The organism is Psychroflexus lacisalsi (assembly GCF_020164495.1).
Classification (GTDB): Bacteria; Bacteroidota; Bacteroidia; order Flavobacteriales; family Flavobacteriaceae; genus Psychroflexus; species Psychroflexus lacisalsi.
This window is the reverse complement of the sequence record NZ_JAIQYZ010000001.1, coordinates 519,043-1,441,788: the sequence shown is the minus strand read 5'-3', so window position 1 is coordinate 1,441,788 and position 922,746 is coordinate 519,043. Positions and strand designations below refer to the sequence as shown.

Sequence of the window (922,746 nt, the reverse complement as noted above, 5' to 3'; positions counted from 1 at the left end):
AAAATTGGGGCTACTAGCATGTTTGTGATGATTGTTATGATAACCTTCGCCCATCATTAGAAAATCAAAGGGAAAAAGGTTTTTACTAGTATTTTTCATTTGATGATTCACATAACCGAAGATATGTCCAAACCAGTTGATAATAACGCCGTGAATGGGTGCCATCATGAATGTGATAGGTAACAAAGCCCATTCCCACCAGGTTGTTGCAAAAAAAGCAAAAAATGCTATATAAGCAGCGACCCACAATAAACGCGACACTCGTGAACTAGCAAATACATCAAATTTTTTCCATTGAGGAATATTTTTGGTAAATTTTGAATCAACTTCTACTTGTTGCATATTGATATCCTGATATATGCTTTTTGTTTTCCACATCATAGCAAATAAATTAGCATCATGGGAAGGCGAGTGAGGATCTTTTTCGGTATCGGTATAAGCATGATGCATGCGGTGCATGATGCCATAGCCATAAGCACTTAAGTAACTTGGACCTTGAAAAATCCAGGTCAATACATATGTAACGCGTTCCATGGTTTTTGACATGGTAAAGACTTGATGTGCTGCATATCTATGCAAGAAGAATGATTGAAAAAATAAACCCCCGTACCATAATACGGCGACGAATATAATTATCCACATAATTTTTTTGTGCAAAGGTATTGGGAAACAACGCTTAAAACAATGAACCTAAATCAATAAAACCTGCGTCACAAACGCTTTCGAATCCGACTTAAGGCTTGAGAAGTGACGCCGATATAAGAACTGATGTATTTCAAAGGCACTTCTTGTAAAAGCTCTGGCCGTTCTTTAAATAAATTCAAATAACGTTGTTCTGCAGATAGATTGAGAAGGTGTTGTTCACGTTTGGATTTGATCAAAAATAACTGCTCTGCAGTAAGCCGTCCAATAAGATTACCTAGTTGTGTATGTTTGTACACCAACTGCAAATCTTCGTAAGTGATGCTCAGCATCTTTGTATCAGAAAGTGCTTGCAATTGATAAGCGGAAGGTGTTTGTGTAAGAAATGAATCGTAGGCACTGACAAATTCATCTTTAAAACAGAATCCAAAGGTGATTTCTTTAGCTGGATCCTCTTTAGGGATATACAAACGCACTACACCAGATTCTATAAATGATATATGATTTTCAACCTCATTGAGTTTCAGAAACACAGATTTTTTTTGAAAATAACGCGGTTTCAATTTGGAGGTAAAATAATCCCAATCTTTATCTGAGATGTCTACCAATCGATCTAAATAAGCTTTTATCTGTTCCAAGAGTGAACTTAAAAATGAATAAGTAGCTAATATAAATTCAAAAAAAACATCTTACTGAATCATTAACATATTTACTTGGATTTTGTGAAATGTAAAAGCCAATTGAACCAGTTTCTTTTATGCAAAATACTTTTCAATTTAAGCCTTTAAATAAGCGCAGGACTCTTAATATTTCACTTTCATAAATAAATTTTAGTTCACATTTATAATGTGCTTAATAAGCGTTAGGCGAATAGTTCTTAATTTAGAGGAATCCTAAAATTAGAAATATGAAACTTCATAAAATAGTGTTTTCATTTTTGTTACTGACTTTGGTAATGCCAATTACTGTATGTCATAGTCAAAACGATTCTAATGAATCTGTTTATACTTACAAGAGTGGGAGTTTTGACGGGATTGGCAAATGGTATAAAGGCCGTGAAATATCTCATGTCATGGGTTATCAGGGTATGTCTTGGCTGGAACGCTCTGAGCGCGAACAGGAAGAGGAAACCAGCACGCTATTAGAAAATATGAATTTAGAGCCTACCGATGTAGTGGCCGACATTGGCGCTGGATCTGGCTATCATGTTTTTAAAATAGTACCGAAAGTAAGTGAAGGTAAAGTTTATGCCGTGGACATACAGCAGGAAATGCTGAATGCCATGGAGAAAAAGAAAAACAGACTTAATCAAACGAACATTGAATTGATTAAAGGTTCTGAGAAAAGCACAAAACTGCCAAAAAACTCAGTGGATAAAGTCTTGATGGTCGATGTTTACCACGAATTTGAATTTCCTGTGGAGATGATCGCGTCCATTAAGCAAGCCTTAAAACCTGATGGTAAAATTTACCTGATCGAATACCGTGGTGAAGATCCAACAGTACCTATCAAACGTTTGCATAAAATGACCGAAGACCAAGCCGTTAAGGAAATGAACGCCGCAGGATTTACTTTAATTGAAAACATTGATAATCTGCCTTGGCAACATTGCATGGTGTTTGGAGTGAAATAAATAAAAAAGATAAATGGTTCTAATTACTATAATTAGTATTTGTTTTATAATTTATATTATGTAAAATAGAATTATTTTAAATTTAATTGATTATCTTTTTCCTAATCTTTATCCTACTCCTTCTTTGGAACTTCAAGTACATTAACTGAGCCATCATAACGCATTGGAAAGCGTTGTGAACTATTGATATTGATAGTTCCTTTAAGGCTTGGATAAATTGTTAAGTTTACCTGATAGCTTTCAGAACCTTCCTTGATGTTGAAATTCACCTGATAATTATTTCTTTTTTCATCTTTAGTGATTTTCAAATCTTTTGGGATGCCTTCAAATTTAATTCCTGTATCGGTATTGAAACCACCTCCAAACTGGCGTTCGCCGAAAAAAGGCAAATCTGCAGTCACGGTATCACCTTCAAACTTAAAAACCGCCGAGGATCCTTGTAAATTGATTTGTGACGCATTATCTCCAGGTCTAAACAAGCCCGCATTGGCCAGTTGTGTCAATGAATTTGTTGGTAATGGTCTGGCAAATTGTAAATCAAATTCAAAATATTTGTCTTGTAAAAGCTGCTCCAATCTTTCATTTTCTTCGGCTGTAGCTTCTCTGGAAGTTCCACAAGAAACAACTACAAAACTTAGCAACAGGATGACTAAACATCTCATTTTAATTGGCTTACTTAACTTAACTTCCATCTTTACTTTTATTTAAAAGGTTCAATTATGATGCCGTATTCTTGTCTAGCCTAAATTGATAATACCATCTTTGATTTTTGCAATTACTGCTTGAGCTGCAGATTCGCCATTCAGCATGGCCGCGTTTATAGAACCATTCGCCAGGTGATCTCCGGCTAAAAATACCTGATCCTTTAATTGAGTTTCAGATTTTGGCAACATATAATTTACGGACTGCATTATTGGAAGTGCCTTTTCGATGTGGTAAAATTGCTTAAATTCTATGGTATCAATACCAGCATAAACTTTCAGATCCTTTGTAATTTTAGATTTTAAATCTTCCATCGAAAGGTTATGTGGTTTAACAAGACTTACCGACAATAGGTGCTCCTCAGCATTAGTATTTGAGGTGTAATATATATTGTTCACTAATGAATCTTCATCTGCAATAAGTGCTATCATTGGTTCTTTAAACACGCGTTGTTTGACAGATACATAGAAATTATCAACGCTTTTCCAGAGGGTTTGCTGATTGTTCAGGTTTGATATCAACTGGGATGCTTCTGTTGCAACTATTACAAAATCAAAATCTTCTTCTTTTCCATTTTCAAACTTAATTTTTTGATCCTTAATTGATTTTATAGGGGTATTAAAATGAGTCTTTGTGTGTTTGAGCTGAGCCATCAATTGATTGGGTATGGCTTGAATTCCTTTTTTTGGAATAGCTGTACTGCCTTCACCAAACATTTTATAGACAAATTCAAATTTGCGTGACGACGTTTTTAATTCATGTTCTAAAAAAATACCTGTAAAAAAAGGTTTGAAGAAGTTGCGAATAATGTCTTCGGAAAACCCATAATCCCTCAAGTATTGAAGAGTAGTCTTTTCTTTAGCTAAAAAAATATCATCAAAAGATTTCTTTTTAAGCTCTGTATTTAGTTTAAGCACCTTGAGTTTATCCGCCACACTACCAATTTTGGAGGTAAGAGTTGGCCATAATAAACTCAACCGTCTTAGTGGATCTCCTATCTTGTCTTTTTTTCCATTATTGTATATGATGGCACCAGGATAAAAATGCTGCAACTCCAGTAAATCATAGTCCAGGTATTTTTGAGTTGCCGGATACTGTGTCAACAGAACTTGAAATCCATGATCAAAAGTATAGCCTTCTTTATAATCGGTTTTCACACGTCCCCCTACCCGATCTGTTGCCTCGAATAATTCTGGTTTAAACCCTGCTTGTTCTAAATTGATAGCGGCTACAAGTCCGCTAAGACCTGCACCTACTATTGCTATTTTGTGATCCTGCATTTATATTTCTTTAGTTGGTAAGTTCAAAAAACTAAATGTTTTAAACCTCAAAATATTCCTAAATATTATTAGACCCTTTGATTAATGACTATTTTAGAAAAAAATATTAACCATGAGTAACAAAGATATGGGAGTCATAGCAAAAAATGATAGAGAATTAAAACTATATTATCATCCAGATAATAGAATTGCTAAACAGAGTATTGCTGTAGCAGAGGCTACCAAAGCGGAGAAAGTTTTGATTAATCTGGAAGAAGTCAAGCTTACAGAAACTCAATGGGCAGAAATCGCCACTTTATTGGATAAAAACCCTTCAGAATTAATTAATACAGATCACTCTTTAGTCAAAGAAACTTTAAGTGATAATCCTGAATTAGATGAGAATCAAGCTTTAAAAATTTTGGTTCATAACCCACAAGTTTTACTGCATTCAATAGCTATGCGTGGTAAAAAAGTTATTGAAGTAGAAGGTATCAATGATTTAATGAAATTGCAGGAAATGGATTCTAGAGATGCTAAGCTTCCTTAAAATTTGATATATAAAATTTAAAAAAGCGCTCAATTGAGCGCTTTTTTTTGTGTCTGAGAAATAACAGATAAACTAGAGTTTCTCTTTAAAATCGTTTATGATTCCGCCTTTTATTAAAATATCAATTTGTCTTCCACTAAGGGTGTGTTTGGTTGTAATCGTTTTCGTTTCACCATTAGTTTTATGGATTAAAACTTCAATCGGTTTGTTCGATTTTACTGAGTTTATAACATCTTTGAGTTCAATATCATCCCCTTGATCTATTAATTCGTAATCTGAATCTTTATCAAATTCTAAAGGTAAAATTCCGAAATTCACTAAATTTTGCCATGCAATCCTGGCGTAGCTTTTCGCAATGACGGCCACTTGTCCAAGGTATTTTGGTGCTAAAGCGGCATGCTCACGACTAGAGCCTTGAGCGTAATTTTCTCCAGCTACAACTACATGACCTCCTCTGGATTTTTTAGTTTCCATAGCTCTATCGTAAAAAGTATCATCAATAACTATGAATGAATATTTACTTATTTCTGGCAAATTACTTCTGAAAGGCAAAACTTCTGCACCAGCCTTTAAAATCTCGTCCGTAGAAATATTATCGCCCATCTTGAGTAAAACAGGAACCTTGTAAGTTTCCTGAAGTTCTGGTATTTCAGGTAAAGTTTTTATGTTAGGCCCTTTTTCAAGTTCAATAAACTCGTTATCGTCCACTGGAGCTACAAGCATATCCGTATTTATAATTTCATATGTTGGATATTCGAATTTTGGATACTTCATATCAAATTCCTTTTCCAAATCTCTGGGATCTGTAATCTTACCCATGAGCGCCGAGGCTGCAGCGGTTTCTGGACTACAAAGATAAACTTGATCGTCTTTAGTTCCACTTCGATCTGGAAAATTACGAGGCATAGTTCTTAAGCTGATAGTGCCGCTGGCCGGCGCTTGTCCCATCCCAATGCAGCCCATACAACCAGACTGGTGAAATCTAGCCCCAGACTTAATCAGATTACCAAATGTTTTGTTTTCAATCATGTTTTGCATGATTTGTCTTGAAGTCGGATTGATGTCAAAACTTACCTCTGGACTTACACTTTTATCTTTTACTATAGCACTTGCTATCCAGAAATCCCGTAATCCAGGGTTTGCAGATGAACCTATGACCACTTGACTTATCGGTTTGCCAGCGACTTCAGAAACTGGAACAACATTACCAGGGCTCGTCGGTAGAGCTATAAGAGGTACAAGATCATCCAAAATTATTTCTTCATAAAAATCATATTCACAACCCTCATCGGCAAGTAATTCTGTCCAGTCTTCTTCCCTATTTTGAGATTTTAAAAAGCGTTTAGTCTCTTCATCACTTGGAAAAACTGTTGTTGTCGCACCTAGCTCAGCTCCCATATTTGCTATGACATGACGATCCATTGCACTTAGCTCCTTAAGCCCGTTACCATAATATTCAATGATTTTTCCTACTCCTCCTTTGACGTCGTGACGTCTAAGCATTTCTAAAACAACATCTTTTGCACTTACCCAATCTGGGAGCTTACCTGTAAGTTTTACTCCCATCACTTTAGGCATCTTAACAAAGTAAGGCTGACCAGCTATTGCAGTGGCAACATCAAGGCCTCCAGTACCGATAGCCAACATACCTAGAGATCCTGCAGCACAAGTGTGAGAGTCAGATCCAACTAGTGTTTTTCCAGGTTTTCCAAAACGCTCCATGTGCACAGGATGACTTACACCATTTCCAGGACGGCTGAACCAAAGCCCGAATCGTTGTGAAGCAGATCTTAAGAATTTATGATCATCTGCATTTTTATAATCCGTCTGGAGAAGATTATGATCTACATATTGTACAGCAACTTCAGTTTTTGCTTTATCCAAGCCCATTGCCTCAAGCTCCAACTGTACAAGTGTACCTGTTGCATCTTGCAAAAGTGCTTGGTCTATTTTTATACCAATCTCTTCCCCAGGTTTCATATCGCCTTCTAACAGATGAGATTGAATTAGTTTCTGAGTAACATTATTTGCCATGATATTTTATGATTATAATTTCTCTACAATTTACAAAATATTGAACAATTCTAAATTTGAATTAACAATTTTTAAACTCTTAACTTCAATTGGTAACTACGTTTAAAATAAATTACTTTTGGGAAAAAATAGATATGAAAATTCATGATATAAGTAAAAGCAATTCAATTTTAAATCATTTTTTACATCAAATTCGAGATGAGTCTATCCAAAGTGACAGAATGAAGTTCCGAAGAAATATTGAGCGTATCGGTGAAATTTTAAGTTATGAAATGAGTAAAACTTTAGAATTTCAAACCAAAAAATTTCATACTCCTTTGAGTGCTTCGAGCTATGAAAGCTTAAATGAAGAAATTGTAGTTTGTTCGATTTTGAGGGCAGGAATACCACTACATACTGGAGTATTGAATTATTTTGACGATGCTGACAGTGCTTTTGTTTCTGCGTATAGAAAACAATCTGAAACTTCAGAAGATGATTTTGACATAGTCGTAGAATATCTATCATCTCCAAATCTGGAGGATAAAACACTTGTTTTGGTTGATCCAATGCTTGCTACAGGTCTCTCTATGCTCAATGTTTTAAAAGCTCTGAAAAAGGTTGGTACACCCAAATCAATACATATCTTATCCGTCATTGGAGCCCAACCAGGAATTGATTTGGTTAGTAATTACCTCCCAGAACATGCACATCTCTGGATAGGTTCTATAGATGAACGATTGAATGAAAAAGGGTATATCATCCCTGGGTTGGGTGATGCAGGAGATCTTGCTTATGGAAAAAAAATGTAGGTATTCTTAAAAAATTAAGTACATTTATCTCAAAACTAACTACTTATGACCAAAATTGCTACTATTTCAGTTTTATTTGCTATTCTAATGACAGCTTGTGTTTCTAAAAAGAAATTTAATCAAGTCGAAAATCAAAGAAAAGCTCTTCAAGAAGAAATTTCAAATTTGAAATCCGATCGTGATGAGTGTAATGATAATTACACAGACCTTCAGGATGAAGTGATGTCTTACAAACAAAAAATCTCTCAGTTACAAGGTGATTCTGAAGACAAAATTGAACTCACTGAAAATGGTCAGGTCGTTTCTGAAAACACAAAATCTAACGTAAGAAGAGTTTTTTCTAAAATGCCTGCCGACCAGCGTTCTGAAGCTAAAACACTTGAAGATTCCATCAATATGGCTGTTGGTTACAATATTAAATCCAACCTTTTGGCACAAATGAAAGATGAAGATCGAGTTGCAGACGAAGCAATAGAAGTCAGTGTTGCTGAACCTGTTGTAAGAATAACTCTTACAGATAAAGTTTTGTTCAAGAGTGGAAGTTATTGGGTTGATAAAAAAGCATATAACTTATTGGCAAGAATTGCAGAAGTGATAAATTCTGAACCAAATATGGATATACGTGTAGAAGGACATGCAGACGATTTAAAATTGGCGGAATCTTCTTATATAGTTGACAACTGGGATTTAAGTATAAGAAGAGCTGCTTCAGTTGTAAGAACTTTGGAAAATAAGTTTGAGGTAAGTGGAGATCGATTGATTGCTTCAGGAAGATCACATTATAAGCCTGTAGCTGATAATTCTACTGAAGAAGGAAGAACCAAGAATAGAAGAACTACTATTTTATTATTACCTAAGATCGATAGATACATGCAAATTCTTGAAAAATAATTTGCTTTAACATAGAAAAGCCTGCTTAGTTTGTACTAAACAGGCTTTTCTTTTACAACAAACTTACTTATTCGCTATAAGTATCTTCCAGAAAATCTGTCTCTTAGTACCAAATTATTTATTTAAAAGCTCGTTATTTTTCTTAGAATCCAATCGTATCCACATCTTATCTTCATTTAATTTAAAGCTCCCTTTAAATTTAAAGTTACATTCATTAGGTGAAATAATTGATAAAAAAATGTTTTCATCTTTTTTCTCGTACAAGTGATAAGTTTGACCAACAATTGGTTCAAAGCTGAACTCAGCACTATAAATCAAATTATTATACTCAAACTGAGCCATCAATTTTTCATATTGATTTTTCAGTTCCTCATATTCAGTTTTAATTTGATGATTGACTTTACTTACATTAGAATTTTTCCATCCTGTTAAGTCTGTAGGAGTAATTTTTGGAGCAGCTGAATTTGTTGCGTAGGGCAAAAGACCAGCTTCGTATTTCTCGGTATTTTCGTTATAAACAACCTGATCTGGTTTTTTTGAGTTAACTCCCATAAAACTTAAAAATTAATTTTAAGCGAAATTAAATTCAATTAAAACAACATTGGACCTAGCTAAGGTTAAAATTCCTTTAAAATACTGAATTAAATCCCTATAAAATTGGCTTTGGAATCTTAAATCTTACCTTTGTAATGAATTTAGATAGAAATCTAATTAATTAGAAATCAATAAATTAAAATTATGAGTCAAGTTAAAGAAAAAGATACAGTAAAAGTACATTATACTGGAAAGCTAGCTTCAACAGATCAAGTATTCGATAGTTCTTTAGAAAGAGAACCTATTGAGTTTACTCTTGGAGAAGGAACAATTATTCCAGGGTTTGAAACTGGTGTTCTTAATATGAAAGAATCTGAGAAGAAAACAATTGAAATTCCTAAAGAGGAAGCTTACGGAGAAGTTAAAAAAGAACTTTTTCAACAAGTAGGAAAAGACCAACTTCCAGAAGAAATCAAACCAGAAGTAGGAATGGGATTGGTTTCTCAAAATCCTGATGGAAGCGAACGTCAATTAAGAGTTGCTGAAGTTAACGATGATCACATTGTTGTAGATGCAAATCATCCACTTGCTGGACACGATCTATCTTTTGAATTAGAATTAGTTGAAATCAAAAGCTAATTATTTTCAATAATAATACAATTAAAACCACTCAATTAGAGTGGTTTTTTTTGTAAGTCATTCAACTAGATTTCGACTATTTAAACGAATTTAAAATAATACTTATGAAACCATTAGAAATAAACGAAGCTAAAGCACCAGCAAAAGAAATTTTGGAGGGCATAAAATCAAAGATGGGAGCTGTTCCAAATCTTTTTAGAGTTATGGCCAATAATCCTTCCTTATTAAGTGCCTATACCAAAGCAGATGAAACATTCAGAAACGATTCTGGGTTTACCTCTCAAGAACAGGAGACCATTTTACTTTCTGTAGCGGTTTTCAATGGATGTACCTACTGTGTGGCAGCCCATAGCTTTATTGCCAAAAATCAAAGTAACGTATCTGAAGAAGTTTTAAAAGCTTTAAGAAACGAAGACAAACTGCCTGACGTAAAATTGGATGCATTATCAAAGTTTGCAGTCTCAGTAGCTAAAGAAAGAGGTTATCCTACTGCGGGAGCAACTTCAGCCTTGAAAGATGTTGGTTATAAAGATGAGCACATTGCAGGAATCGTTACTGCCGTTGGTATGAAAACGATGAGTAATTACATCAACCACATTGCAGAGACAGAAGTGGATGATATGTTTGCAGAATTTAAATGGGATAAATAATCTAAAATTTATTTCATTAATCAAGCGCTCATCTTAATTGTTGAGCGCTTTTTTTAAATAATTTCAAATAATATTTAATCTTGTTTATGACTGCTTGAGTATTTTTGCCGCCATGAAATTAACATTACAATTAGCAGCCATTTACAATTTGCTCTGGGGAGCTTGGGTAGTTATCTTTCCAAATCATTTTTTCCAACTTGTTGGCATGGAACTTCCCTCCCAGCCTATGATTTGGCAGGGAATGGGAATGGTAATAGGCGTTTATGGCTTGGGATACTGGTGGGCTTCTTATAACCCATTAAGACATTGGCCTATTGTTGCAGTAGGTTTTCTGGGTAAGATCTTTGGACCTTTAGGTTTTGTATTCAATTACTATGAAGGAAAAGTACCTTTTGAATTTTTCTATACTTTGATCACAAACGACTTCGTTTGGTGGATTCCTTTTTTCCTTATTTTGAAAAAAGTTCATCAAGATTATAATTGGAAACTTTCAGATTGATGAATACCCTATTAGATAATATACATATGCTAAGAATGATCGCTGATTTTGGACTCGTGGTTCTTATTTGGATGGTTCAGCTTATTGTTTATCCAGGGTTTTCATTTTACACCAATGCTGATTTGTTAAAATGGCACAAATCCTACACTCCAAAAATTACAATTGTTGTTGCTCCGCTGATGTTTATCCAAATGGGGATAGCATTATACATTTCTTTTTTTGAATTTTCCATCGCCAATTTAATTTATGCGGTACTCGTGATTTCAACCTGGTTAACCACTTTCACCTATTTTGTTCCGTTGCATCAAAAAATTGAAAGAAATCTAGATATCAAAGTTTCTGCTAAAAAATTGACAAAAGGAAACTGGGTGAGAACCTTTCAATGGACTTTTATCTTTATTTATAGCCTATTTTTGTTTTATTCTTAATTATATAATAAAATACTGAATTTGACATACTTATAAGGCAACATAACTTGACTTTCCCAGTTTATTGTTGTATTATGGCAAGATTTCAGTTATTAACTATTATATAAAAATTATATATGAGACAGCTTAAAATTACCAAACAAGTCACCAATCGTGAATCTAAGTCCCTTGATAAATATCTTCAAGATATAAGTAAAGTAGACTTAATTACTGCTGAAGAAGAGGTGGAGTTAGCTCAGCGTATTAGAGAAGGCGATCAGGCGGCATTGGAAAAATTAACTAATGCCAATTTAAGGTTTGTCGTCTCAGTTGCAAAACAGTATCAAAATCAAGGCTTAAAGCTTCCTGATTTAATTAATGAAGGAAACGTCGGCCTAGTAAAAGCAGCCAAGAGATTTGATGAAACTCGTGGTTTCAAATTTATATCTTATGCTGTATGGTGGATTAGACAGTCTATATTACAAGCACTTGCGGAACAATCCCGTGTCGTAAGACTTCCTCTTAACAAGATTGGGGTTATCAATAAAATAAATAAAACCTTTTCACATTTAGAGCAAGTGAATGAGCGTCCGCCTTCTGCAATCGAAATCGCTAAGGAATTGGACATGAGTGAATCACAGGTAAAAGTGGCTTTGAAAAATTCTGGACGCCATCTTTCTATGGATGCACCTTTCAAAGAAGGTGAAAATGATTCTAATCTTTACGATGTATTGAGTTCAGCAGAATCTCCTACACCAGATGATCAGTTGATGAGAGACTCTTTGAGTATCGAAATTAATAGAGCTCTTGAAACATTATCTCAACGTGAAGCTGATGTCATCCGTTTGAACTACGGAATTGGAAATCAGCCAGCAATGACTTTACAAGAAATAGGTGATACTTTTGACTTAAGTAGAGAAAGAGTAAGACAAATAAGAGAAAAAGGCATTAGAAGATTGAAGCATCAATCTAAAAATAAAATGCTTAAAAAATACTTAGGATAAATTCTAAGATTTTGCTAAATAAAAAGCCATCTGTTATAAATCAGATGGCTTTTTTAATATCTATTGATTTAAGGTTATTTCTTTGAAGGTTGAGATGGTCTCACTTCTACTTTACTTGGAAGTGTTCTTGGATTCATTTTGAATAAATCTACCACAAGTTCACCTAAATCTTCAGGTTGTATTTTCCATGCATCACTTTCGTCTGGTACATTACCATTGAAGTGAGTTGCCACAGATCCTGGCATAATCGTAGAAACATTTACACCATAATCTCTTAGGTCCAGCATGACTGCCTGAGTAAATCCTGTTAACCCAAATTTACTTGCATTGTAAGCTGAGCCTTTAGCAAAAAAGTTGGTTCCTGCTAGACTTGAAATGGTAATAAAATACCCTTTACTTTTCTTAAGTGCATCAACTGTAGATTTAATTGTAAAAAATACTCCAGTCAGATTAGTATCTATTGTCTCTCTCCATTGTTCTTCCGTCAAATCTTCAATACTGTGGTAATGTCCCAAACCAGCATTAGCAATTACATAATCCAACTGACCAAATTCCTTAAGGACTTTATCAACAGCTTTTTGTTGAGATGACATTTCTCTTACATCGGCTTCAATTCCTAGGGCTTTTATTCCCGGATTGGAACTTTTTAGCGACTCAACAGCTTCGTCTGCAGAGGATTGAGATCTGCTTGTAATAGCTACGTTAACACCCTGTTTCATCAAGGCATCAGCTATTCCAAACCCAATTCCTTTACTTCCTCCTGTAATATATGCTACTTTATTTTTCATTTCGTATATAATTTTTAGTTGGATTTAAAGTTACAGTCTATACATTGAGTCAATCATTATTTTAAATAGTTTTAACGCTGGCAATACTACTTTTAAAATTACTTTTGAATCAAATTTTAATTCATGGCCCAATCAAAACGAAATAATAAGTTCAGAAAAAAATTTATTAAAACATTCATCATTGGTGTATCGTCTGTTTTATTCATTTTTATTTTATTTTTTGGAAGTATTTACATTGGTCTTTGGGGAAAAGTTCAGAGCAAAAAAGATCTTTCCAATATCCAACAATCTGAGGCTTCTGAAATTTTAGATTCCAATGGTGAAATAATTGATAAGTTATACAAGTATAATCGCCAATCCATTACTTATTCTGAAATTCCCAAACACCTTATACAGGCACTTGTAGCTACTGAAGATGCAAGGTTTTATGAGCATAACGGAGTTGATAATTACAGTCTACTTCGGGTATTTTTTAAGACAATTTTATCGGGAGATAAATCTTCTGGTGGAGGTAGTACAATCACACAACAATTAGCCAAAAATATTTTCGGTAGAAATTCCTATGGTATTTTCAGTATGCCAGTTAATAAACTAAAAGAAAGCATTGTAGCCAAACGAATAGAAGGCATCTATTCCAAAGAAGAAATTTTAGAATTATACCTGAACACGGTTCCCTTTAGTGGCAATACCTACGGAATAGAAAGTGCAGCTCAATTGTTTTTTGGAAGAACTACGTCTCAATTGAATCTTCAGGAATCTGCTACTTTGGTAGGTACGCTTAAAGCCAACCATTCCTACAATCCTAGATTATTTCCAGAGAGAAGTCAATTGAGAAGAGATGTTGTTATTTCTCAGATGCAAAAGTATGATTATATAAGTTCTGCAGAAGCTAACAAAGCAATGGCAGAACCAATACAGCTAAACATATCAGAAAAGAATACATTTCAAAGACAGTATTTTATTGATCTTATAAGATCTAAAGTGGAAAATATATTGGGAACCATTAAAAAACCTGACGGCACTTTTTACGATCTGGATGAAGATGGATTGCAAATCTACACCACAATTGACCTCAAACAACAGGTATTATTAGAAAAATCGATAAGAGAACAGGTGAAATATCTACAACCACTATTCGAGGCAGAATATACTGACAGTTCTCCCTGGACAAATTTAGATTTACTACAAAATCTTGCCGAAAAAACAGATCGGTATAAGAAGTGGAGCACAAAAAAGTTGTCCACAAATCAAATTCAAGATAGCTTAATGAAAACAAGGCCTACTGAAGTTATTGTTCATGGAGAAACTACTGTTTTACAGATGTCTATACTCGATAGCTTAAGTCATAGCTTGAAACAAATAAATGCTGCTAGTCTTAGCGTTGATCCAAAAACAGGTAATGTTTTGGCTTATGTTGGCGGAGTTGATTACCGTCAATCAAAATATGACATTATAAGTAATGCAAAGCGACAAGTCGGCTCAACATTCAAGCCTATTGTATATGCAGCGGGGCTTAAAAGTGGTTTAAAACCTTGCGATTATATTTCTGCAAAAGAAATCACATATACTAATGCAAAAAACTGGAATCCAAAGAATTCAACTAGTGAGGATGATCCTTACCTCAATTATTCATTGAAATATGCGCTTACAAACTCCATCAATACAGTAAGTGTAAAGATTTTGGAAGAGGCAGGAATTTCAAATACAATAAGCCTTGGGAAGAGTATGGGAATAACATCAGACCTTGTGAATGAACCATCTCTGGCACTTGGTGTAGCAGAATTGAATATGAAAGAACTGGCAAAAGTTTATTCAAGCCTTGCCAATCAGGGAAAAGTCCCTGAACTCAATTTTCTAACGAAAATAACTTCCAGAAACGGTAAAGTTCTTGCTGAAATCGAAACAAAACCTTCTCAGCAATCAGATTTAAATTTAAAACAAAATAGAATTTTGTTGGCAATGTTAGAGAATGTAGTCAACGAAGGAACCGCAAAACGCTTAAGGTCGACTTATGGATTAAGTCAAGATATCGCTGGTAAAACAGGGACAACACAAAGCAATAGAGATGGATGGTTTGCAGCAGTAACTCCCAAATTAGTGAATATATCCTGGGTGGGTTTTAATAACCAAAGCGTTAGTTTTAAGTCAACACGACTTGGACAAGGCGCCAATACGGCATTGCCAATTTTTGGGCAATTATTTAAGGATATGGCCAAGGATCGTGGATTTGATCCAATAACTAGAGCAAAATTTACAAGGCTAACAACAAGCCAACAAGAAGCTTTAGATTGTGAAGATCAAAAACGGGATGGATTTTTTAAACGCTTATTCTCCAAAGATGAAATTGAAAAGGAATTTGAAAAGAAAGATGAAAAAGAGAAGAAAAAGAAAGGATTTTTGAACCGCCTATTTGGAAAAAAAGAAAATTAGGGTTACTCCCACTCCACTAACTGAATATTCTGTTTATGAAAATCACTTTCTTCATTTGAAACATACATCCTTCCTTGAGAATCAAATGAGATTCCTTCCGGTTGCTGAAAATATTTAGGATTCAGTTTGTAAATTTTTTTAAAGGAACCATTAGGTTTTAAGATGAGGAGTCTAGGGATCTTCGAATCCAAAATGAAGATCTCACCTGTTTTAGGATGTATTGTTAATTCTGACGGACTAAATCCGTTTTGAACAAAGAAAAATTTATTTGTTTCAAAAATTGAATCGTTAGCTGTTATTCTTGAAAAAGCTTGTTTTTCAACTTTATAAGTAGAAGAGTTAATTTTGTAAATTATAAAATCATTGCTTGAGTTTGTAAGATTTTTCTCCTTAGGTATTGTCAAGAATGTATTTGATTCACTGTGATTGTCAAAGCTTTCAATATCGTTCTTGCGACTGAAGCCTGTTTGATAAATTTCAATTTGAGAGCGATTGGATTCAAAATTAATTATTTTAAACAGTTTTCCGCTGCTTTCCATCACATAGGCAACCGAATCAATAATTCTAATGGATTCATAGTCACCACTGGGACCAAACTGAATTTTATCGACGATTTTTTTCTTTTCTAAATCATAGATAAAAATAACACCCACCTCGTCCTGAATGCAAGCAATTCTTGAATCGTCTATATGACTAATCCCTGAAACTTCTTTCAGGACAGCAGGAAGTATCCAAGTGTTTTTTACTTTGAGCTTATCAGTATAGTTGTATTCTGGCTTAGAAATATAATATACAATTCCTGCCAGGACCAGAATTCCTGTGATAATTGATAAAACTATCAAATTTTGTTTCATGCTTTTCAATAGAATAAACTTGAAGCCTAAAAGATGCTTGAATATGTGTAAATTTGCAAAAATTTTTTATGGAAGAAAATTCATTAGCCAGATACTTTTATAGAATACTGAAATCAAATGACTATGTTGGAGAATCTGCAGCTATTTATATCAATGCATTTATAAATGCGGTTATACTATTGATTTTAGGATTTTTGGCTTTCAAAATATTAAGATATATAGCTGAAAGTATTATTCATGGCTTAGCATCTAAAACAAAAACAAGTTTTGATGATTATTTGGTTAAAAATAAAGTTTTCGTTTATTTATCAAACCTTGCAGTTTTGTTAGTTCTATACGAATTCATACCTGTTGTTTTAGTAGATTTTCCAAGTTCTGAAATTTACTTTGAAAAGCTTTTTGAAGTCATTATTATCTTTGTGATCATTTGGATTCTTAAATCCATTTTAATGACCTTTAGAGACTATCTCAGAACCTTCAACTCTTTTAAGGACAAGCCTTTAGAAAGTTACATCCAAGTATTCATGATCATTGTATGGATTGTTGGAATCATTATAGTTTTTTCAATACTCACGGGTAAACCATTAATTAAATTCCTAACTGCTTTGGGTGCTTTTTCTGCAGTTTTGCTTTTAATTTTTAAAGATACAATCTTAGGATTCGTTGCGAGTATCCAAGTTACTGTAAACGATACGGTAAGGCTCGGTGATTGGATTACCATGGAAAAATATGGAGCAGATGGTGACGTCTATGAAATCAATCTAGCTTCCGTAAAAGTCAGAAACTTCGATAATACCATAACCACCATTCCAACGTATTATTTAATTTCCGATTCCTTCAAAAACTGGCGTGGAATGAGTATTTCTGGTGGCAGACGTATCAAGCGGTCTATATTGATAAAAGCAAATAGTATCAAATTTCTTTCTGAAGGTGATATAGAAGAATTGAAAAAAATTAAACTAATTTCAAATTATATTCATGATAAACAGCTAGAAGTCAATGAGTATAATTTAAAGCACGAAGTTGATAAATCAGTTCAAATTAACGGGAGGAATCAAACCAACTTTGGAGCCTTTAGAATCTATATCGACCACTATCTTGAGCAACATCCAGATATTAATAAAGATATGATGATGATGACAAGACAACTTGCTCCTACTGCTGAAGGAATTCCCTTAGAACTTTATGCCTTTTCAAAAGATAAGGTTTGGACAAATTACGAAAGAGTTATGGCTGGGATATTTGATCATCTATTAGCAGCTATTCCTTACTTTGAACTAGAATGTTTTGAATATCCTTCCGGCAAAGACCTTAAATCGCTTTCTTCAACTTTTGAATCTTCAAAAGATACATGAGAGATTTTATTATTTTTATAAAGCAGAATTTTAGAAAACTAAGTTTTGGCTGGACACTTACTTTTTTGTCTAGTTTTGGTCAAACTTATTTAATTTCACTGTATGTGACAGAAATTTCTTCTGAATTTGCTATAACCGAAGGAACATTTGGGGCCATCTATGCTATTTGTACAGTGTTGGCATCGTTCATAATGCTTACCGTTGGTCACACAGTAGATCATATTTCTATAAAAAAAGTAACTGCATTTACCATCATTTGTTTGGCCTTTTCTTCCATATTAATGGGAATTTCTTATCATCTAGCTTTAGTATTCATCAGTCTTGTTGGTTTACGCCTTACGGGACAAGGCATGTTGAGTCATATAAGTATGACTATCCTTTCAAAGTTTTATGATAAGAATCGTGGAAAAGCCTTAAGTTTTTCTACTCTAGGTTTTTCTTCAGGAGAAATTGTATTACCCCTTCTCCTTGCCTTCTTTATAGCCTGGTTCGACTGGAGATGGACTTTGATAGGTTCTGGTATTTTATTATTACTCTATTTAATAAGACTTTACTTTACAGACTTAGATCATTTCAATAAGCAGCTTAATGTAGGAAGACCTTCATCTTTGAGCTTAGTTAAGGATTTTGGTAGTATAATAAACGACAAGCGTTTTTTAATTTTGATGCCGACTAGTTTTGCAATTAGTTTTACAGCAACTGCTGTCATATTTTATCAGTACGTATTTGTTGCACAAAAAGGATGGTCACCACAACTCTATGCAGCATTTTTTACAGGTTATGCCATTACCCGTTTAATATTTTCCCTGGCTGGAGGACTTTGGGTGGATAAGTTTACAGCCAAAAAAATGTTTAGATTTTACCTTATCCCTATCAGTATCGGACTTTTAGCTTTTGCTCTAATCGATAGTATTTTTGGGGCACTCACTTTCCTTTTGATGATGGGTATAACCGTTGGTATGGCTGGAACTATAAAATCTTCCATATTAGCAGAAGTTTATGGCATTGAAAAGCTAGGTGCCATACGAAGTCTATTTACCATGTTTATGGTCGTGAGCACAGCTTTAGGACCTTTAATTGTTGGCTGGATGATAGATGGAGGTTTAAGTATCGAGACCATTATGTTAAGTTTATTTGTGTTTTTGGTGCTGTGTGCATTAAACGCTCAACGTATAAAAGGGATTCAAACCATTTCTGAAGTAAAATAATTTAACAAATACTTAATTGATTTGTTTGGTTAAAATCGTGGTACAATGGAGCTTTCCCCTTATTTTTGTCACCAATTATGAGTCAGAAAAAGAAAAACCCTAATCGTAAATCTCATTTGAGATTACTTCACCAGTATTATACTTATACTGGTTTTTACAGTTTTTTAGGTAGGAGTTTAATTAAAGCAGCTCCACCCATATTGATTTTTATCGCCGTATTACTAGGCATTCATTTTTTCGTTATTGACGTCAATACAATGCTAATTTACGTGACCGAAAATTTCCCACCAGTAGCTGTTTTTGCGATCTTCTTTGCTTCAGAATCTATTTTAGGACTTATTCCTCCAGAAATTTTTATAGCATGGTGCGGTAAATCAGTTTCCCCCTGGGGGTTCTTATCCATTTTGGCGATTTTGTCTTATCTAGGAGGTGTTATTTCTTACTTTGTTGGTAGAGGAATCGCGAGTATTCCATCAGTTTTTGTGTATTTGGAAGTAAAAATGGCCAAGCATATCAAAAATATGAGAAAATGGGGAGGGATTTTAATTATTGCCGGAGCTTTACTTCCACTACCCTTTGCTATTGCTAGTATGTCCGCAGGTATCATCAAGTTTCCATTCGGAAGTTATTTGTTATATGGCTTGTTGAGGCTTTTACGTTTCGCGATCTATGGAGCGTTAATATTTGGTGCTTTATAAAATTCTTTCAAAATTATAGTTTAAAAACAAAAGGTCATTTTTTAAAAAATGACCTTTTGTTTTTATGTAAATTAATCCATAAAGTGTTCGTTAATTTTCACCCTTAGTTTTCTAACATAATCTTCATAAAGCCAATCTCTATAATTTTTGGTGTTGTTAATTATACAATTGGAATAGCGTTTAATTCTGTCCTTTATATCATCTTTCAATTCCCTAGCGAGAATTCTGGCATCAAAGACATCTTCAGAATTTTCTGCACACATTTTTGCATGCTGTGCAATTGACTCTTCCAACACCAATTTTGATTTATCGCCATTGTTGACGGTTTCATTATATCGCCTTCTAATGTCAAATTCAATATTTTCAGAATTTTTAAACATTTCTCTCACTTCCTCAGGCATTTCATATTTGAAGTTGAGTTCGATTTCTTCATCAGAAACCATATTATCCAAGAAGTAATCAGGATTTTCAAAGATAAGTTGCCAATCTACAGAAGCATTCCATGGACCAAATCGAGCAATATTATTTCCTAAATCAATGACGTTGAAGGTATCTTTATTAGGTAACTTCCTAGACCCTCGTCCAATCATTTGGAAATAAAGCGTTAGCGATTTTGTAGCTCTATTAAGGATTATATTTTTTACGGTTGGTTCATCAAAACCAGTAGTAAGAATACTTACAGAGGTTAATATGGCGTCTGGCTTTTCTCTGAACCACTTCAGGATAGCTCTTCTTTCTTTTTTATTATGTGTGTTGTCCAGGTGTTTTATATCATAACCTGCATCTTTAAAAGTTTGATAGACATACCAAGAGGTATTGATACCATTATTAAAGATTAATGTTTTTTCACCTTTACATTTTTCTTCATACGCTTGGATCAATTTTTCCTGCATATCTAGATTGGTATACAAATCTTCAGAAGATTTTACTGTATAATCACCTGTTATACCGACTTGTAATGTTCCAAGCCCTACATCGTAACTAAACATCTGGGCTTCAGCCAAAAATCCCTTTTCAATGAGTGATGAAATGGAATTTCCAACAATAAGTTCCTCATAATTTCTATGCATTGGAAGTTTAATGTTAGAACTTAGAGGAGTTGCAGTTACCCCAAGTATAAAAGCTTTATCAAGGTATCCAAAGAGTTTAGTAAAAGAGTTGTAATGAGCTTCATCGATGATTGCCAAACCGATATTTTTCATATTCAGTTTTTCCTCATTCAACCTGTTATTCAAGGTTTCAACCATGGCAACGAAACACATGTATTCATTATCGTCTGGTAGTTCCTTAACTTTAGAATTAATAATTTTATTTCGAACACCAAAACCTTCAAGCATGTCTGAAGTTTGCTTACAAAGCTCTATTCTATGTGTAAGTACAATTACCTTTTTACCTGTCTTTTCAATATACCTTCTTACGATTTCAGAAAAAACAACTGTTTTACCGCCTCCAGTTGGGAGTTGGTATAACAAATTAAAGTTATCTGGAGAATTCTCAATCTTATCAAAAATCTTTATAAGGTCCTTTTCTTGATAATCATAGAGGCTCTTTTCTGCAGTATTTTCAGACATAAACTTCCTTGAGTTGAAATGTGATTTATTAATTTAAGATTTGCAAAAATACGCAGATTAAAGGGTTTATTGAAATTATTTAGCAATTTATAAGTCAAAATCTAAGCATCGTTGAAAGCCTAATGCGTAAGAATTAATGTTTATTTTTGAAAATAGTAGAAACAACTACCTATATATATAAACTAAAAATTATTTTTGCATAACATCTAAAAAAACTAAACCCTTGGAAAATAAAAAAGCACTTAAACTTATAGATTCTATTGTCAAAACTCTTGAATCCAACCAAATTGTAACTGACGAAGTGGTTGAAATGGTTAAAGAATTGAGACCATACGCAGTAGAAGAAAGCTTACCTGTTGTAGCCAAAACACTTAGATTGGTGTCTGAGCACATAGAAGAAAATGAAGTTTTTGCAATACCTATTCCTCAGGACGAACCACTTATTGATGAAGAAACAGGTGAAGAAATAGAACCTGAAAACTCTGAAATCATTACAGGATCTGAAAGCCTCTTATATTTAGTCAATCTGATAAAAAAGTCTGAAAATCCAGAAAATAAGACTGAAATAAGAGAGTATAATCGCAAAATGGAAGCATTTGCAGAATAAAAACTGAGTATGGGAAGAGCATTTGAATTTAGAAAGGCTAGAAAAATGAAACGCTGGTCCGCCATGGCCAAAACCTTTACAAGATTGGGTAAAGATATTGTAATGGCAGTAAAAGAAGGAGGTCCAGATCCAGAAACCAATTCAAAGCTCAGAGCGGTTATTCAAAACGCTAAGAGTGCCAACATGCCCAAGGATAATGTTGAAAGGGCTATCAAAAGAGCTTCGGATAAGAGCTTGGGTGATTATAAAACTGTTTTATATGAAGGTTATGCTCCCCACGGCATTGCAATTTTGGTGGAAACGGCAACAGATAATACAAATCGAACAGTAGCGAATATCAGGTCCTATTTTAATAAATGCGATGGCAATCTCGGGACATCTGGTTCAGTTGAATTTATGTTCGACCATACTTGTAATTTCAGGATTGCTTCTGAAGGAATTGATGTGGAAGAACTAGAACTTGAAATGATAGATTTTGGTGCAGAAGAAGTATTTGAAGATGAAGATGGAATTATGATTTACGCTCCATTTCAAAACTTTGGGGACATTCAAAAATTCTTTGAAGAAAGAAAAATTGAAATCGAGTCCTCTGGTTTTGATAGAATTCCACAAGTTACCAAAACACTTCCAGATGAACTGAAAGAAGATGTTGAAAAACTATTAGAAAAAATTGAAGATGATGATGATGTACAAAATGTGTATCATACAATGAACGAATAAGAAAAGGCTAGAATTTACATTCTAGCCTTTTTGGTTTTAGAAGCAATACGTCTGTTACATATTTTCAAAGATTGATTTCATCAATCTAGTTTTGTCGTTAAGACTTTCTTCCATAGAAATCATAGTCTCTGTTCGATTTACACCGTCTATATCATCTATAAGGAAGATTATGTTTTTAGCATGTTCTGTATTTTTTGCTCTTATTTTACAAAATAAATTGAATTTACCAGTAGTAACGTGAGCAACAGTAATATTCGGTATTTCTTCAATTCTATTAAGAACAAATTGTGTCTGAGAAGTTTTTTCCAAAAATATGCCTACATAAGCTATAAATGTATAGCCGAATTTTTTGTAATTCAAAGTTAAAGATGAACCTACAATAATTCCACTTTCTTCCATTTTCTTTACACGGACGTGAACGGTACCTGCTGAAATATCCAGTTTTTTTGCGATATCTGTAAATGGAGTTCTCGTATTATCGATGAGCATATTGAGAATTTGGTGATCTGTCTCGTCTAGTTTAAGTTTTCCTTTCATATGTTGAATCTTATCATTTTAAATAAAACGCAAAAATACTTAATAATTATGATTAAAAAAGAATGATTTGTCAAAATCTTTATCAATTATATAACGAAAACGTTATTGTTAAGTTTAAATGAGGGTAAAATCTCACCTTCTCTTAAAGAATTAGGTACTTCAAATTCTAAAACTTGCTTTTCTGCATCAATCTCACGATGTCCATAAAACAATTGAAGATCATCTATTCTTTCTATAAAAGGGATGAATTCAATCTTCTCATCAATCAAAGTTTCCTGATACTGAACTGCTACATCTTTAGTTTTATTGTTTACAAATACATTCCTTATTATAATATCATAGTATAACTTTTCATTTTCTGGAATTTCAAAGTATTTATCAATAAAGTTGAGCTGCTCATTATTGACTACATCAACAATCATATTTAATAAGGAAATAAAAATATACTTCCGGGTTTCTTCTCGTTCATAATCATTATCAAAATGACCAGCTTCAAAAAGGACAGTAGGAGTTCCGTCTTTTTGGAAAAAATCACCTATACAATTGATGTTGAATCCATCATCGTAACGCCCTACTTGACCAGGTATATGTTTTTGAAGTAAGTGATTTGCAGAGGAAATCAAACCCATTGATTTTTTTCTTGTGTCATTTATATCTCGCTCTTCATTGAAGGATGGAGAAAGAAAAGATACGGTCGCAGGTTTGTTTATATTTCCAGCACTAAAGATTGTTCTCTGGTCATGCATATTAAAGCAAAAATCTGGCTTAAACTTAGTATATACATTTTGTAAGACCTTACTTTCAGTTTGTGTTTGTTGAAAGGCATCTCGGTTCAAGTCAATCCCATTAGCATTCACTCTTGTGTGATTTACTGCTCCATCAGGGTTTAAAACTGGAATAATAATTAGGCTACATTTTTCAAACAACTCTTTAGAAAACTTATCATTCAAGCTTAAATAATTAAGCAAGTCAAAAACAGATTTTGTAGTGGTCGTTTCATTACCATGCATTTGAGACCATATTAAAATCTTTGTTTGTCCTTTTCCTAAAAGAAAAGAAGATATAATTCTACCTTCTTCGGAATAGCCTTCATTTCTGATCTTAAACTTATGAGATAAGGATTTCAATTGATCCAAAATATCACCTTCTTTAAGATATCGACCAAGAAGCTTTGAACACATGAATCGTGAGTATTCAGAAATAAGATTTAAATAATCTGGGGGGTGTAAATTCATGTTTACAAATGTATTAAAATCATAATACACAATTGTAAACAATCAGAATCATCCAACTGTTTACATATGTATACTGAATTGTTTGGTTTTTATTTGGATTGTTTGACTTACGGTGGAAATTTTCCTATAGCTGATATTTTAGAATCTATTAAATTTAAATAGAGTAAGTTATGTATTAAAATCTAAATGTTTACTTTATATGAATTAAGGATATTATTATTGTATTTGAAGCATTTTCAATTGTTTTGTATACATTTGTATCTAGTTAATTACCAATAAATAAACAGGTTTTACAATGGTAAACAGTGAGGAGTTTTCAAATCGATTGAAAGAAATCTTTGATTTTTATGAATTGTCTGCCTCATCGTTTGCAGATAAAATTGATGTCGGTAGAGCTTCTATTTCACATATTCTATCTGGACGAAATAAACCAAGTCTCGATTTCGTGATGAAAGTCGTTTCTACGTTTGAAGAAGTTGAACTGTATTGGCTATTAAATGGCAAGGGGAGTTTTCCTCCTAATGCTGATAAAATATCTAAAGCAATAAATACTAAGAAAGAAAATGAAGTTGAAAGCAAAGTAGAAATTGAAACTACAGAAGCAGAAGTTGATCCAGAAACAAGAAAATCATCTTCCACTAAAAAATCTATATCTAAAGTGATAATATTCTACACTGACGGAAGTTTTGAATCCTACGAAAATTATCCTAAAAGTTGAATCAATCTGCCGAATTGGATTAATTTTGCGAAAAAAGATTAATGCGTTATTTATTAATAATACTCTTTAGTGTAATTTTAGTGTCCTGTTACAATCCGCAGCGTGAATGCAAAGATTTCAAAACAGGTACTTTTGAATTTGAAACTTATCTGGATGGAGATTTAGTGAAAACTACTTTTATTAGGAATGATTCAATCGAAGTAGAAATCTATAAAAACAAAAAAGACACAGCCTCAATACGTTGGATCAACGATTGTGAATATGTCCTGAAATCTTTAAATCCTATAAACAGAGCTGAAAAGCAGCCTATTCATATGAAAATTATTTCTACTTCAAATAATTCTTACACATTTAAATACAGTATCGTAGGTAAAAATGAAAAGCAAAAAGGCCGTGTCACAAAAATAGATTAGTCAAATAGAGATGATTGTTGGTTATTTGGCTTATCATCTTCAGTTTCGTCTACTTCTGTTTCCAATTGTTCTTCTTCATAAAGCAATGGGTCAATCAAATCAATTTGTTTCACATTTTCTGAAGTCAATTGGTTTCCTTGGGCTTTAATGCCTTTAACGGATATAAACTCTTCAACGTTTACTATTTCATTATCTTTTCTGTCTTTGCCTCTAGCCTTTTTATATTCGATTTCAACCCTCGGAATGTAATCTGTCGAGATAATTTCTAATTGAGAGTTTGAATGATCCGTAATTATCAGTTCTTCTTTTTCGGGTTGTTCTATTAAGAATCGCTTGACATAATATTTTTCTTTTTCCCCTTCCCAGTAAACCGCGGATACTGGTTTCTTGGGATTCCACTTTTCCATGATGATCACATCATTTTCAAAATGAGTTGAGAGTTCTGGAATAATTGTTTTTACAATTCCATTTTGCCTTACAATAAGCAATCGGTCTTCCCCCTTAAAAGCTCCTAGAAGCTCACCACGCTCATCAACATTGAGGCGTCTCACTGTTTCATCAAACCAAATTTTTCGTGGTTTGAGCGTAGACACACCTTCCTCTTTCATCTCAACGTTTTTAATTGGCATTTTGGAAACTAAATTGCCTTTTACATTTCTTCCCTTAATGGCTAAGTCTGAAAAATCAATATCGAATTTTAATCTCTTAAGTCCTTTCTTCTGTCTCAAGAAAATTGTGACCAGCTCCGCTTCGCCATTAGGGTTTGCTGAAAAGTATAAAACTTTGGTACCTGGCTTATCTTTACCTATGCTGTAAGCTCTGTCTCTTGTAACTGAGGTTACAGCAAAACGTTTCATATAATTATATCCAGCTTTACCGTCGCGATAAATCAGATTATAAATAGTTCGTTTATCTTTTTTCTTAAAGATTCCAACGTAAATGATATTCTTACCAATAAAGGTCTTGCCCTCTACCTTAGTAACCATCATGGTCCCATCTTCAGTAAAACAAATAATATCGTCAATATCGCTACAATCGGTTACATATTCCTCTTTTTTCATAGAAGTACCTATGAAACCCTCACTCCTATTAACATAGAGCTTTGTATTTCTGATTACAACTTTGGTCGCTTCGATATCTTCAAAGAGCTGAATTTTGGTTTTACGTTCTTTTCCAGCACCATACTTTGTTTTTAGATTTTTAAAATAATTAATAGAATATTCTATCAAGTGATCAAGATCATGCTTTACATTTTCAATTTCACCTTCAAGAGCTTCAATTTTTTGTTCAGCTTTATCAAGATCAAATTTTGAGATCCTTTTAATTTTTATTTCGGTTAGCCTAGTGATATCCTCTCTTGTAATAGCTCTTTTTAAATGTTTAATGTGAGGTTGTAGACCTTTATCTATGGCATCTAAAACACCTTCCCAGGTTTCTTCTTCTTCAATATCCCGGTAAATTCGTTTTTCAATAAAAATCTTTTCAAGAGAAGCAAAATGCCACTGTTCCTGCAGCTCTGCGAGCTTGATTTCTAATTCAGTTTTTAATAAATGAACGGTATTCTCCGTGCTTCTTCTTAAAAGTTCGGAAACACCTAAAAAATGTGGTTTGTTATCTATAATGACACAACTTAAAGGAGAAATAGATACCTCGCAATTGGTGAAGGCATATAGAGCATCAATAGTTTTGTCTGGCGAAATATTATTGGGTAAATGAATTAAAATTTCAACCTCAGAAGAGGTGTTATCTTCAATTTTTTTAATCTTAATTTTACCTTTATCATTTGCTTTTAAGATTGAATCTATAAGCGTTGACGTATTTGTAGAGTAAGGAATTTCATTGACGATAAGTAAATTTTTGTCTCTTATCTCAATATTAGCTCTCACTCTTAGCTTTCCTCCTCTCAATCCATCATTATAATTGGAAACGTCTACAACTCCTCCAGTCGCAAAATCAGGGAAAATAGTGAAACGCTTACCTTCAAGATGTTTAATGGATGCATCGATAAGTTCAATAAAATTGTGAGGTAAAATTTTTGTACTCAAACCTACAGCAATACCTTCAGCTCCCTGTGCAAGTACCATTGGAAATTTTACAGGAAGATTTACTGGCTCTTGTTTTCTGCCATCATAAGAGATTTGCCACTCTGTAGTTTTAGGATTAAAGACAACATCCAAAGCAAATTTTGATAACCGAGCTTCAATATATCTCGATGCCGCCGCGCTATCACCTGTGAGAATGTTCCCCCAATTTCCCTGAGTATCAATAAGAATATCTTTTTGACCTATCTGAACAATTGCGTCGCCAATACTTGCATCTCCGTGTGGGTGATATTGCATGGTGTGTCCTACAATATTTGCAACTTTAGTGTAACGGCCATCATCTAAATCTTTCATGGAGTGCAAAATCCTACGGTGTACAGGCTTAAAGCCATCCTCAATGGCTGGAACAGCTCTTTCTAAAATTACATAAGAAGCATAATCCAAGAACCACTCTTGGAACATGCCTGTAACCTTTATAGATTCATCTTTAGCTGTAGGGTCGAAATTATCTTGAGAATCAGGAGTTAAATCTAAATCGTCACTCATAGGTTAGTTTGGTTTTTTGCTATAATTTTATCCAGAGATAATCTTAAGTATCTTGTTTTTTTTGGGCTCAACATGCTAATGTTTATGCTGATATTTTTATACAAACTTCTAGTTGAGCATTGAACGACCAACCTTCTGTAAAACAATAAGTTGATTATTTTATAGTTGCAAATCTTTTCTTTCTTTATTTCGTGAATTTTTGTTCTATAATTGATAAATTCAGATAATATTGCGCCTCTGTTCATAAATGAAACTAGAGTTCCTTCGCTATCATATTCGAAATATTTTCCAGCAAAGTAGATGTAAATTAACCAAAGGCTTATTAAAATGAGAGCGACGAAATAATATTTATCTGAAGGGAAAAGTTGTTTGCCTAGTTGCTGATTCAAAAATATGACAAGGAAGAAAAGTATTACTGAAAAGTAATACACGCCAGGTATTATTTTGACAACTCTATGGTTACTTAGCCTCATGGATTTCTTCTTCAACCTCCTCAACAAGGTCAATTTCTACTTTAAGATTGTCAATAATAAAGCTTTGTCGGTCTGGGGTATTCTTACCCATATAAAATTCCAGAATCTCTGGAATACTTTTGTACTTATCCAGCATTACTGGATCTAATCGAATGTCATCACCAATAAAATTTTTAAATTCATCTGGCGATATTTCACCCAATCCTTTAAATCGTGTTATTTCAGGTTTTCCTCTAAGGCTTTTTATGGCTTCTCGCCTTTCAGTTTCTGAATAACAATAAAAAGTTTGTTTCTTATCCCTTACTCTAAAAAGCGGAGTTTGCAAAATATATAAATGTCCTTCTTTGATCAATTCAGGAAAGAATTGAAGAAAAAAGGTGATAATCAATAGTCTGATGTGCATTCCATCGACATCTGCATCGGTAGCGATTACAATGTTATTATATCTTAAATCCTCGAGCGAATCTTCAATATTTAATGCAGCTTGAAGCAGGTTGAATTCTTCATTCTCATAGACTATTTTTTTGCTGAGTCCATAGGAGTTCAATGGTTTACCTTTAAGGCTAAACACAGCTTGAGTGTTGACATCTCTGGATTTAGTAATACTTCCGCTAGCGGAATCACCCTCGGTGATGAAAAGTGTAGTTTCTAAGTAACCTTCCTTTTTAGTGTCTTCCAAATGTATCCTGCAATCTCTAAGCTTTTTGTTATGAACACTTGCTTTCTTAGCTCTGTCTTTTGCTAATTTCCGTATTCCAGATAGATCTTTACGTTCTTTTTCTGCACGTAGAATTTTCCTGTGCAAAAGCTCTGCGGTTTCATTGTTTTTGTGAAGATAATTGTCCAATTTTTGCTTCATAAAGTCCAAAACATAAGTTCTTACAGTGGGGAGATCCCCTCCCATATCGGTAGATCCTAATTTTGTTTTGGTTTGGCTTTCAAAAACTGGTTCCATCACTTTTATACTAATGGCACAAACAATTGATTTTCTGATATCACTAGGCTCAAAGTTCTTTTTATAAAAATCTCTGATGGTTTTTACAATTGCCTCTCTGAAGGCAGTTTGATGTGTTCCGCCTTGTGTTGTATTTTGACCGTTGACAAACGAATGAAATTCTTCAGAATATTGAGCTTTACTAAAAGTGATCGCTACTTCTATATCGTTACCTTTTAAGTGTATAATTGGAAATAACCGATCTTCTTCTCTTATTCTGTCACTCAATAAGTCTTTTAAACCATCTTCTGAATAGTATTTTTCTCCATTAAAAAGTATGGTTAACCCCGGATTGAGGTAAACATAATTTTTAAGCATTTTCTCAATATATTCATTTCTGAAATTATATTTTTTGAAAATGACTTCATCAGGAATAAAAGTAACCTTGGTTCCTCTTCGTCTTGATGTCTCATCAAGATTTTCTTTATTTACCAAATTTCCTTGTTCAAATTCAGCAGAAACAGATTTGCTATCTCTTGTGGATTCAACTCTAAAGTAGCTTGAAAGGGCATTAACAGCTTTTGTACCAACACCATTCAGTCCTACAGATTTCTTAAAGGCGTTGGTGTCATACTTACCTCCAGTGTTCATTTTAGAAACTACATCGACAACTTTCCCCAGAGGAATTCCTCGACCATAATCTCTTACAATTACCTTTGAACCCTGAATTGAGACCTCGATAGTTTTACCAGACCCCATTACGTATTCATCAACGGAGTTGTCTAGTACTTCTTTAAGTAAAATGTAAACTCCATCGTCAGCTCCCGAGCCGTCTCCAAGTTTACCTATATACATTCCTGGTCGCATACGTATATGTTGCTTCCAGTCGAGAGATTTAATATTGTCTTCTGTGTACTTTGTTTCTTCTGCCATAATTTTTCTGAACACCGAAATATACTACGATTTCTCTAAAATAAAAATCTTAAACAAATTTATAATCCATTAGATATTTGAATCTGTTTGATCAATAAATAATTCAACAAAAACAAAAAAACCTCTATAGCTTGAAGCATAGAGGTTTATGAAATTATATTAATCTATGATATCAATCTTTATGCATAAAGGATTGCTTTCCTAATAATTCTTCTTCAGTTTCTTCATGTTCTTCATCAGGAACACAACAATCTACTGGACAAACAGCTGCACATTGAGGTTCTTCATGAAAACCTAAACATTCTGTACATTTATCTGCCACAATATAATATAATTCATCACTTATAGGTTCCTGAGCTTCTTCAGAATTAACTTCTTTACCATTTGGAAGGACAATATCACCTTCTAAATCTGTACCATCTGCATATCTCCAATCGTCTGCTCCTTCATAAATTGCAGTGTTAGGACATTCGGGCTCGCAGGCTCCGCAATTGATACATTCGTCTGTTATTTTTATAGCCATTTGAGTAATATTTATGTAAGTTTGTTCAAAAATAGGAATACTCTAACGGTTAGCCAAACATATGACTTTAAATACCAGAATAGATGCTTTTTCAGAACTTGGAATTACTTTACAAAATTACATAGAATCTAAAAACTCAAGCTCTAATTTTTCACAAAAATTGACTAATGTCATTAGAAATTCTGAAATTCAAAATGCTTGGTTTGCGCAGTCTCAGATTCATAATGCACTTGAGGAATGGTCAAAAGCCTTGACTAAGGAAAATTTATCCAACTGGTTACAAACCTACTCTTTTGATCAGTTTGTAGAAAAAAGAGTTGCTGTCGTTATGGCTGGAAATATTCCCTTGGTAGGATTTCATGACTTTTTGAGTGTTTTGATCTCTGGTCATGATTTCATTGGCAAGTTATCTTCAAATGACAGTTTATTAATTCCTTTTCTTGCTGAAGAACTTATCGCTATACAGCCTAAGTTCAAATCCAAAATCGAATTTACCAAAGATAGACTTCCACAATTTGATTCTGTCATCGCCACTGGCAGCAACAATACTGCCAGATATTTTGAATATTACTTTAAGAATAAGCCACACATCATTAGAAAAAATAGAAATTCAGCTGTTGTCATCAATGGTACAGAATCTAAAGAAGAGTTAGAAAAACTAGGTGACGATATTTTTAAATATTTTGGATTGGGTTGTAGAAACGTTTCCAAATTATTTGTTCCAGAAGGCTATGATTTCGATAGCTTTTTTAAAGCAATGTATAAGCATAGAGAGGTCATAAATCATCATAAATACGCAAATAATTACGATTACAACAAGGCTGTTTATCTTATGAGTTCAGTAAAACTTCTAGATAATGGGTTTTTAATTTTAAAAGAAGATGAACAATTTTCATCCCCGATCGGTGTTCTTTTCTATGAGACTTATTCCGATCAAGCTCAATTAGAACAAAGATTGAAGAATGAAAAAGAAAACATTCAATGTATCGTTGGAAAGAGTGAGCTTGCAGATGTAGGTTATGGCCAGACTCAGCACCCGAAGTTATCTGATTATGCAGACGGTGTAGATACCATTGATTTTTTGACGCAAAAAGATATATAAATATGGAAAGACCCCATAATTTTAGCGCTGGGCCTTGTATACTTCCTTTAGAGGTTTTTGAGAAAGCATCTCAATCTGTTATAGATTTAGATGGTTCAGGACTATCTATTCTGGAAATTTCCCATAGAAGTTCAGCTTTTGTTGAAGTTATAGAAAAAGCGAGATCACTTGCTCTGGAACAACTTAATTTGAATAATAAGGGCTATAAAGCATTATTTATGCAAGGTGGTGCTAGTATGCAGTTTTTAATGACAGCCTACAATCTACTTCAAAAAAAAGCTGGTTACCTCGATACTGGAACCTGGTCTGCTAATGCTATAAAAGAAGCTCGTAATTTTGGTGAAATTGAAGTGATTGCAAGTTCCAAAGACAGTAATTACACCTATATCCCAAAGAATTATACCATTCCGGAAGGACTCGATTATTTGCATTGCACTAGTAACAATACGATTTTCGGCACCCAGATGAAATCCTTTCCTCACCTTAAAGAAACGCCTCTGGTTTGTGATATGAGCAGTGATATTTTCTCCAGAAATATAGATTTTTCTCAATTTGACCTTATCTACGCTGGTGCTCAGAAAAACATGGGTCCTGCAGGGGCAACCTTAATCGTTGTGAAAGAAGAAATTTTAGGAAAAGTAAGCAGGAATATTCCTTCTATGATGAATTATGAATTATTCATCAAGAAAAAAAGCATGTTCAACACACCTCCTGTATTTTCAGTCTATGTTTCTATGCTTACGCTGGAATGGCTGGCTAGAAACGGTGGTGTTTCAGCTATGGAAAAAAAGAATCAAGCAAAAGCTGATTTAATTTATTCTGAAATTGATAGAAACTCTTTGTTTGAGGGATTCACAGCGAAAGAAGACCGTTCTATGATGAACGCTACTTTTACATTGAAAAATAAGGTTTTAACGCCAAAATTTGATGAGCTTTGGAAATCAGCTAACATCAACGGATTAAACGGTCATAGAAGTGTTGGTGGTTACAGAGCATCAATGTACAACGCCTTATCGATAGAAAGCGTAAAAGTTCTGGTGGACGTCATGAAACATTTTGAAAAAACTATATAATTACTTTTAAATGAAAATATTAGCAACAGATGGCTTTTCTGAAATCGGCATTAATTTATTGGAAAATGCTGGTCATGAAATCATTATCAAAAATGTAGCTTCAAATCAATTAGTCAACTTTATAAATTCAAATAACATAGAAGGAATTCTGGTCAAGAAAACAACTCCCCTATCAGAAGCCGATATTTATGAATTTGAGACCATAAAGTTTATCGGAAATTGCGAAAGGAATTTTCAACATATTAATGTAGATGCAGCAGAAGAAAATAATATTCAAGTATTTTCAGCTGAAGATGCCTGGTCAAATAGCGTTGCAGAACTTACTATAGCACATCTTCTTAGTTGCATGAGACATCTAAAAGATTCAAACCGAGAAATGCCTCTTGAGGGAGATCAAAACTTTAATTCTCTTAAGCGTTCATTTTCAGGCGGAGTTGAAGTCAAGAATAAAATTCTTGGCATTATTGGTTTTGGAAAAGTTGGACAAGAAGTAGCTAAGAAGGCAATTTCTTTAGGAATGCAAGTGAAGTTTTACGATAAAACTATCGAAACGGCTGAACTTAAATTGAGTTTTTTCGATAATCAACACATAAAATTCAATTTATCATCTTCTACCTTAGATGAAGTTTTATCCACTTCAGAAGCGATTAGTCTTCATATTCCTAAAACTGATAGTTACTTAATCGGTGCAAAAGAACTTAAAAAGATGAAACCTACAGCTGGCATAATCAATACTTCTCATGGTAAATGTATTGATGAATTTGCTCTGGTTAAAGCTCTTGATAACAATGAATTGATGTTTGGAGCATTAGATGTTTTTGAAGATGAACCCCAGCCTCCTATTCAATTGCTTATGAATCCAAAATTATCACTTACTCCTCATATTGGAGGAGCAACTCAGGAAACTCAAGATCGAATTGCTAAAGAACTTAGCGATCAAATCATTTCATTTTTGAACTAAATATTATGAAGGTATTTTTTTTAGGATTATTTTTAATAGTAAGCTTAACTGGAATCTCACAAACACAATCTGGGAAAGCTTCATTTTATGCAGACAAATTTGATGGGCGTCCTACTGCTAGTGGAGAAATCTACAAACATAATCTTTCTACAGCTGCTCATAGAAAGCTGCCTTTTGGCACTAAAGTGAAAGTAACTAATCTTGAAAATAACAGAACTGCTATCGTTAAGATAAACGATAGAGGTCCTTTTATAAGAGGACGAATTATAGACTTGTCTCGATCTATAGCAGAATCATTAAATATAGTAGATAGTGGTGTATCAAACGTACAGATAGAAGTTCTTGACGATAGCGCATCAGTTTCCAATGAAAATGCAGAATATAAAGCTCCTTCTTATACTGAAGAAGAAAAACGAGCATCTAAAACTTCGACTACAACTAAAAAAAATATCTCCGAAAATTTTAATTCCTCATCTAGGAGTACAGATGAAATTAAAGAATATTATGAGCTTAATGTCAACGAAGTCTCACCAGATTTCTACGGTGTGCAAATAGCAAGTTTTGAGGAAAGTGATAATTTACTAAGACTTTCCAACAGATTGAAAGTTAGTTATAACAGTGAAGTTTTAATTCAAATCAAAACCTTTCAAGGAACTAAGGTTTATACTGTCATCTTAGGTCAGTTTAACAATAGAAGGTCTGCGGAAAATTTTAGAGACAGAATAAATGATAAATATCCAGATTCATTCATAGTAGATATGACTAAAAAAGATTAAATTTAGATATGAAGTTATTTTTGCCTTTATTTTTAATTATCTGCATTATAAGTTGTTCTGTTCAAAAAGAAAGAACTTCCACTGAGACAAGTGACGACAGTAGTCAAAATGATACCATACGTATTGCAAATGACAGCTTGGAGTATGAAATTATCATCTTTGAGCCTGGTTTTAACACATGGCTTGTAACACAGAAACCCAGAGGCTATTACAACCTAAATTATCTGGAACAGCGCAATAGAATTTTTGTGATAAATTACAACCAAAGAGTTCTGAATCCATTTCAATATGATCCAAACTTGTACCCACAACAAATCAATTATGAGTACAATGTAGATTATGGTTACGAAGTCAATTACCTTCTTTATTTCTATTTCGTCTATTTTCAACAGGAATATGGCCAAAAATTGAGATAAGCTTTTGTATTTTTGCAGCATGAAGAAATTAAAAGAACGCTGGGGCATACAATCCAACTTTCAATTGGTTATAATTTTTATAGTTTTTGCCATTACAGGCTCATTAGCTGCTTATCTTGCCAAACCAGTTTTAAATTTTATAGGATTATCACGAGAAGTATTTCCAGAACATTTTTTTGGAGGGTTTTTATATTATTCCTTAAGGATTTTATTCATTTTCCCCATCTATCAGGTTCTGCTTGTAGTGATTGGAACTATTTTTGGCCAAAATAAATTCTTTTGGAATTTTGAAAAGAAAATGCTTTCGAGATTTGGACTTGGTTTTCTTTTTCAATAAAGGTTAATACTATTTCTATTCTAGATAAAAATATTAAATTAGCGGAAAATTAATTTAACTTGAAAATCAAGCAAATACTTAGTTTAGTGTTATTTATGGTGTTGACGACGACTGTCGTTAATGCACATGCACTTAGTCATTTGTTTGATGATGACGTATCAAACATAGAACATTGTAAGATATGTGATGAATATGTATTGACTAGTCAAGATAATATCTCCTTTGCAGTTAATAACGTTGAAGAATTTGTAACTCCGTTTATAGAGATCAGAATTGAATCTTCCGTTGAAAGTACAAGAGACATTCTAGTTATTACTTATCCTTCAGGCAAATATTACAACAAACCTCCCCCATTTGAACTAGTTTAAAGTTTTCAATCTTTTTTCTAACTAGTTTAATTTTAATTTATGTTTCAGAAGTTTATTCTTTTGTGCTTATTTTTAAGTGTACATCTCAGTGTTTCCGCCCAAAATTATAATTTAACTATCTCAGGTCAAATTATAGATAAACACGATAATTCTAACCTTCAAGGGGCAGTAATAGCTATTAATGATAGTAATACTGTAGTATATAGTGATGAAAATGGGAATTATAAACTAGAAAATCTCTGTCCGGGTGATTTAATTTTAAAAGTTACTCATCCTTATTGTGAACCACAAACAAAGAAAGTAACCCTGAAGGGAAATTCCGTAATCAACTTTCGTTTAGAACATCATCTTGAAGAACTAAACGAAGTTTTGCTTAAAGGAAAACTTTACGATAAAAATCTCAATTCATCTATTTCCAATCAGATAAAAACTGAAGAGCTTGAAAATTTTAGTAATGCCTCTTTAGGCGATGCTTTAAAAACGTTAAGCGGTGTTTCATCACTTAATACTGGAAGCTCCATTGTAAAGCCAATTATACAGGGTTTACATAGTTCTAGAGTATTGATCATCAATGACAATGTACGGCTTCACGACCAACAATGGGGTGAAGACCATGCCCCCAATGTAGATATCAATTCAGCAGCCAATGTAACCGTAATTAAAGGTGCATCAGCATTAAAATACGGTGGAGACGCTGTAGGAGGTACAATTGTAATCGAACCGCAGAAAGCGCCTTTAAAAGATACATTGATGGGGAAAACCATTTTAACGGGAGCGACAAATGGACGAGGCGGGACGTTAGCAACCAGTCTAATTAAAGCTAATTCCAACGGATTTAATTACAGGATACAAGGGAGTTTAAAACGCTTAGGAGATTTAGAATCTCCAAATTATCAGCTTACTAACACTGGACAACGCGAGAATAATATTAGCTTAGGAATTGGACTCAATAAAATCGATTATGGGATTGATTTTAGTTATAAACTGACCAATTCAGAAATTGGAATTTTAAGAGCTGCTCATATAGGAAATATTACAGACTTAGAAATATCTATAAATAGACAAATACCCAATTTTATAGATGATTTTTCATATTCTATAACTAGTCCTAAACAGGAAGTTACCCATCAAATATTTAAACTAAGTACCTTCAAAAAACTTAAAGGTATTGGTGAAGTCAATCTTCAATATTCTTTTCAAAATAACGACAGACAAGAGTTTGATGTGAGAAGAGGAGAATTGAGAGATAAACCTGCAATGGATATGAATCTTAAAACTCATACTCTACTGGCTCAATTGGAATGGACAGCTCTTGAAAATTTTGACTCGAATTTTGGAGTAGAATTAAATGCGCAGACTAATCTACCTAATCCAGATACAGGGGTACGAAGACTTATACCAGATTATGATATGTATTCTGTTGGTGCATTCGCTACAACAGAATATGATCTAAGCAACAAATGGAAAGTCGATGCTGGTATACGATATGATTTTAGTGCCATTGATGCTGAAAAATTTTATTTTGAAAGCAGATGGGAACAATTAAATTACGATGAAATCTTTCCTCAATTTGAAACCAACAGGATAGAAAACGGTCAAATTTTCACTACTCCGAATTTTGACTACCATAATGTTTCTGGAACTATTGGAGCGACACACACTTTTGCTAATGACTGGCAGTTAATTACAAATCTTAGTTCGGCTAGCCGCGCACCAAATCCCTCAGAATTATTCAGTGATGGATTGCACCATAGTTTGGCAAGAATTGAATTGGGTGAACTGCAAATTGATTCTGAGCAGTCTTTTAAAATTGGTGCTGAGCTACAGGGAACCGTTGATAACTTTGGGTTCAGCTTACAGCCCTACTATAACCACATAAATAATTTTATCATTTTAGAACCCAGCGGAGCAGATACTTCAATAAGAGGTGCTTTTCCTGTTTGGCAATATAGACAAAGTGACTCTAGATTATTTGGTGTTGATGCATCTGCAAGTTACACCTATCGAAATTTTGATTTGGTCTCCAATTTAGCCTATGTAAATGGTCAGGATTTAGAACAAGATTTACCGCTAATTAATATGCCTCCGTTCAACATTAGAAATGCACTTACTTATAGAAAAACAGAATGGAATAACTTTTACATTTCTTTTATTAGTCAATTGGTTACGGAACAAAATCGATTTTCAGACAACAATTTTGACGTAAGAATCATCAATAGAACAACTGGTGAATTTGAAGAAAAGGAAGTGGATATAAGTACCCCACCCGAAGCTTATCATTTGCTAGATATAAGAAGCGGGATGCAATTCGAATTTGGAAAAAAAAGACTCCAAATCAATTTAATAGTAAACAATATGTTAAACGCATCATATAGAAGCTATCTCAATGCTTTACGATTTTATGCCGATGAAGTTGGCACCAATGCTATGTTACAATTAAAACTCAATTATTAACTCAAATCAAAATTAAAACTATGAAAACAATCAAATTATTAAGCCTAAGTCTCTTAGCAACACTATTGTTTAGTGCATGTTCAGATGATGATGAGGCTCCACAGGTGATAAATGAAGAAGAAGAAATCACAACATTAAATGTGTACTTAACACCAGATAATGATACCGAATCCCTAACATTTAGTTTTACTGATTTAGACGGTGGAGTTTCAGAACCAACCATCGTAAATAACGGACTTCAAGCTAATACATCATATACAGGTAGAATTGAGTTTCTAAACGAAAATGAATCACCGGTAGAAAATATTACTGATGAAGTTATTGCAGAAGCTGAAGAGCACCAGGTGTTTTTCATTACTGAAACAGGACTTGATGTGACCATCGATTATTTAGATTTTGATGACAATGATGATCCTTTAGGAGTTGAATTCAGACTTGTAGCTGAATCTGTAAGTTCTGGAAATTTGACATTCATCTTAATTCACGAAGGGAATAAAAGTACTCCTGAAGCCGACGGAGAAACCGATATTGAAGTGACATTTGACGTCACTGTAGAGTAAATACATAGCATAATAAGCCAACTCTGTCAAAAAAAAAAGAGCTGCCCTGAATGTTGACCTGATATTTAAAGTTCCGTGTGAATTAGTCCTTTAAATAGTCTCCAACATATACGGGACAGCTTTTTTTATGCAAACTTATTGATATAAAATATATTAAACTGAATTTGTTTATTAAATCAAAATAGATCTGATTTGGCTAAGATTACTTACTTTAGGCAAAAAGATAAATTATGACTGCTAGAGATGAAAATCTACTTTCAATAAGAGTAGATGTGCCGAGAGCTAAAGTGAATGAAACAACACTTAGTTTGGAATCCTTTCAAAATTCAACATTAAGGCCTATTGCAAAGTTTCAAAATGATTTGATCCTATCCCTTTTTGAAAATTACATCGTCCGATACAAAAATGTTTTTCATAAACTTGGAACACAAGAAAAACTAAATTATATTGAAAATACCGTAAAAAAAGATTCAAAATTTAAAAACCTTATGAGAGGTATTTTTATGGGCCATTTTACAATTGATGAATATAAATTTTATCACGAAAATTCTTCAGAAATCAATAAAAGAATTATTAATTTGACCAAAGAACGTCTACAAAGCCAATTGCAACATTTTGAAAAATACAGTGCGTAAAAACTTAAAACATTTGCATTATCCAAAGGCTTTGAAACTGAATCGTAAACCAATTCAGAATCAAATCCCGGGAAAAATAACCTATGTTGGCGAAGAAACTACCGAGGATACCATTATCAATGTGATTAGTTACAACGAGGAAGAAGTTATTTATCATACTAATTGTTCGATAGAAAAGGTACTTCACCTGGTAACTCACGAAACTAAACTTAAACATTGGATTAATTTTATAGGAGTTCACGATGTAGAAAAATTATCTAAGCTTGGATCCTTATTGAATATTCATCCATTGGTCCTTGAAGACATAGCTAACACCAAACAACGACCAAAACTTGATGAATTTGATGATTATGTTTTTTTTGCATTAAAAATGATTTTTCATAGCGAAAGTGGTTTACTCATTAAAAATCACTTAGGGATTGTGTTTAATCAGACTTATATTATTTCCTTTCAACAATCTCAGGATACAATATTTAATTCCATAAGAGATCGAATTCAAAAGAAGGTTGGAAGAATACGAATGAGAAGTACTGATTATTTATTTTATGCACTTGTAGATGCTGTTGTAGATAATTATTACAACGTCACCGAAACTATAGAGGATAAAACTGAAAATCTGGAAGACAGGATTTTGATTGACGCTAATAATGCTTCAACTTCAGAAATACAATTGCTCAAAAGAGAAATCTTAAGCATCAGAAAATCAGTCTTTCCTGCTAAAGAACTCATCAGAAAGTTGCAAATTTCTAAGCATGTGTTATATGATAATTCGACAAAAGCTTATATCGCAGATTTATATGACCACATTCTACAAGTCACTGAAAATGTTGACATTTATAGGGAAATTGTATGGGGATTGATGGATATGTATATGAGCAGTTTGAGCAATAAAATGAACCAGGTTATGAAAGTGCTTACAATTATGTCCTCCATTTTCATACCACTTACCTTTATTGCAGGTGTTTACGGGATGAATTTTGAATATATGCCAGAACTAGGTTATAAAAATGCCTACTTTATAATTCTTGGGATCATGTTCATCATGGTATTGGCTTTAATATATTATTTCAGGCAAAAAAAATGGTTTTAATTTTTGAGGTGAACTGAATTTAAAATCAAACCTGAAGCTTGAGCAATGTGTTCAAGCTTTATTCTGTTTTTTCCATCAATGATATTTTCCAAATCTTTAAGATTAATTTTATGTCTGCCTAAATCAATTAAAGCACCCATCATTAATCTGATTTGTTGACGCTTAAAGCCCTCTCCTACTACTTTTAAAACATAGCTGGTTTCCGGAAAAAAATTAGCTGTATAAATATCGTTTTCTATTAGTTGGCAAATATTAATTGTTCCTTCAGTTTGGGTTTCTGGATTAGACCGGAATGCAAACGAATAAAAATCATGATCGCCTTCAAATAAAATAGCACCTTTTTTCATAAGGTCAATATCCAAATCTTCTTGAAGATTGACCATTAATGGAGCACAAAAGGGATGCATTTTTTCTTTAACACAAAAAAAATAAAGGTATTCCTTCAGTTTAGGGTGTTGAATAATATTAAAATCGGCAGTTGTTTCCTCAATGGAAAGACACTTTATATCCTGAGGCAAGTTCTTATTGAAAATAGTCAAAAATGTATCCAGATCCAACTCTTCTTCATAAATAAATAGCTCAGCGTAAGTTTGATTGACAGAAACCATAGCATCAGTTCTTCCTGCGGCAATCACCTTGAACCTTTGCCCTTCGAGCACATAGTTTAAAGTTTTACCGAGCATATGTTCCACAGTCAATACATCAGGCTGTTTTTGCCAGCCGTGATAACGAAAGCCTAAATATTGAAGCTCAATGAGATAGTAAAATCGTTTATATTGCATAGACGTGAAACTGAACTTTTACTTTTTACTTCTATCTTCCAGCACTTTAACCACGTCTTTCAGCTTAAACTCTTTATGTTGGAGCAAAATCAAATAATGAAATAATAAATCAGCACTTTCATTCAAGAACAAGTCATCATCATTATCCTTTGCTTCAATGACGACTTCTATAGCCTCCTCTCCGACTTTCTGAGCAATGGTGTTAATTCCTTTTTTAAACAAACTAGCAACATAACTTTTTTCTGAATTTGATTCCGTTTTACGCTGGTGTATAGTGGATTCCAATTCTGAAATAAATCCAAAATTTGGCTCATTATCTTCTTTCCAGCATGTATCTGTTCCTGTGTGGCAGGTTGGTCCGTTTGGATGAACGTAAACCAGAAGCGTATCGTTATCACAATCTGTTTTGATATTAACTAGGTCTAATGTATTTCCACTTTCTTCCCCTTTGGTCCACAATCTATTTTTGCTGCGGCTGTAGAAAGTAACGAGTTTAGTATCCAGTGTTTTGTTGTAAGCTTCTTCGTTCATGTAACCAAGCATCAACACCGTTTTGGTGTTTGCATCTTGAACAATGGCTGGAACCAAGCCGTTAGGATCTTTATTGAAATCGATTGTCATAAGTAGATTTTTTAATAGATTAAGCTTAATAACTATTCATGGAAATGAATATAAATTTAGACTAGTTTTAGTAATTCTTTAGTTATATTCTGATGGAAATTCCATTGGCTTTCAGTTCTTTCTTTAAGTCTGGAATTTCGATTTCCTTAAAGTGAAAAACACTCGCTGCCAAAGCAGCATCGGCTTTTCCTAGCTTGAACGTATCTTCAAAGTGCTTAACGTTTCCAGCGCCACCTGAAGCAATGATTGGGATATGAAGGTCGTCTGATAATTTTGCTAAGGCTTCATTAGCAAAACCAGCCTTGGTACCATCATGATCCATAGACGTAAACAAGATTTCACCTGCTCCCAATTCCTGAACTTTTTTGGCCCATTCAAATAGGTCAATATCTGTAGGCTGCTTTCCTCCCACCAAATGCACTTTCCAATTGCCATCTATTTGTTTGGCGTCTATAGCGACGACAACACATTGAGATCCGAAACGTTTTGCAACATCTGAAATTAATTGAGGATTCTTTACAGCTGCGGAGTTGATTGACACTTTGTCTGCTCCAGATTTTAGTAGTAAGGCAACATCTTCTACTGAAGAAATACCACCTCCAACAGTGAAGGGAATATTGATATGCCTGGCAATTTCTTCTACCAGTTGAGCTAAAGTCTTTCTTCGTTCTTCGGTAGCTGATATATCTAGAAAAACCAATTCGTCGGCATACTCATCGGCGTAAATTTTGGCCAACTCAACCGGATCTCCTGCATCACGGAGTTCAACAAAATTGACTCCTTTTACAGTTCTGCCATTTTTGATATCTAAACAGGGTATAATTCTTTTTGTAAGCAATGGGATATGATTTAATGTTCTAAAACAAATTTTTCTAATTCCTTTAAACTGATTCTATTTTCATAAATCGCTTTGCCAATGATAACACCTTCGCATCCAATTTCAAAAACGTCTTCTAAATCCTGGAGATTTGAAATTCCACCTGAAGCGATAAGTTTCAATTCCGGATTATTTTTTAGAATGGACTTATATAAATCAGTTGATGGTCCTTCCAGCATACCATCTTTTGATATATCTGTGGATATCACGTGCTGGATGCCTTCATTTACAAAATCCATAATAAACTTTTCAATTTCTAAATCTGAAGATTCTTTCCAACCTCCAGTTGCTATTTTTCCATCTTTGGCATCTGCACCAAGTATTATTTTATCAGCACCAAATTTGACTACCCAATCCAAAAATAAGGACTTATTGGTTACCGCTATGCTCCCACCTGTAATCTGCTGAGCGCCACTTTCGAAGGCGATTTTCAGATCTTGATCGGACTTTAACCCGCCTCCAAAATCAATTTTCAATTTGGTCTGAGTGGCAATGGTTTCAAGAATTTTATGGTTCACAATATGCTTTGATTTAGCTCCATCCAGGTCTACAAGATGTAGGTATTCAATACCGCTGTCTTCAAAAGCTTTTGCTACTTCTAATGGATTTTCGTTATATACTTTTTTAGTGCTGTAATCACCTTTAGATAATCTCACACACTGACCTTCGATGATGTCTATCGCTGGAATTAATCTCATGTTTTTATTTTTGGGTTACTCCTTTTTATAAACTTTCTACTTGTTACAATTCACTAAAAAATTCTCAAGAATTTGTTCTCCAAGCTTTCCACTTTTTTCTGGGTGAAATTGAACTCCATAAAAGTTATTTTTGTGAAGAGCAACACTATATTCCAGGCCGTAATCTGAACTTGCAATACTATTGTCATGCAAAGGAACATAATAGCTGTGTACCAAATACATGTGGGATTGCTCCAAGATTCCTTGGAATAAATCTGACTGAAGTTTATAAATTGTATTCCAACCTACTTGAGGAACTTTCAAGTTGGTCTTAAACTTGACAACATCTACCTCAAATATCCCTAAGCCTTGGGTATCGCCTTCCTCACAGTTGTCGCACATCAGTTGCATGCCCAGGCAGATCCCTAAAACAGGTTGTTTTAAATTTGGAATTAAAGTATCTAGCCCTGTACTTTTTAACATTGCCATGGCACTACTCGCCTCCCCAACCCCTGGAAAAATAACTCGATCTGCAGATTTAATCGTTTCCACATCACTTGTTAACTGAGATTCAAAGCCCAATCGATTTAGAGCGAATTCTATACTTTTAACATTGCCTGCACCGTAATCTATAATTGCAATTTTCATCTAGAGTTGTCCTTTTGTACTTGGTAAAATCATTTTTTCGGTATCGCGTTTTACGGCCATTTTGATAGACTTGGCAAAAGCTTTGAAAATAGCTTCAATTTTGTGATGCTCATTATCTCCTTCTGCTTTAATATTAAGATTACATTTTGCACCATCAGTAAAAGATTTGAAGAAATGCATAAACATTTCTGTAGGCATTTCACCAATTTTCTCCCTTTTAAATTCAGTGTCCCAAACCAGCCAATTTCTTCCACCAAAATCTATCGCTACCTGAGCTAAACTATCGTCCATAGGAAGACAAAACCCATAACGTTCTATACCTAGCTTATTTCCTAAAGCTTTTGCAAAAACTTCACCTAAAACAATGGCTACATCCTCTATCGTATGGTGTTCATCCACTTCAAGATCTCCTTTTGCCAGTAATTGAATGTCGATTTGACCATGTCTTGCAATTTGATCTATCATATGATCAAAAAAATGAATTCCAGTAGATATATCGCTTTCTCCCCTGCCATCTAGGTTAATAGAGACCTCAATATCAGTCTCTTTGGTAGTTCGTTTTAAGCTTGCTGTTCTCGTCTCTAATTTTAAAAAGCTATAAATTTCCTTCCAGTTATTCGTACTTAAAGCAACAGAAGACTCCAACTCTGAGTCAGAATTCACGGTTTCCCCTTCACCTAAGTTGGTTTGGTTATCAATAAAAATACCTTTAGCTCCAAGATTTTTAGCTAACTCAACATCGGTCATGCGATCTCCAATTACAAATGAATTTTCGAGATCGTAACCCGATTCAAAATATTTGGTAAGCAAGCCAGTCTTAGGCTTACGAGTAGGAGAATTTTCTTCAGGAAAAGTTTTATCAATGTATACATCTTCAAAGTGAACACCCTCATTCTTAAAGGTATGGATAATAAAGTTTTGCACAGGCCAAAAAGTATTTTCAGGATAAGTGGACGTCCCCAATCCATCTTGATTTGTAATCATGACCAATTCATAATCCAACTCCGAAGCAATTTTACTCATATATGTAAATACTTCTGGGTAAAAATCTAGCTTTTCAAAACTATCAATTTGCTCATCTTCTGGTTCTTTTATAAGAGTCCCGTCTCGATCTATAAATAATACTTTTTTCATGAATTAAGCTGTTTTAAAACCTTGAGCAGGGTTTGATTTTGCTCTGGAGTTCCTACTGTAAATCTCAAACAATTTTCGCAAAGATGCTGATTTGTTCTGTTTCTGACTACTATTTTTTGCTCTAAAAGCTTGTTGTACCTGTAATTTGCATTATCTACTTTACAAAGTAAAAAATTGGATTCAGAAGGATAAATATGCTCTATCCAGGATATGTTCTTAAATTCTTCTTTCAGGATTTCACGTTCAGATTTAATAATTTCTACTTGAAACAAATACGTTTCATAATTCTGAACAACCTCCAAAGCCTTTTTTTGACTCAACTGATTGATGTTATATGGAGGCTTAATTTTATTTAAAACTGAAATGATTCGCTCACTTGCAAAACACATTCCCACACGTATTCCCGCATGAGCAAGAGCTTTAGAAAACGTCTGAGTAATGATCAAATTCGGATAATCATTCAATTCTGAGATAAAAGAGCTGTTGGCTGCAAAATCGATATAAGCTTCGTCAATAACCACTAGGCCGGGTGACTTTTCCAGAATAATTTTGATATCGTTGATCTGAAGTAGATTTCCTGAAGGGTTGTTTGGCGAACAAATGAAAATTAATTTGGTCGACTGTGTTATCGAAGAAATCACAGAATCCACATCAATCTGAAACCCCTTTTTTAATGGGACAGCAACGGTTTTGATATCATTGAGGTTTGCCAACACTTCATACATCCCATATGTTGGTGGCATAGTAATAATTTCATCTTCTTTTGGCTCACAAAATGCTCTAAAAATCAAATCCAAAACTTCATCGCTTCCATTACCAAGAACAATGTTCTCTTTTGGAATTTGTTTTATTTCCGAGATTGCAGATTTCAATTCATGTTGATAAGGATCAGGATATCTGTTATAATCAGTATTAAACGGATTTTCATTGGCATCTAAGAAAAGAAAGTTTTCCTCATCAGCATTGAATTCATCCCGAGCAGAAGAATATGCTGACATATTCTTTACATTTTTCCTTATCAGGTTATCTAACGTCATCTTTTACTATTATTTATTTTTAACCTCATTTATTCGCAAAGTCATTGCATTCTTGTGAGCTTGCAGACCTTCCGCCTCTGCCATTAGTTCAACCGCTTCACCAATATGTTTTATGCCTTCCTCTGTGATTTTTTGATAAGTAATCGCTTTATTGAAGCTATCCAAGTTCACGCCACTATATTGTTTAGCATATCCGTTGGTTGGCAAGGTATGATTGGTTCCGGAAGCATAATCTCCAGCACTTTCTGGTGTGTATTTTCCTATAAATACAGATCCTGCATTATTTATGTTTTCAACATAGAAATCATCATCTTTTGTTGAAATGATAAAGTGTTCTGGCCCGTAAAAATCAATAAGCTCTAAAGCTGAAGTCGTGTCGCTCATTAAAACGAATTTTGAATTTTCTATAGCTTTAGTTGCCATTTCCTTTCTAGGTAAAACTTCAATTTGTTTGGTAATAGCCTTTTGAACATCTAAAATTGTTTGTTCATCAGTAGAAACAAGTACTACCTGTGAATCTACCCCATGCTCAGCCTGACTCAGTAAGTCGGAAGCAACAAATTCTGGATTTGCAGTCTCGTCTGCAACTACCAAAAGCTCGGAAGGGCCTGCGGGCATATCTATGGCCACATCAAAAGTAGTCGCCACCTGCTTGGCAACTGTGACATATTGGTTTCCAGGTCCAAAGATTTTATATACCTTAGGAATGGTTTCAGTTCCAAACGTCATAGCTCCAATTGCTTGAATACCCCCAACTTTAAACACTTTATCAATTCCACAAAGTTGAGCTGTATATAAAGTTACGGGGTTTATTTTACCTTCATTGTTTGGAGGCGTGCATAAAACGATTTCACTACAACCAGCAATTTTAGCAGGAACTGCCAGCATAAGAATGGTTGAAAATAAAGGCGCAGTTCCTCCCGGGATGTATAAACCTACTTTTTGAATAGGCTTTTTAGCCTGCCAGCAGGTTACTCCTGGTTGGGTTTCAACTTTTACTGGTTCTGTTTTTTGAGCTTCGTGAAACGTGTGAATATTTGATTTGGCCAGTTGAATGGCAGATTTTAGTTCATCAGACACATGGCTTTCTGCATTTTCAATTTCGGAATTACTTATTTCAATGCTTTCTAAATCTACACCATCAAACATGCTGGTGTATTTCAATACTGCATCATCCCCACTCTGTTGAATGTTTTTAAAAATATCATCTACAGTAGTTTCGATATCTTTAAACGTTCGGGTGGGTCTTTTCAATAATTCTGACCAGGCTTCTTTCTTCGGATTGTGAATCGTTTTCATTATATGATCATTTTTTCAATAGGACTTACGAGAATACTTTCAGCTCCAGCTGATTTCAACTCATCTATAATATCCCAAAATTTTTCTTGTTGAATAACTGTGTGAACAGAACTCCAGCTGGTTTCCGCCAAAGGCATGACTGTTGGACTCTTCATGCCTGGCAAAATTTTAATGATTTCATCCAATCTATTGTTAGGCGCGTTTAGAAGAACATACTTTGTATTTTCAGCTCTTAATACTGCATCAATCCTAAACAGAAGTTTGTCAAGAAGATTTTGTTTTTCAGGATTTAAGGATGGGGAACTTGCTATTACTGCCTCGCTCCTTAAAATTACATCAGATTCTTTTAAATTATTTTTGAAAAGTGTACTGCCACTTGAAACAATATCGCAAATAGCATCAGCAAGCCCAATATTAGGTGCTATTTCCACAGAACCATTTATGATGTGGATGTTCGCCTTTACATTATGCTTATCTAAATACTTCTGAAGTGTATTAGGATATGACGTAGCGATTTGCTTGCCATCAAGATCTTTTACTCCTTTATAGTCGGAATGTTTAGGTATGGCCAGAGACACTTTACATTTTGAAAAACCAAGTCTCTTTTGAATTGAGAGGTCTTCACCTTTTTCATGAAGTAAGTTTTCACCTATGATAGCTAAATCAGCAATTCCATCTCTTAGGTACTGAGGAATATCGCCATTCCTTAAGTAAAATATCTCAAGTGGAAAATTAGAAGCGTTTACTTTTAATTGATCTTTTCCATTATTAATCGAGATTCCACAGTCTTTTAAAATCTTTAATGATTCATCGTGTAACCTACCTGATTTTTGGATAGCTATTTTCAATTTTTCCATGTCTATTATTCAAATTTTAAAATTAAAAAACCCGTTGAAGCAAAGCTCAAACGGGTTTTGTATATGTTCCAAACTCTACATATTACATTACTACCGCATTGAGCGAGATAGATAAATGATGATGTAGATTATGTTTTTTCATTGCATTGCAAAATTAAGCTAATAATTGATTCACTGAAATGCTTTTCAATTTTTAAGAGAAAATTAGTTATTTCCTAATATGATAGGCATTCCGTCTTTTCCAGAACCAATCACAATTACTTTAGAATTTTCTGATTTAGAAAGCTCTATAGTTGCTTGAATTCCTTTCTCTTGAAGAATCTTATCTGTTAAAGAAGCACTTAAAATTTCGTTTGCTCTTGCTTTACCTTCAGCTTCGATCTCCTGACGTTGTTTTTCTTTGGCTGCTTTTTCAAGTCGGAACTCGTATTCTAAAGATTCCTGTTCTTGTTTCAATTTACGCTCAATAGCCTGTTTAATTGTAGCTGGTAAAGATACATCTCTAACTAATATTCTATTAACCTGCACATATTGGTTTTTCAATAACTGCTGAGTTTCATCATACATTTCATTCTGTATGGATTCTCTTTTCTGTGCGTAAAGTTCTTCAGGCTTGTAACGACCGACGACTGTTCTAGAAGCTGATCTTACCGCAGGTTGAATTAGTTTTCGAATATAATTCTCACCTCTTTCTTTGTGTAATAATCCAAGTTGATCATAAGTTGGTTCAAACCAGATTGTAACATCCAAAGTAATATCCAATCCGTTAGATGAAAGTACTTTCATTGATTCATCGATGGTTTGCTGTCTTACGTCGTAAACAAAAACTGAATTCCAGGGAGCTACAATATGAAATCCTTCTTCAAGTGGAGCTTCATCAGTAACAACCCCCCCCCCGAATCTTTCGAAGAGAACACCTGCCTGTCCTGAATTAATATTTACTGTAGAGTTGGCAATAAAGATGATTCCTACTACTACAACTATGATAATAGGTACAATTGATTTTGGTAATCTTTCCATGTAATTAAATTTAAATTAGGCCTTTGTATTTTCTAAAAAACCATTCTAAACTCAAAGTTAGGGCTAATAAAAGAATAAGCCATTCAAAATTGATTAAACTCTCTGATTTTTTGATAGATTTTTGAATTGGTTTAGGCTTATCATTTTTCAGCCTTGTGATGAGTTCAGATTTTTCAGAAAAAAGATAAATATTCTCTTTTTCGATGATCTTTTGGAGATTCTCGATGTTTGCATTTTCAAATTGCATTTCTGCAGAAAAATCAAGAATTTCAAACTTACCATTTCGCTTAATATCGTTATCTGGGCTTTCAATAGAGTACGAATAATTACCTGGCTTAAGTTCCGATAGATTAAAAGTATAAGCTTCACTATTTTTTAGTAATCGAGAATTAATGACGTCACCAGAAATTAAATTTTCAAGCTTAATATTAAAATCAAGCCTAGTGTCAATTTCAAAATTAGAGTTGTAGTAAAATACTTTTAAAAGTTGATTATCTCCTGAATTTATGAGTGGTTCAACTTCTACTATAACTTCATTTTGAAATTTTGATTGAGATAGAAACTGAATAATCTTTTGAAAGCTTTTGTCAAATTCTGTGAAGGAGGAATTTTCAACATAATGTCTTGCTCTCCACTTCCAAAGATTTTCACCAAACAAGACTGATTGTTTGACATCTTTTTCTGATCCAAAGATCCATAATGGTGATTCAACATCAATTCCATTTAATTCTTTTTTGAGTAAAATTGAATAATTTCTGTTCAGCTTTAAGTCTCCAAATTTATCTTTTAAAGGTGGATACATGTTGAAATTTAATTCATTTACTAGAAATAAAGTGAACTCTGAATTTAAAACTGACGAATATTCTTCGGTAGATTCTATCAGTTGTTTTTGAAACCCAAGATCGAGACTATTTAAATACGAGTAATTGGTATGAGACCCACCGATTATAAAGTAATTTACGTTATTGTTTATGACAGAATTTAATACATTTTGAAATGAAGGTTGAGGCTGATACAAAATGACTAAATCATATTCTGTGGCATTTATGGGATCTTCAGTGGTTTTATAATCAAACTCAAGCTCTTTACTTGATTCTAAAATTCTATTGAAAAAACCAATATCTGGATGAAGAAGATCTGAAATCAAAAGGATTTTTGATCTTGAATCAATGACATCTATAGAATTAATTTTCTCATTATTGTTAATGTTTTTTTCTTTAGGAATTGGTTGCAATCGAACTTTCAAGACTTTTGTACCAACTGATTCTGCAGACAATAAGAATTCAGTTTTAACAGAACTTCCCGCTGGAATCTCTAGGCTTTTGGAAGCTAATATATTTTCATTTTCAATTACTTCCAATTTCTGAGTCGTTAACTCTTGATTATTATGGCTAACAAAAACTTCTACAGGAAATTTATTTTTTAGATAGGTGTAATTATTAATATTCACCAGATCTATTTTAGAATCTACTTCTGAAATGGTATCCCCAAGGACTAAGGCACTTGCAGAAATATCAGAATTGAAAGATTTAAGGCTGTAATCCTCTCCTATCGTTTGGTTTCCATCTGTAGAGATGATAAGCCTAGTGTTATCTTCCTCAATGCTATTGACATATTCCATTAGCTTGGAAATGTCTGTATTAGGTTCAGAAAAAGTCAAAGAATCTTCTAATGAAATCAAATTGGAGCCAAAACTTATAAAATCAATAGTGTAGCTATCATTCAGCTCCTGGTCATTTCGAATTTCATTGAAGAATTGATTAATCTGATAAGGTTTAGAAAGTTTTTTAATTGATTCTGAATTGTCAAATGCAAAGATTAATTTGGATTTTTCTAAACTGTAGCTAGTTGCATCAATTTCTGGATTGATGAGTAATACTCCCAGCAAAAAAAAAGACAAAAATCTAAAGAGTGCCAGGACTCTTTGAGTTTTGTCTTTAAGTAGATTCCGATATAATATCAAAGTCAAACCAAATGCGCATGCAAGATTCAGCAAAAGCAGGAGCATAAGTTCACTTGTCATCATTATTCTTTAAGTTAACATCCCACCATCTACACTTAGGGTCTGGCCAGTAATGTAAGAACTCATATCACTAGCGAGGAAAACACAAGCATTGGCAATATCTTCAGGCTGTCCGCCACGTTTTAGCGGAATAGCTTGTCTCCAACCTTCAACTGTTTTTTCATCTAACTTTTCAGTCATTTCAGTTTCAATAAAACCTGGGGCGACAACGTTGGAACGTATATTTCTTGATCCTAGTTCCAAAGCAACAGATTTTGAAAAACCAATAATACCAGCTTTTGAAGCAGAATAATTAGCTTGTCCAGCATTACCTTTTATACCAACAACAGAACTGATATTGATTATACTACCGTGTCTTTGTTTGAGCATAGGTCTTAATACTGCTTTTGTCAAATTGAAAACAGAATTCAAATTAACTTTGATCACTTTATCAAAATCATCCTCACTCATTCTCATTAACAGATTATCTTTAGTGATTCCTGCATTATTAACAAGAACGTCAATATTTCCAAAATCCTTAATAACATCATCTGCAAGTTTCTGAGCCTGCTCAAAGTCTGAAGCATCAGATTGATAAGCTTTTGCATTGACACCGTAAGTTTTCAAGTGGTCTTCAAGCTCTTTTGCTGAGCTTGCTGAAGAATTGTAAGTAAATGCAACATTTGCACCTTGTTGAGCAAAAACTTCTGCAATGCCTTTACCAATTCCCCGGCTACCACCGGTAATAATTACATTTTTAGAGTCAAGTAATTTCATAAAGCTAAGAGTTTAAATATAAAAAGCCCTTTGTAAATTAAACAAAGGGCTTTTAAATAAATTATTATTTAGATAAAACTTCGGCTACTTTTTTACCAATTTCTGCTGGAGAATCCACAACGTGAATTCCAGAATCTTTTAAAATCTTTTTCTTCGCTTGAGCTGTGTCTTCGCTTCCACCTACAATAGCACCAGCGTGGCCCATAGTTCGACCTGCAGGAGCTGTTTCTCCAGCGATAAATCCTATAACTGGTTTTTTACTTCCACTTTCTTTATACCATTTTGCAGCTTCTGCTTCAAGTTGTCCGCCAATTTCACCTATCATCACAACACATTCAGTTTCTGAATCACCAACAAGCATTTCAACAGCATCTTTGGTGGTCGTTCCTATAATTGGATCACCTCCAATACCGATTGCTGTAGTGATTCCAAATCCTTCTTTTACAACTTGATCTGCAGCTTCATAAGTAAGCGTTCCAGACTTTGATACGATACCAACTTTACCTTTTTTGAAAACAAAACCTGGCATAATGCCAACTTTAGCTTCACCTGGTGTAATTACACCTGGACAGTTAGGGCCAATTAATCTGCAATCTTTACCCTTAATATAGTCTGAAGCCTTGATCATATCTTTTACAGGTATGCCTTCAGTAATGGCAATAATGACCTTTATACCAGCGTCAGCAGCTTCCATGATTGCATCTGCAGCAAATGCTGGGGGTACGAAAATTATAGATGTATCTGCTCCAGCTTTTTCTACAGCTTCAGAAACTGTATTATAAACAGGCTTTCCTAAATGCTCAGTTCCACCTTTACCCGGAGTAACACCACCAACGATATTAGTCCCGTAGTCTATCATTTGTTCTGCATGAAAAGAGCCTTCACTTCCTGTAAAGCCTTGAACAATTATTTTTGAATCTTTATTTACTAAAACGCTCATAAGTATGTTTAATTAATGTTGAACAAAAGTAATTTTTTAGGACGAGCCCTAAAAATTATTAAGAAGTTTATTATTTAATTGTAATCGTTTATGTAAGAGAAAATACCATCTAATCCATCTTCGCTGGGCTGTGACATAATAAAACCTCTATAGAGCTTTTCATCTTTGATTTCCCAAATGCTAAAAAAGTTTGCTAGACCAATAAGGTCTGAAGATTCCAAGGTTTCAACATTGTAAGTAAACCTTGCACAAACTTTGTTATTTTCTTCAATTAAGTGAGAAAACTCGGGAGACATAGTTTCAAATGATTTTCCCATCTCTGTAGACATTGATTTAAACTTATCGTAGTCAAACTGAAAAAAGCCTTTACTACTATTCCAATCAATTCTTATTTTCGGATGAATGTATTTTTCAAAATTGGCTATATTTTTATAATATTTTGATGAGAAAAAATTTTTGACCAATTTTTTATTGTCTGAACTCATAAATTTTTCAATTTTTGAATGATTTCTGGGATTCTGCTTATATATCCTAGTTCTCTGTACTTCTTTCTAATATCATCTGCTGGCGTCCCAAAATAGGTGATATTGGATTTTAAATCTTTACTAATCCCAGATTGGGCTAAAATGATAACCTTTTTTCCTATGGTGAGTCCGCTAGCAATACCAACCTGCCCCCAAATGGTTACTTCATCTTCAATTACTACACAACCAGCAATTCCTGTTTGAGAAGCAATTAGACATTTCTTCCCAATTATCGTATCATGACCAACCTGAACTTGATTGTCAATTTTGGTTCCTTCACCAATACTAGTTACTCCAGAAACTCCTTTGTCTATAGAACATAAAGCGCCAATTTCTACATTATCATTTATTCTGATAGTTCCACCCGAAAGTAATTTATCATGGTGAGTTGGTCTGTTTTTATAATAAAAGGCATCTGCTCCTAAAACGGTACCAGCATGAATCTGGACATTATTACCAATTTCTACCCCATCGTAAATTGAAACATTGCTGTGAATAATACAATCATCTCCAATTTTTACATTGTTTCCAATGAAGACGTTGGGTTGTATAATGGTGTTTTTACCAATTTTTGCTGACTTTGATAAAGGTTGACTCGATGTTTCGAAAGGAGAAAAATGAGCTGTTATTTTATTAAAATCTGAAAACGGATCCTCAGAAATTAATAGAGCCTTTCCATCTGGACAATCCACCTCTTTATTTATAAGCACAACGCTAGCTTTAGATTCTAAAGCTTTATCATAGTATTTGGGATGATCTACGAAGACAATATCACCATGTTCTACTACATGAATTTCATTGATTCCTAAAATTTCAAAATCTGGTTGACCAACAAATTCAGCATTGATAAGATCAGATATTTGTTTAAGATTTTGCGGTCGTGGAAACTTCATTTAATCAACTTATTCTTTAATTCTTTCTTTGTAAGTCCCTTTTTCAGTTTCAACTTTCACTTTGTCTCCTTCATTGATAAATAGAGGAACGTTTACTTCTGCACCAGTTTCTAATGTTGCAGACTTTGTAGCGTTGGTTGCCGTATTGCCTTTCAATCCCGGCTCTGTTTGAGTCACTTCAAGAACAACGTGTGGAGGCATATCTACAGAAAGAGGCATATTGTCTTCAGTATTGATAAGAATGGTGACAACCTCTCCTTCTTTCAATAAATTCGGCATATCCAAAGCTGCTTCCAAGAGTCTGATCTGAGTAAAATCCTCTACATGCATAAAGTGATAAAATTCACCTTCCTGGTATAAAAACTGGTATTTATGGGTTTCAACTCTTACTTCTTCAATTTTATGACCAGCAGAAAAGGTATTGTCGATGACTTTTCCTGTGGTCACACTTTTTAACTTAGTTCGTACGAAAGCTGGTCCCTTACCAGGCTTTACATGAAGAAATTCAGTTACTTTAAATATATCGTGATTGTACCGTATGCACAATCCATTTCTAATGTCGCTTGTTGTAGCCATAATTATTTAGTTTGAAAAATATCCTTTCATAATTCCTCTCTGGGAATCTTTTATAAACTGAAGTATTTCGTCTCTTTCGGGAGTTGCTTCCATTTCAGCCTCGATGATGGAAACTGCTTGAGTGTTGTTATAGTTCTTTTGATAAAGAATTCTATAAATGTTTTGAATTTCCCTTATTTTATCGGTGTCAAACCCTCTACGCCTTAGACCAACGGAATTGATACCTACATAGGATAATGGCTCTCTTCCAGCTTTCACAAATGGAGGAACATCCTTTCTTACCAGAGAACCACCTGTAATGAAAGCGTGTCTTCCTATACTGCAAAATTGTTGCACAGCGGCCATTCCTGCTAAAACAGCATAATCTCCAACAGTAATATGTCCCGCTAAGGTACTGTTGTTGGAAAACACACAATTATTGCCAACAATACAATCGTGAGCAATGTGGCAATATGCCATGATCCAGCAATTTTTACCAATTTTAGTTTTCATTTTATCACTTGTCCCACGGTTGATGGTCACACACTCGCGAATAGTTGTGTTATCGCCTATTTCAGTAATTGTGTCCTCGTCTTCAAATTTTTTATCCTGTGGAACTGCAGAAATAACAGCTCCCGGAAAAATGCTTACATTTTTTCCTATGCGAGCGCCTTCCATAATCGTTACATTAGAACCAATCCAAGTTCCTTCGCCAATTTCAACATTGTTATGAATGGTGGTAAAAGGCTCTATCACCACATTTTTGGCAATTTTTGCTCCAGGATGAACGTATGCTAAAGGTTGATTCATATTATTTCGATTTTACAAGTTGAGCCATGAGTTCAGCCTCACAGGCTAGTTTGTCATTTGCGTAAGCATAGCCTTGCATATGACAAATTCCACGTCTTATTGGAGTTATAAGTTCTAGTTTGAAAATAAGAGTATCTCCGGGAACTACTTGCTGCTTAAATTTTACTTTATCTATTTTAATGAAATAAGTCAAATAGTTTTCTGGATCCTCAACACTACTTAAAGCTAAGATCCCTCCTGTTTGAGCCATAGCTTCAATTTGAAGTACACCTGGCATAACGGGTTTTCCGGGGAAATGTCCTACAAAAAAAGGTTCATTCATAGTGACATTCTTAGTACCTATTACAGATTTGTCCGTCAATTCAAATATTTTGTCGACGAGTAAAAATGGTGATCTATGCGGGAGTCTTTTCATGATCTCCGTCACATCATAAAGCGGAGGCTTGTTAAGATCAAATTTGGGTACCTTATTTCTTTTTTCTGTTTTTATAATTTTCGCTAGTTTTTTAGCGAATTGTGTATTTATAGTATGACCAGGCTTGTTTGCAATCACCTTACCTCTAATGTGAGTTCCAACTAAGGCTAAGTCACCAATCACATCAAGTAACTTGTGTCTGGCAGCTTCATTTGGATAATGAAGTGTTAGATTGTCTAAAATACCGTTTGGTTTTACTGAAATCTCGTCTTTACCAAAAGCTTCTTTCAGTCTAACCATTGTATCTGGGGAAAGTTCTTTGTCTACATAGACAATTGCATTATTGAGATCTCCACCTTTTATCAGGCCATTAGCTAACATTGCTTCAAGCTCATGCAAAAAACTAAAGGTTCTTGAATCTGCGATTTCCTTTTTGAAATCGCTCATCTTATTCAAATATGCATTTTGTGTCCCCAAAACTTTTGTTCCAAAGTCAACCATTGTTGTGACTTGGTACTCATTTGCAGGCATTACAATAATTTCAGAACCCGATTCTTCATCTTTAAAAGAAATAACATCTTCGACGATAAATTCATCTCTAGGCGCATCTTGCTCTTCAATGCCTGCTTTTTCAAGTGCTTCTACAAAAAACTTAGAAGAGCCGTCCATGATAGGCGGTTCTGATGCATTGAGCTCCAAAAGAACATTATCTATTCCTAAACCAATGCAAGCTGCTAGAACATGCTCTGAGGTTTGAATGATCACTCCGTTCTTCTCTAGACTTGTCCCCCGATCTGTGTTAGTCACTAAACCAGCGTCTGCTGGAATAATGGGTTCTCCCTCAAGGTCAATCCTTTTGAAAGAAAATCCATGGTTTATAGGAGCTGGTTTGAAGGTAAGTGTTACGTTTTTACCAGTATGAAGTCCTACTCCGTGAAGAGAAACTTCGTTTTTTATGGTAGTTTGGTTATTGATTTTCATTCTTGGAAAGTTGTTTTTCAATAGTGTCTATGCGGTTGATAATTTTTGGGAAATTTCTAAAATGGACATAAGATTTATTAAAATCACTATAACCAAAAGCTGGAGAACCTTGTATAGCTTCGTCGTTTTTAATATTTCTTCCCACTCCCGTTTGAGCCTGAATTCTTACGCGATCTCCTATTTTAATATGTCCCGCAACACCAACTTGACCGCCAATTAGGCAATTTTTTCCGATTTTGGTAGATCCAGCAATCCCGGTTTGTGCGGCTATTGCTGTATGCTCTCCAATTTCAACATTATGAGCTATTTGGATTTGATTATCCAATTTCACTCCTCTCCTTATAATCGTTGAACCTAAAGTGGCTCTATCTATAGTTGTCGCTGCTCCAATATCTACGTGATCTTCAATAATTACATTCCCGATTTGTGGAATCTTTGAATACTCTCCGTTATCTGAAGGTGAAAATCCAAATCCATCTGCACCTATGATGACTCCACTGTGGAAAGTGCAATGACTGCCAATTTGTGTTTCAGAATATATCTTACTTCCTGCAAATATTGTAACATGATCTCCGATGGTTACATTGTCTCCAATATAAACATTAGGATAAATCTTTACTTTATCACCAATAACAACATTTTCTCCAATATAGGTAAATGCCCCAATGTAAGGTTCTTCTCCTAACTTGGCAGAATTTGAAATTGAACTTGGAGTTTCAATTCCTTTTTTATCTAATTTAATCTGATTATAAACCTCTAATAATTTTGAAAAGGCTTCGTAAGAGTCCTCAACCTTTATGAGTGTTGTTGAAATTGGTTGATTCTTTTCAAAAGTTTTGTTGACTATACAAATACTCGCTTCAGTTTCGTAGATGTATGACGTATATTTTGGGTTGGATAAAAAAGTTAATGACCCCTCTTTACCTTCCTCTATTTTGGAAAGTTTATTGACTTCAGCATCGGGGTTTCCCTCGATTGTTCCGTCTAATATATCTGCTATTTGTTGAGCTGTAAATTTCATTGTGGCAAAAATAGAAAAAAACGGTTAATTATTGGATTTTGGATGACATATGTAGTATTTCACAACAGCTTTCGATAAGGCTTTCAGATTTAATTGATCTGAAGCTGAAGATACATCCTTGATTTTACCATTTTTATACCAGATATTAATATGTTCTTTATCAGGTTGGTAAGCAAGGTTTGATGTTGATCCTTCAAAGACAAAAAACTCTGCATCGGACTCTGAAATATTAAAATGTTTACTTGCTTTTTTTAAATATTCTTCAAGTTTTTGAGGGTCTACAGGTTCATTTTTTAATTTAACTTTAAGTAAATCGCGATTCAAAATCATTCGACTCAACTTACTTAAAACAAAATCATCATGATATTGCCAAACTTTAACGGCTGAAATTATATCATAATCATCTAGTTTCGAAAATAACTCAAGAGTTGAATCATCAAAATTTTCAGAATCAATTTTATTCCTCAAAAAAAAGTTTAGAGTTGAGTTATCGATTTTTTCCTGTGTGGTTTCAAAAACAAATTTTGCTCTGCGTAATAATCTTATTAATATTTGTTCGGCACAGAGACTGGTTTTATGCAAATAAACCTGCCAATACATAAGTCGTCTGGCAACTAAAAATTTCTCAATTGAATAAATTCCCTTTTCTTCAACCACAAGCTCATCATCAACCACATTCAGCATATTGATTAGACGCTCGCTATTAATATTACCTTCTGCAACACCTGTGTAAAAGCTATCTCTTTTTAAATAATCCAAACGATCGATATCCAGCTGACTCGAAATGAGCTGACAGAGAAATTTCTTATGATGATTTCCTCTAAAAATGTCAATTGCTAAAGTTAGTTGACCATTAAATTCAGAATTGAGTTTATTCATGAACTCAAGTGAAAGGTATTCATGTGAAATATCACTTACAATAGAATGTTCTAGTGCGTGGGAAAAGGGACCATGACCTATATCGTGAAGTAAAATAGCTATTTGCACCGCCTCTTCTTCCTCTTCTGAAATTTCGACGCCCTTAGACTTTAATATGTCGATTGACTTCTTCATGAGGTGGAGACAACCGAGAGCATGGTGAAACCTGGTATGATTTGCTCCAGGATATACTAAATGCGAAAGCCCCATCTGAGTGATACGTCTTAATCTTTGAAAATATGGGTGTTCAATAAGATCAAAAATTAAAGCACTTGGAATGGTAATAAATCCATAAATGGGATCGTTTATTATTTTAAGTTTGTTCCTTTGGTTCAATTCAAAATTTTTAAAAAACAAATATACAGCTATATATGTCAAAGATAAAAGTACTCTGGGTGGATGATGAAATTGATTTACTGAAGCCACATATATTGTTTTTGGAGAAAAAATCATACGAGGTCACGACTTGTCAAAGCGGGTCTGAAGCGATTGACGAAGTTGCCAAAACGAGGTTTGATATTGTTTTTCTTGATGAAAATATGCCTGGCCTTTCCGGGCTTGAAACTTTGAATGAACTTAAAGGCATCAGAAGTGACTTACCTGTTATTATGATTACCAAAAGTGAAGAGGAGTATATTATGGAAGAAGCTATTGGATCAAAAATAGCAGACTACCTTATTAAACCTGTCAACCCAAATCAAATCCTCCTTAGCTTAAAGAAGAATCTAGATCACTCCAGATTGATTTCAGAAAAAACAACTCTGAATTATCAGCAAGAATTTAGAAAAATTTCTATGGAATTGACCAATGTTAATTCTTACCAGGAATGGATTGATTTATATCTAAAACTGATTTATTGGGAACTGGAACTTGAAACTGTTGAAGACAGTGGCATGTTTGAAATTCTTGAATCTCAAAAAAATGAGGCCAATATTGAATTCTGTAAATTCATAGAACAAAATTACCCGACCTGGTTCGAAAAAAATGCTGATGCTCCTACTCTATCGCACACGCTTTTCAAATCTAAAATACTACCAGAATTATCTAAAGATCAACCAACACTCCTTGTTGTTGTAGATAATCTAAGGTATGATCAATGGAAGTCATTTGAATCCACAATTGCCAATCACTACAAAAAAAGCAAGGAGGAGCCTTACTTCAGTATCTTACCAACCGCCACCCAATATGCTAGAAATGCTCTATTTTCTGGACTTACCCCATCTGATATGGAAAAAATATATCCAGAATATTGGTTAAATGATACCGAGGAAGGTGGAAAAAATCAATTTGAAAAAGAATTTCTAGAAGCTCAGCTTGATAGACTTGGAAAGGATTATAAAACCCAGTACCACAAAATCACAAACGTGGCTAAAGGTAAAAAGTTAGCTGAAAATTTTAGAAGTCAAAAAGACAATGATTTAACTGTTTTGGTTTACAACTTTGTAGATATGTTATCACATTCCAAAACAGAATTGGAGGTCATCAAAGAACTCGCATCCAATGATAAATCCTACCGATCTTTGACTCAAAGCTGGTTTAAAAATTCGCCTTTGCTTGATATTATTCAGCAAGCGCAAACTTTAGGTTTTAAATTAATAATGACTACAGACCACGGAACAATAAATGTAAAACATCCCTCAAAAGTAATAGGCGATAAAAACACGAGTTTAAATCTAAGGTACAAAACAGGTAAAAGCCTTACTTATAACGAAAAGGATGTTGTCGTTGCAAAAGATCCTAAAAAAATACATCTCCCTAGTATTAATATGTCGAGTTCATTTATTTTTGCTAAAGAAAATTATTTTTTAGCTTATCCTAATAACTATAATTATTACGTGAATTATTATAAAAACTCATACCAGCACGGAGGAATATCTCTTGAAGAGATGATAATCCCATTTGTAGTCATGGAGCCAAAATAAAGACATGAATTTTAGTTATAAAATCGAAGATCTTAATAGAGTTGCAACTCAAATCTTAAAAGAAGCCAATTCAAAATACATCTTATTTTCTGGTGAAATGGGCACGGGAAAAACAACACTTATTAAGGAGCTCGTAAAGCTACTTGGGAGCGAAAATAAAGTATCTAGTCCTACATTTTCTCTAGTAAATGAATATGAAGGCGAAAATGATGGCATCTATCATTTCGATTTCTATAGAATTGATGATGAAATTGAAGCTTATGATATGGGGTTTGAAGATTACTTGGATAATCAGCATTATGTTTTTATAGAATGGCCGGAAAAGATACCAAATCTTTGGCCAGAACATTACACCTACATTCAATTGGAATTAAACGAAGATAACTCTCGTTCATTGAGCCTTAATGAGTTTTAAATAATTTAGAAGACTTTCCAGTATTTTTTAATTATTTTCGCTTAACTAAACATTTCAATGAATCCACACTCTTCAAAATCACCTTTTTCTACTTCAGAATTACTTCCTCAAGAGGAAATGCTTGAAATACAACATTCCAAAGGCCAGTTGTTTATTGGTTTACCAAAGGAAACTTCTTATCAAGAAAAAAGAGTTTGCCTTACTCCAGATGCTGTCAATGCACTTACTCAAAATGGGCATAGAGTTTTGATAGAAAGCGAGGCTGGACTGCAAGCCAATTTTAGTGATAAAGATTATAGTGAAGCTGGTGGTGAAGTAACTAAAGACACCAATAAAGTTTTTGCCTGCCCAATTATTCTTAAGGTTGCCCCACCTTCAAAAGAGGAGTTACAGCTGATTAAGCCTCAGGCTATTTTAATTTCAGCACTTCAGCTTAAAACCAGGAACAAAGCTTATTTTGAAACTCTAGCTCAAAAAAGGATTACAGCCTTGGCTTTTGAGTTTATTAAGGATCAATTTGGAGGTTATCCTGCTGTAAGAGCATTGAGTGAGATTGCTGGCACTTCTTCTATTTTAATAGCTTCAGAACTTTTATCAAACATGTCTGGAGGAAATGGACTTATGTTTGGTAACATAAGCGGTGTTCCTCCTATTGAGGTCGTTGTTTTGGGAGCTGGAACAGTAGGCGAATTTGCAACAAGAAGTGCATTAGGATTGGGTGCAGGAGTAAAAGTTTTCGATAGCTCTCTTACAAAATTACGTTGTTTACAAAGCAATCTTGGCCGACCTATATTCACATCTACTTTACAGCCCAAAATTCTTTTGAAAGCTTTGAAAAGAGCCGATGTAGTTATCGGTGCCGTAAGAGGAACCAATAGAGCTCCAATTATCGTTACTGATGAAATGGTCAAAAGAATGAAAAAAGGTGCTGTAATTATTGATGTGAGCATCGATATGGGTGGTTGCATCGAGTCTTCTATAATGACGACACATGATAGGCCAACTTTCCAAAAGCACGATGTAATACATTATTGCGTGCCAAATATTCCTTCAAGGTATTCTAGAACAGCATCTCTATCAATAAGTAATATTTTTACCCCATATCTACTTCAAATTGGTGAAGAAGGTGGTCTCGAGCCAGCTTTAAGAATTGATTCAGGACTTAGAAATGGTCTCTACTTTTATCATGGGATTTTGACAAGTAAATCTGTTGCAGATTGGTTTGATCTTAACCACAGAGATCCCAATTTACTTATATTTTAAAAAAATTACATGAAATTTATTCATAGACTAGGTTATTACTTATCTGGATTTGTTGTAGGAATTATAATGCTCATGTTTTTCCTGGGTGGAAAGAAAACATCTTGTGATTGGGGACTAGATGCAAGAGTTTTAAAAAATATGAGAAACAAAGAACGAATAGTTGAAGCAGACGCTTTAAAGTTTTTTCAAGAAAATAGAATCGATACGGCAACTATCTCTTATTTATTAAAATCTGGTGATGTCAACTTTAAAGAAAGTAACATTGACGCAAAGCCATGTAAAATTTATCAGGTTGAAGGTGTTGTAAATAATCAGGAACTTGGGTTTATTTTTGAAAATTGCGATTCTACAGCTGTCCTAAAAAGAGTGTTTAATTTAAAATGATTTTATTTTTTAATGTAAACTTTTATTTTATGTTTGTTAGTATCTAAACCAATATAGAATGAAACGCATCATAATCGATTACAAAAAGCTTACGCCCGAAATACTCTCTCTTCTGGTACAAAAATATCCAGATGGATACGATGACAGAGATGTAGTTGTTTTTAAAAATGCTAAAAATGAAACCATTGAGGCCGTGGAGGTCAAAACTGATGATACAATTTACTTGGTGAAGATTAGCACAAGGCTTGAAGATACGATGACAAAGTTTGATGTTGAAGATTACGAAGAAGATGAAATGGAGATGAATTATGTCGATTTACCCCAAAAAGAGGAAGATGAGGAAGAAGATGATTAAGTAGTTATTTATCAACATATTATACGTTAAAAGCCAGATAAATCTGGCTTTTTTGTTTTCAAAACATTAAGAAATTATTTCACTGCTTTAAAGTAATTCATATATTGATGATTCTTAAACAGACATATGAAAAAGATTTTACTCCTTTTATCGATTGTTTTATTGAGCTGTCAATCCGAGACGAAAGTTAAAGAAGACGAAAACGCAGAAAAATTTTCTAGAGATTTAGAAGCTATTAAAGAAAGCGGAACACTCAAAGCTCTCACCATTTATTCTGGTACCACTTATTTCCTATATAAAGGTCGTCCAATGGGTTTTGAGTATGAACTTTTAGAGCGATTGGCAAATGACTTGGATGTTGAGCTAGAAATGGTTGTCGCCAAAGATGAAAATGATCTCGTCGACTTATTACAAAATGGAGAAGGTGATCTTTTGGCTTACGGTTACACGATAACTGAGTCTAGAAAAAAACAAATAAATTTCACTACACCACTTTACCTCTCTCATCAAGTACTGGTTCAAAAAAAACCAGAAAATTGGAGACGTATGAAGCTACATGAAATTAAAAATTATCTGGTCACCAATCCAGTTGAACTTATTGGGGACACAATATCTGTAAAACGAAATTCATCATACGCATCACGGGTTAAAAATCTATCCAACGAGCTGGGTGGGAATATTTTTATTGATACCCTTAAAGGAACTTTATCTACAGATAAAATTATTAAAAAAGTAGCTGAAGGTGATATTAAATATACAATTGCAGATGAAAATATAGCTTTCATTAATTCTTCTTATTATCCCATTTTAGACATAAGTACATCACTTAGTTTATCACAACGCATCGGATGGGCAGTACGAAAAAGAGATACGACATTACTTTCAACTGTGAATCAATGGTTGGAAAATGCTAAAAAAACAACTGACTACCATGTTATCTATAATAAATACTTCAAAAATAAGAGACTCTATAAAAAGAGAGTGGTTAGTAATTTTTATAGTCTAAATGAAAATAAAATTAGTCCCTATGACGACATTATAAAAGAAAACGCAAATCTCATAAATTGGGATTGGAGACTTCTTGCTTCTGTTGCTTATCAAGAATCTCAATTTAAACCAGACAGGGACTCCTGGGCTGGTGCAAGTGGTTTGATGCAAATTATGCCAGCAACAGCAAGAGAACTTGGAGTCACAGATCCATATAATCCTAAACAAAGCCTCAAAGCTGGTTCTAAATATCTTGATCAGATGCTCGGTAGTCATGAAAATGTCACCGACAGTATACAACGTATAAAATTTGCCCTAGGTTCTTATAACTGTGGATTATATCACGTTAAAGACGCTCAAAAGTTAGCTAAAAAACAAGGTTTGGATCCTTTAATTTGGGACAATAACGTTGAATTAGCATTATTAGATTTAAGCTTTCCAGAACATTACAACAAAGACTTCATCAAATATGGTTACGTAAGAGGTGAAGAACCTTTCAATTATGTGAAAGAAATATTCAAAAGGTATGAACACTATAAAAAGTTCATAGACAACTAGTTAGACAATTGTTGCTTCAAAATTACCTTTAGTTTACTTTTTATATCTTCAGATGCGTCCGTAAGCATTTGTTCATTAGTAGGATATTCAACGGGGCCTCTTCTTATTAGATAAGCTTCATCATTATTTAAAATTCTTGAATCTCCATCGAAATTTGCAAATCGGTTTTCAAATACGAAAACACTTTCCAATGGATAAGTGTTAATTTTCTGATCTTGTAAAAGATCAAAATAATTCACATTGGCAACTACTTTAACTTCCTTGGATTGGAGGGTTTCAAATAAAGTACCGTTAGCGATAACTGTAACATCTTCTTTAATTTTATTACCTCTGTCGTCTATAATATAATTTCCATTTCTATCTTTTTTATACCTCCATCCATCAACTATTTCTCGTTCTAAAGGAATCTGTCTTTCAATTAGACGTTCAGGAGAAAATTGAATGGAAGTAAAATTGATTTCAATAGAGTAATCGTAAGAAACATCTTCTCTTTTATTCACATGGTATTCAGTCCAGAGATCATCAAGATCTAAAGTGCTAAAATTAAGAAGCCTATCCTCTACCTGAGCTGGAATAATTTGCTGAGTATCATTATAAAGTGAAACTAATATGAAATCAATGCCATTCAAGTAAGCTTCCCTTTTAAGTTGAGATACATTTTTGAAAGTTGGAGCTAGTTTTTCTAATTCAACAAAGCTGTTGTAGGCTAATCGGCTATCAATTTTATCCTCAGATCTTAAAAGATCATTGGCCTTAGTGTATAAATAATTGACATAATTTTTTTTACCGACAAGAATATTATCTGTGAAATCATAGAATTTAAAATCAATGTTTTCATCTCTTTCATTTTTTAAAGGCAAAAGAGGTTTAATTCTATTTTGAACATTTTGAAGGCTTACGTAAGCTGCATACACCGGTTTCGAATTATCTTTTAAGGTTTCTCTTTCAAGAAAATCAATTCGTTCCAGAGTAGACGATCTGTATTTTTCAAAAGATTGCTTGAGCAATAATGCATAAGCGGCACTTTTACCATTGTATTTGTTTTTTTGAAGTTTATCTACAGACCTATTTATAGCCTCGATGTAATTTCCAGAATTTAAGGCCTGCTGAGTTTTCTTGACTGAATTGCAAGAAATTAAAAGAGTAGCGCTAAAAAGAAGTATAAGTTTTTTCATTTTCAAAATTATATGATGCTACAAATGTAGATATTCTAAAATTGATAAATTTCTGAATTCATATGACTGAGAATCAAAATTGTATAAAGTTTTATTTAAATTAAGTCTAAATAAATTTGCAGTATCTAACATTGAATATTAATTTTGCGCGAAATTAAATTTTATACATAATTATTCTAAATAAAGAAACATGAATTTAAAGCAAGTTACTGCAAGTTTATTGTTTTTATCTGTGAGTTTATTGTCGGCTCAAGATCAAAAGAAAGAAAAAAATGATTCAATCCAAGACCTTAAAGAAGTAACTATAGTAGCAAACAAGTTATTGGGAAGTAAATTTGAGGCTAGAAATAGAACAGGATCTGCTTACTTTCTTTCAAAGCAAGAACTTCAGCAACAAAACTACTCCGATATTAATAGAGTATTAGGCCAAATTCCAGGAGTAAATATTTATGAAGAAGATGGATTTGGATTAAGACCGAACATAAGTTTAAGAGGTACTTCACCTGAACGTTCTTCAAAAATAAACATCATGGAAGACGGAATACTGATGGCTCCTGCTCCGTATAGTGCTTCTGCAGCTTATTATTTTCCAAATGTTAACCGCATGCAAGCAGTTGAAGTTCTTAAAGGAAGTAGCCAAGTACAATATGGACCAAACACAACTGGTGGTGCTATCAACTTTGTTTCTACTGAAATTCCAGACGACTTTAAGATCAACCTAAGATCGAGCTTTGGTAGTTTCAATACATTGAATTCTTATGCTAATGTTGGGGATTCGTTCAAAAACTTCGGCTATATGGTTGAGTATAACAGAAGACAATCTGAAGGATTCAAAAATTTGGACAATGGCGGAGATACGGGATTTGATATGAATGATGTGGTTGCAAAGTTTAGAATAAACACCGATGCTGACGCCAAAGTTTATCAATCTTTAGATTTTAAATTTCAATACTCAGATGAACAATCAGATGAGACTTATCTAGGTCTTACTGATGAGGATTTCAACAGGACACCATTTCGAAGATATGCTGGATCTCAAGAGGATTTGATGGATACAGAGCATACTCAGTTCATGTTGACACACACTGCAAAATTCAACGATTATTTCAGAATTACGACAACAGCTTACAGAAATGATTTTAAAAGAAATTGGTATAAATTGAATGACGTATCAGCAGCTGGTCAATCTAGTAGCATAGCTAATTTACTTGATAACCCAGGAGAATTTCCTTTTCTTTTCGGAATCGTAAATGGATCACAAGATTTTGCCGGTTCTGCCTTAAATCTTAAAAATAACAATAGAGAATATTATTCTCAAGGTATCCAAACTAAGGCAGATTATCACTTTCTAACTGGCGATGTCTACCATGACATAGAAGTTGGTTTGAGATATCATCAGGATGAGGAGGATCGTTTCCAATGGGTAGATGGTTACAACATGATCAATGGAAATATGAATTTGATAGATGCTGGAGTTCCAGGAACAGATTCTAATAGAGTGACAGACGCAAAAGCGCTTGCAGCACATATTTTATACAAATTGAAATACGGTAAATTAACTTTGATCCCAGGATTTAGATATGAAAACATCAAACTAGAACGAAATGACTACGGCAGTAATGACGTTAATAGAACTGGGGTTGATTTATCTTCAAGATCTAATGAAATCAATGAATTCATTCCTGGAGTAGGTGCAAATTATAAGTTGAATCGAGAACTTTCGTTCTTTGGCGGTATACACAAAGGATTTTCTCCAGGTGGGGCAAGACCTGAAGAAAGCTCTGAGCAGAGTGTAAATTATGAGTTAGGTACACGCTTCAATCACAATGGACTTTCTGGTGAGGTTGTAGGTTTTTACAACGATTATAGTAATTTGTTAGGAAGTGATTTTGCAGCAACAGGCGGTGTAGGTACTTTAGATCAATTTAACGCAGGAGAAGTAGATGTGAAAGGTATTGAAGCTCAAGCTGCTTTTGATTTTCTAAAAAGCAATTCTAACTTTAGTCTGCCACTAACTCTTTCTTATACCTTTACGGATGCTACTTTTCAAAATAATTTTGATAGTAACGTTGGTATTTGGGGAGAAGTATCTGATGGTGATGAAGTTCCTTACATTTCTAGACATCAATTCAATGTGGGTTTAAGCTTTATAGCCAATAAATTTGAAGCCCATGCTAACGCTAGATATAGAGGAGAATTTAGAACTCAAGCAGGTTCTGGAAGTATTCCAGCCAACGAAAAAGTTGGAAATAATTTTATAGTGGATATTTCTGCTAAATATCGCTTAACACAAAACTTTAGTTTGACTTCAAACATTATTAATTTGCTTGATACAGAATATGAAGTAGCAAGAGTTCCAGCTGGATTGAGACCAGGTCATCCTTTTGGAATATACGGTGGTTTTGAATTTAGATTTTAACTTAGTTAAGTTATAAATTACAATTTAAAAAAGAGCCTGAATCCTGATGATTCAAGCTCTTTTTTTTAGAAACAAAAGCTTTATAATTTAATGAATTTCTTGGTTAATGTCTTATTCTCATTATCGATTTGGAGGAAATATACACCAATTGGGAATGAATTTATATCTATTTCTAAATTTTCAGTATTATTATTTTGGTATATAAGCTTACCGGATAAGTCAAAGATTGAAACCATTGCATCGTCTCCAAAATTACCTTCTATTCTTATCATCGATTCAGATGGATTTGGAAAAACTGAAAACTCAAAGTCTTCTGCTGAAAGTACTTCATTGATTCTGAATTTTATAACTTCCCGTACACCAAACTCACCTCCTTTCGCTATCACTTGAGAAGAATTTGTTTGAAGTGAATAAGATCCTTCGCCATATAAACAACAAATCCCATCGCCTTCTGTGTCAAAAATTACCAATTCATAGCATTTTCCGGGCTCCACTTCAAATTGTTCAACATAGGTTGTATTATTTGTTAAATTACCTTGACTTTCTTCAATCACAATTCCAGACTCATTCAACAAACTCCAGGATGTTTCAGAAGCATAATCATCTGTTAATAAAGTAAATACTACTGAATCTGTTGTGAATCGAAAGTTTTCATAATTATCTATGCTTCGGTTGATAGAATTATTGTTAATGAATTCATCTTCCTGTCCATTAATTACTAGTTCAGCTTGAAGTTGATTGCTAAGATTAAGGTCCAGCGTTGTAGATGTTATGATATCTGTTTCTCCTGAGGACAGATTACCAGACCAGCTTATATTTTGCTCTGGTTCAGATCCAACCCTGTATGTTAATGTTGCTCTAGTTATGTTTTCAATTCCATTATTGAGTATTCTAAAAACAGGAAAGGCTTCATCTCCACAAATTGGTTCATCTAGATCATCTAGTAACAATGCTGCGTCATATGCAAAGGTTTCAGTTGGAGGATATTGACCTAAAACTTGAACTCCTCTATTGTTAGGATCGAGCCATTCCTTGAGCCTAGAATCTATGCTATTACCATAATCCCAGGACACATCAAATCTACCATAAAAATCAAAAGCACCGTTGTTTACAGTTCCATTACACGCTGCAGCTCCACCTGCAAGTTGACCAATAATTCTACCATTTGGATCGAAAAGCGCAGAACCCGACGAACCTGGTTCTGTAACACCCAACTCCCACTCATCAAGGAACCAATTATCCATATCGTCTATATTATTAAAAGGTCTTGAATTTTTAGAGGGACCGTCATTGTCTCTGGATACTTTCATAATATCACCTCTAGGATGGTGAATTCCAACAGTAAAATCTGGTATATCTCCAGATCGATCCCATCCTGCCCATACTAAGTCCCAGTCTCCAGGAAATGTTGCATTAATCTCTAAAAGTAGAAAGTCTGATTTCGCATTATTTGCCAGTAAAGTGGCACCACTCGCAGTTTGATTGAAACTGCTATTCGACGAGTTTACAGTTGTTGAACATGAAGGGTTTGGACTTATCCAATCGAATCTGAAGGCCCAACTACCTACAGAGCCTTCTAAACAATGGTTGGCAGTTAAAAAATACTGCTGACCATCGTTTTCTGTATTATTGATAAGGGTTCCAGAACAAACGGTACTGCCTGTTAAAACCAATGCGACAGACTTTTTTAGTTCACCCTTAATATCATCAAAATCACTACCAATAGGACAATCGACATCTAAATTACAATCTGCTGAGTCGTTTAAATCTTTTTGTAATGCTGAAACTTCATTAACGCTTCTATAACCGTGAACTACTTTCGATATATGTAATTGACCATTAAAGTCTACATTTTTAGGTTCATAATATTCAACCCAAATGTTATCTCCATCAATCAACCAAGAACCAAATTGCATATCTGCTCTATTCTGAGAAGAAGTGTATGCACCCAAAAGATCAGTTTTTTTATCGTTATAGAAATATAATTTGGCACCCTCTGGCAATAAAAACTCATCAAACATAAAATTGAGAGTTTTTGCTCCCTTAGATTTTACATTTAGAAGCCAAACTTTTGACCCGTCCTTTAAAATATTCCAAGTTCCATCTTTTAAATCTAAACTAACTTGATGTTCATACCCAAAGCGAAAGGGCTTTTCTTGAAGTTGATCATTTATTTTATCCTGCTCTTGGAGTGTTTTTAAATCGAAGCTGGGAAGAGAAATTGATTTTTTTGAGACCAAATCCAGCTTCCAACTTTTAGGTTGTCCTGTATTAGTTACCTGAGCTTGAACAGAAAAGGATATAAAAACAGCAATAATTAGGTTAAAATATAAAGTTTTCATGTCCGTTGTTTCTTCAAATATATCATATTTAAAATATCAATTTAAAAATATTGATAAATAATAATCTTTCCTCTGAAAATGAAAATTAAGTAGTTTTTCTTTTATTCAACTATTTAGATAATTTTAATTTACTTATAATCTTAAGTTTTTATTGATTTTTTTTTAAAAGACTTGAAAGTTTAAAACAGTTTAGAATATCCTAATATTCGAGCCGAAGCATTAGTTGTATTTTTTAAATGTGTTATTTTATCTTAAAGCTAAATCAAAATTTTAAGCTTGATAACAGTTGATGTATAGATGCTAAATACTTGATTCTCTTGATCTCAGTGTGCCGTTTTGTCTTGTATTTTTCACTTTATGTTGTCATTTTGTCGTGTTAGTGTTTCGGTATATGTTTTGAAATATCTTTGTAAAAACAACACTATGGATTTTAAAAACTTTACCATAAAAGCCCAAGAAGCAGTCCAAAAGGCACAACTTCTTGCACAGGAATACGGACATCAGCAGATTGAAAATGAGCATATTTTCAAAGCTATTTCTGAAGTTGATGAGAATGTCACGCCTTTTATTTTGAAAAAACTAAACGTCAACACTCAACTATTTCAACAAATCTTAGAAAAAAACTTAGAGAGTTTCCCGAAAGTTTCTGGTGGCGATATTGTGTTATCCAGAGAAGCCTATAAGACTGTAAATGAGGCTAGCATTGTGGCTAAGAAAATGAAAGACGATTACGTTTCCATAGAGCATCTCATCTTAGCCATTTTTAAAAGTAAAAGCAAAGTAGCTCAAGTTTTAAAAGATCAGGGAGTAACAGAAAAAGCCCTAGAAGCTGCAATCCAGGAATTAAGAAAAGGAGACCGAGTCACTTCTCAAAGTGCAGAAGACAATTACAACTCCCTGGATAAGTACGCCAAAAATTTAAATAAAATGGCTGAGGAAGGGAAATTGGACCCTGTTATTGGTCGTGATGAAGAAATAAGAAGAATACTACAAATTTTATCCAGAAGAACCAAAAACAATCCAATGTTAGTTGGTGAACCTGGGACAGGTAAAACAGCCATTGCTGAAGGCTTAGCTCATAGAATAATAGCGGGAGATGTTCCCGAAAACCTAAAATCTAAGAAAATCTATAGCCTGGACATGGGCGCCTTAATTGCTGGAGCTAAGTATAAAGGTGAATTTGAGGAGCGACTCAAGTCTGTTATTAAGGAAGTAACTTCAAGCGATGGAGATATTGTTTTATTTATAGATGAAATTCATACCCTTGTGGGTGCAGGTGGTGGTCAAGGTGCCATGGATGCCGCTAATATCTTAAAACCAGCTTTAGCCAGAGGAGAACTGAGAGCAATAGGAGCTACAACTTTAGATGAATATCAAAAATATTTCGAAAAAGATAAAGCTTTAGAAAGACGTTTTCAAAAAGTTATTGTTAACGAGCCAGATACGGAAAGTGCCATCTCAATCCTTCGAGGTATTAAGGAAAAATATGAAACTCATCATAAAGTTAGAATCAAAGATGAGGCGATAATTGGTGCTGTAGAACTATCTCAGCGTTATATTACCAACAGGTTTTTACCGGACAAAGCCATTGACCTAATGGATGAAGCCGCATCCAAGTTGAGAATGGAAATCAATTCCAAACCGGAGGAATTGGATGTTCTAGACAGAAAAGTGATGCAGCTGGAAATCGAAATTGAAGCGATAAAACGTGAAAATGATGATACAAAATTAAAATCTTTAAGGGCAGATTTAGCAGATTTGAAAGAAGAACGCAATACACTACATGCGCGTTGGAAGAATGAAAAAGATGTTGTAGATCATATTCAGAAAGTTAAAACTGATATTGAAAATTTTAAACTTGAAGCTGAGCGAGCAGAACGTGATGGCGATTATGGTAAAGTGGCTGAAATCCGCTATGGAAAGATAAAAGAAGCTCAGGAAAAACTAGAGGAACTTCAGAATGAAGTTGAAAACCAGAAATCTGAGAATACGCTAATCAAAGAAGAAGTAGATTATGAAGATATCGCAGAGGTAGTCGCCAAATGGACTGGAATTCCTGTTACTAAAATGCTACAGTCAGATCGCGAAAAGCTTCTTAAACTAGAAGATGAACTTCACAACAGAGTTGTAGGTCAAGACGAAGCGATACAAGCTGTTTCCGACGCTGTAAGAAGAAGCAGAGCAGGATTGCAAGATCAAAACAGACCAATAGGTTCTTTTCTATTTTTAGGTACTACGGGGGTAGGTAAAACAGAATTAGCCAAAGCGCTAGCAGAATATATGTTTGATGATGAAAGCTCAATGACAAGAATTGATATGAGTGAATATCAAGAAAGACATTCGGTAAGTCGCCTGGTGGGTGCACCTCCGGGATATGTCGGATATGAAGAAGGTGGACAATTAACAGAAGCTGTAAGAAGAAAACCTTACTCAGTTATTCTGCTGGATGAAATTGAGAAAGCACATCCGGATACTTTTAATATTTTACTTCAGGTACTTGATGAAGGGCGATTAACAGATAACAAGGGACGATTAGCTGATTTTAAAAATTCAATCATAGTAATGACATCAAATATTGGTAGTCATATTATTCAGGAAAAATATGATGCAACAGAAGACGTAGATTCAGCTATGGAAAGCGCCAAAGTTGAAGTTCTTGGCCTATTAAAACAAAGTGTGAGACCAGAATTTCTTAATAGGATTGATGATGTGGTCATGTTTGCACCACTTTCAAAAGACGATATTAAAGAAATCGTTCAACTGCAAATCAATAATTTGAAAAAAATGCTGATGAAACAGGGAATCACAGTAGACGCTACAGAACAGGCTATTGAATACTTGGCTAAAGTTGGTTTTGATCCACAATATGGTGCAAGACCAGTGAAGAGAACCATACAAAAAGAAGTGTTGAATATGCTTTCAAAAGAAATTCTGGCCGAAAAAATAAAAACAGATAGCATTATCCTGCTGGATCAATTTGATGGAAAACTTATTTTCAGAAATCAATAATACTTCAATTCATTATTTCTAAAATTAGAAAGCCCGTTTCAGAATCATGAAACGGGCTTTTTTAATTAAATTCTATCGATAAGTTAATCAATCCAAGTCTTATAGATAGTATAGTTTTTAGCCGTGCGTTTTATCATTTCTAAATTTTCTTTAGAAGTGGTTTTTAACTTTTTGGCAGGGATACCTGCGTAAATTGAATTGGCTTCTACCCTCTTGCCAGCGGTTACGATAGCTCCAGCTGCAATTATACTTCCACTTTCGATCACTGCGTGATCCATCACAATCGCCCCCATTCCTATGAGAACATCATCATGAATAGTACAACCATGAACTATAGCTTTATGACCAATGGATACTCTATTACCAATTTTAGTGGATGCTTTTTGATAAGTGCAGTGAACTATTGCCCCATCTTGTATATTTGTACTATGACCAATATCAATCCTATTCACATCCCCTCGTATAACAGCATTATACCATACGCTGCAATTTTCACCCATATTAACTTCGCCTACAACAGTAGAGTTATTGGCCAAAAAACAGGATGCGGGGATTTTAGGAGATTTACCTTTTATAGATTGAATTAAGGCCATATTATTTACTTAAATACATTTTGCGTCTTCCGTAAAGTTCATAAAATGTATCATCTTTTAAACTATCGATGAATAAAATGCTTTCTCCTGTACTTTTCATCTCTGGTCCTAATTGCTTATTAACATTATGAAATTTATCAAATGAAAAAACAGGTTGTTTTATCGCATATCCCTCCAACTGTGGATCAAAATTAAAGTCACTTAATTTGTTACGTCCCAGCATGATTTTAGTAGCATAATTTACATAAGGCTCCTTGTACGCTTTTGCAATGAAAGGAACTGTCCTTGAGGCTCTCGGATTTGCTTCTATGATATAGACATTATCATCTTTTATCGCAAACTGAACGTTAAGCAATCCGACTGTATTTAATGCTAAGGCTATTTTTCTGGTATGATCCCTAATTTGCTCTAGAACTAAATCTCCAAGATTAAATGGTGGTAAAAGGGCATTAGAATCTCCAGAGTGTATGCCGCAAGGTTCGATATGTTCCATGATTCCAACAATGTAAACATCTTCACCATCACAAATCGCATCGGCTTCGGCCTCAATCGCTCCATCGAGATAATGGTCAAGAAGGAGTTTGTTATTAGGTATTTTTCTCAATAAATCAACTACATGATCTTCTAACTCTTTTTTATTGATAACAATTTTCATCCCTTGACCTCCAAGAACGTAGGAAGGTCTAACGAGAATTGGAAAGTCCAGTTCTTCAGCGAGAGCTAAAGCTTCATCAGCAGTTTCTGCTACGCCAAATTCTGGGTAAGGAATATTATTCTCTTGTAATAATTTTGAAAAACTTCCTCGATCTTCAGCTAGATCAAGAGCTTCGTAACTAGTTCCAAGAATTTTGACACCATATCTATTTAATTTTTCAGCAAGTTTTAAGGCAGTTTGACCACCAAGTTGAACAATGACGCCTTCAGGCTTTTCATGCTTTATGATATCATAAATATGCTCCCAAAAAACAGGTTCAAAATAAAGCTTATCTGCAGTATCAAAATCAGTAGAAACAGTTTCAGGATTACAGTTGATCATTATAGTTTCATAACCACATTCTGCAGCTGCCATCACACCATGTACACAACAGTAATCGAACTCTATGCCCTGCCCTATTCTATTTGGCCCAGAACCAAGAACGATAACTTTCTTTTTGTCTGTCACTACACTTTCATTAGTGTTTACTTTATCGCCATCAGCATTGATAACGTCTGCTTCAAATGTGGAATAATAATAAGGGGTTTGTGCCTCAAATTCTGCAGCACAGGTATCTACAAGCTTATATATTCTATTGACGTTTAATTCTTCACGCTTACTGTAGACTTCGCTCTCTAGACATTTCAACATGTGAGCAATTTGTCTATCTGCAAAACCTTTCTGCTTTGCCTCAAGCATTAATTCTCTTGTAATAGTTTCAATTGTATAATTTGAAATTTCTACCTCAAGGCTATACAACTCTTCGTATTGTTTAAGAAACCACATGTCAATTTTTGTGATTTCATGAATTCTACTTAGTGGTATTCCTAATTGTATGGCATCATAAATTACAAAAACTCTATCCCAACTCGCATATTCGAGTTTGCTGAGGATTTGATTATAATCTGTATAGCTTTTTCCGTCAGCTCCCAGACCATTTCTTTTGATTTCAAGAGATTGGGTTGCTTTATGTAAAGCTTCTTGAAATGAACGACCTATTCCCATAACCTCACCAACAGACTTCATCTGCAAACCTAAAGTTCTATCAGAACCCTCAAATTTGTCGAAGTTCCATCTTGGTATTTTAACAATCACATAATCAAGCGTTGGTTCAAAAAATGCCGATGTCGTTTGTGTGATTTGGTTTTGAAGTTCATCTAGATGATATCCTATTGCTAATTTTGAAGCTACTTTAGCAATGGGATAACCTGTTGCTTTTGAAGCTAATGCTGAAGATCGTGAAACACGGGGGTTAATTTCAATAGCTATAATATCTTCTTTTTCGTCTGGGCTTACTGCAAATTGAACATTACATCCTCCTGCGAAATCACCGATGCTTCTCATCATCTTAATGGCCATGTCCCTCATTTTTTGATAAGTCTTATCACTCAAGGTCATGGCTGGGGCTACAGTTATAGAATCTCCGGTATGGATTCCCATAGGATCCATATTTTCAATACTACATATGATAGTTACATTATCATTTCGGTCTCTCAACAATTCCAGCTCAAACTCTTTCCACCCCAACAATGCTTTGTCGATAATTACTTCATGTATGGGGGAAGCTTCCAATCCTCTTGTTAAAAGCTCTTCGAACTGCTCTTCTCTATACACTATAGACGCTCCACTACCTCCAAGAGTAAAAGAAGCTCTAATCACTAGGGGATAGCCAAATTCCTGTGCCACTTCTTTACCCTGTAAAAAGGAAGTGACAGTCTTGGAAGGAGCAACACCTACTCCAATATCCTGCATTAGTTTTCTAAACTTTTCTCTATCTTCTGTAATGTTAATTGCATCAATATCTACACCTGTAATTTTAACACCAAAATCTTCCCAAATACCCTTGTCGTCTGCTTCGATGCAAAGATTTAGAGCTGTTTGACCTCCCATAGTCGGCAGAACAGCATCAATTTCTGGATGATTTTTTAGGATTTCAATAATCGATTTTGTTGTGAGCGGTTTCAAATAGACATGATCGGCCATAGTAGGATCTGTCATGATTGTTGCAGGGTTACTATTTATAAGGATTGTTTTAATCCCTTCTTCTCGAAGAGATCTCAATGACTGTGAACCTGCATAGTCAAACTCACAAGCTTGACCTATCACAATAGGGCCAGAACCTATTATGAGCATTGTTTTGATGTTGTTGTTTTTGGGCATATTAGAAGGCTTTAATAATGAAACTATTGGATATAAAAAAAGGCGTTGCGAAAAGCAACACCTTTATAATGTGAAATTAATCAATCATTTTATCTCTTTCTTAAACTCATTTCTGAAGAAACACTTAATTTCTTTCTTCCTTTAGCTCTTCTTCTCTTTAGAACTTTACGACCATTTACGGACGACATTCTCTCTCTAAAACCGTGCTTATTCTTTCTCTTTTTATTGGAAGGTTGAAAAGTTCTTTTCATTATTTTATGACTTTAAAAGTATTATTTATTTTTTAAAAACTGCGTGCAAATATACGATTCATTTTTAGTTTTACAAGACTTGAAGTAAAGTTTTTTTCATTTGTTTTTGCTAGATTTGCACCCAAATATAATAATATGTTTAACAAGAACTTCAAACTCATTATTGCGGTATTAATTATTGCTTTAGGTGTATACCAAATTGTAGAAAATAACATTGGAAATGGAATAGCTCTCATTCTACTATCTGGTATATTCATTTTCTTATACTTTAAAAACGAAATGATTTTATTAGCATTTTTAAGATTAAGGAAACAAGATTTTGAAGGTGCTCGTAAATGGTTGGATAAAATTAAAAATCCAGATACAGCATTAACACAAAAACAGCAGGGTTATTTTAATTATATACATGGTTTGTTGCTATCTCAAACCAATATGACTAAAGCTGAAAAATACTTCAAAAGAGCTATAAAACTTGGGTTGTCTATGAATCAGGATTTAGCAATGGCCAAATTAAATCTTGCTGGCATTGCAATGACCAAGCGGAGAAAGCGTGAGGCACAACTACTTCTCAAAGAAGCAAAGTCCCTTGACAAACATGGAATGCTAAATGAGCAGATTCAAATGATGAAGAAGCAAATGAAACGCTTCTAATTTTTTTATTATCTACAGTATTTTTTTCTAAAATTGGATGGTGATAACCCAGAATGCTTTACAAACGCGTTTGTGAAACTTGAATTGGATGTATAACCTAGGTCAAAAGCGATTTCCTTAACTGTTTGGTATGTGTTCTTCAGTTTTGATGAAGCCAATTTCATCTTTTCGTCAAAGATATATTGATAAGGAGTCATGCCTACTTCTTTAGCAAACTCTCTGATAAAATGAAATTTACTCCAACCAGAAACACGTATAAGTTCATCAGTTTTGATCTCTTGATTGATATTGGTATCAATATATTCTAAAGCGCGTTTTATAGGTTTTGAATACTTGCGTTCTTCCGGTTGTTCTTCTGATTTTTTATTATTGTCCAAACTCGCTTTTTTATTGTAAAGCGCAAGTTCTATGTTATTGATGATATCTATTTCCCTGAAGGGTTTAGATAAATAACCTACTGGTTTGGTCGTTTGTATTCGTTTTAAGGTCTCAACATCTGTATATCCAGTTATGTAAATAAAAGGAATATTAACTTTAGAATTCAAGTATGAACCTATTTGAATGCCCTCATATTTCTTATGAAGATCGATGTCTAAAAGGATGAGCTCTGGCTTAAATGTGTCGAGATTTTTTATGCAACAGGAATAACTGTCACATATATCAACATCAAATCCATTGTTGTCTAAAATGGATTTAATTTCATAAGAAACGAGCTTATCGTCTTCTACTACTAGTACTTTTGTTTTCATAGGATTGGGAATGATAGTCTTACAAATTTCTTTTTATAATCAAATTTACCTTTCAGCTGCATAACCATAAGGTCGAATATCTTGTATTGATCTTCAAATAATTCGTGAAAATTCTCATGATTTTCTATACTTGAGAACGAGAATTTAAACAACACTTTATTGTCTTTACGTGAAATCTCAATAGTAAGAGTGTCATCAAGATTTTTTCTGAAGTCATTGATCTCAACAAGTATATAACTCAAAAGCAATAAATTGTCTACATCTACATTAACTTCTGCAATTTCAATTAAATCAAAATCAATTTTCGGAGTTGAAGTCTGGAGATATTGAAAGAATTGAAGCATAAAAGATTGAAGAGATACTGAAGAATCCTCAGAAAGAGATTCTCCTTTACTACTTCTATAATATAAATCATAAACATGTGTAAGGGCAAAAACTCGATCTACAATTACCTTTTTGTCATCAAAATAAGACCTATTAGTAGAGGTCTGTATATTCATTAAACTAAGTTGAGTTTGTAAATTGTTTTTGAATCTGTGAAGTGTTTTATCAAGGACTTCCCTTAGTTTTTCATGATCTTCTTTGATTTCATTGGTCATAAGACGATATTCTAGAATTGGTTATAACAAATATAATATTTTAAAAATAATAAGTTCATAATTATTGCTAAATAAGCTGGAAGATTGATTAAGTAAATGGTAATTAAATTACTTAAATTTAAAAATTAACAATAATTCATCTCATTTTGAAAAAAATTACGCTGATATTATTTTTTTCATTTTCGGTTTTCTCCCAAAATAATAAGGAAATCGACAGCATTCTTTTTTCTGAAATGTTAGCTATTCATCATGAGGAATTTCAAAGAAAGTCTTCTTTGGATTTTCACAGAGGCAATCATGAATCCTCTGAAGAATATTTCAATTCATTGGTAGACCTTAAATTGAAAGGAACTATTATGGACAATTTCAAAGTTTTAAGTGTAGACCAAAAGATTAATCATATTCACGACATAAAGAAACCTTTCTATTTGATGAGCTATGCCTCTTGGTGCGTTCCTAGCAATGGCGAATTAGAAGCTTTAAAATTATTGGTTGAAGAGCATTCTGACTGGTTAGACTTCGCTCTCATTATGTGGGATAAAAAAGAAGATGCAATCAAATTTTCGAAGCAGTACCATCCTAAAATAAAGGTTTTATATGTTGATGAATTAAGTAATACAGAAACTAAAACAATTAAAACACTCAAACACAAACTTGGTCTTCCTATCTCATTAGCGGTATGCGGTGACAAAACAATATTAAATATTAGAAAGAATACTCAAATCCATCCCTCTGTTGACAAGGATATAGCCATAGAAAAATGTTATAAGGATATTTCTGAAGACATTGAGCTTTTACAAAAACATGAAAGTTTAAAACTATTTACTAAAAACCCATTTTAAAATCTAGTTTAACCGATAAAAGCTCAAAACAATTGGTCAAATAATAATATTTAAATGCGCACCAAACACTGGATTTAGCGTAATGATTTTTAAGGTCAAAGAAGATTTTACAAAGGCTAATTCCCTAGGAAGTTTTTCACTTAACGATTTTGGTGTTCGCGGTATTAAAAGTTAAGCTGTCAGTCTTGAATTTGTGATTTGCGCTTCAAAACAAGAGAATCCAAAACTTAGATAAAGACCGAAAATTGTAACTCCCAGATCTTGATAAAGTAAACAAAATAAAGTCCATCAATTATGGAATATTCAAGTTAATGACTTCCTAAGCGTTTCTTATTTTAAAACTTTAATGTTGTACTCTTTTTTGGAATAATTATCTAAGTGCTTGTCTCGCAACCAAGGATTATGAACTTTTAGTGTTTTATAATTCATGTCAAATTTTTCTGCAAACTTTACAAAATCAGTGACAGCTGTATCTACGCTAACTTTTTTGATAGCTTCAATTTCATAAAGATCTTTTTCTTCAAAGTGAAACCCAAATTCTCTGGCGTTGGATAATATATGCTTTAAGGCAATAATTCTAAAAACATATCTAGAAGTTTCTGGATTGAGCAAAAGGTCATAATAATCTTCCACTTCCTGACGCTTCAATTCTCTTGAGATACCTCTATTGCCAGCGTTATATGAAGCTGCCGCTAGCGTCCAGGTTCCGAAACGTTCCTTGGAGTTTATGAGATACTGGCAAGCTACTCTGGTAGCTTTTTCAATGTGGTATCTTTCATCAACATTATTATTGACTTCGAGCCCATAGTCTGTAGCAGTCGATTTCATAATCTGCCAAAAGCCGGTGGCTCCAGCTGGAGAAACCACATGCTCTAAACCACTTTCTGCTACAGCTAAATATTTAAAATCATCAGGCACTCCGTACTCTTCAAGAATAGGTTCTATAATTGGAAAATATTTGTTCGATCTCTTAATAAGAAGCAAAGCGTTTGATTGCCAATACGTATTTACAAGTAACTCTTTATCCATACGTTCCCTTACATCTGGGATTTCCAAAGGAGTTCTTTCTCCGGCAAAATCAATTTGTTCGGGTAGATCGATTGCAAATACATTATAATCATTTTTGAACGTCTTATCAGGACTATCGTTCACCTCTTTTTCTTCTTCAGAAGTGATAAAACTTGTTATTGCAAAATAAGTCCCTAAAGTAAGTGAAATGACTCCTAATGTAAATATTGACTTTCTAAAAAAAGTATTTAGTTTCATTTTTGTATATTTTTTTCTGAATTTATTTTCCCTTTTATTATCAATTCTGGTAAATGATTATTAAACCATTTAAACTTCATAAGAATCATTATATGTGTTCCTTTTGGAATAACAATACAATTTTGAATATTTCTTATTGGAAACACCAAATCATCCTCTCCATGAATGTGAATCGTTCCATCTAATGGTTTCTCTTGATTCCAACATAGCATCTCCTTAATAGCCCAGTCCAAATAGTTTTTATCATTGACTGATAAATATTGTTGATAAAGTTTAAGTCTTTTCCTTACTAAATCTCCCAAAGGCAACTTTTCAATTTGAGTTATATAGTTGAGAAGGCTTGTTGGTAAAACTTTATAAAAACCTGTATCTCTTGCGAATTTCATTCGTTTAGGTAACTCATGCTTTGTTTTCACGCTTGAAATGATAATAAGTCTTTTAACTTTTATAAACTTACTCATTTCTTGCACCAAAACACCACCAAAAGATACACCAATCAATACAACAGGTTCATCCTTAACCACCTGCTCTACCATACGTTCAGCATAGTCTGACAATGATTCCTCATTTTCAGGAATTTTCCATGATAACCAAATGATTTTGAATTCATCGCACGGTAAAACAATCCTTTCAAATACCGATGGATTCGCCGCCATACCTGGCATCATGTAAACCTTAATCACCTCTTTTATAATTTAAAATAATCAATTGCAAAAATAGGGTTTAAATTTATTGTTTACCTTTGTATCTCAATAAATTAATTAACAATGCGACAAGCTTTGTGAGGTAATTTTTCAAAATTAAATTTTACAAATCTTTGAAATTATGAATAAAGACTTTGAAGTAACCAAAAATGAGTTTCAAAGACAGTATGAAACAAAAATCGATGGTGAACTTTTAGCTGTTGAATTTTCCGAACATGACCGTAAAATTTTTTTAACAAAACTTACAATTCCTGAACAATTTATAGATTCAGAAATTCAAAATATATTCTTTTCAAAAATCTTAGATAGCTTTATTGATACACGCATCAAGGTAATGCCTACATCGCCCGAAGTTGCAAAATTCTTTAGAAGAAACAGGCTCAAATACAAGGATTTATTGCCTGCAGGAATCACGATTTGAGTATTTCTAAAGAACCCAGTATATCCAATTAAATTGAGGCTTTCAACAATTGATAAGCAAATGGTATTATCCCTCCCAATATCATTTTGTTTACTTAAATTCGCGCGTTGAAATTGCTATGAAGAAAAAAGAAGAATTTATTGAAGTCCTTGGGGCTAGAGTCCATAATTTAAAAGACATTGACGTTAACATACCTAGAAATAAACTTGTGGTGATCACAGGCTTATCTGGTTCTGGAAAATCGTCTCTTGCGTTCGATACCATTTATGCTGAAGGTCAGCGTAGATATATAGAGACTTTTTCTGCTTATGCCAGACAGTTTTTAGATGGACTGGAGCGTCCAGATGTCGATAAAATCGATGGTTTATCCCCTGTGATAGCCATTGAACAAAAAACTACCTCCAAAAGTCCCCGAAGTACAGTTGGAACAATCACTGAAATCTATGATTTCTTAAGACTTCTTTTCGCCAGAGTCGGAACTGCTTATAGTTACAAAACTGGTGAAAAAATGGTGAGTTTTACAGATGAACAAATCCAGAATAAAATTGTTGAAGACTTTGAGGGTAAACGAGTAAATATTTTAGCACCAATCATTCGCTCTAGGAAAGGACACTACAGAGAACTTTTTGAACAAGTTGCCAAACAAGGCTTTCTGAAGGTAAGAATTGATGGCGAAATAAAAGACATCGAGAAAGGAATGAAGGTAGATCGCTATAAGATCCACGACATTGAAGTGGTCGTCGATCGACTGAAAGTCGACGATGACACCAATACCAATAAACGATTAAGCGAAAGTATTGCAACAGCTATGAAGCAAGGCAATAATGTGATGATGATTTTGGAACATGGCAAAGAAGATCCAAAATTCTTCAGCCGTAACCTCATGTGTCCTACAACAGGTATCTCCTACCCTAACCCAGAACCAAATAATTTTTCCTTTAATTCCCCAAAGGGTGCTTGTCCAAACTGCAATGGACTAGGTGAAGTTTTTGAAATCAATTTAGATAGAATTATTCCCGACCCTTCTCTATCCATAAAAGCCGGAGGAATTGAACCACATGGAAAAGAGAAGAAAAACAATTGGGTATTCAAACAACTACGTTCTATTGCAGAACATTTCAACTTTGAATTAACAGATCCAATTCAGGATATCCCCAAAGAGGCTCTAGAAGTTATTCTTCACGGTGGTAAAGCCAGTTTTAAGAAATACAGCGAAACTTCAAAAGTGAGTAAAACATTTAGTTATAATTTTGAGGGCGTTGCAAAATTCATTGAGGATACATTTAATCAAAAGGAATCTTCAGCATCTCTTAAGCGCTGGGCAAAAAAATACATGGATAAAAAACCATGTGAAACTTGTGGAGGAAGCCGATTGAGGAAAGAATCGCTTTACTACAAGATCGACGGAAAAAACATGGCAGATATTGTCAATATGGATGTCGATGAACTGGTAGATTTTTTCAAAAATATCTTGGAAAGGTTTAGTGAAAGTGAACAGAAAATAGCTGAAGAGATCATTAAAGAAATTAAAACCAGGCTCTCATTTTTGGAAGACGTTGGACTGAATTATCTCAACTTAAATCGAGGATCTAAAACTTTATCTGGTGGAGAAGCTCAGCGAATCCGATTGGCAACGCAAATTGGTTCGCAATTGGTTGGAGTTTTATACATTCTTGATGAACCAAGTATTGGTCTACACCAACGCGACAATGAAAAACTTATTAATTCGCTTGTTTCCTTACGGGATTTAGGGAATTCTATAATTGTTGTAGAACACGATAAAGACATGATAGAAAGAGCAGACCACGTTATAGACATTGGTCCGCATGCTGGAAAAAATGGTGGAGAAATTATAAGTGAAGGTGACCCTAAAACCATCCTCACACATGATACACTTACTGCTGACTATCTTTCTGGAAAGAGAGAAATTGAAATCCCAGCCAAGAGAAGAAAGGGTAATGGAAAACATTTACACTTACTGAATGCAACAGGAAATAACCTAAAAGATGTATCCATTAAAATTCCTCTAGGTAAACTTATTGTTGTAACAGGAGTTTCAGGCAGCGGAAAATCAACACTTATCAATGATACGCTTTACCCTGTGTTGAATAATCATTTTTTCAACGGAAAAATGGAAGCACTTCCTCACAAAACAGTGAGAGGGCTCAAACATTTAGATAAAGTAATAGATATAAATCAATCACCAATAGGAAGAACACCGCGTTCCAATCCAGCCACATACACTGGAGTTTTTGGTGAAATACGGAGTTTGTTTGCAAAAACACCCGAAGCACTTATAAGAGGTTATAAGCCAGGAAGATTTAGTTTTAATGTTAAAGGCGGGCGCTGTGAAACTTGCGGTGGTGCGGGCGTAAAAGTCATCGAAATGAATTTTTTACCAGATGTTTACGTCGAATGTGAAACCTGCATGGGCAAGCGTTTTAATCGGGAGACTCTGGAAATTCGTTACAAAGGGAAGTCTATAAGCGATGTTCTACAAATGACTATTGATGAAGCGACACCTTTTTTTGAACCTATACCTAAAATCTACAGAAAATTAAAAACTATTAAAGATGTTGGTTTAGGTTATATAACTCTTGGTCAGCAAAGTACAACCTTATCTGGTGGTGAAGCACAGCGAATAAAACTTGCAACAGAGCTTTCAAAAATAAGTACCGGAAATACTTTTTATATTTTAGATGAACCTACAACCGGCCTTCATTTTGAAGATATACGAGTCCTTATGGAAGTCCTGCAGAAATTGGTGGATAAAGGAAATTCCGTATTAATCATTGAACATAATATGGATGTGATTAAACTTGCAGACTATATTTTTGACATTGGTTATGAAGGTGGAAAAAAAGGTGGAGAATTGGTGGCAAAAGGCACTCCAGAACAAATTGCTAAAAACACTGAAAGCTACACCGCTCAATTTCTAAAAAAAGAACTTAAATAAAATATTATGGTCGATAAACATCCTAAAAACTGGAATGAAATAAAAACAAATGATAGCTGGGCTTTATTCAAAATCATGAGCGAGTTCGTATATGGTTACGAACGCTTAAGTGAAATTGGACCTTGTGTTTCTGTTTTTGGGTCTGCAAGAACCAAACCGGGGGAAAAGTACTACGAACTGGCTGTGAAAGTAGCCAATAAAATAGTGGATCAAGGTTATGGTATCATCACCGGAGGCGGTCCAGGAATTATGGAGGCTGGAAATAAAGGAGCCAATCTTGGAGGCGGAACCTCCGTTGGACTTAATATCGATTTACCCTTTGAGCAGCATGACAATCCTTATATTGATGCGAACAAAAACCTTGATTTTGATTACTTCTTTGTTAGAAAAGTGATGTTTGTAAAATACTCTCAAGGATTTGTGGTAATGCCTGGAGGTTTTGGAACTTTAGATGAGCTTTTTGAGGCTATCACTCTTATTCAAACAAGAAAAATAGACAAGTTTCCTATCATCCTCGTGGGGACTGAATTCTGGAGTGGATTACTAGATTGGATAAAAACTACTTTGGCAGAAAAGCTTAAAACTGTGAGTATTGAAGATCTTGATCTCATAGAGCTTGTAGACACTGAAGATGAAGTCGTAGAAATTCTTGATAAATTTTACAATCAGTATGATTTGAGTCCAAATTTTTAATTCATGAAAAAAATAGTGTATTTATTTTTTGCTTTTCTTTTCACCCTGTTGAGTTTTGGGCAAGCAGAAATAAAGACTATGTTCTATAACTTATTAAATTTTTCAAGTGCTCCACCAACCAATAGAACAGAAATTCTGAATACGATATTGAGTACTTATCACCCCGATTTATTTATGGTTTGTGAGGTTGAATCGCAAAACGATGCACAAAAGATTTTAAATGAATCATTTCTTTATACTTCTGCGGAAATCGTTCAGTCCCCTTTTCTATTTAACTCCTCAGGGGCTTCCTTGATTCATCAATTGGTTTATTTCAATTCTGAAAAGTTTACCTTGAACTATACCGATCAAATAGAAACTAACGTTAGAAGTATAAATCACTATAGTTTTGAATTGAATACAAATTCTGAAATACAACTTGAGGTGTTTGTGGCTCATTTTAAGGCTTCTATAGCTTCTGAAAATGAACGTCTTTTTGAGGCTCGACAATTCATAAATTACATTCAGAATTTTCCAGAAGAGGCAAACATTCTTCTAGCAGGTGATTTTAATATGTATTCATCTTCTGAACAAGGATATCAGGTTTTATTGAATGGAACAAACGCTTTAAATATGATAGATCCAATAAATGCATCTGGAGATTGGAATAATAACGCCTCTTTTGCTGGTACCCATACCCAAAGTACTCGCACAAGCAGTGCAGAATTTGATGACTTTGGAGCTGGTGGAGGTCTGGATGATAGGTTTGATATCATGTTAATTTCAAACGCGATGATTTCAGAAGCGAATGCGATAACTTACGTTGAGGACAGCTATAAAGCCTGGGGAAATAATTCTAATTGTTACAATAATACTATCAATAGTAGTGATTGTGATGGAGAGTTTGGTTCAGAATTAAGAGAACTACTCTATCAGATGAGCGACCACTTACCTGTTGTGATGAATCTGGCAGTAAGTGGTAATTTTCTATCTAAACCATCATATGATATTACAGATTCAGTAACTTTTATCACTGGTAATATTGTTTCTCAAAATTTGAATCTAAAATTCAGTCCGGAATTATTGTTTTCAAGAAGTAAGATTTACAATGTTTTAGGACAAGAAGTTTTTAACTTTATCGTTTCTAATACAAATGAATCGATTGATACATCAACCCTATCTAATGGTTTGTATTACATGAGAGTGGAGCAATTACCAACAACACAAAAATTTTACGTAAGCCATTGAAAAATAGATATCTATTATACACTTTATTTTTATTCACATTATTTTCTGTTTCTGCTAGAGCACAAAATAAAGTGAAAGCAGAAATTATTACGTCTGAAAATCTCAAAACACTTACGATATTACAAACTATCACTTTCAAGAACACTAGCGAAACACCTTTAAGTTCTATTTATTTGTACAATTGGCAGAATGCCTTTTCAGATAAAAATAGTCCACTTGCCAAGCGTTACGCTCAGGAATTTGTGAGACGGTTTCACTTTGCATCAGACTATGAAAGAGGAGGAACGACCATCCATTCTCTGTCTTCATCAAACACCGATTCTAATTGGAGATTTGTCGAAGGCCAAGTTGATTTGATTCAGGTTGATATAAATAAAGAGCTTCCTCCTGGAGAGTCTATTGACATCAATCTTAACTACTCGCTTATTATACCAGATCAAAAATTCACAGGATTTGGATGGAATGATCGAGAACTGAATTTAAAAGATTGGCTCATACTTCCTGCAATACTGGAAGAAGACTGGATTTTATATAGCCATAAAGATTTAAACGATTTCCCGTTACAAAAATTAGATTATGACTTAAGTTTTGAATATCCGAACACATATTCTATTAAATCAATCTTCAATTCCAAAAAAGAAGAAAGTGTTCTTACAGGATATCAAAAAGTGAATCTGACAGGAGAAGCTTTAGCAGGAACAACTCTTTTCGTGAAACGAATTGATAATTTCGAATCTATACAAACCGACCACGTTAAAATTTATACTAATCTAAAAGACAGCTCATTACGTCCAGAAATTGAAGCTTTAATTCTAGATAGAATTGTATACTTTTTAGAGGATCAGTTTGGTGAATTTGGATTTGAGACCATGATGGTAACTGAGGAAGATTACAATCTTTCCCCTGTTTATGGACTCAATCAACTTCCTAGCTTTATAAGACCTTTTCCTGATGGCTTCCAATACGACATCAAAGTTCTAAAAACTTTAACCGATCAATATCTAAGACGTTCTCTTTTAATGAATACCAGAGAAAGTCAATGGTTCCTAGATGCCATCCTGGTAAAAGTTATGATGGATTATGTCGATGCCTACTATCCTGATGTGAAATTACTTGGTACATTCTCAAATTTCATCGGTGTGAAATGGTTTCATGCTTCAGACCTGATGTTTAATGATAGGTACAATTTTATACACCAAACAACTATCCGCCAAAACCTTGGACAACCTGTCGACTTTCCTCAAGATAGTCTTTTAAAATTCAATCAAAAACTATCCAATCCATATAAAGGAGGGCTTGGTTTTAAGTATTTGGAAGACTATTTAGGAAAAGATATTGTTAATGAAAGCTTAAAAATTTACTTCAGCCAGAATAGTTTAAATCGCTCAAATCCAGAGGATTATTTTAAAATAGTCTCTTCGCTTACTGAAAAAGATATCAATTGGTTTCAATCCAATTATTTGGGCAGTCCAAAGGATATTGATTTTAAAATCAAAAAGGTCAAAAAAATATCGGATTCACTTGAAATTGAAATTCTAAATAAAACCAGAAATTCAATGCCAGTCGCTGTTTATCAATTGAAAGATGACCGCATCATCTCCAAAAATTGGGTTGATGCGTTTAGAAACGATACTATAATTTATTTAAAGGATCTGGGAAGTGATCAGGTCGCTGTAAATTATGAAGGAATAATTCCAGAATTCAACCCTAGAAACAATTTAAAAAGCAGAGGAAGACTTCTTAATAAGCCATTACAGTTCAGGTTATTGGAAGATATTGATGATCCAAAATACAATCAATTGTTTATCACACCAGAGTTTACATACAATCTTTATGATGGACTTGCTTTAGGACCTAAATTATATAACACTTCACTTCTCCCAAAACAATTAAGCTTCAAAATCAATCCTAAATATGGGCTTACCAGTAATGCTGTTGTTGGTGGTGCTTCAATAGATTATACTCATTTTTTGAAAGGCGAAGATCTCTTCAGTGTGAGATACGGCCTGACTGGCTCCCGATTTTCGTATAATCAGGATTTATTTTACAGGCGATATTCGGGGTATATTAGCATGACTTATCGACCTGAAGATTTACGAGATAATGCCAGGCATAATTTATCTGTAAGAACAGTGAATGTTGACCAAGATGAAAATGAATTTGTAGAAACTGAAGAACCTAACTATAATATTTTCAATATACGCTATAACTTTTCTGATAAAAATTTGGATCGGTTTTTTACCACTTCCGTTGATTACCAAATAGCACAAAAATTCAGCAAATTGTCTTCTACTTTCAGTTTTAGAAAGCTATATAATAACAATAGACAGATCAACTTGCGCTTTTATGGCGGCTTGTTTTTATACAATGACACCCAAGATTCTAATTTTTTCAGCTTTGCCTTAGACAGGCCAACCGATTACCTGTTTGATTATAATTATTACGGAAGAAGCGAACAAAGCGGTTTGTTCAGCCAGCAGTTTATTATGGCAGAAGGAGGTTTTAAATCTCAATTTAATCAAAGATTTGTTAATCAATGGATTACTTCTACAAATGTAAGTACGACCATATGGAACTGGATTTTTGCTTACGCTGATGCAGGTTTTTACAAGAATAGATATGCGAATCCGAAATTTGTCTATGATTCAGGAATTCGTTTAAGTTTTGTTGAAGATTATTTTGAATTGTATTTGCCTGTATATTCTAGCAATGGTTGGGAAATAGGAGATGACAACTACGACCAAAGAATTAGATTCATTGTATCACTTGATTTAGGCACACTATTCAAATTATTTACAAGAAAGTGGTACTAAATTTATTTTTAGAAATTTCATTTTTTATTTCAAGTCGAGTTTAATCTTCTGCTAACCTATCAACTTTAAAAATTCATTTCTAGTCTCCTGATTTTTAAACTCACCCCTAAATCCTGAAGTTGTTGTCGCAGAATTCTGCTTTTGAACACCTCTCATCATCATACACATGTGTTGGGCTTCAATAACAACAGCAACGCCTTTAGGTTGTAAAGTTGTATTAATACATTCTAAAATGTCATGAGTCAATCGTTCCTGCACTTGTAATCGTCTAGCGAAAACATCCACAATTCTAGGAATCTTACTCAAACCAACGATTTTTCCGTTAGGAATGTATGCAACATGAACTTTTCCAAAAAAAGGAAGCATGTGATGCTCACAAAGCGAATATAGTTCTATGTCTTTAATCAAGACCATGTCATCATAATCTTCTTCAAACATAGCCCCAAGCAATATTTTCTCAGGATCCATTTCATAACCCTGAGTAAGAAACTGCATAGCTTTAGCAGCGCGCTCTGGTGTTTTCAATATTCCATTTCTGGATGGGTCTTCACCAATGTTTTTAATAATCGAAAGGTAGTTAGACTTTACTTCGTCAACAAAAGGTTGGGTATATTCTTCGTAGGTTTTATAGGGCATGATTTAGGATTTAAGTTGGTGACTAAACTTTTTTCTTAACGTAGCAAGCTTTGGTTCTATAATCAACTGACAATATCTGTTTTCAGTAAAATTATTATAAAAGTTTTGATGTTCTTCTTCTGCTGTGTAAAACTGAGATGCTTCAGAGAGTTGAGTCACAATTTTATCTTGAAAAATTTTTTCAGCTTCTATCTCACTAATCACTGACTCTGCAATTTCTTTTTGAGAGGCTGTATGATAAAATATTTCACTCCTGTATTGTTCACCAACATCATAGCCTTGTCTATTTAATGTTGTGGGATCATGAGTGGAAAAAAACACATAAAGCAATGTTTTATAATCAACAATTTCTGGATTGTATTCTATCTGGATTGCTTCTGCATGGCCTGTTCTTCCCATGACCACTTCTCTGTAGGGAGGATTTTTTATGCTGCCCCCAGTAAAACCTGACTTCACTCCTCTTACTCCTTCAAGACGTTGAAAAACAGCTTCTGTACACCAGAAACAACCGTTGGCGAAAGTTGCTAATTCAAATTTTTGATCTGACATAAATTATATTTTGTTGAACAAATTTACATATATATTAAACATCATTTTTTCATTTAAGGAAATATTAGTAGCTGGAAAAAATCTTATATCAAATTGGTTTTAAACTAATTGTAAAAGCTATTGTTTTTTTTAATTCAGATTTTATTCTGACTTTTGAATTTCAATAATAATTCATGATAAAGGCTAAACACATCAGCAAACACTACGGTGAGCTGAAAGTTCTTGATAATATAAATTTAGAGATTCAACAAAAGGAAATTATTTCCATTGTGGGACCTTCTGGTGTAGGGAAAACTACCTTGCTTCAGATCCTTGGTACATTGGAACAGCCAGATCAAAATAAAGACTCTTTTCTCGAAATAAATGGTCAGCAAATCAATGGGCTCAAGAAAAAAGCCCTGGCTAGATTTAGAAATGAAAATATAGGATTTATCTTTCAGTTTCATCAACTTTTACCTGAATTTTCGGCTATAGAAAATATTTGTATTCCTGCCTTTATAAAAAATACTTCTCGAGTCGACGCGGAGAAAAAGGCTATGGAGTTGCTTGGATATTTAGACCTTAAACATAGGGCAAACCATAAACCCAATGAGTTGAGCGGTGGTGAACAACAGCGAGTAGCTGTTGCGAGAGCCCTCATCAACCAACCTAAAGTTATTTTTGCAGATGAACCTTCTGGAAATCTTGACTCAGCTTCTGCTAACAAACTGCACCAGTTATTTCTGAAATTGAGAGATGAGTTTGACCAAACTTTTGTCATTGTAACTCATAATGAAGAATTAGCAGATATGGCAGATCGAAAACTAGAAATGAAAGATGGCCAATTTGTCTAAAATTGAAAATTTAAAACCTTTCCTTGATGAAAAAGCTTTGTTGTACAACCAATTCAAGTTCATTGCAACAGATCCGATTTCAATACCTCACAAATTTCAGAAAAAAGAAGATATTGAGATAATAGGATTTTTAATTGCCACCATTGCCTGGGGGAACAGAAAAAGCATTCTTAATAACGGCGAAAAGCTCTGCAAGATTCTTCAGTTTGAACCTTACGATTTCATTTTGAATCATACAGAAAGTGACCTTGAAAATTGCAACGGGTTTGTACATAGAACTTTTAATGCTCATGACTTGAAATATTTCATAAAGGCGTTAAAATACATCTACACCAAACATCAGGGCTTAGAATCTGTCTTTTGCAAGCACCAAATTAAAGACTCTCTTCAACCAGCTATCCATGAGTTCAAAACCATTTTTTTTCAGCTTGATCATGAGCAAAGAACAGAAAAGCACGTTAGCGATCCTGAAAAAAACTCAGCCGGTAAGCGCATAAATATGTTTCTCCGCTGGATGATAAGAAAAGACACAAATGGAGTGGATTTTGGTATTTGGGACAGCATTTCCCCATCAATTTTATCCTGTCCACTCGATGTACATTCCGGAAGAATTGCTAGAGAACTAGGTCTTTTAAATAGAAAACAAAACGACGCTAAAGCAGTGAAAGAACTGGATACAAATTTACGCCGACTAGATCCAATGGACCCTGTAAAATACGATTTTGCACTTTTCGGACTCGGTGCTTTTGAAAGCTTTTAAAATAGGTGCAAAACCCTATTTTTTGTATATTGCGTTTTATAGATATTTAGAATCAGTTTATATAAAGCTTAGATGAAAACCAATCCCAAAAATGAATCCAAAAGGATCAATGCACTTAAGTCCTTAGATATCTTAGATACATTACCGGAGCAAGAATATGACCAGATTACAAAACTTGTTGCTTCCATATGTGATACTCCAGTGGCTCTCATTTCTTTAATTGATGAAGATAGACAGTGGTTTAAATCAAAAATTGGTACCGATTCTTGTGGAACCAAAAAAGAATATTCTTTCTGCAATTTTGCCATCAAATCTGATGATGAAATCATGGAAATATCAGATTCAAGAGAAGATGAAAGATTTCAAAAAAATCCGCTGGTAAGTGGTGATGAACAAGTTATATTTTATGCTGGTGCTCCTTTAAGAGATAAAGACGGAAATGCGCTTGGTACGCTTTGTGTGATAGATCACCAACCTAGAACTTTATCCGAAAAACAAAAAGAAGGCTTATTGTTCCTAGCCAATCAGGTCATTAAATTATTTGAGCTTCACTCCATCAATAAGGGACTTAAAAAAACTCAAAAGTTACTAAAGAAAAAAAACAATCAATTAAGAAATTTTGCAGGAGTAGTATCTCATGATATGAAAATGCCACTTGCCAATATGATTGTTACTATTGATATCCTAAAGGCAAAATATAAAAGTATTCTTGATGATTCTGGGGTGGATTACCTCGATAATCTAAAAAAATCATCATTTCAATTGAGTGACTACATTACCAACATTCTTACGCACTACGAAAGTGATAATATTACTAGTAATGAAGATTCATTAGAAGTATTTGATGTACATACATTGGTAGAAGATATTGTTGAAATGCTAGATATAGGAGATGATTGCGACATATCATTTCCCGAAGAAAGCATAGATATATTTACCAACCGTGTAGCTCTGGAACAAATTTTACTTAATCTGATTGGTAATAGCCTCAAATACAATGATAAATCCAAAATAGAAATTGATATCGATTTCAAAAAAGAATCAGATTTTTATAGATTTTTTGTAAAAGATAATGGTATTGGAATTCCGAAAGACAAGCAAAAGGAAATCTTTAATTTATTCTCTATAGTTGCAGAAAATGATAGAAAAGGCAATAAAGGAAACGGAATTGGACTATCTACAGTTAAAAAAATGATTCACAACCTGGGAGGCGAGATCAAAGTAAGCTCTGTAGAAGGCAAAGGAACTACTTTCGAATTTACAATTGAAAGAACCAAAAAGCTTGAGGATTGATGATTTTTGAAAAGCCAGATGTACTCTACTTTCTTCTTTTACTCATCATTCCCATATTAGTTCACTTATTTCAGCTTAGAAAATTTAAAACTACCAAATTCAGCAATGTTGCGCTATTAGAGCGCATCAAATTACAATCCAGAAAAAGTTCAACCATAAAAAAATGGTTAATATTAGCCACCCGACTTTTAGGCTTGATTTTTTTGATTCTTGCCTTTGCAAAACCAGTTATACCTTCATCAGATAATGCGTTACAGAAGGATGAAACTATCATCTATTTAGACAATTCATTTTCCATGGAATTGCCAGCAAAACAATTGACTTTACTCGAAGAGGCCAAGCAAAATTTATGGGGACAACTCAACCAAAACCAGCGATTTTCACTTTTAACCAATGATAAGGTTTGGAAAAATGTCACCAAAAACGATATTAAAGCAGATTTCTTTTCTATTGATTTTGCTCCCGTTCACTTCAGTTTTGAGAACCTATTGCTCAAAGCTGAGTCTATGTTTGAAGACCAAATGTCTAGCCATAGTTTAATTATTATTACCGACGGACTTAACTTTGAAGATAAAGTTCGCCTGAAGCCTGAAAGCGGAACAGACATCAATTTGATCGTAAAGTCCCCCTCATCGTTAGAAAACTTCAGCATTGCTTCCGCTCAATTGCAAACAACAAATACATCAAAAACATTACTGGCCGAAATTCGATCTTACAACGTATCAAACAAAGATGTGACAGTTTCATTGATGGATAATGAAGAACTCATAGCCAAAACCAAAGCCAACTTTGAAGAGTCTACATCTACAGTTATAAAATTCGATGTATCAAATAGAGATTTTAAAAAAGGGATATTGGAAATTGAACCTGATGTCATGTCCTACGATAACAAGTTATTTTTCAGTTTAAGGGAAGAAAAGAAAATCAATATAATAGCAATCAATTCTTACGGTCAAAAATCATTTTTAACTTCAATCTATAACACTGAAAAATTTAATTTTCAGGAGTTTTCACTTGGAAAATTCGATTATTCCAAAATTTCAGATGCAGATCTTTTTATATTAAATGAAATCGATGATATCAATCCTATACTTCTAAGTAGGATCGAAGAATTTCAGGACAATGGTGGAACTTTAATAATTATTCCAAACAAAAATACAACTCCTGCCACGTTCAAAGGACTTGTCAATAATTCAAACATTTATCAAAGCAGCACTTCAGAGCAAAGAGAAATTACCAGCATCAACTTTGATCATCCACTTTTCAAAAATGTTTTTTCTGAACAAATTCAAAATTTTGATTATCCATCTACTCAAATGTTTTTAGAAATAAATTCTAGCTTCTCACCTATTTTGAAATACAGCAACGGACAATCGTTTCTAGCTGAAAAAGATAATATTTATAGCTTTTCATCAGCACTAAACACCGACTTATCAAACTTCACAAATTCTCCACTCGTTGTCCCTGTATTCTATAATATCGCCCTGGAAAGTAATGTAAGACCAGAATTGTACTCGATTATAGGTGAAGAAAATAAAATTGACATAAAAACAAATCTTAAAAAGGACGAAATACTAAAACTTGTGAATGAAAGTCAGCAAGTTATCCCACAACAAACAAAGCTTGGAAATGTTGTTCAAATCAACACACAGTATCAGCCTAAGTCTACGGGGCACTTCCAACTGAAGCAAAAAGATTCAGTTCTGCTCGATTTAAGCTTCAACTATGGTCGAATTGAGAGCGACTTTAATCCTATGGATCTTAGCACATTGGAGGCCAAAACATTTTTATCAATACCTGAAGCCTTTAATTCTTTTACAGAAAAGAGGAAAATCCTTGAGCTTTGGATTTGGATGCTTATTTTTGCAATTGGTTTCTTTCTTACAGAGCTTTTAATCTTGAGATTTTTAAAATAATGCCTATGCCTTCCATACTTTTAAAATCTGCGAAAATTCTGGATTCAGAAAGTTCTTATCACTTAAAAACCAAAGATATACTCATTGAAAATGGAGTTATATCTCAAATTGAGGATTCTATAAATACTGGAGATAGGATCATAACATATGAAAATCTCCATGTTTCCAATGGCTTTTTTGACAGTTCAGTATCTTTTGGTGAACCCGGTTTTGAGGAAAGAGAAACACTTGCAAATGGTGTAACCACGGCGAGAAGATCAGGTTTTACTGGTTTCCTTCTCAATCCAAATTTAAGTCCCGTTACCGATTCTTATTCTGCTGTAAAATTTTTGCAGCAACAAATCGATCCGCAACTTATCAATATTAAACCTATAGGGGCCCTTACCAAAAGTTTTGATGGTAAAAATCTAGCAGAACTGTATGATATGCAGATGGCTGGGGCGGTGGGCTTTTACGATTTTAAAACATCTATTAAGAATGCTAATTTGTTAAAAATAGCTCTTCAATATGTAAAAAGTTTTGATGGATTGATTTTTTCTTATCCTCAAGATCAGTTCATTGCTGGTATGGCTCAGGTGAATGAAGATGAATTCACGACCTATATTGGCCTTAAAGGAATACCGAATTTAGCTGAAGAGCTTCAGATGGCAAGAGATCTCTACATACTGGAATATACAGGTGGAAAACTACATATTCCCAATATTTCAACTAAAGCTTCAATTCAATTGATTAAAGAAGCTAAAGCAAAAGGTTTGAATGTAACTTCGAGTGTAGCATTACCGCATTTATTTTTTACTAGCAATCGACTTGAAACCTTCGATAGTAAGTATAAAATTCTACCCCCTTTAAGAACTGAAGACGATTGCGTAGCTTTAAAACAAGCTGTTCTAGACGGCACTATAGATATGGTTACTAGCGATCACGAGCCTATGGATGAAGAACACAAGGAACTGGAATTTGAGAATGCAAGCTATGGAAGTATTGGTCTGGAATCGGCATTTTCAGTTCTGAACAGCTTATTTGGTGTCGAAAAAACTTCAGAATTATTATCCAAAACAAAGGCGCATTTTGGACTAGAAACTTCAAAGATTGAGGTTAATCAACGTGCAGATTTAAGTCTATTTGAACCAAATTCAGAATATAAATTTCAAAAAGAACATATATTCTCAAAATCTAAAAACAGCATTTTCCTTCATGAAAATCTCAAAGGAAAAGTTCTGGGGAGTATTTACAATAATTCGTTTTATGAAAATTAAAAAAGAAAGGAGCGGTAAAACCGCTGCTATAGTAGCTTATTTTACAATTTTCGGGAGTATTTTAGCGCTTTTGCTAAACTCTGCTGAAAATAAGCACGAATTTGCAAGTTTTCATATAAGACAAGCCCTTGGAATCAATTTTCTGATAATTTTTATTAGTATAATAGTGAGCGGGATTCCAGAAACTGTAAGTAATCTTCAAACAATAATGATCAGTTCTCCCCTTTACTTGGGTTATTCTATCCTATGGTTTTATGGGTTTATTGGTGCTGTTTCTGGAAAACAAAATAAAGTTCCATTAATTGGAAATTTGTGTCAAACCATTTTTAAAAAACTGACTTAAATGACAACTAAAAATTTATCACTTACACACCTCATAAAACCTTCTAGTTTATCTGGGAAAGCTCCACTAATACTCATGCTCCATGGGTATGGCAGTGATGAGAATGATTTGTTTTCGTTTGCCAGTGAATTGCCAAGTGAGTACATGATTATCTCTCTAAAAGCTCCGCATTCGCTCCAACCTATGGGGAATGCCTGGTATGCAATCAATTTTGATGCACAGCAAGGAAAATTTAGTGATGTAGAACAAGCTATAGAATCCAGGGAGTTGGTCAAGAAATTTATCGACGAAGCTCTTGAAGCTTATCCCATCGATTCTGACAATATTACCTTACTTGGTTTTAGCCAAGGCACAATCTTAAGTTTTGCTTTGGGTCTCTCCTATCCTCATCTTTTTAAAAATATTATTGGCTTATCTGGATATGTAGACCCCAATATGTTGAAAGCAGGATATGAGTCAAATGACTTTAAACACCTTCAAATTTATAATTCTCATGGGAGTTCAGATCAGGTGATCCCCGTAGAATGGGCAAGAAACAATAAGCCGTTTTTAGAAAAGCTGGATATTGATTTGACCTATGAAGAATATCCTGTGGGTCACGGTATCAATCCACAAAATTTCAAAAGCTTCAAAAGCTGGCTAGAAAAGAATAATTAATTTTTACACGTATTTATTATGCTTATTATTGGCATTGCCGGGGGAACTGGAAGTGGAAAAACCACTGTAGTGAACCAAATTATAAACGAACTACAACACGACGAAGTCGATGTGATCTACCAGGATTCCTATTATAAAGATTTATCGCATCTTCCCATGGAAGAAAGAAAACGTATCAATTTTGATCATCCTAAATCTATAGACTTTGATCTTTTGGTAGAACACTTAAAGATTTTGAAGTCCGGTAAATCAATTGAACAGCCTGTCTACTCTTTCCAGGAACACAACAGAACAGAAGAAACCATTACAACCAAACCAAGAAAAGTAATGATAGTTGAAGGTATTCTTATTTTCACTCATCCCGATATTAGAGAGATGTTTGATATTAAGATTTTTGTGCATGCAGATAGCGATGAACGCTTAATGAGACGTCTTAAACGAGATATAACTGAACGTGGAAGAGATCTAGATGAAGTGTTGAATCGCTACAAAACTACTTTGAAGCCGATGCATCAGCAATTTATAGATCCCACTAAAGAATATGCTGACATCATTATACCCAATAACCGATTCAATACGGTGGCTATTGATATTGTTCAAACTATTATTAAGGAAAGACTCCTCTAATTTTAGTATCTTACAATTATGAAGTACAAAGACTTAAAACAAAAGCCTTGGTTCAAGTTTATGAGTAACAAGTACGTGCTTGTGCTGACGGTCTTTGTCGTATGGATGTTATTTTTAGATAGTAATTCCTGGCTTATTCACAGAGAATTGAATCAAGAAATTGATGAAATAAAAGCCAATAAATTATATTATCAAACAGAAATACAAAAAGATAAACAAATTCTTAATGAACTTAAAGATAGCATTGAAATAGAACGTTTTGCCAGGGAGACCTACTTTATGAAACGTCCCGATGAAGATGTTTATATAATAGAATACGAAGACAGTTTAAAAACTGATAAAGATGAGTAAAAAATTATTTGATGAATTCGATTCTGTGTCAGCAAAAGCATGGAAACAAAAAATTCAAGCAGACCTGAAAGGTGCAGATTACAACGAAACTTTGGTTACTTCTACTGATGAAGGAATCGATATAAAACCTTTTTATCATGCAGATGATCACGATTATGATTTTTCGCTTCCAGAGTCACCTGCCTGGCATGTTACTGAAAAACTGTATCTCGAGAACGTTGAAATTACCATTGAAAATGCGCTTGATGTTATAGAACGTGGGGCAGAAAGTTTATGGATTATTGTTCCTGAAGCTAATGATAAGAAATTAAAGTTTTTTGAAGCCCTTAGCAGTCATAAAACACTCCTTTATATTGAAGTTTTATTTGAAGATCTGGATTTTTTTGAAAAGCTAAATTCCCTACTGATTAAACAGAATAAGACTGTATTATTTGGATTTGATCCAGTACACCAATTGGCTTCCTCAGGGAATTGGTTTAAAAACCAAAAAGAGGATTTTGATACTTTTTTAAAAATAACACAGTTTTCAAGCTTCAAGAATCATATAAACGTTGATGCAAGACTGTATCAAAATGCTGGTGGTCTCATTATACAACAACTCGCTTATGGGTTGGCGCATCTTAATGAGTATCTTAATGTTCTTGAACATTCTGGCAACAAATTGAAATCGATTAACGTCAATTTTATTATTTCTCAGGGTTCCAATTACTTTTTTGAAATTGCAAAGCTCAAAGCTTTTAGACTACTTGTCAATAGTTTGGCTAAAGAATTTAATATTGAAATTGATCTCACAATAATAGCGGAACCGAGTAAGCGAAACCATAGTATATTCGATTACAACATGAATATGCTTAGAACAACTACAGAATGCATGAGTGCAATTTTAGGTGGGGCTAACTGGGTCAATAATTTAGCTTACGATGAAATTTTTCATAAAAGAAATGAATTTGGAGAACGAATTTCTCGAAATCAATTACTGATTTTAAAACAAGAAAGTTATTTTGATAAGGTTTTAAATCCCGTAGATGGAACCTATTATATTGAGAATCTCACCAGGGAATTGGCTGAAAAAGCTTTAAGTATCTTTAAAACGATTGAAGCCGGTAAAGGTTTTATTCATCAATTGTTTGAGGGAAAAATTCAGAAGAAAATAAAAGAAAGTGCAGAAAAAGAACAAGCCAAACTAAAAACTGGAGATTTCATTCTTGTTGGTTTAAATAAATATGAAAATCTTGAAGATAAGATGTCTCAAAACTTGGAGTTGTTTCCATTTTTGAAACAGCAACAAAGAAAAACACTCATTGAGCCTATTCTTGAAAAAAGATTGGCAGAGCCTATTGAAAAAGAAAGACTAGAAAAGGAAAAAACAAATCCATCTTCAAAACCGAACGCGTAGTATGGAAAGAAAGGATATACAGCAGATGACTCTAAAATCGACTCCTCGTAAAGAGCATATCGAGTCATCAAAATTTAAAACTGCAGAACAAATAAACATCAAGTCTTCATATGCCAAAGAAGATCTGGACAAAATAGAGCATAGAGATTTTGTAGCGGGATTGGCTCCAAACTTACGCGGACCATATTCAACGATGTACGTCAGAAGGCCCTGGACCATCAGGCAATATGCTGGTTTCTCTACTGCTGAGGAAAGCAATGCTTTTTATAGAAGAAATCTTGCTGCAGGCCAGAAAGGACTTTCAGTAGCTTTCGATTTACCCACCCACAGAGGATACGATAGCGATCATGAACGGGTCGTTGGTGATGTTGGAAAAGCTGGGGTGGCCATAGATACAATTGAAGACATGAAGGTCTTGTTTGACCAAATTCCGCTGGACAAGATGTCTGTATCCATGACTATGAACGGTGCTGTCTTGCCTATTATGGCTTTCTATATTGCAGCTGCTGAAGAAACTGGTATAAAACAAGAACAACTTTCAGGAACCATACAAAATGACATCCTAAAAGAGTTTATGGTTAGAAATACTTACATCTATCCGCCAACACCTTCAATGAAAATAATTTCAGATATTTTTGAATTTACTTCTCAAAATATGCCAAAGTTTAATAGCATTAGTATTTCTGGTTATCATATGCAGGAAGCTGGGGCTACCGCAGATATCGAATTGGCTTATACCCTCGCAGACGGACTGGAATACATCAAAAAAGGATTGGATGCAGGTATGGACATCGACACTTTTGCTCCAAGACTTTCATTTTTCTGGGGAATTGGCATGAATCATTTTATGGAAATCGCCAAAATGAGGGCGGCAAGAATGCTCTGGGCTAAAATGGTAAAAGATTTTAAACCTAAAAATCCAAAATCATTAGCCTTGAGAACACACTCGCAGACTAGTGGTTGGACGTTAACCGAACAAGATCCGTTTAATAACGTCGCAAGAACCTGTATTGAAGCAACTGCTGCTGCCTTGGGCGGAACTCAAAGTTTACACACCAATGCACTGGATGAAGCTATTGCTCTACCAACAGATTTTTCCGCAAGGATAGCACGAAATACACAAATTTACCTTCAGGAAGAAACAGGGATTACAAAAACTGTAGATCCTTGGGCTGGAAGTTACTATGTTGAAAAATTGACACACGATATTGCTCAACAAGCCTGGAAGCATATTGAAGAAGTCAAAGAACTTGGAGGAATGACCAAAGCAATTGAAGCTGGAATTCCTAAGCTAAGAATAGAACAAGCGGCCGCGAAGAAGCAGGCCAGAATTGATAGCGGAACTGATAAGATCATCGGGATCAATGCCTACAGATTAAAGCAGGAAGATCCTATCGTTACTCTGGAAGTAGATAATCAAACTGTGAGAAGACAGCAGCTGGAGAAGCTTTCGAAAATTAAAGCAGAACGCAATGATGAAAAAGTAAAGAAAAGCCTACAGGAACTCACACGCATTGCTAAAGAAGAAAATGGTAATCTGCTAAAAGCTGCAGTAGTTGCAGCCAGAGAAAGAGCTACACTTGGCGAAATAAGTGATGCTCTGGAAGAAGTGTATGGCAGACACCAAGCCAAAATTCAATCATTTAGTGGAGTATACAGCAAAGAAATGAAAACAGATAAATCCTTTAGCAAAGCACAGGCTCTAGCCGATGAGTTTGCAGAAAAAGAAGGTCGCCGTCCGAGAATTATGATTGCTAAAATGGGACAGGATGGCCACGACAGAGGAGCAAAAGTAGTTGCTACAGGTTATGCCGACGTTGGTTTTGATGTAGATATTGGACCCTTGTTTCAAACACCACAGGAAGCTGCTAGACAAGCAGTAGAAAATGACGTTCATATTCTTGGTGTATCTTCTCTGGCAGCAGGTCACAAAACTCTGGTGCCTGAAGTTATTGCTGAACTCAAAAAACTTGGACGAGAAGATATTATGGTGATTGTAGGTGGAGTAATTCCTTCCGCAGACTATAAATTTTTATTTGATGCTGGTGCAGTAGCAGTATTTGGCCCTGGGAGCAGGATCAGTGATGCAGCGATTCAGATTCTAGAAATCTTAAACGATAGCTTTTAAAATCAGTTTAAAAATTCAAAATTTAGGAATAAGTTTTGCACAAAATCAAATTATTTAAACACAATGACGAGATCAAGTCATTCAAAAAGTAATCATGGCTATAATTGGTAATATTATAAAAGGAGTAATAAACCTAAGGAACTCTATTTCCCCAGAGACTGATCACATTAAAAATCAAAAAGAGACTTTAAATTTTTTGCTAGAAAAAGCAAAAAAAACAGAATTTGGAAATCATTTTGAATTTTCAAAAATTTTAAATTCAGTAGACCCCTACAAGAATTTCAAGTCAACTATCCCTTACTTTGATTATGATAAAATACACAACGATTGGTGGCATAAACTTCATGAGGGTGTAAGTAATGTAACGTGGCCAGGAAATCCAGATTATTTTGCCTTGAGTTCTGGCACAACTGGTAAAACCAGCAAGCGTATTCCAGTAACGGATGACATGATAGAGGCTATCAAAAATGCAGGAATCAAACAGATATTAGCAATAGAAAACTTTGATTTGCCTTCCGATTTTTTTGAAAAGGAAATAATGATGTTGGGAAGTTCAACTGAACTCCAGGAAAACAATGATCACTTAGAAGGTGAGATTAGTGGCATAAGCGCAAGTCGAATTCCATTTTGGTTCCGTGGATTCTATAAACCAGGGGAAGAAATTTCTAAAATTGACGATTGGGATGAACGCGTCCAGAAAATTGCTGAAAATGCTAAAACCTGGGATATTGGAGCCTTGAGTGGCATACCGTCATGGATGGAATTGATGATGGAAAAAGTCATTGAATATCATAAGGTGGATAACATTCACGATATATGGCCAAACTTAAAAGTCTATACCACAGGAGGTGTAGCATTTGGTCCTTATGAAAAAAGCTTTAAACGCTTGACTGGAAAACATGTTCATGTCATTGATACTTATTTAGCTTCAGAAGGTTTTATTGCCTTGCAAACTCGTCCTGAGACAGATGCTATGCAATTGTTGACCGACAATGGAATATTCTTCGAATTTATACCATTTAAACCGGAATACATAAACCAAGATGGTTCTCTAAAAGCCGACTCTCCGAGTATATCTATCGAGGATGTAGAACTTGATCAGGATTATGTATTGATCATTAGTACGGTGAGTGGTGCTTGGAGATATAGCATTGGAGATACCATACAATTTACAGATGTTGAAAAAGCTGAAATAAGGATAACAGGAAGAACAAAATTCTTCTTAAATACCGTTGGTTCTCAATTATCTGTCAACAAAATGGATGCAGCCATGAAGGAATTGGGAAATCAATTTGATATGGAAGTATCAGAATATACCATTTGCGCCAAACGTGCAGATGATAACGAGTTTTATCATTTTTGGTACTTAGGCACTTCAGATACAAGTTTAGACTCATCTGAAGTAGCTGAAGCGCTTGATAAGGCTTTGAAATCTGCTAACAAAAATTACGAGGTGGCGAGAACCAAGGCTCTAAAAGGCGTCAAAGTCAATCTTGTAAAACCTGATGTGTTTTATAACTGGAATGCCAGAAATAAGAAAAAAGGTGGACAGGTAAAAATGGAACGGGTTATGAACGTGGAAAAATTCGGTGAATGGGAAAATTTTGTACAAAAGCACTAACTAGCGCTCTTGCACAATTTCCATAATTTCCTCTGGTGATAAATAATATCGTTTAATTCTTTTCTTGTAGTTTTCATCAATATCTGCGTGGTCGAGTATGAAATTTTTGGTCTTCAGAATATAGTCTTCCATACCTTGGTTTACAGCGAAAGTATCTGCTGCTCTTTCGGCCTCAACGATATGTTTTTCAAGATATAAATACTTGATACCAAACCAAATCATATTGAATTTACCACGATGTTGATAATCCAAAATATGACCTAATTCGTGGCCCAACCAACCAATTAAGACTTCAATTGGAACATTTATAGTTTTAAATTCCTGACCAGAAATTTTAAATTTTTCACTTATAAAAATAAAATATTTGCGCTTAGCCCTTGGTTTCAACAAACTTTTGAAGTCTGGCTGAGCTTGCATCGTAGATTTTTTTATATCTGATTTAAACTTAAACGTAATTGACGTCTCCTTTAATTGAGGAAAATAGCTCAAAGCCAGATTGACCTCACTTGCTATAGATTCTGGATAAATATGAGGATTTTGAATATTAAACATAAATGGATCAACTATTTGAATGTATGAAAACAGGCCTTTTTAATTATTCTTTTTCTTTTTAAATAGTCCTTGTAAGGCGTTTTTGACATTTTCCTTAACTTCCTCTTGAGAGGTAGAAGTTGAATCTTTTGGCTTTTTATCGCCTCCTAACAAATTATTGATTTCTTTTCCAATTTTATCTTTAACTTGATTTGTTGCCTTTTCTTTCTGTGCTTGAATAATTTGATTGGTCAGACTAGAAATGGCTTTGTCCATACTCAAATTAATTTTTGGACTTGCAAATGAACCTGAAAGATTTACGGGCACATCTACATTGAATTTACTTATATCGATATTGCTCAATTGAGCAAGTTGGCCCCCTATTTCATCACCAAAATATTTTGCTGGAATATTAAATTTTAGATTATAATTCATTGTATTGTCAAACGAATGACTTCCAGAGACATCCACTTTAACATCATCAAGATTAAAATCAAAATTATCTGCATTGATAGCTCCATTTTTAAAATTCAATTTTGCCACTAAGTCTTTGATTTTGTACTTGTCAAAATTTAAAAGTTTAAATTGGTTATTAAGATTGGATACTAAAGCCATTTTGCTTTGATCTACCTCGGCATTGAGTATAGTAGCTAAAGCATCACCTGCTAATGAAGTATATATTGGCATCAAATCTTTGGTCAAATCCCCTTTCAGATTGATACTAGTTGTTGCGACACCATTGAGCACTTGTGCAATTGGGGCTAGTCCTTTAATCAACTCCATCTGCTGTACAGCTTCTATAATTTTGATGGTATTCAAACTCATTTTCATATCAAAATTGGGAGTGTTCTCTTTTGTAGAAACACTACCGTTTAATTTGATATTTCCACCAAAAATATCTGCATTAATATTATTTAAGACTGCACTTTCATTCTGTAAAGCCATGCTGCCTGTAACGTTCTTAAGGTTCAGGTTATCATAAATCACATTTTCAGCTCTAAAGTTTAAAACGATGTCTAAAAAATCTGGAATCTTAATTTCCTCTGTCTTCTCAGTTGTCTCTATCGTTTCGTCAGAATTTGAATTTCCAGAAGCTGCTACTTCAGTATCGCTTTTCACCATAAAATCAGCAATATTGAAGTTTTGAGATGTTGCATCAAAAGTTCCTTTCAAAGGTTTGTCTGCAAAAGCAAAACCCATCAGATTACTTAAGTTTCCATTCATTTTTAAATCAGTCGAACCCGCTACCATCTCAAATTTGTTCAATTGAATTGCTTTAGTCGTAAAATTGACAGTAGCCATCTCAATATGTATAGGTTTAGCTAAATCTGGAGAGTTATAATCAAATTTTGATAGTTGAAGTAAACCTTTTGCAACTACCTTATCGTAAGCTTCCTGTTCTATGGAATTCATGTCAAAATTGGTCACCAAATCAACATCTAAAAACCCACTTAAATCTTGTTCTAAATCAATAGGATAAGCTTTTTTAAGGTTTGCCAAATTCAACCTCCCTTTAGCTTGAAGATCAACAAGCATATTGGTAGTCAAATTTTTAATAGAGCCATTTCCTGCAAAACGATCCTGGTCTATTCTGAATTTGACATCGTTAAAATTGATGTATGTATCTTCAACAAGTCCACTTTCATTTTTTAGTTCAATATTAAGTGAAATATCATCAACTTTTTTGGGCAGATCGGTGTATTGAAAAGAAGCATTTGAACTTGAAGCTGTAATATCTAAAGTTGGGATATACGTCTCATCCACTTTACCTTTAATAATTCCGTTTAATTTAAAATCGCCTGTTGTAGTCACTCCATCAAGGTTGGAAGCGTAAGCTTCAGGAATCAAAGCCAAAAAGTTTTTAAAATCTGATGAAGGCGTAGAAAACTGAAGATCTATGTCATTATAATTTTCAAATAACTGAACATAACCTTCAAATTCTAATGGTAATTGATTTACAAGAACTTCATTGTCTAGAAATGTGAACTTCATATTTTCCAAATCCATTTCGAGGTCTGCATCTAAAACTATAGAATTGTCTTTTAAATAATTGGTTCCATCAAAATCAAAAGAGACTTTAGAATCGGTATGTGTTTTAAGAGTAAAAACAGATTCCGCAAAGTTCCCATCACCACTATGATTAAATTCCTTGAGCTTTAGAAAGATATTTCCACTTTCATCTAAGTAATTAATCGTAGATGAATTGATTTCGTAATGATTTAAATTGAGTTGAAATGGTTTTTCAGTTTTTTTTGTTTCAGTATTTTCTGAAGTTTCCGAAGCTTCAGTAGTTTTAGCAATATCATAATTAGAATTGCCAAGAGAATCCACCTTCACATTGATCAAGGCTTCATTTAAATATATTTGGTCGACTTTCAAGCCTTCATCTTTAAAAAGCTGCATAACTCCCATGGCTATATTAAAGTTTTTGGCGTAAACTAATGTATCTCCCTCGAATGGGGATTTATTTATCACACTCACATCTTCAAGCCTCAAACTTGCGTTAGGAAAATTTCTAAACAAACTTAAATCTAAGGAAGCCCATTCAATCTGAGCATTTACATTATCATTAGCAGCCTTTTTAACCATTTTTTCTATGCTCCCTTTGAATAATATTGGGGTAAGAAACAAAGCAATGATGAGTATTAAAATAACAACACCAATAATCTTAAAAGCCTTTTTCATAAGTAATAATTTGAAGCTAAAATTACGTAATGGCTTCTCGTTTATACCAAAAAAAGAATTAAAATTTAGAATTGTTCAATTTTAGGAAATTAGGATTCTTGAAGCTCTTCGCCTTGCTTAAGATTAAATTTTTTTCGAAACAAATACACCACCAAATATAAGAGGGGTGTATCAAGAAGAGCAATAAGAGCCTTAAAAAGAAAACCACTCAAGAGCAGACCACCAAAAAGATCCCATTCCAATTCTCCAAAAACTGAAAGAAGAAAAACTACTGCAAAAGTATCTACAAATTGTGATGAGAATGTTGAGAAGTTATTCCTTAACCAGAGGTATTTCCCTTTGGTCAATTTTTTCCAAAAATGGTATACGTAGATATCAACATATTGTGCTAGAAGATAGGCCATCATTGAAGCTGCCACTGCAATAGTTGTAGAACCAAAAACATTACTAAAAACTTCGTCACCCACTGGTGCCCAAGATGTAGCTGGAACCGCATTTGCTACCAAAATAATAAGGAGTGAAAAAACGGAAGCAAAAATTCCAATGGTTACAACTTGGTTGGCTTTCTTTTTACCGTAAATCTCACTTATGGAGTCTGTGATTAAAAATGTGATTGGATAAGGTAACACGCCTACTGAAATTTCAAATCTATAAAGTCCAAAAAAATCCCAATAGAAAAATTTTTGAAAAATTAGATTGGAAACGACCAAAGATGTTATGAATAATGCAGCAAGTATTAAGTAAATGCGATCTGCAGAAATTTTTTGTAATGCCGTCAACTATAATTGGATTTGATATTTACCTTTGTGGCAAATCTAAGCTGTAAATTTTAAATTCAATCCATTTTGCAGTCGATTGTAAATCAATATTCATTAAAATTTTCTTAACAAATTGAATAGGACCACCACTACGTATATTGCTTTAGGAAGTAACCAAGGCGACAAATTACATTGGCTTATAGAATCAATTGATGCAGTTTACAACACAGTAGGTGATGTCACACGAGTTTCAAAAATATATAAAACACCGGCCTGGGGGTTTGAAGGTGAAGATTTTTTGAATGCTGTAATTGAGGTAAAAACCAGATTTTCTGCTGAAGTTACTTTAGAAAAACTTTTGACAATTGAACTAAACCTTGGGAGAGTAAGAACATCTAAAACAGGTTACCAGGCCAGAACAATAGATCTTGATATATTGTTTTATGGAAATTCAATTATTGAAACCAGCCAACTTACGATTCCCCACCCAAAACTTACTGAGAGAAATTTTGTTTTATATCCTTTGTCTGATTTAGTTCCAAAAATGAATCACCCTACCTTGAATCAACCCATTTCTGTTTTGGTTGAAAAAAGTGAAGATGATTCCCCCATTGAAACTGTTGCAGATAAACTGGAGCCCAAAGTTGCATCGTTTAGACAAGTGAATTATTTAACAATTGAAGGTAATATAGGTTCTGGAAAAACAAGTTTGGTTGAAATGATCGCTGAGGATTTTAATGGAAAGTTGATTTTGGAACGTTTCAAAGACAATCCATTTTTACCTAAGTTTTATGAAGATCAGACGAGATTTGCATTCCCTTTAGAAATGTCTTTTCTAGCAGATCGTCATCAGCAATTGATGGATGATATCTCACAATTGGACTTATTTTCAGATTTTGCTATTTCTGACTATAATCCTAATAAATCACTTATTTTTTCGAAAGTGACTCTTCAAGAGGATGAATATGCATTATACAAGAAGATATTCAACATCATGTACAGCGATGTTCCAAAGCCAGATGTTTATGTCTATCTCTATCAAAATATTGATCGTTTGCTGAGTAACATCAAAAAAAGAGGTCGTGATTATGAGCAGAACATAACTCCAGACTATCTCAAAAATATACATGAAGGATATTTGAATTTTTTCAACTCTCAGAATAAAATCGATGTGAAAATTATAGAAATTACAGATCTAGATTTTGTCAACAATCGGGAAGACTACTTATATCTTTTGGAGAAAATCTCTGAAATCAATAAAAAAGCGTCATCCTAACTTTTTCACAAGCAATTTTGCGACTTCCATCCCACGATGTACAGCACCATCCATATAACCTGGAGTTTGTGCAGCAGTCTCCGATGCTGAAAAATATAGGCGATCCCCAAAAAACCCTTCTCTTAACTTAGGATTCCCATTGTTTTGATGGGGAACAAGAGCTTGTGCCTGCTTATGGATTGTAAAGGCTTCGTTTCTCCAGTTTACATCTGCATAAGCTTTTATATCAAATGTCTTTTGATTGAAGGTGTCGCTTAATTGATTGAAAAGTCTATCTCTTCTGTTTTCTTCTGTAAGTACAGAATAACCTGCATTTAAGAAACCAACAAGTGCATTCTGTTCACGATCCTTATCACTATGGTCATACATTTCTTGAACGATTTGCTGAGGACTCATCAATGTTCCTATATATCTATCGTTTTTCCAAAAATCTGAATCAAACGCCACTGAGAATTTAATGGAATCTGACATCCAGGTATGTGTGTTTGAAATCAAGTCTTGAAATGACTGAGGCAATCCCGGCTCAAATTCAATAGTATCTGCAATCAGTTGCAAAGGAATTGTGAGTATAAGGTAATCGGCTTTAAATTGATTTTTCTCAGTTTGAACAACGAAAGAATCAAAATAACTGATAGATTTTACGTTTTCATTAAAATGAACTTTGCTGGTTTGTTTGTGAAACAAAGCATTTATAAGAGTTGAAGATCCAGCTTTAAATTTGAATGTAGATGATTCTTGATTTGGGATTTGAAAGCGTTCTAAGTGGCCCTTAGGTCGAAAATCATAAATGGCCTCCCTTCCATTTTCTTGTGTTTTAAATGGAATTTCCAATTGATTAACAAGAGCCATAAGACTTGTGTGTTGAGGACCAAACCATGTTGCCCCCAACTCTAGCTGGCAAGAGTTGACCTCTTTTGTATAAATACGACCACCTAGTCTTGGTCTGGCTTCTAAAATTTCTACATCATATTCTGAATCCTTTAAAGCGTAAGCTGAAGTTAAACCACTTAACCCTGCTCCTATTATTAAAACCTTTGGCATCTTTTTTTATGCAAATATCACTTTTAATCTATCGATGAGATCTTCAGAAATTGTAAAGTAAGTTTAAAATTAAGATCTGAAAGTCATTCTTAGCGATTGAACTCTTACTTTCACATATTTAAAACAATTTTTAAATAAATTCTTTATTGTTTAAATATGTATTATGGCAACCACAATTAAGCAAAATATTATTAAAGAAATAGAAGTTGAGAAAGCTAAGGTTTCTAACTTATATCGAATCAAGAGCGAGACTAAAAAGTTTACAGATCAACTTTTTTTAACGCTTTTTGACAAAGAAACAGATGTTACAAATGGCATGGATGAATTGGAAAAGCAATTCAAAAATCTGGCAGATTTAGTTTGTTTCAAGGAAGAAGATCCTTGTCGGGAAATTTGGACAGATTTCATGAAAAAGCTTCCGGAAATTCTTCGAAAACTCAACAAAGATGCCTGTTTTATTAAAGATAATGACCCTGCAGCAAATTCAATTGACGAGGTATATTTAGCCTATCCAGGCTTTTATGCTATAGCTATTTACCGATTAAGCAATGCCTTATTAGAGTTTGGATTGCCTATCGTACCACGATTGATGTCAGAATGTGCACATACTTCAACAGGTACTGATATAAATCCCGGGGCGAAAATTGGAAATCCTTTTTTTATAGACCATGCTACAGGAGTAGTTATTGGTGAAACCTGTGAGATTGAAGATCGCGTAAAGATTTATCAGGGTGTTACTCTTGGTGCTCTACTAGTTGATAAAAATCTTAGAAATATTAAGCGTCATCCTACAATCAAAAGTGATGTGACCATCTACGCTAACGCGACAATACTTGGTGGCAAGACCATTATAGGAGAAGGTTCAACGATTGGTGGTAATGTTTGGTTAACTAAGTCTGTAGATAACAAGTCTACAGTAACCCATAAAATGATGATGAAAATTAATGAAAATAATGAATGATGAGTAAAAGCATATTAGACCTTATAGGAAATACACCCATAGTAGAGTCAAAAACTTTAGTGAAAAATCCAAATGTGAAGCTTTACCTCAAGCTTGAAGGTCAAAATCCAGGTGGAAGTGTAAAAGACAGGGCAGCTTACAATATGATAAAATCAGCTCTTGAACGTGGAGATATTAACCAAAACACAAAGCTTATTGAACCTACAAGCGGAAATACAGGCATTGCACTAGCGATGGTTGCAGGAATTTTTGGGCTAGATATAGAACTTGTGATGCCTGATAATGCTACTTTAGAACGTGTTCAGACCATGAGAGCTTATGGTGCAAAAGTCACTTTAACTGAAGGTGAAAAAGGAATTATGTACTCCAGAGATTATGCTGAGGAAAAGATGAAAACTGGCAATTATTATATGTTCAATCAATTTGCAAATGAAGATAACTGGAAAGCACATTATAAAACTACAGGTCCGGAAGTTTGGAGAGATACAGATCATAAAGTGACACATTTCGTTTCTTCAATGGGAACGACCGGCACTATCATGGGAACTTCCAGGTTTCTGAAAGAGAAAAATAAAGATATTCAACTTATAGGTGTTCATCCAGCTGAAGGAACTAAAATTCCAGGAATTCGCAAATGGCCAGAAGAATATTTGCCTAAAATTTATGACCCAAATCGAGTCGATCATATTTATGAAGTAAATCAAGAAGAAGCCACAAAGATGGCTAGATACTTAGCTGAAAAAGAAGGAATATTTTCTGGAATGAGCTCAGGTGGTGCGACCGCCGCCGCCGTTAAACTTTGTGAAGAGTTAGACCACGGCGTTGTGGTTAGCATAATCTGTGACAGAGGTGACCGTTACTTATCCTCTGACTTATTTCAATCCTAAAATTTAATCAGGATAAATGTTAAAATTCAAAGACTTGCAAGCGATTCATTCTTAAAATTCATTTAAAAACTTAAATTTCCCCATTCAACATTCAAAAACCATTGTATGCCTAATGTTTTTATAAGCGGAACTGGAGCTTATGTACCACCTAAAATAGTACCGAACTCTTTTTTTGAAAAAGTTGGTTCTTCTGACGAATGGATTTATAACAAACTTGGAATCAAAGAGCGACGTATCGCCGAAGATGAAGCAACAAGTGATCTAGCCTACAAAGCTGGATTGGATGCCGTAGAAAACGCAAATTTAAAGGTCGAAGATATCGATCTTATCATCGTGGCCACCACGACTCCAGATCGGCAAGCTCCTTCCTGTGCATGTTTTGTTCAAGAAAAAATGAAAGCCTTCAACGCTGTTGCTTTTGATGTGGCGGCTGTTTGTTCCGGAGCATTGTTTACCATTTCTGTTGGATACCAATTTGTAAAAAACGGAGTGTATAATAATGTTTTAGTCATCGGTGCCGATACATTTTCCAACATCATAGACTGGGAACGAAGAGATTCAGTATTTTTTGGAGATGGCGCTGGAGCATTGATTTTAAGTGAAACTGAAGAAGACAAAGGATTTATAGAATTTAATCTGCATTCTGATGGTCGCGGAAAAGAACATTTCACCATTCCCGGTGGAGGTTCTGAAACTCCTGCTTCCAAAGAAACTCTGGAAAAAAAGATGCATTATTTCCAAATGAATGGAAAGGAAGTTTTTGATACAGCAACTAAGGTTGTTCCTGAGTCAATTCACGAACTTCTTCATAAAACTAAAACATCTATAGACGATGTCAGCTTTTTGATTCCACACCAACCTAGCATTGGTATTTTAAAATCCATTGCCAAACAAATCAATATGCCTTTTGAAAAAGTCATGACCAATATGGATCGTTATGCCAATACTTCGGGTGCAACTATTCCTTTGGTGTTGGACGAAGTTCATAAAGCAAACAAATTTAAAAAAGACGATCTATTGCTTTTTGCAGCAGTTGGAGCAGGATGGACTTGGGGTACTGCACTCTACAAATGGTAATTTAAAACTAATAACATATGCTTAAAGGTAAAACATATCTCATCACAGGAATTGCAGATGAGCACTCATTGGCCATGTATGTGGCCAAAAAGATTAAAGAAAACGGTGGACAAGTCATTTGCACTGGTCTTGGAGTTAGCAAATTTCATGAAAATTTATCTGAAAAGGCTAAAGCATTTTTAGATCAAAATTTTAAGGACTTTCAGGAAAGTGTCCATAAAGAGCTAGGGAAAGATACACCGACAGAAATTCTAGACGTATCATTAGATGCAAGTATTGAAGACTTCTGCAACCAATTGAAAGCGAAAAAAATTAAGATTGATGGTTTTCTTCATGCCATTGCAATGGACAAGACCATCAGAAATAAAGTTGTAAAACCTTTATTGGATGTAACCTTTAAAGAATTTTGCGACACTATGGAAGTATCTGCTTTTTCATTAATTAGTCTTACCAGTCATTTATTTAAAAATAATCTTTTGAATGCTGATGCGTCCATTTGCTCCCTAAGTTATATAGCTGCTTCAAAAGTGACTTTTCATCCTTACAGAAACATAAGTATCGCAAAGGCTGCTTTAGAGCGAATTACCGTTGAACTTGCAGATGAAATGGGGCGAAAAAACGGTACTAGAGTCAATTGCATTCGGTTCTCTCCTTATATGGGAAGTAAAGCGGGTAATGCAACTTTGAACGAAAAAGACGTGGAATTTGCTCATCAAAAAAGCCCGCTCGGCAATGCATTGCCTGAAGACTTAGCCTATGAAGTACTCAATTTATTGAGACCTAACGGTAGAACCACAGGAGAAATAAGACATGTAGACGGTGGCTATAACATTATGGGATAAACAGTGACAATGATTCCTTATTTAAAATTTTATTTTGAACAAAACGCTGCTGCTTTTTTTAATTTTTGGTTTCGGTGTTCATACAACAACGCAAGCTCAACTCGGGTTTTGTCAAGGGAATAGCGGCGATCCCATTTTTGAAGAAGATTTTGGTCAAGGAACTACAATTGGTCCGCCATTACCGGTCGATATTACATCCTATGAATTCGTAAATCAGGCTCCATTGGATGGTCAATACACGGTTTCTTCTAACTTGATGCAACTTGGGAGTTTTCACAATGCAACAGACCACACTGGAAACCCAAATGGGAAAGCTTTGATTATAAATGCAGCGTTTGATTCAGGTTTATTTTATCAAATTCCTATAGGAGGACTGTGCATTAATAACTCTTACGAATTTTCTGCATTTCTGATGAATGTCTACGACTCAGCTTCAAACGCTTGCACCTCTAATGAAATTCCGGTCAATGTGAGATTTCAAATCTGGGATGAAACAGATACTGAACTTCTTGCTGAAGGAGATACTGGTGATATTTTTGGAACAAGTTCTCCAATTTGGAGACCATTTGCATTGACCTTTACAACATTACCTGGACAAGACTCCGTGATTTTAAAAATGTTGAATAATGGCGTAGGTGGCTGTGGAAATGATTTAGCAATAGATGACATCATATTCAAGTCTTGTGGTGACTTAACCGAAATCGTAAATGAAAGCGGAGTAAACAACCTTCAGTTTTGCGAAGATGAATCCTTGACCGATTTAGTTTTAAAAGCTAGTACTGAAATCAATATTTATAAAACTCCGAATTACCAATGGCAAAATAGTCAGGATGGTGAAAACTGGTCCAATATTCCAGGGGAAACTACAGACGAATTAATAATTCCTGAAGTAAGTACCAATCAATTTTATAGAACACTTGTTGCTGAAGATGTTGCTAATGTAAGTAGCATTACTTGCAATAGTATTTCTTCTGTCTTTGAAGTTAATTTGATCGAGTTTATTAACCCTGTGAGTCTTGGAGATGTGACAAGCTGCGGTGAGGAAATAACAAGTATTGCGGTACAAAGCAATCCAAATATAAAAGTGAATTGGTACGATAGCCCTACAGGAGGAGTCCTTCTCGAACAGAACAGTTTTATCTATAGTCCAGAAAGCAATGGTACTTTTTTTGCAGAAGCAACAACTACTGAGGGAAATTGCACAAATCCAAATCGTGTAGCTATCCAATATACTGATTTTGATACTCCAAATCTTAATGATGAAACTCTTAGGGTTTGTGAAAATGAAAGTGTGACTTTGAGTGAGAATTTTCCTGATGTGCAATACCTATGGAGTAATGGAGAAACTGGTAATTCTATAACTGTAGACAGTGCTGGAGCTTATAATCTTCAATTGATTACTGAAGATGGTTGTACGGTTTCCAAAACTTATTTTGTTGAAAATTTTGTCAATCCTGTAATTTCAAATATCTCTCAAATCGATGATTCGTTAATTATTGAATTATCTACAGAAGGAGACTTCAGCTATTCCATAGATGGAATCAACTTTCAGGATGAACCTGTTTTCAGGGATTTATCGGGTGGATTATACACGATTTATGTAAGAGAAAATAATGGCTGTAAGATAGTTACGGAAGACTTTGTATACATTTTAATTCCCAAATTTTTAACCCCCAATGGAGATAACATTAATGATGTCTTTCAGATCGGTGGCGATACCAATTTCGATGAATTTGAAGTTATCATTTTTGATAGATTTGGAAAAGTATTAATCCAAAGTAATGAAGCGCCTTTCCAATGGAATGGAACTTACAATGGGAGAAACTTGCCTTCAGATGACTATTGGTATCGCATTAAGATTAATGATGAAATTTACAGCGGAAATATTTCTTTAATCCGTTAAACTTCATTCGTCAATAATCTTTAGTTAATTTAACTTCCGTGTAGAGATGAAATCGATTCTGAAATAGGATATTGTAAATAAAAAATTATGTTTGGATTATTCAAAAAGAAAACAGAACTAGAAAAGCTTCAGGATATGTATAAAAAACTTCAGAAAGAAGCTTTTGATTTATCTAAAAGCAATCGCCAAAAGTCTGATGCTAAACTTAAAGAGGCAGACGATATCAGCAAAAAAATTGATGAATTGAGAGCGAAAGAAAACTAGCGCATCAACTTTACGAGTAATTCTTTTAATAAATCGCCATTAGAAATCTGCGAAGCTTTTACTCCTTTACTTTTCATATCAACTTCACGAATAAGCGCAATAGCGTTACTTGCTTTTTTCATTGAATATTTTTGAGCAGCAAAACTAAAGTCTTTTACAAAAAAAGGATTCACTCCCAGCGCTCTTCCTGCTGCGTTTTGAGATTTATCTTTTAAAGCATGATAGCGTAAAAGTTTATTAAAAAAAGAGTTGAGTTGAGCCGTAGTAAGCACTATAGGGTGGTTTTTTGAATTTTGTGCAAAGTAAGCCACGATTTGTTGTGCCTTTACTTCATCTTTTACTCCTATTGCTTTTGTCAATTCAAAATTGTTGAAATCCTTGCTTATTCCAATATTCTCTTCAATAAGCTCTGGTGTAATTTTCGAGCCTTTTGTAAGAATATGCTGAAGTTTCTCGAGCTCCTTGTGAATATGAGAAAGATTGTTTCCCAAAAATTCAACAAGCATTTCCGATGCTTTAGGAGCTATTGAATATCCAGAAGCATGAAGTGTTTCCGAAATCCATTGTGGCACCTGATTGTCGTAAAGTGGTTTAGTCTCAAAATAAACAGCTTCTTTTTTTAGCAGTTTTGTGACCTTAGATCGCCCATCCATTTTTTTGTACTTTATGCAAAACACCAAAACGGTACTTTGCTGTGGTTGGTCCAAATAAGGTATCAAACTGTCTAAGTTTTTTAGCAAGGATTGAGCTTCCCTTACAATAATAACTCGGTGGTCAGCCATCATTGGATATTGTTTAGCTTGACCTACAATATCCTCTACAGTAACATCTTTACCGTATAAAATACTTTGGTTGAAAGCTTTTTCATCTTCTGTAAGTACAGTTTCTTCGATTTTATCAGCGATGAGGTCAACAAAAAAAGTATCCCTTTCTCCTACTAAAAAATAGATAGGAGAAAATTTACGCTTATCAAGGTCAGAAAGTATAGATTTAAAATCCTTCATAGGTTAAGCTTCAACTAGTTTCAATTTTGTTTCTTTGAATTATGCAAAAATTGGATTTTCCAGAGTATTCGTTCAAATTCAAAAGTAAAGAAAATAAGCCTGCTATATTTTCAATTTTACGTAAAAAATATTTAGTCCTCAACCCTGAAGAATGGGTTAGACAGCATTGCGTTCATTTTTTGATCTCAGAAAAGAATTATTCAAAAGATTTACTGAATGAAGAACGTCAAATTCAAGTCAACGGTATTCTAAAACGGTATGATATAGTTTCTTTTTCTTCGAATGGAACAATTGAGCTTATTGTAGAATGTAAAGCGCCAAGCGTAAACATTACACAGCAAACTTTCGATCAAATCGCCAGGTACAATATGGCATTAAAAGCAGATTATTTAATGATTACCAATGGAATCAATCATTACTTTTGCCAAATGGATTATGAAAATGAAACTTATATTTTTTTAGAAACTTTGCCCTCGCATTAATAGTATGGAAGTAGCTATAGTCATATTAAACTGGAATGGAAAATATCTTTTGGAGAGATATTTAACATCGGTTGTAACACATTCTGAACAAGCAAAAATCTATATTGCAGACAATGCCTCTACAGACGACTCTTTGGAATACCTAGCAGAACAATTTCCAGAAATAATCATTCTCAAAAACACAAAAAATCTTGGTTATGCAGGCGGATATAATGAAGCCTTAAAATATGTAGAAGAAGACATCTATGTACTGTTGAACAATGATGTAGAAGTGACTCAAGGATGGCTGACTGGCATATTGTCTTTATTCAAAACTTCCGAAAGTATAGCGGCTGTTCAACCAAAAATAAAATCAATTCAAGACCCTACAAAATTTGATTACGCAGGAGCTGCTGGAGGATTTATAGATGCATTGGGCTACCCATATTGCAGAGGTCGGATTTTTGATCATATCGAAGAAGACCAGGGTCAATACGATACAGATATCGAGATTTTTTGGGCGAGCGGGGCATGTTTTGCTATAAGAAAAGATCACTTCAGAGAGATTGAAGGATTTGACAAAAGCTATTTTGCTCATCAAGAAGAAATCGATCTCTGCTGGAGATTAAAAAACAAAGGCTATTCCATCTGGTGCACTTCAAAAAGCGAAGTTTATCATCAAGGTGGAGGTACATTGGCAAGTTCTAAACCACAAAAGACTTTTTTAAACTTTCGCAATTCTTTGAGCTCACTTTTAAAAAATTCTAAAAGAAATCCAGTTCCAGTTATTCTGCTCAGGATGGTCCTGGATGGATTAGCGGCATTACGTTTTATATTCAAAGGCCAGTTTTTACATTTTTTCGCTATATTTAAGGCCCATATTAGTTTTTATAGATTTATTCCTGAGATGACAACCAAAAGGAAACAATTGACAAAGAGGAATCAAAACTTCTCTGTTAAAAGCATAGTATGGGATAGCTTTATTATTAAAACTAAAAAATATAGTGAATTAAATAAGTACGAAAAATAATTGTTAAGTCGCTTTTTTATTAACTAATAGACAGTAAATTTGCCTAATAAAATTAAATCAAAATCATGAAAAAATTATTTGCAATTGCAATTACAGGTCTTTTGATGACATCTTGTGTTTCTAACAAGAAGTTTGCAGAGATGGAAGGAAAGTACCAATCTACTCAAGATCAATTGAAAACAGCTGAGATGAAATTATCAGCCTGTGAAGATGAGAAAAGTTCTCTAAGAGCTTCTTACGAAAATCAGATTAAAACCCTTCAGAATACTAATGCCGCATTACTTGATACTCAAGGTGACATTGTAACAATTTCTAAAAAAGGTGCTGAAAATCTAGAACGTTCTTTGGAAAGTATGAAAGAAAAAGATCTTCAAATTAAGACTATGCGTGACGCGATCAACAAGAAAGACAGCGTTACTTTAGCATTGGTTACTAGTTTGAAAGGTGCTTTAGGAAACATCAATGATGAGGATATTCAAATCAATGTTGAAAAAGGTGTTGTGTTTGTTTCGATTTCAGATAAACTTTTATTTGGAAGTGGACAATATAAAGTAACAAATGAAGCTAAGAGAGTTCTTGGTAAAGTTGCTACTGTAGTAAACGATAAAAAAGATTTTGAATTTATGGTAGAAGGCCATACTGATACAGACCCTATCTCAAGAACAAACATTGAAGACAATTGGGACTTAAGTACCAAGAGAGCTACAGCAGTTGTTAGAATTCTACAAGACGAATACAATGTAGATCCAGCAAGAATGACTGCAGCTGGACGTGGAGAATATATACCAGTAGCGAGCAACGATACTGCGGCTGGTAAAGCTAAAAACAGAAGAACTAGAATAGTTGTTCTTCCTAAGCTTGATCAATTCTTTGGAATGATTGAAGACGGAATGAAAAAAGCTAAATAGTTAGATTTCATAATTTCGAAATATTAAAGCCTCATTGATTTGAGGCTTTTTTTATTTGATTTATTTAATGAATTTAGTTGTGTAAAAGAAGAATAGTTATATCTTTGCACTCGCAAAAAAGGTCGCGTAGCTCAGTTGGATAGAGCATCTGCCTTCTAAGCAGACGGTCACAGGTTCGAATCCTGTCGCGATCACTTTAAGACTGTAAACCACATCATTTAGATGTGGTTTTTTTTGTTTTAAAACTCAATTAAAATACCTCCATGATATATAATTGAGTTCATTTTCTATAAAGTATGCCTTAAGTGGTTTAATTGAAGTTAAATAATTCAAAGTAGTATTAATCTTAAACCAATTTCAAGTTTTAAATATTACATTTAATTATAATCACTGAAATCAAAATATCATGAAGAAGTTAATTTTTAGTTTTTTGTTACTTGCGGTAAGTTTCGGTATTCATGCACAAGAATTTAGTCTTAAAGTGATTGTCGAAGGCGTTGAAGAACAAAAAGGAACCATATACCTTTCTTTACATGACAATGAAGAAAGCTTTCCCAGCGACAATGATAAGGCTGTAAGTACTGGGCAAATAACAGGATTTGGTTCTACTGCAGAATATACTTTTAAAAACCTAAAAAAGGGTGTCTACGCCGTTTCGATCTTTCAAGACTTGAATGGCAACAATGAAATGGATACTAATTTTATTGGTATACCCAAAGAGCCTGTAGGAGCATCAAATTTGATGTCATTTGGAAGGCCAAAATTTTCTAAGTGTAAATTCGATTTAGATGGAGATTTAACAATACGGATTGAATACATTAATTAATATGAATTCATAGATTTAACATACACTCAAAAACAGCTTGAATTAAACTTCATAAACTGAAAATATTTAGTATAAGTTTCGTCTGTGTTTTTTGAATTGAATATTATACTCAGTTTTGTTAGCCTCCTCCACTATGCTTCTGGTTACATAATCTAACTCATTTGCTGCTTCTTTTAAAAAAAAGATAGTTTCAGAATTGATTTCATTTTTTAGATTTTCAATATCAAACAAATCTGATAAACCTAAAATATTTGCTACAGGTTTCCTGATTTCATGAGAGTGTTTCCATGCAATCTTCTTGAGTGCAGTATTTTGATCCACTATAATATCCTGATTTTGCTTGGCTGTAGTAAGATCTTCCAAAATAACAATGATGTTTATATTATCGTTGTCATAAAAGCTGTTTAAGCTAATTCCTACAGTCACCTGGTCGCCTTTTTTATTAACAAAATCCAGAAAATGGTTTACTCTCATTTTCTTTGCACTATCCTCAATATATTGACGGAATAGTTTGTTATAATCCTCCTTTTTCTCCTTCTGAAAAAGAACTTCTATTTTTTCACCTATAATTTCACAGGTAGAATACCCGAAAATAACTTCAAACTCATCGTTAACGTGTAATATTCTACTTTCTTCACACAGGATGAGTAAAGGGTTTGGAATTGCTTCCAGAGTTTTTAAGGATTTGGTTTGAGATTCTTTTAATTTCAAATTATTGTGTTGAGGACTGGTAATATCAAAACCAACACACAGTAAACCAATGGGTTGTAATTCGTCATCTCTTAATATAGAAAATTCCCATTGCGTCCAGTTATATCCTTTCCCATCCCTCAAGAGCTTTCTAATCTCAATAGGAAAACATTCGGTAGGATATTTGAAACATTTATGGACAAGTTCTTTCATTTTAGCCTCCTCTGGATGCATTGTTATTGAAGAAGGTTTTCCAATGAAATCATCTGTTATAAAGGAAAATCGATTCCTAAAAGTTTCGTTTACATAAGCGTAGTTTCCTTCGAGATCGGTTACTACTACATCATAAATTTTAGAGTTTTTAAGGGAATGAGGAATTTTATGGATAAGAATATCATCTTGCATTTATTTTTGTTTAAATAAGTGACCGCTCACTAAATTTTAAACAAATGTAAATAAATACGTAATCGTGGCAATGAAAGACAACAAAGATTTGTGATATCAAAATTTTATGAAGTACACTTTCAGTATAAGAAAAAGAGATTTTAATTTAATTTTACTAATAATTTTTCAAAAATTCAGTTGGATATGCTTCTGAATACGGAGACCAAATTTCAAAGATTGGCTGGCCTTTGGAGCTTTTCCCTTTATGTTGCCATTTGCCGTCAATAACAGCATATTCAAAAATAAGGCTATCGCCTACTCTATTTTTATCTTTAGAAAAAAAGGTGATGTGTTCCTCATAAACTCCATCTTCAGCAGAATAAGTTCCTCCTCCAGATGCCATTAAGGTTTTTGTATCAGAATTGAAAGCGGCCCATTGAAAACGATCACCGTTTAAGATTTTGATAGTACGTCTAGCAAGCGGCTTCATTTGCATCATTTTACCGCCTCGCTCTCTTCCAGTAATTACCCAATTCCTACTCAATTGGTCTTTATGGTCTGAAAGCTTTTTCCATACTTTCGTATGTTCATGATCAGATATTTCAATTCTTTGATTATCGATCCAATTTATCTTGTAGTTTCTTACTTGATTGATTTTAGTCTCATCATAAGTGTCGAAATCTCTTTGTTCGATTAGGGTATCTCCAAGGATTTTATATTCTCCACCTGCCCCTCCAAGAAAGGAATTATCATTTAACCTTTTAGAACCAATAGAAAAGTAATTATCAACTACAATTTTAATGACTTCTCTGTCTACGACATTTTCTCCATTAAGACTTGTCAATTGCCAAGATCCTTGAAACGACTGTCCTGAACAGAAATTTGCCAAAAAAACTAGGATTGCAAATAAAATTGTTTTCATATTACTCTAAATTTATCGTCTATACTTTTGTTCTTCATTAAAACCTTCTCTAAAATAATCTTTTTTATTAAAAGAAATAATTATTTTTAATTCATTCCGCTCTTTCAGTTGATGTTTTATAACCAGATGCCATTTAATTGATAATTTAAAGTTCAAGCTTACGGTCTTTACTGCTTAATTTATGCAATAGCAAATTCAGAAATAAAAATTGGTCACAAAATTAAGTTGATGGAAATTACTTCTATTGAAGAAAAGTTCAGGCTGTTTCTCATTCTTGTTTTCTATATAAACCCACAAAAGTTCAAAACTTAATCCTTTAAAAAATCCCTTTGGGCTATACGTGAGTTGGGTGTTGAATTGTCTAGTACTGTCTATATTATACTTAATGAAATGAAAGTCTCCTACTTCTGCACCACTTAGGTCTTGGTAATTAAAGCCTATTTTCATATTCGGAGAGAGGGAATGATAATCTATTTTGAAAGTAAATACATCAACTCCACCAAGGCCTTCCAATCTCGATCTTGGTATGGACGTGTAGAAGTTATCTCTGCCTATTTCTTTTGGAAATAAAAACCTACCTGTATCCATGGCATGGGTATAAGCTACACCAATTTTCCAATTTGAATTGAACCAGATCAATTCTGAACTTATAACATTGGCCTCTTCGTCGGGTTGTAAATATCTATTCACATAGTTGAGTTGATCGCCATAATCTAAAGGTCTGGAATGTGAGTACTGAATACCGATTTTATAGGATTGATAGGTAAAGTCTGCTTCAAACCATGAAATGTTACTGATTTTGTCGATAAGGAAATTATAAAAATGAAAATTTAGATTATTACCTACAAACCCGTAATTAACAACTGCGATGCCCTTACTAGGATAGAAATTCCTATAATTTGCATCGTCTCCATTGGGTTGAAATCCTTGATTAACAAGACCAAATGCGTCTTGAAAATCAAACCAATCGTATGATGACCTTGGCGAAACCCTGTTGAGCCATCCCATGTCCAAACTGTGAGGAGAATCAAAATTGAGATGCATCCAGGCACCAGCATGTGCAAACCTATTCATCCGCCCATCACTAGCATTTATGATTCTCGTATATTCTGTTTTAATCTTTCCGTAGGATACATAATAATTTCCTACTTGATACTTTAGATAAAGCTCATCTAACCTAACTAAATGATTGAATTGACCTTTATTGAACACATCGTAAAGTTCAAACTCCCACTTATCACCCCGACCAACAATTGGGTCGATACTTTCGAGCTCATTCCCGATGGTTTTATATGTAAAACTCGCCTGAATGCCAGCCTGAAACCCTTTAAATGCAAGTGTTTTAAAATTGATAACACCTCCAGTTGCATTTGTAGAATAGTCCTGTAGACTACCCTGGTTATAGGTAGCCATTGTGAAGTTTCGTATTCTACCGTTTATAACAGCGTTTTTGAAATAACTTTTAAGCTGGGATTGAGTTTCTTGATCACTTTCATTTTGTGCATTACCTAGGGCAAAGCATGTGATAAAAAGAATTAAAAATGCAGAAGCTTTCAATTTTAAGAAGTAGTTATCTAATTTTTACAAAATTACTACTCCAACCAATTTTTGAATGTAACGCGTGTTACTCTATGCCATATTAATAACATACAATTGCAACTATAAAGTCCTTTTTAGCCATCCTTTGATGTACTCCAAAACTTGTGGAGACATGGTTTGTTCTATAATTCCGTATTCTGTACTGTCTCCGGTTTCACTTTCCTGAAAAAGATGATTTAGGCCTTCAAACTCTTTGGTTTCTATATTTGTGTTTTCACCCTTTCTAAAATTCAATGGAATACACTCAATATGTTTTAACTATGAATTAATTAGATGCATCCTAACAAAACATAATTCAACTATTTAATTTTCTCTCTCACAGGATCAAGGAAGAAACCCTCAATTAGTATTTTAATTAACTTTTCTGAATGCAATGAATCGCTAAACCTTCCACAAAGGCTTAATTATGTTAAATATTTTTAATAAAAACTAAATTAAACTTAATTTCAGCATAGATTAGTTGTGTAAATCAAAAAATGTTAACATGAAAAAAAATTACGTATTACAGTTAATAGTAATGTTTTTATTCAGTTTTTCTTTCTTTGCACAGGAAGTTGAGATAAAAGGAGTAATCACAGACCCAGACAACCAGCCGCTCCCCGGAGTTACTGTGGTTGTTGAAGGAACAAGTAGAGGAGCTACAACAGATTTTGATGGCAACTACATTATCAAGGCAGAAAAGGGAGAAACCCTTTTATTTTCCTATGTTGGCTTTGATACACAAAAGATCAAGATTGAGAATAATACGACTATTAATGTCACCTTAAAGATGGGTATGCAGCTTGATTCTGTAGTCGTTATAGGTTCCAGAAGCCCTGGAAGAACGACTGTGAATTCTGCAGTAGCTATAGATGTCTTTGATATCCAACAACTTTCCAAAGCTAGTCCGCAGGTAAACTTGAACCAAATATTAAATTATGTGGCACCATCTTTTACATCCAACACACAAACCATATCGGATGGAACAGACCATATTGACCCAGCTTCTTTGAGAGGTCTAGGTCCAGATCAAGTTTTGGTTCTTATCAACGGAAAAAGAAGACATACGTCTTCTTTGATCAATGTCAACGGAACCTTTGGTCGGGGAAGTGTAGGAACAGATCTTAATGCTATACCAGCAGCGGCTGTTAAAAATATTGAGGTGTTACGAGACGGTGCAGCGGCTCAATATGGATCTGACGCTATTGCTGGTGTTATCAATATAATTTTAACAGATAATACAAACGAACTTCAACTCAATGTAACTTCTGGAGCCAATTTTTCAAGAAACGCCAATAGCCAAACTGGGGGTATTGATGGAGAGACTACAAATGTGAGTGCCAGTTACGGTTTGGACTTGGGAGACAAAGGTGGATTTATCAATTTTAGTGGAGACTTCGATATTCGTGAAGATTATAACAGAATGAAAGAATGGGAAGGTGATGTATACAATAGATACAACACTGTAGAGCGATTTGCCAATGCTGATGGTTACGATATCTCCGATCTCCTAGATGACGATGTTTCTGATGTGATACAATACGGCAATCAAGCTGGTTTTAATTTGAATCCAAATGCAACAATAGAACAACTACGAGATATCTTATCGGTAGACAATACCTCTGCTGAACTTAGCGCAAGAAATCAGGTAAGAAGTGATTTCAATATGAGAGTTGGTCAATCCAGGCTTAGGGGTGGTCGCTTGTTTGTAAATTTTGCTTTACCTCTGGATGATAATGGTACAGAATTATACTCGTTTGGAGGAATAAGTTCAAGAAACGGAAATTCTGCAGGTTTCTACAGGCTACCAAATCAGAGTAGAACATTTACATCTACTTATATCGATGGATTTTTACCAGAGATTAATTCTAAAGTAAAAGATGAATCTTTTTCAGCTGGTATTAAAGGTTCAGTCGGAGACTGGAATGTGGATTTCAGCAATACTTATGGAAAAAATAGTTTCCTTTATGTCATTGGTAATACTTCCAATGCGTCTTTGCAAAATGCGTCTCCAACTATTTTTGATGCTGGTGGATTTTCTTTTGCTCAGAACACTACCAATCTTGACGTCAGACAATTTTTTGAAGATGTATCTGAGGGGCTTAATGTTGCTTTTGGTGCAGAACACCGTTTGGAGACTTACGAAATTGTTGCTGGACAAGAATCGTCTTATAGTCAATATACCACAGCCGGAGAAGTTATTACTTTAGCTTCGCAACAACCAGCAACAGACTTTTTTGGAGCAGCAAGGCCTGGAGGTGCTCAGGTGTTTCCTGGTTTTAGCCCAAATAATGAATTAAACAGAAGTCGTTCTAGTGTTGCCGGTTACGTAGATGTAGAGCTTGATGTCAGTGAGGAATTTCTATTAAGCTTTGCTAGTCGCTATGAAGACTATTCAGATTTTGGTTCGACTGTTAATTTTAAACTTGCATCTCGTTACAAACTTACAGATAATGTCAACTTAAGGGCTTCTGCCAATACTGGATTTAGAGCACCATCTTTGCATCAATTAAATTTTAATTCTACGTCTACTATTTTCGATCAAAATGGCGATCCGCAGGAAGTGGGTACCTTTGCCAACGATAGCAGAGCTGCTGAATTACTAGGTATTCCCGAATTAAAACAAGAAACCTCCAGAAGTATAAGTTTAGGAGTAACGGGGAAATTTCCTGAAGCTAATCTTACATTCACAGCAGATGCCTATTGGGTAGGAATTGATGATAGAGTCGTTTATACGGGCCAATTCACTGGACCAGGAACGGGAACTGAACTGGATAATCTCCTAAGACAAGCTAATGCTTCGAGAGCTTCCTTTTTTGCTAATGCTATTGATACAGAGTCTAGAGGTTTTGATTTTGTCATTACTCATAAAATCAATCTCGGTACCAATTCTAGGCTTAATACAGACCTTTCTGGAACTCTATCAGAAACACGACAAGTTGGCGACATTAAGGCTTCTGAAGTCTTAAGAAATGCAGGACTTGTTGATACTTATTTCCCAGAAGATAGCAGAGTATATCTTGAAGAAGCTGTGCCTAGAACCAAAATTAATCTGACCAATAATTATACATTTGGAAAATTTAATCTATTCCTTAGAAACGTATTTTTTGGTAAGGTCACTGAAGCAACTCCAACAATAGAAAATCAGCAAATTTTTAGTGAAAAATTAGTCACCGATTTATCCTTCGGCTATGTTGCGTCTCCTAGTTTAACTTTTACTATTGGTGCTAATAATATATTCGATATTTATCCAGACCGTGCAGAAGAAGCATTTGGAAATAGAAGCGGTGGTCGTTTTGACTGGTCAAGGCGTGCTCAGCAATTTGGCATTGCCGGCCGTTTCCTTTTTGCTAGAATGAGTATTTCACTCCAATAAGATTGTTTAATTCATTATAAAATAAGAGACCCTATTTCAAAATTGAAATAGGGTCTCTTATTTTATTAGGTCACTCATTAAATTCTAAAAATTCGTACTGATTAAGAGCTGTTTTTGAAATCCACTCTTTAATGTCCTCCAGAACTTGTGGAAACATTGTCTGTTCTATACTCTCTACTATCCACGGTTTCACTTTCTTGGAAAAGATGGTTTAAGCCTTTAAACTCTTTGGTCTCCACATTTGTATTTTCACCCTTTTTAATTTACAACTCTTTAACTGCAAGATTTTCTTTAAGAGTGGTAAAGTCAATTAAGTCATTTTTATTAAAATCATCATTCAAAGCTTCTACGTCTAGTTGTGGGGTGTATTGGAACAATCCTTCTTCCGTTACACAAGAATTTTGAGCCTAGGATAAATCCATCAAAAGCACCATACATAAATACGTGAAGTATAATTTCATAAAAAAATTAAATGTTAAATAAACAATTGATAATCAGTTTAATAAAACATCTTAATCTAAAAATGAAAAAGCTTTTTAGAATTTACAGCTCTTATTTTACGATGTTTGAAACCCATTCTGTAATCAATTTTAAAACCACCGGAGACATCGTTTGTTCTATAAGTTGATATTCTAAAATATCTCCCGTATCGCTGTCTTGGAAGAGGTGATTTAAACCCTCTAGCTCATGAGTTTCAACTTCCGTATTACCGCCATCACTTAAAGCTTTCTCAATAGCTGCTAAATTCTCTTTGGCAGACACTTGAAAGTCTTTACTCCCGTTAAGGGCAAGTACAGGACAAGATACTTTTTGGATGTAATTGGCAGGAGTAGATTTAAGGATCGCCATCAACTCTTCATTATCGACAATAGAATTTACCATCTCGTTAAGCTCCTTCTCAGGGATAGTAGATTGATATTTGACTGCTAATTTTTTTTGCAATTCAGTTTTGAGAGCTTCATCTTCTAAACTTGATTTTCTAAGTTCTGAATATAAACTAGCCAACATTCCATTGGTCCCTTCTATTTGTTTATCTGTCGCTCCTCTTAGTTTAAGGAGATCTTTGCGCTGCTTGAGCATCATCGCATCACCATTAACGCCGGGAGCGGCCAGTAAAACTAAAAAGTCAATGTCGTTTTCAATAGCAAGTTTTGGGGCAAGTATGCCTCCCAAACTATGACCTAACAAGCCTATTTTAGTCCTCTTTATTTGATTGTTGGATAAGAGATAATTGATGCCCGCTTGTGCATCTCCCATTTGAGTGGCCATGGTCATTTCTGACGTTCGTCCTCCAGACTCTCCTACCCCTCGCTCATCGAATCTTAAAACTGCAATCCCGCTTTGGGTAAGTTCATGAGCCAAAAGCAAAAATGGCTTATGACCAAATATGCTGCTATTCCTATCTTGAGGTCCACTGCCACTCAAAAGCATTACAGCAGGAAATGGGCCATCTCCTTTTGGTAAGCTAAGTGTCCCGGCCAAAACAACATCATCAGTTGTGCTTTTGTAGCTCACCTCCTTAATCACATAATCATACGGAGGCTTTGGTTCCTGTGGTCTATTCGGAAGATTGTTTCCTCTTTTAAGATTGAGTTTGAAAGACATTCCATTTTGAGAAAAATTACCAACGAGGGTATCCTTTAGAGCCAATTTTCCCTGATACTGAATGCCTAATTCCTTAATTTGAATGGTTAACAAAGAATCGATATAAGTGGTTGCGTCTGACTTATACCCCTCTACACCTTGTAAAGGAACATCCATAGTTGAAGCAAATCCATTTTCTGTTTTATTAATATGAAAATTGATTCCAAGGGCATTCCCTTGAAACTTCAACTCACCTTGCCAGTCTCCCGTAATGTCTTGAGATAAAGCAACTGAGGATAAAACTATAGTTAATAAGAAAGTATAAAATGTTTTCATAGGAATTTATTTTATTTGAAGATTCGGTTACTATTCTAAATTTGATTTCAACAGAAATTAAGTATAATCTTTTTTTGCTCCATCTTCAGGAATCCATACGGTATCCAAAGTTATATTATTTTTAAGGTTCTTTCGCTGAGTGGGGCAATGATTTAGGGCTTCTAAATGGTTACAAATCACTTGACCTTTGCAATCCTCCACAAATTTTAAAATATCCAACATAATCATCAAAATTGGTTCGTGCTCATCGAGTTGAGCAGACCCACAAGGGATCACACTCACATCAGGTTCTTTTTTGGATATAATGTCCTTAACGTCTTGAGTGTAAATTGTATCCGAACTTAAATACAGACTGGGTTCATTCGGCAATTCTATAAAAAATCCCATCACGTTCCCCATCAATTCAGCTACTTTCCCATAACCATGAGTAGCAGGAATGCCTTGGATAGTTCCTCCCAGAAAAGAAACGGCTTTGTTATACTCCAATTCTTGGACGACATGCAAACCTTTGGACTTTAGAGCATCCGCATCCAACCGACTGCAAGTTATAGGGATATGTCTTTCTTTTAAAAAATCGATTCCAGCTTCATCGAGGTGGTCTGCATGTTGGTGAGTAATCAGGGCATGCGTGGTTTTATCTAATACGCCTGAGGCTTGGTCTGGTAAAGCGACTAAAGGATTCCTAAGGGGCGGAAAGCGTTTGGAAGTAAATGCTTCTATACTCCCCACTTCGCCAAGCATAGGATCTACTAAGATATACTCAGTTTCTGTTTCGATAACAGCAGTGGCGTTTCTAAGGTGATGATAAGTCATTATTCTGATTTTGTTTTTAATGAACTTGATGTTCAAAGATAATTCAACTTTTATTATGAAGATAAATTGATGCTATTGCTTTTATTTGCAGAAAAATCAAAAGATGCAGATAAGCATAAAACCTTTTAGTTCCTCTGAAGTTGAATCTCTGGCAGAGTTAAGCCAAAATACCTTTATAGAATCCCATGGACATAGTGCCACTGCAACTGATATTCAAGACTATATCGATGATCACTTCAACACCCGCGCGCTATTAAAAGCTCTTAATGATCCCAATATCTACTTCTTTAAAATAGTTTTTGACAACCAACTGGCTGGTTATTCCAAATTAATCGTAGACCAACCTCATCCTCTTACAGAGATCTCACCAATAGCTAAATTTGAAAGACTTTATCTTTTAAAAGATTTTTACGGATATGGTCTTGGCAAAGAACTTCTAAAACACAATATAGAAATCGCTAGAACGCATCATCAAAAAGCCTTTTGGATATTTGTATGGACAGAAAACGAGAATGGACTAAAGTTTTATAAAAAAAATAATTTTAAAATCATAGGCGATCACAACTTCAAAATAAGTGACCAACATTCCAATCCCAATTTTGTGATGTTGAAATTGTTATAAGTTTTTGGAAAAAAAATAAATCAAAAAACGCAAAAGAAGAATCTTCTTTTGCGTTTTTTGGTTAGTCTTATTTTAGTTGCGATTAATTCTTATCATAGCCTTTTGGTCGCTTCCATCTCACAGGGGCTTCTGGCTCAGGTTTCATCTCAAATTCCTTGGTATTTAAAAGTTTCAAAGCCTCTTCCACAGCTTTTTCCAATTGAGCATCTCTGCCTTTTACTGCTATTTTAGGTTCATCTATAACTTCAATATCTGGAGCAACGCCTTCACCTTCTACAGCCCATTCCCCTTCAGTATCATAAAAACCACCTCTTGGAGCAACCATTCTACCTCCGTCAATAAATCTTGGCGTATCCCATGTTCCTACAAGACCGCCCCAAGTTCGCGTTCCAACTAAGGGACCAATATCTTTTTTCTTGAACATGTATGGTAATAAATCACCACCAGAACCTGCTCTTTCGTTGATGATCATAACCTTTGGGCCCCAAATACCAGCTATTGGTGATGTCCATGGGCGATTATCTCCTGCTTTACTATTGAAATAACCAATGGGTTCACGAGTCATAATGTCAATCATATAATCCGCAGCAGAACCTCCTCCATTATTTCTTTCATCCAAGATGACTCCCTTTTTATCCTGCTGTGAGAAATAATAGCGATTGAAACTAGTAAAACCTGGCTGGCTTGTGTTAGGGATATAAACGTATGCTAATTTACCATTAGACATGTCGTCAACTTTTCTTCTATTGCTTTCAACCCAATCTATATACCTGAGTCCATTTTCACTTCTCACAGGCTTCACATACACTCTCTCTGCGCCAGATGGGGTAGCTTTATTATTAACTAATACTGAAACTGTTCTTCCTGCAGTTTGAGCGAAATGTTCATAAATATTATCCTTGGCAGTAATACCTCTTCCATTAACTTCTAGAATATAGTCCCCTTCTTCAATTTTTTGACCGGTCAAGCCCAAAGGCGCCTCTATATCAGGATTCCAACGTTCTCCATCGTAAATCTTTGTGATTCTATAGTATCCATTTTTAATTTCAAAATCGGCTCCCAACAGTCCCACTGGCACTCTATCTACATCTGGCATATCGCCACCAGAAACATAAGAATGACCAATAGCTACTTCCCCACTTAAAATATCAACCAAATAGTTCAAATCTGTTCTGTGATTTACATGTTTAACCCACGGTTGGTACCAATTATAGACTTTATCCCATGGTGCACCATGAACATTATCTACATAAAGAAAATCACGCATGAATCTCCACCCCTCTTTAAAGATTTGAGCATATTCCTTTTCTGGAACCACTTTCATTTTGGCAGAAACTGAAATCTTATCTTCGGGCTTTGGTGAGCCTTCAGTATCGGTTATATGCCAATTAGCCTTTTTTTGAATAAGAGTAAAATCACCATTTTTAGAAAGTACCATTTGACTAACTTCATCTTCGAAATCTTCAGCTTTTTCTTTTTTTACATCATAGCTATGAACTTTTAAGTCATCTTGATTCTGTATTGACTCAGCTATGAATAGTTTATGAGCCTTAGAGCTTCTTATAAATTGATAATTTCGTGATGGTAATTTTAAGGAAACTACTCTATCTTGGATGTTATCGAAATCGATTTTTACTGTAATAACTTCTTCTTTTTTATCCTTTTCATCTTTTTTATCCTTTTCATTTTCTTCTTCGTTTTTCTTAATTTCTTCTTCATCGCTTTTCGGCAAATTAGGAGCTTGTCCTTCAGCACTTAGTACTACGGCGTAGAGACTTCTAGAAACCGATGGATCGTAAGAACTCATATCCAACCACCCAGTGTTCAAGCCATAGTCGGTACTCGCTAAGAAATACAAATATTCTCCAGATTGGTCCCATTGAGGCGAAGTTGAATCCGCTAAAGGATCTGAAACCTGATGTATTTTACCAGATTGTGTATCATAGATGAATATAGCTTTGAAGTGGCTATTTTGTTGTTTTTCATAAGTGATATAACGACTATCCGGAGACCAATTCGGATTCATTGTCCTGTTGGGATGTGCAAAACCATCAGTATCGACTTTTTCTACTTTTCCATTATCTAAATTGATATACCATAAATTGTAATCTGTATCGGTATAACTGATTAACTTGCCATCAGGTGACCAATCTGGTGTAAAATAAAAGGTCGGATTTTCTAAAGCGAAAGTTTTTTGATTTTCTCCATATTGATCGGCAACTACTAACTGGTATTCTCCACTAGAATCCGAAAACCAGGCTATTTTATCTCCCTGAGGTGACCAAACAGGAAATCTATCGGCGACCCCACTACTCTGCGTAATGTTTCTCCAGCTTCCTTCTTCTTTTGGAAAAGTAAAAATATCTCCTCTATGCTCAAAGACCGCTCTTTTACCGTTTGGTGAAAGATTAGGATGACTCACGCTACTTGAGCTTATATCTTCCCATCTTTCTCTACTATAATTTAAATCTCCAGCCACGTTAATTTCCAATTGCTGAGCTGATTTATTCTGGGTATCGAGTGTATGTAAATAACCTCCCTGCTCGTAAACAATTTGATCTCCAAAAGCATCTAAGCTCTTAACATCAAATTTCTTATGAAAGGTAATTTGTTCTTCTTCCTGAGACTTTAGATCATAACTCCAGATGTTACTCACATAATCTCTTTCGGATAAATAATAAACTTTCTCTCCAACCCAAACAGGATCCAGATGTCGTTCTTTATCAAGTTGTGGCGTTCTGGTTAATTCTTGAGTATTCAAGTTCAGAATCCATATAGGCATGGCTTGTCCGCCACGGTAGTTTCTCCATTCCGGATCCCAAGAAGTGATTGGCGTGTAAGCTAAGTTATTACCATCTTCAGAAATCTCTCCATAAGCTGCTCTGATGTCCACCAAGGGCTTAGGAAAACTACCTTCAGTTGTGACTGTATAGAGTTGAGAAGTTTTAGTCGGATGAGATGTTCTTCCGGTACGAAATAGTATTTCACCAGAAGGAGTCCAACCTTGAACAATATCAGCTCCAGGATGATACGTCAATCGTTTAGGTGTTCCGCCTTCAGAAGAAATAATATAAACATCTGTATTCCCATCGTATTCTGCGCTAAACGCAATCCAGTTACCATCATCTGAAAAGTGAGGCGAAGATTCGTAGCCTTCGTAAGTTGTTAATCGTTTGGCATTACCACCAGAAAGCGGAACTTTCCATAAATCGTTGGCATAAACAAAAACAATACTTTCACTCGATAACGTAGGCTGTCGGAGAAGCATTGTCCCTTGAGCTAAAGTACTCACTGCAAAAAATGCAAATAGTAGAAACACGTATATCTTCTTCATAAGTTAAAATGATTTTATAATTGGCTAGAAAGTTAAACAAAAAGAGAGTATTTCAAATAACTAGTTATGATTTAAGAAGAATCAATAAATAATTATTAGAGTTAAATAAATTCCTATATTGTGCTTTAACAAAAACTAAATAAAATTTAAAACCTAAATCCATGAGTATCCTTAGAATCATATTTGCGATCATTTTGCCTCCACTAGGTGTATTTTTAACCGTTGGCATTCGAGGAGCCTTTTGGCTCAATATTTTATTAACACTTTTAGGCTTTGTCCCAGGCATAGTTCACGCTATATGGATTATTGCTAAAAACGATAAATAGCAATTATGGTTATTACCATTATTATTTACCAAATCCTGATGTGCTTGTTCGCATTTATAACCCTATTGAAGATAGATCATTGGGTGGTACGATTATTCGACTTTCCTAAAGTTCAGCTTTTAGGCTGAGCCTATTTGGCTTATTTTTCGGACTTTTTTTCTTCAGTTTTGATTCTACAATGCAGTGGGTAGGTACGGTAATGGTATCGCTAGCTATTATCTTTCATTGTATAAAAATAATTCCCTACACTGTATTTTTCAAAAAAGAGGTCATCAGAACTGTTCCCACTGACTCCTCCATATGTTTAAGTCTTTTAACAAGTAATGTTTTGATGCCTAATCAAGACTACGAAAAACTGCTGAGTCGGATAGATACCTATCAACCTGATGTATTACTTACTTTGGAAAGTGATATAAAATGGGAAGAAAAATTAAAGCCAATAGAAGAAAAGTATCCCTATACTGTAAAGCTTCCACAAGACAATTTATATGGAATGCATCTCTATTCTAAACTAGAATTGGAAGATGTACAAATCCATCATTTCGTTAAAGAACATATTCCTTCCATTGAGGCTTATCTCCGCATAGATAAACAGCATAAAATCAAAATTTTTGCATTACATCCCAAACCGCCCAGTCCTACAGAAGCCAAAACGTCGACCAACCGAGATGCAGAATTGCTTTTGGTTGCAAAACGCGTCAAAGAATTAAATGAGCCGGTTCTTGTTTTTGGGGATTTAAACGATGTCGCTTGGTCTAAAAGTACATTATTATTTAGAAAAATAAGTGGATTATTGGACCCAAGGATAGGACGGGGACGCTTCAGTACTTTTCATGCGCAGCATAAACTTTTAAGATGGCCGCTGGATCACCTTTTCCATAGCGAAGATTTTAGCCTCAATAAAATTCAAGTCTTACCTGAAATAGGGTCCGATCATTTTCCCATTTACGCTAAACTGGAACTCAATACAAAAGCTGAAACTCAACAAGAAGGTCATGAATCTAGCTCTGAAGAAAAAGAAGTGGCCGATGATAAAATTGAGAAGGCTTTTCAAAAAGCCAGAAGTTTCTATTTCAAATTAAATTCAAACTAGCTTTGCAGTATAAATTTCAGAAAACTATATTTGTGATATGGAACATTTTGTTGTCTCTGCCAGAAAATACAGACCCGAAACTTTTGATGACGTTGTTGGACAAAAAGCCATCACCAATACTTTGCTCAATGCTATAGACAACGATCATTTGGCTCAGGCTCTTTTGTTTACTGGACCTCGTGGTGTTGGCAAAACCTCTTGTGCTCGAATCCTAGCTAAGAAAATTAATCAGCAAGCCACAGATGATGAGACTACAGATTTTGCTTTCAATATTTTTGAACTGGATGCGGCTTCTAATAATTCTGTCGATGACATTAGAAGTCTTACCGACCAGGTAAGAATTCCTCCTCAAACTGGAAAATATAAAGTTTACATTATTGATGAGGTACATATGCTCTCCCAAGCGGCCTTTAATGCGTTTTTAAAAACTCTTGAAGAACCGCCTAAACACGCTATTTTTATACTAGCAACTACCGAAAAGCATAAAATCATACCAACGATTTTATCACGGTGTCAAATATTCGATTTTAAACGAATTACCGTTGGTGACATCAAAGAACATCTAGCTAAAATTGCTGACAAAGAGAGTGTGAATGCAGATGAAGATGCATTGCACATTATAGCGCAGAAAGCTGATGGAGCCATGCGTGATGCTTTATCGACATACGATAGAGTGGTTAGTTTTAGCGGGAACAATTTGACCAGAGAGGCCGTCACTGAAAACCTAAACGTTTTAGACTACGAAACCTTTTTTAGAACGACAGATTTGTTGCTTGAGAACAACATGCCGGAAGCTTTGATTTATTTTAATGAAATTCTAGCGAAAGGATTTGATGGACAGCATTTTATTGCTGGATTAGCTTCTCACTTCAGAGACTTAATGGTTTCTAAAAACCAGCAGACGATTGCTTTGCTTGAAGTTGGTGAGCGCACCAAAACTAAATATTTTGAGCAGTCGCGAGCGACTTCTTATACCTTTTTGCAGGAAGGAATCGATTTGGCCAATTCCTGTGATTTCAACTACAAATTGAGTCAAAATCAGCGTTTACACGTTGAGCTTTGTTTGATGAAACTGGCTTCGCTTACCGATCCAAATTCACCCGAAAAAAAAAAGAATAAACACCACATCTTAAGTCCAGAGGAAGTTAAAAGTGCTTCCACTGGTTTTTCTAACTCCTCTGTTAAAGAGGAAACTACAGAAAAATATGTTGAAAAAGCTTCAGATGAACGTAAAGTTGAACCTGAAGAAAAAAGTTTAGATTCTTCTCCATCTCAGGACGTAGACCTAAAGCCAACTGAAGTTGAAAGCTCACCAACTGAAATCACTAAGCCAACGGAGGCGAAATCAGAAGAAAAACAAATAGCTGAAGAACCCCAGGGAAAAATAAAACCTGCGCTTACCAACCTACCCAAAAAGTTGAATGGTCTGTCGATAAAAAGTATACAAGAAAAAAAGCGACTTAAGGAACAGCAGACGAAAGATAAGCCCGAAGAAGAAAAATTAACGGCCAAATTTACTGAAGAAGACATGCTCAACGCTTGGAATAATTATATGCAGGTATTGAGTGATAATGGAAGTAAAATCGTGGCGTCTGTAATGGGAACTTCAAAACCGAAACTCGATGTACATATTATAAAACTGGAACTTCCCAATGAATCCATGAAATTGAATTTGATTCAGGATCAGGGTGAATTGATGAGGTTTTTGAAAGATAAATTGCAAAACACCTCGATAAGTCTTGAGATCTCTGTTAACGATAAGTCTGAAAAGAAATATGTGTACACTCCCCGAGAGAAATTTGAAAAATTGAGAGAAAAAAATCCAAATTTAGAATTATTGAGAACAACATTTGACCTAGATATATAATTATGCTTGGACTAAAATTACCTACAGACCCGAGATGGGCCAATATTGCTGAAAAAAATATTGATGAGATCTTAATCGATCATGCTTACTGTGAACAGAAAGCGGCATCTACTGCTATTTCATTGATTGTTTCCTTTCCTGAATATACTGAACTTGTAACGGCTATGACGGAATTGGTACAGGAAGAAATGAGTCATTTTAAAATGGTTCATGATTTATTGAAAGAAAAGAATATCCCACTGGGTAGAGATCGCAAAGATAATTACGTAGCAAAGCTGGTCACTTTTTTCCCTAAAGGTGGTAGCAGACAAACTCAACTTGCTCATCGCTTGCTTTACGCGGCCTTGATTGAAGCTAGAAGTTGTGAACGGTTCAGATTGTTATCTGAAGAATTGAATGACGAAAAATTAAGACGTTTCTACCGAAAGTTGATGATAAGTGAAGCGAATCATTACACTATGTTTTTGAAATTTGCACGACAGTATCACGATGTAGAAGAAGTCAACCAAAAATGGTCTGACCTTTTGGATTATGAAGGAAAAATCCTTGCATCTTTTCAGGAAGGCACTTCTGTTCATGGATGGTAAACTAGTTTTTTGTTTACTGTTTTTCGTGGTGGGTTCTAAAAAATAAAAATGCAGTAAGTTTTAACTTACTGCATTTTGTTTAATTGATGAATTCTGTCTACTATTTAGGAATATTATTCATCAAACACATTGGAATATTTGCCATCTGAAGTTTCAAAGAATTTACCATTGACGTATCTGTAATGTTTATTTATTTCGCTGAATTTCTTCATATCATCAGCATCTAAATTCACATCTTGGCTTTTAAAATTTTGTTCGATCCTTTCCTCATTGGTTGATTTTGGAATGGTGATCACATTTCGTTCCGCATGAAATTGTATAAGCACTTGTGCTGGTGACGCATCGTGCTTATCTGCGATAGCATTTACTACCTCATTATCCAGTAAAGTAGGCTCATCATCTGCTTTCATTTGCTCTGTTCTATCCTGGCTTCCCAATGGCGAATAGGCTGTGACAAGAATACCGTTATCCTGACAAAACTTAATCAATTCGTGTTGGTGTAAGTAAGGATGAGATTCTATTTGATTCATTTCTGGCACAAAATCAGTTTGTTCCATCAAATCACTTAACTTTTTCTCACTAAAATTGGACACTCCTACATGGCTTACTAAGTTGTCCTTTTTCAAATCGACCATAGCTTCCCAGGTTTCCTTGAGAGGGACTTCTTCAAGCGACAGGTAATCCTCATCTGACTCTGGGAACCCTTCCAATCCAGATTTAAAAGCTACCGGCCAGTGCATAAGATATAAATCCAGATAATCGAGTTGTAAATCTTTAAGAGTTTGTTCCAAAGCTGGCTTGACATCTTCTTTGCGGTGAGCATTGTTCCAAAGTTTTGATGTAATAAAAACATCGCTTCTTTTGATGTTTCCTTCATCAAATATTTCCTTCAGTGCTTCTCCAACCTCTTTTTCGTTACCATAAACTGCTGCACAATCTATGTGTCTGTAACCTATAGTGAGAGCATATTTGACTGCTTTTTTGACTTTACCGGGTTCAGACTTCCAGGTTCCAAGTCCGATGGTATCAATTTGATCATTATTATTAAAACTTAAGGTTTTCATAGTATTTAGTTTTGTTTAAAGATAAAGTCAAACTAAACGCTATCAAATTTGAAAAAGGACTTTAGTTAAGATTTAACTCTCCTTTTGATTTTTCTTGTCCTTATTCTTTGGTGTTTTTTCGGCTTTATAATCTGAACTGTAGCGCCTTTGCTCATTAAGAGATTCATGAGCTTTTATTTCACTTTCAGGAATGACTTTCAGAAAAGTTGGATGTTGCTCAATGGCATATTCAATCTTTTCAATGATGCTTTCTATCTCTTCATTTTCATAATCAATTTCAAGTGGCTCCTTAATCACCATAGATTGGAGAATATTCCTCTTTTTGATACGAATACCTTTTTTATCAAATGATCGTCTGAAACCATCTATAACAATGGGAACAACAATGGGTTTATATTTTTTAATAATAAAAGCTGTCCCTTTTCTAATAGGTTTCCAGGGTTTTGTAGTTCCTTGGGGAAAGGTTATAACCCATCCATCATCTAGAGCCATTCCTATATTGGATATATCGCTCATTTTAACCTGACGGTTCACACTTTTACCGTCTGCTCTCCAAGTTCTATCTATACTTACAGAACCTGCATATGCAAGAACTTTTGGTAGTAAACCTTTTTTCATAGTTTCTGCAGCAGCTACATAATAGATATTTAGTTTTGGATCCCACAAGTATCCAACATTTTTGATATTATCGACTCTACCACTCAGTGAGGCATTAAAAACATGATACATAGCAACTACATCTGCAAAATAAGTTTGATGGTTAGAAACAAAAAGTACATTTCTACCTGGCAAATCTTTTATGATAGAAGAACCCTCAATCTGAAGGTCGTTAAACCCCTGATAGCGTTGATGAGTAAGTCCTCCCATGATCCTTATTAGCCATTTTTTTATGAATAAATAATGTCCAAAAGGATTTTTCTTAAATAAGCCCATATTTTAAAAAAGTTGATTTACAAATATAGGGTTTTATAGATTTATCCTAATCTATAGAAGAGTTCACGTATTTCACTTAAAATCATTGCAGTAGCTCCCCAAACCACATGCCCATCAAAATTGTAAGCTGGAACTTCTACATTTTTGGCATAGGAAGCATCTATAAATTCTTTCTTAAAATTGGCTTTATTCAGACATAAAGAAAGTGGAAGCTCTATCAAATTTTCAACTTCACTTTGCTGTAAAACGAAAAGCGGCTCAAAATCTACAATACTTAAAAAAGGATGAACCAGAAAATTGGAGGGTGGTATGTACAACTCAGTGAGTGGTTTTATTATCTTTATGCTGCTAGCTGAAACCCCAATTTCTTCTTCTGTTTCTCTAAGAGCTGTTTCCATAAGATTTCTATCTACTTCTTCCACTCGTCCACCAGGGAAACCAATTTGATTAGAATGTACTCCTTTGTAAGTTTTCCTAAGTATAAAGGCCATATAAGCTTTCCCGTCTTTTGGATACAATAGAGATAATACTCCAGCATAATTGGGCTCTTTTGAGTTTGGATCAAGGCGTTTGAGCTCATCTTGACGAAATAAAGGAGCGAGATCATAATGAAAAGTTTCGCCAGGAAGTTCTATTTTCTTTAATTTTGAAACCAAATCTGTCAGCGATGAAAAGTCCATTTTATATCTTATGTCTATTAGCTATTTTAATTTCTTGTAAAGAAAACAAAGATAGTTCAAATAAAAAATCTGAAGCTGAGAAAGATACTTTAACAAAAAAAATTGAAGTCAATATTCCCTCCAATGGTGAGACTGATCGGGATTTATCTAAAATAAAATATTTAGAACAAGAAAAATTAATTCCCTTTCTGGAAAAATATGGAAAGGAGAATCAAGAGTCTATTGTAGATATTGAAACTGATTTCGGCACCTTTACAATTGAGTTATTCCCAGAACCTGTCCTTCATAAAGCTAATTTCTTAAGACTCGCCAAACTCCGTTATTTTGATACAACAGTGTTTCATAGAGTTGACGATAATTTTGTTATACAAGGTGGAAACAGCGATAGGATGGCGACTTACCAGTTTAGAAAAGCTATAGGTAATTTTCTGATCCCAAACGAATTCAACAAACGATATCCCCATGATTACGGGGTAGTATCGGCAGCAAAATATGCAGATCAAAATGTAAGTAATGCCTCCTCCCCTTTTGAATTTTTTGTCGTTACAAAACCTGATGGAGCTTATCACCTTGATGGGGACCACACGGTATTTGGAAAAGTCATCAAAGGAATGGATGTCGTCGAAAAAATTGATGAGCTAGAAACAGATGATAGTGAATGGCCTCTAAAAAATGTTGGAATGGATGTAAAAGTTGAGAGATAGACTACCAGTAATCTTCAATATCTTCATCTTTCTTATAAATTGATGGCAGTGACAGTTTAAAAATCACGGCTGAAAGCCTTACTACGATGACCACAGATCCAGACAGAATAAAAATAAGGCTTACAGGGAAATTAAGTTTCAGAAAAATAAAGTAACTGAATCCCCCAAGAATACAAGCAGTCGCATAAATCTCTTTCCTGAAAATTTGTGGTATTTCATTACATAGTATATCACGTATCACACCTCCAAAACAAGCACTCATGGTCCCAAGTGCAATGCATATCAAAGGAGAAACGCCCTCTGCAATCCCTTTTTCTACACCAACAACAGTATATAGACCTATACCAAGGGTATCAAATAAAAAAAGAGACTTTCTTAAGTAGAATAATTTTTTTCTAAAAATGACGGCGAGAATTGTTGTTACTATTATCACGTAAACGTAGGTCATGTTTTGTAACCACATTACCGAAACACCAAGTAATATATCCCTCAAAGTTCCACCACCTACTGAAGTTACAAAAGCAATAATCAAAATGCCAAAAGCATCCATTCGTTTCTTCAGCGAAGTCAGTACACCAGAAATGGAAAACGCAATAACTCCAAGTATATCGAGTATTAATATATAATCCATTAATGAGTGCTATAGTATTGATAGTCTTTCAATACAATTTTAATAAAAGATTGTGAAGATTGAGTGATTTCTACCTCAAGCTGTTTGGCTACTTTATGGCTTAATTTATCTAAGATATCTTGGTTTTTATCCTGTTGAGCATTATCATATATTGATTTTATACGTCTTAAATCTTCATCGTTTAATGTGGCTACCTGTGGATATTGTGGAGTATAAGTGTCATCAATTTCAAATAAAGGTATCTTTTTAAAACCAGTTTTTCGCCGTTCAGAGATTACCGTGGTTTTTGCAGCAAGATCACCAAGACGCTGCCCTTTTCCATTCATTAATATTACAACTATAGCGACCGCTCCACTCGTCAAGCTTATTTCTACAATCCTGATAAGCCAACGGATCAAAAAACTCGAAAACTGTGGTTTTGAACCATCAAGGTTTACTACTCGTAACCGCATTGAAGCTTTACCAATACTTTGACCGTTCATGAAAGTTTCCATCAACAAATGGTACAAAAAAGGCGGCAATCCAAGTACCAACGATGTAGAAGCACTTTCAAAAGGAGAGACATTTAATAAACCAGACATGATGGCCATGGTTACAAGGATATATGCTAGAATCACAATAAAGTCTATGAGGTATGCTAGTATCCTATCCCATGCTGTAGCAACACTTTGCTGAATCTTTACATTTTGTACAGTTTCTATTTGAAAATGACTCATAGATTGTGTTTCTTTGAATAAATTATATCACAGATGCGAGAGGCAGCTTTTGTCAAGCAAAATAAAGACAAATGGTTAAAATTTGAAAGGGTTGTGCAAAATAATATCAGCATTTCTCCAAGCGAACTCTCCAAACTTTATGTTGAACTCACAGAGGACCTCAATTACGCTCAGACTTTCTATTCCAATAGTGAGACTCTAGCCTATCTGAACGAGCTTTCAGTAGGTATTCATCAGAAAATTTATAAAACCAAAAAAGAATCAAAAAATAGAATTTATCAATTTTATGCTAGGGAGTTTCCTTTATTTTTTTACAAACACAGACCCACATTACTTTTAGCCTTCCTTTTATTTCTTGGTTTTAGTGCTATCGGAGCATATTCAGCATCAGCTGATGATGGATTCGTGAGGCTAATCTTAGGGGATGCTTACGTCAATGCCACTATAGAAAACATTCAGAAAGGAGACCCAATGGCTATTTATAAAAAAGCAAATCAAACAGATATGTTCTTGGGAATTACCCTCAATAATATTAAAGTTGCTTTGTTTGCCTTTGTGGCTGGTATTTTGGCTGGACTGGGAACAATCTATATTGTCCTACAGAACGCTATCATGTTGGGATCGTTTCAATATTTTTTTTATGAACAGGGCTTACTTTGGGAATCTGCAAGAACCATCTGGATTCACGGTACTATTGAAATATCAGTGATTATTGTTGCAGCCTGTGCAGGACTCGTCATGGGTAAAAGTCTTCTATTCCCAAAAACCTACACCAGGCTTCAGTCCTTTAGCAAAGGCGTAAAATCCGGACTTAAGATTGTGATTAGTACAATTCCTTTCTTTATCCTTGCTGGTTTTCTGGAAGGCTTTGTCACTCGTCTTACTGAAATGCCAGACTGGCTTGCTATTTTAATAATTGCTTCATCATTATTTTTGATCCTCTACTATTATGTCATTTTACCACAACTAATCTATAATAAACATGCAAGACAACTACATCAACTTTAAGAAAGAACGTGATCTTGGTTCTATAATATCAGATACATTCAAATTTATCAGACACGAATACAAGTCTATATTTAGGCTTTACATTAGACATGTAGGCTGGCTTTTACTCCTGGTTGTAGCCATGAGTACCTATTATCAATACAAATCCTTGAATATAACCGGCGATTTTATTAACAGTGGTAATCCTCAGGATTTTCTGTTGGAAATGGTTTCAGAAACTGGATTGGCTATTCTTTTATTGAGCTTAACCTCTATCGCATATTCAGCTCTTAGCATTACTACCATCAATAGTATTATAAAAAGTTACGTCAACAATGATGGTGAAATCAAAGATGAAGACGTTAGGCAATTTATAGGTCAATATTTCGGTAATACTTTGCTAAGTCTAATAATGGTCGGAATTCTCATTTTTATTGGTTTCTTATTATGTGTGCTGCCAGGTATTTATTTGATTGTACCGTTATCGGTAATTTTTCCAATTATCGTCTTTCAGGAAAAATCATTTTCAGATGCGTTTACAGAAAGCTTCAAACTTATCAAACAGAACTGGTGGATCACTTTTGCAACATTAATCGTCATAACCCTATTAATCTGGTTAATAAGTAGCTTATTCCAGCTTCCTATAGTCATCATGAGTGCTATAGAAACCTTCACTTCCATTGAAGAAACAGGAACTCCAACAACCAGCAATTTGGCCGGCAACTGGTTATACATGACGTTTTATGTCTTGGCCTCTTTAGCGCAATATATTTTAGGAATAGTAACACTCATCAGCATGGTTTTCATCTATTTCAACTTAAATGAATATCATAACAAAACAGGAACATTAGAAGACATAGATCGTATTGGAAGTTAAATCTTATCATTTATTAAATAGTTTAGTTTTCATTTTTATTCTGAATTGGGTAGGAACTGGTTTTATGACGGCCACTCCTCAGCTTCAAGCCAGCGATAGTTTAAAGAAGCGTCCAGACCTAGTGGAATTTGATAAATCTATCGTCGATTCCTATAAAATTAATGAAGACTACAATTACTTCAAAACTGCAGAACAGGAATCGGCCTGGGCAAAATTTCAAAACTGGCTTAATCTTCAATGGAATAAATTTCTTGACTGGATATTCTCGGGAATATCTGAAGGAAACTTCTGGAATTATCTAGCTTTGGTTTTGAAAATTCTTCTCATTGTCGGTCTGCTCTTTCTTATTGTCTGGCTTTTTAATAAATACTATGTCCAAAATCGAAAAAATGCTCCAGAAAACAAGAGTGAAATTAACCTGTCTGAAGATGAGCGTTTAATAAAGAAAAAAGACCTGTCAACTCTTATTGAAGAAGCAGAGTCCGATGACAATTTCAGGCTAGCATCCCGTTATTTGTTTCTGAATATTCTGAAACATTTAAAAGAAACCAATATCATCGAGTATCAATTTCAGAAGACAAATGCAGATTACAAATCTGAAATTTCTGATGAAGAAATCAAATCTGATTTCACCTATGCCTCAAGATTCTATGAATTTGTGTGGTATGGAGATTTTGAACTTAATGCAACGGAATACAACAAGGCTAAAGATCGTTTTGAAGAGTTGATCACCACAATCCATAAAACCAAAGTCCATGGATAAAAAAATGAAAGGCTTGCTTTTGGGATTGGTTGGGCTCATCATATTCGTTATCGTCTTGGATGCAACAGCAGAAAAGGCAGTGGATTGGACTCCAAATTATTTACACACAGAAAATAAAGCGCTAGCAACAGAAGTTTTTTATAAGAGTTTAAACCACATTGCTTCGGAAGTTAAGCATTTTCAAAAATCTCCTTTTGAAGTTTTTCAAGACAGTTTACAAAAAACAGGGACTTATTTCTTCCTAAACAATTATGTCAACTTAACGAAACAGGAAAACGAAGCTCTTTTAGAATGGGCAGTATCTGGAAATACTGTATTCATAGCTTCAGAAGGAATACCAAAACTACTTCTGGATACTCTTGGTCTGAACGTCAGTTTCCACGTAAGTAATACAGAAATTGAATATCAGCCAAGCTTCAATCTAAAGGATAAATCCCTTCAATTATCTGACTTTAAAACCTCAAGAAAAACTTTTGAATATCTGTATTTTTCTGAAATCGATTCAGCTAAAACCAAAAGCTTGGGCATTGTAAAGACTAGAAAAGCAAAAGCAGAAAATTCAAACCATGTTAATTACATCGAAGTTGAGTGGGGAGACGGAAAGTTTCTATTTCACCTGGCACCACAAATCTATACCAATTATTTTATGGTTGATGATGACAATAGTGATTACACAGCAAGAACACTAGGATATCTAAATCTCAATCAGCCCATATACTGGGACAATTATTACAAATCTGGTAAAGAAGGGATTTCTAGTCCTTTGTATTATTTGTTGTCCAATCCTTACCTGAAATCAACTTATTATCTCATCATCATCACCTCACTTCTATTTGTCATATTTGGAGGAAAGCGAAAACAACGGCCTATCCCGATAATTAAGCCAGTTGAAAACAGGTCTTATGAATTTGCTCAAACTATTGCAGGTATGTATTTGGACAAAAAAGACCATAAGGCCATTGCTCAAAAGCAGATCACATCTTTTCTTGAACAGATACGGTCCCATTATAACTTATCTACAAATGACATCAATGACGCATTCCTGAAAGATTTAGCTTCCAAAACTGGCAAAACTTATGAGGACTTGAAAACATTATTTCAGTATATTGAACGTATCAATACTTCTGAAGTCGTGAACGAAGACGAATTAAAAACTTTAGATAAAAAAATTACAACTTTCAACAGCTAGATTATGCAAGACGAAAATTCACTAGAATTCAATAACAGAATACCTTTGGAAGAATTAAAATCATCGGTGGAAGCCATCAGCAAGGAACTTGCAAAAGTCATCGTAGGTCAAGATGATTTTGTAAAACTACTCATTGTTGGTTTGTTGACCGACGGCCATGTGCTTATAGAAGGAGTTCCTGGAATAGCTAAAACCATTACTTCAAAATTGTTTGCCAAATCCATTGATACAGAGTTCAATAGGATTCAGTTTACTCCAGACTTAATGCCTAGCGATGTGCTCGGTACATCCATTTTAAAAGCAGACCAATCTGATTTTGAATTCAAAAAAGGACCTATTTTTTCCAACATCGTACTGATCGATGAAATCAACCGAGCTCCAGCCAAAACCCAGGCCGCGCTGTTTGAGGTGATGGAAGAACAGCAAATTACGATGGATGGTAAAGAGTACAAAATGTCACCTCCATTTATGGTCATTGCCACACAAAACCCTATCGAACAAGAAGGAACTTACGCTCTGCCAGAAGCTCAACTCGACAGATTCTTATTCAAATTAAAAATCGATTATCCCAACTTGGAAGAAGAAGTTGAAATTATGAAACTTCAGCACCATCGTAAGTCTGGATTAGCTTTAGATCAAATTCAGACGGTGATGAATGTGGAGACCTTACTAAAGTTCAGAGATCAGATTCATGATATCGTAGTCGAGGACAAAATTTTTGACTATATCGCTGAAATTGTGATGCAAACCAGAAAACATCCCCACCTATTACTGGGAGGATCACCAAGAGCATCGTTATCGATTTTGAAAGTAGCTAAAGCTTTTGCCGCTATACAAGGAAGAGATTTTGTGACTCCCGAAGATGTCAAATCAAGTTTAAAACCTGTACTCAATCATAGAATTATCCTTTCGCCAGAAAAGGAAATGGAAGGCACAACGCCAGAGCAAGTCATCGATCTCATTCAGAAATCTGTAGAAATCCCTAGATAGTGCGTCAATTTTTCTCATCTCTTTATTTTGGAAGATTGGTTTATACCATTCTGTTTGGGCTTTCGGGTCTTTTTTTGCTTTCGTTCTGGTTTCAAAGTTTATATATTATCAGTTTTGGTTTACTGATCATTTTTATCGGGATTTTAGTTATTGAAATTATCAGACTATTTACCGGAAATAAATTTTCAGCAGAAAGGATTTTACCAGAAAAATTTTCAAATAGTGATGAAAATGAGGTCAAACTTAATCTGAGAAATAAATATGAATTTCTAATTCATATAGAAGTCATTGATGAAATTCCAGAGCAATTTCAGAAAAGAGATTTTTTAAAAAAAATGAAAGTTTCTGGTAATTCCAAAAAGGACTTCACGTACACACTTACTCCAGTAAAGCGAGGTGAATACAAGTTTGGCTACCTCAATTGCTATGTCAGCACTAAATCCAAATTGGTCAAGCGGCGTTATAGATTCGAAAATGAAACTCTGGTAAAAGTTTATCCGTCTTTCATTCAAATGCGGGCTCTAGATTTTTTATCCATCGACCAGAAAATGAGTCAGTATGGAATGAAGAAAATCAGGAAGATTGGACATACCATGGAATTTGAGCAAATCAAAAATTATGTGATTGGCGATGATATTCGGACCATCAATTGGAAAGCCACTGCGAAGCACGATAAACTGATGGTAAATCAATATCAGGATGAAAAATCTCAGCCGATTTACAATTTGATTGATGTTGGGCGAGTGATGAAAATGCCTTTTGAAGGCTTGTCACTTTTAGATTATTCAATCAATGCAGCATTAGCATTTAGTAATATAGCCTTAAAGAAAAAAGACAAGGTGGGGATGCTTACTTTCGCTGATACCATTGAAAATTTTGTTTCAGCCAATTCAAAAAAAACACACTTGAATACACTTTTGGAAACCTTGTATGGCATTGACAGCAACTTTTTGGTATCAGATTTCAACAGACTTTACGCACATAGCAGAAGAAAAATCACACAACGCAGTTTGTTGATGATGTATACCAATTTTGAACACATTACCAGTTTGAAGAGACAACTCCCCTATCTTCGTGCGTTGGCAAAATCTCACCTTTTGGTTGTTATCTTTTTTGAGAACACAGAATTGGGCGAATTAGCCAACAAGTCAACCACAAAAATGACAGAAATCTACGAAAAGACTATTGCTCAGGAATTCATCTACAATAAGCAATTGATGGTGAAAGAACTCGAAAAAAATGGGATACAAACCGTTTTAACCAAACCAAAAGATTTGTCTGTCAATACCATTAATAAATATTTAGAAATAAAAGCCAAAGGACTCTTATGAAACTAATTTTTGCTACCCACAACCCCAATAAAGTCAAAGAAGTTCAAGCTTTACTTCCGGAGCATATTCAAATTTTATCTCTAAATGATCTGGACTACAATAAAGAGATCGTGGAATATGGAGAAACGATCGAAGCCAATGCAAAAATAAAAGCGGAGACCATTTCAGAAGTATTTGATTTACCGTGTTTTGCTGATGACACAGGATTGGAAGTTGAAGCTTTAGGGGGAAAACCTGGCGTAAAATCTGCCCGGTATGCCAGTGAAGAAAAAAGTGATGAGGCCAATAAGAAAAAACTACTCGATAATCTAAAAGGAGTAAAAGATAGAACTGCAAGGTTTAAAACTGTGATTGTTTTCATCAATGGCAAAGAGATTAAAGAATTTGTAGGAATTTGTGAGGGTGAAATCACTACTGAACATTCCGGAAATGGAGGATTCGGATATGATCCGATTTTTAAACCCAAAGGCTATTCACAAACCTTTGCTGAAATGCCAGCTTCAGAAAAAAATAAGATTAGTCATCGTGGTTTGGCGTTCCAAAAACTGATAGAATTTCTAAAAGCTTAAAATAAAAACAAATACATCATATAACAAGTTTAGGAATCCTTACCTTTGCACCTATTTTTAAAATACTTATGACTACATTTGAATCATTAGGCTTAAGCCCTGAAATCTTGAAAGCAATCGAAGATTTAGGTTTTGAGTCCCCGAGTGAAGTACAGGAACAAACAATTCCTATACTACTCGAAGAGCCTACCGATATGGTGGCGCTAGCCCAAACAGGTACAGGAAAAACCGCAGCATTTGGTTTTCCACTTATTCAGAACATCGACCTTAATTCCAAAAAAACTCAAGGTTTAATTCTTTCACCAACGCGTGAGTTGTGTATGCAAATTACCAACGAGCTAAAACAGTACGCGAAGTACTATCAGAACCTCAATACTGTCGCAGTATATGGTGGTGCAAGTATTACAGACCAAGCAAGACAAATAAAGAGAGGTGCACAAATTATTGTCGCTACTCCTGGACGTATGAAAGATATGATCCAGAGAAATATTATCGATATTTCCAATATCAATATTTGTATTCTTGACGAAGCAGATGAGATGTTGAATATGGGGTTCTTTGAAGATATAAAAGAAATTTTATCTCATTCATCAGATCAAAAGAACACATGGTTATTTAGTGCTACGATGCCAAAAGAAGTATCGATGATCGCTAAGAAATTCATGAAGAGTCCTAAGGAAATCACAGTTGGACAAAAGAACATTTCAACCAAATCTGTAAGTCACGAATACTTTATTGTAGGCGGTCGTGATCGCTACAGTGCTGTAAAACGCGTGGTAGATGCCAATCCAGATATTTATGCAGTGATCTTTTGCAGAACCAAAAGAGATACTCAAAAAGTAGCTGAAAAGCTTATTGAAGACGGTTATAGTGCTTCTGCACTTCATGGTGACCTGAGCCAAGCTCAAAGAGATATGGTGATGAATAGTTTCAGAAAGAAACAAATTCAAATGCTTGTCGCAACAGACGTTGCTGCTCGTGGTATTGATGTAGATGACATTACTCACGTCATCAATTACCAACTCCCAGATGAGATCGAAACTTACACTCACCGAAGTGGAAGAACTGGTCGTGCTGGTAAAGAAGGTAAATCTTTGGTAATCGTTACCAAAAGTGAGGTTAGAAAGATTCGCCAGGTTGAAAAAATTATTGGTCAGAAATTCACTCAGGAGGAATTACCTTCTGGAGATGAAATTTGTAAGCGCCAGTTATTTCATTTGGCTGATGAAATCAAAAATACAACCATCAATTCTGAGATAGATTCATTTATACCAGATTTGGAAGCTCAGTTCGAAGATTTAAGCAAAGAAGAAATCATCAAGAAATTCTTTTCTGTAGAATTTACAAGATTCCATAATTACTATAAAAATGCTCCAAAAATCACTCAACATTCCGCAGACGATTCATATTCTTCTGGGAAAGATTATGGAGATGAAACGCGTTTCTTTATCAATATTGGTGAAAAGGACGGCTTTAACTGGATGTCTTTAAAAGATTTCTTAAAAGAGCAGTTGAATCTTGACCGCGATGGGGTTGCTAAGGTTGACGTTAAAAACACATTCTCTTTCTTCAACGTTCCTACAGATGATGTTGAAAAAGTACAGAGTACATTTGATACATTCAAGCTTAAAGGAAGACACGTAAATGTTGAAATCACCAAAGACCAGAAAAGTGGCAGTGGTGGAAGAAAAGGTGGCGGCGGAGGCCGTGATCGTGGAGACCGCAAACCAAGAAAGCGCTTTGATAAAAATAGTTCTTCAGATTTTAAAGGTAAAAAATCAGGTGGTTCTAGTGTAAAAAGCTCTTTCGAAAGAAGAAGAAAGAAAAGCTAAATTAAGTAGTAAAAAGCCATTTCGATACAAGCTTATTGTATCGAAATGACTATTTTTAAAGTATGGTTTACAAACATTTATTTTTATTTTTTTGCCTTTCCCTGATTTCATTTACAGGATGGAGTCAAGATGAAGACTTAGAGGTTATTACAGGAGTTGTGATGAACGCAGCTAATGATAAACCACTGGAAAATGTTAATATTGTAAACATTAATACAGTAAAGGGGTCTACAACAAATAAAGATGGAGAATTTAAGCTTAAAGCAAGAATAAGTGATACTTTATATCTTTCTTATTTAGGTTTTAGATCAATACAAGTTAAAATAACTGAGGACTGGGTAAAGTTTGGGGATGTCAAAATAAAAATGACTGAATCTGCAATTGCCTTGCAGGAGGTAAAATTAAATGAAATTCAACTCACCGGATATCTTGAAATAGATGCCCAAAATATTCCTATTTACGATAATTACAGATACAGCATATCTGGTTTGGATTATGCCTATGAAGGCGGCAATTATTAGAAAAGTGCAATTTCAAAAGTCTTACAATCCATTTCAAATCCAGCTGATTTGCTTTACAAAACCTTTAGCAAAAAAGACCAGCAAATGCGACGTCTGCGAAAGATGAAAATGAACGAAAGCATTAAAGATATTTTACAGGATAAATTTGACCGAGAAACACTTTCAGCTGTACTCCAGATAAGCAAAGATGATATCGATCAAGTTTTGGATAGATGCAACTACTCGAGAGACTTCATCACAACTGCAAACGACTTGCAAGTACTCGACGCTATAAGTAGCTGTTACGAAGAATACAGAGCAATAAACAGGTAAAATTTTGAAACACATCAGCGTACTTACTGGAGCAGGAATAAGCGCAGAAAGTGGCGTAAAAACCTTCAGAGATCACGATGGTCTTTGGGAAGGCCACGATGTGATGCAAGTTGCTACCCCACAAGGATTTGAACAGGATCCGAAATTAGTTTTAGATTTTTATAATCAAAGAAGAATACAGTTAAAATCTGTCACACCCAACCTGGCTCATAAGCTTCTAGTAAACCTTGAAAGACAATTTGCCGTAGATATTATCACACAAAATGTCGATGATCTTCATGAGAGAGCAGGAAGTTCTAATGTTACCCATCTACATGGAGAACTTATGAAAGCGAGAAGTGTAAAAGATGATTCCCTAATTTATGATTGGACTGAAGATATACTCTTGGGTGATGTTAATGAAAAACAGCATCAACTAAGACCACACGTTGTATGGTTTGGTGAAGCAGTTCCCATAATGGATAAAGCTATAGACATTATAAGTGATACCGATATCATCATTATTATTGGAACCTCCATGCAAGTTTATCCAGCGGCTGGACTTATTGATTTTGCACCCGAACATACTCCCATTTATTTTATAGATCCTAATCCATCTATTTCAGAATCAAACAGAATTCATATAATTGCTGAAAAGGCCACAACAGGAGTTCAAAAAGTAATAGAAAAACTTTTGAATTGAAGTTGACCATAATATAGATAAGTCAGCGCTTATTGAAAGAGCAGTTTTAAGAAAGATTTGAAGATTAAAAGTAAATCCATTATACCTGAAAATGGTGATGAAAGCTTATATTTGCTAGCGAATTAAAATTCCAATTCATGAATCCGCTTGACGCTATTTCCCCTATTGACGGACGATATTCTTCCAAAACGAAATCTCTTAAACGCTACTTTAGTGAGCATGCTTTGATAAAATACAGAGTAAGAGTAGAGATCGAATATTTCATTGCCTTGTGTGAGCTTCCACTACCTCAATTAAAAGATGTTGATAAATCTTTATACCCAAGTTTACGTTCTATTTATTTGGATTTAACCATCAAAGATGCAGAACACATCAAGTCAATCGAGAAAGTGACCAATCATGACGTGAAAGCCGTAGAGTATTTCATCAAAGAGAGAATGGATCTTTTGAATTTGAAAACGTCTAAAGAGTTTATTCATTTTGGATTGACTTCTCAAGATATCAATAATACTGCTGTTCCTTTAAGTTTGCTTGAGGCCATTCATGAAGTTTATATACCTGAATTGGAAAAAGTGATCGCTATGATAGACAATAAAGCCAAAGAGTGGGCTGAAGTTCCTATGCTAGCTAGAACTCACGGGCAACCAGCTTCTCCAACACGGTTAGGAAAAGAATTTGAAGTTTTTGTTGTAAGGCTAAAGGAGCAATTAAACCAACTTATTGCAGTGCCAGCTTCCGCGAAATTTGGAGGAGCTACTGGAAACTTCAATGCACATAAAGTAGCTTATCCTGATGTTGACTGGAAAGCTTTCGGTAAAGATTTTGTTGAAAATCGATTGAAATTGAAGCACTCCTTCCCTACCACGCAAATTGAACATTACGATAATATGGCTTCGAGTTTTGATGCAATGAAACGGATCAACACTATTCTTTTGGACTTTGACAAAGACATTTGGAGCTACGTTTCCATGGATTATTTTAAACAGAAAATTAAAAAAGGGGAAGTAGGATCTTCAGCAATGCCGCATAAAGTTAACCCAATTGATTTTGAAAATTCTGAAGGAAACCTTGGCATTGCCAACGCTCTTTTAGAACACCTATCTGCAAAGCTCCCAATAAGTAGACTACAAAGAGATTTAACGGATAGTACCGTCTTAAGAAATATTGGCGTTCCTCTTGGTCACATGCTCATTGCCTTGCAATCTTCAGCCAAAGGACTTGATAAATTAGTCTTGAATTCAATCAAGATTGAGAAAGATCTGAATGATAATTGGGCTGTAGTTGCAGAAGCTATTCAGACCATTTTGAGACGAGAGAATTTTGAAAATCCTTATGAAGCCTTGAAGGGATTGACACGAACTAATTCTAAAATTGACGAAAAAAGTATTTCATCCTTTATTGATTCACTTGAAGTTTCTGAAAGCGTGAGAGCAGAACTCAAAGCGATTACACCTTCAAATTACACGGGGATATAAGTTATGACAAAAACCGCCGCCTGGATTTCTGCAGCTCGTTTACGAACACTTCCTCTCTCATTGTCTGGAATTCTCGTGGGTTCAGCTTTAGCTTTTCCTCCAGGGGAATTCAATTCTGGAATATTTTGGCTGGCTATGGCAACCACTCTTGGCCTGCAAATTCTTTCCAATTTTGCAAACGATTATGGTGATGGTGTAAAAGGAACTGATAATGAAGAACGCATTGGTCCAATGCGAGCTTTACAAAGTGGAGTCATTACAGATCGAGAAATGAAAAAAGGGATTATTGCAACCTCTATCCTTACTGCTTTATTTGCGTTGGCTCTTATTTATCTGAGTTTTGGACAAGATGACTTTTTGTTGAGCCTTTTATTTATAATTCTTGGTGCTTCTGCTATTATTGCAGCTATCAAATATACCGTTGGTGACTCAGCTTACGGTTATCGGGGATTAGGCGATTTGTTTGTATTTATCTTTTTCGGCTTAGTCAGTGTTTTGGGAGTTAATTTTTTGATGACCAAAGAAATTAATTTATGGCTCCTTTTACCAGCTATAAGTATTGGATTCTTAAGCAGTGCAGTTTTAAACCTGAATAACATGAGGGATGAAAACAGTGACAGAAATGCTAATAAAAAAACATTAGTAGTGATTTATGGAAAACAATTTGCGAAAATTTATCATTTTAGCCTAATAGCGATTTCTTTTTTTTGCTTGTTGATTTTTTTATTATTGTTTTTCAACGGCAAGCCTATTTGGATTCTTTCTCCTCTTTTAGCTTTCATACCTCTAGTGGTTCATTTAAAAAAAATTATTCAATACAAAGATCCCCAGGTTCTTGATCCAGAACTTAAGAAAGTGGCCTTAAGTACTTTTGCGCTTTCCCTATCCTTTTTCATGATTTTACTCTTTATATATTAAAGAATAGATTCAGAAGAAAACTTGACTTTGAGACATTAATTTGTAAATTGAAAAAAAATATCTGATGGATTTTAAAAAGAAAATGTTACGCGATGATGCCTTAGCAGGCAAAACAATAATCGTTACTGGTGGTGGAAGTGGTTTAGGCAAATCTATGACGCATTACTTCATGGAGCTTGGTGCCAATGTTGTCATAACCAGTAGAAATCTTGATAAATTAAAAACTACGGCAGCTACATTAGAAAAAGAAACAGGAAGCAAATGTCTACCTGTGCAGTGCGATGTAAGACATTACGATGAAGTCGAGCACATGATTAAAAAAGCTCATGAAGCTTTTGGAGAAGTTGATATTTTACTTAATAATGCTGCTGGAAACTTTATCTCTCCTACTGAAAGACTATCTGCCAATGCTTTTGATACCATTATTGACATTGTTCTGAAAGGGTCAAAAAATTGTACTCTAGCCATGGGTAAGCACTGGATTGAAAAAAAACAAACCAACAAAACAGTCCTTAATATTGTAACAACTTATGCCTGGACTGGATCAGCTTTCGTAGTACCTAGTGCCACAGCCAAAGCTGGTGTCCTGGCCATGACAAGATCACTGGCTGTAGAATGGGCAAAATATGGAATTCGCTTTAATGCCATTGCGCCAGGCCCATTTCCTACTAAAGGTGCCTGGGATAGACTTCTACCAGGTGAATTAAAAGAAAAATTTGATTTAGCTAAAAAAGTACCGCTTAAAAGAGTTGGCGATCATCAAGAGTTAGCCAACCTGGCAGCTTATTTAGTTTCAGATTTTGCACACTACCTTAATGGAGAAGTCATTACAATTGATGGTGGAGAATGGCTCAAAGGTGCAGGTCAGTTTAATCTTCTTGAGCAAGTCACGCCTAAAATGTGGGATCAGCTGGAGCAGATGATTCGGGCTCAGAAAAAGAGTTAGAATAAATTTTTATAATTTTCACAAACAGACAAAGGCATAATCATATGCCATAAATATTTGTAATTTTACAACTCATAATTCATAACTTTTAATGGGTAAAATAATTTCGATTGCTAACCAAAAAGGGGGTGTTGGTAAAACCACAACAGCTGTCAACCTAGCAGCAGCCTTAGGTGTATTAGAAAAAAAAGTGCTTCTCATCGATGCAGATCCACAAGCTAATGCGACTTCGGGATTGGGCATCGACATAGAAACGGTAGAGATTGGTACGTATCAACTCTTGGAACATACCAAAAACGCTGAGGAGGCCATCATGGAAACAGATTCTCCAAATCTGGAATTGATCCCTTCTCATATAGATTTGGTAGCCATTGAGCTGGAATTAGTTGATATGGAGCGACGAGAGTATATGCTCAAAGAAGCTTTGATGCCTATTAAGTCCAAATTTGATTACATCCTTATTGATTGTGCTCCTTCTTTAGGTTTACTAACTCTGAATGCGCTTACTGCTTCAGATTCTGTTTTGATTCCTATTCAATGTGAATATTTTGCATTGGAAGGTTTAGGGAAATTATTGAATACTATCAAAAGCGTACAAAAAATTCATAACCAACAACTAAGTATTGAAGGCTTGTTGTTAACGATGTACGATTCAAGATTACGCTTATCCAATCAGGTGGTTGAAGAAGTCAAGAAACACTTCAACGACATGGTCTTCGAAACAATTATACAGCGAAACGTTCGTTTAAGCGAAGCTCCAAGTTATGGAGAAAGCATTATAAAATATGATGCTGCAAGTAAAGGAGCTAACAACTACTTAAGTTTAGCTGAAGAAATCATCAAAAAGTCAAAATAAATCCATGGCCAAAACGACAAAGAAAAAAGCTTTAGGGAGAGGTCTTTCAGCATTGCTGAATGATCCTGAAAACGATATCAAATCTGCTGAAGATAAAAATGCGGATAAGGTTGTAGGTAATATTGTCGAGTTGAGCCTTGAGGCTATTGAAGTCAATCCTTTCCAGCCGAGAACGAGTTTTAGTGAAGATGCACTCAAAGAATTAGCGTCATCCATAAGAGAACTAGGCGTCATTCAACCTATTACAGTTAGAAAATTAGATTTCAATAAATATCAATTGGTTTCTGGGGAGCGTAGATATCGAGCCTCAAAAATGCTTGGTCTTGAAACTATTCCTTCCTATATAAGAATCGCCAATGACCAAGAGTCTTTGGAAATGGCTCTTGTTGAAAATATCCAGCGCCAGGATCTTGATCCTATTGAGGTTGCTCTATCCTATCAACGACTTATTGATGAAATCGATCTCACTCAGGAGGAAATGAGCGAAAGAATTGGCAAAAACAGGTCGACTATCGCCAACTATCTAAGACTTCTCAAGTTAGATCCTATAGTGCAAACAGGGATGAGAGACGGTTTTTTGAGCATGGGTCATGGTCGAGCACTTATCAATATTGACAGTACTGATATTCAACTTCAGGTTTACGAACAAATTTTAAAAGATAAATTATCAGTAAGGGAAACAGAAGCTTTAGTAAGGAGAATTCAAGATGATTCTGTAAAACCAAAAGACAAAAAAGAACCAAAAGTTGATGAAAAAAAGCAAAAAGCTTTAAAGCAGATCTCTTCTTATTTTGGTGCTAAAGTAGAATTAAAAGTAAACAAAAAAGGGAATGGCAAACTCATCGTTCCTTTCTCTTCTGATGAGGATTTTCAAAGAATTAAAAAATTAATACAAGGTGACTCGTAATTTCCTATACTCTCTTGTATTTACATTAGGCGGATGTCTATTTACTTTTGGGCAAGTTCAAGATAGTCTTGAAATAAAAAGCGTAATGACTTCCACCGAGGATGCTTTCAAACTTGATCTTTACGACCCTTTGGCTCCTGCAAGATCAGCTTTTTACTCTGCAATACTACCCGGGTTGGGTCAGGCTTATAATGGCAGTTATTGGAAAATTCCGCTGGTTTACGCTGGAATTGGAACCAGTCTATATTTAGTCATACAGAACGACACTCAATATAATCGCTACCGGGATGCTTATAAACGAAGACTAGCAGGATTTACAGATGACGAGTTCCAGAATATTTTGGAAAATGAAGGACTTATCAATGCTCAAAAACAATTTAGACAAAATAAAGAATTTGCAATTTTAGCGACAGTAGCTTTTTATTTATTCAACATTGTAGATGCTAATGTTGACGCTCACCTTCGTCAATTTGATGTCTCTAAAGATCTTTCACTCAAGCCAAATTTTGAACCTAATTATTTGAGTGGAAACATTGATTATGGCTTAACTTTGAATTTTAAATTTAACTAAATGAAGTTTGCAATACTAGGATACGGTAAAATGGGTAAAACTGTAGAAGAAATTGCCCTTTCCAGAGGTCATGACATCGTTTACATTTCGTCAGAACAACTAAATATTGACGAATTAAAAAAAGCTGATGTTGCCATTGATTTCAGCATTCCAGAAGCAGCTTTCAAAAATATTAGCACTTGTCTTAAAAACGGCGTTGCCATCGTTTCGGGAACAACAGGATGGCTTGACAAGTATGAGGATGCGGTAGATAAGTGCAATTCTGAGTCCGGACGATTCCTTTATGCTTCCAATTTCAGTGTTGGTGTAAATGTTTTTTTTGAATTGAATTCCTACCTGGCAAAAATGATGTCTGGACTCGAAGAATATGGGGTGAAGCTGAAGGAAGTTCATCATCTGGAAAAGAAGGATGCTCCAAGTGGAACAGCCATTAGCTTAGCAGACCAAATTATCAAAGAGACCAATTATGCATCCTGGAATCACCCTCCAAAAGATGATAAAGCTTCTATTAACATTGAAGCTGAACGAGAAGCGGGTATTTTCGGTTTTCATGATGTGACTTATGATTCTGATATTGATACTATTTCTATTTCACATAATGCAAAATCCAGAAAAGGATTCGCTCATGGTGCTGTTGTTGCCGCAGAGTGGATTTTAAAACAAAAAGAGGGTGTTTATTCTATGAAAGATGTCCTTAAACTCAATTCACCTTCTTAAAATATTTTTCATGTCATTTACAGATATACTACTTTTTATATTACTGATTCAGGTTATTCATTTTTTTGGGACTTGGAAATTATATCAAAGTGCTGGAAGAAAGTGGTGGGAAGCAGCCATCCCCATTTACAACGCAATTATTCTCTTTAAAATTATCAATAGACCTTGGTGGTGGGTCTTTTTGATTTTTGTCCCTATAGTCAATTTGATCATGTTCCCCGTGATATGGGTTGAAACTGCCAGAAGTTTTGGCAAAAATGATACAAAAGACACTATTTTGCAGCTCATCTCGCTAGGGCTTTACACGTATTACATTAATTATTTCACTACACATGAATACATTGAAGATAGAAGCTTAAAAGCTAAAACTAAATCTGGAGATTTTGTAAGTTCTATTTTATTTGCGGTTGTTGCGGCTACTATTGTGCACACCTATATTATGCAGCCTTTCACGATACCGACTTCATCTCTGGAAAAGACATTACTGGTTGGTGATTTTCTTTTTGTTAGTAAATTTCATTATGGCGCGAGATTACCACAAACCGCAATTTCGTTCCCGATGGTTCATGATACCATTCCTCTTGCAGGTATAAAATCCTATACCAACACACCTCAATTGCCATATTTAAGATTACCTGGATTTCAAAAAGTCCAACGTAATGACATTGTTGTATTCAATTGGCCTATAGATACTGTAAGAATGTTTAGAGACCGCTCTGGCAAACATTATGACAAACCTGTCGATAAAAAGTCTAATTACGTCAAACGAGCCGTTGGTGTAGCAGGAGATTCATTGAAGATCGTTGATGGTAAAATCTATGTCAACAATTCCCCTCTTCAACTACCAGACCGAGCTAAACCTCAATATTCATATTTGGTTCAAGGAAAAGGACAAGGTTTCAATATGCGAAGTTTAGTGGAAATATATGGGATTACAGATGGATTACAATGGGTAAACAGAGAGCGAAACTTATACCAGGTGAATGCTATCACTGAAGAAAATCTTGCTAAGTTTAAAAATCATCCAAATGTAAAATCAGTTCAGCGAATTATTTCACCAGAAGGTGAAGCTGATACTGGCATCTTTCCTAATAATGGAAAAGTCAACTGGAACAGAGACAACTTTGGTCCCATTTATATTCCAAAAGCAGGGCAAACTGTCCAACTTGGTCTTGAGACTTATTCACTATACAGAAGAATAATAGAAGTCTATGAAGGCTCTGAAATGGGATTTGATAACAAGCTCAAGGTAAAAGGGTCTCAAGTCTATCTTAATAGTGAACCTATCAATCAATATACCTTTAAACAAGATTACTATTGGATGATGGGAGATAATCGTCATAATAGTGAAGATAGCCGCTATTGGGGTTACGTACCACAGAATCATGTTGTTGGAAAACCAGTGTTTATCTGGATGAGTTTGGACTCAAATGCTAGCGGCCTTATAGAGAAAGTAAGATGGGAACGATTATTCACCACCGTTGGCGGAGAGGGTAAACCTACCTCCTATTTAGTTTATTTTTTGATAGGAGTAGTTCTTATCATTGGTTACAATTATTTCATCAAAAAGAAAAAATAGACTGTGAAACCACTTCTTGTAAATCCCAGTTATTTTGGACCTGTTGATCTGTACGGTTTTATTGCTCAGACAGAAGACTTTGTATTCGAGAAACAAGACAATTACCAAAAGCAAACTTACAGAACACGACAGTACATCTATGGTGCCAACGGTAAACTTTTACTCAATGTTCCCATAAAGCATCGGGAAAAGAAAACAGATAAACACCAGAAATATAAAGATATACGTATAGAAAATGCTTTCAAGTGGCAACGTTTGCATTGGAAATCTTTAGAAGCCGCTTATAGAACATCTCCTTATTTTGAATTTTACGAAGATGAGTTTGTTCATCTTTTTGAAAATAAGGCCACCTTTCTTATGGACTTTAATCTGAAGTGTATGGAAGTTGTTTTTGAATGTATTGGCTTAGACATTGATTTTAAATTTACTGAAGAGTTTGATTTGTCAACAGAAATCTATCATGACCAGCGGAGTTTAACTCTTTCTAAAAGGAAACAAGAAGCTGAACTAGAAGAATATATACAGGTGTTTCAATCCAAATACGGTTTTATTTCCAATCTTAGTATTCTTGATCTTTTATTCAATAAAGGCCCGGCTACTTTAAATTATCTGGAGTCACAAAAGCTTTTGTTTTAAAGCTTGAAACCTGCCATAATTGGGTAATGATCTGAAAGTTTTAAATCGTAATTCTTAAAATCGACATTTTCAAGACTTTTCTCATAGAAAATAGCATCTATCCTAAGTGGTAGAAAATCAAAATCAAAAGTTTTTCCTAAACCCTGACCAGATTCAACAAACGCATCATTAAGATTATGCTCCAAAAGCTTGTTGGCGACAAAAGAAAATGGAGTGTTATTCATATCCATGCAGACTATTTTAGGAAAGCGTGTGGATTCAAAATTATCTGTGAGCATTTTAGCCTGTTCTTGTTGCTTAACAAAGGATTTACCGACTCTGCTGATGAGTTGTTGATGATTTTCTTTTTGAAGGACATTAACATCGGGAATGATCTTTAGTGACTCCAGATGAACTGCATAAACTCTAAAGGTGTCCTTATGTACTATGACATCAGCGTATATTGCGTTATTATGTGTATTTGGGAAATCAATAGTTCCTTTATTTATGATTCTATGTTTACTAAAGATAGCAATTCCAATTTTTGAGGATTTGGTTTTGAATTTTTCAAATGAATAAGGATATTCCTCTAGTTCAAATTCGTCAACCTTTAAATAATCTTGAAAGGATACAATGTCTGGAGATTCTGAAGAGATAAATTTTGAAATTTTCTCAGGTACTCGTTCTTCACCTATCCAATTATACTCATTGAATAAACGCACATTATAACTCATCACATTAAATGTGTTTTCAATATTTGAATTAGAATTTTTATTAAAAACAAAGATTTTACTTACATAAGAAAAGCCAGAAAGTACAAGTAATGTTGATAGCAAAAAATGAAGCTTGAGTGTTAAAATCCAGTAGACAGCAAATAGTAAATTAATAAGCATAAAAACTGGTAGTCCTAAATTCAGAATAGAAAGAAAAGCAGAAAATTTTGGAGGAACATAAGGCAGAATATAGGCCACAAGTAGACAGGCTCCAAAAAATATATTGAATGCAAAAATTATCTTTTGAAAAAAATTGAGCTTAGTTTTCATGACAATTACATGTCTTTTCCAGCTTTAAAAAGAAAATCCTTCTCTTCTTTGGTGAGACTATCATAACCACTTTTACTGATTTTATCTAAAATCTGATCTATCTTCTTCTGCTTATCCGTTCTACTAGTAGGTGAACTTTGTTTCTTATTGGTATTTTTATGGACGGTTTTCATATTGCTTTTCCTTGATTTTGGTTGAAAAAATTTAGCAAACCAATCTGTAAAAGTTTGCAACCATGAACCAATGTCGTTTCCTTTTTTAAGTTGAGTAATATAGAAATATCCAATAGCTGAACCTCCAAGGTGAGCCAGGTGTCCTCCAGGATTCGAGATCGGGATTTGGATCACGTCTAAAACAACTAAAAAAGTTGCAATCCACCAAAGTTTAAGATTTCCTAAGAAAAATAATCTTACTTGAAGATTTGGAGCTTGAGTTGCAGTTGCAACCAATATAGCCATTACAGATGCTGAAGCACCAATCAAATAGGATCTGCCTGTACTGCTAAAAGCAGGTAAAAGGTTATAGCTCAATGTATAAATGAGTGCACCGAAAATGGCCCCTAGAAAATATAAGTTCAGCATTCGTTTTCCGGAAAAATAAGTCAGAAAGAATTTCCCAGAAAAGTAGAGAATCAACATATTAGATAAAATATGAAAGATTCCAGAATGCATAAACGCATAGGTTATAATTGTCCAAGGCTTGTATGCATATTCAATAAGGCTCTTAGGAAAAACAAGCCATTCCACAAAAAAGCCTGTTGGAATTTGAAATAAAAACCCTAGCGTTTGAATAACAAATATGAGTAAAAACAAGGCTACGTTTACCCCAATCAGTTTCTCGAGGGTATCTGCCGTATTGTATTTGTAGGTTAATTTTTGTTTCCAGTCCATATCAATTCCATCTATTTTCTTCAAATGAATTCTTTTTCCAATAATACATGGTTATAAAACCTATCACAGCTCCACCGATGTGAGCCCAGTATGCCGTATTGGAAGGTCCAAGTAAAGTTACACCAGTTACAGCAGAAAAAAGATTCATTAAAAAATAACCTCCAATTAAATATTTAGCTTTTATAGGAATAGGAATAAATATAATAAAAAGAGGAAGGTTTGGATAAACAACTGCAAAGGCAGCCAGAATTCCAAAAATAGCCCCAGAAGCTCCTACCATAGGTGTGAGGTAGTTAGTAAATAGCTGGTTACTCACGTCTTTGGGAACTGAAGAATAAACTCTGTATTCTCCTGTTTTGCGTACACTCTCAAACATATCTGAAATTTCCTGAGGACTCACTCCAGCATCAATGTAGGTTTGATAGGCATTATTATATCCTATATAACTAAATAAAATTTGTAGACCAGCTGCACCTAAACCGGCAGATAAGTAGATAAATAAAAATTTATTCTGCCCCAGATATTGTTCCAATAAGCTTCCAAACATGTACAAAGCAAACATATTAAAGAGAATATGAGAAAAACTCCCGTGCATGAACATATGAGTTATGATTTGCCAAATCCCAAAATTTGGATTTTCTGGAAACCAAAGCGCGAAGATTTTATAGGCATAATCTCCAAGGTATCCTGCGCCAAAGAAGAAGATAATGTTAGCTATTAGTAAGACTTTTACCGTTTCGGTGATTCTTCCCATTTACATAAATTTTTTGTCGAAGTCTGATGCGGATTGTTTGACGAAAACTAAGCGATTTAGTGGAGTTAGCATAGGCTCTTTGCAAGAAAATAACAGATTTACAAGTTCTGTTTGCTCTTCCTTTTGCAAAACAGTACCATTCTTTATAGCCATGCTTTGAGCTAAGGATTTTGCAAGCAGATCTGTTTGGTCAAAGCCAGAATCCGGGATGTCATTTTCAAAATCGGATAAAAGTTGGTCCAGTAAAATCGAAGTTTCACTTTCTGGCAATCTGTTAGGGATTCCATTAATTCTGACAAAATCCTTTCCAAATTCTGAAATTGAAAATCCAGCATTGATCAATGATTCCTTTAAGATTTTAAAGACTCGCATCTCATTAACATCCAGCTGCAATTTCAGAGGAAACAAAAGCTGTTGGCTTAAAGCGGGTTGGGCAGTGATATTTTTCAGTAATTCTTCGTAAAGTATTCTGAAATGTGCCCGATGCTGGTCTATGATCAGCATTTCAGATTTTGTAGACGTAATAATGTATTTTCTCTGAAGTTGAAAAGTCCCGGAGGATTGATGAATTTGTGCTTGTCCTTGAAAGAGTGATGGCGTAACCTGTTCACTTTCTACTTCAATATTCATTAAATCCTCGCTACTATCGATGGTTTCAGTATATAATGATTCCCAATTTTGGGATGATTTTGATTTATATGAACTTGAACCAATTTTTGAATTACTTATTTTTTGTTCAGATTCGAAGGGATTAAAATTTCTGTCGACATCAATCGAAGGTATTTTGGCACCAGTTTTATGCTGAACATAATCTGTATCCATACTGGAATCCTTATTGAAATCTAGAACTGGAGATACATTAAACTGACCTAAACTGTGTTTGACACTACTTCGTAAAATCGAATAAATAGCATGTTCATTATCAAACTTCACCTCAGTTTTTGTAGGGTGAATATTTATGTCTATAGACTTTGGGTCAACTTGCAGATATAAAAAATAGGAAGGATAAGCCTTGTCTTTTAATAAACCTTCAAAGGCACTAGAAACTGCATGGTGCAGGTATGGATGTTTGATAAATCTATCATTGACAAAGAAAAACTGTTCTCCGCGGGATTTTTTAGCAAATTCTGGTTTACCTACAAACCCCATAAGTTTTATCAAATCGGTTTCTTCCTTTACAGGAACCAATTTTTCATTGGTTTTTGCTCCCATCACACCCACTATACGTTGTCGGTGATTTGCTCCAGGAAGGTTGAAAAGTTCACTCCCGTTATGAATGAGTTTAAAAGCAATAGACGGATGAACCAGCGCCACTCTTTGGAATTCATCAATCACATGCTTCTGCTCTACTGTTGTTGATTTTAAAAAATTACGTCTGGCAGGTATGTTGAAAAATAGATTTTTGACAGATAATGAAGTCCCTACAGGTGTAACACAAGGTTCTTGTTTCACAATAGTGCTACCTTCGATAATAAGATGAGAACCTAAATCATCATCTTCAGTTTTGGTCTTCATTTCCACATGAGAAACAGCAGCAATAGAAGCCAAAGCTTCTCCTCTAAATCCTTTGGTATGCAACCTGAAAAGGTCTTCAGCAGAATTGATTTTGGAGGTAGCATGGCGCTCAAAAGATAATCTAGCATCTGTATCGCCCATTCCAGAACCATTATCAATGACTTGTATTAACGTTTTCCCCCCTTCTTTTGCAATTAAAGTAACGGATGTAGCTTTAGCATCAACTGCGTTTTCCAAAAGCTCCTTAACTACGGAAGCGGGTCTTTGGACCACTTCACCAGCAGCAATTTGGTTGGCAACGTGATCGGGTAGTAAGTGAATGATACTGCGCATTGACTATTTTGAGGAAAATATGGATAGATCAAAATCGATAATCCATAAAAAGATGAGGCTTAAAATTAAAACGATCACAATTATGGTTTTGTTGACCCCTCGATTATTTCTATTTCTGGAATTTTCTCGAGCTTCTGCCCAATGGGAACCAAAATCTATATTATTTTTTGCGTCTTTATACTTAGCAAATTTGGAGTCAAAACTATAAGGATTTCCTGTATCCTTACCCTTATAATAACGTGGGGTATAGTTATATCTGGAATTCTTTCTTAATTTGAGTGACTTTAGTTTAAACATAATTTTTGATGAGAATTCAAAATTAAAGAATTTCCATCAATTCTTGTGACTTAAACCTTTTTAAAGCAAGTGAATTTCCTGGAGAAGATTAATTTGATTTATAGAATTTGGCATCTTTACGAAGTTGTGCCATTTTGATAGCTGCAATGGCAGCCTCAGCACCCTTATTACCATGAATTCCTCCTGAACGAGCAATGGATTGTTCTTTTGTATTATCTGTCAACACACAGAATATAACTGGAATATCACTTTTAAGATTCAATTCCATAATCCCTTGAGTCAATCCCTGACATACAAAATCAAAATGTTTGGTTTCACCTTGAATCACGTTTCCAATGGCAACAATAACATCTAGCATATCAAAGCTTTCCTGCATTTTTTTGCATCCATAAGGAAGCTCGAAACTTCCAGGAACATTCCATCTTACAATATTTTCCTTAATAGCACCAACGTCAATTAATGCATCAAAAGCTCCCTGAAAAAGATTTCCTGTAATGTCAGGATTCCACTCCGATACTACAAAGCCAATTTTCATGTCTTTAGCATTCGGAAGATTTTCCTTTTCGTAAACTGAAAGATTTTTTTCTGATGTAGCCATACTTAAAGAACTTCAGCCTGGCCAAGATAAACATCCGCATCTTTCGCTTCTGCAGAATTTGGAAATTCATCTTTAATTCTATTTAAATGTTTCTGAGCTGTTTCGCCGTCTCCTATACTAATCGCTGTAATAGCAGCTTTAAGCAAAAACTTAGGAGTCGTGAACTCGTTTTTCTTAAGATTTGCAGCATTTTCAAAATAGTCTAAAGCTTCTTTTGGTTGATCGAGCTGCAAAAATGCATCCCCTATGGAACCTTTTGCTAATGGCATTAAGATCTCATCATCAACATTAAATTTATCTAGATAGTCAATTGCTTCCTGGTAGTTTCCTAAATTTAAATGTGAAATACCTGCATAATAGTTGGCTAATTGTCCAGCTTTTGTACCACTATAGCTGGAAGCGATGTCTTCAAAACCGAATTTACCATTTCCGCCTTGTAAAGACCTTGTAAAAAGTGAATCTTGTTGAGCACCTGAGGCTTCTATGGCGGAATCAAAAAACTGCTGAGCTTGATTCATCTCATTTGCAGCTTCCACTTCATTAGGCTCCTGAATAAATTTCTGATATCCTAAGAAGGCTAAAATCACTACAGCAATAGCTATTATAACTCCAAAAATTGGTTTTTGATATTTAGATAGAAATTGCTCAGTTGAACTAGCGCCTTCATCTAAGGTGCTAAATACTTCAGCCGTTGTAGATTCGCTTTCAATCTTTTCTTCGCGTTCAGCTTTGTTGTTTGGTTTATTACCTCTCTTCTTGTATGATGCCATAATAGTGTTTTGTTCTAGTGGGCAAAAATATAATTTTATTCCATATACAATACACTATTTATTTGATATTTTTACATTTCAACTTTTATCAAATTCAGCAGTAAAATCCAGGTTTTACAGGAGAAATAAATTGAAGTACCCAAATGATATTAAAAAAACTGTCACTTATAAATTATAAGAATTTTGAGCAGCTGTCCTTGGAATTCGATTCTAAAATAAATTGTTTTGTTGGTAAAAACGGAATTGGCAAAACCAATATCATAGATGCTATCTACCATCTAGCTTTCGGAAAAAGTTATTTCAATCCTATTACCAGTCAAAACATAACGCATGGCGAAGAGTTCTTTATGCTGGAAGGAGATTTCATAAATGGTGAGAAATCTGAAAAAATAATCACCTCCTTTAAAAAAGGCCAGCGTAAATTGATGAAGAGAAACGGTAAAGAGTACGAAAAAATTAGTGATCATATAGGAACTATTCCTTTGGTCATCATCTCCCCTACAGACCGTGACTTGATTCTTGAAGGGAGTGATACGCGAAGAAAATTTATGGACGGCGTTATTTCTCAGGGAGATAAATTATACTTGAATACTCTTTTGAAATACAATAAAGTACTTTCTCAACGCAATGCACTTCTAAAGTATTTTGCTGCAAATCGAACTTATGATGAAACCAGTCTTGAAGTTTATGATGACCAAATCGTTGAACTTGGAAAAGTGATTTATGAAAAACGTGAGGAGTTCATTGAGGAATTTAAACCTATTCTCCAGAAAAGATATCAGGAAATAAGCAACTCCAGAGAGAAGATAAGCTTAACTTATAAAAGTCAGTTTAACGACGAAGAGTCCTTTGAAAACATCCTAAAATCTGGATTAAAAGCAGATTTACAGCGTCAGTTTTCAAATTATGGCACTCATAAAGACGACTTGATTTTCAAAATAAAATCACATTCAGTTAAAAAATACGGTTCTCAAGGTCAGCAAAAATCGTATCTGATTGCTTTAAAATTTGCTCAATACGATTTTTTGAAGTCTCATTATGGCGTTAAACCCATTTTGCTGTTGGATGATATTTTTGATAAGCTTGATGAAGACCGTGTATCACAAATTGTAAAAATGGTGACCGACGATGAACTTGGACAAATGTGTATTAGTGACACCCATCCTGATCGAACTGAGGAAGTTGTAAAGAAAAATGCAACACATTATAAAATGATAAATTTAGAAGATGAAATTTAATTTTTTACTTATTGGCTTTTTATTTTTAGTATCCTGTAACTCCAAGCCGGACTATAAAGATGTGGAAAAGCTCAATGGTTTTTGGGAAATAGAAAAAGCTGAAACTCCTTATGGTGATAAATCCTATACTATGAATCAAATGGTTGATTATTTTCAAGTTGAAGATTCCACAGGGTTTAGAAAAAAAATGCAACCCAGCTTATTAGGAAATTATCAGTCTTCTAAGAATAGAGAGTACTTCAAAATCAAAAATTATGAAGACAGTCTTGTTCTCATTTATAACAATGAATACGATACTTGGACGGAAACATTAATGAGTATCAGCAAAGAACAATTTGTTGTAAAGAACAAGCAAAATTTTATTTACACCTACAAAAGACATAACCCTGATAACATAGATTTAGATGAAAAATAAGAGAGCCAATGAAGAGCAGTCCATGAAAGATCTTGTAGAGATGTTTAAAAATAAACATCGCCTCAATCCTGGCTTAGACAAGGTTGATGTTGAAAATGCCTGGATGACACAATTGGGGCCTGCTATAAAAAATTATACCGACCAAATCAAATTCAGAAATACTGTACTTACTGTTCATCTATCCTCGTCAACTTTGAGAGAAGAATTGAGTTATGGTAAGGAGAGAATTATAAAAACACTCAATGAAAGTTTGGGTAAAGAGCTTATTTCAAAACTAATTTTAAGATAATGAATATGAAAATTGAGAAAGTTACTTTTAAAAATAAAAATGGAGATCAACTTGTAGGTAGATTGCAGTTTCCGATGTCTCAACATCCTAAAGCTTATGCTATTTTTGCTCATTGCTTTACTTGCGGAAAAAACCTGAAAGTCGTTAGAGAAATTTCATCTGCTATTGCAGAACTGGGAATTGCAGTTTTGAGATTTGATTTTACTGGATTAGGACAAAGTGATGGAGAATTTGAAGACACAAATTTTTCTCATGACGTTGAAGATTTAATACAGGCCTCAAATTTTCTGGAGAAAGAATACGAAGCTCCAAGTTTACTAATAGGACATTCACTAGGAGGAACAGCGTCTCTTTTTGCAGCAGAGAAACTTGATAATATCAAAGCGATTGTCACAATTGCAAGTCCATCACAACCTTCTCATGTTCAAAATTTAATTCAAAAGAACTCAAATTCTAATGAGGAAAATGGAGATGTTAAGGTCAATTTGGGTGGAAAAGACTTTACTATAAAAAAACACTTTTTGGAGGATATAAATTCAAAAGATACAAAGTCACTCCTGAAAAATTTAAACATTCCCTTTTTAATAATGCATTCTCCAGAAGACAAAATTGTCGTTGCAGATAATGCCGAGGAACTTTACAATTGGGCTAATCATCCTAAGAGCTTTATAAGTTTAAATGAAGCCGATCATCTATTAAATGAAAATATCGATGCCTCTTACATAGGAAATCTTATAGGCCATTGGGCTACAAACTATCTTGATATTTCTATTAATAAAAACCTTGCCATGGACTCAGAAAGCCAATCTGCGGCAATTCTTAAGAATGAAGATAAATTTACAACACACCTAAAAGTTGGAGACTTTGCATTTTTAGGCGATGAACCTGAAGACAAAGGAGGTGATAATTTAGGTCCCGCACCTTACGATTTTCTTACTGCAGGTTTAGCAGAATGCACTGCAATGACACTTCATGTTTATGCAAGACATAAGGAATGGGATCTTGAAGAAGTTCGTGTACACGTGAATCATGAAAAAAGAAAAGTTAAGGATGATGAAGGTAAAACCACAAAAAAGGATTTTTTCAACAAAAAAATAAAAATAATTGGAAACTTAGAACAGTCTCAAATTGAACGTTTAATGGAGATTGGTGACAGGTGTCCGGTGCACAGAACCCTTCATTCTGATATTGAAATTACATCTGAACTTATAAACCAAAAGTAATGTTAAGTCAATTTCAAAATTTGAGTAAAGTCACTATTTACACTACATTTACAATTAATTTTTAAATAAATACTTATGAAAAAAATAGGATTATTAACCTTTGCACTTAGTTTATTTCTAGCGATAGGTTGTAATGAAGCTAAGAAGAAAGATAGTGAAAAAGATAATAAAGAAGCTGTTGGTGTAACTGATACTATCATTACTATTACTCCTTTGATGGAAGAGTCACCAGAATATTCAGAAGCTACTTTAACACATCCAGGTGGACAAGTTATACAAGTGCCAGCAGGCTCGGTAGATTTTGACTTTGCAGTCGAAAATTATGAACTTGGAGTACAAACTGCGAATGCAGGAAAGAATGGTCTAGCAAATTCTGCTAAAGGCCAACACATACATTTTATACTAGACAATGATCCATATTCGGCCCATTATGAAAGTGAATTCAGTAAAGATATCTCTGAAGGAGAACATATTTTACTCGCATTTCTTTCAAGATCTTACCACGAAGCTGTAAAAAATACAAACTCATTTGTAGTTAAAAAGATTGTAGCAGGTAATCCGTCTGAAAATCAAAAAATGGATATTGATTTTTCAGCAGAACATTTATTCTACAGTCGCCCAAAAGGGACTTACAAAGGAGAGGATACTGAGAAGGTTCTATTAGATTTCTTTTTAGTTGGAACTGAAATAAGTGAAGATGGAAACAAAGTAAGAGTTAGAGTAAATGATGGAGAAGAATTTTTACTAAATCAATGGATTCCTCATGTAATTGAAAATATGCCACTAGGTGAAAATAAAATTCAATTAACTCTTGTGGATGAAAATTTGGAACCAATTCCAGGTCCTTTTAATTCTGTAACCAGAACTGTGACTTTAGTAGAATAAAAAAAATCAACAAAAAAAACCACGCTAATTAGCGTGGTTTTTTTTTGTTTGAAAAACTTAAAGTTAGAAATTGTCAGATGAGATAACTACAAACGAGCTTGGCTCATTATTGGTAGATATATTTTCTGCTGTTATGATTATCCTAGAAGGTTTAAAGGCTGTAGTTGTATTTAAAGAACCTTTTCTTGTACTTGAGAACATCCCACTTGACATGTTAAGCTTTCCTAGATTTTTGGTTCCTTTAGCGGTTTCAATCCAAACCACATACATCTCCTTTGGTGGATTTAAGCGTTCTGGATCAGTTAAATTTTCAGCCTTCAAATCAATCTTGTAATTATCATTCCCATCCTGCTTAACCTTTGCAGAAATGTCTGCACCTGGAACAATTTGAGAAACTGGAAAATTGACCTTTGTACCACAAGATGTGATAAGGATTAATGCAAAAATTGATAACGTTAAGCTAATTTTATTTTTCATGGTTTTATTTTTATGTTATACTATAACTTACAACATTTTTACGCATTATCCTAATATTAATAGTGTTTTAAAAAAATAATTGCTTTTGTAATTTCAGATGACATAATTCGGTCTTCTTTTACAATTGGCACTTTTTTTCTAAACGCCTTCAAAATAGATTCAACAACTGTAGAGCTTGTCAGTGGTAATCTAAAATACATAGCCTGAGAAGCGTTGAAAAGCTCTATAGCAAGAATTCGCTCTAGATTATCTACAATTCTGTTGAGCTTTGTCACAGCGTTTGCGCCCATACTAACATGATCCTCTTGTCCATTGGATGAAACTATAGAGTCCACACTAGCAGGAGTACATAATTGTTTATTTTGACTTACAATACTTGCTGCTGTGTATTGAGGAATCATAAACCCACTATGAAGTCCAGGAGAGCTCACTAGAAAAGTGGGCAAACCCCGTAAACCAGAGACGAGCTGGTAAATTCTTCTTTCAGAAATATTACCAATTTCACTCACTGCTATAGACATAACATCCGCTGAAATAGCTAAAGCTTGGCCATGAAAATTTCCTCCAGATATAATCTTATCCTCCTCTACAAAAACATTAGGATTATCCGTTACACTATTGATTTCAGTTAATAAGGTTTGCTCAACGTATCGCAAAGCATCTCTAGTTGCACCGTGAACTTGAGGGACACACCTGAATGAATATGGATCTTGGACATTTTGTTTTTGATTTTTAGCAATCTGACTTCCTTTAAGCAACTCTCGTATTTTTTCTGCAGTTTCAATTTGTCCTTTGTGAGGTCTTACCTGGTGCACCAAATCGTCAAATGGTGCCATATTGCAGTCAAATGCATCTATAGAGATTGATGCTATAGTGTCTGCCCACTTCATTAATCGCTTAGTTTTTAAAACATTTCTTAGCAAATATGCACTCATAAATTGAGTGCCATTGAGCAATACTAGTCCTTCCTTAGATTGAAGCACTAATGGCTCCCAGCCAAATTTTTGTTTCAAAACTGAAGCATTTTTTAAATTACCGTTTATGCTGACTTCCCCTTTCCCTATTAATGGTAAAGCCAAATGTGCTAAAGGAGCTAAATCGCCAGAAGCCCCTAAAGATCCAAGCTCAAAAATGACTGGCATTACATCTTCGTTATAAAATTCTATCAGTCTTTCTACAAGCCCCAATGAGACTCCAGAATTACCATAGCTTAGGGATTGAATTTTCAGCAACAACATCAATTTCACGATCGAATCATCAACTCTATCTCCTACTCCACAAGCATGGTACATCACCAAGTTTTCTTGTAAAAAAGTAAGTTTGTCTTCATTTATTTTGATATTACATAAAGACCCAAAACCAGTATTTACTCCATATATAGGTTGTTCACTCTCTTTTTGCTTTTTGTCCAGATATGCTCTAGCCTTACTGATTTTAGAAACAGCTTCTTCGCTTAGGGCTAGCTTATAATTTCCGTCTATCAAAGTTTGAATTTGAGAAAAGCCGAGAACTGTAGAGTCAATATAATGGATCTGTAACATCTAATTATCTTTTTTCAAAGATAATATTTAAGAATTGTTTAATCCTTTAGTTTAGAGAAAGTATAACCAAAATAGTTGAAAAGGTCTGAGGCGATTAAGCTTTCTTCAGATGAATTTTTTGACGCAAAATCACCAGCAAAACCATGAATAAAGGCTCCTAAAATTGCAGCATTTAGGCTAGAATAACCCTGAGCCAACAATCCAGTGATCAGACCAGTCAGAACATCACCACTACCTGCGGTTGCCATTCCAGAGTTACCGGTAGAATTCACAAAAACTTCATTTCTATAGACACATAAAGTATAAGCATCTTTTGCCAAAACTATAATATCATGTTTTTTTGAAAATTCTTTAACTTTTTCTAATTTTTCAAAATCATCCTTCCAGCTCCCAACCAATCTTTGCAATTCTCCCGAGTGTGGGGTTAGAATAGATTTCTTCGGAATTTGATGCAACAAATCTTTATGCTCTGCAATTAGGTTTAACGCATCTGCATCAATAACCAAAGGTTGCGTAGAATTTCCTAACCACGTCTCTAAAGCTTTCTGAGCATCTTTTGACTTTCCAATTCCTATACCAATACCAACAGCATCAGGTTGAAAATCCAGATCTTCATAACTTATAAAATCCTCTGATTTATTGTTTATCAACATGGCTTCAGGTAAATACTGTAGTAAAGCATCATGTCCTCTGCTTGGCATCATTACACTTGTTTTGCCAACCCCAGACCGCATACAAGAGGAAGCGGAAAGCAATACACTGCCGAGCATAAGTTGACTACCTCCCACTATTACAGCATGGCCGTAAGTTCCTTTGTGGGAGAACTTTGATCTTTGCTTTAAAAGATTTTTAGCATAATTCAAATCAACGAAAACAATTTCAGTAGATATTTGTTCTAATCGATCCTGACTCAAACCGATATCTATGATTTTAACATCCCCTACAAAACTTGAGTAATCAGGAAGATAAAATGAAAATTTAGGAGTCTGAAACGTAAGTACAATATCCGATTTGAAGACTTGTTCATTTTCACTAGGAGATTGATCCATATACATTCCACTTGGCATGTCTATGGCGAAAGTTTTAGGAGAAATTTCGTTTACAGATTTTATTAAGTTTTGAACAAAATCTGGCATTGGTCGATTGAGACCAACCCCAAAAATGGAATCAATAATAATATCATGTGAGTCAAAGTCAGGAAGATTTGAGGTATCATCGATTTCTTCAATATTACACTTTGACTGTTCCTTTAGCCTTTCAAGATTTTTTTTATTATCTTCTGAACGTGAGGGTGTAAAATTGACGAGATAAACGTCGACATCATAAGCATCCTCCGCTAGAAAATAAGCAATCGCCAAGCCGTCACCTCCGTTGTTTCCTGGGCCAGCCAAAATTTTGATTTTTTTAGCACCTGAACTTAAATGAATCTTGATTTCTTCATAAGCCTTTCCAGCCGCTCGTTCCATCAATTCCCATGAGCTTATATGTTGTTCTTTACAACTATACTGGTCTAAGTCTGATAATTGAGACGCATTCAAGACTTTCATAACGTTGAGGTTTGTTTATTATTTAGGCTGCTTTTTCTCCCATTCCCAGGCATCATTCAAGGCTTGTTCTAAATTCCTTTTGGCTTTCCAGCCCAAAACATCATTAGCTTTACTTGTTTCTGCATAAGCTGCTGTAACATCTCCAGGTCGCCTATCTACAATTTTGTAATTTAAATTTTCTCCTGAGGCACTTTCAAAGGCAGTTATCACTTCCAAAACAGATGATCCTACGCCAGTACCCACATTAAACACCTCATAACTATCTTTAGCCTGTGAGGATAATAACCGCTCAAGGGCGAAGACATGAGCTTCTGCTAAGTCCATGACATGAATATAATCACGTATGCAAGTCCCATCTGCTGTTGGATAATCTCTTCCGAAAACAGATAATTGTTCACGTTTTCCAATAGCTGTTTGAGTGATGAAAGGAACTAAATTTTGTGGGGTACCCAAAGGCAATTCTCCAATTTCTGCTGTTGGGTGTGCGCCTATAGGATTAAAATATCTAAGTGAGATTGCCTTAAGTTTATCATTTGCTTTGCAGGTATCTCTAATGATTTCTTCACCAATCTGCTTTGTATTTCCATAAGGAGACATCGCTTTCTTCACTGGAGCATCCTCAGAAATAGGAAGTCTTTCAGCTTCTCCATAAACCGTACACGAGGAACTAAATATGATATTCTGCTCAGGTGAATTTACAAGATTTTGAAGTAAATAGGTAAGCGCTGCAATATTGTTTTCATAATAAAGCAATGGATTTTCAACACTCTCTCCTACTGCCTTTGATGCTGCAAAGTGAATTACACCTGCAATATCCTGATGCTTCACAAAAAAATCTTTTAAACTGAGTTTATCTCTTAAATCTAATTTTTCAAACTCTGGAGTTTTGGATGAAATGTTTGTAATTCCCTCTAGAACTTTTAAGGAAGAGTTCGAAAGATTATCTATAACAACTACTTCGAATCCTTTATGCTGTAAGGCAACTACAGTATGTGATCCTATAAAGCCAAGGCCACCTGTTACTAGTATTTTCATTCACTAAGATTGTTAAAATTTACCTGCAAAATACAAAAATTACCAGGCTTAAGTATTGTAAAGCTTACTTTTGATGTAAAAAATATAATGTCACAAAACGACACTTCCGTTAAGATCTTTAGATGGGTGAGTATCTTAGAAGCCATCTCTTTTTTGTTGCTTCTTTTAATAGCTATGCCTCTAAAATACATTTGGGATTTACCAGAATACGTAAGAATTGTAGGCATGGCCCATGGTATTCTTTTTATACTATATCTTATTGGCGGTTATTGGATGTTTGAGAAGCTTAACTGGTCGGTAAAGGTCCTGTTTATCGTGTTTCTGAGTTCAATTTTACCTTTTGGTCCATTTGTAGTTGAGCGTAGATACTTGCCTTAACTTAATACTCGTCATCATTCAATCTATCTTTGACGAATTCAACTTTAGTTTTTCCATGAGGCTTTGAATTACCATCTTGATCTAAACTTACCATTATTATCTTATCAACGATAATGATGGTTTTCCTTGTCATTTTATTTCTGACTTCGCATTTTAAAGTAAGCGAAGCATTACCGAATTTTACGACTTCAATTCCTATTTCTACAATGTCACCTTGTTGAGCAGAGCTTTTGAAATCAATTTCACTCATATATTTGGTAACTGTCTTTTGATTTTCCAATTGAATGATTGAGTACAATGCTGCTTCCTCGTCTATCCAAGCCAGGAGTTTACCGCCAAACAAAGTTCCGTTGGGATTTAAATCTTCAGGTTTTATCCATTTTCTTGTGTGAAATCTCATAATTATAGAATCTTAGTTTGATAGATTTTTTGAGCATCATTTATTACTTCTAAATGATCAAAAGCTAATTCAGGTAAATTTTGAAGATTAAACCACTGAGCTTCAACAGCATCATCATCAGCTTTTACTTTAGTATTATTATCAATAACTGCTAGGAATGCAAAAGCAATCGTTCTGCTTCTAGGGTCTCGATCTTGTTTATCATAATAACCCAAAAATTTTAATTGATCCGAGTTCAACTCTAAATGGGTTTCTTCTTTCAATTCTCTTTGACATGCTTTAACAACAAGCTCATCCGCATCAACAAAACCACCTGGCAGTGCCCAGTGATTTTTAAAGGGTTTATTTTTTCTTTTAATTAATAACAAATTCAACTCTTGGTTCTCTCTTGAAAATATTACAGCATCTGCAGTAATATTAATAGGTTGTGATATTGACATTAGTGAAATTTAAAGTATAAATATCTTTACTTTTTCTTGCTTGATTATTAAAGTAAAAATGATTAATTAATCATCCAAAATATTTGTATAAATTTCTCTTGTTAAAACAAAAAAAACCCTTCAAAAATGAAGGGTTTTAATTATAAAACTAAGTTTTATTACTTATGATTTTGGCATCACTACAGTATCAATAGCATGTATTACTCCGTTAGAAGCGTCAACATCTGTAATTACAATAGTAGAAGTATTACCATTAGCATCAGTTAAAATGACATTTTCACCATCTAGACTTGCTGTTAATTCTTCACCTTGTACTGTAGGAATTGTAAAGCTACCTTCATTATCATTGATAGCAGCTACTACATCTGCTGCCAAAAACTTACCAGAAACAACATGATAGGTTAAAATTCCAGTCAATGCATCTTTGCTGTCTGCTTCTAAAAGAGATGCTACTGTACCTTCTGGTAATTTTGCAAATGCATCGTTAGTAGGAGCGAATACAGTAAATGGACCTTCACTGCTAAGAGTTTCTACTAGACCTGCAGCTTTTACAGCAGTTACTAGCGTACTGAAATCATCATTTCCAGAGGCAACTCCGACAATAGTTTTTTGCTCCTCCATTGCTTCATCTGCAGAAGTATCAGCTTCCATTGTAGTTTCTTCTTGTTCAGTTTCTTTTTCTTTACTTTCATTGTTTTTACATGAAGTAAAAGCAATCATAGCGATTACGCTTAGACTTAAAAATAATTTTTTCATAGTAATTCTATTTGTTTGTTTGTTCAAAAATATTCTAAAAACACTGAACAATATTAATATACGTTATAATTTTTTGTTAATTAAATTCAATATAATCAATACTTTTGAAGCTATCTATGTTATTTCTTTCAAGTTAAAAATCTAATAAATTTCAAGAGTTTAAAAATAGACAATCAAACTGGCTAACCACTTCATTTATTTGAATTTACTCACTAAGTACAATTGTTTCTATTGTGTAAGGCAACTTTTAGTGAACATTTAAAAAAATAATTTGTATTTGAATTTAAAAATCTAATGAGGGAATTCATTGAAGTACCATAATTGCATTTTTGGATGCTATTGTTAACATTAATTTATGCGATTTTAGTTCGGTTGAAGCCGAACTAAAATTACATTTGCCCGATGAAATACCCAGATGATGATTTGTTATCCTATAATGTAAAACTCATTAAAGAATTGAGCGAGCATTTTGAAGAAGAGCATGAATTGCCACCTTTAGCATCGAGGATATACTCAAATTTAATTTTATCTGAAGTAGAGTCCCTTACGTTTGAGGAAATAATAAACATTACTTCTGCAAGTAAAAGTTCAGTCTCAAATCAACTCAACTTTTTAATTGAAGAGGGGCGCGTCGATTTCTATTTTAAAAACGATAAGAGAAAGCGTTATTTCAAAACAAACCAAGATTATCTAAAAAAAACACTTGAATTACATTTAGAAAAAATTCAAAGAGAAATAACAATGCTTCGCAAGATCATATGTTATAAGAAAGATCAGGATTTCAATAAGACCCGTGTTGGAATTTTTAAAAATCACCTTGAAAGTGAAGAAAAAAACATAAAAGCAACAATTGAACAGTTACAAACAAACGAGCAATAATTTAGAGCATGAAAATTAAATCATTTACACTTATAACCATATCAGCGATTTTGTTAATCGCTTGCCAAGAGAAGGGAACTCAACAAGCACCTCCTCCTCCACAACTTCCTATTATAGAAGTAGAAACTGAAGACGTTACTACTTATTCTGAATATCCAACACAACTAGAGGGTATCATAAGTAGTGATATAAGAGCAAAAGTATCTGGATATATTACTGATGTATTAGTGGAAGAAGGTGCTCCTGTGAAGAAAGATGAAATTTTATTCAAACTGGAAACAAGAAGCTTAAGCGGAGACGCATCAGCAGCAAAAGCAAGAGTAAACGCAGCGCAAATTGAAGTTGAAAAGCTTGAACCTCTAGTGGATAAAAATATTGTGAGTCAGAATCAATTGGAAACAGCTCAAGCTCAACTTGAAACGGCTAAAAGCGATTTGAGAAGTATCACTGCCAATGTGGAGTATGCTAACATCAAAAGTCCTGTAGATGGATTTGTGGGAACTATAAATTACAGAGATGGTGCGTTAATCAATCCTTCTGATATGCTTCCACTCACAAGAGTAGTTAAAACAAATAAAGTTTTTGCCTATTTCTCTTTAAATGAAAAGGATTATTTGAATATGGTTGACGATTTTAATCAAAATTCAGAAAAACAATCCGATTTAATTTCATCATTTCCTGAGCTTATTTTGATTTTACCTAACGGTCAGGAATACCCTACTAAAGGCAAAATCACAAGTATATCCAGTCAAGTAAATAGACAAACTGGAACTATCAGATTCCGTGCAACGTTTGATAATATTGATGCTACACTTAAAGACGGACTTACTGGGAAAATTCAAATACCCAGAAAAATTAATGATGCTACTGTTGTGCCAAGAATTTCTTCATTTTCTAGACAAGGAAAGGAATTTGTGTTCAAATTCAACGCGTTAGATTCTACTGTTACAGAAAAGGCAATAGATGCTGAAAGAGCAGATCCGTATTTAGTCATTAAGTCAGGAATAAGTAAAGGTGACATTATAATAGGAAGTGGTGTCAATAAAATTAAGAATAATGATAAAATTATTCCGACAACCTCTACGATGGATTCAATCGTAAACTCATTTGATAAAGTCTTTAAATAGAAATTATGCTAAAAACATTTATAAAAAGACCAGTTTTATCTACAGTTGTTTCTATCATTATAGTGATGCTAGGTTTATTAGGTATTCAAGAATTACCTGTAACCCAGTATCCAGATATTGCTCCTCCGACGGTTCAGGTGACAACGAGTTTTCCTGGTGCCAATGCAGAAACAATTCTAGAAAGTGTCATAATACCAATTGAAGAACAAATTAATGGCGTGGAAGGAATGACTTATATTACTTCCTCTGCTAGTAATGATGGGAGCGCTAGTATTACAGTTTTTTTTGAACAACAATATGATGCAGATATAGCAGCTGTAAACGTTCAAAACAGGGTGGCTAGAGCAAATGCTGTCTTACCAGATGAAGTTGTAAGAAGTGGAGTTATTACAGAGAAACAGCAAAACTCCGCACTTCTTTATGCTGCCATTTATTCTACCAATGAGGATTATTCTGACACTTACGTTCAAAATTATTTGAATATCAATATTCGACCTGAATTACAACGAATCAACGGCGTTGCAAACGTTAGTGTCTTTGGTGGTAAAGATTATTCCATGAGGGTATGGCTGGACCCCGATAAAATGGCAAATTATAATATTAATGCTTCAGAAGTCATTGCAGCCATAAGAGAACAAAGTCAGGAAGCTGCAGCAGGTTCTGTTGGTCAAAATGCAGGTAAAGCTTTTGAATATGTCATCACATATAAAGGCCGTTATAAAACGTCTGAAGAATATGGCAACATTGTTCTTAAGACTTTTGACAACAACCAATTCTTAAGACTTAAGGATGTTGCAGAGGTAGAACTGGATGCATTTTCCTACAATGCTTTATCAAGAAGTAGCGGCTATCCTGGAGTTAACTTTGGTATTTTTCAAACCCCGGGATCCAATGCTCAGGAAATTATTGAAAACATCTATGACAAGATGGATGACCTAGAGAAAAACTTTCCGGAAGGTGTGGAATATCTTGTGAACTACGATACCAATGAATTTTTAACAGCTTCTATCGACAAAGTACAGGAAACCTTAATCGAGGCTTTTCTATTGGTTTTTCTCGTTGTATTTTTGTTCTTACAAGATCTTAAATCTACCTTAATTCCAGCGATTGCGGTTCCTGTTTCTATCATTGGAACTTTCTTTTTTCTGAATTTATTTGGATACTCCATCAACCTTCTTACTCTTTTTGCACTTCTTCTTGCTATAGGTATTGTAGTCGATGATGCAATTGTTGTCGTTGAGGCCGTCTATGCCAAACTTGAAGATGGAGCAAAAGATGCCAAAGAAGCGTCTATTACAGCCATGAGCGAAATAAGCGGTGCAATTATATCCATCACCTTAGTCATGGCAGCTGTGTTTATTCCGATCACATTTATTCAAGGGCCCGCGGGTGTGTTTTACGAACAGTTTGGGGTTACGCTGATTGTTGCCATTGTGATTTCAGCCATCAATGCGTTAACTTTAAGTCCAGCTTTATGTGCCTTATTTTTGAAACCGCCCAAAGAACAAAAAGACAAACCCAGTTTATTGCAACGGTTCTATAATGCTTTCAACGCAGGGTTTAATGCCATTCTAAACAAATATATACATTCATTAAAGTTCCTGGTAAGGCAAAAATGGATCACACTTTTAATTTTGATTGTTGCAGGTGTAGCTATTTATTTTGCGAATGAACTCACGCCAAAAGGTTTTGTCCCAACTGAAGACAGAGGTGTTGTATTCATGAATCTGGAATTGCCAGTAGGCTCATCTTTAGATCGCACCTTTGATGCTACTGAGGAAGTATACGATAGGATTCAAAAAATTGAAGGTATTAGAACAGCTTCATTAATCTCTGGTAGAAATTTTTTCTCTGGAAATGGAAGTTCTTACGCACAAGGATTCATCATCCTTGAAAATTGGGAAGATCGAAAAACCGATGAAACTCAAATTGAAGCTATCGTCGGAAAATTAAATCAGGTCACCTCGACAATAGCAGACGCTCAAATTCAATTTTTCACCCCTCCAAGTGTCCCAGGATATGGAGCTGCCGATGGTTTTGAAATGCAATTAATAGATAAGTCTGCAGGTACATTCTCAGATCTGGATGATACTGCAAATCAATTTGTGGGTGGTTTATTTGGCGAAAGCTCTGTGGCATTTGCCAACAGTTCCTTCAGCGCAAAATTCCCACAGTATGATTTAAAATTGAATATCCCAAAGATCAAGGCTAGTGGTTTATCCGTTAATGAAGTGTTTACTACAATTCAATCTTACATCGGTGGCTTTTTCGTAACCAATTTTTCTAATTTTGGAAAACAATATAGGGTATTTGTCCAAGCCTTACCTGAGGACCGTGAAGATGATCAAAGTCTAAATAGTATTTTCTTGAAATTACCCACAGGAGAAAAAGCACCGATATCAGAATTTGTAGAATTAAAAAGAACCTATGGTCCGCAAGTCGTCAACAGATTCAATCTATATAATGCAGTAACCATAAATGGTAGTTCTGCTCCAGGTTTCAGTTCTGGTGATGCGATTTCATCAATCAGAAAAGTGGCTGACCAGCAATTGGGCAACGATTATGATATTGCTTTTTCTGGTATTACAAGAGAAGAAATTGCAGCTAGTGGACAATCTATCATCATATTTGCTTTAAGTATTCTTTTTGTTTACTTCTTTCTTGCAGCTCAGTATGAAAGCTACATGCTACCCTTTGCTGTTATATTGTCATTACCAATTGGAGTTGCTGGAGCATTCTGGAGTACAAATCTGGCAGGTCTGGAAAATAACATTTATTTTCAAATAGCGTTGATCATGCTAGTAGGTTTACTCGCCAAAAATGCAATTTTGATTGTCGAATTTGCGATCCAACGGCGTAAAGATGGCATGAGCATATATGATGCTGCTTTAGACGGAGCAAAGGTAAGATTAAGACCCATCTTGATGACTTCTTTTGCTTTCATTTTAGGATTGCTTCCCCTTGTGCTTGCAACAGGTGTTGGTGCTCAGGGAAATAATTCAATCGGTACTGGTGCAGCTGGAGGACTCCTGGTTGGGACTGTTATTGGAGTATTTGTCATTCCAGTGCTTTTTGTTGTTTTCCAATGGTTACAAGAAAAAGTAAGCCCATCCAGCAGAGCTCAAATCAAAAAATCTCAATCTCAAATACAAGAATCTGAATAGATTATGAAATATATCGTTAAAACCTTTTTCGTAATTATAAGTTTATTGACTCTACACTCTTGTTTTGTAGCCAAAGACTATGAACGCCCAGAGGAAGAAATCAACCCAATTAATTACAGAACAGATCAACTTCCTAAAGATTCTATACCCGTTTCAAAAGTAAGTTGGAAACAGATGTTTACAGACTCCATTCTTCAGAACCATATTAATGAAGCTCTCGAAAATAATCAGGATATAAGAATTGCACTGCAACAAATTAACATTGCAAACTCATATTACAAGCAAGGAAAGGCTGGATATTATCCAACTGTAAACATAAATGGAAGCTACACCTATCAAGAATTGGCTCCAAACTCTCAATTTGGAAGTTTCTTTTCTTCCATCGATCAATATGAATTGAACACAAATCTTTCTTGGGAAGCCGATATCTGGGGTAAAATCAGAAGTAATAAGAGAGCTGCTCAAGCTAGATATATGCAAACTGAAGCCGCACATAAAGCTGTTAAAACAGATTTGATTTCAAGAATTGCCTCAGGATACTATCAAATCTTAGCTCTAGATGAGCAAGTTACGATTACTGAGCAGACCTTGGAAAGTCGAAAAAAGAGTCTTGAAACCAGTGTAGCTTTAAAAGATGCAGGCAATCTTACATCGGTAGCAGTGAATCAAACTGAAGCTCAGGTATACGCTGCGGAAGCCCTTCTCCTTGATTTGAAAAACAATATTAAGCTTTTGGAAAACACGCTTTCGATCCTGAAAGGTCAATCACCACAAGACTTTGAGCGTAGTAAGTTTTCATCACAACAAATTAATCAAGAACTTACTACAGGAGTAGCATCAGATCTTCTTGAAAATAGACCTGATGTCATTGCTGCAGAATATCAATTGATCAATGCTTTTGAGTTAACAAACGTTGCCAAAAGTAGATTTTATCCATCTATTACAATTTCAGCAACGGGTGGTTTGCAAAGTTTGGAGCCTTCAGATTTTATTTCAGCAAATTCTTTATTTCTGACCTTAATTGGTGGTCTTACTCAACCTATATTCAACCGAAGACAAATCCGAACTGAATATGAAGTTGCCTTAAGTGAGAAAGAACAAGCTTTACTCAATTTTGAGAGAACTTTATTAATTGCGAGTAGGGAGGTTTCTGATGCTATGCTTAATTATCAAAATGCTGGTCAAAGGATTGATATTAAAACCAAAGAATATGGTGCTTACCAGAACGCCTTAGAGGATTCCAAAGAATTATTAAACAATGGATTGGCCAACTATCTTGAAGTCTTAAATGCTCAGGAAAATGCTTTAAATACAGAGCTTGAAGTCAGCAGAACACGTTTAGATAAATTTAATGCCATAGTTGAATTGTACAGAAGCTTGGGTGGTGGATGGCAGTAAACAATCAAAATATCTTTCGTTAGATTAAGGATATTTTTCAAACCCCTAATTTAATCGAAAGACAAATAGGATAATTAACTAAAAATCTGAGAGGTTTAAACACAAAAAAGCCGAGCAAATGCTCGGCTTTTTAATAATATATTGAAAAACTTTATTCTCCCATTTTTTCCATCAAGGCTTGAGAAAGTTTTTTGTAAGTTCCATTTTCTAAACGCTCTCTAATAGCAGAAAAGGCCTTTAAGGTTAAATCTATATCTTCCATGGTATGTGTTGCCGTAGGGATCATTCTTAGTAGAATTAATCCTTTTGGAATTACTGGATAAACAACAATAGAGCAGAAAATTCCGTGATTTTCTCTCAAGTCTTTCACCAACGCCATAGCTTCAGGAATGCTTCCCTTTAGATAAACTGGAGTCACACAACTTGTCGTTGTTCCGATATCAAATCCATTATCTTTAAGTCCATTTTGAAGGGCATTAACATTCTCCCAAAGTTTATCTTTGAAATCTGTCGATCTTCTTAATAACTCCAATCGCTTTAAAGCACCTTCAACCAATGACATTTGCAATGATTTTGCAAACATCTGAGATCTTAAATTATATTTCAAATAATCGATAATTTCTTTGTCAGCTGCAATAAACGCACCTGTGCTTGCCATAGACTTGGCAAAAGTAGCAAAGTAAACATCAATTTGATCTTGTACACCTTGCTCCTCACCTGCTCCAGCACCTGTTTTACCAAGTGTTCCAAACCCATGAGCATCGTCCACTAATAATCTAAAATTATATTTCTTCTTAAGTTCTACAATTTCTTTCAGTTTTCCTTGCTCACCTCGCATTCCAAAAACACCTTCAGAAATAAAAAGAACGCCACCACCGGTTTGTTCAGCAATTTTTTCTGCTCTCGCTAGGTTCAGTTCTATACTATCAAGATCGTTGTGTTTGTAGGTAAATCGCTTTCCCAAATGTAAACGCACACCATCTATAATACAGGCATGTGCATCTACATCATAAACAATCACATCATTCTTGCCAACTAAAGCATCTATCGTAGATAAAATCCCCTGATAACCGAAATTAAGAACGTAAGCTGACTCTTTACTTACAAATTCTGCCAATTCGTTTTGTAATTGTTCGTGCAATTCTGTGTGGCCACTCATCATTCTAGCTCCCATTGGATAGGCACTACCCCACTTTTTAACAGCTTCTTCGTCTGCCTTTCTTACTTCTGGATTGTTGGCAAGACCCAGGTAATCATTAATACTCCATGTGATGACCTCACGTCCTTGAAATTTCATTCTATTGCTAATTTGTCCCTCTAATTTTGGAAATACAAAATAACCTTCAGCTTGGTCAGCCCATTTACCTAAAGGACCTTTATCCCTATAAATCTTTGCGAATAAATCTTTCATTTTAATGTTTTTTTGTTAACAAAATTACCCATATTCATTTAGTTAATATTTGTAATGTGGGCGTTTTTTAAATTGCTTTTGTTTTGTTCATCATCTAAACCTGGATAATTAGTAAATCCTTGTTCCTTCATCCAATCATCGGAAAAAACTTTACTCATATATCTGGATCCGTGATCAGGAAAAATGGCTACTACTTTGCTGTTGGAATCAAATTCTCCCTCACAGTTTAATTGTTTAATACCCTGCATGACGGCTCCACTTGTATAACCAACGAACATACCTTCTGCTTTAGCAATATTACGAGCCATATAAGCACTATCTTCATCACTTACTTTCGTGAATTTATCTATACTGTTAAAGTCAGTAGCTGTAGGAATCAAATTTTTTCCTAGACCTTCTATTTTATAAGGATAAATTTCGCTCTTATCCAGTTTTCCTGTCTCATGGTATTTCTGAAGAACAGAACCAAAAGCGTCAATGCCTAGTATTCTGATGTTGGGATTCTTTTCTTTAAGAAACCTTGCAGTACCAGAAATTGTTCCTCCTGTACCACTACAAGCAACTAGATGCGTGATTTCACCTTCTGTTTGAGCCCAAATTTCTGGTCCTGTAGTCAAATAATGTGCATCTATATTCAAATCATTGAAATATTGATTGACATAAAATGAGCCTGGGGTTTCTCTATGTATTCGCTTTGCTACTTCATAGTAGGATCTTGGATCTTCCGGAGCCACATTGGAAGGACATACTGTAACGTCTGCCCCCATGGTTTTCAAAAGTGAAATTTTATCCTTAGAAGATTTTGAGCTTACAGCAAGAATACATTTATAACCTTTAATTGCAGCTACCATGGCAAGACTGAAACCAGTATTCCCAGAGGTGGTTTCTATGATCGTATCTCCTGGTTTTAAATCACCATTTTCCTCGGCTTTCTCGATTATGTATTGAGCAATTCTGTCTTTAGAAGCTAATCCAGGATTTTGAGCCTCATACTTGGCTAAAAATTCTCCCTGAAAATGTTGAGTTATATTTTTTAATCTTATTAAAGGTGTGCAGCCTATCAATGATAATAAGCTATCGTGAACATTTAAATTTTTATGCATAAAGCCTGCGTCTTTCACGTAAATGATTTATCTAAAATAAATAACAGTTTGCTAATTTACGTATTTTTTTACGATTACCCCTTTATTTGCTCTAGATCAAAGATAAACACATAGTCTTTTGCTAATTCTTTTAAAGCCTCGAAACGTCCTGAAGCACCACCATGACCTGCATCCATATTGGTCTCGAAAAATAACTTGTTGTCATCCGTTTTCAACTCTCTCAATTTAGCTACCCATTTTGCAGGTTCCCAGTACTGGACTTGGGAATCATACAAACCTGTTGTGACTAATAAATTAGGATAAGCTTTCGCTTCAATATTATCGTATGGAGAATAAGTCTTGATGTAATCGTAATATTCTTTTTCATTTGGATTTCCCCATTCATCATACTCTCCGGTAGTTAATGGAATGGTTTCATCTAGCATGGTCGTTACTACATCTACAAAAGGGACTGCAGCAATCACACCATTATAAAGCTCTGGAGCCATGTTGATAACAGCACCTACTAAAAGCCCGCCAGCTGAACCTCCCATTGCATAAAGATGATCTGGTGAAGTATATTTTTGGTCGATCAAATGTTTAGAAACGTCAACGAAATCTGTGAATGTATTTTTCTTTTGAAGTAATTTCCCTTTTTCATACCAATCTCTACCTAAATATTCTCCTCCTCTAACGTGAGCTATGGCGTAAATAAATCCTCTATCCAGTAATGATAATCTTGTTGATGAAAAGTAAGGGTCCATTGTTGCTCCATAACTTCCATAACCATATTGTAAGAGAGGATTTTTACCGTTCCTCTTAATACCCTTTTTGTAAACTAAAGACACTGGAATTTCAGTTCCATCACTCGCTGTTGCCCATATTCTTTCTGACAAGTAATTATTCTTGTCAAAATCAGGATCTTGTACTTCTTGTTCTTTTAAGATTTCTTCGGTTTTTTCAACCATATCAAATTCTATAACTGAGGAAGGTGTCGTTAAAGAATTGTATGAATATCTTAATTTATCGGTATCAAAATCTACATTAGTAACTGTTCTGGCAGTATAAGTTTCACTCGTAAATGGTAAATAATAATCTTCACTTTTATTCCATTTCTGAACGCGTATTCTCGTTAAACCATTGTAACGTTCGCTGGTAACAAGAAAATCTTTAAAAATATCGATTCCTTCAAGTAAAACCTCTTTTCTATGTGGAATTACTTCTTCCCAATTTTCTTCTGAAGTAGAATCGACAGTGGTTTTCATTAATTTGAAATTTAGCGCATCATCTTTATTGGTTAGAATATAAAAATGATCTTCATAATGTGCTAGATCATATTCTAAACCTCTTCTACGTTCAGAAAAAACTCTAAATTCATCATTCGGTGTATTGGCATCCAATATTTGATATTCATCAGACATTGTACTCGAAGAACCAATTATTAAGTATTTTTTGGATTTAGTTTTATAAACATAAGCATTGAAGGTCTCGTCTGCTTCTTCAAACACCAATTCATCATTCTCAACATCGTCTCCAAGTTTATGCTTGAAAATTTGATTGGATCTTAGAGTCTGCTCATCTTTTCTGGTGTAAAACAGGGTTTTATTATCATTGGCCCAAGTGGAACCACCTGTTGTGGTTTCAATTTTTTCGGAAAGGATTTCACCTGTCTCTAGATTCTTAATTTGAATGGTATATTTTCTTCGACTCACCGTGTCAATTCCAAAAGAAGCATAAGTATTATCTGAACTCACACTCACCCCACCAAGACTGAAATAAGCATGACCCTCTGCCATCGCATTGCAATCAAACATAATCTCCTCTTCTGCATCCATACTTCCCTTTCTACGGGTATATATAGGGTAATCTTTTCCCTTTTCATATCTCACTTGATACCAATATCCATTCAACTTATAAGGAACTGAAGAATCGTCTTCTTTGATTCTTGACTTCATTTCCTCAAACAATTCATTTTGAAAAGCTTTGGTGTGAGTTGTGGACTCTTCGTAATATTTATTTTCAGCATTTAGATAATCTATTACCTCTGGGTTTTCTTTATCGTTCATCCAGTAGTAATTGTCTACCCGACTATCGCCATGAATTGAAAGTGTTTTTGGTTTTTTTTCTGCAGTAGGTGGTTTTAAATCTGTATTTATCATCTTCGAGTTTTCATTTTTGCAAGAAGTCGCAAATATAATGCTTAGGGCAAGAACAGGAATTAATAGTTTCATAAGACTGGTTTTAATTTATACCGAAATACTTTTATTTCGGACACACAATATAGTAATTTTGTAGATCAATTAAATACAAAAGATATGTTTGGAGATATGATGGGTATGATGAATAAAATCAAAGAAACCCAGGCTAAAGTAGAGGAAACCAAAAAAAGACTGGATAGTGTCACAATGCTTGAAAAAAGTAATGATGAACTTTTAAAAGTTAAAATCACAGCTAATCGCGAGATCAAATCTATTGAAATTGACGACGAATTACTGCAAGACAAGGAGCAACTCGAAGACTATTTAATACTCACTTTAAATAAAGCCATAAAAAAAGCTGGAGAAGTCAACGAAGCAGAAATTTCTGCAGTTGCAAAGGACGGTTTACCGGATATACCAGGTCTAACCAGCTAGAAATCGCTATATCTAAGTCGAAAATTGTTATTTAAGGTACAAGATTTAAATGAAGTCATTAATTAACTTTAATGACTTTTTTTGACTTTCTGTTTGTCGCAACCCAACCAAATGTAAAATTAAGCAATGGCCCAAAACCGCTGGAAACCCCTATTCCATCATAATAGCCTAAGCCAATTTCAAAAGTGGTATTGAATCCTTTTTTATTGGTTCGTTGCCATCCATAAACACCTCCATAAAATGCCAAAGAAAATTCTCCGATGTCATTTAGGTTATCAGCCAGCTGTAAAGGCTCCCAAAACAAAGTTCTTGCTGGACCAAAATAATTTGCAGAATTTCCTACAACCTCCATCCCAAAGTTGTAACGCTTTTTAAAATTATGATAATATCTCACTCTAGTGTGCCAGGCCAAGCCAAATGAATAGCCTTCTTCGTAGGTGGCTAGTCCTGGAGCTAGACTTGACGAAATACTTACATTTTTAAACAGCCCTAGCTCGTAGCGTATACCTAGAAGGTTTAAGGTGAACTGATGCCTTTCTAAGTTGGGTGTTCCATCCCAGCTTTCGACATATTGCTGTGCTTTAGTTGGCAAACAAAGAAGAAAAAACAGACCAAGAAGCAAGAATATCTTTAAATTCATTTTTATAATTATAAAAACAAATATCAACTATTTCTGAAATTCAACATAGAATTACAAATCATTATTTGAAGCTTAAATTTGATAGGGTTGAATATATTTTGCACTAAAATCATATATCCGCACGTTTAGTTTTATAAAATATAAGTTAATGGTTTATGTTTCTAAATCAAAAACTATATTTGCCATAACAATATACTACTGGATGAGATTTACATCATTATTTTTAATTTTACTAACCATTACGACCTTAACGTCTTGCATTAGCACCAAAAGACTGACTTATTTATCTGAAGATAAAGGAACTGAAGCTGATAGTTTAATTTCATTTCAGCAAATGCAACGTCCATATAGAGTTCAAATTAACGATCTCTTAAGTATAAGAGTCAAAGCATTAGATCAGGAATTAACTAGTATGTTTAATCCTATAGGTGATGCTGAAAATTCAACGGCGACTACAGAAGAAAGGGCTTATTTTGATGGATTTCTTGTAAATAGGCATGGTGAAATAAGAATTCCAACATTGGGAAAAATAAAAGTAATTGGTCTTACTTTAGAAGAAATCAGGCTTAAACTTGAAGGCATGCTTCTTAATGATTATTTCAAAACTGAAGCTAATATTTTTATAACAGTCAAATTAGCTGGGCTTCGTTACACAACACTTGGGGAAATAGGAACAGGAAGTCAAGTTATTTATAAAGAGCAAGTTTCCATAATGGAAGCTATTGCAAATGCTGGAGATATTACACTTTATGGAGACAGGAGAAATGTGAAAATCTTGAGACAATACCCGGAAGGTCAGCGAATTCACAGAGTAGATCTTACTAAAATATCGGCTGTAAATTCACCTTACTACTATATTCAACCTAATGATTTAATCATCGTTGACCCATTGCCACAAAAATCATTGGGTATTGGTGAAACAGGTTTTGGAACATTGGCCACTGTATTTTCTCTACTCACTGGACTTACAATTTTATTGATAAGATTATAATGGATGAAGAATTCGAAATAAATGAATCTACTGGTTACTTTGACTTTAAAGGCTTTATAGTCAAAATTTTCAGCTATTGGTATTTATTTGTGATAAGCATTCTTATAGGAATGAGTATTGCTTATTTCATCAATGTCCGCAAACAACCCATTTATCAAATTGAAAGTTTAGTTACAATTAAAGACGATCAAAATCCGTTTTTTACATCAAATACAAGTTTAACTTTTAACTGGGGTGGCGTTTCAGATAAAGTCAACACTACTGTTACCACTTTAAAAACCAGGACTCACAACGAAAAAGTAGTAAACAGACTTCGGTTCTACATCCAGTATCTTGAAGACGGAAAGTACCAAAAGGAAGATGCTTATGGGAAAGTCCCTTTCGTAGTCATGGAAGATAGCTTGAAAGCTCAGCTTATAGGAAGACAAATGACTATTCAGTTTTTGGATGATACCACTTTTGAACTAAGTTTGAAGTTTGAAGATGAAGAATCTGGAAACCTTAGCTTTTATGATTACACCTCAAAAGAGCAAGAAAGTGTTTTCTCCAAAAAGGAGGATTACAAAGCTATTTTTTCAACTTCAGAGTATATCGATTCACCTTATTTCAAGGGACGAATTTTAAGAAATACTTTACCTGTTAATGAAGGTAAGCTCTATTATTTCCAATTTAATAATTACTATTCGACAGTAAAAAAATATCAGGGTATTAATGTCAACCCAGAAAACAAGGGAAGTTCTATCTTGAATTTATCCTTAAATGGAAATAACAAAGAAAAACTTGTGGATTATCTAAACACTACAGTGCAGGTACTGAGTGAGGACATGCTAAACAGAAAAAATTTATTTGCCACAAAAACCATCAGATTTATAGACAGCAGCCTAACTGAAAAATCTAAAGAACTCAAGTCTGTTGAAGAAGAATTAAATCAATTTAAGATAAGTAATGACATCATAGATTTGACTGCAGAAAGCAGTGAAATAAGACAGAGACTTACCAATCTTGATCTAGAACAAAATGAAATCCAAAGGCAATTGGATTATTATAATAGGCTTGAAGACTATTTGAGAAGTAGACAAAGCTACCAGGAAGTTCCTGCTCCATCTGTCGCGGGAATAGATGAACCTAGTATAAGTTCGGCCGTTGGAAAAATTGTAGCACTTTCTGAACAGAGAAGCAAGTATGCTTATTCACTGAAAACTGATGCTCCTATTTTTGATGATATAGACCGACAGATCAATGCAACAAAAACTGTATTGCTTGAAAATATTGAATCTTCCAAAGAAATTTTGCAAGAACAATTGGCCACGGTCAGAAAAAACGTTGCAGACCTGGAGCTTCAGATTCGAAAATTGCCTAAAGAGCAACAAGATTTGCTTAAAATTGAAAGGCGATACACAATTAGTGAACAGACCTACAGTTTATTTTTAAGCAAGCGAAATGAAGCTGGCCTTATAAAAGCTGCTAATGTTAGTGATCTCCAAATCATTGATAAAGCCATGGATACTGGCGTTGGAAAGATTGGACCAAACACGCAACTAAATTATGTAATGGCCTTATTGATTGGAAGTTTTGTGCCCTTAGTTTTTGTGTTTTTATTAGTTTTTCTTGACAACAAAATAAACAACCCCAAAGATATCAATAAGCTATCCCCTATTCCTATTCTTGGTGTTGTTGGAAAAAGCAAAACAAGTAGTAACCTTGCCGTATTTTCAAAACCAAGATCGGCTATAGCAGAAAGTTTTAGGGGATTGAGAACGAGTATGCAGTTTATATTTAAGCAAAAACACATTCAGGGAAATAAAACAATTCTTATTACATCTTCAGTAAGTGGAGAGGGAAAAACATTTACAGCCATCAATATGGCTTCTGTATTTTCCATGAGTGGTAAAAAAACGCTGCTTATAGGACTCGATTTAAGGAAACCAAAGATTTTTGAAGATTTTGATATCACTAATGACATGGGAGTTGTAAATTATTTAATTGATCAAAATTCAATTGAAGAAATTACGCAAAAAACAAACTATGATAATTTAGATATAATTGTTTCCGGCCCAGTACCACCTAATCCATCAGAGTTATTGATGGCGGATAAAATGGATATTTTGTTCTCCACTCTTAAAGAAAAATACGATTGCATCATTATGGACACACCTCCTATCGGTTTGGTCTCTGATGCTTTGAATTTAGGTAAATATGCTGACGCTTCTCTTTATTTATTGAGGCAGAATTATACTAAAAAGGCAATGCTAAGCGTCATCAATGAAAAGTATGAAAAAGGAGAAGTCAAGAACATTAGCTTTGTCCTTAATTATTTTCAGCATAAAGCTAAATACGGTTATGGTTATAACTACGGTTACGGTTATGGCTACGGTTACGGGCGTTATGGAAATGGATATCTACAAGTTGAAAACAAACATTCCATAAGTAAAAGAATCAAAAAAAAGATTAAAAAAATATTTAATATTTAAATTAAACCAACATGAATCATCCTAAAATAGCAATAATTGGCCTGGGTTATGTAGGCCTTCCGCTTGCCGTTGCATTTTCAAAAAAATACCCTGTTGTAGGCTTTGATATCAATCAGTCTAGAGTCGACGAGTTGAATAGTGGTAAGGATCACACGCTTGAAGTGTCTGATGAAGATTTAAAAGACGCTTTAACCGATAACACTTCACCAGCAATGAAGCTCTCGACAGATGCTGAAGCTATGAAGGAGGCTACAATTTTTATAGTAACCGTTCCTACTCCTACAGATAAAAATAGACAACCAGTTCTTACTCCATTGATAAAAGCAAGTGAGACAATAGGCAAATTATTAAAGGATAACGATATAGTCATTTACGAATCTACAGTTTATCCAGGTGTCACTGAAGAAGTTTGCGTGCCTGTATTGGAACAATATTCAGGTAAGACTTTCAATAAAGATTTCTTTGCAGGATATTCTCCAGAACGAATTAATCCTGGAGATAAACTACACACAGTTACTACAATACTAAAAGTCACTTCGGGATCTACACCTGAAATAGCAAAAAAAGTTGACGACTTATACGCCTCAGTTATTACAGCAGGTACACATATGGCCAGCAGCATAAAAGTTGCTGAAGCAGCTAAAGTTATAGAAAATTCTCAGAGGGATATCAATATTGCATTTGTCAACGAACTTTCCAAAATATTTAGATTACTAGATATTGATACAAATGATGTGCTTGAAGCTGCTGCAACCAAGTGGAATTTCATTAAATACACTCCTGGACTTGTAGGAGGGCATTGCATAGGGGTGGATCCTTATTATTTAGCTCAAAAAGCCTTAGAGGTTGGTTACAATCCTGAAATTATTTTGTCTGGAAGACGAATGAACGATGGCATGGGTAAGTATGTGGCCAACGAAGTTATTAAGCTAATGCTCAATAAAGAAGCTAAAGTTAAAAATGGTAAAGCGCTTGTGCTCGGTATTACTTTCAAAGAAAACTGTCCGGACACTAGAAATACTAAAGCAATCGATGTGATTGAAGAACTGAAATCATACAACATGCATGTCGATGTCTGTGATCCCTGGGCAAATAAAGAAGAGGTAAAAACTTTGTTCGACATTGACATACTAAGGTGTAATGAATTGAATTCTACTTACGATAGTGTTATTCTTGCTGTTTCTCATAGTGATTTTCTAGAGCTCAATTTATCCGCTCTCAAAAATGAAAAAGCAGTTGTATTTGATGTTAAATCTTTTCTGCCAACAGATAAAATAGATGGAAGGTTATGATGTATTCTAAAGCTTATCACGATAAAGATATAAGCAATATTAACTTTTTGATCACTGGTGGTGCAGGATTTATAGGATCTAATATTGTTGAGTATTTATTGAAGTTTGGAGCGAAGCATGTTCGAGTATTAGATAATCTTTCAAATGGATATAAAGAAAATATAACTGAATTCGAATCCAAGTCCAATTTTGAATTTATTAATGGTGATATTCGAAAATTAGGGGATTGTGAAAAAGCAGTTGAAGGAATGGATATTGTACTTCACCAGGCTGCTTTAGGTTCTGTTCCCAGGTCTATTGACGATCCAATAAAAAGTAACGAAGTAAACGTTTCTGGGTTTCTTAACATGCTTGTCGCTAGTAAAAATTCTGAAACTGTAAGTCGTTTTGTATATGCCGCCTCAAGTTCTACTTATGGAGATAGTCCTAATTTGCCAAAGGTTGAGCATACTATTGGTAAACCCTTATCCCCTTACGCAGTTACAAAATATGTCAATGAGCTTTATGCTGATGTATTTGCCAAAACCTATGGCATGGAAATTATTGGTTTGCGTTATTTCAATGTCTTTGGACCAAAACAAAGTCCACAGGGAGCTTATGCAGCCGTCATTCCTTTATTTATGAAGGCGTTAAAAGATAAAGAACCACCAACTATCAACGGCGATGGAGAACAAACCAGAGACTTTACATTTGTAGAAAATGCTGTTCAAGCCAACATAAAAGCTGCGTTTGCAAATAAGGAAGCTGTTAATCAAGTTTATAATGTCGCGTTTGGAGAACGCATTAGTTTGAATGAGCTTTGGGCAACTTTACAAAATGCTGCTGATACTGAACTTGATGCCAGTTATGGTCCTCCTAGGCAAGGCGATGTAAAAGATTCTTTAGCGGATATTGACAAAGCCAGAAAATTGTTAGGCTATAAACCCGAATTTGATGTTCAAAAGGGATTAAAAGTAACCTGGAATTACTTTAAAGAATAAAAAACACATAAACTAGAACCTTATAAAGATTTAGTTCGAAGTATTTTAAAATAAAAAAACCTGCCATTCGGCAGGTTTTTTCAATCAATCAAAAACAAATTTTTAGAATTTCAAGTTGATTGCTAGATCAAATTCATCATAAATAGTTTTGTCTCCCAAATTATCGAAAAATGATCCAGAACCGTATCTTACATTGTATTTAGTTCTGTCTATTGTAATGTTTGTTGTAGCTGTATTGCCATTCATTTTTAAGTCGAATGCAATTGGATTTGTTTCACCCTTAATAGTTAAATCTCCTGAAATACCGTATACATCTCCTTTTTTAGCAACTGTTGTAATAACAAATTTTGCAGATTGGTGATTTTCTACTCCAAAAAAGTCGTCAGATCTTAAGTGTCCCATTAATTTATCACGGCTATCACCTTCTAAATCTGTTACATCAATTGTGGTCATGTCTGCAATAAATTCACCACCGACTAATTCATTATTTTCCATCAAGAAAAATCCTTCTTTCAAATTGATAGTTCCTTCGTGAGAACCAGTCAGTTTTTCACCTACCCATTGGATAGTGCTTGCTTCAACATTAATTTTTTTCTTTTCAACAGCACTAGTAAATGCTACTAAGGTAAAGATTACTGTTAGCGCTAAAGCGCTTTTTAATACATTCATTTTCATAGTTTTAAAATTTAAAATAGTGTTTATATTAGATTCTTGTAAATAATTCTTCTTTGGATTTTCTTACTTTCTTTTCATTTTGTAATCCATCGTTCTCACTTCTATAACCTATAGTAGTAAGTGCAATAGATTTTAAATTTTTAGACTCAAGATGAAGTAGTTCATCAAATTCGTCTGGGTTGAAACCCTCCATTGGACATGTGTCTATCTTTAATTCTGCAGCAGCTGATAATAAATTACCAATAGCAATATATGCTTGACGTGATGCCCAGACTTCTTTCATCTCTTGTGAAAATGTCAACACTGAATTTTGAATCATCTCTTTGAGACCATCAAATTCTTTAATTGGCTTGTTTCTGGTTTTACTGTTATTCTCGATAAATTTGTCAAGGTATGCCTGATCTATATCAATTCTGTAGGCGAATACCAATAAATATGACGAATCTGTAATCTGTGGCTGACCAAAAGCTGAAGATTTGAGTTTATCTTTTACTTCTGGATCTTTAATTACTATGACTTCATAAGGTTGCAATCCATATGATGAGGCTGATAATCTTATAGAATCTAGTAAAATTTCAAGATTCTCATCAGATACTTCTTTTTCTGGGTTAAACTTTTTAGTAGCGTAACGCCAGTTTAAATTTTCAATATAATTATTCATAGTTTGTATTTTATGTTCTTAATTTATTTAGTAGAGAATTAAGCTGTTTTAATTCATCCTGAGATAAATTTTCTGTCAACATGGATTCAGATTCATCTACTACTTCATTTATGACTTCCAAAGCTTTTTCACCTTCTACAGTAATCATTATATCAACTTTCCTCCTGTTGGATTCACATTGTTCACGCTGTACAAAATCTTTCTTAATCAATTTATCCACAAGTCGAGTTGTATTACTCATTTTGCTTATCATCCTTTCCTGAATAGTTTGAAGAGAACAAGGATTGCCCTTCATACCCTTCAGGATTCTCAGTACATTAAATTGCTGAGTAGTGATATCGAATGGTTTCAAACTAGATGTAATTTCATCTGTGATCCAATTCCCGGTGTAAAGTAAATTGAGCAAAGCTCTTTTACACTCTGGAAGTTGTTTAGAAATTTTAAGTTCTTTTTCGATTATCATGTACTTACAATTGTTGTCGATACAAATGTATAGTCTTAATCCTCTGCAAAAATTAAAGACTTTGTTAAATTTTACCACGAATAATTTATTCAGAATTAAAGGTGAAATCACACTATATGTAAGGATTATTGTATTTTTACATCATTAATATCAAATAAAAGCAATGGAAAATTTAAATGAAGAAAAATGGGTAGAAGGATTACAGACTTCTAAAAACTCTGAAATTATAGATGTAAGGACTCCAGCAGAATTTAATGAAGGCTATATAGAAGGTGCTAGACTCATCAATATACAAGATACTTCCACATTCATGGAAGAGATTGAGCAACTTCAAAAAGATAAAGATTATTATGTCTACTGTAGATCTGGGCGTAGAAGTGAAATGGCTTGTCAGATTATGGAAAAAACTGGAATTGAGAATGCGTTTAACCTTGAAGGGGGAATTATTGATTGGAGTGGTAAAGTAAAAAAATAATGATGAGATATTTGGTTATATTTTTTTTATTGAGTTCGCTAATGTCTTGCGAAAGCAAAAGTGGCGCTTCACTTCTAACTTCTCAAGAGATGAAGGAGCTTATCACTTTAGACTCTGTTCAATTGATTGATGTAAGATCTCTTGAAGCTTTTCGTGAGGGACATCTAGAAGGTGCTCAAAACTTGGTTTATGATAATGAGTTTATTCAAAAAATTAAAAATTTGGACAAAAATAAACCAGTAGCAGTTTATTGCAGAACAGGAAGACGGTCTGAAGAATGTTCTAAAATTTTAGAAAAAGCTGGATTTAAAAAAATATACCAACTCAAAGGGGGTTTATCTCAATGGGAGTTTGAAGATGAGCTTGTGAAAGATACATTGAACCAATAATATAGCTTACAAGCTTCAGAATGCCTTATTATTCATCAGAAAAAAATATATTTGCATAGATCAAATATTCTTACACTATGAAGTTTATAATTTCCAGTACATATATGTTGAAAAATCTCCAAACTCTTGGAGGCGTTATCAACAATAATAATACGATGCCGATTTTGGATAATTTTTTATTCGAATTGAATCATAACTCACTTAAGATTTCTGCATCAGACTTGGAAACGACTATGAGTGCAAAGCTTGATGTTGAATCTAGCGATGAAGGAGAAATCGCAGTTCCTGCCAGGTTGCTTCTTGACACTCTAAAATCATTCCCTGAACAGCCATTGACTTTCCATAAGCTAGACAATCACACTATAGAGATAAGTTCTGAGCAAGGCAAGTATGCATTAGCTTACGCGAACGCTGAGGATTTTCCTACTCCAGTCAGCATTGAAGATGCAAGTCAAACTGTTTTAGTTGGAGATGTATTAGCAACAGCAATCAACAAAACGATTTTCGCCACTGGTAATGATGATTTAAGACCGGTGATGAATGGTGTGTTTTTCAGATTTACTGAGGACGCATTAATTTTTGTAGGTACAGATGCGCATAAGTTGGTAAAGTATTCCAGAACAGATATCAAAACTGATAAGCCGGCAGAATTCATTATGCCCAAAAAGCCTCTCAATTTATTGAAAGGTGTACTTCTTGGCAGTGAAGAAGATGTACAGATTGAATTTAATGAATCTAATGCTAAATTTAGCTTCGATAATGTTGAATTGACTTGTCGTTTGGTAGATGGGAAATACCCTAATTATGAGGCTGTAATCCCAAAGGAAAATCCAAACGTTTTGACAATTGATCGCTCTTCATTTTTGAGCTCAGTAAGACGTGTGTCCATTTTCTCGAATAAAACAACACACCAGATCAGATTGAAAATAGCTGGAGCAGAATTGAACATTTCTGCAGAAGATCTTGACTATTCCAATAAAGCTGAAGAACGTCTCACTTGCGATTACCAAGGAGATGATTTAACGATAGGTTTCAACTCGAAGTTTTTAACTGAAATGTTGAACAACTTAAATTCTGACGAAATCAAAATCAAAATGAGTTTACCAAACAGAGCCGGAATTCTTACACCAGTAGACGGTTTAGAAAATGGAGAACACATCACTATGTTGGTCATGCCAGTGATGCTTGGTAATCAATAGGTTACGTCTATAATATCAAATACAAAAACAGCTTCCGATTGGAGGCTGTTTTTTTGTGAACAAACTAAATCCTATAATTTTATCACCTTAACATTAGTCAGAGGACATTTAATTAACTGAAGAATTTAATGCTAAGAGGATAATGAGTTGGATTTCCATCATTAGCTTTTATAGCATTGATGATTGGAAAAATTAAAGTGAGTAATGCTACTCCAGCAAGAATTACAAAACCAACTAAAATCAACATTAGAGGCACAGCTACCAAAGCAGCCAGAAACATCGTTAATTGGAAATTGAGAATTTGTTTTCCTTGCTCATCCATGTGCTCAATTTTATCTTTTTGAGTTAACCAAATCACTAAAGGAACGATGAATCCACCAAAACCTGTAAAAAGATTGATTAACTGTGAAAGGTGAGCAAAAAGCAACATTTGACGATCTTCTCTCAATATGGGATCTTGATATACTTCCATGATTTCTTTTTTACAATTAGACTTTATTTTTTGTTTTATGTTACATAAATTAACAATTAAATCTTAAAAAAGCAACTTAAGTCTCAATTCTAATAGAAAAGTAATTCAAATTAAAAAACAGACTGTAAATTTGCGGCATGATAAATAAAGATACTATTGTCGCGCTAGCCACTGCCACTGGGAGTGGTGCCATTGCTATAATACGAGTAAGTGGATCTAAGGCTTTAGAACTTTGCGCTCCCTTATTTTATGCAAAAAATGGTATTTCAGTTTTAGATCAAAAAAGTCACACCTTGCAGTTAGGAACAATACGCGATGGTGAGCGTATTTTAGATGAAGTTTTGCTGAGCGTATTTCGAGGCCAACGCTCTTATACTGGTGAACCAACAGTTGAAATATCCTGCCATGGGAGTTCATTTATCCAAAAAGAAATCATTCAATTGTTAATTCAAAAAGGCTGTCGCTCCGCTCAACCAGGAGAATTTACCTTGAGAGCATTCTTAAATGGTAAAATGGATCTGAGTCAGGCTGAGGCAGTAGCCGATCTTATTTCCAGTGATAATGCTGCCAGTCATCAATTGGCCATGCAGCAAATGCGAGGTGGCTTCACCAATCAACTTCAGGAACTGCGACAAGAGCTTTTAGATTTTGCCTCATTGATGGAACTCGAACTCGATTTTTCTGAAGAAGACGTTGAATTTGCAAACAGGGAAGAGTTTCAAAACTTAGTTCTAAAAATTCAAAAAGTCTTATCCAGATTGATCGATTCATTTGCCGTAGGTAATGTGATCAAAAATGGAATTCCAGTAGCAATCGTCGGAGAGCCTAATGTTGGGAAATCAACTTTACTCAATGCTCTTCTGAATGAAGAACGCGCCATTGTGAGTGAGATTGCCGGTACGACCAGAGACACCATTGAAGATGAAATCTCTATTGGTGGTATTGGTTTCAGATTTATTGACACCGCAGGGATAAGAGAAACCAAAGACACTATTGAAGGTTTAGGAATAGAACGCACCTTCGAGAAAATCAAACAGTCACAAGTCATCATCAAACTCATCGACACACCCAGAGTCTTTGACGAACAGCATAAGTTGATGACTGAAGAATGGAACCGCATAAAAGAAGACATTCATCAGCTTAAAGAGGCTTTTCCGGAACGTCCCTTCCTCCTACTAGCCAACAAGGCAGACCTGCTCACCGAAGATAATAAAGAAGAATTAAGAAAAGACTTTAAAACCTTACTCTTCATTTCCGCCAAAGACAAAACCGGTATTGAAGCTATTCAGGATCAATTATTAAGCTACGTCGATGACGGCGCTTTACGCAATAATGACAGTATTGTCACCAACTCCAGGCATTATAACGCTTTACTTCTTGCCTTAGAAGAGATCAATAAAGTCCAGGAAGGACTCAATCAGGGTTTAACGACAGACTTGCTGGCTATTGACATACGTCAGGCGCTTTATCACTTTGGTGAGATTACGGGCGAAGTGACTAATGATGAGCTTTTGGGTAATATATTCGCCAATTTCTGTATCGGGAAATAATTTAAAAAACTTGAAGTAGGTGATAAATCTTCATTTAATAGCTGTAGAAATTAAGTAGGTCTCTGTTTTAAAAGTTGCATTTTTTTTAACAAAGTACGGCCTATACCCTACTTGAGCTATGAGGTAGCTAGACTGATGCTCCACTCCTATTTCAAACTTTAAACATGAGTTTTCATCATTTTAAACCGTATCAACTTCCGTTTACTTACCAAGGTTACGAATTTTATAAAGCCGATGGTAAGGTGTGCTTTAGACGCGAATTCCAACGGCCAAGCAGGGATGATTTAAAATATAACAAGGCCTTTGCCAATGTGCGAAAAAGCAATACAGAGTTTACTTATATTGTAGAAATTAGCAAGGATTTCAGGCTTGCGCTAGCTCATTTATTCAGGATATCTATTCCTTACTTTCACAGCTATATCCAACAGTTATTTGTAAAGCTAAATCAATTTGATCTTAAGCATGATCTGGGACATAAACGCCTAGATGAAGCTTTGAAGCATCCTGAATTTTATAAGTTTTTTCGAGAGTTTAACTTTAGTCCTAACGTGGGCTCGTGGATTGAAGCATTACAATCTGGACTTCGTTTGAATCCTTCTCATGGCTGTTTGGAATTACTGCCTAAACAGGTTAATTATGACTTTCTTTTTGAGTATATACGTATAGATTTTGTGATTGGTGAAGTTATTTTCGATTTTAAAACGCATTCATTTACAACCAATTTTATACAGCGGTCGTTAGCTATTCATGACCTGGAGGGGTTTACTTTTCATCCCCAGTTTAAAACACCAGAAACACCAAAATTACACTTTCTAGTTTACTCCGTTTTTGCGGTTCCTGATTACGATTACACCCGCAAACGTTCCAAACAAGTAGAACCCCTATTGCATGTTGATCTGATTGTTTTATAGATACCTACCAATGAATAACGAGGGTGTAGGTAGTAGAAAATCATTAAAGTATGTTCAAGTTTGGTAACTATTGGTTTTTGAAGTTGGTGTTGAAAAGCCGATGCTTTTCAAATCAATACGCAACTTCCAACCCCTCATATTCTACCCTATCCAAAATCTCCATCACATCCGATTTAACTTTTAATTTTTTTTGTCGGTATTTTACAACGCCGATTGTGGCTTTAAGATTATTTTAGTCTTTTTAAGTCTACTTTATGAATTTTATTAACGATCCAAATTTCAAACACTCATTTATTAAAGATGTGGTTAGAATTGACTACAGAACTGAGGTGCCTTTGCAATGCATAAATGACTACGGTTACAGCTATATTATGTTCCGTTTTGGTAAATTTGAAGCCTACGATTATCAAAATGCTCCAATTGAAATTCCTAAAGTATTTGTAAAAGGAACCGGAGACTTTTTCAAAGTTAAAGCCTATAAAAACAGTACCTGGCTTTCTGTTGAATTACCGAACCACTGTTTGCATAACATCACAAATCGAATTGCGAAAAAATGTAGAAATCAACTGATCGATTTATATGATTATATTGATCCTTCTATCTTAGATCAACTTTATTATGAAATTTTTGATCTTACAGACATTTCGTCTATTACTCAGACACTCGATAAACATCTACATCAATTTTACGGTGAATGGAACAAGAATCTAGACTCTACTCTACTTGTAAATTACATTTACAAGCGTAAAGGCTTACTAGCTGTATCAGAATTAAGTGACAGATTTCCCTTTTCAGAACGGAGCATAGAACGTATGTTTTACAGGGAAGTCGGCTCTTCACCTTATCGCTTTATTTGCTTAGTGAGATTCAATTTTATTATACGAGAATTGGAACAACAGAACTACAGCAGCTTAGATGAATTAATCAGTAAATACAATTATTACGACCACTCACATTTTGTCAAGGATTTTAAAAAATTTCTGGGGCAAAGTATCCATATCTACAAGAATGATTTCAATCCTTTGTTGTCTTCGGCATTAAGCAGAGAATATAATAAGATGTAGATGCTTATATGAAATAACATACAATAGACTTTAATGACTTAATTTTTAAATAACCCTTTATTCACTTAATTATTTTTTTTATGAAACAAATCTATCTACTAATCATTTTATTGAGTTTTTCACTTTCCCATGGAAAAGGAACTCATCATTTAATTCCGTCTTCAGGATTCCATTCCTATTCTGATAATAATATTATTAATACCTATAATGGCAAGAACAAGAAAATCAAATTATCAAATTCTAAAACAAATTATCAGGACCAACATTCGTCCGTATCTGTCAAGAGTGATATTGCTTACAGAAAGCTAGACAAAGCTCAATCTGAGATTAAAAACAGTATGGCAGATCCTGTCATAAATTGTATTAGTGACCAAACCGCTAGTACAGATGCAGGAGCTGCTACTTATACGCATAGCGATAGAAGTTGGGATCCAGAGGTGATTAATGTTCCTACACCAGCATATTTAAATACAGCAAACTGGTCCTCAACTGCATCGAGAGGTTCTACATCTACGGATGAGGTTCGAGTTTTTGGAGAACAACGCCTTCGTCTCGCTTACAATGGTAATGGTGTGCCAAGAAATGGAACTTATACTTTCTCAACGACAGCTGATGCTTCAGGAACCATTTCTTTTGATTGGTTTCTAAACGGATGTCATTCTTTCTTTTTATCTAATGCTAACTTTAGACTTTGGGTGGGTAATACAGGAAATATTGTAGAAAACTTATATACTGGTGGAGGATGTTCTTTCAGTAATTCAGGCAACTCAACCTTAAGCCTCACAGCCGGACAGCAGTGGGGTATAATTGTCACAGGCGATCATTTTGACGGCACTAATCTCTTAAATGGAAGGTTTGAAATTTATAACTTTATATCCAGAAATTACACACTTACAGGAGCTACAACTGGAACAGGTACAAGCCTAGACGGTGTTGAGTTTAGTCCTGGTACTACACAAGTCTCATGGATAGCAGAAGACAAGGATGGAAATACATCTACTTGTTCCTTCAATATTACTGTGGAGGATAATGAAGCTCCAACTATCACTTGCCCAGAAGATATCACGACAACAGCAACAAACGCCGTTGTTAATTTTGATAATCCAACGGTAACAGACAATGTAAGCAGTTCTTTTCAATATGTCTCTCCAGGCATGACTTACATCGGCAGAAATGGTGGTAAAAACTTTTTTATCAGTGATCAAAGTTTTAGCGGGGCTAATGCCTTTGCTGATGCAGTGGCTAGAGGCGGTTTTGTAGCTACAATAAATGATGCCACTCAAAATGCATTCATAGCAAATGCCTTACAAGCGAATGGTATTACTGAAGCTCACATCGGTTATTCTGATGCTGCTTCAGAAGGAAATTTTGAATGGCAGGATGGAAGTACTTCAACCTACGAAAACTGGCTACCTGGTGAACCCAATAATACTGACGGTGGCGAAGATTATGTCACTATTTCTTCAGGAGGCAGATGGAATGATGTTGGCGCCAGAGGTACTGGTAACGTCAGGTATATATTTCAACTCGATCAAAATGATGGTTTTCTTATCCAAACCAATGGTCTTGCTTCTGGTAGCAGCTTCCCAATAGGAGTCACTACAAACACTTTTGAAGCTCACGATGCTGCTGGTAATAATTCGAGTTGTAGTTTCGATGTAACTATAACTGACATTCCAACGGTAAGTACCCAAAATATAGATGTTGATTTAGATAGCTCCGGAAATGCAACTATCACTGCAGCAAGCATTAATGATGGAAGTTCTGCTGTATCTGGTATATCAGACTTAAGTATTGATGTCTCTACGTTCGAATGTTCTAATCTTGGTGAAAATACAGTGACTTTAACTGTAACCAGTAATTCTGGTGAAACCGCAACAGGAACAGCTATAGTAACCGTAATAGATAATATAGCTCCTACATTAGTCTTACAAGATGTTACTGTGGAGCTTAGTGCAGAGGGCACGGTTAGTGTAGACGCTTCAGCATTTGATAATGGAAGTTTTGATAACTGTGGAGAGATCACTTTTAGCACAAATTTAGTTGAGACCTTGAGCTGTGGTAGTTTAGGACTAATCGAGGTTACCGTTACTGCTACAGATGCTTCAGGCAATCAATCTCAAAACACAGCGATATTAACTGTTGAGGATAATTTATCTCCTGCTGTAGTCACTCAGGACATAACTGTAGAACTGGACGTTAACGGTGCGGCTACAATCACTGCTGCTCAAGTCGAGAATGGGTCTTCAGACAACTGTGGTGTAGACAGTTTAGTATTAGATGTCACTACATTTGATTGTTCTGATCTTGGTGAAAATACAGTAACCTTAACGGTGACTGATGCTTCTGGAAATGAAGCTTCTGCTACAGCTATTGTAACTGTGGTTGATGTAAGTGGACCTGTTTTAGTTACTCAAGATATAACCGTCAATTTAGACGAAAATGGAAGTGTGACCATACTACCTAGTGATGTGTTGAGTAGTGTTGAGGACAATTGCACTATTAGCCAGGACATTACTTTATCTTTAGACCAAGATACTTTTACTGCTATAGGTGTGTATGTTGTTAACCTTACGTCTACAGATGCGTCTGGAAATAGTATAACAGCTGCTGCGGAAGTAACCGTTGATAACACTCTTAGTGTTGATGATATTGATTTGAACGTGGAAATCAAGCTTTACCCAAACCCAGCCTCTGATAATATTTACTTTGAAATCTCCAATGCTAAAATTCAAAGTATCAGTATTTACGATATCAATGGTAGACTGATAAAAACCAGTGATAACATTTCGATAAATGTAAGTGAACTCTCTAGTGGTATTTATTTTGCTAAAGTAGAGGGTGAAAGAATGAAAACATTTAAAGTGTTAAGGTTTATAAAGAAATAAGATTTCATCCTTGATTTGAAAAAGGCTTCTCCGTTGGAGAGGCTTTTTTTATTATATTTCATCAGTAACTATTTTAGGATATCAAAAAAAAGATATTTCCGTAAAGTATATTTTTTCTTCGTAAACCTATAATTCCTCATACTCCACCCAATCCAAAATCTCTATCACATCCGAATTGACTTTGGGACTAAACAAATCGGTGCTGACGGGATAGTAGTCAAGTTGATCTTCATCATACTTCATTTTTAAAAGATCTTCAATGTCATTCTGATCTAGAACATCATTCAGCCACTGACTCACCTGCTCCTCATTAAAAATAACAGGCTGCCGATTCTTTTTGTTGTGGATCCTGGCGAATAATGGTGACGCTTCCTGAGTAAGGATGGCAAAAGTGACTTTATTTTCTATTCGAGTGTAGATCCCAGCCAGAGATAAAAAATATTTGTCTTTTGGTTTAAATACAAACGGATACTTACTCCCTTTATGATCGTGGGGCTCAAAAAAAGCGGAAACTGGAATGATACAGCGTTTTGAAAAAATAGACTGTTTATACAGAAAATGATCGAAGGCTCTTTCAGATCTCGCATTGATGCCTCCTCCAAACTTAGCCGCTTCTTTGTAATAGTCTTTTAACTCTTCAACTTTCTTATGCTCAGGGGCTATGCCCCATGTGGCCGCAGCAAGTATGCTTGGCTTTTCTTGCGGAATGATCAACATTTGGGAATGAGTAAAACCAATGATATGATAATGTGGTTCATCAAAAGTTTCGCGTTGGTTCTCATCGCTGAGCTTTACGTTATACTGTTCTTCCAGTTTTTCAACCTTTTGAATTTGAGAAGTGTGGGCACACATAGACTTTAGATTTACAGTTTACGTTATAAGAATTTCAATAGTGGTCTATTAAAATTCAAACTCCCATTGCAAATATTGCAATGGGAGTTTGAAATGGGATAGTTTGTTATCCTATATTAATCATCGCTGTTTCGGCTTTTAGCCCAAATAGCGATTCCTGCAATAGTGATTAAGCTTCCTACAACTAAAGCTAAATTACCATCGCGCTGTACTTTTTTAGCTTTATTCAGCTGTTTAGAGCCTATGCCATTTTCCGCAATGTAATCCTCCAAGGCTGTAATTTTTCCTTCTAATTCTTCTTTAATCTTATTGGTAAATTCCATGATTGATAGTATTATATTTAATTATGACATTAATATAAAAGGATCATCCTTAAATTAAGGTTGATTTCTATGTTTTAGGAAAGCTTTGTGATACTTTTTGTAATTCTATTTGGCTATGCACAATGAAAATGTACTTTTATAAGTAGAAAAAAAAATAAAAAATGATTTCAGTTAATTTAAATCTGGAATTATAAAAGATAAAACCATTGAAAAAGTGGAAAAAATACATGATTGATAATTACATCAAAAACTTAAAGTTGTGCTGTCTTGATAAGCAACACGATTACAATTACATCAAACTGTTTGATTTTACTGAGGAAGAGCTTAAACTCATAAATTCTGAGGTTAAGCTTGAATCTATACTGGAAACTGATAAGCCTCTACTCTATCTCTTAGAATCTGGTCGAATAGATTTTGTTGTTTATATACTACACTCGAATTATCTAAAGTTTGATATAAATGAAACTGATCAAGACAAGACCTTATTTATCAGTTTTGTCGGTTATTATTTATCACAACCTCCAGAAGATTTTAAAGAAAATTACCTCGATTTTGAGGATAGAATTTTACTCCTATTTCGCAGAGGCTATGCCATCAAAAATGAAGATAAAGACTTCATCATAGCACAAAAACACATTTCTGATCCAAGACATTTAAAGCACCTGCTTTTTGCGAGTTATGCCTTAAAACTTAATAACCTAAAATTAATCTATGCGTTAAGGAACCATATGGATTTAATTACCTGCCTGGCCTGTTTAAAAAACGACATCAATATCGGAAATTATAAGACTTTAGATTTGCTCATAAAAGCAACGATCAGATGGAGTGATTATCAAAATGAGATAATCGATTACATTAAGAAAACTAGAAAAACACAATACGACTACTTAGCAAAAAAGCTGACCGAAGAGAGACGTAGCATCAGTGAAAAAATAACGGATCCCAACCTAAGAGTGGTTCTTAAAAGGTTATTTATTTAAAATATACTTTCATATATCACATTCTGGCTTATGATTTTCTAATAACAAAAAGCAAAACCTAACCTCAGAATAAAATCACCTTAATTAAGCTAAAAATTGGATGATTTAGTTCAACTTTGTATCTCAAAAGGGACAAGTTACTAGAAAATTGAGTGAATTATAAATTTTATTTTAATTGATAAACTGATTAATAGCTTATTAAAAAAAGTACAACTATGGTTTCATCAAAATGAATGTAGAATTTCATCATTTGGTTCTTTTTGTGCTCATGCAGCCCCCGTCAATGCTTAAATTTTAATTTCTTCTCGGAAATATGCAAAAAGTTGTACCTCCATATTTTGAAGCTATATCTATACTGATGTTTCTTGTTTCTGTATTGAAAAGTAGACTTGTAAAATAATTTAAAGATGAACAAGCCAGCATCTGATAAAATACCCAAAAAAGGAAAGAAAACTACAGAGTCGTTGCTATCTCTGATATATTATTTTGCTAAGGATTGGATGCGTCCGTCGCCAAAACATTCTGTTATACAACAGATTCTTCTTTTTATTTTAAAATTACCCGTTTTGATCTTGTTTCTGACCTTATCCCCGGTCATTTTTATATTCATGTTCATAACTCTAGTTATCGGGTTATGAGACAGGAAAGACCAATCATCATCCTAGTGGTGGTTTCAGGATTGCTTTTTTTGATCCATCAATACGTTCAATTGGTGATTCAACTTAACATAGCTTTTCTAGATAACTATTTAGATCCTGTAGTCCTTATGCCCCTCATATTATATGCCCTGCTTTGGGAACGCAGACTTATTTTACGCAATAGAAATTCAGTATTGTCTTACACCGATATACTTGGCTACTTTTTAATTATGGTGCTGATTGGAGAAGTCCTCTTTCCAGTTATCAGCAATACATTTACGGCAGACTATTGGGACATTCCTGCCTATGCATTTGGAACTCTATCTTATGTCTTAGCAAGGAAGGTTTCTAAGGTTAGAAAATTAAAAGATTACAAATCTTTACCTCGAGAATATTTAGAAAATAAATGAGAAAAACATCAAAGCATTACCAGTGAAATTTATTCAAACGTATTATCTTCTTATTGAAAGCGTTTAATTTACAACTGAATTCACATTGATTTGCAGATGACTATGCTTATAAGTTTTCATTTTAGTACTTATAAAATTTAATTTGAAGAAAAGTCTGTTTTGAAAATACCTCAAGCTTTTATCTAAAAATCATATCTATTAAAGATATCATAAGCCGTAGTTATTGCTATAGATTAAATTAACTTTACGGTAAAAAGAAGTTGAAAGAAACCATCAAGCAACTCGAGTTGTTCTTCAAAAGTTCAAATTTTGATCGTGGAATTCGTGTTGGTATTGCACTTGCTCTTCCGTTTGCTATTCTCTACGCTTTAGGTTATTTTGAATTCGCTATACCCATTGTTCTGGGTGCTTTCTTAAATGCTCCAGGGGATATGCCGGGTAGTAGAAAGCGGAAGATTAATGCTATTTTAATCAGCACTGGTTTAACTATGCTGATTACTGCAATTATTTTATTTGCAAAGCCTTATCTGCCAGTTTTATTGATTGCAATGGGAGTAATTGCCTTTTTTGTATCTCTGCTTTCAGTTTATGGATTTAGAGCTTCTTTGGTCTCATTTTCGGGCTTACTAGCCATGGTTATCGCCTTTGCAGTAGATAAAACAAGCCTTACAGCAATTCTGATTCAAGTAGTATTTTTGGGTGTTGGAGGCTTATGGTATCTGGCAGTATCATTGTCTTTCCAGATTATTTTTCCAAAGAAAGACCAAAATCAATTATTATCTGATACGCTTCACTTAACAGGTGATTATTTAAAACTTCGTGCTAAGCTTCTCTCCACAACAAAAAAACGAGATCAGTATCTTAGGCAAAGTTTCGTCTTTCAAAATCAAATCAACGATAAACATGAGACCCTTCGCGAGGTATTGCTAAACGTGAGAAAGCGTTCTGGTCGCTCAAGATACGAAGAGAAGCAATTGTTGATTTTCCTATCGTCCATCAAGATTTTTGAGCTCATCGAAGCTGAGCAAATGAATTATGAGACCATCGATAAGACATTTAAGGGAAGGAAGGAATTTCTTAAACCAGCTAAGCAGCTTAATAATGTTATGGGGGACCATCTTATTCGCCTCTCGGAAGTATTGATGCAAAACGATCCTCTGCCAAGGAAAGATGAGTTGCTAACTGCCCTTGATAAGACAAACGACTCTATAAGAGATTACATTGATGAATTTAAGTTACCACAGGCCAGAGAAGGTGCATTGATTTTAAAAAATCTTTACGATTATCAGGAACAATTGCTTGAAGAAATAATGGCCATCAGGAGGACTATGGCAAATGTGAAAGAGGCTTCAAAAGTTTCTTTAAAAAGACAAGATGCCAGTCAATTTCTGACACTACATGAGTATAGATTGAATATGATTTTGCAAAACTTAAGTCTTGATTCTACGTTATTCAGACATTCTTTGAGGCTCAGCATTGCCATGTTATTTGCCTACAGCCTGGGTCTATTTTTTGAAATTCAAAATACCTATTGGATTTTACTTACTATCATAGTCATCATGCGTCCAAGTTATGGGTTGACCAAAGAACGCTCTAAAGATCGAATTATAGGCACCGTAATAGGAGCCGTGATTGCTGTAGGAATTGTTTTGCTAACTCAAAATCAAATTTTATATGCGGTTTTAGCTTTAATATCACTAGTTTTTGCTTTTGCGTTAATTCAACAAAACTATAAGTCAGCTGCTGCGCTTATAACGATTAGCATTGTCTTTGTGTATTCTTTTATAAATCCTGAAGCTTTAGAGGTGATTCAATTTAGAGTTTTAGATACACTTATAGGTGCTGTGATTGCTGTTGTAGCCAATTATAGCCTACTGCCAAGCTGGGAAGTTTTTAATCTGAAACAGGTCCTTATCAAAGCCTTAAAGGCTAATAAGGCATATCTTCATGCAACACAGGATTTGTATCAAGACCCAAGTAGTCATACACTAGCTTACAATCTATCAAGAAAAGAAGCCTTTTTGGCTATCAGTCAACTCAATGCTGCTTTTCAAAGACTCACCCAAGATCCCAAATCAAAGCAAAAAGAATTTCAATTGATTTATGAAATGGTGACACTTCACCAGACATTGCTTTCTGCGATAGCTTCTATCGGTAACTTTATCGCTCAGCATCAAACCACACCTGCTTCAGTTGAGTTTAATGTACTGATCAAAAGGATTTCCAATACACTTCAAGGGGCGCTGGACATCCTGGAGCAAACCTCATCCCAAGACCCTATTGCCAAAGCCAAAGCTGACGAAGCTCAGGAAAAATTACTGAATGAGTATAAACGTTTAGCGCATTTAAGAGACGAAAACATTAAGCAAGGGAATGAAAAGCTGGATACTGAAACCTTACATGCCTTGCAGGAAGCCTATTTGATTTCAAATCATCTGGGGTGGTTGGTGTCATTATCAGATAACTTGAAACGCTCCACAAAAAAATATGATCAGACAATTTTACAGCTTGAATAAGAAAGAAATAAGCTATCGAATTTAAATTTTAAATTCAGATTGAAAGTTCTACTACCTCATTTAGTTTTGGAATACTGACCTCCCAGGAATACGTATCTTGAATTTTTACTTTAAGCGTTTGTAAGGCCGTAGGCTCTCCGTGAACTAAAAATGTGTGTCGAGGCCGTTCTTTAATTTCGCTGATCCACTCCAAAATCCCTTTTTGATCGGCATGAGCAGATAAGGTTTCTATATGGTGAACTTCAGCCTTGACCGCATAATATTTTCCATAGAATTTTAATTCATGTGCCCCTTCTAATAATTGTCTGCCCCTTGTTCCCTCAGCTTGGTAACCTACCAGCAGTATATTGGTGTTGGACTTATCAACAAGTTGCTTGAGATACGTTAAAACTCTTCCACCCGTTACCATACCACTTCCAGCAATCACTATTTTCGGTCTTGGATCATCAATAGTCTCCCAGGTCTCTTTGTAAGAAGTAATAATCTTCATGCGATCTGTCATTGCTGAAAATTCTTCAAGTGAAATTTTATGCCATTCCGGAAATCGTTCAAATACGCCTAGCACATTATTTCCCATTGGACTATCTATAAAAATTGGGATATTTGGAATCTTGTGCCTATTGTAAAGTTTGGATAAAAGAAACATAAGGGTTTGCAGTCGTTCTACTGCAAAAGAGGGAATGATTAAAGTTCCTCTATTATAAATCGTCTTATTGATGAGTTCGATAAGTTTTTCAGAAACACTATCTTTTGGATGAAGTTTATTACCATAGGTGCTTTCCAGAAACAAATAGTCTGCATATTGTGGACGTTCCGGAGACCTTAGCAATAGGTCCTTCTGTCTTCCAACATCTCCGGAAAAGACAAAAATCTTTTCAAAAACTTTAATCTCTATAAAAGTGGCGCCTATGATATGACCATTATATTTAAATCGATAAAAAATATCTTTTGAGAGTTTTCGCCATTCATCCTCTTCAGCTGGACTAAACATCTTAAGTGTTTTTTCCACATCTTGTATCGTATAAAATGGTAAAGCTGGAGAATGTTTACTATAATTTTCAGTATTAGCAAGCTCTGCCTCTTCCTCGCTAATTTTAGCACTATCCAAAAGAATTATTTTGGCAATCTCTAAAGTTGGAAGTGTTCCTATAATTTTACCTTGGAAGCCTTGTTTCACCAAACGAGGTAAGTATCCAGTATGGTCTAAATGTCCATGGGTGAGTAAGACAAAATCAATTTTTGAACTTGGAAATGCCAGGTCCTTCCAGTTTTGTTCTCTTAAGGACTTCATCCCTTGAAACATTCCACAATCGACTAAAATATTAAGACTTGAGGTCTCAATTAGAAACTTGGATCCTGTGACAGTTTCGGCACCACCGAGGAAATGTAGTTTTACAGATTTCATTTTGATTTATTTTTACAAAGGCTTGAAATTTCGTTGAGTATTTTGGCTTTCCTAACTTCTGAAATCCCTAAATGATCCAAATAGAAGCTATCATTCAAGAGTTGGCGACAAAGCACAATATCTCTGCTAAGTAAGAACTGTTTTTCTCTGCTGGATAATAAAGTCGAGACAGTTATGGGGTATAATCCTAATCTATCAATTCGATCCTTTAATGCGTTCTCTTTAGGGTAATCCCAACTTAGTAGATAAAGTCCCACACAATTGCCATAAGTGATAGCATCTAGTGTAAAACGTGTATTGGTCACTACCCAGGCTTCATTAGGTCTTTCCTCACTATCAACATCTCTAGCAATGATATCTCGATACCTGGAATGGATATATAATGGGATTTTTACATTACAAGTGGAAGCCTTGTCATTATGAAATTTACACTCTGCCAGTATTCGATGCTCGTCTTTACGAGCAATTACATCTACCTCATGAGATACACATTTCCCCTTTAATATTTGTCCTACTTTCACTTCATAACCACTATACTTCATTAATTCTCCAATAAATTTTTCAAAAGGAAAACCAGTGGGTCCCAATTCATATATCGCTTTTTTGAGCTTGTATTTAGAAGCATAAATGGGCTTGCTTTTTTTTAATAAGGCAAAGGCTCTATTGTAAATTTCCTTGGTAGAAATACCCTGATACAGCTCATCTCTTACACTATTGAGCACGCGATCTACTGTAGATTTATCGGCACCACTACGGAATAAGCTATTTCGCAATTTTGAAAGCGAAAAATCAGCTTTCTCCCCAGAGGACTTAACGACTTGAAAGTTTTTCTTTGACATACTATAAATGTATTAAAACCCTATTTCAAAAAGTATGACAATTGTCAACTTTCTGAAAATCATGTGATTAATACTTTGAAGTGATAAAATTGATCACAGCATATTATCAATCTTAAGTTTTCGATTTAACCTATTAAATTTTATTGCAAAGGCTTGTATGAATTTCAATTTATTAGTTTCAAGTATTTTCAAAACTAAATACTATAAAATTGTAGATAATCGACTCTTATTTTTAAATCAAAATGAATCGTATAAAGAAACATTCAACTTTTTAAGACAATCACCAAATGTTATTTCAACTAAATCTTATATTCGGAGTTGTTATTCATAAAAGATTCGACTTCTAAAAATAAAAACCATGAAAACCCTTTTTGCTCTCCTCATTCTATTTGTAAGCATTTCATCTACAGCTCAAGACTTTGAAACCTTAAAGGATAAAGAAGAACTCACTAAACAGGAAGGTTACTTCAACTTTTGGTATTCTGAAAAAGAAGATAAGATTTATTTAAAAGTGGATCAACTCGACCAAGAGTTTATTTATGTGCATTCGTTAACCAGTGGTTTGGGCTCCAACGATATTGGATTGGATAGAGGTCAATTGGGCGGTACAGCCATTGTCAAGTTTCAACGCGCCGGAAACAAACTCCTACTCCTGCAACCCAATCAGGATTACAGAGCTATCACAGATAATGAATCAGAACGCCGAAGTGTAGAGCAGGCTTTTGCCAAATCGGTTTTATTTGGCTTTGAGATTAAAGACGAAAGCGAAGGTGCTTTTCTTATCGATTTCACGCCTTTTTTAATGCAGGATGCTCATGGTGTCGCCAGACGATTGAAACAACAAAGACAAGGGACTTATAAATTAGATAAAACCAAAAGTGCCCTGGCTATGCAGCGCACCAAAGCATTTCCTAAAAATTCAGAATTTGAAGCTTTATTAACCTTTACAGGTGAACCTGAGGGCAGAAATATTCGCTCTGTAGCTCCGGACGCTTCCAACCTGAGTGTAATTCAGCATCATAGTTTTGTAGAATTGCCAGATGAGGATTATGATAAAAGAGAATTTGACCCTAGAAGTGGTGCTAACTTTATTTCGTATCAGGATTATTCAACACCCATTTACGAGCCGTTAACCAAACGTTTCATCACGCGTCATCGCTTAGAAAAAAAGAATCCCGATGCTGAAGTTAGCGAAGCCAAAGAACCTATTATCTATTATCTGGACCCAGGAGCTCCAGAACCAGTAAAGTCAGCTTTGCTAGATGGAGCCAGATGGTGGAACCAAGCTTTTGAAGCCATTGGATACAAAAATGCTTTTCAGGTTGAGATGCTTCCCGAAGAAGCAGATCCTATGGACTTGCGCTACAACATGATCCAATGGGTACACCGCTCTACTCGTGGGTGGAGTTATGGCGCCAGCGTAAGAGACCCGAGAACAGGCGAAATTTTAAAAGGTCACGTGAGTTTAGGCAGCTTAAGGATTCGCCAGGATTTTATGATTGCTCAGGCTTTAATGAATCAACCTTTTAAAACTTCAGATGATAATTACGAGCCTATGTTAGAAATGGCTTTGGCACGAATCCGACAATTATCGGCCCACGAAGTAGGACACACCCTTGGGTTTGCCCATAACTTTGCGGCTAGTGCAAATGGGATGACAAGCGTAATGGATTATCCTCACCCTAACTTAAAACTAAAAAATAATCAAATCGATTTCTCCGAAGCTTATGACACCAACATAGGTGAATGGGATAAAGTCACTGTAGCTTATACTTATGGGGAAGGCGATAATTCTCAAACAGAAAAACAATATTTAGATGCTGTTTTAAAACAAGCTGAAACCGATGGTTTTCAATTCATTAGCGATTCAGATGCACGTCCTCAAGGCGGAGCGCATGCCTATGCGCATTTATGGGATAATGGTGAAAATGCCACAGAAGAACTAAATCGGGTTTTGGAACTTAGGAATTCTGCTATCTCATATTTTTCATTGGATAATATACAAACCGGTGAGGCTTATTCAGTTTTAGAAGATGTGTTTGTCCCTTTGTATTTCTTTCATCGCTATCAAACTGAGGCTACAGCAAAACTAATAGGCGGTTTAGATTATAATTATGCTACCAAAGGAAGCAATTTAAAACCTGTAGAAGTCCTTTCAACATCAGATCAGAAAAAGGCGCTCGAAGCCATCTTAAAAACGCTGGATGCTCAGACTTTGGCCATCCCAGAGCAAATTTTATCCTTATTTCCTCCACGGGCCTTTGGATTTTCCAGAAGTCGCGAATCTTTCAAAAGCAATACGGGCGTGAGTTTCGATGCTTTAGGCGCAGCTGCTACTGCCAGTGACATGAGCTTAGGTTTGTTGCTGCACCCAGAACGCGCTAACCGGTTGATTCAACAAAAATCTTTAGATAAGTCCAATTTGAGTTTAGAAAAAGTGTTAGAGGAATTGGTAAAAAACACCTTTGAAAAACAGCAAAAATCCAGTTATCAAACTGAAGTCCAAAATACCATCAACTTCAATGTCTTAAAACATCTGATGAACTTATCCGCCAGTCAACAAAGCATCCCACAAACCAAAGCACTGGCAAACGCTACTTTAAATCAATTAAAAATTCGCTTTATTAAGGATAACACCTCCTTATCCAGAGAAATGTATTACCGCATAGAGCAATTTATGGAAGAGCCAGAAAAATTTGAAGTCATCCCCTCTCCTTCCATTCCCGATGGTAGTCCGATTGGGAATTTCCAATGTTTAAACGAATGAATGCAGGAGTTTTTTTTAAACTGAATTTGCCCTAGATGGCTTTAAGATTTTACAATACATTGCTTAAAACTTAAAAGATCTCTTAATCATCCAGTTTGGTGAGGAAAACTACTGAAGGTGGAAAGAAAGATTTTAAATCACGAGTAAATCAAAATTAGGATTCAGAAAAATAAAATCTAAAATAATGAGTTTATGACTAAACTTAAGTCATGAAAAAAATCATCATACTATTTTTAGTACTGATTTGCCTTCCATTTTCGATTTCAGCACAAAGTATTGATCTTAAACCTTCCAAATTAGAATCCATATTATGCAAGCAATGGACCATTGAATTTGCTAAAATGGGTGACATAGAACTTACAGAAGTCCCTGACACACTAGATTTCAACCTGAAATTCAACTCAAATGGCACCTATGAAGTCAAATCCTCAAACGATGACAACAGCAGCGGAACCTGGGCTTATGATAAAGACAAAGGAACTGTAGAGCTCGAAGCTGCGGGAAATGTAAAATTTACGATCAAATCGATTTCGAAAGATAAGCTTATCATCAACCTGGACTTAGGGGAAGATGCACCTCTAGGATTATCCAATCTTGAATTGCACTTTAAGCCCTCTTAAGTAATCTGGATTTTTTCTGACTTAAATAATCCTCGCTCGATTTTAAAAATAGCGTAAACCTTACTTTTAGTCTTTCAAATTGTCAAAATAAAAGCTCTTGATATAAGAAAAGCAACAGAATTAATCCTGTTGCTTTTTTAGTATTAATCCTCTACTCTATTAAGATTAACTCTCCTGTTTTTCAGTTTCAGCAGATGCTATCACATTGAATTTTTCTAGTTGTTCTTCTTCTCCAGTAAAGTATGGGAAGACATCCAAAATTGGGGATTCTGTAATCGAAGGAATCGAATAATCGCCAGTAGTTCCTTCCAGTGCCTGATTGGTATTTTCGAAGGCTTCTTTAACATCATTGGCCTGAACCAGCAAATAGATATTTGTTTTTCTCTCTTTTCCGCTTTCTTCATCCAGGGCGATAAGGGAAACTTTGGATTTGAACCAGCGATCTGAATTTTCAAACGGATGCACTTCAGAAAAATTAGCCACTTTTATGTTCATGATTCGGAATTCCTCTTCAGTAAGAGTTTTCATCTCTTCATTGATTCTAGCTTCAGCTTCAGTGAAAGATACCGCGTCTAGCAGATAGGTATCCGTGCTTATTTTCTTTTCTCCAGTGTCCTGTGTTTTTCTGTATTTCACCTTACATTCAAACCAAATTACGCTCATATCATTGTTTTATTAAGAGCGTCAAAAATAGGTTTTTTGTTCAGCCTCAGAACTAAAGAAAAAGCTAGATATTCAAAATTTCTTATCCATTTTTATAACCTATTAGCTCTCAATAATTAGCGATTTTAGGATTCAGAAACTTTAACTATTGGAAGAAATATTCAGATATGATCTAGTTGTCTGTAAGCCATCATATCATTTTTGGAAGGATCAACTCAGAAATAATTTAAAAGGCTATTTTTATAAATGATTTCAGTAATAAAGTCAGAAGAAATTATCATCAATTCACAGCATGTTTTACAGATATAAAAAGGGAAGAGGCTTTACTTATCAGGATGAGAAAGGAAAAACTGTTGGTGATAAGAAATTACGAAAGTGGTTTGAATCCCTTGTTATTCCTCCAGCCTGGACCGAAGTACAGATTTCTGAAAATAAAAGCGCAGACTTACTTGCGACTGGTCGCGATGCTAAGGAACGCAAACAATACATTTATCATCCTAATTACAGAGCTAGAAGAGAAGCCCGGAAGTTTAACAGGATCGTCGCTTTTGCGGATCAGCTGGAACATATGAGACGTGTAACTGGCCAGCATCTTCGTCATGAGGAAAATACCAGAAACCGTGTAATGGCGACACTGGTAAGACTTCTCGAAACCGCTTTTTTCCGACCTGGAAGTGAAGCCTACTCAAATGAAAACCATAGCTATGGCCTTACTACTCTTCGCAGTAAACACCTAACTGCCGACCAAGATAAAGTGATCTTCTCGTATAACGGAAAATCTGGTAAACGGCAGCAAAAGGAAATTGAAAATGAGAAACTGGTTAGGGTCATCACAGAACTGGACAATATTCCAGGCTACGAAATTTTTAAATATTACGATGAAAGCGGCCAAAAGGTAAACGTGAAGAGTGATGACCTCAATGCCTACATAAGAGAGCATATGGGTGAAGATTTTTCTGCCAAAGACTTTAGAACCTGGTCTGGCAGTATGATTGCGGCTATCGCTTTAAACGAACTTGGAGCAGTAAGTAAAAACGATCAAAAATTACTGGATGAGAACATACGCAAAGCAGTCATTCGTGTGTCGGAAAAATTGGGGAATACGCCGGCTGTTGCGAGAGATTCTTATATAGACCCCAGGATAATCGATGAATATATCGAGGGCAAAACCTTGAATTATTTCAAAAATGAAATCGATAAGTTGCTGGATTCTGTGGAAAGCCTCTCCAGAGAGGAAGTAGGAGTTTTATATCTACTCAAAAACGAACTAGATTAATGCATAAACCCACATCTAATGCAAAGAAAAACGTCTTGAAAAAAAAATGAATTAGCATAAACGCGTAATTTTAAAATCAACAGACCTGTTAAATTAATACCTAACAATGAAAAATACTTAACTCTATTATTTATCCATTTTGGCACCACTTATATTCATTATCTGGTTAATTAAAATAAACATAATAAGTTCTTTAGTTTTTGTTGTGCTCTTAGTTGTGTATGCTTTTATCTTTAGACCTTACGTTGACGATAAACGCCTTGCAGAAAAAATATAATTCAAGAAAAAGACATCTGGAAAATCAATCACATGAGTAATTCTTTTAAATATTTTAAAGAACTTTACCTCAAGTAAAATTATTTCCTCTTATAATAAAACCTATGAAAATTGCCGTTTTTAGTTCAAAACCTTACGATCGCCGCTACTTCGAAACCTATAATAAAGATTACAACTACGAACTATCGTTTTTTGACACTAATCTCAATGCGCAAACCTCCAATCTTACACAGGACTTTGATGTGGTCTGCGTATTCGTCAACGATCAACTCGGTAAGGAAGTCATAAAGGCATTGGCTAACAATGGTGTAAAATTAATTGCCCTGCGTTGTGCCGGGTTTAATAATGTAGATCTGGAGGCAGCAGAGCAATACGGGATAAAAGTCACACGAGTTCCTGCTTACTCTCCGCAAGCGGTTGCAGAACACGCCCTGGCACTTATATTAACACTCAATCGCAAAACCCATAAAGCCTATAACCGCGTCAAAGAAGGTAATTTTTCACTGGATAACCTTATTGGTTTTAATGTCTACAACAAAACCGTTGGTGTTATAGGAACAGGAAAAATTGGACAAGCCTTTTGCAAAATTATGCTTGGACTAGGTTGTAAAGTTTTGGCCTATGATGTTACTCCACAAGGCGCATTGGAAGAGGCTGGAGTCACTTACGTCACTCTGGAAGAACTTTACAAAGGCTCAGACATTATCTCACTGCACTGCCCTTTATTGCCGGCTACTCAGCATTTGATCAACGATAAAAGTATCGCTCAGATGAAAACTCAGGTGATGATTATCAATACCAGCCGCGGTGGATTGATCAACACAGAGGACGTGGTCAAAAATCTAAAAGACAGGAAAGTTGGCTATCTTGGCATCGATGTCTATGAACAAGAAGAAAATGTATTTTTTGAAGACAAGTCCGAGCAAATTATAGAGGACGACACCTTATTGAAGTTAATAAGCTTTCCAAACGTCTTAATCACTTCACATCAGGCTTTTTTGACCAGTGAAGCACTTACTGAGATTTCAAAAACCGTATTCTCAAACATCTATGAATTTGTGAATAACCAATCGCTTACCAATGAAGTGAAGCAATAATATATCTCAATTTTTATTCTGAATTTGCCACTGCTGAATTTCAGGATATAAGATGCATTGCTTTATGCAAAACGTCAACTTAAAAGACCCAGTTGGCTAAGATGAATTACTGAAGGTTTTGAGGAAAATTGAAATAAATTTTTAATTTTAAACTTACTTATTTAATTTACTACTTGATTTTAAGAATGAATACAAAAACAAAAAGACTACTCATCGCATTTTTTATAGGAGGAACTGTCTCTGCTGGAATTATGGCGGGCTTTGATTATTTTGATGGATTAGAGTTTAGAACTCAAAGATTCTTTTTCAACTTCTTTTTCATAGGAGGTGTCTTAGGGTTTATAATGAATAATAGTGTTAAACATAAAAAGACCAAAAATGAAAAGACTGCTCAATAGTAAAGTTCTTTCAAACCTCCTATGGATGGTGTTTGGAACTATGGGTGTTTTAATTTATTACCCAAAACAGGAGTATTGGATTGCTGGACTTATGGTAATAATTGCGACACTTTATGCAATCAAATTAGTAAAATCTATCAGAAAAAATGCATAGGATACACTTTGATAAAATATCTGGAGATTGGGTTAGAATAGCATTGTTGATAGCTTCAGCTTTATGCATTTTAATAGGCTACGGGATGATTTTCAACTACGAAAATGGGCTTATATCCGCCTTGGGGTTCTTGATACAAATTGTTTTATTCAGCAAAATCTTTTGGTACAAAAATTTTGTGCAATGGAACCAAAAAGGAATTGTTGTTAAAACCAATCTAATAAAAAGCAAAAACATCAGTTTTGAGGATATAGAAACCATTATTGCTCAGCAAGAGTCCATCATTATCGAGTTACTCCATAAAACAGATAAAAAGATAAATCTTAAGGAGATCCACGATGACGATAAAAATCGGCTGATCAGAATTTTGGTTGAAAATTCAAATGCAAAGTATATAGACGAGTGTTCCAATGCGCAAATGCTTGAAAATTCTAAACTAATAAAATAATGAACAAAACAATATTCGATATCGTTTTCATAATACTAGCTGCTGGATTTCTCATACTTTGGGCAGAGTATGGCGAAGCGGAGACCTATTTAGTATTTTCATTTATTCCTCTTTTAGTAGCCTATCAACTTGGAAAATATTCAGAAAAAAGATCAAAAAATAGACCCAGTTAATAATTATCATGAATCTTAGCTCTTGCAGGACTTTTCGCAATTTATAGCTAATCTATTTGAAGCTACTACCAGACTCTTTCGACTTAACTGATAGTAATTGAATTTGTTTTATTCAATTCTTTGAAAACCTCTATTATTACAATTCTTTTGAAAATTCTAAAGATTTTATCAAACTGTTTCATTAAATAAATTTTTAATTTGATTAATTTTATAGACATAATCTCATAGCATGATCTATCACAAATCAATATTTTATTCTATTCTATTTTTTTTGATAGTTTCCTGCAGTGATGACGATAAGGTCTGTAAGTACAACTTGATAGACACCATAAGCTTAGAAGAACAATATAGGTGCTCAAACACCAAATTTAATATGGACATTGATTTGTCAAACGAATTCAAAGTCATCACCAATCAATCTGATTTTGACCAGCAAGTTTCCGGAGATTGTCAACCTGAAATTGATTTTGAAACTTACGACTTAGTCATCGGCAAAGCAGAGCTGCCAAGCGGTAATGATTCCATTGATTATCAATACATTGATAATTGCAAAGCCAATACATTTGTATTAAAAATTACTTTTATTCAAAACGAAACCTTTATAGCTCCGAATTTAACTTATCATCAACTGGTGCCAAAATTAAGAGGGAATGCCCTTATCGATGTACAAATCGTACTAGATTGAGCATTATTCAATGGAAAGCCAGTAGTTTCCAGAATTTGATTTTTTGATCTGGAAGCCAATCGGTAAGAAAATGTCAGCATCAAAGAAAAACACATTTTCATAAAATCTGGTTAATCGACTCTAAAATATATACCGAAGAATTTCCAAAACTAAATGATTTTATAAATCAATGTAAAGGCAAAGACATCTTATTTAATAGCTTGGCCTTAGACACAAAGGCTCAGCTTAAAAAGTTTCTTCAAGACACAGACTTTAAATACAAAGTCATTCCAAATCTGACTAACTTTATTAATCATACATTTCAAGCTCAAATTTATCCAAAGCACTACTCATTAAATAAGCAAGGAATCCTATAAAAAGTGGATAATCAAAGTTTAAGAACTATTGAGTATTACAAGTCAACTAAACATTAAATCAATTAACCATAAGATCCTTTCCCGGAAATTAAATTTTATGTTGACTGCTTAAGGATTTTAGATCCGAAATTAGAAAAGTATAAATTTAGAATCACTAATTTTACTCGCTAAAATAAATACTGAAATAGGATTTAAATTAATAGAAAGTCCTTAAAACAAATAATTTCATGAAATTATCCTTTCAAAAGTCATTTTTTACCATGGCTTTCATCGCCACTTTTATTGCTTTCCTAGTGATAGCTAAATCAATTTTAGTTCCTCTCGGTATAGCATTGATTTTAGCCTTTATTTTATATCCAGTGCATAAAAAATTGATAGGTTGGGGATTTGGAAATATCTTATCTGGATTTATATCAATTTTAGTATTAGCATTGGTAATTGGTGGCGGACTCACTTTTTTCTCAGCAGAAATCATAGCATTATCCGATGAGATTAATAATTTTGGTTCTAAACTTTCCAACCTTTACACCGACATCATTATTTACATCAATAAAAATGTAACTCTAGTAGATCAACTCAATGAAGATGATCTACTTAATGATTTAACAACCTGGTTAAAAAATTCTGCAGGAGCAGTTCTGGGAGGAACTTTTAGTAGCACCGCCAATTTCTTAACCGGATTGATTACCATGTTTATTTACCTGTTTTTGTTCCTGATCTATAACAAAGGTTTAGTAAAAGCATTTATGAAATTCTCTCCAGCAGATAAAAAAAATCAGTTTTTCAACATGTTAAAAGGTGTACAGCAGGTTGGTCAAAAATATTTATCTGGCATGCTAATCTTGATTTTAATTTTGGGAACACTCAACAGTATTGGCCTTTGGATTATTGGAATAGACAGCCCTTTTTTATTTGGTTTTTTGGCAGCATCTTTATCTATCATTCCTTACATAGGTACAACTCTGGGTGCAACAATCCCCGTAATGTATGCTTTCATGTCAAATGATCAATTATAGGTTCCTATAGCAGTAGCTATTTTGTTCTGGTTTGTTCAATTACTAGAAGGTAACTTTTTGAATCCTAAAATTGTGGGAAGTAGTGTCAATGTAAATGCCTTTGCTGCCATTCTAAGTCTGATCATTGGAGCAAGCGTTTGGGGAGTAGCTGGCATGGTATTGTTCTTACCTTTTGCAGCCATGCTAAAAGTGGTATGCAAAGAATATGAACAGTTACAAGCACTTGGCTTATTAATTGGAAACGACAATTTTGTAGAAAAGAAAAAGAATAAGAAAAATATTTTTAAACGATTAAAAGAAAAATTAATCAATAACAATTCCTGTGAAAATTAAACCCGTAAGCCTTCAAGAAAAATTTAATTCCTTTTCGGATTTTTGGAATCCCAAAATCGTAGGAGAACTCAATGGGCAACAGGTCAAAATTGCCAAATTCAAAGATGAGTTCATCAGTCATCAACACGATCATGAAGATGAATTATTTCTAGTCATAGAAGGGCAAATCACGATAGAAATCGAGAATGAAGCTCACGAAATTAACGCTGGAGAGTTTATTATTGTTCCCAAAGGAACTCCACATAAACCATCGGCTGTAGGTGAAGCCAAAGTCTTAATGTTTGAGCCTAAATCTACCTTGAATACTGGTAATACTGAAAATGAGTTAACAGTCAAAAAACTAGATAAAATTTAAACATCCTTAAGTTATGAAAAACATACTCCTTGTTCTTATACTTGCTGTAGCTTTTCCCGCTCAATCTCAAAATCCGTTGGACCTCATCAACGCAGGAAACGCCATTGCAAAGGATACAGATCCTATTCCATTAGAAAAACGCTGGTTTTCACATATTGATATGAGCTTTGCAATTGCAAATTCAATTGAATATAGTTACAAACGACTTGATGAAAATAATAGAATCGTAAGTGGAAGTCAGGAAGAATTGGAAAATAAAGTTGGATATGATATCCTGTATAGTTACAGCTATCCTATTTTCAAGAAGTTTACTTTAGGAGGAATTGGGGGTCTTCAGCACCAGGTTCAGCAAAGTATTACAGCCCTTAAAGCTGGAGCCATCATGAGATATCATTTTGTAGATTATGAAAGTGTAAATCTCAATTTTATGCTTGCTGGAAATATTGCCTTGAATGAAAAAATAGATAGCAATTTTGCCAACCTTCGCCTTGGACTTCAATTCCCGATTACAACTATAGACGGTTTCGTTATAAATTTGAATGTCTTTGGAGATTTTAACGATTTCATTTTTAATGAAAGCATTTTGGAAGGCGTCAATGATGATCCTATGAGTATTGTTTATCGCTCATATGGATTTAGTTTGGGAATTCAATTCTAAACGTTCAACTGGTTGTTATCATAAAACTTTAAAAAGTATAGTTTTATTACTGTTTAAGGCAGAATTAAAATGTTATTAATACTTCTAAAAAACCAATTTTTATCATATTTCATTAAAGTTTTAGTGTCTAACTTAGAGTTTTTTCAATTTCAAATCTTGTCAAAGGAAATTCTTTATGAAAAAATCAAACCTGGATACTCATCTAGTTCTTCCTATCAAGAACTTCATACAGAAAAAAACTTCAGTTGGGTTTCTGCTTATCGCTTCTGCTTTTTTAGCATTAATCATTGCCAACTCACCATTGTCGGATCACTATCATAATTTCTGGAAAAATTATCTATACATAGGATTTGACGATTTCGTCATTAAGAAGAACCTTCTGCATTGGATAAATGATGGGTTAATGTCAATTTTCTTTTTTCTGATAGGCCTAGAGCTAAAACGAGAGTTTTTGCACGGTCAGCTCACAAGCTTCAAAAAAGCAATTTTACCTGTCTCTGCGGCCATTGGTGGGATGCTTGTACCTGCCTTGATATATTTTAGCTTCGCACAAAATACAGATGCTGTGGCAGGGTGGGGAATTCCTATGGCCACAGATATAGCTTTTGCACTCGGAGTGATCTACCTTTTGGGAGATAAAGTACCTATTTCACTTAAAATATTTTTGACTGCTATTGCCATCGTCGATGATCTTGGAGCAGTTTTAGTCATTGCTTTTTTCTACACGTCAGACATATCCATGCTTAACCTTGCATTAGGTGGTGGATTTCTATTAATCCTTTTTTTAGCAAACAAGTTGGGCGTCCGAAATACAATTTTCTATGCCATATTTGGAATTGGTGGTCTATGGCTTGCCTTTTTACTCTCTGGGGTACATGCTACAATTGCAGCTGTTTTAGCAGCCTTCACAATTCCCTCAAATGAAAGGATAAGTTCCAAACTTTTTTTAAGGAAAGCCAGTCAATTGTCTTACAAAATCAAAACGGTTTTCAAAGAAAAAGAACACGAAGTGGATATTGCAGAAAACATTGAAAAGTTCTCCATGCTATCAGATGATGCCACTGCACCTCTACACAGGCTTGAGAAAACCTTGAGTCCTTTTGTCAACTTTATTGTTCTGCCTCTTTTTGCTTTTGCAAACGCAGGAGTAACAATAAATCAGGAGGCGTTCACTAACTTTTTTAATCCGGTAACTCTGGGAGTGATATGTGGACTGCTTGCAGGAAAAGTAATTGGAATAATGTTGCTGACCAAACTGATGGTGTTTTTCAAAATAAGTTTTCTCCCTGAAGGAGTAACATTCAAACATGTTTTTGGCATCGGGATTTTAGCATCTATCGGGTTTACAATGTCAATTTTTATAACAGAGTTAGCCTTCGAAAATGAACTTTATAAAACTCAAGCCAAAATAGGAATACTCACAGCTTCAATTATAGCTGGAATCATAGGTTATTTCTACCTCAAACATATTGGAAAAGAAAAGGTAGCTTGATAAAACTTGTCTATTCTGAATTTGATAAAGTTAACTTTAAGCTGGTGAGTAAAGCTTAGTATTTATTCTATAATTATGCGGATGCTTTGATTCAACCTCATTTATAATAATTTCAACTCATTGGATATTTAGAATATAAACTTTGATTAAAATCAATTTAAGAGCCCTTTCAACAATCAACGTAAAAGTTCATGATTAATAAATAAAACCCTTAAGATGAATTACGCAGCAACATACCCCAAACCGCTACATTGAAATTTCCAAATAGATACTTCAGACTTTGAATTAAACGCTTATATTTAAATATTAAATTGATTATTGTACACATTTCTAAAACTCAATTACAGATTTTATCAAAGGTTATATTCGCGATCATTTTCGCCATAATATGGTTTGTAATTAATTATTTATTTGATGATTTGAATACACCAGAAACAGCGATCACCATTATAGAGTCAACAAGAATTATCAGGATTATTATTCTACCACTCCGGAACTGCCTTATGGATATCCCACAAGCATCCTGATTGCATTTTTCTACCGCTTTGGGTCGCACTCATGAATCCAAGAGTTCCTCAAGACATGAAAGCATTAGCAAAAGATCAGCTGAAGCAGGTTGAATAATAGTTTTTCTTCTTTTCTCTGCTGAATTTATCACGCGTTCACTTAATTATCTAGTTGGCGGTAGTAGTATCGCCTAAACCCAATCTGAATCTTCCAAAGTAAAGATTTCGCTAATTTCGACTTCAAAAATTTGAGCTAATTTTAAAGTTAAAACAGTGGAAGGAACATATTTCCCTAATTCCATTGCATTAATTGTTTGCCTACTAACTTTTGCCAATTTTGCTAATTCAGCTTGAGTAATATTCTTTTTGGCTCTTTCGACTTTTATACTATTCTTCATGATAAGCTGATATTTTTAGCTTGGAAATTTGCCAGTTAAATCTAATTATGAAAAATAATAAGACAGTAAACATATTGAATATCATGACCCATAAAAACGAAAAATCATAAATAAGTAAAAACGAAAATATAAGAATTCCGTAATTAAAATAAACTGCCCAAACCAAGGACTCTAATCTAATTTTGGAAATATATTCATCTTCTACATTTTCTTTAGAAAAAGCGACCAGTAAAGAACTGATAATAATTAAAATTCCAAGAATCTCGTTAAGGATATTATTACTGACCGTTCCAAAAAGTTGTTTCTCGTCAGAAAGTGAGAATTTGTCGATAAAAATGGCAGGAACATTGAAATCTAAAAAGGTTGGCTCATAATTATAAATAAGTGTAACTAAACCAATTATTGCGGATGGAATAAGTATAATCCAACCGATTTTTTTAAACTCATTGGGAAATAAAAAATTTAGTTTCATAATAAACAGATTTAATTTTTAATAAATGTAAAGCAAATAAAACTATTAGACAAATAAACTTTACATTTAGTAAAACAAATATTACTAAATCTGAAGGTCTGAAGGTCTAAAGCGAACTAAAACAAAAAAGACCAGAAGTATAAACTCCTAGTCTTTTCTAAAATCAAAATCAGAAGAAATTCTACTCCTCCAGATCTCTGTTTTTAACGTATTTCTCTAGCCATTGATCTTGTTCCCACAACATGTGCATGATGCTTTCCTTGGCGGCATAGCCATGGCTTTCTTTTGGCAACATCACCAATCTCGCAGGAGCTCCAAGACCCTTGAGGGCATTGAAATAACGCTCGCTTTGCATAGGATAAGTTCCAGAATTATTATCGGCTTGACCGTGAATCAATAACAAGGGCGTCTTCATTTTGTGTGCATTCATAAATGGCGACATGGTGTTGTATAAACTTGGAGCTTCCCAATAGTTACGCTCTTCGGACTGAAATCCAAACGGCGTTAAGGTTCTGTTGTAAGCACCGCTACGAGCAATTCCTGCTGCAAACAAATCGGAATGTGATAACAAATTGGCAGTCATAAAGGCTCCGTAGCTATGTCCGCCAACAGCCACTTTATTTCTATCGATATATCCCATTTCATCCACAGCATCAATAGCTGCTTTTGCATTACCTACCAACTGTTCTACAAAAGTGTCGTTGGGTTGATCATCACCAGCTCCAATAATTGGGAAGGCAGTATCATCTAAAACGACGTAGCCTCTATTGACCCAGTAAATTGGCGAGCCATAATAAGGATAAGTAAATTCTTTACTGCTGGAAGTCACTTGAGAAGCAGAGTTCTTGTCTTTGTATTCACGTGGATACGCCCACATGATCATTGGATATTTCTTGCCTTCTTCATAATCCACTGGAAGATACAAAGTAGCTGAAAGCTCTAGACCATCCTCTCTTTTGTAAGTAATTATTTCTTTATGCACATTTTGTAGCGCTTCAAAAGGATTTTTAAAGTCTGTGATTTGCTCTAAACTTCCTTTTTTATAATTTCTGAAATAATAATTTGGATACTGATTACTGCTTTCTAATCGAGTAAGAATGAGTCCTTTTTTAGCATCAATCATATCTACAAAAGACTCTAAATACTCAGATTCTTCCACCTGAAAAATACGCTTGGTCTTTTTGGACTTTAGGTCATATTCATCAACAAAAGGAAATTTTCCTTCTTCAGAATATCCAGCTCCAGTAAGAATCAGTTTTCCTTTCAAAATCTGAAGCACTGATTCATTAAATTTATTTTTGGTAGTTACGAAATCTCCTGGATCGTCATAAGTGTTTTGATAGTTGCGTTCATTGAACACTACATGCTCCTGATCTGGCTGTGAAGGATTAAAAACACTGGTTTTGGAGGTTCTTGTATTCCACCAGTATTCTCTTAAAATCGCAGTTTTATCATCACCCCAGGTAATTCCGGAATAGCGTAATTTAGTTTTAGCTAAAACATTCTTATCTCCGTTATAGGGAGCTTCAAGTTGATAAACCTCGTCTCTGTAGTCTACTTCTTTATTGGCATCGCCTTCATCCAAAGCTTCGACCCAAACCAATGTAGCTGGATGGTCGTTTCTCCAGGACATATTCCGGGGGCCAGTTCTTGTGGACATAAAACCTTTAGGTTGTTCTTCAATCAACGGAATATCTGCTACAAAATGAGCTAAATCACCACTTGATGTGTAAATGTTGTAAGAAGTAGGGAATCTTCCATAAGTCACAATATAAGAGAAAGGCTTTTTGATTTCAGATAACATGACATAGTTTCCATCAGGAGAAAAAGACATACTCCCGAACATAGCTGCTGGCTTCCAAAGTTCTTTATTGCCTTTCAAGTTAACTTTATGAATTGCGGAAGTGGCCAATACTTCAAAATTGAACTCATCGTCTTTGTTGGTTAAAAGATCCTGATACGTTCTATTTTGAGCCTCAACACCCGCTTCATTAACTGAAACCGTTGGTCCTGTAGGTACTTTAAGCCCCGTGTTTATTAAATCTGGTCTATTACTTGGTAAGGTTTTTACCAAAAGAGCTGACTCATCTGGAAACCAACTCAAAGTAGTACCCATGTTTCCATTGACAATTGCAGAAGTTAGTTTACTTCCCGACTTTTTTTTGTAGTCGATAACCCATAATTCATTTCCGGTATCTGTGGTATGTGTAAAGGCGATATAGTTATATTTTGGTGACCAGCTTATGTTTGAGATTTTAGGATTACTAGGTAAACCTTTAATAACGTGTTCTTCCTTTTGTTGTGGGTCAAAAAGTTTTAGGTCGGTATAAAATCGGGTACGACTTGAAATGTTAGTTTTAGGATTTATTCTTAATCCGGCAAGTCTCAATTCGTCTTCAGATAATTCTTCGATGGTTTTGTATTGATTTCGATAAATCAGAACCGCTTTATCTCCCTCTGGGGTAATGCTCATAGAAGGCGTCATTGGGACATTGGCCAACTCCATAATATCTTCATGGGGTTGTTGATAAGTTAAGTCTACCTGACTCCATCCAAAGAGTGGCATGACAAGTCCTAAAAAAATAATTATTTTTTTCATGGTGTTTAAATTTTTATTTGAATCTAAATGTAGTGAAACCCTTTCAATTTCAAAATTTTATAAACCTTTCATCTTCTATCTTTTAACAAGTTTCTTTAATTTTAATAATTTTAGTAAGGCTATATTGCAGAAATTATTTTTTATGATCAGATTATTACTTATTTCGTTACTTATAATATCTAGCACTAGTTCATTTTCTCAAATTTTACAAGACGATTTTGAAGGCAATTCCACTATAACCTGGAATGAAGAAGATATAATTATGACGTTAGATGCTGACAATCCATTCAGTACTAATTCAAGTAATACATCCGGCACTGCATTAAAATATGTAGATAATGGCACTGGTAATTATGCCAACATCTATTTTGATTCATCTAGACCTATTATTTTAGAGGAAAATACCCCTTTTGACTTAATGATATATATTCCTGGATCAAGCATCACAGGAAATCAACCCAATCAGATTTCGTTAAAACTTCAGAATAAGAATCGAAGTGAGCCTTGGACAACTCAGACCGAAATTATAAAATCAGTTACACCCAATAACTGGCAAACCATTACGTTTGATTTTGCTACAGATGATTTTATAAATTATAATGAAAACTCACCAGATCCACTAAGCAGAATTGATTTTAACCGTGTAGTCTTGCAGGTTAATGGTGAAAATAATACCGATGCTGTTACAGCTTATATAGATAACTTTTATTTTGAAGGTGGTGAGGATCCAACTACACCAGGCAACCCAAATGATCCAGGTTATGATCAATTGGTCTGGTCTGATGAATTCAACACCAATGGAACCAATCAACCTTTAAATTCTGAAAATTGGTTCCATCAAACCAAGTTACCTCAAGGAGGTTCATGGTTTAACGGTGAAATACAACATTACACAGACCGTACAGAAAATTCATATGTTGAGAATGGAAAAATGCACCTTGTGGCAAAAAAAGAAACCTTTACCAATCAAGGCGTCACCAAGCAATACACTTCTGCCAGATTAAATTCTAAGTTTGCCTTTACGTATGGAAAAGTGCAAGTGAGAGCAAAGTTACCTACAGGTGTAGGAACCTGGCCAGCGATCTGGATGCTTGGTAAAAATATTACAGAAACCGGTGGATATTGGAGTAATGAAGGTTTTGGAACAACGCCTTGGCCAGCTTGCGGTGAAATTGATATCATGGAACACTGGGGAGACAATCAGAATTATGTATCGAGTGCAATGCATACCCCTTCAAGTTTTGGTGGAACGATTAATACCGCTGGACAGATCGTACCAACCGCTTCAACTGAATTTCATATTTACACACTAGAATGGTATGAAGACAGGATGGTGTTCTCCGTCGACGGAGATGTACACTACACCTACAATCCAACTGTTAAAAATGATCAAACCTGGCCGTTTGACAAAGACCAGTACATTCTTTTGAATACTGCTATTGAGCCGAGTATTGAATCTGGCTTTACAGAAAGTGCAATGGAAATAGATTATGTCAGAGTTTACCAAGAAAGTAGCTTAAGTACAGATGTTGTTGCAAATGAATCAAAATTGACTATTTCACCAAATCCGGTGAATCAATTTACTACGTTGATTAATGAAGGATTTATTAACAATCAAACTCTTGAGGTTTATACCATACAAGGCCGTTTAAAGGATACGTATAGCATAAACGATAAACGAACTAGAATCGATATGTCTGGTTGGTCTGCTGGTGTTTATCTCTTTAAAATTAAAGGTTCAACTAACAATCAAACCTACAAAATCATAAAGCTCTAAATCACTACTACAAGATCTATTTTATAAGATGGGTATGAAATCAAAATGTAATCTTACTAAATAAGTTTGATTTTTTGGATTAAAAAGTAATATGGAATTTAAACGCTTATCTCCAAAACATATAAACAATAAGCTTCTTTATTATTTGAGAAATTATTTTCGTTTTCTATTTCCTACTTTTTTTACCAAAACCGATTAGAAACAAAGTTGAATCTACTTACTGAAAACAATAAAAATCAAATACTAGATAGACTAAATTATTACAACAAACTCGAAGAAGTTCAGAATTTACCCAAGGAGTCTAAAAAACTTTCTGAAATAAATATTAATGAAGATAGCAAAACTTATTTTTTTGATTTTAGAGAATACCATCGCTATTTTAATCAGAAATTAAGGGTAAAATATACTTTCGGTGATATTACAGAGGTTCAAGATTTTCCAACTTTTGTCAAGAGCAGGCCTATAAATAATTCCAACTCAATTTTATTAAAATGGGATAAAGTGCGGCATTTTACGTTTGTAAAGAAAGACAGTAAAAAGTTTTCTAATAAAAAAAATCAACTTGTCTTTAGAGGCAAAGTGCATCCTACACAGCCACATCGAATTAAGTTCATGGAAATGTACAAAACACATTCCATTTGAAATATTGGAAAGGTGAATGCAAATGAATTGCCGGATGAGTGGATTGTTTCCAGAATGACCATCGAGGAACAACTCAACTACAAATTTATCCTTTCTCTTGAAGGTAATGATGTCGCTAGTAACCTGAAATGGGTCATGTCCTCAAATTCCTTAGCAGTAATGCCCAAGCCAAAATTTGAAACCTGGTTTATAGAAGGTAAATTGATTCCGAATTTTCATTACATCTTAATTAAAGACGATTATTCTGATCTTGAGGAATGTCTTAACTATTATATTCAGAATCCAGAGGAAGCTTTACAAATCAATGAAAATGCAAAGGCTTATGTTGCACAGTTTCAAAATAAATTTAATGAAGACTTATTATCTCTTCTCGTGATGAAAAAATACTTCAAAAAGACAAAGCAGTTATTTTGAAATTTATATTTACTTTTTTCTTGTATCCGCTATATAACTGATTTTCCAGCCTTCGTTTGTTTTTAAAAGAGTGATCACATTCGTTCCAGAATGTGATAATTTGTCGTTAACGTAAAAGGAATAGGGCAAAGAAAATTGAGCTAGGTGCTCAGTAAGTAAAGATTCTTTGGATGATATTTTTTCAAAAATTTTAGTCTCTACTGGCATGGATTTAATTCCCCCGATAAAATCGCTGAGCGTTTGAGTTGTCACACTATTTTCTTCACCTAGTTTTATGCTATGAAGTTGCAGATTGTCCAAACATAGTTTTTCCAAACTAACATGATCTTTAGAATTCAAAGCTTCAAAAAAGGAATCTATAACTTCTAAAGGGGTTTGCGCTTGAGTTGTGAAAAAGGCTAAGCTTAAAATAAGTGAAAAGGTTATTTTCTTCATGATGTGAGTTTAAGTAGATAATATTCTGTTTTTAAAACAGATTTCATTTAATTCAAAATCTCTAGTAGGTCTTTCCATGCTTGCTCCCTAGCCTGTTTATTTTCTTCTGAAGCTTCCGGCTGTGCTCCACTTCTCATAAAACCATGACCTCCACCTTCGTAAATATTATAGGAATAAAATTTACCTAATGTGTTCATTTGTTCCTCTGTTTTTGGAATTGTGGAATTAACTCTGGCATCATTTCCTCCATAAAATCCATACACAGGGATTTCAATCTTTGCAAGATCTTCCATATCTGTAGAAGCAGTACCATAAAACACAAAAGCTTCCTCCAAATCAGAGTTATGAGTCGCATACCTGAAACTTTGCGAACCGCCCCAACAAAACCCAATGACCGAAACTTCGCCATTACCCGCAGCTATTGATTTAGCATAGTCAAAAGCAGCATTCAAATCTGAGGTGACATGTTTCAGATCCAAATCATAAAGTGCCGTTCTGGCGGCATCAGAATTTTCAAAATCACTGGTTTTAGAAATCTTTTCTGAAGTACTCGACAATAAATCTGGCGCAACTGCTATATACCCCTTTTCTGCCAATTCATCAGCGAAGCGTCTCGCCCAGTCGTTGAGACCTCGATTTTCGTGTATCACGATAAATACTTTTGCTTTTTCAGACACTTCAGGATAAACCACAAAATTATAAAGCGTCTTGCCTTCATTTTCAAGTTCTACCCATTCATGATGTCTTGGCGACTGTTCTAAGACTTCCAAATCAGTTTGAGCTAAAAGAGTAAAACTCATTAATAAAAATGCAATAGTAGTTGTTCTGATATTCATAATTTCTAAGTTTTAACGTAAAATGAAAGTTATTTACTTTATGATTTAGGTGAGACTAAATATAACTAAACATGGTTATACTTCCTAGAGCAATTAAAATCGCTAATCCATAGCTCATGAGTGTTCCAATCAATACGTATTCTGTGAGCTGTCTGTCCTTGGACCTGGATAGATCACTAAATCTAAAAATGGATTTTGCTGCTATCAAAAATCCTATTCCCGCCCAGTAATTCATTATCACAAAGCCTAAGATAAATAAACGCTCCAAAACACCGATGTACCATCCTGCTTTGTGGAGAGCTTCTCCTTCAAGAGTATCGACATCCCATTTGGAGAGCAGCACCTTCATAACCACAGCAGAGACATAAGTGGTAAGTATAAGAGCTAAAACAATAACCAGGAGCATATCCTGATACTTAGTAAAAAAAGTAAAATCAACATTGAAATAAACCCCTATAGTCAAAAGAATGGCTAGCAAGTGTAAAATTTGATCACCTATAAATAAGGGAATTGACGACAGCTTAGGTGTTAGTTTTATCTTCACTATATCGATGAGCAAATGGCTGAAGCTTATACCTATAACATAAGGAAGTAAATCTAGTTTTAAGCCTGTAAATAATAACAAAAGCACTAGATGTATAGCGATATGAAACCAGAAGTATTTTGATCTTAAGCCCTTCTTCTCTTTTTGGACTACCCAGCTATGAGGTTGTAAGACAAAGTCACCTATAACATGAGCTAACAAAAACTTTAGAGCAATCGTGATCATAATTTTGAAACTGAATGGTTATAGAATTCTAGTAATTTTAAAATTTCTTTAAAGCCGGTTTTTTGGAGCGTAAAACTTACCGTGCTCGGAGATTTATCAAGTGTTTTGGCAATTTGCTTCTGGGTATATTCAGGAAATTTTAAAGCAGTTTTCAAAGTTAAAGCATCAATTTTAGTCCAGTTATCAAAGGTTAATAAACCAAGGTCTAGCATTAAATTCAGACTTGAATCCAGCTCCTGATCACCTGTCTCTACAGCAAGACGAGTCGATTTCAGGTTTTCAAAACGATGCCCCGACCTGTAAAAGGCTTCGCCCTGATCCTCTATGATCTTTCCATTAGACCCATTGACCTGACCGATCCCAATTGCCATTCTCACATCAATAGCACTGTGTTCTTTGATGCAGGCCTTTATAAACAATGAGGCCTCCAGTGCCTTGTTGACCTTTGTTTTCAATTGAAAACTATCTCCCCTGAAGATCTCCCAGTCTATAGCATTTTTTCCGTAAGCGTTTAAGGCTTCTTTTAATGTTTCTAACCATTCAGCCGCTTCTCCTTCTCTGGAATTGACGATATCCCCTGTTATAATTGCTACCATAAATCAGCTTAAATATATCAAATATTCGACTAATGTATCAAATTATTACAAATTCGACTCTTAAATCGAATACTAGATAATTCGATCTATATATCGAATACTTAAAGATTCGACTCTTAAATCGAATTCAAAAATGACAATTTATTTCAAAACATCAGGAAATACCAGGCTTTCCAGTTGAAAAACATAAGGCATATAGAAATAAACCACCAAGGCAATAATTGAAATGGAGATCACATTCAGAAGAAAACCTTTTGTGGCCATGTCTGATACTTTTAAATAGTTAGCACCAAATACAATTGCATTTGGCGGCGTAGCCACAGGCAACATAAAGGCACAGGAAGCAGAGAGTGTCACGGCTATCATCAATATATACGGATGTACATCAAAGCTTAAGGCAACGGGAGCCAAAATAGGCAAAAGCATGGCGGTGGTGGCTAGATTGGAAGTTACCTCGGTCAGGAAATTGACCAGCGCGGTTATAATCAGCACTAAGACAATAATGCTAACCCCTTGAAAAAGATTGACCTGACTAGCAATCCAATTGGCCAAACCCGTTTCTACAAAACCTTTGGCTAAAGCCATTCCTCCACCAAACAGAATAATAATTCCCCATGGAATTTTTACGGCTTCGTCCCAGGTTAATAGCTTTCGGTTTCCTTTTTTTGTCGGAATCAAAAACAAAAGAATTGCCGCGCTTATAGCGATGATTGTGTCATCGATTCCAACTAAAATCGTTTCCAGTAAACCTCTAAATATCCAGCCTAAAGCAGCAATCATAAAAACTATCCCCACCCTTTTTTCTTCATACGAAAGCTTTCCAAGTTTTGATAGCATGGTTTGCACTTCTTTTTTTCCACCACTAAATTTCACTCGATTTAATTTAAATGCGAATGAAGTCAAATACTTCCAACATATAAATAATAAGACTAAAGAAACAGGAAGCCCGAATTTCATCCATTCAAAAAAACTGATTTTAATACCATAGGTGTTTTCCAAAACTCCAGCAAACACAAGATTTGGAGGCGTCCCAATGAGTGTAGCAATACCGCCGATAGAGGCGCTATAAGCAATGGAAAGCATCAGTGCTTTAGAAAACAAGGAACTTTGAATAGAATCTTCAAGATTATGATTCTGAATTTGGTTGGCAATAGCAATAGCGATGGGCAACATCATCACCGTGGTAGCTGTATTGGAAATCCACATCGACAAAAAAGCGGTAGCGACCATGAATCCTAAAATAAGGTACGAGGCTTTAGAACCAATTAATTTGATAATTTGTAATGCAATTCTTTTATGAAGATTCCAGCGTTCAATCCCAATTGCCAAAATAAAACCACCAATGTAAAGGAATACATATTTGTGCCCGTATTGCTGAGTCGTTTCTCCGATAGAAAGCACCTCAAGTAAAGGAAAAAGAACAATGGGCAATAATGCTGTAACTGAAATAGGAACAGTTTCTGTCACCCACCATATCGCCATCCAAAGTGTTATTGCCAGAAGATTAAAACCACTTTGAGAAAGATCATTGAGGGGATCCATGAATTGGAATGCAATGAAAACCAAAGGCCCCAGGACTTTATAGAAGTACGTTTTAAACCAATTCAAATGTCAATTGTTTTTAAAATCTAAAACTAAAGATTTTTGTGATTCAAAATTGAACTTTTTAGATTTTGGAATTTACTATAAGCTCTGAAATTATTTGACTTTAAATGTTAAAAGCATTTTGGTTAAATGGGCTTCGTCTACTTTTGTGGCTAACCAAAGTACATATGAAATTCATTAGCATTGTCATTTTCACCTTTATAAGTCAATTTTCATTTGCACAATCAATTTTTGGAAAAGATGCGATCATTGAAAAATCACTCTCGGAACGTTGGGAGCTCGACGATGAAGATAAAAATGGAACTTTTAAATTGACGTTTTATAAACCAATTTATGTCTTACCAGCGCGCTGGTCGAGCAATCCGAATGAACTACCACAGAGTGAAAACCCAGATAATAGCTTTACCGAAGCTCAAAATTATGATCAGGTTGAGGCAAAATTTCAATTGAGTTTAAAGACAAAACTATTACAATCTTTTCTTTTTGGACATGGTGATTTATGGCTTGGTTATACTCAATTGGCCAATTGGCAGGTGTATAACGATCCTGTATCCAGACCATTTCGGGAGCTTAATTACGAACCAGAAGTTATCGTCAACTTTCCTATGAAAATTAATTTGCTTGGCATTGATTTAAGAATGGCAGGTTTTGGTTTTAATCATCAGTCTAATGGTAGGGATTTGCCTCGATCCAGAAGTTGGAACCGATTGATGTTTCATGCTGCTTTTGAAAAAGATAATTTTCAATTGTACCTTAAACCCTGGATTAGAATTGAAAGTCCCGACAAAGATGATAATCCGGCCATAAGTGACTTTATAGGACGAATGGAGGCTAATTTCATTTATAATTTAAACAAACACAGTGTCAATTTAATCGGAAAAAACTCATTGGACTTTGATAAAAACAGAGGAAGCCTTGAGTTGAATTATTTTTATTCTGTTAAATCCAATCTTAGGTTACATTTTCAAGCGTTTACTGGATATGGAGAAACTTTAATTGATTATAACCACAAGCAAACGACCCTTGGCATTGGTGTATCATTTATAGACTGGTAAAGATCTTTAAGTTAACTAGATGAAATTCAGAAGGTAATAGTTTAAAAACCTCCTAAAAAAGTCTCTTTCATCAATTAAAAATATATTGAAAGAATAAAGCTTACCTTTGCAGCTTAATAAAGAAATGACCTCTGATACCATAGACTGTCATTTCAAAAAAACACTCTATGTCATTTAAGTCATTAGGACTCTCTGAAGACCTTGTGAAAGCTGTAAGCGCGCAAGGTTACGATACCCCAACACCTATACAATCAAAATCGATTCCTCCTGTTTTGGAAGGAAAAGATGTTTTAGCTTCGGCACAAACCGGAACCGGTAAAACAGCTGGTTTTACTTTGCCGTTACTTCAACTATTGTCTCAAACTCCACCATTAAGAAACAGACCTATAAGAGCTTTAATTTTGACGCCAACGCGTGAATTGGCCGCTCAAGTCCATCAAAACGTTAAGGATTATAGTCGATTTGTAGATTTACGATCTACTGTTATTTTTGGTGGTGTCAATCAAAAATCACAGGTATCGACTCTAAGAAATGGAGTTGATGTGTTGATCGCTACTCCTGGACGTCTTATCGACCTGAACAACCAAGGGCTTTTATCGCTCTCCAAAGTTGAAATTCTCGTACTCGATGAAGCCGACCGCATGCTTGATATGGGATTCTTGAGAGACATTAAAAAAATCATGGGATTGATTCCGAAGAAAAGACAAACCCTTTTGTTTTCAGCTACATTTTCCAAAGACATCAGAAGGCTTTCTAGTGAATTTCTAAAAGATCCTGTTTCTGTTGAATCTACTCCAGAAAATACGACTGTTGAAGCAATTGAGCAGCAGGTGTATCGAGTCGCCAAAGAGAAAAAAACAGATTTGTTGATTAAACTGATTTCTGAAGGAAACTGGGAGCAGGTGCTGGTCTTTTCAAGAACCAAACACGGCGCCAACAAACTGGCTAAAAAACTAGAGTCTGCCAAAATTGGAGCGGCAGCTATCCACGGTAATAAAAGCCAGGGCGCCAGAACCAAAGCTTTAGCCGGGTTTAAAAATGGAAGCGTAAAAGTACTTGTCGCTACCGACATTGCCTCCCGTGGCCTTGATATTCCTTTATTACCTTATGTAGTTAACTTCGAATTGCCTAACGTTTCTGAAGATTATGTCCATAGAATTGGACGAACCGGAAGAGCTGGGGCAAGCGGACTTGCCGTTTCTTTGGTAAGTGCCGATGAAACTGTATTTTTAAGAGATATTGAAAAATTGATTGGTGATAAAATCCCAATGGATATTCTTGAAGGATTCGAACCAGATCCTAATGCCTCTACAAAACCATTCAATCCTCAACAACGTGGTAGAAAACCACAATCCAACTCACGTTCAGGTAACTCAAGATCTTCAAGCCAAAAGTCTTCAGGTGCTAGAACTGGTAACTCCAGACAAAACTCAAATAAACCAAGACGCTAAAAATAACGGTCTGTGGAAACTCAAAAGAACAACCCCTTACACGGGATGACTTTGGAGCAAATCTTAATTGATTTGGAAGCCTTTTATGGATGGGAAAAACTGTCGAAACAGATCAACATTCGCTGTTTTAAAGATAACCCCTCCATAAAATCCAGTTTGAAATTTCTCAGAAAAACGCCTTGGGCCAGAACAAAAGTGGAAGTTTTGTATTTAAAATTTCAGAAAAAGATCAATGGCTAAATCTGCACCAGAATATTGGCTCAGAGGTCCTGTTGACGGCATTCCTGCCTTATTACAACCTGCAGCGCACGCTTTACTTCAAACTCGACTTGAAGCTAGAACTTACACAAAAGATTTTGATGAAAGTTTGCTTTGGGAAATGCCTCATGGACGAGCAAACGTTGGATTTCATCTTCAGCATATCGCTGGTGTGATCGACAGAATGTTAGCTTACGCCGACCAGAAATCACTTTCTGAAAATCAATTTGAGTATTTAAAAAGCGAAGGAAAACCAAATCAGGATATCCATCTGGAAGATTTATTGCTTCATCTGGAAACTAAAATTAATGAAGCATTAATTTATTTTAGAAACATCAACATTCAAAATCTGACAGATTACAGAAGTGTTGGCAGAAAAAAGCTGCCCTCTACCCTGCTCGGTGTTTTATTCCACACCGCAGAACACAGTCAGCGGCATATCGGTCAATTATTGGTGACGGTAAGTGCTTTAAGTAAATGAATTGGATTACTTTATGAAATAATCAGCATATTTACGTTGAACTTTAGTTCCAGCAGTTTATATACAATGCAAGGAAAGTGTATTAAAATTCCTCCTTTGGGCTTAGCTATTATTTGTACTTCAACTGAAGTCCGTATAGAAAATTTCTTAAATATTGATCCATCAATTCTCTGTACTGAGGCTGTGTAGGCCGTCTCAGGAAAGCGCTTAATTCGTGTTTACTCACTTGTTTACCAGCGATTTGGTAGAGTTCTATGATGTCTTCAGACTTTAACTCAAAAGCAATTTTGAGTTTTTTCAACACGTCGTTATTATTCAAAAAGGTTTCTGGCTCTGGCTGAGAGCCCTCTTTTTTGCCACGCTTATCTACAATAAGTCCATTTAGAAAAACTGCCAGCATTTTATCTTCAAGTTCCACAAAACTCTCATCTTCGTCTGCTTTTAGCCAATCGCTTACCTCTGCCCTGGTCACCTCAACTCCAGCTGATTTGAAAAAAGAAATCATCTTGGAATCGGTGTATCCAAAAGTATATCGCAATCTTCGCAGAACATCGTTATTAGTCATAATGTGAATTTTAAAAAGCCTAAAGCTAATAGAGTTCAAAAATAAAGAAGCTGAGCAGAAGTCCTTCCTGTTTTCAGAAATAAATGTAAACTTGTAAACTTATCCTAAGTTTATGTATCCACAACTTCTTCAGCATTTACATCGAGATATCGATCTCACCCAAGTTGAGGCGGAGGAATTCATGAGTATTTTGAGTTACCAAGCACTTGAGAAAAAAGAAATATTGATAAGCCCTGAACAAAACGTCAACAAGGAATACTATATTCTAAAAGGCTGTTTATCTGCATACTATTTGGATAAAAACGGACAGAAGCACATTCTTCAATTTGCGATCGAAGATTGGTGGATAAGTGATTTTGAAGCTTTTTTCAATGCACAACCCGCTCAATTATTTGTTGAATGTCTAGAGGATAGCGAAGTTTTGGGTCTTGAAAAATCGGCCTTGGAACATCTATACCTTAGACTTCCAAAATTTGAACGCTTTTTTAGGATCAAGGTCACCAAAGCCTTTGTAAGTCTGAGGAACAGAATTTTATCCTCTCTTCAAAACGATAGTAAGTCCAGGTATCTGGAATTTTGTAAGGATTATCCGAGTTTAGAATCCAGAATCGCTAATTATCATATCGCCAATTACTTAGGTATAACCCCAGAAAGTTTAAGCCGATTGAAAAAGAAGATATAGCCTTTTATCGATTGAAACTCCATTGGTCTGATGAACTAAGATTAACACCTCTTAACGCATCGCATTGACTTAAATCAATTTTTAAATACAACTCAGAACTTATCTTTGTCAAAAATATAAATTGCTATGAAAAAGATACTTTTTGTTATTACAAGTAACGATAAAATGGGAGATACAGGAAATAAAACAGGATTCTGGATTGAAGAATTCGCTGCTCCCTATTACATTTTGAAGGATGCGGGATTTGACATTACATTGGCTTCCCCTCAAGGTGGACAGCCTCCAATTGATCCCAACTCAGAAACTGAGGATGCTCAAACTAAAGCAACCGAACGTTTTGATATGGACAAAGAGGCTAAAACCCTATTAGCTAATACACATAAATTGGTTGAGGTTAAAGCATCTGATTATGATGCTGTCTTTTACCCAGGTGGTCACGGCGTCCTTTGGGATCTCGTCGAAGATCAAACGTCTATAAAATTAATTGAAGAATTTAATGCTAGTAAAAAGCCCGTTGCTTTTGTATGCCACGCCCCAGCAGTGCTTAAGCATCCTAAAAACACAGATGGTGAACCACTTGTGAAAGGGAAAAAAGTAACAGGATTTACCAATCAGGAAGAAGAAGCTGTTCAATTAACTGAGATTGTTCCTTTTCTACTTGAAGACATGTTAATAGAAAAAGGTGGTGTCTATTCTAAAATTGAAGATTGGCAAGCTTACGCTGTAGAAGATGGAAATTTGATTACAGGTCAAAATCCTGGATCTTCAGAAAAAGTAGCAGAATTACTTGCTAAGCATCTCAATTAATCTCCATATTAATTTTGATAATATTATTAATGCCCTCTACTTAAAGAGGGCATTTTTAGTTTAACACCTTATTTGAAAATATCATTTCAGTAAGGAATTAGCTACATTTGCAACATATTTCAAATCATGTCATCAGCACCTCATTATATCGATATAAGAGTTACCCCAGAAGTGGCTCATCATTCTGAAGATTTAAAAAAATCTCTAGCAAAACACGTTGGTATTACTGAAAATCAGCTATCGGAATTCAAAATCCTAAAACGATCAATTGATGCGAGAGCAAGACAAATTAAATACCAGTTGAGAATCGCTTATGTTCTTAAAGATGAGTCAGTGATTTGGCCAGCTCATACTGAAAAAAAATATCATTCAGTATCTTATGAAAGTCCAAGGGTTTTAGTTGTGGGCAGTGGCCCAGCAGGCCTTTTTGCTGCTCTAAAGCTTCTTGAGAAGGGCTTAAAACCTATCGTCATCGAACGTGGAAAAAATGTAAGAGCCAGACGAAGAGATCTGGCTAAAATCAACAAGGAACATCTGGTAAATCCAGAGTCTAATTATTGTTTTGGTGAAGGTGGAGCTGGTACTTACTCTGACGGCAAATTATACACGCGTTCAGGAAATAAGAAAACCATCAAGGAAATACTTCACACTTTTGTTGAACATGGGGCAAGTGAAGATATTTTGGTCGATGCCCATCCTCATATTGGCACCAATAAATTACCAGACATCATCACCAAAATGCGAGATAAAATCATCGAATGTGGAGGTGAAATTCATTTTGAATCCAAGTTAACTGACTTTCTTATCAAAGAAAATCAGCTCAAAGGAATTCAGGTGAACGATGAAAAAGAAATTTTAGCTGAAGCTTGTATTTTGGCAACAGGCCATTCAGCAAGAGATATTTTTTATCTGCTTGATAAAAGAAAAATCAAATTAGAGTTTAAAACCTTTGCCATGGGCGTTCGGGTGGAACATCCTCAATCTTTAATTGATGAAATTCAGTATAAAAAATCAGAGCGAGGCGAATACTTACCCCCTTCTGCATACAGTTTGGTGGAACAAGTCGATAACAAAGGCGTATATTCCTTTTGCATGTGTCCGGGTGGCATCATAGCGCCCTGCGCTACAACTCCTGGAGAAGTGGTGACCAATGGCTGGTCACCTTCCAAACGTAATAATCCTTATGCCAATTCTGGAATTGTCGTGACTATTGATGATGAAGAACTTCAGGATTATCAACAATTTGGTGCTTTACGCGGTTTAAAATTTCAAGAAGCTATTGAAAAAAAATGCTGGGAATTGGCTGGCGAAACTCAAAATGTGCCTGCTCAACGTCTTCATGATTTTATCGGCAGACGCAAATCGGTTTCCATTCCAAAAAACTCCTATCAGCCAGGGACAACTTCAGTAGAGATGGATGCCATTTTTCCAAAAGCCATGACAAAACGCTTAAGGGAAGGCTTCAAAAAATTCACTCAGAAGATGAAAGGTTTTGATCATCCTGATGCAGTGATTCTAGCACCAGAATCTAGAACGTCTTCACCAATAAGAATTCCTAGAGATGAGGAAACTCTGGAACATCCAGAATTATCAGGTTTGTATCCTTGTGGCGAAGGTGCTGGTTATGCGGGAGGTATTGTTTCTGCTGCTATAGATGGCGAACGTTGCGCGGAAGCAATAGCTAAAGTCTTGGTCAATCAGGTGAGGAACCCATCTACATGAAAAAAACAGCCTGCTATATCAACAGACTGTTTTCAAAAGATGAAATTATTAAGGGGGCTAATCGGCTTGATAAATTTCAAGTACTCTTGCGGATGGATCTTTGACGTCGCCACACCATTTTGGTAACCATTGATAAGGCGTCAACTGAAAGTGAGATCCGTAGGTTTTTTCAAAAGTTTTAAGATAAAAGTAAGCCTCTTTTGAAGGTGGTTCTGGTGTAAAGTCGAATTTTTTAGCTTTAAATTCTTCATCAGAAACCAAAGTTTCAACATGATCTTTTATGACTTCACTCCAGGATTTTTTCTTGCTACTCACACTATCAGAAAATCCGTTTTTCCGTCTCCATAACACTTCACTTGGAATTAAATCTTCTCCTTCAAAAGCTTTTCTGATTAAATATTTTTCAATTTTTTCATCAGAAAACATTCTGAGTTCTGGGGGAATCGACATAAAAAATCTGACGAAGGCTTTATCAGCAAAAGGAACTCTTGCTTCCAATCCTGCATTGGAGATAGATCGATCTCCACGTTTCATATCAAAAAACTGAATATCTTTAAGCAATCTGATTGATTCTTGTTGAAAACTTTCAGAATCTGGCGCATTTTGGAAATATAGGTAAGATCCAAATTCGTCGGCAGTTTCTCCGGAGAATAGAACTTTCACATCAGAATGATCTTTCACGTATTTAGCGACCAATTGGTGTCCAACCGAAGCACGAATCGTAGTGACATCATAACTTCCCAACATATACACGGTGTGTTCTAGTTCATCTAGAAAATCCTGCTCTGTACAAGTAATGCTATGGTGTTTGCTACCGATATGATCAGCTACCTTTTGAGCAGCGGTGATATCTGGACTTCCTTCCAAACCAATAGAAAACGTTTCTAGCTGTTTTCCCTTTTCTTTTAATTTTCGAGCTAAAATGCCAGCTACCAAACTACTGTCTAAACCTCCACTCAATAGACATCCAAGTGGTCTTTCGCTCATCATTCGCTTTTCAACTGAATAGGTCAACAACTCATTTATCTTTTGGCAATATTCATCTTCAGTTAAAGCCGAAGTTGAATATTCATGGATAAAATAAGGTGCGATCTTATCTGTCTTTGAATTCCAGTAGTGACCAGGAGGAAATTGATCTAAATGTTTAGTGAATGCAATAGCTTTACTTTCTGAAGCAAAATAAACTTCAGCATCATCCTGACCAATATACATACCTCTCACGCCAAGGTGATCTCTTGCGGCAATAAAAAGGTCTTTTGTTTCATCGTATAAAACGAAAGCAAATTCTCCATCAATCTCTTCCAGCATTTTTTCCTCACCCACTTTTTGATAGAGATCAATAAGTATCTCACAATCGGATCCTGTTTCTAATTCGATGCTGTATTTATTAGCTAATTCTAAATAATTAAAAATCTCTGCGTTGGCCACTAGCCATACTCCATTTTTGTACATTGGCTGATTACCCATTGGTGTTAAGCCATTAATGGCTAAACGATGAAACCCAAAATAGGTGTTTTCCTTAATCACTTTAAAGTCTGATGAATCTGGTCCACGATGTTTGATTTTCATGAACTCATCAATTAAAAATTGACTAGACTTTGCACTTTCGATGGCTACAAATATTCCACACATGATAATTTAATTTGAATTATTTAAAGCAAATAAGGGATATTACTTAATGTAAATCAACATAAAGCTTTAAAATATTAAAAATAAATTTTAATATTGCGTATTACTAAAAATTATAAAGATGATAGACCAAACCGACAGAAAAATCTTAAACATTTTAAGTAAGGACGCTAAAGCCTCCTTAAAATGGATTGGAAACGAATGTAACATGAGTCCAACGGCAGTTCATTTACGCTTAAAAAAGCTCGAAGAACAGAAGATTATAACCGGCTCTAAAAGTGTAATCGACACCTATCAATTAGGGTATCAAACCCAAAGCTTTATAGGGATTTACTTCAACAAAGCCAATATTTACAAAACTGTAAGTAAATCCTTACTTGAAATCGAAGAAGTGGTAGAGTGCAATTATACAACAGGAAACTTTTCCTTGCTAGTGAAAGTAATTTGCCGTGATAACAAACATCTTACTGAAGTACTTAGTAATAAAATCCAAACTATAGATGGTGTAGCCAGAACGGAGACTTTTATCTGCCTTGAGCAAACCTTTACCAGAGAAATAGAATTTTAAAGACCAAATGCAGATTAGGACTTCACATTTTTTTCTAAAAATTTGTTTCTGATAATTTGGTCTACTGAAACATTGGTGATTTTACTTTCTAACCAGGAAATGATATCCAAGTATAAAAAAGCTCTGCGTTCGTAAGGATCCTTTTCATACTTTTTGAGTTTTTCTAAAATTTCTTTAAAAGCCGACTTAACATCATGAGGGAAAATATCTGGCAAAGCCTTCATAAAATTGATGATTTCAGTCTGTACTTCATTCAATTCATTCATTTTCAAAAGAAACTTGTAGGTACTCCTAAGATGAGTATCCAAATGATAATCCATTCCTGCATCATAATGCGCAAAAAGATTCAGTATTCTGGAGAAGCACATCAAGTCCTCTCTCATAGTTAAAGACTTGTTGGAAATAATTTTGTTTAAGTATCTAATACACTCTTTATTATTTCCGACACAAAAATGCAGACTCGCAATTTTATAATAAAACACCATGATATGATGTTCATCAATCCTGTCTTTGAAACGCTTTATTCCTTTCAAAATATCATCAACTAAATTAAGGCCCTCATCAAACAAACCCTTCATAAAGCAAAGATTCAATCTATCTGTATTGAGATACAAAAAGACAAGTCCTTCTATGTTATCGTCTTTGGGAAAAGTACTTTTTGAAATTTGGTGTTTCATGTCATCCATAACAGCTTCAAAGCGCTTGTGATCTTGAATAAAAAATAAGGATTCCAAGAGGTATTGATTGCCCTTCAAAAACCAAACAGGATTCAATGAAATCATCTTCGGATGCTCCTGAAACAACTCCACCCACTTTTTTGAATACTTATAACAGGCTGTAAAATCCTGAATCAAGAAACTCAACCATAGATAAGAATTATAAAGCCATAACTTTTCCCTAAATCCTAAATCTTTGATATCGAATTCGGGCAAATGAGCATTAAAATAGTCTAAAATTTCTTTTTTTTCGCTGTCACTTTTTACATAACCAGATTTTAAAATAATACTGTAAAGCTTAAGGGATAAGTTAGATAAAGTACTAGCCAATACATTGAGATGACTAAATTTACTAGATTGCTCAATTAAATCGTCAGCTCTACTTGCTATACTCCGAGTAATGTATTGAGCCTCTATGAGTTTTTCTAATTCAACAATCTCATATACTAAATTTTTTTCTTCGTGGCTAACTGCAATTTCTTTGGCTTTATCCAAAATCTTTAAACTCTGCTTATATAGACCTTTATGATATAAAATGGTGGCAAACTCCGTTTGTTCTCTAATTTGGGAACGCACATTCTGATGAAATGGATTAAGCTTAAGACTGATTAAAATCTGTTTGTATAGATGTGCTTTTACATTAGCTAATTGTTGTTTCTTAACGAAACCTGTATTCAAAATTTCTTTTTCATTGTATTTCGAAGCTTTATCAAGAAAGTTGAATAAGTTCAAAAATTTAGAATCAGTATTCCCTCCCAATCTACCTACATAAAGTTTGAATTGGCGTTTTTCAGACTTGGTTAAAGTCTTGATTAATAGGAATAAATTGTCTTTTTGATCCTTTATCATCAATGAAATTTATATGTATCTATCTAATTTTCAGTAAGTTATTTTAAATAAATAAAAATTGAACATCGTAAAAGTAACCATTACTGGTTATTTGCCACTCTCAACTATACTTAGTTTTGAAATGGAAACATATAAATAAATTCAATATGTCACATCAAAAAATTGATATTTTCGATACATCTTTAAGAGATGGAGAACAAGTTCCAGGCTGTAAATTGAATACTGAGCAGAAGCTCATTATCGCCAGAGAGCTTGATGAATTGGGAGTAGATGTCATCGAAGCAGGATTTCCTGTCTCCAGTCCGGGAGATTTCGATTCGGTTGTAGGAATTTCGAAAATTGTGAAAAACGCAACTGTGTGTGGTCTAAGCAGAGCGGTTAAAAACGATATCAAGACTGCAGCAGAAGCACTTACTTACGCTAATAGGCCGAGAATTCATACTGGTATTGGTACTTCAGATTCTCACATCAAATATAAATTCAAATCGAATAGGGAAGAAATCTTGGTACGTGCTTTTGACGCAGTTTCATATGCCAAATCGTTTGTGGAAGATGTTGAATTTTATGCTGAAGATGCCGGTCGAACCGATAACGAATACCTGGCAAAAGTTTGTGAATTTGCGATAAAAGCTGGAGCTACAGTTTTAAATATTCCTGATACTACAGGCTATTGTTTGCCAAGTGAATATGGAGCAAAGATTAAGTATTTAAAGGAAAATGTAAAAGACATAGACAAAGCAATTATCTCCTGTCATTGTCATAACGATCTTGGTTTGGCAACAGCCAATTCTATAGAAGCCATTATCAATGGAGCTGGACAAGTAGAATGCACTATTAATGGAATTGGTGAGCGCGCAGGAAACACAGCCTTAGAAGAAGTTGTCATGATTTTGAAACAACATCCTTATCTAAATTGTGACACTAATATCAATACAAGACGTTTGTTCCATATGAGCCAGTTGATTACAAAGCATATGGGGATTTCTCCTCAACCCAACAAGGCTATTGTTGGAGCTAATGCTTTTGCGCACAGTTCTGGAATTCATCAGGATGGCGTCATCAAAAGAAGAGACACCTACGAAATTATAGATCCAGCTGATGTTGGTGTAACAGAGTCTGCCATCGTACTTACTGCAAGAAGTGGTAGAGCTGCTTTGGCTTACAAAGCAAAAAACGCAGGTTATGATCTAACAAAGTTGCAATTGGATGAAGTATATCTTAATTTCTTGAATTTTGCTGACAAATGCAAAGAGGTTAATGATAGTGATATTCATCAAATCGTTGAGACAAGTAAGGTGTGTAGAGAAATAAAATCAGCTTAAGCAAAAATTTATGAGTAAAACATTATTTGATAAAGTATGGGATGCTCACGTGGTTCATAAGATTAAAGATGGTCCGCAAATCTTATACATCGACAAACATTTAATACATGAGGTCACAAGTCCTCAAGCTTTCAATGAGCTTGAAAAAAGAGAGTTACCGATTTTCAGACCACAGCAAGTCGTAGCAACAGCAGATCACAATACCCCTACAAAGGATCAACATCTGCCTATAAAAGATAAACTGTCCAGAAAGCAGTTATCCCAATTATCTGAAAATTGTAAAAAAAATGGAATTCAGTTATACGAATTAGGGCATAAATACAATGGAATCGTTCATGTTATGGCTCCAGAACTGGGTATTACACACCCCGGTATGTCGATTGTTTGTGGAGATTCTCACACCTCTACCCATGGGGCATTCGGAAGCATAGCTTTTGGAATTGGTACTAGTCAGGTGGCTCAGGTTTTTGCAAGTCAATGTTTGTTATTGACCAAGCCAAAAAGTATGCGAATAAATGTGAATGGTAAACTCAAAAAAGGGGTGCTTCCTAAGGATGTGATTCTATATATTATATCTCAAATCGGCACAAATGCGGGAACCGGTTACTTCTGTGAATATGCAGGAGATGTTTTTGAAAACATGTCCATGGAAGGAAGGATGACCGTTTGCAATATGAGTATTGAGATGGGGGCACGTGGTGGAATCATCGCTCCAGATCAGACGACTTTTGACTATGTGAAAGGCAGAAAATTTGCTCCTGAAGGACAAGAATGGAAACACCAACTTGACTACTGGAAAAGTTTGCCGACCAATACAGATGCTGAATTTGACAAAGAATATACTTTCAATGCTGAGGATATTGAACCCATGATTACGTTCGGAACTAATCCTGGCATGGGAATCAAAATCAATGGACTTATTCCTGAAAAAAACGATGCTTCTTTTGAAAAGTCATTGAAATATATGGATTTCAAGAAAGGAGAATCTTTGATTCATAAGCCCATCAATTATGTATTTATCGGGAGTTGTACCAATTCAAGAATAGAAGATTTCAGGGTCGCTGCTGAATACATAAAAGGTAAGAAAAAAGCTGAAAATATTACTGCATGGCTAGTGCCAGGAAGCAAACAAGTAGAGCAACAAATTGAGGCTGAAGGCTTAAAGACTATTTTTACTGAAGCTGGATTTGAATTACGTCAACCTGGTTGCAGCGCTTGCTTAGCCATGAATGATGACAAAATTCCAGCTGGCGAGTATTGTGTTTCTACCTCCAACAGAAATTTTGAAGGACGACAAGGTCAAGGATCCAGAACGCTTTTAGCTAGTCCGCTACTTGCTGCTGCTACAGCCATAGAAGGAAAAATAATTGATATTACAACACATTTAAATTAGTATGGAAAAATTCATAAGCATAACGTCTCGAGCTGTTCCTTTGGCGGTTGAAAATGTAGATACAGATCAAATTATACCTGCACGATTTCTAAAAGCTACAGATAGAGAAGGTTTTGGCGAACATCTTTTTAAAGATTGGAGATATCATAAGGATGGAAGTGAGAACAATGATTTTGTATTAAATGACTCTACCTATAGTGGTGAAATATTAATCGCTGGTCACAATTTTGGTTGTGGCTCAAGTCGAGAGCATGCCGCTTGGGCCCTGAGTGATTATGGTTTTAAGGTGATTGTATCCAGTTTTTTTGCAGACATTTTCAAAGGAAACGCTCTCAATAATGGTGTTTTACCCGTGCAGGTGAGCCCGAATTTTTTAGAAAAACTATTGAAAACAATTGAAGAAAACCCAGAAACTCAAATAGAAGTTAATTTGGAAGATCAATACATAGCCTCGTCTACATTCGGAGGACATGAGTCTTTTGAAATTGATAGTTACAAAAAAACCTGCCTTATGAATGGCTACGATGATATAGATTTTCTAGTGAGTAAAAGGGCTGAAATTGAACTGTTCGAAAAAAGAAAAGAATTAGCACGCGTTAGCGATTGAACGGTTTGTTTGAGCTCTTTTTTCTTCTATTTCTGAAGAAAAAAAGCGAGCAGTGAAAGCGCGACCCCCAAAGCATTGGGGGTAACGCCCAAGAAATAATTATATACATTATAACTCTTAATGAAATGGAACTAAAGATTGCAGTATTACCAGGGGATGGAATTGGACCAGAAGTGACGGCTCAAGCCATAAAGGCTATGAATGCTGTTGCGCTGGAATTTGATCATAAATTTACTTATAAACAGGCTGATATTGGTGCAATAGCCATCGATAAGACAGGGAACCCCCTACCCGATGAAACTTTGGAACTCTGCAAAGCAAGTGATGCGATTTTATTTGGCGCCATTGGTGATCCCAAGTATGATAATGCGCAGGGAAATGTAAGACCTGAACAAGGTTTACTGAAGATAAGGAAGGAACTGGAATTGTTTGCGAACGTAAGGCCTGTCAAAGCATTTGAAGCTCTAATAGATCAATCTCCTTTGAAAAGACACCTTATAAAAGGTGTGGACATTAGCATCTACAGGGAACTCACTGGTGGTATTTATTTTGGCAAAAAAGAAACTAAAGAAGATGGAAGTTATGCTTCAGATCTTTGCGAATATTCTGCAGAAGAAATAGAGCGAATTGCGCATCTTGCCTTTAAGGCAGCGATGGGAAGACGAAAAAAAGTCACTTTGGTAGATAAGGCAAACGTGCTGGATACGTCGCGGCTTTGGAGAAAAAAAGTGACTGAGTTGGCAAAATCTTATCCTGAAGTTACGCTAGAATTTCTATATGTTGACAATGCAGCGATGCAAATGATCTTAAATCCTAGACAGTTTGATGTCATCTTGACAGAAAATATGTTTGGAGATATCATAAGTGATGAAGCGAGCGTAATTGGTGGATCTATTGGTTTGTTGCCTTCAGTTTCCATTGGTAAAAAATATGCTTTATTTGAGCCCATACATGGCTCATATCCTCAAGCTAAAGGCAAAGGTATTGCCAATCCTATTGCTGCTATTTTGTCTGCTGCAATGCTTTTAGAACATTTCGGCTTGTATGAAGAATCAGAAACTATAAAAGAAGCTGTAGAAAGATCTCTAAAACTTGGGATTACCACTCCAGATCTTGGCGTCAAACATGAACGCATTACGACTTCCAAAGTTGGAGATTTTATAGCAGATTTCATCAGTAATCCTGAAGATTCTAATCGTAATTTTTCCAACATCCACATTGGCCAATCGACCATTATTTAAAGAAATTAATTACCTCAGAACAAGCCAATATGGTATAAGTGAATCACCTCTGAATTTCAACCTAGAGGTGGAAGAATAAAACCCTGAATGAGGGATTAAAGTATTTTATTAACACATAAAACGGAGTATTTCTTAGGAAATGCTCTGTTTTAGTTTGGAAACTTTTTTCTGATGTTTTCCAAACATAAATTCCCTATACTTCCGATGTGCGTGTGAGGCTTAGATTGTCCTGCTTTATAAGTTCCTGATTGCACTTGCTCTCCAATTTTTTGATATGCTTCTCTAAAGCTCATCCCCTGTTCGACCAAAGCATTAATCTGGTCTACAGAATACATGTACAAATATTTTGGATCCTTAATATCAATAGTTTTAACTTGAATTTGCTGAATTGAATATTTGAAAATTTCTAAAATAGAAGAGCATTCCTCTATACCTGAAATCATATTTTCCTTCAAAAGTTGATAATCTCGATGATAACCACTCGGTAAGTTATTGGTAATAAGCAACATTTCTGAATGCAAGGCCTGTATTTTATTGGACTTACCTCTTATCAACTCAAACACATCCGGATTCTTTTTGTGAGGCATAATGCTGCTGCCTGTGGTTAACTGGTCTGGAAAACTTATAAAATCAAAGTTTTGACTGGTATACAAACAAATATCCATAGCAAATCGTGAGAGGGTATTGCAAATGCTTCCTAAGGCAGAGGCTATAGTTCGCTCACTTTTACCTCGACTCATTTGAGCCGCCACTACATTGTATTTTAAAGTAGAAAAACCCAACTCTTGTGTGGTTATGGTTCGATCTATTGGAAACGAACTTCCATAACCTGCTGCGGAACCCAGCGGATTTTGATCAACCGTTTTTATAGCAGCATCCAGCACGTAAACATCATCGATAAGCTGTTCTGCGTAAGCCGAAAACCATAAGCCAAAAGAAGAAGGCATAGCCACTTGAAGGTGTGTGTAACCTGGAAGCACTTTATTTTTGTGTTTTTCAGCCAAACTGAGTAAAGTTTCAAAAAACTCATGACTTAATATTTTAATCTGCTGAAGTTGTTCCCGATAATACAAATGCAAAGCCACTAACACCTGGTCGTTTCGAGATCTTGCGGTGTGAATTTTTCGACCCACATCTCCTAACTTTTGAATCAGTTCAAATTCAATTTTGGAATGCACATCTTCAAATTGAGACTCAATTTTAAACTCGCCATTTTCAACCTGCTTTGACATGATTTTAAATTGATGTTGTAAAAGTTGAAGTTCATCTGCTGAAATTAATCCCACACTTTCCAGCATTTTGGCGTGAGCCGCAGAAGCTTGAATGTCATATTTGGCAATGTGAATATCAATTTCACGATCATTTCCAACCGTAAATTTTTCAATTTTTTTGTCAATATCTATTCCTTTGTCCCAGAGTTTCATACTATTATTTCTTCGAAGAAAGAAGTTTCTGTCTTCATTATTAATTTTGATGCGAATTTTAAAAAGTTTATTTCTTTATGGTTTCAAAACCTTATCTAACAACTTAATGTATTGTTCAATTCCTTGTTCCAATTCTTCAATATAAATAAATTCATCTGCAGAATGTGAGCGGTTGCTGTCTCCAGGACCTAATTTGACCGATGGACACGATAAACACGCCTGATCTGAAAGCGTCGGCGATCCGTAAGTGCTCATTCCTAAACTCAATCCCGCTAGAACCAGAGCGTGATCTTTTGAAATTCCCGAAGAATTTAACCGGGTACTTCGTGGAATAATCTGATCACAAGGTGATTTTTCCTGAAGAAGTTCTACAATCTCCTCATTGTCATAAGCATCGGTCACACGAACATCAACTACTATATTCACTTCTGAAGGGATTGCATTATGCTGAACGCCGGCATTAATTTGTGTTACCGTCATTTTCACATCGCCAAGACTTGGCGAAGACTTTTCAAATTTGAAATCTTTGAACCACTGCAGAACCGGAATTGCCTTATAAATAGGGTTGTCAACGTTCGGATGGGCAGCATGTCCAGGCGTACCCTTTACTGTAGCATCAAAAACTAAAAGTCCTTTTTCGGCAATTGCTAGATTCATTAAGGTGGGCTCTCCAACGATGGCCACATCGATTTTTGGAATATGCTCAAGCATGAAATTTAATCCATTCTTTCCGCTGTTTTCTTCTTCGGCAGAGGCTACAAACACAAGGTTATAAGTAAGATTTTCTTTAGCATAAAAATAGGTAAAGGTAGCAAGCAGAGAAACCAAACAACCGCCAGCATCATTACTTCCAAGACCGTAGAGTTTTCCGTTATCTACACTTGCTGTAAAAGGGTCTTTGGTGTAGCCTTTATTAGGCTGAACAGTATCGTGATGTGAGTTCAATAGTAACGTGGGCTTGTTCTTGTCAAAAAATTTATTGACCGACCAGACATTATTTTTTCGGCGTTTAAATTCAATATTATGAGAAGTCATCCAGTGTTCAATCAATGCTGCAGTTTGGTCTTCTTCAGTAGAAAAAGAAGGCGTTTCAATAAGACTCTTTAAAAGTTCTATTGCGTCTTGAGTTAGTTTTTTGATCATAGTTGAAGTGTTGTATAAATTGAATTAGAATCAACAATCATTTTAGGATTTCCAATACAAACTTTAAAAACCTTATTGTTTAAAGCATTGAAACAATTATCGAGTTTCGGAAGCATTCCATCAGCGATTTTACCTTGCTGAAAAAGTGTATGATAAGCCTCTAAATCTAAAGTTTCTATAACAGAATTGTCATTGGTCATATCACTTAAAACTCCTTTTTTTTCAAAACAATAATAGAGTTCTACTGAAAATGATGAAGCTAAAGCTACAGCTAATTCTGAAGCAATCGTATCGGCATTGGTATTAAGTAATTGCCCCTGCTTGTCGTGAGTTAATGCGCAAAACACGGGGACAATTTCTTCCTTGAGTAAAATTTCTATCAATGAGGTATTAACTTGAATAATATCGCCCACAAAACCGTAATCTATAGAAGTTACTGGACGTTTATAAGACTGAATGAGATTTCCGTCTGCTCCAGTCAAGCCAAGTGAATTGCATCCCTTAGCTTGCAAAGCAGCTACTATAGTTTTATTAAGTTTGCCTGCATAAACCATAGTAACCACGTCCAGAGTTTTTTGGTCTGTAAGCCGACGCCCGTCTACTTTTTCAATTTTAATTCCAAGTTGCTTTGAAGTTTCTGAAGCCAGATTCCCACCTCCATGAACCAAAATTTTCAAACCTTTCAGTTTAGATAAATCTTCAATAAACTGCTGAAGAGCAACAGTATCATTAATGATTTTCCCTCCTATTTTGATAATTTTTAGCGTTTCCATTTTGTATTGTCCTTATTGATATCTATCCGGTTCCTGATTTAAATCTGCTCTAAAATTTGCTTTAACACCAATTGAGCAGCAAAAGTTCTATTGTTAGCCTGAGGAATGATCAATGAATTCTCACTATCCAAAACGGCATCTTGAGCTACAACATTTCGTCTAATGGGCAAGCAATGCATGAATTTTGCCTTATCCAATTTGGCTTTGGTCATCATCCATTTTTTATCCTGACTCAAGATCTTACCGTAGTCTTTATAACTACTCCAGTTTTTTACGTAAGCGAAATCAGCATCTTTAATTGCTTCCTCCTGATCGTAATAAATCGGTGTGTTTTTAGTAATCTCAGGGTTAAGTTCATAGCCTTCTGGATGAGTGATCCTGAAATCTGCTTCCATCAGCTGCATCATTTCCGCAAATGAGTTTGGCACAGCCTGAGGCAATGCTTTGGGATGGGGAGCCCAGGATAAAACCACTTTTGGCTTTTCCTTTTCTTTAAATTCTGAAATAGTTATCGCATCTGTCAAAGCTTGCAAAGGATGCGCCGTAGAACTTTCCATATTGATAACTGGTACTGTAGCATACTTTGCAATACTGTTTAAAACCAATTCTGCTTCATCCTCTTCCTTATTTTTCAAGCCAGGAAATGCTCTCACAGCAATAATATCAGCATACTGAGAAATCACTTCTGCCGCATCTTTCACATGTTCAGAAGTTTTGGCATCCATCACCGACCCATCTTCAAACTCAAGTTGCCAGGCATCATTTACATTCAAAACCATAACTTCCATTCCTAAATTTTTCGCCGCCTTTTCGGTACTTAGTCGCGTTCTCAAACTCGAGTTGAAAAACAACATCACCAAAGTTTTATGACGTCCTAATGCTTCATATTGAAATGGATTTTGCTTCAATCGCTTAGCAGATTCAATAGCTTTATTTAGATTTTTAATGTCGTGTATGCTTGTATATTTTTTCATCTGTATTTTTTATTGTTTAATAAAGATTATATGCAATTCGCTAATATTCATTTCGGTATATCAATTTGTTTGTAGTGGCCCATTTCATTACATTTTTTTAGCAAAGCGGAATTTAATACGCAATTAATTGATATTGAGATGATTTAATTCAACTTGAAGAGCCTCAAAAAAGCGATCCAAATGTGATTTTTGAATAGTTAAGGGCGGCAGTATTCTGATGAGATTGGGGTTTTTAGAACTTCCAGTGAACATACGTTGATTGAAGAGTAAGTTTTTTCTCAACCCAGAAACTGGAACATCAAACTCCAAACCTAGCATCAGTCCTCTTCCTTTAAATGCTTTTAAACCAGAAACTGATTTTGCTTTAGCCTTAAAATAAGCTGACATTTCTGTAGCATTAGACATTAGGGTTTCATTTTGAATAACTTTCAAAACAGATAATGCCGCTTGACAAGCCAAATGATTTCCACCAAAAGTTGTTCCCAGCAACCCGAAAGAGGCTTTGATCTTGGGATGAATCAAAATGCCACCAACCGGAAAACCATTACCCATCCCTTTAGCCATAGAAATAATATCTGGCTGAATCCCATACTTCTGAAACGCAAAAAAATCTCCAGACCTGCCAAAACCCGACTGCACTTCATCGGCAATAAGGCATGTATTATACTTTTCACATAATAGTTCCAAACCCTTATGAAATCCAAGACAAGCTTCATCCAAACCTCCAACCCCCTGGATGGTTTCCAGAATAACAGCACAGGTTTCATCCTGTTTCAAAATAGATTCTACAGTTTCTAGGTCACCTAATTCAACAAAATTAACTTGCTGTTGAGCATTTAATGGAGAAATAATTTTTTGATTATCGGTAGCGGCAACCGCTGCTGATGTCCTCCCATGAAACGAATTTTTGAAAGCCAATACTCTGTGTTTTTGATTGTGAAACGAAGCCAGTTTTAAAGCATTCTCGTTGGCTTCGGCTCCAGAACTACATAAAAACAATTGATATTCCTTGCATTTTGAAACTTGCTCTAGTTTCTCTGCAAGTTCATTTTGTAAAGGATTTTGAACAGCATTACTATAAAATCCAATATTTTGCAACTGATCCGAAAGAGCTTTTACGTATTCCGGATGAGAATGACCAATAGAAATAACTGCATGCCCGCCATATAAATCCAAATACTCTAAGCCTTGGTCATCATAAACATAAACGTCTTTAGCTTTTACAGGCGTGACATCGTACAATGGATAAACGTCGAATAAACTCATAACTGTTCCTTTTTAATCTGACTTATTTTTTGAAATGAAGCTACCATTCCTTGAATAAGTGATGAACTTAATCCCTTATGTTCCATCTCGTTCAAGCCTTCAATCGTGCAACCTCTTGGAGTAGTAACCTGATCGATTTCTTCTTCTGGATGTTTACCATTGGTAATAAGAAGATTTGCTGCTCCTTCACAAGTGTACATCGCCAGTTGTTGAGCTACTACTGAATCAAAACCAAGCTGTATAGCGGCTTGAGTTGAAGCTCTTATCAGTCGCATCCAAAACGCAATCCCACTGGCGCAAACCACAGTAGCGGCTTGCATCTGTGATTCTGAAATCATCATGGAGTGTCCAAGTTTATCAAAAACACCTTGTGCCGTTTGGATAACCTTCTCATCTTTGGAATTACTGCAAAGACAGGTCATTGACTTTCCTACTGCAATTGCTGTGTTAGGCATAGCCCTTATAATGCTCTGCTTTGTTCCACAAATCGCTTCTATTTTGGCTATATCAACTCCTTTAACCGTGGAAATAAGAAGGTGCATTTTATTTAAATGAGGCGTGATTTCAGATAAAACAGATTCAAAGTGAGAAGGTTGAACTGCAAAAATTAAGATCTCCGAAGCTTGGACTGCTTCAACATTACTTGAAGTTAATATCACATTTTCAGTGCTTTTAAATTCTTGGATGCTGCTTAAATTCCGTTTGGTTAAATATAACGAAGTATAAGCATTTTCTTCAACTAGGCCCATAGCAATAGACTTTCCGAGGTTTCCAGTTCCTATAATGGCTATTTTCATGAGATAATTTTTTAAAAATAATTTGCTTTTAGTTCCAATCCCATAGCTTCATCAAGGCCAAACATCAAATTCATATTCTGAACAGCTTGACCAGAAGCCCCTTTAAGTAGATTATCTAACACAGAAGTGATAAGCAGTTTGTTCTTATGCTTTTGAAGATGAAGTAAACATTTGTTTGTGTTTATAACCTGTTTTAGATGAAGTTCCTGTTCTGATACAATTGTAAAACATGCTTCATCATAAAATTGTTCATAAATCGTCTTTGCTTCTTCCAGAGTTCCTTCAAAATGTGTGTAACTAGACGCAAAAATTCCTCGAGAAAAATTACCTCTGTTTGGAATGAAATTGATGCCGTGATTGAATTCATTTTGAAGTCCTATAAGGCTTTCAGAGATTTCATCCAGATGTTGATGTGAAAATACTTTATACGACGAAAAATTGTTATCTCGCCAGGCAAAATGGGTTGTGACAGATGGTGAAGTTCCGGCTCCTGTAGCTCCCGTTACCGCATTCACATGCACATCGTTTTGCAAAAGATGTTCTTTAGCGAGAGGCAAAAGTGCGAGCTGGATGGCCGTTGCAAAACATCCTGGATTAGCAATACAATTAGCTGATTTGATAACCATTTTATTCAGTTCTGGAAGGCCATACACAAAGGTTTTATCTTGAAATTTGGTAGAAGCTTTAAGTCTAAAGTCATTACTTAAATCGATGATTTTAGTTTGATCAGAAAAATAGTTTTCCTCTAAAAAAGCTTTAGAATTTCCGTGACCTAAACACAAAAACACAACATCTACTTCTGAATTTATTTCAGAAGAAAATTTCAAGTTTGTAGTTCCAACTAAATCCTGATGAACTTGATTAATAAAGTTCCCTGCATTGGATGTGCTGAAAATGAAATCCAAATGAGCCTGTGGATGATTTAATAACAATCGAATCAACTCTCCGGCGGTATATCCTGCACCTCCTATTATTCCTACGTGTATCATACTTCTGAATTGACCTGATGAAAAATTTTAGTTGAATTGGCAAAAAGCTTGATAAATCCCTTAGCTTCATCTGCCGTCCATCCCGAATTCATTTCGCCATAACTTCCGAATTTAGCATTCATAAGGTCGTGATCTGACGTTACGCCTTCTAGTGTAAAATGATAAGGTTTGAGTGAAAGAATAACTGTCCCCGATACGTTCTTTTGACTGCTTTCTAAAAAGGCCTCAATATCTCTCATCACGGGTTCCAGATACAAACCTTCGTGCAAATGCATGCCATAATAACTGGATAGAAAATCTTTATGCTGAAGTTGCCATTTGGTGAGCGTATGTTTTTCTAGCAAATGATGTGCTTTGATTATAGTCAGGGCTGCAGCAGCTTCAAAACCCACACGCCCTTTAATGCCAACAATCGTATCTCCAACGTGAATATCGCGACCAATAGCAAATGCAGAAGCAAGCTTTTCCACTTGTTGAATAAGAAAGACTTTGCTATTTTTTTCACCATTCACTGCAACCAATTCACCTTTTACAAAAGTGAGTTCCAGTTTTTCAATTTCATTATTTTGAAGTTGAGAAGGATAAGCAGCCTCCGGTAAAGCTTCATGAGACGTCAAGGTTTCCTCACCTCCAACACTGGTTCCCCATAATCCCTTATTGATGGAGTATTTTGCTTTATCCCACGACATGTTCACCTGATGAGATTTTAAATAATCAATTTCTTCTTGTCTTGATAATTTTTGATCTCTGATAGGGGTGATGATTTCGATTTCTGGCGCTAAGGTTTGAAAAATCATATCGAATCTTACCTGATCATTACCTGCACCTGTACTGCCATGAGCAATATATTGAGCGCCTACTTTTTTGGCATATTTAATAATTTCTACCGCCTGGATAATTCGTTCTGCGCTAACTGACAAAGGATAGGAATTGTTTTTTAAGACATTACCGAATATCAGATACTTTATGACTTTGTCATAATATGAAGCCACGGCATCGATATTATGATAGGATGAAACTCCCATTTTAAGCGCTTTTTCTTCGATTTCTTTGATTTCTGCTGAAGAAAATCCACCTGTATTGACACTTACAGCATGAACATCGTATCCAGCTTTAGATAAACTCAAAGCGCAGTAAGACGTATCTAAACCTCCACTATAGGCTAAAACTAATTTTTTCATGATTTGGTCTTTTTTAAAATTGATAGCTTTATATTCTTTAATCGTTTCCAGATTTTTTTATCAAATGGTTTTTTGAGATTTGAAGATTCTCGCTTTTGATTTGGATCATACAACATACCTGTACAAAAACACATTTTTTGATTAGTACGTTGTAAAACATCATAGTTTTTACAAGTTTGACAACCATTCCAAAACGATTGATCGTCGGTTAATTCTGAAAAAGTAACAGGACGATATCCCAGATCACTATTCATTTTCATTACGGCAAGTCCAGTCGTGATACTAAAAATTTTAGCATCAGGAAATTTGTGCCTGGAGTGTTCAAATATTTTTTTCTTGATCTTTTTAGCTAAACCTTGATCTCTGTAATCTGGATGAACAATCAATCCTGAATTGGCTACAAATTTGCTGTGACTCCAAGCTTCGATATAGCAGAACCCAGCAAACTTGTCGCTTTCCAAGGCAATAACGGCATTACCCTTTTCCATCTTAGAAATAATATATTCCGGCTGGCGCTGGGCAATACCAGTCCCCCTAACCTTTGCAGCTTCCTCAATGGTTGCACAAATGGTTTTGGCGTAAACCGCATGAGACTTATCAGCAATTACAATCTTCATTGCATTGATTTTATTAGTTTAAAGAAAAAAGTGAAATTTTTGAGAAGAGAACCGAACTCATCTAAGTTCTATATAGTGATATAGCCCCTAGGGGCGGCGAAAGAATGAAATACTAAACCCATCAATTGAATTATTGATATGATTTAAATTGTCGAAATGTGAATATGGTGTTTTCAAAATAAATAAAATTGTTGTGAGACGCTAGATTCTTTTAGTAAGTAAAAACTAACGGCGACGAGGCATCCTTATGGGCTGGATGTTTAAAACAACAATATTATAAGTGATATTCATATTCCAAATATAAATTAATAATTCTTATAACAATTTAAAATTCAACTTATTAATGATTTTTATGTTAAACCAAGAATTGAAATAAATCTGGTTTGTTATTCAAATAGTCTCCATAAAACTTGTTGTCCTTCATTCGTTTAACAAGCGGGTCAAAATCCGATTGAAATTTGAGCTCCAATCCTACAACTGCAGCCCCATTCTCTCTGTTGGTTTTCTTCGTATATTGAAAGTAAGTAATGTCGTCTGTTGGTCCTAAAATCTCAGCCACAAATTCTCGCAAAGCTCCAGCTCTTTGTGGAAACTTTACAATAAAATAATGCTTTAAATTGGCGTATAGCATCGCTCGTTCTTTGATTTCGGCAGTTCTTGTTATATCGTTATTGCTCCCGCTGATGATGCAAACGACATTTTTGCTTTTGATCTCTTCAGCATAATGCTCTAAAGCTGCAATACTCAATGCTGCAGCAGGTTCGGCGACGATAGCTTCTTTATTATACAAATCCAAAATCGTTTGACAAATATGACCCTCGTCTACGGTGATCATGTCATGAAGATTCTCTTTAGCTATCGAAAAAGTCAAATCCCCAACACGCTTAACAGCAGCACCATCTACAAAATTCTCTATTGTACCAAGAGCGATATTTTTATCATTCTTAATAGAATTGGACATCGACGGCGCACCTTTAGGCTCCACACCTATAATTTTGGTACTCGGGGATAACTTTTTAAACACGGATGACAATCCAGACGCTAAACCTCCTCCTCCTACTGGAAGAAATACGTAGTCGATTTTATCATCACCAGATTGATTCAAGATTTCCAGACCCACTGTAGCTTGGCCTTCTATCACTTTTGGATCGTTAAAAGGATGAATGAACGTCATTCCTTCTTCCTGGCACTGCTTCATTGCTGCTGCATAGGCATCATCGAAACTATCGCCAACTAACACAATTTCAATGAATTCTTCACCAAACATTTTGACCTGTTCAATTTTTTGTTTTGGTGTTGGTGAAGGCATGTAAATACAGCCTCTGATCTTTAAAATTTTACAGGAAATAGCAACGCCTTGGGCATGATTACCTGCACTGGCACAAACAATTCCATTCCTCATTTCCTCATCAGATAAGGAAGACATTTTATTATAAGCTCCTCTAATTTTATAAGAGCGCACTTGTTGTAGATCTTCTCTTTTGAAAAAGACATTTGATCCGTATTGTTTGGAATAGCGTAAATTTTGACTTAAAGGAGTTACAATAGCAACACCTTCAAGGTTTTTTGCAGCTTTCCTGATGTCTTCAAGTTTTGGTAAATAAGCAGTCTCGACTTCCATTCTATAATGTTACTTTTTCTTTAGATTCTGTTTTAAGGGCTTTCATGGCCACCATTGCGATTCTTAAGCGCTTGCCCGCTTTTTCTATAGGGTGATTTCTTATTTTATCATTAACCTCAATTAATTCAATATTATCAACAGCATGGCCTTCAGCATAAGTTTTACCAATAACGGAGGAATCCACGGACTTCATAAAGTCACTTAAAAGAGGTTTGGCAGCGTGATCAAATAAATAACATCCATATTCAGCAGTATCCGAAATCACCCGATTCATTTCAAATAGCTTTTTTCTTGCTATAGTGTTTGCGATTAAAGGTAACTCGTGAAGTGATTCATAATAGGCTGAATCTTCAATAATACCGGCACTTACCATGGTTTCATAAGCCAACTCAACACCAGATTTCACAAAGGCCACAAGCAAAACTCCATGATCAAAATACTCTTGTTCTTTAATATGATCTGAAGTGAGTTCTGTTTTCTCAAAGGCAGTTTCACCAGTTTCAGCTCTCCATTTCAAAAGATTAACGTCATCATTAGCCCAGTCTTCCATCATCATTTTGGAAAAGTGACCTGAAATGATATCGTCCATGTGCTTTTCGAACAAAGGCTTCAAGATGGATTTTAATTCTTCAGAAAGTTCAAAAGCCTTAATTTTAGCTGGATTGGATAATCTATCCATCATATTGGTAATGCCACCATGTTTTAAAGCTTCGGTAATGGTTTCCCATCCAAATTGAATCAATTTAGCGGCGTAACCAGGCTCCACGCCTTCCTCAATCATTTTATCAAAGGATAAGATAGCACCGGTTTGTAAAAGTCCGCAAAGAATGGTTTGTTCCCCCATCAAATCGCTTTTTACTTCAGCTACAAATGAAGACTCCAGAACTCCAGCTCTATGCCCACCAGTAGCAACTGCGTAGGCTTTGGCTTGTTCAAAACCCTTACCTTCTGGATCATTTTCCGGGTGCACAGCAATAAGTGTAGGTACCCCAAACCCTCTTTTATACTCCTCTCGGACTTCAGTTCCCGGGCACTTCGGTGCCACCATAATCACAGTGATATCTTCTCGTATTTTCATACCTTCTTCTACGATATTGAAGCCATGGGAATAACTTAAGGTTGATCCTTTTTTCATATAAGGCATCACCGATTTGATGACATTGGAGTGTTGCTTATCAGGAGTAAGATTCAGTACCAGATCTGCTTCCGGCACTAATTCCTGATAAGTGCCTACTTTGAAGTTGTTTTTGGTTGCGCTTTTATAAGACTCGCGTTGTTCATCAATAGCAGCCTGTCGCAAGGCATAGGAAATATCCAAGCCAGAATCTCTCATGTTTAAACCTTGATTCAGACCTTGTGCTCCACAACCAATAATCACAATTTTCTTTCCTTCTAAAGCTTTAACGCCTTCTTCAAACTCTGAAGAATGCATGAATCTACATTTACTGAGTTGCTCTAACTGATGGCGTAGCGATAATGTGTTGAAATAATTTGACATGTGTAAATAGTTTAATTTGAAAATGCTTCGAGCATTTTACTTATTTTCATTTCTTCTTTAGAAACAGAAATGCGGCCTGATCTGGTCAGTTGCATAATTCCGAAAACTTCTAATTCCCGGTGTAAAAGTTCTATTTCTTCAGTTCTGCCAGACTTTTCCAGCACAAAGAATTCTTTATTAACTGTTACGATATTCGAATTGCTCTCTTTGATTATATTTTGAATTTGTCGCTCTTCAAAAAGCAATTCTGATTTTATTTTGAACAGACAAGATTCTTGGTAAATGATCTCATCTTCTCTATGGTAATAAGCTTTGATCACTTCTACTTGTTTTTCAATCTGACCAATAATTTTCTTCATTCGTTCTTCAGTCAACTCGACAACTATCGTCCATTTTGAAATGTTTTCAATTTCAGAAACTGAAGAATTGATGCTTTCAATATTGATATGTCGACGCTGAAAAATAGCAGAAATACGATTCAGTAATCCAATATTATTTTCAGTGTAAATTGAAATTGTATAAGGTTTATTTTCTTCCATATCATTCTAATCTTATATCTGAAACACTTGCCCCTGCCGGAACCATAGGAAACACGTTCCCTTCTTTTTCTACGCAAACTTCCAAAAAGTAAGGACCATCGGTTTCCATCATTTCTTTGACGGCTGAATTCAATTCAGATCGCTTTGTGACTTTTTTGGCATCTATATAATAACCTTTAGCAATAGCAACAAAATCTGGATTGGTCATTTCAGTTGAAGCGTAACGCTTGTCAAAAAACAACTGTTGCCATTGCCTTACCATTCCCAGAAATTCGTTGTTGAGTACTACAATTTTAAGCGGAATTCTTTGCTGAAAAACAGTTCCCAATTCCTGTATGGTCATTTGGTATCCACCATCACCAATGACAGCGACAACGTCACGCTCAGGGGCAGCCATTTTAGCGCCAATGGCTGCTGGCAATGCAAATCCCATCGTACCTAATCCTCCCGACGTAATATTACTTTTGGTGATATTAAAATCAGAGTAGCGACAAGCGATCATCTGGTGCTGACCAACATCACTCACAATAGCAGCATTCCCTTTGCTTTGCAAATTGATTTCCTTGATCACTTCGCCCATCGTTAATCCTTCTTTGGTGGGATGGAGATCGTTTTTGATGACTTTTTCGTATTCAATAGTATACAAATCTTTAAAACGTTGATGCCAATCTGTATGTTTTTTTTCTTTTAAATAAGGCAGAAGCTGTGTCAAACTAACTTTAGCATCTCCGATGATTGGAATATTGGCTTTTACATTTTTATCCACCTCAGCAGCATCAATTTCAAAATGAATGACTTTAGCTTGTTTGGCGTAAAAATTCAGGTTCCCTGTCACTCGATCATCGAAACGCATCCCAATGGCGATGAGCACATCGCATTCATTAGTCAATACATTAGGGCCGTAATTCCCATGCATTCCTACCATGCCCACATTGAGAGGATGAGAAGTCGGTAAAGCGGAAGCTCCCAGAATTGTCCAGGCTGCTGGAATTCCCGATTTTTCAACCATAGCTTTGAAGATGGCTTCAGCTTCGCTTAAAATTACGCCTTGTCCCCAAACAATCAGAGGTTTTTTAGCCGAATTAATCAAAGCCGCCGCTTCTTGTATTTTCTCCTCATCTGCAACCGGAACAGGCTTATAACTTCTTATTTGTATGCATTTCTGGTATGAAAAATCAAATTCTTCAAATTGAACATCTTTGGTAATATCGATTAAAACAGGGCCAGGTCGACCACTTTTAGCGATATAAAAGGCTTTAGCCAAAACTTCTGGAATATCTGAAGCCTTGGTAATTTGGTGATTCCATTTGGTCACTGGTGTAGAAATACCTACAATATCTGTTTCCTGAAAGGCATCGCTTCCTAGTAGTTTAGAATTGACCTGCCCTGTGATGCATACCAAAGGCGTAGAATCTATCTGAGCGTCAGCGATTCCAGTTACAAGGTTGGTAGCTCCGGGACCCGAGGTGGCCACGACGACTCCCACTTTGCCCGAAATTCTTGCATAGCCCTGAGCGGCATGAATTGCACCTTGTTCATGGCGAGCCAGCACATGGTGAATTTGATCCTGATACTGATGTAACTGATCATAAACTGGCATGATGGCTCCTCCAGGATAACCATACAAGGTCTTTACCCCTTCTGCTAATAGACATTTAATCACAGCTTCACTTCCCGACATTTTTTCCTTAACGATGGTATCAGTTTGTTTTTCTAAGGTCACAATTTCTTTCATACGGCATAGTTATCAACTAATTTGACTCTGCATTAATTCATTTTCAGTTTTAAAATTCATCAGTCACACAACCTTTTGAAGCTGAATTGACCATTTTTGCATATTTAAAAAGCACTCCTCTTTTAAATTTCAACTCAGGGGCTTTCCATTGTTGCTTACGCTGCTTAAGTTCATCATCAGAAACCTCAAGACTAATGCTATTGGTTTCTGCATCAATAGTGATGATATCTCCTTCTTGGACAAGAGCAAGTGTCCCTCCCTCCTGAGCTTCAGGAGTGATGTGCCCTACCACAAACCCATGAGTCCCTCCAGAAAAGCGTCCATCGGTAATCAAAGCAACATCTTTACCTAATCCTGCTCCCATAATAGCCGCTGTAGGTTTTAGCATTTCTGGCATACCAGGCCCTCCTTTTGGGCCTTCATAGCGAATCACAACGACGTCTCCTTTTTGAACTTTTCCATCTCTGATGCCATCATTAGCCTCATACTCACTTTCAAATACCTTGGCTTTACCTCTAAATTTTAATCCTTCTTTCCCTGTGATTTTAGCAACACTTCCTTCTTCTGCTAAGTTTCCAAATAACATCCTCAGGTGTCCTGAAATTTTGATCGGATCTTCAATTGACTTTATCACTTCCTGACCTTCTTTGAGATCTTCAACATCTAAGAGATTTTCGGCTAAAGTTTTGCCCGTTACGGTCATACAGTCTCCGTGAAGCAATCCTTTTTTGAGTAAATATTTCAGAACAGCCGGAATACCACCAACTTCGTGCAAATCTTCCATCAGGTATTTTCCGCTGGGTTTTAAGTCAGCTAAAAAGGGCGTATTATCGCTTATTTTCTGAAAATCAGTTAATGTAAAATCGATTTGCGCTGCTCTGGCAATCGCCAAAAAGTGCAAAACTGCATTGGTAGATCCTCCCAAAATGGTGACCAACCTAATGGCATTTTCTAAAGATTTCCTAGTGATGATATCTGAAGGCTTGATGTCCTTCTCCAATAATACTCTTAAGGCTTCCCCAGCTTTCACTGATTCATCCTTTTTCTGCTGACTCAAAGCTGGATTAGACGAATTATAGGGTAAGGTCATTCCCAATGCTTCAATAGATGAAGCCATAGTATTGGCCGTGTACATTCCACCGCAAGCTCCAGCTCCCGGACAGGCTTTTTCAACAATACTCTGATATTCTTCTTCTGGCATAGTTCCCGCAACCTTACTTCCCCAGGCTTCAAAAGCAGAGACCACGTCCAGTTTTTTTCCGTTGTGACAGCCAGAATCAATGGTTCCACCATAAATCATAATACAAGGTCTGTTCAATCGAATCATAGCGATGAGTGCACCAGGCATGTTTTTATCACAACCAACTACAGTAATCAATCCATCATAACTCATGGCTTGCACTACCGTCTCCATAGAATCGGCAATAATATCTCTTGAAGGCAAGGAATACCGCATTCCAGGAGTTCCCATAGAAATACCATCACTCACGCCTATGGTATTAAAGATTAATCCCACGATATCCTCATTTGCTGTACCTTGTTTAGCCAATTTTGCCAAATCATTGAGGTGCATATTACAAGGATTTCCTTCGTATCCAGTACTGGCAATCCCCACAATAGGTTTATAAAAATCTTCCTTAGTCAAACCGATGGCGTGGAGCATAGCTTGAGCCGCAGGTTGAGTTGGATCTTGAGTCACCGTTTTGCTATATTTATTCAATTCCATAGAAATGCTTTCATTGTAAAGCATCAAAACTAAAAATTGACTGAAGTTTAGATCCTACTTTGAAAATTTACATGTTAAATCCAATGCTGAAGAATAACTATTAAACATCTGAAAATCAATAATTTAATTTATATATCTTGGGATAGTCAATTCTGAAAAAAAATTAGATTTTATAGAATATTTAAATTTTATCTAAAAGATTTTTAGCTCATCAACTCCTTCAGGTAGATCTAAAACTCAAGACGTGAGATCAAGTGAACTTTAAACCTATAAGCTTGATGTCTAAAAAAATTAAAGTTTGCAGTAACAAAATCAACAGAAATAGAAGAATTAATTTCCCAAAAGAATAAATTTCAGCTCCTCATAAGTAGAAATCTGAATGGATTTTTTCTTCTGATCGATAACTGCTTTAATTTGGGGTGGCAGGTCGACTTTGGTTTGAATAGACGCTTCTACCGTATCCAGAAATTTGGTTGGGTGTGCGGTTTCCAAAAACACACAGTGCGTGTCTGGATTGGATTTCAGATAATCTTTTGCAGCCAAATAACCGATCGCCCCGTGTGGGTCTGCGATATAATTGTAATTTTTATAAAGTTCTTTGAGTCCTTCTCGAGTTTCCTCGTCGGAGTAACTTCTAGAGGATAAATTGTTTTTCAAATCTTTGAATTCGTTTTTGAAGATCTCCTGAATTCTGATAAAATTACTCGGATTCCCTACATCCATCGCATTACTGATGGTCTGAACTGTTGGTTTTGGCGAGTAATTTTCGGTTTTGAGATACTCAGTCACTACCTGATTCTCGTTATTCGCGGCGATGAAATGATGAATCGGCAAGCCTAATTGTTGGGCCATAAACCCGGCGCATATGTTTCCAAAATTACCACTTGGGACAGAAAAAACAATATTTTTATGCTGTTGATGCAACTGCTTGTAAGCAAAGAAAAAATAAAACATCTGCGGTAACCAACGCGCCACATTGATAGAATTGGCAGAGGTGATCTGGACGTGATCGGTGATACTTTCGTCTAGAAAAGCGGTTTTTACCATGTCCTGGCAGTCGTCGAAAACACCAACAACTTCCAAAGCTGTGATGTTCTGCCCTAAGGTGGTGAGTTGTTTTTCCTGAACTTTACTCACCTTGCCTTTTGGATATAAAATAACCACTTTAATGCCCTTGATGCCAAGAAACCCATTGGCTACGGCACCACCTGTATCTCCCGAAGTTGCTACCAACACCGTCATATCTTTCTGCTCTTTGGAATTGAAAAACCGGAGACATCTGGACATGAATCTAGCACCAACATCTTTGAAGGCCATAGTTGGTCCGTGAAAAAGTTCAAGTGATGATAGTTTCTCATCCAGTTTTACCACAGGGAAATCAAAACTCAGTGTTTCAGCAATAATTTGTTTGAGCTCGTTATCTGGAATTTCCGGACTTACAAATTGACGAATGGCTTCAAAAGCAATTTCGTTGTAAGACAAATGCTTGATATTCTCAAAAAATGAGTTGGGTAGCGGTTCAATCGAAGTTGGAAAATAAAGCCCCTTATCTGGCGCAAGTCCCTTGACCACGGCTTCTTCGAAAGTGACCTGCGGAGCTTTCTTATTGAGTGAATAAAAATTCATTAGTTAAGAATTTATGATTTTAATACCATCATGATTTACTTTTGAAACATAAGTCTGAAAGTCAATGGTTGTGTTTTCATATACTTTTCTCATGGCTTGCTCCACTGCTTTTGCAGTAGATTCCCCTTTGGATAAGGCAAAAATAGAAGGACCTGAGCCAGAAATTCCTGTGCCGAGTGCCCCACATTCCAGAGTTACCTTTTTGATCTCATTAAAATGAGGAATGAGCTGACTTCGATAAGGCTCAATAATCGCATCATGAAGAGATCGTTTGAGCAGTTCATAGTCTTCTGTATGCAAAGCATGGACTAAACTCCCTACATTAGACCACTGTACTATTGCTTGTTGCATAGAGACCGTTTTTGGTAATATAGCGCGGGCTTCAGCGGTCTTGATTTCAATCTGAGGATGAATAATAGTTGCGTATAGATCATCTGGTACCGGAAGCTTAAGAATCTCTAATGGACTGAGACTTTTTACTAAAGTAAAGCCTCCAAAAATGGCGGGAGCGAGGTTATCGGCGTGTTCACTTTGACTTGCTACAGCTTCGCCTTTCATCGCAAATTGAGTGAGTTGGGTTTTGTTATAAGGCTTACCCATCAGCTCGTTGATGGCAGAAACACTTCCTGCCGCGCTTGCAGAGCTACTTCCGATACCACTACCAGGTTTGATGTGCTTGTAGATTTCAATTTCAAAACCAACATCTGGCTTTAAATCATCGATAAGCGCCTGAGCTGAAACGCCGGCCACATTTTTATTAGTTTCGAAGGGCAAATCAAAGCCTTCAATTTTTGTAATTCGGATGCCTTTTTCAGGCGAGGTTCTCACGATCATTTGATCACCAACAGTTTCCAGACAAAATCCCAAAACATCGAACCCACAGGACACATTAGATACGGTTCCAGGAGAAAATATATGTATTTCTTTAGTTGAATTCATTAAGCTTACGTAACTGGGTTTATCTATCTATTGCTCACTCGTATGATATCGGCAAAAAGTCCTGAAGCCGTCACATCTGCGCCGGCTCCAGCGCCTTTCACTATAATCGGCTGTTCTGGATAGCGTTGAGAATAAAACATCACAATGTTGTCCTTTCCTTCAAGATTATAAAATGGATGTCCCTGTGGAATTTCTTCCAATCCAACACTGGCCTTGCCTAAGTTAAATTGAGCCACGTATTTCAGCTGAGAATTGTTCTTCTGGGCTGAGGCGAACAAATTCTGAAAATGATTTTCATCATGAATAAGCGTTTCAAAGAAATCGTCTACAGTATCGCTTTCAAGATTGGCTTTGGTTAAGAAAGATTCATTGGAAATGTCTTCCAGATTCATTTCATAACCGCTTTCTCTGGCCAGAATGAGAATTTTCCTGGCAACATCTACTCCGCTTAAATCGATTCTTGGATCTGGTTCTGTAAAGCCTTCAGCCTGGGCTTCTTTTACCACATCAAAAAACTTGGTCTCATTGCTGAAATTGTTGAATACAAAGTTTAAACTTCCAGATAATACCGCTTGAATAGAGGTGATCTTATCTCCTGAAGCGACCAGATTATTTAAAGTATCGATAATTGGTAATCCTGCGCCAACATTGGTTTCAAATAAAAATGAGGCGTTGTATTTTTTAGATAAATCTTTTAAATTCTTGTAGTTTTTAAAATTGCTGGAACACGCAATTTTGTTACAAGCTATGACTGAAATACTGTGTTTCAGATAGTCCGCATACATATCTGAAACGGCTTCGCTGGCTGTAATGTCAACAAAAATACTATTGCGTTTATTCAATACTGTCGTTTTCTCTAAAAAGGCATTCAAGGAAGCAGGTTCTCCCTTAGAGAGTAACTCCTTCCAGTTTTCTAGATGGATTCCATCCTCATCAAAATACATTTTCTTTGAATTGGATATCCCAATGACTCTTAGGTTAATGTGTAATTCTTTCTTCAAAAATTTACTTTGCTGATGAATTTGTGCCAATAGGCGTTCCCCTACATTTCCAACACCTGTGATAAAAACATTCAGCTGTTTAGTTTTGACTTCAAAGAAACTTTCGTGAAGAGAATTCAATGCTTTTTTTACATCTTTTTTAAAGATCACAGCAGAGATGTTTTTTTCTGAAGCCCCCTGAGCGATTGCCCTTACATTAATATTGTTTTTTCCCAAAGCGCTAAACATTTTACCGCTAATGCCTTGGTGGTTTTTCATATTATCTCCCACCAACGCTACAATAGACATGTCAGTTTCTACAATAACAGGTTTTATTTTTCTCGTGGAAATTTCATATTCAAATTCTCCATCTACGGCGGTTGCCGCGAGTTCAGAATCATGTTCTGAAATTCCGAAACAAATGGAATGTTCTGATGAAGCCTGAGTAATAAAGATAATGTTTATTTTTTCTAAGGCTAAAACTTCAAACAAGCGTTTGGAAAAGCCAGGAATACCAATCATTCCATTTCCTTGCAAAGTCAGTAAAGCAATGTCATCTACACTCGAAATTCCGCTGACACTCTTTTTCTTAGAATCAGTTTCGGATTCTGTTTTTATTAAAGTTCCCTTCTCATTAGGCTTCAACGTATTTTTAATCAAAATAGGGATTTCTGAGTCTAAAGCGGGTTGAATTGTTGGAGGGAACAGCACTTTTGCTCCAAAATGAGACAATTCCATAGCTTCCTGGTAGGACAATTCCTCTATGGGTGAAGCTTGTTTTACCAATTTTGGATTAGCCGTATACATCCCACTCACATCTGTCCAGATTTCCAATTGCTTTACTTTAAGAGCGGCTGCAATTATTGAAGCTGTAAAGTCGGAACCTCCTCGACCAAGAGTTGTTATTTCTCCAATGTTAGATTTTGATACAAATCCCGGTAAAATCGTGAGTGTATGTGAATTACTTTTGAAATAATCTTGTATATTTTTATTGGTTGCCAAATAATTGACATCTGCTTTGGTAAATATGGAGTTTGTTACAATCAACTCCTGAGCATTTTTTCTATGCGCATCAATACCTCTTAATTTAATAGCTTCTGTAATGATATAAGAAGACATCAATTCTCCAAAACTTACTAGTTTATCTGAAGTTTTGGGCGTCAACTCATTGATAAGATATATCCCATCCAGAAGATTCTTGAGATAATTCAGTTCGTTATCCAAATAGCGTTTTGCAGCTTCATTTTCTGAAGGAATCAATTCAGATAATAGAGTATAATGAATAGCTTTAATTTTTTCAAATTCAAGAACATAGTCTTCATTTTTGTTGAGTGCTAATTCCCCGGCAGTTAGTAATTTATCCGTAATTCCACCTACTGCTGATACGATACAAACAACTTTCTCTTTTTGGGAATAACTCTCTAGTATATCCATAACCTTGGTTATGTTTTTAGAATTTCCCATTGAAGATCCTCCAAATTTTAATACGTCCATAGCTTGTTTTTTTGGTTTCGGACTAAGAATTTTTAGTTAAAAATAGTTAAAACATCTTACAAATGACGATCAATTTATTTTGTTTGAGAAAAATATTCAGTTGTTTTTCTTCAATTTGAAGAATTATTAAAATAAAGACAATTCAGCTTAAAATAAATCTTAGAATGGCACTTTTACTAAAAATTATTCAAAATAAAAACTAGTTAAATTATCAGAAAAAAGATTCTGTATTCTTCAAAACAAAAAAACTCCTCATTGAAAATTAATGAGGAGTTTTTTAAGCTATTTAAAAATAAGTTATGGTTTTAAAACCACTCTAAATTTTGATTCGTTATTGATCATCCTATTATAAGCTTGCTTTACGTCTTCCAATTTGTATTCTTCTATCATTGGTTTTGTATTGGATAGCACGCTAAAATTGAGTGTATCTTCAGAGTCTGTCGGAATACCACTTGGCCATCCCTTGACAGATTTTCTTCCCATCAGCATTTCCATGGGATTAACTTCAACCGCTTCTGGTGTTGCTCCAACCATTAGTAATTCTCCATCGACACCCAAACCGCCAATAACTGATGTCATAGCCTTTCCGCTAGGAGCAGTTCCTAAAATAAGCCTTGCACCTCCCAACTCCTGAAGTTTTTCGGCTGCATTTTCAGATTTAGCATTTATAAAATGATGTGCTCCCAATTGTTCTGCCAGTTCTTTTTTATCATCACTGGTAGATAAAGCTACAGTTCGCATTCCCATTTTATTTGCATATTGAACGGCTAAATGTCCAAGTCCACCGATTCCCTGAATAGCCACAAGATCGCCAGCTCTTATTCCTGAGTTTCGTAAAGCATTATACACCGTAATTCCTGCGCAAAGCAATGGAGCGGCTTCTTCTGAACTCAATTCGTCAGGAACTGCAACTAGAGCTTCTTGAGGAGCACACATGTATTCTGCGTAGCCTCCATCGTAAGAAATCCCGCTAACCTTGGCATTCTGACATGCAATAAAATCTCCTCTTCGACATTGCTCACATTCAAAACAATGACCACCATGCCATCCTACTCCTACTCTTTGATTATTTTTCCAAATATTTACATGATCGCCAACTGCTTCCACGGTACCAATAACTTCGTGTCCTGGAACTCTAGGATATTCCAACCCTGGAAAAGTTCCATCTTTTACAAAAGCATCAGAATGGCATATTCCGCATGCTTCCACTTTGATGAGCACTTCATTGGCTTTTGGCTTTGGTTTCTCTATATCTACAATATGAAACTCTCCTCCTGCTTCTTTGATCTGTGCTGCTTTCATAATTTTATTTTTATACTATTTGTAATATTTCTTTAGTCTTCAGATATATTTGAAACTTCGTCTAGAGTGACCTGTTCTAATTCTCTCTTTTCATTTCCGAAATTGTTCATGATATAATTCATCACATCTGCAACCTCTCTATCGGTAAGGCCCATAGAAGACATATTATTGTTGTAAGTTTTTCCATTAACTTCAATTTCACCATTCAAACCATATTTTACGGATTTAATACTTTCTTTCCTTTTTTCTGAAAGCCAATTAGAATCAGCTAATGGTGGATATATGTCATCAATGCCTTCTCCTTTTGCTAAGTGACATCTGATGCAAAAGTCAGAATAGATTGCATTTCCATCTTTAATACTTTGCTGAAGATCTTTTTCCTGGGTGATTGGCGTATAAATAATTGAAGTGTTATCTTCCTCAGTATTTATAAAGAAACCAAAAATTAAGAGAAGAGGTATAACGTATATTTTCATAATTAAGATTTTGGTAGCATTTTCACAACACCAATTCCTTCAACTCCTACGTAAATAAAACCATCTGGGCTTTGCTCAACACTTCTAATTCTACCGATCTTATCTAATAATTTTTCTCTTTTTTGAACACCATTATCGTTAAAAGCAACGTGCTCTAAATATTGAAATTTCAGAGAGCCTGCCAACAAATTACCTTTAAGTTCTGGATACTTATCTGAAGTGACGAACGTCATTCCGCTTGGCGCAATTGATGGTACCCAGTAATAAAATGGTTGCTCCATCCCTGCCATAGTAGTATTATCTGTGAATTCTGTTCCGTTATAATTAATGCCATAGCTTATTATTGGCCACCCATAATTTGCACCTTTCTTTATGATGTTAATTTCATCTCCACCTCTAGGTCCATGTTCATGAACCCAAATCTCTCCTGTCTCTGGATGAATTTCCATTCCTTGTGGGTTTCTATGTCCATAGGAATAGATAGCTTTTTTCGAATTTTCTAACATATAAAATGGATTGTCTTCAGGAATAGATCCATCCTCATTAAATCTATAAATTTTACCTCCATCTCTGGTAATATCTTGTGGGTTAACCTCTCTAGCTCCCCGTTCTCCGATAGACATAAATAAGTATCCATCTTTATCGAACTCTAGTCTGCTACCAAAATGTTGCCCTTTTGTAGTATTTGGTCCTGCCTTATATAATGTTTTCATATTGGAAACCTGACCATCTTTAAATTCTGCCCTGACCAGTGCCGTATGGCCACCTTCTTCATCCACCTGAGTGGAAGCATGAGTTAAGTAAATCCAAGGTTTATCTGGATATTCTGGGTGAATTTTTACGTCCAAAAGTCCTCCCTGTCCACGATTGTAAACATTGGGGACATCTGCAACTTTAGAAGTGTTTCCGTTTTTGTGATAAAATAACTGCCCATCTTTAGAAGTTACTAAAAAGCTGCCATCTTTAAAGAAATCCATACCCCAAGCGATATCAATGTTATCGATAATCACTTCGTGGGAGTAATCGTTTTCTAAAGTTTCTATTGTAGTGTCTTCTTGTGCACAGGCTAAAAAACCAACACAAAAGAGTAATAAAGAAAATGCTTTGATATTCATGATTTTAGAATTTTTACTAATTTCTAAAATCAATTTAGAACATTGGCTTAATTATGAAAAATTTATTTCTTATTTTCTAATTTTTCAATTTTAGCGTTGAGCTCACGTATTGTATTTTCTTGATCATCGATAATTCTTTTACTATTGAAGTATAAAAAAACTGCAATCAGCGCACTTAGAACGAACAGGTATAGATATAAATTTTTTGCCATTAGACTTTAATTTGTAGATTATCGTATGCTAAAAATATTCCTTCCGGAAGTTCTTTCTGGACCTCTTCGTGAAATCCCATGTGATGGCTTATATGTGTGAAATAAGCTTTTTCTGGTTTAAGATAATTAACCAAATCTATGGCTTGTTCTAAATTAAGGTGAGATCTATGCTCCTCCTTCCTTAAAGCATTCAGGACTAAAGTTTTTACACCTTTAAGTTTGTCTAATTCCTTATCCGGAATAACTTTAGCATCGGTGACGTATGCAAAGTCACCTATTCTAAACCCGTATACCTGAAGTTCTGGATGATAAACGTTCATTGGTATAACCTCTTTATTTCCAATTGTAAAAGGAGAGTCATCTATGATATTTACATCCATAGTAGGAGCTCCAGGATATTTGTTTTCAGTTTCAAACACATAAGCAAATCTATGCTTAAGGTTTTTTAGAACCCTTTTGTGACAGTATATAGAAATATTGCCTTGTCTAAAATAGAAAGGTCGCACGTCGTCGAGACCGATCATATGGTCATTGTGTTCGTGCGTATACAAAATGCCATCTATTTTTTTAACCTCATTGGTTATCATTTGCTGTCTAAAATCCGGGCCGCAATCTATTACATAAGAATAATTATCCCACTCCAGAAGGACAGATACCCTCAATCTTTTATCTTTTGGATCTTTGCTTAAACATACCGGATGTTCACTACCTATAATTGGAACACCTTGGGATGTGCCTGTACCTAAGAAAGTTATCTTCAAAACGTTATTTTTGATACAAAACTATAGTTTTTTTTTCTTAAGCTAGGAGTATTAATTACATTTGTTTAGAGTTTAAAAACTGTTTAAGACTTCATAAAATTTCTACTTATGTCAATAACTATAATGGGTGACAAAGATTTTGAAAGCGCACTTTCGATAAAAGACAAAGCCCTCAGAATCAACTTAAATGAAAACATCTATGGCACATTTGCAGAAATAGGTGCTGGACAAGAAACCGTAAGAAATTTCTTTAGAGCTGGAGGTTCATCTGGTACCATCGCCAAGACCATGAGTGCTTATGATAAAGATTTTAGTGATGCCATCTATGGTATAGAAGAAGACAAACGTTATGTTACTGAAAGTAGGCTTCAAAAAATGATTAATCACGAGACCAGGCTTATTGAAGAAAGAATACAAAGAAATAAACATCCTAATAAACTCTTTTTTACTTACGCCAATACAGTAGCTACCATCGACTTTGCTAAGCGATATAAAGGTCACGGTTGGGTTGGTATTAAATATCAACTTACACCAAAATCTGAGTATAATAAAATTGTTTTGCATATTCGTTTCAAAGAGAATGACGCAAGACTTCAACAAAATACTTTAGGAGTTTTAGGAACTAACCTTATTTATGCGGCTTATTACGCACATAATAATCCGAAGCAAATTTTAAATGAACTTTACGACCATTTACATAAAGATCAAATAGAAATTGACACCATTAATTTTTCCGGACCTGTTTTTAAAGACGTTGACAATAGACTTATGAGTCTACAGTTAGTTAAAAATGGAATGACGGAAGCTGTAATGTTTTCACCAGATGGAAATAATATTCTGCCAGCCAAAGCACTTTACAAAAAAAACATCTTAGCCTTAAGAGGAAGTTTTAGGCCTGTGACTAAAGTGAATATGGATATTTTTGATACCGCTTTGGAATTATTCAAAAAAGAAAAGAAGGTAAAAGAAGAAAATATTCAACCAGTTTTTGAAATTACTCTTTCCAATTTAAGATCTGAAGGAGAAATCAACGAAGAAGATTTTATGGATAGGGCTAAATTGCTTTGCGCATTAGGTCACACAGTAATGATTTCAAACTTTCAAGAATACTACAAGCTTGTTGAATATTTTTCTAATTATACAAAAGAAAGAATGGCTCTTGCCATGGGAGTGAATAATCTCATCGATATATTTGATGAAAAATATTACCGACATCTTAGTGGAGGTATTCTAGAAGCATTTGGTAAGCTTTTCTTTAAAGACTTAAGAGTCTATTTATATCCATACAAAGATCCTAAGACAGGAAAAATAACCAACAGTGATAATCTTAAGGTTCATCCTAGAATGAAAGAATTGTACAAATTCTTCAAATATAACGGACGAGTTATAGATATAGAAAACTATGACGAAGAGATACTAGGCTATTTTTCTAGGGATATTTTACAAAAAATTTCCAACGGCGAAGAAGGATGGCAAAAAGCAGTTCCTGAAAAAACTGCAAAAATGATCGAAGAACAAGAATTGTTTCAACGAGAGTATAAAAAAACAACCGAGCAAGTCGGCTATTAATCATAAATTGAAAATTAATTATCGAAAAATCTGCTAAAATTTAGCAGATTTTTTTTTAGGTATTCTTCCAAAAGTAAGGTGTAAAAAGAATAAGCACTGTAAAAAGTTCAAGCCGGCCAATTAACATCAAAAATGAACTCCAATACTTACCAAAAACTGTAAGTGAATTGTAATTATCAACAGGACTTAAATCCCCAAATGCAGGCCCTATATTTCCCAATGATGAAGCTGAAGCACCAATCGCTGATTCGAAATCTAGGCCTGTGCCAGCAAACACGACAGCTCCGACGATAAAGGACAAAGAATATAAGATGAAAAATCCCAAAATATTGTAGACGATTTTTTGATCTACGGAATGACCCTTGTAACGAACTGGCAATACTGCATTGGGATGTAATATTCTTCTAAATTCCTGAAAGCCATTTTTTATCATAATCAAATGTCGAATGACTTTCACGCCACCAGAAGTAGATCCTGCTGACCCCCCCAAGAAAAAGAGACCAAAAAACAAAATAGTGAGTAGCGGTGTCCATAAAGTGTAATCTGCGGTTACAAAACCCGTAGTTGTTATAATGGCTAGAACTTGAAAAGCGCCATGACGAAATGCACTTTCAGCCTGACCCAAGACCATTGGATACTCTATGCTAGATAGGCTTGTATCTGCTAAAAAATAAATGGAAAATGACGTTATAATTGTAAAACCAAGAATAAAAAAGAAATACCATTTAAATTCTTCATTGTGAAGTACATTTTGAATTTTACCTTTAAAAGCATAATAACTCACCACAAAGTTAGTACCTGCCAAAAACATAAAAAAAATAATGATATATTGAATTATAGGAGAGTCATTCCAGTAAGCAAGACTAGCGTTTTTTGTCGAAAATCCTCCTGTTGACAATGTACTTAATGCATGGTTTGTAGCATCAAACCATCCCATTCCAGCAACTTTCAATAATATAGCTTCTGATACGGTGTATCCAAAATAAATAAGCCACAACCGCTTTGCAGTATCTGCTATCTTCGGCTTTACTTTATCAGCACTTGGTCCGGGAGATTCTGCTGAAAACAACTGCATACCTCCGATTCCAAATAAAGGTAGAATAGCCACTGCCAAAACAATAATTCCCATACCACCAATCCAGTGTGTAAAACTTCTCCATAGTAATATACCTTCTGGCAAAACTTCTATGTCATTTAAAATGGAAGCCCCTGTAGTCGTATAGCCAGACATGGTTTCAAAAAAACTGTTTTCAATACCAATTATTTCACCAGATATAACATACGGAAGCATACCGCTCAATACCATAAATAACCAACCAAGACTTACAATAAGATAACCTTCCTTTTGAGTAATATCTTTTTCATGATGTCTTGTAGCGAACATTGCTGAAAGGCCAACAAAAATTGAAATCAAAGCAGAAACACCAATATCCAGTGCAACCGCTTCATCAATTATCCAGCTATATACAGAAGGAATAATCATGAATCCTCCGTTGAATACGAGGAGAACTCCCATGATATGAGCTATGATTTTAAAATTCAAATTCGACACCTTAACAGAATAAATTTTCTACACTTTTGATAGATTTGGGTAATGTACATACCACAATTCTATCTCCTTCCCGTATTTTAAAGTCCCCCAATGCAATTATTCCTTTTCCATCCCGAATAACGCCACCTACTACAGCAGTCCTGGGAAAATTAATATCTACGATTTTACTGTTTGTTACTTTTGAATCTGCTTTTACAACAAATTCAAGCAGTTCTGCATTCATATTGTTAAGCTTTGTCATGGCAATAATCTCACCTTTTCTTAAGTATCTAAAAATACTATTGGCAGCCAATAATTTTTTATTTACCAGAGAGTGTATCCCGATAGAATGGCTAAGTTGAAAGTAATCCATATTTTCTACCAAGGCAATTGTTTTTCTAACTCCTTTGGAATTGGCGACCAGACAAGTGATGATATTAGTTTCAGAATCTTCTGTAACAGCAACAAAAGCATCCATTTTGCTAATATTTTCTTCTTTTAAAATTTCAACATCCCTACCATCAGCATTAATAACGAGAGCATCTGGGAGTATATTAGCTAAGTCTAAGGCTTTTTTGTGATCTTTCTCAATCACCTTTACTGAAAAATTTTCTCGACAAAGATCCTTTGCTAAAGTCCTTCCAATATTACTTCCCCCAAGAATCATAACTTTTTTGATGGATCGCTTCTCTGCACCAGTCAACTTATAAAGTTCTTCTACACCCTCTGCATCAGTGATAAAGTAAACTCTGTCGCCTCTCATAAATTCTGTATCACCACGTGGAATAATGGTGTATTGAGTTCCATAACGTTGAAGGGCAATAGGTACAAAATGTAATCCAGGGAAAATATCTGCAGCTTCCTGAACAGTATTTCCAATGAAAGGTGCTTTGGATCTTAGGGTAAGTCCCATCATCGTTAAAGCTCCATCATCAAACTTAAAGGTGTCCGTAAATGCCGATTGATTTAGAAGCATTTTTACCTCATTTGCAGCTAATGCCTCAGGAGAGATCATTTCATCTATTCCTAAAGCTTTTAGGTCAATAATATCATCGACATCTAGCAACTCTTGGTTGGAAACCCTAGCTACTGTCCTCCCCGCTCCCATTTGTTTTGCAAAAACACAGACTGAAATATTGATGGACTGACAGGAGGTAACAGCGATTAACATATCTGCATTTACAATATCTGCCTCTTTTAAAGTGCTAGGCAAAGTGGCATCTCCTAATAAAGTTTTAATGTCAAGATGCTTATTAGCGTATTCCAGCCTTTCTTCATCTAAATCAATAAGAGTAATAGCGTGTGACTCATAAGAGAATAGTTTTGCCAAATGAAATCCTACCTCTCCTGAACCTGCAATGATTATTTTCATGAGAACAAAATTAAAGTAAAAAATTAAAAAAGAAGTATTAAGAGAGGTATTATTGATAAAGTGTATTCCTAAGAAGATGTATCTTCGCGAAAAAAATTTCATGAGCAAGAATGTTAAGCCATACAAGGATTCTGAACTTGAGAAAAAAAAACAAGTTGAACAGATGTTCGACAATATTTCAGAAAATTATGATGGGCTGAATCGGGTGATTTCTTTTGGTATTGACCAGAAATGGAGAAGAAAACTCATTAACATGGTCAAAAAGACAGATCCAAAATACATTCTTGATGTAGCTACAGGAACCGGAGATCTTGCAATCGCTATGGCCGATTCTAATGCTGAAAAGATTATTGGTCTTGATATTTCAGCTGGTATGTTGCAAGTTGGGAAGAATAAAATCAATAAAAAAAACTTAGACCACCGTATAGAAATGGTCCAGGCAGACTCAGAAAACCTACCTTATTCTGATAATACCTTCGACGCCATCACTGTAGCTTTTGGAGTTAGAAATTTTGAAGATTTAGAAAAAGGGCTTTCAGAAATTTATAGGGTACTTTCACCTAATGGCATTTTTGTCATTCTAGAGACTTCTGTACCTACCAAGTTTCCCTTCAAGCAGGGCTATAAGCTTTATTCTAATTATATTCTCCCTTCAATAGGAAAGTTGTTTTCAAAAGACAAGAGTGCGTATCAATATTTGAGCGAAAGTGCTTCTGTTTTCCCCTACGGAGAAAAATTCAACAATATTTTAAAGAAAATCGGGTTTACAGATGTAGAAAACCACCCACAAACCTTTGGTGTTTCAACAATATATTCTGCATCTAAAAAATAATTATGAGGCTTATTTTTCTATTTGTTTTCCTGTTTAGCTTTAATTTTTCGAATGCTCAACTCTTCAATAAAGAAAAAGTACTTAACAAGGAGAATATTGACAAAAAACGCTGGTCCTGGGGCTATTTCTTGGGATTCAATGCTTATGATTTTCAAATCAAATACAAAGAACAGGGGGAAGATATAGAAGTAGACAAAAATCCGAGTTTCAACGTTGGATTAATAGGAAATTTAAGAATCAATGACTATTTGGATCTAAGATTGGAGCCAGGTGTTGTTTTTGCTAATAGAAGTCTTACTTTTCCAGATGATGATCCTCTTAATCCATTGCAAAATGGTCAAATAAGAGATGTTAATTCATCATATATACACATTCCTTTACTTTTAAAGTTTTCAGCAAAACGGATTAATAATTTTAAGCCGTTTATCATTGGTGGTGCTTCAGTGTCTACAAATTTATCCAGTAATGAAGATAATCCTCAGGATAATGAGGCTGGCCAGTTCAGAATGAAAACCAATAACTACTATTATGAGATTGGCTTCGGAATAGATTTTTATTTTGAGTATTTTAAATTTACACCTTCGATAAGAGGTGTTTTTGGAATGGGTAATGAATTAGTGAGAGATGACTCTGATATTGATCCTTTAACTACGAGCCCTTATACCTCAAATATTGAATCTGTAAAAACAAGAGGGATTTTTATCAACTTCCTTTTTCAATAAATCCTCTTCTCCTAAATTCGCTTAGCAATATAGATCCAGCCATGGCTACATTGAGACTCTCAGCTCCTTTGGATTGCCCGTAACTTGGGATTGATATTCGTTCATCTATATGAGATTGAATTTCAGAACTTATTCCGTTGGCTTCATTACCCAAAACTATCACTGCATTTCCACTTATTAATTGGGATTCATAAACATTGGCTCCTTCCATGTAAGCTCCATACGTGTGAGTTGAAGTAGTGGATAAGTAGGAATTCAATTCAACATAAATAATATTTACTCTTGTCAAAGAGCCCATGGTGGCTTGAACTACTTTGGGATTAAAGCAATCTACAGTATCAGGTGAACAGATCAATTGCTCAATTCCAAACCAGTCACACATCCTAATGATTGTGCCTAAATTTCCGGGGTCTCTTATCCCGTCAAGAGCAAGTGTAAGCTGCGGATGATATGAAGGTGCCTCAGGTTTTGGAATTTCAAATACCGCTAAAGCAGTTTGTGAGGTTTTAAGATTTGTGATTTTATCCAACTCCTTTTTTGAGATAATATGACTTTCTCCTTCTTCAATATGAAATATATCAGCAATTGAATATAATGCTCTAAGCTTGAATGAACTTTTTAAAAATTCTTTGATTACTTTTACACCTTCAGTAACAAAGAGACCGTGCTCTAAACGATGCTTTTTTTTGTTCAAACTTTTTATAAGTTTAATTTGATTTTTGCTGAGCATTTGAAATTATATTTTTGAAAACATCACACATTTGAATTACCAACTCACAAAACTACCATTAATTCTTTTAATACTATTCTTCTTTTCCTCTTGTGACGTCACAAGAAAACTTAAGGGTGATGAGTTTTTAATCAGTAAACAAAGCATTTCAAGTGGTGATACTCTAGTGAATAATAATGAGATCTCCAGACAACTTTCCCAGCAAGTAAATTCGAAACTTCTTGGCTTTCCTCTTAAATTACAAATCTATAATCTTGCTCAATCCAATCCAGAGAAGCGCTTTGTCAATTGGGTTGCAAAAAAGGAGAAAAGAGAGGATCGACTGGTATCAATATTATCCAGAAGACAGGTTATCCAACTTAAAAAAACATGGGTAAACATCAATGAATCCATCAAAAAAACTGGAGAACCACCAGCGCTGTATGACGAAAATAAGACAAAAACATCTTTGCGAAGACTAGAATCATGGTATTGGAATCACGGATGGTTTAATGCAGAAGCTAATTATGAAATCAATAGAGACTCATTAACAAAAACTGTAGAAGTTGAATATAAAGTCAAACCTGGAAGCTTGTACGTTATCGATAATATTTCAGAGAATATAGAATCACCCAAAGCAGATTCACTGTATCAACTTATAAAGAAAAACAATAAGATAAAAGTTGGTAAACCATATAATACTGAAGAGTTTAATAACGACAGGGATTATATAAGTACCTACTTTAGAAATCATGGGCTCTATCATTTTGAAAAAGAATTCATTTCTTTTTATGCGGATACGCTCGATAATAATCAAAAAATAAATCTTGAACTCAACATACAAAACCGACTAGTAGATGTAGCTGATACTGTGGCCTCTACTCCATTTAAAGTCCATAGAATAAGTGAAGTCAATGTTTTTGCAGATTATGATGGAGTTTCTACTCAGGTTGAAGATTCGGTAAGATATAAAAATGCAAATATTTATTCTTTTGGTAATTTAAAATTAAATCCAAAAGTGTTATCAGATTTTATTTTTATAAAAAAAGATAGTATTTATAGGGACATTGACAGAACAAGAACCAACAACAGAATTTCTGAAACTCGTATTTTTAAGTATCCCAATATACTTTACAAGGAAGATCCCAGAGACTCCACTGGTGTCGGCTTAATAGCAAATATTTTACTCACTCCGAAAGAAAGATTTTCCACAAACTTCAGTGTTGATTTAAGTCAAAGCAACATACAGCAATTTGGTATTGGATTCAACACTTCAGTATTATCAAGAAATATTTTTAGAGGAGCTGAAACTCTTGAACTTTCTGGAAGAGGAAATTTTGGGTCTTCAAGAGATCTAGGAAATTCAGAAGATCAATTTCTAGATATTTTGGAATATGGTGCAGATTTAAGATTAAATTTTCCAAGAATCATTTTTCCATTCTCTTCAAAATCTATTATCAAAAACACCATGTCCCCTTTCACTACTGCAAGTGTTGGTTTTAGCACTCAACAAAATATTGGATTGGATAGGAGAAACCTTAATGCGACTTTTGGCTACCGCTGGAAACCAAAGGACAGAACCTCATATCAATTTGATTTGATGAATATTCAATTTGTCAACAATTTGAATGCTGAAAATTTCTTCAATGTGTTTAGAAATTCATATTCAGAATTAAATCAGATTTCAAGAAATAATATTAGCGACGTAAACCCAGATTTTCTTTTCGAAAATCCTGAAGGCCAACTGGATTTAATAATTCCAGAGGGAACTCAGGGGTTTATAAGGGATATCCGAAATCAAGGTATAAATTTAAACAGCGAAGACCAACAGATCGCTAATTCACTTATTGAAAGAAGAGAGAGATTGACTGAAAACAATCTTATTGTCGCCTCAAATTTCACATACGATTATAGTTCTAGACGAGATATCTACGATGAAGATTTTTCTCAGTTTCGCGGAAAAATTGAATGGGCGGGGAATTTACTTTCTTTATTCGCAGATCAATTACAACTTGATGAAACAGAAGCTGGAAATTACAGGCTTTTTGGAGTTCAATACTCACAATATGTTAAAACAGAGCTCAACTTTATTAAACATTGGGATTTAGGCAACCAACAGGTAATTGCAACTCGTGCTTATGGAGGAATAGCAATACCGTATGGAAATGCTAATTCTATTCCTTTTCCGCGAAGTTTTTTTGGTGGTGGTCCTAATGATAATAGAGGCTGGAGGCCTTACGATCTAGGTCCTGGAAGTACCAATGCCGTCAACGATTTTAATGAAGCCAATTTTAAATTGTCTTTTAATGCTGAATATAGATTCAATTTGTTCGGGAATATGAATAGTGCCTTATTTATAGATGCAGGTAATATTTGGAATGTTTTCGACAATGTGGAGGACCCCGCCGCTACCTTTGATGGCTTACAAGATTTAAGCGAATTGTCTATTGCATCTGGTTTTGGTTTACGCTATGATATAGAATTCTTTGTCATCAGAATGGACTTAGGTTTTAAAACATATAATCCTGGAAATGAGGGTTCAAAATGGTTTAAAGACTACAATTTCAACAATGTGGTTTTTAACTTCGGAATCAATTATCCGTTTTAGTAGATTAATATTTCTTAAATTTACGCCTTCGAATTACTAATTAAATACAAGATTATGAGTCACAATATCAAACCAGGTGTAGCAACAGGAAAAGAAGTGCAAGCCATTTTTCAGCATGCTAAAGAAAATAATTACGCTCTCCCAGCAGTTAATGTTGTAGGATCTAATACTATAAATGCAGTTCTTGAAACAGCAGCCAAATTAAATTCACCAGTTATAATTCAATTTTCTAATGGTGGTGCTCAGTTCAATGCTGGTAAAGGTTTATCTAATGAAAACCAACTTTCCGCAATCAAAGGAGCTGCAACTGGCGCAAAACATATTCACGATTTAGCAGAAGCTTACGGAGCTACTGTTATTCTTCATACAGACCATTGTGCGAAAAAATTATTGCCCTGGATTGACGGTTTATTAGATGAAGGTGAGAAATTCTTTAAGGTTCATGGGAAGCCTCTTTACAGCTCTCACATGATCGATCTGTCCGAAGAACCTATTGAAGAAAACATTGAAATTTGTAAAACCTATCTTGAAAGAATGAAAAAGATGGGAATGACACTAGAAATTGAACTTGGTGTTACAGGTGGTGAAGAAGATGGTGTTGATAATACAGATATAGATTCTTCAAAACTGTATACTCAACCTGAAGAAGTTGCTTATGCATATGAAGAATTGAGCAAAGTTTCAGATCAGTTTACAATCGCTGCAGCCTTCGGAAATGTTCACGGAGTTTACAAACCAGGAAATGTAAAACTTACGCCGAAAATTCTTAAAAATTCACAAGAATTCGTTTCTGAAAAATTTAAAGTAGAAAATAACCACATCGATTTTGTATTTCACGGAGGAAGTGGTTCTACTGTTGAAGAAATTCAAGAAGCTATAGGTTACGGAGTTATCAAAATGAATATTGATACTGATTTACAATATGCTTTTACAGAAGGCATAAGAGATTACATGATCGGTAAAAAAGAATATGTATCTACCCAAATAGGTAATCCTGATGGAGATGGTGTTCCTAATAAAAAATATTACGACCCAAGAAAATGGTTAAGAGAAGGCGAAATTACTTTCATCACAAGATTAGAGAAAGCCTTTAAAGATCTAAATAATATCAACACATTATAATTTAGCACCTATAATTTATGGCAGCTTGGTTTAAGAGAAAGAAAAAAGGTATCCAAACATCAACTGAGGACAAAAAAGACGTCCCAAAAGGCTTATGGTATAAATCTCCAACAGGTAAAATAATCGATGCAGAACAACTTGCAAAGAACTTTTTTGTAAGTCCTGAAGATGATTACCACGTCAGGATAGGAAGTGCAGAATATTTTGACATTCTATTCGATAACGGAAAATTTGAAGAACTGGATAGTAAGTTAAAATCTAAAGACCCTTTAAAGTTTGAAGATACTAAAAAGTATAAGGATAGATTGAAAGAGGTCGAAGAGAAAACTGGCCTTAATGACGCTATAAGAACTGGTATTGGTAAATCTAAAGGTAAAAAAGTGGTTATTGCAGCAATGGATTTCAAATTCATCGGCGGATCCATGGGGTCTGTTGTAGGCGAAAAAATTGCAAGGGCTGTAGATCATGCTATTGCTAATAAGTGCCCTTTGATCCTTATTTCAAAATCTGGTGGCGCAAGGATGATGGAAGCAGCATTATCCTTAATGCAATTAGCAAAAACTTCTATAAAACTCACGCAGCTTGCAAAAGCAAAGTTACCTTACATATCGTTATGTACAGATCCTACAACAGGAGGTACAACAGCTTCTTTTGCAATGCTTGGAGATATTAACATATCAGAACCAGGTGCCTTGATAGGCTTTGCTGGTCCAAGAGTAGTGAAAGATACGACTGGAAAAGATTTGCCTGATGGGTTTCAATCTTCAGAATTTCTAAAAGAACATGGATTTTTAGATTTTATCTCTCACAGAAAGGAGCTCAAGCATAAAATCAATCTTTATATTGATCTTATTATGAATGAGCCGGTAAGAGCGTAATTTTTTGAGAATTGATATTCTATTTAATTTTAAAAAGCTATTTTTGCGCGATCGAATAGAAAATCTATTCTAGCATAAAAATTATTGAAATAATATTGGCATGTACTTAACACTAGAAGAAAAGGGCAAATTATTTGCTAAACATGGTAAGAACGAGAAAGACTCTGGTTCTGCAGAAGGACAGATTGCATTAATGACTCAAAGAATTGAGCACATTTCTCAACACCTTAAAACAAATAGAAAAGATTATAATTCTGAAAGATCTTTGGTTAAATTGGTTGGTAAAAGAAGAAATCTTCTTGACTACCTCATGAAGAAAGACATTATGAGGTACAGAGCAATTGTAAAAGAATTAGGATTAAGAAAATAAAATTAAAGGGGCAATTTTGCCCCTTTTTTAGTTTAAAAGCGTTCCTTAGAACGACTTCCACTGGTTTTACATTTTTTTCTAAACAACAACACAACGACATTTACTTAAGAAAAAACGTATAACCTTAAAATCATTACTATGATTCCAAAAACATTTAGCGAAATTATCGATCTCGGTGACGGTAGAGAAATCAAACTTGAGACTGGTAAATTAGCAAAACAAGCACACGGTTCCGTAGTTGTCCAGATGGGCAATGCTATGTTGCTTTGTACAGTTGTTTCTTCTTACAAGGAGAGCACGATGGATTTCTTTCCATTAACAGTAGATTACAGAGAAAAATTTGCAGCGGCTGGACGTTATCCAGGTGGTTTTTTCAAAAGAGAAGCCAGACCAAGCGATGGTGAAGTCCTTACTATGAGAATAGTTGATCGTGTATTAAGACCTCTTTTCCCTGATGGTTACAGAACTGAAACACAAGTGATGATTCAGTTGATGTCTCACGACGAAGAAGTCATGCCAGACGCCTTGGCAGGTCTTGCTGCATCTGCAGCAATTCAGCTTTCTGACATTCCTTTTGAAACAGCTATTTCTGAAGCAAGAGTCGGAAGAATAAATGGTGAATTCATTATCAATCCAAGCCGTAGCCAGCTTAAAGAATCAGACATCGATATGATTATTGGTGCTTCTATGGATTCTGTGATGATGGTAGAAGGCGAAATGAAAGAGATTTCTGAAGAGGAAATGGCTGAAGCCATTCAATTTGCTCACAAACATATCAAAAAGCAAGTCGAAGCTCAATTAAGACTAGCTGAAGCTTTTGGTAAAAAACCAGTAAGAGAATTTGCTGTTGCAGAAGATAATGAAGATTTCAAAAAAAGAGTTCGCGATCTAGCTTATGATAAAATATATGAAATTGCTAAAGGCGGTCACAGCAAAAGAGACCGTGGTGAAGCATTTTCAGCAGTAAAAGATGAAGTTTTAGCTTTGTTTTCTGAAGAAGAATTGGAAGAAAATGAAAAACTTATCAAAACATACTTTTATGCTGTAGAAAAAGAGGCAGTAAGAGAGCTTACTCTTGCAGAAGGCTTAAGACTCGATGGAAGAAAGACAGACGAAATCAGACCTATCTGGTGTGAAACTGATTATTTGCCTTCAGTCCATGGATCTGCAATCTTTACCAGAGGTGAAACACAAGCTTTGGCTACTGTAACACTTGGTACTTCCAGAGAAGCTAACACTATAGACATGCCTACTCACCAAGGTGAAGAGACATTCTATCTACATTATAACTTCCCTCCTTTCTGTACTGGTGAAGCCTATCCAATAAGAGGAACATCAAGAAGAGAGATTGGACACGGAAACCTTGCACAACGTGCTTTAAAAGGTATGATTCCAGAAAGTAATCCTTACACTGTAAGAGTTGTTTCTGAAGTTTTAGAATCTAACGGGTCTTCTTCTATGGCAACGGTTTGTGCCGGAACTATGGCTATGATGGATGCTGGTATCAAGATGACTAAGCCCGTTTCTGGTATTGCTATGGGATTAATTTCTGATGGCGATCGTCATGCTGTACTTTCAGACATATTAGGTGACGAAGATCACCTGGGGGATATGGATTTTAAAGTGACAGGAACAGCAGATGGTATTACTGCATGCCAGATGGATATAAAAGTAAAAGGTTTACCTTATGAAATCTTAGTAAAAGCTTTACAACAAGCCAGAGCTGGTAGATTACATATCTTAGAAAAACTTACAGATACGATTGCAACACCAAATGAAACTGTAAAAGCTCATGCTCCAAAAATTATCACCAGAAGAATTCCAAATGAATTTATTGGTGCATTGATAGGACCTGGAGGTAAAGTCATTCAAGAATTACAAAAAACTACTGGAACAGAAATAGTAATCAATGAGGATCCTGTAACTGAAGAAGGTATAGTTGAAATTCTTGGTACAAAACAAGAAGGAATTGACAAAGTTCTTGCAAAGATTGATTCTGTCACCTTCAAACCGGAGAAAGGTAGCGTTTATGAAGTTACAGTAGTAAAAGTCCTAGACTTTGGAGCTGTAGTTGAATATAATGATGCACCAGGAAATGAGGTCTTACTTCACATCTCTGAACTTGCGTGGGAACGCACAGAAAATGTTGCTGATGTTGTAAAATTAGGAGACGTTATGGATGTGAAATATTTCGGAGTTGATCCTAGGACTAAAAAACCTAAGGTATCTAGAAAAGCACTTCTATCAAAGCCTGAAAGAAGCCCGAAAAAAGAAGATGAGGATACTAAATCTTAATCTAGGTTAAATAATCACAAAGCGGTTTAGAAAATTCTAAGCCGTTTTTTTTTACTGACAAACTAGCGCAACTGACAAAATTTCATAGAATAATTCTCGGTTTTGTTTATCTTTTTTGGTATTAAAACACGATTTCTCTTAAAACATGTTTAATAATACAAAATAAAAAGATAATTCCCGTAAATTAGTTATTATGCATAATCATTGCACTAAATAGTAAAATTATTTTTTATAAATCTTTAAAAAAATAAAATGAAAGTATTAGTTATTGGAGCAGGTAATATGGGGTTAACCTACTCTGAAGGAATGGCAAAATCCCCATTACTGAACAGAAAAAATTTAATGATATATGATATATCAAAAGAATTATTAGATAAGCTAAGTGAAGTTAGCTATTATGACACTTTCGACAATCTGCAAGATTGTTTACCAAGTGCAGATGTAGTCTTCATAGCAGTAAAGCCTTACCATAGTGAAGATTTGTTTGAAAAGATGAAACCCATGATCAATGATCAACAAATATTTGTTTCATTGATGGCAGGGGTTACAATTGAAAATATTCAAAATGGTTTGAATGTAAAAAAAGTGGTTAGAACAATGCCAAACCTTCCTGCAAAAGTGGGTAAAGGTGTGACTTCCTACACAGAGTCAAAAGAAGTGTCTAGAGTTGAGCTTTTGATGATTAGAAATCTTTTGGATACCACAGGACAATCCATTAGAGTGAAAGATGAAGATTTTATCAATAAGTCTACTGGAATCTCTGGTAGCGGTCCAGCCTACATATTTTATTTTATGGCTTCTATGCTGGAAGCAGCAAAAAAAATGGGATTCTCTGATAATGATTCAAAAATATTGGTGAGCAATACCTTCGAAGGCGCTGTTCACTTATTTAATGAATCAGATCTAACTCCTGAAAAATGGATGGATCGAGTAGCTTCTAAAGGTGGCACAACAAGAGCAGCTCTAGACTCTATGGATGACAATAATGTTAAACAGCTTATTCAAGATGCTGCATATGCCGCATTTAATAGAGCAGTAGAACTTGGTGATGAATAATTTAAACTTAGAAGACATGCATTCGAAACGTATAGTAGTTAAGGTTGGAACAAACGTAATGACCAACACCAACAATAGAATTGTAGGACCAATACTGAAAAACTTAGTAAGACAAATCGCATACCTCTATGAAAGAGATATAATTACGATTCTAGTCTCTTCAGGTTCTGCCATTGCTGGTAAAGAAGTTATTGGTTCATGCTTGTCTGAAGATAAAACAACACGACGCCAGGTATATTCATCGGTGGGTCAACCTCGAATGATGAGACATTACTACACGATGTTTCATGATTTTGGTATGAGATGTGGACAAATTTTGGCGACTAAAAGGGACTTTGCTCCTGGAAAATATCGCGAAAATATGATCAATTGCTATGAAGGTCTATTGACCGAAGGCATTATACCTATAGCAAATGAAGATGATGCAGTGTCTTTGTCCATGTCAATGTTTTCTGACAATGATGAATTAGCAAGTTTAGTTTCAGAGTTAGTTGGAGCAGATATGCTTATTATGCTAACCGATATTGATGGTTTATACACTGGTCATCCAGATCATGAAGATTCAGAATTACTAAGACATGTACGTGTGCACGATGACGTTGAGAAATACGTTCAAGAAAATGAAAAAGGAGAAGGCGAAGGCCGAGGAGGCATGGAGTCTAAACTTAAAATTGCAAAAATGACGGCAAGTAAAAACATACCCACTTATATAGCCAATGGTAAAGAAGAGAATGTCATTATTGACATACTCGAAGGCAAAGAAGTCGGTACAAAATTTACTGTCTAAAAAATAAATTGAAATGAAATTATTAGATACTAAAACAAAAAATAATGTTCTTCAATCTATGATGACAATTATAGATAAAAGAAGAAATGAAATCATCGAAGAGAATAAAAAAGACCTAGAGTCATTCAATCGAGATGATCAAGCCCTTTATGATAGATTGATTGTTGACCAAAAAAAGGTTGATGGTATGATACAAGCTATCAAGGAAGTAAAAGAGCAGGGAGATCCAGTAGGAAACACTATTTCTGAAAGAACTTTAGATACAGGCTTAAAAATCGTAAATAAAACGGATCCTTTTGGAACTATAATGATTATTTACGAATCCAGACCTGATGTGACTATTGAGGCTGCAGTTTTAGCTTTTAAAGCCAATAATAAAATTTTCCTTAAAGGTGGTAAAGAAGCTAATCACAGTAATATTATTCTTGAAGAATGTTGGCATCAAGCTTTAGAAGAAAATGGATTGTCTAAAGATTGGATTAAACTGCTTCACCTCAACCGAGAAGAAACCAGAGAATTTTTAAGTAATCCACCAGAAAAAATGGATTTAATTGTTCCAAGAGGTGGTGAAAAACTTATAGATTTTGTCAAGAAAACAGCTACATGCGCTGTACTGATAAGTGGTCGAGGTAATAATTTCCTCTATGTTGCACCAGATGCGGATTGGGATATTGCTAAAAAAGTGATTATAAACGCTAAAACCGATAAAATTTCTGGATGTAATGCTTTAGATAAAGTACTTATAGATTCAAATCTACCAGATTTTGAAGCTAAAGTTAAAGATCTTGCTGACACGTTGGACAATGAGTATGATGTTGAAATTCTTGCCGATAGTAAGGTAAAAGAAATCATAGACTACCCAACACTTCCTACAGAAGATACCTGGAGAGAAGAATTTTTAGCAATGAAAATTGTTTTAAGTTCAGTGGATTCTTTCGATGAAGCAGTCGAAAAAATAAATAAATACTCAGGAGGTCATTCATCAGTTATTATCACAGAAAATAATGAGTTGGCTTTAAACTTCATGCAACAAATTGATTGTGCAGCTGTCTATCAAAATGCATCCACACGATTCACAGATGGTGGACAAATGGGAGTTGGTGCAGAACTTGCCATCTCTACAGATAAACTCCACCACAGAGGTCCTTTAGGACTTAAACAATTAGTCACAAACAAATATTACGTTTGGGGTGATGGTCATATAAGAGAATAATTTTAAAAAATTATTTCAGTTTTTAAAAGCCTGCTTATCAATCATAAGCAGGCTTTTTTTGTATCAAAGATATTAACATGAAGATTTTTTTAAAGACTGCTGTAACATTTCTTGTCTTCACATCGTAAAATGATGTGTAGATAAAATGATAATCGAGGATATATCTAAATGAGACAACTTAAAATTACCAAGCAGGTTACCAACAGAGAAACTGCATCCCTAGACAAGTATCTCCAAGAAATTGGAAAAGTAGATTTAATTACAGCTGAAGAAGAGGTTGAATTAGCTCAAAGAATCAAAGCTGGAGACGATCTTGCACTTGAGAAATTAACAAAAGCAAACTTAAGGTTTGTGGTATCGGTATCTAAACAATACCAAAACCAGGGTCTTACCCTACCCGATCTTATAAATGAGGGAAATCTTGGATTGATAAAAGCTGCTAAACGCTTTGATGAAACCAGAGGTTTCAAATTCATTTCTTACGCTGTGTGGTGGATCAGACAATCCATACTTTCAGCATTGGCAGAACAATCGCGAGTGGTTAGACTTCCACTGAACAAAATTGGTTCTATCAATAAAATCAACAAGACCTTTGCAATTTTGGAACAACGTCATCAAAGACCTCCAAGTCCGGATGAAATTGCAAAAGAATTGGAAATGACTGTAAATGATGTAAAAGAATCCCTAAAAAATTCTGGCCGTCACTTATCAATGGACGCTCCCCTTATTGAAGGTGAAGATTCCAATCTATATGATGTTTTAAAATTTGGAGAATCTCCAAATCCTGAAAATAGTCTGTTACATGAGTCACTTCAAACGGAGATTGAAAGAGCACTGGAAACCTTAACTACAAGAGAAGCTGATGTCATAAGACTTTATTTTGGTTTAGGGAATCAACAGCCTATGACGCTAGAAGAAATTGGTGAGACCTTTGGTCTTACCAGAGAACGTGTTCGTCAAATTAAAGAAAAAGGCGTAAGACGATTAAAACACACATCGAGAAGCACAATCCTTAAAACTTATTTAGGGTAAAATTTTTGATTTAAAAATCAGTAATTCATACAAAAAGCCCTCAGTGAGGGCTTTTTGTATGATATGAACTAATTGACTATTAGTTTTGATCTATTTCTACTGAAGAATTAGTTTCTGATGCTTCGGCTTTTATACTCTTCAACAATTGCTGAGCTTCAGATATTGCCTCAGGAAAAGATTCAAAGTTCTTTATGATGTTCTCAAGAATGTATGTAGCATTATAATTATCCCCTAAAGCATTGAAGTTTTTCGCCATCAACAACAATCCCTTAACTCCAAAGTCTCTGTATCTGGAATAATTTTTTGTAAGGTCTTGAACTACCTCTGTCGATGCTTTATAGTCACCTGATTTATTTTTGAAGTAAGCATCGTAGTAGAGAGCTTCGGCTTTTAGCTTTCCTGTTGCTATTTCAGAAACGTCTTGATATGCAGATTCCGCACGTTTTTCATCGCCAACCTTCAGCGAAGATCTGGCAATAAATAGCTTGGCGTCACTTAATATTTCTTCATCTTTTACATCTTTAGACAAAATTAATTCAGCATAGATAAGTGCTCTGTCATAATTTTCGATTTCATAATAGGCTTTCATTAAATTAGATTGGGCGAAAAGTATGTTTTGAGAAAAGCTAGCTTCAGTTTCCAATCTGGATAAGCTTTCTATAGCTTCATCATAATTTTCATTGGATAAATAGACTTGTGACAATCTTCTCAGCGATTCTTCTGTAAATTCACTTGATCGACTATTCACTACAGCTTTGTAATACGGCAAAGATTCTTGAAAATTTTCCTCATTATAAAGCAACTGAGCTAAATAGAAATTTGCCCTCAAACTATTTTTCCCATTTGGAAACTCTTTCAAATAAGTTTTGAATCCTGAAATGGCCTTTTGAGTATCATTATCTAGAAATTTGTTTTCGGCCGATTCATAAGTCGCTTCTTCAATATCTGAATCTGCCACTTCCACAAAATCTAAAGTATTAACCCAGCTTGCATATTGATCTATTTCGCCTAAATCAATATAGATCAAACGAACAGTTTGTACAGCTTGTAAAGCCTCTTGTGAATTTGGAAATTCTTTTACTAATTGCTTGAATTTTCCTAGGGCTTCATTGTAACTCTCTTGATTATAATAAATCAAGGCCTGTTTTGAAAGGGCTTGAGGATAATACAAGCTCATTGAATAATTAGATAGAATTCTTTGGTAAGCCTTAATGGCTAATTCATCTTTTTGTTCGGCAACATACGTGTTTCCAAGCTCGTATAAAGCATCATCTACATAAATGGAACTTGGGTAATTTTCGACAAACAAGTTCAAATTTTGAATTTTTTGTTCATTTCTATCTACAAATCCGTAGCTATATGCTTTCTGAAAAAAAGCATAATCGCTCTTGTATTCCGTCATTGCAATTGCATTATTGTAAGATTCCATAGCTGGCCAGTACTCTCCCAGAGCAAAATGAGCATCTCCCAATCTTACATGTGCATCGTGAAGTCGTTGTGATGGTCTTTCAACTTTAATAAAATTCTCAAAGAATGAAGTGGATAATCTATAGCTTTTAGTTTTAAAATAGGAATATGCTATGTTATAATCTATTGAATAATATTCAGGAAGGTTTTTTGCTGTAGACATTCCTTTAAATTCTTTATAACCAACTAGAGCTTCATTATAGTTAGCTAAAGCATAATCAACTTCAGCCTTCCAGTAAGTTGCTTTAGCAGTATATTCTGAACCTAGGCGCTGGGATAAAGATTTATTAAAATACTTTTTTGCTTCACGAAGTTGGTTGTCCTTGAAAAGTTCGATTCCATAATAATATGATACTTTTTGATAAGCAACTTTATTGTTGTAATCTCTGGAACCTTCTAGCATTGAAATTGCTTTCTCATAATTTTTGGAAGTGAGGTAAGAATCAATGAGAAGATCACCGATACCATTTAGGTCACCAGAATCAGGATATTTTTCCATGTAGGACTGAAGTACTTCTGGAACCGAATTATATGGATTCCCAATCTCGTAACTCAGCTTTGCGTAATTCAAATAAGCATCTTTCTTCAGCTCATCATTGAAGTTCATTTCAGTAACATTCTTGAAAGCATTGAGCGCCTGAGTTTTTTTATCTGTTTTCAAATAAGATTTAGCTAGGTGATAATAAGCATTTTGAGCAACTGCATCCTGTCCGTCTAAAATTTTTGAAAATTCATCGATTGCAGATTCATAATCCCCAGTTTCGTAATAAGCATAACCAAGCTGGTAGTAATCCGTGTTATTCCACTTTCCCCTATCCCCTCTATATTCCTTAAGATATTGAATCGCTTCAGGGTATTGCTTCAGATTAAAATAGCTTTCACCTATGATTTTATTAAGTTGTGAACGCTCTCTGGCATTGGATTTTTTCAGTTGATCAAGACCCAATTCGATAGCTTTTTCAAAATTTCCCAATTTGAAATTCATATCGCTTTGGAAATAAGAAATGTTATTTCCTTTCACACCTTCCCTCCTAGCCTCATCAAATAATTCTGAAGCAGATTCATATTCATTTTCTTCATATGCAATGAAACCAATATAGTATTTAGCTTGAGCTCCATACTCTTTGTCATTTCTTACATTATCAAATAATTGCTGAGCTTTTTTATAATTCTTTGTTCTGAAATTTGTGTACCCATAATTGAATTGGTAGGTCTTAAGTTCGTCTCTTGATAAAGAACTTGTATTAACCTGACTTAACCACTTATTTGCCTTATTAAAATCTTTATTCTGAAAATAATAATTACCAACCTCTAAATAAGCTTTGTTGGTTTTTAAGCTTGTAGGATTATTTTTAATGAATTTTTCCATCATCTCATCAGCCTGCGGTTGGCCAAGTTCAATTGCTGATTTTGCAAGAAAATAATCAATATTTGATTTTAACTGATCACTTTCAATATCTGGATAAATTCTTCGAAATGTTTTAATCGCAATTTCAAATTGGTTCTGATTGAAAAAATTTATTGCTTCTTGGTATTCACCAATCACATCTACTTTCTGCTGACTTTGCTGTGCATATACTGATGTAAAGGCTATAAAAATAATTGAAAAGAAAATTTTAGGCATTTTAAGACGGTTTATTAAGTATAAATCAAAGATAAAATTATATATACATATAACGCTGAGCCTTAATTTTAATTATGATGATTATGAAATTGATTTTTTCTTGCTCAACGAAATAATCCTATATTTAGGCTCAAATTTTTTTCTAGTAATCCATATGACCGAAACCATTCTTGAACTTAACAACGCCAGTATATTCCAGAGGGAAACTCTTATTTTATCTGATGTAAATATCGAAATTAAAAAAGGTGAATTTGTTTACCTTATAGGTAAAACAGGAACTGGAAAGAGTAGTTTTATGAAAACACTTTATGCAGATTTACCATTAAAAAGTGGCTTTGGGCAAATTGTAGGATTCGAGTTAAAGGATCTTAAAGATAAAGAGATTCCATTTTTGAGGCGAAAACTTGGGGTTGTCTTCCAGGATTTTAAGCTACTAAATGATAGAAATGTAAGTGAAAATTTGATTTTCGTATTGAAAGCTACAGGCTGGAAAGACAAATCGAAAATGCAACAAAAAATTGATGAAGTTCTGGATAAGGTAGGAATGAAAACTAAAAGTTTTAAATTCCCTTACCAACTTTCCGGTGGAGAACAACAAAGAGTTGCCATTGCCAGAGCTTTACTAAATGATCCTGAACTCATTCTAGCTGATGAACCCACGGGGAACCTCGATCCGCAAACCTCTGTAGAAGTGATGCAGGTTCTGCAAGAAATTAACGCCAACGGTAACACCATTCTAATGGCCACTCACGATTATGCCTTGTTATTAAAATATCCTTCGAAAACTATAAAATGCGATGGACAACGTCTTTTTGAAGTCGTCCAGAAACAACAACAGCAATAAACCATAATTCATGAAAATTCATTCGAAACTTATCATATTAAGTTTGCTTACATTAAGTATAGCATATAAGGAAAAAGCAAAAGACAGTTTAATGACAGAAAATTCACTTCTTAAAGAATGGGATGGTCCTTATGAAGGAGTTCCAAATTTTGAATCCATGCAACTTGAGGATCTTGAACCTGCAATGGATCAAGCGATAGGAAATCATTTATCAGAAATAGAAGACATAGCGAACTCTAGTGAACCAGCTACTTTTGAAAATACCATAGAAGCTTTGGAAAGAGCCGGTAAACTGGTAGACCGAGTTTATACGTATTATGGAATCTGGAGTAGTAATTTATCTTCCGAAGAGTTTAGAGATATTCAGCAAAAATTATCACCAAAATTATCAGATTACCAGTCTAAAATTCTTCAAAATGAGGAGCTTTTTAAGAGAATAAAAACAGTCCACGACAATAGCTTGGAAGACAACTTAGAGCGTCAAGAACAACGTGTAGTAGAATTGGTCTACAAATCTTTCGAAATGAATGGAGCTAATTTAGATGCTGCAGGAAAAGGGAGGTATGCTGAAATCAATAAAGAATTGTCCAAACTTTACACTGATTTTTCAAATAATATACTTCACGACGAAGAGAATTACGTGACATTTTTGGATGAGAATCAATTAGGCGGATTATCAGACTCATTTATCAGGTCAGCTAAAAAAGAAGCAGAACGACAAGGACAACCAGAGCAATATGCAATTGTAAATACAAGATCTTCAATGGATCCTTTCCTGACCTATTCTGATGAAAGAGAATTACGAGAGAAAGTTTGGAGAAATTATTATTCCAGAGGCGATAACGATGATGAGTACGACAATAATGAATTGATAAAGAAAATTCTAAAGCTAAGAGATGAACGTGTAGCGCTCTTAGGATATGACAATTATGCACAATGGAGACTTCAAGACAGAATGGCGAAAAATCCAGAAAATGCTATGAATTTACTGATGGCCGTTTGGCCTTCTGCAATTGCCAGAGTTGAAGAAGAAGTTGAGGACATGCAGGAAGTAGCTAATAAAGAAAACGCTGGAATCGAAATAGAAGCCTGGGACTACCGCTACTACGCAGAAAAAGTAAGACAAGAAAAATATGATTTGGATTCTGAAGAAGTTAAAGAATACTTGGTTTTAGACAACCTTACGGATGCTATTTTTTATGTAGCAGGCAGACTTTTTGACTTTGAATTTTCTGAAATTACAGACGGCAGTGTCCCTGTTTTTCATCAAGATGTAAAAGTTTATGAAGTCACCAGCAAATCTAATGGTGAACATATTGGTCTTTTTTACCTGGATCCTTATGCAAGAAAAGGGAAGCGCTCCGGAGCCTGGGCAACCACTTACCGATCTTATACAAGCTACGATGGAGAAACCAATGTCCTGGCTTCCAACAATTCCAACTTCGTAAAAGCAGCAGAGGGTGAGCCCGTGTTAGTATCATGGGATGATGCTGAAACCTTCTTTCATGAATTTGGTCATGCACTTCATTTTTTGAGTGCTGACGTTAAGTATCCGACCTTAAATGGTGGTGTGAGAGATTATACTGAATTTCAATCACAGCTACTGGAACGTTGGATTTATACCGATGAAGTCATTAATAATTATCTAAAACATTACGAAACTGGCCAACCTATGCCAGAAGAATTGATAGCGAAAATCAAAAAAGCATCAAAATTCAATCAAGGCTTTGCCACTACAGAATTTTTGGCTTCAGCCATTATGGATATGAAATACCATACCACAAATCCAAGTGAGATTGATCCTAAAACTTTTGAAAAAGAAACTTTAGACGAATTAAAGATGCCAGAGGAGCTCGTCATGCGCCATCGAAGTCCTCACTTTGGGCATGTGTTTTCTGGTGAAGGGTATGCCACAGGTTACTATGGTTACCTGTGGGCCGACGTATTGACTTCTGATGCTGCAGAAGCATTTGCTGAAGTAGATGGTGGGTTTTATGATGAAGATCTTTCCGAAAAATTAGTAAAGTTTCTTTTCGCACCAAGAAATGCCATAGATCCAGCAAAGGCTTATAGACAGTTTAGGGGTAGAGACGCGGAAATTGACGCTTTAATGCGAGATAGAGGGTTTCCTGTTCCAGAATAAAATTTAAAAAAAGAGTATAAATAAATAATTGCCTAGACTAAAAATTTTGATTTTGCGATAAATATTATAGTGAACTTAACTATCAAACTCAATAATGCTCTCTATTCTTATTCCTATTTATAATTTTGATATTACTCAATTAGTTGTAGAATTAAAAAAACAAATAAATAATCTAGATAATACTGTAGAGATTATAGCTTTTGATGATCATTCTAGTCATTATATTGAAAAAAATAAAAAAACAGCTCAAAAATATAATCTAAATTACGATTATCTAGAACGCAATTTAGGTAGAAGTGGAATCATAAACCTGTTGGCCAAACATGCCAATTACGAATATCTCCTTATTTTAGATTGTGATGTTTTACCCAAAACTGATCAGTTTTTATCTACCTACTTATCTGCAGTTTCTCAAGAAACTGAAGCTATATATGGGGGTAGAAGACATGAATATATAAAAGAAAAAACTAATAAACTCCGGTGGAAATATGGGTTTTATAAAGAAGACAAAACAGTAATTGAACGCTTAAGAAAGCCTTATTTATCAACATTAACAAACAATCTGCTCATTAAAAAAGAGCTTTTTCAGTGTATAAGATTTAATGAAATTCTTACCAAATATGGCTATGAAGACACTTTATTTGCATATGAGTTGAAAAAAAGACGAAGCCATGTTGAACATATAGATAACCCTGTTATTCACAAAGACATAGATGAAAATTCAATTTTTGTTGATAAAACTGAGAGGGCTTTAATAAATTTAAAAACCATTTATAATTCTAAACTAATTCCTGCCAAAGAAATTCAATTATTGAAAGTCTATGAAAAAATTAAATCGCTTAAGCTTGAAGTAGTTATTTCTCAGTTATTTATTTTTTTCGAGAATAAGATCCGAAATGGGTTGACATCAGATAGAAACAATTTGACTTTGTTCAATATCTATAAATTGGGCTATTTCTGTAAAATCAACAGGCGATGAACTACTTCTTTTCAATTGTTATCCCTCTTTTTAATAAAGAAAATTATATTCTAAAAACTTTAGATAGTGTATTAAAACAAGAGTATAAAAATTTTGAAGTGATTGTAATAAATGATGGTTCTACAGACCATAGCTTAGAGAAAGTTAACACCATAAAAGATTCACGGATAAGAGTGATTTCACAGAAAAACCAAGGGGTTTCTGCTGCGCGAAATAATGGCATTACAAAAGCCAAAGGCCAATACATTGCCTTACTAGATGCAGATGATTATTGGTATCCGCATCATCTAAGTTCGCTAAAGCAACTTATAGAATTGTTTCCAAATGCAGGTGTTTATTGCGATGCTTATGAAATTATAATGCAGAACAAAACCACCAGAAAAGCAGATTTCAATATTAATTTAAGAGAAAGTCCTCAAATTATTGATAATTATTTTGAAGCTAGCTTAGTCAACCCTATTATTTGGACCTCATCTGCCGCTTTCAGTAAAGACAAGTTTCAAGTGATTGGTCCTTTTGATGTAAGATTGAGAACAGCTCAGGATTTAGATTTTTTTGCTAGAGCCGCTTTAAAATTCTCAGTAGCCTTTCAACCAAAAGTAGGCATGCGATATTACAAAGACAGCGAAAACAACTTAGCTAAATCTAAATACAATTCAGATCGGTTTTACTTTATTTCTAAATATAAATTAGAAGAGAGGCAACATCCGTCTTTAAAAAATTATCTTGACATCAATAGATATGCTCTGGTAATTCGATGTAAACTAGAGGGGGATATATTGTGGAAAAAAGTGATTTCAGAAATAGACCCTCTACATCTTAATAATAAACAAAAATTTCTGTTGAAGTTACCTCCCTTATTTTTGAGATTCTTAAAAACCATTCAAGTTTTATTAATGAAAAGAGGTATGTATCTAACAGCTTTTGGATAAATCTATTCAATTATTTTGTGATGTATTTTCAAAATATAAGTCGTAGTCGATATCGTTGGCTATGATTCGTTTTTGAGTTTTAAAATCTTCAGAAAAAATGCTTTTACTAGAATCAAATTCCTCGAATTTGATTCCGTTTAAATCCGAGAAACTATGCATAAAATATTGTATTGAATATGGTAATTTAAGGTTGTTAGCCAAAGGTATAATAACTTTAAATTTAGAATTTGTCCAAAGAAAGAAAGGAATTTCATACATGGATTTTGTCGGATTATCATCCATGTGCCCTGCAAAATTTATGTCAGTAAAAACCTCTTCGCCATGATCTGAAAAATAAATCATATAGGAGGGTTCTTCTAAGACTTGTAGTTGCTTATGAATCTGTTCTATAAAATGATCATGATACAGTATCGCATTATCGTAATCATTAGACAATTGTTGTGCTCGAACATTTTTAAAATTTGACGGACTCTCACCTTTAAATTTTTGAAAAGCCTCTGGATACCTATCCGAGTACTTCATATGTGTTCCGAGAGGATGTAAAACAATAAATTTCAAAGGAGCATCATCATCTAGCGCCTTTTCAAATAAAGGAATTAACACCTCATCGTGTGGTGTAATACTTCCATCAAGAGCTGTATTTTTAATTTTGTAAACATCGCTTGCAGATGCAATTTTTGTAACCAAACTTTCGTACTCTCCAATTGGTCTTTGATTGGATATCCAAAAGGTTTTAAAACCTGCTTGATTCATTAATTGAATAATTGAAAAATCATTTGCATCACTTAATCCATTCAAGGTCAACACTTTTCTAAGAGAACCTATTGTAAATGCATTGGGGCTAATGACATTATCGTAAACCTTCAAATTACTTTGAATGCTCTTAAGATATGGCGTTGTATTTCTAGAGTATCCATGGAGACTCAACCGGCTTCTTGTAGTAGATTCTCCGAGTATAAGTACAAAAGTTGCTTTTTCTAAGTTATCGTTGAAAGAGAAGCCTTTAATATCTACTATAGATTTATCGATATTGAATGAGTCAATTTCTTTGTATTCAACTATATATTCTTTGATAGATTTCAAAGTCAAGAATGCAAAGTTGTATTGAATGTATCCGGTTTTTAAAAGGAAAACTACAGATAAGATAAGAGTGAAAAATGGCAATAACTTTCTTTTAAAATTCGATACATCAATATTTAAGATAAGACCATTAACAAAAAATAAGATGATAAATATTAAATATCCAATTACCATTAATAATATGGAAGGACTAAGATAGAATTCAAAAAATTCTTTGGACTCTGCAAGATTAGTTTCTAGCAATATATATATGGAAGAAGCACTTAGGTTTGCTTTGAAAATGTAGTAGTAAATAGTCTCTATGAGACAGCTGAGAGTCCATAACACATAGAAAAGGTATTGAACAATCTTCCTGGTTTTAGCAGTTAAAAGTAGTAGTAAAGATAATAGAATAAGAAGAGTGAAAAAGTTTTCAAGCGAATTACCTAAAACTACTCTATTCCAACCAAAGCTTAATCCTTGAAGGAATAACGAGGCAAATAGTGGAAACATCCATAAGATTATTAACTTAAACTTTTGATTCATCTATTGGTTCTTATGATCTCTAAAATTCCTTCTTGACCGTATCGATAAGCCTTTAGCATATCTACAAAAGGTATACAATCGTGCCTATAAAGAAAAAAAACGTACTTAAACAGCCAAATATAGGCCCAATTTTTATAAACTAAATACTTATAGGCTGTGGTAGCTCTTATCAAATTTGGCCTCCCCATATCTGAAGCAGAGGTTTTTCCTTTGTGAATCAAAATCGGTGTTCCTACAAAAACCACTTTTAAACCCCGAGAAATAACCTCATGCCTTAAAAGCTGTTCTTCTGCACAAACAAATTTAGCACCAAGTCCAAAATCAACATTAAATCTCAGCTTATGCTCTTGGATGTGACTTGCTTTAAAAGTCATTTCTACAGATGACAAATATTGCTTTGTATGTTTGATATATCCTTCTTTTTTAGGATATATTTTACTCAATGCACTATGTTTATCCAAATACTGAAAAGAAATTAAACTCGCTTGGTTATACTTCTCATAGGCTTCCAAAATGGTCTTTTTAAAATTTGGTAAATATTCTATATCATCATCAGCGATAACCAAAATATCTCCAATTGAGTTTTCTATAGCAAGATTACGACTTTTACTTAAGCCAAACTCTCTGGAATTGATCACACGAATATTATCCTCATCAGAAACTAAATCTTCTTTCAGTTTAGTTTGATTCACTATCAAAATAAGAAAATCTATCGGTTGATGATAAGTAAAGATTGCTTTCAGGAAGTTAAGATCTTTCCTGTTCATCGTGGAGATAAGTATTTCTAATGTTGGTTCTGAGGTCATTACTTTTCCATTATCAAAGCCTTTCTAAAAACGGTTAAAATTAAAATAAAGTATAAGAAGTAAGTAAGTGCGTGTCCTATCACTACGCCCTCCAATCCGACTTTAGGAATTAAAAATAATGCTGAAAAATATAAGCCTAAAGCTAAAAACAAATCGGTTAAAATATAGTGCCACATCATTTTTTTAGCATGAAACTGATAGACCATGACTAAGGCTAATACTCGAAAAAAGTCGCCTAGCATTTGCCAAAAAAACAAGTCTGTAGCTGGCAAAAATTCTTCTGAAAAAATAAGTCGCACAATCCAATCTCTAAGTAAATATACCAAGACCAATCCCAATATAAAAAAAGGCAATATCTGTTTATAAAAAGATAAAATGATTTCTCTAAACTGCAATTTAGTTTGGGCTTCTGCCAATTTTGGCAATATATATAAGTTCAATAATGATAATACAAATAATAAGTAATAATTTGAAATTCGTATTGTAGACTCCCAGTAGCCAGCACCTACTTCTCCTATGTTATTTATCAAAAAATTTCTAATTCCTAAGAATACCAAAGGAAAACTCACACCAGAAATTAAATACATAAATGCAAATTGACTTAAATTTTTAAGCATTGGAGATGAAAATTCACTTAAAGAAAATGATGAAAGTGTTCCAAAGTGAATTTTTGTATGATACAATGTAAAAAGAAGCATTACCGAAGGAACCAAAACTACAGCCAATAAAGCTCCTTTTAAATCTATTATAAAAATTAAAATTCCAAAAAGTAAAAGATTTAAGATATGAGAGGCAATATTAATTTTGATCACTTTATTGAACTCGCTAAAGCCTTTCAAAAATGAAATTAGATAAATATTCATTACATGTAAAGGCAAAACAAGAGCCATAACACGAATAATGAAAACAAAATCTCTTGAATCAAAAATGAACTCATTAATAAATTCAGAAAAGAAAAAAATAATGCTCATAGTTATTATACAAGCAATTAATCCAAACCAAATTAATGTTGACATGAACGAAGAAAATGCTTTAGGGTTGGATTTGTTTTCTGCAGAATATTTCACAACTGCATTGGCTAAACCACCGCTTGAAAATTTATGAAATAATTCTAGACCATTTCTTAAGTTTCCTATCAGAGCAAGTCCCTGTGGTCCTAAATAAATAGCTGTAAGCTTTGATACTCCTAAACCAGTAATCATCTTTAAAACCACTGAAAAACTGTTGAAAGAACTTACTTTCAAAAAAGTGGATTGTTGTAACAGCGTTTTTAGTCGTTTTAGCAAGTTTGAGAGTTGGAGGTAACAAATTCGAAATTACAAATTTTATGTTAATAGAATACATTCTAAATGAAAACAGCTTTATACATTTCTGTATAAAGCTGTTAATAAAGAGAGGATAAAGAATTACTGAAAATAAAAACTGTTCGGAGCCAAACCAACTGTAAAATCGGCTAATAAATCTCCGGAAGAAGAATAAATAAAAACTGTACCGTTAGAGGCAAAGTCAGCAGCATCTGCCAAATAAAATTGACCATCATGAATATCAAATCCATAAAGTGTTCCATTAGCAAATTCACTTTCATAATCAAAAATGACTTCTGATGATAATTCAGTTGAAGAAAGAGAAGAAGAATAAACTGCTGTTCCAGAGGTGTAATACATCTGTCCGCTTTCAATCCTTAAATTATTGAGAGATATCAAATTTTCAGGTTTATTAATTCTTGTTTCAATACTAAAATTTGCTGTATTTATGATTTTCACACCATCATCATCTAGAGCATAAATTTTATTATTGAAAGCTTTTAAAGAATTTAAATCATCACCTACCTGTATTACGTCGTCAATGCTATTGCTTGAAGGATTAAAAACAGAAATACTATTAACTGGATTTTCACTACCAAAGAGGGAAGGATTTTGTATATAAACATTTCCATTTGTATTTACTATATGGTTTGCTACAGCTCCTACTAAGACCGTTTCTTCTACTTGCAGAGTTTCAAGGTCAATAACTGCTACAAAATCATCTTGATCTGAATCAAAAGCAGCCTGATTTGTGACATAAACTTTCCCATTAAGAACAGTTCCATACCGTGGGACATTTAAGTCGTCATCTATAGTTTCTAACAATTCAAAAGTAAATCGATTGACTACACTAATTTTATTTGAACCATTGGAGATGATAAAAGCTCTATCACCATCAAAAAATATAGATTGAGGAAATAACCCAACATTTTGATCGGCATTAGTATTCTCGAAAATAGAATTTTCTACTTCACTGAGGTCATTCGAAATAAAAGAAACCGAAGAGCTCCCTGAGAACCCTCCTTCATTTAAAATAAGCGTTCCATCAAAATAATCTCCATCCGGAATAAAAGGCTCATTGTTGTCGTCATCACTGTTACAGGATAAGATGAGGATAGATAAGAGCAATAAAAATAAGTTTGAATACTGTTTCATGTAATCTAAATTTTAAAAATTAAGTTGTGTTTGTATAAAAAAATGCCTTCCCGGCAAGGGTCTGTTTTCTACAGTTTGATAAGGTGTATCTGATATGTTCCTCACTTGAAATGATAATTTTAAATCTAGTAATTCAGGGAATAAGTAAGAAACGCTGGCGTTCCAAAGCATATAATCTTCCAAAATATCACCTTCACTATTATTTGCTCTGGTAAAAACTTCGCCGTTATATAAATTTTGAACTTTAGTTGAAAATCGACCGAATTCGTAAGTTAGATTATTTTTAAACTGGTGCTTAGGTACATACGTCAGTTGAAAGCCTGTCTGTTTGTTCTCAGAAATGGTATACGCATACAAGGAATTAATTCTCAACTTATGCTCACCATACTGAAGCTGACTTCTGAAATTCGCTTCCAATCCATAGGTCTCGACTTCATCGACATTTTCGGGTTGCCAGATGTTTTCTGTATTTGGAATCCAACGAATCAAATTGGTAATGTCATTGTAATATCCCGTAAAGGATAACTGATATTTTTCTTTGGTGTCCGAAAAAATTAGTGAAGCTTCTGCTTGATTGGAGGTTTCTGGCAACAAATCCGTTCTCCCACTACCCTCCCAGTATAAATCATTGAAAGTGGGTATTCTAAAGTTTTTGGATACGTTTACTTTTGCCGCCACATGATTTGAAAATTCATAATTGAGGCCAGAACTAAATAAAAATGGGCTGTCATAGACATCAGAATATTCCTGTCGAACGCTAAGTTCTGCAGTAAGATCATCCCAATGGTATTTGCTTAAAAATGCAAAGCTGGCAATCGTCCTGCTTTCTGAAAGCACATTATCTCCATCTGCAGTACTATAATTATACTCACTCAACACATTAAAATCAAAATTGTTGTAGGTATAAAACAAGCTATACCGGGCAAGAGCTTTTTGAGCGGTAGCTCCGGTTGGTCTGGGAGTATTCACGTTAGCAGTATATTCGGAAAACTCATCAAAATACGCGAGTTTGAAAACTGATTTCACTTCAGAAAATCGACTCTCCCACTCCAACATGTGTCGATGATCTTCATTTGCATAGTTGGAAGGAGTATCCGATCGGAAGACCAAAGAAAAATTTCTGTCTCCATTAAAATACATCCCATGGTAAGTAATTCGATTGTTTTGGTCTAATTTTCGAGATAAACTTAAGTTGGCATTATAATGTTCAAACTGCCCATTAATATTTTGTCGATCAGTTTCAGGCCAGTCGTAATTATTTTCAGAAGAGATTCTGGACAAAGCAACCGATAAACTCCAGTTATCACTAGACGTTGAAGCTTTTAATAAATTCTGAAAGGTTGAAAAACTTCCAGCTCTGGCACTTAAGTTTACATTGGTTTCACCATTAAATTTTAATTCATTTTTTAAATGAATACTCCCTCCAATAGCTCCTGTTCCATAGATTACACTTCCACCACCTGGTCTTACGGAGAGTTCATCAAATCCATCGACCAACAGGGTATTGAAATCAGTTTGTCCGTTGAACTGTGAATTGATATTAAATCCATTCCAAACCACGGCAGTTTGTTGGGCAGTTGTCCCTCTAAAACTAGGCGACGAAACCATACCATAGCCGTTTTGCTTAAAGAAAATAGGCGTATTTTCCTGCAAAACATCAGTCAGCAAGCCTGGAGTTTCCTGCAGAGCTCTGCTGGAAATGGATTGCAAGACTTGTCCTGTAGAAAACCTTTTGATTTGACGGTCAACTACAAACACTTCATCCAATTTCTGAATGGAATCCAACTGTGAGTAACATAGCGTTGTTATTAAACACGCCAAGGCACTGTAAATTATTGAGTACTTCATACACCACTTGACTTTTATCCCGAAAGTCTTCGTTTTAAATTAAGCATCGAGGCAGGTCTCCTGGCTTGCGTCTTTATTCAACCTTCCCATTCCGAAGAACAGTGGGTACGAAGTTGAGGAATAAAGCGTACATCTATTGTGTACTAAGCTTACAGTTGCGGGAACAGCTTCCGATTTTAACGGAATTCCCTTTTAATCTTCAAAAGTTAAAATAACCTTTGAGAACCAAAATGCAATGCAAAAGTATACATTTCTTAAAGAAAGCCTTCATTTTGTAGCTAGAATTTTTAAATGCTTAAAATTTTGATGGATTAGATTCAGAATAAATAATCATACTTTTGTCAAAACATTAAATCGAATGAAGCCATTACTAGTTTTTATTATCATTTCATGTTTTTTTGCGTGTAAAAAAGTAGATGAATCATCTAATGACAATCAAAACTACACTGAAGTTGAAATAGAATATGCCAATGGATTTGAAATCCACGAGTATCCTGAATTCGCTAAGGTGACGGTTCACTCCCCTTGGCAAAATGCTAAAAAGGATATAGTATACCTATTGATTAATGAAAATGGTGAAATTCCTGATAACATTACTTACGATGTTTTGATCCAATTACCCATAAAAAGTCTAGTGACTACCTCTACAACTCACATTCCTTCATTGATAACTTTAGACAAATTAGATCAATTAGTCGGTTTTCCAAACCTCGACTATATCTCTTCAAAAGAAGCTAGAGTAATGATTAATGATGGGAATATAAAAGAGTTGGGGAAAAATGAATCCCTCAATACTGAAGTTCTACTTTCGGTCCAACCTGATGTGGTATTCAGTTTTGCTGTTGAAGGACAAAATAAAACTTTGAACCAGATACAAAATTCAGGAATACCTGTTGTTTACAATGGAGATTGGCTGGAAAATGATGCTTTAGGCAAAGCTGAGTGGATCAAATTTTTTGGTGTCTTTTTAGGTGAGTTGGAGGCTTCAATTCAATCTTTTAATCAGGTAGAATCCACTTACAATTCAGTAAAAAAAATAGCTTCTAAAATCTCAGACCAACCTACGGTTATTTCTGGTGCTATGCACCAAGATCGCTGGTATCTGCCTTATGGCACAAGCTGGCAGGCACAATTCTTTAAAGATGCTAATGCAAATTATATCTACAAAAATACCGAAGGGAAAGGAAGTGCTGCTTACTCTTTTGAAACCGTTTTGCAAGATGCTCAAAATGCAGAATTCTGGATATCTCCAGGTCAGTTTACTTCCTACCCTCAGCTTTTAGAAAGCAATATTCACTATCAGGAATTTGAGGCTTTTCAAGAAAAGAATATATATACGATGGCCAGAATAACTGGAGAGACTGGTGGTGTTTTATTTTATGAATTAGGCCCAAACCGACCAGATTTAATCCTAAAGGATTTAGTGAAAATTTTCCATCCGGAACTTTTAGAAAATGAAGAATTCACTTTTTTTAAGCCCTTGAGTGTTGAGTAAATCCTTTATAAACCATTTCCTTTTATTTATCGTGTTGCTCGTCGGGGTCGTTATGAGTCTATCTTTAGGGTCGGTATCAATTCCTTTTGAGGATATCTTTAAAAGCTTGTTTGGTTTATCGATCGAGAACTCAACCTGGGAATATATCATTGTAAATTATCGACTCCCAAAAACTATAACCGCCATCCTAATTGGTTCTGGTCTCTCTGTGAGCGGTCTCTTGATGCAAACTCTATTTAGAAATCCATTGGCTGGACCTTATGTACTTGGATTGAGTAGTGGTGCAAGCTTAGGCGTGGCTTTTTTGATCATGGGCGCAAGTTTATTATCAGGTTTTTTAGGGGAGTTTTTGTATTCAAAATGGGCTATTATTCTATCGGCCAGTGGCGGAAGTCTACTTGTCATGTTGGCTGTGCTCTCCACTGCACAAAGAGTAAAAGACACAATGACTTTACTTATTATAGGATTGATGGTAGCAAGCCTTACCTCCGCAATAGTGAGTGTTTTGGCATATTTCAGCAGCTCCAATGAACTTCAACTTTATATATTCTGGTCTTTTGGAAGTTTAGGTAATTTATCCTGGAAGGAAGTTGGAATTTTATCCCTTTGTTGGTTTATCGGATTAAGCTTTGCTGTCTTTTGTCTCAAAAATCTCAATGCTTTATTGCTCGGTGAGAATTACGCCAAAAGCATGGGAGTTCAATTGAAAAAAAACAGGATTTTAATTATAGTTTCAACCTCTATTTTAGCTGGAAGTGCTACTGCATTTGCTGGGCCAATAGCCTTTGTTGGCTTGGCCGTACCGCATTTGGTAAGACAACTCGTTCCCACCAATGATCATAGAGTTTTATTACCAAGTATCATTTTTGGGGGAGCAATATTGATGCTACTGTGTGATATTATTGCTCAACTACCAGGAACTGAGAGTACATTACCAATAAACGCTGTCACTTCCATATTCGGAGCTCCTGTGGTCATATGGCTGTTACTAAGAAAACGAAAACTGAATTTTTAATATGTCTTCTGAATTTAATCAAAGTAAAATTTTGCTTTCAGCTTCTTCTTTAAACCTTGGTTACAAAGAAAAAAGAAGCGTAATTTCTGTTGCTGAAGCGATTAATTTTGAAATCAAAACAGGAGAGCTTGTAGCTTTAATAGGTATAAACGGTTCCGGTAAGTCGACTTTGCTTAAGACGCTTTCGGGTCAAATTCCCGCCTTGTCTGGAGAAGTAAAAATTGATAATCAGTTATTATCAGGGCTTCATGATAAAAATTTAGGCTCATATCTAAGTCTCGTTTTAACCAATGAACCAGTATCAAGACAACTGACTGTTATGGAGCTGGTTGCTTTAGGAAGACATCCTTACACCAATTGGATGGGACAGTTGAGCGAAATAGATGTTGAAAAAGTCAATAAAGCATTAAGTCAGGTGGATTTAATTCAGAAGAAAGATAAATTGTGCGATTCCTTAAGTGACGGTCAATTTCAAAAAGTCTTGATCGCGAGAGCTTTGGCTCAGGATACACCATTAATATTAATGGATGAACCCACCACACATCTCGATATGTTTCATAAAGCCTATGTCCTACAACTGCTTAAGACCATAGTGAAAACCTCTCAAAAAAGCATTCTTTTTGCATCTCACGAAATCAATTTGGCGCTTCAGCTTTGTGATAAAATCATACTAATCGATAAAGGAAAAGTTGATTTTGGAACTCCTTCAGAATTAATTCAAAAGGGTGCTTTTAAAACTTTATTCCCAGCTGATTTCATTGTCTTTGATGAAGTCAGTAAAACTTTTAGAATGAGAATCCAAGACGACTAATGGCGATCAAATAATTTTCTCATAATAAATACATGAGGAAAAGTAATTGCGGCAATGAAAGCGAAAAGCAAGGACAGAAAATTTTTGGTGTCTTTAAATAACCAAACTACTACTACCATACCTAAAATTGAAGCAAGCCAGTATGGAAATGCTTTTTTAAAGTATTTCATGAAATTTTTAAAATGAAATTTACCGTAAAGTGAGTTCACTTGATCCTTTAGTGAAGGAATACTATGCCAAAGGACAAAATATGCAGCAAATCCCCACACCACGTCGCTCAAATAAAAAAGTACTGTAAACATGACCAAATACAATACATTGACTAAGGCTGAGGATTTTAACTCAGGATTATTTACTGAGTTAAAGTAAAATAGGGTTAGGCTTAAGACAAATGAAGCTATTAATACAATGAGGAATAGAGAATCAGGTACTGTGTAACTAGTCATGTCTTTTATAATCACAATTACCTCTTCCAGGTTTAAATACAAAAGGAGGAACAAAATTAAAAGTCCGTAACATAAATAAAAAAAAGACGCTAAAATCGAAGATTGATCGGAGATTTTAGCGTGAAAATGTTGTTCTCCAAAATGATAACCACTAATAAGTACAAAAGCAATTAAAGCAAATAAGGGAACAACATAAAAGACCACGACAAAGGCTAAGACTACTGCTAAGTAGATGAAGAGTGATTTCAAAAATTGTTTTTGTTTATCGTTTTGGTTTAATTTCTCTATCACAAAAAGATCATTGGAACCGTGCAAAATACCGAAGCTAAAGATTCCCAATAAGGCTATAACATACTGAAGGTCTTGTGAAAAGATTTCGGTTGCGCCAACTGCGAAAAGGGTTAAGAGAATTATGTAATTATAGAATTTCTGTTTATAATCATTCATATATTGCAAAAATAATTCAAAAATTTTTCTAAAAGTAAAATTTCATGTTTAATTTATTCCTACATTTGGATAAACAAACTTAAATTATTTAATGCTATGAGAACATTTATGTACTTATTGGCCGACGTATCGAAAATCGCAAATGACGATTATGTTGGTTTTACTTTTTTCGTAGGTAGTATGGCTATGATGGCCGCTTCTGCCTTTTTCTTTTTATCACTAAGTCAGTTTGATAAAAAATGGAGAACATCAGTATTAGTCTCCGGATTAATTACTTTCATTGCAGCAGTTCATTACTTCTACATGAGAGATTATTGGGATCAAGTTGGAGAGTCGCCTACATTTTTTAGATATGTAGACTGGGTCTTAACAGTACCACTTATGTGTGTTGAATTCTTCTTAATTTTAAGAGTTGCTGGTGCTAAGCAATCATTGATGTGGAAATTAATTTTCTGGTCAGTAGTAATGCTTGTAACTGGTTACTTTGGAGAAGCAATCGCTATTGGTAATCCAACAATGCAATGGGTTTGGGGTCTTGCATCCGGTATTGCTTATTTCATTATTGTTTACATTGTCTGGTTTGGAGAAGCTAAGAAATTGGCTGTATCCGCAGGTGGGCAAGTACTAAAAGCACACAACATCTTATGTTGGTTTGTACTTGTAGGATGGGCAATATATCCTTTAGGTTACATTTTGGGTACTGAAGGTGGTCTATTTGGACTACAACTAGTATCTGATATTGATGCAGCTCAAATGTCTATGAACGTTGTTTATAACATTGGTGATGCAGTGAATAAGATTGGATTTGGTTTAGTAGTATTTTCTTTAGCAGTAAATTCTTCTAAAGACTAATATTATTCACCTTAATATTTAAGCCGAATCATTCATGATTCGGCTTTTTTTTTGTCTTAATCTTACTGAAGAATATCTTTAATCTCTTCAAAGCCTAATTTCTCTGCATGATCTTTAACAGTGAGTCCATCCTGATCCTTTAATGATACATCTGCATTATGCTCTATCAGTAACTTTACAACTTCAGGTCTATTGAAACATACTGCATAGATAAGCGCTGTAGCGCCTTTATTATTGGTTAGGTTAATATCAGCATCATTGCTTAATAACAAGCTAACCATGTCAAGATTTCCTTTAAAACTCACACCCATTAGTGCCGTATTACCAGTCACGTCTTGAGTATTGACATCTGGATTATACTCAAGTAATATTTTAACAATTTGGACATTATCCGTGTAAGTTGCATAAAGTAATGGAGTGAAACCTCTTTCATCTTTCATATTAATTTGAAATGAATTGTGCTTAAGAATATCTTTTACTTCATTTAATTTCTGATTCTTGACTGCTTTTAATAAGTCTGTGTTGTTCATAATTAAAATTTTGGACCAATTTAAATTAAAGTTGTTTCATATCCCATGTACATGATTTCAAATTATTATAGTCGTATTGGTGTTTCATATCTCAAACTATAAGACCGTCCTATTTGTCTATAGTTTTTCCAAATTGCTTTTTTTTATTTATTTACTTTAAATCAAGGCTATTTACTTTCCTTACGAAATCGTTATAGTAGTACATGTACTACAAAAACTGACATTTCAACATATTCATTTGTAAAACATTAACTCCACAAAAGCAATTATTAATATATGAGATCAATTATAAACAATACAGTTTTAATATTGTACTATATTTTTGCAAAAAAAATTAAATGGGTAAATTTTTACTTTTAATACTTAGTTTAAGCTTAAGTATATCTAGTGTTGCTCAGACTATAGAAAATGACTGTGATTGTGATATAACTATTACAGGTGAGGATCAAAATTTTCCCTATGCTACTTATGATCAATCAAAAAATAAGACTATATGTTTCAAAGGGGACTTTGACTTCGAGCTCAATTGGAAAAAACTTGGAAACAATGTCACTTTATGTATTGGTGAAGACGTCAAATTTGAATCAGATGGTTTAGAATTTGAAGAATCTAAAACCATTTATAATTACGGTGAGTTTGAATACGATCATGAATTAATTCTTGATCAAAGTTCTTCCGTAATTAATTATGGAAAAATGGAATCTAAATTTAATTTTGATGGAGGTTTTATTAAAAATTTAAACGACGCAAAACTTAAAATTGAAGGTTATAGCAATTTCAATTCAGGAAATCTTTTTAGTGATTCAGAATCAGAATTAGAAATAAAACAAAATCGAATCATTATTGGAGAATATATGTCATTTGAAGTTTTGGATGATTTTGAATTTGATGGAGATTTTGATAATAATGGAACAGTTAAATTTGGAGGTGAAGTTGAAATTGAAAAATCACTAACCAATTCTGGTAGTTTTATTGCTGATAACGATGTTAAGATTAAAGGCTCTACAAATAATAGTGGTACCTTATCTATTTCAGGTGAATCTGAATTTGAGGAAAATGTAATGAATAAAGGAACGATTGAGCTCTATGACGAAGCCGAGTTCGGTGAAGATTACGCAAGTGACAGTGATGATGCTAAGTTAATAGCTTACGGTTTTCTAGAAATCGATGGTGATGTGAATTTGCAGAAAGGGTATTTAGAAGCCAACCAGGGACTAGTGTTTGATGAAGATACACAGATCAAAGAAAACGCTCGTTTGAAATTTATGGGGGAAGCTTCATTTGAAGATCTAACATTATCTGGAGAAATTTTTACTGATTTTGGAAATAACATTCTGAAAATTGATGACGCTGGAGGTTATGGAGGACAAATAATTGCTATAGATCCAAGTAGTATTTTTATAGAAGATTTAAACGATTTACCAGATAACTGGAACTTGACCGGAAATATTTCTGATAAAGAAAATGAAGATGACAGTAAGGTTGTCATCTGGCTCGGGAAAGAATCTTCTGACACTAATAATAAAAATAACTGGTCTGGAAATATAAAAAAGAAAAATAATATCCTTATTCTAAAAACTCAGAACCAACCGATTATAAATAAAAAATTGGAAGTAAAAAGTGTCTTTGTAAATCCAGATGCAAAGCTAACTAACCTAAATGTTTTAGAAATTGAAGGGGATTTAAAAATTGAAGGAGAATTTAACTCTCGTGAAGGTTCTATCGAGATGAAAGGTAAACAAACTCAAACTTTAAGTTTTAAACATACAACTGAAATTGGTTCGTTGATTATCGATAACAAAAAAGACAACGTTGAACTTTTGGAAGGAAATATAGATATCTTCAAGAATATTGAATTGGTAGATGGTAATTTGATAACAGGTTATCTATCCGAAACTCCTGACAATAATTTAATCACTTTCAAATCGGATTCTGATCAAACAGCTATACTTTCTGAAGTTAAGGGTAATAGTAAAATCATTGGAGCTGTAAGAATCGAACGTTATCTACCTTCTTCTAACAGAGCTTATAGATATTTAAGTTCATCTGTTAATTCAATTGGATCTATAAACGATGACTGGCAAGAAGGGGTGAATAACACTGTGAATAATTATAATTCTAATAAAAATCCTAATCCAAGCTACGGAACACACATTACTGGAAACAAATCAGGTCAAAATGGATTAGATGCTTCACTTACTGGAAATTCTTCCATGTTTACATGGAATTTAGATTCTGGAAGCTGGGAGGCCATTACAAATACAATTGATCAAAAACTAGAAGTGGGAAAATCTTATAGCATTCTTATAAGAGGTGACCGAAGCACCAATATTTATTCTAGTAACTCAGCATACACTGGATCTACAACTTTGCGAAGCACTGGAGAGATTGTGACTGGAAATGTTGATGTTTCACAAGAATTAAACAAAACTCCTGATGGTTTTACACTTTTAGGGAATCCATACCAAGCTCAAGTCGATCTTAAGAAAGCTTTAAAGGAGAGTTCTTCACATTTAAATCAAGAATCTTATTACGCCTGGACTCCAAAACTACAAACAAGAGGAGGATATGTTACTGTAGATTTGGAGTCAGAACCCGTAGAATACATTCCATCTGTAAAAAGTACTACTTCATCAAATGAAGAAGATTTTAGATATATTCAGCCGAACCAATCTGTGTTTCTCAAAACATCTCCAACTGCAGATGATCAAAATCCTCCAACATTAGTTTTTAAAGAGGAGCATAAAACTAACAGTATAACTTCGAATGAAGTTTTTAGTGTTCCAGAACAGATTGGCAAGATAGATTTAACTTTAATAAGAAAAAAAGACAATCAGGTTGTTGACGGCGTAAGATTTAAATTGAATGATAACTTTATAAACGAAGTCAACAAATTTGATGCTACAAAATTATGGAATAGTGAAGAATCCTTCAGCATTCTAGCAAATGAAACAAGTTATCTGGCTATAGAAAGAAGACGTTTTCCAGAGGTTGATGAAACATTGAAATTCTGGATTGGGAACTATACTAGCCAGGAATATACTATGCTAGTTGAAGTCACCGATATAGAGAATTTCAAGATCTACTTAAAAGACAACTATACTGAAGAAACTACTGAACTTGAAAACGGAGATAACGAAATTGATTTTAATGTAGATAGTTCTATTTCAGAATCTGTTGCTTCAGATAGGTTTGAACTCGCTTTTGAACCTGAAACACTTAATATTCAGGATAATGAATTAGATTATAATAATATTCAATTATACCCAAATCCTTCATCAACAGGAATTGTTTACTTAAAGCATCAGAATACATTTAATGGTGATGTTGATATCGAATTATTTTCAATGGCAGGTCAAAAGGTAAATGTTTCAAGTGAACCAGTATCAAATTCAGAATTGAAAATTAATACAAGCTCTCTATCGACAGGAGTTTATTTGGTAAGACTTTCACATGGTCAACAATCGACAACCCGAAAACTTATAATCCAGTAATAATTATTCTGGCAGAAATCGCTTAATATCTGAAATATGAATTGCCGAATGTGAAGCATGATGCAGGACTTCGGCATTTTTAATAACAAGAATTTGAGGAGATTGGTGTAAAACTTGAAAACGTCTTGTGATTTCATTTGAAATATCCCGATGTGCCAGAAGGTCTAGATATAACATTTCAATATAGTCGTTATTAAAATCAATTTCGTTTTGAAACTGATGCCACACCATATTACTTATACCACAAGTCACAGAATGCTTAAAAATCACAACTAATTTTTCCTCAGAGAGCTTTTCTAAGGCATTAAGCTGTGTGATGTCCTCAAGCGTTCTCCAGGTAAAATTACTGGCTTTAGTAGTGTTTTCGCTTTGAGTCGGTTTTGTATTAAAAAGCTGGTCGAAAAAACCCATATGTTTAATTTTAAAAGTGAAAATATAAGTGGTGATTTAATTCTCCAATTAAAGTTATCATTACTAAATAAAGGCAAAATATAATCAGTTACTTATATTCGCAAAGTTAAAATATCTAGAGATAGAATGAGTGAAATTATAGAAAAGAGAATACTTTCCAGTCAAGAAATAAAACAGCTAAATAAAAAATATAAATCTTTAAGTATAGTTGATCGTATTAGAAACCTATACGATGATTTTGATCAGGGTGAAGTTATGGTCACTAGTTCTTTTGCAGCTACGTCGGCTTTCTTACTAAAGCTTTTTTCTGAAGTCAATACAGACCAGATTATATATTTTATAGATACGGGGTATCATTTTGATGAAACTATAAAATACAAGAAACAACTCACAGAAACCTATCATTTGAATGTGAAATCATTAACTGCTCCAAAGCGAGAACATGAATTTACTACCAAAGATAAAACCTGGACCAAAAATCCAGATTTCTGTTGCTCTATCAATAAAGTAAAACCCTTGGAAGCCATTAAAGAAAAGTACACCGTTTGGGTTTCTGGCTTAATGGAATGGCAGAGCGATCACAGGGAATCTCTGGATATTTTTGAGCAAAGAGGGGAAATTTTGAAGTTCTATCCCCTTTTAGATGTAAGTAAAAAGGAAAGGGATAGTTTTATAAAAAAACACAATCTACCTTTTCATCCTTTGGTAAGTAAAGGTTATCATTCTATAGGTTGTAAACACTGCACAGTGCCTGGAAAAGACCGAAGTGGTAGATGGAATAACAATCCCAAAACAGAATGTGGTTTACATCTTTAATAAAAAGAGCTCCAATAAATTGGAGCTCTTTTTATTTAGGATCTTATAGATTTTATAAGAGTGTTGAAGGACAAACATAGTCAGTTTTAGGAATCTCTTTATTCTCTAAAACTTCATCAAAACCGCCTATCACATCCACCACATTATCAATTCCGCGTTGCTTCAATATGGAAGCGGCTATCATGCTTCGATAGCCTCCCTGACAGTGAATGATAAATTCAGTTTTGGGAAATTCTGCTAAATGCTTATTCAGTTCATTCAAAGGTGTATTTTCTGCTCCCTGAATATGCTGAGATTGATATTCGCTTTTCTTCCTCACATCAAAAACTTTTGCAGAATTAGACTTAATCCTTTTTTCTAATTCTTCTACGGTGATTCTATCCACCTTATCAATTTCTCTACCTGAATCTTTCCAAGCTTCCATACCCCCTTTCAAATATCCTATAGCGTGATCGTAGCCTACTCTTGCTAAACGTATTATGCTTTCCTCTTCTTTACCAGGATCTGTAACCAAAAGAATTTGTTGTTTGATGTCTGGAATCAATTCTCCTACCCACTGAGCAAAGTTATTGTCCAAACCAATATTGACACTATTTGGAATAAATCCTTTATGAAAATCTTTGGCTTCTCTGGTGTCTAGTATTAAAGCCATAGTTTCATTTGCTGCAGCTTCAAAAGCATTCGGTTCTAAAGGCTGTTCTCCCCTATTTATGATATCATCAATGCTTTCATAACCTTGGATATTCATCAGAACATTTTTAGGAAAATAGCCAGGAGGTGGTGCCAATCCATCCAACAATTCTTTGATAAATTCTTTTTTGGTCATATCCGGACGCAAAGCATAGTTGGTTTTCTTTTGATTACCCAGTGTATCAGTAGTTTCCTGACTCATCATTTTGCCACAGGCGCTCCCTGCTCCGTGATTTGGATAAACAATCAAATCATCGGATAGCGGCATTATTTTATTTCTAAGCGAATCATACAGGTGTGCCGCTAACTTTTCTTCTGTAAGGTCTGCAATGACATGCTGAGCAAGATCTGGCCTGCCCACATCACCGATAAATAAGGTATCTCCAGTTATGATTCCATGCTCTTTACCTTTTTCATCAATCAAAAGGTAAGTGGTAGATTCCATAGTATGTCCTGGAGTGTGTATTGCCTTTATAGTATAATCACCAACTTTGAACTCCTGATTATCTTTGGCGATAAGAGCCTCAAAACTTGGCTTAGCCGTAGGACCAAAAACAATGTCTGCTCCAGTCTTTTTTGCAAGATCTAAATGACCACTGACAAAATCAGCATGAAAATGAGTTTCAAAAACGTATTTAATGTTTGCATTATCCTCATTGGCTTTATCAATATAAGGCTGGACTTCTCTTAAGGGGTCAAAAATAGCCGCTTCACCTTTACTTTCAACATAGTATGCTGCATGAGCAATACATCCTGTATAAATTTGTTCAACTTTCATAATTTATTTTTTTATTATGAAGCTAAATTAGCTGATGCATATAATGTTTAAAGAAACAAAAGTTACATTATGATCTAATAATGAAATGAATATGATAAATATCAGTTTTTTAAAAACTAATATCCTAAAATGGATTTTCTGAATTGGCTTGGCGTCATGCCTTCTTGCTTTTTGAATTGTGTATTGAAATAGCTAGAACTATTAAACCCACAGGAAAAAGCAATTTCTGAAAGCTTATGATTAGTAGATCTTATCATTTTCTTTGCCTGTTTCAATCGTTCTCCGTTAAGGTATTCCATAGGTGTTTCACCTAAAGTGTTTTTGAAAGTTTTGTAAAAATGAGATGAACTCATGCAGGCCTTATTTGCAAGAGTATCAACACTTATCTCTTCTTTAAAATGTTCTCGAATATATTTTAAAACAAACGCCATTCTGTTATTATCAAAAAGGTAAGACGTTTCATCCAGCAGAGCTGCTCTTGCATTAGTTTGCAGTAAGCGTAAAATCAATTCCTTGATCATAACATCCAAGAGGGCATCTTTGGATTTATGACCGCTGGTAAAAGTTTGAAGAAGTCTATCTATTAAATGTTGCACCTGAGAATTATTATTGAGATGAAGTGGTGACAGATTTAACCCTGAGCTCATGGCAAAATTTTCTTCAATCTCCGTCGCATTTTGATAGACGTCTATCGTTTCCTGAATTTTTTTAGAGTCGATCCCTAAAGCCATACATTGAGTTGGAGAATCTAAAGTAGCGTCAGGAAAATCAATAACCATTTTCTTTTTGGAAGGTAATACCACAGATTCGCCAGGTAAAAAATCAAAAGTTGCTTTATTTTCTAAATGCATAATTTTTCTACCAGAAATCATACTCGCAATGATAGGAAAATCAAACTCTAAGTAAACCTGATCTGCCTTTTGGTGAGTTTCATAAATATTCATCTCTGCAAAATCTGCAGAATAAATCGTTCTGTTCTCAACTAGGGTTTCAATTTTTCTCAGACTTTTATGTGTTTGTGGTGTTTTTCCTGTAATCATCTTAAATAAATAGAATAATGATAATTAAAAATAGAATTATTATATTATAACGAATGTATATACTCTAATTTTAACTAATTCTAATTTTTAAACAGATAATTTTATGAATCACACAAAACCTAAATTCAAAGAGAAGTATGGTAATTATATCAACGGAGAATTTGTAGATCCAATTGGTGGACAGTATTTTGAAAATACCTCTCCAACCAATAATCAGTTAATTGCCAAATATCCAAGATCTCAAAAGGAAGATGTAGAGAAAGCGGTAGAGGCTGCTAATGCAGCAAAAGTGGCCTGGGGAAATACATCAGCAGCCCATAGAGCTTCAATTCTTCAAAAAATAGCTGATGCTATTGAAGAAAACTTAAATGATTTCGCTGCGATTGACACCTACGATAATGGTAAAGCCATCAGAGAAACAGTGAATGCAGATATTCCTCTAGCTGTTGATCACTTCAGATATTTTGCTTCAGCCATAAGAGCTGAGGAAGGCAGTGCCACAGAGCTCAATGAAAACACCCTTTCTCTAATCATCAAAGAACCTTTGGGTGTAGTCGCACAAATTATTCCATGGAATTTCCCAATGCTCATGCTAGCCTGGAAAGTTGCTCCCGCCCTTGCCTCTGGAAACTGCGTGGTTCTAAAACCAGCAGAACAAACCCCAAGTTCTGCAACGTTCTTGATGGAAAAAATAGGTCATTTACTCCCTCCCGGAGTCTTAAATGTCATCCACGGATTTGGACCAGAAGCAGGAAAACCTTTGGCTTCCAGTTCTAAAGTAAACAAAGTAGCTTTTACAGGAGAAACCACCACAGGACAGCTTATTATGCAGTATGCTTCTAAAAACTTAAATCCAGTAACGATGGAATTGGGTGGAAAATCACCTAATGTGTTCTTCAACTCTGTGATGGATCATGATGATGCATTTCTGGACAAATGTATTGAAGGAGCCGTACTTTTTGCTTTCAACCAAGGCGAAGTTTGTACCTGTCCTTCCCGACTTTTGGTACAAGAAGACATTTACGATGAATTTATGAAACGCGTTGTAGAAAGAACTAAAGCCATCACTCAAGGAGATCCATTCGATATGAATACCCAGATTGGTGCTCAGGCTTCCAACGACCAGTATCAAAAAATACTATCTTATATGGACATAGGTAAAGAAGAAGGCGCTAAAGTTCTTTGTGGTGGTGAAGCCTTCAAAGCTAGTGGAGAATATGCTGATGGATTTTATATTCAGCCTACTATTCTTGAAGGACATAACAAAATGAGAGTCTTTCAGGAAGAAATTTTTGGCCCTGTTCTAGCCGTCTGTAAATTTAAAGATGAAGATGAAGCCTTAGAAATCGCAAACGATACTTTATATGGCCTTGGAGCTGGCGTTTGGACAAGAGATGCTCACCAGTTATATCAAATTCCTAGAGCTATAAAAGCTGGTCGGGTTTGGGTGAATTGTTACCACGATTATCCAGCTCACGCTCCGTTTGGAGGTTATAAGAAATCTGGATTTGGTCGAGAGAACCACTTAATGATGCTTAACCATTACCGCCAAGCCAAGAATATGTTGATTTCTTACGATAAAAATAAGCTCGGTTTCTTTTAGAATTAAAATATCAATTTAAATAATTTACACCCAACATCTTAATTTTTTAGTTCATGCTGAATTAAATACTGCTAACTTAAAAGATTGAGGTGTTTGGTTTTTAACTATAAGTAAAATAAATATGACGTACACACGAGTTGATATAACTGAAGAGGCAGAAAAAGTTTTGAAAGAATTGAAGGCAAAACATGGAAACGTTATTTTTCATCAAAGCGGTGGTTGTTGTGATGGATCCTCGCCTATGCTTCTTCCCAAAGAAGATTTTTATCTGGATGAATCAGACATTTTTATGGGAGAAATTGGAGGTGTTAAATTCTATATGAATGAAGCTCAATTTGAATATTGGAAACACACTCACCTTACCGTGGACATTACCGAAGGAAGAGGTTCTAGTTTTTCTTTAGAAATTCCAGAAGGCTTTAGATTTATTATAAAATCTAGACTTCTTTCCAAAGACGAAGAACATTATTTCAATATGTGACGTTCATAAATTTCAACTTCAATGGAAGGTTTCATTTCTTTGATGTAATCAACAAATTCATCATTGTTTTTTGGTGAAATGTAAATTTCCTTTCCCTTAATATCATAAATAATAAGTCCTTGCCTGGAAGTTCCAAGCTGTGAACCAGATGCTGACGTTTTACCAACAAGAATTTTTTTGATGCATTCAATTTTTATTTTATTGCGAAAAGGACCACTCTTTATAAATAGTTTTCTGTTTTTTATTTTGTAGTAGGTTCCAAAATAAATCCAAAAGATGAGCAACCATATCAATACTATAATTGAATCAAAAACAATTAAATAAGGCACTGAAAAATCAACGAATAAAAAACTTTCGCTGATTAGAATTATAAAAAGCAGTGAAAATCCTACTATTATAAATCGTGAACTGATATCTTTTTTACTCTTAAATTTCACCAGCAACTATCTTATGAATACAGGCTCCGTAGCCTTTTTCGTATGTTCTTCAGAGAAGTGATAATCGTCATAATCAAATCCTTTGATACCTTCTAAGGAATCTATGTTTTGATCTAAAATATATCTTACCATAAGCCCTCTAGCTTTCTTAGCATAAAAACTTATAATTTTAAGTTTACCATTTTTAAAGTCTTTAAAAACAGGGCTAATAATTTCAGCGTTGAGCTTTTTGAGATCTACTGCTTTAAAATATTCCTGACTTGCCAGGTTGACGAAAAGCTCATCCGTATCCAGTTCAGAATTGAGTTGTGTTGTGATTTTATCCTTCCACAATTCATACAAATCATCATTAGATTCTATAGATAGTTTTGTTCCCATCTCCAATCTATAAGGCTGAATCAAATCAAGTGGTTTTAAAACCCCATACATACCAGATAAGATCCTCAATGAATCTTGTAACCGATCGATTTTATCTTCAGGAATAGAATAGGCATCAATTCCAGAATACACATCACCGTCAAACATATAAATAGCAGGTCTGGAATTTTCTAAAGTATGTTGTTCTTCAAAATCTTGGTATCGACCATAATTGAGATCTGCAAGCTTATCGCTTATACTCATAAGCTCTGCTATCTCATCCTTCGACATTCTTGATAATTTACGATTGACTTGTCCTGCCAATTCTTCAAAAATGGGTCTTGTATATTTATCTGTTGGAAATTTGGATTCTTGATTTAATGACTTTGCAGGGGATACAACTAATTTCATTTTTTGTTTAAATTTAAAATAATTTCAAAAGGTAAATTATATAGTTAACTAATAATTTCAGATAACACTATAACCTTATCTTATTTCAAATATTTTCTTTACTATTTTTAGCATAATTCCTCCACCTTTCTACACAATCTGAAATATCAGCAGGCACTTCAGAATCAAATTCCATCCATTTTTTGGTAACAGGATGTTCAAATGCTAATGTTTTGGCATGCAAAGCCTGCCGGGGTAGAATTTTAAAACAATTATCTACGAACTGTTTGTATTTGGTGAAAGTTGTCCCTTTCAATATTTTATCACCACCATAGCGCTCATCATTGAAAAGAGTATGACCAATATGCTTGAGATGGACACGAATTTGATGAGTTCTACCTGTTTCCAATTGACATGAAATCAAAGTGACGTAACCTAAACGCTCTATGACTTTATAATGGGTGACTGCAGGTTTGCCTTGGTCAGCTTCATCTCCACCAAAAACAACGTTTTGAAGTCTGTTTTTTGGGTTTCTCCCAATATTGCCTTCTATAGTTCCTTCATCGTCATCCATATTTCCCCAAACCAATGCTATGTATTCTCGCTTACTGGTCTTATGAAAGAACTGATTGGTAAGGTAAGCCATTGCAGATTCTGTTTTGGCAATTACCAATAATCCGCTTGTATCTTTATCGATTCGATGTACCAAACCTGGACGATCACTGCTGTTGTTTGGCAAATTATCAAAGTGATAGATCAAAGCATTAATAAGAGTTCCTGAATAATTTCCATGTCCCGGATGAACCACCATGCCTGCGGGTTTATTTACTACAAGAAGCGCTTCATCCTCATATACTACATCCAAGGGAATATTTTCCGGGGTAAGTAAATTTTCATAAGGAGGATATGCCAATAAAACTTTCACCTCATCTCCCGCTTTCACTTTATAATTTTGCTTCACAGCAATACCGTTGACGTAGATGTTGCCATCCTTCGCAGCTTGTTGTACTTTGTTACGTGTGGCGTTCTCTATAAAATTCATCAAAAACTTATCTACACGTAATGGCTCCTGACCTTTTGTGGCTTTGAAACTATGATGCTCATAAAGATCATCATTCTCGTCTAGATTGTCGTGTGTTTGCATTGTGATTATGGTTTGGAAATTTTGAAAGGAAGGAACAGTCTACAAACTGCCGTCTCCTACTACTAAGTCTATAGTACTTGTTTTGGGCAATTTATCACCAGCTTCGATGGTTTCGCCTTTGTGTCTCAATCCTAAAACTGCTCCTTTAGCAATATCAGGTTTCATAATAATATCGCCAATCTGAAATCCTAAAGCTATAAGAGTTGGTTCCACCTGTCTTCTAGTCTTCCTCGTCAAATCTTTAGGTATTTCTACATCAATATATCCAGATGGATTAAGTGTTAGGTAAATTTTACGATTTTCCTTTACCTGTTTTCCAGGTTTTGGAACTTGATCCAAAACAGAATAAGGAGGATAGTTTGGATTATAATTAGCTGAATCTAAAACTTCACGTCTCAAGTTCATTTCTTCCAATTTTTTATCAACAATGTCCAACTCAAATTTTGATAAGTCTGGAACTTCTACTGTTTCGTTATGATCAGTCTTGATATCTAAATATTTTAAAGCCCCAAAAACCAAAACCACAGTAACAACTGCAGCAATTATCAACTGAAGCAAAAAAGCTTTACTAAAAATAAATTTGAAGAATTTCATAGATAAAAAATATTTGCAAATATAGGTGATGACCAACCTAGAATAAAAAATAACGCAAGAGAATATATAAAATTATAGTTTTCCCATCTTTTGCAAAACAAAAAGTACAACAATAGGCAAGGCCAGTAGAACCACCATCAATAAATGTTCTTGTAAAACCCACGGAGATAGCAATAACGTAATGAAGTATCCTCCCATAGCGCCACCAAAATGCGCATCGTGTCCAACGTTATCTCTCCGAGCTTTCATAGCCCAAATGGAATAAAATAAATACCCTATCCCAAACACATAAGCTGGAATAGGAATGATAAAAAATAAGCCTAACATCATGTCGGGCTGAAGAAGTATTGCAGCATACAAAACACCCACAACAGCACCACTCGCTCCTACTGCTGTATAGTAAGGTTCATTTTTATGGAATTGCAGCGAAAGCAAATTCCCCAGAGCTAAACTTCCAAAATAAATCAGCAAAAAACCACCAGTCCCAACGAAGCTAACCACACTGGAGGCAAAAAAATACAGAGTCAACATATTTACAAAAAGATGAGTTGTATCTACATGTAGAAAAGCAGAACTAAGGATTCTGATTTTATCACCTCCTTTGATTGAAGAGATTTCAAATTTATAACGATTAAAGAATTCATAATCATTAAATCCCTTAAAAGAAATCAACACATTTGCAGCAATAATCGCAATAACAATAAAATCTAATCCTCCCATAATTTTCAAAACTCAAAAAGCCAAATATACCTATCTTTGCCCAAAATTACCCTTGATGCAATTATTGATTTATGTTATAGTGTACCCTTTTTTGTGGGTCATTTCAAAACTTCCTTTCAAACTTATTTACATTCTCTCCGATGCAGTTTACATATTGGTTTACAATGTATTCGCCTATCGCAAAAAGGTGGTTGTCAATAATCTAAAACTTGCATTCCCTGACTATTCAAAATCACAACACGAAGCTATCGCCAAGAAATTTTATAAGCATTTATGTGATATGATATTCGAAGCAATTAAATCGATTTCCATTTCAAAAGAAGAAGCCGAAAAGCGTTTTCAGTTGGAAAATCTATCCATTTTTTCAGAATTGGAAAAGAAAAATAAAAGTGCAGTTTTAATTTTAGGACATTATGGAAATTGGGAATGGATTTTTATTTTGCAAACCTTCATAAATCATAAAGGCTACGGTATTTATAAGCGATTGAAAAATAAGTATTTTGATAGATTGGTAAAACGCATAAGAGCAAAATATGATACTTACCTCATCACTACAAAGGAAACAGTGAAAGTATTAAACGAAGTCAATGCAAAAGGAGAACTCACCGTTAGCGGTTTTATTTCGGACCAATCGCCAAAAAGAGATAAAGCTTTTCATTGGCAGGAATTTATGGGAGTAGAGGTTCCGGTTTACACAGGTGCCGAAATGATGGCCAAAAAACTTGATCATGCCGTTGTATTTACCAAAATCTCTAAAGTGAAACGTGGGCACTACAAATGCAGTTTCGAGCTGATCACCGATCAACCAAAGTTGATCCCAGACTATAAAATAACAGACCAATTTCTTACTTTACTGGAAAAACAAATACATGAGGAACCCGCCTATTACCTATGGACTCACAAGCGCTGGAAGCATAGGAAAGTATAAATAAGGTCACGGTCTTTATTTAACCAAAACCCCAGTTACCTATCCTATACTGCTTATCTTTTCTGATTTTGCCTTAGTTGACTTTTAATTTTATAGAAATTAAGCTTAAAACCAAAGTTGACTTCGAAGCTCACATCTGGTAGAGAAGTGAGAATATCTATTTAGAAATCCACTATAAACATGCAATCACCTGAAGTCTTTTCAGTTTTTTACTTGCTCAGTTCTTCAAGTTCAGATATAAAACGCTGAGCTAGTTCATCTGCTTCTTTTTGACTTTTAGCTTCAGTGTAGATTCTAACTATAGGCTCAGTATTCGATTTTCTTAGGTGCACCCAGTTCTCTGGAAAATCAATTTTTACGCCATCAATAGTTGTTATATCTTCATCTTTATAGATTTCCTGAATTTTATTCAGTAAAGAATCAACGTTAAGGTCTGGAGTTAATTCAATCTTTTCCTTCGCCATATAGTAAGACGTATAGGTTTGCCTTAGTTCAGACACCTTCATTTGTTTCTCAGTCAACAAACTCAAAAACAAAGCAACACCCACCAAACTGTCTCTTCCGTAGTGGAGTTCAGGATATATAACCCCTCCGTTCCCTTCACCTCCTATCACCGCATTGACTTCCTTCATTCTAGCAACAACATTCACTTCACCTACAGCGCTGGAAAAATATTCACAGCCATGTTTTACGGTAATATCTCTTAGCGCTCTTGACGATGATAAATTACTAACCGTAGCGCCTTTTTTTCTACTCAAAACATAATCGGCAATACTTACCAAAGTGTATTCTTCACCAAACATTTCTCCATTTTCGTCAACAAATGCTAATCTATCCACATCAGGATCTACAGCAATTCCAAAATCTGCATGATGATCTTTAACCTTTTCAGACAATTCAGTAAGATGTTTGGCAAGTGGCTCTGGGTTATGAGGAAATTCTCCCGTAGGTTCGCAATAGAGTTTGACTACCTCAACACCAAGCATTTCTAATAATGGAGGAATAGAAATCCCGCCAGTTGAGTTAACGGCATCTACCACCACTTTTATGTTGGCCGCTTTAATGCGATCTACCTCAACCAAATCCAAATCAATTATTTCTTCAATATGTAGATCGATATAGGCATTGTGATATGTGATTTTACCCAAATCATCAATTTCGGCAAATTCAAAATCTTCCTGGTCAACAAATTTTAAAATCTGTTCGCCCTCCTCTGCATTCAAAAACTCGCCATCTTTATTTAGAAGCTTCAAAGCGTTCCACTGTTTAGGATTATGGCTTGCTGTTAAAATTATTCCTCCGTCTGCATGTTCCATTTTTACAGCTACTTCCACTGTTGGAGTAGTAGAAAGTTCTAAATCGACAACATGAATACCCATTCCAGACAAAGTTTGCATCACAAGAGATTGAACCATCTTACCAGAAATTCTTGCATCCCTTCCAACGACAACTTTGTAATTTTCTTTATTCCTTTGGGTTTTTATCCATTGACCATAAGCAGCAGAAAATTTTACGATATCCAGAGGCGTCAGATTATCGCCAACATGTCCGCCAATGGTTCCTCGAATTCCAGATATAGATTTAATAAGTGTCATAATTATGGTTTTGATGAAATTTTTGTGGGGTAAAGATACAAGTCAAAAGATTTAACTCATAAAATATTTGCTAAAACTGCTTAATAATATACTTTAGAGCAATGAATTATTTGGCTCACATCTATCTTTCCGGAAATGACGACTTGCTGAAGCTTGGAAACTTCATGGCAGATGAAATCAAAGGAAAGTCTTACCTAAAATATCCTAAAGAAATTCAGAAAGGAATTTTACTGCATAGAGCTATTGACAACTTTACCGATCATCACCCCTTGGTTTCTAAAGGAGCTCACCGCTTTTTTGATGAACTCAGACATTACAATGGCGTTGTTATCGATATGATTTACGATCATATCCTGGCTAAAAATTGGGATGTATATTGCGATGTAGAACTACCTAGCTTCGCCGAAGAATTTTATCTTCTGCTGGATAGTAATCAGCATCTGCTTCCAAAAAAAATTAGCAAAGTTGTTCCTTACATGATAGAACACAACTGGCTACTCAGTTATGCTGACCTTGGTAACTTGACTAGTATTTTAAAACAGATGAACAACAAAACCAAACATGAAACTCAACTCCACAAAGGCGTTGACATCTATTTGTTGCATCAAAATGAGTTTGAAGAAGAATTCAGAAGTTTTTTTGAAGACATAAGAGCATTTTGCATGAAAAAGATTAATGAACAGAAATAACAGTTATGAAACTCCTACTTAAAATATTAAAGGTCATTGGAATAGCTTTACTGAGCCTTATTCTGATAATCACAATTACAAGCTATTTCTTATCAGAAGAACTACCAGAAGGCCAACAAGGCGCTGAGGCAGATAAGCTTGCACAAAAGATTTTGGAAGAATTAAATTATGAGGCCTTTGAAAACACGAAAGTGATAAGTTGGACATTCGCAGGAATTCATTCTTACGAATGGTATAAAGCTGAAAACTTCGTTATTGTGAAATCAGATGATTATAAAGTAAAACTTGATTTAAATGACTATTCTAACAGTGAAGTGATTTCATCAAAAAAATCAAATGACGATAAACTCATTAAATCTTCCATCAAAAACTTCAATAACGATTCATTCTGGCTGATTGCCCCATATAAACTGATGGAAGACAGTGTAGAAAGAAGAATTGTTGAGGAGAATGGGGATAAAGGTTTATTGGTCACATATACCTCTGGTGGATCAACTCCTGGAGACTCTTATTTATGGAAAGTAGATGAAAACAACAAACCTGAATCTTTTAAAATGTGGGTTTCAATTATCCCGGTTGGAGGGCTTGAAGCAAAATGGAAAGACTGGGTCGAAACCCAGTCTGGAATGATTGTATCTACTAAAAAAAGTGTCTTCGGAATACCCATCGATATTACGAATTTGGAAACTAAACCTTAAGCAAAGGCTATAATTGCAGACATTACCAACATTAAAAAGGCAGGTAATGAGCGCTTTAATTCGTCATTAACTTTAATGTGCATGCCTATAGCACCAATCATTAAAACTCCCATACCAATAGAACCTATAAGGTCTAAATTATAGCCTGGTTTAAATATGCTGATAACAAGGAGAGTTGCAAATAGAAGTTTAAGAAAACCAATAACTGGAACAAACCAAACAGGTAATCCATACTTTTCAAATTCCTCATTCATACTTCCGGCTCCACCTCCACGCCACTCTGTCTTTTTGTTGAATCTCAATAGCCAGACGTTTAATATTCCTAAAGCGATAATAACTTTAAATATTATAATTAGTGTACTCATAATTAGATTTAATTTTGGTTAAATATCTTAAATATATTTAAAAAAGAAAGTAATCTAACATAACTTTAATGTGAAATTTCTTATTTCTCTAAATTTTCAAAAATATTTCCAAAATCCTGAGGTAGGGCATTTATGTTTAAGCTTTGAGCAGATTGACTTATTTGATAAATATCACTAGCATTCACATCATTACCTCTCATTCTCAATAGCAATAATCCTAATTCAGAATCAAATCCAAAAAATATAAGTTCATTAATTTCATTCTCCGTTCCCACATAAAGCAACTTAGCTTCTCTATTACCACTGCTAAAGCTTATCAGAGGCTCATAATCTGGTTGACTCAGAATCAGTTTAAGATCACGCCTTTCTTTTTGAAGTAAAACTGAGTCTTTGTTTTTGGAAAGTGCCAGCAAATTTATTTTTTCAATTTTCTTTAAACTATTGTTTTGTTCTGCAGATAAGCTGTCCAAATTCTGAAATAAAGTTCCTGTTGGAAGACTTGCAGATATAAATTGTGCTGAATCTTCCTTTTCCACAAAATACTCTTGCAAACTCTTTTTATCGTTACACGCGCCGACAATAAAAATACAGGATAATAAACATATCAACTTTTTCATATCTATTGATTTTTAAGATTTTCTAAAGACTTTCCGCCAGGAATATTCATTTGACTCGTAAGTTTTGAAATATTCTTTAAGTCGATATTCCCGTTGATGAGCATCAAAACAGATTGAGTATCGTTTTTTTCAGAAGAATTAATGAACATTAAAAGTTGATTTACATAATCGTCTGATTTGCCAGGTTTAATGTAAAAATTCACATTTTTACCATCGCTTTTCACCCGCATCAATTCAACTAAATTGTTTTTGGACTTCAAAGCATCAAAATCTGCCTGTAACTGTTTACCATATTCAAGACTTTCAGTGGTATAAATTCTGATATCGTCTAGATTTTCGACTAAATCAAGATACACCTTCACATCTTCGTCTTCACTGTCCAAATCCAGTTTACTCATAAGTTTTAGCATACTCTTATTAACAACAAAAGCATTCATTTCCCTGACTTTATCATACTTACTAAAATCTTGAGCTACACCTGTTGCGCTCATAAAAGCAATGGCCATTATAAGACCCAATAATTTAATCTGTTTCATAGTTTTTTATTTTATTAATTTATTTTTCTGTGTGCTGAATACATCTACATATTCCAATTTCTCCAAACCTTCATTCATATTATTGGATAAAAGATTCAGAGCATTTTGTGTAGTTTTAAAAGCTTGTCTTGCTTCTTCCATTTCCAGTTGATTTTGATAGTAATCGTAAAACCAAAGTCCTCCTAAAACAATACATATAGAAGCTGCTATATTGATCCAGAAAGAACTGGATTTTTTATCAGTCCCTTTTACCTGATCTTCCATTTGGGTTTTATATTCAATTTCAAAAAACTTAAAAAGCTTCGCATATGCTTCAAACTCCTTATCATAATCTTCAGAAGAGAAGTATAACTTTAACTCCTGTTCCTGCTTTAGACTAGTCTCTCCCTCTTTATATAAGTTCAATAATTCACTTATATAGTCTTTATTGAATTCCATAAGCTGATGTTTTTTTTAACTCATTCATGATTTTTTTTCTCGCCCTAGAGAGCGCTACGCGAACAGAGGTTGAGTTCAAACCCATTATTTCTTCTATTTCTTGATTGGAAAATTGCTCAATATCTCTCAACTGAATAATCGCTCTTTGCTGTTCTGGTAACTCATTGATCAATTTTAAAACTATACTAGCTTCATCTCTTGCTTCTATTTCTGAATCTAAACAAGAACCTGGCTTTGTATAATTGTTATGTACAAATTCCAAAGTCCTGCTATGTTTTGATTTAAGAAGATCATAACAAAGGTTTTTAGTTATTGTCATAGTATAAGCTTCTATGTTTTTTATATCCCTTAGTTGTTTTCGTAGTTTCCACAACTTCAAGAGCACATCTTGAGTTGTATCTTTAGCAGCGACTTCTGAAGATAAAAGACGACGAGAAAACCTGAAGATTTTATCTTGTAGTGGTAATATCTGTCGAGAATAAATTTCAGAAGCCATAAAACCTATTTTAAAGAAGACGACACAACAAAGGATTTGTTACATCTTCTTATTTCTAAAACAAATTTGATTATTTTTATCTCAAATTAAGATTGAATATGAAAATGAATAAATTTATTCTAATAACCTTTATTAGTGCTTTAGTTTTAACATCCTGCCAGGACGATAGAGATGATAACATTTCAAACATAAATGAGTTAGCCAACCAAGAGAATATAAAAGATTTTATATGGAAGGCTATGAATGTCTTTTATGTCTACAAAAGTGATGCTCCAGATTTGGCTGATGATCGTTTTGAAAACACTACAGATTACAGAGACTTTCTAAATAGAGTTGACTCACCCCTAGATTTTTTCTTTTCCCTTCTTGCAAGGCAAGATCGTTTTAGCTTCATCGTATCAGATTTTGTGACCTTAGAACAAAATCAAGATGGTATTTCGAGGTCCAACGGAATGGCTTTTGGTTTAATTAGATTTGGAGGGACAAACACAGTTTTTGGTTATGTAAGGTATGTTGTGCCAGGGTCTCCGGCTGACGTAGCAGGCTTGGAACGTGGTGTCATTTTTAACAGAATAGATGGAAATCTTTTTACTCCTGATACAAACTTTAACCTTCTCCTATCTCCAAACACTTACACCATTGGTCTAGCAGAGCTGCAAAACCGCAATTTGACATCTATAGACCAGGAAATAAGTTTAAATAAAATTCAGCTTACTGAGAACCCGATTCATGAACATAAAGTCTTGGATATAGATGGTCAGAAAGTTGGATACTTGATGTACAATAATTTCAGAACTCCATTTAATGCTGAATTGAATTCAATATTTTCAAATTTTGCTTCAGAAGGAATTACAGATTTAGTTTTGGATTTAAGATATAATTCTGGTGGTAGTATCGAGACTTGTAAAGATTTATCCAGCATGATTACAGGTCAATTCAATGGTGAAGTTTTCGCACAACAATTATTCAATGAAAATTTTTCACCCGAAGACCTCATATTTGATAATGAAATTTCCACAGGAGAAACGATTAATAGTTTAAACCTTACTCGAGTTTATGTTCTTACTTCACCTTCCTCCGCCTCTGCCAGTGAGTTGTTGATCAATGCCCTAAATCCTTATATCGACGTTATTCAAATTGGCGATACAACCGAAGGAAAATTTGAAGGTTCAGCTACTTTATATGATTCTCCGGACTTTACTAGAAGGGATGTCAACTTAAATCACACCTACGCTATACAACCTTTAATCTTGAAAACTGCCAATAGAGATGGTTTTACAGACTTTTTTGATGGTTTAGATCCTGATATTGAACAAGAAGAAACTTTTTCAAATCTTGGAACATTGGGTGATCCACAGGAGACGCTGCTTAATAGAGCTTTACAAGAAATAAGTCCTGGCTTTGCTCCTTCTTCTTCATCTCAAGAAAAAAATCTAGTTCCTATTAATAGAATTGGGGAGAATCAAATGTTTGATCCAACTTATCAACGTATGTATATAGATTCAAATTCATTGTCATTTTGATTTCTGAACAACAAAATACACTGGAGCAACTTGAGAATTACATAAGATTAAGGCTTAACTATTTAAAACTTCAAGAGGATTTTAAATCTTTTGTTTCTTCTGTTTCTCATGATCTAACTTCGCCTTTGGGTTACCTAAAATTTTCAACAGATATTCTTACATCACAACTAGGAGATGATGCTAATGAAGACATAAAAGAAACTGCGAGAGTTATAGCCAATTCTACATTCAAATTGAGTGAAGATGCTATACAAATTATTAATGATGCGAAATTAAAACTTGAAAAGCAGAAAAAGTCTTGGCTAATTAAAGATATGCTCATTTCAAGCTTTAAAGATTTTGAATTTAAATTTACCGTAAATCGCATCATCGGAAAAATCGAAGCAGAATTAAAATCAGATGTTGTTCTCAACAACTATTTGATAAGCTTTATTCTTATCATGTTATCTGAGCAGGAAGTAGGTGTCAATTCGATTCAAATTGTCGAATTAGATGAGATGATGATAATTAACTTAGATATTTTAGAGAAAAAATCTCCAAACTTTGAATTATTAGAGAGTAAGCTAAAAGCTTTGAAACAGAAAGAAATTTTTAGGGATGTATGCGAATATTTGAGTGTAGAGATAAATCTATATGAGAAAGATTTTTTGATCAGGTTAAGTTACAATCTACTTAATTAGAACTGATTTTAAAATCAGTTCTGTAAGCATCTACCAAACCAATATTATTATCAATATTAAGCTTTTGCATAATTCTCTTTTTATAAGTGCTCACTGTAGATTTTTGCAAATTTAGCTCTTCTGAAATATCTATATTGGATTTACCTGTGGCAAGCAAAGACAATATCTGAAACTCTCTGTGAGAAAGTAAATTTGATAAAGAGAGGTCTTTTTCTCCTTTTCTGTTTATAAGATCCCCATCAAAGGCTTCATCTACAAAACGCTTTCCATTTTCCAATACCTTTATAGCCAAAGCTATTTTTTCTAGGGGTTGAGATTTACTTAAATAACCATCAGCTCCGTTTCTAATGAAGTTTACAGCATATTGAGGCTCATCGTGAGCAGAATACATAAGTATCTTGATGTCTTCATGGTTTGCTTTGATATCTTTTACAATATCTACTGTGTTTCCTCCTGGCATTTTAATGTCGAGAATAACCAGATCTATGTCTTTATGAACTAAAAGTTGATTTCTCAACTCATTGGTTGATGCCACTTTAATAACGATTGGACCTGAAATATTCTGACGAATTATAGCTTCAACCCCATGCTTTACAACATCGTGATCATCGGCTAGAATAATTTTTGTTATTTTCTTCAATTTAGATTGTCAGTTTGGTCGTACTAAAATACAAAAAGTAGAAATAAAACTACATTTTTATTTAAATACTTTGCAATTATTATTTCAGGGTGCTCATCTGGGAATGAAATCCAATTGAAAAGTGCTCAATCTTTATTTTAATCTTAAATTTGCAAACGAAAAAAAACATATGAAAACTACAGCACTCAATCATATACATCACCAATTAGGAGCCAAAATGGTTCCATTTGCAGGTTATGAAATGCCCGTATCTTACACAGGTGTCAATGAGGAACATGAAACTGTTCGAAAACATCTAGGCGTGTTTGATGTATCACACATGGGAGAATTTTTTGTTGAAGGCAGAGAAGCTTTAAATCTTATTCAAAAAGTTACTACCAACGATGCTTCGAAGCTAGTAGACGGTCAGGCGCAATATACTTGTATGCCTAATACATCAGGGGGAATTGTAGATGACCTTATCATCTATAAATTCAATGAAGAGAAATTCATGATGGTTGTGAATGCTTCCAATATTGAAAAAGACTGGGACTGGATCAATTCTCACAACTCTTTTGATGCAAAATTATCAGACCTGTCAGATGAATATTCACTTTTGGCCATACAAGGACCTAAAGCAGTGGAAGCAATGCAAAGCATCTCACCACATAATTTATCAGATATTAAATTTTATCATTTTGAAGTCGGAGAATTCGGTGGTGCTCAGGAGGTAATTATTTCAGCCACTGGTTACACGGGAAGTGGTGGTTTTGAGATTTATTTCAAAAATAAAGATGCTGAACAAATCTGGGCTTCTGTACTGGAAGCTGGTAAAGACTATGGTATTAAACCTATAGGCCTGGCTGCAAGAGACACATTGAGACTAGAAATGGGAATGTGTCTTTATGGTAATGACATTGATGAAACCACCTCTCCTATTGAGGCCAAGCTAGGTTGGATTACCAAATTCAACAAAGACTTTATCAATGCGGAAGCTCTTAAAAAGGAAAAAGAAAATGGGCCATCTAGAAAACTGGTTGCTTTTGAAGTAATGGATAAGGGAATTCCCAGACATGGATATGAATTAGTTAATTCAGAGGGAGAAAGTATAGGACATGTCACCTCCGGAACCATGTCACCTAGTCTCAAGAAGGCAATTGGCATGGGTTATGTTACCACTGAAGAGGCGAAATTTGGAAATGAAATTTTTATACAAATTAGAAAAAAACAAGTGAAAGCTGTTATAGTAAAACCACCATTTTACAAGAAATAGCTTTAGTAGAAGCTAGAGAATTGAGCCGTTTCTAGTTTAGGAATGGCTCAATTCATTTAGAAAAAACAAGGATTATCAAACATTCTAAAAAAATATTAATTTTGGGGGCCAGTGGCTTCTTAGGAAATGCTTTATTCAAAGAATTATCGCCATATTATGATGTTTACGGAACGTATTCCAGAGATAATTCTACAATGGATAAAAACAAACGCATGTTCCAGTGGGATACGGAAACTGAATTTGTTAGTCTACTGCTTAATGAACTTGCTCCTGATATAATTATCTCCGCTATAAGAGGTGATTTTACAGCACAAGTACATAGTCATTTTGAAATCATTGAGTACCTGATCAGATTTCAGAAAAAATTGATCTTCATATCATCCGCAAACGTATTTGATGTCTTTACAAATTATCCATCTTATGAGTATGACAAAACATTATCTGATAGTGTTTATGGAAGGTTTAAAATCAAAATAGAAAATGCTTTGCTAAGGTTACCAAATCACCTCTACAGTATAGTGAGATTACCTATGATTTACGGTCATAACTCTCCCAGGGTAAAAGAATTAACGGTTCTACACAATCTTAAAGAAACTATTGAAGTTTTCCCCAACGTCGTGATGAATGCAACAACTCATGATAAATTTGTTCAGCAATTACATTACATTATTAACAGAGACCTAGAAGGGGTTTTTCATCTCGGCAGTAAAGATTTAATTCACCATAAAGAGTTAGTGTATGAAATCTTAAAAGGATTAAATCTTGAAAATCCAATTTTCAAGAACGTTTATAATTCTAATGAAGATCGATACATCGCTGTAATTCCGAAAGAAAATATTCTACCAAAAAATTTACAAATTAGCATAGACGAAGTTGTAAAAAATTCTGTGAAACTTTCATAAACATAACTTTATTCGCCATTGAATATTGTAAATTGTGATTAAAATAAAATATATGAAACCATTACAAGACGCAGAAATAGAAGCAAGATTAGAAAAGTTTGAAGGCTGGACTTACAATGAAAATGCCATCCATACCAAATTAGAATTTGAAAACTTTAAAGAAGCTTTTGCTGCTATGACAAGAATTGCTTTTGAAGCTGAAGCTCAGCAACATCACCCCAACTGGTTTAATGTTTACAATAATTTGGAAATCTCTTTATCTACCCACGACGCAGATGGAGTTACTGACAAAGATTTTAAATTAGCTGAGAAGATTGAAGAAATTATCTCCGCCTAGTTTTAACAAAAGTTGAGTTAATTATTTCAGAAGTTAAACACTGTAAAAATCATAATTCTATATTTGCTCAAAAAAGAATTGGATATGATTAATGCATTAGAATGGAGGTATGCAACTAAGAAATTTGATGAATCTAAAATCATAGAATCAGATAAGATCGAGCTTTTGAAAAATGCTTTTAATTTAACTCCAACTTCGTATGGGCTTCAGCCTTTAAGGTTGGTTGTTATAAAAAGTCAAGAACTTAAGGATAAATTATTCGAACATAGTTACAATCAAATTCAAGTCAAAACAGCTTCCCACGTTTTAGTTATTTGTATTGAAAACACTATAGATGAGAAGTTCATCAGACACATTTTTGAACTGCAAAAAGAAATCAGAAATGTAAAGGACGAAATAGTTAATTCTTTTCGAGAATTTCTCATTAAAGATTTTGACAAAAGAAGCGAGCAAGACATCAAAGAATGGGGGAAAAATCAAGCTTATCTAGCAATGGGCAATTTATTGACTGTTTGTGCTGCTGAAAAAATTGATGCTTGTCCAATGGAAGGATTTGTAAACTCTGCATACGACGATATCTTAGGATTGGATGAAAAAGATTTATCTTCAGCATTGGTCTTACCAATTGGTTATCGAGCTAAAGATGATAAATTTGCTGATTTCAAAAAAGTGAGACGATCTCAGGAAGAGACGATTATAGAATACTAGATTTTAGATTTCGGACGTTAGGCATTCAATTAATCAAGGAATCCAAAAAAACAAAGATTCATGTTTTTGTCTGGCTAAGTACAGTTGAAACCTCGGGAGTATACTCCAAATAAAACTAGATTCAATTGAATTAAGACTTCTAAGCAATTATCAATTTTGAATTGATAATTTCAAAATTTAGTTATTCATTGTCTTCAACGAAGTCTTGTAAATAAGCATATTTAGGCGTTAAATTACCATCTTTAGTCATTCTGGCTCGTTCTAAAATTCCATCTAAATCTCCATTAAAAAAAGCTGGAATGACATGCTCGGCAAACATTTCTCCAAAACCTTCGCTGGCATCTTTAGGTAATTCACAAGGTAAGTTATCGACAGCCATTACAGTAATAGCGTTTTTAGTATCAAAAGCAACTTCAGATTCGGTTTGAGGATCGTATCCATAGAATGGATTGGCTATAGTAGATGGTCTAATTGTAGATGCTACTGGCCCGTCAATATCACAACTGATATCGGCTATGAGATTGATATTGAAATCTGATCGTTTGGCATCTTCTCTGGAAAATAAAAATGGCGCATTGTCACCATAAAAATGTCCAGCAATAAAATAATCAGTGACTTTAGCGAAACGCATAAAGTCTGATTCGTAAGGAGTAGGATCTAAGAAAAATTCTGAAATTTTTCCTGGTTGGCCGTCCTTGCGCTTGTTGTAATCCAAAACATCAATGACAGCATACACTGGTTCTTCAAAAGTAGAATTGAGGTACACCTCTACTCCAACTTCTTTAATTTGAAGGTAATCTAGAATTTCTTTAGCTCCTCTGGCGACTTTTCCAAGTCCTGAAAGACAAATTTTGAGGTTAGGAATTTTTATGTTGTCAAGTTCTTGCTTTAAAGCATCCAAATCTGCAAGATTATCCACTTTGGGTAGTTCGAAAAGTTGATCTCGTAGTCCTAAAGCTCTAAAACCATTGTATGCGCCTACCAAGCCCGCATAGCGACCAAAGCCAATAAGTCGGTTGCCACTTGCCGCCGTGATAACTTCATGGTCGTAAAGTTGAATATTTTTATCCAAAACAGCTTTGAGCAAGTCTCTGTTGTAAGGTTGTTTTTTGATGGTATGCGAAAAGAAAAAATAAGAGGTGTTGGGAATCAAAGCCTCTTCAGGAACTTCTTTGACACCTAATAAAACATCACAATTAGATATATTTTCTGAAAGCTCCAAACCTTGATTTAGATAAGCTTCGTCTGAAAATATACGAATGTCCGATGGTTCTACGACAAATTGTAAATCCTTAAACTGACTTTGGACTTCCGCTGCTTTCTGAGGTGAGAAGACAACCCTACGGTCTGGTGGGGTTTTGCGCTCTTTAATAAGTCCAATTTTCATACCTCTAATTTTAAGATGATTTTTCACTTCAAATATAGTATTTATATCTACTTTTGCATTCCTGTTTTGGGAGGGAAACACTGGTTTTATGATTTAACCATAAGTTATTGACCAGCCTGCGTTAGGGATAGAAGTGACATCCTTTTTGTGCTTTGATAAAAGGCTCAAAAAGATATAGCGGATAGCCCGACGCTTATGGAAGCGAGAGCTGACATAAGGGGAACGCCCAAAACATGTTCATTGACGTGATAGCTAGTTATAATGCTTCACTCATTTTTATGGGGTCGATTTGGTTTTGACAGCAAGACCAATTGGATGGTAAGCACGCCGAGCGCTGGGATATAGCTCGTAAATCTCATGTTTCACACTTTTTTAAACGGCGAAGATAACTACGCCTTGGCTGCATAATCCGAATCACAGTAGGATATGCTTAATCCCAACAAGGTTGGGAGCTAAGATGTCTCGCAAAAGCCTTGATTTACGGCGTTTGCAACAGAGGCACCGGTAAAGTAAATATAGCTAACGCAGGGCCTTGATGCGTTGGTGAAACTTAATCGAGGATAAGGGCAAGGTAGGTGGTTTTCAGCCAGTCTTGTCTCGAAAACCCAAGAGAAAACTAAGCGTGTAGAAGGCTGTTGAATTGCTTGTTTGGACGGGAGTTCGAGTCTCCCCGACTCCACAATAAACCCTCATATACCCAGTGTATATGGGGGTTTTGTTTTTTAGGTGACAATAAAGGCGGCTTACTCACAACATTGGCATAAAGTCAATTAAACCCTAAAAAAGTAAAGCATCATTAATATAAATCCGCATTCTTAAAAGGAATCAAGGCTAAAATAACAGCCTCTGTATAATAGGCAGTTCTATCAATAATATCTCCTGTCAAAATTCCAACGGCTCCGCTTTTTTGTTTGGAATTGTCACGTTTAAAAACAATATCATCTGCTTCACCTAGCTCCTTACCTTCCTTGATCAGGTTAACTACTTGTTTGGGAAGAAAAAATGTACCTGTCCTGGATTTACCGTACTTGTTATGCGACTTAATAACTATCCAGGCAAAAGCCTGCATTTCACCATCAGTAATTTCTATCCCCCCTTCAATTCCAATATAAAAGTCATCGCCTTCATGTGTAGTCGAAGCGTTATCAGCTCTGTTTTTTGCTCCACGAAAAGTCTCATCGTCGCTCATAGGCTGATCGGATACATTGGAAGGCACAGATACTCCGATACACTCGAATTCCTGACTGGGAAACATCCTTTCCAAACCATTTTTGGCAGCTTGAAGCTTTACTGGATTTTTTGAGGCAATAATTACTTTTTTCATGGTACTACTCAATGCAAAAACATTATTAAAATATTCTATTATGCTTTTACATAAACTGCCTTCCGATTAATAAATTCCATTATGCCATCTTTGGCTAATTCACGTCCGAAACCAGAGGTCTTTGTTCCTCCAAAAGGCAAGCGGGGATCAGATTTCACCAGTTCATTGACGAAAAATGCGCCATCACTTACTTTATCAGAATAGCTTAAAGCTTTATCAATATCTTTGGTAAAGACGCTTAATCCAAGCCCAAACTTAGATTGTTCAGCCAATTCAAAAGCTTCATCTGCAGATTTTACCTTGATCATTGCGGCCAGTGGACCGAAGGTTTCTTCCTTAAAAGCAGCCATTTCGGATGTTACTTCTCCTAAAACTGTTGGCTCATGAAAGCATTCATTTTGTTTCCCTCCAAGTAATAATTTAGCCCCTTGTTTTATGGAGTCCTGCACCTGCTTTTGAAGTTTATCTGCCAAATCTTTACGTGCCAAAGTTCCAATTTGAGTATCTTCTGAAATGGGATCCCCCACTTTTAATTGTTTTGCTTTTTCAATAAATCTGGATACAAACTCGTCATAAATGGAATCCATTACAATAAAGCGTTTAGCTGCAATACAACTCTGACCACTATTCATCATTCTAGCCTGAACCGCCGTATTTACGACTTTATCTAAGTCTGCATCGTCTAAAACAATAAACGAATTACTTCCTCCAAGTTCCAACAGACTTTTTTTAATGTATTTACTAGCGATTTGTGAAACAGCAGAGCCTGCAGCTTCACTACCGGTTAAAGTTATAGCCCGAACGGTATCGTGTGATACAATTTTTTCAGTCTCATCGTGATGAACAATCAAGTTCTGAAAAACGCCTTTAGGGTAACCTGCTTTTAAAAAGACCTCTTCTATTTTTTGAGCACAGCCAAAGACATTTGGGGCATGTTTTAAAAGTCCCGTATTTCCCGCTGTCAAGGTTGGTGCTGCAAAACGAAATACTTGCCAAAATGGAAAATTCCAAGGCATGACGGCGAAAACTGCACCGATAGGGTCGTGACGAACAAAACTTCTAGAAGCATCAGTTTCAATGGTTTCGATAGCAAGAAACTCTTCCGCATGTTCTGAATAGTAATCACACACCCAAGCACATTTATTGACTTCAGATTTTGATTCTGAAATAGGTTTACCCATTTCTAAGGTTATAATCTCTGCGTATTCATCTAAATTATCTCTAAGTATTTGTCCAGCCTTTTTAAGAAGGTCGGTTCTTTCAATTAAAGGAGTTGTTTTCCAATGTTTAAATGCTTCGGCTGAAGCTTCAAGTTTTCCATTGAGTTCTTCAGTTGTAAGTGTAGTATATTCGGCGATATGGTCACCATTGAAGGGGTTTTTACTTTGAAATTTCATTTGTGTATATGTTTATGAGATTCATTCAATATAGAAATTGAATATGAGGTCTTGGTATTAAAAGACATGATCAGGATTTTGTAACTGACCAAACTTCTTTTAAAAACTCGTTTGTGATTTCTTTGGGCTTTTTGGAAACTGCTTTATTTAAAATGGGGTTAGAATAGGTTATAGTTTTGGCAGTATAACCCTGATAAGGAATTGAAAACTGATTATTTTTGGATCGCTTTTTCCTTCTCTGATGCAGGGTGATGGTTTCTTCTTTCTCTTCAAAATTATCAAAACTTTGACTTATTTTTTGGTGTGGCCAGTGCAAGTCCACCTCTCCTGATTTTGGAAAATATGACGCGGTAAATAAAGTGCCAAAGCCTTCTTTAAAAAGATCATTGTAAAGAGGTTTTCTTAGAAAGGCAGAGACTAAATTTTCTGTTGATAGATCTTGTTCTTCAAGTAAATGACTTAAAAACAGGGAACGTTCTATTGTTTTATTAAATCTAGCATTTTCTGGCCAGTCTACTTTCTTTTGATGATTAGTGGTATACGCTGAATTTGTTATTACAGCTTTTTCTCCTGGCGCCACCCTCACAGTTTTATAACTCCCCGACTTATCAGCGATACTCACGTTATAAGCCATATGGGAAGGAATCCTGATTAAAACTTCAATCGCCTCTTCCACATTAGAGCAAAACTCAAGAATATATCTTAAAATAAAAGGGATTCCAAAACCTTGCCCTGTAACTTTTCTACCTCCAAAAGTTAAGGAAACGACTAAACCATCATCATTGATTCCGTCCAGAACCCCAATCAAACAATCACTAACTGCAATAACTCTTTTCTGATTCCATTTTGTAAGTATTTGAACACCTTCAAACAAGTCTGGATGATGATCATAATTACGAACAAGTTGAAAATCGTCACCTTCTAGTATAGCATTAGAGCATCCACTGACGTAAAATGGAGGCTGATATCCCGTCAGAAATTTAGCAGCTAATTTGTCTGAATCTACAAGTTGACAAAGTCGCTCGTAAGTGTCCCACAATTCGGGCATGTGTATCCTGAGAGCTGATTGAGAAGTTTTTAAATCTGAAGTTGGAACTTGTTTTTCATTTTCGATTAACCACTTTTTATAAGCATCCCAATGCGTAAAGAACAAGTTTTGCCATTTTAAGCCTGGTAAACTTGGTTCTGAAATCGTCTTAAAATTAATCTGCATATAGAGATTTGAATTTTTAATAGAAAGTCAAGCCTATCAACATTGTTTTGATAGGCTTAGCTAGTTATTTTGTAAGTGATCCAGATAAATTTGACTTTCGCTTATCTTCTACCATAACAGAAGAAAATTGATTACGAATCGCTTTTATCCAAGATTTTGCTCTATCGTTTAGTTTAAAGTCATCAGTCATCATACGACCTCGAGTTACCAAAATTCCCATATCTGCTCCTTCATAAAGGTAATCTCCTTTTTTAGCAATTCTCATAAAAAAGGCTTCTCCTTCATTTTGCACTGCACGTCTGTGGGTATCCATTCTGTCAAATTGAATATGACCTGTATCGTACAATCTCCAAATACCAGATTTGGCAGATTCGGTAACATACTCTATCGTATCGCTTGTGTGTTTTACAATCAGTTGGCTCCAACCATCAATATTATCTTGGTTAGCCCAACGTTTGTTGATTTCCTCTACATCCAATGCATAATCTAAATTCATCCATTCTAAGATATGAAATACAAATAATGGCGCATCAGCTAGGGCAAATACTGCATGATTTGTAATTGAACTCGCTCCAGTGACTCTAGGATTCAATTCACCTAAATAGATTTCTCCATTGTCCTGATCAATTAAAAAATCAAGTTCAAAGTAACCCTTATAGCCTTCTTCACGCAATTGATTTCCAAAAAGCTGAGTAAATTCTGCAGCTTTTTTTCTTAGTTCTGGTGTAAACGCATCTGGATAGATTTCATTACCGCACCATCCTCCTTCATAAGGCGTCAGCTCTTCAAATCCAACCAACTCGGTCATCAATGGAGCAACAATAGTTCCGTGTCGCGTTACACACGCTTCAATAGCGGTTCCTTTACAACGGATACGCTTCATGATTTTTACTTCCTCTTCAGCTTCAATTTCTTCTGCATATTCATCATATTCTTCTTCGTTGGATATAAAGAAGGTGGTATGCCCAGAATCTCCAAATGGAGTTTGAATTACCAGTTGATTACCTAAATGTTTAGAGATTTCACTTAAATGCTCATAATCATTTACCTTAGAAAGAACATAAGGAACACAAGCGACTCCTGCTTTTTCTGCAATACGATTGGTATTAACTTTATTGTCTAGAAAGGTTCGCATTTCTGCCTTAGGAAACATGATTTCTAAACCAAGTTTTTCTGCCAAGCGCTCTGTTTCTTCATTGAACATCAAGAACATCGCTTTTCCAGCTCTTCCATCTACAGAACGCGTTTTGATGTAATCCTGAACTTCTGGATGCTGAAGCAAGTAATTATTGATGTCTTCTATTCCTTCAAAATCATCATGTGGAATTTCATTCTTAGGGGAAAATACGTTGGGATGTTGACCATCAAAACATTCGATATAAGTGATAAATCGAAAGCCTTTGATCCATTCGTCTGCACCAAGTAGATTAAAATTGGTGGCACTAATAAAATAAAGTGGTTCTTCATTTTTATGAAATGCCCTACGAATATCTGAAACCCCTTTTAGCTCTCCTTTTTTAGGTCTTCCCCGTTTTTTAGGTATTGTAGCCGCTATAGGTTTAGCTCCAGATTTTTTTGCAACAGATACTTTTTTGGTTTTATTCGACTTCCCCCGGCGTGGAATTTTTGTCTCATCCTTTCCTGTAACAGTAGCATGCTTAGGGGTCTGATCTTCTTTTTTTGTTGATGTATTTTTATCGTTTGATTTCATAATGCTTTTATTTAGTTAAATTCTTTTTTTTGACACTTCCATTGCTTCCCATAGAAGATACTGTTTTTTGTCTGTTCAAAATATTATCCTTGAACACACGTAGTCCTAATTCAGGTTGATAGCCATGAATTTCAGAAACATCCAAAGCTGTTAAGAAATGAATAATTTCCTTACTTACAACCTGACCAGGAACGAGTACTGGAAATCCTGGAGGATACGGTATAATAAATGAAGAAGCCACTAATGTTCTACCTTCACTCATGGATGGTAAACATTCCTCGAGTGGAACATATTCGTAATTTTCCTCATCATAAGCCAAAGTAAATGCTCCTCTAATGTTCCCCCCTGGTACACCAGGAACCGCCTGAAATGAACTATGGAAGTAACTGAAGTCTGGTAATGGTGGGAAATCTTTTGTTAAAGAACTGACTCTATTTTTTAGTATAGTTTGCTCTTTTGAGGAATGAGACAATTGCTCTGCATCCAACTCATCTGCAATTTTTAGCAATGCATTATAGAGGTAAGTTATACTACTCCTTGTGGTTCCAATATTGGTCATGAATAAAACCGTATTCCTTGACGTTTTATTGATCTGAATACTAAACTTATCCATGAGATACTTATTCTTGAAGGTATCGCCATCGACTCCTGTTTTTCCAATGTGCAAGGTGATTTTGGTAGGATCTAATACAAACTCATCCTCTTTCCAAGCCGTTTCCATTCGGTTCCAGCCAACATTAGGCTTGTAATATTCTGCTAAACCAGATTCTCTGTATTTGTCTGGGATAAAATCACCTATGGTTAGTACATCAAAGTATTTATTCAGTTTTGGATGATCATTAATCTTAGCTCTCAATACCATCGCCAGTTCAATGCTCTTTTCAACGAGTTCGTAACCTTCAAATTGAACCTGTCTTCTTCCTGCATCCAAGGAAGCTAAAATCTGGTAATTTGGAGAGGTAGAACTATGAGTCATATAGGCTTCCATAAAGGTATTTTGACTTTTCTTTCTAAAGTCTTCATCCCAAACATGAATCATAGAACCTTGTCTAAAACTGCTCAAGGTTTTATGTGTACTTTGTGTAGAATATACACGTATTCGAACTTGATCTGGGTCTGGAAGTTTAGGTATTTCTCCTTTCTTAAGATTTTTAATGTGTTCTTCGTATTCTATCCTATATTTTGAGCTTTTGTATTTCTTATGAAGTTTATTGGCTACAAACATTCCCGATCTTTGCTTGTAATTATATGTGAATCCGGCAAAAGCAAACCAGGCTTCATCCCAAAGAAAAATAATGTCCGGTTTGATAGCAAGAATTTCTTCCATCACCTTTTCAACGTTATAAACCAACCCGTCGAAAGTACAATTGGTCAACAATAACATCTTAACAAGATTAAGCCGGCCAGCTTCTTTAAGTTGAAGTAATTTTTCTTTCATCTGTTCCAAAGGAACGGCACCGTACATAGAGTATTTCTCAATAGGATATGAATCCAGATAAACTGGATATGCACCAGCCAAAACGAGTCCGTAATGATGAGATTTATGGCAATCTCTATCAATCAGAATAACATCACCTGGCTTCACCAGAGCTTGTACAACAATTTTATTGGAAGTTGACGTGCCATTAGTGACAAAAAAGGTATTGAGTGAGCCGTAAGCATCACTTGCCATTTCTTGTGCTTTTTTTAGAGTCCCCGTAGGTTGTAATAAAGAATCCAATCCGCCTTTAGTAGAAGAGGTTTCTGCCAAAAACATATTACGGCCATAGAACTTACCAAAATCATTGATCCATCTGGATTTAAAAACGGAATTTCCTCGTGAAATAGGCATGGCGTGAAAAACGCCTGTCGGTTTTTTACTGTATTCTTTTACTGCTGTGAAAAAAGGAGTTTGGTAACGTTCATAAATACCCCTCAATATCGTCAAATGTAACTCCTGAACATCTTCTGCTCTATAAAATATTCGATTGAAAGTTTTGAGCGTATTATCTTTTAAGTTTCCAAGCGATGTATCGGTTACGTAATAGGTATCCAATTCGGGTCTGAATTTTTTCACAAGTCGACCAAGTAAAGGCCCAAGTTCACTTTCGGGCTTGGAAGCCATATCTAAGCTTAAAACATTTTGTATAAAGGGCTCTATAACCGATGTGATTTTTTTTGACCTAAAAGGAGGTGCATAACGAATAACTACTGCTTGAATATTACTGTTGAAATACAAGGCAATCAATGCATCCTGAAAACTTCTTTGAACAATTATTTTATAATCAAATTGATCGTTGTCAGTTGCGACTTCATTTAAATCTGATTTTAATTTTTGTTCCTCCTGTAGGGAGATGTCTTCAACAAATAATACTTCAAAGTAATTTTTAGTTTTCCCATCACTATTGCCTGAAACCTCAACCAACTCACCACTTGTATCCTCATCATCAAAAATATCTGGATTGCTTCGGTATCTATCACTGACCAATAACTTAGTGATTTCAGTAATTTTATGTGCTAAAGATGTAAACTCGTTTCTTTCGAGCATATCCTGGAGCATTCCCATTTTTGAAATCCCTGGTAATGCAAAATAACTTTCAACAGTTTCAATTTTTTTAAAAAGGGATTTAACAAATTCCTTTTGCTTTTTACTATCAGGAGTATTTCGTTTCAAAGTTTCCAGATGGGAACATTCACTTTTAAGCTCGTTCCAGGATTCTAACCTTAACTGATTGATATTATAATGACTCGAACTCTTTTGCTTGTTTTTTATCATAGTTTATTTACTTGAATGCAGAGCTAACTTATTTCCTTCTGGATCTATAAAAATAGCAAAGTATCCAGCATCATCACTGATAAAAGTCTTTGGCATAACAATTCGACCACCAGCTAGCTCTACTTGATTAAGAACTGGATTTAAGTCTTTACCTGCATTAAGATATACCAATGGACCCGCCTCACCTGGAGTCGACCCCGGCCCAGCAACTATGGAACCTCCAACACCGTTTTTGACAGGAAAAAATGCCATAGCATAATTATCATCAAGCTTGGTTTCCATATCGATACCAAAAATTTGATTGTAAAAATTAACTGACTGTTGAAAATTAAGCGCTGGTATTTCAAACCAACTAACTGCATCCTTCATACTTTCTTTTTTCTTGTGTTTCGGTGCTGTACCGCCCATATCTTTAGTTTTTTATTTTGTAAATCCTTTATATCCTTGTGATTGTGTAGGATTATTCTTCTCGTATTCGTGTTCTTGTAACTTCAGTTTTGCTAAAGTATCCATCTTTGTAGGCTTTATTAAGGGTCCTAACGAATCCAAATAAGGCAATTGAACACCTTGTTGATAAATATTGAATTCACCAATATGGTCTCTGAAACTTTTCAGAGGTTGTCCCAATCTTAGGACACCTAATTCTCGACTTCGTTTTACACGTTCAATATTCAATTCTATAGGAAAAATCTCTTCATTTCCTTCGGCTTGATAAATGACTCGTCCATCTGGTCCACAAACCAAAGATTTTCCATTACCTCCAGACTCGAGTCCATTAACGTCGAAAAAGTAGCACTGGTTACAAGCTGCCATGGCTCGAACAATAGATAATTCTATTTCTCTATCTATAGTCCCTGTCATGGTAGGATGTATGATTACTTCTGCACCCATAACAGCCAGTGTTCTTACTGTTTCTGGAAACCACATGTCGTAACAAACGGATAAACCAAATTTGGCTACCCCTGGTACATCGAAAACGCAAAAACCAGAACCTGGTGTTACGCCGACTTCGTAAGGATAAAAAGGGAACATTTTTCTGTATCTAGTTACAACTTCCCCTTGTGGATTAATAACTGTTGCCGTATTGTAAATATGCCCTTCACTTTTTTCAAAAATTGTTCCTGGAAGTAGCCAAACGCCGTGTTTTTTGGCCATGGCTTGCATTTCTTCCTCAAATGATCCTGGTATTTCTGTTGCAGTATGAGTAAGAGGTCCGTGACCACATAACTCACTAAAGACAACCATTTCTACCCATGGATAAAGGCTCATTGTTATATCTAATTTCAACTTCATCAATTCTACATTAGAATTAACAGCTGAAACTTTCATTTGTATTCCTGCTATTGCAAATGGTCTCATTTATTGATTTATTAATTGTGAATGGCTATTCATTATGAATAACCAATTTATTGAAATATTATTAATTTTTTTTGAACCAACTCAAGACTTTTTGAGTCGTGCTTCGGGTGTTTTTCAAAATGTTGTTTTCCAAAATGTCCAGTCCTTTGTACAATTCTTCGTCTGTGATCACCAGAGGGGAAAGTATACGAATAACATTTTTATAAGTGCCAGCGCTTAAAAGAATAAGGCCGTCCTGTGCACACCCCTTGACAATTTGATCACACAACTCGGAGTGTGGAGAGTTTGGGTTTTTATCTTTAATAAATTCGATGCCAATCATAGCACCAATTCCTCTTACTTCCCCTATTTCTGAAACCTCTTCTTGTAAATCCTTCATGCGCTGCATTACGATTTCGCCAATGTGTATGGCTCTTTCATTAAGATTGATTTCTTTCATATATTTTATGGTTGCTAAAGCAGCAGCACAACAAACCGGGCTGCCAATATAGGTTCCTCCTATGGTTCCTGGTAAAGCAGCATCCATTATTTTGGCTTTACCCACAACTGCTGCGATCGGTAAACCAGATCCCATGGATTTGGCATACGTACTTAAATCTGGCTGTACGCCATAATGTTGCCAGCTTGCCCAATGACCTGTTCTACAAAACCCACTTTGTATTTCGTCAAAAATTAACATCACACCATATTCATCACAAAAGGCACGTAGACCTTCTAAATACTTTTTCGGAATCGGATTGAAGCCGCCTTCACCTTGTATGGGTTCAACGATGATAGCTGCTACCGTATTGATATCAACTAAAGTCTTTGCACTATCGTAAAGTCTTCTTAACTCACTTTCTACAAATTCATCCATAGAAAGGTTTCCTGCATTCTTGTAGAAATTTGGAAATGGCAATCTGTAAACTTCAGGAGCGAATGGACCACAAGAGAATTTATAATTTACTTTACTTGTCAAGGTCATCCCCATCAAAGTTCTACCATGATAAGCCTCACTAAAACACAAGACCGCAGGTCTTTGAGTTGCTTGTCTGGCAATCTTGATGGCATTTTCTACCGCTTCTGCACCAGTACTAATGAGCATGACCTTAGTATGATCTCCGTGAGGAAGAATTTCTGCAAGTTCTTCACACAATTCAATGTATGGCTCATAAGTCACTACATTAAAACTGGTGTGCAGATATTTACCAGCTTGTTCGCGAATGGCTTCGACTACTGGAGCAGGACAATGGCCTGCATTTACTACTCCTATACCTCCTGCAAAATCAATTAATTCATTGCCATCGGCATCTGTTATAATAGCTCCTTTTGCATCACTTACCGTAGCAGTATTAAAAACCCCAACACCATTGGCAACTATATTTTTTCTCCTGTCAAGGAGTTCTTGAGATTTTGAATGCATTTTTGTCATTAGTTTATTAGTATCAATTGATATTGATTTGAATATGTTATAAAGGTGAATGAAAACCTAATTGGATTTATACAATATACAATTATATTTTAATAATAAAAATTACTCAATTATTATTTACAAAAAATAAATAAAACAAAAGGAATTAACATTTAGCAATTAGTATTTGTGATTTAACAATCACTCTGATTGAGATTTAAAAATGTTCACTTAATTATTCTCGTTAGAGTCCAAAATCGAAGATAGCTTTCGTTATTTTTTAATTTAAATACTATTAACTTACGTGCTTGATGTTTTCCGGCTATTGCATGGATGGCAGAGACGATTTCTTCGTGTTCACCAATCAAATTCCGGAAATCAATTTGTTTAATTTCGAAGGACTCACCAGACTCATGAGGTTTTCTAGCCCAAATCATAATGAGTGGAACCTTCACATAGGTGTTACCTGCATCTGCCTGGAATGCGATTTCTGTGTGTTCATTTCTCAGAGTGCCTGTTTCTAGGATATCACCACCCTAAGAAACGTCAATTCTTACTTTTGTCCAGCCAGTAATGTCCTAGATTTCCAACCACTCAAGCGTAAGAAGCTATTCTCCCCGTTTTTTTCTGAAGAAACATTAACATCGTAATCGGGCCCTTCCCACTGTATGCTAAAGGAAACCTGGCTAACATCCAAGTCGGCCGATCTAACCTCAAAAATTAATTTCTTAACGCCGGGAAAATCATAATTTACATTAAAAGGATACAGTTGAACAGGGCTTTGTGATAGGTTGCCGCTTCCATATCAATCTGGAGGGTGTTCTGCAAAGGTTACTAAAGCAGTCCCCTCTTCAAGAATGTCGATCTTTGAAGAATCTTTATATCCAGCGACCATATACGTATCTTTACCCCCTGAGTTTGTCAAATGCTCAATAAAATAAGTATAGTCTTCATTTGCAAACAATACGCCAACAGGGATAGGGATAATTTGCAACCTATATCTGATCGGTGACATTATTATTTATTTCTTCTGTAACATCAGATTTGGTCGTTTGGACTATCGAAAACTCTACAGCTACTACAATCAAAACAAACGTATATATGATTTTTCATTTCAAGAATCTTTAATTGTTTTAATAATTCAAAAAGTTACACAGAACTGATAACATCTCAATTTTATACAATAACTATGAGTTTTCACATTCACTGCTAATCACAAATAAATTTAAGTTTTTAGTTTTAGAATTTTTAATATCCTGCAGCTTGACCATCGACTCTCGATTCTGAAGCGCCATAATAAAGGTCTTTATCGTAATTGCGCATAATACCCTGGTATCTTCCGAAAAAGCTATTCCCAACCTCAACCTTGTGTCCTTTAGCTCTGAGTTGACGAACCACTTCATAAGGAATTCCAGATTCCAGGTTGACCTGCCCTGATGAATTTAATTGGTCTGTGACTTTCCCGGTTGGTTCAGAAGAACCGGAATGATCCCAGCGTGACGCATCTCCAGCTTCCTGGATATTCATTCCAAAATCAATAATGTTGGTTAGAATACTCACATGACCAATAGGTTGATAGGCTCCTCCCATATTACCATAACTGAAAAACGGCTTACCATCTTTCATAACAAAACCAGGAATGATAGTGTGAAAAGGTCGCTTTCCTGGCTCATAGACATTGGGATGTTGAAGGTCGGTTGAAAACAACTCTCCTCGGTTTTGAAAACTAAACCCTAGTCCAGGCACTACAAAGCCTGTTCCCATGCCTCTAAAGTTACTTTGAATTAAAGACACCATATTACCTTCCCCGTCGGCAGTCGTTAAATAAACAGTATCACCATTTTCGATCACTTCAACACCTGTACTGATGTCGCTCATCGCGGTTTCACCAATAAGTTGTCTTCGCTGAGTGGCATATTCTTTTGAAAGTAAAATATCATATGGCACATCCTGAAAACCAGGATCTGCGTAATGCTTAGCTCTATCTTCATAAACCAATTTTTTAGTTTCTATAAAAGCATGTAAAGTTTCAACAGTTCCATAGCCCATCGATTTTAAATCATAGCCTTCCAAAATGTTCAGCATTTGCAACACAGCGGTACCCTGAACGTTCCCTCCTACTTGGTACACATCATAACCTCTATAATTAGTGCTAACCGGTTCAATCCATTCTGACTTATGATTTTCAAAATCCTCAAAACGCAAATAGCCATCATTTTCTACCATCCATTGGTCTATTTTTTTGGCTATTTCCCCTTTATAAAAAGCATCTCTTCCGTTTTTAGCCAGAAGGCGCAAAGTGTTGCCCAAATCAGGATTTTTGAAGATTTCTCCTTTCTTTGGGCATTCCCCGTCAATGGTGAATGTAGTTTTAAAGGCACCGGGCTGCGATTTTAAAAATGGAACACTATTTCTCCATCTGTAGGATATCGCTTCAGTAACTGGAAATCCGTTTTCCGCATATTCAATTGGTGATTTTAAGATCTCCGACATGGGTAAGGATCCAAATTTTTTGTGCAGCTCAAACCAGCCATCTACCGCTCCTGGAACAGAGACGGAAAGTAAATGGTAAGGAGGAATGCTTTTTGAATCCATTTTATCTAATTCACTCATCAAACTTTCATAAGATAAATTCTGAGGCGATCGCCCACTGGCATTGATGGCATATAACTTCTGACTTTTCTCATGCCAAATAATTGCAAACAAATCGCCTCCTATCCCGTTGCCAGTCGGTTCCATAAGTCCTGTAGCAGCATTGGCAGCAATAGCAGCATCAATGGCATTACCCCCTTTTTTCAAAATATCCAGACCGATTTGGGTAGCTAATGGATGACTGGTAGCTACCATACCGTTTTGTGCTATGACTTCAGATCTGGAAGCAAAATTGAGACCCTCTGCTTCTCTGTCAGCTTGGGCAAATGAAAACATGGAACAAAAAATCATTACTGACATTGTAAGGCTAAAAACTTTTGAAGAAAATGACATATCTGAATTGTTTTGAATGAATTAAAAGATTAAATATAAATGTATTAAGAATCAAAATGAATAAAACATAGGTGAATTCTTAATCAATCTTGAACTTCATATCAACAAATAAATCCAATTCCTTAACTTACCGAGAAATAAATGATGCTTAAACCCCTGCTTATGTTGACGATGTTTTACTGTTTATTCTCATGTCAATCCAACCCAGAAAAAAAGAGTTCTCAAGGGAAAACTGATTCCAAAACAGATACTTTAAGGGTTGATTTTTGGAATGGTAATCGGTCAGAAATTAGACAAGATCACGAAAGAGAGGTTTTAGAAGTTATACTTGAAGCTACCTCTGCTGAATTTGGCCCTTGGAAGATTAAAGAAAGTCGTAAAGACTATCCTGGAGATGAAGAGTCTAAAGCATTTAGCCAAAAGAAACACGATGTTTTAGTAACCATTGCTGGCAATCAAAAATTCAATACTGAAGACTTAATTGTGATTCATAAACCATTAGCCAAAAATATTTTAGGCTACCGTGTTCCTATTATCAACCAAAAAGATTCATTGAAATTCACTAAAACCTCCAAAACTAACATCAAACTACTCACCCAGGGTATTCCTGAAACCTGGAGCGACGCCGATATCTTTAGAAATAATGGATTTGAAGTAAGTGAAGAAGGGACATTTGATGATATTTTTGATAGACTTACCAAAGGAAATTTCGACTTCATCACCTTTGGAGCCAATGAAGTAAAAAGTATTTTTCAAAACAGAGCTTCCAAAGCTGAAGGGCTTATCATCGAAGATAACCTGATGTTTTTTTATCCTTTCCCTTTGGTATTTTATGTCAATCCCAATCAATTAGAATTAGCTAAACGCTTAAAAAAAGGATTATCTATTATCGAAAACGATGGTACTCTAGATGCGATTTTTAAAAGCTATTATGGAATTTTAGTGGAAGATTTGAATTTAAAAAATCGACAGCTTATTCAGTTAGAAAACCCATTTATCCCAGAAGAGTTCGCCGACTTAAAACCGGATATGAAATTATTTGAAAATCAATAAGTTTGAACTAACCGCATTTTTATATTTATAGAAAAAATTAATCCCAACCACTATTTTATGAAAACTAAGATTTTGATTATCCTCATCCTATTGTTTTGCTTTCAAGTTAATGCTCAGAGCACTTTCAAAGAAGGGTTTTATACCAACAACTCTGGTGACAGCATTCAAGGACTGATTAAAGATTTAGACTGGAAAACAAATCCAGACGAAATTCAGTTTAAGACAAATTCAGCATCAAGAATAAGAAACTTAAAACCAGAAGACATCAGTTTTTTTGAGATATTTAATAAAGTAAAGTATAAATCTGTTGAAGTCGATATTGACAAATCTGACAATAGCATTTCTAAATTATCCAAAAATCGACTACCGGAATTTGAATCAGAACATGTGTTCCTGAAAGTTCTTGAAAGTGGAGCTGCCAAATTATACAAATTAGAAAATAGCTCCTTTATTCGGTATTTTTATGAAACAGAGGAGAAATCCATTCAACAACTCATTTACAAAAAATATCTAGATAAGACCAATAAAATAAGAGAGAATCAGAATTTTAGACAACAGCTCTTAAATGCATTACAATGCAATGACCTATCGACTAATCAATTCAAAAATTTAAAATATGATGAAAGGTCATTAAAGAAGATTTTTAACACTTATAACAAATGCTTAAATTCATCTGATTATAGCTATACTAATGATAAATCTAAAGGTTCTTTTCATCTTTCTTTTCGACCAGGCGTTCAATTTGCAACTTTGGATGTCGATGATGTTAGTAATGCAGGCTTGGATGCTGATTTTCCAAATGAAACTAGTTTTAGGATAGGTCTTGAAATGGAACTTATCTTGCCATTCAATAATAAAAAGTGGTCGGTTACCTTAGAACCAACTTATCAGGAGTATAATTCAAGAAGAGACTACCTGATTGATGAATTCTTTCCCGTGAATAGGGAAGTTAGTTACGCATCTATAGAAGTTCCACTAAGTGTAAGATATTATAGTTTTTTGAGTTCAAACCATCAGCTTTTTATAAATGCAGGTATAGCTTATGATATTGGAATTGGAGATAATGAAATCAATGGCATTAGAACAAGACAACTTGATTTGAATGCTCAATTCAATCCGGTTTTTGGAATAGGATATCAGTTCAATAAAAAATTCGTATTTGAGTTTAGATACCAGGCAGGAAGAGACCTACTTTTTGACTATACTGTGGCTTCATCGAAGTATAACTCAGCAAGTCTAATTCTTGGGTATAAATTATTTTAAAATGTTTATTATAATATCAAGAATTACTAAACATCATTAAAAAACTCTTCACACTCAAAAACAAACAAAACTTTTTGGAAAATAATCAAAACACCAACTGTATTTTGAAACCGGTATTGAAATATTTTAAAAATTAAAAAGTTAAATTGCTATTCAAAAACTATTAAAAGCATTGTGAAAAACAGATTTTATACTATTCTTATACTATTATTTTGTATCCAAATTAACGCTCAAAACATTTTCAAAAAGGGATATTTTTTAAATAATTCTGGTGACACTATTACCGGATATATTAAAGATTTCAGCTGGAATAATAACCCAGAGGAAATTTTATTTAAGTCGGATTTATCTGATTCACAGATAAAATTTCTACCAAAAGACATTAAACATTTTGAGATTTACGGAGAGGTTAAATATAAATCAGCTCAAGTGGATATCGATATTTCTGGAAATAGCAGCTCACTTATAAGTGAAAACAGATCCCCAAGCTTTGTAAAACAACACCTATTTTTAAAAATACTTGAAGAAGGTCAGGCCAATTTATATCAGTATCGTGATAGAAATACGATAAAGTATTTTTTTAGCACAGAAGAGGTTTCTTTGCAACCACTTATTTTTAAAAATATCTAGATAAAAACTCTGTAGTTAAAAAAAATAATGATTTCAGGCAACAATTATTAAATGAGCTTAAATGTGAAACATTATCAGAATCTGATTTCAAAAATTTAAAATATTGGGAAATCGGTCTTAGAAGAGTAATTACTAAATATAATTCTTGCTCAGACAATTCTACGTATAGCTATATAAACAAGAAGTCTAAATCATCTTTCCACATAACAATAAGGCCTGGCTTACAATTGGCTTCTTTTTCTACTGAAGAAGGTAGTGAAAATGTGCAAACAGATTTCAATACAGAAGTTAACTTTAGAATTGGTATTGAATTTGAATACGTATTACCCCTAAATAATAAAAAATGGTCACTTGTACTGGAACCTACATATCAATCTTATTCTTCAAGAAAAGACAGACCTTTTGGTGATTTAGCTCCAAGCTTTAGAGAAGTTGATTACCAATCTATAGAAATCCCGTTAAGCTTAAGACATTATCTTTTTTTGAGTTCTGAAAGTCAACTTTTTTTGAATGGAGGCTTGGCTTATGATTTAAATATTGAAGGAAATAAAATAACTAGTGATTTAGGAGCTAGTATTGATTTGAAGGGATCTTTAAATCCAGTTATAGGATTTGGCTTTAGGTATGATCAAAAATTTAGTGTAGAATTTAGATACCAAACATACAGAGATCTTCTCAATGAAGACTTTTTCAGAGAATCAAACTATTCCTCATTTGCTTTTATTTTAGGCTATAGGATGTTATAAATTGAAATTTAAAACATCATAAAAAAACTCTTCACACTCAAAAACAAACAAAACAGAATAATCAAAACACCAACTGTATTTTGAAACTGTGTATTTCTATAATCCCCCATCAGCTTTCGATTGGAAACAATGGCTAAGAGTAGTATGGCGATAAACGGAAGTAAAATAGCATTACTCACCTGGGCAATTTGAATCAACTCGATAGGATTAATGCCTAAGGAGGAAAACACAACCCCAAGCAAAAGAATTCCTCGCCAGGTCCATTTAAATTTGGGATGGGTATTATCTATCTTCCAGCCCAAACAGCCTTTTAAAACATAGGCTGCTGCCAGTGCAGCCGTAAGGGTTGAAGTTATACCCGCAGCAAAAAAACCAAAGCCAAGTAAGTATTTAGCGTATACCCCGTACAAAGGTTCGAGTGTTTCTGCCATATCCAGGATAGACCGCAATTCTTCTCTGGGAATCTCTGAAGCCGCAACGACGACAGCTATAGAGACCAAACCCCCCAGCCCTATGGCAATTGCTGAATCCAGTTTGGCAAACTTTAAACCTGATACACCTTTCCACTTTTCCTGAACCACAGAAGAATGCAAAAACAGATTATAAGGAACTATTGTGGTGCCTACGATAGCTAAAACTGTTGTTAACGAATCTGATGGCATTTTAAAGAGAGTTATGCCCTTTACTAAAGACAATAAATCAGGTTTAGTGATTAAAGCCGTGGCAAGAAAGGACAAACTCATCAACACCACCAAGACAATCAGGAGCTTTTCTATTTTTTTATAACTGTTCAAGTTCAATATGAAATAACAACTAGCTCCTATAACCAAAGGCAAATAATCTAAGGTAAAGTCACCAAAACTAAGTTGAGTATCCGCATAAATCACTGAGAAGCCCATCACAGCTCCACTGATATTCCCAGCTTCATAAGCTGCATTTCCAAAAACAATAGCAACAACCACCAAAACCATCAGCAAAGCTTTTAATAAAGGCTGACTCACGATCTCACGCATTGCTGTACCTAAATCCATCTGGGTAACTAGACCTATTCTAGCCGACATGTTTTGTAAAATAATGGTCGCTACGATGGATAAAACTAAAGCCCACAGGAGATCGGTTCCAAACCTAACCCCTGCAATAGAGCAAATGGTAATCGTACCCGGACCTATAAAAGCAGCCGCCACGAAAGTACCTGGACCAAAATAAGAAGAAAGTTTTTTTATCATTCAGGACGCCGATCAAGTGCATAAATAGCAAAACTACCTAGCCAATGTGAGCCTTCGTAGGTATCGCCAAATAAATTGGGATAAGCCTTGGTGAAATGTTGGTCTCCTGTAGTTTTTAAATGATAAAAAGCCTCGTAAGTGTCTGCCAGCTCATAAAGATTCCAAGCTCGACTAAAATTTAGACCATCCAAATGCACCAATTTTCCATCAGATCTGTCACTGACTTCTGCAACATCCAAGTTGAAGTATTTTGAAAACAAACTGGGCATGAATGTTTTTATCCAGGTTTGAAACTCTTGTTCTGGCAAAACTTTAGCCATCAAGGAAGCTTCTTCCAGACAAGGCGATAAAAAATCATAGCCACTAGGCTCCCACTCTAAAGGGCAGTTTTTATCTGTTAAATAAAAGTCTCTTGATCTATTAATAATTAACGACTTAAGTTCTTCTTTTTTAAATACCTCCGCATAATCTATGGTCATCGATAAGGCAAAAGCAGTATTAGGGTGCTCACCCACTCGTATGGGATACACCAGTTTTGGCAGGAACGCTTTCATCTTTTCTTCCAGGAGGTCGACCAGAGGCATTAGGTTAGACAACCATTCTTCCGCCTGTGGATCCTCCCAGGTCTTTAACTCTTTAGCTAAAGTGAATAGCCAGGCCCAGCCATAGGTCCGCTCAAAATTTTGATTGTGTTCGGTTTTAAAAAAGTTGATTTCAGTTTGAATATGATCTTCAGTTAGACGTTTTGACAAAGCACTTCGAATACTATCGCCCTGTTTAAGATCTGGGAAATCTTTAAGTAATTTGACCAAAGACCATTGACTGTGGACAGCAGAGTGCCAATCGAAACAGCCATAAAAAGCTGGTCGTAAGTCTTTAGGTCTTGCTAAATCCTCTTCAGATCCCAAAACCTGACCCAATTTGTTAGGAAATTCCTGAGTAATGCACTGCAAGGGTAGTTCTGCCAGTTGCTCAGCTTCTTCAATGCCAAATTCAGGAAAAGCTTTGTTTTCAAATGGAGATTTGCTCCCTCCTTTGGTTTCTGGCGAATTTTGGCAACTCAAAAGTGTTATAGACAAAAATAGCACTACTGTTAATTTCATAAACTTCATTTTGGTCTACAAGTTAAGCAAAGCTTATGATTCTCTCAAAAGTAAAAAGACTACAGCTCTAATTAATTAGTCAGCATATACCCAGTATAGACTATAAATCCTGACAATAAGATCAATGCTTCCAAGCGGTCCAAACGTTTTGCTTTCCCACTGAACATTGCGATAAACAAAAACAAACTACCCCCCATTAAAATATACATATCCAGATTAAAAGAAGTATTGTAAGCAATAGGAGTTATCAACGCACTTAATGGAACTATAAGCAGAACATTAAAAATATTGGAACCTATCACATTACCAATAGCAATATCAGCGTTGTTTTTGGTTGCTGCTACCACCGATGTCACAAGTTCTGGTAGTGAGGTTCCAGCTGCAACTATGGTTAAGCCAATCACTTTATCACTTACCCCATAACTGAGGGCAATTTCTGTAGCGCTGCTTACTACCAATTGTCCTCCAAGCACCAATCCTCCTAATCCAAGACTAATAAAAGCCGTCATTTTAAAATTAGAATACACTTTGGTCGTATGACTGTCACTTGAATTTTCAGCAGAAAGTCCTTTGTAGATATAAAACATAAAGCCAGCAAATAAGGCCAGCAGAATTATAGCATCCATTCTGGAAACAGTAGCCATATCACTTCCCAGGAAAGCGTTGGATAAAACATATAATACAACAATGATAGCTATGGAAATAGGAATTTCTATCCATACCATACTTCTCTGAACTGCAATGGGTTTAATTAAAGCTACGATGCCCAAAATAATGAAAAGGTTGAAATTATTACTACCGATTACATTTCCCAAAATTAAGTCGGATTGCCCATTGACAGAAGCTACAGAACTCACGACCAGTTCTGGTGCCGAAGTTCCAAAAGCCACAATCGTGAGACCAATTGCCAGATCAGACATTTGAAGTTTCTTGGCCAAAGCAGAGGCGCCTTTCACCAAAGCATCCGCTCCAAAAATCAAAAGCACAAAACCTAAAAGTACCAAAGCAAACTCAACTAACATCGCATCTTTTTAATAACAAATGTAGTTTCAATTTTTCATTCTCAAATCTCTTTAATCTCCAAATTTCAAAGCTTTTACTTACTTTTATCAAAAAAGAAATTTATGTCCAAAACAGTATTGATCACAGGAGCCACCAGTGGCATTGGTCTAGCTACCGCTAGAAGATTTGCCAAAGAAAATTTCAAATTGATTCTCTGTGGTCGACGTCAGGAACGGCTCGATCAACTCAAGGCAGAACTGTCTGCTCACACAGAAGTAACCACGCTGAATTTTGATGTAAGAGACCAAAAAGAGGTGAACAAAGCTTTAGAATCACTCCCATTAGAATTTAAAGACATCCAAATTCTAATCAATAACGCAGGTAATGCCCACGGTCTTGATTTTATTCAGGAAGGTTCTTCTCAAGACTGGGACGCCATGCTGGATATCAACGTGAAAGGCTTGCTTTACGTTTCACAGCCTATCATTCAGCAAATGATCAAGAATAAAGATGGCCACGTTATCAATATCGGCTCGACAGCAGGAAAAGAGGTTTACCCAAAGGGCAATGTATATTGCGCCAGCAAGCATGCTGTAGATGCGATTAATCAAGGCATGCGAATGGATCTCAATCAACATGGTATTCGCGTTGGTGCGATTAATCCAGGTCTGGTGGAAACCGAATTTAGTAAGGTGAGGTTCAAAGGAGATGATGAGCGGGCAGACAAGGTTTATAAGGGTTTCAAAGCGCTACAGCCCGAAGATATTGCCGATATTATTCACTTTACAGTCACGCGTCCTTATCACGTCAACATCGCCGATCTGGTGGTTATGCCTACTGCACAAGCCAGCAGCACAGTGGTTAAAAAATCTGGAGAAGATTGATTTTGTGATAAGGTAACTTTAAAGCTTCACGATATCACTAGCTTAAACCCATTGATCTGGCTTCAATTAAGCATCCAGAATGCAGAGAAACCTTCAGTAAATTAGTGTTACAAATAGCTTGACGTTCACCAAAAGCTGATGTATTTCTCCCAAATTCAAAGAAGATGCCACAGGTTTCATATTATTGAGGCCTTGGCATAAGTTTGGTAAACAGCCAACCAAAACCTAAAGCAATCAAAAATGAAGGCAGGAGAACATCAATCTTTTCAAAATAAATCCCAAGCGTTTCAGACTCCTGTAGTACGAATTTGACTAAAATCACACTCAGAAATCCAGAGATCATAGAGGCAATGGCTCCTGCTTCAGAATAGGCCTTCCAAAACAGAGATAAAATAATGACTGGACAAAAGGTAGCGGCTATTCCGGACCAGCCAAAAATAATCACCCAAAACACTTGACGCTCTGGAGCTACAACAGCAATTACCATTGCTAAACCCAGCGCCATTAGGGCTATAATAAGCGTAACCCAACGAGAGGTTTTGGTTAATTGACTGTTGCTAATATCGGGTCTAAAAATTTTTTGATAGAAGTCCCTCACAATTGCACTGGAAGCCATGACCAGTAAAGAATCAATAGTAGACATAATTGCCGATAAGATGATGGCTACATAAATGGCAGTCAGGACTAAAGGTAAAAAATATTCGGTCATCATCCCCAAAACATCCGCTCCTCCAATGCCTAGAATGGCTTCAGGATCCTGTCCTGACTCCGTAAAGAAGACTCTGGCCAAAATACCAATACTTACGGCAGCAAAATCGGTAAGCAGTGTAAATAAAATCGCCACCCGACTGCCTTTGGTTATTTCAGTTTCATTTTTAATAGACATAAACCGCACGTAGACTTGTGGAGATCCCAAAAAACCAAGACCTATAGCTGAAAATCCTAAAATGGTAGCCAGGTTAAGCCAGGGATCTGTCTCTCCACCCCAAATATTGATGAGAGCAGGATCGATATCATTCAACTGTTCCATGATATTTATCTCGGTATCCATACTGAACCAAACCACTAGTGGTAAAGCCACAAGACCTAAAAACATAAGCAAGCCTTGAAATAAATCGGACCAGACTACAGCAACAAAGCCGCCCACAAAAATATAGACCAGGACTATTAAAAAACCCAAAATAGCTCCGTAATAGTAGTTCATATCCAGCATGGACTCGAAGGCAATACCGGTAGCATCAATTTGAGAACTCACATAAATAACTACAAAAATGGAGAGTACCGTAGCCGAGACCCCTCTCAACCAGTGAGTTTTAGTTTTAAAATGACTTTCTAAGTAATCTGGTACCGTTACAGAATCATATTTATCGGTTAAACGTTTAAAAGGCTTAGCCATAAACAACCAGGAAATAGCAACTCCAAGAACTTCCCCGACAACGACCCAAAAGGCAGAGAGTCCTGCCAAGGCTCCCATACCAGTGAGACCAATTAAAATCCACCCCGATTCACCAGTTGCCCGCGCAGAAAAAGCAACAGCCCAGTAGCCAATCTTTTTACCACCCACATAAAAGTCACTTATATTTTTAATTCGCTTGGAAGCGACATAACCAATTAAAAAGAGAATTAAAACATAAATACACAAAGCTATAATTTTGGCAAGCATCTTTATCAGTTAAAAATTGATCAACTAAGTTACACTATCAAATTTAAAAGCATAACAGACCTTTTATAAAATTCAAAATGATACGAATTTTATCAATTCCTTATTACGCTTTAAAGGATAGCCTGTTAACTTTGTAAAAAATAAAAAACCTATGAGTACAACCATACAAGATATTGAACCTAAAGCTATCTGGAAACATTTTTCAGCCTTAAATGCCGTGCCAAGAGCTTCCAAAAAGGAAGAAGAGGTTATTGCCTTTATGCTGGAGTTTGGCAGATCCTTAGGCCTGGAAACCTTACAGGATAAAGTGGGAAACGTCATCATCAAAAAACCAGCAACTGCTGGGATGGAAGATCGTAAAACGACAGTTTTGCAGTCGCATTTGGATATGGTACATCAAAAAAATAATGCAACTGACTTCGATTTTTCTACCGAAGGTATCCGTATGCATGTAGATGGTGATTGGGTAAAAGCTGATGGAACCACTCTAGGTGCCGATAACGGCCTAGGAGTAGCAACTATCATGGCGATTTTGGAAAGTCAAGATCTTCCACATCCTGCGCTAGAAGCATTATTTACTATAGATGAAGAAACTGGCATGACTGGCGCTAAAGAACTTGATGATTCTATTCTTAAAGGTGACATTCTGCTCAATCTAGACACCGAAGAAGATGATGAAATCGGGATTGGATGTGCTGGAGGCGTAGACCTTACTGCCACGCGATTTTATATCGAAGAATCTATCCCAGAAGACGCTATCGCTTACTCTATCACCATTAACGGGCTGCAAGGTGGGCATTCGGGTATGGATATCATCAAAGGACTTGCTAACGCTAATGTCCTGATGAATCGTATTCTTTATACGGCCTACATTACTGTTAGCTCTCGTGTGGCAAGTATAGAAGGCGGTGGTCTTCGTAATGCCATTCCTAGGGAGAGTCATTCGACACTCATCGTAAATAAGAGACATAAAAAAGAATTCGAAGACACCTTGGAGAGTTTATTTAAAACGATACAAGAAGAATATAAAAGCCTAGAGCCTCAGATGGCGTTTCACTTAGAGGAAACTGAACTGCCTAAAAAGATTATGAGTAGCGATGTGCAAGATGCTTTTCTAAAATCAATCTATGCAGCCCATAATGGAGTGTATAGAATGAGTCCAGACATCGATGGTCTGGTAGAAACCTCCAACAATATCGCTAGAATTTCCGTTGCCGATGGAAAGATAGAAATCTTGTGCTTAACGCGCTCTTCTGTCGATTCTTCCAAAGACGACTTAGTTAATTCACTATCTTCTGCCTTTGACCTTGCAGGATTTCAGGTCGAACTTTCCGGTGATTATCCAGGCTGGACGCCCAATCCCGACTCGGGCATCCTCAAAATTGTTGATCGCATTTACCAAGACTTAAACCATGAAAAAGCAAATGTAGCGGCTTGTCACGCTGGTTTGGAATGCGGGATTTTGGGAAGCCACTATCCTAAGATGGATATGATTTCCTTTGGCCCAACCATTCGTGGCGCCCATTCTCCAGACGAACGCGCAAGCATTTCCAGCACTCAGAAATTTTGGAAACTGACTCAAGAAGTTTTAAAACAAATTCCGAAAAAAGATTAATTATAATGACATAACTTTCTAGTATAAAAAATCCTGTTCCAAAGTAGTGGAACAGGATTTTTTAGTTGGGATAGGTATTAGTCGATCTACATAATCATAACTAGATTTACAATTCATACCTCACTTTCAGAATAAGCATGCGAGGCATAACGAAATACTCTGAAGTGGTATTGAAAGACTCATTGAAACTATCTTGATTGATAGACTGAACATCTAAAAGATTCATCCCTTGCAAAATAAATTCCCACTTAGAATCTTTTTTCTGGTAAAATAAGTCCGCCGATAAAAAAGCATATTCATTAGAAACTCTATCGTCTTTACTTCTGTAATTAAAATAATTGTAGTCTGCAGTAAAGGTAAACTCTTTTAAAAAATTGGCTTCTAAATTTATAAAGGGTTGGTCTGTAAAGAAAGTAGAGATAAAACTACCATTATCATAGCGGTTACTAGTGAAATCATAACCTATTTCTAAATTTGGCCAAGTTTTAAAGTTACTTCTCAAACTAGCTTTATAATTCTGAGTAAAGCTTTCAGATTCTAAAACTTCTCCATTAATTTGGTTATTGAAAGTGTTAATCCCCAATCTGGCACTAGTTTCTACTTGAAATTTTCTAAAGCGCTTGCTGTAAGACCCAGATCCTGAAAAGGTTTCATCTGCAAAATTGCTACTGATGTTAAATGGTGAAGCGACTTGATTAATAGCTACCAGTTCTGTATCGTTTTTAATTCCGTTGATTCTATTGGTATAACTCAATCTACCTGTGATGTTCGTATAGTTGAACATATTAAAATTAAAATAGGATAAATTAAAAGAATTGGCTAAAGCATTTTCAAGTTCTCGGTTACCTCTAAATAGCCTGTTGTAATTATTAAATACGAAAGCTTCTGCATACTGGTTAACGTCTGTAAATTCTGCAGTCATTGCATAATCAAACCTAATTGTTTCGGTTCGTTTCAACTGAAGATTCAAATTCAAATCTGGAAGTAATTTCCACGTATTAAATGAAGTCTCTAAGCCCAATTGATCCGTACTCAAATCGTAGTTGTGCAATGTAAGTCCAGGCGTCAAGGTAAATTTTCCCGTAATTAACTTATATCTCGTCCCAAAAAATAAATCTCTAAAATTGTAAGTCACATCATTCTGTAAAGGAAAACGTTCACCATCTACCTCAGCACTTTGGTCAAAGTTTAGAGTCGCACCAGAATCTAACCTTTGAAAAATGGAACTATCAAAGTTTTGATAACTTAAGGTGGTTCCAACATTGAAACTAATGTTACTTTTTTTATTGAGCACCCGATAATAATCCACTTTAGCATCTAGCTTTTGGGTTTTAATTATCTTTTCTTGGTTAATATCAAAGTTCGACTGACCGGTGTTGGCTTGTAAAATTCCTGCAAAAGGCAAGAAATCTAAAATTGCATTGTAAAATGGATCTTCTTCTTGAGCCAAATGCTGGGCCTGTCCTGAAAAAATATCCTTCTCTGAAAGTGTATAATAAGCATTTACATTCTGATTAATAGAGAAAGGTTTATTGGCTTTATCTTCCAAGATGCGATTGTCTATAGTTCCAAATTGGGAAAATTGATTAGCAACTTCAGATTGATCTGAAAGCTTACCTAACACATCATAATCCAATTGAAAATTAGCATTAGGTTTGTATACGCTGCTAAGTTTCAACATTGCTAATTGATTCTTTTGGGTATTTTCAGTTTCAGTTACCTCATTTTCTCCACTAGAAATAAATTGCCGAATATTATTGGTTTGGAAATCAGTTTTATTACCAGAAAGCAATGCAAAGCCACTAATGTCAAGCTTTTCTGAAGCTTTATAAGTAAAATTGCCAGCCACAAATTCATTTTCTATATTTTGGGCTCTGTCATTTTGAGTCAATAAAAATCCAAGTCCAGAATCGTTGATGTTAAAACGCGTTCCGCCCCCACTGTTGAAGTTTCTAAAGCCCCCTGTGAAATTAAAGTAATCTCGAAAAGTAAAAGGCGTGTCGCCAGTATTATTAAAATTGGTGATGATATTTATACTATAATCAGGACTGTAATAAAATAGCTTAGGATTAGCTAGGTAGCGCGTTTCTTCACCATATCCTATGCCTGCATTGAGTTCTCCAAACCAAAAATTCTCTTTTCCTTCTTTCAATTTTATATTGATAGCCACATTTTCTTGGTCATTACCCAAACCTCGCATCTGGTCAACTTCGTTATAATTTCGCAAAACTTCAACCTTGCTCACCGCATCGGCTGGAATATTTTTGGTAGCTAGTTTGGAATCGCCATCAAAAAAGTCTTTTCCATCAACCATTACTTTTTGGACCTTTTTTCCTTCTACTTCAATACTCCCGTCATCATCGAGTTTCATCCCTGGAAGATTTTCAATAATATCGCCAAGCTTTCGTTCGTTGCCTCTAGCAAAGGAATCGGCGTCGTAAGAAATAGTATCACCTCTTATAGTAACCGGCATTTCATAAACCAACTCTACATCATCAAGTTCATCTGCCAGCTCTTGAAGTACATAAATACTTTCAATGACATTGAGGTCTTCTGGCATATAAGTTTCGGCAGATAAAGGCTGAAAACCTAAAAAATTAATTTCAAGAATAAAGGTTTTACCCTTCGGTAAATTTAGCTGAAAAAGACCCTCTTCATTAGTAATACTATAAGAGTCAATTTCTAAAGTTTCCTTTTCTTTGGCTATCACACTAGCCATTGACAGTGGGTTCCCAATAGAGTCGGTTACTTTTCCAATTAGTTTTGTCGTTTGAGAAAATCCTGAGTTTATACCAACACATAAACACAGTAAAATAAGTAAGTTTTTCATAAAAAAGTGAAATTCAAATTAGTTCATTCGAATTTCAATAGAGTTTCCTCCTCTTTTGCCACCACCATACATATCCTGCATTTCTTGAGTTTTTTCCAATACCATATCTTGAAATTCTTTTTGGGTAACCTGCTTACCCTTAGAAGGTGCTTCTATGTCAACTTTTTCTTTTGGATTCAAAATAAGCTTAGAACACAAGATCGTTGTTTTACCAGATTGCACTTCCATAATAAGTCCTGGCAGCCCCCAAAACTCACTTGGTCCATGACTTACAGGCACCTGTGGAGTATACCAAGCTACGATTTCAATAGATTTCGGCATTTCAAATTGATCTAGTGGGGATACTATGCTATCATTTTCTAGTAAAGTATTTTCTTCGTCCCCCTCTTTTTCCTTTTTCCTCAATTCTGTAAAAGCAGTTTTGTCAAGTTCTTTGACTGCAACAGCTTTGAAAACAACATACTGACCTATTTGCTTTGATTCGTTTACCAATTCCCATTTTAAAACTGGCAAAGAATCTTGAATAAGAAAGGACTTGCCAAAAAACTCTTTTGATTCTAAATACAAACTGTCTTTGATGTGTTTATACTGACTCCCAGATTGAAAGTTTCCCATCATTCCGCTCATCATGCCAGACCGACCTGTTGGTGCAGCTAAATTTTGTTCTTCCTGGTATAGAGACTCTTCTGAGTTGAAGTCTAAAGTGTAGGTTTTTTCAAATTGCTTTTTCATCATTTCAGCAATTTGAGCTCTCATTTGATCGTTTATCTGATCCCCGCCTAGTTTCATATCGAAAACAGTCTTGGATTGATAAGTCGCTTGACCAGTAAACGTTTGAGCATTACCAAATGAAATGCTTAGGCAAAAAAGTAGAATAAAAATAATTTTCATAATGGTTTAATTTTTAAGAGGATTGATCAAAAGACGATAACTAATAAGTAATGTTACGATTTTTCAATAAATTGATACTTTAAAATGACTAATTTATATAGATTTTACTCAATATTTGAGTGATTTCATCGATTTTTATCTCGATGTAAAAGGTTCCTCAAAATATTCACATTTTATTCTTAAGAAATAAAGTATGAGTTGAGGAAGACAAACTATGTTAAGGACGAAGGCTAATTCACTTTCAAATTTACTAGAACCACCGGTTTAGATTATAAAGAGACTATAGGTCTAAACCTTAAAAAACTTACCATTACCTAGAGTGAGAAAGAGATTCCTCGTCGAAGCAAAAAACTTCTCTGTCGGAATGACAATGGTGAGTTGGTGGCTGAGTGACCCGCTTTTTGTAGCGGGGTGTATCGAAGCCAGGTTGAGATAGACCTTTTCAACATTCAGAACATCACCTATAAAGATTCCGCATCGCGGCTACCGCCTTGCACGGAATGAAGAGATTCCTCGTCGAAGCAAAAACAGCTTCTCTGTCGGAATGACAATGGTGAATTGGTGGCTGAGTGACCCGCTTTTTGTAGCGGGGTGTATCGAAGCCAGGTTGAGATAGATCTTTTCAACATTCAGAACATCACCTATAAAGATTCTGCATCGCGGCTACCGCCTTGCACGGAATGAAGAGATTCCTCGTCGAAGCAAAAAACTTCTCTGTCGGAATGACAAATAACCCTAATGTCTTCTATCCATAAGTAACCTAACGCCTACTTGGAAGTTATTTAAATCCCTTACATTACTGTTAAAAATAGGATTTAAATTATATTGAGCAAAAATCGCGACCGTCTCCCAGCCTACGAAAGCACTTAAACCGTATAGCAAATTATTGGTGTTGAAATCGTCACGTTGCTTAAGTTTTTCATCTCTACGTCCGTCATCAAATTTCAATTTTTGAGTGTTCCGTAAGTTGATCCCTACAAAGCCTCCGAGCCCCACTTTAAAGTCCTGGTCTGTAAATCGTTTATTTCCATTGTCTAAGACTGTAGTTTTAGAATTACCAAATTGAAGGTGAACGGGAAGAATCAAATTGTCCATTCTGAATTTGGACTTTTCCAGATCAAACTCAAAAGGTTCCAGCACAGTTTGTTCACCATTTGCAACAAAAATGGTGTTGTTTTTAGGCTTTAAGCCATTAAACTGAAAGGAAACTCCATAATTGATGCGTAAAAAGTTGCTTTCTTTAAATACTCGTGTACTCCATTCGTAACCAATCTCGAAACTCCGGCTTCCTCCAAATTTAAATAACGTATTATCTATACTTCCACCATCTAAAACTGCATTATTAAAAGAAATACCTATAAATAAATCACTAAACGTTCTGTTAGAATATGGAAGATCTCTTTCTTTTAAAGATTTGCTATCTGTTTCTTTTTTGGAGGATATATCAAAAAGTTTGAATGTAAAAGACGATGGACTTAAGCCTAGTTCATTGATTATGGTCGAATAGGAGTCATAATCCTGAAACTGCTCCAAATCTACCTCTCCATACTTTCTTTTTTGAAAAGAGGCCCAATCGTAAACCAAGCCCTGAGCATCCTGAATGTTTTTGGCAGACTCTTCGGCGACCTCTAGCTTAAGGTCTTGTGCTTCCTGTTCTGAAAGATTTCCATCTTCTAATTTTGAATTGATTTCTTTAACTTTCGATTTTAAAAACTCTTTTTCTTCACTTTCTATTCGTGTAAGAATTGATTGTAGCTCAGAAGCTTCCTCTTCATCAAAGGCAGAAAAATCTCTCCCCTGGGCAACCAATTGATTGCTCCACAAGCTTGCCAGAAAGGCGAGTGTAATTATAATTTTAATAGGCATGATACATTTTTTTTAAGTTGAACAATAGATTAAATAGGCAGAATAGTCTTAATACTGGCGCCGACCACTCTGATTTTTTTGTATTATCTAGCTCCAAGACTAGATTTTAATTCGTTGAAATTGACTTCAATAAGTTTCCAAATTTTGTCTTTGAAGGAGTTAGAGTCTTCAAGATCGATTTCAGCCAAAAGGCTTTCAGCTGAAAGCTGATCAAAGAGCTCTTGGTCCTTCTTAGAAGATAATTTTGCTCTGGCCTGAGCCAAAAGCGCATCGACCTCGTTCATTTTCTGTTCGGTAAATCGCTCATTTTCCAACTCCTGCTCCACCTCAGCCAATAAGGTGTTGGCTTTTAGTTGGATAGGATTTTGAACATCAGCGCTTATCGGTTGAGGTGTCTTCCATTTTAGTTTTGTGTGAGAAAATTGAACTGATGCAGTCCTAATCTCCCCTCTTTGAAGTTGATTTACAGAGACTAGGCTTCGTTTTTTAACCTCAACATTCTCTGTTTTACTTTTTTCTGAATTTACTACAGGAACCTTATTGTTTGTAGAAAAATACATGGGCGTAAGTAAAACTAAAAGTCCGATAAATCCTGCGGCAATTCCGCCCCACAGCCACGGGCTTTTAGATGAACTTGAGGTGGCTAATTCTCCGGTAATTTTTCCCCAGGCTTCATCGGTGGGTTGGATTTCCCGCTGATTGAATTTATGTTGTAGGTCGTCTTTAAACTTGTCCATGAGATTTGGATCTATGTGTTTCTATTTTTATTTTAAGTAATCGCTTGGCTTTAAACAGCTGCGATCTTGAGGTGGCTTCTGTAATATTTAGGGTATCTGCAATCGATTTATGCGAATAGTCTTCCAAGACATTCATTGTAAACACCAGTTTATAACCCTCTGGTAATTCATCAATAAAGCCTTGTAATTCTTCAACAGATCATTCAGTGAGGCTTGGTATTTCAACTTCTTCATACTGATCGAAATTATCGGTTGCAAACTCCAGGCGTTTCTGCTGTCTAAGAAAATCAATAGCAGTTGTGACCATGATCCGACGTACCCAGCCTTCAAAGCTGCCTTTGTGCTGGTACGTTTTGAGATTTTTAAAAACTTTGACAAAAGCAGTGGACATCACATCCTCTGCATGGTGAAGGTCTGAAATATACATCCTACAAACCGATAGCATTTTGGGTGCAAACTTCTTGTATAAACGATACTGAGCCTTTTGGTTATGGCGCTGAGCATCCTGGATGATTTGCTCTAAGTCCTTATGTAAGTTTATCAGTTTCACGGTTGATCTTGGTGTCTATAAATATAGACGATAAATAAACCTTTAGCGTTGCCTGCAACTTACAATTAATATTGAAAAAATTTAAAATTTAACCCTCACCCAGCATCCGTTGTTAGGTTTGACGAGGGTTTAGACTAATAGTGTAAAGATTAAAAAATTGTTCTGTACAAATTCAAAAAAGAAAAAAAGCAGGTCTATAAGCCGGATTCTGTTCCCGATGGTTATCGAGACCCTATCATTTATCTAGGGCTTTTGTTACCAAAAACCTCGATCTGTTTACCCTCCAAGATCGGGCGCACAACCCTCAAGCCTTGGTTTACATAACATTTCACCACATAGAGTTTACCGATTTCACTACAGCCGAACTGTACTTGCTTTCTGTTGCACTGGTCCTTTCCCAAAATGAATTTAGGATGACGGGCGTTACCCGCTATGTTGGTGCTATGGTGTCCGGACTTTCCTCTCTCCCACTAACGGGACAGCGATAGGGCGACCTGCAGAGCAAAAGTAAGATTAATTTTGTGATATTCGTTTATTCGTGAAGTCGTGTATTCGTTTTGCGTTGACTGTTTTTGGTTAAGAGTTTTTTTGTGGACTGGTGGACTGAGAAATGTAATTTTAAATTGAGAATTATTAATTATGGATTTTCCTTAATCGTGGCTTCGATACAATTCCGACGAAAGTGTCGTAATAACCTGCCTGAATGAAGTCGTCGGACAGGCTCAGCCACCAGAAAAAATCACTCATTCAATTGTAATTCCTAAAACCTACTAAAAGACTCACAAACTCATCAACTAATGGGCTGGTCAACTAAATTTAAAATTAATGATTATGGTCTTTCCTACAACCTGATCCCTAATACCTAAACCCTATTTAATGCTTTAATTCACTCCTTCCCTATTCAATCCTACGCGATAAAGCGAAGTCCGGGCGGTAATGTATAACTCATTGCGGTCTTTGCCGCCAAAAGTCACATTTGAAGGTTGTTCGGGAACGGTAATGGTTTTTAGTAATTTTCCTTGGGGTGAAAAGACGTCCACCTGAGGTTGACCACTGGTAGTGAGGTACACATTCCCCTGCTGATCGATGGTCATACCATCGCCACCATACTCCACAAATAGTTGCTTTTTGGATAAGGTACCGTCGCCTTCAATATTATAACTATACGTTCTTTCTGCACCTGGGTCTGTGATGTAAAGTATTTTTCCATCTGGGGTTCCAATCAATCCATTGGGTTTTATTAAGTCATCGGTGACGCGAATCACAGAATTTTTATTCGGCGAAATATAAAAAACATGCATGCCTTCCTGAGGTAGATTTTCTAAATCTCCACCATACCTTGGATCGGTGAAATAAGCACCGCCTTTGGCATCTGGCCAAATATCATTGGTTGTATTGAAAGGTTTGCCATTGTATTCTGAAGCGACCACTGAACGTTTTCCTTCTGGAGTCGTTAATGTGATTTGTGCTTTACCGCCTTCGCAAGCCAAAAGATTTTGATTCTGGTCGAAGTATAAACCGTTGGCTCCATTACTATTTTCTCGATACAACTCCAAACTGTCTGCTGTCGTCCATTTGTATATTTTACTTTCTGGAATGTCTGTAAAGTACACATGACCATTCTTGTTTACCGCAGGGCCTTCTGTAAATTTAAAGTCAGTAGCTAGCTGCTCTATTTCACTAGTGATTTCAATTTCTGACTGTACTTTTGTTTTCGCTTCAGAGTTAGAGTCTTTTTTCTTGTTGTTTTGACCACAGGAAAAAAGAACTAAAGCAATAAGTGAATAGGTTATGGTTTTCATTGAAATTTTATTTTAAATATTTGATTCGAAAGTTAAGGATTTCTATGGGAGTGGGAAAATGGTTGAATTCGTGTAGTCGTGTAGTCGTGTAGTCGTAAATTATAATTTTGAATTAAGAATTTTCCTAACACCTAATTCCTATTATCTAAAACCTTCTTAGAAACTCACAGACTCAAAAACTAAAAAACTGATTAGTCGATTTTTTTAAATTTTAGCGCCCGATCAGGATAGTCAGTAATCAATCCATCCACTCCCATTTTTAAGAGGTTTTTCATTTGGTCAGGCTCATTAACAGTCCACGGAATCACTTTCATTCCGCTTTCATGGGCGTCTTTGACTAAGTCTTTGCTGACTAATGGAAAGTAGGGGCTGTAAATTTCAGGTAAAAAGCCAAGTTCATTTATAGCGGTATCGAAATCCATATCATACACTAAAGCCGCTAGGCGAACTTCAGGATACGATTGGTGCAGCGCTTTTAAAATTCTAAAATCAAAACTCTGCAAATTCACGCGTTCCAATTTAGTTTCTAACTGGAGTAAGCCGATAACCAACTTGACAAATTCAGCAGGTTTTGGATGATAGACATCATCTCCTTCTGGCAAACTTTTCAATTCGATATTATACTTGATTTTCTTGCCGTGATTTCTACTAATATTATCAGCCATATTCAGCACTTCTTTCAGTAAAGGCTTGTAGGCCGACTCTAGTTTTTGTTCAGGAAATGCGGGGTAATAAGTGCTTCCGCAGTCGTAAGTTTTCACTTCTTCATAAGTCATCTGATAGATGTTAAGCTCTTTTTCAGTTTCTTTATCAATAGTATTACCTGCAAGGTTTTTACAAATATCCGCATTCATCCAGGGCTCGTGAGATACTACCAATTGACGATCTTTTGTGACCACCACGTCAAGTTCCAGGGTGTTCACACCAATATCTATAGCTTCCCTAAAAGCTTGTAAAGTATTTTCAGGTGCTAAACCTCTGGCACCTCTATGACCTTGAAGATCAAATTCATATGTCGTCAATTTTGAAATACCTTTATCGTTTTGTGCCTGAGTTCCTATTAGGGGTAAGGTAAGTAATAACATGAGGATATATTTCATTACTGCATTATTTTATGATCAATAAATTTCTGACTGGAGGTAAACACCGACTCCCAGTCTTTGGACCTTAAATCACTGGCAATGACATGGTTTGCTGTATTTGGGAAGGCTTCTTTTTGTTTATTAGACGCCACGGTTCCTAGCTGCTCATACATATCCAGCATGGCTGAAACAGAAACAACCTGATCTTGTTCTTTCTCATTTTTATAATAGTAGGCCAAAAACACAGGACAGGTCACCGCTTCAAAAGTCTCTTCAGTCATTGTTTCTTGCAACATACCAATCAAAGCCACGTAGGCATTAATATGATACTCAGTCGACCAGTATTTATTTTCTGGATCTTTCCTATCCATTTTTTGAACTTCTCCACCTATCATCGATTTGAACATCTCACGACCTTTTGGAGTTGTAATTTGTCCCATCATTGGATTTTTAAGACCAACAAATGGGGAGTACAAAAGCAATCCTGCGATGTCGTTATGCTTGGAAGCTAAATGTAAACTGAGTGTTCCACCTGTTGATGTACTTATCAGCACTACTTTTTTTCCTAAAAGCTTAACCACCTTTAAAGCGTCTTCGGCGGAATCCAAATAGTTTTCTTTGGTCAGTTCCTCAAAACCTTCAACTCCGCTTCTGCCATGACCTTTAAGTCTGGAGTAATATACGTTAGCTTTGTATTCTTCAGCCAATTTAGAAACTACAGGCTCTGCTTCCATCCTACTAGCACCAAAGCCATGTAGATAAACAAAAGCAATGTCAGTTTGAACGCCTGACTCACCTGCCCAGGAAATCATAGCATTGTTGTCAGTTTTTAAATCTGGGACTTTTGACTCTTGTTCCTGTATCCATTGATCAATAGTTTCCAGGGAATAAGTTGAAGTTGATTGAGCAGAAAGCTGTGGAGAAATCCACAGCATCCAACTCATGATGACTATAACTTTTAAGGTATTTTTCATGTCTGAATTTTCTTATAAAACTAATTAAAATCTAATTGAAAATTGAGCTCCAAAGAATCTAGGTGGCCTCGCCATAAATGTGGGGAAACCAAAAGTATATTTTGTATTTCCTGCGTCTATAATAAACTCTTCATCCAAGGCACTAATCACAAAAAAGGTCAATCCTTTAGTTTGATCCAATCTAGCACCCAACCTTAAATTCAATAAGCCGTAACCATCCTGAGAAATAGCTTTTAAATTATCTTCCTGGAAAAAACCTTTAGATTTATAAGATTAGGTAGACAAAAGGAAGGCTTCTACCCTATTGGCAATGGAGACTGAAATATTTCCTCCTAAAAAATAAGAATGCTCTGGGGTGGGTTGAAATCGCTTCCGTGCAAGCACTTTTATTTTATTTCTTAAAAGGCAAACTAATGGTGCGAAGCAATCATTACTAATACTCAGGTATTTATCAGAGTTTGACTTCAGGTAAAAACACTTATGCTGTTGCTCTGTCTTTCAAAATTTCCTTGCAGATGATTTCACCTTGGTCTAAGCTGAGTCCTTTAGCTAATGCTGGGTTGGAAGCACAGGCATTTTTCCAGCCTTTGTTGGCAATTTCAAGAACATAGGGAAAGGTCACGTTAGTCAGAGCTAAAGTGGAGGTATAAGGAACCGCACCAGGCATGTTGGTCACGCAGTAATGCACCACATCATCTACGATATAAGTAGGGTCTTCGTGAGTAGTTGGCCGAGTGGTTTCAAAACAACCGCCCTGGTCTACCGCCACATCTACCATGACCGTTCCGGGGGTCATATCCTTAAGCATGTCTTTAGTAATTAATTTTGGGGCTTTAGCACCAGCAATTAAAACGGCGCCTATGATCAAATCAGCTGTTTTGATGTGCTTTCGGATATTGTATTCGTTGGAAAAAGCAGTAACTACATGACTTGGCATGATATCGTTTACATAACGCAGTCTTTTCATACTGATATCAAAAATGATGACACTTGCACCAAGACCTGCCGCCATTTTAGCAGCCTGTATTCCAACAACGCCAGCGCCTAAAACAAGAACTTTACCAGGGGTAACTCCCGGAACTCCGCCCAAAAGAATTCCCTTTCCACGAATAGGCTTTTCTAGATATTTAGCACCCTGTTGAGTGGCCATTCTGCCAGCAACTTCAGACATAGGGGTGAGAAGTGGTAAACTCCCGTCGTCGTCCTGAACAGTCTCGTAAGCGATACATATGGCTTTCGAGGCGATCATGGCATCAGTGAGTTTCTTACTAGAAGCAAAATGAAAATAGGTGAAAATAATCTGCCCTTTTCTGACTAACTTATATTCTTCTTCAATCGGTTCTTTCACTTTAACGATCATTTCCGCCACCTCATACACAGATGCAATATCCGGTAAAATCTCAGCACCTGCTTCCCTATAGTCTAAATCTGTAAATCCACTGGCAAGTCCTGCCTCAGCTTGAACGTATAATTGATGATTTCGCTTTGACAATTCAAAAACACCAGCCGGCGTAATTGATACCCTGCTCTCATTATTTTTGATTTCAATCGGAACACCTATTTTCATAAATACGTTTTTTTAGATTACACCCCTTTCTAGTTAAAGTATAAATATAAAATTTGCCACTAAATATTATTCACATCCCCTCCTTTTTAATTAAAAAATTATTTAAATATAATCTTTTAAAGAGTAAACCCCCTGTTTTAAGGTTGGTTTAAAATATCAATGCAAATTGTAAATTGTAACAAATAAGAATAATTTAATAGGACACAACTGAAAACGTCTTAAAAAATAAAAAACCCTGCGAATGCAGGGCTTTTAGGTATTATATAATAAAATCCATTTACATTTTCACATCGAATCTATCGAGTTCCATCACTTTGGTCCATGCATCTACAAAATCAGATACAAATTTCTCATCGGCATCATCTGTTGCGTAAACTTCAGCGAGTGCTCTTAACTCTGAGTTGGATCCGAAGATCAAATCCGCACGCGTTGCCGTCCATTTTACATCACCAGTATTTCTATCTTTTCCGATAAAAACCTGTCTGAACTCATCTTTAGGCTCCCATTTGGTACTCATGTCCATTAGGTTTACAAAATAGTCATTTGTTAATTGTCCTTCTCTATCAGTAAATACGCCATGGTCTGTATTGTTATAATTTGCACCTAGTGCTCTCATTCCACCGACTAATACGGTCATTTCTGGAGCAGAAAGTGTCAGTAATTGAGCTTTATCTACCAACAGTTCTTCCGTTGTTAGCGTGTATTGCTTCTCCTGGTAGTTAGTAAATCCATCTGCCATAGGTTTCAGCAATTGCATAGATTCAACATCGGTCTGCTCTTGTAAAGCATCTGTTCTCCCAGGCGTAAATGGCACTGATACAGTATGTCCAGCTTTTTCTGCCGCCTCTTCTATAGCCGCATTACCTCCAAGTACAATTAAATCTGCAATAGAGACTTTTTTTCTTGAGTTGTTTTTGTTGAATTTCTTCTGAATGGATTCTAACTTTGAAAGCACTTTATCCAGTTGTTTTGGGTTATTAGCTTCCCAGCTTCGCATTGGTTCCAATCTTATTCTTGCACCATTGGCTCCACCTCTTCTGTCGGAATCTCTATAAGTTGAAGCAGAATTCCACGCAGTCGTCACCAATTCTGAAGTGGATAAGCCCGACTTTAGAATATCTGCTTTTAAGGCTTTAATATCGGTATCTGTTATCATTTTATAATCTACTTCTGGAATTGGATCTTGCCAGAGGTAATCTTTGGAAGGGGCTTCAGGTCCAATATAGGTTGATTTTGGCCCCATATCTCTATGGGTTAATTTAAACCAAGCCTCAGCAAAAGTTTTGTTGAATTCCTCTGGGTTTTCATAAAAGAACTTTGAAATCTTTAAATACTCAGGATCTTTTATCATCGTTAAATCTGTTGTCAGCATCGTTGGTCTATGCTTCTTGCCTTCAATATGAGCATCAGGATAAATTTCTCCGGCATTTTTGGCCACCCATTGGTAAGCACCTGCTGGACTTTTGGTCAATTCCCATTCATTTTCGAAAAGAGATTTGAAGTAGCCCTGACTCCATTCCGCTGGAGTTTTGGTCCAAATCACTTCTAAGCCAGAGGTAATAGCATCCTCTGCTTTTCCAGATTTATAAGAACTCATCCATCCTAAACCTTGATTTTCTATGGAAGCTGCTTCTGGTTCTGGACCTACATTTGAGGCATCTCCAGCACCATGGGTTTTCCCTACAGTATGTCCACCAGCAATAAGAGCAACTGTTTCTTTATCATTCATTCCCATTCGGGCAAAAGTTTGACGTATGCCATCAGCCGCAAGAGCTGGATCTGGATTACCGTCTGGACCTTCTGGGTTCACGTAAATAAGCCCCATCTGGACAGCAGCTAAGGGTTGTTCTATATCGCCATCTTCATCATAACGCTTATCATTAGCTAAAAACTCATCTTCGGCTCCCCAATAGACATTGCTAGCCGGCTCCCAGGTGTCTTCACGACCACCACTAAATCCTGCGATCTCCAGACCCATATCTTCATAAGCAACCGTTCCTGCAAGAATCATCAAATCTGCCCAGGACAAGCTTTTTCCATACTTCTGCTTGATAGGCCATAACAGACGTCTGGCTTTATCCAGGTTAGCATTATCTGGCCAGGAATTGATTGGCGCAAACCGCTGCTGACCGTCGCGAGATCCTCCTCTTCCATCTGCTGTACGGTAGGTTCCTGCACTGTGCCAGGACATACGAATAAAAAACGGACCATAATGACCGTAATCTGCTGGCCACCAGTCTTGAGACGTGGTCATGACTTCCACTAAATCTGCTTTAAGCTGCTCATAATCTAAAGCAGCAAAAGCTGCTCTGTAGTTGAAATCTTCACCCATTGGGTTGGATTTTGACGTGTGTTGTCTTAGTACACTCAGGTCCAAACTATTTGGCCACCAGTCTTTTCCACCGGTTCTTTTGGTTTTTTCATTATCAGCTGGCTCTTGCTCTGCATTAGCCTGCATGCTGGCGTGAGGATTTTCGCCATCCTTTACTTTGATTTTAATACCTGTTACCGGACAGGTTTTGTATTCAGCTTCAGCACTCTGTTGAGCAAACACAGCTACTGTAAACAAACTGAATACTGCAATTAATAAATTTTTCATAGATATATATTTAAGTGTTATTAATATCAAAATTATAGCGAAACTATTCTCATAAGCACTCAAACGAATTAGTAGTTCTAATTGATATATAGTTTTATCCTATAGTCATTATAAACCAAATCAGATATAGCTATAATTCAAGCATTTACATGTAAATCATTCAGATTTTTAATTCACTGCTTTCATAAATATACTAATTTTATACATTGGTAATTATTAATCCTTCAATTTATATTTAATATTGAAACTCATAATAATGAGAACCATTTTTTTAATAAAATCATTCATATGTCTCCATCTGTAGTTTTTCAAATCGTCAACACCATTGTCTTACCTGCCTGGTTGATATTAATATTTTTCCCGAACAAGCATTGGAAGACTCCTGTAATTTATACGTTCGCCGCTACCATGTCGGTCGTTTACGCGATTTACGTCATCCAGGGATTTGGTGATTTGGACATGGAGTCCTTCAGTAAACTTGAAGGCATCAAAGCCATGTTTACTTCCGATGAAGCAGTAGTCACAGGCTGGGTGCATTATTTAGTATTCGATTTATTAGTTGGCCACTGGATATTGAAACAGTCACAAAAAGAAAACATCAACCATTTCCTAATCATCCCCTGTTTGTTACTCTGCTTTATGTTTGGCCCCGTTGGGTATCTGCTGTATTTTATTATTAAAACAGCTAAAACGAAGAAGTTGGGATAAAGGATCTTAATTACTAATTGTGAATTTTAACTTTCACTTGAGAGTGTTTCAGGTTCGAGCGGAGTCGTGAACGCTGGCATCTCGATGCTTCATGGTAGCTCCGATACGATTCTCCTTACGTAGAATCACCCGTCTGTATTCACATTCGGGCAGGCCTGCCTTAATGAGTTCGTCGGGTAGGTGGTTTTATGGAGTGAAACGGAATAAAATGTATTGAAATGACCTTATCAAAACCTTAGCGTGATTACAAAACAAAAAAGAGTAAGGCTTGAACCCTACTCTTTAAATACATACTCGTAAAAAAATCTACTGTTTTAGAAAATTAATTTGCTAAAGCGTTATCCACAATAGCCTGAATGGCTTCAACTGAAGGTACTGCTAGGTCACCGACTGCTGATACGGATTCAATTGAAGTTACAAGTAAGTTCGTTTCTGAAGCCATCTCGGGTAAACTAGGTGCAGCGTACATCGGGATCTCCAGTTCCAATTCATAAGTTGTATTAGCTATATTTAATAAGGCTTCAACTGCTGCTCCATTAACCTGAACTGCTACAATCACATCGAAAACTGCATTCTCGGCTCCAGAAAGATCTGATGGTCTTTCTAATCCTTCTTCAACTGAAGCGACAAGAGCTGCCAGGTCGTCATCTGATGGGAAGTCATTAGCTAAAATTTGTTGAAAGTCGCCAATAATAGCTACTCTGTTAGCTACAACCAGGTTCTCAATTTCGTTGGCTGCTGCAATCGCTGTTTCAGTTGAAGGATTTGCTTCGTAAGCTTCAATCGCACTCATTGCATCCACTCTGACTTGAGCATCTACCATAACTCTGGAAAAATCACTATCGGTTATGGTTCCTAAATCTTCTGTCAATTGACCAATAGGTCCATCGATAAAGTCGGCCACACCCGCAACCGCTGCTCTATTAGTTTCATATCCAGCCTGAACTTCAGTCATTAACAAATCGTCCACAATAGCCTGAATAGCTTCTACAGAAGGTACTGCAAGACTTCCAACAGCTGAAACTGAATTTAAAGCAGTCTCCAATAAATTCTGAGTATTCAATGAAGAAGGAATACTAGGCGCAGTATAAGTTGGAACGTCCAGACCTAATTCATAACGTGTATTTGCAATATTGAGTAAAGCTTCCACGGCAACTCCATTTATTTGCACAGCGGTAATCACATCAAAAGCAGCTGACTGCGTGTCCATCAAACCTTCAGGCTTATTTAACCGATCTTCCACTGAAGCGATAAGAGCTCCAAGATCTGCGTTGGATGGAAAATCGTTTCCTAAAATTTGTTGGAAATCTGTAATAATAGCAACTCGGTTCGCTACAACTAAATCTTCAATGGCGTTGGCAGCAATCACAGCATTCGCATCCGTTGGATTCAATTCATAAGCCTCAACAGCATTGGTAGCGGCTACTTTTGCTTGAGGATCTACAGTAGCACCGTCAAAACCTCCTTCTGCCATGGTAAGCTCACCAAGGTCGGCAGTTAAATTAGCGATAGGACCATCGATAAAATCCGCTACACCATCTACAGCAGCTCGAGTATTTTCATAGCCTTCCAAAGCTTGTTCTTCAACAATTCTGTTGTTATCATCGTCGCTACTGCAACCGACAATTACCAAAGCCAGGATCATCATTGTAAAAATTGATTGTTTCTTAAAATTTTTCATCGTTATATTTTTTTGTTTTCATTACTTACGCTCGAACTTGAATTAGGGTTCAAAAGAAAAATGGTTTTAACTCTTATTAACAAAAAAAGTTCGTCGAAAAATTCGAAACCTTGGGAACGTTTCGAAATGACGTTGACTGTGGCTTCGAATGGTAGCTTCGATACAATCCCGACGAAAATGTCGGGATCACTCAGCCACCAGTCGTCGTATCACTCAGCCACCAGAATGGGGTTGGTCATTGAGTGTTTTTATGGAGTGCAACGGAATAAAAATGTATCGAAATGACGTTGTCAACAACTTAGAAAGGTAGCTTCGATACAATCCCGACGAAAATGTCGGGATCACTCAGCCACCAGAATGGGGTTGGTCATTGAGTGTTTTTGTGGAGTGCAACGGAATAAAAATGTATCGAAATGACGTTGACTGTGGCTTCGAATGGTAGCTTCGATACAATCCCAACAAAAATGTAGGGATCACTCAGCCACCAGTCGTCGTATCACTCAGCCACCAGAATGGGGTTGGTCATTGAGTGTTTTTGTGGAGTGCAACGGAATAAAAATGTATCGAAATGACGTTGTCAACAACTTAGAAAGGTAGCTTCGATACAATCCCGACAAAAATGTCGGGATCACTCAGCCACCAGAATGGAGTTGGTCATTGAGTGTTTTTGTGGAGTGCAACGGAATAAAAATGTATTGAAATGACGTTGTCTGTGGCTTCGAATGGTAGCTTCGATACAATCCCGACGAAAATGTCGGGATCACTCAGCCACCAGTCGTCGGATCACTCAGCCACCAGAATGGGGTTGGTCATTGAGTGTTTTTATGGAGTGCAACGGAATAAAAATGTATCGAAATGACATTGCTGTTCACCCCGATTCATGATTCACTTATGACGACTCACGTCTCTCCTACTACACCACTACTCCATTATACAGCTATACGAGAAACAATAAACTAAAAACAGTAAACTATTCACGACTCACACAACTAAGGAACTCAGAAACTAGTCTTCTACAAACTCTCCATGATATCAGCCAACTTAGCGTTAAGGTCATTGATGGCATTGGCGTAACGCTGGTCCCAGTCGGAAAGTTGGTCTTTGTTTTCCATTTCAATTTGATACTGCAGGCCTGGAAGTATCCAAGAGGCATAGCCGCTAAACGGATCGGAGGAAGCGTAAAGCGATTTGTACCAGTCTCTATAAGGCATGCCTTCAGGGTCCAGGAAACTCTTTTCCAACGCCATCAGCTTAGCATTCAGTCGTTTCGTTCGCTTTTTGCTTAAGTTCCCGCTTTGAAGTTGTTCCTCAAAGGCTTTCGCCACTGAGGTAGTGGAGAGTTTTAAGCTGGATATCGCTTGGCTTGAAGCTGTAAACCCAGTAAAATCAGAATAAAAAGACTTTACCTGCTGAGTTGCGTTTTCAAAATGCAGTTCCAAATCTGTAGCATACCGCTCTATATCGTAAGGAATAAGCTCGGCATTGGCCAACCTTAAGCTCAAGATACCCATCAGTTTTTCGACCATAGGTCCCATCTGAAATTCGGGATCTACGAAATTCTCGTAATAATAAAAGTCATCGTAATTGGTATGGTATAAGGTAGGTCCGCTGGCTCCACCACTTAAAGAGGGCACGCCGGCAAACATATAAAAGGCAATATGATCTGAGCCCCCACCCAGATTTCCAATATTGGGCTCTGGCTTCTCACCCGCCCAATGCTCATAAACGCTTTCCTCTGTGTAGGGATAGTCTACCGCCTTGGCAGCGCCAGCAATAAGGGTTTTGAGACTCGGGGCCGATGACGCTCGAAAGGTTTTCCCAGATACAGCTCCATCTAAATTAATATAAGCCACCGCTTTAGCCTTTAGCTCATCCTTCATCTGCTCCACCCATTCGCTAGAGCCAATTACCCCATGTTCCTCGGCATCCCAATGGGCAATCATAATCGACCGATTGGGTCTTTTTCCAGCTTCGGCTAAACGCCCTAATGATTCTGATAAGCTCAACAGCATGGCGGTTCCCGAATTGGGATCTGTCGCTCCAAAAGCCCAGGCATCGTAATGGCAGCCTAGAATCACCCATTCGTCTGGTTGTTCTTTGCCTTTTAAGGTCGCAACAACATTATAAATCTTGGTCATTTTTTTGGGTTGGTCCACTTTGAGTCTTACTTTCAGATCCTTTCCACCGTCTACTCTATAGGTATAAGGCAAACCGCCTTGCCAATCTTGAGGAACCACCTCGCCTTTCATATATTTAAAAATAGACTCTGCGGCACCATAACCAATAGGCGTGACAGGAATAGTATGCAGACCTGCATCCTCTGGCGCCAAACGCTCTGGAGTGTCCTTATGGTCTAATGGTAAGGCGGGTTGGTAAGGCGTCAACGGATCACCAGTCCAGTCGGCGGTAAGCAAAGAGCCACGTTGGATGGCACTAGGGTTGTAATACACGCCTTCGGGGAAGGTTAAGCCTTTGGTAAACCCAGAATCTTTAGGATCGGTGTAGATAATAAGTCCGACTGCTCCATGCGCTTCGGCAAATTTGGCCTTATACCCGCGGAAGTTGCCACCGTATCTAGCAATCACGATCTTACCCTTAACCGATACACCGAGTTCTTCCAGCTTTTCAAAATCGGCTTTGGTGCCGTAATTGGCATAGATCACCTCAGCAGTCACGTCTCCACTTCCTGAGTAGGCATTCCAGCCTTTTACAAGAGTGGCGTTTTGCGAATAGGGATCTTCTGCCAGAGCTTCCTCTTTCTGATCGAGTATTTTGGAGACTGGCGACACCACTTCTACCAATGAGGTTCCAGGACCGCTACTCATATATACTTCGTAAGGATAGGTGTCTACCGACCAACCAGCTTTATCCATAGTTGTAACCATATAATCTCTTACCTTTTCGTTGGCGGGCGTCCCAGCGATGTGGGGCTCTTGGGTTAAGGTTTTTAGATGGGTTTTAAAGTCAGCCGGCTTTACCTGATTTAAAAAATCGATTTCCTGTTGAGCTTGAGTTTCGGCAGAGGCTGTTGTAAAGCCTGTATAGGTTTGTGCGTTTAAGCTAGCACTCACCAATAGAACTATAATAAAATATCGCATGGGTTATAGGGTTTAATGATACTATTGTGAATTTAGATAATTTTTAGACTCTTGATTGGGGTAGAAGTTAAAAATTTGGGGTCCTCTTATTTTTTAGTTCAGTTTGCATAGCTATTGAAGAGTTGTGTCTCAAAATAAACTGACTTCCACTATATTTGACTGTAAAAGATAAAAAATGAATCAACTACCATTTTCTCCTGATATCAATAACAATGCATTAGCTAGTATTTTTAATTATACTTCAGCAACTTATAAGTTTTATTGGTTTTTAGCTATTGTCGAGGAAGTTGAAAGGGGTAATAAAGAAATTCAGAAGGATAGATTATTTGCACGTATGATTTCGAATGCTTGGTATCCAGTAAAGTATTTTAGATTATCATTCGGAAGTCAAGACCACATATCCCAACTCATAAACGATTTCTTCAATTCTACCTCTATAAAAGTTAGTGATGATAAAGCAGAGATAAGAAAGTGCTTAATTGAAACTAAAGACATCACTATTTTAAAAAAGCTTTATCACCTCGATAAAAATGTTCCACATAAGTTTCTAAGCCCTTGGTTTAAAGGATCTAAAAAGTCAATTTACGAATCCTCACAACTAGATTTTCAAAATTCAATTTATCACCTTTTTAAAAATCATATTATAGTCAATGATAATTGGTACGACTATATTCGATTAAATGCCAAAGTAATCAAAGACTTTATTTATTGGAATTTAGCTTTATTTATTCAAGCTAGAAACCCTAGTACCCCAGATGTTATTAATAAACTGATAAAGCCAGCTAAACGAAATAGTTTAACCAAACAGCGAAACAAATTTTGGAATATTTATCTTGAAAAAAGACCTGAAACTAAATGTATTTTCACCAATGAGACATTGAACCCGAAAAACTATCACGTTGACCATTTTGTGCCTTATTCATTTGTCTCTCATGATTTGATTTGGAACTTAGTTCCCATAAACTCAAATTTTAATACCTCTAAAAGCAATAAACTCCCATTAGTTAAAAAATATTTTGATGGCTTTTATAAGTTACAAAATGATGCTATACAAGTATTTGGAAAATCGATGCCAAAAAATTTTAAAGAAGAGTATTTATCAGTTTTCCCTAATTTTGAAGATAATGAGCAAATAAATTATAGCCAATACAAAGACGTTATAAGTCCGCTTATCACTGTTGCTCACAATAATGGATTTGAATATTTAAATTAAGTTATGGCATCCAAAAATCAATTTTCTCATTGCACAGCCAAAGAAAGAGATAAGATGTCTTTTCCTAGCAAGCTTTTATTGGATAAAAAATTGATTGTAGGCGAGACTCTCGATTTTGGGTGTGGCTTTGGGAAAGATGTTGTAGAATTAAAAAAGAGAGGTCTGAATATTTCTGGTTACGATCCTGAATATTTTCCCCACTACCCCACCAAAACTTATGATACTATACTGTGTCATTATGTCCTAAATGTTATCCAAAGTCAAGACCAAGCAAAAGTTTTGTTTGAAATTTCCAAACTTCTAAAGTTTGGAGGAAAAGCCTATTTCAGCGTAAGGAGAGATATTAAAAATGCAGGATTTAGAACTCATTTTATCCACAAGGTTAAAACTTTCCAGACCAATGTTATACTTCCCTTCAAAACAGTTTTTAAAAATGATAATGTTGAAATCTACGAATACCAACATCATTGTTTTTTAAATCAAAATAATCCTGAAGCTAGTCCTTTTTTTGAAAGACTTGAACCTAAAGATCAAGCGGGCGAATTAGCGAGTTGTTTTGCTTTTAGTGACAAATTTCCTGTTTCAGAAGGTCACACACTGGTAATTCCTAAAAGAAAAGTCTCCGATTATTTTGAACTTAGTTTTAGAGAGCAATCTGCATGCTGGTTTCTAGTGAATTTGATTAAAGCAGATTTACAAAACAAATTCAATCCAGATGGGTATAATATAGGTATTAATGTTAATGAAGCTAGTGGTCAAACTATTCCACATGTTCACATTCATATTATTCCGCGTTATAAAGGTGATGTTGAAAATCCTGCCGGAGGTGTTAGAGGGGTAATTCCAAGTGAGAAGGAATATTGAATGTTTTAGTAAATCTTTAAAATATTTATTTACCAGAAATGGTGCGATATTTTTTTATTACTAAATCAATCCCTTGTTTGAATTTAGATAATTTTAGACTCTTGCTCGGAGTAGAAGTTAAAAATTTGGGAAAGGTAAATAGGTTATTTTTTTAATATTTTAAAAACCAAGAGATTACTTATTTAATTTCATATCCTTAGCGTTAGATGTTGTGAGTTTTGAAAGAATTTATTAGATTTAAGTTCTTTAAAAGAAGAAAGCGACCCGTAAAGGCCGCTTTAAATGTTTTCACAACGGAATAATCCTTATTGTGAATTGCTTCAAAATTGTGAAACAAAGATATTAATATAATTAGATAACCAACATATTATGAAAAAAATTTTAGGATTGGATTTAGGGACAACTTCCATTGGATGGGCTTTTGTAAAAGAAGCAGAAAATGAAAACGAAAAGTCATCCATAGTTAATACTGGTGTAAGAGTGGTTCCTATTTCAACTGATGAAGAAAATGACTTTAAAAAAGGAAATAGTATAACAATTAATGCAGATCGGACCTTAAAAAGAGGCGCAAGAAGAAATAAGTTTAGATATCAGCTTAGAAGAAAAGCATTGATTGATGAATTAAAACTTATAAATTTTATAAATCAGAAAACCAAACTGACGGAAACCGGTAAAAACTCATCACATGAGTTATTGAGTTTGAGAAATAATGCTGTTTCTGAGAAATTAAAAAAAGATGAATTTGCTAGGGTTCTTTTATCAATTAATAAGAAGCGTGGGTATAAAAGTAGTAGAAAAGCTAACAATAGCGAAGAAGGAGAGTTAATAGATTCAATGGACATAACCAAAAAGTTGTATGACCACGATTTGACACCGGGCGAATTTTCATTTACACTATTAAAAGATGGTAAGAAATCTTTACCAGACTACTATCGATCTGATCTTGAAAATGAATTTAATAAAGTTTGGAATCATCAAAAAAAATATTATCCCGAAGCCTTAACTGCAGAGCTTTTTAAAGAAGTTGAAGGCAAAAATAAAAACCAAACTTGGAAGATTTGTGAAAAACCATTCAGTATCAAAGGAATTAAGATAGATGGAAGTAAAGCAGATAAAAAATTAGAGACCTATAAACTCAGAAAACTAGCATTATCTGAAAAAATAGGACTAGAATATTTAGCAATTGTTTTACAAGATATAAATAGTGAGATTAATAAGTCTAGTGGTTATTTAAGTGAAATTAGTGACCGTAGCAAGGAACTACATTTCAACAATATGACCGTTGGTGAATACCAATACAAGCAGATCGCTAAAAACCCTCATAATAGTTTAAAAAATCAAGTATTTTATAGGCAGGACTATCTTAATGAGTTTCAAAAAATCTGGGGAAAACAAGCTGAATTTTATCCAGAGTTGACAAATGAATTAAGAGATAAAATTCAAAATGAAATCATTTTCTACCAGCGAAGGCTTAAGTCTCAAAAAGGACTAATCAGCTATTGTGAGTTTGAGAGTTGGGAACAAGAAGTAATTATTGACGGGGAAAAAAAGAATAAAATAGTAGGACACCGTGTTGTGCCAAAATCATCTCCCTTATTTCAAGAGTTTAAAGTATGGCAAAACTTGAACTCTGTTAGAATTACGAATGTCAAAACTAACGAGGTATACCATATCGAAGAAGAGACAAATAAAGAGCTTTTTCAAACATTAAATTGGATTGATAAATTAACTGATAAACAATTTTTGAAGGAATTGGGCTTAAAGCCAAATGAATGGAAAATAAATTTTAAAACAGTCGAGGGAAACAGAACTAATTATAATTTACTTAAAACTTACAAAGAGATTTTAAGAATTGAAGGCTACGACAATATTGACTATTCTAATATAGATGGAGAGGATCTAATTGAGATTTTAAAAAAATGTTTTGATGAAATTGGAATTGATAAAGGAATTCTTGAATTTAATTCAACATTAAAAGGAAATCCTTTTTCTAAACAAGAGTCTTACGAATTATGGCATTTACTTTATTCCTATGAAGACGATTTCACAAGAACAGGAACCGAATCGCTTGAACAAAAACTAAAATCAACATTTGGATTTAAAGATGAGCATTTACACTATTTAATAAACATCAGTTTTCAAGATGATTATGGTAGCCTAAGCGCAAGAGCCATTAGGAAGATATTACCTTATCTGGAGGATGGTAAATTGTACTCAGAAGCATGTGAACTAGCAGGATATAACCATTCTAATTCTATCACAAAAAAACAAAATGAGGAAAGAGAGCTTAAACCAAAGCTTGAAATACTAAAGAAAAATAGTCTAAGAAATCCTGTTGTTGAGAAAATACTTAACCAATGTATAAATGTGGTCAACGCAATTATTGAAGATTCTGAAATGGGAAGACCAGACGAAATTAGAATTGAACTCGCTCGAGAACTTAAAAATACAAAGGAGCAACGGAGTGAAATGACTAAAGCGATAGGAAGAGCAACCAAAGATCATGAGAAATATAGGAATGAAATAAAAAGTAAGTTTGGTTTGCCACACGTTAGCCGCAATGATTTAATTCGCTATAAGCTTTATAAGGAACTTGAAACCAATGGATACCGTACTTTATATACTGATGAGTATATAAAGCCTGAAGACTTATTTTCCAAAAAATACGATATCGAACATATCATTCCAAAATCAAGACTTTTTGATGATTCTTTTTCAAATAAAACTTTGGAAACGAGGAAAAGTAATCTAGATAAAGGGGACGAAACGGCTCTTGATTTTGTGGGAAGAAAATACGGTAAAGAAGGACTTGAAAAGTATAGAAAACGTGTCGAGGAGCTTTTTAAAGCTGGAAAGATTAAATACTCTAAACAAAACAAGTTATTAATGTCTTTAAATGATATACCAGAAGATTTTCTAAATAGAGATCTAGGTACTTCTGCTTATATCGCTAAAAAAGCTGCTGAAATTTTACTAGATATTACAAGACGTGTTAGTTTAACTTCTGGAAAAATCACTAGTAAGTTGAGAGAAGATTGGGGTCTAATTCAAGTTATGCAGGAACTTAATTGGGATAAGTATGAAAAAGTAGGCTTAACCTATTATAAAGAAAATAAAGAAGGTAAAAAGTTACCTAGAATAAAAGATTGGTCGAAGCGAAATGACCACAGGCATCATGCGATGGATGCTATTACGGTTGCGTTTACGAAACCTGGCATTATACAATATTTAAACAACCTAAATGCCAAATCTAACAAGGAAATCTATAAGCTTGAAAATACCTATACCTACAAAGACGAAAAAGGTAAACGAAAATTTATTGCTCCTTTTCCAACTATAAGGAAAGAGTCTAAAGAGCAATTATCTCAAATTTTAATTTCATTTAAAACTAAAAATAAGGTCACTACTAAGAATAAAAATAAAATCAACGTAGAAGGTAATAATAAGTTTAAATATCAAACTGTACAAACCCCTAGAGGCCAACTTCATAAAGAAACGATTTATGGAAAGTCGCAGTATTACGAAACGAAACTTGAAAAAGTGGGTAGTAAGTTTAATCAAGAGATGATAGGCTTAGTTGCAAGCAAGACCTACAGAAAAGCTCTATTAAAACGTTTAGGTGAGTTTGAAAATAACTCTAAAATAGCTTTTACAGGTTCAAATTCTTTGACTAAAAATCCTATTTACATTAACGGGACACAAGAAACTGTTCCAGATAAAGTTAAGATGGCTTGGCTTGAAGGTCGGTATACGATTAGGAAAGAAGTAACTCCTGACTTGAAGCTGGATAAAGTTATAGATGATGGAATAAAGGCTATTCTTAAAAAACGATTAAAAGAGTTTAATGATAAATCTAAAGACGCCTTTGCTAATTTAGATAAGAATCCCATATGGTTAAATAAAGAAAAGGGAATCAAAATTAAGCGCGTTAAAATCAAGGGGGTATCAAATGCTGAACCTTTACACCATGCTAAAAACCATATTAATCAAGAACTTAAAGATAAGCATGGTGATTCGGTTCCTACAGATTACGTAAGTACTGGGAATAACCATCACGTGGCCATTTATAAAGATGACAAAGGTAATTTACAGGAAGAAGTTGTGTCTTTTTATGAAGCTGTTACAAGGAAAAATATTGGGCTCCCAATAATCAATAAACATCACGAAAAAGGTTGGGAGTTTTTGTTCACCATGAAACAGAATGAAATGTTTGTATTTCCAAATGAAGAAAATAGCTTTAACCCAAATGAAATTGATCTTTTGGCCTCATCACATCAATCACGGATAAGTGGGAATTTATTTAGGATGCAAAAATTTACAAATAGAGATTATTTTTTCAGACATCATCTTGAAACTAACGTAGATAATATTAAAGAAACTCATCATTTGAGTTGGTTAAGAACTGGTTTATCTGGAGTGGGACAGATTAAAAAAGTAAGACTAAATCATCTAGGTAAAGTAGTACAGATAGGCGAATACTAAAACTTAATTAAATGATAAAACGCACTTTATTTTTTTCAAACCCAGCCTATCTCAGCACCAAACACCAACAATTATATATTCGTTTCCCTGAAGACCATAAAGAAGATAGAACTGTTCCTATTGAAGATATTGGAATGCTCATTTTAGAGAATCAACAAATAACACTAACCAATGGCTTAATTACCAAATTGATTCAAAACAAAACGGCTATTGTTAACTGCGATCAGTTCCATTTGCCCATCAGTTTATTACAACCCCTCAATGGGCATAGTGAACAAATGGAACGCATCCGGTATCAAATGGATGCCAGCATTCCTTTAAAAAAGAATTTATGGCAACAAACCATTACCTATAAAATAAGGAATCAAGCCCATCATCTAAAAAAAAGAGAAAAGAACGGACTTAAATTGATTAACTGGAGTAAGCAAGTAAAAAGTGGTGATCTTGAAAATCATGAAGGGGTTTCTGCTGCTTATTACTGGCAACACTTATTTGATATCCCCAACTTTAATAGAACTCCTAAAGGGATTTCACCAAATCATTTATTGAATTATGGTTATGCCATTTTAAGAGCTTCAACAGCAAGAGCAATAATAGCAAGTGGTCTACTTCCCAATCTGGGTATTTTTCATCGCAATAAATACAATGCTTATTGTTTAGCTGACGATTTGATGGAACCATATCGCATTTACGTCGATGATCTGGTCTATGATATTATTAAAGATTTAGATGATCCAGATATTGAAATGAATACTGAACTTAAGATGAAGCTATTACAAATTCCAGTCCTAGACGTTACTATTGAAGGACAAAAAAGTCCTTTGATGAATGCCTTAAGCAGAACAACTACTAGTTTATTTTTCTGTCTTGAGGGAAGTTCAAGACGCCTATTATATCCTGAATTTAATTCATAACCAAATAATGATGGAACGTGGAAAACAAACTATCGAGATTAAATCAATATAGAGTTATGTGGGTAATGGTATTTTTTGATTTACCGACAGAAACCAAAGTAGATCGAAGAGCAGCCAATCGGTTCAGAAAATCCTTGTTGGACGATGGATTTGGTATGTTTCAATTCTCAATTTATACGCGATTTTGTGCCAGTCGAGAAAACATGCAAGTACATATTAACAGAATTCAAAAGTCACTGCCAAAGAAAGGAAAGGTTGGTATCATGCAAATCACCGATAAACAGTTTGGGATGATTGAGTTGTTTCATGGAAAAAAAGAAGCCTATATGGAACCACCCTCTCAACAGTTAGAATTATTTTAAACCTATATTTTCCTTTAGACCCTATCCATTTCTTTCATTTTTTTTAAGCTATTTATTGCTTAAAAAACAAGGTATCAGCATTTTACAGCTGATACCCTGTGAATCATTAATGAAAATACAATTTTGAAAGCAATTCACAACTTTTGTTCAATGGGAAATTATCTTGATCGCCTGTGAATCATTAATGAAAATACAATTTTGAAAGCAATTCACAACTCGATGAGATTTATAAGCTTTTGAAGCTTTCCTGTGAATCATTAATGAAAATACAATTTTGAAAGCAATTCACAACCTCTGTGGTTTGCTTTGGAGGATCTGTTTTCCTGTGAATCATTAATGAAAATACAATTTTGAAAGCAATTCACAACTAAGTAAACACTATCCCCAAGGTCAAATTGCCTGTGAATCATTAATGAAAATACAATTTTGAAAGCAATTCACAACCATCTGGAGCAAGTAAAGACCAAGCAAAACCCTGTGAATCATTAATGAAAATACAATTTTGAAAGCAATTCACAACTATCCCACCACAGCTTCTCTTATAGAGGGACCTGTGAATCATTAATGAAAATACAATTTTGAAAGCAATTCACAACAAATAAGGTTTTTCCTCTTTTGTACATTTCCCTGTGAATCATTAATGAAAATACAATTTTGAAAGCAATTCACAACTTCGCTCGCGAAAGCTTGCAAGTCTTCAAACCTGTGAATCATTAATGAAAATACAATTTTGAAAGCAATTCACAACTAAATATTACTTGCTACTTGAGCAACCATTCCTGTGAATCATTAATGAAAATACAATTTTGAAAGCAATTCACAACTGTTTCTCTTATATCTTTGAAAGCTGTGATCCTGTGAATCATTAATGAAAATACAATTTTGAAAGCAATTCACAACCCACAAGTGATGTATATAGCAAAGCCACAACCTGTGAATCATTAATGAAAATACAATTTTGAAAGCAATTCACAACCAAGTTTTATAGATTGATACTTGGCACTACCCTGTGAATCATTAATGAAAATACAATTTTGAAAGCAATTCACAACCATCTGCTGTAAATAGCTCAATAAAGGCAGCCTGTGAATCATTAATGAAAATACAATTTTGAAAGCAATTCACAACGCTGTTAGCTCCAACTTGTACTAAGGATTTCCTGTGAATCATTAATGAAAATACAATTTTGAAAGCAATTCACAACAGAAATCTATTTTTTTGTTGGCCAGATAATCCTGTGAATCATTAATGAAAATACAATTTTGAAAGCAATTCACAACTATTCCAAAGAAACAATGCTGTTCTGCTGCCTGTGAATCATTAATGAAAATACAATTTTGAAAGCAATTCACAACTGTTATATTTGTGTATGCAATTAATTCAACCCTGTGAATCATTAATGAAAATACAATTTTGAAAGCAATTCACAACTCAAGATGCTAGGCTAGCACTTGTAGGGGCCTGTGAATCATTAATGAAAATACAATTTTGAAAGCAATTCACAACCGAATTGAGCCAAACAACGTCAAACTCCACCTGTGAATCATTAATGAAAATACAATTTTGAAAGCAATTCACAACCTGGAATAGGCGATCAACTTAGAGCAGATGCCTGTGAATCATTAATGAAAATACAATTTTGAAAGCAATTCACAACACCCTCCTTCTAAAGCGTTGCATCTTTTCACCTGTGAATCATTAATGAAAATACAATTTTGAAAGCAATTCACAACCAATTTGTCTCTCTTCTGCAATGTCAGCATCCTGTGAATCATTAATGAAAATACAATTTTGAAAGCAATTCACAACGTACCGCCCGCATTCCCATCGGCACCTCAGCCTGTGAATCATTAATGAAAATACAATTTTGAAAGCAATTCACAACTTCCTTCAATCCTGTGGCCAACAATACACTCCTGTGAATCATTAATGAAAATACAATTTTGAAAGCAATTCACAACAATGGCCACAGAATCCCTCAAAGTACCAGGCCTGTGAATCATTAATGAAAATACAATTTTGAAAGCAATTCACAACGGATTCAACACTTACACTTGTTGAGACAGGCCTGTGAATCATTAATGAAAATACAATTTTGAAAGCAATTCACAACTCGATATGTGTTTTTCATTACTTACGATTTCCTGTGAATCATTAATGAAAATACAATTTTGAAAGCAATTCACAACAATTCTTTTTAACATCGTCGAAAACTAGAACCTGTGAATCATTAATGAAAATACAATTTTGAAAGCAATTCACAACTCTTTATACCTAGAGTAGTTTATAAAAATACCTGTGAATCATTAATGAAAATACAATTTTGAAAGCAATTCACAACTTGATCCATTTGAGATCGAGTAGGGTAGAACCTGTGAATCATTAATGAAAATACAATTTTGAAAGCAATTCACAACGCAGTTGACTGTTTTTCAAACTCAGCCAATCCTGTGAATCATTAATGAAAATACAATTTTGAAAGCAATTCACAACGTATTCTCCTGTAGGGTTTCCTTCTTCGTCCCTGTGAATCATTAATGAAAATACAATTTTGAAAGCAATTCACAACATAGCGATCAAGGAGCCATCCATCACTTTTCCTGTGAATCATTAATGAAAATACAATTTTGAAAGCAATTCACAACCACCTCCAATATTTACAAGTTTAAAAAAGTCCTGTGAATCATTAATGAAAATACAATTTTGAAAGCAATTCACAACCATATCTATTCTGTTAATTCCTGTTCAACCCTGTGAATCATTAATGAAAATACAATTTTGAAAGCAATTCACAACAAGACCTTACAGAAAAACATTTTAATGAATCCTGTGAATCATTAATGAAAATACAATTTTGAAAGCAATTCACAACTGTATTGCTGAGTTTAAAATTGACAAATGCCTGTGAATCATTAATGAAAATACAATTTTGAAAGCAATTCACAACCTGTAAGTGATTCTCCAATTTGTGTTTTAACCTGTGAATCATTAATGAAAATACAATTTTGAAAGCAATTCACAACCTGTAAGTGATTCTCCAATTTGTGTTTTAACCTGTGAATCATTAATGAAAATACAATTTTGAAAGCAATTCACAACTGATTATAATATTTAACCAAATCTTTTTTACCTGTGAATCATTAATGAAAATACAATTTTGAAAGCAATTCACAACGGAAGTTGATAAATGTTATTACTTAGTCGCCCTGTGAATCATTAATGAAAATACAATTTTGAAAGCAATTCACAACTGCCATTTCGTTTATATGGCCTCTGTAAATCCTGTGAATCATTAATGAAAATACAATTTTGAAAGCAATTCACAACTAAAGTTAACGAATATATAAGCAGCTAAATCCTGTGAATCATTAATGAAAATACAATTTTGAAAGCAATTCACAACGCGAAACCAATAGCACCGTTACTGATATAGCCTGTGAATCATTAATGAAAATACAATTTTGAAAGCAATTCACAACAGAGCGTATAATGCTACAAATGCTTTTTTACCTGTGAATCATTAATGAAAATACAATTTTGAAAGCAATTCACAACTCCTTCAACTATAACAAGTGCAGAAGCTTCCTGTGAATCATTAATGAAAATACAAAGTCCTCCAGCATTGATCGATTTAAATAAGGTTTCAATTATTCCTTAACAGCTAAACCGTATTGAAAATATGCTTAAGAAATTATTAGACATAAAAAAAGGTCCTGCCGAATAATCGGAGGGCTTTTTTTGATAGTTTTTTTGATTTATAAATCGTCAATAGCGGCGAAGTCAATTTTTAAAGCAGTGAATAATTTTACCACAATTCCAAAGGTGAGCCCTGGACGCTTACCTCTTTCAATCCTGCTTATATTAGCTCTTTCTACTCCGCTTAATTTTGATAACAGAACTTGACCCATGCCTAGTTCTTCTCGCCTTATTCTTATCAGTGCCGCTACTTTTTGCACCAGTTCCGTCTCGGCTTCTTTTATTTCCAAATAATCTGTTTGCATTTCTCTTAATTTTATAATAAAATTATTACTGCAGCTCCTAGCATTACTATAATGCTCCAATATAGGATATCTTTTTTAGTTTCTGGTTTCATGTGTTTTGAATTGGTTTATAATGAATATTATAATATTCTATTAGATTTACCTCAGAAATGCCTTCGGTTAACGGAAGTTTTACATGGCTTTTTACGTTTTTTGCATTAATTAACTCACCGTTCAAATCTATAACTTTAAGTTTTTTATTTGTCGGATAATAACTGTCACATCCTACATAATTACAATTACATCCAGCAAGACCCGTTATAAGATACAAGTATCTATTATCGTATTTTAATCTAAGAATATAAGATAATGAACTACCGCTTCTACTAAATACCATTCCAATAAGAAACTAGGATTGAAACCGCATTTACCATAGTGATCTTGTACCTATTCTTTGGCTTTATCTCTCTCGTATTGTATCTGATCATCAACACGCAATTCTAGTCTACCCTTAGCTGCATCATTATTCCAGTACTTTATATCACTAGAAATTCCTTGTGCCGGCTGTTATCTTTGAACTGCTGCGAAATTACCATACTTTGTCATTTTCCACAATAAATACAAATTGAATAAAAAAATAGTATAATAATAATTATGTCTAGTATAAATTAAAGAAAATTATTATTTAAGTAGATATTGTATAGGTAAAGACGTTTAATTCACCCTAACTCTTACATCAACATCTCTTTGACCTTGGTTCATTTTAACAAGCTTGTTGTCGTAAAAGTAGTAGAACATAAGGTTTTGAGCATGATAACCGTAAAAGACTCTGTAAATAATCCATCCACTATCCATAGAAACGAGCTCTTCATGTTTTGCCTCTTTAATAAATTCTCTTACAGTCATACCACTCCATATCTGCGGAGCTTTTATAGAAACGCATGAGGTAAAAAGCAATAAAATTAAAGATAGTACAACAAATTTTTGTAGTAAAGTTTTCATAGTTCCCAACGTTCAAATTATTAAGTTAAGTCAAGTTACTAAAAAATATAGTGCGAACTTCTTAGGCACATTATAGTCATAACCCCTCCCAACTCACGCCGACTTCAGGCGAGTTCAGAAGTTTTAGAGTTTATAAACCTTCAAGAGAACTTCCCCAACAGATCCCAAATTGTAGGTAAACGTGAGTGTTTTAGGCTTATAATCTAAGTGCTATTAGGGTTGCTATGAGCAAAATCAAAAGAGAAAATACGTACGCCTTGCAATGGCCTTTTCAAAAAAATGTAAAATAAACTTGACATTGTCACTTATTAGATTACATTTGTAAAGTCTTATTGACATAATGTAAACTCTTAATGACTTTTACTATGAAAACCAAGAAGCAACAGATTTTAAATTTAGCGGGCTGGACCTGGTCCTGGGTCGCTACCCTAGCCCTCGCTACCTTTGGTCCCCGGTTCATTTGGGACGACCACCAACTGCTCACCATCCTCTTTGTAGGCTTAAATTTTGCCAATGGGGTGGCCATGATCATTGCCAACCGAAGCTTCTTTAATAGCCTGGATGAAATGCAGCGCAAAATACAGCTCGAGGCTTTGGGCATCACCCTTGGCCTTGCCGTTATCTTCGGGATTACCTATTCGTTGCTGGACACCACCAACTTAATTGCGAACGATGCGGAAATCGGTTTCTTAGTCGGAATCATTGGCGTGACCTATATGGTCAGTTTACTCGTCATCAGAAAACGCTACGCATGAAAAATAAACTTAAAGTTCTTCGGGCTGAGCATAACCTTACCCAGGAGCAGCTGGCCAAAGCCGTAGAAGTTTCTCGCCAAACCATCAATGCCATCGAAAAGCAAAAATTTGACCCCAGTTTGGTCTTGGCTATTAAACTGGCCCGCCTCTTTAAAACCGAAATTGAAGAGATTTTTATTTATAAAGGTTAACGGTTTTCAGTTGACGGTTTTCGGTTGACGAAGGGTCTGATATCTAACCTCTACTAGCCTAGTTTGTAGAAGGATTTGGGAACAGACGTTTTTTCAGCTTAAGAACTAAGTTCACCACTACCAAAACCACTATGCCTACACCTAGACCGAGAAGAAATTCGGTGAGGATGGAAGGAATAGCCGGAAAGCGTCCGTGAAGAAACTCCACATTGTGAGCAAATATACCTCCGGAGACCAGCAATAAGGCTATGGTTCCAATGACTGTCAAACTCTTAATGACTTTGGGTAAGGCCGCCACCAAAACACCTCCAAGCTTGGCTTTAAAGCTGTTTTGATTACTGCTGTTTTTTATGAGTTTATAGCCAGCATCATCCATCCGTACAATAAGCGCCACTATACCATACACACCCACCGTTGCCAGTAAGGCAATGATAGTCACCACAGGAATTTGAGTGCTTAAGCCTTCCTTTGACACCGTTCCTAAGGCAATAATGATAATTTCTACCGACAGGATAAAATCGGTTACAATCGCAGACTTTATGCGTTCCTTTTCCAGAGCCATAACCTCAGCTTGGGTCTTAGCTTGTTTTAAACTCTCCTTTTTGGAAGTGGGATGTGGAACTACAAAGTGATAAATCTTTTCGGCACCTTCATAGGCCAGGTACAAGCCGCCAAGCAATAAAGCTATAGTGATAGCGATAGGCAGAAAGGCACTAAGCAAAAAAGCCACAGGTAAGATAATCACTTTATTGAGCATAGAGCCTTTAGTGATGGACCATAAAACGGGGATCTCACGGGAAGACACAAAACCTGAAGCCTTTTCAGCATTCACAGCCAGGTCATCTCCCAAAATCCCAGCGGTTTTTTTGGCAGCTACTTTACTCATCACTGCGACATCGTCCATCAATGCAGCGATATCATCCAAAATGGCAAAAAATCCGGAAGCCATGGGCTAGTTGGTTTAATGTTAGGGTGTGCCGAAATTAATGGTTTTTAAGTTATCTGGAGCGGTTTTTTTAGTATAACTGTATAGTGGTATAGTGGTGTAATGGAATATTCGGTTGACAGTATACCGTTTTTCGGATAATCGCATGGTGATCCCAAACTAACAAAAAAAGCTCAACGCCATGTCACCACAACGTTGAGCAGATAAATATTAAAGTTACCACCGTCTAGAGTTTAGTGACATCCTCTTGCCAGGAAGCTCCACTGATATCTGTTAGTTTGATAATGTAGTTTCCAGAGGGTAAATCTTTCATAATCGGATCATTAAGAGATAAATTAGCCTTGGCACCCAGTGGAATCACCAGGCTGTGTTTGCCAGGTTTAACTTTGGCTACATAATAGTTAGAAATACTTTCCATAGACATGCCGGACAAATCCGTTTGATCATAATCCAAAACTGGCTGCTGTTCTGTATCCAGAATTTCTATACCAATGATCCAGGCGCCGTAAACATCCACACCTTCGGTCCTGAACACATCAAAACTCACAACCCCATCGGTTAGCTTGGTTTCAGTGATCTCAAGTTTTGGCTTTACAGATTTATTGTGCAAAGTCCCCCACAGACCACCGTGAAAAATCTGATTGGTCATGAGTGTCATCCCAAAAATTAGCAGGGAACCGATCAAAACTATTTTAGGAAAAACCGTGTCACGAATGGGCAAAACACCGGAACCTAACCAGGCGAATCCTTTTTTGCGGGTAAGGCTAAAGTTGTTTTTCATCAAATAATGATCAAGCGAGTATTTACCACTTCCCGTTAAAAATAGAACAAAGCCCGTCGCAATGCCCAGCACACCAATTTGCCATTCATCCAGACAAGTGGTGCCAATCCAGCCAGAGCCTAAAAGTATGCCCATAGCCAGACCAAATACACCTATGCTCATAAGTCGTGTAAAGAGTCCAAACATAATAAACAGGCCGACAATACCTTCGATGACCGTAAAGATGACCATATTGATCCACAGCACATCCGGATTTTCTACCATGTACTGTATCAGAGGTTTGATACCCAAAGCATTGGGTAAAAAATGGTTGAATTTTTCACCGATGTATCCTGCTTGTTCCGGGTCGAGCTTATCGGCTAAAATCGTTCGTCGCCATAAGGCTGAAAAGTAGGTCCACCCTACGACTAGGCGAATGGCAAGTGTTAATAATCCTGCGTCTTTTTTGATAGATATAGATGTCATGAGGAGTTAGATTAAATGGTTAGACTTATGAATCCTTTTTTCTTGAGCTGGAATCCGTATAAGATACCGTTCTCCACCACTTCCAGATGTTCCGGGAGTTGCTTTTGATCAACTTCAAAAGCATTGAGCGACAATCCACAGACGGTGACGGTGACGTTCTGGAGTTCTGCTTGTTTCAAAAGCAATTTAAAATCAGCATTGTTCTTGATGTCCTGTACTGTTTTTCCACAAAACACCACCTGAAATTCCCCGTAAGTTTCACCATCTTCTTCGGCGAGCGAATCGGCAGTCATCAAAATGGGTTTGAGTTGTTTTATGTTCTTGGATAGCACCACATAATTCTGCTGCTCTCCAGTTTGATTCTGGGCTTTTAACTGAGGTGTTCCCAGGATAAGAAAAAGTAACACCGTGATGTATGTTATTGAATAGTTCATTGTTTGAAATTTAAATTTGAATTAATACTGAAGAATAAAAGTCCGCCGAGCAAGGCTACATTTTTGAAAAGAGGTCCAAGGGTTTCCACTTGACCAACCTGTACAGTGAGTGTTATAGGAATTAAGATGGCGATGAAAACAATCGCTGCAATTCTGGTCTTGAAGCCGATGAGCAAAGCTATACCAGCTATAAGCATCACCACTCCAGACAAAATCACAGCGGTTCTGGGAGTTCCCAAAAGATCCCCTACAAACCCCATTCTGGCATTTTTTATTCTATTGATGGTTTTTTCTGTATTGATAAAATGACTAATGCTTGCCACAATAAATATGAGGCTAAGCATGCTGCGAAGTAAGACAACAGAAAGGTAGCTTACCCCCAGAGGTTTAAGTTTAGAGTTCATTGCATGTGATCTGTATGTGTTTTCAAATAGTCTGAGCTTTTTGAAATTCATCTCTCAATTCACCAAGGCCTAATGGGAAAATGGGAATAAAATTCAAAACTGAAAGAAGATTACTTCCTAAAGCAGACTATTAAAATTATGATGTAATGGGTTTAAAATTTTTCCTGATCAGGAAAATTACAAATACACTTTGAAGTGGTTGAAGAGAATGTACAAGGGAACCGAAGAGGCCAAATTTGGTCTTATGTATTCGTTTTGAACACTAGACGAAAGCGAGGCCACTTCAAAATCGATGCTGAAATTAATATGGCCAGCATCTGAAAATTGCTGTACATCCGATGGGCTTTGGGCAGATTTAGTTTGTATGATGTCCTGAAACTGACAACTGGATTGTGAGGCTAAGGACTTGCTTTTGTTGGTGACTTGCGTTTGGTCAACTCCAAGTTCAGACTGGATAAAATTTCTAAGCTTGCATGGTGAAAGCAATAGCAAAGCCGCTAAGCCTAAAATAGAAAAAATTGTTGCTATGTTTTTGGAATCTTTCACATGGTAAATCTAATGATTCTTATCACTTGCCTAGACCTTCATGTATTAAAGTTGAATTAAGAATTTCATAAAAGGCTTTTGAATCACTCGCGTGACTTGATCTTTCAGGCGGGTTATTATCAATCAGAAACTTAAGTGACTGGGTACTTTGCTGGTGGCAGAGTGATCCCAACATTTTCGTTGGGATTGTATCGAAGCTACTGCTCTGGATGTCACTGAGAGCCTGCCCGACGAAGTCATTGAGGCGGGTGCCACACTTTTTTTTTGCGTGGTGAATCTAGAAGTCTTTGATCTAAAAACATTTAAAGAAGTAAAATTATGAATTAGTTGGTTTGTGTTCTCGATACAAAGCTTCGGCTATCGCTTCTTCACTCGAACTGACAGCGGATTCAATTTATCACTTCGAGCCTGCCCAAAGGAGTCATTCTGGCGGGCTCAATGACCAACTTAAACTCGGTAGCTGAGTTATTTGCTGGTGGCTGAGTGATTCGACGATAGGAGAATTGTATCGAAGCTACTGCTCTGGATGTTATTTCCAAGGTTTTATGGAGTGCAGCGGAATAAAATAGTATTAAAAAGGATTCTATCATTAAGCATTATCCTTTCTAGTTAAATTAATGTTTCTATTCTTTTTTGCATTGCCCAAAAAAGAACCAAAAAACGCTAGGCTTATTTTTATGTCTTTAAAAACTACAGAAGCGGTTCCCCCACGCAAAGCAAACCGTTTCACTAGTCCTTTGCTCCTTCACCCTTTCCTCACCACTTTTTTGTTTTTTAACAATCATAAAAAGTAGGCCGTTTTAACATTGCCAAATTTCATGTCACTTCGGGCCTGCCCGACGTGATCATTCAGGCGGGTAATCTGTACATTTTCGTTGGGATTGTATCGAGAACTGACAATAGTTTCAATTCGTTTTATCAAGCCTGTTCCATGAATTTATTAAGCGGTCTTAGACAGACAGAACTCAAAATTTCAGGAATTCTTCAACTGCTCTTTGTAGTAAGAAATTTGATCCTGAAGTTCCTGTGGCAGGCTTGGATTTTGGATATCGGTATAGGTTTCCACGCGTTCTTTTATGGTTTTGGCGACCAGCAATCTGGCGTGATGCTTGGAATCTGAAGGAATGATGTACCAGGGCGCATAATCCTTTGACGTTTCAGAAATAGCCTGCTCGTAATACTTGGTGTACTCATCCCAAAGTTCTCGATCCTTAAGATCTTCAGGAGAGAATTTCCAGTTTTTGCTGGGTTTGTTGAGTCTCCTTAAAATTCGGATCTTCTGTTCATCTTTTGAAATATGAAGAAAAAATTTAAAAACAATACACCCATTTTCATGGATGGTTTTTTCAAAATTATTGATTTGCTCCAGCCGTTTATTCCAAAACTCTGGGGTAATGTCCTTAAGCGAATTGATATGTGGAATTCTTTCATTTAAAACTATTTCTGGCTTGACCCTTGAAATAAGAACATTTTCATAATGCGATCGATTGAAAACGGCATACTTTCCTCTGGCTGGTAAGGCTCTGTAATGCCTCCAGAGAAAATCATGATTCAGCTCTCTTTCTGATGGCTTTTTAAAGCTGTAGGAAATCACTCCACGCACATTAAAGTCCTTGAACACCTCACGAATTAAACTGTCTTTCCCCGAAGTATCCATGCCTTGTATACAAACGAGCACTGAATATTTTCCGTGGGCATAAAGCGTATTTTGCATCTCGCCGAGTTCTCGTCTCTCTTTTCTCAGTTGCTTTTTTAAAGACTTATTGCTGAATTTGTGATCGAGCTGAGTGGGAAAATCGCTTAATTTCAATTGGCCTTCTACTTTAAGATCTTGTAATTCCATAGTGCTAATTTAACGAATTAGGCTTTGACGCCACTGTAAAATTAAAAACCAGAATCAAAGTTCGCGAGAACAATAAAATCACCATTAAGAGTTCTTTCTATAAGTCTTGTATCTCATTCCCTTCTACTCCACCACAACATCGGAAATTCTTATCGACGTCGCTAGGAAATAAGCATCTGCAGCTCTGTAAATAAAGGCAATACTAATGTCTTCACCCGCGTATTGGGCAAGGCTTAATTCTCCTGTGTTGCCTATATCATCTGAGCCAGGATTATTGGCCATCATCTCATCCACAGCGGGCTGAAAAACTTCCCAGTTGGCCGTTTCGAAATTGGTTCCATCATAATCAGTAGAAATCTGAAGTCCGTAAGCCAGAGTATTTTCATCGATCGGAGCATCGAAACGTCTGTCGAAATTGAAACTTAAATTAGGGTCTTCTGCTCCACCCAAACTGATAGGTGGTGAAATAAGCCAGGCTTCGGAATAATCATCCCCAGAGGTGGCTTCTCCTGCTGGTGTAAACGGGTTGGTCCCCACACCAGTGACTCCTTGTCCAGTGTAACAAAAGAAACCACCTGTACCGAAAGAATTCTGAACAACGTCAATGATCGTCCATCCATCCGGTGGAAGTTCAAAGCTTCCATTAGGACCGCAAACTCCAAAATTTTCTATGAATGGTAAATCGTCTTCCTGCACGCGCTCGTTGACCAAATTGAAGCTTAAGTATCTTCCGTCAAATTCATTGGTCGCAAGTCCGGGACCGACGGCGATAATTTCAAACTCCTGAGCAAAATCATCAAACCGAATTCCCTCTTCTATCAAAATCATTTCAAAACTTGCAGAGGTTGCTCCGGTAGTCACGGGAATGTTTATTTCTCCACCACTAAGCGGTGGCTCAGTGGTAAAGAGGTTTCCGTAGGTATTTTGAGGGGCAATGATTCTTATATTGGAAGCCTGAGTAGAGGCCGGTGAGATATCAAAATTGATAGTGACTGGCTGGAGTGTATCTGTCACCACTTCTAGATCTGGTGATGAAAAGCTAACTAAGGCCACCGAATCGTCATCGCTACAGGAGGTGAGTAGGGTCAAACTCAGAAGTATGAAAAGAATAGGTTTTATTTGAAAGACTCGCATAAGTTTTAATTTTGAATTGACCACATTACTGCATTTACATTATCCCCCTGAGGAAATTGACGCTGTATCGCTTCCTGAAGGTTGTCTACATTTTGATTGATTTCAGAAAAAGGATACATCCAACGTTTAGGTACACCTTCCTCATTGATAATTCCACCGCCATCCACACTAAATTCTGGGAAGCCTGTTCTTCTGTTATCGTAAAAGGGCTCCCAACCTGAATTTAAAAACATAGCTGTATGCTTTTGTGTCAGAATTTGCTCCAAACCTGTTAAAGCCTGATAAGTAATGATGGGTTGTGCTAAGTAGTTTTCAACTAGATTGGCGTCGATGTCATAATAGGCCATAGATGCTCTGATGCCTGCCTGATAAAACCCTTCTGCATCTGCAGAAATCCAATTGCGATGAGCGGCTTCTGCCAAGATAAAATTAAGCTCTGCAAAACCCAGAGAAAGATTAACTTCGGCTTCAGCATCTTCGACATAACGACTATTCAGCGACGAACCCTCTCCAGAAGTAAGTCTGGCCACGTTAGCGTTAAGAGGAGCACTTCCTAGAAGTCCTGAATAACTCTCAAATGAAAGTGGATCGTCGTCACTGGAGTTACTATCGGGTGAAGCCATTTCAAATAGTCGTGGGTCACTAAAACTTTTAAGTCTTTCCACAAAAGTTTCTTCCAAAATGTAAGAAGTGGTGATAGATGCGTTTCTCCAAAACGGATAAACATTTCCTGTTTCTTCTGAATAGGAATAGAAGGCATTATCGTCTGCAGATTCCATAATTGGATAAACACCAGCATTGGAATAAATGACATTGAACCGTGAAGGTAGATTCAAATTGGGGTCGTCCTCTCTTACAGATAAACTCATCAAGACTCTTAAATGAAAACTATTGATTAATTTTTTCCACTGGAGTAAATCATTATTAAAAATAACATCGCCGTTGATAGCTGGACCAGAAACTTCCAGCAGTGAATTGGCTTCTTCCAGCAATTCAAAAATCCTGAGATATACCTGTTCCTGCGGATCGTAAACAGGTTGAAAGTTACCAGACTCTGCTAGCATAGCCTCAGCTTGTGGAATATCTCCAAATTGTCTTGTGATTTGTTCATAGATAAACGCTTCAAAAAATCTGGCGATCGCTGTAAAATTTTGATTATTGAAGTTTTCAGCTTCTTCTTCCATTTTCTTGACTTGTCTCAAAGTGTTGTAAAACCCAAAGCTTGCTCTGTCCCAGCCATAGTACTGAGAATCTTCAACCAAATTGACATTAACTAAATGCCTTGAGGCCATAGAAGCATTCAGATCTATGGAATTTAAGGTGCTCACCTCTATGTTGGTAAGCAACAAGCCTGGATTAGCTTCGGTTGTCCTGTTGGGATCGTTCTGAAATTCGTCATAATCCTGGCAACTTACTAAAAGAAGCAAACCGAAAATTAAAAATAGATATGAGGTCTTGAACTGCATGTGTTGTCGTTTTTCTAATTAAAATTTAGCATTGAGGTGAATCCCGAAATTTCTCATGGATGGCGTTTGCATGTTCTGATCTGTGCCAGAATCTGGATCGAGGTAATCAATTTCTGCCCACAAGGCCAGATTTCTTCCTATAAGGGATACTGTTGCGCTTTCTATAAATGTATTTTCAAGCAGTTTTGAAGGAAAATTATAACTCAAACTCACTTCCCTTAATTTTAGGAAGGACATATCGTAATAGTGATTCCCGTAAGCTCTTGAATGGTAAGTGGTCATGTAATCTTCATAATTCACGACCTGTTCGTTTGGAGCATATTGCCTGGTATCGCCGGTGATGTTTCCTTCGGTATCGTATTGGACATCTCCTCCTACCACAACAACTCCATCGGCTACATAATTGCTTACACCACTCGCAGAAGCTGTTCTGTATTCATTGATTGAACCTGGGTGAGAACCTGACCACCACATGCTTCTCAAGGTCTTACTTTCTGCCAATCCTCCTATTCTTCCATCAATACTTACAAAAAGATTAAAATTTTTGTATCTGAAGTTATTAAGGAAACCATACACCCAGTCCGGGTCTCTAAAGCCAATGTGCCTATTGAATGGATCTCTAATGTTTATTCCGTTATTTCCAATAATTGGCTGCCCATCTGGAGTTTCCTGCCACACGGTGGTGAACAATTTATCCACACGGTCTCCTTCTCTGAGCTGACCGATATTTTCCTGATTATCAATTTCACTGATGTAGGTTCTGTATTGACTCAAATTGAGAGTCACATCCCAGCCGAAGGTTTTATTCTTAATTGGACTCGCGCGGGTGACCAATTCAAAACCTTTCTTTTCAAATTCGTTAGCATTGATCAATTGAGACGAAAATCCTGAAGCAACTGAAATTGGAACATTGGTGAGGTTATTGAAATTTCTTACATAAATGAAGTTGGTATCAAAGCTCAATCGGTTTTCGAAAAAACCAACCACCAAGCCGCCTTCAAAAGCTGAAGACGTCTGCGGACTTAAGTCCGGACTGATCAAATTACCAGGAAAAACAAGTGAGGCATTGTTCTGCCAATTAAGGCCGCTATTGTAGGCGGCGATATGAGAATAGGTTCCTCCAAAATCACCATTGGAGACTTCAGCCCAACTTCCTCTTACTCTTAAGTTGGAGATGACTTCAGGTAAATCAAACATTTTACTCGGAACGTAACTTAAAGATACCGACGGATAGAAGAATGAATTGTTTTCTTTTGGTAAGGTGGTCACCCAATCGTTTCTTCCGGTGAACCCAAGGTAGATTGAATTGAAAAAACTTAAATCTAAGGTCGCGTAGGCTGAACTAATCCTGGATTCAGATTCAAAATTACTGCCCTGTACCGCATTTCTTGAGTTGGAAATATTATAAAAATTGGGCACATTAAGTCCGTTGGTGCTCACACTGGAAGCGGTACTACTTCTATAAAGATTGGACACACCAACAGTCGACTGGATATTAAAATCTTCAGAAATTACTTTGCTGTAGTTGATAAAAATATCAGTATTAAAATCGAAACCGGAATTATAAGATTGTGAGAAATTACCATCGGTTGTATTGAAGTCCCTCACAAAACTGATGGGCTGTTTGGTCGTCCGATCGAGAGAAAAATAATTGAATCCATTTCTCATGTTAACGGTTAAATCTTTAGCAAGATCATAAGTTAAAGACACCTGGCCGTAAGTCACGTCCCGGTAGTATCCTCTGTTAAACTCGTTGGCCAAAAAATGAGGATTGTTGTAAAAACTGGTACTGTAATGTCTTTGCTGAAATCCTACCTGTCCAGGCTCCCAGTAATCTTTCAAATCGTTGACATCCACATTGGCTCCCATCCAAAGTGCTAAATTGTAAATAAAACTTTGTGAACTAAAAGCAACTTCAGGGATATTATCAGACTGTTGTTTGTTGTAATTTAAGGACGCGTCGACGGTAAGTTTTTTATGTTTAAATCGACCTGAGACACTAAAGTTGGAGTTGTTCAATTCAGTGTTGGGAACAATACCACGCTGATAGCGATTACCAACAGAAACTCTAATGTTTCTCTCAGCATTTCCCGCTGTAACAGCTACAGTTGTATTGCTTATAACTCCGGTTCTAAAAAAATTATCCAGATTATTCTGACCTCTGGAAACCCAAGGCAAAGGGACTCTCTCGCCGGTTACCGGATCTATGGGGCTGTTATATTGAACACGCTCCACAAAACCACTTGGTGTTGAAGGATCTGGTCTGTCTAAACGCGGCCCCCAGGAAAATCCACTTCCCTCCTGACCTGAACCCGTCCCATCTGTGTACCTATAAACTCCATTACGTCCAGACCCATACTGACTTTGATTTTCCGGAACTCTTAAGAAATCAGTTTGAAACATGGTATTGGAAGACACTTCTACTTGCAAGCCACCATCTGTACTTCCTCTTTTAGTAGTAATCAGAATGGCACCGTTTCTACCAATGGAACCGTAAAGTGCGGAAGCAGGTGCGCCTTTTAGAACATTTATGGATTCAATATCATTACCATTAAGCTCATAAAGATTTGTTGACGTATTGGGTACACCATCGACCACGATTAAGGGGCGTTCACCTCTCAAGCTGTATCCTGGATTTGCAAAAAAATCGGTCGAATTAAAAACTGTCAAACCAGCAACTTTACCAGTTAAATTCGATATTACGTTGGCTTCCTGAGTTTTAACTAGAGACTCACCATCTACTTTTTGTGTAGCGTAACCTAAACGTTCTTTAGACTTTTTAATGTTTAATGCGGTAACCACTACTGCATCCAAAGCATTGATGTCACTTGTTAACTGGACCTCAAGAAAATCGCTGTTTTTTAGTAAGATTTCTTCTGTTTTAAAACCTATATAGGAAAAAGTAAGCCCGGGAGTGGGTTCCTCAAGATAGATTTCAAACTCCCCATCATAATTTGTAGTTGTCCCATTCACTGTGCCTATGGCTATAATAGAAACTCCAAGTAAAGGTTCACCAGATAATTTATCTGTGACCTGACCACTGATGGTAAGGGGAAATGAAGAATCTGGAATAAGGTCCTGCTGGTTGGCAGAATTTAAATTATTAGTTTGTGCAAACGATTGCTGCTGAAAGGTGCACAAAGCAAAAACCAAGATAAAAATATACTTGAGGAACGATTTTGAACGGAGATAACAATTCATATGAAAAGTGAAAATTTGATAAATATACTTGAGTATAAAGTTAATTGTTTTTTAACTGATTTTATAAACTATTGATTATAAGAACAATAGTTTATTAGACTTTTGACAAATTCAAAAATACTTTTTAACTCAAATAACCTGATTGTACAATTGTTAAATAAAAGACTAAGCCTTGATTTCAACAAATTTTAGAAACATTTTAAATCAACTTATTCCATCTTAATTTTAATTGTGTAACAATCTCACAACCAAAGCGTCTTATTGAAAATCAATCTTATGAAATCTAGTTTTACTCTCATCTTCCTCCTTTTGGTTTGTTTTCAGTTTACAGCGCAAAGCCTTCGAGGTCGTGTGGTTGAAGCCAGCAATCAAAAAGGAATTCCTTTTGTAACTGTTCAACTAGGAGACAATTATGGTGTCATTTCAAATGCTGAAGGTTATTTTGTACTTCAACGCAAAACTACCTCCGATGAAACGCCAATCCTGATTTCATCTATGGGGTTCGAATCAGTTGAGATACTTTTAAAAGATTTTGAAGAAAACCAAATCATCAGTTTAAAACCTGCAACCTATGAGTTGGACGAGGTTTTGTTGTTTGACAAACAATTGACAGCTGAAGAGATTCTTGAAAAGTTCAAGGCCAATGCTAAGGAGAATCATCAGCTCAGCAATGCAAAAGTTCAGGTGTTTTTAAGATCGAACGACGACTACAAAGCTGAAACTTTTGAAATTGATATTAAAAAAGCATCCTACCTCAGCAGATCAGAACGTAAAGAGATGAACGCTAACATGGAGGCCCTGGGAAATAAAATCACTTCAAAGTCTTCCAAATCCTACCGTGAACGCTTACTCAATATTTATGCTTTCGAAGACACTTTAGCCAATGAGTACCAAAAGGCACTCAATTTAATCAATAGAGAGACGACATTTGATACTGAAGACATACAGGAACAGGTTTTCTTCGGATTGATGAAAAGCTTGAAATCTCCTTATTCTTTTAAAGTAAAAACCGGTATTATTCCCATAGATAAGGATGTGTCACTCAATGAATTAATTGAAGATATAGAAAAAGATAAGCTCAAATTGCCAGATACTGTGTACCATAGTAACAGCTGGCGAAGTGAAAATTACACAAACAAAGCGACAAGGTTTAATAAAGATTTTCTCACTTCAACCAAGCACTATAATTACGAACTTATGGGAGTTACTAGAGTTTACGGGGAGCCTTGTTATCATATTAAGTTTTCACCAAATCCATGGAGATGGAAAGGGAAATATGTTGGTAATCTCTACATCAACACCAGAGATTTCGGTATGGTAAGTTACAACTACGATTTAGATGAAGGAGAAAAAGCTATGAATGTCAACCTGAAATTTGTACTCGGTATAAAAATAAATAGTTTTGTAGATAGTGGTTTTTTAATATTTACCAGAAATAGCGAGAATACTTATTACCCTAGATACATCAAACAAACCGACGGAAGCTATGCTTACATCAGCCGAAGCTTATCATTCAAAGAAAACAACCCTGATCGGAGCCAACGAAAACAACTGAAATTGGCATTTGAATTAGAATACAATTTGATGGAAACTGCAGAATATGTTGGTATTGAGTATCAAAGTATTTCACCAGATCTTTTAAACTCACTAAGTTTTGATAAATATATTCTAATTGATGAAGTCGAAAAATACGATACTAATTACTGGAAAGACTATAATATCATTGAGGCGACCGAGGCAATCAAGACTTATAAATAAGGATTTTGTCATGCTCCTACGATTTAAAAAAGAAATTGATTTTACTCTTTTTTGTTTTTAAGTTTCTTATCGATTCTGTTTAAAAAGCTGTTTCTCTTTTCAAGTTTATTCTTCCATAATTCCTTGGCATATTTCTGCATGTCGGTAACGCTATCTTTTTCATCAACGATTTCTAGCCCCAAAATCGTTTCTATAATATCCTCCATAGTTACGACCCCATCCATGCCTCCGTATTCATCAATAATAATGGCGATATGCTCCCGGTTTTCTAGAAGTTTCTCCCATAAAGTAAAAAGAGGCATTGTGCCAGAAACGGCACTTATTTCTCGTTTTAGGTCTTTAAGCTGAAGCTTGTGTTCACCTTCTGCAAGCTTTTCCAACAGTTCCTGACGGAACACGCAACCGGTTATATTATCCTCACTAATTGAATAAACTGGCAATCTGGAAAACTTAGTGTATTTCTGGTTTTTTAAAAATTCCTGCAAAGTGGTGTCTTCATCTTCAGTGATTACAACCACTCTAGGAGTCATAATTTCTTTGACCATTATATTTTTAAGTCTTAAGATATTCTGTATGATTTTATTTTCTTTATCGGTGAACAGCCCCTCTTTATTACCAATACTTGCCAACGCAGCAATTTCTTCCCTACTAGTAGATTTTTCATTTTTATTACTCGACAACATCTTTGTAATGACAGAGGACATCATGACTAATGGATAAGTCAGAAAAATCATAACTCGAAGAATCTCATATGAGATTTTGCTCAAGCGTTTCCAATATCTTGCTCCTAAGGTTTTAGGGATAATTTCGGTAACTACTAAAATCAAAAGTGTAAGAACTGCCGATACAATTCCAAAATAAGCTTCTCCAAACACCTTCACAGCCTGAGCACCAACTCCCGCGGCACCTATGGTGTGAGCTACTGTGTTTAAGGAAAGAATGGCTGATAAAGGTTTATCGATTTCTTCCTTATAAGTCATGAAAGAATTGGCCCATGAATGCCCGTTTTCTTTTTTAACGATGAGAAAAGAACGGTTGGTAGATAATAGAACCGACTCCATTATAGAACATAAAAAAGACACGAATAGAGCTAGAAATAGATATGCAAAAAGTAAAAACATTCTTTTTTTTTCAAAACTAAAACATATAAAAGGCTTTACTGCCAATTTTTTGTTATCCTAACTTCAGAAACTTTAAACAGAATTTGATTCTCTTTTTCTTTTAAAATACGAAATTTATTCATTTTAATTTAAAAATAAGTCTGTACTTAAATCAAAAAATGCAAGGTGAAAATGCTAATCATCTGTCCAATAATGGTTCACGATCTAAAGACAAACCAGGTGAGTTTGAACTTACAGCGGGGATTCAAAGACTATTGCTATTACGATATATTTAAGAAAAGTAGAATTTTCTTCACAAATTAAAATTAAATGAAATCCAATTCGACACTATAGTCTATAAATTTGCCGTTGTAAAGTAAATATTGATTATGAAAGAGAATTTTGATTTGATAGAAGACGTTGCAAACTTTACAAGTGCTGGCACCTCTCAATTATTTTTGAATACTCCAGAAGGTGTGGAACAAGTAGAAGTAGAAAATATATCTCATCTAGATTTTGATTATAAAAACACTGACTTGGGTCGACTATACGCGGAATCTTCAGAGAACATCATTAAGATTCAGAAAGTTAACTTTCAAAATAATAGCTTCTTCAATTGCTATTTCAATTCAGATGATGCCATAGACATCTTAAAATTTGATGAAAATGGTACTCGCATAAATGACGCACCGCAAAAAAAATAACTTATTACAGAAGTCTTTGACTTCAACTCCCTTTTCAATTTAACAAGGCTTAAACTATTTCAAGATGAAAAAAAGATTGAAACAATTAACTTATGCCTTAGTCTTAGGATTAATGGCATTCACTGCACAAGCACAAGAAAGTGTCTTTGGTGTGAAAGGTGGACTTAACTTATCCAACTTTTTTACAGAAAATGTAGATGATGAGAATTTACGAACCGGACTCAACTTTGGTGTCTACTCCAGAAGTCCTTTGATAAGCGAAGTGCTTTATTTACAAGTTGAACTTGGTTATTCTGGCAAAGGAGCTAAACTTGAAGGTAATGGTGGAGAACTGGAATTAGGTTTAGGATACCTGGAATTACCAATTTTGGCTTCCCTTGGATTTGGCGACTTACTGTTCGTAGAAGGTGGAGCTTATGCTTCTTACTTGCTTAACGCTAACATTTCTGGAGAAAATAGTTTTGGTGAATTTTCAGATGATATCAGTACCGATAATTTTAAAGATTTCGATTACGGTCTAGCTGTAGGTGCGAATGTTAACCTATCTCCTTTGGTAGTAGGAGTTCGTTATTACTATGGCTTGCAAGATATCATTGAAAATGATTTTGCTCAATTTGCTGGTATAGAAGCAAGAAACTCAACTTTTCAAGCTTATGTAGCTTTCGAGTTTTAATCAAACCTAAATATTTTTTATACTGAACGCATCCTCTGGATGCGTTTTTTATGCTTAAGATTTAGAGCTTCTGAATATCAAAAATCAAAAGGAGCAGTAAATGCTGAAAAATCCTCTTAATAAATTGGCTTAACATTGGCTTAACACTTGTTGAATTAGGGTTTTCTAGGCTTAGATTTACTTACAAATAATATAAATATTAAGTTATGAAAAAATTACTAATTGCAGTATGTGTTATGGTTGCCGTTGGATTTCAATCTCAGGCGCAATCTATTGCTGAGCATGCTATTGGACTAAGATTTGGCGGAAATAATGGTTATGGAGCAGAAATTTCTTACCAAAATGCGTTAGGAGATAATAATCGCCTGGAAATTGATTTAGGCTGGAGAAACGATGATAATTTTGATGCCTTTAAACTAACTGGCTTATACCAATGGGTTTGGAATATTGAAGGAGGATTCAATTGGTTTGTTGGTGTTGGAGGTGGACTTGGAAGTGTGAGTTATGACGACCGATTCAACAACGGAAATTTTGATGATGATAATGAAATTTTCCTGTTTGGAGCTGGTAATATCGGTATTGAATACAACTTCGATTTCCCTTTACTTATCGCCTTAGACTTTAGACCTGAAATAGGTTCTGGAGATTATAATAATGATTTGGACTTCGATATTGCTCTTGCTCTGCGGTATCAATTTTAATAATCAAAGCAAAACAGTTAAAATTTAATCCTTGCTTTTAGTTTAAAACCTATCAAGATTAAAAATAGTTATTAATAAGATTAAGTTTGTGTGAAACCCTCGAAGATGATTCGAGGGTTTTTTTATGTAAAAAAATTGGTTTATTTACAATTCATCTTACAAATTCATCGACTCATCAGAAAAAAGATTTTAAAGAGTATCTTACAAATTACTTTTGACTCAAAATATAAGTCATGAAAGAAACACCTTTTCAACTGCTCATCAAGTTCATTTGGATATCTGCGGTTATTGCACTTTTTATTCACATTATCAATAGTATGGGTAATAACTGGTCTATAACCTATATCACAAATTATAAACATTTGCTTGTAAATTTTGCCTATGCATTTATCATCGGCATATTCAATATTAGCTTTATTGAACTTATTCAGAGTAAGTTTACTTGGCGCAAAGAACCAAAAACACTTATCCTTATTGGTATTCCTGGTACAGTTGTAGTTTCTGTCATGGGCTTTTTTTTAGCAAGAATAGTTCACAGCGTATGGATATATGGAAATTCGCTTTCTTACTTCTGGAAGAATGAAGGCGTTGTAAGTTATGTATTTGCAGTCCTCATTGCCATCATCGTGAGTTTAGCTTTCCATGCTTATTACTTCTATAAATTTGGTGCTGAAGCAGAACTCAGGGCGCAACGTGAGATGCTGGAAAATACCAAAGCCAAACATAAAGCGCTTCAAGATCAGCTGGATCCTCATTTTTTATTTAATAGCCTGAGCGTTTTAGCATCCCTAATTGAAGAAGATCCTAAGCGTGCCACTGAATTTACGACTAGCTTATCTAAAGTTTATAGGTATGTCTTGGATCAGCGACAGGAAGACTTGGTAAGTATCTCTTCAGAATTGAATTTTGCTAAAGTGTATTTGAATCTGTTATCAACCCGATTTGAAGATAGTTTAGAATATAACATAGATATCTCGGATGAGTCTAATTTTATCGTTCCGCTTTCTTTACAGCTTTTGATTGAAAATGCTGTGAAACACAATAAAGTCACAGAAAAAAATCCATTGAAAATTAGGATCTTTAAAACTGAAGATCATCTCGTAATTCAAAATAATGTCAACCCGAAAGCAAAGGATTCTGAACGAAATGGGATTGGATTATTGAACATCAAAAAACGATTTGAAGTTTACACTGAAACTCCAATAGAAATTGAAAATAATTCGGATACATTTACTGTAAAGTTACCTTTAATTAAAACTCAAAACTCATGAGTAAGATCATTATAGTTGAAGATGAAAAGCCAGCAGCAAGAAGACTTGAGAGATTGCTTTCTGCACTTCAGTATGAAGTTTTAAAAAAATTGCACTCTGTAGAAGAGGCCATAGACTGGTTTCAGAAACAACCGAAAGCAGACTTGATTTTTCTGGATATCCAGTTGAGTGACGGTTTGTCCTTTGAAATATTTGAAAAAGTTAATATTGAAGCAGATTTAATTTTTACAACAGCATACGATGAATATGCCTTAAAAGCATTTAAGCTCAACAGCATCGACTATCTTCTAAAACCTATTGATCCTATTGAACTCAAATCTGCTTTGAAGAAGTATGAAAAACGCAAGTCTTCCCAATCCATCGATGCTGAACTTTTAAAAAGTTTATTGATCCAACCGAAAAATGAGCCAACTTACAAAACACGCTTTTCCGTTAAAGTAGGTGAAAAGCTTAAAACCTATTCAGCAGATGAAATTTCTTGCTTTGAAAGTTCAGACAAAGCAACATCTCTGGTTACTTTGGAAGGAAAACACTACGTCGTCGATGAATCTCTCAACCAACTGGAACCTAAGCTCTCACCCAAAGATTTTTTCAGAATAAACAGAAGTCACATCATTCACTATAAAGCAATTGATGACATGGTTAGTTATTCTACGAGCAGGATAAAAATCAATGTAAAAGCCTTGGACCAACCTGTTATTGTAAGCCGTGAACGCGTAAAAGACTTCAAAACTTGGATAGGATAAGATGCCTAAGCTTATGAAAATGCTTATCTTCAAGATAAAAAATGAACATATTATTCATATCCGGTTCAGCTTCAAAAAACAGCAGCAATGTCAAGTTTCTAAAAGCAATTGCTGAGTACTTATCGGCAAACCATGCTACCGAAGTCTATGAAGGACTTTACAATTTCCCTTTATTTACGCCAGAGCGGCTTAATGCAGGCATGCCTGAACAAATCAATCTTCTTCGCGATAGACTTGTGAATGCCGACCTTGTCATATTTTCTACCCCAGAATATAATCACAACATACCTGCAGTACTTAAAAATATGCTGGAATGGTTAACAGATTCTGGCGAATTGTTTGGAAAAAAAGTATTACCAATCACCTTCACACCTAAAGCACCGCGCGGTGAGCATGCGCTTAAATCCTTCCAAATGAGTCTAAAAGCTCAGAAAGCTAATATTATTTCAGAAGCTAATTTTTATAAAACAGATGTGGAAATAGTGGAAGATCTCATCATCTTACCAGAAGAAATAAAAGTAATGTTTGATGGCCTTTTAGAATTATAAACCTATTGGTTTGACTAAATTTGCCAATTCATTTTTGTTCAAAATCAAATCTCATTTCAATGAAATATTTACTAGTTAGTCTTGGACTTTTTCTATCATTTAATGCTTTTACTCAGGTGGAAGAATCCAAACTCGGAAGCTGGTACATGTACTTTTACAATGTCAATTTTGAGGAATCCAATTTTGGGGTTCAAGGTGATTTTCAATATAGAAACTGGAATACGATTGGAGACTTAGAACAACTCATGCTGAGATCTGGAGTCACTTATAAGGCAGATAATTCTTCAGTTTTATTTACTTTAGGCTATGCCAATATAACAACTGGAACACCTGGAGAACGCTCATCAACAATCAATGAAAGTAGAATTTATCAGGAAGCGCTTTTCGGTCAGAAGATCTTGCAAAGAGTTCATCTCACTCACAGATTTAGGTATGAACAACGCTGGGTAGAAAGTCAAGACTTCAGAACTCGATTTAGATATAATCTATTTATTAATGTGGGATTAAATTCAAAAGAGCTTTTGCCAAAAACTTTTTATACTGCCTTTTACAATGAATTATTTATCAATGGAGAACGCGATACAGGACTGGGCAAAGTAGAGCTTTTTGACAGGAACAGGACTTATTTTGGTTTGGGTTACATCATAAGCAATAGCTCTAAAGTTCAGCTTGGTTGGATGCGACAAGAAACTGAAGTTTGGACCAAAAATCAGCTGCAATTCAGTTTTCATCATAGTTTGAATTTTTAAGCTTACTCACAACTCATTTTTCTGAAAGATGATATAATTTTCTACAAAACATGTTCCTAGTTGGGCAGCATAACGAAAGTTTCATTATTAAAATGAATTAAAATTTTAAAACTTATAGTTAAATATTATTTATAGCTAAATCACCATTTCAAAAAAGCTAGTATTATTACCTAATAATTTTCAAAATGAAGTCATTTGTATTCATATTAGGTGTTTTACTTCTTTCGATTCAGTTTGATTACTATCAAATGGATTTGATTGAAACTTCTATCGTTCTTGAAATTGAAGAGAACAACACTTTAGTTGAGGAATATGTGATTACCTACCATAATTTGTCTTCAGAATCCAATACTTTTCCAGAAACTTTAAAAGTCTGGAAGTCTTATATACTCACATTTGATCAGATTCATCTTGATCAAGAAATAGAACCTCCTGAAGCCTTAAGTTAGTTGTAAAAACTATAATTAACTTAATATAATTTCAATGAAATGTATTTTATTGATGTTAAGTCTTGTCGACATCCACAATTGCGCAAGTTGAAGAATCAAAACTTGGAAGCTGCTATATGTATTTCTATAACGTCAATCTTGAGAATTCCAACTTTGGTATTTAGGGAGATTTTCAATACAGAAATTGGAACACAATCGGTGATTTGGAACAGCTGTTATTAAGATCTGGTGTGACTTACAGACCAGAGGACTCACCTGTTCTGTTCATGCTAGGTTTTGCCAATATCACTACTGGAACATCAGGAGAAAGTACTTCTACAGTTAATGAAAATCGAATTTATCAGGAAGCGCTTATCAATCAGAAAGTACTTCAGAGGGTTCATCTCATCCACAGATTTAGGTATGAACAACGGTGGTAGAAGAGCAGGATTTCAGAACCAGATTTCGCTACAACCTGTTTGTAAATGTGGCCTTAAATGCAAAAGAGCTGGTTCCAAAAACTCTGTATGCTGCATTTTACAATGAATTTTTCATCAATGGTGAGCGAAACACCGGAAATTCTGAAGTGGAACTTTTTGATAGAAATAGAACACACTTTGGTTTAGGGTATGTCCTAACCAAGAGTACTAGACATCAACTTGGCTGGATGCGACAGGAGACAGAAGTCTGGACCAAAAATCAATTACAATTTAGTTTAATCAAAACTTAAATTTTTAATTGATTGAAAAGCACATATTAAATAATTAAAAACTAACAAAATGAAAAATAGTAAAGTTTTAGCGATGTTCTTTATCGCAGTAATAATGATAGCCTGCACCAAACAAGCAGAAGAGTCAAGAACTGAAAATCTTCAAACAAAACCACTTGTACAGGAAGTTTTAACCCAACAACAAAGGGATGCATTATCACCAGATGATGTTCTAAACACATTCATAGAAGGTAATAAACGTTTTATCAATAATAACCTTACAGCAAGAGACCACTCCGAACAGGTAAGAAAAAGTGCTCCAGGCCAGTTTCCAAAAGCAGTTGTGCTTTCTTGTTTAGACAGTAGAGTTCCAGTAGAGGATGTTTTTGATAGAGGGATCGGAGATATTTTTGTGGGAAGAGTAGCAGGAAATTTTGTGAACGAAGATTTATTAGGAAGTATGGAATTTGGTTGTAAAGTAGCTGGTTCAAAACTGATTTTAGTAATGGGTCACGAACATTGTGGAGCCATTAAAGCAGCAATAGATGATGTGAAATTAGGCAATATCACTGCAATGCTTTCAAAAATTCAGCCTTCTGTTGACAAAGTACAATATGAAGGTGACCGAACTTCAAAAAATGAAGAATTTGTTGCTAAAGTATGTGAAAGTAATGTGATCCATACAATTGAGGAAATAAGGGCAAAAAGTCCAATTCTGAAAGAAATGGAAGAAAATGGTGAAATTAAAATTGTTGGAGCTGTGTATGATATGGACACCGGTATTGTAAATTTCTTAGAATAAAAAATATGCACAAATTGTATATACTTTTTCACAGGTGAAAGACAAAGCTTTGTAGCTTACCAATCTTCTTTATCATATGTCCCTTTGAAATAAATAATTATAATATATTAAAAAAGCCTGTTCGAGTTAACGAACAGGCTTTTCTATTATATAAAAATCAACTTTACTCTAGATAATTTTGTAACGCTTACGGTCTGTTTCTGTTAAATAGATTTTACGTATTCTCAAGAAATGAGGAGTTACCTCGACGTACTCATCTTTTTGAATATATTCTAAAGCTTCTTCCAGAGAGAATTTCTTTGCCGGAACAATTTTGGCTTTATCATCTGCACCAGAGGATCTTACGTTAGATAGCTTTTTAGTTTTAGTGATATTTACTGTCATATCATCAGATCTTGAGTTTTCACCAATCACCTGACCTTCGTAAATCTCTTCACCTGGGTCAACAAAAAACTTACCTCTATCCTGTAATTTATCAATAGAATAAGGAATTGCCTTCCCTTTTTCCATAGATACAAGCGATCCGTTTTGACGTTGTGGAATATCACCTTTTAGGGGTTGAAACTCTTTGAAACGGTGAGCCATAATAGCTTCACCAGCTGTAGCAGTCATTAATTGATTTCGCAAACCAATAATACCACGGGAAGGAATTAAAAACTGAATAGTCATTCTTTCTCCTTTTCCTTCCATGCTTAGCATTTCACCTTTACGCATGGTCACCATTTCAACTGACTTACCAGAAATATTCTCAGGTAAATCGATGGTTAATTCTTCAATAGGCTCACATTTCACACCATCAATTTCTTTGATGATCACTTGTGGTTGTCCAATTTGAAGTTCATAACCTTCTCTTCTCATCGTCTCTATAAGAACAGACAAGTGCATGACACCACGTCCAAAAACGTTGAATTTATCTGCTGAATCTGTTTCTTCTACTCTTAATGCTAAGTTTTTTTCAAGTTCTTTGGTCAAACGATCCTTTATGTGTCTTGAAGTCACAAATTTTCCATCTTTACCAAAAAATGGAGAATCGTTAATTGTAAACAACATACTCATCGTTGGTTCATCTATCGCGATAGATTTTAAGCCTTCAGGGTTTTCAATATCAGCTACTGTATCACCAATTTCAAAACCTTCTAGACCTACAATAGCACAAATATCACCCGCTTGTATTTCCTCGACTCTACGTCTTCCAACACCTTCAAACGTATGAAGTTCCTTGATACGTGTTTTAGTGATTGAACCATCACGTTTTACCAATGCAACTGGCATATTTTCTCTCAAAACTCCTCTGTGTAAACGTCCAATAGCAATTCTACCTGTGTAGGAAGAAAAATCTAAAGAGGTAATCAGCATTTGAGTGTTTCCTTCTTTTACGGTTGGAGACTCAACATGTTCTAAAACCATGTCGAGCAGAGGCTCAATATTTTCTGTTTTTTCATCCGGACTATGACTCATCCAGTTGTTTAAAGCAGAACCGTAAACCGCAGGGAAATCCAACTGCCATTCTTCGGCACCTAACTCGTACATCAAGTCAAATACTTTTTCATGCACCTCGTCTGGAGTACAGTTTGGCTTGTCTACTTTATTTATTACAACACATGGTTTAAGACCTAAGTCCAACGCTTTTTGTAATACGAAACGCGTCTGTGGCATTGGTCCTTCAAAAGCATCTACCAGAAGTAAAACACCATCGGCCATGTTCAAGACCCTCTCTACTTCACCACCAAAATCGGCGTGACCAGGAGTGTCAATAATATTTATTTTTGTGTCTTTGTATACAACAGAGACATTTTTGGATACAATAGTAATTCCACGTTCTCTTTCCTGATCGTTGCTGTCCAGAATAAGTTCTCCAGTCGACTCGTTTTCACGAAACAATTTACAGTGGTGCATAATTTTGTCCACCAAGGTTGTTTTTCCGTGGTCAACGTGAGCGATAATCGCAATGTTCTTGATATTCATAAAAAGGCATAATTTTAAGTCTGCAAAGGTAGGTTTATTTTATGTATTAAAAACCGCTTTAATAAAATGATAATTTACAGCATTCAAATTGAAACAAAAACCTAAAAATCAAGCTTTTATATTTTAATTCTTATCGAGCACATTTAGAATGTGCTTCTCAAGTTCAGGATCAAAAAGGCTTAAGGAATTGTTGGTAAGTATGAAGTCCTTGTCCAACACATAAACTCGATTAAGGTAGTTTCTGAAAAAACCATAAGTATTGGGAGGAACATCAGAAATAACTTGAAATTCGGTTTGTGAAAAATGATTAAAGCGCTTCAATGCATTGATCCACAGATTAGGATTCTGAAAATCCAGATTGATACTGATAAAATTTATGTTCGGGTAATTGTCCCGAAGTTCTTTTATCTTATTCATATTATTCTTTTTACTCTCGGGAGATAAAGCAGACCAGGTGTACATTACCGTCGGCTCCAACTGAGAAACCTGATGAAGCTGAACAGTATCCATTGCAGGTGTTCTTAAATTCATATGTTTTAAATCTTTCCCGAGTAAATATTTACTTTGAATTTGAGTGAGTTGATGTAATTCTGTCTCGTCCAAAGCTGGGAGGTCAAACTTTTTGATAATTTTCAAAGTCTCTTTAAGTTCTTTTTCGGTTTGAGAAAAAACTATTTCTCGCCTGATTAATCGGTTAAAGAAATTAGACTTTAAGTAGTTATCGTTAAATATGGCATGAACAAGGTTTAGTCTCCGCTTTAGATTTTGATGATCATTCAAATCAAAGCAGTCTCTGTTATCAGTCTTACAAATTTCAATAGACCTATTTCTTAAATAATTGTCTAAGAATCTCATGTAACTAAAATTCGAAACCAAATCAGAATTATTAAAATTCACTTCATTTCTGTAATCAAAATAATCTTCTGGAAATTCTTCAAACTTATTGGGCACATATTTTTTCATTAAAAACGCATAACGTTCTTTCATGTCGTAATATTCATATTCAATTGTGCTTTCAGCTATGTTTTGAAAATAAGGTGTGAATTTTGAATCTTCTTTTAGTTTTTCAAATTTTCTGAGGCGATGCTTCAATATAGAATCTGTTTTTTCAATAAACTGTTCTGGTGTTATTTTATAATATGACAAAATCAAATCATTGTCTTGTTCATTAAGGAGAAACATATCAACGAGAAAATTATTTTCTACTGAAGAACTCCCTCCAAAGCTTAATGATTCGTCAAATTCTAGAGTATTCACCCTCAAGACTGAACTATCTCCAGGCTTTAAATAAACGTTTTGACTTTCAGGATAATGTTTAAAAGTGTAAATAGACTCTTTATCCTGATGAAATCGATAGCCGAAATTATTTTTGGAATCCAGAGGTATTGTATCAATTATTTTATCGTTGTGTTCAAGAGTAACATAATTCAAATTAGGGTTCACTACCCTGCCACCAATAAAAGTGAGATCATTATCTTGTTCTTTAGAACAGGCCGAAGCTATCAATAAAACACAAAGAAATAAGTATCTCATAAAATGTATATAGTGTCACAAAACTAGCTTTACCAAGACTTTAAGCATGTTAAGTCACCGTTAAAAAAGCAGGATTATAAATCCTTTACCAGTTATGATAAAATGAGTACTTTTGCAAAAAATTCAGCTATATTATGCTTTCAGTTTCAAATCTTTCTGTTCAATTTGGTAAACGAGTCCTTTTTGACGAAGTCAATACCAGTTTCACTACTGGTAACTGTTACGGAATTATTGGTGCTAACGGTGCTGGTAAATCTACTTTTTTAAATATCATTTCCGGAAAAATGGATCCTACCTCTGGTCACGTCCACCTGGAACCAGGTAAACGTATGTCAGTTCTGGAACAAGATCACTCGATGTACGACAACTATAATGTCCTGGAAACGGTCATGATGGGTAACGAGCCACTCTTTAAAATCAAAAAAGAGATGGACGAAATTTATGCTAAAGAAGATTTTAATGATGCTGATGGCGAGCGCGTTGGAATTTTGCAAGTTGAATTTGAAGAGATGGACGGATGGAATGCAGAAAGCAATGCTGCTTCCCTACTCTCCAATCTTGGTATTGGGTCGGATGCGCATTATACATTGGTAAAAGATCTTGATGGTACACAAAAAGTGAGAGTACTGTTGGCTAAAGCCATTTTTGGAAATCCAGATGTGTTGATCATGGATGAGCCTACAAACGATCTGGACTATGAAACTATTTCCTGGTTAGAAAACTTTCTGGCAAATTTTGATAATACTGTAATAGTAGTCTCTCACGACCGTCATTTCCTTGACGCGGTTTGTACACATATTTCTGATATTGATTTTGGAAAAATCACGCATTTCAGTGGTAACTATACCTTTTGGTATGAGTCCTCTCAATTGGCGGCAAAGCAGAGAGCTCAACAGAATAAAAAGGCTGAAGAAAAGAAAAAAGAGTTACAACAATTTATTGAACGTTTTAGCGCTAATGTCGCCAAATCTAAACAAGCTACTTCGAGAAAGAAAATGCTTGATAAGCTGGATTTTCAAAATATAAAACCTTCAAACAGGCGATATCCAGCCATCATATTTGAAAAGGAAAGAGAGGCTGGTGATCAAATTCTTCATGCTGAAAATTTATCGGCGAGTATTGACGGAGAGACAATATTTAATAATGTTCATATCAATCTTAACAAGGGTGATAAAGTCGTTATTTATTCTAAAGATTCCAGAGCAACAACTGCTTTCTATGAAATCATAAATGGAAAAGCCGAACCTGATACAGGTACTTATAAATGGGGCGTAACCACCAATCAATCTTATTTGCCTAACGATAATAGCGAATATTTTGAAAGTAAACTTTCACTTGTAGACTGGTTAAGACAGTGGGCCAAAACTGAAGAAGAACGTGAGGAAGTTCACATTCGTGGATTCCTGGGTAAAATGTTATTTAGCGGTGATGAAGCTCTGAAAACTTGCGATGTTCTTTCTGGCGGTGAAAAAGTAAGATGTATAGTAAGCAGAATGATGATGACCAGGGCTAATGTCCTGATTCTTGATGAGCCTACTAATCACCTGGATTTGGAAACTATTACAGCTTTCAATAATTCGCTTAGTAATTTTAAGGGTAATATTTTATTGACTACTCATGACCACCAGTTCGCTCAAACCGTTGGTAATCGAGTGATTGAACTCACACCAAACGGAGTAATAGACAAATTCTCAACCTTTGATGAATACATGTCGGATCCTAAAATAAAAGAGCAGCGTGAAAGAATGTATGCTGTAGGAGTTTAAGCTGAAACTCCTAAATTTAAAAACAACAAAAGGCCTTAAAAATTGATTTTAAGGCCTTTTGCTTTTATTAGCTTATAATTTATCTGTAAATCTCCTGCTTGTTTATCCAATTCTGATAAACTCTTGCATTTCTATTATGCTGTGACAAGGTTTTCGCAAATTTATGATACCCTGGATTTTCAGGATCTGCTGCAAAATAGAGATAGTCATGGGTTTCTGCATTGAGAACAGCCTCTATTGAGGACACATCTGGCATAGCGATAAGCCCTGGCGGTACGCCTTTGTATTTGTAGGTATTGTAAGGAGAATCCAATTCTAAATCTTTATAAAGCACTCGTTTTATAGGCGTATCAAAATCCTGATTTTCATTTTGAATTGCAAAAATAACCGTTGGATCTGCCTGTAATTTCATGCCTTTTTTCAATCTGTTGAGATAGACACCAGCAACTTTTGGTCGTTCTTCTACTCTAGCTGTTTCTTTTTGGACTATTGCCGCCAAAGACATCACTTGAACAGACGTAAGATTTACCTTATCTGCTTTAGCGACTCGCGTCTCATTCCAGTATTCGTTATAATAATTCACCATTCGATCCCGAAACTCCTCCCCTGACGTATTCCAATAAAATTCATAGGTATTTGGAATATAATATTTCATGCTTTCCAGTGGTGTGGTATTCATTGATGCTAGGAATTCGTCAGAAGTCATTGCTTGCAAAACTTGCATACTATCAGCCTCTATCTGTTCAGCGACTCTGCCTGCTAAATTTTCTAACCTGTGCTGGTTATTGAAACTTACTTTTACAGGAACATTCCGTGATCTCAGTGTATTTATTATTTCATTATTATTCATGCCCTTTTTTAACACGAAATGACCAGGCTTCACATTGGACGCATATCCCTTTTTTTTGGCCACAGTAATGAAATTTTCGGTGTCCTTCAGCAAAGGATGTAACTGATTAACCACTTCCTGTAAAGTACTTCCTGTAGAAACATAAACTGATGTTGTATCAGTTTCAAAAGATGTATTAGGTGTGAAAATGACGTTATAGATATAAAGACTTACTCCACCAAGGACAATTAATCCAACAACAGAAGCTGCCACCAATATTTTTTTAATGTACATGATTTATTTTTTGTAATAAATATTCACTTTGGAATTTACCAGAGTTGTATCTCCAGTCTTTTTTCAACCCAACCTCTTCAAATCCAAAGCTTTTAAAGAGCTTCAAACTTCTGGTATTTTCTTCTATAATTGAAGCAAACAATTGGTGCAAATCTAAAATATCAAACGCATAATCTATCATCAACTCCAAAGCTTCAGTACCATAACCCTTGGCCTGATAACCTTCAATAATCAGTATACCCAAACCCGCTCGTTTATTTTTGGGATCAAAGTCGTAAAGGTCAATAAAGCCGATAGGTTGTTTGTTATGAAGCGCAATCACCAATCGCATTTGCTTTACTTCATAAATGTCTTTGTGTGAGTGATCTAAATATTCTTTTAGTATGGGTCTGGAAAAAGGCTGCAGGGTGTCACTTAAATACCAAAGGTCTTCATCATTTTCAACCAACTCCAAAAAATCTAAATCTTCTAGCGTGAGGGCTCTTAATAAAATATGTGTGCTTTTAAGCTTTACCATGATAATCCCCTTCAAAAACAAATGTTGCAGGTCCTTTCAACCAGATATTTTTTACTGCATTAGGGCCTTCAATTTCAAAATCTACCTCTAAGTCACCACCCTTAGTGATGACCTTTACAGGTAACTTATCAATCTTATTTGACATTTTGGCAGTGATTGCTGCAGCTGTAACTCCAGTTCCGCAAGAAAAAGTTTCGTCTTCTACACCTCGCTCATAAGTCCTTACATGCACCATTTCATCCAACACCTGGACAAAATTGACATTTGTGCCTTTTATCCCTTCGTAGTTTGGTAAATTTCTTATTCGTCGACCTTGAGTAAACACATCAAAATCATAAACATCATCTACAAAAGCCACATGATGAGGTGAACCAGTATCTAAAAATGAGGCTTCACGACTTAAATTGACAGTAGGAACATCCGCCATTTTCAAATTAACGACATCGTCTTTTATTATAGCAGAATGAAGTCCGTCAACAGCCTCAAAGGTAGTTTCGGTATCTATAATGCCTAGTTCCTTTGCAAAGGCAACAATACATCTGCCTCCATTACCGCACATGGAACTTTCATTGCCATCTGCATTAAAATACACCATTTTAAAATCACACATTTCCATCGATGATTCCTCCAAAAGTATAAGTCCATCGCCTCCTACACCAAAGCGTCTGTCGCAAAGCTTCTTTATAATTTTGGTATCGTTTTTGAAAACTGAAGATCTGTTATCAATCAAAACAAAATCGTTTCCTGTGCCCTGGTATTTATAAAAATGTAAAGCCATCACTTAGGTTTAGTATCCGCAAATATAGTGAATTAATAAAGGAAGTAAAGGGGTTAAAAATGGGTTAAATACAATTTTGAATTGATAAACTGAAAGTAATTTTAAACATAAAATAATAAGTTCTTATGAAGAAAAATGTTCAATTAATATCGATTGCATTATTCGCCAGTGTACTCAGTATAGGCGGTTACAAGTTTTTTGAAGAAGAATCCAAAACTGTAAGCCAAGACTATGAAATTCCATGGCAAAAAGAAAATGTAAATGCAACTTCTCACTTAGCTTCCTATAGTGAAGAACCCTCTGAATTGAATTTTACTGAGGCTGCAAAAAAAACAGTAAATGCAGTGGTTCACGTAAAAAACGTAACTACTTATAGACAATCCAGAAGTCCTTTTGACTATAGCTACGGGAGCGGAGAAACAAGAAAAGCAATAAGGGGAGCTGGATCTGGAGTTATCCTAAGCCCAGATGGACTTATCGTAACCAACAATCACGTTATTGATGGAGCTTCTGAAGTTCAAGTCACTCTCAATGACAACAAAACTTATGTTGCCGAAGTCCTTGGAACCTCACCGGATAACGATATCGCCCTCTTGAAGATTGATGCTACCGAATTGGACTTTTTGATTTTTGGTGATTCCAATGAGGTCCAAGTTGGTGAATGGGTTTTAGCTGTTGGTAATCCATTCAACCTTACATCTACTGTTACTGCAGGAATTATAAGTGCAAAAGCAAGAGACCTTGGGAGGTCCGATAAGAATTTCCAATCTTTCATACAAACAGATGCAGCAGTGAATCCTGGAAATAGTGGAGGTGCTTTAGTGAATACACGCGGCGAACTTATTGGTATAAATACTGCCATCACTTCTCAGACAGGTTCTTTTATAGGTTATTCTTTTGCTATCCCTAGTAACAATGCCAAAAAGATTGTTGAGGATTTAATTGAATTTGGAAACGTAAGAAGAGCAATTTTAGGAGTAAGAGGTAGCGACCTGAATAGTATGATCGCTAAAGAATTAGATATAGAGAACTCGCAAGGATTTTACATCACCAATGTTGACCCGGAAAGCGGAGCAAAAGAAGCTGGATTGGAAAAAGGTGACATCATCAAATTTATAGATGATATTAAGATTAGAAAGTTTGCGGATATGACTGGTTATTTAAATTCAAAAAATCCTGGAGAAACGGTTGAAATAACCTACTTAAGGGACAATGTTGAGCGAAAAACTGATGTTACTCTAGATATCTTTAAAGTATACCGCATTGAAGATCTCGGTGTAGAAGTAACGGAAATTTCAGAAGAAGATTTGAAAAAATATGGAGCAGAATCTGGAGTTCTTATTCATAGAGTATTGTCCGATAGTTTTACCAAAAGCGACATTAGTGGTCTATTAATCACTAAAATAAATGAAAAAGAAGTGAATTCTATTGATGACGTAAAAACTATTATCAATAATAAAGATTCCAAGGATCCAATGCTAGTCACTTTCTTAAGTCCAAATGGACAAGAGAAGACCTACGTATTCAGGTAAAATCACTCTTGATTTTGAAAATTTAAACCTCCAAAGTTTGAGCATAAACTTGGGAGGTCTTATTTTAGTTTTATGAGTATCTTTTATAGTTTTTGAATCCTTATATTTGCGATTCATAAAATTTATGAAAATGGTGAAGCTTCATGATTTGGAATTCGAACCCTATCTTGATCAGAATACATTACAAGAATCTATAAAAAGCCTTGCAAAACAGATTGCTGCAGACTACGATTCTAAAACGCCAGTTTTTTTGGGAATACTTAATGGTGCTTTCATGTTTTTATCTGATTTGATGAAATATTATGAAGGCGATTGTGAAGTTAATTTCACTAAACTAGCTTCTTATGAAGGTACTTCATCAACAGGTCAAGTCAATACGCTACTAGGGGCTGGTAATCTGAAAGGAAGGGACGTTATTGTCGTGGAAGATATTGTCGATACTGGCAATACTCTGGAGCACATTGTCGAAGTTCTTAAAAATGAAGGAGTTGCCTCCTACAAGATTGTAAGCTTATTTTTTAAACCTGAAGCTTACAAAAAATCTCTCAATATAGATTACATTGGATTGGAAATACCAAACAAATTTATTGTGGGTTACGGTTTGGATTACAACGGATTAGGAAGAAACATTTCTGAAATATATCAACTAAAATCAAAGCTCAATGATTAATATAGTGTTATTTGGTCCTCCGGGGGCAGGCAAGGGAACTCAAGCTGAAAATCTTAAAGAAAAATATAATCTAAAACACATTTCTACTGGAGATTTGTTTAGATACAATATCAAAAATAAAACTGAACTTGGTCAACTAGCTAAATCCTACATGGATAAAGGTGATTTGGTACCAGACGAAGTGACCATCAAAATGTTGAATGCTAAAGTTGAAGAACACCTCGACAGCAAAGGATTCATTTTTGACGGTTTCCCAAGAACTAAAGCTCAAGCTGAATCTTTAAACGAATTGATGGAATCCAAGGGTTCTCAAATCAATGCTATGATAGCCTTGGAAGTACCAGATGAAGTTTTGGTCGAGCGTCTTTTGGAACGCGGAAAAACTTCTGGCAGGAAGGACGATGCCAATGAAGATATTATTCGCAATAGAATAAAAGTGTATTATGGGGAAACTGAAGTCCTCAAAGAATTTTACAAAAAAGAAGATAAATACTATGGTGTAGATGGTGTAGGTTCCATTCCGGAAATTACAGCTCGCATCAGTAAGGTTATAGATTCTTTATAAAACTAAAGCATTTAGCTTAATACTATGACAGAAGGAAACTTTGTAGATTACATCAAACTCCATTTAAAATCTGGAAACGGCGGAAAAGGTTCCGCTCACCTGAGAAGGGAAAAATATATTCCAAAAGGGGGTCCTGACGGTGGTGATGGTGGTCGCGGTGGTCATGTCATTTTTAAGGCTAACAAGGATTTGTGGACTCTTTTCCATTTAAAATTTAAAAGGCATATAAAAGCTACCCATGGTGAACATGGAAGCAAACAAACAAGTACTGGTGCAGACGGAGAAGACCAATATATAGAAGTTCCTCTTGGAACAGTTTTTAGAGATACCGACACAAACGAAGTCATCAAAGAAATGACTGAGCATGATGAAGAGTATATTGTCGTGGAAGGGGGAATGGGTGGAAAAGGAAATGCTCATTTTAAAAGCTCCACAAATCAAACACCACGGTTTGCACAACCAGGAATTCCAGGACAAGAAAAAGACATAACTCTTGAACTAAAACTTCTAGCAGATGTTGGTCTCGTAGGTTTTCCAAATGCAGGTAAATCCACCTTACTTTCTGTAATAACTGCTGCTAAACCTAAGATTGCTAACTACGAGTTTACAACACTAAAACCCAATCTTGGAATTGTTCAATACAGAGATTACAAAACGTTTGTTGTGGCAGATATCCCTGGTATTATCGAAGGAGCTGCCGAAGGAAAAGGTTTGGGTTATCGATTTTTAAGACATATTGAAAGAAATTCAACTTTGTTATTCCTTATTCCTGCAGATGCTCCAAGCGTCAAAGAGCAATATGAAATCCTGCTTGACGAATTACGACGTTATAATCCAGAACTTCTAGACAAGTCGAGGGTGATTGCAATTTCAAAAGCAGATTTACTCGATGACGAACTCAAGACTGAATTAGCCGAAGAAATAGAAGATGCGTTTGATGGTATTCCTCACGTCTTCATTTCCTCTGTTGCACAGCAAGGCTTACAACCATTAAAAGATTTGCTATGGAAAACTCTAAATGAGGATAAACACAAAGTTGAAAATTAGTTTTTAGGCAATTTAATTTCGAAGACCGTACCAGATTCTGAAGAACTGGATAATACTTTGATTTTTCCAGAGTGGTAATCTTCAATAATTCGCTTGGAAAGCGATAATCCCAAACCCCAACCGCGTTCCTTAGTAGAATAGCCAGGCTGAAAGATGGTTTTAAATTTTGAGGATGGAATTCCCTTTCCCGTATCGCTAACATGAATTTTGAAATAATTTTTATCTTCAAAAAGAGAAATTTTTAAATCTCCACGACCTTTCATAGCATCTATTGCATTTTTTGTAAGATTTTCTATAGTCCAGCTCAGTAAAGTTGGGTTCAATTTACACTTAAAGTCTTCTTCGGGTAATTCTATTGAAAATTGGATGAGCTTAGAACTTCTGTCTTTTAAATAGTTAAATGAATTTTCTACGGCTTTATTAAGGCTAGAAACCTCCAATGTAAGTTTTGAGCCTACTTTAGAGAATCGTTCAGTTATCGTTTTAAGTCTGTCGATATCTTTTTCGATATCAAGAATATATTCAGGATTGACATTTTCTGATCTTAAAATTTCCATCCAGCCAACCAAAGAGGATAGCGGAGTGCCTATTTGGTGTGCCGTTTCTTTTGCCATACCTGCCCAAAGCTTGTTTTTTTCACTGTTTTTTGCGGTTACATAATACAGATAAATGAGCCCAAGCAAAAGAAAAATAATTAGCAATAAAATAAACGGGTAGTATTTGATTTTTGTGAGAATCGAAGAGTCTCCATAGTACAAATATTGCTTTCCGGCTTCCCCTAAATCTATGATTATTGGCTGATTTTGATTTTTGATAGATTCAAAATACTGTCTCAATCTCAATGAATCACTTGTAATTGTCTCCGGAATATTATTGACCTCTTGAAATCCATTGGAGTCATTGACGATAAACATAGGAATATCATTTATCGTGTTTAATATTTCCAGTTCCAAATTGAGATCCTGCTCCTCCCCTGCCTTATTGACTGAGGCTTGTGCTGAGGACCAAATTCTCATTTTCTCTCGTTCTTCATTCTTCACCCCTTCATAAAAAACAGAGATATTCCAAACCACAACGCCTATGACAATAATAGAAGTGAAAAGAATAAAAAGCCTAACATTGACGGTATTCTCGAAAAATTTCATGAAGAATGGTTTATACAATAATAATGAAATCTAAACTGCTTTACTATAAACTTTTCAAAGTTGAAATTATTTTAAAAATAGTACACAACAGTATTTAAATCTGTTATTTTTGTCTGATGACACATTATTTTTCTTCGGATTTTAAATTAGGAATTTTAGGGGGTGGTCAACTGGGCAAAATGATGCTTTACGACACACGGAAATTTGATATCCAAACCTTTGTAATGGACCCCAATCCTGAGGCTCCATCGAGGATTTCTAGCAATCATTTTGAAGTTGGAAGTCTTATGGATTACGACAAGGTCATGGCTTTTGGAAAAAAAGTGGATCTCCTTACATTTGAAATTGAATCCGTTAATGTTAAAGCACTAGAAGACCTGGAAGCTTTAGGTAAAAAGGTGTATCCATCAGCGGCTACCTTACAAAAAATTCAAAATAAAGCTACACAAAAAAGTTTTTACGACCACAACCAGATCCCAACAGCTGAATTTCAAATTTTCTCTGACTTAAGTGCTCTCAAAAAAGCAACTTCAACCGGAAGTATAAATTTCCCGTTCGTATGGAAAAGTGCCACCGGAGGTTACGATGGTAAAGGCGTAAGTGTTATAAAATCTGAGGAGGCTATCCATAACCTTCCAGATGTGGAATGCATTGTAGAAGATTTGGTGGATTTTAAAACTGAAATAGCAGTCATAGTCTCGAGAAGTGTTTCTGGTGAAATCAAATCCTATCCCGTGGTGGAAATGGAGTTTCATCCTGAAGCAAATCAGGTAGAATATGTACTTTGTCCTGCGAGAATCAGTGAAAATGTAGCTAAAAAAGCCAGAAAACTAGCCCAAAAAGTTTCCAGTAAATTCGAACATGTTGGACTACTGGCGATTGAGATGTTTGTCACAAAAACTGATGATATTCTTGTCAATGAAGTTGCTCCAAGGCCACATAATAGCGGCCATTTCAGCATCGAAGGGAGTTTCACAAATCAATTTGAACAACACCTAAGAGCAATTCTAGACCTACCCTTGGGAAGCACAGAAAGTAAAACGAATGCTGTAATGGTAAATTTGGTAGGTGACGAAAATCATACTGGAGATGTTTTTTATAAAGGTATTGAAGAAATCATGGCTCTGCCGGGAGTTACTCCGCACATCTACGGAAAACGAGAAACACGTCCGTTCAGAAAAATGGGACATGTGAACATTATACATTCAGACATAAGCGAGGCAAGAGCTATCGCTGAAACTGTAAAGTCAAAAATTAAGGTCATATCCAAAAAATCCTGATTATGAATAAAGTTGCAATCATCATGGGAAGTAAGAGTGATCTCCCGGTCATGCAAGATGCTATAGATATATTGAAAGAATTTGGAATCGACTTAGAAGTTGATATCATATCTGCTCATAGAACTCCAGAATACATGATGGATTTTGGAAAAAATGCACATAAAAATGGTATTGATGTCATTATAGCTGGTGCTGGTGGAGCAGCGCATTTACCTGGTATGGTAGCTTCAATTACTCCTCTTCCTGTTATTGGTGTTCCCGTAAAATCCAGCAATTCTATAGATGGATGGGATTCTATTTTATCTATTTTACAAATGCCTGGTGGTGTCCCTGTTGCCACAGTTGCCTTAAACGGAGCAAAAAACGCAGGAATACTTGCAGCGCAAATACTTGGTGTGAAAGATGAAGCGATACAAAATAAAGTTCTTGAGTATATGAATGAACTTAAAGATAAAGTTCAAAAAATGAGAGAAGACCTTTAATGTTTAGCTAAAAAGGATTTCTTATTGGAATCTAATTTATAAATTTCAAATAAAAATGAAAGCAAGTCTTAGTCTAATATTACTTTCGGTACTACTGGTATCCTGTAATTCCCCTAAAGTCTTCACAGATTACGCCTCCGACGTTGATTTTGATGAATATAAAAATTTTGCGTTTTATGCTATTGAAAATTCTGGATTGTCACAACTTGACGAAGACAGAGTTTATATCACTATACAAGATACACTGACTGCAAAAGGCTTTAAAGAAAAATTAATTCCAGATTTTAAAGTCAATTTTTATGCTGAAGTATTCAATCGAACCTCCAACAGTAATTTTGGCATTGGAATAGGTGGTTATAATGGGGGAATAGGTGGAACCGTATCTCCTCAAAATACAAAACGCAGTATTGCGTTGACTGTTGAATTTGCAGATGGCCTCACCAATGATTTATTCTGGCAAGGTGTAGTTGAAGCAAATTTCAATGAGAATTTGAAAGGAAAAGAACGAGAAGAATTTTTTAGAATTCTTGTAGGCAAAGTATTGGAAAAATATCCACCTGAAAAATAATGGCATAATCAATTATTTAATGCCAGGTGTTAAGATTTATTAATAGATCTTTAATAATCGCCTCTTTGAAATTACATCAAGCTTTTATCTAAGCTTTAACCAATTTCATATTCTGATAGAGTGATTTTATAATCCCGTCAACCAAACCAATTTTAGGCACATGTACAGATTTTGATTTACTCCATTTCATAGCTGATAAATAAATCTTGGTCGCAGGAATAATCACATCTGCTCTGTCTTCATTTAGACTTAATTCAGAAATACGTTCTTCAAAAGTAAGAGAGTTTAAGAGCTGGTAATATGAGCTCAGGTAGAAGTAAGATAGAGGTTTCCCAAGCTTTTTGTTGCTAGACTTAAAGATATTATTGATATTTCCTCCAGAACCAACCATTTCAATTCTTGAATAGGGCTTGGTTATGTCTTTTATCCACTGCTCAGCTTCACTCCAGACTTCTTCTGTAATTGTATTGTTTAATATCCTAACAGTACCAAGTTTGAAAGATTTAGATTCAATAGTTTTTCCTTCAGAAAATAAAGTAAACTCAGTACTTCCGCCACCTACATCAACATACAGATAAGTTTTATTGTTATCTACCAGAGTATGTAAATCTGTAGCTGCTATGATAGAGGCTTCATCAGAACCATCTATAATTTCGATATCTATTTTGCATTCGGAAGCAATTTTCTCTGCCACTGCTTTTCCATTTTTAGCATCTCTCATGGCAGATGTTGCGCAGGCTCTGTAAGCATCAATTCTGTGAGATTTCATCAAAAGACTGAAAGCCTTCATGGTATCAATCATTCGTTCTGTGCTCTCATCTGATATATAAGATTTTGTAAACACATCCTGCCCAAGTCGTATAGGAACTCTAACTAACGATGTTTTTTTAAAAGTTACTGGTTTGTTATCTGGCTCCGTTACTGTAGAAATTAGTAATCGCACAGCATTGGAACCAATATCAATTGCAGCAAATTTTTTGATGGATAGCATATTTATTGTTTATTATCTATTGATTTAAGTTTCTGTTTATAGTAGTTGTAGGTTTCAAACTGACTTCTAAAATCTTCACCCTCTTTTTTCCTGTAAGAGTTATCTTCTTTGGAAGCAAAATCTCTAGCTTTTACATTGTCTTTCCAGCAAATTTCAAAAGTTTCAATAAGTTCTTGCTTTATATCATCATCGTATATAGGACAGGTGACTTCCACACGATGATCTATATTTCTGGTCATCCAGTCTGCAGAAGAGATGAACACTTTTGGATGCTCTTCATTTTCAAAAATATAAAGTCGAGGATGCTCTAAAAATTTATCAACAATGCTTATAGATTGTATGTTTTCACTCATCCCTTTTACTTCCGGAATAAGACAATTAATTCCTCTTACTATCAACCTTATCTTCACTCCTGCTCTACTAGCTTCGTACAGCTTATCTATCATTCCATAATCAGACAAGCTATTCATTTTAATGGAAATTCCAGACTTCTTACCAGCTTTACAATTGAAAATTTCCTGATCAATCAAATCTGAAAATTTTGATCGGGTATAATGGGGTGACACTATAAGATGTTTATATCTTTTGATTTTATAATTGACTTCAAAAAAATCAAAGACTTTTTCAATATCCTTTAGTACACCTTGGTGAGCTGTAAACAGTGTATAATCGGTGTAAATTTTGGCGGTAATTTCATTAAAATTACCTGTGCTAATAAATCCGTAGTACTTTATCTTTTGATTTTCTAGACGCTCAATAACACAAGTCTTACAGTGCACTTTTAGTCCTGTGACTCCAAAGATAAGTTTCACGCCTTCGCGTTCCATCTTCTCCGCATACTTAATGTTGTTTGCCTCATCAAAACGTGCCTGCAGCTCAATGGAAACCGTTACGCGCTTACCGTTCTTTGCTGCATTAATAAGTGAACTGGCAATATGTGAAACCGCCGCTAATCTGTAGATGGTAATTTTTATGGATTTGACCTTTGGATCCAAGGCGGCCTCACGAAGGAATTTTACTGTGTAAGAAAAGGTTTGATACGGTGTGTACTGAAGGTAGTCCTTTTTTGAAATTTTCTCCAGCAAGCTTCCTTGAATTTCCAATCCTGGAATTGGCAAAGGTTCAATTTTATCGTATAGCAAATGTTTAGCTCCAAGATCCGGAAAGTTCATATAATCACGTCTGTTGTGATATTTTCCTCCTGGTATTAAACTATCAGTGGTATCAATTTCCATTTTCTTCAAAAGAAAATCTAAAGTATCCTGCTCTATTTCCTTATCGTAAACAAAACGCACGGGATCTCCTTCAATTCTATCCTTTACACTTTCCATCAACTTCTCGATGTAACTTTTACTAAGGTCACCTTCAAGATCTAATTCTGCGTCTCTGGTTATTTTGACCATATGCGCTGAAATGCTTGTATAATCAAAAATATTGAAAATGACATCTAAATTATACCGGATTAAATCATCTAGCAATATGATGTACTTTTTTTGATCTGTTGATGGAATAACTACAAAACGTTCAATACTTGAAGGGATTTCAATCAAAATATACCGATTTGTAAGTCGGTCTTTTTCAAATTGTACCATCTTAACAGCCAAGTAAGCTTTTGAATCTTTTAAATTGGGAACTTTATCAATATCATTTAACATGATAGTGACCAATGCGGGACTCACCTTTTGAAGGAAAAATTCCTTTAAAAATTTAGCCTGTTCTGAAGTAACCTCGTTTTCATCTATGACAAAAATATCATGATCCTTTAACTGCTCTTGTATAGAGTCTAAAATCTCTAAGCTCTCCGCTTGCTTCTTGATAACTATTTGAGTGATTTCCTTTAGCAAACGTCCAGCGTTGAAACCCCCTAAAACTTTTTTACCTGCTTTCCCAGCCAAATCAATACGCTTTACTGTAGCGTACCTCACTTTAAAAAATTCATCTAAATTATTGGAGAAAATGCCTAAAAACCTAAGTCTCTCAATAAGTGGTACACTTGGATCTGCAGCTTCCTGAAGAACGCGTTGATTGAATTTCAACCAACTTAATTCTCTGTTACCATATTTATTTTCTCGCATTAGCGTAAATTTTTTGGGAATAAGTATAAATGGGTTTCCCCTTTCTGAATTTGATTCCAGGATTCGATTTCAAAGATAATACTCACCAATCCTGTTGTAGGTAGATTTTCAATTGGCAGACTACCAAGCCTATTGACCAATTCTGTATAAGCGGGATTATGACCAAATAACATTACATTATCCAGACCATCGTCAATATTTCGAATAAACTGAAGAACCTCATCAGAATCGAAAGTATACAATTGCGGGATGACATGAAAATGTTGATCTTCAATATTTAGTTGATTTTTGAATAGCTTGGCTGTTGTCACTGACCGAGTTGCCGGGCTTGAGAATACTTCAGGAGAAAAATCCAAGTAAGCTTTGAAGGTAGAGATGACATGGTCTGCATCTTCATAAGCACGTTTTTTCAGTTCTCTTTCTTTATCTTCAACAGGAGATTCCCAAGATGACTTACCGTGTCTTACAAAAATTAGTCGCTTCATATCAGGGAGCTAAACGTTCAATCTTCCAGTCGTACTCAGAGTCAGATTTTGTAAATTGAAACCTGTCATGAAGTCTGTTTGGACGACCTTGCCAGAATTCAATAGATTCTGGTCTTACCAGAAATCCACCCCAATTCTCTGGGCGAGGAACTTCTTTGTCGGCATATTTCTTTTCTAAAGCTTCCAATTCATCTTCCAATACTTTTCGGTTTTTGATGACGCTGCTTTGATTGGAAACCAAAGCGCCTAGCTGGCTGCCTTTTGGCCTGGATGCAAAATAATTGTTTGAGACCTCCTCAGAAACCTTTTCAGCTTTACCTTTTATGATCACCTGCCGTTCTGTGTTTGGCCAGAAAAAGGACAAACACGTATGTGGATTATTCAAAAGAGCTTTTCCTTTTTCACTTTCATAATTAGTATAAAAAACAAAGCCATTTTCATCGTATGATTTCAGAAGTACAACGCGGCTTTTAGGGAAACCATCTTCACCAATTGTCGAAACTGTCATCGCATTAGCTTCATCCAAACCTCCAAATTTTTCGACATCATAAAACCAACTTCTGAATTGTTGAATTGGATTTTCATCTAAATTCTCACGAATCAGACTAGATTTTTCATAGGATTTTCTATAACCATGTAGTTTATTTTCCATGTTAGCAAATTAAAAAATAATAGCTTCAGAAGCAATTGAATTCAGAAAAGATTGAAACTATTCGTACCTGAAAATTTTACCAGTTTCTGCATTCTCTGCATTATCAAAAACGACTTTTGCTTCTTCTTCAAATAAGGATAAATTCTTATACCGAGCAGAAAAATGCCCCAAAATTAATTTTTGAGCACCAGCTTTTTGGGCGATAATTCCCGCTTGTTTTGCAGTAGAATGTTTTGTTTTATCACACAAATGTTCTTGATCTTCCAAAAAAGTAGATTCGTGATAAAGTAAAGTCACACCCTTAATCTGTGATACAATGTCCGGCTTGAAAACCGTATCACTACAAAAAGCATAACTAGGAGCTGGTTTGGGATCTTCTGTTAGTTCTCCGTTTTTAATAAGTTGACCCGACTTGGTCATTACATCTTTACCTTTCACAATACTCTTGTAATACACCTTATCAATGTCTAGATTCTGAACTTTGTCAATTAACAGTTTTCTATCTCCAGGCTTAGCTTTGAACAGAAATCCATTGGTGTAAATTCTATGTTTTAGCGGAATAGTTTCAACAGTAAGTTTATCGTTGTCGAGAATCAATTCAGGCTTACTTGAATCCAACTGATGAAATGTCAAAGGATAAGAAGTAAAAGCATGACTAAGTTTGAGTTGAAGTTTGATAATTTCCTCCAAACCTTGTGGAGCATAGATATGTAGTTCTGCAGTTCTGCTCAATAAACTGAATGTAGATAGCAAACCAATCAGTCCAAAGTAATGATCCCCATGTAAATGAGAAATGAAAATATGACTAATGCGAGAAAATTTTACTTTATACTTTCTCAAGCGAACTTGCGTTCCTTCCCCACAATCGATGAGCATGAGTTCTCCATTGATATCCAAAACTTGGGAAGTAGGGTGTGCATTTGCCCTTGGCGTTGCAGAATGACAACCTAAGATGGTGAGTTGCATCATATCAAAATCCCAAATCGCGTTCAATTTCTTCAAGACCAATTAAATCTTCTGCTTCTTGATAGGTCGGTACGACATGGATTTCTTCTGGCACTGCATCGATATTTATGGTATCGTTCACAATAACCAAAGATTTCTTTCCCTTCCTATGAGCAAAAGAGAGCTTTAGAAACATCAAAAGTTGATCTAATTTTAACTCACCGTATTTCTGAATATCAATAACAACATTTTGATCTTTGAATCGATCCTGTATTCTTGTGAGGTAATTTGCGAAATCTTCTACATCGTCTTTTTCGTCACTAAGGATTATATAGTTATCTTTTTCTTCAGTTTTCATAGTTTTTGATTTTTGAAGCTAGTAAATACATCACAGCCATTCGAATAGCAACTCCATTTTCTACTTGATTGAGAATAATCGAATGTTCAGAGTCTGCCACATCACTTGTGATTTCTACACCTCTATTAATTGGGCCAGGGTGCATTATTGTAATTGGCTTGCTTAAAGTTTCCAATAAAGTTTTATTGACACCATATTGCTGGACATATTCTCTAGTACTTGGAAAATAAGAATGTTCCATGCGCTCATGCTGAACTCTTAACATATTTGCAATATCACACCATTCCAGGGCTTTGATCAAGTTGGACTCAACTTTCACACCTAGACTTTCAATGTGTTTTGGCATCAGAGAATTGGGGCCACAAACTTTTACTTCTGCACCTAGCTTTTTAAGTGCAAAAATATTGCTCAGGGCTACTCTGGAATGCATTATATCTCCAACTATCACTATTTTTTTGCCTGATATATCTCCATATTTTTCTCTTATTGAAAAAACATCCAGGAGTGCTTGTGTAGGATGTTCATGGGCGCCATCACCTGCATTAACGATACTTGCGTTGACGTGCTTGGAAAGAAAAACTCCAGCACCGGGATTGGGATGACGCATCACCACCATATCCACTTTCATCGCCAAAATATTATTTACAGTATCTATAAGGGTTTCTCCCTTTGAAACTGAAGAGGACGATGCAGAAAAATTGATAACATCTGCACTCAGCCGTTTTTCTGCCAATTCGAATGATAATCGGGTCCGTGTGCTGTTTTCAAAAAAGAGATTGGCTATGGTAATGTCTCTTAGACTAGGAACTTTTTTAATGGGTCTGTTGATAACTTTTTTAAACTGATCTGCAGTTTCAAAAATAAGATGAAGGTCTTCTGCAGAGAGGTATTTGATTCCTAGTAAATTTGAAACACTAAGTTCTTTCATGGTATAGGGCTAGTTTTTCAATAAATAGATTGCATCCTCTCCATCATTTTCAATCCAGCAAACTTTCACATGTTCATCATTGATAGCATCTACTTTCCTTCCATTATAATCTGGCTGAATGGGCAAATGCCTGCTAAATCGTCTGTCAATAAGCGTCAATAATTCGATTTTGGAAGGTCTTCCAAAAGACTGCAGGGCCGTTAACGCAGAACGTATGCTTCTTCCTGTAAATAGAACGTCATCTATTAGTACGACATGTTTGTTTTCAACGATAAAATCGATATCTGTTTCACTGGCTTTTAAAACCTTGTCTCCACGTCTGAAATCATCCCGATAAAAAGTAATGTCTAGCTTACCGTAATTCAAAGAAGTCAAGCCGTAATCTTTCTTTAGAATGTCATAAAGTCGATTCGCCAAAAAGCTACCTCTGGGCTGAATACCTATGAGTGCAGAATTTTCAAAATTTTTATGATTTTCAACAAGTTGACAAGCTAAACGTTGAAGTATAATATTGATTTCTTTTGCATTAAGAAGCAATTTTTGGCTCATCGTCGAATTTCCTTTGATTCACAAAAGTAATTAAAATTAGCTGTAATGTTAGACAGTAGTTTCAATTTATAATTTGGCTATTAAAATTGTAGTACATTCAAATTATTATAATAAAATTGTTAACTAAAATCTTTGCCTTTGAGGGGTTTATTAAGACATATCGGACCCGGCTTTCTTCTGGCTGGCGCTGCTATTGGAGTTTCACATTTGGTCCAGGCCACACGTGCCGGAGCTGATTATGGAGTAGTTTTGATCTTTGCGATCTTGATTGCTTGTCTTACCAAATATCCGTTTATGGAATTTGGATCCAGATATGCCTCAGCAACAGGAAAAAATCTGATTGACGGCTACAGAACACTTGGACCAGGATATCTAAAAGTTTTTGCATTGATTACCATATCCACCATGTTTATTATCCAAGCTGCAGTCACAATAGTTTCTGCTGGTTTAGCTGAATATCTATTTGAATTTGGCTGGTCAAATTTCACATGGAGTCTTCTTCTGTTGATTTTTTGTATTCTGATTTTATTAATAGGAAAATACAAAAAGCTAGATTTCTTAATGAAGATTGTGATCAGTTTCCTGACGGTTTGCACTCTATTTTCGGTGGTCGTTGCAGCCTTTCAAATAGATTTTTCAAGCATCAGTTTTAATAAATCACCAGAATTATGGACGCTCAGCGGTGTTGGTTTTGTCATAGCCTTAATGGGATGGATGCCAATTCCTATTGATGCTTCGGTCTGGCATTCCATCTGGATACAGGAAAAAGCTTACCAAACTCACCACCAAACCAATTTAAAAGAAGCTGGATTTGATTTTAATTTAGGTTATATCTCAGCCACTTTACTTGGCATTTTGTTTTTCATGATGGGACTTTTTCTCATGAATAACAGCAATATCAGTTTTGCTTCAGGGAGTGTTGCTTTCTCAGGCCAGTTAATTGAAATGTACACTCAAACTTTGGGAGAATGGAGTAGAGTTTTAATTGCGTTTATTGCTTTTGTGACTATGTTTAGCACGACCTTAACGGTGACTGATGCATTTCCGAGAGTGATGTCTAAATTGATACAAAGCGGTAAGCAGAGTCGTAAGGAACAAAAGACCTATCAACTATTTATAATTGTGATTCCAGTGGTAGCACTCGGAATTCTTTATACCCTGAAAAGTACATTTACAGTTTTAGTAGATTTTGCTGCAGGATTGTCATTTCTGGCATCTCCTGTTCTGGCGTGGTTCAATTTGAAATTGATGACAAACAAGAATAATAAAATCATGATCAGCTCAGGCTACTTGCTGTTTTCTAAAGTTTGCTTATTCTTTTTAGTTTGCTTTGGTCTTGGGTATATTGTTTATGAGGTTTTTAATTACTTGGGTTAGTCGTGAGTCAAAATTAATTTCAATACCCAATATAACAAAAAAAGCTACTCACTTTCGTGAGCAGCTTTTCAAACTTAACCAATATCTAATTAAATTATTTAACTTCTTCGAAGTCTACGTCTTCAACGTCACCATCGTCTTTTCCGCTTTTATCTTCAGCATCTGGACCTGGTTGTTGTTCACCTCCGCCGCCTTGAGATTCAGCTTGAGCTTTGTACATTTCTTCTGAGACTGTTTTCCAAGCTTCATTCAATTTATCTAAAGCTGGCGTAATCGTTTCAAGCTCTTTGGTCTCATAAGCTGCTTTCAATTCTTCTAGCGCCTCTTCGATAGGCTTTTTCTTATCATCAGAAATTTTATCTCCAAATTCTTTCATTTGGCTTTCAGTCTGGAAAATCATAGCATCTGCTTCATTTAGCTTATCTACTTTTTCTTTAGACTTTTTATCTGCTTCAGCATTAGCTTCAGCATCTTGCTTCATTTTCTTGATTTCCTCTTCAGTCAATCCAGAAGACGCTTCAATTCTAATGTCTTGAGATTTACCAGAAGCTTTATCTGTAGCACTTACTTTGATGATACCATTGGCATCAATATCGAAAGTTACTTCAATTTGTGGAACACCTCTTTTTGCTGGTGGAATACCGTCTAAGTGAAATCTTCCAATTGTTTTATTATCAGTTGCCATTGGACGTTCACCTTGCAATACGTGTATTTCTACACTTGGCTGGTTGTCTTGAGCAGTTGAAAATACCTGAGATTTTTTAGAAGGAATAGTTGTGTTAGACTCAATCAATTTGGTCATCACACCTCCCATAGTTTCAATACCAAGAGAAAGTGGAGTCACATCAAGTAATAAAACATCTTTTACATCACCAGTTAAAACACCACCTTGAATTCCAGCACCAATTGCTACAACCTCATCAGGGTTTACACCTTTACTTGGTTTCTTACCAAAGAAATCTTCCACAGCTTTCTGCACTGCTGGAATACGAGTTGAACCACCAACTAAAATAACTTCGTCGATATCACTTGTATTCAAACCTGCAGCTTTTAAAGCTTTCTCACACGGCGTGATTGTTCTTTTAACAAGACCTGAAATTAATTGTTCAAATTTTGATCTTGTAAATGTTCTTACCAAGTGCTTAGGTCCGCTTTGCGTTGCTGTAACATATGGTAGGTTAATTTCTGTTGAATTTGAAGAAGATAATTCAATTTTTGCTTTTTCTGCAGCTTCTTTCAATCTCTGAAGTGCCATTGCATCCTTTCTAAGATCAATGTCTTCATCTTTGATAAATTCTTCAGCTAACCAGTCAATGATTACCTCATCGACATCATCACCACCTAAGTGAGTATCACCATCGGTAGCTAGTACTTCAAAAACTCCGTCTCCCAACTCTAGGATGGAGACATCATGTGTACCACCACCAAAGTCAAATACTGCGATTTTTTGATCTTTATCTTTTTTATCAAGACCGTATGCTAAAGCAGCAGCAGTTGGTTCGTTAATAATTCTGCTCACTTTTAACCCAGCAATTTCACCAGCTTCTTTGGTTGCTTGTCTTTGAGAGTCGTTAAAATAAGCAGGAACTGTAATGACTGCTTCAGTCACTTCTTGACCTAAATAATCTTCAGCTGTTTTCTTCATTTTTTGAAGAATCATAGCAGAAAGTTCTTGTGGAGTATACATTCTTCCGTCGATGTCAACACGAGCTGTATCATTTTCACCTTTCACAACTTTGTAAGGTACTCTGCTGACTTCTTTAGTTGACTCAGAATACTTATTTCCCATAAATCTTTTAATAGAGGAAATAGTTTTTTCTGGATTGGTAACTGCCTGACGTTTTGCAGGATCACCTACCTTTATTTCACCATCTTCTACAAAAGCAATAACAGATGGAGTTGTTCTTTTACCTTCAGCATTAGGAATTACTGTTGGCTCATTACCCTCCATTACGGAGACACAAGAGTTGGTTGTTCCTAAATCTATACCTATAATCTTACTCATAATTTTTATTTTTATATTCTTATTATTGTCTTCGCTCAACAAAAGTCAATCTTTATGCCAGCCAACAGAGTGTGACAGCATGTCATAAAAAGATGACACTTGCTATTAGATTTAATTTTATGTTTGAGTAAACACCTATGATTAAAAACTTTATTCTACTATCAATTTGCCTTTTGAGTTACTTTTCTTTTTCTCAAGAGAAAGAAATCATCAATCAGGGGCAATTCTGGACCGGTTACATGACCAGTGCAAGAATTTCTGAAAACTATTCGCTATGGAATGATTTTCATTACGTACCCGATGGTTTTTTTGTAGCGAGGACAGGAATTACACGCTCATTTTTTGAAAAGCTTTATCTCACTGCAGGTTATGCCTATTTGAATATCCCTACAGAAAGCAACGATACTAAATTAAACAGAACCGAACATCGCCCCTGGATGCAGACAGTTGCCAACCACGAGTTAACTGAAAGGTGGACTATGATAAATCGTGTCCGTTATGATATGCGTTACAGGCAAAATTTTGCAAATGGAGAGCTATTAAATGATTTCAACTTCAACCACCGTTTAAGATTACTTATTGGCTTGCGTTACCATTTTGAGAAACAAACGATTTTCTCTGGAACGCCTTATATAAATTTAAGTAACGAAGTTCTGATCAATTTTGGTGAGAACATTATTACAAATCATTTTAACCAGAATAGAACCTGGCTTACGTTAGGTTTACGACTTGAGAATACAAGCTTTCAGGTCGGTTACATGAATCGTTTTGTGAAATTATCTCAAAATCAAAGGTTTGTAAGAAACCATACATTGGTCGTCTGGATTTCCCAACGTTTTGATTTCAGAAAAAAGGAGATTCTTGGCGACGATGATGAACATTTTTATCAAATACCTTAAGAAAAAAAATCTTAAGCTCTCTGTTTAAATTGAACATTCACTAATAAATGTAAAAAAAATCTCCCATCTTTACAGCATTGATAAAAAATTGATGTGATAATGAAGAAAATTGAATGTATAAGTGTTTTTGATATGCTGAAGATCGGTGTTGGACCATCAAGTTCACATACACTTGGACCTTGGCGTGCGTCTCAACGTTGGATTGAAGAATTGAAGGATGACGACCTTTTAGACTCGGTTAAAAATATAAAGATACATCTCTACGGATCTTTGTCTTTAACAGGAAAAGGTCATGCAACGGATATTGCATCTATTTTAGGACTTTGCGGTCATGATCCTGTAACTATGGATATCACTCATATTGATGTAGAAATAGACCGAGTCAAAAATGAAGGTAGATTGAATCTTGACGATTCTAGGTTCATCGATTTTGATTTTAAGAACGACGTTGTCTTTGAAAAAGATTTCAAGGAGTTCCACCCGAATGGTATTACTTACATAGCGCACTTAAAAAATGGCGAAAAAGTAGAATCTACATTTTACTCCATAGGAGGTGGATTTGTAGTAAAAGAAGATCGAGAAAATGCGAAACAAAAGCAGGAAGAATTTAAAAGCTTCCCATACCAGATTAATTCTGCTCAAGAGTTACTTGATCACTGCAAGAAGGAACAAAAGATCATATCAGAAATTGTTCTTGGAAACGAAAAATCGCTTAGAAATGAACTCGAAATTCATTCTGGATTAGAGAAGGTTTGGGAGGTCATGCTGGAATCTATGTACATTGGCTGCCATACAGAAGGCACTCTGCCTGGGGGTTTAAACGTCAATAGAAGAGCCGCAAGGATGAACAAAAACCTTTTAGAGCATAAATTTGAAACCTACAGCACTCCCCAGGAATGGCTTGAGACTATAAGAACCAAAGAAGTCAAATTCAGACAAATATTACAATGGGTAAGCTGTTTTGCCATATCTGTCAATGAAGTCAATGCTTCTCTAGGTCGTGTCGTCACCGCTCCTACCAATGGTAGCTCCGGCACATTACCCGCGGTGATGATGTACTATATGGTAATCGAAAACCATCAAGCCACATTTGATGATTTAAAACAATTCATGTTGGTTGCAGGTGAAATAGGAAGTTTATTCAAAAAAGGAGCAACCATCTCAGCTGCTATGGGCGGTTGTCAGGCAGAGATTGGTGTATCTTCAGCTATGGCTGCTGGTGCGCTTACAGAGTTGATGGGCGGTACTCCTGAGCAGGTACTGATGGCTAGCGAAATCGCAATGGAGCATCATCTTGGAATGACCTGTGATCCTATTGCCGGATTGGTTCAGATCCCTTGTATTGAGCGTAATGCTATGGGTGCCATCAAAGCGATCAACGCTGCTGAAATTGCTATGGAATCTGATGCCACCAAAGCTAAAGTACCTCTAGATAAAGTGATTGCTACTATGTGGGACACGGCTCAAGACATGACGTCCAAATACAAAGAAACTTCTGAAGGCGGACTGGCCATTAAAGTCAATATGAGTGACTGTTAAACAAAAATACCCCATAATTTTAAAACTAATTATGGGGTGTTTTTGTTTATAATGACTTCTATTTAATATCAACCAACTCTAAGTCGAAAACCAAAATAGAATTTGCAGGAATTACTCCACCTACTTCTCTATCTCCGTAAGCTAAGTGAGGAGGAATGACGAATTGAGCTTTTGTCCCTTGATTCAATAATAAAAGACCTTCATCCCAACCTTCAATCACATGACCTGCTCCCACTGGAAATTCGATAGGTTGTTTTCTTTTGTATGAAGAATCAAACACGGTTCCGTCTACCAGACTTCCTTTGTAATGAACACTCACTTCCTGACCTTTATTCGGTTTTGCTCCAGATCCTTCATTGATGATTTGGTAACGAAGTCCACTTTCAGTTTCTTTAAAACCTTTAGAAATTTCATCAAGCCTTTTAGCAGCTTCAGCTTTTAATTTAGCTTCTCTTTCTGCCTTAGAGGAGTTGAATTTCTCAAAACTTTTTACTGCATCAAAGGCTTTAGCTTCTTCTCCAATTCTTTCTATTTCAACTGAATTTAGGCTGTCTTTCCCTTCGATGCTGTCGACAACGTCCTGTCCTTCTACAACATAACCAAAGACTGTGTGCTTTCCATCTAGCCAAGGTGTTGCTCCGTGTGTGATAAAAAACTGACTCCCATTAGTGCCTGGCCCCGCATTTGCCATAGATAACACTCCAGAACGGTCATGCCTCAAGTCAGGGTTAATTTCATCATCAAACTGATAACCTGGTCCACCAGTTCCATTTCCTTTTGGGTCTCCTCCCTGTATCATAAAGTTATCGATTACTCTGTGAAAGACTAATCCATTATAATAGGGAGTTCCTAAATCTTTAGCTGAGTTTTCGATTTTTCCTTCAGCTAGCCCTATAAAGTTCCCAACTGTACCAGGTGTTTTATCGAAAGCAAGTTGAACTATAATTTTACCTTTTTCCGTGTTGAAATGTGCGTATATTCCGTTTTCCATGAATTTATTTTTTTTGCAAATTTAAGATTAAATCTAATTTACGTCGGGTAAACTTCATTTTAAAAAAGTTGATAAGTAATTATTGATCGTAGATATAAATTTCAGTGGCACCAAGACCATATTTTTGATAGTCGGCATCGTAAAATTCGACTTGATCATAACGTCTAAAAAGAGTATGCAATTCAGCTTTAAGAACGCCTTGACCTACTCCATGAATAAAAACAATGCGTTTGATTCGCTTTTCAATAGCAAATTCAATTTTCCTTCTGCTATGCTCAAGCTGGATGTTGAGCATTTCAAAATTGGATAGATGTGATGTTTTATCAACAATATTATGAATATGAAGATCCACTTCCATAGCGGGTTGCTGGCGTTTTGGCTTTTGAGAAGGCCCTTTTCGTTTTGGGTTTAAATCTGACTTCAATTTTTGAAGCAAAATATCATCCTTAAGATCCACATCCAATTGGCCATCAATTTTGACAACAAGCGAAAACGGAACTTTCATTTCAAAACCATCTGAAGTCTCAAAAACAACTTCATTACTTTCAACTTTAGTGACAATTCCAGACACATCATCATCGATCAATTCAACTTTATCACCTATTTGAAAGTTTTTATTTTTCATCTTCAGGAGTATTATCGTCTTTAGGATTGTCGCTTGCCCACTGTTTAGTTGAATTGTAAAGACCTATCATAAGTATAAGAAGTCCGCCAATTTTTAAATAAACGTTTTCATTTTTTCCAGTGAGGTCATAAATCAACATAATTGCTCCTATTATAATAAATGCAGTATAAAGAGCTTGTTTTTTGGTATTGATCATTCAAAATAAGTTTTGAATTGACAAATATAGACTCAATTTCCGTTTAGAGCCAACAATTCTTCCAAGTGTTCCCGATTATTCGATAATCGTGGAATCTTATGTTGACCACCAAGTTTATTGTGTTGTTTTAACCAATTTTGAAAAAGCTTGGGCTTGGCCTGGTGAATTTTCAAAAGGTCTAGTGTCATATTGTTATATCGCTTAGCTTCATAATCACTATTGATTTCCTGAAGATTTTTATCCAAACAAATTTGAAAATCAGAAAGACTTTCAGGTGGTGTTTTAAATTCCAAAATCCACTCATGCGCCCCTTTCTTTTTCCCTTTCATAAAAACAGGTGCCGCCGTATATTCCATTACTTCACAATTGAGTTCAAAAGCTGTTTTCTTTACTGCAGCTTCAGCATTTTCAATAATGAGCTCTTCTCCAAATGCATTGATATGATGCTTTGTCCTTCCTGTCACTCTTATCCTGAAGGGATCCAAAGAGGTGAATCGCAGCGTATCTCCAATTTTATACCTCCATAATCCAGAGTTTGTAGTAATTACTATTGCATAATTGGTATCAATTTCAACTTCGCTCAAACTGATGACTTTCTCCTTTGGCGTTCCGTAAGTTGACATCGGTATAAACTCAAAGAAAATCCCATAATCGAGCATCAATAATAAATCTTTAGAATCATTAAGATCCTGAGCAGCAAAAAAACCTTCTGAAGCATTGTATATTTCGTAATACTTCATTTTGCTCGATGGTATGATCTGCTCGTACTGGATTCGGTAAGGCTCAAAACTCACGCCTCCATGAAAATATACTTCCAGATCTGGCCAAACTTCATCGATGCTATTTTTCCCTGAAGTTTTCAAAACATCATTTAACAATACAAGCATCCAGGAAGGAACCCCTGCAAGGCTTGTTACACGCTCTTTGATAGTTTCATCCACTATAGCTTGCATTTTTGTTTCCCAGTCACTCATCAAGGAGACACTGTTCCCCGGCGTACTACTATAACTTGCCCAAAATGGCATATTATGTATGAGTAGAGCAGAAAGATCTCCATAAGAGGTTCCTTTATCCTGGTAGATCTCTTTACTCCCTCCTAACCTGAGACTTTTGCCGGTGAATAACTTAGAGTCTGGATTATTATTTAAATACATGCATAATAAATCCTTGCTGGCCGCATAATGACAATCCTCTAAAGCTTCCTGACTTACTGGAATAAATTTACTTTTAGCGCCCGTAGTTCCACTAGACTTTGCAAACATTGTAATAGGTGAAGGCCAAATTAAATTCTTTTCTCCTTGCCTGCACCTCTCGAAAGTAGCTTCAAAATTTTCATAAGTTTGAACTGGTATGCGCTCTTTAAAAGTTTCGTAATTATTTATTTCATCAAAGCCATAGGTTTTTCCAAATTCCGTATTTTGGGCTTTATAAACCAAATCAAGTAGCAATTCGTTTTGAACTTCATTGGGATGCTTTTTAAACAATTCCATATGATGAATACGCTTCTTTAATATCCAGGAAGCTATAGAATTTACAATTGGTATTGACATAAATAAGTAGGTTTAATAAGGTAACCAAGAATCATCAAACATAATAAAAAATGCAATATAGAGGAGTCTTAAGAAAAATGAAAACGGAGAATAACCAAGAGGTTGATTATTTTTTGGAATTTGAAAACGACGTCGTTCATTTAAACCAATTATTGGACAAAGAAGTGGCTTTTTACTTTGTGGAATATCAGTGTCTTAACTGTAGCAAAAACAAAAAAATATTTAGACAGGGATTTTGTTATGATTGCTTTCAGGAAATTCCAAATGCTGGTGAATGGATCATGCATCCAGAATTGAGCAAGGCCCATTTAGGCGAAGAAGACAGAGATTTGGATTATGAGAAAAAAGTTCAGTTGCAACCTCATATTGTATACTTAGCGAATTCTAGTAATGTCAAAGTAGGTGTAACTCGCAAAAGCCAAATTCCTACGCGATGGATCGATCAAGGAGCTCACGAGGCTATTGCTATACTGGAAACACCAAACCGATACTTAGCAGGTATAACTGAAGTTGAATTGAAAAAACATGTTGCTGATAAGACCAATTGGCGAACCATGCTCAAAAATGAAATCCAGGATAAAAACCTTGTAGAGGAAAGAGAAAAGTTAAAGGAATTTATACCCGACGAGGCAAAAGATTATTACTTATCAACCAGTCAGGAATTCAATATAAATTTTCCGGTTTTAGAATATCCAAAGAAATTAAAAAGCTTGAATCTGGAAAAAAACAATACCTATAAAGGAAAGCTGAAAGGTATCAAGGGGCAATATTTGATTTTTGAAAATGATATTGTTTTCAATGTGAGAAATAGCGAAGGCTATGTAGTAGATTTTGAAATATTATCTTAAACAAAAATACCCTGTGATAAGAATATCACAGGGTTATAATCAACTTAGAGTAAACATATTACATATTCTCTTTCTCTCTTAGAGACTGGATGTATTGTGCTTTCTTAAGATTTTGTCTTTTTTCTACAGATTTTTTCGTGAATTGTTTTTTATCACGAAGTGTTTGAAGAACTTTAGTATCTCTAAACTTACGTTTTAAGCGTTTAAGAGCTCTTTCAATTTTCTCACCATCTTTTACTTTAACTACTAACATATAATGCTTAATTATTTACAGTTGACTTAAAATTTTCGAATTGCAAATATAGATAATTCAATTACAAATTAACTATTAACTTCAATTTTTTCTGAATTTATTATTTTAATAATTTCAATCTAAGAATCAATTTTAATTCGGGTTTCAAATTCTAAAAAGAAGTAATAACTAAAAAACTTAATGCATCAATATTTGGATTTAAATATAAGCACTACATAATTTTCAGATAAATGAAAAAATTATTTGTTATAATCCTCTTGTATTTAATTAGCTGCAATATTATGCTCTGGTCGCAAAACCAAGGTAATAAAATTGACAGCAAGCCCACTATTCTTGGAATAAGTTTTGACTACGGTTATATTCTTCAGCATTCAGAAAATTTGAGAGAGTTAGATAATGCTTTTCCAGTAGGCATTGGTTTGGAATGGAGTAAAATATTACTAACAAAAAATGCATGGGAATTTTGCAACTGCCTTCCAAGATTCGGGGTAGAGGCTGCCTACTGGAGCTGGGATAATCCAGATATTCTCGGAAGCGGTTTACTTGTCATGGGTTTTGTAGAGCCTTATTTTAGAACTCATAAACGAATGAGTTTCTTTTTCAGAGCTGGTCTTGGAGGCACATACCTCTCCAGACCTTTTGATGCTGAAAATAATCCTCAAAACTTATCTTACAGTACAAGTTTGAGTTTTGCCATAATGGCTGGAGCTGGCATAGACTACCGACTGACGAATAAATGGAGTATCGGACTTTTGGCCAAGTACAATCACACTTCCAACGGTGGCATCAAAGCTCCAAATAAAGGGATTAATTTTCCCTCAGTTAGTTTTAGGATCAATAGAAGCTTACATCCTATTGTTTTTCCTGATTTTCAAAAGGTTGAAAACAGAAAACCTCCAGACAAACTTTCAAGACTATCAATTGTACATTTTTCTGGATGGAGTAACGCAACAGTGGGAGATCAGGATAAATTTTATGTATTTGGTGTCGCTGGATATTTCAGCACATGGATAGGGAGAAGAAGTGCTGTTTCTGGTGGTACAGAAATAATTTTTGATTATTCAAGACGAAAACAAATTCGTTTGGACAATACAGACAATAGTTTTTTACAGGCTGCAGCACTAGTAGGACACGAGTTTTGGCTTGGTAAAGTAACTTTCAGTCAACACATAGGTTTTTATTATTATAATGACTACAGAATAAATGATGACATCTATCAGCGCTACGGGCTGACTTACAATTTTTCAAGTCATATTTTCGCAGGTTTTAATCTAAAAGCTCACCGTCACGTGGCAGATTTTTTTGACTTCAGAATTGGCTTTACTTTTTAATGAAGATCAATTTTGGTGCTTTAGAATTTAATTTGAATTTCTTTAATGTCAAAAGATTCCAATCGATCCTCGTCAAATTCAACCACTAATTTGCCATGGTTATCGATACCTCTTATTAAACCTTGTGCAAGAGTTCCATCTGGAAATTGAAGCATAGTCACTTTATTGTATTTAAACAAGGAATCATAATAAGTTGAAAGAATAGATTTCAAACTCGTGGAATTGAAGAGGTTTGGGATTTTTTCAAACTCCACTAACAAATCGTTAAGTAAATCATCAAGGTCAAAAGATGTGTTGCTCATTAACTTCATTGAAGAAGCTTTTGGAAGACCTGAGAAATGGTCTTGGTTCACATTAAGACCGACACCCACTACGCTAGCACCTTCTTTATTCTGAGTAATCATATTCTCTATCAATATTCCTCCAATTTTATGCTGATGTGACAGGATGTCGTTAGGCCATTTAATCGAAAGTTTAGGAATGTCATACTTCACTAAAACATTTTTAATAGCCAGGGCTACAAGGGCACTGAGCTTGAAAGTATCATTATGTATAGACTTCAATTCCGGTAAGTAGACACTAAATGTGAGGTTTTTCCCAGGCTCACTCACCCATGAAGTCCCTCTCTGCCCTCTCCCTTCTATTTGGTGATGGGCGACTACACAGTAAATTTGTTTTTTAGAATGTGATTTTACAAAATCTTTTAAAAAGCTATTTGTAGAACTTGTGGCATCAACTTTGACAACTTTCATGAGAACGGTTAGATATCGAATAATCTTTTGTTAACTGGCGCAAAAAAAGGGATTAAAAAACTATTTTTGCGTTAAAATTTAAACTTTTAATGAGTACAAAAAAAGAACAAATAGATCAGCTTATTATACACATAATACAAGGCATAGAAGATATTAAGGGTAATGATATTGAAATTATAGATTTAAGAGAGATTGAAAATACGGTTTGTGATTATTTCATTGTCTGCTCTGGTAATTCTAATACACAAGTAGATGCTATTGAAAGCTCTGTAAGGAAAGTGGTAAGTAAAGCTCTTCAAGACAAGCCTTGGCATGTTGAAGGACTAGAAAATTCACAGTGGGTTTTAATGGATTATGTAGATGTTGTTGTTCACATTTTCCAAAAACAGATCAGAGAATATTACGATATTGAAAGCTTATGGGGAGACGCTAAGATAACGTCTATTGAATCTAATTACTAAACAAGATAAAAGTAGAGAATGGCTAAAAAAGCAACGCAAAAGAAAAACGAAAATAAAGACCCTAAAAAGCCTAAATTTAATTCTTATTGGATATATATTGGAATTATAGTTATCTTTTTAGGGGTTCAGCTTTTTGGAGGCAGTGGATTCAGTGATCCTGAAAAAACAAGTCCAGCTCAGTTTGAGAAATTTTTAAAAGAAGGAGATGTTGACAAAGTCAATATCATTAAAAATTCAAGAATAGCCGAAATTTTTCTAACCACAGAAGCTAAGTCTAAACCTGAACACTCAGGATCTGATGATGAACAAGTTTTTGCTTCTTCAGGTGGTCCAGATTATTCATTTGAATTTGGAGATCTGCAAAATTTTGAAAATACAATTGAAAAAATAAAGGAAGAAAAAAACTTGAATACTCAAGTTTATTATGAAACCCGATCAAATTATTTCAGTGAAATATTAATTGGTTTACTTCCTATCATTTTAATTGTCGGCATCTGGATATTCATTATGAAACGAATGAGTAAAGGTGGCGGCGGTGGTCCTGGAGGACAACTTTTCAACATTGGTAAATCCAAAGCGAAATTGTTTGATGAGAAGAAAGATGTTAAAACTTCTTTCAAAGATGTTGCAGGATTAGAAGGAGCTAAAGATGAAGTGCAGGAAATTGTTGATTTCCTAAAGCACCCCGATAAATATACGAACCTTGGTGGAAAAATTCCTAAGGGAGCATTGCTTGTAGGTCCTCCTGGAACTGGTAAAACTTTGCTTGCAAAGGCCGTAGCCGGTGAGGCTGGAGTACCATTCTTCTCTTTATCAGGTTCAGATTTCGTAGAAATGTTTGTAGGTGTAGGAGCTTCAAGAGTAAGAGATCTCTTTAAACAAGCCAAAGATAAATCACCATCCATTATATTTATTGATGAGATTGACGCTATAGGTAGATCCAGAGGTAAAGGAAATATGTCAGGATCTAATGATGAAAGAGAAAACACACTTAATCAACTTCTGACAGAAATGGATGGTTTTGGAACCAATACCAATGTAATTGTTATTGCAGCGACAAACCGTGCAGATGTTCTTGACAAAGCTTTAATGAGAGCAGGTCGATTTGATAGACAGATTTATGTTGACTTACCAGATGTGAGGGAAAGAGAAGAAATTTTTGAAGTTCACTTAAAGCCACTTAAAAAGGTAGACAATGAACTAAATACAGAGTTTTTAGCAAAACAAACTCCTGGTTTTTCCGGCGCAGATATAGCAAATTTATGTAATGAAGCAGCCTTAATTGCAGCCAGAAATAACAGTAAAGCTGTAGGAAAACAAGATTTCCTAGATGCAGTTGATAGAATTGTAGGTGGACTTGAAAAGAAAAATAAGATCATGACAGTTGAAGAAAAGCGTGCTATTGCTTTTCATGAAGCTGGCCACGCTACAGTAAGTTGGATGTTGGAATATGCAGCGCCATTAGTCAAAGTTACTATTGTACCAAGAGGTCAATCTCTAGGGGCTGCCTGGTACTTACCAGAAGAACGCCAGATTGTAAGGACTGAACAAATTCTTGATGAGATGTGTGCAACAATGGGTGGTCGAGCTGCCGAAAAAATAATTTTCGACAAGATATCCACAGGTGCCTTAAGTGATTTAGAAAAAGTAACAAAACAGGCTAAAGCCATGGTCACTATTTATGGCTTAAATGATAAAATTGGAAACATAACTTATTATGATTCTTCAGGTCAATCAGAATATAACTTTACTAAGCCGTATAGCGATAAAACTTCAGAATTAATTGATGAAGAGATTTCAAAATTAATCGAAGAGCAATACAAAAGAGCTATAGAAATATTGACAAAGCACAAAGATCAATTGACTGAGCTAGCTGAGTTACTCTTGGAAAAGGAAGTTATTTTCAAAGATAATCTTATAGAGATTTTTGGTGAACGTCCTTTTAAGAAACCAGAAATGATAAATTCTTACGAGAAAAAGACAAAACAAAAAGAATCAGACCAAAAAGATGAAAAATCTGAAGACGATAATGATTCTAAAAAAGATGATAAAGTTGAGAGTGAATCTTAAATAATCACTCTCAATAGTGAAACTTTTTAAAAAAGCCTGATATTGATGTAATCAATTTCAGGTTTTTTTTATATTTAAAACTTACGTATATTTGAGTAAAATTTATGCAATTTTTATGAACTTCTTGAAACGCCTCTTTGGCATAGAAAATACAGGAGAAGTAACCGACGAAAATGGGAACGAAATAGGCAAATTTATGCCTAAGCCGGAAACACCTGTTGATGAAGAATTCATGCATAATTTCAAAAAAAATGGCGGCAAATTCTTGTATTGTGAGAATGAGAATGAACTAAGACTTAATTTTTCTGAGATTTTAAAAGAGAATGAATGGGATCATAGCGAGGTGTATTGCAGCAATGAATCCATACGTCAAGATTTTAAGCATACGCATCTTACATTCAATAAAAACCTAAATGCATGTTTTTTTCTTTCAAACTGTGAATTTTTAATATCAAACACCGGAGCTATTTTAGTAAGCTCTAGCCAGTTAGGTGATAAAAAACTATCAGATCTTCCTCTAAACTTCATAGTAATTGCTAAAACAAGTCAACTCATCAAAACTATAGGTGAAGGACTACAAAAAATCAATAAACGCCACGATAGAAATCTTCCTACAAATATTACAACAATTAAAACTTTTGATGAAAACAAAGATTCTGATTTCATGAACTACGGAAGTACACCAAAAAATTTATATTTGTTGCTTCTAGAAGATTTATAGCGAATGTCTGAACTTTTAAAAAGGAGCATTACCGGTGCTTTATACATCATTATAATAGTATCTACTGCTTTTTTAAGTCACTATCTGTTACTTCTATTTTTTACAATAGTAGGTTTTATATGTTTGAGAGAATTTCAAACCTTATTAAAGTTTAGAAATATTATTTCTTACATCTCCCTCATAGTACTTCTATATTATTTTAATTTTACAGAAATTTATTTGCCGCTGCTTATTGCTTACCTGGCAATGACGCTGGTTGTGAAAATCTTCTTATTGAAGGATTTATACACGCTTCATGATATTCCTATTTTTGATGGGAGAAAGCATTTGCTTACCCTCTTTTATATAGTTCCGTCGATAATATTTTTAACTATGATACCTGTTTACAAGGAAGACTACGAATACGTTCTTGTGGGAACTTTTGTTTTGATATGGACAAACGATTCATTTGCATATTTAGTTGGAAAAAATTTTGGAAAAACAAAACTTTTTGAAAGAATCTCTCCAAAAAAGACAATTGAAGGTTTCTTAGGTGGAGCTATTGCAGCAATAATAATAAGCTATTTAATTTTTATCTATATCGATTTACTTCCCCTTTGGGCTTGGATCATGCTTGCCGTAATTGTAAGCATCTTTGGGACCCTTGGAGATCTAGTGCAATCCAAATTCAAAAGAAAAGCAGACGTAAAAGATAGTGGAAAAATCATGCCTGGTCATGGGGGTATCTTTGACCGAATGGATAGTATGCTTTTTTCTAGTACATTTGTTTTTATTTTCATTTTACTTTTAGATTATGTTTCATAAAGAGGGTTATAAAATTCTTGTTTCTAGTTTAATCGGTTTAATCATCATAAATCTTTTATCCAATTTACTTATAGACGAAAGTCAACAATGGCTTATCATTTTGATTTTCTTAGTATCGTTTATTCTATTCTTTTTGGTTGCTCAGTTTTTCAGAAATCCAAAACGAGAAATTGAAAAAAACGAAGGTCATATTTTAGCTCCTGTAGATGGTAAAGTGGTAACCATAGAAAAGGTTTTTGAACCTGAATTTGTCAATGAAGAGAGACTACAAGTCTCTATCTTTATGTCACCAATAAACGTTCACGTTACTCGTTACCCCATAGGCGGGAAAATTGTGTATAATAAATACCATCCAGGAAAATTTCTGGTAGCATGGCATCCTAAATCCAGTGAAGAAAACGAGAGGACTACTGTTGTAGTAGAAACCAAAAACTTCGGAAATATACTCTTCAGACAAATAGCTGGAGCTGTAGCAAGACGAATTGTCAACTATGCGAAAGAGGGCCAAACAGCAGTACAAGGCGAAGATTCTGGATTTATAAAGTTTGGATCTAGAGTTGATATATTCTTGCCTGTAGACGCTGAGGTATCAGTGAAAATAAATGATGTTGTAAAGGGTGGTAAGACTGTCATTTTTAAAAAGGCCTAAATGAATTTAGAAGAATGTTCTGAAGAAAGTATAGATCGTCTTTTTGATGCAGCCTATTCCAAGGTGAGCCAAACTCATAAAAAATTTCCACAAGATGTATTGCTTTATTTCTATGCTTACTATAAGCATGCAAAAAATGATTCAGATTTAAAAGTCAACCAAAATGCAGTTAATGATGGTGAGGAACTCGTTAATGCTTTCAAAGCAAATGCTATGTTTCAAATAAAAAAATTCTCTGAAAGGGAGTCTAAAATAAAGTACATCAAACTGGCAAAGAAACATTTGGGTGATGAGTTTCAAATGGAATAAAAAAGAGCGGCTTCATCAAGCCGCTCTTTTTTATTCTATACTGTTTTGTATTTATTTTACAGATTTTGTAAGCTTTTTGTTATGGTTTGAATTTGTGCTAAAGCATCTTCTTTCTTTTGCTTTTCAATACTTACAACCTTTTCGGGGGCATTGTTTACAAATCTTTCATTAGAAAGTTTTTTCTCTACAGATTTTAAAAATCCCTGATAATACTTTAATTCTTCTTTCAGTTTTTCTTTCTCCGCTTCAATGTCTATTGCGCCTTCAACAGGTATAAAGTATTCATTCGATTTTATCCTAAACGTGAGACTTCCCTCAACTGGAGAATCCGTATAGGATAGATTCTTTATATTACCCATTTTCAAAATTACAGGGTCCAAATCTTCAGAAGCAGATTCATTATTGATAACGACTAAATCAATTTGATTCTTGAAAGCTATATTTTTTTCTTTTCTTATGGTTCTTATTCCCGAGACCACTTCAGAAACAAAAGTAAATTCTGTGATTAGTTTTTCATTGTAATCTTTTTCTACAGGCCAGGATGATATAGTAAGAGCGTTACTAGGATTTCTTTCTTCAATTTGATGCCATATTTCTTCAGTAATAAATGGCATAAACGGATGTAAGATTTTCAGATTATCTTCAAAAAGTTTAATTGTATCGACCAAAGTTGATTTATCAATCGGTTGCTTGTAATCTGGCTTTATAAGTTCTAAAAACCATGAACAGAAATCATCCCAAACCAACTTATAACTGGTCATGAGTGCATCTGAAATTCTGTATTTACCAAAGTGATCTTCTAGCTCTCTTAATTTAGATTGAAAAACAGATTGATACCAGTCTATGGCAATTTTGGAAGATTCGGGTTGCGCAATCTCTTCGCTAACCTCCCAGGAAGTGATCAATTTAAAGGCGTTCCATATCTTATTACCAAAGCCTTTCCCTTGTTGACATAAGGATTCGTCAAAAAGCAAATCATTACCAGCTGCATTACTCAAAAGTAAGCCTACCCTTACTCCATCGGCACTATAAGTGTCAATTAGTTCTAGGGCATCCGGAGAATTTCCAAGAGACTTTGACATCTTTTGTCTTTTTTTATCTCTTACCAAACCAGTGAGGTATACATTTTCAAAAGGTTTTTGGTCTGTATACTCGTAGCCAGCCATGATCATACGGGCAACCCAGAAAAATAAAATATCCGGTCCTGTGACCAAATCATTGGTAGGATAGTAATATTTGAACTCCTTATTTTCAGGGTTTCGAATGCCATCAAATACACTCATAGGCCAAAGCCATGAAGAGAACCAGGTATCCAAAACATCTTCATCTTGTCTCAAATCCTTCAATCCTAACGACTTTCCAGATTTTTCAATAGCCAGTTTTAAGGCCTCCTCTTTTGTTTTGGCAACCACATAATCATTTTCACCATCGCCAAAAAAGTACGCAGGAATTTGGTGACCCCACCACAATTGACGGGAGATATTCCAATCTCTGATGTTTTCCATCCAGTGCTTGTAAGTATTCTCAAACTTCTTAGGATGTAACTTTATATCATTGGACTCAAGAACTGCTTTAATTGCAGGTTTAGCAAGGTCTTTCATCTTGAGAAACCACTGGTCAGATAGCCTAGGTTCAATTACAGCTTTGGTCCTCTCAGAAGTTCCAACTTTATTGGTATAATCTTCAACCTTGAGTAAGAAGCCTTGTTTATCAAGATCACTTATAAAATTCTTTCTGGCCTCAAACCGGTCTTGACCTTCATATTTTAGACCAAAACTATTGAGAGTAGCATCAGGATTAAAGATGTCATAAACCTCAAGGTCATGCTTTTCACCCAAAATTTTATCATTTTCATCATGAGCCGGAGTGACCTTTAAGCAACCAGTACCAAACTCTATGTCCACGTAATCATCTTCAATAATTGGGATGCTTCTGCCTACGATTGGTACTACAGCTTTTTTCCCTTTAAGATGAGTAAATCTTTCATCGTTTGGATTGATACAAATGGCAGAATCACCAAAAATTGTTTCTGGCCTAGTAGTGGCTATGGTCAATTTTTCTTCAGAATTTTCTAAACTATATGACACATAATAAAGCTTACCTTGTTTTTCTTCATATATAACTTCCTCATCCGAAAGAGTTGTTTGTGCTTCCGGATCCCAGTTTACCATCCGGTAACCTCTGTATATCAAGCCTTTGTTATGTAGATCTATGAAAGACTGAATCACGGATTCATACATATCCTTATCAAGCGTAAATTTTGTTCTTTCCCAGTCACAAGAAGCGCCCAGCTTTTTTAGCTGATTCAAAATCCTGCCTCCGTAATCATTGGTCCAGTCCCAGGCATGGCTAAGAAATTCCTCCCTGCTAAGATCTGATTTTGAAATACCTTCAGCTTTAAGTTTTGCAACAACTTTAGCTTCTGTAGCGATAGACGCATGATCTGTTCCTGGGACCCAACACGCATTTTTCCCAAGCAAACGCGCACGCCTTACAAGTACATCTTGTATGGTATTATTAAGCATATGTCCCATGTGTAATACACCTGTAACATTTGGAGGTGGTATTACTATAGAGTAAGATTCTCTTTCATCTACTTCAGAATGAAAGAAATTGTTTTCTTCCCAGTAAGAATACCATTTTTGTTCTGATTCTTTTGAATTGTATTCAAGTTTGCTTGACATGCGATTGCTTAATTTTAAATGGCGAAATTACTGATAAGTCACTAAACTAAAAAAATTAAGATTTGAAATATGGTAAGAATTTAGTGTTTAGAAAATCTTGAGTATATTTACTATATGAAAAAACTAATCCTCCTATTGTTAATGTTTATGCCTTTGTTGTTTTTTAGCCAAGAAAACATAGGCTTAAGCTTTAAAACGACCAGCCATGATTTTGGAATTATTAATTCAAAATCGAACACAAAAGCAACGTTCAATTTTACCAACACCTCAGAATCAATTATTGAAATTTTAAAGGTACACGGAGAAAATAGATGCATCGTCATCGATTCTTTAAGTGTAAAAAGCTATGCTCCTAACGAAAAGGGAGCTATTACAATTACATACGATTCTGACTGCAAAGGTCCAATTCGGAAAACTGTGAGTGTTTTTACATCAAATAAAAACAATACCATATCACTTAAACTTATTGGAAAAGTAGTGGATTAGCTTATCGGTGGTCAATTGAGTTGAGAACTTAAAAATAATTCTCTCTTCAAAATTGCTTTGCCCCTTTTAAGCTGGATTTTAATACGCTTTCCTTGTTCGCTTCTAAGTAGGTTATTTATTTCTTCTAGATTCATCCTATTCACGTTTTTTCCATCTAATTTTAGGATGCGATCACCTTCAAGAATATCAATCTCTGAAGCAGGAGAATTTGGCCTTATTTTTACGACTTCAAGAATTTTTGATATTTCTAGTCGAATATCAAAATCTATTGATGTGTTTTTTTTACTGTAATTTGTTTCTTCATTGACTCTGACAAAAATTGGCGTCTTTACTGATGTAATTTCTTCTCCAACAAACAACAGAATCAAACCGCTCCTGTCATAATTGGAATTGTCATTAAATGAAGCACTTGGTTTTAAAAAAATATCTCGATTCTTATAGTCCAAAAAAATTACGAAACGTCTCAATATTTCACTACCTATTATGCCATTTTTGTATCGATCTGCCGTAAACAACTCAGCTGAGGTAGAATCTATGAAAGCAACTCTTGGCATTTCTAAATCATAATCGCCTATGTTCACAGTTTTTAGCTTAGATCTTTTGCCGCTTATAACGAGTTCCAGTCCATATCCAACATAATCTTCAAAAGAATGCTCTGGAGCAGTGATTTCATCATTTTCAAAAATCCAAAATGCATCACCCGAACCGGTATCAAGTAAAAAAACTAATTCTTTATTTGAGCCGTCCAAAAACTTTACTGGTAATTTCAAATGCGGCTTATTACGAATAGTCCGAAATTCCAGCTTATCAAATCGTCTTAACTTTCGATTGAATTTTTTATGCTGATAAATTCTTAAACTGTTTCGATTGTAGTTTAATCTGAATATAAAATGCTTTAAAAAGTCATAGCCAATAATCCCTTGTACATTTATACCTAACTTACTAGCAAGATCATATCTTGGATCTGTGATATAATAGACTTCTTGATTATCTCCGTAAAGTGGTCCAAAATCAATCTTATTATCTGTGGTTTTGTATGCCTTCACAGGTTCTGAACTACCAAGGCTTCTAAGCGATATAAACTCAGCACCCTCCAAAACTGTAGAATCTTTCACTTGAGCAAAAACCTTTGTTTTATTAACGCCTGTATCTACGAGAAAATTGATCGATTCACCATTTAAAGATGCTGAAAGAATGATCAAATTATTCAAAGACTTAAACTTTAAAGTTACAGCCCTTTTGTCTTGATCATCAAATTTGAATTCATCTTGAGAGCGAAGTTGACTACAAATGCAAACTGCAAAAATCAAGAAAATAATCGCTCTATTTTTCAATTTATTCATGGGCTTCAAAGATAATGTGAAATAAAGCTTTAAAAATATTTTTAGTAACTCTTTAAATCTTTTTTAGACGGTTTTGAACATTGTGAATCTTGCAGTTACTATTTAAAATCACCACATTTGTAAAAAATTAAATTATGCCTAAATTATCCTTTAAAGGACTTGAAATGCCTCAATCTCCAATTAGAAAATTGGCCCCTTTTGCTGATAAAGCAGTTGAAGAAGGAAAAAAGATATATTTTTTAAATATTGGTCAACCGGATATTGCAACTCCACAAGTTGCCCTAGATGCCGTTAAAAATAACGATCTGGATATATTATCTTATAGTCCATCTTCAGGGTTTGAGTCTTATAAAAAGAAACTAGCCAAGTATTATGTCAATAATGGCATTGACATTGATGCCGAAGATCTTATCGTAACTACAGGTGGCTCTGAGGCACTCCTTTTTACTATGGGGAGTATAACAGATCCTGGGGATGAAGTGATTATCCCGGAACCTTTTTATGCAAATTACAATGGATTTGCAGTTGCTTCCGGAGTAACCGTAAAACCTGTAGAATCTCATTTTGAAAATAATTTCGCCCTACCTCCCATCAGTGAATTTGAAGAGCAAATCACAGAGAGAACCAAAGCGATTATCATTTGTAACCCTGGTAATCCAACCGGATATTTATACACGAAAGAGGAGATTCAGAAATTAGCAGATTTAGCTCTAAAGCACGATTTATTTTTGGTAGCAGATGAAGTGTATAGGGAATTTGTTTATGATGGTGTGGAACATCATTCAATTATGGGATTACCAGAGTTGAAAGAGCATGCTATTATGGTAGATTCTGTTTCCAAACGTTACAGCATGTGTGGAGCGCGTATTGGATGCATGGTCTCCAGAAATAAAGAACTGATGGCTACAGCGCTGAAGTTTGCACAAGCAAGGTTGAGTCCTCCTACTTTCGCCCAAATCGCAAGTGAAGCTGCTTTAGATACAACAAAAGATTATTTTCTAGAAGTTAATAAAGAGTATACAGATCGTCGTAATACTCTTATTGAAGCCTTAGAGGCAATTGATGGAGTGAACGTAGCAAAACCTAAAGGTGCTTTTTACTGTGTTGTGGAACTTCCTGTAGAAGATACAGAAGATTTTGCAAAATGGATGCTTTCAGAATTTGATGTGAACGGAGAAACTGTAATGGTAGCACCTGCAGCTGGATTTTACTCGACACCTGGAACTGGCCTTAATCAAATCAGAATTGCTTATGTTCTTGAAAAACAAAATTTACTTAAAGCAGTTTCAATTTTGAAAATGGCACTCCAAGCTTATACCAGTAGATAAATGGAGCTTAATAAAGATGTTTCTCTAAAGTCTTACAACACTTTTGGTATTGATGTAAATGCTCATCAGTTCATCTCAATTGAAAGTGAAGAAGAGCTTATAGAAATATTGAGACGTTTTTATGCTTCAGAATTATTTGTTTTGGGTGGAGGCAGTAATATGCTTCTCACCCAAGACATTAATAAAACTGTCCTGCATATCAACTTAAAAGGAATTGAAGTTGTAGAAGAAGATGAACATCAAGTTCTTTTAAAAGCTGATGCTGGAGAAAACTGGCATAATTTTGTTCTATATTGTTTGCAACAAGGTTACGGAGGTTTAGAAAATCTTTCGCTAATACCGGGTAATGTAGGAACTTCACCAATTCAAAATATAGGTGCTTACGGTGTTGAATTGAAAGATACAATGTCTTATTGTGAAACCATCAACAGGCAAACCCTCAACAAAAAAAGATTTTACACGAAAGATTGCCAATTTGGATATAGAGATTCAGTCTTTAAAACCAAGTTTAAAAACCAATACATCATTACAAGTGTGGTTTTTAAATTAACCAAGAAGAATCATAAGCTTCACATTGACTATGGTTCCATTCAAAATGAATTGGAAGCTAAAAAGATCTCATCACCTACCATTCAGGATGTTTCAAAAGCTATAATTGCCATAAGACAATCCAAGCTTCCAGATCCAAGTCAAATTGGAAATAGTGGAAGTTTTTTCAAAAATCCCATAGTTAAATTTTCAGTTTTAGAAGATATTCAAAAAAGTATCCCAGATGTACCTTTCTATAAGATTAATGAAAGCTCTGTCAAAATTCCTGCTGGCTGGTTGATAGAAAAAACAGGCTTAAAAGGTTTTAGAAAAGGAGATGCAGGCGTTCATTCCAAACAAGCATTAGTATTGGTCAATTACGGTAATGCAAGTGGTAAGGAAGTTCATGAGTTGGCAGAACTTGTTAAAAAAGAAGTCGAAAAGAAATTCAACATCAACTTAGAAACTGAGGTGAACATTTTTTGAATATCATAATTCAGTATTAAGTTAAAAAACCGAGATAATATCCCATTTCACTTTCAATAAGTTTGACTTTTATTAAATTTGCAGTATGAAATTACTACTTATATCAATTGTACTTTTAGGATTAGCAGTAGCTGGTATAGCTATAAAAATCTGGGGTAAAAAAGACGGAAAGTTTTCAGGAACATGCGCAAGTCAAAGTCCTTTTTTAAATAAAAGCGGTGAATCTTGCAGTTATTGTGGTAAAATGCCAGACCAGCAAACAGATTGTGGTGGCTTAGAAAAAGCTAAATAGAAATTTAAACTTTCAATGGTTGAAATTCATATTCTTCTTATTTTTGATTTCAACCCTCTACATTTTAGTTCAGCAATTCAAAATTGCCTTTAGATTATTTAAACGTCATAATTCTTCTTCAGGCAGAGAAAATCAATCAATGCCTGTAAGCATCATTATATGTGCAAAAAACGAGGCATTAAATCTATCTAAAAACTTACTATCTGTTTTAAAACAAGATTATAATCAATTTGAAGTTCTTATAGTAGATGATAATTCTATTGATTCTACTTCGGAAGTCGTACAGGAATTTCAAAAACAATTTGCTAATTTAAGATTGACAAAGTCTAAAGCAGAATCTTCAAACTCCAAGCGCAACGCTTTAAAACAAGGAGTCTTAGATTCAAAATATGACTTGCTACTATTGACGGATGCTGATTGCAGACCAGCTTCAAAAGAATGGATTTCTAGTATGGTTAATCAACTTTCAGAATCAAAAACTTGTGTTCTTGGATATTCTCCTTACAACCTTCATTATTCGTTTTTGAATTTAATTATTCAATTTGAAACCCTACAAACCGCAGGACTGTATTTAACTCAGGCTATTAAAAACAAGGCTTACATGAGTGTTGGCAGAAATGTGATGTACTCGAAAGACTTATTTTTAAAAAGTGAAAACTTCGACAATGAAAAGCAGTTAACTTCTGGTGATGATGATCTATTAATTCAAAATATTGAAGATAAATCACAAATTACGGTGTGTTTAAAGCCTGAAAGTTTTGTTCTAAGCCAGGCTAAAATATCCTGGATCGCTTGGTGGAAACAAAAGTTAAGGCACTATTCTACTGCAGTTCATTATAACACTAAGAGTCAATTATTCCTTGGAACTTACCATTTTTCTCAGTTAGTATTTTGGATCAGTTTCTTGATTTTAGCTTTTAGTCAGTATTCGGAAACAGTATTAATGATTTTATTTGTTGCTTTAATTGTTAAAAGTCTTTCAATTATAAGTTATGCGAGAGTTCTAAAAGTTTCCAAGCATGTTTTGCTGCTTTGGCCTATCTTAGAAGCATGTTTGCTTATTTTGCAATTAAGCTTAGGCATACAAGGTAAATTTCAAAAACAAAAAACGTGGCAGTAAAACCTGACGTACAAGAACTTGTTAACAAAGCAAAACAATCTGATCAGAAAGCATTTAGAGCTCTTTTAAATTATTTTTGGGATGATGTTTACAGGTTTCAGTTGAAACGCACTAGAGATGATTATGAAGCTGAGGAGGTTACGGTACAAACTTTTGCGAGAGCTTTTGATAAAATAGAAACTTATGAGGATAGCTTTAAATTCAAAACCTGGCTCATAACGATATCCAAAAATATTCACATCGATCTGACGCGTAAACAGAAACTCAAAACCTCTGAAATAGAGACTTTTGGTGTATCGCAAATAGCAGATGTAGAGCCTACAGTAGAAGATAAAATAATTAAAGAACAGAATCTTAGTAATCTATTAAGGCAAATTAAAGAATTACAACCTCATTACAGAGAAGTGATTGAGTTGAGATTCTTTGGTGAAATGAGCTATAAGGAAATTGCAGTTCGAACCGAGCAACCCATTACCAATGTAAAAGTGAGACTGCTGAGAGCAAAAAAGCTACTTGCTGAAATTATAAATCAAAAACAAAATGGATTATGAAGTTAGCTTTATCAATTTTACTTTTTAGTTTAATGTCAATTCCACAAGGGTTTAATGATAGAAGAATCTTAGTAATTGTATCTTCAGAACATAATCCGGAAATTCAAAATCAAATTGATTTGTTGGAAAAAAACTCGATGGAACTGGAGAAAAGAAGACTAGCAGTTTATACAATCATCGATGGTAAAATTGATCCAGTCATCAACCCTAGTAAAAAAAGCAAAAAATTTCTAAATGATAATAAGACTGATTACACAGCAACCTTAAATTCAAAAACATACCTTATAGGTTTAGATAAAAGCATAAAACAAACCTTTACAGATTTTATCCAACCTCAACAAATTTTTAATGTTGTAGATCGAATGCCAATGCGACAAGCGGAAATGAGAAAAAATTAAGGCTTCAAATAGCCTTTGATGTTGTTTAAAATTCTTGTTTTGATAGAAATAACATCCGCTTTTTCAAATGCTTTACCAGTAATTTTTTCGTAAAGTTCTATGTATCGTTCGCTTATGGAAGACACAACTTCTGGAGTAAGTTCTGGGATTTTTTGACCGTCTTTACCTTGAAAACCATTCTCCATGAGCCACTCTCTTACAAATTCTTTGGACAATTGCTTTTGCTTTTCGCCTTTTGTCTGTCTTTGCTCGTAACCATCTTTATAAAAGTAGCGAGAAGAATCCGGGGTATGTATTTCATCTATGACTACAATCTGGCCCTCTGGTGTTTTACCAAATTCGTATTTGGTATCTACTAAAAGTAAATCTCTTTTTTCAGCAAGTTCGGTTCCCCTTTGAAATAACTTAAGTGAATAGTCTTCTAAAACTTCGTAGTCTTCTTTGCTTACAATGCCTTGACTTAGTATGTCTTCTTTAGATATATCTTGATCATGGTCACCCTGATCTGCTTTGGTAGTTGGCGTTATAATTGGGTGATCAAACTTACCGTTGAGTTTCAATCCTTCTTTAAGTTTCACTCCGCAAAGCTCTCGTTTCCCAGCTGAGTACTCTCTGGCCACATGACCAACCAGATAATTCCTGACTACCATTTCCACTTTGAAGGGTTCGCATTTCACACCCACACTTACATTAGGATCTGGAACTGCCCTAAGCCAATTCGGAACAATATCTTCTGTCGCCTTAAGCATTTCAGAAGCAATTTCATTAAGAATTTGACCTTTATAAGGAATGCCCTGAGGCAAAACTACATCAAAGGCACTAAGCCTATCTGTGGCTACTATTACAATTTTATCATTGGAAAGCGTGTATACTTCTCTTACTTTACCTTTATAAAAATCAACCTGATTAGGTAGTTGAAACTGGGTGGATGTAAGTGTTTTACTCATAATTTAATCCTGATTTTCTATTGCTTTGTAAGCAGAAATTACTTTTTTGACAAGACGGTGACGAATGACATCTTTGTCATCTAGATAAATCATACCAATACCTTTAACGTCTTTGAGAACGAGAAGTGCTTCTTTAAGACCTGAGATTGCACGTTTTGGTAAATCCACCTGACCGGGATCTCCAGTGATCATGAATTTTGCATTTTTCCCATCCTTGTCAAAAACATTTTCATCTGTGGATGTGTAGTATTTTGAGCTTCATCCAAAATAACAAACGCATTGTCCAATGTTCTACCCCTCATAAATGCGAGAGGTGCTATTTGAATGGTACCCTTTTCAATATAACTTTCAAGCTTTTCAGGAGCAATCATATCTCTTAATGCATCATAAAGGGGTTGCATATAAGGATCAAGTTTTTCTCTCAAATCTCCTGGTAAAAACCCAAGATTTTCTCCGGCTTCAACAGCAGGGCGAGTCAATATAATTCTTCTTACTTGTTTATTTTTAAGTGCTTGCACTGCTAAGGCCACACCAGTATAAGTTTTACCTGTACCTGCAGGACCAATTGCAAATACCATATCATTGGTATTCATCAACTCTACCAATTTTCTTTGGTTGGCCGTCTGCGCTTTTATGAGCCTCCCTCCTATGCCATGTACCAAAACAGCTCCAGAAGAAACCGGTGCATCATAATCAGCTTTAGACTGGCTTGTAAGAATTCTCTCTATCGCATTTTCATCTATAGAATTGAACTTAGAGAAATGGTCGGTTAGCATTTCGAAACGCCCTTCAAATTCTTCTAGACGCTCGTCATCTCCAAAAACCTTTATTTTATTCCCTCTAGCTACAAGTTTGAGTTGCGGATAATATTTTTTAATAAGTTCAATATTAACGTTGTGGTGTCCAAAAAATTCTCTTGGATTAATTTCTGAGAGTTCTAAAATAAGTTCATTCAAAAGCGCTGATTTTTGTTTAAAAATAATAAATTCGCATAACAAAATTACGCATTTTTTTGACTAAAATGAGCATCCAATTATTAACTGTCTATTAAATGCCTATCATAACTCTTACTACAGATTTTGGACTAAAGGATCACTCCGTTGCCGCCGTAAAAGGCGCTCTGTTGTGCGAGTTGGACAAGGTTCAAATTATAGACATTTCTCATGAAATTTCTCCCTTCAATTACACGGAAGCTGCTTACATTATAAAAAACGCTTACCATAACTTTCCAGAAAACTCGATACACATCATTGGGGTAGATTCTGAATTGACACCAGAGAATAAACATCTTGCTATTTATCTGGATGGGCACTATTTTATATGTGCCGACAATGGTATTTTATCCCTTATTTCTTCTGAAATAAAACCAGATAAAATTGTTGAAATCAATATTCATGATAATTTTGAAATGAAATCCAAAATCCTGGATGTATTTATCAGTGTAGCCGCTCACATTTGCAGAGGTGGTGACTTGGATGTCATCGGAAAAACTATTCCAAGTATGAATGAGCTTACGCATGTGAAACCTATTGTAAATCAACAGGAAGACCAGATTATTGGACATATTATTTACATCGATAATTTCGGCAATGTGGTTTCAAACGTCAGTAAGAAACTTTTCAAATCTGTAGCAAGAGGAAGAGAAGTGTTGATTTCTGCAAGGTCTACCAAATTCAAAAACGTGTATTCAAATTATTCCGATGCGATCAACTTCAACGTTCCTAAAGAAAACAGAGAAATGGAAGGAAAGAAAATTGCTTTGTTCAATTCATCAGATTTTTTAGAACTTGCTATTTATAAAAGTAATCCTTTAAGTGTAGGCTCTGCTTCTAGTTTATTCGGAATAAAATATCTGGACACGCTAACTATTAAATTTTTATAGAATGCTAGTAAGAATAGTGAAAATGAAGTTTACTCCTGAAGCTGTTGAAGACTTCCAGAGCCTTTTTAAAAAAAACAAAGAGAAAATACGTCATTTTGAAGGTTGCCGACGCTTAGAACTCTATCAAGATCAAAACAACTCTAGTATATTCTTCACATACAGCTATTGGGAGTCCGAATCTCATTTGAATGCTTACCGTCACTCAGATTTATTTGCTTACGTCTGGAAAGCTACTAAAGCAAAATTTTCAGACAAGGCTGAGGCTTGGAGCTTAGATAAACTTGTAGAATTAAAATGATATGCTAGCCATCTTCAATAAAGAATTCAACAGTTTCTTTTCCAGTGCCAATGGCTATATCGTCATTGGATTATTTTTAGTTTCAACAGGGAGTTTAATCTGGGTCGTTCCTGGACCGTTCAATATTTTCGACTTAGGCTATGTCAACCTCATCCCCTTTTTTGAAGCCTTGCCCTGGGTTTTTGCTTTCTTGATTCCTGCCATCAGCATGCGGAGCTTTTCTGAAGAAAGAAAACAAGGCACTATGGAACTTTTACTCACAAAACCTTTGAGTCTGAATCAACTTGTGTTTGGTAAATTTCTTGGGTGTTTGTGCTTAAGTCTTATTGCCATTCTACCTACTTTCTTCTATTTAATAAGTCTTTCCGAACTTACTGCCGAAAATGTAACCATAGATTATGGTGTCATTTTTAGTTCATATTTTGGACTGGTTTTACTTATATCCTGTTTCACCTCTATCGGTATTTTCGCCTCATCTGTGAGTACCAACCAAATTGTAGCCTTTATTTGGGGAACTGTTATAAGTTTATTTCTATACTTTGGTTTTGATGGATTGAATTCAATTGCAATAGGAGGCTCACAATTATACTCCCTGGAATACTTCGGAATTAATTACCATTTCAAAAGCATTACAAGAGGAATTCTGGACAGTAGAAACCTAATTTATCTGATTAGTATTAGCGTTTTATTTTTAGCATTAACGCGTATTCAATTAAAAACCCTTTCGGAATGAAAGCAAGACCGATGCTAAAAAAAGCTCTGGGAATTTTAGTTGTCATCGTACTTCTGAATGTATTGGCCTCGCAATTTTTTACGCGAGTAGATTTCACTTCAGACCAAAAGTATACACTATCCAAGCCTACCATAGAATTGATAGAATCTATAGAAAGCCCTATTCTTATTCAGGTGTTTTTAACAGGGGATTTACCTTCAGAATTTAAAAGATTACAAACAGAAACTCGCTACATACTTGAAGAACTTCGCGCGTATAATTCTAATATAAAATATGAATTTATAGATCCTTTGGATAGCAATCTGGAGGCCATGGAGGTCGCCAATCTTTTTTACGAAAAAGGCATGCCACCAGAGTCATTGAATATTCGCGAAAACGGAAAACTCACGGAACGCGTCATATTTCCCTGGGCTGTAGCGAATTACAAAAATCAGCAGTCTTCCATTCAACTCCTGCAGAAAACATTGTCGCAAAGCAATTCTGAATTGGTTCAAAAATCAATTGAAAATCTAGAATATGGCTTTATCGATGCTGCCACAAAATTGACACGTGAAAGAAGTAAAAAAGTCGCTATTTTGAAAGGTCAAGGTGAACTTGAAGATAAATATCTATCAGACTTTCTGACTACACTTAAAGAGTATTATCTAATAGCGCCTTTCACATTAGATTCAGTAGAAAGCAATCCACAACGAACTGTCGACCAGCTAAAAACTTACGACCTCATCATAGATGCAAAAGCTACTCAGCCGTTCAGTGAAGAAAAAAATTATGCGATAGACCAATATTTGATGAGTGGAGGGAAAGCGCTTTGGCTTACGGAACATGTTAATGTTGAAAAAGATAGTCTATATAGAGCTTCAAAATCTGCTTTGGCCTTACCTAGAAATTTGAATTTATACAATTTGTTCTTTAAATATGGAATTAGAATCAATCCTCAACTCATAAATGATCTTTATTCTGCTCCCATTGTTTTAGCTTCTGGGAGTGGAAATTCTACTCAGCTTTCCAGATTTCCATGGTTTTATGATCCGCTTGGAAACATTGCCAATAAGCATCCCATAACAAGTAATCTAAATCCTGTAAAATTTGAGTTTGCAAACCCAATAGATACTCTAAAATCTGGACTCAAGAAAACAATATTGCTGGAAAGCTCAGAACTCTCCAAAAAAATAGGGGTTCCTTTTGAAATCAATTTGAATGAAATCAACGAAGACCCAAATCCAGAACTTTATACTTCAGGTAGATTTCCAATGGCTGTGATGGTGGAAGGTGAATTTAGTTCAGCTTTCCAAGCAAAACTAAAACCATTTCAGTTATCAAAGCCTTTAGATAAAAGTCCGATAACAGAGCAAGTCTTTATTTCTGATGGTGATGTCATCAAAAATCAAATTCAATCTGGTAAACCCTTAGAATTAGGTTTTGACAGGTATTCAGGAATAACATATGGCAACAAAACTTTCCTTTTGAATACGGTGAATTTTCTCCTTGGTGACAAGGATTTAGTGAATACAAGAAATAAGTCAATCCGCCTTGATGAGATGAATCTGGATAAGCTGGAGACTGATAAGTTAACCTGGCAGATTTTCAATATAGCAGCTCCTCTCCTTTCAATATTTGCTTTTGGCGCTTTGTTTCACTATTGGAGAAAGAGAAAATACAGCAGAAATTAGCGCCTGAATTTATCTTTATTTCTATTGACAATAAGATATATAACTGGCAGTATTCCTAAAAAGTTGATGAGCGCTAAAAAAATAAACCACGCGATTTGTTTACGTCTGGCTGACTGCCATAAAGTGATAAGTTTTAAAATAGCGTCGACAATTATAAGGAAAAGAATGATGCCTATAAGATAGGAATAGTCATCCATAAATGATTGAAAGTCGGGTTCGGTTAGGTCCATTATTCAGAAGTTTAGAAACCTAATTTAGCATAAAATCTAAAATAAATCTAAAAGGAGTTGGAAAAATGAGTTTAGAAAGTCCATTAAAATTATAAATTTGTTTCTATGACAATTAACTGCAAAGGAGAATTACTCGATTTATCAGTACCTAAAGTGATGGGAGTTTTGAATCTGACGCCGGATTCGTTTTATGATGGTGGAAAATTCAAAAATGAAGATGAAGTCCTTAAACAAGTAGAAAAAAGCATCCATGACGGCATGGATATTTTGGATATCGGCGCCTATAGCTCAAGACCCGGAGCTGACGACATCAGTGAAAATGAGGAACTCAAAAGACAAAGTTTAATTTTAGAACAATTAAAAAAGGAATTTCCAGATTTAATTATATCTATTGACACCTTCAGAAGTAAAGTTGCAAAAGAAAGCTTAGACCGGGGTGCGCATATCATTAATGATATTTCTGCAGGAAAGCTTGATGATAAAATGCTGGAGTTAATTGCAGAGTACCGAGTGCCTTACATCATGATGCATATGCGGGGAACACCACAAACCATGAAGCAACTTACAGATTATGAAGACTTAGTTAAAGAGGTGGTTTTTTACTTTTCTGAAAGAATAGGAGAAGCAAGAAGCAAAGGCATAAATGACTTAATCATTGATCCTGGATTTGGTTTTGCAAAAAACATCACCCAAAATTTCGAGTTGCTCAATCATCTCAAAGTCTTAAAAAACCTTGATGTTCCAATGCTTACTGGACTTTCAAGAAAGTCTATGATCTATAAAACTTTATCTATAGACGCTAAAGAAGCGCTCAATGGAACTACAGCTTTAAATATGGTAGCACTCATGAATGGAAGTTCAATATTGAGAGTTCACGATGTGCTCGAAGCAAAGCAATGCGTTACCTTGTACCAAAAATTGAAAGAAAACTAGAATATGACAGGTTTAGATTTTTTAGAGTTTAGATTCTTAGATATTCTAGATATACTATTAGTTGCTGTACTCTTATATTACATATATAAACTTGTTAAGGGCTCTGCAGCCATCAATATATTTATTGGTATTGTTATTATCTATCTGATCTGGAAGTTAACGCAACTGCTTCAAATGGAGATGTTGAGCAGCGTTCTCGGAGAATTTATTGGTGTAGGGATGTTTGCACTGATTGTTGTATTTCAGCAAGAAATTAGAAAATTCTTACTTATGGTTGGTTCGACAAGTTTCAGTGGAAAAAACAATTGGTTTCAACTTAGTTTTTCAAATCGAGAAAATAAAACTCAAAACTATGTTGATATTATTGTTGAAGCTTGTAAAAAATTAGGGAGCACAAAAACAGGAGCACTTATTGTCATCAAACGAAATACGAAACTCGATTTTGTGAAAAACACTGGCGATGATATGGATATCAAAGTTAACAGACCTATTATTGAATCTATTTTCTATAAAAACAGCACTCTTCATGATGGAGCTATCATCATTGAAGATGGAAGGATTACTGCAACACGAGTAATATTACCTGTAAGCAACGATAGAGATATTCCTTTGAGATTTGGACTGAGACACCGGGCAGCAGTAGGAATAAGTGAAAAAACTGATGCCGTTGTACTAGTCGTTAGTGAAGAAACAGGGCAGGTTTCTTATTTAAAAAACGGAGAGTTCAATATTTTTGACGATTTGGAAAAATTGATTGATCAAATCAAAGAAGACTTAAGCTAGTTGATCTCTTCTTCATGTTGAAATTGAGCCTCGTAAAGATTTCTGTAATATCCCTCCTCTTTTTTCAGTAATTCTGAATGCGTTCCCGTTTCAACAATTTTTCCAAGGTCCATTACTATAATCTTATCTGCGTTCTTGACCGTTGCCAATCGGTGAGCAATAACGATAGAAGTCCTATTTTGAGTCAGCTTTTCTGTAGCATCCTGTATAAGTTGCTCACTGTAACTGTCTACAGAGGATGTAGCTTCATCTAAAACCAATACACTCGGATTGGTTACAAAAGCTCTCAAAAAAGCTATCAATTGGCGTTGTCCTGAGGACAACATGACCCCTCTTTCCTTTACATTGTAATGGTAAGTATTAGGCAAAGAAGAAATAAACTCGTGAACACCGATGTCTTTTGCCGCAGAAACCACTTGTTCTTCTGTGATTCCTTCTTTATTAAGTGTGATATTATTCAGAATTGTATCTGCAAATAAGAATACATCCTGAAGCACTACAGCTATTTGACTCCTTAAAGCAGTAAGCTCATAGTTTTTGAGGTCTTCACCATCAACAGTTATTTTCCCGCTTTTGATTTCGTAAAATCGGCTTAGTAGGTTGATGACTGTACTTTTTCCCGCTCCGGTCGCCCCAACAATAGCAACTGTTTCTCCAGGCTGAACTTCAAAGGAAATTCCCTTAAGGATCTCCTCATCGGGGATGTAGTTGAATCTTACATCTTCAAATGTGATATGACCTCTCAACTTTTTTGGAACAATTGTTCCAGAGTTTTCGATTTGAGAGTCTGTATCCAATATTTTAAACACACGGTTGGCAGCTACCATTCCCATCTGCAATGAATTAAACTTATCTGCAATCTGTCGAAGCGGTCGAAACAGCATCTGAGACAGTTCAATAAACATTACAATAATACCCAGTGATAACATATCGGATTCGACGACTCGCAAGCCACCGAACCAGACGATCAATCCAATGGTAATAGAGGTTGACATTTCTGCGATGGGAAAGAAAATAGCATTGTACCAAACAGTTTTGATCCAACCTTCTCTGTGTTTTTTATTGATGTCTTTAAATCTATTGTACTCCTCTTTTTCTCGATTAAAAATCTGGACGATTTTCATCCCGGTGATATGCTCCTGTACGTAAGAATTCAAGTTCGAAACCTGTGTCCTTACTTCTTCAAAAGCAATTTTCATTTTCTTCTGAAATACGCGCGTAGCGTATATAATAAAAGGTAAAACCGTCAAGACCAATAAAGTTAACTGCCAACTTTGCCAAAACATGAATCCTAAAACCACGATCATTTTTAATAAATCACTTATGATCATAAATAAACCTTGACTAAAAATACTGGCAATGGTCTCAATATCACTTACTGCTCTAGTCACCAATCTACCTACAGAAGAATTATCAAAATATTGCTTTTTGAAATTCATCATGTGCTTGTAAAGTTTGATACGGATATCTGTAATCACTTCTTGTCCAAGCCAGTTGGCATAAAAAATAAAGCTAAACTGAAAAATCACTTCAGAAACAAGCACGATCAGCATTGTGCTGACGTAAAAAATCAAACTATCGGCATCGCTTTTTGTAATTCCCTCATCTATTGTTAACCTCAATAAATAAGGCCTAAGCACGCCGAGTCCAGATAATGCAATAGCTGCAAATCCTACAAAATAAAATGTTTTTTTATAAGGATCTGTAAACTTTAAGAGTCTCTTAAAGAGTTTAGTATCAAAGGCGTTTCCGCTATTCTTTTCCATTTGTTAACTTATCAGAATATCCTTGAGGGTATTCTATATTTTTCAAAACTAAAGCATGAGCTGGGACAGATTTTCCAGCTCTAGATCTGTCTTGAGCTAGTATAATTTGGTTGAATTCTTCTACAGATATTTTGTGCAATCCTACTTCAACTAAAGTCCCAACAATAGCTCTGACCATATTCCTTAAAAATCGATTGGCAGAAATTTCAAAAAGGAGGTGATGTCCATTTAGATGCCAATCTGCTTTTTTTATTTCGCAGTCAAATGTATAAACATCAGTTTTAACTTTGGAAAAAGATTTGAAATTTTTATGATTAAATAAGAGGTTGGAAGCCTTTTGCATCGCATTTATATCAAGCTCGTTTTTTACAAAATAACTTTTACCCAATGAAAAAGGATCTTTATATTGAACAATTGAATATTCATAAGTTCTGGATATGGCGTCAAAACGAGCGTGAAAATCTGCATCAACTTTACTGAAAGCATGAACAGCTATGTCTGGAGGTAAAATGCTATTCAATTTAAAAATGAGCTTTTCATAATCGATAATGTGTTGTTCACTATCAAAATGGGCGATATATCCGGAGGCATGAACACCTGTATCTGTCCTGCCTGCTCCTACTACATCAATGGTTTCCTGAAGGGCAGTATTTAAGGCATGATTTACTTGGGATTGTACACTTATTTTATCCAGTTGTTTTTGCCATCCGTGATAATTAGTGCCTAAATAAGAAAGTTGAATCATGTATCTCACCCCCAGATAATTTTTGAATTGCAAAGATAACAATAGAGAACAGACCATAATGTAAAGCTTTATTTATATTGCCTTGAAAAAAAAGAATGGCTAAATCGATTTTACTACTGAGCGACACCCACGGCTATATAGACGAAAAGATATTGAAATGGGCATCAAAAGCTGATGAAATATGGCATGCAGGAGATATTGGTGATCATAAAGTATGTGACGCTTTAGCAGAGATAAAGCCATTGAGAGCAGTTTATGGTAATATAGACGGACATGAATTGAGAAGTGAATTTCCTTTAAACCAACGTTTCACACTGGAAGGTGTTGACGTTTGGATGACTCATATTGGTGGTTATCCAAACCGGTATAGCAGAGATGTGAAGGATAAAATCAAAGAAAACCCACCTAAATTATTCATAAGTGGTCACTCACACATTCTGAAAGTAATGAATGACAAAAAACTTGGATTATTACACATGAATCCTGGGGCTATAGGCATCCATGGATTTCATGTAAAAAGGACAATGCTGAAGTTTATTTTGGATGATGGAAAAATTAAAGACTTAGAAGTCATAGATTTTGGAAACAGAGGGAAGTCGGCAACTTCTTAGGTATTTCAGATTTAAGATATGAAATAAATGATTTCTAAAAAGTTTCAGATAGACAATCGCTTTAATAAATTATAGAATTTCACTCTATCTCCACCTAGAAATTCTATATTTTAAACTGACTTATAAGTTGTAAGCTTATTTACTATGAGCATAATATCTAACGGTGGCAGAATCAGAATAAAAGAACATCATCATATTACCATTATAAAAGCAAAAAACCCCGAGTGGCTGCTCGGGGTTTTCATGCACTAACATTACTAAGATTTCAGGTTTATCGCAATCGATCCACAGATTTTACAAGATCTTCGTCCTTCTTGATAGCCTTGTTGGCCAGAGCAATAAAAACGATAGAAATTATTGGAAGAAGCATCCCAATACCCTTCTCCGAGATATCCATCTCTCCAGGTAAACTTAGCGTCCAATATGCGAAAACACCTACTAAAACAAAGTTCAATATGATATTAATTCGTCCTAAGACAAATTGACGTTTCCTTCTTTTGAATGAAAATAAAGTTATAATCGAAATAAGAACTGATAACAAAAACAAAGATATAGCTATAGGCTGAGAAATAATGAAAATTTCTATATTATCTGAAGTTATCCAAAGTGGCAAATAGAAACTAAGCACTCCATTAAGCAAAATTGCAATAACCAAATATAAGCTTTGAATTCTTTGTATCATTTGTTAAATATTGAATAGCAAAAATAATAGAATATTTGAGAATTAATATTTATAAATAAAATAAAGTTGTATAATTGCAGAGTCACAAGACTACTGCTTTCCTAAGCGGTTACAAATCATCAATTTAAATTCGAATCTCCCTCGAAACTATTTAATTTCAAAAAAGATCAATGTTAGAAATTATTGAACTAAAGTCTAGAAAACTTGCAGACTTACAAGAAATTGCTAAAGAATTGAAAGTTCCAAAATTTAGGAGTCTTAAAAAGTTAGACCTAATCTACCAGATTTTGGATTATCAAGCTGCCAACCCAGAAAAGATGAAAGAGATTCTTAGTAAGGAAAAAGAAGAAAAGTCTTCTGGCACGGAAGCAAAACCTAAAGAAAAAGAATCTTCTCCTAAAGAAGAAAAAAGTCAACCTATCGAAGAAAAGACTACTGATAAAGAAAGTCAAACTTCAAAAAAACCAAGAAAAAGAGTTCAAAAAGGTGAGCCTAAAAAAGCCCCTAAGAATCCTTTTGATAAAAGTGATACACCTAAGCAGGCAGAGAATAAATCTAAGCCTGAAGAGAAAAATCAAAATAAAACAAATCCAACTGAGAAATCGCCTTCAAAGCCAAATCAAGCCTCGAAGCCCACTCAGAATCCAAAACCTGCTCAATCTTCTAATCCAAACCAAGAAAAGAAGCCTGCAGCACAAAATAAGGAAGCAAAGGAGAAAAAGATTCCTCAACACAACCACCAAAACAAGGACAATTCACAAAAGAATTCTCCTTCTGCAAAACCTCAAAACCCAAAACACCAGAATCCTAAATCCAGGAATGACAATAAGTCGAGTGACAAAAATGGAAATAGGGATAGCAGAAATAAATACAAAGATCCAGATTTCGAATTTGATTCTATCATAGAGAGTGAAGGAGTTCTTGACTTGATGCAAGATGGATATGGATTCCTAAGGTCTTCTGACTATAATTATTTATCATCACCGGATGATATTTATTTGTCTCAATCTCAGATTAGACTTTTTGGTTTAAAGACAGGCGATACAGTTCTTGGAGAGGTAAGACCACCGAAAGAAGGTGAAAAATATTTCCCATTAATTAAGATTAAAAAAATAAATGGGCTAGATCCAAAGATTGTAAGAGATCGTGTTTCATTTGAACATTTGACTCCGCTCTTCCCTCAGGAGAAGTTCAGATTGGCTGAAAAGCAAAGCACACTTTCTACACGTATTATTGATTTGTTTTCGCCGATAGGTAAAGGCCAAAGAGGCATGATTGTTTCTCAGCCGAAAACTGGTAAAACCATGTTATTGAAGGATATTGCCAATGCTATTGCTGCAAATCATCCTGAAGTCTATCAAATTGTTTTATTGATTGATGAGCGTCCGGAGGAAGTCACCGACATGCAACGGAATGTAAGAGGCGAAGTAGTTGCGTCTACTTTTGATAAAGAAGCACATGAACACGTAAGAGTTGCCAATCTTGTCATTGAAAAAGCAAAGCGTCTTGTAGAGTGCGGACATGATGTAGTTATCTTACTCGATTCTATTACACGTCTGGCTAGAGCTTACAACACAGTTCAACCTTCTAGTGGTAAAGTATTGAGTGGTGGTGTTGATGCAAATGCATTACATAAACCGAAACGATTCTTTGGTGCTGCACGAAATATTGAAAATGGAGGCTCATTATCCATTATAGCTACAGCACTAACTGATACAGGCTCTAAGATGGACGAAGTTATCTTTGAAGAATTCAAAGGAACAGGTAATATGGAATTACAACTGGATAGAAAAATTGCCAACAGACGAATTTTCCCAGCGATTGATCTCACTTCATCAAGCACACGAAGAGATGATTTATTACTTGGTGATGATCAGATCCAAAAGATGTGGATCATGAGGAAATACCTAGCAGATATGAATCCTGTAGAAGCTATTGAATTCTTAAATCAAAGAATAAAAGATACTAAGTCCAATGAAGAATTCTTAATGTCGATGAACGGATAATAAGTCTCGCAATACAAAACATAAATCCCTAGGTGAAATTTCATTTAGGGATTTTTTATTTTTCTTCTTTTTTTTTGTACTAGCACTGGACAACATAGCCATACCGTTAGTATTTGTCGGAATTTTACAACTTGAACAATTCTTTAAGAAGTATTTTAGCAGGCAAATTTGACATAATGAAATTTATTAATGATGTTAATTTCAAACATTCATTTTTTAAAGATATAATTAGAATTGATTATGTAGCCGATATGCCATTACAATGTATTAATGACTATGGCTATAGTTACATTATGTTTCGTTTTGGAGATCTTGAGGCTTATGATTACCAAAATAATTCAATTGAAATCCCAAAAGTTTTTGTAAAAGGTATTGGTGATTTTTTTAACGTTAAAGCTTATAAAAACTGTACCTGGATTTCAGTTGAGTTACCCAATCATAGTTTTCATAATATTACCAACCTCGTTGCTAAGAAATATAGAAATAAGTTGATTGATTTGTATGACTATGTAGATGCTACAATCTTAGATCAACTTTATTATGAAATATACGAAAGTCAAACTATAGAAACTATTACACAGACATTAGATAAACATCTCAATAAGTTTTACAGCACCAGGAACTTGAATTTGGATTCAACTATGATTGTTAATTATATCTACAGTCAAAAAGGCTTACTTCCAGTATCTACGCTCAGTGAGAAATTCCCTTTTGGAGAGCGTAGCATAGATCGCATGTTCAATATTGAAGTAGGCTCTTCACCACATAATTTTATTTGTTTGATCAGGTTCAATTTTATTATACGGGAACTGGAAAAACAGAATTATAACAGCATGGAAGAATTAATTAAAAAGTATAATTATTACGACCATTCTCATTTTGAAAAAGATTTTAAAAAATTTCTAGGGCAAAGTATCAATAGTTATAAAAATGATTTCAACCCTCTGTTATCACAAGCCTTACAGAGAGAGTACAGTAAGCTTTAAACAGGATACTTGAATTCTAAAAAAATGTGATTGGAACCTTAGATAACGTATTGAAAAACAGATCATCCTATTGGCTTTAAAATTGAAGGCCTCTATCTTTTTTCATTAAAAACCGTCATAACTGACGGTTTTTTTATTTATTGTAGAAAAATATCAGTTGCTGTTGGTGCTAAAAAATAATCATAACATATAGATAACTTTAAATTGTATGTATAAGATTTTAATATTGTTTATTGATATTTCTCCAATAGCTTACTCCATTCCATAGTTTTCAAAGTACTCACAAGAACAGGGTCAATTTGGGATAGTAAATCAGAGCCTTTAGAAAAAGTATAGCTGTAGTAGTCTTTTTTTAGACCTTGTGGAAGGATTTCAATGTCATCTTCGAGCGATCTGCGTTGGATTTCATAACTGATAATGGGTTCATCGTATACAAAGAGTGTGGTCTTTTCGTCCAGTAAGTTTTGCACCCCTTCTTTTTCGTCAAATACCGTTTCAGTATCGATACGGTATAAATCCAGCAGTTCTGCTGCGCTGGAATTTGCAACCGTAGTCGTTTCAAACCTGTCTAGATCTTCTACGCTACTTATACTATTATTGATGTTTTGAATAGTTAAGGCTGAAGCAATACCAGCAGTTAAACTTGAAATCATTATAATAGCCGCAAACATCCAGACTAGACCTACTAGTCTACCACCCGTGGTTTTAGGTGATTTATCTCCATAACCAACCGTAGTCATAGTCACAGCACTCCACCAAAAGCCTTCTTGGATTCCACTTAGACCTTTCCCTCCGAATTCTTCTTTATTTTTATGCCGCTCGAATAACCAGACCAAAACTCCAAAAATGAAGATAACACTTATTAATATCAGCACTGCAGAAATAAATTTCCAGCTCCATAAGTTTTTAATAAATATCCAAGTCTGACTTTGCTTGCGTTTGGCAACTGCTGTTTTAGATATAAAATAAGGCTGAGAAAATGCCAAACGTTCCATCCTACTATTGGTGACCGTCACAGGGTTTATACTAAAATCGATCTCCTTTTTTTCTATTGCTTCCAACAGATTTTTTAAAGACCCATACTGGATATACTCGTAAGATTGTTGTAAGTCCTTATTAACCAATTCCCATGATGAAATACTTAGTCCTGAGAATTTCCCATTGTTCTCCATTACAAACGGTGGAGTCACAAAAACTCCAATTTTTAGTTCTTTAGCTTTATTGGTCAACGTGTCTTGTTGGGCTAAACCATTAGAAACAGGGCATAAAAAAGCAATGATCAATACACTTAAAATAAATTTCATAGTCTATAAATTTTAAGTTCGATATTACTAAAATTATAGGCCAAAACCAATTTTGCCTTCATAGTACCTTAAGTTAACCAAAGAGTATTTATAAGCTAACCCAACAAAAGCAGACAAATTTTCTAGCTATAGCTTATGATCGCTTTAACTATGTTTATAAAATATTTTGTGTATTATAAGAAAAAAATTTTATGAAGTATAACTACAAAACTTTAGGACTCACTGCCACTCTAGCATTAGCCTCTATCTTTTCAGGATGTAAAAATGATAAAGAAAATAAAACTCTTGTGACTATGGAAGTTACTGCGACCGCCTACAATTCTGTGGAAAGTCAGACCAAAAAAGGAAATATTGGACTTGCAGCTTGGGGGGACACTTTAGTTCCAGGAGAAAAAGCTATAGCTATATCTAGGGATCTTATTAAAATGGGACTCAGTCATAATGATGAGGTACAAATAGAAGGATTGGAAGGTACCTACATTGTAAAAGACAAAATGAATAAACGCTGGGAGAAGAAAATAGACGTCTACATGGGACTTGATGAAGAAGCCGCTCTCGAATGGGGCAAGAAAAAAGTTAAAATTCAATATTATCAAGAAAACCCTAAAGAAGAGGAAATGTCTAAATAAGCACCATAACTATAAACAATTGGATTCATAATTTAACTATTATGAATCCAATTGTTTTTAGTAATCCTTTCAAGGTTCAACTCGCCCTAGTATTAATTTACGGAGTAAGATTTTATTTATAATTTACTAATCGGTCACTACTTTATAATTGGGGTCCTCTATGATATTCACATCAATGATCTCTTCAGCATTTTTCAACAATCGCCTGGAGTCTGGAGACAAATGCTTTAGGTGAATAGTTTTACCAATTTTTAGGTAACGTTCAGTCAGTTTGTTTAATGCCTCTATAGCCGACATGTCCACTACTCGGCTTTCTTTAAAATCAATAATGACTTCTTCTGGGTCATTGAGAACATCAAACTTATCTGTAAACACACTGGTCGATCCAAAAAATAAAGGACCGTAAATTTCATAATGCTTCACCCCCTGCTCATCAATGCGCTTACGAGCTCTAATGCGTATCGCATTATCCCAAGCAAACACCAAAGCGGCGATAATCACTCCAACAAGAACCGCCAAAGCCAAGTTGTGAAGTATAATTGTTACAAGAGTAACCAAGACCATCACCAAAATATCAGATTTTGGCATACGCTTTAAAGTTTTTAAACTCGCCCATTCAAAAGTACCAATAGCAACCATAATCATCAGTCCAGTAAGGGCAGCCATAGGGAGTTGCTCAATGATACTAGATCCAAACATGATAAAAGCAAGTAGAGCCACAGCTGCAATAATTCCCGATAATCGTGCTCTAGCTCCGTTAGAAATATTAATTAAACTTTGCCCCAACATGGCGCAACCTCCCATACCAGAGAAAAAACCAGATAAAATATTAGCGCTTCCTTGAGCTATAGCCTCACGGTTACCACTACCTCTGGTTTCAGTAATCTCATCTACTATATTTAGTGTCAATAAACTCTCTATCAACCCAACACCAGCGATGATAGCAGAATAAGGCAGTATAACTAAAAAGGCTTCTAATGTAAAAGGAAAGTCAGGGATATGAAATGGAGGAAAACCTCCTTTGATAGAGGCAAGATCACCAACAGTGCTCGTAGTGATATCACCAAAATAAACAATCGCAAACACTACTAATATCGCTACCAAAGAGGCAGGCACTGCACGTGTCAGTTTAGGCAACAGCCATATAATAAGCATGGTTAAGATAACCAGTCCTGAAATAATAAATAAGTTAGCCCCCGTAAGCCAAGCACCTGAAGCGTCTTTAAATTGATCTAACTGAGACATGAATATAATGATGGCAAGACCATTCACGAAACCAAAAATCACTGGATGAGGCACAAGTCGCATCAATTTTCCCAACTTAAGTAATCCTGCTGCTGCTTGTAAAATACCAGCTAAAATCACAGCTGCAAAAATATATTCTACACCATAGTCTAGAGAAAGGCTGACTAAAACCACTGCTACTGCTCCTGTAGCTCCAGAAATCATACCAGGACGTCCGCCAAAGATGGAGGTAACCAAAGCCATCACAAAAGAGGCATATAAACCCGTTAATGGAGATAATCCAGCAATAAATGAAAACGCGATCGATTCTGGGATCAATGCCAAAGCGACTGTAAGTCCAGACATAATTTCGATTTTGTAATCTACTTTTTGTTTGAAATTGAATAAATTAATTAACTTTTTCATTGGTATTTGTTAGAATTTAATAATCTTAAGTGATTTAAGAATTACAGTGAGAAAAGAAGAATACTATATTCTGCTAAAAACTAACGGTAATTTGCATTTGTAAAAAGTTTGCAAATTTAGGGCTTAAACTCTATTAGAAAAGAAAATAGCAAATTAAATAACTAAAAATAATTATCAAGTTAAGTTTTTAATTATCAGTTACTTACGTTGATTAAGCGGACTTATTATTTCAACATCCTGAAATTGTATTGCAGCTTTAACGATTGAGTTGATCGACTCTTGTAGAGCTTTGATGATATGCGACTTCAATTCATTCTTATGATGAACCAAACTTATTTCTCTTGAAGGATAAGGTTTTTTGAAAAACTTTACATTTTTCTGTTTTCCTTCTTTTAAATCTAAAGTGTGTAGATAAGGCAATAAAGTCATACCCAAACCTTCGTCAGCTAATTTTATAAGCGTTTCAAAACTTCCACTTTCAAGATAGAAACGTTTTTGGTCCGGTAGGTTTTGGGCTGTTTTGCATAAATTAAGAATGTTGTCTTTAAAACAATGCCCATCTTCCAGTAAAAGGACTTCATCCACATTTAGGTCCTCAGCTGTGATGTCTTTAGAATTAAATAATCTATGTTGTTCTGGTATATAGGCCATAAATGGCTCATAGTATAACGGCTTTTCCTTAATCTTCTCATTACCAAGCGGAGTCGCTGCGATCCCAGCATCCAGATGACCATCAATTAATTTTTCAATAATCACTTCGGTGTGTAATTCTTCTATTTTCAAATTAATCTTTGGATATTTTTTCACAAAATTATTCAGGAACATTGGCAGTAATGTTGGCATGACTGTCGGGATGATTCCAAGTTTGAATTCACCACCTACAAAGCCTTTTTGCTGATCAACAATGTCTTGTATTCTTACACTTTCGTTGACTATGTTTTTGGCCTGCTCAATTATTTTCTCACCTACTGGAGTTAATTTGATAGGCTTTTTACTTCTATCAAAAATTTTCACATTTAGTTCTTCTTCAAGTTTCTGGACTTGCATACTCAGTGTAGGCTGTGTAACGAACACTTTTTCTGAAGCTTTGGTGAAGTTCTTATATTCTGCTACCGCAAGCACATAAGTAAGTTGAGTAATAGTCATTGCTGAATAATTTTTCTATAAAAATACAATAGTATTGGAGAATCATATAAGTCTATAAGCCGTAATTATAATTTAATGGTGAAAATGTTAATAAGGATCCACATTTACCACCACTTTTATTGAACGAAATTGAGCAATAGATTTAAACTTATCAACGCCCGCTTTTACGTAGGCTTTAGTTTTTGCCAGTGACTGATCATGTGGAATTTTGATCAGAATATTTTTATGGTATTGGTTTCGAATTCTTGAAATAGCTGGAAATTCTGGTCCCAGAACATTAGTTGTAAAAATTTGCCTGTAGTAAAGCGCAAGCCAATCTGAACCTTCATTCATTTTATTTAAATCCCGGGATTTAAAAGTGATCTTGATCATTCTAAATAAAGGCGGGTATTTAAAATGTCGGCGCTCATCTAGTTGTTCTTTAAACATTTCATCGTAACTATTGGTGGTGACTTGCTGTAAGATGCGATGGTAAGGATTATAGGTTTGAATAAGAACTTGACCTTGTTCTTCGGTTCGTCCTGCCCTACCCGCAACCTGGACTAGTAATTGAAAACTTCGTTCGTGAGCTCTAAAATCGGGGAAATTGAGCAAACTATCCGCATTCATTACACCCACAAGCTTTACGTGCCTAAAGTCAAGACCTTTGGTCAACATTTGTGTCCCCACCAAAATGTCAATTTCCCTATTCTCAAAAGCGGAAATTATTTTTTCATAAGCGTATTTACCACGAGTCGTATCGAGATCCATACGCTTGATGACTTTATCCTCAAACATAGCATGTAGTTCGGTCTCTATTTGCTCAGTACCAAAGCCTTTGGTAGTCACATCGTTTGATCCGCAAGCCATACATTTGGTTTGCATGGCAATGTGATAACCGCAATAATGGCACCTCAGCGTGTTATTATGCTTATGGTAAGTGAGACTCACATCGCAATTGGGACATTGCGGAGCATGACCACAGGTGTTACATTCCAGAATTGGAGAAAATCCTCTTCTATTTTGAAAAAGAATAACCTGCTGCCCTTGCTTCAAGGTTTCTTTGATAGCATTGAGAAGAGTTTCAGAGAAATGACCAGTCATCTTCTGTTTTCTCTGTTGATCCTTGAGATCAACAAGCTCAATTTTGGGTGGAATCACATTGCCGTAACGTCTTGTCAATTGAGCAAATGCGTACTTATCTTGTTTGACATTATGAAAACTTTCCACACTTGGCGTCGCTGTACCCAGAAGTGTTTTGGCTTTAAAAAAGGAAGCCAACACAATCGCAGTATCTCTGGCATGGTAACGGGGAGCCGGATCAAACTGCTTAAAACTGCTTTCGTGTGATTCATCGACAACAATAAGTCCTAAATCTTGAAAAGGCAGGAAAATGGAGGATCTGGCACCTATCACAATTTTACCTTTAGTTCCATTGAGGACATGCCTATAAACTTCAACTCTTTCGTTGACAGAATATTTACTGTGGTAAACTAAAACCTGATCTCCAAAATAATCTTGCAAACGCTGTATAAGTTGGGTAGTTAAAGCAATTTCTGGCAACAGATAAAGTGTTTGCTTTCCTTCGCGTATTACTTTTTCAATCAGCTTAATATACACTTCCGTTTTACCTGAAGAGGTCACCCCTTGAAGCAGACACACTGGATGTTTGTTAAATCCATTTTTAATATCCTCTAAAGCTTCAGTTTGATAGTCGTTGAGATTGATTTGGTGCGAGGATGAATCCCCGTCATATTGAATTCTATCTTTTTTTATGTGATATTCTTCAAAGATGGATTTATCGACCAATGACTTGATGACTGAATCAGAAACTCCAGCTTCTTCTTTTAGTACTTTTAATGATATTGGCTTTTTAGTTTGAGCTTTCAGGCTAAACAATTTTAAAAGAGCTTCCTTTTGTTTGTTCGCTCTTTCCAAGCTTTCCAAAAGACCTGGCAATTCTGTCTCTGATGAGTAATGGTCAGAAAGTTTTATGTATTTCTGAAGTTTAGGCTTGTATTGTTTATTTAATTCCTGATTTATAAGAATTAATCCTTTTTCTGCCATCGCATTGATGACTGGAAAGATGGTTTTCCTGTCAAGAATAAGTGTAATCTCACTAATCTTTAACAGGCTTTGCTTCTGAAGGGCTTGCAGTATTAAATATTCACTATCATTAAGATGTTTATCTTCATCAATTGTATTAATATCATAATCAGGATGAGGCTCAATAACAGTTTCACTTTCTATCAATAGCGCACTTGGTAAGGCTGATTTTAAAATCTCGCCTTCCGTACACAAATAATAGTCTGCAATCCACTTCCAAAGTTTGAGCTGATAAGCTGTAACGGTAGGCGACTCATCAAGCAGTTCTTCAACAGGCTTGGCTTCATAACGAACGGGTGGCGTGCTGTGGATTTTGGCAACAATACTTGTATAGACTTTTCTCTTGCCAAATGGCACTGCTACTCTCATGCCAATTTGCAAACGCTCATGTTCTTCATCAGTAACAGAATATGTAAATCTCTGTTCGAGAGGTAAAGGAACAATGACATCAATAAAAAAAGACATGAAATAAGTGTTATCCGTTAGTTTTCAATCCTTTTCCATTCCTGTGTACGATAAAAAAATGCGACATAGCCTCTTACCATAAGTGTGTTGGGGTCACCTTCTTTTAGCCAAATCTTGGCCTCATAAGTTTTTCCGTTTTCAGGATCGGTAATGGTGCCATCATTATACTTATTGTCGTCTTTAGAAAGATTTTTTAAAATCACCATTCCTTCTACTTTCTGATTTTTCAAATCACCTTTACATTCTGTGCAGCGAACGTCTCTCTTGTCTTCTCTGAGGATTCTTTTCACTTTCCCAAAAACCTGCCCATCATCTTTATAAACCTTAACAATAGATTTTGTAACACCCGTTTCATCGTCTATCGTTTTCCACTCACCATAGACTTGTTGAGAATAAATAAGGTTTCCAAAAAGGAAACCTGTAAGTAATATCAAAAATTTCATATAATTATTGTCCTAACATTCCTTTCATTAAATCCTTATCTGCAGGCTTGTTACAAAACCAAATGCCAAAAAGAGCCTTTTTAAAATCAGCACCTTTAATACTACCAAGCTCCTCACCGTTTTTAAAGACCACAACACCATCTAAAGGAGTATAAGTAATATCAAAGACATCATTTTTGGTGATTTCATCAGAGAAAAAAGAAATAAACTTATCTATTTTTGCTCTGTAAGGTTTGGTATTTCCATTTGTTGAATTTTCAAAGCCTTCTTCGACAGCAGAACTCATTTTATCACTTGATATTAATCCAGAAACTATATGTAATTTAATGACCATAGGAGCATCGGCATCCATTACTTTTTGAGCATCCGACATTTTTTGAGATGTATAAAGGCCGCCAGCGTACATATCCATCCAGAATTTCTCTCGTACTCCCGCACCATTTAAGCTGAGTTCTGTTTCTCCAACTTGAAAAGTATCAGGAAGTTCAATTCCGGCAACTTCAGTTTGTGCAAAAGTTGTAGAAGCAATTACAAGGACTAGAATCATTAAAAAGCGTGTTTTCATAGTTTTAGTATTTTGATTTTCGTTTAAGGTTATAAAGTGATCCATTTAGTTCGAAACCCAACAAAAGAATATTTGAGTTTAACCAAATATATAACATGAGAATCAACAAAGCTCCAATTGATCCATATAGTTTGTTGTACGCACTAAAATTTTCGACATAAATAGAGAACAAGTATGTGGTTAAAATAATTAAAATAGTTGTAAAAAAAGTTCCCAAAGAAAAAAACCGGGTTTTCCTTCCCTCTTTGGTTCCGAAGTAATACAAAGTTGAAATTCCCAGAATCAAAACCAAAACCAGGATAGCAAAACGACCATATTTGGCAAGTAGTAATGAGTCACCGACTACTCCTAAACTTTTGAATTGATCAATGACGAATGTTAAATACACCGTAGCAATTACCGCTATCAAAAGAAGGATAGCTACAATTAAAGCGACCCCCACAGCAACCATATATTGCCGAATGATTGTTCTATTAAATCGTGTATGATAAGAAAATTCAAAGCCAGTGAAAATGGCGTTTACGCCGTTGGACATCAAAAATATAGAAAGTAAAAAAACAAAAGAAAGCAGACCAGCTCTTGGATTATTGGCTATGTCATAAAATATATCTTGAAATAAACCAGCGGTTTGTGGCGGTAATAATTCTTCCAGATAATTGAGTAACTCTTGTTGGAAATTATCGATGAACCAAACGAACGGTATCAAATTCAGTATAAAAAGTAAAAAAGGAAAAATAGCCATAAAGAAGCTAAAAGCAATAGAACCCGCTCTGGTTGAGAATGTTCCCTTTAAAATTCCAATAATGTATAAACTAAAAAGATCATAAAGGGTGAAGCCCTCGAAACCAGGCAGTTTAGTCTCGTTCATTCGATAAGCAATACTACAAATTACTGGTATTTTCTTAAGAGAATCACTAATTTCAACGGCCATATTATATAGCTTTTAAACTTAGATCTAGATTATGAACCGAATGAATAAGTGCTCCACTTGAAATGTAATCTACTCCACATTCCGCATAATATTTTGCATTTTCTAGCGTAATGCCTCCACTTGATTCTGTAAAGCATCTACCGCCAATCAACTTCACCGCTTTTTTGGTGTCATCATAACTAAAATTATCGAGCAAAATTCTATAAACACCATCGGACTGTAAAATTTCTTCTACTTCTGAAAGTGATCTTGCTTCCACTACAATTTTGAGATCCAATTTTTTATCTGCCAGATACCTAATGGTTTTTTCTATCGCTTTTGAAATTCCTCCTGCAAAATCTATGTGATTATCTTTCAACATGATCATATCGTAAAGCGCAAATCTGTGATTTTCTCCACCTCCGATTTTTACAGCCATCTTTTCTAAAGCTCTAAATCCAGGAGTTGTCTTTCGCGTGTCTAAAATCTGGGTTTTGTAATCTTTTAGTAGACTTGAAAACAAATTTGCCTTTGTGGCAATCGCACTCATACGTTGCATGGCATTAAGGACCAACCGCTCTGCTTTCAAAATTGATTGGCTTGAGCCTGAAACGTAGAATGCAATATCTCCGTGAGTCATTGCATCACCATCTTTCATAAGGTTTTCTATCTCCAAAGAAGGGTCAACATAATTAAAAACTTGTTGTGCAAAATTGACTCCTGCCAGTATTCCCTCATCCTTTACGAGCAATTTAGCCTTCCCTGTTGCCTCTTTAGGGATACAAGCCAAACTAGAATGATCTCCATCACCAACATCTTCTCTTATTGCATTTTCAATAATGATTTGAATTTCTTGAGCCAATTGCTTTTCGCTAATCATTTGGTTATCTATTTTTGTCTCAAACAAAGTTAAACTTTTTTAGACGGATGACCATCTCATTAGTACTTGTAGGCAAAACGGATAATAAGCATTTGGAAGCATTAATTAATGATTATAAGAAACGCTTATCGTTTTTTGTAAAATTTGAAGTCACCATCATTCCGGACCTCAAGAAAAGGAAAAACATGGAGACTGAAGTCCAGAAGGAAAAAGAAGGTGAGCTTATATTGAGTAAAATTTCAAACTCAGATTTTGTTGTTCTATTAGATGAAAATGGTGTTGATCATTCCTCAACCAAGTTCGCCAGCTGGCTTCAAAAAAGAATGAATTCGGGCATTAAAAAACTGGTGTTTGTCATTGGTGGTCCTTATGGATTTTCTAAACCAGTTTATGACAGAGGTAATCGAATATTATCCCTTTCCAAAATGACTTTTTCTCACCAAATGATTCGGTTATTTTTTACCGAGCAATTGTATAGAGCCTTTTCTATTTTAAAAAATCTTCCTTACCATCACGAATAAAAAAAAGCTGACTTGCAAGTTGCAAGTCAGCTTTCTGTATTGTTAAAAGTGAACTGCTATAAAATCAGCATAGCATCACCGTAAGAATAAAATTTATACTTTTCCTTGATGGCTTCTTTATAAGCTTTCTCCATAAGATCGTACCCTGCAAATGCTGAAATCATCATTAGAAGAGTTGATTTTGGCATGTGAAAATTGGTAATCATACAATTAGCGATGCTAAAATCGTGTGGTGGAAAAATAAATTTATTAGTCCATCCATTGTATTCATTTAATCTATGGTTTGAACTAACAGCACTTTCCAAAGTTCTCATTACAGTTGTACCAACCGCACAAATTCTTCTTTTTTCAGATTTTGCATTATTGATGACCGATGTAGCTTCGCTATCAATCATAATTTCTTCGCTATCCATTTTGTGCTTGGATAAATCTTCAACTTCTACTGGATTGAAAGTCCCAAGACCGATGTGTAAGGTAACTTCAGCAAAGTCAACTCCTTTAATTTCCAAACGTTTCAACAAGTGTTTTGAGAAATGAAGCCCTGCCGTTGGAGCTGCGACAGCACCTTCTTTTTTGGCATAAATAGTCTGGTAACGCTCGGCATCTTCCGGCACTACATCACGCTTTATGTACTTAGGAAGCGGAGTTTGACCAAGTTCTGTCAACTTGTTTCTAAAGTCCTGGTAAGACCCGTCATAAAGGAAACGCAGGGTTCTACCCCTGTTGGTTGTATTATCAATAACTTCAGCGACCAGACTTTCATCTTCGCCGAAATAAAGTTTATTACCGATTCTTATTTTTCTTGCTGGATCCACTAATACATCCCAAAGACGTGTTTCAGGATTAAGTTCTCTCAAAAGAAAGACTTCGATTTTGGCGCCAGTTTTTTCCTTATTTCCGTAGAGTCTTGCTGGGAAAACTTTGGTATTATTGAACACCATGACGTCTTTTTCGTCAAAGTAATTGATCACATCCTTAAACATTTTATGCTCAATAGTACCATCTTTACGATTTACTACCATTAACTTAGCTTCATCTCTGTGCTCCGACGGAAACTCTGCCAAAAGGTCTTCAGGTAAAGTAAATTCGAATTGTGAAAGTTTCATTCCCATAGTCTAGTATATTTTTTTAAAAGAGTGCAAATATACGACCGCGAGATAGGCGTTGTCAAGTAAATTATTGTTTATTTAGCGTAATAACTTCCAAGACAGTGTTTTTACTGTATGCCGAGCATATTCATTTTCTCCCAAAAGTCTGGAAAAGACTTAGAAACTACTTCAGGATTCAAAATTTCCAGATCAGTCTTAAGAGCCAATGGCGCGAAAGCCATAGCCATTCTATGGTCTTGGTAGGTTTTAATTTTTACTTCTGAATGTAATTTCGAAATGAGTTTTAAGTGAAGAGATTCTGTAGTTATAAAAACCTCAGCACCAAATTTTTCGATTTCATTTTTTAAAGCTACTAGCCTGTCTGTTTCTTTTACCTTTAAAGTGTGAAGTCCAGTCAACACACATTCCACTCCAAGCCCTAAACACGTGACAGCAAACGTCTGTGCTAAATCTGGCGTATCATTGAGATCCAATTCAATCTTCGTAGGAAATTTAAAGTCCTCAATTTTTGAGAGCTGAATCGATTCTTTATCAAACTGAGTCTCGATGCCGAGCAGCTTATAGAATTCAGCTACTTTGGAATCTCCCTGAAGACTGTTTTTATTGAAGGTAGAAATTTCAAAAGTTCCTGTTTTCATTAAAGCTAAACAACTGTAGAAATAAGACACGGAACTCCAATCTGATTCGACAGCAATTTGTGTAGGTTCGATTTCAGTTTGTGAATATACTTTAATGGAATGGCTGTCAAAATCAACCTTAACTCCAATTGATTCAAGCGCTTGAGCTGTCATTCTAAGATAAGGCTTGGAAGTAACTTTAGACTCTAACTTTATGGTTAAGCCATTTTTTAAAGAAGGTGCGATGAGCATCAAAGCTGTAATGTACTGACTGCTGACATCTGCCGAAATGGATATTGTATCTTTTCGAAGGGATTTCCCAGATATTCTTAAAGGAGGAAAACCTTCGATTTTCACATATTCTATAGATGCTCCAAGAGTTCTAAGCGCTTCTACAAGAATACCGATTGGTCGTTCCTGCATGCGCTCGCTTCCTGTGAGTATGATTTCACTGCCAGGAATGGTTGATAAATAGGCCGTTAAAAATCGCATGGCAGTTCCTGCGTGGTGAATATCGATTTCTTTGGTTTCCTCAAGAGGCTTTGACAATGCTTTTTGAAGCACCTGGGTATCATCACTATTGGATAATCCTTTAAGTTCTAGATTAGGGAACAGTGCCTTTAGAATCAGGTATCTATTAGAAATGCTTTTGGAACCAGTAATTTCAAATTGAAACTGATTGATTTTTATCGGGGTATAGCTCAGTTTCATTGTTTGTCTCTTTTTTTAATATTCCCTCTGAATTTTAAAAAAGTAACAACAAAACCATAAACAAATCCACTCATGATGTTAGCGACAAAGAACCTTAGCAAATTATCTTTGGCAAATCGGTTTTCTGCATATAGAGCCCAATCAAAATCATAAGCAAACCAAATATCTACAATATTGTAGATGAAGATAAGACCGCCTGCAAGGATTATTACAGATCTCCAAAAGCCTTTGGTGGAGATTACTTTTTGAAACATTTACTTAAGTTTTGGATTATTTTTATGTCGATCATGGTCTCTCTTCGATTTCAAATCCAATTTTTTATCAAAAGCAGATTGCAGATCGATTCCTGTTTGATTTGCCAAACATAAAACAACAAAGACTACATCTGCAAGTTCTTCTCCGAGATCCTTAGACTTATCGCTTTCTTTTTCACTTTGCTCACCATAGCGTCTAGCAATTATTCTAGCCACCTCGCCCACCTCTTCAGTGAGTTGAGCCATGTTGGTAAGTTCATCAAAATAACGTACACCATGTTTATTAATCCATTCGTCTACTGCCTTTTGAGCATCTTGTATGTTCATAAGTTTAGTTTTAAATCAATCCCTATTCTTTGAATCCAAAATAAATGTCAAAGGTCCATCATTTAAGGAGTCTACCTGCATATTAGCTCCAAATCGGCCTGTTTGGATATTACCATGATATGCTTCTTTCATTGAATCAATGAAATTATGATAAAGTTCTTTTGCCAGTTCTGGTTTTGCTGCCTTTGTAAAACTCGGCCTATTTCCCTTTTTGGTAGAAGCATGAAGAGTAAATTGACTTACTATCAAAATCTCTCCTTTTACGTCTTTAATATTTAGATTCATCTTTTCATCTTCATCCGAAAATATCCTAAAATTGGAAATTTTATTAACCAACCAGTCAATATCTTCTTTCTGGTCTTCTTCTCCAATACCTAGATAGATGAGAAAACCTTGATTGATGCTTCCGGCTATTTGAGTATCAATTTCAACTGAAGCTTCTTTGACTCTTTGAAGTATAATTTTCATATTATCTCAAATCTTGATAAGGGTCTTTTCTAAAACTTTCGTCCTCCTCACCTTCCATGATCTGCAAGTAACTTTTGTATCTGGAATAAGCTAGTTCATCTTCTGCCAGAGCATCTTTTACTGCGCAATGAGGTTCTTCTACATGAATACAATTGTTAAATTTACAATTACTTTTTAATTTGAAGAATTCAGGAAAATAATTATCAAGATTATATTTATCAATGTCCACAACACCAAACCCTCTGATCCCTGGAGTATCTATAATCTGACCTCCAAAATTCAACTCATGCATTTCTGCAAATGTTGTTGTGTGTTGACCTTGCCTATGCTGTTCAGAAATTTCCGATGTTTTAATATTCAAAGTTGGCTCAATGGCATTGACCAGTGTAGACTTACCAACCCCACTATGACCGGCAAAAACACTTACCTTGTTTTTCATTAGTTCTTTCACTTTGTCGATATTTTCGCCAGTCTCTGCGGAAATCCCTATGCAGGTATATCCAATACCTCTGTAAAGTTCTGCCAGATATTTCATTTCAGCGAATTCTTCCAAACTATAAGTATCGATTTTGTTAATTAAAATTACTGTAGGAATATGGTATGCCTCGGCTGTCACAAGAAATCTATCTATAAATGTAGTACTAGTAGGTGGGTTGTTGTGAGTGACAAGTAAAAAAGCTTGATCAATATTAGCTGCTATAATATGCGTTTGCTTAGAAAGATTGACAGACTTTCTTATGATATAATTTTTTCTGTCGTAAATCTCTTTTATGATGCCAATGGTATCATCTCCTTTCTTTTCAGTATCAATTTCTACGTGATCTCCAACTGCAACAGGATTTGTACTTTTAATCCCCTTTAGCCTAAATTTTCCTTTGATTCTAGAATTATAAATCTTCCCATCTTCACCTTTGACATGATACCAACTCCCTGTAGATTTATAAACCACCGCCTTCATAAACTTGATTTTAAAATAGATACAAATTTCATTACTGGCTTATTATTTTGTGCTGATGGGCGATAGATTCTTCATGGATCGCTTTTGTAAGACGTTCCACAAAATCCTTAGACAAATGATTTTTTTCTCCTTCTTCTGTGAGTCTATTTAAAACACTATTCCACCGTTCGGGCTGCAGAATTGCTACATTATTTTCTTTTTTCAACTCACCAATATCATCTGCTACACTCATTCGTTTTCCAAGAAAATCTACAATTTGATTATCGATGATATCAATTTTAGATCTTAAGACATTGAGTTTCTTATTGAATTCCTCTGCGCCTTCCTTTTGTCTTATGCGAAGATCGATTGTCATTTGCTTCAAAAAATCGGGGGTGATTTGCTGAGCTGCATCACTCCAGGCTTTATCGGGATTGTGATGAGTTTCTACTATCATACCATCGTAGTTAAGATCTAAGGCTGTCTGACATATATCAAATACCAAATCTCTTTTACCCGCAATATGAGAAGGATCTACAAGAATTGGCAGATCTGGAAATTGATTTTGTAAATCAATAGCTATCTGCCACTCGGGATTGTTTCTATATTTAATTTTTTCGTAAGTAGAAAAACCTCTGTGAATGACTCCAAGATTTTTAATATTGGCATTATAAAGTCGCTCTACTCCTCCAAGCCATAACGCTAAATCGGGATTGACTGGATTTTTCACCAATACTATTTTATCAGTTCCTTCTAGAGCCTCTGCAATTTCCTGTACGATAAATGGACTTACCGTACTTCTTGCACCTATCCAAAGTACGTCAACATCTGCTTTAAGAGCCAGATCAACGTGCGTTTTATTGGCGACTTCAGTAGCTATCATAAGACCTGTTTCTTCTTTAGCCTTCTTCAGCCATTCCAAACCTATGGCACCAACACCTTCAAAATTACCGGGGCGTGTTCTGGGTTTCCATATACCTGCACGCATTACCGTGGCGTCAGAATCTTTAAGTTGATGAGCTATATTTAGGACTTGTTCTTCAGTTTCAGCACTGCAAGGTCCCGCAATTACTAACGGATGATCCAAATTCATATCCGTTAACCAATTTCTTAATTTATTATCATTTTCCATATCTACAAAATTAACTTTTAATGTCAGATATCAAAGGCATTTAGATTGCTTTTAAATTTCAAAAAGTTCTTAAAATACTTTCAATACTAAATCCATTCTGAAATTGTAAAGAGATATAATTTGTATTTTTGAACAAAAGTTTAGAAATGTCAATTGAAGTTAGGTCTATTTCAAAATCTTATAAAAATCAAGCAGTCTTAAAAAATATAGATTTTAAGATTTCTAAAGGTGAAGTTGTTGGTCTGCTTGGACCCAATGGTGCCGGAAAATCTACATTGATGAAGATATTGACTGGGTTTATAAGTCCAACTTCAGGTGAAGCGGGCATCAATGGTTTAAAGTTGACTGAAGCCAAAACTGAAATTCAAAAACAAATTGGTTACTTGCCGGAGAATAATCCTATCTATTTAGAGATGTACATCAAAGAATATTTAGATTTTCACGCAAAAATCTTCAACAGTCCAAAAGAAAGAATTGATGAAGTTATAGAACAAACTAAATTGACGGATGAAATTGGAAAGCGAATTTATCAACTATCCAAAGGTTACAGGCAACGCGTTGGTCTAGCGGCTGTCTTACTGCATGATCCCGATATTCTCATTCTTGATGAACCCACGACAGGTCTAGATCCAAATCAACTTATCGAAATAAGAGACTTGATAAAATCTATCAGCAAAAACAAAACCATCCTCTTGTCTACTCACATTATGCAGGAAGTCGAAGCCATTTGTGATAGAGTTATTATCATCAATAAAGGTGAAATAGTTTCTGATAAAAAACTTGAGGATCTTAACGATTCTTCACAACAAGTCATTGAAGTCGAGTTTAATTATAGAATCGAAGAAGTTGCACTCAAAGAAATTGGTAAAGTGATCAACATAGTAAATACGGCTCGGTTTAAATATGAGATTACTTTTGATACAACAGTTGACAAACGTCCTGATGTTTTTGACTTTGCTCATGATAAAGGCTTGAAAATTATAGAGCTTCACAAAAAAAATAAGAATCTCGAAAGTCTATTTATAGATTTGACCAAAAACGCTTAAACTTATAATCACTAATTTTTACTGTTAAAAAACCTCATCCTTAACTATGAAAAGAAATTTCAAATCCTATATCACGATAAGTTTAAAAGGTTTGGGCATGGGAGCTGCAGACGTTGTTCCTGGTGTCTCTGGGGGAACTATAGCTTTTATAACAGGCATTTATGAAGAGCTTGTTACGACCATAGCCAATGTTGACTTAAGCCTGATTAAGACTTGGAACAAAAATGGGTTTTCAATGATGTGGAAACAATTGAATGGTAATTTTATTTTAGCTTTACTTACTGGTATATTCCTGAGTGTATTTACCTTGATGAAGCTCACCAATTATCTGTTAGAAACCTACCCTATAGTGGTTTGGTCTTTTTTCTTTGGTCTCGTATTAGCTAGTGTATGGTACGTTGGAAAACAAATAGATCGCTGGACTTTAAAGCTAATCAGTTTCGCTATTATTGGTTTTTTTGTCGCATTTGGAATAACTTTATTAGCCCCAGCTCAGGGTATCGATCATCCACTCTATTTCTTGCTTTGCGGAGCAATTGCTATCTGTGCAATGATTCTGCCTGGGATATCCGGAGCCTTTATTCTTGTTTTGATGGGAGGTTACAAATCGATAACTGAAGCGGTTTCAGAATTGAATTTTCAAATCATAGGTCTTGTTGGTCTGGGAGCAATTATAGGCATTTTGAGTTTTTCTAGGATTCTCAAATGGCTATTTAATAACTATAAATTAATTACCCTGGCTATTTTAACCGGTTTTATTGCCGGATCTCTCAACAAAATATGGCCGTGGAAAAAGGTTATTGATTCTGAAATCGTAAAAGGTAAAGTTGTTATTTTGGATGAAACTTCAATCTTACCTCAATATTATGACGGCGATCCTAAACTTATTTTTGCTACGGTAGCTGCTGTTTTAGGTTTTATATTGATATTGGCTTTAGAAAAAATAGCACAAAAACAACCCTTATCCGATGCAAAGCACTAGAACATTTAGTGATAAGATTTTTCTTTTTCTGAAGGGACTTGCCATGGGAGCTGCCAATAAAGTTCCTGGAGTCTCAGGAGGGGTAGTTGCTTTTGTTGCAGGTTTTTATGAAGAGTTCATTTATTCTCTTCAAAAATTTAATCTCAAGTCCTTGAAGCTTCTTCTTAATGCTAGGTTTGTAAGTTTTTTTCAATACATTAATGCAAAGTTCCTTTTCATTCTCATCTTAGGAATGATCTTCAGCTATTTCAGTGTTTCCAAGTTATTGGATTTTTTTATACAATATTATGAGCTATACGTATGGTCTACTTTCTTTGGAATGATCATCGGCTCTATTTATTTTATAGGAAAGGATTTCAAAATAAGAACTCTTAAGACTATTGTTTTTATTGCTTTGGGAATACTAGCTGGTCTTAGTATCAGTTTTTTAAAACCTGCGACAGAAAATGATCATTTGCTTTTTGTGTTTTTCTGTGGGATTATAAGCGTTTCCGGAATGACTCTTCCAGGACTGTCCGGCTCTTTTATCCTTATTCTTCTCGGGAATTACGTCTTGTTACTCGTTGACTCTGTAAACGCACTTTATGACACGATTGCAGATGTTGTAAAGCTGGATTTCTCGTTTAGTGGAGATCCTAAAAGAGTAAGATTACTGCAAGTTTTAGCTTCTTTTACAGCAGGTTCTATTTTTGGGTTGATAACACTATCTCACTTGCTCAATTTCGTTCTCAAGTATTACAAGAAAATTACTTTTTCAATCATAATTGGTTTTATAACCGGGAGTTTAGGCGTAGTTTGGCCTTGGAAAGAAAAAATTTATAAAACAAACGAAGCCGGAGTCATCGTAAAAGATACAAGTGGTAATCCTGTTTTAGATAATTACGCTAGATTTTGGCCAGATCTGTCTGAAGCAAGCACGTGGATTGCTTTTGCTTTTATTATATTAGGAATTTTAATAGTTTTGAGCCTTGCCTGGTACGGCAAGCAAAGTAAAAAAAGATAGCACATGACAACATACGGACTAATAGGGAAAAATATAGATTATTCTTTTTCAAAATCATATTTCAATACCAAATTTCACAATGAGGCTATCAAAGCTAAATACATCAATTATGATATTGACGACATCAAGGAAATAAAACAGATTGTCAATAACTCGATTGAATTAGCAGGGCTGAATGTTACTATACCTTACAAAGAAAAGGTAATTCCATACCTAGATGAAATTGATTCACAGGCGGAACGCATCGGTGCCGTAAATACAATCAAGATTGAGAATAAAAAATTGATTGGCTACAACACTGATGTTTTTGGATTTACAAAATCCATTTTCTCACTTATTGCACCAAACCATGAAGCAGCTTTAATATTGGGAACCGGTGGTGCTGCTAAAGCAATTAGGCATGCATTAGTGTCAATGGGATACCATATCAATCTTGTTTCCAGAGATAAAGAAAAAGGAGATTATACCTACGAGGAGTTAACTTCAGATATCATAAAAAATCATCAACTTATCGTGAATTGCACACCTCTTGGAACACATCCGGATGTGAATCAATTTCCACCAATACCATTCGAATTTATTGATGAAAGACACCTTCTTTATGATCTGATCTATAATCCTTCAATAACAAATTTTCTTGCCCAAGGCAAAGAAAAAGGAGCTCAGATTATCAATGGAGAGCAAATGCTTATTGCTCAGGCTGAAAAAGCATGGGAGATTTGGAATGAATGAAAGATCAAATCCTCCCCTAATCCCTCCCAGAAGGGGAACTTTAATCTTAATAAAATTCCCTTTCCTTTGAAAATGACCATAGATTAGCTTTACTTATTAGTAAAACTTCTTGTACTTGTATCTAGCAGCAATACCAAGTAAAACCCATGCTACTAAAGCTATAATAATAAATTGGTAACTGATAATTTGATCACCACTAGCGTAAGAATGCAGACCTGTCAGATAAAAATTAACTCCAAAGTAGGTCATCAATATAGACCCGAAAGCCAAAACTGCTCCCCAATTGAAGGCGAAAAGACCTCGTAGTCCTGGAACTAAACGCATGTGAATAACAAAGGCATACACGAAAATACTGATTAATGCCCAAGTTTCTTTTGGATCCCAGCCCCAGTATCTACCCCAACTTTCATTGGCCCATTGACCACCTAAGAAATTACCTATAGTCAACATTACTAAACCAACCGTAAGTGCTAATTCATTAATGATGGTTAACTCTTGAATATTGAGCTTCATTTTCTTGAAGTTTGACTTATTCGTCGCGATAATCAAAATGAGAGAAACTAAACCAATTATGGCTCCCAATGCAAACGGACCATAACTTCCTACAATAACAGCCACATGAATCATTAACCAATAAGAATCTAAAACAGGTTGCAAATTACCAATGCTTGGATCTAACCAGTTCCAGTGCGCTACCATAAGTATAATGGAAGTTACAAAGGCAGTAGACCCCATCGTCAGATCACTTTTACGTCCAAACGCCAAACCAAAAAACATGGTAGCCCAAGCCACATAAATCATGCTTTCATATGCATTACTCCAAGGAGCATGTCCTGAAATATACCAACGCGCAGCAAGTCCAGCAGTGTGAGCAATAAATAAAATAATGAGAAAAACTTTACTCGTGATAATTACATATTTATTGAGCTTATTTTCTTTAAAAATTCTCATGATTACAAATACGATCATGATCAAACTCACGTAAAGATACAGTTGGAAAAGGATATTGAAAATATCAATTTTATTATAAAGAATTTCAGCTTTCACCTTGTCTTCAGCTGGCATAACTTCTTCGCCATACTTTTTTTGAAATGACTTAAGACTTAAAAGCAGTTCATTTGATTGTTCATAATCGCCTGTTTGCCTAGCACTCCTTAAGGACTGCATGTAGAGTGGTAAGATTTGCTTAGTGTAAAGCGTATCAACACCAGTAAAATATCTTTCCTCATCGAGCTCTGTAAAAGCTACCCACTTATTATTCGGATGATCTGGTATCGGGAATATTTTGAATTGCTTGCCAAGTAAAGTATTGTATATCAAATTCACCTTTTCATCTGCGGTGATAAAGTCTTTTTGAAATTGATTTGGGACAGCTGCTTTGTATGCGTCGTCCAGATACTTTCCTAGTTTATATTCTGCAGTTTTAGGTTCGAAAAAATCAGTTAAAGAAACGTATTCTATTTCTTCTTTAACACCAAGAACATGATGTAAACTGTCATTTTTAGCCTTAATTGAAATAAGAGGTGCCGAATACCAGATATTGGGATTCTCCACCATTGAAAGCAAAACCTGATCACTATTCAATTCATTATACTCATCTTTTTTACCAAGTTTTCTAAGTAACTCCGAAGAATACGTATTGATAGGTTTCATTCTACCACCATAATCTTGGATGATAAGTTTACCAAATTTGGCAGCATGCTTCTTGTCTACTTTATTGGCCTGAATCATTTTGATGACCTTGTCATAATCGACTTCAGGAATCATTTCATGTCCGTGATCCACATTTGCTATGCTATCTTGAGCTTGGTTAGGCTCCTCAACAACATTACCATTTTGAGTTTGAGCAAAACCAGTCATTCCAAACAACAAAATAAATAAACTAGCTAATTTTGCTTTCTTCTGTTTGATTTTATCTAATTTTTTCCTTAAATCTCCAAATCTCGAACCTCTATCCACCAATATAGCCATCATTCCTAGGTATAATAAAAAGTAACCTATATAAGTTATCCAAGTGCCCCACCAGTCATTGTTTACAGATAAGATGGTTCCTCCTTCATCAGGATCAAAAGAAGATTGGAAAAAACGATAGCCCTTATGGTCTAAAACATGATTCATATAAATATCATAAGGATAAGAATTGCTGCCATCTACAACTTCCACTTGGCTCATAAAGGACTCATAACTTGGCTGTGGCCTGCCTTCAGTTCCAGGATGCTTTTTAGCGATAAAATCGTTGAGTTTTAAAGCAAATGGGAGTTCTACATCTTTACTGCCATAACTCATATAAACTTCAAAATCACCAACACTTAGTTTTTTCATATCCATCTGATAACCTTTGCCTCCAAGCAATCCTAATTTTTTAGTTTCGCCGTTGGCGGTCACTTGAACGAAAATACCATCAGGATCATTTTTGGTTACCATTTCTTTTTGAACTAAATCGTATCGTCCCTTGATTGCTGGATCGGGAATCACAAACTGCATTCCTCCAACGTTATATAAAGATCGCAATTGTAAATCCTGAATAGAATCTACAGTCAGCTGTCCCTTCTCCTGATCAGCCATTCGCATCCAGTCCCCTTCAAATGGTGAAGTGATGGTAAAACCTACCTCATTATTCCCTACTATATTGATGGCTCCATCTGTTTGTTTATTGAAAGCAAATAGAATATTATGAATATTGGCAACTTCACCAGCTTTCAAAAAGTGATCATGTCTATTGCCTTCTCCAGCTTCAACAATCTTAAGGAAATAGTCTCCTGTTTCGTCTTCTACAACTCCTTCTTCTGCACCCTGAATAAATTCAAGAAATTCTATTTTAACTGGCGTTCCATTGTAATCTGTCTTAATCGTTTTTCCCGCAGTGATCGCAGGTCCAAGATTAATATTGAAATCTTGCTTTTTTCGCAAAGGTTCTCCATCAATCTCACCATCGATAAAAGTTGACAAATAAGTTTTCTCTGAAAGCATTGTATTTTCAACTTCACCTTCCCGAATTGGCATAATACCTTCTTCTCCAATGTAACGTGTCACCCAAGCACCTACTAAAATCAAGATGAATGATAAGTGAAGTAGTAGCGTGGTCCATTTCTTTTTCCGCAACAATTTATATCTGAAGATATTCCCAATGAAGTTGATGACAAAAAATACCATAATCACCTCAAACCACCAGGCGTCGTATATCCATTCTCTGGCGGTAACAGTTGTGTAAGAATTTTCAATAAAAGTACCAACACCCATAGCAACCGCATAAATGATAAAAAGTACTGCCATCAATCGTGTTGAAAACAATATATCTTTGATTTTTTTCTCTAGCATAGTTTCTTAAATAGGAACTGCAAAGATACTCAATACAAGAGGATTTTTAAAGTATAGACCTGGTTACGAACGTTGAAGTTGTGTTAATTAAAAACTCTAAAATCCAAATACTTGATGTTAATATTTTAAATAGTTATCAACGCTAAAGATTAAAGTTTAATTACACCATTTTCTTTTAAGAATTACTGTAAATATTAATTATGGGATTCTTAAGTTTCTATTTTAGAATTAAAAATGAACACTACCTTTGTTTGAGAGAATTAAACTTACAGTGAATGTTTTCAATAGTCATTTTAGGAACAGGCAATGTGGCTACCCACATGTTTCAGGCGTTTCAAGCTTCAGGTGAATGCTCTGTGATTCAGGTTTATAATCATCAACCTGATTCTTTGCAAACCTTTGGAAAATTTACAGCAACGACAACAAATTTATCCGAACTAGAACAAGCAGATTTATACTTACTTTGTTTAAAAGACGATGTCATCGAAGCTGTGGCAAACCAAATTGAAACAAATTCTGGAATTATTGCACACACTTCTGGAAGTCAATCTATAATGAAATCAGCTGATTCCGGAGTCTTCTACCCGCTTCAAACGTTTTCTAAAGGTTCTAAACTAGGTTATTCTAAAATTCCAATATGTCTGGAGGCAAATTCAGAAGAAAATTTGAAAATTCTGAAAGCTATTGCAAAATGTATTTCTACAGAAATTTTTGAAATTAATTCTACTCAACGTCAAACTTTACACCTCTCCGCAGTTTTCGTTTGCAATTTCACCAATCACCTCTACTCTATTGGAGAATCGATTTGCAAAGAAGATGACATGCCTTTCGACATTTTGAAAGCACTGATACAGGAAACTTCGAAAAAGATTGAGTCCAATTCTCCTTCCGATGTTCAGACCGGCCCTGCTATCAGGAGAGATCAAAGCACGATTAAAAGGCACTTGGGTCAGTTAAATAATAAAACACATAAAGATATTTATCAACTTCTTACACAATCAATTATACAAAAGCATGACTAATTATAAAGAATTACTTAATAACATCACCACATTTGCCTTCGATGTGGACGGCGTGTTCACTAATGGTTCTCTACAAATATCTACCTCTGGGGACCTTATAAGAACCATGAATGTTAAGGATGGCTTCATCGTAAAAGAAGCCCTGAAAGCAGGATACGAAATTATTGTTATTTCTGGTGGAACTAATGAAATGGTAAGGACCCGACTCAGAGATTTGGGCGTGACCAACATTCACCTGGGGGTTGCAGACAAAGTTGAATGTCTGGAAGAGTTTATAGACGTTTATGGCATTAAACCCGAACACGTAGCCTACATGGGAGATGATATTCCTGATATTTACCCGATGAAAATGGTTGGCTTGGCCACCTGTCCACAAGATGCAGTACCAGAAGTAAAAGCTATTTCAGATTATGTTTCTCATAGAAAAGGTGGAGAAGGTTGTGTGAGAGACCTTATAGAGCAAGTGCTAAAAACTCAGGGGAAGTGGAAGTTTTAAGCACAAATCGATAGGCTTATGCATATTCTCAATCTTATAAGATGGAAAAATTTACTGCTCTTAATATTTACTGCAGGACTTATAAGATTTGCTCTGGTGCCAGGTTTTGGGATCCCGATAGAATTGAACCTTTTTCATTACAGTCTCCTCGCTCTATCTATAGTTTTAGTCGCTTCTGGAGGAAATATCATCAATGACTTTTTTGATGTAACCACCGACAGCATCAACAAACCAGATAGACTAATTATTGATCAACTAATACACAGAAAACAGGCCTTAAGACTTTATTTCGTATTAAATGTTTTTGGGCTAGGAATTGCATTCTACCTATTTATCATACAGCCATTTGAACAAATTTGGCTGGTGTTTTACATCATTATCTTCTCTCCACTTGCCCTTGCCGCCTACTCCATCTGGTTGAAGCGCATTGCCATTTTAGGAAATTTACTCGTAAGTTTATTGGTAGGATTAAGCTTGTTTTGTTTGGGAATAGCTTTAGTAGATGAGGCTAATCATCCTGTAGCTTTTTTTACATTGGTAGTTTACTCTCTTCTTGCTTTCCTTCTTAATTTTTGCAGGGAACTCATTAAAGACATAGAAGATGTAAGAGGTGACTATTTTTGTCATATGAAAACCCTTCCTATTTTGATAGGGAAAAAACGAAGTAACTACGTTATATTCGGGATGCTATCCTTCACAATTTTAGTTTTACTTTCGATAGTTTTGGCTTATTTCCTAAACCTCAATATTCTAATATTCTACGTGTTTACACTTATAATTTTACCGCTGATATTGATTTCAAAAAAAACCTTGGAAGCAGAATCTGCAAAGGATTACAGAAAAATTAGTTTCAATTTAAAACTTGTATTTTTAACCGGGCTCTGCTCCATGCTAACATTTTTAATTTTATGATTTTAGACAATTTGAAGGACAAAGAAGTTATTTTAGCTTCAGGATCACCAAGGAGACAAGAAATTCTCAAATCTATTGGTGTCGATTTTAGGATCGAACTTCGCTCTGTTGATGAAATTTTCAGTGAAAAACTAAGGCACCATGGAATTAGTGATTACCTGGCAGAACTAAAAGCAGATCAATTTAATATTTTAAAAACCAATCAAATTTTAATCACCGGTGACACTATAGTTTGGCATAATAACAAAGCACTGAACAAGCCAGGTAATCCCGAAGAGGCTTATCAAATGCTGAAATCCCTATCAAACACTTCTCACGAAGTCATCTCTTCTTTTTGCATCAAGACTGTTGAAAAAACTGAAACCTTTTTTGATTCTGCTGAAGTCAAATTCAAGCCACTCACCGACGATGAAATTTGGCATTATATCAACAACTACTCTCCTTTCGACAAGGCTGGAGCTTATGGCATACAAGAATGGATTGGCCAGATTGGCATTTCAGAAATAAAAGGCTCTTTCTATACGGTCATGGGATTTCCCATTCATTTGGTTTACGAGAAGCTTTCCAAAATCTTATAATCTAGGAGAAGTTCAAATTATTTGCAATAGAAATATTTTTTAAATTAGAGTTTTTCAATTAAGGACTAGAACTCTCTATGAGGAATTAAAATAAAACTTATGAAATACATTCTAATCTTATTATTTGTTGTCACTTACAGTTGCAAGACAGAACCTCAACCCGAGTCTAAACCTCATGCAGATGGTGAGCTGCGAAATTTATCTGAAACCTTTAAGTCTTATTGGTATGATGGTAAAGCAGAACTTACAAGTTACGAACTTGAATTTTACCGCTATGGCGAAAAACGAAATGGAAAAGCCATGATGATCTTTGTTACAGAAGATTTTCTGCCTGAGACTCAGGTCAAAGCCAACTCAAAATCAAACCAAACTGTTTCAGTAATGAAACTGAATTCCACAAAAAAATTCAATACTGGAATTTATCCTTACAGCGTTATGCAAAGTACTTTTTTGCCTTTGGAAAAGGAAACCCCAGTTCTGAAAATCACTTCAAGCGTTCAGGAATGGTGCGGACAATCCTATGCCCAACTCAATCACAAAAAAGATTTCGAACTGGAAACTCATTCTTATTTTGAAGGTGAAGCAGATTCAAGTTTCAGGATAAAACCAACACTGTCTGAAAACCAACTGTGGATACAATTAAGAATAAATCCAAAACAAATAAAGCCTGGAAAGCACAAACTATTCCCTGACTTTTCTTTCCTTCAACTTAATCACAAAGAGATCAAAGCTTATGAGGCACTTATAGATCAAACTGAAGCTAAATACATTCAAACCACTATTAATTATGATAATCTTGGAAGGATACTTAAGATCTATCAAGAAAAAACCTTCCCTTTTGCTATTGAAAAATGGGAGGAAATTGAAATTAATAAGGCGGATACACTGATTTCTACTGCAAAGAAAATTAAAACGCTTAAAACCAAATACTGGCAGCAAAACTCCAACAAATATTTACATTTGCGCGATAGTTTAAGCTTATAACTTCATGATAAAAGACATTTTTTTTGAATACGAATATCAAATCATCTGGACTACTGTCGTAGTGGTTGGATTACTGCTGTTGAGATTAGGACTCAAACAATCTGCAAAACGTATTGCCAAAAGAGATGAGCTTAACTTTGCAAGAACCAGACTTATTTTCAAATACATAAATGTTCTGGTATCCTTCATAGCTTTGTTCTCTTTACTTCTTATTTGGGGTGTGGAAGTTCACGAGCTTACCCTGATTTTCTCCTCTGTTTTTGCGGTTATAGGAATTGGTCTTTTTGCTGTATGGTCAATCTTAAGTAATATCACTTCAGGAGTCATCATGTTTTTTTCCTTTCCTTATAAAATTGGAGATAAAATTAAAATTCACGACAAGGATTCGCCAATAGACAATGTCATTATTGAAGACATAAAAGCTTTTCAATTACATCTAAGAACAGATAAAGGTGAATTAGTGACTTATCCTAACAATCTATTCTTACAAAAACCAGTGACATTGCTCAAAAAAGATGCTTTACTGGAACGGGATGAAAATATAGATCGTTAAAAAGCATTGAAATAGTTCTGTATTAACCATTGAGGCTAGTATATTTGATTAAAAATTTTTGAAATGATAAGATCTATTGTCTGCAGTTTTTTAATTCTAATAAGCTACTCTTCATATGCACAAGCACCGGACAAACCGTCTTCATCAGAAATTTTCCAAAACCTTAAAGAACTAAACTTTCTAGGAAATGTCCTTTATATCGCTGCTCATCCAGATGATGAAAACACAAGCTTAATCACTTATTTTTCTAAAGAAGTTAATGCTAAAACTACCTACCTCTCTTTAACAAGAGGTGACGGAGGACAAAATCTTATAGGTCCTGAACTTGGTGAAGAGCTAGGTATTATTCGAACTCAAGAACTGCTCAATGCTAGAGAAATTGACAATGGACGACAGTGGTTTTCCAGAGCTATAGATTTTGGATATTCTAAAACCCCAGAAGAGACTCTAAAGATTTGGGATAAAGAAAAAATTCTTTCAGATGTCATATGGGCCATCAGAAAACACCGACCAGATGTGATAATTAATCGTTTTGACCACAGGACTTCTGGCAGTACGCATGGTCACCATACCTCGTCAGCGCTTTTGAGCATGGAAGCTTTCAGCCTTGCAGGAGAAAAAGATCAGTTTACTTCTCAGCTCGATTATGTAGAGCCTTGGTCTCCAAAACGTAGCTTTTTTAATACCTCCTGGTGGTTTTATGGCAGTCAGGAAGCTTTTGAAAAAGCTGATAAATCCAATTTTATCGAATTGGAAATTAATAAATACTACCCACTCGAAGGCTTATCCAATAATGAAATTTCTGCTTTAAGTCGGAGTCAGCATAAGTCTCAAGGATTTGGGAATACTGGTTCTCGTGGTGATAAAGTTGAATACATTGAACTGATCAACGGAGAATCTATTGATGGGAATAATCCTTTCGCTGGAATAGACACCTCCTGGAACCGAATACCTGAAGGGAAAAACATTGGTGAAATTTTATACCAAGTAGAAAAAGACTATGATTTTAAGCAACCGTGGAAAGTTGTTCCAGAATTATTGAAAGCTAAAAAATTGATAGATAGAATCAATGATAAATTCTGGAGAGAACAAAAAAGTGAACAGATAAAGTCAGTGATTACGGCCTGTCTTGGTCTTTTTGTAGAAGCAAAAAGTGAGCTAGCTTACGCTACACCAGGTGATATTTTGGATTTGGAATTTGAAATTATCAATCGTAGCCCCACAAATATTCAATTGAAGTCAATTTCTCATTCAGGTCAGGAGATTGATATCAACTCAACTCAACTGAAAAATAATAATGACTACAAATTTTCAAGTCAGTTAGAATTAAATTCAGAAGAGAGTTTCACAACGCCATATTGGCTTGAAAATAAGGCTGAGCTAGGAATTTATACTGTAAATGATCAAAACCTAATAGGTTTACCAGAGACTCCAAAACCGATTCTATTCAACTTCGAATTTGATATTAACGGAGAAGCTTTTGCTCTTACCAAACCTCTTATCTTTAAGTATAATGATCCTGTAAAAGGGGAAGTTTATCAGGATTTTGAAATCCTACCTGAAGCTTCTCTTAGCCTGAAGGAATCCGTTTACATCTTCAAAAATTCAAGTCAAAAAACAATAGATGTTGATGTGAAGGCCTATGCTGATAATTTAAGTGGAAAACTTGAATTGAATAGTTCTGAAAATTGGGACATCTCCCCAAAATTTCATAACGTCAGTTTAACAAATAAAGGCGAAAGTAAAACTTTTTCGTTTCAAGTCACACCAAAGTCATTTGGGGAAGTGAAAGTAAAACCTATTTTAAAACTAAAAGATAAAACTCTTTCCTATAAAGTTTCTACGCTAGATTATGACCATATCGGAACTCATAATATTATTGAAGAATCTTCTGCTCAGTTCGTTAATCTTGATATAAAAATCAGTAATAAAAAGATTGCTTACATCCATGGAGCAGGTTCAAGTGTTGCTGCAAATCTTGGAGATCTTGGCTTTAATATTGAAGAATTTTCACCTGAAACGATTTCTGAAGAATTATTGAAAGACTTTGATGTGGTTATCATGGGAATTAGAGCTTACAATATTTATGATGTATTAGCTTACAAACAGGATATCTTGTTTGAGTTTGTTGAAAATGGTGGAACCATGATTGTTCAGTATAATACTAACCGAGGCCTAAAAACTAAGAATGTTGCTCCATTTCCAATGCGAATTTCTCGTGATCGAGTAACAGAGGAAAAAGCAAAAGTAAGATTTATCAATCCAGAACATCCTGTTCTTAATTTTCCAAACAAAATAGCACAAGAAGATTTTGAAGGCTGGGTCCAAGAACGCGGCTTATACTTTCCGGATCAATGGTCTGATAACTTGACCTCTATTTTATCAATGAATGACAAAAACGAATCTCCCAAACAAAGCAGCATTTTAGTAGGCAAGTATGGGAAAGGTCATTATGTTTACACAGGCTTAAGTTTTTTTAGAGAGCTACCTGCAGGAGTAGCAGGAGCTTACAAATTGATGGCCAACTTAATTTCGATAGAATAGTATGTCTGAAAAGCCTGAAAAATACGTTTGGAAATCTGCCTACACTTGGATTCTTATCTGTAATGCGATTTATATTCTTGGCTTTTATATTTTCATGAATTGGTTTCAAAATTAAAACAGATTCATGGACACTTTAGACTTTATCATTTTGTTTGCGACTCTTGCTTTTATCGTTATCTACGGGAGTCTGAAATCCAGGAAAAACGCCAATGTAGATGATTTCATAAAGGGCGGAAATAAATCTCGGTGGTGGACTGTTGGTCTGTCTGTTATGGCAACCCAAGCCAGTGCCATCACGTTTTTATCGACTCCTGGCCAGGCGTTTCACGACGGGATGGGTTTTGTTCAGTTTTATTTTGGTCTACCCATTGCAATCATTATTATTTGTTTGGTTTTCCTTCCAATTTACCACAGGCTCAAAGTTTACACGGCCTATGAGTATTTAGAATCCCGCTTCGATCTAAAAACTAGAAGTCTTACTGCTGGTCTGTTTTTAACACAAAGAAGCTTGGCAGCTGGGATTACCATCTATGCACCCTCAATCATTTTGTCTGCAGTTTTAGGATGGAACCTGTTTTATCTTAACATAATGATCGGGATATTAGTCATCATTTACACGGTGACTGGAGGAACACAGGCGGTCAATGTTACTCAAAAGCAACAAATGGCAGTAATTTTTCTTGGTTTAATCACTGCTTTCATGCTAATATTCTCCTACTTGCCGGACGAGATAACCTTCAACAAAGCAATGAAAATTGCTGGAGCAAATAATAAACTAGATGTGTTGGATTTTTCTTTCAACTTTGATAACCGCTATACATTTTGGAGCGGCATCATTGGCGGGAGTTTTTTGGCTTTATCCTATTTCGGGACAGACCAAAGCCAGGTACAAAGGTACTTGTCAGGAAAAAGTCTACGAGAAAGTCAGATGGGTCTAATTTTCAATGCCATCTTAAAAGTGCCTTTGCAGTTTTTCATTTTACTCATTGGTGTAATGGTTTTTGTGTTTTATCAATTCAACTACTCCCCCATCAATTTCAATCCAGCAGCCAAAGATGCCGTTACAGCTTCGGAATATAAATCTGAATTTGAAGCTTTAGAGTCACAACTCATTAGCATTCAGGATAAAAAAACAACCTTAGCCAATCAATTTGCTAATGAATTATCTACTGCAAAAAGTGATAATTTACAAACACAACTCAGTCAACTAAACGCTGAAGAAGTTGAATTGAGAGATGAGGCTAAAGCCATCATTACGAAAGTGGATGAAAAAATTGAAACCAACGATAAAGACTACGTGTTTATCCATTTCATCATAAATAATTTACCAAAAGGTCTGGTTGGATTGTTGCTAGCCGTCATCCTTTCAGCGGCTATGTCATCTACAGCATCCGAATTGAATGCCTTAGCTTCTACAACAACTATCGATTTGTATAAAAGGAATAAGAAAGGAGCTATGAGTGATAAGCATTATGTCAACTCTACCAAGCTATTCACTTTAGGCTGGGGGATTTTTGCAATTATATTCGCCTGTACAGCCAGCCTATTTGACAACTTGATTCAGTTGGTCAACATTATTGGTTCTATATTCTATGGTAACGTTTTAGGCATTTTTCTATTGGCATTTTTTATCACTTACGTAAAAAGCCGCGCCGTGTTTATTGCAGCCATACTCACACAAATCATTGTAATCATTGGCTATTCTGAAGATTGGATGCCTTATTTATGGTTGAATTTATTTGGTTGCGCCCTTGTGATTGGCATTGCTATTCTGATACAATTTTTCACAAAAAAACCGACTCAAAATATTGAATCGGTGTAGAAATATGAAAATACTTTTTATTATTTAGCTCCCCATTCTTTTAATGAATCTTCATTCATTTTTATGTAATCTGCATTACCAGCTTTTTTCGCTCCAGCTAATGAAGCCTTTGCAGTCTCAATAGCTTTATCCTTTTTCCCATTGGCAGCATAGATAAGTGATTGCTGTCTTAGCATCCAATATGGTTTATTTTCGAACATTTCCATACCTTTTTCCATCCATTCCTCAGCTTGGGCTAGGTCTTTATTTGCACTTAAATAGTAAATAGCAGAATTGAAATAATCGTTTGCAGAAGGGCCATCCATAACTGAGTTGATATTCGACATTACGAGTTCATCTGTTGGAAAATCGATTGGAACTTCTACCATTGTTTTCTCCCAGGATATCTTCAGATGGGCTTTTTCCAAATTGATATTGTCAAAACCTATGGTAAAGGTTTCTACATGGTGGTTTAGAGTTTTTGTGGGAACATTGATCATTGCAACTACTGCATCCTCGTTCCAGGTTACTGGCAATCCCCAGTTGTCAATGTCCTCATAAAAAAAGACATCCCAGCTGTCTTTTTTTGGAATACTAAAAACTGCATAGCTTCCTGCAGTAAGCAGTTGACCTTGAACTTCCACATCATCTGAAAAAGTAATAATTGTGTTTTCGTTAGCACCAGTTCGCCATTTTTTATCGAATGGTACAAGTTCCCCAAAAACCACTCTTTCGTTGGCTGATGGTCTAGAATAAGCAACCATAACTTCTGAAAGGCCAACATTTTGGGTTAAAGTAGAGTTAGGACTGGGTTGAGGAGTTTCAATTTGTGAATATGCAAAAACTGAAAATACCAATGTAAGTACTGTAAAAATTGTTTTCATGTCTGAATCTGTATTTAAATTTATTTATTCTGAAAGATAAGAATTTAAGTAGATCAAAAATCTGACATCTTGAAAAATAGTAATGGAATAAGCTTTTCTAAATACTTATCTTTGTGAAAAATTTTCAAAATGGATCTAAATCTTATTCCAAAGTTAAAACATAATAATTCTTCCAACTTTTTTCTTCTTGCTGGTCCTTGTGCCATTGAGGGTGAAGAAATGGCTTTAAAAATAGCTGAGCGAATTGTCAAAATAACTGACAAACTGGAAATTCCTTTTGTATTTAAGGGTTCTTTCAAAAAAGCAAACCGAAGCAGGATAGACAGTTTTACAGGAATAGGTGATGAAAAGGCACTTAAGATTCTTGAAAAAGTAAGTAATACATTTGATGTGCCTACAGTGACAGATATCCATCAGGAAAGCGATGCTGCGATGGCCGCTGCTTATGTAGATGTTTTACAGATTCCAGCGTTTTTGGTAAGACAAACCGATCTTTTGGTAGCTGCAGCAGACACTGGAAAGGTGGTAAATCTTAAGAAAGGACAATTTATGAGCCCTGAAAGCATGCAACACGCTGCTCAAAAAATAAAGGATTCTGGAAATAATAAAGTGATGATTACTGATCGTGGAACTATGTTTGGTTACCAGGATTTGATTGTTGACTTCAGAGGGATTCCTACGATGAGACGTTATGCTTCAACAGTTCTGGATGTTACGCATTCTCTGCAACAGCCCAATCAATCTTCTGGAGTGACTGGCGGAAGACCGGAAATGATTGAAACCATTGCCAGAGCAGGAATTGTAAACAACGTCGATGGTCTATTTATAGAAACTCATTTTGATCCTAGTTCTGCAAAAAGTGATGGAGCTAATATGCTTGACCTGGAATTGCTGGAAGGCCTGTTGACAAGACTGGTTAAAATCAGAAAAACCATCAATCAGTTTTAGTCCTCTTTTTCTTCATTGAGATCAATCATATCATCCAAAGCGGAGTTAACTTCAGTCTCCGTTTTGGTAAGGATATTTTTACAAAATTTAATCAACTCTGAAGCCCGCTTTACTTTTTTTGTAAGCTCGTCTACAGAAACGGAATCGTTTTCTATATCAGAGACTATGATTTTAAGTTCTTGTAAAGCGCTTTCGTAGCTTTCAGTTTTTTTCATTAGGTTCAATTTTTATAACATTACTTTCAGCATAACCGTCTGCAAATATCGTTTTTAATCGATCCCCAGGTTTTAGTTCTGTCGAAGATTTTATAATTCTATCGTTTACCAAATTCAAAGTATATCCACGCTGGAGTAAACGCTCTGGAGATAAAAGATTGAGTGTGGAGGATAAGTGATTTAAGTATTGATATTGATTTTTAATTTTATTTTTTGACTCTTTATCTAAAGTCCTGGATATCAGGACTAAGTCCTGGTCTTGTTTCTGAAACTTTTGTTTGGAAAGCCAGCTAAGTTGATAACTAGAGCGAGACAGACCATCGAGTTTTGCTTTCAAAAGGGAAGGAATCGTGGATTTGATACGTTGCCTTTGCTCCTTCAGATTATATCTATGATTTTGTAAAAGAATATTGACTTGTGTTTTAAATTCCTGATGTTGATGCTTTAGGTCTAGCTGTTCTTCTTTCAGTTTGAATTTAACTAAACTTTGGATTTGCAAATTCAGGTTTTTGAGCTCAACTAGGCGTTCCTGAAATATTTTGATGAAAAAATAAGCCACATCTGTAGGGGTGATTTTATTAGCGTAAGTCACCATTTCTACAAGGGTTTCATTGGTAGAATGTCCTATTCCAGAAATCACTGGTAGTGGAAACCTTGCTACTTTGGAAGCTAGTACAAAACTATCGTAGCAACTGAGTCCCACGTCTCCTCCTCCACCTCTTATAATAGTGACCACGTCAAACTCTTTTTTCCTGCTTTCAATACATTCCAAGGCTTCTGCTATGGAGGTTATGGCTTTATCTCCTTGTAATAAAGCAGGGAATAGTTCTATTTCAAAATTTAAATAAGAATAAGATTCAGTGATGATATTTATAAAGTCCTGATAACCTTTGCTTGTTTGTACAGAAATGACAGCTATACGCTTTGGAATTTTCGGGAAATTGAGCGATTTATTTAAGTCAAAAATTCCCTCTGCCTTAAGGCGTTTAAGACTTTCTAGTTTTTCTTTTGCCATTTCACCGAGTGTGAAGCTAGCATCAATATCCAGAATGTTGAGGGAAAAACCGTAATTAGGATGATAATTGACTTTGGTTAAGATCAACACCGTCATGCCTTCAGCAATTGGTTTTTTGGTAATCTCCTCAAACTGCTGAGCTATGCGCTTGTATGTATCGGCCCAAATTGTAGCTCGCATTTGAGCTAAAACCTGTCCGTTTTGCTTTTCTACAAGATCTGGATAACAATGCCCGCTTTTGGTATAGGCGTTTAGTTTGGCAATTTCGGTTTTGATCCAGTAGGGCTTGTTGTAATGGGTTGTAATCATCCTCTGCAAACTTCGGCCGATGTCCAAAAGTGTAAAAACAGAAGTTTTAGAAGTGGAAGACATTTTTATTTTTTGAGATAGCGTTCTTTAATAATATGAATGTGGTGCTTCTGGTGTCCACACAAAATGAATGGAATAACCCTTACAGAAAACGGTCCACCGCTAGCCTGCCCTGTATGGGTCAGCACCTTATTATCAAAACTTTTATAAAGAAGAATACTCGAGGACCTGACTATTTTAAATTCCTCCAATAAGTCATCCATAGATCGCTGATTTGAAAAGCAATGTTCTGCGTAATAATTTTCATCATAGCCTGGAAGCTCTGTAAAATCTTCTCTTGCAAACCTTAAGGCGCGATTGACAAAAATACGCTCAGTGTCTATAAGATGCTGAAGAATCTGTTTTGGAGTCCACTTTTCTGGTTCATAGCGAAATTCATGTTTATCTAAAGGAATAGAATTAAAAAAGTCAATTAACTCGCTTTGCTGTTCTAGGGCTTCAAAAAGTATTGTTTTTGAAGAAACCCTATTAAGATATAAATCATAATAGGGTTTGTATTCTTTATTTGAAATATCTTGTTTGCTTGTCATTTATTCAACACGTTTTACATATTGACCATCTCTTCTGTGTTTTTCTTCTCTAAGTAAAGCCAGTTCCCTTCCGGTTTGACCTTGTACTGAAGAATTTTCCTGAGCTCTTCTGATTAAGTAAGGAATTACATCTTTAATGGGCCCAAATGGCATAAGCTTTATGGCATTGGCATTTTCTCTACCAAGATTGAAACTGATGTGATCACTCATGCCATATAGCTGACCGAACCAAATTCTATCGTCCGATAAGTGAAGATCTTTCTGACTCATCAATTGAAGAGCCATATAACTACTCACCTCATTGTGTGTCCCTATAAACTGTGAAATATCGTTAACATTGTCAATGCAGTAACACATCACCGCATTAAAGTTGACATCTGTTGCTTCCTTATCTTCACAGATTGGTGTTGGATAACCATGCTTTTTTGCTCTTGCATTTTCTTTCTCCATATACGCTCCGCGCACAGTCTTAAAACCAAGCTTAAACCCTTCTTCCTGTGCTCTTTCGTGAATAGCTTTTACATAGGACAAACGATCCCAACGGTAACATTGTAAAGTATTAAATATGATCGCTTTTTCTTTGTTGAATTTTCTCATCATATCCTCAATGAGATTATCTGCAGCATCTTGCATCCAGCTTTCCTCGGCATCAATAAGAAGCTTGGTGTCATTATCATAAGCTGCCTGGCAAACCTTTTCAAATCTGACCTTTATTCTACCCCATTCTGCTTGTTCCTCATCGGTAAGAGTATCATTTGCAGTAACTTTTTCCCAAATTTCAAAACGGCCCAGACCTGTAGGTTTGGCAACAGCAAATGGAATTTCTTTCACACCTGAAGCATATTTTATAATTTCAATTTTGGTGTTTGCAGCTTTATCAAACTCTTCCTCAGATTCTTTACCCTCTACTGAATAATCCAAAACAGTGTAGACATTTTCTTTATGCATTTTTTTGACAAGAGGCATACAATCATCTTGACTTACTCCTCCGCAAAATTGTTTGAAAATCGTCGCCTTAACCAAAGGTTCTATAGGAAGTTTTATATTGAGTGCAAAGTTTGTTAAAGCTGTAGAAACAGGAACAAAATATGGCACATTCATCATTGAAAAAAGAAACAATGCACGTTTTAAATCTTCATCAGATTTTAAAACAAAGGCATGTTTTGTGTCGTTAAATATTTTAGTGTCGATCATAGTTTTTAAATGTGGTCAAATATAGTTATTGATGTAGTATTTTTGCATATTCAGTAGTCAATTCTAATAATCTTAACACAGCTAATAAAGGATGAACACCCTACAATTAGAAACTTACAAGATAGCTTTTCAAGATACAGCTTACATCGAGTTAAATGAACTCATCAAATCTCAATCTTATTCTTCACTATTTATTTTGGTAGACTCCAATACTCATGAGTTTTGTTCTAAATTCCTTTCAGAAAAAATTGAAGCTGATGTCAATATAGAGTGGATTGAAATCGAACCAGGAGAAGAACATAAAACCCTACAAACATGTAACGAAATATGGAAAACACTTTCTGAAAATGGTGCAGACAGAAAATCTTTACTTATTAATCTTGGTGGTGGCATTGTAACAGATATTGGAGGGTATGCTGCTTCCTGTTTCAAAAGAGGTATCGACTTTGTTCATATACCTACCACATTACTTGGAATGGTTGATGCTGCTATTGGCGGAAAAAACGGTGTAAATCTAGATAGTTTAAAAAATCAAATTGGCATCATAAGACCTCCAAAATTGGTCATGGTTGACGTTGGTTATTTGGCCACACTTCCTCAAGAAGAAATGAGAAGTGGTCTTGCCGAAATGCTTAAACATGGATTGATTGCCAATGCAGACGACTTCTTTGCTTTTGAAGATTTGTCTCAGTTTCAGGTGGAGAAATTACCTGAACTAATTCGAGACTCTATAAAGGTGAAAACAAAAATCTCTGAAAAAGATCCATTTGAAAACGGACTCAGAATGGCTCTCAACTTCGGACATACTTTAGGGCATTCGATAGAATCCTATCATATGGAGTCTTCAGAAAAAACAAAATTACTACATGGAGAGGCTGTTGCTATTGGTATGATCTTAGCCTTAAAATTATCTGTTGAAGTTCTTGAATTCGATAGCGTAAAATGTGATAAAGCGAGTCAGGTTATAAAAACATATTTCAAACCTGTTGAATTTTCAGATAACGACATCTCGAATATAAAAACATATCTAAAGCACGATAAAAAGAACTCTGCTGGTAATATTAATTTTGTTCTACTGGAAGATATTGGTCAGCCAAAGATCAATTGTAAAGTAAGTGATGACCAAATAAAAAAGGCTTTTGCGTATTACAAAAGCCTTTCGTAGCATTTATTTTCGTGTAACCTAACTTAACGCAGCTTGTGGTTCTGAGCGTTCAATTGACTCTGAATTTGCTAAATAGCGTTCTGCATCCAAAGCTGCCATACATCCGGTTCCTGCTGCAGTAATTGCCTGACGGTAAACTTTATCTTGAGAATCTCCACATGCAAACACACCTGGATAATTGGTATTTGTAGTTTTTGGTTTGGTAATAATGTAACCTACATCATCCATATCCAAATATCCTTTAAATATGTCGGTATTTGGTTTATGTCCAATTGCAATAAACAAACCTGTGATCTTAATTTCGTCTTTCTCTCCAGTTTTACTGTTTACAATTCTCAAACCTTCAACAACCTGATCTCCTAAAACTTCATCAACTTCACTGTGATAGCGTAAATCGATATTTTTAGTATTCTTTACTCTATGTTGCATCGCTTTTGATGCTTTCATTTCTCCTTTTCTTACTAACATGGTCACTTTCGTACAAATATTGGCTAGGTACGTTGCCTCTTCACAGGCGGTATCTCCACCACCAACAATAGCAACATCCTGTCCTTTGTAAAAGAATCCATCACAAACCGCACAGGCAGAAACCCCTCCGCCTCTTAAACGTTGCTCACTTGGTAAACCAAGATATTTTGCAGAAGCACCAGTAGAAATTATCACTGTTTTGGCCTCAACCCAAGTTTTATTGTCTATTTGTGCTTTATGTATACCACCAACTTTATCTGACAATTCAACTTTGGTCACCATACCTATTCTGACATCGGTTCCAAAACGCTCAGCTTGTTGTTGTAACTCAACCATCATCTTTGGTCCATCAATTCCATCTGGGTAACCAGGGAAATTGTCAACCTCTGTTGTGGTTGTAAGTTGGCCACCTGGTTCCATTCCTGTATAGATAACGGGATGCATATCTGCTCTTGCTGCATATATCGCTGCGGTATATCCAGCAGGTCCTGAACCTATGATGAGACATTTTATACGTTCTATATTCTCTGACATAACTTTTAATTTTAAACAAAGATAACAAGTTTTTTAGGATACTTATAGATGATTAAATTCCTTGTTAACATATAACTATAACAAGATCTTATTAAAAATGAGTAGTTATGTTTGAACTAAAATTGGAAATTAAGTTTACTTAAATATTAAAGACAATAATAAACTTGACTTATTTTAATAAATTTGAGTAAAATCTTACCAGATGAATAATGAGCTTTTAAAGCAGCTTGAAGAAAAATATAAAGCCCTTGGAGAAAATCCCGATAATTATCTCAAAGGACTTCTTTATACAAAACCAGTAAACTATTGGGATTATATTGAGGTTGATACTCTTTTATCTTTACAAAAACCTAAAACCAATTTTGAAGACGAAACTGTATTTATTGTTTATCACCAAATTACAGAACTTACTCTTAAGCTCATGATCCATGAGATCAAACAACTTTTAAGAATTAAAACCTTTCATACGGAAAGTTTTTTTATTGAAAAAATAAGAAGACTTGTAAGATACACGGATATGCTCATTACTTCATTTGAAGTAATGACTGATGGTTTAAATTATGATGACTACAATAAATTCAGAATGTCACTTACTCCGGCTAGTGGAATACAAAGTGCTCAATTTCGATATTTAGAGATAATGTGCACACCCGTTTTAAATCTCGTTAACAAAGAAGGACATAAGAGGCTTTCTAAACAACCTTCTATGGATGAAATTTTTGAAAACATCTATTGGAGAGACGCAGGTTATAATAGAGAAACTGGCAAAACCTCTCATACTCTAATGGCTTTTGAACAAAAATACTTAGAAAGTTTCAAAGACCTTACTGCAGAAGTAGCTGGAAATACTGTCTGGGAGCAGTTTCAGAAATTTGAAAAGCCTTCCGATAATTTAATTTTTAGAATGAGGGATTTTGATCATCAGTATAATGTCAAATGGCCCAAAACTCATCTCAATACAGCAAAAAAATATTTAGAGAAAAAAGGAGAAACTAAAGAAGGTACCGGAGGATCTCCATGGAAAAAATACCTTCATCCCAAACACCAACAGCGCAGTTTTTTCCCTGGCTTATGGAAAGATCTAGAAATCTTAGATTGGGTATAATATTTGCTATTTTTGTAATATGAACGCATTGAAAGTTATTTTTAGTTTCATCCTGATACTGAGCTTTTCTAAAATTAAAGCTCAAACTGACTTTGAAATTTTCGAGGTTAGATCTATTGTTTCATTAAGTCTTAACTCCGACCCTTTCAGCGTTCTTACACTAGGAAAAGAATTCAATCTACCAGAAGTGAATATTTTTAAAGATAAATTCGCAGAACGTCCAGAAGTAAACATGGTAGCAGCTGCAAATAGAAAGGCCTACAGAGCTCAACAACAGCAAGAACAGCAATTCTCTTTTGTAGAAAGACAGTCGGCTATGTTTGGTAACTTTAAACCAAAGTTTGATAATACTTCTACATCTCCATGGTCACCCTCTTACCATCAGCAGCCCATTTATTCCGATCTCAATCGCATAAAGAATTCGGCTTATGAAGATCTTGGTGACAAATTTAGCAGAATGTCTCCATTTTATCAACTTTCACCATACAGAAGAAGTTCAAGACCAATGTTTTACCTGAGCCGGTAGATTACTTTGTAAGAAAAATTCCAACGCCATTTTCAATAGTAATTTGACGCTCTTTGTATAAAGTACCAATTGCTTTTTTGAAAGCCTTTTTACTTAGATGGACAGTATCATAAATCAACTCAGGTTTGGATTTATCATGTAATGGTAGAAAGCCGTCTTCGGTTGCTTCCAATACTTCCATGACTTTTTGGGCATTTGGCTCAATACCTCTATAACCAGGACGCTGCAGAGAAACATCAATCTTATTATCAGGTCTTATTTTTTTAATGATACCTTTAAGACGATCCCCAGTTTTCAAATCTTGAAAAACCTCATCTTTGTAGAGTAATCCAATATGGATTTCATTAATGATTACATTATAACCCATTTCTGTTGGGTTAGTTACGATTAAATCCACATCATCAAAGTGCTCCACCGTTAAAATTGAATTATCAACAAATTTATTAACGCGACTTGAAGCCACAAGACGATTGGTTTGCTCATCCAGGTAACAAAAAATAAGATATTGCTCTCCTTTCAGCATTTTATAAGCTTGCTCCATGTGCGGAACAAAAAGATGTTTTTCTAGTCCCCAATCCAGAAAAGCTCCAAAATCATTGCTATCTACACAAGTGAGATAAGCAAATTCGTCTAGCATTACTTTTGGCTCCAGCGAAGTAGCTACAGGACGCTCATCAAAATCCAAGTAAACAAACACCTCAAGCTCATCTCCAATTTCAAAATGACTTGGTTTGTATTTGTTGGGAAGAAGAACTTCATCTCCAGCTTCATTTTTTAAAAATAATCCAGGAGGGGTATCTCTATCAATAGTTAAGGTATGCTTTACGCCTAAGTCTAACATTCAAAAATAATTTAGAATGCAAAAGTAATCAAATTTAAAATTGAAACTGACTTAGTTTGAAGTGGACTCTGTTGTTTTAAAATTTAAAACCGACTGGAAGTCAATATGCTTTCTCAGATAGTCAAAATACCCAAGAAGCACTTTATCATTTTCCAATCTTGGTGTGAAGATTTCGATCAATTGTGGAGATCTATTTCTTTTAAAAAATAAAGGTAATTCTCTGTCAACATCCACTAAATCATGCGCTACTGTATACTGTAATTGATACATCTCACACAGTTGTTTGGCGTTGAGGTTATGCGTAGTTTCAAAATAATTGGCAAAATAGTCTTCATCTTTATTTCCAGGAAGTATTCTAAAAATACCACCGCCAGAATTATTAAGAAGAATGATTTTAAAATTTTTAGGAATATAGTTATTCCAAAGTGCATTGGAATCATAGAAAAAACTAAGATCGCCAGTTACCAATGTCGTTGGCTCTTGGCTGGCGACTGCATAGCCAATGGCTGTAGAGGTGCTTCCATCTATGCCACTAGTTCCCCTGTTGGCAAAAGCCTTGATTTCTCGTCTGGAATCAAACAAATTTGCATAACGAATACTGGAACTGTTGGCAAAATGAACTGTTTCATCTTGAGGTAAATGCTCAAATAAACTATAGTAAAAAGCAAAATCAGTAAATCCAATTTCATTTTTATAATGTTTTCTATACAACAGAGTTTTCAATCGAATGGCATTCCAGCTTTCAAAATAGGAAGACTCGATTTTGGTTAGTGATGAATTAGATTTTTCAAAAAAAGAATTGACCGAAGTTTCAAAATGCTGAGTCAAGCAGAAAAAGGTATCATTTGCTTCTCTTGGATCGATATGGAAATGCTTTTTAGGCTGAAATTGTCTTAGAAACTTTTTAATCTTTTTGGATACAATTAATCCTCCAAAGGTAATAAGCATGTCTGGCTGTAGCGCCTCAAATAATTTTTCAGTATTAGCTTCTGACTCGATAGGAGCTAAAATTGAGTCTATATTTGTAAAGAAATTTCTGTCTGATATATTAGAAGTAATTTCAGTCATGACAATAACAGAAGGGTCTTCCGAAAACAGTTCGAGGAAACTTTCATCAATTTTTTCATCCAAATTCACCCCTACTAAAACCAATTTTTTAGACGAAGTATTCCAAGAATTAATAAAATCTGAAACATCGATTTTAGCACTATTTGGTTTCAAAGACGCCAATTTGGGGATTGTAAAATCCAACTGATCTGTTTTATTGTAAAGTGGCTCATCAAAAGGAGCGTTTATGTGGACTGGTCCCTGATTCCATATAGCAGTTTGAAGTGCTTTGTGAGTTTCTTTAGTATTGAAATCTAAAATAGATTGATCTCCAGAATTATGAAAATCAGATTTTAGGTTAGCTGAGTACAAAATATGATTTTTAAAAACATTTGGCTGTCTTATGGTTTGTCCATCTCCGACATCTATTAAGTGCGGAGGCCTGTCTGCAGATATCACTACCAAGGGTAAATTGCTGTAGAATGCTTCTGATACTGCTGGATAATAATTCAATAGCGCTGAACCAGAAGTACAAACCACAGCCACAGGAGCATTGAAACGCTGAGTCATGCCAAGTGCAAAAAAACCAGCACAACGTTCATCAACAATACTGTAGGCATTTATTTTGGGATGATTTGCTAGTGTTATCGTTAAAGGTGCATTTCTGGAACCTGGCGAGATTACTACATGCTCTATGCCATTCAAAACACAAAGTTCGACGATTAGTTGAGCTGTTGGAATGCTAGAATAGATCTGATTCATAATGCTAAAATAAGAGGGGAGATTTCTAAATAGCTATAGTCTTACAATTTATTATAGCACTTTTAACATCGTCCTAGATTTATTGACTGTTTCTGTCCATTCATCTTCGGGATTGCTGTCTTTTGTGATGCCACCGCCCACATATATATTAATTTTTTCGTCTGCATAACTCATACAGCGCAAGTTAACGTACAAATTGGAAGCCCTAACTATAGATTTATAAGCTTGATTTTCTTGATTCCTGGTTCTACTGGATCTTTGGTTATGATACGGCATGTTGAGCTCTCCAAAATATCCAGCATAAAACTGCCTTTCATAATTTTCATTAGCCTTCAAATACTGATAAGCCTTTTCTTTAGGCAAACCGCAAACTGCCGGAGTAGGATGTAACTGTTTTAAAACATCCCCCAGATTCGATGATTCCAGAGTCGCCGTAATATCCGTTCTTAAATGCAGAAGCTCTCCTGCTTTATCTGTATTTCGCTCAGAAACCTCAAGGGTTTTTGTATGTTTTTTTAGCCCGTTTACAATTTCATCAGTCACGATTTGTTGCTCATCCAGCTCCTTTTCGGTCCAATCTCTGTCTTCCCCTACTCGCTTAGTTCCAGCCAGCGCCATAGTTTTAAACTGTGTTCTGTGAGTTTTAGCAAGAAATTCCGGAGATGCGCCGGCCCACAATCCTACTTCAGGATGAAACCAAACATAGGTAAAAGCTTCGGGATAGAACTGTATCAATTTCAGCAATAATTCAACCGGATTTTGCAAATCATAGTCTGCAGAGATCTTTCTAGAAACCACAATCTTTCTTACCTCATCAGTCTTAATTTGATCTATCGCATTGGCTACCAGTTTTATGTATTCATCTTTTTCGCCAGGATCTTCTTTTATTCTGAATTTGCTTTGCGATTCCACTTCATAATCGATGAGCTCAAACTTTAAAACCTCAGAAATAGCTTCAGGAAAGACGATGGGTTGGGATAAAGGCTCAAAAGCCGAGAATATAAATCCAGACTCATCGTAACGCTGAAGGTGACGTAGCTCTGAATCCTTTGGAAAAAAACAGCGGACGTCACTTGCGTTTGGGAGATGATAAGCCACAAAAGGCAATTGTGAAGTCCAGGCCTCCTCAATATGTTCCCGTAGTTTTTGCATTAGCTTGCTTTAGGTAGAGCAATGGTTGTCAACTTTACTGCTGAAATAAGTCTGTTTTCAACATCTGTCAACTTGATATCCCAAACCTGAGTGGTTCTCCCCTTATGAATAAACTTTGCAGTGGCAAACACATTACCTGAACTTAAACTCCTCACGTGGTTTGCAGAAATTTCCAAACCACGAATCATGAATTTTTTAGTGTCCAAAAAAACAAAACAAGCGGCGCTTCCAACACTTTCTGCGAGAGCTACCATGGCTCCTCCGTGTAGAACTCCATCCGGCTGATGTACTTTTGGGGTCACTGGCATCCTTGCAACAAGGAAATCTTCACCTACATCTACGTAGGAAATATCTAGGGTTTCCATCAACGTATTTTTGGTATAAGCATTGCACTGCTCTAATATCTTTTGTTTATCCATTTTTCAAAAATTGAATTCACAAAATTACGAAAGCAAAGCCATCACTGCTATTAATACAGAATATTTTAAAAGACTTTTATGGAATTTAGTTTAGATTTATATTTTTTTGAAAAAAGACTTCAAATAGCTTTCAGAGATTTTTCCCTGAGTCGTAAAGCGATTATGATGCCTGTTAGAATCGGAATTATAATTCGGAAACCATTTCCATAAAAAACCACCTGCGAACCAATCTTCATCCCAAATACTTTGATGTAAGCCTTTTAATAAATTAAGCTGCGCTGTTTCATTGCCTGAGACTTCTTTTCTTGAAGACTCCCAGGGCTCTTTACCTGCATAATCAATACTCCTATAACCATATTCAGTAAAAAGTATTTTAGAATTATAATCTTTAGAAAAGGACTTTAAAGCACTTTTCAATCCATGCCAAGCAAAATTGACTTTCTCTACACTTGGAGTTTTATTTTCAGAGATTGGAAAATAGGCATCAATTCCAATGTAGTCTAAACTATCCCAAAATATAACATCATCATATTTATCCCAATTTTCGGCATAAGTTAGCTTTCCAGAATAAATGGATTTCACTTCTTCAATAAGCTCACACCAAAATTCTGTTCTTTCCGAAACAAAACTGTTCAATTCTGTTCCTAAACAAAAAAGTGAAACTTTATTTTTTTCAGCCATACTTGCAAATGCTAAAATATAGGCTTTGTAATTCTCTTCGAATTGGATCCAATCTTCCTCAGAAGTCATTGCAATATTGCCTGTAAAAGCCCCGCTTGCAATCCAGATATGAGGCTTTATCATAACTTTCAATCCCAATGCTTGTAGGGTTTCCACATCAGATTCTATTCCTGCAAGGGTTTCTCCAATCCATTGTCTTTTGGTATCAAAAAATAGTTGAGCTTTTTCTGCTTTAGGCATGAAAGCATAAGGCATTACAGCTATATAATTACTTCCAATATCTCGAAGGTCTTTAGCATTAGCATCATTTATAGTTGATCTTGAAGCTACCATGCTCATTCCATTAATTTTAGTCAAGGACTTGTCTTGAGCAAATACCAACAGAAAATTGTTGAGCATGAAAAATATGATAAGATAAAGTCTTGAAAATTTCATGTCAAACAAAATTAAACATTTACTTTGGTTTGAAAATTTTTAAATTTTAAGTGAAGTGAGCCTTACTAAAAACGTTAATTATGAAACCACAAACACCTACTCTACTCTTAACACACTTACTCAAGAAACCAAAAATGTTTGGATAGCTTGCCACGGCATTGGTTTTTTGAGTAAATTTTTTATCAGTTATTTCGAAAATCTTGACCCAGAATTAAACTATGTCATTGCACCACAAGCGCCTTCAAAGTATTATCAAACAAAAGCTTACAAATATGTCGGCGCCTCATGGCTTACCAAAGAAAATAGAGAGCAGGAGATTGAAAATGTTCTGAATTATCTTGACGCAATATTACAAACAGAGAAATTGCCAGAGGGTAAAAACATTATTCTTTTGGGGTTTTCACAAGGAGTTTCTGTGGTGACTCGTTGGCTGGCACAACATAAAGTTAATTGTGATCATTTGGTGATCCATTCAGGGAGCATTCCTAGTGAATTTGACTCAACCAGCTTTGCATATCTTCCCAACTTAAAAACATCAATCATCTACGGAACTCAGGATGAATACCTAACAAAAGATAGGATTTATTCCCAACTTCAACTGGCAAGACAAATCTTTCCTAACGTCCCAGAGGTGATTAAATTCAATGGAAAACATGTGGTACATCCAGAAAGTATCAAGAAAATTTCTGAAATGTAAATTTATGAGGAATCATTTTTTAGATTTAAAAAGAATAAAAAGGTAAGTCTTAAATAAAGTTTAGTACTTGATGCTTATGATTTCTATTGGACGTCGTTCTTCGCCGAGTTTGAAATCAAATTTATCTCCTTCTTTTTTTGAAGTCATCGCTTTAGCTAATGGAGATATAAATGCTATCTTTTTCAGCTTTACATTGGCTTCATCTACTCCAACGATTTTGAACTCTTGTAAATTCCCGTACATTTTAAACTTTACCGTAGAACCAAATCTTACTTCATTCTGATTTTGACTTTTAGGTTCAATTATTTGAGCAGTTTTTAATCTTTCCATCAACAATTTGAGTTTACCATCTATTAAAGATAATTCACGTCTTCGCTCAGTTTCATCTTTTACCTCAAGTTCTACACGTTGTTTCTCTAGAGAATTTTTCTCTTCATTCAAAAGCTTTTTTCCGTGTGGAGTCACGTAATTTATTTCATTATCTGGCAATGATGCTCTTGGAGGAACAACTATTGGTTCTTCCTGATCACTTTCTTTTACAAATCCTCTACTCATACATATATTTTTAAAACTCTCTAACTCTGAAATTTATAACGGTAGGCCTTAGAACTTATTTATATTAAAATCTTTAAAAGTTGCTTAGGTCTGTTTAATAAAATCAAGACAAACCTTTGATATAGGCTTAAAAAATAAAGCTGTACAAAATGAAGATTTCATTTTTGTACAGCTTTACCTAACAAACTAAATAAACAACCATGAACTTACTTCTGATCTCTTTCTGGAGGATATTTCTCCATTATTTTATTTACTATTTCATTAATCTTTTCTTCTTTCTTATCCATGTCTAGACTTAAAATCCCAGTACCTAAACCCTGCCAAACCAACTCATTTTTTTTGGCATCTATTAAGTCAATATAAAGTGTTCCTTCAATGTTGGAAGATACAGTATTGAAACCTCCCGGTCCCCAGAAATATGGATTCCAGCCCCAACCGTATCCAAAATTATTCTGATAAATATTTACATTTTCTCTAGTTTCAGTAAAAATACTTACCAACAAATCAGGGTTAGTGGTTTTTACCATTTCTTTAGCTACCAATTCTCTTTCAATAGCTCTAAGAATTCTTTTTTTATCTAAATCTGAAATCTCTGCAGCATCAATTCCTGGCTTATAAAACGCAAAAGAATTATATAAATTAAAATCTATTTCTTTATCATAATCTGTTGCGACTTTTATAGAAGAACAAGAAGTGAATGAAATTATACTTATTAAAATTAATGTTACTTTTAATAGTTTCATGTTTTAATATTTTAATTGATTAATCTCATTATTTATTGAATAATACAAAACAATTAGTATGCCGTTTGTTGCAATTAGATAAATCTAATTGCAATTGTTTTGTTTTTTCTTATCATAACCGTATGGACAGTGCCTGCATCCGCTTTTACAGCAATACCCTCTTTTTAAATGATATTGTTCTGTAAAACACCTGTAACCTTCTTTTGTTAAATAAAAATCACCTTCCTCGAGCGGAATTTGCTTTTTAAAGTAATTCATCTATCAAATTTAATTAAACCTTTCTTTAAATCGAAGATAAGGCTTTAATTTTGAGTTTTATTTTATAAGTTATTATGAGTTCAATTTCTTTTTTTGAAAAAAACTATGATTCTGTTACAGAGTGTATTGGAAATTTTAATGGAATTGATTTGTGTATAAAACGTGAAGACCTCATTCATCCCGTAATTTCAGGAAATAAGTTTAGAAAATTAAAGTATAATCTTCTTGAGGCTAAAAAAAGAAAAAACTCAGAAATATTGACTTTTGGGGGAGCTTTTTCTAATCATATTGCAGCGACAGCAGAAGCTTGTTCAATTTTAGGACTTGAATCTTTTGGAATAATTCGTGGGGAAGAATTGGGAAAGGACTTAGAAAAAACCTTATCGACTAATCCGACTTTGGTTTACGCTCATCAAAAAGGGATGCAGTTTTATTTTGTCACTAGAAGTGATTATAGGAATAAAGAAAATATCCCAGTTGTAAAATCACTGATCGAAAAGAACCCATCAATTTTTATAATTCCTGAAGGGGGAACCAATTTACTTGCTATAAGAGGATGCCAAGAAATTATAGAAAAGGAAGATGATTTTGACGTGATATGTTCATCTGTTGGAACTGGCGGAACTCTTGCCGGACTAATTGAAGGTTCTAAGAGCCATCAACACTGTATAGGGTTTAGTGCTTTGAAGGGTGATTTTCTTCAAAAAGAAGTTTCAAAGTGGACAAAAAAAACTAACTGGTCACTTCAGACTGATTATCATTTTGGAGGCTATGCAAAAGTAACTTCAGAATTGATTGAGTTCATTAACACTTTCCAACGCAATTACAATATTCCGCTCGACCCTATTTATACAGGGAAGATGTTTTATGGCATTTTTGACATGATTCAATCCGGGTTTTTTCCTAAAAATACTCGTATTTTAGCGGTTCATACTGGAGGACTTCAAGGTGTCGATGGTATGAATCAAACTTTAAAACAAAAAGGATTACAAACTATTAATAGCTTATGAAATATACTTTCGTTTTTAGTTTTTTGTTTCTGCTTATGATGATGTCTTGTGGAACATCAAAGAAAGCGAAAACAGCTTCAGTAGAAAAAAACCGAGATCAGTACCGAAAAACCCAAACTGAGGAAAAACAATCCGAACCCAATAAATATATTGATTTGGAAGATCACCTGGATGAAGATATCCAAGATGAGGACCTGACCAATCTAAATGCAGTTGAGCTGTATATTTATAATTATGCCGGAATAGCTCAGGAAGAAATGAGATTGTACGGCATTCCCGCGAGCATTACTATAGCTCAAGGAATTCTTGAGTCTGGCTCTGGTAACGGGAATTTAACTCGACGTTCCAACAATCATTTTGGGATAAAGTGCAACGGATGGGAGGGTGAGAAAGTGTATCACGATGATGATGAAGCTCAAGAATGCTTCAGGAAATATACGAATCCTCAATTCTCATTTAGAGATCACTCTTTATTTCTATTTGAGAGAACACGTTATAATTTCCTATTTGATTATGATAGCGATAATTACAAAGCTTGGGCCAGAGGCTTAAGAAAAGCTGGGTATGCAACAGACCCAAGATATCCTGAAAAATTAATAAGCCTAATAGAGCGCTATCAACTTAACGAGTTTGATAGAGCCGTTTTGGGTAAAACAGCAAATATTCCTTTGCCTAAACCTAAAAGATTAATAAGCACAGGAACAGAATTTTACAATGTAAAAAAAGGAGATACACTTTATAATATTTCTGAAAAATTCGGTATCTCAGTTGAAGAATTGAAAGTAATTAATAAATTGGGGCATGACCTCATTCAAATTGGTCAACAACTAAAAGTTAAAAACTGATATTATGATATATAAACGAAGTAGTGCATTATTTGATGAAGCCAAAAAATACATTCCTGGAGGTGTCAATTCTCCGGTAAGGGCTTTCAATGCAGTTGGAGGAGATCCAATTTTCGTTAAAGAAGCAAAAGGTGCCTACCTGCATGATGAAGATGGCAATAAATTAATAGACTATATTTCATCCTGGGGTCCAATGATTTTGGGACATGCTTTTCCTTCTGTTGTAGAGGCTGTTGTAGAAAAAACTAAACAAGGAACTTCATTTGGAATACCAACAGCATTGGAAACTAAAATTGCCAAACTAGCTGTAGAAATGGTACCCAACATCGATAAAATTCGATTTGTCAATAGTGGTACTGAAGCCTGTATGAGCGCAGTAAGATTGGCAAGAGGCTACACCAGAAAAGATAAAATCATAAAATTTGCAGGCTGCTATCATGGTCATAGTGATTCATTCCTGATACAGGCAGGAAGCGGAGCGGTAACTTTCGGAGAACCGAATTCGCCCGGAGTTACCAAAGGAACAGCTAAAGACACACTTTTAGCACACTATAATGACCTTGAAAGTGTGAAAACAGTTATCAAGGAAAACGAAGGTGATATTGCCTGTATCATTATAGAACCTGTAGCCGGTAATATGGGATGCATTATCCCGAAAAAAGGCTTCCTGGAGGGTTTGAGACAACTTTGCGATGATAACAATATTCTCTTGGTTTTTGATGAAGTTATGACTGGTTTTAGATTGGCACCTGGCGGAGTACAGGAGCTCTTGGGAGTAAAAGCTGATATAGTAACTTTCGGTAAAGTTGTAGGTGGAGGTTTACCTGTAGGTGCTTTTGCTGGAAAGGCAGAGGTGATGAATCATCTTGCACCAGATGGACCTGTATATCAGGCTGGTACTTTGAGTGGAAATCCTTTGGCTATGGCAGCAGGTTATGCCATGTTAACCGAACTAAATTCCAACAGAGACGTTTTTGAAAGTTTGAGTAAGAAAACCGAGTATCTTCATGAAGGCATGAAAAAAGTCCTTGATGATGCTGGGATTGTTCATCAAATCAATAGAATTGGCTCTATGATTTCAATTCACTTTTGTGAAAATCCTGTAACTGACTTTAAGTCTGCTGCCCATGGTAACAATGACAAATTCAAAGCTTATTTTCATGGCATGCTGGATCGTGGAGTCTATATGCCTCCAAGTGCCTTTGAAAGCTATTTCTTGAACGATGCATTATCTTATGAAGACATTGACCACACGGTAAAAGCTCTTTCTGAATTTGTTCATGAATTGAAATAATTTTAAATAAAATTTTAGGTAGTTTGACTGAAAAAGTTAATTTTATCCAAATTAAAAAATCATTTCATGGAAACTAACCAAACTCAACCGCCCAAACCGAATAGCCATATGCCAATGGCTATTATTTCAACTGTAATTTCAGTTATTGCTTGTAGTATTATTCCTTCTACCATCTTTGGTATTATAAGTATTGTTTATGCTTCTAAGGTAAATTCAAAGTACAATATGCAAGATTATGAAGGTGCTGTGAGGGCTTCAAAAAATGCAAAAACCTGGTGGATAGTAACTATTGTATCAATAGTGGTCCTATTTATTATAGGTATAATCCTATTCACTTCTGCTTTTGGAGAAGAATTTATGGATAAATTTATGGAAGAATATCAGAAAGAATTGGAAAAGGCTAATAGATAAATGCTGAGTAAAAATCATTTGTTTTTAAAAATAAGTATACCCGTGGTAATTCTTGCTACGGGTATATTTTATTATGCTATTAACCCAAGTACTTCTGCATATACTCCAAAGTGTCCTTTTCATCTTTTAACAGGCTTTCACTGTCCTGGTTGTGGCTCCCAACGCGCAATTCATGAAATTTTACACGGAAATATCTGGATCGGTTTACAACACAACTTTTTAATTCTATTTTTAATCTTTATTGCCTCCTACAAAGCTTACACTTCTTATATAAAAGAATCTCCGGAAAAGAAAACTGAAAATCTTTTACAAAATAAAGTTGCACCTTGGTTAATTTTAGCTTTAGTCTTAGGGTTTTGGATTTTAAGAAACATACCTTTGGAACCGTTTCAAATTTTAGCGCCATAACGCAATATGATCATCTTACAAATCTTAGTCTTATTTATAAGTATTTCATTCTTTTTTTATGGGTTAGGGTGCTTTTATAATCCCAAAATGTTCGAAGAATTTGAGAGGTTTGGACTAACTCCAGCTCAAAGGAAACTTACAGGTTTCTTCCAAGTACTCGGAGCAGCTGGGCTAGTAGCTGGATTCTATTTTGAGCCAATTTTAGGTTTTGTTGCCGCAATTGGACTTTCGGTTTTGATGAGCTTGGGATTTGGGGTGAGGATTAAAATTAAAGATAATTTCATTCTGTCCTTCCCCTCTTTGTTTTTTGCCCTTTTGAATCTATTCGTAGCTTTCAGGTTTTTTAGCTTATTCGATCTGTTTTAGACGAGTTCGAAGTACCATGGAATCGTAAAGCTGGAAATGATCCAAAATATAATATTCAAAAGAAAACCTACTTTAAAAAAATCTCTGAACTTATAATTTCCTGCACTATAGACCATAGTATTAGTTTGATAACCTATTGGGGTCATGAAAGTAGCTGAAGCTGCTATCATTACAGTGATGAGAAAAGGCAAGACTTCAACTCCAGAAGTATGAGCAATGGCAATAGCAATCGGGGTCATGAGTGCTGCAGAAGCATTGTTGGACATAACTTCTGTAAGCAGCGATGTCACCAAATACAATCCAGAAATCACGGCTATGATTCCAAGAGGCTGCAATTTATTCAAAAGGGCCTCGGCAATTAAAATATCTAGTCCTGTTTTCGAAATAGCCAGGCCCAAACTCAAAGCACCAACCAGCAAAAAAATAATCTTCCAGTTGATGGCTTTATATATTTCCTTCATGCTAAGAATTTTGGCCAAAACTAAAATGATCACAGCACAAATAGAGCCTACCATGATATCTAAAATTCCAAGACTAGCCAGAACAACCATAATCGCAATGAGAGAGATTACTATTGCAAATTTCTTTTTGTCAAATTCTGTAAGGTGATTTTCAGATAATAGGACAAAGGGCGTATTTTGTCCAGCCTCCAGCTTATTTAATTCTTTTATATAATGTGATTTTACTTCAGCTAGGATGACATCACCAGCGCTAAGTTTGACATCGTATAAATCGTTATGCTGTATGTCTTCTCTGTGCTTTATGGCAAGTGGTATTGCTCTAAATCGTCTTCTGAAATCGAGTTCCCTCAAAGTTTTTCCATGAATTTCTGAAGACGATGTAATCACCATTTCAACCAAAGCAGAATTTTTACCTGACAAATCATTATCGCCAATTTTCAAAGGGGAAACCGTCAGCGTCTTAGTTTTTCCCTTCAGAGATTTCAACTTTTCAACATCACATCTTACCTTTAAAATATCACCTTCATTGAGTTCAAAATCACCGGGGGGGAGTGTGAACTGGCCTCCATCACGTCGCACTTCAATGATATCCATTTGGAATTCTGTAACCAGTTCAGAATCCATAATTTTTTTTCCTATTGAAGTTGAATTTGATAACAACTCCACTAAGGTGATATAATTATTCACTTCAAACTTATCTTTTAGATCTTTGGTACGTCTGGTTTTTGGAAGTAGCCGAATGCCCAAGATGGACATATAAACCACCCCTACCACTAAAAGAATTCCAGCTACAGGAGTCATTTGGAACATTTCCACTGCTTTTTCTCCCTCCTTTTCAGCAATACCACTTACCAAAATATTTGTTGACGTCCCAATAAGTGTACACATTCCCCCAAATATGGAAGCAAACGAAAGTGGGATTAACATCTTTGAGGGACTCTGCCCTGAGGTATGAGCAATCTGAATAACAACAGGAATAAAAACAGCAACTACTGGAGTATTATTAACGAATGCGGAAATAATCGCAATCATAAACATCATCATTAAAATACCACTGTTGAAATTGTATCTAAATATATTTGACAAACGATGAGCTAAAACTTGAAGAGCACCCGTTTTGAGCAGAGCAGCGCTCAAAACGAACATAAAAGCAACGGTAACTGTAGCCTTATTGCTAAAACCTTCTACACCTTCCTGTGGGGTAATCACTCCTGTTAATACTAAAATGATCATTATCGAGATGGCGACAAGATCGATTGGTAAAGCTTCAGTAGCAAATAGAATGATAGCAAGAATAATGACACAAATAGTAATTATAGCGGCAGTGGTCATTGAAAATATTTTTGCCAAATATAGAATAGTCTACCAAATCTATAGACTTTATATAAATAAATTTTATTCGAATAATATGAGGTTGAAGTCATTATTATTTAAAATAGGATATAAAAGAAAGTTGTTGTGTTACAAAATTGATTTCCAAGACCTCACCAGTTTTGGAAATCTGTGAGGTCTAACACTTAAAAAATATACTTTAACCCTATATTAAAAGCATAACTTCTTAATGAGATAAGATTTATTACAAATGAGAAATTAAATTACTTTCTCGTTTTATAATTTCACTCAAACTTGCCTGCTTAAGAAGTTCTACAGTCTTCTGTTTGACCTCAAAAAACACATCACGAATTCCGCAAGTCTCTTCATCCTTGCATTCTTCGCAACGTTCGTAATATTTATAAGTCACACAAGGTAAAAAAGCAATGGGACCGTCAAAAAGACGCATAACATCAGCTAAATTGATTTCTTCCGGATCTTGAAGAAGAAAATAGCCACCACCTTTCCCCTTTTTACTGGCGAGAAGCCCTGCTTTTTTCAGGCTAAGCAATATAGATTCTAGGAATTTTCTTGGAATACGTTCTTTTTCAGCAATCTCACTTATAACTATTGGTCCTTCCCCAGTTCTTTTAGCTAAAAAAACTAAGGCATTGATGGCGTATTTTGTCTTTTTGGATATCATTTCAACAAATATATCATTATTCAACTTTAAAAAACTGAAATTGAAATTGTAATTTGCATCTTCAATTCCTCAATAATAAACATGTCTTTAGAACTGATTCAGAACAGCCTTTCACACCTAAAAACTTATTTTGGTTATGATAGTTTCAGAAAGAATCAGTCTGAAATTATTGAACATGTTCTTAATAAAAACGATGGACTTGTTGTTATGCCTACAGGTGGTGGGAAATCTATGTGTTTTCAGTTACCAGCTCTGGAATTTGAGGGTGCTACGCTTGTAATTTCTCCACTTATTGCTTTGATGAAAGATCAGGTGGATGGGCTTAGAAGCAATGGAATTGAAGCAGATTTTTTTAATTCAACACAGACGCCAGAGACACAGCAAATTATCAAATCAAAAGTCGCTAATAAGGAACTTAAACTACTGTATACAGCCCCAGAAAGCCTGTCTGGACTTCAGGAAATCTTAAATGAAAACTACATCAGTTGTGTTGCTGTAGATGAAGCACATTGCATATCGTCGTGGGGGCACGACTTCAGACCTTCGTATCAACAGCTTGGTTTTTTAAAAAAATCTTTACCCAACACGCCGGTTTTAGCCTTAACAGCAACGGCAGATAAGACCACAAGAAAAGATATTTTAAAACAACTTAGCATTCCGAGAGCTAAAGTATTCTTGTCTTCATTTGACAGAGAGAACATCTTTTTGGAAGTGAGAAACGCCAACGAGCGCATGAAGCAAATTGAAGATTTCTTGCTGAAAAGAAAAGATGAAGCAGGAATTGTTTATAGCTTGAGTCGGAAATCTACCGAGAAACTAGCAAAAGACTTGACTCAAAAAGGTTTTAAAGCTAAGGCATATCATGCTGGCCTGGATTCTGAAACAAGGTCTAAAATCCAAGAAGAATTTGTTTACGACAAAACTCAAATTATTTGTGCTACGGTTGCATTTGGGATGGGTATTGATAAGTCTAATGTACGGTGGGTGATTCACTATAATATGCCCAAAAACATAGAAAGCTATTACCAGGAAATCGGTCGTTCTGGAAGAGATGGACTCACTGCCAATGCACTGATGTTTCATTCGTATGCCGACGTCATTCAGTACAAACGCTTTATCGAGGATGGTAAAAACAAAGAAGTTCAGGAAGCTAAGCTGGAGCGAATGAAGCAATTTGCTGAAGCTACCTCGTGCAGAAGAAGAATTTTACTAGGTTATTTTGGTGAACACCTCACTGAAAATTGCGGATTTTGTGATGTATGTAAAAATCCACCGAGATTTATAGATGCTAAAGTTATTGCCCAAAAAGCACTTTCTGCAGTAGCAAGAGTCAAACAAAAAGAACCCATTGGTGTCATCATCGATATTTTAAGAGGAGCCAAAAATGCTGGTATTTACGATAAAGGTTATCAGGATCTCAAGACCTTCGGAATCGGAACTAACATCAGCTGGAAGGACTGGCAACATTATATTTTACAACTCATCAATTTAGGCTATATCGAAATTGCATTTCACAGAAAAAATGCTTTGGAATTTTCGCCTTTGGCTAAAAAAGTTCTTTTTGAAAACGAACAAGTTTGGCTCACCAAACCTAAAGCCGATCAGCCTGGTTTTGTAGAAAGTAAAAAAAATATAAAAACTTCCAATTTATTCAATCAACTGAAAAAATTGAGAATGGAAATTTCTGTGGAAGAAAATATCCCTCCTTACCTTGTATTCAACGATGCAACACTCAAAGAAATAGAAAAAGAAAGACCACAGAATGAGGTAGAATTCAAATATATAAGCGGTGTAAATAGCTTGAAAGCTGAAAAGTATGCGGATGAATTTATAGACGTAATTAAGTTATTCAACAAGAAGAAGAGAAAGAAAAAAGTATCTACTTATGACGAAACCTACGAACTTTATCAAAAAGGAAAAAGTATTGATGAAATAGCAAAAGAGCGTAATCTAAAACCAACGACCATAGTTTCTCATTTATGCACCTTAGTAGCCAAAAGCAAACCTATAGATCTAAGTGAACTCGTATCGAAAACTGAAGTGAAAATGGTGGAGAACAGTCTTAAAAAAGCACCTTATGAAGGAGTTCTGAAGCCTATTTATGAAGAGCTAAATGAAAAATTGAGTTATGAGAAAATAAGATTGGCACTGGCAGTTTTGGAAATGTAACTATTCGTTTTTGACTATGACTGTACTCGCTTTCACGCCGGTCAACAAATTCCAAACATTTCTTGATAATAACTTTGAACCATCAATTATTTTTAATTCTGCAGTATTAGGACCAGCTTCACCTTGGTTGAGAGCTATGAATTCAATTTTATTAAAACCTATTTCAAGAGGTATTGTTATCTCTTTGTAAGCATTTTCTAAAAGTAAGTTTTGAACAATGACTTGACCATTTACCTTTATCTGAACTCTATCACCATCAAACATCATATGATCTCGACATATGAATGTCATTTTATCTGATGAGGTCACAAAATCACCAAGACTCATATCTTCAGCCCATTCCTCCTTCATGCCTTTGTTTTCATCTTCAGGCTTTTTGTTGAGCTTATCCGTCCAGATTTCACTTGGATTTGTATACTGAGTTTTAGGTTTGAAATCTACCCCTTCTTCATTTTTAGCAAATATGTCTTTGACTTTGCTTCGATTGGGTACGCCAAGTCGATTAAAACCTGAGGTAGAATTCGAAGATTTAAACTTCGGATTATTGATCACTTCAGACCCACGGGTTGGAAAATCCCGATTTTGAGCACTAAGCACTATTGAACTCAATAAGAAAAGTGAAAAAATGTATTTAAAATAGCTCATATTAACAAATATATTAAACTATGAGCATGAAATGCAATACACACCTAATCTTTATTAAATAATTAATACTGAAAGGCTTGGAAGTTTCCATGATGAGTTTTGGAAATAGGTGACATTTTATGCGCTAAGTCCAAAACTGGAAGACCATCTTTTGTTTTTGTCAGTTCTGGATGCGATTTTAGATTCAACTCTGTTTTCAGTTTTTTTAAAAAATCAGATGAAGAGCCAAAAAATCTCTGTGTTGTTCTAAAATTAACTACTTCAGAATAGATAAATTCCTTAGTTTGAATTGTTTTTGTTGAAAGTTGATGTCCGTTATAATTAAGCTCCCCAAAATCTGAGTCCTTAAACTGACAAGTAAAAGCAAATGGATTAAAAAAAGTTTTGAAGCTTAGATCTCTTTGAAAGGCTTTATAGGCAGATTCCTTCATCGTCCAGATTCTCCAGAAGGTGTTGATTGCATTTGAGCTCGAAAGTACAAGATCAATTTCTTCAGGTGAACAAACTTTTTCAAGATAACGAGGCCGGAAAATATTCGACTCCTGCTTTGCTTTGACTAAATCGACAATGTCGTTTCCGATCACTTTGCTGAAAGTTTCTTTTGGATCACCTCCACTGTTGCTTCTACATTAGTCATTTTTTCCATATCATCATTTTCAATCCTAATGTCAAATTCATCCTCAACATCTAGTACAATATCTACCAAATTAGCCGAATTAATTTCAAGATCGTTAATGAAATCTGACTCTTTTGATAACTTTTCGAAGTTCTCTTGATTGTTGATGTAGGGCTTAACTATGGTTTTTAGTCGTTCTTGAATAGCTTCAGAAGTCATATATTTTTGAGAGCAATTTACTAATTAGTTTTTATAATCAAGTCTCAAAACATCAAGCTTTCCACTATCAAATTCAGAAGAAAAGAAAATGAACTTCTTAAAAATTATTATTCACTTCTTGTTTGCATCTAAAACTTTCAAACAAGAAATTAATGCCTGTCATGATCAAAATTAAAGATAAAGTTCCGGCCAGTATCCACTGCCAGGCCGGTGCTTCGCTGTGCTTCAAAAACCCACTTTCCACTAGCGCAGAAAGGCCGAATCCAAGCAAACCAGTTCCTAGTCCACCAAAAATCCAATAGCGCTTTTTGAGTTGTTGTTTATTCATTGGTATACGATTTTAAAATTACACAGGCGTTGACGTCCCCAAATCCAAAACTAGCCTTCGCTAAAAGATTGATCTTTTTTTCAATAAGTTTTCTGGGAATTTTATCTTCGTCGATGAGTTTAAGAATATCAGGATGGACCATCTCGCAATTGAGGTTAGGAAAGATAAATCCCCCTTTTAATTCCAAAACAGAACTCACCAATTCAAGACTACCGGCCGCCGCCAAAGCATGACCAACATGGCTTTTAAGTGAATTGATATAAGGAAAATCTTTTCCTTTTAACCTTAAAGCCTGAGACCAATTCTCAATTTCGGTAGCATCCATGGCTGTCGCTGTCAGGTGTCCGTTAATAAGGTCAATTTCTTCTGAATTTACTCCTGCATCCACTACTGCTTGCGAGATGCAGCTCTTAACGGCCGTGGAGTTGGGAGCCGTCATACTTCCATGCTCTCGCTGACCACCAGAGTTGATATGTCCACCTAAAACTTCGGCATAAATGTTTGCGCCCCTTTCTAAAGCAGATTCCAAACTTTCCAACATTAGCGCTCCTGCCCCACTCGACGGCACAAAGCCTGAAGCTGTTGCCGACATGGGCTGAGACGCCAATTCTGGAGTATCGTTATATTGATAAGGTAAAATTCGTAAGGCATCAAAACCGCCCCAGACATAAGGTCCGGAATCACTACAACTTCCTACCAGCATACGCTTAGCTTTTCCGTATTGAATACGTTCACATCCCATTAACAGAGCTTCTGTGCCTGTGGTGCAAGCTGATGAGTTGGATGTTACCTGATTGCCACAGCCTAGTTTTCCACCTAAAAAGGCGCTAATCCCACTGGCCATAGTTTGCAAAACGCTGGTACTTCCCAATCTCCTGACTTGCTTATCATCTATTTTATTAAACGCTTCTCTTAATTTTTCAACACCAAGAACACCAGTTCCGAAAATGATTCCAGTATCTGTATCGAGTTCGTCATTGATTTCCAGTTGAGCATCTTTCCAGGCCTCTTGTCCGGCAATACCTCCATAAATCAATCCCGTAGCTAAAAGTCCTCGCTGTTCCAAAGCAGTGAAGTTGTTATCCAAAATTACCTGAGATATTTCAGGGATACCTCCAATCTGACAACTAAATTTTAAATCTTTTAGTTGCTGATGAAATTCAATTCCGCTTTTACCTACTTTTATAGCTTGCTCAAACTGAGAAAGACCTGTAGCATTGGGAGCAACGATTCCCATTCCAGTGATTACAACTCTTGTTTTTTTCATAATTAAGGTAATATCACTCCAGCAAGCTCACCGCGAAGGACTAAATCTCCAGATAAATCAAACATTTTTACGGATACTTTTAATTTATTAAATCTAAAATATACTTTTTCAGCTTCTACTAGGACTTTGTCTCCAGGTAAAACGGGTTTTAAAAACTCAACATTGGTTGACGTCATTGCCAATTTTACTTGCTCAAGATTAATGTTTTCTTTTTGAGATAAAAGGTAAAACCCAAAACTTGCCAAACCAATTTGAGCGGCACATTCAGTGAGAATAACACCTGGCGTAATCGGGTTATTTTTGAAATGCCCTTTATAAAACCAGGAAGAAGCTTTGAAAGTATAACTTCCTTTTATAAAGTTCTCCGACACCTCATCAATGGTTTTTACATAAAGAAAAGGCTCCTGATATGGTAATTTTGAAATGATTTTGGATGATTTCATGCGTTGATATCTTATAAACTTTCTCCACCATCAGCTTTGATGACAGAGCCATTGATCCAATTGGATTCTTCTAGACTTAATAAATAGACCACATTAGCAATATCTTCAGGTTGCGTTAAGCGCTGAAAGGGATTTCGCTTTACAGCAGCTTCTTTCAATTGTTCATGACCTGGAATCATTTGGAAAGATTGGGTTTCTACCATTCCGGCCTGAATACAGTTCGCAGTAATATCATACTCAGCAAATTCCGTTGCCATATATTTCATGAGTGTTTCAAGGCTTGTTTTGGCCACAGAAACAGCAGCATAATGTTTCCAAACCCGTTGATTTCCCTCACTTGTAAAGGCTAAAAGTTTCGAGTTTTTCGCGAAATAACCCGCTTCTAAAAGATCTTTAGCCCAATCATAAAAACTGTAAGCCATCGCGTTGGCTGTAATTTGCAAGTCTGTTTGATTAAGTGGAGAATCTCCGGTCATGGCTTTCAGGTTTCCCTTAGCGATGCTATGAAGAAGCAGTTTTATTTTTCCAGATCCACCTAGTAATTCTGGAAGTTGTTTTATAAAATTTTTCCTTTTTTCTGAATTTGTCGCGTCCAGATTAAATGATTTTAGATCAACACCACATTGCCTTAAAACATCAAATCTAGCTTCGATGTCAGGTAAATCACTTCTTCGATCTCTATGAATGATGAGTAAATTCCAGCCATTTTGAGCCAACTTCAATGCTGAAGCATATCCCAAACCCTGACTTCCTCCCAAAACCAGGGCGAAATGTTTAAGCGATTGATTAGTCATAAGCTGAATATCTTTAAAAATTAAGTCTTGCTTGAATCAAATTCAGAAAAAATTACCACTCCAAAAGAATCCGTTGTGCTGAAAAGCCAGGTCCAAAACTTAGCATCAAGCCTTTTTCTCCTTTTTTGATGTCTTTTTGGAGCATGCGTTCCAATACATAGAGCACTGTAGCGCTGCTCATATTCCCAAATAGTCTTAAGACTTCTTTAGTGTCGTCTATATTTTTACCCATTGCACCAAAAAGAGCTTCCACTGTATTGATGATTTTCTTGCCTCCAGGATGAAAAATTAGATGATCTATATCTTCTATATTAGTTTGATTTGCTTCCAAAAATGGATGGATAATTTGAGGAAAATGCTCACTTATTTTCTCCGGAACATCAATATCAAGAACCATTTTCAAGCCAGAATTGGTCAAGTCAAACCCCATCATGTGAGTGTCGTTGTAAAAATGATACATGGATTCTCCAAGGATTTTTGGACCAGTGGAAGTTTCTTCAGAACTCATCAACACACAGGCAGAACCGTCTCCAAAAATGGCAGAACTCACCATATTGGCCATCGACTTATCGCTAAGCTGAAAGGTGGCAGTTGGTGCTTCAAAAGAGACTATCGCCGCTCTTTTGTCAGGATTTGCTTGCAAAAATTGCTTGGCGTAAATCATCCCAGAAATTCCTGCTGCGCAACCCATTTCGGTTACTGGAAGCCTCACGATATCTTGTCGCAAATCCAAATCGTTGATAAGAAAAGCATCTAAGGAAGGAATCATAATTCCCGTACAACTCACAGTGATGATATAATCTAAACTCTGCGGAGACCAGTCAGCCTGTCGTAATGCTTTTTCCAAAACTTTTTTACCCAGGATTTTAGCTTCCCGAGTATAGATTCGGTTTTTATCTTCAAAAGAGGTAGCTTCAAATACTTCTTCAGGATCCATAATGGAATACCGCTTATCCACTTGAGCGCCTTCGTAAATTTTTACAACTTTCCTTCGGAACCTTTCATCTTCATCGGCAAGCCACATCTCAACAAAAGGAATAATATCTTTGGTTTCCTTATAATATTGGGGTGTTTGTGTTGCTACTGTTTCTATTTTTACACTCATGAGCTGTATATGATCCACTGGTATCGAAATGCCCAATACCATGAAATGTGGTGCTTTAAATTTAATTGTTCTGCGTAATTATCTAAATCTACTGACTTAAATCCTCTCAGAATTGAAGTGAGTCCATCTTTTCTTGCAATATCTGAATTTACAAACACTAAGCAATATAGCTTGAATAATTGGTATGCTAATTTATGTCTGTGCAGATCATTGATCACCAATCCCAAACTTGCTTTTTCTGAAAGAATCGGTAAAAGTTTTGCTATGGATTGATCATCAAAATGGTGAAGTGTGAGACAACAAGTAATGATATCAGCTTCAAAGTCCTCAAAATCTTCACTAAAAACATCAATAACTCGGTATGAAATATTCTTATAATCTCTTGACCATTCTCTAGCAATCTCGATCGTATAAGGATTGGCATCTATACCTATAAGTTGAACATTGAGGCCTTGCTTGTTTGCCCATTTCGAGATTTGTCTCAAAGCATCACCGCTTCCACATCCTAAGTCTGCAATGACTAGATGTTTCTTGGAGTTGTTCTCTAATAATTCCTGAATACCTTTTCTAGTCACCCGATGCCCGCCAAGCTTGGTGTTGATTTTATCAATAGTACGGAGTACCTTTTTGAGCTCTTCTCCTTTAAAGTCAAACTCATCCATAATTTCATCTTCCCGACTTCTTATTTTGGTTGAAATATATTTCATGAAATGGGTTTACCGTGGGTTTGCTGAATCATTTTTTTTATCAAAAATGGAGATTTTGAAACTAATGACATCCCTAAATTAGTTAGTTTGGGTTGTAAAAGTATCTTTTGAAATGCCGATCCAAAAATAAGCCTTTTACGAAAAGTCTGTTCCCAGATAGCCGTATAGTTTTCTTCCAACTGATTTCTGCTTTTAAAAGTTTTGTATTTTTTTATTTCTTCTGAAAGTAATTTAGCTGAATGTATCGCCATAGCCATACCGTTACCGCAAAGTGGATGAATAAGCCCTGCAGAATCTCCAGCCATCAACATGTGATTCTCTACAGCATTTTTATTCTGAAAGGACACTTGTGAAATCGCTAAATGCTTATCGAAAAGCATTTCAGAATTCTTCAAAAATGATTTCAGCTTGGGATTTTTGGTTAATATATGTTGATTGAAATTTTCAACAGAACCTTCTTTTTTGAAGCTGTCATAATGTGCTAAATAGCAAAAGTTGACCGCTCCGGTTTCTGTTTTTGAAAGACCACAATACCCACCTTCAAAATTATGGAGTTGTACTTCGCCATTAGGGAAATCATCACTCTGGTAATGCGCTTTAATTCCAATCCAAGGAGTCTTTTTATTAATAAAATATCTGCCTAGTTTTTTATCTAAGGTGGAGCGTTTTCCAAAACTACCAATAGCTAATTCAGAATAATAATTTTGTTGGTTTGTTGTGATACAAAATTGCTCATTTTCAAATTCAACACCCGTTACGGTCTCAAACTTAAATTGGACACCATTAGATTTTGCTTTCTCATAAAGCAGATGGTCTAAAGCGTATCTTGACATTCCAAAACCACCCAAAGGTAACCCGACATTTACAGTTTCACCATTTCGATTACTCAATGTTAAACGGTTGATTTGATCTGCCTTAGTTTGATTGATATCAATTCCGAGACGATTAAAGTAGGGTAACACTTCATTGGAAACATATTCTCCACATACTTTATGCTTGGGATATTCGTCTTTCTCTATGAGTAGGACTTCAAAACCACTTGAGGACAAATCTATAGCTGACGTCAAACCTGCGAGTCCTCCTCCGATAATAATTACATCATAAATTTTCATTGCTGAAATTTAGGCATAAAAAAAATCCTAATGTAGCATTAGGATTTTCCGTATTGATTTTTTAAGGTTTATTCAGCCTTTTGTTTAGCTTCTTCCTTCAATTCTTCATTAGCAACAATAGCCAATTCTACCCTTCTATTTTTGGAACGACCCTCTGCTGTAGAATTATCATATTTTGGTTGATCTTCACCAAACCAATTGGTTTGAATTCTTGAACTGTCAATTCCATTACTGGTCAAATAGTAAGATACCGACTGAGCACGTTCTTTGGAAAGGTTCATGTTGTAAGTATCACTACCTGAAGAATCAGTATGACCTTCTACAATAATATTAGTTTTAGGGTACTTCTGGAAAATATTGATAAGTTTCAGTAATGAAATTTCAGATTTTCCTTCAATATTGGATTTGTTGGTTGCAAAATAAACTCCAGAATTTTCATCAAAAGTCACATTGATACCTTCACCAACTCTTGTTACTTCTGCTCCAGGAATCTCTTCCTCTATTTCTTTAGCTTGTTTGTCCATTCGGTTCCCAATGTATGCACCGGCTGCACCACCAACTACACCGCCAATAATTGCTCCAAGTACAGAGTTGTCACCATCACCAGTATTATTTCCAATTACACCACCGATTACAGCACCACTTGCAGCGCCTATAGCACCTCCACGTTGAGTTTTGTTAGTGTTCTTGGTAGCTTCACAAGAACTAAACAAGAAAGCGAAAGCCACTAAAATTATTAAAAAATTACTTTGAAAGTTTTTCATGTCTAAAATTTTGAAAATGTCATTTGTATTTTTATTTGCTTACCGTTAAACATAACGTTTTGTTCCCAAATCATTTGATCCGCTAACAAAGATTTAATTTTTATCCGCGTACCTGTATCGACTTTTCTAGCTTTTTGTCCAGTAGTAACTTTTAGGAGTATTTCAGGATTAATGTTCTTAGCTGTAGTTTTATCAATATACCATGTAAATTGCTGCTCGGTTTTAGTACAATCATTTCCATCCAGGATGAAACTTCCTGTACTATTATTTGGAATAAATTTCCAGGTTGAATTGTCAAAACAAGAAGCATCTGCAACATTAAAAAGTTCGACATCAAACAAACCAGAAGAATCTGGATAGGTAACTGATTCCAAAATCCAGTCGCCTATAAATTCTTTCTCGACTTGATTTGCTTGATATGAAGTTCCACAGGAAATCAGTAGAAAAGCAACAATCAATGTAAGTGTGTATTTCATAAGTAGTATTTAAGATTATTAAAAATCCATAGTTTTTGATTTAACAAAACTACGGATTTAATTATTTTTTTTATCGTCTGAATAGCTTTCCAATTAAAGAAATAACAAATAAGATAATAAAAATGTAAAAAATTATTCTTGCAATATCTGCAGCACCTTCAGCGATTCCGCCAAATCCTAAAACAGCTGCTATTAAAGCAATAATAAGAAATGTGATTATCCATCGTATCATAATTTTGAATTTTATAATTCAGTATCTAAGGTACGGCGAAACTTTGGCTTTAAGATTTTTTTAATAATTATTTAAAGTAAGTAATGCACTTTCGAATTTTTCTTTACCTAGATATTGATCTTCAAGATTTTTGGAAAAAGGAATTGGAGTTGGTAAACTTGCCACACGTTTTATAGGTGCATCTAAATATTCAAAGCAATTTTCTGAAATCAAAGCTGAAATATCCGACGCAATCCCACCAAATATAGAGTCTTCCTGAAGGATAATAACTTTTCCTGTTTTCTTGACAGATTTAAAAATAGCCTCTTCATCCAGTGGTGACAATGTCCTCAGATCAATAAGATCTGCTGAAATTTCAGGATATTTCTTAAGTAGTTCAGTAGCCCAATGAACTGCAGCACCATAAGTGATGATCGTAAGATCATTTCCTTCACGTATCAAATTGGCTTTCCCTAGTTCAATTGTAAAGTAATCAACGGAAACCTCCCCCCTTATGCTTCGGTATAATGCTTTATGTTCAAAAAATAAGACTGGGTTTGGATCTTCAATAGATGCTATCAATAAGCCTTTAGCTTCCTGAGGAGTTGAAGGATAGACGACTTTCAAGCCAGGAGTTTTGGTGAACCAAGCTTCATTGGTCTGGCTGTGAAAAGGTCCTGCTCCTACTCCTGCACCGCAAGGCATTCGAATCACTACATCTGCATTTTGCGCCCATCTGTAATGAACTTTGGCCAAATAATTTACAATAGGATTGAATCCAGAACTTACAAAATCGCTAAACTGCATTTCTACGACGGACTTCATTCCTTTAATAGAAAGCCCCATAGCTGTTGTGACGATAGCCGACTCACATATTGGTGTATTTCTCACTCTATCTTTGCCAAATCTCTCTACAAACCCTTCTGTAATTTTAAAGACTCCACCATACTCAGCCACATCCTGTCCCATAATGACTAGATCATCATGTCTTTCCATGCTTTGTCTCAAACCATCAGAAATAGCGTCGATGAAGCGTAGCTCTGTTTTTTTTGAAGAGGGCATTTGAGGTTTGAACTCATACCCTTGAAAAACATCCTGTAATTCTTTGGTTTGATCAGCTTCAACTTCAAGCTCCTTATTTGCTATTTTAAGGTGTTCATCTATTTCTGATTTTATTTCAGTTTTAATTGAATCAATCTCATCACGATTTAAAATGCCAGATTCCAAAATAAACAACTCATAATTATTAACAGGATCTAACTTTTCCCAATGTTCCATGAGCTCGGCGGGCACATATTTAGTGCCGCTAGCTTCCTCGTGTCCTCTTCTTCTGAAGGTTTTGAATTCAAGCAATACAGGTCTTGGGTTTTGTCTTACACTTTTTGCAATCTCATTGACTTTAGTATAAACTTCTACGATGTTATTGCCATCAATAATGTGCGACTCCATCCCATAGCCTAAGGCTTTATCGGCGATATGTTCACACTTAAACTGTTCACTGGTTGGCGTGGAAAGTCCATACCCATTATTTTCCACACAAAACAATACCGGAAGATCCCACACTGAAGCGACATTGAGTGCTTCATGAAAATCACCTTCACTTGTTCCACCTTCACCCGTAAATACTGCGGTTACAGATTTTTCATTTTTCAATTTATGCGCCAGACCAATACCATCTGCGACTCCTAGTTGTGGGCCCAGATGAGAAATCATTCCAATGATTTTGTACTCCTGTGTTCCAAAATGAAAGCTGCGATCTCTACCTTTAGTGAATCCGTTTAACTTTCCTTGCCATTGAGAAAACAGGCGTTGCAAAGGAATCTTTCTTTCAGTGAACACTCCAAGATTTCTATGCATTGGTAGAATGTATTCTTCAGATTTTAAAGATTTAGTTACTCCTACAGCTATCGCTTCTTGACCAATTCCTGAAAACCACTTCGAGATTTTGCCTTGTCGTAAAAGCACAAGCATTTTTTCTTCGATAAGTCGTGGCTTCAAAATACTTTTGAATAAATCTACATGTTGTTCTTTGGATAAAGTAGGATCTTCAAAATTCATAGATTACATATTAATTGTCTCACCAAATGTATTATAATGAAAACTTTTAATTATGTAGATTACTAAAATTCTTGTTGAATAAAATTCATTAAATTTGTTTTTCTAAATTTAAAAGCATGTCCATTACAAATATCCCAAGTGTAGATCTATCAGATTTTTTATCAGAGGATCCAAAAAGAAAGCAAAAATTTGTTGATGAAATAGGTTCAGCCTATGAAGAGATAGGCTTTGTAGCATTGAATCATCATTTTTTAAATGAAAAACTAGTAGAAGAATTATATAGTCAGATTAAAACCTTTTTCAACCTCCCAGAAGACACCAAAAAGAAATACGAAAGAGAAGATTTGGGAGGGCAACGCGGTTATGTTTCTTTTGGAAAGGAACATGCTAAAGGTAAAAAAGAAGGTGATCTTAAAGAGTTTTGGCATTTCGGGCAAGAGCCCGAGAAAGATGCAAAACTGATTGAGGAATATCCAGAAAATATAAAGGTGGATGAATTACCTGCATTTAATGAGGTAGGGATGGAAGCCTACAGAATGCTGGAAAAAACTGGTATTTATGTATTAAGAGCGCTAGCGCTATATATAGGTCTGAACGAATATTACTTTGACCATTGGGCAAGTAATGGTAATTCCATTTTACGACCAATTCATTATCCGCCTATCGAAACAGAACCTAAAGGTGCAGTGAGAGCCGGAGCGCACGGAGATATCAATTTGATCACTTTATTGATGGGTGCATCTGCAGGAGGATTACAGGTTAAGCGTAAGGATGGTGAATGGATTGACGCTGTACCTAAAGAAGATGAACTCGTGATCAACGTAGGTGACATGCTCGAGAGACATACCAATAATAAGTTGAGATCTACTATTCATAGGGTTGTAAATCCACCTAAAGAAGAATGGGACAAGCCTAGATATTCCATACCTTTTTTCCTCCATCCTAGAAGCGATATGAGACTGGATTGTCTTGAAGAATGTATTGATAAAGAAAATCCAAAGCACTATGAAGACATTACTGCTGGAGAATTTCTGCATCAGCGACTAGTTGAAATAGGACTGATAAAAGAATAAAACATGGATCTAAAAGACCAACTTAAAGACTTATTCCCAGATCATGAACCTCAGGCAGAAGAGAAATCGACTTCTAAAACTGACGAACTTGATATCTGGTTACAAGCAGATCCATTAATCTGTGAGTTTTCCAAAAGAAAAGGAAAAGCCAATACGATAATAAAAGGCTACACAGGAGCCAAAAAAGATTTTCAAAACCTTACAAAATACCTTAAAAAGGATATTGGTGTTGGTGGTAGCCACAAGAATGAAGAGATTATCATACAAGGGGACTATAGAGATCAAATCATGGAGCTGTTAAAAGATCTTGGTTTCAACGTGAAACGCGTTGGAGGTTAATCTGGATTAAATTATTTTCTTGCTGAGACTTTTTGGTAAGATTGGTTTTTTCCAAAAAACAATAAAATAACGGCGAGAGTCCTTTTACTCAAGCCTTTTCAAAATATAAAATATGCCTATAGCATCATCAGAATTGATATTAAATCCAGACGGAAGTATATACCACCTTAACTTAAAACCAGAAGATATCGCTGATATCATTATAACCGTAGGAGACCAGGATAGAGTTGCAAAAGTGACTTCCTATTTTGACGAGATTATCTTTGAAACTCAGAAAAGGGAATTCAAAACCCAAACTGGATTTTACAAGGGGAGAAAAATGACCGTTATTTCTACAGGGATTGGAATAGACAATATAGACATAGTCATAAATGAATTGGATGCCTTGGTAAATATTGATCTTGAGTCTCGAGAAATTAAACCAAAACATCAAAAATTGAATTTTATCAGAATTGGAACTTCCGGGGGAATACAACCTCATGCTGAACTTGATAAGTTTATAATGAGTGAAGCTGGAGTTGGTTTTGATGGTTTAATCCATTACTACAAGAACGATATTTTAAATGATCAGGCTACAGAAGCACTTTGTAAACATCTAAAGATTTCTTCAAAAAAGCCTCAACCCTACATTGTAGGTGGAGATGCTGACTTAATTAATCTTTTTAAAACTGAAGAAAACGTTATTTCTGGTTTTACAGGAACTAACTTAGGCTTCTATGGCCCTCAGGGCAGGACCCTTAGGCTAGAAACTCAAGATCCGACATTTATTGATCAATTGGTTGATTTTAATTTTAATGGAAAAACAATAACCAATTTAGAGATGGAAACCAGCGCTATCTATGGACTAGCAAAACTTCTTGGTCATGGTGCTTTGTCAATGAATGCAATCATTGCTAATAGATCCACAGGAAATTTTAGTAAAAATCCAAAAGCTGCTGTCGATTCACTCATACAATTAACGCTAAACAAGCTTGCCAAGTATTAAAAAAGATTTATGACAAAGATAAAAGTTGGTGGAGTTCCAGAACATTTCAATTTGCCATGGCATTTATGTATTGAAGATAGAAATTTTGAAGAGAGTGGCATTGACGTCACTTGGACAGATTTTCACGGAGGCACCGGTGAAATGAGCGAAGCTTTAAAAAATGGAGATATAGACGTAGCTGTTATGCTCACCGAAGGCTCCATAAAAGAAATTTGTGATGGCAGTCCTTTCAAAATTATTCAAACCTATGTGAAAAGTCCACTCATGTGGGGTATTCACGTTCATGCAGATTCAGATTTTAAGAAAATTGAAGATTTGAAAAATCAAACCGCAGCCATAAGCCGTTTCGGTTCTGGATCTCATCTTATGACCTACGTCCATGCAAATCATCAAAACTGGAATACAAGTAAATTAGATTTCAAAACAACGCAAAATCTTGCTGGGGCAAAAAAATCCCTCACTGAAGGAACATCAGATTATTTCCTCTGGGAACATTTTACTACAAAGCCGTTAGTTGATAATGGAATTTTCAGAAGACTTGGAGACGAACCCACGCCCTGGCCTTGCTTTGTTATTGTAACTACAGACGGATTTTTGGAAGATAATTCTGAAGTGATTGAGAAATTATTAAAACCTCTAAATCAAAAAAGTAAAACTTTAAAAAGTTTGAATCATATTGAGGAACTCATTTCTAAACGTTATCACCTAAAAATCAAGGATGTAAAAGAGTGGCTTAAAATCACTGAATGGAGTCAGCATCAGCTTTCTGAAAATGATGTTTATTTCACTCAGAAAAAGCTTAAAGATCTAAATCTTATCAATCAAGAAAAGAAATATTCTGAATTTATTTTTTAAAACACGCAACCAATTTATTTTTTGTACATCTTATAATTGAAAGAATTATTCATCCTAAATGATCTTTTATATGATTTATGTAATTGCTATAGCCTGGCTTATAATTATTAACTTCCTTCTATTAAGGTACAGTTGTGATTGCGGTGACTCTCAAAAAAAATCAACCAAAAAGAAAATAAAAATTAACACGCAAAAAATCTGGTCTCAGTCCCAAAAGAAATCAGATCCTGTTTTTGCCGATAAATAAGTTACCATCGAATTGCATCATCGCCTTGTTCCTGTAAAAGTTGATTGGTGCTGCTAAAATGTTTATTACCAAACCAATATCCACGGTTAGCGCTTAAAGGTGACGGATGACCAGAGGTTAAAATATGATGCTTACTAGAATCGATAAGTTTTGATTTCTTTTTGGCAAATCCACCCCACAGCAAAAAAATAATCCCTTCCTTATTTGCGGATAGTTTCTTGATAACTTCGTCTGTAAAAATCTCCCATCCTTTATTTTGATGGCTTCCAGCTTCATGTGCTCTTACAGTTAGGGTGGCATTGAGCAGTAAAACGCCTTGTTTCGCCCAATCTTCTAAATTTCCGTGATTTGGAGAATCAACATTTAAGTCGTCTTTCATTTCTCTATAAATATTCTGTAGGGAAGGTGGCACAGCAACTCCTTTTGGAACAGAAAACGAAAGCCCATGAGCTTGACCTGGTCCATGATAAGGATCCTGACCTAGAATAACCACCTTGGTTTCATCAAATGGAGAAAACTCAAATGCATTGAAAATATCTGAGCCTTTGGGATAACATTTATTGATCTTGTATTCTGATTTCACAAACTTAATAAGCGACTCAAAATAAGGTTTTTCGAACTCATCTTTTAAGATATTTTTCCAATTTGCTTCAATCTGAACCTCCATTTATTATACGTATTTTTGTGGAACTACGAATGTAGAATTTTAGTATGATAAACATAAGCGAAAAAGCCTTAATAGATTTAGAATTTCCAGCAGTTTGCTCACAATTGAGTCACTACTGTATAACAAACAAGGGACAAGAAAAAGCTTTAAAGCTTACTCCATACTCTTCTTATAAATCCATTCACTTTCACCTTAACCAGACAGAAGAATATAAATCGTCTGCTTTACAGGAAAAACCTATTCCTAACCATGGGTTTGAGAGTGTCGATGAAGCCATCAAAATTTTAAACATTGAAGGCTCTGTCATGGAGTTGAACGGATTTAGGAAAATTTTGAATCTTTCTGAAACCTGTAATATTCACATCAAGTATTTTCAAAAATATAAAGAATTGTATCCAAACCTTTACAGGTCTACTCAGCCAATCGAATACACTACAGCGATTGTAGATGAGATACATCGAATTATTGACAAATTTGGAGATATTAGAAATGATGCTACACCTGAATTATTCAGGATTAGGAAGACGATAAATGTTGCAAAAGGAAAAATCAACTCGAGTTTTTCAAAAGCATTATCCAAATATAGCAGTTACAGTTATCTTGATGATATAAAAGAGTCTGTTGTAGACAGCGTTAGAGTTTTGGCAGTTACTGCTATGCACAAGCGAAAAGTGAAAGGGGCTATGTTGGGAAGCTCAAAGTCTGGGAATATTGTTTACATCCAACCCGAGGAGACTCAACAGTCTGAGAGAGAATTGGATGAAGCTGTATACGAGGAAAAAGAGGAAATCAATAAGATTCTGAAAGCACTCACGAATTATTTAAGACCATTCGTAGATCTTTTGAAACAATATCAAAATTACTTAAGTGAGGTTGATTTAATTTCAGCAAAAGTAAAATACGCTGAACTTTACGACGGCTTACTTCCAAAAATTACAGCTGAAAAAGAGATTTACCTCAAGGACGCTTATCACCCTCTTTTACTGATAAATCACAACAAAATTGGTGAAAAAACTTATCCACAGGATATTACATTAGATGACTCCCAACAAATCATCGTGATTTCTGGTCCTAATGCAGGCGGAAAAAGTATCACCTTGAAAACTATTGGTCTAGTACAAATCATGCTCCAAGCTGGTATGTTGGTCCCAGTGCATGAATATTCCAGAATTTGTTTTTTCGATAAAATACTCACAGATATTGGCGACAATCAAAGCATAGAAAATCATTTAAGCACCTACAGTTATCGCTTGAAGAACATGAGAAAATTCTTAAAAACATGCGATGACAAAACATTGTTCCTAATCGATGAATTTGGAACAGGTTCCGATCCTGAACTTGGAGGTGCTTTAGCTGAAACTTTTCTTGAAGTTTTTCATGAGAAAAAAGCCTATGGCATTATTACAACACATTACGCCAATTTGAAAATGATGGCTAATGAAAATCCAGAAATTGTTAATGCCAATATGGCTTTTGATAGTTATACCATGGAGCCATTATTTGAACTTAAACTTGGAGAAGCAGGGAGCTCATTTACTTTTGAGGTCGCTCAGAAAAACGGAATTCCTTTCAGCTTAATCAACAGGGCTAAGAAAAAAGTTGAACGTGGCAAAATCAGGTTTGATAAAAGTATCGCCAAGTTGCAAATGGAACGTTCTAAGCTTGCAAAAACAAATTCAGAATTAAAGTCAAAAACCGACGAAACCCGAAAAGAACAAGAAAAGCTTGATGAAATCAATTCTAAAATTCAACAGAAACTGGAAAGTTATCAAGAGCTTTATGATAGCAACCAACGCATGATTGGTATTGGTGAAAAGGTTGATAAAATTGGCCTACAATATTTTAACAATAAAAATAAAAACCAACTCTATTCCAATATCTTAAAAATCATCGAGCGTGAGAATTCAAAACGAATCAAGCAAACTCGAAAGGATGAGAAAATTCAAAGAGAAAAGGAGAAGAGAATAAAAGAGGAGGCTCAAGAAAAAGTCGAAAAAATAAGAACTAAAAAGAAAAAAGAGAAGATAAAGGAAGAAAATAATGCTTCCAAAACTCCTGATAAACCTGTACTGAAAGAAGGAGATTCCGTAAGAATTTACGACGGAAGAGCTGTGGGAACAATCGATAAATTTGAAAAAGGAAAAGTAGTCGTCAACTATGGAATGTTTACCACCAGTGTTTCCGATGACCAATTAGAACTTGTAAAGCGAGCAAAATAATGGATTTACCAGAAGATAAAAAAGTTGTTCTTTTTGATGGTGTTTGCAATTTCTGCAATGCTTCGGTAAGGTTTATCATGAAAAGGGATAAAAAAGATATTTTCAGGTTTGCTTCATTACAGAGTGATTTAGGTCAAAAATTAACTTCAGAACGTGGAATTAACACTTCAAAAATTGATTCTATAATTGTAATAGACCCAGGAAATGCCTATTATATTAAATCAACAGCCGCTTTAGAAATTAGTAAAGACCTAAGCGGATTATACCCCGCATTAAGTCTTTTTTTATTTTTACCAGAAGGCTTTAGAAATGTTATTTATGACTATGTAGCAAGAAATCGTTACCAATGGTTCGGAAAGTCAGAAACATGTCCGATGCCCTCAGAAGATGAACAATCGAGATTTCTAGATACTTAATTAAGATTTAAATATTGGAAGAATTTTAGTTGAAACCTCTCCAAATCCAATTCTAACTTCATAGTTCTGACAATAACCACGTAGTATCACAGTATCATTATCTTCAATAAACCTGCGCTCTTGTCCACCTTTAAGTTTTATAGGCTTAGAACCATTCCAAGATAATTCCAGCATTGAACCATAGGATTCTGGTGTTGGACCGGAAATAGTTCCACTAGCCATCAAGTCCCCACTATTTACAGGACATCCATTTACTGTGTGATGAGCCAATTGCTGACTCATATTCCAATACATGTACTTAAAATTGGACTTAGTAATCGTAGTTTCTTCGCCCTTATCTGGTTGAATTGACACCGACAAACTGATGTCAAAACTCTTTTTGCCAATTGTTTCAAGATATGGTAATAACTTTTTAACTGGAGAAGGTCCTTCAACTCTGAAGGGTTCTAAAGCATCCAAAGTGACAATCCAAGGTGAAATTGAACAACCAAAGTTTTTGCCTAAAAAAGGTCCTAAAGGCTGGTACTCCCATTTTTGGAGATCTCTCGCACTCCAATCATTAAAAAGAACCATTCCGAAAATATAGTTCTCTGCTTCTGCTGCTGGGATAGGTTCACCTAAAACATTGCTGGCTGTGGTGATAAATGCCATTTCAAGTTCAAAGTCCAAATGCCGTGTTGGGCCAAAAATAGGCTCGTCAGATCCTTTTGGTAATTTTTGACCTTGAGGTCTATGAATTGGAATTCCACTTGGCACAATGGATGAACTTCTTCCATGGTAACCTATAGGTGCGTGTAACCAGTTAGGTAGTAATGCATTGTCTGGATCACGGAACATTTTACCAACATTTGTAGCATGTTCTTTACTGGAATAAAAATCTGTATAATCCCCAACCTGAACAGGCATCTGCATTTCGATTTCGTTCAAAGTAAAAAGGATAGTTTCCTTGTCTTTAGTATTCGATTTCAATTCATCATTTTTGACATCAAATAACTCTGCGACTCTATTCCGAACCGCTCTCCATGTTTTTCTCCCATCTGCAATAAAGTCATTTAGACTATCTTGAAGAAAAATATCATCTGTAAGCGGGATATCTTTAAAGTACCCTAACTGGTGCAAAGCCCCTAAATCTATAGCATAATCGCCGATACGAGTTCCAATTGTGATGATGTCATCACGAGTAAGAAAAACGCCAAAAGGGATATTTTGAATTGGAAAATCAGTGTTATCTGGAAGATCCAACCACGTTTGTCTTGAGGGATCATTTGCTTTTAAGGACATAAGTTAAGGTTTAGGGATTTCAAATTAATCTTAAAACTTCCTTCAAATATATTATTTTAACTGTATTAACCATCCAAATTAGTTAATTTTGAATCACATTTAACTTTAAAATATAAAGATGAAAGATAAGGCTATTTCAGACTTAATTCTTGAGGAAAAAAACAGACAAACCAATGGTTTGGAATTGATTGCAAGTGAGAATTTTGCAAGCCAAGATGTGATGGATGCTGCAGGATCTGTTCTTACCAACAAATATGCTGAAGGTTATCCGGGCAAACGCTACTATGGTGGTTGCGAAGTAGTAGATAAAGTTGAAGACCTCGCAAGAGAACGATTAAAAAAATTATTTGGCGCAGAATATGCCAATGTTCAACCTCACTCCGGTTCTCAGGCAAACACCGCAGTTTTTTCTATTTGTTTAAAGCCTGGGGATAAAATCTTAGGATTTGATCTTTCTCATGGTGGTCATCTTACGCATGGTTCTCCTGTTAACTTTTCTGGTAAGCTTTATGATCCTGTTTTTTACGGAGTTAAAGAATCAACTGGTCTTATCGATTACGATATGGTAAGGAAAGTTGCACACAAAGAAAAACCAAAAATGATTATCGCTGGTGCCTCTGCTTACTCCAGAGAAATCGACTATAAAACCTTTAGAGAAATTGCAGATGAAGTTGGTGCAATTTTATTGGCAGATATGGCCCATCCTGCAGGACTCATTGCTGCCGGATTGTTACAAAGTCCTATTGAATATTGCCATATTGTAACTTCTACAACACATAAAACCATACGTGGTCCCCGCGGAGGAATTATTTTAATGGGCAAAGATTTTGAAAACCCATTTGGCGAAAAACTCAAAAATGGAAATCTAAAGAAAATGTCGAGCATGCTGGACAGTTCAGTCTTTCCTGGAAATCAAGGGGGACCTTTAGAACATATTATCGCTGCAAAAGCAGTTGCTTTTGGCGAAGCTTTGACAGACGAATTTGTAGATTACCAAAAGCAAGTGATCAAAAACGCTTCAGCCTTAGCTAAAGCATTTATGGAAAGAGATTATAAAATTATTTCAGGTGGAACAGATAATCACATGATATTGATTGACCTCAGAAATAAAAATATTTCAGGTAAGCAAGCTGAAGAAGCACTTGGTGTGGCTGGAATTACAGTTAATAAAAACATGGTTCCTTTTGATGATAAGTCACCATTTGTAACTTCAGGAATTAGAATTGGTACTCCTGCTATAACTACAAGAGGCTTACAGGAAAATGAAATGGAAAAAATAGTTAACTTGATTGATGATGTTATCAAAAACTTTGAAAACACATCCCATCTTGAATCTATCAGGGAGCAAGTTCATTCTATGATGAGTCAGAAACCTTTATTTGCTGAAACAGTGAAGAGTTAGGTCAATAAAATTGCAGAATACTTATAAAAATTAAACACCCGGCCTTAGTAACTTAAAGCAGGGTGTTTTTATTTATAAAGCCCTTTGACATTTTGGATTAACTTAGGCCATTTAGAAATTTAAAATAACAAGGTCAATCTTCAAACTGAATACTCTGGTATGCACCTAAATCTGGATTTTGAGTTCTATCTTTCCCCAAAATATCAAAGGGTACTATGTTCGCTGTATCCTGGTTTCCAACTCCATTCGCAGCTGATTCTTCACCAATAATCATTTGGTTTTCTTCAGTGTTTTGAAACTGAGGTGCTTCATTAGTAATTAAATTCTCAAATAAATCTGGATTTTCAAAGTCATATAGTTCATTGTCCGTATACTGATTATTGATATCGTTGAAACGTAATAGAGTATTCTGAAACTTATAATTAAACTCAGCTTGATCTGATTTATTAAAAAGTAATTCTATGGATTCATTACCATAAATGATACAATTACTAAAATTGACATCAAGATCTGAAACAAAAAGAGTTTCACCTGCTTCCAAATTATTTTCTATAAGAACTGCAGGGAATTGTCTAAAACTATTTCTCCAATAATTGGTAAATGTTGAATGCCTAAAATTATATCGACCCCCAAGAGAAAGATTTAAAGAGGACTGCCCACTATTATTAATCACTAAATTCTCTGCATCTACGAAGCCAGTTCGAGCCAATAATCCAACATTAGCCGAGTTGTAAATTTGTGTATTTTTAATTTTCAAAGTTGGTTCTGAGGATCCATCATTGGAATCCATTAGAATACCAACTGTCGAATTTTTTATAGTCACATAGTCAAATTCATGACCAGTACTACCTTCAGTAAGCCATATAGCAGCCCATTGTCCTGGAACATTAGAAAATTCAGGTTCAAGTCTATCTCCTTCAAAAATTATTTCGTTTTCCAAGAGATCAGTTGAGCTTAAACTTCCTTTTGCTTTCAAAGATGCACCGTTGGAAACTATAATACCACTATTTTCATGAAAATGAACTCTCGCTCCAGGCTCTATTGTTAAGGTTTCTCCTGAAGGTACTCCCGCAAAACCGTAGATCACGTAGGGCTTTTCATTGGTAAACGTCAAATGCTCTTGATCTAAAATAAATCCATCTATTTGTATTTCTTCTCCTTCAGCATCAAGACCAAGACTCAAGGTTTCTGTGGATCCGTCTTGAAACCTCTCCGGAAATAAAAAATTAGCATCCTGGATCAAAGTTACAAGTTCCACTTTTTGCTGATTTGCCCCAGAATCAAAATTGACTTGATCCGTATATAAAAATGAAAGTTGATTTTGACTCAATTCTTGAATATCTGCAGTAACTTCCACAAACACAAAAATGCTATCTCTAGATAATATATTAATGTTATTTATGGTTTTACCAGCTACTCCATCTACATTTAATCTAAAATTTGAATTCCCTCCTTCATTTAGTTGAATCGTGGGAATAATGATGTCCTGACTACTCCTATTGTAGACTTTAAAGCTATAAGTACTAGAACCAATATTGGTAAACACCGTATCAAGATAAAGCGTATCCTGAGAAAATTCCAGTTCTCCAAAGCTAGGTTCGGACTCAAAATCATCCCTACATGAACTCAAGACTATGAACATTAGAATTGAGACTAAAAGAAAAAACTGTTTCATAAATTTGTATAAGGAATTGGATGCTAGTAATTGTGAATTTATTTTTCAGTGAGTTTCACTTCAAAAAGTTTATCCCAATTCTTACCTGTTACAAAAAGTCTATCGGAGTTTTTATGGTAAGCAACTCCATTCAACACATCCAATCTTGAATGCTGCTTAACTTTGTCCCTGAGTCCTCTAAAGTCAACAACACCATCAACAGCACCGGTTTTAGGATTTATGATTACCACGCCGTCCTTTTGATAAGTGTTGGCATAAATCTTATCTTCAACCCACTCCAACTCGTTAACTTGATTTAAAATAGCGTTGTTGGTCGTAGGCTGGATATAAAATTCTTCTTCGAGGCTTTCTTTATTTAAGATCCAAATTTTATCGGTGCCGTCACTTTTGTAAAGTTTTTCACCATCATTACAAAGCCCCCAACCTTCTTTACTTTCAGAATAAGCAAATTTATTGAGCATGTTCATAGTTTCGAGATCATAGACCAAACCTTCCTGAGATTGCCAGGTCAACTGATAAATCTTATCATTTAGGATTGTAAGCCCTTCTCCAAAATAAAATTGATCCAATTCCACTTTTTGAAGAACCTCCCCTGTTTCATAATTTACTTTTCTTAAACTCGACTCTCCACGCTGTCCTGTACTTTCATAAAGAGTATCACCGTGAAACTCCAATCCTTGAGTATACGCCAAAATATCGTGTGGGTATGTATTTACAACTTCATACGTGTATAACAATGGTTTTTTACTATTCAAAATTTTGATGGTTTCAGAAAATTTTACCTCTTCTCCATTAACTTCAAGAAGTATCTCTAGGCTATGATTTCCTAATTTTACTTGAGATAAATCAAAAGAAAAGGACTCTGATAATTTGAGGTCTGATATAATTTCATTTTGAAATCTAATTTGTACTGAATTTACCTCGTGATCTTTCAATGCTTTTATATTTCCTTTAAGCACCTCGCTATTATTTAAAGTTTTGGATTTATTATCTAACTGAATTTTAAAATCTTTAGATAAATCTTCATCACAAGAAAAAAGAATTAATGTTAAAAATATGAATACCAACAACTTAAAATTTCGCATAATTTTCAATTTGAAATACAAAGTAAAAATAGGGAATTAGAATAGAAAACAACTTGTTGAAGTTAAATAAGATTGTATATTTGCAACCGGCAAGTCCTACACAACCAGCTCCTTTCGAATCCCCCAGGGCGGGAACGCAGCAAGGGTAGATAGTTGTAGCGGTGTGATGTAGGTAGCTTGCCTTTTTTTATTCCCAAACCTTTCCCTCATTTTTTTCTTAAGCCTTTAAGTTGGATATTTGCGTAAAAACGTAAACTTAATGCAAAACGTCGTATTGATTACTGGAGCCTCTTCAGGGATCGGAAAATCTATTGGCGAATATTTAGCCAAACATAACTACAAAGTCTACGGAACTTCAAGACAGCCTAAGCAAGATGAAATCAACGGAATTCATTTCCTGAAACTTGACGTAACCAATACAGAAAGTGTAAAATCTGCAGTTGATATTCTTATTAAGAAAGAAGGAAGAATAGATTTTCTTATCAATAATGCTGGCGTTGGAATCACCGGACCAATGGAAGAAATTCCTGAGGAAGAGCAAAAGAATATTTTTGAAACTAATTATTTTGGACCCTTAAGAGTCATAAACACTGTATTACCGCATATGAGGTCAAATAAAGAAGGTTTCATTATTAATATTACCTCCATTGCTGGCCATATGGGACTTCCTTTTAGAGGATTTTATTCTGCCACTAAAGGTGCGTTAGAGTTGACTACTGAGGCTTACCGGATGGAATTGAAAGCTTTCAACATCAAAATGTGTAATGTTGCTCCTGGAGATTTTGCGACCAACATTGCTACAGGAAGATACCATGCTCCGATTCAAAAAAACTCTCCTTATAATGAAGTTTATGAGAAAAGCTTGAAGCTTATGGACGAGCATGTGGATCATGGAAAAGATCCAAGTCTCATGGCAAAAAGTGTACATGTCATCATGCAAAAATCGAATCCAAAAATCCATTATAAAGTTGGCGATTTTACTCAAAAAATATCAGTTTTTCTCAAACATATTCTTCCTGATAAAGTTTTTGAAAAAATGCTGCTTAAACACTATAAACTGTAAATTTGTAATTAAAACACATTCATATGAAATTTTTTATTGATACAGCAAATATTGACCAGATCAAAGAGGCTCAGGATCTTGGGATTCTAGATGGGGTAACTACCAATCCATCTTTAATGGCTAAAGAAGGAATCACTGGTGAAGAAAATATTAAAAATCACTACATCAAAATTTGTGAAATTGTAGACGGCGATGTAAGTGCCGAAGTTATTTCTACTGATTTTAAAGGGATTGTAAAAGAAGGTGAAGCTCTTGCAAAACTTCATAACCAGATCGTAGTAAAAGTTCCAATGATAAAAGAAGGTATAAAAGCCATTAAATATTTTTCAGAAAAAGGAATCAGAACTAATTGTACGCTTGTGTTTTCTGTTGGGCAAGCGCTTCTTGCAGCCAAAGCTGGAGCTACATACGTTTCTCCATTTATTGGTCGCTTGGATGATATTTCTACAGATGGTTTGAATCTGATCGAAGAAATAAGATTGGTGTACGATAACTATATGTTTGAAACACAAATTTTGGCAGCCTCAGTAAGACACACCATGCACATCATTGACTGTGCTAAACTTGGTGCTGATGTTATGACTGGACCATTGTCTTCTATTGAAGGACTTTTAAAACATCCTCTAACCGATAGTGGATTGGAAAAATTCTTAGCTGATTATAATAAAAATAACTAGTCATTAGTCGAAAATGATTACTTAATATAACTTGAAAGGTGTTCTCAAATTAATTTGAGAACACCTTTCTTTCGTTTAACCCGGCTTAGGGATTGTAGTAGAAATCCTGCAAGCCTAAAAGCTTATAAAACTAAAGTCCAGCTGGCGACCTAAGAAGCCGAGCTGGACTTTTTAGTTTTATGCTTTTGGGTCGAAGCATTGAAACGGAAAGCCCGACCGCGCCTTTTTAGGTGCGGGAAGCTCCAAAAAAGTTAAGCAGTTTGCATTTCCATGCTTGTGATAGTTTCCAGAAAATACTCATGCTGTTCTTGAGTGTAATCCAAATGTGTGACCAATCGCATTTTGCCATTTCCCATATTACTGATTCGGATACCTTTTTCTTCGAGATCTCTCATAAACTTAACCTCATCTATATGTGGCTGTAAATTGAAGATAACAATATTAGTTTCAACGTGATCCACAGCTTTGATCAACGGATGCTTATTCAAAACCTTCTCGATATCTTTGGCTCTTTGGTGATCAATATTCAATCTCTCGACATGATGATGTAAGGCATAATAGGCCCCAGCAGCCATATAACCCACCTGTCGCATTCCGCCACCAAGCACTTTCCTTACTCTTATGGCGTTTTTCATCAGGTCGTCATTTCCCATCAAAACTGTGCCCATGGGTGCGCCAAGACCTTTGGATAGACATAATGAAATCGTATCAAATTCTTTCCCGAAATCTTTTGGATCGTGGTTGTTAGCAACAATGGCATTATAAAGTCTGGCACCATCAAGGTGTAATCCTAAGCCGTGCTTATCGCAGACTGTACGTATAGATCGAATGGTTTCTAAGTCATAACAAGCACCGCCACCTTTGTTGGTCGTGTTTTCCAAACACACCAAGGAGGTTAAGGGACTGTGGTAAAAATCTGGCGGATTAATGGCTTCTTCAACCAAATTGGCTGTGATTTTACCCTTATCACCGTCTACAAGTTTGCAGGATACTCCGCTGTTGAAGGAAACGCCGCCGCCTTCATAATTATAAACGTGAGCCCATTTATCACAAATCAATTGTTCGCCAGGTTGCGTATGCAGCTTGATGGCAGCCTGGTTGGACATGGATCCTGTTGGGAAATACAAAGCGGCATCCATACCAAACAAATCGGCTAGATACGTTTCCAGCTGATTGACGGACGGATCTTCTTTGTACACATCATCGCCAACTTCTGCATTTATCATATAATCCAACATCTCTTTGGTTGGCCGTGTCACTGTATCACTTCTTAAATCAATTTTCATTTAAGTACTTTTATTCGAAAATAAACATAATTAGATTGATGACCACCGAGATAATTTCTAAATTTGACAAAACTTCTAACTATGATCAATTCAGACTCCATAAAGACCATTAACGAGCGTATCACTTCCCTAAACCAGTATCTTTGACTTAGATGCTAAACGCGTAAAAGTTTCCAACGAAGAAGAAAAAACCTTTGCTCCAGATTTCTGGGATAAACCTCAAGAGGCTCAAAAATTGATGCAAGCCATCAATGATGAAAAACAGTGGATCAAAAGTTTTGATGAAGCCAAACTTAAGGTAGAAGATGTCAACGTTTTGTTTGAATTTTATGAAGAAGGTGATGTGTCAGAAGAGGAAATTCAAGAGCGATATAGCGAGGCCCTGGACCTCATTGAAGACTTAGAGTTCAAAAACATGCTTTCTGAAGATAGTGACCCGCTCACAGCAATTCTTCAAATCACAGCTGGAGCAGGTGGTACCGAAAGCTGTGACTGGGCAGAAATGCTAATGAGAATGTACATCATGTGGGCTGAACGAAAAGGATTTAAAGTAAGAGAACTCAATCACCAATCTGGCGATGTGGCTGGAATTAAGACAGTCACCTTGGAAATTGAGGGGGAATATGCTTTTGGTTGGCTGAAAGGTGAAAACGGCGTACATCGATTAGTCAGGATTTCTCCCTTTGACAGTAATGCTAAACGCCACACTTCATTTGCTTCAGTTTATGTGTATCCACTAGTAGATGACACCATTGAAATCGACATCAATCCATCTGACATTAACTGGGATTTTGCCAGATCTGGTGGTGCCGGAGGACAAAACGTCAACAAAGTTGAAACCAAAGCCATTTTGACTCACCACCCTAGCGGCATTGTAATACATAATTCTGAAACTAGATCTCAACTTGAAAACAGGCAGAAAGCCATGCAAATGTTGAAATCTCAACTTTATGAAATTGAGTTAAAAAAACAACAAGCAGCAAGAACAGAAATTGAATCTGAAAAGAAAAGCATAGAATGGGGATCACAGATTCGTAATTATGTGATGCATCCCTACAAGCTTGTGAAGGATGTGAGAACAGGTCATGAAAGTGGAAATGTAGACGATATTATGAATGGTCATATTGATTCCTTTTTGAAAACCTTCCTGATGAGCAGCGGACAGAAAAAAGAAACAGATACCTTATGATTACAATATACCATAACCCAAGATGTAAAAAGTCCAGAGAAGGTTTAGCCATACTCGAGAAATCCGGACATAAATTTGAAGTCGTAAAATATTTAGAAGAAATTCCTTCCAAAGAAGATTTAAAATCTATACTTGACAAACTCAACATCTCTCCAATGAATTTAGTGAGGACTCAGGAAAAAATCTGGAAAGAAAACTTCAAAGGAAAATCACTTTCAGATGCAGAAGTAATTGACGCCATGCATGAACATCCAAAATTGATTGAACGCCCGATTGTCATCAACGGTGACAAAGCGGCCATTGGAAGACCGCCTGAAGATATTAAAGGAATTCTTTAATAAATATTGAAAGCACGTAAAGTGTAGGCCTTCGTAAATTGAACTTTAAAAACAAAGCATGAATTCAGTTGAAATAAATTCAGAAGTTAAAGATGAATACCAACATTGGGCATTAAGCCAAAAAATACTCGAAGATGTTTTTCAGTATTTATCAGTGAAAGGAAATAAATCAGAAGTAAAAGCTGGACTAGAAAACACACTGATGAATTTACAGCCAAGTCATGAAATTTATGGTCAGGATTTATTTTTGAAAGTTGACTATGATTCGATAAAGTCAGGATTTGGATATGCGAATTTAATTCTGACTGAGATTGAGACACAGCACTGTTTTCAATTGATTAAGGATGCTTCAAAAACTTACTTTGAAACTATTGAAACTCCTAAGGAAGCAAAAATTGACACCAATCTGTTTGAAATCGGCAATTTCAAATTGAAACGAAACCAATATATCGACAAAGCTTTCAATTATGTGGAGTCCAAATCTGATGAGGCTAAAGCAACAAATGCCATTTTGAGATCAGCTTTAAGATATGGTTCCATCTATGCTGAAACCAGACACATCGGCCCACCCCAAAAGGTATATGATTTATTTTATGAGTGGGGAATAAGAAATGAAGGTTTTGCATCCCCCTTCAATGCTCGGGTATTAGGAAAATCAGAAGCCCAGTTTTATAGTTTATTTGAAGATACCGATAGTATATTTGGAAGTGGTGGAAGCTTTTTCAATCTAAGTAAGCCAGAAAACCCAGGTGATTGGTGCCTGGATCCACCTTTCACAACCGAAATAATGTCTAAAGTAGATTCCATCCTTAAAAACTGGTTGGAAGCTTATAAAAACTTAAGCTTTTTACTCATCATCCCTGAAAGTCATACTCCAGAAAACAAACCTGATGAAACAGTGACTTTGAAAAAAGACATTCATTATTATGAGGGTTTGGAGGGAGTCTTAAAACCTTTACCAGTTAATGTTTGCATTCACAGATATGGCAAGCTTGATGGTTTTTCTGCTGAAGCCATTCTAGAGGGTTATTCCAAATAAAAAAGCTGGTTTGAAAAAGATTTTCAAACCAGCTTTTTAAATACATTTAGATAACTCAATTAGGAATTAGTCATGTCCTCTGGTCTTACCCATTTGTCAAATTCTTCTTCAGTAGTATAACCTAACCTAACGGCTTCTTGTCTTAAAGTTGTTCCGTTTTTATGAGCAGTATTGGCAATTTCTGCTGCTTTGTAGTATCCTATTTTCGTATTTAAAGCAGTAACCAACATCAATGAATTTCTCAACAATTCATCAATACGTTCTTGATTTGGATCAATGCCAGCAGCGCAGTTTTCATCAAAAGACACACAGGCATCACCAATTAATTCTGCAGACTGCAAAATATTCGCAGCCATCACAGGTTTGAAGACATTCAGTTCAAATTGACCTTGCATACCTCCTACTCCAATGGCTACATCATTTCCCATAACCTGAGCACAAACCATCGTCAACGCTTCACATTGAGTCGGATTCACTTTTCCTGGCATGATCGAGGAACCTGGTTCATTGGCCGGAATGGTAATTTCACCTATCCCGCTTCGTGGTCCGGAAGACAGCATTCTGATATCGTTTCCAATTTTATTCAATGATACGGCTAGTTGCTTTAATGCGCCGTGAGTTTCTACCAAGGCGTCATGAGCAGCAAGTGCTTCAAATTTATTTTCAGCAGAGACAAATGGAAGATTAGTGAATTCTGCAATGTATTGTGCGACTTTATCAGCATATCCTTCTGGAGTGTTGAGTCCAGTTCCGACTGCTGTTCCACCCAAAGCTAATTCTTGTAAATGAGGTAAAGTGTTTTCTAAAGCTTTTAGTCCGTGATTCAATTGTGAAACATAGCCGCTAAACTCCTGACCTAAGGTCAATGGAGTCGCATCCATGAAATGTGTTCTTCCTATTTTAACTACATCTTTAAAAGCTTTAGCTTTATTCTGAAGTTGATCTCTAAGTTGTGAAACCCCTGGAATAGTAACTTCTACGATTTTTTTATAAATCGCAATATGCATTCCTGTAGGAAATGTATCATTGGAAGATTGAGATTTGTTGACATCATCGTTTGGAGAGACGAACTTGTCGCCTTTTCCTAATTCATGGCCTTGCAATTGGTGAATTCTATTTGAAATCACTTCATTCACATTCATATTGCTTTGAGTTCCAGAACCTGTTTGCCAGATGACTAATGGAAACTGATCATCATGTTTTCCTTCCAAGATTTCATCACAAACCTGAGCAATCAAATCTCTTTTTTCTTCTTCAAGAACTCCTAATTCTGCATTTGTAAATGCTGCAGCTTTCTTTAAATAAGCAAATCCGTAGATGATTTCTAAAGGCATAGAAGCCTGTGGTCCAATTTTAAAATTATTTCTCGAACGCTCAGTTTGGGCAGCCCATAATTTATCGGCAGGAACCTGAACATCGCCTATGGTATCTTTTTCTATTCTGTAAGACATAGTATGAATTTTTGTTTGTCAAATTTAAGAAATATTAAATTGAGTAAACTTTAAAGTCAACTTTCTGAAGAATTATTTTAAAGAAATAGGAGCTTGTATTTCATTGTTTAATTATCTTTGCAGAAACAAAATTTAATCTGATGTTCGAATTTGATCAATATTTAGGGTTTTTACTTTTTTTACTCATCTTAACCATAGGTTTTTGGTTATTGATTTTTTTAACGGCAATTATCCCGTATTGGATTGGGGGTTCGTTGATTGAACGTTTAAAAGAAATCAAAGACAGTAAGAAAAAGAAAGACGACTAAATCAACATATGTTTTTAAACAAAAAAGGCAGGAAATAAATTATTTCCTGCCTTTTTTATTTATTTAGTGGTTATGCTTTACTGAGCACCAAATTCACCATCCCCATAATCTTCATCTCCTCCGCGTCTCTGATCTCTTTTCTGTTGATTAAATCTATAGACCACTGTTGCCGTGACCTGTCTCACCCTCCACTGGAATGAACTGTCATCTATAAATGTGGGTGCTACAGTAAATTGATCTCTTCTTCTCGAATTAAATAAATCTCTGACATTTAAAGACACCGTCAAGTTATCATCTTTCAAAAAATCTTTACTTAAGCCCATATCCACAGATGCAATAGGGTCGGTTTTTGTTTGAGCATTCTCTCTTGGCCCTCTGTAGAAGGCATTGGTTTGCCATTGTATTTTCCATGGCAAAATGATATTAGAACTGAAGCGTCCAAAATAACTTTCATTAGTGGCTCCAAACGGCGTACCTTCAAAATCACCTTCACTTTCAAATCTAAAATAATTAAAACTCAAATTAGTTCTCAACCATTTGGTAGGGTTATAAAGCACACCAACTTCAGCTCCATAGCGTTCTTCTGTAGCTAAATTAATAGGTATATTTTCGATAATTTGTATATTATCGCCTTCAGTCCTTCTTCCAGAATCTCTTCGTATTCTTTCAAAAGCATCTGTTTCTCTCTGAAAATAAACAGAACTTGTAAGAGTTAATTTTTCCCATCGTTTTAAATAGCCCAAGTCAAATGCACTGGCGAAAGAAGGATTTAGATTTGGGTTTCCTTGAAATACATTCACCCGACTCGACTGAGAAGGAAAAGGATTTAAAAACCAGCTTCTTGGTCGATTAATTCGCCTATTGTAACCTAAAGTTACATTCTCATCATCTCCTAATTCATAAACTAGATTTACTGTGGGAAAAAAACCGCCAAAATTTTTATCAAAATCTAAATCATCTAAGAGGTCTGGAGATGAAACATCATCTGGAAATAAGGGTGTGGTAGTACCAATCAATTGAGTTTGCTCATAGCGCAATCCTAGCAAATATGAAAATTTACCGACTTTATCGCCATATTGAGTATAGACTGCCGTAATATTTTGTTGAAAATCAAAATCACTAGAAATATCAGCATTTGGTGTTACTTCGCCTTCTACGAGTCTATCTACCAAAAATCTTTGATTTTGATCTGAATAATCTCCTCTAAAGCCGGCTTCAAATTGAGCATCGCCAAAAGGTAAAACATAATCCGCTTGAACTAGAAAACTTTCCCTAAATTCAGTTTCTAACACATCTTGAAAAGCGACTACTGAGTCCACTGGTGACAATTGGTCTTCATTAATTATAGCTGTTTTAGTTTCATCGCTATTTGAATACTGCAAATCTGCAGTTAGTTTATGATCTCTGTTTTCTTTATCAAATCGCTTTTCATAATTTATTGCATATTGAAAACGCTCGTCCTCTTCTAGCTCATCCTCTATTCTTATTGTATTACTATCGAAAATTTCAGTATTTGTTGAGTCTAAAACAAATCTATCATTCAAATTGGTAGTTACGTCACGATCATCACCTAATCGTCCAAAGAAACTAGCGGTAATGGAGGACATATCATCTATAAAGTATTCCACCCCAGCATTAATATTATAATTTTGACCATTTCTATCATACTCCCGATCTTCAATAACTCTGCTAAAATCATCATCATCAGGATCTAAGTACTGAGTATCGGAAAAAGCATTACCAGGTCTTGTTCGATCCGTGTATCCTAAACTGGTAAATATATTGAACTTGTCTGTTCTTAAATTTAAATCTGCAAAAGCACCTGTATTTTTAGGATCGCCTAAAGTTCCTCTCAATGAACCGTTGAAACCTAGTGTCTTTTCTCTTTTGAGAATAATATTGATAATTCCTGCTGAACCTTCCGCATCGTATCTGGCTGATGGGCTAGTGATGACCTCAACCGATTCAATTGCATCTGCTGGCAGCTGTTGGAACACGTCCTGATCCCCGAAACCTGCCACTGAAGATGGTTTTCCATTAATCAAAATTCTTACATTTTCATTACCACGTAAGCTTATTGCTCCATCGATATCTACTGTTACTGATGGTACATTACCCAAAGCATCACTAACGGTCCCTCCGGAAGTTGTTAGATCTTTACCAACGTTATAAATTTTCTTATCGAGTCTTACTTCTACTTGTGTAGTTTCAGCTACAACTGTGACCTCATCAAGCTCCCCAGCTTTAGCACCTAGCCTTATAGTTCCAAGATTAGTGTCTTTATCGATGGTAAAATTATTCATCCTTTTCACTTCAAAAGATATATATTCAATTTCAAGATTATAGGTTCCCTTCTCTAGTTTGATTGAGAAAACCCCATCTCTATTAGTTACTCCACCGTTCACAACACTGCCATCCTCGATACTTTTGGCTGAAATTGATGCGTATTCCAGTGGAAAATCCATTGAATCATCTATAACTTTTCCCGTTAATTCATACTTCTGAGCAAATCCAACTATAGGAAGGAAAGCAAGTATGATCATTATCTTTTTATACACTTATTTTAGTTTTAGTTCTCTTTTAAGACTTGAAGTTTCCTGCTCAGTTTAATCCGATGCCGTTAAAGTTGAGTTAAGGCTTTTAAAGCTGATTTATAGACGAATTTCATTCAATTTTTTGTGAGGTAGCCAGGTTGTTGTTATATTTCAACGAATTTAAGAACCTTAACATTGAAAGACATGTCAGAACAGAAAGATCCTAGGGATATAAACGAAGAAAACGTCTCAAAACCAGTTGAAGACATTTCAGAAGAGAGCTCTACAGAAACTCCAAAACAAGAAAAAACATCTTCTGTTACTGAAGCAAATTCAGAAAAGGGGAAAAAAGTGAGAAGTGCTTCAGAAACTATAGAAAATTCTGAAAAAAAATCTGCTGAAACTTCTTTAGATGAAGAGTCAACAGATGAAACTAAAGAAGTTTCTAAGGGAGAGGAAAAAGAAGTACCATCTTCTGGTCAAGATGAGGAAAATTCTGAAGACAATCCAGAGGTGAAAGATCAGGATATTGACGAGGCTAATGCTGAGGACAGCGAAGACAAGGATGTGGCCAGAAGACATGAGATAGAAATGAAGGATTATCATGCCATGTCTCTGGATGAACTTGTACTTGAACTTGAAAGCCTTGTGAAAAGAGAGAAGGTTCAATCCATCAAAGATCACGTTAATAATATTAAAATTGAGTTTGACAAAAAGTTTAATGACATAGTTGAGGAAAAGAAAGAGGAGTTTATAGCTGAAGGCGGAAATATTATAGATTTTCACTACTCCTCAACTGTCAAGAAAAACTTCAATAGCATTTATTTTGACTACCGAGAAAAAAGAGATCAACATTACTCTCAACTTAAGAAAAACCTAAGTTCAAATCTAAAAACCCGACTTGGTATCATAGAAGAGTTGAAGAATATGATAGGCTCTGGAGAAAGTATGAACTCAAGTTTCAAGCAGTTTAAAGAGCTTCAAGAGCGTTGGAAAAATGCAGGACCTGTTCCAAGAAACGATTACAGTTCAGTATGGAACAATTACCACCACCACATTGAGCGCTTTTATGACTTCTTACATTTGGATCGAGAGTTCCGGGATATGGATTTCAAACATAACTTGGATCAAAAAATCAAGATCATCAATCGTGCTGAAGAATTGACTCAGGAAAACGATGTCAATAGAGCTTTCCGTGAGTTGCAGTTACTCCACAAAATGTGGAAGGAGGAACTAGGGCCTGTAGCTAGAGAGTTCAGAGATGAGATTTGGGAGAAATTTAGCGAAGCTACAAGACTCATTCATGATAAGCGCCAAGCACATTTTGAAAAGCTAGATGAAAAGCGTGAAGAAAATCTGAAAGTTAAGTTGGAAATTATTGAGCAAATTCAGAAACTAACTGAAAGCAAAATCACTCAGCATAAAGATGCTCAAGAACGTATTAAAAATGTAAACAAATTAAGAGATCTGTTTTTCAAAGCTGGAAGTGTTCCAAGACAAAAACAAGACGCAACCTGGGATGCCTTCAGAAAAGCGACTCGAGAATTCAATAAAAATAAAAATGATTTTTATAAGGATCTAAAAACTGAGCAATACGAAAATCTTGAAAAGAAAAAAGAACTTATAAAAATTGCAGAAGAACATAAGGATAGTGATGATTTCAAGACCACTACTCCATTGATGAAGAAGATCCAAAACGACTGGAAAAAAATTGGTCATGTCCCTAGAAAGGATTCTGATAAAATCTGGAAGCAATTCAAATCAGCGTGCAATCATTATTTTGACAGGTTCCATGCCAATAAGAACAATGAAGATAATGAGGAAATGAAAGCTTTCAACCAGAAAAGAGAGCTCATCCAAAAACTCAAAGATGAAAAGATCAGTGATGATGAAGACAAAACAATTGCACTTGTAAAATCTTATATTTCTAAGTGGAATGAAGTTGGAATGGTACCAACCAACAAGCGCTACGTTGAAAATAAATTTAACAGAGCACTGGACCAAATTTTCAAGAGAATTGACATTAGTAAGACGGATGCAGAGTTGATGAAATATCAGAACAGGCTTCAAAATCTCGAAGAGTCAGATGATTCTCAACGAATTTATAAGGAGCAAACTTTTCTTAGGAAGAAAATTGATGACACTAAGTCTGAACTTCAACAGCTTGAAAACAACCTTCAATTTTTCTCAGTCGATGCTGATAGAAATAATCCACTCGTAAAAGAAGTGTATAGTAATATAGACAAGCTAAAAGATGATCTCGAAATGTGGAAAACGAAATTGAAGAAAATCAAAGAGCTTTAATGAGTAAAAGCAAACCAGAATCAAATTATAAATGTCCGCTATGCAACAGTATAGCGGATTATTTTTGCTCCATCGGTAAAAAAGGAAGAGACTATTACAAGTGTGTAACGTGTCATTCTGTTTTTCTTCATCCAAAAAAATATATCGATTATTCTTCAGAAAAATCCAGATATGAAGAGCATAACAACGATGTTGAAGACACCAGATATCAAAACTTTGTGAGTCCAATTACAAAAGCCATCCAGGCTCAATTTCCAAAAACTGCAGATGGAATAGATTATGGTTGTGGTACAGGACCTGTAGCCTCGGTAGTTCTGGAAGAAGATGGTTTTAAAGAAATAGCTTTATACGATCCTTTTTTTCAGCCCATTGAAGATAATCTATCCAAGACTTATGATTTTATCATTTGTTGCGAAGTAATGGAACATTTTTATAACCCTAAAAAAGAGTTCACTCTTTTACGAAATTTACTTAAGCCTAGTGGCAAGCTATTTTGCAAAACAAGTATTTTGAAAGATGATAGTGATGAAAATCACTTTAAAGATTGGTGGTACAACAATGATCCAACCCATGTCTTTTTTTATACTCCAAAAACTTTGAAATATATATCTCAAAAATTTAATTTTAAAAACGTTGAGATAGAACCGAAGTTAATCACCTTTGGTTAAGTATATCAGTCCAAATTAAACTTTGGAAACAAATCCTTCATTATATAACTGTAGTTAGGATCTAGGAAAAATGCCTTTTCATAGTGGTCTTTGGAATCTTCTAATTCACCAAGTTCAAAATAAATTCCTGCATATCTGTATTCTAATTCTGCAAAGTGAGGGAAAAAGTCTTCAGCATGTTTAAGAGTTTGCAGTGCATCCTCAAAATGCTTTAGATCGATAAGAATATCCAAACGTGTAATCCAAGTTTCTAGTTCGTAATTACCCAGCTCTAAGCTTTTTTTGAAACCAAAAGCAGAGTCTTTGATATTGTCCAACTCCAAATTGATGATAGCAAAATGCTTCCAGTACAAAACATTTTCTTCATCTATGTTGATAGCCTTATTAATGTAGTAAAGCGCTTTTTTATAATCCTTGATTTTCACATGATAGTCTGATAGGGCTAACCATACTTTATCTAGGAGCGGATCTTCATGTAATGCTTTTTTGTAATGTTTTAGAGCTTTTTCTGGATCATTGAGCTTCAAAAAACACTTACCTATTCTCAAGTAAGCAAAAGCAGTCGGGTCATCTATCTGAAGGGTCAATGTGTAACACTCTATTGCTTCTTTGTAACGACTTAATCTTTCTAAGACTTTACCTTTTTCGAGATAAGCTCCAATAAAATAATCATCTGAAATAATCGCAAAATCAAAAGCCTCAAGAGCTTTTTCATATTGTTTATTTTCAAAATATATTTTACCTAATTGATGCCAAGCGACTTCACAGTAAGGTTGGCGATCTAAAAAATCTTTTAGAAAAACTATAGCTTCTTCATTTTGATCTAAAAAATCGAAACAATAAATAATATTGTAGAGGGCTGTATAGTCATTTTCATCATTCTCCAGACATTGTATGTAACTTTCTTTGGCATTTTCAAAATCTTCAAGAAATAGATACTCCATACCCATTATGCTATGTATTTCAATAAGATCGTCTGCAAAATCCAGAGCCTCTTTTAAAATTTCAATAGCATCAAAATAAAGATCTTGTTTTGAATATATATTCGCAATCAAGATATAAATTTCTTCATTATTGGGCTCTAAAGCTTTAAGGCGCTCTAGTAACTCCATAGCCTTCTCAAACTTATCTTCAAATGTAAAAAGCTCAGCTTTCATCAAAAGTAAATTGACGGATTTTGGGTGCTGATCCAATGCAAGTTTGATAGCTTTTTTGGCCAATGCTAACCTTCCACTATCGATATAATGACCTATAATATTCTCAAATTCTGCAGCGTCAAAAAATAAGACCTCATTGGTTTTTAGCATCATTTCAAATTTCTCTATAGGAAAATCGAAGTCTTCGTTGTGAGAGGATCCTAGTTGCATATAAAATGATTTAATTTTAGGTTAAGGTAAACGTCTTTACTCAATAAAGAATAGAATTTTTAAAAATGTTATCCACAAGTTATTCACTTATTTTGGATTTTGAATATGAATCCAATATATCAATTATAATGCCACAGCCTTGGGCTATTTCTTCTTCAGATATAGTTAAAGGTGGGGATATTCTCACCGCTTTATTTTCGTAAAGTAACCAAAACAAAATAAGGCCTCTTTCTTTAGCTTCCAAAACCAAATGATTAGCAATATCCGAGGTTTTGAATATTGGAGCTAACATTAATCCCATCCCTCTTATTTCAGTAATCAACTGATGTGAAAGTAGTTTTCTGAATAACTTTTCCTTCTTTTCAATATCTTGAATGATGCTCGTTGTTGTCAAAACTTCCAGAGTGGCCTTACATGCAGAAGCAATTACAGGGTTTCCACCGAAGGTAGTAATATGGCCGAGTTTTGGTTTGTCGCTTAGTAAACTCATCAAAGTTTTAGAGGCTGTAAAAGCTCCAACAGGCAAACCAGAGGCCATAGCTTTTCCTATCACTAAAATATCTGGAACAATGTCAAAATGCTCAAAACCGAAAAGCTTACCGGTTCTTCCAAATCCTGGCTGAATTTCATCCAGAATTAATAAAGCACCAACGTTTTCACACCGTTGTTTTATCTTTTTCAGGTAATCGGTTTTTGGTACAATAAAACCTGCACCTCCCTGAATGGTTTCCAAGATGACAGCTGCCGTGTTTTTTGTAATGACATCTAGGCAGGTTTCTGTATTAAACTGAATGTGAGTGATGTCTCCAACTAAAGGTCGAAATGGAGCGATACGTTCTTCATAATCCATTAAACTTAAAGCTCCATAAGAATTACCATGATAGCAATTTCTGGCCGCAATAATTTGACTTCTTCCTGTAGCTCTTCTGGCTAACTTCATTGCTCCATCAATAGCTTCAGTTCCACTATTAACGAGATAAGTCTGTGATAAAGGTTCTGGCAAATGCTCTGCCAACAGTTTTGTAAAATCAACTGCAGGAGATTGGATATATTCACCATACACCATTACATGCATGTATTTGTCGAGTTGATCTTTGATCGCTTTAATAACTAATGGATGCCTATGACCAAGACCGCAGGCTGATACTCCAGCAACAAAATCTAAGTATTGTTTACCGTCGGTTGTATATATAAAAGATCCCTCAGCATGACTCACTTCCATACCAAGAGGATGAGGAGTCGTTTGAGCCTGATATTCTAAAAAATCACTCTTCATCAATTGGTTTTATAGTTTTAGGCTTTGGTGATTTCTCAAGTGCTTTTGGTGGAGTATTTTCTTTAATATTTTTCAGAGTGGAATTTTTCAAATTAGAATTTGAATTTAATTCATCCATACCTTCAAAAAAATCCTCATAAATTTCTGGATCTTTTATTCCCTTTATTTTAGGTAAAACTGGTCGCTCCCTACCTTTTAATAAATCAGCTTTGCTTGTAAGCCTTTCTTCTCCTCGCCAACTGAAGCCTTTCAATTCTTTGGAGTTTTCTGGAAATTGAGAACTTGGAAAAGTCTTTGAATCCACATTATTGTAATAAGTCACATCAAGAATCTCTTGCTCTTCCAGGAGAATTTTGATTTTTGCCGATAGGGATTTATCAATTCCTACAAGATCGGAACTATCATCTCTTACATAAAACAAAGATTCTGTGTTTTTAATGATATCCACCTCATAGATCTCATTGTTTTCAAAAAGTCCGTAAAGTTCCTTTCCCTTGATTTGATTATAACCTTCGATAGAATCTTTTTGAATCATAAAGGAATTTTCAAAAACTCTAAGAGAATCTAGTTTTTCAGTTTCAGTATTGCTAATTAGATGTATAGTATCTCCAGTGATTTGACTCTCTCCAGACCATAAAACTGGATTTCTTATCAGTTTGGTCAATCCGGTTTTTTCACTACTGTGAATGGAGTCAGCTTTGCCGCTCAGATCAAATTTGAATATTCTCGCGTCATAATAAGCTCTTATATCTCTATTATCTACTTCGCCGGTCACGAGCAATGTATCACTAGCCAGGTAAACAGAATCTTTCTCCTGTTTGATAGCTACTATTGGATTTTTAGTTATAAATAAAGAATCCTTTTTTCTGAACACCTCTGCATAATGACCAGTAATAAGCGACTGGTTTATAGTATCTGTAATCTTTATATTATTGGTAGCTGAAGCAAATCCACTAGGTCTGTCAAAAAATATACTGTCGCCTTCTAGTTTTCGATTTTCATAATCAACTTTGGAATTTTTTACAAAAAACCCGTTGTCATTTCTTGTATCATAAAAACCACGCTCACAATAAACAACACTTGTTTCGCTGGTAATTGTGGAAGGTCCGTATAAATAAGCATGACCTTCTTCAGAATAAAAATCTAAATTTTCAGAATCAATATCATATTCTGGATTTCTGACTTTTACATTCTGTTTAAAAGAAAATTTTTCTTGATTCATAAAATATCTTCCCCTTATGCTGGTAATGGTCGATGCAGAATCCTGAACTTTCCCACCGCTGCGGTAAAAGGCTTCTTGCTTAACCCTGTTAAAAAACAAAGAATCTGTGGTTAGCTTATTACTTGGTGTGGTTAAAACCACGTCTTCACTAGCAAATGCGAACTGGGTATTACCATTATATTCAGCGTACTTACTTGTCATATTGATGGTATCGCCCTGCTTCATTCTTACATTTCCAAAAGCTCTGAAAAAAGAATCCATCTGGTAAAAGATCGCCCTATCACACCACACTTCAATACCTTCATGAATAAAATATACTTGATTTTTTACTTTTGATAAAACAAAAGCATCTGGATAATTTTCCTGATCTACACGACTCCTATCGCTAGTGAAGTCAATTTTTTTTCCTTCCTGGGAAAACATTAAATTAGTTACTATGAGAAAAGAGAATATTAAGAAAAAGTATTTCAAATTATAAAATTTAGATACAAAATTAAGCAATTCCAACCATGTCTTATTTTTTTAAATAAAAATTTACAAATAACTTTAGCATGACTTTAAGGATAAGTACTTCTGGATAGATATTAAATGTATGAAACGTGATTATTAATGAAATTGAAGAGCATAAGTTGGGTTTATCAAAAAAAAGCCAGTGTTCATTCACTTATTGAAAACTGATCTGAATTTGAATAGATTGGTATCAATTTTATACTTAAGCTTAAATTAAGACAGACCTTTTAAAAATTAGCTACATTTGTCATTATGAGTAAAATCTTTTCATACCTATTTATTCTTTTGTTTACTATTCAGTCCTTTGGTATGAATACCAGTAATATATCCAGTTTTTATAATTTAATAGACCATTATCAATTCCATAAAACAGACTACAAAAATTCATTCAATGAATTTTTAGATTTGCATTATGGCAGCCAGAAAGAAGCCCATTCTGATGAGCATAAAGAACATGAAAATTTACCTTTCCAGGATTTAATTTCATTTGCGAGCACGATTTATTTTACCACACCAGAATTAGTTCATTTTCTCCCAATTCATATTGAAATTTTATCAACTAGAAATTTCAATTATAAAGATTGCTTTTCAACCTTACATTCTACTGATATTCTTAAGCCACCAAAGGCTTTAATGACGATTTAATTTCCTTTTTATCATCATTCAAATTCAATATACATGTTAACTAAAGTCATTGAATTTAGTTTAAAGTCTAAATTCTTCATCATACTAATGCTAAGCTTTATTGTAGGCTTTGGCATTTACAGTTTGACCAACATATCCGTCGGTGCTGTTCCAGATATTACCAACAACCAAGTTCAAGTCATTACTACCTCCAGAAGCCTATCGACCATAGATGTGGAACAATTTATCACATATCCCGTTGAATTGGAAATGTCCAATTTGCCTGGAGTAAAAGAAATCCGGTCGGTGTCTAAATTTGGTCTGTCAGTAGTCACTGTCATTTTTGAAGATGATATGGGCACCTATCTTCCCCGCCAAGTTTTAGCGGAAAAACTAAAAAATATTGAAGAAACCATTCCTAAAAATTTTGGCACTCCAACTATGGGACCTATTACCACAGGTTTAGGAGAAATTTATCAATATACACTGGAAACCAAACCCGGCTATGAAGATGAGTTTAGCGTCATGGAGCTCAGAAGTATCCAGGACTGGATTGTAAAACGCCAACTTTCTGGCATTCCTGGTATTGTTGAAATCAATACCTGGGGTGGATTCCTTAAAGAATACGAAGTTGCTATTTCTTCTGAAAAACTACAAGCCAGCAACATCAGTATTCAACAGGTATTTACAGCTTTAGAAAAAAATAATAGTATTGCCGGAGGAAGCTACATTGAAAAAGAAGAACAAGCCTATTTCATCCGTGGTAACGGACTTGTAAAAAGCCTGGAAGACATCCGAAATATAAGCGTTGAAAATAGAAATGGTATTCCCATCCTCATTGGAGATGTGGCAGAAGTAGGATTCGGATTCGCCAGACGTTTTGGAGCTATCACTGGAAATGGTGAAGGCGAAAAAGTACTTGGACAAATCATGATGCTCAAGGATGCTGATTCCAAAGCTGTGATTACGGCTGTAAAAGAACGACTCCAACAAATTGAAGAAAGTTTACCTGAAGGTGTTTATATCAATGGGTTTCTAGATAGAAGTGAATTGATAGGTAAAACCACCTCCACAATAGCTGAAAATTTAATTTTAGGATTTCTGGTCGTTGCTTTTATTGTGACTTTACTCATTGGAGACATAAGATCTGGACTGATCATTTCCTCTGTTATCCCACTTAGTTTTCTTATTGCTATAAGCTTGATGTATATTTTCAACATCGATGCCAACCTGATGAGTCTTGGCGCGCTTGACTTTGGAATTATTATAGATGGAGCGGTAATTATCGTGGAGTTTGTTGCCTTCAAAATGTTACAGAAATCGGAGAGATTTAAAGCTTTAACAGGAACTGATTATACTTCAGAAAAAAATGTAATCGCCGCAAAAGGCGCTTCTAAAATGATGAATTCTGCCATTTTTGGACAACTTATTATTTTGATAGTTTTTATTCCTATTGTCTCTCTTTCAGGGGTTGAAGGAAAAATGTTTAGGCCAATGGCGTTAACCTTTGGCTTTGCGCTTATTGGAGCTATGTTTTTATGTCTAACCTGGATTCCCGTAGCTTGTAGCCTATTCTTAAACCCTAAAAAGTTGAAAGCTAAAAATATCTCAACTAAAATTTTAGATAAGGTTAAAAAAGCTTATATCCCCTCAGTTAGCTGGGCTTTAAATCATACAAAAGCTGTTGTAATTTCTGCCTTGATCATTGTGGCATTAGCTGTGTTTACATTTACTAAAATGGGTGGTGAATTTGTACCTACACTAGATGAGGGAGATTTTGTGATCCAGCCTATTCTTAAAACTGGTAAATCCCTTTCGAGCACTATTGAACGTACCAGCGAAATAGAAAAAATACTTCTGGATAATTTTCCTGAAGTGACACAGGTCGTGAGTAGAATTGGTGCTGCAGAAGTGCCAACCGATCCCATGTCTATGCAGGATTCTGACGTCATCATTCGCCTCAAGCCCAAAGATGAATGGACCAGTGCCGAGACTAAAGAAGAACTCGCAAACAAATTCAAAGAAGCGCTAACCGTGATCCCAGGGATGGAAATCGAATTTACACAGCCTATCGAAATGAGATTCAACGAACTGATCACAGGAGTTCGGTCGGATATTGCTATCAAAATCTTTGGAGAAGACTTAGATATTCTAGCTGACAAAGGAAATGAAGTTCAAAATCTCATTCGTGATGTAGAAGGTGCTGCTGATATTTCTGTCGAGAAAATAGTTGGCTTACCACAAATGGCAGTGAATTTTAATAGGTCTAAAATTGCACGCTACGGACTGAATATTGAAGACTTGAACAACATTATAGCCGCTGGATTTGCTGGTAAAAAAACAGGTGTTGTGTTTGAAGGCGAAAAGCGGTTTGATATGGTGGTTCGACTTCAGGAAGATAAACGCGAGGACATCTCCGATCTTCAAAACCTGGTGATCGATACGCCAAACGCTGGCAAAATACCGTTAAGCGAAGTCGCCGATATCATCTACGCAAAAGGGCCTGCCAAGATTTCCAGAGATGAAACCAAACGACGAATCGTCGTTGGTGTAAACGTAAGAAATCGCGATTTGGCTTCAGTAGTTGAAGATATTCAACTGATCTTGGAAGACAATTTGTCTTTGCCTGTGGGTTATACAATGACTTACGGTGGTCAGTTTGAAAATCTACAAAGCGCTACCAGACGTTTGCAAATCACTGTACCAATTGTGCTTATCCTTATTTTTGTCATGCTTTATTTTGCTTTGAGAGATTATAAAGATGCCTTACTCATTTTTACAGCCATTCCCTTTTCGGCCGTTGGAGGTGTCTTTTTACTATGGATAAGAGATATGCCATTTAGTATTTCGGCAGGAGTTGGGTTTATTGCTTTGTTTGGGATTGCAGTTTTGAACGGGATCATTTTAGTTGAATATTTTAAAGACCTGCAAAATGACAACAGGGAGCTCAATAAAGATAACATCATAGAAGCCACACTTGACCGATTGAGAGCTGTCTTGCTTACGGCTAGTTCTACAGCCCTTGGATTTCTACCTATGGCGATTTCTACAGGTGCCGGTGCCGAGGTACAGCGACCGCTAGCTACTGTAGTTATTGGCGGACTTATCACTTCTACTCTACTGACGCTAATTATCCTGCCTGTGTTGTATTACATATTTGAAGGAAAATCTAAAAAAATAAAAATGCCAAAAACCACAATTTTAGTTCTACTTTTTGGACTTGGCGGCCTATTTTCAAGTCAGGCACAAAATCCTGAATTGGATAAGCTTAAAGCTGAAATGCTGGCCAACAACAAAGGCTTAAATGCTTCCAAAATCAATATAGATAGATCTGAAGCAGCCGAAGGACAAGCCTTTACCTTTGATAAAGCGCAGATTTATCAAAATTATGATGAATCTGAAGCTGACCCGATTGCTAGTCGCCCCTTATATCAGTGGGGAATTATTCAAAATTTTGATTTTCCCACGGTTTATAACAGCCGGTTGAAATTGAATAAAGTGACTACAGAACTTGCTGCAACCAATTATTCAATTGATGAGAGAATGAAGCTGAAAAATCTCGAAATCAGTTATATGGAATATTCGATTATTAAAGAGCGACTTCAGATTTACAGCTATCTGGATAGCATTTATAAAGATTTTTCCAGAATGGCCAGGCGAAAATTTGAAGAAGGGGAATCTTCCTATCTGGAAAAAATAACTGCCCAGTCCAAACAAAAGCAAATTGAAGCACAGCTTGTAAAAATCAGGAATGAGCTTGTGAATGCCTCCAATCAAATAAGAACCATTGTTCAGTCTGACGTGGAACTTACTATTGAAGGGGAAACTCCGCACCGGCTTACTTTAAACAATCTGAACAGTATTGAAAATTTACCCGATTTCATATTAAGTGAATTGCAGACTCAACAGGCAAAACGAAGTGAACAACTCGCTAAAAATGAATTGTTACCTGGAATAAGTGCTAGTTACTTTATACGAAGCAATTCCAGCATCGACAAAAACTTTGAAGGCTATCAAATAGGACTGAATATTCCCTTGTTATTTTTTGGAAATCGATCTAAAATTAAAGCTCGACAATTAGAAAATGAAATGATGGCTGTAGCTCAGCAAGAAACCAAAATCCAACTGGAGCAAAAACAAAGAACGCTTATCAATTCACTTTCCAGCCAAGATCAAACTTTAGCCACTTACGAAAACGGTCAACTTAAGGTGGCCGATGAAATTTTCAAAACAGCCAATTTATCTTTTAAGAATGGGGAAATTGATTTCTTCAGATTTGTACAAAGTCTGGAAACAGCTCAACAGATCAAGCTGGAGTATTTACAGCAACTTATAGACTTTAATGTTACCATTATCTCACTGAATTATCTCACTCTAAATTAACTAAAATGAAGACGCCTTATATATATTTCCTGCTCAGTTTAAGCTTATTTGTTCTAAGCTGTAATTCCAACGAATCAAATTCAGAAGAAAAAAAAGAGACTAAAGTCAATGAAAATCAAATCATTCTGACCAAAACTCAATTTGAAAACGGAGATTTTGAACTCGGCACTGTGGATACAATCGAATTTTCAAATCGCTTTCGTGTAACGGGAATGATAGATGTTCCCCCGGAAAACAGAGCTTCTGTAAGTTCGTTTTTTGAAGGTTATGTGAGCAAAACCACTTTATTGATTGGGGATAGAGTAAAAAAAGGAGATTTGCTAGTGACTTTGGAAAATCCAGAGTTTATTAAGCTTCAGCAAACTTATCTGGAAAATCTTTCTCAACTGGAATATTTGGAATCTGAATTTAACAGAAAAAAGAATTTACTGGAGGATCTGGTAATTTCTGAAAAGGTATTTCAAAAAGCGAAAAGTGATTATTTGACGACCAAGGCGAGTGTTTCTGGACTGGAGAAAACCTTGCAATTGATGAATGTGCCTTTGGACAAAGTCAGAAAGGGAAATTTGAATTCTGAAATTCATATCTATGCGCCTTTATCTGGAAAGATTTCTAAGCTAAATATTTCTCAGGGTACGTTTGTGAATAAGTCCATGAGGATGATGGAAATTCTGGACACTGACCACGTACATTTGGAACTCGATGTGTTTGAAAAAGATATTATGAAAGTTAAAGAAGAACAGCCACTTACCTTTAAGCTGCCGGAACAAACCGATGAGGAATTTATGGCGCACGTGAAGTTGGTTGGTGCAGAGATAAGCTCGAACAGGACGGTAAAAGTTCATGCTCACCCCGATGATGATAACCAGAATTTTGCGGTAGGGATGTATGTGGAAGCATTCTTTAATGACAATCCTAGAAAACACTTAGCTTTACCTCAAACCGCCTTTGTTGAAAAAAATAATAAGCAGTATGTTTTAAAATTAATTGAAGACGCCAACGGAGATTACACTTTTGAGCCTGTTTTGGTGAAGACCTCAGATCCACAGAATGGATTTCAGCCGATTTTAAATGAAGATGAAATAGCAACAGATGATCAATTTTTAATCAAAGGTGGTTTTGATATCTTCGATGGGGCAAGCGGTGGTCATGATCATTAAAAAAAGCGAAAAATAATGAATAACGCAGACTTTACGATACTTATAGCTGAGGACGAGACAGAAATTGCAAAATTTATAAAACAAGGTTTATTTGAGGAAGGCTTTCAAGTGAAGGCTGTGAAGAATGGACAAGAAGCTGTGGATTATGTAGAAAAACATCACGTAGATTTAGCGCTTTTAGATTGGATGATGCCAGAGGTAAATGGCCTGGAAGCTTGCAAAATACTGAGGTCTAAGAGTTTTAGGTTTCCCATCATCTTTTTGACGGCCAAGGATAGTGTAGAAAATACTATTGAAGGCTTGAAATCGGGAGCGAATGACTACATCAAAAAGCCGTTTCACTTTTCTGAGTTGTTGGCTCGTATTGAAATCCACTTAAAAGCACATTATAAAATTGGAGAAGTTCTGGAATTGGGTTTTTTGAAATTAGATACTGCCAAACATTTGGTGTATCGGGATGATGTAGAGGTAAATTTAACTGACAAAGAATACCAAATGCTGTGTTATCTCATCAGGAATAAAGGACAAGTCTGTAGCCGACAAAAAATCATCGAAGACGTTTGGGATATTCATTTTGAATACGATACAAGTGTCCTGGATGTACACATGAATGCGTTGCGAAAGAAGTTAAATCTCGACAAAAATCAATTGATTAAAACCATTCGAGGAGCAGGTTTTATAGCAGAGGAATGAATTTATCCATCAAAAATAGAATCGCATTTATATCTACCCTTTCGGTGGCTGTGCTGTCGCTGCTTGTTTTTATTGCTATCTACCAAAGTCTTAAGATTTTATCTTACAGCGAAATCGATGAAAAGCTGGAATTTGAAGCTACCAAACACTACAACGAACTTCTTTTTGAAAAAGATACGGTTTATTTTGCGTATCCGGAAGAGCTTCTAGAAAGAGAACACTTGGAAATTGAAGTATATCCTATTTACATTGAATTGGTGAATACAGAAGGGAAACTGCTTGTAAAGTCTGATAACTTGAAGAGTGAAAGTATTGTAAACCAAACTTTTAAAGATCCAGAAAAGATATTCAATACTTCTGCTTCAGATAAACCTTTGCGCCAAATACAAGTAGAACTTATAAAAAATGATAAAGACTATGGCCAACTTGCTATTGCCGTTTCCATAGAGGATACTCAAGCGGTTTTACAAAATCTGAAACAAAATCTGATAGCAATTTATCCTATCTTGTTACTCATTACCTTTTTTGGATCTCGATTCATTTCCAAAATCACTATTCGACCGCTGACTAAAGTTGCAGATACAGTCGGGATTATTTCAGCCAAAAATTTGAATTTAAGGGTGAAAGAAATTAAAGGTAATGATGAACTAAGCGTGCTTTCCAGAAGTATCAATAAATTTTTGGATAGAATTCATGAATCTATTGAAAAAGAAAAGCAATTTACATCCAACGCTTCACATCAATTAAGAACCCCGCTCACAGCTATTAAAGGGAATTTGGAAGTTTTGATCAGAAAAAAAAGAACTCCTGAAGAGTATGAAGAAACCATTGAGGAATCTATTGAGAGAATAGACCGGATGAATGTGGCTCTTGATAATTTACTGATACTTGCCAGATTTGACGAAGATGCTAAACATTTGAATAAAGAAGAATTTGACCTGATCGACCTCATCAATTTTAAAATTAAGCTTTACAAAATATCCATTAAAGAGAAGAAACTAAAGGTAAGGGTCAATAATCAATTAAAATCATTAGTAATTGAATCTAATCTTCATTTTTTCAAAATCATATTAGACAATCTTGTGTCTAACGCCGTTAAATATTCATTACCCAACCAAATCATAAGTATAGATGTATTTGAAAAGAATACAGAAATTCTTCTCTCTATTTCAAATACGGGAGGTGATTTGAAAGAGGAGGAACTCCATTCGATTTTTGAAGTTTTCTACAGGTCTAAAAACACGACAGAAAAAGGCCACGGTATAGGTTTGGCTTTGGCATCCAAAGCTGCAAAATTAATGGGCTATAGCATTACGGTAGCCGTAGATCAACAAACGACTTTTACACTCCACATCCCTAAACAGCAGTAACTTAAGTTTGGCTTAAGAAACAGCAAGAAATAAATTACGAGGCTTTAAGTGGCGTTATTTTGTAAAGAAATAACATCACTTATGAAACGCCTTTGGATTATTGTCTTTTGCTTAATATCGAGTTTGAGCTTTTCTCAAAACTGGGAACTGGATTTTGAACACGCAAAAAAGCAAGCAAAAGAAGAACAAAAACAAATTTTACTTGTGTTTTCAGGATCGGATTGGTGCGCCCCTTGCATCAAATTGGATCAGCAAATTTGGCAAACTGAAGCATTTCAAAACCATGCCAACGACAACTTAGTCCTTCTAAGAGCAGATTTCCCCAAACGGAAAAACAATAGACTTCCTAAAGAACAGGAATTAAAAAACACAAAACTCGCAGAGCAGTATAATACTGAAGGGTATTTCCCTTTGGTGGTTTTGATGAATGCTAATGGTAAAGTCATCCATAAACTTGGTTATAAAAACCTATCTCCAGAAGAGTATATAACTGCTATTTATGAAGACTAGTTTTTATTTTATCATTTTCCTGATGGCGTTTATTGATGCCCAAAGTCAGTCCATTTACAAACGGGACTTTAGTAAAATGGGCAGCAAATTTGACATCACAGTCGTTGCTAACTCTCAGAATGAAGCTGATGAGTTTATAGACTTAGCTATTGATGAAATAGATCGTATTGAGAATCTCATTTCTTCTTGGAAAAGTACCTCACAAACTTCAGAAATCAATAAGAATGCAGGGATTAAGTTCATAAAAGTTGATGCAGAACTATTTAGCCTCATTCAGCGCAGTATCGCTATTTCCAGGCTTACAGATGGCGCTTTCGACATAAGCTATGCAGCGGTAGATCGCATTTGGAATTTTGATAAAAAAAATCACACTTGGCCTGATCAACAGACCTTAGAAAATTCGGTGAGGAATGTTGGCTTTGAGAACATAAAAATCAATGAGGAGACTTCGCAGATTTTTCTAAGCCAAAAGGAAATGAAAATAGGTTTTGGTGCTATTGGTAAAGGTTATGCAGCAGATAAAGTCAAAGCACTGCTTCAAGGTAAAGGAGTTACCGGCGGCATCATCAATGCTTCGGGAGATATGTCTGCTTGGGGAACACAGCCTGGCGGCAAAGCCTGGAAAGTGGCAATCACTAACCCTTTAGATCAAACCAAAAATTATGGGTTGTTCGAACTAAGAGATAAAGCGGTAGTGACTTCGGGCAACTACGAAAAATTCATCAAAATTGATGATGAAGTGTATTCACACATCATAGATCCAAGAACGGGTAAACCTACGAAAGGGACACTAAGCGTAAGTGTGTTTGCACCCAAAGCCGAACTGGCTGATGCCCTTGCCACAAGTATTTCGGTGATGGGAGCTGATGCTGGAGTATACCTCATTAATCAACTCCCAGATGTGGAATGCATCATCATCACCCAAGGAGGAAACGTCATAAATTCAAAAGGAATCAAAATAAATACGTATGAAAATTAATATTTTAAAAATAGGTGTGCTTTTGCTATTGCTTGCGTCCTGCAAGAGTGTAAAAGAATACGAAAAAATACAGCTTAACGATCCGGACATGTCATTATCAGAAAGAGACCTGGATCGTTATAAATCTGCTTTTCAATCTTACAGAGAAGCAGCTGCAGGTGCAAATGGAGGCAAATCTGGAGGTGGCTGTGGCTGTAATTAAACAACTTATGAAAACAATAAAATTTATCTTTTTATTCGTCTTTGCTGCTAGCCTACAGGCTCAGGAAGATGATAATGTTTACAAAAAGAAAGTACTCGATCAAACCGAAGTCAAACTGCTGACCAGCTATTATTCTCAGGATGGTGATAACGCCTCCGTCAGTGGTGGGTTGGGAAGTGAGGAATTGACAGATATTGCCTCGGCGATAGTGGTTTCGATTCCTTTGAATGAGGATGATGTTTTGACCATAGATGCCAATGTATCTGCCTACACCTCGGCATCGTCTAGTAATATCGATCCTTTTGATGGCAACCAGCCAGCCGATCCATTTGTTGCTTCCTCGGGTGCATCAAGACAAGACGTCTGGACCAATGCGAATGTTTCTTACACCCATTCTTCAGACGATAGAAATTTCATCTGGGCTGGAAATGTGTCTTTTGCCAATGAATACGATTATTCCTCCATTGGATTTGGGGGAAGCCTTACAAAATTATTCAACGAAAAAAATACGGAGATTGGTCTAAAAGCCAATGTTTACCTGGACCAATGGTCCCCGCAGTATCCTATTGAATTGCGCAATGGAATAGGGAAATCTAGCTTGGCCAAAGATGATAGTAAAGATTTTAATTTAGATAATTATACCATCGTAGGTAATCAGACCTACAACACCTCCTTTTCAAATTTTGAAACCTTAAATCGAAATTCGTATAGTTTAGGTTTCAATGTATCTCAAATTTTATCACAACGTCTTCAGACTGTTTTTTTAGCAGATGTGGTCTATCAGGAAGGTTTGTTATCTACTCCTCACCAACGTATTTATTTTGGAGATATTGAAGATAGTTTTATAGAGAATTTTCAACTGGCGAACGATGTGGAGAGATTACCAGACACCCGAACAAAAATTGCCATTGGCAATAGATCTAGTTTTTACATCAATGAAAATTTTATCATCCGAAGCTATTATAGATATTATACAGATGACTGGGGGATCAATTCGCATACTGCAAAACTAGAAGTACCTATTAAAATAGGAACGAACTTCACTTTCTATCCTATGTATCGATTTTATACCCAAACCAAAGCAGATGACTTCTACTTATATAATGAGGCCTTATCGACTTCAGAATTTTACACTTCTGACTATGATTTAGCCGCATACGATGCTCATCAGTATGGATTAGGTTTTAAGTATTACGATCCTTTAGGCCAATTCAATTTAAGCTATCTCAGACTGAAAAGTATTGATTTTGAATTCAATGCATATGAAAGAACAAACCTGAATTTTACTGCAAATATATTTTCACTTGGATTTAATTTTACACTAGACAAATGAAATACTTAGTAACAGGAGGCGCTGGATTTATTGGTTCTCACTTAACAGAATTTTTGCTTCAGAATAATCATGAGGTCGTCGTCATAGACAATTTTTGCGATTATTATCCGATCTCCCTAAAGAGACAGAATCAAAAAAGCATAGATGAAGCAGGCGCTAAAATTATTGAAGCCGATCTTACTGAAGAGAGCACTTACGAGCTTTTGGATAAAGACTTTGATTTTGTGATTCATCTTGCTGCACAACCAGGTATAGATCCCAATTCAAGTTTTGATTCTTATCTAAAAAACAACCTTCTGGCGACCAAACGACTTGTTGATTTTTCGCTCCAACTGAAAGAACTTAAGATGTTCATCAATATTGGAACCTCATCAGTTTATGGAAGTTTTGCTACGTGTACAGAAGAACAAACGCCGATGCCCACATCATACTACGGGGTCACCAAACTTGCTGCAGAGCAATTGGTTCTTGCTGAGGCTAGAAAAGATAAATTAAAAGCCTGTTCACTTAGGCTTTATTCTGTTTTTGGACCCAGAGAACGCCCCGAAAAGTTATTTACTAAGTTGATAGAGTGTGCTATTCATAATAAAAAATTTCCACTTTATGAGGGTAGTGAAGAACACTTAAGAAGTTTTACTTATGTAGAAGATATTGTAAAAGGTATTTACCAGGCTTCCAAAACTTACAAACTCATCAACACAGAAATTGTAAATCTTGGAAATCATGAACAACGTACTACAAAAGATGGCATCCTAGCTGTTGAAAATCAACTCAAAACACATATTGATCTCAAAATTTTATCTCCAAGAGAAGGTGACCAGTTATCTACTCAAGCTTTGGTAAAAAAAGCAAGGTTGTTATTTAACTATAGAGCTGATACATCTCTCGAAAAAGGAATCGCAAAACAAATACAATGGTATATAAATACACAGATTAAGCATGAAAAATCTCTGCATCATCATTCCCGTATATAATGAGGAGGACAACCTAGAACGAGTAAAACAAGAGATGGAGAACTTCATGCGTATAGCATCTGTTCCTACTGAGGTTTTATTTGTAAACGATGGCTCTACAGATGGTAGTTTAAGAATCATAAAAGAGATATGCGGAAACAACTCCAACTTTAAGCACATTAATTTTGATCGTAACTACGGCTTAAGTGCTGCCATAAAAGCTGGTATCGATCATACTCAAACAGAATTGATTGGTTATATCGATTCTGATTTGCAGACGGATCCCGACGATTTCAATCTGTTACTGAAAGAAATAAAAGATTATGATTTAGTCACTGGAGTGAGAGCGAATCGTAAAGATTCTTTTATAAAAAATATGAGCTCTAGCATAGCTAACGGTATTCGTCGTGCTTTTACTCACGATGGAATGGACGATACAGGATGTCCGCTAAAAATTATGAAAGCAGATAAGGCAAAGCAAATTCCCATGTTTAAAGGTTTGCATCGTTTCTTACCAGCTATGATTTTATTACAAGGTGGGACCATAAAACAAATTCCAGTGAAACATTATCCAAGAATTGCAGGAACAGCAAAATTTGGGGTGTTCAACAGAATTATCGGTCCACTCACAGACTGTTTTGCTTATCTCTGGATGAAGAAAAAATACATCAATTACAAAGTACAAGACACTTCTCTATGAGCGATTGGATGATCTATAGCATAGGATTTCTGGCTCAGTTGCTATTTTCTGGTAGAACCATTTACCAATGGTTATCCTCAGAGAAAGCCAAAAAAGTTATTGCCCCCAAGTTTTTCTGGCAGGTGAGTCTTTTCGCTTCTTTCTTGTTATTTGTGTACGGCTATTTTAGAAATGACTTTTCCATTATGCTTGGTCAATCCATTACCTATTTTATCTACATAAGGAATATTCAATTGGAAGGCTTGTGGCATAAATTCCCAAAACCAAGTCGCTTATTTCTTTACATTTTTCCATTTCTTATTGTATGGTATTACTACAATAACCATCAAATGGATATAGCAAATCTCCTAAATAATCAAGCCATTTCAAAGCCGTTATTAATTCTTGGAATCGCCGGACAACTGCTTTTCACCTTTCGATTTATATACCAATGGATCTATTCTGAAAAGAGAAAATTTTCATCCTTACCTAAAGGATTTTGGCTAATTAGTCTTTTAGGATCCAGCCTTATATTCACCTACGGCATAATAAGATCGGACCCTGTACTTATTGCAGGTCACGTTTTTGGAATTGTCGTTTACATTAGAAACTTAAAAATTTTAAGACATGCTCATTAGTTATATTGAAGATCGACCCTACCTAACTTTGATCTTGTCTAGTATTTTATTGTTTTATATCAATCTTGATGTGTTGCCTGTTTCCATCATGGAAGCGAGAAATTTTATAGTCGCACGAGAAATGCTGACAGAAAATAACTGGTTTCTTACTACTATGAATGGCATAGCACGGTATGAAAAACCACCTCTACCCTCTTGGATAACAAGTTTTTTTGTATCTCTTTTTGATAATCAAAGCACATGGGTTTATCGATTGCCTGTATCTGTTTTTTCAACTATGGGATTAATTGGCGTGTATAAACTCAGCTTCGCTTTATCCAACTTGAAAACCCAAAGTTTATATGCTGCTTTAATTTTAGGAACCTCGTTTTATTATGTAGTGATACGTTTTGAAGCTCCATCTGATATGTTTACGCATGTTGCTATGATTTTTTCACTGTATTATTTGGTTCGTGTAACTCAAGAAAAAAAAATAATCTATTCTGCAGTAATTGGCGGTTTGTGGCTTGCAGCATCTATTTTAAGCAAAGGACCAGTGAGTCTATATGTGCTTTGGTTGCCATTTATTATAGCTTATGCTGTAACTTTTAAATTTGAATTCAAAAAGAAAATAGGATATTACTTTATCTATATTGGTTTGGGACTTTTACTTGGTGCGAGTTGGTATGTTTATGTTAGGCTATTAGACCCCGTTGCTTTTTTAGAAATAGCCGAAACCGAAACCAGCAATTGGTCCTCCTATAACGTAAGACCGTTTTATTACTATTGGAGCTTTTTTATTCAAACGGGAATCTGGACCATTCCAGCGCTCATAAGTTTGGCTTATCCCTACTTCAAAAACAAAGTAGAAAACAACAAACTCTATCTGTTTTCCATTATTTGGACTTTAGCTGCAGTGGTTTTACTGTCAATCATTCCTGAAAAAAAATCCAGATACTTGATGCCAGTTTTGATTCCACTGGCCTTAAATACAGTTCAAATCATTTTTTATTTCATTAAAGAAAAAAACTTAAAATTCAATAAAACACTAGCAACTATTCTCCTTATTGTTTGCTTGGCGATAATTGTGGCTCCACCATTTGTGATAAATCATTCTTTTCAATTTTGGCTTTGGTACACCTCAATGGCCTCCTTTGCTTTGATTATTGGCTTCAATACTACACTTCAATTTTCAAAAAGTTATTTAAAGACTTTAGTATGGAACTATTTCTTTATAATCATATTGATTACTAGCATAGGGATGAATGGAGTGGTTTATTTACAAAAAAACAAATCTTACTCAAAAACAATTTCTCAGAAGGCAAAAAACCTACCTATCTATTATTATGAAGAATTGTCTCCGGAATTAATTTTTGCATCTGGAAAAATATCTCAACCCATTAACTTTGATGTAGTTCTCAAATCTGAATCACTGATTTTGGTTCCAGGCTCTGTACTTTCAAGTTTTAAAAATGATCTGCCAGAACATATTGATAAACAGTCTATTGAACATATTGATCTGAATTTTTTCAATTCTAAAGATGATAAGAGTTACAAAAGTCGCCTTCAAGTTGATTTAATCAAAGTTTTAAACGAAAGAAAATGAAAAATAACACGTACTCGACCACCTACAGAATACTACACTGGGCAATTGCCATATCCTTTATACTCTTGCTGATCACCATCTTTTTAAGAACTACCTGGATGGAAAAAGAGCATGTTGCTGGAATAATTGGTGCCTTTTTAAATGAAAATGGACAACAGTTACCTCAAGACCAATTGATTGTTTTAGCCAAACAAATAAGAGAACCCATGTGGCAATGGCATGTTTATTTGGGCTACGTATTGGTTGGTTTATTTGCAGTTCGGTTTGCACTTCCGTTTTGGGGTGAAATGCAAATTCAAAATCCATTTAGTAAAGGACTAAACGCAAAACAAAAGTTTCAACGATGGGTGTATATTGTTTTTTATTGTGGAGTTGTTATTTCCTTAACTACTGGATTGCTCATTAAATTCGGTTTTAAAGATTGGAAAAACTCCTTAGAAGAAATTCATGAACTTTCAATATATTATTTACTGGTATATATTGTCTTACATCTATCTGGTGTAATAATAGCTGAATTTACAAGCCATAAAGGAATTATTTCAAAAATAGTAAGCGGTGATAAAAAAACTCATTAATGGTTATAAAAAGCAAATTTTCGAAAGTAAAATATTGAAGCATTTAACTTTCGAAAATTCGCTAGTACAATATTTTATTCTATAACAAATAATCCGTATTCACAAAATTCGATTTTTTACTTTTCAGTAATTTCTTTAAAATCTCGTTGTTTTTAGGATTGTCTTTGGAAGCTACGAAGGTCCGTATGGAAAAGGATCTTAAAGCATCGTGTACGCTTAAAGTCCCTACAGCAGAATCCTTACGTCCTGTGAAAGGCAATACATCAGGACCTCGCTGGCATGAACTATTTAAATTAACTCGACATACCAAATTAACTAACACGTCAATCAGAGGAGCAAGTGCATCTACATTATCACCAAATAAACTGACCTGCTGACCATAATTCGATTTTGCCATTTCTCCTAAAAGGTCTTGTATATCACTAAATGATTTTACAGGAATTACTGGTCCAAATTGTTCCTCCTGATAAACACGCATTGACTCAGTTACTGGATAAAGAACCGCAGGATAGATATAATTTTCAGAGGTCTCTCCTCCTTTAGCATTAAGAATTTCTGCACCTTTTTCTTTGGCATCATCTATTAATTCTTTTATATAAGCAGGTTTTCCGGGTTCTGGTAATGGAGTCAATTTCACTCCCTCTTCCCATGGCTGACCGAATTTCAATCCATCAACACGTTTAGCAAATCGTTTATTGAATTCTTCTCTAATATCTTCATGTACGTATACTATTTTTAGAGCTGTACAACGCTGACCATTATAGGATAAGGTTCCATTGATACACTCATCAATAGCTAGGTCTAAATCAGCACTTGGTAAAATAATCGCTGGATTTTTGGCTTCCAGACCAAGGATTAATCGCAATCTGTTTTTATAAGGATGTTGATCCTGCAAAGCAATAGCAGATTTGGAATTTCCTATAAGAGCAAGTACATCTATTCTGCCAGTTTTCATAATGGGAGCGGCCACTTCTCTTCCTCTACCATAAATCACATTGATAACTCCTGCAGGAAAACTTTTCTGAAAGGCGTCTAGTAAGGGAGACAGCAACAGAACTCCATGTTTTGCAGGCTTAAATACAGCTGTATTTCCCATAATCAAAGCGGGGATAAGCAAAGCAAAAGTTTCGTTGAGTGGATAGTTGTAAGGTCCTAAACACAAAACAACTCCAAGAGGTCCTCTTCTGATGTGGGCGTTAATACCTCCAACTTTTTGGAAGGTATCGCTATCTCTATCAAGCTGTTTGTAATCTTCAATAGTATCATATATATAATCTACAGTTCTGTCAAATTCTTTTTCTGAGTCTGGTAAAGTTTTACCTATTTCCCACATCAAAAGTTTCACAACTTCTTCTCTTTTCGTTTCCATCAATTCAACAAAATTCCTCATGCACTTAATTCTGTCTTTCACTTTCATTGTAGGCCATTCACCTTTTCCATATTCATATGCATTTAAGGCAGAATCTAGAACATCTAAGGCTGTCTTTTCATCCATATGAGGAACTGTACCAAGCAAAGTTGGCTTGTATTCATCGGTTGATGAGATGGTAGAATGTACCTCATCCATTTTTCCTTCCCATTTCACCAGCTTGCCATTATCCAGATAAGTGGTTTGATGTAATAAAGAATCTATCTTTGAAAAATTTGAATTAGTCATAATTATTTATGATTTATATTAAAAAATTACAATTTAATTAAAGAAACCTATGCTTGTATCATAACTAACCCAAATAAATTGTTAAGCTTTAGAATCAAATTATTAGACACAAAAAAAGCCTCTAGAGTCTAGAGGCTTTTAAATAAATGAATTTATGGTAAGCTTTATCTTAAAATCGTTTCTTTTCTGTCAGGTCCAACTGAAACAATTTTTATCGGTACATGAAGTTCGTCTTCAATGAATTTGATGTAGTCTTTAAGGGTTTGTGGTAAAGAATCAAAATCTGAATGTTTTGATATATCTTCTTTCCAACCTTTAAATTCTTTGTAAACAGGCTCCAGATTTTCAGCCTCAATGTTATAAGGTAAATGTTGAATTTCCTCTCCCTTATACTTGTAAGCTACGCAGACTTTCAAAGTTTTAAATCCGCTTAATACATCGCCTTTCATCATCATCAATTCGGTGACTCCATTAACTTGGACGGCATATTTGAGTGCTACTAAATCCAACCAGCCACAACGTCTAGGTCGACCAGTTGTCGCTCCAAATTCATTACCAACTTTAGCCATTCTTGCACCATCTTCATCAAAAAGCTCTGTAGGAAAAGGCCCGCTTCCCACTCGAGTGGTATATGCTTTGAAAATTCCGAAGACATTTTTAATTTTGTTAGGCGCAATCCCTAAACCCGTACAAGCGCCCGCGGCTGTTGTGTTTGAAGAAGTGACAAATGGATAAGTTCCAAAATCAATGTCGAGCAAAGATCCCTGAGCACCTTCAGCTAAGATTGTTTTATTATCTATTTGAGCCTGGTGAAGGTATTCTTCAGAATCAATAAACTGTAATGATTTTATAGATTCGATAGCCTCAAAAAATTCGTGTTCAAGCTCTTTTAAATTATACTGAACATCCACGTTATAAAATTCTATCAGCGCTTGATGTTTATTGGCTAATTGACGGTATTTTTCTTTCCAATTATCAAATTCAAGATCACCAATTCGTATGCCGTTACGCCCTGTTTTGTCCATATACGTAGGTCCAATACCTTTTAAAGTCGAACCAATTTTTGCCTTGCCTTTAGACGTTTCTGAAGCGGCATCCAAGAGTCTATGCGTAGGTAAAATAATATGAGCTTTTCTTGAAATCAGTAAAGTTTCTTTAAAATCAAGATTAAACTTTGCCAATGCGTTAAGTTCTTTTTGAAAAATAACCGGATCGATCACCACTCCATTTCCGACCACATTTACTGCTTCTTTATGAAAAATACCAGATGGAATGGTATGTAAAACATGCTTTATGCCGTCAAATTCCAAAGTATGACCTGCATTTGGTCCGCCTTGAAATCTTGCTATAATGTTATAATTTTTGGTAAGATAATCAACAATTTTTCCTTTGCCTTCATCTCCCCACTGGAGTCCAAGTAGTAAGTCTACTGCCATGTTTTAGTCTGTCTTTGATTCGTTTTTAGTTCCGTAAAAATATAATGAGTGTCGATCTATAGATATGTCAAACACCTCTTCAATTGTTTTTTTGATGGACTCAATTCTTGGATCACAAAACTCAATGACTTCACCTGTATCCGTAAGGATGACATGATCATGTTGTTTATCAAAATAGGATTTCTCATATTGAGCTTGATTTTTTCCAAACTGATGTTTTCTCACCAAACCACAGTCTAAGAGTAAGTCTATGGTATTATATAATGTAGCTCTACTTACCCGATAATTTTTCGTCTTCATTTTGATATAAAGAGACTCAATATCAAAGTGATCATCACTTTCGTAAATTTCCTGGAGTATAGCGTATCTTTCTGGAGTCTTACGATGTCCGTTGTTTTCTAAAAATTTTGTAAACACATTTTTTACAACAGCTAAATCGTTTTTTAAATTGTTTTTATTTACCATAGTTACAAAAATATACTTTTATTCACGCTTAACCTTATCGATTCCATCGATTTTTTTCAATCTTTCTATAAGTGTTGTCAATATTGAATTATTTTTAACTTTAACAACCAGTTTACCTTCAAAAATACCGTCGTTGCTAGAAAAGGCTATACTCAATATATTAACATGAAGGTTTTTTGAAATTTCATTGGTAATTATGCTTACTAAACCAAGATCATCTATACCAGTAAGTCTTATAGTTGCGCTAAATTCTTCCTGAGAAGAGTCAACCCATTTAGCTTTTAAAATTCGATAAGCATAATTACTTTGAAGTTGAATCGCATTAGGACAATTTTTCTTGTGTACTTTAATACCTTCTTTTATGGTAGTAAATCCGAAAACTTCATCACCTGGAATTGGATTGCAACATACAGCCAATTTGTAATCTAGTTTTTGTTCGTCATCCCCAAACACAAGTTGATCATAGTTACTCGTTACGTCCTCGTCTTCTTGAGCAGCGTCTTTTGCAGGAGAACGCCTAATTTTATTTTTGAAGAATGAAACTAGTGCATTACTTCTTGATGATGCATAGTCTTTAATTTGTTTATTATCGATAGAACCAATCCCAACTCTGTAAAATAAGTCAAGGCTTGTTTTCAGTTTAAAAAACACCACCATTTCATTCACAGTTCTTTCATTAAGAGTTATTCGCTGTGATTTCAGTTTACGTCTTAAAATCTCTTTTCCTTCTGCAGCAACAAGTTTACGTTTCTCTCTAAGCGCTGATTTTATTTTGGTCCTGGCTCTAGCTGTTGTGGCATAATCCAGCCAGTTTTTGGTAGGTTTGGCAGTAGAAGATGTAATAATTTCAACTTGGTCACCACTCTTCAACACTCTGCTCAATGCTACGATTTTACCATTGACTTTTGCTCCACGCGTTTGATAACCAATGTCTGTATGAATAGAAAATGCAAAATCCAAAACGGTAGCTCCTTTGGGTAAAGATTTTAAATCTCCCTGAGGAGTAAAAACAAAGATTTCTTTTGAATATAAATTCAGTTTAAACTGCTCTACAAAGTCAACAGCATTCATCTCGTTATTCTCTAAAGCCTCTTGCAGTCTATTAAGCCATAAATCCAGGCCTTGGTCGTCTTGAGCCTCATTCTTGTGCTTGTATTTGTAATGCGCAGCGTACCCTTTTTCTGCAATCTCATTCATTCGTTCGCTACGAATCTGCACCTCAACCCATTTTCCTTTTGGCCCCATCACAGTGATATGAAGGGCTTCATACCCGGTTGACTTTGGTGAAGAAATCCAGTCCCGAAGTCGCGTAGGATTAGGTCTAAAGTAATCTGTAACAATTGAATAGATCTTCCAAGCTAAAAATTTCTCGTTTTCAGGGTTGGATTTGTAAATAATTCTTAAGGCAAACTTATCGTAGATTTCATCAAATGATATATTTTGATTTACAATTTTCTTTTTTATAGAATAAATTGATTTTGGTCTACCTTTTATTTCAAAATCAATATCCTCTTTTTCTAAGGCTGTTGATAAAATCTTTGAAAAATCCTTAATGTATTGATCCTGCTCTTCTTTGCTCTCTTTTATTTTTCCAAGTATATCATTGTAGACTTCAGGCTCTGTATATTTCAAACTTAAATCTTCCAACTCTGTTTTGATGTTGTAAAGACCTATACGGTGAGCCAGTGGTGCGTAGATGTATAAAGTCTCGCTTGCGATTTTCACCTGTTTGTCTGGACGCATAGAATCCATCGTTTGCATGTTATGCAATCTATCTGCTATTTTGATGATGATTACACGTATATCATCATTGAGTGTCAACAGCATTTTCCTGAAATTCTCCGCTTGCAATGATATATCACCGTCTTTTTTAAGGCTTGAGATTTTAGTGAGTCCATCAACAATTCTAGCAACCACTTCACCAAACATTTGTTCAATATCTGAAAGTGTATAGCGTGTATCCTCCACAACATCATGAAGTAAGGCCGAGGCAATCGAAGTAGCATCCAAACCAATCTCGTAAGCCACAATTTTGGCCACTGCAATAGGATGGAAAATGTAAGCTTCACCGGACTTTCTTCTCTGGTCTTTATGCGCTTCTACAGCAGTTTCAAAAGCCTTACGAATCAGCTTTTTGTCCTTGTTGGTCAAGGTTCTGTAACTGATGCGCAAAAGCTCTTTATATTCTTTTGTAATTTCTTTGCTCTCCTGCTCTAGATAGGCATCGGTGATCTCCATAATCTTATCTCTTATTTAAATGAAATTACAAATTATTTTTCAGATTTCTCAACCTTTCTATCAATGGTGGATGAGAAAAATGAAAATATACATAGGCTGGATGAGGTGTCAAATTACTTAGGCTATTTTTTGATAATTTTTTTAAAGCTGAACTTAGATATTCTCCAGAAAAAGTAGATTTAGCAAAATTATCTGCCTGGTATTCAAATTTGCGTGACAAAATATTTGTGAAAATCCCAGTTATCAAAGAAATTGGTGCATACAGGAAACTAAATGCTACCAACCCAACATGAAAACTTGTTTCATTAACCCCTAGAGCCTGTGCAAGTAAAGGTTCACTTACAAACAAAGAAAGCAGCCATAAAGTGAAACCCACATTAACTATAGAAATAAAAAGATTTACAATGATATGTTTCTTTTTATAATGCCCGACTTCATGTGCTAAAACGGCAACAATTTCTTCATCATTTAAGTCATTGATCAATGTGTCAAAAAGCGTAACTCTCTTTTCTTTACCAAAGCCTGAGAAATACGCATTAGCTTTTTTGCTTCTTTTAGAGCCATCGATCACGAAAACATTTTCTAAATTGAAATTCATTCTGGAAGCATATTTTTCGATTTTAGATCTCAAATTTCCATCTTCCAAAGGAGCTTGTTTATTGAATAGTGGAACAAGAAGTTTGGCGTAAAACATATTGAGCAATACTGAAATAATCGCCACAAAAATCCAAGTGTACCACCAGAAATCAGTTCCAACGTAGTTGTAAAAAACTAAAATTAATCCAAGAATAACACCCCCTAAGACAATGGTAAGTAAAAATGACTTTAGTTTATCCTTCCAAAATAAACCTTTAGAAGTTGTATTAAAACCATAACGTTCTTCAATAGTAAATGTAAAGTAGTAATCAAAAGGTAAGCTAAGAAGTTCACTCGCCAAGAATAAAATACCAAAGAAAAGTAGTGAAACAAGAATAGAATAATCAGCGTATTGATTGGCAATAGAATTGACAATTTGGAATCCTTCCAGACTTAAAAATATAAGAATCAACATCAAAGAAAAAGTGGATTGAACAACGCCAAATTTGAATTTATCCTTTTTGTAATTCTGAGATTTCACATATTCTGAAGTATCATAAAGATATTCAAGGCTTTCTGGTGGTTTTGCGTCGAATCTTGTATAATTTAGATAGTCCAAAAAACTGTCAAGCAGGAAATTGAAAGTAATAATACCAATAATGAGATAATAAATAATTTCCGGAGACATTTTTTGATTTTTGAGCAAATTTAAATCATGTTTTGGAATTTGATTGTGAAACGACAATACAATTGATTTTGAATTTTATGCTAAGTAGGTTGTCATATTCATTAATAGATGCTAAATTTGCTTTAAAGCAATGCGAAAGTTGGAAATGAGTAAATTGGTATCAAGCGTTGAATCTTTAGAAGTCAATTTGAAAAAATTGATTTCAGATTATGAAAGTCTGAAGGTTGAGCATAACCGTTTAAAAAGCCAGTTTCATTCAACATCAGAATCTGTTTCGGGATTAAATTCAGAAATAGAAAGATTACAACAAGAAAACAAAACACTTAGAACAGCCAACGCAATGCTAGGCAGTACCGAGCATAAAAGAGAGACAAAACTTAAAATAAATAGCTTAATTAAGGAAATAGATACTTGTATTATTCAATTAGCAGAATGAAATGGCTTTAGATAAACTAAAAATTAAATTATCGATTGCAGACAGGGTTTATCCATTAACCATTAGACCGGAACAGGAAGAAGGATTAAGGAAAGCCGCTAAAAGAATAAACGGAGTTATCAAAAAATACGAGCAAGATTATGCTGTAAGGGATAAGCAAGATGTATTAGCCATGAGTGCTTTACAATTTGCTGCAGAACTTGAGCAAAATCAATTATCTTCTTCTTCAGAATTAAAAAATGCTGAGCTAAAGCTTGAAGAATTAGATGAAATGCTCAAAAAACAATTAAACTAACGTTCATTACATAAATCGATACTGCCTGTATTAGTCGTACCTTTTTGATAAACTCAACATTTACTATTTAAAAAGGGTGAGTTTCAGTTGCTAAAGCAAGCCGCCACTTCGGTGCAGCGGATCCTTGATCAATTGAGTATCCCTAAACCTGTTTACACGGAGTTTTATACAAAACTAGGCTAATGCAGGCTTTTTTTATATATACAATTATGGAGATTACATTTATTATAATAGCAGCGATAGCTGGACTTATCATTGGATTCATCATTTCGAAAACTATTGATAGTAAAAATGCAACAGGCACTTTAAAAACTGCAGAAAAAGAAGCCCAGAAAATACTTAAGGAAGCTGAAAAAGAAGGCGAAAGCCTCAAAAAGGACAAAATACTTCAGGCTAAGGAGAAATTTATCGAGCTCAAATCTGAGCATGAAAAGGTTATCCTTACCAGAGACCAGAAAATTAGTGAAGCTGAAAAGAGAACTAAAGATAAGGAGTCTCAGGTTTCCAATGAACTTTCTAAACAAAAGAAACTTAACACGGATCTAGAAGAGAAATTGAAAGATTATGCCTACAGAACGGAGTATCTTGAAAAGAGACAAGAAGAAATCGATAAAATTCTTCAGCGTAAAATCAATCAACTTGAAGTTTTAAGTGGTCTAAGCGCAGAAGATGCCAAGAAACAGCTTATGGAATCTCTTCGTGAAACTGCCAAGGCTGAAGCTATGCAAATGATTCAGGATACGGTTGAAGAGGCAAAGCTTACTGCACAGCAGGAAGCAAGAAAAATTGTCATCAATACTATACAGCGAGTTGGAACTGAAGAAGCTATTGATAATTGCGTATCGGTATTCAACCTGGAAAGTGATGATGTGAAAGGTAGAATAATAGGTCGAGAAGGTCGTAATATACGAGCAATTGAGGCTGCAACCGGAGTTGAAATCATAGTAGATGATACGCCAGAGGCTATCATTTTATCTTGCTTCGATTCCATCCGTCGGGAAGTCGCTAGATTATCCTTACATAAATTGGTAACCGACGGCAGAATTCACCCTGCGAGAATTGAGGAAGTCGTTAAGAAAACAAGAAAAGCAATTGATGAAGAAATTGCGGACATTGGTAAACGAACTATCATTGATCTTGGAATTCACGGCTTACATCCAGAGCTAGTGAAAATGGTGGGTAGAATGAAATACAGATCTTCTTATGGACAGAATTTATTACAACACTCCAGAGAAGTCGCCAACCTTTGTGGAATTATGGCTTCGGAACTTGGCCTAAATCCAAAACTCGCCAAGCGTGCTGGATTACTTCATGATATTGGTAAAGTTCCTGAAAATGAAACAGAATTACCTCACGCTATACTAGGTATGCAGTGGGCAGAAAAATATGGTGAAAAACCAGAAATTTGCAATGCCATTGGAGCTCACCACGACGAAGTAGAGATGACTTCGCTACTTTCTCCTTTAGTGCAGGTTTGTGATGCGATAAGTGGCGCAAGGCCAGGTGCAAGAAGACAAGTTTTAGATTCTTATGTAAAACGTCTTAAAGATCTTGAAGAAATTGCCTTTGGTTTTGGAGGTGTTAAAAAAGCCTACGCTATCCAGGCAGGTAGAGAATTGAGGGTGATCGTGGAAAGTGAACGCGTGAGCGACGAAAAAGCTTCAGCTTTATCATTTGAAATTTCACAAAAAATACAGACGGATATGACCTATCCGGGACAGGTAAAAGTGACTGTCATACGAGAGACTAGAGCGATTAATATTGCTAAATAGGATTATTTACAACCAAAAACAAAAAGGGCTGTTTCAATTGAAACAGCCCTTTTTGTTTGAGTAATGTTTTAGTTTAAAACTGCTCTCTTCCAGAGAAATGAAAGTTGCTTTCAATAGTAGCATTTTCATCACTATCACTACCATGAATAGCATTCTCACTAATGGAAGCAGCATAGGTCTTACGGATAGTACCCTCCGCAGCTTCTTCTGGATTGGTTGCACCAATTAAAGTTCTGAAATCATCTACTGCATTTTCCTTTTCAAGAACAGCTGCAACGATAGGGCCGCTTGTCATATAGTCTACAAGCTCTCCGTAAAATGGACGCTCTTTATGAACTTCGTAAAAAGCCTTGGCATCATTTTCTGTCATGTGCGTCATTTTAAGCGCCACAATTCTGAAACCTGAACCCGTAATTTGTTTTAAGATATCACCGATGTAGCCTTTAGAAACTGCATCTGGCTTAAGCATAGTAAATGTTTTAGTTACTGCCATTATAATTTTTTTATTTTGATTGCAAAAGTAAACAATTTCTTTAGACTTAAATATTAAGCCTTAACTTTAGAATTTGAGAGTCAAACTTTGTAGGACACGTCCATCTTTTGTTGATTTAATTTTCAAATCAGCATTTTCTTCTGTCAAATTTAAATCCACTATTCCATAGCTGTTTTCAGCAGTCACCTCTCCTACTCTATATCGATTTGGTTCTCCATCATAAGAAGCATAAGAATGCGTTAATCCACTAGAGGTGAAATCAGTCAATGGGTAACTTAGATCTTCAATTTTCTTTTGGGAAAATTCTGAAATATGTCGGTCTCCACTCAATAAAAGTATGTTTTTTAAAGAGTTTGATTGAAGCAAGGCTTCCATTTTATCAACTTCATACGGAAAATTGCCCCAGGTTTCAAAACCATGTTCGCTAGATAAAAACTGAATACTACTGACAATAATATTAAAATCTGCTTGCGAGTTTTCAACTTCTTCCTCCAGCCAATTCCATTGCTCTTGTCCAAGCAAAGTTGAATCTTTTAATGAGTGAGGCTTATATCTATGATTTGGATTTTCAGCATCTAGCATTCCATCTCTGAAATACCGTGTGTCTAACAAGTAGAACTTGATACTTTTATCGCCGGCACTGATGACTTTGGAATAATAAGTCCCTCCTCTGGACGCCATCGCATGAGTTGAATCCAACTCGAAAAAATCCATGTACAAAGATTTTGCTTGTTCTTTATACTCCCATTCTTTACCCGCATCATTTTTTCCATAATCGTGGTCGTCCCAAACGCCAATTGGCGCATTCGGCAGATTGGAAACGAAGGATTGGTAATATGTATTACTTTTAAGCGTATCGTACTTCGCTTCCATCAATTCCATGTCTGGAGTATCAGCATAGATATTGTCTCCACCCCAAACAAAAATATCAGCTGAATCTTTTTCTATAGTGGACCAAAATTCTTGGGACATATTTTGTCGATTACAACTTCCTATAGCTATTCTGAAGCTTGTTTTTTCTAAAGTATTAGCTGTTGTCTCTGAATTTTTATTTTCTGTTTTAGATTTACAGGATAAAAGCGAAAGAGAGGCAAAAACTAAAAGTATGAATATGTTTTTCATGATAAATAATTTTTCACAAATCTAGAAAATCAAATGTTATTGCATTATTAAGAATTTGTACATTTGATTTCTATGAGAAAAAATACGATAGATGGGCTAAAAGGCCAATTGAACAAAAATTCAAAAGTGAGTATAATTGGTCATAAAAATCCAGATGGAGATGCTTTAGGATCTACACTTGGCTTACATTTATTTATGAAGGAGCTTGGGATAACATCTCAGGTGATTATGCCCAATAGCTCTCCAGACTTTCTGGCTTGGTTACCTTCAATCGATACTATTCTCTGCTACGACAATGATAAAGCTCAATGTGAAGAAGAATTAGATAACTCTGATTTTGTATTCACACTAGATTTTAATCACTTAGATAGAACAGGAAGTCTTGGTGATCATCTTCAAAAATTGAACACAAATTTTGTAATGATAGATCATCATCAGCAACCAGCAGATTATGCCCCTTATATGCTATCAGACACGTCTATAGCGTCTACCTGCGAACTAGTGCATGAGTATATAACCACCCAATATCCAGAAACAAAATTGACAGCAGATATCGCTAGCTGTCTATATACTGGCATAATGACGGATACAGGTTCCTTCAGGTTTCCATCGACAACCAGCAAAACCCATAGGATTATTGCAGACTTGATAGATGCTGGTGCAAATAACTCTGAAATACATCAAAATACATTCGACAATAATGCTGAAAGCCGATTGCATTTGCTTGGAAGAGCTTTGCAAAATTTAAAGGTTCTGAAAGATTTAAGCACTGCTTATATTTCCTTATCCCAAGACGATTTAAACCAATATGGCTTCAAAAAAGGAGATACCGAGGGCTTTGTGAATTATGCATTATCCTTGAAAGGAATTAAATTCGCAGTTATTTTTATTGAAAATAAGGCTGAGAATATTATTAAAATTTCTTTCAGATCGATTGGCGATTTTGATGTTAATAGTTTTGCTAGAAACCATTATAATGGAGGTGGTCACAACAATGCGGCTGGAGGTAAAAGCGATTTGGATCTAAATACAACTTTAGAAAAATTTGAAGAGACATTAAATAACTACAGGAAAGAACTTTCATGAAATCAATTATTTATTTAGTTTTCTTAATCGTTTCGGTACAGGCATGTAAATCTCCTGAACCGAGAAAACCTGTGAGTAGAGCTTCAAAAAGTTTTACAAGCAAGTCTTTAGTGATGAATAAAGCGATCGTAGAAAAGGAAGAAGCTTATATTCAAGATATAATAGAAAAAGATTCTACAAACACCTACATTACATCGGCAGATGGATTCTGGTATTATTACAATTCAGAAAATAAAAAGGATTCTATCACTCCAAATTTTGGTGACGAAGTAGAGTTTAATTATAATATCCTCACTTTGCAAGGAGATACCATCTATTCGAGAAAAGAGCTCGGGGAGAGAGCTTATGTTATCGATAAAGAAGAAATTTTTACAGGCTTACGTCAGGGTCTCAAACTAATGAAAGAAGGAGAAACTGTTACTTTTCTTTTTCCTTCCCACCAGGCCTATGGCTACTATGGAGACAACGACAAAATAGGGACTCATGTTGCTCTCAAGTCTACTGTAACATTGAATGAAATAAAAATTAATAAAGATTAAAACTAAAGTAAAATGAAAACACTGAAATTATCATTAGTTGCCCTACTAGGATTGCTTATTTATAGCTGTTCTTCCAAATATCCAGATCTTGAGGATGGTTTGTATGCAGAATTTAAAACTTCTGAAGGAGAATTCGTAACCGAATTACATTACCAGCAAGTACCTATGACGGTTGGAAATTTTGTAGCACTCGCTGAAGGAAATCATCCAAATGTTGATGAAAAGTATGAAGGTAAAAAATTCTACGACAGCATAATTTTTCATAGAATAATTGACGGATTTATGATTCAAGGCGGGGATCCTAGCGGAACTGGTCAGGGAGGTCCTGGTTACAAATTTCCAGACGAATTAACTCCAAAATTGGGTCATGAAAAAGGAGTTCTTTCTATGGCTAACGCTGGACCAAATACAAATGGAAGTCAGTTTTTTATAACACTGGCTCCAACAGCTCACCTGGATGGAAAACATAGTGTTTTTGGAAAAACAGTGGTTGGTGAAGAAGTTGTTGATAGTATCGGAAAAGTAGAGACAGGTGCAAGAGATAAACCTGTAGATGATGTAGTGATAGAGAAAGTCAACATTTTTAGAAAAGGAAGTGATGCTAAAGCATTTGATGCTGTTGAAGCTTTCAAAGAAGGAGTCCAAAAAGCAGAAGAAGTAATGGCTGAAGCTGAAGAAGCAAGAAAGATCAAGTTACAAGAAGCTAGTGAAGGCTTTGAGGTGACAGAAAGTGGACTCCGTTATAAAATGACAGAAGAAAATTCAAATGGTACTACTCCAAAAGCTGGTGACTTAGTAAAAGTTCATTATACAGGTTATCTTCTGGATGGAACCAAGTTTGATTCTTCTGTAGACAGAGACCAACCCATTGAATTTCCTGTGGGGACAGGAAGAGTTATCCCAGGTTGGGATGAAGGTATTATGTTGTTGAAAACAGGAGAAAAAGCAGAACTCGTTATTCCTTCTGAATTGGCTTATGGTGCAAGACAAACTGGACCAATTCCGCCAAACTCAATTTTGAAATTTGAAGTCGAGTTGTTGGAAGTGGAATCAAACAATTAGACTCAATAAAAGATTAATTTTTTAAAATTTCCAATTGGATCTCAAGCATTCAATTGGAAATTAATTTTTAAAAGACATTATTGATTTAATTTGAAGTCGGTTGATCTCTATATAAAATCCTTTCAAAGGATGTTTAAATTCATATAAAATGAAATATTTACGGTTGTCACTTGTTTCAGTATTAGTAATTCTCATTCAGGGTTGCTCTTCAAAATACTCAGAATTGGAGAACGGACTTTATGCAGAATTCGAAACATCAAAAGGAAATTTTGTTGCAAAATTACACCATAAAAATGTTCCTATGACTGTCGGAAATTTTGTGGCATTGGCAGAAGGAGTGCATCCACTTACCGAAAAGCGCTATAGCGATGAGCCATTGTATGATAGTTTGATTTTTCATAGAGTGATTAAAGATTTTATTATCCAAGGTGGTGATCCTAGAGGTACAGGGAGAGGTGGGCCTGGATTTAAGTTTCCCGATGAAACTAATGGCGATTATACACACGACTCAAAAGGTGTCTTATCAATGGCTAATAGCGATGCTCAGGACACGAAGGATCCTTTTGCCAACACTGGGCAAACCAATGGAAGTCAATTTTTTATCACATTGCGTCCAACCCCACATCTTGACGGTTTACACACTGTTTTTGGAGAAGTTGTCTTCAATTATGATGTTGTAGATTCTATTGGTGAAGTAGAAACAGGCGGTGCTAATAGACCTGTAGACAAAATTTTTATTAAGAAAGTTACTATCGTTAGGAAAGGAAGCGATGCAGAAAATTTTGATGCCATAGAGGCTTTTGAAAGCGGTGTAGCTGCTTATGAAGAAAATTTAAGAAAAGAAGCTGAAGAAAGAAAACTATGGATTGAAGAATTTTCTGAAGGCTATCAAGAGACCGAAAGCGGATTAAGATATAAAATCACCAAAAAGAATAACAATGGTATATCTCCAAAACCTGGTGATATACTTAAAGTTCACTACGAAGGGTTTTTAACCGATAGCACAAAATTCGATTCATCCTTGGATCGTGGTCAGCCTATAGAGTTTGAACTTGGGGTAGGGAAAGTTATTCCAGGTTGGGATGAAGGACTTCAGCTTTTAAAAAAAGGAGAAAAAGCAAAATTTATAATACCCCCGTATTTATCATATAATGAGAGAGCGGCAGGACCTGTTCCACCCTATTCAATTTTAATATTTGATGTGGAACTCCTGGACTTTAAAAAACAATAAATTAAAAAGCCCCAGTTTCAAATGAAACTGGGGCTTTTTAATTTATTGAATATCGGTTATAACTTATCGATTTCTTCCTTTAATTGTTCTTTAGTTTGACCAGTTTTTTCTTGAAGCTTACCAAGCATTTCATCAAATTTACCTTCAGAATATTTTAAATCGTCATCTGTAAGTTTTGCATATTTTTGCTTCAATTTACCTTTAGCTTCATTGAATTTTCCTTCTAATTGATCTAAGTTCATAATATTTGATTTTAAATTATTATAAAAACAATCTACTCAACAATTCTTTATTTTATGCTAACAAAATCTTATTTAACTCAATTTTTGAGTTTTTGTTTTCTTTCAGTATTTTTAATGAGTTGTAGTACAACTAAAACATTAAAAGATCAAAACTATCGAGTAAAATTCATCGATGAATACACAATACCAACTGGATTTATTTATGGCAATGAAATCTATGGAGGAATCTCAGGCATAGATTACAAAGACGGACAAATCATCATGGTCAACGATTCTCCTTCCAATCCACTCATTTTTTCTGCTGAATTTAATCTCGTTGACTTAAAGCTTGACACATTGGCTTTTACCTCTGTTACAAAATTAGAAGCAGATGTTTTCTTTGAAGAAAATGCATTGGACATGGAGTCTATTCGCTTTGATGGTGAAGATTACTTAATTTCTACTGAAGGCAATATTGATAAAGAATTGCAACCAAAGCTATTCAAAATCGGTCCCGGTGGAGAGTTTTTGAATGAATATCCGTTGCCACACTACTTCCTTCCAAGAGGTAAAAATCAACCTCGGCACAACGGCGTGTTCGAAGGACTTTCCAAGGATCTAAATTCAGATGGATTTTGGTTTGCCAACGAATTACCTTTAGTAGAAGACGGTAAAGCTCCTAAACTTTACAATACCAATTCTCCCATTCGGTTGAGTTATTTTGACAGAGAGCAGAATCAAATCACCCGTCAATACGCTATGGATCTGGACAGGATCACAAAAATCCCATTACTTCCCTTTGCCATCAACGGATTAACCGAAATCTTACAACTAGATAATAACAAGTTTTTAATTCTGGAAAGGTCCTATTCAGCGGGGCATAAAACCCAGGGCAATAAAGTTAAGCTCTTTCTTGTAGACGTAACTGAGGCTTCAGACATCAAAGCTATTGACCAACTTAGAAACACTTCAGAAGACATTATTTATGCTGAAAAAAGTTTACTTCTTGATTTTAAGAGCATCAAATCTAAACTAACCGACAAGATCATCGATAATCTGGAAGGCTTGTGCTTTGGACCAACTTTACCTAATGGGAATAAAACTTTGATTATAGCTTCAGACGATAATTTTAGTAGCTTTGGGCCACAAATTAATCAATTTATTGTTTTAGAATTAATAGAAAACCAATGAAAACAAAACATTTACTTCTCAGCCTAAGCTTTATTACCTTATTATTTTCTTGTCAAAATTCAGAAGAAAACACTTTCCAATTTGATATCCCTGAAGGAAAAGCCCCTATGGCGACAACTTACTATTTTGTAAGGCATGCAGGAAAAGACACCACAGATTCTCAAAACAAAGATCCACAACTTACCGAGGAGGGCATCCGAAGAGCCAATTATCTAGCCACCTATTTTGCAGATAAAGAATTGGATTTATTTTATTCTACAGACTATAGTAGAACCATACAAACCTTAATCCCTACCATTCATCACTATAAAGGAGATATTTTGAGTTATGACCCAAGGAAAGATTCGCTATTTACTCACGACTTTTGGAAAACTACTTATGGTAAAAATGTTTTAGTAGTCGGCCATAGTAATACTAGTCCTAAGTTTGTGAACGAAATTATATCTGAAACCAAATATGAACATCTTGATGAAAATACTTACGATGTATTTTTTCAAATTAAAATTGATAAAAACCTCAACGTAATGGATTCACTAATCACCAAAAAAGTACCCGCTAATTTTAATTACAATCAAGAGTTATAGAAGTTAACTTGATTGCCTTATTTTCTATGAGAGATAAGAGTTCTAGTTCTTCATTCTCATACATTTTTCCAATTTCATTTAACTTTTTGGACTTAACTTTAGGTTTATAGTTCTCATAATCTTGAAACACAACGCCGTCAATAGTTCGTCTATTAATTGCTTTCCTAAAACGTAATCCTCCTCCGTTTACCAAAAAGCTATAAGCCAGATAATCCAAAGAATAATCCTCGGCATCTATCCAATAGATATAAATATCTTCAAAATCTACACCTCCTCCATTTTCAGAAAATTTCACTTCTAGCTTATGGTAAGTTTTATCTTTAATTACCTCTTTTCCAAGATCTGAAAGTTGAACAGCGTCATCTTTTAATCTTACCGGAAGTTGAGTGAAATAGTGTACAGAATTGACAGATTCAAAATAATTAAAGGTCGTAGTATCTGCAAGTTTTACAAGTGAATCTTTATAATATCTCTTCAGTTCCCCATCAAATAATACATCTTTAATAGGCTCATCTTTAGACATACGCTCTAGCCTCATTCCTTCGCAGGTTGGCGTGGCTTTATAGTTATAATCTCTAAAAGCAAATTCTAGCTCGTTGGTATTCAATTTTGATTTTCCAGAGTAGGTAATGGCTTTATCAACTATTTCTTCTGGAGTTAGAGAAGATTCAGGTGATTGACAACTTAAAATAAGTAAAATAAAAAAAACGGAAATATAATTCATGAATTTTATAATTTATAGATAAACATTAGCCCTTGCTTCTTTCTATCCTTTCAAAAGTCTTATTTTTGAAACAATTAGTTTAATTCTTATGGTAAAAAATAAAATCAACATAAAAAATAAGAAAGCAAGATTTCAATATGAAATTTTGGACAAATATACTGCTGGAATTGTTTTGGCAGGCACCGAAATCAAATCAATTCGTGAAGGAAAGGCTACAATTGCTGAAAGCTTTTGCGAATTCAATGATAAAGGCGAGCTATTTGTAATCAATATGGACGTTCAGGAATATTCTCACGCCACCCATTTCAACCATAAGCCCAAAAACGCCAGAAAGCTTTTACTAAATAAGCAAGAGCTAAAAAAGCTTTACAAAGAAGTTAAAAACACTGGGCTTACGATCATTCCACTTACAATGTTCCTAAACGATAGGGGGTTTGCCAAACTTCAAATCGCCTTGTGTAAAGGTAAAAAGTTACACGATAAGCGGGAAACTATAAAAGACCGTGATACTAAAAGAAAGCTGAATAGAATTAATAAAACCTACAATACCTAATTTGTTCTTTGCCTGTCTTTATGAAACAACACCTTCTGTTCCTACTTTTCCTGTTATGCTCATTTTTAAGTCAGTCGCAAATCACTGGAAAGGTAACCGATACTGAGAATCTGCCTCTGCAAAATGTAAACGTATACGTGGAAGGCACTTTCAACGGAACAACAACCAATGCCAACGGCGAATTCAAAATAATAATTGACACTTCAAAAGAACAGATTTTAGTTTTTAAATTCCTTGGATTTGAAACTGAAAAAAAAACTGCTGGTCTAGATAAATCTTATTTAGAAGTTCAACTTACAGAAAAGGTCACAAGTCTGGATGATGTCGTAATATCAAATAACGAAGATCCAGCTTATACTATCATCAAAAATGCGATTGCTCAAAGAAAACTAAACCTCGCAAAAATAAAAGAATTCAAAGCTAAATTTTATTCCAAAGGCATTTGGGAAATCCAAAATGCTCCTGAGAAAATTTTAGGTCAGGAAGTTGGTGATCTGGGAGGTGGTTTGGATTCTACAAGAAGTGGTGTAGTCTATCTGAGTGAAACAGTTTCCCAAATAGCTTATAAGGCTCCCAATCTATTCAAGGAACGAATTATAGCCTCCAAAGTAAGTGGTAATGATAGAGGCTTCAGTTTTAATTCTGCCGAAGACTTTAATTTTTCGATATATGAAAACACCATTGATCTGGGTAATAATTTGGTTTCACCCATCGCTAATTTTGCAATGAATTATTACGATTACGAACTGGTAGGTACCTTTTATGACCAGGACAGGTTTCTTGTCAATAAAATCAAAGTGATTCCTAAGCGACCAAACGACGCGGTATTCAGTGGATTTATTTATATCATAGAAGATACGTGGGAAGTTTTTGGAGTAGAGTTAAAAACAACAGGGAAGTCACTTCAGATTGAAGTCGTAAAAGAAATCAACCTCAACCAAACGTTTAGCTATAGTGAAGAAAATGAGTTTTGGGTCTTAATATCTCAAGATATTTCTTTTAGCTGGGGCATTTTTGGAATTTCTGGAGGAGGCGATTTTGTAGCTTCTTACAAAAATTATGATTTCAATTCGGAGCTCAGCAAAAAGGATTTTAGCAATGCGGTAATTGTATTTGATCAACAAGCCAATACCAAAGACAGTTTGTTTTGGGAAAACAACAGACCCGTTCCTTTAACGAGCATGGAACTTGAAGACTATACCTTCAAAGACAGTATTCAAATCTTGAAAAATTCTAAACCTTACAAAGACTCGGTAGACACCGCCCGTAACAAATTCAGCTTAACCGATCCTATTTTCGGTTATTCATGGCAAAATTCTACCACCAATCAAGTGGCTGGATTTACTGGACTTACCGATGTCAATTATAATACAGTCCAGGGTTTCAACATCAAGTCTGATGTTTACTTTACTCAAAAAGATACCACTGGCACCTATAGAAACTATTGGGAACTTCGCTCCTATCTGGACTACGGTTTCTCAGAAGAAAAACTGAGAGTGTACGGAAGTTTTGTAAAAAAATTCAATAATTTCTCAAAGCCTTTTTTAAGCTTTTCGGGAGGGGCTAAGCTAGAAGAAGTTAATTCTACCAATCCTATTAATGAACGCTTGTCCTCAATTACTTCAATATTTTTTGAGAGAAATTACTTAAAGCTTTACGAAAAAATATTTGGTAAAGCAACTTACAGTCAGGAGATCTTTAATGGGTTTAGGATGAGTGCAACATTAGAATTTGAAAGAAGACGTGCTTTAACGAACTCTACTAATTCTCCACTTATCAGTAATAAAAATGGAGGATTTACATCCAACAATCCTCTGGCTCCAGAAGCTTTTGGTTCTTTGCTTTTTCCTTCTCATAATATAGGTAGAGCTACCATAGGTGGTCGAATTAATTTTGACCAGGACTATGTACTGACACCCAACGGAAAATATGATACCTATAGCGATAGGTTTCCTGTCCTGAGTTTCAGCTACGAAAAAGGCTTCGCCTCAGATATCAGCGATTTTAATTATGATTTGATAAAAGCCAGACTTACCCAAACCAAAACGATTTCTCGATTTGGTGAATTGGGTTATAGCTTAAACGGTGGCTTATTTTTTAATGCTGAAAATATTTCGTTTTTAGACTTTAAACATTTTAATGGGAATCAAACTCGAGTTGGAACCTCAAGCGATTATCTGAACCAATTCAATCTATTACCGTATTACGAGCTTTCCACCAATTCTGATTATGCCGATGTCCATTTGGAACACAACTTTAAAGGTTACCTATTGAACAAAGTTCCACTCCTCAACCAATTGAATTTCAATATGGTGATAGGTGCGAAAAGTTTATTTACAGATTCCAACAAACCTTATTCTGAATTTTCTGTAGGTCTTGATAATATTGGTTTTGGTCAATTTCGTTTTTTTAGAATAGATTACGTGAAGCCTTATCAAGATGGCTGGCAAAATGGAGCAATAATTTTCGGAATTAAATTACTGGATCAATTTTAAAGCAAGCTTTAATTCTTATCCTCTAGCAGCGGTACAAATCGAAATTCTCCAAAGGTTTCCTTCTGAAATTTTGTAGAGGAAGTCCTTTTCAGCAATGTCATAATTTGTGGATCTTCACCAACAGGAATCACAAGCCTTCCACCAACTTTGAGTTGAGAAAGTAAAGGTTTGGGAATAAACGGTGCACCAGCAGTAACAATGATTTTATCGAATGGCGCATACTCTGGCAAGCCTTTATAGCCATCACCAAAACTCATATACTTAGGCCTGTAGCCCAATTGTTCTAGAAATTTTTTTGTTTTTTTATAAAGCTTTTGTTGTCGCTCTATGGTATAGACTTTTGCTCCGAGTTCACAAAGCACAGCAGCCTGATAACCACTTCCTGTTCCTACCTCAAGCACCAGTTCTCCTGGTTTTAGCTGAAGAAGTTCTGTCTGAAATGCCACCGTATAAGGTTGAGAAATCGTTTGTCCTGCAGCGATAGGAAAAGCTTTGTCTTGGTAAGCATGATCTTCGAAACTACTGTCCATAAACAGGTGTCTTGGAATCGCATTGATGGCGCTCAAGACTTTCTCGTCTTTAATGCCTTTTTCACGAATCAATTCTACTAGTAATTTGCGTTTGCCCTGCTGTCTGTAACTGTCTTCCAAGCCTTTATATTTTCACTAATGATAAAGTAAAAGTAGAAAAAAATATGAGTATATCTCAGACCTTCTACACTCAAAATATAAAAATACCAATTATAGATTTCGATACTTTGCAGTCTTAATGGGAATAGGTTTGAGGAAGTATTTTTAATTAAAAATCAAGAGTAAGATGACGTCAATTTAAACAAAAACGACTAGTATAAATACTAGTCGTTTTGAAAGCTTATTTTGATCAGTGCTTACTTAGTACTGATAATCTCAATTTTTCTGATGTTTGGATCTTCAACAAGTAATTCTGAAGCATTTGCCATTAAGGCTTTAGCTATTTCGCCACTCAGGTGAGCTTCTCTTCCGTGCTCATTCTCGAATGTATCGAATATACCAAAGGTAGATTCATCTATTTGAAATGAATACCAGGTTAAGGTTTCATTTTCCTTTTTAGCGTGTTCAACGGCATTCGATAGAAAATTCTTAACATCATTTTCTTTTCCTTTCTTAGCTTTTACTGTAGCTAGTAATCCTAAATTTTTCATTTTTATTTTTTTGATTTATATCTATATTAATGGCTTCAATTTAAGCATACAAAATCATCTGCAGCTCCTGAAAGACTTAATTTGTGAATCTTTTAAACGACTTTGAAATACAAGCTGAAACTAAAACGTATAATGATTCAATTGGACCAGTATATGGAAAAAGAAAAGCCAATCTTAAAGTGAAACTACCAATATGGCTTTATCCTCTATTTAACGATCGTTCTAAAAGTCAAATTAATTCTAGGACCAAGAACTCGCTTAGTAGGTGGAAGACGATGTAACCAAAACTCTTGAGTTTCGTCTTTCATAACGAGTAAACTCCCCTGCTCCAACCGCAATTCAACTTTTTGACCATTCTTCTTATGTTTAAACATAAACTTGCGTTCTGCACCTAGACTTAATGATCCTATCGCCCCATTTTTCTTCAAGTCTTTTTCTCCATCGCTGTGCCAGCCCATTCCCTCTTCCCCGTTGTGATAGAGATTGAGCAGGCAAGAATTGAACTGCTCCCCTGTTTCCAATTCTACTGAATTTTTGAGAGCAATTAACTCTGTGGTCCAGGGTAAAGCTTGTTTAGTGAGCTTAGAGTAAGTGTATTCAAAAGGCTTTTCTCCATACCAAGCCACTTTTCGTTTGGTCGAAATTACTTTTCCAAATATCTGGGCCTGATCATTTTGCCAGTCGATATGATGTAATAACTTTTTAAAGTAGAACTCTGCCTGATCAGGGCCAAGTAGCTTACCATAATAGTAAATCGACCCATCCTGAGGTAAGAGGTTTTTTGAACTATCGTAGGGTTCATCAAATAGCTTCATAAGTAATATTCCATATTTGGTGTAAAATAATTTGTACTCCAATTTACTCTTTCATTTAAAAAATGAGTCTGATTTATTTATAAAATTGAGCAGAGGTATTTAAAGTTTAGGAAAATAAATAGGAATATAAATATTTATCTGGATTTAAATAAATTATGGGCTTCCAAACTCTTCAAAGGGTCTTAGAATTAAATCTAGAAATGAGTTAATCATAAAACTGTCAATTATAGTGTTCTTATCAGACCATTCTTCTGTGTAAATTCTAAAAGAAATCCTATAAGACTTCGGTGAGTTCAGTTTACTAAAAAAGAAATGTTACTTTTGTGTAAAACGATACTATTTATGTTAAAAGTCGGTGTTTTGGGAGCTGGACATCTAGGTAAAATTCACCTTAGACTGCTCAACGAATCCAAGAAGTATTCATTTGTTGGATTTTATGATACAGATAAAGATCATGCTTTAAAAATTGAAAAGGAGTTTGGATATACCTATTATGAAAACTACGAAGATTTATTAAAAGAGGTAGATGTTATAGACATTGTCACCCCTACAACCTACCACTTTAAAACTGCAAAGCAAGCTATCAAGGCGGGAGTTCATTTGTTTGTTGAAAAACCAATCACTTCCACTGTTGAACAAGCAGAAGAATTGATTGAGTTAGCTAAAAATCATAACGTCAAAGGACAGGTAGGCCATGTAGAACGTTTTAATCCAGCCTTTAGAGCTGCGATTAGTAAAATTGATAAGCCGATGTTTATTGAAGCCCATCGTTTGGCCGAGTTTAATCCTCGTGGGACAGACGTCCCTGTAGTTTTAGATTTGATGATTCACGATATTGACGCCATCTTAAGCGTAGTAAATTCAAAAGTTAAAAATATCAACGCTAGTGGCGTCTCGGTTATTTCTGAAACACCTGATATTGCCAATGCTAGAATTCAGTTTGAAAATGGCTGTGTTGCCAATTTAACTGCCAGCAGGATTTCTTTAAAAAACATGCGTAAATCTCGATTTTTCCAAAGAGATGCTTATGTGTCGGTAGACTTTTTAGAAAAAGTAACCGAGGTGGTAAAAATGAAGGATGCACCAGAAAATCCAGATGATTTTGCTATGATACTTCAGAATGCGGAAGGTGTGAAAAAGCAAATCTATTTTGATAATCCTGAAATCGAAACCAACAACGCTATTTTAGACGAACTAGAGACATTTGCAGAAGCTATCGAAAACAAAACGACCCCTATAGTCACATTGGAGCAGGGAACAGAAGCTTTGAGGGTGGCTATGCAAATTATAAAAGCATTTGATAACTAAACATTTCAAAATATATATTTCATGAAAAATATTTCAATTATAGGCGCAGGAACCATGGGTAATGGCATAGCTCACACCTTTGCTCAATTTGACTACCAAGTCAACTTAATCGATGTTTCTAAGGACAGTTTAGATAAAGGAATAGCCACCATCACTAGAAATCTAGATCGTATGGTGAGCAAGGAAAAAATTAGTGAAGAGGATAAGAAGCGTACCCTTGCCAACCTCACTACCCATACCAGTCTAGCCGACGGCGCAAAAAATGCTGATCTAGTAGTAGAAGCCGCTACTGAAAACGAAAAAATTAAATTAGATATCTTTAGAGAATTAGACAAGATCTGTCCACCTAAAGCAATCTTAGCGACCAATACCAGCTCTATTCCAATTACTAAGATTGCTGCAGTAACAGGAAGACCTAAACAGGTAATTGGGATGCATTTTATGAATCCTGTACCAATTATGAAATTGGTAGAAATCATAAGGGGTTACAATACCAGTGATGAAATCACCAACACTGTAGTAAAATTGGCCAAAAATCTTGGTAAAGTGCCTACTGAAGTTAATGATTACCCTGGTTTTGTTGCCAATCGTATATTGATGCCGATGATCAACGAAGCAGTTGAAACTCTTTATAATAATGTAGCTGGTGTAGAAGAAATTGATACGGTTATGAAGCTTGGTATGGCCCATCCTATGGGACCACTTCAACTTGCAGATTTTATAGGATTGGACATATGTCTTTCTATACTTGAAGTAATGTACGATGGATTCAAAAACCCAAAATATGCTCCTTGCCCATTACTTGTAAATATGGTGAGAGCTGGAAAATTAGGTGTGAAATCTGGTGAAGGCTTCTATGATTACAGCGAGAGTAAAAAAGCAGAAAAAGTATCTTCACAATTTGCCTCTTAATCATGCCCGTTGTAAAACCCTTTCAAGCTACTAGACCTACACGCGATAAAGTAGGTCTAATAGCTTCAAAACCCTATGATACCTATACAAAAGCTCAGATAGAAGCAAGACTAGATAACAATCCGTTTTCGTTTTTACACATTGTAAATCCAGGTTACAAATACAACAAAGAAATTTCCGGCAAAGAACGTTTTGGTCTTGTCAAGAATAGATTTGAAGAATTTAAAGAAGACGGTAGTTTTTTTCAGGAAGAAAAACCTTGCTACTATTTACACAAAATCATCTACCGGAATGAAATTCAATTTGTTGGATTTGTTGGGGCGGCGAGCACAGAAGATTACGAATGCAATATCATTAGGAAACATGAAGACACTCTAAAAGAAAAGGTAGATGTCTTTACTGAATATTTAAAAACGGTTCGGTTTAATGCAGACCCTGTGCTTCTCACCTATCCAGATAATGAAGTCTTGGAAGGAATTTCGCAGCAACTGATGCTGGAACGACCAGAATACGAGTTTACGACAACCTCAAGAGAGACACATCACTTTTGGGTGATTGATGAAGAACAGCTTCAGAAGCAAATTGAAGCTGAGTTCAAAGCCATGCAGCATATTTATATTGCAGATGGTCATCATAGAAGTCTGTCCTCCATAGATCTGAAGAATAAACTGCAGGCTGAAAACGAAATGCATACAGGAACTGAAGCTTACAATTTTTTTATGGGCTTTTTTATTCCTGAAAGCCATCTGAGAATTCATGAATTTAATAGGCTTGTGAAGGATTTAAACGGCTTAAGCAAGGATGAATTTTTGATTAAACTAGACGAACAATTCAAAATTGAAAATTTAAAACAGAATTACTACAAACCATCAAAACCTCATCACTTTAGCATGTATCTGGATGGTGATTTTTACGAATTGAATTTGAGATTCAGAAATTATGACTTTCATGATGCTTTGTCAAAACTAGATGCTCAAATTTTATATAGCACCATATTAAAACCTATTCTTGGTATTGACGATTTGAGAAATAATTCCAGGTTGATGTACAGCCAGGGGCAAAAAGACATGGCCTACGTTAAAGGCTTAATAGATAGCAATGAGTTTAAAGTTGGTTTCGGGATGTACCCAGCCAAAATTGAAGAGATGAAAACCATAGCCGATGAGGGCATGAAAATGCCGCCAAAAACGACTTTTATCGAACCAAAATTGAGAAGCGGGATTACAATTTACGAATTTTAAAAGGTAACTTATGGAAGGAACTATAAAAGAACACATCAAAACATTCACTAAAGAATTAGGAGAAAGTATTGACTTGGTAGCGGTTTCAAAAACCAAACCCAATGAAGATTTGATGGAAGCTTATGAAGCTGGGCAGCGCATTTTTGGAGAAAACAAGGTTCAGGAAATGACAGATAAATGGGAAGCACTTCCGAAAGACATTCAATGGCATATGGTGGGACATGTCCAAACCAACAAGGTTAAGTATATGGCACCTTACGTGGATCTTATTCATGCAGTTCATAAAATGAAATTGCTTAAAGAGATCAACAAACGAGCAAAAGAAAGCGATCGCGTTATCAACTGTTTATTGCAAGTCAAAATTGCTGAAGAGGATTCTAAATACGGCATGTCTCCAGATGAGTTGAAAGCCTTCTTAGCAGATGAAAAACTTCCAGAATTAAAAAATGTAAAACTCAAAGGCTTGATGGCCATGGCTACTTTCACCGACGATGAAAATCAAATCCATAGAGAGTTTAAAGTGCTGGAAGATCTCTACAAGGAAACATCAAAAACTCAACCTGATTTTAGCATTCTATCTATGGGCATGAGCGGCGACTATAAAATCGCAATGGAACACGAAACAACTATGGTAAGAATTGGGAGTTCAATATTTGGAGCTAGGCATTAAAATTTATATTCTTAACTTCTAATCATTTAAAACTTTGAGAATTTAAACTAAAGTCATTGTTGTATTAATGATATAAATGCCTAATCAGTGAAAACAGTAATTTCCTAAAAGATGGCCTATGAGTTTTAAATAAGATATCAAAAAACCCTTTTCCGATACCTTGGAAAAGGGTTTTTAAACAAACTTAGGCTAATTCAAAACTTATTAGTTAATAGTAATCTGCTTTGGAGGTTTAGGTTTGGCTTCCTCGCGTTTCGGAATATCCACTTGTAACACTCCATTTTTATACTGGGCAGAAACCTTCTCACCGTCCACGGTATTGGGAAGTGTAAACGATCTTTGGAACGCCTCACGGCTAAACTCTTTTCTAGTATATCTCCCAACTTCAACCTCGCTATCTTTTTTGTATTCTGAAGAGATCGTAAGCTCTTTGTGATTTAATTCGATAGTAAAATCGTCTTTATTAAATCCTGGTACTTCCATTTCAATGCTAAATTTGTCCTCATCTTCTTTGATATTAATGGAAGGTGAAGCCGTGTTAGCCTTAGAAAAATCCCTGCTGATCAAATCCTTACTCAAGAGTCTATCTAATAGATTAACTTCTTGATTTTCAAATCGTGTTGGTATCATCTTTATATTTTTTAGAATTAATTATTTTCTTAAATCTATTTTCAAAAGTGGTACCAAATTGATTTTTGTCAAAAAACAGAAGAATTTCAAATAAATGCTAAGTTTAAAAATGAGTATTCAGAAAATTTTGTCTGTAAAATGCCATATTGACAGTAATTAATAATTTTTTATGCCTTTTTGTCTTGCTTTAAAAAGAGAATAGTTTCAAATTCAGAACAACTAAGAAAAAGCCAGGTTGAGGAAATGCTTAAACTTTCTCCTATAAGGCTTTGAAACAGAATTATATCTTTATTTTTGTGGTTCACTTTTGAAAATTTGTAAGCACAGATTGTACGCTATACTAGACATAGAATCCACCGGAGGAAAATATAACGAAGAAGGCATCACGGAAATTGCTATTTATAAATTTGATGGTCACGAAATTGTAGATCAATTTATTTCTTTGGTAAATCCAGAGCGGAAGATCCAGTCTTTTGTAGTAGGGTTAACAGGAATCAACAATGAAATGCTTCATCATGCTCCGAAATTCTATGAAGTCGCCAAACGAATTATTGAAGTCACAGAAGGTTGTATAGTAGTAGCTCACAACGCTAAATTTGATTATAGAATGCTACGGCTGGAATTTGACAGATTAGGCTATGATTTTGATCGTAAAACTTTATGCACGGTCAAATTATCTAAAAAATTGCTGCCTGGATTTGAGTCTTACAGCCTGGGAAAATTAGTTAGAAAATTAGGAATTCCGATCACAGATCGGCATAGAGCTAGTGGAGATGCGCTGGCAACGGTTAAGCTTTTCAAACTCTTACTGGAAAAAGATGCAGATAAAGAAATCATCAGTTCCAACTTAAAGCTTAATACTATAAGCAGTGTTGACCAGAAATTAATCAGACTGATAGATAATTTACCCAACTCCGTTGGGGTTTATTATTTCTCCGATGGAGATGGTCAAATTATATACGTTGGCAAAAGTAAAGACATAAAGAAACGAGCTAATCAACATTTTACCAGTGATGCTCCAAAATCCAGGGAAATACAAGAGCATGTAGTTTCTGTCGATTTTGAAAAAACAGGCAATGAGCTTTTGGCTTTATTGAAAGAAAATCAATCCATCAAAAAACTGAAGCCTAAATTTAATTCTGCCCTCAAAAAAGATTTGTTCACTCATGGTCTTTATGTGTACAAAGATCAAAGTGGATATTTAAATTTAACCATTTCAAAATTAAAGGAGGAAGGAAATTATATTACAAGTTTTACAAATTACCAGCAGGGCAAAGCCTTTTTGGAACGTGCTGTAGAAAACTTCGAGCTTTGCCAAAAGCTGACCGGACTTCACAAAACTAAAGGAGCCTGTTTCAATTATACCATTAAGCAATGCCATGGGGCTTGTGTAAAGGAAGAAACTCCCGAAAGCTATAACGAACGCGTCAAACAGCTGGTCGATTTTTATGATTATCATAATAAAAACATGATTATACAGGATCGTGGACGGCATCCTGGCGAAAAAAGTGTAGTCTTAATAGAAAATGGTGAACTTTCTGGAGCTGGTTATACTGAACTTAATTTTCAAATTGAAAATATATCAATACTGAGAAACATCATCAATCCCATGCAAAACGACAGGGATGCACAGCATATTATCCAGAGCTATCTCAGAAAGTCCAACAAGAATTTGAAAATTATAAATTACTAAACATGTCCTGGAAAGAAAAAGTTCACGAAGTTATCTATGAGGCCGACACCAAAGCAGGAAAAGTTTTTGACGTGGCTTTGCTTATTGTTATCCTCGTCAGTTTAATACTTGTGGTACTTGATTCGGTGGAACAGATAAGCCTTAAGTATCATTCTTTATTCGTGGCTTTAGAATGGGTTATTACTATCTTTTTTACAATTGAGTATATACTTAGAGTCATAAGCATTAAAAAAGCCAAGAATTATATCTTTAGCTTTTATGGTATCGTAGATTTTCTTTCCACTGTTCCTCTCTATATTTCTTTAGTATTTGCAGGTTCTGGAGCATTGTTATCTCTTAGAGCTTTGCGACTTTTAAGAGTCTTTAGAGTTTTCAAATTAGTAAGATATTCTGGCGCCGGCTCCAGAGTGGCAGTCGCCTTAAGAAATAGTGTTCCCAAAATATTGATTTTCATATACAGTGTAGTCATCATTTCATTTATAGCAGGTACAATTATGTATATAGTGGAAGGGCCAGAACATGGTTTCACCTCTATACCCAGAGGAATTTATTGGGCTATTGTTACCCTCACCACTGTTGGATTTGGAGACATTCACCCAATAACACCTTTAGGCCAATTTATTGCTACCATCATTATGCTTTTAGGATATGGGATCATAGCGGTACCTACAGGAATAGTCACAGCAGAAATGACTAAGGAAAACTCAAGAAAAAACACTCAAGTTTGTTACAACTGCGGTGAAGATGATCACAGGGATAGTGCAGAATTTTGTCATAACTGCGGCTATGATATTAATAGCACTAAGGATAAAAAGATGATGAAATCCGCCGAAAATGAAGACTGACTATCCTACATTGATTTGTATTCTCGGGCCAACTGCCATCGGTAAAACTTCACTCAGCCTCAAGCTTGCTAATTATTTTTCTACTGAAATTGTTTCTGCAGATTCCAGACAATTTTACAAAGAAATGAATATCGGAACAGCGGTTCCAACATCAGACGAACTTAATCAAGCAAAACATTATTTTATTCAGCATATTTCTGTTACTGATGACTATAATGTAGGAAAGTTTGAAAAAGAAACAATCAACCTTTTAACTGAGATTTTTAAAACACATTCCAAAGCGATTTTAGTTGGTGGCAGTGGATTATATCAAAAAGCAGTAACGGAAGGCCTAGATTCATTCCCTGATATTCCTTCAACTATAAGAGAGAAATACAATACGATTTTAAACAATAACGGTATTAAAGGACTTCAGAATCTACTAAAGGAAAAAGATCCTGAGAGTTATAATTCAATAGAAATCTCGAACCCTAGACGCTTAACAAGAGCTCTGGAAGTAGTTGATGTTTCCGGCAAATCATTTTCTTATTTTCAAAATCAAAAGAAAAAAAAGCGAGAATTTGATGTTGTTAAGATTGGTCTGGAAGCTCCACGGAAAGTGATTTATGATAGAATAGAACAGCGAGTAGACCTTATGATTGAGCAAGGTTTGGTAGAGGAAGCTAAACAGCTTCATCCATTCAAGCAACACAATGCTTTACAAACAGTAGGTTATAAGGAACTTTTTGCTCATTTTGATGGAGAGGTAAGCCTAGATCAGGCTATATCTGAAATTAAAAAGAATACCAGAAGATTTGCCAAAAGACAACTCACCTGGTTCAAAAAAGATAAAGATATTCACTGGTTACACTATGAAACTTCCTTGGAAGAACTCTTAGCTCACATTAAAACATAAAAAGACTATTCGCGAAATACGAATAGTCTTTTTATGAAATTTTGGAACTGAAAAAAGTTAGCTTATTTTGAATTAAGCACCTTTTCCATCAGAGCCTTTTACGACTAGACGGAAACCTTCACCGTGAATATTTAAAATTTCCACAGAATCATCTTTTTTCAGATATTTTCTCAATTTGGCGATGTAAACGTCCATACTTCTTGAGGTAAAGTAATTGTCGTCCCTCCAAATTTTGGTCAATGCCAATTCTCTAGGCATTAAATCATTCTCGTAAAGAGCTAGTAAACGTAATAACTCATTCTCTTTAGGAGATAGTTTTATAGGCTCTTCGTCTTTGAATGTTAAAAACCTCAACTTAGAATTAAGATGGAAATTACCCACAGTAAATTCAAATTGCTTGCTATCTGCAAGCGTATCAGAGTTTTTACGTTGCATAATGGCCTTTATCTTCATCAATAGCACTTCACTATCAAATGGCTTATTAAGGTAATCATCAGCTCCAACTTTATATCCTTTCAACACATCATCCTTCATTGCTTTGGCTGTAAGGAATATAATTGGAATATCCTCATTTTTAGCTCTGATCTCCTTCGCTAAAGTAAAGCCATCTTTGTAAGGCATCATGACGTCTAGAATACACAAGTCGTAATTTCCTTTTTTGAATTTTTCGAAGCCTTCCATACCGTTTTTAGCATGGGTAACGTCGTATTCATTCATGGACAAATAGTCCTTAAGTACGATTCCAAAATTTGGATCGTCTTCTACTAATAAAATCTTTTTGTTTTCAGTTTCCATATATTTATGATATTAATGGTAATTTAATTATAAATGAACTTCCTTTTCCTTTTTCGCTTTTCACAGAGATTTCACCGTGATGGTCATCTACTATTCTTTTTACGTAAGAAAGACCTAATCCATGACCCTTTACATTATGAACATCACCTGTATGTTCTCTGTAAAATTTATCAAATACTTTTTTCTGAACTTGTTTTGACATTCCATTTCCATGGTCCGTAACAATCAGAACAACATAATTGTTTACGTTCTCAGTTTCTACGTTTATAACAGGGGCATCTGTTGAATATTTTACAGCGTTATCCAAAATATTCACTATCACATTGGAAAAATGTGAGTCATTTGCCAGTATAGTATCCCTTTTAGCTTTGAGATCTGTATTAATAGCACCTCCCCTGTCTTCTACAATTAAATTAATATGACTTATAGCATCTTCAATAATTTCGTGAAGATTTAATTTTTCTTTATCAATGTCCAATTCATTTTTTTCAAGCTTAGAAATTCTCAACACATTTTCAACCTGAGCATGCATCCTCTTATTTTCTTCGCGAATCATATTCATATATCTATCAACAGCTTCAGGATTTTTTGAAATCATTGGATTTTTCACTGAATCTAGTGCAAGATTTATTGTTGCTATTGGCGTTTTAAATTCGTGCGTCATATTATTTATAAAATCAGTTTTGATCTGAGATATCTGTCTTTGTCTTATCAATTGACCAATTGCTGAAGAAAACGCTAAAACTATAACTAGAGTAAACAATACTGAAAGCCCACCCATCAATGCAATTGATGATAAAATCTGTTGATTCTTATCTTTGAAATTAATGAATAGTTGATAATCTGAAAATTCATCATTATAACTATAAACAGGAATACCATATGTTGAGGGTGAATTCAGTTCAAAGCTTGATGTTCTCACCTTTGTAGATAAAGCATTACTGTAAATTCCAAAGTCGTAATCAGATTTCAGATTTCGCTTATCCATTTGCTCCTCAATCAATTTCTTGATTTCCAAAGTATCTACGCGCTTGTGTATGGGAATTTTTGACGCCATTTCTTTGATAGCATCAAGCCACAAATATTTCTGCTCTTCTTCCAGATTATTAATACGTTCATAACGCTCCATGGCGTTTTGTGAAACTCCATCAATCCCATCCCTTCTCATTACCGCCGTTACTTTACGGTTGATAAACTTTTTAAATTCTATAGAATCTTGATTTTCCGCAAGAAAAGGAGATGCTACTTTATAATCTTCTTGGAATAAACGATTAGAATACATAAAATACTCTGTAGAGATTCCATCATCTGGCAACATTTGAAATATTTCACTAAGCTGAGCCCTTACAGGAGTTTCAGAATCTGCTATGGAAGCAAATTTGAAATAATATTTGTCGATCTCTTCTTTTTCTAATTGCTGAACAACGTTGATAAGAATCTGTTTAGCCCCCATAGAGAACTGCTCTTCATTACTCTCTACTGTGTTTTTTATCCAGTAGCCTTGAACGAAGATGATCCCTATTAAAGAGACACTCATCAGTACAATTATAAATGTAAATATGCGTTTATTCATTTCGTCAAAATTACAGTTTTAACAAAATGCTTTCTCGGTGTTTAACCGAAAGTTAACAAGACAATGCCTTTATTTATCTGAAAAGCTTAGAAACTTTTCATGAAGTTTACTAACCTGTTGTTGAGTTTCTTTTAAATTAATATTTTCGATAATAAAATCAGCTAATTCTTTCTTTTTTGACTCTGACCATTGAGCTTTCACTCTTGATTCTACATCGGCACTCGTTATGTCATCTCTTTTCATAACACGTTTAATTCTTAAGTCTTCCGGTGCAGTTACAAGAATTGTGTAGTCAAAGTCTGAAGCTCTATTCTTTTCAAATATAATTGCAGCCTCATAGATAATATAAGGAGCTGTTTGCATGGAGAGCCATCTTTCAAAATACTTATGAACTTCAGGATGAATTATGGAATTCAGCCTTTCCAAAGCTTTATCATCATTAAAAACTATTTTGGCAAGTTCAGCTTTGTTAATCAGATTTTCAGAATTCAATTTAATACCAAAGACGCGGGAAACTTCCGAAGAAACTTCAGGCCGATCTAGTATTTTTTTAGCTTCAATATCAGCAGTAAAGACAGGAACTTTTTTATCTTTAAACATTTGTGCAACAGTAGTTTTACCACTTCCAATACCTCCAGTGAGTCCAATTTTTATCATCGCTTTATCAAATAATCAACTTTATAATTCTCGAGAGAAACATTCTTGACAAATTTCGGCTGTTTCACGAGTTCTAAAATCATAAAATCTTCATCTGGTTCAAATTTAGCAACTACCTTAAAGCCAGATTCGTCTATTTTCTCATAATTTGATAAACTAGTTTTGAAATTGACTTTAGCGGTTTTAGGAAAAATCACAAACTCTTCATTGCTCGCTTTGTTTTCTACATCAATAGGAATTTCGAAATTACCCTCAGTGAATTTGTTAACAGGCAAAGTATACTTAACAGTTTCGACCAGATAATTAATTGAAACACTGTCAATCTTTTGAATGTCAACAGTCCCGTATAAAGTGTCTGAGATGTCTTTAAGATTCTTCTTCTCTGTTGAGATAAATTCAAGGTCTTTTAAAATGGAGTCGTTTCCAGAAACTTCAATATGACTTGGATCGAAACTGAAATTTTCAATAGAATCATATCCCTTGCTGAAGCTAACTTGAAAGTTTGGTTTTATTTTTAATTTTTTTGTTGTCAACTTAAAAAAAGGAAAGTAAAGGCTGTCCTGAAGAATTTCTAATTCACCAGATGAAACCCTTAATGGCTTTGCTATTTTAGATTTATTCTGTTTTAGATTGAATGTATACGCATTACCAATAGAGTCCAGTTCGTCAAAATTTAAGGTGAGAGTCGAATTGAAAAGATTGATAAACAAGATCTTAAAACCTGTATGGTTGACTTCTATGGCAATATCTTGAGATTTGTCTTCGATAACTATATGCTGAGGAACTTCTTTAAGCTGAAAGGACAATTTCAACTCATGATCATAGGTTTTCGACATTTGAACAAAGATCCAGATAAGTAAAGTAAATCCTATAAAAAAGAAAAAAGCCTTATAGTTTTTCTTTTTGAGGTTGGTCTTGAGTTTATCAATCTGTTTATATTTACTCATTTATTTAAAAAATAGTTTTGGAAATGTTTTTTCGGGTATTTGCTTTAATATACATATTTTAAAGTAACTCAAGATGAATCCAACACCATAACTCACAAATTGAATATTTGTTGAAAGCACCGTGAATAAAGCAATTTTTAAATTCTTGTAGTCTACGAGACTATCAACGAATATCAAAAAATTGTAAAGTGCATAAAAATATAATATAAAATCAAGCTTAAATGAAATCAAAATGAATCCTAATAGCAATCCTACACTGTAAACAAACGGAAACCAATAAGTCAACTTTGAAGTTTCTGGATAACGTGATATTAAAATTGGTCTAGCTAAACCAAACTTATAAACTTGCTGTGAAAATTTTTTAAAATCTGTTCTCCTTTTATGGTACACATGTGCACCATGTATAAATCCAACTTTGAATTTCAACTTTCTTAGCCTAATTGATAAATCTGGATCTTCACCGGGATGGATTCTACCAAAACCTCCAGAATCAAGGAAGGCAGCTTTGGAAATTCCCATATTGAAACTTCTTGGTTCGTATGATCTTGAAATTTTAGACTGTTTACCACCTCTTATTCCGCCTGTGGTAAGTATAGATGTCATGGTGTAGTCTATAGCTTTTTGGACTGAACTAAAGGACTCTAAAGCCTTGTCACCACTCCCATAACAGTCTAGATAGTTTTCTGATAAAGCTTTGGATATCGTTTTTAAATAATTATCAGGAACTATAACATCACTGTCCAAAATGATATAATAATTTCCTTTGGCCTTATTCATTCCAAAATTTCTTGAATCACCAGGTCCAGAATTCTCTTTGAAATAGTAGGAAATATTTAATTTCTTACTAAAATCATCAACTACATCCTTACAAGTAATTTGAGAGCCGTCTTCAACAATCACAACCTCAAAGCTTCCATCGAGTAATGTAAGGCTATCCAATAATTCTTTAATTTCTTGAGGTCTGTTGTAAACAGGAATAATGAATGAAAAATGAAGCTCTACCATGATGTAAAGATATTACAAATAAAAAATCCCGAAGCTCTGCTTCGGGATTGATAATATAAAATATATTGTTTTGCCTACTCTTCCATCGCTTCCATAATTTCTTGACTTACGCCCATATTGGAAAACCCCCCGTCATGAAATAAATTTTGAAGGGTTACTTTTTTGGTAAGGTCAGAAAATAAAGTCAATGTATAGTCTGCGCACTCCAATGCTGTTGCATTTCCAAGTGGTGACATCTTTTCCGCATAGTTCATGAAGCCAGTAAATCCTTTCACACCTTGCCCAGCAGAAGTAGGCGTTGGTGATTGTGAAATCGTGTTCACTCTCACTTTTTTGTCTTTTCCGAAAAAGTAACCAAAACTTCTAGCTACAGATTCCAGATAAGCCTTATTGTCGGCCATATCATTATAATCAGGGAATACACGCTGAGCTGCCATATAGGTGAGAGCGACAATACTACCCCATTCATTCATGGCATCTTTCTTATACAATGTTTGCATCAACTTGTGAAAAGACATTGCAGACACATCTAAACCTTTGTGAGTCCAGTCGTAATTTTGATCGGTGTAGTGCTTGCCTTTTCTTACATTAATTGACATTCCAATAGAATGCAAAACAAAGTCCAATTTGCCTCCAAGAATTTCTTGTGATTTTTCAATAAGGTTCTCCAGGTCTTCCACTTTTGTAGCATCAGCTGGTATGACTTCAGAATTTGTTTTTTCAGCAAGCGTATTAATAGTTCCCATTCTCAATGCTACAGGAGCATTGGTAAGAACAAATTCAGCTCCTTCTTCATGAGCACGTTCGGCTGTTTTCCAGGCGATAGAGTTTTCATCTAAGGCTCCAAAAATAATCCCTCGCTTTCCTTTTAGTAAATTATATGACATAGTCTGTTTTTTAATTTAGTGCTGTAAAGTTAATCATTTTAACAAAGATTGAGCATGTGCCAATGCAGATTCAGAAGTTTTATCCCCTCCAAGCATTTCAGCAAGCTCAACAATTCTTTCTTGATTCTTTAAAATTTGAATATTAGTCTGAGTTTTTTCGTTTTGAACAGTTTTAAATACTTTGAAATGCTGTTGACCCATACCAGCGATTTGTGGCAGATGAGTAATAGAGATCACCTGAAGGGATGCAGACATTTTTTTCATAATCACTCCCATTTTGGTTGCTACGTCTCCTGAAACTCCAGTATCGATTTCATCAAAAACTATACTTGGTAAGTTATCAAATTGAGCCAGAAGACTTTTGATTGCCAATGTAATTCTTGACATCTCACCTCCTGAGGCTACACGCTTAATATCCTGTGGTTCACTCCCTTTATTGGCTGAAAATAACCACTCAAAACTATCGGCCCCCTTTGAAGTGAATGTAGCATCTAAAGTTCCTTTAATGACAAGTCTTGCGTCAGGTATTCCTAATTCGCTTAACATTTCCTCCACCACTTCAGTTATTGTTTTGGTTGTTTTCAATCGACTTTCATAAAGTTGTTCAGCTAACTTGGTAAGCTTTTCTTTTTGCGTGTTGATTTTAGATTCAGCCTCTTGAAGTTCTTTTTCAGCGTTTTCTTTTACCGAAACCTGTAGATCAAGATCTTCCCTTACATCAATCAAGCGCTCAATATCTGAAACATGATGCTTTTTCTGCAAAGTATAAATCAGTTGGAGTTTTTCATTTACTTCCTCAAGAGCTTTGGGATCTGCGTCTAGAGACTCCAATTGATTTTGAGTTTCAGAACTAATATCTTCAGCCTCAATTAAAATACTTTCAACTCTTTGATAAAGTTCTTCAAGGCTTGGATCCAACTGTGAAGCTTTACGAAGTTGCAAATTGATTTCTCTCAATTGTGCCACAACCCCTACTGATTCGTCGTCTAGTTGTTGATACGATTGTCCTAGTTTTTCCTGAAGCTCTTCTACATGACTTAGTTTGCTTTGCGTAGACTCTAATTCTTCCTGAAGTCCAGGTTTTAAATTGGCTTCCGTTAATTCTGAAAGTAAAAACACATTATAATCGTAAGCTTCATCAGCTTTAATCTGACTAGCTTTTAATTCATCAAATTCCTTTTTTAATTTATTGAGAAGCTTGTAATTTTCCTTATACAGCTGCTTGAGTTCAGAATTTTGAGCAACAGTATCTAAAACGTCGTATTGATAATCCTGATTTCCTATTGATAAGGTTTCATGCTGAGAGTGGATATCTATGAGGTGAATCCCAAGCTCGCTTAAGTTAGAAAGCTTTACAGGTGTATCGTTTACAAAAGCTCTAGATTTTCCAGAAGGTAATATTTCTCGCCTGACGATTGTCTCTTCTTCATAGTCCAAATCTAAATGATCAAATAAAGATTTTAAATTGAATGCACCAATTGAAAACTGACCTTCAATGATACATTTTTTTTTGGAATTCCTTATAGAGTTTAAGTCTGCCCGCTTACCTAGCAATAAAGAAAGTGCTCCAAGAATGATAGATTTTCCTGCACCTGTCTCACCAGTTATAATTGAAAAATTATCGGTGAATTCAAGACTTATGTCTTCAATAAGAGCAAAATTTTTGATCCCAAGAACTCTTAGCACAAATAAAAAATTTAGAAATTAAATTGAAAGCTAATCTACTAAATATTGTGAGATCTACACTATAATTAGTTGGCGATCATACGCCATTTTCGATTATGAACTGGAGCGATTTGATTTAAAGTACTTACAGTAGAACCAATATTCATTTCTGGTCCACCGTTCAGTATTTGCATGATTTCGTCAGATTTTGCATCAAAGAAAATTCTGAACAAAGCTGCATTAGGTCTGCTTTTAGAATTTTCAGAAATCAAATTTATGGCAGTCAGGATGTTTTCTTTTCCAGTTTCTACATCTTGATTCATCACGTCCAAACCTTTTCTGTGGTAGATGTATAATGCTTTTCTGAAATTGAAAAAGTTACCTGAGAGCAAATCTCTATTAATTCCAAATCTACTTTGAGAAGCCCCAGAGTCTGCCCAGCCATTACCACCTCTTTGCCCTGCTGCGTTCACAATTTTCCTAGCTTCTTCATAAAATACGGTTCCTCCGTCTTCCATAAAAGTGTCTGCATCATATCCCAAAATTGTGTAAATGTAAAAACTAATAGTAGAAATTAAATTACTGTTGAATACGTTTGGATTGTAATTAAGAGGTTCAAACTCTTTATAAGTGAAATTAAAATCATTGTCCTTGATGTTCAGTAAAATTGAATTCATCGAAGATCCAAAGACAGGTCGCGACGACTGCACTTGAAGAGTCGCCTGGAAATTATCGGAATCGTAACCCTGTATTATAACGTTGAAACTGCACTTAATTTTTTGGTGAGGTTTTAAGTTGGAATCGGTCCATTGAGTGTTATTGATAAATTCAGAGAGATCTCTTTCTAAGGTTGAAAAAATTGACAATTGATTTCTGCCTGTTTGTTGCGCATCCAGAAAAACTTCAGCTTCAATAGCTTGAGAAAAAACTACAAAAGGAAAAAAAATCGCAAGCAATACACATTTAAAATTCATCGATCAGAAATTTTGAGAATAAAATTCATAATATCTGTAGCAACGTCAGATTTAGGCTTGGTTTCAAAACGAATTATTTCTGATTTTGTTATAATCTTGATTTTATTGGTGTCTTTCTTAAAACCTGCTCCCTCGTCATTTAAAGAATTCAATACGATGAAGTCTAAATTTTTCTTATCCAATTTAGCTTTCGCGTTCTTTTCCTCATCATTGGTTTCTAAAGCAAAACCAACTAAAATCTGGTGTGTTTTTTTTTCACCTAAAGACTTCAGGATATCTGGAGTAGGCTCCAAATCGATTTGCATCGCATTTTCACTCTTCTTGAGTTTTTTATCAAATTGTTGTTTTGGCTTATAATCCGATACAGCAGCGGCAGCAATAACAATATCTGATTTCTCGAAATACGATGTTGTGGCTTCGTACATTTCGTGAGCACTCACTACATCTATTCTATTTAAGTTGCTGTGAGTCAAGCTCAAATGTGTCGGTCCTGTAATCAAATTGACCTCAGCTCCGAAGCTTAAAGCTTGATGCGCAAGCTCAAATCCCATTTTTCCGCTAGAATGGTTACCGATAAAACGAACCGGGTCTATAGCTTCATAGGTAGGACCTGCAGTAATAGTAACTGTTTTACCATAAAGGGGTAATTTTGATAGGATGTCTTTTTCCAGAAATTTTACGATATTTTCTGGCTCTGCCATTCTTCCTTCCCCCACAAGACCACTGGCTAATTGACCGGATTCTGGTTTTATGAATCTATTTCCAAAACTTATAAGTTTGGCAATAGATGCTTTAGAAGATGCGTGTTTATACATGTCAAGATCCATAGCAGGAGCAAAATAGACTGGACATTTAGCTGATAAGTAAGTTGTAAGTAATAAATTATTGGCACTTCCAGACGCCATCTTAGATAAAGTGTTGGCTGTTGCAGGCGCAACCAACATAAGGTCAGCCCATAATCCAAGATCAACATGATTATTCCAGTTTTTCTCTTCATCTGTGAATGAAGAGACCACAGGATTTTCAGAAAGTGTGGAAAGAGTAAGTGGTGTTACAAATTGTTCTGATTCTGGAGTCATCACAACTTTCACATCTGCTCCAGCTTTTTTAAGAAGTCTTACGAGAAATGCAGATTTATAAGCGGCAATACCACCCGTAATTCCTAATAGGATATGCTTGCCGCTTAAAATACTCATCGATAATACCTTTTATTCTTCAGTATTTTCTTTTGTGTGTCTGTAGTAAATTTTGTCATCTAGCCATTCATCCATTGCAATAGAATGTGGTTTAGGTAGTCTTTCGTAATATTTAGATACTTCAATCTGCTCTTTGTTTTCAAAAACCTCATCAAGATTTTCATTGTAAGTTGCAAATTCATCCAATTTCTCCAAAAGCTCCTTTTTCATCTCAACATTGATCTGGTTGGAACGCTTAGAAATAATTGAAATAGCTTCGTAAATGTTCCCCGTTGCAGAATCTACTTTATTTTTATTAATAGTAGTTGTGCTTAATGGAGCGTTGGTGTGTTTGATATTTGAATTCATAATTCTGTTAAGGTATTTGTTCGTTCTTCTATGTCTGTTGCATATATTTTGGCTTGCTCTGATAATTCAGTTCCACTAAAATATTTGATGTAATCTTCATAATAAATCTTTGCTTCTGCTAAACGTTCTGGCACAAGCGATGAAATACTATTTATTGCTAAAATGTAAGCGGATTCAAATTTATAGAAAAAAGCTTTTTCTCTGTACTTTGATCCTGGGAACTTAAGTATAAAATTATCAAAAGATTGGATAGCAGCTTTATATCGTTCTGTGTGGTGATATTGTTTTGCTATTTCATAAAATTTCATTTCTATTTTAATACTTAATTCTTGTATCATCTCGTTGGCCGATACAAAGTGTTCTCCGTCTGGATATGTATTGATATAAAATTGTAGTTTGGATATTGCTGTACGTGTGTCTTCCTGATCTTTGCTGTAGATAGGAGAAACTTCATAGTAACTTTTTGCACTTTTGAAAAAAGCCTCTTCTACTTTCTCACTATTGGGATATGATTTTGAAAAACGTTCAAAAAGATAACCCGACAAGAAATAATCTCCGACCAAGTAATGAGCGTTAGCATTCATATAACTCACCTTTTCCCCAGATGGTTTACCCTTATACTGAGGTAAAATCTGATCGAATAAGCGAATAGCTTTTCGGAAGTATTTGTTCTTACCAGTCTCAATTCCCTTTTCATAAAACTCATTGGAGAGCTCATATTTTGGGAGAATTTCTTTCTCTTTTAAGACTTTCTGGTATTCGCTACAGGAAGTAAAACCGAGAGCTATTATCAGTAAAACAATTAAACGCTTCATAAACTTAAATATCGTGCAAAATTAGGGATAAATCTTCGATAATAAAAACGCAAGATTTTTCAGCTTATTTCAATTGATTAAGAAAAACACTTAAAGCAGATTTCAATTCTGAAGTTGCTTTCATCAAAGGTAACCTCACATCACTTTCAGTTAACTTTTTGAGCTCAAGTACAGTTTTAATTCCAGCAGGATTGCCTTCTTTAAAAATAAGATCAATACCATCCATCAACTGAAACTGAATCTGGTAAGCTTCTTTTACTTTTTTCTGTAAACCAAAATTCATCATCTTAGTAAATTCAGAAGGAAAACCTTGAGCCATCACTGAGATTACCCCAGAGCCACCGGCGAGAACAATTGGCAAAGCAATCATATCATCTCCAGAAATTACAAGAAAGTCTGTAGGTGTATCTCGGATCATCTCCATAGCCTGAACAATATCTCCAGCTGCTTCTTTTATACCTATAATATTATCAAAATCATTCGCTAAACGTGTAACTGTAAGCGGCAACATATTGGATCCCGTTCTTCCAGGAACATTATAAAGAATGACTGGAAGTGGTGATGCTTTAGAAATTAAAGCAAAGTGTTGATAAATTCCTTCCTGTGTGGGTTTATTATAATAAGGAGAAACAGATAAAATTGCATCAAATCCATCTAGATTTTCTGTAGAAAGATCTTTTAAAACTTGAGAAGTATTGTTACCTCCCACGCCTAACACGAGCGGCAACTGTCCATTGTTTTCCTTTTTGATTATAGTCTTTACAAGTTCTTTTTCAACTTTAGTGAGGGTTGCATTTTCTGCAGTAGTCCCCATAACTACTATGTAATCTACTCCATTTTTAATTTGAAATTGAACTAAACGTCTTAGTGCATTTTCATCAACTTCATTCTCTCCAGTAAAAGGTGTTACAAGAGCAACACCTGTTCCCATGAATTGTTTCATCTGTTTTCTATATTATTTGCTTAATGTATTTTGAACTTTCTTTAAAGAAATCGAGGTTTTTTGAATCTACAGCAAGTAAAAGATCACTTATTTTTTCATTGGATTCATTTAAACCCACTTTCAATTTAGCTTCAGTAAGTTGTGAGACAAGTTCCAAACACAATTCATCTCTACCGAAAAAATTAAATAACAATTTATACTTCTGACTTATAAAATCGGTAATCACTTCTGAGTTAGGTTGTCCGAAAAGAGAAAAATCTTTTTGAATAAAAACAAAATCTGGTTTTTCAACTCTGTCGTACCGATGCCTGCTAAATCCAAGAAAGTTGATTTCTGAAGGTTCTACATCAAAATTCTTCTCAATTAATTGCTGTAATTGATATCTATCTGAAGCATCATCATTGAATAAAATACCAATCTTTGATCCTTCAAAATTATCCAGTTTGGGAGGTTTTATAGTCTCCAGCTTTTTGTTAAGAAAAAAATTTTGAATGGATGTGAGCACCTTTAGGTTTTAGATCAAATATAAGTTTTTGTGTAAATTATCATAAAGAAAAACTTAGCCTTTTAGCCAAGCTTGTCTTAATTTAAATTTTGGATCTTTAGCATCCACCTCCATAGATTGCAAACTTGTTTTCTCGATGTAGGGCTGAGAAGTTTTTCCTTCAAACGTCATTTCTTCACCATTTCTTACTATTACAATTTTGAAATCTTCTCCTTCCTGCCATCCCATGGAAGTCATGATGAGTGGTCTTATGTTTTCTAAAGTGTATTCAGTTCCATTGATAGATTTTATCACATCACCACCTTCTACTCCCAAATCTTTAAAGAAAGAATTCATTGGGTAACTTTCTCTGAAAAATACTGTCCCCTCATCTTGATTAGCATCAATAAATGGAGTTCTTCCGTTTAAGAAGTAGCCAGTTTTAGATAAGCTTTCAGTTTTTTCTACTCCCACTTTAGCAAAATACTCATCGTATGGTATTGGAGTATTTCCACTAACGTGTTTATCAAAAAAACTTTGAATTTCAGGATAAGTCATATCAACAATTTCAGAAATCAACACGTCATCTTCAAATGGCGTGTCTTTTCCGTACTTAGAAATTAATTGCTTCATCAAGTCCAGAATTCCCATTTCGCCACCGCTCAATTCTCTCAGTCTGATGTCTAAAGCCATTCCTATGAGCGCACCTTTTTGATAAACATTGTAATAACTGTCTTTATAGTCCTCTTCAAGAATGTTTTCACTCATAACTGTAAACGACATGGTATCGTCAAACGCCATTGAAGTCTCGATCTTTTCATTCATACGTTGATAAAAATCTTCTTCTGAAATCAGGCCTTGATCGATTTGAAATAAGTTAGCAAAATATTCGGTAACCCCTTCGTACATCCACAAATGCTGAGACATTTCAGGATCATTATAATCAAAATAATGCACCTCTTTAGAGTGAATATTTAACGGTGTGATAATATGAAAAAACTCGTGAGAGACTACATCGGTCATCGATTCTTCCAGCTCTTGCAATGTCATGGTTTCTGGTAAAACAACACTTGTAGACGTGTGATGTTCTAATGCTCCAAAGCCGCGTGCATCTGGATTTTCCATATCCGACAGATAAAGTAAAATCGCATATACATTGGTATTATCTATTTCACCTAGAAAAGATTTTTGAGCCTGAACCATTTTTTCTAAAGCAGGTTTTAAATCTTCTGTAGAATGAACGCCGTTGGGAGAGTGAATACTCAACAACACTTTCATGCCTTCAATATCAAAACTTGTGGTGTCCGGTTTAGAATATAAAATAGGATGGTCAATTACACCAAAATAACGCTCTGTAGAAAATTCATCTATCACATAATCTTCTTGTTCAGTTCGATTGATCACTGGCAAAGAAGCAGAAGCTGTTAAGTTTGAGGGTCTATGAATATTGATTTTATAAGGTGTTTCTTTAGCGTTTTCAAAATAACCAACCATGGCATGCAAATTCAGCATAAAATTATCACCCGCTTCAAAATTGGTTCCTGCAGGAGAAAATACGCCGCCTTCACCTTCAATATCATAAGTATCGTTCACATAATAAGTCAATTTATCAAAATTCGAAGAATTGGAAATCACCCAGGTATCGTCATCGTTACGAGTAGTCTCCATAGCTTCACCATCATAATCCAAAGCAACTAGATCTTGAGAGAATTGACCGTAATCATTGATCGCATAAGTACCAGGAACTGTTTTTGGTAAATAAAATTTAAGTGAATCTGAAGAAATCCGCCCTGGATTCACAGTAACTTTGACTTTATCGTTTTCGACATTATGAAGGAAGACGTCTACTACTATAAGATCATTTTCTGGCTGAGTAACAGTCTTACAACTTACTACGCTTAATACTACTGCTAAGGCTAAAATTATTTTTTTCATTCTTTTGAATTTATTGTTGGACTCTTATTTCTGATTTTGTTACGCGAAAGCACTAAAATTTTATAACTTGATTGAGTGCATTAATATCCTTTGATGCTCCAAAAATATACACTAAATCGTCAATTTCAATTTTAGTATCAGGTTGGATATCTGAAATGTATTTTCTACCACGTTTAATAGCTAAAACAGTGACATTATAATTCTTACCAATACCTGAGGTCTGAATAGAACTTCCCGCAATATTATTATTTCCATGCTGAACATGAAGAGTCGCTACTTCTTTGTCAGGAATATTCAGTTGCTGGAACACAGCATTAGTAGATGTTGGTTTTATACTTGTCAACATTTCATAGTCCGAGGATCTGATGTTGGTCACAATGTTTTCGATATCGCCTTGAGTGACCATGTATTGTCTCAATACTCGCGTAAAGATTTCAATAGAAGTTTCAAATTCTTCAGGTATCACTTCATCGGCCCCTACCTTCATATTTTCTTCAATCTCCTTGACGTATCGAGTTCTGACGATGATATAAACCGTTTGGGAAAACAATCTTACCGAAGAGATAATCTTTTTGGTAGCATTGGGATCTGAAATTGCAATCACCACCACCCTAGCTTTTTGTATGTTGATGTGTTTCAATATCTCCGGATCGGAAGCATCTCCAAAAACTATAGGTTGATTTTTCCGCTTAGCTTCTTTAATGGCTTCATAATCCATATCCAGAATGACGTAAGGAATATTAATGTGAGATGTTACCCTGGAGATATTTTTACCATTGATACCATACCCCACAATCACCACATGATCTTTCCAGTCTTGGTCTTGGTCTATTTCCTGACTACTATTGTCAATTTTCCGCTTATTCATGCGTTTTCTCACCCGCTTAGGAATAGTCGCTTTTAGCATAAAGCTGGACATGTTATGCGATTTTTGCAAAACAAAAGGCGTAAGTGCCATCGTTAAAATAGAGACCGCAAGAAAATACTGGTACAAACCGTCTGGCAGCAGGTCGTTTTGTAAGCCAACAGTAGATAGCAACAAAGAAAATTCACCAACTTGAAAAATGCTGAACGCAGACATAAAAGCAGTTCTTGGCTGGTTTTTTAAGACTAAGGCTACAAGGCCAACGATAAGCATCTTGATGACCAATACAGCAATAACAAATATGAGAATGTAAACTACATTATTAATGAAAAATTCAAGATCTAGCAGAGAACCTACTGATATAAAAAAGAAACTGATAAAAATTTCCCTGAAGGGTAAAACATTGGCCGTAGCCTGATGGCTATATTCCGATTCTGAAATAATCAGACCCGCAAAGAAAGCACCTAAAGCAAGAGATAAGCCTACTGAAGAGGTTAACCAGGCTACAGAAAAACAGAAAACGATAGTAGTCAAAATAAATAACTCTCGATTTTTAGACTTAACCACCAACTTAAAAATATAAGGAACAATGTATTTCTGAAGTACAAAAACAACGATACCAACACCTATCAATTTAGCTAATAAAATGAGGAGTGTTTCTCCAATATTATCTGATTTTCCAGCTAAAATTGGCGTTAACAACATCATTGGGACCACGATAATGTCTTGAAAAATTAAAATTCCTAGCGCAACTTTACCGTGAGGAGACTTGATTTCTCCTTTTTCCTGAAGCATTTTTAGAACTATCGCGGTACTACTCAAAGAAATCAAAAAACCAAGAAATACAGCGGTATTGATTTCTACTCCTAATGCCATAGCCACTAAAGCCGTGACCAGAATCGTTCCACCAACCTGCAGTCCACCGCCAATGAAAACGGTTTTCTTAATTTTCATCAATCCACTAAAGGACAATTCAATTCCGATAATAAAAAGAAGAAAAATAATTCCTATTTCTGAAAGTAACTCTACTTCATGAGAAGAACTCAATAAGTTAAAAGCACTTGGTCCAACAATTATACCTGCAAATAAGAAACCTAATATGGAAGGAACTTTGAGTTTTTGGAAAGCTAAAATAATAACAATCGAAATGCCTAAAACAACAACAATTTCTTTGAGTAGAGGGATTTCCATAGCTTATTTATGAGAGTTGCAAAAGTACTAAAATAAGATTCCTAATGCACTCTGAAAAACAAATAAGAAGGATGCTAAAAAACTAAATTATTTTGTTGTTGCCGTTCAGCTTTTTAAATTTCAAAAAGCTATTATATTTACTTCAAATTTGAAAAAATGAAAAAAATTAGCATATTGTTTTTGGTTTTCAGCTTATGGGCTTGTTCTGAAAATCCAAAAACACTCTCAAAAATTGATGCTCAACAAATTCAAATCTCTGACTCTATTGCGAAGAATAAAGAGCTGGAAGACTTTATAGCTCCATATAGAGAACGCATTACTGAAGAAATGGAAGGTGTTTTGGCTTACACCCCAGAAGCTATGTATAAATCGGATGCTAAGTTCAACACTCCAATTGGCAACATGATGGCAGATGCTGTGATGGAAATGGCAAATCCTATTTTTGAAAATCGGACCGGCAATAAGATAGATGCTGTTATTTTGAATTATGGTGGCATCCGGTCTGGAATCAACGCTGGCGATATCAGTACCAGAACAGCTTATAATATCATGCCTTTTGAAAATGAAGTGGCTGTGGCAGCCTTTTCTTCAGAGGAACTTAGAGCTTTGATAAATTATCTCGCCAAAAATAAAACTGCTCACCCCATCGCGGGGCTTCAGGTGATCTTAAATGCTGATGGTGACTTGCATGAAGCTAAAGTGAACGGAGAACAAATTCAGAATAAAACCTACTACGTAGCCACATCAGATTACTTGATAAAAGGCGGTGACCGCATGGATTTTTTCCTGAATGCAGAAAAGGTAGAAACTTTGGATTACAAGTTGAGAAATTTGTTTATTGACTATTTCAAAAAGAAAGACACTATAGCGCCGGTGAGAGATGAGCGCTTTATCCAATTACAAAACTAAAGCCATGAGAAGAATTCACTTTATAAAAACCACTGGAGCGGCAACGGCATTTACAGCAGTGAGTGGAATTGGAATGCTTAGTGCTTTTCAACCAAAACCCTATTCTAAGAAACTCACAATATTGCATACTAACGACGTGCACAGCCATATCGATCCTTTTCCAGCCAATGATAGTAAATACGCTAATCTTGGTGGTGTATCGAGACGCTATAGCTATATCCAAAATGTAGTATCTGAAAATCCGAACACACTTATTCTCGATGCGGGAGATGCCTTCCAAGGCACGCCTTATTTTAATTTTTATGGAGGTGAATTGGAATATAAACTGATGAGCAAAATGGGCTATCATGCCTCCAATATAGGTAATCATGAGTTTGATAATGGTATCGATAATATCGCTGCTCAGTTGGAACATGCTGATTTTGATTTACTGAATGCTAATTACAATTTAAAAAATACAAGCCTTGATGGTTTGGTGAAACCACATCAACTTTATGAGGTTGACGGACTTAAAGTGGGAGTTTTTGCTTTGGGAATTCAACTCGAAGGCTTGGTTTCAAAAGATCTTTATAAAGAAACAGAATATTTAAATCCTGTCGACATTGCTCAGGAACAGACAAAAATTTTAAAAGAAGAGTTGAATTGCGATTTGGTGATTTGTTTATCGCATCTAGGCTATAGCTACAGATCTGATAAGATTGACGACTTAAAATTAGCCGCTCAAACCAAAAATATTGACCTTATTATCGGCGGGCATACGCATACTTTTCTTGAAAAACCTAGCGTTGTTGAAAACTTGGAAGGCAAAAAAGTACTCGTGAATCAAGTTGGTTGGGCTGGCATTAATGTCGGTCGTATTGATTTTTACTTTGATGAAAACGGAGCTAGTGAAAATAAAAGTTTGATGATTGAGGTATAAAGAAGTCGACTTTTTGACCGTTTGACTGGTCTAATAATTTCACCCGTTAACCATCTCCAAAAACTCATCTTCAGTTATAATTTTAACGGCTAAATTTTCTGCTTTAGTTCTTTTGCTGGGTCCCATGTTATCTCCAGCGACTAAATAGTCTGTTTTTTTGGAAATGGAACTGGTGTTTTTTCCTCCGTTTTTTTCTATCAAATTCTGAAGTTCTTTTCTGGAAACCTTTTCAAAAACGCCAGAGATCACGATGCTTAAATCTTTCAATTTCTCACTTTGATCGGTCAATGCATCTTCTGAAATTTCTAGCTGAAGTCCGTATGACTTTAGTCGGTTAATGCGTTCTTGATTGGCATTATTCTGGAAAAAATCAACTACACTTTCAGCAATTCGCTCACCGATTTCATCCACAGCCAACAAATCTTCCAAACCTGCTGAAGCTAAAACGTCTATGCTTTTGAACACTTTAACCAATTTTTTCGCAATGGTTTCACCGACATAACGTATGCCTAAACCAAATAAGACGCGCTCAAAGGGAACGTCCTTGGATGCTTCGATGCCTTGTATGAGATTTTCAGCAGATTTTTCTGCCATGCGTTCCAACGGCAAAACATCTTCTTTCTTCAAAACGTAAAGATCTGCATAATCCTCAATTAGGTTTTCTTTGACTAGCAAAGCCACCGTTTCTCCTCCAAGCCCTTCTATATCCATAGCTTTTCTGGATATAAAATGCTGAATTCGCCCTATGATTTGTGGCGGACAACCTTCTGTATTCGGGCAGAAATGCAAAGCTTCACCTTCATTACGCACAAGTGGAGTTTCACATTCCGGACAATTTTTAATATATGCTGTGGATTCAGAATTGGGGTCGCGCTGTTTGAAATCAACACCTATAATTTTCGGTATAATCTCACCTCCTTTTTCTACAAAAACCACATCTCCTTCTCTTATGTCGAGCTTTTCAATTTGATCTGCATTATGCAAAGAGGCACGCTTTACCGTAGTTCCAGCTAGCTGAACAGCGTCCAGATTGGCTACAGGAGTTATCGCTCCTGTTCTCCCTACCTGGTATGTTATTTTGTTTAAAGTAGTAGAAACTTGCTCGGCCTTAAATTTATAAGCCATCGCCCAGCGTGGAGATTTTGCAGTATAACCCAATTCATCCTGATGCTGAAGACTGTTCACTTTTATGACAACTCCATCCGTTTCGTAAGGCAAGTCTCGCCTGTGCTCATCCCAATAATTGATGTATTTAAATACCTCATCAATCGATTTTGCAATTTGAGCTTCTTTAGGCACATTAAATCCCCAAGCTCTGGCTTTATTCAAACTTTCCATTTGGGTGGTTACACCCAAATTTTCACCTGTTAAGTTATAGAGCAAACACAATAAAGGTCGTTTAGCTACTTCAGCACTATCCTGTAATTTCAAACTTCCAGAAGCAGTATTTCTGGGATTTGCATAGGGCTCTTCCCCCTGCTCTACTTTCTCGGCATTAAGCTTTGCAAAACCTTCGTAAGGCAAAACAATTTCTCCGCGGATATCAAATCTCTGTGGATAATCATCTCCTTTCAGTTTTAAAGGGACCGATTTTATGGTCTTTACATTATATGTTACTGCATCACCCTGAGTTCCATCACCTCTGGTTACAGCTCTCAAAAACTCACCATTTTCATAAGTCAAACTGATGGATGCACCGTCGTATTTGAGTTCACAAGTGAATTCAACAGGTTCCTCTATAATTTTTTGAATTCGGGTTTCCCACTCATCAAGATCTTCTTTGGAATAAGAATTGGACAGCGAATACATCGGGAAATCGTGAACTATAGTTTCGAAATTTTTGGTCACTTCTCCACCAACCCGCATCGAAGGAGAATTGGGGTCCTCAAACTCCGGATGAGCTTCTTCCAGCGCCTGGAGCTCTTTTAATTTCATGTCAAAGTCATAGTCAGAAATCTCAGGACTATCCAAGACATAATAATTATAATTATGCTCGTGAAGCTCTGTACGCAACTGCTCTATTTTTTCTTTTACATCCATGAAATCTGTCAATTATTATAGTTCTTAAAATTTAAACTAAAATCATTCAAAAATAAATCGGAAAAACACTTACGGACTATTTTTAATAGGCTTTTAGCATTCGATCATTTCCTCTAAAATCTTTCCTCAGTTCTACATTCTTAAATCCAAGATTTAGAAAAAGATCTTGCGTTTCCTTTGCCAAATATTGACTTACTTCCGTATAAACAATTGGTCGCTTGTCTGATTTAAGAGCTAATTCAGCAATTTTTTTATAAAAAATCAGTGGATCGTCATCTTCCACAAATAGGGCGACGTGTGGCTCATGGTCTACAACATTTTTTCTTATGCTGGATTTTTCAGCGCTTTTCACGTAAGGCGGATTAGACACGATGATATCGACTTCAGGAAGCGTTTCCAAATTCAAAAGATCTGCATGAATAAATTCAATATGAGTATGATTCTCTTCGGAATTTGATACTGCAAGTTTTAATGCTTTTTCTGAAACATCTAAAGCTTTGATCTTTGCTTGAAGCAGATGCTTGGCTAATGCGATAGGAATACAACCACTACCCGTTCCTAGATCTATGATCGACAACTGAAAATCTTTCGATTTACAATCATCTAAAATCCATTGAACAAGTTCCTCGGTTTCCGGACGCGGAATCAACACATTTGAGTTTACTTTTAGCTTCAATCCAAAAAACTCGGTGTAACCCAAAATATGCTGAATAGGTTCTTCCTTTTTAAGCCGTTCTTTTGCTTCTTTAAATTTTGAAAGCTGATCTTCTGAGAGGTCAACTTCAGTCTTAAGTAATAGATCATGAGTTTTCAGATCCAATAAATCTTCAGTGAGCCAAGTAAAAAATGTCGAGATTTCACTCGATTCGTAAGTCGGCTGTAGATCTTCAGTAAATTCTTTTTTAAGTTGTTTCAGGTTCGTCATTCTTCTTCAGTTTTAAATTCGCTAGATACTTCAAAACCGAACACAGCTTGAAATTTATCGTAAATCATTTCAAAATCTTTTTTTCTAACGCCAATCTTAAAATGACAATCCAGTTTCAAGTCCTGTTCTATAATATTTAGATCGTATTCTTTTACCAGCCTCATGACCAGATTCATTTTATCATACTCACAGGTGATCTCAAAATTGAGGTTTATCGTCTTGGAAATAACCTTACTGCTTTCCAAGGCCATTTTGGCAGCAGTTTTATAAGCCGAAATCAAACCACCAACTCCAAGTTTGGTACCTCCAAAATACCTAACCACAACAATCAAAATATTAGTGACTTCAAAATTTTGTAATTGACCAAGAATAGGCATTCCCGCAGAATTGGAGGGCTCTCCATCATCATTGACTCTATAGTGCTCATAGTTTTCACCCATTTGCCAGGCATAACAAAAATGACCGGCTTTGTTGTGTTTGGACTTTAATTCAAGTAGCGCAGAATCAACATCTTCTTCTTTGGAGACTGGAAAAGAATAGGCGAAAAACTTACTTGCTTTTTCTTTAAAAAGCACTTCTTGACCAGGTCGGTCTATGGTTTTATAAGCGTCTTTTTCCAATAAAAATTAGTTTGAAAATGAAAAATACTTCTAGCCCTGAATTAAGAAAATCGCTGGCCGCTTATGCAAATCTATGGAAGTTTTCTTCCATTCTGATACGGTTTGAGTTTTAATGAACTCGGTGGATAAAGTAAGGTCTACAGCTACACTTATTCTGGTGGAAGCCTGAAGAGTCGAAATAAGACTGATCAACAATTTATTATTTCTATAAGGCGTCTCAATAAAAATCTGAGCCTGATTTAGCTCTATGGAAGCTCTTTCAATTTTTTTTACAAAATGCTTCCGCTCTTGATTATCGATAGGTAAATAACCATGAAAAGTGAAACTTTGGCCATTAAGCCCGCTGGACATCAATGCTAGTAAAATAGAGGACGGCCCAACTAGCGGAACCACTTGAATATTTTTTTGATGAGCTAATGCTACAACTTGGGCGCCAGGGTCTGCAACTCCAGGACAACCTGCATCAGATAGCAGCCCCATATGGATTCCTTGCTCGCAGGGGTCTAAAAAGTTAGGAATTTCCAGCTCTGAAGTAAATTTATTTAGCAGTTTAAAGTCTAAACTGGGTTGAGATTTTGATGGAACAATTTTCTTTATAAAATGTCTTGCTACTTTTTCATTTTCAACGATATAATGATCAACTTCATTAATCACTTTACGGATGGATAGAGGAAGCACCTCTAGAGGCGGTAAATCTCCTAGGCGATTTGGGATAAGATATAGTTTACCTTTTTGCTGAACATTTTCCATTTATTGAAGTTTTATTTAAACTAAGGCTTCTCCAATTCCCTCGAAATCAAAGAGCAAGATTCTTCAAGCATTGCATATACTTGATTGAAACCATCTATTGAATTATGATAAGGATCTGGTACACTCTCATCTTCTCCAGGAAATATTTTATTCAGAATAAGACTTACTTTATCTCTTTCTTCCTGAGTTTCTGCCAGGCTTATAACATCTTCATAATTTGAAGTGTCCATCACAAAAATATGATCGAAATTCTTAAAATCTTCTTTCGTAAACTTTCTGCTTCTTTGGTCTGTGATATCCAATCCATTTTTTTGGGCTACATTGATAGAGCGCTGATCTGGCAACGCATCTTCATGATATCCTGATGTTCCAGCAGAGTCCACTTCAAAATTTGACGAGTCCAGTTTAGATTTTAAAATACCTTCCGCCAGTGGAGAACGGCAAATATTCCCTAAACACACCATCAATATTTTGGTCATAACTGCTTGAATTTGATTTCTAAGTCTTGAATGAATTTTCTAAACTGCTTATCAGATTCCTGTAAGTTAGAAACAATTTTACAAGAGTGTAGAACTGTAGAATGGTCTCTTTGGCCTATATGCCTGCCAATATTTGTTAGCGAGGTTTTAGTGATTTCCTTAGCGAAGTACATCGCGATTTGTCTAGCTTGGACTACATTTCGTTTTCTACTCTTTGATTGTAATTCGTCGATTTCAATATGAAAATAATCACTCACCACATTCTGAATATCATCCAGAGAAATAGGCTTTTTATTATTCTTGACATAATTTTTTACAATCTGCTCGGCAAGATCTATAGTAATCTCTGTCTTACTGAAGGAAGAATGCGCTATAAGCGAAATAATCGCACCTTCAAGTTCACGAATATTATTGGTGATTCTTGAAGCTACATAATCTAAAATCTCATCTGGCATTTCAACTCCGTCATTGTAGAGTTTATTTTTGATGATTTTTATTCGTGTATTATAATCTGGTTGTTCAAGCTCTGCAGAAAGCCCCCACTTAAATCTTGATAAAAGACGCTGTTGAATATCCTGCATATCGACAGGAGCTTTATCACTAGTCAAAATCACTTGCTTTCCATTCTGATGCAAATGATTGAAAATATGAAAGAAGACATCTTGAGTTCCTTTTTTACCAGAAATCAATTGAATGTCGTCAACAATGAGAACATCGATGATCTGGTAGAAATGAATAAAATCGTTTCTGTTATTCTTGGAAACAGCATCTATATGCTGCTGGGTAAATTTATCTGCGGATATGTAAAGAACAGTTTTTTCAGGAAACTTATCTTTCACCTGTAAACCGATGGCATGAGCCAGGTGAGTTTTACCAAGTCCTACTCCACCAAAAATAAGTAGTGGATTAAAGGAAGTTCCTCCAGGTTTATTGGCGACTGCAAGACTCGCAGATCTAGCCAATCTATTGGAAGTTCCTTCTAGGAAATTATCAAAATTGTAATTTGAATTTAACTGAGAATCAATCTTTAAATTTCTTATTCCAGGAATCACAAAAGGATTTCTTAATTCTGGATTTTTCTGCCTGGCGGGAAAATCTACAGATTGAGAATGAACACTGGAACGTTGAGTACTTGGAATTTTTTCTGTGAAGGGCTGTCGGTTCCCTTCAGCATTTTCCATTCGGATGACATAAACCAATTTTGCAGACTTTCCAAGTTCTTTGGTAAGGGCAACTTTCAATAAGTCAACATAATGCTCTTCTAACCATTCGTAAAAGAATTTTGAAGGCACCTGAATACTTAAAGCATTATCATTGAGTTTTACAGCATTTATGGGTTGGAACCAAGTTTTATAAGCTTGATCTGAAATATTGTCCTTGATAAAAATAAGACAGTTTTCCCAAACCGAAGTTGCTGATTTTGACATAGTTAAGCTTAAAGTATTTGTATTAAAATTATATTCAGATAAAGCTAATTTTACTCCATCGGGATGACAAATATGTGAACAAACTTTTTAATAAAAAAATCTATTTCAGGTTGAAATTCTCGTTTTTTCTGCCTATACTTAAAGAGTTGTTAAATGATAAATTTTGAGCAAAAATAGTAAAGATACAAGACCTATTTCCACCTCTTCCTCAATAGAAGTAAGGTATGCGGAAACAGACCAAATGGGCGTCGTTCATCATTCGGTTTACCCGATTTATTTTGAACAAGCCAGGGTAGATTGGTTAAGATTAATGGGCATGCATTATCAAAAAATGGAAGATAGTGGCGTAATGTTACCTTTAAGTAGATTAACAATAGATTACAAGAAACCAGCAAAATTTGGCGACATTTTAAATGTAGAAGTCAGCCTCAATAAATTACCTGGCGCGACTATTATTTTTGATTATATAATTAAAAATCAAAATGACGAACTTCTCACTTTGGGTCAAACCACTTTGGTTTTTGTCAACATGATCACAAAAAGACCAATGCGGTGTCCGGAACATATTATGGCCTTAATTGAAAATGCCGTTCCAAAAAATTAATCTTTGAAAAAAGCGTCCAGAAGTAGTTGGGCTGTTGCAGGGTTTGTCGCAATTGGAATGTTATGCACATCGCAAATCCTCATCAACATCTGAACGTCTGGTTCATGCGGATGCTTACCGAGCGGATCTCTAAAGAATAGTATCATCGATAATTTTTTCTCAGCTGCCAAAGCTGCTATTTGAGCATCGCCACCAATGGGTCCTGAAAGTTTTTTTTCTGTTTTCAGCCCAGTGTTTTCAACATGCTTACCCGTAGTTCCTGTCGCAACAAGTTCTGCTTTTTTAAGCATTTCTAAGTTTCTATTAATGAAATTTACCATCTCTGGCTTTTTCCCATCGTGAGCAATAATTGCTATTTTCTTCATCTATTAAATTATATTTTTTTCTTCATAAATACTGTACATGAGTAATGGCCAGTGTCTCCTAATCTTTCTGGAATGTGTTCGAAACCGGACTTTAGATAAAGCTTCTGAGCAGCTTTCATGTTTGGTAAGGTCTCAATATAGCATTCGCTATAAGCCTGTGATTTAGCAAAGTCCAAGCATTTTTGCATCATTTGACTCCCCAAACCTCGGCCTCTGGCCTCTGGATCAAAATACATTTTCTGCAATTCACAAATTTCCGGATCTCCATTTTCTAGAGGAGCAATGCCGGCGCTTCCTAAAATAGTATCCCCTACCAATAACACAAAATACTCTGCTCTTTCTTTTTGAAAAGTTTCAAAAAGTTGATCCAAAGCTTTGTCTTCATAAGCGGTTCCAACTTTTGGTGCTCCTTGTTCAACTAATACATAGCGAATCATTTCGGCGACTTTTGAATTGTCTTCTCTTTGTATTGGACGTATTTTAATTTCAGTCATGCTGGCTTCAGTTGAAGAGTTTGTTTTAATTTGAATTTGCTGGTTTTAGCTGAACTAAATACCACACGCAAAATTAAATGAATTAAAAAATTATAGGTGTATCTGTCGCAAAATTTTAAAATCTTGTTGATATCAAATTCAGAAAAAATAGGGGACAATAAAAACCTTAAAATCCATTTGATTATAAGTGGTAAACTTCAGTCTTTTTCTATTTTTACGCCGTGAATACAAAAGAATTCTACATAAAAAGGTGTTTAGAGTTGGCCAGAAACGGGCTGGGAACAACCTACCCCAATCCATTGGTGGGTTGTGTTATTGTTCACGAGGACAAAATAATAGGCGAAGGCTGGCATATCAAGGCCGGAGATGCTCATGCTGAGGTACGTGCAATCAATGCCGTGAAAGATCCGTCTTTACTCAAGAAATCTACACTTTACGTCACTCTGGAGCCTTGCAGTCACTTTGGAAAAACACCTCCTTGCAGCGACCTTATTATTGATAAAAAGATCCCAAACATCGTCATAGGCACGATAGATCCTTTTGCGAAAGTCGCTGGAATGGGAGTAAAAAAGCTCTTAGCGGCCGGAAGAACAGTAAATGTTGGCGTCTGTGAGGACGAGTGTGAAAAGCTGAACAAACGCTTTTTTACGTTCCACAGAAAAAAAAGACCTTATATTATTTTGAAATGGGCAAAGACCAAACTTGGCTTTATTGCTCCTGTCGATCAGCAGAAAAATGAAATCTTCTGGATTACTAACAGTTATTCTCAACAACTTGTGCACAAGTGGAGAAGCGAAGAACAAAGTATTTTGGTGGGAACACAAACGGCTCTTGTAGATAACCCAAGACTGAATGTAAGACATTGGGGTGGAAAGAATCCTGTTCGCTTGGTGATTGACAAATCACTTAAACTAAAAGAGGATCTTGTTGTTATAGATTCACCACAACCTACTATTGTGTTTCATCAGAACGGATTAAATCCAGAACACAGTAAGCATCTTAGGTTTGAGCAATTAGATTTTAGCGAAGATATTTTGCCTCAGCTTTTGAAAAAACTTTATGATCTTGAGCTACAATCCGTTATTATTGAAGGAGGGAGCAAAACGCTGCAAAGTTTTATAGATACAGGTTTATGGGACGAAGCTCGGGTGTTTACTGGGCAAAATACTATTGAAACTGGAGTGAAGGGTCCTGTTTTAAAAAAACCAATTTCTGAAACTTTCGACATGGAAGGTGATGAACTCAATTACTATTACAATGATTAAAACTATCCTATTTGATTTTGGGGATGTATTTCTCACGCTAGACAAGTCTGCTACAGGAAAACACTTGAAGGAAAACGGTATTTCTGAATTAGACGCTGAACTTGTCAACATCAATAAAGCCTACGAGAAAGGTTTGATCTCTACAGATGAGTTTAGTCGACACTACACCAACAGATTCGAAGGGTTTACTACTGAAACATTTAAGACAGCATGGAACTCCATATTAATTGAATTCCCTAAGCATAGGCTAGAGTTTTTGAAAAAACTAAAAGCTGCCAAGAATTTCAAACTAATTTTACTTAGTAATACAAACGAACTTCATATCGATTGGGTAAAAGAAAATATTCCAGTTTATGAAGAATTCCGTTTATGCTTTGATGAATTTTATTTGTCACATGAAATTCATTACAGAAAGCCTGATGCTTCTATTTTTGAGTTTGTCTTGAATGAGAATGATTTGAACCCAAAGGAAACACTTTTTGTAGACGATACTTTGGAACATACCCTTACAGCTAAAAAATTGGGTATTCATACCTGGCACTTACAGGCTGGACAAGAAGAAGTTATTGAATTATTTTCTAAAAAAAGTGATTTATTTTGATAGCGCTGATTTTGAGTGTTTTGTCCTCGAGTGCAATTTACATTGCCTTTAAGCTTTTTGGAAAATATAAAGTGACCACTCTTAACGCACTTATCGTCAATTATTTTACTGCATTTGTATTGGGAATCATTATCCAAGGGGATGTTTCTTTGGAGGGTATTTGGGTGGCGACCTCCAAAGACTGGTTTTATGGCTCTATGGCTTTAGGTGCAATGTTTATTTTGGTATTTACGCTCATGGTTATTACGACTCAGAAAGGCGGAATGTCTGTGGTTTCTGTCTCTAGTAAAATGAGTGTCGCCATACCTGTGATCTTTGTGATTGTTTATTACAATGAATCTTTAGGCTTGTTAAAAATCATAGGTATCATAACTGCGCTAATTTCGGTCTACTTGGTATCAGTGAGAAAAAAGAAAGGCTTAAGCATTGATATGAAATATTTTATATTTCCACTATTAGTTTTTATTGGAAGTGGAATTATTGAAAGCAGTATCAAATTTTTAGAAAATACTTATGTTCCAAATAATGAAATTTCCTTGTTTTCAGCCAGCACTTTTTTCTTTGCTTGCGTCACCGGTCTTATAGTGTTCGGAATAAGAAAATTTAAACACAAGGCGAACTTTAAAAGAAAAGATTTACTTGGGGGATTTTTACTCGGGATTCCCAATTACTTTTCAATTTACTTTTTTATACTAGCCCTAAGAATAGAAGGACTTGATAGCTCTAGTATTTTTATAATCAATAATGTGAGTATTGTTTTATTATCGACAATCCTGGGAATTTTATTTTTCAAGGAAAGGATGATTCGAAAAAATTGGGTTGGAATTGCAGTTGCTATTCTAAGTATTGTTTTGATTACTTACACTCAGTAATTTACTTTCTGAATTGGAATAAAATTTAAAAAACAAAATTGCAATTAGAGTTCCTACACATCCGCCAACTATTATATCACTCGGGAAGTGAACTCCAACAAATATTCTGCTTAAAGAAAACAAGACAGGCCAAATAAATATCGATCCGAGATATTTAAATTTTGACTTTAAAAGTAAAAAAATAAATACGGTAGCTGCAAACGATGTAGAGGCATGGCCTGAAAAGAAACTATAATTGGAGGGTTCGTAGAGAATTTTGATCGAATTCATTATCTCCTCAGTAACATTTGGTCGGGGTCTTTCTACCAAGTTTTTAACCAATTCTGTAATCAAATGAGTTATCCCAACGCTTAACACTAGGAGCAAGATTCTAACAAAACTTTTCTTGAGTTCTGATTTATAAAAAAACAGGGCAAGTAATAATAAGTAAAAGGGAATCCAATTTTCTGTGTAGGTTACAAAACTCCAGAATACGTTTAGAGCATCTGGACTGGAATTATTCAAAAAAACCATTAATTCCCAATCCCATCGGGTTGGATTTAATTCCATTAAAACCTTCTTTTGATAGGGCCAATAGCATCTTCAACTTCATCTTTTAGCTTTGAAGTTTTAGATTCGAGAGTTTTTGTTTGATCTTCAACTTCTTTTTTGATGTCGAAATCCAAATTATGATCTTTTTTCTGCTTAGTGATTTCAGTTTTAATTTCATCTGTGGCATGTCGGAACGACTTCATTGTTTTCCCGAAAAACCTAGCTATTTCAGGAATTTTGTCAGCCCCGAAAACCATTATCAAGATGAATAAAATAAAAGCTATTTCTGAACCACTAATAAAAAGAGGTAAATTTATCATGCTACAAATATACTGGACTGTTTCTGAACAGCGAAATATTAAATTTTAAAACTTAGATAAGATTTTTAAAAAATAGACAAGCCTGTGAGTGTGGTTAATTCTTCTAAAACTTTCATTCCCAATGCTGAATTTCCTTTTTGATTGAGCATTGGACTCCAGACGGCTACAGAATATTGCTCTGGATGCACCGCTACAATTCCCCCGCCTACTCCACTCTTTCCGGGCAGTCCGACTCTGTAACTGAACTCCCCTGCCTCATCGTAAAATCCACAAGTCTGCATGATAGAATTGATACGTTTTACACTTTGTCTATCGATTACTTTTTCTTGTGTTTGAAAGTGCTTACCCTCATTTGCAAACAACATAAAGGCTTTGGATAATTGCTCGCAAGTCATGGCAATTGAACATTGGTAAAAATAGAAATCAAGAATTTTTTCGGTATCGTTGGAAATATTACCCAGAGATTTCATGTAATTGACCAAAGCTTTGTTGCGATAACCATGTTTTTTTTCGCTTTTGGCTACAGCCTTATCGTAATGTATGTCATTGTCACCGCAGAGTTTACGCACAAACATCAAAAGGTCTTCTTTAGGATTTTCCAACACACTAAGCAATGCGTCTGCCACAACAATAGAGCCTGCATTTATAAAAGGATTACGCGGAATACCGTTCTCTCTCTCCAGCTCTGTGAGGGAGTTGAAAGCTGTGCCAGAGGGCTCAACGTCTACTCTTTCCCATAAATCTTTACCCAACATCTCCTTAGCTATGGTAAGCGTGAAAACTTTGGAAATACTCTGAATTGAAAATTTTTCTTGGCTATCACCAAATTCAAATGAAGATCCATCTTGGCAAAAAAGGTAAATTCCAAATTTAAGAGGATCTACTTTAGATAGTTCTGGAATATAACTAGCTACTTTTCCCATTCCTTCTTTGGGCGTAAATTCCTTCTGAAGGATATTTAAGATTGCTTGATAATCCATTTTTTTAAAATTTAAGGTGGCTTTTAGGATTCACTTCATAAGCCAGTTTTCCAGATTCAAATATAACAGCGGGAAGTTCTCCTTCAAGAGTAATTTCAGAATTATTAATTTTAATCCAACTCCCTTCTCTAAGACCTACCACGGTTCTAGAATTTAAAGTTTGAAATTCTTTTATTCTGGTTTCTCGGGTTTCACCTTTGTGTGTTGATGAAGAATAAGGATCCTGGTAGTGAGGATTAATATTGAAATTGAGTAGTCCTAAAGTTTCAAAAGATGGAGGATATACAATAGGCATATCATTGGTCGTTTGCATTGTTAGTCCGCAAATATTGCTCCCAGCACTTGTTCCCAGATATTTTGTGCCGCTTTGAATACTCAGCTTTAGAGTCTTCATTAAATCAAGTTCATGAAGTTGTTTTACCAATAAAAAAGTGTTCCCGCCTCCAACAAAAATAGCTTTCGCATTAGAGATTGCTTTTTTCATGTCTTCAAACTCATGCAAACCGGTGACTTTATTTACGCAGGATTTTAAACCATCTGAAGCTTTAGCGGTATATTCATCATGAGTGATACCTCCAGGTCTAGCAAAAGGAATAAACACTACCTCATCGGTATTATTAAAATGTGTTTTGAGTTCGGGTAAAAGATACTCTAAATATGAACTTCCATAAACTGTTGATGTACTGGCAATGATGACTTGCATTAGATGATGACTTTAGTTGAAACGACTTGACTTAACATAAATTTATCAGCAAAACTAGAATGACATATCTGAATTTTTAAGTAGATTGTACAAAAAATAACATATGAGACTTATCTCTACTATTATTATCCTGTTTTTGATTCAAAATATAACTGCACAAATAGATAATAGGGTTTACATTGCTGGTGAAGTTATAGTCCCTCTAGATGGTGAGATTTCTCAAATAGAAATCATTAATCAAAATTCCAAAGAAGGAACCGTAACAAATGAATACGGTCAATTTGGGATTTCAGTAAGAGAAGGAGATAGATTAAGATTTGAAGCCATTCAATATCAAAATTTTATAGTAATTATTGATGAAAACATCATCAAGAGGAAAAAAATGACCATTAGAATTAATGATCAAATCAACACTTTGGATGAAGTTATCGTAAGACCTTACGATCTTGAAGGAAACATCGAAGTGGATGCTAAAAAAGTGAAAACAGAATTTTATCTGGCTCCAGAATCAGAAAAAGTATTGAACGAATATGAAGGTGTGCAACCTTATGTAAGATCACAAACCATTACAGAAAACTACACTACAGAACAACGTTTTATCAAGAATGGATTGAATATTGCCAATATTTTTAGAGAAATTTTATCCTCGAAAGAAATTGTAGAAGAACATAAACTTCCAAGAGATGTGGATGTAATGGTGAGAAAAATATATAAGGATTCATTTTTTAAAGAGCAGCTTGATATTAAAAAAGAAAATATCAATCAATTCATATTCTTTGTAGAAGATCATGGATTGACAAAGCAAATGCTGGATAAAGGCAATGAATTGGATCTGATTTCATTTTTGATAGAAAAATCTAAAGAGTTTAAAGCCGAAGATTAATTTGAAGACTTTCCTGTATCTATTAGTCCTTTTTCCTTATATTTTCTTCGCGCAGAATACCTACATGGAGGGCCAAATTTTCGCAGATTCGGTAGAAACTTACCAAGTAAATATTATAAACATTAACCAAGAAATCGGGAGTATATCGAATCAGGAGGGTAAGTATAAAATAAGGGCTAATATCGGAGATTCTATTTTATTCACCTCGTTACAGCACAAAACCTACACTTTAAGGGTTGAGGGACGCAATTTAAAAGCTAAAACCTCTATATTTTTAGAACTCGAAATTAATGAACTCCCTGAAGTTACTATCAATCAATATCAACTCTCTGGGGATTTAAGTAGCGACATAGATCAGGTAAAAGTAAATTTTGTAGACCAGCGTCAGTTTGGGTTTGGTGTTCCAAGGCAATTAGAAAAAATAGATAGGGAGATTTATTCTGCTAGCACAGGAATGCTCACTCCGCTTATTTATGCAATTACAGGTGAAGCCAAAATGTTACGGAAAAGAAAAGCAAATGCAATTATTCAATCCAATAAAAACAGAGTGTTGCGAAATGTCTCTGCAGACTTTATTACTAAAGACTTAAATATCCCGAGGATATATGTTGATGATTTCGCTTATTTTTGCGCAGAAGATGAGCAAACTATGACTACACTAGAAAAGAATGATCCTTTAGCTTTAATCGATGAATTGAAATTAAAATCTATTGCGTATCTAAAATTAAAAGAAATTACAAAATGAAGTTTTTCGGAATTTTACTGGTATGGTTAACATTAACTCCAGCAACCCAGACAGATCACGAATTTTATCTTAGTGTTACCGATATCACTTATGTTAAAAAGGAGAAAAGCCTCCAGATCATTTCCAGAGTATTTACAGACGATTTTGAAAATGTGATCAACAAGAGATATGATAAGGAATTTAAACTTATTCCAACTCTTGAAGTCGAAGAGATAGATTTTTACATTGAAAAATATATTCGAGATAAATTCATTTTAGAAACTAAATTGGAAGTTCTGTCTTTTGAATACGTAGGAAGAAAATATGAGGATGATATGGTATATTTGTTCTTAGAAGTAAAAAATCTTGAAGATTTTGAAGCCTTGACCATAGAAAATTCAATTTTGACAGATTTATTTCAGGAGCAAAAAAACATGATCCACTTTAAATCAGATAATTTTAAAAAAAGCTTTATTCTTGAAAAGGATATTTCAAAAAAAACCATTTTACACAATTAATCTAAATTATAATACCCACAGCTTATGAATTTAATCAAGTACACAAGCCTTTTACTCTCTGTTTTTGTGCTCTCCATATCTGGATATGCTCAAGAAGAACAAGCAGAAGAAAAGCAGGAAGGTCATACCAACCAGAATAAATTTAGGCAACTCTACGACGAATTTGCTACACCAAACGTGTATCGAACTGCTTCTGGAGCCCCCGGTCATCAATATTATCAGAATACAGCTGATTATGAGATGGACATTACTCTGGATGATGAAAATACAAGACTTTACGGTGAAGAAACCATTACTTACACCAACAATTCACCTGACGCTTTAGAATACTTATGGGTGATGCTAGATCAAAATATAAGAGCAAAAGATAGTCCTGCTAAAGAGAGAAACAGCAGTGAATTTGCTCCGGTTACTCCAGCTGGTAATTTTGTGAATTCTCATATGAAGGCAGATTTTGATGGAGGATTCAACATAAAAAAGGTTCACAGAAACGGTGAGGTTCTTCCATACACTATCAATTATTCAATGATGAGAGTGGATTTAGCGGAACCTCTTATGCCTGGTGAATCTTTTGACTTCTCAATTGAATGGGATTATTTAATTAACAACCATACCATCAATGGAGGTCGTTCTGGTTATGAATACTTTGAAGGAGATGACAACAGAGCATATGTCATTGCACAGTTTTTTCCAAGAATGGCTGTTTATAATGATAAGGAAGGATGGCAAAATTATCAATTCTGGGGAAGTGGAGAGTTCGCTTTACCTTTCGGAAATTATGATGTAAAAATCACAGTTCCTGAAGACCATATCCTTGATGCTACGGGTAAATTGCAAAATAGAGACCAAGTATTTAGTAAAGTTATGCTAGATCGTTTTGAGAAAGCGAAAACTTCTTACGATGAACCTGTTGTTATAGTTACTGAAGAGGAAGCTATTGCAAACGAAAGAATGAATGCTACCAAAACCAAAACTTGGGAGTTCAAAGCTAATATGGTCAGAGATTTTGGATTTGCGACTTCAAGAAAGTTTATCTGGGACATGATGGCTGTAAAAGTCGGAGACAAAGATGTGATGGCAGTATCGCTATATCCTAAAGAGGGAAATCCACTTTGGGAAGACTGGTCGACAAAAGCTGTTGCTAGTACTTTAGAGACTTATAGTAGCTTTACTTTTGAATATCCTTACCATAAGGCAATATCAGTTCATGCTAAAAGTCAGGGAATGGAATATCCTATGATTTGCTGGAATTACGGAAGACCGGACGAAAATGGATTCATTTCAGACCGCGTTAAATTTGGTATGATGAGTGTAATTATTCACGAAATTGGACATAATTTCTTTCCAATGATTGTCAATAGTGATGAAAGACAGTGGGGATGGATGGACGAAGGTCTTAATACGTTTATGCAGTATTTATCTGAGCAAGAGTTTGCAGAAAAATATCCAGAGATATTACAAGGAAACAATGAGGTTTATGAAAAATACCCTTCAAGACGTGGAGAGCCTTCAAAAATTGTAAACTATATGAAAGGAAATCAAGACATTATTTCTCCTATCATGACTAATCCTGAACAAGTTTATCAACTAGGTAACAATGCGTACGGAAAACCAGCAACAGCTTTAAATATTTTAAGAGAAACAGTGATGGGTGAAGAGTTATTCGATTATTCTTTCAAAAAGTTTGCTCAAAGATGGATGTTCAAGCACCCTACTCCAGAAGATTTCTTCAGAACAATGGAAGATGCTTCCGCTGTAGATCTGGACTGGTACTGGAGAGGCTGGTTTTACACCACAGACTATGTAGATATAGGCATTGAGGATGTGAAGAATTATTTCATAACTAGTAATCCAACTGTTGAAGGCAAAGCTTTATTAGCAAGATATGGTATTGATGATCCTGCAAATGATCCTCGTACAAAAGATGCAGTATATTTATTGACAGCAGATAGTGAAAGCTTCGAAGCATCTATGAAAGAAGGTGATCCATTAGAGAATGCTCCAAAACTTAGAGAATATTTGATGGATAATTTCACTCAGCAAGAAATAGATGAGATGAAACATCCTAAGCATATTTATGAAATCACTTTCAATAAACCAGGTGGTTTGGTAATGCCGATAATTATTGAATTTCACTATGCTGACGACACGTCAGAATTAATTGAGTATCCTGTCCAAGTTTGGAGAAAAAATGATTCAGAAGTGAAAAAGGCAATATTTTCTGAAAAGGAAATCGTTAAAATGGTCGTTGACCCTAAACAGGAAACTGCGGATGTTGATACCTCAAACAACGTCTGGCCAAGAGAAAATAAACCAAGTGAATTTGATGCCTTTAAGGAAGGGAAGTAAACACTTTTAATATTTTTGATATTAAAAATGCCAGCTAAAAGCTGGCATTTTTTATTTAATGAAATGTAGAGCTTTTGGAATCAATTTAATATGCAACTCTTTAAACTCACCTATAACCTCTCCATCTATTTGAAGTAATTTTGATTCTTTCAACCTTATTGTAGCAGATTTTGCCTGGATGGTTTCTAGATTCTCGGTTTGATAATCTTCGTCAAATTTTGATAAAGTAGCTTTTATAAGATCAGAGAAATCCATGGCTTTGACTATAACTAGTTCGAAAAAGCCATCATCAATTTTACCAATGGTGTTAAGAGGAATTCCTGTTCCGTACTTTCTGCCATTGCAGAGGGCTAGCATCACCCCTTTTCTTTCATATTCCATCAGATCTGTTACAATTTCAAACTCAAAACTTTTAGGGTTTTTAAACTCAGACCAGAAGTGTTTGGCGTAAGTAAACATTCCTCTGCCTCCATCTTTTTCATAATTGGCCACAAGATTGGCATTGGCTCCAAGATCGCCAAGATGAAGAAGTAAATGAGAGCCATTCACCTGGAGTAGATCCAATTTTTTGAAGTCATCAGAATCCAAAAACTTTTGCAATAGCGTTTTTGGATAATCGACAAGATTAAGTTCTTCAGCCATGCCATTAGCAGAACCCATAGGAATAAAACCCACCTTAATTTTATTTTCCATCAAAGGCTTTAGAAACATATTTAATGTTCCGTCACCCCCTGCGATAATTACTTTTTTAGGCGACTTAGAGGCAATTAGTCCCTCTAGTTGCTTGCAATCGTTTTTTCCTGTAGTTTTAAAAATATGATAATCCAAGCCAGATTTATTGAGAATGAGTTTCGCAGAATCTGTGAAACCATCTTTATTTTTGTTCCCGGATATAGGATTAATAACTAAAAGAATTTCCATCCTTATAAATTTAATAGGGCTGTGATGTTTTCTATCTCCACTTCTACATCATCATCATCTTGAAAATAAGTACAGGCAACCCCAGTTGCTTGAAGAGTATTCCACTTTTCTTTTTGAATTTGATCAATTGAAAATCTGGTCTGTCGAATAAAAACCTTTACAATCTGCGACTTGTAATCGTTCACAATTTCAGCATAAATATCCATATCTTTCTGTGTATCATCACCAATTAGAATAAACTTTTTATCTGGTAAATTTGAGATAAGATGATGCAGGAAATCAACTTTATGCTTTCCCTTTTTCGGTTTGAATAAAGACTTAAACTTTAAATAAGCCGTTAAGAAAAGAGGTCCTGAAGGAATTTCATTAAATCTAAATATCGCAGTTATTAAACCAAACAAATTACTTTCGCTTTTAGACAAATAAGCTATTCTGAATTGATTTTCATCAAAAAAATCGAGTAAAACATTGCTGAATAATACTTTATTCCTTCGCTTTGGTCTTTTGAATAAGATGGTGGATATTCTTTTTAATGCTGAAGCCGTGTGCGAATGAATGACCGTATCATCGATATCTGAAATCACTTCTACAGGAGCCGGTAAGTTTTTAAAATAATAGGGATGTATCTGTTCAATGCTTAAATGATTGTGTTTTTCGTCAAATACCTTAAAGTCCTCCAATTTATCAATTGGTAGAATTTTGAAGAAATACCCTCTTTTATTGGTTTCAACAGTAAATGTTTGGGCATGCGTTTCAATTCGAATAGATTTTCCTTTGTAAGTTTTTTTTCGATAAGAACTAAGAACATTCCAGGCATTAATAAATATGGACCGGGGAGATTTATCAATAGAAGTTTGATTTCTCAGAACTGTACCGGTAACTAAAACAGTGTTTTTTAATTCCACTGCTGTAAAGTGCCAAAGAAAAGCCATACCTAGTTTTTAGTTTTGAATTTCAACCTAAAAAGTAAGAAAATACCACCTGCAAAAAAAATGATGAGAAACAAAATAGCATTTCTGATACTGCCTGTAACTTGAGCTATGAAACCATACATGAACATTCCTATAACGATCCCAATTTTTTCGGTGACTTCATAAAAGCTAAAAAAGGAAGCTGTGTCTTTTTCATCTTCAGGGATATATTTGGAATAAGTTGACCTCGACAAGGACTGAATAGCTCCCATAACCAAACCCACAAAAAAAGCCGTGATGTAAAATTGAATAGGCTGTGTAATAAAGAAGGCATAGACACAGATACCAATCCATATGATGTTAATTATAATCAAAATATTGATGTTACCATAGTGTTCAGCAAGCTTTGATGCAGCATTCGCCCCAGCAATAGCAACGAGTTGAATTAAAAGAATACTTATAATAAGTCCGTTGGTTGATTCTCCTTCGGCCCATTGAATTTCGCCAACACCAAAATAGGTGGCAATCAGCATGATAGTTTGTACTGCCATACTATAAACAAAAAATGCTCTTAAGTAAGGTTCAAACCCATAGGATGACTTAATTTTTTTGTAAGTTTTCTTAAGTTCTCTAAACCCATTGAAAAGTAAATCTTTAGTTCTAGCATTTCCTTTTCGATTCCCTTTTGGTAAATAAGCATAAGTGTATTGGCTAAATGCTATCCACCAAATACCTGTAAGTATAAAAGAAATTCTAGTCGGTAAAGCTTCACTTTCAAATCCAAAAAACTTATGAAACATTATTAGAACAAGACAAAGTATAAGTAGAATGACACTTCCTATATACCCCAAAGAGAACCCTTTTGCTGAAGCTTTATCCTGCTGATTTCTATAGGCTATATCTGGTAAATAAGAATTGTAGAAGACAATACTTCCCCAAAATCCTATCAACCCAAAAAAGTAGCAAACTAAGCCAAACAATAAGTGATTAAGATCAAACCAAAATAAGCCAATGCACGCTGAGGCTCCTAGATAATTGAAGAATTTCATAAAATTCTTTTTATTACCCATGTAATCTGCCATACCTCCAAGTAAAGGACTCATGATAGAAATAACTATAAAAGCTAAGCCTGTAACATAACTTATCAGCGCATCATTATTAAAACCAAAACCTAGAAACCATACAGTATCGTCTATAACAATACCTTGGTCATTTTTGATGAGAGTTAGGGCTCCATAATAAATTGGAAATATGGCTGAACTAATGACTAAAGGATAGACGGAGTTTGCCCAATCGTAGAAAGCCCACGCATGGATGAGTTTTTTATGTCCTTTGGGAAGTGAAATAAACTTCAAAACTTATTATTGAAAAGAAGTCACACCATATTTTGCAGCTTCTTTTTTAGCATCACTCGACCAATTTTGCAAGTTTTTAATTCGCTCATCATTAGCTGGATGCGTACTTAGAAACTGGGGTGGTCCGCCACCTCCAGAATTCTCTTTCATGCGTTTCCAAAGTTCTGCTGCTTCATCTGGATTATAACCCGCAATGGCCATCAAATTGATACCAATTTTATCTGCTTCAGTTTCGTGTTTTCTACTAAAAGGTAACATAACACCAACTTGAGACCCTATGCCGTAGGCCGTTGCAAAAATTTGCTGACTTTGTTGGTCATCCCCGACAGCCATCATTCCCACTGCGCCAGCTGCCTGTTGTAATTGTGCTGCACTCATACGCTGCTGGCCATGGTTAGCAAGGGCATGAGCTACCTCATGACCCATTATAGCAGCAACACCGGCTTCGGTTTTGGCAATAGGAAGAATTCCAGTGTAGAAAGCAATTTTGCCCCCAGGCATCGCCCACGCATTTACCTGCTCATCATCTATAAGGTTGAATTCCCATTTGTAATCATCAGTATAATTGGGATAACCATTCTCCATTAACCAACGTTCAGAAGCATTGGCTATTTTAAGTCCAACTCTTTGTATCATTTGAGCTTCTTCACCTTCTTTAATAACTTTACTCTCTTCAAGGACTTGATTATATTGCTGAAAAGACATCGGAAGTATTTGAGAATTTGGAACCAATGCTAAAGTACTTTTCCCCGTGAAAGGGTTTTGTCCACAACCAACAACAATGATGAATAAAATTAGAAAACTGGTATAAAATTTGAGCTTAGCCATAATATAAATTTTTACCAAAACTAAACATAAAATAGAACATTTGATTTTAGATGTGATTGATTTGTGACAATTGTATAGTCATACTTTATTAACTTTAACTTTTAAAAAATTCAAAATGAAAAAGATATCAATTTTAATCCTTGCTCTTGTATTCATCTCTTGTAAATCCGAAGCCCAACAAGATAAAGAAAACGCTGAAGAGTATAAAATTCAAAAAACAGAAAGCAAATGGAAAGCCGAGCTTACGAATCAGGAATTCAGAATTTTAAGAAAAGCTGAAACCGAAAGACCCTTCTCTAGTCCACTAAATGATATTAAACAACCTGGCGTTTTTGTTTGTGCTGCATGCGGTAATGAACTTTATGAAACCGAACACAAGTTTGACAGCGGTACAGGTTGGCCTAGCTTCGATAGAGCCGTGGAAAATAGTTTAGCTTTCAGTTCTGACAGAAAACTGGGTTATCAACGTTCAGAATTGCTTTGCGGTGATTGCGGGGGTCATCTAGGGCATATATTTGATGATGGGCCGAAAGAAACTACAGGGAAAAGACACTGTATTAATGGAGCGGCCTTAGAATTTATACCAAAAGAAAAATCATAATATTTATGACTGATAAAAACAAAATAACAGATCAAGACTGGAAAGAAAAACTTTCTGAAAAAGAGTATCATGTCTTGAGAGAAAAAGGAACAGAGCCTCCTCATTCTGGGAAGTACAACGCGCACTTCGAAGATGGGAAATACCATTGCAATGGTTGTGGAGAATTATTATTTGACAGTGAGTCCAAATTTGAAAGCAATTGTGGATGGCCAAGTTTCGACAGCTCTGTAGAAGGTGCTATAGAGTATAAAAAAGACACAACCTTTGGTATGACGCGTATTGAAATACTCTGTTCCAACTGTGGAGGTCACATTGGCCACATTTTTGATGATGGTCCAACAGAAACAGGGAAGCGCTACTGCGTCAACTCCTTGAGTATTAATTTTGAAAACTAAAAATCATGAAAAAATTAAGTTTATTACTCGCCATTATTTTTGTTGTTTTAAGTTGCGAAGGTGATCGCGGACCACAAGGACCACAAGGTTTAGATGGCGAACCAGGAGATGCTATCATTGGTACCATATTTGAAATTGAGATTGACTTTTTAGCACAAGATGACTACTCTTTTATTTTTGAATTTCCTCCTAATGAGGTTGAAGTTTTCGAAAGTGATATAGTAAAAGTTTATCTGTTGGAAGATACTATTAATGATCCTTCAGGACCCGTAGATGTATGGACGCCTCTGCCTAATAGTTTTTTCTTCAATGATGGAAATCAATTGGTATATAACTACAATCACACGTTTTTCGATGTCAATATTTTTCTAGATGGAAATATTGATCTCAACGCAGTATCCAATGACTTTCTTACAAATCAGGTTTTTAGAATTGCAATTATTCCAGCCGATTTTGCAGAAAGCAATGAAGACTTAAATAGTTACGAATCAGTTATGCAAGCTATGCCAGATGCTAAAGTGCTAAAAGTTCAATAATAAACATTTGATAACTTAAAAGAAGGCCTTAACATAAGGTCTTTTTCTTTTTGATTAAACTCTTGGCTAAAGTTAATAGTCTTTAAATTATAGGAAGTCTTCAGAATATAATTTTAATTTTACATTTCAAAAAAAATAATATGAGCGATAAAGCAGGAAAAGTTCAAGATCTTATAGATAAAAAGTTTTTAGAGCAAAGAAAAATTTTTTTAAATGGTCAAGTTGATGGGAAAAGTGCAAAACATATCATAGACAGGCTAATGTATCTAGATATGGAAAGTGAAGATGAAATTCAATTCTACATCAATAGTCCTGGAGGTTATGTAACCGATGGTTTTGCTATTTATGATACCATGAGATCCTTGAAAAGCCCAGTATCAACTATATGTAGTGGTTTGGCTGCTTCAATGGGTTCCATATTGATGTCTGCCGGGGAGAAAGGAAAGCGATTTATCCAACCCCATGCTAAAATCATGATTCATCAACCTATGGGCGGTGCTCAAGGTCAGGCTTCTAATATTGAAATTCAGGCTCAGGAAATTTTAAAAATTAAGGAGTTGAGTGCTCAAATATTAGCTGACAATTGCGGGCAGGATTTTGAAAAAGTCATGAAAGACTTTAAGCGTGATTACTGGATGAATGCTCAAGAATCTCTAGATTACGGTATAGTAGACGGTATTTTATCTTAAACGTGTCTATTGATTTTAAATATATTTCTTCCGCTGAAACCAAGGATTTAAGACATCTTGTTTTAAGACAAGGAAAACCAAAAAGTTCTTGCGACATGCAGGGTGATGAACTAGAAAGCACCAAACATATTGGTGCTTTTCTTGATTCTAAATGCATCGGAGTGCTTAGTTTATTTCTTGCCAAAACAGAGAGGTTGCCAGATTCATCACAATACCAACTCAGAGGTATGGCTGTACATCCTGAACACCAAGGAATGAATATTGGAAAAAAATTGATTTTGTATTCTGTAAAGGAATTACAAAAAATGAACACAGAGGTTGTTTGGTGTAATGCGAGAGAAATTGCAGTAGGATTTTACAAAAAAATAAATTTTGAGGTCATTTCAAACCAATTTGAAATTCCGGATGTTGGACCTCATTATCTTATGTTTAAGAAACTAATCTAAGATGAATCGAAAAAAATTTATCAAATCATCAGTCTTAGTTGCTGTCGGAACTCATTTCTCCTTGAATTCAAAACTGGTTGGTTTACTTGAATTAGAAAATATCAAAACCGAAAATCTTTTAGGCATAAGTCAATCTCACTTGAAATCTGACACTATTTTACTAGAAGAAGACACTTATGAGGCTTTTCTTAAAATGAAATCTAAAGCTTTAGAAGATGGGATTGATTTAAAAATTGCATCTGGATACAGAAGCTTCAAGCATCAAAAAGCGATATGGGAGCGAAAATTTAACCAACTCATCAAAACTAATAATTCAACTAAGGCTATTTCACAAATAATCACCTACTCCTCTATTCCGGGAACATCCAGACACCACTGGGGAACAGATGTGGATTTGATTGATGGCTCTGTAAATTTACCTGATGGAGATTTGCTTCTTGAGCAAAATTATCATGGATATGCTCCATTTTCGAAAATGAGATCTTGGATGGAAGACCATGCAAATAAATTTGGATTTGAACTGGTTTATACTCAAAATAAAAATCGGTCTGGGTTTAATTACGAACCTTGGCATTACTCGTTCGCTCCAAAGTCGAGATCCTTTCTAAAATTTCAACTTCGAGAAAATTATAAAAGAGCTTGGGATAATTTAGAGTTTGATGGGAAGTCAGAAATGACAAAGAAATTCATGGACACCTACTTCAATAATTACGGAGCTGGAATCAATCCCAGTTTAATGCCTTCTTAAACACTTCATCGTATCAATCAATAATTCTTATTTTAGCGTAAAATTACTTCAAATGAACAAGAAAGTCATATTAGCCATCCTTGACGGCTGGGGAATATCTCCTAATAAAGAAATTTCTGCAGTTGACAAAGCAAATACTCCTTTTGTAGATAGTTTGTACAAAAAATATCCAAATGCAACTTTAAGAACTGATGGCCTTAATGTTGGTTTGCCAGAAGGACAAATGGGAAATTCTGAAGTTGGTCACATGAATCTGGGAGCTGGAAGAATTGTTTATCAGGATCTTGTTAAAATCAATATGGCTGTTGAAAAAAATACGCTTAAAGATGAGCCGGTTCTTGAACAAGCCTTCGATTACGCCAAAAAAAATGACAAATCTGTTCATTTCTTGGGACTCCTAAGCGATGGAGGTGTTCATTCTCATATCAACCACCTTAAAGGCCTCGCCACTGCTGCACATGAGTATGGCATCACAAAAAAATATGTTCATGCCTTTACAGATGGAAGAGATGTTGATCCACACTCAGGGAAAGGTTTTGTAGAAGAATTAATACCTCATTTAGAAAAAACAAATAGCAAATTAGCTAGTATTATTGGAAGATATTATGCAATGGATAGAGATAAGCGTTGGGAAAGAATAGAAAAAGCATACGACCTCATTGTAAAAGGTGAAGCAGAATCTTATACTGAAAATCCGCTTGAGGTTCTACAAGAAAGCTATGATAATGGTGTTTCTGATGAATTTATAAAGCCAATTGCCATTACGTCCAATGGTGAACCTGTTGCCAAGATAGCTGAAGGTGACGTTGTGATATTTTTCAATTTTAGAACAGATCGAGGAAGACAATTGACACAAGCACTGAGTCAAGAAGATTTCCATGATTATGGAATGAAATCCATCCCGTTATATTACGTCACTATGACAAAGTATGATGATACTTTCAAAAACATCAATGTAGTTTACAAAAAAGACAATATTAAGGCTACTTTAGGTGAAGTGCTTGAATTTACTGGCAAATCTCAGATAAGGGCAGCTGAAACTGAAAAATACCCTCATGTCACTTTTTTCTTTTCGGGAGGGAGAGAAGAACCTTTTAGGGATGAAAAACGCATAATGGTAAACTCTCCAAAAGTTGCAACTTATGACTTGCAACCAGAGATGAGTGCTTACGAACTAAAGGACAAAATTGTAAAAGAAGTAGAAGAAAAATCAGCAGATTTTATTTGTTTAAATTTTGCCAATCCTGATATGGTAGGTCATACAGGAGATTTTGATGCCGCTGTAAAGGCATGTGAAACTGTAGATGAATGTCTAAAAGAAGTAGTGACTGAAGCTGAAAAGCAAGACTATTCAGTTATTGTAATCGCAGATCATGGGAATAGTGAAACAATGCTAAATGAAGACGGATCTCCAAATACAGCACATACAATCAATCCTGTACCATTTATTTTAGTAGATAAAGATATCAAATCCGTAAAGGATGGAATATTGGGGGACATTGCTCCTACTATTTTAGAATTAATGGGAATAGCAAAACCAGATTTAATGACACAAAACTCACTATTGAAATGAAAAGAACACTCGGATTAGTTTTTGTTTTAGTCATCTCAACATTTGCTCTAAGTTGTACTTTTTTTGAAAAAAACACTGAAAATAAAGTACTGCCTGAAGAAAACGAGCTTATTCTAGGTGAGTTTAAACTAAAGGATTTAAAATCCTCCAATAATATAATCTGGTTTGAAAATAACTATGAGAACTTTACCTTAGAACCTGAAGTCGTCAATAAAATTGATTATTTTGTAAAAAAGGGGAATTTTGAGATTGTTGTCTACATGGGAACGTGGTGTGAGGATAGCCAGAGAGAGTTTCCGGGATTTATTAAAATACTAGATCAAGTTGATTTTGATTACAATGATCTTACTCTCATAGGAGTAGATGAAGATAAAGTTGTTCCCAACATTTCAAACGAAAAGAGAAAGCAATTGAATGTCTTCAACGTACCTACAATCATAGTTTATGATGAGCAGGGCGAAGAGATCAATCGATTTGTTGAATTTCCACAAGAAACTTTAGAAGAAGACCTTCTCAAAATATTTTCTAGACAAGATTATAAGCATGTTTATGATTTTTAATTCTGACGTATGATTTCTTCTAAAAGACCTGTATTAGCTATAGATTTTGACGGTACCATCGTAGAGAATAAATATCCGTCCATCGGTAAACCAAAACTGTTTGCCATTGATACTTTGAAAAAACTTCAAAAGAAAGGTTTTGTTCTTATACTATGGACTTACAGGAGTGGTGAAAGTCTTGATCAAGCGGTCGAATTTTGCAAAAAACAAGGAATTGATTTTTATGCTGTAAATAAAAGCTACCCTGAAGAAATTTATAGTGATGATATAAGCAGAAAAATAAATGCTGATATTTTTATAGATGATAGAAATATAGGTGGATTCATCGGTTGGGGCAAAATTTACAGAGAACTAATTGGTGAAGATGAAGATTTAGTAAGAATTGAAAATAAAAAAGAAGGATTTTTTAAATCCATTTTTAAAAGAAAATAAATGATAATTACAAAAACAAGGGAGGAATTAAAACTGATGCACGAAAGTGCTCAAATTGTTTCCAAGACTTTAGGCATGATTGCCAAAGAAATAAAACCAGGCATTACATCTTTACATCTTGATAAACTTGCAGAAGAATTCATAAGAGACCATGGAGCTATTCCAGGTTTTCTGGGGCTTTATGATTTCCCGAATACACTTTGTATCAGCCCAAATGCACAAGTAGTTCATGGCATACCAAACAATAAACCTCTACAAGAAGGTGATGTTCTTTCTGTAGATTGTGGTGCAGTAAAAAATCAATATTACGGTGATCATGCTTATACATTCGAAGTAGGTGAAGTTGATGAAAAAGTAAAAAAGCTTATTCGTGTGACGAAAGAATCACTTTATAAAGGTATAGCGCAGTTTAGAGAGGGGAATCGCGTTGGAGATGTTGGATATGCAATTCAGAAATACACAGAACAACATGGATATGGGGTTGTTAGAGAACTTGTTGGTCATGGGCTTGGGAAAACAATGCACGAAGATCCTCAGATACCAAATTATGGTAAAAGAGGACGTGGTAAAAAATTTATTGAAGGAATGACCATAGCCATTGAACCGATGATTAATATGGGAACTAAGCGCATCAAGCAATTACCAGATGGCTGGACTATTTTAACTTCTGACGGAAAACCTAGTATCCACTTTGAACACGATGTAGCATTAGTTGATGGTATGCCAAGGCTCTTATCAACTTTTGACTATGTACATGAGGCTTTAGGTATTTCTACAGAGGAAGAAGACCAGTACAGACTTGACATTTCCAACTTATAATTCAACCTAATTTTAAAAGCAAGTTTACACGTTTCTTAATTATTTTAAGATATCAGACTAAAAACTTGGACTCAAAAAAAATTATTTGTTTAAGTTTTAACTTGATTTTTTAAACAAAGTATGATAATAATCTATATTTTTGATTATTGTTATATATAGTTATGGGAAACATTAAACAAAACTTCAGTATTAAAGATTTAGAATCGTTGAGCGGTATTAAAGCACATACCATTCGTATGTGGGAAAAACGCTACAATGTTTTGGAACCAGAACGCACTGAAACCAATATTAGAAATTATGGGGTTACTGGACTTCAGAAAATATTGAATATTGCGTTTTTAAATGAAAATGGTTACAAAATTTCACGGATTTCAAAAATGAATGATGAGGAAATTTCTGAGCTAGTTCAGAGTATTACAACAAGTAAAAGTAATTCCAACAGAGCTCTGAAATCCATGAAGGTGGCTATGATGAATTTTGATCAGCCTCTGTTTTTGAGAACTTATGAAAATTTACTCATCAACAAGACATTTTCAGATATTTATGAGGAGGTGTTTATGCCCTTAATGATTGAAATTGGTCTACTGTGGCAAGCTGGAACTATAACACCAGCCCACGAACAATTTATTTCAAATTTGATCAAGCAAAAATTGTTTATCAATATTGAAAGTCTTCAAAAAGAACAGGCCTCAAAAACTGATAAGGTATTTGTACTTTTCCTTCCCGATGAAGAAATTCATGATATCGGTCTTTATTACGCCAATTTTGAAATCTTATCTCATGGTTACAAGGTTATTTTTCTAGGTCAAAGTCTTCCTATGGAAGATTTAACTTATCTTTCAACCCTGTATGATAATACCGTTTTTGTTAGTTATCTCACCATAAAACCTGATAATATTGATCAGTATTTAGATGATTTTAAAAAACACATCTGTCCAGATGGTCTTTGCGAATATTGGATATTGGGAAGAAAGTCGGTTGAATTAATTGAAAAAAATACCAAACTACCTGAGGGAATCAGAGCCTTTAGAGATATTTCAGAATTGACATTAAATTTATAAAATGAGTAAATCGATTGCAATAATTGGCTCCGGCTTTTCATCCTTGGCGGCGGCATGTTATCTCGCCCAAAATGGTAATACAGTTGAAATTTTTGAAAAAAACGATAGCCTTGGAGGTAGAGCAAGACGCTTTAAAGAGAAAGGATTCACTTTTGATATGGGCCCATCCTGGTATTGGATGCCTGATGTTTTTGAAAGATTTTTTGCAGATTTTGGAAAAAAACCCTCTGACTTTTATGAACTCGATAAGTTAGACCCGGGTTACCAGGTCATTTTCGAGGGAGGTGAAACCATAGAAATTGGTGATAGCCTAGATAAAATCTATAAGATTTTTGATAAAGAAGAAGAAAATGGAGCCAAAAAACTTAAAAAATTTATTGACAATGCTCGTGATAATTACGACATAGCAATAAAAGATTTGGTTTATAAACCAGGAGTTTCCCCTTTAGAATTAGTTACTCCAAAAACTATTACCAAATTAGGTGAGTTTTTTAGCACTGTTGATAAAGATGTTGAAAAAGAATTTAAAAGTGAAAAACTCAAACAAATTCTAAAGTTTCCTGTTTTATTTCTAGGAGCTAAGCCAAGTGAAACCCCATCATTTTACAATTTCATGAATTACGCTGACTTTGGTTTGGGCACCTGGCACCCAAAAGGAGGTTTTCACGAAGTTATTGCTGCTATGGTTAAATTGGCAAAATCCCTTGGTGTCAAAGTTAACACGAATGCTAACATCGATAAAATTGAAGTTAAAAATAATACTGCTACCGCTTTAGAAGTAAATGGTGAAACTTTAAATTTTGACACTATTTTATCAGGGGCAGATTATCACCATACAGAAACTTTACTGGATCAAAAGCATCGTCAATATTCCGAAGCCTATTGGAATAAGAAAGTTTTTGCACCCTCCTCACTTCTATTTTATATTGGTTTTGATAAAAAACTTAAAAATATAAAACATCATAATTTATTCTTTGATGTGGACTTCAATGAGCATGCTAAAGACATTTACACGACTCCAAAATGGCCTGATGAACCTTTGTTTTATGCTAACTTCACATCTATAACTGATCCTTCCACAGCACCAGAAGGTCACGAAAATGGTTTTTTTCTTGTACCCATAGCTCCGGGAATAGAGGATACAGAAGAACTAAGGGGAGAATACTTTAACAAAATCATGACAAGGTTTGAATCTTTGACCGAACAAAGCGTCCAGAAAAATATTATCTTTAAAAGGTCGTTTTGTGTTAATGACTTTGTAGAAGATTATAATTCTTATAAAGGAAACGCTTATGGTATGGCAAACACATTGTTACAAACGGCTTTTTTAAGACCAAAATTAAAGAGTAAAAAGGTTAATAACCTTTATTTTACAGGGCAATTGACAGTTCCTGGTCCTGGCGTTCCACCAGCATTAATATCAGGTAAATTGGTATCTGAATTAATTGAAAAAAACTAAACTAATGAAATCATTGTTTGATACAGTTTCGAGAGATTGCAGTAAGCTAGTTACAAATTCTTACAGTACATCTTTTTCGATTGCAACAAAATTACTTGCACCTTCAATAAGGCAAGACATTTATAATATTTATGGGTTTGTAAGATTTGCGGATGAAATTGTTGACACTTTTCATGATTATGATAAGTCCAAGCTTTTTAGAAATTTTAAAAATGACTTATACGAATCCTTAGATCAAAAGATCAGCCTTAACCCCATTTTGAATAGTTTTCAGGAAACAGTTCATAAGTATGATATCGATGCTCATTTGTATGAGTCTTTCATGGATAGCATGGAAAAGGATTTACACAAATCCAATTATTTAACTCAAGAAGAATACGAAGCCTATATCTACGGAAGCGCAGATGTAGTGGGTTTGATGTGTCTTAAGGTATTTGTCAAGGGGGATAAAGAAGCATACGAAAGTTTAAAAAATGATGCAATGCGTTTAGGGTCCGCTTTTCAAAAAGTAAATTTTTTACGTGACCTAAAAGCAGATTGTGAAGAATTGGAAAGATCTTATTTTCCAAATGCAGATTTAAGCCGTTTGGATGAAGAAACAAAAAATACTATTATATCGGAAATTGATGAAGATTTTAAAGCAGGTTTAAGAGGTATTGGAAAATTACCTGTCGAGGCCAAGCTTGGAGTTTATACAGCTTACATTTATTACTCCAAGCTGCTTCAAAAATTAAAAAATACACCTTCTTTAGAAATAAAGAATAAGAGAATAAGAGTACCCAATTATCAAAAAGCTAGTCTGCTTGCAAAATCCTATATTTCTTGTAGGTTTAATTTAGTTTAACATTATGGATATATTGATTTGGATTGTTGTATTTATTGCAACATTTTTGGGAATGGAATTTATGGCGTGGTTTACGCACAAATATGTTATGCATGGGTTTTTGTGGGCACTTCATAAAGATCATCATTTAAAAGATCATAAAAGCTGGTGGGAGCGCAACGATTTATTTTTCGTCTTCTATGCTGTGGTGAGTATGTACTTTTTCATGGTCGCAGAATTTCAGTTTGCAGTAGCAATTGGAGCTGGTATTGCTGGTTATGGGTTAGCCTATTTTCTTGTCCATGACATATTCATTCATCAAAGGTTTAAATTATTTCGAAAAGCAGACCACTGGTATGCAAAAGGAATACGTAGAGCACACAAAATCCATCATAAACATTTAGGAAAAGAAGATAGCGAGTGTTTTGGTATGCTTATACCACCCAAACGTTTTCTGAAAAACAACAAGTAGATGAAAATGAAAGTTGCAGTTGTTGGTTCTGGTATCGCCGGAATTGCATCAGCATTACGCCTAAGAGCTAAAGGCTATCACGTCGAAGTTTTTGAACAAAACAATTATACTGGAGGCAAGCTTCATAGTTTTCGTAGAGGTGATTACAGGTTTGATTATGGCCCGTCCCTTTTTACTATGCCTCAACTTGTAGATGAGCTTTTCGGATTATATGATATGGATCCAAAATCCTATTTTGAATACAAAAGAAAAAGCACCATCTGCAATTATTTTTGGGAAGATGGCCAACAGTTTCAAGTTAATGCAGATAAAAGTGTATTTATAAAAGAGGCTTCAAAAACCTTTAATGAACCCGAAAATAATTTAAGTGATTATTTAAAGAGTACTCAAACTAAATACGATCTTACATCCAAGCTTTTTTTAGAAAAATCACTTCATAAATTTAGCACGTATTTATCTAAAGGTACTTTAAAAGCTATTCTTAATCTTGGTAAACTTCATCTAGACAACAGCCTAAACGATGTCAATGAAAAGTACTTTGAACATCCTAAGCTCGTTCAACTCTTCAACAGATTCGCTACTTACAACGGATCTTCTCCGTACAAAACTCCTGGAATTATGTCTATGATTCCGCATTTGGAAATGAATTATGGAGCATATATCCCAAAACATGGAATGCATGACATCTCACAAAGCCTCACCAAATTGGCCAAGGACGTCGGAATCGTTTTTAAACTCAACCAAAAAGTTGATGAGATACTTTATGACGACAAAAAAATAAGGGGTATAAAAATCGATCAAGAAGAATATAATTTTGACGTGGTCATCTGTAATATGGATGTCTATTCTGCTTATAAATCTTTACTGAAAAAAGCAACACCACCGAAAAAAACATTGGAACAAGAACGCTCGAGTTCAGCATTAATTTTTTATTGGGGTGTCAATAAAAAGTTCAAAGAGCTCGACTTACACAATATTCTATTTACAGAAGATTATAAAAAGGAATTCGATCATCTTTTTAATAAAAAGTATTTTGCTGATGATCCAACGGTTTACATCAATATAACTTCTAAAGAAGTAGATGATGATGCTCCAAAAGGTTGCGAAAACTGGTTTGTCATGGTTAACGCCCCTACAAATTGTGGTCAAGACTGGTCAGCTCAAACTACTTACATCAGGGAGAAAGTTATTGCCAAAATAAATAAATGCCTGGGCACCAAGATTGAAAATCATATTGAAATAGAACATGTTGAAACTCCAGAGACCATTGAGTCGGCGACTGCTTCTTTTCAAGGTTCTTTATACGGTACTTCAAGCAATGACAAGTTTGCTGCATTTTTAAGACACCCTAACTTTAGTTCTAAAATAAAAAACCTCTATTTTTGTGGTGGTAGTGTTCACCCAGGTGGTGGCATTCCATTATGCTTACTATCTGCCAAAATCGTTTCAGACTTAGTTCCACAAGCCTAATTTATGTGAATGAAAAGCCTCTACAAAGAAAAAAAGTACGTTCTTATAGCTATTGGAATTCTCTGGCTTTTTCACATTTCTGGGATAATAGGAATAAGTCTAGGGTATCAAGATTGGTTTGCGAGCAGAACAGCTCTCAATCTATTCATCATGTTTCTCGCTCTCATATTTTTCTTTCCACTGGAGACTATCAAAAAATGGATTTTATTTATTCTATTTGGAGTTTTGGGTATCTACGCAGAATATCTAGGAGTAACCTTCGGTTTGTTTTTTGGAGAATATGCCTACGGAGATAATTTTGGACCGAAGATTTTTGAAGTTCCAATTCTCATCGGAGTTAATTGGGCAATGTTGACATTTACATGTGGTGCAGTCGCCAATCACTTATCCGACAATATATTTTTAAAATCTTTATTGGGGACCTTCATGATGCTATTTTTAGATTTATTCATGGAAAAAGTAGCTCCAATATTTGATTTCTGGGAATTCTCGGGAGGCTATGCTCCCATAGATAATTATATTGCCTGGGGTATTATCTCGTTTATATTTCATCTCGTATTTCATCTTGCCAAAATAAAAGGGCAATTTCTGATTTCCTTCAATTTATACTTAGTTCAACTCGTATTCTTTATCTACTTCTATGTCTATTTCTAAATATGATTACATAATTGTTGGTGCTGGTGCAGCTGGATTAAATCTTGCTCTTGCAATGAACGATGATGTCTTTTTTAAAAATAAATCCATTTTGATCTTGGATAAAGATCAAAAAGATAAAAACGATAGAACGTGGAGTTTCTGGGAAAAAGGCAAAGGAAAATGGGACCATTTGGTGACTAAAACCTGGGATAAAGGCATTGTAAAAGCGAATGGAGAAAACATTATTCTAGACCTAAAAAAGTACAGCTACAAGATGCTAAGGTCAGCTCAGTTTTATGCTGACGCAAAAATAAAGCTTCAGAAACCAAACATCGACTGGAAGACTGAGGAAGTTCAAAAAATAGTTCAGTCCCAAGAAAGCGCCATCATCACAACAACTGGTGGAAATTATCAGGCTAAATATGTGTTTGATAGTAGAATTCCACCAAGCTATTCTTTAGACGATACAGACTATTTAAACATAGCTCAACATTTCAAGGGGTGGATTATTGAAACAAAAACGCCAGTTTTTGATGAGTCAAAATTCACGATGATGGATTATGACCTAAAAGATGGAGAGACGACCAGTTTTACCTACATTTTACCCTTTTCCTCAACAAAAGCTTTAGTGGAGTTTACCTATTTTAGTCCAGACCTTGTCAGTGAATCCACTTATGATGATTATTTGCAAAAATATATTACAGAGAATTTAAAAGTTGAAGATTTTACTATTCTTGAAACTGAAAATGGTATCATACCAATGACCAACTTTCCTTTTGAAGATTTCAATCAAAAACATATCATCAAAATAGGAACAGCCGGAGGCTGGGTGAAAGCCTCATCTGGTTATTCTTTTAAAAATTGCGAGAGGAAAAGTCAAAACATAATCAAGTTCCTAAAATCAAAACAAGATTTTTATAAAGATTCTTCACCAAAAAAATATAAGCATTACGATAAAATTTTTCTTGAAGTGCTCACTAAAGAAAATTCATTCGGGGAGGAATTATTTTACAGGATGTACAAAAACAATTCAATTCAAACTATTTTTAGATTTCTTGACGAAAAATCTTCATTCCAGGAGGATCTAAAAATCATAATGAATTTAAGCTCATCCCCTTTCATTAAGGGATTTTTGAGACATGCAAAAGATGGTTTTAATACCTAACTAGCATCCTTCATAATAATTTTCTTTTGAAGCCTAAATCTTGAAAAAAGTTCTTCACTATACCAGTCCAGCTTTCTAGTTTTTTGGATGGCTTTGATATGCTCATGACTTTGATAAGCATAAGCCTGTAGACTATCCATAGTTTCCCAAATACTGAATGTAGCCATTTCTACAAACGGCAGTTCCCCAAAGCCCTTTGTGTAGATTAGTCCCTCAGCGTTTTCAAGTGGTTTTTGAGATTCAGGGACAAATTTCCAGAATTTCAGAAGCATATTGGTCTTAATGCTAGCCCTAGTAATCACGGCAATCTTATCATTTTCAGCTATATCTTTAGCTTGAACTGAAGACTGAAATGGGTTCTTACCATTCCACAAACCTCTAGCTTGAATACTTTCAAGATAAAGCACTTCCATTTTAGTAGCATGCTTTTTATAGAGCTGACTTAAGTGATGCGTTTCAAAAAAGTCCTGAGCATTAGACTTATCATCCCAAACTTGTAATACCGCATACACATTCCAATCTGGAAAGGGATTAAAATTATCCTTCCCGCTTCCCATTAATTTATAAAAGCTTTGTCCTTCAACTGTTTTCATATAGCGATGACCGAATTGCATCATCGACAATGCCCAGAATTTATCAGCAAAGTTATTATAAGTCAAAACGGTAAGTGTGGTAATTTGTGACATAACGTATAAAAACACAAAGGTGAAAACTAAATCTAAATGATATTAATTTTCACCTTAATTTTATTAATAATTAAACAAAGAGTGATTCAATAGTAAAGCCTGAAGTTAGTTCGTTTCAAATTCAGAATAAAACTAAATGAATATTGGAAAAAATCAGTCTTTGTATTTTTCAAACCAATTTGTGATATAACCAACTTTTCTAAACAAATTACTTGGCTTTCCTGCAATACCATGACCAGAACCTGCGATTCTTACCATCACTGCATCAATTCCCTGAAGCTTTAATGCAGAATAGTACTGCTCGGTTTCACTCATAGGTGTTCTATAATCCTCTTGACCAGTCAAAAGCATCGTTGGAGTTTTTACATTTCCTACCAGTGAAATTGGAGAGAACTTTAAATAATCTTCCGGAGATTCCCACGGCTTGTCTTTAAACCAGTATTTTGAGAAGAATGGTGAGCCATCTGCAGTTAAAACAAAACTATACCAATTGATCACTGGTTTTGCCACTACAGCAGCCTTAAACCTATCTGTCTTACCAATTGACCAGGCGGTAAGTACTCCTCCTCCACTGCCTCCTGTGATAAATAAGTTGTTGTCGTCGACATAACCTTGATCTACTACATGCTCTGTAGCATCCATTAAATCGTTGTAATCTTCGCTTGGATAGTTGTGATTGATGTAAGCAGCAAACCCATCTCCATAGCTTGTACTTCCACGCGGATTGGTATATACAACGACATAACCTCGACTTGCCATAAATTGCAATTCTGGAGAAAATCGCGAGCCATAATTGGTATAAGGACCACCATGAATTTCTAAAATCATTGGATATTTTTTAGAGGGGTCAAAGTTTGGTGGTGTGATGATCCAACCCTGAACTTTAAAACCGTCTACTGATGAATCTACCCAAAACTCCTCAACCTTTCCTATTTTTTTAGACTTAAGGAGATTCTCGTTTAAATTGGTTAAACGTTTAGGTTGCGAATTTGATTTTCTACTCATAACAGCCAATTCTGAAGGGGTTGAAGTTGTAACATGAGAAAACGCTATGTTACCCTTATCTGAAACTGAATAACTTCCACCACCATAAGGTCTTCCAATACTTGCAGAACCTAGGTTTTCTGCTACCAAGCTTACATTTCCATTCAGATCTATTTTGCCAACTTTACTATTACCCTCTTCATCGTATCTAAAATAGATAGACTTGCTATCTTTAGACCAAGTTATGGATGAAATGTCTTGAGTGAAATTGTTTGATAAGACTTCAACTTGTTTATTATCTCTGTTCATCAAATAAAGTTGAGTTAATTGGTATCCTACAAATTTATCTTTGAAACCTGTATAAGCAATATATTTTCCATCTGGAGAAATTTTTGGTGAGTTGAAAGGTCCACGCTCATTTGTGAGTTGCTCTACCTTTCTTGTTGTAATGTTTTGCTGAAAGATTTGCTCATTGTTAGGATCAAGTTCAGCATTTTCAGATTTGTTGACGGTGTACAAAATATGCTCTCCATCTGGAGCCCAGGAAGGAGACCCATATTGATGTGGACCAGACGTGAGTTGACGAGCAGTTCCTCCTTCTGCTGAAATTATAAATAAATGGCTGTACCCATCTTGGACATAACCCCCTCCATCTCTTCGGTATACAGCTTTGTCTATCACATCAGCTTCTTTTTCCCACTGAGCTCCAGAAGGAGGAGCTGGTATGCCTGGTTTCACAGCTTTAGAAGATTCTTTAACAAACTTACTGAAAAGCAGTTGAGACCCATCTGGAGACCAACTTATGCTTCCAGGACTTTCAGTAAAATTGGTAAGAGCCGCAGTTGTTTTTGATTTTATCCAATACACATATAGTTGATTCGAACCATCTTGATTGGAAGTAAATGCAAATTTATCCCCTTGTGGAGACCACGTGACATTCCCGTGATTCTTAGTTCCAGAGGTGATTGGATAATGGTCCATGCCATCAAAAGAGATTTGCCATAGATTTACTAATCTACGGTCTGTCATTACATCAAATTGATGTCTTTCATAAATTATAGTGCTCCCATCTGGGGAAATCTCAGGATTTGAAACCATCTGTAAGTCAAAAAGATCCATATAATCAAAATGGTTTTCCTCTACTTGCGCGTAAAGTTGGATATTTAAGAACGAAATAAAACCAAATAAAAATAAGCTAAGACGTGTATAATTCATTGTGAGATATTTTAGTTAAGATATTTTTCAGGAGACTTTCTTTTTTTTGAAACCTCTTCATAAAGATTGGCATAGCTGTAAATTTCTGATTCTTGGTATGGTTTTGTGATAAAAGTGAGACCCTCTGGCTCACCGCTTTCGTTATAACCCATTGGCACAGTCAGCGCTGGAAATTTTGCAGCTGCCGCTTGTCCAGCATTATAATTATTTATGGACAAAATAGCATCAAGATTGTTGTCTATCATTGGTTTTTCAAAATAATTAATACCTGTAATAAGAAGCTTTCTACGTATTTCTACAAGTTCATCTTCGGTGATATCAAGATCTTCAATACCTTCAAATCTAGCCTGACCGTAAGGAATTCTTGTAGTTGTATCCTCAAAATTAAATTTCATGACATCACTAGCGGTTTTAACCTTAATATTTTCTGAAGCGTGAGCAGATAAATATTTTTTGAGGTCGATTTTCATATCACCACTCAACAATTCAAGAAAACCTTCAAAATTCATGGCTTCAGGATCAATTTCAATGACCTCAGCCCCAAGATTTCGCAAATCTTCTATTGCTTTTTGATACAAAGAATTTTGCATATAGGACTTGTAAGCTCCCAATCGAACTCCCTTCAAATCTTTTCTAGATTGAATTTCCCAAGGCACTTTCGAACCAAAATCTTTATCATAAGCCGATGCCATTGCTGAAAATAAAATTGAATTGTCTTTTAAATTCCTTGTTATAGGCCCTGGCGTATCCAAAGTACTCGATATAGGAACTATCCCATCTTGGCTTAGAATTCCTACAGTAGGTTTTAACCCAACTGCAGATTGCTGGCTAGATGGAGAAAGAATAGACCCAGAGGTCTCTGAACCTACAGCTGCGGCTGCATAATTTGCCGCAATAGCAACAGCACTTCCAGAACTGGAACCGCCAGTATCAAATTCTCTTACTCCGTAAGGATTTAAAGTTTGACCACCAATAGCACTGTAGCCATTAGGACATCCATCACAGAGAAAATTTGCCCATTCACTAAGGTTGGCTTTTCCTAGAACTAGGCCTTTATAAGATTTTAAATTAGCAACAATTTCAGCTTCAGTTTCAGGTTGATTATTTTTTAAAGCAACCGCACCTGCAGTGGTAGGCATGTTTTTGGTGTTGATATTGTCTTTTAAAATTACAGGCATCCCATAAATGGGATGTTTTATGGAAGACTTACTATTGTCAAGTCTTTCAGCCTGCATAACGACTTCAGGATTTATAGAAATCATCGCATTGAGAGAAAGATCTTTATCACTTTCAAATTTTGCTATTCTGTATAAATACCATTGTGTCAATTCTTTGTAAGAAAATTTTTCATCTGAAATATTATCCTGAAGCGTTTGAATGTCCTGATCCAAAATCAAAGGAGATAATTCCATGTACTTTTCTTCTGAAAAACCACTCAGTTGAGATGTAATATTTGTTATAAGCTCATTTCTGTCTGAAACTTTAGATTGAATGAGTTTATACCTTAATTGTTCTGACTCATTATTTTCATTGGATTTTATCAATCCAGTTTCATCATATGGAACCCAGGTTTTGAATTCTGGAGAGTTTTCTTTTTTGCAGGAAATCAAAGAGAAAAAAGATAAAAGAATAAGTAATATTGAACTGTTTTTGAGCATAAGTAAGAGTATTAGAAAATTTTGAAAGATCTGCTGAATTTACAAATTATTGGTATAATTACTAATTAAGCGCTCGTTTAATGAAGAAATTAAATCGAGAATTTTGCGCAATGAGAAAAATATCGCTAATTTTGATACATCAAAAAAGCTATCATCCTGAATTTAATGCTTTTACAATTTATTAAACTACTATTATGAAACGTATTAACCTGATTGAAAATTTTAGATTTAAGTACAAAAATCAAATTCATCCAGACCTTATTTATCTAGGTTTACTGCAAACCTCAACTGAAGTTTATTTAGAAAAGATTCTAGACTCAGATTTAGAAGTTATTATTCAGCATAATTTGGAAACTGTTTACGATTCAGATTTAGAGCCTCTTCGTCCTAATATAAGTGCTTCGCTTTTTAATCCATTCATCGATATAAATGATAACGCAAGTAAGTTCTTGCTGCACATGGATCCATTGAGTATTGTTATGAATTACACAGGGATTTTTTCTGAAGATGCCACAGAACGTTTTCTTAATTTTATTTAGGCATTGGAGTTTAAAAAATAAATAGGCTTTCTTTTTTTCGAAGTAAGATCAAGCTTAAATTCGGATTAATACAATAAATATCGAATAATCAAGAAATCTGAATTATTCCTAGGTCCACAAAAATTGAGTTGTAATCATTATAATAACAACCAAACCTCTGTTGCTGTTCTAAAGATGATGTTTAAAAATATTTAGCTTTAAAAATTTATAATTAAAAATTCAAATAGGATTTTTAATCACCAGAACTGGCTTTATTTTTTGATTTAAAAAATCAGCAAGTAGTTTTATTTGCTTATCAACTGAATCAGAAAAGAAATTCACACCTAATTCATAGGAAAAATTAATTTGCACTTTCCCGCAAATACTTAAGTGCTTTAGACATTTGATTTTCTACTGTTTTTACAGATATATCCATATCCTCAGCGATGTCTTTGTACTTAATTTTATCTAGTTTGCTTTTGATGAATATTTTTCTGCATCGAGGAGGGAGTTCATCGATAAGTTTATGTAATTTCTTTAATTTATTTTCCCGGTGATTTTCTTGAGAGTTCATTGAGTTTGCGATCGCCTCCCATTTAACTTCATCTAAATGATCAAACTTGATTTTCTTTTTCCGTAAATGTTGCAAAAACTGGTTGTGACAAGAAGTGAAAAGGTAATTTTTTAAGGACGTTTGAACTTCTATTTTTTGACGCTTGACATAAAAATTCATTAACATGTCTTGAACAATATCTTCTGAAATTTTTTTGTTTTCACATAACTTAAAGATGTAATTACAAAGCCATTGATAGTATTTAGTGTAAAGTATTTTGTAGGCTATTTCATCCCCTTGCTTCAGTTTTTGTATAAAAATAGATTCTTTCATCACTAGCAAATTAGCTATAATAATCATATAATATTCAATTTTTCATAGATTAAATAGGGGTTTTTAACAAAGGTTGCATCTTATAAGTAAGAAGTATGAATTATTTATAAATGAATCCTGAAAAACTAATAGATAAATATTTAGAAGATAATCTTTCATTAAAAGAGAGATATCACCTCAATAATTGGGTTAAAAAAGACTTAAAGAACCTTAATATTTTTAAGGAAAAAATCAAGTCTTACTCATATGTCATTCCTCTTCATTTTGACACTGATAAAGCCTTTGAAAAATTCTACAATCAGATTCAGTTAAATAAACAGAAACGTGGACGTAGATTGAAATTAATCTCAATCGCTGCAAGTTTCATGGTTTTAATTGCATTAGGTTTTATTTATAACCACTTAGAAGTAAATAAAGTTTCAAAAGAGAATCTAAGTTCTAAAGAAATTAATGGAAGCCTCAAGAATATACAGATCACTTTGCCAGATGGAAGCCAACAGATTATTGATAAAAAATCAACAGAGTATGTTAAAACTAGCAATGGAAAGTTAGTAGCAAGTAAATCTGATAATATTATAGTTTTCGGGAATAAAAACAAAGCTGAAATTGATACTTCCATTACCCAGATTAATATTCCTTACGGAGAAAAATTTCGTTTAAAATTATCCGATGGGACTTTAGTATGGCTAAACTCTGGAACCAGTTTTAGATTTCCGCAGAATTTTGACACAAACTCCAATATCAGACAGGTAGAAGTCATAGGAGAAGCATACTTTGAGGTTTTAAGTGATCAGAACAAACCATTTATAGTTAATACGCCTAGCGTCAACATCAAGGTTCTGGGAACTCACTTTAACGTAGCGTCCTACACGAATGATCACAGCACCAAAACTACTCTAATGGAAGGTAAAGTTCATGTCTACAGAAACTTTCAAAACGAAATTGCCTTAGAATTAAATCCAAATCAACAAGCCATTTTCAAAAAAACAGACCTAAGCCTTAGTATAAATAATGTAGACGCCGATAAATTCAATTCATGGATTGAGGATGTACTTGTTGTTGATGGACTCTCTTTCTTAGAACTAAAGAAAAAACTTGAACGTAGGTAAAACGTCATTATTACAAGTGAAATTGATGGATTATGGAATACTGTTTACAGAGGAGAATTTCACGATGAATCACTTAAAGAAACATTACAAACTATCGCTTTAAGTTCACATTTCGAATTTGAAATTAATGGAAAACATGTAAAAATTTTCAATACAAAACCAACTACCGATAGCTAAAATAAGTATTAACAAAAACAAATTATGATGAAGAATTACACAAAAAAAGTGCAAAGAAGCAAAGGTTCTGCTTCTCTACACTGGACAGGAAAAGCGATACTTTCTCTAGTCCTAATGATTTTGTTAACAGCACAAGGATTTGCTAATCCTAAGCTATTTCAAAGTTTATCATTAAACTATGAAAACGCGGCGCTCATTAATGTTTTGGACAAAATGAAGTCTGAGTCTAACTTTAATTTCTTCTACAATGTAAATGATATTGAAGAAAACAGACTAATAAGTATTTCTGCAAAAAACACAGCTTTTGAAGATCTTTTAAAAGAAATAAGCAAAAAAGCTAATTTTGATTACACGTTCAATGGTAACCAAATAGTGCTAACCCCGACAATTGTTGCGGCCAGTCCAGAAGTGGCGAGTAAAATAGACCAAGATCGCGAAGTCACAGGATTAGTAGTAGACCAAGATGGAAACCCACTTCCTGGAGCTAATGTTGTAGTGAAAGGGACTAGCACTGGCGCTCAAACCGACTTTGATGGTAACTTTACTTTGCAAGTTCCAGAAGATAAGAACATACTTGTCGTGTCTTACGTTGGTTTTAAAAATGTAGAAGTAAATGTGAAAGGTAAGTCAAATATCGAAGTACAATTAAAACCAGATGCTGGACAACTAGACGCAGTCGTAGTTGTAGGTACAAGAGGTAAGCCAAGAACATCTTTTGACTCTCCAGTAGCTGTAGATAATTTTAAAACCAAAGATTTAGAAAAAACAGGAAAAACTACTGTAGATCAACAATTGATGTTACGAGTGCCTTCTTATAACGCAACGGAGCAACCTGTTTCTGATGCTGCAGCTCACTTTAGTCCTGCAGATTTGAGAGGTTTGTTTCCAAGTAGAACTTTAGTTTTGGTCAACGGGAAACGTAAAAATGCAAGTGCGCTTGTCTATAGTTATGTAACTCCTGGCCGGGGTGAAGTTGGTGTGGATATGAAGGCCATTCCTTCTGCTGCTTTAGAAAGTGTAGAAGTTTTAAGGGATGGTGCCGCTGCACAATATGGTTCTGATGCGATAGCAGGTGTCATAAATTTGGTAATGAAAGAGAAAGTAGATCCGTTTATCAACAACAGCTTCAGTACAACCACGCGTGGAGATGGTGAACAGTATCAATTAGAGTCTGGTTTTGGAGCGAATTTAGGTGAAAACGGTTACGTAAACTTTACACTAAGCCATATGGACTCCGAAACAACCCAACGTGCCGGTGAGATCACAAGTGTACAGGATGAAGCTGACTATTGGGGAATTCCTGGAGCAGTTCCAGATTTTTCAGTAAACGATTTGAGTAACTTTTTAGACAGAAATCCTGGTGCTGGCTTTCAGGTAGGTTTACCAGAAATGACAATTACCAATTTTGCTTATAATTTAGGTTACACCCTAGACGAGGAAACCGAAACTGAAATATACTCTTTCGGTACTTTAACCGATAGAGAAGGTTCTGCACCTCAGTTTGCGAGAGTTCCTTATTGGGTCCCTGGGTTTGAAGCTATTTACCCAGATCAGGATTTCTTCTTAGCCAAAATGGCACCACAAATCAGAGACCATACTTTTTCATTGGGTTTAAGAACAACTCATAATGAATGGAATTTTGACCTAAGTTCGACTTTAGGTAAAAACAGAATTGACTATTACATAGAGGATTCTTTTAATCAATCTTTTGCTGGAGCAAGTCCTTCTAATTTTTACAATGGTGCGCACGAATTTAGCCATGTGGTCAATAATTTGGACGTGAATAGAACATTTTACGACACAGGACTCGAAGCTTTATCGGTTGCCTTTGGTGTAGAGCATAGAACTGAAAATTTCGTAACCGAGGAAGGTGAATTTGCTTCTTATGGTGATGGTGAATCTCCAGATGCACAAGGAGGAAGAACAGGATCCGAATCATTTGGAGGTTTTAGTCCAGAAAATGCATCTGACGATTATAGATCCAACATTGGTTTTTATACCGATATCACAGCCGATATCACAGAGAGTTTTCTTCTGAGTGGTGCTTTGAGATATGAAAACTACAGTGATTTTGGTTCTAATGTAAGTTGGAAAATGAGTTCCCGATACAAAACCCTTGATGATAAACTAGTCTTTAGAGGATCTGTAAGTAGTGGTTTTAGAGCACCATCTTTACATCAAGTATATTATACGGCGACAACAACTACCTTAACGGAAAATGGTGTACAGCAGAATGGTATCTTAGATAATGGAAACCCTGCGTTAAGAGCTTTGGGTATTCCTGAATTGGATGCAGAAACTTCTTTCAATTTAAGTGCTGGCTTGACATACAGAATTAGTCAAAACTCAGGAATTACTATAGATGCTTATCAGATAGATGTTGATGATAGAATTGTACTTTCTGGACAAGTTACAGCGACTGGAGATGCTAACAGCCCAATTGATCAAACTCTAGAGAATGTAGGTGTAGGTTCTGCCGGTTTCTTCTTAAATGCAATCGATACAAGAACTCAAGGAATTGATATTGTATATACACTAAGTAATCTTGAATTTGGAAGAGGTTTTCTAAGCGGTAGCTTAGCAGCAAACTTTAATAAAACTGAAGTTCAAGGGACCAATTTTCCAAGTTTTATAGAAAACAATAATCTTGGAGATGCTTTATTTTCAAGAGAAGACATTTCAAGAGTAGAAACCTGGAGACCTAGAGAGAAAATTATTGGAACACTTAGCTATGAAATTGATAAATTCACCACTAATTTATCATTGATGTATTACGGTTCTGTGACTTACAGACATCCAAGCAATCCTCTAGATGACGCAACTTACGGTGGTAAAACCCTAACCGATTTGAGTGTTAATTATGCGTTTACTGATAAAATCAACTTCACCATTGGTGTAAATAATTTATTCGATGTGTTCCCTGATACTTTTGCAGAAGCTTATGCAGGAAGAGGCGGCACACCACAAGATAGAAATCTTGATTTTGTTGGCAGATTTAAGTATCCATGGCAAACGACTCAGTTTGGAATTGATGGAACACGCGTCTTCTCACAATTGAATATTAGTTTCTAAATTAGGTCTGAACTATTATTATTTATAGCCCTTGCCATAATATGGTAAGGGCTATATTTTTTTCTCAACTTCGAATATGATTTTGAACTCGTGTTTAAGGCAGTTTCAGTAAATTGACTAAAATAATTTCAGACATGAAAACACTATACTGCTTAAGAAATATTTTGTTTTTATTCCTTTTTTTTTCATTGTCATCTTGTGCTTATTTCAAAAAACTCCCAGATGAAACTTATTAGGAATATAGATTTGAGCAAGAAATACTTTATAAAAGTGACACTTTATTCTTTGACCTTAAGAATTCCCTAAAATGCCCCCTACGATTAAAAATTAAATCAGTTTTGACCGATCAGGATTCATCAAGAATTCTCAAAAAATTTGTATTGGAGGAATCTAAAGACACAATCATTAAGTTGTATTATCCAAATTTAAATGAGTTTGAACGCTTTAGAATCATCAGAAATCGAGGAGATATTGATAAAAATATACAAAAAGTTAAAGTTGCGTACCCGTTTCTTAAGGGTAAAAATTACAGCATTATACAAGGTTATGATGGAAGGTTTACTCATAAGTCAAAGAAGAGTAGATATGCTATTGAATTTGAAAATAACATAAAAGGGAGTGACCTCAAAAAAGGAGACAAAATAAAAAACCCCTGATTTACAGGGGTTTAAGTATCAATTCTGTGACCTCGGCAGGATTCAAACCTGCAACCTTCTGAGCCGTAATCAGATGCGCTATTCAGTTGCGCCACGAGGCCTTTTTGGGATTGCAAATATATTTCTTTTTATACTTTTACCAAACATTAAATCATAATTATCATGCAACTCACCAATTATATAAGAACTATCGAAGATTTCCCTATGGGAGGCATCTCTTATAAAGACATCACCCCCCTACTTATGGACCCGAAAGCTTCTGATTTTGCAGTTTCGGAATTGATTAAAGGCCTGGAAGGTAAACCTATTGACAAGGTCATCGGCATAGAGTCTCGCGGATTTTTATTTGGAATGCTTCTAGCCAAAGAACTTGGAGTAGGATTTATACCTATTCGTAAACCAGGGAAACTTCCTTCTGAAACCATTTCTCAATCCTACGATCTAGAATATGGAAGTGATACCATCGAAATACACGAAGACTCTATTCAAAAAGGAGAACGCATTCTGCTTCATGATGATTTACTTGCTACAGGAGGTACAGCTTCTGCTGCCTGTAAGCTTATTGAAAAACTTGGAGGTGAACTAGTTCATATCAATTTTATCATTGAATTGGACTTTCTTGAAGGCAGAAAACTTCTTCCTAAGGCTAAAGTAAATTCACTTTTACATTATTAATAACAAATTCAAATTCAGAATAAATACAAAAGCTTAGTTAATTTATAACGTAAAGTTATACAAAGAAAAAAAGTTTGAGTGTCAAAAATTAAAGAAAGGCTATCTTCGCGATTACTAATTTTTAAGAAATGAGCGAACAAAAAAATAAAGAATTTACAGAAGAAATCGGCGATAATCATATAGCTACATCTTACGAAAACCCGGTAAGAAACGACGCTTTTGATATGACAGAGGATGAAAAGATTGAAAAAATAAAAGGTCACGTCTATGAAATCATGCATACATTGGGTATGGATATGACAGATGACAGCTTGATGGGTACTCCCAAACGAGTGGCTAAGATGTACGTGAACGAAATTTTTGGAGGTTTAAACCCTGAGAAAAAACCTAAAGCATCAACTTTTGAGAATAATTACAAATACGGTGAAATGCTCGTGGAAAAGAACATTACGGTCTATTCTACTTGTGAACACCACCTTTTACCAATTATTGGAAGAGCTCACGTCGCCTACATATCTAGCGGAAGAGTTGTAGGACTTTCCAAAATGAATAGAATCGTCAATTACTTCGCTAAACGACCACAGGTTCAGGAAAGGCTTACCATGCAAGTGGTCAAAGAGCTACAAAAGGCTTTGGAAACTGAGGATGTAGCATGTATCATTGATGCCAAACACCTTTGCGTCAATAGCCGTGGTATCAACGACATAGAAAGTAGCACTGTAACGAGCGAGTTTGGAGGAAAATTCAAAGACGAGAATGTGAGGAAAGAGCTTCTCAATTATATAAATTTGGAAACTAAATTTTAACTAATGGCTTTATATAAGCATCAATCCTTAAAGATTTATAATTCTATTTCAGGAGAAAAAGAAGAGTTTAAACCTATAACTGAAGGCTACGTCGGCATGTATGTCTGCGGTCCTACCGTATATAGCAATGTTCATTTAGGAAATTGCAGGACTTTTATCTCTTTTGATTTGGTGTTTCGTTACCTGAAGCACTTAGGTTATAAAATAAGGTATGTAAGAAATATTACAGATGCTGGTCATTTGGAAAATGATGGTGAAGAAGGAGAAGATAGAATCGCGAAAAAAGCTAAATTAATGGAAATTGAGCCAATGGAAGTGGTTCAAAAATACAGTGTTGATTTTCATCAAATCCTTCAAAAATTCAATAACCTACCTCCTAGTATTGAGCCTACAGCTACAGGGCATATTATTGAGCAAATTGAAACTATAAAAACCATACTTGATAAAGGACTGGCCTACGAAGTAAAAGGTAATGTGTACTTTGATGTGATGAAATACAATGAATCTCAACATTACGGAAAGTTAAGCGGAAGAAAAATCGAGGATCTTATCTCGAATACTAGAGAGCTTGCCGGCCAATCTGATAAAAAAAACCCTCAGGATTTTGCGCTTTGGAAAAAAGCAGAACCTCAGCACATCATGCGCTGGCCCTCACCATGGGGAATAGGTTTTCCAGGATGGCATCTGGAATGTACCGTAATGAGCTCCAAGTATCTTGGTGATCAATTTGATATTCATGGCGGTGGAATGGATTTGAAGTTTCCTCACCATGAGTGTGAAATTGCTCAAGGCCATGCTTCCACTGGAAAGGATCCTGTTAACTATTGGATGCATGCCAATATGTTGACATTAAATGGTAAGAAGATGTCTAAAAGTACTGGCAACAATATCTTACCTAGAGAACTTTTTACAGGAGAAAACGAAAATCTATCAAAAGCGTATACAGCACCTGTAGTTCGATTTTTCATGCTTCAGGCCAACTATAGAAGCATTCTTGACTTTTCCGATGAAGCTTTATCCGCCTCAGAAAAAGGATTCAATAAATTGATGGATAGTCTTGAAACTTTAAAGTCAATTAAAGCCTCAAAGTCTTCAGATTTTGATGTTTCAGAATGGAGAAAGAAATGTTATGAAGCGATGAATGATGACTTTAACAGTCCGATTTTAATTGCCCATCTTTTTGAAGCTGTGAAACAAATTAATCTAGCCAAAGCGAATCGAATAAAATTCACTCAAGAACATATCGATTTGCTAGATAAAACCATGAAAGACTTTATTTTTGATGTCATGGGACTTGAAGATGGAGAAAATAATTCAAAATCGAAAGACAATACAAACGATTTTGAAGAGCTTATTCATTTCTTAATTGAGATGAGAAATCATGCCCGACTCAATAAAAATTTTGAAACTAGTGATAAGATACGTGATAAACTTTTAGAAATGAAAGTGGAGTTGAAAGACAGTCGAGAAGGAACTACTTTTGAGATTCAATCTTAATCAATGTGGCGTAAATTATTGATTTTTCCTTTTTTAGTTCTCATCAAGCTTTATCAATGGATCATATCCCCTCTATTAGGGCCTAGTTGCAGGTTTCAACCAACCTGCTCACATTATGCTATTGAAGCATTTGAAACCCATGGGGTGATCAAGGGCTTTTATCTAAGTGCTGTAAGAATTTCAAAATGTCATCCCTGGGGAAAATCTGGTTATGATCCAGTCCCGAAGCCTAAAAAAGAATCAGATTAGAGGTGAACATTTCAATATTCTGTATATTAGCCCTCAAATAATTTAAGCATGTTCCAAGCTATCCAATGGGATCCCTCTTTGGGAATCGACCTAGGAATTCTAACTCTCAGGTATTACAGTTTAATGTTTCTCATTGCTTTTGGTGGTGGATTTTATATTTCAAAGCGAATATTTATTCACGAAGGTATTTCATTAGAAAAGCTGGATAAGCTTCTAATTTACACCATAATTTCTACGCTTGCTGGAGCAAGATTGGGTCACGTCATCTTCTATCAGCCAGAATTATTTCTCGAGGATCCACTATCGGTTTTCCTACCTGTAAGCTTTGTTCCGGATATTGAATTTACAGGTTTTAGAGGTCTTGCCAGTCACGGTGCAGCTATTGGTATTGCCATTGGAATGTACTTTTACAGCAAGAATGTAACAAAAAAATCTATCTTTTGGATTCTTGACCGTATAACAATTCCTGTAGCTTTAGGTGCTGTATTTGTTAGAATTGGAAATTTTTTGAATTCTGAAATCGTCGGTAAAGCAACAGGTTCAGACTTCGGAGTCATATTTGTGCAATTGGGAGAAAGCTTCCCCAGACATCCCGCTCAGTTGTATGAATCTGTTTCATATTTGATTCTTTTCGGAGTTTTATCTTTGCTTTTTTGGAAAACTAACCTCAAACAAAAGAAAGGTGTTCTTTTCGGAATATTTTTTACTTTACTATGGACTATTCGATTTTTGGTAGAGTATGTCAAGGAACCTCAAGTAGCGGAAAGGGCAGACTGGTTATTCAACACTGGACAATTATTGAGTATTCCTATGATTATAATTGGTTTAGGAATCATTTATTTTTCGAATAAAACATCTCAAAAAAGTGAAGTTGTTTAAAATAATTTTTAGGTTAAGCTTGATCTTACTTGCAATATCTTGTCAATCTGAAAAAAAACAAGATCAAAATCTTACAAGAGAAATTCAATTTAAAAATGATACGCTTCTAAAGTTTATTAAAAACAAAGATACATTGTCTCCTGTTTTCAAAATTGAATTAGCTAAATCTGATTATGAAAAAGAAACGGGATTAATGCATAGAAAAAAAATGGAATCTAATCAAGGGATGCTTTTTATCTATGAGACTGAAAAGCTGAGACCCTCATTTTATATGAAAAACACTTACCTCCCACTTGACTTGATTTATTTTAATAAAAACCTAGAAATTGTAGATTTTAATTTAAATACCACACCGCTATCTGAAGAACTTATTCCTTCTGAAGTTCCTTCGATTTACGTTCTTGAATTAAATGCTGGTTCTGTTGATAAATTATCACTTGAAAGAGGTAATCAAATTATTTTATACTAAAAAAGGTAATCTTAAAGACTACCTTTTTTTATAAAATGAGTTTACTAGAGGCTAATCCAAACAAACAATATTTTATTAGTTAAACGCATAAAAGGGTGTATTGTTACAATCATTAACACAGTTTAACACATTGATAATCAAAGCTAAAGCATTGTTCAACAAAAAAGAAAAAAGGAATGAAAAGCATAACTCTTGTCATTGGCGCTTCAGAAAATCCAAGTAGATATTCCAATAAAGCTATTCGTGCTTTGTTGCAGAATAACAAAGCCGTTATTGCTCTTGGCAAACGGAAAGGTGAAGTAAAAGGTGTTGAGATACAGACTAAAATTTCAACAGATAAGAAAGTTGATACTGTTACCTTATATCTGAATCCCAATCATCAAAAACAATACGAAGACTTTCTACTTGAACTTTGTCCTAAGCGAGTAATTTTTAATCCTGGTACAGAAAGCTTTGAGCTTCAAGATAAACTTGAAAAGGCAGGAATCAAAACTTTAAATGCCTGTACTCTGGTTCTTCTGGCTACAAATCAATATTAAGCCAAGAAAGGTTAGCAAACCATTCAAAATCAGAATAAAGAAGCCAAATTCAAAGTTCAGGTAAGCTAAGCTTAAACTACTGATAATATAAGAAAGAATAGGTGACAGAATCGCTACAATCGGTATCCATCTATCCTTAACTATCCATTTGGTAAACAATCCAAAAGCATACAGTCCTAAAAGTGGACCATAGGTGTATCCAGCAAATTCAAATAACTTATTGATAACACTCTTATCTGCGATTGCATATTTAAAAATCATCATCACAACAATAAGAACTAGAGAAATTAGAACATGAATATATTTTCTCACTTTGGTTTGAGAGGCTACAGAATATCTATCTTCGATATTAAGTATATCAATACTTATAGAAGTTGTAAGCGAAGTTAACGCGCTGTCTGCACTCGAATAAGCCGCTGCTACAAGACCTAATATGAAGGTGATTGCTACAGCTACACCTAGTACACCAGAAGTTGCCACTGCTGGAAATAAATCATCCCTTGTCTCTGAAATTCCAACCAAATCTGCATAATCGGTAAGGAGTAAACCTAGGAGCAAAAATAAAAAGTTGACCACAGTCAAAACCAGCGTAAACCAGAAGATATTTTTTTGAGCATCTTTAAGAGTTCTGCAGGTTAAGTTTTTTTGCATCATGTCCTGATCAAGACCTGTCATAACTATCGCGATAAACATTCCAGATATAAATTGTTTGAAGAAGAAGTCTGAACTTTTATAATCTTCAAAAAAGAAAATTTGAAAGTTATCGTGAGTCCCTAAGTAAATCCATAAACTTTCTACCTGTAAAGCGTCTGAAATAAAATAAATAGAAATACCCAAGGCTATAAGCATAAATAGCGTTTGCAAAGTATCTGTCCATACTATAGTTTTTATTCCACTTCTGAATGTATACAGCCAGATTAGTAATATAGTAATGCTTACAGTTACATAATAAGGAATGCCTAATGCATCAAAAACTATGAGCTGAAGAACATTTGCCACCAAAAAAAGCCTGAAACTAGCACCCACTATCCTTGAAAGGATAAAATAGGAAGCCCCAGTCTTATAGGCATAATTGCCATAACGGGAATCTAAGTAAGTGTAGATAGAAGTAAGATTGAGCCTATAATATAGAGGCATAAGCACAAGACTTATTACAGCATATCCAATGGTATAACCGAGTACAACTTGAAAATAACTAAAGCTACTGAAAGCTACTGTACCAGGGATTGAAATGAAAGTGACCCCACTAAGTGACGCACCTATCATCCCAAAAGCAACGAGATACCATGGAGATTGCTTATTGGCCTGAAAAAACTCAGAATTACTTCCGCTTTTATTGGTTAAAAATGAAATTAAAATAAGGACAACGAAATAAGCTAAAACAAGAAGTAAAATCTGGTAAGCCTGCATACATTTTATTTTGGCAGGCGAAAATACAAATGTTTATTTAAGATTTTTATAAAAAGAAGACTCAAAATTGTATTTTAGCCCGGTATGGAGTTTTCATCAAAGTATCTTGAAAAGGCGATTGAAGAGATTTCGCTGTTACCGGGAATAGGTAAGCGGACTGCACTTCGACTAGCTTTACACCTATTGAAGCAACCGCAAGCTCAAACTACAGATCTTGCAACCGCTTTAGTCGATTTAAAAACGAAAGTCAAACAATGTAAAAGCTGTCATAACATCTCAGACCAAGATCTTTGTGGTATTTGCAAAAACCAATCTAGGGATCAATCCATTATATGTGTTGTTGAAGATATAAGGGATGTTATGGCAATTGAAAATACAGAACAATACAAAGGAATTTATCACGTTTTAGGAGGTAAAATAAGTCCCATGGACGGGGTTGGACCAAATCAGTTGAATATAGAAACTTTAGTAACCAAAGTAAAAACAGGTAAGGTCAAGGAAATTATTTTTGCTTTAAGCAGCACTATGGAGGGTGACACAACCAACTTTTATATTTATAAACAGATACAATCCTCAAAACGAGAATTAAAGACCTCTACAATAGCCAGAGGAATTTCAATAGGAGATGAATTGGAATATGCAGATGAAATTACTTTAGGAAGAAGTATTTTACAAAGAGTTCCATTTGAAAATTCATTAAAAAACTAATCTTTTTGAAACTTTCCATTGTTATTCTAAACTACAAAGTACCTCATCATTTGATGCTCTGCCTAGATAGCGTTACTAAATCAATTGAAAATATCGAAGCTGAAATTATTGTTGTAGATAATAAATCTTTGGACGCAAGTTGCGAATTAGTAAGAAAAAACTTTCCTGAAGTACGACTAATTAGTAATAAAGAAAATTTAGGATTTTCCAAAGGAAATAATATAGGTGTAAAAAAAGCTCAGGGAGAATTTCTTTGCATCCTAAATCCAGATACCGTTGTTCCTGAAGATTGCTTCGAAAATCTTTTAAAATATTATCAAGAATTGAAAAAACCCGGAGCTGTAGGCGTCCAATTGATCGATGGTTCAGGGAAATTTCTTAAAGAAAGTAAACGGAATATACCTACACCAAGAGTTGCTCTAAAGAAACTAACCGGAAACTCTTCGTCCTATTATAATTTTAAATTAAAAAAAGAAGATAAAGGATCTACTGATATATTGGTCGGAGCATTTATGTTTATGAAAACTGAAGTATATCTAAATATTGGAGGATTTGATGAAGATTACTTTATGTATGGGGAAGATATTGACTTAAGTTACAGAATTCTCAAGGCTGGCTTCCAAAACTACTACTTGGGTTCTGTAAAAGTTTTACATTTTAAAGGTGAAAGCACAATCAAGGACCAATTGTATGTTAATCGATTTTATGAAGCAATGTACATTTTTTACAAAAAGCACTTCAAGAATTATAAAACATCCTTTAGTCTGGTAAAACAGATTCTCAAACTAACTATGGCTTTAGAGAGAATAAAGCTTAAATCTATAAAAAATAGGAAACAAACATTTAAAGAAACCCTCTTGGTTTCTGAAAGTAAATGTTTGAGAAATAAAGTTGCAAACCGATTGAATTCTAAAATAAAGGTTTCTTCAAAAATAACATCAGAAGTGGAAAATTCGTTTATCATAATTGACTCTAATTACTTACAATACAGAGATTGTATAAATATCATGACTAATCTTAAGTCTAAGAATAATGCTTATAGAATAAAACCGAGAAATTATAATTTTATAATAGGAAGCGAAAGTAAGTATCTGAAAGGCGAAGTTATTGACCTAAGTTAAGAAGGTAAGAACTTAGGAATATAACTAGCTTAATTTTACTAAATTTGCAATCTGAAATACAAAAACACCTTTTAGGTTACATATATGGCAAAAAAAGAATTAAAGTTACCCAAAATGGGAGAAAGCGTTGCTGAGGCAACCATTACCAGTTGGCTTAAAGAAGTCGGCGATAATATCGAGGCTGATGAGGCGGTCCTTGAGATTGCAACAGACAAGGTAGACTCTGAAGTTCCAAGTGAATATGACGGCGTTTTAGTAGAAAAGTTATTTGATATAGATGATGTCGTGAAAGTTGGAGAGGTTGTCGCCATTATAGAAGTTGAAGGCGAAGAAGATTCTAGTGATGATACTGAGGATGACTCTGTATCTGAATCTGAAGAAATTGAAGAAGCTGCGTCTGTAGTTGAAGACAGTGTTAAACAAGCTGAAAATATTGCTGGAACAAAAGCAGACTACTCAGATTCATCTAGGTTCTACTCCCCTCTAGTCAAAAATATTGCTGAAAAAGAAAACGTTTCTTTCGATGAACTTGAAGCCATTCAAGGTACTGGTATGGACGAAAGGGTAACAAAAGATGATATTCTTGCCTACGTTAAAAACAAAAAAGAGGGTAAAACATCCTCACAGCAAAGTAAATCAAAAACAGCTTCGGAAGAAAAAACTGCTGAAACAAAAAAGACACAGCCTGTGCCTAATGTTAGCACCCCAGTAAATATAAATGCTGAGGATGAAGTTATTGAAATGAGCAGAATGGGAAAATTGATTTCCAGCCATATGATTGCTAGCACTCAAACTTCAGCTCATGTTCAGTCTTTTATTGAGGTGGACGTCACAGACGTCTGGAACTGGAGAAATAAATATAAAAATGAGTTTCAAAAAAGAGAAGGCGAAAAGCTGACCTTCACCCCTATTTTCATGGAAGTTGTTGCTAAAACCATTAAGGATTTCCCTAAAATTAATATCTCAGTAGATGGTGATAAGATTGTTATGAAAAAACATATCAATTTGGGAATGGCTGCTGCTTTGCCAGACGGCAATCTTATAGTTCCTGTAATAAGGGATGCAGATCAACTCAACTTGCTTGGCATGGCCAAGAAAGTGAATGATCTGGCGGGAAGAGCACGTAAGGGAAAGCTCAAACCAGATGAAACTCAAGGCGGAACTTATACGGTGACTAATGTTGGAACTTTTGGAAGTGTAATGGGTACACCAATAATCAATCAACCACAAGTTGGTATTTTAGCTTTGGGCGCTATAAGAAAAGTCCCAGCAGTTATTGAGACGCCAGAAGGCGACTTTATCGGAATACGCTATAAGATGTTCTTGTCACATAGTTATGACCATAGAGTTGTAAATGGTGCCCTTGGAGGTCAATTTATTCAGAGAATGAAAGAATATATAGAAAATTTTGATACTGAAAGAAGCATTTAATTTTCTTCATAGTTTAAACAAAAAGCCCTTAAATATTAAATTTAAGGGCTTTTTAAATTATTAAAACTGTAGGATTAATTTTGAGCAGGAAAAGATGAATCCAGATAATCTGGAATACCATTACCGTTTGAATCTTGAAAAGGTAAAACCAGATCTCCTCCTTCATCAAATTCTACTTCCTCTCGCGTTGAAACACCATCATCATCATCGTCACCATCTGCGTAGTTAGGGACTCTATCCTCGTCAGTGTCATCATCATTGACTCTTCTGTTTTCATTTACGTCCTCCATCCATGTAGGTACACCATCACGATCGTGATCTGACTCTATGGATTTATACAATTGAATATTAAATACAATAGGCTCATACGCACTAATACCAGAACCAGCTGGCGGAGAAGCGAAATAAGCAATGCCTGAAGGAATAAAAACAGATCCTATTCCAAAGTTATCATCGAAAGTTACAGTACCATCTGGGTTCTCAATAACACCAGTAGAACCTCTGAACTCATCCATCACCTCATAGAAGCCAATTATATTATTTGTCAGATCAAACCAAACAGGATTCGGAGAGTTATCAAAAACCTCTTTTTCAGTAATTGAAAAACCCTTGTAAGTTACAAGAACAGAATCTGCAAACGTTGGTTTTCTTTGTGACTGTGCTCCCTCACGTATTTGTAAATAGTATAATGTATAGTCAGTTTCTAGCTGTGTAACAGTTTTTGATTTAAGAAACTCAGATTCCATTACTGGTTGCTTATCCGTATCTCCTTCTTCTATCTCTTTGAAGACTATATTTTGAAAGTTTGAATTTTGAGAATTTTCTTCAAACACATAATAGTGAGTTTCTAAAAAGGTCTCGATTTGCTCCATATTTTCAACCTTTACCTCTTCAACATCTCTTGTAACTACTTCAGCCGGACCATCATCATCATTACTGCATGCAATCACTGTAAAAAAGATAAAAATTAAAACTAGATTTTGTATTTTCATTTAACTGTTATTTTGGTCGCAAGATACAATTTTCTTATATTTTTGTTTGAGATTAAATTTGTTTTTGATGAGGGTAGATAAATATTTGTGGGCAGTGCGATACTTTAAAACTCGAAGCATCGCCACCAATGCTTGCAAAAAAGGTCATGTGAAAATAGGAGGTGAATCCATAAAACCCTCAAGAAACGTTTATCCTACAGATAAGCTGGAAGTAAGAAAAAATCAAATCAATTATCAAATTGAAGTTTTAGATCTTCCCAAATCCAGAGTTGGAGCCAAACTGGTGAATATCTATTGTAATGATATTACTCCGAAAGAGAACTTGGAAAAATTAGATTTATTAAAGTATTCTCAAGATTATTATAGAAAGAAAGGAGCCGGAAGACCAACTAAAAAGGATAGAAGAGAATTAGATGACTTAAAAGAAAATACCAAAGACGATATAGACTAGTAAAATGAAAACAGAACCCACCTTAATTTTATCTGAGGAAGATATCGACATCAAGATTAAACGGATATCACTTCAGATTCTAGAAGCATGCATAAATGAAGAGTCTATAGTGGTTGCAGGTATTGAAAAAAATGGATTTAAAATGGCTGAGTCAATATTAAAAAATCTCAATAAACTATCTGAACAGTCTATTATCCTGACCAAGGTAAAAATTAACAAAAAGAATCCACTTAATAGTGTTGAAGTTTCTCTAACTCCGACAGAGTATAAAAACAAAAGTGTGATTTTAATTGATGATGTTCTCAATACGGGCTCTACCTTAATGTTTGCTGCTAAGCATTTTCTCGATGTTCCATTAAAGCAATTTAAAACAGCTGTTTTGGTCGATAGAAATCATAAAAAATATCCTATTAAAGTCGACTTTAAAGGAATATCTTTATCAACATCATTAAATGAAAGTGTGAAAGTTGATTTCAATGCTCCAGCAAAAGCAGAATTGATTTAAACGTTCTTATTAAGTAACCTTAGTAATTCACTTAAGCTTTCATTGACGTTACTTCCGGTCAAATCTAAAACGTGATCTGCGAGAAAATAAAATTGCTGACGTTCAAATAAATGTTTTCTCACAAATTCTTCGAATTCAGATTCGTCTTGGTAGTGAGCTATGAGAGGGCGCTTTGATCGCTGATGATATAGCTTAGCAACAAGCTCATTAAGCTGAAGTTTTAAGTAAACAGAAATAGTATCATTAGCTTCCACAATTTCTTTCATATTATTTCCATAAACCGGAGTCCCTCCTCCCAATGATAAAACTATATCTTCATCTCTTGAAAGAATCTCTTTCAAATAGTAAGATTCTCTTTTTCGGAAATAGATTTCACCTTTAGTTTTAAATAATTCTGGTATACTTAAACCCTCCTCAGCCTCAATGTAAGTGTCTAAATCGATAAAATTAAACTCCAAGGAATCTGCTAAGACCCGCCCAAGCGTTGACTTTCCAACTCCCATATATCCCAACAAAACTACTTTCATAAACTTCAACTTTGAACAAATTAAAAATGTTTCAAATTTAATTTATTTTTGCTTGAAATAACAAACTAAGATATTATATTTGCACCCGCAAAAAGACGCAAAAGATCTGGTAGCTCAGTTGGTAGAGCATCTCCCTTTTAAGGAGAGGGTCCTGGGTTCGAGCCCCAGCCAGATCACTTATAATCCCGTGCTTGACACGGGTATTTTATTAAAATAAAGTTCTTACAAATATTTTAGATCTGGTAGCTCAGTTGGTAGAGCATCTCCCTTTTAAGGAGAGGGTCCTGGGTTCGAGCCCCAGCCAGATCACTTTATAAAATGTGTTTTGTTAGTTGGTTCAAGAGTTTTAGAGATAATCTAAACCTAAGAAAATCCAAGACAAGTCATATTTAAATCAACTCTTTTCCCTCTTATTTTATAACTATTAATAATCTTAATATTGAATCAAAGATTTTAAGAGTTATATTTGTATCCTAAATGCCCAGGTGCTGGAACTGGTAGACAGGCATGGTTGAGGGCCATGTGTCCTTTAGGGCGTGCGGGTTCGACTCCCGCTCTGGGCACTTTTTATAATTTAAATTTTTCCTTCCTAGTATTTTTTAATAAAAGTAATTTCAAAAATATTATTTGATTTCCTGTTCTTTAACTACACAAGAATTTAAGCAATGTAGGACAATTAAAACCATTGTATTCTTCATTATTTAATAGGTATTGAAAGAATCAAAAAAGAATATTATACATAACTTTGTTATCTGTATACAATATTGCATTTATAAAATATATAGTCCCATCCCCTAAACATATAATCTATGATTGATATAAAAAATAAAACAGCATTTGTAACTGGATCTAGCCGAGGTATAGGTCAACAAATTGTTGTTGGTTTGGCAAATTTAGGTTGTAACGTAGTTGTACATGGTAGAAAAAAGGAAAACTGCAACAAAACTTTGGAGCTTTTAAAACCTTACAATGTGAGGGTAAATATTGTTCATGGGGAATTATCTGAAGAAAAGAGCATTAAAGACGTCATAAAACAAGTTCAAAAACTAAATGTTAATATAGATATCTTATACAATAACGCTGCAATCATGACGAGCTATAAAGAAGATTTTTGGAGCCACAATTGGGAGGAATGGATGAAAAGCATGAAGACAAATGTTTTAAGTGTTTACACTCTGAGTAGTGCCTTTATTCCTGGAATGGTGAAAAATGGCTTTGGTAGAGTTGTCAATTTGGTTTCTGGAATTAAAGATCAGCCAGAGCTACTACCATATAGCGTTTCAAAATGGGCTGCATCCAAAATAACTATTGACCTTGCAGTAAAATTTGAAGGAACTGGTGTTAGAATCAATTCTTTAGACCCTCAGTGGATATCAACAGACTTAGGTGGCGAATTTGCAGATCATTCTGTTGAGGAAGTTTTACCAGGTGCGCTTAAGCCGGTTTTAATTGAAAATGATGGCCCAAACGGTGAAACCTTTTCGGCAATTGACTAAAAGGATTACCATTCATAAAAATTCTGATTCAATATTCAACTGAATTTGTAATTATAAAAAAATAACCCTTTACTAAATCATTTTGAAAAAGCCCTTTCAAGTCATCTTGAATATGTTTCCTAGACCCTTCCTAATACGAGTGAGTCTATTTTTAAAACCTTTATTGGTTCTAATTTATCGAGGAGATAAATTTAAAGATCCAATTGATGGAAAAACATTTTCAAAATTCTTGCCTTATGGGTATGAGAAAAAAAGAGCTAATGTCTTGAGTCCATCTACGTTATCACTAGAAAGACATCGCTTATTATGGCTTTACCTTCAAAAAAAAACAGATTTTTTCACAAGCAAACATAAAGTCCTTCACTTTGCACCCGAACAGGCATTTTACAAACGATTTAAAAGTTTGTCCAACCTAGATTATACCACTACAGATTTGAACTCTCCAATTGCAGATGTAAAAGCTGATATATGTAATTTACCTTTTGGGGATGACATGTTTGACACCATTATATGCAATCATGTTCTGGAGCATATAAAAAATGACACAAAAGCTATGCAAGAGCTATACAGAGTTCTTAAACCGGGCGGTCTGGCTATACTTCAAATTCCACAAGATCTCAATAGAGAAAAAACTTTTGAGGATAATACGATAAAGGATCCTAAAGAACGAGCCAAAATTTTTGGCCAGTATGATCACCTTAGGATTTATGGTAAAGATTATTTCGAAAAATTAAGATCAATAGGTTTTAAAGTCGAAGAAGTCGATCTCACTTCGGAATTAAATGAATCGCAAATTGACTATTATCGTCTTCAAAAAGGAGAAATAATACCGGTTTGCTTTAAACCTATTTAAAATTTTTCTACTGAATCTTGAAGGTCTTCAGAGATAAATGTCTTTTGGTTTCCATTCTGATCAGAGTAGATTAGAATCACCTTCAACCTTTCATTAGTTTCCAGAAATTTTTTAGACTCCACAAATCCCATCGCCATAAAAGCAGTAGCAAATGCATCTGCATCTGTACAAGAATCGGCAATGACTGATGCTGATAAAACATCGGATTTTTGGGACTTACCAGTTTTGGGATTAATAGTGTGGACATATTTTTGACCAGTCGTTGAATCTATTCGAAATTTCCTGTAATTCCCAGAAGTTGCTAGAGATTGATTGTAAAGGTTAACACCATATTCCAATTCCCTTGAACCGCCTTCTAAGGGCATTTCGATCCCTATTTTCCATGGACTTTGGTTATTCAAATTTTGACCCATAACTGAAACTTCCCCTCCTATTTCAACAAGAAAATTTTCTACCCCTTTAGACTGGATGAAATCAGCAAAGACATCTACCGTATAGCCCTTGGCTATTGCATTGAAATCTATGTAGGAGATTGAAGAATCAAAAGTTATTTTGGAGTCGGCTGTTAATTGGATTTTATCAAAACCAATCAACTGATGAAGAGAGTCAAATTCTTCATCTGTGACAATATCTGAATACCCTCCAGGTCCAAAACCATAAGCATTGACAAGTACTCCTACACTTGGATCGAAATATCCATTTGTGGCTTTATAAATGCGTTGAGAAGCTTTATAAACTTTTTTGAAATGGGTATCAACTACAATTGTAGTGTCACCGGAATTAATTTTAGAAATGTCGGAATCCTCAACATAAGTGCTCATCGAAGAGTTTATCACCTTTAGTATGGAATCAATTTCTAAAGGTCGAATGGTCTCATCAGAAAAGTATTTAATCGAATAAGTAGTGCCTAGAGCATTTCCTTGTAGCGTTTTGACTTCAGCTAAATCATTACATGAGATTAAAACTAAAAAACTTAAAAATAACAGGATATGCTTCATTTGATTTCAATTAAACCTGAATAGTTCAAAACGTAATCTTCTTCTGAATCTACAGGCAATTCGTAACTAATGGAATTTGCAATTCCTACACCAGCATAAAAAGTTTTAGCCTCAAAACTGGTTGCATGTTTAGAAACCTTCTGCAAAAGCTCTTCGTTATATATAACTGGATTATCAGGATATGTAACAGCTCTTACAACTACAAATACCATTTTTTTAGCTTTTGTAGCTACAAACTGAGGGTTTTTAGATTTTTTGCTGTTAACAGCTAAAAACTCGTATCCCAAATCTTCTAAGTCTTTACCAACAACATTCATGGCAAGATTATGCAATTGTTGTTCTGTAAGTAATCCCATTTTAAAAGATATAAAAAAACCCAAACAGATTTAATGTTTGGGTTTCGTATGGTAAATTAAAGATTATCCTCCGAAGTCATCAAATCTGATATTTTCGTCGGCCATTCCAAAGTCTTCGCCCATTTTTTGAACTGCTTGGTTCATCAAAGGAGGTCCGCAAAAATATAATTCAATGTCTTCTGGTTCTTCATGATGACTTAAATAATTATCGATAACACATTGGTGAATAAAACCAACAAAACCATCGCCTTCACCATCTAAACCATCTTTAACTTTCCAATTATCTTCTTCCTGTGGCTCGGATAGAGCTAGGTAAAATTTAAAGTTAGGAAAATCTCTTTCCAAGGCTCTAAAGTGTTCAGTATAAAATAATTCACGTTTAGAACGACCTCCATACCAAAATGTAACTTTTCTTCCCGTCTTTAAAGTTCTGAAAAGATGGTATAAATGAGAACGCATAGGAGCCATTCCAGCACCACCACCGACATATAGCATTTCGGCTTCGCTTTCGTTGATAAAAAATTCACCATAAGGACCTGAAATAGTAACCTTATCACCTGCTTTACAACCAAATATATATGAAGATGCAACACCAGGATTCACATCCATCCAGTCACCTTTAGATTTATCAAACGGTGGAGTTGCTATACGAACGTTTAGCATTACACGCTTTCCTTCTGCAGGATAAGAAGCCATAGAATATGCTCTTTCAACAGTTTCAGGATTTTTCATCACTAATGGCCACAATTTAAATGTATCCCACTCAGCTTTAAATTTATCTTTTTCATCAGGATGTTCTTCTGGATGAGCTGTGATATCCATATCCTCAAATTTTACTTCACAAGGAGGTACTTCAATTTGGATGTAACCACCAGCCCTGTAGTCCATATCTTCAGGAATCTCGACAATAAACTCCTTAATAAATGAGGCTACATTATAATTTGAAGCTACAGTAGCTTCCCATTTTTTTATACCAAAAACTTCTTCTGGTATTTCGATTTTCATGTCTTGTTTTACTTTAACCTGACATCCTAATCTCCATCCTTCGGCAATTTCTTTTCTTGAAAAGTGAGGTTCTTCAGTTGGTAAAATTGAGCCACCACCCTCTGTTACGATACATTTACACTGGATACAAGTACCACCACCTCCACAAGCTGAAGGCAAAAATAATTTGTTATCACTTAATGTATTTAATAGGGTTGAACCTGATCCAACTTCTAAGTCTTCCTCACCATTTACATTAATCTTAACTGGACCCGAAGGCGATAATTTTGATTTTGCTGTAAGTAAAATTACTACCAACAATAAAATTAAAGTTAAGAATACTGCAACACTCGCTAATATAACTGTCATAATCCTCTGTGTTTATAATTTAATTCCCATAAAACTCATAAATCCAATCGCCATCAATCCTGTAATGATGAATGTTATTCCAAGCCCTTTCAAAGGAGCTGGAACATTAGAATAAGCTATTTTCTCTCTAATCGCAGCAATAGCTAGAATAGCCAAAAACCAACCTATACCACTACCTAAGCCATAGACTGCTGCACCTTCAATACCACTAAAATCTTTTTGCTGCATAAATAATGATCCGCCTAAAATAGCACAGTTTACAGCAATAAGCGGTAAAAAAATACCTAGTGACCCGTAAAGAGCTGGTGCATATTTTTCAACTATCATCTCTACAAGCTGAACCATTGATGCAATTACAGCTATAAACATGATAAAGCTGAGAAAGCTCAAATCTACGTCGGCGAATCCTGGGCCTAACCAGCTTAGTGCTCCAGATTGCAGCAGGTAATTATCTAAAAGATAATTGACAGGCACTGTAATAAGTAGTACAAATATAACAGCAGCACCAAGTCCAACCGCTGTTTTTACTGTTTTTGAAACAGCTAAGTAAGAGCACATGCCTAAGAAATAGGCAAAAATCATATTTTCTATGAAAATACTTTTAACAAATAAGTTTACTAAATCCATCTATGAGGTTTATTTAATTTTCTTCAATTAATTTTCTATTTCTAGCTCTTTGTATCCAAATAAGAACTCCGACTACTATAAGTGCCATTGGCGATAATAAGAAAAATCCATTATCCTCATACCCTAAAGCATATAAACCAGTTGATTCTGCCATGGTAACACCTTTGTGACCTAAGACTTCATAGCCAAGTAACTTACCTGAACCGAATAGTTCTCTAAAGAAAGCAACTATAATAAGAATAAGTCCATATCCTGCCGCATTACCGATACCATCCAAAAAGGATTTATAAACTCCATTACCCAGAGCAAATGCTTCCAATCTACCCATGATAATACAATTTGTAATAATCAGACCAATGAATATAGAAAGTTGTTTACTAACATCAAATGCGTAAGCTTTCAAAATTTGATCAACTAAAATTACCATAGAGGCAACAACAACTAACTGAACTATAATTCTAATTCTACTTGGAATTGAATTCCTAAGAAGTGAAATAATAACATTACTAAATGCCATTACAAAGACAACAGCAAGCGACATCACAATAGCTGGCTTAAGCTGAACTGTAATTGCTAAGGCTGAACAAATACCTAAAACTTGAACAGTTATAGGATTATTGTCATCCAACGGATCCTTTAATATCTTTCGATTAGCCTTTGATAAGAAATGTTCTTTTTCCTCAGAACTTGATAAGAAAAGTAACATCTCGCTTTTCTTTTTTTCTTCTTCTGTTTGAGGCTTTTGATTTGTTTCTAAGCTCATAATTATCTTGTTACAACTTTAATTTCCTGACGCTTCTTAAAGAAAGGTAAATAATTTTTCAACCTTTTCTCGATCATTTCTGTTACACCATCACCAGTAATAGTCGCACCAGAAATAGAATCTACTTTATTATCATCTTTATCATTTCCACCACTATATCCCTTTACAACACTTACACCAACTAATTCTCCGTTGTTATCAAAAATCTTTTCATCTACGAAGCGTTGTTGAAACCAATCAGTAGTAATCTCTGCTCCTAGACCAGCAGTTTCTCCTTTATGGTCAAAAATGACTCCTTTTATAGTGTTTGCATCGTCTTTTAGAGCGATGTACCCCCAAATTGCATCCCATAATCCATTACCTCTCATAGGAGCGATGTAATAATCTGAATTATCATAATTTGCCAAATATATTGGAAAAGATTGCTCTTCAATTGGCTTTGAAAGTTCTTTCGCTAAATCAACTTCAAAAGCATCTACATCTTCTTTTTCTTCACCTTCATAATCTAAAGTGATTTGCTGAGTAATGTGCTTATTGAATAGTGTTTCAGCATTTTCTCTATCTGTTTCAATACCTACAGTAGATAATATACTTTGCATTTTCTCTTTACGAACATTTTCTTTTTGAAGCGGACTTAGTGTTGTTGATGTGAATGATAATGTCACAGCAACAATTACAACCATCGCAATTGCAAAAATAAATGTGTATGCGTTACTATTTTTATTCATGTTATGCTGTTTTAACTGATTTCATGTCTAAACGTTTCTTTCTTTTCTTGATGTTACCTTCAATTACATAGTGGTCGATTGTCGGTGCAAAGACATTCAACAACAATATTGATAACATAATCCCTTCTGGATAAGCAGGATTCAATGTTCTAATTAAAATAGCTGTTAAACCTATTAGAACGCCATAAATCCATTTACCTTTCATAGTCTGGGCAGCGCTTACAGGATCTGTTGCCATGAAAACGATTCCAAAAGCAAATCCGCCAACTATTAAGTGATTGTACCATGGGAAATTTGTCAAACCATTTCCTTCTACACCCATTGATGGTAAAGCGTTTAAAAGTAATCCCATCGCCGCAGCACCAATTACACCACTTAAGATAATTCTCCAATCAGCAACTTTAGTTAAAATTAAAATTAAAGCACCAGCAACAATACAAAGCGTTGATGTTTCTGAAATAGAACCCGGTATAATTCCCGTGAACATTTCTGCAGCGTTATAGGTCACTTCTTTATTTGCAGCAAGAGAACCCAATATAGTTTCACCGGAAATGCTATCCACATTTGAAGCCTCACTGACCCATATTTTGTTTCCAGACATATAAGTAGGGTAGGCAAAGAAAGCAAAAGCTCTTGCTGTTAAGGCAGGATTCAAGATATTCATTCCAGTTCCTCCAAAGGCTTCCTTGCCAATCAAGACTGCAAATATAACTGACAATGCAACCATCCACAATGGAATGTCAACCGGCATAATCATTGGGATAAGCAATCCAGTAACTAAGTATCCTTCATTAACTTCATGTCCTCTCATTATTGCAAAAGCGAATTCTAATCCTAAACCTACGGCATAGGATACTACAATCATTGGAACTATTTTATAAGCTCCATGTAAAAATGCTTCAAGAAATGCTGGATTTTCACCTAGCTGAGTGTAATGTTGGTAACCAGCGTTCCACATTCCAAAAATTAATGCAGGTATTAAAGCTAGCACAACTGTTATCATCGTCCTCTTCAAATCTACCGCATCTCTAATGTGTGCCCCTTTTTTAGTTGTATGATCAGGTACAAATAAGAAAGTGTCAAGCGCATTAATTGCTGGACGATATTTTTCTAATTTATTACCTGGCTCAAAAGGCTCTTTAATTTGATCAATTTTCTGTCTAATCCAATTCATAGTTATTATATAAATTTATCCTACTTCAGTTATCATTAAATCTAAACCATTGCGTATAATTTCTTGCGCTTCGATTTTAGATGTATTTGTATATTCTACTAGCGCGAAATCTTCTGGCACTACTTCATAGATTCCTAAATTCTCCATTTTCTCTATATCTCCAGCCATACAAGCTTTTAAAAGTTGCATAGGCAGAATATCCATTGGCATCATTTCTTCCATTTCGCCTGTCACTACAAGCGCTCTCTCTTCTCCGTTTAGATTTGTATTTACATCATACTTTTTGTTTGGAAACAACCAAGACAAGGAAGTTTTTGATGCGGAGTGGATATCATTGTCTTTAAAAGGCACCCAACCAAACATTCTGTATTCATTTCCTTCTGGAATCACAGTAAGCGTATTGGAAAAAAAATTAATATAGCCATCGCTTTCAATCTTTTCACCTGTCAATACATTACCACTAATTATTCTTGAGTTATCTTCAAAATCAGTCAAGAATGATTTAACTTCAGAACCAATAATGGTTTTAAAATATTTTCTATTATTTTCATGGGCAGCAGATCCAGTTACTACAACTGTTCTTTCAGCATTGTATTTTCCAGTTTTAAACTGCTCACCAATGATCGCAACATCTTCAGGATTGATGGTCCAAACACGCTCACCTCTATTCATCGGTTCAGTTTCGTGGATTAACGTTCCTACATTACCAGCAGGATGTGGTCCTGATATTGTAATTAGTTCAACATTTTGAACATCTTTCAGGAAAGTTGCTGACTGTTTATCTACTCCTAAGTAAACCTTACCTCCTGTTAATTTTGTAAGCGCATTGATACCGTTCTGAAAATATTCAGCTTTATCCTTTAAAACCAACTCATGAGACGCAGATAAAGGAGCTGTATCATATGCTGATATGTAAATAGCTTTGGGAGTATCATCAGCATCAGCTGGAATATTATACGGTCTTTGGTTCAGAAAAATCCCTAAACCAGTTGAAAAAATTCTTTCTTTAACCAATGAAGACTCAGACTCCAAAGGATTCATTGATCCAAAATCTTTATATTCTATATAGTCATCTGCTTCGATGATAACTTCTAAAATTTTCCTCTTTGCTCCACGCTTAATTTCTTTAAGAACACCACTCACAGGAGAAACAACCCTTGTCTTATCAGAGTATTTTGAGAAAAAAACTTCATCTCCTGCTTTTATCTTAGCACCTTCCTTTAAAACCAACTTTGGTACCAAAGAGTGAAAATTTGAAGGTCTTAAAGCAACAGTTTTTGATTTCTGTGCTTGTTCAATTGAATTTTTGGCTTCACCTTTTAGATTTAGCTTTAAACCCTTTTTAATTTTTACGTCTATGGGCATCTTTAAATAAAATTTTATTTGGTTTGCAAATTTAATAATTTAACTTACATTCCTAAAGCAAACAAATCTTATAGTTCTATTATTTATAATTAATCTAAACAATTAAATGAGCTTAATAAATATAAGGCTTAACAATATTATTAAAAAGTTTATCCTCCTTATTTTAATAACTTTTACAAGTTCTTCAATAAAAGGTCAGGAGGTTTACGAGACTTTACCTCCAGATTTCATCAAAACCATAGAATTCTTTGGATCTTCTGATGAGTTTAGTGGCACACCAATCATATCAATTAATGAGACCTTAAATCTCAAATTTGATGATTTGACTGCAGCTGAAAATGATTATTACTATGAAATCGAGCATTACAATTTTGACTGGACTCCTTCCAAACTTTCCAAAAACGAATATCTGGAAGGATTTGATAATATCAGATTATTCAATTTTGTAAATTCATTCACAACGCTTCAGCCATATACACATTATGAACTGAGTTTTCCAAATGAAAACACACGGGGCTTGAAAGTAAGTGGTAATTATATGCTCAAGATCTTCAATTCCAATAAAGAACTGTTGTTCTCAAGAAAATTTATTGTCTTTGAAAATCTGGTTAATGTCGATATCATAATAAGAAGATCAAGAAATCTTACTTACTTAGATAAAAAACAAGTTGTAAATTTTGAAGTAGGAAGAGATGATTTTATTTTCAGAAATCCCGAACAAACTGTCAACACTGTTGTTGTTCAAAACAATGATTTTAATACAGCTATTTACGATTTAAAACCTCAGTTCACTCAAGGGAACAGACTTATATATAGATACGATGAAGAATCCTCTTTTTGGGGAGGCAATGAATATTTCAACTTCGATAACAAAGACATAAGACAAGGTACACTTAGAATAGAGCGCGTGGAACTCGACGATTTATATAACTCATTTTTGTATCCTAATTTTTTAAGAGCGGGAAATGTTTATACGTTTTATCCTGATATAAACGGGGCTTTCAGAATTAATACGATTCAAGGTGATGATATTGATATTGAATCTGAGTATGCCAAGGTCCATTTTACTTTACAAAATTCAAAAGACCTGGAAAATGGTGAGATTCATCTTTACGGAAGATTCAACAACTACGTTTTAGATGATAGTACGTTGATGAAACCTCTTGAGTCACAACCAAATATTTTGACAAACGAACTATTATTAAAACAAGGCTTCTATAATTATAAGTATGTTTTTCTCGATAAAAACGGAAATTTCAAAGAAGGTTTCATTAGCGGAAACCACGACGTTACAGAAAATGATTATCAGGTCATAGTTTACTATCGCGATATAGGAGCAAGATTTGACAGAGTCATAGGTACAGGTTTTGGAAATAGTGAAAACATCATTAATTAAGGCTTCTTAACAAGTATTAATAAAAGCTTATCACCTCGAATTTTAAAAATGATTTATTAGCTTTATATTTACATAAACCAAAAAAATAATATTAAAATTATGGGAAAAGGTTATTTTCAAGTGCCAACCGCTATAAACGAACCAATAAAAACTTATGCACCAGGTTCTCCTGAAAGAGAATCTATTGAAAAGATGTATAAGAAAATATATAGTGAAAAGGCAGAAGTTCCTCTATATATAGGTAAGGAAGAAATAAAATCAGGAAAAACTAAAAGCATTAGACCACCACACGATCATCAACATGAAGTTGGAGTTTATCATAATGCCGAAGAAGAACATGTAGACAAAGCTATTGATACTGCTTTGGAAGCCAGAAAAGAATGGGCAAAGTTACCATGGGAGCAAAGAGCTGCTGTTTTTCTAAAAGCTGCAGATCTTATCGCTGGACCCTACAGAGATAGAATGAACGCAACAACTATGATTGGTCAATCTAAAACTGTTTTTCAAGCTGAAATTGATTCTGCCTGTGAAATCTGTGATTTCCTAAGATTCAACGTTGAATACATGTCAGAAATTTACAGAGAACAACCTGAATCTGCTGATAACGAATGGAACAGATTAGAACATAGACCTCTTGAGGGATTTGTATACGCTATTACTCCTTTCAATTTTACAGCTATTGCTGGTAATTTACCATCTAGCGCTGCTTTAATGGGAAATGTTGCTGTCTGGAAACCTAGCGATAGTCAGATGCTATCAGCTCAAGTGATTATGGAAGTATTTAAAGAAGCAGGTCTACCTGATGGTGTCATAAACATGATTATAGGAGACCCAGTAATGATTACTGACAAGATTCTAGCAAGAAAAGAATTTGCTGGAATCCATTTCACTGGGAGTACAAATGTATTTAAAGGCATTTGGGCTAAAATCGGTGAAAACATCCATAATTATAATACTTACCCAAGAATAGTTGGAGAAACTGGCGGAAAAGATTTTATTGTTGCACATAAGTCTGCTGATGCGCAAGTTGTTGCAACAGCATTACTGAGAGGAGCTTTTGAATTTCAAGGACAAAAATGTAGTGCAGCTTCAAGGTCTTATGTTTCAAGTAGCTTATGGCCAAATGTAAAAGAACGTTTAGTAAAAGACGTAAAGTCAATCAAAATGGGACCTACAGGTGATTTTGGTAATTTCATGGGTGCTGTTATTCACGAACAATCTTTCGACAAATTATCCAGTTTTATTGAAAGAGCTAAGAAAAGTGATGAAGCAGAAATCATTGTTGGAGGCAAATGCGATAAGTCTAAAGGTTATTTCGTAGAACCAACTGTTATCGTGACTACCAATCCACAGTATGAAACCATGGTCGAAGAATTATTCGGTCCGGTGTTGACACTTTATGTTTATGATGACGATAAATTTGAAGAGACACTTCATGTAGTTGATAACACGAGCCAGTATGGATTAACAGGTTCTATTATTTCGACAGATCGTTATGCAGCTTCAGTTGCAACTGACATTCTGCAAAATTCTGCAGGTAATTTCTACATTAATGACAAGTGTACAGGAGCTGTAGTAGGTCGTCAGCCATTTGGAGGCGCCAGAAACAGTGGTACCAATGATAAAGCTGGATCTAAGTTTAACTTATTAAGGTGGTCTTCACCAAGATTGATAAAAGAGACTTTTGTTCCTGCAACAGATTACAAATATCCTCATATGGGATAATTATTTTCAATTAAAGTTAAATCCCTTAATCATATATGATTAAGGGATTTTTTTATGATCCATATTATCCTCTATACTTCATAGGGAGGTATACCACTTTCTTGGTATCAAAAAAGTCTTCTTTATAAAATGTAGGCAATTCAAAAACTTCTACTGTACGATAAGGCTGAAGCTCTTCAGATAAATCACCACCTTTTAAATATAGAATTCCATTTTTTCGATCATGCTTGGATTCCTTAGCAATTTTACCTTTTACCCAGTGAACAAAACTTGGCATAACAGCTACTGCCCTACTGACTATAAAATCAAATTCACCAGATATATTTTCAACACGATCGTTAATGGCCGTTACATTTTTAAGTTCCAATGCGTCAACCACTTCTTCCACAACTTTTATTTTCTTTCCTATACTATCCACCAAGGTAAACTGAGTTTCAGGAAACAAAATAGCTAGGGGGATACCTGGAAAACCTCCTCCGGTACCAACATCCAAAACCTTAGATCCAGGCAAAAAACTTTGAACTTTTGCAATACCAAGGCTATGTAGCACATGGCGTATATAAATTTCATCAATATCTTTCCTGGAGACGACATTAATTTTTTGATTCCAATCCTTGTAAACTTCTGCTATTTTTTCAAATTGCTTTATTTGTGATTCATCAATATCGGCAAAGTAATGTTTTATTAATTCCACTGTTTTGAATTTTCTAGCGCGAAAATAGCAGTTATTATCATCAAATGAATCAAAATGCAACTTGATTATTTTTAATCAAATTGCGACAACAAAAAAGATTTGGACAATTAAACTTCCCTAAATCGAACACAATTAGTGTTCATCCAAAGCACCGATATATATAAATTTTTATATTTGTTATACATAACTTTTACGATGACAAATCCAACAATTAAATTCTCGAGAAAAGATCCTCAGAAATTCTTTAAGACACTTAACAAAAGAGTAAATAACTACTTTAATGAAAACGGAGTCAAGAAAACTGGTAACTGGAAATTGCACCTTAAGACAATTTTTATGTTCAGTTTATTTTTAACCCCATATTTCTTAATTCTATTTTTAGACGTTTCCGGTTGGTGGAAATTACTATTTACCATGTTGATGGGAGTTGGAATGGCCGGAGTAGGTATGAATGTCATGCATGATGGAAATCATGGCACTTACTCTAAAAAGAAATGGGTTAATAAATTTATGGGAAGTTCCATTTATATTTTGGCAGGTAATGTTTACAACTGGCAAGTCCAACATAATGTGCTTCACCATACTTACACCAACATTCATGGCCATGACGAAGATATAGACGCTGGAGGAATTATTAGATTTTCAAAACATGCTAAGTGGAAACGTTTCCATAAGTTTCAGCATATTTATTCTGTTTTTCTTTATGGATTATTGACTTTCAACTGGTCACTTACATCAGATTTTAAACAAACAAGGAGTTATCTGAAGCGTCAACTTTCCTACGGAAAAATGCCTAGCAAATGGAAGCAATGGATCTTATTGGCTGTTACTAAAGCTTTATATCTTTCTATTTGGATTGTCATTCCTATATTAATTGGAATTGTATGGTGGAAAGTTCTCTTAGGTTTTTTCATCATGCATTATACTGCTGGTTTGATTTTGAGCATCATATTTCAATTAGCACACATGGTTGAAGAAAACGATATGCCAATGCCAAATGAAGTTGGAGAAATGAAAAATACATGGGCAATTCACCAATTATTCACAACTGCGAATTTTGCAACAAACAACAAATTAATGAGTTGGTTTAGTGGTGGTTTGAATCATCAAGTAGAACATCACATATTTCCGAATATCAGTCACATTCACTATGATAAAATAAGCAAGATTGTTAAAGAAACGGCCAAAGAATTCGACCTCCCTTATAATGAGTATGAATCAACAAGAGAAGCTATAAAATCGCACTTTAGACATCTACGCATGCTTGGAAGTGAGCCACAATTATCATAATTTAAAAATTACATGATCCAACTATCCGATAAAATTCAAAAACTTGAAACCTCTGCAACTTTGGCTATGGCAGCAAAAGCCAGAGAATTAAAAGCCGAAGGTAAAGATATCATAGGCCTTAGTCTTGGCGAACCAGATTTCAATACTCCAGATTTCATAAAGGAATCGGCCATAAAAGCTATTAATGATAATTATAATTCATATACCCCTGTAGATGGTTATGAAGATCTAAAAAAAGCTATTAAAGGAAAATTTAAAAGGGACAATAATCTTGATTATGGATTGAATCAAATAGTCGTTTCTACAGGGGCTAAACAATCGTTGTACAATGTTGCTTCTGTTTTATTGAATAAGGGAGATGAAGTTATACTACCTTGTCCTTACTGGGTAAGCTACAGTGATATTGTCAAATTAAATGGAGGTATTCCAGTTGAAGTTCAAACAGATATAGATCAAGATTTTAAAATGACTCCTGATCAGCTGAAATCCGCTATTACCCCGAAAACTAAAATGATTTGGTACAGTTCACCCTGTAATCCCAGTGGATCTGTTTATTCTAAGGATGAATTGAAAGCACTAGCTGAAGTTCTTAAAGATCATCCTGACATCATCATTGTGAGTGATGAAATCTACGAGCATATCAATTTTGGGAACGAACGATTTTCTATGGCTGAAATTCCAGAAATGTACAACAGAACTGTGACCGTTAATGGAGTTTCAAAGGCTTTTGCGATGACAGGTTGGAGAATTGGTTATATAGGAGCCCCGGAAAAAATAGCCAATGCTTGTAAGAAATTACAAGGCCAGGTCACAAGTGGTGCAAACTGTATAGCTCAGCGTGCTGTCATAACAGCTCTTGAAGCACCATTGGATAAAATACAATACATGATTGATAAATTCAAATCTAGAAGAAAGCTGATTCTAGATTTGATTGAAACTATTCCAGGTTTTGAGTGCAATGAACCTGAAGGAGCATTTTACGTATTTCCAAACGTTTCTTCCTTTTTTGGAAAGACTTATAATGGGAAACTTATTGAAAATGCAACTGATTTCTCCATGTTTTTATTGGAAGTAGCTAATGTTGCTACAGTCACTGGAGAAGCTTTTGGAAACCCAGATTGCATAAGAATATCCTATGCTGCTAGCGAATCTGACATAAAAGAAGCCATGGAAAGAATCAAAAAATCAATAAGTTAACTTATTGATTTTTTTCTTTTATAATATAATCTCCTCCTTGGTAAACAACCCTTTGTGGCATTGATATTTCTAGGCCTGCTATGTCAAGAGATTTCTTTACAGATTCCATCTGTTCCCAGAACACAGGCCAATATAATTGTGAGTCTACCCAACATCTTGCTACAATACGCATTTCAGATTCAAGAAATTCTTCCAACCAAACATCTGGCTCGGGATCGGTCTCAATTTGCTTATGAGATTTCAAAGCTTTCAAAACAACCTCTCGTATTTGATCAATATCGGTTTTATAAGTGAATCGCAGTTCTAAATCTATTCGCCTAGTAGGTTCCATTGTTCGGTTATCAACGTCACTATTTGCTACATTACCATTAGGCATTGTTATAATTCTTCCATCGAACGTTTTAATTCTCGTGTAAAGAATGTCAACCTTCACCACATGCCCTTTATGTTGATTAACAGCAATTAAATCTCCGGCTTTAAAAGGTTTGAAGACTAAAATCAAAACACCACCTGCAAAATTAGCAAGGCTTCCTTGAAGAGCAAGACCTATAGCTATTCCTGCTGCTCCAAAAATAGCAAGGAAAGACGTTGCCTTTATTCCTAAAATAGAACCGATAAGGGTAAATAATAACCCATAAAGTATAAAAACAGATAAACTTTCTACGAAGGTCTTGAGGGACAATTCAACTTTTGATTTTTTTAAAGTTGCTTTCAAGAGTCTCATAATTAATTTAATGATGAGCATTCCCAGTATAAACACTATTATCGAATACAAAAGCTTAGGCCCTAAACTCACAAGTGTTTCTTTAAAAAAACTCTTAATTGAGTCAATAAATGATGTATCCATATTCTGAATTATATTTTTGGATAAGATAATTATTAATACTTATAATCAATCAGTTTTTGGCATTCGATTCAAATTGTTAAAAATTGAAACTTATATTCTTAATCGCCATAGATAAAACTTATTCCTTCTTTAAATTTAAAATAAAAAATGAATACTTTAAAAATTACTCACATCGAAAAAATTACACCTGACGTTTTACAAATCAGAACTAGTAAACCCTCTGATTTAGAATTTAAACCTGGTCAGGCTACAGAACTTTTTATCAATCAAGAGGGCTGGAAAGATGAGGGCAGACCTTTCACATTCACCAGTCTTCCAGAGAATGATCATTTGGAATTTGTCATCAAAACTTATCCCGACCACAACGGAGTCACAGAAAAGTTGTTAGACTTAAAAGCAGGTGATGAATTGCTGCAAACCGATGTCTTTGGTAATATTTATTTTAGAGAAGAAGGAACATTTATAGCTGGTGGTGCAGGTTTAACCCCCCTAATTGCAATCCTGAGAAATAGGAATAAATATGGTGATAAGAATGAAAATAATAAACTCATCTTTGCCAATAAAACCAAAGAAGATATTATTTTGAAGGATGAATTAGAGCAAATGCTTGGAAGCAATTTTATAAATATTCTATCAAGAGAAAAAACAGAGGAACATGAACACGGGCAAATAGATCAAACATTCTTGAAAAAGCACATCTTTAATTTACAACAAAAATTCTACATATGTGGTCCAGATCCAATGATCGAAAGTGTTGTAAAAGACCTTAAAGAATTAGGTGTAGATGATGAAAACATCATTATGGAAGAATAAATTAAAACATTCAGTATTATCATAATCAGCCTCGTTAATTCGGGGCTTTTTGTTTCAAATTATTTTAAACCTTGTAGACCGATCATTTTAAATTTTACTAATACACCAAGTCTGAAAATTTTTTTCTAAATTTAGTTTCAAAATAATGATGAAAATGACAGAATTTCTAACTTTTTTTGAAGAAATGCCAATTTGGATGAAGCTAGGTTGGGTGGTTGGAATTTTAGGAGTCTTTTGGATATTAGAAGGTTATTATACGTTATCGGTAGCAAAATACAAGAAAATAAAACACGCTGGAGTCAACTTCATATTCCTTTTATTTACAATAATCATCAATGTTGGGTTTGGAGCACTAACACTTGGAGTTTTTTATTGGATAGAGGTCAACCAGTTTGGTTTGTTAAATAGCATTGATTTACCGATTGTTGTCGAATTACTATTAGCCCTGCTCGCTTTAGACTTTATAGCACAATATGGAGTACATTATTTGCTGCACAAAGTCAAATGGATGTGGCGACTCCACATCATCCACCATAGCGATACCAAAGTAGATGTCACCACAGGAACAAGACACCATCCGTTTGACTTTACCATAAGAGAAACATTTGCCCTCATCGCCGTATTGATTATGGGAATGCCTATCGCCTATTACCTTTTCTATAGAATTCTAAGTGTGTTTTTTACGTATTTCACTCACGCTAATATCAATCTTGGCAAAATAGATAAAATTCTAAGTTACCTTTTTGTAACTCCAAACCTACACAAGTTCCATCACCATAAAGAATTGCCCTGGACAGATACCAACTATGGGAATATGTTTTCCGTTTGGGACAGGCTATTTGGGACGTATATGTACGACGACACCAGCAAAATTCAATATGGATTAGATATCGTCGATGACATCAAGGATGAAGATATTTTATACCAATTAAAAATTCCATTCAACAAAAGCATCAAAACCAAATAAGCAAACGTCAGCTGATTTTTAATTTGCTTATCGATAATTATTAAGGGCATAACCAGGCTATCACTACAAGTACGCCCCCAAGGCTTTGGGAGTTTCGCGCTTTCCGTTCTATCCCTATGTGCCAGGGATTATTTCACAGGAATAGAACAAATCCTATTTTTAGAATCAATCGAAAAACCTAGGAGAATTTATCACGAACTTAAACTCTAGGGTTCAAATCAATCCACCTATTTTGATTTATGGTAAATCTTTCGAGAAAGCCTTGCGTGAGGGATGCGAGTGGAAATCCCGCACCCCTAAGGCTTAGGGGGGGGGGATTGAAACGGGCAGCCCGACCCCTCCCGATCCCAAGGCTTTGGGGAGAGAGGGGTCACGCCCAAATTATTAGTAATCTAAAACATCTTTTATTTTGGCTTTTACCTTTTCTGTACTTGGAATCATGGTTTCTTCCAAAATGGAATTGAGGGGAATAGCCGGCATATTTTCGGAACCGATAGTCATCACAGGAGCGTCGAGGTATTGGAAACATTCCTCTTGAATCTTCCCGCTCAAGGCTCTGGCAAATGTATTATCGGATGGCTCCTCAGTCACGACCAGACATTTCTTACACTTTTTGACAGATTTCATGATGGTTTCTTCGTCTAAAGGATGCAATGTTCTAAGGTCTACAACTTCAATTTGGTCTTGCAAACCAAGTTCTTGTGAGGCATTCATTGCCCAGTGCACGCCCATTCCGTAAGTGATGATACTTAGTGTTTCCTTGTCGTCTTGAGGCCAGATTTCCTGCAACACCCAGGCTTTTCCGAATGGAAGCACATAATCTTCTGACGGTTCTATGCTAGTGGCTCCTTTGGTACCAGGGACTTTACTCCAGTACAATCCTTTGTGTTCAAAAATAACCACTGGATTTGGATCGTGGTAAGCAGCTTTCATAAGACCTTTGAGATCTGCACCGTTACTAGGATAAGCTATTTTGAGTCCGCGTATGTTAGTAACTACACTTTCCACTGAAGAGGAATGGTAGGGACCACCGCTACCGTATGCCCCGATAGGTACACGCAAAATCATGGATACTGGCCATTTCCCGTTGGACAAATAACAACTGCGACTCACTTCTGTAAACAACTGATTTAGCCCTGGCCAGATATAATCTGCAAACTGAACCTCAACGATTGGTTTGAGACCAACGGCAGACATACCAACAGTTGAACCCACGATAAATGCTTCCTGAATTGGCGTGTTAAATACCCGATGATCTCCGAATTTCTGAGCCAATGTAGCTGCTTCACGAAACACACCTCCTAACCTACCGCCCACATCCTGACCGTAGAGTAAACATTCTTTGTATTTTGTCATCAACTCTTCAATAGCAAACAGGGCACAATCGACCATGACCACTTTTTCGGCTCCTTCCGGGGAGCGATCACCTTGTTCTTCAATAATCGGGGTTGGAGCAAAATCATGCGTAAACAGATCTTCTGGCTTTGGATCTTCAGCTTGCAATGCTTCCTGATATTCTTTTTTCACAACTGCTTTGGCAGCTTTTTCAATAGCTTCCAATTCGTCTTCAGTAAAGCCATTATCAAGAAGTTGTTGTTTTATTTTCGGATAGGGATCTCTTATTTTAGACTCCTCGAGATCATCTCTATAAAATTCCATTCTTACACCCGAAGTATGATGATTGAGAAGTGGACACTTAGCATGCACCAAAAACGGTCTACGCTCAGTTCTCACAGTCTCCAGAACTTTTTCAAATTCACTGTAAGATTCGATAAAATCTGTTCCATCAATGCTAATGGCTTCCAAACCATGAAAACCTTTGGCATACTGAAAAGCATCTTGAGCCCTGGTTTCTTCCGCACTAGCTGAAATATCCCACTCATTGTCTTGCACTACATAAATAATCGGCAATTGCTTAAGTGCAGCCATTTGCAAGGCTTCTGCAATTTCACCTTCTGTCATAGAGGCATCACCAAGGGAGCAAACAATTATTGGTAATTCTGAATTATTAATTTTGAATTGTGAATTATTTTCTTTGTACTTAAGGCCCATCGCCGCGCCAGTAGCAGGAATAGCCTGCATACCTGTCGCTGAACTTTGATGTGGAATTTTGGGTTTATCTTCCTCATTAAGACTAGGGTGAGAGTAATAGGTACGTCCTGCCGAAAAGGGATCATCTTTTTTAGCTAAAAGCTGTAACATCAAATCTTTAGGCTGCATGCCAATCGCCAGCAGAATCGAGTCATCACGATAATACGGATACACATAATCCTGTGGTTTCAATTGCATTCCTACCGCAGTTTGTATCACTTCATGTCCTCGAGAAGTCGCATGCACGTATTTGGATACTACTTTGAAATTATCCTCGTAAAGTTCTGTCATCGCTTTCGCAGTGACTAAATTTTGAAAGGCTTTTTTGAATATATTTTTTGAAATCATATTTCTTATGAATTTTTAATTATGAATTTTTAATTCATAATTTAGATTTGATTGTTTTAATAATTGAAGTCAACAAGCGAATAATCTCATTGCAGTCATCAATACGAGTATTCACTTCAACATCAACCAATTCACTTTTATCCAGAAGTTGAAGCCAGTAAATAGTTTCTCTTGCTTCTTTAGATGCAATTGACAACTTCTGTACAAAATCGCTTCTACTTTGTGCTGCCTCAGACTCTGCGATGTTGACTCCTATACTTGTCCCGCATCGAAGAATCTGTTTTGAAATTATGTATCCTTTTTGATCCTGCATTGTCTTGAATAGCAAGATAATTTTAAGAGAAAACTCAAAGCTTTTATCTTTAACTATGTTTGACTTCATTACAGAATAGTTAAGTTTTGATGATTTAAAATTTTTAATTCTTAATCTCTTCCTCCAAATAATCCGCTATCCTTCTCAGAAAACTTCCGGCTAAAAATCCATCTACAATCCGATGATCGAAGGAGAGTGACAAATACATCATTTGTCGGATTTCTATTTTATCGCCGTCTTCGTATTCGATGACCTCAGCCCGTTTTTTGATAATTCCCGTTGCTAAAATCGCTGCTTCCGGTTGATTGATAATTGGAGTTCCCATCAAACTTCCGAAAGTACCCACGTTTGAAATCGTAAACGTACTGCCTTTGGTTTCTTCGCTAGTTAATTTGTTATCTCGAGCTTTTGCGACTAAACCATTAACATCTTTCGCTAAAGTTTTTAGGTCTTTTTGATCTGAATTTCTTACTACAGGAACAATCAAATTTCCGCTAGGCAAAGCAGTAGCTATACCGATATGAATGTTATCTTTCACAATGATCTCGTTTCCATCCAAAGACGAATTGATCATAGGGAAATCCTGAATCGCTTTGGTCACCGCCTGAATAAAAAGTGGCGTAAACGTCAGTTTCTCACCGTTTTCCTTCTGAAATTTCACCTTATTCTTGTTTCTCCAGTTAACCAAATTGGTCAAATCTGCTTCTACATAAGCAGTGACGTGAGGTGAAGTGTGTTTTGAAAACACCATATGGTCAGCAATCATTTGTCGCATCCTGTCCATTTCAATTCGCTTCCCTTCTCCCTTATTAAATTTTAAATCGGGAACTTGAAATCCAGAGGGTTTTTGTGTTGATTCAGGTTGAGCAAACTGGGCGGGCCTGCCTTGTTCTATGTAATTAAAAATATCAGATTTTTTGAGTCGGTTGTTAGCTCCAGAAGCTGGAATTCTCGCTAATTCCTCATAACTGATGTGGTAATTTCTGGCAATTTTTTCAACTAACGGAGAATAAAACTGATTTCCTCTATCACTTGGCTTCCACTCTACTTTAGAAACATTTTTTGATGTTTTACTAAGTTGTGATTTTGGTTTTTCTGGTTGAGAGTTTGTTGTTGAAGCTTTTTTTACTTCTGGTTTAATTTCCTTTTTAGTCTTTACTTCTGAATTTGATTCCTCTTCATCTATGGCTTCAATTATTGCAATTGCTTCACCAATTTTAACTATTTCATTGGCTTGATACTTCTTCTCGATAAGTCTCCCAGAAAATGGGGCAGGTACTTCATTGTCCACTTTATCTGTCCCTACTTCTACTAAAATATCACCTTCTTGAAAAATATCTCCTTCGCTCATCATCCAGTTCAGAATAGTTCCTTCAGTAATACTTTCTCCCATTTTAGGAAGTTTAAACTCTGTAGCTTTTTCACTCATAATTTTTTCAATCTAGCTTCTAATTTTCTACTTTCTAAGTCGCAATTATTTTTTACCCTTAAATTCTTTCAATGTTTTATAAAAATTTTCCTGTTCAGGTCTATTGTCTGGGATTTCTCTCAAAGGTTGAACTTCTTTCAAACTCTCATGACAATCTGTTGGTAACTGCTGATACAATCGTGTCCCTGCGGTTTTCCAGGCAATCATTTCATCTGAAACTTGTTTGATGATTTTTCCAGGATTCCCAACCACTAAACTTCGCTTGGGAATTTTAGTTTCCGCTTTTACAAACGCCAAAGCACCAATGATGCATTCGTCGCCAATTTCAGCATCGTCCATAATTACTGAATTCATACCGACAAGGCAATTTTCGCCTAGATTTGCCCCATGAATAATAGCTCCATGGCCTACGTGAGCTCCTTTTTTTAAAGTTATGCTTTTACCTGGAAACATGTGCACTGTACAATTCTCCTGCACATTCACACCATCTTCCAAAATAATCTCTCCCCAATCCCCGCGTATCGCTGCTCCAGGCCCAATGTAACAATCCTTGCCAATAATAACGTTACCTGTTACTGCAGCCAATGGATGAACAAAACTAGTTTCGTGTACGACTGGTGTATGGTTTTTAAATTTGTAGATCATAAAGAACAGTTTATTAGTAGTGAGAGGTGAGTTTTCATATTAAACTGTGGTTTATTTTTAAGATGCTTGATGAGAGCTGAAATCATTTTTGATATTTCAGTGATATGCCTTCTGTTCTGCTCATCAACTTTAAAAGTGATATAATTTCTTAGTCTAGTTTTTGTTGAAGCTGCAACACATTCATAACAACTATCCCAAGCCATTTTTAAATGCCCAACGAAATTTGCATCAGTAATAGCTGAACCTTCTGCGATATTTAATGCAATAGAATCTGCCGCTCGTGAAAATTGTGAACTTAATTTATATGTTTCGTGACTTGGAAAATTTTCTGTTTGAGAATTTATCTGTTCACCAAATTCTATCGCTTTTTGATAAAGTTTTAAAACTTCAAATTTAAAATAATAGTCACTTTTCATATCACTCACCTCTATTTAAACCTCTTCAACTTCTCTTTTGTAAAAGAACTCAGCACTAATTTTCCACTGATTTTTGCACGTTCTTTCAACAACTCATCCCAATCTTCTGTGCCTCGCCAAAACATTTGTTTCATATGTTTCACAGCTTCAGGATTATATTCACATAAGTTTTTAGCAAATTCAGCTACAGCGATATCAAGATCTTCTGTTGAATCATAAACACTCGCAAACAAACCCTTATCCTTAGCCCATTCAGCTGAATAAAATGAATTCGCATCAATGGCGATTTGGGACATGCCACTAACACCAAGTTTCCGTTCGACGGCTGGTCCAACAACAAAAGGACCAATCCCAAGATTCAATTCACTCAATTTAATAGCAGCATATTTCGTCGCCATGCAATAATCCATAGAAGATGCGAGTCCTACTCCACCTCCAACAGTTTTACCTTGAACACGCCCAATAATAAACTTTGGGCATTTGCGCATCGCATTGATCACATTGGCAAAACCACTAAAAAATTGCTCCCCGGTTTTTTCGTCTTCAATGGAAATCAATTCCTTAAAGCTGGCCCCGGCACAAAAAGTACGTTCTCCTCCAGATTTTAAGACCACCACTAAAACGTCTTCATTTTGGCCTACTTCTGTAATGATATCAGCTAATTGAGCTAGGATGTCACTTGGCAAAGAATTATGTGCAGGATGAAAAAATTCTATCGTTGCAATTTTATCTTTAATATCTTTTTTTACGTATGGTTTAGTCATTTGATGTATTTTCTAAATCGTTTTCGGTTAAATTCAAAACTAATGATTGTTAGTATCATTCACAATTGGATTATTTTAAATTTAGTAGTTTTACACATAATCTAATATTTTTAAACTTTAAAAATGAAAAACATCCAATTATTATTGTTTGTGTTTTTACTTGTGTCTGCTTCTTCTTATTCTCAAGAATCCAATGAAACCTATATAATTGCTAAGGGCTGCAAAAATGTATTGGGAAATATGGAGTTGAAAAATTGTTTTTCGGAAAAGGTTTCAAATTTGTTTAGACGAGGTTTAAGCACTAGGTTTAATAGTGAATTAAAACCTGGAATAAACAAGTTCAATCTGACATTTGAAGTCCAAAAAAATAAATCTTTTCATTTAGTTCATTTAAATTCTAATAATCCTGTCATTAAAAAGGAATTTGAAAAAACATTAGGTAAACTTAAAATAATAGATCCTGGTATTCAAGAAGGTGAACCTGTTAATGCTACCATTAACTTGCCAGTGGTAATTAAAACAAATGCAACTGGTGTAAAAGCTAATCATAAGATGAGTAAAGTAACTGATAAAAATGATTATTCAGGCAACGAAAGGATTTATCCAAGTATTGATATTTATTGCAAGTATGAAGATGAAGAAAAAGCATTTAATATTTACACTGACTATATGCTAAACTTTCTTTTTAATAAAATTGATCCTGATCAAATAAACACCTTTTTAAATCCAGGAATGAATTTTTATGAAGTTAAAATTCTTTATAGTAAAGATGACACAATAACTAAAATAGTATCAAATTCTGGCAACTCAAAGCTTGATACTATTTTTGAAAAAAATATAGTAGAGGTTTTGGATGAATCTAAGTTTAGAAGTCCCCGCAAAGACGATGTGTCCTACCCTGGTGAAATGATGTTTTACGTCTTCTATATGAAAGATTAAACAATAGCTTTAAAAAGCCCCAGTAACGAGAAAAACACCTGTAAAGTTGAAATGGTTTTGAATTATTTAAACTACCTTAAATGAGAGTCACAATTTTAATTTTACTATTAGTAATCACTTTGTTTGTGATATAAGATACAATTTAAATTCAAGATTTACTTTAGAAGCTCAAATTACTGATGGTGATGCGATGCAGCTGGAAAGTATATCAGCTGAAGCTTATTCTGGAGGTTTAGAACTACCCAGCTCTTATTTGGAAGCTAACAAAGGCCTGATTTTTGGTTCAGGAAACAATAGAGGTGATCTCATCAGTTTTGGAGAAACCGATTCTCAAGGTCGTGTAGTCCTTAACTTTCCTCCTTCAAAGAGAGGTCGAAATTCAACAGGTGCACGTTTTTATTTAGAACTTAGTGACCAACACAGAGAAAAAGAACGATCGGTCATATTGATTGAAGAAGATGACTTTTCAAATAACTATTTACAACTTCAACAAATCAAGTTACTCAATAGTTCGGAACTTGTCTTTTTAAATATCAGGGATAACATACACGGATTTGAATTATTGGAATACTTTTTTGAAGGAGAAATAGCCTACAGAATTCTTACAGTAGATGCTTTTGAAAATCCTATCAGATTTAAATTTTCAGATAGTTTCAGAGTCAAGGAAAACCAAACGCTTTTTATCAACTATAAATTAAAAGAGTTGAGCAGTGATGAAATCTTTGAAGACAGAATTGCAATAGACGTTGGCAACGAAAATTTAGAGTTTATAATTCAGAATCCTTAAATATGAGAAATATTAAAACTTTAATTCTCATATCGGTATTTTTTGCATTTGGATGTACATATGCTCAAAACTTAACTGAAGATGAAGCTGAAAAATATTCAAGTCAGAAGTCTGTTGTAGAATTTAAGTTTTACGGAGAAATCCAGTTGTTCAATCCTACATTTTTTGGAGAACATTTTTTGAACCAAGCCTATGAGCAGAGTGCTCTAGGATTTGGATTGTATATGAATTTACTCAACTATCGTAAATTTAATCTAGGAATTGAATACTCAAGTTTTAGATCAAGTCTTACAGATGCTTCTTTAGCTGGCAACTTTGAAAGATCTACCTACAGGACATATTTTGCACAGCTCAACTATGAAATTTTAAAAACCAATAACTTCAATGCAGGAATTTCACTTGGATATGGAGCTAACTATGTCAGACAATTCACAAGAAGTACTCGAAGAGGTCGATATTCTACTGATGAGTGGAGAACAGGAGCCTATTTAATTTATGAGTTTACTAAAACATTTAATTTAAGTTTTAGGGCAAATTACCTTACAACCAATGCCAATATCGAGAGGCCCTCCCAAGCTGACGACTTGTTTGGGCGTACACATTTAATGAATCTCAGTCTTGGTTTTATTTTTAAGTTTGGCAACTGAATATTTTATAAAAAACTTTAAATCAACCCAAACTGCTCAAAGTGGTGATTAAAATGCTTTCTATTTAAAAGTTTCCATTCAAAACTTGTCAGTTCACCAAACACAGCATTTTTAGTGATCGCTTCCGGACGATCTCTAAAATAAACTTCAAAAGTTTCGTAAGCTTCTAATAAAGCACTTTTTGCCGCTTCAAGATTATCATGCTTCAAGTCTTCGAGCTCATCTTTTTTAATCAATGGCATTTTATAGCCTTGGGGCATCTTTTCGTAGTTATATAAAGTTTCCTGTACTTGCTCAATATATTCGTCTGGGGTAGCGACTTCAAAATCTGAAATTTCTCCTATAGCTATTTTTAAACTCATTTCTAAATGCTCTACCATGTGTTGAGGCGTCATCATCCCCCGTTCAGGCTGATTATTTTCTGAAAGTAATTCTAACTTATTTTCAATAAATTCTTTATCCACTTCATGAAAAGTATCTTGTTTCTTCTGAACCATGGTCAAGATAGTGGCAATCGCCACCAGTTTATCCTCTTCTTCAACAGCTTCCACATCAAATACCTCCACGTACCATTTCACAATCCCGCTTGGTAATTCTTTTCCTTTTTGATCTCTGTCTACTTTTTCTTTGCAGGTTAATCGGACATTTATAGTATCGTTGTGATACAGGGGTCTCAAAAATCGAATTTCTTCTAAACCATAGTTGGCCGCCACAGGACCTTTATTTGGATACACAAATAATCCAGCTGCCGCTGAAATTATGAAATAACCATGAGCTGTACGCTGCTCAAAAATGCTTCCTTCCAAAGAAGTAATATCTGTGTGGGCATAAAAGTGATCCCAGGTTAAATTACCGAAATTAATGATATCCGTATCCGTCAAAGTACGATTATGCGTTTTCAACGACATCCCTGGCTGAATGTCTTCCCAATGGTAGGCGAAGGGATGCTTTTCTGCTTCTTTGTATTTTGCTTTTGGCTGATAGATTCCAGTGATTTCGGTCAAAGTCGTAGGGCTTCCTTGAATTGCACAACGCTGCATAAAGTGTTTAATACCGCGTTTTCCACCCATCTCTTCACCACCCCCTGCTCGTCCAGGACCACCATGAACTAGGTTTGGCAGAGGCGCACCATGACCAGTACTTTGCTTAGCGGATTCCCGATTAATGGACATAATCCTTCCGTGATGAGACGCTGCTTTGATGGTATATTCAGTGGCAATCCGATCATCGTTAGTGAAGATTGAACTCACCAATGACCCTCTTCCTTTTTTAGAAAGTTGAATTGCTTCTTCTAAATTTCTATATGGCATTAAAGTACTCACAGGGCCAAATGCTTCGGTAATGTGAGCTGCTTCATTTTTGAAAGGCTCATTTTCACGCATCAAAATTGGTTTGATAAAAGCTCCTTTTTCAAAAACAGCATTGATCGTTTCAACTGCATTAAAATCTCCATAAACAATTTCAGCAGTTTTAGAAATCTCGCCAACCGCTTTTTTAACGGATTCCACCTGTTGCTTGTCAATCAAACTTCCCATTCGGACTTCCTTCAATCTTGGATCTCCCAATGTGACTTTATCTAAAGCTTTTCCTAAGGCAATCTGAACATCCTCAATGAGAGACTCGGGGACAATCGCTCTTCGTATGGCCGTACATTTCTGACCGCATTTCACCGTCATCTCGTTTCTAACTTCTCTGATGAATAAATCAAATTCCGGGGTTCCTGGAACGGCATCTTCTCCCAAAATACAAGCATTCAAAGAGTCTGCCTCCATGGTAAATGGAACGGATTCTTCAAGCAATCGCGGATGATTCTTGAGCATTCGGCCAGTTGCGGCAGAACCTGTAAATGTGACGATATCCTGTGATTCGACACTATCCAAAATGGTTTTTTCAGTTCCTGAAATCAACTGCAAAGCACCTTCTGGCAAAATTCCTGAAGCTATGATTTCTTTGACTACCGCTTCAGTTAAATACGCCGACTGCGGAGCTGGCAAAACCACTGCTGGAACTCCAGCCATCCAATTGACCGCGCATTTTTCCAACATTCCCCACACAGGAAAGTTAAAGGCATTGATATGTACCGCAACCCCTTCTTTGGGCACTAAAATATGATGCGCCATAAATCGGCCACCGCGAGACAAATCAATAGGATCACCTTCCACATCAAAAGGTTGATTAGGGAATAATTTTCTTAAAGAAGCATTAGCAAATAAGTTTCCAAAACCACCATCAATATCAAACCACGAATCCATTTTCGTTGCTCCCGTACGATAACTCAATTCATAAAAGGCCTTTTTCTTTTTCTGAAGATAAAACGCCAAAGATTTTAGCATGTTTCCGCGTTCCTGAAAAGTCATTTTTCGGAGAGTTTCTCCCTTTTCTCGGCCGTAAGCCAGAACTTCAGGAACATCAAATCCATCAACATTAATGTTGGTAAAATGTTCTCCTGTAATAGAATCATAAATGGGGTGACTTTCGCCTTTACCTTGAATCCATTGTCCTTTAATATAACTTTGTGTGGTTTGCATAATCTTCAAACTAATGATTTATAATTATTTATTTTAGATAAGCTTCAATTCTTAACTCACATTCTCAATTACAGCCGCGTAACCTTGCCCAACTCCTACACACATAGTTACTAATGCATATTTTTTATTGGTCATTTTCAACTCCAAAGCTGCTGAATAAGCTAATCTTGCTCCAGTGACTCCAAGTGGATGACCAATAGCAATAGCACCACCATTTGGATTTATTCTCGGATCATCATCTTTCAATCCCCAGGCTCTTATGCAGGCCAGAGATTGTGCAGCAAAAGCTTCATTTAGCTCTATCACGTCCATATCTTCCATGGTTAAGCCTGTTTTTGCCAAAGCCTTATTAGACGCTTCAACTGGACCAATTCCCATAATTCTTGGTTCAACCCCAACCACAGCCGAGCTCAAAATTTTGGCAATAGGCTTCAAATTATACTTTTCAACTGCCTTTTGAGAAGCGACAATCGTAACCGCAGCACCGTCATTTAACCCTGAAGAATTTCCGGCAGTCACGCTGCCATCTTTTCTAAATGCAGGCCTAAGTTTTCCCAGGATCTCTAATTTAGTTTGCGGTTTAACGAACTCATCCTGAGCAAAAATTAAATCATCCTGCTTTCGACGTGGAATATTGACAGCAACAATTTCTTTGTCCAATCGGCCGTTTTCCTGAGCTTTCGAGGCTTTCATCTGAGAATGGTAAGCAAAAGCATCTTGATCTTCACGCGAAATTTTGTGGATATCGACCAGGTTTTCAGCCGTCACACCCATACCATCCGTTCCATATTGCTCGTGCATCTTTGGATTCACAAACCGCCACCCAAAACTCGTATCGTACATTTTGGCATCATTACCGTAAGCCGAGGAAGGCTTTGCAATCGCATAAGGACCACGTGTCATGTGCTCAACACCACCGGCAATAAACAAATCACCATCACCCGCTTTTATCGCTCGGTTGGCGTGGATAATGGCCGACAACCCACTGCTGCAAAGTCGATTCACAGTTTCTCCGGGAACCGAATGTGGTAATCCCGCCAAAAGTGAACACATTCGAGCAACGTTTCGGTTGTCTTCACCAGCCTGATTGGCACATCCCAAGATCACATCATCAAACGCTTCTTTTGGGATCGATGGGTTTCTGCTCACAATTTCTTTGATGACCAAAGCCCCCAAATCATCTGCTCTCACTGGCGATAAGGTTCCTTTGTAGTTGCCAATTGGCGTTCGAATTCCGTCTATTATGTATGCATCCATAGTTTAGTTATATTTGTTTTTTGGGCGTTGACAGGCTTTCCGCTTCAAGTCCTCTGTTTTTCTTGGTTTTCACAAGGTTTCTCAATAGCTTCTTTCAGTCGCTATGCCAAACCTATTTCAGCTCAACAAAAACATGCGGGCTTTCCACTGCAATCCTTAACGCAAATCCGTTTTCAATTTACTATTTTTAGTCGTCATTTAAGTTCCACTCTTTTGAAGTTCTGTACACCACTCCTTTAAAAAGCGCCACTAACTGGTCTTCTTTTTTTACCTCAACGACATGAAAACCAAGTTTATTTTTGGTCACTTCCACACTCGATTCTGCGGTGATATAATCTCCTTCTCCCAAAGCTTCAATATGATTTATTGACGTCTCGATAGACACCGCATATTTTCCATGAGTATTAGCTGCAAACCCAAAAGCTGTATCTGCCAAAGCGTAGGTAATGCCACCATGAGCTTTTTTCATGGAATTCAGCATCTCAGGTCTTATCGTTAAACCCACTTTGCACTTACCTAAACTCACTTCCAAAATCTCAATTCCCAGCCAGGTGCTGAAGGGATCTTGGGAGAGCATCTTACTAGGTATTAGGTTGTTGGGCATAGGGTCTAGGTATTAAGTTTTAATTGTTATTTACTAATTCTTTTAGAAATTATAGCGCGTAAGCTGCTTATCATTTTTGCCATTTCAACTAAGTATTCTCGATTTGCTTCATTCACTTCTTGACTAATATAATTTCTTCGAGCTGCTTTTGCGCTGCAAGCAACACACTCGTGTATGCTGTGATAAGCATTACCAAGATAATTGAGAAATTGTTTATCTTTTCCTGCAGAACCCTCTGCTAAGTTAAAAGCAATAGAGTCCGCAGCTCTTCTATATTGGGAAGTCAATTCGAATCGCTCGTCTTTCGGAAAATCTTTTGTCTGTTGATTAACAACTTCTCCAAAATCCATTGCTTTTTGATAAACTTTAAAATCCTCAAATTTAAAATGATACTTGGACTCCTTCATTTCTTAACTATTTTTTCCTACTACCTACTACCTAACACCCATTACCTAAAACCTACCCCCTTTTTCCTTCATTTTCCTTAGCAACGGACTACATCTATATCGGTCTTCCCGGTAAATATCATAAAGCTGGTCCATTTGTTCTACACACCAATCAATTCCTTTTTCATTAGCCCATTTCAAAAGTCCTTTTGGATAGTTAACGCCTTTGGTCATGGCCAAATCAATATCTTTTGCAGTAGCAATATTCAAAAACAAGGCATCTGCAGCTTCATTGATTAACATAACTAACACACGATCGAAAATTTTCTTACCCATGTCCTGATCTTTTATTGGCGCCACTTTTATGGCAGTTTCACTATAATCATAAAATCCTTTTCCAGACTTTCGCCCTAAATAGCCAGCCTCCGCAAAACGCTTCTGAGTAAAGGAAGGTTTGTAACGCGGGTCATAGTAAAAAGCTTCAAAAACAGTTTCAGTGACGGTGTAATTGACATCATTACCAATGAAATCCATCAATTGAAATGGTCCCATTTTAAATCCTCCAAATTCCTTCATCGCCCAGTCTATCGTTGCAAAACCGGCCTCTCCTTCTGGCAATCCCGCAAAGCTTTCTTCATAAATTCTAAGGGCTTCTCCATAAAATGGCCGAGCCACTCTATTAACTATAAATCCTGGGGTATCTTTAGCCTTCACTGGTACTTTCTTCCAGCTTTCAATGGTAGAAAACACCTTATCAAAAACTTGCTGTGACGTTTGTACCGCTGGCACGATTTCGACCAAAGGCATTAAAGGGGCTGGATTAAAAAAGTGAACACCAATACATCGCTCTGGCTTCTCCAAAGCTGATGCAATGGATGCAATCGATAATGAAGACGTATTACTGGCTATTATCGCTTCATCACTTTGATAACTTTCGATTTCCTGAAACACCTTTTGCTTGACTTCCAGATTTTCAACAATGGCTTCAATTGTCAGATCTGCATCAGCAAGCGCTTTTAACCGTGCTACGTAAGTGATATTAGACTGAATCCGGTTTTTTTCTTTGTCATCAATTCTCCCTTTTTCAATCAACCGACTGAGAATTTTTTCCAAAGCTTGTTTGGCTTTCTCCAGCGCTTCTGTTTTTGTGTCGTAAAGTTTCACCGTGCACCCTGCAGTAGCTGCAACTTGAGCTATGCCGCTTCCCATGGTTCCGCTTCCTATTATTGCTACTTTCATAGTTGTAAATATTGAATATCGAATGATTAATACTGAATTATGAAGTTTTAACCCTCCAGTTTAATGTTATAATTAGTTTTTGAATGAAAAATTCTCATTTATTTTTTGTTCTGAAGTTTTAATACTTGTTACGAAAATAGCTATCAACTGATTATTTTCAACAATCAAATCATCTAATTTATTTAAGTCTTTAATCAGATTAGCCACTTTTTGTATTTTAAGATTTACCAACGATTCTCTTAATTCTTTTAAACACAAACGCATCTTATGAAGAAAATCTCTTGGAGATTGAGCACTTTGAGCCTCTCCGTAATTCAAAGCAGCTGAAGTTGTCAATCTAATTAATTGTTTAGCCAAATGCTCGGTAGCAAAGGATTTATTAATGCTACCACAAACAAGTATAATCTGAATTGAAAAACTAATCAACTGATTTTCAATATCATATTTGTACTTAGCCATTTTAATTAATTGATGCTGTTATTTTAAAAATTCGTTATTCAGTATTCTGTATTTACTTCCCTTTAAACTTCGGTTCCCTTTTCTCCATAAATGCGGAAACGCCTTCTTCATAATCTTCTGTATTGGCGGAGGCGATTTGGTATTCAGATTCTAAAGCCAGTTGTTCTTCGAGTGAATTATTAAAGGACTTGTTCAGCGCTTTTTTGGTATAAGCTAAAGCTTTGGTTGGCATTTTAGCGAGTTTCTCAGCTAGCTTCACTACTTCTTCTGCATAAGTTTCTGCTGAAAAATATTTATAAATCATACCCATACGTTCTGCCTCTACGGCGTCCACTTTGTCGCCTAGCATAGCTAAAGCGGAAGCTCTTTGAAAACCGATTAACCTCGGCAAAAAGAAGGTCCCAGCCGAATCTGGTATTAATCCAATTTTTGAAAAAGCCTGTATAAAACTAGCTTGTTCGTTGGCAACAACGATATCACAAGCCAAAGCAATATTTGCTCCTGCTCCAGCTGCAACACCATTCACAGCGGCAATGACTGGCTTTTCGATATTTCGAATTCTGGTAATGATCGGATTGTAATGGTCTTCTAAGATTTGCTTAAACCCTGGATGTTGTTCCGGGTCTGTTATTTCTTGTATGTCCTGACCAGCGCAAAAGGCTTTGCTTTCACCGGTTAGAACTATAGCCCTCACCTCATCATTTCGAATACAATCATCTAGTGTTTTTTGCAAAGCAAAAGCCATCTCACGATTAAAACTGTTGAATTTATTGGGTCTATTGAATTTAATGTAAGCGACTTGATTTTTTATGTTAAGTAATATACTGGAATCCATGACTTTATATTTTAAGTTATGTTTAAGTCGAAAAGTTACGAAATTGAGATGTAAATCCTCTTTGAAATAAGGTTAACTCAACTTAATGAATCAAATATTCTTGTTTGTTGAAAATCTTAAAAAAGAACTGATAGAGTAAGCCTCGGTTAGGGATTGAGGCATTTGTTGAAGCTCTTCCTGCCCCCAAAGCTTTGGAGGCAGGAAAGCGACTGCCGAAAGCCCGACCCCCAAAGCCTTGGGGGTAACCGCCAACTAAATCAAGCATTTAAAATAATCGAAGGTTTCTTCACAGTCTTCGCACTTAAACATGGCTTTGCAGGCAGTTGATGCAAATTGACTTACCAATTTTGTGTTTTTAGAATCGCACTGCGGACATGGAATGACGCGCTTATTGCCGAGGAGAGCCTCTTTATCTGAAGTCGCATCCACCGGTGGGGCAATGCCGTAGTCTTTGAGCGCTTTTTTGCCTTCATCGGTCATCCAGTCTGTCGTCCAGGCTGGGGATAAAATGAGTTTAACTTCTGGAGTATAGCCATGTTTCTTAAGCTCAGCTTTGATGTCATCGCCAATCACATCCATGGCAGGACATCCACTGTAAGTTGGGGTAATTTCAACTTTGGCAACTTGGTTAGGAAGCAATTTTGCAGAACGCACAACACCCAAATCGATAATAGACAAGACAGGAATCTCTGGATCGGGTACCGATTTCAGAATATCATGTAATTCAATATCTATGTCTGCTAGTTGAGTCATTTGCTTTATGAAATTTTGAATTTTAAATTGAAACACATCTCAAATCCAGATTACCACTTCATATCTGGGTAGGTGCGCTGCATGTACTGCATATCAGACAAAATGAAACCCATATGTTCAGTGTGAATTCCTTGCTTACCGCCTTTTTGAAAATAAGGGGTTTCGGGAATATCTAGTGTAGATCCTTTTATCAATGCTGTAATTTCGTTATAATAAGCTGACTTTAAAGGATTAGTATCAACACCATAGCCCGCTTCAGCAATTAATATGTCGTTGTCTGTCATTTGAAATAGCTCGTCAGTATAAACCCAAAGGTCGTTTACTGCTTGTTGAGCTTTAGCTTTACTCTCTTCGGTTCCGTCGCCTAAACGCTTGAGCCAATCTCCAGAAAATCGTTTATGATAAGAAACTTCTTTCAAACTTTTTTTAGCAATCGCTTGAAAGTTGACGTTTTTGGAATTTTCTAATTCTTTCAAAAGCATAAAATGAAACACATCAAAAAAATATTGTCTAACAATGACATAAGCAAAATCTGTATTGGGTTGCTCGACCAAAAGTACATTTTTATACTCTCGCTCTGTTCTCAAAAAAGCAACATCATCTTCAGTGAGATCTTTTGCAGAGAGCTCTGCCACATATTGATAATAACTTCTGGTTTGACCTAACAAATCCAAAGCAATATTTGTCATCGCGATGTCAGTTTCTAAAGTTGGACCGTGGCCGCAAAGCTCTGAGATTCGCTGACCTAAAATCAAGGAATTATCGGCTATGCCGTAGATGTATTGTATTAAATTCTCATTCGTCATTTCAATGTTTTTAAAAAAATATGAATCTTCTCGAATCACTTACATGTGCTCTATATCGTCTGGCAATTCATAAAAAGTGGGATGCCTGTAAGCTTTATCTGCAGCAGGCTCAAACATTTCGCCATTATCCTCTGGATTGGATGCTTTGATATTTTTGGATTCTACCACCCAGATGCTCACACCTTCGCTGCGGCGAGTGTAAACATCTCTTGCGTTTTTTAGCGCCATATCTGCATCGGGAGCGTGTAAACTACCGAAATGACGGTGTTCTAGTCCATTTTTACTTCTAACGAAAACTTCCCAAAGTGGCCAGTTTTTTTTTGACATTGAATTTTATTTAAAATTAAAGCTTTTTATACTGCTTCTTTTACTTCTTTATCAGCCTGCTTTTCAGCATAAGCAACGGCTGCATCTCTCACCCATTCTCCATTATTCCAGGCATTTTTCCTAGCTGAAATACGTTCTTTGTTACACATCCCGTGACCTTTAACGACTTGCCAAAACTCATCCCAATTGATTTCTCCAAAATCATAGTGACCAGTTTCATTGTTGTATTTCAGGTCTTTATCAGGCATTTTGAGACCTAAGATATCAGCTTGAGGTACTGTTTGATCAATAAATTGCTGACGCAATTCATCATTAGTTTTACGTTTCAATTTCCATTTCATGGATTGTGCTGTGTGTACAGATTCATCATCTGTAGGTCCAAGCATCATCAATGCTGGCCACCACCATCTATTCAATGCATCCTGAGCCATATCTTTTTGCTCTTGTGTTCCGTTGCAAAGTGTCATCATAATTTCATAACCCTGTCTTTGGTGGAAACTTTCTTCTTTACAAACTCTCACCATGGCTCTAGCATAGGGTCCAAAAGAAGTACTACATAAAGGAACCTGATTGATAATCGCAGCTCCATCCACTAACCAACCTATTGCTCCAATATCAGCCCAAGTCAAAGTAGGATAATTAAAAATACTCGAGTATTTAGCCTTTCCGGAATGCAACTGATCGTAGAGTTCTTCTCTAGAAATACCTAAAGTTTCGCAAGCTGAATAAAGATATAATCCGTGTCCTGCTTCGTCTTGGACTTTGGCCAAAAGCGCCACTTTCCGTCGCAAAGAAGGCGCTCTTGAGATCCAATTACCCTCTGGCAGCATCCCAACGATTTCTGAATGGGCATGCTGAGAAATCTGGCGAATGTGTGTTTTTCTGTATTTTTCTGGCATCCAGTCTTTAGGCTCAATCTTTTCATCACGAGCAATTTTCGCCTCAAAAATTTCTTCAAGGCTTCGGATTTGCTCATCATTTTCATTCATTTTCTCTCTAGTATTCATAGCATCCTAATTTTTTAAATTCGTAATTTATTCTACACATCAAAATCGACTGTCACTCGTTTAGATGTTGGTATAGCTTGACAGCTCAACACAAAATTTTGTTCAACTTCATCTTTTTCAAGAGCATAATTTACTTTCATTTCAACGTCACCCTCCATCAATTTACACTTGCAAGTACTGCAAACACCTCCTTTACAGGCAAATGGCAAATCAGCACCAGCGGCAAGAGCAGCATCCAAGATGTTTTCGTAATCTTTATTCATTATAAAATGAAACTCTTTCCCTCCATCTAAGATAGTAATTTCAGTACCATCTTCGCGTTTAGCCATGGCGGCTTCCGCTCTTTTTTTATCTTCTTCAGAAATCCCTGTTACAAATAATTCATAGTGAATTTGATTTTTGTTCAGACCTAAAGCGGTGAATTCATCTCGAATCATAAAAATCATCTGTTCAGGTCCACAAATAAATACATCGGTTACCTGATCAATATCAAATACTGAATTGGCGAGCAATTGAATTTTTTCTGGAGTAAATCTTCCGTTCAATAATTCTATATCACGCTGTTCTCTCGTAAGAAAATAAAAGATTTCAAATCTGCCGAAATATTTATTTCGGATTTGCTCAATTTCTTCTTTGAAGATAATGGATTTCGCATTCTTATTCAAGTAAAACAGCTTACAATTTGCATTAGGCTCTTTTGCTAGATGCGTTTTGATCATCGATAACACTGGTGTTATTCCACTTCCAGCGGCGAAAAATAGATACGTGTTTTCGATATCTTCCTTAATATCAACTCCAAAATCTCCACTCGGAGGCATTACTTCTATTATGTCATTAGCTTTCAGTTGCTGGTTCACGTAAGTAGAAAACTTTCCTTCAAAAATTTGCTTTACAGCCACCTTCCATTCATCATCCACTGGGCTAGAACAAAGCGAATACGATCTTCTTACATCTTCACCATTGATGTCTTTCTTTAAAGTTAGATGTTGACCTTGGTGGTATTTAAAATCAGACTTTAAGTCCTCTGGAACATCAAACGTTACTACAGAACAATCTTCTGTTTCCTTGTATACGTCTTTTACTTTTATCGGAAAAAACTTAGCCATTAATTATTAATTTATAATCAAAACTAACGATTGTTAGTTTATTTTTCGAAAAATTGGTGTTAAATTATTTAAGCTGATAAAAACTCTAGAAATTATAGGTGGTATTCCACTTTAGCTTCTATGGATGATTTACGCTTACCGTCGTGTAATGCTTCATCAAGTTTACCCATATAGAAAAAGCCTAAACAGGACTCTCCTTCATTGAAATCAAAAAAACCATCCACCTGATTTTTTAAATCTGGTGAGCTCCAGTAGCCGCCAATTCCAAGTGAACTTGACACTAACCACATATTTTGAACTGCCATAGCCACAGCAGAAATTTCTTCCCATTCTGGCGGCTTGCCTTTTGGACTTCTTTGCATGCAAATGACAATGACCGTATGAGAATGTTCAAATTTGGAAACGATCTTTTTTCTTTTGAAAGACGAAGGTTTGTCTTTCAGTTCTGCATTGGATTCAACCAGATAGTCTGCGAGTTTTAAGCGGCTTTCACCTTGAAGAACTTTGAATCGCCATGGCTCAGTGTTTTTATGATTGGGGGCCCAGTTGGCTGCTTCAAGAATTTGATCTAACTCAGATTTTGAAATCGGTTCAGAGTTAAATTGATTTGGAGAAATCGTCCTCCTCTGCTTTATAAGTTTTAAAATATCCATTGTCGATTTACTTTTTAAATACTTCTAAAATTGCTGATTTTATTCTGTCTCTATCATCATCAGTTAAGTTAGACCCTGAAGGCAAACAAAGTCCGTTTTCAAACAATGTTTCAGCGACATTACTTCCATAAAATGGATACTTTTCAAAAACAGGCTGCAAATGCATGGGTTTCCAAAGTGGTCGGCTTTCGATATTGTAGGTTTCAAGATGTAGGCGCACTTGTTCACGGTTTATTCCATTTGTTTGTTTCGGATCCACTGTGATTGCTGACAGCCAGTGATTACTGAAATAGTCATCCGATGGCTCAGTTAAAACTTCAACTCCATCAATTTCAGAAAAAATAGTTTTATAGAACTGATGCATTACTCGCCTTAAAGCAATATGCTTATCCAAGACTAGCATTTGTCCTCTTCCAATTCCCGCTGAAATATTACTCATCCTGTAATTAAATCCAATTTCAGAATGCTGATAATGCGGTGCCTGGTCTCTAGCCTGAGTTGAGTAAAAAACAGTTTTATCTTTTGATGCTTTATCCTTGCTTACTAGGGCTCCACCGCCAGAAGTCGTAATGATTTTATTGCCATTAAAAGATAAAGCTGCAAAATCACCAAAGGTGCCGCAAGATTTTGATTTATAAGTAGAACCCAAAGATTCCGCGGCATCTTCTATAATCGGAATATCATATTTTGAGGCGACTTCATGTACCTCATCTATCAAATACGGCATCCCATATAAATGAACTGCGATAATCGCTTTTGGTTTTTTGCTTTTAAAAATTCTATCTGTTATTGCTTTTTCAAGTGCTTTTGGACAGATATTCCAAGTTGTAGGCTCACTGTCTACAAAAATTGGAGTTGCTCCCTGATACATAACAGGATTGGCAGAACCACAAAATGTAAAACTCTGGCAAATCACTTCATCTCCGGCAGTCACACCCAACTGAACCAAAGCCAAATGAATTGCGGCCGTTCCACTGCTCAACACAGAAACTTCCTTGTTTTGTCCTATGTATTCCTGCAAATCAGATTCAAAACCGTTGACGTTTGGACCCAAAGGTGCAATCCAGTTTTCTTCAAATGCTTTATTGACAAATTCCTGTTCCTGACCACCCATATGTGGTGAGGATAACCATATTTTTGATAATTCTGAAGTCATTCAAATAAGATTAGTGATAGAAAGGTAAAAGTATTGTTTTAAAAAGTATTTTTATGTCAGTTGTGAATGAAACCTCTCGATAATACTCTAGATTTAACTTCACTTTTTGAGGAAATAAAACCGTGTCATTATAACTTATAGGATCTTCTTGTTGAGCTAAAAGCTTTTCTTCATTCACAAATTTCAAAGATGCATAACCTGTAATTCCTGGTTTTAGCTGAAGTATTAATCGATCATCACCTTTTAATTTATCATAATAACCAGGAATATCTGGCCTTGGTCCCACAAGACTCATCTTACCTTTTAGAACATTGAATAGTTGAGGCAACTCGTCTATTTTAGTTTTCCGAAGTAATTTCAAAAAGGAATGGGATTGACCGTTTTCCTTAATAGTTTTGAATTTATAAACAATAAAATATTCTCCAAATTGCCCTACCCTCTTTTGAAAAAAAATTGGATTGGATTTGTGGATCCATAAAAGTAAAATCCAAATTAAAATCAGAAATGGAATCGAAAGCAAAAGCCCAAAAAAGCTCAGAATAAAATCAAATATTGGCTTTACTACTTTTAAATACATGCGCCTAAAATAAACAAAGCTTTTTACAAATAACAAAGGCCTCAATATAAGATTGAAGCCTTTAATTCAAATATCTAAATTGAATTTAATTTTTTATAAAACGTCTTGTTGTGATTCCTTTTTCAGTTTTGATCTTGACTAAATACAATCCTGTATTTAATGCAGACACATCCAACTGAATTCCTTTTTCCGTAGTGATAAAATCTGAATTCAACTTTTGACCGAGCATCGAGTAGATTTCTACATCAGAAATTGAAGAGTTATTAACGCCGCCAAGATTTAAAAAATCAGTTGCTGGATTAGGGTAAATTCTCACAGAATTTACCAAATAATCATCCTGTCCCAATGTTACTGGAGTCAACATCAATTGGAATCTAGATTGATCATCACTACCCTCAATAGAGCTATCTACAGTAAAATTGTAGGAAAAGTCATCAGTGACTTCGATTTCTTCCTGAAGGTAATTGTCAATCAAAATTAGCTTTTTGTCTTCTGGCAAATAGTCAGAATAGAAAGCTAGTGTGTACTCGTTTTGTTTAAAATTAGCCATAGCCAATTGGATCTTCTCGTCGTTTTCGGGAAAATTCCTTTTATCTATCGACAAAATCTTCTCATTGAATATCACCATATTTTCTCCCGGATTGATCAATTTGTCAGCATCTTCATCTGAAGGTGAAGTTGTAAATTCATCTGAAAACCTCAAACCAACAGCGTCAGCTTCCATGGATCCATTGACAAAATCCTGAGCTTTATAAAGTCTAATATTTATATAAGCCAATTCAGAAGTCGATAGAATTTCTGGTTGTAGTTCGCTAGAAACGATAGCGTTTGGTGAAAACGTCAAACTTGGAGCGCCAGTGAGAGTTTCAATATTTTTCACAAAAAAGGACTGACCTGGAATTAAAAACTTACTAGCATCTGAAGATGAAGGGTTTGGAGCAGAACCATCTAAAGCTACATTGAGGTAACCTCCATTGCCATTATCCCCAGCTATTTGAGCATCCCATACATAAATAAACTCAGTAAGATCTGAAGTTGCAACCTTTGTAAAATCCACTACAGCCTGATAAGGATTGGCTACAAAACTAAATTTATCCGCAAGTGGTGACAAAGCTGGAAGTTGATTTCCCGTCGTTAATTCTCCTGAAAGCATATTTCCTTTGGATATTAAAGTTGTTACTGATGGTCCAGATTGATTATCTGATAAATCAACTTCTTCCCTATCTCCTCTTACCAAAATCCTATAAGGCTTCCCAGCTTGAAGGATATCATTGGTAGAAGTAACGGCTTCCCAGGCAGCTCCATTTGCAGTAGTTGTTACTTGATTGTCATAAACAAATAATCAAGGATTGTCAGTGGTGGTCTCATCAAAACCATTGTTTGCACCTCCTTCTCCAGTAATATGAGTTCCTTGTTGCCAGGATGCTGCAAAGGATTGTCCTCCAACTGGAGAGGTTAAGAAGCGAAATGCACGCTTTGCTGGGATATAACGCTCTACTGTGATTTCTCCGATTAGGTTTGAACTTGTAGCATGAACAAGTTGTGCGCTTCTTGAAGCATCACTTTTGAAAATTAAGTCGCCATCTACTGTTAAATCTCCAGAAATTTCTAAGGTAGAGTTAGAATTTACTTGTAGGCTTGAAGAAGTTGTAATGGTGACATACTTTGACTGTGTGTTATCAGTGATAGTTGCAACACCACTTTGTACATTAATATTGTCTACTAAACGTGAAACACCAGAAGGGTCTTGCGGTGACCATGTGTTATTGAATGTGTAATCAATTGAGGATGGATTTACAATTAATTGAATATCATCAATAGCAATTTCGTCACGATTAGAACTTCCCGAAATGTCATTAGAAGTCCATTTTAAGTACATTATACCATCATCAGCTAAATTAAGACCAGAAATAACTGTATATTTTTCTCTTTTACTCCACACCGGACTTGGATCAGCAGATTCAGTGGTGGCGAAATCGAGTGAAGCCACGTCAGTATAATTGACATTATCAGCAGAATAACTAAAATTGAATGAGTTTGATCTTGGCTGATCATTCAAAACAAAAATCTTGTAGCTTAAAATTAAATCAGTTATCGTTCCTCCAGTTTTGTTTTGAAATCTAAGTATAATACTTCCAGGCGTGAAATCGGATCCACCAGGCTGAACCCCTAGAGCTCTATTTCCAGTAGCTATATCAAAAGCATAAACACCGCCAGTGTTTACTACCCCTGGATTTGTTCCTCTTGCAAAGTCAGCTGAATTATTGTTGTCACCAAAAGCTAAGCTCCCATCACTCATGCCAGTCATTGTAATAGCATTGGAGTTTAATTGACCAGCTGAAGGTGACGGGGCAAAACCAGTACCATCGAATTGTCCATTATTAACTCCGGCAACTGTGTTATCAAAATCGATAGTAAAAGGAGTATCAACTTGGTCTATTTGCCAGCCGGTTTGACCGTAAATAGTTGAGACCATCAACAAAGCAAAAAAAACTAAAAATGTTTTAAGTAAAGTTGTTTTCATAAATAATTGATTTGGAATAAAATGTAGAATCAAAACTACAAATTTAACTTATCAAAACACAAATCAGAGATCATTAAAATATCAATTTATGGCAAAAAATACGACTTAGTTTATAATGCCACGGAGAAGTATCTCTGTTATATCATTTTTTAGTTGTTGTCCATCAATACCACTTCGTTTTCTATACCAGGAGTGCAAAGTTCTGAGCGTAGACAGGAGTGAAAACAAAATAACTTCAGCGTTTTTAGATTTTAATTCTCCATTTTCCACACCTTCAGAAATAATTTTTCGCAGATCTTCTTCATAAGCATTTCGAAGTTGTAAAAAAGTTTGGTGATGTTCTCCTTCCAGGTGAACCCAATCATTATTTACAATAGCGATTGCTTCAGGATTTCGTAAAGTAATATCAATATGGTGATTGATCACTGCTTCCAAACGGGTTTTAGCATCCACTTCCAGTTGTTTTACCAACTCCATTTCATCAGTAAAATAATGAGCCACTCCAAGAATAATTTCAGCTAAAATTTCTTCTTTAGAACTGATATGATTATAAAGGCTTGCCGCTTTGAAGTCCATAGCTTTAGCCAAATCCCGCATACTTACGGATTTATAGCCACGTTCTCTAAACAGGGTTTTAGCGAATTTTATAATTTCCTGTCTTCGGGTCATAATTTCGGAAATCTCATAAAAGGATATTTCTCAGTCAATTCCTTTTTGAATTTATATTGATAAGCTTTAAGTTTTTCAAAAGCTTCTCCTTTACTTTCAGATTGTCGGTGAGCTAAAGATTTTTGGAGTTTCTCCACTTTAGTCATGTCAGCATAAATAGCTTGGGGAATAAAATTCGTTTTGAATCTTTCCCAAATTAAATCTACGGCTAATGTGCTAGGGTGAATCAAATCCCGGTCATAAAATCGGTAATCCCTCAATTCATCCATCATTAACTCGTAAGAAGGAAAATAAGTAGAATTTGGTTCTTTCTCTAAAACTTGATGCAAAGCTACCAAAAGATGGGCTTTGCTTCTCTGATTTTCGACAATACCATCTTTAATATGTCTCACTGGAGACACCGTAAAAATAAAATTGACTTCGGAATTAGCTTTCCGACATAATTTTATGAGCCGCGTCAATATGTCTTGATGATCTATAACTGAAGTTAATTGCTTTTCAAACTCATGCTGAGGAACTTTATGGCAGTTGGCAACCAACTGACCTGATGTCAAATGCTTATAGACAAATGAAGTTCCAAGTGTAATTATAATATGAGTTGATTTTTTTATAGCTTTTTTTAAATCTTCTTTTGCCGAATTTAATACTGCTAAAGTTTCAGTTTCAGAAATCCTACTTAACCTGGAGTGCGAGTAAAACGACTGCCACTTTTCATTAAAAAGAAAAACATCATCACTTGTAAACATTTCATCGCTTAAAGACTTCTCAACCACATTCAAAATCGCTTGTGGATGGAACAGGATTCCAAAAGGATTGCTTGTGTATCTAAACTTATAGTAATCTAATTTCTTACTGATGTGTTCTGCAAAACAAGACCCCAAACACATAACTTTCGAGTTGTAGTCTACAGGATTATCAAAAAGGTTTACAGTTACTTCAGTAGTCAATTTCATACTAGCCAGCGGTTTTGTTTTGCTCTGCTATGGTTTTTGCTTCTTGAAGAGCTTTTGGAATTCCTTCAGGATTTTTTCCTCCAGCTGTTGCAAAAAAGGCTTGACCACCACCACCGCCCTGTATGTGCTTACCCAAAGATTTTATAATTTTTCCAGCATTCCAGCCATCTGTATCGACTAGTGATTTTGAAATATAGCAAGCAAGCAAAGCTTTACCATTTGCTTCGGCTCCCAAAACAATAAAAACATGGTCTTGTTCACCTCCTATCTGAAAAGCTAAATCCTTCATCGCTCCCGCGTCCAAATCTACTTTGTGAGCAACAAAATTGAAACCGTTGATTTGCTTCAGTTGAGATTGAAGTTCAGCTTTAATTTGCTTTAATTTCAGTTGATTTAATTGCTCGACTTCTCGCTTCAACTGCTGGTTCTCATCTTGGAGAGATTCTACTGACTTTAATATATCCTGCGGTTGATTCAGAATAGATTTTACTGAATCCAAAAGTTGAGATTCTTTGGTTAAAAAGGTTTTTGCAGCTTCAGAAGTAATCGCTTCAATGCGGCGAATTCCAGAAGCCACAGAAGATTCATTTTTGATGATAAAATGCCAAAGTTTTGCTGTATTGTTGACATGAGTTCCTCCACATAATTCCATAGAATTTCCAAACTGTACCATTCTTACTTTATCGCCATATTTCTCACCGAAGAGAGCAATCGCTCCTTTTTCAATAGCTTTATCGTAGGAAATTTCTCGTTCCTCTTCAAAAGCAATTGATTCTTCAATTCTGGCGTTTACCAGATATTCTACAGCATTAAGTTCTTGTTCGGTTAATTTGGAGAAATGGGAGAAATCAAATCTCAAATAGTCTGAATTTACCATAGAGCCTTTCTGCTCCACATGAGTTCCGAGAACTTCTCGCAATGCCTGATGAAGCAAATGAGTAGCCGTATGGTTGGCAGCCGTTTTTTGCCTCAGAGCAACATTAACTACTGCTTTAAATTCCTCATTTAAAGATGACGGCAAAGTCTTGGAAAAATGAATGATTTGGTTGTTTTCCTTTTTGGTATCAAGAATATATACCTTGTTACCATCATTGGATTCTATACAACCTTTGTCACCAACTTGGCCTCCACCCTCAGGGTAAAATGGAGTCTTATCAAATACCAACTGATACTGTTCTCCGTCTTTTTTGGAAGTAACTTTTCTATATTTTACGAGCTTTACTTTAGCTTCAGTCTGGTCGTATCCTATAAATTCACTGCTGTTTTCCTGAAGTAACTCTACCCAATCTTCAGAACTTGTTTGCGCAGCATCTTTGGATCTTTTCTTCTGTTTTGCCAGCTCTTTTTGAAATGCTTCGAAGTCTAATTTATAGCCCTTTTCACTTAAAATCAGACTGGTTAAATCGATAGGGAAACCAAATGTATCGTAGAGCTCAAAAGCCTTTTCGCCACTGATGGTTTTGGAAGCAGATTCTTTCATCAGGTTATCAAGCAGACCGAGACCTTGTTCCAAAGTTTTCAAAAAGGATTTTTCCTCTTCGCGAATTACGTTTTTGCAAAGCTCAGCTTGAGATTGTATTTCTGGAAAAGCTTCGCCCATCTGTTTGGACAACACATCTACAAGTTGATAAATGAATGCTGTTTTCGCATTCAAAAAAGTAAATCCATAACGAATGGCTCGTCGCAAAATCCTACGAATTACATAACCTGCGCCTGTATTACTAGGCAATTGACCATCAGCAATGGCAAATGCTACCGCTCTGACGTGGTCTGCAATCACTCTTATGGCGATATCAATCTCTTCTGATTCACCATAAAATTTATTTGTGACACTTTCTATTTCTTTAATAATTGGTGTAAATACATCTGTATCATAATTGGAAGTTTTATCCTGCATCACCATACACAGACGTTCAAAACCCATGCCTGTGTCTATGTGCTTTGAAGGAAGCATTTCCAAACTTCCGTTTGCTTTACGATTGTATTGAATAAAAACTAAATTCCAGATTTCCACCACTTGAGGATGATCTTGGTTCACGAGATTTTTACCTAGAGTTTCAGCTTTTTCTTTATCAGACCTTATATCAACGTGAATTTCGGAAGCAGGACCACAGGGACCCTGGTCTCCCATCTCCCAAAAGTTATCCTTTTTATTGCCGAGAAGAATCTTGTCCTCATCAACTAGGGCTTTCCAAAATTCATAAGCCTCAGTATCCTTCTGAAGCTCGTCCGCTTCATCTCCTTCGAAAATAGTGACGTACAAGTTTTTCTTATCAATTTTAAGAACTTCTGTCAAAAACTCCCAAGCCCACTCTATAGCTTCTTTTTTAAAATAATCTCCAAAACTCCAGTTTCCCACCATCTCAAACATCGTGTGGTGATAGGTGTCTTTTCCTACTTCTTCAAGATCGTTATGTTTTCCACTTACGCGTAGACACTTTTGAGAGTTAGTTACTCTTTTGGAACTCGGTTCAGAATTACCTAAAAAATAAGGTTTAAATTGATTCATCCCCGCATTAGTAAACATAAGCGTTGGATCTTCCTTTAAAACAATTGGTGCAGAATCTACAATAGTGTGAGATTTGCTTTCAAAAAATTCTAAAAATTGACGTCGAAGAAGTATTGATTTCATAAAGTCTGAACTGAATTTATTTTAAAGTGTTTCAATTTTAAGCTATATTTGTAGGTTACAAAATAGTATTTTGACACCTGACAGGTGCAAAAATACTATAAAATTAAAGAATGAGTAAAGTAAAATATTACTACGATAGTGAAACTTTATCCTACCGCAAAATTGAACCCAAGAAGGGTAAAAACCTTGCGCTAGGGGTCTTATTCTTGGTTGGAATAGTTGCCATGAGTTTCGTTTTAGCATTGGTATATCTCAATATTCCAAATGTTGAAACCCCCAAAGAAAAAGCCTACAAGAGGGAGGTTGAAAACATGAGATTTCAATATGAATTATTGAACAAACGCATGGAAGAAGTGGTGGGGGTTTTGGAAAATGTAGAAGACAGGGATAACAACATCTATAGAGTTTATTTTGAAGCGAACCCCATTACCGAAGAACAGCGAAGATCAGGATTTGGTGGTGTAAATCGATATAAAAATTTAGAAGGTTATGAAAATTCTGAAATCATAACTGAAACAACAAAAAATCTAGATCAATTGTCTAAAAGACTTATTATACAATCTAAGTCACTTGATGAAATAGCAACATTAGCCAAAAACAAAGAAGCTTTACTAGCCTCAATTCCAGCTATACAGCCTGTAAAAAATGATGATTTAAAACGCATGGCTTCAGGTTTTGGTAAACGAATGCATCCCATTTTAAAATATCCAAAAATGCATAATGGTATGGATTTTTCTGCTCCTACCAGTACAGAAGTTTTCGCCACAGGAAATGCAGTAATTAAAAAAGCAAGGCGATCAAGCGGTTTTGGTAATTTGATTGTTCTTGACCATGGTTTTGGATATGAAACTTATTATGCTCATTTAAACGAATTTAAGGTAAGACCTGGGCAAAAGGTAAAGCGAGGAGAAATCATAGGTTTTGTTGGAAATACAGGTCTCTCAACAGCTCCACATTTACACTACGAGGTTCATAAAAATGGGAAAGTAGTAAACCCCATTAATTTCTACCATGGAGATTTAACGGCAGAAGAATATGATATAATGTTGAATCAATCTGCTCTAGAAAATCAATCTCTAGACTAATGGAACACCGTCTCGGAGACAAACTCTATTATTCTATCGGAGAAGTCGCAAAGGCCTTTAACGTTAATCCATCCTTGATAAGGTTTTGGGAAAAAGAATTTGATGAAATTCAACCTAAAAAAAACGCAAAAGGAAACAGGAAGTTCTCGCAAGATGATCTCAAAACCATAGAGTTTATTTACCATTTGGTTAAAGAACGTGGTTTCACCTTAGAAGGTGCAAAAACGCATTTACGCGAAGACAAAAAAGAAATACTTTCAAAATTTGAATTGATAAGCAAATTGAAAGCCATAAAATCTGAACTTATCTCAATCAAAAATCAACTTTAATAAAACCAAAAAAATGAAAAAGTGGTTAATTCCAGTAATCGTCATCGTTGTTGTAGTATTTGGCTTATACAGCTGGACCAAAGGCTTCAACAATACTGCTGTCACAATGCAAGAAGAAGCAAAAACAGCATGGAGTAACGTTGAAAGCGCTTATCAACGTAGAAATGATCTTATAGGTAATCTCGTCAAAACCGTACAGGGTGCAGCAGATTTTGAGAGAAATACGTTGACAGAAGTTATCGAGGCTAGAGCTAAAGCTACCTCTGTAAACATCAATGCTGATAATCTTACACAGGAAAACATTCAACAATATGAGCAAGCTCAAGGTGGATTAAATTCAGCATTATCCAGATTATTAGTAAGTGTAGAACGTTATCCTGATTTGAAATCCAATCAAAATTTCATGAATCTTCAAACTCAGCTAGAAGGCACCGAAAACAGAATCAATGTGGAAAGAAATCGCTACAATTCGACTGTTGGCGAATACAATACGCACTTGAAAAAATTTCCTAATTCTATTTTTGCAGGATGGTTTGGCTTCGAAGAAATGTCGAGATACTCTGCCGATGAAGGTTCTGAAAATGCTCAGGAAGTAGAATTTGATTTTAATTAAAAATACAAATCCATGAAAGTATCTGAATTTATAAGCCCGGAAGATGAAAAGGAAATTATTGAGGCCATAAAAGAAGCAGAGCTTAATACCTCTGGTGAAATACGGGTGCATATTGAACATGAATGTACTGGTGATAGATTTGATCATGCTTTGGAAATTTTTGAAAAATTGGAAATGCATAAAACAGAACTTTCCAATGGAGTTTTAATTTATGTCTCGATAGATGACCATCAGCTTGTCATTTTGGGCGATAAGGGCATAAATGATGTCGTTCCAAAAGGATTTTGGGAGAGCACAAAGGATGAAATCATCAATCAGTTCAAAAAAAATAATTACAAGCAAGGTTTAGTAAATGGGATTTTAGAAGCAGGGAAGCAACTCAAGCAGCATTTTCCTTTTCAATCTGATGATACAAATGAACTGGATAACGAAATTTCTAAAGGATAATTTATGAAGTCACTAAAACAAGTACTTACATATTCAGCAATAGCACTACTGTGTTTTAGCTTTAATGGTTTTTCTCAAATTACAATTCCTGAAAAGCCGTCCAAAGAAATGGCTGTTTATGATGGTGCCGATATTTTTAAAGACAATGAAGAACAACAGCTAAGGCAAAAACTAGAAACCTATGCAGACACAACTTCCACTCAAATAGTAGTAGCCACCATCAACTCACTTAATGGAGAGTACATTGGAACGTATGCTGCAGATTGGGGAGATGCCTGGGGTATTGGACAGGAAGGCAAAGACAATGGATTGCTTATTTTAATCGCTAAAACCGATGCTAAAATCTGGTTTTCGACAGGTTATGGTTTAGAGCCTTACCTCACCGATGCGACGACAAAAACCATTACTGAAAATATAGTTCTTCCAGAATTCAGAAAAGGAAATTATTACGAAGGCATAAATCAAGGTACAACAGCAGTTTTTGAGGTTCTTGCTGGACGATTTGATGCCTCAGAAATTCAGGATAAATCAAATGAAAGCACATGGCCTTTTGCCATTTTTCCTATACTTATTTTTATCGTCATTTTTATCCTTGTGAGAAAAAGAAATAAAGGTGGCGGCCCAGGTAGTGGAAACAATAGACGCGGCCCTGACCTACTCGACTTTCTTATTCTTGGCAGCATGGGAAGAAGCATGGGGGGTGGTAGTTTTGGCGGCGGATCCTCTGGAGGATTTGGCGGAGGCGGCGGATTTGGCGGTGGATTTGGCGGTGGTGGCTTCGGCGGCGGCGGAGCTGGCGGAAGCTGGTAATCTCCAAACAGAGATTTTTATCTCATGATGTAATTAAATTTGAAATTTCAAACTTGAGAATTTCAAATTTCATTCTCCTGTAAGAAGAATAAGATTCGAATCTATTGATTGAATTCAAATTTTGAATTTGATTTACTTTTAATTAAATCGCATTCTTGATGCATTTGGATCCTTACCTCCAAATTTGCTAAACTTATAAGTGAAGCTCAGCATGAAATAACGCTCAAGAATCAATTGATCTGTGTCTTGAACAAAGTCGTCACCCGTTTGTCTTCGGGTACCAATATTTTGATCTAATAATTCGTAAACTTTAAATTTTAGAGTAGCATTATCTTTAAGGAATTGATAGCCTAAACTCATGTTCCATTGCAAGGATGTAGATCTAAAATCTGCAGCAACATTTCCATATATAAAATAAGTGATATCATTACCAAACACAACATTTCTTGGCCAATAAGTAGTGGCTTCCAGAGAAAAATTCAAATTGGTAAATTCATCATTCCTGTTGGCATTTATATTGTATTTCCTCAAGTTGTAATCTATACCAACACCAGGATTTAAAGTAATCATCTCATCTTTTTCATAAGTCAATCCTACTCCAGGAGAAACGACATAATTTTCACTTTGAAATTGTTGCCCGTTTGTAAAACCTAAAGTCTTAGCATATTGGCCTGAAAGATTTCCTCTTAATCTATAGGTATCTTTATTTTCTGCTTTAAATTGTTTACTATAATAAAAACTTGCATTTGCATCCTGACCACCGCTTATATTGTCAAAGGTTGTAGTTCTCAATAAATCCTCATCTGTTACAGAAACAGAAACCACTTGATCTTGCACATAGCCATAAGACATATAAAATCCGTAACCAGACCTGGACTTAAAATCAAAATTATTGAAACTGATATTTAAATTTTGATTGAAAGATGGTTTCAAGTTAGGATTTCCTTCAATAAAATTGAGTGGGTCAGTTTGGATTCGCACCGGTTGGAGTTGTTGAATGGAAGGAATATTATTACTATTTCTATAATAAATACTGATGCGCTTTGAACGTTCAAATTCATACCTCAAATTAGCGCTAGCAAATAAATTATTGAAATCATTATTAAATCCCACATTTTGAATCAAGTTCTCAGTCCTTAACTGTGTGTTTAATCAACCTACATTAAAACCAGTTCTTAATTTATCGCCTTCATAGCGCAATCCAACATTAGGGATATGTGTTTCACCTTTGACTTTAAAATTATTGCTCAATTCTGAATTAAAATCTGAGTAGGAATTTGTGTTCTCATCAAAGTCAAAAACACTTCTTTTATTTTTACTAGATTCAACTTCATAAGAATATTCAATATCCAAGAATAATTGGTCAGTCATAACAGATCGGTAGCGAGTTTCAAATTGATACGTATCTGAGTTGTTGTCTTCTGATATTAATTGATCCTGAATTTCTGTATTTGAATTATTTCCAAAGGTTTCACGACTGGAAAAGAAAAAATTATCACTTTCGCTTTTATTGTTTTCATTCTCTAGTGAGAAATTCAAAAAAGCACCTCTGCTTCCAAATTTTCTAGTAACGGATAAATCATTACTAAAAGTGGTATTTAAATTGTTATTCCGATTTTCAGTTTCAGAAGTATTAATAAGGTTCTGATTATCGTCTAAGGATTCAGATAAGCTTGAACTCTGTGTGGTTCCTTTATTAATATTGATCGAAGGTCTTATGTTTATTCTTGTTAAGGTATCTGGCTTAAATGAGAAATTGACATTTCCTCTGTGAGAATCATTATCTCTAGTTGAATTACTTTCAGAATTGGTGAAAAAGGTACGGTCTGGTAAGATGTTCTCTCTTCTGGTTGAAGTTCTCGTATCGGTATTATTACTGCCGAAAAATAGTCTGAAGAGACCTCGTATTTTTTATCCCATTCGTTGACAAAATTCAAACCAGCAGTTTCAAATTTGGTAATTCCATTATTTTTATTTCCAAAGCTTATTCCGTTTATTCCAAAACTTCCAGTGCTCGACCTGGTAATGGTTCTCGCCCTTCGACCCATGGCATCAAAAACTTCATCAAAGGTAAAACCACTACTGTTTATGTTATTTTAACTTGCCAACACACTCAACCGCATATCATCCTCAAAATAGTTACCAATCCCGCTCATTTCGTACCTTTCGTCTGCCCCCCCTCCAACGGTAGCTCGAGAAAAATAACCTTTATTTTTGTCCTCATCGATGGTAATGTTGACGGTTTTGTTTTCAGAATCTCCTTCTTCTCCAGTGAATTCCTGAGACTGAGTTTTTGTGTCCACTACCTGAATCTTACTGATGATTTCTTTGGGTAAATTTTTTGTAGCGATTTTAGGATCATTTCCAATAAACTCTTTACCATTTACCAATATTCTCTGGACAGGTTTGCCATTAACAGTGGTATTTCCTGCAGCGTCCACTTCTACACCAGGCAATTGCTTCAGAGTTTCTTCCAAATTAGCGTCTGGTCGTGTTTTAAAAGAAGCTGCGTTAAATTCAAGCGTATCTTTTTTGATAGTGATCGGAGAACGATTGACATTGACAATAACTTCATCGAGGTTGCTCGCCAGCTCTTTCAGCGGAATGTTTCCCAAATCAATTTTATTAGTTGTAAGATCAATTAACCTAAAATAGGCTTGCATTCCTGTATAGCTAATATTGAGTCTTGAGCTAGCCTCTTTAGTTTTGAAGATAAGCTCAAAGTTTCCAGAATTATTTGAGATCGTATAATTCAACAACGTTGAATCTTTAGGACTTTCTATAAATATAGTTGCAGAACTCAAGCCTCCGGAAGTAGTACTGTCCAGAACTTTACCAGTGATAAGGTATTCCTAAGAATTTGAATGTAAAAAAGTGAATAGTAGGATTGAAACTATTAATATTTTCTTCATGATAGAATTAATTAGTCAACCCTAAGACTCCAAAAACAATTCAACGTTTAAATTAGTTATAAAAAAGTCAAACTTTTTCTAACTCTACTTCTTCCTCATGTAAATTGAGATCGGCACTCCTTTAAAATCAAATTCTTGTCTCAGTTTATTTTCAAGAAAACGCTTGTAAGGATCTTTTACGTACTGTGGAAGGTTACAGAAAAACGCAAACTGAGGCTGCGGTGTTGGTAACTGAGTGATGAACTTAATCTTCACATACTTACCCTTCAAAGCTGGTGGTGGATTTTCAGCGATGATCGGCAACATGATATCATTCAGCAATCTGGTTTTTATCTTGGTGCTTCTGCTTTTGTAAACGTCAACAGCAGTTTCAATAGCTTTAAAAATTCGTTGTTTATTTAAAACTGAAATAAATACAATAGGAACATCTACAAAAGGGGAAATTTCCTGGCGAATTTTGGCTTCGAATTCTTTCATGGTATTGGTACCTTTTTCTACCAAATCCCACTTATTCACCAAAATTACAACGCCTTTTCTGTTTTTTTCTGCCAACCAGAAAATACTTTGGTCCTGACCTTCAAAGCCACGGGAAGCATCCAAAACAATCATGCAAACGTCTGCATTTTCGATGGCTCTTACGCTTCGCATGACCGAGTAGAACTCAAGGTCTTCTTTAACTTTAGCTTTTCGTCGAATTCCAGCAGTATCAACAAGCTTGAAATCGAAACCAAATCTATTATAACGTGTATCAATCGAGTCTCTGGTCGTTCCAGCAATATCAGTAACGATGTAACGCTCTTCGCCTAGCAAAGCATTGATAAATGAGGATTTTCCAGCATTTGGACGTCCTACGATGGCAAATTTTGGTAAGTCTTCATCAACTTCAATCTCGCGTTCTGGAAGTTTCTCAACAATAGCGTCCAGTAATTCTCCCGTTCCTCCACCACTCGTAGCAGAAATCGAATAGTATTCTCCAAGTCCTAAATTATAAAATTCAAGCGCATCGGTTCTGTTTTTATTGGAGTCTACTTTATTTACACAAAGCACAACTGGTTTATTCACCCGGCGAAGCAATTTTGCCACATCCTCATCCATCGGCGTAATTCCAGAAATTACATCCACTACAAAAACAATCACATCCGCCTCATCGATAGCCAATTCTACCTGCTTGTCAATTTCCTTTTCAAACACATCATCACTCCCTACAATATATCCGCCTGTATCGATAAGCGTAAATTCGCGACCATTCCAATCGGATTTTCCATAATGTCTGTCACGCGTAACGCCACTTACAGAGTCTACAATGGCTTCTCTACGCTTTATCATTCTATTAAAAAGGGTAGATTTCCCTACGTTTGGTCGACCTACAACGGCTACAATGCTATTCATTTTAAAATTTTAAATAATTTGCAAAGGTACATTAAATATTTATGCAAATTTTAGAAGGTCTTAATTTGCGATTTATTCTGATTTTGATACGTGACGAATTTATACTCTGCGATACATTGCTTTGACGTACCCACCAAATTCTTGATCTGTATTTAAGTTAGAAACTAAAGACTTTAAATTGAAATGTGTTTTATAAGGATCCAACCGCTTTAGCTAACTGAACACGACGAGAACTTGGAAATTTTATTTAATTTTCAACCTTTAAAAGAATTTATGGCTGAATTGATAAATATTAAGGAGCTAAATGAGCAACTTCAACTCAAACCGAGTTTCAAAGTTGAAGTTGCTGATTTGAATATTGTAGATCAATTTTCAGTCAAAAAAGATGATTTTGATAATGCTATTGTTATAAAACGCTTAGATGAACATGTCTGGTTATCTATTCCAAAAAAAGATAGGAAGTATTTTTCTCCTCGACTACACATTGAAATTGAACAAAAAGAACAGTCATGCGTTTTACACTGCACTTTTGGTCCAGACCCAGATTTATGGACTATGTTTATGTTTGTCCACTTCTTTTTAGGATTATCCTTTACAGGACTTTTAGTTTGGTTTTATACCAATATGACATTAGATAAGTCCAATACTCTCGTTTATATTTTAATGGCACTGATTATCATATCCTGGATAGCTCTTTATCTTTTCGCAAGAAAAAATCGTCAGAAAGCTACACCACAATCCAAACAACTGTTAAAAGCATTGTCTGAATTTATTGGTTAATTATTATCATATCCGAACCTTTTAAGCTGATTGGGATTGTTCCTCCAGTTCTTGTTGACTTTTACATAAGTCTCCAAATGAATTTTCTTGTCAAAAAACTTTTCCAAATCTTTTCTAGCCTCTGTACCTACTCGTTTTATCGCGGAACCTTTGTGCCCAAGAATAATTGCTTTCTGAGATTCTCTCTCCACCATGATAATACTTCTGATACGGATAATCGAATCTGATTCTTCAAATTCTTCAGTTTCTACCTCAACACTATATGGAATTTCCTTTTTGTAGTGCATCAGAATTTTCTCACGAATTTTTTCATTCACGAAGAAACGCTCAGGCTTATCTGTCAACTGATCTTTTGGATAAAAGGCTGGAGATTCTGGAAGGAGTTCCAAGATTCTATTAAAAACTTCGGATACGCCAAAGTTTTCCAAGGCTGAAATGGCGAAGATTTCTGCATTAGGAAGTTGTTCCTGCCAATGCTTTTGCTGTTCCTTCAATAATTCTTCATTTCCTTTATCTATTTTATTCAGAAGTAAAAGAACAGGCATTTCTGCATGTTGAATTTTTTTAAAAAAATCCTCATCTTTTAACGCCTTCTCCCCTAGTTCAACAAGATAAAGAAGAACATCTGCATCTTGAAAGGCAGATTTTACAAAGTTCATCATAGAGTTTTGCAACTCATAAGCAGGTTTCATGATGCCTGGAGTATCACTAAAAACCATCTGGAAATCTTCACCGCTTACAATCCCTAATATTCTATGTCTTGTTGTCTGAGCTTTGTTGGTAATGATAGAAAGCTTCTCTCCTACAAAGGCGTTCATCAAAGTTGACTTTCCCACGTTCGGGTTCCCAATGATGTTGACAAATCCTGCTTTATGTGTTTTAGTTTCGATGGTATGTTTTTTTAATTTCTACAAAAATAAACAATTCAATGCAACCTATCGGTTTCAAACTTGAGTTGAAACTGTATATTTGCTAAAAATCTATTCCATGAAAAAAATATTAATTGCTCTTGTTTTATTTTGCTCAATAAGTGTAATCGCTCAGTCTGATTCTGATTTTACTTACACAGAGTTTCACGAACCTAAATTAAATGTTGGTTATCTTATTTTAGGAAACTTCGATGTGACTTATGAATATTTGCTGAGTGAAGAGTCAGGTGTAGGCGTTAACCTGATGGTTCCTTTTGATGATTATGTAGAGTGGAATATCAACTATAACCTCACAGGGTATTACCGATTTTATTTTGGAGATAACTATGCAGATGGTTTTTTTGGTGAGATTTTTGCCAATTTGAATGATGTCCGGGACACACTACCCAACCAAAATGGCGGAGAAGTAAGAGATGATGTTACAGACCTGGCCTTAGGCCTTAGCGGTGGTTACAAATTAGTTTCCAGTGGTGGAGTTGTCTTAGAAGTATTCCTAGGTGGAGGACGAAACCTATTTAACGAATTTAATTCTGAGCGGAACTTTGATTTTGTTCTTAGAGCTGGTCTAAATTTGGGATACAGATTTTAATATAAACAGTTTTTATCTTGAGCCAAACCGACTTTCAGAAAAACTCCAAAATATTCAGTCTCCTTTTTGAGGGCATCTCCGAAGGAATAATTGTGGTAGATGAAACTCAACATGTTGTTGAAATTAATTCAGCTACACAAGATATGTTTGGATATGATAAGAAAGAATTAATAGGAAAACATTTAGATGCTCTTATTCCAAAGAAATACAGAGCAAATCATCACAAACACGTAGATAAATTCATAGACAATTCTGAAAAAAGGCAGATGGGTCATGGAAGAAACCTACACGGTTTAAAGAAAAATGGCGAAATTTTCCCTGTAGAGGCTGGTCTCAATCCATTTATTTTTGATGGTAAGCGTTATGTCATGTCATTGATAAGTGATATCACTGAACGACAAAATCAAAAACTTGAGATTGAAGAACTTAATAAGGATCTTGAAGAAAAGATTGAACAGCGTACAGAAGAGCTAAAGTTAACAATAAACGAGCTTCAGGATCTCAACTCAAAGCTAGGAAGTGAAATTTTGAAGCGTAAGGAGGCAGAAGCCAAAACTAAAAAGGCACTACAAAAGGAAATAGAACTGAATGAGTTGAAAACCAAATTTCTGTCCCTTGTTTCTCATGAGTTCAAAACGCCACTAAGCGGCATTCTCACCTCTTCCACGTTGGCCAAAAAATACACAGAAACCAAACAACAAGAGAAGCGAGAAAAGCATCTCAATACCATAAAAAATAAAGTCCATTATCTTACTGGAATTCTTAACGACTTTTTATCGATTGAACGTCTAGAATCTGGAAAAGTCACTTATAAATTTGAAGAGTTTAGCCTCATCACTCTTGTCAACGAAGTGATTTACAATGCCAATGTCACCTTAAAAGATGGACAAGAGATCATTTACCCACGTCATCTGGAAGACATTAGTTTAAGACAAGACAAGCATGTTCTGGAATTGATTTTATCCAATTTATTGAGCAATGCTATAAAATATTCTTCAGAAGATACTACAATTCATTTTGAGGTTGAAACCTCTGATGATCACTTAATCAAACTCAGAATAAAGGATGAAGGAATGGGCATTCCAAAAGAGGATCAAAAACATATCTTTGAACGCTACTTTAGGGCAGAAAATGCTCTTAATAATCAGGGGACTGGGATAGGTTTGAATATTGCAAAAGTTCATCTTGAAAACCTGAACGGTTCTATTTGTTTTGAATCTCAAGAAGGTAAAGGCACCATATTTTATATAGAAATTCCCAAGGTCCATGAGTAAAAAGATTTTATTAATAGAAGATGATAAGACAGTAAGAGAAAACACTGCAGAACTTCTTGAACTGTCCAATTATAAAGTAGAAACGGCTTCAAATGGAAAAATAGGTGTGGAAAAAGCTCCGGTTTTTCAGCCAGATGTTGTAATATGTGATATTATGATGCCAGAAATGGACGGTTACCAGGTTTTAGAAAATCTGTCTAAAGATGACTCCTTACGAAAAATACCCTTTATTTTTCTCTCAGCTAAAACAGACCATAAAGACGTAAGAAGAGGAATGAATCTTGGTGCTGATGATTATCTAACCAAACCTTTTGAGGAAGAAGAATTAATAGATGCTATTGAGAGCAGACTTGCAAAAGCAGATATTTTGAACTCGCCTCAAACCAAACAACAAACAGGCTCACACTTGCAGTCTTTTGAAGCTTTGAAAGAAATTTTTAAAAGCGAGCCAGTCAAAAGCTTTGCATCTGGAGAAACAATTTTTGAAAGTGGAAAAACTTCAAATTCAATATACCTCATTGAAAAAGGGGTAGTAAAAACTTACAAGCTCGACGAAAACGGAAAAGAACTCATCACTGCTATCCATAAAGTAAATGACATTTTTGGAAATTTAAGTTTTACAAAGCAATCTAGTTTTTCTGAATTTGCTTCCGCAATGGAGAATGCTTCACTCTTTGAGATATCAACAGAAAAAGTCAAAGACCTCTTCTATCAACATCCCCAGGTTATGTTTGAATTCATAGATCAACTTGGCGATCACCTAAGTGAGACCAAGTCTCAATTGATGGACATGGCTTACAGCTCAGTAAGAAAAAAAACAGCTCAAAGCATTTTACTATTTTCTGAACGGTTGAAAAAAAACAAACTCAGCCAGATTCGAATTTCAAGAGCAGATCTTGCAGCTGTCGCGGGAATAGCTTCAGAAAGCTTAATACGAACACTTTCCACCTTTAAAAAAGAAGGTATTATTGAAGTTGAAGGAAGAAACATCAAAATAAATGATTTTGAAGCTTTGGAAAAAATTGTATAAAAAACTCAATTAAATAGGTCCAATAAAAGGGAATCTGATTTTTATCATATTTTGAATTTGACTCTCCATATACATTTGCATTCATAGAATTCTATCTATGAATGTAGTATTGCTTTCAGACTTTTCTTCTGCATCCACCCATATGTTGGATTATGCCGCAACGCTTTTTAAAAATCAAAAGGTTAATTTTACAATTTTACACATAAAAACACCTTGCGAAAGCAAAAGCTGTAGCGGAAAATGCAGTGTCGTTTTCAATCAAAAATTGAAGAAAGATCAAAATCTTCTGGAGTTGAATGGCTATCATATTGACCAAATACAAATAAAATTTATAGAAGGCGCCTATATTGAAAGTATACGCAATGTTATAGCAGAACAACACACAGATTTAATTATGCTCGGGAATTCCAACAAAGGCGACTATAATACTGGCCTTTTCTTTGACAAAAAAACACTAGAGATCATTACGAAAGTGAAATGTTCGGTTGTTTTGGTTCCTGAAGAAGCAACTATTAAACTGCCGCAAAAAGCATTATTACCAACAGATTTTTCAATTACTTCTGATTATAGTATTTTTAATATTTTGACCTCTCTACCTTTTGTCAACCAAACCCATCTTTCCCTTCTCCCAACCGGCTTAAATAAAACTTTAGGCCCAAACAGAAAACATTCTAAAGAATTAATTTCTAAAGTAATAAACTCTTTAGAATTTAAAAGCGTGAAAGAAATTTACTCTACTAACAAAGCTTCTTGTATTGATGGCTTTGATTTGGTTATGGTCATGGCTAAAAATTTGAGCATTTTTCAGGATTTATTTAGCACTTCCAAAAGCTCGCTTTGTCGTCCAGAAATACCTATTCTATTCTTGCACGATTCCAGGAAGTTATAAGACTTAATATTCAGCTGATGATTTTTTGTTTAATTTCAAAAATCCTAATCAATTGTATATGAAAATTTATTTGCGCTACATTCTTATTTTTCTAATTTTAATTATAGCGGGCTACATAACCATCAACTTTTTGGTAAGCAAAAGAATTGACTCCTTATTATCTGAAGAAAAAAACCTGACCTACTCTGGCATAAGCATTAACTCTCTGACTGGTAGTTTGGGGCTAGAAGATGTTAATTTTACTGATACCAGTAAGCAGATTTATATCGAGACAATTGATATCAATTTGGATTTAATTCATTATGTAATCAATAGTAAAATCAGGATTCAAAACGTTGATGCAGATGGCTTAGATCTAAAAATAATCTCGTCTCCAGATTCTGAAAAAATCTCAAACAAAAAACTGGACTTCACTCAAATCGATAAGTTGCAATTAAAAAATTCCAAAATCAGAATTAAGAAAGAAAACAAAACCGATTTTACAATTTCAAATTTTCAACTTGAAATTGAGGATCTTCAATGGTCAAGTATGGAAGATTTTTCATGGCTTGGAAATAAAACTTTGAGAATTGAAGCAGAAGATCTACGGTATGAACTCGACCTTTTACATAATCTTAAAAGCGAAAAGTTTTTATACGAAAATGCTAGATTTACCCTTAGCGAATTCAGTATAGAACCAAAATTCAAAAAAAGCAATTATGTAAAACATATTGAGACTGAGAAGGATTTGATGACCTTGAAATCTAAAGCCATTCAAGCAACTGGTTTTGATTTTGAAAATAAAAATAGTTTAAAAAGCATCGTTTTCAATAAAATCTTAATTGACACTACCTCCTTCAATATTTACAGAGATAAAACAATCGCAGACGACACGTCTATTAAAAATTTGTATAGTGAAAGCTTAAGAAATTTAAACTTCCAGCTATCTATTGACTCTCTTCTGGTTTCTAACCTCAACCTTACGTACCAGGAATTAATCGATAAAGACCTTAAGCCGGGGCAGATTCAATTTAATTCCATCCAAGCAGAAATTACAAACATTCACAATTCTTTGAAAGCCGATCATCCAAATATTAAAGTTCAGGCGAATGCAAAGTTTACAGAAAATTCTGAAATCTTATTCGACTATAATTTTGTTCCAGATCATGAGCAGTTTTATGTGACAACACGGTTGAGGCAAATCAAAGATTCTTCCATCAATGACTTTTTTGGTCCTGCGATGCGCATGAAATTGGATGGTGAGATCAATGATATTAGAACAAATATAAATGGGAATAACTCTAAAATGAATGGTGACTTTTCAATTGCTTACAAAAAACTGAGATTGAATATTCTAAAAAAAGATGGTTCTAAGAATAATTTTGCAAGTCTATTAAGCAATGTATTTTTGAAGAACAAAGATGTTGATGACAATCACAAGATTAAAGTTGTAGAAAGGGACAATACCAAATCTTTTTGGAATTACGTTTGGAACTTTCATTTCCAAGGTCTCAAGAAATCCCTGCTTTAAATCTTAAAAGTTAGTATTGGTGTTTGGATGTGATTTACGACATCCTCAGCGATACTGCCGCTTACAAAGTGTGAAATACCCTTCCTCCCATGAGTTCCGATTCCTATTAAATCCGCATTAATTTTGGATGAAAAATTTCGTATTCCTCTCTCAACAGTCACGTCATTATAAATATGAAATTGAGAAGTGTTGTAGTTGATACCTTTTATGAATTCATCTAAAAAGGAATCTATCTCCTTTGTAGTTTTAAATTTGTTGGGGGTATTTATATAGGCAAGATGGAATTTAGCATCTAAAATTTTTGAAAATTCAAATGCTGATTTAAAAGCTTTTCTATTCTTGATTGTAAGATTTGATACAAATACAAAGTTTTCAATCTTGAAAACGGGCACCTCTTTTTTGATGACCAAAACAGGGATTTTTGAAGATCTGACGATTTTTTCTGTATTTGACCCAATTAATATTTCTTGCAAACCATCAGAACCATTGGATCCAATGATTACGAGATCGCAATCGTATTTTTTAACCGTTGAAAGCACACCTTCTGAAGTAGAATCAAATTCTACTACTTCATGAATTTTGATTCCATCAAGATGATAACTCATCCTGTCCAGTAACTCAGTAAATTTTTTGTGTGCAAGCTTTAGAAAAAACATCGACTCAGGAAGATCACCGCCTACTCCTTCATTGAGAGGATCGATGAGTTGCAGAGGTAGCTCCAGCAGATGAAGAATATAAATTTCACCATCATATTTTTTTGCGATTTGCGAAGCGACTTTGAGTGCATTGTCTGCTGGCAAGGAAAAATCTGTAGGAACAAGAATTCTTTTCATGGTAGATTATATATAGTACCTAAATTACTTTAAATTATAAAAAAACAGGCTCTTTTATAACTGATAAATTATTATTACATTTGCAAAGTTTTGAATATGAGGGGACAAATTAGTCCCCTCTTTTTATAAGTATTGAATGGCTTTAGAGAAAGAGCAAATAATGACCTTGGTAAAAGAGGGTCTTCAAGAGGATGAAAGTCTATTCCTAATTGATTTACAGATTTCTAATGGTAATAATATCAAAGTCATAATTGATGGTGATAGGGATTTATCTATTTCAGATTGTGTGAACATCAGCAGAGCCATAGAACATAATCTGGATAGGGAAATTGAAGATTTCTCGCTGGAAGTTGCTTCATGTGGTGCTACCGAACCACTGGAACACCTCAGACAATTCCAAAAAAATGTCGGAAGAAAATTATCTGTAGTTACAGAAGAAGAGAAGATAGAGGCTGATTTAATAGGCGTTGAAGATGATATAATCCACCTGAAGTGGGTAGCTAAAGAACCTAAGCCTGTTGGCAAGGGTAAACATAAAGTGCAGAAAGAAGCAAAAATAGCTTTCGATGATATCGTAAAAGCTCAAGTTATAATAAATTTTAACAAATAAAGATATTATGGAAAACATCGATTTGATCAACTCGTTTTCTGAATTTAAAGACGATAAATTAATAGATCGAGTAACCTTAATGGCTATTCTAGAAGACGTTTTCAGGAACGCTTTGAAAAAGAAGTTTGGACAAGATGATAACTTTGATATTATCATCAACCCAGATAAAGGAGATTTAGAAATCTGGAGAAATAGAATTGTTGTTAATGATGGCGAAGTAGAAGATGATAATGCTGAAATATCCCTTACTGATGCCAGAAAGATAGAACCCGATTTTGAAGTTGGAGAAGATGTTTCCGAAGAAGTAAAGCTTTTTCAATTGGGCCGTAGAGCAATTCTAGCTCTTAGACAAAACTTGATTTCAAAAATACATGAACATGACAGCACCAATACCTTTAAGTATTTCCAAGACTTAATCGGTGAAATTTATTCTGCTGAAGTTCACCACGTAAGACACAATGTGGTTATTTTACTCGATGATGATGGGAATGAACTTATCATTCCTAAAGAACATCAAATCCCTTCTGACTTTTACAGAAAGGGTGACAATATAAGAGGTGTCATTGAAAAAGTTGAGCTTAAGGGAAACAAGCCAATAATCATATTGTCAAGAACATCACCAATGTTCTTAGAAAAATTATTTGAGCAAGAAATACCTGAAGTATTTGATGGATTGATCACTGTAAAGAATGCAGTAAGAATACCAGGCGAAAAAGCTAAAGTAGCTGTTGATACTTATGATGACAGGATTGATCCAGTTGGAGCTTGTGTAGGAATGAAAGGATCTCGTATTCACGGGATTGTAAGAGAATTGGGGAATGAAAATATTGATGTCATCAACTACACCAATAACCCACAACTTTACATACAAAGAGCGCTAAGTCCTGCAAAAATCGTTAACATCAAACTGAACGAAGAAAAAAAATATGCAGAGGTGACTTTGAAACCAGAAGAGGTTTCTAAAGCTATTGGCCGAGGCGGACACAACATTAGACTTGCAGGACAACTTACAGGTTACAACATTGAAGTCTTCAGAGATGGAATTGAAGAAGAAGATGTTGAATTGACAGAATTCAAAGATGAAATTGAAGACTGGGTGATCAAAGAATTTAGTAGAATAGGTTTGGATACTGCAAAAAGTATCTTGGAATTAGAAGTAAGCGATCTCGTAAGAAGAACAGACTTGGAAGAAGAAACTGTTTTGAACGTTATCAAAATTTTAAAAGAAGAGTTTGAAGAATAGATTATTTAAACTCATCTTTGTAACATTATATAAGAGCTAATATTAGAGGCAATTTATGGCTGAATCAAAACAAACAAGATTAAATAAAGTACTGAGAGATTTTAACATTTCACTGGATCGTGCTGTGGAATACTTAAATACTCAAGGCTACGAAATTGAAGCAAGACCTACCACGAAGATATCTTCGGAAGTTTACGAGGTTTTATCAGACAAATTCGAAACTGATAAAAGCAAAAAAGTAGCTTCCAAAGAGGTGAGTGAAGAGCGCAAAAAGGAAAAGGAAGAATTGCGTCTTGCTAGAGAGCAGGAGCTCGAAAAGAAAAAAGAAGAGGAAGCCAGAAGAGAGCGTCAAGCTGAAGAAAATAAGAAAAAGATTGAGGCTGCTAAAGCAAAAGAGCAAGAGGATAAGTCCAAAGCTGAAGAAGCTTCAAAGAAAGCAGACCAGGAAGAAGAAGAAACTATCAGGTCCAAGTCCAAAATTTCTGGCTTAAAACAAGTGGGGAAAATTGAACTTAAAGATGAAAAAAGAGGAAACTCTAAAGGCAAAAAAACATCGGATAAGTCTGAAAAGTCTTCAAAACCTGCTCAGCCAACAACTGCAAAAGAAGCTCCAAAAACAGCTGAAGAAAAACCTCAGATTAATAAAGCTGACAAAGAAGAGGAGAAAACTGCGGAAGAAGTTAAACACGAGACTCAGTATACAAAACTGTCCGGACCTAATTTTACTGGCGAGAAAATTGATTTAAATCAATTCAAAAAAGCACCAACCAAAAAAGAAAAGGAGAAGGAAAAAGAGAAAGAAGCTGCTTCGAGAAGAAGAAAGCGTAAGCGTATTTCTAAAACAAACACTTCACCAGGAGCAAACAAACCTACTGGCAAAAGAGGTGCTGCAAAACCATCTTCAAGAAGAGGTGCAAAACCTGTACAAAAGGAAGAGCCTACTCCTGAAGAAGTACAGAAGCAGGTAAGAGAAACCTTAGAAAAACTTCAAGGTAGATCTTCTGGTAAGAAAGGTGCAAAATATAGAAGAGATAAAAGAGATCAGCACAAACAGCGTTCTCAGGATGACATTACTCAACAAGAGAAAGAAAGTAAAATCCTTAAGGTCACTGAATTTGTAAGCGTCAATGAAATTGCCACGATGATGGACGTACCTGTAACTAAGATTATTTCTGCTTGTATGTCTCTTGGAATGATGGTAACGATGAATCAAAGACTGGACGCAGAGACTTTAAGTGTTGTTGCTGAAGAATTTGGTTACGAAGTTGAGTTTGTAAGTGCTGAAGTCGAAGATCCGACTGAAACGGTTGCAGAAGATCCTGAAGATCTAAAACCTAGAGCTCCAATTGTGACTGTAATGGGTCACGTTGACCATGGTAAAACATCTTTACTGGATTTTATTAGAGAGGAAAACGTAATTGCAGGTGAATCTGGAGGTATTACTCAGCACATAGGTGCTTACAGTGTACAAATTAAAACAGGTGAAACTATTTCTTTCCTTGATACTCCTGGTCACGAAGCTTTTACAGCAATGCGAGCCAGAGGTGCACAGGTGACAGATATTGCAATTATTGTCATTGCGGCAGATGATGATGTGATGCCACAGACTAAAGAGGCTATTTCTCATGCACAAGCTGCAGGAGTACCAATAGTTTTCGCAATTAATAAGGTCGATTTACCTACAGCTAACGTTGAAAAAATAAAAGAGTCTTTAGCCAACATGAATCTTTTAGTAGAAGATTGGGGAGGTAAAGTTCAATCTCAAGAAATTTCAGCAAAACATGGTACTGGTGTTCCGGAACTATTAGAAAAAGTTTTACTAGAGGCTGAATTGTTAGATCTTAAAGCAAATCCAAATAGACTTGCAAAAGGTAGTGTTGTTGAAGCATTCCTTGATAAAGGTAGAGGTTACGTTTCTACAATCTTAGTTCAGACTGGTACTTTAAAAATTGGCGATTATGTATTAGCTGGTACCACAAGTGGTAAAATAAAAGCTATGCAAGATGAACGTGGCAACAAAGTAAAAGAAGCAACACCGTCTACACCAGTATCAATTCTTGGTCTTGATGGTGCCCCACAAGCTGGTGACACTTTCCAAGTGATGCAGGATGAAAGGGAAGCAAAAGATATAGCTTCTAAGAGAAATCAACTTCAAAGGGAGCAAAGTGTAAGGACACAGAAGCATATTACACTTGATGAAATTGGAAGACGTATTGCGTTGGGAGATTTCAAGGAATTGAACATTATCTTGAAAGCAGATGTGGATGGTTCTGTAGAAGCATTAACGGATAGTTTACAAAAACTTTCTACTGAAGAAATTCAAGTCAACATTATACATAGAGGTGTTGGAGCCATTACAGAAAGTGATGTACTTTTAGCTTCAGCATCTGAAGCTGTAATTATCGGATTTAACGTGAGACCAGCTGGTAATGCTAGAACACTCGCAGATAATGAAGAAATCGACATCAGAATGTACTCAATCATCTACGATGCCATCAATGACATCAAAGATGCTATGGAAGGCATGCTTTCTCCAGAATTGAGAGAAGAGATCACAGGTACTGCAGAAATTAGAGAAACCTTCAAGATTTCGAAAATTGGAACGATCGCTGGTTGTATGGTGTTAACAGGAAAAATTTACAGAAACTCTGGAATCAGACTCATAAGGGATGGAATTGTAATCCATACAGGCACTCTAACTTCTCTAAAACGTTTCAAAGACGACGTTAAAGAAGTTTCTAAAGGATACGATTGTGGTATGCAGTTGAAAAACTACAACGACATCCAGGAAGGAGATATTCTTGAAGCTTTCCAAGAAATTGAAGTCAAAAAGAAATTGAAATAAAATATCAGTTTTATAAATAAGATAAGCCCCACAAAATTGTGGGGCTTTTTTAGTTATAAATATGATCATCAAACTCATACCTAATAGCAGGTATTGACAAGAAAAGGATATATAGCTATTTTTGTGATATAGCATAACAAGATATTATCTATTATGTTTCATCCTATGTTTGAGTAACTAGCTCAGAATAAAAAAGCTGATTAATTAATCAGCTTTTTTTATGCCATAAAGTAAGATTTAAGACATCTAAGAGGTCACCTTAGTCAATTATTCAAGAGATTTTTACTTTCCACTTAAAACAAAATTTTATAAATTCTGATATCCCTAAACTCTGGAACTCTCATGGGGTGGTGGCAATTAGAAATCAGTTGGTTTTACAAACAATCTTTAAAACACAAAGGATCAGTAAAGTAAAAAATTGTGTGGATTTTATTAAACAAAAAAAAACCGCTTTCAATTAAGAAAACGGTTTTCGAATAAAGTTGGCCTACTAGGTTTCGAACCTAGACTCTTCTGGACCAAAACCAGATGTGTTGCCAGTTACACCATAGGCCAATAATTATTGGAGTGCAAATATAAAACTAACTTTCATACCACCAAACCCATTTTGAAAATTATTTTTTAAAATTTTAAAAGTTCAAAGTATTCACTGAAAATAAGTTGAAATAATAAACAATATCAAGTGTTTATAAGTTTTTATAAATGTTTATTTTCGTCCAAAATATTTTCAATGACCAAGCATGCCTTCTCACTTTGGAATAAACTATTAGGCTGGTTTGCCTTTTTGGTAGCCCTTATAACTTACTATCTCACAACAGAACCCACGGCTAGCTTTTGGGATGCTGGGGAATATATTGCTACTTCAGCAAAGCTTCAAGTTGGACACCCTCCAGGCGCCCCTTTTTATCAAATATTTGGAGCCTTCTTTTCCATGTTTGCTTCAGATGAAAGTCAGATTGCCTTTATGGTCAATCTCATGTCTGGAGTTGCCAGTGCATTTGCAATTTTATTTATGTTTTGGTCAATTACTCTTTTGTTAAAGAAGCTTACTAAAACTAATGAAATAAAGACAAAGGCTTCAGACATAGCCATATTAGCAAGCAGTCTGATTGGTGCGCTTACATTTACGTTCACTGATAGCTTTTGGTTTAGTGCAGTTGAAGCTGAAGTCTATGCCATGGCTGCCTGCATTATGGCAGCCATGTTCTATGTAGGTTTACTCTGGGAAAGAGACATGCACAAGCCAAGAGGGAATCGCTGGTTGATTTTAATTTGCTTGATCATAGGCTTGTCTTTCGGTGTTCACTTTATGGGATTACTAACTATTCCCGCTATAGGATTTTTATATTATTTCAAAAATTATAAAAAAATAACAGTTAAGAATTTTATTGTCGCCAATATAGTCGTAGTTGGAATTTTACTATTCATATTTAAACTACTCCTCCCCTACACCCTTACGTTTTTCGCTAAGATGGAAGTATTTTTTGTCAACAGTATAGGACTTCCTTTCAACTCTGGGACAATCATCGCGGGCTTACTTGTTGTAGCGGCATTTTATTTTGGGCTTAAATACACAAGGCGAAAAAACTATATCCACATCAACACCGTTTTGCTATGCATTTTGTTTGTGTTTATTGGGTTTTCAAGTTGGATCATGTTACCCATAAGGGCAAACGCCGGGACAGTCATTAATGAGAATGACCCAAGTAGTGCTCAACAACTCTTAGCTTATTACAACAGAGATCAATATCCCGAGACCCATTTGTTTTACGGCCCACAATTTACAGAAATCTTCGCTGGCTTAGATCCTGATAATCCTTACCTGGATGATGATCCTATTTATGAAAAAGATGAAGAAAAGGGTGAATATGTCATCATAAACGACTTCAAGAATGCAAAGCAGAATTCTGATACAGCACAGAAAACCTTCCTTCCAAGAATGTGGAGCACTCAGCACGCTTCCAATTACATGATGTTCACTGGACCTCTGGAATTTTCTATAAAGCCGGAGCACAGAGGAGAGCAAGAACTTGTGTCTATAGTCAGTACATTTCGATCAGATTTCAGAAATGGGGAAGTATCTTCAGATGGCTACATCAGCTTTTTAAAGCGCTTCAATCAATATTTAGACATTGAGAAACCTTCTACGGCATCCAATTTCACTTATCTATTTGAATTTCAGATGGGTTATATGTATTGGAGGTATTTCATGTGGAATTTCGCTGGAAGGCAAAACGACAATCAGGGGAAATACACAAATTTTGACGGTAACTGGCTAAGTGGAATCAATTTCGTAGATGAAAACAGATTGGGAACACAAGAAAATCTCCCTTCAGATTTAGCTGAAAATAAAGCACGAAATACTTATTATTTTTCACCACTCATCTTAGGATTGATCGGTCTCTTTTTTCATGCGTCCAAAGACGTTAAACGCTTCTGGGTGCTTACGGTTTTATTTTTGTTTACAGGAATAGCATTGAAAATTTATTTAAATGAACGCCCATTTGAACCAAGAGAAAGGGATTACGCGCTAGTAGGATCTTTCTATGTATTTGCTATATGGATTGGTCTTGGTGTTTACGCTTTGTTTCATTATTTGAAAAAATACATTACTCCAAAAATAGTAGCTCCAGCTGTAGGAATAATCTGTTTGCTTTGTGTACCGGTTCTAATGGCTTCAGAAAATTGGGATGACCATGACCGCTCAGGCAAATACACTACTCTCGCGATGGCCAAAAAGTATTTGGATTCTGTAGATGAAGACGCCATCTTATTCACTATTGGAGATAACGATACGTTTGCATTGTGGTATGCGCAAGAAATAGAAGGCTACAGAACCGATGTAAGAACTATCAATACCAGTTTATTCGCAACCGATTGGTATATCGACCAGATGAGAAGGAAGGCTTATGAAAGTGAGCCTATTAAAACCACTCTGGTGCATGATGATTACAAATATGGAACCAATGATGCCGTATGGTTTCAAGAGGACCCTAGAATTAGCGATACACTTAGTTTAGGTAAGTTTATACAGTATATCAAAAGTGAAAACGAAACCACAAAAGCTGAATTACAAAGCGGACAGGTGATCAACACCTTCCCAACCAAGAATTTAAGAGTTCCGGTCGATAAGGAAAAGGTTCTTGAAAACGGTATTGTAAAACCAGAAGATGCTGATTTAATCGAATCTAACATTTATATCACTCTTGAGGATAACCTGGTTTATAAGCCCAACTTGATGATGCTGGACTTACTAGCTAATAATGATTGGGATAGGCCTATTTACTTTACCGGAGGAAGCTTCAGGGATGAAGACTACCTCTGGATGAAAGATTATCTCCAACTCGAAGGGGTGACTTATAAGCTCACACCTATCAAGACGCCTGTCAACCCAGACAATCCATTTGATATGGGTCGCATCGACGAAGACAAAATGTACGATATCGTCATGAATTGGGAGTGGGGAAATAGCGGAAGCGATGATATCTACCATGATCCTGAAACCCGTAAAAATGCAATTACCTACAGAAGTAATCTTGCACGCTTAGTTGAAAAATTGATAAAAGAAAACAAACTCGACAAAGCTGAAGATATTCTAGACTTAGGTATGAAACATATCCCTGTGAAGCATTATCAGTATTATCAATTGGTTGAACCTTTTGTGACAGGTTATTATCAAATTGATAAACCTGAAAAAGCCAGAGAAATTTGGGAGCAACTTGCTACTAATTATCAGGAGTGGCTTGACTACTATGCTGGAATGAGCTATGAAAAACAAGTAGAACATGCCGAAAGGATTTTTACAGAAATTGAAAAATATAGAAGCCTGGTCGACATATTGATCATTCACCAAGACAACGAATTGGTAAAAGAAAAAGCTGCTGAGTTCAACTCTTATTTAGAGAAGTTCAGTCATTTCTATCAGGATTCTGAAGCAGAAGATGTTGATGAAGAACTATTGAAAGAACTGAATGAAGAAGAAATGAAAGAAATTGAAAAGGATAGTTCCAGTAAAGGTTTATTAAGTCCAGATCAAATTCCAAATGAATAAATAATTTGAAGTCAAGTGACTTTCTGAAAAGAGTCTTTCCTAAACGTGTATGGAACATTTGCTCTTCAAAAAAGGAAATGTTCCTCACCTTTGATGATGGACCAATTCCTGGAGTAACGCCTTGGGTACTCGACACTTTAAAGAGCAACAATGCCAAGGCTACTTTCTTTTGCATAGGAGATAACATTAGAAAACACCCAGAGCTATTTAAACGAATCGTTGCTGAAGGTCACGCCATTGGCAATCATACTTTTCATCATATCAGCGGCTGGAAAACTTCCAATGAAAAGTATCTCAACGATTTTAAACGCTGTAAAGAGGAAATCGAAAACCACTCATCGTCTACTTATTTATTTAGACCACCTTATGGCAAATGTACCTCAGCGCAAGCCAAAGCCATATTAAAAGACAATCAGCATATTATTATGTGGGATGTTTTGAGTAAAGACTATTCTGGGAATATTTCAAAAGAACAATGCTTTGATCGTGTTCAAAGCCAAGCAAAACCTGGCAGCATCATCGTTTTTCATGATAGCCTCAAAGCTGAAGGAAATATGAAGTATGCTTTAGAGAAAACACTAAAAACTTTTAAAGAGTATAATTTTAAGAGCATAAAGCTTTAGAAAGAAAATATGCATTTAATAAAAACACTTCGAGCGCTCTGTGCCTTTGTGGTTTAAATATTACCACGCAGACACAAAGTTCACAAAGAAAAGATTTTAAGTTCTTACAGCAACTTCACAAACAAACCTTCATCAGTTTTGTCTACTGTTGCCTGGTCTTTGGATCTTAAGCCTTTTACAGCTTTATCCCATTTTTTATTGCTCAACTCAGAAGCCGACTTAATGGTTTCCAATTCTTGCGGAGATTCCTTTTTGAGCAGTTCCAAAACTACTTTTTCCTCTTCCGTTAACTCCACTTTTTTCTTTTCAGGTCGCATTTGCGGGAAAAATAAAACTTCCTGAATGGAGGGATTATCAGTCAAAAACATGATCAGTCGGTCCATACCAATGCCGAGTCCAGAGGTAGGTGGCATTCCATATTCCAGAGCTCTTAAGAAATCGTAGTCTATAAATTCAGTCGCTTCATCATCGCCTTTTTTGGCCAATTTCAATTGCTCTTCAAAACGCTCTCGCTGGTCGATAGGGTCGTTCAATTCGGAATACGCATTGGCAATTTCCTTACCACAAACCATCAATTCAAAACGCTCAGTCAAATCTGGATTGTCGCGGTGCTCCTTACACAAAGGACTCATCTCTTTAGGATAATCGATGATAAACGTTGGTTCGATGAAGTTACCCTCACACTTTTCGCCAAAAATCTCATCGATCAACTTGCCTTTCCCCATGGTTTCGTCTACTTCAAGACCCATGTCCAGGGCGGCTTTTCTCAACTCCTCTTCAGATTTTCCAGTAATGTCAAACCCTGTATATTGGATAATCGCATCCGTCATCGTCACACGCTTGTACGGCGCTTTGAAATCCACGTTATGCTCTTTAAACTTAGCTTTGGTTGTTCCGTTCACCTTCATGGCACAATGCTCAAGTAAGTTCTCGGTGAACTCCATCATCCAGTTGTAATCCTTGTAAGACACATAAATTTCCATGGCTGTAAACTCAGGATTATGAGTTCTATCCATGCCTTCGTTTCTGAAGTTTTTGGAAAACTCATACACCCCATCAAATCCACCAACAATTAATCGTTTTAAGTATAATTCATTTGCAATTCTCAGATACAATGGAATATCCAAAGCATTGTGATGCGTAATGAAAGGACGCGCCGCAGCACCACCCGGAATAGATTGGAGAATTGGCGTTTCCACCTCCATATAACCTTCAGCATTAAAGAAATCACGCATCGCCGTAAATAAAGCCGATCGCTTTTTGAAGATTTCTTTCACATTAGGATTTACCGCCAAATCCGCATAACGCTGTCTGTAACGCTGCTCAGCATCATGAAAGCCATCATATTCATTGCCTTCTCTATCTTTTTTGGGCAGCGGTAAAGGCTTGAGAGATTTACTTAAGAGTTGAAAATTTAAGACTTTTATGGTTTGCTCCCCCACCTGCGTGGTAAACAACTCCCCTTCTATCCCTATAAAATCACCAATATCCAGTAATTTCTTATAGACCTCGTTGTACAAAGTTTTGTCTTCACCAGTACAGATTTCATCTCGATTGAAATACACCTGTATGCGACCTTCTCCATCTTGCAACTCAGCAAAAGAAGCTTTTCCTTGTATACGACGAGACACCAGTCGACCAGCAACCACAACCTTTTTACCCTCTTCAAAATCCTTCTTCACCTGTTTGGAAGTATGAGTGTAATCATATTGAGCAGCAGGATACGGATTGATTCCCATTTCCCTAAGAGTAGCCAGTTTATCTCGCCTTACGCGTTCTTGTTCTGATAATTGCATGAGTCTATATTTTTTTTCTAAAGCCGCAAAGATAAAGACAATCTTACAATATTGTTTACCATCCTAAGATTTAAGCTATAGGATTTTAAGAAATGTTCCTTATAAGTTATTGTAGTTTTATTTCTTCTGAATTTGTGTAGAGTTGAATCGATGTTTTTAGACATCCAGCTTTATGTTTTCAACTCACTTTTAAAAAACGTCTTGGGTAAGAGGACTAATTGAAAGGTTTGATAAAGCTTAAGATTTAGGAAAAAAACCACCTCAATAAAGGTGGTTTTTTCTAAAATTGATAAGTATATATCTTTGCTATTCATTTTTTCCGTTTTACGGAAAATGATCTTATAAATAAACTAAAAACCCGTTTTTAAAACTTCAACATTTTTTTGGGTTCCCAAATAATTCATCTTTACAAAGTAATAGCCATCAATATTCTCATATAGAAGGTAAACTATAGACTTACTGCTGATGTAGTTATGTAAATCACAAGGATTATAAGAGCTTAACTGTTTTTCATCTTTAAACGTAATAGTATCTAAATCAACTTCTTTCCTAACTTCTGATAACTTATGGTAGTTTTCGAAATCTTTTTTATTCGGGATCTCAAATTTATATGCGTCAGTTTTAAAATCTTCTTCCTGACTATTTATAACAATTGTGTAGTATAATTTTCCATATTCATCGGCAGTAATGGAGGAAGATTCTCCTTTTAAATAAAAAGGTTCATTTGTGACTTGAGAGAATGTAAAAAAACTTGACGCTAATAAAAATAAAATTAAAATACTTTTCATTTATTTGCTTTTTTAGAAATCAATAATTATTAACTAATTGAATAGCATATTGAACTTTAGTTTGGTTTAATGAACTTAAAGATTGGTAATCTTGAGTACCTTTAAGACCAATCCATGCTATGGCATTATAAAATTCTTCAACATATTGCTCATCCACAGAATTTTCAATATTGTTAACAAAGTCTAAATCTAAAAATATTTTATTTGGATGGTTAATTCGATCAAATAATGCTATGCAATCACCTCATTTGTTAAATAAGATAACTGCAGAGTCATTTATTATATGAAAATTCAGTTTTCAGATTTTTCCTCTAAGTGTTTTATTTTCAATTTTAGATATTTTATTAACAAAATAAAAATTCTAATTATATAATAGGTTATCAAAAGTATTAGGAAAAACCCTAAAAAAGGACTCAGTCCAATTAAAATATCTGTTACTAATTCCATTTTAAAAGTTATTTATCTAATTATTTTAGCAGTATCGAATTCTCCATTAAATCTATTAATCCTAATCTCAATTATAATAGTTTCACTATAAAACAAGCCATAACCTTGGATATTTAGACCTGTTGTAAGTGTTCCAGATAATGAAATAAATATATAATCACCATCAATAACAGAATTTACTTCACTAGATTGTTCAAAATTGTAAGGAGTTGTAAAACCAGAAAGACTTGTATTTACATTATCAAAATCATAACAGTCTTCTTGGCTGTTATAATTTGATGATATTATTACATCCAACTTGCATGGAGTCAATGGACTTCTATTTATTGTAAATTCAGCTATTGAATTTACAATATTATCTTGTAAGTCGATCAATGTCGAACTTGCTAAAGATTCAGAATCAATATTTTCTAAAAATTCTTGAATACTTTCAAATTGAATTAGATCAAGATTATATTCATTTTCAAAATCCACTTCTGCACCACTCATCATGGCAACAATGGTTTCCATTGCAAAATAATAGGCTGCAGTAGAATTATTATTATCCAAGAATAATTTAATTTGATCAGCTTGCTTAGAATGATCATATAACCAAAAAAGTTGATCTTCAGAAAGGGAATTACCTAATATTTCATTAATTTCATTTACCGGTGTTGAATTTGGGAATTCAACAGGGTTACCATCAGAGTCCAATGGTGAAGTTGTAATAGGATTTGGGGTATTATCAGCTATATTACCACCTCCAATAGTTCTTGGATTACGACCCGTTTCATTACAATTTGCATCAACAACATAAGCAATATAAGTCCTACCGTCATCTGCCATAAAGCAATTATGCCCTGCTACATGTGGCTCACCACCCCAACTACACCAGGTTTGAGCTACTAGCATACATCCACCGTTTGATTTTGAATCTAAGTTTAGATTATCCAAATCAAGAGGTATAACATGGCTAGAAGCATCAAAAGAAAAAGTATGATGATCTTCGAAAACTTTAATTTTAGAGTTCAGCTTATATTTTATTATGTATGCATTTATACCTTCATCTTCTCTTTGTTCAATTACCAAATTTTCAAAGTATTCAGGGGTTTTGAAAGGTCTTTTTATTAATAGTGTATAAGAAATATATTTATCTTTCAAAATTTCTCTTATTCTTGAGGAGTCGATGATAAAATTGTAGATATTATTAACAGAAGATTTATTATGGTTTTCAAATTTTGATTTTTTAAAATTTAATTTTCTATAGCCTTTTTGAACTATTGAGTTTGATGATAAGTCTTTGGAAGATAAATCATTTATTATAAAATCTCTATTATAAATTTGTTGATTTTCATTAATATCATTTTCATTTTCACACCCTGTGAGGATAAAGAGAATTGACAAAAGAATTACTAGTTTTGTAAATAAAGTTTTCATTTAAATTATGAATTTGTGTTAGTTATTAATTTTCTTTTCAATAAAAATAATAACTAAGTAAATCCATATAAAACCTCTCCACGTTTGTAGAATGCCTCAACTTGTGTGTGTGTGTGTGTGTGTGTACTTGTGTAGAATCACTTTGTAAATTTTTAACAACGTAATACTATAACTTTAGAATATAGAACAATTACGGTTCGACCCTACTTTTGCTACGGGAAAACCGTAATTTTTTAAAAATCAAAACCTCAGTTGTTCTCAAAACATCAATCCAGACTTTTAAATTCAATTTTCACGTTCACCGGATAAATTATATAATGAATCTCTGTCACCTAAGCTCACTGTCGAAAAACTGTTAAGGAAACGGTGGTAAATTCAAAATAAAACAAAGGTATCCTTGATAAAGTTTACCTTTGTTATTCAATAATATGATTATGAATAAAGCCATAAAAGTCCTGGAATTGGGGCAGCGAGATTATAAAGAAACCTGGGACTTTCAAGAGGAATTATTCCAAAAAGTCCTTAATATAAAAATCCAAAACCGTCGGGAATCTACCGAGCTACCTACCGAAAATCATCTAATTTTTGTAGAGCATCCACACGTGTATACCTTAGGTAAAAGCGGAGATCTGGCTAACTTACTCTTAGATGAAAAGCAACTGGCCGAGAAAGGCGCTACTTTTTACAAGATCAATCGTGGGGGTGATATCACCTATCATGGACCTGGTCAGATTGTGGGTTACCCAATTTTAGATTTGGAAAACTTTTTTACTGATATTCATAAATACTTGCGATTATTGGAAGAAATGGTAATTCTAACTTTAGCTGAATATGGCCTAAAAGCTGAACGTAGTGAAGGTGAAACTGGCGTTTGGCTAGGTGTAGGTACTCCGTTTGCCAGAAAAATTTGTGCGATGGGCGTTCGTGCTTCTCGCTGGGTCACCATGCACGGCTTCGCCTTTAATGTGAATGCAGACTTGGGGTATTTTGATAACATCGTGCCATGTGGAATACAAGACAAATCTGTGACCTCCTTAAATGTAGAACTCGGTAAAGCTGAAGTCCCGGTTGATGAAGTCAAAACAAAGCTAAAAAAACATTTCTCTCAATTATTTGAAGCCAAACTTCAGGATGCCTAAAGGCTTTTGGTGTAAATCAACACCGCATTGTCATCGCCTTTAGTGATCAGCTGTATTTGGTTGGGTTGTTCAAGATCAAGTTTGATTTGTGAATTTCCAAAGACAGGAAAACCAGAAACCAATTCGGCTTGTTCATCAAATACATAGACTTTACTCGCTTGTTGGTCCACTACACTAAAGTAAGTTCTATTGGCTTGTTCATGTATTTGTGGTGACAGATACAGACCGTAATCTAAAGCCTTACTCACACCGTTAATGCTTAATTTGTTTTCAGAAAAGGTCACTACATGCTTTGGACTCGCCGTGATAAAATGATTATCAGATAAATTCATATCTGTGGTTTGTACGGATCCACTTTCAGAAATTTCTAATAAATCCCCTTCTTGATTAGTTCCTACAAAACTTTTATCGTGCAAGCCAAACTCGTTCCCAGATGTTGATATTTTTTGCTTAGGCATGACACGCTCTGCTCCTGTCCTGCTTAAAATTTTAAGGCCTTGTCTATTTTCCACCAAAATGTAATCCTTTCGACCTATCCTGATGTGCTTTGGTGTCCGTTTGATGTTACCTTGAGCTTTATAATCAAAACCCTTCACCAACTTTCCTTCTTTATCAAACATCAACACCTCATCGTTTTGAACCACTACAAATCTGTGTTTCCCATTATTGTCGTAATCAAAAATAGCAAGTCCTTCAGTTATAAAATCATTAAAATCTAGTGGGAATGGATCAACATTATTACCATTTTTATCGATAACATAAAGTCTATTTTGAGTCGTAAAAGCCATCTGTAATCTGGTATTTCTGTAGATGTCGAAGGTATGTATGTCACCCACAATTCTACTATCCAATGCTTTTGTCCAGATCGTTTTCCCGTCTTTTGCGATCAAATGTAGCATATTCGTTTCATCCTGAATCGCAATATCTTTTTGTCGGGTTCTCCAATTGGTGAAAAAATAAGGATTGGAGGTAATGGTGTTTTCTAGTTTTATGCGCTTTACCTGTATGGCTTCAGTTGATTTATCTTCCGTCTTATTTTTGGAAAGGATTCCGTTGACGAAAGCAAAATTTCCCTCGTGCGTCGCTTGCATAATTGTGGAACTATAACCCTGGGTATTAAATTCTTTCAGGTTGGGCAAAAAGTGATCTGTCGCCAATTTTTCAAGTTTATTCTTAACACCATCAAGCTGTCCTCCCCAGACCATGTGTGCAGAAGAGCTCATTTTGTCCAAAGCGGTTTGAAAAGAAGTAGATTCACTCAAGATCGAGCGATTATTGATGTTTACCAACATGTTTTCCAAAACCTCCTGGTCTTTGGCGAATAAAAAATGGCTGTCATAAACGGTGAATACAGAAAACTTATGATTGGATAGAAGTGGAGAGAAATCTGCAAATACATTCTCAGCCTCAAAACTATAGATGGTTTGGTTTCTAAATGATGTTTCTTGTTGTGTTATGATAGATAAGGAATCTAAGGTTTTTGTCACATTTGAGCTTACCACATCGTAAACTAACCCTCCATTTTCCAATTCTATTGCTCCTACCTCGTTTGCATTTTCAAAAATAAATTTAAAAGGAGAGGATGCTGTATAATTTTGTTTGGACCTATTTTCCTGAAGTTTTTTAAAATCAGAAAAGGATAAGCTTAAAAATCCTGTTGCATTGAGTGGGGTAACTTCATGAAGTCTGAAGGGTTTTGGAGAAATTCCTTTAAATAAATTCAATTTACCAGTTGTTTCCTCGCTTAATATCGCTCCTGACCATTTGTAATTGCCTTTAGAAACCTCTAAATCTAGACTTAGCCACTTTCCTAAACCTTTCATGGACTTTGCGTGTAGGCCTTTTAATTCGTTTTTATAAAGATAATCTGCTTCCTCAAGGTTGATAAAAAATGACGTCTCTCCAGTTGCAGCTTTATGGGCTTTATAGAAAGTTTCTTCAAATTTGAATTGGTTATTGTAAGCCCGTATCACATTTTCTACGATAAGTTTTGACTCCGAAGAAACTCTTACTTTATCAATGAGCGTAGAATAGAATGTGGCATTTTCTAGCTTAAATTCTGCAATCTCTTTACCAGCATACTCTATCCTGGTTTGCTTTTTAAGCTGAACAGAATCCAAGTTTAAATACTTGTCTTCGATAATTAACGACGTTGCGAGTTCGCGTTCACCTATTGGAGTCACCACTAAAAATGCTTCTGCATCTTGCTGAAAATAATTTAAAAATTTAAAATTATTCTGAATAGTTGCAAAAACAGGCAATGAAGCGTTATTCTGAAATAGCTCTGTAGAAGTTAGCTCTTCGATAGATTGAGAAAGATTTTCAGATTCTAGTATCAATATGGATTTAGAAGGAATAAAATCTATGAGTTTACCCTGTGTTGAATCTGAATTAAAATCACACGAGCTTAAACCTATTGAAACACAAATAATTATAAAGAGATGACGCATAGATAAAAGAATTTCAAAAAACAAAATTAAGTTGAAAATTAGGATTTAAACAAGAAAATGTCTCGGTTTATAATTTTAATCCCAATTGGTCTGGTAACAACTTAAAGCTTTTTCTGTGGTATTTGGTAATTCCATATTTTTCTATGGCTTTTCGGTGAGCTTTGGTAGGATATCCCTTGTTTTGGGCCCAACCGTACATAGGGAATTCTTTATCGATCTTTTTCATAAAAGCATCTCTGGCGGTCTTGGCCAAAACAGAAGCAGCAGCAATGCTTAAAAATTTTGAATCTCCCTTGATAATACACTCGTGTAGAGTTTTCTTGTAGGGCTTAAATCGGTTGCCATCTACCAAAATCATTTCGGGTTGAGGATTGAGCTGTTCAATGGAAGAATGCATAGCCGAAATTGACGCGTTTAAAATATTTATCTCGTCGATAGTCTCCATAAATATGTTTGCTACGCCAAAACTTACTGAAGATTCTTTTAAAATAACTTCCAAGAGCTCACGTTTCTTGGAAGTAAGAAGCTTAGAATCATTGAGAATTTCATTCTGAAACTCTTTTGGTAAAATGACAGCAGCAGCTGTCACTGGCCCAGCCAGACAGCCACGACCTGCTTCATCTGTTCCACACTCTAAGTATTTATCTTGATAGTTAAGTTGTAGCATCATCAAATTCAGCAACAAAAATATGAATTCTGAAATTCTAAATTGATTTCACAATAACATTAAAACTTAAGTAAACTAAAAATGATACTTTTGCTCACGCTTTTAAATTGCTAATGAAGTCGGTACTCACTTTAATCTTTATAATTTTATTTTCTACTTTTTCAGTGGCTCAAAGAACGCTTAGCGGAACTGAAACACCTAAAAACACTGAAGGTATAAATGCCAGAGAAAAAACAACATCAGTAAAAAGTGACCGGGATAAACCCCCAATTTCTGATTATAAGATCATTAGTATCGAAAATGACACCACTTATGTAGATACCACACTCAGCATAAGAAAAGATTACGCTTATAATTATTTAAGAAAGGATGATTTTGAACTATTGCCTTTTTCCAATATTGGCAGGCCTTTTACAGAATTAGGGTATTCGTTTGATGATTTGCAGGCTCTACCTCGTTTTGGAGCAAGAGCAAAACATTTTTTTTATTTGGAAGTGGAAGATATTCCTTATTACGAAGTTCCTACGCCTTTGACTGAGCTCTACTTCAGAACTGTATTACAGCAAGGGCAAAATTTAGATGCTACGTTTACAACCAATTTGAAGCCAAATCTTAACGTTTCTATCGCTTATAAAGGATTAAGATCATTGGGGAATTATCAAAGAGAACTGACAAGTACGGGAAACCTCAGGATTGGTCTTAATTATAGAACAAAAAACAATCGCTATTTTGTAAGATCTCATTTTGTTACGCAAGACATCTTAAATCAAGAAAATGGTGGTTTGACAGATCGAGCTAATCAACAGTTTATAGAAGAGATTGAAGAAATCCAAAATAGAGCTTCTGCTGAAGTAAGACTTAGAGATGCAGAAAACAAAATGGATGCTAAGCGGTTTTATCTGAATCAATATTACAACATCAGACCAGGAAATGATTCTACGCAAAACGGGCAAATTCGTTTAAATCACATCATGGATTTTACGGATAAAGAATACTCATTTACTCAGGCCAACTCGACACCACAATTTTTTGGAACACCTTTCGAAAACTCCGACTTAAATAAGGAGGTTGAATACCAGAATGTTTCAAACACAATGGTACTATCCTATTATCAAAAGTACCTGGGTCGTATCGGTTTTATGGCTAAACACTCCAATCTGAATTATGGGTATAACTCAACTTTAATTTTTGATGAAAACAGTATCCCCAATCGTCTTGAAACAGATGTCATTAGCCTGGGAGGGACATATTTAAAAACTTATAAAGGATTCAAGCTTGAGGGTAAAGCGCTATATAATATTACTGGAGATTACGATGGAGGATATGAAGTCCATGGTAAAGCGAGTACCAAAATTTCAGATTCACTTCAATTTTTTGCGAGATTGGATTTAAGCTCAACCGCTCCCAATTTCAACTGGATTCTGAATCAAAGTGATTACGAGAACTATAACTGGTATAATCCAGATTTTGACAACGTCAACACTCAGAATCTTGGAGTTGAGGCAAAGTCTGAAGTTTATGGAAGAGTTTCCGCTTCATTCACTCAAATAGACAATCATGCTTATTTTGGATTTGAAGAAGCACCTGAAGGCTCTGCAACAGACAGTCTGGTAAGACCACTTCAAACCGATCTTCAAATTCGTTATCTCAAGGTAAAAGCTGAAAAAGATTTCAAGTACAGCCACTTCAATTTGGCAAATACAGTCATGTATCAAAATGTGCTAGAAGGTGAGTCTGTATTTCCAGTCCCAGAATTTGTGACCAGAAATTCACTTTTTTACGATAATTTTCTATTTGACAAAGCCCTATATCTTCAGACAGGGTTTACATTTAATTATTTCACTAGCTTTATGAGCAAAGCTTATGATCCTATTCTTTCAGAATTTGCCATTCAGGATTTTCAGGAGCTACAAAGTTTTTATACCGCAGATTTCTTTGTAAACGCGAAAATAAGAGAAGCCCGTATTTATTTTAAGCTTGAAAACTTCACGACCCTAATTCAAGGTAATACGAATTTTTCGGCACCAAGACAACCGTACAGAGACTTTGCCATTCGATTTGGATTGGTCTGGAATTTCTTTTTATAATGACAACCTGTTCTTCATTTCTTCTTTTTCTGATTTTGACAATAACTTAAACTGATGCTTTTTCATTAACTCTGTCAATTCTTCATTTTTAAGATGATATGTATGACAGTGTTTACAGTATAAAATGTGAATTTGAACCTTCAATTTTCCCCAGAATGTCGCTTCAGAATACTGTTGTTTATCGCTGTATTCCGCAACCTTTTGACAAGATTTAGGTAAATTCTCAAATTTCTTATCTCTCATAGTTTATTTTTTGAACCAAGAATTATCCAAACAAGAAGCTAAAGCTATTCTTGCTCTATGGATAATCACCCATAAATTAGACGAAGTAACTCCCATTTCATTACAAATGACATCATTGTCATAATCCTGCATGGTTTTCATCTTGAAGATTTCGGCATGCTTGGGATTAATGGTTTCCAGACAAGATAGAATCGCTTGCCCCAGTTCTTCATTCTCCATAGAAAAATCTGCAGATGCAGACTCGGTATCAGAAACTTGCTCTTCTAACCAAGCTCCTTCTTGATCCTGTTTGCTGTAATCCATTTTGACTTCAGCTTTACCTTTATTTGAATTTATTTTTCGGTAATGGTCTATAATTTTTCTATTCAGAATAGAAGTTAACCAAGTTTTTTCTGAAGATCTACCTTCAAAATTAGCTTTGGATTTTAGCCCAGCTAGGAATGTTTCAGACACAATATCTTTCGCCACTTCTCTATCACTAACTTTTGAAAGCGTGAAGTAAAAAAAGTAATCCCCGTATTTTTCTACCCAAAGTTCAGGTTGTAGAATTACTTTATCCATTCTTTACCATTTTATTCAAAAGTATTGAAAAATAATCATAACAATTTTCATATAACAAGCTTTAATTCCGATTTTCGTAGAATATCGAAATCTAAACCTATGAGTAACTCCAAATTATTGATTATCGGATTTATATGGCCAGAGCCTAATTCTTCTGCAGCTGGAGGACGTATGATGCAGCTTATAGATTTGTTTTTGAAGAAAAAATTTGAAGTGATTTATACCTCACCAGCCAAATTTTCTGAAAATGCTGAAAACCTGGAACATCTCGGGATTACTCAAAAACAAATTCAGGTCAACGATTCTAGTTTTGATGAGTTTTTAAAAGAAGAACAGCCTACACATGTACTTTTTGATCGGTTTATGATGGAAGAGCAATTTGGCTGGAGAATCGCAGAACAGTGTCCTGAAGCGATGAGAATTTTGGATACCGAAGATTTACATTTCTTAAGAAAAGCAAGACAACAAGCCTATAAAGACAAAAAAGTCTTTAAAAAAAAGTACCTATACACAGACATTGCAAAACGTGAAATAGCTTCTATTTTGCGATCTGATCTAAGCTTAATCATCTCCAAATCCGAAATGGAAATTTTGGTGAACCAATTTCAAGTCAATATAAATTTATTGCTGTATTTACCATTTCTTTTAAAACCTTTAAAGGATAAGGATACAGAGAACCTACCAAATTTTGACACTCGTCAGCATTTCATAAGCATTGGTAATTTTCTGCATGCACCCAACTGGGACAAAACTTTATTCTTGAAAGAAGAGATCTGGCCACTTATCAAAAAAGAATTACCAGAAGCAGAACTTCATGTTTATGGGGCTTACACTTCTCAAAAGGTAGAGCAACTCCACAATGTAAAGCAAGGTTTTCTAATTAAAGGCAGAGCTCCAAATGCTATAGATGCAATCAAACAAGCTAAAGTTTTGTTAGGCCCTTTACGGTTTGGTGCTGGCCTAAAAGGCAAATTTATAGATGCGATGCAGGCAGGAACGCCGTCCGTTACAACCACTGTTGGCGCAGAAGGTTTATGCGGCGACCTCCCTTGGTGTGGGGAAATTGCCAACTCTGCCGAAGAAATTGCCAAGCAGGCCATTTTACTTTACAGCATGCCAAAACGTTGGAAAATCGCACAGCGCAACGGATTCAATATTATCAATAAACGATTTCAAAGGAAAGTCTTTGCAGCCAATTTCTTCAAACGCTTAAAAAAACTAGAGCAAGACCTGAACTTGCATCGGCAACAAAACTTCGTAGGACAAATTTTAATGCACCATAGCACCCAAAGCACCAAATACATGTCTTTATGGATAGAATCCAAAAACAAAGACTCCGCAAAAGAAAGCATTTGATTACATTTACTTTATGAAGTCTTGGTTTTGGTTTTTATCCATCTTATTGCTCGTCTCTTGCAAAGATTTTGATCTGAAAAAACAATCTGCAGATCAGATTTTGGAAAAAGAGATGAAATCCATCAATTGGAACGAAGTCGATTTTTATCCTACATTTCAAAATTGCGGAACAATAACTTCCAAAGCGGAGAGCAAGACTTGTTTTGAATCAAAAATTAAAAAGACAATAAATGACTATTTAGCTTCGCATCAAATCTCGACAACAAGCTCAACTCAGGATACCTTAGTCATAAAATTTTTTATAACTGCAGAAGGTGCTTTAAATATTGAAGAGATTAGAATTCCAGATAAAATCGACTCCCAAAATCCTCAGCTCAGAGAAGTACTAAAAAAAGCTATTTCTGAATTACCTGAAATGTATCCTGCTCAAAAAAGAAGTGTTCCAGTTTCTTTACATACACAGTTACCAATTATTTTAAAGTAAAAAATAAGCCCTTTTGGGGTTTTGTGCCTCTTTTATTATTTCTGAAACCGTCTTCCCTTCCATTCAAATTTTCCAAAAAAACTTGTCAAGGAAAAAAACAATGTAAAAAATGGATATACCAAGCTGACTTTCAAAAAATCTGTCCAGCAAAATCCTAGATTCTGAATCTTTACCATTCTAGTCAAACTCCAGCCATCCACGAAAAATTTTAACAGAAAAGCATTGATCAAAAATCCAAAAAAAGCGGACTCCCAAAACCAAAGAATTAAGCTTAAAATCAAGGTCAACTGCATCAGCGTTACCAAAATTCCAACTGATTTCAAATACCAGCTCTCTACAGAAGCTGTTTTGCTTGCCCATCGCCTACGCTGCTGCCACAAGCCCTCAAAGGATTCCAAAGCTTGAGTCCAAACAACACTTTGAGAATCGGTTAAAAAGTCAATTTTAAAGCCAAGTTGCTTGAATTTCTGCAGCGTAAATACATCATCACCGCTTGCAATATTTTCTTTTCCGCGATTCACATCAGCTTCCAGGTATGCTGATTTCCTGAAACACAAATTAGCACCGTTGCACACCACAGGATACTTTTGAGCAAAACTTCCTAAACCAAAAAGCTGTAAACTCAACATGTCAAAATGCTGATAGTGAGACAGAAATGAAGATTTTTTTGTCACTACTACTCCACCAGCTATTATATCTGCTCCAGTGCTTTGCAGCTTAGCATCAAGGCTCTTCAGCCAGTTCTCTGGTAAAATCACATCCGCATCAGTCGTCAAAATATACGAAAAAGAAGACTTACGAATCGCCGTACAAATTGCATTCTTTTTAGGCGTATACTTTTCTTCTGAAATTGATAAAAGGCAGATTTTAATATCTCGATAGCGAGCTTGGAACTCTCTAGCAAATTTCCATGAAGCGTCCTGGGAGTCGTCATCCACTAAAATAATTTCGAATAAATTTTTAGGATACGACAATTCTGAAATCGACTGAAATAATGCCGGTAAATTTTCGGCTTCATTTCTCATAGGGATAACCACAGAAAACTTAGTTTTGAGTTGATTCTGTAGTTTAAGATCTGTAGACTTAAGTTTTGATAAACCCAAAGTCAAACTAAGGATATATAAGACGTACAAGCCTAAGATGAAATAGAACACTACAAGCCAACTCATAAGGCTTTTTTAGGTTGTAGTGAACTTTGTTTTGGTGATAAAATCAGGAGATTCCCTACAAATGCTGGAAGTCCAAAATTGAAGATCCACATCATTAAATTCACCATAAGCACAATTTCAGAAGAAATGATTCCATCGAGTAAAACGAGACTAAGGCTTGTCTTCAAAGTCACATCCAAAAGTAAAAACGTTGGCACAATTGAACTCACTAGATAAATCACAAACAAAACAGGCATCACTTCCAGATAACCCAATTCTGGTTGGAAAAAGTAGAGCAGAAAGTAGAACTGATGGCTAAAGGTTAGGTATCTCAAAACCGAAAGCAACAAGGCTTTTGTGTTAGTAGTATTCGATAAAATTGACAAAGAAATAAAATAGCTCTTCAGCTTTTTAAACCACTTATAAGAGCTCTTGGTCAAAGAGAACACTACTCCTAAAATAAATACCATTACTAAAGCGGTACTGATAGAGAATTTCAAGGAAGAGGACAATTCAGGAAACAGCACTCCAAAGCCTAAAATTCCAAAAAAACATGTTGCGACTAGTTGGTACAGCTGTCCTGTAAGGGTTTGTTTTAAGACCAGCTTTCGCATTTGTTTTGGATAAAAGCTGGCTTTGGCACCAAATTCACCAATCTTATTTGGTGTAATAATGCTGACCGCATGCGCTCTCAAAGTTTCCGAAAAAGCTCCCAGAAACTGAATAGACTTGTGGTCATGAATTAAAGTTTTCCACTTTAAAGTTTCTAGTAACCAATTCAGAAGAGAAAAAAATAAGCCTGAAAACAGAAGTTGACTCAGGTGAGAATTATTAGAAATGAATTGCAACAAATTCCAATTGAGGTCCTGAAACGCATCATAAATAACCACAAAACTTAGACTTACCACCAAAAGTTTGACGGCTAAACTCAAGAATTGCTTAGTTTTGTGAGGTAACTGCATCCTACAAAATAACAAATAAATAAGCTATTGGCGACAGAAAGAATCATATTAGGCATTGATCCAGGAACTACGATCATGGGATTTGGAGTCATTGAGATTGTGAACAAAAAAATGAAATTTGTCCAGCTCAATGAATTGATGCTGAAAAAATACGATGACCACTACACTAAATTAAAAATGATTTTTGAGCGCACCATCGAATTGATAGACACCTACCACCCCGATGAAATCGCGATTGAAGCGCCGTTTTTTGGGAAAAATGTTCAGTCCATGTTAAAATTAGGCCGTGCTCAAGGAGTAGCCATGGCGGCTGGCTTATCCAGGGAAATTCCTATCACCGAATACCTTCCTAAAAAAATTAAAATGGCGATTACGGGCAACGGAAACGCCAGTAAAGAGCAGGTAGCCAAAATGCTGCAGCAGATGCTCAAAATAAAAGAGCTCCCTAAAAACCTCGACTCCACCGACGGTTTAGCAGCGGCAGTATGCCATTTTTACAACAGCGGAAAACCTGATATTGGAGCATCTTACACAGGTTGGGATGCATTCGTAAAAAAGAACGAAAAGCGAGTAAAGAAGTAAGAAGTTTCTACTCCACAATATCCATTTTCTTCAGTAAGAAAGAAGCATTCATATTTTTACAAACACCTTTCTTTAAAGTGTAATCGAAATTCAATTCGTCATCGATGATTTCAGCATCGAAATAATAGTTTTGAACTTGTGGCAAGTCATCCGCAACTTCGCATAAACTCAAGTCATGAGTCGCGATAATACCAATAGCATTGGCTTTGACCAAGCGCTCCACAAATTTCCTGGAACCGATGGCTTTATCAGTGGAATTGGTACCTTTTAATATCTCATCCAGGACGATGAAATATTTGTCGGTTTGAATTTGATCAACAATATATTTGAGTCGCGTTAATTCAGCAAAAAAGTAAGAGGCTTCATCGGCAAGAGAATCCACCGTTCGCATGCTAGTGATGAGTTTTGTCGGCACATACTCAGAAGATGTGGCACAAACGGGAAGGCCAACATTGGACATTACGATTTGCAATGAAACGGTTCTTAGAAACGTACTTTTCCCAGCCATATTTGCTCCAGTGATGATGAAAAAGTGATTATCTTTGATTTCAAAATCATTTCTCACCGCATCTTCTGGATCAATAAGCGGGTGAACAGCACCTTTGGTTTTGGTGAAACTTCCGCTTTCTTTTATTTCTGGAAACACATAATTAGGATGATTAAAATGAAAGTTGGCTAAACTGTTAAAAGCATCAACTTCAGCGATGATTTCAAACCAGTTTTGTACTTGACTGGCGTGAGCTGTAATCCATTTCTCAATTTTGAGAGATTGCGTTAAATCGCGTAGCATAAATCCGTTGAGGACAATTCCCAGTAAAATATTGTTACGTTGATCTAAACCATCAATATGCTTAGAAAGTGTTTTTAGAATCTGACTTGCTTTCGCTGAATCCGAGTGTATCTGATTTTGATAATTTTGAAGTAATTCTGAAGTAAACTCAGCATCTTCTATTAATTTTAAAAGTTTGAAGTATTGCTGAAAGGTGCTTTGCGCCTGGCTCACATGACTGGATAATTTATTGATGCGTTTTAAAAAAGCACCTGTAATACCTAGTCCAATTATAAAACAAAGCAACAATTGAGCACCTGTGATAAAATTGAAGAAATAAGCTGTGATTACTACAAGAGATACTATTGAAAACAAGGCTGGAAACCAAGACATCCATTTTGGGACAAACGTTTTATACTGAGTAATCCAATTAACGATACTGCTGGCTTTGGTTTCGGTATCGACCAAAATAGCATCTGCTGTGAAGTTTTGTCTCAACTCCACTTTTTCCGCCAATTCCTTGATAGCGTTTTGCCGAAGCTCGATATGATCAATAGAATTGGAGGTGAGTTTGGAAGCTAAATTTTCCTCACCTTCTTTTAAAGCTGTTCTATTCAGATACTGAAAGAATGAGTGTTTTCCAAAAATATCGATATCTTGACTGTACTCATGCTCTTGATTTTTATATTGATCTCCAGCCGGCAAATCGGAGAATTCTCTTTTTAAGACGTTTAGCTCAGTTTCGTTGAGCTGAAGTAAAGCTTTCAGTTTGGCTTTTTTATACTGGATTTTAGAGTGTCTGGTGACTAAAATTAAAAACAATACAATTCCAATTATTATGGAACCAATGACGATTCTTGTGGATGACCAAAACAAGTAAACCGATAAGGCAATAGCCACAAAAACGGCTAACCTCAACATACTCGACCAGAATAATTGAGTTTTTATCGCTTTTAAATCTTTGGTATATCTTGTAATAAATTCAGAATAAATAGATCCTGGCGTTGGCATATGCATAAAAATTAAGCTACAAAAATAGAGTTATTGAATTATCTGCCGCTATGAAATGATGAAGTTTATTGAATTCAATCAGGGAAGCAGACCTTGCCGCTGGGATTTTGGCATTTTGCTCACCACCAATTCATAACTATGATTGATGAGGTGCTGAATGAATTTTGGAAAGAGTTGTGGTCCATCGACAACCACCGTATTCCAATGCTTTTTGTTCATGTGATACCCTGGAAAAACCTCATCTGGATATTTCTCTCGGTACTCTATGGCTTTCTCGGGGTCGCATTTCAGATTGATACTGTGGTCGCCAGCCTCCCATTTTTTCAAAGAAGTGAGGGCAAATAATTTTCCTCTGACTTTAAAGACGATTGTATCCTCCTCAAAAGGAAAGTCTTCAGTCGCTTCTGGTTTGCTTAGGCAGTACGTTCTGAATTCTTCGATATTCATATCAACAATTTCAATTTACTACTTCAAATTCAACATAAATAGTTCTGATGCAATGCCGTCTGAAAGAAATTTTCCTTCGGCTGTAACATTCAGCATATCCCCATTTAGCGCCAACAATCCCTGTTTCTGGTAATCTTGAATCTGGTCCATAAGGTAGGCAGCATAGTTTAGGCCAAATTCGGTCTCAACCGCTTTCACATTGACGCCCCACTTGGTTCTAAGACCTGTCATGATGTATTCGTTATAGCGGTCGGTCAACGACAATTCTTCGCGCTCTGCTGGTAATTCTCCAGCTATTATAGCTTTGATGTATTTGGGATTGTTGTTGATATTCCAGCTTCTTGTGGAGTTGACATGACTATGTGCTGAAGGACCAATACCCAAATAGAATTTTCCCGTCCAATAAGCAGTGTTATTCTGAGAATAGTAGCCAGTTTTTCCAAAGTTCGAAAATTCATAATTTTCAAAATCATTTTGTTCCATGGTTTCTACCAAAATATCAAAATGTGATTTGGCCAAGTCATCGTCTACAGGCGGAATGATTTCTTTATCTATAAAATGTTTCAAAGCAGTATTGGGCTCCACCGTTAACGCATAACTGGAAATATGGGGAATGTCAAGTTCTATAGCTTTTGCCAGATTTTCTTTCCACCGTTCTTCGTTCATATCTGGAATACCGTAAATCAGGTCGATAGAGATATTATCAAAAAACCGTTTAGCCAGCAAAATAGAAGATTCAGCTTCTTCAGCAGTGTGAGCTCTGTTCATCAATTTTAAATCCACTTCAAAAAAGGACTGCACTCCAATACTCAACCTGTTAACTTTGGTTTTGTACAACATCTGTAGGTACTCCAGATCTAAGTCGTCTGGATTGGCCTCCAGCGTAATTTCAGGCTGCTCAACAACCTCATAATGCGCATAAATAGTTTCAAAAATAAGGTCTAAATCCTCTTGTGATAATAAGCTAGGCGTCCCTCCTCCAAAATAAATATTTTCTACTGCTGCTGGGAGTTCGGTTTTCCGCAAGATGAGTTCTTTGCAAATCGCCCTCACCAGCTTAGACTTGTGCTTTAAGGTAGTCGAAAAGTGAAAATCACAGTAATGACAAGCTTGTTTGCAAAAGGGAATATGAATATAAAGTGAACTCATTTCAATAGTTTTGACAAAAATACGGGATTAGTGGAGCTAATTCTTTAGTTTTAAGTTCAATTTTACAGAATTTCACGATGAGTATACTTTTAGTTAGCCTAGGGTTTATCTGTTGCCTTGTTGGCCTGGTAGGCAGTGTTCTTCCTGTAGTTCCCGGATTAATCATCAGCTGGTTGGGGATTTTATTATTATTCTGGGTTCCCGAAGTTGAAGTGAGTTCCAGTCTGCTTTGGATCACACTGGCAATCACGTTGGTCATTTTAATCCTTGACTATATCATTCCTATTCTAGGGACAAAAAAGCTAGGAGGTAGTAAATTTGGGATGTATGGTGCAGGGGTTGGACTTGTGGTAGGCCTCCTTGCTCCTATTCCTTTAGGAATTCTCATCGGTCCCTTTGTTGGGGCTTATCTAGGTGAAGTGATTTTTGCCAAAAAGGCAAGTCAGCCCGCTTTAAAAGCAGCACTAGGATCTTTTCTAGGCTTTTTAACGTCTACGGTTTTGGAGCTAATGGCAAGTTTATCGTTTTTTGTGATTTTTATGTACAAACTCATTCAGTATAGAGCTGTTTTATTCTGAATTTGATCTAAGTTCGCTTAACGCCAAGAAGCCTGTTGCCTTATGCTTATTAGTATCATCATACCTACCCTTAACGAAGAAACACATATAGCAAAAACCCTAACGCATACTTTAAAATTAAAGGGAAATTTTGAAATCCTTGTGATTGATGGGGGGAGTAGTGATCGAACTTTAGAAATCGTAAAAGACTTTCCTGAGGTGAAGCGTTTATGCGCTCCAAAAGGTCGAGCCTTACAAATGAATTTAGGGGCTAGACACTCACAAGGAGACATCTTGGTATTTCTTCATGCGGATACCTTTCTCCCCAAGGAGGCCTTCGCTTCTATCTGTGAACTTTGTAAAGCTAAGGATACGGTGGGTGGCAGTTTCCGACTAGTTGTGGACGACCCAAATCCTATTTTTAAAATCTACACTTGGTTCAGTCGATGGAACCTTGAGTTTTTCACTTATGGTGACCATGCCCTGTTTATTGAGAAACAAGTTTTTGAAACCATCCATGGTTTTAAACCTATTCCCTTTATGGAAGATGTCGAGATTCAACATCGGCTAAGGCGTGAAGGCCGTTTTAAAAAGTCTAAGCTAGCCGTGGTCACTTCCGGCCGACGTTTTCAAAAGAATGGGCTCATTTTTCAAATTACTGTAGACTTTCTTTTGGTGATGCTTTTCAAACTAGGTGTTTCACCAAAACGCTTAAAAAAATACTATCCGGATTAAGCCTCAACTTCTTCTGACACCAATATGCAATAAGTTGATTTTTTATTTGAAAAAACTGCCTAATACCAATCTTTCTGAAGCCATGCACCAGAAGCTCATTTTTAAAAACATCCATATGATAACGGTTTAATATCAATTTGTTATACAGGGACAGAATTTAAAACTTCTGAAGTAGAGACTTCAAAAACAATTTTAACAACACATACAGCAACTGTAAGTTCTAAGACTTTTTCTGTTTCTTCAACAGGTCTCGAATTTCAGCTAGAAGTTCATTTTTTTTTGGGATTTAGGATTTGAGGCTTTAATCTCCATTTTGCCATTCCTTAGGTTCAAACTACTTCATATTTTAACGGTCATAATTTTCGTGTGTGCTTTATGGCGATTTAAAAAAAGCCTTAGCATTTCAAAATAGTGTTTAATTTTCTAAAAAACTAAATAATCGATTCGACAAAACTTCACCCATAAATCATATGTTGTAGTGCTTGTACTATATTTTCACAACAACCATATACCTTAGTGGTTTTACTTCTATCAACTCAACCTCAAGGTTATTGATAATAGCTTTGCTAGGCTCATAATAAGTGACATCACAAATAAAACTAATTCGTTCTGCTGTAAAATCTATGACGATAGTTTCCAGATCATCCAAATGTAAGGTGTATTGAAAATTGGTTGCATTTGGGATGAATAAGTTTAGAGTGTTAAAAAACTCAGGATCTACAGATACACTTTCTGGAATAAATCGAAAACTTGGATTTTGAAAATTACCATCTACCTCTATTTTGTCTGGATATATGGTTCCGTTTTCGATTAGATTTGCGTTTGTAGAATCAATTATCTTTACATATAAAGAGGGAATTGCAATATCAATGAGGGCGCAGTCAATTTCATCGTTATCATCATTTGTGCTAGAACAGCCATTCAAAATTGGAATCATACATATTAAAAAAATTAGTTTCTTCATAGTTTTTTTATTGAAATGGTTTGTAATTCTGAAGAGCCGTTTTCAAAGAAAACTCCTTTAAGGACAACCTCTGCATCTAGTTCTACTGATTAATAATTTTTGCATAAAACTCTGCATTGGTAAAGCTGATGATGCCTGGAGCATCGGGATCGCAGTTAGTGATATCTATTTTTTTTAACTCTACATTGAAGCTACCCCATATTTCACCAGTTTCTTCTTTAAATTCTGATACTGCAATTTTGTTTATATCCAGAAAGGATTCATCTACGTTATAGGAGTCACACATAATATGACCATCTTCAATAAGTGTACTATAATACCCTTTAGCATGTTCGACTACTCTAAACTCTGGATCATTAGTTATATTATACGTTCCTTCCTCTTTTGGAATTCCCTCTATACTAAAGAGTTCAAGTATGAATCCATCTTGATTATATAATGTAAAAACAAGACTAAAATAACTCCAGACCTCGTCCCTTCTTCTATCGGTTGCCCAAGAATGGGCCTCCCAGTTCGCTCCATTCTTTTCAGCATTAACCCAGCCATAATCAAAAGGACTTGGTGAATCATAAAACATAACTTCATCATCATCATTAGAACAAGAAAATAAAATAAATACGAAAATAAAAATAAATTTCTTCATAGTTATTTTATTAGAATGGTTTGTGATTCTGAAGAGCCGTCGTCGAAGTAGACTTGCATATAAAACAATCCAGAAGAAAACGTTTGTCCTAAAGTAAATTGTTCTTCGTAAGATGTAGCTTGTTTAAGTTCTTTAGTTTGTAAGGCTCTACCGTTTTGATCAATCAAATTGATTTGAATAGGTTTTTTCTTTGAATTTTCGTCGAATACAAGAGATAATCTTTGGCTTGTAGATGTAGGATTTGGGTATACTGTAAAGCTCTTTAATAATGTAGGGTCACCGCCATCACCAGGTGCGCATTGAAAATCTGAGTTATACGGATCTACCGCCATTATGGTTTGGTGACTTGTAACTATCGTATTTCCATCATCGGTTACGGTAAGCCTGATCGTAAAGCTGAAATTCCCGTTCATTCCAGGGGGTTGATAATAATTGTATGTATAACCTGTACCAACTGTAGCCCAATTAAGTCCATTAGTCGAACGCTCCCATTTATAACTGTATCTTGGTTCACCACATTCTATCATAGCAGTGAACATTCCTGAGGTATTTTCATAATGGCTAATTTTTGGCAATTAAATTTATTTAATTATGTTTAATAAAATGTTAGATTAACAAATAATTAATATAATCGGGTTCAAACTGATTCAGTATATTTAAAAAGTTAAATCTCAAGCTCTAAGACTTTTTCTGTTCCTGCAGCAGATCTTGAATTTCAGCTAAGAGTTCAATGCTTTTTGGAGTGGTTTCTTCATGCGGATACCTTTCTCCCCAAGGAGGCCTACGCCTCTATCTGTGAACTTTGTAAAGCTAAGGATACGGTGGGTGGCAGTTTCCGACTAGTTGTGGACGACCCAAATCCTATTTTTAAAATCTACACTTGGTTCAGTCGATGGAACCTTGAGTTTTTCACTTATGGTGACCATGCCCTGTTTATTGAGAAACGTGTTTTTGATACCATCAATGGTTTTAAACCTATTCCCTTTATGGAAGATGTCGAGATTCAACATCGGCTAAGGCGTGAAGGCCGTTTTAAAAAGTCTAAGCTAGCCGTGGTCACTTCCGGCCGACGTTTTCAAAAGAATGGGCTCATTTTTCAAATCACCGTTGACTTTCTTTTGGTGATGCTTTTCAAACTAGGTGTTTCACCAAAACGCTTAAAAAAATACTATCCTGATAACATCTCGTCCAAAAATTGAAATAAAATATAGGATATTTATTTTTCAAAGGCAGGCCTTAAACCCTCGTATAGAAAGGCTTATAACTGTATGCTTTTAGATTTTATTCACTAATTTTAACAAAATACTAAGTATCACATGACAACATGTTTTAGCAAAATGCCGTTATTTACGTCAACTTAAATAAAACTATGATGAAAAAAAGAACATTATTTTTGGCCGTGAGTCTATCTGCTATTCTTGCTAGCTGTGTATCCAAAAAGAAATATACAGAACTAGAGGGTAATTTGGATGAGACGAAATCTGAGCTCATGCAAACGCGTGTAGAAAAAGAAGATCTGGAAAATCAAATGGAGCAGATTGAAATGCGCGTGGAGCGTTACAATAACAAAATAGCCTCCTTAAGTTCAGAGAAAGAAGGAATGATGGTGCAAGTGCCAAACGAAAGCTTAGTCCTATCTGAAAAGAACAAAGCTGCAATGCGAAAAACTTTAAAAGACGTTCCTGCTGCTAAACTCGCAGGTGCTAAGTCTTTAAAAGATTCGTTGAACATTGCTATTGCTCACAACATTTCTAAAAATATGGGAGAGTCTGGGGATGACCTCAACGTTTCCATTGAAGAAACTATGGTGAAAATCAATATTGACGACAACCTACTTTTTGGTGACAGCAGCTTTAGAGTTGGGAGTGATGCAGACGAAATCCTATCCAGAATTGCAGAAGTTGTAAAGTCTGAGCCTTCCCTAGAAGTTTTGGTAGAAGGACACACCGACAGTAGAACTGTAAAAAAGGATAGTTATATTGTAGATAACTGGGATCTTAGTGCTAGAAGAAGTGCTGCAATTGTGAGACGACTTGAAGATAAATTTGGAGTCGCTTCCGAGCAGTTGATTGTCGCTGGGAGATCTAGTTATGATCCTTTAGTACCAAACAGTACTAAAGACAATATGGCAAAAAACAGAAGAACACAAATCGTGATTATGCCAAATCTAGATAAGTTTTTTGCTATGTTAGGTGATGACTAATATCGAATAAGCTATTCAAAATAATTTTTAAAAAGCCCTGATGAATTCAGGGCTTTTTTTATGCTGAAGGTTTTTTAAGGCTTATACTTTTAAAGAAGATAGTTTTACGTTAAGTCTAAATAAAAATCAGCAGGTTAAATAAACGTGAAAGACAGACCTATGCAGAACTGGCTAGGAACTTCCGCTTATCTTTATTACCGAATTATTTTTATAATGCCGTATAAATAAATTGAATTATACTACGACGTAGCTCAGCACAGGTTTTTTAATAAAAAACAAGCGAAAAAAGCAGGTGCCGAATTCGTTTCAGTTAAACGATTTATGGCGACATTATAAGCTTAAATTAGTATAATCATCAAAATCAATGCTCATGAATCTTAGTCATAAAAAAGTACTCATTACTGGCGGAAGCGCTGGTATAGGAAAAGCTCTCATCCACGAATTGATTTTGCAGGGTGTAAAAGAATTTGCAGTGGTAGGAAGACGTCAGGACAAACTAGAAAAGCTTAAGGTAGATTTTCCGCAAGCTGAATTTATTCTTATCGCTGCCGATGTTTCTCAACTCGAAGATGTCGAGCGTATCATTAAGACCGTCAGCACCAGATGGGATCATATCGATTTGTTGATTAATAATGCGGGAGTAATAAGCACAGGGTCTCTACAAACTATTTCTGATGCAGACATTATCAATCAAATCAACATCAACCTTACAGGTCTTATTTTATTGACTAAAAAGGCTTTGCCCTTGCTTCTCAAAAGTGAAGAAGCTGGACTGATGAATATTTCTTCTGGACTAGGATATATTGCTAAACCTTTTTACTCAGTATATGCTGCGACCAAAGCAGGGGTTAAACATTTTTCTGAAGCTATGCGGAGAGAACTCATATTTGAAAACATACATGTCATGACAGTCTACCCTACTGCCACCGATACAGATATGATGATTACCTCCAAAATTGAAAACATGGATAGTGCGGAGTTGGTAGCCAAAAAGTCGATAGAAGGATTACTAAGCAAAAATATCGATGTGATTTTAGGAGGTGAACAACGCTTAAAGGACATAGACACAAACATCAATAGACCTCTTGAAATGGATGAAATAGCAAAAGAACGCTACGAATCATACCGCGATAAAACAGAGTTTCATAGAGCTATGTAAAACTAAGATCATGAAACCTCAACTTCTTATTTTTGATATCAATGAAACTATACTTGACCTTTCTCCCTTGAAAGAATCCATCAATCAGTTGCTCGGGTCATCAGAAGGTTTTGATCAATGGTTTCCAAAACTGATACAATTTGCCATGGTAGAAACTTTAACAGGTAGCTATTCAGATTTTGGTGAAATCGGGGCTGCAACTTTAGAGATGACTGCCCAAAGTTTCTCGAAATCAATTTCAGAAAAAGAAATAAAGACTACGCTTTCTATTATTACTCAGCTTCAACCTCATCCTGACGTTTTAGAAGGCTTAGTGAACTTAAAAAAGAAAGGATTCAGGTTGGTTGCACTTACCAACGGGGGAAAAAGTACTTTAGAGAAGCAAATGAACTATTCTGGCCTAGACTTTTATTTTGATTCATTATACAGCGTAGAATCCGTTAAGAAATTCAAACCACATCCGGAGACTTACAACTATGTTCTTAAAAAAGAAAATTGCGACCCCAAAAACGCCATGCTAGTTGCTGCTCATGCTTGGGATATTGTTGGCGCTCAACAAGCAGGTTTGCAAACTGCTTTCATAGAAAGAAATGGTAAATATTTGTATCCTAATACTGAAAAACCATCACTAAGTGTAAAGAATCTAACGGATTTGATACCGAATTGATTTTGAAATGTCGTGATGTCAAATTGAATTATCTATATTCTGGATTTTCAAAATTCCAACGGGTACCTGCATCCCAGTCCTTTCTTGAATTTCCGTAGGCAGGGTACCCTCCCTGGTCTTCTAGCATTTTGGCTAAATGCAAAAGATTATAAGTCATGAAAGTTGTGTTCCTGTTGGTAAAGCTTGAATCAAATCCTTTAGGCTTATCAAATTTTTCACCATCCCATTCTTTGTCGCCATAACTTGGCCCTGGTCCTACTTCGCCAATCCAACCTGCATCAGATTGTGGCGGAATGCTGTAACCTAAATGCTGTAATGCGTATAACATTCCCATAGCACAATGCTTCACACCATCTTCGTTTCCTGTAATGATACAACCTCCAGCTTTTCCATAGTACACATATTGACCTTTATCATTGTGATGCCCACTCATAGCATATAATCGTTCTATGACTTTTGAAGCAATAGAAGAACGCTCTCCAAGCCAAATTGGTGATCCCAATACCAAAATATCTGCATTTATGATTTTATCGTAAAGCCCAGGCCAATCATCACAATCTTCTCCATGCTCAGACATGTCTGGTTGAACTCCAACAGGCAAATTATAATCTACAGGCCTTATTATCTCTACTTCTACTCCCTCCTTCTTCATGATGTTAGCAGACACATCCATTAGAGATCTAGTGTGACTCTCCTGAGGAGATTTTTTAAGCGTACAATTAAGAAATACTGCTTTTAAGTCATTGAAAGTATTGTTCATAAGCAAAGTTTAAGAATTATAATATTATAGTCGTTATCTAATTGATTAATTACAACATATCAACGGTAGGCCTCAGTCCAGGCAAAATACTTCTTTGCTATTTTATTCTTCTCAATCTTCAAATGATCTAAAAAAGCCGTTGCCACAGGATTTAATTTTTTTGAGGAAAGCCAAGTTACCTGCCACATGCTTGAAATGGGCAGACTCTCAATAGGGATAATCTGAAGGTCTTTTGCTTTAAGTTCATTTTTTATACCAATGAGTGGCATTATTGAAATACCCAATCCAGCAATGACGGCTTGCTTTACAGCCTCATTTGACGTCAACTGAATTTTCTTTCTTATTTGAAAACCATTTTTTTGAATAAAGGTTTCCATGGCGTTACGTGTTGCAGAACCCTCTTCCCTATATAATAAAGGAAGTTTGGTAAGTAAATGTTCCCCTTCCGCTAGCTGCTCTGGAGTTATTTGCTTTCCGCCCACCAAAAAAAGTTCGTTTCGCATAAGTTCCACAGAATTAACTTTTAATTTTTTAGGCAACACAGAAATAAGAGCAAAATCAACTTCATTCTTTTCCAAGCTCCTTATCACTTTTGTTTTATTTGTGACATCCATAACCAGGTCCACACCGCTGTGAATATTCATGAATTCTGTTAAGAAATATGGCATGACATATTTTCCTGTAGAAGCAATTGATATTTTTATTCTACCTGACAACTTTCCTTTAAAGGCGTTGGTTTTGTAGTTGATAGCTTCTACTTCATCGAGAATTTTTTTAGCTGCTGCTGCGATTTCGTTTCCAAAATCTGTCACATAAAGCTGGCGCCCAACAACTTCAGTAAGTGGAATTGAAAACTGGTCCTGAAAATTTTTTAATTGTATGGAAACAGCTGGCTGAGTTAAGTGGAGTTTTTCTGCTGTTCTTGTAATACTTTTTGAATTTGCTATTTCTGAAAATATGATCAATTGATGTAAAGTGTAATTCATAATATTTTTTAATGCTTTGTATAAAGTATATAAATAAAAATTTATGAATCTAAATTATAATATTTGCGTCATAAATCAAAATAATATTTAACAATGGAAACAAATCAAACTTTTACAATCAAGGACAAAAAGGTAAAATTAGTAGAGGGTGAATTTACTCCATCTCAAGCTTCAGATATTCTTCATGCCTTGATCGATCAAAAAATCAACTACCACAAAATCGAAAATTTGCAACACTGGGAACAAGATCACAATAAAGACCCAAAACCTTACATCCAGAGAATTCAAGAATTAGAAGACGAGAAGAAAGCAATTGATCACTATCTCACTACTATCAAAAAGGAAGGTAAAAAACTGAGCATCGATGGAGTTTTGACTTTGAAGCCTATCGACTAGACTTCATTGCATTCTCGTTTTAATCTCAATCTTTAAAATTCAACTATGGAAAGTTATACTCTATCTGCAAATGAAAGCCAAACTCATGAGCAGAACCAATCGATCTCTCTACTTTCTCGAATCTCTGCTCCAATCCATTGGTTTTTACTCGTTATATGCATTTCAGCCTTAACTTATTATCAGATATATCTTCCCAATTGGGACTACTTAGACATTTTTAGAATTAACGGATTTACACTTCTCATCTGGACGGCCGTTCTGTTCTTCAGTTCAATAGTGAGTAGTTATTCTAAAAATTACCTCGCAGGTTTTCGATACCAAAAACGTTTTTCGCTTTTAAGTATCGGTTTCACCTTCTCTGTCATGCTTTTTGTGATGTCAAATCACATTGCAGCCCTATTAATTTCGTGGTTAGCCATGGGTTATTTTATGTCAAAACTGATTGGCGTTCATAAAAATTGGGGAGAAGCAAGACAAGCAGAAAAGTTTTCGCTTAGGTATTTTATATCAGGAACTATGGTATTGGCTGTTGGTATTCTCTTGCTCTGCTATGATAGCGGTCAATTTACATTACAAGGATTGATGGCCACAAGTGAATTTAATTCTTCCATGCTAATTCTTTCTTGCTTACTAATAATCATCGCCGCCATCATTCAATCTGCAATTTTCCCCTTTCATAAGTGGCTGCTCTCAGCGATGACTTCACCGACTCCTGCATCTGCTCTTATGCATGCTGGATTTGTCAACGGTTCAGGCTTATTGCTCACCCTATTTGCTCCCCTGATCATTCTTTCCAACACGCTTTGGATTTTGTTTATAATAGGCGGAATTACTGCAATTCTAGCTCAATTTCAGAAGTTGATACAGGTGAATGTAAAACACAAACTCGCCTGTTCGACTATTGCACAAATGGGTTTTATGATCATGCAATGCGGTTTAGGGTTTTTTAATGCAGCAGTAGCTCACCTCATTTTACATGGGTTTTATAAAGCTTACTTATTTCTATCCTCTGGTGAGCAAATCTCACAAAGTTCACCACAAGAATCGCCACGTCTCAAAATAACAGTTTTGCAAGCGTTAGCTGTTGCCATCTTTGGAGTTTTGGGGGCTTTTTTATTCTCTTATTTAACCGGAAAAACCAGCATGACCGATAGCAGTATCTTCCTTACGCTTATAGTTGCTATAACCGTTGGGCAGGCTACTTACAATATTGTAAAAGAGCAAAGTCTTGCCTATATAGAAAAAATTGGGGTTTCTGCCCTTCTCTTTAGTATAGGAATAAGTGTTTACGCAGTTCTTTTCAATGGCATCACACATCTAATGTCTGAGATGCCGATGATTCAGGCTCCACAAACTCTGGATACGCTTCAAGTGGTCTTTGGAATTATCTTTTTGATTGGATTTTTTATCATGAAACTTGGCGTATATCGCAAATCGCCTTGGCTCTATGTTAAGCTTTTGAATTTATCACAGCCTTACAAAAAAACTATTCATTACTACAAAAAATAGATTTATGAAACGAGACACCATTCTACAAAAGATTGATTCTACATCTCATGTGATTGGCAAAACATGGCCACTATATGCTTTTGTAACCTCAAACCCGCTGACTGGTTATGAAAACAGGCATTTTAAGCAAGCCACTACAGAGGCGGAGCAACTAGTTGGTGGACATCTTCTCCCAGGCGTATCTACCTTCAGAAATGCATGGCATCAGGGAGAAATTGATGAGCAGGAATTGAGTGATCTTTTCAAAAAAAATGGAATAAATTTTTCAGCTGAAGAGAGTCTCTCTCAGATGGAATCTCAAATTACAGAATCAAAAAATCCTCATCATGAAGTTGATAGACTTGTCATTAAATGGCTGATGACTTTTATGGATGAAGGGCTTGCTGAATGGAGTATGCCCAATAAAGAAAAAGGATTTTATAAAGCCTGGAGAGCCCTAGTTCGTTACGATCAGGAATTCAACTTAAAAGCTTTAGTTGCTTTACCTGAAGAAAATCTTGAAGCTTTGGAGGAATTATTAAATAATTATACTGAAGAAGAACAAGTAAAAATTCTGGAGCAGCATTTATCTGCCCTACCAGGATGGACGGGCTACATCAAATATAGAGCAGAAACAAATTCAGAATGGCAAAATAAATTCAAAATTACTTTGGAAGATTATCTAGCTGTAAGACTTTCAATAGCTAATAATCTTGATTTCAAACTCTTAAACACCGAGATAAATCATTCAGTAAAAAATGAAAAAAGTGACCTTCAATACCTGTGGTTAAAAGCATGGGAAAAAACATGGCAAAACAAGTTATCCAAAGAACTAAATACTATTCTTGAAACTTCTGACAATACTTCCACATCTACAACCAAAGCTAAGACTCCTGAAGCTCAACTGGTATTTTGTATCGATACAAGATCAGAATTGATTCGACGACATGTGGAATCCAAAGGGGATTATGAGACTTTTGGATATGCTGGCTTTTTTGGAATTGCTATGGATTACGAAAATTTAAGTGATGGGATTGTCAAAAAATCATGTCCACCCATTTTAGCTTCGGCATATAAAGTATCCGAAAAAGCCAAAAATGAAAACCAGGAAGAAATAGACAACTACCACAGACGCCAGGAAAGAGAAAAATTTACGCATTACTTCCTGAAACGTATGAAACACATGCTACCTTCAGCATTTGGCTACGTGGAAGGTTCGGGTTTCTTTTATGGCGTTTCCCTTTTTCTAAGAACACTCATGCCAGACCGACTTTATAATTCTAAAAAGAAAGAAAAAAAATCTTTCGAGGGAAGCTGTAATCCAGATATACAATCCATCAACAATTCATCTGCTATCGAAGGTATAAGTCTGGGAGAAAAAACAGCTATCGTAAAATCTGCCTTCGATTTGACCGGTTGGAAAACCTTTTCGCCATTGATTCTTTTCGTAGGTCATGGTAGTCATTCTGCGAACAATCCTTTTGGATCCAGTTTAGATTGTGGTGCATGCGCAGCCAGTCCCGGAAGACATAATGCCCGAATGTTAGCCAAACTGGCAAACCAACCCGAAGTGAGAGAAGCTTTAAAAGAACAGAATGTCCTTATACCAGATTCTACATTCTTCCTGGGAGCGGAGCATAACACCACCACGGATGAGATCGTCATATTCGACTCTGAATTGCCTACGTCGCATAAAGATCAATTATCAAAACTGAAGGGAAATCTTCTAAAAGCCCAGCACTCAGCAATAACTGAACGTCTAGGAGATTCAAATAGCAGCATAAAAGCGGCCTATAAAAAAACAAACGACTGGTCTGAAACCAGGCCTGAATGGGGACTTGCTAAAAATGCCGGATTTATCGTTGGACCACGATCTTTATCTAAAAGCATCAACTTGGATGGAAATTGTTTCCTTCATTCTTACGATTGGGAAATGGATACAGAAGGAAAAGCTTTGGAAGGTATCATGCAAGGGCCAATGGTGGTGACGCAATGGATTAACAACCATTACTACTTCTCATCTGTAGATAACGATAATTATGGCGGAGGCACAAAAATCACTCATAATGTCACAGGAAGATTTGGAGTCATGCAAGGAAATGGTGGTGATTTGAAACGAGGATTACCTTTGCAGTCAATCAACGAAACCGATCAAAAAGCCTATCACAAGCCTTTGAGGTTGTCGGTTTACATTCAGGCTCCAAAAGATAGGATAACTTCCATTTTAAAGAAAAATGAAAACCTCAGATCTTTACTGGATAACGAATGGATTTATTTACTGGTGATAGATCCTACTGATTCTAATAAGATCATGAAGTATGAGCAAAACTTACATTGGGAAGCTTCAGAAAAAGTTGCTGAAAACCAATTACAGACTATTCGATAGATATTAACATCAATTAAAAACTTTATCCAAAGTTTAATCATTTGTTAGTTAGTCCATTGTGGTGGGAATTCTTGAGAATTCCCACCACTTTTTTACTATAAAAAGGATATCAATTTCGCAGATTTGCCAAAACAAACCTCAATGCTTTAAATCTGAGAATTTTAAATGACCCAAAAAACTGAAATATTTATTTCACTCACCTTCAAATTACAATTTTGGCAGCAACCACAAACCAGTCATACTAAAGATAAAAATACCAAAAAACCAAAATGGATGTATAGCAACATATGTTTGATCAATATCCTTACTGCCTCTAAACTTCTCTTGGAAGAATTTCATGTTAGCTTGTTGAGTTTGGTAATGTCGTAAGGATTTCCAGCTATCCGATTGGTGGACATAATATTCAAAACTTGAGGTTGAATCTTGTTCCATGTTTAATCGTTGCCACCCAAGGGACAAAGGATAGGTCACTCCACTCCATGTTTCTGAAACATTTAAATCTTGTTTTAATGGAATCAGGTGGTCATATTGATCTAAAATTATTGGATTTTCCTTTGAAGTTCTTAACTGAAAAGTGAAAGGTTCATCCTTTAGGACAAACTTATCTACTGATGAAAATGAAGCTAATAAAAATTCTCTTTTACTGAGTTGCTCAATAATGTCTGACCAAATTTGCTGGTAAGCTTCTTGTTTTCCGTCTAGTAACAACTGCCAGGTATTTTGCAGCATTGTAGTACCAATTCTTCCCTGTCCTGACCTTTTATAGGCGCTAAAAATTGAAGCATTTAAGGTATGAATTTCTTCCAAACCAAATTCTTGTTTAAGCCGGAAAGGCTGAGTTGTCAACCTCACTGTTTTAAGCTCGTCAAAGCCTACTTCTAAGGTTGAAACAGGCTGTAGAGTGAAGACTGAAAAATCGCCCAAATTATTTAAAGCCTTAGCTTCTCCTAGTATAAAAAGTCCTAATCCCGTTGCTTTTATTGATTTTTGTAAAGCATTTCGCTCTGAGTTGGAAAGGGTTTTTAAAAACCCGGAATCTAATATAACTAAGTCAAAACCTCCCAAATTTGAAGAATTCAGACTCCTTAGATTCATTTGTTCAGCATTAAAAAATTCAAACTTATATCTTCCTGTAGTGATCCGGTTTTTAACGGTAACTTCATGACCTAAGTCAGCTAAAAAGTTTTTTAAATATTTGATTTCAAATGTTGGGTAGGTATTCAGAATTAAAATTCTTGGAGCCTTCCTTTTCTGAATTTTTACCGGTAAGGCATTTCGGTTTAGCACTTCACCTAAAGAATCTTTTTCTATAATACTAAAAACATAATTCCCAGAAACCTTCAAGGTGGTTGAAAGCTGAAAGCCCTCTTTCTCCTTAGAGCCAAAAACCGCAGAGTCCAAAGCAGTTCCTGCAGCATCTTGGAGTACCAGTCGGTTTTTAAATCTTCGATTTGCGAAAATACCCTTGACATCAAGCTGATTACCAACTTTATTTTCCTGTTTATAATTTAACTTAATTATACCCGACAACTCATGACCAGACAAATAAGTCGCTGTTGTATTTTCTAAAGACCACAAATCATAACTTGCAATCCCACTGCCTAAAACAAAAATTTCTTCAGAATTCACAAGTCCCAGCAGAGATTCGTCGTTATTATAATCTATCACTTTTAGGTTTCGATAAGTCTTTTTTAAGCTATCCAATTGAGTTTGCTTAAAGTTATCAGTGGTAATTACAACTCTTCCTTCATTAACTTCTTTCAAAATAGCTGGTTTTAAAGCCAACAGAGCTAAAGAAGACACCGAAAAAAAGATCAGAACAACTTTTACTATAAAGCCTTTGTTTCTTGGAGATGTCCATTCTTTCCAGATGAAAACTAAAATTGAAATCAACCAAAAAATAAGTGCAGGCCAAACCCAGGCAGCGTTTAAAAATGTAAGATTATCATTCATTCAATTCTAGTTCTTTTAAGACTAATTCGTTGAGTTTACCACCGAAACTACCTTGCCGCTGGGGTTCTAGAGCAATTTTAGGCAATGCTTTCAGAAGTCCTTTTTGAACTTCAATTATTAATTCCTGAGATATTTGCTGTCTCTCTCCCAATTGTTTCAATTGCTGAAGTGTTTTCAAAAACCTTCCAGGCTCAGCAATGGCCTTTTTTGCAAGCTCATTCCCAGCTTTCTTAAAGAGCTTTCTATCTGTATCCTTGGGTTTTGAATCTGAAATTTTTAACTCTTCCAGTCTCAGAATAGTTTGTTTTATAGAAAGGTATTGATCTAAATCGTCCCGTTCTTCTTTTTTATTGAAATTATCAATATCCTTGAGGTCTCCCGATAATCTGGCGTTTTCTTTTATTGGTGGCGGATCAAAACCTATGCGGTGCACATAAATTCTTGCGCTGTTTTTAATCTCCTGTATCAACTCCAAAGCTTCATATTGATAAGGCAATGACTTTTCTGGTTTATAAAGTCGCAAGTGCAACTCTGCATCCCACATGATATTTAACGCTTGACGTAATTTACTCTTAAGGCTGTCTGTAAATAAACTTGATGATTCAGGATCGCCATGATCGTGTAAATAGTCTGCCAGGGGACCTTCCTCTTCCTTGTTTTCATCTTGGTCATGATCGTGACTATCTGCGACAAGGTTATGCTCGTTGTCACTATCGTGAGCATGAGAATATTCTGTTAGAGGATCTTCTTCTTGATCATGATCGTGGTCATTATCTTCTATTATTTCTCCACCATTTGCAATTGCCCCTTCAGCTTCATCTCCCATAAATTGACCATATTTTAAACGAAGTGATTTTTGATCAAAACCCAAATCATTACTAGTTGAATTAAATTCTTCTTTTGATATTTTTCCGCTTTGAGCTATCAGTTTTTCTGTATCAATGATCAATTGCCGCTGACTTCTAAAATAATCGGGCATCAAATCTACACCAAGACCTCCTTCTACGCCAGGCCCATAATTAATTGTGTCTTTGATAACCGCAAAGTAAGTTTCACTTCTGGCAGTATTCTCCTTTGGTTGTTTCAGATCTTTAGCTTCTATATAAAAATAAAGTTCATCACCCGGCTCCATATTCATCTGATCCAGATCTATGGTTTTAGACAGATTCAATTGCTTTTTTCCACTTGACACCGGTGTATCAAATTCCAATTGTTCCTCTCTGAATTTTACAGATTCTCCAGTTCCTTTACTCACTGTTGCTATGATATGAGCGTTTGCTACTCCGAAATCATCTATGATAAGAGCACCAAAGTTTAAAACTTTATTATCGGTATATTCGAAAGAAGTAAATTGTTTCAAATTGTCTAGACGAATAACTGGTGTTTTGTCTTTTATGACTTCTATGGTAAAAAGGTCTGAGGAATAAGTAGCTCCGGAGGTATCGGTAAATTTGAAATTATAAAACCCAGAATTATTCAAAGTAGTACTTCCCGAAAAACTCAGATTGGTTTTCATCATTTTCCTATGTTTACCCATGCTTTCAAGGCTAACACTATCTACCGAGGCATCAAATTGAAGATTCCAAGTCACTCTTGAGCCCTCCAAAGCTTTGATGTTCATTTTTGAAGTGGATGTAGTTGTCAAACCCGTGTATGAAGGATGATTGATGGTAACTAATTGATTTTTCAATACTGGGACCTGTTGTTTAACAGCTAAAAAATCGATTGGCTCAAAACTCATATTTTCTTCTTCTGAAATTGCATTTCTATTGAAATTGAAGATCTCAGAAATCCCAGTATAAAATCCTAGATAACCTATAACAACTAAAAGTACCGATGTGATAATCGCCGTTTTAAGGTGATGTTCTGGTTTTATTCTTTTTATTTCGGCTTCTAAAGCATTTGATATTTTTTGTTGCTGAAGTTTTGCCAGTCCACTAAGTTCAGTCGGTTCTTGTAACAATAACCAACTACTATATTCTAGTTTATTAGAGCTTGCATCAATGTAATTACTAGTTTTTTCTAAGTCGATCTCCCATGGTTTTTTAAATAACAGTGCCATAACAAAAATCAGTGCAAAACTTATCAAGCTCAAAAACCAATTTTGGGTTAAGAACCAGACTAAAATAGCTGAGCTGAAAGCATACAAAAAAACTTCAAGCCACAACCAAATTTGCCATTGCTTTTGAAACCTAATCAATATGCTTTTTCCTGTTTGTTTCATTGCATTCTATACCTTGATAATACTCTTTCTGATAAGAGTAAAACGATAAAAAATAACCATAAAAAATTAGAAAACTCTTTTCTCTCTTGCTCAGAGTTTAATTTAAAACCTTCTTTAAAATTAGGTTTAATGAGCTCCATATTCATAACCCGTCGGTCGTAAGTTTCAGCTTCTTTTTTCAGTTCAGGATAAAGGTGCAGTAATTTAATAAGCTGCTTGCCCAAATGTTCCTCAATACTATTTTCTGAATTTAATTCTGCTGTGAGGTCATATTCATTTTCAAAATTCGCAGATTCAATGAGTGAATTTGCGAAAATATTTTTTTTGAATTTCAAAACTTTCCCTTCAGTTTTTGGAACAGTATCATCGCTCAACCAAACCAATAAATTATTCGACGTCAACTTAAGATTATCCTCTTTTTTAATATTTAGAATTTCAATAGGATGACGCAAGTACTTTGATATAGCTAAAAAAGACGCTTTTAAATATTTGCTTTCAGTTTTAAATTTGTCTTCAAAATACATATTTATCCGTAAAGTATCCTTTTCAACTATAAGAATTGAATCTCTACTTTCAGCATTTATACTTTGTATTTCTTTTTCAAATTTAAACACCTCAGCTTTACTTATTGCTGAAATAATTTCAACCTCATTTTTATCTTGTATTGCTCCAACTAGATTAGTTTTTGATTCATCAGAATTAAGATTGAACCAATAAATATTTTTGTCAATTTCTGGCCTTTTACCTTTTAAACCACTTAAAAATGCATTTGTAAAAACCACAATACTATCTGTTTTTAAAGACTTCATTTCTCTGGCTAATTGCCAGTAGTAGGGAGTTTCTAAATTTTTCGTTTCTAAAAACTCGGAATCATAGGCGGGAAAATCTGATTTTAAGAATCTTACCTCCTCCTCCGAAGCTAAACTGTCTAGAAACGTTTTGGATTTTGTCACACCCAATAATGAAGGTTCTACCAGGTACGTGATAGGTGTTTTTTCAGTTTTGTAATTCCATCTTGGCTCAGACATGATAAAAACCAAGACTGTGATGAGCAGTATTCTGAGTAATAACAACCAAAGTTCATTCAATTTGATGCTTCTGCTTCTTTTAGAATCTGAATCTTGCAAAAATTTAATGCTCCCAACTTTTATAGTTTTTCCTTGCTTTCTGCTCCACAAATGGATTGTCAAAGGAATGCTAAGTCCTAGCAGAGCCCAAAAAAATGAAGGATTGAGAAAAACCATATTACATCAAGTTGGTACGTTTTTTTAGTAACAATTGGAGGGCTTCTCCAATGGGATCATCGAGTCGAAAGAGTTGATAGCTTATAGCGTTGGCTAATAAAATGTCTCTGGTAGCTTTTATGGAATCCTCTAAAGATTTTAAATACGAAGGACGCGCTTTTTCTGCATCAAGTTCTAGTTTGGTTCCCGTTTCCAAATCCTCAAATGTGAGAGCGCCTTTGTAATTGAATTCTAATTCATCACTACCTAAAATATGAAGAACAACCACTTCATTTCTGGAAGTTTTCAATCTTGTAATAACATTGGTCAACTCCGATGCTTCTTCATGTAAATCTGAAATAAAGAAAATAAGTTCCTTTTGACTTCGACTGTGTAATTTCTCAAAAACTTGTGGATCTTTGGGCCATTTCCCTCTAGATTCAATATTGATTAATTCTTGTAGTAAACGTTTGAAATACTTTTTTTGAACACGTGCTTGTAACGCATATAAATTGTGCTCATTCAGAGCAAATAAACCCACTGCATCACCCTGAGATTGAGCTAGCCAGGCTAAAGAAGCTGTTAGAACTCTAGCAAAATCCATTTTGGTCATTCCTTTTTCTTCATGCTGCATAGATTTGCTGGCATCGAGAATAAACTTTACAGAGATATTGGTTTCTATCTCAGATTGCTTGATGTAGTATCTTCCCGACCTTGCCAGCATTTTCCAATCCAGAAGTCGCATATCATCACCGACTTCATAGCCACGGTACTGGCTAAATTCCATTCCCGAACCCAAACTTCGGCTATGGTTTAAACCAGACAAATGTCCCTCTACAACAACTCTAGAAATAAGAGCCAAGCCACTTACACTATTGATAATTTCTGGTTTTAGTAATAGCCGATAGTCTTGCTTCACTTTAATTATTTATTTTGAAGGAAATATAGATCCCAATAATTCCGAAGTTACCTTATCGGATGTAATGTTTTCTGCCTCAGATTTAAAATTCACAATCACTCTATGCCGCAGAACAGGATAAGCGCAATGCTCAAGATCTTTTAGAGTTACGGCCAGTCTTCCCTGAAGTAAAGCTCTGGCTTTGGCTGTTAAAATTAAAGCCTGTCCGGCTCTTGGTCCAGCCCCCCAGCTTACCCATTCTTTTACAAATTCACTTTTACTGGTTTCCGGTCGAGTTGCACGAATCAATGTATTCACGTAAGAAATCAACTCATCACTGATTGGAACTTCTCGCACTAATTCTTGTAACCTCAAAATTTCAGCCCCAGTAAGTACAGGTTTAATATTAGATTTTAAAGAGCCTGTTGTATACTTCAAAATTTGATGCTCTTCTGCTTCGGTTGGATAACCTATTTTAATGTAAAACAAGAAACGATCCTGTTGTGCTTCTGGCAATGTAAACGTGCCTGACTGTTCAATTGGATTTTGTGTAGCTAAAATAAAAAACGGCCGTTCCAGCTTATAAGTCTTACCTGAATAGGTCACTTCAAATTCTTGCATAGCCTCCAGAAGAGCAGCCTGAGTTTTGGGTGGCGTCCTGTTGATTTCATCTGCAAGAATAATGTTTGCGAAAATCGGTCCTTTATTGAATTCGAAAAACTTCCTTCCCGTGGTATGGTCTTCTTCGAGAATTTCTGTTCCAATAATATCTGATGGCATTAAATCTGGCGTAAACTGAATTCGATTAAATTTGAGTGCTATCGCCTCTGAAAGACTTCGAATCATAAGTGTTTTCGCCAAGCCAGGCACACCTTCAAGAAGGGCATGGCCTCCAGCCAAAAACGTGATGAGTAACTGGTCTACAGTTTCTTCCTGACCTATAATAACCTTGGCAATTTCTGCTTTAAGAGTTTTGAGTTTTTTAGTAAGTCTTTTGACTTCCTGGTCTAAATCGGCTAGTGGCTGATCCATATTTTTTTTGATTTAAGATGTAAGTGCATACATCACGATGTTCACTCCAAATCGGGTATTATCTATCTTGTAAAATCGTTTGTTCCTAAAGTCATAATCCCATTCGCAGCCATAATCTTTGTTACTGTACAACACACCTATTCTACCATCTATCACAATAGCTTTTAGGTATTCATGCACCAGATCATCTCCCCAACCGTTCAGTTCCTGAGATGTAGTTGGTGGACCATCTTCAAATTCAAAAAAGACGTTGTACAACTCATGAGTGTTAGGAATTTTGGATAATTCTGCAGGACCAAAGATCTCTTCCATTTGACGCTCAAAAGATTTAGCAAAAAGTCCATCAATGTCATGATTACAATCATCAGCAAAAACAAAACCTCCGTTTTTTACATATTTTTCAAAGTTGGCTTTTTCCTTTGCGGTAAATTGTACCAATTTATGTCCTGAGATATAGCAAAAGGGACATTTGAATACCTCATCACTGCTTAAAGAAACAATATTTTCTACCGTATCTACTCTCAGTGTGGTATACTCTACAAGAGAGTTAAGCAAATTGGAAGGCATACGCTGGTCCACATCCCAATCTCCGGATTCGTATTGAAGTCTAGTAAAGAAAAAGCTGCTCATTGCATTATATGTATTGTTCACCTTTAAAGTTGAAAACGGCAACTATTGAAGATTCTACCAAAAGTAAGTTTAGCGTTTTTGAAAACTTAATTTCGGAAAGCTCTTAGTGTTATTTCAAACTAAAATCACTCCTCTAATTTATAAACAAATAAAACTTATGTATTACAATTTATAGAAAATGAAAACTGATTGGAGTGAACTCGTCACTCCAATCAGTTTTTTGAATATCATTTTTCAGCTATATTGCGTCAGAAAGACTGGTAAATGTAAAGTCCCTGACTTTCATGTAGGGAATTAAATTCCCGTTGATTCTTACTTGTTCACCAAGAGCTTCCAAATTATTCAACATAATGAATGGGCTTTCATTGAATCTAAAGTTTTTCACAGGATATCTTATTTCTCCATTTTCAATATAAAAAGTTCCGTCTCTGGTAAGGCCTGTGTACAATAAAGTCTGTGGATCTACACTTCTGATGTACCATAATCTTGTAACCAGAATTCCTCTTTTAGTACTTTTTATAAGTTCCTCGCGTGAAGCGTCACCCCCTTCCATTATAAAGTTGGAAGGAAAAGGCACAGGATCTACTCCTTTCTCCTTAGCCCAGTATCTGCTGTAAGCCAGGTTTTTGACAACTCCGTTTTCTATCCATTTCATTTTCTTGAGCGGCATACCTTCCCCATTCCAGGTAGAAGTCGGCACTTCGGAATGTAAAGGATCACTCCAAACATTCACACGTTCATCTACAATTTTTTGTCCCATTTTGGTGCCATCGTCTTTTGACATAAAGCTACGGCCTTCATCGGCAGTGCGCGCATTAAAAGCCCCAGACATATTTCTAAGTAAGTCTGCAGATGCAGCAGGTTCCAAAATCACTGTATATTTTCCAGGCTCTATGGCTCTCGCTTCACGAGACATTACAGCTTTATCAATCGCCACTTTAGCAGCTTCTTCCGGATTGAATTTACGAACATCGTTGAAGTCGCGAGAAACCCAGCCAGATCCAGTGCCATCGTTTGTTCTCATAGTAACTGTAAAATCAACATTAGTTGATTTATTGTAAGCAAATAATCCGTTGGAATTCAGTATGGCACTGAATCCAGATGAATCGTCCAAAAAACCAGCAGCAGTTACTTCTTGTTCTGAAGCTGGATTGATGCTTTTGGCAGCAACCCCTGCACGAAATTCTGGTTTGATATTCGCTGTGGCTTCTACAAAAGTGATAGACTCATCGTAAACCTGCGGAGACATCGGAGACATAAACTCTGGGTTTTCTGGAGATAGTTTTGCCAGTTCTTCCGCTCTTTTAACAACACTTTTTAGAGATTCATCATCAAATTCATCTACCGTTGCGGTTCCGGATTTCTTCCCAAAACTAGCTTCTACAGCAAGGGTTTGGTTAGAACGGTGTCCAGACGTGGAAACCGTGTTTCGGGCATAACGAATGTTTCCACTTTCGCTACCTCCCATATTGATCACACAAGCATCTGCAGTAGAAAAGCTCAATGCTTTTTCCATGATTTGCCTTGCTTTTTCTTTGGTATATATTGCCATTTCTATAGTTCTTTTTTAATTCACCGATTATTAAACACTTCTACCTGTATTGATCACATTGACTCCGTCAAATCTGGAAGTAGAACTTCCATGAGAAACAGCACTTACTTGGGAAGGCTGACCTTTTCCATCGAAGAAAGAACCAAACATACGGTAGTCGTTTTCATCACAAATTTTAGTACAAGAATTCCAGAATTCCTGTGTGTTGGACTGGTAAGCAACATCGTCTAGCATGCCAACGATTTCTCCGTTTTTGATTTCGTAAAATACAGTACCTCCAAACTGAAAGTTGTATCGCTGCTGATCTATAGAATAGGATCCACGACCTGCGATGTAAATTCCTTTTTCTACATTCTTAATCATGTCATTGATTGAATATTTTTCTTTACCTGCTTCTAAGGAAACATTTGGCATGCGCTGAAACTGGACATCATTCCAGCTTTGAGCATAGCAACAACCATGAGATTCTTTTTGATCAATCATATGAACCTGATCCCGGATAGCCTGATAGTTGGTCAACACACCATTTCTTACCAAATCCCATTTCTTGGTTTTCACCCCTTCATCATCATAACCGACAGCTCCAAGTGAATGTTTCTGTGTTTTATCTGCAACAAGGTTAACAATATCACTTCCATATTTGAAATCACCAGATTTCCACTTATCTAATGTGGCAAAACTCGTTCCGGCATAATTGGCTTCGTAACCAAGTACCCGGTCAAGCTCGAGTGGATGCCCCACAGACTCATGGATGGTGAGGCCTAAATGATTAGGTTCTAAAACTAAATCATATTTTCCAGGCTGCACAGATTTTGCTGTAAGCATTTCCTTAGCCTGCTTGGCTGCCAAAGTCGCATCTTCTACGATGTCATAACTATTACGGTAAAGTCTTAGTCCTGAAGGACCTTCGAGTTTTTCAGATTCCAAACCATCCATATATTCGTACCCCATTCCCATTGGCGCACTCATAGCCTGACGGGATTTAAATTTTCCTGCCCCGCGATCGATGGCCGTCACGCCAAAAGTTGGCCAAATCCTATGAATGTCCTGATCTATATAAGAGCCTTCCGTAGAAGCAAAATACTTTTGTTCATTGACCATAAACAAGGCAGAATTCACAAAATTAGCTCCGTTTTCCATCGCAGCTGCATTTGCACTGAGTAGTAAATCTACTTTTTCCGAAACCGGCACGCTCTTAAAGTCTTTTTTAATTGGAGTTTTCCAAGACACTTCACCATGAGATTCGACTGGTGCCAGTTGAACGGGATCTTTTTGAATTTTAGAATTCGCTTTCGCTATGGCTACAGCCTGTTGCGTAGCTTTCATGATTCCGTCTTCAGTGACACTATTGGTGGAAGCAAACCCCCAGGTACCGTTAGCAATGACACGAATCCCAATCCCAAAAGACTCGGTATTGACCACGTTTTGAACTTTATCTTCTCTCGTAAACACGTACTGGTTAAGATATCGACCTATCCTTGCATCAGCATAGGTAGAACCAAGAGATCTAGCAGTGTTCAAGGCTACATCTGCAAGTTTCCTTTTGGTTAGGATATCCATGCCAGGCATCAAAAGTGCATCGGCTGTGATGCTGCTCCCCATCATCATAGAAGGGACCAGCATGGCTGCGCCTGCACCCATTCCGCTTAATTGAACAAACTTTCTTCTTTTCATAAAAATCTTCTGTTTTTTGATTGAATGAATTGTTTAACAATTAAGAAAGCAACAAAGTTCAAATTGCGTCATATCTTGCAAAGAGTTGATTCTATTGCTATTATTCTTAATTAAAGCCTAAAATAATATTTTTTTCTAAACTTTACAGTTTAATTGTGAATAGAATCTGAATGTTAACAAAATAACAATTTGGAAGTCCATCCTTATTTTATTTTAGAAGATTTTGCGCATCGTAAATTTATGCTCTACAATACATTGCTTTATATTTTTCGTGGACCTAAATATCCAGCTTGGCAAGATGACTTCTGAAGATTTTCGGAAAATTTAAAATTTGATAAGAATTATGTTTGTGAAACCCTCTGAATGAAATTATAGGGCTTGATTAACATGATATTGGATTAATTTTGTAAAGTTATAGTCTGATAAGTATTAGAATTAATAAGAAACTCGAGGAAATAATTTTTTAAATCGACTCTAAGAAATAGAATGAAAATACCACAAAGCTTTTTTGCTTAGTTATAAACCTATACTCACCCGGATCCTGTTGATGAATCCGGGCGATCTCAAAAACTTGTCACGAGAATAATATCTCGATAATTAGGTGACATCTAAAACACCAAACCAACGTATCACTTTCAGTTGAACCTCCTAACAAAACTGAAATCATTAAGCTAACTTATAGAAACGAAGCAATGTATTGTAGAACTCCTAATGTATTGGAATCAAAATCAAACTAGACAGCAAAAGGATTTATTGAAAAATAAAAATTGCAATTTCTTATTCTTTATCTATTAAGTCTTTCAAAACACTCCATACATTTTCCCTAACAATCTTGTAGCCTTCGGCGGTGGGGTGAATTCCGTCTTGTTGGTTGAGGTTTGGATCACCCGCCACGCCTTCTAAAAGAAAAGGAACAAGGCCAACATCGTATTTATCGGCCAGTTCAGGGAAAATATTCTTAAATTCTGAAGTGTAGTCCTGTCCCATATTAGGCGGAATCTGCATGCCTGCAAGAACAATTTGAGTGTCTGGATTTTTAGTTTTTACTATAGTGATGATATCCTGAAGGTTTTGGCGAGTTTCCTTTAGTGGTATTCCTCGCAGGCCATCGTTAGCACCCAGTTCTAAAACAAAAATATCTACATTTTGTTTCAGCACCCAGTCAATCCGATTTTTTCCACTAGCTGTGGTTTCACCGCTCAATCCGGCATTGACGACTTCATAATCATAACCGAGGGAATCCAGTCTGTTTTGAATTAATGCAGGAAAAGCTTCAGAAGGTTCTAGTCCCATTCCCGCAGTGAGGCTGTTCCCAAAGAAAAGAATAACATCTTTCTCGCTTTCTTTAGATTCTGTTTCAGTTTTTGCTTCTTTAGAAGGCGTGTTTTCGGGTTGCTTTTCAGTTTTTTCTCCACAGGAAAATAGCATTACTACCATAATAATTGCGCCGAAGCGCCTTAAGTTTCTCATAACAAAGGGGTTTATAACCAAACTGTTTCTTTATTTTGTTTTCTTTTTTAAGAAAGTCAATAATTTCAATTTCACATGGCAAAGATATTAAACGTTTACCATCTTGAGAAAAGCTATTCTAGCGGTTCCAAGAATCTAAAAGTACTTCAGGACATCAACTTCGAAGTAGAAGAACAGAAAACTTTTGCTATCGTTGGTCCATCGGGAAGTGGAAAGACAACTTTGCTTGGGCTTTGCGCGGGACTTGATAGCCCGGACTCTGGTTCTATAACCTTATGTGGAAGTGAATTGAGCAATCTAGATGAAGATGAACGTGCGCTGCTTAGAAATAAACACATTGGATTTGTGTTTCAGGATTTTCAACTATTGTCAACCTTAACGGCTTTGGAAAATGTAGCTGTTCCCTTGGAACTTCAAGGTGACAAAAAAGCTTTAAAAATAGGTAAAGAACTACTGGAGAAAGTAGGTTTAGGAGATCGTATTCACCATTATCCTTCTCAGCTTTCTGGAGGCGAACAACAACGTGTGGCTTTGGCACGTGCTTTTTCCACTAAACCCTCTATTCTGTTTGCAGATGAACCTACTGGAAATCTAGATGCTGAAACTGGAGAAAAAGTGGAAGAGCTGCTTTTTGATCTCAACAGAGAATCTGGGACTACTCTTATCATTGTTACCCACGATATAGAATTGGCCAATAAAACGCAGCATATATTGAGACTGAAAGGAGGGAAAATTGTCGAAAATAGAGAAAAGCAAGTGCAATGAGTAAAACAAAAAACTCAAAACCAGGTTTGAAATGGCTTTTCAAAATGGCCTGGCGAGATGGCAAGTCCAGCGGGAACAAGTTGATCCTTTTTATAGCATCCATCGTGCTTGGTATATCTGCAGTGGTGTCTATACAATCCTTTGGCGTGACGCTAAAAGACAATATTTCATCAGAATCTAAAGCCTTGATGGGTGCAGATTTTAAAATTGATAGCGATGATCCTCCCAATGAGCGGGTTTTGCAAATTATGGATTCACTGGGTGGCCCTAAAGCCAGTGAAATTAAGTTTGCATCGATGGCTGCATTTCCACAGAATAAGGCGACTAAATTGATGCAGGTAAGAGGAATCAAAGGCGGGTTCCCATTTTACGGGGAACTGGAAACAGAGCCGAAAAATGCTGCAACATCTTACCAGAATCAGGGTTCTGCATTAGTGGATGCTACCGTTATGCTTCAACTAGGAATCCAAACTGGAGACAGTATCAAAATTGGTAAAGTGACTTTACCAATTGCTGGTGCACTCAAATCTGTTCCAGGGAGCACGGCTATTTTCAGTTCTGTAGCGCCACCCGTGCTTATTCCATATCGTTTCATTGAAGAATCAGGCTTGGTACAGACAGGAAGTAGAATAGATTATGAATTTTACTTTACTGCTGATGCAAATACAGATTTAGAAAAGCTTGATGAAAACTTAGACCCGATTCTCGATTCAGAAGAGGCTGATCTTGATACCCATACCTCAACCAGCGAAAGACTAGGACGTCGCTACGAAAATTTTGGAAAATTCCTAAATCTAGTAGCGTTTATTGCTTTGCTTTTAGGCTGTGTTGGAATAGCCAGCGCTATTCATATTTACATAAAAGAAAAATTGCGAGCGGTCGCTGTTTTAAAATGCCTGGGAGCCAGCAAAAGACAAACTTTTTTGATTTACCTCATTCAAGTGGCTTTTATGGGATTCATTGGAGGTATTTTGGGAACAGCCCTTGGACTTCTGCTTCAGCAATTATTCCCCTATCTATTAGAAGGATTATTGCCTGTTGATGTTCAACTTACATTTTCGGTTCAAGTGATCGTCATGGGCATTCTACTTGGAATTCTTATGTCAGTCTTATTTGCTCTATATCCTTTAATTGGAACTCTATACGTTTCACCATTGCAAGCCTTACGCGTCATAAAGGAAAATTCTACTAAATCCAGAAAGGCTGTTATTTTTGTTTCAATAGCCATCTTTCTGTTCATATTTTTGTTTTCGCTCTGGTTACTAGAAGACTGGAAGTATTCACTTGCTTTTGTGGGTGGGATTTTAGCTACATTTTCAATTTTGGCAGGCATAGCTTATCTGTTTATGCGAACTATAAGGAAATATTTTCCGCATAACTGGGGATTTGTAGCCAGACAGAGTTTACAGAACCTCTTCAGACCTCAAAACCAAACCTTAACACTTGTCCTCGCCATCGGCGTTGGAACTTTTTTAATCAGTACACTTTATTTCAGCAAAGATTTATTGTTGGCACAGGCTTCTTTAGAATCTGAGACGGATAGTCCAAATATTATTTTGCTGGACGTGCAAAGTAATCAACGAGAGGACTTAGCTAAAACTATAAACACATACGATTTACCAGTTTTGAGTGATATTCCTATAGTGACTATGCGTGTGCAAAGCATTGCTGGAAAATCAGTAGCTGAAATCAGAAAAGATTCCACATCTCAGGTAAACGGATGGGTCTTAAATCATGAATTCCGCACGACCTATCGCGATTCACTTATTGCCTCAGAAACCCTCGAAAGTGGAACCTGGACATCACAGGCAAAAGACTTAAACCCAGTTCCCGTATCCATAAGTGAAAATTTTGCTGAAGATGCAAAAGTTAAAGTTGGTGATCAGCTGGTCTTCAATATTCAAGGCGTTTTACAGGATGCTGTTGTGGGAAGTATTAGAAAGGTAGATTGGTCTAGAATGCAGCTCAATTTCTCGCTTGTCTTCCCAAAAGGCCTTTTAGAAAAAGCTCCTCAATTTCATGTCTTAACCACCAAAGTACCTGGCGATGAAAAATCTGCTGTTTTACAACAAGAATTGGTAGAAAAATACCCCAATGTATCTATTATTGATTTAAGGCAGATTCTCAACGTCATAGAAACGCTGTTAGGTAAAATTTCCTGGATTATCAATTTCATGGCTTTCTTCAGTATTATGATTGGCATTATTGTGCTTCTAGGTGCCATACGAACCAGCAAATATCAACGTATTAAAGAAAGTGTATTACTAAGAACACTCGGAGCCAAAGGCCGTCAAATCATAAACATTAATGCTTTAGAATACTTGTATCTAGGCGTCCTTGGAGGCTTATCTGGTGTTGCCTTATCTTTCATCAGCAGTCAATTATTGGCCTGGCTGGTATTTGAATCTCCTTTTGTTCCGTCACTCATCCCAATTTTTATTATTTTTCCTGGTATTGTTTTACTTGTACTCGTCATAGGACTTAGCAACAGCCTGAGCGTCATCAATAAACCTCCATTGGAAGTTTTAAGGAAGGAAGTTACATAAACACGTTTATTTCATATCAAATTGAGACTTTCAAATAAAGTAACTTTTCAGAAGAATATAGTGAAAGTTAATCTGAAACTTCAAGATGTGATTGCAGGCATAATAAAGGGACTGATTTATTGAATAAAATAAAATTTCACAATTGGATTAATGAAATAATTTAAAGTTTCATTTTTTCTGCAATTCTGTTTTATTTACAAAAAAATTCTCCTTGTGAATGTTTTGCTTGAAGAATTCAAAAAGTTCAGCTTTTCGACTTGAATTCTTCATTTCTTAAAGCGTCATCAACTTCGTGAAAAGCAAAGGTTTTCTCATTAATTTCAAAACCATAAAAAACATTTATAATATCAGCCTCAAATTCAGTTTGCAAATTCATCACCTGATATCCTTCAATCGTTTTTGAATAAGAAATCAACTCATCTGTTTTATCTGAAACTTTCAAAATTAGCTTATAGGTTTTTGCTCCGTGTTTCTCGACAATAAGTTTCTCTTCATTATTTCCCTCAACAAACCATTCTCCAAGGAGTTCAGTATTTATCTTTTCATCATTCGATAAACTGTATCTTGATTCCAGAGCACAATTTACTAGCGATAAAAGCATCAATGTAATTATGAATTTCCTTTTCGTATAGACTGTTTTTGAAGTCTATATTGATCGACAACATGAATTTTGACTGCTCTATTGTCTGGTGCTGAATTTATTTTTTCTGCCATTCTGGAGAAAAATAAGTAGTTCTTCCTCCAACTTTTATTTTTTCAATTTCGGCACCGGTATGGAAACAAGTCTCTCCTTCTTTTCTGAAATGCATCAGGAAATCTTCTGGAAAATCTCGATAATGCGCATCATTTTCAATAGCCACTTCAATTACTTTTTTCATAGCATCAAATACCGATTCAATTTCTTCAGATGTCATTTGATCTACTCTTCTAGTGGGATGAATTCTGGATTGGTAAAGAATCTCATCTGCCATCCAATTACCAACTCCTGCAGCAACGCTTTGATCCATGATGATTTTCTTAATATCCGTTTTGCGAGCACTTACAGAGACTTTAAAATTTTCCAAAGACAAATCTCTGGCATCATCACTCAGCTTATGATCTGCTTTAAAATTAGAGATAGAATCCGTCAGATCCCACCAGCCAAATTTTCGTTTGTTTTCGAAAGCAAAATGATATCCATTTTCAAAAGATAACTGAATATGACCAAATTTTGGCCGGTCACTTTCGCTTTTGTAATAATTAGGCCGACCGGTCATTCCAAAATGAATAACCAAGACTTTCTCGCTAGTAGTTTCAACGAATAAATATTTACCAATGCGGTGAGTTGATTTGAACTCATGATTGATTAATTGAGTTTCAAAATAGGATTTGGACTGCTTTAGTAACCTTGAATCCCTGCAATCTAAAGCAATAATACGTTGGTGCAGTGAGGTACTATCAATATAAGTCTTGTAACCATGTACTTCTGGTAATTCAGGCATATTTTTTATTTAAAGTTAAGAAAATAGTATTTCAATTGTGCTGGAATTAATCAAGGAAAATAATTTTTAAGCTTAATATAAATCAATACAAATAAAAAAAATCTTACGATGGATGTTATTTACAGAATTGAAAGCTTTAAATCTGAAAGTGAACTTTAGAAACAGTCTTGAGAGTTTAAAATATTGTTCAGGTTAACCTAGATCGTTTTAATTTTTCAATTTAATTTTAAACTGAAAACAGATCAAAACCTAAGTAAATCATTGTTCCTAGCATTGCTGTAATCAACAGGTAATATATAAAGGCCGAAATGGCGTTGGTTCGTATCATTTTACCTTCATCGCCCAAACAACCAACTGTTGCAGCCACTGCTACTATATTATTAACACTAATCATGTTGACTATTCCAGAACCGATACCTTGCATAGATAATATTAATAGTTCAGGAAAGCCCAAAATAGAAGCAGTTTCATATTGAAAAGACATAAATAACATATTGGAAACCGTCGCAGAACCGGACATAAATGAACCTAACATACCGATAAGAATTGAAAAAAACGGATAGGAATTACCTGAAAAATTTGCTGTGGCCAATGCCATTTCTGTGAGCATGCTATCCATACCACTAGTATTATTTCTAGAGTTGAGCATCAGCTGTACCAAACCCACGCCAGCGAATAAAGCGATAGCTGCTCCACTTACTTGTTTAAACGTAAGTATTCAGGATTTTTTTATTTCTTTCAAAGGCATTTTATGATGCCACTGCGTAAATAGAGCTACTAAAATAAAAGGAATAGTTCCTGGCAAATACGCCCATTTCAATATGTAATCCAAACCATCGATGCCTGCGACATTGTTTAATGTTAATTGCTGATCGGCCAAAAAATCTTTGAGACCAAAAGGAGGTATTCTAGTGACGACATGTATAATAGCTATAAGCAAGTAGGGATACCACGCTTTTAAAAAAGACATTTTAGCCTGATCGGTATCTCCTGTATCACTATTGGATTTCCAAATTTTCGGCCATTTCCTTTCTACAGGAAAATCCCAAGGTTGTTTTGGAACTAAAAAGCCTTTTTTAGCAGCGACAACCACAATGATCATCCCAATAAAAGCTCCTACTGAGGAAGGTGATTCAGGTCCGAAAAAAAGCCTATTACGGCATAAGATATCATAAAAGCAAAACCGGCAAATAATGCAAAAGGTAGAGCCTGTAGTGCAGGCTTAAACGATTTTTATTTCCCGAAAAATTTAGTCAAAATAGTAATGCCTAGTATAGGAATAAAAAGTCCTGCCAAAGCGTTGGGCTATGCAATCGATTTTGTGAGGGCCATCATAAAAGTTTCTGGGTCAACACCAGGAGCCTCTGTATTTGCTTCTAATGTGCTCATCCCCCCAAAAAATGGCGTACCAACCGCCCCAAAAGGAACAGGAACAGTATTGAAAATAAGAACTACCAAAGCTGCTGCTAAGGGCGGAAATCCTAATCCCACCAATAATGGTCCTGCCAAAGCTGCTGGAGTAACAAAGCCAGCAGCACCCTCTATAAAACCGCCAAACATAGAACAAATAATAATGGCTTGTACACGTCTGTCGGTGGTAATTCCTTTAAATCCATTATTAATAGTCGCCATGACACCAGAAAGCTTAATGGTATTTAAAATTAAAATAGCGCCAAAGATGATTACCTAAATATCAAAGGCCTTAAAAAAGCCAAAAAGTGTATAACCAAAGACATTTTGTACATCCATTTCCCATTAAAAAAACGCGATCAATGTGACAGACAGTAAAGCTAATGGAAGGGCTTTTTTGGCACCCCAATTTAAACCTACCATCAGAACTATAGTCAATAAAATAAGGAAAATAGCAAGAAATGCGTTCATTGATAAAAATTATTATTGAATAGGATATAGGTATGACATCCTAAAATTATCAATAATTTTTATTTTCAGTTACCTAAATAAGTATTTAAACGATTCAAATGAACGACTTCTTAAACTACATTGATTAAAGTGTCCCCCTGTGCTTTCATTTCACCTATCGAAACAGCTTGAAGTCCATTTTCATTGAGCAGCTGTTCCACTTTAAGATGCTCTCCATCTTCAACAGCAATAAGCAGACCTCCACTGGTCTGTGGATCGCAAAGAATTTCTTTGTAACGCTCATCTTTTAAACTGGTATGATGGCCGTAACTTTTCCAATTTCTATAAGTTCCGCCTGGAATGCATCCTTGCTCAATATATTTATGCACTTCATCAAATACAGGAACTTTATCAAATTTCACTTCTGCAGATAATCGACTACCCTCACACATTTCAACCAGGTGTCCCAAAAGTCCAAAGCCAGTAACATCGGTCATTGCTTTTACACCCTCAATTTTCCCAAGTTCAAAACCTATAGAATTCAGAGTGGTCATGGATTTCGCTGCAATATCTTTATCCTTTTCATCAATTTTTCCTTGTTTTCCAGCTGTAGATAATATTCCAACGCCCAAAGGTTTGGTTAGATAAAGTTTACAGCCTTGAGTGGCAGAATCATTTCTTTTAAGGTGTTTTAAATCTATTTTTCCTGTAACCGCCAATCCAAATATCGGTTCGGGGCTGTCAATACTATGTCCGCCTACCAGTGGACTTCCAACTCTTGAACATACTTCACGTCCGCCAGCTAATACTTCTCTGGCAACTTCCGCAGAAAGTTTATCGATGGGCCAGCCAAAAATTGCAATTGACATAATAGGCTGTCCACCCATAGCAAAAATATCGCTTATGGCATTGGTTGCTGCAATTTGTCCAAAGGTGAAAGGATCATCTACTATTGGCATGAAAAAATCTGTAGTGGTAATAATACCATTACCATCTCCCAAATCGTAAACGGCAGCATCATCACGGGTGCTGTTTCCTACAATTATATTTTTATCCAATACTTGTGGCTGATTTGTTTGCAACATCTCTGACAACAATGCAGGTGATATTTTGCAGCCGCACCCTGCTCCGTGACTATATGAAGTGAGTTTGATATTTTCCATTTCTTTTATGTTTTTTAAAATCTGTAGTGCATTCTTATGATGGTTTGTTGAAGACAGTTTAAGTGTTTTTATCTTTGAAGCAGTTTTTTTCTGAATTCCTAATAAATAGTATTTGTCATAATAATTAAGCGTCATCAAAGCAACATTATGATAATCTTTATCTTTTAGATACTCTATAGCTTGCTGAGTTCGAAGCCCTCCAAGACGTTTTTCAATTCTATGAATACCATCCTTTAAAAACTCATCCCCACAATCTGCGTAACCAGCTACCAAATGTTTTGCACGCTCTTCTTTAGGTATTTCTAAAAATAACACCTCAGCATTTTGCATTTGGTGAAATAATGAGTTGGGCAATATTACCTTTCCTATATTATGGCTTTCATCCTCCAGCCAAATGGTTCTGTTTAAATCTAACTGAGAAAGCTGGACATATAAATTATTTTCAAATTGCTCCACACTGGGCTGTTCGCCTTGGCCAATGCCACCAAAAGCAGAACCTTTGTGATTGGCAAGGGCTTCAAGATCTATGACCTGTTCGCCTTGTTTTTGCAAATCGTGAAGAATTTCTGTTTTTCCACTTCCGGTATAGCCACCAATAATCTTAAGTGGAAAGGATATTTTGAAATAATTCAACACAAAATTTCTAAAAGCTTTGTAACCGCCTTCAATCACTTTTACATCATCAAACCCATTGACCATTAAATGTTCTGCAAAAGACTGACTGCGCATCCCTCCTCTCCAGCAATGAACAATCACAGAACCCTTAGGAGCTACTTTTTTAGCTTCTTGGATATACAAGTCAAGTTTGGGGTTAACGTAGATATAGCCTAACTCAATAGCTGCCTCTTTGGATTGTTGCTTGTAGACAGTTCCTACATGTGCCCGCTCTTCATTGCTGAATAAAGAAATGTTATGTGAATTTGGAATATGACCCTTTTCATGTTCTGAAGGGGAACGTACGTCGATAATTGGTAATTGAAGCTCTAAAGCTTCTTGTATGTTTATGAAATTAACCATACACAAACATAGAGTTTATTAATAGTCCTTTAAATTATGAATGAAAGTTTTCACTTTAGTTTATTATTTGAATGCCAACTAACTACTGAATAAAGGTTTGTTAAAAATCAGTTATCTAAAATCCATTCAATAAAAGGTATGTTGAAATTTTGAACTTTGAAGATATACATATAAGCCCTAAATGAGGAATTAAAAATATTTTCATAAAATGTAATTAATGGTTTGCTAGACCACGCAGTCCATTCTATATTGAAAATATCTTAATCTATTTCTCTTTAAAATATTTCATAATGAATTGGACTCATTATGGATAGCTAAGTAATTGAATAATGGTGATAGCAAATTTTTAATAAATGAATAAAGTAAATTTACCGTCTAACCAGGTTGAAAATTTTATCTACTGCCTGGAAGCCGTTCACAATGCAGACACCATTCAATCTACTGAGGTGGTAAAAATCCTGGAAGATATGGCGTTAAAACAAGATATAAGTAGTATTTACAAAGCTTGTGATACAATGGAAGGACTCGAAGAAAGCTTGAGTTATTTGTTATATGATGACCATAACTTCAAAGATTATGAAATTATCTACCTGGTCCTACCGGGTGATTCTAATACTATTTTGATTAATGATTACCACTATAGCATTGAAGAGATAGCTGAGCTTTTTGAAGGTAAAATGAAAGGGAAAGTCATACATTTTTCCAACAAAAAAGTTTTAGATCTTACAGATGAAGAGTCTCAGTATTTTCTTGATGTGACTGGCGCAAGAGCCATATCGGGATATGGTTTTCAATCTCAAAGCATGTCGAGTGCATTTACAATTGATAGAGCCTTTTTCAGCCTGTTTTATGAAAATGACGATCTCAGAGACGTCGTAGAAACCATGTTCCAAAAACATTATAAACTCTGCAAGCTGCTCGATTTTAGATTGTATTATTGATAAACACTTAGTGTCAATTAAGTTTTTTATTCATTCGGTGAAAAAAATAAACTTCACACTATTTTTAAAATTCATAAAGAGATTGAATAATCAGTTAAATCCATTGACTTCAAATCTTTACTGGTATTATCAACTTATTTTTCAATATACAAGCTGGTTGAGACTAAATTATTTTGTGTTCAGAATCACAGATAAAAAAGAAGGCTGCTCTAGAGAGCAGCCTTTGTTATTACTTAGCAGAGATTTTACTAAAATCTATGCTAAAGTTTGAATTTAAATATTGCAGTTCAGTTTACAGACCACAACTTTCATACAAACTTCCCAAATTGCTTACAGGAACAAAATTAGTATCAAAGCTAGGTCCATAAACGGTCCTAATATCAACACGATCTACAACCCATTTCCAATCCTTGGGAGTAATTAAACCATTTTTCATTTCTTGTCCATCTTTTGTGAAAGTTGAAGGTGTGAACATGTTACCCATGGTAAGATCAAATATACCGTCATTACCATCTACACCTAGATTTGCATCATAAGGATTTAGGAGAAAATATGTAAAGTCTGGAGCATTTGTAATATCAACCTTTACAGTTTTCACAATACCATTTCCCGTTACATCGTTACATCTAGCATTTACAAAACCACTATTGGAACCAAATGCTGCCTGTCTTGTGTTTGGATAGACCTCTATCTCTGTATCACCAGATGAAGTATCAACGCTGGTGGCATCTCCTGAAATTACATAACCAGTTCCAGGCAACCAAAATTTGAACCCAAGTTCCGATCCTGCACTACGCGCTAACGGCTCAAAGACGAAGTTTAATTCTCCTGTATTAATATCTGTAAATGATTTAGTTTGTACAATTAAATCATTGTAGTCAGCGTCATTTTGGTTATCATCACCTCTTAGAGCTTCCCATGCTACATTGTAAGTATTGCTAAAAATATTGAAATCTCCATCACAGTTTTCGTTTAAGTGTAGATATCCATCTTCTGCATTGATCATGTCAACTCTGTCTAGTGGCATAGTACCTTCGAATAATATACCATTTACAAACAACTCAATGTAATAAGACTGATCTTCTGTAGGAATACTTGGATCGTAAGGGAGTTTTAAGCAAAGTAGTTCATTATCTGGATTATCACTATCATAATCACCGTCAGCAGAACCGCTCCAGATTAGATCTTCTTCGGAAGTTGACTCTTCATTAGGATAGATAAATGCTTCTAATGTAGCGACCTCATGTCCAGCGTCTGGCTCACAGAAGTTTGCAAATACACATAGATTTTTGACTTCTTTGATTGTAACATCCCAGAAAACAAATCCAAATTGTGGTGGGGTAAATTCTTCGACACAAAGTACTTCGATATCGTATTCGATTTTTCTATAGTTTTCAACTACAACATCAAATGGTAAGGACTGACTTACAAAAGGACCAAACTCACTACCTGTTTTAGGCGTAGCAAATAATTCGTCATCGTTGCCATTGAAAAGAACAAAACTAGTCACTTGATAAGTTCCGGGATCTAGTTCTATAAGATCTGTTTTATAGCTATTTCCCCAAGTTTTCATGTCTATAGTATAATCTATTCCTCCCATAGTCAACACAGCGTAGGAAGCTAATGCCATGTCGCAAGCCTCTTCATCTTTAGCTAAATCACTAGATTTAGCATCAGACTTAGCGTCAGCAACCCTATGACCAGATAATACAAATTCAACACCACTAGCTTCTTCTGAAACGCTATCCCCTTCTTCATTTTGACAAGAATATAAGAATACCAATGCAAAGCAAGCAATAAGTAAATTAAATTTTTTTGATAAATTATTCATGATTTTATTAAATTTTGAGTTTTAAATTTTTCTGTTTTGAAATGTTTGATTGAATAATTTCTAACTGGTGACCTTATTTGTAAATTCATAACAATTGATTTTTTATTTATGATAAACGTGAATACTTTGATTTAAAAAAAGGCTGCAAAAGCAGCCTTTAATATTACATAGCATTGGCTATTTTAGTAGCCTTTACTAAAGTTTTAAGCCATGTTGCTACTAAGGACAATTCATCCACAAACTTCCAAGGTTACTGATTGGAGTGAAATTACTGTCAAAATTAGGCCCATACACAGTTCTTATGTCCACACCATCTACAACCCATTCCCAGTCTCCGGTGGTAATCAAACCATTTTTCATTTCCTGTCCATCTTTTATAAACGTAGATGAAGTGAAAAGGTTCCCTAGTGTTAGATCATAAGTACTTCCGCCACCAGTCACATTTAGATTTGCATCGAAAGGATTTAGTAAGTAGTATGTGAAATTTGATGGTGGGTTTTGAACAGTAACTGTTACTATATTACCAGTTCCTGTTGCACCATTACACTTGGTATTTACAAAATCATTAGTTGAGGAAAATGCTTGATGTGTATCTGGATAAACCTCAATCATTGTGTTGCCAGATGAATCATCTACTAAACTTGCACCAGTTACGCTGTATCCAGTACCTGGTAACCAAAATTTGAAAGCATGATCATAACCTCCACCTCTAGCTATTGGCTCAAATTCAAAGATTAAGTCACCTGTAGTTATATCTGTAGAAGTAGTTGTCTTTACAATAAAATCATTGTAATCACAATCATTAGTCCCTCCATCACCATTGAGGTCCTCCCATGCAATGTTGAAACTGTTGCTAAGGATGTCAAAATCTCCATCACAATTTTCATTTAAGTGAAGATATCCATCTTCTGCATTGATCATATCCACTCTGTCTAGCGGCATAGTTCCTTGGAATAATACACCATTTACAAATAGCTCGATGTAGAATGATTGATCTTCAGTAGGAATACTAGGATCATAAGGGAATTTCAAACAAAGTAGTTCATTATCTGGATTTTCACTATCATAATCACCATCTGCAGAACCAGTCCAGATCAAATCTTCATCTGATGTAGATTCTTCATTTGGATAGATAAACGCTTCTAGCGAGGCTACTGCATGTCCAGCATCTGGCTCACAGAAGTTAGCAAATACACATAGATTTTTGACTTCTTTGATTGTTACATCCCAGAAAACAAATCCAAATTGTGGTGGGGTAAATTCTTCGATACATAACACTTCCAGGTCATATTCAATTTTCCTGTAATTTTCAACAGTTACGTCGAAAGGTAGTGCCTGACTTACAAACGGACCAAATTCACTTTCTGCCATAGGAGTAGCGTAAAGTGGATGGTCATCGGCATCAAAAAGCTGCACATTAGTCACTTGATAAGTGCCAGGACCGAGCTCAATAAGATCTGTCTTATAGCTTTCGCCCCATGCCTTTAAATCGATCTCATAAGTTTCTCCGCTCATCTCAATAATAGCATAAGAAGCTAAAGCCATGTCACAGGATTCTGCATCGTTTTTAGCATTTGCAATTCCAGACTTAGCATTACTTACTCTGTCACCATCAAATAGGAATTCAACACCACCTTGTTCTTCTTGCGATGTGGATTCTTCATCTTGACAGGAATACATAAAAAGCATTGCAATGCAAGCAAAAAGTAAACTGAAAGGTTTTAATAAATTTTTCATGATTTTAATGTTTTTGATTTAAATTTTTAGATAAAATGCGTCTGTTCAAATAATAATCTCCAGGTGATCTAATGTGTGGCTCCATAACTTTATAGTATTTATTTTAAGATAAAATTAGGATTTAACTCTTATTTTTTATAGGTATTTAACAAAAAACAAGCTTTCAAAAAGTTATTAACAAATTGTTAATGTGCTGAAAGGTAGACTCTTATTGATTTTTATTAAAATTGAGCAGCATTAAAAATGAATAAATAGTTATAATTATTCCTAAATAAAACATAAATAAATTGCTTGCTTTTTTATAATAATGACATTAAAGGCTTTAGGATCAATATTTTAAATCGTTAATTAGGTAAATGTTAAGGAATTTATTTTTTTAATTGTATTCAATTAGGAAGTAGAGCTTTTATAATACTTCAAAAGATAATAGCTTTCAATATTGCTTATAAGCATAAATTGCAATTGAAAACGAATTTAAGTTTAGCCTTATTTAATATAGAAATGTGGAGAAAAAACCATCCTAAATAATTATGATCACTTACAAAACACTGAAGTTGAATTTGATATAAATTCTTTAAAGACTTTAGAATAATTTAAAATAGGAATTGAATTGTTTAAGCAAACAGTAGTTTAGAATCGTTTGAATACCTTAAGGTTAAAGGCGAAAATTTCTTTTAAGTTTGATTCAAACAAAAATTGAAAGCATGACATCTTTAAAATTATGTAAGAGTTCTGGATTCGGATTATTTTTTCTTTAACTGATCGTCTTGTTTAAGACTCTTAAGTAGAGATATACTTACAAAAATCAAAATAATAGCAAACGGAAAACCGGTTGAAATGGATGCAGATTGAAGTGCAGACAAACCACCACCAATCAGAAGAGCAATAGCAATAGAACCTTCCATAAATGCCCAAAACACCTTCTGACCTTTTGGAGCGTCTAGCTTCCCTCCGGAAGTCATAAAATCAACCACCAAAGAACCACTATCAGACGAAGTGATGAAAAAGGTTCCTACCAGAATGATGCTTAAAATTGCAGTAATTTTATAATACGGCAGATTTTCCAGCATTTTAAACAACCCCATAGAGCTGTCATCGGCCACAACCTGAGCTAAATCTATGACAGAATTTAGCTGCATATCCGATGCGGTTCCACCTAATACAGACATCCAAAGCATGGAAAATAAGGAAGGCACCAAAAGGCCATAAATAGCAATGTCTTGTAGTGTTCTTCCTTTGGAAATTCTAGCAATAAAAGTTCCTACAAATGGCGACCACGAGATCCACCATACCCAGTAAAACATCGACCAGGACTTAAACCATTTACCCTCTTCCCCATATTGATTTCTATAGGTACTCATTTCAAAAAAATCAGTAAGGTATAAACCTAAACTTTCAACAAATCCATCAAACAAGAGAACAGTAGAGCCTACAATTAAAACAAAAAGAAATACAATTCCAGCGATGATCATATTGAAATTGCTCAAATATTTTAGACCTTTATTTAGTCCTGAAAGTACCGACACGGTTGCTATTAATGTGATTCCAATAATAGATAGAATCTGAAGATTCACAGAATTTGATAATCCTGACAATTCAGAAATACCCGTTGTAAACTGAACTGCCCCAAAGCCAAGTGTGGTTGCCAGACCAAATAAAGTCGCTAAAACGGCAACAACGTCTATAGCGTGACCGACAAAAGAATTCATGTAGTTTCCAAAAAGTGGTTTCAAGGTTGATTTGATCGATAAAGGCGCTTTTTTGTTGAATGTGAAATAGGCTAAAGCAATGCCAAGCAATGTATATATTCCCCATACATGAAATCCATAATGGAAAAACGTATGCTTCATCGCTAATTTAGATTTTTCTACACCAGAAAGACCGGCTTCAATAGGATTGCTAAAATGCAACATGGGTTCTGCTACACTAAAATAAACCAGGCCGATACCCATTCCTGCAGAGAACAACATGGCAATCCATGAAAATTTGTTAAAATCAGGACGCGCCTTTTTCCCACCAATCCTTATTTTTCCAAATCGGCTGAAGGCTATAAAAATGACGAAAAACAAAAAATAATTGATAGCTATATTGATAAACCATCCAAAATTTTCAGACATATAAGACCTAAAGCTTGAAAATCCAGCTTCTGCCTGTTCGTTGAAGATTATAGTGAAGGTTACAAAAAAGACAGTTATAAGAGCGGAAGGAATAAAAACTGGTTTTGAAATGTCAAAGTATTTATTAGTGTAGTTCTTCATGTTGTATTGTTAGTATTAAAAGCATTGATCATTTTCAACACCTAAATATTCAACTGCATTAATGTCAGGTGCAAACTATTAAAAATAAAATAGACTAAGGTTTAAGTAATCTGATCTCAATTTTATGTTTTCAAATGAAACTAAGAATTGCATTCAATCGCTTTTAAATGCAATTTATATTAAAAGTTACCTTATTCTTTTCTAGGTGAGATTCTTTAAGATTTAATAACAGATCTTAAATGAAATAAAGAAATTAGGTAACCATTAAAAAAATTTATACATATTATTAATAATTCAATTAAATCAACTTTTAAATAAATTATAATTATAATTATTACTTAAATATTGATTTATTATCATTATAAGATAAAAAATGTCTGTACTTTTAATAAAAAAATGAAACTAAAAACTTTTTTAAGCTTGACACTAACAGCTGTCTTTTTAAGCAGTTGTGCAGTCATTAGACCAGGTGAAGTTGGAGTAAAGCAACGTCTGGGAAAATTGAGTAATGAACCCGTAGAAGAAGGATTTCGCTTCTACAATCCAATCACAACGACCTACCTTAGGGTTTTGGTGAGAACAAACAACGTTGAACAAACTTTATTATTACCTTCTAAAGAAGGTTTGACAATTGTTTCAGAAGTATCGGTTCTGTATAATATCGATAAAAATGAGGCTCCCAACATTATCCGAGATATTGGTAAAAACTTTGAACGGGATGTGTTGATTAATACCTTGAGATCTTCCTCTACAAATATTTCAGCTAAATACTTCGCAAAAGATATGCATAGTCTCAAAAGGAGCGAAATTGAAGAGTCTATAAAGGTAGACATGAATGAACTATTAGTAAGTAAAGGATTCGATATCCAAGCTGTTCTGCTTAAAAGTATAAATCTTCCTTCTAGATTATCTTCTGCTATTGAAGATAAATTAAGAGCAGAGCAACAAATTGAAGAATTGGAATTTTTAGTTCAAAGGGAAGAAAAGGAGGCAAACAGAAAACGTGCAGAAGCTAAGGGTATACGTGACTCCCAAGCCATCATTAATGAAGGCCTGTCCCCTATGCTTATTCAATTTCAAAGCATTGAAGCCTTTAGAGAGTTAAGCAGATCACCTAATGCCAAAATTATAATTACTGACGGCAAAGCTCCTGTCATGTTGAATACGAACTAGAGTTAAATAATTTCGATAATTTTAAATTAGCTTTGGAACCTATCTAAACTTAACTAGATAGGTTCTTTTATTTAAAGAAGGTCTTAATCGTTTTTGAATTCAATAATTAATAACCAATGTGATTGAATTTTAATCCACCAATACAGTTTTTAATCAATCAAGAGTTTAAGCCATATAAGAGATTTGTATAATTCTGTGCATATTATTAAAGGTTTTGAGTTTAGTAATATGTTAATCGATGATTAGCTTGAGGCATTTCATTTTTTTTCAGATTTTTTCAGTGACTTGAATTGAAAAAAATCATCGCTCATCTCATGAGTGTTAGACTAAGCCTAATCAAAATTTTTAGTAAAATAGGTCTTTATCTATTGTAAGAGACCAAAGTCTAAAAATCATCGTGTATTACACAAAAAAGCCTCACATTTCTGTGAAGCTTTCTCTTAGTAGCGGGGACTGGACTCGAACCAGTGACCTTCGGGTTATGAGCCCGACGAGCTACCTGCTGCTCTACCCCGCGATATATGTTTGTAACCTGTGTTATAAATATAGGATTGCAAATATACGCCGAATTATTAATTCTGCAAAATAAAATTTCAACTTTTATTGCTCTATATCTTCCGCTCTAAATTCAACCAATTCTTCAGCTTCAAAAGCTACCGTGAGTTGTATAGGATTACAACAAACTTCACAGTCTTCCACGTATGTTTGTTTCCTTACAGAAGGGTCTAATAGCATACTGATGTCTTCCCAACAATAAGGGCATTGAAAATAGTGTTCAAACATTAAAAATCGACATTTAAGAGCTGTCCTGTCAATTGCAGCAGTTCCAGTTCAGCTAATTTAGCATTATACTTAGCCAAACTTTTGCTGGTTTGCGCATTAAGCAAATTAACCTGAGCCTGGCGAAGCTCAACTGAAGTGATCTGCCCCAGTTTATACTGTTCGCTGGAGCGCTCGTAATTGTTTTTAGCTGTAAATATGTTTTGGGTCTGTAATTTCAGAATTTCCAGTCGGGTGTGGTAATTACCACGAGCATTGAATATGTCACGGTTGACTTCCTGCTTAATTTGAGCTTTAATCAGCTGTTGATTGTCGTAATTGATCCTGGCATTTTTCATTCTAGTAATGCCGCTTCCGCCATCAAACAGATCCCAGGTCAAACTCAGGCCTCCTGAAACCCCCGTAGTGGTGCTGGAAGTTGCAAAACTGGTCACAGGGAAGTTACCTTCATTCCAGCCGTAGGATCCTGAAAGTCCTATGGTAGGAAGAAAAATAGCTTTGCTAGCCTTGTAATCATAATCACTTATTGTAATATTTTTTTCAGCCTGTAACAGTCTTACGTTATTCGAACTTGACGTATTCACGAAATTTTCAATCTGAATTTGATTGGTGAAACTCACAACGGTATCCACTTCAAACTTCTGTTCCAATTCCGAGTTGATAACTACATTTAAATCTCGCTTTGCATTTTCAAGAAGCTGACGGTTGTTCATCAGATTAATACTGTCATTTACAATATCTACCTCAGCATTCAGAACATCCAGCTTGTTAACCTGACCGTATTCGAAACTATATTCAGCGCGCTTGAATCGTTGTTTCGTATTTTCATACGTCTGTAGTAAAACCTTTTTATTTTCAGTTAGGCGGGCCACTTCATAATAAACCGTAAACAATTGCAGTAAAGTGGTTTCGATGGTTTGTCTGGCTTCTAAAGATGTAAGATCGTACTGCTCTTTCAGGCTTTTGTAGTTCCAGAATCTGCCTAATCCGTCAAATAAAGTATAATTGAAATTGACAGAGGCGTTGTATCGTGTAGTTTCTGCACCTACTATCGACTCTTGTGAACCATCACGAAAAGTAACGTCCTGATCATCTTTAGTATAATTACCTCCAGCGTTACCCGTAAGTGACGGAAGGTAACCAGAATTAAGTACACCCTGATTATTATCGGCAATCTCGACCTGATTTTCTGCTAACTGAATTCCAAAATTATTGGACAGCATCTGAGTGATGGCTTCTTCCTTACTCAAAACCCCCTGGGCGTTTGAAGAAATGCAGCACCCAAAAATTATCAAAAGCACAAATAGGCTCTTATAAAATACTCTCATACTGGTTATTTATCTTGATGTTGAATTTGTTTCTGATCCTGTTCTGATTGCTTTTTTGCATTATCAAGTTCTTCCTGGCGCTGCACTTCTTCTTCTTGTTCTTTTATGGCACGCTCAACCGACTCTTTACTAACGTGCTCCCCACTCATTAACCACTTAGACTTAGTCTTAGCTGAATTGGTCAGGGAAAGTAAAAGTGGCAGGAACAACAGGGTTAAAAAAGTCGCAATAAAAATACCGTAGGCTATAGAGATAGCCATTGGTTTTAGAAACTGAGCCTGTCTGCTTCGTTCCAGGAGCAGTGGTGCTATACCGGCAATAGTGGTTAAGGAAGTAAGGAAAATCGCTCTAAATCTCGATTTACCTGCCTCAATTAAAGCTGTATCGAAGGCCATGCCAGCCCGGAGGTAAGAATTGAATTTACCAATGAGCACTAGTCCGTCATTAACCATAATACCTACAAGAGCTATAATTCCTAATAGCGATAAAATATTGACAGGGAAACCATGTAAATAATGCCCCCAGGCCACTCCGATAATACTGAATGGAATGAGTAGCATCAATAGTAATGGCTGGCTATAACTTCTAAAAGTAAAGGCGATCACTGCATAGATCAAAAAGAGAACTACAGGCATTACTTTCTTCGCAGAATCTGTCAGCTTATCTGCTTCTCGGTTTTGACCTTCATAAGAAACTGAAACACTAGGGTATTTTGATAATATGCTTGGCAGAATATTATCAGCAATGTTTGCAATAGCATCTGTCGCACTGGCATTAGGATCTTCCAGATCTGCTTCTACGCGTATCTCTCTCAATCCATCCAAATGGCTTATCGATTCCGTTCCTCTCTGAATTGAATAGCTTGCAATTTCACCAAAAGGGACTCGATTCCCATCTGGAGTGACAATACGCATATCATTCAGATCATTTATGGATTCTCTATTATCACGATCATACCTCACCCACACTCTTATTTCATCCTGACCCCTTTGAAAGCGTTGTGCCTGAAGTCCAAAAAATCCAGCTCTCACCTGACTCATCACTTCTCCAAGGTTCAATCCTAAAGCATAAGCTTCGTCTTTAAGGCTAACCGTTATCTCCTTAATTCCATCGGGATCTGTATCGGTAACATCCTTAAGGGTAGAATTTTCCTCTAAAATAGCTTTCAATTCTTCTTTGGCTTGTTCAAGCTCGTTGAGGTTATTTCCCAACAGTGAGACAGAAACAGGCTTGCCACCAAAATTACCACCAGATCCAAACGTAAGGCGCTCCACTCCGTAAACCTCACCTACCTCATCTCTGATGGCATTGGTGATTTCTGGAGATCCAAAGTCACGTTCTTCACCGGGTAAGAGGTTAACTCGAAGAGAAGCTTTGTTATTACCTGGCCCTACTCGCCTTACGATATTACGCACCACTTCTTTATTCCCAGTTTGTCTAGCTGAAAAATCTTCATTTACTCTCATCGCTGCATCTTCAACCATGGAGATAATGCTGTCTGTCTTTTGCGGGTTGGTCCCTTCTGGCATAAGAAGGTCTATACTCACCCTGTCACTGGCGATACTGGGAAATAAGGTTACCTTTACTACTCCTCCCATTATAGAACCAATGGTCAGTATAAGCATGGTAGTAATAATGGCGAAACTAATAAACCGGTTTTTAACTGTAAATCTCACTACAGGCTCATAAAACTTATCTCTCAAGAAAACCATCACCCTGTCTCCATATACATTTACACTTCTCATCTTTTTGAAAAGCTTACCAATTCCTTTAGTCTTGTCTTTTTCGCCTTCTTTTTCTCGTACTAAAGCTTTGGAATGAGCAATGTGTGCAGGTAAAATGATCAATGCTTCAATTAAGGAAACTACAAGAGTTAAGATGACAACAGTACTTACTTCGCCAAAAAACTGGCCAATACGGCTATCTAAGAATAAAAAGGTAGAAAAGGCTAATACCGTAGTTATGATCGCCGAGATGATTGGAGGAAGTACTTCCATAGTGCCATCTATAGCTGCCTGAACTGGCTTTTTACCCATTTCATAATGCTGATATATGTTTTCAGAAATGACAATCCCATCATCAACCAAAATACCAATGACGATTATCATTCCAAAAAGAGATAGTACATTAATAGTGACCCCAAAAGCACTTGCAAAAATAAACATCCCTAGGAATGAAATTGGCAACCCGAAGGCGACCCAAAAAGCCAAACGCGTATTAAGAAAAAAGGACAGAAATACTAAAACTAAAAATATACCTACTGCACCATTTTCTATTAATAAATTGGTACGCTGGCTTAAGGTGATGCTTCGGTCATCTTCAACGATGATTTCTATAGTATCGTTCTTTTCATTGAATTCTTTCACATACTGCCTCACTTTTTCGGCAGCAGCCATGAGGTCCTCATTATTGGTCGTTGAAATATTGACACTTACCGCTACCCTTCCATTGATATAGGAAGCATTGGGGGTTTCTGAAAATCGATCTCGAATTATAGCTACATCCTCTAAAGTAACCTTAGTTCCATCGGGCTGAGACTTTACTATCAGATTATTTAATTCCTTTCCATAGTAAGAACGGTTGTCAGCTCTGATGAGAAAATCCTCAACATCTGTTTTAATACTACCACCAGTAGTTAAAATATTGGCTCGAGATACAGCCTGAGCAACCTCAGCGAATGTAAGGTTATAGGCAAGTAAGTTATTTTCATCTACAGCAATCTCAATTTCTTCTTCAGGGTAACCTGAAATTTCAATTTGCGAAAGACCATCCATAGCTCTAAGATCGTATTCCATTTGCCTGGCAATCTGCTTTAATGTGGCAAGATCAACACCCTCCACACTTACAAAGTAATCGAAAGTCTCTCGGATATTTTCTTGCTTAGCGACTACCAATGGCTCCATGCCTGTGGGGAAATTGGGAACCCGATCTACTGCATTTTTAACTTCGGTCAACATCACATCAATATCCTCATCCGGATCTATTTCTACTGTGATGCTCCCGCCGTTTTCTCGTGATGTAGAAGTGAATCGCTCTACTCCAACCAGTCCCTTTAAGTTATCCTCGATCTTGAGAACAATACCTTCTTCAATTTCTTCCGGGGCAGCCCCTGGGTAGGTAACGTTAATATTGATAATCTCCGACTCAATCAACGGAAAGTATGAAGATTGTAATCGTAACATTCCTACAACACCAAAAATGATAAAGGCCAAAATCATAACATTGACCGCTACATGATATTTTATAAAATAAGATATTATTTTTCTCATTGGTCAATGGATTCTGAAACTGATGTAGAGTCCTTCTTTTTCTCGCTAGCGGACAAACCATCGCTTACAATTTCGACCAGCATACCATTATATGATCCGGGAACCTGCTTGGCTAAAATAACCTCGCCATCCGGAATACCTTTCACTACAGCTTGCTTGTCTGAAAAATAAATTGGCTGAACTTTTATACTGCTAAGAATTGTATCGTTGACTACAAAGATCTCATTTTTATCGTTGACCAAACTGCGGTCAATTGAGATAGCATTCTCTACTTTTTTAGCCTCAACCTTAGCCTTAAGGTACATCCCTTCTTTTAGCGAAGCATCTCTAACTTCTATAAATATACTAACAGTTTGAGTTGCCTGATCGATACTCGCATTAATTCGACTAACTGTCCCGGAATAAGTCTGAGTTTCATTATTATTAGTAAGTGTAACCGATTCTCCTTCCTCCAAAAGATCTGCATAGTCCTTGGCAATAGCTACCTGGAGCTCATAGACTTTGGGATCTATGTATTCACCTAGCATCTGACCACTTCTTATAAGAGAACCTTCGGTTACCAGCGCTTGAATTAATACACCATCAAAAGGAGCGTTAATACTATATTTCACTAAGCGCTCTTCCAGGTTTTTAACATTATAATAAGCTGTATTAATGCCTCTACCATTTATAAAGAATCGCTCTTTCTCTGAATCAGCTTCTGGAAGCGATGGCACCGATCTATCGATGTCAAAAGCATTAAGGTATTTCTGCCATTTTGTATATACCTCTGGATAATCCAATCTCAAATCTGGCATGATAGCGGTTATTTGATTATAAAGATTACTCTTTGCAGACTGCACAGAAGCTCTATATTCTAAATCGTCGATTTTGATCAGTGCCTGGCCTTTTTTATAAGCTTGTCCGGCTCTAAAAGGCTTTGCGCTAAACTCAAAAACACCTTGAACCTCAGCATAGAGTTCCACTCTATGTTTAGCTATAAGATTTCCATTGGCAGGAATAAGTATAGGAACCGTAGAATTTTGAACAGTATCCACGAATACAGTTTTGACTGTTTTTCGAATTTCTGATTTTGGGGCTTCCTTGCTATCGATGATAAATTTGGCTCCAAAAACAGCTCCAACCAACAAAATAACTCCCAATATATATAATATAATTTTTCTCATAGTGACTGTTAGACGTTAGTGAAACCCGATAGTTAAACCCTATTTTCTTAATTCTATTATAAAATTTTAAAGACTTTCCATTTTTACCTGAAGGTCTTCCCAGGACTTCATCAATGTTTCTAGTTTTTGTTTTTTGGCATTATAGTCTTCAAAGAAATTCTCTTTACTAATAGTTTCTTCATACTTCAACTCAAGTTGCTTGTCGATTTGCTTGATCTCTTTTTCAAGTTTTGAAATCTTGGATTCTATACCACTGAGTTTATTCTGAAGAGATTTTTGTTTCTTTTGAAACTCATAATCATTTTTATTTGAAGATTCTTCTTTGGCTTCCTTCTGCTTTTTATCCTTTTTCTCTACTTCCCTCATCGATTCAAGCTCCCTGTACTTGAGGTAGTCGTTGATGTCTCCTAAAAATTCTTTTACTGTGTTGTTTCTGAATTCATATACAGAATCTGCCAGACCTTGAAGGAAATCTCTATCGTGAGAAACCAAAATTAAAGTACCTTCAAAGTTATTTAGCGCTGATTTTAAAACGTTTTTAGACTGAATATCCAGGTGGTTGGTAGGCTCATCCATTATCAGTACATTGAAAGGAGATAGAGACATTTTGGCTAAAGCCAGACGGTTTCTCTCCCCTCCAGAAAGCACTTTTACAAATTTGGTAACATCATCTCCTCTAAACAGAAAAGAACCTAAAATATCACGCACCCGACTCCTGTTGCTTTCATTGGCAGCATCAATCATAGTGTCTAAAACAGTTTTATTACCATCGAGGTATTCAGCTTGATTCTGTGCAAAATATCCTATCTCTACGTTGTGGCCTAGTTTAATACTTCCGCCGTGCTCAAGTTCTCCCACAATGATTTTTGCTAGAGTAGATTTTCCTTGTCCATTTTGACCAACAAAGGCAATTTTTGAATTTCTCTCAATCAGGAAATCAACATCTTTGAAAACAGTATCGTCACCAAATGATTTAGATAAACCTTCAGCTTCGATAACTACTTTACCGGGATTTTTGGAACTGGTAAACTTTACGTTCATCACCTGGTTATCCTCTTCATCCACTTCAATTATTTCCGTCTTCTCTAGTTTTTTGATAAGGGATTGTGCCATGGAGGCCTTGTTTGCTTTAGCCCTAAATTTACTAATCAACTTCTCGGTCTGCTCTATTTCTTTTTGCTGATTTTTTTGTGCAGCCAATTGTTGTTCGCGCAATTCCTCTCTAAGGACTTTAAACTTTGAGTAAGGCTTATTATAATCATAAATCTGACCCAAGGATAATTCGATAGTTCTGTTGGTTACATTATCCAAGAACATCTTATCGTGAGAAACGATCACCACACACCCAGGGAAATTTTGTAAAAAACTTTCTAGCCAAAGTATACTTTCTATGTCCAGGTGGTTAGTAGGCTCATCCAAGAGCAGAATATCATTGCTTTGTAGAAGTAATTTTGCCAACTCAATACGCATTCTCCAACCACCAGAAAAAGTATCTGTTTGCTTATCAAAATCTGAAATAGTAAATCCAAGACCTTTCAGGACTCTTTCAGTCTCACCCTGGTAATTATATCCTCCTAATATTTCATATTGATGTTGATAATCGTTCATATCAATCATCAGTTGATTGTATCCTTCACTCTCGTAATCTGTCCTTTCCACTAATTGCTGATTGATATGATCCAGTTTAGCTTCAAAAGATTTTATAGCTTCAAAGGCTTCATATGCTTCTTCAAGAACAGTCCTACCCTCTTCAAAATCAATATCCTGCTTCAGAAAGCCAATGTTTATCTCTTTGTCTTTAGCAATTTGACCCTGATCCAGAGGCATTTCACCGGAGATAATTTTGAGCATTGTCGACTTCCCTGCGCCGTTTTTTCCAATGAGACCTACTCTATTTCCTGCACTCAGCTTGAAACTGATCTCCTTAAAAAGATACTCTCCACCAAAAGAAATAGAAAGATTATGAATGTGTAGCATATGTTACCTGTAATTTTTGCAAATATTGGTATTTTTGTAATGCAAAGCTAAATTTTATTCATAATGCTGAAAGGGTCAAAATTACATAGTGTCTTCACAGGAAAATGTCCAGTGTGTCACGAGGGAGATATGTACAAGGAATCCAACCCTTACAAGCTCAATAAGATTTACGAAATGCATGAACGCTGTTCAGAATGCAATCAAAAGTATAAAATCGAACCCTCTTTCTTTTATGGAGCCATGTATGTAAGCTATGGAATTGGCGTCGCATTTGCAGTAGCGGCATTTATTACATCTTACTTCTTCATTGGCCTAGAAGTCATTCCTTCCTTTGTGTCTATAATCGTAGTTTTGATAGGTCTTGGCCCAGTCATCATGAGACTTGCCAGAAATATCTGGATTAATATGTTTTTATCCTACGATAAAAATGCGAAGCAAAAAACTTCAGAAAGCGGTCTAGATTAATTTCTTTATCCACTTCCTTTTTTTCAAATATCAAATTTATTAATTTCTTAGAAAGACTTGGAGCAGCCATAACCCCTCGACTCCCAAAACCATTTAGTATAAATATGTTTTTATACTCAGGATGAGCACCTAGTATTGGTTTACGATCTCTTACTGTAGGCCTTACACCAGCAAGTTGATCAATGATTTCAAAATCACAATCTAACATTTCAGACAGTTTTGCTTCAAGTTCATTCCGCGCCTCTATAGTTGGAAGGTCATCGAGATCTTCACGCGAATAGGTGGCTCCATACTTATAAAGGTCGTTACCAAGTGGTATTATAAAGTTCCTGGACTTTATAATTTTCTGATTAGCTTTTAGATCCTTAGATTTAAAAATCAAATACTCACCTTTGTTACCATAAATGGGCAACCAATTAAAAAATGGATTATTGACGACTCCGAAGCCTTCACAAAAAATTAAAGAGGCGTATTCTTTATCCTTATATTTTAAGCTATGATCTCTGAATTCAATCGCGTTATAATCGATGCTTTCAGAAATAAAATTTGAAGCTTTTACATAGCTTGATTTTTTATCATTTATCAACTTTTTGAGATCTAAAAGATGAGACTGCAGTACTTCTCCAGCTTTATAATTGGAATAAACTGAAGATTCTAAACTATTTATCTTCAAATTGAGAAACGGTTCGAGTTTAGGTTTATCGGAGGCAACAATCCAATTATTCTGATCTTCAACTGAAGAGAAGAGTTTATAAACAGGGACTTTTTTAAAATAATTTTCATCAGTACCCAAATTGAAACAATTGTAGAATTGAATAGCTTCAGGCATCAAAACATCAGCGTTCCATGCCAGGTTATAACGCTTAAGGGCTACTGGGTTTAAAACTCCTCCCGCTACCTTTGAAGATTGCTGACTTTCATCTGAAATAATATCAAATGTTTTAGACTTTATCTCTAACTGTCTGGCTACCGACAAACCAGCAATACCAAATCCAACTATCAATGCATCTTTCATAAGTTCAAATATATTATTTTTTAAAGTGTTACAAGATTGAGTTTAAAGCAAATCAATTGATAACTGATACAATTTATGAGCAACAAAAAACCCTCACAGATTGCAAGGGTTGATTATGATTGAAAAGCTATTCTAAATTAGTAATTCCACATGTCTAATTCAAAATTTCTTATTTCTTCTTTTATTCTATTGGACTCTAAAAGCTGCAACAGTGCATTATCTTGTATATAATCAGCAACTTCTCTATCCTCGTAAACATTTTGAGTTTTAAATATAACAGCATCGAAGCGTCTTGAATTCAAGAGATGATCAAAACTAAAAGGCATAGAGCTGTTATCATTGTTTAAGACCTTAGCTTCATGTAAAACCTGTCTAGCATCAGGGAACCAAACCCAAAAGTAAGGGATAATTTCTGGTTCGCCAGAAAAGCTTTGATTTTGACTTTGTATATCGTATCCAGCTGGAGCAATACCAAGTAACCTATACCTCATCTCACCTTGCAACTTATCGAAATACCACATTCCTTTGATATGATATTCCAAAATATCTCGGCTTGTAATTTCAGTAGGAATTAAGTAAGGTTCCATTTGGTCAACCAATTCTTGCGAATATTGGTCTTGATAATTAGACAAATTTCCAGCTAAGGATCTGTTTACGAATTCTTGTACATTTTCTGTTCCGGTAACACCGTATTGACCAAGTATATCTAAGGCAACATCGGGAAGAAAAACAGATTTTGTAGATCCAAGGATTTCCTCGTAAGACTTCTTTTTGTTAAAATAACTTGTAGAGTAGACTTCAGTTATGGCTTCTGTAGAAGTAGAATCTTTTGCTCCTTCTTCAATTGCATCTAAAAGAACTCTGTAAAGAGAACGCCTGTTTTTGGAAAAAGAATCGTCTTGAGTTGGATAAAGCAAAGGAAAATTAATTTTCTGCTTTAAATCAATTTTTTCCCAAACAACCTTAGACCAAAGAATATCTCTATCGCCGATGTAACCATATTCAAGAGGTTTATCATCATCTGCAATTTTCTGATCTTCTGTCAACACACCAACTTGTGAAGGCTTGGATGCATTTAAGATATTCGATTGAGCAACAGCGAAACTTCCACATAGTGCTAAAACCGAACACATAAATACTTTAAAATTAGAATACATCATCATCTTAATTTAGTTTGTTATTTGAACCAACAGTGCAGGCATATTCTTAACGTTGACGCCTGGTACATCGGCTTTGATATCAAAAATTTGTACTATATCTCCAGCTCTTGCTAGATCTAACAGACCTTGAGCTCTAGTGTCTAGCTTACTTCCGTTAACAACCACAGAAGGCTGTCCAGGTATACTAATAGTAAAACGCTTAACTACTGGTGTGATATCAAAATCGAAGTTTTCAAAAGCTGCTCCGATAGGTGAAACTTTCAATGCATTTTTCGGCATTTGTATAGCTCCTCCCTCTTGAACCTGCCCTCTCACTGTAGGAGTAGGTCTAGGTAAACTTTTGATTCTAAAAGTTACAGGAGGAGAGCTTATTTTTTCGCCATCAATTTCGCCAGTTACGTTTATTTTAAGCTCATTTCCAGTTGTAGGGGTTACAACATAATTAGTACCGTTGACCTTTCTCAATGAGGCTGGTGTAGCACTTGCATTAATCTTATTGCTAGGCACTCCTGGCATAGATACTGTTATAGGGTTTTGAATTCCTCTGTAGACCACATTCATTTTATCAGCAGAAACAATGGCCTGGTTTGGCTTTGGAATAACCGAAAATGATTGATTGACAGGAACTTCAATTTCTTTACCATTTTGTTTAAAAATAAGTACACCACTAATTTTGTGGTCACCGGCACTACCGGCATCAACATTAAGTTTTACTTGACCACCTTCAAGAGTATAGTCCCTGTCTTTAACCAACGGTCTTCCATCTAATGTTAATTTCACCTCATTTGGAACAGTTGAATTATCAGTACGTCCCAATACAATAGATCCATCAAATTTATTGCCTTGATAATATGCGCTTCTATCCTGATTTAATAAAGTTGAGTAATTATCCATGGAGGCAATCTGTGTCAATTGACCTGAAAGCATAGAAGATAAAATTTCGTTCTCGAGAACTTTTAAATCATTTTGTAGAGCTGTTACTTTTGTAATTGAAGATATTAAAGGATAACCGACAAAGTGATGTCTTACATAATTAACTTCTGCACCTTCAAAACCTGAATCAGGGTTAACTGGATCTCCGCTAAATTTCTCATTGATAGTAGATAAAAAAACCGCATATTTAGCATCTTCTCCTAAAATTTGATTCATTTGATCTTTGTAAAATCTCATGTTAGTCAAAAATTCTTCACCAGCTGGTGTAAGTTTTTCACCTTTTACAAATAATTCATCTGTATAAGCAGTTTTATCCATTGTTTCATAATCTTTTGGATCGTCTACAGACTTATACATTCCCTCTTTCAGTCCACTGTAATAAGAGAACAAATCAGATGTAGCTTTAGAAACCATATCTGCTTTTACCAGAACCGCTGCAAATTGATCTGGTGATTCAGATGCCTTAACTGATAGTCCTGCTAGAGCAGCGTCATTTTTCTCCTCAAATTTTAAATTGGTATCTTCTAGGGATTCATTAATAGTTCCGAAGGCAGATAGAACTTCTTTGGACATATTCAGAGCTAACATTGCAATGAAGACTAAATACATCATATTGATCATTTTCTGCCTTGGTGTTTCTTTTCCTCCAGCCATAGTTTTTCTTTTAAGAAATTATAAAATTAAGCTTTAGGTCTCATTGCTGTTAGCATTCCACCGTAGACACCGTTAAGAGAATCTAAATTTGCAGTCAGGGATTCCATTTGCTCTCTTAATTTACCTGCATTGTCAGCTACAGCTTGATTAGCTTCGGCTTGTTTAGAAGCAGACTCTACTTGAACTTTATATAAATTATTTAAAGATTCCATATGAGTAGCAGCAAGGGTAAGTTCTTCACTGTATTTTCTTTGAGATTCCATAGAATCTGCTGTTGGCTTAATATTACGTGCAGCTCCTTCAAAGTTTTTGATGCTCTCCCCTAAACTTTCCATAAGTTTAGAATCGATTTTAGCCTCTTTAAGCATATTATCAAGCTTTTGAGATAGAAGACCGCTTTCCTCTTCCAAATCATTTTTCATTTTTTGAGAAGTAGTTTCGAATCCAGCAAGCTCTGGATAAACTTTTGACCAATCAAGATCTTTCTCTACTGGTTCAAATGCTGAAATTGTAAATATAACAGCTTCGGTAATAAGACCTATAGTCAGCATTAAACCACCAGTTATAGGACCTATTGATATGTGTTGGATTTTAAAAAGAGCACCAATGATGACGATTGCTGCACCAAGGCCGTAGACCATGCTCATTATTTTCTTTCTGTTGTTTGATTTTGCCATAATTTAAAGTTTGATTGTTTGGTTAATTTAAGTTTAAAGAGTTGCCTAGGAAGTCTTGAACTGTCCTGAATCCTACATAGCTTCTAGCTGAATCTGAATATTCGTAATCTCTGGTACTCACCTGTAAATAGTAGCTTACATCTTTCCATGAACCACCTCTTACTACTTTACGCATATTGTCACTATTATATACATTGGGACTCATCGAAGAAATGTACTCATAAGAAGCCGGATCGTAAGAAGTATTAACCCATTCAGCAACATTACCAGACATATTGTACAAACCGTAATCATTTGGCTCGTAAGCATCTGCTTCTACAGTATAAAGCGCTTCATCTGCTGCATAATCTCCTCTGAAAGGTTTGAAATTGGCTAAAAAACAAGCTCTATCGTCCTTCGCATATGGACCACCCCATGGATATGTACCTCCTTCTATACCTCCTCTTGCAGCGTATTCCCACTCTGCTTCGGATGGAAGTCTGAAAAAGTTAACATTTGCTTCCTTTTTCTTTTTCCTGAAATCATTCAGATATTTAGTTCTCCAGTTAGCGAAAGCTTTTGCTTGCCCCCATGTCACACCGACTACTGGATAGTTATCGTAGGCAGTATGAGAGAAATAATCATTGTGCATTGGTTCATTATAAGAATAGTTGAAATCTTTTATCCAAACGGTTGTGTCTGGATATACCATAACTTCTTGTTCTGTGATAAAATCGGTACGCTCACCTTTTTTTCTGGCGGCAGCATCAATATCCATCGTTTTGTAGCTATACTTAAATTGGGTGACATCCAGCATACGTCTACCATTGTAAGACTGGTCGTTGGATAAATAAAATTCATCCATGACGTAAACATAATCTTCATCAGGATATTGAGCCGGATCCCATATAATCTTTGGATTCCAGTTTAAAGCTTGATCTAAGGGATCATAATGCTTTGAGAATTCTTCGTAAGGACTTAATTCCTCTTCATCATCATTGCCTGCGTTCTTAAAAGCATACCTCTGTATACCTTCCTCATTTCCATCGGCATCTCCAGATAACTCTGCAGCTTCCGCCAATTTTTGCCTGATAACGGAATCCCTTACTCTCTCTACGAATTGTCTGTACTCTGAATTTGTAATTTCAGTTTCATCCATGTAATAAGAAGGAACTGTTACCGTCTTGGGAGGAGCATTTTGAACACCTGCCAAATCATCGTCAGATTTACCCATGATAAAAGAGCCTCCTTTAACTAAAACCATACCGTATGGTTTTTCAGGATACCACTTCTTTCCTTCTACTCCAACAAGCTGGCCTTTATCGCTTTTTCCACAACTCATCACTAGAAAGGCTAGCAATGCGACATAAAAAACCTTAGAAGATGCAAAATAAAATTTCATAATTTATTGATTAAATTCAAATCTCGTGTACAAATAAACAATTTTTTTCTTAACAACAATTAAATTATTTATTATTATATACTGTTTTTATATTTGGCTTTCAGCCATCTATCTGGTATTGTAGAAGAAATGGCATCCAAATAATCTTGTTTATCACATGCTAATAACGAGGGTTTATGTTCATTATTATTTCCATTTGGAATTTTGATCCACCATCGGCCTGAAACTTCACTTTTTATAAAAACCAAAATTTCATCTTGAATAGGAACATTATATTTCAAAAAGCTGGAATTATTCTCCGATACTTTTTCATTTAACCTCAAGCTAAAACCTTCCAAGAAATACCATAACATTTGAGAAATCAAATGAATAAGGCTTTCAGACTTTTTCATCGCTTGCAACTCATAAATACCAAAAGAACTCAATTTGTCACTCATCCCTGCATATCTTGACAACTTGCACAAATCAAATGTACTGAATCCATTAATATTTTTATGACTTGAGTCAGCAATTTCTGAAGATTTAACACAATAAATATCAACACTAAATAAATCAGTGTCTCTCAAAACTGGCTCAGCTCTTGTAAAATCTTGCTTCAGCTCTCCTAACCTAAGGGTTTCAAAAAAAAGCTTTTCCATCAAATCAATTTCTTCCTGAGGAGACAAAAAAGTTTGATAACCCAAATTGCAATAATTAAAAAGGTTGTAAGGCTCATCAATGATCATTTTACCAACATAAGATTGCCCATCCATAGGTAGATCTGAATTGCCCAGATCAAATTTATGATCTGCACTAGTAAGATTAACCATATACTTCACACCATCATAAGCCCTATATTGATAAAAAGTAAAATCCTGACTACCCCCCAAGATAATTGGAATAACTGATTTCTGATAAAGTCGATTAAGAATTGTTTTTAGAACATAGGCTGTATCTGACACCTCATCACCTTCTAAAATATCTCCTAAATCTAATATATTCAGCTTCCAATTACCTACATACATATTGTAAAGCTGAGTTCTTATATCATCAAAATAGAAATCTGATTTATCCTCATAATTACTATTACGAGAATCTTTTACACAAATTATAGCTAGCTGAATATTTTCTAAACTTATCTCCTCATCGCCGTTATAGAAACTTACGAAATTGGATAAAGTTTGGTTTGAAAAAGATTGGACACTTTCCTGTAATTCTTCACTTACGGGTTCTAAATATTCAAATACCATTTACTTCGGTTAGGATTTTTTTGACTTAGATTTTGTGCTTGTAGATTTTTTAGCAGCAGGCTTTTTTGCTTTAGAAGTTGTTTTCTTTTTAGCAGGTGCTTTCTTAGCTTTGGTTGCAGCTTTCTTTTTAGCTGGTTTCTTCTTCGTCTTTGTGTTTTTTTCCAGAATTGCTTGAGCTTCATCTAGTGCCATTCCTTCAGCATCAGTTGTCTTTGGGAGTTCAACTTTTGTTTTTCCTTTAGACAATTTATACCTTCCCCATCTTGCTTTCTCTAGCTTTATACCTTCTTTATCCCAGTGATGGATGAGTTTATCTTTTTCCTTCTGAATTTTATCCTCGATCAACTCGACAATGTCATCTTCACTTAAATTATCAAAATCGTATTTTTTGTTCACATTAATGAACATGCCATCCCACTTTAAAAAAGGACCAAAACGACCGACACCTTTTTGTACTCCTTTGTCCTGATAGTAATAAATGGGTTCTTCAGCTTTTTCCTTTGCTTTAATTAATTCAATAGCCCTGTCATAGGAGACATCCAAAGGATCTTCCCCTTTTTCAAGAGAAACGAATTTTTTACCAAAACGCACATACGGGCCATAACGACCAATATTAGCTTCAACTTCCTCACCCTCATACTCCCCAAGTTGCTTTGGAAGCTTAAACAGGTCCATTGCTTCTTCGTAAGTCACAGAATTTAAAGTCTGACTTGGCTTTAAACTTGCAAATCTTGGCTTTTCATCATCTTCTACAGAACCAATTTGAACCATAGGTCCAAATTTCCCTAAGCGGGCACTTACTGGCTTTCCTGTTTCAGGATCTTTACCAAGAACTCTCTCACCGACTTCTCTCTCCGCATTTTCTGCAACATCTAAAACAGTTGGATGAAAATGAATATAAAAATCACTCATCACCTTAGTCCACTTGGCATTTCCTTCTGCTACCTCATCAAAATCCTGCTCGAGTTTAGCTGTAAAATTATAATCCAATATGCTCTTGAAATGCTTTACAAGAAAGTCTGTCACAACCATTCCTACGTCTGTTGGGACCAGTTTTCCTTTATCACTTCCAACTTTTTCTGAAAGGGTTTCCGTCTTTATTTTATCGTTTTTGAAGGTATATTGAACATATTCACGCTCTGTTCCATCCACATTTCCTTTTTCAATATACTTTCTATTCTGAATGGTAGAAATTGTCGGAGCGTAAGTTGATGGTCTACCAATGCCGAGCTCTTCCAATTTTTTCACTAAAGAAGCTTCGGTATATCTTGAAGGCGGTCTTGTATAACGTTCTGTCGCCTGAATGAATTGATTCTGTAAAGACTCTCCCACGTTCATTGCTGGCAGCAATCCGCTTTGTTCTTCATCTTCTTCGTCTTTTCCTTCCAGATATACTTTAAGGAACCCGTCAAATTTGACTACCTCACCATTGGCTGAAAATTCTCTTTCATCTTTATCTGAAGAAATTCTAACGTTTGTTCTTTCTAAAGCTGCATCACTCATTTGCGAAGCAATTCCGCGTTTCCAGATCAACTCGTAAAGTCTTTGCTGGTCACGTTCAGCATCGATTTGATGAACCGCAAAATTAGTTGGTCTTATCGCTTCGTGAGCTTCCTGAGCACCTTTGGACTTACCTTTATAATTACGCGCTTTGTGGTATTTATTACCATACGCACTTTTGATTTCGTCTTCGGCACTTTGTTTTGCCTGATTAGATAGATTTACACTATCTGTTCTCATATACGTAATATGACCAGCTTCGTAGAGACGCTGAGCCATGTTCATTGTTTTACTTACCGAAAAGTAAAGCTTTCTAGCCGCTTCCTGTTGTAAAGTTGATGTTGTAAATGGTGGCGCAGGAGATTTTTTTGCTGGCTTTTGGGTAAGATCACTTACCTCAAAACTGGCCTGCTTCTGAGCTTCGAGGAATGTTTCTACCTCCTTTTGAGAACTTAAGTTTTTAGGAAGCTTAGCTTTAAAACTAGATCCTTTTTCTGTTTTAAACTCTGCATCAACTCTATAAAATACTTCTGGATTAAAATCCAGAATCTCACGTTCGCGTTCAACTATTAATCTTACAGAAACCGACTGAACTCTTCCTGCAGACAATCCGCCTTTTACTTTTCGCCATAATATAGGAGAAAGTTCGTAGCCTACTAAACGGTCTAAGACTCTCCTAGCCTTTTGAGCGTTTACCAGGTTATAATCAATTTCTCTGGGATTTAAAATTGCGTTTTTAATGGCAGATTCAGTAATTTCAGAAAAAACAATACGTTTGGTTTTTTCTTTGTCAATTTTTAGCTCATCCGACAGGTGCCAGGCTATAGCTTCCCCCTCTCTATCTTCATCACTTGCAAGCCATACCGTTTCAGATTCCTTTGCCATCTTGGTAAGTTTTCTTACCACGTCCTTTTTATCGCTGTTTACAACATATTTGGGTTTAAAGTCATTATCTACATCTACACCTAGTTCCTTTGAAGGCAAATCGGCAATGTGTCCAAAACTCGAGGCTACTTTATAATCTTTCCCTAAAAATTTCTCTATAGTCTTAGCTTTCGCAGGAGACTCAACAATTACTAGATTTTTGGCCATTTAGTTATAATTTATATTGCAAAAGTATACGATTTTTTGGATTTCAATTTAAGAACATCAGTAAAGTAGTCATAATAGCTACTTCAAGTTTGCTTTTCTAGATAAAAAATAGAGATTCCCAAAAACAACAAAATGACAGTTTGTCAGTAAATACAGATCACGTATCTTTGCGAAAATTTACAGCTTTACATGGAGAAGATTATTGATGAAACTCTACAGGGACAAACCCTGGTTAAGGAAGAGAAAAAAAGCAATTCAAAGAAACTTTACATTGAAAGTTATGGATGCGCTATGAACTTTAGCGATAGCGAAATTGTAGCTTCTATTTTAGATAAACAGGGCTATAACACGACAAAAGAACTGGCTGAAGCAGATTTAGTTCTTGTAAATACTTGCTCAATAAGAGATAAAGCAGAGCAAACCGTGAGAAAGCGCCTTGAAAAATTCAATGCCGTCAAAAAGGATAATCCTTCTATGAAGGTTGGAGTTTTAGGTTGCATGGCAGAGCGGTTGAAACATAAATTTCTAGAAGAAGAAAAAATTGTGGATCTCGTTGTTGGTCCAGATGCTTATAAAGACTTGCCAAATTTATTGGAAGAAGTTGAAAACGGCAGAGATGCTATTAATGTAATTCTTTCCAAAGAAGAAACTTATGGAGATATTTCGCCCGTAAGATTACAAAGCAATGGCGTTTCAGCTTTTGTTTCCATCACAAGAGGTTGCGATAATATGTGTACATTCTGTGTGGTTCCATTTACACGTGGTAGGGAAAGAAGCCGTGATCCAAAAAGTATTTTAGACGAAGTAAATAATTTATGGTCTAGAGGCTATAAAGAAATCACTTTACTCGGACAAAACGTTGACAGTTACCTGTGGTATGGTGGTGGACTGAAAAAGGATTTTAAAAATGCAACTGATATGCAAAAAGCAACAGCAGTTCATTTTGCTCATTTGCTGGATATGGTTGCTAAAGCCCAACCGGGGATGCGCATTCGGTTTTCAACGTCCAATCCACAAGATATGACTCTTGATGTGATAAAGGTCATGGTAAAACATCGTAATATTTGTGACTATATACATTTACCGGTACAAAGTGGTAGTGATAGAATTTTAAAGAAGATGAATCGCTTGCATACTCGGGAAGAATACTTCAAACTGATTGATGATATAAGATCCATTATTCCCGACTGTGGCATTTCTCAAGACATGATTACAGGTTTCCCGACAGAAACTGAAGAGGATCATCAAGATACGTTATCACTAATGAAGTATGTCAAATATGATTTCGGATATATGTTCGCTTATTCTGAACGCCCAGGAACGCTGGGGGCTAAAAAGTTTGAAGACGATATTCCAGAGTCGACCAAAAAGAGAAGGCTTCAGGAGATTATAGACCTACAACAGGAACATTCACGGTTGACTACAGAAAAACACCTCGGAAAGATTGAAGAAGTATTAATCGAAAAAGAATCAAAAAAATCAAATCTTCAATGGAGTGGTAGGAATACGCAGAATACAACGGTTGTTTTTCCAAAAGAAAACTACAAAGTTGGCGACTATGTCCTAGTAAAAATGAAGGATTGCACAAGTGCTACATTGATAGGCGAAGCCTTAGATTATGGCCCAATGCAATCCACTTTATCCTAAATTAAATTCAGAATATGGAATCACCACAAGCTGTCAAACAGCGATTTGAAATTATAGGAAACGATCCCAGTCTTAATAGAGCAATAGAAAAATCCATACGTGTTGCACCAACAGATATTTCTGTTTTGGTAACAGGAGAAAGTGGTGTAGGTAAAGAAAGTTTACCAAAAATCATACATGCCTTATCTCACAGAAAACACGCAAAATATATTGCTGTCAACTGCGGCGCCATACCAGAAGGCACTATAGATAGTGAATTATTTGGTCACGAAAAAGGTGCATTTACTGGAGCAAACCAAGCCAGAGACGGTTACTTTAAAGAGGCCGACGGCGGAACTATATTTCTTGATGAAGTAGGAGAATTACCCTTGACCACTCAAGTGAGATTACTTAGAGTTTTGGAGACAGGTGAGTTCATAAAGGTAGGATCTTCTAAAGTTCAAAAATCAAGTGTGAGAATTGTTGCTGCAACCAATGTAGACATGATCGAGGCAATTAAGAATAATAAATTTAGAGAAGATTTATATTATAGATTAAATACAGTTGAAATTAATTTATCCCCATTAAGAGAAAGACGTGGTGATATTCATTTGTTATTCAGAAAATTCGCCTCAGACTTCGCTTTGAAGTATAAAATGCCTACCATAAGACTTACTGACAGAGCTATAAAAGCCCTCGAAAATTGCAGATGGCCTGGTAATATTAGACAACTAAAAAATGTAACTGAACAAATTTCGGTCTTAGAGACCAGCAGGGAAGTTGATGAAGATACTTTGAATCACTATTTGCCTAAAAGCACAAGCTTACCTTCGGTAATCTCAAAAGAAAAAAGCAGTAGCAAAGGTGATTTCAGCAATGAAAGAGAAATTCTTTATAAAGTGCTTTTTGATATGAAAGGTGACTTAAATGACTTGAAAAAACTCACTATGGAACTCATGGAAAGAGATAATGATGAGAAGTTTAAGGAGGACAATATCAACTTAATCAAGAAAGTTTACGGGGAATCTGATTCAAAAAAAGAATTTAAAGACGAGACTCATGAGGAGCAATTAGAAATTCTGCAGTTTCCAAATCAAAAAAGAAACAGGGAAATGGATCAAAAAATTGAAGATCCTTATGATTATGCAGAAGATATTGAGGAAGAAGAGACATTATCACTACAAGATAAAGAAGTTGAACTCATAAAAAAATCACTTGATCGTCATCATGGTAAACGAAAACCAGCTGCCGATGAACTAGGAATAAGTGAAAGAACTTTATACAGAAAGATTAAGCAATACGATTTATAATGAAGATAAAATATTTAATCGCCCTATTATCGATTTTGATTTTGCAGTCATGCGGGTATTATTCATTCACAGGTGCAGATACTGGAAATGCAGAAACTTATCAAGTTAACTTTTTTCAAAATACAGCTCAGCTTGTTGAACCAGGAATTGACAGAGATTTCACCCTACAATTGCAAGATTTAATTCTAAATCAAACCAAACTTAGTTTGGTAAACACCAACGGAGATTTGATATACGAGGGTGAAATTATAAGGTATTATATAGCACCTATGACTGCAACAGCAGATAGTAGAGCAGCGCAGAATAGACTTACTATAGAAGTGAACGTTAGATTTTACAACACTTTAGATCCAGAAAAGGATTTTGAACAAAGGTTTTCTTTTTACTTTGACTTTGATGGTAATGCACAATTGACTGGTGCTCAAAAAGAAGAAGCCATCGATGAAATATTTACAAGAATCACACAAGATGTTTTTAACGCCTCACTAACCAATTGGTAATGGAAAAGGATAGTTTACTCAACCTCATCAAGACGCCAATTAAATTTGAGACTAAAACCTTAAGTTTAATCGATGAGACGATTGATAAATATCCATACTTCCAACCTCTTTATGCCTTAAAATTGAAACTTCTAAAGCATTCTGGAAGTTTTAATTATAACAGATTTTTAAAAGAAACGGCAGCAAGAACACAGGATAGAGCTGTACTTTTCGACTATATCACTTCCAAGGAATTTCATCAACTCGAGATCGCCAACAAGATTGATTTACTGATTCAACATTCTAAAGAAAGTAGTGAATTCGAAATCAATGAGGAAGTTGCTAGCCAAATAAACGATCCCGATCTTTTTATTGAAAAGGAGACTAAGCAGCCAGAGAAAACCGGAAAACCTTTAGAGTTTAATTCTTCAGAGACTCGTTCTTTCAAAGAGTGGTTGAAATTAACACAAATTGAACCCTTAAAAGAAAAAGAGGATACTCAGGAAATATTCGTAGCTAATCCTCAATTTCAGGTGATAGACGAATTCATCAAGAATAATCCCAAAATTGTCCCCACCAAATCTTATGAGAGTTCAGATAAAATAAATGCGAGGCACGAACCATCATCTAGCCTAATGACAGAGACTCTGGCAAGAGTTTACATGGAACAAAAACGATACGATAAGGCAATTCAAGCATTTAAGATATTAATTTTGAATAATCCCGAAAAAAGTTCTTTCTTTGCAGACCAAATTCAAGAAATAGAAAGATTTAAAGAAAATAAATAATGAGTACATTTTCCATATTTTTAATTTTAATTGTTATTGTAGCTTTTTTACTAATCGTCGTTATTATGGTTCAAAACCCTAAAGGTGGTGGATTATCTTCCTCTTTTGGTGGCGGTGGCTCTCAACAAGTTGGTGGAGTTAAACAGACTTCTGATTTTTTAGACAAGAGTACTTGGGCACTTGCTACACTACTTTTGATACTGATTTTACTATCTAATGTAACTATCATCAGCAATAGAACTGGACAAGACTCAAAACTACTTGATGAAAACCAAACTCCTGTAGAAAATACTCAACAACAGAACAATCTACCCCCTGTGGAACAAGAATAATACAAGGTTATATACAAGATTTAAAATGCCAGCTTATGACAAGTTGGCATTTTTTTTTAGTGTTTGACAGGCTGAAGCCAGTGGCACACTTTTAGACTATTTAATATAAACTAAACTTAAAACTTATTTATAATGGCAGTAAACATTAAACCATTGGCAGATAGAGTGCTTGTAGAGCCTCAAGCCGCAGAAACTAAAACAGCTTCTGGAATCATTATTCCTGAAACCGCTAAAGAAAAACCACAACGTGGTAAGGTTGTAGCAGTTGGAAATGGTAAAAAAGATCATGATATGACAGTTAAAGTTGGAGATGTCGTTCTTTATGGAAAATTTTCAGGAACTGAGCTGAAGCATGATGACAAAGATTACCTCATCATGAGAGAAGATGATATCTTAGCGATCGTATAAAATATAATAACTAACAAAAACTAAATAAAATGGCAAAAGATATAATTTTTGATATTGAAGCAAGAAATGGCGTAAAGCGAGGTGTAGATGCACTTGCAAATGCTGTGAAAGTAACTTTAGGACCTAAAGGTAGAAATGTCATCATTGGCAAATCATTTGGTGCGCCAATGGTAACCAAGGATGGTGTAAGTGTTGCAAAAGAAATAGAGCTTGAGGACCCCCTTGAAAACATGGGCGCACAAATGGTAAAGGAAGTTGCTTCCAAAACCAACGACCTTGCTGGTGACGGTACAACAACAGCAACAGTACTTGCTCAAGCTATCGTAAAGGAAGGATTAAAGAACGTTGCCTCAGGAGCAAACCCTTTAGACCTTAAAAGAGGTATCGACAAAGCTGTAGAAGCTGTTGTAGCAGAATTGGCAAAACAAGCTAAATCTGTTGGTGATACTTCTGAAGAAATCAAGCAAGTGGCTTCAATTTCAGCTAACAATGATGATCAAATTGGCGAACTCATTGCTGAAGCTTTTAGCAAAGTTGGCAAAGAAGGAGTTATCACAGTGGAGGAAGCTAAAGGAACTGAAACTTATGTAGACCTCGTAGAAGGAATGCAGTTTGACAGAGGTTATTTATCTCCATATTTTGTCACAGATAGTGAGAAGATGACAACTGATCTTGAAAATCCATACATCTTACTTGTGGACAAAAAGATCAATTCTATGAAAGACTTGCTTCCAGTATTGGAACCTGCTGCACAAAGTGGAAAACCTCTATTAATCATCGCAGAAGATATTGAGGGAGAAGCTTTAGCGACACTTGTTGTCAATAAACTAAGAGGTTCTTTAAAAATAGCGGCTGTAAAAGCTCCAGGATTTGGAGATCGTAGAAAAGCAATGTTAGAAGATATCGCCATTCTTACTGGCGGAACTGTTATTTCTGAGGAAAGAGGATTTACATTAGAAAATGCTACCCTGGATATGCTAGGAACAGCAGAAAATGTAACCATAGATAAAGACAACACTACAATTGTAAACGGTGGCGGAGAAAAAGAAAATATTCTGAATCGTGTCAACCAGATAAAAGCTCAAGTAGAATCTACAACAAGCGACTATGACAAAGAAAAACTACAAGAGCGTTTGGCTAAACTAGCTGGCGGTGTTGGAGTGCTATACGTCGGAGCTGCTTCCGAAGTAGAGATGAAAGAGAAAAAAGACAGAGTAGATGATGCACTTCATGCAACACGTGCTGCAGTAGAAGAAGGTATTGTAGCTGGTGGTGGAGTTGCGCTTATCAGAACTTTAAAAGCACTTGAAGGCTTGAAAGTAGAGAATGCAGACGAACAAACTGGTATCAACATCATTGCTAAAGCCGTAGAATCTCCTATGAGAACTATAGTTGAAAATGCGGGTGGAGAAGCCTCTGTAGTGATCAATAGAGTATTGGAAAGCAAATTAGGTTATGATGCCAAAACCAATACTTTCGTAGATATGCTTGAAGCAGGTATTATTGACCCTAAAAAAGTCACGCGTATCGCCTTAGAAAACGCAGCTTCTGTTGCAGGTATGATTTTAACTACAGAATGCGCTCTTGTGGACATAAAGGAAGACGATAATGGTGGCGGCGGAATGCCACCAATGGGCGGCGGAATGCCAGGAATGATGTAAAATCACCCATACAGAATTTATATTAAGCCGTTTCTTTCATTAGAAACGGCTTTTTCATTTGGAGCTCATCCAGCTTTCCGCTCGTATTCCTCACGCTATCATGTGAGGTATAAATCGCTAGAAAATCTTGCAAAAGGCAAGCTCCACTAGCTCAACACCTCAAACATAATAGCATTTGCGGGATATCGCTACAATCTGGGCTAGAAAAAAATTCCATCCGCATGAGCTCATTAAATTTCTCTAAAAAAATAGTCAGTTACTCTAAAGACTCGAAAGTATTAAATAGCTTCTTATATTTAGGAAAAATTTAAACACATGAAAAAAATAGTAACACTACTCCTCATCTTTGCATCATCACACGTCTTCTCTCAATCTGTAGAGTTCAAAGCTGATGAAACCGTAATAACGAATCATGAGGTTACCATCAATGGTAAAAAATTAAATTACACCGCAGAAACTGGCATGCAGCCTGTTTGGAATGAACAAGGTGAACCTATAGCTGGTTTGCAATTTACTTATTATAGCAGAGGAGATCAAAGCTCCAAGACTTACAAAGAGCGCCCTTTAGTCATATCATTTAACGGCGGACCTGGTTCTGCTTCAGTTTGGATGCATTTAGCCTACACAGGGCCTAGAATTTTAAATATAAGTGATGAAGGGTTTCCAGTACAACCCTACGGCTACAAAGAAAACCCTCATAGCATTTTGGACGTAGCAGATATTGTTTATGTCAATCCTGTTAATACTGGACACTCAAGACCTATACTAGACGAAAATGGAAAGTTTGATAGAAAAACATTTTTCGGAGTAAATCCAGATATTAAATATTTAGCCGAATGGATCAATACATTTGTAAGCAGAAAAGACAAGTGGCTTGCTCCAAAATACCTTATTGGTGAAAGCTATGGAACACCTAGAGTTTCCGGACTGTCTAATGAGCTACAAAATTCACATTGGATGTATATCAATGGCGTTATATTAGTATCGCCAACTGAACTTGGTATAAAAAGAGAAGGACCTATAGAAGTAGCAAATAGACTTCCTTATTTTGCTGCAGCTGCCTGGTATCATAATAAACTAGCTCCAGAATTACAAAACAAACCTGTTTTAGATATGCTGGATGAAGTTGAAAGCTTCACTATTCAAGAACTAATACCAGCACTCACGATGGGTGGATTTTTGGATACAGAAAAAAAGATGGAAATTGTAAAAAAGATGTCTTATTATTCTGGTATAGAAGAGAAAGTATATCTCCAAAATAATTTAGAACTCCCCTTTAATGCTTTTTGGAAAACTCTAAAAATTGATGATGGGTTTACTGTAGGTCGACTAGATTCAAGATACATGGGATTAGATGCAAAAGAGGCAGGAACACGCCCTGATTATAATTCAGAATTAACTTCCTGGTTACAATCGTTCACACCAGCAATAAACGATTATTTAAAAAACGAACTCAACTATAAAACAGATTTGAAATACAATATGTTTGGAGATGTTCGTCCATGGGATAGATCGAATAACAACACAGGTAGGGGTTTGAGACAAGCTATGGCGCAAAACCCTAGTATGCAAGTCTTAATTCAATCTGGACTGTTTGATGGAGCTACCACCTATTTCAATGCAAAGTATACCATGTGGCATATTGATGAAAGTGGAAAGATGAAAGACCGTCTTCACTTTAAAACTTATGAAAGCGGTCATATGATGTATCTAAGAAAGGAGGATTTAAAAAATGCAAATGATGACATTAGAGAATTTATTAGTAACAGTCTACCAAAAGACAATGCTCCAATCAAATACTAGGCTTTCATTTACTTTAGAAAGTTAAAATCAAACTGATAATGTTTAATTATACTTCTGAAAAATTAATTTTTCAGAAGTATTTTTTTTAAATGATTAAGCTGACTTTAATGATAAATCAATAGCCTTGTTTTTATAAATTTAAAGAAGTTGCTCTAAGTTCTATTGGAGCCAATTGATTTAATAACTGATTTAAGCTACTTCAGAGTAAACTTCAAGTCATGAAAAAAGCCTTTCAGAAAAATCTGAAAGGCTTTTAATTTACTGTTTGACTAGTAAATTTACTTTACAGTTAAAACCCCATTCATTAAGGCAACATGACCAGGAAAACTACAGATATAATCGTAATTCCCTTTAGCGGGAGCTTCAAAGGTAATTTCAGTTTTTTCACCCCCACCGAGCATTTTAGTATGCGTGATAATGGCGTCTGAACCTTCAGGAAGATAATCGTTCTCCTTAAATTCTAGGGCTTCTTGACCAAACTCCTGGACATTGGTGCCTTCTTTTAATAGAACAAAATTATGCCCCATAGTCTCTTTAGGAAGCTTTCCAACGTGTTCAAAAGTAAGTATAACCTTATCACCAGCATTGACTACAATTTCATTCTTATTGAATTTCATTTGGTCGCTACCAGTTAAATAAATCCTAGTTACGCCTTCTTCTTTTTCTTCTTTAGGCTTTTCTTGAGTATTTAATTTTATAGAATTCTCTTTTTTCTCTTCTTTTTTACCATCACCACCACAACTTATAAGTAGTGTTGTTGAAAGCAATAACATTAAAATCTTTTTCATTATATATTTTTAAAATTCACTTAATTATCTTTTATCCAGGGGTTTAAATTCTCTGTGTGTTTTCCCAGTATATACTTGTCTTGGTCTACCAATAGGTTCATTGGCAAGACGCATTTCTTTCCACTGTGCGATCCATCCTGGAAGTCTTCCAAGAGCGAACATTACTGTAAACATTGATGTTGGTATTCCAAGAGCTCTGTATATAATTCCAGAGTAGAAATCAACATTCGGATAAAGCTTTCTTTCAATGAAATAATCATCATTTAAAGCTACCTCCTCAAGTCCTTTGGCGATTTCCAAAATTGGATCATCAATACCCAATTTTTCTAAGACATCATCGGCTGCTTTTTTGATGATTTTTGCTCTTGGATCAAAATTCTTGTAAACTCTATGACCAAATCCCATTAGTCTGAATGGATCATCTTTATCTTTAGCTTTAGCCATGAATTTATTTACATCACCACCATCGGCTTGAATAGCTTCAAGCATTTCTATAACAGCTTGATTTGCTCCTCCATGTAATGGCCCCCAAAGTGCACTAATACCTGCAGAAATTGAAGCATATAAACTCGCGTGAGAAGATCCAACAACTCTTACAGTGGCAGTAGAACAATTTTGCTCATGATCTGCGTGTAAAATTAATAACTTATCAAGTGCTTTGGAAATAACTGGATCCACGTGATACTCTTCTGAAGGTACAGCAAACATCATCTTCAAAAAGTTAGAAGGATAATCTAAATTATTGTCAGGGTAATTCGCCTTATGACCTACTTTGTTTTTAAAAGCCCATGCTGCCATAGTAGGCATTTTGGCAATCAATCTCATGATAGTTTGATCTACTTCTGCAGCAGATCTATTAGGATCTAAAGATTCAGGATAAAAAGCTGTTAACGACGATACAAGAGAACATAAAACTCCCATCGGATGAGAATTTGATGGGAAACCATCAATAATGTTTTTAATATCTTCATGTATTAACGTATGATATGTAATTTCCTTTTTATAGGATTCTAGAACATTCGCTGTTGGTAATTCGCCGTAAATTAACAAATAGGAAACTTCCAAGAAGCTTGCATTCTCAGCTAAATCTTCTATTGAATACCCTCTATACCTTAATATACCTTTCTCACCATTCAGGTAAGTTATATCACTGGAGGTTGATCCTGTGTTTTTAAAGCCTCTATCAAGAGTGATATAACCAGTGGAAGCTCTAAGAGAACTTATATCAATGGCTTTTTCATTCTCGCTACCTGTAATTATCGGGAGTTCAATCTTTTTCCCGTCTAAAATTAATTCTGCTTTATCTGACATTTTAAATATTTTTTATGCAAAATAAGTTTAATAAAAACAATTACAAAATTTAGCTTATTAAATGTATGTGAAGCTATTTCAGAGTTGCGATGCCTTTCATGACATCAATTTAAGCTTCAAATCATTAAATAAATTTTTTGAAATTCTTAAGTCGTTTTCATTTAAAACCTAAGTTTGGTTAATGGATTATTTTTTTATTTTGAAAGCCTTCATTTTTGGAAAATAAGCATTATCTCCAAGCTCCTCTTCTATTCTAATTAATTGATTGTATTTGGCCATACGATCACTTCTAGAGGCTGAACCTGTTTTAATCTGACCTGTGGATAAAGCTACTGCTAAATCTGCAATTGTATTATCTTCGGTTTCACCAGATCTGTGTGACATCACTGAAGTGTAACCCGCATTATGAGCAAGATTTACAGCTGCAATAGTTTCAGTAAGAGTACCAATTTGGTTCACTTTAATCAAGATAGAATTTGCTATATTATTTGTAATACCCTTTTGTAAACGTTTCACATTAGTTACAAAAAGATCATCACCAACAAGCTGGACTTTATCACCGATTTTTTCGGTTAATATTTTCCATCCATCCCAATCATCCTCATCCATTCCATCTTCAATAGAAATTATTGGATATTTTTCAGAAAGTTCAGCTAGATAGCTTGCTTGTTCTTCAGAAGACATGGTTTTGGCAGAATCACCTTCAAATTTCTTGTAGTTGTATTTCCCATCTTCATAGAATTCTGCTGCAGCACAATCAAGGGCGATCATCACTTCATCTCCAAATTTATAACCTGCGTTTTCTACTGCGAGTTTAATAGAATCCAAAGCATCTTCAGTCCCTTCTAGCTTCGGTGCAAAACCACCTTCATCACCAACAGCGGTGCTTAAATTTCTTTCTTTTAAAACCTTTTTAAGGTTGTGGAAAATTTCAGTTCCCATCTTCAGAGCATGAGTAAAGTTATCTGCCTTTACTGGCATCACCATAAATTCTTGAAAAGCGATAGGAGCATCACTGTGGGAGCCTCCATTAATGATGTTCATCATTGGTACAGGAAGTGTGTTTGTAGAAACACCACCTATATATCTGTATAAAGGTAAATTTAGTTCATTTGCAGCAGCTTTAGCAGCCGCCAGAGAAACGCCTAAAATGGCATTTGCGCCAAGTTTAGATTTATTATCAGTTCCATCCAAATCAATCATGATTTGATCAATTTCAGATTGTTCAAAAACTGAAATCCCAAGTAAAGCGTTTGCAATTGTAGTATTCACGTTTTCCGCGGCTTTAGAAACCCCTTTTCCCATATAATCAACTCCTCCATCTCTGAGTTCTACAGCCTCATGAACTCCTGTGGAAGCTCCGGATGGAACTGCAAATCTTCCTAGAGTTCCAGTTTCTGTAATAACGTCTACTTCCAAGGCTGGATTACCTCTTGAATCGAATATTTGTCTCGCGTGTATGTCTAAAATTGCACTCATTTTATTTAATTTTTGATTTGTTGCAATTTACGAAATAAAAGCTTATTCAAATCGATTTTAAGGTTATGTATGGATGAGCACGACTAGCTAAAACGATATAGTTAATTTAAAAGACTAGATTAAATTTGAATATTAATCACATACAATGTGAAGTTAAATTATGAAAGTAAAAAAACCAAAGGGCTTTTTCTTACGTACATTTAAATAACATATAAAAAAATGTCATGAAAAATTTAAAATTACAATTAGTCTTAGTTATGAGTGTTTTAGTAACAACTCTTTCTTACGCTCAAAACAAAATGGTTGGTGGAGCAGAAATGTATCCCACGAAAAACATTGTTGAAAATGCCTTAAATTCCAAAGATCACACGACTTTGGTAGCCGCGGTTAAAGCTGCAGAACTTGTTGAAACTCTATCAAGTGACGGTCCATTTACAGTATTTGCTCCTACTAATGCGGCTTTTGGAAATCTCCCAGAAGGTACTGTTGAGTCGCTTTTGAAGCCAGAAAACAAAAAACAACTTCAAACGGTATTAACATACCATGTCATTGCAGGTAAATTCAATGCTGAAGATGTTGTTGCGGCTATTAAAAAAGGTGATGGAAAAGCAGAGCTGCAGACATTGAGTGGTGGAACTCTTACAGCAATGTTAGATGGTAAAAATGTAAAAATTAAAGACTCTAAGGGCAATGTTGCTACTGTAACTATTGCAGACGTTAATCAATCTAATGGAGTGATTCATGTTATTGATACAGTATTATTACCGTAATAAATTTCAAAATAAAATAAAAAAGTGGGCGTTTGCCCACTTTTTTTTATGCTTCAACTTTTTGTTTAGACATCATATCAAAAAATTCATCGAAGAGGTAAGTGGCATCGTTTGGTCCAGGACCAGCTTCTGGATGGTACTGCACTGAAAAACAAGGCTTGTTTTTAACTCGTATCCCTGCTACTGATTTATCATTCAAATGAATATGTGAAATTTCAACTTTCGAATTATTAACAGTAGAATCTTTATCAATGGTAAATCCATGATTTTGAGAGGTTATCTCACTTTTACCTGTTTTGAGATTCTGTATAGGGTGGTTGATGCCTCGATGTCCATTATGCATTTTGAGCGTAGGGATATCCATAGCAAGTGCAATAATTTGATGACCTAAACATATCCCAAAAATAGGAACTTCATTTTTAATACACTTTTTTGCTAGTTCAATAGCTGTAGCCAAAGGTACAGGATCTCCGGGGCCATTAGAAATAAGAACGCCATCAGGATTCCAGTCCATAAGATCTTCGAAAGTAGAATCGTAAGGGAAGACTTTTACAAAAGCACCTCTTTCGGTGAGCCTTCTTAGGATGTTCTTCTTAGTACCAAGGTCAAGAACAGCTACTTTGTGATCAGAAAGTTTATCTCCAAGTGAATATGGCTCTTTTGTAGAAACCTTAGAAGCCAATTCGAGTCCTTTCATAGAAGGATGCTGAGATAACTCATTTTGTAATTCAGAGATGTTATTAATATCTGTAGACATAATTGCATTCATTGCACCATGCTTTCTAATATGAGATACCAGAGCTCTGGTGTCGACATCAAAAATAACAGGTAAATGTGCGTCTTTTAGAAAGTCTTCAAGAGTTTGATCAGAATTTACCCTGGAAGGTGTAAATGAAAAGTTTTTACAAATCAAACCAGAAATTTTGACCGAATCCGATTCACTTTCGTCTGAATTTACACCGTAGTTACCAATATGTGCATTGGTAGTAACCATGATTTGGCCGAAATAAGATGGATCTGTAAATATCTCTTGATAACCAGTCATACCAGTATTAAAACAAATTTCCCCCGTACGATTGGTAGTAAAAGGTTTAGTGGTCTTGCCATGAAAGACAGTTCCATCGGCAAGCAATAATACTGCGGGTGTTTTTAAGTTATACTTCATAGGTGTAGATATAAAAAAAGGATAAACTAATTAAAGTTTATCCTTTTGATTGAATTAAATATGTGATGTGTATTAAGCCTCATCAGTTTTAGTTTCAGAATCGTTTGAAGTTTCTGCTTGGTCCTCTACTTTCACTTTTTTACCAGCTCTTCTAGTTGATTTCTTCTTAGCTTGTTTCTTACCTGGTGTATATACATCATTAAAGTCAACAAGTTCTATCATTGCCATTTCAGCAGCATCTCCAAGTCTGTTTCCCAACTTAATGATACGAGTGTATCCACCTGGACGCTCTCCAACTTTAGGAGCAACCTCTCTAAAAAGTTCTGCAACCATATATTTATCTTTTAGTTTAGAAAAAACCAAACGACGATTATGAGTTGTATCTAATTTAGATTTAGTGATTAATGGCTCTACAAATGTTCTAAGGGCTTTAGCCTTAGCCACTGTAGTGTTTATTCTTTTATGCTCAATTAAGGAACAAGCCATATTAGAAAGCATTGCTTTTCTATGTGAGGATGTTCTCCCTAAGTGATTAAATTTCTTTCTATGTCTCATGATTAATGTATTTTGAGCTTAACAAAAGTTAGTCTTTGTCAAGTTTATATTTTGAAAGATCCATTCCAAAGTCAAGACCTTTATTTTCTACAAGTTCTTCTAATTCAGTAAGCGATTTTTTACCGAAGTTTCTAAACTTCATTAAATCACTTTTATTATGAGATACTAAATCACCTAAAGTTTCTACTTCAGCAGCTTTCAAGCAATTAAGTGCTCTTACTGATAAATCTAAATCAACTAACTTAGACTTAAGTAATTGTCTCATATCTAGAGACTCTTCATCGTAAGTCTCAGCTTGAGACATTTCTTCAGTTTCTAGTGTTATTCTCTCATCTGAAAATAACATAAAGTGATGAATAAGAGTTTTTGCAGCTTCTGTAAGTGCATCTTTAGGATGAATTGAACCATCACTGCTAATTTCGAAAATCAATTTTTCGTAGTCAGTCTTTTGCTCAACCCTAAAGTTTTCTATGCTATACTTTACGTTTTTAATTGGAGTAAAAACAGAATCAGTAAAAATTGTACCTATAGGCGCTTTAGAGGTTTTATTTTCTTCAGCTGGAACATACCCTCTACCTTTTTGAACAGTAAGTTCAAGGTTGAGAGATACTTTCTTGTCCATTGTACAAATTTCAAGATCTGGATTTAAAATATCAAAACCTGTAAGGTATTTTTGAAAATCTCCAGCAGTCATTTTTTCATTACCAGAGAAAGAAATAGAAACGGTCTCGTTATCTACATCTTCAGCTCTTTTTTTGAATCTGATTTGCTTTAGATTTAAGATGATTTCAGTAATATCTTCAACAACTCCTTCAATTGTAGAGAATTCATGATCAACACCTTCGATTCTTACAGATGTGATAGCAAAACCTTCTAAAGATGATAACAAGACTCTACGTAAAGCGTTTCCTACTGTTAGACCGTAACCAGGTTCTAATGGTCTAAATTCGAAAGTGCCCTCAAAATCGGTAGAATCGATCATGATCACCTTATCGGGCTTTTGAAAATTAAATAATGCCATAAATTTGAGTGTTGTCAGTTATTATTTAGAGTATAATTCAACGATGAATTGCTCATTGATTTTTTCAGGAATCTGAGATCTTTCAGGAATATTTACAAGGGTACCTTGCATTTTCTCGCTATTCCAGGTCATCCATTCATGAACAGATTTGCTATTTGAAAGAGATTCTTGGATTACATTAAGAGATTTTGATTTCTCTCTTATTCCAACAACATCATTTGGTTTAACTTGGTAAGATGGTATGTTAACTAACTCGCCATTTACAGTAATATGCTTATGAGAAACCAGTTGTCTTGCAGCACTCCTTGAAGGTGCAATACCTAGACGATAAGCTACGTTATCTAATCTAGATTCACATAATTGAAGTAGAATCTCACCAGTAATACCTTGAGATCTGGTTGCTTTTTTAAACATATTACGGAATTGCTTTTCTAGAATACCATAAGTATATTTTGCTTTTTGCTTCTCCATAAGCTGAACAGCGTACTCAGACTTCTTGCCTCTTCTTCTGTTATTTCCATGCTGTCCAGGAGGATAATTTCTTTTTTCGAAAGATTTGTCGTCTCCAAAAATGGATTCTCCAAATTTTCTAGCTATTTTGGTTTTAGGACCGGTATATCTTGCCATTGTTATGTATTTATTATTTCTCTATTATGAATTAAGGTCTTATCCTTCGATAATAGTAATGATTGATTTATATTAATTAGACTCTTCTACGCTTTGGAGGTCTACATCCATTATGAGGTATAGGTGTTACATCAATAATCTCTGTAACTTCAATACCGGAATTATGTAAAGATCTGATTGCAGACTCTCTTCCGTTACCTGGACCTTTTACATATACTTTTACTTTACGCAATCCTGCTTCGTGTGCAACTTTACTTGCATCTTCAGCAGATAATTGTGCAGCATAAGGAGTGTTCTTTTTACTACCTCTAAAGCCCATCTTACCTGAAGATGACCAAGAAATAATATCACCATTCTTGTTTGTTAAAGAAACAATGATATTATTGAAAGAGGCAGAAATATGAGCTTCGCCATATGCATCTACAACTACTTTACGCTTTTTTGTTGTTGACTTTGCCATTTTAATTATTATTTAGTTACCTTTTTCTTATTAGCAACTGTTTTTCTTCTTCCTTTTCTAGTACGGGAGTTGTTTTTAGTTCTTTGTCCTCTCAATGGAAGTCCAGATCTATGTCTTATTCCTCTGTAGCAACCAATATCCATTAATCTCTTAATGTTTATTTGAACTTCAGATCTTAACTCACCTTCTATTGTGAATTTACCGACAGCTTCTCTAATCTTTCCGATTTGATCATCATTCCAATCAGAAACTTTGATACTTTCGTCTACACCGGCTTCACTAAGTATTTTTTGAGATCTACTCTTACCGATTCCGAAGATATAAGTTAAAGCTATAACTCCGCGTTTTTGTTTTGGTATATCTACACCTGCAATTCTAGCCATAATTATCCTTGTCTTTGTTTAAATTTAGGATTCTTTTTGTTGATGACATAAAGACGTCCTTTTCTACGAACGATCTTACAGTCAGCACTTCTCTTTTTTATTGATGCTCTTACTTTCATAGTAATTAATATCTATAGGTTATACGAGCCTTAGATAAATCATAAGGACTCATTTCTAATTTTACTTTATCCCCTGGTAAAAGTTTAATATAGTGCATTCTCATCTTACCAGATATATGAGCAGTTACTATGTGCTCATTTTCAAGTTCTACTCGAAACATTGCGTTTGACAATGCTTCAATAATAGTTCCGTCTTGTTCTATTGAGGGTTGTTTTGCCATAATTATGCTACTGCTTTTCTATTTTTTCCGGATTTCATTAATCCATCGTAATGTCTATTCAATAAGAAAGAATTTACTTGCTGAATAGTATCTATCGCTACACCTACCATAATCAATAAAGAAGTACCTCCAAAAAACAAAGCCCATCCTTGTTGCACACTTAAAAGTGAAACTACAATCGCTGGAAAAACCGCAATGATTGCTAAAAATACTGAACCTGGCAATGTGATTTGTGACATAATTCTATCCAAATATTCGGACGTTTCGGATCCAGGTCTAATACCAGGAACAAAACCACCACTTCTTTTTAAGTCTTCTGCCATTTTATTAGTTGGTACTGTAATGGCTGTATAAAAATAAGTAAATACTATTATCAAAATACCAAAAACTAAATTGTACCAAAAACCAAACATGTCTTGAAAAGCAGCTGTAATACCTTGTGCCATTTCAGTGTCGGACAATCCGGCAACAGCAGCAGGGATAAACATGATTGCCTGAGCAAATATAATTGGCATAACACCAGAAGCATTTAATCTTAAGGGAATAAACTGTCTAGCACCACCAACAGAAGCTTTTTCATACTTACCTGAAGCATTTTTTCTAGCATATTGTACAGGTATCTGCCTTACAGCTCTTACTAACATTACAGATGCTAAAATAATAACGAACCAAATTACTAATTCAATAAGAATTAAAATTAATCCACCATTAGATTCAGTGACTCTAGAAATAAATTCCTGAATAAAAGCCTGTGGCAATGTAGCTATGATACCCACCATTATCAACAAGGAGATTCCGTTGCCAATTCCTTTATCGGTTATCTTCTCACCTAGCCACATTGCAAAAATACAACCTGTAGTAAGAATAATAACAGATGAAGCCACAAACGTGAAAGTGCTATCCATTAAAAATGCCGACGATGGCAAAATATTATACAAATTAATAATATAACCAGGACCTTGTACTAAGGTAATAGCAATGGTTAACCATCTCGTAATTTGGGTAATCTTTTTCCTTCCACTATCACCTTCTTTTTGAAGTTTTTGAAGATAAGGAATAGCTATTGTCATCAATTGTACAACAATCGAAGCTGATATATAAGGCATTATTCCTAATGCAAATACTGAAGCATTGGAAAAAGCACCACCTGTAAAAGCGTTCAATAAACCAAGAATTCCACCATCAGTTTGAGATGACAAACTAGCTAATTGAGCTGCGTCAATACCAGGTAGAACGATTTGGGCACCAAATCGATAAACCAACAATAAACCTAAGGTGAGAAGAATTCTATTTTTTAATTCTTCAATTTTCCAAATATTCTTTAATGTTTCAAAAAACTTCATAAGGTGATTAGTTAAATAGTGATAGCTTCTCCACCAGCTGCTTCAATTGCAGATTTAGCTGAAGCGGAAAATTTGTGTGCAGAAACTTTCAATTTTGCTTTCAATTCACCTCTACCTAAAATTTTAAGAGGTAAGTTTTTATTGACTTGATCCATCGCATGTAAAGTACCAAAATCAACAGTATCAGAAATCAATTTGTGGTCTACTAATTCTTGTAAACGATCTAAATTGATAGCCTGATATTCAACTCTGTTAGGATTAGTAAATCCAAATTTAGGAACACGTCTTTGCAAAGGCATCTGACCACCTTCAAATCCTATTTTTCTAGAATAACCAGAACGGGACTTGGCACCTTTATGTCCTCTACCGGCAGTTCCTCCATTACCAGTTGCCTCACCTCTACCGAGTCTTTTGGTTGTGGTTTTAACGGAACCTGTGGCAGGTTTTAAATTGTGTAATTCCATAATATTAGTTTATTTCTTGTACAGAAACTAAATGTTTCACTTTATTAATCATACCCATCAATGAGTCAGAAACTTCAAACTCATTAGATTGGCCGATTTTTCTCAAACCCATTGCTTCTAAAGTAAGCTTTTGGTTTTTGGGACGCTTTATAGCGCTCTTGGTTTTAGTAACTTTAATTTTAGCCATAATAAGGGTCTTAACCATTAAATAATTTCTCGAGGGTAATTCCTCTTTGCTTAGCAATTTGTTCTGCTCCTCTTAACTTTAAAAGGGCATCAAAAGTTGCTTTAACCATGTTGTGTGGGTTAGATGAACCTTGATTTTTAGAAAGTACATCATGCACACCAACAGATTCCAATACCATACGAGTTGGTCCACCAGCGATGACACCAGTACCTTCAGATGCAGGTAATAAGAAAACTCTCGCTCCACCATACTTACCTAACTGCTCATGTGGCAATGTAGATTTGTGTAATGGAATTCTTACTAAGTTTTTCTTAGCATCTTCAACAGCTTTCGAAATAGCATCAGCAACCTCTTTAGATTTACCTAAACCATGTCCTACAACACCGTTTTCATCACCTACAACAACAATAGCAGAAAAACCAAATGCTCTACCACCTTTTGTAACTTTCGTAACACGTTGAACTCCAACTAGACGATCTTTAAGATCGAGTCCACCTGGTTTTACTGTTTCAACATTTTTATAATCTTGATACATATATTAAAATTTTAAGCCTCCTTTACGAGCACCTTCGGCTAATGATTTTACTCTACCGTGATATAAATAACCACTTCTATCAAAAGAGATTGAGTCAATTTTTTTTTCTAATGCTTTTTTTGCAATAGTTTCACCAACAATAATTGAAGCCTCAGACTTCGTTTTGTTAGTTACATCAATATCTTTATCTCTTGAAGATGCTGAAGCTAATGTAACTCCATTAACATCATCAATCAATTGCGCATAGATTTCGTTATTACTTCTAAACACGGATAGCCTTGGCTTACCCGGTGTACCTGTAATTGTTTTTCTTACACGCTTGCGTATTTTAAGTCTTCTTTTTTCTTTAGAAAATCCCATAATTAAGCTGATTTACCTGCTTTTCTTCTTATATATTCACCTACGTATCTGATACCTTTTCCTTTGTAAGGCTCAGGTCGTCTAAATGAACGAATTTTAGCAGCTACTTGTGAAACAAGTTGTTTGTCAAATGACGATAATTTAATGATTGGATTCTTACCTTTTTCTGAGATTGTTTCCAATTTTACTTCGGATGCCAAATCTATAACAATGTTGTGAGAAAAACCAACAGCGATATCTAATTTTTGTCCTTGATTTGATGCTCTATAACCAACACCTACAAGTTCCAATTCTTTAGTAAAACCTTGAGTTACTCCTTCGATCATATTGTAAACAAGTGATCTGTACAAACCATGCTTAGCTTTGTGCGTTTTCTTATCAGAAGGTCTCTCAAAAAGAATCTCATTGTCCTCTATCTTGATTGTAATCTCGCTGAAAGTTTGTGTTAACTCTCCAAGCTTACCCTTCACTGTAATAGTATCATCTTTTAAATCAACTGTGACGCCTTCTGGAATACTAACTGGACTATAACCTATTCTTGACATAATTTTTGTCTTTTTATATTAGTATACGTAACAAAGGATTTCACCTCCAACGTGTTCTCTCTCTGCTTGCTTTCCTGTCATTACTCCTTTTGAAGTAGATACGATAGAAATACCAAGTCCATTAAGAACTCTAGGAATTTCATCAGAACCGGAATACTTTCTTAAACCAGGCTTACTTACTCTCTGTAATTTTTTGATTACAGGATCGTTTGTAAACTTGTCATATTTTAAAGCTATCTTGATGACACCTTGAGTATCATCATCGATAAATTTATAGCTTAAGATATAGCCTTGATCGAACAATATTTTTGTGATCTCCTTTTTTAGGTTAGAAGCCGGTATTTCGACAACTCTATGAGAAGCCAAAACTGCGTTTCTAACTCTAGTTAAATAATCTGCAACTGGATCAATATTCATTTTATTGCATTTTTAAATTAATTACCAACTTGCTTTTTTAACCCCTGGGATAAGACCTTGATTAGCCATTTCTCTAAACATAACTCTAGAGAGACCAAATTGTCTCATGTATCCTTTTGGTCTACCTGTAAGCTTACATCGGTTATGCATTCTCACAGGAGAAGCATTCTTAGGTAGTTTTTGTAAAGCTTCAAAATCTCCAGCTTCTTTTAAAGCTTTTCTTTTCTCAGCATATTTTTCAACCGTTTTCTGGCGTTTAACCTCACGGGCTTTCATTGATTCCTTTGCCATAATTATTTCTTTTTAAATGGTAACCCCAATTCAGTCAACAAAGATTTTGCTTCTTGATCAGTTTCAGCTGATGTCACAAAACTTACATCCATCCCTGAGATTCTATTTACTTTATCAATGTTAATTTCAGGAAAAATAATCTGCTCAGTAATACCTAAGTTGTAGTTTCCTCTACCATCAAATCCATCCGGATTGATACCATTGAAATCTCTAACACGCGGTAATGCTGAAGTTATTAATCTATCCAAAAATTCATACATTCTATAACCACGAAGAGTCACTTTAACACCAATTGGCATTCCCTTTCTTAATTTGAAAGAAGCAACATCCTTCTTTGATATAGTCTGAACAGCTTTCTGGCCAGTTATTGTAGAAAATTCTTCAATAGAGTGATCTATTAATTTTTTATCTGCAATTGCTGCACCAACACCTCTACTCAATACTATTTTCTTGAGTCTTGGAACTTCCATAGTATTAGAATAACTAAACTCTTCACGAAGAGCTGGAAGTATTTTACTGTTATATTCTTCTTTTAATCTTGGTACGTAACTCATAATTAAATCACTTCATTTGTTTTCTTAGCAACTCTTACTTTTTTGCCATCTTCTACTTTAGTTCCAAGTCTTGTAGTCTTACCATCTTTAGTGATAAGAGATAAATTTGAAACGTGAATAGGAGCTTCCTTTTTAGTAATTCCACCTTGTGGATTTGTTGCAGAGGGCTTTTGGTGTTTAGAAATCATGTTGACTTCTTCGACTATTGCCTTATCTTTTTTTACAAGTATATCTAATACTTTGCCTTCTTTTCCTTTATGATCACCAGCAATTACTCTTACTTGATCACCTTTTTTAATTCTACTTCTTTTCATAATGATAGATTTAAAGCACCTCAGGTGCAAGTGAAACAATTTTCATAAACTGATTTTCACGAAGTTCTTTGGCAACTGGTCCAAATACACGTGTACCTCTCATTTCTCCTGTAGGATTTAATAAAACACAGGCGTTGTCATCAAAGCGAATATAAGATCCATCTGGACGTCTTACTTCTTTACTTGTTCTTACAACAACTGCTGTTGAAACAGCACCTTTTTTTATGTTTCCATTTGGAGTAGCTTCTTTAACGCTGACTACAACTTTATCGCCAACCGAAGCATATCGTCTATTCGTACCCCCTAGGACACGAATAACTAAAACTGATTTAGCACCAGTATTGTCTGCTACTCTTAATCTTGATTCTTGTTGTACCATAGTTATTTAGCTCTTTCAATTATATCAACTAATCTCCAGCGTTTTGTTTTGCTGAGGGGTCTAGTTTCCATAATTCTTACTGTATCACCGTCATTGCAGTCATTCTTTTCATCATGCGCAACGTATTTTTTCGTTTTTAAAACGAACTTACCATACATTGGATGCTTTATTTTCTTGACTTCAGAAACGACAATGGATTTATCCATTTTGTTGCTTGTCACAACACCGATACGTTCTTTTCTTAAATTTCTTTTTTCCATTGTAAGTAGAATTAATCTAATTCTCTTTTATTGATTTCGGTAGCGATTCTCGCAACTGTTCTTCTGACTTTTTGGATTTCAGAAGGATTTTCTAAAGGAGAAAGTACATGAGTCATTTTCAACTCAGACAATTTTGTCTGATGATTTGTCAATTCTTCGTGCAATTCTTCTACCGAAAGCTCTTTTACTTCAGATTGTCTCATCTTTATTTATTCTTGATAATCTCTAGCGACTATAAATTTTGTTTTAACAGGTAATTTTTGAGCGGCTAATCTCAAAGCTTCTTTTGCAACAGCTTGAGGAACACCACCAATTTCAAATAAAATACGACCTGGCTGAACTACAGCTGCCCAATATTCTACTGAACCTTTACCTTTACCCATACGGACTTCAAGAGGCTTCTTGGTTATAGGCTTATCTGGAAATATTTTGATCCAAATAGAACCTTCCCTTTTCATGTAACGCGTTGCTGCGATACGTGCAGCCTCAATTTGTCTTGCAGTAACAAAAGAAGAATCTAAAGATTTGATTCCAAAAGTTCCATTTGAAAGTCTATGACCTCTTTGCGAGACCCCTTTCATACGTCCCTTTTGCTGCTTACGAAATTTTGTTCTTTTTGGCTGTAACATCTCTTATCTTAATCTTTAATGATTATTTTCTACGACGTGCTTTAGGTCGTCTCGCTTTTCCTTTAGTCTCATTTTTAGCTAAGCCAACTAATGGAGATAGCTCACGCTTTCCATAAACTTCACCTTTCATGATCCATACTTTAATACCCAATCTACCATAAGTAGTGTGAGATTCAACTAAAGCATAATCAATATCAGCTCTAAAAGTAGATAAAGGAATTCGTCCTTCTTTATAAGTTTCAACACGGGCCATTTCAGCTCCATTTAAACGTCCAGATACCTGAATCTTAATTCCCTCAGCATTCATTCTCATAGCTGCCGCGATAGCCATTTTTGTAGCTCTCCTATAAGAAATTCTGTTTTCAACTTGTCTCGCCACACTGGTAGCTACAAGATGCGCATCTAATTCGGGTCTTTTAATTTCAAATATATTTACCTGAACTTCCTTATCCGTAATTTTTTTAAGCTCTTCTTTCAACTTGTCTACCTCTTGGCCACCTTTCCCGATAATGATACCTGGTCTAGCGGTAGTGATAGTAACGGTTACAAGTTTAAGCGTACGCTCAATAATTACGCGCGAAACACTAGCTTTAGTTAAACGTGCATGGATATACTTTCTAATCTTGTAGTCTTCTGCAAGATTATCACCGTAATCGTTGCCTCCGTACCAGTTGGATTCCCATCCTTTAATGATACCGAGTCTATTACCGATTGGATTTGTTTTTTGTCCCATAGTCTATCTAGCTTTCAGTGTTATTTTTTTCTCCTAGTATAAGAGTGACATGATTAGAACGCTTACGTATTCTGTGAGCACGACCTTGTGGTGCTGGACGTAGACGTTTTAACATACTGCCACTATCAACTTTAATTTCTTTTATAAAAACTTCAGCTTGCTCAAGATCTGCATCTTCATTCTTAGCCTGCCAGTTAGCAATAGCAGAAAGAAGTAATTTCTCCAATCTACCAGAGGCCACCTTAGTACTAAACTTTAATATTTGCAAAGCATGACCAACATCCTTACCTCTCACCAAATCAGCAACAAGTCTCATTTTACGTGGAGATGTTGGACAGTTGTTCAATTTTGCAATAGCAAGTTGACTTTTCTGTTCCTTAAGCATTTCTGCTCTATTTCTTTTTCTTACTCCCATTGTTCAATTATTTTTTTCCTTTATTCTTGGAACCTTGGTGACCTCTGAAAGTACGCGTTGGAGAAAATTCTCCAAGTTTATGACCTACCATGTTCTCTGTTACAAAAACAGGTACGAATTGTCTTCCATTGTGCACACCAAAAGTCTGACCAACGAAATCAGGAGTAATGGTGGATGCTCTAGACCATGTTTTGATTACAGATTTCTTACCTGAATCAAGGTTTTGAGCAACTTTTTTATCTACTTTATAATGGACAAAAGGTCCTTTCTTTAATGAACGTGCCATATCTTATTTCTTTTTACGCTCTATGATGTGCTTATTACTAGACTTTGTCTTAGAACGTGTTTTAAATCCTTTAGCAGGAATACCATTTCTTGATCTTGGATGACCACCTGAAGATTTACCTTCACCACCACCCATTGGGTGATCGACAGGATTCATCACTACAGGTCTAGTTCTAGGTCTTCTACCCAACCATCTGCTTCTACCAGCTTTACCTGATATTGTCAATTGATGATCACTATTTGATACCGCACCAACTGTAGCAATACAGGTAGACAACACCATTCTAGTCTCACCAGAAGGAAGTTTAATAGTTACATATTTACCATCCTTTGCCATCAATTGAGCAAAAGTACCAGCACTACGAGCCATAACAGCTCCTTGTTCTGGTCTTAGTTCAACACAAGATATTATAGTACCAAATGGAATCTGGGATAATGGCATTGCATTACCGATTTCAGTTGGAACCTGAGAGCTACCAGATACAATCTTTTGACCTACCTTAATTCCGCTAGGCGCGATGATATATCTTTTTTCACCATCTTCATAATGTAATAAAGCGATGAATGCTGTTCTATTAGGATCGTACTCTACAGTCATAACTTCAGCCTGGATATCTTTTTTATCCCTTTTGAAGTCGATAATTCTGTAACGCTTCTTGTGACCACCACCTATGTAACGCATGGTCATCTTTCCTGAATTATTTCGTCCACCGGAACGTTTGCGAGAAGCAAGCAAAGATTTCTCTGGCTTGCTAGCAGTAATAGCATCAAAGCCATTAGCTACTTTAAATCGCTGTCCTGGTGTGTTTGGTTTTAGTTTTTTAACCGACATGTTTTAAGCTTATAGATTACTATACAAATCAATTGTTTCTCCTTCAGCTACTTTTATAATAGCTTTCTTGTACGCGGATGTTTGTCCAGTTACCATACCTGTTTTTGTATAACGAGATTTGATTTTAGGAATAACATTAAGTGTACGTACTTTTTCTACCGTAACGCCATAAGCTGACTCAACTGCCTCCTTGATCTGGATTTTGTTGGCATTACGATCTACGACAAATGAAAATGCGTTTCTTAGTTCGCTTTCATTTGTTGCTTTCTCTGTAATAATTGGTTTTACCAAAATGCTCATAGCTACTATTTGTTGAGATTATTTTGTAATTCTTCTAATCTGCTTTCAGTAATTAATAAAACATTGCTATTTAAAATATTGTAAGTGTTTAATTCTGAGACATTTACAACTTTAGCAGATTTCAAATTACGGGACGACAAATATACGTTTTTATTCGACTCATCCAAGACAAGTAGAGATTTTTTATCTCTAATGTTCAGATTATCAAGAACATTAAGAAACTCTTTTGTTTTGGGTGCTTCGAAACCAAAATCTTCGACAATCATCAATTGATTGTTCTTTAATTTTTGTGACAAAACAGTTTTTCTAGCCAATCTCTTCAACTTCTTATTCAGCTTAAAATGATAGTCTCTTGGTCTTGGACCAAAAACTCTACCACCACCTTTGAAGATAGGAGATTTAATACTACCAGCACGAGCAGTACCCGTACCTTTTTGTTTCTTTATCTTTCTTGTACTACCAACAATCTCAGCTCTTTCTTTAGCCTTGTGAGTTCCTTGACGCTTATTAGCTAAGTGCTGCTTAACATCAAGATATACTACGTGATCGTTAGGTTCCAATCCGAAAACAGATTCTGAAAGTTCTACCTCTCTACCTGTTTCCTTTCCTTTTATATCTAAAACTGATACTTTCATTACTTCTGAATAGTTACATAAGTGTTATTATGCCCAGGAATACATCCCTTGATGACGATCAAGTTCTTTTCCGGTACAACTTTCAACACTTTTAGATTTTGTACTTTTACTTTTACATTTCCCATTTGTCCACCCATTTTCATTCCTTTGAAAATACGAGCTGGATATGAGGCAGCACCAACAGAACCAGGAGCTCTTCCCATACTTTGCTGTCCGTGAGTTCTCTCAGAACCTGCAAAGCCATGACGTTTTACAACCCCTTGGAATCCTTTTCCTTTAGATGTAGCACTAACGTCTACAAATTCGTTTTCTTTGAATAAGTCTACAGTGATGTGATCACCTAACTTATACTCTTCTTTAAATCCCTGGAATTCCATGACTCGTCGTTTGACAGAAGTACCAGCTTTCTTAAAGTGACCTAAGTCAGCTTTTGTGGCATTTTTGTCTGATTTGTCATCGAAACCAAGTTGAAGCGCTTCATACCCGTCAACCTCGTTGGTTCTGACTTGGGTAACTACACATGGACCAGCTTCTACAACAGTACAAGGGATGTTTTTCCCGTTCTCGTCGAAGAGACTAGTCATGCCGATTTTTTTTCCTATTAACCCAGACATAATTAATTTTTGATTATTACTATTTATCTAAAAAAAATTCAGGACAAAAAACACTTCATCCTGAATGTATTTTTCTTCCGTTTTTCCCTCGTCTAATGCTCGGGACATGTTAATTCCTACCCAGTAGGAATTTTAAGATTCCCGCTTTCGCGGGAATATACTTATACTTTGATCTCTACTTCTACTCCACTTGGTAATTCAAGCTTCATCAATGCATCAATTGTTTTTGATGAAGAACTGTATATATCCAATAATCTCTTAAAAGAGTCTAATTGAAATTGTTCTCTAGCCTTTTTATTAACGTGAGGAGATCTTAATACAGTAAAGATTTTACGCTTAGTAGGTAAAGGTATTGGACCAGTAACCACAGCACCTGTAGTCTTCACAGTCTTTACGATCTTCTCAGCAGACTTATCTACCAAATTGTAGTCGTATGATTTTAGTTTAATTCTTATCTTTTGACTCATAATAAGCTCTAATTATTCGTTTAAACCTTTAGCACTCTTGATTACTTTTTCAGAAATACTTGCAGGTGTTTCTTCAAATTTTAAAAATTCCATTGTTGATGTTGCTCTACCAGAGGATAATGTTCTAAGTGTAGTTACATAACCAAACATTTCTGAAAGTGGCACATCAGCTTTTATGATTTTTGCACCAGATCTGTCGGACATGTTATTCACTTGGCCTCTTCTTCTATTCAAGTCACCAACAATATCACCCATGTTTTCTTCTGGAGTTACCACTTCAACTTTCATAATTGGTTCAAGTACGATAGCACCAGCACTTTTAGCAGCAGATTTGAAACCTAATTTAGCAGCAAGTTCAAAAGATAGTTGATCTGAATCCACAGGGTGGAAAGATCCATCCTTAAGAGTTACCTTTAAAGTATCCATTCTAAATCCTGCTAAAGGACCATTTTTCATCGCTTCCGTGAATCCTTTCTCTACAGATGGAACAAATTCTTTTGGAATTCTACCACCTTTGATTTGATCCACAAATTGCAACCCTGTTCCTTCAAAATCTTCATCAACAGGACCCATTTCAAATACAATATCAGCAAACTTACCACGACCACCAGATTGTTTTTTGTAAACTTCCCTGTGATCAGCAGTTCTAGTTACTGCTTCTTTGTATTCTACTTGAGGCTCACCTTCGTTAACTTCAACTTTAAATTCACGTTTTAAACGGTCAACTAAAATTTCTATGTGAAGCTCACCCATTCCTGAAATAATGGTTTGTCCTGATACTTCATCAGTCTTCACCTGGAACGTAGGATCTTCTTCTGCGAGTTTACCTAAAGCAACACCAAGTTTTTCAACATCGGCTTTTGTTTTTGGCTCAACAGCAATACCAATTACTGGATCTGGAAAAGACATCGACTCCAAAGTAATTGGATGCTTCAAGTCTGTAAGTGTATCTCCAGTCTTAATATCTTTAAATCCTACAGCAGCACCAATATCTCCAGCTTCAATAAAATCTATTGGCTCTTGCTTGTTGGAGTGCATTTGATACATTCTTGAAATACGCTCTTTCTTACCAGAACGGTTATTCAATACATAAGAACCAGCCTCCAATCTACCAGAATATGTTCTAAAGAATGCTAAACGTCCCACAAAAGGATCAGTAGCAATTTTAAATGCTAAAGCAGAAAACGGAGAATCTACGTGTGGCTTTCTAGTTTCCACTTCACCAGTCTCAGGATTCTCACCTTCAATAGCTTCTACATCTACAGGAGATGGAAGATATCTCATTACAGCGTCAAGCATAGCCTGAACACCTTTATTTTTAAACGCTGAACCACACATCATTGGTATGATAGACATATCAATAGTAGCAGCTCTTAATGCAGCGATAATTTCATCTTCAGTAATAGAATCTTCATCTTCGAAGAATTTTTCCATTAACTGCTCATCATATTCAGCTACAGCTTCAACTAGTTCAGTTCTATATTTAGTTACATCTGCTTCAAGTTCAGCAGGAATATCAATTTCTTCGTAAGTCATTCCGAAATCTTCTTCATTCCAGATGATCGCTTTTTTAGAAATTAAATCAACTACTCCTTTAAAGTCGATCTCATCTCCAATAGGAACTTGAAGAGGTACTGGATTTCCACCCAACATTTCTCTAACCTGCTTACATACATTAAAGAAATTAGCCCCTTGTCTGTCCATTTTATTAACGAATCCTAGACGAGGAACTTTATATTTATCAGCTTGTCTCCAAACTGTTTCAGATTGCGGCTCAACACCATCAACAGCACTAAATAAAGCAACCACACCATCAAGAACTCTAAGTGAACGTTCGACTTCAACAGTGAAATCAACGTGACCTGGGGTATCGATAATGTTTACAATGTATTCATGATCTCTATATGGCCATGTACAATGTGTTGCGGCAGAAGTAATAGTAATTCCTCTTTCCTGCTCTTGCTCCATCCAGTCCATAGTAGCAGCGCCATCATGAACTTCTCCTATTTTGTGACTTATACCAGTATAATAAAGAATACGCTCAGTAGTTGTTGTTTTACCAGCATCAATATGAGCAGCAATTCCAATATTTCTAGTAAATTTTAAATCTCTTTGTGCCATTATTTAGAATCTAAAATGTGAAAATGCTTTGTTGGCTTCAGCCATTTTGTGCGTATCTAATCTTTTCTTAACGGCTGCCCCTTCTTCTTTGGCAGCTGCCATGGATTCTCCAGCAAGTTTTGCGGCCATGGTTTTTTCGTTTCTCTTTCTAGAATAACCAATCAACCACTTCATCGCAATTGATATTTTTCTATCTGGACGAATTTGGGATGGGATTTGAAATGTTGCACCTCCTACTCGTCTACTTCTCACTTCGACGTGTGGCATCACATTAGATAAACCTTCTTTCCAAATTTCTAAAGCAGATTTTTCGTCATCTTGCTTTTTCTCTTCTATGATATCCATCGCATCATAAAATATTTTAAAAGCAATTGATTTTTTTCCGTCCCACATCATCATGTTAACGAATCTTGTCACTAACTGATCATTGAATTTTGGATCTGGAAGTATGGGACGTTTTTTGGCCTGTCTTTTTCTCATGTCTTTACTTTAACTCTGATTATTTTTTAGGTCTTTTTGCACCATACTTGGATCTACGTTGTAGACGACCATCTACTCCTGCTGTATCTAAAGCACCACGAACAATATGATACCTTACACCAGGTAAATCTTTTACTCTCCCGCCTCTAACTAATACTATCGAGTGCTCCTGTAGATTATGTCCTTCACCTGGAATGTATGCGTTTACTTCCTTACCATTAGTCAACCTCACACGAGCAACTTTACGCATCGCTGAATTAGGTTTCTTTGGTGTAGTAGTGTAAACTCGCGTACAAACTCCACGTCTTTGAGGACAAGAATCTAAAGCCGCCGATTTGCTCTTCTTAGTCATCTTGCGTCTTCCTTTTCTTACTAACTGTGAAATTGTTGGCATAGTTTTACTTAAATTGTTTTAAAAAATCTATTATTTTTAAGGTTTGCAAATGTAGATATTTAATATTAATAAACAAATTTTAATCTATTAATTTTCAGCAACTAAGAATTATAGTAGCACCAATATATTTATTCAACTCACAAACATAATTGAATATTGTATAATAAGATAATTCGTGATTACGTTTGCAGGACGCAAGCTACAAATCCTCAAAACTGATTAAAATCCAATACATGAAAAGATTAATTGTCACATTTTTCATTGTATTGGGAGCCAGTAACTCTTTACATTCTCAAGATTTTATACTTTTCACTAAACTTACAAAAGACTCTATTGCCAGAGAAACACAACAAAAATTCAACTCTTACAAGAAAGCAGAAACAAGTTTAAATTTCAAAATAGACAGCCTCAAGTCATCTGGTTATTTATTTTTATCAGAGAAAAGAAAAGTCGAAAAAAACAAGCTTATTTCTGTTATCAGTTTGAATCAGAAAATCGACTCATTATTTATTAATATTAAAGAAATCGATTTAAAGCTTTTCCCTAAAAGCTTTCCCATGGTTGGTAAAAAGATCCTAATACCCTATTCAGAAATTGACAATACCCTTAATTTCATTATCCAACAGCTAAAAAATTCAGGTCTGGCATTTGGAAAAGCTTCACTGTCAAATATTAAGGTGAATAAGGGATCTATGGAGGCCGACTTAGTGATTGATGGTGGAGTAATGAGAACAATTGATAAAATAAACATCAAAGGTTACTCATTATTATCTGAAACATATATCACTAGGTATTCAAATTTAAAAGTTGGATCTAAGTTTAACGAGTTAAACATCCAAAAAAAGACCGAACAACTAGGCAACATCGCTTTTATAAAAGTAAAGAAACCAACTGAGGTATTATTCAAAAAAGATTCGACAGAGTTGTTCTTATATTTAGACAAGGTGAATTCGAATAACTTTGACGGTTTCCTTGGTTTTGGCAGTGATGAAGAAAACAACTTTCAGCTAAACGGTTATTTCAATATGGTTCTGCTTAACAATTTGGACTTTGGCGAGCGGCTTAGCATTAATTATAAAAATAATGGTTTCGGCTTACAAATATTTGAAGGTGACTTGAAGCTTCCATTTATATTGAAGTCACCAATAAGCATTGAGGCTGGTTTAAGATTATTCAGAAGAGACTCTTTATTCTCAAATAATAGCCAAAATGTAAATTTAAGTTATCAAATCAATGAGAGATTAAGTCTGCAGGGAGGGGTGGACTTTACAAATTCAACCAACATACAACTTGAAGAATTAACCCCTTCTCAGGATATCGTTGATTATAAATCTACATTTTATAGTATAGGATTTAAATTTATAAAGCTAAACTCAAGACAAGGGTTTAATGAAGATACCTTTTTTAACATCAGTGCGTCTTTAGGAAGAAGGAAATCACAAATAAATGCGGACCAGTATAAATTGTCAATAAAAGGACAGCATCAAGTCTCTATTGATTATAGAAATAAAATTTACATTCATCTGGATGGTCAGTTTTTTATTTCTGACACCTATTACAATAACGAGTTATTTCGCTTTGGAGGGGTAAACTCAATTCGAGGATTTGCAGAAAATTCGCTTATTGCAAATCGTTTTGCAGTGCTGCGCTCTGAATATAGATATCTTCTTGACGATAACTTATTTGTAAATAGTGTTCTGGACATTGGAAATTATAATGACAAAATAAATGGAATTGACGAAAATATTTTAGGATATGGAATTGGCTTAGGGCTTAGGTCTAAAGCAGGAATTTTTAGATTAATCTTAGCAAATAGCATTTCAAATAAGCAAAATTCAAGTTTTTCAAACAGCAAAATACACATTGGATTTGTTTCATTTTTCTAATAAATGTTACCTGTATATTAATTTTTAACAATAGTTATATTAAAATAATGCCAATAAAAGTTGTGAGATTAACTTTATATTTTCATTTTTGGCATTGGCTAATTCAAATAAACAAAAAGATGAAATTAAAAATTAATGGATTATTGACGCTAGTATTAGCGTTAGTTGTGCAAATAGGCTTTGCACAAACTAAAACAGTTTCCGGGATGGTAACAGACCCCGACGGCATGCCTCTACCAGGTGTGAACGTCTTGATTGTGGGTGGAAATACTGGAACGCAAACTGATTTTGACGGAAATTATGTTATCGACGCAGAAAGCTCAGATAAACTTACGTTTTCGTATGTTGGTTTTGACAAGCAAACCATTGCAGTTGGAGCTAAAAACAAAATTAATGTTCAACTGCAGAGAGGTGAATCCTTAGATGAAGTCGTTGTCGTTGGTTATGGAACAACCACCAAACGATCTTTTACAGGTACAGCTTCGGTAATCGAGTCAAAGAACATTGAAAACAAAAACTTTTCTAACGTATCACAATCACTTGCTGGTGAATCTGCAGGTGTGAATGTTATCAATACTTCTGGCCAACCAGGTACAACTTCTACTATTAGAATTAGAGGTTATGGTTCTGTAAATGGTAATAGAGACCCATTGTATGTTGTTGATGGTGTTCCATTCACAGGTACTTTAAACGCTATTAATCCAGGAGATATTAAAAGCACAGTAATTTTGAAAGATGCCTCTGCAACTGCCATTTATGGATCAAGAGGTGCTAACGGTGTTATTTTGATTACAACTAAAGCAGGAAGTGCAAGAGAATCTTTCATTGAGGTAGATTTAAGATCTGGTATCAGTACTCAGATGATTCCTCGTTATGATGTTATTACTTCCCCTGAAGAGTCTATAGGACTTGTTTGGGAGGCTAACAGAAATAAATTCAGATTAAGAGGTAATGCCGATCCTGAAGGCGCAGCTAGTAGTGCACTTTTTGGTTCCGTTGTTCCAGAGGCTTACAACATGTGGAATGCTGCTAACGGTAGTGAATTAATAGATCCAGCAACTGGTCAGGTAAGAGATGGTGTAACTAGACGATACACGCCTCAAAGATATGAAGATGTAGGATTTAGAACAGCAATAAGAACTGAAGCCAACGTAAGAATGGGTGGTGGAGACGATAAGACCAAATATTTCTTCTCAGGAGGATTTTTGGATGACGAGGGTTATGCAATCAACACTGGTTACGAGAGATTTTCAAGTAGATTAAATTTAGATTCTCAAATCAAAGATTGGTTAAAAGTTGGAGTTAATATAGGTTATAGTTTTTCTGAAAACATTCAAAACGGACAGACAGACGGAGCTGAAAACCTGTTTGAATTCGTAGACAAAATGAATCCATTTTATCCAGTATACTTAAGAGATGAGAACTACGAGTTAGTTCCAGATCCAGTTTTTGGTGGTAACATATTGGACTATGGTTCTACATCTGCACCGGGCAGAGACAGACCAAATTCTAACAACTTAAACCCAATTGGTTCTGCGCTATATGACTTTAATGGATTTGAAAGAAATGAACTAGTAGGAAACTTTAGAGCTGATATTGATATCACTAACAATTTAAAGTTTGAAACCAATTTTGGTTACCAGTATTTCAACAATAAATTTCTATCTATGGGTAACCAGTTCTATGGTGTATCTGTGCAAAATCAGGGAGATCTATTTGTAAGTGATACCGAAAGAACAACGATGAATGCTCTACAATTATTGAGATATAATAATTCATTTGGAGATCACAATTTTGAAATCTTGGCAGCACATGAAACTAATGACTTTGAAGAAACTAGAAAAACTTCTTTTAAAAGTAAAGCAATTATTCCTGGAGGTTTAGTGTCAGACAATTACATTATCAACCTACAACAACCAACTGGATTTACATTTGGAAGAAAATTGGAATCTTACTTTTCGCAAGTGAATTATGATTTTAATGAAAAATATTTCTTATCAGCATCGTTCAGGAGAGATGGTTCGTCAAGATTTGCCAATAATAAATGGGATAACTTTGGTTCCATTGGAGCTGCTTGGGTTATGTCACAAGAAGATTTCTTAGCAGATATTGATTTGATTGATTTCCTTAAAGTAAAAGGATCGTATGGTGTAATTGGAGATCAGGGAATAACAGGACTAAACGCAATTGAGGACAGTTACCAAGGAATTAACACTTTTGATGTAGGTAACGTAAATAATGGGTTCGCTATTTCTCCAGCTTTGTTTGCTAATCCAGACTTGACTTGGGAAACATCAAAAATTTTACAATTTGGTGTAGAAACCAATATAGCAAAATGGCTTGATGTCACAGTTGACTATTATATAAGAGATACTGAGAACTTACTCTTTACAAGAAGAAATCCTCCATCATCTGGTGTAGCTGTTTTGGATGTAAATGACGGTGTATTAAGAAACGAAGGTCTAGAATTCAACATTGATGCTAAGATTATTGAAAAACAAGATTTTGGACTTGGAATAAATTTAAATGGTGCAGCTTATTCTAACGAAATAACAACTATGCCAATTGATCCTGCAACAGGTCAACCAGCTGTACAAAACATTGTTGGTAGATACGCTTATTCTAAAGGAAGTTCAATATTTGATTTCTATATGAGAGAATCTGCTGGTGTTGACCCATCTGATGGTTTCCCAATGTGGAATCAGTATTACAATGATGTAGATGGTTCTGGATCATTTAATGCTGACACTGATGAGGTTATTGGTTCTTTAACTCCATACTTAGCTGACAACCCTGATGCTAACGTGCAAAAGCAAATTACTAAAACATATGCTAATGCTACACAGAAATATATCGGTAAGTCAGCAATTCCTGATGTACAAGGTGCATTTCGTATTAATGCGAGACTAAAAGACTTTACATTATCAACGCAATTCACCTACTCTATTGGAGGTTATGCATACGATGCTCAATACGCAGAATTAATGCATGATAACAATGGTGGTATTGCAGCAACCAACAGACACGTGGATGTAAGAAACAGATGGACACAACCGGGAGATATTACTGATGTACCATTGATAGCAGATAGAGAAATTCAAAACGTAAGTTCACAATCAACAAGGTTTATTACAAAAACAGATTTCTTAGCATTGAACAATATTTTGTTAAACTATAATATGCCAAAAGAGTATATTGAAAATATTGGATTGAGTAACTTAAACATTTATGCTTCAGGTGATAACTTGTTCATAAGCAGTGTTAGAGAGGGTTTTAATCCAACAACTAGTGAAAGCGGAAATTCAGGAAGAGGATTTTATGCCCCATTAACTACATTCTCGTTGGGTGTAAGAGCAAGATTTTAATTAAAACAAAATGAAAATGAAAAAAGAAATTTTAAAAATCACATTTATCGCATGTGCAGCATTGGTTTTAACAAGCTGTGGCGATGACTACCTAGTTGAAGAACCAACTGGGGACGAACTAAACATTAGGCAGCTTGGTGAAGCTGCACAGGTTAATCCAGAAATACCTGGAGCATTTATGACTGGGGTATACTCAACCATGTTTACAGCAGGGACTGGAGGAACAACATCTCAAGCTGACTTAGGTCAAAAAGGCTATGATATTTATAGCGACATGATCAGTGGGGATGTGGCATTAACAACTAGTACTTATGGATGGTACAGGGCTGCAATTACACAATTACAAGCTCCACAAGATTTTACTCTAAATGAAAATTATCATGTTTGGAGATATTACTACAGAGTTATTAACAGAGCAAATTTAGTTATCGAAACTGTTTTAGGGGAACCACAGCCAGAAGAAGAGACTGAATTGATGGCTATTATTTCAGAACTATCAGATGCTAATAGACATATTGCAGCACAAGCCTTCGTGATGAGAGCTCACTCTTATTTTAACTTGACTCAGTTCATGATTAATGATGTTACGGCATCATGGACAAGTCCAACACTTCCATTATACTTGAGAGCTGGAATTGTTGGAAATCCAAAATCAACTACAGAAGAAGTTTATAATGCTATGGAAGAAGATTTATCTAGAGCTATTCCATTATTGGCAGATTTTGCAAGACCATCTAAAGTAGAAGTTGATCAATCTATTGCACAAACTATATTAGGTTATGTATTGGCTTCAAGAAAGGACAGATGGAGTGATGTAGTTGATATAACTGATGATGCTTTAGCTTCTACATCTGCTTCATTAATGCAAGCTGATAATTCTATAAATGGAATTTTAGGAGGTTTTAACGATGTTAATTCTACAGGATGGATGTGGGGAATTGATATCAATGCAGATATTGGTTTAGGATTAGTATCCTGGTGGGGACAAATGGATGCGTTTTCGTACAGCTATGCAGCTGTAGGTGACAATAAAGCCATGGATCTGGACCTTTACGAAAGTATGAGACCAGATGACGTAAGAAGAGATCAATATTTTGATAATCCTTCAAGCGCAAGACATTTACAACCTTTGTTTAAGTTTTATGATAGCGACAGAGTTATATTTGGTTCTTCTCAAATTGTAAAAGCAGATTATATCTACATGAGATATGCTGAGCCTTTGTTATTGAATATCGAAGCTTTAGCAAAGGATGGAAGAGAAGGTGAAGCTAAAACAGCTTTAGAAAATTTTGTATCAGCTCGTGGAATGGATCCTAGTTACATCTCTGCTTTGAATGGTCAAGCTTTACAAGACGAAATCTATAAGCAAACAAGACTTGAGTTATGGGGTGAAGGAAGATCTTACTTCGCACTGAAGAGAAATGAAGGTACTGTAGTAAGAGGAGCTAACCACTTATCTTTTGTTGGTGAAGCGATGCAATGGAATGATGAAAGATTGACTTTCGAGATCCCACAGCAAGAAATTCAAGATAATACTAACATTAGTGATCAAAACTAAAAGCAAAAATGATGAAAAACGTATATAAGTTAATCATGATCATTATCACAGCTTTATTTCTAAGCTGTGATAATGATACAATCTTAGCTCCAGAAAGCTATGCTACTTTTGACTCTTCTACTGTTGAAGTAAGCTTGGATGTTGGAAGTTCAGTATCAGGGGAAGTAAAAGTTTTCAAAGGAGGAACTTCTGGAGGATCTTACAATCTGATTATAGACGAATCGACAACAGTACCAATGTCAAGTATTGATGTCCCTACTTCTGTAGAAATTCCTGGCGGAGATAACGAAGCTACAGTAGGTTTTACTATCAATTATACTGATGAATTCAGTGTAACTGGAGAAAATTTAGTCTTGAGATTGGAAGACAATGCAGAGAATATTCTTGGCACATCTGAAGTAAATATACAGGTAAGTGTAACCTGTGAAAGTCCAGCAACTGTGAATTTCGAATTCGATGGTTTTGCCAGTGAGACGACATGGTCTATCACGGACATGGAAGATAACGTCATTTATTCAGGAGGTGGTTATTCAGATGGACAAGCATCATTCACACGTGAGGTATGCTTGGCAGATGGAAGTTACAAATTTGTAGTTAACGATAGTTTTGGAGATGGACTGTCTTTTCCAAACATTGGAACTGCAGGTATTATCTTCAATGGTAATGTTTTAACAGAAGCTGAAGGAGATTTCGGAACTGGATTTGTTGGAGAATTCTCAATTCAGAATTAAAAAGTAATTTTATTACATATTTATTAACTCCGGTTAAGTATAATTATATTTATATTTAGCCGGAGTTTTTTAATTTAAAATATTATGAGAAAATTATTACTAAGTTTTTGTTTTTTAGGTTCATTGCTGAGTTTCTCACAGCAGGACGTAAAAGATTTGAAAAAAAAGACTGAAAAGTTCAAAATTGAAAGGACCGAGAGAATTTCAAGCTATAAAATAGAATACCCTAAAGCAAATCTCAAATCAGAAGAAAGGCTTTTATGGGATGTAATGAACGGAAAACCAATTTACATAGAGAATTATAACCTAAAGGCTGAAAAAGCCTTGAGAACAGACTTTTTAAAACTAAATGGGATTTTAAGATTAGACTTAAGTGGAGAAGGATTCACCATAGGATTATGGGAAGTCGGAGGTATTCCTGAACTGCTTCATTCAGAATTTATTGATAATGATTCAATATCAAGAATAGTGGTAAGAGATTCTAGTGAAGTAGAAACTTTCCATGCCACACACGTTGCTGGAACACTTATAGCAAAGGGATTAAATACGGAGGTTGAAGGAATGGCACCAGGAGCAAGCTTAGATGCTTATAATGCAGAAGATGATTTTAATGAAGTTATAGAAGCATTGGAAAACAATGAAATAATCATTTCGAACCATTCCTATGGGATACCAGTGAGAAACTTGGATGGTAATGAATGGTATATAGGTGCTTATACCCCAACATCTGAGATTTGGGATATAATAGTAAACTTTTTCCCATATTATACTCCAGTGTTCGCAGCTGGGAATGATGGTAACGCAATATATGATGGTGGATTATTAGAAAATTACGATAAGCTTACAGGTAGTATAACATCAAAAAATACATTATCTATAGCAAATGCAAGCAGTGTAGAAATTGGTAGAAGATCGGGAGATTTTGAAAGAGCTGAGATTAATTTAGGTAGCTCTCAAGGACCAACTGATGATGGAAGAATAAAGCCAGATATTACTGGGCTTGGAACATCAATCATATCATCATCCCTCGAAAGCCAGTATAGAAAAGCAACTGGGACTTCAATAGCATCTCCAAATGTAGCAGGCTCTGCTCTACTACTACAAGAATTGTATGAGAATTTAAATAATGAATTTATGCTTTCCTCATCTCTTAAAGGTCTAATTTCTGTTACTGCAGACGATGCTGGACTCAAAGGTCCAGATCCTAAATTTGGTTGGGGTATAATGAATTCAAAAAGGGCAGCAGAAGCAATTATAAATGATGGAAACGGAGATATAATAAAAGAAGACTCGTTAGTTAGTGGCGAAAATCACAGACTAAGGATCGAAAATAGTACTGGAAAAACAATGAAAGTAGCGATTGCCTGGAATGATCCTGCAGGAACTTCTGTAAGCGATACTTTAAATGATCCTACACCCGTACTTGTTAACGATTTGGATATAAGAATATCCAACATTAGTAATCAAGAGCAGTACCTTCCTTGGAAACTAGACATTGATAATGTCTCTGCAGCTGCTAAAACTGGAGATAATAAAGTTGATAATATAGAGGTCATAGAAATTGATGATCAGGGTGTTTTTGATGTATCAATCACTCACAAAAGTGATTTGAAAAATGGAGGTCAAAAGTATAGCTTGATAATATTAAATGGATTACAACAGTCTCTCTCAAATTCAGAATTCAATTCTGCAGAAATTTCTTTATGGCCAAATCCAGTAAAAAATACTTTAAATATCACATCATCTGAAGTGAATTTTGGCAATGACACCAAAGTATTGATTTACGATATGTTGGGTCGTGAAGTTTTAAATCAGCAAGGGTTTGAATCAGAATCAAATTTGAGTATTGATATGAGCACGCTTTCAAAAGGGATATATATCTTGAATTTAACAGATGGTATGCAAAGCATCCAAAAAAGAATAATTAAAGAATAGATTAACTATTCATAGGATTACTAAAGGGATTGACATAATTTTGTCAATCCTTTTTTAATTATACATCATGGAAGATTCACATATCATATTCGGCATACATAGTGTTGCAGAAGCTCTAAAGCAAAATAAGGACATTGAGAAAATCAATCTGCTTAAGGATTCTGATAATCCGAAACTCAAAGAGATTGAAGGTTTAGCTAAACAACAGACAGTAAAAGTCTCTTATGTGCCGATCCAGAAATTTAAAAAGTTTGAAAACTCAAATCACCAGGGGGTCATCGCCTATACCTCTCAGATCACCTACCAGGATTTTGAATCTACAGTTGAAGCCATATTGGAGACCAAAGAAAAACCACTATTCCTTCTTTTGGATGGAGTAACCGATGTTAGAAATTTAGGTGCGATTTTACGAACTGCAGAATGTACAGGTGTTGATGCCGTCGTGTTACCAAAAAGCGGGAGTGCTCAAGTGAATAATGAAACTATAAAAACCTCCGCTGGAGCAGCTTTTAACATCTCAATCTGTAAAGTAGATCATCTTAAAGACGCTATTTTCTACTTGAAATCTTCAGGAGTTGAGCTCGTAGCAGTAACAGAAAAAACTGAAGACACTATTTATGATCTGGACCTGAACAAACCTATTGCATTCATTATGGGAGGTGAAGGCGAAGGCATACAGTCCAGCATTTTAAAAATGGTTGACCATAAAGGAAAACTTCCAATGCTAGGAAATATAGAATCCTTGAATGTATCTGTCGCCTGTGGAGTAATTTTATATGAAAGCTTAAGACAAAGACTTTCTTAATAAAATTTAAGAATTAGGATTTTTCCTATAGGTTACTTGATGTTCATCATCTGCAGTAGAATCCTGACTATAATATTTTACGGCTTCATCCTCCGGATCTATAGGTCTGAAATTTCCATGTTCATCAAATTGCTTCAAAAATTCATCATCTTTATGATTTTGAAGTCTAGGTTTTTGTACAACTGGTAAACTGCTGAAATGCGTTGATTTCAAAATAAAGCTAAAAACCAGTCCAGCTAAAAAACCAGAAAGGTGACCTTCCCAGGATATTCCGGGCTTACCTGGCATTGTTCCCCAAACAAGACTACCATATAAAAAAACAACAATTAGAGACAAGGCAATTAATCTAAAATTCTTAGATCTAACACCCTTAAAAAATAAAAAGGAAGCTAGAAAATAAACCATTCCACTAGCTCCGATATGGTAAGACGAACGACCGATTAACCACGTAAACAAACCAGAGAATAGTAGACCATATAACAAGGCCTTCCAGGCGATATCTTTATAGAAGTAAAATAAGCTGGCAGTAAGAACCAGAAGTGGAATAGAATTCTTGTAGAGATGCTCGATGCCACTGTGAATAAAAGGTGAAGCTAGTACACCTATCAAACCTTTCACTTGTCTTGGATATACTCCAAACGAAGTGAAGTTGAATCTAAACTTAATTTCGATCCAATACACTATCCATAAGACTAACACCAGTAATAAAGGCCATAAAATGGCTGCCACTACAGAACGTTTATGATGCTGAACAATTAGTTCCTTTTGATTCATAATTCAAAAGTATTGAAAAAAGAAATCAAATGGATTTTTGGCGAGAACATAAGTTAGATGTATTTAAGGTCAGGAATTAATTCATAATTTTGAAAAATGAAAGCACCTTTAGCAGAACGTTTAAGACCTAAACAATTATCAGATTACTTAAGCCAATCTCATCTCGTTGGGGAAAGCGGAACGATTTCACAAATGATAAAACGCGATTTGGTACCTTCCATCATTCTCTGGGGACCTCCAGGAATAGGTAAAACGACTTTGGCCAATTTAATTTCAAAAGAAACTAAACGTAGTTTTTTCACTCTTTCAGCAATAAGTAGTGGTGTAAAGGACGTAAGGGAGGTGATACAAAAAGCAAAACAAGACCAGGGCCTGTTTGAACAAAAGAATCCGATTTTATTTATAGACGAAATCCACAGATTTAGCAAATCACAACAAGACTCTCTTCTTGGCGCTGTCGAAAAAGGATGGATCACACTTATTGGTGCCACAACTGAGAATCCAAGTTTTGAAGTGATTCCTGCCTTACTATCCAGATGCCAGGTTTATGTCTTAAATGAATTTTCAAAAGAAGATTTAATTCAATTGCTCCAGAGAGCATTAAAAGAAGACGATTATCTTTCCAAAAAACACATAGACCTTAAAGAGACCACTTCCCTACTTCGTCTTAGTGGTGGTGATGCCAGAAAACTTTTGAATATGTTTGAGCTGGTCGTCAATTCTGTTGATGAAGAACAAATTATCATCACTGATCAATTGGTAGAAGAGAAAATTCAACAAAAAACAGCTAGATACGACAAGACTGGCGAGCAACATTACGACATTATATCTGCATTTATCAAATCGATCCGTGGTAGCGATCCCAATGCGGCAGTCTATTGGCTGGCCAGAATGATAGAAGGTGGAGAAGATGTAAAATTTATCGCCAGAAGATTGATTATACTAGCCAGTGAAGATATTGGAAATGCCAATCCAACTGCTTTAATTATGGCCAACAACACCTTTCAAGCAGTAAATACTATAGGTTTTCCAGAAGCCAGAATTATTCTCAGCCAATGTGTGATTTACCTGGCTACTTCAGCCAAAAGCAATGCTTCGTATCAAGCCATCAATGAAGCCCAAGCCCTAGTAAAAGAAACAGGAGGCTTGTCTGTTCCTTTGTCTATTAGAAACGCTCCTACAAAGCTTATGAAGGATTTAGGCTACGGCGATAACTATAAATATGCTCATAGTTATGAAAACAATTTTGTCCAGGCAGAATTTTTACCTGAAGATATCAAAAACAGTGTTTTTTATGTCCCTGGAAATAATAAAAGAGAAGAGCAACAAAGGCAGTTTCTTAAGCAAAAATGGGCAGGAAAATATAAGTATTAATTTATTTTACTGAAAGTGATTTGTTGGATTTCACCCAAATCTTCATCCATGTATTCTACATTGAGATTACCATTTGCATCAAAAAAAGCAGCACCATTTATTTTTTCGGAGTTAAAAATGTAGGTTCCCCTATCTGCTGTTTCCAGTTCAGCAAAATTTACTTTCCCCTCATTTGACAGAAGAATAAATTTTTTATCTTGTTCGATGAGCCAAAACGTTTCCCCACCAAATTTATAGACTTTTTTATTTGGATATTTACTTCCAGACACAGTTACCTCATCCACAGATCCAGAAGATTCCTTTTTTACATTGGTCATACTTTTGAAAGGAGCAGGACTCAAATTTTCATCATAACGATAATTCTCATCTGATAGAAAAGAAAATGCCTGCTTTAAAGCAGCTTGATAACCCTCTTTATATTTTTTAATTTTAGTTGAGACTTCCTCAGACTCGAAAATTACATTGTCATAGCAGTCTTTTAGCCTGATAATTAAACTTATATTTAAAAAGCCGCTTGTATCTTCTATTTCAAGGAATAGGGGTGCACAAGTGTCCCCTAAAAGTTCCATAGGCCTTTCTTCCTTATCCATATAAACTTCAAATCCCTCTTCTTTCAATAAAACACGTGAAAGGATGTTGAGCTGGTATTGATTAGGCTCACTCTGGAAATCAAATTGCATTGGAACTATGACATAGTTGTATGCATTAAGATTTGATTCCTGACTTCGTCCAATTTGAGACAATAACATCAAAACTAAGATTAAGCGTATTCTCATATTAGAATATTTTTTTTAATTCGTTTAAATTTTGGACTTGTAGCCCTTTGTAACTTGAATCCTTACCAAAAAATATGGCTTCCATGCCCGAAGCCTTTGCACCTTCCACATCGGCTTCAAGATTATCGCCTATCATAATACTATTAGCATTGTGTGTTTTAGCTAAATCTAAAGCGTATTCAAAAATAATTTTATTGGGTTTTTTCACACCTGCGTCTTCTGAAGTTGTTACAGTTTTAAAATAGGGCGACAACTTCGAGTTGCCTAGTTTTTTATGTTGAACGTCATAAAATCCGTTAGTGATGATGTGAAGTTTATACCTATTTTGTAGGTAATTCAACACTTCAAAAGCATCTGGAAATAAATGGTTGTGATTGGGTAAATAATCAATGTAGGCCTGTGAAAGGTCGTTTATCATTTGATCTGAAGTTTGAAATTTTAATACCTCAAAAACCTCACTCAATCTCTGAAACCTTAAATTTTGCTGTTCAATTTTTCCTTCTCTAAATAGTTTCCAATATTTTCTGTTTATTGGAAGATAAACTTCAATAAATTCCTTTAGAGGTAATTCTATTTTATGCTTATCAAAAATAGTTTCAAAAGTTAGTTCAGAATTTTTATCAAAATCCCAAAGCGTATGATCCAAGTCGAAAAATATATCTGTGATTCCCTTCATTTATAACATTTCTTTCATGAGTGCAAAAATAGCGTTTTTAGATCCAGATTCAGCAAAATCTGAGTTTTCAAATAAGAAATTCATTTGTCCATTTACAGCCTTAATGGAGGATTTTAATTCCTTTAATTCTTCGATTTTCTCATATGTATCAACTATTTTTAGCACATTAGAGTTTAATATATAAGGCTGAACAATGAGTCCAGACACCTGCTCCAGATTCAAATCATAGAATTGAAACGATGTACAGGTACCTGCTCTGAAGCCTATGTTTTTCTGATAACCCATTGAAAAGTCTTCGTCAATTTCTAGTTTATTGAAGTTAAGGTAAGCATCAGGGAAGTTGAGATGGTAGTTCTTAATAAGCGTTTTGGACAAACTCCTGTTCACAATGCTCTCCCAACGTTTTTTTTCTTTTTTCAAAATCTCAAAGTTATACAGAGCTTCAAACCCAGGTAGAAGTCCTAAATGTCCGTAATCTCCCATCGATTTTATCAATTTATGGTAAATTCTCTTGTTATAACTTATGCCCTTAGTGTAGCGAGAATAGTTACTAAGCTGAAAATAAAAATCCAGCTGCATTCGATTTTTTTTGGCAAAACTTATTAATTCATCATAGACATCATAAGGGTCCTGCTGCAACCTCAGCATTGTTTTAAACCTATTAAACAAAGACTTAAGCTGTAACTTAAACAAATCCCTGAGAGATGCACCAACAAATCTTACAAAACCATTATGCCTATGCTTAAAGGCTTTGGAAACAGAAATAAGAAACTGACTTTTAAATTTCTTTTGAGGAAATTTAATATCCTGGAATTTGGTTTCAAGTATTGCTTTCAACTTGTAAGCCCAAACATCCACGACAGGTGTTCTAAGAAAATCATGTTGGTACGCTAAGCTTTCTTCTATAGGATAGGAATCCACATCATTTTTTACGTGCGGCTGATACTCTTCATATCTTGTCACCAGATAGAATGAAGCCGAAAAAATATCGAAAGGGATATCACTTTCAGAAGACACTCTAAAAAAACAAGGAACATCTTCCCAAAGATCCATACTAAAATTTAGATCATTAATCCCTAACTCTTCAAGCAGTCCAAATTTTTGAATAAAAACTTCGTTCCCCAGACGTTTTTTGGCATAAGAAAACTTAACCCCTTCAAAAGAAATAAAATCTTCAACTTTTGAAGTGAATTTTACTTTAAACCCTAAAATTCTTCCACAGATATGTCTAAAAATGTAATTAATTCTTGGAGTTTGCTTGGGAATGTAAACCAGTAGTTCCATAAATCAAAGTATGCTTTCATCAGCGAAGCTAAAGTAAGTTTTTTCTGTTACAATGATATGGTCAAGTACCTTTATATCTAGCAGTTCGCCTGCTTTCTGTATTTTTTGTGTTATGGTTTTATCGGCTTGACTTGGCTGCAATGTACCGGAGGGATGATTGTGAGCCAGGATTAATGCTGTTGCCCCTTGAGCCAATACGCTTTTGAATAATAAACGCGTGTCCACCATAGTTGCTGTAATACCACCTTTGCTCAATGGAAACTTATAGGTGACTTTGTTGGAATTATTCAGCATCAAAATCCAAAACTGTTCGTGGTCTAAATCTCCGATATAAGGATGCATGATTCTAAATACATCTTTGCTAGACGTGATTTTGTCAAATTCTTCCAATGGCTCTGCTTCCCTTCTTTTGCCAAGCTCTAAAGCAGCCATAATACTTATGGCCTTCGCCTCTCCAATGCCTTTAAATTCCTGTAGCTGTTTCAAATTGGATTTAGCCAGCTTATGCAAGCTATTCTCAGAAGAGTGAAGTATTTTTTTACATAGCTCTACAGCGCTTTCTTCACGGTTTCCTGAACCGATAAGAATAGCCAAAAGTTCTGCATCGCTCAGGCTTGATTTTCCTTTGTGAATTAATTTTTCCCTTGGCCGGTCATCTTCTGACCAATTTTTAATACTGAAGGATTTGGAGGAGGATGCCATCTTTTTCAAAGTTTGAGTTAAATATAATCAAACAGAAAATTAAAACTTCTTTTCAAAACCTTCAGAAATAAATTTTATGAAGCGACTATGAATTTTAATTAGGTTGTAATTTTGAAATTCAAATACACTTAATTGCTATGAGTTACTTACCAGATCATTTTACAGACAATAGCTGGACAACTATTCAAAGCTTTATTGAACATTTCCCGTTGGCGACACTGATTTCAAGTTACAATAATGAAATTTTTACGTCTCATATTCCCTTTATCGTTGATAACAATAAGCTTTTAGGGCATATCAATAAAGATAATCCTCAGTTTAATCACTTACATCTATCTAAAGTTGAATTGGTTTTTCACGGAGGAGACAGCTATATTTCTCCTTCGGCTTTTGTCACAGAGGAACTTCCTACTTTTAATTTTGCAAAAGTTCATATTAAAGGACAAGCTAGTTACGTCCAAGAGTCTAATCTCATTAAAAGTTTAGTTGATATGACTAGTCAGCTCGATGACCAATTTAAATTATCGTACGAACATCCTAAAATTGATAAATTGAAACACTTTATACAAGGCCTGGAAGTCAATATTGAAGATGTAAATGGTCGATTTAAAATGAGCCAGGACAAGTCCAATCATCATTTTAAAAAGGCTAAAGACCTGTTTTCTAAAACACAAAAAGCCAGAATGAACTGGCTTTTGAAACAATTGGAACAGAAGTAATTTAATTACTGAATCCAATTTTTAACTTCATTAAAGTCCAAGCCTCCATAATTCCCTGAACTCATCAATAGCAAAACGTGATCTAAATAACTTTTAGATTTCAAAAAATCCTGAAATGCGGTAGGATCTGTAAAAACCTTAAGATCTTTTCGACCAAAAGCTTCAAATATTTGTTCTTCAGTTATAGCTTCTAATTTTTTGATTTCCAAAGCTTTTGGTGAATAAAATACAACTGCTTCATCAGCAGCATCCAAAGCTTGCTTATATTCTTTCAGAAATTCTGAATTTAAGCTACTATAAGTGTGAAGCTCCAGGCAGGCTAAAACAACTTTAGAAGAAAATTGAGCCTTCACCGCTTTGGTAGTCGCCAAAACTTTGGATGGGGAATGCGCATAATCTTTAAAAACGATTGCCTTTTCAGATGTTGCTATCTTCTCCATACGCTTGGAAGCTCCTTTAAAACTTGTAATGGCTTCATAAAAGTCGTCCTCATCCACGCCCATATGCTGGCAGATCCACTTGGCACCAGCGATATTTTGCAAATTATGCTTACCAAAAACTTCTACAGGCATTGGACCTTCTGCGGTTTCAAGATAAGTTTCACCATCTTCAATACTGTGTTCTGGAGTAGAATAAGCGTGTTTTCGGGTTGGTTTATTGGAATTAAGGGCCAACTGAGTTAAAATATCATCTTCTTCATTGTAAACCAAAGTGCTTCCATTGGTCATCGTATCGAGAAAAATCTCAAACTGCTCTACATAATTTTCGAACGTAGGAAATACGTTAATGTGGTCCCAGGCAATACCACTTAACAAAGCAATATTGGGTTCGTACAAGTGAAATTTTGGTCTGCGGTCCAATGCAGAACTCAGGTATTCGTCACCTTCCAGTAAAATAAAATCATTCTCGTCTGTTAAGTGCACCATCGTATCAAAGCCTTCCAACTGTGCACCTACCATAAAGTCGACTTCTTTATCATGATAATGCATCACATGCAAAATCATAGCAGTAATAGTCGTTTTTCCGTGAGACCCCCCTATAACAACGCGTGTTTTTTGTTTAGAATGTTCGTACAGATATTCAGGGTAAGAATAAATTTTAAGTCCGAGTTCTTTAGCTTTAAGCAGTTCCGGATTATCAGCCTTAGCATGCATGCCCAGTATTATAGCATCTAGTTCGGAAGTGATTTTATCAGGAAACCAGCCAAATTCCTCAGGCAATAAATTTTTTTGATCTAGTCTGGATTTTGAAGGCTCAAAGATTTCATCATCGCTACCTGTGATGTGGTCGCCTTTTTCGTGAAGTGCCAAGGCCAAATTGTGCATAGCACTCCCTCCTATCGCTATAAAATGTAAATGCATGAATGTTTAAATTTGATCCAAAGATAAAGGTTTCAATCCTAGTTGAAAATATCTCAACTTCAAACCTTCGTAAAATTTCAGTAATCCAGTTGAGATTTTAGTCGATTGAGTTTTTCTTTTTCTTCGGAATTTAATCCTACTAGATCCAATGTATTTAGAATTTTTAAAGCTTTTCGTTCATTTTGATTCAGCGTTAGGGCTCTATCGACATAAACTGAAGCCATTTCAATAGAATTTAATTTTTTAATTCCTAGTTCTAAAGTCTGGAAGAAAGCTGATTTATTGTCAGAACGTTTATAAAGTTCGGCCAATTCTTTATATGTCATTTCAGATTGACCAAGTTCTACAGCTTGTCTGTAATGAACTTCAGCTTTATCGTAGTTTTTCAATTCTCTTTCTATATAACCAAAAGCCAGAGCACCGTCAACAGGACTTATGGATTTCAATTCTGATGCATACTTCCTGGACGTACTTTCGCTTCCACCAATAATACCGGGGAGTTCAAGATACATTTGCAATAAAGCCCAACGAGAATTGACATGCTTTAGATCAAGTTCAATTGCTTTTTTCAAGTGAAATTTCACATCACCGATCAGGCTAACAGCTTTAAAGGGATTGGAATTTTTGGCTACCAATCCTAGCGCACCTCCGTATCTAAAATGATACTCTGCATTTTTAGGAAAATCTTCGACTAATGATTCATTGACCTCAGCGCTTTCTTCCCAGCGTTCCAAAGAAGCATAGGCTTGACCCAGATAATCTCTAACCATTTTATCTGAAGGTTTGTCTTTAAGAACAGCTTTTAAAACAGAAACCGCCTTTAGGTGTTCACCAGCTTCAAATGCATTTTTTCCTGTTTCAAAACTATTTTGAGAACAAAGGAACAGCGGGGAAATAAAAAGAAAAAAGAATATTTTCATAAGCTGATATTACCACAAAATTAATTTGTTTTATGATCTAAAAAACAAAAACCAAGCTTCAAAAGCTTGGTTTTATAAATTCACTACCTAGAGAAACAATTAGTATCTGTAGTATTCTGGTTTGAATGGTCCTTGTTGTTCGACACCGATGTAGTCTGCTTGGTCTGATTTAAGCTCTGTCAACTCAACACCAAGACGTTCTAAGTGAAGTTTTGCTACTTTTTCATCAAGATGTTTAGGCAACATATAAACTTCATTTTTATACTTGTCGGTATTTTGCCATAATTCCATCTGAGCCAAAGTTTGGTTGGTAAAAGAATTACTCATCACAAAACTTGGGTGACCCGTGGCACAGCCAAGGTTAACCAATCTCCCTTCAGCAAGAAGAATAATATCTTTCCCATTGATGGTATATTTATCGACCTGAGGTTTGATTTCAACACGAGTGTCACCATGGTTTTTCTTCAACCAAGCCACGTCGATTTCATTGTCAAAATGACCGATATTACACACTAAGGTTTTGTCTTTAAAAGCTTCAAAATGCTCTCCTCTTATGATGTCTTTATTGCCAGTTGTCGTAATTACAATGTCTGCTGTTGGAGCTACAGTTTCAAGTTTTTTCACTTCAAATCCGTCCATAGCAGCTTGTAGAGAACAAATAGGATCAATTTCAGTAATCGTAACAATAGAACCTGCTCCTTTGAAAGATGCTGCTGTACCTTTACCTACATCTCCGTACCCACAAACAACAACACGTTTTCCGGCAAGCATCAAGTCGGTAGCTCTTCTTATAGCATCTACTGCACTTTCTCTACAGCCGTATTTGTTATCAAATTTAGATTTAGTAACAGAATCATTAACGTTAATAGCTGGCATTACCAAAGTTCCATTTTTCATACGTTCGTATAAACGGTGAACTCCGGTAGTGGTTTCTTCAGAAAGTCCTCTAATTCCTTCAGCTAGTTCTGGGTATTGATCAAAAACCATATTGGTTAAATCTCCTCCATCATCAAGGATCATGTTCAATGGATTTCTCTCTTCACCAAAAAATAAAGTTTGTTCTATACACCAGTTAAACTCCTCCTCTGTCATCCCTTTCCAGGCATATACAGCAACACCAGCTTCTGCGATAGCTGCCGCTGCATGGTCTTGTGTAGAAAATATATTACAAGAACTCCACGTTACCTGAGCTCCTAGTTCGACTAAAGTTTCAATCAAAACTGCAGTTTGTATGGTCATGTGCAGACATCCTGCAATACGAGCACCCTTCAATGGCTTTTCTTTCCCGAATTCCTCTCTCAATGCCATCAATCCTGGCATTTCTGACTCTGCCAGTTCTATTTCACGTCTTCCCCATTCGGCCAGAGTAATATCTTTGACTTTATAAGGAGTATAAGGTAATGTTTCCGTACTCATAATTTAATTTTATTATATTTTTGAACACAAAACTAAGGAAACCAATCATATCTCTATGCCGATTTACAAAAGAATAACAATAGATAAAGCCACTTATGCTCTTATTTGGAAGATAGAGGAAACTCTGGAGTTTCTGGAAAATGGCATAGAGCTAACAGATTACTGCAGAAATCGTTATGAAGAAATGAAGTCCGAAATTCATAAGAAAGGCTTTATGAGTATTCGGCATTTATTAAATGAATTTGGTTATTCTGATTTTGATCTTGAATATGACGAAAAAGGCAAACCTCATCTTAAAGATGGCAAGCATATTTCTATTACTCACTCCTTTGAATTTACCGGAGTTATTGTTTCTGATAAAAAAGTAGGGATAGATATTGAAAAACAGCGTGAAAAAATAAAGCTTATCGCCCCCAAATTCACTCCAATTGAAGAATACAAAGCTTTGGGTGATGGGGAAGATTTAATAAGAAAGCTTACCATCGTTTGGGGAGCTAAAGAATCTCTCTACAAACTTTATGGAAAAAGAGGGCTTCTTTTTCTACATGATATTTTTGTTGAAGACTTTGATATATCAGAGCAAAAAACAACTGCAAGAGTGACTCACGATAAAAAGATCACGTTCTACACTTTAAATTTTCTTGAGTTTGAAGGGTTTACCTGTGTTTATGCTTTAGCTAATGATTGAGGGAAAATCAAACTTTATTTTTGATGCAATTAAGCAAGCTATTTCTAACAAAGAAAAGCTATTGAGCATATTGATTGATCCGGATAAATTTGATTTATCAAAATCCGAAACTTTTCTGAATCGGATTCCTGCCTCTACAAACTATCTTTTTGTTGGTGGAAGTCAAGTTGAAAATGGACAAACCGAGCTAGTAGTTAAACGCCTTAAACAATTTTCTGAACTCCCCATAATTCTATTTCCTGGAGATATAAATCAAATCACAAACAAAGCGGATGCTATCTTATTTTTGAGCCTCCTTTCGGGCCGTAATCCTGAGTATCTCATCAACCAGCAAGTCAAAAGCATTTCCAAGCTTCAACATTCTTCTTTGGAAATCATTCCAACAGGGTATATCCTTGTAGACGGTGGTGTATCCACTTCAGTTTTAAAGATAAGTCAAACCAGAGCCATATCTCAAGATCGAATTTCGGAAGTTATTCATACAGCTTTAGCTGGACAATTTTCTGGCAAACAGCTTATTTATCTTGAAGCTGGCAGTGGTGCAAAATTTCCTGTTTCAGCAGAAATAATTTCAGAAGTCAAAAAAAATATTTCTATTCCACTTATTGTTGGTGGTGGCATAAGAAACAACCTCCAAAAACAAACTGCCCACCAAGCTGGTGCTGATATGGTGGTGATGGGAAATGCTTTTGAAATGCCTTAATTAAAGAAGCTGATCCGGGTTATAGCCTTTATATTCTCTTTCAGATTCTTCAAACCTGATATCGTAATCTTCTAAAGCTTTTAAAATTGGATTATAAATTTCAGGATGGATTGGTCTCAAAACACCGGGCTTAGTGATTTCACCGTTTAAAATTTTTAAGGTTGCAATTCCTACAGGTAATCCAACAGTTTTTGCCATAGCTGTGTAGGTCTGATCTTCGCCAACACTTACCATGGTAGAATCTATTTGCTTTTGTTTTCCTTCAAGTTCGAAACCAAATTTATGATACATAACGATCATGTCTTTATCCTCAGGTTTTAAAGTCCATTTTTCTTCCAAAATCTTTTGCAAAGCTTGAGCTGGAGTAGCATCATTGATACAGATCTTTTTGTCTGGATTGAAAATATCGAGTTCAACGAGTTTATCCCAAATCAAATCGTCCTGATCAATCTTCAAACTCAATCTTAATTTTAATTCAACAGAATCTGTTGGTGAATACGGTAAAAAAGAATTGACAAACGACCTGTAACTCATTTCTTCCGTGTTTTGCATGGAATAGGTGTCATCTGTCATTCCTAACTGGACAAAAACATTCCAGGCCTTACTGAAACCAACCCGACGTAAAGTCCCTCTATATAAAGTAGGAATGTCTTCTAAACCATAAATACTCCTGTAGGCTAAAGAATTTCTGTTGGCTAAACCTTCAAAACGTCCATATTTAGGAATTTGGAGGAATTCAGTTCTTCGAAAAAGTCGCTGATAAGGGATGTACTTATATTGTCCTTCCTGAATAAATTCAGCAGCACCTCCCTGTCCGGCAACAACAACATTCCGAGGATTCCAAGTGAACTTATAATTCCAAAGGTTATCATCACTTTCTGGTGCTACAAGGCCACCCGTAAAAGATTCAAAAAGCAACATTTTCCCACCTTTTGAGCGGATTCTATCTATGACTTGCATGGCGCTCATGTGATCCACACCGGGGTCTACTCCTATTTCATTCATAAAAGTTAAACCCTTCTGTTTAACCTCTTGGTCTAGAGCTTCCATTTCTTTTGACACATAAGAAGCCGTTACCATGTTTTTATTAAATCTCACACAATCTTTCGCAACTTCAATATGGAACCTTGCTGGCAACATTGATATAATAATATCTGCATTTTGGATAGCTTTCTCACGCTCTGAAGCTTGAAAGATATCTAATGCTAAAGCTGAGGCCCGCTCATGATCTGCAGCTAAACTTTGAGCTGCTTTCTTATTTTTATCTGCTATAATGAGTTTAAAATTTTGACTTTGGGACTCGCTAAGTAAAAATCTTACGAGTGAAGAAGTGGATTTTCCTGCGCCTATGATTAAGATTGATCTCATGATCGATTATGAATTTTAATGATTAATTTTGGTTGAAATTTGAAATTACATAATAATAAGCACATAGAAATGGAGGAGAAAAAGAAGTTAATTATATTGGGAAGCATTTTGGGTTTTATTGGAATCATTTTAGGGGCTTTTGCAGCTCATGGTTTAGAAAACTTAATTTCTGAAGATTCAATCGACACTTTTGAAACTGGTGTTAAATATCAAATCTATCATGCGCTATTTTTACTATTTCTTTCCGCTCAAAATTTCACTACAAACAAGTTGAATAAGACTTTATTCTGGTTAGTACTTTTAGGCGTTATTTTCTTCTCTGGCTCTATATACGGTCTGGCCACTAATGAACTTACAAATTTTGACTTCAAAATGATAGGATGGATAACTCCAATTGGCGGAACTTTACTCATCTTGAGCTGGGCACTGTTATTTATCAACGTTATAAAAAAACGTAATAATTTATAAGAATAAATTTCTTTAGTTAGATTTAAACTCACTAGATTTGTATGCCATAACATCAACACAACAAAAATATGAGTGATCTAAAAGGAATTACGAAAACGATTGAGTTAGAAAAGTATGGCATCCTCTCAAAAAACATTCACTATCAGCTTTCCTCTGAAGAATTACATGACATCACTGTAGAGAAAGGTCAAGGCGTTGAGGTCAATTCTGGTGCATTGGCAGTTAATACTGGAGAATTTACAGGACGTTCACCCAAAGATCGATTTATTGTAAAAGATGACATCACCAAGGATGAGATTTGGTGGAGTGAAATTAATTTGCCTTTCGAGTCAGATAAGTTTGATAAGCTTTATAACAAGGTTGTAAATTACCTTAGTAAAAAAGAACTTTTCGTAAGGGATGTTTTCGCTTGCGCAGACGATAATTATAAGCTCAGCATAAGACACATCAACGAACTTCCATGGAGTAACATGTTTGTACATAATATGTTTTTACGTCCAACAGAAGAAGAGTTAGAAGATTTTTCACCAGAATGGACCGTCATTAACGCTCCAGGCTTTATGGCAGACCCAGAAGTTGATGGAACACGTGCCCACAATTTTGCCATATTAAATTTTACAAGAAAAATTGCCTTAATAGGCGGGACTGGTTATACTGGAGAAATTAAAAAAGGTATTTTCTCTGCCCTCAATTTTATACTACCGGTAATGAAAAACACCTTACCGATGCACTGTTCTGCCAATGTTGGGAAAGATGGAGATACTGCCATCTTTTTTGGTCTTTCGGGAACCGGAAAAACTACACTTTCCGCAGATCCGAATCGAAGACTTATAGGGGATGACGAACATGGATGGACTAATGAAAATACGGTATTTAATTTTGAAGGAGGTTGTTACGCAAAAGTGATTAACCTCACTAGAGAAGGAGAACCCGAAATCTTCGATGCTATAAAACCAGGGGCGATTCTGGAAAATGTAGTTATAAAAGGTGGCGAGGTAGATTTCAAAGATAGCAGCATTACCCAAAATACCCGTGTGAGTTATCCCATCTATCATATAGATAATATTCAACCAGGATCTGTTGGTAAAAATCCAAAAAATATATTTTTCCTTACCGCAGATGCCTTTGGTGTATTGCCTCCAATAAGCAAACTAACTCCAGGACAAGCTGCATTCCATTTCATAAGCGGATATACTGCCAAAGTCGCTGGAACCGAGGCAGGAGTGACTGAACCAATCCCTAGCTTCTCGGCATGCTTTGGAGCTCCATTTATGCCATTACATCCAACCAGATACGGTGAAATGCTGAGTAAGAAGATGAAAGATGCAGGAGTAAATGTATGGTTAATTAATACTGGATGGACCGGTGGACCTTATGGAACTGGAAGCAGAATGAAATTGAAATATACCAGAGCTATGATTACTGCAGCTTTGAATGGCGAATTAAAAGATGTTGATTTTAAATCTCATGAAATTTTTAATATCGCAGTCCCACAATCCTGTCCTAATGTCCCTTCTGAGGTTTTAAATCCGAGAGATACCTGGAGTGATAAGGAAGCATATGACGCTAAAGCAAAGAATCTTGCCAAATCGTTTAAAGATAATTTCAAAAAATTTGAAGATTATGCAGGTTCAGAAATTATAGAAGGTGCGCCTAAAGCATAGGTGCCATAATAATTATAAACACAAAAAAGCCGAGACTTAAGTTTCGGCTTTTTTGTGTTTGAGAGAAAACTAATTAATTCTCTTTTATATAATTTTCTATTGCCATTGTCATAGATGGAGTTTCCGGAGTCGGAGCCTGAATCTGTACCTTCAAGCCTTTTTCTTCAGCTGCTTTTATCGTTGAATTTCCAAAGGCTGCAATCCTTGTATCTTTTTGCTCAAAATCTGGGAAATTTTCGTAAAGTGACTTTATTCCACTAGGGCTGAAAAAGACTACAACATCGTAAGAAACTTCTCTTAAGTGAGATAAATCACTAACTACAGTTTTATAAAAAATACCTCGAGTCCAATCTACACCCAACTTATCTAACTGCTGTGGGACAATAGGCTTAAGCATATCTGATGAAGGAAGTAAAAACTTTTCATCTTTATGCTTTTTAATACTCACTTCAAGCTCTTGAAATGTCCTTTTACCAACGTAAATCTTTCGCTTTCTATAAACAACATATTTTTGTAAATAGTAAGCTACAGCTTCACTTAGGCAGAAATACTTAAGACTATCAGGGATTTTATACCTCATCTCCTCAGCTATTCTGAAAAAATGGTCTACAGCATTTCTACTCGTAAGGATAATGGCTGTAAATTTTGTAATGTCAACTTTTTGCTGCCTTACTTGTTTAGAATCAACAGGCTCTACGTGAATAAAAGGAATAAAATCAATTTTAATTTTATGCTTTTCCTCAAGTTCAGAATAAGGAGAATGGTCTACATTAGGTTTCGGTTGTGAAATAAGGATATTTTTCACTTTCATATAGCTTAGTTTTTTACTGCACAAGCCTTCACTAATTGATTTTAACAACTTTAAAAAGAATCAGATAGGGTGCAATTTCAAAAGTGTAAATGTACAAAATAAAATAAAACCAATAGGACAAAATGTGCTTTTGATATAATGCAACGAATGCGAAAAGTTTGATAACGTAGGTCAAAACCAGAACCCCAATTATTACCTGAAATAAGATTTGATTATCAATGGTATTAAAATAAAATATTAAAGCTATTGGAAATAAAAAAAACAAACCAAGCCAACTAAGAACACCTTGCTTGTAGAATACATATTTCCCTATCAGCTGATCTACCTGAAATAAATCCCCAATAATTTTTTCAATAAGGTATTTACTCAAGAGTATAATCGTTGTAAGAAACAGAATCTGAAGATAAGTAAGGATTTCAAAATTATCTCCGTGAATAATTATAAAAATGAAGAACGAGATACTGAGAAGACTTGCAATAAAAAGTAAAACCTCGGAAATTTCAATCCTCCTTTTTTCAGCAAATTTTTTGGAATAAAAAACGGAAGTAAATAGAGAGTTTAAAAAGAAGAAGAAATAATTGTCTTTATTCCATTTTACAACAATAAGTAATACAAGTATCATGACTGTGATACTTACAACCCAGTTATGCTCTTGAATAGGTCTTAATGCTAAAAACAATTGCGAATTTTGAAGCAAATGTAAATTAAACTGAACATTTATAGGCGACTTTTAGATGGTAAAATATATATTTGTCGATCAACCTTCAACTAGATTTGATGCCTCAAAAATTAGTCATCATCCCAACTTTCAATGAAATTGAAAATATTGAAAAACTCATAAGAAATATTTTCTCTCAACCCGTAGAGTTTGAAATTCTTGTTGTTGATGATTCTTCTCCAGACAGAACTTGGGAGTTGGTTCAAAAGCTTCAGGAGGAATTTGTAGACAAGTTACACTTAGAGATAAGAGCTGCAAAAAGTGGTTTGGGCAAGGCATATCTTCACGGTTTCAAATGGGCTTTGGAAAGAACCTACGATTATATATTTGAGATGGATGCTGACTTTTCACACAACCCAAATGATCTGATAAGGCTATATAATTCCTGCTTGAAGAACGATTATGATGTTACTATCGGCTCCCGCTATATCACTGGAGTAAACGTGATCAACTGGCCCATGAAACGGGTATTGTTATCTTGGCTAGCCTCTAAATATGTAAAAGCAATCACTAGAATGCCTGTTGAAGATACTACTGCTGGATTTATATGCTACAAACGACAAGTTTTAGAAAGCATTGATCTCAACAAAATAAAATTTGTAGGCTATGCGTTTCAAATTGAAATGAAATTTAAAGCTTTTAAAAAGGGATTCCGACTAAAGGAAATACCGGTTATATTTACAGATCGGACGAAAGGAAAATCCAAAATGAGTAGCGGAATAATAAAAGAAGCCGTTTTTGGAGTCGTCACTTTAAAGTTGAAAAGTCTTTTTGGTAAAATTTAAATTATGAAAGAATATCTAATCAAAAACGCGAAAATCGTCAATGAAAATAAAATTTTTGAAGGCGATGTACATTTAAAAGATGGTTGGATAGTTGAAGTCTCTAGCTCTATCAGTGCAAAATCCAGCGATATCGAAATTATTGATGCTGGGGGAAAACATCTCATTCCGGGAGTTATAGACGATCAGGTTCACTTCAGAGAACCAGGACTCACACACAAAGAAACTATACTCACAGGTTCACGTGCCGCAGTTGCTGGAGGAATTACATCCTATTTTGAGATGCCCAATACCAATCCTCAAACAACAACGATAGAAAAGCTTGAAGAAAAATTTGCCATGGCAAAGGATAATTCCTTCGCTAACTATTCATTTATGATTGGCGGAACCAACGATAATTTGGAGGAAATTAAAAAAATCAATCCTAAAACTACAGCTGCGCTAAAGTTGTTCCTGGGTTCATCTACAGGAAATATGCTGGTTGATGATCAGAAAGTTTTGGAAGAGATTTTCAAACATTCTCCTTTAATTATTGCCACCCATTGTGAGGATGAGGCTACAATTCAAAGGAATCTAAAAGAACAGGTAGAAAAATACGGGGATGATATCCCCATTCATTTGCACCCAAAAATAAGAAGTGAAGAAGCTTGCTACTTATCTTCTTCCAATGCAGTTGCTCTTGCGAAAAAGACAGGAGCTCGATTACATGTTTTTCACCTTTCAACAGCCAAAGAGCTCAAGCTATTTTCAAATAAATTACCGCTAGCAAAGAAAAAAATCACTGCAGAAGTATGTATTCATCATTTATGGTTTAACGAATCGGATTATGAAAAGAAAGGCACCTTCATTAAGTGGAATCCTGCAGTAAAGACTGAAAAAGATAGAACTGAGTTGCTTAAAGCTTTGAATAAAAATCTTCTGGATGTTGTAGCTACAGACCATGCTCCTCATACCAAGGAGGAAAAAAATAATGTCTACACTAAAGCTCCTAGTGGAGGTCCATTAGTTCAACATGGGT

At 35.3% G+C, this 922,746-nt stretch carries 882 protein-coding genes, 7 tRNA genes, 4 other RNA genes, 5 pseudogenes, 1 CRISPR repeat array and 1 riboswitch (2 of these 900 cut by a window edge); of the genes and pseudogenes, 431 read left to right on the top strand and 467 right to left on the bottom strand.

All coding sequences use genetic code 11. The features are described from left to right. A protein-coding gene (locus tag LB449_RS06725; RefSeq protein ID WP_224454302.1) for an acyl-CoA desaturase crosses the window boundary here: on the bottom strand, positions 1–642 show its 5' portion. It extends 99 nt beyond the left edge of the window; only the first 642 of its 741 coding nucleotides appear in the window; the start codon lies at positions 640–642; the stop codon falls past the left edge of the window. Positions 643–710: 68 nt separating this feature from the next. Further along, positions 711–1,280, bottom strand: a complete 570-nt coding sequence (locus LB449_RS06720) for a Crp/Fnr family transcriptional regulator (protein WP_224454301.1) — start codon at positions 1,278–1,280, stop codon at positions 711–713. Positions 1,281–1,549: 269 nt separating this feature from the next. Here LB449_RS06720 and LB449_RS06715 point away from each other — a divergent pair, with 269 nt between their 5' ends. Beyond that, the gene (locus LB449_RS06715) at positions 1,550–2,275 is read left to right on the top strand and encodes a class I SAM-dependent methyltransferase (RefSeq protein ID WP_224454300.1); all 726 of its coding nucleotides are present in this window, start codon (positions 1,550–1,552) and stop codon (positions 2,273–2,275) included. Positions 2,276–2,388: 113 nt separating this feature from the next. Here LB449_RS06715 and LB449_RS06710 read toward each other — a convergent pair whose 3' ends face one another. Beyond that, positions 2,389–2,967: a DUF4251 domain-containing protein gene (locus tag LB449_RS06710; RefSeq protein WP_224454299.1), complete on the bottom strand. Its 579-nt coding sequence runs from the start codon at positions 2,965–2,967 to the stop codon at positions 2,389–2,391. Positions 2,968–3,012: 45 nt separating this feature from the next. Next, positions 3,013–4,257, bottom strand: a complete 1,245-nt coding sequence (locus tag LB449_RS06705; RefSeq protein WP_224454298.1) for an NAD(P)/FAD-dependent oxidoreductase — start codon at positions 4,255–4,257, stop codon at positions 3,013–3,015. A 112-nt stretch (positions 4,258–4,369) separates the two neighbouring features. Between LB449_RS06705 and LB449_RS06700 the strand changes: the two genes are divergently transcribed. Beyond that, entirely contained in the window at positions 4,370–4,786 is a 417-nt protein-coding gene (locus LB449_RS06700) for an arsenate reductase family protein (RefSeq protein WP_224454297.1), read from the top strand. A 72-nt stretch (positions 4,787–4,858) separates the two neighbouring features. Here the strand turns inward: LB449_RS06700 and LB449_RS06695 are convergent, their stop codons facing one another. Next, positions 4,859–6,820, bottom strand: a complete 1,962-nt coding sequence (locus LB449_RS06695) for an aconitate hydratase (protein ID WP_262901825.1) — start codon at positions 6,818–6,820, stop codon at positions 4,859–4,861. A 134-nt stretch (positions 6,821–6,954) separates the two neighbouring features. Here LB449_RS06695 and upp point away from each other — a divergent pair, with 134 nt between their 5' ends. Beyond that, complete coding sequence (gene upp / locus LB449_RS06690; RefSeq protein ID WP_224454296.1) at positions 6,955–7,611, top strand: uracil phosphoribosyltransferase; 657 nt, start codon at positions 6,955–6,957, stop codon at positions 7,609–7,611. A gap of 45 nt (positions 7,612–7,656) precedes the next feature. Further along, a complete protein-coding gene (locus LB449_RS06685) occupies positions 7,657–8,502 on the top strand; it encodes an OmpA/MotB family protein (protein ID WP_224454295.1) in 846 nt (281 codons plus the stop codon). A 114-nt stretch (positions 8,503–8,616) separates the two neighbouring features. Here LB449_RS06685 and LB449_RS06680 read toward each other — a convergent pair whose 3' ends face one another. Beyond that, the gene (locus tag LB449_RS06680) at positions 8,617–9,054 is read right to left on the bottom strand and encodes a DUF2452 domain-containing protein (protein WP_224454294.1); all 438 of its coding nucleotides are present in this window, start codon (positions 9,052–9,054) and stop codon (positions 8,617–8,619) included. A gap of 186 nt (positions 9,055–9,240) precedes the next feature. On the opposite strand from LB449_RS06680, the gene LB449_RS06675 reads away from it, so the two are divergent. The 5 genes from LB449_RS06675 (at position 9,241) to LB449_RS06655 (ending at position 12,235) form a co-directional block, all read left to right on the top strand. Next, positions 9,241–9,675, top strand: coding sequence for an FKBP-type peptidyl-prolyl cis-trans isomerase (locus LB449_RS06675; RefSeq protein ID WP_224454293.1), 435 nt, complete (start codon positions 9,241–9,243; stop codon positions 9,673–9,675). 104 nt (positions 9,676–9,779) lie between these two features. Then, the gene (locus tag LB449_RS06670; protein ID WP_224454292.1) at positions 9,780–10,325 is read left to right on the top strand and encodes a carboxymuconolactone decarboxylase family protein; all 546 of its coding nucleotides are present in this window, start codon (positions 9,780–9,782) and stop codon (positions 10,323–10,325) included. Positions 10,326–10,437: 112 nt separating this feature from the next. Then, positions 10,438–10,824, top strand: a complete 387-nt coding sequence (locus LB449_RS06665; RefSeq protein ID WP_224454291.1) for an alkyl hydroperoxide reductase — start codon at positions 10,438–10,440, stop codon at positions 10,822–10,824. Then, positions 10,824–11,252 carry a hypothetical protein gene (locus tag LB449_RS06660; protein ID WP_224454290.1) on the top strand — a complete coding sequence of 143 codons (429 nt, stop codon included), beginning with the start codon at positions 10,824–10,826 and terminating at the stop codon, positions 11,250–11,252. The genes LB449_RS06665 and LB449_RS06660 overlap by 1 nt, the downstream gene beginning before the upstream one ends. A 116-nt stretch (positions 11,253–11,368) precedes the next feature. After that, positions 11,369–12,235, top strand: a complete 867-nt coding sequence (locus LB449_RS06655) for a sigma-70 family RNA polymerase sigma factor (protein ID WP_224454289.1) — start codon at positions 11,369–11,371, stop codon at positions 12,233–12,235. Positions 12,236–12,309: 74 nt separating this feature from the next. Here the strand turns inward: LB449_RS06655 and LB449_RS06650 are convergent, their stop codons facing one another. After that, positions 12,310–13,023, bottom strand: a complete 714-nt coding sequence (locus LB449_RS06650; RefSeq protein WP_224454288.1) for an SDR family oxidoreductase — start codon at positions 13,021–13,023, stop codon at positions 12,310–12,312. Positions 13,024–13,146: 123 nt separating this feature from the next. Between LB449_RS06650 and LB449_RS06645 the strand changes: the two genes are divergently transcribed. Further along, on the top strand, positions 13,147–15,453 hold the full coding sequence (locus LB449_RS06645) for a transglycosylase domain-containing protein (RefSeq protein ID WP_224454287.1): 2,307 nt from the start codon (positions 13,147–13,149) through the stop codon (positions 15,451–15,453). A gap of 2 nt (positions 15,454–15,455) precedes the next feature. Here the strand turns inward: LB449_RS06645 and LB449_RS06640 are convergent, their stop codons facing one another. Continuing rightward, complete coding sequence (locus tag LB449_RS06640) at positions 15,456–16,307, bottom strand: SdiA-regulated domain-containing protein (RefSeq protein WP_224454286.1); 852 nt, start codon at positions 16,305–16,307, stop codon at positions 15,456–15,458. A 68-nt stretch (positions 16,308–16,375) separates the two neighbouring features. Here LB449_RS06640 and LB449_RS06635 point away from each other — a divergent pair, with 68 nt between their 5' ends. The 3 genes from LB449_RS06635 (at position 16,376) to LB449_RS06625 (ending at position 19,568) form a co-directional block, all read left to right on the top strand. Then, positions 16,376–17,662: a mechanosensitive ion channel family protein gene (locus LB449_RS06635; protein WP_224454285.1), complete on the top strand. Its 1,287-nt coding sequence runs from the start codon at positions 16,376–16,378 to the stop codon at positions 17,660–17,662. Then, positions 17,659–18,870: an MFS transporter gene (locus LB449_RS06630; RefSeq protein ID WP_224454284.1), complete on the top strand. Its 1,212-nt coding sequence runs from the start codon at positions 17,659–17,661 to the stop codon at positions 18,868–18,870. The genes LB449_RS06635 and LB449_RS06630 overlap by 4 nt, the downstream gene beginning before the upstream one ends. Positions 18,871–18,947: 77 nt before the next feature. Then, positions 18,948–19,568, top strand: a complete 621-nt coding sequence (locus LB449_RS06625; protein ID WP_224454283.1) for a YqaA family protein — start codon at positions 18,948–18,950, stop codon at positions 19,566–19,568. A gap of 71 nt (positions 19,569–19,639) precedes the next feature. On the opposite strand, the gene LB449_RS06620 is transcribed toward LB449_RS06625, so the two are convergent. Then, complete coding sequence (locus LB449_RS06620; RefSeq protein ID WP_224454282.1) at positions 19,640–21,139, bottom strand: DEAD/DEAH box helicase; 1,500 nt, start codon at positions 21,137–21,139, stop codon at positions 19,640–19,642. A 223-nt stretch (positions 21,140–21,362) separates the two neighbouring features. Between LB449_RS06620 and LB449_RS06615 the strand changes: the two genes are divergently transcribed. Together LB449_RS06615 and LB449_RS06610 are read left to right on the top strand one after the other, a co-directional pair. Further along, positions 21,363–21,746, top strand: a complete 384-nt coding sequence (locus LB449_RS06615) for a hypothetical protein (RefSeq protein WP_224454281.1) — start codon at positions 21,363–21,365, stop codon at positions 21,744–21,746. Between the two features lie 9 nt (positions 21,747–21,755). Beyond that, positions 21,756–22,466 carry a YebC/PmpR family DNA-binding transcriptional regulator gene (locus tag LB449_RS06610; protein WP_224454280.1) on the top strand — a complete coding sequence of 237 codons (711 nt, stop codon included), beginning with the start codon at positions 21,756–21,758 and terminating at the stop codon, positions 22,464–22,466. A 54-nt stretch (positions 22,467–22,520) separates the two neighbouring features. Here the strand turns inward: LB449_RS06610 and LB449_RS06605 are convergent, their stop codons facing one another. Then, the gene (locus tag LB449_RS06605) at positions 22,521–23,003 is read right to left on the bottom strand and encodes an Lrp/AsnC family transcriptional regulator (RefSeq protein ID WP_224454279.1); all 483 of its coding nucleotides are present in this window, start codon (positions 23,001–23,003) and stop codon (positions 22,521–22,523) included. Positions 23,004–23,089: 86 nt separating this feature from the next. Beyond that, positions 23,090–24,238 carry a M14 family zinc carboxypeptidase gene (locus LB449_RS06600; protein ID WP_224454278.1) on the bottom strand — a complete coding sequence of 383 codons (1,149 nt, stop codon included), beginning with the start codon at positions 24,236–24,238 and terminating at the stop codon, positions 23,090–23,092. Between the two features lie 295 nt (positions 24,239–24,533). On the opposite strand from LB449_RS06600, the gene LB449_RS06595 reads away from it, so the two are divergent. Continuing rightward, the gene (locus tag LB449_RS06595; protein WP_224454277.1) at positions 24,534–24,956 is read left to right on the top strand and encodes a helix-turn-helix transcriptional regulator; all 423 of its coding nucleotides are present in this window, start codon (positions 24,534–24,536) and stop codon (positions 24,954–24,956) included. Positions 24,957–24,997: 41 nt separating this feature from the next. Next, positions 24,998–25,369: a DNA topoisomerase IV gene (locus tag LB449_RS06590; protein WP_224454276.1), complete on the top strand. Its 372-nt coding sequence runs from the start codon at positions 24,998–25,000 to the stop codon at positions 25,367–25,369. On the opposite strand, the gene LB449_RS06585 is transcribed toward LB449_RS06590, so the two are convergent. From LB449_RS06585 to LB449_RS06575, 3 genes are all read right to left on the bottom strand, one after another. Continuing rightward, positions 25,366–27,957: a DNA gyrase/topoisomerase IV subunit A gene (locus tag LB449_RS06585; protein WP_224454275.1), complete on the bottom strand. Its 2,592-nt coding sequence runs from the start codon at positions 27,955–27,957 to the stop codon at positions 25,366–25,368. The two genes, LB449_RS06590 and LB449_RS06585, sit on opposite strands and share 4 nt — an antisense overlap. A 459-nt stretch (positions 27,958–28,416) precedes the next feature. Then, a complete protein-coding gene (locus LB449_RS06580) occupies positions 28,417–30,297 on the bottom strand; it encodes a DNA topoisomerase IV subunit B (protein ID WP_224454274.1) in 1,881 nt (626 codons plus the stop codon). Between the two features lie 172 nt (positions 30,298–30,469). Continuing rightward, positions 30,470–30,820: a 4Fe-4S dicluster domain-containing protein gene (locus LB449_RS06575; protein WP_224454273.1), complete on the bottom strand. Its 351-nt coding sequence runs from the start codon at positions 30,818–30,820 to the stop codon at positions 30,470–30,472. 61 nt (positions 30,821–30,881) lie between these two features. Here LB449_RS06575 and LB449_RS06570 point away from each other — a divergent pair, with 61 nt between their 5' ends. The 11 genes from LB449_RS06570 to corA all read left to right on the top strand — a co-directional run bounded on the left by LB449_RS06570 (position 30,882) and on the right by corA (position 40,592). After that, positions 30,882–31,922 carry an acyl-CoA reductase gene (locus LB449_RS06570; RefSeq protein WP_224454272.1) on the top strand — a complete coding sequence of 347 codons (1,041 nt, stop codon included), beginning with the start codon at positions 30,882–30,884 and terminating at the stop codon, positions 31,920–31,922. 2 nt (positions 31,923–31,924) lie between these two features. Beyond that, positions 31,925–32,995, top strand: coding sequence for a 3-phosphoserine/phosphohydroxythreonine transaminase (gene serC / locus LB449_RS06565; RefSeq protein ID WP_224454271.1), 1,071 nt, complete (start codon positions 31,925–31,927; stop codon positions 32,993–32,995). 10 nt (positions 32,996–33,005) lie between these two features. Continuing rightward, complete coding sequence (locus LB449_RS06560; protein WP_224454270.1) at positions 33,006–33,956, top strand: NAD(P)-dependent oxidoreductase; 951 nt, start codon at positions 33,006–33,008, stop codon at positions 33,954–33,956. 5 nt (positions 33,957–33,961) lie between these two features. Then, entirely contained in the window at positions 33,962–34,732 is a 771-nt protein-coding gene (locus LB449_RS06555; RefSeq protein ID WP_224454269.1) for a septal ring lytic transglycosylase RlpA family protein, read from the top strand. An 8-nt stretch (positions 34,733–34,740) separates the two neighbouring features. Further along, entirely contained in the window at positions 34,741–35,148 is a 408-nt protein-coding gene (locus LB449_RS06550; RefSeq protein WP_224454268.1) for a DUF6146 family protein, read from the top strand. 19 nt (positions 35,149–35,167) lie between these two features. Further along, positions 35,168–35,485, top strand: coding sequence for a DUF6787 family protein (locus LB449_RS06545; RefSeq protein ID WP_224454267.1), 318 nt, complete (start codon positions 35,168–35,170; stop codon positions 35,483–35,485). A 95-nt stretch (positions 35,486–35,580) separates the two neighbouring features. Next, positions 35,581–35,853, top strand: coding sequence for a hypothetical protein (locus LB449_RS06540; RefSeq protein WP_224454266.1), 273 nt, complete (start codon positions 35,581–35,583; stop codon positions 35,851–35,853). 39 nt (positions 35,854–35,892) lie between these two features. Next, the gene (locus LB449_RS06535) at positions 35,893–38,307 is read left to right on the top strand and encodes a TonB-dependent receptor (RefSeq protein ID WP_224454265.1); all 2,415 of its coding nucleotides are present in this window, start codon (positions 35,893–35,895) and stop codon (positions 38,305–38,307) included. Positions 38,308–38,327: 20 nt separating this feature from the next. Beyond that, a complete protein-coding gene (locus LB449_RS06530; protein ID WP_224454264.1) occupies positions 38,328–38,867 on the top strand; it encodes a type 1 periplasmic binding fold superfamily protein in 540 nt (179 codons plus the stop codon). A 230-nt stretch (positions 38,868–39,097) separates the two neighbouring features. Next, entirely contained in the window at positions 39,098–39,502 is a 405-nt protein-coding gene (locus LB449_RS06525) for a glyoxalase (RefSeq protein ID WP_224454263.1), read from the top strand. Continuing rightward, positions 39,483–40,592, top strand: a complete 1,110-nt coding sequence (corA, locus tag LB449_RS06520; RefSeq protein WP_224454262.1) for a magnesium/cobalt transporter CorA — start codon at positions 39,483–39,485, stop codon at positions 40,590–40,592. Before LB449_RS06525 ends, corA begins: the two co-directional genes overlap by 20 nt. Here the strand turns inward: corA and LB449_RS06515 are convergent. The 20 genes from LB449_RS06515 to LB449_RS06420 form a co-directional block, all read right to left on the bottom strand. Beyond that, entirely contained in the window at positions 40,589–41,374 is a 786-nt protein-coding gene (locus LB449_RS06515) for a tRNA pseudouridine synthase A (RefSeq protein ID WP_224454261.1), read from the bottom strand. The genes corA and LB449_RS06515 overlap by 4 nt on opposite strands. A gap of 18 nt (positions 41,375–41,392) precedes the next feature. Continuing rightward, positions 41,393–41,995 carry a bifunctional phosphoribosyl-AMP cyclohydrolase/phosphoribosyl-ATP diphosphatase HisIE gene (hisIE, locus tag LB449_RS06510; protein WP_224454260.1) on the bottom strand — a complete coding sequence of 201 codons (603 nt, stop codon included), beginning with the start codon at positions 41,993–41,995 and terminating at the stop codon, positions 41,393–41,395. A gap of 82 nt (positions 41,996–42,077) precedes the next feature. After that, entirely contained in the window at positions 42,078–42,833 is a 756-nt protein-coding gene (hisF, locus tag LB449_RS06505) for an imidazole glycerol phosphate synthase subunit HisF (protein WP_224454259.1), read from the bottom strand. Positions 42,834–42,844: 11 nt separating this feature from the next. After that, entirely contained in the window at positions 42,845–43,570 is a 726-nt protein-coding gene (gene hisA / locus LB449_RS06500; protein WP_224454258.1) for a 1-(5-phosphoribosyl)-5-[(5-phosphoribosylamino)methylideneamino]imidazole-4-carboxamide isomerase, read from the bottom strand. Between the two features lie 36 nt (positions 43,571–43,606). Further along, positions 43,607–44,197 (bottom strand): imidazole glycerol phosphate synthase subunit HisH, encoded by a 591-nt coding sequence (gene hisH / locus LB449_RS06495; RefSeq protein ID WP_224454257.1) that lies wholly within the window; start codon positions 44,195–44,197, stop codon positions 43,607–43,609. Then, positions 44,198–45,331: a bifunctional histidinol-phosphatase/imidazoleglycerol-phosphate dehydratase HisB gene (gene hisB / locus LB449_RS06490; RefSeq protein ID WP_224454256.1), complete on the bottom strand. Its 1,134-nt coding sequence runs from the start codon at positions 45,329–45,331 to the stop codon at positions 44,198–44,200. Beyond that, positions 45,328–46,368 carry a histidinol-phosphate transaminase gene (hisC, locus tag LB449_RS06485; RefSeq protein WP_224454255.1) on the bottom strand — a complete coding sequence of 347 codons (1,041 nt, stop codon included), beginning with the start codon at positions 46,366–46,368 and terminating at the stop codon, positions 45,328–45,330. Before hisC ends, hisB begins: the two co-directional genes overlap by 4 nt. 9 nt (positions 46,369–46,377) lie before the next feature. Next, the gene (gene hisD, locus LB449_RS06480) at positions 46,378–47,667 is read right to left on the bottom strand and encodes a histidinol dehydrogenase (RefSeq protein WP_224454254.1); all 1,290 of its coding nucleotides are present in this window, start codon (positions 47,665–47,667) and stop codon (positions 46,378–46,380) included. After that, positions 47,667–48,524, bottom strand: a complete 858-nt coding sequence (hisG, locus tag LB449_RS06475; protein ID WP_224454253.1) for an ATP phosphoribosyltransferase — start codon at positions 48,522–48,524, stop codon at positions 47,667–47,669. The genes hisD and hisG overlap by 1 nt, the downstream gene beginning before the upstream one ends. A gap of 204 nt (positions 48,525–48,728) precedes the next feature. After that, on the bottom strand, positions 48,729–49,544 hold the full coding sequence (locus tag LB449_RS06470) for a prohibitin family protein (protein WP_224454252.1): 816 nt from the start codon (positions 49,542–49,544) through the stop codon (positions 48,729–48,731). Positions 49,545–49,554: 10 nt separating this feature from the next. Further along, positions 49,555–51,570 (bottom strand): hypothetical protein, encoded by a 2,016-nt coding sequence (locus tag LB449_RS06465; RefSeq protein ID WP_224454251.1) that lies wholly within the window; start codon positions 51,568–51,570, stop codon positions 49,555–49,557. 6 nt (positions 51,571–51,576) lie between these two features. Next, entirely contained in the window at positions 51,577–52,323 is a 747-nt protein-coding gene (gene fabG, locus LB449_RS06460) for a 3-oxoacyl-[acyl-carrier-protein] reductase (RefSeq protein ID WP_224454250.1), read from the bottom strand. Between the two features lie 64 nt (positions 52,324–52,387). Beyond that, positions 52,388–53,263 (bottom strand): succinate--CoA ligase subunit alpha, encoded by an 876-nt coding sequence (gene sucD, locus LB449_RS06455; protein WP_224454249.1) that lies wholly within the window; start codon positions 53,261–53,263, stop codon positions 52,388–52,390. A gap of 74 nt (positions 53,264–53,337) precedes the next feature. Further along, complete coding sequence (locus LB449_RS06450) at positions 53,338–53,748, bottom strand: hypothetical protein (RefSeq protein ID WP_224454248.1); 411 nt, start codon at positions 53,746–53,748, stop codon at positions 53,338–53,340. Continuing rightward, positions 53,745–54,680 carry a UDP-3-O-(3-hydroxymyristoyl)glucosamine N-acyltransferase gene (locus LB449_RS06445; protein WP_224454247.1) on the bottom strand — a complete coding sequence of 312 codons (936 nt, stop codon included), beginning with the start codon at positions 54,678–54,680 and terminating at the stop codon, positions 53,745–53,747. The genes LB449_RS06450 and LB449_RS06445 overlap by 4 nt, the downstream gene beginning before the upstream one ends. A 9-nt stretch (positions 54,681–54,689) precedes the next feature. Beyond that, complete coding sequence (gene efp, locus LB449_RS06440; RefSeq protein ID WP_224454246.1) at positions 54,690–55,256, bottom strand: elongation factor P; 567 nt, start codon at positions 55,254–55,256, stop codon at positions 54,690–54,692. Positions 55,257–55,262: 6 nt separating this feature from the next. Beyond that, entirely contained in the window at positions 55,263–56,045 is a 783-nt protein-coding gene (gene lpxA / locus LB449_RS06435; RefSeq protein WP_224454245.1) for an acyl-ACP--UDP-N-acetylglucosamine O-acyltransferase, read from the bottom strand. A 1-nt stretch (position 56,046) separates the two neighbouring features. Beyond that, positions 56,047–57,441: a bifunctional UDP-3-O-[3-hydroxymyristoyl] N-acetylglucosamine deacetylase/3-hydroxyacyl-ACP dehydratase gene (locus LB449_RS06430; RefSeq protein ID WP_224454244.1), complete on the bottom strand. Its 1,395-nt coding sequence runs from the start codon at positions 57,439–57,441 to the stop codon at positions 56,047–56,049. Next, positions 57,428–58,462, bottom strand: a complete 1,035-nt coding sequence (lpxD, locus tag LB449_RS06425; protein WP_224454243.1) for a UDP-3-O-(3-hydroxymyristoyl)glucosamine N-acyltransferase — start codon at positions 58,460–58,462, stop codon at positions 57,428–57,430. The genes LB449_RS06430 and lpxD overlap by 14 nt, the downstream gene beginning before the upstream one ends. 24 nt (positions 58,463–58,486) lie before the next feature. Further along, positions 58,487–59,716 (bottom strand): HD domain-containing protein, encoded by a 1,230-nt coding sequence (locus LB449_RS06420; protein WP_224454242.1) that lies wholly within the window; start codon positions 59,714–59,716, stop codon positions 58,487–58,489. Between the two features lie 35 nt (positions 59,717–59,751). Here LB449_RS06420 and porX point away from each other — a divergent pair, with 35 nt between their 5' ends. The 6 genes from porX (at position 59,752) to LB449_RS06390 (ending at position 65,264) form a co-directional block, all read left to right on the top strand. Further along, positions 59,752–61,302, top strand: coding sequence for a T9SS response regulator signal transducer PorX (porX, locus tag LB449_RS06415; RefSeq protein WP_224454241.1), 1,551 nt, complete (start codon positions 59,752–59,754; stop codon positions 61,300–61,302). 4 nt (positions 61,303–61,306) lie between these two features. Further along, on the top strand, positions 61,307–61,717 hold the full coding sequence (gene tsaE / locus LB449_RS06410) for a tRNA (adenosine(37)-N6)-threonylcarbamoyltransferase complex ATPase subunit type 1 TsaE (RefSeq protein ID WP_224454240.1): 411 nt from the start codon (positions 61,307–61,309) through the stop codon (positions 61,715–61,717). A 57-nt stretch (positions 61,718–61,774) separates the two neighbouring features. Then, entirely contained in the window at positions 61,775–62,980 is a 1,206-nt protein-coding gene (locus LB449_RS06405; protein WP_224454239.1) for an alanine dehydrogenase, read from the top strand. A 9-nt stretch (positions 62,981–62,989) separates the two neighbouring features. Continuing rightward, complete coding sequence (locus tag LB449_RS06400) at positions 62,990–63,364, top strand: DUF4258 domain-containing protein (protein ID WP_224454238.1); 375 nt, start codon at positions 62,990–62,992, stop codon at positions 63,362–63,364. Positions 63,365–63,422: 58 nt separating this feature from the next. After that, on the top strand, positions 63,423–63,719 hold the full coding sequence (locus tag LB449_RS06395; protein ID WP_224454237.1) for a hypothetical protein: 297 nt from the start codon (positions 63,423–63,425) through the stop codon (positions 63,717–63,719). A gap of 126 nt (positions 63,720–63,845) precedes the next feature. Next, positions 63,846–65,264 carry an MltF family protein gene (locus LB449_RS06390; RefSeq protein ID WP_224454236.1) on the top strand — a complete coding sequence of 473 codons (1,419 nt, stop codon included), beginning with the start codon at positions 63,846–63,848 and terminating at the stop codon, positions 65,262–65,264. Here LB449_RS06390 and LB449_RS06385 read toward each other — a convergent pair. Then, the gene (locus LB449_RS06385; RefSeq protein WP_224454235.1) at positions 65,261–66,439 is read right to left on the bottom strand and encodes a hypothetical protein; all 1,179 of its coding nucleotides are present in this window, start codon (positions 66,437–66,439) and stop codon (positions 65,261–65,263) included. The genes LB449_RS06390 and LB449_RS06385 overlap by 4 nt on opposite strands. Before the next feature lie 190 nt (positions 66,440–66,629). Here LB449_RS06385 and LB449_RS06380 point away from each other — a divergent pair, with 190 nt between their 5' ends. Next, positions 66,630–68,858 carry a TonB-dependent receptor family protein gene (locus tag LB449_RS06380; protein ID WP_224454234.1) on the top strand — a complete coding sequence of 743 codons (2,229 nt, stop codon included), beginning with the start codon at positions 66,630–66,632 and terminating at the stop codon, positions 68,856–68,858. Positions 68,859–68,938: 80 nt separating this feature from the next. On the opposite strand, the gene LB449_RS06375 is transcribed toward LB449_RS06380, so the two are convergent. Then, the gene (locus LB449_RS06375) at positions 68,939–71,200 is read right to left on the bottom strand and encodes a T9SS type A sorting domain-containing protein (RefSeq protein ID WP_224454233.1); all 2,262 of its coding nucleotides are present in this window, start codon (positions 71,198–71,200) and stop codon (positions 68,939–68,941) included. Positions 71,201–71,623: 423 nt separating this feature from the next. On the opposite strand from LB449_RS06375, the gene clpB reads away from it, so the two are divergent. Then, positions 71,624–74,209 (top strand): ATP-dependent chaperone ClpB, encoded by a 2,586-nt coding sequence (gene clpB / locus LB449_RS06370; protein ID WP_224454232.1) that lies wholly within the window; start codon positions 71,624–71,626, stop codon positions 74,207–74,209. A gap of 83 nt (positions 74,210–74,292) precedes the next feature. Here clpB and LB449_RS06365 read toward each other — a convergent pair whose 3' ends face one another. From LB449_RS06365 to rpmH, 3 genes are all read right to left on the bottom strand, one after another. Continuing rightward, complete coding sequence (locus LB449_RS06365; protein ID WP_224454231.1) at positions 74,293–74,802, bottom strand: gamma carbonic anhydrase family protein; 510 nt, start codon at positions 74,800–74,802, stop codon at positions 74,293–74,295. Position 74,803: 1 nt separating this feature from the next. Beyond that, on the bottom strand, positions 74,804–77,656 hold the full coding sequence (carB, locus tag LB449_RS06360; protein WP_224454230.1) for a carbamoyl-phosphate synthase large subunit: 2,853 nt from the start codon (positions 77,654–77,656) through the stop codon (positions 74,804–74,806). Positions 77,657–77,745: 89 nt separating this feature from the next. Then, on the bottom strand, positions 77,746–77,907 hold the full coding sequence (gene rpmH / locus LB449_RS06355; protein WP_003438882.1) for a 50S ribosomal protein L34: 162 nt from the start codon (positions 77,905–77,907) through the stop codon (positions 77,746–77,748). Positions 77,908–78,042: 135 nt separating this feature from the next. On the opposite strand from rpmH, the gene LB449_RS06350 reads away from it, so the two are divergent. Continuing rightward, positions 78,043–78,558 (top strand): DUF2892 domain-containing protein, encoded by a 516-nt coding sequence (locus LB449_RS06350; RefSeq protein ID WP_224454229.1) that lies wholly within the window; start codon positions 78,043–78,045, stop codon positions 78,556–78,558. Between the two features lie 8 nt (positions 78,559–78,566). On the opposite strand, the gene LB449_RS06345 is transcribed toward LB449_RS06350, so the two are convergent. Continuing rightward, complete coding sequence (locus LB449_RS06345; RefSeq protein WP_224454228.1) at positions 78,567–79,307, bottom strand: response regulator transcription factor; 741 nt, start codon at positions 79,305–79,307, stop codon at positions 78,567–78,569. Beyond that, complete coding sequence (locus LB449_RS06340) at positions 79,304–79,906, bottom strand: histidine kinase dimerization/phosphoacceptor domain -containing protein (RefSeq protein WP_224454227.1); 603 nt, start codon at positions 79,904–79,906, stop codon at positions 79,304–79,306. The genes LB449_RS06345 and LB449_RS06340 overlap by 4 nt, the downstream gene beginning before the upstream one ends. A gap of 146 nt (positions 79,907–80,052) precedes the next feature. On the opposite strand from LB449_RS06340, the gene LB449_RS06335 reads away from it, so the two are divergent. Further along, positions 80,053–80,748 (top strand): TlpA family protein disulfide reductase, encoded by a 696-nt coding sequence (locus LB449_RS06335; protein ID WP_224454226.1) that lies wholly within the window; start codon positions 80,053–80,055, stop codon positions 80,746–80,748. Between the two features lie 330 nt (positions 80,749–81,078). Here the strand turns inward: LB449_RS06335 and LB449_RS06330 are convergent, their stop codons facing one another. Next, positions 81,079–82,014, bottom strand: coding sequence for a lytic transglycosylase domain-containing protein (locus LB449_RS06330; protein ID WP_224454225.1), 936 nt, complete (start codon positions 82,012–82,014; stop codon positions 81,079–81,081). Next, positions 82,011–82,679, bottom strand: a complete 669-nt coding sequence (locus LB449_RS06325) for an alpha/beta hydrolase family protein (protein ID WP_224454439.1) — start codon at positions 82,677–82,679, stop codon at positions 82,011–82,013. Before LB449_RS06325 ends, LB449_RS06330 begins: the two co-directional genes overlap by 4 nt. Before the next feature lie 160 nt (positions 82,680–82,839). Here LB449_RS06325 and LB449_RS06320 point away from each other — a divergent pair, with 160 nt between their 5' ends. The 5 genes from LB449_RS06320 (at position 82,840) to LB449_RS06300 (ending at position 90,828) form a co-directional block, all read left to right on the top strand. After that, positions 82,840–83,139, top strand: a complete 300-nt coding sequence (locus tag LB449_RS06320) for a GNAT family N-acetyltransferase (protein WP_224454224.1) — start codon at positions 82,840–82,842, stop codon at positions 83,137–83,139. A 118-nt stretch (positions 83,140–83,257) separates the two neighbouring features. Then, the gene (gene uvrA, locus LB449_RS06315) at positions 83,258–86,095 is read left to right on the top strand and encodes an excinuclease ABC subunit UvrA (protein ID WP_224454223.1); all 2,838 of its coding nucleotides are present in this window, start codon (positions 83,258–83,260) and stop codon (positions 86,093–86,095) included. Positions 86,096–86,101: 6 nt separating this feature from the next. After that, positions 86,102–86,788 carry an LOG family protein gene (locus tag LB449_RS06310; RefSeq protein ID WP_224454222.1) on the top strand — a complete coding sequence of 229 codons (687 nt, stop codon included), beginning with the start codon at positions 86,102–86,104 and terminating at the stop codon, positions 86,786–86,788. A 3-nt stretch (positions 86,789–86,791) separates the two neighbouring features. Continuing rightward, positions 86,792–88,015, top strand: coding sequence for a T9SS type A sorting domain-containing protein (locus tag LB449_RS06305; protein WP_224454221.1), 1,224 nt, complete (start codon positions 86,792–86,794; stop codon positions 88,013–88,015). After that, positions 88,012–90,828, top strand: a complete 2,817-nt coding sequence (locus LB449_RS06300; protein ID WP_224454220.1) for a gluzincin family metallopeptidase — start codon at positions 88,012–88,014, stop codon at positions 90,826–90,828. The genes LB449_RS06305 and LB449_RS06300 overlap by 4 nt, the downstream gene beginning before the upstream one ends. 51 nt (positions 90,829–90,879) lie before the next feature. On the opposite strand, the gene folE (LB449_RS06295) is transcribed toward LB449_RS06300, so the two are convergent. Together folE (LB449_RS06295) and msrA are read right to left on the bottom strand one after the other, a co-directional pair. Then, positions 90,880–91,464 carry a GTP cyclohydrolase I FolE gene (gene folE, locus LB449_RS06295; protein WP_224454219.1) on the bottom strand — a complete coding sequence of 195 codons (585 nt, stop codon included), beginning with the start codon at positions 91,462–91,464 and terminating at the stop codon, positions 90,880–90,882. 3 nt (positions 91,465–91,467) lie between these two features. Next, entirely contained in the window at positions 91,468–92,013 is a 546-nt protein-coding gene (gene msrA / locus LB449_RS06290) for a peptide-methionine (S)-S-oxide reductase MsrA (RefSeq protein ID WP_224454218.1), read from the bottom strand. A 173-nt stretch (positions 92,014–92,186) separates the two neighbouring features. Here msrA and LB449_RS06285 point away from each other — a divergent pair, with 173 nt between their 5' ends. From LB449_RS06285 to LB449_RS06230, 12 genes are all read left to right on the top strand, one after another. Beyond that, positions 92,187–92,846 (top strand): ABC transporter ATP-binding protein, encoded by a 660-nt coding sequence (locus LB449_RS06285; RefSeq protein WP_224454217.1) that lies wholly within the window; start codon positions 92,187–92,189, stop codon positions 92,844–92,846. Further along, complete coding sequence (locus LB449_RS06280) at positions 92,830–93,606, top strand: TIGR02757 family protein (RefSeq protein ID WP_224454216.1); 777 nt, start codon at positions 92,830–92,832, stop codon at positions 93,604–93,606. The genes LB449_RS06285 and LB449_RS06280 overlap by 17 nt, the downstream gene beginning before the upstream one ends. Positions 93,607–93,678: 72 nt before the next feature. Beyond that, positions 93,679–94,899 carry a GAF domain-containing sensor histidine kinase gene (locus LB449_RS06275; protein ID WP_224454215.1) on the top strand — a complete coding sequence of 407 codons (1,221 nt, stop codon included), beginning with the start codon at positions 93,679–93,681 and terminating at the stop codon, positions 94,897–94,899. After that, complete coding sequence (locus tag LB449_RS06270) at positions 94,899–96,815, top strand: BatA domain-containing protein (protein ID WP_224454214.1); 1,917 nt, start codon at positions 94,899–94,901, stop codon at positions 96,813–96,815. Before LB449_RS06275 ends, LB449_RS06270 begins: the two co-directional genes overlap by 1 nt. 5 nt (positions 96,816–96,820) lie before the next feature. Then, positions 96,821–98,071 (top strand): dihydroorotase, encoded by a 1,251-nt coding sequence (locus LB449_RS06265; RefSeq protein WP_224454213.1) that lies wholly within the window; start codon positions 96,821–96,823, stop codon positions 98,069–98,071. Next, positions 98,061–98,414, top strand: coding sequence for a hypothetical protein (locus tag LB449_RS06260; protein WP_224454212.1), 354 nt, complete (start codon positions 98,061–98,063; stop codon positions 98,412–98,414). The genes LB449_RS06265 and LB449_RS06260 overlap by 11 nt, the downstream gene beginning before the upstream one ends. Then, positions 98,415–99,071, top strand: a complete 657-nt coding sequence (locus LB449_RS06255; RefSeq protein ID WP_224454211.1) for an alpha/beta hydrolase — start codon at positions 98,415–98,417, stop codon at positions 99,069–99,071. Positions 99,072–99,089: 18 nt separating this feature from the next. Next, on the top strand, positions 99,090–99,698 hold the full coding sequence (gene udk / locus LB449_RS06250) for a uridine kinase (protein ID WP_224454210.1): 609 nt from the start codon (positions 99,090–99,092) through the stop codon (positions 99,696–99,698). A gap of 18 nt (positions 99,699–99,716) precedes the next feature. Further along, positions 99,717–100,049, top strand: coding sequence for an FtsB family cell division protein (locus tag LB449_RS06245; RefSeq protein ID WP_224454209.1), 333 nt, complete (start codon positions 99,717–99,719; stop codon positions 100,047–100,049). Next, positions 100,042–101,445 carry a methylmalonyl-CoA mutase subunit beta gene (locus tag LB449_RS06240; RefSeq protein ID WP_224454208.1) on the top strand — a complete coding sequence of 468 codons (1,404 nt, stop codon included), beginning with the start codon at positions 100,042–100,044 and terminating at the stop codon, positions 101,443–101,445. The genes LB449_RS06245 and LB449_RS06240 overlap by 8 nt, the downstream gene beginning before the upstream one ends. Position 101,446: 1 nt before the next feature. Continuing rightward, on the top strand, positions 101,447–103,573 hold the full coding sequence (gene scpA / locus LB449_RS06235) for a methylmalonyl-CoA mutase (RefSeq protein WP_224454207.1): 2,127 nt from the start codon (positions 101,447–101,449) through the stop codon (positions 103,571–103,573). A 94-nt stretch (positions 103,574–103,667) separates the two neighbouring features. After that, positions 103,668–105,194 (top strand): GH3 family domain-containing protein, encoded by a 1,527-nt coding sequence (locus tag LB449_RS06230; RefSeq protein WP_224454206.1) that lies wholly within the window; start codon positions 103,668–103,670, stop codon positions 105,192–105,194. Here the strand turns inward: LB449_RS06230 and LB449_RS06225 are convergent, their stop codons facing one another. The 3 genes from LB449_RS06225 to LB449_RS06215 all read right to left on the bottom strand — a co-directional run bounded on the left by LB449_RS06225 (position 105,195) and on the right by LB449_RS06215 (position 109,189). After that, on the bottom strand, positions 105,195–105,746 hold the full coding sequence (locus LB449_RS06225) for a hypothetical protein (RefSeq protein WP_224454205.1): 552 nt from the start codon (positions 105,744–105,746) through the stop codon (positions 105,195–105,197). It lies immediately after the preceding gene. A gap of 39 nt (positions 105,747–105,785) precedes the next feature. Beyond that, complete coding sequence (locus tag LB449_RS06220; RefSeq protein ID WP_224454204.1) at positions 105,786–108,410, bottom strand: AsmA-like C-terminal region-containing protein; 2,625 nt, start codon at positions 108,408–108,410, stop codon at positions 105,786–105,788. 89 nt (positions 108,411–108,499) lie between these two features. After that, entirely contained in the window at positions 108,500–109,189 is a 690-nt protein-coding gene (locus tag LB449_RS06215) for a queuosine precursor transporter (protein ID WP_224454203.1), read from the bottom strand. Positions 109,190–109,301: 112 nt separating this feature from the next. Between LB449_RS06215 and folK the strand changes: the two genes are divergently transcribed. Beyond that, a complete protein-coding gene (gene folK / locus LB449_RS06210; RefSeq protein WP_224454202.1) occupies positions 109,302–110,444 on the top strand; it encodes a 2-amino-4-hydroxy-6-hydroxymethyldihydropteridine diphosphokinase in 1,143 nt (380 codons plus the stop codon). Here folK and LB449_RS06205 read toward each other — a convergent pair. Further along, positions 110,436–111,485, bottom strand: coding sequence for a flavin monoamine oxidase family protein (locus LB449_RS06205; RefSeq protein WP_224454201.1), 1,050 nt, complete (start codon positions 111,483–111,485; stop codon positions 110,436–110,438). The genes folK and LB449_RS06205 overlap by 9 nt on opposite strands. 163 nt (positions 111,486–111,648) lie before the next feature. Between LB449_RS06205 and LB449_RS06200 the strand changes: the two genes are divergently transcribed. The 6 genes from LB449_RS06200 to LB449_RS06175 all read left to right on the top strand — a co-directional run bounded on the left by LB449_RS06200 (position 111,649) and on the right by LB449_RS06175 (position 117,419). Further along, on the top strand, positions 111,649–112,446 hold the full coding sequence (locus LB449_RS06200) for a serine O-acetyltransferase (RefSeq protein ID WP_224454200.1): 798 nt from the start codon (positions 111,649–111,651) through the stop codon (positions 112,444–112,446). Next, a complete protein-coding gene (gene cysM, locus LB449_RS06195) occupies positions 112,446–113,333 on the top strand; it encodes a cysteine synthase CysM (protein ID WP_224454199.1) in 888 nt (295 codons plus the stop codon). The genes LB449_RS06200 and cysM overlap by 1 nt, the downstream gene beginning before the upstream one ends. Positions 113,334–113,438: 105 nt before the next feature. Next, the gene (locus LB449_RS06190; protein ID WP_224454198.1) at positions 113,439–114,410 is read left to right on the top strand and encodes a beta-ketoacyl-ACP synthase III; all 972 of its coding nucleotides are present in this window, start codon (positions 113,439–113,441) and stop codon (positions 114,408–114,410) included. A 17-nt stretch (positions 114,411–114,427) separates the two neighbouring features. Next, positions 114,428–115,252, top strand: coding sequence for an SDR family oxidoreductase (locus LB449_RS06185; protein WP_224454197.1), 825 nt, complete (start codon positions 114,428–114,430; stop codon positions 115,250–115,252). A gap of 34 nt (positions 115,253–115,286) precedes the next feature. Further along, positions 115,287–117,155 (top strand): T9SS type B sorting domain-containing protein, encoded by a 1,869-nt coding sequence (locus LB449_RS06180; RefSeq protein WP_224454196.1) that lies wholly within the window; start codon positions 115,287–115,289, stop codon positions 117,153–117,155. Between the two features lie 87 nt (positions 117,156–117,242). Then, on the top strand, positions 117,243–117,419 hold the full coding sequence (locus LB449_RS06175) for a Lacal_2735 family protein (protein WP_224454195.1): 177 nt from the start codon (positions 117,243–117,245) through the stop codon (positions 117,417–117,419). Here the strand turns inward: LB449_RS06175 and holA are convergent. Next, positions 117,416–118,423, bottom strand: coding sequence for a DNA polymerase III subunit delta (gene holA, locus LB449_RS06170; RefSeq protein ID WP_224454194.1), 1,008 nt, complete (start codon positions 118,421–118,423; stop codon positions 117,416–117,418). The genes LB449_RS06175 and holA overlap by 4 nt on opposite strands. A 41-nt stretch (positions 118,424–118,464) precedes the next feature. Here holA and LB449_RS06165 point away from each other — a divergent pair, with 41 nt between their 5' ends. The 5 genes from LB449_RS06165 to LB449_RS06145 all read left to right on the top strand — a co-directional run bounded on the left by LB449_RS06165 (position 118,465) and on the right by LB449_RS06145 (position 121,648). Further along, the gene (locus LB449_RS06165) at positions 118,465–118,905 is read left to right on the top strand and encodes a type I restriction enzyme HsdR N-terminal domain-containing protein (RefSeq protein WP_224454193.1); all 441 of its coding nucleotides are present in this window, start codon (positions 118,465–118,467) and stop codon (positions 118,903–118,905) included. A gap of 4 nt (positions 118,906–118,909) precedes the next feature. Further along, entirely contained in the window at positions 118,910–119,914 is a 1,005-nt protein-coding gene (locus tag LB449_RS06160) for a glycosyltransferase family 2 protein (RefSeq protein WP_224454192.1), read from the top strand. Positions 119,915–119,979: 65 nt separating this feature from the next. Next, positions 119,980–120,822 carry an OmpA/MotB family protein gene (locus LB449_RS06155; protein ID WP_224454191.1) on the top strand — a complete coding sequence of 281 codons (843 nt, stop codon included), beginning with the start codon at positions 119,980–119,982 and terminating at the stop codon, positions 120,820–120,822. Positions 120,823–120,942: 120 nt separating this feature from the next. Further along, positions 120,943–121,016, top strand: a tRNA-Arg gene (locus LB449_RS06150). Between the two features lie 212 nt (positions 121,017–121,228). Beyond that, positions 121,229–121,648, top strand: a complete 420-nt coding sequence (locus LB449_RS06145; RefSeq protein WP_224454190.1) for a DUF2141 domain-containing protein — start codon at positions 121,229–121,231, stop codon at positions 121,646–121,648. Positions 121,649–121,714: 66 nt separating this feature from the next. Here LB449_RS06145 and LB449_RS06140 read toward each other — a convergent pair whose 3' ends face one another. The 4 genes from LB449_RS06140 to LB449_RS06125 all read right to left on the bottom strand — a co-directional run bounded on the left by LB449_RS06140 (position 121,715) and on the right by LB449_RS06125 (position 125,477). Further along, positions 121,715–122,743 carry a PAS domain-containing protein gene (locus LB449_RS06140; RefSeq protein ID WP_224454189.1) on the bottom strand — a complete coding sequence of 343 codons (1,029 nt, stop codon included), beginning with the start codon at positions 122,741–122,743 and terminating at the stop codon, positions 121,715–121,717. Positions 122,744–122,897: 154 nt separating this feature from the next. After that, positions 122,898–123,644: a hypothetical protein gene (locus LB449_RS06135; protein WP_224454188.1), complete on the bottom strand. Its 747-nt coding sequence runs from the start codon at positions 123,642–123,644 to the stop codon at positions 122,898–122,900. 195 nt (positions 123,645–123,839) lie between these two features. Next, positions 123,840–125,201, bottom strand: a complete 1,362-nt coding sequence (locus LB449_RS06130; RefSeq protein WP_224454187.1) for a hypothetical protein — start codon at positions 125,199–125,201, stop codon at positions 123,840–123,842. A 102-nt stretch (positions 125,202–125,303) separates the two neighbouring features. Continuing rightward, on the bottom strand, positions 125,304–125,477 hold the full coding sequence (locus tag LB449_RS06125; protein ID WP_224454186.1) for a hypothetical protein: 174 nt from the start codon (positions 125,475–125,477) through the stop codon (positions 125,304–125,306). A 250-nt stretch (positions 125,478–125,727) separates the two neighbouring features. Here LB449_RS06125 and LB449_RS06120 point away from each other — a divergent pair, with 250 nt between their 5' ends. Next, complete coding sequence (locus LB449_RS06120) at positions 125,728–128,598, top strand: TonB-dependent receptor (protein WP_224454185.1); 2,871 nt, start codon at positions 125,728–125,730, stop codon at positions 128,596–128,598. 552 nt (positions 128,599–129,150) lie between these two features. On the opposite strand, the gene LB449_RS06115 is transcribed toward LB449_RS06120, so the two are convergent. Together LB449_RS06115 and LB449_RS06110 are read right to left on the bottom strand one after the other, a co-directional pair. After that, entirely contained in the window at positions 129,151–130,518 is a 1,368-nt protein-coding gene (locus LB449_RS06115) for an alpha/beta hydrolase family protein (RefSeq protein WP_224454184.1), read from the bottom strand. A gap of 57 nt (positions 130,519–130,575) precedes the next feature. Beyond that, positions 130,576–131,331: an MBL fold metallo-hydrolase gene (locus tag LB449_RS06110; protein WP_224454183.1), complete on the bottom strand. Its 756-nt coding sequence runs from the start codon at positions 131,329–131,331 to the stop codon at positions 130,576–130,578. Positions 131,332–131,434: 103 nt separating this feature from the next. On the opposite strand from LB449_RS06110, the gene LB449_RS06105 reads away from it, so the two are divergent. After that, the gene (locus LB449_RS06105; RefSeq protein WP_224454182.1) at positions 131,435–131,953 is read left to right on the top strand and encodes a GNAT family N-acetyltransferase; all 519 of its coding nucleotides are present in this window, start codon (positions 131,435–131,437) and stop codon (positions 131,951–131,953) included. 82 nt (positions 131,954–132,035) lie between these two features. On the opposite strand, the gene LB449_RS06100 is transcribed toward LB449_RS06105, so the two are convergent. Then, positions 132,036–135,287, bottom strand: a complete 3,252-nt coding sequence (locus tag LB449_RS06100) for a S41 family peptidase (protein WP_224454181.1) — start codon at positions 135,285–135,287, stop codon at positions 132,036–132,038. 161 nt (positions 135,288–135,448) lie between these two features. Between LB449_RS06100 and LB449_RS06095 the strand changes: the two genes are divergently transcribed. The 4 genes from LB449_RS06095 to miaE all read left to right on the top strand — a co-directional run bounded on the left by LB449_RS06095 (position 135,449) and on the right by miaE (position 139,160). Then, positions 135,449–135,613, top strand: a complete 165-nt coding sequence (locus LB449_RS06095) for a YqaE/Pmp3 family membrane protein (RefSeq protein ID WP_003442929.1) — start codon at positions 135,449–135,451, stop codon at positions 135,611–135,613. 331 nt (positions 135,614–135,944) lie between these two features. Then, positions 135,945–136,706: an endonuclease/exonuclease/phosphatase family protein gene (locus tag LB449_RS06090; RefSeq protein ID WP_262901824.1), complete on the top strand. Its 762-nt coding sequence runs from the start codon at positions 135,945–135,947 to the stop codon at positions 136,704–136,706. Between the two features lie 37 nt (positions 136,707–136,743). Continuing rightward, on the top strand, positions 136,744–138,573 hold the full coding sequence (locus LB449_RS06085; protein WP_224454180.1) for a DNA polymerase III subunit gamma/tau: 1,830 nt from the start codon (positions 136,744–136,746) through the stop codon (positions 138,571–138,573). Between the two features lie 2 nt (positions 138,574–138,575). Then, positions 138,576–139,160 carry a tRNA-(ms[2]io[6]A)-hydroxylase gene (miaE, locus tag LB449_RS06080; protein WP_224454179.1) on the top strand — a complete coding sequence of 195 codons (585 nt, stop codon included), beginning with the start codon at positions 138,576–138,578 and terminating at the stop codon, positions 139,158–139,160. Between the two features lie 113 nt (positions 139,161–139,273). Here the strand turns inward: miaE and LB449_RS06075 are convergent, their stop codons facing one another. The 3 genes from LB449_RS06075 to LB449_RS06065 form a co-directional block, all read right to left on the bottom strand. Then, positions 139,274–140,224 carry an aldo/keto reductase gene (locus LB449_RS06075; protein WP_224454178.1) on the bottom strand — a complete coding sequence of 317 codons (951 nt, stop codon included), beginning with the start codon at positions 140,222–140,224 and terminating at the stop codon, positions 139,274–139,276. A 72-nt stretch (positions 140,225–140,296) separates the two neighbouring features. Further along, on the bottom strand, positions 140,297–141,157 hold the full coding sequence (locus tag LB449_RS06070; RefSeq protein ID WP_224454177.1) for a lysophospholipid acyltransferase family protein: 861 nt from the start codon (positions 141,155–141,157) through the stop codon (positions 140,297–140,299). A gap of 41 nt (positions 141,158–141,198) precedes the next feature. After that, entirely contained in the window at positions 141,199–141,837 is a 639-nt protein-coding gene (locus LB449_RS06065; protein ID WP_224454176.1) for an NUDIX hydrolase, read from the bottom strand. On the opposite strand from LB449_RS06065, the gene LB449_RS06060 reads away from it, so the two are divergent. Then, positions 141,825–142,541 carry a peptidylprolyl isomerase gene (locus LB449_RS06060; RefSeq protein ID WP_224454175.1) on the top strand — a complete coding sequence of 239 codons (717 nt, stop codon included), beginning with the start codon at positions 141,825–141,827 and terminating at the stop codon, positions 142,539–142,541. The genes LB449_RS06065 and LB449_RS06060 overlap by 13 nt on opposite strands. A gap of 1 nt (position 142,542) precedes the next feature. Here LB449_RS06060 and LB449_RS06055 read toward each other — a convergent pair whose 3' ends face one another. After that, the gene (locus LB449_RS06055) at positions 142,543–143,172 is read right to left on the bottom strand and encodes a trimeric intracellular cation channel family protein (protein WP_224454174.1); all 630 of its coding nucleotides are present in this window, start codon (positions 143,170–143,172) and stop codon (positions 142,543–142,545) included. Then, the gene (locus LB449_RS06050) at positions 143,172–143,888 is read right to left on the bottom strand and encodes an RDD family protein (RefSeq protein WP_224454173.1); all 717 of its coding nucleotides are present in this window, start codon (positions 143,886–143,888) and stop codon (positions 143,172–143,174) included. Before LB449_RS06050 ends, LB449_RS06055 begins: the two co-directional genes overlap by 1 nt. A gap of 33 nt (positions 143,889–143,921) precedes the next feature. Between LB449_RS06050 and LB449_RS06045 the strand changes: the two genes are divergently transcribed. From LB449_RS06045 to LB449_RS05955, 19 genes and pseudogenes are all read left to right on the top strand, one after another. Continuing rightward, on the top strand, positions 143,922–144,896 hold the full coding sequence (locus LB449_RS06045; RefSeq protein ID WP_224454172.1) for a stage II sporulation protein M: 975 nt from the start codon (positions 143,922–143,924) through the stop codon (positions 144,894–144,896). Further along, positions 144,871–145,752: a hypothetical protein gene (locus tag LB449_RS06040; protein WP_224454171.1), complete on the top strand. Its 882-nt coding sequence runs from the start codon at positions 144,871–144,873 to the stop codon at positions 145,750–145,752. The genes LB449_RS06045 and LB449_RS06040 overlap by 26 nt, the downstream gene beginning before the upstream one ends. Then, complete coding sequence (locus LB449_RS06035) at positions 145,742–146,515, top strand: hypothetical protein (protein WP_224454170.1); 774 nt, start codon at positions 145,742–145,744, stop codon at positions 146,513–146,515. Before LB449_RS06040 ends, LB449_RS06035 begins: the two co-directional genes overlap by 11 nt. Then, positions 146,508–147,704: a DUF4350 domain-containing protein gene (locus tag LB449_RS06030; protein WP_224454169.1), complete on the top strand. Its 1,197-nt coding sequence runs from the start codon at positions 146,508–146,510 to the stop codon at positions 147,702–147,704. Before LB449_RS06035 ends, LB449_RS06030 begins: the two co-directional genes overlap by 8 nt. Before the next feature lie 3 nt (positions 147,705–147,707). Beyond that, positions 147,708–148,694: an AAA family ATPase gene (locus tag LB449_RS06025; RefSeq protein WP_224454168.1), complete on the top strand. Its 987-nt coding sequence runs from the start codon at positions 147,708–147,710 to the stop codon at positions 148,692–148,694. Then, the gene (locus LB449_RS06020) at positions 148,694–150,025 is read left to right on the top strand and encodes a DUF58 domain-containing protein (protein ID WP_224454167.1); all 1,332 of its coding nucleotides are present in this window, start codon (positions 148,694–148,696) and stop codon (positions 150,023–150,025) included. Before LB449_RS06025 ends, LB449_RS06020 begins: the two co-directional genes overlap by 1 nt. Beyond that, positions 150,022–150,594 carry an RdgB/HAM1 family non-canonical purine NTP pyrophosphatase gene (gene rdgB, locus LB449_RS06015; RefSeq protein ID WP_224454166.1) on the top strand — a complete coding sequence of 191 codons (573 nt, stop codon included), beginning with the start codon at positions 150,022–150,024 and terminating at the stop codon, positions 150,592–150,594. The genes LB449_RS06020 and rdgB overlap by 4 nt, the downstream gene beginning before the upstream one ends. A 68-nt stretch (positions 150,595–150,662) precedes the next feature. Next, complete coding sequence (locus LB449_RS06010; protein ID WP_224454165.1) at positions 150,663–152,426, top strand: DEAD/DEAH box helicase; 1,764 nt, start codon at positions 150,663–150,665, stop codon at positions 152,424–152,426. Between the two features lie 62 nt (positions 152,427–152,488). Then, positions 152,489–153,259 (top strand): annotated as a pseudogene (locus tag LB449_RS06005) (carboxypeptidase-like regulatory domain-containing protein). Between the two features lie 4 nt (positions 153,260–153,263). Continuing rightward, a complete protein-coding gene (locus tag LB449_RS06000) occupies positions 153,264–153,941 on the top strand; it encodes a Sir2 family NAD-dependent protein deacetylase (protein ID WP_224454164.1) in 678 nt (225 codons plus the stop codon). 137 nt (positions 153,942–154,078) lie between these two features. Continuing rightward, entirely contained in the window at positions 154,079–155,416 is a 1,338-nt protein-coding gene (gene purB / locus LB449_RS05995; RefSeq protein ID WP_224454163.1) for an adenylosuccinate lyase, read from the top strand. 3 nt (positions 155,417–155,419) lie between these two features. After that, complete coding sequence (menA, locus tag LB449_RS05990) at positions 155,420–156,334, top strand: 1,4-dihydroxy-2-naphthoate octaprenyltransferase (RefSeq protein WP_224454162.1); 915 nt, start codon at positions 155,420–155,422, stop codon at positions 156,332–156,334. A gap of 64 nt (positions 156,335–156,398) precedes the next feature. Beyond that, positions 156,399–157,280, top strand: coding sequence for an SDR family oxidoreductase (locus LB449_RS05985; RefSeq protein ID WP_224454161.1), 882 nt, complete (start codon positions 156,399–156,401; stop codon positions 157,278–157,280). Between the two features lie 91 nt (positions 157,281–157,371). Further along, positions 157,372–158,136 (top strand): ParA family protein, encoded by a 765-nt coding sequence (locus tag LB449_RS05980; RefSeq protein WP_224454160.1) that lies wholly within the window; start codon positions 157,372–157,374, stop codon positions 158,134–158,136. Positions 158,137–158,140: 4 nt separating this feature from the next. Next, entirely contained in the window at positions 158,141–159,043 is a 903-nt protein-coding gene (locus tag LB449_RS05975; RefSeq protein WP_224454159.1) for a ParB/RepB/Spo0J family partition protein, read from the top strand. Then, positions 159,033–159,614: a DUF5683 domain-containing protein gene (locus LB449_RS05970; protein WP_224454158.1), complete on the top strand. Its 582-nt coding sequence runs from the start codon at positions 159,033–159,035 to the stop codon at positions 159,612–159,614. The genes LB449_RS05975 and LB449_RS05970 overlap by 11 nt, the downstream gene beginning before the upstream one ends. Then, positions 159,615–160,331, top strand: coding sequence for a 4-hydroxy-tetrahydrodipicolinate reductase (gene dapB / locus LB449_RS05965; protein ID WP_224454157.1), 717 nt, complete (start codon positions 159,615–159,617; stop codon positions 160,329–160,331). It begins immediately after the preceding gene. 10 nt (positions 160,332–160,341) lie between these two features. After that, positions 160,342–161,910 (top strand): signal peptidase I, encoded by a 1,569-nt coding sequence (gene lepB / locus LB449_RS05960; protein WP_224454156.1) that lies wholly within the window; start codon positions 160,342–160,344, stop codon positions 161,908–161,910. Positions 161,911–161,913: 3 nt separating this feature from the next. Further along, positions 161,914–162,546, top strand: coding sequence for a WbqC family protein (locus LB449_RS05955; protein WP_224454155.1), 633 nt, complete (start codon positions 161,914–161,916; stop codon positions 162,544–162,546). Here the strand turns inward: LB449_RS05955 and LB449_RS05950 are convergent. The 7 genes from LB449_RS05950 to LB449_RS05920 all read right to left on the bottom strand — a co-directional run bounded on the left by LB449_RS05950 (position 162,543) and on the right by LB449_RS05920 (position 168,725). Then, complete coding sequence (locus tag LB449_RS05950; protein WP_224454154.1) at positions 162,543–163,568, bottom strand: endonuclease/exonuclease/phosphatase family protein; 1,026 nt, start codon at positions 163,566–163,568, stop codon at positions 162,543–162,545. The two genes, LB449_RS05955 and LB449_RS05950, sit on opposite strands and share 4 nt — an antisense overlap. Before the next feature lie 5 nt (positions 163,569–163,573). Next, on the bottom strand, positions 163,574–164,458 hold the full coding sequence (locus LB449_RS05945; protein WP_224454437.1) for a rhomboid family intramembrane serine protease: 885 nt from the start codon (positions 164,456–164,458) through the stop codon (positions 163,574–163,576). A 1-nt stretch (position 164,459) separates the two neighbouring features. Then, entirely contained in the window at positions 164,460–165,212 is a 753-nt protein-coding gene (locus LB449_RS05940; RefSeq protein WP_224454153.1) for a rhomboid family intramembrane serine protease, read from the bottom strand. Further along, positions 165,213–167,060 carry a DNA mismatch repair endonuclease MutL gene (gene mutL / locus LB449_RS05935; RefSeq protein WP_224454152.1) on the bottom strand — a complete coding sequence of 616 codons (1,848 nt, stop codon included), beginning with the start codon at positions 167,058–167,060 and terminating at the stop codon, positions 165,213–165,215. 3 nt (positions 167,061–167,063) lie between these two features. Continuing rightward, positions 167,064–167,357 carry a hypothetical protein gene (locus tag LB449_RS05930; protein ID WP_224454151.1) on the bottom strand — a complete coding sequence of 98 codons (294 nt, stop codon included), beginning with the start codon at positions 167,355–167,357 and terminating at the stop codon, positions 167,064–167,066. An 88-nt stretch (positions 167,358–167,445) separates the two neighbouring features. Beyond that, a complete protein-coding gene (gene ribH / locus LB449_RS05925; RefSeq protein WP_224454150.1) occupies positions 167,446–167,955 on the bottom strand; it encodes a 6,7-dimethyl-8-ribityllumazine synthase in 510 nt (169 codons plus the stop codon). Positions 167,956–167,957: 2 nt separating this feature from the next. Continuing rightward, positions 167,958–168,725, bottom strand: coding sequence for a tetratricopeptide repeat protein (locus LB449_RS05920; RefSeq protein WP_224454149.1), 768 nt, complete (start codon positions 168,723–168,725; stop codon positions 167,958–167,960). 143 nt (positions 168,726–168,868) lie between these two features. Between LB449_RS05920 and recF the strand changes: the two genes are divergently transcribed. From recF to LB449_RS05895, 5 genes are all read left to right on the top strand, one after another. Continuing rightward, positions 168,869–169,963 carry a DNA replication/repair protein RecF gene (gene recF, locus LB449_RS05915; protein WP_224454148.1) on the top strand — a complete coding sequence of 365 codons (1,095 nt, stop codon included), beginning with the start codon at positions 168,869–168,871 and terminating at the stop codon, positions 169,961–169,963. Further along, a complete protein-coding gene (locus LB449_RS05910) occupies positions 169,953–170,378 on the top strand; it encodes a hypothetical protein (RefSeq protein ID WP_224454147.1) in 426 nt (141 codons plus the stop codon). Before recF ends, LB449_RS05910 begins: the two co-directional genes overlap by 11 nt. Beyond that, positions 170,368–170,667, top strand: coding sequence for a DUF721 domain-containing protein (locus tag LB449_RS05905; RefSeq protein ID WP_224454146.1), 300 nt, complete (start codon positions 170,368–170,370; stop codon positions 170,665–170,667). Before LB449_RS05910 ends, LB449_RS05905 begins: the two co-directional genes overlap by 11 nt. Before the next feature lie 5 nt (positions 170,668–170,672). Next, the gene (locus LB449_RS05900; protein ID WP_224454145.1) at positions 170,673–171,890 is read left to right on the top strand and encodes a bifunctional alpha/beta hydrolase/OsmC family protein; all 1,218 of its coding nucleotides are present in this window, start codon (positions 170,673–170,675) and stop codon (positions 171,888–171,890) included. 75 nt (positions 171,891–171,965) lie between these two features. Next, positions 171,966–172,775, top strand: coding sequence for a hypothetical protein (locus tag LB449_RS05895; protein WP_224454144.1), 810 nt, complete (start codon positions 171,966–171,968; stop codon positions 172,773–172,775). Positions 172,776–172,838: 63 nt separating this feature from the next. Here the strand turns inward: LB449_RS05895 and LB449_RS05890 are convergent, their stop codons facing one another. From LB449_RS05890 to galE, 4 genes are read right to left on the bottom strand one after another with little or no spacing between them, the layout of a single operon-like run. Then, complete coding sequence (locus tag LB449_RS05890) at positions 172,839–173,252, bottom strand: hypothetical protein (protein ID WP_224454143.1); 414 nt, start codon at positions 173,250–173,252, stop codon at positions 172,839–172,841. 56 nt (positions 173,253–173,308) lie between these two features. Next, positions 173,309–174,793 carry a histidine ammonia-lyase gene (gene hutH / locus LB449_RS05885; RefSeq protein ID WP_224454142.1) on the bottom strand — a complete coding sequence of 495 codons (1,485 nt, stop codon included), beginning with the start codon at positions 174,791–174,793 and terminating at the stop codon, positions 173,309–173,311. A gap of 38 nt (positions 174,794–174,831) precedes the next feature. Next, a complete protein-coding gene (locus LB449_RS05880) occupies positions 174,832–176,340 on the bottom strand; it encodes an NAD(P)H-hydrate dehydratase (protein ID WP_224454141.1) in 1,509 nt (502 codons plus the stop codon). Between the two features lie 18 nt (positions 176,341–176,358). Further along, positions 176,359–177,375 (bottom strand): UDP-glucose 4-epimerase GalE, encoded by a 1,017-nt coding sequence (gene galE, locus LB449_RS05875; protein ID WP_224454140.1) that lies wholly within the window; start codon positions 177,373–177,375, stop codon positions 176,359–176,361. Positions 177,376–177,462: 87 nt separating this feature from the next. On the opposite strand from galE, the gene LB449_RS05870 reads away from it, so the two are divergent. Then, positions 177,463–177,753, top strand: a complete 291-nt coding sequence (locus LB449_RS05870) for a DUF3817 domain-containing protein (RefSeq protein WP_224454139.1) — start codon at positions 177,463–177,465, stop codon at positions 177,751–177,753. A 1-nt stretch (position 177,754) separates the two neighbouring features. Here the strand turns inward: LB449_RS05870 and LB449_RS05865 are convergent, their stop codons facing one another. The 3 genes from LB449_RS05865 to LB449_RS05855 all read right to left on the bottom strand — a co-directional run bounded on the left by LB449_RS05865 (position 177,755) and on the right by LB449_RS05855 (position 179,349). Beyond that, positions 177,755–178,153, bottom strand: a complete 399-nt coding sequence (locus LB449_RS05865) for an acyl-CoA thioesterase (protein ID WP_224454138.1) — start codon at positions 178,151–178,153, stop codon at positions 177,755–177,757. Positions 178,154–178,155: 2 nt separating this feature from the next. Continuing rightward, positions 178,156–178,593 (bottom strand): NUDIX domain-containing protein, encoded by a 438-nt coding sequence (locus LB449_RS05860; RefSeq protein ID WP_224454137.1) that lies wholly within the window; start codon positions 178,591–178,593, stop codon positions 178,156–178,158. 162 nt (positions 178,594–178,755) lie between these two features. Then, positions 178,756–179,349, bottom strand: coding sequence for a fasciclin domain-containing protein (locus LB449_RS05855; protein WP_224454136.1), 594 nt, complete (start codon positions 179,347–179,349; stop codon positions 178,756–178,758). 402 nt (positions 179,350–179,751) lie between these two features. Between LB449_RS05855 and LB449_RS05850 the strand changes: the two genes are divergently transcribed. The 4 genes from LB449_RS05850 to LB449_RS05835 are packed head-to-tail and all read left to right on the top strand — an operon-like array spanning position 179,752 to position 185,917. Further along, positions 179,752–180,228 (top strand): GbsR/MarR family transcriptional regulator, encoded by a 477-nt coding sequence (locus LB449_RS05850; RefSeq protein ID WP_224454135.1) that lies wholly within the window; start codon positions 179,752–179,754, stop codon positions 180,226–180,228. A gap of 8 nt (positions 180,229–180,236) precedes the next feature. Then, complete coding sequence (locus LB449_RS05845) at positions 180,237–181,355, top strand: efflux RND transporter periplasmic adaptor subunit (RefSeq protein WP_224454134.1); 1,119 nt, start codon at positions 180,237–180,239, stop codon at positions 181,353–181,355. 5 nt (positions 181,356–181,360) lie between these two features. Further along, positions 181,361–184,519, top strand: a complete 3,159-nt coding sequence (locus LB449_RS05840; protein WP_224454133.1) for an efflux RND transporter permease subunit — start codon at positions 181,361–181,363, stop codon at positions 184,517–184,519. A gap of 3 nt (positions 184,520–184,522) precedes the next feature. Further along, complete coding sequence (locus tag LB449_RS05835) at positions 184,523–185,917, top strand: efflux transporter outer membrane subunit (protein WP_224454132.1); 1,395 nt, start codon at positions 184,523–184,525, stop codon at positions 185,915–185,917. Positions 185,918–186,068: 151 nt separating this feature from the next. Here LB449_RS05835 and LB449_RS05830 read toward each other — a convergent pair whose 3' ends face one another. From LB449_RS05830 to LB449_RS05820, 3 genes are all read right to left on the bottom strand, one after another. Continuing rightward, the gene (locus LB449_RS05830; protein ID WP_224454131.1) at positions 186,069–187,328 is read right to left on the bottom strand and encodes an aminotransferase class I/II-fold pyridoxal phosphate-dependent enzyme; all 1,260 of its coding nucleotides are present in this window, start codon (positions 187,326–187,328) and stop codon (positions 186,069–186,071) included. Between the two features lie 38 nt (positions 187,329–187,366). Continuing rightward, complete coding sequence (locus LB449_RS05825) at positions 187,367–188,431, bottom strand: PLP-dependent cysteine synthase family protein (RefSeq protein ID WP_224454130.1); 1,065 nt, start codon at positions 188,429–188,431, stop codon at positions 187,367–187,369. 74 nt (positions 188,432–188,505) lie between these two features. Then, positions 188,506–190,641, bottom strand: a complete 2,136-nt coding sequence (locus LB449_RS05820; protein WP_224454129.1) for a S9 family peptidase — start codon at positions 190,639–190,641, stop codon at positions 188,506–188,508. An 84-nt stretch (positions 190,642–190,725) separates the two neighbouring features. On the opposite strand from LB449_RS05820, the gene LB449_RS05815 reads away from it, so the two are divergent. Beyond that, positions 190,726–191,043, top strand: a complete 318-nt coding sequence (locus LB449_RS05815) for a YbaB/EbfC family nucleoid-associated protein (RefSeq protein WP_224454128.1) — start codon at positions 190,726–190,728, stop codon at positions 191,041–191,043. A gap of 58 nt (positions 191,044–191,101) precedes the next feature. Here LB449_RS05815 and LB449_RS05810 read toward each other — a convergent pair whose 3' ends face one another. Continuing rightward, positions 191,102–191,683, bottom strand: coding sequence for a hypothetical protein (locus tag LB449_RS05810; RefSeq protein ID WP_224454127.1), 582 nt, complete (start codon positions 191,681–191,683; stop codon positions 191,102–191,104). A 202-nt stretch (positions 191,684–191,885) separates the two neighbouring features. Between LB449_RS05810 and LB449_RS05805 the strand changes: the two genes are divergently transcribed. The 4 genes from LB449_RS05805 to LB449_RS05790 are packed head-to-tail and all read left to right on the top strand — an operon-like array spanning position 191,886 to position 197,417. Beyond that, positions 191,886–192,674 carry a polysaccharide biosynthesis/export family protein gene (locus LB449_RS05805; RefSeq protein WP_224454126.1) on the top strand — a complete coding sequence of 263 codons (789 nt, stop codon included), beginning with the start codon at positions 191,886–191,888 and terminating at the stop codon, positions 192,672–192,674. Further along, complete coding sequence (locus LB449_RS05800; RefSeq protein WP_224454125.1) at positions 192,674–195,145, top strand: polysaccharide biosynthesis tyrosine autokinase; 2,472 nt, start codon at positions 192,674–192,676, stop codon at positions 195,143–195,145. The genes LB449_RS05805 and LB449_RS05800 overlap by 1 nt, the downstream gene beginning before the upstream one ends. Positions 195,146–195,156: 11 nt before the next feature. Next, positions 195,157–196,437, top strand: coding sequence for a nucleotide sugar dehydrogenase (locus LB449_RS05795; protein ID WP_224454124.1), 1,281 nt, complete (start codon positions 195,157–195,159; stop codon positions 196,435–196,437). Then, a complete protein-coding gene (locus tag LB449_RS05790) occupies positions 196,437–197,417 on the top strand; it encodes an SDR family oxidoreductase (protein ID WP_317196206.1) in 981 nt (326 codons plus the stop codon). The genes LB449_RS05795 and LB449_RS05790 overlap by 1 nt, the downstream gene beginning before the upstream one ends. A 102-nt stretch (positions 197,418–197,519) precedes the next feature. On the opposite strand, the gene LB449_RS05785 is transcribed toward LB449_RS05790, so the two are convergent. Genes LB449_RS05785 through LB449_RS05775 form a run of 3 tightly spaced genes read right to left on the bottom strand, consistent with a single transcriptional unit; the run spans position 197,520 to position 199,216 of the window. Next, positions 197,520–198,092, bottom strand: a complete 573-nt coding sequence (locus LB449_RS05785; protein WP_224454122.1) for a YceI family protein — start codon at positions 198,090–198,092, stop codon at positions 197,520–197,522. 28 nt (positions 198,093–198,120) lie between these two features. Further along, positions 198,121–198,753 (bottom strand): NAD(P)H-dependent oxidoreductase, encoded by a 633-nt coding sequence (locus LB449_RS05780; RefSeq protein WP_224454121.1) that lies wholly within the window; start codon positions 198,751–198,753, stop codon positions 198,121–198,123. Between the two features lie 10 nt (positions 198,754–198,763). Beyond that, positions 198,764–199,216 (bottom strand): MarR family winged helix-turn-helix transcriptional regulator, encoded by a 453-nt coding sequence (locus LB449_RS05775; RefSeq protein ID WP_224454120.1) that lies wholly within the window; start codon positions 199,214–199,216, stop codon positions 198,764–198,766. A 163-nt stretch (positions 199,217–199,379) separates the two neighbouring features. On the opposite strand from LB449_RS05775, the gene LB449_RS05770 reads away from it, so the two are divergent. The 3 genes from LB449_RS05770 (at position 199,380) to dnaN (ending at position 201,279) form a co-directional block, all read left to right on the top strand. After that, positions 199,380–199,691: a rhodanese-like domain-containing protein gene (locus LB449_RS05770; RefSeq protein ID WP_224454119.1), complete on the top strand. Its 312-nt coding sequence runs from the start codon at positions 199,380–199,382 to the stop codon at positions 199,689–199,691. A 2-nt stretch (positions 199,692–199,693) separates the two neighbouring features. Next, a complete protein-coding gene (locus tag LB449_RS05765; protein WP_224454118.1) occupies positions 199,694–200,080 on the top strand; it encodes a rhodanese-like domain-containing protein in 387 nt (128 codons plus the stop codon). Between the two features lie 77 nt (positions 200,081–200,157). Beyond that, a complete protein-coding gene (gene dnaN, locus LB449_RS05760; protein WP_224454117.1) occupies positions 200,158–201,279 on the top strand; it encodes a DNA polymerase III subunit beta in 1,122 nt (373 codons plus the stop codon). Between the two features lie 112 nt (positions 201,280–201,391). On the opposite strand, the gene LB449_RS05755 is transcribed toward dnaN, so the two are convergent. Next, positions 201,392–201,751, bottom strand: coding sequence for a DUF4870 domain-containing protein (locus LB449_RS05755; protein WP_224454116.1), 360 nt, complete (start codon positions 201,749–201,751; stop codon positions 201,392–201,394). 137 nt (positions 201,752–201,888) lie between these two features. On the opposite strand from LB449_RS05755, the gene mnmE reads away from it, so the two are divergent. From mnmE to LB449_RS05735, 4 genes are all read left to right on the top strand, one after another. Then, positions 201,889–203,301, top strand: coding sequence for a tRNA uridine-5-carboxymethylaminomethyl(34) synthesis GTPase MnmE (gene mnmE / locus LB449_RS05750; protein WP_224454115.1), 1,413 nt, complete (start codon positions 201,889–201,891; stop codon positions 203,299–203,301). Positions 203,302–203,465: 164 nt separating this feature from the next. Next, positions 203,466–204,212 (top strand): hypothetical protein, encoded by a 747-nt coding sequence (locus LB449_RS05745; RefSeq protein WP_224454114.1) that lies wholly within the window; start codon positions 203,466–203,468, stop codon positions 204,210–204,212. Positions 204,213–204,466: 254 nt separating this feature from the next. Continuing rightward, positions 204,467–205,276, top strand: a complete 810-nt coding sequence (locus LB449_RS05740) for a helix-turn-helix domain-containing protein (RefSeq protein WP_224454113.1) — start codon at positions 204,467–204,469, stop codon at positions 205,274–205,276. An 80-nt stretch (positions 205,277–205,356) separates the two neighbouring features. Continuing rightward, positions 205,357–208,164 carry an HYR domain-containing protein gene (locus tag LB449_RS05735; RefSeq protein WP_224454112.1) on the top strand — a complete coding sequence of 936 codons (2,808 nt, stop codon included), beginning with the start codon at positions 205,357–205,359 and terminating at the stop codon, positions 208,162–208,164. A gap of 126 nt (positions 208,165–208,290) precedes the next feature. Here the strand turns inward: LB449_RS05735 and LB449_RS05730 are convergent, their stop codons facing one another. Together LB449_RS05730 and LB449_RS05725 are read right to left on the bottom strand one after the other, a co-directional pair. Continuing rightward, a complete protein-coding gene (locus LB449_RS05730) occupies positions 208,291–209,016 on the bottom strand; it encodes an SOS response-associated peptidase (protein ID WP_224454111.1) in 726 nt (241 codons plus the stop codon). A gap of 116 nt (positions 209,017–209,132) precedes the next feature. Next, positions 209,133–209,339, bottom strand: coding sequence for a hypothetical protein (locus LB449_RS05725; protein ID WP_224454110.1), 207 nt, complete (start codon positions 209,337–209,339; stop codon positions 209,133–209,135). 206 nt (positions 209,340–209,545) lie between these two features. On the opposite strand from LB449_RS05725, the gene LB449_RS05720 reads away from it, so the two are divergent. The 3 genes from LB449_RS05720 (at position 209,546) to LB449_RS05710 (ending at position 213,883) form a co-directional block, all read left to right on the top strand. After that, positions 209,546–210,319, top strand: a complete 774-nt coding sequence (locus LB449_RS05720) for a DUF7829 domain-containing protein (RefSeq protein ID WP_224454109.1) — start codon at positions 209,546–209,548, stop codon at positions 210,317–210,319. Positions 210,320–210,953: 634 nt separating this feature from the next. Continuing rightward, positions 210,954–211,367 (top strand): hypothetical protein, encoded by a 414-nt coding sequence (locus LB449_RS05715; RefSeq protein ID WP_224454108.1) that lies wholly within the window; start codon positions 210,954–210,956, stop codon positions 211,365–211,367. A gap of 260 nt (positions 211,368–211,627) precedes the next feature. Then, positions 211,628–213,883: an FUSC family protein gene (locus tag LB449_RS05710; RefSeq protein ID WP_224454107.1), complete on the top strand. Its 2,256-nt coding sequence runs from the start codon at positions 211,628–211,630 to the stop codon at positions 213,881–213,883. Positions 213,884–213,917: 34 nt separating this feature from the next. Here LB449_RS05710 and LB449_RS05705 read toward each other — a convergent pair whose 3' ends face one another. Both LB449_RS05705 and LB449_RS05700 read right to left on the bottom strand, forming a co-directional pair. Continuing rightward, a complete protein-coding gene (locus LB449_RS05705) occupies positions 213,918–215,288 on the bottom strand; it encodes an MBL fold metallo-hydrolase RNA specificity domain-containing protein (RefSeq protein WP_224454106.1) in 1,371 nt (456 codons plus the stop codon). Beyond that, the gene (locus tag LB449_RS05700; protein ID WP_224454105.1) at positions 215,285–216,127 is read right to left on the bottom strand and encodes an ATP cone domain-containing protein; all 843 of its coding nucleotides are present in this window, start codon (positions 216,125–216,127) and stop codon (positions 215,285–215,287) included. Before LB449_RS05700 ends, LB449_RS05705 begins: the two co-directional genes overlap by 4 nt. A gap of 358 nt (positions 216,128–216,485) precedes the next feature. Between LB449_RS05700 and LB449_RS05695 the strand changes: the two genes are divergently transcribed. Together LB449_RS05695 and LB449_RS05690 are read left to right on the top strand one after the other, a co-directional pair. Then, on the top strand, positions 216,486–218,894 hold the full coding sequence (locus LB449_RS05695) for a zinc-dependent metalloprotease (RefSeq protein ID WP_224454104.1): 2,409 nt from the start codon (positions 216,486–216,488) through the stop codon (positions 218,892–218,894). 209 nt (positions 218,895–219,103) lie between these two features. Beyond that, a complete protein-coding gene (locus LB449_RS05690; RefSeq protein ID WP_224454103.1) occupies positions 219,104–219,514 on the top strand; it encodes a lipocalin-like domain-containing protein in 411 nt (136 codons plus the stop codon). Between the two features lie 165 nt (positions 219,515–219,679). Here LB449_RS05690 and LB449_RS05685 read toward each other — a convergent pair whose 3' ends face one another. Further along, the gene (locus tag LB449_RS05685; RefSeq protein ID WP_224454102.1) at positions 219,680–220,177 is read right to left on the bottom strand and encodes a DUF4494 domain-containing protein; all 498 of its coding nucleotides are present in this window, start codon (positions 220,175–220,177) and stop codon (positions 219,680–219,682) included. Positions 220,178–220,469: 292 nt separating this feature from the next. On the opposite strand from LB449_RS05685, the gene LB449_RS05680 reads away from it, so the two are divergent. The 11 genes and pseudogenes from LB449_RS05680 to nhaA all read left to right on the top strand — a co-directional run bounded on the left by LB449_RS05680 (position 220,470) and on the right by nhaA (position 228,894). After that, positions 220,470–221,453, top strand: coding sequence for a DNA topoisomerase IB (locus LB449_RS05680; protein ID WP_224454101.1), 984 nt, complete (start codon positions 220,470–220,472; stop codon positions 221,451–221,453). A 380-nt stretch (positions 221,454–221,833) separates the two neighbouring features. Beyond that, on the top strand, positions 221,834–222,826 hold the full coding sequence (locus LB449_RS05675; RefSeq protein WP_224454100.1) for a 2-hydroxyacid dehydrogenase: 993 nt from the start codon (positions 221,834–221,836) through the stop codon (positions 222,824–222,826). Positions 222,827–223,011: 185 nt separating this feature from the next. Beyond that, on the top strand, positions 223,012–223,224 hold the full coding sequence (locus LB449_RS05670) for a hypothetical protein (protein WP_224454099.1): 213 nt from the start codon (positions 223,012–223,014) through the stop codon (positions 223,222–223,224). After that, complete coding sequence (locus tag LB449_RS05665) at positions 223,205–223,378, top strand: hypothetical protein (protein ID WP_224454098.1); 174 nt, start codon at positions 223,205–223,207, stop codon at positions 223,376–223,378. Before LB449_RS05670 ends, LB449_RS05665 begins: the two co-directional genes overlap by 20 nt. After that, positions 223,371–223,826 carry a hypothetical protein gene (locus LB449_RS05660; RefSeq protein WP_224454097.1) on the top strand — a complete coding sequence of 152 codons (456 nt, stop codon included), beginning with the start codon at positions 223,371–223,373 and terminating at the stop codon, positions 223,824–223,826. The genes LB449_RS05665 and LB449_RS05660 overlap by 8 nt, the downstream gene beginning before the upstream one ends. Further along, a complete protein-coding gene (locus LB449_RS05655; RefSeq protein WP_224454096.1) occupies positions 223,826–223,999 on the top strand; it encodes a hypothetical protein in 174 nt (57 codons plus the stop codon). The genes LB449_RS05660 and LB449_RS05655 overlap by 1 nt, the downstream gene beginning before the upstream one ends. A gap of 373 nt (positions 224,000–224,372) precedes the next feature. Beyond that, complete coding sequence (locus LB449_RS05650) at positions 224,373–224,684, top strand: hypothetical protein (protein WP_224454095.1); 312 nt, start codon at positions 224,373–224,375, stop codon at positions 224,682–224,684. A gap of 583 nt (positions 224,685–225,267) precedes the next feature. After that, positions 225,268–226,389, top strand: a pseudogene (locus tag LB449_RS05645) (AI-2E family transporter). Further along, positions 226,379–226,744 carry a cupin domain-containing protein gene (locus tag LB449_RS05640; RefSeq protein ID WP_224454094.1) on the top strand — a complete coding sequence of 122 codons (366 nt, stop codon included), beginning with the start codon at positions 226,379–226,381 and terminating at the stop codon, positions 226,742–226,744. Before LB449_RS05645 ends, LB449_RS05640 begins: the two are co-directional and overlap by 11 nt. Positions 226,745–226,757: 13 nt before the next feature. Then, positions 226,758–227,402: a hypothetical protein gene (locus tag LB449_RS05635; protein ID WP_224454093.1), complete on the top strand. Its 645-nt coding sequence runs from the start codon at positions 226,758–226,760 to the stop codon at positions 227,400–227,402. Between the two features lie 175 nt (positions 227,403–227,577). Beyond that, on the top strand, positions 227,578–228,894 hold the full coding sequence (gene nhaA / locus LB449_RS05630) for a Na+/H+ antiporter NhaA (protein WP_224454092.1): 1,317 nt from the start codon (positions 227,578–227,580) through the stop codon (positions 228,892–228,894). A 697-nt stretch (positions 228,895–229,591) separates the two neighbouring features. On the opposite strand, the gene LB449_RS05625 is transcribed toward nhaA, so the two are convergent. From LB449_RS05625 to LB449_RS05615, 3 genes are all read right to left on the bottom strand, one after another. Next, positions 229,592–229,798 (bottom strand): helix-turn-helix transcriptional regulator, encoded by a 207-nt coding sequence (locus LB449_RS05625; RefSeq protein WP_224454091.1) that lies wholly within the window; start codon positions 229,796–229,798, stop codon positions 229,592–229,594. After that, entirely contained in the window at positions 229,788–230,270 is a 483-nt protein-coding gene (locus LB449_RS05620; RefSeq protein ID WP_224454090.1) for a hypothetical protein, read from the bottom strand. The genes LB449_RS05625 and LB449_RS05620 overlap by 11 nt, the downstream gene beginning before the upstream one ends. 181 nt (positions 230,271–230,451) lie before the next feature. After that, on the bottom strand, positions 230,452–232,869 hold the full coding sequence (locus LB449_RS05615; RefSeq protein ID WP_224454089.1) for a S9 family peptidase: 2,418 nt from the start codon (positions 232,867–232,869) through the stop codon (positions 230,452–230,454). Positions 232,870–233,011: 142 nt separating this feature from the next. Here LB449_RS05615 and LB449_RS05610 point away from each other — a divergent pair, with 142 nt between their 5' ends. The 3 genes from LB449_RS05610 to LB449_RS05600 all read left to right on the top strand — a co-directional run bounded on the left by LB449_RS05610 (position 233,012) and on the right by LB449_RS05600 (position 235,702). Further along, positions 233,012–234,646, top strand: coding sequence for a family 16 glycosylhydrolase (locus LB449_RS05610; RefSeq protein WP_224454088.1), 1,635 nt, complete (start codon positions 233,012–233,014; stop codon positions 234,644–234,646). A gap of 207 nt (positions 234,647–234,853) precedes the next feature. After that, complete coding sequence (locus LB449_RS05605; protein WP_224454087.1) at positions 234,854–235,288, top strand: hypothetical protein; 435 nt, start codon at positions 234,854–234,856, stop codon at positions 235,286–235,288. Between the two features lie 12 nt (positions 235,289–235,300). Next, positions 235,301–235,702, top strand: a complete 402-nt coding sequence (locus LB449_RS05600; protein ID WP_224454086.1) for a glycosyl transferase family 90 — start codon at positions 235,301–235,303, stop codon at positions 235,700–235,702. Positions 235,703–235,711: 9 nt separating this feature from the next. Here the strand turns inward: LB449_RS05600 and LB449_RS05595 are convergent, their stop codons facing one another. The 5 genes from LB449_RS05595 to LB449_RS05575 form a co-directional block, all read right to left on the bottom strand. Further along, complete coding sequence (locus tag LB449_RS05595; protein WP_224454085.1) at positions 235,712–236,137, bottom strand: DUF4829 domain-containing protein; 426 nt, start codon at positions 236,135–236,137, stop codon at positions 235,712–235,714. A 47-nt stretch (positions 236,138–236,184) separates the two neighbouring features. Then, positions 236,185–236,973 (bottom strand): dienelactone hydrolase family protein, encoded by a 789-nt coding sequence (locus LB449_RS05590; protein WP_224454084.1) that lies wholly within the window; start codon positions 236,971–236,973, stop codon positions 236,185–236,187. A gap of 55 nt (positions 236,974–237,028) precedes the next feature. After that, positions 237,029–237,742 (bottom strand): DUF3307 domain-containing protein, encoded by a 714-nt coding sequence (locus LB449_RS05585; RefSeq protein ID WP_224454083.1) that lies wholly within the window; start codon positions 237,740–237,742, stop codon positions 237,029–237,031. Continuing rightward, positions 237,739–238,338 (bottom strand): SatD family protein, encoded by a 600-nt coding sequence (locus tag LB449_RS05580; RefSeq protein WP_224454082.1) that lies wholly within the window; start codon positions 238,336–238,338, stop codon positions 237,739–237,741. The genes LB449_RS05585 and LB449_RS05580 overlap by 4 nt, the downstream gene beginning before the upstream one ends. A 141-nt stretch (positions 238,339–238,479) precedes the next feature. Continuing rightward, positions 238,480–239,946 carry an SLC13 family permease gene (locus LB449_RS05575; RefSeq protein WP_224454081.1) on the bottom strand — a complete coding sequence of 489 codons (1,467 nt, stop codon included), beginning with the start codon at positions 239,944–239,946 and terminating at the stop codon, positions 238,480–238,482. A gap of 164 nt (positions 239,947–240,110) precedes the next feature. Here LB449_RS05575 and LB449_RS05570 point away from each other — a divergent pair, with 164 nt between their 5' ends. From LB449_RS05570 to LB449_RS05555, 4 genes are all read left to right on the top strand, one after another. After that, positions 240,111–240,998 carry a phospholipase A gene (locus LB449_RS05570; protein ID WP_224454080.1) on the top strand — a complete coding sequence of 296 codons (888 nt, stop codon included), beginning with the start codon at positions 240,111–240,113 and terminating at the stop codon, positions 240,996–240,998. Positions 240,999–241,165: 167 nt separating this feature from the next. Next, positions 241,166–242,449, top strand: coding sequence for a DEAD/DEAH box helicase (locus tag LB449_RS05565; protein WP_224454079.1), 1,284 nt, complete (start codon positions 241,166–241,168; stop codon positions 242,447–242,449). A gap of 12 nt (positions 242,450–242,461) precedes the next feature. Beyond that, positions 242,462–242,689: a VF530 family protein gene (locus LB449_RS05560; RefSeq protein ID WP_224454078.1), complete on the top strand. Its 228-nt coding sequence runs from the start codon at positions 242,462–242,464 to the stop codon at positions 242,687–242,689. Next, positions 242,682–243,188: a DinB family protein gene (locus LB449_RS05555; RefSeq protein WP_224454077.1), complete on the top strand. Its 507-nt coding sequence runs from the start codon at positions 242,682–242,684 to the stop codon at positions 243,186–243,188. The genes LB449_RS05560 and LB449_RS05555 overlap by 8 nt, the downstream gene beginning before the upstream one ends. Before the next feature lie 109 nt (positions 243,189–243,297). Here the strand turns inward: LB449_RS05555 and LB449_RS05550 are convergent, their stop codons facing one another. Beyond that, complete coding sequence (locus tag LB449_RS05550) at positions 243,298–243,753, bottom strand: YehS family protein (RefSeq protein WP_224454076.1); 456 nt, start codon at positions 243,751–243,753, stop codon at positions 243,298–243,300. Between the two features lie 112 nt (positions 243,754–243,865). On the opposite strand from LB449_RS05550, the gene LB449_RS05545 reads away from it, so the two are divergent. From LB449_RS05545 to LB449_RS05535, 3 genes are all read left to right on the top strand, one after another. Then, the gene (locus tag LB449_RS05545; protein WP_224454075.1) at positions 243,866–244,435 is read left to right on the top strand and encodes a Crp/Fnr family transcriptional regulator; all 570 of its coding nucleotides are present in this window, start codon (positions 243,866–243,868) and stop codon (positions 244,433–244,435) included. Positions 244,436–244,561: 126 nt separating this feature from the next. Continuing rightward, positions 244,562–245,242 (top strand): type 1 glutamine amidotransferase domain-containing protein, encoded by a 681-nt coding sequence (locus tag LB449_RS05540; RefSeq protein ID WP_224454074.1) that lies wholly within the window; start codon positions 244,562–244,564, stop codon positions 245,240–245,242. Between the two features lie 126 nt (positions 245,243–245,368). After that, positions 245,369–246,964: an NAD(P)/FAD-dependent oxidoreductase gene (locus tag LB449_RS05535; RefSeq protein ID WP_224454073.1), complete on the top strand. Its 1,596-nt coding sequence runs from the start codon at positions 245,369–245,371 to the stop codon at positions 246,962–246,964. Between the two features lie 57 nt (positions 246,965–247,021). Here the strand turns inward: LB449_RS05535 and LB449_RS05530 are convergent, their stop codons facing one another. After that, entirely contained in the window at positions 247,022–248,596 is a 1,575-nt protein-coding gene (locus LB449_RS05530) for an asparagine synthase-related protein (RefSeq protein WP_224454072.1), read from the bottom strand. 118 nt (positions 248,597–248,714) lie between these two features. On the opposite strand from LB449_RS05530, the gene LB449_RS05525 reads away from it, so the two are divergent. Beyond that, a complete protein-coding gene (locus tag LB449_RS05525; protein WP_224454071.1) occupies positions 248,715–249,161 on the top strand; it encodes an Lrp/AsnC family transcriptional regulator in 447 nt (148 codons plus the stop codon). Between the two features lie 14 nt (positions 249,162–249,175). On the opposite strand, the gene LB449_RS05520 is transcribed toward LB449_RS05525, so the two are convergent. Next, positions 249,176–250,726 (bottom strand): hypothetical protein, encoded by a 1,551-nt coding sequence (locus LB449_RS05520; protein ID WP_224454070.1) that lies wholly within the window; start codon positions 250,724–250,726, stop codon positions 249,176–249,178. A gap of 146 nt (positions 250,727–250,872) precedes the next feature. Between LB449_RS05520 and LB449_RS05515 the strand changes: the two genes are divergently transcribed. From LB449_RS05515 to leuB, 4 genes are all read left to right on the top strand, one after another. Continuing rightward, positions 250,873–252,048 (top strand): 2-isopropylmalate synthase, encoded by a 1,176-nt coding sequence (locus tag LB449_RS05515; RefSeq protein ID WP_224454069.1) that lies wholly within the window; start codon positions 250,873–250,875, stop codon positions 252,046–252,048. 10 nt (positions 252,049–252,058) lie between these two features. After that, on the top strand, positions 252,059–253,441 hold the full coding sequence (gene leuC / locus LB449_RS05510; RefSeq protein WP_224454068.1) for a 3-isopropylmalate dehydratase large subunit: 1,383 nt from the start codon (positions 252,059–252,061) through the stop codon (positions 253,439–253,441). Between the two features lies 1 nt (position 253,442). Then, positions 253,443–254,048 carry a 3-isopropylmalate dehydratase small subunit gene (gene leuD, locus LB449_RS05505; RefSeq protein WP_224454067.1) on the top strand — a complete coding sequence of 202 codons (606 nt, stop codon included), beginning with the start codon at positions 253,443–253,445 and terminating at the stop codon, positions 254,046–254,048. A 125-nt stretch (positions 254,049–254,173) separates the two neighbouring features. Further along, positions 254,174–255,289: a 3-isopropylmalate dehydrogenase gene (gene leuB, locus LB449_RS05500; RefSeq protein WP_224454066.1), complete on the top strand. Its 1,116-nt coding sequence runs from the start codon at positions 254,174–254,176 to the stop codon at positions 255,287–255,289. Between the two features lie 149 nt (positions 255,290–255,438). Here the strand turns inward: leuB and argH are convergent, their stop codons facing one another. The 22 genes from argH to LB449_RS05390 all read right to left on the bottom strand — a co-directional run bounded on the left by argH (position 255,439) and on the right by LB449_RS05390 (position 280,477). After that, on the bottom strand, positions 255,439–256,713 hold the full coding sequence (argH, locus tag LB449_RS05495) for an argininosuccinate lyase (protein ID WP_224454065.1): 1,275 nt from the start codon (positions 256,711–256,713) through the stop codon (positions 255,439–255,441). 75 nt (positions 256,714–256,788) lie between these two features. Continuing rightward, positions 256,789–257,856, bottom strand: coding sequence for a M20 family metallo-hydrolase (locus LB449_RS05490; protein WP_224454064.1), 1,068 nt, complete (start codon positions 257,854–257,856; stop codon positions 256,789–256,791). Continuing rightward, the gene (gene argB / locus LB449_RS05485; RefSeq protein ID WP_224454063.1) at positions 257,853–258,629 is read right to left on the bottom strand and encodes an acetylglutamate kinase; all 777 of its coding nucleotides are present in this window, start codon (positions 258,627–258,629) and stop codon (positions 257,853–257,855) included. Before argB ends, LB449_RS05490 begins: the two co-directional genes overlap by 4 nt. Before the next feature lie 38 nt (positions 258,630–258,667). After that, positions 258,668–259,603 (bottom strand): Rossmann-fold NAD(P)-binding domain-containing protein, encoded by a 936-nt coding sequence (locus tag LB449_RS05480; protein ID WP_224454062.1) that lies wholly within the window; start codon positions 259,601–259,603, stop codon positions 258,668–258,670. A 123-nt stretch (positions 259,604–259,726) separates the two neighbouring features. Beyond that, positions 259,727–260,869 (bottom strand): aspartate aminotransferase family protein, encoded by a 1,143-nt coding sequence (locus LB449_RS05475; protein WP_224454061.1) that lies wholly within the window; start codon positions 260,867–260,869, stop codon positions 259,727–259,729. Further along, positions 260,866–261,666, bottom strand: a complete 801-nt coding sequence (gene proC / locus LB449_RS05470) for a pyrroline-5-carboxylate reductase (protein WP_224454060.1) — start codon at positions 261,664–261,666, stop codon at positions 260,866–260,868. The genes LB449_RS05475 and proC (LB449_RS05470) overlap by 4 nt, the downstream gene beginning before the upstream one ends. A gap of 11 nt (positions 261,667–261,677) precedes the next feature. Further along, the gene (gene argC, locus LB449_RS05465) at positions 261,678–262,655 is read right to left on the bottom strand and encodes an N-acetyl-gamma-glutamyl-phosphate reductase (RefSeq protein WP_224454059.1); all 978 of its coding nucleotides are present in this window, start codon (positions 262,653–262,655) and stop codon (positions 261,678–261,680) included. Further along, positions 262,652–263,836, bottom strand: a complete 1,185-nt coding sequence (locus LB449_RS05460) for an argininosuccinate synthase (RefSeq protein WP_224454058.1) — start codon at positions 263,834–263,836, stop codon at positions 262,652–262,654. Before LB449_RS05460 ends, argC begins: the two co-directional genes overlap by 4 nt. Next, positions 263,833–264,453 (bottom strand): GNAT family N-acetyltransferase, encoded by a 621-nt coding sequence (locus tag LB449_RS05455; RefSeq protein WP_224454057.1) that lies wholly within the window; start codon positions 264,451–264,453, stop codon positions 263,833–263,835. The genes LB449_RS05460 and LB449_RS05455 overlap by 4 nt, the downstream gene beginning before the upstream one ends. 355 nt (positions 264,454–264,808) lie before the next feature. Then, complete coding sequence (ilvA, locus tag LB449_RS05450; RefSeq protein ID WP_224454056.1) at positions 264,809–266,074, bottom strand: threonine ammonia-lyase; 1,266 nt, start codon at positions 266,072–266,074, stop codon at positions 264,809–264,811. A gap of 1 nt (position 266,075) precedes the next feature. Then, positions 266,076–267,572, bottom strand: a complete 1,497-nt coding sequence (gene ilvC, locus LB449_RS05445; protein WP_224454055.1) for a ketol-acid reductoisomerase — start codon at positions 267,570–267,572, stop codon at positions 266,076–266,078. 11 nt (positions 267,573–267,583) lie between these two features. Then, the gene (gene ilvN / locus LB449_RS05440) at positions 267,584–268,111 is read right to left on the bottom strand and encodes an acetolactate synthase small subunit (RefSeq protein WP_224454054.1); all 528 of its coding nucleotides are present in this window, start codon (positions 268,109–268,111) and stop codon (positions 267,584–267,586) included. A 1-nt stretch (position 268,112) separates the two neighbouring features. After that, the gene (gene ilvB, locus LB449_RS05435; RefSeq protein ID WP_224454053.1) at positions 268,113–269,846 is read right to left on the bottom strand and encodes a biosynthetic-type acetolactate synthase large subunit; all 1,734 of its coding nucleotides are present in this window, start codon (positions 269,844–269,846) and stop codon (positions 268,113–268,115) included. 49 nt (positions 269,847–269,895) lie between these two features. Continuing rightward, positions 269,896–271,572, bottom strand: coding sequence for a dihydroxy-acid dehydratase (ilvD, locus tag LB449_RS05430; RefSeq protein WP_224454436.1), 1,677 nt, complete (start codon positions 271,570–271,572; stop codon positions 269,896–269,898). A gap of 330 nt (positions 271,573–271,902) precedes the next feature. Continuing rightward, on the bottom strand, positions 271,903–273,198 hold the full coding sequence (gene thrC / locus LB449_RS05425; protein WP_224454052.1) for a threonine synthase: 1,296 nt from the start codon (positions 273,196–273,198) through the stop codon (positions 271,903–271,905). A 3-nt stretch (positions 273,199–273,201) separates the two neighbouring features. Further along, positions 273,202–274,137 carry a homoserine kinase gene (locus LB449_RS05420; protein WP_224454051.1) on the bottom strand — a complete coding sequence of 312 codons (936 nt, stop codon included), beginning with the start codon at positions 274,135–274,137 and terminating at the stop codon, positions 273,202–273,204. 23 nt (positions 274,138–274,160) lie between these two features. Continuing rightward, the gene (gene thrA, locus LB449_RS05415) at positions 274,161–276,611 is read right to left on the bottom strand and encodes a bifunctional aspartate kinase/homoserine dehydrogenase I (RefSeq protein WP_224454050.1); all 2,451 of its coding nucleotides are present in this window, start codon (positions 276,609–276,611) and stop codon (positions 274,161–274,163) included. A 297-nt stretch (positions 276,612–276,908) separates the two neighbouring features. Then, positions 276,909–277,913: an alcohol dehydrogenase gene (locus LB449_RS05410; protein WP_224454049.1), complete on the bottom strand. Its 1,005-nt coding sequence runs from the start codon at positions 277,911–277,913 to the stop codon at positions 276,909–276,911. 32 nt (positions 277,914–277,945) lie between these two features. Continuing rightward, positions 277,946–278,389: a c-type cytochrome gene (locus tag LB449_RS05405; RefSeq protein WP_224454048.1), complete on the bottom strand. Its 444-nt coding sequence runs from the start codon at positions 278,387–278,389 to the stop codon at positions 277,946–277,948. 2 nt (positions 278,390–278,391) lie between these two features. After that, positions 278,392–279,504 carry a PQQ-dependent sugar dehydrogenase gene (locus tag LB449_RS05400; protein ID WP_224454047.1) on the bottom strand — a complete coding sequence of 371 codons (1,113 nt, stop codon included), beginning with the start codon at positions 279,502–279,504 and terminating at the stop codon, positions 278,392–278,394. Positions 279,505–279,566: 62 nt separating this feature from the next. Then, positions 279,567–279,716: a hypothetical protein gene (locus tag LB449_RS05395; RefSeq protein WP_224454046.1), complete on the bottom strand. Its 150-nt coding sequence runs from the start codon at positions 279,714–279,716 to the stop codon at positions 279,567–279,569. Continuing rightward, a complete protein-coding gene (locus tag LB449_RS05390) occupies positions 279,716–280,477 on the bottom strand; it encodes an MBL fold metallo-hydrolase (RefSeq protein WP_224454045.1) in 762 nt (253 codons plus the stop codon). Before LB449_RS05390 ends, LB449_RS05395 begins: the two co-directional genes overlap by 1 nt. 108 nt (positions 280,478–280,585) lie before the next feature. Between LB449_RS05390 and LB449_RS05385 the strand changes: the two genes are divergently transcribed. Beyond that, on the top strand, positions 280,586–282,046 hold the full coding sequence (locus LB449_RS05385) for a TonB-dependent receptor (protein ID WP_224454044.1): 1,461 nt from the start codon (positions 280,586–280,588) through the stop codon (positions 282,044–282,046). A 55-nt stretch (positions 282,047–282,101) separates the two neighbouring features. Here LB449_RS05385 and LB449_RS05380 read toward each other — a convergent pair whose 3' ends face one another. Next, the gene (locus LB449_RS05380) at positions 282,102–283,562 is read right to left on the bottom strand and encodes a TrkH family potassium uptake protein (protein ID WP_224454043.1); all 1,461 of its coding nucleotides are present in this window, start codon (positions 283,560–283,562) and stop codon (positions 282,102–282,104) included. A gap of 37 nt (positions 283,563–283,599) precedes the next feature. Continuing rightward, a complete protein-coding gene (gene trkA, locus LB449_RS05375) occupies positions 283,600–284,949 on the bottom strand; it encodes a Trk system potassium transporter TrkA (RefSeq protein ID WP_224454042.1) in 1,350 nt (449 codons plus the stop codon). A 100-nt stretch (positions 284,950–285,049) separates the two neighbouring features. Between trkA and ubiE the strand changes: the two genes are divergently transcribed. Continuing rightward, positions 285,050–285,781 (top strand): bifunctional demethylmenaquinone methyltransferase/2-methoxy-6-polyprenyl-1,4-benzoquinol methylase UbiE, encoded by a 732-nt coding sequence (ubiE, locus tag LB449_RS05370; protein ID WP_224454041.1) that lies wholly within the window; start codon positions 285,050–285,052, stop codon positions 285,779–285,781. Positions 285,782–285,783: 2 nt separating this feature from the next. Beyond that, entirely contained in the window at positions 285,784–286,503 is a 720-nt protein-coding gene (porT, locus tag LB449_RS05365) for a type IX secretion/gliding motility protein PorT/SprT (protein ID WP_224454040.1), read from the top strand. On the opposite strand, the gene LB449_RS05360 is transcribed toward porT, so the two are convergent. Continuing rightward, a complete protein-coding gene (locus LB449_RS05360; RefSeq protein WP_224454039.1) occupies positions 286,484–287,233 on the bottom strand; it encodes a TrmH family RNA methyltransferase in 750 nt (249 codons plus the stop codon). The genes porT and LB449_RS05360 overlap by 20 nt on opposite strands. Before the next feature lie 31 nt (positions 287,234–287,264). On the opposite strand from LB449_RS05360, the gene tamL reads away from it, so the two are divergent. From tamL to LB449_RS05315, 9 genes are all read left to right on the top strand, one after another. Next, complete coding sequence (tamL, locus tag LB449_RS05355; RefSeq protein WP_224454038.1) at positions 287,265–289,820, top strand: translocation and assembly module lipoprotein TamL; 2,556 nt, start codon at positions 287,265–287,267, stop codon at positions 289,818–289,820. 54 nt (positions 289,821–289,874) lie between these two features. After that, the gene (gene fbaA / locus LB449_RS05350; protein WP_224454037.1) at positions 289,875–290,942 is read left to right on the top strand and encodes a class II fructose-bisphosphate aldolase; all 1,068 of its coding nucleotides are present in this window, start codon (positions 289,875–289,877) and stop codon (positions 290,940–290,942) included. A 17-nt stretch (positions 290,943–290,959) separates the two neighbouring features. Continuing rightward, positions 290,960–291,820 (top strand): acetyl-CoA carboxylase, carboxyltransferase subunit beta, encoded by an 861-nt coding sequence (gene accD / locus LB449_RS05345; RefSeq protein ID WP_224454036.1) that lies wholly within the window; start codon positions 290,960–290,962, stop codon positions 291,818–291,820. A 100-nt stretch (positions 291,821–291,920) separates the two neighbouring features. Beyond that, entirely contained in the window at positions 291,921–292,190 is a 270-nt protein-coding gene (rpsO, locus tag LB449_RS05340; RefSeq protein WP_224454035.1) for a 30S ribosomal protein S15, read from the top strand. Positions 292,191–292,328: 138 nt separating this feature from the next. Continuing rightward, positions 292,329–294,485, top strand: coding sequence for a polyribonucleotide nucleotidyltransferase (locus tag LB449_RS05335; RefSeq protein WP_224454034.1), 2,157 nt, complete (start codon positions 292,329–292,331; stop codon positions 294,483–294,485). 252 nt (positions 294,486–294,737) lie between these two features. After that, positions 294,738–295,541, top strand: a complete 804-nt coding sequence (gene proC, locus LB449_RS05330; protein WP_224454033.1) for a pyrroline-5-carboxylate reductase — start codon at positions 294,738–294,740, stop codon at positions 295,539–295,541. A 16-nt stretch (positions 295,542–295,557) separates the two neighbouring features. Then, the gene (gene proB, locus LB449_RS05325; RefSeq protein WP_224454032.1) at positions 295,558–296,328 is read left to right on the top strand and encodes a glutamate 5-kinase; all 771 of its coding nucleotides are present in this window, start codon (positions 295,558–295,560) and stop codon (positions 296,326–296,328) included. 13 nt (positions 296,329–296,341) lie between these two features. Then, positions 296,342–297,541: a glutamate-5-semialdehyde dehydrogenase gene (locus LB449_RS05320; protein ID WP_224454031.1), complete on the top strand. Its 1,200-nt coding sequence runs from the start codon at positions 296,342–296,344 to the stop codon at positions 297,539–297,541. Between the two features lie 168 nt (positions 297,542–297,709). Then, positions 297,710–298,573: a sigma-70 family RNA polymerase sigma factor gene (locus LB449_RS05315; protein WP_224454030.1), complete on the top strand. Its 864-nt coding sequence runs from the start codon at positions 297,710–297,712 to the stop codon at positions 298,571–298,573. 79 nt (positions 298,574–298,652) lie between these two features. Here the strand turns inward: LB449_RS05315 and LB449_RS05310 are convergent, their stop codons facing one another. Next, positions 298,653–301,664, bottom strand: a complete 3,012-nt coding sequence (locus tag LB449_RS05310) for a tetratricopeptide repeat protein (RefSeq protein ID WP_224454029.1) — start codon at positions 301,662–301,664, stop codon at positions 298,653–298,655. Positions 301,665–301,818: 154 nt separating this feature from the next. Between LB449_RS05310 and LB449_RS05305 the strand changes: the two genes are divergently transcribed. The 4 genes from LB449_RS05305 (at position 301,819) to LB449_RS05290 (ending at position 306,562) form a co-directional block, all read left to right on the top strand. Next, the gene (locus tag LB449_RS05305) at positions 301,819–302,508 is read left to right on the top strand and encodes a cell division ATP-binding protein FtsE (protein WP_224454028.1); all 690 of its coding nucleotides are present in this window, start codon (positions 301,819–301,821) and stop codon (positions 302,506–302,508) included. Positions 302,509–302,518: 10 nt separating this feature from the next. Beyond that, the gene (locus LB449_RS05300) at positions 302,519–304,651 is read left to right on the top strand and encodes a M3 family metallopeptidase (RefSeq protein WP_224454027.1); all 2,133 of its coding nucleotides are present in this window, start codon (positions 302,519–302,521) and stop codon (positions 304,649–304,651) included. 94 nt (positions 304,652–304,745) lie between these two features. Beyond that, on the top strand, positions 304,746–305,630 hold the full coding sequence (locus LB449_RS05295; protein ID WP_224454026.1) for a glycosyltransferase family 2 protein: 885 nt from the start codon (positions 304,746–304,748) through the stop codon (positions 305,628–305,630). Further along, complete coding sequence (locus tag LB449_RS05290; RefSeq protein ID WP_224454025.1) at positions 305,627–306,562, top strand: glycosyltransferase family 2 protein; 936 nt, start codon at positions 305,627–305,629, stop codon at positions 306,560–306,562. Before LB449_RS05295 ends, LB449_RS05290 begins: the two co-directional genes overlap by 4 nt. A gap of 6 nt (positions 306,563–306,568) precedes the next feature. Here the strand turns inward: LB449_RS05290 and LB449_RS05285 are convergent, their stop codons facing one another. The 5 genes from LB449_RS05285 to LB449_RS05265 all read right to left on the bottom strand — a co-directional run bounded on the left by LB449_RS05285 (position 306,569) and on the right by LB449_RS05265 (position 313,280). Further along, on the bottom strand, positions 306,569–308,134 hold the full coding sequence (locus LB449_RS05285) for a sulfatase-like hydrolase/transferase (RefSeq protein ID WP_224454024.1): 1,566 nt from the start codon (positions 308,132–308,134) through the stop codon (positions 306,569–306,571). A gap of 29 nt (positions 308,135–308,163) precedes the next feature. Next, complete coding sequence (locus LB449_RS05280) at positions 308,164–308,973, bottom strand: glycosyltransferase family A protein (protein ID WP_224454023.1); 810 nt, start codon at positions 308,971–308,973, stop codon at positions 308,164–308,166. Continuing rightward, positions 308,973–310,175: an O-antigen translocase gene (locus LB449_RS05275; protein ID WP_262901843.1), complete on the bottom strand. Its 1,203-nt coding sequence runs from the start codon at positions 310,173–310,175 to the stop codon at positions 308,973–308,975. The genes LB449_RS05280 and LB449_RS05275 overlap by 1 nt, the downstream gene beginning before the upstream one ends. Before the next feature lie 204 nt (positions 310,176–310,379). Further along, entirely contained in the window at positions 310,380–311,432 is a 1,053-nt protein-coding gene (locus LB449_RS05270) for a YncE family protein (protein WP_224454022.1), read from the bottom strand. A gap of 12 nt (positions 311,433–311,444) precedes the next feature. Then, positions 311,445–313,280, bottom strand: coding sequence for a TonB-dependent receptor plug domain-containing protein (locus LB449_RS05265; protein ID WP_224454021.1), 1,836 nt, complete (start codon positions 313,278–313,280; stop codon positions 311,445–311,447). 33 nt (positions 313,281–313,313) lie between these two features. Continuing rightward, positions 313,314–313,525: riboswitch (cobalamin riboswitch) on the bottom strand. A 113-nt stretch (positions 313,526–313,638) separates the two neighbouring features. Here LB449_RS05265 and LB449_RS05260 point away from each other — a divergent pair. From LB449_RS05260 to LB449_RS05250, 3 genes are read left to right on the top strand one after another with little or no spacing between them, the layout of a single operon-like run. After that, positions 313,639–314,775: an ABC transporter substrate-binding protein gene (locus LB449_RS05260; RefSeq protein ID WP_224454020.1), complete on the top strand. Its 1,137-nt coding sequence runs from the start codon at positions 313,639–313,641 to the stop codon at positions 314,773–314,775. Beyond that, positions 314,768–315,790 carry a FecCD family ABC transporter permease gene (locus LB449_RS05255; RefSeq protein ID WP_224454019.1) on the top strand — a complete coding sequence of 341 codons (1,023 nt, stop codon included), beginning with the start codon at positions 314,768–314,770 and terminating at the stop codon, positions 315,788–315,790. The genes LB449_RS05260 and LB449_RS05255 overlap by 8 nt, the downstream gene beginning before the upstream one ends. 1 nt (position 315,791) lies before the next feature. Continuing rightward, complete coding sequence (locus tag LB449_RS05250; protein ID WP_224454018.1) at positions 315,792–316,601, top strand: ABC transporter ATP-binding protein; 810 nt, start codon at positions 315,792–315,794, stop codon at positions 316,599–316,601. Here LB449_RS05250 and LB449_RS05245 read toward each other — a convergent pair. Beyond that, the gene (locus LB449_RS05245; protein ID WP_224454017.1) at positions 316,598–317,494 is read right to left on the bottom strand and encodes a Brp/Blh family beta-carotene 15,15'-dioxygenase; all 897 of its coding nucleotides are present in this window, start codon (positions 317,492–317,494) and stop codon (positions 316,598–316,600) included. The two genes, LB449_RS05250 and LB449_RS05245, sit on opposite strands and share 4 nt — an antisense overlap. Positions 317,495–317,590: 96 nt before the next feature. Here LB449_RS05245 and LB449_RS05240 point away from each other — a divergent pair, with 96 nt between their 5' ends. Beyond that, a complete protein-coding gene (locus tag LB449_RS05240; RefSeq protein WP_224454016.1) occupies positions 317,591–318,346 on the top strand; it encodes a bacteriorhodopsin-like in 756 nt (251 codons plus the stop codon). 62 nt (positions 318,347–318,408) lie between these two features. Here the strand turns inward: LB449_RS05240 and LB449_RS05235 are convergent, their stop codons facing one another. Further along, complete coding sequence (locus LB449_RS05235; RefSeq protein WP_224454015.1) at positions 318,409–318,876, bottom strand: ankyrin repeat domain-containing protein; 468 nt, start codon at positions 318,874–318,876, stop codon at positions 318,409–318,411. A gap of 338 nt (positions 318,877–319,214) precedes the next feature. On the opposite strand from LB449_RS05235, the gene LB449_RS05230 reads away from it, so the two are divergent. Further along, the gene (locus LB449_RS05230) at positions 319,215–322,370 is read left to right on the top strand and encodes a T9SS type A sorting domain-containing protein (protein ID WP_224454014.1); all 3,156 of its coding nucleotides are present in this window, start codon (positions 319,215–319,217) and stop codon (positions 322,368–322,370) included. Between the two features lie 3 nt (positions 322,371–322,373). Here LB449_RS05230 and ytxJ read toward each other — a convergent pair whose 3' ends face one another. Further along, entirely contained in the window at positions 322,374–322,781 is a 408-nt protein-coding gene (ytxJ, locus tag LB449_RS05225) for a bacillithiol system redox-active protein YtxJ (protein WP_224454013.1), read from the bottom strand. A 126-nt stretch (positions 322,782–322,907) separates the two neighbouring features. Between ytxJ and LB449_RS05220 the strand changes: the two genes are divergently transcribed. Continuing rightward, the gene (locus tag LB449_RS05220; RefSeq protein WP_224454012.1) at positions 322,908–323,597 is read left to right on the top strand and encodes a phosphoadenylyl-sulfate reductase; all 690 of its coding nucleotides are present in this window, start codon (positions 322,908–322,910) and stop codon (positions 323,595–323,597) included. Positions 323,598–323,649: 52 nt separating this feature from the next. On the opposite strand, the gene LB449_RS05215 is transcribed toward LB449_RS05220, so the two are convergent. Beyond that, entirely contained in the window at positions 323,650–325,065 is a 1,416-nt protein-coding gene (locus tag LB449_RS05215; protein WP_224454011.1) for an MBL fold metallo-hydrolase, read from the bottom strand. 116 nt (positions 325,066–325,181) lie between these two features. Further along, a complete protein-coding gene (locus LB449_RS05210) occupies positions 325,182–326,105 on the bottom strand; it encodes an AraC family transcriptional regulator (protein ID WP_224454010.1) in 924 nt (307 codons plus the stop codon). 103 nt (positions 326,106–326,208) lie between these two features. Here LB449_RS05210 and LB449_RS05205 point away from each other — a divergent pair, with 103 nt between their 5' ends. Beyond that, the gene (locus LB449_RS05205) at positions 326,209–327,708 is read left to right on the top strand and encodes an aldehyde dehydrogenase family protein (protein WP_224454009.1); all 1,500 of its coding nucleotides are present in this window, start codon (positions 326,209–326,211) and stop codon (positions 327,706–327,708) included. A 121-nt stretch (positions 327,709–327,829) separates the two neighbouring features. Beyond that, a complete protein-coding gene (locus LB449_RS05200; protein WP_224454008.1) occupies positions 327,830–328,189 on the top strand; it encodes a DUF779 domain-containing protein in 360 nt (119 codons plus the stop codon). Here LB449_RS05200 and LB449_RS05195 read toward each other — a convergent pair. The 5 genes from LB449_RS05195 to LB449_RS05175 form a co-directional block, all read right to left on the bottom strand. Continuing rightward, the gene (locus tag LB449_RS05195) at positions 328,174–328,626 is read right to left on the bottom strand and encodes a PH domain-containing protein (protein ID WP_224454007.1); all 453 of its coding nucleotides are present in this window, start codon (positions 328,624–328,626) and stop codon (positions 328,174–328,176) included. The genes LB449_RS05200 and LB449_RS05195 overlap by 16 nt on opposite strands. A 6-nt stretch (positions 328,627–328,632) precedes the next feature. Beyond that, positions 328,633–329,394: a peroxide stress protein YaaA gene (gene yaaA / locus LB449_RS05190; protein ID WP_224454006.1), complete on the bottom strand. Its 762-nt coding sequence runs from the start codon at positions 329,392–329,394 to the stop codon at positions 328,633–328,635. Positions 329,395–329,479: 85 nt separating this feature from the next. Continuing rightward, positions 329,480–330,517 carry an RluA family pseudouridine synthase gene (locus LB449_RS05185; protein ID WP_224454005.1) on the bottom strand — a complete coding sequence of 346 codons (1,038 nt, stop codon included), beginning with the start codon at positions 330,515–330,517 and terminating at the stop codon, positions 329,480–329,482. 39 nt (positions 330,518–330,556) lie between these two features. After that, positions 330,557–331,111, bottom strand: coding sequence for a PASTA domain-containing protein (locus LB449_RS05180; RefSeq protein WP_224454004.1), 555 nt, complete (start codon positions 331,109–331,111; stop codon positions 330,557–330,559). 72 nt (positions 331,112–331,183) lie between these two features. After that, a complete protein-coding gene (locus LB449_RS05175) occupies positions 331,184–331,831 on the bottom strand; it encodes a rhomboid family intramembrane serine protease (protein ID WP_224454003.1) in 648 nt (215 codons plus the stop codon). 55 nt (positions 331,832–331,886) lie between these two features. Between LB449_RS05175 and LB449_RS05170 the strand changes: the two genes are divergently transcribed. Beyond that, complete coding sequence (locus LB449_RS05170) at positions 331,887–332,759, top strand: lysophospholipid acyltransferase family protein (RefSeq protein ID WP_224454002.1); 873 nt, start codon at positions 331,887–331,889, stop codon at positions 332,757–332,759. Positions 332,760–332,968: 209 nt separating this feature from the next. Here LB449_RS05170 and glmM read toward each other — a convergent pair whose 3' ends face one another. Beyond that, complete coding sequence (gene glmM, locus LB449_RS05165; RefSeq protein WP_224454001.1) at positions 332,969–334,354, bottom strand: phosphoglucosamine mutase; 1,386 nt, start codon at positions 334,352–334,354, stop codon at positions 332,969–332,971. Positions 334,355–334,455: 101 nt separating this feature from the next. Here glmM and LB449_RS05160 point away from each other — a divergent pair, with 101 nt between their 5' ends. Next, on the top strand, positions 334,456–335,043 hold the full coding sequence (locus tag LB449_RS05160) for an acyl carrier protein phosphodiesterase (protein ID WP_224454000.1): 588 nt from the start codon (positions 334,456–334,458) through the stop codon (positions 335,041–335,043). Between the two features lie 5 nt (positions 335,044–335,048). Further along, positions 335,049–335,741, top strand: coding sequence for a hypothetical protein (locus tag LB449_RS05155; RefSeq protein ID WP_224453999.1), 693 nt, complete (start codon positions 335,049–335,051; stop codon positions 335,739–335,741). Here LB449_RS05155 and LB449_RS05150 read toward each other — a convergent pair. The 5 genes from LB449_RS05150 to LB449_RS05130 form a co-directional block, all read right to left on the bottom strand. Further along, positions 335,738–336,106, bottom strand: a complete 369-nt coding sequence (locus LB449_RS05150; RefSeq protein ID WP_224453998.1) for a DoxX family protein — start codon at positions 336,104–336,106, stop codon at positions 335,738–335,740. The two genes, LB449_RS05155 and LB449_RS05150, sit on opposite strands and share 4 nt — an antisense overlap. 80 nt (positions 336,107–336,186) lie before the next feature. Next, complete coding sequence (locus tag LB449_RS05145) at positions 336,187–336,723, bottom strand: DUF4252 domain-containing protein (protein ID WP_224453997.1); 537 nt, start codon at positions 336,721–336,723, stop codon at positions 336,187–336,189. Between the two features lie 2 nt (positions 336,724–336,725). Then, positions 336,726–337,259 carry a DUF4252 domain-containing protein gene (locus LB449_RS05140; protein WP_224453996.1) on the bottom strand — a complete coding sequence of 178 codons (534 nt, stop codon included), beginning with the start codon at positions 337,257–337,259 and terminating at the stop codon, positions 336,726–336,728. Between the two features lie 6 nt (positions 337,260–337,265). After that, positions 337,266–337,697 (bottom strand): hypothetical protein, encoded by a 432-nt coding sequence (locus tag LB449_RS05135; protein ID WP_224453995.1) that lies wholly within the window; start codon positions 337,695–337,697, stop codon positions 337,266–337,268. Further along, positions 337,684–338,193 carry an RNA polymerase sigma factor gene (locus tag LB449_RS05130; RefSeq protein ID WP_224453994.1) on the bottom strand — a complete coding sequence of 170 codons (510 nt, stop codon included), beginning with the start codon at positions 338,191–338,193 and terminating at the stop codon, positions 337,684–337,686. Before LB449_RS05130 ends, LB449_RS05135 begins: the two co-directional genes overlap by 14 nt. 98 nt (positions 338,194–338,291) lie before the next feature. Here LB449_RS05130 and LB449_RS05125 point away from each other — a divergent pair, with 98 nt between their 5' ends. Then, positions 338,292–339,716: a S41 family peptidase gene (locus LB449_RS05125; protein ID WP_224453993.1), complete on the top strand. Its 1,425-nt coding sequence runs from the start codon at positions 338,292–338,294 to the stop codon at positions 339,714–339,716. Further along, positions 339,713–340,396 (top strand): histidine kinase, encoded by a 684-nt coding sequence (locus tag LB449_RS05120; protein ID WP_224453992.1) that lies wholly within the window; start codon positions 339,713–339,715, stop codon positions 340,394–340,396. The genes LB449_RS05125 and LB449_RS05120 overlap by 4 nt, the downstream gene beginning before the upstream one ends. On the opposite strand, the gene LB449_RS05115 is transcribed toward LB449_RS05120, so the two are convergent. Then, positions 340,389–341,036 (bottom strand): response regulator, encoded by a 648-nt coding sequence (locus LB449_RS05115; RefSeq protein WP_224453991.1) that lies wholly within the window; start codon positions 341,034–341,036, stop codon positions 340,389–340,391. The two genes, LB449_RS05120 and LB449_RS05115, sit on opposite strands and share 8 nt — an antisense overlap. A gap of 169 nt (positions 341,037–341,205) precedes the next feature. On the opposite strand from LB449_RS05115, the gene gcvT reads away from it, so the two are divergent. The 4 genes from gcvT to LB449_RS05095 all read left to right on the top strand — a co-directional run bounded on the left by gcvT (position 341,206) and on the right by LB449_RS05095 (position 344,235). Continuing rightward, positions 341,206–342,288: a glycine cleavage system aminomethyltransferase GcvT gene (gene gcvT / locus LB449_RS05110; RefSeq protein WP_224453990.1), complete on the top strand. Its 1,083-nt coding sequence runs from the start codon at positions 341,206–341,208 to the stop codon at positions 342,286–342,288. Between the two features lie 98 nt (positions 342,289–342,386). Then, entirely contained in the window at positions 342,387–343,190 is an 804-nt protein-coding gene (locus LB449_RS05105; RefSeq protein WP_394372308.1) for a sugar nucleotide-binding protein, read from the top strand. 52 nt (positions 343,191–343,242) lie between these two features. Then, positions 343,243–343,527 (top strand): 4a-hydroxytetrahydrobiopterin dehydratase, encoded by a 285-nt coding sequence (locus LB449_RS05100; RefSeq protein ID WP_224453988.1) that lies wholly within the window; start codon positions 343,243–343,245, stop codon positions 343,525–343,527. An 84-nt stretch (positions 343,528–343,611) separates the two neighbouring features. Continuing rightward, positions 343,612–344,235 (top strand): NAD(P)H-dependent oxidoreductase, encoded by a 624-nt coding sequence (locus tag LB449_RS05095; RefSeq protein WP_224453987.1) that lies wholly within the window; start codon positions 343,612–343,614, stop codon positions 344,233–344,235. Positions 344,236–344,416: 181 nt separating this feature from the next. On the opposite strand, the gene LB449_RS05090 is transcribed toward LB449_RS05095, so the two are convergent. After that, positions 344,417–345,622 (bottom strand): NAD(P)-dependent oxidoreductase, encoded by a 1,206-nt coding sequence (locus LB449_RS05090; protein ID WP_224453986.1) that lies wholly within the window; start codon positions 345,620–345,622, stop codon positions 344,417–344,419. A gap of 280 nt (positions 345,623–345,902) precedes the next feature. Here LB449_RS05090 and ssrA point away from each other — a divergent pair. Further along, positions 345,903–346,304: a transfer-messenger RNA gene (gene ssrA / locus LB449_RS05085) on the top strand. Between the two features lie 114 nt (positions 346,305–346,418). Here the strand turns inward: ssrA and yjjX are convergent. From yjjX to ggt, 10 genes are all read right to left on the bottom strand, one after another. After that, positions 346,419–346,946 carry an inosine/xanthosine triphosphatase gene (yjjX, locus tag LB449_RS05080; RefSeq protein WP_224453985.1) on the bottom strand — a complete coding sequence of 176 codons (528 nt, stop codon included), beginning with the start codon at positions 346,944–346,946 and terminating at the stop codon, positions 346,419–346,421. Between the two features lie 38 nt (positions 346,947–346,984). Next, complete coding sequence (locus LB449_RS05075) at positions 346,985–348,343, bottom strand: NAD-dependent succinate-semialdehyde dehydrogenase (RefSeq protein WP_224453984.1); 1,359 nt, start codon at positions 348,341–348,343, stop codon at positions 346,985–346,987. A 70-nt stretch (positions 348,344–348,413) separates the two neighbouring features. Then, complete coding sequence (locus LB449_RS05070; RefSeq protein ID WP_224453983.1) at positions 348,414–349,556, bottom strand: C45 family autoproteolytic acyltransferase/hydolase; 1,143 nt, start codon at positions 349,554–349,556, stop codon at positions 348,414–348,416. Positions 349,557–349,620: 64 nt separating this feature from the next. Beyond that, a complete protein-coding gene (locus LB449_RS05065) occupies positions 349,621–351,267 on the bottom strand; it encodes a biotin carboxylase (RefSeq protein ID WP_224453982.1) in 1,647 nt (548 codons plus the stop codon). A gap of 7 nt (positions 351,268–351,274) precedes the next feature. Further along, positions 351,275–354,022: an aminotransferase class I/II-fold pyridoxal phosphate-dependent enzyme gene (locus LB449_RS05060; protein ID WP_224453981.1), complete on the bottom strand. Its 2,748-nt coding sequence runs from the start codon at positions 354,020–354,022 to the stop codon at positions 351,275–351,277. Positions 354,023–354,025: 3 nt separating this feature from the next. Continuing rightward, positions 354,026–354,430 carry a VOC family protein gene (locus tag LB449_RS05055; RefSeq protein WP_224453980.1) on the bottom strand — a complete coding sequence of 135 codons (405 nt, stop codon included), beginning with the start codon at positions 354,428–354,430 and terminating at the stop codon, positions 354,026–354,028. Between the two features lie 12 nt (positions 354,431–354,442). Next, positions 354,443–355,381, bottom strand: a complete 939-nt coding sequence (locus LB449_RS05050) for a carbon-nitrogen hydrolase family protein (protein ID WP_224453979.1) — start codon at positions 355,379–355,381, stop codon at positions 354,443–354,445. Positions 355,382–355,442: 61 nt separating this feature from the next. Then, positions 355,443–356,783 carry an aspartate aminotransferase family protein gene (locus tag LB449_RS05045; protein WP_224453978.1) on the bottom strand — a complete coding sequence of 447 codons (1,341 nt, stop codon included), beginning with the start codon at positions 356,781–356,783 and terminating at the stop codon, positions 355,443–355,445. 793 nt (positions 356,784–357,576) lie between these two features. Next, positions 357,577–357,786 (bottom strand): hypothetical protein, encoded by a 210-nt coding sequence (locus LB449_RS05040; RefSeq protein WP_224453977.1) that lies wholly within the window; start codon positions 357,784–357,786, stop codon positions 357,577–357,579. A gap of 233 nt (positions 357,787–358,019) precedes the next feature. Further along, positions 358,020–359,756 carry a gamma-glutamyltransferase gene (ggt, locus tag LB449_RS05035; protein ID WP_224453976.1) on the bottom strand — a complete coding sequence of 579 codons (1,737 nt, stop codon included), beginning with the start codon at positions 359,754–359,756 and terminating at the stop codon, positions 358,020–358,022. A 141-nt stretch (positions 359,757–359,897) separates the two neighbouring features. On the opposite strand from ggt, the gene LB449_RS05030 reads away from it, so the two are divergent. The 4 genes from LB449_RS05030 to LB449_RS05015 all read left to right on the top strand — a co-directional run bounded on the left by LB449_RS05030 (position 359,898) and on the right by LB449_RS05015 (position 363,448). Continuing rightward, positions 359,898–360,809 (top strand): transporter substrate-binding domain-containing protein, encoded by a 912-nt coding sequence (locus LB449_RS05030; protein ID WP_224453975.1) that lies wholly within the window; start codon positions 359,898–359,900, stop codon positions 360,807–360,809. Positions 360,810–360,866: 57 nt separating this feature from the next. After that, positions 360,867–362,072 carry an outer membrane beta-barrel protein gene (locus LB449_RS05025; protein ID WP_224453974.1) on the top strand — a complete coding sequence of 402 codons (1,206 nt, stop codon included), beginning with the start codon at positions 360,867–360,869 and terminating at the stop codon, positions 362,070–362,072. Between the two features lie 174 nt (positions 362,073–362,246). Beyond that, on the top strand, positions 362,247–362,702 hold the full coding sequence (locus LB449_RS05020; protein WP_224453973.1) for a hypothetical protein: 456 nt from the start codon (positions 362,247–362,249) through the stop codon (positions 362,700–362,702). Between the two features lie 110 nt (positions 362,703–362,812). Further along, positions 362,813–363,448, top strand: a complete 636-nt coding sequence (locus LB449_RS05015; protein WP_317196205.1) for an outer membrane beta-barrel protein — start codon at positions 362,813–362,815, stop codon at positions 363,446–363,448. Positions 363,449–363,456: 8 nt separating this feature from the next. On the opposite strand, the gene LB449_RS05010 is transcribed toward LB449_RS05015, so the two are convergent. The 3 genes from LB449_RS05010 to LB449_RS05000 form a co-directional block, all read right to left on the bottom strand. After that, the gene (locus LB449_RS05010; protein WP_224453972.1) at positions 363,457–364,674 is read right to left on the bottom strand and encodes an Nramp family divalent metal transporter; all 1,218 of its coding nucleotides are present in this window, start codon (positions 364,672–364,674) and stop codon (positions 363,457–363,459) included. Beyond that, positions 364,671–365,777, bottom strand: a complete 1,107-nt coding sequence (locus LB449_RS05005) for a DUF2891 domain-containing protein (RefSeq protein ID WP_224453971.1) — start codon at positions 365,775–365,777, stop codon at positions 364,671–364,673. Before LB449_RS05005 ends, LB449_RS05010 begins: the two co-directional genes overlap by 4 nt. Positions 365,778–365,848: 71 nt before the next feature. After that, positions 365,849–366,799, bottom strand: a complete 951-nt coding sequence (locus LB449_RS05000; RefSeq protein ID WP_224453970.1) for a calcium/sodium antiporter — start codon at positions 366,797–366,799, stop codon at positions 365,849–365,851. Positions 366,800–366,901: 102 nt separating this feature from the next. Between LB449_RS05000 and LB449_RS04995 the strand changes: the two genes are divergently transcribed. Beyond that, complete coding sequence (locus LB449_RS04995) at positions 366,902–367,663, top strand: SDR family NAD(P)-dependent oxidoreductase (RefSeq protein WP_224453969.1); 762 nt, start codon at positions 366,902–366,904, stop codon at positions 367,661–367,663. Positions 367,664–367,844: 181 nt separating this feature from the next. On the opposite strand, the gene LB449_RS04990 is transcribed toward LB449_RS04995, so the two are convergent. After that, positions 367,845–369,326: a sodium/proline symporter gene (locus LB449_RS04990; protein WP_224453968.1), complete on the bottom strand. Its 1,482-nt coding sequence runs from the start codon at positions 369,324–369,326 to the stop codon at positions 367,845–367,847. A gap of 151 nt (positions 369,327–369,477) precedes the next feature. Between LB449_RS04990 and LB449_RS04985 the strand changes: the two genes are divergently transcribed. Then, entirely contained in the window at positions 369,478–370,941 is a 1,464-nt protein-coding gene (locus tag LB449_RS04985) for an aminoacyl-histidine dipeptidase (protein ID WP_224453967.1), read from the top strand. Between the two features lie 106 nt (positions 370,942–371,047). Here LB449_RS04985 and LB449_RS04980 read toward each other — a convergent pair whose 3' ends face one another. The 12 genes and pseudogenes from LB449_RS04980 to katG all read right to left on the bottom strand — a co-directional run bounded on the left by LB449_RS04980 (position 371,048) and on the right by katG (position 385,839). Further along, entirely contained in the window at positions 371,048–373,771 is a 2,724-nt protein-coding gene (locus LB449_RS04980) for a peptidase associated domain and porin domain-containing protein (protein WP_003445655.1), read from the bottom strand. Between the two features lie 18 nt (positions 373,772–373,789). Continuing rightward, the gene (locus LB449_RS04975) at positions 373,790–374,662 is read right to left on the bottom strand and encodes a GLPGLI family protein (protein WP_003445652.1); all 873 of its coding nucleotides are present in this window, start codon (positions 374,660–374,662) and stop codon (positions 373,790–373,792) included. A gap of 735 nt (positions 374,663–375,397) precedes the next feature. Beyond that, on the bottom strand, positions 375,398–376,528 hold the full coding sequence (locus tag LB449_RS04970) for a TonB-dependent receptor (RefSeq protein ID WP_224453966.1): 1,131 nt from the start codon (positions 376,526–376,528) through the stop codon (positions 375,398–375,400). An 83-nt stretch (positions 376,529–376,611) separates the two neighbouring features. Further along, on the bottom strand, positions 376,612–377,265 hold the full coding sequence (locus LB449_RS04965) for a hypothetical protein (RefSeq protein ID WP_224453965.1): 654 nt from the start codon (positions 377,263–377,265) through the stop codon (positions 376,612–376,614). Then, positions 377,252–377,443 (bottom strand): annotated as a pseudogene (locus LB449_RS14090) (RNA polymerase sigma factor); the annotation flags it as partial. The pseudogene LB449_RS14090 and the gene LB449_RS04965, both read right to left, overlap by 14 nt. A gap of 21 nt (positions 377,444–377,464) precedes the next feature. Beyond that, complete coding sequence (locus LB449_RS14085) at positions 377,465–377,815, bottom strand: RNA polymerase sigma factor (RefSeq protein WP_394372304.1); 351 nt, start codon at positions 377,813–377,815, stop codon at positions 377,465–377,467. 181 nt (positions 377,816–377,996) lie between these two features. Next, positions 377,997–378,316: RNase P RNA component class A (gene rnpB / locus LB449_RS04955), an RNA gene on the bottom strand. Positions 378,317–378,696: 380 nt separating this feature from the next. Continuing rightward, on the bottom strand, positions 378,697–379,617 hold the full coding sequence (locus LB449_RS04950) for an SMP-30/gluconolactonase/LRE family protein (RefSeq protein WP_224453964.1): 921 nt from the start codon (positions 379,615–379,617) through the stop codon (positions 378,697–378,699). 191 nt (positions 379,618–379,808) lie between these two features. Then, positions 379,809–380,717, bottom strand: coding sequence for a glycerophosphodiester phosphodiesterase (locus LB449_RS04945; protein WP_224453963.1), 909 nt, complete (start codon positions 380,715–380,717; stop codon positions 379,809–379,811). Further along, complete coding sequence (locus tag LB449_RS04940) at positions 380,717–381,673, bottom strand: alpha/beta hydrolase (protein ID WP_224453962.1); 957 nt, start codon at positions 381,671–381,673, stop codon at positions 380,717–380,719. Before LB449_RS04940 ends, LB449_RS04945 begins: the two co-directional genes overlap by 1 nt. 478 nt (positions 381,674–382,151) lie before the next feature. Then, positions 382,152–383,240 (bottom strand): alanine dehydrogenase, encoded by a 1,089-nt coding sequence (gene ald, locus LB449_RS04935; protein ID WP_224453961.1) that lies wholly within the window; start codon positions 383,238–383,240, stop codon positions 382,152–382,154. Between the two features lie 277 nt (positions 383,241–383,517). Further along, positions 383,518–385,839, bottom strand: a complete 2,322-nt coding sequence (gene katG, locus LB449_RS04930; RefSeq protein WP_224453960.1) for a catalase/peroxidase HPI — start codon at positions 385,837–385,839, stop codon at positions 383,518–383,520. Between the two features lie 288 nt (positions 385,840–386,127). Here katG and LB449_RS04925 point away from each other — a divergent pair, with 288 nt between their 5' ends. Next, on the top strand, positions 386,128–386,547 hold the full coding sequence (locus tag LB449_RS04925; protein ID WP_224453959.1) for an ABA4-like family protein: 420 nt from the start codon (positions 386,128–386,130) through the stop codon (positions 386,545–386,547). Positions 386,548–386,869: 322 nt separating this feature from the next. Here LB449_RS04925 and LB449_RS04920 read toward each other — a convergent pair whose 3' ends face one another. Then, positions 386,870–388,228, bottom strand: a complete 1,359-nt coding sequence (locus tag LB449_RS04920; protein ID WP_224453958.1) for a hypothetical protein — start codon at positions 388,226–388,228, stop codon at positions 386,870–386,872. Positions 388,229–389,241: 1,013 nt separating this feature from the next. Beyond that, entirely contained in the window at positions 389,242–391,326 is a 2,085-nt protein-coding gene (locus LB449_RS04915; RefSeq protein WP_224453957.1) for a M28 family peptidase, read from the bottom strand. A gap of 175 nt (positions 391,327–391,501) precedes the next feature. Here LB449_RS04915 and LB449_RS04910 point away from each other — a divergent pair, with 175 nt between their 5' ends. From LB449_RS04910 to cas2, 5 genes are all read left to right on the top strand, one after another. Continuing rightward, positions 391,502–392,539 carry an HNH endonuclease domain-containing protein gene (locus LB449_RS04910; RefSeq protein ID WP_224453956.1) on the top strand — a complete coding sequence of 346 codons (1,038 nt, stop codon included), beginning with the start codon at positions 391,502–391,504 and terminating at the stop codon, positions 392,537–392,539. 3 nt (positions 392,540–392,542) lie between these two features. Then, a complete protein-coding gene (locus LB449_RS04905; RefSeq protein ID WP_224453955.1) occupies positions 392,543–393,403 on the top strand; it encodes an HIT family protein in 861 nt (286 codons plus the stop codon). 369 nt (positions 393,404–393,772) lie between these two features. After that, entirely contained in the window at positions 393,773–397,885 is a 4,113-nt protein-coding gene (gene cas9, locus LB449_RS04900; protein ID WP_224453954.1) for a type II CRISPR RNA-guided endonuclease Cas9, read from the top strand. Between the two features lie 11 nt (positions 397,886–397,896). Further along, positions 397,897–398,799: a type II CRISPR-associated endonuclease Cas1 gene (gene cas1, locus LB449_RS04895; RefSeq protein WP_224453953.1), complete on the top strand. Its 903-nt coding sequence runs from the start codon at positions 397,897–397,899 to the stop codon at positions 398,797–398,799. Between the two features lie 56 nt (positions 398,800–398,855). Beyond that, a complete protein-coding gene (gene cas2 / locus LB449_RS04890; protein ID WP_224454433.1) occupies positions 398,856–399,161 on the top strand; it encodes a CRISPR-associated endonuclease Cas2 in 306 nt (101 codons plus the stop codon). Between the two features lie 95 nt (positions 399,162–399,256). After that, a CRISPR array of direct repeats spans positions 399,257–402,716; the repeat unit is 46 nt; unit sequence CCTGTGAATCATTAATGAAAATACAATTTTGAAAGCAATTCACAAC. A gap of 200 nt (positions 402,717–402,916) precedes the next feature. Here cas2 and LB449_RS04885 read toward each other — a convergent pair. Next, complete coding sequence (locus LB449_RS04885; protein ID WP_224453952.1) at positions 402,917–403,162, bottom strand: helix-turn-helix domain-containing protein; 246 nt, start codon at positions 403,160–403,162, stop codon at positions 402,917–402,919. Between the two features lie 693 nt (positions 403,163–403,855). Beyond that, the gene (locus LB449_RS04880) at positions 403,856–404,143 is read right to left on the bottom strand and encodes a hypothetical protein (protein WP_224453951.1); all 288 of its coding nucleotides are present in this window, start codon (positions 404,141–404,143) and stop codon (positions 403,856–403,858) included. A gap of 365 nt (positions 404,144–404,508) precedes the next feature. Between LB449_RS04880 and LB449_RS04875 the strand changes: the two genes are divergently transcribed. Then, positions 404,509–404,898: a hypothetical protein gene (locus LB449_RS04875; RefSeq protein WP_224453950.1), complete on the top strand. Its 390-nt coding sequence runs from the start codon at positions 404,509–404,511 to the stop codon at positions 404,896–404,898. Next, a complete protein-coding gene (locus LB449_RS04870; protein WP_224453949.1) occupies positions 404,895–405,089 on the top strand; it encodes a helix-turn-helix transcriptional regulator in 195 nt (64 codons plus the stop codon). Before LB449_RS04875 ends, LB449_RS04870 begins: the two co-directional genes overlap by 4 nt. A 58-nt stretch (positions 405,090–405,147) precedes the next feature. Here the strand turns inward: LB449_RS04870 and LB449_RS04865 are convergent, their stop codons facing one another. The 9 genes from LB449_RS04865 to LB449_RS04825 all read right to left on the bottom strand — a co-directional run bounded on the left by LB449_RS04865 (position 405,148) and on the right by LB449_RS04825 (position 416,309). Next, on the bottom strand, positions 405,148–406,038 hold the full coding sequence (locus LB449_RS04865; RefSeq protein ID WP_224453948.1) for a DUF808 domain-containing protein: 891 nt from the start codon (positions 406,036–406,038) through the stop codon (positions 405,148–405,150). 223 nt (positions 406,039–406,261) lie between these two features. Then, positions 406,262–407,281, bottom strand: coding sequence for a TQO small subunit DoxD (locus LB449_RS04860; protein WP_224453947.1), 1,020 nt, complete (start codon positions 407,279–407,281; stop codon positions 406,262–406,264). A gap of 11 nt (positions 407,282–407,292) precedes the next feature. Then, positions 407,293–407,715 (bottom strand): DsrE family protein, encoded by a 423-nt coding sequence (locus tag LB449_RS04855; protein WP_224453946.1) that lies wholly within the window; start codon positions 407,713–407,715, stop codon positions 407,293–407,295. Continuing rightward, positions 407,712–408,119: a DoxX family protein gene (locus tag LB449_RS04850; RefSeq protein ID WP_224453945.1), complete on the bottom strand. Its 408-nt coding sequence runs from the start codon at positions 408,117–408,119 to the stop codon at positions 407,712–407,714. The genes LB449_RS04855 and LB449_RS04850 overlap by 4 nt, the downstream gene beginning before the upstream one ends. Positions 408,120–408,296: 177 nt before the next feature. Further along, a complete protein-coding gene (locus LB449_RS04845) occupies positions 408,297–408,665 on the bottom strand; it encodes a hypothetical protein (RefSeq protein ID WP_224453944.1) in 369 nt (122 codons plus the stop codon). Between the two features lie 973 nt (positions 408,666–409,638). After that, on the bottom strand, positions 409,639–410,508 hold the full coding sequence (locus LB449_RS04840) for a polyphosphate kinase 2 family protein (protein WP_224453943.1): 870 nt from the start codon (positions 410,506–410,508) through the stop codon (positions 409,639–409,641). A gap of 123 nt (positions 410,509–410,631) precedes the next feature. Then, a complete protein-coding gene (locus LB449_RS04835) occupies positions 410,632–411,642 on the bottom strand; it encodes a choice-of-anchor J domain-containing protein (RefSeq protein ID WP_224453942.1) in 1,011 nt (336 codons plus the stop codon). A gap of 5 nt (positions 411,643–411,647) precedes the next feature. Continuing rightward, positions 411,648–413,108, bottom strand: a complete 1,461-nt coding sequence (locus tag LB449_RS04830) for a SusD/RagB family nutrient-binding outer membrane lipoprotein (RefSeq protein WP_224453941.1) — start codon at positions 413,106–413,108, stop codon at positions 411,648–411,650. A gap of 18 nt (positions 413,109–413,126) precedes the next feature. After that, on the bottom strand, positions 413,127–416,309 hold the full coding sequence (locus tag LB449_RS04825; protein WP_224453940.1) for a SusC/RagA family TonB-linked outer membrane protein: 3,183 nt from the start codon (positions 416,307–416,309) through the stop codon (positions 413,127–413,129). 276 nt (positions 416,310–416,585) lie between these two features. On the opposite strand from LB449_RS04825, the gene LB449_RS04820 reads away from it, so the two are divergent. Beyond that, positions 416,586–418,067 (top strand): carboxypeptidase-like regulatory domain-containing protein, encoded by a 1,482-nt coding sequence (locus LB449_RS04820; RefSeq protein ID WP_224453939.1) that lies wholly within the window; start codon positions 416,586–416,588, stop codon positions 418,065–418,067. Positions 418,068–418,108: 41 nt separating this feature from the next. On the opposite strand, the gene LB449_RS04815 is transcribed toward LB449_RS04820, so the two are convergent. Continuing rightward, positions 418,109–419,188 (bottom strand): CNNM domain-containing protein, encoded by a 1,080-nt coding sequence (locus tag LB449_RS04815; RefSeq protein WP_224453938.1) that lies wholly within the window; start codon positions 419,186–419,188, stop codon positions 418,109–418,111. 368 nt (positions 419,189–419,556) lie between these two features. Here LB449_RS04815 and LB449_RS04810 point away from each other — a divergent pair, with 368 nt between their 5' ends. From LB449_RS04810 to LB449_RS04765, 11 genes are all read left to right on the top strand, one after another. Then, positions 419,557–419,871, top strand: coding sequence for a hypothetical protein (locus LB449_RS04810; protein ID WP_224453937.1), 315 nt, complete (start codon positions 419,557–419,559; stop codon positions 419,869–419,871). Positions 419,872–419,935: 64 nt separating this feature from the next. Beyond that, positions 419,936–420,544 carry a porin family protein gene (locus tag LB449_RS04805; protein ID WP_224453936.1) on the top strand — a complete coding sequence of 203 codons (609 nt, stop codon included), beginning with the start codon at positions 419,936–419,938 and terminating at the stop codon, positions 420,542–420,544. Between the two features lie 206 nt (positions 420,545–420,750). Beyond that, positions 420,751–421,245 carry a hypothetical protein gene (locus LB449_RS04800; RefSeq protein WP_224453935.1) on the top strand — a complete coding sequence of 165 codons (495 nt, stop codon included), beginning with the start codon at positions 420,751–420,753 and terminating at the stop codon, positions 421,243–421,245. A 233-nt stretch (positions 421,246–421,478) separates the two neighbouring features. Continuing rightward, a complete protein-coding gene (locus LB449_RS04795; protein WP_224453934.1) occupies positions 421,479–422,516 on the top strand; it encodes a sensor histidine kinase in 1,038 nt (345 codons plus the stop codon). After that, entirely contained in the window at positions 422,513–423,262 is a 750-nt protein-coding gene (locus LB449_RS04790; RefSeq protein ID WP_224453933.1) for a LytR/AlgR family response regulator transcription factor, read from the top strand. Before LB449_RS04795 ends, LB449_RS04790 begins: the two co-directional genes overlap by 4 nt. Positions 423,263–423,303: 41 nt before the next feature. After that, positions 423,304–423,810, top strand: coding sequence for an NADPH-dependent FMN reductase (locus tag LB449_RS04785; protein WP_224453932.1), 507 nt, complete (start codon positions 423,304–423,306; stop codon positions 423,808–423,810). Positions 423,811–423,869: 59 nt separating this feature from the next. Continuing rightward, on the top strand, positions 423,870–424,559 hold the full coding sequence (locus LB449_RS04780; RefSeq protein ID WP_224453931.1) for a DUF2490 domain-containing protein: 690 nt from the start codon (positions 423,870–423,872) through the stop codon (positions 424,557–424,559). A 185-nt stretch (positions 424,560–424,744) separates the two neighbouring features. After that, positions 424,745–425,008, top strand: a complete 264-nt coding sequence (locus LB449_RS04775) for a hypothetical protein (RefSeq protein WP_224453930.1) — start codon at positions 424,745–424,747, stop codon at positions 425,006–425,008. 203 nt (positions 425,009–425,211) lie between these two features. Next, positions 425,212–425,427, top strand: a complete 216-nt coding sequence (locus tag LB449_RS13965) for a DUF2490 domain-containing protein (RefSeq protein ID WP_262901815.1) — start codon at positions 425,212–425,214, stop codon at positions 425,425–425,427. Further along, the gene (locus LB449_RS13960; protein WP_317196200.1) at positions 425,421–425,717 is read left to right on the top strand and encodes a DUF2490 domain-containing protein; all 297 of its coding nucleotides are present in this window, start codon (positions 425,421–425,423) and stop codon (positions 425,715–425,717) included. The genes LB449_RS13965 and LB449_RS13960 overlap by 7 nt, the downstream gene beginning before the upstream one ends. A gap of 49 nt (positions 425,718–425,766) precedes the next feature. Next, positions 425,767–426,498 carry a carbonic anhydrase family protein gene (locus LB449_RS04765; protein WP_224453929.1) on the top strand — a complete coding sequence of 244 codons (732 nt, stop codon included), beginning with the start codon at positions 425,767–425,769 and terminating at the stop codon, positions 426,496–426,498. 168 nt (positions 426,499–426,666) lie between these two features. Here LB449_RS04765 and typA read toward each other — a convergent pair whose 3' ends face one another. Together typA and LB449_RS04755 are read right to left on the bottom strand one after the other, a co-directional pair. After that, positions 426,667–428,463 (bottom strand): translational GTPase TypA, encoded by a 1,797-nt coding sequence (gene typA, locus LB449_RS04760; protein ID WP_224453928.1) that lies wholly within the window; start codon positions 428,461–428,463, stop codon positions 426,667–426,669. Between the two features lie 123 nt (positions 428,464–428,586). After that, entirely contained in the window at positions 428,587–429,996 is a 1,410-nt protein-coding gene (locus LB449_RS04755) for a hypothetical protein (RefSeq protein WP_224453927.1), read from the bottom strand. 134 nt (positions 429,997–430,130) lie between these two features. On the opposite strand from LB449_RS04755, the gene LB449_RS04750 reads away from it, so the two are divergent. After that, positions 430,131–431,762, top strand: a complete 1,632-nt coding sequence (locus tag LB449_RS04750; RefSeq protein WP_224453926.1) for an ABC-F family ATP-binding cassette domain-containing protein — start codon at positions 430,131–430,133, stop codon at positions 431,760–431,762. Positions 431,763–431,841: 79 nt separating this feature from the next. Here the strand turns inward: LB449_RS04750 and mltG are convergent, their stop codons facing one another. The 3 genes from mltG to dapF are packed head-to-tail and all read right to left on the bottom strand — an operon-like array spanning position 431,842 to position 434,180. Further along, positions 431,842–432,885 (bottom strand): endolytic transglycosylase MltG, encoded by a 1,044-nt coding sequence (gene mltG / locus LB449_RS04745; protein WP_224453925.1) that lies wholly within the window; start codon positions 432,883–432,885, stop codon positions 431,842–431,844. Continuing rightward, on the bottom strand, positions 432,875–433,402 hold the full coding sequence (locus tag LB449_RS04740; RefSeq protein WP_224453924.1) for a GNAT family N-acetyltransferase: 528 nt from the start codon (positions 433,400–433,402) through the stop codon (positions 432,875–432,877). The genes mltG and LB449_RS04740 overlap by 11 nt, the downstream gene beginning before the upstream one ends. After that, the gene (gene dapF / locus LB449_RS04735) at positions 433,389–434,180 is read right to left on the bottom strand and encodes a diaminopimelate epimerase (protein WP_224453923.1); all 792 of its coding nucleotides are present in this window, start codon (positions 434,178–434,180) and stop codon (positions 433,389–433,391) included. The genes LB449_RS04740 and dapF overlap by 14 nt, the downstream gene beginning before the upstream one ends. A 125-nt stretch (positions 434,181–434,305) precedes the next feature. Here dapF and LB449_RS04730 point away from each other — a divergent pair, with 125 nt between their 5' ends. From LB449_RS04730 to obgE, 4 genes are all read left to right on the top strand, one after another. Next, entirely contained in the window at positions 434,306–435,712 is a 1,407-nt protein-coding gene (locus tag LB449_RS04730; RefSeq protein ID WP_224453922.1) for a trypsin-like peptidase domain-containing protein, read from the top strand. 130 nt (positions 435,713–435,842) lie between these two features. Then, positions 435,843–436,382: a hypoxanthine phosphoribosyltransferase gene (hpt, locus tag LB449_RS14030; protein WP_317196199.1), complete on the top strand. Its 540-nt coding sequence runs from the start codon at positions 435,843–435,845 to the stop codon at positions 436,380–436,382. Next, complete coding sequence (locus tag LB449_RS14025; RefSeq protein ID WP_317196198.1) at positions 436,375–436,947, top strand: adenylate kinase; 573 nt, start codon at positions 436,375–436,377, stop codon at positions 436,945–436,947. The genes hpt and LB449_RS14025 overlap by 8 nt, the downstream gene beginning before the upstream one ends. Positions 436,948–436,971: 24 nt before the next feature. Next, positions 436,972–437,994 carry a GTPase ObgE gene (gene obgE / locus LB449_RS04720; RefSeq protein ID WP_224453921.1) on the top strand — a complete coding sequence of 341 codons (1,023 nt, stop codon included), beginning with the start codon at positions 436,972–436,974 and terminating at the stop codon, positions 437,992–437,994. Here obgE and LB449_RS04715 read toward each other — a convergent pair. After that, positions 437,991–439,139 carry a sensor histidine kinase gene (locus LB449_RS04715; protein WP_224453920.1) on the bottom strand — a complete coding sequence of 383 codons (1,149 nt, stop codon included), beginning with the start codon at positions 439,137–439,139 and terminating at the stop codon, positions 437,991–437,993. The genes obgE and LB449_RS04715 overlap by 4 nt on opposite strands. Positions 439,140–439,255: 116 nt before the next feature. Here LB449_RS04715 and LB449_RS04710 point away from each other — a divergent pair, with 116 nt between their 5' ends. Genes LB449_RS04710 through LB449_RS04700 form a run of 3 tightly spaced genes read left to right on the top strand, consistent with a single transcriptional unit; the run spans position 439,256 to position 441,469 of the window. Next, positions 439,256–440,419, top strand: coding sequence for a 5-(carboxyamino)imidazole ribonucleotide synthase (locus tag LB449_RS04710; protein WP_224453919.1), 1,164 nt, complete (start codon positions 439,256–439,258; stop codon positions 440,417–440,419). Positions 440,420–440,421: 2 nt separating this feature from the next. Further along, on the top strand, positions 440,422–440,901 hold the full coding sequence (purE, locus tag LB449_RS04705; RefSeq protein ID WP_224453918.1) for a 5-(carboxyamino)imidazole ribonucleotide mutase: 480 nt from the start codon (positions 440,422–440,424) through the stop codon (positions 440,899–440,901). A 55-nt stretch (positions 440,902–440,956) separates the two neighbouring features. Next, positions 440,957–441,469 carry a DUF4136 domain-containing protein gene (locus tag LB449_RS04700; RefSeq protein ID WP_224453917.1) on the top strand — a complete coding sequence of 171 codons (513 nt, stop codon included), beginning with the start codon at positions 440,957–440,959 and terminating at the stop codon, positions 441,467–441,469. Positions 441,470–441,557: 88 nt separating this feature from the next. Here LB449_RS04700 and LB449_RS04695 read toward each other — a convergent pair whose 3' ends face one another. Genes LB449_RS04695 through pyrR form a run of 8 tightly spaced genes read right to left on the bottom strand, consistent with a single transcriptional unit; the run spans position 441,558 to position 448,452 of the window. Next, positions 441,558–442,460, bottom strand: a complete 903-nt coding sequence (locus tag LB449_RS04695; RefSeq protein WP_224453916.1) for a Ppx/GppA phosphatase family protein — start codon at positions 442,458–442,460, stop codon at positions 441,558–441,560. 2 nt (positions 442,461–442,462) lie between these two features. Beyond that, on the bottom strand, positions 442,463–444,535 hold the full coding sequence (ppk1, locus tag LB449_RS04690; protein WP_224453915.1) for a polyphosphate kinase 1: 2,073 nt from the start codon (positions 444,533–444,535) through the stop codon (positions 442,463–442,465). After that, positions 444,535–445,020 (bottom strand): SixA phosphatase family protein, encoded by a 486-nt coding sequence (locus LB449_RS04685; RefSeq protein WP_224453914.1) that lies wholly within the window; start codon positions 445,018–445,020, stop codon positions 444,535–444,537. Before LB449_RS04685 ends, ppk1 begins: the two co-directional genes overlap by 1 nt. A gap of 1 nt (position 445,021) precedes the next feature. Beyond that, complete coding sequence (pdxH, locus tag LB449_RS04680) at positions 445,022–445,672, bottom strand: pyridoxamine 5'-phosphate oxidase (protein WP_224453913.1); 651 nt, start codon at positions 445,670–445,672, stop codon at positions 445,022–445,024. A 57-nt stretch (positions 445,673–445,729) separates the two neighbouring features. After that, a complete protein-coding gene (locus LB449_RS04675; RefSeq protein WP_224454432.1) occupies positions 445,730–446,638 on the bottom strand; it encodes a ribonuclease Z in 909 nt (302 codons plus the stop codon). Positions 446,639–446,642: 4 nt separating this feature from the next. Continuing rightward, a complete protein-coding gene (locus LB449_RS04670; RefSeq protein WP_224453912.1) occupies positions 446,643–446,975 on the bottom strand; it encodes a ribonuclease Z in 333 nt (110 codons plus the stop codon). Further along, entirely contained in the window at positions 446,965–447,903 is a 939-nt protein-coding gene (locus LB449_RS04665; protein WP_224453911.1) for an aspartate carbamoyltransferase catalytic subunit, read from the bottom strand. Before LB449_RS04665 ends, LB449_RS04670 begins: the two co-directional genes overlap by 11 nt. Before the next feature lie 9 nt (positions 447,904–447,912). Then, entirely contained in the window at positions 447,913–448,452 is a 540-nt protein-coding gene (gene pyrR, locus LB449_RS04660) for a bifunctional pyr operon transcriptional regulator/uracil phosphoribosyltransferase PyrR (RefSeq protein ID WP_224453910.1), read from the bottom strand. A 138-nt stretch (positions 448,453–448,590) separates the two neighbouring features. On the opposite strand from pyrR, the gene LB449_RS04655 reads away from it, so the two are divergent. Next, positions 448,591–449,829, top strand: a complete 1,239-nt coding sequence (locus tag LB449_RS04655) for an Nramp family divalent metal transporter (RefSeq protein WP_224453909.1) — start codon at positions 448,591–448,593, stop codon at positions 449,827–449,829. A gap of 94 nt (positions 449,830–449,923) precedes the next feature. Here LB449_RS04655 and dnaK read toward each other — a convergent pair whose 3' ends face one another. Further along, complete coding sequence (dnaK, locus tag LB449_RS04650; RefSeq protein WP_224453908.1) at positions 449,924–451,834, bottom strand: molecular chaperone DnaK; 1,911 nt, start codon at positions 451,832–451,834, stop codon at positions 449,924–449,926. Between the two features lie 173 nt (positions 451,835–452,007). Between dnaK and LB449_RS04645 the strand changes: the two genes are divergently transcribed. Both LB449_RS04645 and LB449_RS04640 read left to right on the top strand, forming a co-directional pair. Continuing rightward, on the top strand, positions 452,008–452,733 hold the full coding sequence (locus LB449_RS04645) for a DUF2490 domain-containing protein (protein ID WP_224453907.1): 726 nt from the start codon (positions 452,008–452,010) through the stop codon (positions 452,731–452,733). A 99-nt stretch (positions 452,734–452,832) separates the two neighbouring features. Next, on the top strand, positions 452,833–454,272 hold the full coding sequence (locus tag LB449_RS04640; RefSeq protein WP_224453906.1) for an L-serine ammonia-lyase: 1,440 nt from the start codon (positions 452,833–452,835) through the stop codon (positions 454,270–454,272). Positions 454,273–454,330: 58 nt separating this feature from the next. On the opposite strand, the gene LB449_RS04635 is transcribed toward LB449_RS04640, so the two are convergent. The 4 genes from LB449_RS04635 to LB449_RS04620 all read right to left on the bottom strand — a co-directional run bounded on the left by LB449_RS04635 (position 454,331) and on the right by LB449_RS04620 (position 457,634). After that, positions 454,331–455,263 (bottom strand): peptidylprolyl isomerase, encoded by a 933-nt coding sequence (locus tag LB449_RS04635; RefSeq protein ID WP_224453905.1) that lies wholly within the window; start codon positions 455,261–455,263, stop codon positions 454,331–454,333. Between the two features lie 79 nt (positions 455,264–455,342). Then, positions 455,343–455,888, bottom strand: coding sequence for a Smr/MutS family protein (locus LB449_RS04630; protein ID WP_224453904.1), 546 nt, complete (start codon positions 455,886–455,888; stop codon positions 455,343–455,345). Beyond that, a complete protein-coding gene (locus LB449_RS04625) occupies positions 455,878–456,084 on the bottom strand; it encodes a hypothetical protein (RefSeq protein WP_224453903.1) in 207 nt (68 codons plus the stop codon). Before LB449_RS04625 ends, LB449_RS04630 begins: the two co-directional genes overlap by 11 nt. A gap of 32 nt (positions 456,085–456,116) precedes the next feature. After that, entirely contained in the window at positions 456,117–457,634 is a 1,518-nt protein-coding gene (locus LB449_RS04620) for a GH3 auxin-responsive promoter family protein (protein ID WP_224453902.1), read from the bottom strand. A gap of 50 nt (positions 457,635–457,684) precedes the next feature. Here LB449_RS04620 and LB449_RS04615 point away from each other — a divergent pair, with 50 nt between their 5' ends. Continuing rightward, entirely contained in the window at positions 457,685–458,482 is a 798-nt protein-coding gene (locus LB449_RS04615; protein WP_224453901.1) for a DUF2797 domain-containing protein, read from the top strand. Positions 458,483–458,540: 58 nt separating this feature from the next. Here the strand turns inward: LB449_RS04615 and rpsU are convergent, their stop codons facing one another. After that, positions 458,541–458,735 carry a 30S ribosomal protein S21 gene (gene rpsU, locus LB449_RS04610; RefSeq protein ID WP_224453900.1) on the bottom strand — a complete coding sequence of 65 codons (195 nt, stop codon included), beginning with the start codon at positions 458,733–458,735 and terminating at the stop codon, positions 458,541–458,543. Between the two features lie 281 nt (positions 458,736–459,016). Between rpsU and LB449_RS04605 the strand changes: the two genes are divergently transcribed. Further along, complete coding sequence (locus LB449_RS04605) at positions 459,017–460,066, top strand: acyloxyacyl hydrolase (RefSeq protein WP_224453899.1); 1,050 nt, start codon at positions 459,017–459,019, stop codon at positions 460,064–460,066. 20 nt (positions 460,067–460,086) lie between these two features. Here LB449_RS04605 and LB449_RS04600 read toward each other — a convergent pair whose 3' ends face one another. Continuing rightward, entirely contained in the window at positions 460,087–460,818 is a 732-nt protein-coding gene (locus LB449_RS04600) for a biotin--[acetyl-CoA-carboxylase] ligase (protein WP_224453898.1), read from the bottom strand. 89 nt (positions 460,819–460,907) lie between these two features. On the opposite strand from LB449_RS04600, the gene rsfS reads away from it, so the two are divergent. From rsfS to LB449_RS04570, 6 genes are all read left to right on the top strand, one after another. Further along, positions 460,908–461,279, top strand: a complete 372-nt coding sequence (gene rsfS / locus LB449_RS04595) for a ribosome silencing factor (RefSeq protein WP_224453897.1) — start codon at positions 460,908–460,910, stop codon at positions 461,277–461,279. An 18-nt stretch (positions 461,280–461,297) separates the two neighbouring features. Continuing rightward, positions 461,298–463,349 carry an ATP-dependent zinc metalloprotease FtsH gene (ftsH, locus tag LB449_RS04590; protein WP_224453896.1) on the top strand — a complete coding sequence of 684 codons (2,052 nt, stop codon included), beginning with the start codon at positions 461,298–461,300 and terminating at the stop codon, positions 463,347–463,349. A 115-nt stretch (positions 463,350–463,464) separates the two neighbouring features. Then, the gene (locus LB449_RS04585) at positions 463,465–464,070 is read left to right on the top strand and encodes an LUD domain-containing protein (RefSeq protein WP_224453895.1); all 606 of its coding nucleotides are present in this window, start codon (positions 463,465–463,467) and stop codon (positions 464,068–464,070) included. Positions 464,071–464,073: 3 nt separating this feature from the next. After that, complete coding sequence (locus tag LB449_RS04580; RefSeq protein ID WP_224453894.1) at positions 464,074–464,874, top strand: phosphatidate cytidylyltransferase; 801 nt, start codon at positions 464,074–464,076, stop codon at positions 464,872–464,874. After that, entirely contained in the window at positions 464,864–465,523 is a 660-nt protein-coding gene (locus LB449_RS04575; protein ID WP_224453893.1) for a phosphatidylserine decarboxylase family protein, read from the top strand. The genes LB449_RS04580 and LB449_RS04575 overlap by 11 nt, the downstream gene beginning before the upstream one ends. Beyond that, complete coding sequence (locus LB449_RS04570; protein ID WP_224453892.1) at positions 465,524–465,832, top strand: acyl-CoA-binding protein; 309 nt, start codon at positions 465,524–465,526, stop codon at positions 465,830–465,832. Between the two features lie 56 nt (positions 465,833–465,888). Here the strand turns inward: LB449_RS04570 and LB449_RS04565 are convergent, their stop codons facing one another. After that, on the bottom strand, positions 465,889–468,516 hold the full coding sequence (locus tag LB449_RS04565) for a valine--tRNA ligase (RefSeq protein WP_224453891.1): 2,628 nt from the start codon (positions 468,514–468,516) through the stop codon (positions 465,889–465,891). Between the two features lie 114 nt (positions 468,517–468,630). On the opposite strand from LB449_RS04565, the gene LB449_RS04560 reads away from it, so the two are divergent. Next, positions 468,631–469,002: a DUF1573 domain-containing protein gene (locus tag LB449_RS04560; protein WP_224453890.1), complete on the top strand. Its 372-nt coding sequence runs from the start codon at positions 468,631–468,633 to the stop codon at positions 469,000–469,002. Positions 469,003–469,013: 11 nt separating this feature from the next. On the opposite strand, the gene LB449_RS04555 is transcribed toward LB449_RS04560, so the two are convergent. Then, positions 469,014–470,345, bottom strand: a complete 1,332-nt coding sequence (locus LB449_RS04555; RefSeq protein ID WP_224453889.1) for an aspartyl protease family protein — start codon at positions 470,343–470,345, stop codon at positions 469,014–469,016. Positions 470,346–470,479: 134 nt separating this feature from the next. Here LB449_RS04555 and LB449_RS04550 point away from each other — a divergent pair, with 134 nt between their 5' ends. The 6 genes from LB449_RS04550 to LB449_RS04525 all read left to right on the top strand — a co-directional run bounded on the left by LB449_RS04550 (position 470,480) and on the right by LB449_RS04525 (position 475,048). Continuing rightward, on the top strand, positions 470,480–471,673 hold the full coding sequence (locus LB449_RS04550) for a pyridoxal phosphate-dependent aminotransferase (protein WP_224453888.1): 1,194 nt from the start codon (positions 470,480–470,482) through the stop codon (positions 471,671–471,673). Continuing rightward, on the top strand, positions 471,674–472,687 hold the full coding sequence (murB, locus tag LB449_RS04545) for a UDP-N-acetylmuramate dehydrogenase (protein ID WP_224453887.1): 1,014 nt from the start codon (positions 471,674–471,676) through the stop codon (positions 472,685–472,687). It abuts the gene before it with no gap. 85 nt (positions 472,688–472,772) lie between these two features. Next, a complete protein-coding gene (locus LB449_RS04540) occupies positions 472,773–472,979 on the top strand; it encodes a membrane or secreted protein (RefSeq protein ID WP_224453886.1) in 207 nt (68 codons plus the stop codon). A gap of 19 nt (positions 472,980–472,998) precedes the next feature. Beyond that, positions 472,999–474,099, top strand: coding sequence for a glycosyltransferase (locus LB449_RS04535; protein ID WP_224453885.1), 1,101 nt, complete (start codon positions 472,999–473,001; stop codon positions 474,097–474,099). Beyond that, complete coding sequence (locus LB449_RS04530) at positions 474,090–474,650, top strand: RNA polymerase sigma factor (protein ID WP_224453884.1); 561 nt, start codon at positions 474,090–474,092, stop codon at positions 474,648–474,650. The genes LB449_RS04535 and LB449_RS04530 overlap by 10 nt, the downstream gene beginning before the upstream one ends. Beyond that, positions 474,647–475,048 carry a DUF4174 domain-containing protein gene (locus LB449_RS04525; protein WP_224453883.1) on the top strand — a complete coding sequence of 134 codons (402 nt, stop codon included), beginning with the start codon at positions 474,647–474,649 and terminating at the stop codon, positions 475,046–475,048. The genes LB449_RS04530 and LB449_RS04525 overlap by 4 nt, the downstream gene beginning before the upstream one ends. On the opposite strand, the gene LB449_RS04520 is transcribed toward LB449_RS04525, so the two are convergent. Beyond that, positions 475,045–475,995 (bottom strand): phosphoribosylaminoimidazolesuccinocarboxamide synthase, encoded by a 951-nt coding sequence (locus tag LB449_RS04520; RefSeq protein ID WP_224453882.1) that lies wholly within the window; start codon positions 475,993–475,995, stop codon positions 475,045–475,047. The two genes, LB449_RS04525 and LB449_RS04520, sit on opposite strands and share 4 nt — an antisense overlap. Before the next feature lie 3 nt (positions 475,996–475,998). Continuing rightward, positions 475,999–476,951: pseudogene (locus LB449_RS04515) on the bottom strand (PhoH family protein). A gap of 95 nt (positions 476,952–477,046) precedes the next feature. Between LB449_RS04515 and LB449_RS04510 the strand changes: the two are divergent. From LB449_RS04510 to gldG, 4 genes are read left to right on the top strand one after another with little or no spacing between them, the layout of a single operon-like run. Further along, on the top strand, positions 477,047–477,877 hold the full coding sequence (locus tag LB449_RS04510; protein WP_224453881.1) for an SAM hydrolase/SAM-dependent halogenase family protein: 831 nt from the start codon (positions 477,047–477,049) through the stop codon (positions 477,875–477,877). Between the two features lies 1 nt (position 477,878). Then, the gene (locus LB449_RS04505; protein WP_224453880.1) at positions 477,879–478,175 is read left to right on the top strand and encodes a putative quinol monooxygenase; all 297 of its coding nucleotides are present in this window, start codon (positions 477,879–477,881) and stop codon (positions 478,173–478,175) included. Position 478,176: 1 nt separating this feature from the next. Further along, positions 478,177–478,908, top strand: coding sequence for a gliding motility-associated ABC transporter permease subunit GldF (gldF, locus tag LB449_RS04500; protein WP_224453879.1), 732 nt, complete (start codon positions 478,177–478,179; stop codon positions 478,906–478,908). Then, positions 478,905–480,578, top strand: a complete 1,674-nt coding sequence (gldG, locus tag LB449_RS04495) for a gliding motility-associated ABC transporter substrate-binding protein GldG (RefSeq protein ID WP_224453878.1) — start codon at positions 478,905–478,907, stop codon at positions 480,576–480,578. Before gldF ends, gldG begins: the two co-directional genes overlap by 4 nt. Here gldG and LB449_RS04490 read toward each other — a convergent pair. Then, positions 480,575–480,808: a DUF5652 family protein gene (locus tag LB449_RS04490; protein ID WP_224453877.1), complete on the bottom strand. Its 234-nt coding sequence runs from the start codon at positions 480,806–480,808 to the stop codon at positions 480,575–480,577. The two genes, gldG and LB449_RS04490, sit on opposite strands and share 4 nt — an antisense overlap. Positions 480,809–480,913: 105 nt before the next feature. Between LB449_RS04490 and folP the strand changes: the two genes are divergently transcribed. Both folP and cdaA read left to right on the top strand, forming a co-directional pair. Beyond that, positions 480,914–481,741: a dihydropteroate synthase gene (folP, locus tag LB449_RS04485; RefSeq protein ID WP_224453876.1), complete on the top strand. Its 828-nt coding sequence runs from the start codon at positions 480,914–480,916 to the stop codon at positions 481,739–481,741. A gap of 3 nt (positions 481,742–481,744) precedes the next feature. Beyond that, positions 481,745–482,524: a diadenylate cyclase CdaA gene (gene cdaA / locus LB449_RS04480; protein WP_224453875.1), complete on the top strand. Its 780-nt coding sequence runs from the start codon at positions 481,745–481,747 to the stop codon at positions 482,522–482,524. On the opposite strand, the gene LB449_RS04475 is transcribed toward cdaA, so the two are convergent. Both LB449_RS04475 and truA read right to left on the bottom strand, forming a co-directional pair. Then, positions 482,521–484,290 carry an ABC transporter ATP-binding protein gene (locus tag LB449_RS04475; protein ID WP_224453874.1) on the bottom strand — a complete coding sequence of 590 codons (1,770 nt, stop codon included), beginning with the start codon at positions 484,288–484,290 and terminating at the stop codon, positions 482,521–482,523. The two genes, cdaA and LB449_RS04475, sit on opposite strands and share 4 nt — an antisense overlap. After that, positions 484,277–485,044, bottom strand: coding sequence for a tRNA pseudouridine(38-40) synthase TruA (truA, locus tag LB449_RS04470; RefSeq protein ID WP_224453873.1), 768 nt, complete (start codon positions 485,042–485,044; stop codon positions 484,277–484,279). The genes LB449_RS04475 and truA overlap by 14 nt, the downstream gene beginning before the upstream one ends. An 86-nt stretch (positions 485,045–485,130) precedes the next feature. On the opposite strand from truA, the gene LB449_RS04465 reads away from it, so the two are divergent. After that, positions 485,131–485,646 (top strand): metallophosphoesterase family protein, encoded by a 516-nt coding sequence (locus LB449_RS04465; RefSeq protein ID WP_224453872.1) that lies wholly within the window; start codon positions 485,131–485,133, stop codon positions 485,644–485,646. A 271-nt stretch (positions 485,647–485,917) separates the two neighbouring features. On the opposite strand, the gene LB449_RS04460 is transcribed toward LB449_RS04465, so the two are convergent. Continuing rightward, positions 485,918–486,328 (bottom strand): DUF4293 domain-containing protein, encoded by a 411-nt coding sequence (locus tag LB449_RS04460; protein WP_224453871.1) that lies wholly within the window; start codon positions 486,326–486,328, stop codon positions 485,918–485,920. A 170-nt stretch (positions 486,329–486,498) separates the two neighbouring features. Here LB449_RS04460 and rho point away from each other — a divergent pair, with 170 nt between their 5' ends. Next, positions 486,499–488,334, top strand: a complete 1,836-nt coding sequence (gene rho, locus LB449_RS04455; RefSeq protein ID WP_224453870.1) for a transcription termination factor Rho — start codon at positions 486,499–486,501, stop codon at positions 488,332–488,334. A gap of 176 nt (positions 488,335–488,510) precedes the next feature. Continuing rightward, complete coding sequence (locus tag LB449_RS04450) at positions 488,511–489,320, top strand: helix-turn-helix domain-containing protein (protein ID WP_224453869.1); 810 nt, start codon at positions 488,511–488,513, stop codon at positions 489,318–489,320. A 230-nt stretch (positions 489,321–489,550) separates the two neighbouring features. Here LB449_RS04450 and LB449_RS04445 read toward each other — a convergent pair whose 3' ends face one another. Further along, positions 489,551–490,624, bottom strand: a complete 1,074-nt coding sequence (locus LB449_RS04445; protein WP_224453868.1) for a transporter substrate-binding domain-containing protein — start codon at positions 490,622–490,624, stop codon at positions 489,551–489,553. Positions 490,625–490,815: 191 nt separating this feature from the next. On the opposite strand from LB449_RS04445, the gene LB449_RS04440 reads away from it, so the two are divergent. Next, positions 490,816–491,253: a 3D domain-containing protein gene (locus LB449_RS04440; protein ID WP_224453867.1), complete on the top strand. Its 438-nt coding sequence runs from the start codon at positions 490,816–490,818 to the stop codon at positions 491,251–491,253. 126 nt (positions 491,254–491,379) lie between these two features. On the opposite strand, the gene LB449_RS04435 is transcribed toward LB449_RS04440, so the two are convergent. From LB449_RS04435 to nadC, 7 genes are all read right to left on the bottom strand, one after another. Further along, a complete protein-coding gene (locus LB449_RS04435) occupies positions 491,380–492,903 on the bottom strand; it encodes a SulP family inorganic anion transporter (RefSeq protein ID WP_224453866.1) in 1,524 nt (507 codons plus the stop codon). Positions 492,904–493,101: 198 nt separating this feature from the next. Next, complete coding sequence (locus LB449_RS04430) at positions 493,102–494,049, bottom strand: hydrogen peroxide-inducible genes activator (RefSeq protein ID WP_224453865.1); 948 nt, start codon at positions 494,047–494,049, stop codon at positions 493,102–493,104. A gap of 87 nt (positions 494,050–494,136) precedes the next feature. Continuing rightward, positions 494,137–496,599 carry a replication restart helicase PriA gene (gene priA, locus LB449_RS04425; protein ID WP_224453864.1) on the bottom strand — a complete coding sequence of 821 codons (2,463 nt, stop codon included), beginning with the start codon at positions 496,597–496,599 and terminating at the stop codon, positions 494,137–494,139. A gap of 17 nt (positions 496,600–496,616) precedes the next feature. Beyond that, on the bottom strand, positions 496,617–497,042 hold the full coding sequence (locus LB449_RS04420; protein WP_224453863.1) for a DUF2147 domain-containing protein: 426 nt from the start codon (positions 497,040–497,042) through the stop codon (positions 496,617–496,619). Between the two features lie 4 nt (positions 497,043–497,046). Further along, positions 497,047–497,607 (bottom strand): chalcone isomerase family protein, encoded by a 561-nt coding sequence (locus LB449_RS04415; RefSeq protein WP_224453862.1) that lies wholly within the window; start codon positions 497,605–497,607, stop codon positions 497,047–497,049. Between the two features lie 4 nt (positions 497,608–497,611). Next, the gene (locus LB449_RS04410) at positions 497,612–498,538 is read right to left on the bottom strand and encodes a YihY/virulence factor BrkB family protein (protein WP_224453861.1); all 927 of its coding nucleotides are present in this window, start codon (positions 498,536–498,538) and stop codon (positions 497,612–497,614) included. Position 498,539: 1 nt separating this feature from the next. Further along, positions 498,540–499,397, bottom strand: coding sequence for a carboxylating nicotinate-nucleotide diphosphorylase (gene nadC / locus LB449_RS04405; protein WP_224454431.1), 858 nt, complete (start codon positions 499,395–499,397; stop codon positions 498,540–498,542). 47 nt (positions 499,398–499,444) lie between these two features. Here nadC and rlmH point away from each other — a divergent pair, with 47 nt between their 5' ends. Further along, a complete protein-coding gene (gene rlmH / locus LB449_RS04400; protein WP_224453860.1) occupies positions 499,445–499,918 on the top strand; it encodes a 23S rRNA (pseudouridine(1915)-N(3))-methyltransferase RlmH in 474 nt (157 codons plus the stop codon). A 56-nt stretch (positions 499,919–499,974) separates the two neighbouring features. Here the strand turns inward: rlmH and queA are convergent, their stop codons facing one another. The 7 genes from queA to LB449_RS04365 all read right to left on the bottom strand — a co-directional run bounded on the left by queA (position 499,975) and on the right by LB449_RS04365 (position 505,473). Next, complete coding sequence (gene queA / locus LB449_RS04395; protein WP_224454430.1) at positions 499,975–501,024, bottom strand: tRNA preQ1(34) S-adenosylmethionine ribosyltransferase-isomerase QueA; 1,050 nt, start codon at positions 501,022–501,024, stop codon at positions 499,975–499,977. A gap of 110 nt (positions 501,025–501,134) precedes the next feature. After that, positions 501,135–502,355 carry a 3-phosphoshikimate 1-carboxyvinyltransferase gene (locus LB449_RS04390; protein ID WP_224453859.1) on the bottom strand — a complete coding sequence of 407 codons (1,221 nt, stop codon included), beginning with the start codon at positions 502,353–502,355 and terminating at the stop codon, positions 501,135–501,137. After that, positions 502,352–502,609, bottom strand: coding sequence for a hypothetical protein (locus LB449_RS04385; protein WP_224453858.1), 258 nt, complete (start codon positions 502,607–502,609; stop codon positions 502,352–502,354). The genes LB449_RS04390 and LB449_RS04385 overlap by 4 nt, the downstream gene beginning before the upstream one ends. Continuing rightward, positions 502,610–502,936, bottom strand: a complete 327-nt coding sequence (locus tag LB449_RS04380; RefSeq protein WP_224453857.1) for a nucleotide pyrophosphohydrolase — start codon at positions 502,934–502,936, stop codon at positions 502,610–502,612. It abuts the gene before it with no gap. A gap of 15 nt (positions 502,937–502,951) precedes the next feature. Continuing rightward, positions 502,952–503,404: a D-aminoacyl-tRNA deacylase gene (dtd, locus tag LB449_RS04375; RefSeq protein ID WP_224453856.1), complete on the bottom strand. Its 453-nt coding sequence runs from the start codon at positions 503,402–503,404 to the stop codon at positions 502,952–502,954. A gap of 1 nt (position 503,405) precedes the next feature. Continuing rightward, a complete protein-coding gene (rsgA, locus tag LB449_RS04370) occupies positions 503,406–504,362 on the bottom strand; it encodes a ribosome small subunit-dependent GTPase A (protein ID WP_224453855.1) in 957 nt (318 codons plus the stop codon). Between the two features lie 31 nt (positions 504,363–504,393). Next, positions 504,394–505,473, bottom strand: coding sequence for a bifunctional 3-deoxy-7-phosphoheptulonate synthase/chorismate mutase type II (locus LB449_RS04365; RefSeq protein WP_224453854.1), 1,080 nt, complete (start codon positions 505,471–505,473; stop codon positions 504,394–504,396). A gap of 146 nt (positions 505,474–505,619) precedes the next feature. On the opposite strand from LB449_RS04365, the gene gldA reads away from it, so the two are divergent. The 4 genes from gldA to LB449_RS04345 are packed head-to-tail and all read left to right on the top strand — an operon-like array spanning position 505,620 to position 509,236. Beyond that, positions 505,620–506,519, top strand: a complete 900-nt coding sequence (gldA, locus tag LB449_RS04360; RefSeq protein ID WP_224453853.1) for a gliding motility-associated ABC transporter ATP-binding subunit GldA — start codon at positions 505,620–505,622, stop codon at positions 506,517–506,519. Positions 506,520–506,565: 46 nt separating this feature from the next. Beyond that, entirely contained in the window at positions 506,566–507,501 is a 936-nt protein-coding gene (locus LB449_RS04355; protein ID WP_224453852.1) for a DUF368 domain-containing protein, read from the top strand. Further along, positions 507,488–508,504, top strand: a complete 1,017-nt coding sequence (locus LB449_RS04350; RefSeq protein WP_224453851.1) for a DUF368 domain-containing protein — start codon at positions 507,488–507,490, stop codon at positions 508,502–508,504. Before LB449_RS04355 ends, LB449_RS04350 begins: the two co-directional genes overlap by 14 nt. Positions 508,505–508,507: 3 nt before the next feature. Beyond that, the gene (locus LB449_RS04345) at positions 508,508–509,236 is read left to right on the top strand and encodes a shikimate dehydrogenase family protein (protein ID WP_224453850.1); all 729 of its coding nucleotides are present in this window, start codon (positions 508,508–508,510) and stop codon (positions 509,234–509,236) included. A gap of 96 nt (positions 509,237–509,332) precedes the next feature. On the opposite strand, the gene ccsA is transcribed toward LB449_RS04345, so the two are convergent. Beyond that, on the bottom strand, positions 509,333–512,554 hold the full coding sequence (ccsA, locus tag LB449_RS04340) for a cytochrome c biogenesis protein (RefSeq protein WP_224453849.1): 3,222 nt from the start codon (positions 512,552–512,554) through the stop codon (positions 509,333–509,335). Positions 512,555–512,829: 275 nt separating this feature from the next. On the opposite strand from ccsA, the gene LB449_RS04335 reads away from it, so the two are divergent. From LB449_RS04335 to LB449_RS04300, 8 genes are all read left to right on the top strand, one after another. After that, positions 512,830–513,576, top strand: a complete 747-nt coding sequence (locus LB449_RS04335) for a Rossmann-like and DUF2520 domain-containing protein (RefSeq protein WP_224453848.1) — start codon at positions 512,830–512,832, stop codon at positions 513,574–513,576. Then, on the top strand, positions 513,569–514,072 hold the full coding sequence (locus LB449_RS04330; RefSeq protein ID WP_224453847.1) for a KdsC family phosphatase: 504 nt from the start codon (positions 513,569–513,571) through the stop codon (positions 514,070–514,072). The genes LB449_RS04335 and LB449_RS04330 overlap by 8 nt, the downstream gene beginning before the upstream one ends. Positions 514,073–514,090: 18 nt before the next feature. Next, on the top strand, positions 514,091–514,984 hold the full coding sequence (locus tag LB449_RS04325) for a geranylgeranylglycerol-phosphate geranylgeranyltransferase (protein ID WP_224453846.1): 894 nt from the start codon (positions 514,091–514,093) through the stop codon (positions 514,982–514,984). Continuing rightward, positions 514,981–515,562 (top strand): Maf family nucleotide pyrophosphatase, encoded by a 582-nt coding sequence (locus tag LB449_RS04320; RefSeq protein WP_224453845.1) that lies wholly within the window; start codon positions 514,981–514,983, stop codon positions 515,560–515,562. The genes LB449_RS04325 and LB449_RS04320 overlap by 4 nt, the downstream gene beginning before the upstream one ends. A gap of 99 nt (positions 515,563–515,661) precedes the next feature. Beyond that, entirely contained in the window at positions 515,662–516,546 is an 885-nt protein-coding gene (locus LB449_RS04315; protein WP_224453844.1) for a septum formation inhibitor Maf, read from the top strand. Between the two features lie 4 nt (positions 516,547–516,550). Then, entirely contained in the window at positions 516,551–517,099 is a 549-nt protein-coding gene (locus LB449_RS04310) for a mechanosensitive ion channel domain-containing protein (RefSeq protein WP_224453843.1), read from the top strand. Between the two features lie 63 nt (positions 517,100–517,162). Further along, the gene (locus LB449_RS04305) at positions 517,163–519,643 is read left to right on the top strand and encodes a PIG-L family deacetylase (protein ID WP_224453842.1); all 2,481 of its coding nucleotides are present in this window, start codon (positions 517,163–517,165) and stop codon (positions 519,641–519,643) included. Between the two features lie 124 nt (positions 519,644–519,767). After that, a complete protein-coding gene (locus LB449_RS04300; RefSeq protein ID WP_224453841.1) occupies positions 519,768–521,465 on the top strand; it encodes a sodium:solute symporter in 1,698 nt (565 codons plus the stop codon). Between the two features lie 20 nt (positions 521,466–521,485). On the opposite strand, the gene LB449_RS04295 is transcribed toward LB449_RS04300, so the two are convergent. Beyond that, complete coding sequence (locus tag LB449_RS04295; protein ID WP_224453840.1) at positions 521,486–522,328, bottom strand: DUF2911 domain-containing protein; 843 nt, start codon at positions 522,326–522,328, stop codon at positions 521,486–521,488. Between the two features lie 129 nt (positions 522,329–522,457). On the opposite strand from LB449_RS04295, the gene kdsA reads away from it, so the two are divergent. Beyond that, on the top strand, positions 522,458–523,276 hold the full coding sequence (gene kdsA, locus LB449_RS04290; RefSeq protein WP_224453839.1) for a 3-deoxy-8-phosphooctulonate synthase: 819 nt from the start codon (positions 522,458–522,460) through the stop codon (positions 523,274–523,276). Here the strand turns inward: kdsA and xseB are convergent. From xseB to LB449_RS04270, 4 genes are read right to left on the bottom strand one after another with little or no spacing between them, the layout of a single operon-like run. Continuing rightward, positions 523,273–523,491, bottom strand: a complete 219-nt coding sequence (gene xseB / locus LB449_RS04285) for an exodeoxyribonuclease VII small subunit (protein ID WP_224453838.1) — start codon at positions 523,489–523,491, stop codon at positions 523,273–523,275. The genes kdsA and xseB overlap by 4 nt on opposite strands. After that, positions 523,478–524,878 (bottom strand): exodeoxyribonuclease VII large subunit, encoded by a 1,401-nt coding sequence (xseA, locus tag LB449_RS04280; RefSeq protein WP_224453837.1) that lies wholly within the window; start codon positions 524,876–524,878, stop codon positions 523,478–523,480. Before xseA ends, xseB begins: the two co-directional genes overlap by 14 nt. A gap of 2 nt (positions 524,879–524,880) precedes the next feature. Further along, a complete protein-coding gene (locus LB449_RS04275) occupies positions 524,881–525,405 on the bottom strand; it encodes a DinB family protein (RefSeq protein WP_224453836.1) in 525 nt (174 codons plus the stop codon). Further along, positions 525,406–526,599 (bottom strand): proline dehydrogenase family protein, encoded by a 1,194-nt coding sequence (locus LB449_RS04270; RefSeq protein ID WP_224453835.1) that lies wholly within the window; start codon positions 526,597–526,599, stop codon positions 525,406–525,408. A 91-nt stretch (positions 526,600–526,690) separates the two neighbouring features. On the opposite strand from LB449_RS04270, the gene aroB reads away from it, so the two are divergent. Beyond that, a complete protein-coding gene (gene aroB / locus LB449_RS04265) occupies positions 526,691–527,764 on the top strand; it encodes a 3-dehydroquinate synthase (protein WP_224453834.1) in 1,074 nt (357 codons plus the stop codon). An 18-nt stretch (positions 527,765–527,782) separates the two neighbouring features. Here aroB and trxB read toward each other — a convergent pair whose 3' ends face one another. Next, positions 527,783–528,766 (bottom strand): thioredoxin-disulfide reductase, encoded by a 984-nt coding sequence (gene trxB / locus LB449_RS04260; protein ID WP_224453833.1) that lies wholly within the window; start codon positions 528,764–528,766, stop codon positions 527,783–527,785. 202 nt (positions 528,767–528,968) lie between these two features. Here trxB and LB449_RS04255 point away from each other — a divergent pair, with 202 nt between their 5' ends. Both LB449_RS04255 and LB449_RS04250 read left to right on the top strand, forming a co-directional pair. Continuing rightward, a complete protein-coding gene (locus LB449_RS04255; RefSeq protein ID WP_224453832.1) occupies positions 528,969–529,871 on the top strand; it encodes a tryptophan 2,3-dioxygenase family protein in 903 nt (300 codons plus the stop codon). A 19-nt stretch (positions 529,872–529,890) separates the two neighbouring features. Next, positions 529,891–530,397 carry a hypothetical protein gene (locus tag LB449_RS04250; RefSeq protein WP_224453831.1) on the top strand — a complete coding sequence of 169 codons (507 nt, stop codon included), beginning with the start codon at positions 529,891–529,893 and terminating at the stop codon, positions 530,395–530,397. A 1-nt stretch (position 530,398) separates the two neighbouring features. Here LB449_RS04250 and LB449_RS04245 read toward each other — a convergent pair whose 3' ends face one another. The 5 genes from LB449_RS04245 to LB449_RS04225 form a co-directional block, all read right to left on the bottom strand. Then, positions 530,399–531,238: a CvfB family protein gene (locus tag LB449_RS04245; protein ID WP_224453830.1), complete on the bottom strand. Its 840-nt coding sequence runs from the start codon at positions 531,236–531,238 to the stop codon at positions 530,399–530,401. 51 nt (positions 531,239–531,289) lie between these two features. Further along, positions 531,290–533,047: a 2-succinyl-5-enolpyruvyl-6-hydroxy-3-cyclohexene-1-carboxylic-acid synthase gene (gene menD, locus LB449_RS04240; protein WP_224453829.1), complete on the bottom strand. Its 1,758-nt coding sequence runs from the start codon at positions 533,045–533,047 to the stop codon at positions 531,290–531,292. 51 nt (positions 533,048–533,098) lie between these two features. Next, positions 533,099–534,199 (bottom strand): chorismate-binding protein, encoded by a 1,101-nt coding sequence (locus LB449_RS04235; RefSeq protein ID WP_224453828.1) that lies wholly within the window; start codon positions 534,197–534,199, stop codon positions 533,099–533,101. Continuing rightward, complete coding sequence (locus LB449_RS04230; protein WP_224453827.1) at positions 534,199–534,618, bottom strand: PaaI family thioesterase; 420 nt, start codon at positions 534,616–534,618, stop codon at positions 534,199–534,201. Before LB449_RS04230 ends, LB449_RS04235 begins: the two co-directional genes overlap by 1 nt. A 96-nt stretch (positions 534,619–534,714) precedes the next feature. Next, positions 534,715–535,734, bottom strand: a complete 1,020-nt coding sequence (locus LB449_RS04225) for a glycoside hydrolase family 113 (RefSeq protein ID WP_224453826.1) — start codon at positions 535,732–535,734, stop codon at positions 534,715–534,717. Positions 535,735–535,789: 55 nt separating this feature from the next. Here LB449_RS04225 and LB449_RS04220 point away from each other — a divergent pair, with 55 nt between their 5' ends. Beyond that, positions 535,790–536,431 (top strand): alpha/beta hydrolase, encoded by a 642-nt coding sequence (locus LB449_RS04220; protein WP_224453825.1) that lies wholly within the window; start codon positions 535,790–535,792, stop codon positions 536,429–536,431. Positions 536,432–536,491: 60 nt separating this feature from the next. Here LB449_RS04220 and LB449_RS04215 read toward each other — a convergent pair whose 3' ends face one another. From LB449_RS04215 to LB449_RS04205, 3 genes are all read right to left on the bottom strand, one after another. After that, entirely contained in the window at positions 536,492–536,986 is a 495-nt protein-coding gene (locus LB449_RS04215; protein ID WP_224453824.1) for a GreA/GreB family elongation factor, read from the bottom strand. Positions 536,987–537,192: 206 nt separating this feature from the next. Continuing rightward, positions 537,193–537,729 (bottom strand): DUF4136 domain-containing protein, encoded by a 537-nt coding sequence (locus LB449_RS04210; RefSeq protein ID WP_224453823.1) that lies wholly within the window; start codon positions 537,727–537,729, stop codon positions 537,193–537,195. A gap of 84 nt (positions 537,730–537,813) precedes the next feature. Beyond that, positions 537,814–537,987 (bottom strand): DUF5522 domain-containing protein, encoded by a 174-nt coding sequence (locus LB449_RS04205; protein ID WP_224453822.1) that lies wholly within the window; start codon positions 537,985–537,987, stop codon positions 537,814–537,816. A gap of 74 nt (positions 537,988–538,061) precedes the next feature. Here LB449_RS04205 and LB449_RS04200 point away from each other — a divergent pair, with 74 nt between their 5' ends. The 6 genes from LB449_RS04200 to LB449_RS04175 all read left to right on the top strand — a co-directional run bounded on the left by LB449_RS04200 (position 538,062) and on the right by LB449_RS04175 (position 542,321). Continuing rightward, positions 538,062–538,997 (top strand): 1-aminocyclopropane-1-carboxylate deaminase/D-cysteine desulfhydrase, encoded by a 936-nt coding sequence (locus LB449_RS04200; protein ID WP_224453821.1) that lies wholly within the window; start codon positions 538,062–538,064, stop codon positions 538,995–538,997. Then, positions 538,994–539,842, top strand: a complete 849-nt coding sequence (locus tag LB449_RS04195) for a glucosaminidase domain-containing protein (RefSeq protein ID WP_224453820.1) — start codon at positions 538,994–538,996, stop codon at positions 539,840–539,842. Before LB449_RS04200 ends, LB449_RS04195 begins: the two co-directional genes overlap by 4 nt. A 4-nt stretch (positions 539,843–539,846) precedes the next feature. Continuing rightward, entirely contained in the window at positions 539,847–541,136 is a 1,290-nt protein-coding gene (hemL, locus tag LB449_RS04190) for a glutamate-1-semialdehyde 2,1-aminomutase (protein WP_224453819.1), read from the top strand. Positions 541,137–541,202: 66 nt separating this feature from the next. Further along, positions 541,203–541,547: a CD225/dispanin family protein gene (locus LB449_RS04185; protein WP_224453818.1), complete on the top strand. Its 345-nt coding sequence runs from the start codon at positions 541,203–541,205 to the stop codon at positions 541,545–541,547. Positions 541,548–541,565: 18 nt separating this feature from the next. After that, entirely contained in the window at positions 541,566–541,955 is a 390-nt protein-coding gene (locus LB449_RS04180) for a DUF2752 domain-containing protein (protein ID WP_224453817.1), read from the top strand. 6 nt (positions 541,956–541,961) lie between these two features. Further along, complete coding sequence (locus LB449_RS04175; RefSeq protein WP_224453816.1) at positions 541,962–542,321, top strand: DoxX family protein; 360 nt, start codon at positions 541,962–541,964, stop codon at positions 542,319–542,321. Here the strand turns inward: LB449_RS04175 and LB449_RS04170 are convergent. Then, complete coding sequence (locus LB449_RS04170; protein ID WP_224453815.1) at positions 542,318–544,114, bottom strand: SLC13 family permease; 1,797 nt, start codon at positions 544,112–544,114, stop codon at positions 542,318–542,320. The two genes, LB449_RS04175 and LB449_RS04170, sit on opposite strands and share 4 nt — an antisense overlap. Before the next feature lie 244 nt (positions 544,115–544,358). Continuing rightward, on the bottom strand, positions 544,359–544,796 hold the full coding sequence (locus LB449_RS04165) for an RrF2 family transcriptional regulator (protein ID WP_224453814.1): 438 nt from the start codon (positions 544,794–544,796) through the stop codon (positions 544,359–544,361). 81 nt (positions 544,797–544,877) lie between these two features. Here LB449_RS04165 and recQ point away from each other — a divergent pair, with 81 nt between their 5' ends. Continuing rightward, positions 544,878–546,965 (top strand): DNA helicase RecQ, encoded by a 2,088-nt coding sequence (recQ, locus tag LB449_RS04160; protein ID WP_224453813.1) that lies wholly within the window; start codon positions 544,878–544,880, stop codon positions 546,963–546,965. Here recQ and LB449_RS04155 read toward each other — a convergent pair whose 3' ends face one another. From LB449_RS04155 to LB449_RS04090, 14 genes are all read right to left on the bottom strand, one after another. Further along, complete coding sequence (locus LB449_RS04155) at positions 546,966–547,610, bottom strand: hypothetical protein (protein ID WP_224453812.1); 645 nt, start codon at positions 547,608–547,610, stop codon at positions 546,966–546,968. Between the two features lie 62 nt (positions 547,611–547,672). After that, positions 547,673–548,194 carry a 4'-phosphopantetheinyl transferase family protein gene (locus tag LB449_RS04150; protein ID WP_224453811.1) on the bottom strand — a complete coding sequence of 174 codons (522 nt, stop codon included), beginning with the start codon at positions 548,192–548,194 and terminating at the stop codon, positions 547,673–547,675. Further along, positions 548,191–548,445 carry an acyl carrier protein gene (locus LB449_RS04145; RefSeq protein ID WP_224453810.1) on the bottom strand — a complete coding sequence of 85 codons (255 nt, stop codon included), beginning with the start codon at positions 548,443–548,445 and terminating at the stop codon, positions 548,191–548,193. Before LB449_RS04145 ends, LB449_RS04150 begins: the two co-directional genes overlap by 4 nt. Before the next feature lie 97 nt (positions 548,446–548,542). Further along, entirely contained in the window at positions 548,543–548,773 is a 231-nt protein-coding gene (locus LB449_RS04140) for a hypothetical protein (protein WP_224453809.1), read from the bottom strand. After that, entirely contained in the window at positions 548,766–550,040 is a 1,275-nt protein-coding gene (locus LB449_RS04135; RefSeq protein WP_224453808.1) for a beta-ketoacyl-[acyl-carrier-protein] synthase family protein, read from the bottom strand. The genes LB449_RS04140 and LB449_RS04135 overlap by 8 nt, the downstream gene beginning before the upstream one ends. Before the next feature lie 2 nt (positions 550,041–550,042). Continuing rightward, positions 550,043–550,483 (bottom strand): 3-hydroxyacyl-ACP dehydratase FabZ family protein, encoded by a 441-nt coding sequence (locus tag LB449_RS04130; RefSeq protein ID WP_224453807.1) that lies wholly within the window; start codon positions 550,481–550,483, stop codon positions 550,043–550,045. A gap of 11 nt (positions 550,484–550,494) precedes the next feature. Beyond that, positions 550,495–551,277 carry an SDR family oxidoreductase gene (locus LB449_RS04125; protein ID WP_224453806.1) on the bottom strand — a complete coding sequence of 261 codons (783 nt, stop codon included), beginning with the start codon at positions 551,275–551,277 and terminating at the stop codon, positions 550,495–550,497. A gap of 52 nt (positions 551,278–551,329) precedes the next feature. Continuing rightward, a complete protein-coding gene (locus LB449_RS04120; RefSeq protein ID WP_224453805.1) occupies positions 551,330–552,382 on the bottom strand; it encodes a type III polyketide synthase in 1,053 nt (350 codons plus the stop codon). Beyond that, positions 552,379–553,089, bottom strand: coding sequence for a methyltransferase domain-containing protein (locus LB449_RS04115; RefSeq protein ID WP_224453804.1), 711 nt, complete (start codon positions 553,087–553,089; stop codon positions 552,379–552,381). Before LB449_RS04115 ends, LB449_RS04120 begins: the two co-directional genes overlap by 4 nt. Then, entirely contained in the window at positions 553,086–554,201 is a 1,116-nt protein-coding gene (locus LB449_RS04110; RefSeq protein ID WP_224453803.1) for an NAD(P)/FAD-dependent oxidoreductase, read from the bottom strand. Before LB449_RS04110 ends, LB449_RS04115 begins: the two co-directional genes overlap by 4 nt. A gap of 68 nt (positions 554,202–554,269) precedes the next feature. Further along, the gene (locus tag LB449_RS04105) at positions 554,270–554,965 is read right to left on the bottom strand and encodes an OmpA family protein (protein ID WP_224453802.1); all 696 of its coding nucleotides are present in this window, start codon (positions 554,963–554,965) and stop codon (positions 554,270–554,272) included. Positions 554,966–554,967: 2 nt separating this feature from the next. Next, complete coding sequence (locus tag LB449_RS04100) at positions 554,968–555,441, bottom strand: lipocalin family protein (RefSeq protein WP_224453801.1); 474 nt, start codon at positions 555,439–555,441, stop codon at positions 554,968–554,970. Positions 555,442–555,511: 70 nt separating this feature from the next. Then, positions 555,512–555,673 (bottom strand): DUF1328 domain-containing protein, encoded by a 162-nt coding sequence (locus LB449_RS04095; RefSeq protein WP_224453800.1) that lies wholly within the window; start codon positions 555,671–555,673, stop codon positions 555,512–555,514. Between the two features lie 60 nt (positions 555,674–555,733). After that, positions 555,734–557,710, bottom strand: coding sequence for an alpha-ketoacid dehydrogenase subunit alpha/beta (locus tag LB449_RS04090; RefSeq protein ID WP_224453799.1), 1,977 nt, complete (start codon positions 557,708–557,710; stop codon positions 555,734–555,736). A 116-nt stretch (positions 557,711–557,826) separates the two neighbouring features. Here LB449_RS04090 and LB449_RS04085 point away from each other — a divergent pair, with 116 nt between their 5' ends. The 4 genes from LB449_RS04085 to LB449_RS04070 all read left to right on the top strand — a co-directional run bounded on the left by LB449_RS04085 (position 557,827) and on the right by LB449_RS04070 (position 560,962). Next, the gene (locus tag LB449_RS04085) at positions 557,827–558,783 is read left to right on the top strand and encodes an isopenicillin N synthase family dioxygenase (protein ID WP_224453798.1); all 957 of its coding nucleotides are present in this window, start codon (positions 557,827–557,829) and stop codon (positions 558,781–558,783) included. A gap of 3 nt (positions 558,784–558,786) precedes the next feature. Continuing rightward, positions 558,787–559,122 carry a translation initiation factor gene (locus LB449_RS04080; protein ID WP_224453797.1) on the top strand — a complete coding sequence of 112 codons (336 nt, stop codon included), beginning with the start codon at positions 558,787–558,789 and terminating at the stop codon, positions 559,120–559,122. Positions 559,123–559,234: 112 nt separating this feature from the next. Then, positions 559,235–560,107: a nucleoside phosphorylase gene (locus tag LB449_RS04075; protein ID WP_224453796.1), complete on the top strand. Its 873-nt coding sequence runs from the start codon at positions 559,235–559,237 to the stop codon at positions 560,105–560,107. Positions 560,108–560,116: 9 nt separating this feature from the next. Then, a complete protein-coding gene (locus LB449_RS04070; RefSeq protein ID WP_224453795.1) occupies positions 560,117–560,962 on the top strand; it encodes a substrate-binding domain-containing protein in 846 nt (281 codons plus the stop codon). Between the two features lie 248 nt (positions 560,963–561,210). Here the strand turns inward: LB449_RS04070 and LB449_RS04065 are convergent, their stop codons facing one another. Beyond that, positions 561,211–561,876 carry a uracil-DNA glycosylase gene (locus LB449_RS04065; RefSeq protein WP_224453794.1) on the bottom strand — a complete coding sequence of 222 codons (666 nt, stop codon included), beginning with the start codon at positions 561,874–561,876 and terminating at the stop codon, positions 561,211–561,213. A gap of 44 nt (positions 561,877–561,920) precedes the next feature. Here LB449_RS04065 and LB449_RS04060 point away from each other — a divergent pair, with 44 nt between their 5' ends. Together LB449_RS04060 and LB449_RS04055 are read left to right on the top strand one after the other, a co-directional pair. Beyond that, positions 561,921–564,095, top strand: coding sequence for an endonuclease MutS2 (locus LB449_RS04060; protein ID WP_224453793.1), 2,175 nt, complete (start codon positions 561,921–561,923; stop codon positions 564,093–564,095). Beyond that, complete coding sequence (locus tag LB449_RS04055) at positions 564,095–564,511, top strand: thiol-disulfide oxidoreductase DCC family protein (protein WP_224453792.1); 417 nt, start codon at positions 564,095–564,097, stop codon at positions 564,509–564,511. The genes LB449_RS04060 and LB449_RS04055 overlap by 1 nt, the downstream gene beginning before the upstream one ends. On the opposite strand, the gene fahA is transcribed toward LB449_RS04055, so the two are convergent. After that, the gene (gene fahA / locus LB449_RS04050) at positions 564,512–565,792 is read right to left on the bottom strand and encodes a fumarylacetoacetase (RefSeq protein WP_224453791.1); all 1,281 of its coding nucleotides are present in this window, start codon (positions 565,790–565,792) and stop codon (positions 564,512–564,514) included. A gap of 118 nt (positions 565,793–565,910) precedes the next feature. Between fahA and LB449_RS04045 the strand changes: the two genes are divergently transcribed. Continuing rightward, entirely contained in the window at positions 565,911–567,194 is a 1,284-nt protein-coding gene (locus tag LB449_RS04045; RefSeq protein ID WP_224453790.1) for a serine hydroxymethyltransferase, read from the top strand. Between the two features lie 133 nt (positions 567,195–567,327). Here the strand turns inward: LB449_RS04045 and LB449_RS04040 are convergent, their stop codons facing one another. After that, positions 567,328–568,869 carry a hypothetical protein gene (locus LB449_RS04040; RefSeq protein ID WP_224453789.1) on the bottom strand — a complete coding sequence of 514 codons (1,542 nt, stop codon included), beginning with the start codon at positions 568,867–568,869 and terminating at the stop codon, positions 567,328–567,330. Positions 568,870–568,907: 38 nt separating this feature from the next. Next, entirely contained in the window at positions 568,908–569,954 is a 1,047-nt protein-coding gene (locus tag LB449_RS04035; protein WP_224453788.1) for a glutaminyl-peptide cyclotransferase, read from the bottom strand. An 87-nt stretch (positions 569,955–570,041) separates the two neighbouring features. Here LB449_RS04035 and ffs point away from each other — a divergent pair. From ffs to fsa, 3 genes are all read left to right on the top strand, one after another. Beyond that, an RNA gene (gene ffs, locus LB449_RS04030) (signal recognition particle sRNA small type) lies at positions 570,042–570,140 on the top strand. Positions 570,141–570,213: 73 nt separating this feature from the next. Beyond that, a complete protein-coding gene (locus tag LB449_RS04025; RefSeq protein ID WP_224453787.1) occupies positions 570,214–571,017 on the top strand; it encodes an SDR family oxidoreductase in 804 nt (267 codons plus the stop codon). A 23-nt stretch (positions 571,018–571,040) separates the two neighbouring features. Further along, the gene (gene fsa, locus LB449_RS04020; RefSeq protein ID WP_224453786.1) at positions 571,041–571,694 is read left to right on the top strand and encodes a fructose-6-phosphate aldolase; all 654 of its coding nucleotides are present in this window, start codon (positions 571,041–571,043) and stop codon (positions 571,692–571,694) included. A 251-nt stretch (positions 571,695–571,945) separates the two neighbouring features. Here the strand turns inward: fsa and LB449_RS04015 are convergent, their stop codons facing one another. Further along, on the bottom strand, positions 571,946–572,980 hold the full coding sequence (locus tag LB449_RS04015; protein WP_224453785.1) for a threonine aldolase family protein: 1,035 nt from the start codon (positions 572,978–572,980) through the stop codon (positions 571,946–571,948). 81 nt (positions 572,981–573,061) lie between these two features. On the opposite strand from LB449_RS04015, the gene prfB reads away from it, so the two are divergent. The 3 genes from prfB (at position 573,062) to LB449_RS04000 (ending at position 575,546) form a co-directional block, all read left to right on the top strand. Then, a protein-coding gene (gene prfB / locus LB449_RS04010; RefSeq protein WP_224453784.1) for a peptide chain release factor 2 occupies positions 573,062–574,169 on the top strand; the annotation gives its coding sequence in 2 pieces (ribosomal slippage) (positions 573,062–573,124 and positions 573,126–574,169; 1,107 coding nt in all). Then, positions 574,166–574,507 carry an arsenate reductase (glutaredoxin) gene (gene arsC / locus LB449_RS04005; RefSeq protein WP_224453783.1) on the top strand — a complete coding sequence of 114 codons (342 nt, stop codon included), beginning with the start codon at positions 574,166–574,168 and terminating at the stop codon, positions 574,505–574,507. Before prfB ends, arsC begins: the two co-directional genes overlap by 4 nt. A gap of 58 nt (positions 574,508–574,565) precedes the next feature. Then, entirely contained in the window at positions 574,566–575,546 is a 981-nt protein-coding gene (locus LB449_RS04000) for a PCIF1 family methyltransferase (protein ID WP_224453782.1), read from the top strand. Between the two features lie 59 nt (positions 575,547–575,605). On the opposite strand, the gene fumC is transcribed toward LB449_RS04000, so the two are convergent. Together fumC and LB449_RS03990 are read right to left on the bottom strand one after the other, a co-directional pair. Further along, entirely contained in the window at positions 575,606–576,997 is a 1,392-nt protein-coding gene (fumC, locus tag LB449_RS03995) for a class II fumarate hydratase (protein ID WP_224453781.1), read from the bottom strand. 385 nt (positions 576,998–577,382) lie between these two features. Then, the gene (locus LB449_RS03990) at positions 577,383–579,848 is read right to left on the bottom strand and encodes a TonB-dependent receptor domain-containing protein (RefSeq protein ID WP_262901839.1); all 2,466 of its coding nucleotides are present in this window, start codon (positions 579,846–579,848) and stop codon (positions 577,383–577,385) included. Between the two features lie 195 nt (positions 579,849–580,043). On the opposite strand from LB449_RS03990, the gene LB449_RS03985 reads away from it, so the two are divergent. Together LB449_RS03985 and LB449_RS03980 are read left to right on the top strand one after the other, a co-directional pair. Then, the gene (locus LB449_RS03985; RefSeq protein WP_224453779.1) at positions 580,044–582,143 is read left to right on the top strand and encodes a DUF349 domain-containing protein; all 2,100 of its coding nucleotides are present in this window, start codon (positions 580,044–580,046) and stop codon (positions 582,141–582,143) included. Further along, positions 582,143–582,811, top strand: a complete 669-nt coding sequence (locus tag LB449_RS03980; protein WP_224453778.1) for a class I SAM-dependent methyltransferase — start codon at positions 582,143–582,145, stop codon at positions 582,809–582,811. Before LB449_RS03985 ends, LB449_RS03980 begins: the two co-directional genes overlap by 1 nt. A 5-nt stretch (positions 582,812–582,816) precedes the next feature. Here the strand turns inward: LB449_RS03980 and LB449_RS03975 are convergent, their stop codons facing one another. The 3 genes from LB449_RS03975 to LB449_RS03965 form a co-directional block, all read right to left on the bottom strand. Next, positions 582,817–584,178 (bottom strand): tetratricopeptide repeat protein, encoded by a 1,362-nt coding sequence (locus LB449_RS03975; protein WP_224453777.1) that lies wholly within the window; start codon positions 584,176–584,178, stop codon positions 582,817–582,819. A gap of 79 nt (positions 584,179–584,257) precedes the next feature. Next, the gene (locus LB449_RS03970; protein WP_224453776.1) at positions 584,258–585,454 is read right to left on the bottom strand and encodes an aspartate aminotransferase family protein; all 1,197 of its coding nucleotides are present in this window, start codon (positions 585,452–585,454) and stop codon (positions 584,258–584,260) included. Beyond that, entirely contained in the window at positions 585,444–587,099 is a 1,656-nt protein-coding gene (locus LB449_RS03965; RefSeq protein ID WP_224453775.1) for an OstA-like protein, read from the bottom strand. Before LB449_RS03965 ends, LB449_RS03970 begins: the two co-directional genes overlap by 11 nt. A 339-nt stretch (positions 587,100–587,438) precedes the next feature. Between LB449_RS03965 and LB449_RS03960 the strand changes: the two genes are divergently transcribed. From LB449_RS03960 to LB449_RS03895, 14 genes are all read left to right on the top strand, one after another. Next, the gene (locus tag LB449_RS03960) at positions 587,439–587,831 is read left to right on the top strand and encodes a hypothetical protein (protein WP_224453774.1); all 393 of its coding nucleotides are present in this window, start codon (positions 587,439–587,441) and stop codon (positions 587,829–587,831) included. Positions 587,832–587,864: 33 nt separating this feature from the next. Beyond that, a complete protein-coding gene (locus tag LB449_RS03955; RefSeq protein WP_224453773.1) occupies positions 587,865–592,193 on the top strand; it encodes a CusA/CzcA family heavy metal efflux RND transporter in 4,329 nt (1,442 codons plus the stop codon). A gap of 5 nt (positions 592,194–592,198) precedes the next feature. Then, the gene (locus LB449_RS03950) at positions 592,199–593,353 is read left to right on the top strand and encodes an efflux RND transporter periplasmic adaptor subunit (RefSeq protein ID WP_224453772.1); all 1,155 of its coding nucleotides are present in this window, start codon (positions 592,199–592,201) and stop codon (positions 593,351–593,353) included. A 15-nt stretch (positions 593,354–593,368) separates the two neighbouring features. Beyond that, positions 593,369–594,046, top strand: coding sequence for a response regulator transcription factor (locus LB449_RS03945; protein WP_224453771.1), 678 nt, complete (start codon positions 593,369–593,371; stop codon positions 594,044–594,046). Then, positions 594,043–595,416: a sensor histidine kinase gene (locus LB449_RS03940; RefSeq protein ID WP_224453770.1), complete on the top strand. Its 1,374-nt coding sequence runs from the start codon at positions 594,043–594,045 to the stop codon at positions 595,414–595,416. Before LB449_RS03945 ends, LB449_RS03940 begins: the two co-directional genes overlap by 4 nt. Before the next feature lie 81 nt (positions 595,417–595,497). After that, entirely contained in the window at positions 595,498–595,926 is a 429-nt protein-coding gene (locus tag LB449_RS03935; protein WP_224453769.1) for a thioredoxin family protein, read from the top strand. Further along, positions 595,916–596,905, top strand: coding sequence for an FAD:protein FMN transferase (locus tag LB449_RS03930; RefSeq protein ID WP_224453768.1), 990 nt, complete (start codon positions 595,916–595,918; stop codon positions 596,903–596,905). Before LB449_RS03935 ends, LB449_RS03930 begins: the two co-directional genes overlap by 11 nt. Beyond that, a complete protein-coding gene (locus LB449_RS03925) occupies positions 596,895–597,107 on the top strand; it encodes a DUF4266 domain-containing protein (RefSeq protein ID WP_224453767.1) in 213 nt (70 codons plus the stop codon). The genes LB449_RS03930 and LB449_RS03925 overlap by 11 nt, the downstream gene beginning before the upstream one ends. 7 nt (positions 597,108–597,114) lie before the next feature. Then, positions 597,115–598,440 carry a DUF3570 domain-containing protein gene (locus LB449_RS03920; protein ID WP_224453766.1) on the top strand — a complete coding sequence of 442 codons (1,326 nt, stop codon included), beginning with the start codon at positions 597,115–597,117 and terminating at the stop codon, positions 598,438–598,440. After that, entirely contained in the window at positions 598,437–599,414 is a 978-nt protein-coding gene (locus tag LB449_RS03915) for an NAD-dependent epimerase/dehydratase family protein (RefSeq protein WP_224453765.1), read from the top strand. The genes LB449_RS03920 and LB449_RS03915 overlap by 4 nt, the downstream gene beginning before the upstream one ends. Next, positions 599,380–600,093: a glycosyltransferase family 2 protein gene (locus LB449_RS03910; RefSeq protein ID WP_224453764.1), complete on the top strand. Its 714-nt coding sequence runs from the start codon at positions 599,380–599,382 to the stop codon at positions 600,091–600,093. Before LB449_RS03915 ends, LB449_RS03910 begins: the two co-directional genes overlap by 35 nt. Beyond that, on the top strand, positions 600,090–600,710 hold the full coding sequence (locus tag LB449_RS03905; protein ID WP_224453763.1) for a lipid-A-disaccharide synthase N-terminal domain-containing protein: 621 nt from the start codon (positions 600,090–600,092) through the stop codon (positions 600,708–600,710). The genes LB449_RS03910 and LB449_RS03905 overlap by 4 nt, the downstream gene beginning before the upstream one ends. Further along, positions 600,700–602,295, top strand: a complete 1,596-nt coding sequence (locus tag LB449_RS03900; protein WP_224453762.1) for an ArnT family glycosyltransferase — start codon at positions 600,700–600,702, stop codon at positions 602,293–602,295. Before LB449_RS03905 ends, LB449_RS03900 begins: the two co-directional genes overlap by 11 nt. After that, on the top strand, positions 602,292–602,870 hold the full coding sequence (locus LB449_RS03895; RefSeq protein WP_224453761.1) for a cytochrome b/b6 domain-containing protein: 579 nt from the start codon (positions 602,292–602,294) through the stop codon (positions 602,868–602,870). The genes LB449_RS03900 and LB449_RS03895 overlap by 4 nt, the downstream gene beginning before the upstream one ends. Positions 602,871–602,949: 79 nt before the next feature. Here LB449_RS03895 and LB449_RS03890 read toward each other — a convergent pair whose 3' ends face one another. The 5 genes from LB449_RS03890 to LB449_RS03870 all read right to left on the bottom strand — a co-directional run bounded on the left by LB449_RS03890 (position 602,950) and on the right by LB449_RS03870 (position 609,930). Beyond that, complete coding sequence (locus tag LB449_RS03890; RefSeq protein WP_224453760.1) at positions 602,950–604,527, bottom strand: NADP-dependent glyceraldehyde-3-phosphate dehydrogenase; 1,578 nt, start codon at positions 604,525–604,527, stop codon at positions 602,950–602,952. A 164-nt stretch (positions 604,528–604,691) separates the two neighbouring features. Next, positions 604,692–605,963 carry an adenylosuccinate synthase gene (locus tag LB449_RS03885; protein WP_224453759.1) on the bottom strand — a complete coding sequence of 424 codons (1,272 nt, stop codon included), beginning with the start codon at positions 605,961–605,963 and terminating at the stop codon, positions 604,692–604,694. 3 nt (positions 605,964–605,966) lie between these two features. After that, the gene (locus LB449_RS03880; RefSeq protein WP_224453758.1) at positions 605,967–606,428 is read right to left on the bottom strand and encodes a Fur family transcriptional regulator; all 462 of its coding nucleotides are present in this window, start codon (positions 606,426–606,428) and stop codon (positions 605,967–605,969) included. Positions 606,429–606,446: 18 nt separating this feature from the next. Next, entirely contained in the window at positions 606,447–608,666 is a 2,220-nt protein-coding gene (locus tag LB449_RS03875; RefSeq protein ID WP_224453757.1) for a RelA/SpoT family protein, read from the bottom strand. 25 nt (positions 608,667–608,691) lie between these two features. Further along, a complete protein-coding gene (locus tag LB449_RS03870) occupies positions 608,692–609,930 on the bottom strand; it encodes a M48 family metallopeptidase (RefSeq protein WP_224453756.1) in 1,239 nt (412 codons plus the stop codon). Positions 609,931–610,060: 130 nt separating this feature from the next. Between LB449_RS03870 and LB449_RS03865 the strand changes: the two genes are divergently transcribed. From LB449_RS03865 to rny, 4 genes are all read left to right on the top strand, one after another. Next, on the top strand, positions 610,061–610,366 hold the full coding sequence (locus LB449_RS03865) for a hypothetical protein (protein WP_224453755.1): 306 nt from the start codon (positions 610,061–610,063) through the stop codon (positions 610,364–610,366). Between the two features lies 1 nt (position 610,367). Further along, positions 610,368–610,661 carry a cell division protein ZapA gene (locus tag LB449_RS03860; RefSeq protein ID WP_224453754.1) on the top strand — a complete coding sequence of 98 codons (294 nt, stop codon included), beginning with the start codon at positions 610,368–610,370 and terminating at the stop codon, positions 610,659–610,661. A gap of 51 nt (positions 610,662–610,712) precedes the next feature. Then, positions 610,713–610,826, top strand: a non-coding RNA gene (gene ssrS, locus LB449_RS03855) — 6S RNA. A 44-nt stretch (positions 610,827–610,870) separates the two neighbouring features. Next, on the top strand, positions 610,871–612,433 hold the full coding sequence (gene rny, locus LB449_RS03850) for a ribonuclease Y (protein WP_224454429.1): 1,563 nt from the start codon (positions 610,871–610,873) through the stop codon (positions 612,431–612,433). A 73-nt stretch (positions 612,434–612,506) separates the two neighbouring features. Here rny and LB449_RS03845 read toward each other — a convergent pair whose 3' ends face one another. Together LB449_RS03845 and LB449_RS03840 are read right to left on the bottom strand one after the other, a co-directional pair. Then, on the bottom strand, positions 612,507–612,926 hold the full coding sequence (locus LB449_RS03845; RefSeq protein ID WP_224453753.1) for a nucleoside-diphosphate kinase: 420 nt from the start codon (positions 612,924–612,926) through the stop codon (positions 612,507–612,509). A gap of 66 nt (positions 612,927–612,992) precedes the next feature. Then, positions 612,993–614,048: an alkaline phosphatase D family protein gene (locus LB449_RS03840; protein WP_224453752.1), complete on the bottom strand. Its 1,056-nt coding sequence runs from the start codon at positions 614,046–614,048 to the stop codon at positions 612,993–612,995. 72 nt (positions 614,049–614,120) lie between these two features. Here LB449_RS03840 and LB449_RS03835 point away from each other — a divergent pair, with 72 nt between their 5' ends. From LB449_RS03835 to LB449_RS03820, 4 genes are all read left to right on the top strand, one after another. After that, the gene (locus LB449_RS03835) at positions 614,121–615,134 is read left to right on the top strand and encodes a DHH family phosphoesterase (protein ID WP_224453751.1); all 1,014 of its coding nucleotides are present in this window, start codon (positions 614,121–614,123) and stop codon (positions 615,132–615,134) included. Further along, positions 615,131–615,673 carry a gliding motility-associated peptidyl-prolyl isomerase GldI gene (gene gldI, locus LB449_RS03830; RefSeq protein ID WP_224453750.1) on the top strand — a complete coding sequence of 181 codons (543 nt, stop codon included), beginning with the start codon at positions 615,131–615,133 and terminating at the stop codon, positions 615,671–615,673. Before LB449_RS03835 ends, gldI begins: the two co-directional genes overlap by 4 nt. Before the next feature lie 12 nt (positions 615,674–615,685). Continuing rightward, the gene (locus tag LB449_RS03825; protein ID WP_224453749.1) at positions 615,686–616,735 is read left to right on the top strand and encodes a peptidylprolyl isomerase; all 1,050 of its coding nucleotides are present in this window, start codon (positions 615,686–615,688) and stop codon (positions 616,733–616,735) included. 148 nt (positions 616,736–616,883) lie between these two features. Beyond that, positions 616,884–617,966: a peptidylprolyl isomerase gene (locus LB449_RS03820; protein WP_224453748.1), complete on the top strand. Its 1,083-nt coding sequence runs from the start codon at positions 616,884–616,886 to the stop codon at positions 617,964–617,966. Between the two features lie 56 nt (positions 617,967–618,022). On the opposite strand, the gene LB449_RS03815 is transcribed toward LB449_RS03820, so the two are convergent. Then, positions 618,023–618,208, bottom strand: a complete 186-nt coding sequence (locus tag LB449_RS03815; protein WP_224453747.1) for a CsbD family protein — start codon at positions 618,206–618,208, stop codon at positions 618,023–618,025. 114 nt (positions 618,209–618,322) lie between these two features. Here LB449_RS03815 and LB449_RS03810 point away from each other — a divergent pair, with 114 nt between their 5' ends. Further along, a complete protein-coding gene (locus LB449_RS03810; RefSeq protein WP_224453746.1) occupies positions 618,323–619,378 on the top strand; it encodes an esterase-like activity of phytase family protein in 1,056 nt (351 codons plus the stop codon). Further along, positions 619,375–619,962 carry a histidine phosphatase family protein gene (locus tag LB449_RS03805; RefSeq protein ID WP_224453745.1) on the top strand — a complete coding sequence of 196 codons (588 nt, stop codon included), beginning with the start codon at positions 619,375–619,377 and terminating at the stop codon, positions 619,960–619,962. Before LB449_RS03810 ends, LB449_RS03805 begins: the two co-directional genes overlap by 4 nt. Here LB449_RS03805 and LB449_RS03800 read toward each other — a convergent pair. Beyond that, a complete protein-coding gene (locus LB449_RS03800) occupies positions 619,940–620,686 on the bottom strand; it encodes a DUF6503 family protein (RefSeq protein ID WP_224453744.1) in 747 nt (248 codons plus the stop codon). The genes LB449_RS03805 and LB449_RS03800 overlap by 23 nt on opposite strands. 88 nt (positions 620,687–620,774) lie before the next feature. On the opposite strand from LB449_RS03800, the gene smpB reads away from it, so the two are divergent. Both smpB and LB449_RS03790 read left to right on the top strand, forming a co-directional pair. Beyond that, positions 620,775–621,239, top strand: coding sequence for an SsrA-binding protein SmpB (smpB, locus tag LB449_RS03795; protein WP_224453743.1), 465 nt, complete (start codon positions 620,775–620,777; stop codon positions 621,237–621,239). A 20-nt stretch (positions 621,240–621,259) separates the two neighbouring features. Continuing rightward, positions 621,260–623,734, top strand: a complete 2,475-nt coding sequence (locus LB449_RS03790; protein WP_224453742.1) for a DUF5686 and carboxypeptidase regulatory-like domain-containing protein — start codon at positions 621,260–621,262, stop codon at positions 623,732–623,734. Positions 623,735–623,742: 8 nt separating this feature from the next. Here LB449_RS03790 and LB449_RS03785 read toward each other — a convergent pair whose 3' ends face one another. From LB449_RS03785 to LB449_RS03775, 3 genes are all read right to left on the bottom strand, one after another. Next, on the bottom strand, positions 623,743–624,384 hold the full coding sequence (locus LB449_RS03785) for a protein-L-isoaspartate(D-aspartate) O-methyltransferase (RefSeq protein ID WP_224453741.1): 642 nt from the start codon (positions 624,382–624,384) through the stop codon (positions 623,743–623,745). A gap of 236 nt (positions 624,385–624,620) precedes the next feature. After that, positions 624,621–624,914, bottom strand: coding sequence for a putative quinol monooxygenase (locus tag LB449_RS03780; RefSeq protein WP_224453740.1), 294 nt, complete (start codon positions 624,912–624,914; stop codon positions 624,621–624,623). Positions 624,915–625,120: 206 nt separating this feature from the next. Further along, the gene (locus LB449_RS03775; RefSeq protein ID WP_224453739.1) at positions 625,121–625,729 is read right to left on the bottom strand and encodes an alpha-ketoglutarate-dependent dioxygenase AlkB family protein; all 609 of its coding nucleotides are present in this window, start codon (positions 625,727–625,729) and stop codon (positions 625,121–625,123) included. A 342-nt stretch (positions 625,730–626,071) separates the two neighbouring features. Here LB449_RS03775 and LB449_RS03770 point away from each other — a divergent pair, with 342 nt between their 5' ends. Genes LB449_RS03770 through LB449_RS03755 form a run of 4 tightly spaced genes read left to right on the top strand, consistent with a single transcriptional unit; the run spans position 626,072 to position 629,860 of the window. Next, entirely contained in the window at positions 626,072–627,037 is a 966-nt protein-coding gene (locus LB449_RS03770) for a Gfo/Idh/MocA family protein (protein WP_224453738.1), read from the top strand. A gap of 21 nt (positions 627,038–627,058) precedes the next feature. Further along, positions 627,059–627,949: a 3-hydroxyacyl-CoA dehydrogenase family protein gene (locus LB449_RS03765; protein ID WP_224453737.1), complete on the top strand. Its 891-nt coding sequence runs from the start codon at positions 627,059–627,061 to the stop codon at positions 627,947–627,949. Positions 627,950–627,951: 2 nt separating this feature from the next. After that, positions 627,952–629,190 carry a DUF1015 domain-containing protein gene (locus tag LB449_RS03760; RefSeq protein WP_224453736.1) on the top strand — a complete coding sequence of 413 codons (1,239 nt, stop codon included), beginning with the start codon at positions 627,952–627,954 and terminating at the stop codon, positions 629,188–629,190. A gap of 10 nt (positions 629,191–629,200) precedes the next feature. Beyond that, the gene (locus tag LB449_RS03755) at positions 629,201–629,860 is read left to right on the top strand and encodes a YggS family pyridoxal phosphate-dependent enzyme (protein ID WP_224453735.1); all 660 of its coding nucleotides are present in this window, start codon (positions 629,201–629,203) and stop codon (positions 629,858–629,860) included. Positions 629,861–630,064: 204 nt separating this feature from the next. Here the strand turns inward: LB449_RS03755 and LB449_RS03750 are convergent, their stop codons facing one another. Next, entirely contained in the window at positions 630,065–630,490 is a 426-nt protein-coding gene (locus LB449_RS03750) for an Hsp20/alpha crystallin family protein (RefSeq protein ID WP_224453734.1), read from the bottom strand. Positions 630,491–630,818: 328 nt separating this feature from the next. On the opposite strand from LB449_RS03750, the gene LB449_RS03745 reads away from it, so the two are divergent. From LB449_RS03745 to miaA, 3 genes are read left to right on the top strand one after another with little or no spacing between them, the layout of a single operon-like run. Next, positions 630,819–632,183 (top strand): exonuclease domain-containing protein, encoded by a 1,365-nt coding sequence (locus LB449_RS03745; RefSeq protein WP_224453733.1) that lies wholly within the window; start codon positions 630,819–630,821, stop codon positions 632,181–632,183. A 2-nt stretch (positions 632,184–632,185) separates the two neighbouring features. Further along, positions 632,186–633,028, top strand: coding sequence for an ion transporter (locus LB449_RS03740; RefSeq protein WP_224453732.1), 843 nt, complete (start codon positions 632,186–632,188; stop codon positions 633,026–633,028). Next, on the top strand, positions 633,018–633,923 hold the full coding sequence (gene miaA, locus LB449_RS03735) for a tRNA (adenosine(37)-N6)-dimethylallyltransferase MiaA (RefSeq protein ID WP_224453731.1): 906 nt from the start codon (positions 633,018–633,020) through the stop codon (positions 633,921–633,923). Before LB449_RS03740 ends, miaA begins: the two co-directional genes overlap by 11 nt. A 72-nt stretch (positions 633,924–633,995) precedes the next feature. Here the strand turns inward: miaA and LB449_RS03730 are convergent, their stop codons facing one another. The 15 genes from LB449_RS03730 to LB449_RS03660 form a co-directional block, all read right to left on the bottom strand. Next, entirely contained in the window at positions 633,996–634,718 is a 723-nt protein-coding gene (locus LB449_RS03730) for a response regulator transcription factor (protein ID WP_224453730.1), read from the bottom strand. Between the two features lie 4 nt (positions 634,719–634,722). Then, positions 634,723–636,291, bottom strand: coding sequence for a sensor histidine kinase (locus LB449_RS03725; protein WP_224453729.1), 1,569 nt, complete (start codon positions 636,289–636,291; stop codon positions 634,723–634,725). A 69-nt stretch (positions 636,292–636,360) separates the two neighbouring features. Continuing rightward, positions 636,361–636,948, bottom strand: a complete 588-nt coding sequence (coaE, locus tag LB449_RS03720; protein WP_224453728.1) for a dephospho-CoA kinase — start codon at positions 636,946–636,948, stop codon at positions 636,361–636,363. Then, positions 636,945–637,895, bottom strand: coding sequence for a YbbR-like domain-containing protein (locus tag LB449_RS03715; RefSeq protein ID WP_224453727.1), 951 nt, complete (start codon positions 637,893–637,895; stop codon positions 636,945–636,947). The genes coaE and LB449_RS03715 overlap by 4 nt, the downstream gene beginning before the upstream one ends. Further along, on the bottom strand, positions 637,896–638,900 hold the full coding sequence (locus tag LB449_RS03710; RefSeq protein WP_224453726.1) for a glycosyltransferase: 1,005 nt from the start codon (positions 638,898–638,900) through the stop codon (positions 637,896–637,898). It lies immediately after the preceding gene. A gap of 74 nt (positions 638,901–638,974) precedes the next feature. After that, positions 638,975–639,787, bottom strand: coding sequence for an enoyl-ACP reductase FabI (locus LB449_RS03705; protein WP_224453724.1), 813 nt, complete (start codon positions 639,785–639,787; stop codon positions 638,975–638,977). A gap of 33 nt (positions 639,788–639,820) precedes the next feature. Beyond that, entirely contained in the window at positions 639,821–641,473 is a 1,653-nt protein-coding gene (gene recN, locus LB449_RS03700) for a DNA repair protein RecN (protein WP_224453723.1), read from the bottom strand. A 65-nt stretch (positions 641,474–641,538) separates the two neighbouring features. Then, positions 641,539–642,426, bottom strand: coding sequence for a type IX secretion system protein PorD (porD, locus tag LB449_RS03695; RefSeq protein WP_224453722.1), 888 nt, complete (start codon positions 642,424–642,426; stop codon positions 641,539–641,541). Continuing rightward, entirely contained in the window at positions 642,423–643,622 is a 1,200-nt protein-coding gene (gene coaBC / locus LB449_RS03690) for a bifunctional phosphopantothenoylcysteine decarboxylase/phosphopantothenate--cysteine ligase CoaBC (protein WP_224453720.1), read from the bottom strand. Before coaBC ends, porD begins: the two co-directional genes overlap by 4 nt. A gap of 12 nt (positions 643,623–643,634) precedes the next feature. Beyond that, positions 643,635–643,970 (bottom strand): DNA-directed RNA polymerase subunit omega, encoded by a 336-nt coding sequence (locus LB449_RS03685; RefSeq protein WP_224453719.1) that lies wholly within the window; start codon positions 643,968–643,970, stop codon positions 643,635–643,637. Continuing rightward, on the bottom strand, positions 643,967–644,785 hold the full coding sequence (locus LB449_RS03680) for an outer membrane protein assembly factor BamD (RefSeq protein WP_224453717.1): 819 nt from the start codon (positions 644,783–644,785) through the stop codon (positions 643,967–643,969). Before LB449_RS03680 ends, LB449_RS03685 begins: the two co-directional genes overlap by 4 nt. Before the next feature lie 64 nt (positions 644,786–644,849). Continuing rightward, positions 644,850–645,728 carry a 4-hydroxy-tetrahydrodipicolinate synthase gene (dapA, locus tag LB449_RS03675; RefSeq protein ID WP_224453716.1) on the bottom strand — a complete coding sequence of 293 codons (879 nt, stop codon included), beginning with the start codon at positions 645,726–645,728 and terminating at the stop codon, positions 644,850–644,852. A 7-nt stretch (positions 645,729–645,735) separates the two neighbouring features. Beyond that, positions 645,736–646,233, bottom strand: a complete 498-nt coding sequence (locus LB449_RS03670) for a DUF6913 domain-containing protein (RefSeq protein ID WP_224453715.1) — start codon at positions 646,231–646,233, stop codon at positions 645,736–645,738. Positions 646,234–646,287: 54 nt separating this feature from the next. Continuing rightward, entirely contained in the window at positions 646,288–648,147 is a 1,860-nt protein-coding gene (locus tag LB449_RS03665) for a M61 family metallopeptidase (RefSeq protein ID WP_224453714.1), read from the bottom strand. Between the two features lie 52 nt (positions 648,148–648,199). Further along, on the bottom strand, positions 648,200–650,203 hold the full coding sequence (locus LB449_RS03660; RefSeq protein ID WP_224453713.1) for a cation:proton antiporter domain-containing protein: 2,004 nt from the start codon (positions 650,201–650,203) through the stop codon (positions 648,200–648,202). 156 nt (positions 650,204–650,359) lie between these two features. Here LB449_RS03660 and LB449_RS03655 point away from each other — a divergent pair, with 156 nt between their 5' ends. Then, complete coding sequence (locus LB449_RS03655) at positions 650,360–651,112, top strand: 5'-nucleotidase C-terminal domain-containing protein (RefSeq protein ID WP_224453711.1); 753 nt, start codon at positions 650,360–650,362, stop codon at positions 651,110–651,112. 4 nt (positions 651,113–651,116) lie between these two features. Further along, positions 651,117–652,031 (top strand): bifunctional metallophosphatase/5'-nucleotidase, encoded by a 915-nt coding sequence (locus LB449_RS03650; RefSeq protein ID WP_224453710.1) that lies wholly within the window; start codon positions 651,117–651,119, stop codon positions 652,029–652,031. Positions 652,032–652,070: 39 nt separating this feature from the next. Here LB449_RS03650 and ligA read toward each other — a convergent pair whose 3' ends face one another. The 6 genes from ligA to dnaA all read right to left on the bottom strand — a co-directional run bounded on the left by ligA (position 652,071) and on the right by dnaA (position 658,272). Then, positions 652,071–654,071, bottom strand: coding sequence for an NAD-dependent DNA ligase LigA (gene ligA, locus LB449_RS03645; RefSeq protein WP_224453709.1), 2,001 nt, complete (start codon positions 654,069–654,071; stop codon positions 652,071–652,073). Between the two features lie 82 nt (positions 654,072–654,153). Next, a complete protein-coding gene (gene prmC / locus LB449_RS03640) occupies positions 654,154–654,996 on the bottom strand; it encodes a peptide chain release factor N(5)-glutamine methyltransferase (RefSeq protein ID WP_224453707.1) in 843 nt (280 codons plus the stop codon). Then, positions 654,993–655,616: an IMPACT family protein gene (locus LB449_RS03635; RefSeq protein ID WP_224453706.1), complete on the bottom strand. Its 624-nt coding sequence runs from the start codon at positions 655,614–655,616 to the stop codon at positions 654,993–654,995. Before LB449_RS03635 ends, prmC begins: the two co-directional genes overlap by 4 nt. A 30-nt stretch (positions 655,617–655,646) precedes the next feature. Then, positions 655,647–656,366 carry an SAM-dependent methyltransferase gene (locus tag LB449_RS03630; protein WP_224453705.1) on the bottom strand — a complete coding sequence of 240 codons (720 nt, stop codon included), beginning with the start codon at positions 656,364–656,366 and terminating at the stop codon, positions 655,647–655,649. Positions 656,367–656,386: 20 nt separating this feature from the next. After that, positions 656,387–656,845 (bottom strand): low molecular weight protein-tyrosine-phosphatase, encoded by a 459-nt coding sequence (locus LB449_RS03625; protein ID WP_224453704.1) that lies wholly within the window; start codon positions 656,843–656,845, stop codon positions 656,387–656,389. Further along, positions 656,842–658,272 (bottom strand): chromosomal replication initiator protein DnaA, encoded by a 1,431-nt coding sequence (gene dnaA, locus LB449_RS03620; protein WP_224453703.1) that lies wholly within the window; start codon positions 658,270–658,272, stop codon positions 656,842–656,844. Before dnaA ends, LB449_RS03625 begins: the two co-directional genes overlap by 4 nt. 163 nt (positions 658,273–658,435) lie before the next feature. Between dnaA and LB449_RS03615 the strand changes: the two genes are divergently transcribed. Continuing rightward, the gene (locus LB449_RS03615) at positions 658,436–658,876 is read left to right on the top strand and encodes an acyl-CoA thioesterase (protein WP_224453702.1); all 441 of its coding nucleotides are present in this window, start codon (positions 658,436–658,438) and stop codon (positions 658,874–658,876) included. On the opposite strand, the gene LB449_RS03610 is transcribed toward LB449_RS03615, so the two are convergent. After that, positions 658,873–659,241: a methylglyoxal synthase gene (locus LB449_RS03610; protein WP_224453701.1), complete on the bottom strand. Its 369-nt coding sequence runs from the start codon at positions 659,239–659,241 to the stop codon at positions 658,873–658,875. The two genes, LB449_RS03615 and LB449_RS03610, sit on opposite strands and share 4 nt — an antisense overlap. Before the next feature lie 8 nt (positions 659,242–659,249). Continuing rightward, positions 659,250–659,735, bottom strand: coding sequence for a GNAT family N-acetyltransferase (locus LB449_RS03605; RefSeq protein ID WP_224453700.1), 486 nt, complete (start codon positions 659,733–659,735; stop codon positions 659,250–659,252). 221 nt (positions 659,736–659,956) lie between these two features. On the opposite strand from LB449_RS03605, the gene ribD reads away from it, so the two are divergent. Genes ribD through LB449_RS03590 form a run of 3 tightly spaced genes read left to right on the top strand, consistent with a single transcriptional unit; the run spans position 659,957 to position 662,473 of the window. Further along, on the top strand, positions 659,957–661,000 hold the full coding sequence (gene ribD, locus LB449_RS03600; RefSeq protein WP_224453699.1) for a bifunctional diaminohydroxyphosphoribosylaminopyrimidine deaminase/5-amino-6-(5-phosphoribosylamino)uracil reductase RibD: 1,044 nt from the start codon (positions 659,957–659,959) through the stop codon (positions 660,998–661,000). Continuing rightward, positions 660,993–661,601, top strand: coding sequence for an HAD family hydrolase (locus tag LB449_RS03595; RefSeq protein ID WP_224453698.1), 609 nt, complete (start codon positions 660,993–660,995; stop codon positions 661,599–661,601). Before ribD ends, LB449_RS03595 begins: the two co-directional genes overlap by 8 nt. Then, the gene (locus tag LB449_RS03590) at positions 661,598–662,473 is read left to right on the top strand and encodes an EamA family transporter (protein WP_224453696.1); all 876 of its coding nucleotides are present in this window, start codon (positions 661,598–661,600) and stop codon (positions 662,471–662,473) included. Before LB449_RS03595 ends, LB449_RS03590 begins: the two co-directional genes overlap by 4 nt. On the opposite strand, the gene LB449_RS03585 is transcribed toward LB449_RS03590, so the two are convergent. The 4 genes from LB449_RS03585 to pepE all read right to left on the bottom strand — a co-directional run bounded on the left by LB449_RS03585 (position 662,441) and on the right by pepE (position 665,007). After that, positions 662,441–663,022, bottom strand: a complete 582-nt coding sequence (locus LB449_RS03585; protein WP_224453695.1) for a phosphatase PAP2 family protein — start codon at positions 663,020–663,022, stop codon at positions 662,441–662,443. The genes LB449_RS03590 and LB449_RS03585 overlap by 33 nt on opposite strands. Then, positions 663,022–663,324, bottom strand: a complete 303-nt coding sequence (locus tag LB449_RS03580; RefSeq protein WP_224453693.1) for a Sec-independent protein translocase subunit TatA/TatB — start codon at positions 663,322–663,324, stop codon at positions 663,022–663,024. The genes LB449_RS03585 and LB449_RS03580 overlap by 1 nt, the downstream gene beginning before the upstream one ends. A 65-nt stretch (positions 663,325–663,389) precedes the next feature. Next, positions 663,390–664,304, bottom strand: coding sequence for a glutaminase (locus LB449_RS03575; RefSeq protein WP_224453692.1), 915 nt, complete (start codon positions 664,302–664,304; stop codon positions 663,390–663,392). A gap of 4 nt (positions 664,305–664,308) precedes the next feature. Continuing rightward, positions 664,309–665,007 (bottom strand): dipeptidase PepE, encoded by a 699-nt coding sequence (pepE, locus tag LB449_RS03570; RefSeq protein WP_224453691.1) that lies wholly within the window; start codon positions 665,005–665,007, stop codon positions 664,309–664,311. A gap of 103 nt (positions 665,008–665,110) precedes the next feature. On the opposite strand from pepE, the gene LB449_RS03565 reads away from it, so the two are divergent. The 4 genes from LB449_RS03565 to LB449_RS03550 all read left to right on the top strand — a co-directional run bounded on the left by LB449_RS03565 (position 665,111) and on the right by LB449_RS03550 (position 669,481). Next, positions 665,111–665,890 carry a hypothetical protein gene (locus tag LB449_RS03565; RefSeq protein WP_224453689.1) on the top strand — a complete coding sequence of 260 codons (780 nt, stop codon included), beginning with the start codon at positions 665,111–665,113 and terminating at the stop codon, positions 665,888–665,890. Between the two features lie 64 nt (positions 665,891–665,954). Next, complete coding sequence (locus LB449_RS03560) at positions 665,955–666,635, top strand: hypothetical protein (protein WP_224453688.1); 681 nt, start codon at positions 665,955–665,957, stop codon at positions 666,633–666,635. Next, positions 666,632–667,132, top strand: coding sequence for a DUF6702 family protein (locus LB449_RS03555; protein WP_224453687.1), 501 nt, complete (start codon positions 666,632–666,634; stop codon positions 667,130–667,132). Before LB449_RS03560 ends, LB449_RS03555 begins: the two co-directional genes overlap by 4 nt. A 24-nt stretch (positions 667,133–667,156) precedes the next feature. Beyond that, a complete protein-coding gene (locus LB449_RS03550) occupies positions 667,157–669,481 on the top strand; it encodes a M1 family metallopeptidase (RefSeq protein ID WP_224453686.1) in 2,325 nt (774 codons plus the stop codon). A 51-nt stretch (positions 669,482–669,532) separates the two neighbouring features. On the opposite strand, the gene LB449_RS03545 is transcribed toward LB449_RS03550, so the two are convergent. Genes LB449_RS03545 through LB449_RS03530 form a run of 4 tightly spaced genes read right to left on the bottom strand, consistent with a single transcriptional unit; the run spans position 669,533 to position 673,496 of the window. After that, positions 669,533–670,402: a diacylglycerol/lipid kinase family protein gene (locus LB449_RS03545; protein ID WP_224453685.1), complete on the bottom strand. Its 870-nt coding sequence runs from the start codon at positions 670,400–670,402 to the stop codon at positions 669,533–669,535. 2 nt (positions 670,403–670,404) lie between these two features. Further along, positions 670,405–671,334, bottom strand: a complete 930-nt coding sequence (locus LB449_RS03540; RefSeq protein WP_224453684.1) for a phosphatase domain-containing protein — start codon at positions 671,332–671,334, stop codon at positions 670,405–670,407. A 2-nt stretch (positions 671,335–671,336) separates the two neighbouring features. Then, on the bottom strand, positions 671,337–672,668 hold the full coding sequence (locus LB449_RS03535; protein ID WP_224453683.1) for an MFS transporter: 1,332 nt from the start codon (positions 672,666–672,668) through the stop codon (positions 671,337–671,339). Between the two features lie 6 nt (positions 672,669–672,674). Beyond that, complete coding sequence (locus tag LB449_RS03530) at positions 672,675–673,496, bottom strand: M48 family metallopeptidase (protein ID WP_224453681.1); 822 nt, start codon at positions 673,494–673,496, stop codon at positions 672,675–672,677. Positions 673,497–673,611: 115 nt separating this feature from the next. Here LB449_RS03530 and msrB (LB449_RS03525) point away from each other — a divergent pair, with 115 nt between their 5' ends. The 17 genes from msrB (LB449_RS03525) (at position 673,612) to LB449_RS03445 (ending at position 687,381) form a co-directional block, all read left to right on the top strand. Continuing rightward, positions 673,612–674,097, top strand: coding sequence for a peptide-methionine (R)-S-oxide reductase MsrB (msrB, locus tag LB449_RS03525; RefSeq protein WP_224453680.1), 486 nt, complete (start codon positions 673,612–673,614; stop codon positions 674,095–674,097). A gap of 5 nt (positions 674,098–674,102) precedes the next feature. Beyond that, positions 674,103–674,492 (top strand): peptide-methionine (R)-S-oxide reductase MsrB, encoded by a 390-nt coding sequence (msrB, locus tag LB449_RS03520; protein WP_224453679.1) that lies wholly within the window; start codon positions 674,103–674,105, stop codon positions 674,490–674,492. A gap of 5 nt (positions 674,493–674,497) precedes the next feature. Then, positions 674,498–675,028: a hypothetical protein gene (locus tag LB449_RS03515; protein WP_224453678.1), complete on the top strand. Its 531-nt coding sequence runs from the start codon at positions 674,498–674,500 to the stop codon at positions 675,026–675,028. A 140-nt stretch (positions 675,029–675,168) separates the two neighbouring features. Continuing rightward, positions 675,169–675,717 (top strand): ClpP family protease, encoded by a 549-nt coding sequence (locus LB449_RS03510; RefSeq protein WP_224453676.1) that lies wholly within the window; start codon positions 675,169–675,171, stop codon positions 675,715–675,717. 2 nt (positions 675,718–675,719) lie between these two features. Then, positions 675,720–676,163, top strand: coding sequence for a GNAT family N-acetyltransferase (locus tag LB449_RS03505; protein ID WP_224453675.1), 444 nt, complete (start codon positions 675,720–675,722; stop codon positions 676,161–676,163). 1 nt (position 676,164) lies between these two features. Continuing rightward, positions 676,165–676,911: a M15 family metallopeptidase gene (locus LB449_RS03500; RefSeq protein ID WP_224453674.1), complete on the top strand. Its 747-nt coding sequence runs from the start codon at positions 676,165–676,167 to the stop codon at positions 676,909–676,911. Between the two features lie 52 nt (positions 676,912–676,963). Continuing rightward, positions 676,964–678,484, top strand: a complete 1,521-nt coding sequence (gene gpmI, locus LB449_RS03495) for a 2,3-bisphosphoglycerate-independent phosphoglycerate mutase (protein ID WP_224453672.1) — start codon at positions 676,964–676,966, stop codon at positions 678,482–678,484. Beyond that, positions 678,481–679,044: a TlpA family protein disulfide reductase gene (locus tag LB449_RS03490; protein ID WP_224453671.1), complete on the top strand. Its 564-nt coding sequence runs from the start codon at positions 678,481–678,483 to the stop codon at positions 679,042–679,044. Before gpmI ends, LB449_RS03490 begins: the two co-directional genes overlap by 4 nt. A 9-nt stretch (positions 679,045–679,053) precedes the next feature. Then, on the top strand, positions 679,054–679,476 hold the full coding sequence (locus LB449_RS03485; protein ID WP_224453670.1) for a BT0820 family HAD-type phosphatase: 423 nt from the start codon (positions 679,054–679,056) through the stop codon (positions 679,474–679,476). Then, entirely contained in the window at positions 679,477–680,295 is an 819-nt protein-coding gene (gene map / locus LB449_RS03480) for a type I methionyl aminopeptidase (protein WP_224453669.1), read from the top strand. A gap of 161 nt (positions 680,296–680,456) precedes the next feature. Further along, on the top strand, positions 680,457–681,356 hold the full coding sequence (locus LB449_RS03475) for a MerR family transcriptional regulator (RefSeq protein WP_224453668.1): 900 nt from the start codon (positions 680,457–680,459) through the stop codon (positions 681,354–681,356). A gap of 1 nt (position 681,357) precedes the next feature. Continuing rightward, a complete protein-coding gene (locus LB449_RS03470) occupies positions 681,358–682,815 on the top strand; it encodes a phytoene desaturase family protein (RefSeq protein ID WP_224453667.1) in 1,458 nt (485 codons plus the stop codon). 4 nt (positions 682,816–682,819) lie between these two features. Further along, a complete protein-coding gene (locus tag LB449_RS03465; protein ID WP_224453666.1) occupies positions 682,820–683,659 on the top strand; it encodes a phytoene/squalene synthase family protein in 840 nt (279 codons plus the stop codon). Between the two features lie 4 nt (positions 683,660–683,663). Then, positions 683,664–684,110 (top strand): sterol desaturase family protein, encoded by a 447-nt coding sequence (locus tag LB449_RS03460; RefSeq protein ID WP_224453665.1) that lies wholly within the window; start codon positions 683,664–683,666, stop codon positions 684,108–684,110. Further along, positions 684,111–685,580: a 1-hydroxycarotenoid 3,4-desaturase CrtD gene (gene crtD / locus LB449_RS03455; RefSeq protein ID WP_224453664.1), complete on the top strand. Its 1,470-nt coding sequence runs from the start codon at positions 684,111–684,113 to the stop codon at positions 685,578–685,580. 9 nt (positions 685,581–685,589) lie between these two features. Beyond that, complete coding sequence (locus tag LB449_RS03450; protein WP_224453663.1) at positions 685,590–686,234, top strand: carotenoid biosynthesis protein; 645 nt, start codon at positions 685,590–685,592, stop codon at positions 686,232–686,234. Next, positions 686,221–687,381, top strand: coding sequence for a lycopene cyclase family protein (locus LB449_RS03445; protein WP_224453662.1), 1,161 nt, complete (start codon positions 686,221–686,223; stop codon positions 687,379–687,381). The genes LB449_RS03450 and LB449_RS03445 overlap by 14 nt, the downstream gene beginning before the upstream one ends. On the opposite strand, the gene LB449_RS03440 is transcribed toward LB449_RS03445, so the two are convergent. The 3 genes from LB449_RS03440 to LB449_RS03430 form a co-directional block, all read right to left on the bottom strand. Then, positions 687,378–688,067: a DUF3291 domain-containing protein gene (locus tag LB449_RS03440; protein ID WP_224453661.1), complete on the bottom strand. Its 690-nt coding sequence runs from the start codon at positions 688,065–688,067 to the stop codon at positions 687,378–687,380. The two genes, LB449_RS03445 and LB449_RS03440, sit on opposite strands and share 4 nt — an antisense overlap. Positions 688,068–688,220: 153 nt before the next feature. After that, positions 688,221–690,266, bottom strand: a complete 2,046-nt coding sequence (locus LB449_RS03435) for a S9 family peptidase (RefSeq protein ID WP_224453660.1) — start codon at positions 690,264–690,266, stop codon at positions 688,221–688,223. A gap of 11 nt (positions 690,267–690,277) precedes the next feature. After that, a complete protein-coding gene (locus LB449_RS03430; protein ID WP_224453659.1) occupies positions 690,278–691,924 on the bottom strand; it encodes an amidase family protein in 1,647 nt (548 codons plus the stop codon). 194 nt (positions 691,925–692,118) lie between these two features. Between LB449_RS03430 and LB449_RS03425 the strand changes: the two genes are divergently transcribed. Continuing rightward, positions 692,119–692,463 carry a hypothetical protein gene (locus LB449_RS03425; RefSeq protein WP_224453658.1) on the top strand — a complete coding sequence of 115 codons (345 nt, stop codon included), beginning with the start codon at positions 692,119–692,121 and terminating at the stop codon, positions 692,461–692,463. A 340-nt stretch (positions 692,464–692,803) separates the two neighbouring features. Here LB449_RS03425 and LB449_RS03420 read toward each other — a convergent pair whose 3' ends face one another. Beyond that, on the bottom strand, positions 692,804–693,328 hold the full coding sequence (locus LB449_RS03420; protein ID WP_224453657.1) for an RNA polymerase sigma factor: 525 nt from the start codon (positions 693,326–693,328) through the stop codon (positions 692,804–692,806). A gap of 110 nt (positions 693,329–693,438) precedes the next feature. Between LB449_RS03420 and LB449_RS03415 the strand changes: the two genes are divergently transcribed. The 4 genes from LB449_RS03415 to LB449_RS03405 all read left to right on the top strand — a co-directional run bounded on the left by LB449_RS03415 (position 693,439) and on the right by LB449_RS03405 (position 698,342). Continuing rightward, the gene (locus LB449_RS03415; protein WP_224453656.1) at positions 693,439–694,437 is read left to right on the top strand and encodes a FecR family protein; all 999 of its coding nucleotides are present in this window, start codon (positions 693,439–693,441) and stop codon (positions 694,435–694,437) included. Between the two features lie 6 nt (positions 694,438–694,443). Then, positions 694,444–694,614 (top strand): FecR domain-containing protein, encoded by a 171-nt coding sequence (locus LB449_RS14080; protein WP_343830619.1) that lies wholly within the window; start codon positions 694,444–694,446, stop codon positions 694,612–694,614. A gap of 24 nt (positions 694,615–694,638) precedes the next feature. Continuing rightward, on the top strand, positions 694,639–697,686 hold the full coding sequence (locus LB449_RS03410) for a TonB-dependent receptor (protein ID WP_224453655.1): 3,048 nt from the start codon (positions 694,639–694,641) through the stop codon (positions 697,684–697,686). Between the two features lie 338 nt (positions 697,687–698,024). Then, positions 698,025–698,342 (top strand): hypothetical protein, encoded by a 318-nt coding sequence (locus LB449_RS03405; protein WP_224453654.1) that lies wholly within the window; start codon positions 698,025–698,027, stop codon positions 698,340–698,342. 27 nt (positions 698,343–698,369) lie between these two features. Here the strand turns inward: LB449_RS03405 and LB449_RS03400 are convergent. Continuing rightward, a tRNA-Arg gene (locus LB449_RS03400) sits at positions 698,370–698,443 on the bottom strand. 61 nt (positions 698,444–698,504) lie between these two features. On the opposite strand from LB449_RS03400, the gene LB449_RS03395 reads away from it, so the two are divergent. The 7 genes from LB449_RS03395 (at position 698,505) to LB449_RS03365 (ending at position 703,456) form a co-directional block, all read left to right on the top strand. After that, complete coding sequence (locus LB449_RS03395) at positions 698,505–699,017, top strand: adenine phosphoribosyltransferase (RefSeq protein ID WP_224453653.1); 513 nt, start codon at positions 698,505–698,507, stop codon at positions 699,015–699,017. A 128-nt stretch (positions 699,018–699,145) separates the two neighbouring features. Further along, positions 699,146–699,823 (top strand): GTP cyclohydrolase I FolE, encoded by a 678-nt coding sequence (folE, locus tag LB449_RS03390; protein ID WP_224453652.1) that lies wholly within the window; start codon positions 699,146–699,148, stop codon positions 699,821–699,823. Between the two features lie 3 nt (positions 699,824–699,826). Next, the gene (gene cysS / locus LB449_RS03385; RefSeq protein WP_224453651.1) at positions 699,827–701,320 is read left to right on the top strand and encodes a cysteine--tRNA ligase; all 1,494 of its coding nucleotides are present in this window, start codon (positions 699,827–699,829) and stop codon (positions 701,318–701,320) included. A gap of 3 nt (positions 701,321–701,323) precedes the next feature. Beyond that, positions 701,324–701,569: a membrane protein insertion efficiency factor YidD gene (gene yidD, locus LB449_RS03380; protein WP_224453650.1), complete on the top strand. Its 246-nt coding sequence runs from the start codon at positions 701,324–701,326 to the stop codon at positions 701,567–701,569. Positions 701,570–701,617: 48 nt separating this feature from the next. Continuing rightward, positions 701,618–702,448 (top strand): prolipoprotein diacylglyceryl transferase, encoded by an 831-nt coding sequence (gene lgt / locus LB449_RS03375; RefSeq protein WP_224453649.1) that lies wholly within the window; start codon positions 701,618–701,620, stop codon positions 702,446–702,448. After that, positions 702,435–702,917 carry a DUF192 domain-containing protein gene (locus LB449_RS03370; RefSeq protein WP_224453648.1) on the top strand — a complete coding sequence of 161 codons (483 nt, stop codon included), beginning with the start codon at positions 702,435–702,437 and terminating at the stop codon, positions 702,915–702,917. The genes lgt and LB449_RS03370 overlap by 14 nt, the downstream gene beginning before the upstream one ends. Positions 702,918–703,093: 176 nt before the next feature. Beyond that, positions 703,094–703,456 (top strand): CoA-binding protein, encoded by a 363-nt coding sequence (locus LB449_RS03365; protein WP_224453647.1) that lies wholly within the window; start codon positions 703,094–703,096, stop codon positions 703,454–703,456. On the opposite strand, the gene LB449_RS03360 is transcribed toward LB449_RS03365, so the two are convergent. Continuing rightward, positions 703,412–704,866 carry a sodium:solute symporter gene (locus LB449_RS03360; protein ID WP_224453646.1) on the bottom strand — a complete coding sequence of 485 codons (1,455 nt, stop codon included), beginning with the start codon at positions 704,864–704,866 and terminating at the stop codon, positions 703,412–703,414. The genes LB449_RS03365 and LB449_RS03360 overlap by 45 nt on opposite strands. A gap of 84 nt (positions 704,867–704,950) precedes the next feature. Here LB449_RS03360 and recR point away from each other — a divergent pair, with 84 nt between their 5' ends. The 3 genes from recR to LB449_RS03345 all read left to right on the top strand — a co-directional run bounded on the left by recR (position 704,951) and on the right by LB449_RS03345 (position 708,126). Next, complete coding sequence (recR, locus tag LB449_RS03355) at positions 704,951–705,574, top strand: recombination mediator RecR (RefSeq protein WP_224453645.1); 624 nt, start codon at positions 704,951–704,953, stop codon at positions 705,572–705,574. A gap of 5 nt (positions 705,575–705,579) precedes the next feature. Beyond that, positions 705,580–706,695, top strand: a complete 1,116-nt coding sequence (locus LB449_RS03350) for a glycosyltransferase family 2 protein (RefSeq protein ID WP_224453644.1) — start codon at positions 705,580–705,582, stop codon at positions 706,693–706,695. 84 nt (positions 706,696–706,779) lie between these two features. Further along, the gene (locus tag LB449_RS03345) at positions 706,780–708,126 is read left to right on the top strand and encodes a dihydrolipoamide acetyltransferase family protein (protein WP_224453643.1); all 1,347 of its coding nucleotides are present in this window, start codon (positions 706,780–706,782) and stop codon (positions 708,124–708,126) included. 74 nt (positions 708,127–708,200) lie between these two features. Here LB449_RS03345 and LB449_RS03340 read toward each other — a convergent pair whose 3' ends face one another. Continuing rightward, positions 708,201–709,118, bottom strand: coding sequence for an FKBP-type peptidyl-prolyl cis-trans isomerase (locus LB449_RS03340; protein WP_224453642.1), 918 nt, complete (start codon positions 709,116–709,118; stop codon positions 708,201–708,203). 67 nt (positions 709,119–709,185) lie between these two features. On the opposite strand from LB449_RS03340, the gene LB449_RS03335 reads away from it, so the two are divergent. Beyond that, complete coding sequence (locus LB449_RS03335) at positions 709,186–709,569, top strand: RNA-binding S4 domain-containing protein (protein WP_224453641.1); 384 nt, start codon at positions 709,186–709,188, stop codon at positions 709,567–709,569. Between the two features lie 4 nt (positions 709,570–709,573). Next, positions 709,574–710,074, top strand: coding sequence for a phosphoribosyltransferase family protein (locus LB449_RS03330; protein ID WP_224453640.1), 501 nt, complete (start codon positions 709,574–709,576; stop codon positions 710,072–710,074). Here LB449_RS03330 and LB449_RS03325 read toward each other — a convergent pair. Beyond that, a complete protein-coding gene (locus LB449_RS03325) occupies positions 710,071–710,601 on the bottom strand; it encodes a shikimate kinase (protein WP_224453639.1) in 531 nt (176 codons plus the stop codon). The genes LB449_RS03330 and LB449_RS03325 overlap by 4 nt on opposite strands. A gap of 103 nt (positions 710,602–710,704) precedes the next feature. On the opposite strand from LB449_RS03325, the gene LB449_RS03320 reads away from it, so the two are divergent. The 5 genes from LB449_RS03320 (at position 710,705) to LB449_RS03300 (ending at position 712,950) form a co-directional block, all read left to right on the top strand. Further along, positions 710,705–710,777: transfer RNA gene (locus LB449_RS03320), tRNA-Lys, on the top strand. Positions 710,778–710,837: 60 nt separating this feature from the next. Continuing rightward, positions 710,838–710,910 (top strand) — tRNA-Lys (locus LB449_RS03315). Between the two features lie 170 nt (positions 710,911–711,080). Next, a tRNA-Leu gene (locus LB449_RS03310) sits at positions 711,081–711,164 on the top strand. Between the two features lie 246 nt (positions 711,165–711,410). After that, complete coding sequence (locus LB449_RS03305; protein ID WP_224453638.1) at positions 711,411–712,097, top strand: SDR family NAD(P)-dependent oxidoreductase; 687 nt, start codon at positions 711,411–711,413, stop codon at positions 712,095–712,097. 82 nt (positions 712,098–712,179) lie between these two features. After that, on the top strand, positions 712,180–712,950 hold the full coding sequence (locus LB449_RS03300; protein ID WP_224453637.1) for a class I SAM-dependent methyltransferase: 771 nt from the start codon (positions 712,180–712,182) through the stop codon (positions 712,948–712,950). On the opposite strand, the gene LB449_RS03295 is transcribed toward LB449_RS03300, so the two are convergent. The 8 genes from LB449_RS03295 to LB449_RS03260 all read right to left on the bottom strand — a co-directional run bounded on the left by LB449_RS03295 (position 712,947) and on the right by LB449_RS03260 (position 720,314). Further along, positions 712,947–713,948 (bottom strand): FAD:protein FMN transferase, encoded by a 1,002-nt coding sequence (locus LB449_RS03295; protein ID WP_224453636.1) that lies wholly within the window; start codon positions 713,946–713,948, stop codon positions 712,947–712,949. The two genes, LB449_RS03300 and LB449_RS03295, sit on opposite strands and share 4 nt — an antisense overlap. Next, a complete protein-coding gene (locus LB449_RS03290) occupies positions 713,945–714,304 on the bottom strand; it encodes a Na(+)-translocating NADH-quinone reductase subunit F (protein ID WP_224453635.1) in 360 nt (119 codons plus the stop codon). Before LB449_RS03290 ends, LB449_RS03295 begins: the two co-directional genes overlap by 4 nt. A gap of 63 nt (positions 714,305–714,367) precedes the next feature. Continuing rightward, complete coding sequence (nqrF, locus tag LB449_RS03285; RefSeq protein WP_224453634.1) at positions 714,368–715,657, bottom strand: NADH:ubiquinone reductase (Na(+)-transporting) subunit F; 1,290 nt, start codon at positions 715,655–715,657, stop codon at positions 714,368–714,370. A 12-nt stretch (positions 715,658–715,669) separates the two neighbouring features. Continuing rightward, on the bottom strand, positions 715,670–716,284 hold the full coding sequence (gene nqrE / locus LB449_RS03280; protein ID WP_224453633.1) for an NADH:ubiquinone reductase (Na(+)-transporting) subunit E: 615 nt from the start codon (positions 716,282–716,284) through the stop codon (positions 715,670–715,672). Positions 716,285–716,297: 13 nt separating this feature from the next. Further along, entirely contained in the window at positions 716,298–717,047 is a 750-nt protein-coding gene (locus LB449_RS03275) for an NADH:ubiquinone reductase (Na(+)-transporting) subunit D (RefSeq protein WP_224453632.1), read from the bottom strand. A 2-nt stretch (positions 717,048–717,049) separates the two neighbouring features. Continuing rightward, positions 717,050–717,775: an NADH:ubiquinone reductase (Na(+)-transporting) subunit C gene (nqrC, locus tag LB449_RS03270; protein WP_224453631.1), complete on the bottom strand. Its 726-nt coding sequence runs from the start codon at positions 717,773–717,775 to the stop codon at positions 717,050–717,052. 1 nt (position 717,776) lies between these two features. Beyond that, the gene (locus tag LB449_RS03265) at positions 717,777–718,949 is read right to left on the bottom strand and encodes an NADH:ubiquinone reductase (Na(+)-transporting) subunit B (protein ID WP_224453630.1); all 1,173 of its coding nucleotides are present in this window, start codon (positions 718,947–718,949) and stop codon (positions 717,777–717,779) included. A 15-nt stretch (positions 718,950–718,964) separates the two neighbouring features. Then, on the bottom strand, positions 718,965–720,314 hold the full coding sequence (locus LB449_RS03260; protein WP_224453629.1) for a Na(+)-translocating NADH-quinone reductase subunit A: 1,350 nt from the start codon (positions 720,312–720,314) through the stop codon (positions 718,965–718,967). Between the two features lie 106 nt (positions 720,315–720,420). Between LB449_RS03260 and LB449_RS03255 the strand changes: the two genes are divergently transcribed. Further along, positions 720,421–721,710, top strand: a complete 1,290-nt coding sequence (locus LB449_RS03255) for a type IX secretion system plug protein (RefSeq protein WP_224453628.1) — start codon at positions 720,421–720,423, stop codon at positions 721,708–721,710. Positions 721,711–721,809: 99 nt separating this feature from the next. Continuing rightward, positions 721,810–723,435 carry an L-glutamate gamma-semialdehyde dehydrogenase gene (gene pruA / locus LB449_RS03250; protein ID WP_224453627.1) on the top strand — a complete coding sequence of 542 codons (1,626 nt, stop codon included), beginning with the start codon at positions 721,810–721,812 and terminating at the stop codon, positions 723,433–723,435. 64 nt (positions 723,436–723,499) lie between these two features. Here the strand turns inward: pruA and rsmG are convergent, their stop codons facing one another. Continuing rightward, positions 723,500–724,129, bottom strand: coding sequence for a 16S rRNA (guanine(527)-N(7))-methyltransferase RsmG (gene rsmG / locus LB449_RS03245; protein ID WP_224453626.1), 630 nt, complete (start codon positions 724,127–724,129; stop codon positions 723,500–723,502). A 195-nt stretch (positions 724,130–724,324) separates the two neighbouring features. On the opposite strand from rsmG, the gene LB449_RS03240 reads away from it, so the two are divergent. Further along, positions 724,325–725,419, top strand: a complete 1,095-nt coding sequence (locus LB449_RS03240; RefSeq protein ID WP_224453625.1) for a fatty acid desaturase family protein — start codon at positions 724,325–724,327, stop codon at positions 725,417–725,419. Positions 725,420–725,431: 12 nt separating this feature from the next. Then, a complete protein-coding gene (locus LB449_RS03235; RefSeq protein WP_224453624.1) occupies positions 725,432–726,616 on the top strand; it encodes a pyridoxal phosphate-dependent aminotransferase in 1,185 nt (394 codons plus the stop codon). A 1-nt stretch (position 726,617) separates the two neighbouring features. Here LB449_RS03235 and LB449_RS03230 read toward each other — a convergent pair whose 3' ends face one another. After that, positions 726,618–727,463: a mechanosensitive ion channel family protein gene (locus LB449_RS03230; protein ID WP_343830088.1), complete on the bottom strand. Its 846-nt coding sequence runs from the start codon at positions 727,461–727,463 to the stop codon at positions 726,618–726,620. A gap of 147 nt (positions 727,464–727,610) precedes the next feature. On the opposite strand from LB449_RS03230, the gene LB449_RS03225 reads away from it, so the two are divergent. Continuing rightward, positions 727,611–728,276: a ferredoxin reductase domain-containing protein gene (locus tag LB449_RS03225; protein ID WP_224453622.1), complete on the top strand. Its 666-nt coding sequence runs from the start codon at positions 727,611–727,613 to the stop codon at positions 728,274–728,276. 154 nt (positions 728,277–728,430) lie between these two features. Then, positions 728,431–729,243: a sterol desaturase family protein gene (locus tag LB449_RS03220; RefSeq protein ID WP_224453621.1), complete on the top strand. Its 813-nt coding sequence runs from the start codon at positions 728,431–728,433 to the stop codon at positions 729,241–729,243. Between the two features lie 384 nt (positions 729,244–729,627). Here the strand turns inward: LB449_RS03220 and LB449_RS03215 are convergent, their stop codons facing one another. Genes LB449_RS03215 through LB449_RS03190 form a run of 6 tightly spaced genes read right to left on the bottom strand, consistent with a single transcriptional unit; the run spans position 729,628 to position 735,249 of the window. Continuing rightward, positions 729,628–731,682 (bottom strand): alpha-ketoacid dehydrogenase subunit alpha/beta, encoded by a 2,055-nt coding sequence (locus LB449_RS03215; protein WP_224453620.1) that lies wholly within the window; start codon positions 731,680–731,682, stop codon positions 729,628–729,630. Positions 731,683–731,716: 34 nt separating this feature from the next. Then, positions 731,717–732,064, bottom strand: a complete 348-nt coding sequence (locus LB449_RS03210) for a four helix bundle protein (protein ID WP_224453619.1) — start codon at positions 732,062–732,064, stop codon at positions 731,717–731,719. A gap of 34 nt (positions 732,065–732,098) precedes the next feature. Beyond that, positions 732,099–733,424, bottom strand: coding sequence for a dihydrolipoamide acetyltransferase family protein (locus LB449_RS03205; protein ID WP_224453618.1), 1,326 nt, complete (start codon positions 733,422–733,424; stop codon positions 732,099–732,101). A 45-nt stretch (positions 733,425–733,469) separates the two neighbouring features. Further along, positions 733,470–734,069 carry an acyltransferase gene (locus LB449_RS03200; RefSeq protein WP_224453617.1) on the bottom strand — a complete coding sequence of 200 codons (600 nt, stop codon included), beginning with the start codon at positions 734,067–734,069 and terminating at the stop codon, positions 733,470–733,472. Further along, positions 734,066–734,485: a four helix bundle protein gene (locus tag LB449_RS03195; protein ID WP_224453616.1), complete on the bottom strand. Its 420-nt coding sequence runs from the start codon at positions 734,483–734,485 to the stop codon at positions 734,066–734,068. The genes LB449_RS03200 and LB449_RS03195 overlap by 4 nt, the downstream gene beginning before the upstream one ends. A gap of 11 nt (positions 734,486–734,496) precedes the next feature. Beyond that, positions 734,497–735,249 carry an enoyl-CoA hydratase/isomerase family protein gene (locus LB449_RS03190; protein WP_224453615.1) on the bottom strand — a complete coding sequence of 251 codons (753 nt, stop codon included), beginning with the start codon at positions 735,247–735,249 and terminating at the stop codon, positions 734,497–734,499. 123 nt (positions 735,250–735,372) lie between these two features. Here LB449_RS03190 and LB449_RS03185 point away from each other — a divergent pair, with 123 nt between their 5' ends. The 3 genes from LB449_RS03185 to LB449_RS03175 all read left to right on the top strand — a co-directional run bounded on the left by LB449_RS03185 (position 735,373) and on the right by LB449_RS03175 (position 737,622). Then, positions 735,373–736,188: a hypothetical protein gene (locus tag LB449_RS03185; RefSeq protein ID WP_224453614.1), complete on the top strand. Its 816-nt coding sequence runs from the start codon at positions 735,373–735,375 to the stop codon at positions 736,186–736,188. 190 nt (positions 736,189–736,378) lie between these two features. After that, entirely contained in the window at positions 736,379–736,975 is a 597-nt protein-coding gene (locus LB449_RS03180) for a hypothetical protein (RefSeq protein WP_224453613.1), read from the top strand. 2 nt (positions 736,976–736,977) lie between these two features. Beyond that, positions 736,978–737,622, top strand: a complete 645-nt coding sequence (locus LB449_RS03175) for an autotransporter domain-containing protein (protein ID WP_224453612.1) — start codon at positions 736,978–736,980, stop codon at positions 737,620–737,622. A gap of 17 nt (positions 737,623–737,639) precedes the next feature. Here the strand turns inward: LB449_RS03175 and paaZ are convergent, their stop codons facing one another. From paaZ to alaS, 21 genes are all read right to left on the bottom strand, one after another. Then, positions 737,640–740,150, bottom strand: a complete 2,511-nt coding sequence (paaZ, locus tag LB449_RS03170; protein ID WP_224453611.1) for a phenylacetic acid degradation bifunctional protein PaaZ — start codon at positions 740,148–740,150, stop codon at positions 737,640–737,642. Between the two features lie 51 nt (positions 740,151–740,201). Next, positions 740,202–741,407, bottom strand: coding sequence for a 3-oxoadipyl-CoA thiolase (gene pcaF / locus LB449_RS03165; RefSeq protein ID WP_224453610.1), 1,206 nt, complete (start codon positions 741,405–741,407; stop codon positions 740,202–740,204). Between the two features lie 187 nt (positions 741,408–741,594). Then, positions 741,595–742,011 carry a PaaI family thioesterase gene (locus LB449_RS03160; protein WP_224453609.1) on the bottom strand — a complete coding sequence of 139 codons (417 nt, stop codon included), beginning with the start codon at positions 742,009–742,011 and terminating at the stop codon, positions 741,595–741,597. 26 nt (positions 742,012–742,037) lie between these two features. After that, positions 742,038–742,418: a four helix bundle protein gene (locus tag LB449_RS03155; protein ID WP_224453608.1), complete on the bottom strand. Its 381-nt coding sequence runs from the start codon at positions 742,416–742,418 to the stop codon at positions 742,038–742,040. Positions 742,419–742,463: 45 nt separating this feature from the next. Beyond that, the gene (locus LB449_RS03150) at positions 742,464–743,636 is read right to left on the bottom strand and encodes a 3-hydroxyacyl-CoA dehydrogenase NAD-binding domain-containing protein (protein WP_224453607.1); all 1,173 of its coding nucleotides are present in this window, start codon (positions 743,634–743,636) and stop codon (positions 742,464–742,466) included. 72 nt (positions 743,637–743,708) lie between these two features. Next, complete coding sequence (locus LB449_RS03145) at positions 743,709–744,095, bottom strand: four helix bundle protein (RefSeq protein WP_224453606.1); 387 nt, start codon at positions 744,093–744,095, stop codon at positions 743,709–743,711. A gap of 52 nt (positions 744,096–744,147) precedes the next feature. After that, positions 744,148–744,930 carry an enoyl-CoA hydratase-related protein gene (locus tag LB449_RS03140; protein ID WP_224453605.1) on the bottom strand — a complete coding sequence of 261 codons (783 nt, stop codon included), beginning with the start codon at positions 744,928–744,930 and terminating at the stop codon, positions 744,148–744,150. 82 nt (positions 744,931–745,012) lie between these two features. Further along, positions 745,013–745,195, bottom strand: a complete 183-nt coding sequence (locus LB449_RS03135) for a hypothetical protein (RefSeq protein WP_224453604.1) — start codon at positions 745,193–745,195, stop codon at positions 745,013–745,015. Further along, on the bottom strand, positions 745,183–745,683 hold the full coding sequence (gene paaD, locus LB449_RS03130) for a 1,2-phenylacetyl-CoA epoxidase subunit PaaD (RefSeq protein WP_224453603.1): 501 nt from the start codon (positions 745,681–745,683) through the stop codon (positions 745,183–745,185). The genes LB449_RS03135 and paaD overlap by 13 nt, the downstream gene beginning before the upstream one ends. A gap of 50 nt (positions 745,684–745,733) precedes the next feature. Further along, on the bottom strand, positions 745,734–746,489 hold the full coding sequence (gene paaC, locus LB449_RS03125) for a 1,2-phenylacetyl-CoA epoxidase subunit PaaC (RefSeq protein WP_224453602.1): 756 nt from the start codon (positions 746,487–746,489) through the stop codon (positions 745,734–745,736). Between the two features lie 39 nt (positions 746,490–746,528). Continuing rightward, entirely contained in the window at positions 746,529–746,816 is a 288-nt protein-coding gene (paaB, locus tag LB449_RS03120) for a 1,2-phenylacetyl-CoA epoxidase subunit PaaB (RefSeq protein ID WP_224453601.1), read from the bottom strand. A 26-nt stretch (positions 746,817–746,842) separates the two neighbouring features. Next, positions 746,843–747,823 (bottom strand): 1,2-phenylacetyl-CoA epoxidase subunit PaaA, encoded by a 981-nt coding sequence (gene paaA, locus LB449_RS03115; RefSeq protein ID WP_224453600.1) that lies wholly within the window; start codon positions 747,821–747,823, stop codon positions 746,843–746,845. Positions 747,824–747,855: 32 nt separating this feature from the next. Further along, on the bottom strand, positions 747,856–748,929 hold the full coding sequence (locus tag LB449_RS03110; RefSeq protein WP_224453599.1) for a 2Fe-2S iron-sulfur cluster-binding protein: 1,074 nt from the start codon (positions 748,927–748,929) through the stop codon (positions 747,856–747,858). Between the two features lie 92 nt (positions 748,930–749,021). Continuing rightward, positions 749,022–749,582 carry a nitroreductase family protein gene (locus tag LB449_RS03105; protein ID WP_224453598.1) on the bottom strand — a complete coding sequence of 187 codons (561 nt, stop codon included), beginning with the start codon at positions 749,580–749,582 and terminating at the stop codon, positions 749,022–749,024. A gap of 7 nt (positions 749,583–749,589) precedes the next feature. Further along, positions 749,590–750,738 carry a DegT/DnrJ/EryC1/StrS family aminotransferase gene (locus LB449_RS03100; RefSeq protein ID WP_224453597.1) on the bottom strand — a complete coding sequence of 383 codons (1,149 nt, stop codon included), beginning with the start codon at positions 750,736–750,738 and terminating at the stop codon, positions 749,590–749,592. A gap of 10 nt (positions 750,739–750,748) precedes the next feature. Beyond that, positions 750,749–751,315, bottom strand: coding sequence for a sugar transferase (locus LB449_RS03095; protein ID WP_224453596.1), 567 nt, complete (start codon positions 751,313–751,315; stop codon positions 750,749–750,751). An 85-nt stretch (positions 751,316–751,400) separates the two neighbouring features. Continuing rightward, complete coding sequence (locus LB449_RS03090; RefSeq protein WP_224453595.1) at positions 751,401–752,552, bottom strand: T9SS type A sorting domain-containing protein; 1,152 nt, start codon at positions 752,550–752,552, stop codon at positions 751,401–751,403. A 105-nt stretch (positions 752,553–752,657) separates the two neighbouring features. Next, positions 752,658–753,839 carry a hypothetical protein gene (locus tag LB449_RS03085; RefSeq protein WP_224453594.1) on the bottom strand — a complete coding sequence of 394 codons (1,182 nt, stop codon included), beginning with the start codon at positions 753,837–753,839 and terminating at the stop codon, positions 752,658–752,660. Between the two features lie 105 nt (positions 753,840–753,944). After that, positions 753,945–754,508, bottom strand: a complete 564-nt coding sequence (locus LB449_RS03080; protein ID WP_224453593.1) for a TetR/AcrR family transcriptional regulator — start codon at positions 754,506–754,508, stop codon at positions 753,945–753,947. After that, positions 754,505–755,461 carry a GSCFA domain-containing protein gene (locus LB449_RS03075; RefSeq protein ID WP_224453592.1) on the bottom strand — a complete coding sequence of 319 codons (957 nt, stop codon included), beginning with the start codon at positions 755,459–755,461 and terminating at the stop codon, positions 754,505–754,507. The genes LB449_RS03080 and LB449_RS03075 overlap by 4 nt, the downstream gene beginning before the upstream one ends. A 1-nt stretch (position 755,462) precedes the next feature. After that, positions 755,463–758,093 (bottom strand): alanine--tRNA ligase, encoded by a 2,631-nt coding sequence (alaS, locus tag LB449_RS03070; RefSeq protein ID WP_224453591.1) that lies wholly within the window; start codon positions 758,091–758,093, stop codon positions 755,463–755,465. Positions 758,094–758,203: 110 nt separating this feature from the next. Between alaS and LB449_RS03065 the strand changes: the two genes are divergently transcribed. The 5 genes from LB449_RS03065 to LB449_RS03045 are packed head-to-tail and all read left to right on the top strand — an operon-like array spanning position 758,204 to position 761,377. Next, complete coding sequence (locus LB449_RS03065; RefSeq protein WP_224453590.1) at positions 758,204–759,178, top strand: M23 family metallopeptidase; 975 nt, start codon at positions 758,204–758,206, stop codon at positions 759,176–759,178. Then, complete coding sequence (locus tag LB449_RS03060; RefSeq protein WP_224453589.1) at positions 759,178–759,507, top strand: MerR family transcriptional regulator; 330 nt, start codon at positions 759,178–759,180, stop codon at positions 759,505–759,507. Before LB449_RS03065 ends, LB449_RS03060 begins: the two co-directional genes overlap by 1 nt. A gap of 13 nt (positions 759,508–759,520) precedes the next feature. Next, positions 759,521–760,120: a LemA family protein gene (locus tag LB449_RS03055; protein ID WP_224453588.1), complete on the top strand. Its 600-nt coding sequence runs from the start codon at positions 759,521–759,523 to the stop codon at positions 760,118–760,120. Positions 760,121–760,132: 12 nt separating this feature from the next. Beyond that, on the top strand, positions 760,133–760,567 hold the full coding sequence (locus tag LB449_RS03050) for a TPM domain-containing protein (RefSeq protein WP_224453587.1): 435 nt from the start codon (positions 760,133–760,135) through the stop codon (positions 760,565–760,567). A 3-nt stretch (positions 760,568–760,570) separates the two neighbouring features. After that, positions 760,571–761,377, top strand: coding sequence for a TPM domain-containing protein (locus LB449_RS03045; protein WP_224453586.1), 807 nt, complete (start codon positions 760,571–760,573; stop codon positions 761,375–761,377). A gap of 138 nt (positions 761,378–761,515) precedes the next feature. Here LB449_RS03045 and LB449_RS03040 read toward each other — a convergent pair whose 3' ends face one another. From LB449_RS03040 to der, 5 genes are all read right to left on the bottom strand, one after another. After that, positions 761,516–762,490 carry an outer membrane beta-barrel protein gene (locus LB449_RS03040; protein WP_317196197.1) on the bottom strand — a complete coding sequence of 325 codons (975 nt, stop codon included), beginning with the start codon at positions 762,488–762,490 and terminating at the stop codon, positions 761,516–761,518. A 39-nt stretch (positions 762,491–762,529) separates the two neighbouring features. Next, the gene (locus tag LB449_RS03035; RefSeq protein ID WP_224453584.1) at positions 762,530–762,916 is read right to left on the bottom strand and encodes a hypothetical protein; all 387 of its coding nucleotides are present in this window, start codon (positions 762,914–762,916) and stop codon (positions 762,530–762,532) included. 191 nt (positions 762,917–763,107) lie between these two features. Continuing rightward, positions 763,108–763,425, bottom strand: coding sequence for a hypothetical protein (locus tag LB449_RS03030; protein ID WP_224453583.1), 318 nt, complete (start codon positions 763,423–763,425; stop codon positions 763,108–763,110). Between the two features lie 48 nt (positions 763,426–763,473). Then, positions 763,474–764,181, bottom strand: a complete 708-nt coding sequence (locus LB449_RS03025) for a carboxypeptidase-like regulatory domain-containing protein (RefSeq protein ID WP_262901809.1) — start codon at positions 764,179–764,181, stop codon at positions 763,474–763,476. Between the two features lie 192 nt (positions 764,182–764,373). After that, the gene (gene der / locus LB449_RS03020; protein ID WP_224453582.1) at positions 764,374–765,678 is read right to left on the bottom strand and encodes a ribosome biogenesis GTPase Der; all 1,305 of its coding nucleotides are present in this window, start codon (positions 765,676–765,678) and stop codon (positions 764,374–764,376) included. Between the two features lie 273 nt (positions 765,679–765,951). Between der and LB449_RS03015 the strand changes: the two genes are divergently transcribed. Continuing rightward, positions 765,952–766,458 carry a hypothetical protein gene (locus LB449_RS03015; protein ID WP_224453581.1) on the top strand — a complete coding sequence of 169 codons (507 nt, stop codon included), beginning with the start codon at positions 765,952–765,954 and terminating at the stop codon, positions 766,456–766,458. On the opposite strand, the gene era is transcribed toward LB449_RS03015, so the two are convergent. Continuing rightward, a complete protein-coding gene (gene era / locus LB449_RS03010; protein WP_224454427.1) occupies positions 766,455–767,348 on the bottom strand; it encodes a GTPase Era in 894 nt (297 codons plus the stop codon). The genes LB449_RS03015 and era overlap by 4 nt on opposite strands. A gap of 97 nt (positions 767,349–767,445) precedes the next feature. Here era and LB449_RS03005 point away from each other — a divergent pair, with 97 nt between their 5' ends. The 5 genes from LB449_RS03005 to LB449_RS02985 all read left to right on the top strand — a co-directional run bounded on the left by LB449_RS03005 (position 767,446) and on the right by LB449_RS02985 (position 772,679). Beyond that, entirely contained in the window at positions 767,446–767,976 is a 531-nt protein-coding gene (locus tag LB449_RS03005) for a hypothetical protein (RefSeq protein ID WP_224453580.1), read from the top strand. Positions 767,977–767,993: 17 nt separating this feature from the next. Continuing rightward, on the top strand, positions 767,994–769,250 hold the full coding sequence (locus LB449_RS03000; RefSeq protein ID WP_224453579.1) for a PAS domain-containing sensor histidine kinase: 1,257 nt from the start codon (positions 767,994–767,996) through the stop codon (positions 769,248–769,250). Next, positions 769,243–770,280 (top strand): response regulator, encoded by a 1,038-nt coding sequence (locus LB449_RS02995; RefSeq protein ID WP_224453578.1) that lies wholly within the window; start codon positions 769,243–769,245, stop codon positions 770,278–770,280. Before LB449_RS03000 ends, LB449_RS02995 begins: the two co-directional genes overlap by 8 nt. A gap of 97 nt (positions 770,281–770,377) precedes the next feature. After that, entirely contained in the window at positions 770,378–771,169 is a 792-nt protein-coding gene (locus LB449_RS02990) for a universal stress protein (RefSeq protein ID WP_224453577.1), read from the top strand. Between the two features lie 58 nt (positions 771,170–771,227). Next, positions 771,228–772,679 carry a hypothetical protein gene (locus LB449_RS02985; protein ID WP_224453576.1) on the top strand — a complete coding sequence of 484 codons (1,452 nt, stop codon included), beginning with the start codon at positions 771,228–771,230 and terminating at the stop codon, positions 772,677–772,679. Here LB449_RS02985 and LB449_RS02980 read toward each other — a convergent pair. Then, a complete protein-coding gene (locus LB449_RS02980; protein ID WP_224453575.1) occupies positions 772,676–773,512 on the bottom strand; it encodes a universal stress protein in 837 nt (278 codons plus the stop codon). The two genes, LB449_RS02985 and LB449_RS02980, sit on opposite strands and share 4 nt — an antisense overlap. Before the next feature lie 136 nt (positions 773,513–773,648). Here LB449_RS02980 and rimP point away from each other — a divergent pair, with 136 nt between their 5' ends. Genes rimP through infB form a run of 3 tightly spaced genes read left to right on the top strand, consistent with a single transcriptional unit; the run spans position 773,649 to position 778,210 of the window. Then, entirely contained in the window at positions 773,649–774,122 is a 474-nt protein-coding gene (rimP, locus tag LB449_RS02975; RefSeq protein WP_224453574.1) for a ribosome assembly cofactor RimP, read from the top strand. Between the two features lie 7 nt (positions 774,123–774,129). Next, the gene (gene nusA / locus LB449_RS02970; RefSeq protein WP_224453573.1) at positions 774,130–775,365 is read left to right on the top strand and encodes a transcription termination factor NusA; all 1,236 of its coding nucleotides are present in this window, start codon (positions 774,130–774,132) and stop codon (positions 775,363–775,365) included. A 55-nt stretch (positions 775,366–775,420) separates the two neighbouring features. Next, positions 775,421–778,210: a translation initiation factor IF-2 gene (gene infB / locus LB449_RS02965; protein ID WP_224453572.1), complete on the top strand. Its 2,790-nt coding sequence runs from the start codon at positions 775,421–775,423 to the stop codon at positions 778,208–778,210. Positions 778,211–778,692: 482 nt separating this feature from the next. Here the strand turns inward: infB and LB449_RS02960 are convergent. Further along, positions 778,693–778,765: transfer RNA gene (locus tag LB449_RS02960), tRNA-Gln, on the bottom strand. A 175-nt stretch (positions 778,766–778,940) separates the two neighbouring features. Between LB449_RS02960 and LB449_RS02955 the strand changes: the two genes are divergently transcribed. After that, entirely contained in the window at positions 778,941–782,261 is a 3,321-nt protein-coding gene (locus tag LB449_RS02955; protein WP_224453571.1) for a glycosyltransferase family 117 protein, read from the top strand. 5 nt (positions 782,262–782,266) lie between these two features. Then, on the top strand, positions 782,267–782,884 hold the full coding sequence (locus LB449_RS02950; protein WP_343830065.1) for a polysaccharide deacetylase family protein: 618 nt from the start codon (positions 782,267–782,269) through the stop codon (positions 782,882–782,884). A 104-nt stretch (positions 782,885–782,988) separates the two neighbouring features. Here LB449_RS02950 and lysS read toward each other — a convergent pair whose 3' ends face one another. The 3 genes from lysS to LB449_RS02935 all read right to left on the bottom strand — a co-directional run bounded on the left by lysS (position 782,989) and on the right by LB449_RS02935 (position 787,331). Further along, positions 782,989–784,680: a lysine--tRNA ligase gene (gene lysS / locus LB449_RS02945; RefSeq protein ID WP_224453569.1), complete on the bottom strand. Its 1,692-nt coding sequence runs from the start codon at positions 784,678–784,680 to the stop codon at positions 782,989–782,991. A 350-nt stretch (positions 784,681–785,030) separates the two neighbouring features. Beyond that, positions 785,031–785,468: a hypothetical protein gene (locus LB449_RS02940; RefSeq protein WP_224453568.1), complete on the bottom strand. Its 438-nt coding sequence runs from the start codon at positions 785,466–785,468 to the stop codon at positions 785,031–785,033. Between the two features lie 459 nt (positions 785,469–785,927). Further along, the gene (locus LB449_RS02935; RefSeq protein WP_224453567.1) at positions 785,928–787,331 is read right to left on the bottom strand and encodes a hypothetical protein; all 1,404 of its coding nucleotides are present in this window, start codon (positions 787,329–787,331) and stop codon (positions 785,928–785,930) included. A gap of 434 nt (positions 787,332–787,765) precedes the next feature. Between LB449_RS02935 and lipB the strand changes: the two genes are divergently transcribed. Next, positions 787,766–788,470 (top strand): lipoyl(octanoyl) transferase LipB, encoded by a 705-nt coding sequence (gene lipB / locus LB449_RS02930; RefSeq protein WP_224453566.1) that lies wholly within the window; start codon positions 787,766–787,768, stop codon positions 788,468–788,470. Here the strand turns inward: lipB and LB449_RS02925 are convergent. After that, entirely contained in the window at positions 788,467–790,920 is a 2,454-nt protein-coding gene (locus LB449_RS02925; RefSeq protein ID WP_224453565.1) for an NHL repeat-containing protein, read from the bottom strand. The two genes, lipB and LB449_RS02925, sit on opposite strands and share 4 nt — an antisense overlap. A gap of 67 nt (positions 790,921–790,987) precedes the next feature. After that, on the bottom strand, positions 790,988–791,587 hold the full coding sequence (locus tag LB449_RS02920; RefSeq protein ID WP_224454426.1) for a ribonuclease HII: 600 nt from the start codon (positions 791,585–791,587) through the stop codon (positions 790,988–790,990). Between the two features lie 113 nt (positions 791,588–791,700). Here LB449_RS02920 and LB449_RS02915 point away from each other — a divergent pair, with 113 nt between their 5' ends. Next, complete coding sequence (locus tag LB449_RS02915) at positions 791,701–793,674, top strand: putative porin (RefSeq protein ID WP_224453564.1); 1,974 nt, start codon at positions 791,701–791,703, stop codon at positions 793,672–793,674. On the opposite strand, the gene LB449_RS02910 is transcribed toward LB449_RS02915, so the two are convergent. Further along, positions 793,669–793,917, bottom strand: coding sequence for a hypothetical protein (locus LB449_RS02910; RefSeq protein ID WP_224453563.1), 249 nt, complete (start codon positions 793,915–793,917; stop codon positions 793,669–793,671). The genes LB449_RS02915 and LB449_RS02910 overlap by 6 nt on opposite strands. A gap of 3 nt (positions 793,918–793,920) precedes the next feature. Continuing rightward, the gene (locus tag LB449_RS02905) at positions 793,921–794,478 is read right to left on the bottom strand and encodes a sigma-70 family RNA polymerase sigma factor (RefSeq protein ID WP_224453562.1); all 558 of its coding nucleotides are present in this window, start codon (positions 794,476–794,478) and stop codon (positions 793,921–793,923) included. A 99-nt stretch (positions 794,479–794,577) separates the two neighbouring features. On the opposite strand from LB449_RS02905, the gene LB449_RS02900 reads away from it, so the two are divergent. Both LB449_RS02900 and LB449_RS02895 read left to right on the top strand, forming a co-directional pair. Continuing rightward, positions 794,578–795,834 carry a glycosyltransferase gene (locus LB449_RS02900; protein ID WP_224453561.1) on the top strand — a complete coding sequence of 419 codons (1,257 nt, stop codon included), beginning with the start codon at positions 794,578–794,580 and terminating at the stop codon, positions 795,832–795,834. Positions 795,835–795,847: 13 nt separating this feature from the next. After that, a complete protein-coding gene (locus tag LB449_RS02895) occupies positions 795,848–796,318 on the top strand; it encodes a hypothetical protein (RefSeq protein WP_224453560.1) in 471 nt (156 codons plus the stop codon). Between the two features lie 35 nt (positions 796,319–796,353). Here LB449_RS02895 and LB449_RS02890 read toward each other — a convergent pair whose 3' ends face one another. After that, the gene (locus LB449_RS02890; protein ID WP_224453559.1) at positions 796,354–797,487 is read right to left on the bottom strand and encodes a glycosyltransferase; all 1,134 of its coding nucleotides are present in this window, start codon (positions 797,485–797,487) and stop codon (positions 796,354–796,356) included. Beyond that, complete coding sequence (locus LB449_RS02885) at positions 797,484–798,398, bottom strand: lysylphosphatidylglycerol synthase domain-containing protein (protein WP_224453558.1); 915 nt, start codon at positions 798,396–798,398, stop codon at positions 797,484–797,486. The genes LB449_RS02890 and LB449_RS02885 overlap by 4 nt, the downstream gene beginning before the upstream one ends. A 57-nt stretch (positions 798,399–798,455) precedes the next feature. On the opposite strand from LB449_RS02885, the gene ruvC reads away from it, so the two are divergent. Beyond that, positions 798,456–799,010 carry a crossover junction endodeoxyribonuclease RuvC gene (gene ruvC, locus LB449_RS02880; protein WP_224453557.1) on the top strand — a complete coding sequence of 185 codons (555 nt, stop codon included), beginning with the start codon at positions 798,456–798,458 and terminating at the stop codon, positions 799,008–799,010. 7 nt (positions 799,011–799,017) lie between these two features. Here ruvC and LB449_RS02875 read toward each other — a convergent pair whose 3' ends face one another. The 3 genes from LB449_RS02875 to hemW all read right to left on the bottom strand — a co-directional run bounded on the left by LB449_RS02875 (position 799,018) and on the right by hemW (position 802,386). Beyond that, positions 799,018–800,790, bottom strand: coding sequence for a MutS-related protein (locus tag LB449_RS02875; protein ID WP_224453556.1), 1,773 nt, complete (start codon positions 800,788–800,790; stop codon positions 799,018–799,020). Between the two features lie 78 nt (positions 800,791–800,868). Beyond that, positions 800,869–801,237, bottom strand: a complete 369-nt coding sequence (locus LB449_RS02870) for an MmcQ/YjbR family DNA-binding protein (protein WP_224453555.1) — start codon at positions 801,235–801,237, stop codon at positions 800,869–800,871. 18 nt (positions 801,238–801,255) lie between these two features. Continuing rightward, positions 801,256–802,386: a radical SAM family heme chaperone HemW gene (hemW, locus tag LB449_RS02865; protein WP_224453554.1), complete on the bottom strand. Its 1,131-nt coding sequence runs from the start codon at positions 802,384–802,386 to the stop codon at positions 801,256–801,258. 77 nt (positions 802,387–802,463) lie between these two features. Between hemW and LB449_RS02860 the strand changes: the two genes are divergently transcribed. Together LB449_RS02860 and LB449_RS02855 are read left to right on the top strand one after the other, a co-directional pair. Beyond that, a complete protein-coding gene (locus LB449_RS02860) occupies positions 802,464–802,964 on the top strand; it encodes a DUF456 domain-containing protein (RefSeq protein ID WP_224453553.1) in 501 nt (166 codons plus the stop codon). A gap of 42 nt (positions 802,965–803,006) precedes the next feature. After that, a complete protein-coding gene (locus tag LB449_RS02855; RefSeq protein WP_224453552.1) occupies positions 803,007–803,678 on the top strand; it encodes a TIGR04283 family arsenosugar biosynthesis glycosyltransferase in 672 nt (223 codons plus the stop codon). Between the two features lie 487 nt (positions 803,679–804,165). On the opposite strand, the gene LB449_RS02850 is transcribed toward LB449_RS02855, so the two are convergent. The 3 genes from LB449_RS02850 to LB449_RS02840 all read right to left on the bottom strand — a co-directional run bounded on the left by LB449_RS02850 (position 804,166) and on the right by LB449_RS02840 (position 805,860). Continuing rightward, positions 804,166–804,642 (bottom strand): hypothetical protein, encoded by a 477-nt coding sequence (locus LB449_RS02850; protein ID WP_224453551.1) that lies wholly within the window; start codon positions 804,640–804,642, stop codon positions 804,166–804,168. Between the two features lie 82 nt (positions 804,643–804,724). Continuing rightward, the gene (locus LB449_RS02845; protein WP_224453550.1) at positions 804,725–805,285 is read right to left on the bottom strand and encodes a hypothetical protein; all 561 of its coding nucleotides are present in this window, start codon (positions 805,283–805,285) and stop codon (positions 804,725–804,727) included. Between the two features lie 2 nt (positions 805,286–805,287). Next, positions 805,288–805,860, bottom strand: a complete 573-nt coding sequence (locus LB449_RS02840; protein ID WP_224453549.1) for a T9SS type A sorting domain-containing protein — start codon at positions 805,858–805,860, stop codon at positions 805,288–805,290. 162 nt (positions 805,861–806,022) lie between these two features. On the opposite strand from LB449_RS02840, the gene LB449_RS02835 reads away from it, so the two are divergent. The 4 genes from LB449_RS02835 (at position 806,023) to LB449_RS02820 (ending at position 809,314) form a co-directional block, all read left to right on the top strand. Further along, positions 806,023–806,484 (top strand): glycosyltransferase family protein, encoded by a 462-nt coding sequence (locus tag LB449_RS02835; protein WP_224453548.1) that lies wholly within the window; start codon positions 806,023–806,025, stop codon positions 806,482–806,484. 170 nt (positions 806,485–806,654) lie between these two features. After that, positions 806,655–807,488, top strand: a complete 834-nt coding sequence (locus LB449_RS02830) for an OmpA/MotB family protein (protein WP_224453547.1) — start codon at positions 806,655–806,657, stop codon at positions 807,486–807,488. 370 nt (positions 807,489–807,858) lie between these two features. After that, positions 807,859–808,647, top strand: a complete 789-nt coding sequence (locus LB449_RS02825) for an SDR family NAD(P)-dependent oxidoreductase (RefSeq protein ID WP_224453546.1) — start codon at positions 807,859–807,861, stop codon at positions 808,645–808,647. A gap of 10 nt (positions 808,648–808,657) precedes the next feature. After that, positions 808,658–809,314: a haloacid dehalogenase type II gene (locus LB449_RS02820; RefSeq protein ID WP_224453545.1), complete on the top strand. Its 657-nt coding sequence runs from the start codon at positions 808,658–808,660 to the stop codon at positions 809,312–809,314. Between the two features lie 28 nt (positions 809,315–809,342). Here the strand turns inward: LB449_RS02820 and LB449_RS02815 are convergent, their stop codons facing one another. Both LB449_RS02815 and LB449_RS02810 read right to left on the bottom strand, forming a co-directional pair. After that, positions 809,343–810,074: a flavodoxin family protein gene (locus tag LB449_RS02815; RefSeq protein WP_224453544.1), complete on the bottom strand. Its 732-nt coding sequence runs from the start codon at positions 810,072–810,074 to the stop codon at positions 809,343–809,345. Positions 810,075–810,133: 59 nt separating this feature from the next. Next, complete coding sequence (locus tag LB449_RS02810; RefSeq protein ID WP_224453543.1) at positions 810,134–811,060, bottom strand: LysR family transcriptional regulator; 927 nt, start codon at positions 811,058–811,060, stop codon at positions 810,134–810,136. Between the two features lie 93 nt (positions 811,061–811,153). On the opposite strand from LB449_RS02810, the gene LB449_RS02805 reads away from it, so the two are divergent. The 3 genes from LB449_RS02805 to LB449_RS02795 are packed head-to-tail and all read left to right on the top strand — an operon-like array spanning position 811,154 to position 815,330. Next, complete coding sequence (locus LB449_RS02805) at positions 811,154–811,456, top strand: hypothetical protein (protein ID WP_224453542.1); 303 nt, start codon at positions 811,154–811,156, stop codon at positions 811,454–811,456. Between the two features lie 45 nt (positions 811,457–811,501). Next, complete coding sequence (locus LB449_RS02800) at positions 811,502–812,965, top strand: proton-conducting transporter transmembrane domain-containing protein (protein WP_224453541.1); 1,464 nt, start codon at positions 811,502–811,504, stop codon at positions 812,963–812,965. A 4-nt stretch (positions 812,966–812,969) separates the two neighbouring features. Continuing rightward, complete coding sequence (locus tag LB449_RS02795; RefSeq protein ID WP_224453540.1) at positions 812,970–815,330, top strand: DUF2309 domain-containing protein; 2,361 nt, start codon at positions 812,970–812,972, stop codon at positions 815,328–815,330. 207 nt (positions 815,331–815,537) lie between these two features. On the opposite strand, the gene LB449_RS02790 is transcribed toward LB449_RS02795, so the two are convergent. The 9 genes from LB449_RS02790 to LB449_RS02750 all read right to left on the bottom strand — a co-directional run bounded on the left by LB449_RS02790 (position 815,538) and on the right by LB449_RS02750 (position 827,986). Next, positions 815,538–817,283 (bottom strand): hypothetical protein, encoded by a 1,746-nt coding sequence (locus tag LB449_RS02790; protein WP_224453539.1) that lies wholly within the window; start codon positions 817,281–817,283, stop codon positions 815,538–815,540. Further along, positions 817,276–819,507 carry a tryptophan-rich sensory protein gene (locus LB449_RS02785; protein ID WP_224453538.1) on the bottom strand — a complete coding sequence of 744 codons (2,232 nt, stop codon included), beginning with the start codon at positions 819,505–819,507 and terminating at the stop codon, positions 817,276–817,278. Before LB449_RS02785 ends, LB449_RS02790 begins: the two co-directional genes overlap by 8 nt. Continuing rightward, complete coding sequence (locus LB449_RS02780; protein WP_224453537.1) at positions 819,504–820,751, bottom strand: BatA domain-containing protein; 1,248 nt, start codon at positions 820,749–820,751, stop codon at positions 819,504–819,506. The genes LB449_RS02785 and LB449_RS02780 overlap by 4 nt, the downstream gene beginning before the upstream one ends. A 1-nt stretch (position 820,752) precedes the next feature. After that, entirely contained in the window at positions 820,753–821,649 is an 897-nt protein-coding gene (locus tag LB449_RS02775; RefSeq protein ID WP_224453536.1) for a DUF58 domain-containing protein, read from the bottom strand. 9 nt (positions 821,650–821,658) lie between these two features. Next, positions 821,659–822,660, bottom strand: coding sequence for an AAA family ATPase (locus tag LB449_RS02770; RefSeq protein WP_224453535.1), 1,002 nt, complete (start codon positions 822,658–822,660; stop codon positions 821,659–821,661). Positions 822,661–822,672: 12 nt separating this feature from the next. Then, the gene (locus tag LB449_RS02765) at positions 822,673–823,290 is read right to left on the bottom strand and encodes a DUF4159 domain-containing protein (protein WP_224454425.1); all 618 of its coding nucleotides are present in this window, start codon (positions 823,288–823,290) and stop codon (positions 822,673–822,675) included. Between the two features lie 238 nt (positions 823,291–823,528). Continuing rightward, positions 823,529–824,842, bottom strand: coding sequence for a TldD/PmbA family protein (locus tag LB449_RS02760; RefSeq protein ID WP_224453534.1), 1,314 nt, complete (start codon positions 824,840–824,842; stop codon positions 823,529–823,531). A gap of 30 nt (positions 824,843–824,872) precedes the next feature. Further along, complete coding sequence (locus LB449_RS02755) at positions 824,873–826,516, bottom strand: TldD/PmbA family protein (RefSeq protein WP_224453533.1); 1,644 nt, start codon at positions 826,514–826,516, stop codon at positions 824,873–824,875. Positions 826,517–827,293: 777 nt separating this feature from the next. Further along, positions 827,294–827,986: an arylesterase gene (locus LB449_RS02750; protein WP_224453532.1), complete on the bottom strand. Its 693-nt coding sequence runs from the start codon at positions 827,984–827,986 to the stop codon at positions 827,294–827,296. Positions 827,987–828,061: 75 nt separating this feature from the next. Here LB449_RS02750 and LB449_RS02745 point away from each other — a divergent pair, with 75 nt between their 5' ends. Then, entirely contained in the window at positions 828,062–828,751 is a 690-nt protein-coding gene (locus LB449_RS02745) for an ABC transporter ATP-binding protein (protein WP_224453531.1), read from the top strand. Further along, positions 828,748–831,297, top strand: coding sequence for an ABC transporter permease (locus tag LB449_RS02740; RefSeq protein ID WP_224453530.1), 2,550 nt, complete (start codon positions 828,748–828,750; stop codon positions 831,295–831,297). The genes LB449_RS02745 and LB449_RS02740 overlap by 4 nt, the downstream gene beginning before the upstream one ends. Positions 831,298–831,541: 244 nt before the next feature. On the opposite strand, the gene LB449_RS02735 is transcribed toward LB449_RS02740, so the two are convergent. The 7 genes and pseudogenes from LB449_RS02735 to mnmH all read right to left on the bottom strand — a co-directional run. Further along, a complete protein-coding gene (locus LB449_RS02735; protein ID WP_224453529.1) occupies positions 831,542–831,898 on the bottom strand; it encodes a hypothetical protein in 357 nt (118 codons plus the stop codon). Between the two features lie 97 nt (positions 831,899–831,995). Further along, positions 831,996–832,778, bottom strand: a complete 783-nt coding sequence (locus tag LB449_RS02730) for an Fpg/Nei family DNA glycosylase (RefSeq protein ID WP_224453528.1) — start codon at positions 832,776–832,778, stop codon at positions 831,996–831,998. Positions 832,779–833,004: 226 nt separating this feature from the next. Further along, positions 833,005–833,496, bottom strand: coding sequence for an L-lactate permease (locus LB449_RS02725; RefSeq protein ID WP_224454424.1), 492 nt, complete (start codon positions 833,494–833,496; stop codon positions 833,005–833,007). Beyond that, positions 833,497–833,946, bottom strand: a complete 450-nt coding sequence (locus LB449_RS02720) for an L-lactate permease (protein WP_224454423.1) — start codon at positions 833,944–833,946, stop codon at positions 833,497–833,499. Positions 833,947–834,083: 137 nt separating this feature from the next. Beyond that, positions 834,084–834,458, bottom strand: coding sequence for an L-lactate permease (locus LB449_RS02715; protein ID WP_317196204.1), 375 nt, complete (start codon positions 834,456–834,458; stop codon positions 834,084–834,086). A 311-nt stretch (positions 834,459–834,769) separates the two neighbouring features. Beyond that, positions 834,770–835,801 carry a selenide, water dikinase SelD gene (gene selD / locus LB449_RS13955; RefSeq protein WP_262901835.1) on the bottom strand — a complete coding sequence of 344 codons (1,032 nt, stop codon included), beginning with the start codon at positions 835,799–835,801 and terminating at the stop codon, positions 834,770–834,772. Positions 835,802–835,822: 21 nt separating this feature from the next. Continuing rightward, a pseudogene (gene mnmH, locus LB449_RS13950) lies at positions 835,823–836,818 on the bottom strand (tRNA 2-selenouridine(34) synthase MnmH); the annotation flags it as partial. Positions 836,819–837,171: 353 nt separating this feature from the next. Here mnmH and LB449_RS02705 point away from each other — a divergent pair. Next, complete coding sequence (locus tag LB449_RS02705) at positions 837,172–837,759, top strand: DUF6642 family protein (RefSeq protein WP_224453526.1); 588 nt, start codon at positions 837,172–837,174, stop codon at positions 837,757–837,759. Between the two features lie 292 nt (positions 837,760–838,051). On the opposite strand, the gene LB449_RS02700 is transcribed toward LB449_RS02705, so the two are convergent. From LB449_RS02700 to LB449_RS02690, 3 genes are all read right to left on the bottom strand, one after another. Next, positions 838,052–839,590, bottom strand: coding sequence for a DUF4842 domain-containing protein (locus LB449_RS02700; RefSeq protein ID WP_224453525.1), 1,539 nt, complete (start codon positions 839,588–839,590; stop codon positions 838,052–838,054). Positions 839,591–839,809: 219 nt separating this feature from the next. Then, on the bottom strand, positions 839,810–841,327 hold the full coding sequence (locus LB449_RS02695) for an LruC domain-containing protein (protein ID WP_224453524.1): 1,518 nt from the start codon (positions 841,325–841,327) through the stop codon (positions 839,810–839,812). A gap of 743 nt (positions 841,328–842,070) precedes the next feature. After that, positions 842,071–843,585, bottom strand: a complete 1,515-nt coding sequence (locus LB449_RS02690) for a BCCT family transporter (RefSeq protein WP_224453523.1) — start codon at positions 843,583–843,585, stop codon at positions 842,071–842,073. Positions 843,586–843,981: 396 nt separating this feature from the next. Here LB449_RS02690 and LB449_RS02685 point away from each other — a divergent pair, with 396 nt between their 5' ends. After that, the gene (locus tag LB449_RS02685; protein WP_224453522.1) at positions 843,982–844,758 is read left to right on the top strand and encodes a prohibitin family protein; all 777 of its coding nucleotides are present in this window, start codon (positions 843,982–843,984) and stop codon (positions 844,756–844,758) included. A gap of 444 nt (positions 844,759–845,202) precedes the next feature. Here LB449_RS02685 and LB449_RS02680 read toward each other — a convergent pair. From LB449_RS02680 to LB449_RS02655, 6 genes are all read right to left on the bottom strand, one after another. After that, positions 845,203–845,275 (bottom strand) — tRNA-Met (locus LB449_RS02680). Positions 845,276–845,358: 83 nt separating this feature from the next. Further along, positions 845,359–845,541: a CPXCG motif-containing cysteine-rich protein gene (locus LB449_RS02675; protein WP_224453521.1), complete on the bottom strand. Its 183-nt coding sequence runs from the start codon at positions 845,539–845,541 to the stop codon at positions 845,359–845,361. After that, positions 845,541–846,866, bottom strand: a complete 1,326-nt coding sequence (locus tag LB449_RS02670; protein WP_224453520.1) for a TolC family protein — start codon at positions 846,864–846,866, stop codon at positions 845,541–845,543. The genes LB449_RS02675 and LB449_RS02670 overlap by 1 nt, the downstream gene beginning before the upstream one ends. Before the next feature lie 5 nt (positions 846,867–846,871). Beyond that, entirely contained in the window at positions 846,872–850,135 is a 3,264-nt protein-coding gene (locus LB449_RS02665) for an efflux RND transporter permease subunit (protein WP_224453519.1), read from the bottom strand. Next, positions 850,132–851,301 carry an efflux RND transporter periplasmic adaptor subunit gene (locus LB449_RS02660; RefSeq protein ID WP_224453518.1) on the bottom strand — a complete coding sequence of 390 codons (1,170 nt, stop codon included), beginning with the start codon at positions 851,299–851,301 and terminating at the stop codon, positions 850,132–850,134. Before LB449_RS02660 ends, LB449_RS02665 begins: the two co-directional genes overlap by 4 nt. Positions 851,302–851,367: 66 nt before the next feature. Beyond that, positions 851,368–853,278, bottom strand: a complete 1,911-nt coding sequence (locus tag LB449_RS02655) for an ABC-F family ATP-binding cassette domain-containing protein (RefSeq protein ID WP_224453517.1) — start codon at positions 853,276–853,278, stop codon at positions 851,368–851,370. Between the two features lie 63 nt (positions 853,279–853,341). Here LB449_RS02655 and LB449_RS02650 point away from each other — a divergent pair, with 63 nt between their 5' ends. After that, a complete protein-coding gene (locus LB449_RS02650; protein WP_224453516.1) occupies positions 853,342–853,743 on the top strand; it encodes a DUF983 domain-containing protein in 402 nt (133 codons plus the stop codon). Here LB449_RS02650 and LB449_RS02645 read toward each other — a convergent pair. The 7 genes from LB449_RS02645 to topA all read right to left on the bottom strand — a co-directional run bounded on the left by LB449_RS02645 (position 853,679) and on the right by topA (position 863,384). Beyond that, on the bottom strand, positions 853,679–854,758 hold the full coding sequence (locus LB449_RS02645) for an NAD(P)/FAD-dependent oxidoreductase (protein ID WP_224453515.1): 1,080 nt from the start codon (positions 854,756–854,758) through the stop codon (positions 853,679–853,681). The two genes, LB449_RS02650 and LB449_RS02645, sit on opposite strands and share 65 nt — an antisense overlap. A gap of 137 nt (positions 854,759–854,895) precedes the next feature. Further along, the gene (gene porN / locus LB449_RS02640) at positions 854,896–855,921 is read right to left on the bottom strand and encodes a type IX secretion system ring subunit PorN/GldN (protein ID WP_425542602.1); all 1,026 of its coding nucleotides are present in this window, start codon (positions 855,919–855,921) and stop codon (positions 854,896–854,898) included. A gap of 6 nt (positions 855,922–855,927) precedes the next feature. Next, positions 855,928–857,505, bottom strand: coding sequence for a type IX secretion system motor protein PorM/GldM (gene porM, locus LB449_RS02635; protein WP_224453514.1), 1,578 nt, complete (start codon positions 857,503–857,505; stop codon positions 855,928–855,930). A 26-nt stretch (positions 857,506–857,531) separates the two neighbouring features. Continuing rightward, on the bottom strand, positions 857,532–858,182 hold the full coding sequence (porL, locus tag LB449_RS02630) for a type IX secretion system motor protein PorL/GldL (protein ID WP_224453513.1): 651 nt from the start codon (positions 858,180–858,182) through the stop codon (positions 857,532–857,534). Positions 858,183–858,204: 22 nt separating this feature from the next. Next, entirely contained in the window at positions 858,205–859,563 is a 1,359-nt protein-coding gene (gene porK, locus LB449_RS02625) for a T9SS ring complex lipoprotein PorK/GldK (RefSeq protein ID WP_224453512.1), read from the bottom strand. A 74-nt stretch (positions 859,564–859,637) separates the two neighbouring features. After that, positions 859,638–860,792, bottom strand: coding sequence for a formimidoylglutamase (locus tag LB449_RS02620; RefSeq protein ID WP_224453511.1), 1,155 nt, complete (start codon positions 860,790–860,792; stop codon positions 859,638–859,640). A 9-nt stretch (positions 860,793–860,801) separates the two neighbouring features. After that, positions 860,802–863,384 (bottom strand): type I DNA topoisomerase, encoded by a 2,583-nt coding sequence (gene topA, locus LB449_RS02615; RefSeq protein WP_224453510.1) that lies wholly within the window; start codon positions 863,382–863,384, stop codon positions 860,802–860,804. Between the two features lie 189 nt (positions 863,385–863,573). On the opposite strand from topA, the gene miaB reads away from it, so the two are divergent. The 8 genes from miaB to LB449_RS02575 all read left to right on the top strand — a co-directional run bounded on the left by miaB (position 863,574) and on the right by LB449_RS02575 (position 871,791). Beyond that, a complete protein-coding gene (miaB, locus tag LB449_RS02610; protein ID WP_224453509.1) occupies positions 863,574–865,031 on the top strand; it encodes a tRNA (N6-isopentenyl adenosine(37)-C2)-methylthiotransferase MiaB in 1,458 nt (485 codons plus the stop codon). Positions 865,032–865,045: 14 nt separating this feature from the next. Beyond that, entirely contained in the window at positions 865,046–866,320 is a 1,275-nt protein-coding gene (locus tag LB449_RS02605; protein WP_224453508.1) for a sigma 54-interacting transcriptional regulator, read from the top strand. Then, positions 866,320–866,820: an LptE family protein gene (locus tag LB449_RS02600; RefSeq protein ID WP_224453507.1), complete on the top strand. Its 501-nt coding sequence runs from the start codon at positions 866,320–866,322 to the stop codon at positions 866,818–866,820. Before LB449_RS02605 ends, LB449_RS02600 begins: the two co-directional genes overlap by 1 nt. Beyond that, on the top strand, positions 866,820–867,587 hold the full coding sequence (locus LB449_RS02595) for a hypothetical protein (RefSeq protein ID WP_224453506.1): 768 nt from the start codon (positions 866,820–866,822) through the stop codon (positions 867,585–867,587). The genes LB449_RS02600 and LB449_RS02595 overlap by 1 nt, the downstream gene beginning before the upstream one ends. After that, positions 867,587–867,919, top strand: coding sequence for a preprotein translocase subunit SecG (secG, locus tag LB449_RS02590; RefSeq protein WP_224453505.1), 333 nt, complete (start codon positions 867,587–867,589; stop codon positions 867,917–867,919). Before LB449_RS02595 ends, secG begins: the two co-directional genes overlap by 1 nt. Positions 867,920–868,051: 132 nt before the next feature. After that, positions 868,052–868,327 (top strand): co-chaperone GroES, encoded by a 276-nt coding sequence (locus tag LB449_RS02585; RefSeq protein ID WP_224453504.1) that lies wholly within the window; start codon positions 868,052–868,054, stop codon positions 868,325–868,327. 29 nt (positions 868,328–868,356) lie between these two features. Then, positions 868,357–869,988, top strand: a complete 1,632-nt coding sequence (gene groL, locus LB449_RS02580) for a chaperonin GroEL (RefSeq protein WP_224453503.1) — start codon at positions 868,357–868,359, stop codon at positions 869,986–869,988. A gap of 315 nt (positions 869,989–870,303) precedes the next feature. After that, the gene (locus LB449_RS02575; protein WP_224453502.1) at positions 870,304–871,791 is read left to right on the top strand and encodes a S10 family peptidase; all 1,488 of its coding nucleotides are present in this window, start codon (positions 870,304–870,306) and stop codon (positions 871,789–871,791) included. 278 nt (positions 871,792–872,069) lie between these two features. On the opposite strand, the gene LB449_RS02570 is transcribed toward LB449_RS02575, so the two are convergent. The 3 genes from LB449_RS02570 to eno all read right to left on the bottom strand — a co-directional run bounded on the left by LB449_RS02570 (position 872,070) and on the right by eno (position 875,369). Continuing rightward, positions 872,070–872,579 carry a plastocyanin/azurin family copper-binding protein gene (locus LB449_RS02570; RefSeq protein WP_224453501.1) on the bottom strand — a complete coding sequence of 170 codons (510 nt, stop codon included), beginning with the start codon at positions 872,577–872,579 and terminating at the stop codon, positions 872,070–872,072. A gap of 24 nt (positions 872,580–872,603) precedes the next feature. Further along, positions 872,604–873,890 carry a citrate synthase gene (locus tag LB449_RS02565; protein ID WP_224453500.1) on the bottom strand — a complete coding sequence of 429 codons (1,287 nt, stop codon included), beginning with the start codon at positions 873,888–873,890 and terminating at the stop codon, positions 872,604–872,606. A gap of 186 nt (positions 873,891–874,076) precedes the next feature. Further along, positions 874,077–875,369: a phosphopyruvate hydratase gene (eno, locus tag LB449_RS02560; protein ID WP_224453499.1), complete on the bottom strand. Its 1,293-nt coding sequence runs from the start codon at positions 875,367–875,369 to the stop codon at positions 874,077–874,079. Positions 875,370–875,593: 224 nt separating this feature from the next. Here eno and LB449_RS02555 point away from each other — a divergent pair, with 224 nt between their 5' ends. After that, entirely contained in the window at positions 875,594–876,139 is a 546-nt protein-coding gene (locus tag LB449_RS02555; protein ID WP_224453498.1) for a fasciclin domain-containing protein, read from the top strand. Between the two features lie 46 nt (positions 876,140–876,185). Here the strand turns inward: LB449_RS02555 and carA are convergent, their stop codons facing one another. The 33 genes from carA to rpsL all read right to left on the bottom strand — a co-directional run bounded on the left by carA (position 876,186) and on the right by rpsL (position 894,244). Next, positions 876,186–877,304 carry a glutamine-hydrolyzing carbamoyl-phosphate synthase small subunit gene (gene carA, locus LB449_RS02550; protein ID WP_224453497.1) on the bottom strand — a complete coding sequence of 373 codons (1,119 nt, stop codon included), beginning with the start codon at positions 877,302–877,304 and terminating at the stop codon, positions 876,186–876,188. Between the two features lie 72 nt (positions 877,305–877,376). Beyond that, positions 877,377–877,859, bottom strand: a complete 483-nt coding sequence (rplQ, locus tag LB449_RS02545) for a 50S ribosomal protein L17 (protein ID WP_224453496.1) — start codon at positions 877,857–877,859, stop codon at positions 877,377–877,379. A 28-nt stretch (positions 877,860–877,887) separates the two neighbouring features. Continuing rightward, positions 877,888–878,880, bottom strand: coding sequence for a DNA-directed RNA polymerase subunit alpha (locus tag LB449_RS02540; protein ID WP_224453495.1), 993 nt, complete (start codon positions 878,878–878,880; stop codon positions 877,888–877,890). A 21-nt stretch (positions 878,881–878,901) separates the two neighbouring features. Then, entirely contained in the window at positions 878,902–879,507 is a 606-nt protein-coding gene (gene rpsD, locus LB449_RS02535) for a 30S ribosomal protein S4 (RefSeq protein WP_224453494.1), read from the bottom strand. A gap of 76 nt (positions 879,508–879,583) precedes the next feature. Further along, complete coding sequence (gene rpsK / locus LB449_RS02530) at positions 879,584–879,967, bottom strand: 30S ribosomal protein S11 (RefSeq protein ID WP_093364575.1); 384 nt, start codon at positions 879,965–879,967, stop codon at positions 879,584–879,586. 8 nt (positions 879,968–879,975) lie between these two features. Further along, on the bottom strand, positions 879,976–880,350 hold the full coding sequence (rpsM, locus tag LB449_RS02525) for a 30S ribosomal protein S13 (protein WP_224453493.1): 375 nt from the start codon (positions 880,348–880,350) through the stop codon (positions 879,976–879,978). Positions 880,351–880,352: 2 nt separating this feature from the next. After that, the gene (ykgO, locus tag LB449_RS02520; protein WP_015361145.1) at positions 880,353–880,469 is read right to left on the bottom strand and encodes a type B 50S ribosomal protein L36; all 117 of its coding nucleotides are present in this window, start codon (positions 880,467–880,469) and stop codon (positions 880,353–880,355) included. Between the two features lie 5 nt (positions 880,470–880,474). Next, positions 880,475–880,690 (bottom strand): translation initiation factor IF-1, encoded by a 216-nt coding sequence (gene infA, locus LB449_RS02515; protein WP_093364570.1) that lies wholly within the window; start codon positions 880,688–880,690, stop codon positions 880,475–880,477. 2 nt (positions 880,691–880,692) lie between these two features. Next, on the bottom strand, positions 880,693–882,033 hold the full coding sequence (gene secY / locus LB449_RS02510; RefSeq protein ID WP_224453492.1) for a preprotein translocase subunit SecY: 1,341 nt from the start codon (positions 882,031–882,033) through the stop codon (positions 880,693–880,695). A gap of 11 nt (positions 882,034–882,044) precedes the next feature. Then, positions 882,045–882,497 carry a 50S ribosomal protein L15 gene (rplO, locus tag LB449_RS02505; protein ID WP_224453491.1) on the bottom strand — a complete coding sequence of 151 codons (453 nt, stop codon included), beginning with the start codon at positions 882,495–882,497 and terminating at the stop codon, positions 882,045–882,047. A 4-nt stretch (positions 882,498–882,501) separates the two neighbouring features. Next, positions 882,502–882,684: a 50S ribosomal protein L30 gene (gene rpmD / locus LB449_RS02500; RefSeq protein WP_093364563.1), complete on the bottom strand. Its 183-nt coding sequence runs from the start codon at positions 882,682–882,684 to the stop codon at positions 882,502–882,504. A gap of 10 nt (positions 882,685–882,694) precedes the next feature. Beyond that, positions 882,695–883,219: a 30S ribosomal protein S5 gene (rpsE, locus tag LB449_RS02495; RefSeq protein WP_019039505.1), complete on the bottom strand. Its 525-nt coding sequence runs from the start codon at positions 883,217–883,219 to the stop codon at positions 882,695–882,697. Positions 883,220–883,222: 3 nt separating this feature from the next. Beyond that, complete coding sequence (rplR, locus tag LB449_RS02490; RefSeq protein ID WP_224453490.1) at positions 883,223–883,579, bottom strand: 50S ribosomal protein L18; 357 nt, start codon at positions 883,577–883,579, stop codon at positions 883,223–883,225. 2 nt (positions 883,580–883,581) lie between these two features. Continuing rightward, positions 883,582–884,124, bottom strand: coding sequence for a 50S ribosomal protein L6 (gene rplF / locus LB449_RS02485; protein ID WP_224453489.1), 543 nt, complete (start codon positions 884,122–884,124; stop codon positions 883,582–883,584). Between the two features lie 18 nt (positions 884,125–884,142). Next, positions 884,143–884,541, bottom strand: coding sequence for a 30S ribosomal protein S8 (gene rpsH / locus LB449_RS02480; RefSeq protein WP_224453488.1), 399 nt, complete (start codon positions 884,539–884,541; stop codon positions 884,143–884,145). A gap of 21 nt (positions 884,542–884,562) precedes the next feature. Continuing rightward, complete coding sequence (gene rpsN, locus LB449_RS02475; RefSeq protein ID WP_224453487.1) at positions 884,563–884,832, bottom strand: 30S ribosomal protein S14; 270 nt, start codon at positions 884,830–884,832, stop codon at positions 884,563–884,565. Positions 884,833–884,834: 2 nt separating this feature from the next. Beyond that, positions 884,835–885,386: a 50S ribosomal protein L5 gene (gene rplE / locus LB449_RS02470; protein WP_224453486.1), complete on the bottom strand. Its 552-nt coding sequence runs from the start codon at positions 885,384–885,386 to the stop codon at positions 884,835–884,837. Between the two features lie 2 nt (positions 885,387–885,388). Further along, on the bottom strand, positions 885,389–885,700 hold the full coding sequence (rplX, locus tag LB449_RS02465) for a 50S ribosomal protein L24 (RefSeq protein ID WP_224453485.1): 312 nt from the start codon (positions 885,698–885,700) through the stop codon (positions 885,389–885,391). Between the two features lie 10 nt (positions 885,701–885,710). Next, positions 885,711–886,079, bottom strand: a complete 369-nt coding sequence (gene rplN / locus LB449_RS02460) for a 50S ribosomal protein L14 (protein ID WP_019039498.1) — start codon at positions 886,077–886,079, stop codon at positions 885,711–885,713. A gap of 2 nt (positions 886,080–886,081) precedes the next feature. Then, positions 886,082–886,339 (bottom strand): 30S ribosomal protein S17, encoded by a 258-nt coding sequence (gene rpsQ, locus LB449_RS02455; protein ID WP_019039497.1) that lies wholly within the window; start codon positions 886,337–886,339, stop codon positions 886,082–886,084. Positions 886,340–886,350: 11 nt separating this feature from the next. Continuing rightward, positions 886,351–886,542, bottom strand: coding sequence for a 50S ribosomal protein L29 (gene rpmC, locus LB449_RS02450; RefSeq protein WP_224453484.1), 192 nt, complete (start codon positions 886,540–886,542; stop codon positions 886,351–886,353). 6 nt (positions 886,543–886,548) lie between these two features. After that, complete coding sequence (gene rplP, locus LB449_RS02445) at positions 886,549–886,968, bottom strand: 50S ribosomal protein L16 (protein WP_224453483.1); 420 nt, start codon at positions 886,966–886,968, stop codon at positions 886,549–886,551. Between the two features lie 22 nt (positions 886,969–886,990). Then, complete coding sequence (gene rpsC / locus LB449_RS02440) at positions 886,991–887,701, bottom strand: 30S ribosomal protein S3 (RefSeq protein ID WP_224453482.1); 711 nt, start codon at positions 887,699–887,701, stop codon at positions 886,991–886,993. A gap of 7 nt (positions 887,702–887,708) precedes the next feature. After that, positions 887,709–888,116 (bottom strand): 50S ribosomal protein L22, encoded by a 408-nt coding sequence (gene rplV / locus LB449_RS02435; protein ID WP_224453481.1) that lies wholly within the window; start codon positions 888,114–888,116, stop codon positions 887,709–887,711. 7 nt (positions 888,117–888,123) lie between these two features. Continuing rightward, entirely contained in the window at positions 888,124–888,402 is a 279-nt protein-coding gene (rpsS, locus tag LB449_RS02430; RefSeq protein ID WP_224453480.1) for a 30S ribosomal protein S19, read from the bottom strand. 3 nt (positions 888,403–888,405) lie between these two features. Beyond that, a complete protein-coding gene (gene rplB / locus LB449_RS02425) occupies positions 888,406–889,233 on the bottom strand; it encodes a 50S ribosomal protein L2 (protein ID WP_224453479.1) in 828 nt (275 codons plus the stop codon). A gap of 9 nt (positions 889,234–889,242) precedes the next feature. Next, positions 889,243–889,533, bottom strand: a complete 291-nt coding sequence (gene rplW, locus LB449_RS02420; RefSeq protein WP_093364523.1) for a 50S ribosomal protein L23 — start codon at positions 889,531–889,533, stop codon at positions 889,243–889,245. A 5-nt stretch (positions 889,534–889,538) separates the two neighbouring features. After that, the gene (rplD, locus tag LB449_RS02415) at positions 889,539–890,168 is read right to left on the bottom strand and encodes a 50S ribosomal protein L4 (protein WP_224453478.1); all 630 of its coding nucleotides are present in this window, start codon (positions 890,166–890,168) and stop codon (positions 889,539–889,541) included. Next, positions 890,168–890,782: a 50S ribosomal protein L3 gene (gene rplC / locus LB449_RS02410; protein WP_224453477.1), complete on the bottom strand. Its 615-nt coding sequence runs from the start codon at positions 890,780–890,782 to the stop codon at positions 890,168–890,170. Before rplC ends, rplD begins: the two co-directional genes overlap by 1 nt. 161 nt (positions 890,783–890,943) lie before the next feature. After that, positions 890,944–891,249, bottom strand: a complete 306-nt coding sequence (gene rpsJ, locus LB449_RS02405; protein ID WP_019039487.1) for a 30S ribosomal protein S10 — start codon at positions 891,247–891,249, stop codon at positions 890,944–890,946. Between the two features lie 12 nt (positions 891,250–891,261). Next, positions 891,262–893,370: an elongation factor G gene (fusA, locus tag LB449_RS02400; protein WP_224453476.1), complete on the bottom strand. Its 2,109-nt coding sequence runs from the start codon at positions 893,368–893,370 to the stop codon at positions 891,262–891,264. A gap of 3 nt (positions 893,371–893,373) precedes the next feature. Then, a complete protein-coding gene (gene rpsG / locus LB449_RS02395; RefSeq protein WP_224453475.1) occupies positions 893,374–893,850 on the bottom strand; it encodes a 30S ribosomal protein S7 in 477 nt (158 codons plus the stop codon). A 19-nt stretch (positions 893,851–893,869) separates the two neighbouring features. Next, positions 893,870–894,244 (bottom strand): 30S ribosomal protein S12, encoded by a 375-nt coding sequence (gene rpsL / locus LB449_RS02390; protein ID WP_224453474.1) that lies wholly within the window; start codon positions 894,242–894,244, stop codon positions 893,870–893,872. Between the two features lie 233 nt (positions 894,245–894,477). Here rpsL and LB449_RS02385 point away from each other — a divergent pair, with 233 nt between their 5' ends. From LB449_RS02385 to rlmB, 6 genes are all read left to right on the top strand, one after another. After that, entirely contained in the window at positions 894,478–896,130 is a 1,653-nt protein-coding gene (locus LB449_RS02385; protein WP_224453473.1) for a ShlB/FhaC/HecB family hemolysin secretion/activation protein, read from the top strand. A gap of 119 nt (positions 896,131–896,249) precedes the next feature. Continuing rightward, positions 896,250–899,495 (top strand): SusC/RagA family TonB-linked outer membrane protein, encoded by a 3,246-nt coding sequence (locus tag LB449_RS02380; RefSeq protein WP_224453472.1) that lies wholly within the window; start codon positions 896,250–896,252, stop codon positions 899,493–899,495. Between the two features lie 16 nt (positions 899,496–899,511). After that, positions 899,512–901,053 carry a RagB/SusD family nutrient uptake outer membrane protein gene (locus LB449_RS02375; RefSeq protein WP_224453471.1) on the top strand — a complete coding sequence of 514 codons (1,542 nt, stop codon included), beginning with the start codon at positions 899,512–899,514 and terminating at the stop codon, positions 901,051–901,053. Between the two features lie 8 nt (positions 901,054–901,061). Further along, positions 901,062–901,784 (top strand): hypothetical protein, encoded by a 723-nt coding sequence (locus LB449_RS02370; protein ID WP_224453470.1) that lies wholly within the window; start codon positions 901,062–901,064, stop codon positions 901,782–901,784. An 84-nt stretch (positions 901,785–901,868) separates the two neighbouring features. Beyond that, positions 901,869–903,719: a S8 family serine peptidase gene (locus LB449_RS02365; RefSeq protein ID WP_224453469.1), complete on the top strand. Its 1,851-nt coding sequence runs from the start codon at positions 901,869–901,871 to the stop codon at positions 903,717–903,719. A 67-nt stretch (positions 903,720–903,786) separates the two neighbouring features. Further along, entirely contained in the window at positions 903,787–904,524 is a 738-nt protein-coding gene (rlmB, locus tag LB449_RS02360; protein ID WP_224453468.1) for a 23S rRNA (guanosine(2251)-2'-O)-methyltransferase RlmB, read from the top strand. A gap of 6 nt (positions 904,525–904,530) precedes the next feature. On the opposite strand, the gene LB449_RS02355 is transcribed toward rlmB, so the two are convergent. Further along, positions 904,531–905,298 carry a rhomboid family intramembrane serine protease gene (locus LB449_RS02355; RefSeq protein ID WP_224453467.1) on the bottom strand — a complete coding sequence of 256 codons (768 nt, stop codon included), beginning with the start codon at positions 905,296–905,298 and terminating at the stop codon, positions 904,531–904,533. Between the two features lie 96 nt (positions 905,299–905,394). Here LB449_RS02355 and LB449_RS02350 point away from each other — a divergent pair, with 96 nt between their 5' ends. Next, positions 905,395–906,672 carry a replication-associated recombination protein A gene (locus tag LB449_RS02350; RefSeq protein WP_224453466.1) on the top strand — a complete coding sequence of 426 codons (1,278 nt, stop codon included), beginning with the start codon at positions 905,395–905,397 and terminating at the stop codon, positions 906,670–906,672. Here LB449_RS02350 and LB449_RS02345 read toward each other — a convergent pair. From LB449_RS02345 to radC, 4 genes are read right to left on the bottom strand one after another with little or no spacing between them, the layout of a single operon-like run. Further along, positions 906,669–907,448, bottom strand: coding sequence for a hypothetical protein (locus LB449_RS02345; protein WP_224453465.1), 780 nt, complete (start codon positions 907,446–907,448; stop codon positions 906,669–906,671). The genes LB449_RS02350 and LB449_RS02345 overlap by 4 nt on opposite strands. 1 nt (position 907,449) lies before the next feature. Continuing rightward, complete coding sequence (locus tag LB449_RS02340; protein ID WP_224453464.1) at positions 907,450–908,124, bottom strand: YjjG family noncanonical pyrimidine nucleotidase; 675 nt, start codon at positions 908,122–908,124, stop codon at positions 907,450–907,452. Continuing rightward, positions 908,125–909,408 (bottom strand): polysaccharide deacetylase family protein, encoded by a 1,284-nt coding sequence (locus LB449_RS02335; protein ID WP_224453463.1) that lies wholly within the window; start codon positions 909,406–909,408, stop codon positions 908,125–908,127. It abuts the gene before it with no gap. Between the two features lie 3 nt (positions 909,409–909,411). Next, a complete protein-coding gene (gene radC / locus LB449_RS02330; protein WP_224453462.1) occupies positions 909,412–910,110 on the bottom strand; it encodes a RadC family protein in 699 nt (232 codons plus the stop codon). A 137-nt stretch (positions 910,111–910,247) separates the two neighbouring features. Here radC and LB449_RS02325 point away from each other — a divergent pair, with 137 nt between their 5' ends. Then, positions 910,248–910,829: an FMN-binding negative transcriptional regulator gene (locus LB449_RS02325; RefSeq protein ID WP_224453461.1), complete on the top strand. Its 582-nt coding sequence runs from the start codon at positions 910,248–910,250 to the stop codon at positions 910,827–910,829. Positions 910,830–910,834: 5 nt separating this feature from the next. On the opposite strand, the gene LB449_RS02320 is transcribed toward LB449_RS02325, so the two are convergent. The 3 genes from LB449_RS02320 to ahcY form a co-directional block, all read right to left on the bottom strand. Continuing rightward, positions 910,835–912,190 carry a UDP-N-acetylmuramate--L-alanine ligase gene (locus LB449_RS02320; RefSeq protein ID WP_224453460.1) on the bottom strand — a complete coding sequence of 452 codons (1,356 nt, stop codon included), beginning with the start codon at positions 912,188–912,190 and terminating at the stop codon, positions 910,835–910,837. A gap of 77 nt (positions 912,191–912,267) precedes the next feature. After that, entirely contained in the window at positions 912,268–913,110 is an 843-nt protein-coding gene (locus tag LB449_RS02315) for a tetratricopeptide repeat protein (RefSeq protein WP_224453459.1), read from the bottom strand. 99 nt (positions 913,111–913,209) lie between these two features. Beyond that, a complete protein-coding gene (gene ahcY, locus LB449_RS02310) occupies positions 913,210–914,526 on the bottom strand; it encodes an adenosylhomocysteinase (protein WP_224453458.1) in 1,317 nt (438 codons plus the stop codon). Between the two features lie 55 nt (positions 914,527–914,581). On the opposite strand from ahcY, the gene LB449_RS02305 reads away from it, so the two are divergent. Both LB449_RS02305 and LB449_RS02300 read left to right on the top strand, forming a co-directional pair. Next, positions 914,582–915,214 (top strand): 4'-phosphopantetheinyl transferase family protein, encoded by a 633-nt coding sequence (locus LB449_RS02305; RefSeq protein WP_224453457.1) that lies wholly within the window; start codon positions 914,582–914,584, stop codon positions 915,212–915,214. Further along, positions 915,207–915,917 (top strand): phosphoglycerol geranylgeranyltransferase, encoded by a 711-nt coding sequence (locus tag LB449_RS02300; RefSeq protein ID WP_224453456.1) that lies wholly within the window; start codon positions 915,207–915,209, stop codon positions 915,915–915,917. Before LB449_RS02305 ends, LB449_RS02300 begins: the two co-directional genes overlap by 8 nt. On the opposite strand, the gene LB449_RS02295 is transcribed toward LB449_RS02300, so the two are convergent. After that, positions 915,918–917,285 carry a saccharopine dehydrogenase family protein gene (locus LB449_RS02295; RefSeq protein ID WP_224453455.1) on the bottom strand — a complete coding sequence of 456 codons (1,368 nt, stop codon included), beginning with the start codon at positions 917,283–917,285 and terminating at the stop codon, positions 915,918–915,920. A 69-nt stretch (positions 917,286–917,354) separates the two neighbouring features. On the opposite strand from LB449_RS02295, the gene LB449_RS02290 reads away from it, so the two are divergent. Further along, positions 917,355–917,753 carry a DUF423 domain-containing protein gene (locus LB449_RS02290; protein WP_224454420.1) on the top strand — a complete coding sequence of 133 codons (399 nt, stop codon included), beginning with the start codon at positions 917,355–917,357 and terminating at the stop codon, positions 917,751–917,753. A gap of 68 nt (positions 917,754–917,821) precedes the next feature. Then, the gene (gene pckA / locus LB449_RS02285; RefSeq protein ID WP_224453454.1) at positions 917,822–919,417 is read left to right on the top strand and encodes a phosphoenolpyruvate carboxykinase (ATP); all 1,596 of its coding nucleotides are present in this window, start codon (positions 917,822–917,824) and stop codon (positions 919,415–919,417) included. A 73-nt stretch (positions 919,418–919,490) separates the two neighbouring features. Here pckA and LB449_RS02280 read toward each other — a convergent pair whose 3' ends face one another. Beyond that, complete coding sequence (locus tag LB449_RS02280) at positions 919,491–920,228, bottom strand: uroporphyrinogen-III synthase (RefSeq protein ID WP_224453453.1); 738 nt, start codon at positions 920,226–920,228, stop codon at positions 919,491–919,493. Positions 920,229–920,259: 31 nt separating this feature from the next. Continuing rightward, a complete protein-coding gene (locus tag LB449_RS02275) occupies positions 920,260–920,907 on the bottom strand; it encodes a DUF4271 domain-containing protein (RefSeq protein WP_224453452.1) in 648 nt (215 codons plus the stop codon). A gap of 98 nt (positions 920,908–921,005) precedes the next feature. Here LB449_RS02275 and LB449_RS02270 point away from each other — a divergent pair, with 98 nt between their 5' ends. Together LB449_RS02270 and LB449_RS02265 are read left to right on the top strand one after the other, a co-directional pair. After that, entirely contained in the window at positions 921,006–921,731 is a 726-nt protein-coding gene (locus LB449_RS02270) for a polyprenol monophosphomannose synthase (protein ID WP_224453451.1), read from the top strand. A 3-nt stretch (positions 921,732–921,734) separates the two neighbouring features. Continuing rightward, positions 921,735–922,746, top strand: the 5' portion of a protein-coding gene (locus tag LB449_RS02265) for a dihydroorotase (protein WP_224453450.1). The gene runs 329 nt beyond the window's last position; 1,012 of the gene's 1,341 nt are visible here — the first part of the coding sequence; the start codon lies at positions 921,735–921,737; its stop codon lies off the right edge, out of view.

What these genes read in the sequence shown, in the direction of transcription:
- LB449_RS06715 (WP_224454300.1), top strand. Translation starts at nt 1,550, where the DNA reads ATGAAACTTCATAAAATAGTGTTTTCATTTTTGTTACTGACTTTGGTA.
- LB449_RS06710 (WP_224454299.1), bottom strand. Translation starts at nt 2,967, where the DNA reads ATGGAAGTTAAGTTAAGTAAGCCAATTAAAATGAGATGTTTAGTCATC.
- LB449_RS06705 (WP_224454298.1), bottom strand. Translation starts at nt 4,257, where the DNA reads ATGCAGGATCACAAAATAGCAATAGTAGGTGCAGGTCTTAGCGGACTT.
- LB449_RS06700 (WP_224454297.1), top strand. Translation starts at nt 4,370, where the DNA reads ATGAGTAACAAAGATATGGGAGTCATAGCAAAAAATGATAGAGAATTA.
- LB449_RS06695 (WP_262901825.1), bottom strand. Translation starts at nt 6,820, where the DNA reads ATGGCAAATAATGTTACTCAGAAACTAATTCAATCTCATCTGTTAGAA.
- upp (WP_224454296.1), top strand. Translation starts at nt 6,955, where the DNA reads ATGAAAATTCATGATATAAGTAAAAGCAATTCAATTTTAAATCATTTT.
- LB449_RS06685 (WP_224454295.1), top strand. Translation starts at nt 7,657, where the DNA reads ATGACCAAAATTGCTACTATTTCAGTTTTATTTGCTATTCTAATGACA.
- LB449_RS06680 (WP_224454294.1), bottom strand. Translation starts at nt 9,054, where the DNA reads ATGGGAGTTAACTCAAAAAAACCAGATCAGGTTGTTTATAACGAAAAT.
- LB449_RS06675 (WP_224454293.1), top strand. Translation starts at nt 9,241, where the DNA reads ATGAGTCAAGTTAAAGAAAAAGATACAGTAAAAGTACATTATACTGGA.
- LB449_RS06670 (WP_224454292.1), top strand. Translation starts at nt 9,780, where the DNA reads ATGAAACCATTAGAAATAAACGAAGCTAAAGCACCAGCAAAAGAAATT.
- LB449_RS06665 (WP_224454291.1), top strand. Translation starts at nt 10,438, where the DNA reads ATGAAATTAACATTACAATTAGCAGCCATTTACAATTTGCTCTGGGGA.
- LB449_RS06660 (WP_224454290.1), top strand. Translation starts at nt 10,824, where the DNA reads ATGAATACCCTATTAGATAATATACATATGCTAAGAATGATCGCTGAT.
- LB449_RS06655 (WP_224454289.1), top strand. Translation starts at nt 11,369, where the DNA reads ATGAGACAGCTTAAAATTACCAAACAAGTCACCAATCGTGAATCTAAG.
- LB449_RS06650 (WP_224454288.1), bottom strand. Translation starts at nt 13,023, where the DNA reads ATGAAAAATAAAGTAGCATATATTACAGGAGGAAGTAAAGGAATTGGG.
- LB449_RS06645 (WP_224454287.1), top strand. Translation starts at nt 13,147, where the DNA reads ATGGCCCAATCAAAACGAAATAATAAGTTCAGAAAAAAATTTATTAAA.
- LB449_RS06640 (WP_224454286.1), bottom strand. Translation starts at nt 16,307, where the DNA reads ATGAAACAAAATTTGATAGTTTTATCAATTATCACAGGAATTCTGGTC.
- LB449_RS06635 (WP_224454285.1), top strand. Translation starts at nt 16,376, where the DNA reads ATGGAAGAAAATTCATTAGCCAGATACTTTTATAGAATACTGAAATCA.
- LB449_RS06630 (WP_224454284.1), top strand. Translation starts at nt 17,659, where the DNA reads ATGAGAGATTTTATTATTTTTATAAAGCAGAATTTTAGAAAACTAAGT.
- LB449_RS06625 (WP_224454283.1), top strand. Translation starts at nt 18,948, where the DNA reads ATGAGTCAGAAAAAGAAAAACCCTAATCGTAAATCTCATTTGAGATTA.
- LB449_RS06620 (WP_224454282.1), bottom strand. Translation starts at nt 21,139, where the DNA reads ATGTCTGAAAATACTGCAGAAAAGAGCCTCTATGATTATCAAGAAAAG.
- LB449_RS06610 (WP_224454280.1), top strand. Translation starts at nt 21,756, where the DNA reads ATGGGAAGAGCATTTGAATTTAGAAAGGCTAGAAAAATGAAACGCTGG.
- LB449_RS06605 (WP_224454279.1), bottom strand. Translation starts at nt 23,003, where the DNA reads ATGAAAGGAAAACTTAAACTAGACGAGACAGATCACCAAATTCTCAAT.
- LB449_RS06600 (WP_224454278.1), bottom strand. Translation starts at nt 24,238, where the DNA reads ATGAATTTACACCCCCCAGATTATTTAAATCTTATTTCTGAATACTCA.
- LB449_RS06595 (WP_224454277.1), top strand. Translation starts at nt 24,534, where the DNA reads ATGGTAAACAGTGAGGAGTTTTCAAATCGATTGAAAGAAATCTTTGAT.
- LB449_RS06590 (WP_224454276.1), top strand. Translation starts at nt 24,998, where the DNA reads ATGCGTTATTTATTAATAATACTCTTTAGTGTAATTTTAGTGTCCTGT.
- LB449_RS06585 (WP_224454275.1), bottom strand. Translation starts at nt 27,957, where the DNA reads ATGAGTGACGATTTAGATTTAACTCCTGATTCTCAAGATAATTTCGAC.
- LB449_RS06580 (WP_224454274.1), bottom strand. Translation starts at nt 30,297, where the DNA reads ATGGCAGAAGAAACAAAGTACACAGAAGACAATATTAAATCTCTCGAC.
- LB449_RS06575 (WP_224454273.1), bottom strand. Translation starts at nt 30,820, where the DNA reads ATGGCTATAAAAATAACAGACGAATGTATCAATTGCGGAGCCTGCGAG.
- LB449_RS06570 (WP_224454272.1), top strand. Translation starts at nt 30,882, where the DNA reads ATGACTTTAAATACCAGAATAGATGCTTTTTCAGAACTTGGAATTACT.
- serC (WP_224454271.1), top strand. Translation starts at nt 31,925, where the DNA reads ATGGAAAGACCCCATAATTTTAGCGCTGGGCCTTGTATACTTCCTTTA.
- LB449_RS06560 (WP_224454270.1), top strand. Translation starts at nt 33,006, where the DNA reads ATGAAAATATTAGCAACAGATGGCTTTTCTGAAATCGGCATTAATTTA.
- LB449_RS06555 (WP_224454269.1), top strand. Translation starts at nt 33,962, where the DNA reads ATGAAGGTATTTTTTTTAGGATTATTTTTAATAGTAAGCTTAACTGGA.
- LB449_RS06550 (WP_224454268.1), top strand. Translation starts at nt 34,741, where the DNA reads ATGAAGTTATTTTTGCCTTTATTTTTAATTATCTGCATTATAAGTTGT.
- LB449_RS06545 (WP_224454267.1), top strand. Translation starts at nt 35,168, where the DNA reads ATGAAGAAATTAAAAGAACGCTGGGGCATACAATCCAACTTTCAATTG.
- LB449_RS06540 (WP_224454266.1), top strand. Translation starts at nt 35,581, where the DNA reads ATGGTGTTGACGACGACTGTCGTTAATGCACATGCACTTAGTCATTTG.
- LB449_RS06535 (WP_224454265.1), top strand. Translation starts at nt 35,893, where the DNA reads ATGTTTCAGAAGTTTATTCTTTTGTGCTTATTTTTAAGTGTACATCTC.
- LB449_RS06530 (WP_224454264.1), top strand. Translation starts at nt 38,328, where the DNA reads ATGAAAACAATCAAATTATTAAGCCTAAGTCTCTTAGCAACACTATTG.
- LB449_RS06525 (WP_224454263.1), top strand. Translation starts at nt 39,098, where the DNA reads ATGACTGCTAGAGATGAAAATCTACTTTCAATAAGAGTAGATGTGCCG.
- LB449_RS06515 (WP_224454261.1), bottom strand. Translation starts at nt 41,374, where the DNA reads ATGCAATATAAACGATTTTACTATCTCATTGAGCTTCAATATTTAGGC.
- hisIE (WP_224454260.1), bottom strand. Translation starts at nt 41,995, where the DNA reads ATGACAATCGATTTCAATAAAGATCCTAACGGCTTGGTTCCAGCCATT.
- hisA (WP_224454258.1), bottom strand. Translation starts at nt 43,570, where the DNA reads ATGAGATTAATTCCAGCGATAGACATCATCGAAGGTCAGTGTGTGAGA.
- hisH (WP_224454257.1), bottom strand. Translation starts at nt 44,197, where the DNA reads ATGAAAATTGCAATTATAGATTACGGTGCAGGCAATGTTAAAAGTATA.
- hisB (WP_224454256.1), bottom strand. Translation starts at nt 45,331, where the DNA reads ATGAAAAAAGTATTATTTATAGATCGAGACGGGACTCTTATAAAAGAA.
- hisC (WP_224454255.1), bottom strand. Translation starts at nt 46,368, where the DNA reads ATGACGTTAGATAACCTGATAAGGAAAAATGTAAAGAATATGTCAGCA.
- hisD (WP_224454254.1), bottom strand. Translation starts at nt 47,667, where the DNA reads ATGAAAACGATTCACAATCCGAAGAAAGAAGCCTGGTCAGAATTATTG.
- hisG (WP_224454253.1), bottom strand. Translation starts at nt 48,524, where the DNA reads ATGGAAAAATTGAAAATAGCTATCCAAAAATCAGGTAGGTTACACGAT.
- LB449_RS06470 (WP_224454252.1), bottom strand. Translation starts at nt 49,544, where the DNA reads ATGGAAAGATTACCAAAATCAATTGTACCTATTATCATAGTTGTAGTA.
- LB449_RS06465 (WP_224454251.1), bottom strand. Translation starts at nt 51,570, where the DNA reads ATGATGACAAGTGAACTTATGCTCCTGCTTTTGCTGAATCTTGCATGC.
- fabG (WP_224454250.1), bottom strand. Translation starts at nt 52,323, where the DNA reads ATGAAATTACTTGACTCTAAAAATGTAATTATTACCGGTGGTAGCCGG.
- sucD (WP_224454249.1), bottom strand. Translation starts at nt 53,263, where the DNA reads ATGAGCGTTTTAGTAAATAAAGATTCAAAAATAATTGTTCAAGGCTTT.
- LB449_RS06450 (WP_224454248.1), bottom strand. Translation starts at nt 53,748, where the DNA reads ATGAGTTCAGACAATAAAAAATTGGTCAAAAATTTTTTCTCATCAAAA.
- LB449_RS06445 (WP_224454247.1), bottom strand. Translation starts at nt 54,680, where the DNA reads ATGAAGTTTCCACGACCGCAAAATCTTAAACAAATATCTGATCTTATC.
- efp (WP_224454246.1), bottom strand. Translation starts at nt 55,256, where the DNA reads ATGGCTACAACAAGCGACATTAGAAATGGATTGTGCATACGGTACAAT.
- lpxA (WP_224454245.1), bottom strand. Translation starts at nt 56,045, where the DNA reads ATGAATCAACCTTTAGCATACGTTCATCCTGGAGCAAAAATTGCCAAA.
- LB449_RS06430 (WP_224454244.1), bottom strand. Translation starts at nt 57,441, where the DNA reads ATGAAAATCAATAACCAAACTACCATAAAAAACGAAGTTTCTCTTCAC.
- lpxD (WP_224454243.1), bottom strand. Translation starts at nt 58,462, where the DNA reads ATGAAATTTACAGCTCAACAAATAGCAGATATATTAGACGGAACAATC.
- porX (WP_224454241.1), top strand. Translation starts at nt 59,752, where the DNA reads ATGTCAAAGATAAAAGTACTCTGGGTGGATGATGAAATTGATTTACTG.
- tsaE (WP_224454240.1), top strand. Translation starts at nt 61,307, where the DNA reads ATGAATTTTAGTTATAAAATCGAAGATCTTAATAGAGTTGCAACTCAA.
- LB449_RS06405 (WP_224454239.1), top strand. Translation starts at nt 61,775, where the DNA reads ATGAATCCACACTCTTCAAAATCACCTTTTTCTACTTCAGAATTACTT.
- LB449_RS06400 (WP_224454238.1), top strand. Translation starts at nt 62,990, where the DNA reads ATGAAATTTATTCATAGACTAGGTTATTACTTATCTGGATTTGTTGTA.
- LB449_RS06395 (WP_224454237.1), top strand. Translation starts at nt 63,423, where the DNA reads ATGAAACGCATCATAATCGATTACAAAAAGCTTACGCCCGAAATACTC.
- LB449_RS06390 (WP_224454236.1), top strand. Translation starts at nt 63,846, where the DNA reads ATGAAAAAGATTTTACTCCTTTTATCGATTGTTTTATTGAGCTGTCAA.
- LB449_RS06385 (WP_224454235.1), bottom strand. Translation starts at nt 66,439, where the DNA reads ATGAAAAAACTTATACTTCTTTTTAGCGCTACTCTTTTAATTTCTTGC.
- LB449_RS06380 (WP_224454234.1), top strand. Translation starts at nt 66,630, where the DNA reads ATGAATTTAAAGCAAGTTACTGCAAGTTTATTGTTTTTATCTGTGAGT.
- LB449_RS06375 (WP_224454233.1), bottom strand. Translation starts at nt 71,200, where the DNA reads ATGAAAACTTTATATTTTAACCTAATTATTGCTGTTTTTATATCCTTT.
- clpB (WP_224454232.1), top strand. Translation starts at nt 71,624, where the DNA reads ATGGATTTTAAAAACTTTACCATAAAAGCCCAAGAAGCAGTCCAAAAG.
- LB449_RS06365 (WP_224454231.1), bottom strand. Translation starts at nt 74,802, where the DNA reads ATGGCCTTAATTCAATCTATAAAAGGTAAATCTCCTAAAATCCCCGCA.
- carB (WP_224454230.1), bottom strand. Translation starts at nt 77,656, where the DNA reads ATGCCCAAAAACAACAACATCAAAACAATGCTCATAATAGGTTCTGGC.
- rpmH (WP_003438882.1), bottom strand. Translation starts at nt 77,907, where the DNA reads ATGAAAAGAACTTTTCAACCTTCCAATAAAAAGAGAAAGAATAAGCAC.
- LB449_RS06350 (WP_224454229.1), top strand. Translation starts at nt 78,043, where the DNA reads ATGTTTAACAAGAACTTCAAACTCATTATTGCGGTATTAATTATTGCT.
- LB449_RS06345 (WP_224454228.1), bottom strand. Translation starts at nt 79,307, where the DNA reads ATGAAAACAAAAGTACTAGTAGTAGAAGACGATAAGCTCGTTTCTTAT.
- LB449_RS06340 (WP_224454227.1), bottom strand. Translation starts at nt 79,906, where the DNA reads ATGACCAATGAAATCAAAGAAGATCATGAAAAACTAAGGGAAGTCCTT.
- LB449_RS06330 (WP_224454225.1), bottom strand. Translation starts at nt 82,014, where the DNA reads ATGAAACTAAATACTTTTTTTAGAAAGTCAATATTTACATTAGGAGTC.
- LB449_RS06325 (WP_224454439.1), bottom strand. Translation starts at nt 82,679, where the DNA reads ATGCCAGGTATGGCGGCGAATCCATCGGTATTTGAAAGGATTGTTTTA.
- LB449_RS06320 (WP_224454224.1), top strand. Translation starts at nt 82,840, where the DNA reads ATGAATAAAGACTTTGAAGTAACCAAAAATGAGTTTCAAAGACAGTAT.
- uvrA (WP_224454223.1), top strand. Translation starts at nt 83,258, where the DNA reads ATGAAGAAAAAAGAAGAATTTATTGAAGTCCTTGGGGCTAGAGTCCAT.
- LB449_RS06310 (WP_224454222.1), top strand. Translation starts at nt 86,102, where the DNA reads ATGGTCGATAAACATCCTAAAAACTGGAATGAAATAAAAACAAATGAT.
- LB449_RS06305 (WP_224454221.1), top strand. Translation starts at nt 86,792, where the DNA reads ATGAAAAAAATAGTGTATTTATTTTTTGCTTTTCTTTTCACCCTGTTG.
- folE (WP_224454219.1), bottom strand. Translation starts at nt 91,464, where the DNA reads ATGCCCTATAAAACCTACGAAGAATATACCCAACCTTTTGTTGACGAA.
- msrA (WP_224454218.1), bottom strand. Translation starts at nt 92,013, where the DNA reads ATGTCAGATCAAAAATTTGAATTAGCAACTTTCGCCAACGGTTGTTTC.
- LB449_RS06285 (WP_224454217.1), top strand. Translation starts at nt 92,187, where the DNA reads ATGATAAAGGCTAAACACATCAGCAAACACTACGGTGAGCTGAAAGTT.
- LB449_RS06280 (WP_224454216.1), top strand. Translation starts at nt 92,830, where the DNA reads ATGGCCAATTTGTCTAAAATTGAAAATTTAAAACCTTTCCTTGATGAA.
- LB449_RS06275 (WP_224454215.1), top strand. Translation starts at nt 93,679, where the DNA reads ATGAAAACCAATCCCAAAAATGAATCCAAAAGGATCAATGCACTTAAG.
- LB449_RS06270 (WP_224454214.1), top strand. Translation starts at nt 94,899, where the DNA reads ATGATTTTTGAAAAGCCAGATGTACTCTACTTTCTTCTTTTACTCATC.
- LB449_RS06265 (WP_224454213.1), top strand. Translation starts at nt 96,821, where the DNA reads ATGCCTTCCATACTTTTAAAATCTGCGAAAATTCTGGATTCAGAAAGT.
- LB449_RS06260 (WP_224454212.1), top strand. Translation starts at nt 98,061, where the DNA reads ATGAAAATTAAAAAAGAAAGGAGCGGTAAAACCGCTGCTATAGTAGCT.
- LB449_RS06255 (WP_224454211.1), top strand. Translation starts at nt 98,415, where the DNA reads ATGACAACTAAAAATTTATCACTTACACACCTCATAAAACCTTCTAGT.
- udk (WP_224454210.1), top strand. Translation starts at nt 99,090, where the DNA reads ATGCTTATTATTGGCATTGCCGGGGGAACTGGAAGTGGAAAAACCACT.
- LB449_RS06245 (WP_224454209.1), top strand. Translation starts at nt 99,717, where the DNA reads ATGAAGTACAAAGACTTAAAACAAAAGCCTTGGTTCAAGTTTATGAGT.
- LB449_RS06240 (WP_224454208.1), top strand. Translation starts at nt 100,042, where the DNA reads ATGAGTAAAAAATTATTTGATGAATTCGATTCTGTGTCAGCAAAAGCA.
- scpA (WP_224454207.1), top strand. Translation starts at nt 101,447, where the DNA reads ATGGAAAGAAAGGATATACAGCAGATGACTCTAAAATCGACTCCTCGT.
- LB449_RS06230 (WP_224454206.1), top strand. Translation starts at nt 103,668, where the DNA reads ATGGCTATAATTGGTAATATTATAAAAGGAGTAATAAACCTAAGGAAC.
- LB449_RS06225 (WP_224454205.1), bottom strand. Translation starts at nt 105,746, where the DNA reads ATGTTTAATATTCAAAATCCTCATATTTATCCAGAATCTATAGCAAGT.
- LB449_RS06220 (WP_224454204.1), bottom strand. Translation starts at nt 108,410, where the DNA reads ATGAAAAAGGCTTTTAAGATTATTGGTGTTGTTATTTTAATACTCATC.
- LB449_RS06205 (WP_224454201.1), bottom strand. Translation starts at nt 111,485, where the DNA reads ATGCCAAAGGTTTTAATAATAGGAGCAGGGTTAAGTGGTTTAACTTCA.
- LB449_RS06200 (WP_224454200.1), top strand. Translation starts at nt 111,649, where the DNA reads ATGGCAACCACAATTAAGCAAAATATTATTAAAGAAATAGAAGTTGAG.
- cysM (WP_224454199.1), top strand. Translation starts at nt 112,446, where the DNA reads ATGAGTAAAAGCATATTAGACCTTATAGGAAATACACCCATAGTAGAG.
- LB449_RS06190 (WP_224454198.1), top strand. Translation starts at nt 113,439, where the DNA reads ATGCCTAATGTTTTTATAAGCGGAACTGGAGCTTATGTACCACCTAAA.
- LB449_RS06185 (WP_224454197.1), top strand. Translation starts at nt 114,428, where the DNA reads ATGCTTAAAGGTAAAACATATCTCATCACAGGAATTGCAGATGAGCAC.
- LB449_RS06175 (WP_224454195.1), top strand. Translation starts at nt 117,243, where the DNA reads ATGTTTGGATTATTCAAAAAGAAAACAGAACTAGAAAAGCTTCAGGAT.
- holA (WP_224454194.1), bottom strand. Translation starts at nt 118,423, where the DNA reads ATGAAGGATTTTAAATCTATACTTTCTGACCTTGATAAGCGTAAATTT.
- LB449_RS06165 (WP_224454193.1), top strand. Translation starts at nt 118,465, where the DNA reads ATGCAAAAATTGGATTTTCCAGAGTATTCGTTCAAATTCAAAAGTAAA.
- LB449_RS06160 (WP_224454192.1), top strand. Translation starts at nt 118,910, where the DNA reads ATGGAAGTAGCTATAGTCATATTAAACTGGAATGGAAAATATCTTTTG.
- LB449_RS06155 (WP_224454191.1), top strand. Translation starts at nt 119,980, where the DNA reads ATGAAAAAATTATTTGCAATTGCAATTACAGGTCTTTTGATGACATCT.
- LB449_RS06145 (WP_224454190.1), top strand. Translation starts at nt 121,229, where the DNA reads ATGAAGAAGTTAATTTTTAGTTTTTTGTTACTTGCGGTAAGTTTCGGT.
- LB449_RS06140 (WP_224454189.1), bottom strand. Translation starts at nt 122,743, where the DNA reads ATGCAAGATGATATTCTTATCCATAAAATTCCTCATTCCCTTAAAAAC.
- LB449_RS06135 (WP_224454188.1), bottom strand. Translation starts at nt 123,644, where the DNA reads ATGAAAACAATTTTATTTGCAATCCTAGTTTTTTTGGCAAATTTCTGT.
- LB449_RS06120 (WP_224454185.1), top strand. Translation starts at nt 125,728, where the DNA reads ATGAAAAAAAATTACGTATTACAGTTAATAGTAATGTTTTTATTCAGT.
- LB449_RS06115 (WP_224454184.1), bottom strand. Translation starts at nt 130,518, where the DNA reads ATGAAAACATTTTATACTTTCTTATTAACTATAGTTTTATCCTCAGTT.
- LB449_RS06110 (WP_224454183.1), bottom strand. Translation starts at nt 131,331, where the DNA reads ATGACTTATCATCACCTTAGAAACGCCACTGCTGTTATCGAAACAGAA.
- LB449_RS06105 (WP_224454182.1), top strand. Translation starts at nt 131,435, where the DNA reads ATGCAGATAAGCATAAAACCTTTTAGTTCCTCTGAAGTTGAATCTCTG.
- LB449_RS06100 (WP_224454181.1), bottom strand. Translation starts at nt 135,287, where the DNA reads ATGAAGAAGATATACGTGTTTCTACTATTTGCATTTTTTGCAGTGAGT.
- LB449_RS06095 (WP_003442929.1), top strand. Translation starts at nt 135,449, where the DNA reads ATGAGTATCCTTAGAATCATATTTGCGATCATTTTGCCTCCACTAGGT.
- LB449_RS06090 (WP_262901824.1), top strand. Translation starts at nt 135,945, where the DNA reads ATGCCTAATCAAGACTACGAAAAACTGCTGAGTCGGATAGATACCTAT.
- LB449_RS06085 (WP_224454180.1), top strand. Translation starts at nt 136,744, where the DNA reads ATGGAACATTTTGTTGTCTCTGCCAGAAAATACAGACCCGAAACTTTT.
- miaE (WP_224454179.1), top strand. Translation starts at nt 138,576, where the DNA reads ATGCTTGGACTAAAATTACCTACAGACCCGAGATGGGCCAATATTGCT.
- LB449_RS06075 (WP_224454178.1), bottom strand. Translation starts at nt 140,224, where the DNA reads ATGAAAACCTTAAGTTTTAATAATAATGATCAAATTGATACCATCGGA.
- LB449_RS06070 (WP_224454177.1), bottom strand. Translation starts at nt 141,157, where the DNA reads ATGGGCTTATTTAAGAAAAATCCTTTTGGACATTATTTATTCATAAAA.
- LB449_RS06060 (WP_224454175.1), top strand. Translation starts at nt 141,825, where the DNA reads ATGAAAAGTCCATTTTATATCTTATGTCTATTAGCTATTTTAATTTCT.
- LB449_RS06065 (WP_224454176.1), bottom strand. Translation starts at nt 141,837, where the DNA reads ATGGACTTTTCATCGCTGACAGATTTGGTTTCAAAATTAAAGAAAATA.
- LB449_RS06055 (WP_224454174.1), bottom strand. Translation starts at nt 143,172, where the DNA reads ATGGATTATATATTAATACTCGATATACTTGGAGTTATTGCGTTTTCC.
- LB449_RS06050 (WP_224454173.1), bottom strand. Translation starts at nt 143,888, where the DNA reads ATGAGTCATTTTCAAATAGAAACTGTACAAAATGTAAAGATTCAGCAA.
- LB449_RS06045 (WP_224454172.1), top strand. Translation starts at nt 143,922, where the DNA reads ATGCGAGAGGCAGCTTTTGTCAAGCAAAATAAAGACAAATGGTTAAAA.
- LB449_RS06040 (WP_224454171.1), top strand. Translation starts at nt 144,871, where the DNA reads ATGCAAGACAACTACATCAACTTTAAGAAAGAACGTGATCTTGGTTCT.
- LB449_RS06030 (WP_224454169.1), top strand. Translation starts at nt 146,508, where the DNA reads ATGGATAAAAAAATGAAAGGCTTGCTTTTGGGATTGGTTGGGCTCATC.
- LB449_RS06025 (WP_224454168.1), top strand. Translation starts at nt 147,708, where the DNA reads ATGCAAGACGAAAATTCACTAGAATTCAATAACAGAATACCTTTGGAA.
- rdgB (WP_224454166.1), top strand. Translation starts at nt 150,022, where the DNA reads ATGAAACTAATTTTTGCTACCCACAACCCCAATAAAGTCAAAGAAGTT.
- LB449_RS06010 (WP_224454165.1), top strand. Translation starts at nt 150,663, where the DNA reads ATGACTACATTTGAATCATTAGGCTTAAGCCCTGAAATCTTGAAAGCA.
- purB (WP_224454163.1), top strand. Translation starts at nt 154,079, where the DNA reads ATGAATCCGCTTGACGCTATTTCCCCTATTGACGGACGATATTCTTCC.
- menA (WP_224454162.1), top strand. Translation starts at nt 155,420, where the DNA reads ATGACAAAAACCGCCGCCTGGATTTCTGCAGCTCGTTTACGAACACTT.
- LB449_RS05985 (WP_224454161.1), top strand. Translation starts at nt 156,399, where the DNA reads ATGGATTTTAAAAAGAAAATGTTACGCGATGATGCCTTAGCAGGCAAA.
- LB449_RS05980 (WP_224454160.1), top strand. Translation starts at nt 157,372, where the DNA reads ATGGGTAAAATAATTTCGATTGCTAACCAAAAAGGGGGTGTTGGTAAA.
- LB449_RS05975 (WP_224454159.1), top strand. Translation starts at nt 158,141, where the DNA reads ATGGCCAAAACGACAAAGAAAAAAGCTTTAGGGAGAGGTCTTTCAGCA.
- dapB (WP_224454157.1), top strand. Translation starts at nt 159,615, where the DNA reads ATGAAGTTTGCAATACTAGGATACGGTAAAATGGGTAAAACTGTAGAA.
- lepB (WP_224454156.1), top strand. Translation starts at nt 160,342, where the DNA reads ATGTCATTTACAGATATACTACTTTTTATATTACTGATTCAGGTTATT.
- LB449_RS05950 (WP_224454154.1), bottom strand. Translation starts at nt 163,568, where the DNA reads ATGAAAACTAAGCTCAATTTTTTTCAAAAGATAATTTTTGCATTCAAT.
- LB449_RS05945 (WP_224454437.1), bottom strand. Translation starts at nt 164,458, where the DNA reads ATGGACTGGAAACAAAAATTAACCTACAAATACAATACGGCAGATACC.
- LB449_RS05940 (WP_224454153.1), bottom strand. Translation starts at nt 165,212, where the DNA reads ATGGGAAGAATCACCGAAACGGTAAAAGTCTTACTAATAGCTAACATT.
- mutL (WP_224454152.1), bottom strand. Translation starts at nt 167,060, where the DNA reads ATGCGCAGTATCATTCACTTACTACCCGATCACGTTGCCAACCAAATT.
- LB449_RS05930 (WP_224454151.1), bottom strand. Translation starts at nt 167,357, where the DNA reads ATGTTTAAACTAAAGTCACTCAAATTAAGAAAGAATTCCAGATATAAC.
- ribH (WP_224454150.1), bottom strand. Translation starts at nt 167,955, where the DNA reads ATGGCTACATCAGAAAAAAATCTTTCAGTTTACGAAAAGGAAAATCTT.
- LB449_RS05920 (WP_224454149.1), bottom strand. Translation starts at nt 168,725, where the DNA reads ATGGCATCATACAAGAAGAGAGGTAATAAACCAAACAACAAAGCTGAA.
- recF (WP_224454148.1), top strand. Translation starts at nt 168,869, where the DNA reads ATGATATTAAAAAAACTGTCACTTATAAATTATAAGAATTTTGAGCAG.
- LB449_RS05910 (WP_224454147.1), top strand. Translation starts at nt 169,953, where the DNA reads ATGAAATTTAATTTTTTACTTATTGGCTTTTTATTTTTAGTATCCTGT.
- LB449_RS05905 (WP_224454146.1), top strand. Translation starts at nt 170,368, where the DNA reads ATGAAAAATAAGAGAGCCAATGAAGAGCAGTCCATGAAAGATCTTGTA.
- LB449_RS05900 (WP_224454145.1), top strand. Translation starts at nt 170,673, where the DNA reads ATGAAAATTGAGAAAGTTACTTTTAAAAATAAAAATGGAGATCAACTT.
- LB449_RS05895 (WP_224454144.1), top strand. Translation starts at nt 171,966, where the DNA reads ATGAAAAAAATAGGATTATTAACCTTTGCACTTAGTTTATTTCTAGCG.
- LB449_RS05890 (WP_224454143.1), bottom strand. Translation starts at nt 173,252, where the DNA reads ATGAAAAATAAAATTAGCTTAACGTTATCAATTTTTGCATTAATCCTT.
- hutH (WP_224454142.1), bottom strand. Translation starts at nt 174,793, where the DNA reads ATGTTACAGATCCATTATATTGACTCTACAGTTCTCGGCTTTTCTCAA.
- LB449_RS05880 (WP_224454141.1), bottom strand. Translation starts at nt 176,340, where the DNA reads ATGAAAGTCTTGAATGCGTCTCAATTATCAGACTTAGACCAGTATAGT.
- galE (WP_224454140.1), bottom strand. Translation starts at nt 177,375, where the DNA reads ATGAAAATACTAGTAACAGGTGGCCTTGGCTTTATAGGATCACATACT.
- LB449_RS05870 (WP_224454139.1), top strand. Translation starts at nt 177,463, where the DNA reads ATGTCACAAAACGACACTTCCGTTAAGATCTTTAGATGGGTGAGTATC.
- LB449_RS05865 (WP_224454138.1), bottom strand. Translation starts at nt 178,153, where the DNA reads ATGAGATTTCACACAAGAAAATGGATAAAACCTGAAGATTTAAATCCC.
- LB449_RS05860 (WP_224454137.1), bottom strand. Translation starts at nt 178,593, where the DNA reads ATGTCAATATCACAACCTATTAATATTACTGCAGATGCTGTAATATTT.
- LB449_RS05855 (WP_224454136.1), bottom strand. Translation starts at nt 179,349, where the DNA reads ATGAAAAAATTATTTTTAAGTCTAAGCGTAATCGCTATGATTGCTTTT.
- LB449_RS05850 (WP_224454135.1), top strand. Translation starts at nt 179,752, where the DNA reads ATGAAATACCCAGATGATGATTTGTTATCCTATAATGTAAAACTCATT.
- LB449_RS05845 (WP_224454134.1), top strand. Translation starts at nt 180,237, where the DNA reads ATGAAAATTAAATCATTTACACTTATAACCATATCAGCGATTTTGTTA.
- LB449_RS05840 (WP_224454133.1), top strand. Translation starts at nt 181,361, where the DNA reads ATGCTAAAAACATTTATAAAAAGACCAGTTTTATCTACAGTTGTTTCT.
- LB449_RS05835 (WP_224454132.1), top strand. Translation starts at nt 184,523, where the DNA reads ATGAAATATATCGTTAAAACCTTTTTCGTAATTATAAGTTTATTGACT.
- LB449_RS05830 (WP_224454131.1), bottom strand. Translation starts at nt 187,328, where the DNA reads ATGAAAGATTTATTCGCAAAGATTTATAGGGATAAAGGTCCTTTAGGT.
- LB449_RS05825 (WP_224454130.1), bottom strand. Translation starts at nt 188,431, where the DNA reads ATGCATAAAAATTTAAATGTTCACGATAGCTTATTATCATTGATAGGC.
- LB449_RS05820 (WP_224454129.1), bottom strand. Translation starts at nt 190,641, where the DNA reads ATGAAACTATTAATTCCTGTTCTTGCCCTAAGCATTATATTTGCGACT.
- LB449_RS05815 (WP_224454128.1), top strand. Translation starts at nt 190,726, where the DNA reads ATGTTTGGAGATATGATGGGTATGATGAATAAAATCAAAGAAACCCAG.
- LB449_RS05810 (WP_224454127.1), bottom strand. Translation starts at nt 191,683, where the DNA reads ATGAATTTAAAGATATTCTTGCTTCTTGGTCTGTTTTTTCTTCTTTGT.
- LB449_RS05805 (WP_224454126.1), top strand. Translation starts at nt 191,886, where the DNA reads ATGAGATTTACATCATTATTTTTAATTTTACTAACCATTACGACCTTA.
- LB449_RS05800 (WP_224454125.1), top strand. Translation starts at nt 192,674, where the DNA reads ATGGATGAAGAATTCGAAATAAATGAATCTACTGGTTACTTTGACTTT.
- LB449_RS05795 (WP_224454124.1), top strand. Translation starts at nt 195,157, where the DNA reads ATGAATCATCCTAAAATAGCAATAATTGGCCTGGGTTATGTAGGCCTT.
- LB449_RS05790 (WP_317196206.1), top strand. Translation starts at nt 196,437, where the DNA reads ATGTATTCTAAAGCTTATCACGATAAAGATATAAGCAATATTAACTTT.
- LB449_RS05785 (WP_224454122.1), bottom strand. Translation starts at nt 198,092, where the DNA reads ATGAAAATGAATGTATTAAAAAGCGCTTTAGCGCTAACAGTAATCTTT.
- LB449_RS05780 (WP_224454121.1), bottom strand. Translation starts at nt 198,753, where the DNA reads ATGAATAATTATATTGAAAATTTAAACTGGCGTTACGCTACTAAAAAG.
- LB449_RS05775 (WP_224454120.1), bottom strand. Translation starts at nt 199,216, where the DNA reads ATGATAATCGAAAAAGAACTTAAAATTTCTAAACAACTTCCAGAGTGT.
- LB449_RS05770 (WP_224454119.1), top strand. Translation starts at nt 199,380, where the DNA reads ATGGAAAATTTAAATGAAGAAAAATGGGTAGAAGGATTACAGACTTCT.
- LB449_RS05765 (WP_224454118.1), top strand. Translation starts at nt 199,694, where the DNA reads ATGAGATATTTGGTTATATTTTTTTTATTGAGTTCGCTAATGTCTTGC.
- dnaN (WP_224454117.1), top strand. Translation starts at nt 200,158, where the DNA reads ATGAAGTTTATAATTTCCAGTACATATATGTTGAAAAATCTCCAAACT.
- LB449_RS05755 (WP_224454116.1), bottom strand. Translation starts at nt 201,751, where the DNA reads ATGGAAGTATATCAAGATCCCATATTGAGAGAAGATCGTCAAATGTTG.
- mnmE (WP_224454115.1), top strand. Translation starts at nt 201,889, where the DNA reads ATGATAAATAAAGATACTATTGTCGCGCTAGCCACTGCCACTGGGAGT.
- LB449_RS05745 (WP_224454114.1), top strand. Translation starts at nt 203,466, where the DNA reads ATGAGTTTTCATCATTTTAAACCGTATCAACTTCCGTTTACTTACCAA.
- LB449_RS05740 (WP_224454113.1), top strand. Translation starts at nt 204,467, where the DNA reads ATGAATTTTATTAACGATCCAAATTTCAAACACTCATTTATTAAAGAT.
- LB449_RS05735 (WP_224454112.1), top strand. Translation starts at nt 205,357, where the DNA reads ATGAAACAAATCTATCTACTAATCATTTTATTGAGTTTTTCACTTTCC.
- LB449_RS05730 (WP_224454111.1), bottom strand. Translation starts at nt 209,016, where the DNA reads ATGTGTGCCCACACTTCTCAAATTCAAAAGGTTGAAAAACTGGAAGAA.
- LB449_RS05725 (WP_224454110.1), bottom strand. Translation starts at nt 209,339, where the DNA reads ATGGAATTTACCAATAAGATTAAAGAAGAATTAGAAGGAAAAATTACA.
- LB449_RS05715 (WP_224454108.1), top strand. Translation starts at nt 210,954, where the DNA reads ATGAGACAGGAAAGACCAATCATCATCCTAGTGGTGGTTTCAGGATTG.
- LB449_RS05705 (WP_224454106.1), bottom strand. Translation starts at nt 215,288, where the DNA reads ATGAAATCTGTAAAACTACATTTCCTCGGTGGTGCCGAAACTGTCACA.
- LB449_RS05700 (WP_224454105.1), bottom strand. Translation starts at nt 216,127, where the DNA reads ATGTCAAAGAAAAACTTTCAAGTCGTTAAGTCCTCTGGGGAGAAAGCT.
- LB449_RS05695 (WP_224454104.1), top strand. Translation starts at nt 216,486, where the DNA reads ATGAAAACCCTTTTTGCTCTCCTCATTCTATTTGTAAGCATTTCATCT.
- LB449_RS05690 (WP_224454103.1), top strand. Translation starts at nt 219,104, where the DNA reads ATGAAAAAAATCATCATACTATTTTTAGTACTGATTTGCCTTCCATTT.
- LB449_RS05685 (WP_224454102.1), bottom strand. Translation starts at nt 220,177, where the DNA reads ATGAGCGTAATTTGGTTTGAATGTAAGGTGAAATACAGAAAAACACAG.
- LB449_RS05680 (WP_224454101.1), top strand. Translation starts at nt 220,470, where the DNA reads ATGTTTTACAGATATAAAAAGGGAAGAGGCTTTACTTATCAGGATGAG.
- LB449_RS05675 (WP_224454100.1), top strand. Translation starts at nt 221,834, where the DNA reads ATGAAAATTGCCGTTTTTAGTTCAAAACCTTACGATCGCCGCTACTTC.
- LB449_RS05670 (WP_224454099.1), top strand. Translation starts at nt 223,012, where the DNA reads ATGAATACAAAAACAAAAAGACTACTCATCGCATTTTTTATAGGAGGA.
- LB449_RS05665 (WP_224454098.1), top strand. Translation starts at nt 223,205, where the DNA reads ATGAAAAGACTGCTCAATAGTAAAGTTCTTTCAAACCTCCTATGGATG.
- LB449_RS05660 (WP_224454097.1), top strand. Translation starts at nt 223,371, where the DNA reads ATGCATAGGATACACTTTGATAAAATATCTGGAGATTGGGTTAGAATA.
- LB449_RS05655 (WP_224454096.1), top strand. Translation starts at nt 223,826, where the DNA reads ATGAACAAAACAATATTCGATATCGTTTTCATAATACTAGCTGCTGGA.
- LB449_RS05650 (WP_224454095.1), top strand. Translation starts at nt 224,373, where the DNA reads ATGGACATTGATTTGTCAAACGAATTCAAAGTCATCACCAATCAATCT.
- LB449_RS05635 (WP_224454093.1), top strand. Translation starts at nt 226,758, where the DNA reads ATGAAAAACATACTCCTTGTTCTTATACTTGCTGTAGCTTTTCCCGCT.
- nhaA (WP_224454092.1), top strand. Translation starts at nt 227,578, where the DNA reads ATGAAAAAATCAAACCTGGATACTCATCTAGTTCTTCCTATCAAGAAC.
- LB449_RS05625 (WP_224454091.1), bottom strand. Translation starts at nt 229,798, where the DNA reads ATGAAGAATAGTATAAAAGTCGAAAGAGCCAAAAAGAATATTACTCAA.
- LB449_RS05620 (WP_224454090.1), bottom strand. Translation starts at nt 230,270, where the DNA reads ATGAAACTAAATTTTTTATTTCCCAATGAGTTTAAAAAAATCGGTTGG.
- LB449_RS05615 (WP_224454089.1), bottom strand. Translation starts at nt 232,869, where the DNA reads ATGAAAAAAATAATTATTTTTTTAGGACTTGTCATGCCACTCTTTGGA.
- LB449_RS05610 (WP_224454088.1), top strand. Translation starts at nt 233,012, where the DNA reads ATGATCAGATTATTACTTATTTCGTTACTTATAATATCTAGCACTAGT.
- LB449_RS05595 (WP_224454085.1), bottom strand. Translation starts at nt 236,137, where the DNA reads ATGAAGAAAATAACCTTTTCACTTATTTTAAGCTTAGCCTTTTTCACA.
- LB449_RS05590 (WP_224454084.1), bottom strand. Translation starts at nt 236,973, where the DNA reads ATGAATATCAGAACAACTACTATTGCATTTTTATTAATGAGTTTTACT.
- LB449_RS05585 (WP_224454083.1), bottom strand. Translation starts at nt 237,742, where the DNA reads ATGATCACGATTGCTCTAAAGTTTTTGTTAGCTCATGTTATAGGTGAC.
- LB449_RS05580 (WP_224454082.1), bottom strand. Translation starts at nt 238,338, where the DNA reads ATGGTAGCAATTATAACAGGGGATATCGTCAATTCCAGAGAAGGAGAA.
- LB449_RS05570 (WP_224454080.1), top strand. Translation starts at nt 240,111, where the DNA reads ATGAAATTCATTAGCATTGTCATTTTCACCTTTATAAGTCAATTTTCA.
- LB449_RS05565 (WP_224454079.1), top strand. Translation starts at nt 241,166, where the DNA reads ATGTCATTTAAGTCATTAGGACTCTCTGAAGACCTTGTGAAAGCTGTA.
- LB449_RS05555 (WP_224454077.1), top strand. Translation starts at nt 242,682, where the DNA reads ATGGCTAAATCTGCACCAGAATATTGGCTCAGAGGTCCTGTTGACGGC.
- LB449_RS05550 (WP_224454076.1), bottom strand. Translation starts at nt 243,753, where the DNA reads ATGACTAATAACGATGTTCTGCGAAGATTGCGATATACTTTTGGATAC.
- LB449_RS05545 (WP_224454075.1), top strand. Translation starts at nt 243,866, where the DNA reads ATGTATCCACAACTTCTTCAGCATTTACATCGAGATATCGATCTCACC.
- LB449_RS05540 (WP_224454074.1), top strand. Translation starts at nt 244,562, where the DNA reads ATGAAAAAGATACTTTTTGTTATTACAAGTAACGATAAAATGGGAGAT.
- LB449_RS05535 (WP_224454073.1), top strand. Translation starts at nt 245,369, where the DNA reads ATGTCATCAGCACCTCATTATATCGATATAAGAGTTACCCCAGAAGTG.
- LB449_RS05530 (WP_224454072.1), bottom strand. Translation starts at nt 248,596, where the DNA reads ATGTGTGGAATATTTGTAGCCATCGAAAGTGCAAAGTCTAGTCAATTT.
- LB449_RS05525 (WP_224454071.1), top strand. Translation starts at nt 248,715, where the DNA reads ATGATAGACCAAACCGACAGAAAAATCTTAAACATTTTAAGTAAGGAC.
- LB449_RS05520 (WP_224454070.1), bottom strand. Translation starts at nt 250,726, where the DNA reads ATGATAAAGGATCAAAAAGACAATTTATTCCTATTAATCAAGACTTTA.
- LB449_RS05515 (WP_224454069.1), top strand. Translation starts at nt 250,873, where the DNA reads ATGTCACATCAAAAAATTGATATTTTCGATACATCTTTAAGAGATGGA.
- leuC (WP_224454068.1), top strand. Translation starts at nt 252,059, where the DNA reads ATGAGTAAAACATTATTTGATAAAGTATGGGATGCTCACGTGGTTCAT.
- leuD (WP_224454067.1), top strand. Translation starts at nt 253,443, where the DNA reads ATGGAAAAATTCATAAGCATAACGTCTCGAGCTGTTCCTTTGGCGGTT.
- leuB (WP_224454066.1), top strand. Translation starts at nt 254,174, where the DNA reads ATGGAACTAAAGATTGCAGTATTACCAGGGGATGGAATTGGACCAGAA.
- argH (WP_224454065.1), bottom strand. Translation starts at nt 256,713, where the DNA reads ATGAAACTCTGGGACAAAGGAATAGATATTGACAAAAAAATTGAAAAA.
- LB449_RS05490 (WP_224454064.1), bottom strand. Translation starts at nt 257,856, where the DNA reads ATGATCAAAAAACTAACTCAAGACGCAATAGAACTTTTAAAGAGTCTT.
- argB (WP_224454063.1), bottom strand. Translation starts at nt 258,629, where the DNA reads ATGGAAACGCTAAAAATTATCAAAATAGGAGGGAAAATCATTAATGAT.
- LB449_RS05480 (WP_224454062.1), bottom strand. Translation starts at nt 259,603, where the DNA reads ATGAAAAAATATACAAGCATACACGACATTAAAAATCTAAATAAAGCT.
- LB449_RS05475 (WP_224454061.1), bottom strand. Translation starts at nt 260,869, where the DNA reads ATGAGTTTATTCGACGTTTATCCATTGTACGATGTCACGCCTGTAAAA.
- proC (WP_224454060.1), bottom strand. Translation starts at nt 261,666, where the DNA reads ATGAAAATAGCCATTATAGGAACTGGAAACCTCGGAAAGTCTATTGCT.
- argC (WP_224454059.1), bottom strand. Translation starts at nt 262,655, where the DNA reads ATGATACACGTAGGAATAATAGGAGGTGCAGGATATACCGCCGGAGAG.
- LB449_RS05460 (WP_224454058.1), bottom strand. Translation starts at nt 263,836, where the DNA reads ATGAAAAAATTAGTTTTAGCCTATAGTGGAGGTTTAGATACGTCTTAC.
- LB449_RS05455 (WP_224454057.1), bottom strand. Translation starts at nt 264,453, where the DNA reads ATGAAGATTGTAATTGCTGATAAGTCTCATGCGGTTTACGCCAAAACC.
- ilvA (WP_224454056.1), bottom strand. Translation starts at nt 266,074, where the DNA reads ATGGAAGTCGAGACTGCTTATTTACCAAAACTTGAAGACATCAGGAAA.
- ilvC (WP_224454055.1), bottom strand. Translation starts at nt 267,572, where the DNA reads ATGTCAAATTATTTCAACACATTATCGCTACGCCATCAGTTAGAGCAA.
- ilvN (WP_224454054.1), bottom strand. Translation starts at nt 268,111, where the DNA reads ATGGAAGAAAATAAACCTTATACAATTTCAATTTACACTGAAAATAAT.
- ilvB (WP_224454053.1), bottom strand. Translation starts at nt 269,846, where the DNA reads ATGAAAGAAATTGTGACCTTAGAAAAACAAACTGATACCATCGTTAAG.
- ilvD (WP_224454436.1), bottom strand. Translation starts at nt 271,572, where the DNA reads ATGGAATTGAATAAATATAGCAAAACGGTGACTCAAGATCCAACTCAA.
- thrC (WP_224454052.1), bottom strand. Translation starts at nt 273,198, where the DNA reads ATGAATTTTTATTCACTCAATAAGAAAGCTCCGCAGGTCACTTTCGAA.
- LB449_RS05420 (WP_224454051.1), bottom strand. Translation starts at nt 274,137, where the DNA reads ATGAATTCAACTAAAGAAATACATATATTTTCTCCTGGAACCGTATCT.
- thrA (WP_224454050.1), bottom strand. Translation starts at nt 276,611, where the DNA reads ATGGACGTATTAAAATTTGGAGGATCTTCAATGGGAAATTCTAAAAAC.
- LB449_RS05410 (WP_224454049.1), bottom strand. Translation starts at nt 277,913, where the DNA reads ATGAAAGCAGCACAGATCAAAGAAGCAGGAGGAGAGTTTCATATTGTA.
- LB449_RS05405 (WP_224454048.1), bottom strand. Translation starts at nt 278,389, where the DNA reads ATGAAAATATACGTTATACCTCTTCTCTTAATTTTTGGTTTCTTTATA.
- LB449_RS05400 (WP_224454047.1), bottom strand. Translation starts at nt 279,504, where the DNA reads ATGAATATCAAAGCATTTTCTTTATTACTCTTTTGTGTTGGTTTTTTA.
- LB449_RS05395 (WP_224454046.1), bottom strand. Translation starts at nt 279,716, where the DNA reads ATGGCAAAAAATTTATATCTATACCTGTTCGTTCTAAGTGCGCTGATT.
- LB449_RS05385 (WP_224454044.1), top strand. Translation starts at nt 280,586, where the DNA reads ATGTCAATAACTATAATGGGTGACAAAGATTTTGAAAGCGCACTTTCG.
- LB449_RS05380 (WP_224454043.1), bottom strand. Translation starts at nt 283,562, where the DNA reads ATGGGAGTTCTCCTCGTATTCAACGGAGGATTCATGATTATTCCTTCT.
- trkA (WP_224454042.1), bottom strand. Translation starts at nt 284,949, where the DNA reads ATGAAAATAATCATTGCAGGTTCAGGAGAGGTAGGATTTCATTTGGCA.
- ubiE (WP_224454041.1), top strand. Translation starts at nt 285,050, where the DNA reads ATGAGCAAGAATGTTAAGCCATACAAGGATTCTGAACTTGAGAAAAAA.
- porT (WP_224454040.1), top strand. Translation starts at nt 285,784, where the DNA reads ATGAGGCTTATTTTTCTATTTGTTTTCCTGTTTAGCTTTAATTTTTCG.
- LB449_RS05360 (WP_224454039.1), bottom strand. Translation starts at nt 287,233, where the DNA reads ATGCTCAGCAAAAATCAAATTAAACTTATAAAAAGTTTGAACAAAAAA.
- fbaA (WP_224454037.1), top strand. Translation starts at nt 289,875, where the DNA reads ATGAGTCACAATATCAAACCAGGTGTAGCAACAGGAAAAGAAGTGCAA.
- accD (WP_224454036.1), top strand. Translation starts at nt 290,960, where the DNA reads ATGGCAGCTTGGTTTAAGAGAAAGAAAAAAGGTATCCAAACATCAACT.
- rpsO (WP_224454035.1), top strand. Translation starts at nt 291,921, where the DNA reads ATGTACTTAACACTAGAAGAAAAGGGCAAATTATTTGCTAAACATGGT.
- LB449_RS05335 (WP_224454034.1), top strand. Translation starts at nt 292,329, where the DNA reads ATGATTCCAAAAACATTTAGCGAAATTATCGATCTCGGTGACGGTAGA.
- proC (WP_224454033.1), top strand. Translation starts at nt 294,738, where the DNA reads ATGAAAGTATTAGTTATTGGAGCAGGTAATATGGGGTTAACCTACTCT.
- proB (WP_224454032.1), top strand. Translation starts at nt 295,558, where the DNA reads ATGCATTCGAAACGTATAGTAGTTAAGGTTGGAACAAACGTAATGACC.
- LB449_RS05320 (WP_224454031.1), top strand. Translation starts at nt 296,342, where the DNA reads ATGAAATTATTAGATACTAAAACAAAAAATAATGTTCTTCAATCTATG.
- LB449_RS05315 (WP_224454030.1), top strand. Translation starts at nt 297,710, where the DNA reads ATGAGACAACTTAAAATTACCAAGCAGGTTACCAACAGAGAAACTGCA.
- LB449_RS05310 (WP_224454029.1), bottom strand. Translation starts at nt 301,664, where the DNA reads ATGCCTAAAATTTTCTTTTCAATTATTTTTATAGCCTTTACATCAGTA.
- LB449_RS05305 (WP_224454028.1), top strand. Translation starts at nt 301,819, where the DNA reads ATGACCGAAACCATTCTTGAACTTAACAACGCCAGTATATTCCAGAGG.
- LB449_RS05300 (WP_224454027.1), top strand. Translation starts at nt 302,519, where the DNA reads ATGAAAATTCATTCGAAACTTATCATATTAAGTTTGCTTACATTAAGT.
- LB449_RS05295 (WP_224454026.1), top strand. Translation starts at nt 304,746, where the DNA reads ATGCTCTCTATTCTTATTCCTATTTATAATTTTGATATTACTCAATTA.
- LB449_RS05290 (WP_224454025.1), top strand. Translation starts at nt 305,627, where the DNA reads ATGAACTACTTCTTTTCAATTGTTATCCCTCTTTTTAATAAAGAAAAT.
- LB449_RS05285 (WP_224454024.1), bottom strand. Translation starts at nt 308,134, where the DNA reads ATGTTTCCACTATTTGCCTCGTTATTCCTTCAAGGATTAAGCTTTGGT.
- LB449_RS05280 (WP_224454023.1), bottom strand. Translation starts at nt 308,973, where the DNA reads ATGACCTCAGAACCAACATTAGAAATACTTATCTCCACGATGAACAGG.
- LB449_RS05275 (WP_262901843.1), bottom strand. Translation starts at nt 310,175, where the DNA reads ATGATTACTGGTTTAGGAGTATCAAAGCTTACAGCTATTTATTTAGGA.
- LB449_RS05270 (WP_224454022.1), bottom strand. Translation starts at nt 311,432, where the DNA reads ATGAAACAGTATTCAAACTTATTTTTATTGCTCTTATCTATCCTCATC.
- LB449_RS05265 (WP_224454021.1), bottom strand. Translation starts at nt 313,280, where the DNA reads ATGAAGTACTCAATAATTTACAGTGCCTTGGCGTGTTTAATAACAACG.
- LB449_RS05260 (WP_224454020.1), top strand. Translation starts at nt 313,639, where the DNA reads ATGAAGCCATTACTAGTTTTTATTATCATTTCATGTTTTTTTGCGTGT.
- LB449_RS05250 (WP_224454018.1), top strand. Translation starts at nt 315,792, where the DNA reads ATGTCTTCTGAATTTAATCAAAGTAAAATTTTGCTTTCAGCTTCTTCT.
- LB449_RS05245 (WP_224454017.1), bottom strand. Translation starts at nt 317,494, where the DNA reads ATGAATGATTATAAACAGAAATTCTATAATTACATAATTCTCTTAACC.
- LB449_RS05240 (WP_224454016.1), top strand. Translation starts at nt 317,591, where the DNA reads ATGAGAACATTTATGTACTTATTGGCCGACGTATCGAAAATCGCAAAT.
- LB449_RS05235 (WP_224454015.1), bottom strand. Translation starts at nt 318,876, where the DNA reads ATGAACAACACAGACTTATTAAAAGCAGTCAAGAATCAGAAATTAAAT.
- LB449_RS05230 (WP_224454014.1), top strand. Translation starts at nt 319,215, where the DNA reads ATGGGTAAATTTTTACTTTTAATACTTAGTTTAAGCTTAAGTATATCT.
- ytxJ (WP_224454013.1), bottom strand. Translation starts at nt 322,781, where the DNA reads ATGGGTTTTTTCGACCAGCTTTTTAATACAAAACCGACTCAAAGCGAA.
- LB449_RS05220 (WP_224454012.1), top strand. Translation starts at nt 322,908, where the DNA reads ATGAGTGAAATTATAGAAAAGAGAATACTTTCCAGTCAAGAAATAAAA.
- LB449_RS05215 (WP_224454011.1), bottom strand. Translation starts at nt 325,065, where the DNA reads ATGAAAGTTGAACAAATTTATACAGGATGTATTGCTCATGCAGCATAC.
- LB449_RS05210 (WP_224454010.1), bottom strand. Translation starts at nt 326,105, where the DNA reads ATGATTACAGGAAAAACACCACAAACACATAAAAGTCTGAGAAAAATT.
- LB449_RS05205 (WP_224454009.1), top strand. Translation starts at nt 326,209, where the DNA reads ATGAATCACACAAAACCTAAATTCAAAGAGAAGTATGGTAATTATATC.
- LB449_RS05200 (WP_224454008.1), top strand. Translation starts at nt 327,830, where the DNA reads ATGACGTACACACGAGTTGATATAACTGAAGAGGCAGAAAAAGTTTTG.
- yaaA (WP_224454006.1), bottom strand. Translation starts at nt 329,394, where the DNA reads ATGAAATTAGTTGTATCCCCTGCAAAGTCATTAAATCAAGAATCCAAA.
- LB449_RS05185 (WP_224454005.1), bottom strand. Translation starts at nt 330,517, where the DNA reads ATGCAAACACACGACAATCTAGACGAGAATGATGATCTTTATGAGCAT.
- LB449_RS05180 (WP_224454004.1), bottom strand. Translation starts at nt 331,111, where the DNA reads ATGAAATTCTTCAAATTTATTTTTAGTAAAGCTTTTTTGCTTCAGTTG.
- LB449_RS05175 (WP_224454003.1), bottom strand. Translation starts at nt 331,831, where the DNA reads ATGGGAGGATTAGATTTTATTGTTATTGCGATTATTGCTGCAAATGTG.
- LB449_RS05170 (WP_224454002.1), top strand. Translation starts at nt 331,887, where the DNA reads ATGCAATTATTGATTTATGTTATAGTGTACCCTTTTTTGTGGGTCATT.
- glmM (WP_224454001.1), bottom strand. Translation starts at nt 334,354, where the DNA reads ATGACACTTATTAAATCTATATCTGGAATTCGAGGAACCATTGGCGGA.
- LB449_RS05160 (WP_224454000.1), top strand. Translation starts at nt 334,456, where the DNA reads ATGAATTATTTGGCTCACATCTATCTTTCCGGAAATGACGACTTGCTG.
- LB449_RS05155 (WP_224453999.1), top strand. Translation starts at nt 335,049, where the DNA reads ATGAAACTCCTACTTAAAATATTAAAGGTCATTGGAATAGCTTTACTG.
- LB449_RS05150 (WP_224453998.1), bottom strand. Translation starts at nt 336,106, where the DNA reads ATGAGTACACTAATTATAATATTTAAAGTTATTATCGCTTTAGGAATA.
- LB449_RS05145 (WP_224453997.1), bottom strand. Translation starts at nt 336,723, where the DNA reads ATGAAAAAGTTGATATGTTTATTATCCTGTATTTTTATTGTCGGCGCG.
- LB449_RS05140 (WP_224453996.1), bottom strand. Translation starts at nt 337,259, where the DNA reads ATGAAACAGATTAAATTATTGGGTCTTATAATGGCCATTGCTTTTATG.
- LB449_RS05135 (WP_224453995.1), bottom strand. Translation starts at nt 337,697, where the DNA reads ATGGAATTCAATAAAGACTATATAAGTGAATTATTGAACTTATATAAA.
- LB449_RS05130 (WP_224453994.1), bottom strand. Translation starts at nt 338,193, where the DNA reads ATGGCTTCTGAAATTTATTCTCGACAGATATTACCACTACAAGATAAA.
- LB449_RS05125 (WP_224453993.1), top strand. Translation starts at nt 338,292, where the DNA reads ATGAAAATGAATAAATTTATTCTAATAACCTTTATTAGTGCTTTAGTT.
- gcvT (WP_224453990.1), top strand. Translation starts at nt 341,206, where the DNA reads ATGAAAACTACAGCACTCAATCATATACATCACCAATTAGGAGCCAAA.
- LB449_RS05100 (WP_224453988.1), top strand. Translation starts at nt 343,243, where the DNA reads ATGAAACCATTACAAGACGCAGAAATAGAAGCAAGATTAGAAAAGTTT.
- LB449_RS05095 (WP_224453987.1), top strand. Translation starts at nt 343,612, where the DNA reads ATGATTAATGCATTAGAATGGAGGTATGCAACTAAGAAATTTGATGAA.
- LB449_RS05090 (WP_224453986.1), bottom strand. Translation starts at nt 345,622, where the DNA reads ATGAAAATTGGACTTATTAAAGAGCGCAAAACCCCACCAGACCGTAGG.
- yjjX (WP_224453985.1), bottom strand. Translation starts at nt 346,946, where the DNA reads ATGAAAAAAGTAATTATTGCCTCAAAAAATCCAGTAAAGCTTCAAGCT.
- LB449_RS05075 (WP_224453984.1), bottom strand. Translation starts at nt 348,343, where the DNA reads ATGAAATTTCAAAGTAAAAACCCCTTCAATGGTGACCATATCGCCGAA.
- LB449_RS05070 (WP_224453983.1), bottom strand. Translation starts at nt 349,556, where the DNA reads ATGCAGATTAATTTTAAGACGATTTCAGAACCAAGTTTACCAGGCTTA.
- LB449_RS05065 (WP_224453982.1), bottom strand. Translation starts at nt 351,267, where the DNA reads ATGAAATCAAACGATAAAAATACATCAACAAAAAAAGAAGATCAGACC.
- LB449_RS05060 (WP_224453981.1), bottom strand. Translation starts at nt 354,022, where the DNA reads ATGATAAAAAACAAGCAAAAGAGTTCGAGTCATTATAATATCAATCAG.
- LB449_RS05055 (WP_224453980.1), bottom strand. Translation starts at nt 354,430, where the DNA reads ATGGGCGGTACAGCACCGAAACACAAGAAAAAAGAAAGTATGAAGGAT.
- LB449_RS05050 (WP_224453979.1), bottom strand. Translation starts at nt 355,381, where the DNA reads ATGAGACCATTTGCAATAGCAGGAATACAAATGAAAGTTTCAGCTGTT.
- LB449_RS05045 (WP_224453978.1), bottom strand. Translation starts at nt 356,783, where the DNA reads ATGCATTCAAAATCTCAAGAACTCCTTGACAGGAGAAAAAATATAGTT.
- LB449_RS05040 (WP_224453977.1), bottom strand. Translation starts at nt 357,786, where the DNA reads ATGTCACCGATCAGATATAGGTTGCAAATTATCCCTATCCCTGTTGGC.
- ggt (WP_224453976.1), bottom strand. Translation starts at nt 359,756, where the DNA reads ATGTCATTTTCTTCAAAAGTTTTTAGCCTTACAATGTCAGTAATGATT.
- LB449_RS05030 (WP_224453975.1), top strand. Translation starts at nt 359,898, where the DNA reads ATGATGCTTAAACCCCTGCTTATGTTGACGATGTTTTACTGTTTATTC.
- LB449_RS05025 (WP_224453974.1), top strand. Translation starts at nt 360,867, where the DNA reads ATGAAAACTAAGATTTTGATTATCCTCATCCTATTGTTTTGCTTTCAA.
- LB449_RS05010 (WP_224453972.1), bottom strand. Translation starts at nt 364,674, where the DNA reads ATGATAAAAAAACTTTCTTCTTATTTTGGTCCAGGTACTTTCGTGGCG.
- LB449_RS05005 (WP_224453971.1), bottom strand. Translation starts at nt 365,777, where the DNA reads ATGAAATTAACAGTAGTGCTATTTTTGTCTATAACACTTTTGAGTTGC.
- LB449_RS05000 (WP_224453970.1), bottom strand. Translation starts at nt 366,799, where the DNA reads ATGTTAGTTGAGTTTGCTTTGGTACTTTTAGGTTTTGTGCTTTTGATT.
- LB449_RS04995 (WP_224453969.1), top strand. Translation starts at nt 366,902, where the DNA reads ATGTCCAAAACAGTATTGATCACAGGAGCCACCAGTGGCATTGGTCTA.
- LB449_RS04990 (WP_224453968.1), bottom strand. Translation starts at nt 369,326, where the DNA reads ATGCTTGCCAAAATTATAGCTTTGTGTATTTATGTTTTAATTCTCTTT.
- LB449_RS04985 (WP_224453967.1), top strand. Translation starts at nt 369,478, where the DNA reads ATGAGTACAACCATACAAGATATTGAACCTAAAGCTATCTGGAAACAT.
- LB449_RS04980 (WP_003445655.1), bottom strand. Translation starts at nt 373,771, where the DNA reads ATGAAAAACTTACTTATTTTACTGTGTTTATGTGTTGGTATAAACTCA.
- LB449_RS04975 (WP_003445652.1), bottom strand. Translation starts at nt 374,662, where the DNA reads ATGAAAATTATTTTTATTCTACTTTTTTGCCTAAGCATTTCATTTGGT.
- LB449_RS04970 (WP_224453966.1), bottom strand. Translation starts at nt 376,528, where the DNA reads ATGCCTATTAAAATTATAATTACACTCGCCTTTCTGGCAAGCTTGTGG.
- LB449_RS04965 (WP_224453965.1), bottom strand. Translation starts at nt 377,265, where the DNA reads ATGGACAAGTTTAAAGACGACCTACAACATAAATTCAATCAGCGGGAA.
- LB449_RS04950 (WP_224453964.1), bottom strand. Translation starts at nt 379,617, where the DNA reads ATGAAAACCATAACCTATTCACTTATTGCTTTAGTTCTTTTTTCCTGT.
- LB449_RS04945 (WP_224453963.1), bottom strand. Translation starts at nt 380,717, where the DNA reads ATGAAATATATCCTCATGTTATTACTTACCTTACCCCTAATAGGAACT.
- LB449_RS04940 (WP_224453962.1), bottom strand. Translation starts at nt 381,673, where the DNA reads ATGAAAAATACCTTAAAAGTTATAGTCATCATGAGTTGGATGCTGTGG.
- ald (WP_224453961.1), bottom strand. Translation starts at nt 383,240, where the DNA reads ATGAAAATAGGTGTTCCGATTGAAATCAAAAATAATGAGAGCAGGGTA.
- katG (WP_224453960.1), bottom strand. Translation starts at nt 385,839, where the DNA reads ATGAAAAATTTATTAATTGCAGTATTCAGTTTGTTTACAGTAGCTGTG.
- LB449_RS04925 (WP_224453959.1), top strand. Translation starts at nt 386,128, where the DNA reads ATGTCTCCATCTGTAGTTTTTCAAATCGTCAACACCATTGTCTTACCT.
- LB449_RS04920 (WP_224453958.1), bottom strand. Translation starts at nt 388,228, where the DNA reads ATGAAAAATTTTAAGAAACAATCAATTTTTACAATGATGATCCTGGCT.
- LB449_RS04915 (WP_224453957.1), bottom strand. Translation starts at nt 391,326, where the DNA reads ATGCGATATTTTATTATAGTTCTATTGGTGAGTGCTAGCTTAAACGCA.
- LB449_RS04910 (WP_224453956.1), top strand. Translation starts at nt 391,502, where the DNA reads ATGAATCAACTACCATTTTCTCCTGATATCAATAACAATGCATTAGCT.
- LB449_RS04905 (WP_224453955.1), top strand. Translation starts at nt 392,543, where the DNA reads ATGGCATCCAAAAATCAATTTTCTCATTGCACAGCCAAAGAAAGAGAT.
- cas9 (WP_224453954.1), top strand. Translation starts at nt 393,773, where the DNA reads ATGAAAAAAATTTTAGGATTGGATTTAGGGACAACTTCCATTGGATGG.
- cas1 (WP_224453953.1), top strand. Translation starts at nt 397,897, where the DNA reads ATGATAAAACGCACTTTATTTTTTTCAAACCCAGCCTATCTCAGCACC.
- cas2 (WP_224454433.1), top strand. Translation starts at nt 398,856, where the DNA reads ATGTGGGTAATGGTATTTTTTGATTTACCGACAGAAACCAAAGTAGAT.
- LB449_RS04885 (WP_224453952.1), bottom strand. Translation starts at nt 403,162, where the DNA reads ATGCAAACAGATTATTTGGAAATAAAAGAAGCCGAGACGGAACTGGTG.
- LB449_RS04880 (WP_224453951.1), bottom strand. Translation starts at nt 404,143, where the DNA reads ATGAAAACTTTACTACAAAAATTTGTTGTACTATCTTTAATTTTATTG.
- LB449_RS04875 (WP_224453950.1), top strand. Translation starts at nt 404,509, where the DNA reads ATGAAAACCAAGAAGCAACAGATTTTAAATTTAGCGGGCTGGACCTGG.
- LB449_RS04870 (WP_224453949.1), top strand. Translation starts at nt 404,895, where the DNA reads ATGAAAAATAAACTTAAAGTTCTTCGGGCTGAGCATAACCTTACCCAG.
- LB449_RS04865 (WP_224453948.1), bottom strand. Translation starts at nt 406,038, where the DNA reads ATGGCTTCCGGATTTTTTGCCATTTTGGATGATATCGCTGCATTGATG.
- LB449_RS04860 (WP_224453947.1), bottom strand. Translation starts at nt 407,281, where the DNA reads ATGACATCTATATCTATCAAAAAAGACGCAGGATTATTAACACTTGCC.
- LB449_RS04855 (WP_224453946.1), bottom strand. Translation starts at nt 407,715, where the DNA reads ATGAACTATTCAATAACATACATCACGGTGTTACTTTTTCTTATCCTG.
- LB449_RS04850 (WP_224453945.1), bottom strand. Translation starts at nt 408,119, where the DNA reads ATGAACTCTAAACTTAAACCTCTGGGGGTAAGCTACCTTTCTGTTGTC.
- LB449_RS04840 (WP_224453943.1), bottom strand. Translation starts at nt 410,508, where the DNA reads ATGGAATTACAAGATCTTAAAGTAGAAGGCCAATTGAAATTAAGCGAT.
- LB449_RS04835 (WP_224453942.1), bottom strand. Translation starts at nt 411,642, where the DNA reads ATGCGAGTCTTTCAAATAAAACCTATTCTTTTCATACTTCTGAGTTTG.
- LB449_RS04830 (WP_224453941.1), bottom strand. Translation starts at nt 413,108, where the DNA reads ATGCAGTTCAAGACCTCATATCTATTTTTAATTTTCGGTTTGCTTCTT.
- LB449_RS04825 (WP_224453940.1), bottom strand. Translation starts at nt 416,309, where the DNA reads ATGAATTGTTATCTCCGTTCAAAATCGTTCCTCAAGTATATTTTTATC.
- LB449_RS04820 (WP_224453939.1), top strand. Translation starts at nt 416,586, where the DNA reads ATGAAATCTAGTTTTACTCTCATCTTCCTCCTTTTGGTTTGTTTTCAG.
- LB449_RS04815 (WP_224453938.1), bottom strand. Translation starts at nt 419,188, where the DNA reads ATGTTTTTACTTTTTGCATATCTATTTCTAGCTCTATTCGTGTCTTTT.
- LB449_RS04810 (WP_224453937.1), top strand. Translation starts at nt 419,557, where the DNA reads ATGAAAGAGAATTTTGATTTGATAGAAGACGTTGCAAACTTTACAAGT.
- LB449_RS04805 (WP_224453936.1), top strand. Translation starts at nt 419,936, where the DNA reads ATGAAAAAAAGATTGAAACAATTAACTTATGCCTTAGTCTTAGGATTA.
- LB449_RS04800 (WP_224453935.1), top strand. Translation starts at nt 420,751, where the DNA reads ATGAAAAAATTACTAATTGCAGTATGTGTTATGGTTGCCGTTGGATTT.
- LB449_RS04795 (WP_224453934.1), top strand. Translation starts at nt 421,479, where the DNA reads ATGAAAGAAACACCTTTTCAACTGCTCATCAAGTTCATTTGGATATCT.
- LB449_RS04790 (WP_224453933.1), top strand. Translation starts at nt 422,513, where the DNA reads ATGAGTAAGATCATTATAGTTGAAGATGAAAAGCCAGCAGCAAGAAGA.
- LB449_RS04785 (WP_224453932.1), top strand. Translation starts at nt 423,304, where the DNA reads ATGAACATATTATTCATATCCGGTTCAGCTTCAAAAAACAGCAGCAAT.
- LB449_RS04780 (WP_224453931.1), top strand. Translation starts at nt 423,870, where the DNA reads ATGAAATATTTACTAGTTAGTCTTGGACTTTTTCTATCATTTAATGCT.
- LB449_RS04775 (WP_224453930.1), top strand. Translation starts at nt 424,745, where the DNA reads ATGAAGTCATTTGTATTCATATTAGGTGTTTTACTTCTTTCGATTCAG.
- LB449_RS04765 (WP_224453929.1), top strand. Translation starts at nt 425,767, where the DNA reads ATGAAAAATAGTAAAGTTTTAGCGATGTTCTTTATCGCAGTAATAATG.
- typA (WP_224453928.1), bottom strand. Translation starts at nt 428,463, where the DNA reads ATGAATATCAAGAACATTGCGATTATCGCTCACGTTGACCACGGAAAA.
- LB449_RS04755 (WP_224453927.1), bottom strand. Translation starts at nt 429,996, where the DNA reads ATGAGATACTTATTTCTTTGTGTTTTATTGATAGCTTCGGCCTGTTCT.
- LB449_RS04750 (WP_224453926.1), top strand. Translation starts at nt 430,131, where the DNA reads ATGCTTTCAGTTTCAAATCTTTCTGTTCAATTTGGTAAACGAGTCCTT.
- mltG (WP_224453925.1), bottom strand. Translation starts at nt 432,885, where the DNA reads ATGTACATTAAAAAAATATTGGTGGCAGCTTCTGTTGTTGGATTAATT.
- LB449_RS04740 (WP_224453924.1), bottom strand. Translation starts at nt 433,402, where the DNA reads ATGGTAAAGCTTAAAAGCACACATATTTTATTAAGAGCCCTCACGCTA.
- dapF (WP_224453923.1), bottom strand. Translation starts at nt 434,180, where the DNA reads ATGGCTTTACATTTTTATAAATACCAGGGCACAGGAAACGATTTTGTT.
- LB449_RS04730 (WP_224453922.1), top strand. Translation starts at nt 434,306, where the DNA reads ATGAAGAAAAATGTTCAATTAATATCGATTGCATTATTCGCCAGTGTA.
- hpt (WP_317196199.1), top strand. Translation starts at nt 435,843, where the DNA reads ATGGTGAAGCTTCATGATTTGGAATTCGAACCCTATCTTGATCAGAAT.
- LB449_RS14025 (WP_317196198.1), top strand. Translation starts at nt 436,375, where the DNA reads ATGATTAATATAGTGTTATTTGGTCCTCCGGGGGCAGGCAAGGGAACT.
- obgE (WP_224453921.1), top strand. Translation starts at nt 436,972, where the DNA reads ATGACAGAAGGAAACTTTGTAGATTACATCAAACTCCATTTAAAATCT.
- LB449_RS04715 (WP_224453920.1), bottom strand. Translation starts at nt 439,139, where the DNA reads ATGAAATTTTTCGAGAATACCGTCAATGTTAGGCTTTTTATTCTTTTC.
- LB449_RS04710 (WP_224453919.1), top strand. Translation starts at nt 439,256, where the DNA reads ATGACACATTATTTTTCTTCGGATTTTAAATTAGGAATTTTAGGGGGT.
- purE (WP_224453918.1), top strand. Translation starts at nt 440,422, where the DNA reads ATGAATAAAGTTGCAATCATCATGGGAAGTAAGAGTGATCTCCCGGTC.
- LB449_RS04700 (WP_224453917.1), top strand. Translation starts at nt 440,957, where the DNA reads ATGAAAGCAAGTCTTAGTCTAATATTACTTTCGGTACTACTGGTATCC.
- LB449_RS04695 (WP_224453916.1), bottom strand. Translation starts at nt 442,460, where the DNA reads ATGCTATCCATCAAAAAATTTGCTGCAATTGATATTGGTTCCAATGCT.
- ppk1 (WP_224453915.1), bottom strand. Translation starts at nt 444,535, where the DNA reads ATGCGAGAAAATAAATATGGTAACAGAGAATTAAGTTGGTTGAAATTC.
- LB449_RS04685 (WP_224453914.1), bottom strand. Translation starts at nt 445,020, where the DNA reads ATGAAGCGACTAATTTTTGTAAGACACGGTAAGTCATCTTGGGAATCT.
- pdxH (WP_224453913.1), bottom strand. Translation starts at nt 445,672, where the DNA reads ATGGAAAATAAACTACATGGTTATAGAAAATCCTATGAAAAATCTAGT.
- LB449_RS04675 (WP_224454432.1), bottom strand. Translation starts at nt 446,638, where the DNA reads ATGCAACTCACCATCTTAGGTTGTCATTCTGCAACGCCAAGGGCAAAT.
- LB449_RS04670 (WP_224453912.1), bottom strand. Translation starts at nt 446,975, where the DNA reads ATGAAAACTGAAGAAAAAGATAACTATATAATCCTTAGTGACGAAAAA.
- LB449_RS04665 (WP_224453911.1), bottom strand. Translation starts at nt 447,903, where the DNA reads ATGAAAGAACTTAGTGTTTCAAATTTACTAGGAATCAAATACCTCTCT.
- pyrR (WP_224453910.1), bottom strand. Translation starts at nt 448,452, where the DNA reads ATGAGCCAAAAATTGCTTCTTAATGCAAAAGAAATCAATATTATACTT.
- dnaK (WP_224453908.1), bottom strand. Translation starts at nt 451,834, where the DNA reads ATGAGTAAGATTATAGGTATAGATTTAGGAACAACCAACTCTTGTGTC.
- LB449_RS04640 (WP_224453906.1), top strand. Translation starts at nt 452,833, where the DNA reads ATGAAGAAAATTGAATGTATAAGTGTTTTTGATATGCTGAAGATCGGT.
- LB449_RS04635 (WP_224453905.1), bottom strand. Translation starts at nt 455,263, where the DNA reads ATGGAAAACGGAATATACGCACATTTCAACACGGAAAAAGGTAAAATT.
- LB449_RS04630 (WP_224453904.1), bottom strand. Translation starts at nt 455,888, where the DNA reads ATGAAAAATAAAAACTTTCAAATAGGTGATAAAGTTGAATTGATCGAT.
- LB449_RS04625 (WP_224453903.1), bottom strand. Translation starts at nt 456,084, where the DNA reads ATGATCAATACCAAAAAACAAGCTCTTTATACTGCATTTATTATAATA.
- LB449_RS04620 (WP_224453902.1), bottom strand. Translation starts at nt 457,634, where the DNA reads ATGTCAATACCAATTGTAAATTCTATAGCTTCCTGGATATTAAAGAAG.
- LB449_RS04615 (WP_224453901.1), top strand. Translation starts at nt 457,685, where the DNA reads ATGCAATATAGAGGAGTCTTAAGAAAAATGAAAACGGAGAATAACCAA.
- rpsU (WP_224453900.1), bottom strand. Translation starts at nt 458,735, where the DNA reads ATGTTAGTAGTTAAAGTAAAAGATGGTGAGAAAATTGAAAGAGCTCTT.
- LB449_RS04605 (WP_224453899.1), top strand. Translation starts at nt 459,017, where the DNA reads ATGCTCTGGTCGCAAAACCAAGGTAATAAAATTGACAGCAAGCCCACT.
- LB449_RS04600 (WP_224453898.1), bottom strand. Translation starts at nt 460,818, where the DNA reads ATGAAAGTTGTCAAAGTTGATGCCACAAGTTCTACAAATAGCTTTTTA.
- rsfS (WP_224453897.1), top strand. Translation starts at nt 460,908, where the DNA reads ATGAGTACAAAAAAAGAACAAATAGATCAGCTTATTATACACATAATA.
- ftsH (WP_224453896.1), top strand. Translation starts at nt 461,298, where the DNA reads ATGGCTAAAAAAGCAACGCAAAAGAAAAACGAAAATAAAGACCCTAAA.
- LB449_RS04585 (WP_224453895.1), top strand. Translation starts at nt 463,465, where the DNA reads ATGAACTTCTTGAAACGCCTCTTTGGCATAGAAAATACAGGAGAAGTA.
- LB449_RS04580 (WP_224453894.1), top strand. Translation starts at nt 464,074, where the DNA reads ATGTCTGAACTTTTAAAAAGGAGCATTACCGGTGCTTTATACATCATT.
- LB449_RS04575 (WP_224453893.1), top strand. Translation starts at nt 464,864, where the DNA reads ATGTTTCATAAAGAGGGTTATAAAATTCTTGTTTCTAGTTTAATCGGT.
- LB449_RS04570 (WP_224453892.1), top strand. Translation starts at nt 465,524, where the DNA reads ATGAATTTAGAAGAATGTTCTGAAGAAAGTATAGATCGTCTTTTTGAT.
- LB449_RS04565 (WP_224453891.1), bottom strand. Translation starts at nt 468,516, where the DNA reads ATGTCAAGCAAACTTGAATACAATTCAAAAGAATCAGAACAAAAATGG.
- LB449_RS04560 (WP_224453890.1), top strand. Translation starts at nt 468,631, where the DNA reads ATGAAAAAACTAATCCTCCTATTGTTAATGTTTATGCCTTTGTTGTTT.
- LB449_RS04555 (WP_224453889.1), bottom strand. Translation starts at nt 470,345, where the DNA reads ATGAATAAATTGAAAAATAGAGCGATTATTTTCTTGATTTTTGCAGTT.
- LB449_RS04550 (WP_224453888.1), top strand. Translation starts at nt 470,480, where the DNA reads ATGCCTAAATTATCCTTTAAAGGACTTGAAATGCCTCAATCTCCAATT.
- murB (WP_224453887.1), top strand. Translation starts at nt 471,674, where the DNA reads ATGGAGCTTAATAAAGATGTTTCTCTAAAGTCTTACAACACTTTTGGT.
- LB449_RS04540 (WP_224453886.1), top strand. Translation starts at nt 472,773, where the DNA reads ATGAAATTACTACTTATATCAATTGTACTTTTAGGATTAGCAGTAGCT.
- LB449_RS04525 (WP_224453883.1), top strand. Translation starts at nt 474,647, where the DNA reads ATGAAGTTAGCTTTATCAATTTTACTTTTTAGTTTAATGTCAATTCCA.
- LB449_RS04520 (WP_224453882.1), bottom strand. Translation starts at nt 475,995, where the DNA reads ATGAGTAAAACACTTACATCCACCCAGTTTCAACTACCTAATCAGGTT.
- LB449_RS04510 (WP_224453881.1), top strand. Translation starts at nt 477,047, where the DNA reads ATGCCTATCATAACTCTTACTACAGATTTTGGACTAAAGGATCACTCC.
- LB449_RS04505 (WP_224453880.1), top strand. Translation starts at nt 477,879, where the DNA reads ATGCTAGTAAGAATAGTGAAAATGAAGTTTACTCCTGAAGCTGTTGAA.
- gldF (WP_224453879.1), top strand. Translation starts at nt 478,177, where the DNA reads ATGCTAGCCATCTTCAATAAAGAATTCAACAGTTTCTTTTCCAGTGCC.
- gldG (WP_224453878.1), top strand. Translation starts at nt 478,905, where the DNA reads ATGAAAGCAAGACCGATGCTAAAAAAAGCTCTGGGAATTTTAGTTGTC.
- LB449_RS04490 (WP_224453877.1), bottom strand. Translation starts at nt 480,808, where the DNA reads ATGGACCTAACCGAACCCGACTTTCAATCATTTATGGATGACTATTCC.
- folP (WP_224453876.1), top strand. Translation starts at nt 480,914, where the DNA reads ATGACAATTAACTGCAAAGGAGAATTACTCGATTTATCAGTACCTAAA.
- cdaA (WP_224453875.1), top strand. Translation starts at nt 481,745, where the DNA reads ATGACAGGTTTAGATTTTTTAGAGTTTAGATTCTTAGATATTCTAGAT.
- LB449_RS04475 (WP_224453874.1), bottom strand. Translation starts at nt 484,290, where the DNA reads ATGGAAAAGAATAGCGGAAACGCCTTTGATACTAAACTCTTTAAGAGA.
- LB449_RS04465 (WP_224453872.1), top strand. Translation starts at nt 485,131, where the DNA reads ATGGCTAAATCGATTTTACTACTGAGCGACACCCACGGCTATATAGAC.
- LB449_RS04460 (WP_224453871.1), bottom strand. Translation starts at nt 486,328, where the DNA reads ATGATACAAAGAATTCAAAGCTTATATTTGGTTATTGCAATTTTGCTT.
- rho (WP_224453870.1), top strand. Translation starts at nt 486,499, where the DNA reads ATGTTAGAAATTATTGAACTAAAGTCTAGAAAACTTGCAGACTTACAA.
- LB449_RS04450 (WP_224453869.1), top strand. Translation starts at nt 488,511, where the DNA reads ATGAAATTTATTAATGATGTTAATTTCAAACATTCATTTTTTAAAGAT.
- LB449_RS04445 (WP_224453868.1), bottom strand. Translation starts at nt 490,624, where the DNA reads ATGAAATTTATTTTAAGTGTATTGATCATTGCTTTTTTATGCCCTGTT.
- LB449_RS04440 (WP_224453867.1), top strand. Translation starts at nt 490,816, where the DNA reads ATGAAGTATAACTACAAAACTTTAGGACTCACTGCCACTCTAGCATTA.
- LB449_RS04435 (WP_224453866.1), bottom strand. Translation starts at nt 492,903, where the DNA reads ATGAAAAAGTTAATTAATTTATTCAATTTCAAACAAAAAGTAGATTAC.
- LB449_RS04430 (WP_224453865.1), bottom strand. Translation starts at nt 494,049, where the DNA reads ATGACTATTACTCAACTTACTTATGTGCTTGCGGTAGCAGAATATAAG.
- priA (WP_224453864.1), bottom strand. Translation starts at nt 496,599, where the DNA reads ATGTCTTTTTTTATTGATGTCATTGTTCCTTTACCTCTCGAACAGAGA.
- LB449_RS04420 (WP_224453863.1), bottom strand. Translation starts at nt 497,042, where the DNA reads ATGAAATTTTTGATATTACTTACAGGTTTCCTTTTTGGAAACCTTATT.
- LB449_RS04415 (WP_224453862.1), bottom strand. Translation starts at nt 497,607, where the DNA reads ATGAAAACACGCTTTTTAATGATTCTAGTCCTTGTAATTGCTTCTACA.
- LB449_RS04410 (WP_224453861.1), bottom strand. Translation starts at nt 498,538, where the DNA reads ATGGCCGTTGAAATTAGTGATTCTCTTAAGAAAATACCAGTAATTTGT.
- nadC (WP_224454431.1), bottom strand. Translation starts at nt 499,397, where the DNA reads ATGATTAGCGAAAAGCAATTGGCTCAAGAAATTCAAATCATTATTGAA.
- rlmH (WP_224453860.1), top strand. Translation starts at nt 499,445, where the DNA reads ATGACCATCTCATTAGTACTTGTAGGCAAAACGGATAATAAGCATTTG.
- queA (WP_224454430.1), bottom strand. Translation starts at nt 501,024, where the DNA reads ATGAAACTTTCACAATTCGAATTTACTTTACCTGAAGACCTTTTGGCA.
- LB449_RS04390 (WP_224453859.1), bottom strand. Translation starts at nt 502,355, where the DNA reads ATGAAACTGAGCTATACCCCGATAAAAATCAATCAGTTTCAATTTGAA.
- LB449_RS04385 (WP_224453858.1), bottom strand. Translation starts at nt 502,609, where the DNA reads ATGTTTCAAAAAGTAATCTCCACCAAAGGCTTTTGGAGATCTGTAATA.
- LB449_RS04380 (WP_224453857.1), bottom strand. Translation starts at nt 502,936, where the DNA reads ATGAACATACAAGATGCTCAAAAGGCAGTAGACGAATGGATTAATAAA.
- dtd (WP_224453856.1), bottom strand. Translation starts at nt 503,404, where the DNA reads ATGAAAATTATACTTCAAAGAGTCAAAGAAGCTTCAGTTGAAATTGAT.
- rsgA (WP_224453855.1), bottom strand. Translation starts at nt 504,362, where the DNA reads ATGAAGGCGGTGGTTTATAAATCTACAGGGAGTTGGTATCATGTCAAA.
- LB449_RS04365 (WP_224453854.1), bottom strand. Translation starts at nt 505,473, where the DNA reads ATGGAAAATGATAATAAATTAAGAAATTGGTTAACGGATATGAATTTG.
- gldA (WP_224453853.1), top strand. Translation starts at nt 505,620, where the DNA reads ATGTCAATTGAAGTTAGGTCTATTTCAAAATCTTATAAAAATCAAGCA.
- LB449_RS04355 (WP_224453852.1), top strand. Translation starts at nt 506,566, where the DNA reads ATGAAAAGAAATTTCAAATCCTATATCACGATAAGTTTAAAAGGTTTG.
- LB449_RS04350 (WP_224453851.1), top strand. Translation starts at nt 507,488, where the DNA reads ATGCAAAGCACTAGAACATTTAGTGATAAGATTTTTCTTTTTCTGAAG.
- LB449_RS04345 (WP_224453850.1), top strand. Translation starts at nt 508,508, where the DNA reads ATGACAACATACGGACTAATAGGGAAAAATATAGATTATTCTTTTTCA.
- ccsA (WP_224453849.1), bottom strand. Translation starts at nt 512,554, where the DNA reads ATGCTAGAGAAAAAAATCAAAGATATATTGTTTTCAACACGATTGATG.
- LB449_RS04335 (WP_224453848.1), top strand. Translation starts at nt 512,830, where the DNA reads ATGTTTTCAATAGTCATTTTAGGAACAGGCAATGTGGCTACCCACATG.
- LB449_RS04330 (WP_224453847.1), top strand. Translation starts at nt 513,569, where the DNA reads ATGACTAATTATAAAGAATTACTTAATAACATCACCACATTTGCCTTC.
- LB449_RS04325 (WP_224453846.1), top strand. Translation starts at nt 514,091, where the DNA reads ATGCATATTCTCAATCTTATAAGATGGAAAAATTTACTGCTCTTAATA.
- LB449_RS04320 (WP_224453845.1), top strand. Translation starts at nt 514,981, where the DNA reads ATGATTTTAGACAATTTGAAGGACAAAGAAGTTATTTTAGCTTCAGGA.
- LB449_RS04315 (WP_224453844.1), top strand. Translation starts at nt 515,662, where the DNA reads ATGAAATACATTCTAATCTTATTATTTGTTGTCACTTACAGTTGCAAG.
- LB449_RS04310 (WP_224453843.1), top strand. Translation starts at nt 516,551, where the DNA reads ATGATAAAAGACATTTTTTTTGAATACGAATATCAAATCATCTGGACT.
- LB449_RS04305 (WP_224453842.1), top strand. Translation starts at nt 517,163, where the DNA reads ATGATAAGATCTATTGTCTGCAGTTTTTTAATTCTAATAAGCTACTCT.
- LB449_RS04300 (WP_224453841.1), top strand. Translation starts at nt 519,768, where the DNA reads ATGGACACTTTAGACTTTATCATTTTGTTTGCGACTCTTGCTTTTATC.
- LB449_RS04295 (WP_224453840.1), bottom strand. Translation starts at nt 522,328, where the DNA reads ATGAAAACAATTTTTACAGTACTTACATTGGTATTTTCAGTTTTTGCA.
- kdsA (WP_224453839.1), top strand. Translation starts at nt 522,458, where the DNA reads ATGGATCTAAATCTTATTCCAAAGTTAAAACATAATAATTCTTCCAAC.
- xseB (WP_224453838.1), bottom strand. Translation starts at nt 523,491, where the DNA reads ATGAAAAAAACTGAAAGCTACGAAAGCGCTTTACAAGAACTTAAAATC.
- xseA (WP_224453837.1), bottom strand. Translation starts at nt 524,878, where the DNA reads ATGTCTTCCACTTCTAAAACTTCTGTTTTTACACTTTTGGACATCGGC.
- LB449_RS04275 (WP_224453836.1), bottom strand. Translation starts at nt 525,405, where the DNA reads ATGACAAGCAAACAAGATATTTCAAATAAAGAATACAAACCCTATTAT.
- LB449_RS04270 (WP_224453835.1), bottom strand. Translation starts at nt 526,599, where the DNA reads ATGATCGACACTAAAATATTTAACGACACAAAACATGCCTTTGTTTTA.
- aroB (WP_224453834.1), top strand. Translation starts at nt 526,691, where the DNA reads ATGAACACCCTACAATTAGAAACTTACAAGATAGCTTTTCAAGATACA.
- trxB (WP_224453833.1), bottom strand. Translation starts at nt 528,766, where the DNA reads ATGTCAGAGAATATAGAACGTATAAAATGTCTCATCATAGGTTCAGGA.
- LB449_RS04255 (WP_224453832.1), top strand. Translation starts at nt 528,969, where the DNA reads ATGAATAATGAGCTTTTAAAGCAGCTTGAAGAAAAATATAAAGCCCTT.
- LB449_RS04250 (WP_224453831.1), top strand. Translation starts at nt 529,891, where the DNA reads ATGAACGCATTGAAAGTTATTTTTAGTTTCATCCTGATACTGAGCTTT.
- LB449_RS04245 (WP_224453830.1), bottom strand. Translation starts at nt 531,238, where the DNA reads ATGTTAGACTTAGGCGTAAAGCATACCTTAACTATTGATAGAGATACC.
- menD (WP_224453829.1), bottom strand. Translation starts at nt 533,047, where the DNA reads ATGAATCAGATCTATTCTAGCATTCCAACAGCTCAACTAATCGTCGAA.
- LB449_RS04235 (WP_224453828.1), bottom strand. Translation starts at nt 534,199, where the DNA reads ATGCAAAAACTACGGGAACATATTGAGGAGGCCTGGACTTCACAATTG.
- LB449_RS04230 (WP_224453827.1), bottom strand. Translation starts at nt 534,618, where the DNA reads ATGGATAAACAAAAGATATTAGAGCAGTGCAATGCTTATACCAAAAAT.
- LB449_RS04225 (WP_224453826.1), bottom strand. Translation starts at nt 535,734, where the DNA reads ATGAAATTTTCAAGACTTTATCTTATCATATTTTTCATGCTCAACAAT.
- LB449_RS04215 (WP_224453824.1), bottom strand. Translation starts at nt 536,986, where the DNA reads ATGAGTAGAGGATTTGTAAAAGAAAGTGATCAGGAAGAACCAATAGTT.
- LB449_RS04210 (WP_224453823.1), bottom strand. Translation starts at nt 537,729, where the DNA reads ATGAAACTATTAAAAGTAACATTAATTTTAATAAGTATAATTTCATTC.
- LB449_RS04205 (WP_224453822.1), bottom strand. Translation starts at nt 537,987, where the DNA reads ATGAATTACTTTAAAAAGCAAATTCCGCTCGAGGAAGGTGATTTTTAT.
- LB449_RS04200 (WP_224453821.1), top strand. Translation starts at nt 538,062, where the DNA reads ATGAGTTCAATTTCTTTTTTTGAAAAAAACTATGATTCTGTTACAGAG.
- LB449_RS04195 (WP_224453820.1), top strand. Translation starts at nt 538,994, where the DNA reads ATGAAATATACTTTCGTTTTTAGTTTTTTGTTTCTGCTTATGATGATG.
- hemL (WP_224453819.1), top strand. Translation starts at nt 539,847, where the DNA reads ATGATATATAAACGAAGTAGTGCATTATTTGATGAAGCCAAAAAATAC.
- LB449_RS04185 (WP_224453818.1), top strand. Translation starts at nt 541,203, where the DNA reads ATGGAAACTAACCAAACTCAACCGCCCAAACCGAATAGCCATATGCCA.
- LB449_RS04175 (WP_224453816.1), top strand. Translation starts at nt 541,962, where the DNA reads ATGATCATCTTACAAATCTTAGTCTTATTTATAAGTATTTCATTCTTT.
- LB449_RS04170 (WP_224453815.1), bottom strand. Translation starts at nt 544,114, where the DNA reads ATGACCACTGCCGCTATAATTACTATTTGTGTCATTATTCTTGCTATC.
- LB449_RS04165 (WP_224453814.1), bottom strand. Translation starts at nt 544,796, where the DNA reads ATGATATCCAAAAAGACAAAATACGCCATCAATGCCTTAGTTTTTTTA.
- recQ (WP_224453813.1), top strand. Translation starts at nt 544,878, where the DNA reads ATGTCTTTAGAACTGATTCAGAACAGCCTTTCACACCTAAAAACTTAT.
- LB449_RS04155 (WP_224453812.1), bottom strand. Translation starts at nt 547,610, where the DNA reads ATGAGCTATTTTAAATACATTTTTTCACTTTTCTTATTGAGTTCAATA.
- LB449_RS04145 (WP_224453810.1), bottom strand. Translation starts at nt 548,445, where the DNA reads ATGACTTCTGAAGCTATTCAAGAACGACTAAAAACCATAGTTAAGCCC.
- LB449_RS04140 (WP_224453809.1), bottom strand. Translation starts at nt 548,773, where the DNA reads ATGAATAAACAACAACTCAAAAAGCGCTATTGGATTTTTGGTGGACTA.
- LB449_RS04135 (WP_224453808.1), bottom strand. Translation starts at nt 550,040, where the DNA reads ATGAAAAAAACAAGAGTTGTAATCACTGGAATGGGAATCGTTGCTCCC.
- LB449_RS04130 (WP_224453807.1), bottom strand. Translation starts at nt 550,483, where the DNA reads ATGAAATCATCCAAAATCATTTCAAAATTACCATATCAGGAGCCTTTT.
- LB449_RS04125 (WP_224453806.1), bottom strand. Translation starts at nt 551,277, where the DNA reads ATGACTAATCAATCGCTTAAACATTTCGCCCTGGTTTTGGGAGGAAGT.
- LB449_RS04120 (WP_224453805.1), bottom strand. Translation starts at nt 552,382, where the DNA reads ATGAGTGTAAAAATAGAAACAGTAGCAACACAAACACCCCAATATTAT.
- LB449_RS04115 (WP_224453804.1), bottom strand. Translation starts at nt 553,089, where the DNA reads ATGAAATATATTTCAACCAAAATAAGAAGTCGGGAAGATGAAATTATG.
- LB449_RS04110 (WP_224453803.1), bottom strand. Translation starts at nt 554,201, where the DNA reads ATGAAAATTTATGATGTAATTATTATCGGAGGAGGACTCGCAGGTTTG.
- LB449_RS04105 (WP_224453802.1), bottom strand. Translation starts at nt 554,965, where the DNA reads ATGAAAAACTTTCAAAGTAATTTTTTAATAATTTTAGTGGCTTTCGCT.
- LB449_RS04100 (WP_224453801.1), bottom strand. Translation starts at nt 555,441, where the DNA reads ATGAAATACACACTTACATTGATTGTTGCTTTTCTACTGATTTCCTGT.
- LB449_RS04095 (WP_224453800.1), bottom strand. Translation starts at nt 555,673, where the DNA reads ATGATACGATGGATAATCACATTTCTTATTATTGCTTTAATAGCAGCT.
- LB449_RS04090 (WP_224453799.1), bottom strand. Translation starts at nt 557,710, where the DNA reads ATGAATTTTGAAGATCCTACTTTATCCAAAGAACAACATGTAGATTTA.
- LB449_RS04085 (WP_224453798.1), top strand. Translation starts at nt 557,827, where the DNA reads ATGTCCATTACAAATATCCCAAGTGTAGATCTATCAGATTTTTTATCA.
- LB449_RS04080 (WP_224453797.1), top strand. Translation starts at nt 558,787, where the DNA reads ATGGATCTAAAAGACCAACTTAAAGACTTATTCCCAGATCATGAACCT.
- LB449_RS04075 (WP_224453796.1), top strand. Translation starts at nt 559,235, where the DNA reads ATGCCTATAGCATCATCAGAATTGATATTAAATCCAGACGGAAGTATA.
- LB449_RS04070 (WP_224453795.1), top strand. Translation starts at nt 560,117, where the DNA reads ATGACAAAGATAAAAGTTGGTGGAGTTCCAGAACATTTCAATTTGCCA.
- LB449_RS04065 (WP_224453794.1), bottom strand. Translation starts at nt 561,876, where the DNA reads ATGGAGGTTCAGATTGAAGCAAATTGGAAAAATATCTTAAAAGATGAG.
- LB449_RS04060 (WP_224453793.1), top strand. Translation starts at nt 561,921, where the DNA reads ATGATAAACATAAGCGAAAAAGCCTTAATAGATTTAGAATTTCCAGCA.
- LB449_RS04055 (WP_224453792.1), top strand. Translation starts at nt 564,095, where the DNA reads ATGGATTTACCAGAAGATAAAAAAGTTGTTCTTTTTGATGGTGTTTGC.
- fahA (WP_224453791.1), bottom strand. Translation starts at nt 565,792, where the DNA reads ATGTCCTTAAAAGCAAATGATCCCTCAAGACAAACGTGGTTGGATCTT.
- LB449_RS04045 (WP_224453790.1), top strand. Translation starts at nt 565,911, where the DNA reads ATGAAAGATAAGGCTATTTCAGACTTAATTCTTGAGGAAAAAAACAGA.
- LB449_RS04040 (WP_224453789.1), bottom strand. Translation starts at nt 568,869, where the DNA reads ATGAAACAGTTTTTTCTTTTAGTCTCAATTCTAATGTTCATAGTCTTG.
- LB449_RS04035 (WP_224453788.1), bottom strand. Translation starts at nt 569,954, where the DNA reads ATGCGAAATTTTAAGTTGTTGGTATTCATATTTTTAACATTAATTCTT.
- LB449_RS04025 (WP_224453787.1), top strand. Translation starts at nt 570,214, where the DNA reads ATGCAAAACGTCGTATTGATTACTGGAGCCTCTTCAGGGATCGGAAAA.
- fsa (WP_224453786.1), top strand. Translation starts at nt 571,041, where the DNA reads ATGAAATTTTTTATTGATACAGCAAATATTGACCAGATCAAAGAGGCT.
- LB449_RS04015 (WP_224453785.1), bottom strand. Translation starts at nt 572,980, where the DNA reads ATGAAAATTGATTTAAGAAGTGATACAGTGACACGGCCAACCAAAGAG.
- arsC (WP_224453783.1), top strand. Translation starts at nt 574,166, where the DNA reads ATGATTACAATATACCATAACCCAAGATGTAAAAAGTCCAGAGAAGGT.
- LB449_RS04000 (WP_224453782.1), top strand. Translation starts at nt 574,566, where the DNA reads ATGAATTCAGTTGAAATAAATTCAGAAGTTAAAGATGAATACCAACAT.
- fumC (WP_224453781.1), bottom strand. Translation starts at nt 576,997, where the DNA reads ATGTCTTACAGAATAGAAAAAGATACCATAGGCGATGTTCAGGTTCCT.
- LB449_RS03990 (WP_262901839.1), bottom strand. Translation starts at nt 579,848, where the DNA reads ATGATCATACTTGCTTTCCTTCCTATAGTTGGATTTGCTCAGAAGTAT.
- LB449_RS03985 (WP_224453779.1), top strand. Translation starts at nt 580,044, where the DNA reads ATGTCAGAACAGAAAGATCCTAGGGATATAAACGAAGAAAACGTCTCA.
- LB449_RS03980 (WP_224453778.1), top strand. Translation starts at nt 582,143, where the DNA reads ATGAGTAAAAGCAAACCAGAATCAAATTATAAATGTCCGCTATGCAAC.
- LB449_RS03975 (WP_224453777.1), bottom strand. Translation starts at nt 584,178, where the DNA reads ATGCAACTAGGATCCTCTCACAACGAAGACTTCGATTTTCCTATAGAG.
- LB449_RS03970 (WP_224453776.1), bottom strand. Translation starts at nt 585,454, where the DNA reads ATGAAGAGTGATTTTTTAGAATATCAGGCTCAAACGACTCCTCATCCT.
- LB449_RS03965 (WP_224453775.1), bottom strand. Translation starts at nt 587,099, where the DNA reads ATGTTTTCCCAGGAAGGAAAAAAAATTGACTTCACTAGCGATAGGAGT.
- LB449_RS03960 (WP_224453774.1), top strand. Translation starts at nt 587,439, where the DNA reads ATGAGTAAAATCTTTTCATACCTATTTATTCTTTTGTTTACTATTCAG.
- LB449_RS03955 (WP_224453773.1), top strand. Translation starts at nt 587,865, where the DNA reads ATGTTAACTAAAGTCATTGAATTTAGTTTAAAGTCTAAATTCTTCATC.
- LB449_RS03950 (WP_224453772.1), top strand. Translation starts at nt 592,199, where the DNA reads ATGAAGACGCCTTATATATATTTCCTGCTCAGTTTAAGCTTATTTGTT.
- LB449_RS03945 (WP_224453771.1), top strand. Translation starts at nt 593,369, where the DNA reads ATGAATAACGCAGACTTTACGATACTTATAGCTGAGGACGAGACAGAA.
- LB449_RS03940 (WP_224453770.1), top strand. Translation starts at nt 594,043, where the DNA reads ATGAATTTATCCATCAAAAATAGAATCGCATTTATATCTACCCTTTCG.
- LB449_RS03935 (WP_224453769.1), top strand. Translation starts at nt 595,498, where the DNA reads ATGAAACGCCTTTGGATTATTGTCTTTTGCTTAATATCGAGTTTGAGC.
- LB449_RS03930 (WP_224453768.1), top strand. Translation starts at nt 595,916, where the DNA reads ATGAAGACTAGTTTTTATTTTATCATTTTCCTGATGGCGTTTATTGAT.
- LB449_RS03925 (WP_224453767.1), top strand. Translation starts at nt 596,895, where the DNA reads ATGAAAATTAATATTTTAAAAATAGGTGTGCTTTTGCTATTGCTTGCG.
- LB449_RS03920 (WP_224453766.1), top strand. Translation starts at nt 597,115, where the DNA reads ATGAAAACAATAAAATTTATCTTTTTATTCGTCTTTGCTGCTAGCCTA.
- LB449_RS03915 (WP_224453765.1), top strand. Translation starts at nt 598,437, where the DNA reads ATGAAATACTTAGTAACAGGAGGCGCTGGATTTATTGGTTCTCACTTA.
- LB449_RS03910 (WP_224453764.1), top strand. Translation starts at nt 599,380, where the DNA reads ATGAAAAATCTCTGCATCATCATTCCCGTATATAATGAGGAGGACAAC.
- LB449_RS03905 (WP_224453763.1), top strand. Translation starts at nt 600,090, where the DNA reads ATGAGCGATTGGATGATCTATAGCATAGGATTTCTGGCTCAGTTGCTA.
- LB449_RS03900 (WP_224453762.1), top strand. Translation starts at nt 600,700, where the DNA reads ATGCTCATTAGTTATATTGAAGATCGACCCTACCTAACTTTGATCTTG.
- LB449_RS03895 (WP_224453761.1), top strand. Translation starts at nt 602,292, where the DNA reads ATGAAAAATAACACGTACTCGACCACCTACAGAATACTACACTGGGCA.
- LB449_RS03890 (WP_224453760.1), bottom strand. Translation starts at nt 604,527, where the DNA reads ATGACTAATTCAAATTTTTCAAAGATAGATTCTTTATTACATCAAACC.
- LB449_RS03885 (WP_224453759.1), bottom strand. Translation starts at nt 605,963, where the DNA reads ATGGCAGTAGACTTACTACTTGGACTCCAGTGGGGAGATGAAGGCAAA.
- LB449_RS03880 (WP_224453758.1), bottom strand. Translation starts at nt 606,428, where the DNA reads ATGGTAAATAAAAACAATTTAAAAAACGATTTAGCTGTTGTAAAAAAT.
- LB449_RS03875 (WP_224453757.1), bottom strand. Translation starts at nt 608,666, where the DNA reads ATGGAGATCACCGATGCCTATCTAGAGCAGGAGAGCAAAGAAATTACA.
- LB449_RS03870 (WP_224453756.1), bottom strand. Translation starts at nt 609,930, where the DNA reads ATGTCTCCGGAAATTATTTATTATCTCATTATTGGTATTATTACTTTC.
- LB449_RS03865 (WP_224453755.1), top strand. Translation starts at nt 610,061, where the DNA reads ATGCGAAAGTTGGAAATGAGTAAATTGGTATCAAGCGTTGAATCTTTA.
- LB449_RS03860 (WP_224453754.1), top strand. Translation starts at nt 610,368, where the DNA reads ATGGCTTTAGATAAACTAAAAATTAAATTATCGATTGCAGACAGGGTT.
- rny (WP_224454429.1), top strand. Translation starts at nt 610,871, where the DNA reads ATGGAGATTACATTTATTATAATAGCAGCGATAGCTGGACTTATCATT.
- LB449_RS03845 (WP_224453753.1), bottom strand. Translation starts at nt 612,926, where the DNA reads ATGGCAGTAACTAAAACATTTACTATGCTTAAGCCAGATGCAGTTTCT.
- LB449_RS03840 (WP_224453752.1), bottom strand. Translation starts at nt 614,048, where the DNA reads ATGAAAAACATATTCATACTTTTAGTTTTTGCCTCTCTTTCGCTTTTA.
- LB449_RS03835 (WP_224453751.1), top strand. Translation starts at nt 614,121, where the DNA reads ATGAGAAAAAATACGATAGATGGGCTAAAAGGCCAATTGAACAAAAAT.
- gldI (WP_224453750.1), top strand. Translation starts at nt 615,131, where the DNA reads ATGAAATCAATTATTTATTTAGTTTTCTTAATCGTTTCGGTACAGGCA.
- LB449_RS03825 (WP_224453749.1), top strand. Translation starts at nt 615,686, where the DNA reads ATGAAAACACTGAAATTATCATTAGTTGCCCTACTAGGATTGCTTATT.
- LB449_RS03820 (WP_224453748.1), top strand. Translation starts at nt 616,884, where the DNA reads ATGAAATATTTACGGTTGTCACTTGTTTCAGTATTAGTAATTCTCATT.
- LB449_RS03815 (WP_224453747.1), bottom strand. Translation starts at nt 618,208, where the DNA reads ATGAACTTAGATCAATTAGAAGGAAAATTCAATGAAGCTAAAGGTAAA.
- LB449_RS03810 (WP_224453746.1), top strand. Translation starts at nt 618,323, where the DNA reads ATGAGTTGTAGTACAACTAAAACATTAAAAGATCAAAACTATCGAGTA.
- LB449_RS03805 (WP_224453745.1), top strand. Translation starts at nt 619,375, where the DNA reads ATGAAAACAAAACATTTACTTCTCAGCCTAAGCTTTATTACCTTATTA.
- LB449_RS03800 (WP_224453744.1), bottom strand. Translation starts at nt 620,686, where the DNA reads ATGAATTATATTTCCGTTTTTTTTATTTTACTTATTTTAAGTTGTCAA.
- smpB (WP_224453743.1), top strand. Translation starts at nt 620,775, where the DNA reads ATGGTAAAAAATAAAATCAACATAAAAAATAAGAAAGCAAGATTTCAA.
- LB449_RS03790 (WP_224453742.1), top strand. Translation starts at nt 621,260, where the DNA reads ATGAAACAACACCTTCTGTTCCTACTTTTCCTGTTATGCTCATTTTTA.
- LB449_RS03780 (WP_224453740.1), bottom strand. Translation starts at nt 624,914, where the DNA reads ATGAAAAATTTAGGATTACTAGCTACAGTAAAAGCTAAGAAAGGAAAA.
- LB449_RS03775 (WP_224453739.1), bottom strand. Translation starts at nt 625,729, where the DNA reads ATGAAGCTATTTGATGAACCCTACGATAGTTCAAAAAACCTCTTACCT.
- LB449_RS03770 (WP_224453738.1), top strand. Translation starts at nt 626,072, where the DNA reads ATGTTAAAAGTCGGTGTTTTGGGAGCTGGACATCTAGGTAAAATTCAC.
- LB449_RS03765 (WP_224453737.1), top strand. Translation starts at nt 627,059, where the DNA reads ATGAAAAATATTTCAATTATAGGCGCAGGAACCATGGGTAATGGCATA.
- LB449_RS03760 (WP_224453736.1), top strand. Translation starts at nt 627,952, where the DNA reads ATGCCCGTTGTAAAACCCTTTCAAGCTACTAGACCTACACGCGATAAA.
- LB449_RS03755 (WP_224453735.1), top strand. Translation starts at nt 629,201, where the DNA reads ATGGAAGGAACTATAAAAGAACACATCAAAACATTCACTAAAGAATTA.
- LB449_RS03750 (WP_224453734.1), bottom strand. Translation starts at nt 630,490, where the DNA reads ATGATACCAACACGATTTGAAAATCAAGAAGTTAATCTATTAGATAGA.
- LB449_RS03740 (WP_224453732.1), top strand. Translation starts at nt 632,186, where the DNA reads ATGTCCTGGAAAGAAAAAGTTCACGAAGTTATCTATGAGGCCGACACC.
- miaA (WP_224453731.1), top strand. Translation starts at nt 633,018, where the DNA reads ATGAAGACTGACTATCCTACATTGATTTGTATTCTCGGGCCAACTGCC.
- LB449_RS03730 (WP_224453730.1), bottom strand. Translation starts at nt 634,718, where the DNA reads ATGGAAACTGAAAACAAAAAGATTTTATTAGTAGAAGACGATCCAAAT.
- LB449_RS03725 (WP_224453729.1), bottom strand. Translation starts at nt 636,291, where the DNA reads ATGAATAAACGCATATTTACATTTATAATTGTACTGATGAGTGTCTCT.
- coaE (WP_224453728.1), bottom strand. Translation starts at nt 636,948, where the DNA reads ATGATAAAAATTGGACTCACTGGAGGTATTGGAAGTGGTAAAACTACT.
- LB449_RS03715 (WP_224453727.1), bottom strand. Translation starts at nt 637,895, where the DNA reads ATGAGTAAATATAAACAGATTGATAAACTCAAGACCAACCTCAAAAAG.
- LB449_RS03710 (WP_224453726.1), bottom strand. Translation starts at nt 638,900, where the DNA reads ATGGTAGAGCTTCATTTTTCATTCATTATTCCTGTTTACAACAGACCT.
- LB449_RS03705 (WP_224453724.1), bottom strand. Translation starts at nt 639,787, where the DNA reads ATGTCATATAATTTACTAAAAGGAAAGCGAGGGATTATTTTTGGAGCC.
- porD (WP_224453722.1), bottom strand. Translation starts at nt 642,426, where the DNA reads ATGAATTTTAAATGTGTATTGCTTGCGATTTTTTTTCCTTTTGTAGTT.
- coaBC (WP_224453720.1), bottom strand. Translation starts at nt 643,622, where the DNA reads ATGAGTATTTTAAGCGGCAAGCATATCCTATTAGGAATTACGGGTGGT.
- LB449_RS03685 (WP_224453719.1), bottom strand. Translation starts at nt 643,970, where the DNA reads ATGAATTCAAATATCAAACACACCAACGCTCCATTAAGCACAACTACT.
- LB449_RS03680 (WP_224453717.1), bottom strand. Translation starts at nt 644,785, where the DNA reads ATGAAGCGTTTAATTGTTTTACTGATAATAGCTCTCGGTTTTACTTCC.
- dapA (WP_224453716.1), bottom strand. Translation starts at nt 645,728, where the DNA reads ATGAAACAATTCATGGGAACAGGTGTTGCTCTTGTAACACCTTTTACT.
- LB449_RS03665 (WP_224453714.1), bottom strand. Translation starts at nt 648,147, where the DNA reads ATGAAAAAAATAATTTTAGCCTTAGCAGTAGTATTAAGCGTAGTAAGT.
- LB449_RS03660 (WP_224453713.1), bottom strand. Translation starts at nt 650,203, where the DNA reads ATGGAAATCCCTCTACTCAAAGAAATTGTTGTTGTTTTAGGCATTTCG.
- LB449_RS03655 (WP_224453711.1), top strand. Translation starts at nt 650,360, where the DNA reads ATGAAAAAAATTAGCATATTGTTTTTGGTTTTCAGCTTATGGGCTTGT.
- LB449_RS03650 (WP_224453710.1), top strand. Translation starts at nt 651,117, where the DNA reads ATGAGAAGAATTCACTTTATAAAAACCACTGGAGCGGCAACGGCATTT.
- ligA (WP_224453709.1), bottom strand. Translation starts at nt 654,071, where the DNA reads ATGGATGTAAAAGAAAAAATAGAGCAGTTGCGTACAGAGCTTCACGAG.
- prmC (WP_224453707.1), bottom strand. Translation starts at nt 654,996, where the DNA reads ATGACGAACCTGAAACAACTTAAAAAAGAATTTACTGAAGATCTACAG.
- LB449_RS03630 (WP_224453705.1), bottom strand. Translation starts at nt 656,366, where the DNA reads ATGGAAAATGTTCAGCAAAAAGGTAAACTATATCTTATCCCAAATCGC.
- LB449_RS03625 (WP_224453704.1), bottom strand. Translation starts at nt 656,845, where the DNA reads ATGACCAAAATATTGATGGTGTGTTTAGGGAATATTTGCCGTTCTCCA.
- dnaA (WP_224453703.1), bottom strand. Translation starts at nt 658,272, where the DNA reads ATGTCAAAATCAGCAACTTCGGTTTGGGAAAACTGTCTTATTTTTATC.
- LB449_RS03610 (WP_224453701.1), bottom strand. Translation starts at nt 659,241, where the DNA reads ATGAAGAAAATAGCAATTATTGCTCACGATGGGAAAAAGCCAGAGATG.
- LB449_RS03605 (WP_224453700.1), bottom strand. Translation starts at nt 659,735, where the DNA reads ATGACTGAAATTAAAATACGTCCAATACAAAGAGAAGACAATTCAAAA.
- LB449_RS03595 (WP_224453698.1), top strand. Translation starts at nt 660,993, where the DNA reads ATGATTAAAACTATCCTATTTGATTTTGGGGATGTATTTCTCACGCTA.
- LB449_RS03585 (WP_224453695.1), bottom strand. Translation starts at nt 663,022, where the DNA reads ATGGAATTAAATCCAACCCGATGGGATTGGGAATTAATGGTTTTTTTG.
- LB449_RS03580 (WP_224453693.1), bottom strand. Translation starts at nt 663,324, where the DNA reads ATGATAAATTTACCTCTTTTTATTAGTGGTTCAGAAATAGCTTTTATT.
- LB449_RS03575 (WP_224453692.1), bottom strand. Translation starts at nt 664,304, where the DNA reads ATGGATTATCAAGCAATCTTAAATATCCTTCAGAAGGAATTTACGCCC.
- pepE (WP_224453691.1), bottom strand. Translation starts at nt 665,007, where the DNA reads ATGCAAGTCATCATTGCCAGTACATCAACAGTTTATGGAAGTTCATAT.
- LB449_RS03565 (WP_224453689.1), top strand. Translation starts at nt 665,111, where the DNA reads ATGAGACTTATCTCTACTATTATTATCCTGTTTTTGATTCAAAATATA.
- LB449_RS03560 (WP_224453688.1), top strand. Translation starts at nt 665,955, where the DNA reads ATGGAGGGCCAAATTTTCGCAGATTCGGTAGAAACTTACCAAGTAAAT.
- LB449_RS03555 (WP_224453687.1), top strand. Translation starts at nt 666,632, where the DNA reads ATGAAGTTTTTCGGAATTTTACTGGTATGGTTAACATTAACTCCAGCA.
- LB449_RS03550 (WP_224453686.1), top strand. Translation starts at nt 667,157, where the DNA reads ATGAATTTAATCAAGTACACAAGCCTTTTACTCTCTGTTTTTGTGCTC.
- LB449_RS03545 (WP_224453685.1), bottom strand. Translation starts at nt 670,402, where the DNA reads ATGGAAATTCTTTTAGTTATTAATCCTATATCCGGGAACAAAAATAAA.
- LB449_RS03540 (WP_224453684.1), bottom strand. Translation starts at nt 671,334, where the DNA reads ATGGCTTTTCTTTGGCACTTTACAGCAGTGGAATTAAAAAACACTGTT.
- LB449_RS03530 (WP_224453681.1), bottom strand. Translation starts at nt 673,496, where the DNA reads ATGGCTAAGCTCAAATTTTATACCAGTTTTCTAATTTTATTCATCATT.
- msrB (WP_224453680.1), top strand. Translation starts at nt 673,612, where the DNA reads ATGAAAAAGATATCAATTTTAATCCTTGCTCTTGTATTCATCTCTTGT.
- msrB (WP_224453679.1), top strand. Translation starts at nt 674,103, where the DNA reads ATGACTGATAAAAACAAAATAACAGATCAAGACTGGAAAGAAAAACTT.
- LB449_RS03515 (WP_224453678.1), top strand. Translation starts at nt 674,498, where the DNA reads ATGAAAAAATTAAGTTTATTACTCGCCATTATTTTTGTTGTTTTAAGT.
- LB449_RS03510 (WP_224453676.1), top strand. Translation starts at nt 675,169, where the DNA reads ATGAGCGATAAAGCAGGAAAAGTTCAAGATCTTATAGATAAAAAGTTT.
- LB449_RS03500 (WP_224453674.1), top strand. Translation starts at nt 676,165, where the DNA reads ATGAATCGAAAAAAATTTATCAAATCATCAGTCTTAGTTGCTGTCGGA.
- gpmI (WP_224453672.1), top strand. Translation starts at nt 676,964, where the DNA reads ATGAACAAGAAAGTCATATTAGCCATCCTTGACGGCTGGGGAATATCT.
- LB449_RS03490 (WP_224453671.1), top strand. Translation starts at nt 678,481, where the DNA reads ATGAAAAGAACACTCGGATTAGTTTTTGTTTTAGTCATCTCAACATTT.
- LB449_RS03485 (WP_224453670.1), top strand. Translation starts at nt 679,054, where the DNA reads ATGATTTCTTCTAAAAGACCTGTATTAGCTATAGATTTTGACGGTACC.
- map (WP_224453669.1), top strand. Translation starts at nt 679,477, where the DNA reads ATGATAATTACAAAAACAAGGGAGGAATTAAAACTGATGCACGAAAGT.
- LB449_RS03475 (WP_224453668.1), top strand. Translation starts at nt 680,457, where the DNA reads ATGGGAAACATTAAACAAAACTTCAGTATTAAAGATTTAGAATCGTTG.
- LB449_RS03470 (WP_224453667.1), top strand. Translation starts at nt 681,358, where the DNA reads ATGAGTAAATCGATTGCAATAATTGGCTCCGGCTTTTCATCCTTGGCG.
- LB449_RS03465 (WP_224453666.1), top strand. Translation starts at nt 682,820, where the DNA reads ATGAAATCATTGTTTGATACAGTTTCGAGAGATTGCAGTAAGCTAGTT.
- LB449_RS03460 (WP_224453665.1), top strand. Translation starts at nt 683,664, where the DNA reads ATGGATATATTGATTTGGATTGTTGTATTTATTGCAACATTTTTGGGA.
- crtD (WP_224453664.1), top strand. Translation starts at nt 684,111, where the DNA reads ATGAAAATGAAAGTTGCAGTTGTTGGTTCTGGTATCGCCGGAATTGCA.
- LB449_RS03450 (WP_224453663.1), top strand. Translation starts at nt 685,590, where the DNA reads ATGAAAAGCCTCTACAAAGAAAAAAAGTACGTTCTTATAGCTATTGGA.
- LB449_RS03445 (WP_224453662.1), top strand. Translation starts at nt 686,221, where the DNA reads ATGTCTATTTCTAAATATGATTACATAATTGTTGGTGCTGGTGCAGCT.
- LB449_RS03440 (WP_224453661.1), bottom strand. Translation starts at nt 688,067, where the DNA reads ATGTCACAAATTACCACACTTACCGTTTTGACTTATAATAACTTTGCT.
- LB449_RS03435 (WP_224453660.1), bottom strand. Translation starts at nt 690,266, where the DNA reads ATGAATTATACACGTCTTAGCTTATTTTTATTTGGTTTTATTTCGTTC.
- LB449_RS03430 (WP_224453659.1), bottom strand. Translation starts at nt 691,924, where the DNA reads ATGCTCAAAAACAGTTCAATATTACTTATTCTTTTATCTTTTTTCTCT.
- LB449_RS03425 (WP_224453658.1), top strand. Translation starts at nt 692,119, where the DNA reads ATGAAACGTATTAACCTGATTGAAAATTTTAGATTTAAGTACAAAAAT.
- LB449_RS03420 (WP_224453657.1), bottom strand. Translation starts at nt 693,328, where the DNA reads ATGAAAGAATCTATTTTTATACAAAAACTGAAGCAAGGGGATGAAATA.
- LB449_RS03415 (WP_224453656.1), top strand. Translation starts at nt 693,439, where the DNA reads ATGAATCCTGAAAAACTAATAGATAAATATTTAGAAGATAATCTTTCA.
- LB449_RS03410 (WP_224453655.1), top strand. Translation starts at nt 694,639, where the DNA reads ATGATGAAGAATTACACAAAAAAAGTGCAAAGAAGCAAAGGTTCTGCT.
- LB449_RS03395 (WP_224453653.1), top strand. Translation starts at nt 698,505, where the DNA reads ATGCAACTCACCAATTATATAAGAACTATCGAAGATTTCCCTATGGGA.
- folE (WP_224453652.1), top strand. Translation starts at nt 699,146, where the DNA reads ATGAGCGAACAAAAAAATAAAGAATTTACAGAAGAAATCGGCGATAAT.
- cysS (WP_224453651.1), top strand. Translation starts at nt 699,827, where the DNA reads ATGGCTTTATATAAGCATCAATCCTTAAAGATTTATAATTCTATTTCA.
- yidD (WP_224453650.1), top strand. Translation starts at nt 701,324, where the DNA reads ATGTGGCGTAAATTATTGATTTTTCCTTTTTTAGTTCTCATCAAGCTT.
- lgt (WP_224453649.1), top strand. Translation starts at nt 701,618, where the DNA reads ATGTTCCAAGCTATCCAATGGGATCCCTCTTTGGGAATCGACCTAGGA.
- LB449_RS03365 (WP_224453647.1), top strand. Translation starts at nt 703,094, where the DNA reads ATGAAAAGCATAACTCTTGTCATTGGCGCTTCAGAAAATCCAAGTAGA.
- LB449_RS03360 (WP_224453646.1), bottom strand. Translation starts at nt 704,866, where the DNA reads ATGCAGGCTTACCAGATTTTACTTCTTGTTTTAGCTTATTTCGTTGTC.
- recR (WP_224453645.1), top strand. Translation starts at nt 704,951, where the DNA reads ATGGAGTTTTCATCAAAGTATCTTGAAAAGGCGATTGAAGAGATTTCG.
- LB449_RS03345 (WP_224453643.1), top strand. Translation starts at nt 706,780, where the DNA reads ATGGCAAAAAAAGAATTAAAGTTACCCAAAATGGGAGAAAGCGTTGCT.
- LB449_RS03340 (WP_224453642.1), bottom strand. Translation starts at nt 709,118, where the DNA reads ATGAAAATACAAAATCTAGTTTTAATTTTTATCTTTTTTACAGTGATT.
- LB449_RS03335 (WP_224453641.1), top strand. Translation starts at nt 709,186, where the DNA reads ATGAGGGTAGATAAATATTTGTGGGCAGTGCGATACTTTAAAACTCGA.
- LB449_RS03330 (WP_224453640.1), top strand. Translation starts at nt 709,574, where the DNA reads ATGAAAACAGAACCCACCTTAATTTTATCTGAGGAAGATATCGACATC.
- LB449_RS03325 (WP_224453639.1), bottom strand. Translation starts at nt 710,601, where the DNA reads ATGAAAGTAGTTTTGTTGGGATATATGGGAGTTGGAAAGTCAACGCTT.
- LB449_RS03305 (WP_224453638.1), top strand. Translation starts at nt 711,411, where the DNA reads ATGATTGATATAAAAAATAAAACAGCATTTGTAACTGGATCTAGCCGA.
- LB449_RS03295 (WP_224453636.1), bottom strand. Translation starts at nt 713,948, where the DNA reads ATGAAGCATATCCTGTTATTTTTAAGTTTTTTAGTTTTAATCTCATGT.
- LB449_RS03290 (WP_224453635.1), bottom strand. Translation starts at nt 714,304, where the DNA reads ATGGGATTACTTACAGAACAACAATTGCATAATCTTGCCATGAATGTT.
- nqrF (WP_224453634.1), bottom strand. Translation starts at nt 715,657, where the DNA reads ATGACAGTTATATTAGCGAGTGTTGCAGTATTCTTAACTTTAATTTTA.
- nqrE (WP_224453633.1), bottom strand. Translation starts at nt 716,284, where the DNA reads ATGGATTTAGTAAACTTATTTGTTAAAAGTATTTTCATAGAAAATATG.
- LB449_RS03275 (WP_224453632.1), bottom strand. Translation starts at nt 717,047, where the DNA reads ATGAGCTTAGAAACAAATCAAAAGCCTCAAACAGAAGAAGAAAAAAAG.
- nqrC (WP_224453631.1), bottom strand. Translation starts at nt 717,775, where the DNA reads ATGAATAAAAATAGTAACGCATACACATTTATTTTTGCAATTGCGATG.
- LB449_RS03265 (WP_224453630.1), bottom strand. Translation starts at nt 718,949, where the DNA reads ATGAATTGGATTAGACAGAAAATTGATCAAATTAAAGAGCCTTTTGAG.
- LB449_RS03260 (WP_224453629.1), bottom strand. Translation starts at nt 720,314, where the DNA reads ATGCCCATAGACGTAAAAATTAAAAAGGGTTTAAAGCTAAATCTAAAA.
- LB449_RS03255 (WP_224453628.1), top strand. Translation starts at nt 720,421, where the DNA reads ATGAGCTTAATAAATATAAGGCTTAACAATATTATTAAAAAGTTTATC.
- pruA (WP_224453627.1), top strand. Translation starts at nt 721,810, where the DNA reads ATGGGAAAAGGTTATTTTCAAGTGCCAACCGCTATAAACGAACCAATA.
- LB449_RS03240 (WP_224453625.1), top strand. Translation starts at nt 724,325, where the DNA reads ATGACAAATCCAACAATTAAATTCTCGAGAAAAGATCCTCAGAAATTC.
- LB449_RS03235 (WP_224453624.1), top strand. Translation starts at nt 725,432, where the DNA reads ATGATCCAACTATCCGATAAAATTCAAAAACTTGAAACCTCTGCAACT.
- LB449_RS03230 (WP_343830088.1), bottom strand. Translation starts at nt 727,463, where the DNA reads ATGGATACATCATTTATTGACTCAATTAAGAGTTTTTTTAAAGAAACA.
- LB449_RS03225 (WP_224453622.1), top strand. Translation starts at nt 727,611, where the DNA reads ATGAATACTTTAAAAATTACTCACATCGAAAAAATTACACCTGACGTT.
- LB449_RS03220 (WP_224453621.1), top strand. Translation starts at nt 728,431, where the DNA reads ATGACAGAATTTCTAACTTTTTTTGAAGAAATGCCAATTTGGATGAAG.
- LB449_RS03215 (WP_224453620.1), bottom strand. Translation starts at nt 731,682, where the DNA reads ATGATTTCAAAAAATATATTCAAAAAAGCCTTTCAAAATTTAGTCACT.
- LB449_RS03210 (WP_224453619.1), bottom strand. Translation starts at nt 732,064, where the DNA reads ATGAAGTCAAACATAGTTAAAGATAAAAGCTTTGAGTTTTCTCTTAAA.
- LB449_RS03205 (WP_224453618.1), bottom strand. Translation starts at nt 733,424, where the DNA reads ATGAGTGAAAAAGCTACAGAGTTTAAACTTCCTAAAATGGGAGAAAGT.
- LB449_RS03200 (WP_224453617.1), bottom strand. Translation starts at nt 734,069, where the DNA reads ATGATCTACAAATTTAAAAACCATACACCAGTCGTACACGAAACTAGT.
- LB449_RS03195 (WP_224453616.1), bottom strand. Translation starts at nt 734,485, where the DNA reads ATGAAAAGTGACTATTATTTTAAATTTGAAGTTTTAAAACTTTATCAA.
- LB449_RS03190 (WP_224453615.1), bottom strand. Translation starts at nt 735,249, where the DNA reads ATGACTAAACCATACGTAAAAAAAGATATTAAAGATAAAATTGCAACG.
- LB449_RS03185 (WP_224453614.1), top strand. Translation starts at nt 735,373, where the DNA reads ATGAAAAACATCCAATTATTATTGTTTGTGTTTTTACTTGTGTCTGCT.
- LB449_RS03180 (WP_224453613.1), top strand. Translation starts at nt 736,379, where the DNA reads ATGCAGCTGGAAAGTATATCAGCTGAAGCTTATTCTGGAGGTTTAGAA.
- LB449_RS03175 (WP_224453612.1), top strand. Translation starts at nt 736,978, where the DNA reads ATGAGAAATATTAAAACTTTAATTCTCATATCGGTATTTTTTGCATTT.
- paaZ (WP_224453611.1), bottom strand. Translation starts at nt 740,150, where the DNA reads ATGCAAACCACACAAAGTTATATTAAAGGACAATGGATTCAAGGTAAA.
- pcaF (WP_224453610.1), bottom strand. Translation starts at nt 741,407, where the DNA reads ATGGATGCATACATAATAGACGGAATTCGAACGCCAATTGGCAACTAC.
- LB449_RS03160 (WP_224453609.1), bottom strand. Translation starts at nt 742,011, where the DNA reads ATGCCCAACAACCTAATACCTAGTAAGATGCTCTCCCAAGATCCCTTC.
- LB449_RS03155 (WP_224453608.1), bottom strand. Translation starts at nt 742,418, where the DNA reads ATGAAGGAGTCCAAGTATCATTTTAAATTTGAGGATTTTAAAGTTTAT.
- LB449_RS03150 (WP_224453607.1), bottom strand. Translation starts at nt 743,636, where the DNA reads ATGAAAGTAGCAATAATAGGAAGCGGAACCATGGGAAGCGGCATAGCT.
- LB449_RS03145 (WP_224453606.1), bottom strand. Translation starts at nt 744,095, where the DNA reads ATGGCTAAGTACAAATATGATATTGAAAATCAGTTGATTAGTTTTTCA.
- LB449_RS03140 (WP_224453605.1), bottom strand. Translation starts at nt 744,930, where the DNA reads ATGGATTCCAGTATATTACTTAACATAAAAAATCAAGTCGCTTACATT.
- LB449_RS03135 (WP_224453604.1), bottom strand. Translation starts at nt 745,195, where the DNA reads ATGCTTGATTTAGTTGGCGGTTACCCCCAAGGCTTTGGGGGTCGGGCT.
- paaD (WP_224453603.1), bottom strand. Translation starts at nt 745,683, where the DNA reads ATGACTCAACTAGCAGACATAGATATTGAATTACATGATATTCTGAAA.
- paaC (WP_224453602.1), bottom strand. Translation starts at nt 746,489, where the DNA reads ATGACGAATGAGAATTTAATACAATACATCTACGGCATAGCCGATAAT.
- paaB (WP_224453601.1), bottom strand. Translation starts at nt 746,816, where the DNA reads ATGTCAAAAAAAAACTGGCCACTTTGGGAAGTTTTCGTTAGAAGTAAA.
- paaA (WP_224453600.1), bottom strand. Translation starts at nt 747,823, where the DNA reads ATGAATACTAGAGAGAAAATGAATGAAAATGATGAGCAAATCCGAAGC.
- LB449_RS03110 (WP_224453599.1), bottom strand. Translation starts at nt 748,929, where the DNA reads ATGGCTAAGTTTTTTCCGATAAAAGTAAAAGACGTATACAAGGAAACA.
- LB449_RS03105 (WP_224453598.1), bottom strand. Translation starts at nt 749,582, where the DNA reads ATGGATATTTTAAAACTTATAAAGCAGAGGAGGACGATTTCTCCAAAT.
- LB449_RS03100 (WP_224453597.1), bottom strand. Translation starts at nt 750,738, where the DNA reads ATGACTTCAGAATTATCAAAAATATGGTTATCCTCACCACATATGGGT.
- LB449_RS03095 (WP_224453596.1), bottom strand. Translation starts at nt 751,315, where the DNA reads ATGTATTTAAAAGTAGTAAAGCCAATATTTGATTTTATTCTGAGCTTT.
- LB449_RS03085 (WP_224453594.1), bottom strand. Translation starts at nt 753,839, where the DNA reads ATGAAAACAACTTTACTTAAAACATTTTTAGTTTTTTTTGCTTTGTTG.
- LB449_RS03080 (WP_224453593.1), bottom strand. Translation starts at nt 754,508, where the DNA reads ATGACCCGAAGACAGGAAATTATAAAATTCGCTAAAACCCTGTTTAGA.
- LB449_RS03075 (WP_224453592.1), bottom strand. Translation starts at nt 755,461, where the DNA reads ATGAAATTGACTACTGAAGTAACTGTAAACCTTTTTGATAATCCTGTA.
- alaS (WP_224453591.1), bottom strand. Translation starts at nt 758,093, where the DNA reads ATGAAATCAATACTTCTTCGACGTCAATTTTTAGAATTTTTTGAAAGC.
- LB449_RS03065 (WP_224453590.1), top strand. Translation starts at nt 758,204, where the DNA reads ATGAGTAAAGTAAAATATTACTACGATAGTGAAACTTTATCCTACCGC.
- LB449_RS03060 (WP_224453589.1), top strand. Translation starts at nt 759,178, where the DNA reads ATGGAACACCGTCTCGGAGACAAACTCTATTATTCTATCGGAGAAGTC.
- LB449_RS03055 (WP_224453588.1), top strand. Translation starts at nt 759,521, where the DNA reads ATGAAAAAGTGGTTAATTCCAGTAATCGTCATCGTTGTTGTAGTATTT.
- LB449_RS03050 (WP_224453587.1), top strand. Translation starts at nt 760,133, where the DNA reads ATGAAAGTATCTGAATTTATAAGCCCGGAAGATGAAAAGGAAATTATT.
- LB449_RS03045 (WP_224453586.1), top strand. Translation starts at nt 760,571, where the DNA reads ATGAAGTCACTAAAACAAGTACTTACATATTCAGCAATAGCACTACTG.
- LB449_RS03030 (WP_224453583.1), bottom strand. Translation starts at nt 763,425, where the DNA reads ATGGGTCGAAGGGCGAGAACCATTACCAGGTCGAGCACTGGAAGTTTT.
- der (WP_224453582.1), bottom strand. Translation starts at nt 765,678, where the DNA reads ATGAATAGCATTGTAGCCGTTGTAGGTCGACCAAACGTAGGGAAATCT.
- LB449_RS03015 (WP_224453581.1), top strand. Translation starts at nt 765,952, where the DNA reads ATGGCTGAATTGATAAATATTAAGGAGCTAAATGAGCAACTTCAACTC.
- LB449_RS03005 (WP_224453580.1), top strand. Translation starts at nt 767,446, where the DNA reads ATGAAAAAAATATTAATTGCTCTTGTTTTATTTTGCTCAATAAGTGTA.
- LB449_RS02995 (WP_224453578.1), top strand. Translation starts at nt 769,243, where the DNA reads ATGAGTAAAAAGATTTTATTAATAGAAGATGATAAGACAGTAAGAGAA.
- LB449_RS02990 (WP_224453577.1), top strand. Translation starts at nt 770,378, where the DNA reads ATGAATGTAGTATTGCTTTCAGACTTTTCTTCTGCATCCACCCATATG.
- LB449_RS02985 (WP_224453576.1), top strand. Translation starts at nt 771,228, where the DNA reads ATGAAAATTTATTTGCGCTACATTCTTATTTTTCTAATTTTAATTATA.
- LB449_RS02980 (WP_224453575.1), bottom strand. Translation starts at nt 773,512, where the DNA reads ATGAAAAGAATTCTTGTTCCTACAGATTTTTCCTTGCCAGCAGACAAT.
- rimP (WP_224453574.1), top strand. Translation starts at nt 773,649, where the DNA reads ATGGCTTTAGAGAAAGAGCAAATAATGACCTTGGTAAAAGAGGGTCTT.
- nusA (WP_224453573.1), top strand. Translation starts at nt 774,130, where the DNA reads ATGGAAAACATCGATTTGATCAACTCGTTTTCTGAATTTAAAGACGAT.
- infB (WP_224453572.1), top strand. Translation starts at nt 775,421, where the DNA reads ATGGCTGAATCAAAACAAACAAGATTAAATAAAGTACTGAGAGATTTT.
- LB449_RS02955 (WP_224453571.1), top strand. Translation starts at nt 778,941, where the DNA reads ATGACCAAGCATGCCTTCTCACTTTGGAATAAACTATTAGGCTGGTTT.
- lysS (WP_224453569.1), bottom strand. Translation starts at nt 784,680, where the DNA reads ATGCAATTATCAGAACAAGAACGCGTAAGGCGAGATAAACTGGCTACT.
- LB449_RS02940 (WP_224453568.1), bottom strand. Translation starts at nt 785,468, where the DNA reads ATGAAAAGTATTTTAATTTTATTTTTATTAGCGTCAAGTTTTTTTACA.
- LB449_RS02935 (WP_224453567.1), bottom strand. Translation starts at nt 787,331, where the DNA reads ATGAAAACTTTATTTACAAAACTAGTAATTCTTTTGTCAATTCTCTTT.
- lipB (WP_224453566.1), top strand. Translation starts at nt 787,766, where the DNA reads ATGAATAAAGCCATAAAAGTCCTGGAATTGGGGCAGCGAGATTATAAA.
- LB449_RS02925 (WP_224453565.1), bottom strand. Translation starts at nt 790,920, where the DNA reads ATGCGTCATCTCTTTATAATTATTTGTGTTTCAATAGGTTTAAGCTCG.
- LB449_RS02920 (WP_224454426.1), bottom strand. Translation starts at nt 791,587, where the DNA reads ATGCTACAACTTAACTATCAAGATAAATACTTAGAGTGTGGAACAGAT.
- LB449_RS02915 (WP_224453564.1), top strand. Translation starts at nt 791,701, where the DNA reads ATGAAGTCGGTACTCACTTTAATCTTTATAATTTTATTTTCTACTTTT.
- LB449_RS02910 (WP_224453563.1), bottom strand. Translation starts at nt 793,917, where the DNA reads ATGAGAGATAAGAAATTTGAGAATTTACCTAAATCTTGTCAAAAGGTT.
- LB449_RS02905 (WP_224453562.1), bottom strand. Translation starts at nt 794,478, where the DNA reads ATGGATAAAGTAATTCTACAACCTGAACTTTGGGTAGAAAAATACGGG.
- LB449_RS02900 (WP_224453561.1), top strand. Translation starts at nt 794,578, where the DNA reads ATGAGTAACTCCAAATTATTGATTATCGGATTTATATGGCCAGAGCCT.
- LB449_RS02895 (WP_224453560.1), top strand. Translation starts at nt 795,848, where the DNA reads ATGAAGTCTTGGTTTTGGTTTTTATCCATCTTATTGCTCGTCTCTTGC.
- LB449_RS02890 (WP_224453559.1), bottom strand. Translation starts at nt 797,487, where the DNA reads ATGAGTTGGCTTGTAGTGTTCTATTTCATCTTAGGCTTGTACGTCTTA.
- LB449_RS02875 (WP_224453556.1), bottom strand. Translation starts at nt 800,790, where the DNA reads ATGCCAACGCCAGGATCTATTTATTCTGAATTTATTACAAGATATACC.
- LB449_RS02870 (WP_224453555.1), bottom strand. Translation starts at nt 801,237, where the DNA reads ATGAATATCGAAGAATTCAGAACGTACTGCCTAAGCAAACCAGAAGCG.
- hemW (WP_224453554.1), bottom strand. Translation starts at nt 802,386, where the DNA reads ATGAGTTCACTTTATATTCATATTCCCTTTTGCAAACAAGCTTGTCAT.
- LB449_RS02860 (WP_224453553.1), top strand. Translation starts at nt 802,464, where the DNA reads ATGAGTATACTTTTAGTTAGCCTAGGGTTTATCTGTTGCCTTGTTGGC.
- LB449_RS02855 (WP_224453552.1), top strand. Translation starts at nt 803,007, where the DNA reads ATGCTTATTAGTATCATCATACCTACCCTTAACGAAGAAACACATATA.
- LB449_RS02850 (WP_224453551.1), bottom strand. Translation starts at nt 804,642, where the DNA reads ATGAAGAAACTAATTTTTTTAATATGTATGATTCCAATTTTGAATGGC.
- LB449_RS02845 (WP_224453550.1), bottom strand. Translation starts at nt 805,285, where the DNA reads ATGAAGAAATTTATTTTTATTTTCGTATTTATTTTATTTTCTTGTTCT.
- LB449_RS02830 (WP_224453547.1), top strand. Translation starts at nt 806,655, where the DNA reads ATGATGAAAAAAAGAACATTATTTTTGGCCGTGAGTCTATCTGCTATT.
- LB449_RS02825 (WP_224453546.1), top strand. Translation starts at nt 807,859, where the DNA reads ATGAATCTTAGTCATAAAAAAGTACTCATTACTGGCGGAAGCGCTGGT.
- LB449_RS02820 (WP_224453545.1), top strand. Translation starts at nt 808,658, where the DNA reads ATGAAACCTCAACTTCTTATTTTTGATATCAATGAAACTATACTTGAC.
- LB449_RS02815 (WP_224453544.1), bottom strand. Translation starts at nt 810,074, where the DNA reads ATGAACAATACTTTCAATGACTTAAAAGCAGTATTTCTTAATTGTACG.
- LB449_RS02810 (WP_224453543.1), bottom strand. Translation starts at nt 811,060, where the DNA reads ATGAATTACACTTTACATCAATTGATCATATTTTCAGAAATAGCAAAT.
- LB449_RS02805 (WP_224453542.1), top strand. Translation starts at nt 811,154, where the DNA reads ATGGAAACAAATCAAACTTTTACAATCAAGGACAAAAAGGTAAAATTA.
- LB449_RS02800 (WP_224453541.1), top strand. Translation starts at nt 811,502, where the DNA reads ATGGAAAGTTATACTCTATCTGCAAATGAAAGCCAAACTCATGAGCAG.
- LB449_RS02795 (WP_224453540.1), top strand. Translation starts at nt 812,970, where the DNA reads ATGAAACGAGACACCATTCTACAAAAGATTGATTCTACATCTCATGTG.
- LB449_RS02790 (WP_224453539.1), bottom strand. Translation starts at nt 817,283, where the DNA reads ATGAATGATAATCTTACATTTTTAAACGCTGCCTGGGTTTGGCCTGCA.
- LB449_RS02785 (WP_224453538.1), bottom strand. Translation starts at nt 819,507, where the DNA reads ATGAAACAAACAGGAAAAAGCATATTGATTAGGTTTCAAAAGCAATGG.
- LB449_RS02780 (WP_224453537.1), bottom strand. Translation starts at nt 820,751, where the DNA reads ATGGTTTTTCTCAATCCTTCATTTTTTTGGGCTCTGCTAGGACTTAGC.
- LB449_RS02770 (WP_224453535.1), bottom strand. Translation starts at nt 822,660, where the DNA reads ATGGATCAGCCACTAGCCGATTTAGACCAGGAAGTCAAAAGACTTACT.
- LB449_RS02765 (WP_224454425.1), bottom strand. Translation starts at nt 823,290, where the DNA reads ATGAGCAGCTTTTTCTTTACTAGACTTCAATACGAATCCGGAGATTGG.
- LB449_RS02760 (WP_224453534.1), bottom strand. Translation starts at nt 824,842, where the DNA reads ATGGCAATATATACCAAAGAAAAAGCAAGGCAAATCATGGAAAAAGCA.
- LB449_RS02755 (WP_224453533.1), bottom strand. Translation starts at nt 826,516, where the DNA reads ATGAAAAGAAGAAAGTTTGTTCAATTAAGCGGAATGGGTGCAGGCGCA.
- LB449_RS02750 (WP_224453532.1), bottom strand. Translation starts at nt 827,986, where the DNA reads ATGAGAAACTTAAGGCGCTTCGGCGCAATTATTATGGTAGTAATGCTA.
- LB449_RS02745 (WP_224453531.1), top strand. Translation starts at nt 828,062, where the DNA reads ATGGCAAAGATATTAAACGTTTACCATCTTGAGAAAAGCTATTCTAGC.
- LB449_RS02740 (WP_224453530.1), top strand. Translation starts at nt 828,748, where the DNA reads ATGAGTAAAACAAAAAACTCAAAACCAGGTTTGAAATGGCTTTTCAAA.
- LB449_RS02735 (WP_224453529.1), bottom strand. Translation starts at nt 831,898, where the DNA reads ATGCTTTTATCGCTAGTAAATTGTGCTCTGGAATCAAGATACAGTTTA.
- LB449_RS02730 (WP_224453528.1), bottom strand. Translation starts at nt 832,778, where the DNA reads ATGCCTGAATTACCAGAAGTACATGGTTACAAGACTTATATTGATAGT.
- selD (WP_262901835.1), bottom strand. Translation starts at nt 835,801, where the DNA reads ATGGAAAATATCAAACTCACTTCATATAGTCACGGAGCAGGGTGCGGC.
- LB449_RS02705 (WP_224453526.1), top strand. Translation starts at nt 837,172, where the DNA reads ATGAATAAAGTAAATTTACCGTCTAACCAGGTTGAAAATTTTATCTAC.
- LB449_RS02700 (WP_224453525.1), bottom strand. Translation starts at nt 839,590, where the DNA reads ATGAATAATTTATCAAAAAAATTTAATTTACTTATTGCTTGCTTTGCA.
- LB449_RS02695 (WP_224453524.1), bottom strand. Translation starts at nt 841,327, where the DNA reads ATGAAAAATTTATTAAAACCTTTCAGTTTACTTTTTGCTTGCATTGCA.
- LB449_RS02690 (WP_224453523.1), bottom strand. Translation starts at nt 843,585, where the DNA reads ATGAAGAACTACACTAATAAATACTTTGACATTTCAAAACCAGTTTTT.
- LB449_RS02685 (WP_224453522.1), top strand. Translation starts at nt 843,982, where the DNA reads ATGAAACTAAAAACTTTTTTAAGCTTGACACTAACAGCTGTCTTTTTA.
- LB449_RS02675 (WP_224453521.1), bottom strand. Translation starts at nt 845,541, where the DNA reads ATGTTTGAACACTATTTTCAATGCCCTTATTGTTGGGAAGACATCAGT.
- LB449_RS02670 (WP_224453520.1), bottom strand. Translation starts at nt 846,866, where the DNA reads ATGAGAGTATTTTATAAGAGCCTATTTGTGCTTTTGATAATTTTTGGG.
- LB449_RS02665 (WP_224453519.1), bottom strand. Translation starts at nt 850,135, where the DNA reads ATGAGAAAAATAATATCTTATTTTATAAAATATCATGTAGCGGTCAAT.
- LB449_RS02660 (WP_224453518.1), bottom strand. Translation starts at nt 851,301, where the DNA reads ATGAGAAAAATTATATTATATATATTGGGAGTTATTTTGTTGGTTGGA.
- LB449_RS02655 (WP_224453517.1), bottom strand. Translation starts at nt 853,278, where the DNA reads ATGCTACACATTCATAATCTTTCTATTTCTTTTGGTGGAGAGTATCTT.
- LB449_RS02650 (WP_224453516.1), top strand. Translation starts at nt 853,342, where the DNA reads ATGCTGAAAGGGTCAAAATTACATAGTGTCTTCACAGGAAAATGTCCA.
- LB449_RS02645 (WP_224453515.1), bottom strand. Translation starts at nt 854,758, where the DNA reads ATGAAAGATGCATTGATAGTTGGATTTGGTATTGCTGGTTTGTCGGTA.
- porN (WP_425542602.1), bottom strand. Translation starts at nt 855,921, where the DNA reads ATGATGATGTATTCTAATTTTAAAGTATTTATGTGTTCGGTTTTAGCA.
- porM (WP_224453514.1), bottom strand. Translation starts at nt 857,505, where the DNA reads ATGGCTGGAGGAAAAGAAACACCAAGGCAGAAAATGATCAATATGATG.
- porL (WP_224453513.1), bottom strand. Translation starts at nt 858,182, where the DNA reads ATGGCAAAATCAAACAACAGAAAGAAAATAATGAGCATGGTCTACGGC.
- porK (WP_224453512.1), bottom strand. Translation starts at nt 859,563, where the DNA reads ATGAAATTTTATTTTGCATCTTCTAAGGTTTTTTATGTCGCATTGCTA.
- LB449_RS02620 (WP_224453511.1), bottom strand. Translation starts at nt 860,792, where the DNA reads ATGGTATTTGAATATTTAGAACCCGTAAGTGAAGAATTACAGGAAAGT.
- topA (WP_224453510.1), bottom strand. Translation starts at nt 863,384, where the DNA reads ATGGCCAAAAATCTAGTAATTGTTGAGTCTCCTGCGAAAGCTAAGACT.
- miaB (WP_224453509.1), top strand. Translation starts at nt 863,574, where the DNA reads ATGGAGAAGATTATTGATGAAACTCTACAGGGACAAACCCTGGTTAAG.
- LB449_RS02605 (WP_224453508.1), top strand. Translation starts at nt 865,046, where the DNA reads ATGGAATCACCACAAGCTGTCAAACAGCGATTTGAAATTATAGGAAAC.
- LB449_RS02600 (WP_224453507.1), top strand. Translation starts at nt 866,320, where the DNA reads ATGAAGATAAAATATTTAATCGCCCTATTATCGATTTTGATTTTGCAG.
- LB449_RS02595 (WP_224453506.1), top strand. Translation starts at nt 866,820, where the DNA reads ATGGAAAAGGATAGTTTACTCAACCTCATCAAGACGCCAATTAAATTT.
- secG (WP_224453505.1), top strand. Translation starts at nt 867,587, where the DNA reads ATGAGTACATTTTCCATATTTTTAATTTTAATTGTTATTGTAGCTTTT.
- LB449_RS02585 (WP_224453504.1), top strand. Translation starts at nt 868,052, where the DNA reads ATGGCAGTAAACATTAAACCATTGGCAGATAGAGTGCTTGTAGAGCCT.
- groL (WP_224453503.1), top strand. Translation starts at nt 868,357, where the DNA reads ATGGCAAAAGATATAATTTTTGATATTGAAGCAAGAAATGGCGTAAAG.
- LB449_RS02575 (WP_224453502.1), top strand. Translation starts at nt 870,304, where the DNA reads ATGAAAAAAATAGTAACACTACTCCTCATCTTTGCATCATCACACGTC.
- LB449_RS02570 (WP_224453501.1), bottom strand. Translation starts at nt 872,579, where the DNA reads ATGAAAAAGATTTTAATGTTATTGCTTTCAACAACACTACTTATAAGT.
- LB449_RS02565 (WP_224453500.1), bottom strand. Translation starts at nt 873,890, where the DNA reads ATGTCAGATAAAGCAGAATTAATTTTAGACGGGAAAAAGATTGAACTC.
- eno (WP_224453499.1), bottom strand. Translation starts at nt 875,369, where the DNA reads ATGAGTGCAATTTTAGACATACACGCGAGACAAATATTCGATTCAAGA.
- LB449_RS02555 (WP_224453498.1), top strand. Translation starts at nt 875,594, where the DNA reads ATGAAAAATTTAAAATTACAATTAGTCTTAGTTATGAGTGTTTTAGTA.
- carA (WP_224453497.1), bottom strand. Translation starts at nt 877,304, where the DNA reads ATGAAGTATAACTTAAAAACACCCGCAGTATTATTGCTTGCCGATGGA.
- rplQ (WP_224453496.1), bottom strand. Translation starts at nt 877,859, where the DNA reads ATGAGACATAGAAAGAAATTTAATCACTTAGGGAGAACATCCTCACAT.
- LB449_RS02540 (WP_224453495.1), bottom strand. Translation starts at nt 878,880, where the DNA reads ATGGCATTATTTAATTTTCAAAAGCCCGATAAGGTGATCATGATCGAT.
- rpsD (WP_224453494.1), bottom strand. Translation starts at nt 879,507, where the DNA reads ATGGCAAGATATACCGGTCCTAAAACCAAAATAGCTAGAAAATTTGGA.
- rpsK (WP_093364575.1), bottom strand. Translation starts at nt 879,967, where the DNA reads ATGGCAAAGTCAACAACAAAAAAGCGTAAAGTAGTTGTAGATGCATAT.
- rpsM (WP_224453493.1), bottom strand. Translation starts at nt 880,350, where the DNA reads ATGGCTAGAATTGCAGGTGTAGATATACCAAAACAAAAACGCGGAGTT.
- ykgO (WP_015361145.1), bottom strand. Translation starts at nt 880,469, where the DNA reads ATGAAAGTAAGAGCATCAATAAAAAAGAGAAGTGCTGACTGTAAGATC.
- infA (WP_093364570.1), bottom strand. Translation starts at nt 880,690, where the DNA reads ATGGCAAAACAACCCTCAATAGAACAAGACGGAACTATTATTGAAGCA.
- secY (WP_224453492.1), bottom strand. Translation starts at nt 882,033, where the DNA reads ATGAAGTTTTTTGAAACATTAAAGAATATTTGGAAAATTGAAGAATTA.
- rplO (WP_224453491.1), bottom strand. Translation starts at nt 882,497, where the DNA reads ATGGAATTACACAATTTAAAACCTGCCACAGGTTCCGTTAAAACCACA.
- rpmD (WP_093364563.1), bottom strand. Translation starts at nt 882,684, where the DNA reads ATGGCTAAAATTAAAGTTACTAAAACCAAGAGCGCTATAAAGCGTCCC.
- rpsE (WP_019039505.1), bottom strand. Translation starts at nt 883,219, where the DNA reads ATGTATCAAGATTATAAAAATGTTGAAACAGTAAAACCAGGTGGACTC.
- rplR (WP_224453490.1), bottom strand. Translation starts at nt 883,579, where the DNA reads ATGGGATTTTCTAAAGAAAAAAGAAGACTTAAAATACGCAAGCGTGTA.
- rplF (WP_224453489.1), bottom strand. Translation starts at nt 884,124, where the DNA reads ATGTCAAGAATAGGTTATAGTCCAGTTAGTATTCCAGAAGGCGTCACA.
- rpsH (WP_224453488.1), bottom strand. Translation starts at nt 884,541, where the DNA reads ATGAATATTGATCCAGTTGCAGATTATTTAACTAGAGTTAGAAACGCA.
- rpsN (WP_224453487.1), bottom strand. Translation starts at nt 884,832, where the DNA reads ATGGCAAAGGAATCAATGAAAGCCCGTGAGGTTAAACGCCAGAAAACG.
- rplE (WP_224453486.1), bottom strand. Translation starts at nt 885,386, where the DNA reads ATGAGTTACGTACCAAGATTAAAAGAAGAATATAACAGTAAAATACTT.
- rplX (WP_224453485.1), bottom strand. Translation starts at nt 885,700, where the DNA reads ATGAAAAGAAGTAGAATTAAAAAAGGTGATCAAGTAAGAGTAATTGCT.
- rplN (WP_019039498.1), bottom strand. Translation starts at nt 886,079, where the DNA reads ATGGTACAACAAGAATCAAGATTAAGAGTAGCAGACAATACTGGTGCT.
- rpsQ (WP_019039497.1), bottom strand. Translation starts at nt 886,339, where the DNA reads ATGGAAAAAAGAAATTTAAGAAAAGAACGTATCGGTGTTGTGACAAGC.
- rpmC (WP_224453484.1), bottom strand. Translation starts at nt 886,542, where the DNA reads ATGAGACAATCTGAAGTAAAAGAGCTTTCGGTAGAAGAATTGCACGAA.
- rplP (WP_224453483.1), bottom strand. Translation starts at nt 886,968, where the DNA reads ATGTTACAGCCAAAAAGAACAAAATTTCGTAAGCAGCAAAAGGGACGT.
- rpsC (WP_224453482.1), bottom strand. Translation starts at nt 887,701, where the DNA reads ATGGGACAAAAAACAAATCCAATCGGTAATAGACTCGGTATCATTAAA.
- rplV (WP_224453481.1), bottom strand. Translation starts at nt 888,116, where the DNA reads ATGGGAGTAAGAAAAAGAAATAGAGCAGAAATGCTTAAGGAACAGAAA.
- rpsS (WP_224453480.1), bottom strand. Translation starts at nt 888,402, where the DNA reads ATGGCACGTTCATTAAAGAAAGGACCTTTTGTCCATTATAAAGTAGAT.
- rplB (WP_224453479.1), bottom strand. Translation starts at nt 889,233, where the DNA reads ATGTCGGTTAAAAAACTAAAACCAAACACACCAGGACAGCGATTTAAA.
- rplW (WP_093364523.1), bottom strand. Translation starts at nt 889,533, where the DNA reads ATGAGCATTTTGGTAAAACCAATTATTACAGAGAAAGCAACAAATGAA.
- rplD (WP_224453478.1), bottom strand. Translation starts at nt 890,168, where the DNA reads ATGAAAGTATCAGTTTTAGATATAAAAGGAAAGGAAACAGGTAGAGAG.
- rplC (WP_224453477.1), bottom strand. Translation starts at nt 890,782, where the DNA reads ATGTCTGGGTTAATAGGAAAAAAAATCGGCATGACTAGTCTCTTCGAC.
- rpsJ (WP_019039487.1), bottom strand. Translation starts at nt 891,249, where the DNA reads ATGAGTCAAAAGATAAGAATTAAACTAAAATCATACGACTACAATTTG.
- fusA (WP_224453476.1), bottom strand. Translation starts at nt 893,370, where the DNA reads ATGGCACAAAGAGATTTAAAATTTACTAGAAATATTGGAATTGCTGCT.
- rpsG (WP_224453475.1), bottom strand. Translation starts at nt 893,850, where the DNA reads ATGAGAAAAAGACAGGCCAAAAAACGTCCCATACTTCCAGATCCAAAA.
- rpsL (WP_224453474.1), bottom strand. Translation starts at nt 894,244, where the DNA reads ATGCCAACAATTTCACAGTTAGTAAGAAAAGGAAGACGCAAGATGACT.
- LB449_RS02385 (WP_224453473.1), top strand. Translation starts at nt 894,478, where the DNA reads ATGAAAAGATTAATTGTCACATTTTTCATTGTATTGGGAGCCAGTAAC.
- LB449_RS02380 (WP_224453472.1), top strand. Translation starts at nt 896,250, where the DNA reads ATGAAATTAAAAATTAATGGATTATTGACGCTAGTATTAGCGTTAGTT.
- LB449_RS02375 (WP_224453471.1), top strand. Translation starts at nt 899,512, where the DNA reads ATGAAAAAAGAAATTTTAAAAATCACATTTATCGCATGTGCAGCATTG.
- LB449_RS02370 (WP_224453470.1), top strand. Translation starts at nt 901,062, where the DNA reads ATGATGAAAAACGTATATAAGTTAATCATGATCATTATCACAGCTTTA.
- LB449_RS02365 (WP_224453469.1), top strand. Translation starts at nt 901,869, where the DNA reads ATGAGAAAATTATTACTAAGTTTTTGTTTTTTAGGTTCATTGCTGAGT.
- rlmB (WP_224453468.1), top strand. Translation starts at nt 903,787, where the DNA reads ATGGAAGATTCACATATCATATTCGGCATACATAGTGTTGCAGAAGCT.
- LB449_RS02355 (WP_224453467.1), bottom strand. Translation starts at nt 905,298, where the DNA reads ATGAATCAAAAGGAACTAATTGTTCAGCATCATAAACGTTCTGTAGTG.
- LB449_RS02350 (WP_224453466.1), top strand. Translation starts at nt 905,395, where the DNA reads ATGAAAGCACCTTTAGCAGAACGTTTAAGACCTAAACAATTATCAGAT.
- LB449_RS02345 (WP_224453465.1), bottom strand. Translation starts at nt 907,448, where the DNA reads ATGAGAATACGCTTAATCTTAGTTTTGATGTTATTGTCTCAAATTGGA.
- LB449_RS02340 (WP_224453464.1), bottom strand. Translation starts at nt 908,124, where the DNA reads ATGAAGGGAATCACAGATATATTTTTCGACTTGGATCATACGCTTTGG.
- LB449_RS02335 (WP_224453463.1), bottom strand. Translation starts at nt 909,408, where the DNA reads ATGGAACTACTGGTTTACATTCCCAAGCAAACTCCAAGAATTAATTAC.
- radC (WP_224453462.1), bottom strand. Translation starts at nt 910,110, where the DNA reads ATGGCATCCTCCTCCAAATCCTTCAGTATTAAAAATTGGTCAGAAGAT.
- LB449_RS02325 (WP_224453461.1), top strand. Translation starts at nt 910,248, where the DNA reads ATGAGTTACTTACCAGATCATTTTACAGACAATAGCTGGACAACTATT.
- LB449_RS02320 (WP_224453460.1), bottom strand. Translation starts at nt 912,190, where the DNA reads ATGCATTTACATTTTATAGCGATAGGAGGGAGTGCTATGCACAATTTG.
- LB449_RS02315 (WP_224453459.1), bottom strand. Translation starts at nt 913,110, where the DNA reads ATGAAAATATTCTTTTTTCTTTTTATTTCCCCGCTGTTCCTTTGTTCT.
- ahcY (WP_224453458.1), bottom strand. Translation starts at nt 914,526, where the DNA reads ATGAGTACGGAAACATTACCTTATACTCCTTATAAAGTCAAAGATATT.
- LB449_RS02305 (WP_224453457.1), top strand. Translation starts at nt 914,582, where the DNA reads ATGCCGATTTACAAAAGAATAACAATAGATAAAGCCACTTATGCTCTT.
- LB449_RS02300 (WP_224453456.1), top strand. Translation starts at nt 915,207, where the DNA reads ATGATTGAGGGAAAATCAAACTTTATTTTTGATGCAATTAAGCAAGCT.
- LB449_RS02295 (WP_224453455.1), bottom strand. Translation starts at nt 917,285, where the DNA reads ATGAGATCAATCTTAATCATAGGCGCAGGAAAATCCACTTCTTCACTC.
- LB449_RS02290 (WP_224454420.1), top strand. Translation starts at nt 917,355, where the DNA reads ATGGAGGAGAAAAAGAAGTTAATTATATTGGGAAGCATTTTGGGTTTT.
- pckA (WP_224453454.1), top strand. Translation starts at nt 917,822, where the DNA reads ATGAGTGATCTAAAAGGAATTACGAAAACGATTGAGTTAGAAAAGTAT.
- LB449_RS02280 (WP_224453453.1), bottom strand. Translation starts at nt 920,228, where the DNA reads ATGAAAGTGAAAAATATCCTTATTTCACAACCGAAACCTAATGTAGAC.
- LB449_RS02270 (WP_224453451.1), top strand. Translation starts at nt 921,006, where the DNA reads ATGCCTCAAAAATTAGTCATCATCCCAACTTTCAATGAAATTGAAAAT.